At 56.7% G+C, this 910,966-nt stretch carries 838 protein-coding genes, 18 tRNA genes, 3 other RNA genes, 6 pseudogenes, 1 riboswitch and 1 other annotated feature (2 of these 867 only partly in view); of the genes and pseudogenes, 370 read left to right on the top strand and 495 right to left on the bottom strand.

Annotated features, from left to right (window positions below; all coding sequences use genetic code 11):
- A pseudogene (locus ACU4F7_RS10540) lies at positions 1-223 on the top strand (efflux RND transporter periplasmic adaptor subunit); its annotated part reaches 218 nt to the left of the window's first position; the annotation flags it as partial.
- A 153-nt stretch (positions 224-376) separates the two neighbouring features.
- Here ACU4F7_RS10540 and ACU4F7_RS10535 read toward each other — a convergent pair.
- Positions 377-1,036, bottom strand: coding sequence for a YecA/YgfB family protein (locus ACU4F7_RS10535; protein ID WP_349951645.1), 660 nt, complete (start codon positions 1,034-1,036; stop codon positions 377-379).
- Positions 1,037-1,290: 254 nt separating this feature from the next.
- Between ACU4F7_RS10535 and ydgU the strand changes: the two genes are divergently transcribed.
- On the top strand, positions 1,291-1,368 hold the full coding sequence (ydgU, locus tag ACU4F7_RS10530; protein WP_459208636.1) for a small membrane protein YdgU: 78 nt from the start codon (positions 1,291-1,293) through the stop codon (positions 1,366-1,368).
- Positions 1,369-1,469: 101 nt separating this feature from the next.
- Positions 1,470-2,288: a trypsin-like serine peptidase gene (locus tag ACU4F7_RS10525; protein ID WP_029592862.1), complete on the top strand. Its 819-nt coding sequence runs from the start codon at positions 1,470-1,472 to the stop codon at positions 2,286-2,288.
- Here ACU4F7_RS10525 and ACU4F7_RS10520 read toward each other — a convergent pair.
- The 3 genes from ACU4F7_RS10520 to mdtJ all read right to left on the bottom strand — a co-directional run bounded on the left by ACU4F7_RS10520 (position 2,241) and on the right by mdtJ (position 5,256).
- The gene (locus ACU4F7_RS10520) at positions 2,241-4,454 is read right to left on the bottom strand and encodes a putative bifunctional diguanylate cyclase/phosphodiesterase (protein WP_481638618.1); all 2,214 of its coding nucleotides are present in this window, start codon (positions 4,452-4,454) and stop codon (positions 2,241-2,243) included. The genes ACU4F7_RS10525 and ACU4F7_RS10520 overlap by 48 nt on opposite strands.
- Before the next feature lie 132 nt (positions 4,455-4,586).
- Positions 4,587-4,913, bottom strand: coding sequence for a multidrug/spermidine efflux SMR transporter subunit MdtI (gene mdtI, locus ACU4F7_RS10515; RefSeq protein ID WP_481638617.1), 327 nt, complete (start codon positions 4,911-4,913; stop codon positions 4,587-4,589).
- Positions 4,903-5,256, bottom strand: a complete 354-nt coding sequence (mdtJ, locus tag ACU4F7_RS10510; RefSeq protein ID WP_029592858.1) for a multidrug/spermidine efflux SMR transporter subunit MdtJ — start codon at positions 5,254-5,256, stop codon at positions 4,903-4,905. Before mdtJ ends, mdtI begins: the two co-directional genes overlap by 11 nt.
- 592 nt (positions 5,257-5,848) lie before the next feature.
- Between mdtJ and ACU4F7_RS10505 the strand changes: the two genes are divergently transcribed.
- Both ACU4F7_RS10505 and umuD read left to right on the top strand, forming a co-directional pair.
- Positions 5,849-6,766 (top strand): SDR family NAD(P)-dependent oxidoreductase, encoded by a 918-nt coding sequence (locus tag ACU4F7_RS10505; RefSeq protein ID WP_481638616.1) that lies wholly within the window; start codon positions 5,849-5,851, stop codon positions 6,764-6,766.
- A 325-nt stretch (positions 6,767-7,091) separates the two neighbouring features.
- On the top strand, positions 7,092-7,526 hold the full coding sequence (umuD, locus tag ACU4F7_RS10500; protein ID WP_024555448.1) for a translesion error-prone DNA polymerase V autoproteolytic subunit: 435 nt from the start codon (positions 7,092-7,094) through the stop codon (positions 7,524-7,526).
- Between the two features lie 89 nt (positions 7,527-7,615).
- On the opposite strand, the gene ACU4F7_RS10495 is transcribed toward umuD, so the two are convergent.
- The gene (locus ACU4F7_RS10495) at positions 7,616-8,377 is read right to left on the bottom strand and encodes a DeoR/GlpR family DNA-binding transcription regulator (RefSeq protein WP_029592856.1); all 762 of its coding nucleotides are present in this window, start codon (positions 8,375-8,377) and stop codon (positions 7,616-7,618) included.
- A gap of 202 nt (positions 8,378-8,579) precedes the next feature.
- On the opposite strand from ACU4F7_RS10495, the gene ACU4F7_RS10490 reads away from it, so the two are divergent.
- Genes ACU4F7_RS10490 through ACU4F7_RS10480 form a run of 3 tightly spaced genes read left to right on the top strand, consistent with a single transcriptional unit; the run spans position 8,580 to position 11,955 of the window.
- Positions 8,580-9,593, top strand: coding sequence for an SIS domain-containing protein (locus ACU4F7_RS10490; RefSeq protein ID WP_481638615.1), 1,014 nt, complete (start codon positions 8,580-8,582; stop codon positions 9,591-9,593).
- Entirely contained in the window at positions 9,590-10,510 is a 921-nt protein-coding gene (locus ACU4F7_RS10485; protein WP_481638614.1) for an ROK family protein, read from the top strand. Before ACU4F7_RS10490 ends, ACU4F7_RS10485 begins: the two co-directional genes overlap by 4 nt.
- Positions 10,511-10,542: 32 nt before the next feature.
- Positions 10,543-11,955, top strand: a complete 1,413-nt coding sequence (locus ACU4F7_RS10480) for a sugar porter family MFS transporter (protein WP_481638613.1) — start codon at positions 10,543-10,545, stop codon at positions 11,953-11,955.
- A 191-nt stretch (positions 11,956-12,146) separates the two neighbouring features.
- Here the strand turns inward: ACU4F7_RS10480 and ACU4F7_RS10475 are convergent, their stop codons facing one another.
- On the bottom strand, positions 12,147-12,626 hold the full coding sequence (locus ACU4F7_RS10475) for a GNAT family N-acetyltransferase (RefSeq protein WP_024555443.1): 480 nt from the start codon (positions 12,624-12,626) through the stop codon (positions 12,147-12,149).
- 84 nt (positions 12,627-12,710) lie between these two features.
- Here ACU4F7_RS10475 and ACU4F7_RS10470 point away from each other — a divergent pair, with 84 nt between their 5' ends.
- Together ACU4F7_RS10470 and ACU4F7_RS10465 are read left to right on the top strand one after the other, a co-directional pair.
- Entirely contained in the window at positions 12,711-13,622 is a 912-nt protein-coding gene (locus ACU4F7_RS10470; RefSeq protein ID WP_481638612.1) for a LysR family transcriptional regulator, read from the top strand.
- 151 nt (positions 13,623-13,773) lie between these two features.
- On the top strand, positions 13,774-14,394 hold the full coding sequence (locus tag ACU4F7_RS10465) for a GNAT family N-acetyltransferase (RefSeq protein ID WP_029592850.1): 621 nt from the start codon (positions 13,774-13,776) through the stop codon (positions 14,392-14,394).
- 45 nt (positions 14,395-14,439) lie between these two features.
- On the opposite strand, the gene ACU4F7_RS10460 is transcribed toward ACU4F7_RS10465, so the two are convergent.
- The gene (locus ACU4F7_RS10460) at positions 14,440-15,201 is read right to left on the bottom strand and encodes a class I SAM-dependent methyltransferase (RefSeq protein WP_481638611.1); all 762 of its coding nucleotides are present in this window, start codon (positions 15,199-15,201) and stop codon (positions 14,440-14,442) included.
- Between the two features lie 105 nt (positions 15,202-15,306).
- Between ACU4F7_RS10460 and ACU4F7_RS10455 the strand changes: the two genes are divergently transcribed.
- Positions 15,307-16,101: a helix-turn-helix transcriptional regulator gene (locus ACU4F7_RS10455; RefSeq protein ID WP_481638610.1), complete on the top strand. Its 795-nt coding sequence runs from the start codon at positions 15,307-15,309 to the stop codon at positions 16,099-16,101.
- A gap of 57 nt (positions 16,102-16,158) precedes the next feature.
- Here ACU4F7_RS10455 and ACU4F7_RS10450 read toward each other — a convergent pair whose 3' ends face one another.
- The 14 genes from ACU4F7_RS10450 to ACU4F7_RS10385 form a co-directional block, all read right to left on the bottom strand.
- Positions 16,159-17,127 carry a sensor domain-containing diguanylate cyclase gene (locus ACU4F7_RS10450; protein WP_481638721.1) on the bottom strand — a complete coding sequence of 323 codons (969 nt, stop codon included), beginning with the start codon at positions 17,125-17,127 and terminating at the stop codon, positions 16,159-16,161.
- Positions 17,128-17,430: 303 nt separating this feature from the next.
- On the bottom strand, positions 17,431-19,062 hold the full coding sequence (locus ACU4F7_RS10445; RefSeq protein WP_481638609.1) for an FGGY-family carbohydrate kinase: 1,632 nt from the start codon (positions 19,060-19,062) through the stop codon (positions 17,431-17,433).
- 42 nt (positions 19,063-19,104) lie between these two features.
- On the bottom strand, positions 19,105-19,833 hold the full coding sequence (locus tag ACU4F7_RS10440; protein WP_029592845.1) for an SDR family oxidoreductase: 729 nt from the start codon (positions 19,831-19,833) through the stop codon (positions 19,105-19,107).
- A gap of 19 nt (positions 19,834-19,852) precedes the next feature.
- Positions 19,853-21,118, bottom strand: a complete 1,266-nt coding sequence (locus ACU4F7_RS10435) for a sugar ABC transporter permease (protein WP_029592844.1) — start codon at positions 21,116-21,118, stop codon at positions 19,853-19,855.
- A complete protein-coding gene (locus ACU4F7_RS10430) occupies positions 21,115-21,933 on the bottom strand; it encodes an ATP-binding cassette domain-containing protein (RefSeq protein WP_024560993.1) in 819 nt (272 codons plus the stop codon). The genes ACU4F7_RS10435 and ACU4F7_RS10430 overlap by 4 nt, the downstream gene beginning before the upstream one ends.
- Before the next feature lie 61 nt (positions 21,934-21,994).
- Positions 21,995-23,038 carry an ABC transporter substrate-binding protein gene (locus ACU4F7_RS10425; RefSeq protein WP_029592843.1) on the bottom strand — a complete coding sequence of 348 codons (1,044 nt, stop codon included), beginning with the start codon at positions 23,036-23,038 and terminating at the stop codon, positions 21,995-21,997.
- A gap of 368 nt (positions 23,039-23,406) precedes the next feature.
- Positions 23,407-25,767, bottom strand: a complete 2,361-nt coding sequence (locus ACU4F7_RS10420; RefSeq protein ID WP_481638608.1) for a membrane-bound PQQ-dependent dehydrogenase, glucose/quinate/shikimate family — start codon at positions 25,765-25,767, stop codon at positions 23,407-23,409.
- Positions 25,768-25,980: 213 nt separating this feature from the next.
- Positions 25,981-26,961, bottom strand: a complete 981-nt coding sequence (locus ACU4F7_RS10415) for a LacI family DNA-binding transcriptional regulator (protein WP_481638607.1) — start codon at positions 26,959-26,961, stop codon at positions 25,981-25,983.
- Positions 26,962-27,059: 98 nt separating this feature from the next.
- The gene (locus ACU4F7_RS10410; protein ID WP_481638606.1) at positions 27,060-28,211 is read right to left on the bottom strand and encodes a Gfo/Idh/MocA family protein; all 1,152 of its coding nucleotides are present in this window, start codon (positions 28,209-28,211) and stop codon (positions 27,060-27,062) included.
- On the bottom strand, positions 28,208-29,278 hold the full coding sequence (locus ACU4F7_RS10405) for a sugar phosphate isomerase/epimerase family protein (protein WP_481638605.1): 1,071 nt from the start codon (positions 29,276-29,278) through the stop codon (positions 28,208-28,210). The genes ACU4F7_RS10410 and ACU4F7_RS10405 overlap by 4 nt, the downstream gene beginning before the upstream one ends.
- 20 nt (positions 29,279-29,298) lie before the next feature.
- Complete coding sequence (locus ACU4F7_RS10400; RefSeq protein WP_481638604.1) at positions 29,299-30,528, bottom strand: MFS transporter; 1,230 nt, start codon at positions 30,526-30,528, stop codon at positions 29,299-29,301.
- Positions 30,529-30,781: 253 nt separating this feature from the next.
- On the bottom strand, positions 30,782-31,036 hold the full coding sequence (locus ACU4F7_RS10395; protein ID WP_481638603.1) for a hypothetical protein: 255 nt from the start codon (positions 31,034-31,036) through the stop codon (positions 30,782-30,784).
- Between the two features lie 222 nt (positions 31,037-31,258).
- Entirely contained in the window at positions 31,259-31,558 is a 300-nt protein-coding gene (locus tag ACU4F7_RS10390; protein ID WP_029592836.1) for a hypothetical protein, read from the bottom strand.
- A gap of 67 nt (positions 31,559-31,625) precedes the next feature.
- On the bottom strand, positions 31,626-33,347 hold the full coding sequence (locus ACU4F7_RS10385; RefSeq protein ID WP_481638602.1) for an ROK family protein: 1,722 nt from the start codon (positions 33,345-33,347) through the stop codon (positions 31,626-31,628).
- Positions 33,348-33,632: 285 nt separating this feature from the next.
- Here ACU4F7_RS10385 and ACU4F7_RS10380 point away from each other — a divergent pair, with 285 nt between their 5' ends.
- The 4 genes from ACU4F7_RS10380 to ACU4F7_RS10365 all read left to right on the top strand — a co-directional run bounded on the left by ACU4F7_RS10380 (position 33,633) and on the right by ACU4F7_RS10365 (position 38,664).
- Complete coding sequence (locus ACU4F7_RS10380; RefSeq protein WP_481638601.1) at positions 33,633-34,649, top strand: SIS domain-containing protein; 1,017 nt, start codon at positions 33,633-33,635, stop codon at positions 34,647-34,649.
- Complete coding sequence (locus tag ACU4F7_RS10375) at positions 34,646-35,581, top strand: N-acetylglucosamine kinase (protein ID WP_481638600.1); 936 nt, start codon at positions 34,646-34,648, stop codon at positions 35,579-35,581. Before ACU4F7_RS10380 ends, ACU4F7_RS10375 begins: the two co-directional genes overlap by 4 nt.
- Positions 35,578-37,089, top strand: a complete 1,512-nt coding sequence (locus ACU4F7_RS10370; RefSeq protein ID WP_481638599.1) for a YfcC family protein — start codon at positions 35,578-35,580, stop codon at positions 37,087-37,089. The genes ACU4F7_RS10375 and ACU4F7_RS10370 overlap by 4 nt, the downstream gene beginning before the upstream one ends.
- Positions 37,090-37,404: 315 nt before the next feature.
- Positions 37,405-38,664: an amino acid permease gene (locus ACU4F7_RS10365; protein WP_481638598.1), complete on the top strand. Its 1,260-nt coding sequence runs from the start codon at positions 37,405-37,407 to the stop codon at positions 38,662-38,664.
- Between the two features lie 70 nt (positions 38,665-38,734).
- On the opposite strand, the gene ACU4F7_RS10360 is transcribed toward ACU4F7_RS10365, so the two are convergent.
- From ACU4F7_RS10360 to ACU4F7_RS10335, 6 genes are all read right to left on the bottom strand, one after another.
- Positions 38,735-39,508, bottom strand: coding sequence for an ABC transporter ATP-binding protein (locus tag ACU4F7_RS10360; RefSeq protein WP_481638597.1), 774 nt, complete (start codon positions 39,506-39,508; stop codon positions 38,735-38,737).
- Between the two features lie 10 nt (positions 39,509-39,518).
- The gene (locus ACU4F7_RS10355; protein ID WP_024555422.1) at positions 39,519-40,382 is read right to left on the bottom strand and encodes an ABC transporter ATP-binding protein; all 864 of its coding nucleotides are present in this window, start codon (positions 40,380-40,382) and stop codon (positions 39,519-39,521) included.
- Positions 40,354-41,259 carry an ABC transporter permease gene (locus tag ACU4F7_RS10350; protein ID WP_481638596.1) on the bottom strand — a complete coding sequence of 302 codons (906 nt, stop codon included), beginning with the start codon at positions 41,257-41,259 and terminating at the stop codon, positions 40,354-40,356. The genes ACU4F7_RS10355 and ACU4F7_RS10350 overlap by 29 nt, the downstream gene beginning before the upstream one ends.
- On the bottom strand, positions 41,256-42,293 hold the full coding sequence (locus ACU4F7_RS10345; RefSeq protein WP_024555420.1) for an ABC transporter permease: 1,038 nt from the start codon (positions 42,291-42,293) through the stop codon (positions 41,256-41,258). The genes ACU4F7_RS10350 and ACU4F7_RS10345 overlap by 4 nt, the downstream gene beginning before the upstream one ends.
- On the bottom strand, positions 42,290-43,912 hold the full coding sequence (locus tag ACU4F7_RS10340; protein WP_481638595.1) for an ABC transporter substrate-binding protein: 1,623 nt from the start codon (positions 43,910-43,912) through the stop codon (positions 42,290-42,292). Before ACU4F7_RS10340 ends, ACU4F7_RS10345 begins: the two co-directional genes overlap by 4 nt.
- 62 nt (positions 43,913-43,974) lie before the next feature.
- Positions 43,975-45,129 (bottom strand): mandelate racemase family protein, encoded by a 1,155-nt coding sequence (locus ACU4F7_RS10335; RefSeq protein ID WP_024555418.1) that lies wholly within the window; start codon positions 45,127-45,129, stop codon positions 43,975-43,977.
- A gap of 511 nt (positions 45,130-45,640) precedes the next feature.
- Here ACU4F7_RS10335 and psrA point away from each other — a divergent pair.
- The gene (psrA, locus tag ACU4F7_RS10330) at positions 45,641-46,540 is read left to right on the top strand and encodes an L-proline-binding transcription factor PsrA (RefSeq protein ID WP_024555417.1); all 900 of its coding nucleotides are present in this window, start codon (positions 45,641-45,643) and stop codon (positions 46,538-46,540) included.
- On the opposite strand, the gene ACU4F7_RS10325 is transcribed toward psrA, so the two are convergent.
- Together ACU4F7_RS10325 and tcuC are read right to left on the bottom strand one after the other, a co-directional pair.
- The gene (locus ACU4F7_RS10325; RefSeq protein WP_481638594.1) at positions 46,515-47,318 is read right to left on the bottom strand and encodes a substrate-binding domain-containing protein; all 804 of its coding nucleotides are present in this window, start codon (positions 47,316-47,318) and stop codon (positions 46,515-46,517) included. The two genes, psrA and ACU4F7_RS10325, sit on opposite strands and share 26 nt — an antisense overlap.
- Positions 47,319-47,329: 11 nt before the next feature.
- Positions 47,330-48,637: a tricarballylate/proton symporter TcuC gene (tcuC, locus tag ACU4F7_RS10320; RefSeq protein ID WP_481638593.1), complete on the bottom strand. Its 1,308-nt coding sequence runs from the start codon at positions 48,635-48,637 to the stop codon at positions 47,330-47,332.
- Positions 48,638-49,015: 378 nt separating this feature from the next.
- Here tcuC and leuA point away from each other — a divergent pair, with 378 nt between their 5' ends.
- Positions 49,016-50,674 (top strand): 2-isopropylmalate synthase, encoded by a 1,659-nt coding sequence (gene leuA / locus ACU4F7_RS10315; RefSeq protein WP_029592828.1) that lies wholly within the window; start codon positions 49,016-49,018, stop codon positions 50,672-50,674.
- On the opposite strand, the gene ACU4F7_RS10310 is transcribed toward leuA, so the two are convergent.
- Positions 50,671-51,432 (bottom strand): AraC family transcriptional regulator, encoded by a 762-nt coding sequence (locus ACU4F7_RS10310; RefSeq protein ID WP_481638720.1) that lies wholly within the window; start codon positions 51,430-51,432, stop codon positions 50,671-50,673. The genes leuA and ACU4F7_RS10310 overlap by 4 nt on opposite strands.
- Before the next feature lie 463 nt (positions 51,433-51,895).
- Between ACU4F7_RS10310 and ACU4F7_RS10305 the strand changes: the two genes are divergently transcribed.
- Positions 51,896-52,732: an alpha/beta fold hydrolase gene (locus ACU4F7_RS10305; protein ID WP_481638592.1), complete on the top strand. Its 837-nt coding sequence runs from the start codon at positions 51,896-51,898 to the stop codon at positions 52,730-52,732.
- 218 nt (positions 52,733-52,950) lie between these two features.
- On the opposite strand, the gene oxlT is transcribed toward ACU4F7_RS10305, so the two are convergent.
- Entirely contained in the window at positions 52,951-54,207 is a 1,257-nt protein-coding gene (oxlT, locus tag ACU4F7_RS10300; protein WP_481638591.1) for an oxalate/formate MFS antiporter, read from the bottom strand.
- 510 nt (positions 54,208-54,717) lie between these two features.
- Here oxlT and ACU4F7_RS10295 point away from each other — a divergent pair.
- Positions 54,718-55,557 (top strand): DMT family transporter, encoded by an 840-nt coding sequence (locus tag ACU4F7_RS10295; protein ID WP_481638590.1) that lies wholly within the window; start codon positions 54,718-54,720, stop codon positions 55,555-55,557.
- A gap of 428 nt (positions 55,558-55,985) precedes the next feature.
- Positions 55,986-56,444 carry a universal stress protein gene (locus ACU4F7_RS10290; protein ID WP_029592823.1) on the top strand — a complete coding sequence of 153 codons (459 nt, stop codon included), beginning with the start codon at positions 55,986-55,988 and terminating at the stop codon, positions 56,442-56,444.
- Positions 56,445-56,746: 302 nt separating this feature from the next.
- Here the strand turns inward: ACU4F7_RS10290 and ACU4F7_RS10285 are convergent, their stop codons facing one another.
- A complete protein-coding gene (locus ACU4F7_RS10285; RefSeq protein WP_481638589.1) occupies positions 56,747-57,328 on the bottom strand; it encodes a MerR family transcriptional regulator in 582 nt (193 codons plus the stop codon).
- Positions 57,329-57,808: 480 nt separating this feature from the next.
- Between ACU4F7_RS10285 and uspA the strand changes: the two genes are divergently transcribed.
- Positions 57,809-58,252 (top strand): universal stress protein UspA, encoded by a 444-nt coding sequence (gene uspA, locus ACU4F7_RS10280; protein WP_481638588.1) that lies wholly within the window; start codon positions 57,809-57,811, stop codon positions 58,250-58,252.
- Between the two features lie 70 nt (positions 58,253-58,322).
- On the opposite strand, the gene ACU4F7_RS10275 is transcribed toward uspA, so the two are convergent.
- From ACU4F7_RS10275 to ACU4F7_RS10265, 3 genes are all read right to left on the bottom strand, one after another.
- Positions 58,323-60,971, bottom strand: coding sequence for a glycogen/starch/alpha-glucan phosphorylase (locus tag ACU4F7_RS10275; protein WP_481638587.1), 2,649 nt, complete (start codon positions 60,969-60,971; stop codon positions 58,323-58,325).
- Positions 60,972-61,299: 328 nt separating this feature from the next.
- Positions 61,300-61,599, bottom strand: a complete 300-nt coding sequence (locus tag ACU4F7_RS10270; RefSeq protein WP_235470220.1) for a hypothetical protein — start codon at positions 61,597-61,599, stop codon at positions 61,300-61,302.
- 319 nt (positions 61,600-61,918) lie between these two features.
- Positions 61,919-63,337, bottom strand: a complete 1,419-nt coding sequence (locus ACU4F7_RS10265) for an MFS transporter (protein WP_481638586.1) — start codon at positions 63,335-63,337, stop codon at positions 61,919-61,921.
- A gap of 130 nt (positions 63,338-63,467) precedes the next feature.
- Between ACU4F7_RS10265 and ACU4F7_RS10260 the strand changes: the two genes are divergently transcribed.
- Complete coding sequence (locus tag ACU4F7_RS10260; RefSeq protein WP_481638585.1) at positions 63,468-64,388, top strand: LysR family transcriptional regulator; 921 nt, start codon at positions 63,468-63,470, stop codon at positions 64,386-64,388.
- Positions 64,389-64,851: 463 nt separating this feature from the next.
- Here ACU4F7_RS10260 and tssJ read toward each other — a convergent pair whose 3' ends face one another.
- The 15 genes from tssJ to ACU4F7_RS10185 form a co-directional block, all read right to left on the bottom strand.
- Positions 64,852-65,370, bottom strand: a complete 519-nt coding sequence (gene tssJ, locus ACU4F7_RS10255) for a type VI secretion system lipoprotein TssJ (protein ID WP_481638584.1) — start codon at positions 65,368-65,370, stop codon at positions 64,852-64,854.
- Between the two features lie 7 nt (positions 65,371-65,377).
- Positions 65,378-66,478: a type VI secretion system baseplate subunit TssG gene (tssG, locus tag ACU4F7_RS10250; protein ID WP_481638583.1), complete on the bottom strand. Its 1,101-nt coding sequence runs from the start codon at positions 66,476-66,478 to the stop codon at positions 65,378-65,380.
- Positions 66,442-68,202, bottom strand: coding sequence for a type VI secretion system baseplate subunit TssF (tssF, locus tag ACU4F7_RS10245; RefSeq protein WP_481638582.1), 1,761 nt, complete (start codon positions 68,200-68,202; stop codon positions 66,442-66,444). The genes tssG and tssF overlap by 37 nt, the downstream gene beginning before the upstream one ends.
- The gene (locus ACU4F7_RS10240) at positions 68,202-71,519 is read right to left on the bottom strand and encodes an ImcF-related family protein (protein ID WP_481638581.1); all 3,318 of its coding nucleotides are present in this window, start codon (positions 71,517-71,519) and stop codon (positions 68,202-68,204) included. The genes tssF and ACU4F7_RS10240 overlap by 1 nt, the downstream gene beginning before the upstream one ends.
- A complete protein-coding gene (locus tag ACU4F7_RS10235; protein WP_481638580.1) occupies positions 71,509-72,669 on the bottom strand; it encodes a hypothetical protein in 1,161 nt (386 codons plus the stop codon). Before ACU4F7_RS10235 ends, ACU4F7_RS10240 begins: the two co-directional genes overlap by 11 nt.
- Before the next feature lie 5 nt (positions 72,670-72,674).
- Entirely contained in the window at positions 72,675-72,944 is a 270-nt protein-coding gene (locus ACU4F7_RS10230) for a PAAR domain-containing protein (RefSeq protein WP_481638579.1), read from the bottom strand.
- A gap of 12 nt (positions 72,945-72,956) precedes the next feature.
- Entirely contained in the window at positions 72,957-73,934 is a 978-nt protein-coding gene (locus ACU4F7_RS10225; RefSeq protein ID WP_481638578.1) for a putative type VI secretion system effector, read from the bottom strand.
- On the bottom strand, positions 73,931-74,224 hold the full coding sequence (locus tag ACU4F7_RS10220) for a hypothetical protein (protein ID WP_481638577.1): 294 nt from the start codon (positions 74,222-74,224) through the stop codon (positions 73,931-73,933). The genes ACU4F7_RS10225 and ACU4F7_RS10220 overlap by 4 nt, the downstream gene beginning before the upstream one ends.
- A 12-nt stretch (positions 74,225-74,236) precedes the next feature.
- Positions 74,237-75,217 carry a putative type VI secretion system effector gene (locus tag ACU4F7_RS10215; protein WP_481638576.1) on the bottom strand — a complete coding sequence of 327 codons (981 nt, stop codon included), beginning with the start codon at positions 75,215-75,217 and terminating at the stop codon, positions 74,237-74,239.
- Positions 75,214-75,507, bottom strand: a complete 294-nt coding sequence (locus ACU4F7_RS10210) for a hypothetical protein (RefSeq protein ID WP_481638575.1) — start codon at positions 75,505-75,507, stop codon at positions 75,214-75,216. Before ACU4F7_RS10210 ends, ACU4F7_RS10215 begins: the two co-directional genes overlap by 4 nt.
- 12 nt (positions 75,508-75,519) lie before the next feature.
- A complete protein-coding gene (locus tag ACU4F7_RS10205) occupies positions 75,520-76,491 on the bottom strand; it encodes a putative type VI secretion system effector (RefSeq protein WP_481638574.1) in 972 nt (323 codons plus the stop codon).
- Positions 76,488-79,148 carry a T6SS effector BTH_I2691 family protein gene (locus ACU4F7_RS10200; RefSeq protein ID WP_481638573.1) on the bottom strand — a complete coding sequence of 887 codons (2,661 nt, stop codon included), beginning with the start codon at positions 79,146-79,148 and terminating at the stop codon, positions 76,488-76,490. Before ACU4F7_RS10200 ends, ACU4F7_RS10205 begins: the two co-directional genes overlap by 4 nt.
- Positions 79,145-80,146 carry a DUF4123 domain-containing protein gene (locus ACU4F7_RS10195; protein ID WP_481638719.1) on the bottom strand — a complete coding sequence of 334 codons (1,002 nt, stop codon included), beginning with the start codon at positions 80,144-80,146 and terminating at the stop codon, positions 79,145-79,147. The genes ACU4F7_RS10200 and ACU4F7_RS10195 overlap by 4 nt, the downstream gene beginning before the upstream one ends.
- Positions 80,147-80,165: 19 nt before the next feature.
- Positions 80,166-82,541 carry a type VI secretion system Vgr family protein gene (locus ACU4F7_RS10190; protein WP_481638572.1) on the bottom strand — a complete coding sequence of 792 codons (2,376 nt, stop codon included), beginning with the start codon at positions 82,539-82,541 and terminating at the stop codon, positions 80,166-80,168.
- 61 nt (positions 82,542-82,602) lie between these two features.
- The gene (locus ACU4F7_RS10185; RefSeq protein ID WP_247365034.1) at positions 82,603-83,304 is read right to left on the bottom strand and encodes a DotU family type IV/VI secretion system protein; all 702 of its coding nucleotides are present in this window, start codon (positions 83,302-83,304) and stop codon (positions 82,603-82,605) included.
- A 678-nt stretch (positions 83,305-83,982) separates the two neighbouring features.
- On the opposite strand from ACU4F7_RS10185, the pseudogene ACU4F7_RS10180 reads away from it, so the two are divergent.
- Positions 83,983-84,143, top strand: a pseudogene (locus ACU4F7_RS10180) (M20 family metallopeptidase); the annotation flags it as partial.
- 128 nt (positions 84,144-84,271) lie between these two features.
- On the opposite strand, the gene ACU4F7_RS10175 reads toward ACU4F7_RS10180, so the two are convergent.
- The 7 genes from ACU4F7_RS10175 to ACU4F7_RS10145 are packed head-to-tail and all read right to left on the bottom strand — an operon-like array spanning position 84,272 to position 91,524.
- Positions 84,272-85,381 carry an iron-containing alcohol dehydrogenase family protein gene (locus ACU4F7_RS10175; RefSeq protein WP_481638571.1) on the bottom strand — a complete coding sequence of 370 codons (1,110 nt, stop codon included), beginning with the start codon at positions 85,379-85,381 and terminating at the stop codon, positions 84,272-84,274.
- 42 nt (positions 85,382-85,423) lie between these two features.
- A complete protein-coding gene (locus ACU4F7_RS10170) occupies positions 85,424-87,769 on the bottom strand; it encodes a molybdopterin-dependent oxidoreductase (RefSeq protein ID WP_481638570.1) in 2,346 nt (781 codons plus the stop codon).
- Between the two features lie 16 nt (positions 87,770-87,785).
- Positions 87,786-88,547: an SDR family NAD(P)-dependent oxidoreductase gene (locus ACU4F7_RS10165; RefSeq protein WP_481638569.1), complete on the bottom strand. Its 762-nt coding sequence runs from the start codon at positions 88,545-88,547 to the stop codon at positions 87,786-87,788.
- On the bottom strand, positions 88,547-89,011 hold the full coding sequence (locus tag ACU4F7_RS10160) for an S-ribosylhomocysteine lyase (RefSeq protein ID WP_024555832.1): 465 nt from the start codon (positions 89,009-89,011) through the stop codon (positions 88,547-88,549). Before ACU4F7_RS10160 ends, ACU4F7_RS10165 begins: the two co-directional genes overlap by 1 nt.
- 17 nt (positions 89,012-89,028) lie before the next feature.
- Positions 89,029-89,697, bottom strand: coding sequence for a methionine ABC transporter permease (locus tag ACU4F7_RS10155; RefSeq protein WP_024555833.1), 669 nt, complete (start codon positions 89,695-89,697; stop codon positions 89,029-89,031).
- The gene (locus tag ACU4F7_RS10150) at positions 89,690-90,703 is read right to left on the bottom strand and encodes a methionine ABC transporter ATP-binding protein (protein ID WP_481638718.1); all 1,014 of its coding nucleotides are present in this window, start codon (positions 90,701-90,703) and stop codon (positions 89,690-89,692) included. Before ACU4F7_RS10150 ends, ACU4F7_RS10155 begins: the two co-directional genes overlap by 8 nt.
- 8 nt (positions 90,704-90,711) lie before the next feature.
- On the bottom strand, positions 90,712-91,524 hold the full coding sequence (locus ACU4F7_RS10145; protein ID WP_024555835.1) for a MetQ/NlpA family ABC transporter substrate-binding protein: 813 nt from the start codon (positions 91,522-91,524) through the stop codon (positions 90,712-90,714).
- Between the two features lie 239 nt (positions 91,525-91,763).
- Here ACU4F7_RS10145 and ACU4F7_RS10140 point away from each other — a divergent pair, with 239 nt between their 5' ends.
- A complete protein-coding gene (locus ACU4F7_RS10140; protein ID WP_481638568.1) occupies positions 91,764-92,942 on the top strand; it encodes an aminotransferase class I/II-fold pyridoxal phosphate-dependent enzyme in 1,179 nt (392 codons plus the stop codon).
- 101 nt (positions 92,943-93,043) lie between these two features.
- Here the strand turns inward: ACU4F7_RS10140 and ACU4F7_RS10135 are convergent, their stop codons facing one another.
- The gene (locus ACU4F7_RS10135) at positions 93,044-93,670 is read right to left on the bottom strand and encodes a GntR family transcriptional regulator (RefSeq protein ID WP_051237850.1); all 627 of its coding nucleotides are present in this window, start codon (positions 93,668-93,670) and stop codon (positions 93,044-93,046) included.
- On the opposite strand from ACU4F7_RS10135, the gene ACU4F7_RS10130 reads away from it, so the two are divergent.
- Both ACU4F7_RS10130 and ACU4F7_RS10125 read left to right on the top strand, forming a co-directional pair.
- Positions 93,570-93,857 (top strand): isochorismatase family protein, encoded by a 288-nt coding sequence (locus ACU4F7_RS10130; RefSeq protein ID WP_481638567.1) that lies wholly within the window; start codon positions 93,570-93,572, stop codon positions 93,855-93,857. The genes ACU4F7_RS10135 and ACU4F7_RS10130 overlap by 101 nt on opposite strands.
- 132 nt (positions 93,858-93,989) lie before the next feature.
- The gene (locus tag ACU4F7_RS10125; protein ID WP_024555840.1) at positions 93,990-94,472 is read left to right on the top strand and encodes a glutathione peroxidase; all 483 of its coding nucleotides are present in this window, start codon (positions 93,990-93,992) and stop codon (positions 94,470-94,472) included.
- Between the two features lie 22 nt (positions 94,473-94,494).
- On the opposite strand, the gene ACU4F7_RS10120 is transcribed toward ACU4F7_RS10125, so the two are convergent.
- Positions 94,495-94,884, bottom strand: a complete 390-nt coding sequence (locus ACU4F7_RS10120; RefSeq protein WP_481638566.1) for an FAD-dependent oxidoreductase — start codon at positions 94,882-94,884, stop codon at positions 94,495-94,497.
- 266 nt (positions 94,885-95,150) lie between these two features.
- Here ACU4F7_RS10120 and ACU4F7_RS10115 point away from each other — a divergent pair, with 266 nt between their 5' ends.
- The 4 genes and pseudogenes from ACU4F7_RS10115 to ACU4F7_RS10100 form a co-directional block, all read left to right on the top strand.
- Positions 95,151-95,645, top strand: coding sequence for a putative pterin-binding protein (locus ACU4F7_RS10115; protein WP_481638565.1), 495 nt, complete (start codon positions 95,151-95,153; stop codon positions 95,643-95,645).
- Between the two features lie 17 nt (positions 95,646-95,662).
- Positions 95,663-97,591 (top strand): putative bifunctional diguanylate cyclase/phosphodiesterase, encoded by a 1,929-nt coding sequence (locus tag ACU4F7_RS10110; protein ID WP_247365005.1) that lies wholly within the window; start codon positions 95,663-95,665, stop codon positions 97,589-97,591.
- A 405-nt stretch (positions 97,592-97,996) separates the two neighbouring features.
- Positions 97,997-98,533 (top strand): dihydrofolate reductase family protein, encoded by a 537-nt coding sequence (locus tag ACU4F7_RS10105; RefSeq protein WP_029592788.1) that lies wholly within the window; start codon positions 97,997-97,999, stop codon positions 98,531-98,533.
- An 86-nt stretch (positions 98,534-98,619) separates the two neighbouring features.
- Positions 98,620-98,769: pseudogene (locus ACU4F7_RS10100) on the top strand (IS3 family transposase); the annotation flags it as partial.
- Positions 98,770-98,789: 20 nt separating this feature from the next.
- On the opposite strand, the gene ACU4F7_RS10095 reads toward ACU4F7_RS10100, so the two are convergent.
- Positions 98,790-99,695, bottom strand: coding sequence for a LysR family transcriptional regulator (locus ACU4F7_RS10095; RefSeq protein ID WP_481638564.1), 906 nt, complete (start codon positions 99,693-99,695; stop codon positions 98,790-98,792).
- A gap of 193 nt (positions 99,696-99,888) precedes the next feature.
- Between ACU4F7_RS10095 and ACU4F7_RS10090 the strand changes: the two genes are divergently transcribed.
- Complete coding sequence (locus tag ACU4F7_RS10090) at positions 99,889-100,182, top strand: DUF1330 domain-containing protein (protein ID WP_029592787.1); 294 nt, start codon at positions 99,889-99,891, stop codon at positions 100,180-100,182.
- Between the two features lie 237 nt (positions 100,183-100,419).
- On the opposite strand, the gene ACU4F7_RS10085 is transcribed toward ACU4F7_RS10090, so the two are convergent.
- Both ACU4F7_RS10085 and ACU4F7_RS10080 read right to left on the bottom strand, forming a co-directional pair.
- Positions 100,420-101,883: a pyridoxal phosphate-dependent decarboxylase family protein gene (locus ACU4F7_RS10085; RefSeq protein WP_029592786.1), complete on the bottom strand. Its 1,464-nt coding sequence runs from the start codon at positions 101,881-101,883 to the stop codon at positions 100,420-100,422.
- A gap of 17 nt (positions 101,884-101,900) precedes the next feature.
- Entirely contained in the window at positions 101,901-103,286 is a 1,386-nt protein-coding gene (locus ACU4F7_RS10080; RefSeq protein WP_024555848.1) for a diaminobutyrate--2-oxoglutarate transaminase, read from the bottom strand.
- Between the two features lie 620 nt (positions 103,287-103,906).
- Here ACU4F7_RS10080 and lysC point away from each other — a divergent pair.
- Positions 103,907-105,268, top strand: a complete 1,362-nt coding sequence (gene lysC / locus ACU4F7_RS10075) for a lysine-sensitive aspartokinase 3 (RefSeq protein WP_481638563.1) — start codon at positions 103,907-103,909, stop codon at positions 105,266-105,268.
- A gap of 141 nt (positions 105,269-105,409) precedes the next feature.
- Here lysC and ACU4F7_RS10070 read toward each other — a convergent pair whose 3' ends face one another.
- From ACU4F7_RS10070 to ACU4F7_RS10060, 3 genes are all read right to left on the bottom strand, one after another.
- Positions 105,410-106,123 (bottom strand): SDR family oxidoreductase, encoded by a 714-nt coding sequence (locus tag ACU4F7_RS10070; RefSeq protein WP_481638562.1) that lies wholly within the window; start codon positions 106,121-106,123, stop codon positions 105,410-105,412.
- 13 nt (positions 106,124-106,136) lie between these two features.
- Positions 106,137-106,883: an SDR family NAD(P)-dependent oxidoreductase gene (locus ACU4F7_RS10065; RefSeq protein WP_481638561.1), complete on the bottom strand. Its 747-nt coding sequence runs from the start codon at positions 106,881-106,883 to the stop codon at positions 106,137-106,139.
- 102 nt (positions 106,884-106,985) lie between these two features.
- On the bottom strand, positions 106,986-107,285 hold the full coding sequence (locus tag ACU4F7_RS10060) for a hypothetical protein (protein WP_481638560.1): 300 nt from the start codon (positions 107,283-107,285) through the stop codon (positions 106,986-106,988).
- On the opposite strand from ACU4F7_RS10060, the gene ACU4F7_RS10055 reads away from it, so the two are divergent.
- Positions 107,284-108,087: an AraC family transcriptional regulator gene (locus ACU4F7_RS10055; RefSeq protein WP_229701808.1), complete on the top strand. Its 804-nt coding sequence runs from the start codon at positions 107,284-107,286 to the stop codon at positions 108,085-108,087. The genes ACU4F7_RS10060 and ACU4F7_RS10055 overlap by 2 nt on opposite strands.
- Positions 108,088-108,226: 139 nt before the next feature.
- Here ACU4F7_RS10055 and ACU4F7_RS10050 read toward each other — a convergent pair whose 3' ends face one another.
- Both ACU4F7_RS10050 and ACU4F7_RS10045 read right to left on the bottom strand, forming a co-directional pair.
- Positions 108,227-109,480, bottom strand: coding sequence for an enolase C-terminal domain-like protein (locus ACU4F7_RS10050; RefSeq protein WP_481638559.1), 1,254 nt, complete (start codon positions 109,478-109,480; stop codon positions 108,227-108,229).
- A 77-nt stretch (positions 109,481-109,557) separates the two neighbouring features.
- Positions 109,558-110,259 carry a FadR/GntR family transcriptional regulator gene (locus ACU4F7_RS10045; protein WP_024555854.1) on the bottom strand — a complete coding sequence of 234 codons (702 nt, stop codon included), beginning with the start codon at positions 110,257-110,259 and terminating at the stop codon, positions 109,558-109,560.
- Between the two features lie 282 nt (positions 110,260-110,541).
- On the opposite strand from ACU4F7_RS10045, the gene ACU4F7_RS10040 reads away from it, so the two are divergent.
- The 3 genes from ACU4F7_RS10040 to idnD all read left to right on the top strand — a co-directional run bounded on the left by ACU4F7_RS10040 (position 110,542) and on the right by idnD (position 113,788).
- Complete coding sequence (locus ACU4F7_RS10040; RefSeq protein ID WP_481638558.1) at positions 110,542-111,309, top strand: SDR family oxidoreductase; 768 nt, start codon at positions 110,542-110,544, stop codon at positions 111,307-111,309.
- 67 nt (positions 111,310-111,376) lie between these two features.
- Positions 111,377-112,738: an MFS transporter gene (locus ACU4F7_RS10035; RefSeq protein WP_481638557.1), complete on the top strand. Its 1,362-nt coding sequence runs from the start codon at positions 111,377-111,379 to the stop codon at positions 112,736-112,738.
- A 9-nt stretch (positions 112,739-112,747) separates the two neighbouring features.
- A complete protein-coding gene (gene idnD / locus ACU4F7_RS10030) occupies positions 112,748-113,788 on the top strand; it encodes an L-idonate 5-dehydrogenase (protein WP_481638556.1) in 1,041 nt (346 codons plus the stop codon).
- Positions 113,789-113,851: 63 nt separating this feature from the next.
- Here idnD and ACU4F7_RS10025 read toward each other — a convergent pair whose 3' ends face one another.
- Together ACU4F7_RS10025 and ACU4F7_RS10020 are read right to left on the bottom strand one after the other, a co-directional pair.
- Positions 113,852-115,681, bottom strand: a complete 1,830-nt coding sequence (locus ACU4F7_RS10025; protein WP_481638555.1) for a glycoside hydrolase family 15 protein — start codon at positions 115,679-115,681, stop codon at positions 113,852-113,854.
- A gap of 123 nt (positions 115,682-115,804) precedes the next feature.
- A complete protein-coding gene (locus tag ACU4F7_RS10020; protein WP_481638554.1) occupies positions 115,805-116,638 on the bottom strand; it encodes an SDR family oxidoreductase in 834 nt (277 codons plus the stop codon).
- Between the two features lie 93 nt (positions 116,639-116,731).
- Here ACU4F7_RS10020 and ACU4F7_RS10015 point away from each other — a divergent pair, with 93 nt between their 5' ends.
- Positions 116,732-117,676 carry a LysR family transcriptional regulator gene (locus ACU4F7_RS10015; protein WP_481638553.1) on the top strand — a complete coding sequence of 315 codons (945 nt, stop codon included), beginning with the start codon at positions 116,732-116,734 and terminating at the stop codon, positions 117,674-117,676.
- On the top strand, positions 117,669-118,472 hold the full coding sequence (locus tag ACU4F7_RS10010) for a universal stress protein (RefSeq protein ID WP_481638552.1): 804 nt from the start codon (positions 117,669-117,671) through the stop codon (positions 118,470-118,472). Before ACU4F7_RS10015 ends, ACU4F7_RS10010 begins: the two co-directional genes overlap by 8 nt.
- Before the next feature lie 29 nt (positions 118,473-118,501).
- Here the strand turns inward: ACU4F7_RS10010 and ACU4F7_RS10005 are convergent, their stop codons facing one another.
- Positions 118,502-119,143, bottom strand: coding sequence for an SMI1/KNR4 family protein (locus ACU4F7_RS10005; RefSeq protein WP_481638551.1), 642 nt, complete (start codon positions 119,141-119,143; stop codon positions 118,502-118,504).
- Positions 119,144-119,453: 310 nt separating this feature from the next.
- Here ACU4F7_RS10005 and umuC point away from each other — a divergent pair, with 310 nt between their 5' ends.
- Both umuC and gldA read left to right on the top strand, forming a co-directional pair.
- On the top strand, positions 119,454-120,707 hold the full coding sequence (gene umuC, locus ACU4F7_RS10000; protein WP_481638550.1) for a translesion error-prone DNA polymerase V subunit UmuC: 1,254 nt from the start codon (positions 119,454-119,456) through the stop codon (positions 120,705-120,707).
- Between the two features lie 117 nt (positions 120,708-120,824).
- Positions 120,825-121,931, top strand: coding sequence for a bifunctional L-1,2-propanediol dehydrogenase/glycerol dehydrogenase (gene gldA, locus ACU4F7_RS09995; RefSeq protein WP_481638549.1), 1,107 nt, complete (start codon positions 120,825-120,827; stop codon positions 121,929-121,931).
- A 196-nt stretch (positions 121,932-122,127) separates the two neighbouring features.
- On the opposite strand, the gene ACU4F7_RS09990 is transcribed toward gldA, so the two are convergent.
- The 7 genes from ACU4F7_RS09990 to ACU4F7_RS09960 all read right to left on the bottom strand — a co-directional run bounded on the left by ACU4F7_RS09990 (position 122,128) and on the right by ACU4F7_RS09960 (position 128,238).
- A complete protein-coding gene (locus ACU4F7_RS09990; protein WP_029592768.1) occupies positions 122,128-122,946 on the bottom strand; it encodes a Cof-type HAD-IIB family hydrolase in 819 nt (272 codons plus the stop codon).
- A gap of 216 nt (positions 122,947-123,162) precedes the next feature.
- Positions 123,163-123,555, bottom strand: a complete 393-nt coding sequence (gene pcaC / locus ACU4F7_RS09985) for a 4-carboxymuconolactone decarboxylase (protein WP_024555866.1) — start codon at positions 123,553-123,555, stop codon at positions 123,163-123,165.
- Positions 123,545-124,318, bottom strand: coding sequence for a 3-oxoadipate enol-lactonase (gene pcaD, locus ACU4F7_RS09980; protein ID WP_481638548.1), 774 nt, complete (start codon positions 124,316-124,318; stop codon positions 123,545-123,547). The genes pcaC and pcaD overlap by 11 nt, the downstream gene beginning before the upstream one ends.
- Positions 124,315-125,658 (bottom strand): 3-carboxy-cis,cis-muconate cycloisomerase, encoded by a 1,344-nt coding sequence (locus ACU4F7_RS09975; RefSeq protein WP_481638547.1) that lies wholly within the window; start codon positions 125,656-125,658, stop codon positions 124,315-124,317. Before ACU4F7_RS09975 ends, pcaD begins: the two co-directional genes overlap by 4 nt.
- 9 nt (positions 125,659-125,667) lie before the next feature.
- Entirely contained in the window at positions 125,668-126,870 is a 1,203-nt protein-coding gene (gene pcaF / locus ACU4F7_RS09970; RefSeq protein WP_481638546.1) for a 3-oxoadipyl-CoA thiolase, read from the bottom strand.
- Between the two features lie 9 nt (positions 126,871-126,879).
- Positions 126,880-127,536, bottom strand: a complete 657-nt coding sequence (locus ACU4F7_RS09965) for a 3-oxoacid CoA-transferase subunit B (protein ID WP_024559681.1) — start codon at positions 127,534-127,536, stop codon at positions 126,880-126,882.
- A gap of 12 nt (positions 127,537-127,548) precedes the next feature.
- A complete protein-coding gene (locus tag ACU4F7_RS09960) occupies positions 127,549-128,238 on the bottom strand; it encodes a 3-oxoacid CoA-transferase subunit A (protein WP_029592763.1) in 690 nt (229 codons plus the stop codon).
- Between the two features lie 168 nt (positions 128,239-128,406).
- Between ACU4F7_RS09960 and ACU4F7_RS09955 the strand changes: the two genes are divergently transcribed.
- Positions 128,407-129,213 (top strand): IclR family transcriptional regulator domain-containing protein, encoded by an 807-nt coding sequence (locus ACU4F7_RS09955; protein WP_024555872.1) that lies wholly within the window; start codon positions 128,407-128,409, stop codon positions 129,211-129,213.
- On the opposite strand, the gene smrA is transcribed toward ACU4F7_RS09955, so the two are convergent.
- Positions 129,210-129,773: a DNA endonuclease SmrA gene (gene smrA, locus ACU4F7_RS09950; RefSeq protein ID WP_024555873.1), complete on the bottom strand. Its 564-nt coding sequence runs from the start codon at positions 129,771-129,773 to the stop codon at positions 129,210-129,212. The two genes, ACU4F7_RS09955 and smrA, sit on opposite strands and share 4 nt — an antisense overlap.
- A 360-nt stretch (positions 129,774-130,133) precedes the next feature.
- Positions 130,134-131,033, bottom strand: coding sequence for a LysR family transcriptional regulator (locus tag ACU4F7_RS09945; RefSeq protein WP_035888347.1), 900 nt, complete (start codon positions 131,031-131,033; stop codon positions 130,134-130,136).
- Between the two features lie 180 nt (positions 131,034-131,213).
- Between ACU4F7_RS09945 and ACU4F7_RS09940 the strand changes: the two genes are divergently transcribed.
- From ACU4F7_RS09940 to uspE, 6 genes are all read left to right on the top strand, one after another.
- Positions 131,214-132,524 (top strand): M20 family metallo-hydrolase, encoded by a 1,311-nt coding sequence (locus ACU4F7_RS09940; protein WP_481638545.1) that lies wholly within the window; start codon positions 131,214-131,216, stop codon positions 132,522-132,524.
- On the top strand, positions 132,524-133,966 hold the full coding sequence (locus ACU4F7_RS09935; protein WP_481638544.1) for a M20 family metallopeptidase: 1,443 nt from the start codon (positions 132,524-132,526) through the stop codon (positions 133,964-133,966). The genes ACU4F7_RS09940 and ACU4F7_RS09935 overlap by 1 nt, the downstream gene beginning before the upstream one ends.
- Positions 133,967-134,016: 50 nt before the next feature.
- The gene (gene abgT, locus ACU4F7_RS09930) at positions 134,017-135,543 is read left to right on the top strand and encodes a p-aminobenzoyl-glutamate transporter (protein WP_481638543.1); all 1,527 of its coding nucleotides are present in this window, start codon (positions 134,017-134,019) and stop codon (positions 135,541-135,543) included.
- An 11-nt stretch (positions 135,544-135,554) separates the two neighbouring features.
- Positions 135,555-136,070: a methylated-DNA--[protein]-cysteine S-methyltransferase gene (gene ogt / locus ACU4F7_RS09925; protein WP_028019804.1), complete on the top strand. Its 516-nt coding sequence runs from the start codon at positions 135,555-135,557 to the stop codon at positions 136,068-136,070.
- A 166-nt stretch (positions 136,071-136,236) separates the two neighbouring features.
- Complete coding sequence (fnr, locus tag ACU4F7_RS09920) at positions 136,237-136,989, top strand: fumarate/nitrate reduction transcriptional regulator Fnr (protein ID WP_049293342.1); 753 nt, start codon at positions 136,237-136,239, stop codon at positions 136,987-136,989.
- Between the two features lie 134 nt (positions 136,990-137,123).
- On the top strand, positions 137,124-138,071 hold the full coding sequence (gene uspE, locus ACU4F7_RS09915) for a universal stress protein UspE (RefSeq protein WP_024557633.1): 948 nt from the start codon (positions 137,124-137,126) through the stop codon (positions 138,069-138,071).
- 122 nt (positions 138,072-138,193) lie between these two features.
- Here uspE and pntB read toward each other — a convergent pair whose 3' ends face one another.
- Together pntB and pntA are read right to left on the bottom strand one after the other, a co-directional pair.
- Complete coding sequence (pntB, locus tag ACU4F7_RS09910) at positions 138,194-139,582, bottom strand: Re/Si-specific NAD(P)(+) transhydrogenase subunit beta (RefSeq protein WP_029592758.1); 1,389 nt, start codon at positions 139,580-139,582, stop codon at positions 138,194-138,196.
- A 10-nt stretch (positions 139,583-139,592) separates the two neighbouring features.
- A complete protein-coding gene (gene pntA, locus ACU4F7_RS09905; RefSeq protein ID WP_029592757.1) occupies positions 139,593-141,122 on the bottom strand; it encodes a Re/Si-specific NAD(P)(+) transhydrogenase subunit alpha in 1,530 nt (509 codons plus the stop codon).
- Positions 141,123-141,636: 514 nt separating this feature from the next.
- On the opposite strand from pntA, the gene ydgH reads away from it, so the two are divergent.
- From ydgH to rstA, 4 genes are all read left to right on the top strand, one after another.
- Complete coding sequence (ydgH, locus tag ACU4F7_RS09900) at positions 141,637-142,581, top strand: DUF1471 family protein YdgH (protein WP_029592756.1); 945 nt, start codon at positions 141,637-141,639, stop codon at positions 142,579-142,581.
- Positions 142,582-142,765: 184 nt separating this feature from the next.
- Positions 142,766-144,148, top strand: a complete 1,383-nt coding sequence (locus ACU4F7_RS09895) for an amino acid permease (RefSeq protein WP_029592755.1) — start codon at positions 142,766-142,768, stop codon at positions 144,146-144,148.
- A gap of 33 nt (positions 144,149-144,181) precedes the next feature.
- Positions 144,182-144,904: a dihydromonapterin reductase gene (folM, locus tag ACU4F7_RS09890; RefSeq protein ID WP_024561742.1), complete on the top strand. Its 723-nt coding sequence runs from the start codon at positions 144,182-144,184 to the stop codon at positions 144,902-144,904.
- Positions 144,905-144,982: 78 nt separating this feature from the next.
- Complete coding sequence (rstA, locus tag ACU4F7_RS09885; protein WP_481638542.1) at positions 144,983-145,699, top strand: two-component system response regulator RstA; 717 nt, start codon at positions 144,983-144,985, stop codon at positions 145,697-145,699.
- Between the two features lie 45 nt (positions 145,700-145,744).
- On the opposite strand, the pseudogene ACU4F7_RS09880 reads toward rstA, so the two are convergent.
- Positions 145,745-146,498: pseudogene (locus ACU4F7_RS09880) on the bottom strand (SDR family NAD(P)-dependent oxidoreductase).
- Between the two features lie 120 nt (positions 146,499-146,618).
- Between ACU4F7_RS09880 and ACU4F7_RS09875 the strand changes: the two are divergent.
- The 3 genes from ACU4F7_RS09875 (at position 146,619) to tus (ending at position 150,109) form a co-directional block, all read left to right on the top strand.
- A complete protein-coding gene (locus ACU4F7_RS09875; protein WP_481638541.1) occupies positions 146,619-147,524 on the top strand; it encodes a LysR family transcriptional regulator in 906 nt (301 codons plus the stop codon).
- A gap of 31 nt (positions 147,525-147,555) precedes the next feature.
- Positions 147,556-148,872, top strand: a complete 1,317-nt coding sequence (gene rstB / locus ACU4F7_RS09870; RefSeq protein WP_481638540.1) for a two-component system sensor histidine kinase RstB — start codon at positions 147,556-147,558, stop codon at positions 148,870-148,872.
- 307 nt (positions 148,873-149,179) lie between these two features.
- Positions 149,180-150,109: a DNA replication terminus site-binding protein gene (gene tus / locus ACU4F7_RS09865; RefSeq protein ID WP_481638539.1), complete on the top strand. Its 930-nt coding sequence runs from the start codon at positions 149,180-149,182 to the stop codon at positions 150,107-150,109.
- Here tus and fumC read toward each other — a convergent pair whose 3' ends face one another.
- Together fumC and fumA are read right to left on the bottom strand one after the other, a co-directional pair.
- Positions 150,110-151,507, bottom strand: a complete 1,398-nt coding sequence (gene fumC / locus ACU4F7_RS09860) for a class II fumarate hydratase (RefSeq protein WP_481638538.1) — start codon at positions 151,505-151,507, stop codon at positions 150,110-150,112.
- Positions 151,508-151,685: 178 nt separating this feature from the next.
- Positions 151,686-153,332: a class I fumarate hydratase FumA gene (fumA, locus tag ACU4F7_RS09855; RefSeq protein ID WP_481638537.1), complete on the bottom strand. Its 1,647-nt coding sequence runs from the start codon at positions 153,330-153,332 to the stop codon at positions 151,686-151,688.
- 201 nt (positions 153,333-153,533) lie between these two features.
- Between fumA and manA the strand changes: the two genes are divergently transcribed.
- Entirely contained in the window at positions 153,534-154,712 is a 1,179-nt protein-coding gene (manA, locus tag ACU4F7_RS09850; RefSeq protein WP_481638536.1) for a mannose-6-phosphate isomerase, read from the top strand.
- Positions 154,713-154,809: 97 nt separating this feature from the next.
- A pseudogene (locus ACU4F7_RS09845) lies at positions 154,810-156,378 on the top strand (YdgA family protein); the annotation flags it as partial.
- Positions 156,379-156,536: 158 nt separating this feature from the next.
- On the opposite strand, the gene ACU4F7_RS09840 reads toward ACU4F7_RS09845, so the two are convergent.
- Entirely contained in the window at positions 156,537-157,565 is a 1,029-nt protein-coding gene (locus ACU4F7_RS09840; RefSeq protein WP_029592744.1) for a Mal regulon transcriptional regulator MalI, read from the bottom strand.
- Positions 157,566-157,737: 172 nt separating this feature from the next.
- Here ACU4F7_RS09840 and malX point away from each other — a divergent pair, with 172 nt between their 5' ends.
- From malX to add, 3 genes are all read left to right on the top strand, one after another.
- Complete coding sequence (gene malX / locus ACU4F7_RS09835; protein WP_481638535.1) at positions 157,738-159,330, top strand: maltose/glucose-specific PTS transporter subunit IIBC; 1,593 nt, start codon at positions 157,738-157,740, stop codon at positions 159,328-159,330.
- Positions 159,331-159,376: 46 nt separating this feature from the next.
- Positions 159,377-160,549 carry a MalY/PatB family protein gene (locus tag ACU4F7_RS09830; RefSeq protein WP_481638534.1) on the top strand — a complete coding sequence of 391 codons (1,173 nt, stop codon included), beginning with the start codon at positions 159,377-159,379 and terminating at the stop codon, positions 160,547-160,549.
- Between the two features lie 104 nt (positions 160,550-160,653).
- Positions 160,654-161,655 (top strand): adenosine deaminase, encoded by a 1,002-nt coding sequence (gene add / locus ACU4F7_RS09825; protein ID WP_024557652.1) that lies wholly within the window; start codon positions 160,654-160,656, stop codon positions 161,653-161,655.
- A gap of 19 nt (positions 161,656-161,674) precedes the next feature.
- Here the strand turns inward: add and ACU4F7_RS09820 are convergent, their stop codons facing one another.
- Positions 161,675-162,676, bottom strand: a complete 1,002-nt coding sequence (locus tag ACU4F7_RS09820) for a bile acid:sodium symporter family protein (protein WP_029592740.1) — start codon at positions 162,674-162,676, stop codon at positions 161,675-161,677.
- 70 nt (positions 162,677-162,746) lie between these two features.
- Complete coding sequence (locus ACU4F7_RS09815) at positions 162,747-163,787, bottom strand: oxidoreductase (protein ID WP_481638533.1); 1,041 nt, start codon at positions 163,785-163,787, stop codon at positions 162,747-162,749.
- A gap of 225 nt (positions 163,788-164,012) precedes the next feature.
- On the opposite strand from ACU4F7_RS09815, the gene ACU4F7_RS09810 reads away from it, so the two are divergent.
- From ACU4F7_RS09810 to gstA, 12 genes are all read left to right on the top strand, one after another.
- Positions 164,013-165,413 (top strand): GH1 family beta-glucosidase, encoded by a 1,401-nt coding sequence (locus tag ACU4F7_RS09810; protein ID WP_481638532.1) that lies wholly within the window; start codon positions 164,013-164,015, stop codon positions 165,411-165,413.
- A gap of 182 nt (positions 165,414-165,595) precedes the next feature.
- Positions 165,596-165,811: a transcription modulator YdgT gene (gene ydgT / locus ACU4F7_RS09805; protein ID WP_024554387.1), complete on the top strand. Its 216-nt coding sequence runs from the start codon at positions 165,596-165,598 to the stop codon at positions 165,809-165,811.
- Between the two features lie 98 nt (positions 165,812-165,909).
- Positions 165,910-166,353: a DUF2569 domain-containing protein gene (locus ACU4F7_RS09800; RefSeq protein WP_029592737.1), complete on the top strand. Its 444-nt coding sequence runs from the start codon at positions 165,910-165,912 to the stop codon at positions 166,351-166,353.
- Positions 166,354-166,427: 74 nt separating this feature from the next.
- Positions 166,428-167,009 (top strand): electron transport complex subunit RsxA, encoded by a 582-nt coding sequence (gene rsxA, locus ACU4F7_RS09795; RefSeq protein WP_024557657.1) that lies wholly within the window; start codon positions 166,428-166,430, stop codon positions 167,007-167,009.
- Positions 167,009-167,584, top strand: a complete 576-nt coding sequence (gene rsxB, locus ACU4F7_RS09790) for an electron transport complex subunit RsxB (RefSeq protein ID WP_481638531.1) — start codon at positions 167,009-167,011, stop codon at positions 167,582-167,584. The genes rsxA and rsxB overlap by 1 nt, the downstream gene beginning before the upstream one ends.
- Positions 167,577-170,096 carry an electron transport complex subunit RsxC gene (gene rsxC / locus ACU4F7_RS09785; protein ID WP_481638530.1) on the top strand — a complete coding sequence of 840 codons (2,520 nt, stop codon included), beginning with the start codon at positions 167,577-167,579 and terminating at the stop codon, positions 170,094-170,096. The genes rsxB and rsxC overlap by 8 nt, the downstream gene beginning before the upstream one ends.
- Complete coding sequence (gene rsxD, locus ACU4F7_RS09780) at positions 170,097-171,149, top strand: electron transport complex subunit RsxD (RefSeq protein WP_481638529.1); 1,053 nt, start codon at positions 170,097-170,099, stop codon at positions 171,147-171,149.
- Positions 171,150-171,158: 9 nt separating this feature from the next.
- Positions 171,159-171,788, top strand: a complete 630-nt coding sequence (gene rsxG, locus ACU4F7_RS09775) for an electron transport complex subunit RsxG (protein WP_029592733.1) — start codon at positions 171,159-171,161, stop codon at positions 171,786-171,788.
- A complete protein-coding gene (locus ACU4F7_RS09770; protein ID WP_029592732.1) occupies positions 171,781-172,467 on the top strand; it encodes an electron transport complex subunit E in 687 nt (228 codons plus the stop codon). The genes rsxG and ACU4F7_RS09770 overlap by 8 nt, the downstream gene beginning before the upstream one ends.
- The gene (gene nth, locus ACU4F7_RS09765) at positions 172,467-173,102 is read left to right on the top strand and encodes an endonuclease III (RefSeq protein WP_029592731.1); all 636 of its coding nucleotides are present in this window, start codon (positions 172,467-172,469) and stop codon (positions 173,100-173,102) included. The genes ACU4F7_RS09770 and nth overlap by 1 nt, the downstream gene beginning before the upstream one ends.
- A 602-nt stretch (positions 173,103-173,704) precedes the next feature.
- Positions 173,705-175,210: a dipeptide/tripeptide permease DtpA gene (gene dtpA, locus ACU4F7_RS09760; protein ID WP_481638528.1), complete on the top strand. Its 1,506-nt coding sequence runs from the start codon at positions 173,705-173,707 to the stop codon at positions 175,208-175,210.
- A gap of 110 nt (positions 175,211-175,320) precedes the next feature.
- Positions 175,321-175,923, top strand: coding sequence for a glutathione transferase GstA (gene gstA, locus ACU4F7_RS09755; RefSeq protein WP_029592727.1), 603 nt, complete (start codon positions 175,321-175,323; stop codon positions 175,921-175,923).
- A gap of 40 nt (positions 175,924-175,963) precedes the next feature.
- Here gstA and pdxY read toward each other — a convergent pair whose 3' ends face one another.
- The 5 genes from pdxY to anmK form a co-directional block, all read right to left on the bottom strand.
- Entirely contained in the window at positions 175,964-176,824 is an 861-nt protein-coding gene (pdxY, locus tag ACU4F7_RS09750) for a pyridoxal kinase PdxY (protein ID WP_481638527.1), read from the bottom strand.
- 74 nt (positions 176,825-176,898) lie between these two features.
- Entirely contained in the window at positions 176,899-178,173 is a 1,275-nt protein-coding gene (tyrS, locus tag ACU4F7_RS09745; protein ID WP_481638526.1) for a tyrosine--tRNA ligase, read from the bottom strand.
- 142 nt (positions 178,174-178,315) lie between these two features.
- Complete coding sequence (gene pdxH / locus ACU4F7_RS09740) at positions 178,316-178,972, bottom strand: pyridoxamine 5'-phosphate oxidase (RefSeq protein WP_024557668.1); 657 nt, start codon at positions 178,970-178,972, stop codon at positions 178,316-178,318.
- A 57-nt stretch (positions 178,973-179,029) separates the two neighbouring features.
- Positions 179,030-179,353, bottom strand: coding sequence for a C-type lysozyme inhibitor (gene mliC / locus ACU4F7_RS09735; RefSeq protein ID WP_029592723.1), 324 nt, complete (start codon positions 179,351-179,353; stop codon positions 179,030-179,032).
- A 94-nt stretch (positions 179,354-179,447) separates the two neighbouring features.
- Positions 179,448-180,572, bottom strand: a complete 1,125-nt coding sequence (gene anmK / locus ACU4F7_RS09730) for an anhydro-N-acetylmuramic acid kinase (RefSeq protein ID WP_481638525.1) — start codon at positions 180,570-180,572, stop codon at positions 179,448-179,450.
- A gap of 253 nt (positions 180,573-180,825) precedes the next feature.
- Between anmK and slyB the strand changes: the two genes are divergently transcribed.
- A complete protein-coding gene (slyB, locus tag ACU4F7_RS09725; RefSeq protein ID WP_029592721.1) occupies positions 180,826-181,293 on the top strand; it encodes an outer membrane lipoprotein SlyB in 468 nt (155 codons plus the stop codon).
- A gap of 57 nt (positions 181,294-181,350) precedes the next feature.
- Here slyB and slyA read toward each other — a convergent pair whose 3' ends face one another.
- A complete protein-coding gene (gene slyA / locus ACU4F7_RS09720; protein ID WP_029592720.1) occupies positions 181,351-181,791 on the bottom strand; it encodes a transcriptional regulator SlyA in 441 nt (146 codons plus the stop codon).
- Between the two features lie 199 nt (positions 181,792-181,990).
- Between slyA and ACU4F7_RS09715 the strand changes: the two genes are divergently transcribed.
- Genes ACU4F7_RS09715 through ACU4F7_RS09705 form a run of 3 tightly spaced genes read left to right on the top strand, consistent with a single transcriptional unit; the run spans position 181,991 to position 185,144 of the window.
- Entirely contained in the window at positions 181,991-182,200 is a 210-nt protein-coding gene (locus tag ACU4F7_RS09715) for a DUF1656 domain-containing protein (RefSeq protein ID WP_029697080.1), read from the top strand.
- 3 nt (positions 182,201-182,203) lie between these two features.
- Positions 182,204-183,103, top strand: coding sequence for an efflux RND transporter periplasmic adaptor subunit (locus tag ACU4F7_RS09710; protein ID WP_029592719.1), 900 nt, complete (start codon positions 182,204-182,206; stop codon positions 183,101-183,103).
- 4 nt (positions 183,104-183,107) lie between these two features.
- A complete protein-coding gene (locus ACU4F7_RS09705) occupies positions 183,108-185,144 on the top strand; it encodes an FUSC family protein (RefSeq protein WP_481638524.1) in 2,037 nt (678 codons plus the stop codon).
- Here ACU4F7_RS09705 and sodC read toward each other — a convergent pair.
- From sodC to ACU4F7_RS09690, 3 genes are all read right to left on the bottom strand, one after another.
- On the bottom strand, positions 185,137-185,658 hold the full coding sequence (gene sodC / locus ACU4F7_RS09700) for a superoxide dismutase [Cu-Zn] SodC (RefSeq protein WP_481638523.1): 522 nt from the start codon (positions 185,656-185,658) through the stop codon (positions 185,137-185,139). The genes ACU4F7_RS09705 and sodC overlap by 8 nt on opposite strands.
- Positions 185,659-185,738: 80 nt before the next feature.
- Positions 185,739-186,635: an aldo/keto reductase gene (locus ACU4F7_RS09695; protein ID WP_029592716.1), complete on the bottom strand. Its 897-nt coding sequence runs from the start codon at positions 186,633-186,635 to the stop codon at positions 185,739-185,741.
- Positions 186,636-186,692: 57 nt separating this feature from the next.
- Positions 186,693-186,932 carry a DUF1289 domain-containing protein gene (locus ACU4F7_RS09690; protein WP_029592715.1) on the bottom strand — a complete coding sequence of 80 codons (240 nt, stop codon included), beginning with the start codon at positions 186,930-186,932 and terminating at the stop codon, positions 186,693-186,695.
- Between the two features lie 201 nt (positions 186,933-187,133).
- Between ACU4F7_RS09690 and ACU4F7_RS09685 the strand changes: the two genes are divergently transcribed.
- The 4 genes from ACU4F7_RS09685 (at position 187,134) to rnt (ending at position 190,128) form a co-directional block, all read left to right on the top strand.
- Positions 187,134-187,715 (top strand): TetR/AcrR family transcriptional regulator, encoded by a 582-nt coding sequence (locus ACU4F7_RS09685; protein ID WP_481638522.1) that lies wholly within the window; start codon positions 187,134-187,136, stop codon positions 187,713-187,715.
- A 67-nt stretch (positions 187,716-187,782) separates the two neighbouring features.
- Entirely contained in the window at positions 187,783-188,880 is a 1,098-nt protein-coding gene (nemA, locus tag ACU4F7_RS09680) for an alkene reductase (protein ID WP_029592713.1), read from the top strand.
- 93 nt (positions 188,881-188,973) lie between these two features.
- Complete coding sequence (gene gloA, locus ACU4F7_RS09675; protein ID WP_029592712.1) at positions 188,974-189,381, top strand: lactoylglutathione lyase; 408 nt, start codon at positions 188,974-188,976, stop codon at positions 189,379-189,381.
- A gap of 96 nt (positions 189,382-189,477) precedes the next feature.
- Positions 189,478-190,128, top strand: a complete 651-nt coding sequence (rnt, locus tag ACU4F7_RS09670) for a ribonuclease T (protein ID WP_029592711.1) — start codon at positions 189,478-189,480, stop codon at positions 190,126-190,128.
- 39 nt (positions 190,129-190,167) lie between these two features.
- Here the strand turns inward: rnt and grxD are convergent, their stop codons facing one another.
- Positions 190,168-190,515, bottom strand: a complete 348-nt coding sequence (gene grxD, locus ACU4F7_RS09665; RefSeq protein WP_024557683.1) for a monothiol glutaredoxin 4 — start codon at positions 190,513-190,515, stop codon at positions 190,168-190,170.
- A gap of 343 nt (positions 190,516-190,858) precedes the next feature.
- Between grxD and ACU4F7_RS09660 the strand changes: the two genes are divergently transcribed.
- Positions 190,859-191,686, top strand: a complete 828-nt coding sequence (locus tag ACU4F7_RS09660; RefSeq protein WP_481638521.1) for a C40 family peptidase — start codon at positions 190,859-190,861, stop codon at positions 191,684-191,686.
- A 44-nt stretch (positions 191,687-191,730) separates the two neighbouring features.
- Here ACU4F7_RS09660 and ACU4F7_RS09655 read toward each other — a convergent pair whose 3' ends face one another.
- The gene (locus ACU4F7_RS09655; protein ID WP_029592709.1) at positions 191,731-192,897 is read right to left on the bottom strand and encodes an MFS transporter; all 1,167 of its coding nucleotides are present in this window, start codon (positions 192,895-192,897) and stop codon (positions 191,731-191,733) included.
- 261 nt (positions 192,898-193,158) lie between these two features.
- The gene (gene cydH / locus ACU4F7_RS09650; protein WP_034881826.1) at positions 193,159-193,248 is read right to left on the bottom strand and encodes a cytochrome bd-I oxidase subunit CydH; all 90 of its coding nucleotides are present in this window, start codon (positions 193,246-193,248) and stop codon (positions 193,159-193,161) included.
- Between the two features lie 294 nt (positions 193,249-193,542).
- Between cydH and purR the strand changes: the two genes are divergently transcribed.
- Positions 193,543-194,568, top strand: coding sequence for an HTH-type transcriptional repressor PurR (purR, locus tag ACU4F7_RS09645; RefSeq protein WP_029592708.1), 1,026 nt, complete (start codon positions 193,543-193,545; stop codon positions 194,566-194,568).
- A gap of 16 nt (positions 194,569-194,584) precedes the next feature.
- On the opposite strand, the gene punR is transcribed toward purR, so the two are convergent.
- Positions 194,585-195,496 carry a DNA-binding transcriptional activator PunR gene (gene punR / locus ACU4F7_RS09640; protein ID WP_029592707.1) on the bottom strand — a complete coding sequence of 304 codons (912 nt, stop codon included), beginning with the start codon at positions 195,494-195,496 and terminating at the stop codon, positions 194,585-194,587.
- Positions 195,497-195,604: 108 nt separating this feature from the next.
- On the opposite strand from punR, the gene punC reads away from it, so the two are divergent.
- Positions 195,605-196,807 carry a purine nucleoside transporter PunC gene (punC, locus tag ACU4F7_RS09635; protein ID WP_481638520.1) on the top strand — a complete coding sequence of 401 codons (1,203 nt, stop codon included), beginning with the start codon at positions 195,605-195,607 and terminating at the stop codon, positions 196,805-196,807.
- A 297-nt stretch (positions 196,808-197,104) separates the two neighbouring features.
- Positions 197,105-198,253, top strand: a complete 1,149-nt coding sequence (gene cfa, locus ACU4F7_RS09630) for a cyclopropane fatty acyl phospholipid synthase (RefSeq protein WP_029592705.1) — start codon at positions 197,105-197,107, stop codon at positions 198,251-198,253.
- Between the two features lie 46 nt (positions 198,254-198,299).
- Here cfa and ACU4F7_RS09625 read toward each other — a convergent pair whose 3' ends face one another.
- Positions 198,300-198,950 carry a riboflavin synthase gene (locus ACU4F7_RS09625; protein ID WP_024557690.1) on the bottom strand — a complete coding sequence of 217 codons (651 nt, stop codon included), beginning with the start codon at positions 198,948-198,950 and terminating at the stop codon, positions 198,300-198,302.
- A 235-nt stretch (positions 198,951-199,185) separates the two neighbouring features.
- Here ACU4F7_RS09625 and mdtK point away from each other — a divergent pair, with 235 nt between their 5' ends.
- The 3 genes from mdtK (at position 199,186) to ACU4F7_RS09610 (ending at position 200,989) form a co-directional block, all read left to right on the top strand.
- Complete coding sequence (mdtK, locus tag ACU4F7_RS09620; RefSeq protein ID WP_481638519.1) at positions 199,186-200,559, top strand: MdtK family multidrug efflux MATE transporter; 1,374 nt, start codon at positions 199,186-199,188, stop codon at positions 200,557-200,559.
- A 266-nt stretch (positions 200,560-200,825) separates the two neighbouring features.
- A tRNA-Val gene (locus ACU4F7_RS09615) sits at positions 200,826-200,902 on the top strand.
- A gap of 10 nt (positions 200,903-200,912) precedes the next feature.
- Positions 200,913-200,989: transfer RNA gene (locus tag ACU4F7_RS09610), tRNA-Val, on the top strand.
- A gap of 188 nt (positions 200,990-201,177) precedes the next feature.
- On the opposite strand, the gene ACU4F7_RS09605 is transcribed toward ACU4F7_RS09610, so the two are convergent.
- From ACU4F7_RS09605 to ACU4F7_RS09585, 5 genes are all read right to left on the bottom strand, one after another.
- A complete protein-coding gene (locus ACU4F7_RS09605; RefSeq protein ID WP_481638518.1) occupies positions 201,178-202,527 on the bottom strand; it encodes a VasL domain-containing protein in 1,350 nt (449 codons plus the stop codon).
- A 1,143-nt stretch (positions 202,528-203,670) separates the two neighbouring features.
- Positions 203,671-204,744, bottom strand: a complete 1,074-nt coding sequence (locus tag ACU4F7_RS09600) for a DUF2955 domain-containing protein (RefSeq protein WP_029592701.1) — start codon at positions 204,742-204,744, stop codon at positions 203,671-203,673.
- Positions 204,734-205,801, bottom strand: a complete 1,068-nt coding sequence (locus tag ACU4F7_RS09595) for an HlyD family secretion protein (RefSeq protein WP_481638517.1) — start codon at positions 205,799-205,801, stop codon at positions 204,734-204,736. Before ACU4F7_RS09595 ends, ACU4F7_RS09600 begins: the two co-directional genes overlap by 11 nt.
- A gap of 6 nt (positions 205,802-205,807) precedes the next feature.
- Positions 205,808-206,275: a MarR family transcriptional regulator gene (locus ACU4F7_RS09590; protein WP_029592699.1), complete on the bottom strand. Its 468-nt coding sequence runs from the start codon at positions 206,273-206,275 to the stop codon at positions 205,808-205,810.
- A 170-nt stretch (positions 206,276-206,445) separates the two neighbouring features.
- On the bottom strand, positions 206,446-211,053 hold the full coding sequence (locus ACU4F7_RS09585; protein WP_481638516.1) for an Ig-like domain-containing protein: 4,608 nt from the start codon (positions 211,051-211,053) through the stop codon (positions 206,446-206,448).
- A gap of 449 nt (positions 211,054-211,502) precedes the next feature.
- Here ACU4F7_RS09585 and ACU4F7_RS09580 point away from each other — a divergent pair, with 449 nt between their 5' ends.
- Positions 211,503-212,366, top strand: coding sequence for a LysR family transcriptional regulator (locus ACU4F7_RS09580; RefSeq protein WP_481638515.1), 864 nt, complete (start codon positions 211,503-211,505; stop codon positions 212,364-212,366).
- Between the two features lie 20 nt (positions 212,367-212,386).
- On the opposite strand, the gene ACU4F7_RS09575 is transcribed toward ACU4F7_RS09580, so the two are convergent.
- Positions 212,387-213,001, bottom strand: a complete 615-nt coding sequence (locus tag ACU4F7_RS09575; RefSeq protein WP_481638514.1) for a helix-turn-helix domain-containing protein — start codon at positions 212,999-213,001, stop codon at positions 212,387-212,389.
- Between the two features lie 454 nt (positions 213,002-213,455).
- Between ACU4F7_RS09575 and ACU4F7_RS09570 the strand changes: the two genes are divergently transcribed.
- The 3 genes from ACU4F7_RS09570 (at position 213,456) to ACU4F7_RS09560 (ending at position 215,516) form a co-directional block, all read left to right on the top strand.
- Positions 213,456-214,439: an Ig-like domain-containing protein gene (locus tag ACU4F7_RS09570; RefSeq protein WP_481638513.1), complete on the top strand. Its 984-nt coding sequence runs from the start codon at positions 213,456-213,458 to the stop codon at positions 214,437-214,439.
- A 93-nt stretch (positions 214,440-214,532) separates the two neighbouring features.
- Complete coding sequence (locus tag ACU4F7_RS09565; RefSeq protein WP_071809222.1) at positions 214,533-214,892, top strand: phage holin family protein; 360 nt, start codon at positions 214,533-214,535, stop codon at positions 214,890-214,892.
- 228 nt (positions 214,893-215,120) lie between these two features.
- Positions 215,121-215,516 carry a D-Ala-D-Ala carboxypeptidase family metallohydrolase gene (locus ACU4F7_RS09560; protein ID WP_481638512.1) on the top strand — a complete coding sequence of 132 codons (396 nt, stop codon included), beginning with the start codon at positions 215,121-215,123 and terminating at the stop codon, positions 215,514-215,516.
- Between the two features lie 139 nt (positions 215,517-215,655).
- On the opposite strand, the gene ACU4F7_RS09555 is transcribed toward ACU4F7_RS09560, so the two are convergent.
- Entirely contained in the window at positions 215,656-216,336 is a 681-nt protein-coding gene (locus ACU4F7_RS09555) for a helix-turn-helix domain-containing protein (protein WP_029592690.1), read from the bottom strand.
- A 140-nt stretch (positions 216,337-216,476) separates the two neighbouring features.
- Positions 216,477-217,115, bottom strand: coding sequence for a helix-turn-helix transcriptional regulator (locus ACU4F7_RS09550; RefSeq protein WP_481638511.1), 639 nt, complete (start codon positions 217,113-217,115; stop codon positions 216,477-216,479).
- Positions 217,116-217,697: 582 nt separating this feature from the next.
- Between ACU4F7_RS09550 and ACU4F7_RS09545 the strand changes: the two genes are divergently transcribed.
- The 4 genes from ACU4F7_RS09545 (at position 217,698) to ACU4F7_RS09530 (ending at position 224,354) form a co-directional block, all read left to right on the top strand.
- Positions 217,698-219,779, top strand: a complete 2,082-nt coding sequence (locus ACU4F7_RS09545; RefSeq protein WP_481638510.1) for a hypothetical protein — start codon at positions 217,698-217,700, stop codon at positions 219,777-219,779.
- 22 nt (positions 219,780-219,801) lie between these two features.
- Entirely contained in the window at positions 219,802-222,168 is a 2,367-nt protein-coding gene (locus tag ACU4F7_RS09540) for an Ig-like domain-containing protein (protein WP_481638509.1), read from the top strand.
- Positions 222,169-222,340: 172 nt separating this feature from the next.
- Positions 222,341-223,297 (top strand): hypothetical protein, encoded by a 957-nt coding sequence (locus ACU4F7_RS09535; RefSeq protein ID WP_029592686.1) that lies wholly within the window; start codon positions 222,341-222,343, stop codon positions 223,295-223,297.
- Positions 223,298-223,466: 169 nt separating this feature from the next.
- Complete coding sequence (locus tag ACU4F7_RS09530; RefSeq protein ID WP_029592685.1) at positions 223,467-224,354, top strand: hypothetical protein; 888 nt, start codon at positions 223,467-223,469, stop codon at positions 224,352-224,354.
- Between the two features lie 123 nt (positions 224,355-224,477).
- Here the strand turns inward: ACU4F7_RS09530 and fdhF (ACU4F7_RS09525) are convergent, their stop codons facing one another.
- From fdhF (ACU4F7_RS09525) to hycA, 15 genes are all read right to left on the bottom strand, one after another.
- The gene (gene fdhF / locus ACU4F7_RS09525) at positions 224,478-226,625 is read right to left on the bottom strand and encodes a formate dehydrogenase subunit alpha (protein ID WP_081708413.1); all 2,148 of its coding nucleotides are present in this window, start codon (positions 226,623-226,625) and stop codon (positions 224,478-224,480) included.
- A gap of 168 nt (positions 226,626-226,793) precedes the next feature.
- On the bottom strand, positions 226,794-227,810 hold the full coding sequence (locus ACU4F7_RS09520; protein WP_481638508.1) for a HoxN/HupN/NixA family nickel/cobalt transporter: 1,017 nt from the start codon (positions 227,808-227,810) through the stop codon (positions 226,794-226,796).
- A 17-nt stretch (positions 227,811-227,827) separates the two neighbouring features.
- A complete protein-coding gene (hypF, locus tag ACU4F7_RS09515) occupies positions 227,828-230,050 on the bottom strand; it encodes a carbamoyltransferase HypF (RefSeq protein WP_481638507.1) in 2,223 nt (740 codons plus the stop codon).
- 53 nt (positions 230,051-230,103) lie between these two features.
- Positions 230,104-232,254 (bottom strand): formate dehydrogenase subunit alpha, encoded by a 2,151-nt coding sequence (gene fdhF, locus ACU4F7_RS09510; protein WP_481638506.1) that lies wholly within the window; start codon positions 232,252-232,254, stop codon positions 230,104-230,106.
- 34 nt (positions 232,255-232,288) lie between these two features.
- The gene (gene hydN / locus ACU4F7_RS09505) at positions 232,289-232,834 is read right to left on the bottom strand and encodes an electron transport protein HydN (protein WP_024559476.1); all 546 of its coding nucleotides are present in this window, start codon (positions 232,832-232,834) and stop codon (positions 232,289-232,291) included.
- 198 nt (positions 232,835-233,032) lie between these two features.
- Complete coding sequence (glgS, locus tag ACU4F7_RS09500; RefSeq protein ID WP_029592680.1) at positions 233,033-233,254, bottom strand: cell surface composition regulator GlgS; 222 nt, start codon at positions 233,252-233,254, stop codon at positions 233,033-233,035.
- A 1,253-nt stretch (positions 233,255-234,507) separates the two neighbouring features.
- Positions 234,508-234,975, bottom strand: a complete 468-nt coding sequence (gene hycI / locus ACU4F7_RS09495) for a hydrogenase maturation peptidase HycI (protein ID WP_481638505.1) — start codon at positions 234,973-234,975, stop codon at positions 234,508-234,510.
- Positions 234,968-235,375, bottom strand: coding sequence for a formate hydrogenlyase maturation HycH family protein (locus ACU4F7_RS09490; protein WP_029592962.1), 408 nt, complete (start codon positions 235,373-235,375; stop codon positions 234,968-234,970). Before ACU4F7_RS09490 ends, hycI begins: the two co-directional genes overlap by 8 nt.
- Positions 235,372-236,139, bottom strand: a complete 768-nt coding sequence (locus ACU4F7_RS09485) for an NADH-quinone oxidoreductase subunit B family protein (RefSeq protein ID WP_029592961.1) — start codon at positions 236,137-236,139, stop codon at positions 235,372-235,374. The genes ACU4F7_RS09490 and ACU4F7_RS09485 overlap by 4 nt, the downstream gene beginning before the upstream one ends.
- Complete coding sequence (locus ACU4F7_RS09480) at positions 236,136-236,678, bottom strand: formate hydrogenlyase complex iron-sulfur subunit (protein WP_325937917.1); 543 nt, start codon at positions 236,676-236,678, stop codon at positions 236,136-236,138. Before ACU4F7_RS09480 ends, ACU4F7_RS09485 begins: the two co-directional genes overlap by 4 nt.
- Before the next feature lie 12 nt (positions 236,679-236,690).
- The gene (locus ACU4F7_RS09475; protein WP_029592959.1) at positions 236,691-238,400 is read right to left on the bottom strand and encodes a hydrogenase large subunit; all 1,710 of its coding nucleotides are present in this window, start codon (positions 238,398-238,400) and stop codon (positions 236,691-236,693) included.
- Positions 238,401-238,415: 15 nt separating this feature from the next.
- Entirely contained in the window at positions 238,416-239,342 is a 927-nt protein-coding gene (locus ACU4F7_RS09470; protein WP_029592958.1) for a respiratory chain complex I subunit 1 family protein, read from the bottom strand.
- A 1-nt stretch (position 239,343) separates the two neighbouring features.
- A complete protein-coding gene (hycC, locus tag ACU4F7_RS09465) occupies positions 239,344-241,164 on the bottom strand; it encodes a formate hydrogenlyase subunit 3 (protein ID WP_481638504.1) in 1,821 nt (606 codons plus the stop codon).
- Positions 241,161-241,769 (bottom strand): 4Fe-4S dicluster domain-containing protein, encoded by a 609-nt coding sequence (locus tag ACU4F7_RS09460; protein ID WP_481638503.1) that lies wholly within the window; start codon positions 241,767-241,769, stop codon positions 241,161-241,163. The genes hycC and ACU4F7_RS09460 overlap by 4 nt, the downstream gene beginning before the upstream one ends.
- A 70-nt stretch (positions 241,770-241,839) precedes the next feature.
- Positions 241,840-242,307: a formate hydrogenlyase regulator HycA gene (hycA, locus tag ACU4F7_RS09455; RefSeq protein WP_024559358.1), complete on the bottom strand. Its 468-nt coding sequence runs from the start codon at positions 242,305-242,307 to the stop codon at positions 241,840-241,842.
- A gap of 221 nt (positions 242,308-242,528) precedes the next feature.
- Here hycA and hypA point away from each other — a divergent pair, with 221 nt between their 5' ends.
- From hypA to ACU4F7_RS09420, 7 genes are all read left to right on the top strand, one after another.
- Positions 242,529-242,879, top strand: a complete 351-nt coding sequence (hypA, locus tag ACU4F7_RS09450) for a hydrogenase maturation nickel metallochaperone HypA (protein ID WP_029592954.1) — start codon at positions 242,529-242,531, stop codon at positions 242,877-242,879.
- A 2-nt stretch (positions 242,880-242,881) separates the two neighbouring features.
- Positions 242,882-243,748, top strand: coding sequence for a hydrogenase nickel incorporation protein HypB (gene hypB, locus ACU4F7_RS09445; protein ID WP_481638502.1), 867 nt, complete (start codon positions 242,882-242,884; stop codon positions 243,746-243,748).
- Complete coding sequence (locus tag ACU4F7_RS09440) at positions 243,739-244,017, top strand: HypC/HybG/HupF family hydrogenase formation chaperone (RefSeq protein ID WP_029592952.1); 279 nt, start codon at positions 243,739-243,741, stop codon at positions 244,015-244,017. Before hypB ends, ACU4F7_RS09440 begins: the two co-directional genes overlap by 10 nt.
- On the top strand, positions 244,017-245,138 hold the full coding sequence (gene hypD / locus ACU4F7_RS09435) for a hydrogenase formation protein HypD (protein ID WP_481638501.1): 1,122 nt from the start codon (positions 244,017-244,019) through the stop codon (positions 245,136-245,138). The genes ACU4F7_RS09440 and hypD overlap by 1 nt, the downstream gene beginning before the upstream one ends.
- A complete protein-coding gene (hypE, locus tag ACU4F7_RS09430; protein WP_481638500.1) occupies positions 245,135-246,145 on the top strand; it encodes a hydrogenase expression/formation protein HypE in 1,011 nt (336 codons plus the stop codon). The genes hypD and hypE overlap by 4 nt, the downstream gene beginning before the upstream one ends.
- A gap of 94 nt (positions 246,146-246,239) precedes the next feature.
- Positions 246,240-248,321, top strand: coding sequence for a formate hydrogenlyase transcriptional activator FlhA (flhA, locus tag ACU4F7_RS09425; RefSeq protein ID WP_029592949.1), 2,082 nt, complete (start codon positions 246,240-246,242; stop codon positions 248,319-248,321).
- A gap of 1,415 nt (positions 248,322-249,736) precedes the next feature.
- Positions 249,737-250,501: a gamma-glutamyl-gamma-aminobutyrate hydrolase family protein gene (locus ACU4F7_RS09420; RefSeq protein ID WP_029592948.1), complete on the top strand. Its 765-nt coding sequence runs from the start codon at positions 249,737-249,739 to the stop codon at positions 250,499-250,501.
- A gap of 158 nt (positions 250,502-250,659) precedes the next feature.
- Here ACU4F7_RS09420 and ACU4F7_RS09415 read toward each other — a convergent pair whose 3' ends face one another.
- Together ACU4F7_RS09415 and ACU4F7_RS09410 are read right to left on the bottom strand one after the other, a co-directional pair.
- Complete coding sequence (locus ACU4F7_RS09415) at positions 250,660-252,039, bottom strand: APC family permease (protein ID WP_481638499.1); 1,380 nt, start codon at positions 252,037-252,039, stop codon at positions 250,660-250,662.
- Between the two features lie 415 nt (positions 252,040-252,454).
- On the bottom strand, positions 252,455-253,873 hold the full coding sequence (locus ACU4F7_RS09410; protein ID WP_029592944.1) for a glutamine synthetase family protein: 1,419 nt from the start codon (positions 253,871-253,873) through the stop codon (positions 252,455-252,457).
- Positions 253,874-254,088: 215 nt separating this feature from the next.
- Between ACU4F7_RS09410 and puuD the strand changes: the two genes are divergently transcribed.
- The 4 genes from puuD to ACU4F7_RS09390 all read left to right on the top strand — a co-directional run bounded on the left by puuD (position 254,089) and on the right by ACU4F7_RS09390 (position 258,390).
- Complete coding sequence (gene puuD, locus ACU4F7_RS09405; protein WP_024561369.1) at positions 254,089-254,856, top strand: gamma-glutamyl-gamma-aminobutyrate hydrolase; 768 nt, start codon at positions 254,089-254,091, stop codon at positions 254,854-254,856.
- Positions 254,857-254,879: 23 nt separating this feature from the next.
- On the top strand, positions 254,880-255,437 hold the full coding sequence (puuR, locus tag ACU4F7_RS09400) for an HTH-type transcriptional regulator PuuR (RefSeq protein ID WP_024559145.1): 558 nt from the start codon (positions 254,880-254,882) through the stop codon (positions 255,435-255,437).
- 182 nt (positions 255,438-255,619) lie between these two features.
- Positions 255,620-257,110: an aldehyde dehydrogenase PuuC gene (puuC, locus tag ACU4F7_RS09395; protein ID WP_481638498.1), complete on the top strand. Its 1,491-nt coding sequence runs from the start codon at positions 255,620-255,622 to the stop codon at positions 257,108-257,110.
- On the top strand, positions 257,110-258,390 hold the full coding sequence (locus ACU4F7_RS09390) for an NAD(P)/FAD-dependent oxidoreductase (RefSeq protein WP_481638717.1): 1,281 nt from the start codon (positions 257,110-257,112) through the stop codon (positions 258,388-258,390). Before puuC ends, ACU4F7_RS09390 begins: the two co-directional genes overlap by 1 nt.
- Before the next feature lie 1,439 nt (positions 258,391-259,829).
- On the opposite strand, the gene ACU4F7_RS09385 is transcribed toward ACU4F7_RS09390, so the two are convergent.
- Positions 259,830-267,173 carry an AIDA repeat-containing protein gene (locus ACU4F7_RS09385; RefSeq protein ID WP_481638497.1) on the bottom strand — a complete coding sequence of 2,448 codons (7,344 nt, stop codon included), beginning with the start codon at positions 267,171-267,173 and terminating at the stop codon, positions 259,830-259,832.
- Between the two features lie 34 nt (positions 267,174-267,207).
- Positions 267,208-268,473, bottom strand: a complete 1,266-nt coding sequence (locus ACU4F7_RS09380; RefSeq protein ID WP_481638496.1) for an autotransporter strand-loop-strand O-heptosyltransferase — start codon at positions 268,471-268,473, stop codon at positions 267,208-267,210.
- Positions 268,474-269,292: 819 nt separating this feature from the next.
- On the opposite strand from ACU4F7_RS09380, the gene ynhH reads away from it, so the two are divergent.
- From ynhH to lpp, 3 genes are all read left to right on the top strand, one after another.
- Entirely contained in the window at positions 269,293-269,523 is a 231-nt protein-coding gene (gene ynhH, locus ACU4F7_RS09375) for a protein YnhH (protein ID WP_481638495.1), read from the top strand.
- On the top strand, positions 269,520-270,932 hold the full coding sequence (gene pykF / locus ACU4F7_RS09370; RefSeq protein ID WP_029592676.1) for a pyruvate kinase PykF: 1,413 nt from the start codon (positions 269,520-269,522) through the stop codon (positions 270,930-270,932). The genes ynhH and pykF overlap by 4 nt, the downstream gene beginning before the upstream one ends.
- 322 nt (positions 270,933-271,254) lie before the next feature.
- Complete coding sequence (lpp, locus tag ACU4F7_RS09365) at positions 271,255-271,491, top strand: murein lipoprotein Lpp (RefSeq protein ID WP_001082307.1); 237 nt, start codon at positions 271,255-271,257, stop codon at positions 271,489-271,491.
- Between the two features lie 111 nt (positions 271,492-271,602).
- Here lpp and ldtE read toward each other — a convergent pair whose 3' ends face one another.
- The 15 genes from ldtE to ydiJ form a co-directional block, all read right to left on the bottom strand.
- Positions 271,603-272,649 (bottom strand): L,D-transpeptidase LdtE, encoded by a 1,047-nt coding sequence (gene ldtE, locus ACU4F7_RS09360; protein WP_481638493.1) that lies wholly within the window; start codon positions 272,647-272,649, stop codon positions 271,603-271,605.
- A 97-nt stretch (positions 272,650-272,746) separates the two neighbouring features.
- Entirely contained in the window at positions 272,747-273,163 is a 417-nt protein-coding gene (gene sufE, locus ACU4F7_RS09355) for a cysteine desulfuration protein SufE (protein ID WP_029592670.1), read from the bottom strand.
- A 12-nt stretch (positions 273,164-273,175) separates the two neighbouring features.
- Complete coding sequence (gene sufS, locus ACU4F7_RS09350; RefSeq protein WP_029592669.1) at positions 273,176-274,396, bottom strand: cysteine desulfurase SufS; 1,221 nt, start codon at positions 274,394-274,396, stop codon at positions 273,176-273,178.
- Positions 274,393-275,667, bottom strand: coding sequence for a Fe-S cluster assembly protein SufD (gene sufD, locus ACU4F7_RS09345; protein WP_481638492.1), 1,275 nt, complete (start codon positions 275,665-275,667; stop codon positions 274,393-274,395). The genes sufS and sufD overlap by 4 nt, the downstream gene beginning before the upstream one ends.
- Entirely contained in the window at positions 275,642-276,388 is a 747-nt protein-coding gene (gene sufC / locus ACU4F7_RS09340; protein ID WP_029592664.1) for a Fe-S cluster assembly ATPase SufC, read from the bottom strand. The genes sufD and sufC overlap by 26 nt, the downstream gene beginning before the upstream one ends.
- Before the next feature lie 20 nt (positions 276,389-276,408).
- Positions 276,409-277,896 (bottom strand): Fe-S cluster assembly protein SufB, encoded by a 1,488-nt coding sequence (gene sufB / locus ACU4F7_RS09335; protein WP_029592663.1) that lies wholly within the window; start codon positions 277,894-277,896, stop codon positions 276,409-276,411.
- 10 nt (positions 277,897-277,906) lie between these two features.
- Positions 277,907-278,275, bottom strand: a complete 369-nt coding sequence (gene sufA, locus ACU4F7_RS09330) for a Fe-S cluster assembly scaffold SufA (protein ID WP_481638491.1) — start codon at positions 278,273-278,275, stop codon at positions 277,907-277,909.
- Between the two features lie 484 nt (positions 278,276-278,759).
- Entirely contained in the window at positions 278,760-279,269 is a 510-nt protein-coding gene (locus ACU4F7_RS09325; RefSeq protein WP_029592659.1) for a fimbrial protein, read from the bottom strand.
- Between the two features lie 55 nt (positions 279,270-279,324).
- Complete coding sequence (locus ACU4F7_RS09320) at positions 279,325-279,837, bottom strand: fimbrial protein (protein ID WP_029592658.1); 513 nt, start codon at positions 279,835-279,837, stop codon at positions 279,325-279,327.
- A 12-nt stretch (positions 279,838-279,849) separates the two neighbouring features.
- Positions 279,850-280,794, bottom strand: coding sequence for a fimbrial protein (locus tag ACU4F7_RS09315; RefSeq protein ID WP_029592657.1), 945 nt, complete (start codon positions 280,792-280,794; stop codon positions 279,850-279,852).
- Entirely contained in the window at positions 280,791-283,331 is a 2,541-nt protein-coding gene (locus tag ACU4F7_RS09310; protein WP_481638716.1) for a fimbria/pilus outer membrane usher protein, read from the bottom strand. The genes ACU4F7_RS09315 and ACU4F7_RS09310 overlap by 4 nt, the downstream gene beginning before the upstream one ends.
- A 47-nt stretch (positions 283,332-283,378) precedes the next feature.
- Complete coding sequence (locus tag ACU4F7_RS09305; RefSeq protein WP_481638490.1) at positions 283,379-284,056, bottom strand: fimbrial biogenesis chaperone; 678 nt, start codon at positions 284,054-284,056, stop codon at positions 283,379-283,381.
- Positions 284,057-284,117: 61 nt separating this feature from the next.
- Positions 284,118-284,648 (bottom strand): fimbrial protein, encoded by a 531-nt coding sequence (locus tag ACU4F7_RS09300; protein WP_029592652.1) that lies wholly within the window; start codon positions 284,646-284,648, stop codon positions 284,118-284,120.
- A gap of 810 nt (positions 284,649-285,458) precedes the next feature.
- Positions 285,459-285,869: a 1,4-dihydroxy-2-naphthoyl-CoA hydrolase gene (gene menI / locus ACU4F7_RS09295; protein ID WP_481638489.1), complete on the bottom strand. Its 411-nt coding sequence runs from the start codon at positions 285,867-285,869 to the stop codon at positions 285,459-285,461.
- Complete coding sequence (gene ydiJ / locus ACU4F7_RS09290; RefSeq protein WP_481638488.1) at positions 285,866-288,922, bottom strand: D-2-hydroxyglutarate dehydrogenase YdiJ; 3,057 nt, start codon at positions 288,920-288,922, stop codon at positions 285,866-285,868. Before ydiJ ends, menI begins: the two co-directional genes overlap by 4 nt.
- Positions 288,923-289,147: 225 nt before the next feature.
- Here ydiJ and ydiK (ACU4F7_RS09285) point away from each other — a divergent pair, with 225 nt between their 5' ends.
- A complete protein-coding gene (gene ydiK, locus ACU4F7_RS09285) occupies positions 289,148-290,266 on the top strand; it encodes an AI-2E family transporter YdiK (protein ID WP_029592648.1) in 1,119 nt (372 codons plus the stop codon).
- 183 nt (positions 290,267-290,449) lie between these two features.
- Positions 290,450-290,554: antisense sRNA RprA (gene rprA / locus ACU4F7_RS09280), an RNA gene on the top strand.
- Positions 290,555-290,558: 4 nt separating this feature from the next.
- On the opposite strand, the gene ACU4F7_RS09275 is transcribed toward rprA, so the two are convergent.
- The 3 genes from ACU4F7_RS09275 to ppsA all read right to left on the bottom strand — a co-directional run bounded on the left by ACU4F7_RS09275 (position 290,559) and on the right by ppsA (position 296,945).
- Complete coding sequence (locus ACU4F7_RS09275; protein WP_481638487.1) at positions 290,559-292,952, bottom strand: glycoside hydrolase family 3 N-terminal domain-containing protein; 2,394 nt, start codon at positions 292,950-292,952, stop codon at positions 290,559-290,561.
- Between the two features lie 3 nt (positions 292,953-292,955).
- Positions 292,956-294,344 carry an MFS transporter gene (locus ACU4F7_RS09270; RefSeq protein WP_481638486.1) on the bottom strand — a complete coding sequence of 463 codons (1,389 nt, stop codon included), beginning with the start codon at positions 294,342-294,344 and terminating at the stop codon, positions 292,956-292,958.
- A 222-nt stretch (positions 294,345-294,566) separates the two neighbouring features.
- A complete protein-coding gene (gene ppsA / locus ACU4F7_RS09265; RefSeq protein ID WP_481638485.1) occupies positions 294,567-296,945 on the bottom strand; it encodes a phosphoenolpyruvate synthase in 2,379 nt (792 codons plus the stop codon).
- A 356-nt stretch (positions 296,946-297,301) separates the two neighbouring features.
- On the opposite strand from ppsA, the gene ppsR reads away from it, so the two are divergent.
- Positions 297,302-298,135 (top strand): posphoenolpyruvate synthetase regulatory kinase/phosphorylase PpsR, encoded by an 834-nt coding sequence (gene ppsR / locus ACU4F7_RS09260; protein ID WP_029592644.1) that lies wholly within the window; start codon positions 297,302-297,304, stop codon positions 298,133-298,135.
- A gap of 154 nt (positions 298,136-298,289) precedes the next feature.
- Entirely contained in the window at positions 298,290-299,336 is a 1,047-nt protein-coding gene (locus tag ACU4F7_RS09255) for a 3-deoxy-7-phosphoheptulonate synthase (protein WP_481638484.1), read from the top strand.
- 36 nt (positions 299,337-299,372) lie between these two features.
- Here ACU4F7_RS09255 and selO read toward each other — a convergent pair whose 3' ends face one another.
- The 18 genes from selO to ACU4F7_RS09165 all read right to left on the bottom strand — a co-directional run bounded on the left by selO (position 299,373) and on the right by ACU4F7_RS09165 (position 317,104).
- Complete coding sequence (selO, locus tag ACU4F7_RS09250; RefSeq protein WP_481638483.1) at positions 299,373-300,821, bottom strand: protein adenylyltransferase SelO; 1,449 nt, start codon at positions 300,819-300,821, stop codon at positions 299,373-299,375.
- A 61-nt stretch (positions 300,822-300,882) separates the two neighbouring features.
- A complete protein-coding gene (locus ACU4F7_RS09245; protein WP_029592641.1) occupies positions 300,883-301,593 on the bottom strand; it encodes an EAL domain-containing protein in 711 nt (236 codons plus the stop codon).
- 349 nt (positions 301,594-301,942) lie between these two features.
- Positions 301,943-303,253 carry a 6-phospho-beta-glucosidase gene (locus ACU4F7_RS09240; RefSeq protein WP_029592640.1) on the bottom strand — a complete coding sequence of 437 codons (1,311 nt, stop codon included), beginning with the start codon at positions 303,251-303,253 and terminating at the stop codon, positions 301,943-301,945.
- 171 nt (positions 303,254-303,424) lie between these two features.
- Entirely contained in the window at positions 303,425-303,889 is a 465-nt protein-coding gene (locus tag ACU4F7_RS09235; protein WP_481638482.1) for an NlpC/P60 family protein, read from the bottom strand.
- A gap of 80 nt (positions 303,890-303,969) precedes the next feature.
- A complete protein-coding gene (btuD, locus tag ACU4F7_RS09230) occupies positions 303,970-304,707 on the bottom strand; it encodes a vitamin B12 ABC transporter ATP-binding protein BtuD (RefSeq protein WP_481638715.1) in 738 nt (245 codons plus the stop codon).
- A 12-nt stretch (positions 304,708-304,719) separates the two neighbouring features.
- Entirely contained in the window at positions 304,720-305,271 is a 552-nt protein-coding gene (locus tag ACU4F7_RS09225; RefSeq protein ID WP_024558080.1) for a glutathione peroxidase, read from the bottom strand.
- Between the two features lie 29 nt (positions 305,272-305,300).
- Positions 305,301-306,281, bottom strand: a complete 981-nt coding sequence (gene btuC / locus ACU4F7_RS09220; RefSeq protein WP_481638481.1) for a vitamin B12 ABC transporter permease BtuC — start codon at positions 306,279-306,281, stop codon at positions 305,301-305,303.
- A gap of 103 nt (positions 306,282-306,384) precedes the next feature.
- Positions 306,385-306,684, bottom strand: coding sequence for an integration host factor subunit alpha (ihfA, locus tag ACU4F7_RS09215; protein WP_024553451.1), 300 nt, complete (start codon positions 306,682-306,684; stop codon positions 306,385-306,387).
- Positions 306,685-306,688: 4 nt separating this feature from the next.
- Positions 306,689-309,076 carry a phenylalanine--tRNA ligase subunit beta gene (pheT, locus tag ACU4F7_RS09210; RefSeq protein ID WP_029592636.1) on the bottom strand — a complete coding sequence of 796 codons (2,388 nt, stop codon included), beginning with the start codon at positions 309,074-309,076 and terminating at the stop codon, positions 306,689-306,691.
- Positions 309,077-309,091: 15 nt separating this feature from the next.
- Positions 309,092-310,075 (bottom strand): phenylalanine--tRNA ligase subunit alpha, encoded by a 984-nt coding sequence (gene pheS, locus ACU4F7_RS09205; protein WP_024558077.1) that lies wholly within the window; start codon positions 310,073-310,075, stop codon positions 309,092-309,094.
- 62 nt (positions 310,076-310,137) lie between these two features.
- Positions 310,138-310,261, bottom strand: a sequence feature (Phe leader region).
- Entirely contained in the window at positions 310,212-310,256 is a 45-nt protein-coding gene (gene pheM / locus ACU4F7_RS09200) for a pheST operon leader peptide PheM (RefSeq protein ID WP_152525475.1), read from the bottom strand. Its footprint overlaps the feature before it by 45 nt.
- 116 nt (positions 310,262-310,377) lie before the next feature.
- Positions 310,378-310,734 carry a 50S ribosomal protein L20 gene (gene rplT, locus ACU4F7_RS09195; protein WP_007374646.1) on the bottom strand — a complete coding sequence of 119 codons (357 nt, stop codon included), beginning with the start codon at positions 310,732-310,734 and terminating at the stop codon, positions 310,378-310,380.
- Positions 310,735-310,837: 103 nt separating this feature from the next.
- Entirely contained in the window at positions 310,838-311,035 is a 198-nt protein-coding gene (gene rpmI, locus ACU4F7_RS09190) for a 50S ribosomal protein L35 (RefSeq protein ID WP_001124225.1), read from the bottom strand.
- Between the two features lie 96 nt (positions 311,036-311,131).
- Positions 311,132-311,674, bottom strand: a complete 543-nt coding sequence (infC, locus tag ACU4F7_RS09185; protein ID WP_071788487.1) for a translation initiation factor IF-3 — start codon at positions 311,672-311,674, stop codon at positions 311,132-311,134.
- Between the two features lie 3 nt (positions 311,675-311,677).
- Positions 311,678-313,606, bottom strand: coding sequence for a threonine--tRNA ligase (thrS, locus tag ACU4F7_RS09180; RefSeq protein ID WP_024558076.1), 1,929 nt, complete (start codon positions 313,604-313,606; stop codon positions 311,678-311,680).
- Positions 313,607-313,866: 260 nt separating this feature from the next.
- The gene (gene proP / locus ACU4F7_RS09175) at positions 313,867-315,372 is read right to left on the bottom strand and encodes a glycine betaine/L-proline transporter ProP (protein WP_029592635.1); all 1,506 of its coding nucleotides are present in this window, start codon (positions 315,370-315,372) and stop codon (positions 313,867-313,869) included.
- 483 nt (positions 315,373-315,855) lie between these two features.
- Positions 315,856-316,080 carry a hypothetical protein gene (locus ACU4F7_RS09170; RefSeq protein ID WP_481638714.1) on the bottom strand — a complete coding sequence of 75 codons (225 nt, stop codon included), beginning with the start codon at positions 316,078-316,080 and terminating at the stop codon, positions 315,856-315,858.
- Between the two features lie 265 nt (positions 316,081-316,345).
- Entirely contained in the window at positions 316,346-317,104 is a 759-nt protein-coding gene (locus tag ACU4F7_RS09165) for a DUF481 domain-containing protein (RefSeq protein WP_481638480.1), read from the bottom strand.
- Positions 317,105-317,398: 294 nt separating this feature from the next.
- On the opposite strand from ACU4F7_RS09165, the gene pfkB reads away from it, so the two are divergent.
- The 3 genes from pfkB to ACU4F7_RS09150 all read left to right on the top strand — a co-directional run bounded on the left by pfkB (position 317,399) and on the right by ACU4F7_RS09150 (position 319,648).
- Entirely contained in the window at positions 317,399-318,328 is a 930-nt protein-coding gene (pfkB, locus tag ACU4F7_RS09160; RefSeq protein ID WP_481638479.1) for a 6-phosphofructokinase II, read from the top strand.
- Positions 318,329-318,395: 67 nt separating this feature from the next.
- Entirely contained in the window at positions 318,396-318,683 is a 288-nt protein-coding gene (gene ghoS, locus ACU4F7_RS09155) for a type V toxin-antitoxin system endoribonuclease antitoxin GhoS (RefSeq protein ID WP_481638478.1), read from the top strand.
- A gap of 104 nt (positions 318,684-318,787) precedes the next feature.
- On the top strand, positions 318,788-319,648 hold the full coding sequence (locus ACU4F7_RS09150; protein WP_481638477.1) for a fructosamine kinase family protein: 861 nt from the start codon (positions 318,788-318,790) through the stop codon (positions 319,646-319,648).
- Between the two features lie 42 nt (positions 319,649-319,690).
- Here the strand turns inward: ACU4F7_RS09150 and ACU4F7_RS09145 are convergent, their stop codons facing one another.
- Positions 319,691-320,227, bottom strand: a complete 537-nt coding sequence (locus tag ACU4F7_RS09145) for a YniB family protein (RefSeq protein WP_024559617.1) — start codon at positions 320,225-320,227, stop codon at positions 319,691-319,693.
- A gap of 158 nt (positions 320,228-320,385) precedes the next feature.
- Here ACU4F7_RS09145 and hxpB point away from each other — a divergent pair, with 158 nt between their 5' ends.
- The 4 genes from hxpB (at position 320,386) to ACU4F7_RS09125 (ending at position 324,194) form a co-directional block, all read left to right on the top strand.
- Positions 320,386-321,054 (top strand): hexitol phosphatase HxpB, encoded by a 669-nt coding sequence (gene hxpB, locus ACU4F7_RS09140; protein WP_481638476.1) that lies wholly within the window; start codon positions 320,386-320,388, stop codon positions 321,052-321,054.
- Positions 321,055-321,213: 159 nt separating this feature from the next.
- On the top strand, positions 321,214-321,975 hold the full coding sequence (gene kduD, locus ACU4F7_RS09135) for a 2-dehydro-3-deoxy-D-gluconate 5-dehydrogenase KduD (RefSeq protein ID WP_029592629.1): 762 nt from the start codon (positions 321,214-321,216) through the stop codon (positions 321,973-321,975).
- 89 nt (positions 321,976-322,064) lie between these two features.
- Entirely contained in the window at positions 322,065-322,667 is a 603-nt protein-coding gene (locus ACU4F7_RS09130) for a metal-dependent hydrolase (protein ID WP_125454258.1), read from the top strand.
- Between the two features lie 135 nt (positions 322,668-322,802).
- A complete protein-coding gene (locus ACU4F7_RS09125; protein ID WP_024559614.1) occupies positions 322,803-324,194 on the top strand; it encodes an L-cystine transporter in 1,392 nt (463 codons plus the stop codon).
- A 53-nt stretch (positions 324,195-324,247) separates the two neighbouring features.
- On the opposite strand, the gene cedA is transcribed toward ACU4F7_RS09125, so the two are convergent.
- Entirely contained in the window at positions 324,248-324,481 is a 234-nt protein-coding gene (gene cedA / locus ACU4F7_RS09120; protein WP_029592627.1) for a cell division activator CedA, read from the bottom strand.
- Positions 324,482-324,709: 228 nt separating this feature from the next.
- Here cedA and katE point away from each other — a divergent pair, with 228 nt between their 5' ends.
- Positions 324,710-326,968 (top strand): catalase HPII, encoded by a 2,259-nt coding sequence (gene katE / locus ACU4F7_RS09115; protein ID WP_481638475.1) that lies wholly within the window; start codon positions 324,710-324,712, stop codon positions 326,966-326,968.
- Between the two features lie 82 nt (positions 326,969-327,050).
- Here the strand turns inward: katE and osmE are convergent, their stop codons facing one another.
- Positions 327,051-327,392, bottom strand: coding sequence for an osmotically-inducible lipoprotein OsmE (gene osmE, locus ACU4F7_RS09110; RefSeq protein ID WP_024558062.1), 342 nt, complete (start codon positions 327,390-327,392; stop codon positions 327,051-327,053).
- A gap of 255 nt (positions 327,393-327,647) precedes the next feature.
- On the opposite strand from osmE, the gene nadE reads away from it, so the two are divergent.
- From nadE to cho, 3 genes are all read left to right on the top strand, one after another.
- A complete protein-coding gene (nadE, locus tag ACU4F7_RS09105; RefSeq protein WP_029592624.1) occupies positions 327,648-328,475 on the top strand; it encodes an ammonia-dependent NAD(+) synthetase in 828 nt (275 codons plus the stop codon).
- A gap of 41 nt (positions 328,476-328,516) precedes the next feature.
- Positions 328,517-329,434, top strand: coding sequence for an aromatic amino acid DMT transporter YddG (gene yddG, locus ACU4F7_RS09100; protein ID WP_481638474.1), 918 nt, complete (start codon positions 328,517-328,519; stop codon positions 329,432-329,434).
- A 73-nt stretch (positions 329,435-329,507) separates the two neighbouring features.
- A complete protein-coding gene (gene cho / locus ACU4F7_RS09095) occupies positions 329,508-330,374 on the top strand; it encodes an excinuclease Cho (RefSeq protein WP_024558059.1) in 867 nt (288 codons plus the stop codon).
- Between the two features lie 3 nt (positions 330,375-330,377).
- Here the strand turns inward: cho and ves are convergent, their stop codons facing one another.
- The 7 genes from ves to ACU4F7_RS09060 form a co-directional block, all read right to left on the bottom strand.
- On the bottom strand, positions 330,378-330,926 hold the full coding sequence (gene ves / locus ACU4F7_RS09090; protein ID WP_481638473.1) for an environmental stress-induced protein Ves: 549 nt from the start codon (positions 330,924-330,926) through the stop codon (positions 330,378-330,380).
- A 312-nt stretch (positions 330,927-331,238) separates the two neighbouring features.
- Positions 331,239-331,727, bottom strand: coding sequence for an ATP-independent periplasmic protein-refolding chaperone Spy (spy, locus tag ACU4F7_RS09085; protein WP_029592618.1), 489 nt, complete (start codon positions 331,725-331,727; stop codon positions 331,239-331,241).
- A 316-nt stretch (positions 331,728-332,043) separates the two neighbouring features.
- Positions 332,044-333,012, bottom strand: a complete 969-nt coding sequence (gene astE, locus ACU4F7_RS09080; RefSeq protein WP_029592616.1) for a succinylglutamate desuccinylase — start codon at positions 333,010-333,012, stop codon at positions 332,044-332,046.
- Positions 333,013-333,024: 12 nt separating this feature from the next.
- Positions 333,025-334,350, bottom strand: a complete 1,326-nt coding sequence (gene astB, locus ACU4F7_RS09075; RefSeq protein ID WP_481638472.1) for an N-succinylarginine dihydrolase — start codon at positions 334,348-334,350, stop codon at positions 333,025-333,027.
- Entirely contained in the window at positions 334,347-335,822 is a 1,476-nt protein-coding gene (gene astD / locus ACU4F7_RS09070; RefSeq protein ID WP_481638471.1) for a succinylglutamate-semialdehyde dehydrogenase, read from the bottom strand. The genes astB and astD overlap by 4 nt, the downstream gene beginning before the upstream one ends.
- Entirely contained in the window at positions 335,819-336,856 is a 1,038-nt protein-coding gene (gene astA / locus ACU4F7_RS09065; protein ID WP_024558053.1) for an arginine N-succinyltransferase, read from the bottom strand. The genes astD and astA overlap by 4 nt, the downstream gene beginning before the upstream one ends.
- On the bottom strand, positions 336,853-338,073 hold the full coding sequence (locus tag ACU4F7_RS09060) for a bifunctional succinylornithine transaminase/acetylornithine transaminase (RefSeq protein ID WP_481638470.1): 1,221 nt from the start codon (positions 338,071-338,073) through the stop codon (positions 336,853-336,855). The genes astA and ACU4F7_RS09060 overlap by 4 nt, the downstream gene beginning before the upstream one ends.
- A 464-nt stretch (positions 338,074-338,537) precedes the next feature.
- On the opposite strand from ACU4F7_RS09060, the gene xthA reads away from it, so the two are divergent.
- Both xthA and ACU4F7_RS09050 read left to right on the top strand, forming a co-directional pair.
- A complete protein-coding gene (gene xthA, locus ACU4F7_RS09055; protein WP_029592610.1) occupies positions 338,538-339,344 on the top strand; it encodes an exodeoxyribonuclease III in 807 nt (268 codons plus the stop codon).
- Between the two features lie 145 nt (positions 339,345-339,489).
- A complete protein-coding gene (locus ACU4F7_RS09050; RefSeq protein ID WP_029592609.1) occupies positions 339,490-339,903 on the top strand; it encodes a pyrimidine (deoxy)nucleoside triphosphate diphosphatase in 414 nt (137 codons plus the stop codon).
- On the opposite strand, the gene ACU4F7_RS09045 is transcribed toward ACU4F7_RS09050, so the two are convergent.
- On the bottom strand, positions 339,863-340,180 hold the full coding sequence (locus ACU4F7_RS09045; protein WP_029592607.1) for a YnjH family protein: 318 nt from the start codon (positions 340,178-340,180) through the stop codon (positions 339,863-339,865). The genes ACU4F7_RS09050 and ACU4F7_RS09045 overlap by 41 nt on opposite strands.
- A 249-nt stretch (positions 340,181-340,429) precedes the next feature.
- Between ACU4F7_RS09045 and gdhA the strand changes: the two genes are divergently transcribed.
- Positions 340,430-341,773, top strand: coding sequence for an NADP-specific glutamate dehydrogenase (gene gdhA, locus ACU4F7_RS09040; protein WP_029592606.1), 1,344 nt, complete (start codon positions 340,430-340,432; stop codon positions 341,771-341,773).
- A 54-nt stretch (positions 341,774-341,827) separates the two neighbouring features.
- Here the strand turns inward: gdhA and ACU4F7_RS09035 are convergent, their stop codons facing one another.
- From ACU4F7_RS09035 to ACU4F7_RS09020, 4 genes are all read right to left on the bottom strand, one after another.
- The gene (locus ACU4F7_RS09035) at positions 341,828-342,004 is read right to left on the bottom strand and encodes a hypothetical protein (protein WP_048888235.1); all 177 of its coding nucleotides are present in this window, start codon (positions 342,002-342,004) and stop codon (positions 341,828-341,830) included.
- Positions 342,005-342,085: 81 nt separating this feature from the next.
- Complete coding sequence (locus ACU4F7_RS09030; protein ID WP_481638469.1) at positions 342,086-344,041, bottom strand: DNA topoisomerase III; 1,956 nt, start codon at positions 344,039-344,041, stop codon at positions 342,086-342,088.
- 4 nt (positions 344,042-344,045) lie between these two features.
- Positions 344,046-345,089 (bottom strand): selenide, water dikinase SelD, encoded by a 1,044-nt coding sequence (gene selD / locus ACU4F7_RS09025; protein WP_024558045.1) that lies wholly within the window; start codon positions 345,087-345,089, stop codon positions 344,046-344,048.
- Positions 345,090-345,234: 145 nt separating this feature from the next.
- Complete coding sequence (locus ACU4F7_RS09020) at positions 345,235-345,786, bottom strand: NAD(P)H nitroreductase (protein WP_024559603.1); 552 nt, start codon at positions 345,784-345,786, stop codon at positions 345,235-345,237.
- Positions 345,787-345,962: 176 nt separating this feature from the next.
- Here ACU4F7_RS09020 and sppA point away from each other — a divergent pair, with 176 nt between their 5' ends.
- The 3 genes from sppA to pncA all read left to right on the top strand — a co-directional run bounded on the left by sppA (position 345,963) and on the right by pncA (position 349,572).
- Positions 345,963-347,816 carry a signal peptide peptidase SppA gene (gene sppA, locus ACU4F7_RS09015; protein ID WP_481638468.1) on the top strand — a complete coding sequence of 618 codons (1,854 nt, stop codon included), beginning with the start codon at positions 345,963-345,965 and terminating at the stop codon, positions 347,814-347,816.
- An 87-nt stretch (positions 347,817-347,903) separates the two neighbouring features.
- On the top strand, positions 347,904-348,920 hold the full coding sequence (gene ansA, locus ACU4F7_RS09010) for an asparaginase (RefSeq protein WP_029592600.1): 1,017 nt from the start codon (positions 347,904-347,906) through the stop codon (positions 348,918-348,920).
- A gap of 10 nt (positions 348,921-348,930) precedes the next feature.
- On the top strand, positions 348,931-349,572 hold the full coding sequence (pncA, locus tag ACU4F7_RS09005; RefSeq protein ID WP_481638467.1) for a bifunctional nicotinamidase/pyrazinamidase: 642 nt from the start codon (positions 348,931-348,933) through the stop codon (positions 349,570-349,572).
- Positions 349,573-349,667: 95 nt separating this feature from the next.
- Here the strand turns inward: pncA and ACU4F7_RS09000 are convergent, their stop codons facing one another.
- Positions 349,668-349,946, bottom strand: coding sequence for a YeaC family protein (locus tag ACU4F7_RS09000; RefSeq protein WP_481638466.1), 279 nt, complete (start codon positions 349,944-349,946; stop codon positions 349,668-349,670).
- A gap of 39 nt (positions 349,947-349,985) precedes the next feature.
- Positions 349,986-350,399 carry a peptide-methionine (R)-S-oxide reductase MsrB gene (gene msrB, locus ACU4F7_RS08995; protein ID WP_029592597.1) on the bottom strand — a complete coding sequence of 138 codons (414 nt, stop codon included), beginning with the start codon at positions 350,397-350,399 and terminating at the stop codon, positions 349,986-349,988.
- A 345-nt stretch (positions 350,400-350,744) separates the two neighbouring features.
- On the opposite strand from msrB, the gene gapA reads away from it, so the two are divergent.
- Both gapA and ACU4F7_RS08985 read left to right on the top strand, forming a co-directional pair.
- Positions 350,745-351,740, top strand: a complete 996-nt coding sequence (gapA, locus tag ACU4F7_RS08990; protein ID WP_029592594.1) for a glyceraldehyde-3-phosphate dehydrogenase — start codon at positions 350,745-350,747, stop codon at positions 351,738-351,740.
- A 76-nt stretch (positions 351,741-351,816) separates the two neighbouring features.
- Positions 351,817-352,704: a D-hexose-6-phosphate mutarotase gene (locus ACU4F7_RS08985; RefSeq protein WP_481638465.1), complete on the top strand. Its 888-nt coding sequence runs from the start codon at positions 351,817-351,819 to the stop codon at positions 352,702-352,704.
- Positions 352,705-352,743: 39 nt separating this feature from the next.
- On the opposite strand, the gene ACU4F7_RS08980 is transcribed toward ACU4F7_RS08985, so the two are convergent.
- Both ACU4F7_RS08980 and ACU4F7_RS08975 read right to left on the bottom strand, forming a co-directional pair.
- The gene (locus ACU4F7_RS08980; protein WP_325937944.1) at positions 352,744-353,598 is read right to left on the bottom strand and encodes an aldo/keto reductase; all 855 of its coding nucleotides are present in this window, start codon (positions 353,596-353,598) and stop codon (positions 352,744-352,746) included.
- 97 nt (positions 353,599-353,695) lie between these two features.
- Positions 353,696-354,442 carry a MipA/OmpV family protein gene (locus ACU4F7_RS08975; RefSeq protein WP_029592591.1) on the bottom strand — a complete coding sequence of 249 codons (747 nt, stop codon included), beginning with the start codon at positions 354,440-354,442 and terminating at the stop codon, positions 353,696-353,698.
- A 433-nt stretch (positions 354,443-354,875) separates the two neighbouring features.
- Here ACU4F7_RS08975 and yeaG point away from each other — a divergent pair, with 433 nt between their 5' ends.
- The 3 genes from yeaG to ACU4F7_RS08960 all read left to right on the top strand — a co-directional run bounded on the left by yeaG (position 354,876) and on the right by ACU4F7_RS08960 (position 359,955).
- Entirely contained in the window at positions 354,876-356,810 is a 1,935-nt protein-coding gene (gene yeaG / locus ACU4F7_RS08970; RefSeq protein WP_024558034.1) for a protein kinase YeaG, read from the top strand.
- Between the two features lie 58 nt (positions 356,811-356,868).
- Entirely contained in the window at positions 356,869-358,170 is a 1,302-nt protein-coding gene (locus ACU4F7_RS08965) for a YeaH/YhbH family protein (RefSeq protein WP_071788488.1), read from the top strand.
- Between the two features lie 228 nt (positions 358,171-358,398).
- Complete coding sequence (locus ACU4F7_RS08960; RefSeq protein WP_481638464.1) at positions 358,399-359,955, top strand: EAL domain-containing protein; 1,557 nt, start codon at positions 358,399-358,401, stop codon at positions 359,953-359,955.
- A gap of 45 nt (positions 359,956-360,000) precedes the next feature.
- On the opposite strand, the gene ACU4F7_RS08955 is transcribed toward ACU4F7_RS08960, so the two are convergent.
- Entirely contained in the window at positions 360,001-360,174 is a 174-nt protein-coding gene (locus ACU4F7_RS08955) for a con-10 family general stress protein (protein ID WP_024551796.1), read from the bottom strand.
- Positions 360,175-360,611: 437 nt separating this feature from the next.
- Here ACU4F7_RS08955 and ACU4F7_RS08950 point away from each other — a divergent pair, with 437 nt between their 5' ends.
- Both ACU4F7_RS08950 and ACU4F7_RS08945 read left to right on the top strand, forming a co-directional pair.
- Complete coding sequence (locus ACU4F7_RS08950; RefSeq protein WP_481638463.1) at positions 360,612-361,106, top strand: YbaK/prolyl-tRNA synthetase associated domain-containing protein; 495 nt, start codon at positions 360,612-360,614, stop codon at positions 361,104-361,106.
- An 87-nt stretch (positions 361,107-361,193) separates the two neighbouring features.
- The gene (locus ACU4F7_RS08945; protein WP_029592587.1) at positions 361,194-361,640 is read left to right on the top strand and encodes a DUF441 domain-containing protein; all 447 of its coding nucleotides are present in this window, start codon (positions 361,194-361,196) and stop codon (positions 361,638-361,640) included.
- On the opposite strand, the gene ACU4F7_RS08940 is transcribed toward ACU4F7_RS08945, so the two are convergent.
- The 5 genes from ACU4F7_RS08940 to ACU4F7_RS08920 all read right to left on the bottom strand — a co-directional run bounded on the left by ACU4F7_RS08940 (position 361,620) and on the right by ACU4F7_RS08920 (position 365,705).
- Positions 361,620-362,315 (bottom strand): amino acid ABC transporter permease, encoded by a 696-nt coding sequence (locus tag ACU4F7_RS08940; RefSeq protein WP_481638462.1) that lies wholly within the window; start codon positions 362,313-362,315, stop codon positions 361,620-361,622. The genes ACU4F7_RS08945 and ACU4F7_RS08940 overlap by 21 nt on opposite strands.
- Positions 362,312-363,061 carry an amino acid ABC transporter permease gene (locus tag ACU4F7_RS08935; RefSeq protein ID WP_029592585.1) on the bottom strand — a complete coding sequence of 250 codons (750 nt, stop codon included), beginning with the start codon at positions 363,059-363,061 and terminating at the stop codon, positions 362,312-362,314. The genes ACU4F7_RS08940 and ACU4F7_RS08935 overlap by 4 nt, the downstream gene beginning before the upstream one ends.
- The gene (locus ACU4F7_RS08930; protein WP_029592583.1) at positions 363,058-363,876 is read right to left on the bottom strand and encodes an amino acid ABC transporter ATP-binding protein; all 819 of its coding nucleotides are present in this window, start codon (positions 363,874-363,876) and stop codon (positions 363,058-363,060) included. Before ACU4F7_RS08930 ends, ACU4F7_RS08935 begins: the two co-directional genes overlap by 4 nt.
- 1 nt (position 363,877) lies before the next feature.
- A complete protein-coding gene (locus tag ACU4F7_RS08925; RefSeq protein ID WP_029592582.1) occupies positions 363,878-364,702 on the bottom strand; it encodes an ABC transporter substrate-binding protein in 825 nt (274 codons plus the stop codon).
- A 202-nt stretch (positions 364,703-364,904) separates the two neighbouring features.
- A complete protein-coding gene (locus ACU4F7_RS08920; protein WP_481638461.1) occupies positions 364,905-365,705 on the bottom strand; it encodes an AraC family transcriptional regulator in 801 nt (266 codons plus the stop codon).
- 102 nt (positions 365,706-365,807) lie between these two features.
- On the opposite strand from ACU4F7_RS08920, the gene ACU4F7_RS08915 reads away from it, so the two are divergent.
- Entirely contained in the window at positions 365,808-366,992 is a 1,185-nt protein-coding gene (locus ACU4F7_RS08915; protein ID WP_481638460.1) for a CynX/NimT family MFS transporter, read from the top strand.
- A 33-nt stretch (positions 366,993-367,025) separates the two neighbouring features.
- Here the strand turns inward: ACU4F7_RS08915 and ACU4F7_RS08910 are convergent, their stop codons facing one another.
- Entirely contained in the window at positions 367,026-367,733 is a 708-nt protein-coding gene (locus tag ACU4F7_RS08910; protein ID WP_481638459.1) for a CTP synthase C-terminal region-related (seleno)protein, read from the bottom strand.
- A 147-nt stretch (positions 367,734-367,880) separates the two neighbouring features.
- Here ACU4F7_RS08910 and ACU4F7_RS08905 point away from each other — a divergent pair, with 147 nt between their 5' ends.
- The 3 genes from ACU4F7_RS08905 to ACU4F7_RS08895 all read left to right on the top strand — a co-directional run bounded on the left by ACU4F7_RS08905 (position 367,881) and on the right by ACU4F7_RS08895 (position 369,002).
- Positions 367,881-368,003 carry a hypothetical protein gene (locus ACU4F7_RS08905; RefSeq protein ID WP_481638458.1) on the top strand — a complete coding sequence of 41 codons (123 nt, stop codon included), beginning with the start codon at positions 367,881-367,883 and terminating at the stop codon, positions 368,001-368,003.
- Positions 368,000-368,347: a DUF488 domain-containing protein gene (locus ACU4F7_RS08900; protein ID WP_481638457.1), complete on the top strand. Its 348-nt coding sequence runs from the start codon at positions 368,000-368,002 to the stop codon at positions 368,345-368,347. The genes ACU4F7_RS08905 and ACU4F7_RS08900 overlap by 4 nt, the downstream gene beginning before the upstream one ends.
- Positions 368,348-368,423: 76 nt before the next feature.
- Entirely contained in the window at positions 368,424-369,002 is a 579-nt protein-coding gene (locus ACU4F7_RS08895; RefSeq protein ID WP_029592574.1) for a hypothetical protein, read from the top strand.
- On the opposite strand, the gene ACU4F7_RS08890 is transcribed toward ACU4F7_RS08895, so the two are convergent.
- Positions 368,995-369,300 carry a hypothetical protein gene (locus ACU4F7_RS08890; RefSeq protein WP_024558021.1) on the bottom strand — a complete coding sequence of 102 codons (306 nt, stop codon included), beginning with the start codon at positions 369,298-369,300 and terminating at the stop codon, positions 368,995-368,997. The two genes, ACU4F7_RS08895 and ACU4F7_RS08890, sit on opposite strands and share 8 nt — an antisense overlap.
- Before the next feature lie 269 nt (positions 369,301-369,569).
- On the bottom strand, positions 369,570-370,106 hold the full coding sequence (locus ACU4F7_RS08885; RefSeq protein ID WP_029592573.1) for a hypothetical protein: 537 nt from the start codon (positions 370,104-370,106) through the stop codon (positions 369,570-369,572).
- Positions 370,107-370,303: 197 nt separating this feature from the next.
- On the opposite strand from ACU4F7_RS08885, the gene ACU4F7_RS08880 reads away from it, so the two are divergent.
- On the top strand, positions 370,304-370,543 hold the full coding sequence (locus tag ACU4F7_RS08880; protein WP_024551786.1) for a DinI family protein: 240 nt from the start codon (positions 370,304-370,306) through the stop codon (positions 370,541-370,543).
- A 441-nt stretch (positions 370,544-370,984) separates the two neighbouring features.
- Here the strand turns inward: ACU4F7_RS08880 and ACU4F7_RS08875 are convergent, their stop codons facing one another.
- Together ACU4F7_RS08875 and ACU4F7_RS08870 are read right to left on the bottom strand one after the other, a co-directional pair.
- Positions 370,985-371,191: a hypothetical protein gene (locus tag ACU4F7_RS08875; RefSeq protein WP_029592571.1), complete on the bottom strand. Its 207-nt coding sequence runs from the start codon at positions 371,189-371,191 to the stop codon at positions 370,985-370,987.
- 37 nt (positions 371,192-371,228) lie between these two features.
- Entirely contained in the window at positions 371,229-371,639 is a 411-nt protein-coding gene (locus tag ACU4F7_RS08870) for an ASCH domain-containing protein (RefSeq protein WP_481638456.1), read from the bottom strand.
- Positions 371,640-372,392: 753 nt separating this feature from the next.
- Here ACU4F7_RS08870 and ACU4F7_RS08865 point away from each other — a divergent pair.
- Together ACU4F7_RS08865 and ACU4F7_RS08860 are read left to right on the top strand one after the other, a co-directional pair.
- Positions 372,393-373,103, top strand: a complete 711-nt coding sequence (locus ACU4F7_RS08865; protein ID WP_481638455.1) for a MerR family transcriptional regulator — start codon at positions 372,393-372,395, stop codon at positions 373,101-373,103.
- 145 nt (positions 373,104-373,248) lie between these two features.
- On the top strand, positions 373,249-373,587 hold the full coding sequence (locus tag ACU4F7_RS08860; protein ID WP_029592567.1) for a cupin domain-containing protein: 339 nt from the start codon (positions 373,249-373,251) through the stop codon (positions 373,585-373,587).
- A gap of 58 nt (positions 373,588-373,645) precedes the next feature.
- Here ACU4F7_RS08860 and ACU4F7_RS08855 read toward each other — a convergent pair whose 3' ends face one another.
- On the bottom strand, positions 373,646-374,254 hold the full coding sequence (locus ACU4F7_RS08855; protein ID WP_481638454.1) for a hypothetical protein: 609 nt from the start codon (positions 374,252-374,254) through the stop codon (positions 373,646-373,648).
- 195 nt (positions 374,255-374,449) lie between these two features.
- A complete protein-coding gene (locus ACU4F7_RS08850) occupies positions 374,450-374,647 on the bottom strand; it encodes a hypothetical protein (RefSeq protein ID WP_029592563.1) in 198 nt (65 codons plus the stop codon).
- A 184-nt stretch (positions 374,648-374,831) separates the two neighbouring features.
- On the opposite strand from ACU4F7_RS08850, the gene ACU4F7_RS08845 reads away from it, so the two are divergent.
- Together ACU4F7_RS08845 and ACU4F7_RS08840 are read left to right on the top strand one after the other, a co-directional pair.
- Positions 374,832-375,080 (top strand): glycine zipper domain-containing protein, encoded by a 249-nt coding sequence (locus ACU4F7_RS08845; RefSeq protein ID WP_024558013.1) that lies wholly within the window; start codon positions 374,832-374,834, stop codon positions 375,078-375,080.
- 336 nt (positions 375,081-375,416) lie between these two features.
- Positions 375,417-375,596, top strand: a complete 180-nt coding sequence (locus ACU4F7_RS08840) for a con-10 family general stress protein (protein ID WP_024558012.1) — start codon at positions 375,417-375,419, stop codon at positions 375,594-375,596.
- 205 nt (positions 375,597-375,801) lie between these two features.
- Here ACU4F7_RS08840 and ACU4F7_RS08835 read toward each other — a convergent pair whose 3' ends face one another.
- From ACU4F7_RS08835 to ACU4F7_RS08825, 3 genes are all read right to left on the bottom strand, one after another.
- A complete protein-coding gene (locus tag ACU4F7_RS08835) occupies positions 375,802-375,957 on the bottom strand; it encodes a hypothetical protein (protein ID WP_167541496.1) in 156 nt (51 codons plus the stop codon).
- 102 nt (positions 375,958-376,059) lie between these two features.
- Positions 376,060-378,459, bottom strand: coding sequence for a phosphoketolase family protein (locus ACU4F7_RS08830; RefSeq protein WP_481638453.1), 2,400 nt, complete (start codon positions 378,457-378,459; stop codon positions 376,060-376,062).
- A 193-nt stretch (positions 378,460-378,652) separates the two neighbouring features.
- A tRNA-Ser gene (locus tag ACU4F7_RS08825) sits at positions 378,653-378,726 on the bottom strand.
- 160 nt (positions 378,727-378,886) lie between these two features.
- Between ACU4F7_RS08825 and ACU4F7_RS08820 the strand changes: the two genes are divergently transcribed.
- Together ACU4F7_RS08820 and ACU4F7_RS08815 are read left to right on the top strand one after the other, a co-directional pair.
- Entirely contained in the window at positions 378,887-379,105 is a 219-nt protein-coding gene (locus ACU4F7_RS08820) for a hypothetical protein (protein WP_481638452.1), read from the top strand.
- A 624-nt stretch (positions 379,106-379,729) separates the two neighbouring features.
- On the top strand, positions 379,730-380,689 hold the full coding sequence (locus ACU4F7_RS08815) for a VirK/YbjX family protein (RefSeq protein WP_029592561.1): 960 nt from the start codon (positions 379,730-379,732) through the stop codon (positions 380,687-380,689).
- Positions 380,690-380,742: 53 nt separating this feature from the next.
- On the opposite strand, the gene ACU4F7_RS08810 is transcribed toward ACU4F7_RS08815, so the two are convergent.
- Positions 380,743-381,642 (bottom strand): LysR family transcriptional regulator, encoded by a 900-nt coding sequence (locus ACU4F7_RS08810; protein WP_481638451.1) that lies wholly within the window; start codon positions 381,640-381,642, stop codon positions 380,743-380,745.
- A 101-nt stretch (positions 381,643-381,743) separates the two neighbouring features.
- On the opposite strand from ACU4F7_RS08810, the gene ACU4F7_RS08805 reads away from it, so the two are divergent.
- The 3 genes from ACU4F7_RS08805 (at position 381,744) to ACU4F7_RS08795 (ending at position 383,414) form a co-directional block, all read left to right on the top strand.
- Positions 381,744-382,211 carry a multidrug/biocide efflux PACE transporter gene (locus tag ACU4F7_RS08805; RefSeq protein ID WP_481638450.1) on the top strand — a complete coding sequence of 156 codons (468 nt, stop codon included), beginning with the start codon at positions 381,744-381,746 and terminating at the stop codon, positions 382,209-382,211.
- A 335-nt stretch (positions 382,212-382,546) separates the two neighbouring features.
- Positions 382,547-382,891: an anti-adapter protein IraP gene (gene iraP, locus ACU4F7_RS08800; protein ID WP_029592558.1), complete on the top strand. Its 345-nt coding sequence runs from the start codon at positions 382,547-382,549 to the stop codon at positions 382,889-382,891.
- Between the two features lie 172 nt (positions 382,892-383,063).
- Positions 383,064-383,414 carry a DUF3147 family protein gene (locus tag ACU4F7_RS08795; protein ID WP_024558006.1) on the top strand — a complete coding sequence of 117 codons (351 nt, stop codon included), beginning with the start codon at positions 383,064-383,066 and terminating at the stop codon, positions 383,412-383,414.
- A gap of 90 nt (positions 383,415-383,504) precedes the next feature.
- Here the strand turns inward: ACU4F7_RS08795 and ACU4F7_RS08790 are convergent, their stop codons facing one another.
- The 48 genes and pseudogenes from ACU4F7_RS08790 to ACU4F7_RS08555 all read right to left on the bottom strand — a co-directional run bounded on the left by ACU4F7_RS08790 (position 383,505) and on the right by ACU4F7_RS08555 (position 418,277).
- Positions 383,505-383,741, bottom strand: coding sequence for a DUF4282 domain-containing protein (locus tag ACU4F7_RS08790; RefSeq protein ID WP_024558005.1), 237 nt, complete (start codon positions 383,739-383,741; stop codon positions 383,505-383,507).
- A gap of 832 nt (positions 383,742-384,573) precedes the next feature.
- Positions 384,574-385,014 (bottom strand): N-acetyltransferase family protein, encoded by a 441-nt coding sequence (locus ACU4F7_RS08785; protein WP_481638449.1) that lies wholly within the window; start codon positions 385,012-385,014, stop codon positions 384,574-384,576.
- Positions 385,015-385,524: 510 nt separating this feature from the next.
- Positions 385,525-385,704, bottom strand: a pseudogene (locus tag ACU4F7_RS08780) (isocitrate/isopropylmalate family dehydrogenase); the annotation flags it as partial.
- Between the two features lie 359 nt (positions 385,705-386,063).
- Positions 386,064-387,332, bottom strand: coding sequence for a Y-family DNA polymerase (locus tag ACU4F7_RS08775; protein WP_024559579.1), 1,269 nt, complete (start codon positions 387,330-387,332; stop codon positions 386,064-386,066).
- Positions 387,332-387,637, bottom strand: a complete 306-nt coding sequence (locus ACU4F7_RS08770; protein ID WP_024559578.1) for a hypothetical protein — start codon at positions 387,635-387,637, stop codon at positions 387,332-387,334. Before ACU4F7_RS08770 ends, ACU4F7_RS08775 begins: the two co-directional genes overlap by 1 nt.
- Positions 387,638-387,712: 75 nt before the next feature.
- Positions 387,713-388,873: an acyltransferase family protein gene (locus ACU4F7_RS08765; protein ID WP_160170546.1), complete on the bottom strand. Its 1,161-nt coding sequence runs from the start codon at positions 388,871-388,873 to the stop codon at positions 387,713-387,715.
- 395 nt (positions 388,874-389,268) lie between these two features.
- Positions 389,269-391,083, bottom strand: a complete 1,815-nt coding sequence (locus tag ACU4F7_RS08760; RefSeq protein WP_024559576.1) for a tail fiber/spike domain-containing protein — start codon at positions 391,081-391,083, stop codon at positions 389,269-389,271.
- A 54-nt stretch (positions 391,084-391,137) separates the two neighbouring features.
- On the bottom strand, positions 391,138-394,221 hold the full coding sequence (locus ACU4F7_RS08755) for a host specificity factor TipJ family phage tail protein (protein ID WP_024559575.1): 3,084 nt from the start codon (positions 394,219-394,221) through the stop codon (positions 391,138-391,140).
- Positions 394,218-394,598, bottom strand: a complete 381-nt coding sequence (locus tag ACU4F7_RS08750; protein WP_024559574.1) for a hypothetical protein — start codon at positions 394,596-394,598, stop codon at positions 394,218-394,220. Before ACU4F7_RS08750 ends, ACU4F7_RS08755 begins: the two co-directional genes overlap by 4 nt.
- Positions 394,599-394,605: 7 nt before the next feature.
- Positions 394,606-395,085 carry a DUF1833 family protein gene (locus ACU4F7_RS08745; RefSeq protein WP_024559573.1) on the bottom strand — a complete coding sequence of 160 codons (480 nt, stop codon included), beginning with the start codon at positions 395,083-395,085 and terminating at the stop codon, positions 394,606-394,608.
- 2 nt (positions 395,086-395,087) lie between these two features.
- Entirely contained in the window at positions 395,088-395,552 is a 465-nt protein-coding gene (locus ACU4F7_RS08740) for a hypothetical protein (RefSeq protein ID WP_481638448.1), read from the bottom strand.
- On the bottom strand, positions 395,552-397,966 hold the full coding sequence (locus ACU4F7_RS08735) for a phage tail tape measure protein (RefSeq protein ID WP_024559571.1): 2,415 nt from the start codon (positions 397,964-397,966) through the stop codon (positions 395,552-395,554). The genes ACU4F7_RS08740 and ACU4F7_RS08735 overlap by 1 nt, the downstream gene beginning before the upstream one ends.
- A 75-nt stretch (positions 397,967-398,041) precedes the next feature.
- Complete coding sequence (locus ACU4F7_RS08730) at positions 398,042-398,206, bottom strand: phage tail assembly protein T (RefSeq protein WP_419144535.1); 165 nt, start codon at positions 398,204-398,206, stop codon at positions 398,042-398,044.
- The gene (locus tag ACU4F7_RS08725; RefSeq protein WP_481638447.1) at positions 398,203-398,685 is read right to left on the bottom strand and encodes a phage tail assembly chaperone family protein, TAC; all 483 of its coding nucleotides are present in this window, start codon (positions 398,683-398,685) and stop codon (positions 398,203-398,205) included. Before ACU4F7_RS08725 ends, ACU4F7_RS08730 begins: the two co-directional genes overlap by 4 nt.
- A gap of 54 nt (positions 398,686-398,739) precedes the next feature.
- On the bottom strand, positions 398,740-399,237 hold the full coding sequence (locus tag ACU4F7_RS08720; RefSeq protein ID WP_024559569.1) for a phage tail tube protein: 498 nt from the start codon (positions 399,235-399,237) through the stop codon (positions 398,740-398,742).
- A 48-nt stretch (positions 399,238-399,285) separates the two neighbouring features.
- Positions 399,286-399,651 (bottom strand): DUF3168 domain-containing protein, encoded by a 366-nt coding sequence (locus ACU4F7_RS08715; RefSeq protein ID WP_338464526.1) that lies wholly within the window; start codon positions 399,649-399,651, stop codon positions 399,286-399,288.
- The gene (locus tag ACU4F7_RS08710; protein WP_481638446.1) at positions 399,648-400,133 is read right to left on the bottom strand and encodes an HK97-gp10 family putative phage morphogenesis protein; all 486 of its coding nucleotides are present in this window, start codon (positions 400,131-400,133) and stop codon (positions 399,648-399,650) included. The genes ACU4F7_RS08715 and ACU4F7_RS08710 overlap by 4 nt, the downstream gene beginning before the upstream one ends.
- Complete coding sequence (locus tag ACU4F7_RS08705; protein WP_007898351.1) at positions 400,126-400,458, bottom strand: phage head closure protein; 333 nt, start codon at positions 400,456-400,458, stop codon at positions 400,126-400,128. Before ACU4F7_RS08705 ends, ACU4F7_RS08710 begins: the two co-directional genes overlap by 8 nt.
- 2 nt (positions 400,459-400,460) lie before the next feature.
- Complete coding sequence (locus tag ACU4F7_RS08700) at positions 400,461-400,640, bottom strand: hypothetical protein (protein WP_481638445.1); 180 nt, start codon at positions 400,638-400,640, stop codon at positions 400,461-400,463.
- Between the two features lie 60 nt (positions 400,641-400,700).
- On the bottom strand, positions 400,701-401,006 hold the full coding sequence (locus ACU4F7_RS08695) for a head-tail connector protein (RefSeq protein ID WP_481638444.1): 306 nt from the start codon (positions 401,004-401,006) through the stop codon (positions 400,701-400,703).
- Complete coding sequence (locus tag ACU4F7_RS08690) at positions 400,975-401,217, bottom strand: hypothetical protein (RefSeq protein ID WP_481638443.1); 243 nt, start codon at positions 401,215-401,217, stop codon at positions 400,975-400,977. Before ACU4F7_RS08690 ends, ACU4F7_RS08695 begins: the two co-directional genes overlap by 32 nt.
- Positions 401,218-401,253: 36 nt before the next feature.
- Positions 401,254-402,417 (bottom strand): phage major capsid protein, encoded by a 1,164-nt coding sequence (locus tag ACU4F7_RS08685; RefSeq protein ID WP_481638442.1) that lies wholly within the window; start codon positions 402,415-402,417, stop codon positions 401,254-401,256.
- A gap of 11 nt (positions 402,418-402,428) precedes the next feature.
- Entirely contained in the window at positions 402,429-403,097 is a 669-nt protein-coding gene (locus tag ACU4F7_RS08680) for an HK97 family phage prohead protease (RefSeq protein ID WP_481638441.1), read from the bottom strand.
- A 17-nt stretch (positions 403,098-403,114) separates the two neighbouring features.
- Positions 403,115-404,389: a phage portal protein gene (locus ACU4F7_RS08675; protein ID WP_481638440.1), complete on the bottom strand. Its 1,275-nt coding sequence runs from the start codon at positions 404,387-404,389 to the stop codon at positions 403,115-403,117.
- A 1-nt stretch (position 404,390) separates the two neighbouring features.
- Positions 404,391-405,923 carry a terminase large subunit gene (locus tag ACU4F7_RS08670; protein WP_481638439.1) on the bottom strand — a complete coding sequence of 511 codons (1,533 nt, stop codon included), beginning with the start codon at positions 405,921-405,923 and terminating at the stop codon, positions 404,391-404,393.
- A gap of 9 nt (positions 405,924-405,932) precedes the next feature.
- Entirely contained in the window at positions 405,933-406,367 is a 435-nt protein-coding gene (locus ACU4F7_RS08665) for a hypothetical protein (protein WP_481638438.1), read from the bottom strand.
- A gap of 122 nt (positions 406,368-406,489) precedes the next feature.
- A complete protein-coding gene (locus tag ACU4F7_RS08660) occupies positions 406,490-406,699 on the bottom strand; it encodes a serine acetyltransferase (protein WP_338464523.1) in 210 nt (69 codons plus the stop codon).
- 5 nt (positions 406,700-406,704) lie between these two features.
- Positions 406,705-406,887 (bottom strand): hypothetical protein, encoded by a 183-nt coding sequence (locus ACU4F7_RS08655; RefSeq protein WP_024558478.1) that lies wholly within the window; start codon positions 406,885-406,887, stop codon positions 406,705-406,707.
- A gap of 12 nt (positions 406,888-406,899) precedes the next feature.
- Positions 406,900-407,190 carry an HNH endonuclease gene (locus tag ACU4F7_RS08650; RefSeq protein ID WP_302425250.1) on the bottom strand — a complete coding sequence of 97 codons (291 nt, stop codon included), beginning with the start codon at positions 407,188-407,190 and terminating at the stop codon, positions 406,900-406,902.
- A 37-nt stretch (positions 407,191-407,227) separates the two neighbouring features.
- Complete coding sequence (locus ACU4F7_RS08645) at positions 407,228-407,488, bottom strand: hypothetical protein (RefSeq protein WP_338464522.1); 261 nt, start codon at positions 407,486-407,488, stop codon at positions 407,228-407,230.
- A 64-nt stretch (positions 407,489-407,552) separates the two neighbouring features.
- Entirely contained in the window at positions 407,553-407,699 is a 147-nt protein-coding gene (locus tag ACU4F7_RS08640) for a hypothetical protein (RefSeq protein ID WP_338464521.1), read from the bottom strand.
- Positions 407,700-408,365: 666 nt separating this feature from the next.
- Entirely contained in the window at positions 408,366-408,731 is a 366-nt protein-coding gene (locus ACU4F7_RS08635; protein ID WP_338464520.1) for a hypothetical protein, read from the bottom strand.
- Positions 408,721-409,224, bottom strand: a complete 504-nt coding sequence (locus tag ACU4F7_RS08630) for a lysozyme (RefSeq protein WP_338464519.1) — start codon at positions 409,222-409,224, stop codon at positions 408,721-408,723. The genes ACU4F7_RS08635 and ACU4F7_RS08630 overlap by 11 nt, the downstream gene beginning before the upstream one ends.
- A 2-nt stretch (positions 409,225-409,226) precedes the next feature.
- A complete protein-coding gene (locus tag ACU4F7_RS08625) occupies positions 409,227-409,469 on the bottom strand; it encodes a phage holin (protein ID WP_338464518.1) in 243 nt (80 codons plus the stop codon).
- A gap of 540 nt (positions 409,470-410,009) precedes the next feature.
- The gene (locus ACU4F7_RS08620; protein WP_048888288.1) at positions 410,010-410,201 is read right to left on the bottom strand and encodes a hypothetical protein; all 192 of its coding nucleotides are present in this window, start codon (positions 410,199-410,201) and stop codon (positions 410,010-410,012) included.
- 171 nt (positions 410,202-410,372) lie between these two features.
- On the bottom strand, positions 410,373-410,780 hold the full coding sequence (locus tag ACU4F7_RS08615) for a type II toxin-antitoxin system HicB family antitoxin (protein ID WP_024559404.1): 408 nt from the start codon (positions 410,778-410,780) through the stop codon (positions 410,373-410,375).
- 50 nt (positions 410,781-410,830) lie between these two features.
- A complete protein-coding gene (locus ACU4F7_RS08610) occupies positions 410,831-411,007 on the bottom strand; it encodes a type II toxin-antitoxin system HicA family toxin (protein ID WP_024559403.1) in 177 nt (58 codons plus the stop codon).
- Positions 411,008-411,228: 221 nt separating this feature from the next.
- On the bottom strand, positions 411,229-412,050 hold the full coding sequence (locus tag ACU4F7_RS08605; protein WP_338464517.1) for an antitermination protein Q: 822 nt from the start codon (positions 412,048-412,050) through the stop codon (positions 411,229-411,231).
- Positions 412,051-412,068: 18 nt separating this feature from the next.
- Positions 412,069-413,127 carry a DUF968 domain-containing protein gene (locus tag ACU4F7_RS08600; protein WP_481638437.1) on the bottom strand — a complete coding sequence of 353 codons (1,059 nt, stop codon included), beginning with the start codon at positions 413,125-413,127 and terminating at the stop codon, positions 412,069-412,071.
- Between the two features lie 9 nt (positions 413,128-413,136).
- The gene (locus tag ACU4F7_RS08595) at positions 413,137-413,916 is read right to left on the bottom strand and encodes a KilA-N domain-containing protein (RefSeq protein ID WP_338464515.1); all 780 of its coding nucleotides are present in this window, start codon (positions 413,914-413,916) and stop codon (positions 413,137-413,139) included.
- Positions 413,917-413,932: 16 nt separating this feature from the next.
- Positions 413,933-414,319: a RusA family crossover junction endodeoxyribonuclease gene (locus ACU4F7_RS08590; RefSeq protein ID WP_338464514.1), complete on the bottom strand. Its 387-nt coding sequence runs from the start codon at positions 414,317-414,319 to the stop codon at positions 413,933-413,935.
- Positions 414,316-414,645 (bottom strand): LexA family protein, encoded by a 330-nt coding sequence (locus ACU4F7_RS08585; RefSeq protein ID WP_338464513.1) that lies wholly within the window; start codon positions 414,643-414,645, stop codon positions 414,316-414,318. Before ACU4F7_RS08585 ends, ACU4F7_RS08590 begins: the two co-directional genes overlap by 4 nt.
- On the bottom strand, positions 414,642-415,838 hold the full coding sequence (locus tag ACU4F7_RS08580; RefSeq protein ID WP_338464512.1) for a phage N-6-adenine-methyltransferase: 1,197 nt from the start codon (positions 415,836-415,838) through the stop codon (positions 414,642-414,644). The genes ACU4F7_RS08585 and ACU4F7_RS08580 overlap by 4 nt, the downstream gene beginning before the upstream one ends.
- On the bottom strand, positions 415,838-416,272 hold the full coding sequence (locus tag ACU4F7_RS08575) for a PerC family transcriptional regulator (protein WP_338464511.1): 435 nt from the start codon (positions 416,270-416,272) through the stop codon (positions 415,838-415,840). The genes ACU4F7_RS08580 and ACU4F7_RS08575 overlap by 1 nt, the downstream gene beginning before the upstream one ends.
- Positions 416,269-417,123, bottom strand: a complete 855-nt coding sequence (locus ACU4F7_RS08570) for a conserved phage C-terminal domain-containing protein (RefSeq protein WP_349950712.1) — start codon at positions 417,121-417,123, stop codon at positions 416,269-416,271. Before ACU4F7_RS08570 ends, ACU4F7_RS08575 begins: the two co-directional genes overlap by 4 nt.
- On the bottom strand, positions 417,120-417,287 hold the full coding sequence (locus ACU4F7_RS08565) for a DUF4222 domain-containing protein (RefSeq protein WP_014728436.1): 168 nt from the start codon (positions 417,285-417,287) through the stop codon (positions 417,120-417,122). Before ACU4F7_RS08565 ends, ACU4F7_RS08570 begins: the two co-directional genes overlap by 4 nt.
- A 166-nt stretch (positions 417,288-417,453) precedes the next feature.
- The gene (locus tag ACU4F7_RS08560; RefSeq protein WP_014728435.1) at positions 417,454-418,005 is read right to left on the bottom strand and encodes a YmfL family putative regulatory protein; all 552 of its coding nucleotides are present in this window, start codon (positions 418,003-418,005) and stop codon (positions 417,454-417,456) included.
- 50 nt (positions 418,006-418,055) lie between these two features.
- Complete coding sequence (locus tag ACU4F7_RS08555; RefSeq protein WP_481638436.1) at positions 418,056-418,277, bottom strand: YdaS family helix-turn-helix protein; 222 nt, start codon at positions 418,275-418,277, stop codon at positions 418,056-418,058.
- 135 nt (positions 418,278-418,412) lie between these two features.
- Here ACU4F7_RS08555 and ACU4F7_RS08550 point away from each other — a divergent pair, with 135 nt between their 5' ends.
- Entirely contained in the window at positions 418,413-419,102 is a 690-nt protein-coding gene (locus tag ACU4F7_RS08550; RefSeq protein WP_481638435.1) for an XRE family transcriptional regulator, read from the top strand.
- Here the strand turns inward: ACU4F7_RS08550 and ACU4F7_RS08545 are convergent.
- Positions 419,094-419,972, bottom strand: coding sequence for a BRCT domain-containing protein (locus ACU4F7_RS08545; RefSeq protein WP_481638713.1), 879 nt, complete (start codon positions 419,970-419,972; stop codon positions 419,094-419,096). The two genes, ACU4F7_RS08550 and ACU4F7_RS08545, sit on opposite strands and share 9 nt — an antisense overlap.
- A 269-nt stretch (positions 419,973-420,241) precedes the next feature.
- Complete coding sequence (locus tag ACU4F7_RS08540) at positions 420,242-420,493, bottom strand: hypothetical protein (protein ID WP_024559539.1); 252 nt, start codon at positions 420,491-420,493, stop codon at positions 420,242-420,244.
- Between the two features lie 430 nt (positions 420,494-420,923).
- Here ACU4F7_RS08540 and ACU4F7_RS08535 point away from each other — a divergent pair, with 430 nt between their 5' ends.
- The 4 genes from ACU4F7_RS08535 (at position 420,924) to ACU4F7_RS08520 (ending at position 423,781) form a co-directional block, all read left to right on the top strand.
- The gene (locus tag ACU4F7_RS08535; RefSeq protein WP_024559521.1) at positions 420,924-421,295 is read left to right on the top strand and encodes a hypothetical protein; all 372 of its coding nucleotides are present in this window, start codon (positions 420,924-420,926) and stop codon (positions 421,293-421,295) included.
- Between the two features lie 31 nt (positions 421,296-421,326).
- Entirely contained in the window at positions 421,327-422,151 is an 825-nt protein-coding gene (locus ACU4F7_RS08530; RefSeq protein WP_024559538.1) for a YfdQ family protein, read from the top strand.
- A gap of 276 nt (positions 422,152-422,427) precedes the next feature.
- Positions 422,428-422,673, top strand: coding sequence for an excisionase (locus ACU4F7_RS08525; protein WP_024555881.1), 246 nt, complete (start codon positions 422,428-422,430; stop codon positions 422,671-422,673).
- On the top strand, positions 422,654-423,781 hold the full coding sequence (locus ACU4F7_RS08520; protein WP_024555882.1) for a site-specific integrase: 1,128 nt from the start codon (positions 422,654-422,656) through the stop codon (positions 423,779-423,781). The genes ACU4F7_RS08525 and ACU4F7_RS08520 overlap by 20 nt, the downstream gene beginning before the upstream one ends.
- Before the next feature lie 117 nt (positions 423,782-423,898).
- Here the strand turns inward: ACU4F7_RS08520 and icd are convergent, their stop codons facing one another.
- Complete coding sequence (gene icd / locus ACU4F7_RS08515; protein WP_024555883.1) at positions 423,899-425,149, bottom strand: NADP-dependent isocitrate dehydrogenase; 1,251 nt, start codon at positions 425,147-425,149, stop codon at positions 423,899-423,901.
- A gap of 115 nt (positions 425,150-425,264) precedes the next feature.
- On the opposite strand from icd, the gene rluE reads away from it, so the two are divergent.
- The 10 genes from rluE (at position 425,265) to ACU4F7_RS08465 (ending at position 436,438) form a co-directional block, all read left to right on the top strand.
- On the top strand, positions 425,265-425,918 hold the full coding sequence (gene rluE, locus ACU4F7_RS08510) for a 23S rRNA pseudouridine(2457) synthase RluE (protein WP_481638434.1): 654 nt from the start codon (positions 425,265-425,267) through the stop codon (positions 425,916-425,918).
- Between the two features lie 29 nt (positions 425,919-425,947).
- Positions 425,948-426,397 (top strand): NUDIX hydrolase, encoded by a 450-nt coding sequence (locus ACU4F7_RS08505; protein WP_029592555.1) that lies wholly within the window; start codon positions 425,948-425,950, stop codon positions 426,395-426,397.
- Between the two features lie 314 nt (positions 426,398-426,711).
- Complete coding sequence (locus tag ACU4F7_RS08500) at positions 426,712-428,661, top strand: methyl-accepting chemotaxis protein (protein WP_481638433.1); 1,950 nt, start codon at positions 426,712-426,714, stop codon at positions 428,659-428,661.
- A gap of 195 nt (positions 428,662-428,856) precedes the next feature.
- A complete protein-coding gene (gene mnmA / locus ACU4F7_RS08495; RefSeq protein ID WP_029592553.1) occupies positions 428,857-429,966 on the top strand; it encodes a tRNA 2-thiouridine(34) synthase MnmA in 1,110 nt (369 codons plus the stop codon).
- 29 nt (positions 429,967-429,995) lie between these two features.
- The gene (hflD, locus tag ACU4F7_RS08490) at positions 429,996-430,625 is read left to right on the top strand and encodes a high frequency lysogenization protein HflD (protein ID WP_029592552.1); all 630 of its coding nucleotides are present in this window, start codon (positions 429,996-429,998) and stop codon (positions 430,623-430,625) included.
- Positions 430,626-430,644: 19 nt separating this feature from the next.
- Positions 430,645-432,015 carry an adenylosuccinate lyase gene (purB, locus tag ACU4F7_RS08485; protein ID WP_029592550.1) on the top strand — a complete coding sequence of 457 codons (1,371 nt, stop codon included), beginning with the start codon at positions 430,645-430,647 and terminating at the stop codon, positions 432,013-432,015.
- Between the two features lie 62 nt (positions 432,016-432,077).
- Complete coding sequence (locus tag ACU4F7_RS08480) at positions 432,078-433,001, top strand: DUF7916 family protein (RefSeq protein WP_481638712.1); 924 nt, start codon at positions 432,078-432,080, stop codon at positions 432,999-433,001.
- A gap of 88 nt (positions 433,002-433,089) precedes the next feature.
- Positions 433,090-433,761 (top strand): two-component system response regulator PhoP, encoded by a 672-nt coding sequence (gene phoP, locus ACU4F7_RS08475; RefSeq protein ID WP_481638432.1) that lies wholly within the window; start codon positions 433,090-433,092, stop codon positions 433,759-433,761.
- Positions 433,762-435,267 carry a two-component system sensor histidine kinase PhoQ gene (gene phoQ / locus ACU4F7_RS08470; RefSeq protein ID WP_029592547.1) on the top strand — a complete coding sequence of 502 codons (1,506 nt, stop codon included), beginning with the start codon at positions 433,762-433,764 and terminating at the stop codon, positions 435,265-435,267.
- Between the two features lie 49 nt (positions 435,268-435,316).
- The gene (locus ACU4F7_RS08465; protein WP_481638431.1) at positions 435,317-436,438 is read left to right on the top strand and encodes a ribosomal protein uL16 3-hydroxylase; all 1,122 of its coding nucleotides are present in this window, start codon (positions 435,317-435,319) and stop codon (positions 436,436-436,438) included.
- A gap of 106 nt (positions 436,439-436,544) precedes the next feature.
- On the opposite strand, the gene pepT is transcribed toward ACU4F7_RS08465, so the two are convergent.
- Both pepT and ACU4F7_RS08455 read right to left on the bottom strand, forming a co-directional pair.
- The gene (pepT, locus tag ACU4F7_RS08460; RefSeq protein ID WP_481638430.1) at positions 436,545-437,771 is read right to left on the bottom strand and encodes a peptidase T; all 1,227 of its coding nucleotides are present in this window, start codon (positions 437,769-437,771) and stop codon (positions 436,545-436,547) included.
- 157 nt (positions 437,772-437,928) lie between these two features.
- Positions 437,929-439,383: a sugar porter family MFS transporter gene (locus ACU4F7_RS08455; protein WP_481638429.1), complete on the bottom strand. Its 1,455-nt coding sequence runs from the start codon at positions 439,381-439,383 to the stop codon at positions 437,929-437,931.
- A gap of 465 nt (positions 439,384-439,848) precedes the next feature.
- Here ACU4F7_RS08455 and potA point away from each other — a divergent pair, with 465 nt between their 5' ends.
- Genes potA through potD form a run of 4 tightly spaced genes read left to right on the top strand, consistent with a single transcriptional unit; the run spans position 439,849 to position 443,639 of the window.
- The gene (gene potA / locus ACU4F7_RS08450; protein WP_481638428.1) at positions 439,849-440,967 is read left to right on the top strand and encodes a spermidine/putrescine ABC transporter ATP-binding protein PotA; all 1,119 of its coding nucleotides are present in this window, start codon (positions 439,849-439,851) and stop codon (positions 440,965-440,967) included.
- Positions 440,951-441,808: a spermidine/putrescine ABC transporter permease PotB gene (gene potB, locus ACU4F7_RS08445; RefSeq protein ID WP_029592542.1), complete on the top strand. Its 858-nt coding sequence runs from the start codon at positions 440,951-440,953 to the stop codon at positions 441,806-441,808. The genes potA and potB overlap by 17 nt, the downstream gene beginning before the upstream one ends.
- Positions 441,805-442,596 carry a spermidine/putrescine ABC transporter permease PotC gene (potC, locus tag ACU4F7_RS08440; protein WP_029592541.1) on the top strand — a complete coding sequence of 264 codons (792 nt, stop codon included), beginning with the start codon at positions 441,805-441,807 and terminating at the stop codon, positions 442,594-442,596. Before potB ends, potC begins: the two co-directional genes overlap by 4 nt.
- On the top strand, positions 442,593-443,639 hold the full coding sequence (gene potD, locus ACU4F7_RS08435) for a spermidine/putrescine ABC transporter substrate-binding protein PotD (RefSeq protein WP_481638427.1): 1,047 nt from the start codon (positions 442,593-442,595) through the stop codon (positions 443,637-443,639). Before potC ends, potD begins: the two co-directional genes overlap by 4 nt.
- 111 nt (positions 443,640-443,750) lie before the next feature.
- Here the strand turns inward: potD and cobB are convergent, their stop codons facing one another.
- From cobB to lolC, 5 genes are read right to left on the bottom strand one after another with little or no spacing between them, the layout of a single operon-like run.
- Positions 443,751-444,572 (bottom strand): Sir2 family NAD+-dependent deacetylase, encoded by an 822-nt coding sequence (cobB, locus tag ACU4F7_RS08430; protein ID WP_481638426.1) that lies wholly within the window; start codon positions 444,570-444,572, stop codon positions 443,751-443,753.
- A 14-nt stretch (positions 444,573-444,586) separates the two neighbouring features.
- Positions 444,587-445,498 carry an N-acetylglucosamine kinase gene (nagK, locus tag ACU4F7_RS08425; protein WP_481638425.1) on the bottom strand — a complete coding sequence of 304 codons (912 nt, stop codon included), beginning with the start codon at positions 445,496-445,498 and terminating at the stop codon, positions 444,587-444,589.
- Positions 445,499-445,513: 15 nt separating this feature from the next.
- A complete protein-coding gene (gene lolE / locus ACU4F7_RS08420; protein WP_029592537.1) occupies positions 445,514-446,755 on the bottom strand; it encodes a lipoprotein-releasing ABC transporter permease subunit LolE in 1,242 nt (413 codons plus the stop codon).
- Between the two features lie 2 nt (positions 446,756-446,757).
- Positions 446,758-447,462 carry a lipoprotein-releasing ABC transporter ATP-binding protein LolD gene (lolD, locus tag ACU4F7_RS08415; protein ID WP_029592536.1) on the bottom strand — a complete coding sequence of 235 codons (705 nt, stop codon included), beginning with the start codon at positions 447,460-447,462 and terminating at the stop codon, positions 446,758-446,760.
- Complete coding sequence (gene lolC / locus ACU4F7_RS08410) at positions 447,455-448,654, bottom strand: lipoprotein-releasing ABC transporter permease subunit LolC (RefSeq protein ID WP_029592535.1); 1,200 nt, start codon at positions 448,652-448,654, stop codon at positions 447,455-447,457. The genes lolD and lolC overlap by 8 nt, the downstream gene beginning before the upstream one ends.
- A gap of 140 nt (positions 448,655-448,794) precedes the next feature.
- Here lolC and mfd point away from each other — a divergent pair, with 140 nt between their 5' ends.
- Both mfd and ldtC read left to right on the top strand, forming a co-directional pair.
- Entirely contained in the window at positions 448,795-452,241 is a 3,447-nt protein-coding gene (gene mfd / locus ACU4F7_RS08405; RefSeq protein ID WP_481638424.1) for a transcription-repair coupling factor, read from the top strand.
- A 185-nt stretch (positions 452,242-452,426) separates the two neighbouring features.
- Positions 452,427-453,362: a L,D-transpeptidase LdtC gene (gene ldtC / locus ACU4F7_RS08400; protein ID WP_481638711.1), complete on the top strand. Its 936-nt coding sequence runs from the start codon at positions 452,427-452,429 to the stop codon at positions 453,360-453,362.
- Between the two features lie 48 nt (positions 453,363-453,410).
- On the opposite strand, the gene bhsA (ACU4F7_RS08395) is transcribed toward ldtC, so the two are convergent.
- Positions 453,411-453,668 carry a multiple stress resistance protein BhsA gene (bhsA, locus tag ACU4F7_RS08395; RefSeq protein WP_029592532.1) on the bottom strand — a complete coding sequence of 86 codons (258 nt, stop codon included), beginning with the start codon at positions 453,666-453,668 and terminating at the stop codon, positions 453,411-453,413.
- Positions 453,669-453,913: 245 nt separating this feature from the next.
- Between bhsA (ACU4F7_RS08395) and ACU4F7_RS08390 the strand changes: the two genes are divergently transcribed.
- A complete protein-coding gene (locus ACU4F7_RS08390) occupies positions 453,914-454,549 on the top strand; it encodes a TetR/AcrR family transcriptional regulator (protein ID WP_029592531.1) in 636 nt (211 codons plus the stop codon).
- A 566-nt stretch (positions 454,550-455,115) separates the two neighbouring features.
- On the opposite strand, the gene ACU4F7_RS08385 is transcribed toward ACU4F7_RS08390, so the two are convergent.
- The 22 genes from ACU4F7_RS08385 to yceD all read right to left on the bottom strand — a co-directional run bounded on the left by ACU4F7_RS08385 (position 455,116) and on the right by yceD (position 473,788).
- On the bottom strand, positions 455,116-455,655 hold the full coding sequence (locus ACU4F7_RS08385) for a glycine zipper 2TM domain-containing protein (protein ID WP_029592530.1): 540 nt from the start codon (positions 455,653-455,655) through the stop codon (positions 455,116-455,118).
- A 197-nt stretch (positions 455,656-455,852) separates the two neighbouring features.
- Positions 455,853-457,157, bottom strand: coding sequence for an NAD(P)/FAD-dependent oxidoreductase (locus tag ACU4F7_RS08380; protein ID WP_024556719.1), 1,305 nt, complete (start codon positions 457,155-457,157; stop codon positions 455,853-455,855).
- A gap of 222 nt (positions 457,158-457,379) precedes the next feature.
- Positions 457,380-457,922 carry an alpha/beta hydrolase YcfP gene (gene ycfP / locus ACU4F7_RS08375; protein WP_024556718.1) on the bottom strand — a complete coding sequence of 181 codons (543 nt, stop codon included), beginning with the start codon at positions 457,920-457,922 and terminating at the stop codon, positions 457,380-457,382.
- 40 nt (positions 457,923-457,962) lie between these two features.
- Complete coding sequence (gene nagZ / locus ACU4F7_RS08370; protein WP_481638710.1) at positions 457,963-458,988, bottom strand: beta-N-acetylhexosaminidase; 1,026 nt, start codon at positions 458,986-458,988, stop codon at positions 457,963-457,965.
- 13 nt (positions 458,989-459,001) lie between these two features.
- Positions 459,002-459,829 (bottom strand): thiamine kinase, encoded by an 828-nt coding sequence (gene thiK / locus ACU4F7_RS08365; RefSeq protein WP_481638423.1) that lies wholly within the window; start codon positions 459,827-459,829, stop codon positions 459,002-459,004.
- A complete protein-coding gene (lpoB, locus tag ACU4F7_RS08360) occupies positions 459,807-460,424 on the bottom strand; it encodes a penicillin-binding protein activator LpoB (RefSeq protein ID WP_200863341.1) in 618 nt (205 codons plus the stop codon). Before lpoB ends, thiK begins: the two co-directional genes overlap by 23 nt.
- A 52-nt stretch (positions 460,425-460,476) precedes the next feature.
- Entirely contained in the window at positions 460,477-460,854 is a 378-nt protein-coding gene (locus tag ACU4F7_RS08355) for a YcfL family putative periplasmic lipoprotein (RefSeq protein ID WP_481638422.1), read from the bottom strand.
- Between the two features lies 1 nt (position 460,855).
- On the bottom strand, positions 460,856-461,215 hold the full coding sequence (hinT, locus tag ACU4F7_RS08350; RefSeq protein WP_029592525.1) for a purine nucleoside phosphoramidase: 360 nt from the start codon (positions 461,213-461,215) through the stop codon (positions 460,856-460,858).
- Positions 461,216-461,361: 146 nt separating this feature from the next.
- Positions 461,362-462,795 (bottom strand): PTS glucose transporter subunit IIBC, encoded by a 1,434-nt coding sequence (ptsG, locus tag ACU4F7_RS08345; protein WP_029592524.1) that lies wholly within the window; start codon positions 462,793-462,795, stop codon positions 461,362-461,364.
- Between the two features lie 300 nt (positions 462,796-463,095).
- Positions 463,096-463,890 carry a metal-dependent hydrolase gene (locus tag ACU4F7_RS08340; RefSeq protein ID WP_029592523.1) on the bottom strand — a complete coding sequence of 265 codons (795 nt, stop codon included), beginning with the start codon at positions 463,888-463,890 and terminating at the stop codon, positions 463,096-463,098.
- A gap of 8 nt (positions 463,891-463,898) precedes the next feature.
- On the bottom strand, positions 463,899-464,906 hold the full coding sequence (gene holB / locus ACU4F7_RS08335; RefSeq protein WP_481638421.1) for a DNA polymerase III subunit delta': 1,008 nt from the start codon (positions 464,904-464,906) through the stop codon (positions 463,899-463,901).
- Positions 464,906-465,544, bottom strand: coding sequence for a dTMP kinase (gene tmk / locus ACU4F7_RS08330; protein WP_481638420.1), 639 nt, complete (start codon positions 465,542-465,544; stop codon positions 464,906-464,908). Before tmk ends, holB begins: the two co-directional genes overlap by 1 nt.
- On the bottom strand, positions 465,534-466,556 hold the full coding sequence (gene yceG / locus ACU4F7_RS08325) for a cell division protein YceG (protein WP_481638419.1): 1,023 nt from the start codon (positions 466,554-466,556) through the stop codon (positions 465,534-465,536). The genes tmk and yceG overlap by 11 nt, the downstream gene beginning before the upstream one ends.
- Before the next feature lie 9 nt (positions 466,557-466,565).
- Positions 466,566-467,366: an aminodeoxychorismate lyase gene (gene pabC / locus ACU4F7_RS08320; protein ID WP_029592519.1), complete on the bottom strand. Its 801-nt coding sequence runs from the start codon at positions 467,364-467,366 to the stop codon at positions 466,566-466,568.
- A gap of 107 nt (positions 467,367-467,473) precedes the next feature.
- Positions 467,474-468,715 carry a beta-ketoacyl-ACP synthase II gene (gene fabF / locus ACU4F7_RS08315; RefSeq protein ID WP_481638418.1) on the bottom strand — a complete coding sequence of 414 codons (1,242 nt, stop codon included), beginning with the start codon at positions 468,713-468,715 and terminating at the stop codon, positions 467,474-467,476.
- Positions 468,716-468,803: 88 nt separating this feature from the next.
- On the bottom strand, positions 468,804-469,040 hold the full coding sequence (gene acpP / locus ACU4F7_RS08310; RefSeq protein ID WP_000103754.1) for an acyl carrier protein: 237 nt from the start codon (positions 469,038-469,040) through the stop codon (positions 468,804-468,806).
- A 154-nt stretch (positions 469,041-469,194) separates the two neighbouring features.
- Entirely contained in the window at positions 469,195-469,929 is a 735-nt protein-coding gene (gene fabG, locus ACU4F7_RS08305) for a 3-oxoacyl-ACP reductase FabG (RefSeq protein WP_024556705.1), read from the bottom strand.
- A gap of 13 nt (positions 469,930-469,942) precedes the next feature.
- Positions 469,943-470,872 carry an ACP S-malonyltransferase gene (fabD, locus tag ACU4F7_RS08300; protein ID WP_481638417.1) on the bottom strand — a complete coding sequence of 310 codons (930 nt, stop codon included), beginning with the start codon at positions 470,870-470,872 and terminating at the stop codon, positions 469,943-469,945.
- 18 nt (positions 470,873-470,890) lie between these two features.
- Complete coding sequence (locus tag ACU4F7_RS08295) at positions 470,891-471,844, bottom strand: beta-ketoacyl-ACP synthase III (RefSeq protein ID WP_029592515.1); 954 nt, start codon at positions 471,842-471,844, stop codon at positions 470,891-470,893.
- A gap of 79 nt (positions 471,845-471,923) precedes the next feature.
- Positions 471,924-473,003: a phosphate acyltransferase PlsX gene (gene plsX, locus ACU4F7_RS08290; RefSeq protein WP_071809214.1), complete on the bottom strand. Its 1,080-nt coding sequence runs from the start codon at positions 473,001-473,003 to the stop codon at positions 471,924-471,926.
- A 73-nt stretch (positions 473,004-473,076) separates the two neighbouring features.
- Positions 473,077-473,250: a 50S ribosomal protein L32 gene (gene rpmF, locus ACU4F7_RS08285; protein WP_024551727.1), complete on the bottom strand. Its 174-nt coding sequence runs from the start codon at positions 473,248-473,250 to the stop codon at positions 473,077-473,079.
- Positions 473,251-473,266: 16 nt separating this feature from the next.
- Entirely contained in the window at positions 473,267-473,788 is a 522-nt protein-coding gene (gene yceD, locus ACU4F7_RS08280) for a 23S rRNA accumulation protein YceD (protein WP_024556701.1), read from the bottom strand.
- A gap of 140 nt (positions 473,789-473,928) precedes the next feature.
- On the opposite strand from yceD, the gene ACU4F7_RS08275 reads away from it, so the two are divergent.
- The gene (locus ACU4F7_RS08275) at positions 473,929-474,510 is read left to right on the top strand and encodes a Maf family protein (protein ID WP_029592513.1); all 582 of its coding nucleotides are present in this window, start codon (positions 473,929-473,931) and stop codon (positions 474,508-474,510) included.
- A 25-nt stretch (positions 474,511-474,535) separates the two neighbouring features.
- On the opposite strand, the gene rluC is transcribed toward ACU4F7_RS08275, so the two are convergent.
- On the bottom strand, positions 474,536-475,489 hold the full coding sequence (gene rluC, locus ACU4F7_RS08270) for a 23S rRNA pseudouridine(955/2504/2580) synthase RluC (RefSeq protein ID WP_034882058.1): 954 nt from the start codon (positions 475,487-475,489) through the stop codon (positions 474,536-474,538).
- Positions 475,490-476,061: 572 nt separating this feature from the next.
- On the opposite strand from rluC, the gene rne reads away from it, so the two are divergent.
- Positions 476,062-479,229, top strand: coding sequence for a ribonuclease E (gene rne / locus ACU4F7_RS08265; protein WP_481638416.1), 3,168 nt, complete (start codon positions 476,062-476,064; stop codon positions 479,227-479,229).
- A gap of 22 nt (positions 479,230-479,251) precedes the next feature.
- Here the strand turns inward: rne and ACU4F7_RS08260 are convergent, their stop codons facing one another.
- Positions 479,252-480,244 carry a LysR family transcriptional regulator gene (locus ACU4F7_RS08260; RefSeq protein ID WP_481638415.1) on the bottom strand — a complete coding sequence of 331 codons (993 nt, stop codon included), beginning with the start codon at positions 480,242-480,244 and terminating at the stop codon, positions 479,252-479,254.
- 70 nt (positions 480,245-480,314) lie between these two features.
- On the opposite strand from ACU4F7_RS08260, the gene ACU4F7_RS08255 reads away from it, so the two are divergent.
- The gene (locus ACU4F7_RS08255; RefSeq protein ID WP_029592509.1) at positions 480,315-481,541 is read left to right on the top strand and encodes an MFS transporter; all 1,227 of its coding nucleotides are present in this window, start codon (positions 480,315-480,317) and stop codon (positions 481,539-481,541) included.
- A gap of 84 nt (positions 481,542-481,625) precedes the next feature.
- On the opposite strand, the gene flgL is transcribed toward ACU4F7_RS08255, so the two are convergent.
- The 11 genes from flgL to flgB all read right to left on the bottom strand — a co-directional run bounded on the left by flgL (position 481,626) and on the right by flgB (position 491,646).
- Positions 481,626-482,585 (bottom strand): flagellar hook-associated protein FlgL, encoded by a 960-nt coding sequence (flgL, locus tag ACU4F7_RS08250; protein ID WP_029592508.1) that lies wholly within the window; start codon positions 482,583-482,585, stop codon positions 481,626-481,628.
- Positions 482,586-482,599: 14 nt separating this feature from the next.
- Positions 482,600-484,261, bottom strand: a complete 1,662-nt coding sequence (gene flgK, locus ACU4F7_RS08245; protein WP_029592507.1) for a flagellar hook-associated protein FlgK — start codon at positions 484,259-484,261, stop codon at positions 482,600-482,602.
- A 76-nt stretch (positions 484,262-484,337) separates the two neighbouring features.
- Entirely contained in the window at positions 484,338-485,294 is a 957-nt protein-coding gene (flgJ, locus tag ACU4F7_RS08240) for a flagellar assembly peptidoglycan hydrolase FlgJ (RefSeq protein ID WP_029592506.1), read from the bottom strand.
- 107 nt (positions 485,295-485,401) lie between these two features.
- Positions 485,402-486,499 carry a flagellar basal body P-ring protein FlgI gene (locus tag ACU4F7_RS08235; RefSeq protein WP_024556693.1) on the bottom strand — a complete coding sequence of 366 codons (1,098 nt, stop codon included), beginning with the start codon at positions 486,497-486,499 and terminating at the stop codon, positions 485,402-485,404.
- Between the two features lie 11 nt (positions 486,500-486,510).
- Positions 486,511-487,209 carry a flagellar basal body L-ring protein FlgH gene (flgH, locus tag ACU4F7_RS08230; RefSeq protein WP_029592504.1) on the bottom strand — a complete coding sequence of 233 codons (699 nt, stop codon included), beginning with the start codon at positions 487,207-487,209 and terminating at the stop codon, positions 486,511-486,513.
- Positions 487,210-487,264: 55 nt separating this feature from the next.
- On the bottom strand, positions 487,265-488,047 hold the full coding sequence (flgG, locus tag ACU4F7_RS08225; RefSeq protein WP_024556691.1) for a flagellar basal-body rod protein FlgG: 783 nt from the start codon (positions 488,045-488,047) through the stop codon (positions 487,265-487,267).
- Positions 488,048-488,063: 16 nt separating this feature from the next.
- On the bottom strand, positions 488,064-488,819 hold the full coding sequence (locus ACU4F7_RS08220) for a flagellar basal body rod protein FlgF (protein ID WP_029592503.1): 756 nt from the start codon (positions 488,817-488,819) through the stop codon (positions 488,064-488,066).
- Between the two features lie 20 nt (positions 488,820-488,839).
- Complete coding sequence (flgE, locus tag ACU4F7_RS08215) at positions 488,840-490,099, bottom strand: flagellar hook protein FlgE (protein ID WP_029592502.1); 1,260 nt, start codon at positions 490,097-490,099, stop codon at positions 488,840-488,842.
- A gap of 24 nt (positions 490,100-490,123) precedes the next feature.
- Positions 490,124-490,810: a flagellar hook assembly protein FlgD gene (gene flgD, locus ACU4F7_RS08210; RefSeq protein ID WP_481638414.1), complete on the bottom strand. Its 687-nt coding sequence runs from the start codon at positions 490,808-490,810 to the stop codon at positions 490,124-490,126.
- A gap of 11 nt (positions 490,811-490,821) precedes the next feature.
- Positions 490,822-491,226, bottom strand: a complete 405-nt coding sequence (gene flgC, locus ACU4F7_RS08205; protein ID WP_029592500.1) for a flagellar basal body rod protein FlgC — start codon at positions 491,224-491,226, stop codon at positions 490,822-490,824.
- Positions 491,227-491,229: 3 nt separating this feature from the next.
- Complete coding sequence (gene flgB, locus ACU4F7_RS08200) at positions 491,230-491,646, bottom strand: flagellar basal body rod protein FlgB (protein WP_024556686.1); 417 nt, start codon at positions 491,644-491,646, stop codon at positions 491,230-491,232.
- Between the two features lie 153 nt (positions 491,647-491,799).
- Here flgB and flgA point away from each other — a divergent pair, with 153 nt between their 5' ends.
- The 3 genes from flgA (at position 491,800) to flgN (ending at position 493,269) form a co-directional block, all read left to right on the top strand.
- Positions 491,800-492,456 carry a flagellar basal body P-ring formation chaperone FlgA gene (gene flgA, locus ACU4F7_RS08195; RefSeq protein WP_481638413.1) on the top strand — a complete coding sequence of 219 codons (657 nt, stop codon included), beginning with the start codon at positions 491,800-491,802 and terminating at the stop codon, positions 492,454-492,456.
- Positions 492,457-492,548: 92 nt separating this feature from the next.
- Entirely contained in the window at positions 492,549-492,845 is a 297-nt protein-coding gene (gene flgM, locus ACU4F7_RS08190) for a flagellar biosynthesis anti-sigma factor FlgM (RefSeq protein WP_029592498.1), read from the top strand.
- A gap of 4 nt (positions 492,846-492,849) precedes the next feature.
- Positions 492,850-493,269: a flagella biosynthesis chaperone FlgN gene (gene flgN, locus ACU4F7_RS08185; protein WP_481638412.1), complete on the top strand. Its 420-nt coding sequence runs from the start codon at positions 492,850-492,852 to the stop codon at positions 493,267-493,269.
- A gap of 137 nt (positions 493,270-493,406) precedes the next feature.
- Here flgN and murJ read toward each other — a convergent pair whose 3' ends face one another.
- From murJ to rimJ, 4 genes are all read right to left on the bottom strand, one after another.
- Positions 493,407-494,942, bottom strand: a complete 1,536-nt coding sequence (murJ, locus tag ACU4F7_RS08180; RefSeq protein WP_481638411.1) for a murein biosynthesis integral membrane protein MurJ — start codon at positions 494,940-494,942, stop codon at positions 493,407-493,409.
- A 113-nt stretch (positions 494,943-495,055) separates the two neighbouring features.
- Entirely contained in the window at positions 495,056-495,979 is a 924-nt protein-coding gene (locus ACU4F7_RS08175; protein WP_481638410.1) for a Gfo/Idh/MocA family protein, read from the bottom strand.
- Between the two features lies 1 nt (position 495,980).
- Positions 495,981-496,628 (bottom strand): YceH family protein, encoded by a 648-nt coding sequence (locus ACU4F7_RS08170; protein WP_029592494.1) that lies wholly within the window; start codon positions 496,626-496,628, stop codon positions 495,981-495,983.
- Positions 496,629-496,637: 9 nt separating this feature from the next.
- Complete coding sequence (gene rimJ, locus ACU4F7_RS08165; protein WP_029592493.1) at positions 496,638-497,222, bottom strand: ribosomal protein S5-alanine N-acetyltransferase; 585 nt, start codon at positions 497,220-497,222, stop codon at positions 496,638-496,640.
- Between the two features lie 268 nt (positions 497,223-497,490).
- Between rimJ and mdtH the strand changes: the two genes are divergently transcribed.
- From mdtH to ACU4F7_RS08115, 10 genes are all read left to right on the top strand, one after another.
- Entirely contained in the window at positions 497,491-498,699 is a 1,209-nt protein-coding gene (gene mdtH, locus ACU4F7_RS08160) for a multidrug efflux MFS transporter MdtH (protein ID WP_029592492.1), read from the top strand.
- Positions 498,700-498,761: 62 nt separating this feature from the next.
- On the top strand, positions 498,762-499,409 hold the full coding sequence (gene grxB / locus ACU4F7_RS08155) for a glutaredoxin 2 (protein WP_029592491.1): 648 nt from the start codon (positions 498,762-498,764) through the stop codon (positions 499,407-499,409).
- Between the two features lie 126 nt (positions 499,410-499,535).
- Positions 499,536-500,096, top strand: coding sequence for a lipoprotein (locus ACU4F7_RS08150; protein ID WP_024556676.1), 561 nt, complete (start codon positions 499,536-499,538; stop codon positions 500,094-500,096).
- A 124-nt stretch (positions 500,097-500,220) separates the two neighbouring features.
- On the top strand, positions 500,221-501,273 hold the full coding sequence (gene pyrC, locus ACU4F7_RS08145; protein WP_481638409.1) for a dihydroorotase: 1,053 nt from the start codon (positions 500,221-500,223) through the stop codon (positions 501,271-501,273).
- 79 nt (positions 501,274-501,352) lie between these two features.
- Positions 501,353-501,598, top strand: a complete 246-nt coding sequence (gene dinI, locus ACU4F7_RS08140) for a DNA damage-inducible protein I (protein ID WP_029592489.1) — start codon at positions 501,353-501,355, stop codon at positions 501,596-501,598.
- Between the two features lie 301 nt (positions 501,599-501,899).
- Positions 501,900-502,154 carry a biofilm formation regulator BssS gene (bssS, locus tag ACU4F7_RS08135; protein ID WP_034882020.1) on the top strand — a complete coding sequence of 85 codons (255 nt, stop codon included), beginning with the start codon at positions 501,900-501,902 and terminating at the stop codon, positions 502,152-502,154.
- 118 nt (positions 502,155-502,272) lie between these two features.
- A complete protein-coding gene (gene solA, locus ACU4F7_RS08130) occupies positions 502,273-503,388 on the top strand; it encodes an N-methyl-L-tryptophan oxidase (RefSeq protein ID WP_029592488.1) in 1,116 nt (371 codons plus the stop codon).
- 66 nt (positions 503,389-503,454) lie between these two features.
- Positions 503,455-503,568 (top strand): DUF2770 family protein, encoded by a 114-nt coding sequence (locus ACU4F7_RS08125; protein ID WP_481638408.1) that lies wholly within the window; start codon positions 503,455-503,457, stop codon positions 503,566-503,568.
- Positions 503,569-503,842: 274 nt separating this feature from the next.
- On the top strand, positions 503,843-504,397 hold the full coding sequence (locus tag ACU4F7_RS08120; protein WP_481638407.1) for a cytochrome b: 555 nt from the start codon (positions 503,843-503,845) through the stop codon (positions 504,395-504,397).
- 14 nt (positions 504,398-504,411) lie between these two features.
- Positions 504,412-504,987, top strand: a complete 576-nt coding sequence (locus tag ACU4F7_RS08115; RefSeq protein WP_024556671.1) for a YceI family protein — start codon at positions 504,412-504,414, stop codon at positions 504,985-504,987.
- A 47-nt stretch (positions 504,988-505,034) separates the two neighbouring features.
- On the opposite strand, the gene trhO is transcribed toward ACU4F7_RS08115, so the two are convergent.
- The gene (gene trhO, locus ACU4F7_RS08110) at positions 505,035-506,084 is read right to left on the bottom strand and encodes an oxygen-dependent tRNA uridine(34) hydroxylase TrhO (protein WP_024556670.1); all 1,050 of its coding nucleotides are present in this window, start codon (positions 506,082-506,084) and stop codon (positions 505,035-505,037) included.
- 232 nt (positions 506,085-506,316) lie between these two features.
- On the opposite strand from trhO, the gene ACU4F7_RS08105 reads away from it, so the two are divergent.
- Both ACU4F7_RS08105 and ACU4F7_RS08100 read left to right on the top strand, forming a co-directional pair.
- A complete protein-coding gene (locus ACU4F7_RS08105; RefSeq protein ID WP_029592484.1) occupies positions 506,317-507,240 on the top strand; it encodes a Kdo(2)-lipid IV(A) acyltransferase in 924 nt (307 codons plus the stop codon).
- 180 nt (positions 507,241-507,420) lie between these two features.
- Entirely contained in the window at positions 507,421-507,795 is a 375-nt protein-coding gene (locus ACU4F7_RS08100) for a MysB family protein (protein ID WP_024556668.1), read from the top strand.
- A 3-nt stretch (positions 507,796-507,798) separates the two neighbouring features.
- On the opposite strand, the gene ACU4F7_RS08095 is transcribed toward ACU4F7_RS08100, so the two are convergent.
- From ACU4F7_RS08095 to mdoG, 3 genes are all read right to left on the bottom strand, one after another.
- Complete coding sequence (locus ACU4F7_RS08095) at positions 507,799-508,038, bottom strand: YceK/YidQ family lipoprotein (protein WP_125454260.1); 240 nt, start codon at positions 508,036-508,038, stop codon at positions 507,799-507,801.
- A gap of 90 nt (positions 508,039-508,128) precedes the next feature.
- Positions 508,129-510,660, bottom strand: coding sequence for a glucans biosynthesis glucosyltransferase MdoH (gene mdoH, locus ACU4F7_RS08090; protein WP_481638406.1), 2,532 nt, complete (start codon positions 510,658-510,660; stop codon positions 508,129-508,131).
- Positions 510,653-512,206, bottom strand: coding sequence for a glucans biosynthesis protein MdoG (gene mdoG, locus ACU4F7_RS08085; RefSeq protein WP_029592481.1), 1,554 nt, complete (start codon positions 512,204-512,206; stop codon positions 510,653-510,655). Before mdoG ends, mdoH begins: the two co-directional genes overlap by 8 nt.
- Positions 512,207-512,459: 253 nt before the next feature.
- Here mdoG and mdoC point away from each other — a divergent pair, with 253 nt between their 5' ends.
- The gene (gene mdoC / locus ACU4F7_RS08080) at positions 512,460-513,623 is read left to right on the top strand and encodes a glucans biosynthesis protein MdoC (RefSeq protein WP_481638405.1); all 1,164 of its coding nucleotides are present in this window, start codon (positions 512,460-512,462) and stop codon (positions 513,621-513,623) included.
- A 34-nt stretch (positions 513,624-513,657) separates the two neighbouring features.
- Here mdoC and ACU4F7_RS08075 read toward each other — a convergent pair whose 3' ends face one another.
- The 6 genes from ACU4F7_RS08075 to csgB form a co-directional block, all read right to left on the bottom strand.
- Positions 513,658-515,145: a phospholipase D-like domain-containing protein gene (locus tag ACU4F7_RS08075; protein ID WP_481638404.1), complete on the bottom strand. Its 1,488-nt coding sequence runs from the start codon at positions 515,143-515,145 to the stop codon at positions 513,658-513,660.
- The gene (gene ymdB, locus ACU4F7_RS08070) at positions 515,087-515,620 is read right to left on the bottom strand and encodes an O-acetyl-ADP-ribose deacetylase (RefSeq protein WP_029592478.1); all 534 of its coding nucleotides are present in this window, start codon (positions 515,618-515,620) and stop codon (positions 515,087-515,089) included. Before ymdB ends, ACU4F7_RS08075 begins: the two co-directional genes overlap by 59 nt.
- Before the next feature lie 83 nt (positions 515,621-515,703).
- Positions 515,704-516,012, bottom strand: coding sequence for a hypothetical protein (locus ACU4F7_RS08065; RefSeq protein ID WP_481638403.1), 309 nt, complete (start codon positions 516,010-516,012; stop codon positions 515,704-515,706).
- A 165-nt stretch (positions 516,013-516,177) separates the two neighbouring features.
- Positions 516,178-516,507, bottom strand: a complete 330-nt coding sequence (gene csgC, locus ACU4F7_RS08060) for a curli assembly chaperone CsgC (RefSeq protein ID WP_029592476.1) — start codon at positions 516,505-516,507, stop codon at positions 516,178-516,180.
- Between the two features lie 65 nt (positions 516,508-516,572).
- Positions 516,573-517,058: a curli major subunit CsgA gene (csgA, locus tag ACU4F7_RS08055; protein ID WP_029592475.1), complete on the bottom strand. Its 486-nt coding sequence runs from the start codon at positions 517,056-517,058 to the stop codon at positions 516,573-516,575.
- 46 nt (positions 517,059-517,104) lie between these two features.
- Complete coding sequence (csgB, locus tag ACU4F7_RS08050) at positions 517,105-517,560, bottom strand: curli minor subunit CsgB (RefSeq protein WP_029592474.1); 456 nt, start codon at positions 517,558-517,560, stop codon at positions 517,105-517,107.
- Positions 517,561-518,333: 773 nt separating this feature from the next.
- Between csgB and csgD the strand changes: the two genes are divergently transcribed.
- The 4 genes from csgD to csgG are packed head-to-tail and all read left to right on the top strand — an operon-like array spanning position 518,334 to position 520,678.
- Complete coding sequence (csgD, locus tag ACU4F7_RS08045; protein ID WP_024556657.1) at positions 518,334-518,981, top strand: biofilm master transcriptional regulator CsgD; 648 nt, start codon at positions 518,334-518,336, stop codon at positions 518,979-518,981.
- Positions 518,982-518,985: 4 nt separating this feature from the next.
- Positions 518,986-519,375, top strand: a complete 390-nt coding sequence (gene csgE / locus ACU4F7_RS08040) for a curli production assembly/transport protein CsgE (protein ID WP_029592473.1) — start codon at positions 518,986-518,988, stop codon at positions 519,373-519,375.
- A gap of 26 nt (positions 519,376-519,401) precedes the next feature.
- A complete protein-coding gene (csgF, locus tag ACU4F7_RS08035; protein ID WP_024556655.1) occupies positions 519,402-519,815 on the top strand; it encodes a curli production assembly/transport protein CsgF in 414 nt (137 codons plus the stop codon).
- Between the two features lie 29 nt (positions 519,816-519,844).
- Positions 519,845-520,678: a curli production assembly/transport protein CsgG gene (gene csgG, locus ACU4F7_RS08030; protein WP_029592472.1), complete on the top strand. Its 834-nt coding sequence runs from the start codon at positions 519,845-519,847 to the stop codon at positions 520,676-520,678.
- Positions 520,679-520,728: 50 nt separating this feature from the next.
- Here csgG and ACU4F7_RS08025 read toward each other — a convergent pair whose 3' ends face one another.
- The 4 genes from ACU4F7_RS08025 to ghrA all read right to left on the bottom strand — a co-directional run bounded on the left by ACU4F7_RS08025 (position 520,729) and on the right by ghrA (position 523,671).
- The gene (locus tag ACU4F7_RS08025; RefSeq protein WP_029592471.1) at positions 520,729-521,202 is read right to left on the bottom strand and encodes a DUF1097 domain-containing protein; all 474 of its coding nucleotides are present in this window, start codon (positions 521,200-521,202) and stop codon (positions 520,729-520,731) included.
- 128 nt (positions 521,203-521,330) lie between these two features.
- Positions 521,331-521,882, bottom strand: a complete 552-nt coding sequence (locus ACU4F7_RS08020) for a TorD/DmsD family molecular chaperone (RefSeq protein WP_481638402.1) — start codon at positions 521,880-521,882, stop codon at positions 521,331-521,333.
- A 21-nt stretch (positions 521,883-521,903) separates the two neighbouring features.
- On the bottom strand, positions 521,904-522,641 hold the full coding sequence (locus ACU4F7_RS08015) for a PHP domain-containing protein (RefSeq protein WP_481638401.1): 738 nt from the start codon (positions 522,639-522,641) through the stop codon (positions 521,904-521,906).
- Positions 522,642-522,729: 88 nt separating this feature from the next.
- Positions 522,730-523,671, bottom strand: a complete 942-nt coding sequence (gene ghrA / locus ACU4F7_RS08010; RefSeq protein ID WP_481638400.1) for a glyoxylate/hydroxypyruvate reductase GhrA — start codon at positions 523,669-523,671, stop codon at positions 522,730-522,732.
- Between the two features lie 200 nt (positions 523,672-523,871).
- On the opposite strand from ghrA, the gene ACU4F7_RS08005 reads away from it, so the two are divergent.
- A tRNA-Ser gene (locus ACU4F7_RS08005) sits at positions 523,872-523,959 on the top strand.
- 1,575 nt (positions 523,960-525,534) lie between these two features.
- Here the strand turns inward: ACU4F7_RS08005 and ACU4F7_RS08000 are convergent.
- On the bottom strand, positions 525,535-527,859 hold the full coding sequence (locus ACU4F7_RS08000; protein WP_481638399.1) for an FdhF/YdeP family oxidoreductase: 2,325 nt from the start codon (positions 527,857-527,859) through the stop codon (positions 525,535-525,537).
- Between the two features lie 312 nt (positions 527,860-528,171).
- On the opposite strand from ACU4F7_RS08000, the gene ACU4F7_RS07995 reads away from it, so the two are divergent.
- Positions 528,172-528,259 (top strand) — tRNA-Ser (locus tag ACU4F7_RS07995).
- Between the two features lie 434 nt (positions 528,260-528,693).
- Here the strand turns inward: ACU4F7_RS07995 and ACU4F7_RS07990 are convergent.
- The 5 genes from ACU4F7_RS07990 to efeU form a co-directional block, all read right to left on the bottom strand.
- Positions 528,694-529,395, bottom strand: coding sequence for a hypothetical protein (locus ACU4F7_RS07990; RefSeq protein ID WP_029592467.1), 702 nt, complete (start codon positions 529,393-529,395; stop codon positions 528,694-528,696).
- Positions 529,396-529,578: 183 nt separating this feature from the next.
- Complete coding sequence (gene phoH / locus ACU4F7_RS07985) at positions 529,579-530,367, bottom strand: phosphate starvation-inducible protein PhoH (RefSeq protein ID WP_024559459.1); 789 nt, start codon at positions 530,365-530,367, stop codon at positions 529,579-529,581.
- 553 nt (positions 530,368-530,920) lie between these two features.
- Positions 530,921-532,207 (bottom strand): iron uptake transporter deferrochelatase/peroxidase subunit, encoded by a 1,287-nt coding sequence (efeB, locus tag ACU4F7_RS07980; RefSeq protein WP_481638398.1) that lies wholly within the window; start codon positions 532,205-532,207, stop codon positions 530,921-530,923.
- A gap of 3 nt (positions 532,208-532,210) precedes the next feature.
- The gene (gene efeO / locus ACU4F7_RS07975) at positions 532,211-533,338 is read right to left on the bottom strand and encodes an iron uptake system protein EfeO (protein ID WP_481638397.1); all 1,128 of its coding nucleotides are present in this window, start codon (positions 533,336-533,338) and stop codon (positions 532,211-532,213) included.
- A gap of 56 nt (positions 533,339-533,394) precedes the next feature.
- A complete protein-coding gene (gene efeU / locus ACU4F7_RS07970; RefSeq protein WP_029592464.1) occupies positions 533,395-534,228 on the bottom strand; it encodes an iron uptake transporter permease EfeU in 834 nt (277 codons plus the stop codon).
- A gap of 357 nt (positions 534,229-534,585) precedes the next feature.
- Here efeU and ACU4F7_RS07965 point away from each other — a divergent pair, with 357 nt between their 5' ends.
- Positions 534,586-535,770: a NupC/NupG family nucleoside CNT transporter gene (locus ACU4F7_RS07965; protein ID WP_029592463.1), complete on the top strand. Its 1,185-nt coding sequence runs from the start codon at positions 534,586-534,588 to the stop codon at positions 535,768-535,770.
- A 30-nt stretch (positions 535,771-535,800) separates the two neighbouring features.
- Here the strand turns inward: ACU4F7_RS07965 and ACU4F7_RS07960 are convergent, their stop codons facing one another.
- Positions 535,801-536,223: a DUF3574 domain-containing protein gene (locus ACU4F7_RS07960; RefSeq protein WP_481638396.1), complete on the bottom strand. Its 423-nt coding sequence runs from the start codon at positions 536,221-536,223 to the stop codon at positions 535,801-535,803.
- A gap of 136 nt (positions 536,224-536,359) precedes the next feature.
- A complete protein-coding gene (putP, locus tag ACU4F7_RS07955) occupies positions 536,360-537,868 on the bottom strand; it encodes a sodium/proline symporter PutP (protein ID WP_481638395.1) in 1,509 nt (502 codons plus the stop codon).
- A gap of 419 nt (positions 537,869-538,287) precedes the next feature.
- Here putP and putA point away from each other — a divergent pair, with 419 nt between their 5' ends.
- Positions 538,288-542,250: a trifunctional transcriptional regulator/proline dehydrogenase/L-glutamate gamma-semialdehyde dehydrogenase gene (gene putA / locus ACU4F7_RS07950; protein ID WP_481638394.1), complete on the top strand. Its 3,963-nt coding sequence runs from the start codon at positions 538,288-538,290 to the stop codon at positions 542,248-542,250.
- A gap of 58 nt (positions 542,251-542,308) precedes the next feature.
- Positions 542,309-542,701: a lysozyme inhibitor LprI family protein gene (locus tag ACU4F7_RS07945; RefSeq protein WP_029592458.1), complete on the top strand. Its 393-nt coding sequence runs from the start codon at positions 542,309-542,311 to the stop codon at positions 542,699-542,701.
- On the opposite strand, the gene rutR is transcribed toward ACU4F7_RS07945, so the two are convergent.
- Positions 542,698-543,336, bottom strand: a complete 639-nt coding sequence (gene rutR, locus ACU4F7_RS07940) for an HTH-type transcriptional regulator RutR (RefSeq protein ID WP_481638393.1) — start codon at positions 543,334-543,336, stop codon at positions 542,698-542,700. The genes ACU4F7_RS07945 and rutR overlap by 4 nt on opposite strands.
- Before the next feature lie 274 nt (positions 543,337-543,610).
- Between rutR and rutA the strand changes: the two genes are divergently transcribed.
- The 7 genes from rutA to rutG are packed head-to-tail and all read left to right on the top strand — an operon-like array spanning position 543,611 to position 549,077.
- The gene (gene rutA / locus ACU4F7_RS07935) at positions 543,611-544,702 is read left to right on the top strand and encodes a pyrimidine utilization protein A (protein WP_029592456.1); all 1,092 of its coding nucleotides are present in this window, start codon (positions 543,611-543,613) and stop codon (positions 544,700-544,702) included.
- A complete protein-coding gene (gene rutB, locus ACU4F7_RS07930) occupies positions 544,702-545,400 on the top strand; it encodes a pyrimidine utilization protein B (protein WP_481638392.1) in 699 nt (232 codons plus the stop codon). Before rutA ends, rutB begins: the two co-directional genes overlap by 1 nt.
- A 9-nt stretch (positions 545,401-545,409) precedes the next feature.
- Positions 545,410-545,802: a pyrimidine utilization protein C gene (gene rutC / locus ACU4F7_RS07925; RefSeq protein WP_024556929.1), complete on the top strand. Its 393-nt coding sequence runs from the start codon at positions 545,410-545,412 to the stop codon at positions 545,800-545,802.
- A 3-nt stretch (positions 545,803-545,805) separates the two neighbouring features.
- The gene (gene rutD / locus ACU4F7_RS07920; RefSeq protein ID WP_481638391.1) at positions 545,806-546,615 is read left to right on the top strand and encodes a pyrimidine utilization protein D; all 810 of its coding nucleotides are present in this window, start codon (positions 545,806-545,808) and stop codon (positions 546,613-546,615) included.
- On the top strand, positions 546,612-547,202 hold the full coding sequence (locus ACU4F7_RS07915) for a malonic semialdehyde reductase (protein WP_481638390.1): 591 nt from the start codon (positions 546,612-546,614) through the stop codon (positions 547,200-547,202). The genes rutD and ACU4F7_RS07915 overlap by 4 nt, the downstream gene beginning before the upstream one ends.
- A 9-nt stretch (positions 547,203-547,211) precedes the next feature.
- Positions 547,212-547,706 (top strand): NADH-dependent FMN reductase RutF, encoded by a 495-nt coding sequence (gene rutF / locus ACU4F7_RS07910; RefSeq protein ID WP_029592451.1) that lies wholly within the window; start codon positions 547,212-547,214, stop codon positions 547,704-547,706.
- A gap of 27 nt (positions 547,707-547,733) precedes the next feature.
- Positions 547,734-549,077 (top strand): pyrimidine utilization transport protein G, encoded by a 1,344-nt coding sequence (rutG, locus tag ACU4F7_RS07905; protein WP_481638389.1) that lies wholly within the window; start codon positions 547,734-547,736, stop codon positions 549,075-549,077.
- A 99-nt stretch (positions 549,078-549,176) separates the two neighbouring features.
- Here rutG and ACU4F7_RS07900 read toward each other — a convergent pair whose 3' ends face one another.
- The gene (locus tag ACU4F7_RS07900; protein WP_049294239.1) at positions 549,177-549,359 is read right to left on the bottom strand and encodes a con-10 family general stress protein; all 183 of its coding nucleotides are present in this window, start codon (positions 549,357-549,359) and stop codon (positions 549,177-549,179) included.
- A gap of 414 nt (positions 549,360-549,773) precedes the next feature.
- Here ACU4F7_RS07900 and wrbA point away from each other — a divergent pair, with 414 nt between their 5' ends.
- Together wrbA and ACU4F7_RS07890 are read left to right on the top strand one after the other, a co-directional pair.
- Complete coding sequence (wrbA, locus tag ACU4F7_RS07895) at positions 549,774-550,370, top strand: NAD(P)H:quinone oxidoreductase (RefSeq protein ID WP_024556935.1); 597 nt, start codon at positions 549,774-549,776, stop codon at positions 550,368-550,370.
- A 19-nt stretch (positions 550,371-550,389) separates the two neighbouring features.
- The gene (locus tag ACU4F7_RS07890) at positions 550,390-550,617 is read left to right on the top strand and encodes a YccJ family protein (RefSeq protein WP_029592447.1); all 228 of its coding nucleotides are present in this window, start codon (positions 550,390-550,392) and stop codon (positions 550,615-550,617) included.
- Between the two features lie 129 nt (positions 550,618-550,746).
- On the opposite strand, the gene ACU4F7_RS07885 is transcribed toward ACU4F7_RS07890, so the two are convergent.
- On the bottom strand, positions 550,747-552,444 hold the full coding sequence (locus ACU4F7_RS07885; RefSeq protein ID WP_481638388.1) for an aryl-sulfate sulfotransferase: 1,698 nt from the start codon (positions 552,442-552,444) through the stop codon (positions 550,747-550,749).
- A gap of 460 nt (positions 552,445-552,904) precedes the next feature.
- Here ACU4F7_RS07885 and ACU4F7_RS07880 point away from each other — a divergent pair, with 460 nt between their 5' ends.
- From ACU4F7_RS07880 to ACU4F7_RS07855, 6 genes are all read left to right on the top strand, one after another.
- On the top strand, positions 552,905-553,696 hold the full coding sequence (locus ACU4F7_RS07880; RefSeq protein ID WP_035888307.1) for an outer membrane protein OmpK: 792 nt from the start codon (positions 552,905-552,907) through the stop codon (positions 553,694-553,696).
- A gap of 78 nt (positions 553,697-553,774) precedes the next feature.
- Positions 553,775-555,226 carry a sulfatase family protein gene (locus ACU4F7_RS07875; RefSeq protein WP_414842489.1) on the top strand — a complete coding sequence of 484 codons (1,452 nt, stop codon included), beginning with the start codon at positions 553,775-553,777 and terminating at the stop codon, positions 555,224-555,226.
- Between the two features lie 110 nt (positions 555,227-555,336).
- Positions 555,337-556,512 carry an anaerobic sulfatase maturase gene (locus ACU4F7_RS07870; RefSeq protein WP_481638387.1) on the top strand — a complete coding sequence of 392 codons (1,176 nt, stop codon included), beginning with the start codon at positions 555,337-555,339 and terminating at the stop codon, positions 556,510-556,512.
- Between the two features lie 11 nt (positions 556,513-556,523).
- Positions 556,524-557,804 (top strand): transposase, encoded by a 1,281-nt coding sequence (locus ACU4F7_RS07865; RefSeq protein WP_481638386.1) that lies wholly within the window; start codon positions 556,524-556,526, stop codon positions 557,802-557,804.
- A 197-nt stretch (positions 557,805-558,001) separates the two neighbouring features.
- Entirely contained in the window at positions 558,002-558,460 is a 459-nt protein-coding gene (locus tag ACU4F7_RS07860) for a winged helix-turn-helix transcriptional regulator (protein WP_029592441.1), read from the top strand.
- Positions 558,461-558,595: 135 nt separating this feature from the next.
- Complete coding sequence (locus ACU4F7_RS07855) at positions 558,596-559,387, top strand: SDR family NAD(P)-dependent oxidoreductase (RefSeq protein WP_481638385.1); 792 nt, start codon at positions 558,596-558,598, stop codon at positions 559,385-559,387.
- A gap of 41 nt (positions 559,388-559,428) precedes the next feature.
- On the opposite strand, the gene ydiK (ACU4F7_RS07850) is transcribed toward ACU4F7_RS07855, so the two are convergent.
- The gene (gene ydiK, locus ACU4F7_RS07850) at positions 559,429-560,505 is read right to left on the bottom strand and encodes an AI-2E family transporter YdiK (RefSeq protein ID WP_481638384.1); all 1,077 of its coding nucleotides are present in this window, start codon (positions 560,503-560,505) and stop codon (positions 559,429-559,431) included.
- A gap of 344 nt (positions 560,506-560,849) precedes the next feature.
- On the opposite strand from ydiK (ACU4F7_RS07850), the gene mscS reads away from it, so the two are divergent.
- Positions 560,850-561,740, top strand: coding sequence for a small-conductance mechanosensitive channel MscS (gene mscS, locus ACU4F7_RS07845; protein WP_481638383.1), 891 nt, complete (start codon positions 560,850-560,852; stop codon positions 561,738-561,740).
- Between the two features lie 226 nt (positions 561,741-561,966).
- Here the strand turns inward: mscS and ACU4F7_RS07840 are convergent.
- Both ACU4F7_RS07840 and ACU4F7_RS07835 read right to left on the bottom strand, forming a co-directional pair.
- A tRNA-Ser gene (locus ACU4F7_RS07840) sits at positions 561,967-562,054 on the bottom strand.
- Between the two features lie 158 nt (positions 562,055-562,212).
- A complete protein-coding gene (locus ACU4F7_RS07835; RefSeq protein WP_481638382.1) occupies positions 562,213-563,832 on the bottom strand; it encodes an ABC transporter substrate-binding protein in 1,620 nt (539 codons plus the stop codon).
- A gap of 270 nt (positions 563,833-564,102) precedes the next feature.
- Between ACU4F7_RS07835 and yccA the strand changes: the two genes are divergently transcribed.
- Together yccA and tusE are read left to right on the top strand one after the other, a co-directional pair.
- On the top strand, positions 564,103-564,762 hold the full coding sequence (yccA, locus tag ACU4F7_RS07830) for an FtsH protease modulator YccA (protein WP_024556948.1): 660 nt from the start codon (positions 564,103-564,105) through the stop codon (positions 564,760-564,762).
- Positions 564,763-564,867: 105 nt separating this feature from the next.
- Positions 564,868-565,197 (top strand): sulfurtransferase TusE, encoded by a 330-nt coding sequence (gene tusE / locus ACU4F7_RS07825; protein WP_481638381.1) that lies wholly within the window; start codon positions 564,868-564,870, stop codon positions 565,195-565,197.
- Here tusE and yccX read toward each other — a convergent pair.
- Positions 565,194-565,475, bottom strand: coding sequence for an acylphosphatase (gene yccX / locus ACU4F7_RS07820; RefSeq protein WP_024556950.1), 282 nt, complete (start codon positions 565,473-565,475; stop codon positions 565,194-565,196). The two genes, tusE and yccX, sit on opposite strands and share 4 nt — an antisense overlap.
- A gap of 94 nt (positions 565,476-565,569) precedes the next feature.
- On the opposite strand from yccX, the gene rlmI reads away from it, so the two are divergent.
- Both rlmI and hspQ read left to right on the top strand, forming a co-directional pair.
- Positions 565,570-566,760 (top strand): 23S rRNA (cytosine(1962)-C(5))-methyltransferase RlmI, encoded by a 1,191-nt coding sequence (rlmI, locus tag ACU4F7_RS07815; protein ID WP_029592436.1) that lies wholly within the window; start codon positions 565,570-565,572, stop codon positions 566,758-566,760.
- 60 nt (positions 566,761-566,820) lie between these two features.
- Entirely contained in the window at positions 566,821-567,138 is a 318-nt protein-coding gene (gene hspQ / locus ACU4F7_RS07810; RefSeq protein ID WP_024556952.1) for a heat shock protein HspQ, read from the top strand.
- A gap of 29 nt (positions 567,139-567,167) precedes the next feature.
- Here the strand turns inward: hspQ and ACU4F7_RS07805 are convergent, their stop codons facing one another.
- Positions 567,168-567,581 (bottom strand): CoA-binding protein, encoded by a 414-nt coding sequence (locus ACU4F7_RS07805; RefSeq protein WP_029592435.1) that lies wholly within the window; start codon positions 567,579-567,581, stop codon positions 567,168-567,170.
- Positions 567,582-567,762: 181 nt separating this feature from the next.
- On the opposite strand from ACU4F7_RS07805, the gene csgI reads away from it, so the two are divergent.
- Positions 567,763-568,428 carry a curli synthesis inhibitor gene (csgI, locus tag ACU4F7_RS07800; protein WP_024556954.1) on the top strand — a complete coding sequence of 222 codons (666 nt, stop codon included), beginning with the start codon at positions 567,763-567,765 and terminating at the stop codon, positions 568,426-568,428.
- 95 nt (positions 568,429-568,523) lie between these two features.
- Complete coding sequence (mgsA, locus tag ACU4F7_RS07795) at positions 568,524-568,982, top strand: methylglyoxal synthase (protein ID WP_024556955.1); 459 nt, start codon at positions 568,524-568,526, stop codon at positions 568,980-568,982.
- Position 568,983: 1 nt separating this feature from the next.
- On the opposite strand, the gene helD is transcribed toward mgsA, so the two are convergent.
- Positions 568,984-571,038 (bottom strand): DNA helicase IV, encoded by a 2,055-nt coding sequence (helD, locus tag ACU4F7_RS07790; RefSeq protein WP_029592434.1) that lies wholly within the window; start codon positions 571,036-571,038, stop codon positions 568,984-568,986.
- A 125-nt stretch (positions 571,039-571,163) separates the two neighbouring features.
- Between helD and ACU4F7_RS07785 the strand changes: the two genes are divergently transcribed.
- The gene (locus ACU4F7_RS07785; RefSeq protein WP_029592433.1) at positions 571,164-571,616 is read left to right on the top strand and encodes a YccF domain-containing protein; all 453 of its coding nucleotides are present in this window, start codon (positions 571,164-571,166) and stop codon (positions 571,614-571,616) included.
- Positions 571,617-571,628: 12 nt separating this feature from the next.
- Positions 571,629-573,761 (top strand): YccS family putative transporter, encoded by a 2,133-nt coding sequence (gene yccS, locus ACU4F7_RS07780; protein ID WP_481638709.1) that lies wholly within the window; start codon positions 571,629-571,631, stop codon positions 573,759-573,761.
- On the opposite strand, the gene ACU4F7_RS07775 is transcribed toward yccS, so the two are convergent.
- Entirely contained in the window at positions 573,752-574,288 is a 537-nt protein-coding gene (locus ACU4F7_RS07775; RefSeq protein WP_481638380.1) for a TfoX/Sxy family DNA transformation protein, read from the bottom strand. The two genes, yccS and ACU4F7_RS07775, sit on opposite strands and share 10 nt — an antisense overlap.
- Before the next feature lie 296 nt (positions 574,289-574,584).
- Here ACU4F7_RS07775 and sulA point away from each other — a divergent pair, with 296 nt between their 5' ends.
- Both sulA and ompA read left to right on the top strand, forming a co-directional pair.
- Entirely contained in the window at positions 574,585-575,094 is a 510-nt protein-coding gene (gene sulA / locus ACU4F7_RS07770; RefSeq protein WP_029592429.1) for an SOS-induced cell division inhibitor SulA, read from the top strand.
- A 351-nt stretch (positions 575,095-575,445) separates the two neighbouring features.
- The gene (gene ompA, locus ACU4F7_RS07765; RefSeq protein WP_152977131.1) at positions 575,446-576,501 is read left to right on the top strand and encodes a porin OmpA; all 1,056 of its coding nucleotides are present in this window, start codon (positions 575,446-575,448) and stop codon (positions 576,499-576,501) included.
- Positions 576,502-576,560: 59 nt separating this feature from the next.
- On the opposite strand, the gene matP is transcribed toward ompA, so the two are convergent.
- The gene (matP, locus tag ACU4F7_RS07760; protein WP_029592425.1) at positions 576,561-577,022 is read right to left on the bottom strand and encodes a macrodomain Ter protein MatP; all 462 of its coding nucleotides are present in this window, start codon (positions 577,020-577,022) and stop codon (positions 576,561-576,563) included.
- A 183-nt stretch (positions 577,023-577,205) separates the two neighbouring features.
- Here matP and ACU4F7_RS07755 point away from each other — a divergent pair, with 183 nt between their 5' ends.
- On the top strand, positions 577,206-578,966 hold the full coding sequence (locus ACU4F7_RS07755) for an AAA family ATPase (RefSeq protein WP_481638379.1): 1,761 nt from the start codon (positions 577,206-577,208) through the stop codon (positions 578,964-578,966).
- Positions 578,967-579,034: 68 nt separating this feature from the next.
- The gene (fabA, locus tag ACU4F7_RS07750; RefSeq protein ID WP_024556964.1) at positions 579,035-579,553 is read left to right on the top strand and encodes a bifunctional 3-hydroxydecanoyl-ACP dehydratase/trans-2-decenoyl-ACP isomerase; all 519 of its coding nucleotides are present in this window, start codon (positions 579,035-579,037) and stop codon (positions 579,551-579,553) included.
- A 62-nt stretch (positions 579,554-579,615) separates the two neighbouring features.
- Here fabA and rmf read toward each other — a convergent pair whose 3' ends face one another.
- From rmf to rlmKL, 6 genes are all read right to left on the bottom strand, one after another.
- On the bottom strand, positions 579,616-579,783 hold the full coding sequence (rmf, locus tag ACU4F7_RS07745; protein ID WP_049294256.1) for a ribosome modulation factor: 168 nt from the start codon (positions 579,781-579,783) through the stop codon (positions 579,616-579,618).
- A 253-nt stretch (positions 579,784-580,036) separates the two neighbouring features.
- On the bottom strand, positions 580,037-580,600 hold the full coding sequence (pqiC, locus tag ACU4F7_RS07740; protein WP_481638378.1) for a membrane integrity-associated transporter subunit PqiC: 564 nt from the start codon (positions 580,598-580,600) through the stop codon (positions 580,037-580,039).
- Positions 580,597-582,237 carry an intermembrane transport protein PqiB gene (gene pqiB / locus ACU4F7_RS07735; RefSeq protein WP_035888300.1) on the bottom strand — a complete coding sequence of 547 codons (1,641 nt, stop codon included), beginning with the start codon at positions 582,235-582,237 and terminating at the stop codon, positions 580,597-580,599. The genes pqiC and pqiB overlap by 4 nt, the downstream gene beginning before the upstream one ends.
- Positions 582,224-583,498 carry a membrane integrity-associated transporter subunit PqiA gene (gene pqiA, locus ACU4F7_RS07730; RefSeq protein WP_481638377.1) on the bottom strand — a complete coding sequence of 425 codons (1,275 nt, stop codon included), beginning with the start codon at positions 583,496-583,498 and terminating at the stop codon, positions 582,224-582,226. Before pqiA ends, pqiB begins: the two co-directional genes overlap by 14 nt.
- A gap of 16 nt (positions 583,499-583,514) precedes the next feature.
- Positions 583,515-585,422: an ABC transporter ATP-binding protein gene (locus ACU4F7_RS07725; RefSeq protein ID WP_481638376.1), complete on the bottom strand. Its 1,908-nt coding sequence runs from the start codon at positions 585,420-585,422 to the stop codon at positions 583,515-583,517.
- Positions 585,423-585,428: 6 nt separating this feature from the next.
- Entirely contained in the window at positions 585,429-587,546 is a 2,118-nt protein-coding gene (gene rlmKL / locus ACU4F7_RS07720; protein ID WP_481638375.1) for a bifunctional 23S rRNA (guanine(2069)-N(7))-methyltransferase RlmK/23S rRNA (guanine(2445)-N(2))-methyltransferase RlmL, read from the bottom strand.
- Between the two features lie 99 nt (positions 587,547-587,645).
- On the opposite strand from rlmKL, the gene ACU4F7_RS07715 reads away from it, so the two are divergent.
- Positions 587,646-588,755: a YcbX family protein gene (locus ACU4F7_RS07715; protein ID WP_481638374.1), complete on the top strand. Its 1,110-nt coding sequence runs from the start codon at positions 587,646-587,648 to the stop codon at positions 588,753-588,755.
- On the opposite strand, the gene zapC is transcribed toward ACU4F7_RS07715, so the two are convergent.
- Together zapC and pyrD are read right to left on the bottom strand one after the other, a co-directional pair.
- On the bottom strand, positions 588,752-589,294 hold the full coding sequence (gene zapC / locus ACU4F7_RS07710; protein WP_481638373.1) for a cell division protein ZapC: 543 nt from the start codon (positions 589,292-589,294) through the stop codon (positions 588,752-588,754). The genes ACU4F7_RS07715 and zapC overlap by 4 nt on opposite strands.
- 166 nt (positions 589,295-589,460) lie before the next feature.
- Positions 589,461-590,471, bottom strand: coding sequence for a quinone-dependent dihydroorotate dehydrogenase (gene pyrD / locus ACU4F7_RS07705; RefSeq protein ID WP_029592416.1), 1,011 nt, complete (start codon positions 590,469-590,471; stop codon positions 589,461-589,463).
- A gap of 248 nt (positions 590,472-590,719) precedes the next feature.
- Here pyrD and ssuE point away from each other — a divergent pair, with 248 nt between their 5' ends.
- The 5 genes from ssuE to ssuB are packed head-to-tail and all read left to right on the top strand — an operon-like array spanning position 590,720 to position 594,964.
- Positions 590,720-591,295, top strand: coding sequence for an NADPH-dependent FMN reductase (gene ssuE / locus ACU4F7_RS07700; RefSeq protein ID WP_029592415.1), 576 nt, complete (start codon positions 590,720-590,722; stop codon positions 591,293-591,295).
- Positions 591,288-592,250 (top strand): aliphatic sulfonate ABC transporter substrate-binding protein, encoded by a 963-nt coding sequence (locus tag ACU4F7_RS07695; protein ID WP_481638372.1) that lies wholly within the window; start codon positions 591,288-591,290, stop codon positions 592,248-592,250. Before ssuE ends, ACU4F7_RS07695 begins: the two co-directional genes overlap by 8 nt.
- Entirely contained in the window at positions 592,247-593,392 is a 1,146-nt protein-coding gene (gene ssuD / locus ACU4F7_RS07690) for an FMNH2-dependent alkanesulfonate monooxygenase (protein WP_029592412.1), read from the top strand. Before ACU4F7_RS07695 ends, ssuD begins: the two co-directional genes overlap by 4 nt.
- 10 nt (positions 593,393-593,402) lie before the next feature.
- Positions 593,403-594,194 carry an aliphatic sulfonate ABC transporter permease SsuC gene (gene ssuC / locus ACU4F7_RS07685; RefSeq protein ID WP_481638371.1) on the top strand — a complete coding sequence of 264 codons (792 nt, stop codon included), beginning with the start codon at positions 593,403-593,405 and terminating at the stop codon, positions 594,192-594,194.
- Positions 594,191-594,964 (top strand): aliphatic sulfonates ABC transporter ATP-binding protein, encoded by a 774-nt coding sequence (gene ssuB / locus ACU4F7_RS07680; protein ID WP_481638370.1) that lies wholly within the window; start codon positions 594,191-594,193, stop codon positions 594,962-594,964. The genes ssuC and ssuB overlap by 4 nt, the downstream gene beginning before the upstream one ends.
- Positions 594,965-594,997: 33 nt before the next feature.
- On the opposite strand, the gene pepN is transcribed toward ssuB, so the two are convergent.
- Positions 594,998-597,610, bottom strand: a complete 2,613-nt coding sequence (gene pepN / locus ACU4F7_RS07675; RefSeq protein ID WP_481638369.1) for an aminopeptidase N — start codon at positions 597,608-597,610, stop codon at positions 594,998-595,000.
- Between the two features lie 263 nt (positions 597,611-597,873).
- On the opposite strand from pepN, the gene pncB reads away from it, so the two are divergent.
- The 4 genes from pncB (at position 597,874) to ACU4F7_RS07655 (ending at position 603,646) form a co-directional block, all read left to right on the top strand.
- Positions 597,874-599,076, top strand: coding sequence for a nicotinate phosphoribosyltransferase (gene pncB, locus ACU4F7_RS07670; protein WP_481638368.1), 1,203 nt, complete (start codon positions 597,874-597,876; stop codon positions 599,074-599,076).
- Between the two features lie 165 nt (positions 599,077-599,241).
- Positions 599,242-600,642: an asparagine--tRNA ligase gene (gene asnS, locus ACU4F7_RS07665; protein ID WP_024556980.1), complete on the top strand. Its 1,401-nt coding sequence runs from the start codon at positions 599,242-599,244 to the stop codon at positions 600,640-600,642.
- Between the two features lie 519 nt (positions 600,643-601,161).
- Positions 601,162-602,271 (top strand): porin, encoded by a 1,110-nt coding sequence (locus tag ACU4F7_RS07660; RefSeq protein ID WP_481638367.1) that lies wholly within the window; start codon positions 601,162-601,164, stop codon positions 602,269-602,271.
- 184 nt (positions 602,272-602,455) lie between these two features.
- Complete coding sequence (locus ACU4F7_RS07655) at positions 602,456-603,646, top strand: amino acid aminotransferase (protein WP_029592406.1); 1,191 nt, start codon at positions 602,456-602,458, stop codon at positions 603,644-603,646.
- Positions 603,647-603,691: 45 nt separating this feature from the next.
- On the opposite strand, the gene ACU4F7_RS07650 is transcribed toward ACU4F7_RS07655, so the two are convergent.
- From ACU4F7_RS07650 to cmoM, 7 genes are all read right to left on the bottom strand, one after another.
- Positions 603,692-604,339 (bottom strand): MBL fold metallo-hydrolase, encoded by a 648-nt coding sequence (locus tag ACU4F7_RS07650; protein ID WP_024556983.1) that lies wholly within the window; start codon positions 604,337-604,339, stop codon positions 603,692-603,694.
- Between the two features lie 38 nt (positions 604,340-604,377).
- Entirely contained in the window at positions 604,378-604,929 is a 552-nt protein-coding gene (gene mepK / locus ACU4F7_RS07645; RefSeq protein WP_024556984.1) for a peptidoglycan L,D-endopeptidase MepK, read from the bottom strand.
- Positions 604,930-605,108: 179 nt separating this feature from the next.
- Complete coding sequence (gene ldtD, locus ACU4F7_RS07640; RefSeq protein ID WP_481638366.1) at positions 605,109-606,944, bottom strand: L,D-transpeptidase; 1,836 nt, start codon at positions 606,942-606,944, stop codon at positions 605,109-605,111.
- Positions 606,945-607,110: 166 nt separating this feature from the next.
- Entirely contained in the window at positions 607,111-611,568 is a 4,458-nt protein-coding gene (mukB, locus tag ACU4F7_RS07635; protein WP_481638365.1) for a chromosome partition protein MukB, read from the bottom strand.
- The gene (gene mukE, locus ACU4F7_RS07630; RefSeq protein WP_024561464.1) at positions 611,561-612,271 is read right to left on the bottom strand and encodes a chromosome partition protein MukE; all 711 of its coding nucleotides are present in this window, start codon (positions 612,269-612,271) and stop codon (positions 611,561-611,563) included. The genes mukB and mukE overlap by 8 nt, the downstream gene beginning before the upstream one ends.
- Positions 612,252-613,574, bottom strand: coding sequence for a chromosome partition protein MukF (gene mukF / locus ACU4F7_RS07625; protein WP_029592402.1), 1,323 nt, complete (start codon positions 613,572-613,574; stop codon positions 612,252-612,254). The genes mukE and mukF overlap by 20 nt, the downstream gene beginning before the upstream one ends.
- Before the next feature lie 3 nt (positions 613,575-613,577).
- On the bottom strand, positions 613,578-614,357 hold the full coding sequence (cmoM, locus tag ACU4F7_RS07620; RefSeq protein WP_024556989.1) for a tRNA uridine 5-oxyacetic acid(34) methyltransferase CmoM: 780 nt from the start codon (positions 614,355-614,357) through the stop codon (positions 613,578-613,580).
- A 130-nt stretch (positions 614,358-614,487) separates the two neighbouring features.
- On the opposite strand from cmoM, the gene elyC reads away from it, so the two are divergent.
- Entirely contained in the window at positions 614,488-615,267 is a 780-nt protein-coding gene (gene elyC, locus ACU4F7_RS07615) for an envelope biogenesis factor ElyC (protein ID WP_029592401.1), read from the top strand.
- Here elyC and ACU4F7_RS07610 read toward each other — a convergent pair.
- Both ACU4F7_RS07610 and ACU4F7_RS07605 read right to left on the bottom strand, forming a co-directional pair.
- Positions 615,244-616,137 (bottom strand): YcbJ family phosphotransferase, encoded by an 894-nt coding sequence (locus ACU4F7_RS07610; RefSeq protein WP_029592400.1) that lies wholly within the window; start codon positions 616,135-616,137, stop codon positions 615,244-615,246. The genes elyC and ACU4F7_RS07610 overlap by 24 nt on opposite strands.
- 71 nt (positions 616,138-616,208) lie before the next feature.
- Positions 616,209-616,655 carry a DUF2000 domain-containing protein gene (locus ACU4F7_RS07605; protein WP_029592399.1) on the bottom strand — a complete coding sequence of 149 codons (447 nt, stop codon included), beginning with the start codon at positions 616,653-616,655 and terminating at the stop codon, positions 616,209-616,211.
- A 140-nt stretch (positions 616,656-616,795) separates the two neighbouring features.
- Here ACU4F7_RS07605 and ACU4F7_RS07600 point away from each other — a divergent pair, with 140 nt between their 5' ends.
- Entirely contained in the window at positions 616,796-617,278 is a 483-nt protein-coding gene (locus tag ACU4F7_RS07600) for an Lrp/AsnC family transcriptional regulator (RefSeq protein WP_029592398.1), read from the top strand.
- A 25-nt stretch (positions 617,279-617,303) separates the two neighbouring features.
- On the opposite strand, the gene kdsB is transcribed toward ACU4F7_RS07600, so the two are convergent.
- The 12 genes from kdsB to ACU4F7_RS07540 form a co-directional block, all read right to left on the bottom strand.
- Positions 617,304-618,050: a 3-deoxy-manno-octulosonate cytidylyltransferase gene (gene kdsB / locus ACU4F7_RS07595; protein WP_481638364.1), complete on the bottom strand. Its 747-nt coding sequence runs from the start codon at positions 618,048-618,050 to the stop codon at positions 617,304-617,306.
- Entirely contained in the window at positions 618,047-618,229 is a 183-nt protein-coding gene (gene ycaR / locus ACU4F7_RS07590) for a protein YcaR (RefSeq protein WP_024556995.1), read from the bottom strand. Before ycaR ends, kdsB begins: the two co-directional genes overlap by 4 nt.
- A gap of 24 nt (positions 618,230-618,253) precedes the next feature.
- Complete coding sequence (locus tag ACU4F7_RS07585; protein WP_029592395.1) at positions 618,254-619,513, bottom strand: winged helix-turn-helix domain-containing protein; 1,260 nt, start codon at positions 619,511-619,513, stop codon at positions 618,254-618,256.
- 44 nt (positions 619,514-619,557) lie between these two features.
- Positions 619,558-620,535 carry a tetraacyldisaccharide 4'-kinase gene (gene lpxK / locus ACU4F7_RS07580; protein WP_029592394.1) on the bottom strand — a complete coding sequence of 326 codons (978 nt, stop codon included), beginning with the start codon at positions 620,533-620,535 and terminating at the stop codon, positions 619,558-619,560.
- Positions 620,532-622,280: a lipid A ABC transporter ATP-binding protein/permease MsbA gene (gene msbA / locus ACU4F7_RS07575; protein WP_024556998.1), complete on the bottom strand. Its 1,749-nt coding sequence runs from the start codon at positions 622,278-622,280 to the stop codon at positions 620,532-620,534. Before msbA ends, lpxK begins: the two co-directional genes overlap by 4 nt.
- Before the next feature lie 36 nt (positions 622,281-622,316).
- Positions 622,317-624,584, bottom strand: a complete 2,268-nt coding sequence (locus tag ACU4F7_RS07570) for a ComEC family protein (RefSeq protein WP_481638363.1) — start codon at positions 624,582-624,584, stop codon at positions 622,317-622,319.
- Between the two features lie 201 nt (positions 624,585-624,785).
- Entirely contained in the window at positions 624,786-625,070 is a 285-nt protein-coding gene (ihfB, locus tag ACU4F7_RS07565; RefSeq protein WP_004387353.1) for an integration host factor subunit beta, read from the bottom strand.
- 91 nt (positions 625,071-625,161) lie between these two features.
- Positions 625,162-626,832, bottom strand: coding sequence for a 30S ribosomal protein S1 (rpsA, locus tag ACU4F7_RS07560; RefSeq protein ID WP_024557000.1), 1,671 nt, complete (start codon positions 626,830-626,832; stop codon positions 625,162-625,164).
- Positions 626,833-626,943: 111 nt separating this feature from the next.
- Complete coding sequence (gene cmk, locus ACU4F7_RS07555; RefSeq protein ID WP_024557001.1) at positions 626,944-627,630, bottom strand: (d)CMP kinase; 687 nt, start codon at positions 627,628-627,630, stop codon at positions 626,944-626,946.
- 197 nt (positions 627,631-627,827) lie between these two features.
- Positions 627,828-629,114 carry a 3-phosphoshikimate 1-carboxyvinyltransferase gene (gene aroA / locus ACU4F7_RS07550; protein ID WP_481638362.1) on the bottom strand — a complete coding sequence of 429 codons (1,287 nt, stop codon included), beginning with the start codon at positions 629,112-629,114 and terminating at the stop codon, positions 627,828-627,830.
- 73 nt (positions 629,115-629,187) lie between these two features.
- The gene (gene serC / locus ACU4F7_RS07545; protein ID WP_481638361.1) at positions 629,188-630,273 is read right to left on the bottom strand and encodes a 3-phosphoserine/phosphohydroxythreonine transaminase; all 1,086 of its coding nucleotides are present in this window, start codon (positions 630,271-630,273) and stop codon (positions 629,188-629,190) included.
- Positions 630,274-630,435: 162 nt separating this feature from the next.
- Positions 630,436-631,128: a DUF421 domain-containing protein gene (locus ACU4F7_RS07540; protein ID WP_481638360.1), complete on the bottom strand. Its 693-nt coding sequence runs from the start codon at positions 631,126-631,128 to the stop codon at positions 630,436-630,438.
- A 138-nt stretch (positions 631,129-631,266) separates the two neighbouring features.
- Here ACU4F7_RS07540 and ycaO point away from each other — a divergent pair, with 138 nt between their 5' ends.
- The 4 genes from ycaO to pflA all read left to right on the top strand — a co-directional run bounded on the left by ycaO (position 631,267) and on the right by pflA (position 637,560).
- Positions 631,267-633,030, top strand: coding sequence for a 30S ribosomal protein S12 methylthiotransferase accessory factor YcaO (gene ycaO / locus ACU4F7_RS07535; protein ID WP_481638359.1), 1,764 nt, complete (start codon positions 631,267-631,269; stop codon positions 633,028-633,030).
- A 401-nt stretch (positions 633,031-633,431) separates the two neighbouring features.
- Positions 633,432-634,289, top strand: coding sequence for a formate transporter FocA (focA, locus tag ACU4F7_RS07530; RefSeq protein WP_029592387.1), 858 nt, complete (start codon positions 633,432-633,434; stop codon positions 634,287-634,289).
- A gap of 51 nt (positions 634,290-634,340) precedes the next feature.
- Positions 634,341-636,623 carry a formate C-acetyltransferase gene (gene pflB, locus ACU4F7_RS07525; RefSeq protein ID WP_029592386.1) on the top strand — a complete coding sequence of 761 codons (2,283 nt, stop codon included), beginning with the start codon at positions 634,341-634,343 and terminating at the stop codon, positions 636,621-636,623.
- 196 nt (positions 636,624-636,819) lie between these two features.
- A complete protein-coding gene (pflA, locus tag ACU4F7_RS07520; protein ID WP_029592385.1) occupies positions 636,820-637,560 on the top strand; it encodes a pyruvate formate lyase 1-activating protein in 741 nt (246 codons plus the stop codon).
- Positions 637,561-637,617: 57 nt separating this feature from the next.
- Here the strand turns inward: pflA and ACU4F7_RS07515 are convergent, their stop codons facing one another.
- The 6 genes from ACU4F7_RS07515 to lrp form a co-directional block, all read right to left on the bottom strand.
- Positions 637,618-638,769 carry an MFS transporter gene (locus ACU4F7_RS07515; RefSeq protein ID WP_029592384.1) on the bottom strand — a complete coding sequence of 384 codons (1,152 nt, stop codon included), beginning with the start codon at positions 638,767-638,769 and terminating at the stop codon, positions 637,618-637,620.
- A gap of 293 nt (positions 638,770-639,062) precedes the next feature.
- Entirely contained in the window at positions 639,063-640,355 is a 1,293-nt protein-coding gene (gene serS / locus ACU4F7_RS07510; protein ID WP_024561473.1) for a serine--tRNA ligase, read from the bottom strand.
- A gap of 91 nt (positions 640,356-640,446) precedes the next feature.
- Positions 640,447-641,790, bottom strand: a complete 1,344-nt coding sequence (rarA, locus tag ACU4F7_RS07505) for a replication-associated recombination protein RarA (RefSeq protein ID WP_481638358.1) — start codon at positions 641,788-641,790, stop codon at positions 640,447-640,449.
- 12 nt (positions 641,791-641,802) lie between these two features.
- Complete coding sequence (lolA, locus tag ACU4F7_RS07500) at positions 641,803-642,414, bottom strand: outer membrane lipoprotein periplasmic chaperone LolA (RefSeq protein ID WP_481638357.1); 612 nt, start codon at positions 642,412-642,414, stop codon at positions 641,803-641,805.
- 190 nt (positions 642,415-642,604) lie between these two features.
- A complete protein-coding gene (gene ftsK, locus ACU4F7_RS07495) occupies positions 642,605-646,666 on the bottom strand; it encodes a DNA translocase FtsK (RefSeq protein WP_481638356.1) in 4,062 nt (1,353 codons plus the stop codon).
- A 120-nt stretch (positions 646,667-646,786) separates the two neighbouring features.
- Positions 646,787-647,281, bottom strand: a complete 495-nt coding sequence (lrp, locus tag ACU4F7_RS07490; protein ID WP_000228469.1) for a leucine-responsive transcriptional regulator Lrp — start codon at positions 647,279-647,281, stop codon at positions 646,787-646,789.
- Between the two features lie 495 nt (positions 647,282-647,776).
- Here lrp and trxB point away from each other — a divergent pair, with 495 nt between their 5' ends.
- The 5 genes from trxB to infA all read left to right on the top strand — a co-directional run bounded on the left by trxB (position 647,777) and on the right by infA (position 653,607).
- The gene (gene trxB, locus ACU4F7_RS07485) at positions 647,777-648,745 is read left to right on the top strand and encodes a thioredoxin-disulfide reductase (protein ID WP_029592380.1); all 969 of its coding nucleotides are present in this window, start codon (positions 647,777-647,779) and stop codon (positions 648,743-648,745) included.
- A gap of 117 nt (positions 648,746-648,862) precedes the next feature.
- Positions 648,863-650,629 (top strand): heme ABC transporter permease/ATP-binding protein CydD, encoded by a 1,767-nt coding sequence (gene cydD / locus ACU4F7_RS07480; protein ID WP_481638355.1) that lies wholly within the window; start codon positions 648,863-648,865, stop codon positions 650,627-650,629.
- A complete protein-coding gene (gene cydC, locus ACU4F7_RS07475) occupies positions 650,630-652,351 on the top strand; it encodes a heme ABC transporter ATP-binding protein/permease CydC (RefSeq protein ID WP_481638354.1) in 1,722 nt (573 codons plus the stop codon).
- A 47-nt stretch (positions 652,352-652,398) separates the two neighbouring features.
- Positions 652,399-653,103 carry a leucyl/phenylalanyl-tRNA--protein transferase gene (gene aat, locus ACU4F7_RS07470; RefSeq protein ID WP_029592377.1) on the top strand — a complete coding sequence of 235 codons (705 nt, stop codon included), beginning with the start codon at positions 652,399-652,401 and terminating at the stop codon, positions 653,101-653,103.
- A 285-nt stretch (positions 653,104-653,388) separates the two neighbouring features.
- A complete protein-coding gene (gene infA / locus ACU4F7_RS07465; protein WP_001040187.1) occupies positions 653,389-653,607 on the top strand; it encodes a translation initiation factor IF-1 in 219 nt (72 codons plus the stop codon).
- 83 nt (positions 653,608-653,690) lie between these two features.
- Here infA and clpA read toward each other — a convergent pair whose 3' ends face one another.
- Positions 653,691-655,964 carry an ATP-dependent Clp protease ATP-binding subunit ClpA gene (gene clpA / locus ACU4F7_RS07460; RefSeq protein WP_024556065.1) on the bottom strand — a complete coding sequence of 758 codons (2,274 nt, stop codon included), beginning with the start codon at positions 655,962-655,964 and terminating at the stop codon, positions 653,691-653,693.
- A 28-nt stretch (positions 655,965-655,992) separates the two neighbouring features.
- Entirely contained in the window at positions 655,993-656,313 is a 321-nt protein-coding gene (clpS, locus tag ACU4F7_RS07455; protein ID WP_024556064.1) for an ATP-dependent Clp protease adapter ClpS, read from the bottom strand.
- A gap of 326 nt (positions 656,314-656,639) precedes the next feature.
- Here clpS and cspD point away from each other — a divergent pair, with 326 nt between their 5' ends.
- A complete protein-coding gene (gene cspD / locus ACU4F7_RS07450; RefSeq protein WP_029592375.1) occupies positions 656,640-656,861 on the top strand; it encodes a cold shock-like protein CspD in 222 nt (73 codons plus the stop codon).
- Positions 656,862-656,925: 64 nt separating this feature from the next.
- On the opposite strand, the gene macB is transcribed toward cspD, so the two are convergent.
- Both macB and macA read right to left on the bottom strand, forming a co-directional pair.
- Positions 656,926-658,872, bottom strand: coding sequence for a macrolide ABC transporter ATP-binding protein/permease MacB (macB, locus tag ACU4F7_RS07445; RefSeq protein ID WP_481638353.1), 1,947 nt, complete (start codon positions 658,870-658,872; stop codon positions 656,926-656,928).
- Positions 658,869-659,984: a macrolide transporter subunit MacA gene (macA, locus tag ACU4F7_RS07440; protein ID WP_029592373.1), complete on the bottom strand. Its 1,116-nt coding sequence runs from the start codon at positions 659,982-659,984 to the stop codon at positions 658,869-658,871. The genes macB and macA overlap by 4 nt, the downstream gene beginning before the upstream one ends.
- A 160-nt stretch (positions 659,985-660,144) precedes the next feature.
- Between macA and ACU4F7_RS07435 the strand changes: the two genes are divergently transcribed.
- On the top strand, positions 660,145-661,083 hold the full coding sequence (locus ACU4F7_RS07435) for a VirK/YbjX family protein (RefSeq protein ID WP_481638352.1): 939 nt from the start codon (positions 660,145-660,147) through the stop codon (positions 661,081-661,083).
- Here ACU4F7_RS07435 and ACU4F7_RS07430 read toward each other — a convergent pair.
- Complete coding sequence (locus ACU4F7_RS07430) at positions 661,080-662,738, bottom strand: ATP-dependent endonuclease (RefSeq protein ID WP_481638351.1); 1,659 nt, start codon at positions 662,736-662,738, stop codon at positions 661,080-661,082. The genes ACU4F7_RS07435 and ACU4F7_RS07430 overlap by 4 nt on opposite strands.
- A 371-nt stretch (positions 662,739-663,109) precedes the next feature.
- Between ACU4F7_RS07430 and aqpZ the strand changes: the two genes are divergently transcribed.
- The 3 genes from aqpZ (at position 663,110) to hcr (ending at position 666,627) form a co-directional block, all read left to right on the top strand.
- A complete protein-coding gene (gene aqpZ, locus ACU4F7_RS07425; protein ID WP_481638350.1) occupies positions 663,110-663,805 on the top strand; it encodes an aquaporin Z in 696 nt (231 codons plus the stop codon).
- Between the two features lie 188 nt (positions 663,806-663,993).
- Positions 663,994-665,646, top strand: a complete 1,653-nt coding sequence (gene hcp / locus ACU4F7_RS07420; protein WP_481638349.1) for a hydroxylamine reductase — start codon at positions 663,994-663,996, stop codon at positions 665,644-665,646.
- Between the two features lie 12 nt (positions 665,647-665,658).
- Positions 665,659-666,627 carry an NADH oxidoreductase gene (gene hcr, locus ACU4F7_RS07415; protein WP_481638348.1) on the top strand — a complete coding sequence of 323 codons (969 nt, stop codon included), beginning with the start codon at positions 665,659-665,661 and terminating at the stop codon, positions 666,625-666,627.
- A gap of 88 nt (positions 666,628-666,715) precedes the next feature.
- Here the strand turns inward: hcr and ACU4F7_RS07410 are convergent, their stop codons facing one another.
- Entirely contained in the window at positions 666,716-667,147 is a 432-nt protein-coding gene (locus ACU4F7_RS07410) for a DoxX family protein (RefSeq protein ID WP_481638347.1), read from the bottom strand.
- Between the two features lie 139 nt (positions 667,148-667,286).
- Here ACU4F7_RS07410 and poxB point away from each other — a divergent pair, with 139 nt between their 5' ends.
- The 4 genes from poxB (at position 667,287) to ACU4F7_RS07390 (ending at position 672,609) form a co-directional block, all read left to right on the top strand.
- Positions 667,287-669,005 carry a ubiquinone-dependent pyruvate dehydrogenase gene (gene poxB / locus ACU4F7_RS07405; protein ID WP_029592367.1) on the top strand — a complete coding sequence of 573 codons (1,719 nt, stop codon included), beginning with the start codon at positions 667,287-667,289 and terminating at the stop codon, positions 669,003-669,005.
- 37 nt (positions 669,006-669,042) lie between these two features.
- Positions 669,043-670,044 carry a low-specificity L-threonine aldolase gene (gene ltaE, locus ACU4F7_RS07400; protein ID WP_029592366.1) on the top strand — a complete coding sequence of 334 codons (1,002 nt, stop codon included), beginning with the start codon at positions 669,043-669,045 and terminating at the stop codon, positions 670,042-670,044.
- A gap of 9 nt (positions 670,045-670,053) precedes the next feature.
- Positions 670,054-671,499 (top strand): DUF2867 domain-containing protein, encoded by a 1,446-nt coding sequence (locus tag ACU4F7_RS07395; protein WP_481638346.1) that lies wholly within the window; start codon positions 670,054-670,056, stop codon positions 671,497-671,499.
- Positions 671,500-671,592: 93 nt separating this feature from the next.
- A complete protein-coding gene (locus ACU4F7_RS07390) occupies positions 671,593-672,609 on the top strand; it encodes an NAD-dependent epimerase/dehydratase family protein (protein ID WP_029592364.1) in 1,017 nt (338 codons plus the stop codon).
- Positions 672,610-673,023: 414 nt separating this feature from the next.
- Here ACU4F7_RS07390 and ACU4F7_RS07385 read toward each other — a convergent pair whose 3' ends face one another.
- The gene (locus tag ACU4F7_RS07385) at positions 673,024-673,854 is read right to left on the bottom strand and encodes an N-acetylmuramoyl-L-alanine amidase (RefSeq protein ID WP_481638345.1); all 831 of its coding nucleotides are present in this window, start codon (positions 673,852-673,854) and stop codon (positions 673,024-673,026) included.
- Entirely contained in the window at positions 673,851-674,174 is a 324-nt protein-coding gene (locus ACU4F7_RS07380) for a heavy metal-binding domain-containing protein (protein ID WP_024556049.1), read from the bottom strand. Before ACU4F7_RS07380 ends, ACU4F7_RS07385 begins: the two co-directional genes overlap by 4 nt.
- Positions 674,175-674,301: 127 nt before the next feature.
- On the opposite strand from ACU4F7_RS07380, the gene ACU4F7_RS07375 reads away from it, so the two are divergent.
- The 6 genes from ACU4F7_RS07375 to artJ all read left to right on the top strand — a co-directional run bounded on the left by ACU4F7_RS07375 (position 674,302) and on the right by artJ (position 678,923).
- Entirely contained in the window at positions 674,302-674,832 is a 531-nt protein-coding gene (locus ACU4F7_RS07375) for a lipoprotein (protein ID WP_481638344.1), read from the top strand.
- 210 nt (positions 674,833-675,042) lie between these two features.
- Positions 675,043-675,771: an arginine ABC transporter ATP-binding protein ArtP gene (gene artP / locus ACU4F7_RS07370; protein ID WP_029592360.1), complete on the top strand. Its 729-nt coding sequence runs from the start codon at positions 675,043-675,045 to the stop codon at positions 675,769-675,771.
- A 20-nt stretch (positions 675,772-675,791) separates the two neighbouring features.
- Entirely contained in the window at positions 675,792-676,523 is a 732-nt protein-coding gene (artI, locus tag ACU4F7_RS07365) for an arginine ABC transporter substrate-binding protein ArtI (RefSeq protein WP_024556046.1), read from the top strand.
- An 8-nt stretch (positions 676,524-676,531) separates the two neighbouring features.
- Positions 676,532-677,248 carry an arginine ABC transporter permease ArtQ gene (artQ, locus tag ACU4F7_RS07360; RefSeq protein ID WP_029592357.1) on the top strand — a complete coding sequence of 239 codons (717 nt, stop codon included), beginning with the start codon at positions 676,532-676,534 and terminating at the stop codon, positions 677,246-677,248.
- Positions 677,248-677,916 (top strand): arginine ABC transporter permease ArtM, encoded by a 669-nt coding sequence (gene artM / locus ACU4F7_RS07355; protein WP_024556044.1) that lies wholly within the window; start codon positions 677,248-677,250, stop codon positions 677,914-677,916. Before artQ ends, artM begins: the two co-directional genes overlap by 1 nt.
- Positions 677,917-678,191: 275 nt before the next feature.
- Positions 678,192-678,923, top strand: a complete 732-nt coding sequence (gene artJ, locus ACU4F7_RS07350; protein WP_029592356.1) for an arginine ABC transporter substrate-binding protein ArtJ — start codon at positions 678,192-678,194, stop codon at positions 678,921-678,923.
- Positions 678,924-678,962: 39 nt separating this feature from the next.
- Here artJ and ACU4F7_RS07345 read toward each other — a convergent pair whose 3' ends face one another.
- Positions 678,963-679,823 carry an alpha/beta fold hydrolase gene (locus tag ACU4F7_RS07345; protein ID WP_481638343.1) on the bottom strand — a complete coding sequence of 287 codons (861 nt, stop codon included), beginning with the start codon at positions 679,821-679,823 and terminating at the stop codon, positions 678,963-678,965.
- Positions 679,824-679,864: 41 nt separating this feature from the next.
- On the bottom strand, positions 679,865-680,716 hold the full coding sequence (locus ACU4F7_RS07340; protein WP_029592354.1) for a helix-turn-helix transcriptional regulator: 852 nt from the start codon (positions 680,714-680,716) through the stop codon (positions 679,865-679,867).
- Positions 680,717-680,914: 198 nt separating this feature from the next.
- Here ACU4F7_RS07340 and ACU4F7_RS07335 point away from each other — a divergent pair, with 198 nt between their 5' ends.
- From ACU4F7_RS07335 to ACU4F7_RS07325, 3 genes are read left to right on the top strand one after another with little or no spacing between them, the layout of a single operon-like run.
- On the top strand, positions 680,915-682,756 hold the full coding sequence (locus ACU4F7_RS07335) for a DUF2264 domain-containing protein (RefSeq protein WP_481638342.1): 1,842 nt from the start codon (positions 680,915-680,917) through the stop codon (positions 682,754-682,756).
- 30 nt (positions 682,757-682,786) lie between these two features.
- The gene (locus tag ACU4F7_RS07330) at positions 682,787-684,046 is read left to right on the top strand and encodes an oligosaccharide MFS transporter (RefSeq protein WP_029592352.1); all 1,260 of its coding nucleotides are present in this window, start codon (positions 682,787-682,789) and stop codon (positions 684,044-684,046) included.
- A 17-nt stretch (positions 684,047-684,063) separates the two neighbouring features.
- Positions 684,064-685,254: a glycoside hydrolase family 88 protein gene (locus tag ACU4F7_RS07325; RefSeq protein ID WP_481638341.1), complete on the top strand. Its 1,191-nt coding sequence runs from the start codon at positions 684,064-684,066 to the stop codon at positions 685,252-685,254.
- A 54-nt stretch (positions 685,255-685,308) separates the two neighbouring features.
- Here the strand turns inward: ACU4F7_RS07325 and rlmC are convergent, their stop codons facing one another.
- The 11 genes from rlmC to ybjM all read right to left on the bottom strand — a co-directional run bounded on the left by rlmC (position 685,309) and on the right by ybjM (position 694,625).
- Complete coding sequence (gene rlmC / locus ACU4F7_RS07320) at positions 685,309-686,436, bottom strand: 23S rRNA (uracil(747)-C(5))-methyltransferase RlmC (RefSeq protein ID WP_029592349.1); 1,128 nt, start codon at positions 686,434-686,436, stop codon at positions 685,309-685,311.
- Positions 686,437-686,489: 53 nt separating this feature from the next.
- Complete coding sequence (locus tag ACU4F7_RS07315; RefSeq protein ID WP_051237835.1) at positions 686,490-686,924, bottom strand: YbjO family protein; 435 nt, start codon at positions 686,922-686,924, stop codon at positions 686,490-686,492.
- A gap of 113 nt (positions 686,925-687,037) precedes the next feature.
- The gene (gene potI, locus ACU4F7_RS07310; protein WP_024556039.1) at positions 687,038-687,883 is read right to left on the bottom strand and encodes a putrescine ABC transporter permease PotI; all 846 of its coding nucleotides are present in this window, start codon (positions 687,881-687,883) and stop codon (positions 687,038-687,040) included.
- On the bottom strand, positions 687,880-688,845 hold the full coding sequence (potH, locus tag ACU4F7_RS07305; protein WP_024556038.1) for a putrescine ABC transporter permease PotH: 966 nt from the start codon (positions 688,843-688,845) through the stop codon (positions 687,880-687,882). Before potH ends, potI begins: the two co-directional genes overlap by 4 nt.
- 9 nt (positions 688,846-688,854) lie before the next feature.
- On the bottom strand, positions 688,855-689,988 hold the full coding sequence (gene potG, locus ACU4F7_RS07300) for a putrescine ABC transporter ATP-binding subunit PotG (RefSeq protein WP_024556037.1): 1,134 nt from the start codon (positions 689,986-689,988) through the stop codon (positions 688,855-688,857).
- A 131-nt stretch (positions 689,989-690,119) separates the two neighbouring features.
- Positions 690,120-691,232 carry a spermidine/putrescine ABC transporter substrate-binding protein PotF gene (potF, locus tag ACU4F7_RS07295; protein WP_024556036.1) on the bottom strand — a complete coding sequence of 371 codons (1,113 nt, stop codon included), beginning with the start codon at positions 691,230-691,232 and terminating at the stop codon, positions 690,120-690,122.
- Positions 691,233-691,586: 354 nt separating this feature from the next.
- A complete protein-coding gene (locus ACU4F7_RS07290) occupies positions 691,587-692,066 on the bottom strand; it encodes a type III secretion system chaperone family protein (protein ID WP_024556035.1) in 480 nt (159 codons plus the stop codon).
- Between the two features lie 84 nt (positions 692,067-692,150).
- The gene (rimK, locus tag ACU4F7_RS07285) at positions 692,151-693,053 is read right to left on the bottom strand and encodes a 30S ribosomal protein S6--L-glutamate ligase (RefSeq protein ID WP_024556034.1); all 903 of its coding nucleotides are present in this window, start codon (positions 693,051-693,053) and stop codon (positions 692,151-692,153) included.
- Between the two features lie 83 nt (positions 693,054-693,136).
- A complete protein-coding gene (gene nfsA, locus ACU4F7_RS07280) occupies positions 693,137-693,859 on the bottom strand; it encodes a nitroreductase NfsA (RefSeq protein ID WP_029592345.1) in 723 nt (240 codons plus the stop codon).
- On the bottom strand, positions 693,843-694,130 hold the full coding sequence (locus ACU4F7_RS07275) for a DUF1418 family protein (RefSeq protein WP_029592344.1): 288 nt from the start codon (positions 694,128-694,130) through the stop codon (positions 693,843-693,845). Before ACU4F7_RS07275 ends, nfsA begins: the two co-directional genes overlap by 17 nt.
- Positions 694,131-694,244: 114 nt before the next feature.
- Positions 694,245-694,625: an inner membrane protein YbjM gene (gene ybjM, locus ACU4F7_RS07270; RefSeq protein WP_029592343.1), complete on the bottom strand. Its 381-nt coding sequence runs from the start codon at positions 694,623-694,625 to the stop codon at positions 694,245-694,247.
- 292 nt (positions 694,626-694,917) lie between these two features.
- On the opposite strand from ybjM, the gene ACU4F7_RS07265 reads away from it, so the two are divergent.
- Positions 694,918-696,606 carry an aspartate:alanine antiporter gene (locus ACU4F7_RS07265; protein WP_029592342.1) on the top strand — a complete coding sequence of 563 codons (1,689 nt, stop codon included), beginning with the start codon at positions 694,918-694,920 and terminating at the stop codon, positions 696,604-696,606.
- 199 nt (positions 696,607-696,805) lie between these two features.
- On the opposite strand, the gene ACU4F7_RS07260 is transcribed toward ACU4F7_RS07265, so the two are convergent.
- Positions 696,806-697,009 (bottom strand): hypothetical protein, encoded by a 204-nt coding sequence (locus tag ACU4F7_RS07260; RefSeq protein ID WP_481638340.1) that lies wholly within the window; start codon positions 697,007-697,009, stop codon positions 696,806-696,808.
- A 225-nt stretch (positions 697,010-697,234) separates the two neighbouring features.
- Here ACU4F7_RS07260 and ACU4F7_RS07255 point away from each other — a divergent pair, with 225 nt between their 5' ends.
- A complete protein-coding gene (locus tag ACU4F7_RS07255) occupies positions 697,235-697,966 on the top strand; it encodes a DUF6216 family protein (protein WP_481638339.1) in 732 nt (243 codons plus the stop codon).
- Positions 697,967-698,044: 78 nt separating this feature from the next.
- Here ACU4F7_RS07255 and ACU4F7_RS07250 read toward each other — a convergent pair whose 3' ends face one another.
- Positions 698,045-698,593: a TetR/AcrR family transcriptional regulator gene (locus ACU4F7_RS07250; RefSeq protein WP_029592338.1), complete on the bottom strand. Its 549-nt coding sequence runs from the start codon at positions 698,591-698,593 to the stop codon at positions 698,045-698,047.
- Between the two features lie 83 nt (positions 698,594-698,676).
- Here ACU4F7_RS07250 and ACU4F7_RS07245 point away from each other — a divergent pair, with 83 nt between their 5' ends.
- Entirely contained in the window at positions 698,677-699,897 is a 1,221-nt protein-coding gene (locus ACU4F7_RS07245; protein ID WP_029592337.1) for an MFS transporter, read from the top strand.
- An 8-nt stretch (positions 699,898-699,905) separates the two neighbouring features.
- Here the strand turns inward: ACU4F7_RS07245 and ACU4F7_RS07240 are convergent, their stop codons facing one another.
- Positions 699,906-701,363 (bottom strand): flagellin N-terminal helical domain-containing protein, encoded by a 1,458-nt coding sequence (locus ACU4F7_RS07240; RefSeq protein WP_481638338.1) that lies wholly within the window; start codon positions 701,361-701,363, stop codon positions 699,906-699,908.
- A gap of 176 nt (positions 701,364-701,539) precedes the next feature.
- Between ACU4F7_RS07240 and ACU4F7_RS07235 the strand changes: the two genes are divergently transcribed.
- Positions 701,540-702,352, top strand: a complete 813-nt coding sequence (locus ACU4F7_RS07235; RefSeq protein ID WP_029592334.1) for a Cof-type HAD-IIB family hydrolase — start codon at positions 701,540-701,542, stop codon at positions 702,350-702,352.
- 38 nt (positions 702,353-702,390) lie between these two features.
- Here the strand turns inward: ACU4F7_RS07235 and ACU4F7_RS07230 are convergent, their stop codons facing one another.
- Positions 702,391-703,626: an MFS transporter gene (locus ACU4F7_RS07230; protein WP_029592333.1), complete on the bottom strand. Its 1,236-nt coding sequence runs from the start codon at positions 703,624-703,626 to the stop codon at positions 702,391-702,393.
- 303 nt (positions 703,627-703,929) lie between these two features.
- Between ACU4F7_RS07230 and ybjG the strand changes: the two genes are divergently transcribed.
- Positions 703,930-704,538: an undecaprenyl-diphosphate phosphatase gene (gene ybjG, locus ACU4F7_RS07225; protein WP_481638337.1), complete on the top strand. Its 609-nt coding sequence runs from the start codon at positions 703,930-703,932 to the stop codon at positions 704,536-704,538.
- Between the two features lie 83 nt (positions 704,539-704,621).
- Positions 704,622-705,386, top strand: coding sequence for a DNA-binding transcriptional repressor DeoR (deoR, locus tag ACU4F7_RS07220; RefSeq protein WP_024556022.1), 765 nt, complete (start codon positions 704,622-704,624; stop codon positions 705,384-705,386).
- A gap of 30 nt (positions 705,387-705,416) precedes the next feature.
- On the opposite strand, the gene dacC is transcribed toward deoR, so the two are convergent.
- On the bottom strand, positions 705,417-706,655 hold the full coding sequence (gene dacC, locus ACU4F7_RS07215; RefSeq protein WP_481638336.1) for a serine-type D-Ala-D-Ala carboxypeptidase: 1,239 nt from the start codon (positions 706,653-706,655) through the stop codon (positions 705,417-705,419).
- A gap of 215 nt (positions 706,656-706,870) precedes the next feature.
- On the opposite strand from dacC, the gene ACU4F7_RS07210 reads away from it, so the two are divergent.
- Positions 706,871-707,497: a glutathione S-transferase family protein gene (locus tag ACU4F7_RS07210; RefSeq protein ID WP_029592330.1), complete on the top strand. Its 627-nt coding sequence runs from the start codon at positions 706,871-706,873 to the stop codon at positions 707,495-707,497.
- A gap of 2 nt (positions 707,498-707,499) precedes the next feature.
- Here ACU4F7_RS07210 and ACU4F7_RS07205 read toward each other — a convergent pair whose 3' ends face one another.
- Both ACU4F7_RS07205 and ACU4F7_RS07200 read right to left on the bottom strand, forming a co-directional pair.
- Entirely contained in the window at positions 707,500-708,618 is a 1,119-nt protein-coding gene (locus tag ACU4F7_RS07205; RefSeq protein WP_481638335.1) for a PQQ-dependent sugar dehydrogenase, read from the bottom strand.
- A gap of 107 nt (positions 708,619-708,725) precedes the next feature.
- The gene (locus ACU4F7_RS07200; protein ID WP_481638334.1) at positions 708,726-709,109 is read right to left on the bottom strand and encodes a biofilm formation regulator BssR; all 384 of its coding nucleotides are present in this window, start codon (positions 709,107-709,109) and stop codon (positions 708,726-708,728) included.
- Positions 709,110-709,753: 644 nt separating this feature from the next.
- On the opposite strand from ACU4F7_RS07200, the gene ACU4F7_RS07195 reads away from it, so the two are divergent.
- The gene (locus ACU4F7_RS07195) at positions 709,754-710,155 is read left to right on the top strand and encodes a hypothetical protein (protein WP_481638333.1); all 402 of its coding nucleotides are present in this window, start codon (positions 709,754-709,756) and stop codon (positions 710,153-710,155) included.
- A gap of 409 nt (positions 710,156-710,564) precedes the next feature.
- On the top strand, positions 710,565-711,872 hold the full coding sequence (gene rimO, locus ACU4F7_RS07190) for a 30S ribosomal protein S12 methylthiotransferase RimO (RefSeq protein ID WP_029592325.1): 1,308 nt from the start codon (positions 710,565-710,567) through the stop codon (positions 711,870-711,872).
- A 44-nt stretch (positions 711,873-711,916) separates the two neighbouring features.
- Here rimO and gsiD read toward each other — a convergent pair whose 3' ends face one another.
- From gsiD to iaaA, 5 genes are all read right to left on the bottom strand, one after another.
- Positions 711,917-712,828 carry a glutathione ABC transporter permease GsiD gene (gene gsiD, locus ACU4F7_RS07185; RefSeq protein ID WP_024559643.1) on the bottom strand — a complete coding sequence of 304 codons (912 nt, stop codon included), beginning with the start codon at positions 712,826-712,828 and terminating at the stop codon, positions 711,917-711,919.
- Positions 712,829-712,830: 2 nt separating this feature from the next.
- Positions 712,831-713,751: a glutathione ABC transporter permease GsiC gene (gene gsiC / locus ACU4F7_RS07180; RefSeq protein ID WP_029592324.1), complete on the bottom strand. Its 921-nt coding sequence runs from the start codon at positions 713,749-713,751 to the stop codon at positions 712,831-712,833.
- 324 nt (positions 713,752-714,075) lie between these two features.
- Complete coding sequence (gene gsiB, locus ACU4F7_RS07175; protein ID WP_481638332.1) at positions 714,076-715,614, bottom strand: glutathione ABC transporter substrate-binding protein GsiB; 1,539 nt, start codon at positions 715,612-715,614, stop codon at positions 714,076-714,078.
- 35 nt (positions 715,615-715,649) lie between these two features.
- On the bottom strand, positions 715,650-717,491 hold the full coding sequence (gene gsiA / locus ACU4F7_RS07170; protein WP_481638708.1) for a glutathione ABC transporter ATP-binding protein GsiA: 1,842 nt from the start codon (positions 717,489-717,491) through the stop codon (positions 715,650-715,652).
- Between the two features lie 42 nt (positions 717,492-717,533).
- Positions 717,534-718,475 carry a beta-aspartyl-peptidase gene (iaaA, locus tag ACU4F7_RS07165; protein WP_481638331.1) on the bottom strand — a complete coding sequence of 314 codons (942 nt, stop codon included), beginning with the start codon at positions 718,473-718,475 and terminating at the stop codon, positions 717,534-717,536.
- A gap of 203 nt (positions 718,476-718,678) precedes the next feature.
- Here iaaA and moeA point away from each other — a divergent pair, with 203 nt between their 5' ends.
- Together moeA and moeB are read left to right on the top strand one after the other, a co-directional pair.
- Positions 718,679-719,908 (top strand): molybdopterin molybdotransferase MoeA, encoded by a 1,230-nt coding sequence (moeA, locus tag ACU4F7_RS07160; protein WP_481638330.1) that lies wholly within the window; start codon positions 718,679-718,681, stop codon positions 719,906-719,908.
- A gap of 26 nt (positions 719,909-719,934) precedes the next feature.
- Positions 719,935-720,663, top strand: coding sequence for a molybdopterin-synthase adenylyltransferase MoeB (gene moeB / locus ACU4F7_RS07155; protein WP_481638707.1), 729 nt, complete (start codon positions 719,935-719,937; stop codon positions 720,661-720,663).
- A gap of 90 nt (positions 720,664-720,753) precedes the next feature.
- Here moeB and ACU4F7_RS07150 read toward each other — a convergent pair whose 3' ends face one another.
- Positions 720,754-721,821: a LacI family DNA-binding transcriptional regulator gene (locus ACU4F7_RS07150; RefSeq protein ID WP_481638329.1), complete on the bottom strand. Its 1,068-nt coding sequence runs from the start codon at positions 721,819-721,821 to the stop codon at positions 720,754-720,756.
- Between the two features lie 314 nt (positions 721,822-722,135).
- Here ACU4F7_RS07150 and ACU4F7_RS07145 point away from each other — a divergent pair, with 314 nt between their 5' ends.
- The 3 genes from ACU4F7_RS07145 (at position 722,136) to ACU4F7_RS07135 (ending at position 726,458) form a co-directional block, all read left to right on the top strand.
- The gene (locus ACU4F7_RS07145; protein WP_029592317.1) at positions 722,136-723,437 is read left to right on the top strand and encodes an MFS transporter; all 1,302 of its coding nucleotides are present in this window, start codon (positions 722,136-722,138) and stop codon (positions 723,435-723,437) included.
- 14 nt (positions 723,438-723,451) lie between these two features.
- Positions 723,452-725,815, top strand: a complete 2,364-nt coding sequence (locus tag ACU4F7_RS07140) for a glycoside hydrolase family 31 protein (protein ID WP_481638328.1) — start codon at positions 723,452-723,454, stop codon at positions 725,813-725,815.
- Positions 725,816-725,987: 172 nt separating this feature from the next.
- Positions 725,988-726,458 (top strand): hypothetical protein, encoded by a 471-nt coding sequence (locus ACU4F7_RS07135; RefSeq protein WP_481638327.1) that lies wholly within the window; start codon positions 725,988-725,990, stop codon positions 726,456-726,458.
- On the opposite strand, the gene ACU4F7_RS07130 is transcribed toward ACU4F7_RS07135, so the two are convergent.
- The gene (locus tag ACU4F7_RS07130; protein WP_481638326.1) at positions 726,431-728,023 is read right to left on the bottom strand and encodes an ABC-F family ATPase; all 1,593 of its coding nucleotides are present in this window, start codon (positions 728,021-728,023) and stop codon (positions 726,431-726,433) included. The two genes, ACU4F7_RS07135 and ACU4F7_RS07130, sit on opposite strands and share 28 nt — an antisense overlap.
- A 218-nt stretch (positions 728,024-728,241) precedes the next feature.
- Between ACU4F7_RS07130 and ldtB the strand changes: the two genes are divergently transcribed.
- Positions 728,242-729,162 (top strand): L,D-transpeptidase, encoded by a 921-nt coding sequence (gene ldtB / locus ACU4F7_RS07125; RefSeq protein ID WP_029592314.1) that lies wholly within the window; start codon positions 728,242-728,244, stop codon positions 729,160-729,162.
- Between the two features lie 51 nt (positions 729,163-729,213).
- Here the strand turns inward: ldtB and ACU4F7_RS07120 are convergent, their stop codons facing one another.
- The 9 genes from ACU4F7_RS07120 to mntR form a co-directional block, all read right to left on the bottom strand.
- On the bottom strand, positions 729,214-729,930 hold the full coding sequence (locus ACU4F7_RS07120) for a GntR family transcriptional regulator (RefSeq protein WP_029592313.1): 717 nt from the start codon (positions 729,928-729,930) through the stop codon (positions 729,214-729,216).
- A 24-nt stretch (positions 729,931-729,954) separates the two neighbouring features.
- Entirely contained in the window at positions 729,955-731,277 is a 1,323-nt protein-coding gene (locus tag ACU4F7_RS07115) for a PTS sugar transporter subunit IIC (RefSeq protein ID WP_481638325.1), read from the bottom strand.
- Positions 731,278-731,323: 46 nt separating this feature from the next.
- Entirely contained in the window at positions 731,324-732,700 is a 1,377-nt protein-coding gene (locus tag ACU4F7_RS07110) for a glycoside hydrolase family 1 protein (RefSeq protein WP_481638324.1), read from the bottom strand.
- Between the two features lie 173 nt (positions 732,701-732,873).
- Positions 732,874-733,917 carry an aldo/keto reductase gene (locus ACU4F7_RS07105; protein WP_481638323.1) on the bottom strand — a complete coding sequence of 348 codons (1,044 nt, stop codon included), beginning with the start codon at positions 733,915-733,917 and terminating at the stop codon, positions 732,874-732,876.
- A 109-nt stretch (positions 733,918-734,026) separates the two neighbouring features.
- On the bottom strand, positions 734,027-735,568 hold the full coding sequence (locus ACU4F7_RS07100; protein ID WP_029592309.1) for an efflux transporter outer membrane subunit: 1,542 nt from the start codon (positions 735,566-735,568) through the stop codon (positions 734,027-734,029).
- 1 nt (position 735,569) lies between these two features.
- On the bottom strand, positions 735,570-737,141 hold the full coding sequence (locus tag ACU4F7_RS07095) for a DHA2 family efflux MFS transporter permease subunit (protein WP_481638322.1): 1,572 nt from the start codon (positions 737,139-737,141) through the stop codon (positions 735,570-735,572).
- Positions 737,138-738,277 (bottom strand): HlyD family secretion protein, encoded by a 1,140-nt coding sequence (locus tag ACU4F7_RS07090; RefSeq protein ID WP_481638321.1) that lies wholly within the window; start codon positions 738,275-738,277, stop codon positions 737,138-737,140. Before ACU4F7_RS07090 ends, ACU4F7_RS07095 begins: the two co-directional genes overlap by 4 nt.
- A gap of 101 nt (positions 738,278-738,378) precedes the next feature.
- Positions 738,379-739,494: an SLC13 family permease gene (locus tag ACU4F7_RS07085; protein ID WP_481638320.1), complete on the bottom strand. Its 1,116-nt coding sequence runs from the start codon at positions 739,492-739,494 to the stop codon at positions 738,379-738,381.
- Entirely contained in the window at positions 739,491-739,964 is a 474-nt protein-coding gene (gene mntR / locus ACU4F7_RS07080; RefSeq protein ID WP_024555993.1) for a manganese-binding transcriptional regulator MntR, read from the bottom strand. Before mntR ends, ACU4F7_RS07085 begins: the two co-directional genes overlap by 4 nt.
- Before the next feature lie 191 nt (positions 739,965-740,155).
- On the opposite strand from mntR, the gene mntS reads away from it, so the two are divergent.
- Together mntS and ACU4F7_RS07070 are read left to right on the top strand one after the other, a co-directional pair.
- Positions 740,156-740,290 carry a manganase accumulation protein MntS gene (gene mntS / locus ACU4F7_RS07075; protein ID WP_481638319.1) on the top strand — a complete coding sequence of 45 codons (135 nt, stop codon included), beginning with the start codon at positions 740,156-740,158 and terminating at the stop codon, positions 740,288-740,290.
- A 300-nt stretch (positions 740,291-740,590) separates the two neighbouring features.
- Complete coding sequence (locus tag ACU4F7_RS07070; protein WP_029592305.1) at positions 740,591-742,174, top strand: phosphoethanolamine transferase family protein; 1,584 nt, start codon at positions 740,591-740,593, stop codon at positions 742,172-742,174.
- Positions 742,175-742,245: 71 nt separating this feature from the next.
- Here the strand turns inward: ACU4F7_RS07070 and ompX are convergent, their stop codons facing one another.
- On the bottom strand, positions 742,246-742,761 hold the full coding sequence (gene ompX / locus ACU4F7_RS07065; RefSeq protein ID WP_024555991.1) for an outer membrane protein OmpX: 516 nt from the start codon (positions 742,759-742,761) through the stop codon (positions 742,246-742,248).
- Between the two features lie 354 nt (positions 742,762-743,115).
- Here ompX and rhtA point away from each other — a divergent pair, with 354 nt between their 5' ends.
- The 6 genes from rhtA (at position 743,116) to ybiO (ending at position 749,911) form a co-directional block, all read left to right on the top strand.
- The gene (rhtA, locus tag ACU4F7_RS07060) at positions 743,116-744,003 is read left to right on the top strand and encodes a threonine/homoserine exporter RhtA (protein WP_029592304.1); all 888 of its coding nucleotides are present in this window, start codon (positions 743,116-743,118) and stop codon (positions 744,001-744,003) included.
- 304 nt (positions 744,004-744,307) lie between these two features.
- Positions 744,308-744,811, top strand: a complete 504-nt coding sequence (gene dps, locus ACU4F7_RS07055) for a DNA starvation/stationary phase protection protein Dps (RefSeq protein ID WP_024554406.1) — start codon at positions 744,308-744,310, stop codon at positions 744,809-744,811.
- Positions 744,812-745,186: 375 nt separating this feature from the next.
- The gene (glnH, locus tag ACU4F7_RS07050; protein WP_024555988.1) at positions 745,187-745,930 is read left to right on the top strand and encodes a glutamine ABC transporter substrate-binding protein GlnH; all 744 of its coding nucleotides are present in this window, start codon (positions 745,187-745,189) and stop codon (positions 745,928-745,930) included.
- Between the two features lie 82 nt (positions 745,931-746,012).
- Positions 746,013-746,672 carry a glutamine ABC transporter permease GlnP gene (gene glnP, locus ACU4F7_RS07045; protein ID WP_024555987.1) on the top strand — a complete coding sequence of 220 codons (660 nt, stop codon included), beginning with the start codon at positions 746,013-746,015 and terminating at the stop codon, positions 746,670-746,672.
- Complete coding sequence (gene glnQ / locus ACU4F7_RS07040) at positions 746,669-747,391, top strand: glutamine ABC transporter ATP-binding protein GlnQ (protein WP_024555986.1); 723 nt, start codon at positions 746,669-746,671, stop codon at positions 747,389-747,391. The genes glnP and glnQ overlap by 4 nt, the downstream gene beginning before the upstream one ends.
- Before the next feature lie 279 nt (positions 747,392-747,670).
- Positions 747,671-749,911: a mechanosensitive channel protein gene (gene ybiO, locus ACU4F7_RS07035; RefSeq protein ID WP_481638706.1), complete on the top strand. Its 2,241-nt coding sequence runs from the start codon at positions 747,671-747,673 to the stop codon at positions 749,909-749,911.
- Here the strand turns inward: ybiO and rlmF are convergent, their stop codons facing one another.
- Positions 749,912-750,838: a 23S rRNA (adenine(1618)-N(6))-methyltransferase RlmF gene (rlmF, locus tag ACU4F7_RS07030; RefSeq protein WP_481638318.1), complete on the bottom strand. Its 927-nt coding sequence runs from the start codon at positions 750,836-750,838 to the stop codon at positions 749,912-749,914.
- A 113-nt stretch (positions 750,839-750,951) separates the two neighbouring features.
- Here rlmF and ACU4F7_RS07025 point away from each other — a divergent pair, with 113 nt between their 5' ends.
- The 4 genes from ACU4F7_RS07025 to ybiJ all read left to right on the top strand — a co-directional run bounded on the left by ACU4F7_RS07025 (position 750,952) and on the right by ybiJ (position 753,088).
- Positions 750,952-751,578 (top strand): flavin reductase family protein, encoded by a 627-nt coding sequence (locus tag ACU4F7_RS07025; protein ID WP_029592301.1) that lies wholly within the window; start codon positions 750,952-750,954, stop codon positions 751,576-751,578.
- Positions 751,579-751,672: 94 nt separating this feature from the next.
- Positions 751,673-751,939, top strand: a complete 267-nt coding sequence (locus tag ACU4F7_RS07020; protein ID WP_029592300.1) for a DksA/TraR family C4-type zinc finger protein — start codon at positions 751,673-751,675, stop codon at positions 751,937-751,939.
- A 323-nt stretch (positions 751,940-752,262) separates the two neighbouring features.
- Positions 752,263-752,523: a multiple stress resistance protein BhsA gene (gene bhsA / locus ACU4F7_RS07015; protein WP_481638317.1), complete on the top strand. Its 261-nt coding sequence runs from the start codon at positions 752,263-752,265 to the stop codon at positions 752,521-752,523.
- 307 nt (positions 752,524-752,830) lie between these two features.
- Positions 752,831-753,088: a DUF1471 family protein YbiJ gene (ybiJ, locus tag ACU4F7_RS07010; RefSeq protein WP_481638316.1), complete on the top strand. Its 258-nt coding sequence runs from the start codon at positions 752,831-752,833 to the stop codon at positions 753,086-753,088.
- Between the two features lie 81 nt (positions 753,089-753,169).
- Here ybiJ and ybiB read toward each other — a convergent pair whose 3' ends face one another.
- The 3 genes from ybiB to rhlE all read right to left on the bottom strand — a co-directional run bounded on the left by ybiB (position 753,170) and on the right by rhlE (position 758,256).
- The gene (gene ybiB / locus ACU4F7_RS07005) at positions 753,170-754,132 is read right to left on the bottom strand and encodes a DNA-binding protein YbiB (protein ID WP_029592297.1); all 963 of its coding nucleotides are present in this window, start codon (positions 754,130-754,132) and stop codon (positions 753,170-753,172) included.
- Positions 754,133-754,190: 58 nt separating this feature from the next.
- Positions 754,191-756,377, bottom strand: a complete 2,187-nt coding sequence (dinG, locus tag ACU4F7_RS07000) for an ATP-dependent DNA helicase DinG (protein WP_481638315.1) — start codon at positions 756,375-756,377, stop codon at positions 754,191-754,193.
- 439 nt (positions 756,378-756,816) lie between these two features.
- Entirely contained in the window at positions 756,817-758,256 is a 1,440-nt protein-coding gene (gene rhlE / locus ACU4F7_RS06995) for an ATP-dependent RNA helicase RhlE (protein WP_481638314.1), read from the bottom strand.
- 238 nt (positions 758,257-758,494) lie between these two features.
- Here rhlE and cecR point away from each other — a divergent pair, with 238 nt between their 5' ends.
- From cecR to ACU4F7_RS06970, 5 genes are read left to right on the top strand one after another with little or no spacing between them, the layout of a single operon-like run.
- Complete coding sequence (gene cecR, locus ACU4F7_RS06990) at positions 758,495-759,175, top strand: transcriptional regulator CecR (protein ID WP_029592294.1); 681 nt, start codon at positions 758,495-758,497, stop codon at positions 759,173-759,175.
- Positions 759,172-760,179 carry a secretion protein HlyD gene (gene hlyD / locus ACU4F7_RS06985; protein ID WP_481638313.1) on the top strand — a complete coding sequence of 336 codons (1,008 nt, stop codon included), beginning with the start codon at positions 759,172-759,174 and terminating at the stop codon, positions 760,177-760,179. Before cecR ends, hlyD begins: the two co-directional genes overlap by 4 nt.
- Complete coding sequence (locus ACU4F7_RS06980; protein ID WP_481638312.1) at positions 760,166-761,899, top strand: ATP-binding cassette domain-containing protein; 1,734 nt, start codon at positions 760,166-760,168, stop codon at positions 761,897-761,899. The genes hlyD and ACU4F7_RS06980 overlap by 14 nt, the downstream gene beginning before the upstream one ends.
- Positions 761,896-763,035: an ABC transporter permease gene (locus ACU4F7_RS06975; protein ID WP_029592291.1), complete on the top strand. Its 1,140-nt coding sequence runs from the start codon at positions 761,896-761,898 to the stop codon at positions 763,033-763,035. The genes ACU4F7_RS06980 and ACU4F7_RS06975 overlap by 4 nt, the downstream gene beginning before the upstream one ends.
- A gap of 9 nt (positions 763,036-763,044) precedes the next feature.
- The gene (locus tag ACU4F7_RS06970; RefSeq protein ID WP_481638311.1) at positions 763,045-764,151 is read left to right on the top strand and encodes an ABC transporter permease; all 1,107 of its coding nucleotides are present in this window, start codon (positions 763,045-763,047) and stop codon (positions 764,149-764,151) included.
- Here ACU4F7_RS06970 and ACU4F7_RS06965 read toward each other — a convergent pair.
- Positions 764,113-764,529, bottom strand: a complete 417-nt coding sequence (locus ACU4F7_RS06965) for a YbhQ family protein (RefSeq protein WP_024560731.1) — start codon at positions 764,527-764,529, stop codon at positions 764,113-764,115. The two genes, ACU4F7_RS06970 and ACU4F7_RS06965, sit on opposite strands and share 39 nt — an antisense overlap.
- 135 nt (positions 764,530-764,664) lie before the next feature.
- Here ACU4F7_RS06965 and ACU4F7_RS06960 point away from each other — a divergent pair, with 135 nt between their 5' ends.
- The 3 genes from ACU4F7_RS06960 to ACU4F7_RS06950 are packed head-to-tail and all read left to right on the top strand — an operon-like array spanning position 764,665 to position 767,722.
- Positions 764,665-765,426, top strand: a complete 762-nt coding sequence (locus ACU4F7_RS06960; RefSeq protein WP_029592289.1) for an endonuclease/exonuclease/phosphatase family protein — start codon at positions 764,665-764,667, stop codon at positions 765,424-765,426.
- Positions 765,423-766,667, top strand: a complete 1,245-nt coding sequence (gene clsB / locus ACU4F7_RS06955) for a cardiolipin synthase ClsB (protein WP_029592288.1) — start codon at positions 765,423-765,425, stop codon at positions 766,665-766,667. The genes ACU4F7_RS06960 and clsB overlap by 4 nt, the downstream gene beginning before the upstream one ends.
- On the top strand, positions 766,667-767,722 hold the full coding sequence (locus ACU4F7_RS06950; RefSeq protein ID WP_024555963.1) for a lysylphosphatidylglycerol synthase transmembrane domain-containing protein: 1,056 nt from the start codon (positions 766,667-766,669) through the stop codon (positions 767,720-767,722). Before clsB ends, ACU4F7_RS06950 begins: the two co-directional genes overlap by 1 nt.
- Positions 767,723-767,971: 249 nt before the next feature.
- Here ACU4F7_RS06950 and ACU4F7_RS06945 read toward each other — a convergent pair whose 3' ends face one another.
- From ACU4F7_RS06945 to moaA, 6 genes are all read right to left on the bottom strand, one after another.
- Positions 767,972-768,679: a Bax inhibitor-1/YccA family protein gene (locus ACU4F7_RS06945; RefSeq protein WP_024555962.1), complete on the bottom strand. Its 708-nt coding sequence runs from the start codon at positions 768,677-768,679 to the stop codon at positions 767,972-767,974.
- Between the two features lie 73 nt (positions 768,680-768,752).
- On the bottom strand, positions 768,753-769,202 hold the full coding sequence (moaE, locus tag ACU4F7_RS06940; RefSeq protein ID WP_481638310.1) for a molybdopterin synthase catalytic subunit MoaE: 450 nt from the start codon (positions 769,200-769,202) through the stop codon (positions 768,753-768,755).
- A 2-nt stretch (positions 769,203-769,204) separates the two neighbouring features.
- Positions 769,205-769,450 (bottom strand): molybdopterin synthase sulfur carrier subunit, encoded by a 246-nt coding sequence (moaD, locus tag ACU4F7_RS06935; protein WP_024555960.1) that lies wholly within the window; start codon positions 769,448-769,450, stop codon positions 769,205-769,207.
- Positions 769,443-769,928: a cyclic pyranopterin monophosphate synthase MoaC gene (gene moaC, locus ACU4F7_RS06930; protein ID WP_024555959.1), complete on the bottom strand. Its 486-nt coding sequence runs from the start codon at positions 769,926-769,928 to the stop codon at positions 769,443-769,445. Before moaC ends, moaD begins: the two co-directional genes overlap by 8 nt.
- Positions 769,929-769,931: 3 nt before the next feature.
- The gene (gene moaB / locus ACU4F7_RS06925; RefSeq protein WP_029592285.1) at positions 769,932-770,444 is read right to left on the bottom strand and encodes a molybdenum cofactor biosynthesis protein B; all 513 of its coding nucleotides are present in this window, start codon (positions 770,442-770,444) and stop codon (positions 769,932-769,934) included.
- 22 nt (positions 770,445-770,466) lie between these two features.
- Positions 770,467-771,456, bottom strand: a complete 990-nt coding sequence (moaA, locus tag ACU4F7_RS06920) for a GTP 3',8-cyclase MoaA (protein ID WP_071809200.1) — start codon at positions 771,454-771,456, stop codon at positions 770,467-770,469.
- Positions 771,444-771,575, bottom strand: a riboswitch (molybdenum cofactor riboswitch). Its footprint overlaps the gene before it by 13 nt.
- 228 nt (positions 771,576-771,803) lie before the next feature.
- On the opposite strand from moaA, the gene yvcK reads away from it, so the two are divergent.
- A complete protein-coding gene (gene yvcK, locus ACU4F7_RS06915; protein WP_481638309.1) occupies positions 771,804-772,712 on the top strand; it encodes a uridine diphosphate-N-acetylglucosamine-binding protein YvcK in 909 nt (302 codons plus the stop codon).
- Between the two features lie 115 nt (positions 772,713-772,827).
- Here the strand turns inward: yvcK and uvrB are convergent, their stop codons facing one another.
- Positions 772,828-774,849, bottom strand: a complete 2,022-nt coding sequence (uvrB, locus tag ACU4F7_RS06910) for an excinuclease ABC subunit UvrB (protein WP_024555955.1) — start codon at positions 774,847-774,849, stop codon at positions 772,828-772,830.
- An 898-nt stretch (positions 774,850-775,747) separates the two neighbouring features.
- Here uvrB and ACU4F7_RS06905 point away from each other — a divergent pair.
- Positions 775,748-776,458 carry an ABC transporter ATP-binding protein gene (locus tag ACU4F7_RS06905; RefSeq protein WP_029592282.1) on the top strand — a complete coding sequence of 237 codons (711 nt, stop codon included), beginning with the start codon at positions 775,748-775,750 and terminating at the stop codon, positions 776,456-776,458.
- Between the two features lie 14 nt (positions 776,459-776,472).
- Here ACU4F7_RS06905 and bioD read toward each other — a convergent pair whose 3' ends face one another.
- The 4 genes from bioD to bioB are packed head-to-tail and all read right to left on the bottom strand — an operon-like array spanning position 776,473 to position 780,082.
- Entirely contained in the window at positions 776,473-777,159 is a 687-nt protein-coding gene (gene bioD / locus ACU4F7_RS06900; protein ID WP_481638308.1) for a dethiobiotin synthase, read from the bottom strand.
- Positions 777,152-777,910, bottom strand: coding sequence for a malonyl-ACP O-methyltransferase BioC (bioC, locus tag ACU4F7_RS06895; RefSeq protein ID WP_481638307.1), 759 nt, complete (start codon positions 777,908-777,910; stop codon positions 777,152-777,154). Before bioC ends, bioD begins: the two co-directional genes overlap by 8 nt.
- Positions 777,891-779,045, bottom strand: coding sequence for an 8-amino-7-oxononanoate synthase (gene bioF, locus ACU4F7_RS06890; protein ID WP_481638306.1), 1,155 nt, complete (start codon positions 779,043-779,045; stop codon positions 777,891-777,893). The genes bioC and bioF overlap by 20 nt, the downstream gene beginning before the upstream one ends.
- On the bottom strand, positions 779,042-780,082 hold the full coding sequence (gene bioB / locus ACU4F7_RS06885) for a biotin synthase BioB (RefSeq protein WP_481638305.1): 1,041 nt from the start codon (positions 780,080-780,082) through the stop codon (positions 779,042-779,044). Before bioB ends, bioF begins: the two co-directional genes overlap by 4 nt.
- 86 nt (positions 780,083-780,168) lie before the next feature.
- Here bioB and bioA point away from each other — a divergent pair, with 86 nt between their 5' ends.
- From bioA to ACU4F7_RS06865, 4 genes are all read left to right on the top strand, one after another.
- The gene (gene bioA / locus ACU4F7_RS06880; protein ID WP_481638304.1) at positions 780,169-781,458 is read left to right on the top strand and encodes an adenosylmethionine--8-amino-7-oxononanoate transaminase; all 1,290 of its coding nucleotides are present in this window, start codon (positions 780,169-780,171) and stop codon (positions 781,456-781,458) included.
- A gap of 78 nt (positions 781,459-781,536) precedes the next feature.
- Positions 781,537-782,217, top strand: coding sequence for a type 1 glutamine amidotransferase domain-containing protein (locus ACU4F7_RS06875; RefSeq protein WP_481638303.1), 681 nt, complete (start codon positions 781,537-781,539; stop codon positions 782,215-782,217).
- A 12-nt stretch (positions 782,218-782,229) separates the two neighbouring features.
- Positions 782,230-782,706 (top strand): kinase inhibitor, encoded by a 477-nt coding sequence (locus ACU4F7_RS06870; RefSeq protein WP_029592275.1) that lies wholly within the window; start codon positions 782,230-782,232, stop codon positions 782,704-782,706.
- A 111-nt stretch (positions 782,707-782,817) separates the two neighbouring features.
- Entirely contained in the window at positions 782,818-784,128 is a 1,311-nt protein-coding gene (locus ACU4F7_RS06865) for a putative acyl-CoA thioester hydrolase (protein WP_024555946.1), read from the top strand.
- Between the two features lie 269 nt (positions 784,129-784,397).
- On the opposite strand, the gene pgl is transcribed toward ACU4F7_RS06865, so the two are convergent.
- Positions 784,398-785,399: a 6-phosphogluconolactonase gene (gene pgl, locus ACU4F7_RS06860; protein ID WP_029592274.1), complete on the bottom strand. Its 1,002-nt coding sequence runs from the start codon at positions 785,397-785,399 to the stop codon at positions 784,398-784,400.
- Positions 785,400-785,554: 155 nt separating this feature from the next.
- Here pgl and ACU4F7_RS06855 point away from each other — a divergent pair, with 155 nt between their 5' ends.
- Complete coding sequence (locus ACU4F7_RS06855; protein WP_029592273.1) at positions 785,555-786,373, top strand: pyridoxal phosphatase; 819 nt, start codon at positions 785,555-785,557, stop codon at positions 786,371-786,373.
- Here the strand turns inward: ACU4F7_RS06855 and modC are convergent, their stop codons facing one another.
- From modC to ACU4F7_RS06835, 4 genes are all read right to left on the bottom strand, one after another.
- A complete protein-coding gene (modC, locus tag ACU4F7_RS06850; protein ID WP_481638302.1) occupies positions 786,374-787,432 on the bottom strand; it encodes a molybdenum ABC transporter ATP-binding protein ModC in 1,059 nt (352 codons plus the stop codon).
- Between the two features lies 1 nt (position 787,433).
- On the bottom strand, positions 787,434-788,123 hold the full coding sequence (gene modB / locus ACU4F7_RS06845) for a molybdate ABC transporter permease subunit (protein WP_029592271.1): 690 nt from the start codon (positions 788,121-788,123) through the stop codon (positions 787,434-787,436).
- Positions 788,120-788,896 (bottom strand): molybdate ABC transporter substrate-binding protein, encoded by a 777-nt coding sequence (gene modA, locus ACU4F7_RS06840; RefSeq protein ID WP_481638301.1) that lies wholly within the window; start codon positions 788,894-788,896, stop codon positions 788,120-788,122. Before modA ends, modB begins: the two co-directional genes overlap by 4 nt.
- Before the next feature lie 129 nt (positions 788,897-789,025).
- Positions 789,026-789,175 (bottom strand): AcrZ family multidrug efflux pump-associated protein, encoded by a 150-nt coding sequence (locus ACU4F7_RS06835; protein ID WP_029592269.1) that lies wholly within the window; start codon positions 789,173-789,175, stop codon positions 789,026-789,028.
- Positions 789,176-789,303: 128 nt separating this feature from the next.
- Here ACU4F7_RS06835 and modE point away from each other — a divergent pair, with 128 nt between their 5' ends.
- The 7 genes from modE to gpmA all read left to right on the top strand — a co-directional run bounded on the left by modE (position 789,304) and on the right by gpmA (position 797,081).
- Positions 789,304-790,095 (top strand): molybdenum-dependent transcriptional regulator, encoded by a 792-nt coding sequence (gene modE / locus ACU4F7_RS06830; protein ID WP_481638300.1) that lies wholly within the window; start codon positions 789,304-789,306, stop codon positions 790,093-790,095.
- Between the two features lie 76 nt (positions 790,096-790,171).
- Positions 790,172-791,647, top strand: a complete 1,476-nt coding sequence (modF, locus tag ACU4F7_RS06825) for a molybdate ABC transporter ATP-binding protein ModF (RefSeq protein ID WP_481638299.1) — start codon at positions 790,172-790,174, stop codon at positions 791,645-791,647.
- A gap of 217 nt (positions 791,648-791,864) precedes the next feature.
- Positions 791,865-792,881, top strand: a complete 1,017-nt coding sequence (galE, locus tag ACU4F7_RS06820) for a UDP-glucose 4-epimerase GalE (RefSeq protein ID WP_024555937.1) — start codon at positions 791,865-791,867, stop codon at positions 792,879-792,881.
- An 8-nt stretch (positions 792,882-792,889) separates the two neighbouring features.
- On the top strand, positions 792,890-793,936 hold the full coding sequence (gene galT / locus ACU4F7_RS06815) for a galactose-1-phosphate uridylyltransferase (protein WP_481638298.1): 1,047 nt from the start codon (positions 792,890-792,892) through the stop codon (positions 793,934-793,936).
- A 2-nt stretch (positions 793,937-793,938) separates the two neighbouring features.
- A complete protein-coding gene (gene galK / locus ACU4F7_RS06810) occupies positions 793,939-795,087 on the top strand; it encodes a galactokinase (protein ID WP_029592264.1) in 1,149 nt (382 codons plus the stop codon).
- Positions 795,081-796,121 (top strand): galactose-1-epimerase, encoded by a 1,041-nt coding sequence (gene galM / locus ACU4F7_RS06805; protein WP_481638297.1) that lies wholly within the window; start codon positions 795,081-795,083, stop codon positions 796,119-796,121. The genes galK and galM overlap by 7 nt, the downstream gene beginning before the upstream one ends.
- A 207-nt stretch (positions 796,122-796,328) precedes the next feature.
- Positions 796,329-797,081 (top strand): 2,3-diphosphoglycerate-dependent phosphoglycerate mutase, encoded by a 753-nt coding sequence (gene gpmA / locus ACU4F7_RS06800; protein ID WP_024555933.1) that lies wholly within the window; start codon positions 796,329-796,331, stop codon positions 797,079-797,081.
- Between the two features lie 92 nt (positions 797,082-797,173).
- Here gpmA and aroG read toward each other — a convergent pair whose 3' ends face one another.
- Positions 797,174-798,226: a 3-deoxy-7-phosphoheptulonate synthase AroG gene (gene aroG, locus ACU4F7_RS06795; protein ID WP_029592261.1), complete on the bottom strand. Its 1,053-nt coding sequence runs from the start codon at positions 798,224-798,226 to the stop codon at positions 797,174-797,176.
- A gap of 327 nt (positions 798,227-798,553) precedes the next feature.
- Here aroG and ACU4F7_RS06790 point away from each other — a divergent pair, with 327 nt between their 5' ends.
- A complete protein-coding gene (locus ACU4F7_RS06790) occupies positions 798,554-799,036 on the top strand; it encodes a protein YbgS (RefSeq protein ID WP_029592260.1) in 483 nt (160 codons plus the stop codon).
- Between the two features lie 151 nt (positions 799,037-799,187).
- The gene (gene zitB, locus ACU4F7_RS06785) at positions 799,188-800,132 is read left to right on the top strand and encodes a CDF family zinc transporter ZitB (RefSeq protein WP_029592259.1); all 945 of its coding nucleotides are present in this window, start codon (positions 799,188-799,190) and stop codon (positions 800,130-800,132) included.
- On the opposite strand, the gene pnuC is transcribed toward zitB, so the two are convergent.
- The 28 genes from pnuC to sdhC all read right to left on the bottom strand — a co-directional run bounded on the left by pnuC (position 800,129) and on the right by sdhC (position 823,149).
- The gene (pnuC, locus tag ACU4F7_RS06780; protein ID WP_029592258.1) at positions 800,129-800,848 is read right to left on the bottom strand and encodes a nicotinamide riboside transporter PnuC; all 720 of its coding nucleotides are present in this window, start codon (positions 800,846-800,848) and stop codon (positions 800,129-800,131) included. The genes zitB and pnuC overlap by 4 nt on opposite strands.
- Before the next feature lie 79 nt (positions 800,849-800,927).
- Entirely contained in the window at positions 800,928-801,971 is a 1,044-nt protein-coding gene (gene nadA / locus ACU4F7_RS06775) for a quinolinate synthase NadA (RefSeq protein WP_481638705.1), read from the bottom strand.
- Between the two features lie 274 nt (positions 801,972-802,245).
- A non-coding RNA gene (locus tag ACU4F7_RS06770) (RtT sRNA) lies at positions 802,246-802,368 on the bottom strand.
- Between the two features lie 25 nt (positions 802,369-802,393).
- Positions 802,394-802,520: non-coding RNA, RtT sRNA (locus ACU4F7_RS06765), on the bottom strand.
- Between the two features lie 22 nt (positions 802,521-802,542).
- A tRNA-Lys gene (locus tag ACU4F7_RS06760) sits at positions 802,543-802,618 on the bottom strand.
- A gap of 32 nt (positions 802,619-802,650) precedes the next feature.
- Positions 802,651-802,726, bottom strand: a tRNA-Lys gene (locus tag ACU4F7_RS06755).
- A 149-nt stretch (positions 802,727-802,875) separates the two neighbouring features.
- Positions 802,876-802,951, bottom strand: a tRNA-Lys gene (locus ACU4F7_RS06750).
- A 3-nt stretch (positions 802,952-802,954) separates the two neighbouring features.
- A tRNA-Val gene (locus ACU4F7_RS06745) sits at positions 802,955-803,030 on the bottom strand.
- A gap of 35 nt (positions 803,031-803,065) precedes the next feature.
- Positions 803,066-803,141: transfer RNA gene (locus tag ACU4F7_RS06740), tRNA-Lys, on the bottom strand.
- Between the two features lie 164 nt (positions 803,142-803,305).
- Positions 803,306-804,094 (bottom strand): cell division protein CpoB, encoded by a 789-nt coding sequence (gene cpoB, locus ACU4F7_RS06735; protein ID WP_029592256.1) that lies wholly within the window; start codon positions 804,092-804,094, stop codon positions 803,306-803,308.
- Positions 804,095-804,103: 9 nt separating this feature from the next.
- Positions 804,104-804,625, bottom strand: coding sequence for a peptidoglycan-associated lipoprotein Pal (gene pal, locus ACU4F7_RS06730; RefSeq protein ID WP_024552439.1), 522 nt, complete (start codon positions 804,623-804,625; stop codon positions 804,104-804,106).
- A gap of 34 nt (positions 804,626-804,659) precedes the next feature.
- On the bottom strand, positions 804,660-805,952 hold the full coding sequence (gene tolB / locus ACU4F7_RS06725) for a Tol-Pal system beta propeller repeat protein TolB (protein WP_024557128.1): 1,293 nt from the start codon (positions 805,950-805,952) through the stop codon (positions 804,660-804,662).
- A 129-nt stretch (positions 805,953-806,081) separates the two neighbouring features.
- Positions 806,082-807,440, bottom strand: a complete 1,359-nt coding sequence (gene tolA, locus ACU4F7_RS06720) for a cell envelope integrity protein TolA (RefSeq protein WP_481638296.1) — start codon at positions 807,438-807,440, stop codon at positions 806,082-806,084.
- A 40-nt stretch (positions 807,441-807,480) separates the two neighbouring features.
- Positions 807,481-807,909: a colicin uptake protein TolR gene (gene tolR, locus ACU4F7_RS06715; RefSeq protein ID WP_024557130.1), complete on the bottom strand. Its 429-nt coding sequence runs from the start codon at positions 807,907-807,909 to the stop codon at positions 807,481-807,483.
- A gap of 3 nt (positions 807,910-807,912) precedes the next feature.
- The gene (tolQ, locus tag ACU4F7_RS06710) at positions 807,913-808,605 is read right to left on the bottom strand and encodes a Tol-Pal system protein TolQ (protein WP_024552435.1); all 693 of its coding nucleotides are present in this window, start codon (positions 808,603-808,605) and stop codon (positions 807,913-807,915) included.
- Entirely contained in the window at positions 808,602-809,006 is a 405-nt protein-coding gene (ybgC, locus tag ACU4F7_RS06705) for a tol-pal system-associated acyl-CoA thioesterase (protein ID WP_024557131.1), read from the bottom strand. Before ybgC ends, tolQ begins: the two co-directional genes overlap by 4 nt.
- A 135-nt stretch (positions 809,007-809,141) precedes the next feature.
- Positions 809,142-809,432 (bottom strand): cyd operon protein YbgE, encoded by a 291-nt coding sequence (gene ybgE, locus ACU4F7_RS06700; protein WP_029592254.1) that lies wholly within the window; start codon positions 809,430-809,432, stop codon positions 809,142-809,144.
- Between the two features lie 2 nt (positions 809,433-809,434).
- On the bottom strand, positions 809,435-809,548 hold the full coding sequence (gene cydX / locus ACU4F7_RS06695) for a cytochrome bd-I oxidase subunit CydX (protein WP_055725542.1): 114 nt from the start codon (positions 809,546-809,548) through the stop codon (positions 809,435-809,437).
- Between the two features lie 14 nt (positions 809,549-809,562).
- Positions 809,563-810,702, bottom strand: coding sequence for a cytochrome d ubiquinol oxidase subunit II (cydB, locus tag ACU4F7_RS06690; RefSeq protein ID WP_029592253.1), 1,140 nt, complete (start codon positions 810,700-810,702; stop codon positions 809,563-809,565).
- Between the two features lie 15 nt (positions 810,703-810,717).
- A complete protein-coding gene (gene cydA, locus ACU4F7_RS06685) occupies positions 810,718-812,316 on the bottom strand; it encodes a cytochrome ubiquinol oxidase subunit I (protein ID WP_481638295.1) in 1,599 nt (532 codons plus the stop codon).
- A 1,054-nt stretch (positions 812,317-813,370) separates the two neighbouring features.
- On the bottom strand, positions 813,371-814,240 hold the full coding sequence (gene sucD, locus ACU4F7_RS06680) for a succinate--CoA ligase subunit alpha (RefSeq protein ID WP_024552427.1): 870 nt from the start codon (positions 814,238-814,240) through the stop codon (positions 813,371-813,373).
- Positions 814,240-815,406 (bottom strand): ADP-forming succinate--CoA ligase subunit beta, encoded by a 1,167-nt coding sequence (gene sucC / locus ACU4F7_RS06675; protein WP_024557135.1) that lies wholly within the window; start codon positions 815,404-815,406, stop codon positions 814,240-814,242. Before sucC ends, sucD begins: the two co-directional genes overlap by 1 nt.
- A 102-nt stretch (positions 815,407-815,508) precedes the next feature.
- Entirely contained in the window at positions 815,509-816,738 is a 1,230-nt protein-coding gene (gene odhB, locus ACU4F7_RS06670; RefSeq protein WP_029592251.1) for a 2-oxoglutarate dehydrogenase complex dihydrolipoyllysine-residue succinyltransferase, read from the bottom strand.
- Between the two features lie 14 nt (positions 816,739-816,752).
- Complete coding sequence (gene sucA / locus ACU4F7_RS06665; RefSeq protein ID WP_029592250.1) at positions 816,753-819,560, bottom strand: 2-oxoglutarate dehydrogenase E1 component; 2,808 nt, start codon at positions 819,558-819,560, stop codon at positions 816,753-816,755.
- 344 nt (positions 819,561-819,904) lie between these two features.
- A complete protein-coding gene (locus ACU4F7_RS06660; RefSeq protein WP_029592249.1) occupies positions 819,905-820,621 on the bottom strand; it encodes a succinate dehydrogenase iron-sulfur subunit in 717 nt (238 codons plus the stop codon).
- Between the two features lie 16 nt (positions 820,622-820,637).
- Complete coding sequence (sdhA, locus tag ACU4F7_RS06655; RefSeq protein ID WP_024557139.1) at positions 820,638-822,404, bottom strand: succinate dehydrogenase flavoprotein subunit; 1,767 nt, start codon at positions 822,402-822,404, stop codon at positions 820,638-820,640.
- Positions 822,404-822,751, bottom strand: coding sequence for a succinate dehydrogenase membrane anchor subunit (gene sdhD / locus ACU4F7_RS06650; protein WP_024557140.1), 348 nt, complete (start codon positions 822,749-822,751; stop codon positions 822,404-822,406). Before sdhD ends, sdhA begins: the two co-directional genes overlap by 1 nt.
- On the bottom strand, positions 822,745-823,149 hold the full coding sequence (gene sdhC, locus ACU4F7_RS06645) for a succinate dehydrogenase cytochrome b556 subunit (RefSeq protein WP_024557141.1): 405 nt from the start codon (positions 823,147-823,149) through the stop codon (positions 822,745-822,747). Before sdhC ends, sdhD begins: the two co-directional genes overlap by 7 nt.
- A gap of 639 nt (positions 823,150-823,788) precedes the next feature.
- On the opposite strand from sdhC, the gene gltA reads away from it, so the two are divergent.
- Positions 823,789-825,075, top strand: coding sequence for a citrate synthase (gene gltA, locus ACU4F7_RS06640; RefSeq protein WP_024557142.1), 1,287 nt, complete (start codon positions 823,789-823,791; stop codon positions 825,073-825,075).
- A gap of 65 nt (positions 825,076-825,140) precedes the next feature.
- Here the strand turns inward: gltA and nei are convergent, their stop codons facing one another.
- The 4 genes from nei to ACU4F7_RS06620 all read right to left on the bottom strand — a co-directional run bounded on the left by nei (position 825,141) and on the right by ACU4F7_RS06620 (position 828,834).
- Positions 825,141-825,932, bottom strand: a complete 792-nt coding sequence (nei, locus tag ACU4F7_RS06635) for an endonuclease VIII (RefSeq protein ID WP_481638294.1) — start codon at positions 825,930-825,932, stop codon at positions 825,141-825,143.
- A gap of 171 nt (positions 825,933-826,103) precedes the next feature.
- Positions 826,104-827,099 carry a DUF2891 domain-containing protein gene (locus ACU4F7_RS06630; protein WP_481638293.1) on the bottom strand — a complete coding sequence of 332 codons (996 nt, stop codon included), beginning with the start codon at positions 827,097-827,099 and terminating at the stop codon, positions 826,104-826,106.
- Between the two features lie 29 nt (positions 827,100-827,128).
- The gene (locus tag ACU4F7_RS06625; protein WP_024557145.1) at positions 827,129-828,115 is read right to left on the bottom strand and encodes a DUF979 domain-containing protein; all 987 of its coding nucleotides are present in this window, start codon (positions 828,113-828,115) and stop codon (positions 827,129-827,131) included.
- Complete coding sequence (locus ACU4F7_RS06620; RefSeq protein ID WP_029592244.1) at positions 828,112-828,834, bottom strand: DUF969 domain-containing protein; 723 nt, start codon at positions 828,832-828,834, stop codon at positions 828,112-828,114. Before ACU4F7_RS06620 ends, ACU4F7_RS06625 begins: the two co-directional genes overlap by 4 nt.
- Before the next feature lie 268 nt (positions 828,835-829,102).
- Here ACU4F7_RS06620 and ACU4F7_RS06615 point away from each other — a divergent pair, with 268 nt between their 5' ends.
- Positions 829,103-829,651 carry a winged helix DNA-binding protein gene (locus ACU4F7_RS06615; RefSeq protein ID WP_029592243.1) on the top strand — a complete coding sequence of 183 codons (549 nt, stop codon included), beginning with the start codon at positions 829,103-829,105 and terminating at the stop codon, positions 829,649-829,651.
- Between the two features lie 45 nt (positions 829,652-829,696).
- Here ACU4F7_RS06615 and pxpA read toward each other — a convergent pair whose 3' ends face one another.
- From pxpA to ACU4F7_RS06580, 7 genes are all read right to left on the bottom strand, one after another.
- The gene (pxpA, locus tag ACU4F7_RS06610) at positions 829,697-830,434 is read right to left on the bottom strand and encodes a 5-oxoprolinase subunit PxpA (protein ID WP_481638704.1); all 738 of its coding nucleotides are present in this window, start codon (positions 830,432-830,434) and stop codon (positions 829,697-829,699) included.
- On the bottom strand, positions 830,424-831,356 hold the full coding sequence (gene pxpC / locus ACU4F7_RS06605; protein ID WP_024557149.1) for a 5-oxoprolinase subunit PxpC: 933 nt from the start codon (positions 831,354-831,356) through the stop codon (positions 830,424-830,426). The genes pxpA and pxpC overlap by 11 nt, the downstream gene beginning before the upstream one ends.
- On the bottom strand, positions 831,350-832,006 hold the full coding sequence (gene pxpB, locus ACU4F7_RS06600) for a 5-oxoprolinase subunit PxpB (protein WP_024560876.1): 657 nt from the start codon (positions 832,004-832,006) through the stop codon (positions 831,350-831,352). Before pxpB ends, pxpC begins: the two co-directional genes overlap by 7 nt.
- Before the next feature lie 12 nt (positions 832,007-832,018).
- Positions 832,019-832,762 (bottom strand): type 2 GTP cyclohydrolase I, encoded by a 744-nt coding sequence (locus ACU4F7_RS06595; RefSeq protein WP_481638703.1) that lies wholly within the window; start codon positions 832,760-832,762, stop codon positions 832,019-832,021.
- Between the two features lie 10 nt (positions 832,763-832,772).
- Positions 832,773-834,197, bottom strand: a complete 1,425-nt coding sequence (phrB, locus tag ACU4F7_RS06590) for a deoxyribodipyrimidine photo-lyase (RefSeq protein ID WP_481638292.1) — start codon at positions 834,195-834,197, stop codon at positions 832,773-832,775.
- A 12-nt stretch (positions 834,198-834,209) separates the two neighbouring features.
- Positions 834,210-835,166 (bottom strand): YbgA family protein, encoded by a 957-nt coding sequence (locus tag ACU4F7_RS06585; protein ID WP_481638291.1) that lies wholly within the window; start codon positions 835,164-835,166, stop codon positions 834,210-834,212.
- Between the two features lie 349 nt (positions 835,167-835,515).
- Positions 835,516-835,722, bottom strand: coding sequence for a YbfA family protein (locus tag ACU4F7_RS06580; protein ID WP_029592238.1), 207 nt, complete (start codon positions 835,720-835,722; stop codon positions 835,516-835,518).
- Between the two features lie 310 nt (positions 835,723-836,032).
- On the opposite strand from ACU4F7_RS06580, the gene kdpF reads away from it, so the two are divergent.
- Genes kdpF through kdpE form a run of 6 tightly spaced genes read left to right on the top strand, consistent with a single transcriptional unit; the run spans position 836,033 to position 843,825 of the window.
- Entirely contained in the window at positions 836,033-836,122 is a 90-nt protein-coding gene (gene kdpF, locus ACU4F7_RS06575) for a K(+)-transporting ATPase subunit F (RefSeq protein WP_071788469.1), read from the top strand.
- Positions 836,122-837,804, top strand: a complete 1,683-nt coding sequence (gene kdpA / locus ACU4F7_RS06570; RefSeq protein ID WP_029592237.1) for a potassium-transporting ATPase subunit KdpA — start codon at positions 836,122-836,124, stop codon at positions 837,802-837,804. Before kdpF ends, kdpA begins: the two co-directional genes overlap by 1 nt.
- A 20-nt stretch (positions 837,805-837,824) precedes the next feature.
- The gene (gene kdpB / locus ACU4F7_RS06565; protein ID WP_481638290.1) at positions 837,825-839,873 is read left to right on the top strand and encodes a potassium-transporting ATPase subunit KdpB; all 2,049 of its coding nucleotides are present in this window, start codon (positions 837,825-837,827) and stop codon (positions 839,871-839,873) included.
- A 10-nt stretch (positions 839,874-839,883) separates the two neighbouring features.
- Positions 839,884-840,456 carry a potassium-transporting ATPase subunit KdpC gene (kdpC, locus tag ACU4F7_RS06560; RefSeq protein ID WP_481638289.1) on the top strand — a complete coding sequence of 191 codons (573 nt, stop codon included), beginning with the start codon at positions 839,884-839,886 and terminating at the stop codon, positions 840,454-840,456.
- Positions 840,457-840,466: 10 nt separating this feature from the next.
- Entirely contained in the window at positions 840,467-843,151 is a 2,685-nt protein-coding gene (gene kdpD / locus ACU4F7_RS06555) for a two-component system sensor histidine kinase KdpD (protein ID WP_481638288.1), read from the top strand.
- A complete protein-coding gene (kdpE, locus tag ACU4F7_RS06550; RefSeq protein WP_481638287.1) occupies positions 843,148-843,825 on the top strand; it encodes a two-component system response regulator KdpE in 678 nt (225 codons plus the stop codon). Before kdpD ends, kdpE begins: the two co-directional genes overlap by 4 nt.
- 52 nt (positions 843,826-843,877) lie before the next feature.
- Here the strand turns inward: kdpE and pgm are convergent, their stop codons facing one another.
- Together pgm and seqA are read right to left on the bottom strand one after the other, a co-directional pair.
- Entirely contained in the window at positions 843,878-845,518 is a 1,641-nt protein-coding gene (gene pgm / locus ACU4F7_RS06545) for a phosphoglucomutase (alpha-D-glucose-1,6-bisphosphate-dependent) (protein ID WP_029592232.1), read from the bottom strand.
- A gap of 24 nt (positions 845,519-845,542) precedes the next feature.
- A complete protein-coding gene (seqA, locus tag ACU4F7_RS06540; protein ID WP_029592231.1) occupies positions 845,543-846,085 on the bottom strand; it encodes a replication initiation negative regulator SeqA in 543 nt (180 codons plus the stop codon).
- A 184-nt stretch (positions 846,086-846,269) separates the two neighbouring features.
- On the opposite strand from seqA, the gene ybfF reads away from it, so the two are divergent.
- The 5 genes from ybfF (at position 846,270) to ACU4F7_RS06515 (ending at position 849,827) form a co-directional block, all read left to right on the top strand.
- Positions 846,270-847,037 (top strand): esterase, encoded by a 768-nt coding sequence (ybfF, locus tag ACU4F7_RS06535; protein ID WP_481638286.1) that lies wholly within the window; start codon positions 846,270-846,272, stop codon positions 847,035-847,037.
- Between the two features lie 129 nt (positions 847,038-847,166).
- The gene (gene ybfE, locus ACU4F7_RS06530) at positions 847,167-847,448 is read left to right on the top strand and encodes a LexA regulated protein (RefSeq protein WP_024557162.1); all 282 of its coding nucleotides are present in this window, start codon (positions 847,167-847,169) and stop codon (positions 847,446-847,448) included.
- Between the two features lie 155 nt (positions 847,449-847,603).
- Positions 847,604-848,134, top strand: coding sequence for a flavodoxin FldA (gene fldA / locus ACU4F7_RS06525; RefSeq protein WP_481638285.1), 531 nt, complete (start codon positions 847,604-847,606; stop codon positions 848,132-848,134).
- Between the two features lie 299 nt (positions 848,135-848,433).
- Positions 848,434-848,880 (top strand): ferric iron uptake transcriptional regulator, encoded by a 447-nt coding sequence (gene fur, locus ACU4F7_RS06520; protein ID WP_024557164.1) that lies wholly within the window; start codon positions 848,434-848,436, stop codon positions 848,878-848,880.
- Positions 848,881-849,215: 335 nt separating this feature from the next.
- Complete coding sequence (locus ACU4F7_RS06515; RefSeq protein ID WP_029592229.1) at positions 849,216-849,827, top strand: helix-turn-helix domain-containing protein; 612 nt, start codon at positions 849,216-849,218, stop codon at positions 849,825-849,827.
- 52 nt (positions 849,828-849,879) lie between these two features.
- Here ACU4F7_RS06515 and ACU4F7_RS06510 read toward each other — a convergent pair whose 3' ends face one another.
- The 4 genes from ACU4F7_RS06510 to nagE form a co-directional block, all read right to left on the bottom strand.
- Positions 849,880-852,528: a beta-N-acetylhexosaminidase gene (locus ACU4F7_RS06510; protein WP_481638284.1), complete on the bottom strand. Its 2,649-nt coding sequence runs from the start codon at positions 852,526-852,528 to the stop codon at positions 849,880-849,882.
- Positions 852,529-852,577: 49 nt separating this feature from the next.
- Positions 852,578-853,975, bottom strand: a complete 1,398-nt coding sequence (chiP, locus tag ACU4F7_RS06505; RefSeq protein WP_481638283.1) for a chitoporin ChiP — start codon at positions 853,973-853,975, stop codon at positions 852,578-852,580.
- Positions 853,976-854,361: 386 nt separating this feature from the next.
- A complete protein-coding gene (gene glnS, locus ACU4F7_RS06500; protein WP_481638282.1) occupies positions 854,362-856,029 on the bottom strand; it encodes a glutamine--tRNA ligase in 1,668 nt (555 codons plus the stop codon).
- A gap of 176 nt (positions 856,030-856,205) precedes the next feature.
- Positions 856,206-858,242, bottom strand: coding sequence for an N-acetylglucosamine-specific PTS transporter subunit IIBC (gene nagE / locus ACU4F7_RS06495; RefSeq protein ID WP_481638281.1), 2,037 nt, complete (start codon positions 858,240-858,242; stop codon positions 856,206-856,208).
- A gap of 327 nt (positions 858,243-858,569) precedes the next feature.
- Here nagE and nagB point away from each other — a divergent pair, with 327 nt between their 5' ends.
- From nagB to ACU4F7_RS06435, 12 genes are all read left to right on the top strand, one after another.
- Positions 858,570-859,370: a glucosamine-6-phosphate deaminase gene (gene nagB, locus ACU4F7_RS06490; RefSeq protein WP_481638702.1), complete on the top strand. Its 801-nt coding sequence runs from the start codon at positions 858,570-858,572 to the stop codon at positions 859,368-859,370.
- 23 nt (positions 859,371-859,393) lie between these two features.
- Positions 859,394-860,542, top strand: coding sequence for an N-acetylglucosamine-6-phosphate deacetylase (gene nagA, locus ACU4F7_RS06485; protein ID WP_481638280.1), 1,149 nt, complete (start codon positions 859,394-859,396; stop codon positions 860,540-860,542).
- An 8-nt stretch (positions 860,543-860,550) separates the two neighbouring features.
- Positions 860,551-861,771 (top strand): DNA-binding transcriptional regulator NagC, encoded by a 1,221-nt coding sequence (nagC, locus tag ACU4F7_RS06480; RefSeq protein ID WP_029592220.1) that lies wholly within the window; start codon positions 860,551-860,553, stop codon positions 861,769-861,771.
- A gap of 62 nt (positions 861,772-861,833) precedes the next feature.
- On the top strand, positions 861,834-862,586 hold the full coding sequence (locus ACU4F7_RS06475) for an HAD-IIA family hydrolase (RefSeq protein ID WP_024557173.1): 753 nt from the start codon (positions 861,834-861,836) through the stop codon (positions 862,584-862,586).
- Between the two features lie 307 nt (positions 862,587-862,893).
- The gene (asnB, locus tag ACU4F7_RS06470) at positions 862,894-864,558 is read left to right on the top strand and encodes an asparagine synthase B (protein ID WP_024557174.1); all 1,665 of its coding nucleotides are present in this window, start codon (positions 862,894-862,896) and stop codon (positions 864,556-864,558) included.
- A gap of 247 nt (positions 864,559-864,805) precedes the next feature.
- Positions 864,806-864,882 (top strand) — tRNA-Met (locus ACU4F7_RS06465).
- Positions 864,883-864,890: 8 nt separating this feature from the next.
- Positions 864,891-864,975, top strand: a tRNA-Leu gene (locus ACU4F7_RS06460).
- Between the two features lie 22 nt (positions 864,976-864,997).
- Positions 864,998-865,072, top strand: a tRNA-Gln gene (locus tag ACU4F7_RS06455).
- Positions 865,073-865,110: 38 nt separating this feature from the next.
- Positions 865,111-865,185: transfer RNA gene (locus tag ACU4F7_RS06450), tRNA-Gln, on the top strand.
- Positions 865,186-865,216: 31 nt separating this feature from the next.
- Positions 865,217-865,293, top strand: a tRNA-Met gene (locus ACU4F7_RS06445).
- A gap of 6 nt (positions 865,294-865,299) precedes the next feature.
- Positions 865,300-865,374: transfer RNA gene (locus tag ACU4F7_RS06440), tRNA-Gln, on the top strand.
- A gap of 36 nt (positions 865,375-865,410) precedes the next feature.
- Positions 865,411-865,485: transfer RNA gene (locus ACU4F7_RS06435), tRNA-Gln, on the top strand.
- A gap of 160 nt (positions 865,486-865,645) precedes the next feature.
- Here ACU4F7_RS06435 and ubiF read toward each other — a convergent pair.
- On the bottom strand, positions 865,646-866,824 hold the full coding sequence (ubiF, locus tag ACU4F7_RS06430) for a 3-demethoxyubiquinol 3-hydroxylase (RefSeq protein WP_029592219.1): 1,179 nt from the start codon (positions 866,822-866,824) through the stop codon (positions 865,646-865,648).
- A 145-nt stretch (positions 866,825-866,969) separates the two neighbouring features.
- Here ubiF and miaB point away from each other — a divergent pair, with 145 nt between their 5' ends.
- The 9 genes from miaB to ACU4F7_RS06385 all read left to right on the top strand — a co-directional run bounded on the left by miaB (position 866,970) and on the right by ACU4F7_RS06385 (position 876,210).
- A complete protein-coding gene (gene miaB / locus ACU4F7_RS06425) occupies positions 866,970-868,394 on the top strand; it encodes a tRNA (N6-isopentenyl adenosine(37)-C2)-methylthiotransferase MiaB (RefSeq protein ID WP_029592218.1) in 1,425 nt (474 codons plus the stop codon).
- Positions 868,395-868,601: 207 nt separating this feature from the next.
- Positions 868,602-869,663 carry a PhoH family protein gene (locus ACU4F7_RS06420; protein ID WP_024559137.1) on the top strand — a complete coding sequence of 354 codons (1,062 nt, stop codon included), beginning with the start codon at positions 868,602-868,604 and terminating at the stop codon, positions 869,661-869,663.
- Positions 869,660-870,127 carry an rRNA maturation RNase YbeY gene (gene ybeY / locus ACU4F7_RS06415; protein WP_029592217.1) on the top strand — a complete coding sequence of 156 codons (468 nt, stop codon included), beginning with the start codon at positions 869,660-869,662 and terminating at the stop codon, positions 870,125-870,127. The genes ACU4F7_RS06420 and ybeY overlap by 4 nt, the downstream gene beginning before the upstream one ends.
- 102 nt (positions 870,128-870,229) lie before the next feature.
- Positions 870,230-871,108 carry a CNNM family magnesium/cobalt transport protein CorC gene (corC, locus tag ACU4F7_RS06410; protein ID WP_024559135.1) on the top strand — a complete coding sequence of 293 codons (879 nt, stop codon included), beginning with the start codon at positions 870,230-870,232 and terminating at the stop codon, positions 871,106-871,108.
- Positions 871,109-871,112: 4 nt separating this feature from the next.
- Positions 871,113-872,654, top strand: coding sequence for an apolipoprotein N-acyltransferase (lnt, locus tag ACU4F7_RS06405; protein ID WP_481638279.1), 1,542 nt, complete (start codon positions 871,113-871,115; stop codon positions 872,652-872,654).
- Positions 872,655-873,004: 350 nt separating this feature from the next.
- The gene (locus ACU4F7_RS06400; RefSeq protein WP_024559133.1) at positions 873,005-873,910 is read left to right on the top strand and encodes an amino acid ABC transporter substrate-binding protein; all 906 of its coding nucleotides are present in this window, start codon (positions 873,005-873,007) and stop codon (positions 873,908-873,910) included.
- 160 nt (positions 873,911-874,070) lie between these two features.
- Positions 874,071-874,811 carry an amino acid ABC transporter permease gene (locus ACU4F7_RS06395; protein WP_024559132.1) on the top strand — a complete coding sequence of 247 codons (741 nt, stop codon included), beginning with the start codon at positions 874,071-874,073 and terminating at the stop codon, positions 874,809-874,811.
- Positions 874,811-875,485, top strand: coding sequence for a glutamate/aspartate ABC transporter permease GltK (gene gltK / locus ACU4F7_RS06390; RefSeq protein ID WP_029592215.1), 675 nt, complete (start codon positions 874,811-874,813; stop codon positions 875,483-875,485). Before ACU4F7_RS06395 ends, gltK begins: the two co-directional genes overlap by 1 nt.
- Positions 875,485-876,210 carry an amino acid ABC transporter ATP-binding protein gene (locus tag ACU4F7_RS06385; RefSeq protein WP_024559130.1) on the top strand — a complete coding sequence of 242 codons (726 nt, stop codon included), beginning with the start codon at positions 875,485-875,487 and terminating at the stop codon, positions 876,208-876,210. Before gltK ends, ACU4F7_RS06385 begins: the two co-directional genes overlap by 1 nt.
- A gap of 39 nt (positions 876,211-876,249) precedes the next feature.
- Here the strand turns inward: ACU4F7_RS06385 and ACU4F7_RS06380 are convergent, their stop codons facing one another.
- The gene (locus tag ACU4F7_RS06380; RefSeq protein WP_029592214.1) at positions 876,250-876,735 is read right to left on the bottom strand and encodes a zinc ribbon-containing protein; all 486 of its coding nucleotides are present in this window, start codon (positions 876,733-876,735) and stop codon (positions 876,250-876,252) included.
- Positions 876,736-876,962: 227 nt separating this feature from the next.
- Between ACU4F7_RS06380 and leuS the strand changes: the two genes are divergently transcribed.
- From leuS to lipA, 15 genes are all read left to right on the top strand, one after another.
- Complete coding sequence (leuS, locus tag ACU4F7_RS06375) at positions 876,963-879,545, top strand: leucine--tRNA ligase (protein WP_152977129.1); 2,583 nt, start codon at positions 876,963-876,965, stop codon at positions 879,543-879,545.
- Between the two features lie 14 nt (positions 879,546-879,559).
- Entirely contained in the window at positions 879,560-880,153 is a 594-nt protein-coding gene (gene lptE / locus ACU4F7_RS06370) for an LPS assembly lipoprotein LptE (RefSeq protein WP_024559127.1), read from the top strand.
- Positions 880,153-881,184 (top strand): DNA polymerase III subunit delta, encoded by a 1,032-nt coding sequence (gene holA, locus ACU4F7_RS06365; RefSeq protein WP_024559126.1) that lies wholly within the window; start codon positions 880,153-880,155, stop codon positions 881,182-881,184. The genes lptE and holA overlap by 1 nt, the downstream gene beginning before the upstream one ends.
- The gene (gene nadD, locus ACU4F7_RS06360) at positions 881,177-881,830 is read left to right on the top strand and encodes a nicotinate-nucleotide adenylyltransferase (protein WP_481638278.1); all 654 of its coding nucleotides are present in this window, start codon (positions 881,177-881,179) and stop codon (positions 881,828-881,830) included. Before holA ends, nadD begins: the two co-directional genes overlap by 8 nt.
- Positions 881,831-881,917: 87 nt before the next feature.
- Positions 881,918-882,541 (top strand): adenosylcobalamin/alpha-ribazole phosphatase, encoded by a 624-nt coding sequence (locus ACU4F7_RS06355; protein ID WP_029592210.1) that lies wholly within the window; start codon positions 881,918-881,920, stop codon positions 882,539-882,541.
- A gap of 277 nt (positions 882,542-882,818) precedes the next feature.
- Entirely contained in the window at positions 882,819-883,136 is a 318-nt protein-coding gene (gene rsfS, locus ACU4F7_RS06350) for a ribosome silencing factor (RefSeq protein ID WP_024559123.1), read from the top strand.
- A 3-nt stretch (positions 883,137-883,139) separates the two neighbouring features.
- Positions 883,140-883,610: a 23S rRNA (pseudouridine(1915)-N(3))-methyltransferase RlmH gene (rlmH, locus tag ACU4F7_RS06345; RefSeq protein ID WP_024559122.1), complete on the top strand. Its 471-nt coding sequence runs from the start codon at positions 883,140-883,142 to the stop codon at positions 883,608-883,610.
- A 25-nt stretch (positions 883,611-883,635) separates the two neighbouring features.
- A complete protein-coding gene (gene mrdA / locus ACU4F7_RS06340) occupies positions 883,636-885,534 on the top strand; it encodes a peptidoglycan DD-transpeptidase MrdA (RefSeq protein ID WP_029592209.1) in 1,899 nt (632 codons plus the stop codon).
- Positions 885,535-885,539: 5 nt separating this feature from the next.
- Positions 885,540-886,652, top strand: a complete 1,113-nt coding sequence (gene mrdB, locus ACU4F7_RS06335) for a peptidoglycan glycosyltransferase MrdB (RefSeq protein WP_024559120.1) — start codon at positions 885,540-885,542, stop codon at positions 886,650-886,652.
- Positions 886,653-886,662: 10 nt separating this feature from the next.
- Positions 886,663-887,886 (top strand): endolytic peptidoglycan transglycosylase RlpA, encoded by a 1,224-nt coding sequence (rlpA, locus tag ACU4F7_RS06330; RefSeq protein WP_481638277.1) that lies wholly within the window; start codon positions 886,663-886,665, stop codon positions 887,884-887,886.
- Between the two features lie 145 nt (positions 887,887-888,031).
- On the top strand, positions 888,032-889,243 hold the full coding sequence (dacA, locus tag ACU4F7_RS06325) for a D-alanyl-D-alanine carboxypeptidase DacA (RefSeq protein ID WP_029592207.1): 1,212 nt from the start codon (positions 888,032-888,034) through the stop codon (positions 889,241-889,243).
- A 105-nt stretch (positions 889,244-889,348) separates the two neighbouring features.
- Positions 889,349-889,612, top strand: a complete 264-nt coding sequence (gene ybeD, locus ACU4F7_RS06320; protein WP_007710678.1) for a DUF493 family protein YbeD — start codon at positions 889,349-889,351, stop codon at positions 889,610-889,612.
- A gap of 85 nt (positions 889,613-889,697) precedes the next feature.
- Positions 889,698-890,339, top strand: a complete 642-nt coding sequence (gene lipB, locus ACU4F7_RS06315) for a lipoyl(octanoyl) transferase LipB (protein ID WP_481638276.1) — start codon at positions 889,698-889,700, stop codon at positions 890,337-890,339.
- A gap of 317 nt (positions 890,340-890,656) precedes the next feature.
- Complete coding sequence (locus ACU4F7_RS06310; protein ID WP_029592205.1) at positions 890,657-891,622, top strand: YbeF family transcriptional regulator; 966 nt, start codon at positions 890,657-890,659, stop codon at positions 891,620-891,622.
- 225 nt (positions 891,623-891,847) lie between these two features.
- On the top strand, positions 891,848-892,813 hold the full coding sequence (lipA, locus tag ACU4F7_RS06305; RefSeq protein ID WP_024560381.1) for a lipoyl synthase: 966 nt from the start codon (positions 891,848-891,850) through the stop codon (positions 892,811-892,813).
- A gap of 95 nt (positions 892,814-892,908) precedes the next feature.
- Here lipA and tatE read toward each other — a convergent pair whose 3' ends face one another.
- Entirely contained in the window at positions 892,909-893,112 is a 204-nt protein-coding gene (gene tatE / locus ACU4F7_RS06300) for a twin-arginine translocase subunit TatE (RefSeq protein WP_024551844.1), read from the bottom strand.
- Between the two features lie 127 nt (positions 893,113-893,239).
- Positions 893,240-894,028 (bottom strand): deaminated glutathione amidase, encoded by a 789-nt coding sequence (locus ACU4F7_RS06295; protein WP_481638275.1) that lies wholly within the window; start codon positions 894,026-894,028, stop codon positions 893,240-893,242.
- Between the two features lie 105 nt (positions 894,029-894,133).
- On the opposite strand from ACU4F7_RS06295, the gene crcB reads away from it, so the two are divergent.
- A complete protein-coding gene (gene crcB, locus ACU4F7_RS06290) occupies positions 894,134-894,517 on the top strand; it encodes a fluoride efflux transporter CrcB (protein WP_481638274.1) in 384 nt (127 codons plus the stop codon).
- A gap of 222 nt (positions 894,518-894,739) precedes the next feature.
- On the opposite strand, the gene cspE is transcribed toward crcB, so the two are convergent.
- From cspE to ACU4F7_RS06255, 7 genes are all read right to left on the bottom strand, one after another.
- A complete protein-coding gene (cspE, locus tag ACU4F7_RS06285; protein ID WP_002439184.1) occupies positions 894,740-894,949 on the bottom strand; it encodes a transcription antiterminator/RNA stability regulator CspE in 210 nt (69 codons plus the stop codon).
- Between the two features lie 187 nt (positions 894,950-895,136).
- Positions 895,137-895,697: a lipid IV(A) palmitoyltransferase PagP gene (gene pagP / locus ACU4F7_RS06280; protein WP_029592202.1), complete on the bottom strand. Its 561-nt coding sequence runs from the start codon at positions 895,695-895,697 to the stop codon at positions 895,137-895,139.
- A gap of 163 nt (positions 895,698-895,860) precedes the next feature.
- Complete coding sequence (locus ACU4F7_RS06275; RefSeq protein ID WP_481638273.1) at positions 895,861-898,980, bottom strand: efflux RND transporter permease subunit; 3,120 nt, start codon at positions 898,978-898,980, stop codon at positions 895,861-895,863.
- Positions 898,977-900,404: an efflux RND transporter periplasmic adaptor subunit gene (locus ACU4F7_RS06270; RefSeq protein WP_481638272.1), complete on the bottom strand. Its 1,428-nt coding sequence runs from the start codon at positions 900,402-900,404 to the stop codon at positions 898,977-898,979. The genes ACU4F7_RS06275 and ACU4F7_RS06270 overlap by 4 nt, the downstream gene beginning before the upstream one ends.
- Positions 900,401-901,657, bottom strand: coding sequence for a TolC family protein (locus ACU4F7_RS06265; protein ID WP_481638271.1), 1,257 nt, complete (start codon positions 901,655-901,657; stop codon positions 900,401-900,403). Before ACU4F7_RS06265 ends, ACU4F7_RS06270 begins: the two co-directional genes overlap by 4 nt.
- A 12-nt stretch (positions 901,658-901,669) precedes the next feature.
- Entirely contained in the window at positions 901,670-901,999 is a 330-nt protein-coding gene (locus tag ACU4F7_RS06260) for a copper-binding protein (RefSeq protein WP_029592198.1), read from the bottom strand.
- A gap of 64 nt (positions 902,000-902,063) precedes the next feature.
- Complete coding sequence (locus ACU4F7_RS06255) at positions 902,064-902,471, bottom strand: DUF2946 domain-containing protein (RefSeq protein WP_481638270.1); 408 nt, start codon at positions 902,469-902,471, stop codon at positions 902,064-902,066.
- 379 nt (positions 902,472-902,850) lie between these two features.
- Between ACU4F7_RS06255 and dcuC the strand changes: the two genes are divergently transcribed.
- Both dcuC and rna read left to right on the top strand, forming a co-directional pair.
- Positions 902,851-904,227: an anaerobic C4-dicarboxylate transporter DcuC gene (gene dcuC / locus ACU4F7_RS06250; RefSeq protein ID WP_029592196.1), complete on the top strand. Its 1,377-nt coding sequence runs from the start codon at positions 902,851-902,853 to the stop codon at positions 904,225-904,227.
- Between the two features lie 124 nt (positions 904,228-904,351).
- Positions 904,352-905,149 carry a ribonuclease I gene (rna, locus tag ACU4F7_RS06245; RefSeq protein ID WP_481638701.1) on the top strand — a complete coding sequence of 266 codons (798 nt, stop codon included), beginning with the start codon at positions 904,352-904,354 and terminating at the stop codon, positions 905,147-905,149.
- A gap of 71 nt (positions 905,150-905,220) precedes the next feature.
- Here rna and ACU4F7_RS06240 read toward each other — a convergent pair whose 3' ends face one another.
- The 5 genes from ACU4F7_RS06240 to ACU4F7_RS06220 form a co-directional block, all read right to left on the bottom strand.
- Positions 905,221-905,505, bottom strand: a complete 285-nt coding sequence (locus ACU4F7_RS06240; protein ID WP_029592194.1) for a hypothetical protein — start codon at positions 905,503-905,505, stop codon at positions 905,221-905,223.
- 420 nt (positions 905,506-905,925) lie between these two features.
- On the bottom strand, positions 905,926-907,599 hold the full coding sequence (locus ACU4F7_RS06235; protein ID WP_481638269.1) for a glycoside hydrolase family 13 protein: 1,674 nt from the start codon (positions 907,597-907,599) through the stop codon (positions 905,926-905,928).
- Positions 907,599-909,257, bottom strand: coding sequence for a glycoside hydrolase family 13 protein (locus ACU4F7_RS06230; RefSeq protein ID WP_029592192.1), 1,659 nt, complete (start codon positions 909,255-909,257; stop codon positions 907,599-907,601). The genes ACU4F7_RS06235 and ACU4F7_RS06230 overlap by 1 nt, the downstream gene beginning before the upstream one ends.
- A 14-nt stretch (positions 909,258-909,271) precedes the next feature.
- Entirely contained in the window at positions 909,272-910,387 is a 1,116-nt protein-coding gene (locus ACU4F7_RS06225) for an ABC transporter ATP-binding protein (protein ID WP_024555464.1), read from the bottom strand.
- Positions 910,388-910,390: 3 nt separating this feature from the next.
- Positions 910,391-910,966 carry the 3' portion of a carbohydrate ABC transporter permease gene (locus tag ACU4F7_RS06220; RefSeq protein ID WP_024561429.1) on the bottom strand. The gene runs 270 nt beyond the window's last position, so 576 of the gene's 846 nt are visible here — the last part of the coding sequence; its start codon lies beyond the right edge, outside the window; it ends in the stop codon at positions 910,391-910,393.

The raw sequence follows: 910,966 nt of genomic DNA, 5'->3' as shown, positions 1-910,966 counted from the left end.
GATGGGCCAGGCGCCAGCGATTGCGGGTCATGTGGAGAGTATCGGTCGCGGAATCGGTGACAACAATGACGAGACGGGCGGGCTCGGCCTGCCGGATGTCGAACCGACATTTAGCTGGGTGCGGCTAGCGCAGCGCATCCCGGTTCGCATTCATATAGACACGTTGCCGGAGGGTGTCGAACTGGTCGCGGGGTTATCCGCCAGTATAGCCATCACGCCATAACAAACGTCATCTCTCCTTCGACGGTTTTCGGGGCAGGCGGCCTGAATAACCTATGCTGGCTCTCTTTAAAAAGAGTACGCCTCCGTCGCCGAACGACAGAGGCGTTCTTGCAAAGCCAGGCGTGCAACAAGCCTGGCCCGACGCCGCCGCGGCTTAATGCAGGCAGCAGTTTTTATACTTTTTGCCGCTGCCGCACGGGCACGGGTCGTTACGGCCCACTTTCGGTTCGGCGGTCACCGGCGTTTGCCGCATTTCAGGCTGCGAGCGCCAGTACTGATAGAGCTGCAACGCGGCCGGTCCGATGGCTTGCTGGCTCTGCTCGTACGCCTGCTCCGTCATCTGCTCAAGCGTTTGCACATTCTCTTGCTGGCCGTGCAGGGCGATGGCGTCCAGCGCCGGTTTCATCTCCTGTGCAAGCGTTGACCAGTCGTCCAGCGCCACGCCGCGCATATAGCCGAAACACCAGTCTTCCACCACCACATACTCCCGGCCGTTTTCTTCACGGTAGCCAAACAGCGGTTCGAACTGGTCCGGCGCATCGCTTAGGCGATCGGCGATATCGTTCATATGCTGGAACGTCAGGTTCATAAAGCGCGTCATCTCGCGCTCGGAAGACCAGCGCGGGATATGCTTCTCGCCGCCCCACAGCGCCGTCAGCCACTGTTCGGGCTCTATTTCACGCGGGCCGGAGAGCAGCGCCGTGAGCATGCCGTCCAGCTCAGACACATCCAGCACGGAATCGTCGTTGCCATATTTCGCCAGCAGCTCGTCCAGCCACTCCAGCTCTTTTTCGTTAAGCGGACCTTGATTCATAAATCTGCCTCCTCAGGCGTGTTGACCTTTTTTCGGCATCTGCCGCTTTCCTGTTAAAACGGGCGGGATGATAAACGCATTGCGCCACAGAGAAAAGGCGGGCGGCTCAACGCGTTGCGGTTGTACATATCGTTACAGGCCGATACCAATCTCTCACTGAAGCCGTCCGCCCCGCCGCTTATAGTCTGACCCTACGCCCGCGCTTGCGGGCATACCGCGTTCGCGGTTATCGCGTATTACAGGAGGCCGGAATCATGCGCCGTTACCGGTTTGAGTTCATTCTGACGTTACTGATTCTTTGCGGCGTGATTGCTGGCGTTTTCTATTTATAAGCGGGCTAGTGCGCTGATTTTATTCCCGCTTTCACCGCGTCCCGTCTATAGTTACAGGGCAGGGTTACTTCTATAATCATAATTGCCCACCAGAGAGTGATATGCATAAAACCGTTGTCTTATTGCTGGGAACGTTTTTTCTGCCGGTCTTTTTCGCCAGTGCGGATGTCGGCGAAGCGCCGGAGGCGACAAATGAGATCGCCACGCTTTTTTTTGGCCATGACGACCGCGTGCGCGTTGAAAAACCCACCGACGCGCCGTGGGACGCTATCGGCCAGCTGGAAACCGAAAGCGGCAACCTGTGCACCGCCACGCTTATCTCCCCTCACCTTGCCCTGACCGCCGGCCACTGCCTGCTGACGCCGCCGCGCGGCAAAATCGACAAACCGGTGGCGCTGCGCTTTGTCTCGCTGAAGGGGCGCTGGCGCTACGAAATCCATGATATTGAAGGCCGGGTTGAATCGTCGCTGGGGAAGCGTCTGAAAGCGGACGGCGACGGCTGGATCGTGCCGCCTTCCGCCGCGCCGGATGATTTCGGCCTGATTGTGCTGCGCAATCCCCCGTCCGGCATTACGCCGCTGCCGCTGTTCACCGGCGATCGCGACGCGCTGACCGAGGCGTTAAGCAAAACGGAGCGTCGCGTTACCCAGTCGGGTTACCCGGAAGATCATCTGGAAACGCTCTACAGCCACCGTGATTGTCTGATAACCGGCTGGGCGCAGCGCACCGTGCTCTCTCACCAGTGCGATACCCTGCCCGGCGACAGCGGCTCGCCGCTGATGCTCAATACCGGGACAGGCTGGCAGCTTATTGGCGTGCAAAGCTCCGCGCCGGCGGCAAAAGACCGCTACCGCGCCGATAACCGCGCTATCTCAGTGACCGGCTTCCGGGAGCGCCTCGAGGCGCTCGCCAGCCGCTAGCGGTTTATCGCCCTGCTCCCGGCGCAGGCGCAGCAGCGCCTCTATCGGCATCGGCTGGCTGAAATAGTACCCCTGCAGCGCGTCGCAGCCCGCCTGCCGCAGCAGATGCTTTTGCTGCGCGTTTTCCACCCCTTCGGCGGTAACCGCCATGCCGAGCGCGGTGGCGATGCGGATAGTGCCGCTCACCAACGCGGCGGCCTGCGGGTCGCTATCCACCCGCCCCGCCAGGGATTTATCAATCTTGATGGTATCGAAGTTAAAGCGCCGCAGATAACCGATGCTGGAATAACCGGTGCCGAAGTCATCCAGCGCGATGGCGGTGCCGAAGCTTTTCAGGTTGGCGATGGCCGCCGCCGCCCGTTCCGGGTTCTCCAGCACGTACGTTTCTGTCACTTCCAGCTGCAAACGCGCCGCCGGGAAATGGTTCTCGCGCAGCCCGCGGGCAACCTTGTTTTCAAACTCCGGGTCGCGAAACTGGGCGGGTGAAATGTTCACCGAAAGCTTGAGATCGTAAAGCGGCTGCAGATCGCGGCAGGCGCGGCGCAGCACAAATTCCCCCAGCGCGTGGATAAGCCCGCAGGTTTCGGCGATGCCGATAAACGTATCGGGCGGCAGCGGCCCCGCCGGGCGGCGCGGCCAGCGCATCAGCGCCTCCACCCCCGCCATTTTCTCGCTGCAGGCGTCAACGATGGGCTGATACCAGACTTCAAACTCATCCCGCTCCAGCCCGTTGCGGATCTCGTTTTCGACGCGAAGCTGGAACTCGCGCACCCGGTTAAGTTCCCCGTCATAATGCATCACCCTGCTCTTGCCGTTGAGCTTGGCGTGATACATGGCGATATCGGCCCGGCGAAACAGCTCTTTACTGGTGCAATCCTGCAACGAGCCGGAAGCGATGCCGATGCTGGCGCTAAGGTGAATGGCCCGCTCCCCCAGCCGCACCGGCGCGTTCAGGCTTTCAAGCACCTTATTCGCCCAGGCGACGGCTTTTTCATGCGCCGCGTCTCCCTCCTGCAACAGGGCGAACTCGTCGCCGCCCATGCGCGCCAGCATGCCGCCTTCCGACACGTGCTGGCGAAAGGTATCGGCAAGCGTGACAATAAGCTGGTCGCCGGTATCGTGGCCGTAGATATCGTTGACATCCTTAAAGCCGTCGAGATCAACGAACACCACGCTTATCACTTCGCTTTCCGCGCGCTGGCTGCTTTGCTCCATCCGCTCTATCAACGCCCGACGGTTCGGCAGGCGGCTTAGCCAGTCCAGACGCGCCACTTCCCGCGCCTTTTTCTCGCCGCGCGCCAGCCGATAGAGCCCTACGCTGCTGAATAATATAAACAGCAGGATCAGCCCCACGGCGGCGATCACGATTTGAATAAAATTGCCGGAAGAGGCTTTCGCCGCTTCGGCGCCCGGCTGCGTGGGCCGCCAGTGCAGATAGCCAAGCGTTTCCCCCGCCGCGCTTTGCAGCGGCACGCTGGCAGGCGACATTTTTTGGGCACTAAAAGTCAGGTCCGACGCCTGGAAGGTTTCCCCAAGCTCGCGCAGCAGCCCGGGGTTGACGTGACGGGTAAGCAGTAAATAGCGCCGCGTCCGTTCTCCTGCCTGCAACGGCCCGACTACCGGACGCACCAGGCCAATCGCCACGAAGGCGACGCCTTCCCGGGTGCGCGTGATTCCGGAATAAACGACCTTCTTATCGCGCAGCGAACCGGCGTGCTGGCGGATAATCGCCCCCAACCCCTGGCCGAAAAAATCGAGCCGCTTTTCGCTTGCCGTAGCGCCCCTGAATGCGCCCCAGAGTATGTGGAAATGTTCATCGAGAATAAACGTGCCGTCATAGAGGTTGCCGACTTTAAATCCGGCGCCCCAGGTGCTGTAAAGCCAGCTTTCATTAAGCGCGGGACGATAGAGTTCTCTCGCGGCGTCGTCCCAGACGGCGTTATCGATGACCAGCGCCGACATTTTATTGACCGTGGTCTGAATGGCGCCTTTTACCGAAAGCGCGGTGCGATGTTCGTCTATTTCGTTCGTTTTGCTGCTGATTAAGTTGAGTGAAAGGTACAGCAGCGCCACCACGGAAACAATCAATCCAACGCCCGACAGAAATATCATCACAAAAAGCGCCCATGCGCTGGGCACCATACGACCCCGGAACGGCTGATGCATCGGTTTTCTTTTTCTCGCTTCCGATAACTTTTTCAGAATTCATATATATACATTAGCAAAACATCGTTCCAGCTAATCTAATTTACCGTCAGCGAGACGTTTCGCCGTCACGGAGTTCTGACGGCGATCACATCAGGCGAGCTTAATCACCACCATACCGACCAGCAGCAGCGCAAGCCCCGCCCAGCCTTTGCCGTTAAGACGCTGGCCAAACAACACCCAACCCGCCGCGACAGTCGCGGCGATGCCAAAGCCGCCCCACAGGGCGTAAGCCACTGACAGTTCGATGCCTTTTACCGCCTGCCCGAGCGCCGCGAAGGCGCAAAGCACCGCCGCCAGCGACAGCACGCCATAAACCGGGCGGCGAAAACCGTCTGAAAGCTTAAGCCAGATATTGGCGATAATTTCGAGCGCGATAGCCACCAGCAGCCAGGCGCCATGGATCCATTCAAAGACCATGCTGCACCTCCTGCACTTTTTGCTGTCGGGTGCCGGTTTTAATCAGCGCAATTCCGCAAAGTAATATCACCAGCCCGATAATTTTATTTGCCGACAGGCTCTCATTAAATAACAGCACGCTGAAAAGCGTAATTAACACGATGCCGACACCTTCCCACATGGCGTAGGCGACGCCGAGCGCAATTTTTTTAACCGAAAAGGCGAGCAAAATATAAGAGAGGGAAATCATCACCATCATTAGAATAAAACCTGCCGGCGAGTCGCCCTGACTTGCCCATTTTAATGACAGCGTGCCGGTTATTTCAGCCACAATGGCCAGTGCTAATAAAATCCAGTAAAACATGCTTTCTCTCCTGCTTGAGAAGCGCGCCTGTGACCTTTCGCCACAGGGCAAAAATCGATAAAACTACGCGATAAGCCGCATCGCCAGACGGCGCGGGCAGAAGAGAAAGTGACTACAGCGCGCTGCGCCAGTGCTGCTCGCCGTGATGAAGAGAAAATGAAAGTGAAGAGGTGAAAAGCGAAGCGTTCTTCCTGAATAACCTGCTCATATAAATTCAATTTATCCGCGATGTTGCTTCTCGTCGTTGCGGATGAAAATTGTCTCCGGTAGTTAAACACGCCGTAATTAATAACATGCGGCTTTGCTTAACTCAACTGTCTTGCATTTCTTTACGTTTGAGTTATTTCTCAATTAAGCCTATTATTTTGTTAATATCCTTTTATAAAAATGTTTTTGTCAGGCTTTTTAGGTTTACTTTTTTCAGCACCGAGGATTTCCGTTCGTTTTTCCCCTGTGTTTTTTAACATCTCGCTGGACGCGCTTTCTCTTTTTCGCCCCGCTCATCTTTTGCGCAGACAACTAAACTCAATGAGATAGTTTTCAGGGCGCGCCGCTGCGGGGCTCCTTATTTTTCCTTTTTCGAGGTTGGTTTATGGTCAGAAAAAATCTGGTTAACGCCACTATCGTCATTACGGGCGCCTCCAGCGGTTTTGGGCGCGGCGCGGCGATACGGCTGGCGGAAATGGGCGCAAACGTGGTGCTGGCCGCCCGGCGCAAGGCGGAGCTTGAAGCGCTCGCCGCCGATATCGCCGCCTCTGGCGGCAAGGCGCTGGCGGTGGCGGTGGACGTAAGCGACCCGGAGCAGGTAGCGACGCTTGCAGACAGCGCCATCCAGCGTTTCGGTCATATCGATATCTGGATAAACAACGTTGGCGTGGGGGCGCTGGGCTTTTTCTGGCAGATCCCGGTCGCCGACCACGCGCGGCTTATCGACGTCAATCTGAAAGGGCTTATCTACGGCGCGCATGAAGCTATCAATCATTTTATTTCGCAGGGGTTTGGCGTGCTGGTTAACGTAGGCTCTGTGGACAGCGAAGTGCCGCTCGCCTACCAGGCCTCTTACGCCGCGTCCAAAGCGGCCGTGCTGAGCCTGAGCCGCACGCTGAATGAAGAGCTGCAGCTCAATCAGTTCAAAGAGATCAAAGTAGCGACCGTCATGCCCTGGGCGGTAGATACCCCCTGGTGGACGCATGCCGCTAACTATACCGGCCACGCGCCGCGCATGGCGGCCATGGATGACCCGAAAATCGTCATCGACGCGCTGGTGGAGGCCTGCCTGAACCCGAAAGAAGAGATGCCGGTAGGCTGGAAAGCCCACGCCTCGACGATTTCCCACAACCTCTTTCCGGATACGACGGAAAAAATGTCGGCCAATGTCGCCCGACGTTCAATTGAAAAAGCGCAGTCGCAGCCGCACAGCACCGGCGCGATTTACGAGCCGATGAAAGGCACGGCGACGATTGAAGGCGGCATCCGGGCGCGGATGAAGCAGGAGGATGAAAAGAAATAAGCTTTCAGGGAAGCAAGCGACCGCCGCTGCGGTCGCTGAACGGACGCGGCGCTTTACGCCGCAATGCCCCTTTCATAAATACGCCATTAAACCGGCAGCGCTGTTTTCGCCCGCCCGTTAAGGCGAAAGTAAATATGCTTTTCGTCTGATAACCCGCCGCTCAAAATAGTGCCGCGCGTTTCTCTCTTTTTTATCGGCGACTTTTTGCTTTTCATTTCAAACGGTTAGTTTTATCGGCTGACTAAAGCGAAGCGGCAGCCATTGCTAATCGCGGTGAGCCAATTATACTGGTTATACATACAGTATAAATAATCAGGCCGTTAATATGGATTGGTATAAGATTGACGCCTCCGCTTCACTTGATTTGCCGTTTTACTTAGAACGGATTTCCGCCGGCTTTCCCAGCCCGGCGCAGGATTATCTGGATGGCGCGATTGACCTGGTGCGCCAGCTGGTCCCGCATCCTTCCGCCACCTATGTGCTGCGGGTTACGGGAGACTCCATGCGCGACGCCGCGATAGTTGAAGGCTCGCTGCTGCTGGTGGATTTCAGCCTGCAGCCGCGCCATGGGGATATTGTGGTCGCCCGTCTGGATGACGGTTTTACCGTCAAGCGGCTGCAACTCTGGCCCCGCCCTCGCCTGTGGCCGGAAAACCCCGCCTACGCCCCGATCCCGCTGCATGAAAATGCGAACGTAGAGATAATCGGCGTGGTGACAACGGTTATTCAGACGCTGCAAAACCCGGTGCGCGCGCGTTAGCATGCCGGGGCGTTCGGGCAAGGGCGACCTGAAAGGGCCAAACGGGAGGCGAGGAATCGTCAGACGGCGCTGTTTGCCCGCCGCGGCCCTCAGACCTCAACGGAGCGTAATTTATCGCCGTAAGCGCCCGTCGTTTTCTCGCTTTTCTTTTTGTCGGTGATAATCATATCGATGTCATCAATGCCGCAAACGTGCGAAAGCGCGCGATAGCCGATTTTCGATGAATCCGCCAGCACCACCCGCGTTTTGGCCGCCTTAAGAATGGCCATTTTTGTTGGCAGCTCAATGGCATTGACGTTAGTGATGCCCGCTTCGGGATGCACCCCTTCGGCGCCAAGAAAGGCCCAGTCGGCGTAAACCTCGCCGAATTTTCGCGTGGTGTCCGGGCCCACCAGGGTATAGGAATTGCCAACGACCGCGCCACCGGTGACGTTCAGGTTAATGGCCGGATACTGGCTTAACAGCATCGCAATGTTCAAATCGTTGGTGATGACCGTCAGGTTCTTTTTGCTGGTGAGCTGTTCGGCCAGTTCATAGACCGTTGAGCCGTTATCCAGAATCACCGACTCCCCATCCGCAATAAGCGAAGCGGCATATTTACCGATGGCCACCTTCTGCTCATGATGACGATGTTTACGGATGCTGTAAGGCGTATCCTGCTCTTCCGATAAGAGAACGGGCAGCACGCCGCCATGCGTCCTGATAATTCGCTGCGTTTTTTCCAGATGAATTAAATCCCGGCGGATCGTTGAGCTGTCCACAGCAAAGGCTTCCGCCAGCTGGTTGGCATTCAGATAGCCCGTCGCACTCAGCAGGGAAAGGATCTTCTCCCGTCGCTCTTTTGCCTGCATTACTCCCTCCCTTGCACAGTTAAGTGCAGTCGATTTTACCACATTATTCAGCCGGGTAGCCCTTGCGCCCGCGCTTTTACCGAGTTGCCTCACAAATCAGTAATAAGTTAACCCTATCACATAATCGATATCGTGCATTGACTTGCACGATATCGTGCATATAGGGTGTAACGGTTCTGTTAACGTTATTGAAGAGGTTTCCATGTCTACGCCCTATGAAAATGATATCGCCATGCAGCCGCAAGCCATCAACGCGCAGCTCGCTAACCCGCTGCCGCAGGCGCTGCATGATGTGCAGCTTGCCAGTTACGACCGGATAATCCTGACCGGCATGGGATCGTCTGACTACGCGCTGATCCCGGTTGAGCGCGCGCTGGCCAACCGCGGCTATCCGGTCTGGCGGATTGACGCCGGCCGGTTGCTGGATATGCCCGGGCTTATCACCGAAAACACCCTGCTCTGGGCGACCTCCCAGTCCGGGATGAGCGGCGAAGTGGTCGCGTTGCTGGCGCAGGGCAACCGTCCGCGCACGTTGATTGGCTTAACGAACGATCGGGAAAGCGTGCTGGCCAAAAAGGCGGATATCCTCGTGACGCTGGAGAGCGGCGATGAGGCGACCGTCAGTTCCAAAAGCTATCTCAATACCCTGATTGCCTGTCACCGGGCGCTCGCCGTCCTGCTGGGGAACGACGACGCGCAGGCCTGCGCCGCGACAACACAGGTGCTTGCCGCTGTGCAGTCGCTGGTGGGCGAAAGCGAGTCCGTGGTTGATATGGCAGAGCAACTCTTCACGGCCCCCCGCCCCCGCATTGCGTACATCGGCACAGGATCGTTTGCCGCCAACGCGCTGACCGGGGCGCTCATCACCAAAGAGGCGTCGAAAGTCAGCGCCGAAGGGTTTATTGGCGGCGAGTTCCGCCATGGCCCGCTGGAAACCTCCGGCGAAGGCATGCTGGCGGTATTGCTTGGCAAACCGGGCGATGAAACGCTGGAAAAACTCGCCGCTGAAATGCTGGCGAACGGCACCCAGGTGGTGACCATCGGGTCGGCGCCTTATGCCGGTTCGCGACTCTTGCCCGTGCCGGAGGGCGACGAGCTGGGCCAGCTGCTGTGCGGGTTTATCTACATTGAACATCTGACGGTGGAGCTTGCGAGAAAGAACGGCTTTATTCCGGGGCATTTCCTCTATGGGCAAAAAATTACGGTGGCGGTATGAACCCTTCAACATCAACGGTAACGGCGGGTATCGATCTCGGGGGCACGGGCACCCGCATCATCATTCGCGGTGAAGAGGGAACGATAAGCACACGGACGGTTCCTACTGTCCTGTTCAGCAACATCGAACAAAGCCAGCGCGCGGGGGCGCTGGCATCACACGTGCTTGAGCTGGTTCCGCCCGGCATGACGCTTGTCAGCCTCGGCATCGGCGCCAGCGGTCCCGTCGATACCGACGCCGGCGTCATTACCAATAAAGATACGCTTGAATGCTTCTCCTTTTTCCCGCTTGTGGAAGCGCTTCGCAACCACCTGCAGGTCAAGGTCAGCATTGATAACGACGCGGTTGCCGCCGTGCTTGGCGAATATCACTTCGGTGCGGGCATCAACAGTAAACGCTTGCTGATGGTAACGCTTGGCACGGGCATCGGCGTCGCGCTGCTGGAAAACGGCAAGCCGTTTCGCACCAGTAACGGCGCGCATCCGGAAGCGGGACATATCCCGATTTCCGGCAACCCTGCGCCCTGTTACTGCGGGTTGCACGGCTGCTGGGAAACGCTGGCGTCGCGAAGCTGGCTTCAGCAGAACCTCGAGCGCCTGCTGCCGGGCATCGCTTTTGAAAAGCAGGATCTGAATTTTTATCGCGAGATGGCGGCGCAGCGCGACGAGGTAGCGGCGCTGTTTCACCGCTACGGGAATTATCTGGGCCGGGGCCTGGTTACCTTATTAACGCTATATGGACCCGACCTGACTATCCTGAGCGGCAGCGCCGCCCATTATTACCCGCTGTTTAAAACGGGGCTTGAACAAGCGTTAACCCGCTCGGAAGCCTATGCCATTAATACATTGATCGTACCGTCTGAATTAGGAGACGTTGCTGGCGCGCTGGGCGCGACGGTTATTCCGTCTTTGAACTAAAACAACTTTCTTACTTATGGCAGGTGAATATCATGGTGCATTCACAAAATAAACACGCGTTGAGCAAGCCTGTAAAAATAAAGACCAGCATTTTTATCATACTCTCCGTCATTATTTCTTCGGTCGGCGGCATTATATTTGGCTATGACACCGGGATTATTGGCGGGGCGATTGTCTATATCGGCAAAGAGTTTCAAATAAACGATCTGATGCAGGGCGTAATTGTCAGCACCTCGTTATTAGGTGCGATGATTGGCGCGCTCGCCGCCGGGCCGCTTGCCGATAAATATGGCCGAAAGCTGGTGCTGTTTATTTCCGGCCTCTTTTTCGCCATCGGCGCGGCGGGTTCCGGCTTCAGCCACAGCATTGAAGCGCTCACCGTGGCCCGCATCCTGCAGGGCATTGGCGTAGGGGCCTCGTCGGTTCTCGTCCCGGTCTATATCGCCGAGTTGTCGCCAGCTAAAATCCGCGGCGTTCTGGTCACCTCTTTTCAGCTGATGATTACGGTAGGAATTGTGCTGGCCTACGGCGTTAACGCCGGTGCGGAAAGCAGCGGCGGCTGGCGGTTTCCGGTAGGCGTAGCCGGCGTTTTCGGCGTCATGCTGGCGGTGGGCGTCATGTTTGTGACGGAGTCTCCCCGCTGGCTGATTGCCGTTAAACGTCGCGACGACGCGTTCGCGACGCTTAAGAAGCTCAGAGGAACCGCGAGCGTTGAGGCGGAAATGCAGGAAATTGAACGCCTGGAAATCATTGAGCAGGATACTCTGCGCTGGCGCGATTTATTGCGCGGCCACGTGCGGCCAATGATAATTATCGGCGTTCTGGTCGCTTTCTTTTCCAACGCCTGCGGCATCAACCTGGTTATCTATTTCGCCCCGCAAATCCTGCAATCCAGCGGCTTTACCTCCTCGGTATCCTGGATGGGCACCATCGGTTTAGGCATTGCTAACGTCATTTTCACCGTCGTGGGCATGCTGATTGTCGACAAAGTAGGTCGCCGTCCGCTTTTGATAGCAGGCGCCATTGGGTTAACCCTCAGCCTGGTTATTCTGGCGGTGCTGTTCTCCGTCCCGGCGTTCCCGGGCAGCAACTGGCTCGCGCTGGCTTCCCTGCTTTTTTATATTGTGATGTACGCCATTAGCCCCGGGATGCTTGGCTTTTTAATGATCTCGGAAATATCGCCGCTAAGAGCGCGCGCAAAAGTCACCAGCCTTTCCATTTTTATTATCTTTGCGACCAACCTGGTTATCGCCCTGCTCTCTTTACCGATGTTAAATGGCCTGGGCGTCTCGCAAACCTTCTGGATATTCTCTGCTATCTGTGTAGCGTTCACCTTATTCAGTTTTTACGTGCCGGAAACAAAAGGAAAAAGTCTGGAAGAGGTCGAACTCTGGTTTAAAGAGAAATACAGCGTAAATCAGGAAACCCATAAAGCCGTCAATTAATTTTCTTACGACGTTAAAAGAGGCTTTATTCTTTATTACATCGAGGCGTATATGCAGCCGGGTCTGTTTATTCCCGCTGTGAAGGATTTTTACGCCTGAATGATGCCATTAAACAGGCCTGCCCGCGGCAGGCCTGCGTTATTATCGCCACTCAACGACGCTGGATTTAAATCCTCAGTGGCATTGCGCGTTTAACGCTCTGCGAAATTAAGCAACGCTTCGCCATCCAGGCGGTAGCGCACCCATTCGCTCTGGGGCAGCGCGCCGATGCTGAGATAAAAATCAATCGCCGGCTGGTTCCAGTCGAGCACGCTCCACTCCAGTCGACCGCACTTGCGCTGTACCGCCAGACGGGCGATGTGCTTGATTAGCGCTTTGCCCGCCCCCTGGCCGCGGGCGTCAGGCGAGACATAGAGATCTTCCAGATAAATGCCGTTACGGCCAAGCCAGGTGGAATAGCTGGTAAAGAAGACGGCATAGCCTATCGTCACGCCATCCGCTTCGCAGATCAGCGCTTCCGTTTTACTCTGCGCGCCAAACAGCGTCTCGCGGATCTCCTGCGGGCTGGTCACCACCTCTTGCGGCGCTTTTTCGTAAACCGCCAGTTCGTAAATCATGTTGTAAATCACTTCTGCGTCGGCGGGGCGCGCTTCACGGATGCTGATACTCATGGCTTTTCCTGTCTTTCCTGAATTGAGGCTGACAAGCATAAGCGCTATTGTGCCCTGCATGAAGTGCAACTATCTCAACAAAAGATGAATGTTATGCATCCGGCGCTCCGAAAACTCGATCTCAACCTGCTGCCTGTGTTTGATGCGGTGTTTCGCCACCGCTCGGTGAAACGCGCCGCGGATGAACTCTTTATGAGCACGTCGGCGCTCAGCCATGCCTTATCAAGACTGCGCGCCTTTTTTAACGACCCGCTGTTTTACCGTGAGGGGCACAACATGTGCCCCAGTGTTTATGCCTGCGAGCTGGCGCCGTCGATAGCCGCAGCGCTGGGCGCGCTGAATCAGCAGCTTTCGCCCCGCCCCGCCTTTGATCCCTCCACCAGCCGCCATTGCTTCCAGATTGCCATAACGGACTACACGGCGTTCTGCATCTTCCCCGCCCTGATAAGCGAGCTTGAGCGCAGCGCGCCTGGCGTGCGCTTTGAGCTGCGCTATTTGCCGCACAGCCCGGCGCTGAACGAACTGCTCGCCGGCGAAGTAGACCTGGCGCTGGGTTTTAGCGCGCCTGACGACGTCACGCCGCCTGAACTGGACGCGATTGACTGGTTTGAGGATGAGTATGTGGTCATCAGTCACGCCCGCCGTACGCGCATAACGCTGGATGACTATCTGGCGGCCCGCCATCTGGTGGTCACCCCGTGGAATGAAAGCCAGGGCATTCTGGATTTACAGCTGGAGCGCATGGGCTATACGCGGCAGGTCACCCTGAAAACGCCCTCTATGCTGAGCGCGCCGTTTATTGTCGCGCAAAGCGATCTGTTGATGGCGATGCCCCGCTTCGCCGCCGCCCGGCTGGCGCCAGCGGCCGGTATCACGCTGTTTGCCCTGCCCTTCCCCGTGCCGCCTTTTGAGGTGAAAATCTACTCGCATCAGCGCAGCGGCAAAAGTGAGGCCACAGACTGGTTAAAGCGCGTGCTGCGAAGCCTTATCAGCTAGCTATCCGGCAAAATAAGCGAGGGGCATCTCATTGTTCTGTATTTAAAAAAGGGCGCAAAAACAGCTAGCCATAACGGCAGCGGGACAGTAGGTTTTATCAGCGCGCTAAATAAGCATCGCCACCTGCAAAACGCTATAAAAGGAAACGCGTATGACGCATTCAGACAGCACTCTGCCCGTTGGGTATTCCCGTGTCGCGCCCGGCCACGTCGCAAGCGTGGTGACCAGCCTCGAAATGCTGAGCAAGCCGGAAACAACAACCGCCCCGCTGCCCGCGGGGGTCACGCTGGTAAAGCTGCGCAACCCGGAGCTTGAGGCTTACCGGGCTCTGTTTCGCCAGGTTGGCTCCGCCTGGTTATGGTACTCACGCATTCTGATGGAAGATGAGAAGCTTCGCGCCATCCTGAACCGCGAAAGCGTGGATGTGTATGTGATTAAAGAAAAAGACGAGGATATCGGCATTCTGGAGCTTGATTTCAGCGAGCCGGACGCGTGCGAACTGGCGTTTCTGGGGCTGACGCCGAATACGACCGGCAAAGGCTTTGGCCGGGCCATCATGAATCAGGCCATCGACCTTGCGTGGTCGCGACCCATTAAGCGCTTCTGGGTGCACACCTGCACGTTCGACCACCCTTCGGCGCTGGGCTTTTATATCCGCTCCGGCTTTCGTCCTTACGCGGTGCAGGTGGAGGTGCAGGCAGACCCGCGCCTGACGGGGCACCTGCCTGCCGACGCCGCGCCGCATATTCCGGTCATCAGGCCCGCTCAATAACGCAAAAGCCAGTCCGGGACTGGCTTTCAAAGGGATAAGGCCCGTCTACCGCGCCCGGAACATAATGGTATCCGGCGTAAAAGAACCATCATCCTGTATAGCGAAGTACGTTTTGACGTCATCGGAAACGGTTTGCTGCAGCAGGCGAATCGCCTCCACCAGCGCGGCGGGCGTTTTCATTCGCTCAACCCAGGCGCCGAATTCCAGCGCCTGGCGGCCCGCCACCATCTCCTGCACCGTCATGCCGCTCTCGTTGACCAGCCGCAGCCACTCTCCCTGGGAATAGTTATGCACATGCGAAGGGTCGCGCAGCATCTCCACCGTCTGTAACCAGACGTCGCGCACCGGCTGGCCGGGGGACGCGATGTCCATCAAAATAAACTCGCCGCCCGGCTTCAGCACCCGCTTTACCTCGCGCAGCGCCATGCCAACGTCGTGCCAGTGGTGGGCGGAATAGCGGCTTATCACCACGTCGAAACTCGCCGCCGGGAAAGGCAACGCCTCCGCCTGGCCCTGGCGGGTGGCAATATTATTTAACCCCCGCTCCAGCGCCGCCTGCCGCACCACGGCCAGCATGCTCTCTGACAGATCGTAAGCGGTGACATGCGCCGCTTTTTGCGCGGCGGCAAAGCTGGCGTGCCCTGCCCCACAGCCGATATCCAGCACCACGGCGTCCGGCTTATCGCTGAGCCAGACGGCCAGCCGCTCTAAGTCTTTACCCTGCGCATGCACGCTGCTTTGCAGGTAGGCCTGCGCCTGGCCGCCAAACTGTGCGCCGACTAATGCTTCGTGTGTTTTTGCTGTCATTTTTATCGCCTTATGGTGGGGAAAAACGCTCTGTGAAATGACTATACTGCGCGCTTTATACGGGTACAATATTGCTACTTATACTGGTATCAGGGAGTACCACGCATGGAAACCACCCCGCTTTCCGGCCCGAAAGCGTTGGGCGCGTTTTTACGCACCCAGCGGGAAAACACCTCGCCCGACATGCTCGGGTTGCCCGTGACGGCAAGGCGACGCACGCGCGGCCTGCGGCGCGAAGAGGCGGCGCAGCTCAGCGGCATCAGCACCACCTGGTATACGTGGATTGAGCAAGGCAGAGAAATCTCTGTTTCTGCGCAGACGCTTTCGAATATTGCGGCGGCGCTGAAGATGAAACCGGCGGAAAGAAACTATCTTTTTCGCCTCGCGCTGCAAAACGACCCGCTCGAAGAGGCGGTGCCGGTGGTTGAGGAGGCGGTGCTGGCGGCGGTGAATCGGGTGAGCGAGCCCTGCTATCTGCTGGATTTAACCTGGAACATGCTGGCGTGGAACCCGCAGGCGCAAGCGTTGTTCAGCGGCTGGCTCGATAACGACGCCGGGCCGAATATGATGCGGTTTATGTTTCTGCATCCGCTGGCGAAGCAACTGGTGATGGACTGGGAGACGCGCGCCAGCCGCATCGTGGCGGAGCTGCGGGCCGACGCCATGCACTACCCGCATGATGAAACGCTTAACCGCTTTGTGCGCCAGATGACCCAGGAGAGCGCGCCGTTTCAGGCGTTCTGGCAGCGTCAGCAGGTGATTACGCGCGAAGGGGGCGAGCGCCTCTTCCGGCATGTGCAGCAGGGCCTGGTTTCTTACCGCCAGGTCAGCTGGCAGCTCGCCAGCAACCGCACGCTGAAGATGATTATGCTGCTCTCTGACGAGGCGGCGCAGCGCTAGCGCCGCCTCCCGGATAACCCGCGCACGGCTTGCGCGGTCAAAAGGGGCGTTATGGGATTACCGGCGCTGCTCAAGCTGTTTCCTGCGCTTCTGGGAATACATCACGCTGTCGCTCTCTTTTACCATCTCGTGCAACGAGTGATATTTTGCGGCGTCGCTGTCGAGAATGCCGTAAGAGTAGTTGATGTTATAGGGCTTGCCGGCGCGCTGGTTATGCGCCTCCAGGCTTTCGTGAAGTGAAGCCAGAAAGCGCCGGGCGTCGCTATGGCTTGCCAGCAGGACGGCGAACTCATCGCCGCCGAGTCGCCCCACGACATCTGTCGGGCCAAGATGCTGTTGCAGATGCGTCGCGAAAATCTTCAGCACCTGGTCGCCCTCCGCATGGCCCCACAGGTCGTTAATCGGCTTGAACTTATCCAGGTCAAAAAAGAGCAGGCTGAAGGAAGCGCCGTGATTTCGCAGGGCGTGAAAGCGTTTTTCTGCGCGGCGGTAAAAGCCGCGGCGGTTAGGAATACCGGTCAGGCTGTCGGTCATCGCCATGCTGATGACCTGAAACTCATCCTCCACAATGAACGCCAGGTCCTGCAAAGAGGCGATATCCTCCTGACTGAATGCGCGAGGCGTTGAGTCAACCAGGCAAATCGTTCCCACTATAGCGCCATCCGGCAGATGCACCGGGTAGCCTGCGTAAAAGCGAATATAGGGTTCGCCGGTCACCAGCGGGTTGTCGTAAAAACGCTCATCCTGGCGCGCATCGTTAACGATAAACGGACCTTTCTGCAAAATAGCATGCCCGCAAAAAGAGACGTTTCGCGACGTTTCTCGCTCGTTAAGCCCCTGGCAGGCCAACAGCCACTGCCTGTCGCGGTCAAGCAAACTAATGAGCGCGATCGGCACCTGAAAAAGTTTTTTCGCCAGCCGGGTTAAGCGTTCGAAACGCTCATCGTCCCGGGTATCCAGCAGATCCATCATGTAGAGCGATTGCAGCCGCTCCTCTTCATTTTCAGGAAGACCGGGAAACTTCATCATTACACTCCACATCAATTACGGTGCGCACGCCTTCGTAACAAAAAAACGAACCTGCCAAAAATACCTCAGGTGAAACGGCAGGTATAGAAAGGAATACGCCACCCTTTATGGAAATGTGGCTTCGATCCGCGTCCTGATGCTCTGCTGGCGCATTACCCGCACTGACAATGCGGCCATGCTGGGTTGCATGACGGCAGGCTCGTTGAAGGTGTAAGCAGTGATGAAGGCCATCGCATTATGCCGGGTTAAGCCCGTCTGGCGCGAAAAGGTCCCCTTTCTGCTAATGGCAGGGCCTGAAGCCTAGCCGTCAAGCCCGCGTGCGGCCTCCTGAAGCCGCAGAAAACTCGCGTAGCGTCGCTGGTGACGCTCGCTGCAGGCCACCGCGGGCGAATATTCCCCGGCAACGGCGCAAAGGCGGCTCATCCCGTCGCTAACCGATTCAACCACGCCGCCTGCGACCGCAGCCAGAATAGCCGAGCCGAGCAGCACCGGCTCGCGGGCTTTGGTGGCGATAACCGTCCGTCCGGTCGTGTCGGCCAGCAGTTGCCGGATAAGGGGATGTTGACCGGCGCCGCCGCTTATCACAATAGCCTGGGTATCCACGCCCGCCTGCTGCTGAACATCCATAATCTGGCGCAGCCCGTAGCCAATACTGCAAATGCCGGCGACGTAGAGCGACAGCAGGCTTTCCGTTTCGTTTTCCATCCCGAGGCCAGCAATCACCGCCCGGGCATGCGGGTCGGCAAAAGGCGAACGGTTGCCAAGAAACTCCGGCACGACGTGGATCCCCTTCGTGCAGTCCACCGCCCCGGACGCCGAACCGGCATTTTCGAGCACGCGGTCCGCCAGCCAGACCGGCAGCGGGACGCCGAGCTGATTTGCCTGCGCCTGGGCGTCGCGCGCTGCCGGATGCAGCGACAACAGCCTGTCGATGGCCGCCCCCGCCGCGCTCTGCCCCCCTTCGTTCAGCCACATGCCCGGCACCATGGCGGAATAGTACGGTCCCCAGATGCCGGGAATAAAGACCGGTTCGCGGGTTGAAGTCATCGTGCAGGAAGAGGTGCCAAACACATAGGCCAGGTTCCCGGCGGGGCCGCCTTTTACGCCCGCCGTCCCGATGCCGCCCGCATGCGCATCGATAATGCCGGCGGCGACGGGCGTGCCGGGCAGCAGCCCAAGCTGGACAGCGGCCTCTTCGGTCAGGCCGTTTGCGCAGCGCGTTCCGGGTTCGACAATATGCTGGCCGATGCGGCTGAACCCTTCGTCAGCCAGCTCCTCAAGACCAACCTGGCGGAAATAGCTTTCGTCCCAGCGTTGCTCATGACTGAGATAAGTCCACTTGCAGGTGACGGTGCAGCTGGAACGGGCAAGGTCGCCCGTCGCCCGCCAGGTAAGAAAATCAGCCAGGTCAAAAAACTGCCACGCGTTGTCATACGTTGCCCGACGGTGCTCTTTCAGCCAGAGGAGCTTAGGGGTTTCCATTTCCGGCGAAATAATGCCGCCCACATAGCGCAGCACCGGGTGTTTCAGCGCAGTAATCCGCTCCGCCTGCTCAGTGGCGCGATGATCCATCCAGACGATGATATTGCGATCCGGGTCATTGCTGTCGCCCACCGCCAGCGGCGCGCCCCCTTCACCCAGCACCACCAGCGAACAGGTCGCATCAAACCCAATGCCGGCAACCTGGCCGGGCTTTACGCCAGCAAGCCCGAGCGCCTCTTTTACCGCATCGCAAACCGCCTGCCAGATGTCCCGGCTCGACTGCTCAACCGCCTGTCCATCGCCATAAAACAGGGAAATATCCCGTTTCGCCGTCGCCAGCATCTCGCCTTCGGCGTCGAACACCCCGGCGCGCGCGCTGGCGGTGCCGACATCTACGCCAATAAGAATGTTTTCGTCGGCGTTGCCCCTGTTCTGCGCTTCGTTATTCATCTTTGCTCCGTTGTCGTCCGGCCAATGGGTTACGGTGTCACTTTATAGATCCACGCTGTTAGGCAGAATGACCAGATCGCGCACCGTGACGTTTCGCGGTCGGGTCACCATAAACAAGATAGCCTCCGCCACCTCTTTCGGCTGCATCAGGCTGCCGTTCGCCAGCGCCTCTTCCATTTTCTCTTTCGGCCAGTCATCCAGCAGCGCGGTCACTACCGGGCCGGGCAGCACCGCCCCCACGCGTATGCCATACTTCGCGACCTGTCGACGCGTGGTGTGAACAAACGCCTGAACGGCAAATTTAGAAGCTGTATAAATCGGCTCCCAGATAACCGGCACGACGCCCGCTATCGAGCTGGTGAAGATAATGTCGCCCGATTTTTGCGCGATCATATGCGGCAGCACCGCGTGCACGGAACGAAACGCCGCATTGATATTCAGGTTGAGCATGCGGTCCCAGTCGTCCGGGTTGCCCGCTTCAATCGGCCCACCCACGTAGGCGCCGGCATTGGCGTGGAAAATATCCAGCCCTCCTGCCGCATCAAGGATGCCCTGCAACATGCCGGAAACCTCCTGCGGCTTCAGCAGGTCGATAACCAGCGCAAACGCCCCGTCGCCCATCTCGCGGGTGAGTTGCTCCAGCCTGTCGCGCGCCCGGTCAATCAGCACCACCTTTGCGCCTGCGGCGAGAAAGGTGCGGGCGCACTCAAGGCCAATGCCTGACGCGGCGCCGGTGATGGCGACAACTTTATTCTCAAAGGGATCAAGCATGGGTTTCTCCTGTAAAAGCTCAGGCGCGGCCGTGCGAGACGCGCGTGCGCCGGGCGAGGGAATCGACGATAACGGCGATAGCGAGCACGCCGCCCGTAATCATGTAGCGCAGGGAAGACGGCAGGTTCAGCAGCGTCAGGCCGTTAGAGATAGACTGAATGACGATAATCCCCAGTAGCGCGGACCAGGCGCTGCCCCGCCCGCCGAACAGGCTGGTGCCGCCAATCACCGCCGCCGCGATGGCGTTAAGGTTCACGTCGCCCGTCCCCGCCTGCTGGCTGGCGGAGGCGAGCCGGGCGGCGGCCAGAATTCCGCCTGCGGTGGCAAAGGTGGTGCAGAGCATAAACGCGCTAATGTAAATGGCGCGCACGTTGATGCCCGAACGACGCGCCGCCTCGCGGTTGCCGCCGATAGCGAACATCGAACGTCCCCATTTGGTGCGCTTAAGGGCGTAGTTAAGCAGCGCCGCAAACACCACGAACAGGCCGAAAATCCAGGGCACGCCGCGCCCCAGGTTGAGGTAAAACACGGCGAATTCAAAAATGGCCGTCAGCACAATGGCGCGAATCAGCAGCGCGCTCATCGGCTCCGAAGAGAGGTTGACCTGCTCGCGTCGGGCGCGGGTTTTCAGCCCCTGCGCTATCATCACCGCCCCTGGGATCAGGGCCGCCAGGTAGGCGAGCGCATCGGGCATCACCATCACCTGACCAAAGCGCACCAGCGGCGAAACATAGGGCAAGTTAATACTGCCGGACGGCCCCAGAATATAAAGCTGCATCCCCAGCAGGGCCAGCAGCCCGGCAAGCGTCGCGACAAAGCTTGGCATGCCGAGGCGGGTATAGAGCTGGGCGTAAACCAGGCCTACCAGCGCCCCGGTTATCAGCGCCGCCACAATAGCCCCCGCAACGGGCCACCCGTGGTTGACCCACAGCACCCCGATAATGGCGGAAGCCAGGCCGCTCATCGAACCGACGGAAAGGTCGATTTCGCCAAGCATCAACACGCACACGATGCCAAGCGAGATAAACCCGACGGTGGCGCAGTCAAACAGCATATTCACCAGATTATTAGGCGCCAGGTAAACCGGGTTAAGCAGGCTGAACGCCGCCGAGATAAGAATCAACCCCAGCACCACCGGGATCATCCCAAGGTCGCCGCTTTTAATCCGGTCGATAAAGGTATAGAGAACGGCGGTAAGACCCTCCTTATGGCGCAACCGTTCATCGCTGCGGTCGAGCGCGGCGCGCGGGTTTGGGGCAGGCGTTTTTTTGGCAGGCGTCGTCATGGGCTAACCTCCCTTCCGGCGGGATGGGGGGCCGATTTTCTCTCCACCCGGCGCGATACGGCGTTTTCCGTGGCGCCGGTAATGGCCGCCACCAGCTCCTGGTTCGACGCTTCTGGCGTAAAGATGCCGGTGTTGCGCCCCAGGCGCAGCACCACGATGCGGTCCGCCACCGCCCGTACGTCCTCCATGTTATGGCTGATAATAATCACCCCCAACCCGCGGGCGCGGATGCGCTCTATCAGGTTGAGCACTTCGGCGGTCTGGGCGACCCCCAGCGCGGCGGTAGGTTCATCGAGCATCACGATTTTCGGATCCAACAACAACGACCGGGCGATGGCGACCGTCTGCCGCTGGCCGCCGGAGAGCGAGGCGACAGGCTCGCGCACGGAAGGAATACGGGCCGCCAGCTCCTGCAATAGCGTCCAGGCGCGCACCTCCATCGCCACTTCATCCAGTTGCCAGGCGGAAAGCTCATGGCCTAAAAACAGATTGGCGACCACATCCAGGTTTTCGCACAGCGCCAGATCCTGAAACACCGTGGCGATGCCGTACTCCAGCGCTTTGCCCGGGCTGTCGAGATTCACCTCCTGCCCTTCAAACTCCACCCTGCCCGACGTCGGCTGATGCACGCCAGCCAGGATTTTAACCAGCGTCGATTTGCCGGCGCCGTTATCGCCCACCAGCGCCACCACTTCGCCGGCGTAAATTTCCAGATCGATATCCGTCAGGGCCGATACGGCGCCGAAGTTTTTTGAAACGCCGCTGAGCTTCAGTATCGGTCGCCCATGACCGGACGCCTTGCCTTCATTCACCATAACGCCCCCTGACATGGATGGCGGCAGACCCGGCCTTTTCCCCGGGCCTGTCGCCCGTGACTTACTGAATGCCTAACGCTTTGCAATCCTCTGCATACTCGCCGGTACAGACCTGGGCAGGGGTCTGGATCTTCTTATCGAAGATTTCCGCTTTGATGTTTTCTTTCGTCACCACCGCCGGGGTAAACAGCTGCGAAGGCGTGTTGTAGAGCGTGGTGGTGGCTTTAGGCGATTTCCCCTCCACCAGCGCCATCGCCGCATTGGCGGCGGCGGCGGCCACAATCTCGGAGGGTTTGGAAATGGTGTTGTACTGGTCGCCTGCAATAATTAACTGCAGCGCCGCGATAGTGGCGTCATTGCCCGTCACTGGCGGCAGCGGCGTGACGCCCGCGGCTTTAAAGGCGGCGATGGCCCCGCCGCCGGTGCCGTCGTTGGCGGCGACAACGCCTTTAATCTGATCGCCGAAGCGCGTTATCTGCCCGGCGGTCCACTCCTGCGCTTTGGGCGGCGCCCAGTCTGGCGTGTCATACTCGGCCAGGGTTTTGTAGCCCGATTCTTTAAGCCCGCGATGGATGCCGTTGCGAATCAGCCCGGCGGCGGCATCGGTGGGCGAGCCGTTTATCTGCAATACGCCCGCGCCCTGCGGGACGCCTGAGGCTTTAAGATGCACGACCAGCGATTCAGAGATGGCGTAGCCTATCCCTTCATTGTCGAAAGAGACGTAGAAATCCGCGGGTCTGTCCGGGATGGGGCGGTCATAGGCAATCACTTTGACATCCTGTGAATGGGCGATTTCCATCAGCCCCGCCGCCGCCGACGAGTCAACCGGATCCAGCACCACCACCTTCGCCCCCTGCGCAATCACCGAGTTGAACTGCTGCTGTTGCAAAGAGGCGCTGGCGTTGGCGTTCTGATAGATGACTTTACAGTCGGGGCAAAGCTTCGCCATTTCCGCTTTAAAGCCCGGATAGTCATGCTGCTCGTAGCGGGTGGAGGCCTGATCGGGCATCAAAAAGGCGACCGTGGCGGACTCCGCCGCCCGGGCGCTCCCCGTCGCGGACATCATTATCGCTGCCGATGCCATCAGGATCGTGCGGTAGCTCATTTTTCTTCTCCTCAAGTAAGCGGAACGCAGTGCAACGTGCGCAGGCGCCGGGCCTGCAGGTGTCCATGGCAAACGAGAGCGACGGGGAAAGGAACGGCGGGACAGCAGCGGGCCTGGGTTACACCACAGACTCTCCCCGGACGGGCAGTTTCCTCAACGGAGTCAGCGCTGTGAATTCACATTTTATTTACTTTGTTAATACATTAGCGCAACCATCTGGCGATGATTATCGGGAACCCGGTTTTGGTTAAGCCCGCGGCAAAAGAGTTGTAAATGTGTGACTGAAAGCGGGAAAACAGCAAAAAAATCAACCGCTTCGGCTGAATAAAAAAGGCGCCACGCAGGCGCCTTTGTCGCAAACGAAAACGTTATTTCAGGCGGAAAGCCACCACGCTGTCGCCCGCTTTGGTGCCAAGCGAGCCATGGCCGCCAGCGGCAATCACCACATACTGCTTACCGTCTTTGCCCATATAGGTTGACGGCGTGGCCTGCGCGCCGGCGTCCAGCTCGGTTTGCCACAGCAGCGTGCCGGTGCGGCTGTCGTAAGCGCGCAAGAAGTTATCCGCCGTCGCGCCGTGGAACACCACGTCGCCTGCGGTCACCAGCGGCCCGCCGTGCGCCACCATCCCCATTGGGAAGCCAATCGGGAAGCGGCCCGGCAGGAAGGTGGTGTTGAGGTTTTTGGTTGTGCCGACGCGGCGCAGCCACTCGGTTTTACCGGTTTTCAGGTCAACCCCGACCAGGCGGCCCCAGGGCGGCGCGATGCACGGAATGCCGAGGCTTGAGGCCAGTTGCTGAATATGGATAGCGTAATCGCCCTGGAAGTTTTCGTTCCAGTACGGCTGGCCGTCCTGGGTGAACTTACGCGCGGTCGCGGTTTCCGGGGTGCGTTTAATCAGCGTGTATTTGTAAGCCAGACGCACCGGCGAGGCGATAAGCAGCTGACGCTCCGGGTCGATGGCGACCGAACCCCAGTTGAAGACGCCGATGTTGCCCGGGAAGATGATAGCCCCCTGCTCGGTGGCTGGCGTCCATGGATTGCCGTCATAGCGCAGCTTTTTGAAATCGAGACGGCAGGCCATCTGGTCAAACGGCGTGATGCCCCACATCGATTTTTCAGTCAGCGGCTGCGGAATAAAGTTCAGGCTGGAGACCGGCTGGGTGGGAGCAAACGTCTCGCCCGGCACGCCGCCTTGCGTAGAAACTGGCGCTTCATTGACCGGGTATACCGGTTCGCCAGTCAGACGGTTAAGCACAAACAGGTTGCCGGTTTTGGTCGGCAGCACGACAACCGGCGCTTTTTTGCCCTGGTAATCGATATCCAGCAGCGAAGGCTGCGACGGGTTATCGCGGTCCCACAGGTCGTGACGGGAACTTTGATAACGCCACTTGAAGGCGCCGGTGTTGAGATCCAGCGCCACCAGCGCATCGCGGAACTTTTCCGTGTTGCTGTTAGCGTCGCGCTCAATGCCCAGCTCATCCGGCGAGGCGTTGCCGAACGGCACATAAACCAGCCCGTTTTTCAGGTCGGCGCTCAGGGTGCCCCAGGCGACAGGCGTGTCGTACGGGTAAGTTTTATCTGCGGCAATCGGCTGGGTATTCTGCGGGTTAGCCGGGTCGAAGTTCCAGACCAGACGGCCGGTCACGGCGTCGTACGCGCGGATAACGCCAGACGGGTTGCCGCTATTAAAGCCGTTATCCATCACCGAGCCGCCGACGATAACCAGATTGCCCGCCACCAGCGGCGCAGCGGTCTGCATCAGCGCGTGCGGGCGGACCTCGCCCATATTGGCATGCAGGTCAACCACGCCGTTGTTGCCGAAACCGGCGCACGGCTTGCCGCTGTCGGCATCCAGCGCTACCAGCTGCGCATCGGTCGTGGCGTTGAAAATGCGCTTGCGGCAAAGTGCCGGCTCAGCGCTGGTTTGCGCCGCTGCGCCAGCCGCGCTTTCGTAATAGCTTACGCCGCGACAGGTTTGGTGCTGTTGCAGGTAAGAGCGATCCTGCGGCGGCACGTGCTTCCACTTCACCGCGCCCGTCTGCGGGTCCAGCGCATGTACTTCGTTATGCGGCGTACAGAAATAGAGCATGCCGTTGACTTTCAGCGGCGTGGCTTCAAAGGTGTATTCGGTGGCGTCGTCGCCTTTGCGCAGGTCGCCGGTGTGGTAAGTCCACGCGACCTCAAGGTCCTTCACATTCTCGTTGGTGATTTGCCTGAGCGACGAGAAACGCAGGCCGTTGGTGGAGCCGCCATAGGCGGTCCAGTCGTTGCCGGCGACGTCAGCGCCAGAGGCGGCGCGTTGGTTAGTGATAGCGCCTTCCTGCGGAACGGGGTCGTAGAAGCACAGGCCAATCACCAGCGCAATCATCACCGCCACGGTGGCGCCCAGGAAAGGATGGAAGCGGCGTTCGCGGTTTGTCAGCGCGCGCACGCTCCAGGGCAGCGCCAGCCACAGGCCGATAACGCCGAAAAGGTCGCCGCGAGGGATCCACTGCCACTTGTCAAAACCGACTTCCCAGATAATCCACAAAAGGGTTATCCACATCAGCACGGCATAGAACGTTAACGCGCTGCGTTTGTTTTTAAACAGCAAAAAGGCGGTCGCCAGCAGCCCGACCGCCATCAGTGCATAGAAGGGGCTGCCGCCTGCGAGCAGCAGTTGGCCTCCCATAAAGAGCAGAGCGAGCCCAACAAGGGCAATCACTACGCCGGAAATTTTGTTAATCATACTTCTCCCTGATCTAAGAAAAAAATACAAAAATTTTACAAATTTTACGTATCTATGATACGTCCATCACAAATTAGTTAAAATTGGAATTCTGAAATTGGGTTAGCAATTTGTGCGGGCAAATGTTTTATAAGAGGTGAAATGCCGGTCCATTAATCATCAGGGCTATAAAAAAGCCAGTCTGAGACTGGCGTTCGGGCAAATAAAACGGTTTCAGGTGCTGGCGCGCACGATGAGCCGCCAGTCCATCATCACCCGCTCGGTCGGCGCATGCGGGTTATCCATTTTTTGCTGCAACAGGCTGAAGGCTTTGCGGCCGATATCGCGCGAAGGCTGCGCGATGGTGGTGAGCGGCGGCGACACCATTTCCGCAAGCTCCGTGCCGTCGAAGCCCGCCACGGCGATATCCTGCGGCACGCGCAGCCCCGCCTGGCGGATGGCGGACATCGCCCCTGCCGCCAGCGTGTCGGAGATGGCAAACACCGCGTCCGGGCGCGTCTCTTCTTGCAGCAACGTTGCCATCGCCTGCTTGCCGGCGCTGAAGCTCAGCGCGCTGGCGTACGTTATCGCCTGCCACTCCAGCTGGCGGCTTCGCAGCTCCTGCTGGTAACCCTGCTGGCGCAGCTGGGCGTATTTGTAACTGAGATCGTGGTTAATGAGCGCGATGCGCTGACGTCCGCTCTCCACCAGGTGACGCACCAGCTGGCGCGACGCGTCGACGTCGTTAATGCCCACGCACGAGATATCCCCTGCGTCCGCATATTCAGCGCACTGCACCCAGGGCGTGTCGCCAATCAGCTGGGTGAGTTCCGGTAATGTGGTGAACGCATCCATGGTGATAACGCCATCGACAATTTTGCCCGAGAGCAGTTGCAGGCTGGAGCGCGAGCGCCGGATATCGGAGCCGGAGTTGCACAGCAGAATACGGTAGCCCTGCTGCTCCGCCTGCTCCTCAATGCCTTTTACCAGCTCAGCGCAAAACGGGTTGGTAATGTCTGAAACCAGCACCAGCACCATTGAGCTGCGCGCGGTGCGCAGCTGTCGCGCTAACAGATTCGGTTGATAGTTACTGGCCTTGATCGCCTGCAGGACTTTCTCGCGGTTCTTTTCCTTTACGGTGTCGCTGTTGTTCAGCACGCGTGACACCGTAGCAACCGAAACCCCCGCCAGCCGGGCGATCTTTTGAATGGACATGGTGGTAACACTTCCTGGGAAAAACGGGTAGTAAGCAGGCTACCATAAATTCCGGTGCGGCAAGAAGTTAGCCCGGCGCGCTGAGCCGCCGGGCCTCGTCAGTATTGCACCTTAACCCAGCGCTGCTGCTGGTGGCTCTGCAAAATCGCCTCGACGACCGCCATCACCTGCGCGCCGTCGTGGAAGGTGGCGAAGTCCACCGCCCCCCGTTCAGGCATGCGTCCCTTTTCCACCGCCTGATAAAACGCCGCCATCATGGCGCGAAACGCGTCCGGCCAGCCTTCGATATGGCCGCCGGGAAAGCGCGCCCGCGCCGCTACGTCGCCGTTAAGCAAGGAAGGATCGTCTGAGAGGATCTGATTGGCGCGGCGGCGATGGCCTATCCACATCTGCTGCGGCGTCTCCTGGTCCCAGGCAAGCGACGCCGCGCTGCCGCTCACCTCCAGGCTCAGGCGGTTTTTACGCCCGGCGGCCACCTGCGACACGCTGAAGCTCCCTTTCGCGCCATCCTCAAAACGTAGCAGCACGAAGCCCATATCTTCGGTGGTCACGGGTTTCTCGTCATACTGCGCCGCCTGCTGCTGCCCGCCGAAGGTGGCCGCGCCCTGCAGGCTTGCCTTGCGGGTTGGCCAGACGATAGCGAGGTCCGCCATCACCTCAACGATTTTACGCCCGGTAATGAACTGCGCGGTGTCGCACCAGTGGGAACCGATATCGGCGACCGCGCGCGAAGCGCCGCCTTTCCCGGCCTCCACTCGCCAGTTGTAGTCTGTCTCTTCCAGCATCCAGTCCTGCAAGTAGCTGCCTTGCACGGCGAAAAGACGGCCAGTTTCGCCGTTTCTCACCATGCTTGCGGCCTGCTGCACCATGGCGAACTGGCGATACACGAAGCTCACGCCATGCGCCACGCCCGCCTCTTCTGCAAGACGCACCAGCGCCCGGGCCTCCTCCAGCGTCATGCAAAGCGGTTTTTCTGAAAAAACATGCTTGCCGGCCTGGATAATCTGGCGGTTTATCGCCGCGTGCAGATGGTTCGGCGTGCAGTTATGCACCACATGCAGGTCAGGGTGTCGCAGAAAAGCGGCCACATCGCTGTAGGCATGGGGAACGTGAAGCTGCCGGGCGTGCGCGTCGGCGCTCGCCTGGTTTGAATCACAAAGGGCCACCACCGCGACGTTGCCGAGGCGGCGCAGCGCCTCAATGTGCGCCGGGCCGATGAACCCTGTGCCGATGATACCGACGTTTATCATTTCTCCCCTCCCTGAGCCAGCCCCAGTTGGGCGCGCACGAGCGCGTCGTCGCTCTGCTGGGCGGCGAAATCATCAAACGCCCGATCCGCCACCGGAATAATGTGCTGGCGGATAAATTCCGCCCCTTCGCGCGCGCCGGTGGCGGCGTCTTTCAGGCAGCACTCCCACTCCAGCACCGCCCAGCCGTCGTAGTCATACTGCGCCAGCTTGCTGAAAATGGTCTTGAAATCGATCTGCCCGTCGCCCGGCGAGCGGAAGCGGCCCGCCCTGTCTATCCAGCGCTGGTAGCCGCCATAGACACCGCTGCGGCCATTTGGCAGATACTCCGCATCCTTGACGTGAAACGCCTTGATTCGCGCGTGGTAGATATCGATAAACTGCGCATAATCGATGTGCTGCAAATGCAAGTGGCTTGGGTCAAACAAGATGCTGGCGCGCGGGTGGTCGTTTACCGCGCCCAGAAACCGCTCAAACGTGACGCCGTCATGCAGATCTTCCCCCGGGTGGATTTCGTAGCAGAGATCCACGCCATGCTCGTCAAAGCAGTCGAGAATGGGCCGCCAGCGGCGGGCCAGCTCGGCAAACGCTTCGCTCAGCAGCTGCGGGTTGTGCGGCGGCCACGGATAAACGTAAGGCCAGGCCAGCGAGCCGGAGAAGGTGGCGTGCGCGCGCAGTCCCAGCTTTTGCGATGCGGCGGCGGCTTCCCTGACCCGCTGCGTCGCCCACTGCGTGCGGCTTGCGCTGTCTCCCCGCACCGCGGGCGGCGCGAAGTTATCAAAAGCGACGTCATGCGCCGGGTGCACCGCCACCAGCTGGCCCTCCAGGTGCGTGGACAGCTCGCTGATGACAAGCCCGTGCTCTGCAAGCATGCCCGCCACCTCGTCGCAATAGGTCTGGCTTGCCGCCGCCTGGCTCAGGTCAAAAATAGCCGGATGGTTGCAGGGGATTTGCAGCGCGTTATAACCCAGCGCCGCCGCCCATTGCGCCAGCCCTTCCAGCGTATTGAACGGCGCCTGCGGGCCGATAAACTGCGACAGAAAAATCCCCGGTCCTTTTAATGTTTTCAAAAACCACCTCCTGAAAAGGGTTAATCGCGGTACTTAAAGGTAAAGAAGAAGAGAATGGCGATAGCGGCGGCGGCGATGGCCGGGATCCACCAGAACAGCGCCCAGTTTTCAGCGGTTGGCTGCCCCGCCACCAGGTTGTTATAGAGCGCGCCGGAAATTTGTGAGCCGAGCAGCATGCCGATGCCGTAGGTAAACATCACTACCATGCTCTGCGCCTGGCCTTTCACCTGCTCGCCCGCCACGCGGTCGGTGTAGATGAATCCCACCACGAAGAAAAAGTCATAACAGACGCCGTGCAGCAGAATGCCGAGCAGGATAAGCATGCGCGTCTCATCGCCCATTCCCATAGCGAACAACGCGTAGCGTACAAACCAGGCGAACATGCCAATCAGCAGCATGTACTTCACCCCGAGGCGACGGAACAGCAGCGGGATAACCAGCATGAAGAAGATTTCCGACATCTGGCCGAAAGACATCAGCGTGCTGACGTTTTCCACGCCCGCGTCGGCAAGCCAGGAGGCGGTAAAGGCGTAATAGGTGCCAAGCGGTATGGAGATGAGCGTGGCGCAGAGGCCGAAGATAAAAAAGTGGCGCACTTTCAGCAGCGCAAAGGCGTCGGCGCAGAACATATCGCGCACTTTAAACGGCAGCCCTTTCGCCGGCGCCGGCGTGTGCGGCAGCGTCAGGCTATAGATGGCGAGGATAACCGAACAGACGGCGGCGAGCGTAAAGATAGAGACGCTGGCGGCGATGCCGGTAAAGCCGATAAATATGCCCGCCACAATCCAGCCGATGGTGCCGAACACGCGCACCACTGGAAAGCTCTTCTCGCTGTTCGCAAGACTATGGAAAGCGATGTTATTGGTGAGCGCCAGCGTCGGCATATAGCAAAGCGTGTAGCCGAACAGCAGCGCAATCAGCAGCGCGCCGTTTTCCGCAATCAAGGCCTGCGGCACAAACCACAAAATGACCGCGCCCGCCAGATGCATGACCGCCAGCACTTTCTGCGACGGGAAAAAGCGGTCCACCAGCATGCCCAGCACAAAGGGGGAAAGAATCGAGGCGATAGGCCCGGCGGAGAAGGCGTCGCCAATCAGTAGCGACATGTTGTGCTGCGACATCACCAGCCCCAGGGTGACGGACCAGCTTCCCCAGATAAAGAACTGAATAAACATCATTAACGACAGCCGCGGGACCAGCATGCGATGCGTTATTGCCCCGGATTTCGTACCTTGCGTTGCAGTCACCATATAAGCCTCACAGAGGAAAAGTAATCGATTACAAACAGCGGCAAGCTAAAAGTAATCGATTACTTTTGCAGGCGTCGTCGTTTTGATCACAATTTTGAAACAAGAAGAACTGTTTTCTTTTTAACCAATCTGCAAGTTGCAAACAGCGGCCCGGGAGGCGACGCGGTTAAGGCGGGCGAAACGAAAATCGGCAGAGAAAGGCTCACGGGGGGCCACCTCCTCCCCTGCTGACCGGGTGGGTAAACGTGATGATTTACGCCAGAAAAACAAGGCCCGCTAACGCCGACGCGATAGCGTAATCTTTGGCGAATTCCTTCAGGGCTTCGGTGTTTTCCCGAAAGTGGTTGAGCATCTTTTCTACCGCTTCCGCTTCATCTTCAGCGCTGGTTTCAAAAGGCAGTTTTCTCATCCCCTGCGCCGCTAACCTCTTTTTTTCATCCGGCGTTAATGTCGCTTTTTCATAGACGTTTACGGTGATGTCGCTTGAGTAAAAAAGGTACGTTTTCACGATCTGTCCTTAACGCGTTATCCCTTATTGGCAGACCGTTAATAAAACAGCCATTCATCCAGCCAGTCGAGCGTTTTACGGTTGAGAAGCGATCGGCTTCGCATTTCGCGATGCGATGAAAAAGCGCAGGCGGACGAAACAGGCGTCAACGCCGTGGTAATGCCTCGCCGCATTATGATTCACCCGAACAGGCTAAGCCGGGAGCGCCTCCCGGCTTATTGCTCAGCGCTGGCTGCTGTTTCGCCAGTGCTGTTCGCAGCGTTCGCGGGCTTCGGCGTTCAGGTCGCGCAGTTCAGGCAGGCTGTCGCTGGTGCCATAATCCATCGTGCTGGCCGCCTCTTCCCGCTCCTCTTTCGCGGCGAAGCTCAGCGTTTCGTCACGCTTGCGCCAGTCGCCGCCGTTTTGCTCATAGATAAGCGCATAAGTCGGCGTCTTTTCGTCGCTGCCGTAAATCTCATATTTGCGGGTTGGCGCATCTTCAGGACCAAACTGAATCGTATCGATAAGTGTTGAATCGGCCATCGTTTTCTCCTCTGTGGTTAAGGAGTAAGGGTAGCCTATCGCGCGCAGTGCTGCGGGCCGACGCAGTTCAGCGGCGGCGGACCGCCCGTCCCAGCAGCTTAACCTGCGCGGCCTCCAGCGCCAGCTGCACCGCCCCTTCCACCGTCGCCTGCGGGCCAAACTGCGTGGCGGCCACCGTGGTATGCGGCGAAAAGGCGGCCAGGGTTTTGCGCACCGCGGCGACGATAAGCCAGTTCGCCCCCACGCTGCCGCCCATGACTATCATCGCCGGATCGAGAACCGCCACCAGTCCGCAGGCGAGAAAGCCAATCTGCTCGCCATACTGCGCTATCGCCTGCATCGCCATCGGCTCGCCGCCCGTCGCCCGCTCCAGCAGCGCGTCCATGGAGCGCACCATCGGGAGCGACGGCGCGCGGCGGGCGTTCAGCCGGTCGAGAAAACCCTGCTTCGCCAGATGCCGCTCCAGCATCAGTTCGCCCGGCGACTCCTGCTCGCTCCAGGGAAACGGGATATCGGCTATCTCGCCCGCCCCGCCCCGCGCGCCATGTATCAGCATGCCGCCGCTGTAAATGCCGCTGCCGATACGCTCGCCGATTTGCAGAAAAACCACGTCTTTTAGCCCTTTCGCCATTCCCAGCCGCACCTCTGCCGCCACGGCGCAGTTAACGTTGTTTTCAACGATGATATCCACCCCCGCAGGCAGCGCCAGACGCGCCAGAATCGCCTCGGGCGACAGCCCCGCCTGCGAAGGCCCCTCCCGCCCCGAAAGCTGAATATCGGGACGAACCGGTTTAGAGAGCGCGACGGTTATCGCCAGCAGCGGTCCGAACGCCGTAAGCTCCTGGCGCAACGCGGCGATGGCGTCGGCCGCGGCCTTAACCAGTTGAACGGAAGCGGCATGAACAAACTGCCGCAGCGCCAGCTGCCGTCCATCCAGGCTGCGGGCGATAAGCATCGCCTGGCTGTTGCCGATATCCGCGCCCAGCACCCAGCCCGTTTGTTGGCTGAGCTGATAAAGCTGGGCGCCGCGCCCGGCCCCTTCAACGACCGTGATAAAGGCGTGACGCTGAAGTTCCTGCACGCCGGATGACACCGTGCTTTTGCTCATGCCGAGCCGCGTCATCAGCTCCGACTGCGTCGCGCTCCCCTCGATGATAAGCGACTCCATCAGCAGCCGGGCGCGCACGCTGAGCGTCGGCAGGCCGGGCGAGGCAGCCTGCGGCATGGCCAGTTGCGCGGTCTGGTCGAGAAAAGCCTGCGCCAGCGCCAGCGCGCCGGGCCGGTTCAGCGCCTGCGCCTGCTTCGCAAGCCCGGCGAGCAGCGCTTCGCGCTCAAACCCGCCTGTTTGCCACCAGGCGTGCAGCCGGGCGAGATCGCGCTCCGCCTCTGGCTGGCTGAAAAAATCGAGCAGACAACGCCCCGGCGAAGCGAGCCAGAGCCGGGCCGTGAGCGGCGAATCTTCCGGCTGCGGGCCAACGCCGGAGACGGGCGTTACCGTCACGCCGGGCAACTGCAACGGGCGGCGGCGCGGATGCACCACATAAAGCGCGGCGCAGGCCGTCGGGTCTGGCTGCATGGCCGATGGCCCCGCCACTACGCCTTGCGGGAAGAAATGCCCGACTATCTCCCACAGGTAGCGCCTGGTCAGGGTTTCGGCGGGCGTATGAATGTCGCCGCTGTAAATGCCCCTCGCCAGACGCTGAAGACGACCGCGCCGCAACGCCCGGCTAATCACCGCGGCGTCGTGCTGAGCGGCAAAGACCAACGCGGGCCAACAAGAATTCGCCATACCCTTTCCTTATTCATAAACCGCTACGGAGCGAACGGGCCGCCTAATCGGTCAATATTTTGATAATCCGGTCAGTTTATATGCATGAAAAGCGTCACGCTGGTCAAGTTATCACGTAACGCGGTAGACCGCTGTCGTGACCGCGCTCACGATTATCGGGGCAGCATCAATATAATAAATTGAAAATAAAGCAATTAAATAACCATGGCTGGCAGCGCGGCGGCTGTGCGAAGGTGTCTGTGAAGCAAAAACAACCATCAGAACAGAAAAGAGACCCAACCGCTTATGACCGATAACGAAATCTTAATTCCCTTCGCGCAGGGGGTGACGCAGCAGGGCGACGCCTTCGCGCAAACCCTGGCGCGAACGCAGGCGTGGATAGCGTCGCTGGATACTGAAGCGATGCGCCGCGACACCCTGTTATTTGCCGGTATTGGCGCGTCCTATGCCGTGCTCGCCTCGCCGGTGCACGCGCTGCGAGCCGCCGGGATCCGGGCGTTTCGCTCCAATGGTGATGATATGCCCGCAGGCGCCCCGCCGCTTGCCGACTGGTATATCGGCGTCTCACAGAGCGGACGCAGCCCGGAAGTGGTGCGCATGCTGCAACAGCAGCGACACGAGCGGCGGCTGGCGGTGGTCAACCAGGCCGACTCGCCGCTGGAGCGCATCGCCGCGAAGCCGCTGTGGCTCGGCACGCTAATCGATTCGGGCATGTCCTCGGTCGCGTTGATGGCGACCAGCGTCAGCCTGGGGCTGCTTACCGATGCGCTGATCGGCCGCGATACGCAGGCAGACTGGCAGCGTTTGCCTGAGCAGTTGACCGCGCTGCGGCCCGCCGCCGATGCGGTTATTGCGCGCTTCGCCGCCCGGCTGCAGGATGTGGGCTGTATCGATCTGGTCGGCGCTGGCGGCAGCCTGAGCGCTGCGGAACAGGGGGCGTTGCTGCTGCGCGAGGGCCCGAAGGCCGCCGCGATGGGCATGGGCACGCGCCACTATCTGCACGGCATGACCGACGCGGTGGGCAATACCGCCCACGTGGTGATTGGCGGCGAACGCGAAGTGTTGCTGGCAAAACAGATGGCGGCGTTTAAGGTGCCGGTGCTGCTGATTACCGATACCCCGCAGACGATTCCGGGCGTTGAGACGCTGACCTTCCCTTCCCTGCCGCCTTTACAACGGCTGACGCTCGAGTTGCTGGCGATGGAGCTGCTCGCCATTCATCTTGGCGCGGTGCTGGGCCGGGATATCGATGCCGGCATTGTGGAGCGAATCGATACCAAAATAAGCGGAGCAGGCTTATGAACGCCAGCTGGTTAGGAATGGACGTCGGCGGCAGCAAAATTCAGGTGCGCATTGAGGACCGCAGCGGCAGGCTGCTGTTTGACCAGCAGTGGCCCACCGGCCCCTGGAGCGGCGAGCCCTGGTCGCGCAAATCCGCGCGCATGGCGGAGCTGATTGCCTTTGCCTGCAAGCAGGCGAAGCTAACCGCGCCGCCCGTGGCGGTAGGCATCGGCGCGCACGGCTGCGATACCCCCGAAGAGTGCGCCGCCATGACGGCGTTAATGGCTGACCGCCTGCCCGGCTCGGTATGCCAGGTGGTGAATGACGCGGCGCTGGTGGCGTTAAGCGCTTATGGAGAACCCGCGGCGGGCCTGATTGCCGGTACCGGTTCGGTGGCTGTCGCCCGGGGCGCGGACGGCGGCTGGCTGCAAACCGGCGGCTGGGGCTGGGTGGTGGGCGATGAAGGCGGCGCCAGCGGCCTGGTGCGCGCGGCTATCGGCGCCATTCTGCTGGACTGGGACGGCGGCTGCCAGGACGATCCGCTGACCACCACGCTGGTGGAAGCCTTCGGCGTCGCGCACCTGCTGGACCTCCCGTCGCAGCTGCTGCGTAAGCCCGCCAGCGAATGGAGCCGCCATGCGCCGCTGATTTTCGACTGCCTGCCGCGAGATTCGCGGCTCGCCCGCCAGGTGGTCGACGCGGCGGTGGTGTCGCTCACCTCGCTGATACTGCGCCTGCGCGAGCGCGGCGCGACGTTTAATCAGGTTATCGCCGCAGGCGGCGTCATTCGTCACCAGCCAGTTCTGTTCGGCCTGCTGGCTAACGCGTTGCGCCAGCATGATGCGGGTTTATCGCTCTCCCTGTTGCAGGCTGCGCCGGTAAGCGGCGCGCTGCGCCTGGCGCGGCAGATAGCGCCCGAGGCTTCCTTATCTTCTCCTCTGCGAGGTGCATGATGTCCCAGTATGAAAGCGAAGCCGCTCCGGCGGCCAGCAAAGCGTGGCGTTTCCCGAGCACGTACACCGTTCTTATCGTCATTACCGTCGTGGTCTGGCTTCTGACCTGGATAATCCCCGCCGGGCATTATCAAACACAGGATGGCCGACCGGTAGCGGGCAGTTTTCAGGTGGCCGCCAGCCCGCTTTCGGCGCACCAGCGCGTGAAGGAGCTCTTCCTCGCGCCGGTTAACGGCCTCTACGGCATTGAAAACGCCGCCGGGTTCGTTGGGCCTTATGAGAGCGGCAGCGTTTTCGGCGCCATCGGCGTCTTCTTTTACGTGTTATCGCTCGGGGCGTTTATTGTCACCACCACCAAAACAGGGGCCATCGACGCCTGCCTTGGCCACGTGGCGCAGCGCTTCCGGCGGCGCGGCGGCTTGCTTATCGCCATGGTAATGCTGCTTATCGCCATCGGCGGTTCCACGTACGGCATGGGCGAGGAGACGCTGGGCTTTTACGCGCTGCTGGTGCCGCTGCTGCTGGGGCTGGGGTTCGACCGCATGACGGCGGTAGGGGTAATCCTGGTCGGCTCGGTGGTCGGCAACATGAATTCCACCGTTAACCCGTTTATGACCGGCGCCGCCTCGGCGGGCGCAGGCGTGCCGATGGGCAGCGGCATCGGGCTGCGGTTTATCATGTTTCTCGCGCTCACCGGGCTCGCCATTGCCTATGTGGTTATTTATGCCCGGCGCGTACAGCGCAACGCCGCCCATTCGGTGGTGGGCTTCACCGATGAAGATCGCGAGCTGGCGCAGGCGCGTCTGCAATTGCCGCAACCGATGACGGGCCGACAGAAAGCGGTGATGGCGGCCTTCGCCGCCACCTTCGCGTTTATGATTTTCGCCATCATTCCCTGGGCGCAGGTAATTGTCGGGCCGCAGGCGGCGTCGTGGCCCTGGCAGCTCGACTGGTATTTCCCGGAGCTGACCGCGCTGTTTCTGGTGATGTCCGTGGTCACCGGGTGGCTTGGCGGGCTGCGCGGCAACAACCTGTTTAACGCCATGCTGGCGGGCATTGCGGACTTCATGGGCGCGGCGCTGGTCATCGTGCTGGCGCGCGGCATTACCGTCATCATGCATAACGCGCAGATAACCGATACCGTGCTGCACTCGATGGAGAGCGTGGTCAGCGGCGCCTCCTCCGGCCTGTTCGCGGTTATCATGTACCTGATTATCATGCCGCTCTCCTTCCTGGTGCCAAGCTCGTCGGGCCTTGCGACGCTCGCCATGCCGGTGCTCGCCCCGATTGCCGATTTCGCGGGCGTTGGACGAGAAATCGTCGTGACGGCGTATCAGGGGTCAGTGGGCGCTATCGCGATGATCTCCCCCACGTCGGCCATCGTGATGAGCGGACTGGCGCTGGCGAAAGTCAGCTACCCGCGCTACCTGATGTGGGTGCTGCCGCTGCTGGCGATGCTGGCTGTCGCCACCTGTCTGTTCCTGGTGGTCGGCGCGGCGTTATCCTGACGGCGCATAAACCAAACCCGGCCTTCCGCCGGGTTTGCTGACTGTTCTTCTGCCGCCCGCTTTTATGGCTTTTGCTGAAAAACAGTCAAAACAGCGCCCCTGGCGCTTTCCACGCGATTTCCCCTGCGATTTTACTTACCCCGAAAGATGCCCCTATAATGCGCCCCTTTCTGCGGCGGCGATGATATTTAAACAAAATTTGCCAGCCCGGATAAAAGCCCCGGCGCTATGGGGCGGTCCTGACGGGGCATGACAAGGCCTCGCCAGTAAAGCAGTCACAGCAATGACTTAACAACACCAGAAAGCGGTTTACTTATGATTTCGGCAACACAAGAGAAGAGCGAAGGCGCGGTCCGCGCGGGCTGGAAATGGCGCGACAATGTCTGGGCGCTGGGGCTTTATGGCACGGCGGTAGGCGCAGGCACGCTGTTCCTGCCGGTGGAGGTAGGCACCCAGGGGCCGGTTATTTTTCTGATGATGCTGCTTGCCGGTCTGCCGCTCTCGCTGATGCCGCACCTGATGCTGTGTCGCGTTTATATGAAAGAGCAGCCGACGGCGGGCTCATCGCTGCCGATTTTCGGCTCCTTTTTTAAGGGCAAAGGGGAGCTTGCTATCATGCTCTTTTACTGCCTGGCGTTCTTCCCGGTGACGCTGGTATTCGGCGTGGCGCTGGTTAACGCGCTGGATAATTACCTGAGCGCTCATCTGCACGCGGCTCACCTTTCCCGCGGCCTGCTCGCTTTTCTCGTCGTCGCCGGGATTTACGCGGTGCTGAGCAAAGGGCGCGACAAAGTGGTCGGCACCATGAGCGCGCTGGCGTTGCCGTTTGCCGCCTCCATTTTGCTGATAGCCCTGCTGCAAATCCCCCACTGGAATATAGCGAACCTGGCGGGCGTGATGAACAAAGCGCACGCGGCGCCCCTTTCAGAGACGCTAAAAAGCATCTGGCTGACGCTGCCGCTTATCACTTTCTCGTTCTGCTGCGCGCCGATGGTTTCGCCGCTGACCTCTTACTACCGTGAACGGAAAGCGGAAGGCGAGCGCAAGGCGCTGTTGGTTATCCGCATGGCCTACGGCGCGATTTTCTTCAGCATCCTGTTCTTTGTACTGAGCTGCGTATTAAGCATTCCGCACGACAGCTTCGCGCAGGCCAAAGCGCAGAACCTGAACGTGCTGTCGGTGGTGTCGGCGGAAGGCTCGCAGCTTGTCTACCTGCTGGCGCCGTTTATCGCTATTGTGGGCATGACCAAATCGTTTCTCGGCGTGGGGCTTTCCGTCACCGAGACCTTCGCGCAGCTCATTACCGAAGCCTCCGGCACCAAGGGCGCGGGCGGCAAGCGTATTGCTTACCTGATTATGTTCGCGCTGACCTTCGGCATTGTGTACGCCAACCCGAACGTCATTACGCTGATTGAGACCTTCTGCGGGCCGCTTATCGCCATTATTCTGTTTCTGATCCCGGCCTGGCTTATCTATACCCGCGCCGAACTGCGCGAACTGCGCGGCGTAAAAACCGCCGTTATCGCCCTGGCCGGCGTGGCGACGCTTTCCGCCCTGCTCTATTCGATGGCGTAACGCCGTTCAGGTTGCATTAAGCCCCTCGCAGAGGGGCTTTTTTATCGCCCCGATTTCTCCCGACGCTAACTTAATACGCCGCGACCTCCCGCGCCATTTCCCGCGAATAGCGCTGGCTGCCGTTAATCAGCATGCGGGTGTAGGCGGTAGCGACGTCGCCGCTGACCAGCGCTTCCACCGTAAGCGTCTCAAGAATTTTGCCGTACTGCATCACCGCCACCTTCTGGCACAGATGGGCGATGACGCCAAGGTCGTGCGTTACCATCAGATAAGTCAGGTTCGCCTCCTTCTGTAGCTCGGCCAACAGGTTGAGGATTTCCGCCTGCACCGACACGTCCAGCGCCGAGGTCGGCTCATCCAGCAACAAAACCTGCGGCTCCAGAATCAGCGCCCGCGCAATCGCCACGCGCTGGCGCTGACCGCCGGAAAGCTGGTGCGGATAACGGTCGCGAAACGCCCTGCTGAGGCCCACTCTGTCCAGCAGGCTGTTGACGCGGCGGTCACGCTCGGGAATGCCGTGAATCAGCAACGGCTCTTCGAGGATATCGCTGATGGTATGACGCGGATGCAGCGAGCCATAAGGGTCCTGAAAGACCATCTGCACCCGCCGACAACGCTCGCGGCTGATGCGCTTTTCCAGCGGAACGTTATTGATAGCCAGCTCGCCTCGCCAGTGGGTGAACAGCCCCGCGAGGCACTTCAGCACCGTGGTTTTTCCGGAGCCGGACTCGCCCACCAGCCCGTAAATCTCGCCGGGCCGCACCTCAAAAGTGACATCATGCAACACCTGGTTCTGCCTGCTGCCCTCGCCAAACGTCAGGTTAAGATGGTTGACTGTTATCATCTGCGTCTCCTTAGTCCGTAAGCCAGCTCGCCTGGCGTTGCAGAACCGGTAACACCGCGCGGCGGCGGTGAATTTCCGGCAGGGAGTCGATGAGTCCCTGGGTATACGGGTGTTGCGCCTTGTGCAGATCGCAGGCGGCGAGCGATTCCACCACCCGCCCGGCGTACATCACCAGCACCCGGTCGCAAAAGCTGCGCACCAGGTTGATATCATGGCTGATAAAAATAAGCCCCAGCCCGCGCGACTGCACCAGGTCATCCAGCAGCCCCAGCACCTGCAGACGTACCGAGACATCCAGCGCCGAAGTCGGTTCATCCGCTATCACCAGTTCCGGGTCGGTAATCAGCATCATGGCTATCATGATGCGCTGCCCCTGCCCGCCGGAAATCTCATGCGGGTAAAGCTGGTAAACGCGCTCGGGCTGACGAATGCGCACCACCTCCAGCATCGCCAGCGCTTTCTCTTTCGCCTGCGCTTTACGCCCGCGATGGTGCGTAAGCCAGGCTTCGGCGATTTGATCGCCCACGCGCACCACCGGGTTCAGCGAATACTTAGGGTCCTGCATGATCATCGATATCCGTTTGCCGCGGATCTGGCGCATTTGCGCCTCGCTGACCGTGCGCAGGTCGATATCGCCGAACTGCATTTTCTCGGCGGTGATGCGGGTTTTCTTCGGGTGCAAATGCAGCAGCGCCCTGCCCACGGTGGACTTGCCGGAGCCGGATTCGCCGACAATCGCCAGCTTCTCGCGCCCCAGTTGAAAAGAGACGCCGCGCACCGCGTGGGTCACCGCCGCGCCGTTGCTGAAATCGACATGCAGATTGCGGACATCGAGCAAGGGCGAATTAGTCGTTGCGAGGATCGAGGATGTCACGTAAGCCGTCTCCTAAGAAGTTAAACGCCAGGCTATTGATTAAAATCGCCAGCCCTGGAATGGTCACCACCCACCAGCACTCCATCATGTAGGTGCGCCCGCTTGAGATCATGGCTCCCCACTCCGGCTGCGGCGGCTGCGCGCCGAGGCCCAGGAACCCAAGCCCGGCGGCGGTCAGGATTATCCCCGCCATGTTCATGGTGATGCGGATAATGACCGACGGCAGGCAGAGCGGCACAATGTGGCGCCACAGCACGCGCACCGGCGACGCGCCCTGCAGGCGCACCGCGGAGATAAAATCCGCCTGGCGCAGCGAGAGGGTTTCCGCCCGCGCCAGACGCGCTATCGGCGGCCACGCGGTGAGCGTAATGGCGATAACCACATGTTCAAGCCCCGGGCCGAGCGCGGCGACAAACGCCAGCGCCAGCACCAGGCTCGGGAAGGAGATGAAAATATCCGTCACGCGCATTAACACCATATCGACCTTGCCGCCGAAATACCCCGCCGTCACGCCGAGCAGCAACCCCAGCGGGCCGACGGTAACCGAAACCAGCAGCACGATATAAAGCGTAATGCGCGAGCCGTAGACCAGCCGGCTGAAGATGTCGCGCCCGAACTCGTCGGTGCCGAACCAGTGCTGCGCGTTAGGCGCCGTCAGCGCGTTGTTGAGATCCTGCACCAGCGGGTGCCAGGGCGCGATGAGCGGCGCGAATATCGCCACCAGCAGCAACAGGGTAATAATCCCACCGCCCGTCGCCGTCAGCGGATTGCGCGCCATTTTGCCAAGAAAAGCGCCGGTCAGCCGCAGCGCGCGCGTTACCCGCCGACGCCCTTCCCGGCTTTTGTGGCCAAGGGGCGAATCCAGAAAAACCGTCATGATTTGGTCCTCGGGTCAAAGAGTTGATAGAGCATGTCGGAGAGCAGGTTCAGCATCACGAAAATGACGCCCACCACCAGCACGCAGCCCATCACGGCGTTCATGTCGCCGAGCAGCAGGCTGCTGGTGAGGTAGGAGCCGAAGCCCGGCCAGGAGAAGACCGTTTCAATCAGCACGGCCCCTTCCAGCAGCGAGCCATAAGCCAGCGCCACCACGGTTAAAAGCTGAACGAGGATATTGCGAAAGGCGTGGTTCCAGATAACCTGCCGCTCCGTCAGCCCCTTTACCCGGGCGGTGATGATGAACTCCTGGGAGAGCTGCGCCAGCATAAAACTGCGCGTCATCCGGCTAATGTAAGCCAGCGAATGGAAGCCCAGCAGCGCGGCGGGCAATATCAGGTGGTTGATGGCGTTCCAGAAAACGGCGGCATTGCCGGCCAGCAGCGCATCGACGGTTATCAGCCCGGTGCGCCGCGGCACGATGCCGTCGAGACCGAGATCGAGCCTGCCGGCGCCGCCCACCCAGCTCAGCCAGGCGTAAAACACCAGCAGCCCCATCATCCCTACCCAGAAAATCGGCGTGGAGTACCCGGCGAGGCTAATAATGCGCACCACGTAATCCGTCACGCTGTTGCGCCTCGCGGCGGCCAGCACCCCCAGCGGGATGCCCAGCCCTGCGCCGACGATAATGGCCATGGTCGCAAGCTCAAGCGTTGCCGGGAAGACGCGGATAATGTCCTGCGCCACCGGTTTACCGGTCAGCAGCGCGTTGCCCAAATCGCCGTGCAGCAGGTTCGTGAGGTAAATGCCAAACTGCGTCGCCAGCGATTTATCAAACCCCAACTGGTGGTAAACCTGCTGATAGGTGCTCTGGTCGGCGTCCGGCCCGACAATCGCCAGCACCGGGTCGATGGGCATCACCCGGCCGATAAAAAACGTTAACAGCAGCAGGCCGAAGAGCGTCACCATCACCTGCATAACGCGGCCTGAGAAACGCCTGGCGCGCGTGCCAGGGGCGAGAAGTGCGACGGTCATGGTTTCTCTCCTGCGTTGGTTTTATCCACTTCACGCAGAAACGTGGTGGCGGAGGGATGCGGCTGGTAGTGCTTAACCTCGTTGCGCACCACCACTGAATCCACCATTTGCGAAAGCGGGATGAGCGCGGGGATAAGCTTATCGTAGCGGGTCTGGATAGCCTGATAACCAGCCACCTGCTTTTGCGGGTCGCGCTCAAGCAGCGCGCGGTCAATCATCTCGTTGAGCTGTTTGTCGTAAAAGCCGGTGCGCCAGCCCTGAAAGTTGGTGAGCCGCGCGGCGTCGCTGTTATCGGGGTTATAAACCAGCGCGCGTAAGCTTGAGTGCGGATGCGGCTCCATGCCGCTGCCGCCGCGACCCACCAGCATGTCGAATTTACGCTCGCGCATCGCGCCGTAAATCTGGTTGCCGGTGCCGGTGATGATTTTGGCGTTGATGCCGCCCTGCATCAGCGTGGACTGCACCGCAATGGCGATATTGAGAAAGGGCTGGTCCGCCAGCACGCGAAGCGTGGTATCGAACCCGTCCGGGTAGCCCGCCTCCGCCAGCAGTTTTTTCGCCCGGGCAATATCGAGCCGGTAGCCTGGGTCCGGCAGCGTGGAGGGCATGCCGCTTTTTATCGGCCGCTGGTGCAGCACGCCGTAGCCCGGCATCAGCGCGTTGTTGATCCCCTGATAGTCAATGAGATAGCGCACCGCCTCGCGCACTTTGGGATTGCTGAAGTGCGGCTCTTTCATGCTCATCGCCACGTAATAGACGGTGCCGCGCTGCACCGCGTCCACCGTTAAGGCCGGGTCATTGCGCAGGGCGTTGATGTCGGAAACCGCCATGTTGCTGGCGATATCCAGATCCCCTTTCTCGATCATCAGCCGCAGGGTCTGGGACTCCTGGAAATGGCGCAGCACCACGCGGCTCATTTTCGCTTCATCACGCCAGTAACCGGGGTTGCGCTTCATGCGCAGCACATCTTTCGCCTGCCAGCTCTCCAGAATAAACGGTCCGGAACCCGCTTCATTGGTGGTCAGCCAGCGGTTGCCCCAGTCATCGTTCACCGCATGCCGGGAGACTGTTTTGCTGTCCAGCACCCCCAGATTGCCGAGCGCGGCCAGCGAATAGAGGACGAGCTGCGGATCGTTGGCCTTCGGCAAGACTATCTGAAACGTATGCGCGTCAGGAGCGCTGACCTGCTGGTCGATATTCTTTTTGCTGAAGCCGTAGGATTTCCACACCGACGCCTGCGCGAGATTGAGGTGGAGAATGCGGCGCATCGACCAGACCACATCCTGCGCCGTGAGCGGGTTGCCGGAGTGAAACGTCACGTCATCACGCAGATGAAACGTGAGGGTCTGCCCGTCCGGGCTGACTTCCCAGGCGTGCGCCAGCGCGGGTTTAACGTGAGTGAGCTGCGTCGGGTCCAGCTCTACCAGCGAATCGTAAAGATTCACCACGATGCCCACCACTTCGTTGCCGGTCATGGCCGCCGGGTCGAGCGTCAGCAGGTTGTTCATGTTCATACCGATGATGAGCTGATCGGGCGGCGTTTTCGCTATCGCCGCCCCACTCCCCATCATCATGGCGAGCGCGAGCAGGCACGCCCCCAGCGAGGAAGTTCTGTTCATAGGTATACCGTTTTGTAGGGTAAGGGTTGCCGGGCAGATGCCCGGCATGATTTTGTTATTCGTCAGTCGTGGCTGAGGGTGTTCGCTTCGATATAAGCAAAGTTGATGTCTTCACCGAGCCCGGGGCGCTGCGGCAGGTGGACAAAGCCTTCATCGTCCATCGGGTCGACCAGCGTGTTGAGATAAGGCGCCGGCTCGTCGTAATCCAGGAAAGGATGCAGCAGCCCGCGCTCGTACCAGCGGCAGTTGCGAATAGCGCCGATGACCGCGAGGCTCGCCGCGCCGTTGCCGTGCACTTCGCAATCCATGCCGAACGATTCCGCAAGGCTCGCCACTTTCAGGGTGGGCGAGATGCCGCCTACGCCGTTGGCGCCTGCGCGAAGAATGTCGCACGCCCCTGCTTTCACCCAGTCCGCCCGGCTGTGGTGTTTGCCGCCGAGGCTTTCCGGCCCGATGACGGGAATAGACAGGTTTTCCGCCAGCCAGCGGTAGGAGTCCATGCTCTCCTCCTCCATCGGCTCTTCAAACCAGGCGAAGTTGAGCTTTTCCAGCGCCTTGCCTATCCAGAGCGCCTCGGTGCGGCTGTACCAGTGATAACCGTCAATCATCAGGTCAATATCGGGTCCCACCGCTTCGCGCACGGCGGCGCAGGCTTTAACGTCCATTTTCGGGTCAGGCGCGAAAGAGACAGGCGGCATCCAGGTATGCAGCTTGATGGCCTTATAGCCGCGCGCCACCAGCTTTTCGGCGAAAGCGGCATACTCATCCGGGGTGGAAAGGCCGCCTGCGAGGTCGTCTCCGCACATGGTGCTGCCATAGGCGGGCACTTTATCGCGAAAGCCGCCGAGCAATTTATAAACCGGCATGTTGAGCTTGCGGCCGATTAAATCCCACAGCGCCTGTTCCACAAACGACAGCGCGCGTTCAGTGAGCTGGTGCGCGCTGCCCCGCTGCCAGTGCGCGAGATCCTGCCAGATGCGTTCGCGGTTAAACGCCTCCTGACCGACCATGACCTTGCGCAAAAAGGTGTTGACGACAAAGGGGCGCACCACTTCCGGCGGCGCAAAAGAAAACCCCTGCGTGCCGTCGTCGGCGGTAATCGTCAGCATGGCCATTTTCGCCATACTCTCCGGGCCCGGGTGCGAATGCCCGGCGCTGTCGGAAACCCGGCGCGAGAGGTACTGGAAGAGGGTAACGTTTACAGATTCAATTTTCATGGTCGGTCCTTAAAAAGGCAGGGTAATTCATGTTCTGTTTATCAGCCTTGCGGATTACCGCAATCGGCAAGCAGGTTTTAAGTAATTAAAAAGCCGTTTCAATGCTCAATCTAGGCACAAAAAATCACCATGTCCTCGGAAAATGTTCACTAACAGACGGTGATTTTTTGGGCGACAGCACGAAGTTAAGTGATGGTTTTCACAAAAGAAGTGCAAAGTGTGAGATGGGTCAGACCAGGCCGGGAGCGGGAAATTAGCGCCCCGTCACATCAGGCGGAAGCTCAGGTTTTCATCCCCTCTGGCGCTTGCTGCTGGCGGTTTCGGCGCCGTTTTTTTCTCAAGCGCGGGAACGGTGCGTGGCATTTGTTGCTTTTATGTTTCATTTAAGTTAATCGCACCCCCCTTTTACCCGCCTGTTCTGCTATAACAGGCGATGCCCTGCCTGCGCAGAGGAGGCCGGGCAAAGGAACGCTACGTTGAATTTTTCGCAGTAAAAGGAAGAGATACCGGTATGCCCGTGAATTTTGACCTCAATGACCTTTACGCGTTTCGGGCCCTGGTGGAGTACGGCAACTTTCGGCTGGCGGCGGAGTCTATCTGCCTTTCGCAACCGGCGCTCAGCCGCCGCATTGATAAGCTCGAAAGCGCGCTGGGATTAAAGCTGTTTGAAAGGACCACCCGGCGGGTGACGCTCACGCTCAAGGGGCAGGCTTTCGCCGAGCGCTCGGGCCAGTTGCTGGCGGATTTTGAAGCGGTGATGGCGGACCTCAGCGAAGTCAGCTTAGCCCGCACCGGGCTGATTACCGTCGCCTGCGTCCCCTCTGCCGCTTACTACTTTATGCCGAACGTCATCCGCAGCTTTCAGGCCAGGTATCCCCGCGTGCGCATCAAGCTTATCGACAGCAGCGCGGGTAACGTTTACGACTCGGTCATGAGCGGCCAGGCGGATTTCGGCATTAGCTTTTCCGGCAGCACGCAGCCCGATATCGAATTTCTGCCGTTGCTCAACGATGAGTACGTGGCGGCATGTCGGCCTGAACACGCTATCGCCGGTAAAAAAAGCATCACCTGGCAAGAATTTTACCGGCACGACTGGGTTGGGCTGGATAAAACGTCGGGGAACCGCACCCTGCTCGACCAGGCGCTGGCGGAGATTGCGCCCGAGCGGCCCAGCATCTGTGAGACGCGCCACGTGACCACCATGCTCGGCATGGTGGAAGCCGGGCTCGGCATCGCCGCCGTGCCCGCGATGTCGATGCCGCTGTCCGCGCATTCCGCGCTGACGAAAGTCGCGCTTACCGGGCCGGTCGTCACGCGGACGGTCGGCCTGCTGAGAAGAAGCGGACGCATGCTTTCCCATGTGGCGCAGGAGCTGGAAAACACCCTTATTGAACGGTATCGCTCGCTTTGACGGCATGCTTCGCCTTCACGGAACGAAGGCCGGTTGACTGCACGACGTTTTGCACCTCCGGCGAGGACAAATAGCGTAGCAAATCCGCCGCCTCATGACGATTTGCCGAGGTGGCAGTCACCGCACCGGCAAACCGCGTGGTGTATTGCACCTTTTCCGGCAGTTCGCCAATGAAGGTCACGCCCGGCACCGGCAGCAGCTCGCTCACCTGCTGGAAACCCAGCGCATACTCGCCTTTCGCCACCACCGAGGCCACCGGGATCCTGTCAATCCGGTGCGCTTTCCCTTTCACCTCGTCTTCAATGCCAAGCCGCCGGAACAGCTGCTCGCTGACATACCTGCCGCTGGCGCTGTCGGAGTAGGCTATCGAGCGGGCGTTGCGTAACGCGGCGCGGAGTTCATCCTCGGTTTGAATGCTCACCGGCGTCGCGCCCTGCTTTATCACCGCGCCGACAAGCGAATCCGCCAGCTCTACCCGCGAGCCGGGCAGGGTCTGGCCCTGCGCGGCGAGTATTTCCAGCGCGCTTCCCACCATGATAACCACATCGGCCTGTTCGCCCCGCGCCAGCCTTTGCGGAATGGCCTGCGGCGTATCGCCCATGGACGGGCCTGCAACCGTGTGAAGGCGAACCCCTTCCCGCGCTGCAAAACGCGGGGCGAGGGTTTCCCAGGCCGCCTTAAAGCCGCCGGAGATCATAACGGTTAACGCTTTCGCCTGCAGCGCCGGGCTGCTGGCCAGGACAACAATGAACGCCGTAACGCGCCAGTAGATTTTCACGGTGGTTCTCCTTAACCGAACGTTTTACGGGCATTGGGCAGCGGCAGCGTGCTGCGGCGGTATAAAAAGAGCGTCGCCAGCAAAGCGCATACGGCGGCGAAGCTCATCCAGTACCCCGGCGAGGCTTTGTCGCCCGTGTACTCAATCAATGCGGTAGACATCACCGGCGTAAACCCGCCGAACACCGCCGTCGCCAGGCTGTAGGCAAGCGAAAAACCCGCCACCCGCACCTCCGCTGGCATAATTTCGGTAAGCGCCGGGATCATCGCCCCGTTGTACAGACCGTAAATAAACGAGAGCCACAGCAGCACGGCCAGCATCATGTAAAAGCCCGGCGCGCCCGCCAGCAAACTCAGCGCCGGATAAGAGGTGGTCAGCGCCAGCAGCGTCATGGCGATCAACACCGGCTTGCGGCCAAAGCGGTCGGACAGCGCCCCACCTACCGGCAGCCAGAAGAAATTGGACACCGCCACCAGCAGCGTGACCAGCAGGCTGTCTGAGGCGCTGAGCATCAGCACCTTTTTGCCAAACGTCGGCGCATACACGGTTATCAGGTAAAACGCGGTGGTGGTCATGGCCACCATCAGCATGCCGGCGATAACCACCTGCCAGTTATCGAGCAGCGTTCTGAACGCCTGCCCCATGCCGGGATGGCTGCGGAGCGCGTTAAACTCCTGCGTTTCTGCAAGCTTGCGGCGAAGCAGGAAAATAAACGGTACGATCAGGCAGCCAAAAAGAAACGGGATGCGCCAGCCCCATTCGCGGATGGCCGTTTCCGCCAGCAACGCGTTGAGCGCGAAGCCCATCGCCGCAGCAACCATAATCGCCACCTGCTGGCTGCCGGACTGCCAGCTGGTGTAGAAGCCTTTACGCCCCGGCGTGGCGATTTCCGCAAGATAAACCGAGACGCCGCCCAGTTCCGCGCCTGCGGAAAAGCCCTGCAGCAGGCGCCCCGCCAGCACCAGCAACGGCGCCCAGAAGCCGATGCTCTCGTAAGAAGGGATAAGCACAATCAGGAAAGTGCCGGTCGCCATAATGGAGAGCGTGACAATAAGCCCTTTGCGTCTGCCCACCTTATCAATGTATGCCCCCAACACCACGGCGCCGACTGGGCGCATCAGGAACCCGGCGCCGAACACCGCGAAAGTGAGCATCAGCGAGGCGAACTCGCTGCTCGCCGGAAAAAAGGCGTGCGCAATGTAGGTGGCATAAAACCCGAACAGGAAAAAATCAAATTGTTCCAGGAAGTTACCGGAGGTGACGCGCAGGATAGCGCCAGCGCGCGCCCGGGCAGTTAACGGTAAGGAAGCGGTTTGCATCTGAGTCTCCATTTATTTACGACGCTTTTGCTGCGCCTGATTTGAAGACTGGACCAGGGTTGCGAAGTTAATAAGTGCAATAAATCAATCGACCCATGCGCGGGCTGCATTAATTCACCGCATCCGTGAATAAACTTAATGGTTTACAGATATTTACGCTGGCTGACACAGGTTTAATCTCCGCCTGCCCGTGCCAGATGGCTTTTCCATTTTGTGACGAAATTCATACAGGAATGCGCATTCATGTAACGTCAATTTAACAAAAAGACCATAAGAACGGCGGCGCGGTTGTCCAGTTTAATTAACCTGTTGTCCAGCCCGATGCAGCGCCATTGGCGACGACTCAGCAAAATGGCATGACGTTAAGAGGAGATAACCATGCTGAGTCAACCGGAAAACAAATACCGTCCCTGGCCCCCCCTGAATCTGCCCGATCGCACCTGGCCGGAAAAGCGAATAACGCACGCGCCGCGCTGGTTATCGACGGATTTGCGCGATGGCAACCAGGCGCTGGCCGAACCGATGGACAGCGAGCGTAAGCTCCAGTTCTGGAACTTATTGCTGGAGTGCGGCTTTAAGGAAATTGAGGTGGCGTTTCCTTCCGCCTCGCAGACGGATTTCGCCTTCGTCCGTCAGCTGATTGAGGAAGCGCGCATTCCTGACGATGTCACCATTCAGGTATTAACCCAGGCGCGTGACGAGCTTATCCTGCGCACCTTTGAAGCGCTGCGCGGCGCGAAACGCGCCACGCTTCATCTCTATAACGCCACCGCGCCGCTGTTCCGACGGCTGGTCTTCGGCATGGAGAAACAGGAGATTGTCGCACTGGCTGTCAACGCTACTACCCTGATTCGCCAGCAGTGCGAGCGGTATCCGCAAACGTGCTGGCAGTATGAATATTCGCCCGAAACGTTCTGCTTTACGGAGCCCGAATTTGCGCTGGAGATTTGCGAAGCGGTGGCGGATGTCTGGCAACCCTGCGCAGAGCGCCCGATGATTATCAATCTTCCCGCGACGGTCGAGGTGAATACGCCCAACGTCTATGCTGACCAGATTGAGCATTTCTGCCGCCATTTTTCACGGCGCGACGAGGTGTGCATCAGCGTTCACCCGCACAACGATCGCGGCACCGGCGTGGCCTGCGCCGAGCTTGCAATGATGGCGGGCGCCGATCGCGTTGAAGGCTGCTTATTTGGCAACGGCGAGCGCACGGGCAACGTCTGCCTGGTGACGCTGGCGATGAATTTATACAGCCAGGGCATCAGCCCGGGGCTGAGCTTCCATGACATGAACAAGGTGGTTGAAGTGGTCGAAAGCTGTAACCAACTGCCGGTTCACCCGCGTCACCCCTGGGCGGGAAGCCTGGCGTATACCGCCTTTTCCGGCTCGCATCAGGACGCCATCAAGAAAGGGTTTGACGCCCGCAAAGCGGGCGACCGCTGGGAAATGCCCTATCTGCCTGTCGATCCGCAGGACATCGGTTGCAGCTACGAAGCCGTTATCCGGGTCAACAGCCAGTCCGGTAAAAGCGGCAGCGCCTGGATAATTGAGCAAAACCACGGCCTGAGGTTGCCCCGCGCGCTGCAGCAGGATTTCAGCCAGCATGTGCAGCGCGAAACGGATAGCCATGGCCGCGAGATGACGCTAAACGCGTTATGGCAGCTCTTTCGCACGCGCTACGGGCTGGTCCCCCAGCCGCCGCTCGCCCTGCGCGACTACCGCAGCGAAAGCCAGCAAAACGGCCGTTTAAAACTTCAGGCCACGCTTACGGTTAATGGCGAGCAAAAGAAAATCGAGGGATACGGCAACGGGCTGCTCTCCGCCGCCGCCGCGGGGCTGGCGTCGTTAACCGCGCAGCCGCTGGTGATTAAAGACTATCACGAGCATACGCTGGGGGAGCGAAGCGACAGCCGCTCGGTCGCCTATATCCGCTGCGAGTTCGCGGATGGCGGCAGCCGCTGGGGCGTGGGCATCGACAGCGATGTCTCGCGCGCTTCGCTGCAGGCGCTGTTCAATGCGGCGATAGCGCAGGATTAATCATTAAAATAGTCGCTGGGTGACACGCCCATCACCCGGCGGAACATGGTCGTGAACGCGCTGTGGCTGCCGTAACCCAGCTCCAGCGCAATCGCGAGCACGGATTGCCCCTGCGCCAGGCGAATCAGCGCTTCCATGAGTTTTGCCCGCCTCACCCATTCGCTCCAGGTCAGCGCCGTTTGCTGCTGGAAATGGCGGTTCAGGGTGCGTTCGCTCATGTTTACAAGACGCGCCGCGCGCTGGCTGGACCAGTCATCCGCAGGCCGCGCCTGCATGCTTCTGCACAGCTGGCGCAGTATCGCGGTTTGCGGCTCCGCCAGACCAAACGGCAGCACGGCCATTCCCCGTATCTCATCCAGAATCAGCTCATAAATACGCTCTTCGCGGCTGCCGCCGACATAGTGTTCAGGAAGCGCCAGCGAGGCCACGATAAGCTCCCGCAGCAGCGCGGAGATTTGCACTATCTGGCACGCGGCGGGAAGGTCGGCCCGCGCGAGCGGATCGATAAACAGCGTTCTGGCCGCCACCTGTCCGGTAATACGAAGCGCATGCCGCGTTCCGGCTGGCAGCCAGACGCCGCGGCCTGGCGGGATCACCCAGCATCCGCTCTGCGTATCGACACGCACCACCCCGCTGATGATATGTAAAAGCTGTGCGCAATCATGCTGATGCCAGGGTTCGGTGGCCCCGTGCGGGTAATCATGCGCCACGGGAACCAGGGGGCGATGGACAAACGAAAGCGAGGCGCTGGATTGCATAGGGTTATCGGTAATCGGTAGCAGATAAAGTGACAGAGGCGCTGTCTGGCTGCGCCCCGTTTTAAAATATTGAAGAGTCATAACAAATTTTTTCGAAAAAGTCAGGCCGGACCTCTCGCCAGGCCTTCGAAGGCGTCAGGGCGCGCAGTTCGCTTTTAAAAAATCAGTAAGGCGACAACCTGAGCCTGTTTCCACCTGAAGCGGTAACTCGAGGCTGCGGCAATAATGACCAGGCGCGCGCGCTGTCGCGGAATAATCAGAAAGCACGAATTTAAAGCGCGCCGATCATGGCAAAGTGTGAAATATGAACGCCAGCCAGAAATTTAAACTGCCACTGGAAATGGCTTAAAGAACCGCTTCCTGCATAATTTCTTTGTAACCACGCGGGCATAACAATGTCATGCGCTGAAGTGTCAGCTCAATCATTCACCCTCCCTCACTTATATCGGTCAGGAGATTTCTCATGAGCTTTGTTACCACGAAAGACGGCGTTGAAATTTTTTATAAAGACTGGGGTCCGAAAGAGGCGCAGCCCATTATGTTCCACCACGGCTGGCCGCTCTCCGCTGACGACTGGGATACCCAGATGCTTTTCTTCGTCGCAAAAGGCTACCGCGTGGTGGCGCATGACCGCCGCGGCCATGGCCGCTCCTCCCAGGTCTCCGACGGTCACGATATGGACCATTATGCCGCCGATGCGTTTGCCGTAGTGGAAGCGCTGGATCTGCAAAACGTTATTCATATCGGCCACTCCACCGGCGGCGGCGAAGTGGCGCGCTACGTCGCCAAATTCGGCCAACCCTCCGGCCGGGTCGCCAAAGCCGTACTGGTTTCTGCCGTACCGCCGCTGATGGTGAAAACCGACGCGAATCCGCAAGGGCTGCCGCTGGAGGTGTTTGATGGCTTTCGCGCGGCGCTTGCCGCCAACCGCGCCCAGTTCTTCCTCGATGTGCCCGCCGGCCCGTTCTACGGCTTCAACCGGGACGGCGCCACCGCGCTGGAAGGCGTTATTCAGAACTGGTGGCGTCAGGGCATGATGGGCAGCGCCAAAGCCCATTATGAAGGTATTCGCGCCTTTTCCGAGACTGACCAGACGGAGGATCTCAAAGCCATCGAGGTTCCTACCCTGGTGCTGCATGGCGAAGACGACCAGATTGTGCCGATTGCGGATGCGGCGTTGAAATCGATTGAGCTGCTAAAAAACGGCACGCTGAAAACCTATCCAGGGTTTTCTCACGGCATGCTGACGCTTAATGCGGATGTGCTGAACGCCGACCTGCTGGCGTTTATCGAGAAGTAGTCTGCCTGCGACGAGGCGGGACAGCGTCCTGCCTCGTCGATGTTTTCGTTTAAACCGGCCTGTTAAGCGGCATCCCGGACGACGGGCAATCTTCACCCCGGCAACGCAATCGCCAGGCAGAAGGATGAACGGGTAAATTTCCTGGCGTGGCTGCATCCGAATGAGGAAGCAGTGGCGGATTAAGCTCTCATTGCCGTCGTGCCTGAGAAAAGGCGCCATTAACTGTGCTTGCTGATGAACCGCGCGCGCCAGGGTTTTAATACTAACAGCGCCAGCCCGGCAGTGATGAAATCAAGGGCTATCGCGCAGCTGAAGACAACATGCCATCCCTGGGTGTGTTGATACAAAAGCGCGGCCAGCGGCCCGCCGAAAATCGAGCCGATGCCCTGCGAAATATAGAGCCAGCCGTAGTTTGCCGCGGCGTGTTTGCTGCCGAACGTATCGGTCAGCGTTGACGGGAATAGCGAGAAAATCTCGCCCCAGCCAAAGAAGACGACGCCGGAAAGCAGCACAAACAGCATGGGGTCTTCACGACAGGCGAGCCATAGCGTCATCGCGACGCCTTCCAGCGCGAAGGCGATAAACATGGTTTTTTCCCGGCCATAGCGGTCAGAGATAAAACCAAACAGCGGACGCGTCAGGCCGTTGGTGAAGCGGTCAATGGTCAGCGCCAGCGGCAGCGCCGCCATGCCAAACACCACCGCCTTGCTGATGCCGAAATCGTCGGCAAAGATCGCCATCTGCGACGTCACCATCAGCCCCGAGGTCGACATCATCGCCATCATCGCAAACATCAGCCAGAACAGCGGCTGGCGCAGCATTTCGCGCGAGGTGAACTGCTTCGCGCTCTGCGCCACATTCTTACTGGCGGGCTGCGACGCTGTGGTCGGCGGCAGCTTTAGCCCCTGGCTTGCCAGAAAGCCGACAAGGGCGAAAATAATGCCGAAAACCGTCATGGTCTGCTCAAGGCCGTAGCTGCCAAGCGAGAGCGAAATCGGGAAGGTGGTCAGAATCGCGCCCATGCCATAGCCCGCCGCCACGGCGCCTGCCGCAAAGCCGCGCTGCTGCGGGAACCATTTCACCATCAGGCCGACAACGCCGATGTAGACGATGCCGGTGCCCAGCCCGCCCATACCGCCGTAGACCAGCCAGAGCGCCGTCAGGCCGTTGATATGCGCAGACAGCACCCAACTGCACCCCGCCAGGATCGTGCCGATGGAGATAAGCAACCGGGGACCGAATTTCTCGACAAGGCGCCCCTGGAACGGTGAAAAGAAGGTCTGAAGAATGATAAGCAGGGAAAAGGTCACCTGCAGTTCGGGTAATCCCACACCCAGTTTCTCAGTGAGCGGGCGGGTCAGCAGCGTCCACACATACTGCGGGCTGGATATGGATGCCATACAGATCAGGCCAAGAACCAGCTGCGTCCACTTACCATATTTGGGGGCAACCAACGGTTCGCTAAGAACGGTCATAATAATCTCCAGTAGCCGGGTGATGTCGCGTTATGAAGAGACGGCCCGCAGGGCGCCATCCCTGAAAAGCTGTTCATGTCATGCAGAGAAAGGGGTTACCCGCGCGCGACGTCGCCACCGTGATGTCATCGGGGGCATTGCATGACGCCTTGTCGACAATGGCGTATACAGAGAAAAAGCACGAAGCGTGCCATTTTAATTAATGTCTATCTATCAATAGCTTAAATAAATAATACTGCGCGCGGGGAGAAAAGCGCGGCTGTACGCGTTGCACCGGAGCGGTGCGAATGTGTGATCCCGGTGCGTATCATCAGCGTGCGAATACAAGGCGCCGGAGGTTAAACGTGGAGGCGTTTTGGCTTGCCGGGAATCGGCGCAAGGCGAACCGGCGCGAGGGCATGTGGAAGGGATTTATTCGGTTTACGCAAGGAAGGGATGCCAGTAAAGCTACGCTTAATCTGTGCATCCTGTAAGACGGTGTAAAAGGCCGTGTTGGCGACGAGGAAAACAATGAAAAAAGGCCTTCTGGTTATCTTTACCCTGGCGGCGTTCGCTGCGAATTCTGTCCTGTGCCGCATAGCGCTCAAAGAGGGACATGCCGATCCCGCGACGTTCAGCAGCCTTCGCCTGCTCGGCGGGGCGGTAGTGCTGCTTTTTTTCCAGCTGGCGGCCCGTGGCGGGCGCGGCATTCAGTGGAACGTAGTGAATGCGGCTCTTCTTACCGCCTACGCTTTCCTGTTTTCACTCGCCTATGTTCACCTTAATACCGCCACGGGCGCACTGCTGCTTTTCGGCGCCGTTCAGGTCTGCATGATCCTGTGGGGCATCATCCAGGGCGAAAAACCGGGGCGGCGAAAAATAGCCGGTATTGCCGTGGCCGTTACAGGCATGGCGGTTTTACTGCTGCCGGGCGCCAGCATGCCCTCGCCGATACCGGCAATCATGATGATCGCCTCCGGGCTGGCGTGGGGAGCCTATTCAGTAAGGGGTAAAAAGGTGGCGGACCCCACTGGCGCCACCACCGGTAATTTTCTTCTGAGCGTGCCGGTCATCGCCTTGCTGTTTATGCTGTCGCCGGAGCAAAAGAGGGTGGATGGCGATGGCGTGGCGCTGGCGCTCGTTTCGGGAGGCGTCGCGTCGGCAGTAGCCTATGTTCTCTGGTACCGCATTGTGCGTCATCTCACCTCGACCACCGCCAGCACCCTTCAGCTGAGCGTTCCTTGTCTCGCCGCGCTTGGCGGCGTCTTCTTTTTGAAAGAAACGCCAGACCTCAGGATGATTTTCGCCACCGCGCTCGTCATCACAGGGATCGTTATGGTAATCGCGTCGGACCGGGTCGCCGCGCGATAACGGGCAGAATCGTCTTCGGCTAAATGAAAGCGCGAGTCGTTATGTTCCGGCTGCCGCTTTACGACGTGGCGGCGCTGCGGGCTTTACAAATAACTGGCGGCAATAGTCTGCTACCTCACTACGCCAACTGCTAAGCTAATTTTTGCAGTTCAGACTCGGGTACAGATGAATAAACCGCGCCCGGGTCTGCTTTTCAGAATCTCTTTTATAAAGTTGGCGATGCCGGCGGGTCGCAAAGAACCGAAATCAATTCTGATGGCAGGATAACTGAACTCACGTTCAAAGGCGGTAAACGATCCTGAGCGTTTGTCTCTTTATCGTCATGCGCGACGATGGGATACGCGCTGTCTGGTATGACATTCATCGTCGTAAATGATGAAGCCCAACAGACCGATTGCCGCCCGGAACGGTGCAAGAGGAGTCATCGTATGGCTTATCATCATATTCTGGTTGCAGTCGATCTTTCTCCCGAAAGCCAGTTGCTGGTCCACAAAGCCGTTGCGCTGGCGCGTCCCTGGGGGGCGGAACTTTTTCTTATTCACGTTGATGTAAATTATAGCGAAATTTACAGCAGCCTCGTCGAAGCGGAATTTCGCCGCGAACAGGAGGCGATTGCGCAGGAAGCCCAGCAGAATCTGAACCTGTTAGTGGATAAAGCGGGCTATCCCATCCGGGAAATCATTAACGGTAAAGGCGATTTAGTTCAGGCGCTGGATGAAGCTATCCATCAATATGGCATTGACTTTGTCGTATGCGGTCATCATCAGGATTTCTGGAACACCTTAAAATCGCCTGCGCGCCAGCTTATTCATCGTTTGCATGTCGACATGCTAATTGTGCCGCTGCGCGAGGAAGACGAGGAATTCTCAGGAATGAGCCTGTTTTAATCTGCTTTCAAAAAAAGAAAACGCCAACTTTTATGGCGCAATGATTGTGACACAGCGACCGTTATTTTCGCCGTTTCTTCGCCCGGTGAGTCGCGAATGAATAAGCGAAAAAAAGCCGATAATGCCCTGCACTATCGGCTTTTTACCATCCCATTACGGCCACGTTATTTAATTTCCTTTTCAATAAACAAAAGTCGAGTTGTTATTTTCCGGTTTATTACTGCGACGCCACGGCATGCAAATAGTTCTGATGCGGGCTGCCTGCGCGGCCCCGGTACGCGCTGTGCGGTGATAAAAATGCGTTACTGGCTAACCGTTCGGGCCGCTAAATCATGCAGGCTACCGAGAGTATTTTTTCTTGCCGGCTCGGCGCGCTCAGCACCATGGCAGCAATATGACGGGGGCTGAAGGTTAAGGCTTTTGACGATGCCGAGCAGCGGCTGCGCGTATTTTTCGCTCTGCTCATTTCGCAGCAAACGGTGAGTATGGTTTAGCAGGCAGGCAATAAAGCGCGCCCGTAACGTTTGTTTTCCTTCCCCTTCTTCACAAAGCCAGGTGGCCAGCGGCGCCAGGATAAAGGCTTTTATATCTTCCGGGCTGTAGGTGCTATAGAGTTTCCAGATAAAACCGTCGCGCGTTTGGTCAGTGCCGAACTTAAGCTGGAAGATAAACTCCTGACGACGCTTTTCCCAGCCGCTCGGCCGGTACTGCCATGAATCATGCAACAGCGTATGAATTTCGCTAAGCGTATCGCCCGACGAGGTCAGCGCCCGAATAACCCGGATTTGCGCGACCTGCGCCTCGCTGTAGCCTTTCGCACAGGGAGAAGGAATGAGTGACGCAAAGCGCCAGTATTTTAACGTGGCAGGTAAAACATCGACCATATTGCAAACCGTTGAAGCTGAGATAAACACGTGCAGAACCCTCTATAGATTAAAAGTTGCGCTATAGTGGCGACAATTCCCTGCCTGTAAATTGACCAGAATCAAACATAGTTTCTATACGTTATTATTCAATTTTTATTAAGACAATTCTTAGAAAAAAAGCGGCACCTTAACGATGCGGATTTTTATAAATAAAAATCAACGATTTATAAAAACCCCCTTCCCTTTTTCTCTTTCCGTAAACATTGCTTGATCAATGTCAATCGCTCAATAAATAACCAAGGTAAACTTTTGATATCTATCTCCGGTTGACGGTTTTGGACCGGGCGGGAGCGGGTTGTTCGAGCCGTAACAGACCAGCCGTGACGCCCGATGCTGTCGGCGCATCCGGTAAGGACGCTACGATGCGGTAAGCTTTGTCCGCTCTGGCGCGGCAGGAAAACCCGCTGCCATACGGACGCGTATGACAGGAGCCGTATCATGGCTTACAAACATATTCTGGTTGCAGTAGACCTTTCTCCCGAAAGTCAGTTGCTGGTCAGTAAAGCGGTTTCGCTGGCTAAGCCTTACGACGCCAAAGTCTCCCTGATCCATGTTGAGCTGAACCAGACCGGCCTTTATACCGGCCTGATTGAAGCTGAGCTTGGCTATTCTCAGGAGCGCATCTCCTATGAAATGTTTCAGGGACTTAAAGCATTAGCCAGCGGCGCGGGCTATCCCATCAACGAAACCCTGAACGGCAGAGGCGACCTGGCGCAGGTGCTGGCAGACGCGGTGAAAAAATACCATGCCGATGTCGTGGTCTGCGGTCACCATCACGATTTCTGGAGCCGGCTGATGTCCTCCGCGCGACAGCTGATTAACAATGTGCATGTCGACCTGCTGATTGTGCCGCTCTATGAACAGGACGATGACGACGACTAACTCCGCTTTAAAAAAGCCGGTTAACCCCGGCTTTTTTATGGCCTGTCACGCAGGCGCTGCCGCCGCGCCGTCAGGGTGCGGCAAGGTCGATTTTCACTGCGCGCGTTTGCCAGATGTTCTCGCAATACTCTTTAATCGCCCGGTCGGAGGAGAACGCGCCTGAACGGGCGGTATTGATAATCGACATGCGCGCCCAGCGTTTTTCATCGCGCCAGGCTTCACTCACACGCTGCTGACACGCCGCGTAGTCGGCGAAATCCGCCAGCACCAGAAACGGATCCGCATTCAGCAGATTATCCAGCAACGGGCGAAACATCGTCTTGTCGCCGCGCGAAAAACGCCCCTGCGCAATCTCATCCAGCACCTCGCGCAACGCCTCATCCGCCTCCAGATAGTGCCCAGGCTGATATCCCGACTGCTGCAGCGCCCCCACCTGCTGCGCCGTCATTCCGAACAAGAAAAAGTTGTCTGTGCCCGCCTGCTCGCGGATCTCAACATTTGCGCCATCGAGCGTGCCGATGGTTAGCGCGCCGTTCATCATAAATTTCATATTGCCTGTGCCCGACGCCTCTTTTCCCGCCGTTGAGATCTGCTCGGACAGATCCGCGGCCGGATAGATCATATGGCCGTTCTTAACGTTGAAATCGGGATAGAAAACCACTTTTAGTCGATCGCGTGTCGCCGGATCCTGATTAACCACCTCGGCGATGCCCGAGATCAGCCGAATCATCAGTTTCGCCATACCGTAGCCGGGCGCCGCTTTGCCGCCGAAAATAAAGCAGCGCGGCGCGACATCAAGCGTCGGATCGCGGCGCAGGCGCTGATACAGGCTGATGATATGAAGGGCATTGAGATGCTGGCGTTTGTATTCATGAATGCGTTTCACCTGAATATCAAACATCATCTCCGGCGGGACCGCGATGCCGGTGATGTTGCCGATGCGCGCCGCAAGCTTCGCTTTGTTCTCGCGCCGGACCGCACGCCAGGCGTCGTGCAGCGTGGCGTCGTCGGCATGGTCGGCCAGCGCGTCGAGGTGGGTCAGATCGGTTCGCCATTTCTCCCCCAGCGTGTCGTCAAGCAGCCGCGCCAGCCCCGGGTTGCTCTGCATAATGAAGCGGCGCGGCGTGACGCCGTTCGTGACGTTGAGAAAACGCGACGGGAACATTGCGGCGAAATCACGCAAAATCGTCTGTTTAAGCAGATCGGAATGCAGCGCCGCCACGCCGTTGACCTTGTGGCTACCGACGGTAGCGAGATGGGCCATACGCACGTTTTTATCCCCCTGCTCGTCAATGAGCGACATGCGCGCTACGCAGGCGTCATCGCCGGGCAGCGCACGCCGGACTTCATCCAGAAAACGCTGGTTAATTTCGAAAATGATCTCAACCAGGCGCGGCAGCAGGCTTTGCATCAACGGCAGGCTCCAGGTCTCCAGCGCCTCCGGCAGCAGCGTGTGGTTGGTATACGCGAAAGTCCGCTGGGTGATGGACCAGGCATCCTCCCACGAAAACAGACGTTCATCAATCAGCAGGCGCATTAACTCCGCCACCGCAATGGAAGGATGCGTATCGTTAAGCTGCGCGGCGAAACGGTCGGCAAAACGCTCGACGGGCGTGTGGCTTACGTCCATCAGGCGCAACATATCCTGCAAGGCGCATGAGACGAAAAAGTATTGCTGCGCGAGGCGCAGACGTTTACCGCTCTCCGGTTCGTCGTTCGGATAAAGCACCTTTGAAAGTGTCTCCGAGACCACTTTTTCTTCCACCGCCTCATAATAATCGCCGGCGTTGAAATCATCGAAATCGAAAGATTCCACCGCCTCGCTCTTCCAGAGCCGCAGCACGTTGCAGGTATTGACGCGGTATCCCTGCACGGGCACATCATACGCCACGCCTTTCACCTGCCTTGCCGGAACCCATTCCACGCGTAATCTTCCCTGCTCGTCGTTCCACATGCGGGTGTAGCCGCCGAAGCTAACGTAATAGTTGATGTCAGGCCGGATAATTTCCCAGGGCGTGCCCATTTTCAGCCATTTGTCGGTGCGCTCCACCTGCCAGCCATCGACAATATCCTGGTCAAAAATGCCGAATTCGTAGCGGATGCCATAGCCTATCGCCGGGATCTCAAGACTGGCGAGCGAGTCGAGATAACAGGCCGCGAGCCTCCCCAGGCCACCGTTGCCAAGCCCTGGCTCTTCTTCAATCGCCAGCAGCGCATCGAGGTCCTGACCGAGCGAGTCCATGGCCTCCCTCGCCTCTTCCTCCAGCCCCAGGTTAAGCAAATTGCAACCGAGCTGCGGGCCGATAAGAAACTCGGCTGACAGATAACAGGCGACTTTGACATGGTGTACGGCGTAATTTTTCACCGACTCGGCCCAGCGCGCGAGCATGCGATCGCGCACCGTATAAGCAAGCGCCATATACCAGTCCTGGGGTGTCGCGATATCGGGGTAGCGGGCCTGACGGCAGATAAGGTTGCGGACGACATCGTGCTCAAACGCAGCTTCGCTTGCCGCGTCGGATGCAAGCGCTATGGAGGCAGAGGCCTGTGCGACAGGAGTATCGTTGTTCATATCGTTATCTCGCATTGGCGCGTGCGCCAGTACCAGCGTATGACGATCCCTGTGTTTCTTTTTGCGCTGTCGGGACGCAGGCGCGAAAGTGGCGTGCCGGGAAAGCGTATTCGGGCGCAGAACGACGTCGCGCCCGGGACGGAGCATAATGAGGACGCCTGCAATGGGTTGCCATCGCCCAACGGACATTGCGCCGCCGGTGCGCCTCACGGGAAGCCATGGTTTGCGCTCCCGTTTTTATTATTCGGTTCGTTGTTCTGCCCCGCGTTAAAGCAGGTCGCAGTTATCTGTTATCAACATAGTAAACGCCCTGGGCGATAGCAAATGCGTCAAGGACGGCCGTTTTCAACCATACCGCGATTATTTTGCCAGCCGCTGCGCCGTGGATTGCATATTTATGCCTGTCCCGTTATTCACTAAAAAATAGTGATATCCAGCGTGATGCTGCGAAGGGAACCGTTATTCGACGGCGCGGCTATTCACCCGAAGCCGTAATGGCATTGTGAATAAACTTCTTATCAAGCAGATACAAAAGCAGAGAGACTCTACGCCCTGTCCGCTCCGCCGTATCGGGCGGCAGATTATAACGTAAGGAATAGCGTTTACCGTTATTGTCATAAAACTCCACGTCCAGAACCGGCATGATAAGCGCAGGAAGTTTTCGGTATCTGAGCACGATTTGGGAGTCGCCCATTTTCATGTGGGTGGTCATAACGCTCTGTTCGGCAAGCGTCGGCTGGCGAGTATGGTCTGGCGTAACGGTGATTATCTTCATTTCATAATCTTCACAAGCGAGCTACCAATAAACGGCGCGGAGGAACCTGGCGGCTTCCTCCCGATTTATCAACAACCGAAAATGTATCCGGGCACTCTTGCTATGAGATCGTGATTATTTATAGAACAGGCAAAATAATTTTCAAGCGAGGCAATGAGGTGTTTATCAGGCGCATTCGCTATTGGGATTACAGTTAACCGGGCGCGTTTTCAACCCGGCCCGGAAATAACGATTCCCCTCACCCGCCTCGCTTTATTTGTCTGAGCGACGAGACGCATGCGCTGCGGGCGTGGGCGTTTTCAGGATTAACCGCGCACTATCACCGCTCAGCGCGCGCACTCTGGCTGACCTGCCGCAAGCGGGTCAGGCTGAAGACCAGCGCCAGCAGGGTAGCCGCCAGCGCCAGCCAGAGCGCTATCCGCACCGCCTGCTCCTCCTGAGCGATACCGCCGTCGGGGGCAAAGACCGCAAGCATGACTCCCACGAAGGCGGCGCCCAGGCACTGGCCGAAGGTGCGCATAATGGCCAACACGCCAGATGCATAGCCGCTGTGCTGGCGCGAGGCGTTAGCCAGCATCTCCCGGTTATTCGGGCTTTGAAAACAGCCGAAGCCAATACCGCAGATAAACCCGCGCAGGCTGATATCCCACGCATGCGCGTTATCCGGCAGTTGCGTCAGCAATAGCAGCCCGAGACTAAACAGGCACAGCCCCGAGGTGGCGATAACCGCTGGCGTATAGCGGTCGGCAAGCCGTCCGGCATGCGGCGCCACCAGAATGATGCCCACCGGCCAGGCGGTGAACAGCAGCGCCGAGTCGAACGCGCTATAGCCATAGACGTTCTGGAACAGAAACGGCAGCGCCACAAACGTCATCCCCTGGCTGACAAACGAAGCCAGCGAGGTCAGCGCCGCCAGTGAAAAACGGGAGGAGGCAAACAACGCGGGCGGCAAAAGCGGCTGCGGCGCGCGGCGCAACCGATGCGCAAACGCCGCAGCGGCCAGCAACGCCGCCAGTCCGTAAGCGAGCGCTACGGGCAACGCCTGGCGGTGAGATAACGCATCGCATGCCATCACCGCCGCGCCCAGCAATAGCGCCGAAAGCAGCGCCCCCGGGGTATCAAACGGCCCGCTCGCGATCGCCCTTTTGCCAGGAATAACGCGCAGCGTAAAGGCCAACGCGATGATGCCCGGCACAATATTAATGGCAAACAGCCATGGCCAGCCGAACCCCGCCAGCAACGCGCCGCCGCACACCGGCGCGAGGGCGGTGACGCTTGCTATCAGCAACGCGTTGAGGCCGAGAATGCGCCCGAGCAGCCGGTCAGGAAAAACCGAACGCAGAATAGCGGGCGCAATACTGAGCGTGGCCGCTCCGCCGATGCCCTGCAGAACACGCATCGCCACCAGCATGGTTAACGAAGACGACAGCGCGCATCCGAGCGAGGCCAGCGTAAACAGCGTCAGCCCGAAGGCGAACAACAGGCGAAACCCCAGCCTTGTCGCCAGCGCGGCGAAAATAGCCAGCGTCATGGCGGCCGAAAGCAGATACCCGTTGGCTATCCAGACCGCGCCAGCGGCGGACGCATTTAGCGCGCGGGCCATCTGCGGCAGCGCAATATTCACCATCGAACCGTCGAAAACCGCCATGGTGGTGCTTATCATCACCGCTATCATCGCCAGCGCCCGCTGACGACCCGGCAAACCTTCATCGCCGGATTTGTTTGAAAATAACTCCATGTATGCCTCTGCTGCTGTTTGTGCTTGCGTTCACTCTACTTCCAGGGGATATATGGCGGAAGACGCAACAGTTGCAGTTATATAATGCAGCAGACGCCATACAGGCTTATACCCGTGGAATCAAAAGACGATGGATGAACCCGACCTCAATTTGCTGTTCGCCCTGAACGTATTACTGGCGGAAGGCAGCGTGGCGGCCGCGGCCCGGCGGCTTGGGCTTAGCGCGTCGGCCATGAGCCGCACCCTGAGCCGACTCAGGGAAACCACCGGCGACCCGCTGCTGGTGCGGGCGGGACGAAATATGGTGCTGACCCCGTATGCCCAGGCCATTCGCGAACGCACGCAGAACGCGGTTTTTGCGGCGCGCGCCGTGCTGCGCCCCGCCTCGTCAACGCTGGATATCGCGAACCATGAGCAGATGTTCACCATTCGCGCTAACGATGGTTTTGTGGAAGCTCTCGGCCCGGTTCTGGTCGCAGAAGCCGCAAAAGCCGCGCCGGGCGTGCTGTTGCGCTTTGCATCCAAGCCGGAAAAAACGGACAAACCGCTGCGGGAAGGACGGGTTGATCTGGAAATCGGCGTGCCGGGCGAAATGGGGCCGGAGATCCGCCTGCAACTGCTGTTTCGGGACCGGTTTGTCGGCGTGGTAAACCACGGCCATCCGTTGGCTGCAATGGCGCAGGTGACAGCCGAACATTACGTCGCCTGGGGGCATGTGGTTGCTTCGCGACGCGGCTTGCTGACCGGGCCGGTAGATGAAGGCCTTGCCGAGGCAGGGTTAAGCCGCAAAGTCGCCGCCATCGTGCCCGGTTTCCCCGCCGCGCTGGCCGTGGCGCGCAACACCGATCTCATCGCGCTCGTTCCCGCCTCGTTTCTTATTAATCATCCGGCGCGCGACGCCCTGTCTGTTTTTGAGCTTCCCGTAAAAACGGCGGCGATTTCGATATCGCAGATGTGGCACCCGCGCTCCGAAGTAGACCCGGCGCACCGCTGGCTGCGGCAGTTTATGCTGAAGGTTTGCCGCACCCAAGTGCCGCAATGGGATAAATAACCGCCAGGTTTCATCGCAGGCGGCTTTACCCTTGTCGCCATGCGATTTATCTCTGAGGCGGCAGGGTCCGGATCTTTTGCCGATACCCCCTCCCCTGACTATGCCGAACCGGTAATCATAATGTCGTCATGATTTGGTCGGGGAATAAACGTCGTAGCGGCGGACATCTGCCTGTTTTGCTAATGCGAAAATGGCGAGTAAATAGCGAAGCGGGACCCGAAGACATCAGGAATATTTAACCCGCCCTGTTAAAACAGAGACGGGTCTATACCAGGAATTGATCGTCACGCTCGTTTGCAACCCCTGCCAGTGTAATAAGGATAATGCTTCACGCCGTGTCCCCTGATCCGCCAGGATAGTATGGTACTGACTGAAAATACGCTGCCTTTCGATCTCATCCATCACGCGTTTACGTTCGAGCAAAAAATTCAGAGCGGTTTTAAAATAATGATCTGCACAATCCTCATTTATCTTCAGTCACTTTCAGTACCATCGAATGTCCTTCCAGCTCAATCACCCGTGCCTTGTCCGGATCGAGGTCATCCCGCGCCAGCACCAGCCGCCAGTCGTTCTTACGTGCATCAGGTGAACGGAACTGTGCCACCAGCGCCACATACTGCGCCTTTTCATCCAGCGGCATATTCAGCGATACCGACGCGCCTGGTCGTACCCATACGTCTTTTTCAGCCAGCAGGTCTGCACCCAGCGTCATACCGGCATCGGACTGAAGCGCAGCATAGTCCGCTTTATCGAACGTCTGCCGGTCTTTGAGCTGATATACCCATACGTCGGTCGCCAGCGGCATCCCGTCTTCATCGGGATTAAGAGCCGCACGGGCTGTAAGGTCGAGATGCAGGGTTTTCACCTGTTTGTAAAAAATGGCCTTTGCCACTGACGTTGTGCCGTCGCTGACACGCTGGGTCAGGCCACAGCCGGTTAACGTAAAAGCCAGCAACAGCAGTAGAGTAAGTTGTTTCATCATTGTCCTTTCAATCTTCAACCTCAGTCACCTCGCGGCGGACGGGGTTCTTTTGCAGTCCTTCGTAGCGGCCAAGTTTAACCGTTACTACTTCCGGCATTTCCGGGTCCGGTCCGGTATCGTCCTGGTCATGGCCCAGCAGGAATGAATAGCCCATGTAAACGCTGTCCTCGCGTTCACGGACGGACAATCGCGGTGCAGGCAATAGCCTGCGGGGAAAGGTCAGAGAGATCCGGGCGTCATAGCGCCAGCCCAGGTAGACCCGCAGCAGTGAGAGTAAATCGTCATACAGCGAGCATTTTGGCGGCATCCAGCCCCGCACATCGGCTTTGCTTTCGGTATACAGCCAGATTTCAATCGTGCTGTTCACATCCCAGGCAAAGCCACCCATCACCGGGCGGTCATCCAGGACAAATCCGTCCCCGTTCGCGCTCAGGGTCAGTTCAGGGATTGCCACTTTCCGCTTATAGCGCGGTATCACCGTAACGGTGGTGTCCGACGTAATCATCTTTACCACCGAGGCGACACCTTCCGCCGTACGTCCCGGCACCTGAAGGGCGGGCAGCATCCCGAGAAAGCGCGACAGCGGAGTGTCCAGATGTTCAGCCGTACCGGGAATACCCAGCCCCGCCAGCCCCAGCAGGCACTGCGAAATCCGGTCTGTTCCGCCGTCTTCAAACGACGCCGGGTAGCTGTGCTTACGCCAGATGCGGTAAAATTGCGTTATCAGGCGGTGGTTGAAGATGTCGAGGAAGTGCTCCACCGTTTCATGGCCGTCACGTCGCTGCGTGATGTCATCGATATACACCGTGGGCAACGGTGACGTGATGCCGTACAGCCCCATAAAGGTGGTTCTGACCGTGGGCGGCGAATCCGGATTGTCATCGGGGTTGCATTCAATGCCACTGAACTCGCTTGCCGGAAAGCCCATTCCTGCATACGGGCGCAGACGCACCGGGTCATCGCCGATACGCCAGCTGCTTCCCAGCGGCGGATACTCAGGATGCGTCATTTCCAGCCACTGCAGAAAGCGGTAGAAACTGGTGTAAGGCAGGCGTTTACCTGAAGTCTCACTCAGCCTTGTGAAGCTGACTGATGGTTTTCTTTCCATCGCAGGCAGTGTCCTGTCGGTTGCAGTATCAGGGTGAGTCGGTTAAACAGGTGCATATCGGCGTATTGTGCGAAAAAGCGGTTCAGCAGGCCGCCAAACAGCCATACGTCGCCTTCGCCTGCGAAGTGCGTGGTATCGAGAGTCACTTCAATATCCACGCCCCGTATCAGGCCACGCTTCCAGTATTCGAGGCGGTGGTGTTCAACATTCAGGATGCCCTGCAGGCGGCGACGGTTGTTATCGTTATCTGTCCAGTCATAGAGCGCCAGGGTATTACGCAGCACCTCTGTATTGTTCATCATCCACAGAAAACTGCTCCCGAGCTGGCTCAGCAGCTTCCAGTGAAAGCGGTTCTCGTTCGGCGGGTAGCAGGGCATAGACGGCGGACAGAGATTGCGCACGCGAACCGGGGTCTGCTGCGTACCGGCAAGCTGGTCCAGCAGGATACTTTTCAGGGTCATACGCGGCAGGCTGCCATTGGTCCCTATGAGACTCAGCGCCAGCGGCTCGTCTGGTAACAGGCGCTCCCGTTCAAATTCTTCGCCGCCGAGAATCAACCGGGTTTCCGTACGGCCTGACGGCCCCCGCAGCACGCGGGTATGAAAATACCGGGGTGGACGTTCACGCCGGAGCATGCCGCCCCGCTGTTCAAACAGACGAAACGAGGTATAACGCGGTGCATCCTCTTCAAACGAGGCGGCTACCGATTCCACTGCAAAGATTTCGGTATGCGGGTCGTCATCGCGTAATGGCTGGAGCCGGTATTCCGTCTGCTCTGCATTAATCGCCAGCGGATGTGCATCCAGGCGGAACAGGTTCACCACCGGCACGCAGTGCAGACGCAGGTTCTCTTCGCTGACGGTGAAGTCGTGCGGCCAGTGCTGCGTGAAACGGAACTCCAGCTCAAACCAGGGCAGCGTTTCAGGCCAGGCAACCTGTTCCAGCCCTTCCAGAGAGACAAACATAAACTTCTCGCGGAAGGTGAAGTATTCCAGCAGATGCTGATAGCCGCTGTACTCACTCTTCTCCACCTCCCACAGGTGCGCATCGTCATCAAAGGCGCTGGCGCGAAAACGCAGCGGTAAAGGATTACGGTCCACATTGCCGGGCATCCGGATATACGCCTGTGCCACCCGACGGGTCAGAAACAGGTGCAGCAATGAGGCCAGCGGCGCATCGCCGTTCAGGTAGACAGGCAACGCGGAAAGGTCAAGCCGTTGCCAGTCGGCCGTGTTGCCGCAGGTAAAGTGCAGACGCAGGGCATTTACACCGTCCGGCTCGGTATAAATACTCGCCTTCTGAAGGGCAAGCGGTTGCAGGGTCAGTGGTCGCGTGGTGCGGTAGCGACAGCGTACCCGGTTAGCTCCCACCGGTGCAGAAACCACTTCGGTATGCATGAGCACTGTGTCGCTGTGTTTGAGCGCATCCGGCTCCGGCGAGATTTCCACCACGCACATTGACGGCAGCGGACGCAGGTAATGCGGCCACAGCAGGCTGATAACCCCTTCCGTCAGTTCGGGGTAATCATCATCGAGCTTCTGGCGCACACGGCCCATCATGAAGGCAAAGCCCTGAAACAGTCGCTCGACTGACTCATCCATCGCCCCGTTCATTGTCAGTCCCATTTCACGGGCTTCTTCCGGGTGTAATTGAGCAAACTCCCGCGCCGCATCACGCAGATAGCGCATCTCGGTATCGAAGTAGCGGAGGGTTAAGTCTTCCATTACTGGTCGCCTCCGGCATCTTTTCCTGTATAACCCGCTGCCGTACTGTCCGTCTCGACAAACACCTGCTGCGGTAGTCTGAACCCTTTCAGTCTCAGCAGCGCCAGCGGGCCCTCGCCTGCATCCGTACGCAGCATCATGTTCAGCGTGTCGCCGTCCGCCGTTTTCCAGCTCAGCACATAAGTACTGTTGTCCACAGCCCTCACCTGCGCCTTATCCAGCAGACGGATAAAGCCCCAGCTTCCAGGGTAATCGGCAAAAATACGCTCACCGGTGTTCACGCTGGTCCAGGTCAGGGTGGTGCGCGGTTTCCACTGGCTGTCTGGCCACACGTAGGGCTGCCAGCTCTCCACCTGGTTGTGGTAATCCAGTTTTTGCTGGTCGAGGAACAGCGTGGTCTGCATCACGTCACGGGCCGGTTTACCCATCAGTTGAAAATGCACGCTGGCATCGCCGCCGGTGAATACCACATCGGCCAGTTCGCTGAGCGCATTCAGCGCATCCAGAAATTCCCGATTAAAGTGCAGCCCCTGACTGCTGATGGCATCGGGCACCCAGCGACGACCTTCCTTATGCAGCACGCCGCCAAGGCTGGTTTTCACAAACTGGGTGATACGCCCGGTATCGTTGCGCAAGTACTGCGAAAGCAGTGGTAATGAGGCTTCACTCTGCTTATTGGGGGTAAACGGCCAGCGGTCGTTAAAGTCATGCTGCCAGTCGTTGACGATGGTCTGTTGCCACTGGCTGTTGATGCTCCCGGCCGTCGGGGCCAGCACCTGCTGCCAGGCCTGTTCCATCGGCTGCACAAACAGCGTCTGACCAAAACCGCTCCACTCCTGGCCGAGACTGGCTGCTACCAGACTGCCGTAATCACGGGTGTCAGTCACATCCACCGATTTCCCCTGAAACACGGTCTGCGCCAGCGCCTGCATCATCGCCTGCGGGTCAGCGGTGTTCGTCACCTGCTGGAGTTTAAGGCGCACACGGGTGACGCGGGTCAGGAAGGTCTGCAGGCTCAGGCTGTCGCCGCCGTTCTGGTTACTCAGTAATGCCAGCGCCGGACCAAAGGTCGCATCCAGCGGGCCATGCGGTCCAGCATTCTGGTCGATGGCTTTTGCGTTATCGCTGTGCAGCAGATTCTGCGCCGATTTCACCAGCGAGTCGGACAGGGCTTCCTGCGACTGGCCGGCACGCCCCTGCTCGTTCAGGGTGTTCATCAGCGCCACCAGCGGCGACTGGCGTACGTCGGCGAGCACCGTTAACTGGTCAATCGCATCCGACAGCGTGGCGGCGTTCTGCCACTGCAGGCTGTTGAGGAAGTTGAGCCACGCCCCGGCATAGTCGGTAAAGTAGCGTTCCGTCAGACGCGCTTTAAGCGCGTCCGGTGAAATATCCGAGGCCACCTGATGTTTGCTCTCACTCAGCACCCAGTCAATTTCATCCCGGCGCTCATTCACCACTTTATCAATGGCGGGCTGCACGGCGTTGTCCCAGGCGTCACGGGTGAACATCCCCGGCACCACCTCATCGGTGGTAAACAGCCGCGAGGCATCGGTATCACCGGTCATATCGGAGAGGCGCATATCGGCATAGTTATGCGACACTTGTGCCAGCATCTTCTGGTACAGCGCCGCTTCGGCATTACGCTGCCCAATCAGGCGTAACAGGGCGCTGCGTGTAGCGGAAATCAGCTGAGGGTCGACGGGGATTTTCCACTCCGGATGAGATGGCAGGTTTTGCGCCATAAAGGTCAGCTGGCGCGGCCCCTCATACTGCCATACGCCGGGTGCCACACCGTCACGGCGCGGCCAGAGGGTCATCACCGTTGAGGTGAAGAAACCGGCGTCCATCTTCTCCGGGCGGCTAAACATTAACAGAGCCTTCAGCCAGTTATAGGCATCCCGGCTCAGCTTCGCCCGCTGGTCGCTGTCGGCAGGCAGCGCATTCCAGGCGGTCAGCGTGTCGCGCAGTTTTACGGCCGTGGCATCCCGTAATAATGGTAACGCGCTGCGGGCATACGCTGTCCACAGACGGGCCAGCAGGTCATTATTCTGACTCTGACCAAAGCGGCTGTACCACGGCACGCCGTGCTCACTCCGGTACTGCAGGCGCTCTATCTCTCTTTGCAGTTCGTCCAGTGCACCCAGGCGTTTATCCGCGTTCTGGTGTTCATCACGGGCCGTCGCTGCCAGCTGCTGTGCGTCGGTAATCTCCTGACGGTTGGTATGCCAGGAGAACAGCACGCCCGCGCAGGTCAGACCGAGGGCCACCAGCACCGCCTGATACAGCGTGCGCTCCCAGGCCATCCCGGCACGCTGGATTTTAAGCCCCGGTAAATCGTCCAGAATGGCGTTCCAGCTGTTATCCGGTAGCCAGCGCTGTTTGTCGGTTCCATCCTTCGGGTAAACCGGCGGACTGAACATTACCCCGCGCAGCGGCACCGCATAGGGGCCGGTAAGCAGCGACACGCTCAGCGCGTGAAAGCGCTCCGCCATGCCGTTGCGCAGTTGCCAGCCAAGACGCAGCAGAAAATCATGGGCGTGATTCGCCAGCCCCTGCTGTACGCCCGGTGCCATCAGCGTGCCCGGCAGGGATTTCAGCGCCGCCACCAGCTCCGGCGGTGTGGTATGGGGTCCAAACAGGCACCCCACTGATTGGGTCGCGCGGCCTTCCTGCGGCCACGCGCTCTTCTGCACTTCCCACAGATACAGCGGCACGCGCCAGCCCAGCTTTTTATAGCGTTCATTCAGCTGGCGAACGATTAAATCGCCCTGCATCGCCTGACGCAGCTCGCCGTCATAGACCAGCACTATCGCGCTGACCGCACAGCGTTTGAGTTTACGCAGTACCGCGATACGGGCGCTGTCGGCTCCCGAGAGCAGACTCCCTCCCCATACGGCGACGACATTATTGGCTTCCAGCCAGCCTGCCTCGGCGATACCCGGTACGGCCAGATTTGCCTGATTTGGCGAACCACAAATCACAATGAAGCGCACCTTTCTGCGCCAGTTAAGCCCGTAGTGATGCTTTAGGTAATCACGCATCTCCGTGATATACGCGGGCGTGGAGACTTTTCCCTGCCGCGCTGTGTTTTGCCTGTCATCGTCTGACTTTGGCTCCCGCTGCTGATACAACCGGTAACCAGCCATTACGGCAGTCAACAACGCCTGAACGCCCAGCCAGACCAGGCCCATCTGTGCAGGAGAAAGTCCGTAATGTTTGCCCAGCAGCCATACCACTCCGGCAGACAACACTCCCGACACCAGCGTAAACAGGGTTGCCCCCGATGGTCGCCAGACCTGTCCCTTAAGCGACATTCTCACCTCCACTGCTGACACTCATTAAAAACGCCTCACTTCCCTTCGCCAGTGCCAGCACCTGTGTTTCACGGGTATGCTCTGCCATCTGTATTGCCTGCGTGACTGCAAACCATGTTTCACTGTCTTCCGTCTCGCCCAGCCAGTGAGGCAGATATTGCTGAGCCGGTGATACGGGTGGAATGACTGCCGCTTCCTCTTTTGCCGCGACAGCCTTATGCCGCTGGCTCAGGGCGACCATCAGACGGCTGATATGTGGCTGAGTGACCGCGTCAGACCACACGCCCTTCATCGTATTACTGACACACTGGTATTGCAGAAACTGCCGGAGATCACCGTCAGGTAACGAGTTATCAGTGGGGAACACCCGGTGCAGCGTGGCACAGGGCCGCAGCCCGGTACGGGTATCCGGATGAGATAACAACCAGGCCACCGCTCCCTGAGTGCCTTCGCTGTCGTTAGTCCAGTTATGACGGATAATGAGCCAGCCCGAACGCACCGCATTGTTCTGTTGCCAGAGCGTCATCTGGCGGCTGAAAGGCTCAGGCTTCATTTCCGAAAGCTGGATCGAGGAAAGCGGCAGTGACAGCGCCGCCCACACCGACCGGAAACATTGCCAGTCGTCCTCTGACGCGCCTTCCGGCAGACAGATCGTCAGTGACTGGTTGCGGGTGAAAATCTGTAGTGCCACACGCAACGGGGTTAGCAACTCGGTAAACAGATACGTGGCTCCCGGACAATCAGGCAGGCGCAGCGGAGCATCGACAGTCACCGGCTCACCGCTGTCCTGCGGTGTCCGCACCTGTTCAGGGAAAAGAGTACTGACGCCTGAAATCACCATGCCTTCCTGTGCCCACGTCTGCCACTGTGCTTCCAGCATGGCGTTGTACTGCGTGGTGGCATCAGCGTGTTCCAGGAGTACGCCGTAACGATACATCCACCAGCCAGCAATCCCGGCAAACAGCAGTATCAGCACCACCACACCGACAAAGGCGTAAACCAGCACCCGTGGGTCGTGCAGCCAGAAATAAATACCGCATCCGGCCATCACCACGGCGGAGCAACTTAACATCAGCGCCCGCCACAAGCCTGACCACGACGGTGCAGCAGGCCAGTGAACTGCATCCGGCGAGGGGATTTTCCATGCCATCAGATTCAGTTCCCCAGAATGCCGCCTGTGGCGCTGGCGATCACCGTGCAACCGCACTGGCACAGCGCACCATCAAAAGCAGCCTGTTCACTGTCTGACTGCCATTCCGCCGATGTCCCCACAATCCGGTTAACGCCATGCCCTTCAATCGGGCAGGACACCAGATCGTTGAGTAATGCGGCTTTGATACCGTCGATAATCATGGTGGAAGAGGCGGAGATCACTTCCCCGCCACTGCTGAGTTTGTCATGAAGACGAATAATGCCCTTTCCCATCGGAAATCCTTTTCAGTAGTAATAGAAGTAGTCTCGCCAGGCATTACGATCCGGCATTGGCCTGGAACCTTTTAGCGGAGGTTCGCTTTTTAACCTTTCTTTTGTTTTTTCCGGCAAATTAACCCATTGAGGATCAGAAAACCCCAGTGCGGAAAAAATAGATTCAGACAGCAAAATAACGGGACCGGGGTTCTTTCTGATACTGCGCATGGCGAAAAGATAGGCCATCGCTAACATGAAAGCGAAAACACCAGCACAAAAGGCTATACCTTCCCAGTCAACGCCACGAATACGAAGATATGTTAAAATAACCAGAAAAATGCTTCCTATCCCCATGACCGCATATTTGCCGAAACTGATTTCAGCTTCCCTTCCAGCCCCACAACGAGGTGTCATAGAAATAGTCTGAATTTCAGGAATCATTAATGCGTAAGTTACATAGTGATCCCCTTGCCCCATCACAGCCATTTCTACGAAGTCACTGGGTTGAGCATTTGTTTTTCCCAGCCAGCCATGAAAGGGAATACCGTTAATCTTTCCACGAACAAAATCACAGCGATCATCCTGGCGAACATCGCTCTGTCCCGTTACTGCTGAGCCAGCAGCATTACCAGTTATAGCCAACAACAGCTCCCCAACCTGATTTCGCTCCACCTCACGGGCAAACGTTTCGGGGTCATATTCCCGATCGGTAAAGTAACCAATCACTTTCTGCACACTAAATTCTTCCAGCACACCGCTGACCTTAAACAGCGGCTGACGCGGTGGAAGTTCTGGTGGTGGTGGTTCTGTTGCCAGAATGGCTTCAAGTCGGGTTATCTCAACAGAAGCTTGTGCATTTTCCTGTTCGATTTTTTGAGGTTCACATTCATTAGGATGCTCAACCATCCATTTGTTATTAACTTCAATAATTGTTTCGCAATGGCTTTTCTTACGCCTAATTTCGTCAAAATCAATGTACTCATCTGAAAGCTTTCTGTTTGTTGTCATAGTACTGCTCCCAGCGCTTTCTGAAACTCTTCCTGCTGTTCGTTATATGCCTTGTCACGGGGTTTTTGGGGACCAATCTTCCAGGTGCTCTTCAGTTTGTCTTCAGGCTTAAGTCCGAACACACCTTCCCGGCACCACTTCTGCAGATCATTGCCATAGTAATAATTTATCAGTTGCTCAATAAGAAACATGCCGACCATGACTTCCCAACTGGCAAGAACACCGATAGCTTCTGCAAAATCACCAGTGACAAGAAGTTTGTCATGCAGACGAATAATGCCCTTTCCCATCAGAAATCCCTTTCAGTAGTAATAGAAGAAATCCATCCAGGCACTGCGAGAGGATGGCATCTCACGGTCAGTAACAGGTGACATTTTTTTAGCTTGTTCTTTAGTGATCTTTCGTAGATCCACGCGGCGAGGCTCAGTGAAGTTCAGCGCTGTGAAAATAGACTCAGCAAGAAGCGTTGACGGATCTGGACCTTTTCTGATGCTTAAGACGGTGTATATACCAGCCACTACCAACATAGCGGCAGCAATAGCCAGGCAAAAAAAGACCGCCTTCCAGTCCGCGCCGAAAAATTTGAGAGAAATAAATAAAACAGCGTAAATCCCGGCCATAACAGGTGCACTACGATGAAGCTCAAAATAGATATCACCCTCACGCCCACACTCACACTGCGGCGTCATGGTTATTGTTCGGAGCTCAGGGAGGGCTATTGCATATACAACATAGTGATCGCCTCTTCCCATCACGGCCATTTCCACATAGTCACCGGCTCGGACATGAGTCTTCCCCAGCCAGCCGCTAAATGGCACGCCATTAATCTTCCCACGAACAAAATTACAGGCATCTTTTATCCGAATCTTACTCTGCCCTATTACGGCAGAACCGGCAGCATTTCCCGTTACCGCAAGTAAGAGGCTTCCCACCTGCTCACTTGCCTCCTGTTTGGCAAATCCTTCAGGATCATATTCGCGATCGGTGAAATAACCGATCACTTTCTGCGCACTAAATTCTTCCAGCACACCACTAACCTTAAATAAAGGCTTACGCGGTGGTAGCTCTGGAGGTGGTGGTTCCGTTGCCAGGATTGCTTCCAGTCTGGTTATCTCAGCAGAAGCTTGTTCATTTTCCCGTTCAAGCTTTAGGGGATCACATTCGTCAGGATGCTCAATCACCCATTTGTTATTAACTTCAATGATTGTTTCGCAATGACTTTTCTTACGCCTGATTTCATCAAACTCAATAAACTCTCCCGAAAATTTCCTGTCCTTTGTCATAACACAGCCCCCAGTGCTTTTTGATATTCTTCCTGTTGATTGTCATACTCCTTATCCCGAGGCTTTTTGGGGCCTAGTTGCCAGGTACTCTTCATTTTGTCACCTGGCTCCAGCCCGAATACGCTCTCCCGACACCACTTTTGTAGATCATTGCCATAGTAATAATTAATTAACTGTTCAATCAGAAACAAAGCGATCATTGCTGCCCAACTGGCAAGAACACCGATAGCTTCTGCAAAATCACCAGTGACAAGAAGTTTGTCATGCAGAGGAATAATGCCCTTTCCCATCAGAAATCCCTTTCAGTAGTAATAGAAGTAGTCTCGCCAGGCATTACGATCCGGCATTGGCCTGGAACCTTTTAGCGGAGGTTCGCTTTTTAACCTTTTTTTTGTTTTTTCCGGCAAATTAACCCATTGAGGATCAGAAAATCCCAGTGCGGAAAAAATAGATTCAGACAGCAAAATAACGGGACCGGGGTTCTTTCTGATACTGCGCATGGCGAAAAAATAGGCCATTGATAACATAAATGCGAAAACACCAGCACAAAAGGCTATACCTTCCCAGTCAACGCCACGAATACGAAGATATGTTAAAATAACCAGAAAAATGCTTCCTATCCCCATGACCGCATATTTGCCGAAACTGATTTCGGCTTCCCTTCCAGCCCCACAACGAGGCGTCATAGAAATAGTCTGAATTTCAGGAATCATTAATGCGTAAGTTACATAGTGATCCCCCTGCCCCATCACAGCCATTTCTACGAAGTCACCGGGTTGAGCATTGGTTTTTCCCAGCCAGCCATGGAAAAGAATACCGTTGATCTTTCCTCGAACAAAATCACAACGATCATCCTGTCGAATATCGCTCTGTCCCGTTACCGCTGAACCTGCGGCATTTCCCGCCATCGCCAGTAAAAGGCTCCCCACCTGATTACTGGCTTCCTGTCGTGCAAACTCCTCGGGATCATATTCACGCTTGGTGAAATAGCCGATCACTTTCTGCACACTAAATTCTTCCAACACCCCGCTGACTTTGAACAAAGGTTGACGAGGAGGGAGTTCTGGCGGCGGCGGTTCCGTTGCCAGAGTTGCTTCCAGTAGAGGGATTTTGTCCTGTTGAGCTTTTATTACTTGTTCAAAACTAGCGCGAAGAGTCGGATCTTCATTAATAGCATCCTGTCTTACACGTATTTCAATTTTGGCATTGGATAGTTCTCTTTTAACTTCATCAAAATCAATAAACTCATCAGAGGACTTTCTATTTGTTGTCATAGCACCGCTCCCAGCGCTTTATTAAACGCTTCCTGCTGATTATCACATTCTTTATTGCGGGGGTTCTTAGTCCCCAGCTGCCACGTGCTCTTCAGTTTGTCATCCGGCTCAATCCCAAAAACACCTTCCCGGCACCACTTCTGCAAGTCATTACCAAAGTAATAAATAATCAGCTGTTCAATCAGGAATATGCCAATCATTGCTTCCCAGCTAGCAAGAAAACTGACGAATCGTCCAGCAGCAATTGCGCCTAATTTGGACGATAACTGAGCTAATCCTCCTCCCTCAAATAACACCGTCTCGGAAAGGACCTGAAGCAAGCCACTGGCACCTTTAAAAGCTACGCCAGCATCTACAGCCGTTTTTCCACCATTAAGTCCAACAAAAATCCATCTGGTATGTTCAGATCTTATTTCGGAGATCAAATCCACGGCATCCAGAGCCAGATTAATCACCGCAGCACCGGTTCCAGCGGTGACTCCGACAAACTTCACACTTGTGGTTCCTGCTCCATTCTGAATTCCGTGTTTAACCGCCGGTTCCATAATCTCTGTGGTTGTGCTCACGGTCCCAAGGAAAGCGGACGCTATCTGCGCATGGCTTTTCGTATCCCCTTTGCTCTCCTGCAGCTGATTTTTGAATTCCAGTCCGTTGAAGAACAACGCCAGCAATTTGATCCGGGCCCCTTTCAGGGCGCTTTCGCCTTCAGCACTCTGGGCAAATTTGTCAAAATCACTTTGATAGCGAGTTCTGAGTTTCCGCCGTTCAGCCGTTCCCGAATACTTCATATCCTCCAGGAGCTGTCTTCTGAACGCATCGCCATCCTGTATCTGCCCGAGAGACAGCTGCACCGCATTATCAAACGACACACCGGATACCACCTGGAACAACGATTTCGTCAACAGCTCGTTTAATCCGTCCAGCGTTTTCCCCAGACGGGTGAAATTAAAGAAGCGATCGCCAAATGTGCTCAGGCGACGGTCGCAGTACAGCATCATCCGCGAGAACGATGAAGACGGCGTGGCGGGTCGCTCCAGTGCCTCATTGGCACCGGCATATGCTTCATTCAGCTTGCCTGCCAGCGGGGCCACCGCCGCCAGGAAGGATGCTTCGTCCACTTTCTCTGTTTTTCCGTGACTCTTCGCCAGACTCTCCAGATAGGCGGTCATATCGGCTATCACATCGGGGTTATTAAGCAGCAGCGAGCGCCAGACCAGGTTACTTTCGGATTTCGCGGAATACTGGTTTATCAGACTGTCCAGCCACTGTGCGCCGGTATCGGTCAGGTTCAGCGAGGCCAGCGCATAATCCACAATTTCGCGATAGCTCAGGTTGTCCTCCACACTCGTGGAGTAAAAATCCTGGGTACAGGCAATAAACTGTGGTGTTGCCAGCCAGGCAATACGCAGACGGTGCAGGGCTTCCATCCGGGTGGCTATCACCTTACAAAACTGTTCATAGCAGGCGTTGAAGGCATTTATCTTGTCGTGATTCAGTTCTGCGTCATACCTCGCCCAACTGGTCGCCAGCGCTTCATCACCCGCCTGTTCTGATAACAGTTGCGCCCGCCGCAACAGGTCATTCAGTGCCGACTGACGTTGCGCGTCGGCCCCCGGAACGATGGTTACACCGGAGACCTTATCCATGCCGTAATTTGCAGTACTGCTGAAGGCATCCAGTGTGTGCTTTTCTGCCAGCGCTTTTTCCATCTGCTGAATCTGGTTGCGGGCACCAGCCAGTGACTGCACACTCATAAACTCAATCGACAGCTCGTCCAGCCAGCCCGCGTGCAGGGCGGCCATATCATCGCTGAATCCCGCCAGCTCATGGGCAATGCCCGACGCATCATCCAGCGCCACCACCAGCTGGGTTATGGGTTTGTCGTAGCGGTTAACCCCGGTGCCCTGTTTCTGCATGGCGTCTATTGTCCGCTGCGCCTGTTCACAACGGCGGCGGATCCACGGCGTCAGGGTGCCCTGAGCCCGAACTTCGCCTTCATCAAAATAAAACCACGGTGATGCGCTGTCCGTGCGGCTGATACGCCGTACCGGCGGGTTATACGGCAGCGTCAGCACAGGACAGGCAGGGCCAGGCGTCATGTAGTCGGCTATTTCATTGAGCACCTCAACGCTTGCCTGGGCAACACGCTGTTCGTTAGCGGGCGTGGTCCACTGCCAGTATTCCACGCACTGCATCCGTTTCTTACGGGCGCTCGCATCAGAGCCGTAGCGCTCCAGCGTACCGGTCCGCCATTTGGCTGATGTGAATGCAATCCAGCAGTTGCCCTTCAGGGCGGCCGGACTGAGGATGAGCATCTCCAGACTGGTGGGGTTATGGCACGGCATGGTGCAGTCAGATTTTTTCTGCGACCGTGCATACGCAGCAGAGGGCTGTTTCCACAGGCTGCCGTCTTCCGCCACCGACCAGCCCTCCCACTGACGGTTACTTTCGTAATACACATACACAAAGCCCTGGCGCAGGGCGCGCAGCAGATAGTCATATCCGTCACCGGCGGGGAACGGTGTGTCCGGCTTCGCCCAGGCCGGAACGCTGGCCGACAGCCCGGCAGGCACCACGGCATAACGCACCGGCAGTATCGCCGGACCGGATATCTGGCAGTGTGTGCAGGGTTTCGGCCCCAGGGGAGAGGTGGTCATACAGGGCTCCTTGCGTCAGATGCGGACGCGTTCGTCTCTTCGGTGTTCAGGTCGTGACAGAGCAGTTGCCAGTCCCGGTCAGACAGTGCGCCAGTGCAGGTGGCGTAATCCGTGCCCTGCTCCCGCTCGCGTGGTGAAAGCAAAATCTTCATCCGGGGATGCATATCCAGTTCAGGATGTAACCGCAGGCAATCGAGCGCCAGCGCCTGCTGGTCGGTATCGTTGTCAAAACCGTGCAGTTGCTGCGCTCGTTTCAGCGCCCGGCGGATAATCGTGACTGCAGTGGCTTCATCGTGACGGGGCTTGTTGATATGTGCCTGCCGATAGCGTTCCAGGACACAGACGATTTTACCGGTCTGGCTGATGTGAATTTCATCCTGCGGGTTCACCATCAGGGAGAACGTCATATACGGGTACGGCGACGGAGAATGGTCGTGGCTCACCAGGCTTCCATCACCGTTCAGGTAGTGCCAGCCGGAGAGTACGCCCAGCCAGCGTTCGCGTTGCAGGTCGTCCAGATGTGACCACAGCACACTGTGTATCGCCGGGTCGTAATATCGCAGCAGTATCTGTTGTCCGGAAATCAGCCGCTGAATGGCCGTGTGACCGAGTTGTTTTGTCACGACAGCTGTGTCGAAGGGGCTGGTCAGCCAGCCACAGACTGCACGGCCTCCGCCATTGCACAGACGGTCAGGATGCTGTTCTTCCAGGGCATGACGGACGCTGCTCAACAGCAGGGCCTGGTGGGTAGCCTGTGTCAGGTCAAGTGGTATGAGCCAGGGATGGCGGTCCATGCTCAGGTTACGGTGCGGCAGCGTCACCGGCACCGGACGCTGGTCCACCAGCGCACGGATAAACGGGTGTATCACATCTTCCGGCAATGCCTCCCTGTCAATGAGCAGGTAGACATATTCCTGACGTTCAGTGATCGCGGCCTGTAGCTGAGTCAGCAAAACGTCCGCCTGTTGCGCGACGGCCTGCGGACTGAAATTGTACATGATAGTCACAGGATCGTCCTCACAGTGGCTCAGCCGCATCTTTCGGTGCCTTCATTGTTGAGCAGCACTCCGGCAGGCTGATGCTGCCCTGCATGGATGCTGCCCCGAGTTTCTCCAGCGTTCCGGCCTTCACCGTCACGTTCCCGGAGCCGCCCAGGGTGATACTCCCGCCTTTCATCTGAATCCACGCGCCACCGCATTCCAGCAGCAGTTCGGTTTGTGCGGACACAGTGACTTTGCCGCTCTGGCTGCTTATCTGCATATCCTTCATCGCCAGCAGGTCCAGCGCATCGCTCTGTGCCTGAATCTCCACCTTTCCGGCAGCGGCGAACAGTTTGATGCCGAGCTGTTTCGCAAACAGGCTGAGGGTCTCGCTCACGGCGATACGCAGCTTTTTGCCAATACTGATATCCGCATCCTGGCCGGTGGTGGCAATCAGGTTCTGACCGGCAGCAAGCTGGATGCTGGACGGGGTAACCTGGGCGATACCCGACGGGGCCGAGAGCAGTAGCGCCTGCTGTTGCAGGTTCTTCAGGGTGCTGTTGAGCAGGTCGGTCTGTTTCTGCACGTCGGCCAGTTCGGCTTTTGCCATTTCTGCGGCAGCACGAAGACTGGATGCTTCCTGTATTGCCGCTTCCAGCTCGCTGACCGCTGACTGCATATCGAGCATCGGACCGTCAGCCTGTTGCTGGCCGTCGGCGGTGATGAAAATACCTTTCGCGGCGCGGAACACACCGTGGCCGTCGGTGCGCAGTTCAGCCCCTTCACCGCGAAGCCGCCTGGCATCCGAATCCTGGACGTTAAATCCCAGGTTTAATTGCGTCTTACCGGAATGTGGCGTGGAGAGGTGGATATTCTCTTTCCCGCGCTCATCCTGCAGGCGCATTTCATTGGCTGCTGGCGTGAGAAGGATGTTGCGTTTGTAGTTCTCAATGGTGACGTGGTCAGGATGACGCGAGTCATGCAGCGACCAGGCAATAAACGGTTTGTCCGGATGACCGCCGTCGAACATCACCGCCACTTCCGTACCCTGAATCAGCGGCAGGTGCAGACCGAAATTGTCACCGGCGTAATCACGGGCGCGACGCAGCCACGGGCTTTCACCGCCCTGCGGCCACGAATCTTTGTCGAAGTCAAAACGGACCCGGTAGCGGCCCATTTTGTCGATATGGCTGTAGATATCACTGCTTTGCGAACTGGTGATACGCGCCGTCAGCGGGACGGTGATACGGGCGCGGGGTTGTTCCGGCGGACGGAAGCTGACGGCATCCCGGTATGCGATACCTTCCGCCTTCAGTTTATAGTGCGAGTCACGGCTGGCCGACGATTCGATGGTCGTGACCAGCATCCCGTTTGCAAAAGCCTGTGAGGTGTCACCCTCTGCTTTCAGTACCTGACCAGGGGCAATCAGCGTGGAGTTGCTTTCGAGGCTCAGGCGGTGCTGGCGGTTCAGCTGGCGTTCGTGGCGCAGGCGGGCGTAGAAATACCCACTTTCAGTGTTATTGCTGTCCGGGCGGGTATACTGCTCACCTTCGCTCAGGTAACCATCGGTATAGTGGTAATCGTTGCCGTAAGTGGTTTTGTCATCGTCGTGGGTCAGGTCGGCATCCGCATTCATGATGGCGTCAGCGGTGCGGTAGTTATAGTCATGCGTACTGACTGAACGTTCCGTCACTGCGTGATGCGCCTGTAAATTCCACACCGATTCCGCACGGTTATCGTGCATACCTGCCGGGTTCACCGCCGGGACGCTTACGTCATACTGCCAGCCCTTTCCTGAATCACCGAACAGCACCACTTCATGCCCGGTTTCACTGCCCTGGGTGAAGTTAAACCAGATGCCGACCTCGCTGAGCAGGCGGGCGATAAACTCCGCATCGGAGAGCATGAACTGGGTGATAATTTCCCGTGACGGATACGTATTGCTCAGGCGGAACTCAAACAGCCAGCCCGGCCAGTTGTGGTTTTCCCGCAGGATTTTTTCCACCACTTCCGGAACGGACAGGTTCTGGTAAATGGCGCTGCGGCGGCTGTTATCAAGCAGGGAGAGGCGCGGCTCAAACGTCAGGCTATAGGTCGCTTCGTCAGCGGAGACGGAAAGGCGCGAGAAACGGGTAATGACACCATAAACGGTGCGCTGCACTTCCGGGGCAATGGTCCGGCGAAAGGCCGCCTGCGGCAGGGTCTGCATAATGAAGGTGACGTTCTTCATCAGCATCACCGACGGGTCAATGTCCTTATCAGCACTGGTCAGCACCACGTCATAACGGTAGCGGGTGCTCAGCCCTTCCCGTCCCTGAAACGACTCCACGTCAAGCGGCGCGGTGCAGCCTTTCACCTTCAGGTGATAGCGGTTAAGGGTCAGGGCATCCAGAACGGGAGAGGCAGTGGTCATCGTGGCTTCCTTGTGCTGACCCGGCACCCGATGCGTTCCATGCCGGGGACGATTATGTTGCTCAGCCCGGCAGGACTGACCTGAGTAAATGCTGTAATGAAGACTGCAGACCCAGTATCAGCCCGGCAGTGACCAGCAATGCCAGCGTGATATGGGCCATACGGGTGTGGAGCAACCTGCCACGTACCGTCGGACGCCGCTCCACCACCAGCGGTGCAGACAAAGGCCGGTCACCGGCTGGCACCAGCGCATTCAGTGACTCTGCCAGTTCCGCAGTCTTCTCCCGTCGGGCATGGTCCGGGTATTTATCCATCCAGCGCTGGCTGTAACCCATGCCATACAGGCGCTGATAAAGCACCAGCAGGCGCGGGTCCGGCACGACTTCACGCAACAGTGCACGCGTGCGTTCCGGCATCACTTCCCCGGCCCGCAGCTGATGCACAAACACCGACTGCAGGGGACCATGCAGCCAGACGTGATTATCTTCAGAGGAAGCACTGTTCAGCACCGCGTCATCCAGCATGGCGCACTGCGCATAAATCACATGGTGAATAAAGTCGTCAGATTCCTTTGCGGCTTTCAGCCTGTCCTGTACGGTCTCCACCAGCGTCATTGCGCGGTTATACAGCGCCTCGTCACGCACCAGTGCAGGCTGATGGTGAATATCCATCACGAACAGATAAGTGTCCTGCAACAGAGTGTCGATATAAAGGCTGGCACTGCCGCTAAATGCGGAATGAGATGAACTGGCTGATAAATCCAAAATAAGTCACATCCTGTGCTGGGTTTCTTTTTCGCCAAGCTTATTCCTGTTTAAAAACAGATCAATAAGGTGAAGCGTAACAAAAAGTATCAGAATAATGTCTTCTTCACGAGTACACGCAATTTGTCTGGCATTAATTGATGTCAAAATTCTTTTTTTGCATAGCCCAGAAATATTAATTTCCAACGCAATTTATTTACATCATGGATTAATCAATATAAAAACACCCATCGAATGAATGTATAATCCGTTTTTTCTAAAACATGATGAAATTATTCATGGGTTTTGAATATAACACCTAATGGCTCTGCTGGGTCGGCTATATGTATTCTTAGGTTCTGGCATGCAGGTTAAATGTCGTATCGGACTCTTCAGACGGTGTGAGCTTTACAGCCTGCCATCCGCAACGGTCCAGCATGGTCTGCAATCCAGTAACAGCTCCCGAAATACGGATCTGCACACCGTTAGCGCCAAACGCAACATCACGCCAGGTTTCAGCATCCCGACAACATTGACCTGCAGATTAAATGTTACTGCGTAGTGACCCTCCTCGTGCATAGCGGACCTGTGCCCCACCCGGCCTTCCGCTTCGTGCCAGGAGCGGACATTCCTGGCCACGCGATGTGATACTCTGCGGTTAAAAGACGTTGGGAGGTTCGAATGTTTGCTCGTAACCTTACCGATGCCTCGCATCTGCTGCCTGCACTGAGCAATCCGCCCTGCATTATTCTTGGTCTCGGCGAGCCGTCGATGGCGCACCAAACTCATGACTACTGCCTGCTCGGCTGGCAGAGGCGGAGCAGCTGTACGCGGAAATCATTCAGGACTGGATGGATTAGTGCCGCTGCCGGGTGAGCGTCCGGCAGCGTTTCAACTGTGCATATGGGTCATCCCGGCAGAGAAGCCTGCCCGCACATCATCACGTCTTCGAAGCCTCTGCAGCAAATGGCAAATGCCTCGATTAAGTCTATTCGGCGAAGTCCTGTGCCTCGGTTGCCAGTAGCGCCCGATGCAGCGTTTCAACGGTGACGGCAAACGGCAGGCCATTCAGGCTTTTCTGCGGGAAGCGGATATCGGCGGCAATCTGCGCAATGCGCGCCGCTCTGTCGCCCTCCAGCGCGGGCAGTCGAAGCGGGCTGCGGTAGAGTTTCAGCAGGTATAGCAGCTGCGCATTCGGCTGACCGTACTCCACCAGCGACTGAAGCAGCAGGCTGAATCCGACTTTTTCGCCGTGCAGCCAGTCGTGCAGCTCCGGCTGATGAGTCAGCGTATCGTGGATCACGTGCGCCAGCCCCGGCGTATTCAGCTCGCCGCGCACGCTGTTGGCTAATCCGGCCAGCACGATATTGGCCTCAATCACCTTTTCCAGCGCTGGCGTCACCTGCTGCTGCTCATTCGCCACGATCGCCTCTTCGCCCCAGTGCAGAAACGTATCGTACGCCTGCCTGGCCGCCAACACTTTCACCTCCAGCGCCAGATGGTGCGGGTTATGCCGCTGCCAGGGATCAAATTCCACCCATTTCGCCAGCGCATCGACGATGCCGGAGCGCAGATAGCGCACGTCGGCGCGGGTGATGATTTCGCTGTCGACCAGAATCAGCGCAGGCATGGCGTTCAGTGCCCGGCTGTCGAGATGGCCGCCTTCTTCATTGTAGATAATCGCCAGCGGCGACCAGGCGGCGCAGGTCGCCGCCAGCGTCGGTAGCGCAATCAGCTGGCGATCGCCCAGCGCATCGTTAACGGCTTTCGCGGTATCCAGCACGCGCCCGCCGCCGATGGCCAGAATGCCTTCCGCGCCCTGCTCCAGCAGGTTATGGCGAAACCGGGCGATGGTCGCATCGGTGCATTCGCCGCTTAAATACTCCACCTGCCAGCGCACGCCTTCCCGGTTCAGGCTCTCCTCCAGCATCGGGTTCACTGCCCGCCAGGCCTGCGGCGACGTGAGAATGCGCAGATGATCGACCAGTGGACGAATGCGTTCCCCGACCTGGTGGACCAGGCCCGCCTGCTGGATGTAGTTGCCCGGCGACTTGATAGTGAACTGCGCGCGCGTTGATAGCGGTTGAACTGTGCTCATGGCATCCTCCGATGACAATAAAATCTGTGACGGGCTACGTGACTACGGTTCCTGTGTTGTCTCGCTGGTCAAGACCACAAACGTCGGCGGCAGCCAGGCCGTCACCTCCGGCAGCGGTTCGTTAAAGCGGACAATTTCCACGAAGCAGGTTTGTGCCGTACTGCCCTGGCCGAGCCGGGAACTGCCGATGTCGGTGGTTAACACGTTCGGGTTGCCGTGTTTATCCAGCGAGCGGTTTTCCTGCGCATTCAGCGGATCGTACCAGGCACCGGTGGAGATCTGCACCACACCGGGTCGGATATCCTCGGTGAGATGCACCCCAGCCAGCAGCGCGCCGCGATCGTTAAACACCTTCACGATATCGCGCTCGCCGATGCCGCGCGCGGCGGCGTCCTGCGGATGCATCCACAGCGGCTCGCGACCGTTAATTTTGGTCTGCTGACTGACCGAACCGTGGTCGTACTGGCTGTGCAGCCGTGTGCGCGGCTGGCTGGACAGCAGATGCAGCGGCCAGCGCTGGCGCATTGCTTGCTGGGCATTCTGCTCATCCGTGTGCCAGTAGGCGTGGCCCGGCGCTTCGCGGTAGCCAAAGGCGGCCACCGCCGCTGAAAACAGCTCGATTTTACCCGACGGCGTGGACAGCGGCGCGGCTTCGGGATCGTCCCGGAAGGCCTTCAGCAGGATCTGCGGCACGTCGGGTGCAGCGTATTCCAGCTTGCCCTGCGCCCAGAAGTCCTCGAAGTCTGGCAGTTGAATGCCGTCCTCTGCGGCCCGCGGCCGGGAATCCTGGTAAATCTTTTCCAGCCAGCCGCGCACGCTGTACCCTTCGGTAAACTGTGCGGTGAAATCCAGCTTTTCGGCCAGCGCGCTGAAGATGGCGTAATCATCACGCGCTTCCCCCTGCGGCGGCAGATGCTGGCGCATGGCGATCATGAAGCCGTCGTTGCTGGCGCTGCCGATATCTTCACGCTCCAGTGACGTTGTGGCGGGCAGTACGATATCGGCGAATTTGGCCTGCGCGGTCCAGTACTGTTCATGGACGATCACCGTTTCCGGCCGCCGCCAGCCGTCGATCAGCCGGTTGAGATCCTGATGATGGTGGAAGCTGTTGCCGCCCGCCCAGTAAACGAGGCGGATATCGGGATAGGTTAGGTTCTGGCCGTCGAATTCGTAGTTTTCGCCGGGGTGCAGCAACATATCGGTGATACGCGCCACCGGAATACGCGTGCTGACCGCGTTGCGGCCCACAGGCATACGCGGACCAGAGAAGCGCCGCCGTTCGGCACCGGCCAGATTCGTCGAGGCATAGCCAAAACCGATGCCGCCGCCGGGGGTGCCAATCTGCCCGAGCAGCGCGGTGACCGCCACCAGCGCCCAGTAGGCCTGCTCACCCTGACGTGCACGCTGCACCGACCACGCCATATTGATCATCGTTTTCTTCTGCGCCATCTGTCGCGCCAGCTGGCGGATGGTGTCCGCCGGCAGCCCGGTGATGGTCGCCGCCCACTCAGGGGTTTTCGTCTCGCAGTCATCCTCGCCATGCAGGTAAGCCGCAAAGCGATCATAGCCAACCGTACAGCGGGCGATAAAATCCTGATTAACCAGCCGTTCGGCAATCAGCACCTGGCACACCGCCAGCAGCAGCGCGGTATCACTGCCGGGCTGGATCGCCAGCCATTCGGCATCGCGGACAGCGGCCAGATCGTTGCGCACCGGGCTGACGTTAATAAAACGGCAGCCGTTGGCGCGCAGGGTTTGCAGCCAGTGGTCGAGGGCGTGATCGTTGGCTCCGCCGCCGTTGACCTGGGCATTACGCAGCGGCAGGCCGCCGATGGCAACGAAGAGTTCGCAGTGTTCAGCCAGTACCGACCAGTGGGTGTGCTGGCGCTGAAGATCGTCGAGATCGCCTAGAATATGCGGCAAAACGCGCTCTCCGGCGGCGATACTGTAGGTATTGGTGCTGGCGGTATAGCCGCCAAAGTGATTGAGGAAGCGGTGCAGCTGGCTTTGCGCATGGTGGAAGCGCCCGGCGCTCGACCAGCCGTAGGAACCGCCGTAAATCGCCTGATTGCCGTAGGTGTCTTTTACCCGCCGCAGCTCACCGGCCACCAGCGACAGCGCCTGCTCCCAGCTCACTTCCACAAAGGGTTCTTTACCGCGCCCCTCACGGTTGGCGGGCTTGCCCTGCAGGTAGCCGAGCCGCACTGCCGGCCGCAGTACGCGGCTGTTGCCCTGCACCGCGCCCGGCATCGAGAAGCCAATCTTCGACGGATTGCGGTCCCACTCAACGGGCTCGACAGCAGTCAGCACGCCGTTATCAGTGGTTACCCGATAGGTGCCCCAGTGGGTCACGGTCAGTCGTTTATCGGCTTCGGCCTGCTGGCTCATGGTGCGCTCCGGGATGTCAATGCATGGTCATACCGCCAGTGACGTTAATCGCCTGGCCGGTCATATAAGAGGACAGCGGACTGGCGAGAAACAGCACCACGTTGGCAACGTCCTCAGGCTGCGCGGTGCGCCCCAGCGGCACCTGCGAGCAGTCTTCAGCATAGATATCTTCCGCCGTCAGCCCACGCAATTTACCGCCCAGCTCCCGCTCGTGCCATTTCATCGCCGTTTCAACGATGCCAGGGCACACGGCGTTAACGAGGATGTTGTCACGAGCCAGCTCTATCGCTGCCACTTTGGTTAAACCGAGTACCGCATGCCTGGAGGCGACGTACTGCCCCATCAGGCGATAGCCATTTTTTCCCGCCTGCGAGGCGATATTGATTATGCGGCCATAGCGCTGGGGCTTCATCAGTGCAATCGCGGCCTGCGAAGCGTAGCCGACGCCCTTGACGTTAACGTCGAGGATGCGCTGCCAGGCTGCCTCATCCAGCTCGTCGATGCGGCTCATCGCCGATACGCCGCAGCTGTTAACCAAAATATCCACACGGCCAAACTGCTGCTGCGCCGCCGCAATCAGCTCGCCTGCCTGTTCAGGTCGGGAGATATCACAGGGCAGCCACAGCCAGCGATCGCCGGTTTCCCGCGCGGTGATGGCGATGTCGCCTACCACCACGCTGGCACCGGCCTGATGCAGCAGTTCGGCGATCGACCGCCCGATACCCTGCAGTCCGCCGGTGACCACCGCCGTCTGCCCCCGCAGATCGATGGCAACCATCAAACCACCTGGCGGGAAAAGGCGTCGGTGCTGATCCCGGCCGCCAGTACCTGGCGCGCATACTCTTTCGCCGAGAACAGCGAGTGGTCGCGATAGTTACCGCACTCCAGCGGCGTAACCGCCGGGACGTCGGTGGCATCAACGACGCGCTCCAGCACGCGGGTGAGCGCGGTAGCGATGGTTTTTGGGTCGCGATTATCCCACAGGATTAAATAGAAACCGGTGCGGCAACCCATCGGGGAAATATCGATCACGCCATCCAGCTCTTCACGCAGGCCGAAGGCCAACAGGTGCTCCAGCGTGTGCAGTGCAGCGGTCGGGATAGCATCCACGTTCGGTTGCAGCAGGCGCAGGTCGTATTTTTCCACCACGCTGCCCAGCGCGTGTTTTTCATTGCCGGCCACCCGCACATACGGGGCGATGACTTTGTTATGGTCGAGGGTAAAGCTCTCTACTACTGGCATACTGTTTCTCCTTACGATTATTCGCGACGTATCCGGCGCGCCAGTCGCGTGCCGAAGGTCTGTAAAAGCTGCACGATAACGATCAGCACCAGCGCGGTGGTGAGCGTGGCAAAGGCATCAAAACGCTGATAGCCGTAGGTAATGGCCAGATCGCCGATGCCGCCGCCGCCGACGGTGCCGGCCATCGCGGTGGCACCCAGCAGGCCGATCGTGGCGGTAGTCAGTGCCAGGATCAGCGATGACGCGGCCTCCGGCAGCATAAAGTGCCAGATGGTTTGAAAGGTGCTGGCCCCCATAGCGTTGGCGGATTCAAGAATGCCGTCATCTACCTCCAGCAGAGAACTTTCCACCAGCCGGGCAATATAGGGAGCGATAAACACCACCAGCGGCACAATCGCGCCGGGGGTGCCGATGGTAGTGCCGACCAGCCAGCGGGTGACCGGAAGAATGCTGATTAGCAGGATGATAAACGGCAGGGAACGCAGGATATTGACCACGGGATTGAGGATCTGGTGCAGCGCCACGTTGGGTAAAATGCCGCCGGGGCGGCACAGCACCAGCACAATACCCAGTGGGATACCGAGCAGCGCACCAAATCCCAGCGAGACGCTGACCATAATCAGCGTGTCGTACAGAGCCAGTAGAAACTGATCGCCGGTTACGGCGGTATCAATAAATTCAAACATCGCTGATTTTCACTCCTGCGTCATGGAGGTAGCGGATTGCCGCATCAATGTCCGCCGTTTCGCCGCCGATCTGCACGATCATAAAACCGAGAATGGTGCTCTGAATTTCAGACATGTTGGCAAACAGGATATTGACCTCCACCGGATACTCGCGGATCAGCCGGTTAACGATCGGTTGCTGCGCGGTCTGACCGACGAATTCCAGCCGCACTGCCCGGCTCTGGCTTTGCTGCCTGATGCGCGCCACGGTCTGTTCCGGCAGGCGATCGTGGATCACCGACTGTACAAAGCTGGCGGTGACCGCCTCCTTAGGCTGGCCAAACAGATCCAGTACGCTGCCCTGTTCAACCACTTGCCCCTGTGCCATCACCGCGACCTTGTGGCAGATTTTCTGTACCACCGACATTTCGTGGGTAATCAGCACAATGGTGATGCCGTAGCGGCGGTTAATTTCCTGCAGCAGCAGCAGGATCTGCACGGTAGTGTGCGGGTCCAGGGCCGAAGTCGCTTCATCACAGAGCAGAATTGACGGATTAGTGGCCAGCGCGCGGGCAATTCCCACGCGCTGTTTTTGCCCACCGGAAAGCTCATCGGTATAGCTTTCGGCTTTATCACTGAGGTTCACGAAAGCCAGGAGCTCGCTCACCCGCTCGCGAATAAAGGCTTTATCGCGCCCCTGTAAGATCAGCGGTATCGCCACGTTGTGAAATACCGTGCGCGAGTTCAGCAGGTTAAAGTGCTGAAAGATCATGCCGATATCTTTCTTCACCTGGTTCAGCTGTTTCTTACTGATGCCCTGCAGCGACAGATCGTTAATCAGCACATCGCCCTGAGTAGGCGCTTCCAGATGGTTAATTAAGCGCAGCAGCGTACTTTTTCCCGCCCCGCTGGCACCGATTACGCCAAAGATATCGCCCTGATTAATCGTCAGGTTGACGTTATCCAGCGCAAGGAAGCTTTCTCCCTTGCGGGTAAACCTTTTGCTGACCGCGTTAAAGCGGATAATGGGCTGGCTCATTTGAAATAGCTGGGCTGCAGGTAGCCGTTGTATTGCGAATGGCTGGTGATATAGGTTTTAAACTCGGCGGAGTGGTAGCCCGCCACGATGTCTTTGGCGAACTGAGCGTCTTTATTTTTCCCAGCCACCGTGACCACGTTGATAAACTGGCTGGTTGGCGTTTCCAGTTTCAGTGCAGAGCTTAATTTCATTCCGCTGGAGACAGCAAAGTTCCCCTGAATCAGGCCGAAATCAACGTCCGGCAGCGCGCGAACCTGCTGGGCGTTATCCATTTCTTTCAGCACGATTTTGTAGGGATTTTCGCTGATCGCTTTCTGTGAGAAGGTCGCCGGGTCGATATCGGCCTTGAGCTTAACCCAGCCGAGGCTTTGCAGCACCAGCAGAGCGCGGTATTCGTTAGGTGCCTGGTTTGGTACTGAAATCACCGTGCCCGGCTTTGGGGTGTCCAGCGTGTTGAGCTTGCCGGCATAGAGGCCCATCGGTGGGGTTGGCACCTGCACAATGCCGACGTTATCAATCCCCAGACGTTCGTTGACCGATTTTAAGTAAACCGGGTGCTGCATAATATTGGCTTCAATATTACCCCGCGCCACCGCATCATTGACCTGAATACCGTCGCTGAAATCTTTATACTCGACTTTATATCCCTTCTTGATCAAAAAAGGTGCAACACCATTTTGAAACTGTTCTTTATAAGGGCCGGGGTTAAAACCCACACGAATTAATTTATCATCGGCATGCGCTGTCGAAGTAACTACAGCAGAAGACAATAAGGCAACAACCAGTCCGCTAATCAATGACCTGCGCATAGAAATACTCTCTCCGGTAACGAGTTGAATATAAAATAAATGATTCCAATATATTCAGGATATTGCAACGAAAGGGAATTCTGCTCAATATATTTATTGTGATAACCTTATCCGTTTTTTGTTATTGCGATTTTTGTATATCCTTATCAATTTTAATTTTTTTCCTGCCGAACAATTTCATTTTATGCGGTGACAGGCTATGCCATAGTCCAGGTATTATTTTTTTATCGAGATGTATTATGCCGGTATTTTCTGCTTCACCCCTGCTGGATCAGTTAGAAGAGAATCTGTTTAGTGCGCTGGAAAAGATGGCGGCACAGATAGATACCTCACAGCGCCCGCTGATTGACCTTTCTTCCGGCAGTCCGCGCCAGCCCACGCCGGCAGCGGTGGTCGCCACGCTGCAATCCGCCGCCGCGCAGCCAGAAAACCACGATTACCCATCGTTCTGGGGCAAGCCCACGCTGCGCCAGGCGATAGCCCGCTTTTATCAACGTCAGTACGGCGTAGAGCTGGACCCGGACAGCGAAATTGCCGTTTTCCACGGCTCGCATATCGGCGTGACCGGCCTGCCGCGTGCGCTGCTCGCGCCCGGTCAGTATCTGATTTCGACCAATCCCTGCTACCCCATTTACCGTTCGGCCGCCGCGCAGGCCCAGGCAAAGTTCTACGGTATTTCGCTGCACGCCTCAAACCAGTTTCTGCCGGACTTTACCAAGGTGCCGAAAGCCGTCACTCAGCATGCCGGGCTGCTGATGCTGAACTATCCCCACAATCCCACCGGGGCGGTGGCCACCCCGCAGCTGTTTGACGATGCGCTGGCGTTCGTGCAGCGGCTGAACATTCCGCTTCTGCACGATTTCGCCTACTCGGCGATTGGCCGCCATGCGCAGGACGCGCCGCCGAGCCTGCTGTCGCAGCCGGAGGCTAAAGAGTGGAGCGTGGAAATCTATACGATGTCGAAAACCTTCCTGATGGCAGGCTGGCGCTTTGGCTTTGCCGTCGGCAATGCCTCGGTGATTAGCGCATTTAAAAAGCTACACACCCACAGCTACAGCACGGTGTTTGGCGCGGTGCAGGATGCGGCAATTACCGCGCTGGATCTGCCGGAGAGCGAGGTGGCGGAGTTTGCCGCACTTTACCACCACCGTCGCGAGCGGGTTATCCGCGCGCTGGAAGCGATGCGCTGGCCGGTGGATGCCCGCCAGGGCACCTTCTTCCTCTGGCTGTCGGTTCCGGCGGGCTACAGCTCGCAGCAGTTCACTGAGCGCCTGCTGCGCGAGGCACAGGTACTGGTTGCCCCAGGACACGGTTTTGGCGCAGGCGGCGAAGGGTTTGTACGCCTGAGCCTGACCGCCAGCGACGAGGCGCTGGATGCGTCGCTGAAGCGGATTGCGGCGCTGAAATTATTCAGCTGAGCCGGACACTTGTTAGCAGGTGGGCACAGGAGCCCACAACCTGCAAGCAGCAGCCTGACGTGTAGCAGTCTGCATCATGGCTTCAGCATAAAACTCACCGGCTAAATAGGTGTGCGGAATGTTAATTTCACGCCGCGAGCGCGCAGAGTTCTCTGGTTTCGGTTCAGCGCATCGATCGTTCTGTCCCGACTTGAACGAATGTGCGCGCTGATAAGAGAGCATGCTGTTGCGATATCATCCTGTGTCAGGGCGTTTACTAATGCGTGATGTTCTTCCCACGCTGGCTGTTCGCTTCCACTGTCGAGCCAGCGGGCCCGTGACAGCTGCTGCAGAACATCTTTAAGGCTTTCAGTAAGAAACTTATTCCCTGCCAGGCTTGCCAGAGCAAGATGAAACTCCGTACCGGCACGGCTCAGTGCGTCTTTCGACGCGGATGTGCTATCAGTTTCTAATAGTCCGGTAAGTGACTGCAGCTGTTCATCCGTAATTTTCCCTTCAGCCATACGGAGTGCGGATACCTCCAGCGCTTCACGATAATCAAACAGCTGACGAATTTCTTCTGGTTCCACAGGTGCTGTCATCCAGCCACGTCCTTCACGACGCAGGAGGCCTTCATTTGCCAGCCTGATGAAAGCGGCCCTTACCGGCGTTCTGGATGCGCCAAAGGCTGCTTCAGCCCACCGTTCTGTGATGCGTTCACCAGGGCTTATATCCAGATTCAGGATCATTTCCCTTAGCTGGAGCAGCGTCCGGCAGGCATTCGATTTGGATTACAACCTGATAGTTGCAGCCGACTGTTGTGCAGATGCCGACGAAGCCACCCATTCAGTTCTGACCAACAGCATACTGCCGCAGCATGCTGAAGTGCAGACGGCAGACGAGCTAATAAAGAGAATGATCGCCGGAACGAACTGATATCTGAAAAGCTGCCGACGCAGCTGGTCATCATTTACAGCAATGTCCGCTTCTCGCTCTTCGCGGACATATTAACGACCCTACCCTATAATCCAGAACGCCCAAAAAAGGTTCTGCTTTGAGGTTTCCGCCATGACGCCTTTTCATCAACTCACCGCCACCAGCCTGCGAGGTCAGCCCATCTCTATGGCCGACTATGCGGGTAAGCTGGTGCTGGTGGTCAATACCGCCAGCCAGTGTGGCTTTACACCACAATACGCAGGCCTTGAAAAGCTCTATAAAAAGTATGCTGACCGGGGGCTGGTGGTGCTTGGTTTCCCCTGCAACCAGTTCGGTAAGCAGGAACCGGGCAACGCCGACGACATTGCCCAGACCTGCCACATTCACTACGGCGTGAGCTTCCCGATGTTCGAGAAAGTGGAGGTCAACGGCGCGGCAACACACCCTGTGTTTCGTTACCTGAAAGACGAATTGCCCGGCGTGCTGGGTGGGCGAATAAAGTGGAACTTCACGAAGTTTCTGGTCGGACGCGACGGCAAACCGCTCAGGCGTTTTGCACCGATCACCACCCCGGAGAAAATGGAAGCCGCTATCCTTGCGGCACTTGAAATCTGAGCGCTTAAGGCGAACCCTTCACTTAAACCTCCAGCCCTGCCCGATATTGCCCCCACTTCAGCACCGAGTTAACACCAATGGAGAGGAACGGCTCCGGCGGTGTCTTGCTCGGGCCGGGTGAGGCGACGAGAAAATCGATCAGCTCGTTGCGCTCGCCCGCGATCATATCAGCCAGCAGTTTGCCGGTGGCGGTGCCGCGGGTGATCCCAGGACCATTACAGCACAGCGCGCCGTACACGTTTGGGGCCAGTTGGCCGAAGAATCCTTCTTGGTTTTCCGACAGGCAAATCGCCCCGCTCCAGGAGTATTCGAAATCGACCCGGTTGAGCATCGGAAAGCGGCGCTCAAAGGATTTAAGGTGATTGGCGATAAAGCCATCCCCCAGAAAAACAACATTACCCTGTGGCTGCATCAACCGCCTTTATATCCGTGCGTATTTATTTACACTGACTGGACGGGTGGCCATTTTTTGTACAAATACATTAATTTTAGCGTCCCTTAAATAGCAGCGCCGCCCCTGCTTAATCAACGTTTAAAATTGGAAATGATTAACTCATTGATTTTAATAAGTTAAAGTATGCATACATTTATTACATCAATAATATCCGGGCGGCATATATAAATAGCAGGTTAACTAAATTATAATTCTTTTATATGCGGTAGAGCGTTGAGGTTAGAATGCGGTTTATTGTTATGTTGTTAAGCTTCCTGGTCTCCACACAGGTCTGGGCTGGTGAACTCTCCAGGCCTGCTGGTAAAGTCCTTTTAACCCTGTCCGGTAATATAGAAAATAAAAATGAAGACGGGAAAGCCGTTTTCGATATGGCCAGCCTTGAGAAACTGGGTCTGGTAAGTTTCCAGACCACCTCACCCTGGTATAATGGGCGCACTGCCTTTACGGGTATTCCACTGCAAAAGCTCATGGATTATGTAGGGGCAAAAGGTACTGTTGTTAAGGTCACGGCGCTCAATGACTACACCACCGTTATCCCGCTCAGTGATTTCAGGAAATACAATGCCATCCTTGCGACAAAAATCAACGGAGAATATATGCGCATCCGTGATAAAGGCCCGTTATTCATTGTATATCCCTATGACAGCCTGCCTGAACTGAATAATCAGATTTATTATTCAAGGTCAGCATGGCAGGTCAGCATGATGAATGTTGAGTAGGAGTTCAGTCGCGCATCATGAACAGAATACTGGCTGGCATCATATTTTTCCTTTTTATATCCACCGGGTATATATCTTTTCTGGTGCATGAAAGGCAACAAGAGTTACAGAAACTGACTCATTACACCGACTCATGGTCTGCTGCTCAACTGGTATCACAATATTACCGATTCGAATCATGGCTTGGTCTTTACACTATCGATGATACGATAAAAATCGATGATGTACGCCTGCGTTTCGACATTATGCTCAGCCAGAGTGATTTACTGGAAGAAGGCGATCTGGGGCGTTATATAGAAAGCAATAAAACGCATTATGAACTGGCTTTACAACTTGAGAAGATTCTTAAATACCTGGACGGTCATCTTGAGAAAATGAACCGTGCAGAACTGCAGGCCTACCTGAAAAAAATGCATACGCTTGATGCGCCACTCGGCCGCCTTTCCTCTGGCGCATTAAACAAGGATGTTAACTCGATTAATAACGCCAACCTCAAAATCCAGACGCTTTATTATATTTATTCAGCGACTTCCGTGCTGCTGATAATACTGAGCGCGATACTGGGCGTGCTGATATTTTATCAGAACAGAAATATTCTGAAGGCGCATCTTCAGGTTAAAAGCCTTGCTGAAGAGCTCCAGAAATCGAAAGAAAAACTGCAAGTGCAAAATGCAAAGCTAGAATATGACGTTTATCATGACTCTCTTACCGACATGAATAACCGCCAGCTTTTCTGGGAAAACTTAACGACAAAAATCGCGCTGGCAGAAAAAGATAATAGTGCTGTGACCGTCATGTTGTTTGATTTAGACCGATTCAAGGAGGTGAATGATACGTATGGTCATGACGCTGGCGATATGTTATTACGCCAGATATCCCACCGCCTGCTGTCGATGAGCCTGACGTCAGATACGCTTTATCGCCTGGGTGGCGATGAGTTTGCGTTTCTCTCGAGTGGCCTGACAGAAAGCAACGCTGTTTCGCGAGCTCAAAAAATATGTGACTCTATTAACCAGCCCTACACGATTTATAACACCATCATAAACATAACCACCTCGGTCGGCATTGTTATCTCAGAAACTGAACGCCGCTCCGACTATCTCTATAAATTTGCCGATCTGGCCCTTTATGAAGCCAAAAATGAAGGCCCCGGTAAGATAAAAGTCTTCCGGCGACGCATGTTAGAAAAGCTGCAAGAAAGCAGAACCCTTGAGCATGACATGGCAATGGCGTTAGTGAAAAAAGAATTCGTCGTTTATTATCAGCCTATTGTCGATTCGTTCAGCCAGGAAATTTACAGTTATGAAGCCCTGATCCGTTGGGTACATCCTCATAAGGGCCTCCTGTCGCCGGATAGTTTTATTCCTGTTGCTGAAAAAACAGGAATGATTAACGAGATGGGCAAATCCGTGCTTGAAATGGCCTGCCGGGAAGCGGCATCCTGGGCGGTGCCGGCTAAAATTTCAGTGAATGTCTCTCCTGTTCAGCTAAGCAGCAAAGCCTTTGCCGGAATGGTGCTGTCTATTCTGAAAGAAACAGGGCTTCCGGCTGACCGTCTTGAACTGGAAGTAACGGAATCCTCTCTCTTTACTGAGAGCGCGACACCGATGAATACCCTTAACAAGCTCAGAGCCATGGGCGTGAAAATCTCCATCGATGATTTTGGTACCGGGTACTCTTCTCTTTCGCGGCTGAGTCGCCTTGCCTTCGATAAAATCAAAATAGACAAGTCCTTTGTGCATTCGATATCTACCCAGGAAGACGCCCTTAATATCATCAGGCTCATCACTGGCATGGCGAAATCCCTCAATATGAAGGCTATTGCAGAAGGCGTTGAAACAGAAGAACAGCTCAATAGCCTTCAGGCACTGGGCTGCGATTTCGCCCAGGGATATCTTTTTGGTAAACCTCAGCCTTGTATTGCTGGGGAAATCAGAAACGGTTAAATCACGCACATTCCTCTTGCCCTGGTAAAAGCGCTGCGGGCAAGCCTTGCGAAACGCTTTTGCAGCGAGGCGGATGATGCCCCATTCGATGGGCTCTCTGTTATTCAAGGGGAAAGGCTTCGCTAACGATACCTTCTAACGTTCGCTTCTCGTTCATAGCGGGCCTGCGCCCCACCCGGCCGTTCCCTTTGTGCCAGAAGCGAACGTTAATAACATTGCGATATGTTACTTTATGGGGAGCAGGTTACTGCTTTTCGCTCCATCCGGGATTCAACGCCACGCGATTTTTTGCCTTAATCTACAGAGGACGTTGCGACTTTCATGCTACGTTTTTCCACAAGTAGCATGTCACGCTAACATCCCTAAACTCAACGGGATATATGCAACCTGAATACGGAGCACTTGATGGTCACCACACATGTTTTTATCGCGGTCAGTCTTGATGGTTATATCGCCCGGCAGGATGGCGATATCGACTGGCTGTTGCAGCGCGATGACCCGACAGAAGATCATGGCTATGCCGCATTCATCGCGGACATAGATTGGATCGTGATGGGTCGAGGCAGCTATGAGAAGGTGCTGACCTTTGACGAATGGCCTTATGATCGCCCCGTGCTGGTGCTCTCCCGACAGCTAACCGGTACCCCCGTGCCCGAGAAGCTGAAGGGCAAAGTGCAGTTCTCTAGTCGCACGCCAGCGGAGGTGCTTGCTGACCTGGCGGCGCAGAACGTGCATCGCGTCTATATCGATGGCGGGCAGGTAATACAGTCTTTCCTGCGTGAAGGTCTTGTCGCCGATATCGTTATCACTACCATTCCTGTCCTGCTCGGTTCGGGAAAGCCGTTGTTCGGATCCCTGACTGGGGATATAGATTTGACGCTGTTATCAAGCCGCAGCTTCCCTTCGGGTCTGGTGCAGTCGCACTATCGGCTGACGTCATAAACTGCATATAAACATAGCGGCGGCCTCCGCTAAAACGAGCGTACCGACCTGCTGCCAGCGGCACTGTTTTACTTCAACGACCTTGCTTCAGCTCACTGAAAAAGGAGCGAACTGGAAAACGGATCGATAAATCCCGAAATGTGGCACGTGCCGATATCTTCGCTTACATTGAAGCGTTCTACAGCCTGGCCCGGAGCCACAGCCATCTGTTGCGGACATCCGCAACTTTATGTTGAACAGAAGGTTAATGCTGAGATTAGTCAAAATAGGGTCTTAGAATTTCTTCCGTCCAGTTCATAAAAGCCTTTACACGCTGCGACAAATTACGCCGGTGCGCGATGACAAAAGATGCAGTGAGCGGCTCGGGGCGTAGATCAGGAAGGATCTCAATCAGGGCGCCGCGTTGGATATGCGGTAAGAGTGAGGAATAACCGCCCTGAATTAAGCCTAAACCCGCCAGCCCTGCCTCATGATAAGCCGGTACGCTATTGACTCTCACTATGCCAGGTAACATGAGCGATTTATAACCCTCGCCTGTCGGGTACTCCCACCCGTCAGGTTTCGAACCAAAATTTCGCATGTAATGCACCATTCGGTGTCCCTGGCGGAGAAGATCGTCAATCGTCTGTGGCATACCCACGCGCTCCAGATAGCCCGGGCTTGCTGCATTGATCATGCGCAGATGCCCCAGCGGTCGGGCAATAAGCGTTTCATCCACGATGGGCCCCAGACGAACAACGCAGTCAAATCCTTCCTGCACTAAATCGACACGGCGATCGGTACTTGAAAGCTCAAGCTCCAGTTCAGGATGGGCATTCAGCCATTGCGGCAGAGCCGGGATCACCACGCTCTGCGCCAGCACAGCCGGCATATCAACGCGTAACCGTCCCCGCAGCGGCATACCCTCGTCGGCGAACATTGACTTCAGCTCTTCTGCTTCTGACAACAAGTCACGCGCGCGCGAATAAAAAGCGCGCCCATCTTCTGTCAGCTGCACGGTCCGCGTTGTCCGGTGCAGAAGCGTAGCCCCTACATCCTGTTCGAGCTCACGGACCACCAGCGAGGCACGTCCTTTCTTGATACCCAGACTTTCAGCCGCCTGAGTAAAGCTCTTCATTTCTGCAACACGCGCAAAAATAATCAGCGCATCGAGATTCTTCATTGTTCATTTCCAGGGTAACAGTGCGTCATTTTTAGGGCTATTTATGAAGATATTAATACTTAATAGAGTGTATTCACACTGCCTACCCCGCGTAGCGCCCCTTGCGGCGCAGTATTGAAGGCCAGGCCTTTAAACCGCTTCAGCGCCTGGGTTTACGCTGAAATAAACCACCCTTTACGAAGGATAAAGAGAAATGAATAAAGGTTATTTAATCGCTCACGTGACTGTTTCAGACCCTGCCGCATACGCTGAATATGCCCGAGCTGCCGGCGAGGTAATAAAGGAGTTCAATCCGAAGATAATTGTCTGGTCCGGCCAGTATGAAAACCTTGAGGGAGAATCTCATGAACGGCATGTCGTTATTGAGTTCGCTTCCTTTGCCGAAGCCAAACGTTTTTATGAAAGCCCAGGGTATCAGGCAGCAAGATCACTACGGGCAGGGGCTGCGACCGGGACGTTTGTATTGGTTGAAGGAGCCAGCCTGTAATACCACGGGCTATCATCTCCGCTTCTCGCTCATAGCCCTTTTATGTGCCCTCCTCGCCTTAAGAGAAGCCCTTTGAGCCCCACTATCCGGTCTTCCGCCAGCTAAGCGCCTTGCTGGCGCTGGCGCGAATTCGCCGCAAGCGAGAAACCCGCCAGCCGCGCCAGACATTCCCTTATGCGGGATATAAAAAAGCCGACGACATCGCTGTCGTCGGCTTTATCAAACCTGTCGGTGCGATCAGGCGTTCTGCAACTGCCGTCCACAGGCCATCACGCTCGCCAGCAGAACTTTCACATCCTCCAGGCAAACGGTCGGGTTGAGCAGCGTCAGCTTCAGGCAGGTTACGCCGTCCGCTTCCGTAACGCCAACGTTGGCGCTGCCGGAGGCGAGCAGCGCATCGCCGATACGCTGATTCAACAGCGCAACGCCCGCGGCGTCGCCGTTTTCCGGGCGGAAACGGAACAGAACGCTTGCCAGCTGCGGCTGCATCACCAGCTCCAGCTGCGGTTGCTCAGCAACAAACTGCGCCACCTGCTGCGCCAGCGTCACGCCATTATCAATGATGTCGGCGTACTGCTTTTTACCCAGCGCTTCCAGGCCCATCCAGAGTTTCAGCGCATCGAAACGGCGGGTGGTTTGCAGCGATTTCGACACCAGGTTCGGCACGCCCTGCTCTTCGTCAAAGTCTGAGTTCAGGTACGCCGCCTGGTAGCGCATCAGCTGATAATGACGCGCCTCTTTCAGCAGGAACGCGCCGCAGCTGATGGTCTGGAAGAACTGCTTGTGGAAGTCCAGCGTTACGGAATCCACGAGTTCAAGGCCATTGAGGAAGTGGCGATATTTCTCGGAAAGCAGCAGCGCGCCGCCCCAGGCCGCATCCACATGCACCCAAATCTGCTCTTTAGCGGCCAGCGCGGCGATTTCCGCTAGCGGATCGATAGCGCCTGCATCTGTGGTGCCCGCAGTCGCGACGATGGCCATCACCTGTTCGCCATTGGCTTTCGCCTGCGCCAGCTTCTCCGTCAGATCGTTAAGATCCATACGCGAGAATTTGTCGGTTTTCACCTGCGTCACCGACCGGTAGCCAAGCCCCATCAGCGCCATGTTCTTCTGCACAGAGAAGTGTGCGCTTTCGGAACATAACACCTTAATTTTACTGAGGTCGCCGGTCAGGCCGTGCAACTGAACGGAGTGGCCCTGGCGGGCGAAAAAGGCGTCGCGCGCCAGCATCAACCCCATCAGGTTGCTTTGCGTACCGCCGCTGGTGAAGACCCCGGCGTCGCCCGCCGGGTACCCTACCTGCTCGCGCAGCCACTCAATCAGCTTGATCTCGATGATGGTCGCCGACGGGCTCTGATCCCACGAGTCCATGCTCTGGTTGGTGGCGTTGATCAACACTTCCGCCGCCTGGCTAATCACCAGGCTCGGGCAATGCAGGTGCGCCACGCACTGCGGGTGGTGTACGGACAGGCTGTCTTTAAGGAAATACTCGACGGCGCGCTCAATGGCGGCCTGGTTGCCCAGGCCCTGCTCGCTAAACTCTAACCTGATGCGCTCACGTAGCTCCGCGACAGTTTTGCCCTGGTACATTTCAGGCTGCTTAAGCCACTGCACCACCGCGTTTGTACTCTGCTCAATCGCCTCCTGATAGGCGGCGATGCTCTGTGCAGAGCCCGACAGAATCGGATTTAAATCAGACATGCTTGCATTTGCTCCGATTAAACAGGCTTCACGCCGGCATTCAGCAGCGCGCTTTCAAACTTATCGAGGAACACGTCCAGCTCGGCGTTGCTGATAAGCAGCGACGGCAGCAGACGCAGTACGCTGCCGCCACGGCCGCCGCGCTCGAGGATAAGCCCCGCTTCGAAGCATTTTTTCTGCAGCAGCGCAGAGAGTTCGCCATCCGCCGGGTAGCAACCCATGTGATCCTGCGCTTCGTGCGGTTTAACGATTTCAATACCAATCATTAAGCCCAGACCACGTACGTGGCCAATAACCGGGAAACGCTTTTGCATTTCAGCCAGCTTGCCTTTCAGCCATTCGCCCTGTTCAGCGACTTTATCGGCAATGCGTTCTTCTTTGAGGATCTTAAGCGTGGTGAGGCCGGTCGCCATCGCCAGCTGGTTGCCGCGGAACGTCCCGGTGTGATGACCCGGCGCCCAGGCGTCGAACTGCTTTTTAATGCCCAGCACGGCCAACGGTAAACCGCCGCCTACCGCTTTCGACATCACGATGATGTCCGGCTCGATGCCCGCGTGTTCGAAGGCAAAGAACTTGCCGGTACGGGCGAAGCCCGCCTGGACTTCATCCAGGATAAGCAGAATGCCGTGCTCCTGAGTCACTTTACGGATGCGCTGCAGCCACTCGGCCGGCGCCGGGTTCACGCCGCCTTCGCCCTGCACCGCTTCGAGAATAACGGCAGCCGGTTTACGCACGCCGCTTTCCACGTCGTTTATCAGGTTTTCGAAGTAGTACGTCAGCGCTTTCACACCGGCTTCGCCGCCAATGCCCAGCGGGCAACGGTACTGGTGCGGATAAGGCATAAACTGCACTTCCGGCATCATGCCGTTAACGGCTTCTTTCGGCGACAGGTTGCCGGTCACAGAGAGCGCGCCATGCGTCATGCCGTGATAGCCGCCGGAGAAGCTGATAACGCCGGAACGGCCGGTCACTTTTTTCGCCAGCTTCAGCGCCGCTTCAACGGCATCCGCGCCGGAAGGCCCGGTGAATTGCAGGCAATATTCTTTCCCCTGACCCGGCAACAAAGAGAGCAGGTAAGCGGAAAATTCATCTTTTAACGGCGTGGTCAGGTCAAGCGTATGTAACGGTAAGCCACTGGTAATGACGCTTTGGATGCTTTGGATAACCTCTGGGTGGTTATGACCCAGCGCCAGCGTTCCGGCGCCCGCAAGACAATCAAGGTATTCTTTATTTTCAACATCGGTTATCCAGACGCCCTGCGCTTTAGCAATCGCTAACGGCAATTTGCGCGGATAGCTTCTGACGTTAGATTCAAACTCAGCTTGTCTGTTAAGAAAGGACTCATTGCTTTGCGGTAATGAATTAGCACTTAAAGAATCAATACGGACTTTATCCGTCATCATATCTCTCCTACAACCTGGCGTTGTTTTAACACCGGGTTGGATAAGGGTTTAAGGGGGTAAAAAAAGCGCGGCTAATATATGTGTTTTCTTTACCGCACACAATCTTATATTTTGTGTGGGCTTAAAAAACATTCTCTATAAAAATCAAAGGCAAAAAATGTTGACGCGCGTAATTTGCACAGCGTGAATTGTAAACAATTCTTTTCAAACCTTATTTCCGGCCAGATTCTGTACAACTTAATGATAAGCCAGAAATTTTACTGACGTCGGCTTTTACTGTTATTAAACGTAAATTTTGCTGGCGGCTCGTTAATAAATACTGTTACTTTCCATCGGTTTATCGTAAATCTTCAGGAAATTATCGATCCGGCGGGTTTATTCACTTACTATGCCCGCGTTTAAAAAACCTCTAAGCCAAAAAGGAAGCGTCTATTAACCATTAATACGCATCACGCCCGGCCCCCGTGAAAGGCCATATAGGTTATCGCCAACGGGAGAAAACGCTGGGTTTAAAACAGAAATGTTCGCGGGCGGACATTTCGTAAGGTGAAGATGACTTCCCTTATGCCGAATGAAAATTTTCATGCCATCAACGTATGGCGCCCTGATATGAGATTGTTATGACTCGCATTTATCCACACTTCGTCGTTGCCAAATTTGGCGGAACCAGCGTCGCTGACTTTGACGCGATGAGCCGTAGCGCCAGCCTTGTCCTTGCTGATAAAAACGTCCGTCTGGTTGTGTTATCCGCCTCCGCTGGCGTCACCAATCTGTTAGTCGAACTGGCAAGCGGTCTTGAAAGCCGTGTCCGGCTGGACAAAATTGAAACCCTGCGCTCCCTGCAATACAACATCCTTTCACGCCTGAAACAGCCCGAAGCGATTGGTCAGGAGATCGATCGTCTGCTCGATAACATCCATCGCCTGGCTGAAATGGCGGCCGTTGCCCGTTCCGCCGCGCTGTGCGATGAGCTGGTGAGCCACGGGGAGATGATCTCTTCCCTGCTGTTTGTAGAGGTATTGCGTGAACAGGAGGTGGAAGCCCAGTGGTTTGATGCCCGCAAAGTGATTCGCACCGATGACACGTTTGGCTGCGCGGCGCCGGCGATAAGCGCCATCGCCGCGATGGCGGAAAACCACTTACGTCCGCGTATCGAACAGACGCTGGTCGTGACGCAGGGGTTTATCGGCAGCGACGCGGCCGGACGCACCACTACGCTTGGTCGCGGCGGCAGCGATTACACCGCCTCCCTGCTGGCGGAGGCGTTGCAGGCTTCACGTGTGGATATCTGGACGGATGTCGCCGGGATCTACACCACCGATCCCCGCATCGTTCCCCAGGCGAAGCGTATTGATAACCTCTCGTTCGCCGAAGCCAGCGAAATGGCGGCCTTTGGCGCCAAAGTGCTGCATCCGGCGACCCTGCTGCCCGCAATGCGCAAAGATATTCCGGTTTTTGTCGGCGCCAGCAACAACCCGTCAGCGGGCGGCACGCTAGTTTGCCGCGATGTGGCGACGCCGTCGCGTTATCGCGCCCTGGCCGTGCGCCGTCAGCAGACGTTATTAACATTATCCAGCGTAAACGCGCAGCCCGCGCACCGCTTTTTAGCCGACACGTTTGCGATGTTATCGCGTCATGAAATGGCGTTCGATCTGGTGACGACCTCGGAAACCAGCATCGCGCTTATCCTCAACGCCACCAGCGCCACCTCAGGCGAGGCCGATACGCTGACCACCGCGCTGCTCACCGAGCTGTCGTCGCACTGCCATGTCGAGGTCGAGACCGGGCTGGCGCTGGTCTCGCTGATTGGCAATGGGCTCTCCGAGGCCGCGGCGGTGTGCAAAGAGGTCTTTGCTGAACTGGAAAACCACCCGGTGCGGATGATTTGCCACGGCGCGTCTCGTCATACGCTCTGCTTCCTGCTGCCAGCGCCATTCGCAGACAGCGCAGTCAAGGCGTTGCACCGTAGCCTGCTGGAATAACCGCCAGGAAAAGCGGCCTGCGCCAATACCGCCCTGGCCAACACGGCGGGCGCGAAAAGGCCGCTTATCACAGCGACCTGCGCCCGCAATGATGTGGCGCGTTAAAACCGGGCCATGCTTCTGGCCCGGTTGCATTTCGCCTCACCAGGGCCAGGCCCTGTTTTCATAATCAATGAAAAGATGCTTTTTATCGTGACGGTGTTGTTCGATGACGTTAAGCATGCCTTTCACGCTCGTCCCGACATCAATCTCCGCCTCGACGGCGCCATCCAGCGTTCCCATTAAAGTGGCGACCCAGCCCGGGTGAAGCGATATCACTGTCTGATCCCCCTGCCTGATGTCCATATAGAGACAGCGCGCCAGCATATTCAGCGCCGCCTTACTGGCCCGGTAGAGTTCCAGCGCGGCTACGGGTTCGGTATAGCCTGCTATGCTGGCGCGGTGCGACGACATAAACACCAGCGTCCCTTCAGGCTCAAGCAACGGCAACAGATGCCTTGCCAGACGCGCCGGGCCAAAAGCGTTGGTCATCATGATTTGCCGGAACTCGGCATCCGTTGCCTGCATGACCGACTGGTGTAGTGGGCCATATATGCCGGCAACCATAAAAATGATGTCGAATCTGCTTGCTGCAAGCCTTGCGATAAGCGGGGCGATATGCGACGCCTCCGTCACGTCCAGCGCTCCGGTAGCGAGTCTGTCCGGGTATGCCGCGCTAAGGGCGTTAAGCGACGCCCGCTCAGCCGTAGGTAAATGGGTGGCGAAAACGTTCCACCCCTGTTGCAGGTACGCTTCCACCAGCCCTAATCCCAGCCCCTTATCGGCGCCAGCGATTAAAATGCTTTGATCTTTCATTCAATTCTCCTGCTTACTGCGCGGTATAACCGCCATCAGCCATCAATACGGTTCCTGTAACAAAGCTGGCTTTCGGCGAAGCCAGCCAGACAATGGCTTCGGCGATTTCCTGCGGCTGCGCCACGCGTCCAAGCGGGTGCGCGTGGCCGTAACTGGCAAGCGTTGCGCGGCTGTCTTCGACGATGCCGGAAAGCATATCGGTTTCGACAACGCCGGGCGCCACGGCATTAACGCGGATGCCCTGCTCCGCCGCTTCCAGCGCCAGAACCCGGGTTAGCTGGGCAATGGCGCCTTTGGATGCGGAGTAGGCCGCCGTGGTCTTCATGCCGACCACGCTAACGATGGAGGCTACATTGACGATGGCCCCCTGCTGGCGGGGTTGCATCGCCTTAAGCGCCTCTCTGCAAAAGAGAAAATACCCTCTGGCATTAACCGCCATAATGCGGTCCCACTCTTCCGCCGCGGTTTCCGTCGCGGGTTTATTCAGGGTTATTCCCGCGTTGTTGATAAGCATATCCACCTGCCCGAACGCCGACTGCGCGAACGCCACCGCGCTGACGACATCCTGCTCGCGGCTGACATCGCAGACCTGGGTGATAATCCGCTCGCCCTGCGCCAGGGAATGCACGGCGGGGTCAATATCCAGCGCCAGGATCTTCGCCTCATGGCTGATAAGCAGGTTTATCGTTGCCTTACCGATATCGCCTGCCGCCCCTGTAACTACCGCAACCCTGTTCTTTAGCCCTGCGTAATCGGTCATTGTTTATTCCTCCGGAATGGGGGCACCTCATTGCACTGCACAGCGTCTTGCCAAAATGATGGCTGGCCGCGAAGCATGGTTTTAATAAGCCAGCCAGACGACTCAGGCGGATGCCGCCTGAGATCGCTTCCTGACTTCGTTGGGAAAAGGATAAAAAACCCGCCCCTTTGCAACAATGACACTGGCTGTACAAACATTGCCTTTTCCTGTCAAAATCTCGCTGGCAACGTTGTTTTCAAGCGCGTAAATTATCTTTTTTTCTATTTCAGGAGGCGTCGTGTCCGGGCTTACATCAGCGCTCACGCAAAAAATGATTGCGGCTTTCCTGGCGCTGACGCCGGAAGAAGGGTATTCGCGAACCTGCATGAACGAGATAAAGCTGTTGCGGGTTAATGAGTCCATGCCGCACACGCCCGTGCTTTATGAGCCGTGCATCGTCATCGTCCTGCAGGGGAAAAAAACCGGGCTGCTGGGTGGGCAAGAATTTGCCTACGATCCGCAACACTATCTGGTCGTTTCCGTCCCTCTCCCTTTTACCAGCCAGACGGTCGCAAGCCAGGAGACGCCGCTTCTGGCGATGTCGATATCGCTTAATGTCGCGGTGATTGCCGAAATACTGATTGAACTGGGGGAGCCGCGCGCCAGTGGCGATGAAAAACCGGGGCCGCTCTTTTCTTCCCCACTCGGCGATGAACTGACCGATACGGTTTACCGTCTCCTGACCGTGGTCTCTGATGAGGTGAAAGCCAGGGTGCTGGGGCCAGGTATTCTCAAAGAGCTCTACTATCGGGTGTTGATGGATGAACAGGGCGCCTCCGTCAGAGCGGCGCTTTCCGGCAAAGGGCATTTCAGACAAATTGCGGCGGCTATCCGCACGCTGCATACCCGATTTATGGATAACCTTGACGTCGAGGCGCTGGCAAAGGAGGCGGGAATGAGCGCCCCCTCTTTTCACCGTCATTTCAGGGCCTTTACCGGCACCACGCCTATGCAATATTTGAAATCCATCCGGCTGCACCAGGCGCGCTTTCTGATGGTAAAGCGAAATATCACGGCCAGCGAAGCGTCTCTGAAGGTGGGTTACATCAGCCCGACACAGTTCAGCAGAGAGTTCAGGCGGTTCTTTGGACACCCGCCGCAAAAGGAAGCGCAGCGTTTACGGTATCTGTTGAAAGTCAAAGCGGAGTCGTACTGGCCAGATTAAGATGCCGCATCGTGCGCCGATATGTCTGACTGCCATTGCCCTGCCCGCATGAAAAGCGCCTCACGCCGTCGCGTTCTTCTTTTGCATGACGGCAGGTTCCCCGCCTTCGCGCCAACCGAGGCGGGGCTGCCGGCAATGCTCAGGGCCGCGCGGCGGTGCCGTCCGGTAAACGGGCATTGGTCCACTCCGGGATGCCGCCGGAGACCGGGTATTTCGCTGCCTCTTTCAGATTGATATCGACGCCCAGCCCTGGACGGTCGCTCAGGTACGCATACCCTTTTTCCACTTCCGGACAACCGGGGAAGACCTCCATCAGCGCGTCGTTCACCGGGGTATACTCCTGCACGCCAAGATTGGTGATGCTCAAATCGATATGCAAATTGGCGGCCACCCCGACCGGTGAAATATCGCCAGGGCCATGCCACGCCGTGCGCACGCCATAAAGCTCGGCAAAGGTCGCCAGTTTTTTAGCAGGCGTAATGCCGCCGATAGTGCTGACGTGGCAGCGGATATAATCGATAAGCTGGTTCTGGATAAGCGGCTTCCACTCGTTGATCTGCGTGAAGAGCTCGCCCATCGCTATCGGCGTGCTGCTTTGCGCGCGCATTTTGGTAAGCCAGTCGATATTTTCCGGCGCAACCGGGTCCTCCAGGAAAAACAGCTGATAAGGCTCCAGCGATTTCGCCATTTGAATGGCAGCTATCGGCGTAATCCTTTCATGAACGTCATGAATAAACTCTACGCCGAAGCCAATCTTATTGCGCAGATGCTCGAACAGGCGCGGCACCGCCCGCGCATAGGCGTCCGGGTCGAAGTAAACGCCCGGCGTCCGGGCGCGCGGCGAGGCTTTCGGCTGAATATTACGGGCTTTGGCAAGCTTACCGGCGATAAGCCGCAGGTCATCGGTGCCCGCTCCGCCATACATCCCCATCTGGCAACGCACATACTGATACCCCTCCTCCATACGGGCGAGAATGGCCTCTTCCACCTCCACCTCGTCAGCGCCGTCGCAATGACGATAGAGCGCCACCCCGTCGCGGCACTTACCGCCGAGCAGTTCGTACACCGGCAAACCGGCCACCTTTCCTTTCAGGTCCCACAGCGCGATGTCCACTCCGGATAAGGCGTTATTCATCACCGGGCCGTTGCGCCAGTAGCCGCTAACCGCCGCCGACTGCCAGATATCTTCAATGCGGGCGGGATCTTTGCCCAGCAAAAAGGGCTTCATGTACTTGTCGATAGCGGCGGAAACGGCATGAATACGCTGAGTAAACGTGGCGCACCCCAGGCCGTACAGCCCCGGCTCGCTGGTTTCAATTTTCACGACCACCAGGTCAATGCCGCCCGGCGCCGTCAGTATCGTTTTTACATCCGTTATTTTCAGGTTGCTCATGAAGTTCCTCGCGTATCTTGTATGATGTCCTACATGTTAAAAATATTAAAAAGCCCGAGGCGGGCTTTTACAGACAATCAGTTGTGGCGTACGTCTTTAATGGCATGCACGTTATGGGTCATAGCGCTGTTAAGCGTCTCTGTCGCCAGCGACGCATCGCGGTTTTTCAGCGCCATATAGACTTTGATGTGCGCCTCTACGCTCTCAAGCGTTATTCCCAGCACCCGGTTTAGCTCTTCCAGGTAGTGAACATAGATGCCCTTCAGCGATTCCATTACATGAATGAAGATAGAGTTATGGGAGGCTTTAACAATCGCCAGGTGGAAATCGTAGTCCGCCAGCGAATATTTTTTGTAGTCATCCTTGTTAACCAGCATGCGGCTTAGCGCCTTTTCAAGCTCCTGAATATCCTCGTCCGTGGCGTTCTGCACGGCGAGTTCCATGCAGCGAAACTCCACCGTCTGGCGAAACACCCGCATATGGTCAAACTCTTCCTGGGAAAGATGAAGAATGGGCTGGTTATCATTAAACGCGCCGTAGCGCGCCGCATCGCGGGTCACATATGTCCCCTTCCCCTGATGCGTAATCACAACGCCTAAATCACGCAGCTTCTGAACAGCGCTCCTGACGCTTACGCGGCTTACCTGAAACGTGGCCGTCAGTTCCGCTTCGGAAGGCAGCTTACAGCCAGGCTCCCAGACTCCCTCCTGGATGTTCTTTTTCATCTGCTCATAGATAACATCTACAATGTTATGCTTTTGCACACTTTCCAGCGTCACGTCTTTAGCCTTTATTGTACTTGTCCTACATGTTCGAATTTTTAACGCGTCCGGCTGTTTATGACAAGATAAATTTTGCGCGTCGTTTTGCCGCCCTGGCGCTAAGTTAATAAATATGATTTAGTATCAATAATATAGTGAAAATCCACGCAGCTTTTCCGCCTGTCCTTGTTAAATATTTGTGAGTTAACCGTCATTTTCTCACCTCCGCAATTGCCGTCGCAGCCCGCCTCCAGTACAACCATTATCATTAACTTGTTAGTCATGTTACATGAGGAAAAAATGGGCAATCTTTTCGATCTCACAGGTAAAACGGCGCTGATAACAGGATCCACCCGCGGCCTGGGCTTCGCTTATGCCGCCGGGCTGGCGAACGCGGGCGCTTCGGTTATCCTGAACGGCACCAGCGAGCAGCATATGGACAAGGCGCTGGCTGAGCTTAACGCACAGGGTTTCAACGCCCGCGGTTTTCTCTTTAATGTCGCCAGCGAAGAGGAAATCGAGCACGTCTTCAGCCAGCTTGACGCGGAAAATGTGCATGTCGACATCGTCATTAACAACGCCGGCATTCAGTTTCGCAAGCCCATGCTGGAGCTTGCGCTGAGCGACTGGCAGCGCGTGCTGGATGTAAACCTGACCAGCGCTTTCCTGGTGGCACGCGCTGCGGCAAGACGCATGGTGGCCCGTAAAAGCGGCGGGAAAATCATTAATATCGGCTCGCTCACCAGCGAAGCCGCAAGGGCGACCGTCGCGCCCTACACCGCAGCCAAAGGCGGCATCAAGCTTTTAACCAAATCCATGGCGGCGGAATGGGCGGCTTATAACATCCAGTCCAACGGCATCGGCCCGGGCTATATCCTCACCGACATGAATGCCGCGCTGGTCGAGAATAAAGAGTTTGACCAGTGGGTACGCAACAGCAACCCCTCCGGCCGCTGGGGCAAACCCGAGGAGCTGATTGGCACCGCTGTCTACCTCGCCTCTTCCGCCTCCGACTATGTGAACGGGCAAATGATCTACGTCGATGGCGGCTGGCTCGCCACCCTTTAATCGCCGGCTCGCTTCCTGCGCTGAACGCCGGGACGCCGCCTGCCGCTGACTGAAAAAAGGCTAACGAATGAACGCTAAACCTACTCGTACCCGATTCTCAGTGCTTACCCTGCTGTTTATTGTTACCGCTATTAATTATATGGATCGGGCGAATCTCTCTGTGGCGGGCTCGCACATTCAGGGTGAATTCGCCTTATCGGCCACCCAGCTTGGCCTGCTTTTTTCGATGTTCACCTGGTTTTACGCCATGAGCCAGATCCCGGTGGGCTACCTGCTCGACCGGATCGGCTCCCGCTGGCTCTACGGCAGCGCTATTGTGCTCTGGAGCGTATTCACGCTGCTGATGGGTCTGGCCTCTCACCATTTTTTCACCACCGTCACGGCGTCATTCATGATGTTGCTGGCCTGTCGCGCGCTGGTGGGCATCGCGGAAGCGCCCTCGTTTCCCTCTAACACCAAAATTATCGCGACCTGGTTTCCTGACCACGAGCGAGCCCGGGCGACGGCAACCTATTCCAGCGCGCAGTACATCGGCCTTGCGCTGCTTACGCCCGCGCTCTCGTTTATCGTTAGCCGCTGGGGCTGGGAGATGTCGTTTTATATTTCAGGTCTGGTGGGCATCGTCTTTGGCATTTACTGGCTTATCGCCTATCGCGACCCGCAGCACAGCAAACGCGTCAACCAGGCGGAGCTGACGTTGATTCGCCAGGGCGGCGGCTATGGTTCAGCATCTCAGGGAACCGACAGCCGCGTCGACTGGCCCTCCGTGCGCTACATCTTACGCCAGCGCACCACCTGGGGGCTTTTCATCGCGCAGTTCGCCGCCTCGTCCACGCTCTATTTCTTCCTGACGTGGTTTATCGTTTATCTGGAAAAAGGATTGCATCTCTCTATCGACAAAGCGGGTATCGGCGCGATGTTCCCTTATCTTATGGCGATGGCTGGCGTGCTGTGCGGCGGCACTCTGAGCGACCTGTTGCTAAAACGCGGCCGCAGCCGCACCTTCGCCCGCAAATTACCGGTAATGACCGGCATGCTGCTGACCTGCTCCATCGCGCTGGTTAACTTCTTTCAGGAAAGCCCGGCGATCGCCATTGCCATTCTCTCTGTCGCTTTCTTTGCCAACGCTTTCTCGAATCTGGGCTGGGTGGTGTGCAGCGATGTCATTCCCCGCCATCTGATCGGCACTATCGGCGGCTTTTTGAATATTTTCGGTAACCTTTCCGGGATCGCGAGCCCCATCATCATCGGGGTGATCCTGCAGCGCACCCAGAATTTCCAGTATGCGATGTGGTATATCGCCGCCGTTGCCCTGGCGGGCTTTCTCGCCTACCTGTTCCTTGTCGGCAAAATTGAGGTCATGACGCCGCCCGAAGCTGAGCAGGAAGCCGGGGAAAAGGAAAAATTTAACACACCGTCTAACGCGTAGAGGGACATCATGCAGAATAAAACTGTTAAAGCCGTTATGGTCAAAGGGGCGCGTGATGTGCGCCTGGAAACTCACACTCTCGCCTGGAATGAGGATCAGGTTCTGGTCAAAGTAGAGCGCGGGGGCATTTGCGGCTCTGATATCCACTATTTCCAGCATGGTCGGGCTGGCATGTCCGTGCTCAAATCGCCGATGGTGCTGGGACATGAATTTGTCGGCATCATTGAGCAAGCGCCGCGTGAAAGCGCCCTGAAACCCGGCCAGCGCGTGGCCATTAACCCTTCCCAGCCCTGCCAGCAGTGCGACATTTGCCTCAGCGGCAAACAGAACCTGTGCCGCGCAATGCGCTTTATGGGCAGCGCACAGTTTTATCCGCATGTGAACGGCGGATTCGCGCAATATGTCGCGGTTAATCCGGCGCAATGCGTGCCCTACTCCGAAGCCGCAAAACCTGAAACAATCGCTTTCGCCGAGCCGCTCGCCGTCTGTATTCATGCCGTTAAGCAAGCGGGCGATCTGACCGGCAAGCGCGTGCTGGTCACCGGCGCAGGGCCGATTGGCTGTCTGGTTATCGCAGCGGCGCTTGCCTCTGGCGCAACCGAAGTTATCGCCACGGACATCAGCGCACGCTGTCGGGCGCTGGCGCAGGAGATGGGCGCGTCCTGCGCGCAGGATCCGCGTGACGAACAGGTCATTGAGGCATGGTCGGCGAATGGCGGCGCGTTCGATGTCTGTTTTGAAGCCTCCGGCGCCTCTTCTGCGGTGGCGTCGGTGGTGGGCTATACCCGCCCCGGCGGCATTATCGTGCAGCTCGGCATGGGTGCGGCTGAGGTAAACTACCCTGTCGGGCCGCTGCTGGTGAAAGAGATCCAGCTGCGCGGCTCGTTCCGCTTTATCGACGAGTTCACTACTGCGGTCAGATGGCTGGAGGCAGGGAAAATCAACCCGCTGCCGTTACTCTCTGCGCAATTAAACATGGAAGAGGCGGTCGCCGCGCTGGAACTCGCCTCTGATAAAGAACGCGCGGCGAAAGTACAGCTGGTATTCTGACTTTAAACCTCATAAGCCGCGCCGTACGCCACTGCGCGGCTTATCTTTTCTGTAAACGCCCCGCTACGGCTGCCATGTCAGCTCGTCCCCGGCCATTTTCTTATCCAGATAATACGCCGCGCTGATAAGCGCCAGATGAGAGAGCGCCTGCGGGAAATTACCCAGCGCGTTGCCGAGGGGATCAAATTCCTCCGCGTACAACCCCAGATGGTTGGCGTGGATCAGCACTTTTTCGAATTCGATGCGCGCCTCTTCTAACCGGTCGGCGCGGGCGAGGCATTCGACATACCAGAACGAGCAGGCGACAAAGTAACCCTCTTCGCCGTGCAGCGAATCCGCCGGCGTTTCGCTGGCGATATAGCGGCGCACCATGCCGCCGCGCACCAGTTTGTTTTTAATGGCGTCGAGGGTCGCCAGCCAGTCGGGGTCCTTGGCGCTGACGAAGCGAAACAGCGGCATCAGCAGCATGGAGCCATCGAGATCGGCGCCATGGCGGGTCGAGGTAAAATGGCCGAGATCCGGGTTCCAGAAGTGGGTCCAGATATCTTCGCGGATAGCCTGGCGCACGCTTTCCCATCGTTCATAAGGCATCGACAGCGAGCGTTTAGCGCCAAGGCGCAACGCCCTGTCGAGCGCCACCCAGCACATCAGGCGCGAGTAGAGAAAGTGCTCCGGCTCGCCGCGCATCTCCCAGATCCCGGCGTCGGGGCTGTTCCAGATATCGCAGACGTGATCGACCAGCCGGATAACGTGCTGCCAGCCGCGATGCGGTATGCCGTCGCCATATTTTGTCGTGAGATAAAGGGTGTCCAGCAGCTCCCCGTAGATATCCAACTGGCGCTGCTGGTAAGCGCCATTGCCGATACGCACCGGCGTTGAACCGAAGTGGCCTGCCAGGTGCGGCAGTTCGTGCTCCTGTAAATCGGTGCCGCTGTCCAGCCGGTACATTACCTGCAATCTATCCGGCTCAAACTGGCTGTTCTCCATGCAGGTGCGCACCCAGTGGCCGAACGCTTTTGCTTCATCAATATAGCCAAGACGGATAAGCGCATAGCAGCTAAAGGACGCGTCACGGATCCAGCCGGCGCGGTAGTCCCAGTTGCGCTCGCCGCCGATAAGCTCCGGCAGACCGAACGTGGCGGCGGCGGCGATGGAGCCATGTCGTGTTGAGCTTAAGAGTTTCAGCACCAGCGAGGAGCGGATCACCATCTCCCGCCAGCGCCCGCGGTATTTGTTTTTGCCGACCCACTGCTGCCAGAATGCGAGGGTATCGTGGTGCAGCCGTTCCACTTCCTGCTGCCCCTGCGCCGTCACGGCTTCGCCGCCGAGAATAAAAAAAGCCTCTTCGCCGCAGCGCAGCGTGAACTGGCTGTGCACTGCCCCCTCTTCAGCGGTCAGCGGCACAGAAGCGTTCAGCGTGACGGTTTGCTGATTCTCCGCCTGCCAGAGGGCGGTGTTTTCCAGAACCTGTATATCGGGCGTAAGCCTGGCGTAATCAAACTTCAGGCTACAGCGCATGGTTAATGTCGCCTCGCCCTGCGCCACTTTGACCCGGCGCACAATGCAGGGCTGCGCCTCCACCGAGGCCTGCACCGGCATAAAGTCGTTCAGCTCAACGACGCTGTGCTGCGATAGCCAGCGGGTTTGCAAAATATTGCTGTCCGGCAGATAAAACTGCACGGAACGCCACCCTTCCCCTTGCGGCGAAAGCGTAAACGCGCCCGCGCGCTCGTTATCCAGCAGGGCGCTAAACAACGAAGGGCTGTCGAGTTCCGGCCAGCACCAGAAATCGATAGCGCCTTGCGTGGTGACCAGCGCGCAGGTTCGCAGGTCGCCGATAATACCGTGCTTGCAGATGGGGCATGGAGAGGAGCTGGCGTCGTTGGCAGTCATGTGTTATCCGGCGCAGGGAGAGGCAGTCGTTCAGCAAGTATAGTTGCGGATTCCGGCGGCTTTGCGCTAATGCGAAAAGTGGGATCGCCCGCTGAACGACAGCCGCGTCTCAACCTCTCTTCATCAGGCATCATCGCTATCGGCTGAGAGCGTCAGCGGCTTATTCTCCTCCAGCTCCTCACGCCGCGCCGCCAGCGCCTTGCTAATCGACTGATAAGCGGTGCTGCCAAGCGCCAGCCGCAAAGGCGGCGCGGGCAAATCGGCCGTCAGGATAATGGCCTCCACCGTTTTCGCCGCATCGCCTTTAATGGCAAAGTCGCCCGAGGCGATGGCGCGGCGCATCTCGTCTGCGGGCGTATTCTCATAGCAGGGCAGCGGCGCGGCCTGGTCAAGACCGGTTGCGAAACTTGTCGCGGTCGGGCCTGGCTCGACTATCAGGAAATCAATGCCAAACGTCGCCACCTCCTGGGCCACGGATTCGATAAACCCTTCAATGCCCCATTTGGTCGCGTGGTAGAGGCTAAAGTTGGGGTAGGCTATCTGCCCGCCTTCAGAGGAGATTTGCACAATTCGCCCGCCGCCCTGCGCGCGCAGGTAAGGCAGCGCGGCGCGGATAAGCTGAATGGAGCCGGTCAGATTGGTGGCTATTTGCCGCTCGATTTGCGCGTCGCTCACCGCCTCCGCCACGCCAAACAGCCCGTAGCCCGCGTTGTTGACCAGCACGTCAATGCGCCCCGCCTGGTCAAAAGCCTGCTTCAGCGCAGCCCGCGTCGCTGCGGTATCGGTGACATCCAGCATCACTATGCGCAACTGCTCGCCATAGCGCGCCTGCAAATCATCCAGCGCGCCGGGCCTGCGCAGGGTGGCGATAACGCTGTCGCCGCGCGCCAGCAGACGCTCTGTCAGTAAACGGCCAAGGCCGGTTGAGGTGCCGGTAATAAACCAGGTTTTTGCCATTTTTCCGCTCTCCTGTAGTAAAAACGTACGCCTTTGAGCTTATGCCAGTATGATTGTCAAAATAAGCCACGCTAAACTGCATGAGGAGGTGAAATGCATTCACCAGTTAACCGGCCTACGCTTGCCGATCTCAAAGCTTTTATGGCGGTGGCAGAAGCGCGAAGTTTTCGCCGGGCGGCGGAACTGACTGGCGTCACCCGCTCTGCGCTCAGCCATGCCATTAAGGGGCTTGAGGCGCGGCTGGGCGTTCGTCTGCTGCACCGCACAACCCGAAGCGTGGGCTTAACCCAGGCGGGCGAGCAGCTGTTAACGCGCATCGCGCCGCATATTGCCGGGCTGGAGCAGGCGCTTGAGGAGACAGCCGACACGCAGGGGCAGCTGATAGGCACGCTGCGCATCAACGGCAGCGAAGAGGCGATTCGCCTGTTGCTTGCCGCCGTCGTGCCCGCCTGGTTGCGCCGTTATCCTTCGGTAGAGCTCGATTTAGTGGAAGATGGCCGGCTGGTCGATATTGTCGAACAGGGGTTTGACGCCGGCATACGGCTTGGCGAAGCCGTACCGGCGGATATGGTCGCCGTGCGCATCGGGGATGCGCAGCGTTTTGTCACGGTCGCGTCTGCGGACTACCTTGCCCTGCACGGTTCGCCGCTTACTCCGCAGGATCTTTCCCGGCACGTCTGCATTCGCCAGCGGTTGCCGGGCGGCAAGCGTTACCGGTGGGAATTTGGCCAAAAAGGTGAAGAGGTGGCGGTCGATGCGCCTGGCGTCCTGACCCTGAACAATTCGCGCCTGATGGTGGATGCCGCCGCGGCGGGCCTTGGCATCGCGTATGTGCCGGAGCTCAGCGCGCTGGAGGCGTTAAACGCCGGCAGGCTGGTCAAGGTGTTAGAAGCGTGGTGCCCGGAAATCCCCGGGCTGTTTCTTTACTTCCCGGCGAACCGCCATATTCCCGCCAGCCTGCGGGCGTTTATCGGGATAATCAGGGAATACAACGCGGGCGACCTGCCTCGCACGTCCCAAAGAGAGAGTGATGAATAAACCTGTTATTGCCTGCCTGGACGCGTCGTCTGCCGCCCGTTCCGTATCCGACTACGCCGCCTGGGCGGCGGCCACGCTCGGCGCGCCGCTCGCCCTGCTGCATATGCTGGCGGACGTTGACCGCCCTGACGTCATGATCGGTGAAACGTCGCTGACAGCGCAGCTCGGGGAAATCGAAGCGGAGCGGCGGCGGTTACGCATGGCGCAGGGCCAGGCCTTGCTGGCTGAGTGCGCCGCGCGGCTAAAACCGTCCGGTTATGAGACGGCGCAACGGCTGCAAAAACAGGGCTCGCCTGCCGAAATCCTGCAAGAACTGACGGAAGCGCGCCTGCTGGTGCTCGGCGATGATGGCGCGCGCCACCCGGTCGGCAGCCCGCTGGAGAGCCTGATTCGCCTGCATCGCGGAACGGTGCTGGCGGTGCCGGAGACCTTCACGGCGCCATCCCGCGCCCTGTTTGCTTATGACGCCAGCATTGAGTGCCGCAGACACCTGGCGCGCCTGACGGCGAGCCCGCTGCTCTACGGCATGGAATGCCATATTGTGATGGTAAACGGCAATGCCACCGCGCTTCAGAATGCCTTTGAGGCATTACATAAAGCGGGCATCCAGGTGCAGGCGTTTATGCTGGAGGGGACCTCGGTGGCCGACTCGCTCTGCCGCCATGCGCAAGCGCATAACATCGACCTTATCGTGATGGGCGCCTGGGGACACTCGCAGCGGCGGCGCTATTTTATCGGCCGCCACGCGGCGGAAATGCTGTTCCGCCGCCGCCTGCCGCTGATGCTGCTGCGCTAAAAACGCGGCCGCCGGGCCACGTTTTGCCGCTATTTCGCTGGAAACATAACCGCCAGCGAGTCGAGGAAATGGTATTTTTCCGGCCTCAGCGTGTTAAAACTTCTGCCGCCATCCTCTTCTTCGCGGATGTTGACGTTTCCCGCCTTCAGTTCCGTCAGCATCCATGCCAGGAAAGCGTCTAAATCCGGCGCTACGGCAATTTTTCGCGCTTCATCACGACCAAAGTTGATAACCTGCCCCGGGGCGCCCAGCACGTCGGGATCGAGATCGATACCCAGATAATTTCCGCCCCAGTCCGAGGCGAAAGGCACCCATCGCGGATTGCTGTATTCGCATTTAATATGCCCCCGGGGCGTGGACGACATGCCGCTGTTCATCTCTGCCCACTCCAGCGGCGAAAAGCTTTCGGCAACCTCCCGCCAGCTTTTTAACTCCTGCATCACCTGGTCGAGCGGCAGAAAACTCAACCCGTACCACGGACCGCTGTTCGCCGCCATTTTTTGTCCGTCGTGCCAGCGATAAAGCGAGAGAAAGGCTGGCGGAAGCGGCGCGCCAGGCAGCATCGCCTGAAGGGCTTCCAGCGTTTGCGCATCGGCGCCCGGGTTAAGATCCGCCGCCACTTCAGGCAACGTTTCCGTTAGCCATCGTTCCAGTTCATCAAGTAATTGCATGGTTTTCCCTTTTTGCCTGCGTCAGCCCGTATCGTGAAGCGCTGCGCATGAATGATCAACCTGTTGTTTGGCAGCCGCAGCTCATGCTGGCGGTTCGGCCCGGCTGGCAGGTCTTTTTCCGTATTAGCTAAAAAAATCCGTAAAGCGCCTTGATTATCATCGGCTTTCAAGAATACTGTATATAAAAACAGTATTCAGGAGCTTACTATGGATGGCGCAACCCGATTCCGCTTTCCGCCAGGCGTTATCCGCCCGGCGGCCCTTCGCTTTGCCGCTGGCGCGCTGAGACAAACTACACGGGCACAGAACCATGTACGCTCTCATTGACGTTAACAGCTTCTATACCAGCTGCGAGACTCTCTGGCGGCCGGATCTGCTTAACAAGCCGGTGGTGGTGCTGTCGAACAATGACGGCTGCATTATTTCCCGCTCGGCGCAGGCAAAGCGGCTCGGCGTCCAAATGGGCGCGCCTTACTTTCAGCAAAAAGCGTTGCTGGAGCGCGAAGGCGTGGTGGTCTTCAGCAGCAACTACGCGCTTTACGGCGACATGAGCCAGCGGGTAATGACCACGCTTGAAGCGATGTGTCCGCGGGTCGATGTCTACAGCATCGACGAAGCCTTTGCCGATTTAAGCGGCATCGGCGACCTGGAAACCTTCGGCCGTGCGATTCGCGACACCGTCTATCAGCATACCCGGCTGACGGTGGGCGTCGGCATTGCGCCAACCAAAACCCTCGCCAAGCTCGCTAACCATGCGGCGAAAACCTGGACCAAAACCGGCGGCGTGGTGGACCTCTCAAGCCCGCTGCGCCAGCGCAAGCTGATGGCCCTGTTGCCGGTGAGCGACGTCTGGGGCGTGGGGCGTCGTCTCTCGGCGCGCCTTAACGCCATGGGAATTGAGAACGCGCTGCAACTCGCGCAAAGCGATATTGGCTTTATCCGTAAAAATTTCAGCGTGGTGCTGGAGCGCACGGTCCGCGAGCTGCGGGGCGAGTCATGTCTGGCCTTTGAAGAGACGCCCGCCACAAAGCAGGAGATAATCAGCTCCCGCTCGTTTGGTACAAAGGTCAGCGACTATAAAGCGGTGCGCGAAGGCATCTGCACCTGGGCGGCGCGGGCGGCGGAAAAATTGCGCGCCGAAAGGCAATACTGCCGCTACGTCAGCGCTTTTCTGAAAACCAGCCCGCACGACGCCCATGCCCCTTACTACAGCAACCGCGCCGGCATCACCCTCTCCACGCCCACTCACGACACCCGCGATATTCTCGCCGCCGCCGTCCGTTGTCTGGAGGCTATCTGGCGCGAAGGGCTGCACTATCAGAAGGCCGGCGTCATGCTGGGGGACTTTTTCAGCCAGGGCGTGGCGCAGCTCAATCTTTTCGACCCCTATGCGCCGAAAGCCAACAGCGAAGCGCTAATGACGGTGATGGATAAGCTTAATCAGCAGGGCAAAAATCGCCTCTGGTTCGCCGGCCAGGGCATCACGCAGGCGTGGGGAATGAAGCGCGAATACCTCTCGCCCGCCTGGACCACCCGGCTGAGCGACGTCCCCGTTTGCCGCTGATTTTTACGTCCTGCCTGGATATAGCGCAAAAAAAGCGCGCCCTTACGCGGGTAGACTTGAGGAAGAAACGCGAAAAGCCGTTTCGTTACCGGAACTTATAACGTAAGGAGGCAGTTTATGGACCGTATTATTCAGTCACCCGGCAAATACATCCAGGGCGCAGGCGTGCTGGCGCGCATAGGGGAATATATCAAACCGCTGGCGCCTACCTGCCTGGTGGTGGGCGATAAATTCGTGCTCGGTCTGGTAGAGGAGCAGCTTCGTGACAGCTTCGCACAGGCGGGCGTGAAAGCGGAAATCGCGCCGTTTGGCGGCGAATGCTCGCAAAATGAAATTAACCGTTTGCGCACGCTGGCTGAGGCCGCACGCTGCGGCGCGGTGCTGGGCATCGGCGGCGGTAAAACGCTCGATACCGCCAAAGCGCTGGCCCATTTTATGGCGCTGCCGGTGGCGATTGCGCCCACCATCGCCTCTACCGACGCGCCCTGCAGCGCGCTTTCCGTCATTTACAGCGACAGCGGCGAATTTGAACGCTACCTGCTGTTGCCTGCGAACCCCAATATCGTGGCGGTGGATACGCAGATCGTCGCGGGCGCCCCGGCGCGTCTGCTGGCGGCGGGCATTGGCGACGCCCTCGCCACCTGGTTTGAGGCGCGCGCCTGCGCACGCAGCGGCGCAGGCACCATGGCAGGCGGACGCAGCACCCAGGCCGCGCTCGCGCTGGCGGAACTTTGCTATAAAACGCTGCTGGCCGAAGGGGAAAAAGCGATGCTCGCCGCACGTCAGCATGTAGTTACCGAAGCGCTGGAGCGCGTAGTGGAAGCGAACACCTATCTCAGCGGCGTCGGTTTTGAAAGCGGCGGACTCGCGGCGGCGCACGCGGTGCACAACGGGCTCACGGCAATTCCCGACGCTCACCACTATTACCACGGCGAAAAAGTCGCCTTCGGCACGCTGGTGCAGCTGGTGCTGGAAAACGCGCCGCAGGAAGAGCTGGAAGCGGTTCTGCGCCTGACGCATGCGGTCGGGCTGCCGGTCACCCTCGCAGAGCTTGATATCAAAGAAGATGTGCCAGCGAAAATGCGCCTCGTGGCGCAGGCGGCCTGCGCCGAAGGCGAAACCATCCACAATATGCCTGGCGGCGTAACGGTAGACCAGGTTTACGCCGCGCTGCTGGTGGCGGACCAGTATGGGCAGCAGTGGTTCAGTGCGCGAAGCGTATAAAGCCGTCTCTCCCGGCGGGCGGGCGCAGCGCCATCCGCCGGGTTATTGTTCGCTCCGCCTTTGCGGCGTTCGGGCTTCACCCTCGCCTCTTTAAGGGGCGCCGCCGCTTGCCAAAACGGCTCAGCAAAGCGCCCCGCCTTTGTGCTAAGCGCTCCGCCTTTATGCTAAGGGCTCCGCCCCGTACGGCGACAATCCGTCACGCGTCGTTAAAAGGCGTTTCCCCTTTCAGCACCGCGTCAATCACCTGCAACGCGCCGCTGTCGTTGTTAGAACCGGTTGCGTATTTCGCTATCGCTTTCACATCGCTCACCGCGTTATCCATAGCGAAGGAATAGGCGGCAAGCTGTAACATCTCCACGTCGTTGCCGCTGTCGCCCACCGCAACGCACTGCGCTTTTTCCACGCCCCAGCGCTTCATCAGGCGCAGCAGGCCGCTGGCTTTATGCGAGCCGGGGATGATTAAATCGACAAAGCCGTAGCCGCTGGTCACCGGCTTCACGATGCCATCCAGCGTGTGGTGCAGGCTTTCCACCAGCGAAGGAATTTCCGCATCCGGCAGATTCAGCGAAAACTTGAAAATAACATCGTCGATTGCGTAGAGATCTTCTACCGGTTGCAGGCGATGGTAGTGTTTTGCCATCAGGCTGACGAAAGCCTCCGGCGCGCCCGCCTGGTAATATGCGCTTTCCAGGCCGCAGACCACGAAGTTAATCCCCTCAAACGCCGAGAGCGCGTCAATCACCGCATGATATTGCTCACGGGTCAGCGCGCCGTGGTGAACGCGCTCGCCATGGTCGTAAACCAGCGCGCCGTTCTCCGCGACAAATGAGATCTCGTCACGAATTTCCGGGAAGAAGGAGATAAGCTGGTAATACTGGTTGCCGCTCGCCACCACAAACTGGATATCCCTTTCCTTCAGCGCGTGATACTGCTGCAGGAACCGCGCCTTGTCGTAGGTTTTTTTGTCGTTCAGAAAGGTGCCGTCCATATCAACCGCGATGAGCTTGATTTTCATACTGCCTCATTGATTCGTTAACTCAGTCACAGAACATGCTAGCATTCTTTAATTGAAGAAACATATGAATAAAAGGCTAATCATCTTCATTTGAAATGCTTATCAGTCAGTGAAAACACGGGCGAACAAGGCTTGCAGAAGCGATAGGCCTTAAAACAAAACGCCCGGCGATAATAGCCGGGCGCATGAATAAGCCGCATGAATAAGCGTAGAAACCTAACCCTCCTGCTGCGCGTCCTGCTCGTCGAAAACCTGCTGCGCCAGATGCATCGTGGCGTTAGCGGCAGGCAGGCCGCAATAGAGCGCGGAGTGCATGATCAGCTCTTTTAACTCCTCCCGCGTGACGCCGTTGTTAAACGCCGCGCGCAGGTGCATTTTCAGCTCCGCTTCGCGGTTCAGGGCAATCAGCATAGCGATGGTTATCATGCTGCGGGTATGGCGGTCGAGGCCAGGGCGCGTCCAGGTTTCTCCCCAGGCGTAGCGGGTAATAAAGTGTTGAAACTCGTCGTTAAGCGGCGTCAGGTTGGCCAGCGTACGATCCACATGCGCGTCGCCCAGCACCGCCCGACGCACCGCCATCCCCTGCTCGTAACGTTCCTCATCCTGCATGCCGTGCCTCCTGACTGAGTAAAAAAGCGATTAACGCGTCGTTAAATGCCTGCGGCGCTTCGACATTCGATAAATGCGAAGCGGGCACTATCGTAAGCTGCGAACCGGCGACCTGCTGCTGAAGAAACTCGCCGTCGGCGACGGTGGTCACCGGGTCCTGCTCCCCGGCGATAACCAGCAGCGGCAGCATAATCGCCTTGAGTTCATGGCGCAGATCGGCTTCGGCCAGCGCCTCGCAGCAGGCGGCGTAGCCTTCGGCGTCGGAACGGGCGAGCTGGTCAATAAGCGGCTCGATAAGCTGCGGCGAGCGGTGACGGAACGCCTCGCTGAACCAGCGCTGCGCTGCGCCTGCGGCAACAGTGGCCATCCCTTCCTCACGCACGATACGGGCGCGATCCAGCCAGCCCGCCGGCTCGCCAATTTTCGCCGCGCTGTTGGCGATGGTAACGGAAAGCAGGCGCTCCGGTGCAAAACGCGCCAGCCACAACCCTGTCAGCCCGCCCATAGAAATGCCACAGAAGTGCGCTTTTTTAATGCCGAGAGAATCCAGAAGCGTAAGCACATCGCCGGCCAGCTGTGACAACGTCACCCGCCCCTTTTTGGCGGTTTGCCCGTGGCCGTGGGTGTCGTAGCGCAGCACGCGAAAGCGCGCTGTCAGCGCCGCCAGCTGCGGTTCCCATAAGGAAAGCGTGGTGCCAAGCGAGTTGGAGAGCACCACTACCGGCGCCCCTTCAGGCCCGTCGAATTGATAATGAAGCGTCATAACGATTCCTTGTAACGCGCCAGCACCTGGCGGATAAAGACCGGCGCGCTGCCGGTCGCCTCCAGCGGCGAAAGCAGGCGTGCGATCTCGTCTTCGGAAAAATAGCGGCGGATAAGCGCGTCATCGACCAGCAGCGTCTGCAGCGCCACGCCTTCATCCAGCGAACGGTGGCAAAGCGGCTCCAGATGCTGGTGCGCCGCCTGTTTGCCGATATGCTCAGCAAGCTTCAGCGTCACCGGCTCGGCCACAATCAGCCCATGGGTGATGCGCAGGTTTTCGCGCATTTTTTCCGGGAAGACCTGCATCTCGCGGATCAGCTCAAGGCTGGTCTGCATAACCCCGCCGGCAAGGGTAATAATGTCCGGCAGCGTCTCCCACTCCGCCTGCCAGCCGCCGAGCGCCCTTTCATGCTGCTGTAGCTGGCTTGCGTAAAGCGTCGCCATCAGGCCAGGCAGCCGCGTGGTCGCCGTGAGGATAGCCGCGCAGGCGACCGGGTTGCGCTTGTGCGGCATGGCGGACGAGCCGCCGCGCCCTTGCGCTACCGGCTCCGCCGCTTCCCCGACTTCGGTCTGCATCAGCAAGGCGAAATCGCTGGCGAACTTGCCAAGCGTGGCGGCGACGCCTGCATACCAGCCGCCCACCTCCAGCAGCCTGTCGCGCTGGCTGTGCCAGGGCGTATCGGGAAGCGAGAGCGAAAGCGCCGAAGCCAGCGCCTGCGCCACCTGCGGCCCTTTCTTCTCAAGAGACGCCAGCGTCCCCGCCGCGCCGCCAAACTGGGTCGCCAGCGCGCGCGGACGAATTTCTTTCAGCCTTTCCTGCCAGCGCAGCAGCGCATCCAGCGTGCCCGCGAGCTTCAGTCCGAAGGTGGTGGGCAGCGCATGTTGCAGCCAGGTGCGCCCCGCCATCACCGTTTGCTGGTGGCGCGCCGTCTGCTGCGCCAGCGCGGCCAGCAGATCCTTCAGCAAAGCTTCGGTTTCCGTAAAGGCGTCGCGCAGTTGCAGCATCAGTCCGCTGTCGATGATGTCCTGGCTGGTGGCGCCCCAGTGCACATAGCGGGCGGCTTCGTCATCCGCAGCCTTTACGCAGGCGGTAAGCTGCTTGACCAGCGGAATGGCGAGGTTGCCCGCGCCCGCCGCCGCCTGCGCCAGCGCGCCGAGGTCTAATTGCGCGACCTTGCAATGGTCCGCTATTACTGCCGCCGCTTGCGCAGGCACAATGCCGCACTGCGCCTGCGCCTGCGCAAGCGACGCCTCGACATCCAGCATCCGCTGTAGCGTCGCTTCGTCGCTGAAAAGCGGCGTCAGCCTGGAAGGCCGCAGCAGCGGGGTGAGAAGTTTCATTCCGGCTCCTTAAACGCGTTCGATAATAAGCGCTATGCCTTGCCCTACGCCGATGCACATGGTGCACAGGGCGTAGCGCCCGCCGGTGCGCTTAAGCTGTAGCGCGGCGGTCATGGCGATGCGGCCGCCGGAAGCGCCAAGCGGGTGGCCGAGCGCGATAGCCCCGCCGTTGGGGTTAACATGCTCCGCCGCATCCGGCAGCCCGAGGTCGCGCGTCACCGCCAGCGCCTGGGCGGCGAACGCTTCATTAAGTTCGATAACGTCCATCTGATCAAGCGACAAACCCGTTTGCGCCAGTACTTTACGCACCGCCGGCGCCGGGCCGAAGCCCATAATGCGCGGCGCCACGCCCGCTGTCGCCACGCCAGCCACCCGCGCCAACGGCTGCAAACCGTGCGTACGCATCGCCTGCTCGCTTGCCAGCAACAGCGCGCAGGCGCCGTCGTTCACGCCGGAGGCGTTGCCTGCCGTCACCGTGCCGTCCTCCCGCACCACCGGCTTGAGCTTCGCCAGCGCCTCGCGCGAGGTGGCGCGCGGGTGTTCATCGCGGGTAAAGCTGAGCGGCTCGCCTTTGCGCTGCGGAATAAGCACCGGGATCAGCTCGTCGTCAAACAGCCCCATCTCCTGAGCCCGGGCGGTGCGAAGCTGGCTGCGCAGCGCGAAAGCATCCTGGTCTTCGCGGCTGATGCCAAAATGCGCGGCGACGTTCTCCGCCGTTTCCGGCATGGAATCGACGCCATAACGCGCTTTCATTAACGGGTTGATGAAGCGCCAGCCGATGGTGGTGTCTTCAAGCGCCATACTGCGGCTGTAAGCGCTCTGCGCTTTGCCCATCACAAACGGCGCGCGGGACATGCTCTCTACGCCGCCCGCCACCATGAGATGCGTTTCGCCGCTTTTAATGGCCCGAGCCGCCACGCCGATGGCGTCGAGGCTTGAGCCGCACAGGCGGTTGACGGTGCTGCCCGGCACCGTTTCCGGCAGGCCGGCCAGCAGCAGCGCCATGCGCGCCACGTTGCGGTTATCTTCCCCCGCCTGGTTAGCGCAGCCGTAAATCACGTCGTCAATCAGCGCCGGGTCAAGGTTAGGGTTGCGCTCCAGCAGCGCTTTTAACGGCAGCGCCGCCAGGTCGTCGGCGCGCACGCCAGCCAGCGTTCCGCCAAAGCGGCCAAAGGGGGTGCGTACCGCATCGCAAATAAAAGCCTGAGTCATTATCGTTCCTTACGCGCTCTGCGCCAGTTGCCCGAAGCTGAGTTTGACCGGCGTCAGCCGCTGCAGCTCTTCAAAAGAGAGGCCGTTGACGATTTCACGCACGACCGGCCCTTCAGGGGTGATATCGATGACCGCGAGGTCGGTATAAATGCGGCTGACGCAGCCGACGCCGGTAAGCGGATAGCTGCAGGCTTCCACCAGCTTGCTCTCGCCTTCGCGCGTAAGCAGCTCCATCATCACAAAAACCTGGCGCGCGCCGATGGCGAGATCCATCGCACCGCCCACCGCCGGAATAGCGTCCGGCGCGCCGGTGCTCCAGTTCGCCAGGTCGCCCGACGCGGAAACCTGATAGGCGCCGAGCACGCAAATATCCAGATGCCCGCCGCGCATCATGGCGAACGAGTCGCCGTGGTGGAAAAAGCTGCCGCCGGTCAGCAGCGTGACGTGCTCTTTTCCGGCGTTGATAAGCTCCGGATCTTCCTCCCCTGGTGCGGGCTTCGGCCCCATGCCGAGCAGGCCGTTTTCGCTGTGCAAGAAGATCTCTTTATCCGCGGGCAGGTAATTGGCGATGCGGGTCGGCAGGCCAATGCCTAAATTCACATAAGCCCCTTCCGGGATATCGCGCGCCACGCGCTGCGCCATTTCGTCACGGGTGAGTCGTTTCATCAGTGAATGTCCTTATGCGCTCTGCGCCAGAGTGGAAGCCGGCTCCAGCGCCACCACGCGCTGCACAAAAATGCCGGGGGTGATGATGTGCTCGGGGTCAAGCTCTCCCAACGGCACCAGCTGGCTGACCTGCGCGATGGTCGTGGTGGCGGCCGTCGCCATGATAGGCCCGAAGTTGCGCGCCGCCTTGCGGTAGACCAGGTTGCCCCAGCGGTCGCCCTGGAAGGCTTTGATAAGCGCGAAGTCCGCTTTCAGCGGGTATTCCAGCACGTAATGGCGACCGTCGATTTCGCGGGTCTCTTTGCCTTCGGCGAGCGGCGTGCCGTAGCCGGTAGGGGTAAAAATGGCGCCAAGCCCCGCCCCCGCCGCCTGAATGCGGGCGGCCAGGTTGCCCTGCGGCACCAGTTCCAGCGCCACTTTGCCGCGGCGATAGAGATCGTCGAATACCTGGGAGTCTACCTGGCGCGGGAAGGAGCAGATCATTTTGCGCACCCGCCCCGCCTTCAGCAGCGCCGCCAGCCCCACTTCGCCATTGCCGGCGTTGTTGTTGATGATAGTGAGGTCGCTCGCCCCCTGGGCTATCAGGGCGTCAATCAGCTCGGTGGGCTGGCCAGCGGGGCCGAAGCCGCCAATCATGATGGTGGCGCCGTCCGGGATCCCGGCGACAGCCTCTTCCAGCGAGGGCACGCTTTTATCAATCATCCTCTGCTCCTTGATGTGCGATCATCGCACCGTTATGCGTTGTTCGAACAAAATGTGACGCCGCTAACGAGTCCGGTCAAGGGCGATAATCGAAATATGGTGCGATAATCGAACATGGGTTATCTTTGTTCGCAGAGTGTGATCGAGCGCGTAATCAGGAGAAAAATGATGGCGATACACCCGCAAGACCGCCTTAGCGGCGACGCCGACCCGTTTAAGGGCGACCCGAATTTTATGGCTTCGCTGGCGCGGGGGCTGGAAGTGATTCAGGCTTTTACGCCGCAGCGGCGGCTGCTGTCTATTTCGCAAATAAGCCAGAAGACCGGCATCCCGCGCGCCGCCGTGCGTCGTTGCCTCTACACGCTTGGCAAGCTCGGGTTTGTGTATGCGGAAGACGGCAAAAACTATCAGTTGCGCCCGCGCATTCTTTCGCTCGGCCACGCCTATCTCGCCTCGACGCCGCTGGCGCGCGCCGCCCAGCCGGTACTGAAGCAGCTAAGCGAAATGCTCAATGAGTCCTGCTCTATCGCCACGCTGGACGGCGACGACATTCTCTATATCGCCCGCGCTTCCAGTTCGCGCATCATGACTATCGATCTGGATATCGGCAGCCGTCTGCCCGCCTGGTCCACTTCCATGGGCCGCGTGCTCTTAAGCTACCTTCCGGAAGAGCAGTTAAACGCGCTGCTTGGGCGCATCACGATGATCCGCTATACGCCGCAAACGGTGGATTCGGTGGCGAAGCTGCGCGAAGAGCTGAAGCGGGTGCGCCAGCAAGGCTATGCGCTAAACGATCAGGAGCTGGAGATGGGGTTGCGGTCGATTGCGGTGCCGCTGATGAACCCGCAGGGGGGTGTGGAAGCGGCGCTGAACGTGGGGGTGCACGCGGGGCAGGTTTCCGCTGAAGAGCTGCGAACCCGCGTGCTGCCGGAACTGCAAAACGCCGCCCGGGAGCTGGCGTTGCTGCTGGATTAACGGCTGCGCTTGGCGTGCCGTTCCCAGTTCTCCTGTTTGGCCTCGTCCGATTTTTTCAGCGCCACGTAGCAGGCGCCCGCGCCGCCGTGGTGCGCCAGCGCCGTGCAGTAGGCCTGCACTTCATCGAACTCTGTCAGCCAGCGCGCCAGATAGCTGCGCACAATATTGGCGTGCGACTTATCTTCCCGCCCTTTGCCGTGAATGATGAGCAGGTTGCGAAGGCCGTCGCGGCGGGCCTGATGGATGAAAGCGAACAGCTGCTGGCGGCACTGCTCCACCGGCTGGCGCAGCAGATTGAGGCTCGCCTGCTGGCTGTATTTGCCAAGGCGCAGCTTCTCCAGTACGCCGTTTTGCAGCCCTTCGCGTTTAAACTCCAGCGGCTCGGCGAGCGGGATGATGTCAAGAAAACCGGTGGTGAGAAAGTTATCCAGCTGCAGCGCGTCCAGCCGCTGCGGGGCGCGGTTTTTCACCGGCTTCACCCACTGCGTGGATTCACAATTTTTAAGGGGTTTGACATCTTCCATGGCGTCAAGAAAAAGCGATTTGTCGTCAGGGTGCACGGTCAATCCTCCGGGTACTGCGCAAAGGTTCACACTATAACCCTCCCCCGCACGCGGCTCAACGCTGCCGCGCCCGGAAAAAGAGGACCGCTAAGAAGCCACAATTATGGATGTAAAACCAGTGAAATTCTTCTTAAGGGCGCTTTTTTGGCTACCTTTTGAGCAATGCGCAGTGAAAAACAGGAATAGATAAATAAATGTTAACTATTTGTGAAAGATGTCACTTAACGGTCATCACGTCCCGCCTGAAAAGCGCGTATATATATTCTTACCCACAGTGTACGGAATAAGTGTGGGGCAAGGTCCCGGAAGCACTGCTGTGTCCTGTAGAGCCTGGCTGATGTCGGCAGGCTCTATTTTTTATGGGCGGCATTCACGGCGAAAGGCGGTGATAAGCGCGCTGGTGAGCGGCGTTGGCGTGGTGTCGCGCCGCTGGATCAGGTAGTAAGCGGCCTTCGGCAGGCTCTCCGCCACCGGAATTTGCGTAAGCCGCGGCGCCAGCAGCGGGTCCGCCCCCAGCTCCTGCGGCAATATCGACACAAAATCGCTCTGCGCCACCAGGCTTATGCAGGAAGAGAAGGTTTCGCATACCACGCTGATGCGGGGCGCCTGCGCCCGGTGGTGAAAGAGATCTTCCAGATGCTTGTAGTAGCTGCCGCGCGGGGTCGGCATCGTCCAGTCATAAGCCATTAGCTCATCAAGCGAACGGGCCGCCGCCGCCGGATGCCCCTGGCGGGCAAAGACGGCAAACGGCTTTTCAAACAGCTTTTCAAAGGTGAACTCTCTGTCGTACGGCCCCTGATAATAGGTGTTGATAGTGAAATCGAGTTCGCCCTGGCGCAGCTCGTTAATCATCGACACCAGTTGCCCTTCCATAATCCTGACTTTGACCTGCGGATGCTGCTGGTGAAAGCGAGAGATCACCGCTGGCATCAGGCTTCGCGCCACGCTTGCGCCAAGGCCGATGTTTATCTGTCCGGCAAGCTGCCCCTGGCGCTGGCGGATATCCTCCTGCGCGGCGCGCAGCTCTTCCAGAATCAGCCTCGCGTGCTGATAAAAACTCTCCCCGCATTCTGTCAGCGCTACCCCCTGGCTGCGGCGAATAAACAGACGCGCGGCTATCCCTTCTTCCAGTTCCTTGATCGATTTGGTTAACGCAGGCTGGGAGATATTAAGCGTGCGGCTGGCGCTGCGAATGCTGCCGTGACGGGCCACTTCCACAAAGGCGCGGATCTGGTGAAATTTAACCTGAAAAGACATCCCTACCCCGATAACCATTGTTTATCAGACAAAAGAAACTGGCATCTACTGTAAAGCAAAGGCTTGTGTCAGGGTAAGCCTCGAACGGTAAAAACGTATGAATAGCGCTGAGTGATAAGCAAAAGCTATCACAATGTGAGCTGGCTCACCTATTTTGCTGATACAGGAAAAGAAAACGTTATGGAACCTATCGCCGATTACCTTCGCTCCCTTGCGCCGCAGATGCAGGCGTGGCGTCGCGATTTTCATCATTATGCCGAGTCGGGCTGGCTGGAGTTTCGAACCGCAAGCCATGTGGCGGAGATCCTGCACGGGCTGGGTTATCAGCTTGCGCTGGGGCGCGATGTGGTAAACGCCCAGGCGCGGATGGGCCTGCCGGATGAGGCGACCCTTGCCCGTGAAGAGGCGCGCGCCCGCGAACAGGGGGCGGTGGAACGCTGGTTGCCCGCCTTTTCCGGCGGCTTCACGGGGCTGGTCGCCACCCTGGCTACCGGCCGCCCCGGCCCGGTTATCGCCTTTCGCGTGGATATGGATGCGCTGGACCTCGACGAGCGGCTCGATGAGAGCCACCGTCCTTTTCGGGAAGGGTTCGCGTCATGCAACCCCGGCATGATGCACGCCTGCGGCCACGACGGCCACACCACCATCGGGCTTGCGCTGGCGCACGTGCTGAAGAAGTACGAAGCGCAGCTCAACGGCACCATCAAGCTTATCTTTCAGCCTGCCGAGGAAGGCACCCGCGGCGCGCGCGCCATGGTGGCGGCGGGCGTGCTGGATGATGTCAATTATTTCACCGCCGTGCATATCGGCACGGGCGTCCCTGCGGGCACGGTGGTTTGCGGCAGCGATAACTTTATGGCGACCACCAAGTTCGACGTGCGCTTTACCGGCATGGCCTCTCACGCGGGCGGCAAACCGGAACAGGGCCGCAACGCCCTGCTGGCGGCGGCGCAGGCGGCGCTTGGCCTGCATGCTATCTCCCCGCACAGCGAAGGCGCCTCCAGGGTGAATGTCGGCCTGTTGCAGGCAGGCAGCGGGCGCAACGTGGTGCCGGCTTCAGCCACCATGAAAGTGGAAACCCGCGGCGAAACGGAGGCGGTCAACGAGTATGTGTTCGAACGCGCAAAGGCGGTGATTGAAGGCGCGGCGGCGATGCACGGCGTGGAGCTGGCGATGCGCATGATGGGCGCGGCCACCAGCAGTCGCCCAACGCCTGAGTGGGTGCAGTTTATCCGCGAACAGGCGTTGCAGTGCGCAGGCGTAAAAGAAGCGGTGGAGACCGTGAAGGGCCCTGCGGGTTCGGAGGATGCGACGTTAATGATGGCGCGGGTGCAGGCGCGCGGCGGCAAGGCCTCTTACGTGGTGTTCGGTACTGAGCTTAGCGCCGGGCATCACAACGAGCGGTTCGACTTTGACGAGCAGGTGATGGCGGTGGCGGCAATGACCCTCTCGCGCCTGGCGCTTCACTTTCCCTGGCAGCGGGGTGTGTGATGGATAACGTTTACGCATTTGTTGACGATGCGCTGGAGACGCGCCGCGACGATTTTATCGCCATTGCGGATGATATCTGGGATCACCCGGAGACCCGCTTTGAGGAGCGCTGGTCCGCCGCGCGACTGGCGCAGGCGTTAGAGGCGGAAGGCTTTATCGTCACGCGCAACGCCGGCAACATCGAAACTGCTTTTGTCGCAAGCTTCGGCGAGGGCAAACCGGTTATCGCCCTGCTCGGCGAGTACGACGCGCTGGCGGGCCTGAGCCAGCAGGCGGGGACCGCCGAGCCCTGCCCGATAACGCCAGGCGCCAACGGCCACGGCTGCGGCCACAACCTGCTCGGCACCGCGGCGCTGGCAGGCGCCGTGGCGGTGAAAAACTGGCTGGCGCAGCATGGCGGCGGCACGGTGCGCTTCTATGGCTGCCCGGGGGAAGAAGGCGGCTCCGGCAAAACCTTTATGGTGCGCGAAGGGCTTTTCGATGACGTCGATGCCGCCGTGACCTGGCACCCAGAGGCGTTCGCCGGGATCTTCAGCACCAGCACGCTGGCCAATATCCAGGTGGCGTACCGCTTCTCCGGCATCGCCGCCCACGCGGCGAACTCGCCGCACCTCGGGCGCAGCGCGCTGGATGCAGTAACCCTGATGACCACCGGCAGCAACTTCCTCAACGAGCATCTTATCGAAAAAGCGCGCGTGCATTACGCCATTACCGATACCGGCGGCATCTCGCCTAACGTCGTTCAGGCGCAGGCGGAAGTGCTTTACCTGATTCGCGCGCCGGAGATGGCTGAGGCGCAGCGCATTTACGCGCGCATCAACAACATCGCCGAAGGCGCGGCGCTGATGACCGAAACCACCGTACAGGCGCGTTTTGAAAAAGCCTGCTCCAGCTACCTGCCAAACCGCACGCTGGAAGGCGCGATGTACGACGCGCTGCAGCATTTCGGCACGCCGCGCTGGAGTGAAGAAGAGCGCCGTTTTGCCGGAACCCTTCGCGCCACGCTCAGCGAGAATGACCTGCAAAACAGCCTCAACAATATTGCCAATACCGGCGGCGAAGCGGGGAAAGCTTTCGCAAAAAAACATCGCCACACGCTGCTGATTGACGAGGTCGCGCCCTGGGCCGCCACCGATGCCGTACTGGCGGGGTCGACAGACGTGGGCGACGTGAGCTGGAAGCTGCCGGTAGCGCAGTGCTTCAGCCCCTGTTTCGCCATCGGCACGCCGCTGCATACCTGGCAGCTGGTAAGCCAGGGACGCACCTCGATAGCGCATAAGGGCATGCTGCTGGCGGCAAAAGTGATGGGCGCCACGGCAATACGCTTGCTACAGGACGCGACGCTGTTAACGGCGTGCCGACAAGAGCATCAAGAGACCGTTAGCGAGCAGCCTTACCACTGCCCGATACCGAAAAATGTGACACCGTCACCTTTAAAATAATAAAACACAAACACAACAACGCAAACACAACGACAACCCGAGGAGCGCCCATGAGTATCTCTTCCATACCGACGGACACCCCTTCCGGCAAGCTGTATGGCTGGGTGGAGCGTGTGGGAAATAAAGTCCCGCACCCGTTTCTGCTCTTTATCTATTTGATTGTGATTCTGGCTGTCTCCACCGCCGTGCTTTCCGCCTTTGACGTGGCGGCGCGCAACCCGGCGGACGGGAAAATGGTGGCGGTGAAAAACCTGCTCAGCGCTGACGGGCTGCACTGGTTTTTGCCTAACGTCATTAAAAACTTCAGCGGCTTCGCCCCGCTCGGCGCGATTCTCGCGCTGGTGCTGGGCGCCGGTCTTGCCGAACGCGTAGGACTGTTGCCTACGCTGATGGTAAAAATGGCCTCCCACGTCAGCGCGCGTTACGCAAGCTACATGGTGCTGTTTATCGCCTTCTTCAGCCATATCTCGTCTGACGCCGCGCTGGTTATCATGCCGCCGATGGGGGCGCTTATTTTTCTCGCCGTCGGCCGTCATCCGGTGGCGGGACTGCTCGCCGCTATCGCAGGCGTCGGCTGCGGCTTTACCGCCAATTTGCTTATCGTCACGACCGACGTGCTGCTTTCCGGCATCAGCAGCGAGGCGGCGCGAAGCATCGACCCGGCCATGCATGTCAGCGTCATCGATAACTGGTTTTTTATGGCAACCTCAGTGATTGTGCTGACGCTCACCGGGGGGTTGATAACCGATAAGCTCATCGAACCGCGCCTGGGCCGCTGGGAGGGTAAAAGCGATGAAAAGCTGCAAACACTCACCTGTGAGCAGCGGCGCGGCTTGCGGGTGACAGGCGTGGTGGCGCTGCTGTTTATTGGCGTCGTGGCCCTGCTGGTGGTGCCGGAAAATGGCCTGCTGCGCGACCCGCTGAAGCACACGGTGCTGCCCTCGCCCTTTATCAGCGGCATTGTGCCGTTAATCATCCTGTTTCTGTTTGTCATCTCGCTCGCTTACGGCATCGCCACCGGCAAAATCCGCCGTCAGGGCGACCTGCCGCAACTGATGATTGACCCGATGAAAGAGATGGCCGGTTTTATCGTTATGGTGTTCCCCCTCGCGCAGTTTGTGGCGATGTTTAACTGGAGCAATATGGGGAAATTCATGGCGGTGGGGCTGACCGATATGCTGGAGAGCGCGGGGCTCAGCGGCGTGCCGGCGTTTGTCGGCCTGGCGCTGCTCTCTTCGCTGCTGTGCATGTTTATCGCCAGTGGTTCGGCAATCTGGTCGATACTGGCGCCGATTTTCGTGCCGATGTTTATGCTGCTTGGTTTCCACCCCGCCTTCGCCCAGGTACTGTTTCGCGTGGCGGACTCCTCGGTTATCCCGCTGGCGCCCGTTTCGCCTTTCGTGCCGCTGTTTCTCGGCTTTTTACAGCGTTACCGTCCGCAGGCGAAGCTTGGCACTTATTACTCGCTGGTGCTGCCGTACCCGCTCATTTTTCTGGCGGTGTGGTTAGTGATGCTGGTGGCGTGGTATTTTATCGGCCTGCCAATTGGGCCGGGCGTCTATCCGCGCCTGGGATAAGCGAGGGAAAAATGCTGACGTTTCTGGAAGACAAAATAGCGACGCCGCTGGGCCCGCTGTGGGTAATTTGCGATGAGCAGTTCAACCTGCGCGCCGTGGAGTGGGAAGAGCACAGCGACCGAATGGAACAACTGCTGGTTATCCATTACGGCGCGCAGGGCTTCAGGCGGGCGGCGAGCGAGAACCCTGGCGGGCTTAGCGATAAGCTGCGCGACTATTTTGACGGCAACCTCAGCATTATCGATACGCTGCCGACCGCCACCGCAGGCACCCCCTTTCAGCGGGAAGTGTGGAAGCGGCTGCGCGATATTCCCTGCGGCCAGGTGATGCATTACGGTCAACTGGCCGAAGCGCTTGGCCGCGCGGGCGCCGCGCGGGCCGTAGGGGCGGCCAACGGCGCGAACCCTGTCAGTATCGTCGTGCCTTGTCACCGGGTAATCGGGCGCAGCGGCGCGCTGACCGGTTATGCGGGCGGCGTGCAGCGTAAAGAATGGCTGCTGCGTCACGAAGGTTATTTCCTGCTTTAAACAAATAATTCGTCTGCTAATTATACATTTACTTGAATATCAAGGGCATGACGCAAAAAAGCGCATGCCCTGTTTCATAAATATCTGATTGATGTTTCACCACACTTACGTCGTGGACAAAAGGATGTTAAAATTGACCGATATCAATTACGGCTTGAGCAGACCTATGATCCCGGAAAAGCGAATTATTCGACGCATTCAGTCTGGCGGTTGTGCCATCCATTGCCAGGATTGCAGTATTAGCCAGTTATGCATCCCTTTCACGCTGAATGAACACGAGCTGGACCAGCTTGATAACATCATTGAACGTAAAAAGCCGATTCAGAAAGGCCAGACGCTGTTTAAAGCGGGTGATGAACTGAAATCGCTCTATGCTATCCGCTCCGGCACCATTAAGAGCTACACCATCACCGAACAGGGCGACGAGCAGATAACCGGCTTTCACCTGGCGGGCGACCTGGTGGGCTTTGACGCTATCGGCACTGCGCATCATCCGAGTTTCGCGCAGGCGCTGGAAACGTCAATGGTGTGCGAAATTCCGTTTGAAACTCTCGACGATCTCTCCGGCAAGATGCCAAGCCTGCGCCAGCAGATGATGCGACTGATGAGCGGCGAGATCAAAGGCGACCAGGATATGATCCTGCTGCTTTCCAAAAAGAACGCGGAAGAGCGCCTCGCGGCCTTTATCTACAACCTCTCCCGCCGTTTCGCCCAGCGCGGCTTCTCGCCGCGTGAATTCCGCCTCACGATGACGCGCGGCGATATCGGCAACTACCTGGGCCTGACGGTGGAAACCATCAGCCGCCTGCTGGGCCGTTTCCAGAAAAGCGGCATGCTGGCGGTGAAGGGAAAATACATCACCATCGAAAACGGCGATATTCTTGCCGAGCTGGCCGGGCAGTCCCGTAACGTCGCGTAATTTCACTCTTTTGCCGGGTCAATAGAATTTCCTGATTTATTGATCCGGCAATAATTTCCCCTCTGTTTCATTCAACATATATGGGTTACTCTTGTCTTACAGACTGTGGTTACGCAGTTGTAAGGAGAACCTGTATGGCAAAGTATCAAAACATGCTGGTGGCCATCGATCCTAATCAGGATGACCAGCCGGCGTTACGGCGTGCAGTTTACCTGCATCAACGGATTGGTGGCCGAATCAAAGCCTTTTTGCCGATCTATGACTTTTCTTACGAAATGACCACCCTTCTGTCTCCCGATGAGCGCACGGCGATGCGTCAGGGGGTCATTAGCCAGCGTACCGCCTGGATCCGCGAGCAGGCGCAGTACTACCTTGAAGCGGGCGTGCCAATCGATATCAAAGTGGTCTGGCACAACCGTCCTTTCGAAGCGATTATTCAGGAAGTGGTGAGCGGCAAGCACGATCTGCTGCTGAAAATGACCCACCAGCACGACAAGCTCGAATCCGTTATCTTCACGCCGACCGACTGGCATCTGCTGCGAAAATGTCCCTGCCCCGTCTGGATGGTGAAAGACCAGCCCTGGCCGGAAGGCGGCAAAGCGGTGGTGGCGGTCAATCTCGCCAGTGAAGAGCCTTATCACAACGCGCTCAATGAAAAGCTCATTCGTGAAACAGTGAAGCTTGCCGAACAGGTTAACCACACCGAAGTGCACCTGGTGGGCGCTTATCCGGTCACGCCTATCAATATCGCTATCGAACTGCCTGATTTCGACCCGAGCGTGTATAACGACGCTATCCGCGGCCAGCATCTGCTGGCGATGAAAGCGCTGCGGCAGAAGTTTGGCATCAGCGAGAAGATGACCCATGTGGAAAAAGGACTGCCGGAGGAGGTTATCCCGGATCTGGCCGAACATCTGGAAGCGGGCATTGTGGTGCTGGGCACCATCGGCCGCACCGGCATTTCCGCCGCGTTTCTCGGCAATACGGCTGAACAGGTTATCGACCACCTGCGCTGCGACCTGTTGGTTATTAAGCCCGACGACTACCAGACGCCGGTGGAAATCGACGACGAAGACGACTAACGTCGCGGCGCTGTAAAGCAAAAGCCCGCCTGTGCAAACAGACGGGCTTTTTTAATGCCGCGCTTTCGCTGCACCAATAAAAAAACCGCTCCGAAGAGCGGTTCCGTGATCAACAAAAACGATTACAGCGCTTTGAGGATCGCATCCACGCTGGCTTTGGCGTCGCCAAAGAGCATATGGGTGTTATCCTTGAAGAACAGCGGGTTCTGCACGCCGGCGTAACCGGTATTCATCGAGCGCTTAAACACGATGACGTTCTGCGCCTTCCACACTTCCAGTACCGGCATGCCGGCAATCGGGCTGCCCGGATCGTCCTGCGCCGCCGGGTTCACCGTGTCGTTGGCGCCGATTACCAGCACCGTGTCGGTGTCGGCGAAATCGTCGTTGATTTCATCCATCTCCAGCACAATGTCATAAGGCACTTTCGCTTCGGCCAGCAGCACGTTCATGTGGCCTGGCAGACGTCCCGCAACCGGGTGAATGCCGAAGCGCACGTTGATGCCGCGCGCGCGCAGTTTTTCGGTGATTTCGGCCACCGGATATTGCGCCTGCGCCACCGCCATGCCGTAGCCCGGCGTGATAATAACGGAGTGAGAGTTCTTCAGCATGTCCGCCGTCTCTTCCGCGCTAATTTCACGGTGCTCGCCCACTTCATCGCTGCTGGTGCTCGCCACGCCGTCTGAGCCAAAGCCGCCTGCGATGACGCTGATAAACGAGCGGTTCATCGCCTTACACATAATGTAAGAGAGGATGGCGCCCGACGAACCGACCAGCGCGCCGGTGACGATAAGCAGATCGTTGCTGAGCATAAAGCCCGCCGCCGCCGCCGCCCACCCTGAGTAGGAGTTCAGCATGGAAACCACAACCGGCATATCCGCGCCGCCGATAGAAGCGACCAGATGCCAGCCGAACGCCAGCGCGATAATGGTCATCAGCAGCAGCGCCAGCACCTGCAGGCCCACGCTTTCAGTACGCACGAAGACGACCAGCAGCACAAAGGAGACCACCAGCGCCGCCAGATTCAGCTTGTGGCGGTTCGGCAGCATCAGCGGTTTGGACGAAATTTTGCCGCACAGTTTGCCGTACGCCACGATGGAGCCGGTAAAGGTCACCGCGCCGATAAAGATGCCCAGGAACACTTCCGCCAGGTGGATATTCACCAGCACCGGGTCCAGGCCCGGATTATGGTGCAGGTAGCTGTTGAAGCCCACCAGCACGGCAGCCAGGCCGACAAAGCTGTGCAGAATGGCGACCAGCTCCGGCATCTGGGTCATTTCCACTTTCTTCGCCAGATGCATGCCGATGGCGCCGCCGATAACCATGGCGATGATTATCCATACCACGTTGCCGGTTTCCGGCCCGAGGATGGTGGCGATAAGCGCAATCGCCATGCCGGCGATGCCGAAGCGGTTGCCCTGCTGAGAGGTTTCATGCTTCGACAGCCCCGCCAGGCTAAAAATAAACAGGATCGCGGCAACAATGTATGCTGCGGTAACTAATCCTCCAGACATGTGTTACCCCTTAGTTCTTCCGGAACATTTTCAGCATGCGCTGAGTGACGGTGAAACCACCAAAAATGTTAATGCTGGCGATAAGCACGGCGATAAAGCTAAAGAAGCTGACCCAGCCGCCGTCGCCAATCTGCAGCAGCGCGCCGACGACGATAATGCCGGAAATGGCGTTAGTAACCGACATCAGCGGCGTATGCAACGCATGGGAAACGTTCCACACCACGTAATAGCCCACCACGCAGGCCAGCGCGAAGACGGTGAAGTGCCCCAGGAATTCCCGCGGCGCCACATCCGCCAGCCAGCCGAAAAGCACGATAGCCAGCGCCATCAGCGCGTATTTCCGCCACGGCGAGGCTGGTTTCACCGGCTCTTTGACCGTTTCGGTCTGTTTTACCGCCGCCTGAGGCTGTGCGGAAACCTGAATCGGCGGCGCGGGCCAGGTGACTTCCCCTTCGCGAATAACCGTTACGCCGCGCACCACCACATCGTCAAAATCCACCACCACGTTGCCGTCTTTTTCTTTGCACAACAGCTTAAGCAGGTTCACCAGGTTGGTGCCGTAAAGCTGAGAAGACTGGGTCGGCAGACGGCCCGGCAGATCGGTATAACCGATGACTTTTACGCCGTGAGGAGTGACAAAAATCTCGTTCGGGACGGTGTATTCGCAGTTGCCGCCGTTCTGCGCGGCCAGGTCGACAATCACGCTGCCCGGCTTCATGGAATCGACCATTTCGCGGGTAATGAGCTTCGGCGCCGGTTTGCCCGGAATAAGCGCGGTGGTGACGATGATATCCACCTCTTTCGCCTGGGCGGCGAAAAGCGCCATTTCCGCTTTGATGAACGCCTCGGACATCACTTTGGCGTACCCGTCGCCGCTGCCCGCCTCTTCTTTGAAATCCAGCTCGAGGAACTCGGCGCCCATGCTCTGCACCTGCTCCTTCACTTCCGGCCGGGTGTCGAAGGCGCGCACGATAGCGCCAAGGCTGTTCGCCGCGCCGATAGCCGCAAGACCCGCAACGCCCGCGCCAATGACCATCACTTTCGCCGGCGGCACTTTCCCCGCCGCGGTGATCTGGCCGGTAAAGAAACGGCCGAACTCGTGAGCGGCTTCAACAATCGCCCGGTAACCGGCGATGTTGGCCATGGAGCTCAGCGCATCGAGCGACTGCGCGCGCGAAATACGCGGCACGGCATCCATCGCCATCACGGTTACGCCGCGCGCAGCCAGCTTTTCCATCAAGGCCGGGTTTTGCGCCGGCCAGATGAAGCTTACAAGCGTTGTGCCGGCTTGCAGCAGCGCGATCTCCTCTTCCAGCGGCGCGTTGACCTTCAGGACCACGTCCGACTGCCATACGGTTTCGCTTGTCGCCAGCTCCGCGCCTGCCGCAGCAAACGCCTCGTCGTCGAAACTCGCCAGTTTACCCGCGTCATGTTCAACGGCGACGCTAAAACCCAGTTTTAATAACTGCTCCACGGTTTTAGGCGTTGCCGCGACGCGGGTTTCATTGGCCAACCGCTCTTTTGGTACACCAATACGCATAGTATTCCCTTCCATCGGTTTTGAATGATGGTCTGCCACTCGTTTTCATAATGAAGACGGCTCGCGCCGCTTCGGCCAGAAAATCAATCTGTAACAAACTTTCTATAACCTACTGAAATTAGCGCCCCCGATCCACCACAGGTTGCGGGTATTTTTGCGTTTATCCGCAAAAAGGCAGTCATGCGCGCGCATAACAGGGATTTTTGCTTTAAATCACGATGAGAAAGCCGATATTCCGCTTAAGCGCAACGGTAAAACATGATTCTGCTCGGGCAGGAATGCGTTCCTTAACAAACCTTTAACTTAAAAAGTAATAACCTTTATCAATTTTTCCGGTCAGTCGCCTGTTTTTGACATCTATTGGCAAATGTTATTCCGCGCAACCGAAACGCCGCATTGAGTGTGAAAAATGGCGCAGACAGCCAAACCCAATCAATGCAATAATCAGCGGCTAACCGTTAATGTACACAGGCAGTATGAGTACCTTTTTTGCGCATGGCGAAGGATTATTTTTATGAAGCTTAAGTACACTCTTCTGGCGTCCGCGCTGTTTTCCGTGACCACGCTGTCCGCTCAGGCGGCCACCGAGTTAACGCCAGAACAGGCCGCTGCGGTAAAGCCTTATGACCGTATCGTTATCACCGGTCGTTTTAACGCCATCGGCGAAGCGGTTGACGCCGTATCGCGTCGGGCGGATAAAATGGGCGCCGCCTCTTTCTATATTCTGGATACCAACGACACCGGCAACAGCGGCAACTGGCGCGTAGTAGCGGACGTTTATCATGAGAACGCGCCGAAGGCCGAAGAGACAAAAAACCGCATCATTAACGGCGTGATGGAACTGCCGAAAGATCAGGCTATCGCGCTCGAGCCTTACGATACGGTGACCGTTCAGGGTTTTTATCGCAGCCAGCCTGAAGTCAACGACGCCATCACCAAAGCAGCAAGCGCGAAAGGCGCCGCCTCGTTTTATATTGTGCGCCAGGTAGACGCCAACCAGGGCGGCAACCAGCGCATCACGGCTTATATTTATAAAGCTGACGCGAAAAAACGCGTGCTGCAAAGCCCGGACGCTATTCCGGCTGATTCCGATGCAGGCCGCGCAGCGCTGGCCAAAGGCGGTGAAGAAGCGAAGAAAGTGGAAATTCCAGGCGTCGCCACCTCTGCCGCCCCGAGCGCTGACGTGGGCCGTTTCTTTGAAACGCAGGAAAGCAAAGGCGGTCGTTACACCGTCACGCTGCCGGACGGTAAAGAAATTCAGGAAGTGAATAAAATTACCGCCGCGCAAATGGTGCCTTTTGACAGCGTTCAGTTTACCGGTCATTACTCAAGCATGACGGAAATCTCGTACCAGGTGGCGAAACGCGCCGCGAAAAAAGGCGCTAAGTATTATCATATTACTCGCCAGTGGGAAGAGAAAGGCGGCAACCTGACTATCAGCGCCGACCTCTACAAGTAATTCCACTCCCCAGAAAGACGGCCCAGGCCGTCTTTTTTTCTCTTTCAGAAGATTTTAGCGCCCCCTCTCATTGCATGCCTTGTCTGGACTCCGTAAAATCGCGCGCCTTAGCGTGATCCACCATTTTTATGCGCTCTGGCAAAATAATTATTCTGGGTCCTTCTCTTTAAACAACAGGATACCTATGGACAAAAAACTTGGTCTCGCCGCGTTAACCGCGCTCGTTTTAAGCTCCATGCTGGGCGCGGGCGTCTTCAGCCTGCCGCAAAATATGGCGGCCGTCGCGGGGCCTGCCGCGCTGCTGACTGGCTGGGCGATTACCGGCGCAGGCATTTTGCTGCTGGCGCTGGCGATGCTGTTTCTGACCCGCCTGCGCCCGGATCTCGACGGCGGCATTTTTACCTATGCGCGGGAAGGATTCGGCGAACTGGTGGGTTTTTGCTCTGCCTGGGGCTACTGGCTGTGCGCGGTTATCGCTAACGTCTCCTATCTGGTGATTGTCTTTTCCGCGCTGAGCTTTTTTACCGATACGCCTGAGCTGAAGCTTTTTGGCGACGGCAATACCTGGCAATCCATCGTCGGCGCGTCGGTATTGCTGTGGGTGGTGCACTGGCTGGTGCTGCGCGGCGTACAGACGGCGGCCAGCATTAATATCGCCGCCACGCTCGCGAAACTGCTGCCGCTGGGGCTCTTTGTGGTCCTCGCCATCATCGGCTTTAAGCTTTCTACCTTCAGCCTTGATTTCAAAGGCGTTGAGCTGGGCGTGCCGGTCTGGGAGCAGGTGAAAAACACCATGCTCATTACGCTGTGGGTGTTTATCGGCGTGGAAGGCGCCGTGGTGGTTTCCGCCCGCGCACGTAATAAAAGCGATGTCGGCATGGCGACGCTGCTGGCCGTGCTGGCGGCGCTGGCGGTTTATCTGCTGGTCACGCTGCTGTCGCTGGGCGTGCTGGCGCGCCCTGAGCTGGCGCAGATGCGTAACCCCTCGATGGCCGGACTGCTGGTGGAAATGATAGGGCCGTGGGGCGAGGTGATTATCGCCGCCGGTCTGATTGTCTCCGTCTGCGGCGCTTACCTGAGCTGGACCATTATGGCGGCGGAAGTGCCGTTGCTTGCCGCCCGCTATCGCGCTTTCCCTAAAATTCTGCTGCGTCAGAATGAGAACAACGCGCCGGCGGCCTCTTTATGGCTTACCAACGCCAGCGTGCAGGTTTGCCTGGTGCTTATCTGGGCGACGGGCTCGGATTACAACACCCTGCTGACCATCGCTTCAGAGATGATTCTGGTGCCTTATCTGCTGGTTGGCGCTTACCTTGTGAAGATTGCGAAACGTCCTTTGCACAGGCTTACGGGTGTCGGAGCGTCCATTTATGGTTTATGGTTGCTGTATGCCTCAGGCCCGATGCACCTGCTGCTCTCGGTTGTGCTTTACGCCCCCGGCCTGCTGGTTTTCCTGTACGCTCGCCGTACGCACCAGCATGACGTGGCGCTGAAATCGCACGAGCGCGTGTTTATCGGCCTGTTGTTAATCGCCGCGCTGCCGGCCACATGGATGCTGATGGGGTAACCGCCCCATCGTCGTCACTGACGAGGAGTGCTTATGGGCAAAAAATTGGATCGTCCGATAGTCATTACCGGCGGAGGCCGTCGCATCGGTCTCGCGCTGGCGCACCATTTTCTGGCGCAGCATCACGACGTGATTGTCAGCTACCGCACCCGCTACCCGGCTATCGACGTGCTGGAAGAGACGGGCGCTATCTGCATTCAGGCCGATTTCTGCACCGATGAAGGCATTCTCGCTTTCGCCGACGCCGTGAAAGCGCGCACCGATCGTATTCGCGCGCTGCTGCATAACGCCAGCGCCTGGCAATCGGAGGGGAATGGCCTGTCGCCGGCCAAAGTGCTGCATGAAATGATGCAAATTCATGTGCACGCCCCTTACCTGCTGAACTTTGCGCTGGAAGGGCTGCTGCGCGGCCAGGGCCATGCCGCGGCGGATATCATTCATTTCACCGACTACGTCGTCGAGCGAGGCAGTGAGAAACATATTGCTTACGCGGCCAGCAAAGCGGCGCTCGATAACCTCACCCGCTCGTTTGCCCGCAAACTGGCGCCGGAGGTGAAAGTCAACGCCATCGCCCCGTCGCTGATTCTGTTTAACGAAAACGACGATCCGGAGTACCGTCAGCGGGCGCTGAATAAGTCGCTGATGAAAATCGCGCCGGGCGAAAAAGAGATAATCGACCTGCTCGATTATCTGCTGACCAGCTGCTTCGTTACCGGTCGCAGCTTCGCCGTCGATGGCGGCCGACAGCTGCGCTAAGCGCGGTTTATCATTGGTTGATGGAGCGCAGGCGGCGTCCGGTGTATGTTAAGCCTTTTACGCTAAACGCAACGGTATATGGCTAAAATAGTCTTTGTCGAGGATGACCCGGAAGTCGGCTCGCTGATTGCCGCTTATCTGGGCAAACATGATATTAACGTGGTGGTGGAAAGCCGCGGCGACCGCGCTGAAGAGGTAATCCAGCGCGAGAAGCCCGATCTGGTCCTGCTGGATATTATGCTGCCCGGTAAAGACGGCATGACGCTCTGTCGGGACTTACGCCCGAACTGGCAAGGCCCCGTCGTCCTGCTGACCTCGCTTGACAGCGACATGAACCACATTTTGTCGCTGGAGATGGGGGCAAGCGATTATATTCTTAAAACGACCCCACCCGCCGTGTTGCTGGCGCGTCTGCGTCTGCACCTGCGCCAGGCGCAGCCGCAAAACCCGGAACCCCTCTCGCTTAAACCCCACAAGGCGCTGCGTTTCGGCGCGCTGTGTATCGATCCGATTAACCGTCAGGTTACGCTGGACAATGACGTGGTCGCCCTTTCCACGGCGGATTTTGATTTGCTCTGGGAGCTGGCGACCCATGCCGGGCAGATTATGGACCGCGACGCGCTGCTGAAAAACCTGCGCGGCGTCAGCTATGACGGCCTCGATCGCAGCGTGGATGTAGCGATTTCCCGCCTGCGCAAAAAGCTCAACGACAACGCCACCGAGCCGTTTCGCATTAAAACCGTACGCAATAAAGGCTATCTTTTTGCGCCGCACGCCTGGGAAAGCGAGGCGTAAAACGCACCCGCCGCGCCAACAGGCGCGGCGGGGTCCGCTTGCGCGTCAGATTTGCGCCTGGCCGCCGTCCACAAAAAGCTCAACGCCATTCACAAAGCTTGCCTCGTCAGACGCCAGGAACAATACCGCTTTGGCGATCTCTTCCGGCTGGCCGACGCGCCCGGCCGGGATCTGTTCAGCAAGCCACGCTTTGGTGCCTTCGGCCTGGTCGCCGCCGCCGAACAGGTCGTTCAGCCCCGCGGTTTCGGTCACGCCGGGGCTGACGGCGTTAACGCGAATGCGGCGCTCTTTAAGATCGAGTATCCAGTTGCGTGCGAAGCTGCGCACCGCGGCTTTGGTCGCCGAGTAAACGCTGAATGCCGGCGTGCCGGAAATGCTGGTGGTAGACGAGGTCAGCACGATAAGCCCCGCCATCGCGCAGCAGCGGCAGCGCTTTCTGCACGGTAAACAGCACGCCTTTGACGTTGGTATCGAACGTTTCCTGATAATGCGCTTCAGTAATAGCGCCCAGCGCGGCAAACTCGCCGCCGCCCGCGTTGGCGAAGACGACGTCGATATGGTTATGCTGTTTCTGCACGGCGTCATAAAGACGGTCGATATCACCAAGCTGGCTCATGTCGCCGCGCACGCCGGTCACTTTCCCCTCGATGCGGCTTACCGCCTCATCGAGCGTGGACTGGCGGCGGCCGGTGATAAACACAGATGCGCCCTGCGCTGCAAACGCTTTGGCGGTAGCGAAGCCGATGCCGCTGGTGCCGCCGGTAACGATAACCACTTTGTTGTTGAATTGTTGGCTCATTTTTCTTTCCTCAGGTGAGAGTGGATGATGACCGTTCGTCATGGAGAGAAGAATAAGCGCTTCCCAAAGGTGTGAGTAGTAGGACAAAATGGCACCCTGCGTTCTGAATAAGGAACGATAATGCAGACTGACCTTAACGATTACTTTTACTTTGCCGAAGTGGTGACCCATGGCGGGTTCGCGGCGGCCAGCCGGGCGCTGAAACAGCCCAAATCAAAACTGAGCCGCCGTGTGGCGGGCCTGGAAGCGCAGCTTGGCGTGCGCCTGATTGAGCGCTCCAGCCGCCGCTTTCGCGTAACGGAAGTGGGCCAGGCGTTTTACGACCAGTGCCGGGCCATGCTGCTGGAGGCGGAAAAAGCGCAGGCGCTGATTGCCGAAGCACAGGCGGAACCGCATGGACTGGTGCGTTTCAGTTGTCCGACAGGGCTGGTGGAAGTGATTTCCGCCGTGCTGCCCTCTTTCATGAACCGCTTTCCTAAAGTGAAGCTGCAAATTGTCGCCGTGGACCGGGCGGTGGATTTAATCCGCGAACGCATTGATGTTGCGCTGCGCGTGCGTACTGAACTGACCAGCGACGCTGAGCTGGTGATGCGCTCGCTGGGCTATTCGCGCCGTATACTGGTTGCAAGCCCGGCGCTTGCCAGCATGCTGGATGGCAATATCGACGCCTTGCCCTTGCAGCCTACGCTTGGCACCAGCGACGAGCCGGGCGAATTAACCTGGCAACTGGAGCATGAGCAGGGCAAAAGCTGCCTTATCCGCCACGAGCCGCGCATTAGCTGCGCCGACTTCGGCGCCATTCGCTCGGCGGCGATGGCCGGGCTTGGCATTGCATTATTGCCGGACCATGTGTGCGCCGCGCAACTCGAGCGCGGCGAGCTGGCGCAGGTATACCGCGGCTGGCAGGGCCAGCGCGGCATCGTTCACCTGGTCTTTACCACCCGGCGCGGTCTGCCGCCCGCCGTCAGGGCTTTTATCGATCATCTGGCGGTGAATTTTCCCCTTGCCCCTTCGGCAGGCAAATAACGGACGTTACTATGACGGGTCGGGAGATGTCATGAAGAAGCTGTTCATCCAGTTTTATCTGCTGCTGTTTATCTGTTTTCTGGTGATGACGCTGCTGGTGGGGCTGGTCTATAAGTTTACCGCCGAGCGCGCCGGACGGCAGTCCCTGGACGACCTGATGAAAAGCTCGCTCTACCTGATGCGCAGCGAGCTGCGGGAGATCCCGCCGCGCGACTGGAATAAAACCATCAAAGAGCTGGACCTGAATCTCTCTTTTAAGCTGCGCATTCAGCCGCTCGCCAGGTTTCATCTGGACGACGCCACCATGCAGCGTCTGCGGGAGGGAGAGATCGTTGCGCTGGATGATGAGTACACCTTTGTACAGCGTATCCCGCGCAGCCATTACGTGCTGGCGGTGGGACCGGTGCCCTATCTCTATTTTTTGCACCAGATGCGGCTGCTGGACATCGCGCTTATCGCCTTTATCGCCATTTCGCTGGCCCTGCCGGTGTTTATCTGGATGCGTCCGCACTGGCGCGACATGCTGAAGCTGGAATCCGCCGCTCAGCGGCTGGGGGAAGGCCATCTTGACGAGCGTATTCACTTTGAGAGCGGCTCCGGTTTTTCTCGTCTCGGGATAGCGTTTAACCAGATGGCGGACAATATTAACGCCCTGATAGCGAGCAAAAAGCAGCTTATCGACGGGATTGCCCACGAGTTGCGCACCCCGCTGGTACGCCTGCGCTACCGGCTGGAAATGAGCGATAACCTGAGCGCCGACGAGGCGCAGGCGCTTAACCGCGACATCGGTCAGTTGGAGGCGTTGATTCAGGAGCTGTTGACCTATGCGCGCCTCGACAGGCCGCAAACCGAGCTGCACGTAAGCCAGGTCGATTTGCCGCGCTGGCTGGCTGAGCGGGTGGCGGAAACGCGCCAGATGCATCCGCACCGTGAACTGGAACTTCACTTGGGCAACATGGACGCGTATGGGCTGGTAGATATTCGCCTGATGGAGCGCGTGCTGGATAATCTGGTTAACAACGGGCTGCGTTATAGCGAGAAGCGCATGCGTGTGAGCCTCGACCAGCATAACCAGCGCGCTTGCCTTGCAGTGGAAGACGATGGGCCCGGCATCCCTGAAGCGGAGCGTACGCGGGTGTTTGAACCGTTTGTGCGGCTCGATCCGAGCCGCGACCGGGCTACCGGCGGCTGCGGGTTAGGGCTTGCGATTGTGCAGTCTATCGCGACGGCGATGGGCGGCTCGGTGAGCGCAACCACGAGCGACCTTGGCGGCGCCTGTTTCTGCTTCTGCTGGCCGATTGAGAAAGCGGCAGCGCCCGCGGCCGACAAGAACGAAACGGTAGTGTAAAAAGCGTAAGCGTCGCCTGTTCCGCTTATCCCCATCCTCTCCCCAGGGGCGATAAGCGAGCCCGACGGGCGGCGCTGCGCTGACCCGCTCTGTATATTGCCCGCCTGTTCCCTTTTCCCTGAAGGATAAAGGGAAAAACCCGACGGGCGGCGCTGCGCTGACCCGTTGTGGATTTCATCGGCCTGCTCCTTTGCGCTGGTAGCGCCCGCTTTTGCTTCTGTTCCTTGCCAGACTTTTACCGCGCTGTGGCCTAAGCCGGCGAAACTGTGCTACAAATAAAGTATGTTGTAACTAATGAGGTTTTATTATGGCCCGTTACGATCTGGTTGAGCGCCTCAACACCACCTTTCGCGAACTGGAGCATGCGCTGATACAAATGCGCGAAATATTAAGCGGTTGCCGCCTGCTGGCGGGCCGCGTTTTTGAGCTGCCGGAAATTGAAAAAGGCAAAGAGCACGATCCGCTGCTGACTATCGCCGTCACGCAAAAAGTGGGCAAGGCAGCACAGGAGGCGGCGCTTCGTCATTTCACACACCTGTTTATTCAGCAGCAGTCGGAAAACCGCAGCAGCAAGGCGGCGGTACGTCTGCCAGGCGCCGTTTGCTTTAGCGTAAACCACCCGCAGTATGAATCGCTCCACCAGCAGGCGGAACAGATTAATCAGCTCAAGGCGGAATTTGAAAATATCATTACCGTGGAATCGGAACTGCCCTCGGTGCAGCGTTTTGAGTGGGTGCACCGCCATCTGCCGGGATTGATCACCCTGAATGCCTATCGCCAGCTTACGCTGCTGGATAACCCCGCCACGCTGCGCTTCGGCTGGGCCAACAAGCACATCATCAAAAACCTCACGCGCGATGAAGTGCTCTCAATGCTTGAAAAAAGTCTGAAGTCGCCGCGTGCGGTGGCGCCCTGGAGCCGCGAGCAGTGGCATGAGAAAGTGACGCAGGAATATAACGACATTGCCGCCCTGCCGGAAAAGGCGCGTCTCAAGATAAAAAGGCCGGTCAAAGTGCAGCCGGTGGCGCGGGTCTGGTATGCCAATAACCAGCGGCAGGTGCAATACGCCTGCCCTTCGCCGCTGATTGTGCTGTGCCACGAAGAGCGCGGCGCAAAGGTGCCCGATATCGGCGAGCTGCTTAACTACGACGCGCAGAACGTGCGCCATCGCTTCAAGCCGCAGGCGGAGCCGCTGGAGTTGCTGATCCCCCGCCTGCACCTTTACCGGGCGCGCTGATTAGCGCTTCATGCTGCCGACCATCTCTTCAGGGCGCACCCATTCGTTGAACTCCTCCTCGCTGAGATAACCAAGCTTCAGCGCGGCGGCCTTCAGGGTCAGCCCCTCTTTATGGGCTTTTTTGGCGATTTCCGCCGCCTTGTCGTAACCGATATGGGTGTTGAGCGCCGTCACCAGCATCAGCGACTCGTTCAGCAACTGGCTGATGCGTTCGCGGTTAGGTTCAATGCCGACGGCGCAGTGCTCATTAAAGCTCTCCATGCCGTCGGCCAGCAGGCGTACCGACTGCAGGAAGTTATGGATAACCATCGGGCGGAAAACGTTGAGTTCGAAGTTGCCGGAAGCGCCGCCCATGTTGACCGCCACATCGTTGCCCATCACCTGACAGCAGAGCATGGTCATCGCTTCGCACTGGGTCGGATTCACCTTGCCGGGCATGATGGAGGAGCCGGGTTCGTTTTCCGGAATGGTGATTTCGCCAATGCCGCAGCGCGGGCCGCTCGCAAGCCAGCGCACGTCGTTGGCGATTTTCATCAGCGAGGCGGCAAGCCCTTTTAGCGCGCCGTGGGCGTGCACCAGCGCATCGCAGGTCGCAAGCGCTTCAAATTTGTTCGGCGCGGTGACAAACGGCTGGCTGGTAATTTCCGCCAGCGCTTTTGCTACCCGCTCAGCGTATTCCGGGTGGGTGTTAAGCCCGGTGCCGACCGCCGTGCCGCCAAGCGCCAGCTCGGCCAGATGCGGCAGGCTGTTGTCGATGTGCTTCAGGTTATGCTCAAGCATCGCCACCCAGCCGGAGATCTCCTGGCCGAGCGTCAGCGGCGTGGCGTCCTGCAAATGGGTGCGGCCGATTTTGACAATATCGGCAAAGGCGTTCGCTTTCTCGCTCAGCGTCTTGTGCAGCACTTTAAGCTGCGGTATCAGCTGTTCACGCAGCGCGATTACCGCCGCGACGTGCATTGCCGTCGGGAAAACGTCGTTTGAACTTTGGCTTTTGTTAACATCGTCGTTCGGATGCACTTTACGGCCCATGCCGCGTTCGCCGCCGAGAATTTCGCTTGCCCGGTTCGCCAGCACCTCGTTCATGTTCATGTTGGTCTGGGTGCCGGAGCCGGTCTGCCAGATGGCGAGGGGAAATTCATTGGGGTGCTTGCCCTCCAGCACCTCATCCGCCGCCTGAATAATCGCGTTGCCGCGCTCTGCAGGGAGCAGGCCGAGATCCATATTCACTTTTGCCGCCGCGCGCTTGGTCAGCGCCAGCGCCTGAATCAGCGCCACCGGCATTTTCTCTGTCGAGATGCGAAAGTGCTCCAGCGAGCGCTGCGTCTGCGCGCCCCAGAGTTTGTCCGCCGGTACGTCAATTGCGCCCATGGAATCTTTTTCACTGCGATGCGTTGCCATGACTTTCTCCATTCACATAAAAGGGGCGTCTCTGCATTTCAATGCAGGGACGAAGGTAAAGGGATCAGACGTTGCTCACACGTAAACGGGTGTTGTGATAATGCGTTACAGGGTAGTTCAGCTTTGCGCCCTCAGCGAAACGCGCAAAGAAAAAAGCCGCCCGCAGGCGGCTTAAACATCACTTCAGACAGGCGGAGCACTGTCCGCTCTGGATCTGTTTAAAGAAGTCGTTGCCTTTGTCATCCACCAGGATAAACGCCGGGAAATCTTCCACTTCAATTTTCCAGATGGCTTCCATCCCAAGCTCCGGGTATTCCACACATTCCAGCTTTTTGATGCTGCTCTGCGCCAGCACCGCCGCCGGGCCGCCGATGCTGCCAAGGTAAAAGCCGCCGTGCTTGTGGCAGGCGTCCGTCACCTGCTGGCTGCGGTTGCCTTTAGCAAGCATGATAAGGCTACCGCCGTGGGATTGCAGCAAATCGACGTAGGAGTCCATACGCCCCGCCGTGGTCGGGCCAAGCGAGCCGGAGGCGTACCCTTCCGGCGTTTTCGCCGGTCCGGCGTAATAGATGGGATGATCTTTGACATACTGCGGCACCCCTTCGCCGTTATCGATGCGCTCTTTCAGTTTCGCATGAGCGATGTCGCGCGCCACGATAATGGTGCCGGAAAGCGACAGGCGGGTGGAAACCGGGTACTGCGAGAGCTGCTTGACGATCTCGCTCATCGGGCGGTTGAGGTCGACGCGCACCGCTTCGCCCTCGCCTGCGCGGCGCAGTTCTTGCGGGATATATTTGCCAGGGTTATTTTCGAGCTTCTCAATCCAGATGCCGTCGCGGTTGATTTTAGCTTTGATGTTGCGGTCCGCCGAGCAGGAGACGCCCATGCCCACCGGGCAGGAGGCGCCGTGGCGCGGCAGGCGAATAACGCGAACATCATGCGCGAAATACTTGCCGCCGAACTGCGCGCCGAGCCCCAGCTTTTGCGCTTCCTCCAGCAGCTCCTGTTCAAGCTGCACATCGCGAAACGCCTGGCCGTACTCGTTCCCTTCCGTCGGCAGGCCGTCATAATATTTCGTCGAGGCGAGCTTCACGGTTTTCAGGGTCGCTTCCGCCGAGGTGCCGCCAATGACAAACGCCACGTGATATGGCGGGCAGGCCGCCGTGCCGAGGCTGCGCATCTTCTCCACCAGGTAGTTTTTCAACTTGCCGGGGCTTAGGAGCGCTTTGGTTTCCTGATAGAGGTACGTTTTATTGGCTGAACCGCCGCCTTTCGCGATACAGAGGAATTTGTATTCGTCGCCGTCCACGCTGTAGAGGTCAATCTGCGCCGGCAGGTTGGTGCCGGTGTTGACCTCTTTGTACATATCCAGCGCGGCGTTTTGCGAGTAACGCAGGTTATCTTCGGTGTAGGTGTTGTAAACGCCGCGCGCCAGCGCCGCTTCATCGCCGCCGCCGGTCCAGACGCGCTGGCCTTTTTTGCCCATGATGATGGCTGTGCCGGTATCCTGGCAGGTCGGCAAAATGCCTTTGGCGGCGATTTCCGAGTTGCGCAGGAACTGCAGCGCCACATATTTATCGTTTTCGCTGGCTTGCGGGTCATGCAGGATATCCGCCACCTGCTGCTGGTGCGCCGGGCGCAGCATAAAAGAGGCGTCGTGGAAAGCGTGCTGCGCCAGCAGCGTCAGCGCCTGCGGGTCGACCTTCAGCACTTCCTGGCCTTCGAACTCAGAGACTGAGACATAGTCGCGGGTCAGCAGGTAGTACTCGGTATCGTCTTTTTTTAGCGGAAAAGGGGGCTGGAACACAAAGGGTTTATTTGACATTGCTCTCTCACTTACAGCTTCAGCTAAGTAATTATTCGTTCAGCACTTCATGTGCGATGACAAAAAAGCGAGTGGCACCATCGTACACAATTTTTTAACAAAAACTGAGACTAATACGACTTTTTCCCGGGCAGGGTTACTTGAATCGCTTTTATTGCTTTAATACCTGAACTTTTTTCTACCTTCTTAAAGGGCTTAAGAATGAAAAAACTCATCAACTCAGTGCAGAACTATGCCTGGGGAAGTAAAACGGCGTTGACGGATCTCTATGGTATCGCGAACCCGCAAAACCAGCCGATGGCGGAATTGTGGATGGGCGCGCACCCGAAAAGCAGCTCAAAAATTCAGGACGAAGCGGGCGATATCCGCAGTTTACGTGATGTGATTGAAGCCAATAAACCGGCGCTGCTGGGCCAACACGTCGCAGAGCGCTTCGGCGAGCTGCCGTTTCTCTTTAAGGTGCTCTGCGCTGACCAGCCGCTCTCCATTCAGGTGCACCCTAACAAGCAGGCTTCTGAAGAGGGTTTCGCGCGGGAAAACGCGGCGGGCATTCCGCTGGACGCCGCCGAGCGCAATTATAAAGACCCCAACCACAAGCCGGAGCTGGTTTTCGCCCTCACCCCGTTCCTTGCGATGAACGCATTTCGCGAGTTTAGCGAAATCGTCTCGCTGCTGCAGCCGGTCTCCGGCGCGCATACGGCCATCGCCCATTTCCTGGAAAACCCGAATGCGGAGCGCTTAAGCGAGCTTTTCGCCAGCCTCCTCAACATGCAGGGCGAGGAGAAATCCCGCGCGCTGGCGGTGCTGAAGGCGGCGGTGGCAAGCCAGCAGGGCGAGCCGTGGCAGACCATTACGTTCATCGAACAATTCTACCCCGACGACAGCGGGCTCTTCTCTCCGCTGCTGCTGAACGTGGTCAAGCTCAACCCCGGCGAAGCGATGTTCCTGTTCGCCGAAACGCCGCATGCTTATCTGCAGGGCGTCGCGCTGGAAGTCATGGCGAACTCTGACAACGTATTGCGCGCCGGGCTGACGCCGAAATATATCGATATCCCTGAGCTGGTGGCGAACGTGAAGTTTGTCGGCAAACCGGCAGGCGAGCTGCTGACCCAGCCCGTGAAGCAGGAGAGCGCCCTGGACTTCCCTATTCCGGTGGCCGATTTCGCCTTCTCGCTGCACGACCTCAGCACCCATGAAACGCCCCTTGCCCAGCAAAGCGCCGCTATCCTCTTTTGCGTCGAAGGCGAAGCGGTGCTGCGCCGCGGCGATGAGCGTCTGGTGTTGAAGCCGGGCGAATCCGCTTTCGTGGCGGCCAATGAATCGCCCGTTGCGGCAAGCGGCGTGGGCCGTCTGGCGCGGGTTTACAATAAGCTCGACTAAGTTACTGATCTTTTAGACAAGGATTGCTAAGCTTTACCTATTCTTTGCACCGAGCCAGGCGTCCTGCGCCTGGCTTCTCATTTAGGGATAAATAGCTATGAAAAAGTCTCTGGTTGCCGTTGGGGTGATTGTCGCCCTCGGCGTCGTCTGGACCGGCACCGCCTGGTACACTGGCAAACAGCTCGAAAACCGCATCGGCGAAATGGTTAACGAAGCCAATACGCGCCTGCAGCAAACCATGCCGGAAGCCGGGCTGCAGGTGAGCTATCAGCATTACCAGCGCGGCCTGTTCCGCAGCCACCTGCAACTGGTCGTGAAACCTGTCGCTAACCAGGCGAACGCCTGGCTGAAGCCAGAGCAAAATGTGGTGATTGATCAGGTTATCGACCACGGCCCCTTCCCTTTCGCCGAACTGAAAAAATTCAACATTCTGCCGGCGATGGCTGCGGTGGTTTCCACCCCGGTCAACAATGCCACCACCAAACCGCTGTTTGATATCGCTAAAGGCGAAGCGTTTGTTCGTGCGCAAACGCGTGTGGGCTACAGCGGCGATACGTCGACGGATTTCAACTTCAGCGCGCTGAATTACGAAAGCCCGACCGAGAAAGTGGCCTTCAGCGGCGGCGATTTCACGCTGGACGTGGATAACGAAGGCAGTCTCTTTACGCTGAAAGGCAAAGCGGAAAGCGGCCTGATTAATGCTGTCAACGAATACAACCAGCGCGTGCAGTTTACCTTTAACGGCCTGGATACTGATGGTTCCAGCAAGCTCACCGCCTTTAACGAGCGCGTGGGCAGCCAGAAGCTGACGCTTGATAAACTCGCTGTCGCTATCGAGGGCAAAGAGCTGGCGGTGGTGGATGGGCTGAGCTTTAACGGCAAATCGGACGTGGCGAAAGATGGCAAAAATATCGACAGCCAGATCGATTACCAGATGGACAGCCTGAAAATTCAGAATCAAGACATGGGCAGCGCGAAGCTCACCATGAAGGTGGGGAATATTGACGGCGAGGCCTGGCACCAGTTCAGCCAGCAGTACAACGCGCAGAGCCGCGCGCTGCTCGGCCAGCCGGATGTGGTCAATAACCCCGAGCTCTATCAGCAAAGAGCGACGCAGATTTTCTTCGCTAACCTGCCTGTGCTGCTTAAAGGCGAGCCGGTTATCACCATCGCGCCGCTGAGCTGGAAAAACGCCAAAGGCGAAAGCACGTTCAACCTGTCGCTGTTCCTGAAAGATCCGGCGAAGGCGCCTGCCGCCGCTGCGCCCGCTACCCCGGCGCAGCAGGTTGATCGCCTGGTGAAATCGATGGAAAGCAAGCTGGTTATCCCGACCGACATGGCGACCGAGTTTATGACCCAGGTCGCGAAGCTTGAGGGTTACCAGCAGGACGACGCGACGAAACTCGCCAGTCAGCAGGTAAAAGGCATGGCGGCGATGGGCCAGATGTTCCGCATCACCTCGATGGAAGATGACAACATCGTGACCAGCCTGCAATACGCTAACGGTCAGGTGACGCTGAACGGGCAGAAGATGCCGCTGGACGAATTTGTCGGCATGTTTGGCCTGCCGGGCGACGTGGCGCCGGGCATTCCGGGTCTCTCTCCGGAACCGGCGCCAGTCCCGGCGCCTGCGCCTGAGCAAACCCCGTCTCCTGCGCCTGCTCCCGCGCCAGCCCCGGCCTTAACGCCGGACCAGCAGCCTGCGCAAACGCCTGCGCCGGTTCCGGCTCCCGCGCCGGACGCGGTGCCGACGCCCGCCCCGCCCCCTGCGCCGACGCCAACCGTACCGCAGCAGTAAAACCACGGCCTCTGCGGAGGCCGTTTTTATTTACGCGTGACAAGGCGGGGCGCGATAATTTGGCTTTTGATGGGCTCTTCAGCGTACTGAATACGCTGCATGATGCGCTCCGCCACGCTGCGCCCCATTTCGCGGGCGGGCGTGAGAACAAAAGCGCCGGGAATATCGTCCAGCCTCTCCTCTTCCACCTCGGCAAAGGCGGCCAGCGCCACGGTGCTGTCGAAATAGCTTTCAAAGCTGTCTTCACCGCTCTGCCGCCCGGCCCGCAGCAGGCCGAACCAGGCACCCATGGCGACGGTGGCGTTATGGCAAAGTACAGCGGAAATAGTCGGGTTGTGACGCAGCAGCGCATTTATCGCCTGCGCCGCCTGGTTCTGGCTCGGCTCGCACTCAACGATCCATTCACTGTGAAACGGCAGACCGTACTGCAAAAGCGTGGCGCAGTAGCCGCCCAGACGCTCCGCGCGGGTGAGCGACGAACTGCGGCCGCCAAGCCATGCGATGCGCTGATGGCCACGCTTAATAAGATGCTCCGTTAAGCGCTGCGCCGCCTGGTGGTTATCAGGGCGAATGTTATCCGCGTCGTCAAGGTAACTGGCGCGGGAAGCGAAGACCAGCGGCACGCCAAGCCGGTTCGCCTCGTCGCGCAGCGGCGCGCCTTCGCTCGCCGCGCCGGCAATGACTATGCCGTCCACCCCTTGCTTCATTAGCGCTTCAAAGCCCCGGCGCATACGCTCGCCGTCGCGCCCGCCCTGCGTGAGAAAGAGCATGCGCCCCTGCGCCTCCAGCGCTTCGGTCAGCCCCGCCGTCAGCTCCGCATAAAAAGGTGTGGTTAAATCACGTACGATGAGACCAATCACCCCGCTCTGCCCGCCGCGAAGCGCCGCCGCCTGGCGGTTGCGCACAAAACCGAGTTGCTCAACGGCTTCGTTGACGCGCTGCCCGGTCGCGCTGGAGATGCGGCCTTTGCCGCTCAGCACCAGCGAAACGGTGCTGACAGACACCCCCGCCGCCAGCGCTACGTCATTGATGGTGATTTTTTTCATCTGCGTCATTCACGTCATCCCTTTCCTGCTGCATCCGGTAAAACGTTTTATCAAGCTTGTTTTATCATCGCCCAAAGCGCGAAGAAATCTGTGAGGTAAAGCGCATTAAAATTTGATAAAACGATTTACCTTGCTCGCCGTGGTCAAACTTTAACGCTTTCGGACGCGCAAGGAGTCGTTTATGGCGGCGAGTACCTCACAACAACGAGTCACATTATGGGAGTTCTTCCAGCAACTGGGCAAAACCTTTATGTTGCCGGTGGCGCTTCTCTCCTTCTGCGGCATTATGCTCGGCATTGGCAGCTCACTGAGCAGCCATGATGTCGTCACGCTAATGCCGTTCCTCGGCCAGCCGGTATTGCAGCTTATTTTTACCTGGATGAGCAAGGTAGGCTCCTTCGCTTTTAGCTTCCTGCCGGTGATGTTCTGTCTCGCTATTCCGCTGGGGCTGGCGCGCGAAAACAAAGGCGTGGCGGCGTTTGCGGGGTTTGTGGGCTACGCGGTGATGAACCTGGCGGTGAACTTCTGGCTGACGGCGAAAGGCATTCTGCCGACCACCGACGCCGCCGTGCTGAAAGCGAATAACATTCAGAATGTGCTGGGCATTCAGTCTATCGATACCGGCATTCTGGGCGCGGTGATCGCGGGCGTTATTATCTGGCGGCTGCATGAACGCTTCCACACGATTCGCCTGCCGGACGCGCTGGCCTTTTTCGGCGGCACCCGCTTTGTGCCGATTATCACCACGCTGGTGATGGGGCTGGTGGGGCTTGTCATCCCGCTTATCTGGCCGTTCTTCGCCAAAGGCATTAACGGGCTTGGCTATATTATCAACAGCGCGGGCGACTTCGCGCCGATGATTTTCGGCACCGGCGAGCGCCTGCTGCTGCCCTTCGGCCTTCAGCACATTCTGGTGGCGCTTATCCGCTTTACCGAGGCGGGCGGTACGCTGGACGTGTGCGGCCACACCGTAAGCGGCGCGCTGACCATTTTCCAGGCGCAGCTCACCTGCCCGGAAACCCACGGCTTTGCCGAGAGCGCTACGCGCTTTTTGTCACAGGGTAAAATGCCCGCTTTTCTGGGCGGCCTGCCGGGGGCGGCGCTGGCGATGTACCACTGCGCGCGGCCAGAGAACCGTCATAAAATCAAGGGCCTGCTTATCTCCGGTGTTATCGCCTGCGTGGTGGGCGGCACCACCGAGCCGCTGGAATTCCTGTTCCTGTTTGTCGCGCCAGCGCTCTATCTTATCCACGCGCTTTTAACCGGGCTTGGCTTCACCATGATGGCTATCCTTGGCGTCACCATCGGCAATACGGACGGCAACATCATCGATTTCGTGGTTTTCGGCATGCTGCACGGCCTCGCCACCAAATGGTATATGGTGCCCGTGGTCGCCGCGGTCTGGTTCGCGGGTTACTACGCCATTTTCCGTTTCGCCATTACCCGCTGGAATATCAAAACGCCGGGGCGCGATGTGGATACTGCGCCAGCGGCGGAAAAAGTGGCGGGCGCGGTGGGTAAATCGGGCTATAACGTGCCGGCTATCCTCGCCGCGCTCGGCGGCGCGGACAATATCGTAACGCTTGATAACTGCATCACCCGCCTGCGCCTGTCCGTGAAGGATATGTCGCTGGTGGACAGCGCCGCGCTGAAAGCGAACCGCGCCATCGGCGTGGTGCAGCTTAACCAGCATAACCTGCAGGTGGTGATTGGCCCGCAGGTGCAGTCGGTTAAGGATGAGATGGCGAGCCTGATGAACACGGTTCAGGCCTGAGCAACCGCGGCGCAGCAGTAAAGTTGCGCCGCAAATAAGAGGTGTTATGTTCGATTTCTCGCAAACCGTGGACAGGCACGGCACCTGGTGTACCCAGTGGGATTACGTTGAAGACCGCTTCGGCGCGTCCGACTTGCTCCCCTTCACCATTTCCGACATGGATTTTGCTACCGCCCCCTGCGTGCTGGAAGCCGTGGCGAAACGCCTTGAGCACGGTGTGCTGGGGTACAGCCGCTGGAAAAACGACGATTTTCTGAGTGCCGTAACGCACTGGTATCAGCGTCGCTTTGCCTGCCGGATGGACGCCCAAACGCTGGTTTACGGTCCGTCGGTCATTTATATGGTTTCGCAGCTTATTCGCCAGTGGTCCGCGCCCGGCGAAGGGGTGCTTATCCACACGCCTGCTTATGATGCCTTCTTCAAGGCGATAACCGGCAACGACAGGCAGGTATTAACCGCCCCGCTGCGCTCAGTTGAAGGCGGCTGGCAGTACGACGAGCAGGCGTTTGAAGCGCAGCTCGCCCGGCCAGACTGCAAAATTTTGCTCCTGTGCAGCCCGCATAACCCCACGGGGAAAGTCTGGAGCCGGGCGGAGCTCGCTACCATGGCGGCCCTTTGCGAAAAGCACGGAGTGCGCGTGATAAGCGATGAAATCCATATGGATATGGTGTGGGGAAACACGGTTCATACCCCCTGGAGCGAGGTGGGCGGCGAACGCTGGGCGCTTCTAACCTCTGCTTCCAAGAGCTTTAATATTCCGGCGCTTACCGGCGCCTATGGTTTTATCCCGGATGCGCAGGAGCGTGAAACTTACCTGAACGCGCTCAAGGGCCGCGACGGGCTCTCCTCGCCCGCCGCGCTTTCGCTGGTCGCGCACATTGCCGCTTATCGTCACGGCGAGCCCTGGCTCGACGCGCTGAGCCACTATCTGGAAGGCAACCTGCGTTTTGTTGCTGAGCAGCTTAACGGCGCGTTTGCGCAACTCAACTGGCGAGCGCCGGAAGCGACTTATCTCGCCTGGCTTGATTTGCGCCCGCTGGCGCTTGACGATCGCCAGTTGCAAAAGTCGCTGATTGAGCAAGAAAAAGTCGCCATCATGCCCGGTTATACTTACGGCGACGAAGGCTTGGGCTACTTGCGCCTGAACGTTGGTTGTCCACGCGCGAAAGTTGAAGATGGCGTGGTGCGCCTGATTCGCGCAATAAGTCGCCAGTTATAGATAGTAAAAGCCCTTTCTCGCCCTGAATTGTTGCGCAACGTAGCTTTCGGGGCGGAATTATTTTTATAATGGTATGCACTTTATTCTAAAAAAAGAGTGCCATCATGATTGATACCCGCCTTCCGCTAACCGATCTTCATCGCCACCTTGACGGCAATATTCGCGCACAGACTATCCTTGAGCTGGGTCGCCAGTTTAACCTCGAGCTGCCCGGCGCTACCCTTGAAACGCTGCGCCCGCACGTGCAAATCACCAAAAACGAACCGGACCTCGTAAGCTTCCTGGCGAAGCTCGACTGGGGCGTGAAGGTGCTGGGCTCGCTGGAAGCGTGCCGCCGCGTGGCCTGGGAAAACGTGGAAGATGCCGCGCGCAACGGTCTGCACTATGTTGAGCTTCGTTTCTCGCCGGGTTATATGGCGATGACGCACCAGTTGCCTGTCGCAGGCGTAGTGGAAGCGGTGATTGACGGCGTGCGCCAGGGCTGCCGCGATTTCGGCGTTGAGGCGCGGCTGATTGGCATTCTGAGCCGTACTTTCGGCGAAGAGGCGTGCGTGGCGGAGCTTGAAGGACTTCTCGCCCACCGCGACCATATTACCGCGCTCGATCTGGCGGGTGATGAACTCGGCTTCCCGGGCAGTCTTTTCTTGAGCCACTTCAACCGTGGCCGCGATGCAGGCTGGCGCATCACCGTGCATGCCGGCGAAGCGGCGGGGCCGGAGAGCATCTGGCAGGCTATCCGCGAGCTTGGCGCCGAGCGTATCGGCCATGGCGTAAAAGCGGTGGAAGATCCGGCGCTAATGGATTTTCTTGCAGAGCAAGGCATTGGCATTGAATCCTGCCTCACGTCCAATATTCAGACCAGCACCGTCGCTTCGCTTGAAAAGCACCCGCTTAAGCGTTTTCTGGAGCACGGCATTCTCGCCACTATTAATACTGACGATCCCGGCGTTCAGGGCGTAGATATCGGCCACGAATATACCGTTGCGGCGCCTGCCGCCGGGCTGAGCGCGGCGCAGATCCGCACCGCGCAGGAAAACGGCCTGAAAATCGCGTTCCTTAGCGCTCAGGAAAAACAGGCGCTGCTGGACAAAGTGCGCGCCGCCTGACGCGCACCGCCAGGCGCTATCAGGAAGCCGCCGTCTGCGCCTGGCGCTTCTCTTTCGCGGTGCGTCTGGCGTAACGCTGCGCCAGCACCGCGCACACCATCAGCTGGATTTGATGGAAAATCATCAACGGCAGCACCATCATCCCTACCTGGCTTGCCGGAAACAGCACGTTCGCCATCGGCACGCCGTTAGCGAGGCTTTTCTTCGAACCGCAGAACACGATGGTGATTTCATCGGCGGTATTAAAGCCCATCAGCCGCGCCGACCAGGTGTTGATAACCAGCACAATGGCGAGCAGAACCAGCGAGCAGACCAGCACGCTCAGCAGCGCCAGCCCGTCCACCTGATGCCAGATCCCCTGCACTACCGCCTCGCTGAAGGCCACATAAACCACCAGCAAAATGGAAGAGCGGTCGGTGTAGCTAATAAGTTTTTTATGTCTGTCGACCCAACGGCCGATCAACGGGCGAGAAAGGTGCCCGACCACGAAAGGCAACATCAGTTGCAGAACGATTTTGCCGATAGCGTGCAGCGTATCCGTTTCCCCCTGATGCGCCTGCATCAGCGCGCCTACCAGCACCGGCGAGAGAAAAATGCCCAGAATGCTGGAGGCTGAAGCGCTGCACACCGCCGCGGCGACGTTGCCGCCGGCCACCGAAGTAAAAGCGATCGCGGACTGTACGGTAGCAGGCAGAGCGCAGAGATAAAGAAAGCCCATATAGAGCGACGAAGGCAGAAGCGTGGGCGTAAGAAACTGCATTGCCAGGCCCAACAGCGGAAAGAGCGCGAAAGTGCTCAGGAAGACCACCAGGTGCAGCCGCCAGTGGCCCATCCCCGCAACGATAGCCTCGCGGGAGAGCTTCGCGCCATGCATAAAAAAGAGCAACGCGATAGCGGCAGTGGTGAGGTATTCGAACCCGGTTTTTACCTTTCCTTCGCAGGGAAACAGCGAAGCGATAACCACCACCACAATCATTATTAGTAAGAATTTGTCTATTTTCAGTCGCTGCAGCCAGCTCATGAGCGCCTCCCACCTCGTAAAGCGAAAAAACGCGCCGCTGAGGGCGCGTTATAAAAGTTGAAACGATAAATCAGGCAAGCGACAGCGTGGAGCGGTGTTTCGCCGACTCAATGCCCAGTTCCAGCAGCTCCATAATCTGAATTGCCTGACGGGCGGGCACCGGGTTCTCGCCCTGTCCGTTCAGCGCGTCGCGCACGCCCGCGTAGTACGCCGGGTAGTTGCCCGGCACCGTCAGCAGCGTTTGCTCGTCCAGCTCCTCGCCGTGCGCCACCGTTAACACGCCGTCGCGCATATCGTAGCCCCAGTCTTCCTGCGGCGGTCGTTCACCCGCTTTGAGCCTGTCCTCCTGCGGGTCGAGGCCGAACTTCACGTAGCTTCCCCGCGCGCCATGCACGATATAACGCGCCGATTCCGCCGCCGCCAGCATGGTGCCGTGCAATACCACGCGACGTTGCGGATACGAAAGAATGGCGTGGAAATAGTCGGTGGTCTGCGCCCCTGGACGCAGCTGCGCCAGATCGACCGTCATCGTCACCGGAAGACCGAAGAGATTCACCGCCTGGTCCAGCAAATGCGGCCCTAAGTCATACCAAATGCCGCTGCCCGGCCCCGCCTGCTCGCGCCAGCGGTCACGCACCTGCGGACGGTAGCGGTCGAAGTGCGATTCAAAATAGGCGACTTCGCCTAGCGTACCTTCGGCAATCAGCTTCTTCAGCGTCAGGAAATCGCTGTCCCAGCGGCGGTTATGGAACACAGAAAGCAGCAGGCCGCGGCTTTTCGCCAGCGCATCCAGTTCGCGCGCCTGTGACAACGTCACGGTGAAGGGTTTATCTACAACCACATGCTTGCCCGCTTCCAGCGCGGCTTTCGCCAGCGGAAAGTGGGTATCGTTAGGGGTGGGAATGACGATCAGATCGATATGAGGATCGTTAAACAGTTGCTTAGGTTCGGCAACCACCGGCACCGATGGCCAGTCGGCATTGACTTTAGCGGCATCGCTGCTGGAGATGCCCGCAAGCGTCATGCCCGGCGTGCCGGCAATCAGCGGCGCGTGAAACGTTTTACTGGCGTAGCCATACCCCAGCAATCCGACCCGAATAGTGTCGCTCATCTCTTTTCCTCTGCTTAGTGGACAAGGCTATTTCACACCAAACCCCTGCGCGCTACAACACGTTAATAAAGTGTTGACCCGGCCGCTTTTTTCGCCAGCTAACGCGCGCTCAGGTGGAAAAGTGATTCTGCTCGCATTTCTGAAACCGGTTTCGGAAACCGGTTGCAGCGTCAAACGCCCGCTGTCTACACTGCGTGTAAACTAACCCCCTCAAGGAGTGAAACAATGTCTCAATTTCCTGAACATTTTCTCTGGGGCGCCGCCACGGCAGCGTATCAGGTTGAAGGCGGTTTCGACGCCGACGGCAAGGGTCCTTCCATTTGGGATACCTTTGCCCATCAACCCGGCGCCACTTACCAGGGCACCAATGGCGACGTCGCGGTCGATCATTATCACCGTTTTCGCGAAGATGTCGCGCTGATGGCCGAAATGGGCATGCAGAGCTACCGCTTTTCCATCTCCTGGCCTCGTCTGCTGCCGAAGGGTCGCGGCGAGGTGAACGAAGCGGGTGTCGCTTTTTACAGCGAGCTTATCGACGCCCTGCTTGAGCACAACATTGAGCCGATGATCACCCTTTATCACTGGGACCTGCCGCAGGCGTTGCAGGATGAGGGCGGCTGGGAGATGCGCTCGACCGCAGAGGCGTTTGTCGAGTACGCGCGTCTCTGTTACGAGCGCTACGGCTCACGCGTTAAGCTCTGGGCGACCTTCAACGAAACCATCGTGTTCATCGGCCATGGCTATATTACCGGCAGCCATCCGCCAGCGGTAAAAGATCCAGCGCGCGCCATTCAGGCCTGCCATCACGTCTTCGTCGCGCATGCGCTGGCCGTCAAAGCGTTTCGTGAAAGCGGCATCACGGGGCAGATTGGCTTCGTCAATGTTCTGCAACCGCACACGCCGTTGACCGATTCGCCAGAAGATAAAGCCGCCGCCGCGCTTGCCGACGGTATTTATACCCACTGGCTTTACGATCCGGTATTGAAAGGCGAGTACCCGGCGGAGCTGGTTAGCCAGACCCAGGCGCTGTGGGGGGTGCCCCGCTTCGCGCCGGGCGACGACAGCCTGCTGAAAGAGAACATCGGCGATTTTATCGGCCTTAACTATTACCGTCGCGAAACCGTCGTGGCGAATAATGAAGAGACGCAGTTGAAGGCCAACCACAGCGGCGAGCGCAATAGCGGCCACGAATTTGGCTTTAAGGGCTTATTTAAGTTTGTCCGTAACCCGAACGGCGTCTACACCGACTGGGACTGGGAAATCTGGCCGCAGGGCTTAACCGACGGCATTATGCAAATTAAAGCCCGCTACGGCGACGTGCCGATTTATATCACGGAAAATGGTCTCGGCGCGAAAGACCCTATTATTGATGGCGAAATCGTCGATGACGCGCGAATTGATTATTTGCGCATGCATGTCGACGCCATGGAAGACGCCATGCGCCAGGGCGCCGATGTGCGCGGTTACTACCCCTGGTCATTTATTGATTTATTAAGCTGGCTTAACGGTTATCAGAAACAATATGGTTTCGTCTACGTCGATCACCATGCCGGCCTCGCCCGTAAACGTAAAAAGAGTTTCTTCTGGTATCAGAAGCTTATTGCCAGCCGCGGCGAACAGCGTTAATCTTGCACTCCGTCAGGCGCCATCCGGCGCCTGCACTCTTTAAATGAAAGAAAAATCTTAAATGTCCCCTGCGGCGTTTAAGAATTCTGCGCCCCTGCTTGTTTCCATTTATTATTTATCCGGCCCCAGCGGTCCGGTTTACTACGCTTTTTTTTATTTCTGTTACGCGGATACTTTTAAACATGACAGTTCAGGACTACTTATTAAAATTTCGTAAGATCAGCTCGCTCGAAAGTCTGGAAAAACTGTTCGACCACCTCAATTACACCCTTACCGATAATCAGGAGATGATTAATATGTACCGTGCCGCGGATCACCGGCGCGCCGAACTGGTGTCCGGCGGACGGCTGTTTGACCTTGGACAGGTGCCGAAATCGGTCTGGCGTTACGTGCAATAATCACTACAGGTAGCATTCAGGACGAAAATCCTTATAATTCTGGCACTGTATTTTGTTCGTTGTCATTCATTGGCTCAATGCATAACCCGGGAGGTAACATGACCGCCACGCCTGCAATGCGCATCGGAGGTTGGTTACTGGCGCCTCTCGCCTGGCTGCTGATGACGCTGCTTAGCACCACTATCGCCGTGGCCTTTTACCTGTTGGCGATCGCCTCGCCGCAAACGCATCAGGCTCTGGCCGCGCAAAGCGCGTCGACAGTGGCGCTGTGGTATTTCTCGTGCGTTTTCGCGCTGGCCATCTGGGGCTATACCCTGTGGCTGGCGGTGATGTTTTTTAAACGCCGCGCAGGCGTGCCAAGGCATTACATTATCTGGTTGCTGCTCACCGTTCTGCTGGCCATTAAATCTTTTGCCTTCGCGCCAGTGAGCGACGAGCTGGCGTTGCGTCAGCTGCTGTTTCCGCTGTTGGCGGCAGCGCTGCTGGTGCCTTATTTCAAACGTTCGAAGCGCGTGAAGCAGACGTTTGTTAACGCTAAATAACCTTACACATTCTCTGTTGTCGCTCCCGGCGCATTGCCTGATAATGAGCGGCTTTTTTCGTTTCAGGTCGAATAATGTCTGACTACTTACTCTTATTTGTCGGAACGGTACTGGTAAACAACTTCGTACTGGTGAAGTTTCTCGGCTTATGTCCGTTTATGGGCGTCTCTAAAAAGCTGGAATCGGCTATCGGCATGGGGATGGCGACGACCTTCGTGATGACGCTCGCCACGATTTTCTCCTGGATTATTGACCACCTGATTCTGGTGCCGCTCGGTCTGGTCTACCTGCGCACGATGGCCTTTATCCTGGTTATCGCGGTGGTGGTGCAGTTCACCGAAATGGTGGTGCGAAAAACCAGCCCGGCGCTCTATCGTCTGCTCGGTATCTATCTGCCGCTTATCACCACTAACTGCGCGGTGCTGGGCGTGGCGCTGCTGAGCATTAATCTGGGGCATAACTTTCTGCAATCGGCGCTGTATGGCTTTTCCGCCGCCGTGGGCTTCTCGCTGGTAATGGTGCTGTTCGCCGCCATTCGCGAGCGTCTGGTGGTTGCCGATGTGCCGCTGCCGTTTCGCGGCAACGCCATCGCGCTGGTCACGGCCGGGCTGATGTCTCTGGCCTTTATGGGCTTTAGCGGGCTGGTGAAGTTCTGATGAATATGATTGTCATTGCCGTCGTCGCTCTCACGCTGCTGGCGCTGGTGTTCGGCATGCTGCTGGGCTACGCCTCGCGTCGCTTCGCCGCCGAAGAGGACCCGGTGGTGGACCAAGTCGATGATCTGTTGCCGCAGAGCCAGTGCGGACAGTGCGGCTATCCGGGCTGTCGTCCCTACGCGGAAGCGGTGGCCAATAATGGCGAAAACATTAACCGCTGTGCCCCTGGCGGCGAGGCGGTGATGCTGAAGATAGCCACGCTGCTGAACGTTGAACCGCAACCGATTGACGGCGACGCCGCGCCGGAGCCGGCGCGCATGCTGGCGGTGATCGATGAACCTAACTGCATCGGCTGCACCAAGTGTATTCAGGCCTGCCCGGTAGACGCCATCGTCGGCGCCACGCGCGCCATGCACACCGTCATGAGCGATCTCTGCACCGGCTGTAACCTGTGCGTAGACCCCTGCCCGACTCAATGTATTGAAATGCGCCCGGTCTCACCGACCCCGGACAGCTGGAAATGGACTTTAGAGACGATTCCGGTGCGCATGATCCCAGTGGAAAACCATGCTTAAGTTATTTTCTGCTTTCAGAAAAGAGAAAATCTGGGACTTCGACGGCGGCATTCATCCGCCGGAGATGAAAACCCAGTCCAACGGCACGCCGCTGCGCCATGTGCCGCTGCCAGGCCGTTTTATTATCCCGCTGAAGCAACATATCGGCGCGGAAGGCGAACTGTGCGTTAAGCCCGGCGATACGGTGCTTCGCGGTCAGCCGCTGACGCGCGGCCGCGGACGAATGCTGCCGGTGCACGCGCCCACTTCCGGCACCGTCGTTGCCATCGCCCCCCACTCCACCGCGCACCCTTCCGCGCTGGCGGAGCTGAGCGTGATTATCGAGCCCGATGGCAAAGATGAGTGGATAGCCCGCGAAGGCTGGGCCGACTACCAGAGCCACAGGCGCGAAGCGCTTATAGAGCGGATTCACCAGTTTGGCGTGGCCGGGCTTGGCGGCGCGGGTTTCCCTACCGGCGTTAAGCTGCACGGCGGCGGCGATAAGATCGAAACGCTGATTATCAACGCGGCGGAGTGCGAACCTTACATTACCGCAGACGATCGGCTGATGCAGGAGTGCGCCGCGCAGATTATCGACGGTGTGCGCATTCTCATGCACATTCTGCAACCGCGCGAAGTGCTGATTGGTATTGAAGATAACAAGCCGCAGGCTATCTCGATGATGCGCGCCGTGCTTTCGGGCGAGCATGATATTCGCCTGCGCGTGATCCCCACCAAATACCCTTCCGGCGGCGCGAAGCAGCTTACGCAGATCCTGACCGGCAAGCAGGTGCCGCACGGCGGGCGCTCGTCCGATATCGGCGTGTTAATGCAGAACGTCGGCACCGCTTACGCTATCAAGCGCGCCGTTATCGATGGCGAGCCGCTGACGGAGCGCGTCGTCACGTTGACCGGTGAAGCGGTTTCCCGCCCCGGCAACGTCTGGGCGCGCCTTGGCACGCCGGTGCACCATTTGCTGGAGTTCTGCGGGTTTATTCCCACCTCCGGGCAACTGGTTATCATGGGCGGCCCGCTGATGGGCTTTACGCTGCCGTTCCTGGACGTGCCGGTGGTGAAAATCACCAACTGCCTGTTGGCCCCCTCGGCAACCGAAATGGGCGAGCAGCAGGAAGAGCAACACTGCATTCGTTGCAGCGCCTGCGCGGATTCCTGCCCCGCTGACCTGCTGCCGCAACAGCTTTACTGGTTCAGCAAAGGGCAGCAGCACGATAAAGCGACGGCGCACAACCTTGCCGACTGCATAGAGTGCGGCGCCTGTGCGTATGTTTGCCCGAGCAACATTCCGCTGGTGCAGTATTTCCGCCAGGAAAAGGCGGAGATCCGCGCCATCGCAGAAGAAGAGCGCCGCGCCGCCGAGGCGAAAGCACGTTTTGAGGCGCGCCAGGCGCGTCTGGAACGTGAAAAAGCGGCTCGCCTTGAGCGTCACAAACAGTCCGCTGTACAGCCTTCCGGCGAGAATAAAGATGCCGTCGCCGCCGCCCTTGCCCGCGTTCGCGCCCGTAAAACCGACGCTGCCGAACCTGTGGTGGTGCAGGCAGGCGCTAAACCGGATAACAACGCGGTGATCGCTGCCCGTGAGGCGCGTAAAGCCGAAGCGCGCGCCCGTCAGGCTGAGAAAGCGCAAGCCGAAATGGCGGCGAACAGCTCCGTTCCTGCCGTCGAGGCGACCGAACCGCAGAGTATCGCCGACCCGCGCAAAACCGCCGTTGAGGCCGCCATCGCCCGCGCCAAAGCACGTAAAGCGGCGCAGCAGGCTGATGCCCAACCAGTACAAACAGAGGCGGCGGCAACCGAAGACGCCGCCCCGGTCGACCCGCGCAAAGCCGCCGTTGAGGCCGCCATCGCCCGCGCTAAAGCGCGTAAAGCGGCGCAGCAGGCTGATGCGCAACCGGTGCAAACAGAGGCGGCAACCGAAGACGTCGCCCCGGTCGACCCGCGCAAAGCCGCCGTTGAAGCCGCTATCGCCCGCGCCAAAGCGCGTAAAGCGGCGCAGCAGGCGGATGCGCAACCGGTGCAAACAGAGGCGGCGGCAACCGAAGACGCCGCCCCGGTCGACCCGCGCAAAGCCGCTGTTGAGGCCGCCATCGCCCGCGCCAAAGCGCGTAAAGCGGCGCAGCAGGCTGATGCCCAACCGGTGCAAACAGAGGCGGCGGCAACCGAAGACGCCGCCCCGGTCGACCCGCGCAAAGCTGCCGTTGAAGCCGCTATCGCCCGCGCCAAAGCGCGTAAAGCGGCGCAGCAGGCGGAAATGAATACAGCAGAAACGGAAATTGCAGCAGCAGTGAAAGAGGCGGCGACACCGGCGCCCGTCGACCCGCGCAAAGCCGCCGTTGAAGCCGCTATCGCCCGCGCTAAAGCGCGCAAAGCGGCGCAGCAGGCGGACGCTGAAAACGCGGCATCGGATGCCGCTAACGAAGAAGAAGCGGAAGATCCCCGTAAAGCTGCAGTTGCCGCCGCGATTGCCCGGGTACAGGCTCGCAAAGCCGCTCAGCAGGTTGTTAACGAGGAATAAATGGTTTTCAGAATCGCAAGTTCGCCCTACACGCACAATCAACGCCAGACATCGCGCATTATGATGCTGGTGACGCTCGCCGCCGTGCCGGGCATCGCCGTCCAGACCTTTTTCTTTGGCTATGGCACGCTTATTCAGGTGCTGCTGGCGATAGCCAGCGCCCTGCTCGCCGAAGCGCTGGTGCTGCGCTTACGGAAAATGTCGGTGAAAGCCATTATTCGCGATAATTCTGCGCTGCTGACCGGGCTGCTGCTTGGCATCAGCATTCCGCCGTTAGCGCCATGGTGGCTGGTGGTGCTTGGCACTGTTTTCGCTATTATCATCGCGAAGCAGCTCTACGGCGGCCTCGGGCATAACCCTTTCAACCCCGCGATGATTGGCTACGTGGTGCTGCTTATCTCTTTCCCGGTACAGATGACCAACTGGCTGCCGCCGCAGCAGATCGCCGCCACCGTTCCGGGGCTGGTTGATGCGCTGCAGGTGATTTTTCACGGCGTGACAGTCAACGGCGATACCATGACGCAGCTGCGCATCGGCATTGATGGCGTAAGCCAGGCCACGCCGCTGGATACCTTTAAAACCGGCCTTCATGCCGGCCATCCGGCGGTGGAACTGCTGCAGCAGCCGATTTACGGCGGCGCGTTAGCCGGGCTTGGCTGGCAGTGGGTGAACCTGGCTTATCTGGCGGGCGGTCTGTTCCTGCTCTGGCGCGGCACCATTCGCTGGCATATCCCGGTCAGTTTTATCGCCACGCTCATGATTTGCGCCACGCTCGGCTGGTGGCTGGCGCCGGAAAAATTCCTCTCGCCATTGCTGCACCTGCTGTCGGGCGCGACCATGCTTGGGGCGTTTTTCATTCTTACCGATCCGGTGACGGCGTCAACGACCAACAAAGGCCGCCTGGTTTTTGGCGCGCTGGCAGGTCTGCTGGTATGGCTTATTCGCAGCTTTGGCGGCTATCCGGACGGCGTGGCTTTCGCCGTGCTGCTGGCGAATATCACCGTGCCGCTTATCGATTATTACACCCGTCCGCGGGTCTACGGTCATCGCTAAGGAGCGCCTGTGCTGAAGACGATACAAAAACATGGGACGACCCTTGCGGTATTCGCCGCGCTGACCACCGGCTTAACGGCGATGGTGAATGCGCTCACCAAAACGACTATCGACAACCAGGCCGTTCTCCAGCAAAAACAGCTGTTCGACCAGGTGTTGCCTGCGGAACTTTACGATAATGACCTGCAGCAAAGCTGTTTCGTGGTAAGCGCGCCTGCGCTGGGCGCGGGTGAAAAACAGCTGTGGGTTGCCCGTAAAGGCGATACGCCCGTCGCGGTAGTGATGCAGGCAACCGCACCGGATGGCTATTCTGGCGCTATTCAGCTGCTGGTCGGCGCTGATTTTCAGGGTAAAGTGCTGGGTACCCGCGTTACCGAGCATCATGAAACGCCAGGCCTTGGCGATAAAATCGAAACCCGCATCAGCGACTGGATCACCCATTTCGCTGGAAAAGTGATTCAGGGGAGCGATGATGCGACCTGGGCGGTAAAAAAAGATGGCGGCCAGTTCGACCAGTTTACCGGCGCGACCATCACCCCGCGCGCGGTCGTAAACGCCGTGAAGCGCGCCGGCCTTTATGCCCAAACGCTGCCGCCGCAGCTTGCCGCCCTTCCTTCCTGTGGAGAAAACCATGAATGACGTAAAATCGATTCTGGTCAATGGCCTGTGGAAAAACAACTCAGCGCTGGTGCAGCTGCTGGGGATGTGCCCTCTTCTGGCGGTGACCTCCACTGCGACTAACGCCCTGGGTCTGGGCCTTGCCACCACGCTTGTGCTGACGCTGACTAACGCTTCGATTTCCGCCTTCCGTAAATGGATGCCTGCGGAAATTCGCATCCCCATCTACGTAATGATTATCGCCGCCGTGGTCAGTATTGTTCAGATGCTGATTAACGCTTACGCGTTTGGTCTTTATCAGTCGCTTGGCATTTTCATCCCGCTGATTGTGACTAACTGCATCGTCGTGGGTCGTGCAGAAGCGTTTGCAGCGAAAAACGGGCCGCTGCTGTCGGCGCTGGACGGCTTCGCCATCGGCATGGGCGCTACCGGCGCGATGTTTGTGCTGGGCTCTTTACGTGAAATCCTCGGCAACGGCACGCTGTTTGACGGCGCAGACGCGCTGCTGGGCGGCTGGGCGAAGGCGCTGCGCGTGGAAGTGTTTCATACCGATACCCCGTTCCTGCTGGCGATGCTGCCGCCGGGCGCCTTTATCGGCCTTGGCATGATGCTCGCCATTAAGTATCTGATTGATGAAAAAATGAAGGCGCGCCGGGCGGCGCAGGCTGCGATTGTGGCGGGCAAAACGGAAAAAGCCTGATGAACAAAGCGAAACGCATAGAAATACTTTCGCGCTTGCGCGCGAACGATCCGCACCCTACGACCGAGCTGAATTTCACCTCCCCCTTTGAGTTGTTGATTGCGGTGCTGCTTTCCGCACAGGCGACGGATGTTAGCGTAAATAAAGCGACCGCGAAGCTCTACCCCGTCGCCAACACGCCGCAGGCGATGCTGGACCTCGGCGTGGAAGGCGTAAAGGAATACATCAAAACCATCGGGCTGTTTAACAGTAAAGCGGAGAACGTGATTAAGACCTGCCGCATTTTACTGGAACAGCATGGCGGCGAAGTGCCGGAAGATCGCGCTGCGCTCGAGGCGTTGCCAGGCGTCGGGCGTAAAACGGCAAACGTGGTGCTGAATACGGCTTTTGGCTGGCCGACTATCGCCGTGGATACGCACATTTTCCGCGTCTGTAACCGTACCCAGTTCGCGCCAGGGAAGAATGTGGAGCAGGTGGAAGAAAAGCTGCTGAAGGTGGTGCCTGCGGAGTTTAAAGTTGATTGTCACCACTGGCTTATCCTTCACGGTCGCTACACCTGCATTGCCCGTAAGCCCCGCTGCGGCTCCTGCCTGATTGAAGATCTCTGCGAATATAAAGAGAAAGTCTATTCATAATGCTTCGCCCGCGGCGTTGCGGGCGAATGTGAGCTTTCTCACTGAACATTTTTCACGCTTTACAACTTATTAGCCTTTATTTGGCCTCATCGCTGCTGATTAAACTCGGCGCTAAACCACCTTCCCAGGTTAAACGTTTTTTTTCGACAGGAAATTTCTATAACTTTGTGACAAAAATCACATCGATAACATCATGTTAATTTTCTGTTGTGAAAGAGCGGCAAAATACCGCGCATAGCCTGCGATGGCACGCTTTTTTACCGCACATCTGTCGGCATATTCGCCTCAATCAGGTCGTAATCACTGGCGCGCGGGCAAATCAGCAGAACATATAACCTCTCCACCACCTGAGGCGGGCAAAATCAGATAAAATATCTGATATTGAGGTTAACAAAAAATTTAACGCTAACTTCGGTTTTGTTTTTGCGGGCAATATCCTGGCTGAGTTAAATGTAACGGATTATTACAAAGGTATTGCCTGACAGCCCAGGATAGTGAACATTACCCGCCGTTTCTCACCCTAATAAAAATAAAGCGCATGCTGTACAGGCAATGCGCCGACAAGACTCCCGTTAATACGGGACGTAAAAAAAGAGGTATATGTGTCGACTGCAAACAATAAACCAGCAGAAAGCGTGAGCATTAACGCTTTCAAACAACCGAAATCGTTCTATCTCATTTTCTCTATCGAATTATGGGAGCGTTTTGGTTACTACGGCCTGCAAGGGATCATGGCCGTCTACCTGGTGAAACAGCTGGGTATGTCCGAAGCGGATTCCATCACTCTGTTCTCCTCTTTTAGCGCACTGGTATACGGCCTGGTCGCCATCGGCGGCTGGCTCGGCGATAAAGTGCTCGGCACTAAACGCGTGATTTTCCTTGGCGCGACCGTGCTGGCGATTGGCTATGCGTTAGTGGCCTGGTCTGGTCACGACGCCGCTGTCGTCTATATGGGGATGGCAACTATCGCGGTAGGTAACGGCCTGTTTAAAGCCAACCCGTCCTCGCTGCTCTCTACCTGCTATTCGAAGGATGACCCGCGTCTCGACGGCGCCTTCACCATGTACTACATGGCGATTAACATCGGCTCCTTCTTCTCTATGCTGGCCACACCGTGGCTGGCGGCGAAGTTTGGCTGGAGCGTGGCTTTCGCACTGAGCGTGGTCGGTATGGTGATAACCATTATCAACTTCGCCTTCTGCCGTCACTGGGTGAAAGAGTACGGCTCGAAGCCGGACTTCCAACCGCTGCACTTCGGCAAGCTTATCGCCACTATTGCGGGCGTGGTAGTGCTGGTCGCTATCGCCACCTGGCTGCTGCATAACCAGGGCATCGCTCGTATTGCGCTGGGCGTTATCGCGCTGGGCATCGTGATTATCTTCGGTAAAGAGGCGTTCGCCATGCACGGCGCCGCGCGTCGTAAAATGATCGTCGCGTTTATCCTGATGCTGGAAGCGGTCGTGTTTTTCGTGCTTTACAGCCAGATGCCAACCTCGCTGAACTTCTTCGCGATCCGTAACGTTGAACACGCTATTCTGGGTATCGCGTTCGAACCGGAACAGTATCAGGCGTTGAACCCGTTCTGGATAATGGTAGGCAGCCCTATTCTGGCCGCGATTTATAACAAGATGGGCGACCGTCTGCCGATGCCGCATAAATTCGCTATCGGCATGGTGCTGTGCTCCGGCGCGTTCCTCGTGCTGCCACTGGGCGCGAAGTTCGCCAGCGACGCCGGTATCGTCTCGGTGAACTGGCTTATCCTGAGCTATGCCCTGCAGAGCATCGGCGAGCTGATGATCTCCGGTCTGGGTCTCGCGATGGTCGCGCAACTGGTGCCGCAGCGCCTGATGGGCTTCATCATGGGCAGTTGGTTCCTGACCACCGCCGGGGCGGCGATTATCGCCGGTAAAGTGGCCAACCTGATGGCGGTGCCGGAAAATGTTACCGACCCGCTGATGTCGCTGGATGTTTATGGCCGCGTATTCATGCAGATTGGCATCGCAACGGGCGTTATCGCCGTGCTGATGCTGCTGACCGCGCCAAAACTGAACCGCATGACGCAGGATGACGACAAAGCGGCAACAGCTTCCGAAACCGCAACGGCGTAATTCTCATCACGAAACCTTTTTCAGCCGCTAACCTTTGGGTTAGCGGCTTTTTTTTTGCCCCGCCGGGCACTACGATACTGTGATAATTCATCGCTAACGAGGAGCGACTCATGAAGCTGTTTTACAAAGCAGGTGCCTGTTCCCTTTCACCCCATATTGTTTTACGCGAATCGGGTCTCGATTTTACGCTGGTGAAAGTAGACCTGGCGGCGAAAAAAACCGAAAGCGGGGATGACTATTTCGCCATTAACCCTAAGGGGCAAGTGCCGGCGCTACAGCTTGATGACGGCTCGATGCTGACGGAAGGCGTGGCGATTGTGCAGTATCTGGCGGATAAAGTGCCGGACCGCCAGTTGCTGGCCCCGGCAGGCAGCATGACGCGTTACCACACGCTGGAATGGCTTAACTATATCGCCACCGAGCTGCACAAAGGCTTCTCTCCGCTCTTTCGCCCGGATACGCCGGAGGAGTACAAGCAGACCGTGCGCGGCCAGTTAGAGAAAAAACTGCAGTATGTTAATGAGGAGCTGACGGATAAGCAGTGGTTGATGGGGCTGCGTTTTAGCGTAGCGGATGCTTATCTCTTTACCGTGCTGCGCTGGGGAAAAGCGGTGAAGCTGAATTTTGACGGGCTGGATAATATTGAGCAGTACCTGGCGCGCATGCAGGCGCGTCCCGAGGTCGCGGCCGCGCTGGCGGCGGAAGGGCTTTGATGTTGACCGCTCTCCTGTGACGGGAGAGCGGCTTATCTTTTTACAGCGCGACGGCGGTAAAATAGTGCTCCGGTTTTGCGATGCCATCCTGCGCCGCAACCACCTGCAGTTCATACTCGCCCATGCGCTTCGTCGTCACCATCACCTCGTAAACAGCGGCCGTCACGTGCTCCAGCGCGTCGCGAAGGCTTGCGCCCTGCAGCAGTTTCACCAGCAACAAACCGCTTGTGACATCGCCTACGCCGACGGGCTGACGCTCACCGAAATCCACCAGCGGGCGGCTGATGTGCCAGGCTTCGTCCTTTGTCACCAGCAGCATTTCAAAGCGATCTTTATGGTAGCCCGCCCGCGCCAGATGTTTCACCAGCACGATTTTCGGCCCCAGCGCGATCAGTTCTCGTGACGTTGTCACCGCCTCGTCTACCGAATTTACTGCGTGACCGCTCAGCAGCTCCAGTTCGATTAAGTTCGGCGCGATAATATCGCTCGCCGGGAGCGCATAACGGGCATGGAATTCCGCTACGCCTGGCGCCACGATACAGCCTTTTTCAGGGTGCCCCATGACCGGGTCGCAAAAGTAGAGCGCCTGCGGATTGGCCTTTTTCACCTCGCGCACAATGCCAAGAATATGCTCGCCCTGCTCGGCTGACCCCAGATAACCGCTCAACACCGCATCGCAGCGCTGCAGTTGACCGATGGCGGCGATGCCCTGCACGATTTCGGTCAGGTGGGCTGGCGGCATCACCGAGCCTGTCCATTGTCCATACTGCGTGTGGTTGGAAAACTGAACGGTATTCAGCGGCCAGACGTTGGCGCCGAGACGTCGCATGGGAAATTCAGCCGCACTGTTGCCGGCGTGACCAAACACCACATGAGACTGGATGGCGAGGATGTTTTTCATGTTGCTTCCGGATGAATTGCAGGTGATAGCGAAAAATAAAGGGCGTGGTTTCCCACGCCCTTGCTTGCTGAATATTATTTCCAGCAGACGAGGCAGTAATTCTTTTTACCGCGGCGCAGCAGCGTATAGCGCCCGAACAGGCGGTCGGCATCGCTGAAGGTGTATTCCGGGTCTGACTGTTTTTCACCGTTGATGGTGATGGCGTTAGAAGCGATGGTTTTACGCGCCTGCCCGCGGGAGGGCTGCAGTTCGGAATCGACCAGCGCCTGCTGGAGATCCGCTCCTTTTTCCATTTCGACCATCGGCACGCCGTCCTGGGCGAGCTGTTCGAAATCCGCCTCGCTCAGGTCGCTCAGGGTGCCGTTGAACAGGCTTGCGGTAATGCGTTTTGCCGCCACCAGCCCCTCTTCGCCATGTACCAGGCGAGTCACCTCTTCCGCCAGCACATACTGGGCGCGCGGCGCTTTACCGCTGTTCTTATCTTCCTCTTCCAGCGCGTTGATCTCTTCAATGCTCATGAAGGTGAAGAACTTCAGGAAGCGGTAAACGTCGGCGTCCGCCGTGTTGATCCAGAACTGGTAGAATTTGTACGGGCTGGTTTTCTTCGGATCGAGCCACACCGCGCCGCCTTCGGTTTTACCGAACTTGGTGCCGTCTGATTTGGTAATCAGCGGTACGGTCAGGCCAAAGACCTGGTTCTGGTGCAGACGTCGGGTCAGGTCAATACCGGAGGTGATGTTGCCCCACTGGTCGGAGCCGCCGATTTGCAGCGCCACGCCGTGCAGCTTGTTCAGGCAGGCGAAATCGTAACCCTGCAGCAGGTTGTAGGAGAACTCGGTAAAAGAAATACCCACATCATCACGGTTCAGGCGCTGCTTCACCGCTTCTTTGTTAATCATCTGGTTAACAGAGAAGTGCTTGCCGATGTCACGCAGGAACGTCAACACGTTCATGTTGCCGAACCAGTCATAGTTATTGGCTGCGATGGCCGCATTTTCGCCGCAATCGAAGTCAAGGAAAGGGGCAACCTGACGACGGATTTTCTCCACCCACTCCTGCACCGTGTCTTCGGTATTCAGCTTACGTTCGGTGGCTTTGAAGCTTGGATCGCCGATAAGTCCGGTTGCGCCGCCCACCAGCGCGACCGGTTTATGGCCGGCCATCTGAAAGCGCTTGAGGCACAACAAGGGAACCAGATGGCCCAGATGCAAGCTGTCAGCGGTAGGATCGAAGCCGCAATAAAGGGCGATTGGCCCCTGCGCCAAACGCTGCGCTAATGCTTCTTCATCCGTTACCTGAGCCACAAGGCCCCGCTCCTGCAATTGCTTGATCAAATTGCTGCTTGCCATCAATTTCTCCATCTGTTTACGACTGCACCTTTGCCGGTACACGGCTTTTCGCCCGCTGGCGAATACGTTTAAAATTCAGGGAGGCATAGAATAAAGCGCTGTGCCCGGTTGCGCCAGCGCTTCGCACAAGAAAATCCCTCACTCAGGGGGCGAGACGATCGATTTTCCAGCCCGCGCCTTCGCGCTGGTATAAAAAGCGGTCATGCAGGCGGTGTTCTCCGCCCTGCCAGAATTCCATCTGTTCAATCGAGACGCGAAAACCGCCCCAGAAACTCGGCAGCGGGATCTCCCCCTGCTGGAATTTCTGTTTGAGTTCAAGAAACTTACTCTCCAGCACGCCGCGTGCGGAAATGCGGCTCGACTGTTTCGAAACCCAGGCGCCAATCTGGCTGTCGCGGGGGCGGCTGTGGAAATACTTCATCACGTCAAGCGTAGAGAGACGCTCCGCTTTTCCGATAACCATCACCTGACGCTCCAGCATATGCCAGGGAAACAGCAGGCTCACGCGCGGGTTGTGTTCAATATGATGCGCTTTACGACTGCCAAGGTTGGTGTAAAAAACCATGCCTTTTTCGTCGTAATGCTTAAGCAGGACGATGCGCTGGTAAGGTTGGCCGGTTTCATCTACGGTGGCGACCACCATGGCGGTCGGGTCGGCAAGCTGCGCTTCGCAGGCCTGGGCAAGCCAGCGTTCAAACAGAGGAAGCGGTTGGTCGGCGAGGTCGCGGCGGCGCAACCCGCCTTTGGTGTATTCGCGGCGCAAATGCGCAATCTTTTGCAGAGAATCGTTATCAGACATGGCGTTACTAAACGTAATCGTTGGGTAGAGCTATTGTGCGCTCCACCCGGTTAAATCTCAACGCCTGGGATTTTGCAACTGGCAATTATGCAGCACAACGCGATCTTTTTCGTAAACGTCCGCCGTATCGCCCTTCGACCAGAAAACGTAAATGCCGTCGGTATAACGCGCGCCAGAGGCGGAGAGCCCCTGCTTGAGGCGCAAGGATTTATCGTTATAGATAAAGCTCACTTCCTGGCGAGTGTTATTGAGCGAAACGGTCAGCGGCTTTTCATCGCACTGGTATTCAAGCTTATCCGTGTGCATACGCTCAACCATATTGTTGTAATAACTACAGCCGGCAAGAAGCGAGGGAAGTAAAACAACAAGCAGTTTTTTCATGGGGCTATCCTGATGACTTTCTTTTTACTTAGGGAAGCGGTATTCATCCTGTTTCAAAGGCAGTCTATCGGCTTCACCCCATGGGGTGAGTCGGCTAAATCCGATTCTGAAGCGGGTTTGCGGGGAAAATGGCGCCCAGCACGCTTGCCTGCGAAGCGCCGGTGACCGACGGCAGGTTGCCTGGCAATCCGGAAAGCGTGCGAAAAGCAAGCCAGGCAAAAGCCAGCGCTTCCATATCATCGCCGCTGATGCCCATCTCATCGGTAGTCGCAACCTCAATGCCTGGCAGCAGCCCAGCCAGTCGGTTCATCAGCAGCGGATTTCGCCCGCCGCCGCCGCACACCAGCAGCCTTTCCCCCCCGCCGCTTAACAGCACTTGCTCAGCAATGGTGGTGGCCGTTAATTCCGCAAGCGTTGCCTGCACATCCTGCGCCGCCAGGCCGGGGAAGTGCGTCAGTTGCCGTTCAAGCCAGCCGTAGTTGAAGTATTCACGTCCGGTGCTCTTGGGCGCAGGCTGCGCGAAGTAAGGATCGCTGAGCATATGCTGAAGCAGCGGAATTATCACTTTGCCGCAGCTTGCCCACTGGGCGTCTTTATCATAGGCCTGCCCGCGCTGGCGCCAGATCCAGGCGTCCATCAGCATATTGCCGGGACCGGTGTCATAACCGCGCACGGGTTGATCGGGAAACAGCAGCGAGAGATTGGCGATACCGCCAATATTGAGCACCATGCGGCGCTCGACAGGATGCGCCAGCAGCGCGTGGTGAAAGGCGGGCACCAGCGGCGCGCCCTGCCCGCCCAGCGCGATGTCGCGGCGACGAAAATCGCCCACCACGGTTACGCCGGTGCGCGCCACAATCTGATTATTATCGCCGATTTGCAGCGTATGCGGCGCGTCGCCGCCCGGTTCATGCCAGACGGTCTGACCGTGGCAGCCGATAGCCATCACCTCTTCAGGTTTCAGCCTCTCCTGCGTCATTAACGCCTGCACCGCGTCGGCGAACAGTCTTCCCAGGCGCGTATCAAGCTGTCCCAGTTGCGAGAGCGTCAGCGTCTGGCCCTGACAGACGGCGAGAATATCCTGCTTAAGCGCGAGCGGGATAGGCCAGGTCAGGCTCGCCTGCTGGGCGACCATGCGTTCGTCGATCGCCGCCAGCACCACATCCACTCCGTCCAGGCTGGTGCCAGACATTACGCCAATATAGCGCCCCGATTTCATAGGCTTTCCTTAAAGGTTGACGGGTTGCCCGACCCGGCGTCAGGCAATTTGTTGTGTTAATGATAATTATTCACCTGAATGGCGCAATAAAAACGCGATGCAGTTTAAAAGGCGTTTACCCTGCGTTAAACCGGGTACTTTTACTATTTTTACATGGGAATGCATGAACAATATGAAACGTGGCCGTTTAATGCCATATAATTTAACTATCATGGATGCTCATCGGAGCATTGTTTGTAAACAGGAGATTTGCATGATTTCACGTGTGCTGGTGGTCTCGCTGGTGGGCTTAACGCTGGCGGGTTGTGTTAATAATGATAGCCTTTCAGGAGACGTTTATACCGCATCTGAAGCCAAGCAGGTGCAGAATGTCAGCTACGGCACCATCGTTAACGTGCGTCCGGTGAAAATTCAGGGCGGCGATGAGAACAACGTCATCGGCGCGCTTGGCGGCGCAGTGCTGGGCGGTTTCCTCGGCAATACCGTCGGCGGCGGCTCCGGGCGTTCTCTCGCTACCGCAGCAGGCGCAGTAGCGGGCGGCGTCGCAGGCCAGGGCGTCCAGGGCGCGGTGAACAAAACCCAGGGCGTTGAGCTGGAAATCCGTAAAGATGACGGCAACACCATTATGGTTGTGCAGAAACAGGGCGATACCCGCTTCTCTGCCGGCCAGCGTGTTGTCCTGGCCAGCAACGGCAGCCAGGTTACAGTCTCTCCCCGCTAAAATAAAAGCGACCTGCATGCAGGTCGCTTTTCTACGCATTAACCGCAAACCGAGGAACTATCCTCTCTCCTGAAGCTCGTTGATATTCTTCTCCAGACGACCAATCAGGTTCAACAACGTGTTGAGTTCCGCCTCACTGATGCCGGAGAGAATTTCGCCGCGCGTTTTACGGATCACATCTTCCATCTCTGTGATGATAGGCCGCGCTTTTTCCGTCAGCTTGATGCGTTTTGCTCGCCTGTCGCTTGCGCAGGTGTGACGGGAGATCAGTCCCTTTTCTTCGAGCTGATCGAGCGTGCGCACCAGCGATGGCTGCTCAATGCCGATCGCTTTGGCGAGCTGTATTTGCGACTGGTCAGGCGGCAGCTCATGAATGTTATGCAGCGTGACCCAGTGCGTTTGCGTGAGTTCCAGAGGTTTGAGGCGATGGTCAATCAGAGCACGCCAGATGCGCACTAACCGTGCCAGATCAGAACCTAATGGCGATTCCAATTTCATCTCCTTATAATTAGCTTGCTAAGTTATTGTACTGATTTTAGACTAGTGTGCAGCATTTATATAACTAAAACAAATGTCTTACTTTTGCGACTATCGCAGCGGCAATTATAATCAATCTATATCAGATGAACGAAGCCGCCACCCCGAATCGCTGCTCAAAGGATTATCAACCGTGTCGTGGTCTTTTCTCGCATCAGGCATGCCCCTCCAGGATTTAGTCGCAGGCGCATCCGTCTATTTTCCTCCCCTTTTCAAAGCGGTCATTATCGGCTTTTTTATCTGGCTCGCGCTTCATCACCTCTTGCGCGACTGGATGTATTCCGGGGAAATCTGGCACCCCACGTTAATGGACTTATCGCTTTTTACCCTTTCCGTCAGCCTTGGGCTGCTGATCCTGCTAGTGTGGTAAACCATGCGCCTGAAAACGTTAAAATATTTCTCGACGCTGATTGTCTTTGCCGCCGCGCTGACGGCCGGTTGGCTACTCTGGACTTATTACATGCAGTCGCCCTGGACGCGAGACGGTAAGGTTCGTGCGGAACAGGTTAATATTACGCCGCAAGTTTCCGGCACGCTGACGCGCCTTGCGGTGCGGGATAACCAGTTGGTGAAAGCAGGCAGCGTGCTTTTTACTATAGACGAAACGCCGTACCGTATTTCTGTTTTGAACGCGCAGGCCCAACTTGCCCGCGCCAGTTCGGAGGTTGCGAAAGCGCATTCAGAGGTCGCGAAAGCCAATAACGAGGCGAACCGCCGTCGCCATCTGCCACGCAATTATATTTCTGCCGAAGATCTCGATACCGCGAATATCAGCGTGGAAGCCGCGCAGGCAAGCCTCGAGGCGGCAGAAGCGGATCTGAAAGCGGCGCAGGCGGCGCTTGAACAGGCGAACTGGCAGCTTTCGCAAACGACCGTAAAAGCGCCGGTGGACGGCTGGGTCACTAATCTATCAAGTCGCGCAGGTAACTACGCCACCGCCGGGCAGCCGGTTTTCGCGCTGGTCGACAGCCGCTCCTTCTATGTGGTGGGCTACTTCGAAGAGACCAAGCTTCGTCATATTCGACCCGGTATTCCCGCTCGCGTGACGCTCTACAGCGGCCATCAGCAGTTGACCGGCAAGGTGGACAGCATCGGGCGCGCCATTTACGACCAGAGCGTGGAGAGCGACAGCGGGCTGGTCGCGGATATCAAACCCAACGTGCCCTGGGTGCGACTGGCGCAGCGGGTGCCCGTTCGCATCGCGCTCGATCCCGTGCCAAACGAATTGACGCTGGTTTCCGGCACCACCTGCACCGTTTCCCTCGGGCCGTAGCGCCATGAAGCCCGACTGGCTTGCCTTGCGAAACACACCCTGGGGGAAAGCCAACCCCGGCCAGTGGCGTTATGCGCTGCGTAACAGCATTGCAATGTGTCTGGCGCTCACTATCGCTTACGTTCTTGAGCTTGATGAGCCTTACTGGGCGATGACTTCCGCCGCCGTAGTCAGTTTCCCAACCGTCGGCAGCGTAATAAGCAAAAGTCTCGGACGTATCGCAGGCAGCCTGCTGGGCGCCGCCGCTTCGCTTATGATTGCCGGACACACGCTGAACGACCCTTGGTTTTTTACCTTCGCCATGGCGGCCTGGCTTGCGTTCTGTACCTGGGCCGCCAGCCAGTTTCTTAACAACGCCGCCTACGCCTTTCAACTTGCGGGCTATACCGCCGCCATCATCGCCTTTCCACTGGTCAACACGGTAGAGACAACGCAACTGTGGGATATCGCTCAGGCCCGCGTTTGCGAGGTTATCGTCGGTATTTTGTGCGGCGGCTTTATGATGATGCTGTTGCCCGGCAACTCCGATGGCTCGACGCTACTGACGGCGCTGAGAACTATGCAGACGCGGCTGCTGGAGCACGCCAGCCTCCTCTGGCAGCAGGAGACGACGGATAACATTCGCACCGCCCATGAAGGGCTTATCGGCCAAATCCTCACGCTTAACCTGTTGCGGATTCAGGCCTTCTGGAGCCATTACCGGTTCCGGCGGCATAACATGTTGCTTAATTACCTGCTGCACCAGCAGTTAAGACTGACCAGTCTTATCTCCGGCTTGCGCAGGCTGCTGTTGAACTGGCCTGATGCGCCGCCGTCTCTCTGGCCGCAATTGCAGACGTTGCTGCAGGCGCTGGCGCGACCGGGCGCGAGTAAATACAGCGTGTCGAAGATCCTCGCGCAGTGTTATCCCACCAACGCCGATGATTTTCGCCATCAGGCTTTCTGGCACCGGCTGCGCCATTTTTGCTGGGTGTATCTCGACAGCGCTCGCTGGCTGCATGAAGTGGAGGATCACGCGCCGGAACGCGTCGCCTCGCCTCCCGCCGCCCCCGCTTTCGCCCGGCACGCGGATAACATTGAAGCGTTGTGGAGCGCGTTGCGCACCTTTTGCGTGATTACGCTTCTCGGCGCATGGTGCATCAACACGCAGTGGGAATCTGGCGGCAGCGGCGCGCTGACGCTTGCGGCCATCAGCAGCGTGCTCTATTCCGCCTCGCCATCGCCGCACAACTCTTTGATGCTGCTGCTGCGCACGCTGGCGCTGCTCTCTCTTTTTAGCTTTGTGGTGAAATTTGGCCTGATGGTGCAGATAACCGACCTGTGGCAATTTTTGCTGTTTTTGCTGCCGCTGTTAACCACCATGCAGCTCATGAAGCTGCAACAGCCGAAGCTTGCCGGGCTGTGGGGACAACTGATCGTATTTATGGGCTCGTTTATCGCCGTAACCAACCCGCCCGTTTATGACTTCGCTGATTTTCTTAATGACAACGTGGCGAAAATCGTCGGCGTTGCGCTCTGCTGGGTCTCTTTTGCGGTGCTGCGGCCCGGCTCAGACCAGCGAAAAGGCCGTCGCCATATTCGCGCCTTGCGGCGCGGTTTTATCGACCAGTTAAGCCGCCACCCGGCCCAAAGCGAGAATGGCTTCGAATCGCTGGTGTATCACCATATCAGCCAGCTCAGCAACAGTAAGGAGGAGAGCGCGCGTCGCTGGCTGCTGCGCTGGGGCGTAGTCTTGCTTAACTGCTCGCATGTGGCGTGGCAATTACGCGGCTGGGAAGCCCGTTCGGACCCTTTATCACGCGTTCGCGATAACTGCATCGCAACGCTAAGAGATGTGATGAGCGAAAAAGGCGTTCAGCAAAAGCCGCTGGCGGTCGCGCTGAACGAACTTGAGCGGGTGTATACGGTGCTTGCGAAACATCATCAGCCGGATGCGCGACGGCTGGCGCAGCTTATCTGGCGGCTGTGGTGCTCGTTATCTCAACTGGAACAAGCGCCGCCGCCGAGCAACCCCAGCGACAGCGCCACGCGACTTACTTGATAACGCCGCAGGCGTAACGTTCGCCGCCGCCGCCCAGAGGTTTGGGATGATCGGACATGTTATCGCCGCCCACATGCACCATCAGCGCTTTATTTTTTATTTCATCCAGCGATTTAAGGCGCGGCGCGGTAACGGGCTCGGTCGCTTTGCCGTCATTATTAACCTGCAGCGCAGGCAGGTCGCCTAAATGACCCGGACCTTTAGGCCCAAGATGCTTACCGGTACTTTGCGGATCGTAATGGCCCCCCGCCGCTTCCGCCGCCGCAGGTTTGCCCTCCTTCATGGCGGGTTCGCAAGAGCCTTTGGCGTGGATGTGAAAGCCATGGTCCCCGGGCGGCAAGGCCTTGAGGTCGGGGGCAAACTCCAGCCCGTTATCGGTTTCGCTGATTTTTACCGTGCCGATGGACTGACCAATCCCCTGAGGAGTGACGAGGTTCATTTCTACTTCTTCACTTGCCGCCTGGGCCGCGCCGCAGGCGAGCAGTGCCAACATTGCCAGACTAAAACGCTTCATGTTGCCTCCTGATCGGTTTTCTCGCTGGTAAGTCTATACCAGAGAGGGAGTTTTCACCGGGAGGCAATCTCTTTTCAGCATTAAGGCACGTCGTAACCGAGCGCCGCTTTACGGATGCGGAACCACTGCTGGCGCGTCATATCGAGCGAAAGCGCCGGAATGGCGGCGCGCACGCGCTCAATCTTACCGGAGCCGATTATCGGCAGCGGCTGGGACGGCAGACGCATAACCCAGGCGTAAACCACCTGTTCAATCGTTTCCGCGCCCAGTTCCTGCGCCACGTTCTGCAGCTCGTCACGCAGCGGCTGGAAGGCGGCGTCGTTAAACAGGCGTCCGCCGCCAAGGCAGGACCAGGCCATCGGACGAATGCGCAGTTGCTGGAGCTGGTCCAGCGTGCCGTCCAGCAGCAGCGGCTGGTGGACTGGTGAAATTTCCACCTGGTTGGTGGCAAGCGTAAACGGCAGGCGCGATTGCAGCAGCATAAACTGCGCAGGAGTAAAGTTGGATACGCCGAAGTGGCGTACTTTGCCGCTCTGATGCAGCGCGAGAAAGGCTTCCGCCACTTCGTCGGCATCCATCAGCGGGTCGGGACGGTGAATAAGCAGCAGGTCCAGAGAGTCGGTGGCCAGGTTTTTCAACGAGGTCTCAGCGCTGCGCAGGATATGCTCACGGCTGGTGATATAGTGCCCGAGGGTGTTTTCTTCCTTCGCCGTCGTGGCTATCCCGCATTTGGTGACGATTTCCATACGTTGGCGCAGGTGCGGCGCCAGACGGAGCGCTTCGCCAAAGGCGGCTTCGCACTGATAGCCGCCATAGATATCCGCGTGATCAACCGTGGTGATGCCTAAATCAAGGTGCGCTTCAATGAAGCTGACCAGCTCGCGGGCGGAGAATTTCCAGTCCATCAACCGCCAGTAGCCCATCACCAGGCGGGAGAACTCCGGCCCCTGTGGCGCAAGGGTAATACGTTGAACCATCTCTCTTTTCCTCGGGATAAAATAAACACTGCGCCGGAGTATACGATAGTCGCAAGATTAAAACAGTGAAGGCTGCTGGGGTTCTTCGGGCGGCTCGGGTTTAGCCGCGCGCAGCTTACGCAGCAGGCGCTGGCGGCACAACCGCAGTACTTCCTGCTTTTGCGCGTCGCTCATCGTCTGCCAGTTAAAACGCTCATCCCGACTGCGCTGGCAACCGCGGCAGAACCCGCGCTCGTCGCTCTGGCAAATACCGCGACAAGGGCTGGGAACGGGGAAAAATTCAAGCTGCTCGGCCACAACGGCTCCTCATTAACAGAGTTGCTACAATTGAAGCCTCTCTTTTGTACGCTTGCAAGCCTGTAGCGGGTAAAGTGCGCGTTTGCACCACCGCCTTCCTTTTATTAAGCGCCGCAAAGCGTGACAACGTCACCTGTTGCGGACCATTGATTTATTGATGCAGGCTTGCATTAGACCGAATGGTCTAGTACGGTAATGCCCATGAAAACGCATGACACTGATACCCGCGAACACCTTCTTGCTACCGGCGAGCAGCTATGCCTGCAGCGCGGTTTTACCGGCATGGGGCTGAGCGAACTGTTGAAAACCGCAGGCGTGCCGAAGGGCTCGTTCTACCACTACTTTCGCTCTAAAGAGGCGTTTGGGGTAGCGATGCTGGAGCGGCACTACGCGCATTATCATGAACGGCTGCGCCTACATTTCGACCGCGCGGATCGCACCTGCCGGGAGAAGATCCTCGACTGGTATCAGGAGACGCTGCGTCAGTACTGTCATCAGGGCATTATTAGCGGCTGTCTGACCGTAAAACTGTCGGCGGAAGTATGCGATTTATCAGAAGATATGCGCAGCGCGCTGGATAAAGGCGCCGCCCAGGTTATCGCGCTTCTCGCGCAGACCCTTGAGCGCGGAATGGCGGAAAAAAGCCTCAACGGCGCGAATGATGCGCAAACGCAGGCGCAGGTGCTGTATGTCTTGTGGCTCGGCGCCAGCCTGCAGGCCAAGATTTCCCGCAGCGGCGTGCCGCTGGAAAGCACGTTAAAACATGTAGAACAGATTCTTTGAGCGCCCGCTCAGGCAGGCGCTTTTTATTTCCCTTGTTACTAGACGACCGGTCTACTCAGGAGACATTATGCCGTCCGAAAAACTGTTTACCCCGCTTAAAGTGGGCGCTGTTACCGTACCAAACCGCGTCTTTATGGCGCCGTTGACCCGTCTGCGCAGCATCGAGCCAGGCGATATTCCTACCGCAATGATGGTGGAGTATTACCGCCAGCGCGCCAGCTCCGGTCTTATCATCAGCGAAGCGACGCAGGTTTCCGCTCAGGCGAAAGGTTATGCGGGGGCTCCAGGTCTGCACAGCGATGAGCAGGTTGCGGCATGGAAAAAAATCACTGCGGCGGTACATGAAAAAGCAGGCCACATCGCCGTACAGCTCTGGCACACCGGCCGCATTTCCCACAGCAGCCTGCAGCCTGGCGGCGAAGCGCCGGTGGCTCCGTCCGCTATCAACTCCGGCACGCGTACTTCTCTGCGTGATGAAAACGGCAAAGCTATCCGCGTAGACACTACGACGCCGCGCGCGCTGGAAACGCACGAAATTCCGGGCATTGTCGACGATTTCCGCAAGGCGGTAGGCAACGCGCGCGACGCCGGTTTCGATCTGGTCGAGCTGCACTCCGCTCACGGCTACTTGCTGCACCAGTTCCTCTCCCCGAGCGCCAACCAGCGTACCGACCAGTATGGCGGCAGCGTAGAAAACCGCGCGCGTCTGGTGCTGGAAGTGATCGACGCGGTCAGCAAAGAGTGGAGCGCCGATCGCATCGGCATTCGCCTGTCGCCTGTCGGCACGTTCCAGAATGTCGATAACGGCCCGGATGAAGAAGCGGATGCGCTTTACCTGATTGAAGAGCTCAACAAACGCGGCATCGCCTATCTGCACCTGTCCGAGCCGGACTGGGCGGGCGGCGCGCCTTACAGCGATGAGTTCCGCCAGAAAGTGCGCGAGCGCTTTGACGGCGCGATTATCGGCGCTGGCGCTTATACCCGTGAAAAAGCCGAAGCGCTGATCGAAAAAGGATTAATTGACGCCGTGGCTTTTGGCCGCGACTACATTGCGAACCCGGACCTGGTAGAACGCCTGCGCAAAAAAGCAGCGCTCAACCCGCAGCGCCCCGAATCCTTCTACGGCGGCGGCGCGGAAGGCTACATCGATTACCCGACACTTTAATCCCTTCATTGATAGCGGCGTTCTTTCGCCGCTATACTCATAACAGTGATTTAACAAACCACGACTTACATTTCATAGATTTAAGAGGACATTATGCGCTTACTTCACACCATGCTGCGCGTCGGCGATCTGCAACGCTCTATTGATTTCTACACCAACGTGCTGGGCATGAAGCTGCTGCGCACCAGCGAAAACCCGGAATATAAATATTCTCTGGCGTTTGTCGGTTATGGCCCGGAGAGCGAAGAAGCGGTTATCGAACTGACCTACAACTGGGGCGTGGAGAGCTATGAGCTCGGCACCGCTTACGGCCACATCGCCATTAGCGTGGAAAACGCGGCGCAAGCCTGCGAGCGCATTCGCAACAACGGCGGCAACGTGACGCGTGAAGCGGGCCCGGTAAAAGGCGGCACTACCGTTATCGCGTTTGTGGAAGATCCGGACGGCTATAAGATTGAGCTTATCGAAGAAAAAGACGCCGGTCGCGGCCTCGGCAACTGATCCTTCCTGGCGGGCCTTCGCGCCCGCCCTGCTGCATCCCGTCCCGAAATTTGCCATAATACGCGCTGCTTCAACTCCCCATTATATGAGACCCTGATGTCCGATACCCCGCAACTTGCAGGTCTGTGCGACCGTTTTCGAGGCTTTTACCCCGTCGTCATCGATGTGGAGACTGCCGGATTTAATGCCAAAACCGATGCGCTGCTGGAAATTGCCGCCGTCACCCTGAAGATGGACGAACAGGGCTGGCTCTCGCTGGATGAGACCCTTCACTTTCACGTCGAGCCTTTTGAAGGCGCTATTTTGCAGCCGGAAGCGTTGGCCTTTAACGGCATCGATCCGCACAATCCGCTACGCGGCGCCGTGAGCGAATATGACGCGCTGCACGCTATCTTTAAAATGGTGCGCAAGGGGATGAAGGAGAGCGACTGCAACCGGGCGATTATGGTGGCGCATAACGCGACGTTCGATCACAGCTTTATGATGGCGGCAGCGCAGCGCGCCTCCCTGAAACGCAACCCTTTTCATCCGTTCGTCACTTTTGACACGGCGGCGTTAAGCGGCCTGGCGCTGGGGCAGACGGTGCTGGCAAAAGCCTGCACCGCGGCGGGCCTTCCCTTCGATACCACCCAGGCGCACTCCGCGCTTTACGATACCGAGCAGACGGCGCTGCTGTTTTGTGAAATCGTTAACCGCTGGAAGCGGCTCGGCGGCTGGCCGTTGCCTGCGGCTGAAGACACGCCATAAAAAAAGCGACCCGGTGGGTCGCTTTTTTATTACATCGGCTTATTCAGCATCCGGCGTTTCAGATTTGTACTTCGCCGCGGTTTCTTTAATGAGCTGCTGCAGCTCGCCGCGCTGATACATTTCGATAACGATATCGCAACCGCCGACCAATTCGCCATCTACCCACAGCTGCGGGAAGGTCGGCCAGTTAGCGTATTTCGGCAGCTCGGCGCGGATATCCGGGTTTTGCAGGATATCTACGTAAGCGAAGCGCTCGCCGCAGGCGGAAAGCGCCTGCACGGCCTGGGCGGAGAAGCCGCAGCTTGGCAGCTTCGGCGAACCTTTCATATAAAGCAGGATGGGGTTTTCGGCGATCTGGCGCTGAATTTTTTCAAGGGTTGTGCTCATTGTCTTGCTTCCTCAAGCTTCTTAACGGCAGGAGCTTTTCATTGTAACGGCCGGGCGCAGATTTTGCGCTGGCCGCCACGCCCGTAGCCGGGGTTAAACATTCATTAAGAATAACACTTTTATGCCGCCGATCGGCATACTATCTTTGCCGACAGCTCGCTTTACATACCGACAACGCGACGCGGGAAAGCGAAAAAATGCGCATTTTTTTTGCGCTTGATAACGAAACGTATCGATGACGGCAAATGGCTATTAACTTTTGTCATTTTTTTAGATTAGAATCGGCTGGTTTTTAAAAAATCATACGCGGGCACGATTGCCGCCATCATCAGGGGAATGCTCAGTGGCGCGGATTAATAAAATCACCATCACGCTCTGTGCTCTATTTTTTACCAGTCTGACACTGAGTCCGTTAACGCACGCTTCAGAAAACGCGCGTCCGTCGGCTATTCAAAAGGCGCACAGCGCTAAAACTAAGAAGAAAAGCAGCCAGATTAAGACCACCAGCAAGCAAAAATCCTCAGGCAAAACTTCCACTAAGCGCGTCGCCTCTTCTTCCAGCAAAAAAATCAAAGCGTCAGCATCCGGCAAAACACTTGCGCGGCGCGGTAAAATCTCCTCTTCTGACTTAACGCTGAAAGGCAAAAAAGCGCAGACGCTGGCCTACACCGAGCAGTGCACCAAACGCAAAGGCCATAAAAAACGCTGTGTGAAAGTTAAATCGGACCAGCCGACTACCATCGCCGCAGCGCATAAGCTTCGCGTGCAGAAAGCGCAAAAAACGGCGCTTACCAAGCTAATGGGCCAGATAGGCAAGCCTTACCGCTGGGGCGGCTCCTCGCCGCGCACCGGCTTCGATTGCAGCGGGCTTATCTACTACGCCTATAAAGATTTGGTGAAGTTCCGCATTCCGCGTACCGCTAATGAGATGTACCACCTGCGCGACGCCGCCCCGGTTGACCGAGGCGAGCTGGAGAGCGGCGATCTGGTCTTCTTCCGCACTCAGGGGCGCGGCACCGCCGATCACGTGGGCGTTTATGTCGGCAACGGCAAGTTTATCCAGTCTCCGCGCAGCGGTCGGGATATTCAGATAACTTCACTGAGCGAAGATTACTGGCAGCGTCACTATGTTGGCGCGCGTCGGGTGATGACGCCGCGTACCATCCGCTGAATTTTAAGCACAAAAAAAGGGAAGCCTGCGCTTCCCTTTTTTATTTATTCCGCCGCGAAGGCTTTTTCAGCATTGCGCCGTGAGGAGAAAAGGACCAGCAGCAGTCCCAGCGCGGCGATAATCGCCCCCATTAGCGGTACAACGCTGTAGCCAAGACCCGCCTGGATAACCGCGCCGCCTGCCGCCGCGCCCAGCGCGTTGCCGAGGTTAAACGCGCCGATGTTCACCGAAGAAGAAAGGCCCGGCGCTTCGCTCGCCACGCGCATTACGCGCATCTGCAACGGCGGCACTACGGCAAAGGTCGCCGCCCCCCAGATAACCATGCTTACCGCTGCGCCCACCTCGCTGCGCGCCAGCAGCGGGATAGCGGCCATAATCACAATCAGCAGCAGCAGGAATCCTTTAAGCGTGCCGTTCACCGAACGATCCGCCAGACGCCCGCCAAGGTAGTTGCCAATTGAGAAGCCTACGCCAATCAGCACCAGCATGCCGGTAATAAATGCAGGCGTAGCGTCGGTCACTTTATGCAGCACTGGCGCAATATAGGTGTAAAGCGTAAACATCGCGCCGGCGCCAAGCACCGTCGTCAGCAACGCGCTGACCACCTGCGGGCGCATCAGCACGGCCAGTTCGCTCTTAACATCGGGGCGCTCGCCCGCGCTGCCTTTCGGCAAGGAGAAAAAGAGGCTTATCATAGAGACGACGCCCAGCCCGGCCGTCGCCAGGAATGACATGCGCCAGCCGATAACTTCGCCAAGCCAGGTCGCCGCAGGCACGCCGCCGATGTTGGCGATAGTCAATCCCATAAACATGGTCGCCACCGCGCTCGCTTGCTTATGTTTCGGCACCACGCTTGCCGCCACGACGGAACCCAGCCCAAAGAAAGCGCCATGGTTGAGGCTGGTGAGGATGCGCGACGCCAACAGCGTGCCGTAATCCGGCGAAATGGCCGAGAGGACGTTGCCGACGGTAAAAATCGCCATCAGGAAGATAAGCGCGTTGCGGCGCGAGCGGTGCGAAAGCAGCAGCGTCATCAACGGCGCGCCAACCATCACCCCTATCGCATAGGCGCTAATCAACATGCCGGCGGCGGGTATAGACACATCAACGCCTTTCGCGATAACCGGCAGCAACCCCATCGGCGAGAACTCGGTGGTGCCGATACCAAAAGCGCCAATCGCCAGCGCCAGTAAAGGAAAATTAACTCTCATGCAAAACTCCAGACAAAACGAGAGAGCGTCAGCGGCTGTTGCGCAACTGACAAGAACGGAATGCCAATCAGCATGTCAGATATAGCTTTGGGACAGAAGTCACAAGAATCGCAAAAGATATTTGCGATTTTGTTAAGGGTGTAGCTTTTTTGTTATTTGCTAATGATTACCCGAACGGGCAATAAAAGAAAGGACAACGTGGGGATTTATAAGGAAAAATGATGAGGAGAGGGAAAGTTAACCCCTCTCCCGGCAAGCGAATCAGTGCATTACCGCCGTCAGCGCCGAAGCCACAATCAGACCCAGCACAACGACGGTGGTGACTAGCGAAAATTTCAGTTCGGTACTCATTTGTTCTCCTTTTTAACCCTACAAAAAGCGGGTGCGCTTCATTTTTACATAGTCGGACGCAAAAATCCTCTTTGATTTAGTCTGATATGCGTTTTCCCTCTTCCCCTTTTGCGCAAGATCGGCCAAAATTCTCGGCTAATTTATTATGTACCGGCCATTACCCCCCTCTCCTTCCAGCCGAACTGGCTTTTCCCGGCCTGATGCAACGTTTTCGTTGCCGCAAGGGGGTAGCGTAGGCAAACGTTTAACCAACGTTTTTTCAGGAAGTTAGGGCATGGTCTGGAGTGACAACTAATGGCAACAATTAAAGACGTCGCGAAGCGAGCAAACGTTTCCACTACAACCGTATCACATGTAATTAACAAAACCCGTTTTGTCGCGGAAGAGACGCGCAACGCGGTATGGGCGGCCATTAAAGAACTGCACTACTCGCCGAGCGCCGTGGCGCGCAGTCTTAAGGTTAACCACACCAAATCCATCGGTCTGCTCGCCACCAGCAGCGAAGCGCCCTATTTCGCAGAGATCATCGAAGCGGTGGAAAACAGCTGTTTCGCCAAGGGTTACACGCTGATTCTTGGCAACGCCCATAACAACCTGGAAAAACAGCGCGCTTACCTGTCGATGATGGCGCAAAAGCGCGTCGACGGTCTGCTGGTGATGTGCTCCGAATACCCGCAATCGCTGCTCAGCATGCTGGAAGAGTACCGTCACATTCCTATGGTGGTGATGGACTGGGGCGAGGCGAAAGCGGACTTCACCGACTCGGTAGTCGATAACGCCTTCCAGGGCGGATACATCGCCGGGCGCTATTTAATCGAACGCGGCCATCGCGAAATCGGCGTTATCCCGGGACCGCTTGAGCGCAACACCGGCGCAGGCCGCCTGGCGGGCTTTATGAAGGCGCTGAAGGAAGCGATGATCTCGATGCCGGAAAACTGGATTGTCCAGGGCGACTTCGAGCCGGAATCGGGCTATCGCGCCATGCAGCAGATGCTTTCGCAGCCGCACCGCCCCACCGCAGTCTTTTGCGGCGGCGATATCATGGCGATGGGCGCGATTTGCGCCGCCGACGAGATGGGGCTGCGCGTACCGCACGATATTTCTATTATTGGCTATGACAACGTGCGCAACGCCCGCTATTTCAGCCCGGCGCTGACCACTATTCACCAGCCGAAAGAGACCCTCGGCCAGACGGCGTTCAACATGCTGCTGGACCGTATTGTCAACAAGCGTGAAGAGTCGCAGACCATTGAAGTGCATCCGCGTCTGATTGAACGCCGCTCCGTGGCGGACGGTCCGTTCCGCGACTATCGCCGCTGATCCCTTCGGGGGCCGGCTAATCCGGCTCCCGCAACCACTCCCGATTCAACGTCTCGCTGTCTCCCAGATACGCCAGTAGCCACTGCAACGCTGGCGAGGCGTCGTTTTGCCGCCACGTCAGGCAGCAGGCAGCGTCCGGGAACGGGTTTTCCAGCGTCAGCGCTCGCCACTCGCCGCGCTTAAGCCACGGGCGCGCGAAATGCGAAGGCACCATGCCGACGCACAGACCCGCGCTCAGGCAATCCGCCGCCGAAGGCCAGTCCGGCACAATCACCCGACGCTGGTTATCCAGCAGCCAGGTAATGCGCTTGGGCAGCGAACGCGACGTATCCTCCAGCACCAGCGAGGGCCATTCGCGCAGCTGGTCGTCGCTAAGCGGCGCGTTCTGTTGCGCAAGGGGGTGCTGGCTTGCCACCACGCAATGCCAGCTCAACATGCCCATATCCCGAAACGCGTAGCGGCCGCCTACCGGAATCGCCTGCGTCGCGCCAATCGCCACCTCCACGCGTTCATCCGCCAGCGCGTCCCAGACGCCGTTGAAAACCTCCTGCGAAATTTTCAGTTCGACATCATTAAAATGCCGATAGAAATCCAGCACCAGCTGGCGGGTGCGTTCGGGGCGGACAATGTTATCGACAGCGATAGAAAGCTGCCCGCGCCAGCCGTTGGCTATTTGCTGGCACTGCTGACGCGTGATCATCATTTTTTTGATAACAGAGCGCCCTTCTTTTAAAAACCAGGCGCCGGCGGGCGTGAGCACTACGTCACGATGGCGGCGCTCGAAGAGTGGCACCGCCAGCCATTCCTCCAGTTGCCGCACCGTATAGCTCACGGCTGAGGGCACGCGGTGCAGCTCCTGCGCCGCCGCGCTGAAACTCCCGCTGCGAGCAACCGCATCAACCACTTCCAGAGAATATTCGGACCACATGTTATGCCTGCAAAATTTTTGAATGCAATCGCCAAATATTAGCGTTTCACATTGCAGGCTGCACTCTTTACACTCGCGGTCTTCGTTAAAGCGTCATAAGAGGAACTTATGCAACCCTCGAAAATTTTTCTTGTCTGGCTGGCCGGGCTTAGCGTGCTCGGCTTTCTGGCGACCGATATGTATCTGCCCGCTTTCGCCGCTATTCAGCAGGATCTGCAAACGCAGGCGGCGGCAATCAGCGCCTCCCTGAGCCTGTTTCTGGCGGGTTTCGCCGTGGCGCAGCTGATCTGGGGACCGCTTTCAGACCGCTTTGGCCGTCGTCCCGTTCTGCTGACGGGCCTCGCCATTTTCGCCGTCGGCTGCATAGGTATGCTGTGGGTGGAAAACGCGGCGGCGCTGCTGGCGTTGCGCTTCGTGCAGGCGGTAGGCGTGTGCGCCGCCGCGGTTATCTGGCAGGCGCTGGTCACGGATTACTACCCGGCGCACCGCGTTAATCGTATTTTCGCGACGATTATGCCGCTGGTGGGGCTTTCTCCGGCTCTGGCGCCGCTGCTGGGCAGTTGGCTGCTGAACCATTTCGAATGGCGGGCCATTTTCGTCGTACTGTTCGCCGTGACGCTGCTGCTGATGTTGCCAGCACTGCGCCTGCAGCCGCGAGTAAAACCTCATGCTGAGCCGCAGGCGGAAAAAATCCGCTTTGGCACCCTGCTGCGCTCATCCGCTTATCGCGGCAATGTGCTTATCTACGCCGCCTGCTCCGCCAGCTTTTTCGCCTGGCTGACCGGCTCACCCTTTATTCTTAGTGAAATGGGCTACAGCCCTGCTGTAATTGGCTTAAGTTATGTGCCGCAGACGATTGCCTTTCTTATCGGCGGCTATGGCTGCCGCGCTGCGCTGCAACGCTTGCCGGGCGCGCGGCTGCTGCCCTGGCTGCTGATAGCGTTTGCCCTGAGCGTGGCGGCGACCTGGGCGGTGGGGTTGTATGAAAACGCGACTCTGACGATGCTGCTCATTCCCTTCTGCCTGATGGCGATGGCGAATGGCGCTATCTATCCGATTGTCGTGGCGGCGGCGCTACAGCCGTTCCCACAGGCTACCGGTCGCGCGGCGGCGTTGCAGAATACGCTGCAACTGGGGCTCTGTTTTATCGCCAGTCTGCTGGTTTCCTGGCTGGTCGCCGCGCCGCTGCTTTCCACCACCAGCGTGATGTTAGCGACGGTGCTGCTGGTGGGCTGGGGCTATAAAATGCGGGGGCAAAAGAGGGCGGAAACTGAGCGACAACACGCGCCTTCTTCGTCACACGCATCATAACGGCATCGATAATGTCACATTTGTGTAATTAGGTTGCTAACAATATTCGGTTGAATCATCAGAATTTGCCGCCTATACTGATTCGCGGCTTTGCAATAAATCTCATAAATATTATGCAGTAACGGGAGCCGGAGCGCTCCCGTTTTGCTATGGAAGGCTTTTCTGGCAAGGGTATTCTCCCTTCCTCTGTTCTACGTCGGATATCAGGCACGCGGATTAGTCCGTGAGATTTCTCACAAGCCTCAAATTGCGACTACGCTGTTTGAAGGTTCTGATCACACAGGTGATGGAGAAGCTATGAGTTCATCGTGTATAGAAGAAGTCAGCATCCGGGACAATGAGTGGTATCGCATAGCAAGCGAAATGCTCAACCGGGCCGGCATAATCATTAACGGCCCCGCCCCCTCTGATATACAGGTTAAAAACCCCAATTTCTTTAAACGCGTTTTGCAGGAAGGTTCGCTGGGTCTTGGCGAAAGCTACATGGATGGCTGGTGGGAGTGCGAAAGACTCGACCAGTTCTTTACCAAAGTGCTGCGCGCCGGGCTGGAAAAACAGCTGCCCCACCATTTCAAAGATACGCTGCGCATTCTTGGCGCCCGCCTTGTTAACCTGCAGTCGAAAAAACGCGCCTGGATTGTCGGCAAAGAGCACTACGACCTCGGCAACGATCTCTTTACCCGCATGCTCGACCCGCACATGCAATATTCCTGCGGCTACTGGAAAGAAGCGGATAATCTCGTCGACGCCCAGAACAATAAGCTGAAGCTGATTTGCGACAAGCTGCAATTGCAGCCTGGGATGCGCCTGCTGGATATCGGCTGCGGGTGGGGCGGGCTGGCGGAGTTTGCCGCGCGTAATTACGGCGTTTCCGTGGTGGGCGTCACCATTTCCGCTGAACAGCAGAAAATGGCGCAGGCGCGCTGCCAGGGGCTGGATGTGACGATCCTGCTGCAGGATTATCGCGACCTGAACGATGCGTTTGACCGCATTGTGTCTGTCGGGATGTTCGAACATGTCGGCCCGAAAAATTACGCTACCTATTTTGACGTGGCCGACCGCAACCTCAAGCCGGACGGTATTTTCCTGCTGCATACTATTGGTTCGCGTAAAACCGATAACAATGTCGACCCGTGGATCGATAAATACATCTTCCCGAACGGCTGCCTGCCTTCCGTGCGGCAAATTGCCGACGCCAGCGAGCGCCATTTCGTGATGGAAGACTGGCATAATTTCGGCGCGGATTACGATAAGACCCTGATGGCCTGGCATGAGCGTTTCCTGAACGCCTGGCCGGAAATTGCAGATAACTATTCCGAGCGATTTAAGCGGATGTTCGTTTATTATCTGAACGCCTGCGCTGGCGCATTCCGCGCCCGGGATATTCAACTCTGGCAGGTGGTCTTCAGCCGCGGCATTGAAAACGGATTGCGCGTCCCCCGCTAAAAATAAACCCCGGTAAGCCCGGGGTTTATTTTTATTAAGATTTTACTTATTTAGGTTCTTCGTTAACCGCCAGCGCTGCGGCTGCCGCTTCGCGGCTTGCTAATACGCGCTCGACCGTATCCACAACCGCCTGCGTTTGCGGGTCGATTTCAATATTCACGCGCTGCCCCAGCTTTTTCGCCCCTAACGTTGTACGCTGCAGCGTTTCAGGAATTAAATAGACGCAAAAACGCGTCGGCGTCACCTCGCCCACCGTCAGACTAATGCCATCCACGCCGATAAAGCCTTTGTGCAGAATATACTTCATCAGCGTCGGGTCCTGTAATTTAAACCAGATCTGCCGGTTATTTTCCGAGGTCAGGATTTTAGCGACTTCCGCCGTAGTCATAATATGCCCGGACATTAAATGACCGCCGATTTCATCGCTGAATTTCGCGGCTCGCTCAATGTTCACCACGTCGCCTTCCTGTAAATCGCCCAGGTTAGTGATGCGCAGCGTTTCTTTCATTAAGTCGAAGCTGATGCGGTTGCCGTTTATTTCCGTGACAGTCAGGCAACAGCCGTTGTGCGCAACCGAGGCGCCGGTCTCCAGCCCCGGCAGGAGCGCCTCCGGCAACTCCACAACGTGGGTGCGAAAGTTCGGTTTTTCATCAATGGCGACCACTTTACCGGTGCCCTGCACAATGCCTGTAAACATATTAACCACTCCTGAATTCGATAAAACGGCGGTTTTTCGCCGCCACCTGCATATTGAGCACAATAACAGTTGGAAATTCTCCTTGCCAGCCTGTAGCGGGAATAGCGCATTATTTCACTGGCTTAATAGTGAACTCCCGCTACAATAGTCTGACTCATTCCCCTGCAATTTCTTCTTGCTGCCAGTTAAGGCGGCTTTTTTGTCTTTCAAATAACTACAAAATACAGGTGTTCACGTGCAGAAGTATTTCATCGAAGCGCGTCAGTTATTAGCACTGGCAATCCCGGTGATCCTTGCGCAAATCGCCCAGACGGCGATGGGATTTGTCGATACGGTTATGGCGGGCGGATATAGCGCCACCGACATGGCCGCCGTCGCTATCGGTACCTCTATCTGGCTACCAGCCATTCTTTTTGGCCACGGCCTGCTGCTGGCGCTTACGCCAACCATCGCGCAGCTTAATGGCTCCGGTCGCCGCGACCGCATCGCGCATCAGGTGCGCCAGGGCTTCTGGCTTGCCGGTATGGTATCCGTACTGGTGATGGTCGTGCTGTGGAACGCCGGCTATATCATTCACGCCATGCATAATATCGACCCGCAACTGGCGGATAAAGCGGTCGGTTATCTGCGGGCGCTGCTCTGGGGGACGCCGGGTTATTTATGTTTCCAGGTGGCGCGTAACCAGTGTGAAGGCCTGGCAAGAACCAAACCCGGTATGGTGATTGGGTTTATCGGTCTGCTGGTGAACATTCCGGTTAACTACATTTTTATCTACGGCCATTACGGTATGCCGGAGCTTGGCGGCGTGGGTTGCGGCGTGGCGACCGCAGCCGTTTACTGGGTGATGTTCGCCAGCATGCTGTTGTATGTTAAGCGCGCTCACGCGATGCGCGATATTCAACATGCGCAGCATTTCGGCAAACCGGACTGGGCGGTCATTAAACGCCTGACGCAGTTAGGCTTGCCGATTGCGCTGGCGCTGTTTTTCGAAGTTACGTTGTTTGCCGTCGTGGCGCTGCTGGTTTCTCCGCTCGGCATCGTCGATGTCGCCGGCCATCAGATAGCCCTTAACTTCAGCTCGCTGATGTTTGTTTTGCCAATGTCCCTTGCTGCGGCAGTCACCATTCGGGTGGGATATCGTCTGGGTCAGGGATCGACGCTGGATGCGCAGACATCCGCCTGGACGGGCATTGCCGTCGGCGTCTGCATGGCCGTCGTCACCGCGATTTTTACCGTGGTAATGCGCAAACATATCGCCCTGCTCTACAACGATAATCCGCAAGTCGTGGCGCTGGCCTCGTTCCTGATGCTGCTGGCGGCGGTGTACCAGATTTCCGATTCTATCCAGGTCATCGGCAGCGGCGTGCTGAGGGGATACAAAGACACGCGCTCCATTTTCTTTATTACCTTTATCGCCTATTGGGTGCTGGGTTTGCCGAGCGGCTATGTGCTGGCGCTGACCGACCTGGTGGTGGAACCGATGGGGCCTGCGGGGTTCTGGACCGGCTTTATTATCGGGTTGACCAGTGCGGCGATCATGATGCTATGGCGCATGCGCTATCTTCAGCATCAGCCTTCGTCGGTTATTTTGCACCGCGCGGCGAGGTAATCGGCGGCGCTGCGCTGACCGTCTCAGGGGCGAGTGCTGGCGCCGCCCCGTTATGCGCAGCGGCGTGAGATAAACAAGGGGTGAAGCTTTGCGTCCACCCCTTTAATACGATGCGCAGACGCGCGCCGCCACCGTAATCCGATCACTTTCTCATCATTCTGTGCACTTACGCGGCAATCGCGCTAAATCTCCTGAAAAATTACCCTTTTGCTCTTGCCAGCCGCCGGGGCTGCCGTTAATATTCGTCCCCGCTGTCACATAGCAATGCGTTCATAGCTCAGTTGGTTAGAGCACCACCTTGACATGGTGGGGGTCGTTGGTTCGAGTCCAATTGAACGCACCATCTTCTTAGTGCGTCCGTAGCTCAGTTGGTTAGAGCACCACCTTGACATGGTGGGGGTCGGTGGTTCGAGTCCACTCGGACGCACCAAATCAAATCGTCCCTTTCTTTTCGATTTCTCGCGTTTTCTGCACGCTTTCCCGCAAAGCTCGTTTTATCGCTGACGTTTTTGCTTAAACAAGCGGATCACGGCCTCGCGTCGGGAATAGACTGCCATTTGCCCAATACGCCGAAGCCGAGTCCTTTGGTTCACTTGCCGCTAAAAGCTTCCAGGCAAGCTATTGCGCCGCCCCGCCCTGACGGTCCTTCAGCAATGCGTAACGGCTCAATAGCTGCTGCAAATGCATTTCTGTCTGTTGATACAGCGCAGCAGGCGCAACCGCATTATTTTGCTGCGCATCGATCTGACGCAGCTGCTCCTCCACCGGCGGGGTTGCCGACAGCGATTGCTGGATGGCAAACACCATTGTTTTTAGTTCGCTTGCCGTTAAATATTTGCCGCGCCGCTCGTCCAGGGCGTTAAGCCGCTGCGCCAGCTGTTGCAATTGTTCCATACCCTGATGCCAGCCGTTAAGGCTCTCCTGCGTGGAAGCCGCCGCCGTTAATTGACGCTGCCATTGCTGAGAAAGTTGCTCAACCGCTGCGTCACCGGGCTGGAGAGTGTGCGCCTGCGCTACCAGCAGTCGGGCGTAGCGGAACGTCCAGTCCGGCGGCAGACGGGAAAGTCGCACCAGCTGTCGCGCTGTTCGCGCTGCGATATTCGCCGGCGCGCCCTCTTGTTTCAGCTTTTGCTGTTGCTCGCGGGTCAGGACTTGCGCAAAAGGCGCGAGCGACGCGTTTAACTTGTCGCTCAGCGGCTCGGCGCGGTTGAACAGCCGCCACCCTCCTGCCGCCGCGCCCATCGCCATCAGCATAGCGAGCATCCCGGCGACAAAGGGTTTTACAGGCGATACACGGCTATTTTCAGTCTGCGCCTTTGCCGCCGGCTCAGGCTGGGCCACAAACACCCACCGCACGGTGTCCTCTTTTTCAGGCAATACCGGGTCATTCAGCGCGCAAATTGGTAAGGCACCCCCGGGGTCAGAAGAGGTTTCGCCAGCGTCAGCGTTACTGTTCTCCAGCCGCACTGCGGCGTTGTGCAGCTGCGTTCGCAGCGTTTCCAATTGGCTGAGATGTTTAAGCTCGAGTCGCTGAAGCACCTCTCCCGTGCGGGTAAGATGCTCCTCAGCCTGATAGAGTTCGCTCAAATCCGCCCATTTAAACGTCAGCGTACGTAGCGCTTGCTGGAGGCGCTGGCTCAGGCTGCTGACAATTTCCATTCTGGCATGGACCGGCTGCGGCCAGAGATTTTCCCAGTGGTAGCTGATAAGCGCTTCCAGCATAGCCAGCCCTTCGTTCAGCCCGAGCAGACCCGCAAGCCGGGTGCGAGCGAGCGTATACCAGGCGGTGGTTTGCAGCTCCACGCCATTCAACTCAAACAGCGACAGGCAAAGTTGTTCGACTTTACGCCAGTCCACGTCGGGCCGCGCCGGGTGAGACAGCTTGCTGAGCTCTTCGTGAAGCAGGCGGTGCCCGGCAAGCGGGCGGGGGTCGCCGCCTGTTTTCAGGCGACGCGGGGTAACAGGCATCGTAAATTCCTTAATTAAGGTGACAGCGCGGCGCAGGCGTTAAAAATACGCTGCATGTCGTTGAACACGGCGAAAATGAGCGGGTTTTTCTGGTGATCCTGCTGTAAATGCAGCGCCCTTCAACGTTGTCATCGCGTATTTCTTACAGGGAGGAGGCATTATATTGTGTAGGCATAATCATTTATCTTTAAACGGTTGTAATATCGGCCGGGTATTATGAGCCTGACTCGACTCCAGGAGCATAATTGCGATTTCCCCTTCCGTGATTGGCATAAGACGACAAAGCAGAGAAAAGCGCTGCGGTTATCCACACCGCATCTCATCGCATCCGTAACGATAATTACGTCTTTCGCCAGGTTATTACGACCAGACATTTACCTGCTTCGCTTTTGGAAAATAATAAATGCAAAAATATAAAAAGCGTTTGCAAATAAGACTTGCCAGTGCGGCCTTTACCAGCCCTTGTCGGCAACACAAAAGATAAGCGCAGCAGGCTCGCCGCGCTGCTCCTGTTTTCTTATAGTAATCATTGCCGTATCGTAACACCTAAGGTTTTACTCAAGTAAAACAAATGCATGTAAGGCGCTTTTTTCAGATTCTGTCTAAGCTTATTCAAGCAATCGCTCTCACGTGATAATCCATACGGCCAATTATCCCTGTTAGCGGCAAACGGAATTTTTGCTTAATGACCGTGGCGGGGGCCGGCCCCAAAGCCGTTTCCGCTCATGGCCCGCCGCCCACAGAACAAACAGAATTAATCATTAATCGCTTCACCCCGAGAATAAATACCGGGCAATTATTTATGCCAATAATAAATATGAGAATGTTTTAATAAAAAGCCCACTGCGAATCGAAAATATCCACCGCATCAGGACGACGACATTATTCAAATAGCGTAAGGAGTGAATATGAATGGCAAACAGCGGGCTTAACCCCGCCGCCAGCAACGGGAAAGAAGAACAGGCAAGGGGCTTACTTTATTACAGCAACACGATAGCCTGCCGTCGTTTCTTTGACAATGGGACGCAGCGGCAGGTTAGCAGAATGATTTTATAAACGATGCCGCCTGCGTTGAGCCGGCTCGTCTGCAAGCGGCATTTCTCAATCGCCCGTACGCAACCGGCTACCAGGCGCACTGTTAGTCTATTTACTCTCGCTCTGCACCACATAACGCGTTGCCGCAAAGCGGTTGAGGATGAGGTGCACCAGAAAGACCATCGTCAGCGTCACCAGCAGCGATACTGTCACAGAGCTAATGCGGTAAAGATCACTAAAGACCAGGTCTTTATCCGGGTGCATATTCTGGCCGAACATAATGCCAAGCGTGGTAATGCAGGAGAACCCGACGCCCGCGCCCACTTTCTCCATCACATGCAGCCGGGCGCTGAAGGCGAAACCGAGCGCGATAAGCGGCATCATCAACAGCATATGACTGCTGTGATCGTAAAGCACCAGCTGCACCACCAGGATATAAAGACACCCCAGCACCACGCCAACCACCCGCCATATTGAGCTCAGCACCGCGCCGCGGTAGCTCATCGGAAAGAGGATAAGCACGCCCGCCATCAGCGCCGAAAGCGAATCGCTCAGGTCGCACATCTGGAAAACGACAAAATTGAGCGTCGCCACCGTGCCGGAAAGCAGCGACTCATGGCGCACGCGGGCGGCGTCTTTTTCAATCAGCGGCGGACGCCCGCGCGGCTCCACATCCGGCAACAGATAGTGCATCAGCGCGCTCAGGCACACCGCCAGCACGCTGGCTTCCATATTAGAGAAAAGCAGCGTATGCCAGTCGTTGCCCGGGTAGCTCATAAAGTTGAGCATCGTGCTCTGGCAGACTACGCCCATTGAGCCGAACAGGAATAGCGGCCCCTTGCTCATAAAGCGAAAACGCATGACATAGAGCGCAAACACCACGCCGGTCATGATGAGCGGCCACTGCGAAAGCCAGCCGATAATCAACACCATCTCCACGCAATTGATAGCCGCGCTGAAGATAAACTGCTTCGCCACATGGCGGTTAAACACCGGCACCAGCGAAAGCAACATGATCGGGTAGACCACGAAGAAAACGCCGTACTGCACGTTGTAAAAACTCGACAGACTTAGCGCCATCACCCCCGCCACGACAATGCGCAGCGTCTGACGAAAATCATTCGCCGTGTAAACGATATTGCCATGGGGGGTGAACACCCGCGCCAGCGTGTTAATAGACATAATGCAGCAGGCTCACCAGACGAATTTGCAGCCCGGAGAAAAAGCGGGCGAATGGCCCTTCGCTGTTATAGAGCTGAACGGTCGCGCGAGCGCCGGTCGGCAGCGATTTCGGCAGCGGCTCGTCGAGCGCGACGTGAATGCGCATACGCTGTGCGTCGCGCACCCAGCGGTTGGACTCTTCCGGCTGTGAAAGCTGGCCGTTCACCGCTTCCTGCCCCGCCAGGATGCCCGCGTCGTGGCTGGTGACGTGCGCGTGAAAAACGTGGCCCGGCAGCGCATCGAACACCACGGCGGCATCGGTTCCATTCTGCGTATGACGCAGACTTTTCTCCCGGAAATCGGCCACGATATCGGTCTGGTTGCTCACCAGCGCCAGCGCCGGCGAGCCGGCGGAAGCGTACCAACCGGGGCTTAACTGCATGTTGCTCACCATACCGTCGGCTTCGGCGCGAACTTTCGTCCAGCCGAGATTAAGCTGTGCCTCTTCCAGCGCATTGCGGTATTTCTGCAGCGTTACGTTGCGGCTGTCGTCGCGCTCGCCGCGCGCAATCGTTAGCTCGCGGATTTTCGCCGCCAGTTCATCTACCGCCTGCTCGCTGGTCTGCCAGGTGGTGCGCGTTTTATCCAGATCCTGCTGCGAGACGTTCTGCTGGCCGCTTAAGCGCAGATAGCGCTCAAAGGTCACTTTGTCGTTATGGGCGGTGAGCTGGGCGGTTTTTAAGCTCGCCTGCGCGGCAAGGATTTGCGCATCCAGCTGCTGATTGGTCAACTGCGCCTGTTGCAGCGCGATTTCCGCCCCCTGCACCTGGTTAAGGAAAGGCGCCGGGTCCAGCTCAAACAGCACATCCCCCTTTTTCACCGGGCTGTTGTTATGCACGTGCACGGCGGCGACATAACCCGATACGCGTGAGGAGACAGGCGTCACCACGCGCATTACGGTGGAGTCCGGCGTCAGCGGGATCCAGATATCCGCCAGGATGAAGTAAACAAACATCAGCAGAAAGGTGGCAATACTAACCCTTACCCAGCGGGCAAATTTTTGTTCCGGAGTCATCATGATTATTTAATTGTTATGGCTATCTTCTTCGCGAATCGTCCGCAGATTGCGCGCGATGTGATTTAAGGTTTGGCTGAACGTTTCCATATCCAGCGCGGGAATGTTTTGCGACACGCGAGCCTGGTAGGTTTCAATCACCTGTTTCAGCCTGTTTAGCACCTTCTCCCCTTCGGGAGTCAGCTTCAGCAGGCGGCAGCGTTTGTCATAAGGCGATGTGGCGCGCAGCAGGTAGCCCTGGCTTTCCAGCTGTGTCAGGGTGCGCATTAGCGGCGGCAATTCGATGCCCTGTACTGCCGCCAGTTCGCTTACCGAGACGTTATTCCCCAGCTGGTGAAGCTGCATCAATACCGTCCAGCTTGACTGCGTCAGGCCAGTATCGGTAATAGCGTGATCAATCGTGGCGCGCCACTGGCGCACAATCATCGCCATACGCATGCCCATCGGCCTGCTGGCGAAGCGTTCATCTTCAGTCACGGGTTTTCCCTCCGGTAAGCGGGCAGGAAAAATAATACTTATCAGGGTAGGTATCAAGAAACAAAGAAGGAATAAAGCATGGATTGTATAAAGCGGGCGATATAAAAGAAGAGGCGCCCAAAGCGCCTCTTTAATGATGAAATTTACGAACAGGTTAATGCATTTGCCAGTTAAAATCCTTTATGGCAGGCAATGTCCATCAATTCGCCCTCGGAAGGCGAGCCGTAAACATATCCCGTATACCAGTTGACATAAACCCGCTGGCCATTACTGGGGTTTGTTTCCTTTGTCCAGTCCGATTCAATAGGGCTGGAATGGCCCCAGGAATACTGACTAAGCGCTCCCCACTCTCCCCACAACGATCCCACTGCGCGCGTTGCTTTCCCCTCAATTTGACCATTGGAAAGCACCGTGTAGCTTGGCACCTCCAGGTTTTCCTCCGCGCAATAACGCTCTGCGTCCGACGGGTTGGTGCTGCTATGATTCAGCTCCTTGATCCAGTGTTGTAAGGTAAAGGTATACGTCAAGGGTTGGCCGCCCCATTTCGGCATAGCGGTAACGGTAACGGTATTGCTGCCGCTTTCCGGCGTTGCCACCATTTGCACTTTGCCGGTGGTATCCGCTCTTATCCATTCATAGTGATCGGTAGACCAGGTGTAATTGGCGTTATTGGCAACATCATCGTCAATGACCAGTTGGAAAATCGCTGTGCGAAAGCCGGTCTTAGGGAAGCCGCTTACCACGTCAAAAGTATGGCCGCCAGCAACTATCTGGGTAAACGCCTGCGCATAGAATGTCACCGTATTTTGCTGTCCGCTGTCTTGCGGATTGACAGTCGCACGGGCCGTTACGGTCACTTCTTCACCATACAGATCGGTGAGCGAGACCACCGCGTTCCCCGAGCTATCCGTTATGGCGGTTGTCGCGCTCAGCACTCCCTTGCCGGTTTTGCTAAAGGCGACCTCGCTGTTTGCCACCGGCGCGCCGCTGCTATCAGTCACCGTCGCCGTAAAGGTAATGGGGTTGCCATTGGCATCTTGTCCCCAGCGGCTTGGCTGCAGCTTCGTGACGTTGATGACCAGAAAGTTTGCCTTTTTGGTTAACGTGCTGGCGTTATCCAGCGTCGCAGTAATATCAACGTTCCCTCCGATGTTGTCCGTCATCGTGACGTGCGCCTGACCATTGGCGTCCGTAATGCCCGACGGGGTCAACACCACGGAGCTTCGGCTCGCGCTCCAGGAGACGTTCTGCCCCGGCAGGATATTGCCCTGCGCATCTTTAACCGTTACCGTCGCCACATTTTGCGCGACCCCATCGGCGCGTACGTTATCCGGAGAGATAACCATGTCGGCGATCGTGGCGGTTGATGTATCGGCAATAAACTGGCTGACCGTCGATTTGTTATTTCCGTTGGGCAGACTGGCTTTTAGCGTAACTTGCTGCGCGACGGTATCCGTAAAGGTGACGCTGGCTTTACCTTCGCTATCCGTTTTTCCGGATGGCGAGAGTTGCACGGTCGTTTTATCGGCAATCCAACTCACATCCAATCCGGACACCGGGTTTTTCTGACCATCGACCACCTGCACGGTAGCCTTGTTCGCCGCGACGCCATTGGCCTTGCTGCCATCGACATCCAGCGTCATCGTCTGAATCGTGGCGCTGGACGCGTCAGCGACAAAGGTCATCGGTTTACTTTGCGTATCGCCATTAACAGCGGCGCTAAGGGTAACTTGTTCCGCTTTAGTGTCGGTGATCGCAACCGTCGCCGTACCATCGGCTGCCGTTACGCTCTCTGGCGCGGAGGGTTTCCCGTTTCCGGTGACAGTCCAGGTAACGGTCAGCCCGGAAAGCGGGTTGCCATTAGCGTCCACGACTGTCACCTTGCCGGCATTGGTCGCCGCGCCATTCGCCAGCGCGCCGGATGTGACGGCCAGCTCGCCAATTTTCGCGCTGCCGTTATCGCCAACAAAGGTACTGGACTTCGTCTCGCTGATAGAAGAGCCAAGCTGAACGCGCACGTTAACGGCTTCCGCTTTGGTATCGGTGAACGTTACGCTTAATTTACCGTCACCATCGGTGTTGCCGATTTCAGTGGACAGACGCGCTGAGCCGCTAATGCTCCATGTCACGGAAGCATCAGGAACAGGGTTATTGTTATTATCGGTGACAATAACCGTCGCGGAGTTGGTATCGGTACCGTTAGCCAGCGCTCCGCTGGTTACGCTATAGCTTTTAATGTGCTCGCTTGCGGTATCTGCGACAAATGACGACGAGGCGGTGAGGTTCTGTCCGTTATCAAGTTGCGCTTTGAGCAGGAAAGTTTGGGCGACCGAACTGGTATAGCTGACCGTAGCCTTTCCGCTATCGTCTGATTTTCCGCCCGACGCAAAAACGACGCCTGCTTTGTCGCTGCTCCAGGTGACTTCCTGGCCGGCGAGCGGGTTGCCCTTAGCATCCTTAACATACACTTCTGCGGTATTTGCTTGCGTACCGTCGGCGGGGCTGCCGTCTTTGGTGACGTTTAAATTTTGCAACGTCGCCGTCTGCTGGTCAGCAACAAAATGGCTTTGCGTCGTCAGGTTACTGCCATTATCCAGTTGCGCTTTAAGGGTGACGGTTTCGGCAACCGTATCGGTAAAGGTTTCTACCGCTTCACCTTTGTCATCCGTAACCGCATCAGACTTGAAAGAGACGGTGCCTTTATCAGACAGCCAGTTCACATGCATACCGCTAACCGGGTTGCCGTTGGCGTCTTTAACGGACACCTTCGCGGCGTTAGTCGCTATGCCGTCTGCCACGCTATTGTCCCGGATCAGGGTCAGCTCCTGCAGCGAGGCGGAGCTGTTATCGGCAACAAACTGCTCGACTAACTGCTGGTTGTCGCCATTCTCAAGCGTTGCGGTCAGCGTTACGCTTTCTGCAACGGTATCCGTGAAGACGACGTGCGCTTGCCCTTGCCCGTCCGTTTGCGCCTTCACGTTCCCTTTCGCTTTTCCTCGTTTTTTCGCCTGCGTTGAAAGAAATGCGACGGTCGATTTGTCCGCTGCCAGCGAAACCGTCATGCCGCTAACCGGGTTGCCGTTGGCATCCGTTACGGTTACCAGGGCGGTATTTGGCGTCGAGCCATTGGCGGGGCTGCCGTTAGTTACGGCGATGAAACTGGCTATTTTCGCCCCCGCCGCGTCAGACACAAAGGTGCTTTGCTGCTCGGCGGATAACTCGCCGGCATTCACTTTTAGCGTCACCTGCCCGGCTTTGTCAGAAACAAATTCCGCACGGGCCTGACCTTTCTCATTGGTTGCGGTATCAGAAACCTTCAGGCGCGCGGGTGCTGAGAGCGTCCAGCTCACTTTGGCATTGGCGATGGGGCGGTTATTCACATCGGTAACCGTTGCAACTGCGCTGTTAGCCATAGCGCCATTCGCTACGCTGCCGTCTTTATCAGGCGTTAACGTTAAATGACTGACCGTGACAGGAACAAAATGGCTTGCCTGAGTCGCCGATTTGGCGCCGCTGGTGGCCGTAACCTGTACGGTTTCTTCAGCAACGTTAGTCAGGTTTACCGTTGCCACCCCCTGGCTATTCGTGACGGAAGCAAACGCACTCAAGGTCGCCGAACCCGTTACGGACCACGCGACAGGCGCATTCGGCACTGGCGCGTTATCGCTGTCCGTGGCGACGACTTGCACCGTGTTTTGCGCCAGACCGTCAGCAGGCGCGTTGTCCGTTATAGCCTGTATGACAAGCTTATTAACGCCTTCAACCCGCTTTTTCTTATACTGAAGAATGATTTCATTATTGCGTTCAACCAGGTCGTACCGGCTTCCCGCCAGGGTGCGCAGCAGACGCACGTTATCCGGATCAAGCTGCTCACGCCAGCTTTGTCCGGGTTGATAGCGCAGATTGAGCTGAAACTGAGTATCATCCATGGAATCCTGCCCTTTGCGGTAGTTAGCCGCCAGGGAGATCAGGGGCACTGGGGTATAACTCAGGCCCACCGTCACGGCAGAGGGGTTATTTTGCAGGTGATCGGTATCGAACAGCGCGACATCCTTGCCATAATATTGTTCATAGACAAGCTTCGCCCCCATCTGAGGCCAGGCGGGCATGTACCCTTCCGCTCTGATGTCAAAGCCATCGGCCGGCTTTTCATAGTACCCGTCTAAATCACGGGAATCGTGCCATTGCGAGGTGCCGATATAATTGTTAGCGCTAAGCTTCAGGTAGTTGGTCCACGCCTCGGCGCCGAAACCGATGCGGCGGTTTTTACCGGTTAAATCATCATCGAAAAAAACGTTGCCGCCTAACATCCAGTTTTCAATATTGTAAGTGCGAACGCCGCTACCTATATTGCTGGTTACTCTCCCCTCCGGCGCACGCAGGCCAAATTGAGTAAACCATACTGATTTCGCATTATCGTAAAGGGGCAAAAGCATATCAAACGAGCTTTGATCCCAATTGCCATCATTATCGACATTCAAATCCAGCCGGGCAGTGCCAAACTGATTTAGCCATTTTTCAGCATCAGACGCCGCTTTTCCAACCGCCATTGCTTTAGCCGAGCTTTCAACCCCGTCCATACCGTCGTTAGCCATTATATTAGCGAATCGACTTACCGGTTCTGAATATTCAATGGGATCGCTTTCCAGATTATCTTTCGCTGCAACAGAAGGCGTGGAAAAGGAAGCAATAATTGGGAACAGCGCCTGCAAGCCGATCTGCCCCCAGGCAAAGATTTTGATGCTGCGATCTCTTCCTTTAAAAAAAGAATACTCCATCTTTTTAACCCTAAGATTTATATACTCACAAAGTGTTATTAACACCGCGATTAAAATTCAAGCTCGCGTCCGCTCCGGATGGTGCTGATAAGCCAAATACTCCTTTCAGATGATTCCAATAAAACATGCCCCTTCAAACAACAAAAATATATATAAACCTAAAATCATTTCGCCCACAAATATTCCGTCATTAAAATACAAAATTGGCATGAATTTATGTATAAATATTTAAATCAGCAATAATATATTAAGTCTAAAGCCGTCTAATATGACTCAGGTCTTTTAGTGCATCGTTGAAAAGCAAATTTTGCGCTCCACGCCAACTTTTAATTGTTATCGTACTGGCCAGGAAACACAGACAGTGAATGCATGGTAATAGACAAACTCAAAAATTTTTCGCCACTGGGATGATAATTGCTTAGGAAACAAACATTAAGGGAGATAAGAGTATGAGTTTCTTGTTAACGAAAAAGCTAAAGTATTTTATGACAGTGATGGAAAAGCGTTGCTTGACCAAAGCCAGTGAGGAGTTGTTTATCACGCGTTCGCCTTTGGGAAAAGCAATTAATGAGCTCGAAGCCATACTCGGCAATAAATTATTTATCCGACAGCATGGTCAGCTTGAGCCGACCGAGTTTGCATTAGCCATACATGCCGAAACAGAACCACTTTACAGAAGGATTGTTGAGCTTGAAAAACGTCTGACGACAGTCAATGTGTCAGGGGACATCACTATTATCTTTGATAGTCACTATCCCGGCAACCTCATGGATGTCATTACATGCAGTTTAAAAAACAGCAGTATCAAGTGCCATTGCAGTACGATGGAGTTAGAGCAATCGATGTTTGATAATAATGAATTTGACAGAGATACGCTGATTATAAGCCATCGTAGTTATGAGCATGACGGAAGCATCTTATCCGAATGCCATCCCAGCAGTGGTCTGGTCTTACTCATGAGTAAGGAGATAGAAGAACACCAGGAAAGGCTATCATGTACGCCCATTTTGCTAAGACAAAATACCGACAGTTACGCTCCTTATATTATAAAGGAACAACTGGAACCGCTTTTTGGCACGCCATTAAAGGTAAGGTTTCATAAAGGCACGCTTGTCGACTTCTTAATGATGACGGCAAACGGCGAAGGCTTAATGATACTGCCGATCAAAGTCTGTGACTTACTGAAGGTAAACAGAAGCAATGCCATCTTCCTGAATGATTATAGATTCAGAACATATTATTACCAACCCTTTGCGAAGAAGGCTGGAAGCCAGACGGATAAGGCGATAAAATACATCAAGGATTTACTGTAATATTATTTTGAGCGCTCATATTAAAACCCAGACGGCAGCGATTTTATTTTTTTAAGGCGCCCACGCTCTATAATAATATAATTGCCTTTTTTCAATTCAGAAAGCACCATCATGGTTCCACTCTTCGAAAAACCAGACCGTCTGGTAATATAATCGCAGACGTTTACCTGCCCGCGCAATTCAGGGTTATTGTCAATCTCCCTTAAATAATATTTAATAACGCTGTATAAATCACAAGATAACATAACTTGTAGCTTAATATTTAACAGCGAAGCTGTGTACTGCATTATAAAATATAAATCCTCCCATAAGTTAGACGCTGAAATAAAACTATAAAAATCGCTTCGCTTACAAAGCAAATAAGAAAAGCGACTATCACGTGTAAATTCAAGATCAATATAGTTAAGTTCAGGCAATAAAAAAATAATATATGGTCCGGTCATTTGACCTAAAATAATTTTGTCGCTATGCCGCTGTAACCCCCACTCACCCTCAATAATCACCATTACGCTATCATTATCAAGTAAGCCCATATTCTCTTTATTACCATCAAATACCCGTACGCGTGAAATAATACTCACAGAGCACATTAATTTATTTACAATATTATTGATATGCTTCTGCGGCTTATCCATAACTGCTCCGTACTAAGTAATATTCCTATAAGAGAATTTACTTGCGCAACGGGAAGTAATCAACGTTCATAATATGGTTATACAAAAAAAGTTTTCAAAGATGTCAAAAAACCTCAAAATATTTCAAAATGTTTTATCGCATACTGGCAACGCAGCTTCAACGCTGAGAGCTTATTTAGATCTTTCTCAAAAAAATTACAGGCCAGCCGTCCCTGCGGGAAACAAGCGTCACAGATGATTACTTATTAACTGCGCCATTCCAGCGTCGATTCAATCGTGTAGAAGCGTGCAGGAAGAAGGCATTCAGAGGTTGTGCTTATAAAATATGGCAATAAAAAAAGCAAAGCACAATTTGACCAGTTTTGCGTCACAATTTAGCCGCTCAATGATATTTAGCCAAAGTATTATTTTCCCCGATACATTGTCGTATCGTACTTAATCAAAGGAAAAAAAAATGGCTAATACCATTGTGAGTATTGTTCCGGTTCCGGCTTCGGTTGCAAACGATGGCTCAGAAAAGTCTAAGGTAAGCGCGACAGTTCAGACTGATGGTTCTCCTGCTCAGGCTGGCGTGGATGTCATCTGGGATATTTCCGGCGGCGACGGTTCCACTTCGTCCACCACCGATGATACCGGCGTGGCGACAATCGATGTAACGGCGAAAGATGGCGCGGCAACGATTACCGTTACTGCTTCAACGGCAGATGATCCGACCGGTAAGAGCACGCTTATTACCACTTATGTGCCGCTTAAAGCGCCAGTTGTGCTGAATGCCAGCGAGGAAGACGAATGGACGCTTGACCATTATGATATTGAGTTCGGCGTGCAGGTTGAAATTCCTTATTACAACAACGTTAAAGTTGACCAGGACGTAACCTTCTATTGGGGCGATGCGTGGAGCACCTCATTCTTCGTCACCGAAGATAATTTACCGCCTTATATTCTGGAGATTCCCTCAGACTTTACGGTTAATGGCGAATATGATGTTTATTATGATGTTCGTGATAATGCAGGTAACCCGCCGGTCTCCTCCAGTCATTTGGCGATTACTGTCGATGATGAAGGAAGCCTGACGCCGGTTCTGGTAATGCCGCAAGTCGCGGAAGCCGATCCGTATATTAATATGTCGGATGTCGCCGATGGCGTTTCTGTTCTGGTGAACTACCCCAGCATGGCGGAAGGCGATGCTATCTGGTTGTACTGGGTAGCTTATGATTCTCAGGGCCGTAAAATTGAGGCTGCTTGCGATAGCCAGCAGTATGAGGTAATCGCGGACCAGAAATCAGTTACCTTCACCATTGAACAAACTAAGTTCTACCCGAATGGTATGGGCTATGAAGGCTATGCTGAGGCCTATTACACGGTGCTGCCTGCTGGCGCCACTGCCAAACAACTCTCTGACACTTGCCGGTGCCTCGTAGACACCGTTCCTGCTTAACTAACCGGGTCCCGGCCTTGCGCCGGGACATTCCCTGAATATCCGGAATATATTCATTATCAGCTTAATGGACTATACGTTTGGACGCTGTCTATGTCTATTTTTCCTCTGACAGAGCTATCCCATGTCGCCAGCTCGGTTGCAAACTTTAACGTTGTTTGCAGTAAGGTCTCTTTATTCTCAGGGGCACTCTGCGGCGCGTTAATTTACATGTTAAACTTAACAGACATTAGTTTATCGCGTCGTATTTTCTACTTCTTAATTTCATTTCTACTTGCTATTAACTGTGCCGAAGTCGCTTCGCACTTGCTGGTAACGATCATAGCCAAATTTATTAACCCGCCACCCCAGATTAACTGCGCATTTTCCGCAGCGCTGATGGGTGCGGTTGTCGTAAGGGTAATTAATGTAGCCGCAGATAATATCATCAAATACTTTCCCGGCAATAAATAAAGGATCGCTTATGATGCCCCATATAATTATCGCTGTTTTAGCTCTTAATTTAATGCTGTTACATACTATTATTTCAAGGAGAAAGATCCCCAAAAGTAAAAAGGCATTACAGCTTCTTTATTGGTGTAGTATCGTCATCCTTTGTATGTCGGTTGTCCGGCTTGCTGATGGCCGCGTCACCTGTAGCGTTTTTAGCACCCTTTTTCTTGTGACTGTCGCGCTTCTTTTATGGTTACGCGCAAGCCAGTAAATAAAAATGGAGAAGTTATAATGGGCGATTTATCTCTTCATTTTAGCCGGCGCGAATTCGCCTGCCATTGCGGATGCGGGTTTGACGCTGTCTCACCAGAATTGATAGACATCCTGGAGCAAGCCAGGTGCTACTTTGCATCACCAATCGTGATAAACAGCGGTTGTCGGTGCGCGCAGCACAACAATGCCGTGGGGGGAACGCCAGGTAGCCAGCACCGGCTTGGCACCGCTGCGGATATTGTTGTTACTAATACGCCTGCCGCAATCGTAGCCGACTATTTTGAAAAAACGTACCCGGCACAGTATGGTATCGGTAGATATAAGACGTTTACACACATAGACGTTCGCAAAAACAGCGCCCGCTGGTCTTAGCAACATCCGTCCTGATAACCACCGCACAGTAAAGCGTAGGGTGCTTTCACTCTACGCTTATTCTTTAATAACGACATATTCTCTACAACGACCTGTCGAGACCGGCCAGAAAAAGCGATCATGCGCGTATGGAGCCAGGCTAGATCCGCTCAGGCAGGTAATAAACCGAGACCAGCATGCCTTTTTTCAGGGCGATATACCCCTTTTCGACAAGTAATGACAGCGTTCTGTAGATCATGCTTCTTGATAAAAAAGTGCTGTCTTTTATATAGCTTATGACACCAATATCATTCTCATAAAACAACTCTTTATTGCGATAATACTCCAGCAATTTCATCTTTATGGCATGATAAGAGTCCTTTCCAGTTAAATATCGGTCCCGATAGAGCATGTAGCATAGATGGGAAGAAACCGTTTTAGCTACCGACTTCCATAGTTCATGTTTGTTTATCAACCGGGTCGCCCCGGCCTGGGAGATTTTATAACCATTACCGCGATTAAGCGTTTTGAAGTAATAGCCTCCGGGCATGTCAAGCAAACGCCCCAGCCCAAAAATAACAGGCGCTGCGGTCATGCCAATTAATAAATTGTCACACGCCCTACGAATTTCAATGCTTTGATCTGTAAGCAACCAGATACTTTGCTCTTCTGCCCTTAATATCGTCCCGGCACGTAAACTCACGGTCTGTGCATGGGGCGCTAACTTTTCAATTATATCGGCTTGCTCACTATAATATTTTTTCCAGTCAAGTATTGAATAACTTTCTACGCCATCCCAGTGTCTGGCATAAGGTGAGACAATATCATCCTTTTCGTTCACGATAATCCCCTTGTGTTACCACGCCACGCTTTCATTCCCTGCCTGCCGCAGAGATCTCCTTCCTGTTATTCCTGTATTAGCCATTTTTCTTTTCACTCTACACCCTGCGTTTTTATTGCGTTTATTCGCAGGTTTATCGCTCAGTACAAACCATTATATATTTTATATAATCGCGGCATGCTCCGCACCCCTAACTTATGCAGTACATTATATTTATAGACGCTAATTGTTTTAGGGCTTACGCTCAGGTGGCGAGCCAGAAAATCTGGCGTATGTCCTTCGCAGAGAGAAATAAAGAAATCCATTTCCCGTCGCGTAAGACGCTCAGTCACTTTTTTCTTTTTTGCCTGAAAATCAAAACGGTATTTCTCTTCTACTAATGCCTGAATATGCTCTTCCATTTGCGAAACCGTGACTGCCGGGTTAATGACCTTACCGGCGATATCAGAAATAATACGTCTGTTTTTACAGACCGCATTACCAATGAGAATCATACCTACCGCGGGTCTGTGCGAAAGAAACCACTCGCGAAACCGCAGCCAGTCAACCAACTGTTCGCCATTACCATAAAAACCGGTTATCGCCCCAACCACGTTAAGTGTCGTTATGTAATGTTGTAATTTACTTAAGGTATGACAAAACAACAGTTCAGAACCCGCTATATTCATTCCTTTCGTCAAATGAACAATCCCATCCAGCCAATATTTGTTTGCTGACATAACAACCACATACCGCTTTTCAACCTTATTATGCTTAAATGTTGTTAAATATTGACTCATGCAACTTCCTCTTTGCGAATCGGGGCCATTACAAATGTCCATCTGAATATGCAAAAACAGGGCGGAGTAACTTTTATCTAACGAGCAGTCCTCCTGAAGAAATCTCAGGCTACGTAAATTTTCCCTGGGGGCAACCGTCGCCCGCACGGAAAATGTTAAAAATCGTTTTCCTATAAACACATTACGGCGGCATTCCTGCTGAATAATACAGGCAGCTCAAGGAAATTCTTTAAAAATCAATCACTCCGAATAAAGCGCAGCCGATACAATTTACCGTCTAAAACTTATTATTTTGGAACAACTCTATTGAGAAGTATTACTTTACGTTGCTTTTCTTAATGCTCTGGCCGATTACTCTCTTTATTTCGCCACTTAAACAAGGCTAAACATTCACAGTGCATTCCTTTCTGACACCGCCTGTTATTCTACATTTATTTTCCTGATGCGGGTCGGCTCTACAACCCATCACCACCCTTTTTAACAACGCAAAAAATAGCCAGCAATGTTCCTTTTTTGGAAAACCTTACAGGATGAATTTATTTACGCTCTCTTCTGTTAGTTAATCAAACAATGGATAGCGATATGAACTATACCGTTTTGCCCGGTCCTGATTTACCTCAGATGAGCAACGATGGCTACATCAACAGCACGGAACTGCTAAATGACGGCGGCGTGATTGTTGAGGTCAATGCCTATCCCACAGCTAAATCCGGCGACTATATCAATCTTTACTGGGACGGCCGCTTTAGCGCCTCGCAATATATTGACGATCCGGATCAGTTTAGCTGGCCATGGTCCGTCATCATTGCTGCGGGCGAAGCGCCTGACGGCCCTCATCAGGCCTATTACACCGTTACTGATGTCGCACAAAATCCTTCGGCGTCGCCAATTTCACCGGCGGTGGTAGACAGAAACCATACCGAGGGTTTGCCGCCGCCGCGATTCCCGGATGCCAATGTTAGCAATGTCATTACTTATGATTCTGTTATTGCCAATAGCGGAACGCATATTCACGTGCCTTTTACCTCAGGCATTTTTGCTATCGGGAACACGGCTTATGTTTACTGGCGTGAGCTGGATAGTTACGGCAATACGGTGCCGGGAAGCGAGGTTAACTTCACGCATATTATTGAAAGTAAAGACATGAGCAACGGTTTCGAGGTGCTGGTGCCGGCGCCTTATATTACGCTCATTCAAACTTTCGCCACCGCCCAGGCCTGGTATTCTATCGTCCCGCCGGATGACGAAGCGCAAAGCTCGCAAAATGCTACCGTCACCGTGAATATGACCGGCACCGCCTCTTATCCCGCCCCTTATATTCCGGCAGGCAACGACGGCTGGATCGATTGCAGCGAAATCATGGCTGATGGCATTGAGGTAACCGTGCCCGGCAACAGCCAGTTTGTCGCAGGCGGCCTCGTTACGGTTTTCTGGCAAGGTTTCGACGCTTCAGGCGCCTCGCTTCCCGACGCTGTCTTCCAGTTATCCCATACGCTAACCGCGAATGATCTCTTGCAAGGCTTTAGCGTCACCGTGCCGACAGAATTTATTCTGCCGATCGGGATTGGTTACGCCGAAGCCTGGTATCAGGCTTCAGCCCCTTCTGTTCCCGGCTTTTCAGCGGTTAAAACTGTTGAAGTCGACAGCGAGCATTGCACGCTTTTACCCGCGCCCGTTTTTCCGGATGCGCTGGACGATGGCGTCATTAACAGCGACGAAGTACAGGCCGACAGCGGAACGACGATGACGATTAGCTACCCGGATATGCGCGCGGGCGACATCGTGACGGCCTTTTGGTTTGGCTATAAATCTTCCCCGGCGTCCCCCCTTCCCGGCACCAGTTGGACGCAAACCCGCACCCTCACCTCACAAGAAGCGCAGGCGCAGCAGGCGCTCTTCCATATAGCCACAGAGTTCATTACCCCCATCGGTAATGGTTATGCACAAGGGAGATATCAAGTGATGTTTGAAAATGGCGGAATCGCCTCTTCAGCCAGCCAGACGGCGGCAATCAATGTCGATGCAGCTCAGCAGCTCCAGATGAGTTGTTCCACCGGCGCCCCCTGGTTCGACCCAACCGTATACGTCAGGCCGATGAATCAGGTTACGCTTTCAGGCCCTCCGGGCGCCGACATTAGCCTTTCACTGCCGGATTCGTCAGACGCTTTCTTTTACCCGGACGGCACCAATGTGACCACGCTGAGGCTTGATGAAACCGGACGTGGCGCCATACAGGTGTATTGCTTTTCCACGGGCGGCATTACGGTCTACGCCTGGATGTTAACCAACCCAGCCGTCAACGCCACCGCCAATATGACCTTCACCGAGTGGCTAAATGGCAATGGCGAACTGAAACAGTATGGTTTCTCAAGCGGCGCGATAGCCGACGGGAACTCCCTGTGCAGCGTTTACCTGAAAACCGACCCCAGCTCTCAGGCGCAACAAGCGAGACTGGTTCTGCAAGAGCCGACCTCCGCCCTCATCATCACCTCCGGCACCCAGCAAGCCTGGGTAGACATCAGCCTTTATCACGCCGGCAGTTTCGATGTGATCGACAGCGCGCCCGAGGCAGTGAACTTCACCCTTTCCTTGCCTGATTCCTCCAGCGCGTATGCGGTGGGTTCGTTAACGTTCAGCCTTTTTAGTGCATTGCAACACGTCTAATCGGTCATAAAGGAGACCAACTATGAACTTTCACCTTTCTTCTCAGCAGGCGGCCGGCAGCCTTATCTTCTATACCCAGCCCAATTTTGGCGGACAGAACGCCATTGATGTCTTACATGGCGAAACCGGTGATATTGCTAATCGTTCGGGGGAATGGCTCTACCGCTCTGTTGCGATGGCGAATATGCACGCCTTCGCCTTTAGCGACGTTAACCCGGCGGACAGCAGCATCAATTACCTTAATCATATCGAGACCATGCTCAGCGCCAGCTGCGCAGATTTACAAACGTTATGGCCGAGCGCTCAGGTTCCGCTGCATTATCTCGGCGTTGATCCTTCGCTGGTCGTTCCCGTCTGGTTACATATTGACGCCAGCCAGGATGTCCCTCACGCCATAGCAGCGCAGTTTGTCGTAGGCGTAAGCACCACCCAGATAAGCGCGCTCACGCTCCCTGGCAGAGACGGCATGCTTGGCTTACCAGGCCGCACCGACGGCAGCGCTGTTTCCGCCTACTGCCCCTTTGGTGATTATGACCCTTCTACCGGTCAGGTGACCTGGTCGGGTAATGGCAATATTGTGCTGGAATACCGCGGCGGCCAGATAACTATACTGACTTATTCCGGCTTCCCTGATGGCTGGAGCTTTAGCGAACCCAAACAAAATACTGACGGCAGCTGGGTTGTGGAACTTAACGCAACCGTAGTGCCGGATTCGCTTATCATCAGCTCGCTCTATACCGACAAAAACAGCATCAAGAATGACGGTATCGATGCCGCGACGTTTACCGCTACGGTTATCGATACCCTCACCCAACTTCCCGCCAGCGGCCAGACCGTCTACTGGCATACCACGCTTGGGTCGTTAAGCTCCTCCTCCACTGTCACCAATGCGCAAGGGCAATGCACAAACCAGCTGACCTCGTTAACTACCGGCACGGCAACCATTACCGCCAGTCTTGATAATGGCGATAGCCGCGCTGTTAACGTTGATATCAGTGCAGGCGAACCGCTTTTGCTCATCCGCGGCGCAAGAACCAGCCTGCGCGCTTCCGGTCAACGTCAGACCGGCAGACTGGTTGCGCTGGATGCGCTTACTTTGCTTCCTGTATCGGCCACATGGCGTTACCGCAACGCGTCCACCTCAACAGCCGCAAGCGCCTTTCTTGATGTTGCGCCTGAACAATATCTGGATGTCAGCCTGCCGTCGGGTGAAACCGTTACCCTTAATCCTTCCAATATTATTGGCAATGGCGAATGGACTGACGACAGTACTTCCGCAGGCGCTTTTGCCGCTCGTCTTAATAACGGCAGCTGCGCCGGATGGGGCGTTGCGGGCTGGGGCGGTTATTCGCCGTCGATGCAGGTGAATTATGGCGTCGCCTGCCCGGCTGCTACCTTTTACGCTTTCAGCGCCCTGCGATCCGACGGCTCGATATTCTCCTGGGGTGACAGCAATGAAGGCGGCATGCTGCCGGCAAACATTGCGGTATTAAATAGCGTACTGGAAATAAAAGGCTCCCGCGGGACCTTTGCTCTGCGCTCCAGCGTGCCGCCCTATATCCAGAGCTGGGGCTGGGGTGTAGACACCACGTCAGCCATCAATCTGACCGTGCCGCCTTATATTGCCAGTATGTACGACATTAAGTCGCTGTTTGCGAACGACAATGCTTTTGTCGTTATTAACAATAGCGGGCAGGCCTTCGCCTGGGGCGATGCGGACGCAGGCGGCGCTATCAGCCAGCATGCCGGCGCATTACGGGGGATTTCTGATTGCTGCGCTTCCCGCCGCGCCTTTGGCGTTATCGCCCAGGGCACCATTGCAGCCTGGGGCGATGAAGATTATGGCGGAAACGGCGCCGAGGTCGCTTATGTCAGCAATGCCTTGCGCCTGGTCGCGACAGAGAGCGCGTTTACCGCTTTGCTGACCAGTGGCGCTATTGTCTGCTGGGGCAATCCTGAATATGGCAATAACCTGCCAGACGCGTATCGTTACCGTACCGATATTCTTGACGTAAAAAGTACTTATGGCGCTTTTGCCGCGCTTTGCGCCGACGGGACGGTGATTAGCTGGGGGAACCCGCTATATGGCGCCAACAGCGCATCAGTCGCCAGCCAGTTAAGGGATATCGTTGCGCTTAGCGCTACTTCTGGCAGTTTTGCCGCGCTGACCCGTTCTGGTCATGTCGTCACCTGGGGTGATTCCAGTACGGGCGGTAACTCGACTGCGGTTGCGGGTCAATTAACCGACGTTTGCGCTATCTATTCCAACACGCATGCTTTTGCCGCCTTGAAAGCGGATAACAGCGTGGTGGTATGGGGCGACCCTGCATCAGGCGTGAATGATTTCCCATCGACGATTAACGGCAATATCTCTTATCGGGCTGAATAACTTTAAGGTGAGGGAATGCTTTCCCTCACCTTATCTTTACTTGCAAAAATAACACTGCCTTTATTTTCAATTAAATCGAGGAGGCGCTAATCCGGAATACACCTTATCTCTGGTCATTATAATAAACCTTTAACCTTATTTAATAACAATCATGATTTACCAAGGACACTTTATGAAAAAGTCTACCTTTACACTGTATCTCTCGCTTATTTTAGCCGCCACCGGCGCGCAAGCTCAGACGCTAAAAGAAGCAAAAGCAGAATATTTAAAAACGCATCCCGCCCGGCTGGCCAGACCCAGCGGCCAACAAACAGCGGAATATCTTAATACTGACTATGCCGATACCGAGAAGGATTGCGGCTCAAGCAGTACGCCTGCGTTTTTATGTTCTGGCAACTTAATTCGCGGTACCGATGATTTTTCCACGCAATTCCATGCCTGGGACCCCAGCCCCTCATCGCAATCCAGCGGCGGGGTTTCATTTTCTTATTTACGGGCTGATTCTAAATTCAGTTCTGTTGCTTACGATTATAATAATGGCTTTATTTTTTATCCCTATTTCTGGGCGCCCGACAACGAAGGCATCGACACTAATATTGATGTTATGTGCGCCTTCCCCGTAGATGGCTGGACTGTCTACCGCAGCGACGCGGGCTGCGGCGCGTCCAGCGACTACCCGCAAGAAAGCGTGCCGTGTCAGGAGCAGGGAATCTACACCGCAGACCAGTGGTATACCCATTTTGAAAAAGGTGGGGAAAATCATCTGTATATGTGTGGTTTTACCACCAGCGACTATAGCAGCGAGGACACTGCCGCAGGCTTTTATCAAAGCATTTTGAGCAGGGCTAAAATCGAGAGTAAATATTTCTCGGAGCAAAATGAGCTGCGGCTGGCTACATGGGCGCAAGGTAAACAAGATTCTCTGCCCATCGAAGCGTTCTTCTATATTGTGGAAAGCAGTTCCGGTCTGGATAGCGCACGTAAAAATCAGCAGGATTTTTATAACACCACCACCAACCACATCTGGGTACCGGTTATTAAATTAACACTGCCGCAGTCGCCGGGGGGAAATGCCGTATTCAGCTACTCCGCTGCCGATCAACTCATTCCGGAGCCGACAAGCCATTAATAAAACAACACGTTTATTTTCTTTGCGCTAAATAAACCAATACATCATTAACCTTGAAAGAAAGGCGGGAGCGCTTTGCCGATAATCCTGACAATACGCTCTCGCTTAAAATAATTAGCGTGGCTTTTTCAGGCCACAACTTCACACAGCATTTTATTAAAGGTGATTTATGCTACTTAAAATAACCGTAATTATTTTACTTGCTGCGCTGGCTTCATTTAATTTTAGCGAGGCGGCGCAAACCAATGGTCCAGACATTGCGAAAGCTATAACCGACAGTTACAACGCCACCCCTGCTGATTGCGGCTCTTCGGCCCAGCCTGCTTATTTATGTTCCGGCGTCTTTATTCGCGGCACCGATGTTTATTCGGATCAGTACCATACATGGGACCCGAGTCCTGCCTCTCAGGAAAGCGGCGGGGTTTCATTTTCATGGCTAAGAAAAGATGCGAAATTTAATAAACTCGCTTACTCCTATAATAATGGCTTTATTTTTTATCCTTTCATGAACGCGCCGGCGGGTAAGACAACCTCTATCGATGTGCTTTGCATCTGGCCGATCGATGCGGCTTCAGAATACCGAAGCGACAGCGGTTGCGGGCCCAGCTCTCAGTATCCGACGCAAAGCGGTCCCTGCCAGCAGCAAAATATCTATACTGCCGAACAATGGTACGACCATTATCTGGAAGGCGGCAGAAGCCATCTTTACCAGTGCGGGTTTGAAACACGCAGCAACAGCGTTTATGACCGTGCCGATGGATACTACCAGGCGATACGTAGCATGGCGTTGATCAGCGATGAGTCGTTCAATGAGCAAAATGAATTGCGTCTGGCGACCTGGGCTCAGGGAATGCAACGCACCTTGCCGATCGAGGCTTTTTTCTACATTAGCGGCACTTCCGGGCTGAGCAGCGCGCAGAGTAACCAACTGGATCTGTTGCGAAGCACGGATAACGCGGTCTGGGTGCCCGTCATCGAACTGAAGCTGCCTGCATCGCCAGCAGAAGAGGCCCAGTTTATTTTTAATGAGGATGATCAAGCTATACATGTGCACTAAGCGCCAACGTGTTTAGCTTGCGATTAATCGCCATCCCCTGCGCTTCGATCAGGCCGGATAATCAACTCAATCCGTCCATTACCTGGCGAAAGGGGATGGCGCGCTCTTTTCACGCTATCGCAATTAACCCAGCGCGGTCTCCCGCAAACGGGTTTTTAGCTTGTTGTACTCCTCAATCACATACTGCTCGGCGCTTCGCTGGTCGGCGATGGCTTCCACCCGAACGGCGCAGTACTTGTACTCCGGCGTTTTGGTAATGGGGCTCAGGTTCTCCGCCACCAGCTCGTTGCAGGCGCCTATCCACCACTGGTAGGTCATATAAACGGCCCCTTTATTGGGCCGGTCGCTGACCTGCGCGCGGGTGATAACCTTGCCTTTGCGCGAAACCACCCACACCAGCGCTTCGTCCTCAATACCCAGTTGCTTCGCGTCAGCGGTGTTGATCTGCGCGTAGCCAGGTTCGTCGGCGAGCGCTGCCAGCGCCGCGCAGTTGCCGGTCATCGAACGACACGAGTAATGCCCCACTTCACGCACCGTAGAAAGCACTAATGGGTACTCCTCCGTCACCCTGTCAAGCGGCGGCGCCCAGTCGCAGGTGAAGAACTGCCCAAGGCCGTTCGGCGTCGAGAAGGCCTTTTCAAACAGATAATCGGTGCCCTGATCGGCGTCCGACTCATCGCGACACGGCCACTGAATGTAGCCAAGCTCGCCCATTTTCTCGTAGGTGGCGCCATAGAAGTCCGGGCAAAGATGACGCAGCTCGTCCCAGATCTCCTGCGTGTTGTTGTAGTGCATCGGGTAGCCCATGCGGGTGGCGATATCGCTGATTATCTGCCAGTCCGTTTTCAGGTCCCACTTCGGCTCCACCGCCTTAAAGAAGCGCTGGAAGCCGCGGTCCGCCGCCGTATAAACCCCCTCATGCTCGCCCCAGGAGGTGGAAGGCAGGATGACGTCCGCCGCCGAGGCGGTTTTGGTCATAAAGATATCCTGCACGATAACCAGTTCCAGATCCGCGAACGCCTGACGCACCGCCGACAGTTCAGCATCCGTTTGCAGCGGATCTTCGCCCATGATGTACGCCGCGCGTACCTCTCCATGCGCCACCCGGTGCGGCAGCTCGCTGATGCGATAGCCGGTGTGCTCGGGAAGCGACGCCACGCCCCAGGCCTTCGCGAACTTCTCGCGATGCTCAGGGAATTTCACGTACTGATAGCCTGGATAGGTATCGGGCAACGCGCCCATGTCGCACGCCCCCTGCACGTTGTTTTGCCCGCGCACCGGGTTGACGCCCGCGCTCGGTTTGCCGAGGTTGCCGGTGAGCAGCGCAAGGCTCGTGAGCGAACGCACCGTCTCAACGCCCTGATAAAACTGGGTGACGCCCATTCCCCAGAGGATCGCCGCACTTTTCGCCTGCGCGTACATGCGCGCCGCCTGGCGAATATCCGCCGCGCTAACGCCGGTGATGCTTTCCACCGATTCCGGCGTATAGCCCTCAACGATTTTGCAGTACTCCTCAAACCCTTCGGTGCGCGAGGCCACGAAGGCGCGATCGTAAAGTTCTTCTTGCACAATCACGTGGCCCATGGCGTTGAGCAGCGCAATGTTGGAGCCGTTTTTCAGCGCCAGATGCATATCCGCAATACGCGCGGTCTCTATTTTACGCGGGTCGCAGACGATAATTTTCGCCCCTTTTTTCTTCGCCTTAATAACACGGTTGGCGACGATAGGATGCGAATCCGCCGGGTTGTAGCCAAAGACAAAAACTAAATCGGTATTTTCAATGCCAACGATGGAGTTGCTCATGGCGCCGTTACCGACCGACTGGTGCAGACCTGCAACCGAGGGGCCGTGTCAGACGCGCGCGCAGCAATCGACGTTATTCGTGCCGATAACCGCGCGGGCAAATTTTTGCATCACATAGTTGGTTTCATTGCCGGTGCCGCGCGACGACCCGGTGGTCATAATCGCATCCGGTCCATACTTCGCTTTGATGGCGGAAAGCTTTTCCGCCACGTAATTCAGCGCCTCCTCCCAGGAGACCGCCTCCAGCTTGCCGCCGCGTTGACGGCGTATCATCGGCGTTTTCAGGCGCGGGGTGAGGATCTGGGTATCGTTAATAAAATCCCAGCCGTAATAGCCCTTCAGGCATAAATCACCCTGATTGGTTTTCCCCATCGCCGCTTCCGCCTTAACGACCTTGCCGTTATCGACCACCAGGTTGATTTTGCAACCCGACGCGCAATAGGGGCAAACCGTGACGACTTTTTTCATCCGTAGTGCTCCAGTTAGCTCAATAATCCGCAGACCGGGTTCGGCCTGCTTATCTGAATGTCTTAATGCAGAAACCGTGCCAGCCGCCCACAGGCGCGAAGGCCGCGTAAATCGGGCCGCGACCGCTGTCGCACCGCCGCCCTTCGTCAAAAATGACGTGTCGAACGCTTAACTCACCGCCAGCGCGTCATAGCCCTTCAGGCGATAGTTAATAAAGGAGACCAGCCAGCAGAGGAGAAACAGACCGACCACGACAAACCCGGCGTCGCCGAGGTTGTCGTTCACCCGCGCCACCCAGGCCCAGACGCCGCCGGACAAGCCGAATTTATCCATCAGCAACCCCAGCGCCTCCAGCCCGCCGATAAACAGCGCCACCACCACCGAGCTGCCGGTAATGGTCATGTTGTAATAGAGCTTGCGCTGCGGCTTGTTGAAGGCCCAGCCATACGCCCCCACCATGACGAAATTATCGAGGGTGTCGATAAGCGCCATGCCGCTGGTGAATAGCGCCGGGAAAACCAGAATCGACCACATCGACATGCCGTGGCTGGCGCTGGCGGCGGAGATGCCGAGCACGCCAATTTCCGTTGCGGTATCGAACCCCAGCCCGAAGAGAAAACCCACCAGATACATATGCCAGCTTTTGCCCACCAGCCGGAAGGCGGAGCGGAAAAGCCAGCTCATCGCGCCGCCGCTCACCGCCTCCCCGCCTGCCGGCGCTTCACCGCGTTTAAGCTTGCGAAAGCTTTGCCAGACGCCGCGTAAAATCACGAGGTTCACCAGCGCCATCGCCAGCAGAAACGCGGCGGAAACGGCGGTGCCAATGACGCCGCCCACGTCGTGAAACCAGGCCAGATCCTCTTTAATAGCGGCGGCCGTGGCGGCAATGGCGATGGAGGCGAGCACCACAATGCTCGAGTGTCCGAGCGAGAACCAGGCGCCGACGCCAAACGGCCGCTGGCCGCGCTGCATCATCTTGCGGGTGACGTTATCAATCGCCGCGATATGGTCGGCATCCACGGCGTGACGCAACCCGTAGCCCCAGGCGAGCAGGCTTGCCGCCATCAGCGTCGGGCTGTCGTGAAAAGCGAAAAGCGCCCAGCCCCAGGCGGCCAGGTTGGCGAAAATCAGGGCGCTGAACAGCGCCAGCGCGCGCGGATTGTTGCTTAGCAGAGTTCTGTACATCGAAGCTATCCTGTGGGTTAAGAAAACGTGGCGGCGGCGATCGCCGCCTGACCGAACGCTATCGCGCCGTCGCCTGCGGGCAGCGCTCGCGGCAGCAGCAGCGTGAAATCGTGCAGATAAAAGGTGAGCCGCTCGCGCAGCAGCCGGTTGTGCAGCACCCCGCCGCCGCAGGCGATAACGCTCAGACCCTGCGCCCGCGCGTGGTGGCGGGCAAGCGTCGCCAGTCCCTGCGCCAGCGCGTCGTGGAAGGCCCAGGCGCGCGCGCAAGCAGGCGCATCGAAGCGCAGCCACTGCGCCCAGAAGGCGGCCATGTCCAGCTCGCCCTCCACCAGCGGCAACGTCACCGGGTGGGTTACCGCCCCGCCCCGCGTCGCCAGCGCTTCAAGCAGGCAGGCGGCTTCGCCTTCGTAGCTTTGCGTTTCCCCCACGCAGCCCAGCGCGGCGGCGACCGCATCGAACAGCCGCCCGCAGGAAGAGGCCCGCGGCGAATTCACCTCTCTCGCTACCGCGCGCGCCAGCGGCCGCCAGGGTTTCGTCAGCAGCGCGGCGGCCTCCGGCAGCGTCTGCCAGCCGGGCACGAACGCGAGAAACTGCGCCAGCAGGTTGCGCCAGGGCTGGCGGGCCGCAAGGTCGCCGCCGGGCAGCGCAACGGCGGGCAGGCCGCCCAGCCGCTCGCACTGGCGGTAATCCACCCGCAGACACTCCCCGCCCCATAACTGCCCGTTCGCGCCCATGCCGATGCCATCCAGCGCAAGGCCGATAACCGGCCCGCCCTCCAGAGGCCAGCGGTGCTCCGCCAGGCAGGCGGCGAGATGGGCGTGGTGATGCAGTACCCGCTGCACGGGCAGCCCCAGGGTTTGCGCCAGTTGCGTGGTGCGATAGCCCGGGTGCGCGTCGGTGACGACCCGCTGGGGGTGAAAGTCATATATGTCGCTCAGGGTGTCGAGCGCCTGACGCCACTGCGCCTCTACCCCCTCTTCGCGCAGGTCGCCCAGGTGCTGGCTCAGCACCGCCTCGCCGCCGCGCGCCAGGCAAAAGGTGTTTTTCAGATCGGCCCCCAGGCAAAGCATGGGCGGCGCCTCGCGAAAGCCCGGCGGCAGCGCGATGGCGTCCGGCACGAAGCCCCTGGCGCGACGCAGCACTTCACCATCGGCACGCATCACCGCGTCATCCATCCGTTGCAGAATGTCGCGGTTGTACAGCAAAAAACCGTCCGCTATCGTCGCCAGCTCGTCCAGCGCCTGTTCATTGGTCAACGCGGGCGGACGGCCGTTAAGGTTGCCGGAGGTCATCACCAGCGGGCGCGCCAGCGCCTGCATTAGCAGATGCTGGAGCGGGTTTGAAGGCAGCATCACCCCCACCTCGTTCAACCCCGGGGCGATGGCGCCGCATAACGCGGGCAACGCCTGTTTATCCACCAGCACGATGGGCGCCGCAGGGGTAGAAAGGCGAGCCTGGATAGCGGGCGCCAGCCCGGCGGCGTCTGGCAGCATGACCGCCAGCGGTTTCGCCGGCCGACGCTTGCGCGCCCGCAGCTGCGCCACCGCCGCCGGGTTTTGCGCATCGCAGGCCAGGTGAAAGCCGCCTGTCCCTTTCACCGCGACAATACGCCCGGCCTCCAGCGCCGCGATAGCAGCCTGCAACGCCGCCTCTTTCTGCGCCCTTTCCGCGCCTGCCCGCCAGAAAAGCTGCGGACCACAATGCGGGCAGGCCACCGGCTGGGCGTGAAAGCGCCGGTCAGACGGGTCGGCATACTCGCGGGCGCACGCCGCGCAAAGCGGAAAGTCCGCCATCGCGGTAAGCGGGCGGTCGTAGGGCATGGCGCGGATGATGGTAAGACGGGGGCCGCAGTGAGTGCAGTTAATAAAGGGATAGCGGTAGCGGCGGTTGGTCGGGTCATTCAGTTCGCGCAGGCAGTCGGGACAGGTAGCGGCATCCGGGACGATGTGCGTCTGCATCGCGCCGCCCGCGCTTTCACGGATGGTGAAGCCCTGCGGCGGCTGCGGCCACTGATACGCCTGCGCCTGCACGCTGTCAATGCGCGCCAGCGGCGGGCAGTGGGCATAAAGCGCGGCGATAAACGCCCCTTCTTTATCCGCCAGACGCACCTCGACGCCAGCGGCGTCGTTGCAGACGTCGCCTGTCAGGTTAAGCTTGTGGGCCAGTTGCCAGACAAAGGGGCGAAATCCCACCCCCTGCACCCTGCCCTGAATACGTAAAACTGTGCCGTTGCTGTTCATCTTGTCGTCAAAAAAAGGCGCGGGCCAACACGGCCCGCGCTATCAGGAAACACTTACGCGTCGACGGTCTCCCGCAGGCGGGTTTTCATGCCGCTGTAAGTGGTTTGCACAAAGCTTTCCGCCTGGCGCTGATCGGCTATCGCCTCGACCTTCACCGCGCAGTATTTGGTCTCCGGCGTGCCGGAGATCGGGTCCAGGTTGTCCTGGGTCAGCTCATTGCAGGCGCCTATCCACCACTGGTAGGTCATATAAACCGCGCCCGGGTTGATGCGCTCGTTGACCTCGGCGCGGCTTATTACCCTGCCGCGACGCGAGCTCACCCACACCAGCTGGCTATCCCGCACGCCGAGCATTTCCGCGTCCTGCGGATGCATCTGCACAAAGCCCGGCTCATCGGCCAGCGTCTGCAACGCCGCGCAGTTGCCGGTCATCGAGCGGCAGGAGTAGTGACCCACTTCGCGTACGGTGCAGAGCACCAGCGGGTAGTCGCTGTCAGGCCGTTCCGCGGGCGCGCGCCAGGGAGCGGCGAATAATTGCCCTTTGCCGCTCGGCGTGGCGAACCGGTTGTCCTGGTAAAGATAGGGAGTGCCGGGATGATCGAGCGTCGGGCACGGCCACTGCACATGGCCCATGTCGCCCATTTTTTCGTAAGTGACGCCGTAGAAGAGCGGGCACAGTTCGCGCATTTCGTCCCAGATCTGCTGGTTCGAGTCGTAATACATCGGATAGCCCATTTCACTGGCGATAAGACTGATGATTTCCCAGTCGCGCTTCACGTCATACTGCGGCTCCACGGCTTTTTCAAAGCGCTGAAAGCCCCGGTCGGCGCAGGTAAACACGCCGCCGTGCTCGCCCCAGGCGGTGGCGGGCAGCAGCACATCCGCCGCTTCGGCGGTTTTGGTCATAAAGATGTCCTGCACCACCACGAAATCGAGCGCCGCGAAGCCCTCGCGCACGAGGCCGAGATCCGCTTCCGTCTGCAGCGGATCTTCCCCCATGATGTAATAGGCTTTGACTTTGCCCTGCAGCGCCAGGTGTGGCACCTCGGTAATGCGCACGCCGGTCTGGTCATCCATGGCGGCGGGATCGATACCCCAGGCGCGGGCGAATTTCTCGCGCACCTGCGGGTCGGTGACTTTCTGATACCCCGGGAAGAAATCGGGCAGTACGCCCATATCGCACGCGCCCTGCACGTTGTTCTGCCCGCGCACCGGTCCGACGCCGACATGCTCGCGCCCAAGGTTGCCGGTCAGCAGCGCAAGGCTCGCCAGCCCTTTCACCACGTCAACCGCCTGGCCGAACTGGGTGACGCCCATGCCCCACATGATGGTGGCGGACGGCGCGGCGGCGTAAGTGCGCATCGCCTGGCGAATCTGTTGCGCGCTAAGGCCGGTAAGGTGCGCCACCGCTTCCGGCGCGTACGCTTTCACCGCCTCGCGATACGCCTCCAGCCCTTCGGTGTAGCGCGCCACGTACTCTTTGTCGTAAAGCTCCTCTTCCAGCAGCACATAGCCAAAGGCGTTGACCAGCGCCATGTTGCTGCCGTTTTTCAGCTGCAAATGCTGGTCGGCGATGCGCGCGGTCTCGATTTTGCGCGGATCGCAGACAATAATCTTCGCCCCGTTTTGCTTCGCTTTCAGTACCCGGCGCGCCACGATGGGGTGCGAATCGGCGCAGTTGTAGCCAAACACCAGCAGACATTTGGAGTTTTCGATATCGCTGATGGCGTTGCTCATCGCGCCGTTGCCAAGCGTCGCCTGCAAACCGGCTACTGAAGGGCCGTGGCAGACGCGGGCGCAGCAGTCGACGTTATTGGTGTTAATCACCGCGCGGGCAAACTTCTGCATCACGTAGTTGGTTTCATTCCCCGTCCCGCGGGAAGAGCCGGTAGTCATAATGGCGCGCGGGCCGTGCTCCGCCTTAATTTGCGCCAGGCGCTTCGCGGTGTAGCGAATAGCCTCTTCCCAGGAGACAGGTTGCAGCTTGCCGCCTTTTTCATAGCGGATCATCGGCTGGGTCAGGCGCGGGGTCAGCAACCGGGTATCGTTAAGAAAATCCCAGCCGTAATACCCCTTCAGGCAGAGCTGGTTTTCATTGGTTGCGCCCGGCGCGGCTTCAGCGCGGACGATTTTGTTGCCATCGACGACAAGTTTCAGTTTGCAGCCCGCACCGCAGTACGGACAAACGCTGGTGATTTTTTTCATCAGTAACAGACCTGTTAAAAGGTGAAAGCGCGGCTTAAAAAGCCAGATGGGTAAAGTTGTCCAGCGCGGCGCGGCGGCGACGCTCGGCGCTAAGCTGGGCAAGCTTGTTGCGGTCAACGCAGACGATGGCATTGGTCGGGCAAGCCTGAATGCAGGCGGGTCCCTCTTCGCGGTGGTAGCAGAGGTCGCATTTGTTAGCTTGCGCTTTTTCCGCCAGCACGTTCAGGCCCGCCCCGCTGTTGCGCACTACCGGGCGAACCACCACTTCCATCGCGCCATATGGACAGGCGACGACGCAGGTTTTGCAGCCGATGCAGCGCTCCTGGTGGACATGAACAAAATCGTCGTCGCGGCTGATGGCGCCGTTCGGGCAGACGTTGGCGCAGGGCGCGTCTTCGCACTGGCGACACATCGTGGCGGTAGAAACATTGACGCCTTTAATGACGTGAATGCGCGGCAGGAAGGTTTGTGGTGTCAGCGCGGCGCAGTCCTGTTCCGGCTGATGGGAAACGACGCACGCCACCTCGCAGGTGCGGCATCCGATGCATTTACTTGAATCAGCGATGATGAAGCGGTTCATCATAGTCTCCGGCTGTGGATTAACCCTCACAGGTATTCACAATCCGTGCCAGATTTTATTATGCTGATTTTAAAGGAGATTTATTAAGAGGCGGGTTTGACGCAACGTGTCATCGACATTAATGACGAAGCAAATGACGGCGAGCGGGCAACAAAAAAGCGGGTTTCAGGACCCGCTTTGTCGTTTTTTAGCTGAAATTTACGCCCACAACTCCGCTTCTGCTTGGGCGGCTTTCGTTGCCTTTATCTGCCCCTGCATACGGTAGAAGTTGTAACGCTCAACAAACCAGGCGGATTGCTCCTTGCTCATATTACCGGTGACGGCGCGAATATCGATGTGTCGTCCTTGTCCGTTCATACGGGCAAAACTGCTAGCCAGAAAATCAAAATTAGTTAACGAATAGATATCGTGTCTGTTCATCAGTTTCTCCCTCCACTCCTTCAACTGTATACGAAGCGCGCTGCGTCTGGTTTTATTCGGACGATTCCTGGTCAGAAACGCCAGTTTCGGACACTTCTGCGAGGCGCGCCATCACACGGAAGTGTGGACGTGGTGAAAGGGGTGAGTCAGCGAGGCGCAAGATTTAGCGGGTTTTCTCCTTCGGGCCTTTGGGGAGAGGGGTGCAGGCGCTGCGTTTTACTATTTGGATATATGCGCGGGCGGTGAAGGGTGGCGTTTTATGACATGCATATGTGCGGGCGATGAAAAGTTACGTTCGCCGGGATGTTGTTTTCATATGTCATCTCTTTTCACGCGAACGTGTTAAGGGGGCTCGCCGCCGCCCGTGGGTTTTCTCCCTCGCCCCTTTGGAGAAAGGGTCGGGCTGAGGGGCGCAGGCGCTGAGCCTTACTCCCTCAAGATATATGTTCGGGAGGTGAAGGGTTCCGTTCGCCAGGGCGTTGTTTCATATTTCACTTTTCCTCCCGCGAACGTGCCAGGGGGCTTCGCCGCCAGCCCCCTGGCAACCCCGGCTCCCGGCGCGCAAAATCGCCCGCTGAAGCGGGAAACCTCATCTTTTCCCCGCTGGCTTCGGGTCGGGCATGACGGCACGTCCCTGTGCCGACATGCCCTCGCACCGGGTCCGACCGGTGCGCCCCGGCCATCGTGAAAAAGCTGAGGCGATTTTGAGGCCGGATTCAAACCCTCCGCTGCGGGATTTTTATTTTGGTTACAGGAGATGCTTCGCTTTAACGGCCGGGGTACGGCTGCGCCGTCATTTCCCCTCACTTCGGCCCTCTCCCCGAGGGGGAAGGAGAAAACCGGAGAGTGGCGCGGCGCTTGCTCACCCCCCGAACCACCAAAACGTGTCCTGTCCTACAGCGACACCACCACGACTGTTTTAATCAACCTGTCAGCGATGACATTTATCCGGCCTCAAAATCGCCTTCCGGGCTGACAGATGGCCGGGGCACGCCGGAGGGAACCGGCGTGAGGCCATGTCGGTGCAGGGATGCACCGTCAGGACCGACCCGAAGCCAGATGACAGAACGGAAGGTCTGCCCCGGAGGGGTCGATTTTGCGTGCCGGGAGCCGGGATTGTTAAGGGGGCGGCGGCGAGCCCCCTTAACACGTTCGCGTGAGGGGAAACGATATATAAAGACAACGCTCTGGCGAACGGAACCCTTCACTGCCCACACATACTCACATAAGAAAACGCAACATAGCGGTTGGCGCTACGCCTCCCCGCCAAGGGCAACAAATCCCCCACTCCCCTGCCAGTCGGCCAGCCGCTGATAAACCGTCTCCACGCTGCGTTTCACCGCCTCGGTCATCGGGTAATAAAAGCCGACAATATCAGGCTGAATACCGAGGAAAAGCACCTCGCCCACCGCGTCCTGGAGCTGCTCCACCAGATAGTTGAGCGGCATGTTGTGGGTCGTCATCATGAACATGTCGGCAATGTCGTTCGGGTCGATAAGCCGGATATCGCCGGGGTTCAGCCCCATGTCGGTGGCGTCGACTATCAACAGCCGGTCCGGGCGCAGCGCGCGGATGGCGCCAATGTCGTTTTCCGGCGCGCTGCCGCCGTCTATCAGCCGCCAGTTTCCCTGCGGTGCGGCGCTAAATTTCTCCGCCAGCAGCGGCCCTGCGCCGTCGTCGCCCATCATGCTGTTGCCCACGCATAACAAAACGTCAGTCACGATCCCTCCTTACCATGACGTAGACCGCCGGCTCCTGTTGAATCGCCTGCAACAGGCTCAGCAGCTCACGGCTCCAGGCCTGCTGCGACGCGCTCTGGCGAGGCAGCGCTTTATCAAACGCGGTCGCCAGCAGCGCCACATGACTCTGGTCGATAACGATTTCGCCGTAGCGCGGCACGCCTTCCATCTTGCGCCGCGCCTCGCCCGGCTCAAGCGTGCCGATCCACGTCTGATAATCCGCAAACGGGCAGACCAGCGTCGCCTTCAGGCAGTCGATCACCCCTAAATGGTGGCCAATCGCCAGGCTGTAGTAGATAACCTGCTGCGCCTGCGGCGGCGTGGCATCGTTCTCGTCGATAAACTTGCGGCTGAGCCGGCTGAATACCACCTTTTCCGTCATCCGATGCGCTCCCGATCCACCACCTCATTGAGGCTGCGCACTATCTCGCTCAGGCGCGGATCGTTTTCCTGCTCCAGCCAGCGCGCCACGCTGTTATGTCCGTTCGCGAGGTGGCGCATAAAGTCGTCGGCAATCTGGCGGCCGTAGCGGTAACCCGCGAGCCGCCGCGCGGCGCGGTCCACCCTCACCCGCAGCGGCTGCACTATCTCCGGGTGCAGGATCTGCGCAGGCTGGTTATCTTCTTCGCCCGGCAGGCGCGCATGAATTTTCTGCTCCAGCAGCCCCAGCGCCATGGCGAAGCCATACAGCGTGGCGGCGGGGGTCGGCGGGCAGCCGGGAATATACACGTCCACCGGCACTATCTTGTCCGTGCCGCCCCACACGCAGTAGAGATCGTGAAAGATGCCGCCGCTGTTGCCGCAGGCGCCGTAGGAGATACAGATTTTCGGGTCGGGCGCCGATTCAAAGGCGCGCAGCGCGGGCGAGCGCATGGCGCGCGTCACCGCGCCGGTAAAGAGCAGAATGTCGGCATGGCGCGGGGAAGGCACCACTTTAATGCCGAAGCGTTCGGCGTCGAACAGCGGCGAAAGCGTGGCGAAAATTTCAATCTCGCAACCGTTGCATCCGCCGCAGTCCACCCGGTAAACGTAAGCGGAGCGCCGGATATTTTTCAGCAGCGACGTTTTCATGCGCGCGATAGATTCATCAACGGTGAGCGGCGTTGGTATGTTGTTCTCGTCGCGAGGGCCGAGCAGATTCATCAGATGGCCTCCTTCAGTTCGCGGGTCAGATCGATGCGATCGGACGGCGCAAGCCCCTGCTGGCGCTTGCAGTCGGGACAGGTTTCAACGCTTTCGCGGTGGCGCTCGGCGCGGGCATCGCCATTGTGCGCCAACAGCGCAATCACATAATCAATCTCCTTTTGCACCGCGAACGGCTGCGCGCAAACGCGACAGCGGCAGACAGCAAAACGCGCCTGCTGGAGAAAATCCTCCTTGCGCCAGACGGCGAGCTCATACTCCGGCGTCAGGCGAATGGCCGCCGTCGGGCAAACCTCTTCGCAGCGACCACAGAAAATGCAGCGGCCGAGGTTGAATTGCCAGGCGAGCTGCCCCGCCGCGAGGTCGGTCTCTACCGTCAGGGCGTTGGAGGGGCAAGCGTTCACGCACGCGGCGCAGCCGATGCACTGCTGCGGGTTATGCTGCGGCTTGCCGCGAAAGTTTTTATCGACCGGCATCGGCTCAAGCGGATACGCGCGGGTCGCCACGCCGGTTTTTAAGGCTTTTTTGATAAAGGTAAACATGCGGGCCTTCCCCTATTTCAGCGGCGAGTTTTTGCGCTCAATGCTATAGCGCTCCAGTTCTTTGTAGGGCACCACCTGGCTTTTCTTCTTGCGCACGTCCACCACCGTCATGCGGTCGGTGCAGGAGTAGCACGGGTCGAGGCTGCCGATAATCAGCGGCGCGTCGGAAACCGCGTTGCCGCGCAGCATATAGCGCAGCGTCGGCCAGTTGGCGTAGGTCGCCGCCCGGCAGCGCCAGCGGTAGAGCTTCTGGTTGTCGCCGGTCATGCTCCAGTGAATGTCGTCGCCGCGCGGCGCTTCGCAAAAGCCCAGCGCGAAACGGTTCGGGATATAGGTAAACCCTTCCACCATCAGCGGGCCGCCGGGCAGGTTATCAAGGCCGAAGTCGATCAGATTAAGCGCGGTGAAGACCTCGTTAATGCGCACTTTAAGGCGCGAGATAACATCGCAGCCCTGCTCGCTGTGCACCTCGACCGGCAGCAGCCCATAGCCCGCAAAGGGGTGATCGGCGCGGGTGTCGCGGGCATGGCCGCTGGCGCGCACCATCGGGCCGACGTTGCTGAAGTCGCGGGCGATCTGCGGGTCGAGCCGCCCCACGCCCACGGTGCGCTGCTCTATGTTCGGCGTGCTGAGTAACACATCCACCAGATCCTTAACCTCGCGGCGCATCTGCTGCGCCAGCTGACGCGTCTGGATCATGTCCTCTTTCAGCAGGTCGCGGCGAATGCCGCCAATCAGGTTCAGGCCGTAAGTTTTGCGCGCGCCGGTCAGGATCTCCGCCATTTTCATGGAGGTTTCGCGCACGCGGAAAAACTGCATAAAGCCGGAATCAAACCCGACGAAGTGACAGGCGAGGCCAAGGTTCAGCAGATGGCTGTGCAGCCGCTCCACCTCCAGCAGAATGGCGCGGATCGTCTGCGCGCGCTCCGGCACAACGATGCCCATCGCGTTCTCTACCGACGTGGTGTAGGCGGTGCTGTGGGCAAAGCCGCAGATGCCGCAGACGCGGTCGGAAAGAAAGGTCACTTCGTTGTAACCCATGCGCGTTTCGGCAAGCTTCTCCATGCCGCGGTGCACATAAAAGAGCCGGTAATCGGCGTCGATAATATTTTCGCCGTCGACGAACAGCCGGAAGTGGCCCGGTTCGTCCGAAGTGACATGGAGCGGGCCAATCGGCACCACGTTGTTTTTGGCGTCACCCAGCTCGTTAATGAACTCGTAGGTCTCTTTATCGCTGGTCGGCGCCGGGCGCTGGCGGTAATCCATGCTGTCTTTACGCAGCGGATAGAGCGAGTCCGGCCAGTCGTCCGGCAGCACAAGGCGGCGTTCGTCCGGCAATCCTGTCGGCACCAGGCCGTACATGTCGCGCACTTCGCGCTCGCCCCAGACGGCGGCAGGCACGCGCGGCGTAACGGACGGGAACTCCGGTTTATTCGCATCCACCTCCACCCGCACCGTTATCCAGCATTTTGTCCCCTGCTCCATGGAGAGCACGTAATAGACCGCAAAGCTGCCGCAAAGCTTGCGCTCGTCGTTGCCAAACAGCACCGACAGCCAGCCGCCCTGCTGGTAGTAGAGGAACTCCACCACCTCAGGCAGATAATTGAGCTTCACCGTCACGGTAAGCTGGTCGCGGGTTTGCCAGGCCTCATCCAGCACCACGCCGGGAAACGCCTCGTGCAGCGCGCGCAGATAGTGTTGACCCACTTTTTCTTCAGACATCGTTCAGTTCTCTTATCACGCCGCCAGCAAGGAGACGAAAGCTAAAAAGGCCAGGCCAAATCCGGCCCAGGTGACGCGGGAGGCGGCGCCAAAGCGCAGGCGCGCCATGCTGTTTTCAAACAGCGCGATGATGAGCACGCCAGACAGCAGCTTCGCTACCGCCGCGACGACAGCCAGCAGAAGGCCGCCCATGCTGAAATGCGTCATCTGCCCCCAGGGCAAAAACACGCCGACGAACATCTGCAACACCACCAGTTGCTTAAGGCTCACGCCCCACTTAAGCAGCGCGAAGCCCGCGCCGCTGTACTCGGACAGCGGCCCTTCCTGCAGCTCCTGCTCCGCCTCGGCTAAGTCGAACGGCAGCTTGCCCATCTCAATAAACGTGGCGAAGGCGCAGGCGGCGAGCGCCAGTAGCAGCGGCAGGCTGCGGGCGACGGGCCAGTGGTAAACCATCGCGGCGATATGGCTGATATGCGTCGAGCCCGCCACCTGCGCCGCCGTCCACAGGCCGAGCAGCAACATCGGCTCTACCAGCACGCCGAGCATCGCCTCGCGGCTCGCCCCTATCGCCGTAAACGGGCTGCCGGTATCCAGCCCGGCGATGGCGAAAAAGAAGCGGGCGATGGCGAAGAGATAGATAAGCGTGATGAGGTCGCCAGCGCCGGGCAGCGGCGAGGCGAGCGTCACCACCGGCAAGGCGGTGGCGATGGTGAACATCACCGCAATCATCGCCAGCGGCATCAGGCGGAACACCCATCCTGAGGCCGCCGGGGCCACGCTCTGGCGGCCCAGTAGCTTGAAGAGATCCCGATACTCCTGCATCACGCCCGGGCCGCGGCGGTTATGCAGCCGGGCGCGGCAGACGCGCGTGACGCCGGACAGCAGCGGCGCGCAGGCAAAAAGAATGAGCGCCTGCGCCAGAGGGAAAATAACGTTCTGCATTTCAGACTCCCCGTGAAACGACAACAACCAGCAGCACCGCCAGTTCGATAACCGCCAGGCGGCGGCACAGCGCCGGACTGGCGTTGCGCCAGCCCGGCGCCACCAGACTCATGGAACGACGAAGCGCGATGACCGGCGCGAAGGCGGCTCTCACCGGCTGGGCGAAGCCGTGGGCGGTAATCACCATCGCCGACTCGTGTTCATAGCCGCAAACCCAGGCGCCGCCGCGGGTGCGGGCGGGCAACCTGTCGCCTTTCAGCAGCGTCAGCAGCAGGAACGGCAGCAGCAGCGAGCCGAGCAGCAGCAGCGTTATCATCGGTTGTGAAACGCCGGTGTGAGCGGTGACCAGCGGCAGCGGCACGGCGTTATGCAGCAGCGGCAGCAGCCAGGGCGCGCCAACGCCGCCCGCCACGCAGCAGAGCGCGCAAAGGACCGCGCTCAGCGTCATCGGCCAGGGCGCAGGCTGCGCGTTTTCCGCCTCTGCGGTTCTCGGCGCGCCAAGGAAGGTGACGCCGTACACCTTCGCCATGCACATCACCGCCAGCGCGCCGGTAATGGCGAGCCCCACCGCCAGCAGCGGCCCGCACAGGCGCGCGGCAAACGGCGCAAGCTGCCCCAGGCGGAAGAAGGATTGATAGATAACCCACTCCCCGGCGAAGCCGTTCAGCGGCGGCAACGCCGCCATCGCCATCAGCCCCACCAGCATGGCGAGCGAGATAACCGGCATCCTTTTGCCGATGCCGCCGAGCTTTTCAATATCGCGATGCCCGGTGCGAAACCACACCGCGCCCGCGCCCAAAAAGAGCGTGGTTTTGAACAGGCTGTGATTAAAGAGATGGTAAAGACCGCCGGTCATGCCGAGCGCAATCAGCACCGGCTCGCGAAGCGCCAGGCCGGTAAGGCCCGCGCCAAGGCCCAGCAGGATAATGCCGATATTCTCAAGCGTGTGATAAGCCAGCAGGCGGTGGATGTTGTGCTCCATCAGCGCGTAAAGCCCGCCGATAAAGGCGGTCAGCATGCCAAGCAGCATCACCAGCACGCCCCACCACAGCGGCAGCGCGCTGTCGATGAGCGACATCATCAGCAGGCCGTAAAGCCCCACCTTCAGCACCACGGCGGAAAAGAGCGCGGCGGCCGGGCTCCCCGCCCTGGCATGCGCCTGCACGACGCCGCCATGCAGCGGCACGAGGCCCGCCAGCAGGCCAAAGCCCGCAAGCCCCAGCAGACGAATGCTGTCGCTAAGCGGCTGAGCGGCGGTGAGTTCATGCAACTGCGTAAAGTTCAGCGTGCCATACTGTCGCCACAGCAGCCCGCAGGCAAAAACGAGCAGCAGCGTGCCGCAGCGCCCGAGCGCGAACCAGAGTTTGCCTGCGCCGCTCTCGCCCGTCAGGAAAATGGCGGCAAGGCTCATTATCTCCGCCATAACCACCAGGGTGGCGAGGTTATCCGCGGTCACCGCAAGCGTGGCGGCGGCCAGCAGCAGGTTCAGCAGCCAGCCTTCGGTTCGCGGCGCGCCCTGGCGGTCGCCCGCAAGCTGAAAGAGGCTGACAAAAAGCCCCGGCAGGCCGAAAGCCAGCAGCCAGACGCTGTTGAGCGGCCCCACCTGTACGGTGAAATGCCCCGCGCCGAGCGCAGCGATGGTCGTCGGGCGCAGGCCGCCCAGCACCAGCGCCCCCGCCGTCAGCGCACCAAGGCTGCCGAGCAGCCCGCTCGCCGCCGCGACAAACGCGCACAGCGGCTTATGCGGGCGCAGCAGCAGCGACAGCAGCGCGCCGCCGAGAAATGCTGCCAGCGCCCCATTCAGTAAAGTCACTATGCTCATGCGTTTCCTCTGTTTATGTCAGGCAACTGCGACAGATCGCCGAAGTCGGAATAAAGCGTCAGTTCGCGTTTGCGGCGGCTGGCGCGGGCGATGTCGTGGTTATCGACAAGCCTTAACGCGTTGGTCGGGCAGGTGCGCACGCACGCCGGGCCCGCGTCGTCGAAGGCGCATAAATCGCACTTCACCGCCACGGCGCGTATGCCGGGCGTCCAGTCGAGAAAGGCGCCGACGTGGGCCGGCGCCGGGGGCGCCGGGGGCGCCTTCGGGCTATTGACGTTGGCGGGAACATGCAGCGGACGGCTGCCAGAGAATTCAATCGCGCCAAACGGGCAGGCAATGCCGCAAAGCTTGCAGCTTACGCACAGGCTCTCATTGAGCTGGACCGCCCCCGCCTCGCGGTTAATGGCGTTTACCGGGCAGACCTGGGCGCAGGGCGCGTCTTCACAGTGGCGGCAAAGCTGCGGCGCGGAGTCTTTTTCATTGCGCATCACCTGCAGGCGCGGTCGGGACTGCAAACCGTGCAGGCGGTGGGTCTCTGCGCAGGCGGCCTCGCAGGTGCGACAGCCGATGCAGAGCGAAGAGTCAGCAAGGATAAAACGATTCACCAGTCATTCCTCAGGTGAGACATTTTTGACGAAATGTGTCGACGTCGACAGTCGCCGACACGTAAACGTGTCAGGCCACGTCAGGCTTGCGTGGGTTCGCCAGCAGCGCGCTGATGCGCAGCGGCGCATCGCCCTGCACCGCCTCATACAGCCCTTCGTAAACGGCGCTGATTTTATTGAGGTAATGCTCAAGCACCCGCTCGCGGTCGCGGATATCCACCGCGCCGTCGAGCAGCCCGTTCTGGTCCAGCCGGGCGCTGGCGATGCAGGCCTGCTCGCGCCCGTCGCGGCTCTCTACCAGGTAGTTAATGGTGTGGCAGTTAAAGCCTTCGGCCTGCTCCACGCGGATAACGAAGTGGTCGAAAAGAAAGAAGCTGAGCCCGGTCTGCGGTTCGCAGCCCATGGCGTGATGCAGCTTGTGTTTCGACAGGGTGATGGCCTGGACCAGGGTATTGCAGTAGGTATGCCAGTGCGACTGCAGGCTGCGGTGACGATCCGCGATAAATTCTGCTTTCTGGCTTAGTTCGGAAAGGATCATGGCGTAACACTCATTTACGGGTAGTAGCCCCGTTTAGCATGAACCGTGCCATTTTTTATCTTATTGAATTTCAATATTTTTATTTGCAATGACAGCGCCTGCGCGCTGTCATGACGTGTCATTTCGACAGCCTCGACACCCTTTCCGCCGACACCGTTATCCCTCTGGCACCGTTATTGCATCGCCCGTCCAGGGCGTCAGCCCATGGCTTCGGAGGTTTTATGCATGAACTCACCCTCTGCCAGCGGACGGTAGAAATTATTGAACAACAGGCGCAGCGGCTCGGCGCGCGGCGGGTGACCGGCGTCTGGCTGGAAATCGGCGCGTTTTCCTGCGTTGAGCAAAGCGCGCTGGCGTTCTGCTTTGAGCTGGTGTGCCGCGATACCTGCGCGGAAGGCTGCGCGCTGCATCTGGCGCAGCAGGCGGCGGAATGCTGGTGTCATGACTGCGAGCGGCATGTTCATCTGCTGACCCAGCGCGTCAGGCGCTGTCCGCAGTGTAACGGCGTGAACCTGCGCATCGTCGCGGACGACGGCGTGCAGATCAAACGCCTGGAAATCGAACAGGAGTAGCTATGTGTACCACCTGCGGTTGCGAACACGGCAACCTTTATATCGAAGGGGATGAACGCAACCCCCACTCGGCGTTTCGCGCCGCCCCCTTCGCCCCGGCGGCCCGCACTCAGGCCGCTATCACCACCGTTAATCTGTTTACCCCCGCCGTCGCCCCGCAGGGCGATCTGCATTACGGCTGCGGCGAAGCGGGCACCCACGCGCCGGGGCTAAGCCAGCGCAAGATGGTGGAGATTGAAATTAATGTGCTGGAGAAAAATAACCGGCTGGCGCAGCGCAACCGCCAGCGCCTGAACGAACGGCGACAGCTGGGGTTAAACCTTGTTTCCAGCCCCGGCTCCGGCAAAACCACCCTGCTGACGGAAACCCTGAAGCGGCTGCGCGGTAAAACGGCCTGCGCCGTCATTGAAGGCGACCAGCAAACGGTGAACGACGCCGAGCGCATCCGCGCGACCGGCACGCCCGCGCTTCAGGTGAATACCGGCAAAGGCTGCCATCTGGACGCGCAGATGGTGGCCGACGCCATGACCCGGCTCCCCCTCGCTGATGGCGGCATTCTGTTTATTGAAAACGTCGGCAACCTGGTCTGTCCGGCGGGGTTCGATCTTGGCGAGCGGCATAAGGTGGCGGTGCTCTCCGTGACCGAAGGCGAAGACAAGCCGCTTAAGTATCCGCACATGTTCGCCGCCGCCTCGCTGCTGCTGCTGAATAAAATCGACCTGCTGCCTTACCTCGATTTCGACGTGGAAAAATGCCTGGCCTACGCGCGCGAGGTCAACCCGGATATCGACATCCTGCTGGTTTCCGCCACCAAAGGCGACGGCATGGCGGCCTGGCTCACCTGGCTGGAGGCGCAGCGATGTGCATAGGCATCCCCGGGCGGATTTGCGAACTGGGCGAGGGCAACCTCGCCCGCGTTGAGGTCAGCGGCGTGAAGCGCGAGGTGGATCTTACGCTTGTCGGCGCCCATGACGAACACGGCGCGCCGCGTCTTGGCCAGTGGGTGCTGGTGCATGTCGGCTTCGCCATGAGCCTGATTAACGAACAAGAGGCGCTGGATACCCTCGACGCGCTGCAAAACATGTTTGACGTGGAGCCGGACGTCGGCCCGCTGCTCTACGGCGAGGAGACGCGCTGATGCGCTATGTGGATGAATACCGCGAGCCGCAGCGGGTAATGCAGCTTATTGACAGGCTGCGCGAGCGGGCGGCGCGGCTACCCTGGAGCGCCGAACGGCCGCTGCGCATTATGGAAGTGTGCGGCGGCCACACCCACGCCATTTTCAAATTCGGGCTGGACCAGTTGCTGCCAGAGAACGTTGAGTTTATTCACGGCCCCGGCTGCCCGGTTTGCGTGCTGCCGATGGGGCGCATCGACAGCTGCATTGACATCGCCGAGCGCCCTGGCGTTATCTTCTGCACCTTCGGCGACGCCCTGCGGGTGCCGGGGAAAAACGGCTCGCTGTTGCAGGCGAAAGCGCGCGGCGCGGATGTGCGCATCGTCTATTCGCCCCTGGACGCGCTGAAGATTGCCGAAGAAAACCCGCAGCGCGACGTGGCGTTCTTCGGCCTGGGTTTTGAAACCACCATGCCCGCCACCGCCCTGACGCTTCGGCAGGCGAAAGTCCGCGGCGTGGAGAACTTCTTTTTCTTCTGTCAGCACATCACGCTGATTCCAACCCTTGCCAGCCTGCTTTCGCAGCCGGAAAACGGCATCGATGCGTTTCTCGCGCCCGGGCATGTCAGCATGGTTATCGGCACCGCCCGCTACGATTTTATCGCCACGCAATATCAGCGGCCGCTGGTCGTGGCGGGCTTTGAACCGATGGACTTGCTACAGGGCGTGCTGATGCTGGTAGAGCAGAAAATCGCCGGGCGGAGCCGGGTGGAAAACCAGTACCGCCGCGTGGTGCCGGACGCGGGCAACCCGGCGGCGCAGCAGGCCATCGATGATGTCTTTTGCGTGGAAGGCGACAGCGAATGGCGCGGGCTCGGCGTGATAAACGGCTCGGGGGTGAAGCTTCGCGACGCGTACCAACGCTTTGACGCCGAGGCCCGCTTTGCGCCCCGTAAGCACCAGGTCAGCGATGACCCGCAGGCGCGCTGCGGCGAGGTGCTGACCGGGCGCTGCAAACCCGCGCAGTGCCCGCTGTTCGGCGCGCGCTGCAACCCGCAAAACGCTTTCGGCGCGCTGATGGTCTCCTCAGAAGGGGCTTGCGCGGCGTGGTATCAGTACCGTTCTCAGGAGTGTGAAGCATGAACACCATTACCCTCGCCCACGGCAGCGGCGGCCAGGCGATGCAGCAGTTAATCGGCCAACTTTTTATGCAGGCGTTCGCTAACCCCTGGCTTGACGAACAGGAAGACCAGGCGCGCCTGCCGCTCGCGGAGCTTACCGCGCGGGGCGATCGCCTGGCGTTTTCCACCGACAGCTACGTCATCGACCCGCTTTTTTTTCCCGGCGGCGATATCGGCAAGCTCGCCGTCTGCGGCACGGCTAACGACGTGGCGGTCAGCGGCGCGCTCCCGCGCTGGCTCTCCTGCGGCTTTATTCTTGAAGAGGGGCTTGCGCTGGCGACGCTTGAGCGCGTGGTGAACAGCATGGCGGCCACTGCCCGCGAAGCGGGGATAGAGATTGTGACCGGCGATACCAAGGTGGTGCCGCGCGGCGCGGCGGATAAGCTTTTTATCAACACCGCCGGGCTGGGGGCGATTCCGACGGCGATTCACTGGGGCGCCGCTTCGCTGACGCCGGGCGACGTGCTGCTGGTTTCCGGCACGCTCGGCGATCATGGCGCTACTATCCTTAACCTGCGTGAACAGCTGGGGCTTGAAGGGGCGCTTTCGAGCGACTGCGCCCTGCTCTCGCCGCTGATTGAGGCGCTGCGCCCGATCCGGGGCGTGAAAGCGCTGCGCGACGCCACCCGCGGCGGCGTTAACGCGGTGATGCATGAGTTCGCCGCCAGCAGCGGCTGCGGCATGGCGCTGCAGGAGAAGGCGTTGCCGCTCAAGCCGTCGGTGCGCGGCGTGTGCGAGCTGCTGGGGCTGGACGCCCTTAACTTCGCCAACGAAGGAAAGCTGGTGATTGGCGTGGCGCGGGAAGCGGCGCAACAGGCGCTGGCGGTACTAAGGGCGCATCCGCTGGGGCGCGACGCCGCGATAGTCGGCGAAGTCACCGCCAGCGCGGGCGTGCGGCTTTGCGGGCTCTACGGCGTGAAGCGCACGCTTGATCTGCCGCACAGCGAACCGTTGCCGCGGATCTGCTAAAGCCTGTTCCTGCGCAAAAAACCATTAATTAGCCTTTAGTTATTATAGTGCTTTGCTTGTTTCGCCTTTTGCGAAACCTTTCCGGATGAGTCTAATGTCATACACTCCCATGAGCGATCTCGGCCAGCAGGGGCTGTTCGATATCACCCGCACGTTATTGCAACAGCCGGATCTCTGCGCGCTGGCGGAAGCGCTGAAAACGCTGGTGAAAAGTTCTGGCATGGCGGATCGGGTTAATATCCTGCTTTACCACCCTAAGCATCAGCGGGTCTGCTTTTACAGCGTCGATAACCTCGGCAAAGCGGTGCAGTACGAAGATGAAACCGTGCTTTCCCACGGTCCGGTTCGCCGGGTGCTCTCCCGCCCGGAAGTGCTGCATTGCGACTATCAAGAGTTCGCCGATACCTGGCCGCCGCTCGCGGCTCTGGCCCTCTACCCGCCCTTCGGCCACTATTGTCTGGCGCCGCTCGCCGCCGAGGGGCACATTTTTGGCGGCTGCGAGTTTATTCGCAACGCCAACACGCCGTGGAGCGAAAACGAGTACTCCCGGCTGCAAACCCTGACGCAAATCGTCAGCGTGGCGGCAGAGCAGATCCAGACGCGCGTGGGCGATAATCAGAATTACCAGTTGCTGTGCCGGGAGCGGGACGACTTTCGCATTCTGGTGGCGATTACCAACGCCGTGCTGTCAAAACTGCATCTCGATGAGCTTGTCACCGAGATCTCCCGCGAGATTCATTACTATTTCAACATCGACTCGGTCAGCGTGGTGCTGCCCTCGCCCCGCAAGGGCAAGCTCACCATCTGGTCCACCCACTACGTTGACGAAGCCGCGCCGCTGCACGATCAGAGCGAAGTTACCGCAAAAGGCACCCTTTCAGAACGGGTGCTGAAGAGCCGCGAAATGCTGCTGGTTAACCTGCACCAGCGCGACGAACTCGCCCCTTATGAACGCATGCTGTTTGAAATGTGGGGCAACCAGATCCAGACGCTCTGCCTGCTGCCGCTGATGTTTGGCGATAAAATGCTCGGCGTGCTGAAGCTTGCCCAGTGTGAGGAGCATATTTTCACCGCCGCCAACCTGAAGCTGCTGCGCCAGATTGCCGAGCGCATCGCCATCGCGGTCGATAACGCGCTCGCCTACCAGGAGATCCACCGGCTGAAAGAGCGGCTGGTGGATGAGAACCTGGCGCTGACCGAGCAGATAAACAACGTACCGGCGGATTTCGGCGAGATTATTGGCCGCTCTGACGCGATGACCGCGGTGATGAAGCAGGTGGAAATGGTGGCGAAAAGCGACAGCACGGTGCTTATCCTCGGCGAAACCGGCACCGGCAAAGAGCTTATCGCCCGCGCTATCCACAACCTCAGCGAGCGCAACGGGCGGCGGATGGTGAAACTCAACTGCGCCGCGATGCCTGCGGGCCTGCTGGAGAGCGATCTTTTCGGCCATGAGCGCGGCGCGTTTACCGGCGCCAGCGCCCAGCGTATCGGCCGTTTTGAGCTGGCGGACAAGAGCAGCCTGTTTCTTGACGAGGTGGGCGACATGCCGCTGGAGCTACAGCCGAAGCTGCTGCGCGTGTTGCAGGAGCAGGAGTTCGAGCGGCTCGGCAGCAACAAAGTGATTCAGACCGACGTGCGGCTTATCGCCGCCACTAACCGCGACCTGCGCCAGATGGTGGCCGACCGGGAGTTTCGCAGCGACCTCTATTACCGGCTGAACGTTTTTCCCATCAACCTGCCGCCGCTGCGCGAGCGCCCGGAAGATATCCCGCTGCTGGTAAAAGCCTTCACTTTTAAAATCGCCCGTCGCCTCGGGCGCAGCATCGACAGCATTCCCGCCGAAACGCTGCATGCCTTAAGCCAGATGGAGTGGCTGGGCAACGTGCGCGAGCTGGAGAATGTGATTGAGCGCGCGGTGCTGCTGACGCGCGGCAATGTCTTGCAGCTTTCGCTGCCGGAAGTGGCCTTCACCGCGCCGAAGAAAGCGACGCTGACGCCTGCGACCGACGAGATGCGGGAGGGCGAAGATGAGTATCAGCGCATTGTGCGGGTGCTGAAGGAGACCAACGGCGTTATCGCCGGGCCTAAAGGCGCGGCGCAGCGTCTGGGGGTGAAGCGCACCACGCTGCTTTCACGCATGAAGCGGCTGGGGATAGAGAAGGATGCGCTGTAGCGCTGCCCTAAGGGGTGGGGACCTGGCGGCGCGGCTTAAGGGGGTTGCCCCTTCGTCCCTGCCTTCATCGCCTGCGCGGGTTTTCTCCCTCGCCTCTTTGAGGAGTGGGGCGGGGTGAGGGGGTAGGCGCTGAGTTTTACTGTTCCGGGATATATGTTCGGGCGGTGAAAGGTTACGTTCGCGGAATGCTGTTTTCATATGTACCCTCCTTTCACGCGAACGTGTTAAGGGGGCTCGCCGCCGCCCCCTTAACAATCCCGGCTCCCGGCGCGCAAAATCGCCCGCTGAAGCGGGAAACCTCATCTTTTCCCCGCTGGCTTCGGGTCGGGCATGACGGCACGTCCCTGTGCCGACATGCCCTCGCACCGGGTCCGACCGGTGCGCCCCGGCCACCGTGAAAAAGCTGAGGCGATTTTGAGGCCGGATTCACCCTCCGCTTCGGCGTTTGATTCTGGTTGCAGGAGATGCTTCGCTTTAATGGCATGCAGGAAGTTTTGCAGGGCCAGTCAGCAAAGCGCCACTTGCTCTGCAATACGATACGTCCCTGCCGTCCTTTATCCTCAACCCGGCCCTATCCCCAGAGGGGCGAGGGAGAAACCCCGGCGACTGGCGCGGCGCTTGCTCACCCTGCGAAGCACAAAGAGTATTTCCGCCTCACAGCGAGACCTTCATAACGCTTTTCATCAGCCCACCAGCGATGATTTTTATCCGGCCTCAAAATCGCCTTCCGGGCGGGCAGATGGCCGGGGCTGGCCGTCGGGAACGGCCAGAGGCGGGTCGGCACACGGACAAAAACGCCGGGAGCGTTTTTGAACAACGCAAAGCGTTGGCCCCGAAGGGGCGAGGCCCATGGATGGGCCGAGTAACTGCCGTCCTGCCGACCCGAAGCCAGATGACAGAACGGAAGGTTTGCCCCGCAGGGGTCGATTTTGCGCGCCGGGAGCTGGGGTTGCCAGGGGGCTGGCGGCGAAGCCCCCTGGCACGTTCGCGTGAGTGGAGATGACATATAAAGACAATGCTCTGGCGAACGGAACCCTTCACCGCCCACGCATATTCATCTCAGAAAACGCCAACCCGTCCCAGGAAACTTAACACCTGAGCCGCCTGCTCCCCTCACCCCAACCCTCTCCCAAAAGGGGCGAGGGGGAAACCCACGGGCGGCGAGCCCCCTTAACACGCTCGCGTGAAGGAAGGTGCATATGAAAACAACACTCCGGCGAACGGAACCTTTCACCCCCATCACATATTCACCTCAGAAAACGCCCACCCGTCCCGGGGAAGCGCAGCGTCTGCGCCGCCTGCTCTCCCCTACAAACGAACCCCTTGACTCCTCTCAAAACCGATTAAAATTAATACTTATTACAGACGCGGGAGTACCCGTAACAAAGCAGGCGCCGGAGCGCCAGGAGAGGGCTATGCAACAACCTTTAATCGGCGTGACCGCCTGCCGCTGGGAGCATAACGGTCAATATTTCCATGTGGCGGGTGATAAATATCTGCGCGCGGTAGTGTTTGGCGCCAGCGCCCTGCCGGTTATCGTGCCCGCTTTTGGCGACCTTATCGCGCCGGAAAGCTGGTTCGCGCGGCTCGACGGCCTGCTGTTTACCGGCTCGCCAAGCAACGTGAACCCCGATCTTTACGGCCATACGCTGCACATGCTGAACACCCATAGCGACACGGCGCGCGACGCCACTACCCTGCCGCTGCTTCGCGCCGCCATTGAAGCGGGCGTGCCGCTGCTCGCTATCTGTCGCGGCTTTCAGGAACTTAACGTGGCGCTGGGAGGGACGCTGCATCAGGCGGTGCATACGGCGGGACCATGGGCGGATCATCGGGAAGATCCCAACGCCGACCTGGCCGAACAATATGGGCCAGCACACATCATTCATACCGAGCCGGGCGGCGTGCTGGAAGAACTTGGCCTGCCGCCAAAGTTTGAGGTGAACTCGCTGCATACGCAGGGAGTTGAAACACTGGCGCCGGGCTTGCGGGTAGAAGCGCGAGCGCCGGACGGACTGATAGAAGCGGTATCGGTGGAAAGCGCTCGCGCTTTCGCGGTCGGCGTGCAGTTTCATCCGGAGTGGCAGGTGCAGCATAACCCGCACTATTTGACGCTGTTCCGCGCCTTTTCTAAAGCCTGCATAGCCCGCGCCACGCAGCGGGCGCGGGGAGAAGTTTAATCACGCCTGCCGGGCGGCGCTGCCTGCGCTTCTCACCCTGCCCCTCTCTTAAGAGGGGCGAGGGAGAAAAACGCGCTATGTTCAGACTCATCCCCCAACTGCAACCATGGCGGTTGGCGCTACGCTGACCCGGGAAACCCAGCGCCTGCGCCGCCCTCCTACTCCTCCACCCGTTCGCCCTTAAACATCGGCGGCGGCTGGCGGAAACGGCGGGTAAGCCATGTCAGGTAACCCACGCCGAGCGCCGCCCAGATAAGCCCCATCACCAGCGAGCTTTTCTCCAGGTTTAGCCACAGCACCGCGACCGTCAGCGCCCCTACCAGCGGCAGGATCAGGTAATGAAACTTATCGCGCCAGGTTTTGTTGCGCCCTTCGCGCAGGAAGAAGTGGTTCACTACCGAAAGGTTTACGAAGGTAAAAGCCACCAGCGCGCCGAAATTAATCAGCGCCGTGGCGGTAACGAGATCGAAAGAGAGCGCCGTCAGCGCCACAATGCCCACCAGGATAACGTTCAGCGCCGGAGTGCGCCATTTCGGGTGCACGTAACCGAACACTTTTTCCGGGAAGACATTATCGCGCCCCATCACATACAGCAGGCGGGAGACGCTGGCGTGCGAAGCAAGCCCCGACGCGAGCGTATTAACGAACGTACAGCAGAGGAAAATAGACTGGAACAGCTTGCCGCCAACGTAGAGCGCAATCTCCGGCAGCGCGGCGTCCGGCTCTTTAAAGCGGCTCATGGTCGGGAAAAAGAGCTGAATAAAAAACGACGCGGCAATGAAGATAACCCCGCCATAGAGCGCGGTGAGGAAAATCGCCCGCGGGATCGTTTTACCGGCGTTAGGCGTCTCTTCCGAAAGCGTGGTAACGGCGTCAAAACCCAGGAACGAAAAGCAGACTATCGTCGCCCCGGTAATGATGGGGATAAGCTGCGCGTTTTCGCTGACAAACGGTGAAAGCGACCAGACCGTGCCCACGCCCTCGCCTTTATGCAACCCGTGCACCACGAGGAAAATAAACACCGCGATAATCGCCACCTGCACGCCCACAAACAGCGTGTTGAAGTTCGCCACCAGGTTGACGCTTTTGAGGTTGGCGACGGTCATGATGCCGACATAAAGCACCACCCAGATCCATTGCGGCACCTCCGGGAACATGGCGGAGAGATAGAGCTTCGCCAGCAGGACGTTGATCATCGGCAGGAAAAGATAATCCAGCAGCGAAGACCACCCTACCAGAAAGCCCACGTGCGGGTTGATAGCCTGTTGAGCGTAGGTATAGGCGGAGCCGGCGGTGGGAAAACGCTTTACCAGCTTGCCATAGCTGACCGCGGTAAAGAGCACGCCCGCCAGCGCCACCAGATACGAGGCGGGAACATGGCCGTTGCTGAGTCCCGACACGATGCCGAACGTATCGAATACCGTCATCGGCGTCAGGTAGGCGAGCCCCATCATGACGACCTGCCAGAGCTTAAGCGATTTGCGCAGCTGCGGTTTTGCCTCCGCCGCCGCGACGTTGAGATCGTAGTTAATCGCCATGCCGGTTCCCCTCTTTTCCCTCTGCGACAGAGGCGATGGGGAACCCGTCAGGCAAACGGGGGAAGAAATGACTCAGGGAGAACTTGCCGCTGAAGGCGGCACAGCGGTTCGCCGGCCCGTATTTACTGCGGCTCAGGCGAAGGCCTGTGCGCGGCGGATAGACATAAACATGCACCATCTCTTTTTCCTCGTAACGTATCCTGAACGTCGTAGTCAACCGTGGTCGCGCTTAGCTCCTTCGCGCGACACCGGAAAAAGCCGGCCTGTTCCGCCCGGCAACGCTCGCCGCTATCTTCCACAGAAGCGGCCTGTTATTTCTGTTTGTCGGACTGCGGCCTCGACAGGGTATTACGGGTAAAAGCTTCCCGGCCTGCGCAACAGAGGCAGGGAAGCGAGGTTGATTATCAGCGGAAAATCAGGCGTTTTTCAGCATCCACTCAATTTCTGTTTCTGTGATTAAACGCTCAAACTGGATAAGCTCATCGTTCTTGCAGGCGTGGAACACGTCGCAGAAGCGGCCGCCGAGAAGTTCTCGCATGGCCGGATGAGCCTGGAATTCGTAAAGCGCGTCGCTTTGACGAATCGGGAATGGCGCACCCTCTTGCTCAAGACCGTTACCCTCGACGGCCTCCGGCAAAGGGAGGTCATTATCCAGACCCTGCAGGGCGCCCGCAAGTACCGCGGCCATAACGAGATAAGGGTTAGCGTCCGCGCCGGCTACGCGGTATTCAACGCGGTGGCTTTCGCGCTCGCCACAGGGGATGCGCAGCGCGACGGTGCGGTTGTTGTGGCCCCAGGAGGCCTGGGTCGGCACATACATGCCTGGCTGAAAACGGCGGTAGGAGTTTACGTTGGGGGCGAGCAGCGCCATCGAGGCGGGCATCAGGTCAATCATCCCTGCCAACATCTTCTTTAATACCCCGGAGTCTTCGCCTTCGGCGTCCGCCAGCACGTTGACGCCTTTATCATTCACCACGCTAATATGAATGTGCATGCCGCTGCCGGCGTGCTCTTCGTAGGGCTTGGCCATAAAGGTGGCCTGCATGCCGTGCTTTTCCGCCACCTGACGCACCAGGCGCTTGAGCGCCAGCGCGTGATCGCAGGCCTGCAGCACGTTACTGGTGTGATGAAGGTTGATTTCAAACTGCCCCGGCGAGGCTTCCGCCACCGCGCCGTCGGCGGGAATTTGCTGCAGGCGCGCCAGCTCGTCGATATCGCTCAGCACATCGGCGAAACGATCAAGGTTGTCGACGGAGTACACCTGGTTTTGGGTGTTACGGTCCTGCGTGCCGGGCGCGCAGGGCGGCTGAAGGTAGCCTTCGGCGTCGCGCTGGCGGTCAATTAAATAGAACTCCAGCTCTACCGCTACCACGGGGAACAGCCCGCGCTGGCGCAACTGCTGCCAGAGTCGGTTAAGCACGTTCCGTGGCTCAACGTCAAAGGGAGTACCATCTTCATCCTGCATCGTCAGCAACAGCTGACCTATATATTCAGGATCGGTGGTCGACGGCACCAGCGTGCCGGTTACCGGCACGCAGCGGCGGTCTGGTTCGCCAAGCTCCTGCCCTAACCCTGCCTCTTCCACCACGTTGCCTAAAATGTCCATCGCGAAAACCGAGGCCGGGAAGTAGCACCCTTTCTCTACTTTGCGCAGGCCTGCTACGGGAATGCGTTTGCCGCGAAAACAGCCGTTTAAATCTGTGAGCATGACGTCGATATGTTCGGTCAGAGGGTAGCGCTCCAGATAGGCTTTTACTTCGCGAGCAAACGCACTGCTTCGCCTCTCTTCATTGTGCTGCATGAAATTCTCAACTTCTACGATATTGGTTTCCATGATTCACCGCCGTTATTGCCAGGAGTCCCGGTCTGTTGACTGCGACCGTTCGATATAATTTCCACTTTTAAAATTTAGATGCAACTGAATTGTTTTTCAAATGTTAAATTGAGTTTGAATTTTAGTTACGGTGTTGCTAGATTGAGAAAATATTGAACAGCAGGCGAAGCATGACCGTTATTTGTAAATAATTTAGTCCATCAGGCGAGGGCAAAATGGGCAATATATTTGACAGACCTCTCATTGGAGTGGTGATGTGCAGGAACAGGATAAAAGGACATTTAAGTCAAACCCTGCAAGAAAAGTACCTGAATGCCGTGCTCCACGCGGGCGGCCTCCCCATCCCTTTACCGCACGCGCTGGCGGAACCGGAACTCCTGACTACCCTTCTACCGCAGCTGGACGGCATTATGCTGCCCGGCAGCCCCAGCAACGTTCAGCCGCACCTTTATGGTGAAAACGGCGATGAGCCTGACGCCGACCCTGGGCGAGACACATTGAGCATGGCGCTGATTGAAAGCGCGCTCGAAAGGCGCATCCCCCTTTTCGCCATCTGCCGGGGCCTGCAGGAATTGGTTGTCGCCACTGGCGGAACGCTATATCGTCGGCTGTTTGAGCAGCCGGAGCTTCTGGAGCACAGAGAAGATCCGGAACTGCCTTTGGCGCAACAATATGCGCCCTCTCATGAAGTTCAGGTACAGCCTGGCGGCTTAATCTCCCGCCTTGTACCGGGTTGCAACAGGTTCTGGGTAAACTCATTACACGGCCAGGGCGTGAAAACGCTGGGCCCGCGCCTGCGCGTGGAGGCAAGGTCAACCGACGGGCTGGTGGAAGCCGTGAGCGTCGAAGACCACCCTTTCGTGCTCGCGGTCCAGTGGCATCCTGAATGGAAGAGTAATGAATATGCCCTCTCCCGCCTGTTGTTCGAGGGTTTTATCACCGCCTGTCGGGGATACCGGGCAGAATTACGACCGCCCGCCTGACACTGACTTAAGGAAGCGAAAATATGAGCGATATCACCCTGGCGCCGGGGAAGCGTTTAGCGCAGATCCGCCAGCAACTGGGTTTGTCGCAGCGCCGCGTCGCTGAACTATCGGGATTAACGCACAGCGCTATCAGCACCATTGAGCAGGATAAAGTCAGTCCAGCCATCAGTACGCTGCAAAAGCTATTGAAGGTCTACGGGCTGTCGCTGTCGGAGTTTTTTGCTGAACCAGAGAAACCGGACGAACCGCAGGTTGTTATCAATCAGGAAGATTTGATTGAGATTGGCAGCCAGGGCGTCTCGATGAAGCTGATTCATAACGGTAACCCTCATCGCACGCTTGCGATGATTATTGAGACTTACCAGCCCGGCACCACGACCGGGGAGAGGATTAAACACCAGGGGGAAGAGATAGGCACCCTGCTGGAAGGCGAGGTGGTGCTGGCGATTAACGGCCAGACGTACCGCCTGGTGGCAGGACAGAGCTATGCCATTAACACCGGCATACCGCACAGCTTCAGCAATACCTCGGCCGGGATCTGCCGCATCATCAGCGCGCACACGCCCACCACCTTCTGATAGCCGGAAAGCGCGTTTCCGGATAACGAAGCAGGCCGGAAGCGCCTCCTCGCAGGCGACATAACGTAAAAAAGCAGGCCCGGGATTTTTTTAAAAAAATCTCCCGCGGCCCCGCTTTGACCAAATTCCGTGACGTACCGGCGGAACGATTCGATAACACGTTGAATTTCAAAGGAGAGCTTATGGAGTTTCATCATTTGCCTTACTGGCGGCAGCAGGCGGAACGGCTCACGGTTCAGGGGCGCCTGTTTATTAACGGCGAGTACAGCGACGCCCTGGGCGGCGAAACCTTCGCCACCGTCAACCCGGCGACAGGCGAGAAGATCGCCGCGGTCGCGCGCGGCAAAGCGGAAGACGTTAACGCCGCGGTGAGCAGCGCGCGGGCCGCCTTTGAGCGCGGCGACTGGTCGCAGGCCTCGCCCGCCGTTCGCAAGCACGTCCTGAACGCGTTCGCGACGCTTATGGAACAGCATCACGAGGAGCTGGCGCTGCTGGAGACGCTTGATACCGGCAAGCCGATTCGCCATAGCCTGCGTGATGATATTCCCGGCGCCGTGCGCGCTATTCGCTGGTATGCCGAAGCGATTGATAAAGTCTATGGCGAAGTCGCGCCGACGGGCGGCGGCGAGCTGGCGCTGATTGTCCGCGAGCCGGTGGGCGTGGTCGCCGCCGTAGTGCCCTGGAACTTTCCGCTGCTGCTCGCCTGCTGGAAGCTTGGCCCGGCGCTCGCCGCCGGCAACAGCGTTATCCTTAAGCCTTCCGAGAAATCGCCCCTCACCGCCCTGCGCATCGCGGCGCTCGCTAAAGAGGCGGGGCTGCCGGACGGCGTGCTGAACGTGGTGCCGGGCTTCGGCCACGAGGCGGGCAGCGCGCTGGCTCAACACCCGGATGTGGACGCCATCGCCTTTACCGGCTCCACGCGCACCGCGAAGCAGCTTTTAAAAGACGCGGGCGACTCCAACATGAAGCGCGTCTGGCTCGAAGCGGGCGGCAAGAGCGCTAACATCATCTTCGCCGATTGCCCGGACCTGAAAAAAGCGGCGGCGGGCGCGGCGGCGGGCATCTTCTATAACCAGGGCCAGGTCTGTATCGCCGGTACGCGGCTGTTGGTGGAGGACAGCATTCGTAAAGAGTTTCTGCAACTGCTCGCCGAACAGGCGCAAGCTTTCCGCCCCGGCGACCCGCTCGACCCGGACTGCGTTATGGGCGCCCTGATTGACGACGTTCACGCGCAAAGCGTGCGCGACTACATCCAGCTTGGCCTTGAGCAAGGCGCTCAACTCTGGCTTGACGGGCGCAACACAGGGCGCGCCGCCTGCGTCGGCCCGACCATCTTTACCGGCGTGGAAAATACCATGCGCATCGCCCGGGAGGAGATTTTCGGCCCGGTGCTGGCCGTCACCGCCTTTAGCGGTGAAGAAGAGGCATTGCGGCTTGCCAACGACAGCGACTACGGCCTGGGCGCCGCGGTCTGGACGCGGGATCTCTCCCGTGCGCACCGGCTATCCCGCAGGCTGAAAGCCGGCTCTGTCTTCATCAACAACTATAACGACGGCGATATGACCGTACCGTTCGGCGGCTACAAGCAGAGCGGCAACGGCCGCGATAAGTCGCTGCACGCGCTGGATAAATTTACCGAACTGAAAACCATCTGGATTGCCCTGGAGCCTTAATCATGGAACACGTAAAGAGCTATTACGCCGCGAGCGCCAATGCCCATGCCCCGTATCCGACCCTGACGGAGTCACTGGAGTGCGATGTTTGCGTGGTGGGCGGCGGTTATACCGGTCTCTCCTCCGCCCTGCATTTAGTCGAGCAGGGTTATAACGTCGTGCTGCTTGAAGCGGCGCGCATCGGCTTTGGCGCCAGCGGCCGCAACGGCGGGCAAATTGTTAATTCATACAGCCGCGATATCGACGTGATTGAAGCGCGCTACGGCGCGCAGACGGCGCGGATGCTCGGCAGCATGATGTTTGAGGGCGCGCAGATAATCCGCGACCGCATCGCCCGTTACGATATCCAGTGCGACTACCGCCAGGGCGGGCTGTTTGTGGCGCTCAACCGTAAACAGTATCTGGGGTTGATTGAGCAGAAAGCGAACTGGGCGCGTTACGGTAATAACCAGCTTGAGCTGCTGGATGCGGACAAGGTGCGCGACGAAATCGCCAGCAACCGCTACAGCGGCGCGCTGCTCGACCACAGCGGCGGTCATATTCACCCGCTGAACCTGGCGCTGGGCGAAGCGGAGGCGATTCGCCTGCAGGGCGGACGCATTTTCGAGCAGTCGGCGGTAGTGAAAATCGAGCATGGTCAGCCCGCCGTCGTCAAAACCGATAAAGGCCAGGTGAAGGCGCGCTATGTCGTTGTGGCGGGCAACGCCTACCTCGGCAGCAAACTCGAGCCTGCGCTGGCGCGACGCAGCATGCCGTGCGGCACCCAGGTGGTGACCACCGAGCCGCTGGACGCCGATGTCGCCGCCTCGCTGCTGCCGAACAACTACTGCGTGGAAGACTGTAACTATTTGCTCGACTACTACCGCCTGACGGCGGATAACCGGCTGCTTTACGGCGGCGGCGTGGTTTACGGCGCACGCGACCCGCATGATATCGACAGGCTGATTATGCCCAAGCTGCTGAAGACCTTCCCGCAGTTAAAAGGGGTAAAAATCGACTATCGCTGGACGGGCAATTTCTTGCTGACGCTCTCCCGCATGCCGCAGTTCGGCAGGCTTGAGAACAATATCTATTACATGCAGGGCGACAGCGGCCACGGCGTGACCTGCACCCACCTTGCCGGCAAGCTTATCGCCGAAGCGCTGCGCGGCGATGCGGAACGCTTCGACGCTTTCGCCACCCTGCCGCACTACCCCTTCCCCGGCGGGCGCTCGTTCCAGATCCCGTTCACCGCCATGGGCGCGGCCTACTACAGTTTGCGGGACCGGCTGGGGGTATGACGCTCGCGCAGCGGCGCAGACGCTGGGTTTCTCCCTCGCCCCTTTGGGGAGCGGGGTGCAGATGCTCAGGTGTTGAGTTTCCCGGGACGGGGTGGCGTTTTATGACGTGCATATGTGCGGGCGATGAAACGTTACGTTCGCCAGAGCGTTGTTTTCATGTGTACCCTTCCTTCACGCGAACGTGTTAAGGGGGCTCGCCGCCGCCCCCTTAACAATCCCGGCTCCCGGCGCGCAAAATCGACCCCTTCGGGGCAAACCTTCCGTTCTGTCATCTGGCTTCGGGTCGGGGTGAGGGGCGCAGACGGCGCAGACGCTGGGTTTCCCGGGACGGGGTGGCGTTTTATGACGTGCATATGTGCGGGCGATGAAAGGTTACGTTCGCCAGAGCGTTGTTTTCATATGTCATCTCTTTTCACGCGAACGTGTTAAGGGGGCTCGCCGCCGCCCCCTTAACCATCCCGGCTCCCGGCACGCAAAATCGACCCCTTCGGGGTAAACCTTCCGGTCTGTCATCTGGCTTCGGGTCGGTCCTGACGGTGCATCCCTGCACCGACATGCCCTCGCACCGGGTCCGACCGGTGCGCCCCGGGCACCGTGAAAAAGCTGAGGCGATTTTGAGGCCGGATTTACACTCCGCTTTGGCGTTTGATTCTGGTTGCAGGAACTGCTTCGCTTTAATGGCATGCATGTGCCGGCATGCCTTCGCACCGGGTCCGACCGGTGCGCCCCGGCCATCGTGAAAAAGCTGAGGCGATTTTGAGGCCGGATTCACCCCCTCCGCTTCGGCGTTTGATTCTGGTTGCAGGAACTGCTTCGCTTTAACGGCTATGCGGGGAGTTTGCAGGGCTAACCAGCAAAGCGCCACTTGCCCTGCAATGTGATACGGTCATGCCGTCATTTCCCCACACCCCGGTCCTCGCCCCCGAGGGAGGAAACCCCGCGAGTGGCACTGCATTTGTTCATCAATGAACCACCAAAACGCATCCTGCCTTATAGCGACAACACTATGACTTTTTTCATCAGCCTGTCAGCGATGATTTTTATCCGGCCTCAAAATCGCCTTCCGGGCTGACAGCTGGCCGGGGCACGCCGGAGGGAACCGGCGTGAGGTCATGTCGGTGCAGGGATGCACCGTCAGGACCGACCCGAAGCCAGATGACAGACCGGAAGGTTTACCCCGAAGGGGTCGATTTTGCGTGCCGGGAGCGGGGATTGTTAAGGGGGCGGCGGCGAGCCCCCTTAACACGTTCGCGTGAAGGAAGGGTACACATGAAAACAACGCTCTGGCGAACGGAACCCTTCACCGCCCACGCATATTCACTTTATAAAAGGCTAACCCGCCCTGCGTGCGGCTCTGCCAACCCTCTCCTGCTCCCCGCAATAAAAAAAACCGCGCCTGAAGAGGCGCGGCTTTCACCACGTTTTACACTACTTTCTCATCAGAAGCTGATTTTCAGCGTCACCTGACCGCCGTAGCCGCCGGTGCCGGCATCATCCAGCGTCTGGGTATAGCCCGCGCGCACCCCTAAGGTCACGTTATCGCGGATCTGCCCGTCAAGCCCCACATCCAGCGCGGCGGCAGTGCCGTCCTGATCCGGGCTGAAGGTGGCTTCACTGTTCGCCACCCCCGGCGCGCCGACGCGCAAATCGCCTTTCGAGTCGAAAGTCTGGATGAAGGACGGGCGCACCCACCAGCTCACCGGCGGCGGGTTGCCCGTCGCCTTCAGCGTCGCGTTGTTGCCAATACGCAGCCCCGCACGCACCTGCTGGCTGTGCGCGTCGCCGAACTTGATATCCGCCATGTCATCGCCGCCATCGTTCAGATCCACGCTGCGATACTGGTACTGCACCTGCGGCTCAAGCACCAGCCCCGCGCCAACCTCGAACGGCAGGCCGGTTTCGAAGGAGCCGACATAACCCCAGCCGTGCGTCTTCATGCCATCGCCGTCACGCGGGTCGGTGTCGAAGTTATGACGCGTACCCTGCGCCACCACGTCGAACCACCAGCCGCGCTCATGTACGCCGTTGAAGTAAAGACCCGCGCTATAGGCATCGTCTTTAACCGTACCCGCTTTGGAGTCGTTCGAACGCTGCACGTCCACTTTAGACAGGCCCGCCGCGCCGTAGATGCCAACGCTCAGCGCCATCGCGCTGTCGGCATTCTGCCAGAGATCGCTACCAATCTGCAGGAAGGTGTAGCCGCCCTTGCTGTCCGGCGTATTGCCGCTGCGCAGGTCGTCGCTGCCGTGGTCGTGGCTCAACTGCCCGGCCTGGAAACGCGCCCACATATTGCTGCCACTTTCTGTCGCCGCGCGAGCCGCGTAGCGACGGCTGTCCAGCGAACCGAGCAGCGCGCTGTCATAGTCCATCGCCTGCGCAAAAAGCGAGTTGTAGAGATAGACAGCTGAACGGTAGTTCTGCGCTCCGCGATCCCCGGCGCTGGTTGCAGCGGTCGTCAGATACCAGCTCTCATCCGCTGCGCCCTGACGCAGGGTGTAGTTATAAGCCCCCGCCTGCAGCGTGCCCGCCATGCTGAAGGCGTCATCGGCAGTGGTGGCGCCGTTAATGGCGTTGACCACCTGAATGCCTTCGCCCGTGGTGCTCGCCCCAAGGCCGCCCAGGTTGCGGATAGCGAGCTGCGTGTTGCCGGTCGCCGTGCCGCCGTCAATCACCAGGCTATCGGTGGTGGCCGCATTACCCGCAAAGAGCGTGTTGAGCGTGATGGTGCCGCCATTGCCCACCAGGTTGGTGACCGTCAGGGTTTTCGGTACGAATGCCCCGGTGGGCGCCTGGTAATCAATGGCGCCGCCGAGCGTCAGGGTATTGAGCAGCGAGTCGCCGGTCATCAGCCAGCTCGAGCCTGCGTCAACCGTCAAATCGGTCGGGTCGATGGCGCCGGTCAGCGACGTGCCATTGGTTAACTGCAACGATGTGCCGAGCTGCGCAACGATATCCGTAACCGCCTGCAGGCCGCTGAAGACCAGCGTACCGGCTTGCAGATAGGTCCCGCCCGCCTGGTTCAGTACGCCGCTTAAGGTCAACTGGCCATCGCCTTCTTTATAAAGGCTGCCGCTGCCGGTTAGCGCGCCGCTGTAGCTGCTGTCGGTGGTGTCGGCGGTAATGCTCAGCACGCCCGCATTATTAACATCGCCCGTTAAGGCGGCGCCGTCGTTAAGCTCGGTAAAGCCCGTTAAAGTGCCGCCTGCCGCTACGTTGAGGCTGCCGCCCGCGTTTACGGTGGTGTTGTTAGCCGTGCCGTCCGCGCTCACCTCCAGCGAGCCGCCATTTTCCAGCAGCAGGCTGTCGGCCAGCTTATCAGCGATAGAGAACTCGCCGTTGCTGCTCTCGCCGTCTACGGTAGTATCCGTCGTGGCCACCAGCGCCGCGCCGCTGTTCAGCATGATGTTGGTTGCGCTGGCACCGCTCGCCAGCGCCAGCATCCCGCCCTGCTCGATGGAGGTGAGATCGACCACGCCGCCAGCTTTTACCTGCTGCGCGCCGCCCTTGCTCACGGTCGTGGCGACGGCGGTGCCGCCGAAGGTGACGCTCTGGGTGCCGTTCTCGCTAACGGTGGACGAGGCCACTTCGCCGCCTGCATTAACCACCTGCTCGCCTGCCACGATGTTATCCACGACGATAGCGCCGTCGTTGACATTCTGGATCCCGCCCGCCTTGATGACGGTCGAGATAACGGTGCCGCCGCTGTTGACGTTCTGCGTACCGCCATCGTTAAGCGTGGTGCTGACGGCGGTGCCGCCGGTGAGAACGTTCTGAATGCCGCCCAGGTTAATCTGCGTGTCGTACGCGGTGCCACCGTTCTGGATATTTTGCACGCCGCCCTGATAGACAGTCGTGGAGGTCGCGGTGCCGCCCTGATAGATCTGCTGCACGCCCTTGTAATCCACCCCAGTGTCTTGCGCGTTGCCCCAGACGCGTTGTACGGCGCCATTGACCAGCACGGTGCCAGAGGCGTTCGCCCCCGCGCCGACATTCTGCGCGCCGTCACCGATAAGATGGGTATCCAGCGCGCTGGCGCCGCGGGCCAGGTTCTGGATCCCTCCACGGATAAGGGTATCGCTCACCTGCGCGCCCTCGCTCACCATCTGCAGGCCGCCCGTCTCAACCACCGTCGAAATCACTGTGGCGCTGGCGTTCACCACCTGCTGGCCGCCGCTGTCGATGGTGGTTCCGTTCGCCGTGCCCGAAACGTCTTGCAGACCGCCATCGCGAATGAACGTGAAGTTGGCTACCGCGCCGTCCAGCACTGACTGGCGTCCGCCGTTATAGACAGAGTTGCCATTCGCCGTGCCTTCCAGTATTTGCAGACCGCCGTCGATAAGGGTGATATCCGCCAGGCCGCCCGCTTTCACGTTCTGGATGCCGCCGCTGTAAATCACGCCGAAATCCGCTTCGCCGCCAGCGTTAATGTTCTGCACGCCGCCGTTTTCAACGCGGGTATCTACGGCCAGGCCACCGTCGCCGATATTCTGCGTGCCGCCGAGCATACGGGTTTCAACCGCTTTCGCGCCGTTATTGATATTCTGCTCGCCGCCGTTCATCACGGTGGAGATGGCCGCCCCTGCGCTGGTGACGGTTTGTTTGCCGCCGGCATTGATAACCGTATTACGCGACCAGCCATACGGGTCCACCAGCTGCTGGCCGCCATTGTTGATAACCGCAGCGTCAGAAAGGCCGTCCACGCGTTGTACGCCGCCGCTGTTAACCAGCGTGCCGCGCGCCTGGCCGCTGGCCGTCACCAGCTGTACGCCGCCGTCGCTGATGCTGGTGCCGGAGGCTGTGCCTTCCACCAGCTGCGTGCCGCCGCCGAAGACGGTGCCGTCGGAAGCCGCGCCGCCCAGGCTAATGTGCTGAAGCCCGCCGCTGTTGACGGTGGTGCTGGCGGCCAGGCCGCCCCGGTTGACCAGTTGCACGCCGCCGTCGCGCACTACGGCGGAAACAGCCGTGCCATCGACGCTCTGGGTGCCGCCGCTGTTGACCTGGGTGTTATTCGCTTTACCGGTACTCATCACCAGTTGCGTGCCGCCGTCGCTGATGCTGGTGCCAGACGCGGTCCCTTCCACCACCTGCTTCCCGCCGCTAAAGATGGTGCCGTCGGATGAGGCGCCGCCCTGCTTAACGTGCTGGAGACCGCCGCTGTTGACAATGGAACGGGTCGCGAGCCCGCCGCTGTTCACCAGCTGCACGCCGCCGTTGTTCAGCACGGAGGCGATAGCGGTGCCGTCCACGCTCTGGGTGCCGCCGCTGTTGACCTTCGTACCGGTCGTTTTACCGCTGGTCTGTACCAGCTGCACGCCGCCATCGCTGACGCTGGCGCCGGACGCGGTGCCAGCCACAACCTGCTGCCCGCCGCCGAAAATGGTGCCATCCGACGCCGCGCCGCCAAGGTTAATGTGCTGGAGACCGCCGCTGTTCACGATAGCGTCGGCGGCCAGGCCGCCGCTGTTCACCAGCTGTACGCCGCCATTGTTCACTACCGATGAGGTTGCGGTGCCGTCAACACGCTGCAAACCGCCCTGATTGATAAGCGACCCGGTGGCGCTGCCGCCCGTCATCACATGCTGCACGCCGTTCTGGCCAATCACGGTGCCGCCCGCGAGCCCCGCCACACGCTGGATGCCGCCCAGCAGCAGAGAGCCGGAGGCCGCCGCCCCTGCGCGCACCGACTGAATGCCGCCAGTGTTTACCTGCGTATTGTTGGCGTGGGAGCCGCTTTGCAGGATCTGCAGACCGCCATCATTGACGATGGAGCCATTGGCCGTGCCGTCCACATTCTGCAGACCGCCGCTGTTGACGCGCGTGCCGGTGGTTTTACCGGTGACGTGAACCTGCTGCATGCCCCCTGCATTCACAATGGTGCCCGAGGCCGTGCCTTCCACCACCTGGGTGCCGCCTGCCAGCAGCCCATCGGAGGCGGCGCCGCCCTCGTTGATGTGTTGCAGGCCGCCGCTGTTGACCAGCGAACCTGCCGCCAGACCGCCTGCCTGCACTAACTGCACGCCGCCATCATTCACCACGGCGGAGATTGCCGAGCCATCGACCGCCTGAGTGCCGCCGCTGTTGATAATGGTATCGGTGGCCTTGCCAGTCTGTTGCACCTGTTGCGTGCCGCCCTCGTTGACGCTGGCACCGGACGCCGTGCCCGCAACGACCTGGGTGCCGCCGGAGAAAATGCGCCCATCGGACGCCGCGCCGCCTTCATTAATGTGCTGGAGGCCGCCGCTATTGACAATGGAGCCCGCCGCCAGACCGCCGCTGTTGACTAACTGGATGCCGCCGTCGTAAACCACCGATGAGGTCGCGGTGCCGTCCACGCGCTGCAGGCCGCCGTCATTAATGAGCGAGCCGGTAGCGCTGCCGCCTGACTGCACATGCTGCACGCCGCCTGCGCCGATAACCGTGTCCGCCGCCATGCCAGCCAGCTCCTGAACGCCGCCAAGCAGCGTCGCCGCCGCTGCCGCGCCGCCTGCCAGCACGTCCTGAATGCCGCCGGTGTTCACTACGGTGCCGGTGGCAATACCGCCACTGCGTACTTGCTGAACGCCGCCATCGTTTACGGTGGCGGCAATTGCCGCGCCGTCCACATCCTGCAGGCCGCCGCTGTTAATGGTAGCACCGGTCACTTTGCCGGTGGCGTGGATCTGCTGAACGCCGCCCGTATTGATGAGCGTATCGGAAGCGGCGCCTTCCACAACCTGCGTGCCGCCGAAGAGAATGCCGTCGGAAGAGGCTCCGCCTTCGTTGATATGCTCAAGCCCCCCCGCGTTGACAAGGGTGCCAGCCGCCACCCCGCCGCGATGGATCAGCTGCACGCCGCCGTCGTTCACCACGGCGGAAATCGCCGAGCCGTCCACCGCCTGGGTGCCGCCGCTGTTGATAATGGCGTTCACCGCTTTACCGGTTTGCTGTACCTGCTGCGTGCCGCCTGCGTTAACGCTGGTGCCGGACGCCGTACCGGCAACAACCTGGGTGCCGCCGGAGAAAATGCGTCCATCCGAGGACGCGCCGCCGAGATCGATATGCTGTAAGCCGCCGTTATTAACGGTGGTATTAGTCGCGAGACCGCCGCTGTGCACCAGCTGCGTGCCGCCGTCGTTCACCACAGCGGAAACCGCCAGGCCGTCCACCGTCTGGGTGCCGCGGTTATTGATAATAGCGCCGGTTGATTTGCCGGTCTGCTGCACCAGTTGGGCGCCGCCGTCGTTCAGATGCGTGCCGGTAGTGGTTCCCGCCACCACCTGGTTCCCGCCGCCGAAGACGGCGGTATCGGATGCCGCTCCCCCCAGGCTTACATGCTGAAGACCGCCGCTGTTAACCACCGCGCTAATGGACAAGCCCTGATTCTCGACCAGTTGCGTGCCGCCGGTATTCACCACCGCAGCGGTGGCGGTGCCTTCCACGCGCTGCAGGCCGCCTTCGTTGATTAACGAGCCGCTGGCGTTAGCGCCTGTCTGGACGTGCTGTACGCCGCCCTTGCCAATGACGGTGTCGCCCGCCGTGCCCGCCAGCTCCTGTACGCCGCCCAGCAGGACAGAGCCGGAGGCCGCGCCGCCGAGTTTCACCTCCTGGACGCCGCCGTCACGCACCACCGTGCTGTTAGCGTGACCGCCGCTTTGCACCAGCTGAGTACCGCCTGATTTCACGGTCGCGGAATTCGCCGTGCCGCCGACGTTTTGCAAGCCGCCGCTGTTGACCTGGGCATCGACAGATTTACCGGTCGCCTGAATTTGCTGCACGGCACCTGCGTCAATCTGCGTGTTCGACGCCGTGCCTGCCAGCAACTGGGTGCCGCCGAAGAGATGGGCATCCGCCGAAGCGCCGCCTTCATTCACGTGCTGCAACCCGCCGCTGTTGACCTGCGTACTGGTGGCGAGACCGCCGCTCTGGATGAGCTGAGTGCCGCCCGCTTTAACGACCGCCGCAATGGCGGTGCCTTCCACCGCCTGGGTGCCGCCGCTGTTGATTTGGGTGTCGCGCGCCTGGCCGCCCAGCTGTACCTGCTGCGTGCCGCCGTCGCTAACGCTGGCGCCGGAGGCGGTGCCGGAGACCTGCTGAATGCCGCCGCTGAAGATGACGCCGTCGGAAGCCGCACCGCCGGCGCTGATATACTGTACCCCGCCGTCGTTAACGGTGGTGCTGCGGGCAAAGCCGCCGCTCTCGACCACCTGGTGACCGCCATTATTCACCACCGCGGAGATAGCCGTGCCGTCCACGGACTGCGTGCCGCCGTTGTTAATCAGGGTGTCGATGCCGGTTCCCGACGCCAGAATGTGCTGTTCCCCGCCGTCGCCCACCACCGTGGTCGTTGCCGTACCGGCTACGCTTTGCACGCCGTCAAAGATAACCGTATTGCTTGCTTGTCCGTCGCTCTCTACCCACTGAACGCCGTTGTTGATAGTGGTGTCCGCGGCGCTGCCCTGCTGGCGCACAATCTGCACCCCGCCGTCGTCAAGCGTCGTCTGTTGCGCCTGACCGCCTGCGACAATCTGTACGCCCTGGTCTGAAATCAGGTGCCTGGTGGTGACGCCGCCCGCCAGAACATTCTGCGTGCCGCCCTGCACCACTTCATCCTGCACGGCGGAGGTGACATCCGTCGTAAACGCCAGCGCGGCGGAGCTGGCGAGCGCTGAACCCACTGCCGCGGAAATCAGCACCGCGCCGCTGGCGCGCTTGCCTTTCGCCCGGGTTAACTCTGAAACCACGATAAACGCGCGCTGAACTTCACTCCACACCAGCCGGTAGCTGCAGTTGAGACTTTTCTTCATTTTGATGTCCTCGGGGACCCGTTCTCATCGGCCGTCAGGCGGCGTGCTGATCGGGGTCTGCCAATGCTGTTGTTTTGATGTCAAAGGGATTGCTTCGCAGCGCTATCAGCCGACGTAGCTGGCCGATAACCTGCTTGCCTGTAATAAAACGCGTGCACTCGTACTGCCGGTCCGTGCCTTTGTGGCGCGGACACCAGAAATAGTCCTGATGGTCGAAATCGAGCCGCACGTCATCCCAGCAGCCATTGCAGACGTGGGTATTGATGACGCGCCAGGGGGTATAAAACTCGCTGTTGGGTAGACTAAAGCCGCTTATCAGCACCACCGGGGTGCGGCTTGCCCAGGCAAGCCAGGAAAGCCCGCTGCCAAGGCCGATAAAAAAATCGGCATGTTCCAGCAGCGCCACGCGATCGCGCAGCGGCAGATTGCCGGTAAAATCTTCCACGCCGTGGGGAATTTTGTTCCAGACGTAGCCGCGCCCCACCACCTTCTCTTTGTCGATACAGATAACCCGGTACCCTTCGGCTTTAAGGAAATCGATGACCTCCTGCCAGCCGCTGCCGTTGTTCCAGAACTTCGCCTGGCTGGTGGACTGGGTGGCGATGCAGACATAGGGTTCGGCTATCTGGCGCGGGGAGCGCGGGGAGCGGGTGCGCAGATCGGGGATAATTTCGTCGGGATCGACGCCAAGAATATGCCCGGCGGTGCGGTGCAACCCCACCTGGCGGAAATCGTAGGGTTGGCGGTCCAGGTCGCCATGAAAAAAAAGCCCGACGCGATACGTGGCGTATGGCGCCTGCGCCTCGCCCCGCTCGGCCTGCCAGGTTTCTGGCGTAAAGAAATTAAGCTCGGGATAAGCGGGTCTGAAGAGATCAAGAATAGGCTGCGCCAGCGTGCAGTCGGTCTGACAGCGCCAGGTTTTGCGAAAACGTTCGGCGTAAGGCACCCAGCCTATCAGATCGCCCAGCGTGCCGGTGGGAAAGGAGATCAGGACGCGTTGGCCGCGCAGATCGAGCGCGTGGTCAAGCAGCGGGTCGCTCTCCCCCTTTCGCCAGACGCGTAGACGAAAAGGCACATAATATTTTTTGGTGCTGATAACCCAACCTTGAATAATATCGTTGGCGAAAAGCACATTTCCCGTTTCGTCGTCGCTTATTTCCACTCGCCAGTTGCCCTGGGGCAATAACAAACGTGCGCCGTCATTGAAATCAAATAAAATGCCCTCGGGCCCCTGCTGCGTAGGTAGCTCTGGAGGCAATATGAAAGCGTGACCATTACTGGCAGATGCGGAATTCGTCATCACCCTACCTTCCTAACTCTTCAGGAAATATCTTAAATAACGCTTTGGCTTAAATTATGGCGATCAGGCAGAAGCCATCCTCCGGACGAGGTTGCCCGGAAAGTTATTTATTTCTGCTTTTGGTTCATCCATTACCACGCGAAAAGTTGGCTTAAGTGTAGTGATGACTTAACTTATTGCAAATTCTTACGTTTTGTTAAATAACTTAATAATCAATAACTTAAGATTACTACCAATTTTGGTTATTTTTTAAAAATCCTTTAATTACAATAAGTTAATAGCAAGAAACACACATTAATTTAGGAATATCCTTAACCCAAACTCACTAAAAAACAAAGCTCAGATCACATTCCAGAATATATTCTTCTCTTTTTATTTTTGTGGTTCAGATATTTTTTTAGTGTTCAATAAGAATTGAACCTAAAACAAAAGAAAGCAGCCTAATAAATAGAAAGCTGATTTTCCGGTTGCGTTCTTTTTGAAACTCATCAGCGCTACGCCCTGGCCTGCAAGATATTTTGCCAGATGCAGCAAACCCGCTGTTTGTGAGCGCTAAGCAGCCGAGCCTTTGCGAACACAATTAATGTGAAATACGCGACAGATAAAAAGGCTAATTATTAATCGTTAATTAAATGCTTTTGTCGGTAATAGCGTCGCTTTTAACCCTAAACCGTATCGCTTATTTTGACTGCCAACGCTTTCTTAATAGGCCTGTAACTCGCAGGCAACACAACAACCGCACCGCGCTAATTTGTATTTTGAAACAGCGTTTTTAATTCCTTTCCTGCCGTATGGCAGCTATAATGCCGCCACTTTATCTTGAATGGTTTCAGCGCATTGGACTGTCGCAACAATTACAATCAAATCCGTTCATCCCGGCTGGCTGAAGCGCAAGCACACTTTCCCCTGCACGCCTGGTTGATGTCACCTATTCTTATTAGGCTGTGGCATTACCGGGTGAGCGACACAGATTCACAAGCCACGGCGAAGCGCGCCGCGGTAACGCATTTTTCCTATCCTTCATCAACTAAAAGATTAAGACTGTCATGAAAAAGACGAAAATTGTTTGCACCATCGGCCCGAAAACCGAATCCGAAGAGATGCTGACCAAGATGCTCGACGCGGGCATGAACGTGATGCGTCTGAACTTCTCCCATGGTGATTATGCCGAGCACGGCCAGCGTATCCAGAACCTGCGCAACGTGATGGAAAAAACCGGCAAGAAAGCCGCCATCCTGCTTGATACCAAAGGCCCGGAAATCCGCACCATCAAACTGGAAGGCGGCAATGACGTTTCGTTGAAGGCGGGCCAGACCTTTACCTTCACCACCGATAAATCCGTCGTCGGCAACAGCGAAACCGTAGCGGTAACCTATGAAGGCTTCACCAGCGACCTGCAGGTGGGCAATACCGTGCTGGTGGACGATGGCTTAATTGGTATGGAAGTGACCGCCATCGAAGGCAACAAGGTTATCTGTAAAGTGCTGAACAACGGCGACCTTGGCGAAAACAAAGGCGTCAACCTGCCGGGCGTCTCTATCGCCCTGCCCGCGCTGGCGGAAAAAGATAAGCAAGACCTGATCTTCGGTTGCGAACAGGGTGTGGACTTCGTCGCCGCGTCCTTTATTCGTAAACGTTCAGACGTGGAAGAGATCCGTCAGCACCTGAAGGCGCACGGCGGCGAAAATATCCAGATCATCTCTAAAATTGAAAACCAGGAAGGCCTGAACAACTTCGACGAGATCCTCGAAGCTTCCGACGGCATCATGGTTGCCCGCGGCGACCTCGGCGTTGAAATCCCGGTTGAAGAAGTTATCTTCGCGCAGAAGATGATGATTGAAAAATGTATCCGCGCGCGCAAAGTGGTTATCACCGCGACGCAGATGCTCGACTCCATGATTAAAAACCCGCGCCCGACCCGTGCGGAAGCAGGCGACGTGGCGAACGCCATCCTCGACGGCACCGATGCGGTTATGTTGTCTGGCGAGTCTGCGAAAGGGAAATACCCGCTGGAGGCGGTCACCATCATGGCGACCATCTGCGAACGTACCGACCGCGTAATGACCAGCCGTCTGGACTACAACAACGACAGCCGCAAACTGCGTATTACCGAAGCCGTTTGCCGCGGCGCGGTAGAAACGGCCGAAAAACTGGAAGCGCCGCTTATCGTGGTTGCTACCCAGGGCGGTAAATCGGCCAAGTCCGTACGTAAGTACTTCCCGAACGCGACTATCCTTGCGCTGACCACTAACGAACAGACCGCTCGTCAGCTGGTGCTGAGCAAAGGCGTTATCGCGCAGCTGGTAAAAGAGATCGCTTCCACTGACGATTTCTATCGTCTGGGTAAAGAAGTGGCCCTCTCCAGCGGCCTGGCTAATAAAGGCGATATCGTCGTGATGGTTTCCGGCGCGCTGGTGCCAAGCGGCACCACCAACACCGCTTCTGTACACGTGCTGTAATAATATTTCATCTTATTATTTCGTTTAAGAAGGCGTCGCAAGACGCCTTTTTTTATTTGTTCGCTACGACGCTTTTAATAAAAACTCAAACAATATTTAACTATTTGCCCGTCCGTTGCGTGTGTGTTTATCTAAGAAGAATCCGATGAAACCGCGCTGTTTTATCAGAGTTTTTTTAACTCAGGGGTTAAAGTCGGTGTTTCTTTGAGCGAACGATCAAAATTAGGTGTATTCCCATCAAAAAAATATTCTCAACCCAAAAAACTTTGTGTAATACTTGTAACGCTACATGGAGATTAACTCAATCTAGAGGGTATTAATAATGAATCGTACTAAACTGGTACTGGGCGCGGTAATCCTGGGTTCTACTCTGCTGGCTGGTTGCTCCAGCAACGCTAAAATCGATCAGCTGTCTTCTGACGTTCAGACTCTGAACGCTAAAGTTGACCAGCTGAGCAACGACGTGAACGCAATGCGTTCTGACGTTCAGGCTGCTAAAGACGACGCAGCTCGCGCTAACCAGCGTCTGGACAACCAGGCTACTAAATACCGCAAGTAATAGTAGTTTGATTGAAAAATGGCGCACACAGTGCGCCATTTTTTTTGCCCCGCTTCTGCGCCTTCCCGACGACCTCCTCCTGCACGGCCTCCCTGCCCTCTGATAATCGCGTTACTGCACAAGCGTCACGCTATGCGTACTCGCCACGGGCGTCCCTTCCGCCTGAGTCACGGGCGCAGGCTGCGGCGTCGCCTTGACGCTCTGCATGCTGTTTACTGGCGCAACGGTCTTCGGCGCGCTCTGCATGGCGCTGACAACAACCGGCACGCCTGCTCGACGCGTTATCGCGTTATCGACGGCCATGGCGTCTGTTGCGGCGTCATCGATAAACCTGCCGAAGCTGGCGTTGATGGCGATAGGCAGCGTCTGCGGGTTATCCCAGTCGTTTTGTGAAAGCGGCTGATGCACTTCCACATAGCGTTTGCCATCCGGTTCTTGTGAATATTTTACAGGCTCATTGATGATTTGCACGCGAGTGCCCCACTCAACCTGGCTGAAGAGCGATTTGATATCTTCCGCCCGCATGCGCATGCAGCCGGAACTGACGCGCATACCGATGCTTCTGCGCGCATTAGTGCCATGAATAAGATACTCTCCGCCGCCCTGCTCCAGGCGTAACGCATAACGTCCTAAAGGATTATTGGGTCCGGCAGGAATGACCGGCGGCAGCTTTATGCCCTGGGCAAGCGATCGGGCGCGGATATTGGCCGTCGGCGTCCAGGTCGGGTTCGGGATTTTCTGGATGATGCGCGTCACCATAATCGGCGTATCACGGCCCTGTTGGCCTATCCCCAACGGATAAACCTCTACGCGATTTTCCCCGGGCGGATAGTAATAAAGCCGCAGCTCCGCCAGGTTTACCACTATCCCTTCGCGCGGCGTATCGGGCAGCAGCATTTGTGAAGGAATGACCAGCTCTGAACCCGGTTTTGGCAGGAACGGGTCGACCGTATTATTGGCCTCTAGCATCAGCAATACGCCGGTTTTAAATTTCTCGGCAATGTACTCAAGATCTTTTCCATCATTCGGCACGGTATAGATTTGTTTCTGGCCGATAAGACGGCTGCCAGGCGGCGGCAGAGGATAATCCACCGCATAAACTTCAGCGGCGCCCAGAAGAGTGCAGGTAATAAGAGAGAACAAGAACGCGCGTTTCATACTGAATTCCTGTATTCACCGGCTAAGCCGGAATGCTGAAAGACGAGCGGGGTAAAAAAGTACCCCGCGTAACAGGATGAAAGCTGTTCTTTTGAGTTTAGCTAAGATTAATCGCTTTAGTGCGAATGGCGCGGAGCATCGCTTCAAGGCCCTGCGAACGGGACGGCGTAAGATGCTGAGTCAGAGAGAGTTTTTCAAACCAGGGGCGTACGTCGAAAGCGACAATATCCTGCGCGGTCATCTGCTGATATAGCGAAAAAACCACGGCGATAAGCCCTTTGACAATAGCGGCGTCACTGTCGCCTTCAAGCTCAATAATACCGTCTTCACGCTGGTTCATTACAATCCAGACCTGACTCTGGCAGCCCGCAATACTATTTTGCGGATTATGCGCCTCTTCGCTCAGTAGCGGCAGCCGCTGCCCGAGCTCAATAATATAGAGATATTTCTCTTCCCAGTTGGCGCAGCGGCTGAAATTGCGCAGCAACTTATCTTTATCCGGCAACGTAGCCATGCGTTTCTCCCTTTACCCCAATAAACGATGAATGCGGATGAGGCCAGCCACCAGCCGGTCCACCTCTTCTTCGGTATTGTACATGGCGAGCGAAGCCCGGCACATGGCCGGCACGCCGTAGAAATGCATCAGCGGCATGGCGCAGTGGTGCCCGGTGCGCACCGCGATACCGTAATTATCCAGGAAGCTGCCGACATCATAAGCGTGGTGTTTGCCAAGGTTGAAAGCGATAACGCCAAGCCGCGAATCGGGGCCGTAAACCGTTAAATCCGGCACGTTTTTCAGCTGCTCCAGCGCGTAGCGCATCAGCGAACGTTCATATTCGCCGATCTCTTCAAGGCCAATCGCCTGCACATAACTCATCGCCGCCCCAAGGCCGATAATGCCTGCGGTGTTAGGCGTGCCCGCCTCGAAGCGCCACGGCGCGGCGGCATAGGTGGTGCCTTCGGTCAGGCTTACCTGGGCTATCATCGAACCGCCCCCTTCCCACGGCGGCATCGCCTGTAAAATAGCCTCTTTAACATAGAGGATGCCGATGCCGGTCGGGCCGTAAAGCTTATGCCCGGAGAAGACATAGAAATCGCAATCCAGCGCCTGCACATCGACTGCGTGATGCATAACCGCCTGCGCGCCGTCAATCAGCACCTTCGCCCCGACGGCATGGGCGGCGCTGATGATCTCCTGGATCGGGTTTTCCGTGCCCAGCACATTGGAGACATGGGTTATCGCAACCAGTCGGGTCTGCTCGTCAAGCAGCCCCGGCAGCGCTTCCATTTTTAACGTGCCGTCCTGATTAACCGGCAGCACGCGAAGCTCGGCGCCTGCGCGTTCGCACAGCATCTGCCAGGGTACGATGTTAGCGTGATGCTCCATCGTGGAGATGACGAGGTTATCGCCGGCGCGCAGCTGGCTTTTACCCCAGCTGTTAGCGACCAGGTTTATTCCCTCTGTCGTGCCGCGCACGAAAACAATCTCTTCCGGCAGACGAGCGTTGAGAAACTTCGCCGCCTGCGCGCGCACGTTTTCCATCCGCTGCGTCGCTTCAGCGCTCAGCGTATGGATGCCGCGATGCACCGCCGCATAGCCGTGACGATAGAGATCCGCCTCGGCGTCAATCACCGCGTTAGGCTTTTGCGCGCTGGCGGCGCTGTCGAGGTAGGCCAGTGGCTGGCCGTTCACTTCCCGCGCCAGGACGGGAAAGTCGGCGCGTACTTTCTCCACGGAAAAACTCATGCCTTGCCCCCTGCGAGGCGCTGGCCGATACGCGCCAGAACCTGCTGTTTCAGCGCTTCGTCGTGAATGCTCTCGGTGAGCTCTGCGGCGAAAGCGTAAATTATCATCTGCTGGGCGGCCGCCTCGTCAATCCCGCGTGAACGCAGGTAGAACATCTGTTCGTCGTCGATGCGACCGACCGTCGCGCCGTGGCTGCATTTCACGTCATCGGCGTAAATTTCCAGCTGCGGTTTGGTGTCCACTTCCGCCAGCTTGCCGAGCAGAAGGTTGTTGTTGGTCATCTGCCCGTCGGTTTTGATAGCGTGCTGGGCCACTTTAATGAGGCCGTTAAACACCGCGCGGCCTTTATCGCGCACGATGGTTTTATGCAGCTGACGGCTGTTGCAGTAGCCTTTGTTATGCTCAAGCCAGGTACGGGTATCGCATACTTCGTTGTTAACCGGCAGCGCCAGGCTGTTCATGCGAAGCGTCGTGTTTTCGCCATCCAGCCGCGTGCTGGTGTGGTGGCGCGTGACGCCTGCGCCCAGCAGGAAGCTGTTGCTGTACGCGCCGGCATCCTGCCCAAGACAGATATCATTATGCGCGAAGTGGAAGCTTGCCGGGTTTTCAAACGCCAGCTTGTAATGGTGAAGGTGGCTGTTGGCGGCCACCTGCATGGTTAAGCGCGCGCCGGTAAAGTGCCGCTTATCATCCAGGCTTACGTAGTGCTCGATGACCGTGGCCTCGGCCCCTTCGGCAAGCTCAATGTGATGACGGTAGTGCACCGTGTTCATCTCATCGCTCTGGCTGCCCCGGCTGATATGCATTAACAGCAACGCTTTCGCCGGACGCTGATTGCGGGCCACCCGAATACGCGTCGCGCTGCGGGCAAGGCTTTCGGTGAGGTGCAGAAAGAGTTCCGGCTGCACGGGCGCAGGCAAACCTTCGCGCGCTTCGTCAATGACGACCTCAAACCCGCTCGCGCTCAGCTCATCGCTCAGTTCAGGCGCAAAGCGGCCATCGACAAACACCAGGCGCAGCGCGTCAACGCTCAACGACAGCGCGTCGCGCTGTTCAGCGCTTACCGGCTGCGGCTGCGGCGCGACGAACTGATTGTTAAGCAAACCTTCCAGCGGCGTATATTTCCAGTGCTCATGCTTGCGCGTCGGCAGGCCGGCGCGCAACAGCTGTTGCAGGTGCTGCTGCGCATATTCAGAGCGCTGCCCTCCCTGCGTTTCAAACAGGCGATGCCACTGCTGCAGCGCGTTACTGCTGTTCTGTAAGCCAGCCATAGCCCTGCTCCTCCAGCTGTTTAACCAGCGTGAAATCGCCTGACTTCACGATGCGGCCTTGATAAAGCACATGGACGAAATCCGGCTTGATGTAATCAAGGATACGCTGATAGTGGGTAACAATAATGAAAGCGCGCTTGCCGTCGCGCAGGCTATTTACGCCATCCGCCACGATTTTCAGCGCGTCGATATCCAGCCCTGAGTCCGACTCGTCAAGAATGCAAAGCTCAGGCTCCAGCACCGCCATTTGCAGAATATCGTTACGCTTTTTCTCACCGCCGGAGAAGCCGACGTTCACCGAACGGGTGAGCAAATCTTCCGGCATCTTCAGCAGTTTTATTTTCTCTTCCATCAGATCCTGAAAATCGAAGCGGTCAAGCTCTTCCTGGCCGCGATGCTGGCGCACGGCATTCAATGCGGTCTGCAGGAAGAACTGGTTGCTGACGCCCGGGATCTCGACCGGATACTGGAAGGCCATAAAGATCCCCTCGCCGGCGCGCGCTTCCGGCGACAGTTCAAGCAGATCTTTACCTTTGAAATGCACTTCGCCGCCGGTCACTTCATAATCTTCGCGCCCGGCAAGAGTGGCGGAAAGCGTGCTCTTACCGGAACCGTTCGGCCCCATGATGGCGTGCACTTCGCCCGGACGCACCTCCAGATCAAGCCCACGGAGGATTTGCTTGTCTTCAACGCTTACCTGTAAGTCTTTAATGCTTAACATGTCTTATCCTTTCTCACGCCTTAGCCGACGCTGTGCTCAAGGCTAATGGCCAACAATTTTTGTGCTTCAACGGCAAATTCCAGCGGCAGCTCCGAGAAGACGTCTTTACAGAAGCCGTTCACGATCATGGAGATAGCATCTTCTTCGCTAATGCCGCGCTGCAGGCAGTAGAAGAGCTGGTCTTCGCCAATGCGTGAGGTGGTCGCCTCGTGTTCAAGCTGGGCGCTGTTGTTGCGGCACTCCACGTACGGGAAGGTATGCGCCCCGCAGTCTGCGCCAATGAGCATCGAGTCGCACTGGGTGAAATTGCGGGCGTTGGTCGCCGTCGGCATGATTTTCACCAGCCCCCGGTAGCTGTTCTGGCTCTGCCCCGCCGAGATGCCTTTCGAAATAATGGTCGATTTGGTGTTTTTACCAATGTGGATCATTTTGGTGCCGGTATCCGCCTGCTGGTGACCGCTGGTCAGCGCCACGGAGTAGAACTCGCCGATGGAGTTGTCGCCCCGCAGGATAACGCTCGGGTATTTCCAGGTGATGGCCGAGCCGGTTTCCGACTGCGTCCAGGACATCTTGCTGTTTTCGCCTTCGCACAGCGCGCGCTTGGTGACGAAGTTCAGGATGCCGCCGGTGTTGTTGTCGCCGGGGAACCAGTTCTGCACCGTGGAGTATTTCACTTCCGCATCTTTATGGATGATGACTTCCACCACCGCCGCGTGCAGCTGATAGCTGTCGCGCACCGGCGCGGAGCAGCCTTCGATATAGCTTACGTAGCTGCCTTCATCCGCCACCAGAATGGTGCGCTCGAACTGGCCGGTTTTTTCCGCGTTAATGCGGAAGTAGGTGGAAAGCTCCATCGGACACCGCACCCCTTTCGGCACGTAGATAAAGGTGCCGTCGGAGGCGACCGCCGCGTTCAGCGCGGCGAAGAAGTTATCGTTCGAAGGCACCACGGTGCCAAGGTATTTCTTCACCAGCTCCGGGTGGTCATGAATGGCTTCGCCGAAGGAGCAGAAAATAATGCCCTGCTCCGCCAGTTTCTCACGGTAGGTAGTGGCGACCGAAACGGAGTCGAAAATGGCGTCCACCGCCACTTCCTTGCCTTCGCGCACCGGCACGCCGAGCTGGTTGAATGCTTCTTCTACCTCGTTCGTGAGATAGGCGTTGCTGCCGGTTTGCTGCACCGCGCCGGGCTCTGAGGCGCAGCTGTCATCGCAATTACCGCAGGAGGGCGCGGAGTAATAGCTGTAATCCTGATAGTTCAGCTTATCGTAATGGGCATGCAGCCAGTGCGGCTCTTCCATCTCCAGCCAGGCGCGATAAGCGCTCAGGCGAAACTCCAGCATCCACTCCGGTTCATTACGGCGCGCAGAAATAGCCCGCACCACCTCTTCGTTGATGCCTTTCGCCAGCTCATCGGTCTGCAACCGGGTGAAAAAGCCCTCTTTGTAGTTCAGGTGGCCGCCGGTCCAGGTTTTTACATCGTCAGTTGCTTCAGTATTACGAGACATAAGTTACCGCCTAAACCCCAAAACTTTCGCCGCACCCGCACTCGTGCTGCGCTTTCGGGTTATTAAATTTAAATATCTGGTTTAATCCTTCGCGTACGTAATCCACTTCGGTGCCGTCAATAAATGGCATCGCCTGGAGCGACACGTACAGACGCGCCCCGTCTTGTTCATAGACCAGATCGTCTTCTTTCGGCTCGCTTACCGTATCAAGCACGTAGCCAAATCCTGCGCAGCCCGTCTGCTTGATGCCAAGGCGCACTCCCAGCAGCTCCGGTTTTTGCGCCATCAGCGAACGGATATGGTCAGCAGCGGCAGGCGTCATGGTCAGCCCCAGCCAGCTGAAGTCTTCCGGATTGAAGGTTCCTGAATGTAATTCCATCGCGCTACCTCACAATTGATTGCCTTTCAGGCGATAACACCATGTTAGTGATAATAATTATCACTTCAACCTCTGTTGAACAGGGGTATTCGCTAAAAGGCACTTTTTAAGCACTTTTATTAAGCATAGACCCTACAGCCAGGGTTAACAGTGCGGGATATTTTTAAGTAATAGGTTGATTTATAAAGCGATAAAAAGAGGCAACCAGAACGGAGGGGTAAAAAGGTAAAGATGTATAGAAAATGTCTATTTAAGAAATAGGGGAAGAAGCGGCGGGTTAGAGCGGCGTAGCGCTGATTAACGCAAACCTTTTAAACCCCTGAAAAGTCAGCGCTAATGTCAGTTAAGCAAAAGAATATCGGGTTCGGAATAATTCAGGCGAATAGGCGTGGTCACCCCTCCGCCAGCGAGGAGAATGTCATACCGCAGCGCTTTACCGTTTCTTCAGCAACAAGCCGCTCACGAATAAGCTCATGCCGCCCAACTACTGGTACGTGAAATCAACGCTCATCACTGATAAAAAGGTGCCCGCCGTTGCATTCCCTGTTGGCGTAAACATCCGGGCCGACAAGGGAAAGGTAGCGCTGCGCGTGGCGGTATCGACCTTCACCTGTACAGCGCTATTCACACTGTAGATGGCATTATGATCGCGACTCGTCACGCGAAGCGCGATGTTGCCGCTGGTGCCGCTGTTTTTCCAGGCGCTGCTATCCTGTGAATCGGCCGTACCGGTTAATTTTGCGGTGACGCTGCTGGTGCCAGCCGGACAATTTGTTACGTTCAAATCAAAATCAGCCCACTTACCGCCATCGCCAGCCGCCAGTAAATGTTGCTTTGTGTCTTGTCCCAGATCGATAGTTTGCGTCACGGTATTGGCATCAACCGTACACGGGCTGGCCACGACCTGCCCCGTCACGGTAATTGTCGGGTCCGCTTTCACGGTCACAGGCAGTATCGCTATCGCGAAAGAGATAAAAACGTGTTTAAAGGACATAATCCACCCGTAAAAAGTACAATCTGGCTTAAATGGGCCGGCATATAAAACGCCATTAGTTGTATTGCATAGTGGTGACAATCACGGCGTTAATGGAGCCCGGCATTGCCCCGCCGGCGCTGGAATAAGCTTTTGCTTTCATTGCAATGGAGGCGGTTCGGTCAGCCTGCACTGTCTGGGTAATGGTTGCGCCATTACCGATTGCATTACCTGTGCTGACTTGCGTTAATTGAACCGCCAGATTCGTCGCCGTGCCGGAATTCTTATAATAACTACTGCCTGCGACGGTATCGGGAGTACCTGTAAAAGTGGTTTTTACACTGCTGGTGCCGGCCGGGCAGTTGGTAATAGACAATGTAAAATCAATGGGCGCGGACGACGAGCCTGGTGACGACAGCGCCGTCGCCTGAATATTGCCAAGATCGACGGTTAATCCGGTACTCCCTCCATTAACGATACAGGGCGAGGCAATAATATTTCCAGTTACGTTGATATTAACGTTATCCGCTGCGATAGCCGAAAGGGAACAGGCTGCGATTAATATCGCTGCCAGTGTTTTTATTTTCATTGCGTCTCTTCTTTACTGGTAAGTAATAGTTAACGTTGCAGAAGCATTGGCGCTTCCCGTGGTGACACTGGTTCGGGTCTGGTAATAGCGCGCCACTAGCGGAAATATCTCCTCTCCGCCAGACGATTTTTTCAGCACAATACGGTTATTCAGCGCCAGCGGAGTGCCTTTATATAAAAGCTGCACGCCAACGCCTTTAGCCACGCCGGCATTGCCCTGGCCTGACAACGCCAGTACGCCAGGCGTCGAAACATCCGGATTTTGCTTGCCGCTTAGCGAAACGTTTATATTGGCGCCGGGGTTACAATTGAGCCCCAGATATTGCGTATTCTGCGCGCCAGCCGGTGTGGTTCCTGGCGCTGAGCCAAATGACGAGGCGGGAATATTGCCAATAGGGAAACTCATATTTGGCGTTGAGAGGGAACAAGCGAGCGTCGTGATAGTCCCTCCGGTAATATTAAACGTGCCGATATAAAATTGATTAAACATAGAAGTATCGGCAATGACACCGGTGCGAATAGCGCCTGATTGTGCAGGTTCAGACGTTTTTACCAGCTCGAACTTATATAAGTTAGTCGAGTAGGTGCCAGTGTTATCATTCCACCCGTTAATTTCAATAGGAAAGTAGTGATGAAAATCGCCACCGGGGCCGTTTTCTGACACCCTGATGCCATATCCGCTTACGCCTATTTGGTAAACATTATTCCCAAACGAGGTTAATCCTGTATACATCACTTCGTGATAGGTATTCATGGCAGGGCCGGTACAGGTAAAGTTAATATCGCCGAGCACGCTTTGCGTTGCCACCACCGTTCCCGCAGGCACATCGCGCTGCACAGTGACATTGCCGAAATTAATATTCTTGGTATAAGCGGCAATATTATTCACACAACCGGCAAAAACATTTATTGAACTTAATGTTAACAGAATAAAGATAATACTCTTAAGACTCTTCATCGGATTACCTGTTGGCACACTGTATTAATCATTGCCAGACCATTAACTACCTGGGTTGAGTTAAGCGAGTAAGTCGCACGACATTGCTGCTGGCTCTCTTCTCCCCACTTGACAAGCAGTTCTCCCTGCTCGCTTAATCCGGTCAGGTAAGCCTGACCGTTATCGCCCACGATAGAGCTGGCTTTTGAATCGTTAAGCGTAACGATGGCGCCGAAGGGTACAGGAGTTGTGTCGTTACGCATCAGCGTCAACAGCGCGCGCCGTCCGACGCTTGCTACATAGTCTGCCCGGACGATGGCGCCACGGGTTGGCACTACCGTACGCGTCGTTAATTCCAGCTCGACATCATCTGGCATATTTTCAGGGTCGAGCGTGATATCATTTTTGCGATAAACAGAAAGGTTGTTGACCACGGCATACCCGCGATAATCGGTCCTGGCCCCCGTCTGGTTCTGAATATTGACGTCATGCGCGCCCGGCGCTTTAATCAGCACGTTCGTTTCGCCCAAGGGTTGAGACAACGTTACCCCATTCGCATGCGCCACAACGCCGCCCTGCAGGCCGTAATTCAAGCGGTCATTATTTTTATCGTAGCTATAACCTGCCGTGAATTCGCCATAAGCGCCTTTATAGTCGCCATTCACCAGCCCGCTGTTGCCAACGCCGTCAGATCCATACCCCTGCTGAACGTTCCAGTTCAGCGAGTGGTTTGCGAATGCTGTACCGTTGATCCCCACGCTGTGGGTGGTTCCGCCATATTTACTGCTATTAAGGCTGTAATTAGCCCATGTTTGCGGCAGGAATTTCTCCAGCGGGACGCTGATATTGAACGCCAGCAGCTGATCTTTATCGTAAGTGACCGAGTCGCTATACGCGTCTGGGTTGCCGTTTTCGCTGTAAGTCCAGCTCAGGCCATAACTAATACTGTGCCAGTAGTTGTTATATCCCACGCTATAGCTATTCATGGTTTTGCCGGTATTCCAGTAGTCTTCGCGTACCGCGCTAAGCGTGACCGAGCCCAGACTGGAACCCAGCGACTGGCTCATGGTTAACTCCATGCGGTTGCGCCGCCGACTCTGCAAGGCGGTGTCGTCCCCCCATGAATCCAGCACTTCCTGCATACCGTAGTAGCCGCGTGTGGAATAGCGGTAACCGGCGATAGCGAAGTTGGTTCCGGTATTGGCAAAGTTCTTACTGTAGCGTGCGCGCCATGACTGACCTGAAGCGCTGTCGGCATTCTGAGGTTTTGACCATGCCTGGGTCACATCGGCGGATATCGCGCCGAGGTTACCCATGTTTTTGCCGACGCCTGCCGCCAGCGAACGATAATGGCTTGATGCCTCTACTCCGCCATACACAGTGAAGCCGTGCGGCAGACCATATATTCCGGTCATCTGGCCAAACGGCGTCTTGTCCACGCTGCTGTTATATGAGCGGTACTGGCCCCCGGTAACGGCGTATTTCAAACGGCCTTCGCGCTGTAATACCGGCAGCGAAGCAAAAGGTACCGTGAAGTGCTGCTCGCTGCCGTCGGCCTCTTTAATGGTCACCTCAAGGTCGCCTGCGCCGCCGGTCGGGTACATGTCACTGATTTCAAACGCTCCCGGCGCTACGTAGCTTTGATAAATTTGATAGCCATTCTGCCGAATAGTGACTTGCGCATTGCTGCGCGCAATGCCGCGAACAACCGGTGCGTAGCCCTTCAGCGAATCGGGCAACATATCATCATCAGAGGCGAGTTGGCCGCCGCGAAAAGGGATGCTGTCGAAGACATCAGAAGGCGATGAACTGTCTCCAAGGGTCATCTGCGCCTTTAGTGGAATAATGGCGCGCTGGGCATAGGTATAGACCGTATCCCATTTATCCTGGCCGCCGGAATCCCGCGACCAGGTGGTGTAATTCCTGAGCCGCCATGGCCCAACGTTCAGCCCGGGCCGCAGGTTGGCATACTGGCTGCTGGTATCGCTACCGTTTCCGTTGCGCGTTCGATTATTTGCCCCGCTCAGCGTGTAATTCAGCAGCGCGGCGCTAATGCCTTCATCCCACATTTCAGGCGGTACGGTTCCCCTGGCCTGCATGGCGATGGCGGCCTGCGGTATGCTGACCACCAGGCGCTGGGCGCCGAACTGAAACTCTGTCGCAGCAAGCGGAATGGCCTGCAGGTTCGCACAGCCGCCGTTTCCCTTTTCTAATTCAGGAAACAGCTCGGTTTTAACACCCCAGGCCTTTAATTGTTCTATGGAAAGACATGGCACGAGTTGCTCATCGCCATTGCCCTTTTTAACGGCACTGAACTCAATGTCGCTGGTGTCAACTATCTGATCGTTAAGAATAATATCAACATGGTATTTTCCCGGCGCCTGGTCACCCGACTCGAAAGCCGTCAAATCCGCTTTGCCTGCGTCAGGGCTGCCCAGCTCAACCAGCTCCGGATTAAAATAATCATCCGCATAAACGCCAGGTGCAGCCCCCGCGAGCGCGATAGCAATAAGAAATGCCAGTCTGGCGGGTTTAATATTGTTATATTCCCTAACCATCATCATTTAGGTCACCTTCAGAGCAGAGTCGCCGTTTAATTTATTTTTTACAGGGTTGCCTTATGCGCTTCTCCGACTCCGCCATAATCATTAATGACTTTATATGTCACCCTGGTATCGCTAATGCCAGCGGGTAAATTAAACTTCGCCGTTGCATGGGGCAAAACATAAGAGACGTCGTCTAGTTTTTTTCCGCCGACGCTAATCTCGTTAAAATTAATGATGTAATCGCCGGGGTTCTTAACAACAAGCTGATTCCCCGAGCGCTGCCAAAGCAGTTGCCCAACTAATTCCTCAGGCATTTTTGTTTTTAAAGCCGCCGGGCGATAAATGAGTTTTATACGTGTCTTAACAGCAATCTGCAGGGTGTTATCTTTCTTCGAGGCGGACGGTATTGCCTTAATATTTAGCCAAAACAAACTTTCTCTATCTTGTGGCAAAGCACCCGTTAACACGACCCTCTCCATATTCTGCTGTCCTTTATCCAGTCGATACAGGGGAGGCGTAATAACGAATGGCGCCTTCTCAGCACCGCCATTTAGCGTATCAATCCAGGACTGAATCAAATAAGGTGAGCTGTCTGGGTTATTGACGCTAATAGACGCTTCCTTTTTATTGCCATCATAAATAACACGGGTGCCGCCAATAATTACCCCGGCATTAGCCGCAGAAATACCCGCAGCGATTACTGCAAAAGCAAGAAGCGTTTTTCCAGGAAAGTTCATGTCATACCTCGCTAGAGAAAAAGGGGCCGGGTGCGGCCCCATACCCTTTTGCGCAAAAAGATTACTGATAATCTACGGAGAAATTTGCGACAGCATTTGCCGGACCGGCGGTAACGCCAGCAGCAGTCGCTTCATACTGAGCATAAAAATTCAGCGTGTTGTCGCCGGCATCAGTGAGGTTATAAACATAGCTATTGGTGCCAGACAGCGGCAGGTCGGCTTTGTCCGCGGTCATCAGATTAATCGCGACGTTAGTGGCTGCGCCGGCTACTGAGCTGTCGATGGCAAGCAGGGTTGAATCTTTGGTTTCTGGTGTACCATCAAAACGCACTTTCGCGCCGGTTACGGTAGCCGGGCAGTTTTTCAGGACGATATTGAATTTAGTCGCTGCCGTTTTATCCCCCGCCTGAGTAAATTCAGACTTATTATAAGCACCCAACTGAACGGTCTGATTCTGTGTACCGACATCAACATCGCAGGCGGCATCAATAATTTTGCCCTGGAAGTTAACCGTACCCGCATTAGCAAATGCGCAGGAGGCAGACAACACAGCCGTTGCAGTGAAAGCGACAGCAGCTATATACTTTTTCATAACGTAATTTCCTTGATGACTTTATTAATTACCGGAGTTAAGGCAGCAGCATGCTGATGACATTGAAATGCCATTTGCGGCACAACCTTATTTTTGACAAGCAGCAAGATGCAAGCGGCAGCATTATTACCATTTAGAACTACGCCAAAAAGCACTAATGATATCTTTAGCTAAACATGAGCTTGCTGCGACTAAATTCATAGAAATACTTTTCCGGAACAAACTCATTATAAGTCTATTTTTAGACTATGGATTAAGCAATTTTAAACAATAAAATCAGCCTATTCAAAAGTTGGCATCAATTCTACACACCATAACGGCGAACGATGAAAACAAATCTCAGCAGGCAATAAAAGAACCCACCCTTTATATATAGCGAAAAAACAATGGGTTAAATAATCAAATATTTAAACCTTACAGACTTTTTTAATTTTACTTAACTCTAAATTAAGTTATTTAAATGGCCATGCGGTTTTAATCAGTTTAATCTTAAGCGCCCGTGTTTATGCCATGGAGAATAGTAGAATTTGCCTTTCAGGCGCAGCATTTCTCTTAGGTATATCCAGGGTCTTACCAGGTTCAGAACGGGGATTTTATTGAAATGGAGGCGGGCAGACAGCTGACGATTAACCAGCCGCCAGCAAAACAGGAAGAATAAAAGTTAGTCATACTTGTGCATGTTGTTTTAGGCGCACACGACTGACAAAAGCCAATCACGAAGGTGAAGCCTGTAGTGCTCTCCTTGCTTGCGCCTCTTTTTCATTACATGAAGGATAAAAAAGAAGCGGCCTCAGGCCGCTTCAGAGAGATTCACACCACCGCCGTTGTTAACCGCGCCGTACAGCAAAGCCTGTCCCGCTCGTCAAAGATGTCAATCTGCCAGACCTGATGACGACGCCCGGCATGCAGGGCGCGGCAGACGCCGCGCACCAGTCCGCTACGTACGGAGCGCAGGTGATTGGCGTTAACCTCAAGGCCCACCACCTGCTGTTCCCCTTCGGTGCAGAGATAGCCCGCGACCGAGCCAAGCGTTTCCGCCAGCACCACCGATGCGCCGCCGTGCAGCAGGCCGAAGGGTTGATGGGTGCGGCTGTCCACCGGCATCGTCGCTTCAAGGGCGTCGTCGCCAAGGCGGATAAAGCGAATATCCAGCAGCCCCACCATATTCCCCTGCCCCATGGCGTTGAGGGCATCGAGCGTCGCGCTACGTTTCCAGATCATGGCAGAAACTCCAGCAACGCCTGTAGCGGATGACGCACGCCGTTGCCTTCAATGCGTTTTACCTGGCTGCGGCAGGAATAACCTGTCGCCAGACAGCGGTTGCGCGGCAGACGTTGCATCGCCTGATGCCAGGAAAGCTCATAAATGCCGAGCGAGCGGGCATGGTTTTTAACCTCGTGTCCGTAAGTTCCGGCCATGCCACAGCAGCCCACATTCACGCTTTCAAGCTTCGCGCCGAAACGGGCGAAGATCTGCGCCCACTGGCCGGGCGCGCCGGGCAGCGCCGTTACTTCGGTGCAGTGGCCGAACAGGTACCACGGCTCGCCGCTCACCGGCAGCGCTTCGCGTTTTTCTAAAGCCTGCGGCAGCCATTCATGCACCAGCATAACGTGGAAATCGCCGCGCTCCGCGCCCAGCGTTTGCTTGTATTCATCGCGATAGCACAGCACCAGCGCCGGGTCTACCCCAACCATCGGCATGCCGAGCGCCGCCACGCGATTTAAAAACTCCGACGTTTTTTGTGCGGTACGGGCGAAGCGTTGCAGGAAGCCCTTGATATGCTGCGCCTTGCCGTTGGGCGAGAACGGCAACACCACAGGCTGGAAGCCAAGCTTTTCCACCAGACGAACAAAGTCCGCCACGACCTGCGCGTCGTAATAGCTGGTAAATGGGTCCTGCACCACCAGCACGGTATGGTTACGCGCCTCCTGAGGGAGCTTCTCGAGCTGTTCCAGCGTCATGTTGGCGGAGCGGTGCCCTACCAGCTGTTGCTGAAGCGTCGGTGTGGAAAGCGGCGGCAAATCGACCATGCCGATGTGCTTTTCGGAAAAATTCCGCACCCAGGGCTGGCTCATAAAGAAGTTGAAGGTCTTTGGCGCGCGGGCCATCAGCGGCGCGTAGCTCTCAACGGTCGCCACCAGATGGTCGCGAAGCGGGCGCAGGTAGCGGGTGTGGTAGAGCTGTAAAAAACGCGAGCGGAATTCCGGCACGTCGATTTTTATCGGGCACTGGGTAGAGCACGCTTTACAGGCGAGACAGCCGGACATCGCCTCCTTCACCTCGTGCGAGAAGTCATACTCCCCTCTGTTGGCATGCCAGCTGTTGCGGGTGCGCGCAATCAGGGTGCGCAGGCTGGCGCGTTTTTCCGGCAGCGCTTTTTCAAGTTTCAGCGGGTCGATGCCGCGGTCTGAGAGCAACCGCAGCCATTCACGCACCAGCGTCGCGCGGCCTTTTGGCGAATGAATACGGTCGCTGGTGATTTTCATCGACGGACACATCGGGCTTTTCACGTCGAAGTTAAAGCACAGGCCGTTGCCGTTACACTCCATCGCGCCGCGCCAGGAGGTGCGTACCGCCAGCGGGATCTGTCGGTCATACGTGCCGCGCTTCACCGCATCGACTTTCATCATCGGCGCGTCCAGGCCCATCGGCGGGCAGATTTTGCCTGGGTTAAGCCGGTTGTCCGGGTCAAAAGCCGCCTTGATGCGTCGCAGTTCGTTATAGAGCGTTTCGCCGAAAAAGGCGGGGCTGTATTCGGCGCGAAAGCCTTTGCCATGCTCGCCCCATAACAACCCGCCATAGCGGGCGGTGAGCGCCACCACTTCATCAGAGATGCGCTTCATCAGCATCTCCTGCTGCGGGTCGCACATATCCAGCGCCGGGCGCACGTGCAAAACGCCCGCGTCCACATGGCCGAACATGCCGTAGCTCAGGCCGTGGCCATCCAGCAGCGCGCGAAATTCGGCAATGTAATCGGCCAGGTGCTCCGGCGGCACGCAGGTGTCTTCGGCGAAAGGAATCGGCTTGGCGAGCCCTTTGGCGTTGCCAAGCAGCCCTACCGCTTTTTTGCGCATCGCGTAAATACGCTCGACGCCCGCCAGTTCGCGGCAGACCTGCCAGCCGATTACACCCCCTTCGCCTGCGGCCATCAGCCCGTCCAGACGTTCGCAGAGCGCCGCCACGCGGCCCTCAATCAGCGCCTCGTCGTCACCGGCGAATTCCACAATATTCAGCCCGAGCATCTCTTTATCCGGCACGTCGGTTATCAGCTCACGCACCGAGTGCCAGACGATGTCTTCCCGCGCCAGATTAAGCACGCGAGAATCCACCGTTTCAACGGAAAGCGCCTGCGCTTGCACCATAAAGGGGGCATTGCGCAGCGCCGAGTCGAAGGAGTCGTATTTCACGTTGACCAGCTGGCGGACCTTCGGCAGCGGCGTGATATCCAGCCGCGCTTCGGTGATAAACGCGAGCGTGCCTTCGGAGCCGCAGAGGATGCGCGTCAGGTCGAACTCGGTCAGATCGTCGCTGAAGACATGGCGCAAGTCATAGCCGGTCAGGAAGCGGTTGAGTCTGGGAAATTTATCGAGGATAAGCTGGCGCTGCTCGCGGCAGCGCTCCAGCACGGTTTTATAGACGCGTCCGATAGCCGTTGCGTCGCGCCCCAGCGCTTCGGCAAGCGGCGTGGCGATGGCCTGCGTATCCAGAATGTCGCCGCCCAGCAGCACCGCGCGCAGCCCAATCACATGGTCGGACGTTTTGCCGTACACCAGCGACCCCTGGCCGGAGGCGTCGGTATTGATCATGCCGCCAAGCGTGGCGCGGTTGCTGGTGGAAAGCTCCGGCGAGAAGAAATAACCGTAAGGCTTGAGAAATTCGTTAAGCTGGTCTTTGATGACGCCCGCTTCCACCCGCACCCAACCCTGTTCCGGGTTGATTTCAATAATACGGTTCATGTGGCGGGACATATCGACGATGATGCCCTGGTTGAGCGCCTGGCCGTTCGTGCCGGTGCCGCCGCCGCGCGGGGTGAAAACGAGCGATTTAAAACGGGGCTCGGCGGCGATGCGCGCTATCAGCGCCACATCGGCCGTTGAGCGGGGGAAAAGAATGGCATCCGGTAGAAGCTGGTAAACGCTGTTGTCGGTCGCCATGGTGAGGCGCTCCGCATAGCTGGTGGCGGTATCGCCGGTAAATCCATTCTGCTCCAGTGCCTGCAAAAAATTGAGCACCAGTTGTACAAGCCCCGGCGCCTGAGAAATCTGTGGGATCATGAATCGTTGACCCTGCCTGACGTTTGAAATGTTGATGAGTTATCGTTTGCGTTGTGCCTTCAAGGTTGTATCACATTTCTTGCCTGGACGCCTGCAAGAATTGGCAGCAGCATTCGCCTGTCAAAAACGCCTGAAATACTTCATCATTTAAAGACCGATGGGCCTGCAAGTGCCATCGCCGCTCGCGCCTGGCGTAAGGCGCATTAATTAAGGTGAATGTGGTTTATGTTAAAACTTCGTCAGCCCATGGACGTGCCGCAGATTCTGTTGTCCGTGCTGTTTTTGTCGGTGATGATTGTCGCCTGCCTGTGGATCGTCAGGCCTTTTATTCTCGGTTTCGCCTGGGCGGGAACCGTGGTTATCGCCACCTGGCCGGTGCTGCTTCGCCTTCAGCGGCTGCTGTGGGGCAAACGCTCGCTGGCGGTGCTGGTGATGACCCTGCTGCTGATTCTACTGTTTGTTATTCCGATAGCGTTGCTGGTCAACAGCGTGGTGGATAACAGCGCGCCCGTTATTAAATGGGTCAGCTCCGGCCAGATGACGCTGCCCGATCTCGTCTGGCTGAACAGCATTCCGATGGTGGGCGGCAAGCTCTACCTTGGCTGGCATAACCTGCTTGATAGCGGCGGCAGCGCCATCATGGCGAAAGCGCGGCCCTATATCGGCACCACCACCGGCTGGTTTATCGGCCAGGCGGCGCATGTTGGCAGGCTGCTGATGCACCTCGGCCTGATGCTGCTTTTTAGCATTGTGCTTTACTGGCGCGGCGAACAGGTAGTGAACGGCATTCGGCACTTCGCCTTCCGCCTCGCCTCGAAACGCGGCGACGCGGCGGTGCTGCTGGCGGCGCAGGCGATTCGCGCCGTGGCGCTTGGCGTGGTGGTTACGGCGCTGGTGCAGGGCATCCTTGGCGGCGTCGGCCTTGCCGTTTCCGGCATTCCCTACGCGACGCTGCTAACCGTGGTGATGATCCTGACAAGCCTTATCCAGATAGGCCCGCTGCCAGTGCTGGTCCCGGCGATTATCTGGCTTTACTGGAGCGGCGACGCCACCTGGGGCACCGTGCTGCTGGCCTGGAGCGCCGTGGTAGGCACGCTGGATAACTTTATCCGTCCGGTGCTGATACGCATGGGCGCCGATTTACCAATGATTCTTATCCTTTCCGGCGTTATCGGCGGGCTTATCGCGTTTGGCATGATTGGCCTGTTTATTGGCCCGGTGGTGCTGGCCGTTTCCTGGCGGCTCTATTCTGTGTGGGTTCACGAGGCGCCGCCGCCGCAGACCCCGCCGGATGAGGCCGTGGAGGAGCTCGACGGGCCGGAAAACGAGGCTGTGAACAAATAACATTCAGGCGGGGAAACCCGCCTTATTCTTAAGCTGAACTTATCAATTATAAACGCCTGCTTACTGGTCTGACCCTTACCTTTCCTCTTTACAAGCTGACACACAACGCAGATCATTCACCGTTATTAAACTATTGAGACGAATCTGATCGACGTCAAAACGGCAGATGCCTACTATAAAGTCACGGTTATAAATCAACCCCTTGATTTATAAACATGGAAATCCCCTGAGTGAAACGAATTGCTGTGTGTAGTCTTTGCCCATCTCCCACGATGGGCTTTTTTTTATCCTTCTAGCGGTTATTTTCCGGCCAATAGCTGACATCACAGTGGCTCAGCATGTTCCACTGCTGGCCCAGAACCCGCGTTTCGCCCCTCACCGCGACGGTTTTTATCGCCCGAATGTCAGCGCTTGACGCGCCAACGCGCAGCTCAAACTCACCCGGCTCCACGATGCGCTTGCCGTCGCGACGGGTAAAATTGAGCATGTCTACGGGCAACGAAAAAGTCAGCCGCGCCGAGGCGCCTGCTTCGAGCCTTACGCGCTGAAAAGCTTTTAGCTCTTGCACCGGACGCACCATTGACGCGACGTTGTCGCGCACATAAAGCTGCACCACTTCGCTGCCCGCGCGCTCGCCCCGGTTAGTGACCGTTACAGAAACGTTGATAACGCCATCTTTTATCGCCACCTCATCCTCCGCCAGCGTCAGCGGGCTATAGTCGAACTGCGTCCAGCTCAGACCGTAGCCGAAGGGATAGCGCGCGCCAAAGTGGAAGGCGAACGGCGTACCGCCGCTTTTCAGCTTATGGTTGTAGTAATAGGGCATCGCCCCGGCGCTTTTGGGCGCGGAAACCACCAGCCGCCCCTGCGGCTCGGCTTTGCCGGTGAGCACGTCGGCAATGGCGTGACCGCCCTCCTGGCCCGGCGCCCACGCCATCAGCAGGGCGGCGACGCGAGATTCCAGCCCGCCCAGGTGATAAGGCCGTCCGCCGGTCATGACCACCACCACCGGTTTGCCTGTCTCCACCAGCGCCTCCAGCAACGTCTGCTGCACGCCAGGCAGCGCCAGGCTGTCGGTGTCTGACCCCTCGCCCACCGTGCCGCTCTGGAACAGCCCGGCGAGATCGCCCACAAAGGCCAGAACGATATCGCTCTGCTGCGCCTGCGCCACCGCCTGCGGAATCAGGCTCTGATCGAGTGATACAGGCGAAGACTGCATCGGCTTATTGCCGCTGTCGCCCGGAAAGACCGGCGCGCCCGCCATCCGTTTTTCAATGATGTGGCAGCCTTTGGCGTAGCGCACCTTCTCCTCGCCCAGTTGTTCCCGCAGGGCCTGCAATGGCGTGGTGACCTGCGTCGTTTGCTCCAGCATATCGCTGATGATGAGATGCACCGGGAAGCTGTAGCCGCTCAGCAGCGCCAGCGGGTCATCGGCGGTCGGGCCAATCACCGCCACGGTCTGGTTTGCGGCGAGCGGCAACGCGCCGTGGTTTTCCAGCAGCGTCAGCGAACGGGTCGCCACCTCGCGGGCTATCGCTCGCGCGTCCTCGCTTTGCAGCGCGACGGCGTTTTCATCGGCATAGGGGCGCTCGAACAGACCGAGGCGAAATTTCTGCGTCAGCACGCGTGCCACAATCTCGTCAATTTTCTCCATGCTGATAAGCCCGCGCGCCACCGCTTCAGCCAGGTGGCGCGCGCAGTCGTCTTTCGGCAGTTCAATATCCAGTCCGGCATTGAAGGCGAGCGCGGCGGACTCCGCGCCGTCGTGCGAAACGCCGTGATGCTGGTGCAGAAGACTCACGCCGCCGTAGTCGGCAACGATAATGCCGTCAAAGCCCCACTGGTTGCGCAGCACGTCGGTCAGCAGAAACGCGTCGCTGTGCCCCGGCTGATTGTCGATATCGTGATAGGCCGGCATCACCGAACCGGCGTGCGCCAGTTTTACCGCCATCTCGAAGGGCAGCAGGAAAGTATCATTCAGTTCGCAGAAGCCCAGATGCACCGGCGCGTGGTTGCGCGCCCCTTCGCTGAACGAGTGCCCTACGTAATGTTTCAGGGTCGCCAGCAGATCCCGGGATTTGCCCTGTAACCCCTGGACGTAGCGCGTGGCCATCACGCCCACCAGCCAGGGATCTTCGCCGAAGGTCTCTTCCGTTCGGCCCCAGCGCACGTCGCGCGAGACATCCAGCACCGGCGCCAGTCCCTGATGGCAGCCCGTGGCGCGGGCCTCTGCGCCAATGGCCGCCGCCGCGCGCTCGACCAGCTCCGGGTCCCATGTCGAACCATAATTGAGCGAGGAGGGAAAAAGCGTGGCGTCTTTACAAAGCAGACCGACTAAACACTCTTCATGAAACATCGCCGGAATGCCGAGCCGCGTCTCTTCCACCAGTGTGCGCTGTAGGCAGTTTGCGGCGCGCACGCCCTCCCTCGCCTCGACAATGTGCGTGCCGAGCGGCCGGGTAATCTGACCTACGCCGCGCTGAAGCCGGATGGCGAGATCCGTCTGTTCGCTGACGCCGGCAAAATCGTCGCTCAAATCGCTGCGCTCGCGGTGATCGCCATCCGGGGAGAGAATCAGCCAGTACGCGTGCATCTGCGCAAATTTCTCCTCCGGGGTCATACGCGCCAGCAGGTCAGCGACGCGTTCGGTTACCGGACGTTGCGGGTCTTTATAGATCTCAGTCATCAGTTACTCCTGTACGGCGGGATTAAGTGAAGGCGTTTCTTCGCGTGTTTTGCGCTTGCGGGCCAACGCTTCGGCGATATCGGCCACGCGGCGGCTGCTGAGCCGGTAAAAACAGAGCAGCAGCGCCATGCACAGAAAGAGCGCGCAGGGAATCAGCGTGAACAGCGCGTTGATGGTGGTCAGCACGACGGCGCTTTGCGCGGTCTGGTTAGGCAGATAATCCACCATCCCCAGCACCCATCCCACGACAGCGCCGCCCAGCGCCAGGCCAAACTTGATGGCGAACAGCGCGGTGGAGAAAACCAGCCCGTCGAGACGGCGGCCGCTGCGGTGCTCTTCATGATCGACAACGTCAGAAAACATGGTCCACTGCAGCGGGGTGGTCAGGTTCTGAATAAAGCTGAAAAAAATATTTATGGTGAATATGAGCCAGACGGCGCCAGGCGGGATAAAAAAGATAATCGCAGCCAGCGCCACAAAGCTAATAATGGTCCACTGATATGCGCGCACCCGGTCAAATTTCCCTAACAGGCGCTCAGATAATAAAGCGCCGGATAAATTCGCTATCATCCCGGAAACAATAAACGCAAAGACCAGATCGGGGCGCAGCATGACATATTTCACGTAGTACATCGTGGCTGAACCGCGCGTCACCACCGCCGTTAATAGCAGGATGTTAAACACAAAGATAATTCGCCACTGGCTGTTGGCCGCCAGCAGTTTTAAATCTTTGAGCAGCGAAGCGGAATTATCATTGCCGGGCGCATAACGCTCGCGAGTCATAAAAAAGCAGCAGTAAAACAGCGCCACGCCTAACAGCCCCATCAGCCCCATGGCGAAGAAATAGCCTTTTTGCGCGTCGCCCTCACCCAGCCATTCCACCAGCGGCAGCGCTATCACGGTCACTATCAGCCCGCCGATAAAGGAAAGGCCGAAGCGCCAGGATTGCAGCGAATGGCGCTCGCGCGGGTTGAGCGTCAGCGCGCCGGGCATGGCGCAGTAAGGCACGTTAATCGCGGAATAGACCAGGCTCAGCAGGCTATAGGTGGCGCAGGCATAGACGATTTTCAGCGTCGGGCTGAGCGGCGGCACATAGAAGGTCAACATGCAACTGACGCCAAAAGGAATGGCGAACCACAGCAGCCAGGGGCGAAAGCGCCCGTGACGGGTTTGCGTGCGGTCCACCAGCGCGCCGATGCAGGGATCGATAAAAGCGTCAATCACCCGCACCAGTAAAAACATCGTCCCCATAATAGCGGCGGGCAGTCCAAATATATCGGTATAGAAATAAGCGAGAAATAACGTGGCGGTTTGCCAGACCAGGGCGCTGGCCATATCGCCAAGCCCGTAGCCTATTTTATCTTTCGTGGTCAGCACAGAGGAGAGCGTCATTATTATTTGCCTTTTATCAGGTTAAAAAATTCAACCCGCACACCAACAGACCGTGCGATGTGAGGCTAAGTATTAATAAGCCCAGGCCGCTCAACAATTGCTGTAATTACCAGACAGATTACGTTTTTTTGCTTTTTCTCCTGACTGTGACGTGGCGCAAAAATATAAATTCGGTGAATAAAAAAGGCCCGCAAAGCGCGGGCCTTTTGCAAAGTGCGAGATTTACTTATTGAGTTCAGCCAGGCCAAGCCAGGTTTGCACCACGGTATCCGGGTTCAGCGACAGGCTGTCTATCCCCTCTTCCATCAGCCAGGCGGCGAAATCTTCGTGATCCGACGGGCCTTGTCCGCAGATGCCGACATACTTGCCCTCTTTTTTCGCGGCGCGGATAGCCATGGAAAGCAGCGCTTTCACCGCCTCGTTGCGTTCGTCGAAGAGTTCAGAGACCACGCCGGAGTCGCGGTCCAGGCCCAGCGTCAGCTGCGTCATATCGTTGGAGCCGATAGAGAAGCCGTCGAAGTGCTCGAGGAACTGTTCGGCCAGCAGGGCGTTGGAGGGAATTTCGCACATCATAATGACTTTCAGCCCGTTTTCGCCGCGCTTAAGCCCCTGGCGCGCCAGCTCTTCCACCACCGCTTTCGCCTGCTCCACCGTGCGCACGAACGGGATCATTATCTCTACGTTGGTCAGCCCCATCTCATTGCGCACGCGTTTGACCGCCTCGCACTCAAGCGCGAAACAGTCGCGGAAGCTGTCCGCCACGTAGCGGCCTGCGCCGCGAAAGCCGAGCATCGGGTTCTCTTCATCCGGCTCGTAACGTTCGCCGCCCACCAGGTTGGCGTATTCGTTCGATTTAAAGTCGGAAAGGCGCACGATGACCCGTTTCGGGTAAAACGCCGCGCCGAGCGTTGCGATGCCTTCGGTCAGACGGCCGACATAAAACTCCCGCGGGTTGTCGTACCCTTTCATCATCTCGCGGATGTCGTTCTGCAAACCCGGCTCCTGCTGGTCAAACTCCAGCAGCGCGCGCGGATGCACGCCAATCATGCGGTTGATGATGAACTCCAGGCGCGCCAGTCCCACCCCTTCGTTAGGCAGACAGGCGAAGTCAAAGGCGCGGTCCGGGTTGCCGACGTTCATCATTATCTTCAGCGGCAGATCCGGCATGGTGTCCACGCTTGAGCTTTTCACGCTGAAGTCGAGCAGCTCGGCGTAAACATAACCCGTGTCGCCTTCGGCGCAGGAGACGGTGACGTTTTCGTCATCTTTCAGTCGCTCGGTGGCGTCGCCGCAGCCGACTACGGCCGGGATGCCGAGTTCGCGGGCGATGATGGCCGCGTGGCAGGTGCGCCCGCCGCGGTTAGTGACAATCGCCGCCGCTTTTTTCATGATAGGCTCCCAGTCCGGGTCGGTCATGTCGGTCACCAACACGTCGCCCGGCTGAATGCGGTTCATTTCGCTGATGTCGTGAATCACCTTCACCGCGCCCGCGCCGATGCGGTGGCCGATGGCGCGGCCTTCCGCGACGATTTTCCCCTGAGAGTGCAGTTGGTAACGCTCCATCACCTGGCCGCGCGAACGCACGGTTTCCGGGCGCGCCTGCACGATAAACAATTTGCCGGTGTGGCCGTCTTTCGCCCATTCGATATCCATCGGACGGCCGTAGTGTTTCTCAATCTGCACCGCCTGCTTCGCCAGTTCCTGCACCTCTTCGGCGGTGATGCAATAACGGTCGCGGTCAGCTTGCGGTACATCTTCAATACGCACCTGCTTGCCGTGCTCCTGGGTTTCGCCGTAGACCATACGGATTTTCTTCGAGCCCAGCGTGCGGCGCACAATCGCCGGACGCCCCGCTTCGAGGCCCGGCTTATGCACATAGAATTCATCCGGGTTGACGGCGCCCTGCACCACCATTTCGCCAAGGCCATAGGCGGCGGTGATAAACACCACCTGATCAAAGCCCGACTCGGTATCAATTGAGAACATCACGCCGGAGGCTGCGCGGTCGGAGCGCACCATGCGCTGTACGCCTGCGGAGAGCGCGACGCCGCGATGGTCGTAGCCCTGATGCACGCGATAAGAGATAGCGCGGTCGTTAAACAGCGAGGCGAAGACATGCTTTACCGCCACCATTACGGCGTCGATGCCCTGCACGTTCAGGAAGGTCTCCTGCTGGCCTGCGAAGGAGGCGTCCGGCATGTCTTCCGCCGTGGCGGACGAGCGTACGGCGAACGACGCATCCGCATCGTCAGCTGAAAGCTGCTCATAAGCCTCGCGGATAGCCTGCTCCAGCGCTGGCTGGAAAGGTGTGTCGATGATCCACTGACGGATCTGCGCGCCCGCTTTCGCAAGCTCGGACACGTCGTCAATATCGGTTTTATCCAGCAGTTCATAGATACGCTGGTTAACGCCGCTCTGGTCGAGGAACAGGTTAAACGCCTCGGCAGTGGTGGCAAATCCATTCGGTACGGAGACGCCCATGCCGGAGAGGTTAGTAATCATTTCACCCAGGGAGGCATTTTTGCCCCCAACTCTGTCTACATCATTCATGCCGAGTTGGTTGTACCAAAGCACCAGCGGTGACGAGCCATTGTTGGTCATCGAACAATCCTTTTGTGATATTTGAACGGGGTTACGAAACACCTGACAACAAATTTAGTCTGGCATAATTATTCCGCAGCGGAAAACGGTGAATCGTTCAAGCATATTAAAATTTTTAATTTTCAGACCACTTCACATTAATTTCAGACCACTTTTCGTACTAATTCTAAGGCATTGATTAAGAAGAAATCATTAATAAAATAAAGGACTATGCGCCGCTTCGAAAAAATGAATCACACTTTTCATTAAATATAAAAACCGCGTTTCATTTTATAAAAATGAGATAATCGCTATGCTTTAGCGGCCTGTCTTAAATTATGCTTAAGCCAATTCTTAACTTTTTCAGGATGTCGGCAATGGACAATGTGGTTGATCGTCATGTTTTTTATATCTCCGATGGCACCGCCATCACCGCTGAAGTGCTGGGCCATGCGGTGATGTCGCAGTTCCCGGTTTCCATCAACAGCATTACGCTGCCGTTTGTTGAAAACGAAAGCCGCGCCCGGGCGGTGAAAGATCAGATTGACGCCATTTTTCAGCAGACCGGCCTGCGCCCGCTGGTCTTTTTTTCGATTGTGCTGCCGGAAATACGGGCCATCATTTTGCAAAGCGAAGGCTTTTGCCAGGATATTGTGCAGGCGCTGGTGGCGCCGCTACAGCAGGAGCTCAGGCTTGACCCGACGCCGATTGCGCACCGCACCCATGGCCTGACCGCCGGCAACCTGACCCGCTATGACGCCCGTATCGCCGCCATTGATTACACCCTGGCGCATGACGACGGCATTTCGCTGCGCAACCTCGACCAGGCGCAGGTGATCCTGCTGGGCGTTTCCCGCTGCGGCAAAACCCCAACCAGCCTTTATCTGGCGATGCAGTTTGGCATTCGCGCCGCCAACTACCCCTTTATCGCCGACGACATGGATAACCTGACGCTGCCGGCGGCGCTACGCCCGCTGCAGCATAAGCTCTTCGGGCTGACCATCAGCCCGGACCGCCTGGCGGCGATCCGCGAGGAGCGGCGCGAAAACAGCCGCTACGCCTCTATGCGCCAGTGCCGCATGGAAATTACGGAAGTGGAGGCGCTCTACCGCAAGCATCAAATCCCCTACCTCAACAGCACGAACTTTTCCGTGGAAGAGCTGGCGACCAAAATCCTCGACATTATGCAGCTAAGCCGCCGCATGTACTAGCAAACTAGTTCACCGATGCGATCGTTTATGGTAAAGTCCCGAACATCTGGCTGATACGCTTTCTCGTTTCTTGAAATCAGGAGCGATTCGTTTATCGTGATGGCCATCACTTCCCGGCGCTGTAGCCGGGAAGCAACCACTTTCGAGACACCCAATGAACAAAACCGATGAACTGCGCACGGCGCGCATCGACACCCTTGTGACGCCGGAGGAGCTGGCGCAACGCTATCCCGTCACGCCGCAGGTGGCGGAACATGTCACTCTCGCGCGTCGCCGTATCGAAAAAATCCTGAATGGCGAAGATAACCGCCTGCTGGTGGTGATGGGTCCCTGTTCCATTCACGATCTTTCCGCTGCGCTGGAGTATGCGCAGCGCCTGCAACCGCTGCGCGAAAAATACCAGTCGCAGCTCGAAATCGTCATGCGGACTTACTTCGAGAAGCCGCGTACGGTGGTCGGCTGGAAAGGATTGATTTCCGACCCGGATCTCAACGGCAGCTATCGGGTTAATCACGGCATTGAGCTGGCGCGCCGTCTGCTGGTGCAGATAAACGAGCTTGGCGTGCCGACCGCCACCGAATTCCTGGATATGGTGACCGGCCAGTATATTGCCGACCTGATTAGCTGGGGCGCTATTGGCGCTCGCACTACCGAAAGCCAGATTCACCGCGAAATGGCTTCAGCCCTCTCCTGCCCGGTGGGTTTTAAAAACGGCACGGACGGCAATACCCGCATCGCAGTGGACGCCATTCGCGCTTCCCGCGCCAGCCACATGTTTCTCTCGCCGGACAAATATGGCCGCATGACGATTTACCAGACCAGCGGCAATCCCTATGGTCACATCATCATGCGCGGCGGAAAGCAGCCTAACTACCACGAAGCGGACATCACCGCCGCCTGCGCCGCGCTGCGTGAGTTTAATCTGCCGGAGCGGCTGGTGGTCGACTTCAGCCATGGCAACTGCCAGAAGCAGCACCGACGCCAGCTGGAAGTGTGTGAAGAAATTTGCCGCCAGCTGCGCGCCGGTTCGCAGGGCATCGCCGGGGTGATGGCGGAGAGTTTCCTGGAAGAAGGCACCCAGCCGGTCGCCGCCGGGCAACCGCTGGTTTACGGCAAGTCCATTACCGACCCCTGCCTCGGCTGGGAAGACAGCGAAGCGCTGCTCACGATGCTTGCCGACGCGATGCAAAGCCGCGCGTAAACCTCCAGCAAAAAGGCGCCTTGCGGCGCCTTTGTTTTAGCTTGAACAGCTGACCTCAAGCCTTTTGCCCCAGTCTGGCGGCCGATGGGTGAAATCATCATCGCGATCCGCAAACGGGTTTTGCAACGCCTCGCACAGTCGCGCCAGCTCGCTGGGGTCATCTTTTTCCGCCCCCTCGATGGCCCGCTGAGCCAGCCAGTTTCGCAGCACAACCGCCGGGTTTACCGCTTTCATTGACTGCTGGCGTGTTTCATCCGCCACCTCATCCTCTTGCAGACGCTCGCGATAACGGCCAAACCAGCTGTCGAAGGCCGCCCGGTCGATAAACTCGTCGCGCAGCGGCGAGGCGGCGGAAAGCTGCTCCGTCTGGCTCAGCATACGGAAAGTGCGGGTGTAATCGCTGCCCTCGCGGGCCATCAATGAGAAGAGCTCCGTCAACAAATCGTTATCCGCCATCTGTTCGGTATGAAAACCTAACTTCGCGCGCATTTGCTTGCCGTAAGCGCGTATCAACGCCATCTGATAACGCTCAAGGCCGCTGTTCAGCGCGTCCACGTCAATAAAAGGCGACAGCGTTTGCGCCAGTCGTTGCAGGTTCCATAACCCGACGCCAGGCTGATTATCGAAAGCATAACGGCCCTGATAATCGGAGTGATTACAGATAAAATGCGGCTGGTAATCGTCCAGGAAGCCGTAGGGGCCGTAGTCGATAGTGAGCCCCAGAATAGACATGTTATCGGTGTTCATGACGCCGTGGGCGAAACCGACGCTTTGCCAGTGGGCCATCAGCGATGCGGTGCGATCCACGACCTCATTGAACCACAGGAGGTAGCGATCCTGTTCCTGCGCAAGGTGGGGAAAATGGTGAAGAATGACGTAATCAGCCAGTTGCTGCACCTTTTCCGGCTCGCGGCGGTAGTAAAAGTGCTCAAAGTGGCCGAAGCGAACGTGACTTTCCGCAAGACGCATTAACATCGCGCCGCGTTCGATGGTTTCTCGCCGCACCGGCGTATCGCTGGTGACAATAGAAAGCGCCCGGGTTGTGGGAATGCCAAGATAATGCATCGCCTCGGAGGCGAGGAACTCGCGCACCGTCGAGCGCACCACGGCGCGGCCGTCGCCCATGCGGGAATAAGGCGTCAGCCCTGCGCCCTTCAGGTGCCAGTCGAATTTACGCCCGTCGGGCAACTGCTGCTCGCCAAGCAAAATGCCGCGCCCGTCGCCCAGTTGCCCGGCCCAGACGCCAAACTGATGGCCGCTGTAAACCTGGGCGAGCGGGGCCATGCCCGGCAGCAGCGCTTCGCCGCCCCAGACCCCGGCGGGCTGGTCTGGTGTGAAAAGAGAATCGTCAAGCTGCAGCGTCTTCGCCAGCGGCGCGTTGTGCCAGAGCAGGCGGCTATTGTTCAACGGTGTTGGGGAAAGCTCGGTATAGAAACCTGGCAGCTCGTCGCGCCAGGTCGATACAAATTGGGGGTTTTCGCTCATGAGGCCTCCTGCCCTAAGTGTAGTGCCTTAAACGTCAGGCAAACACGGTTATCGCGCAGGGTTATTCAATCAGCGACGCCAGCGAAGCGGCCATCACTGGCGGCCACAGTCTGCCTTGCACCGCCCCCACGCCAAGCGCGATGGCGTGACGACGGGCGATTTCATTGTCGATGCCCGGCAGAATCAGCGTGTCGCAGCAGGGCGAGATCTGCTTAATAATGGCGGAAATAAAAGGCTCGAAGGTGGAAGGCGAAAGCTGCCGGTTAATAAATTGCTTATCAAGCTTAACCCGACGATACATGCCTTCATACACCGCACGGCTGGTTGCCCCGCCCGAGCCATAATTCGCCAGCAGCAGCGGGTGGAGAGCCTGGAGCGCGTTCAGTTGCGGATGCGCTTTGCCCGCGTTCAGCCCGGGGTAATCTTCGGTAAGGCTAAACTCCAGAAACGGCAATTCGCTGACTCTTTTCTGTAGCGCCACGCCGCTTAACAGCGCGCTGACGATAATTTCGTCCACGCTGACCCACGCCAGCACCTGATTTTGTATAAAAAATTCCCGGTGTTGTTCCAGCAAACTAATAGCTTCATAAAAAAGGATGAGTCGCTGTTCCGCAGTAATACGAGAAAGCACGAAGCCAGGCGGAATACGCACCGAGGCGTTGTCGCTAATAAAGTCAGCGAGGAGCTCTACGCCCAGCAGCGAGTGATCTCCCCGCCGTACAGGGAGAAATAAATACTGCGAGTGATATTTGACGTCGAGCGAAACAATCATTATTCACGCTCCGTCTGGTAAGGTAATAAGCAATGTGTATGTTGCATATCACAACGGTGCAACCAGACTGATTTTATTGCAATAATTAGCACGCTCTGTCCTTAGAGTTTCAGAATTATCCTTAGCTTCTTTTAGCTTACTCTGTTTATTCGTCAATAGACAAACAGACTGAAAATTTAGGCGATAATATAAATAATTTGTAAGATATCGATTACAAATGGACTTAATTTATTTACCGTCGAGAAAGCGCATAACTATTTTTTAACGCCACTAATAAAACGCAGCCTAATTGTTTAACGCTTTTTACGGGACGTAGATTACCGCCCCGCTATTTCATCTATTCCGGCTATCAAAAGAATGGTTTGAGGTAGTCCCGGTTCTGCGTTAATACCTCTTCCAGCACATCGGCTGCAAGCCTGGCGTCGCCAACCAGCGGGTTAACGGTAAGCGCCAGCAGCGCCGCCCGTTTATCGCCATTAACCGCCGCTTCAATGGTCAGCCGCTCATACGTTTTTATCTGCGTTGTCAGGGCGTGCATCGCGGGGGGCAAGGCGCCAAACACCAGCGGCTTCGCGCCTGTGGCATCGACAACGCAGTTCGTTTCCACCACCGCATCCTCCGCCAGCCCCTGAATGGCCCCACGGTTCGCGGTATTCACCACCAGTTGCGCGCCGGTATCGTTATGGATCGCCGCGATTAATTCCAGCGCGACCTGCGAATAGAACGCCCCGCCGCGAAAGCGTAACGCTTCCGGCTTGTGGTCGAGTTGCGGATCGCGATATTGCCTGAAAAGCGAATCTTCAACTTCCATTACCTGTTCAGCGCGCGTGCCTGCGGCTTTGGCGGCCGCCTGCTCTTCCTCAAGCATTTCGCGAGTGAGATAAAAATAACGGTGATAGGGGCATGGGATAGCGCCAAGCGCTCGCAGCAGCGCGGCAGGCCACGGCGCTTCTTTGATGTTGTTCATGGTCAGCGCCGCGCCGTTGCACAGCTTATCGATAACCTCCTGCGTACGGTTTTCGCCGCGCACATGCACTTCATGCACCCACACCATATGATTTAAACCAGCGAACCGCAGGCGCAACGCTTCAAACGGCTCCCCCAGCATATGGGCAAGCATATGGTGCATGGTGACCGGCACGTTGCACAGGCCGATGATTTTCGCCTTCGTGTGACGCTGCACCGCTTCGGTCACGATAGCCGCCGGGTTAGTGAAGTTGATAATCCAGGCCTCCGGCGCCAGGGCTTCAACTTTGCGGGCGATATTGAGCATCACGGGAATGGTGCGCAGCGCCTTGGCGAAGCCGCCGACGCCGGTGGTCTCCTGCCCAATAAGGTTGTACTTCAATCCCAGACGTTCATCCGCGGCGCGCGCCTTCAGCTGGCCTACGCGCAGTTGCGTTAATACAAAACTCGCGCCGCGAATCGCCTCGTCCGGCTGAAAATGAACCGTCACCTTTACCGCTTCCATGCCGTTCTTCGCCAGCATCCTGCGGGTGAGCGCCGCGATAGTCTCCACTTTCTCGCGCCCCTGCTCTACATCCACCAGAGCCAGCTCGCGCAGTTCGACTGCCTCCCGACGCGCAATTAAGCCTTCCACCAGCTCTGGCGTATAGCTGCTGCCGCCGCCGATAACCGCAATTTTGATTTTGTTACCCATTGCTGCTCCTTCACCTGATAGCTCTCGTCATTGCCCGCGATGCGCGAGCGCCCGCTAAGCGTAGCGTCAGGTGGGTTAACAGGAAGAGAGCTGGCCGCCATTGTTACAAAGTCGGGCCAGCGAAAGCGGGAAGTGTGAAGAGAAACGCCCGCCGCACGCGACGGGTGAACATCAGATACGGCGCGCCTGCCAGAATTTTTTGCGCCAGTAGACGTTATCGAGCGACGAGCGGATCACGCCCTGGCTGGTGGAGGCGTGGATAAACTGATTATCGGTATCATAAATGCCAACATGCAGGCCGTTCTGCCCGCTGCCGGTTTTGAAGAAGACCAGGTCGCCCGGCAGTAAATCATCTTTATCGATCTCGGTGCCGATTTTCGCCTGCTGGCGCGTTTCCCGCGGCAGCTGCAACTCAAACTTATCGCGAAAAGTCAGCATGACGAAGCCGGAGCAGTCCACCCCTCCCCGGCCCATGCCGCCATATCGATACGGCGTACCGCGCCAGTGGCTGAGCTGATCGTTCAGGCCAGCGATAACGGTGATGGAATCAGAGAGCCGTGGATTGGGAGGCGGTGCGCGATGATGGCTGCATCCGGCCAGCACCAGCGTCGCCACAACGATTAACCAGAGCCGCATTTTCAGGCAAATCCTCTACCCTGTTTTTATTTTGGCTAATGTAGCCTGCCCCGGCGCGCCGAAGCAAGACAGAGAAGCGCCTAAAGCGGGCAAATGAGCATACTGTGACCTTCCACCTGCAGGCGACGAAACGGCAGGCCATAAGCGGCGCCGAGCAAGGCTGGCGTGAGCACGTCGTCGCGCTTGCCTTCGGCTATCAGCTTGCCGTTACGCAACAGCCAGACCCGGTGGGCATGGCGCAGCGTATGGTTGAGGTCGTGGCTGCTTGTCACGACCGTTACGCCCGCTTCGCACAGCTGGTAAATCACTTTATCAAGCGCCGCCTGCTGGGCCACGTCCAGGCTGTTCATTGGCTCATCGAGCAGCAGCAGTTTGCCGTGCGGATTGGTTTGCGGATCGATTTGCAGCACGACGGCGGCGAGCCGTACCCGCTGCCATTCGCCGCCGGAAAGCTGGTTAACCGGCCGGGTGAGCTTGTCGCCAAGCCAGAGCGACGCGGCGACGTCGGTCATTCTTTTTTCATTCGGACTGGCGTGCTGATGCAGCGCCAGATAATGCCAGACGGGCATGGCGAAGGGCGGCATCTGCTGCTGCGCGAGATAGGCGCGATGGCGGGCAAGCCGCTCGCTGCGCCACGCGCTCAGCGGCTCGTCAACAAAATCGATGCTGCCCGCGCCGCTGGTAATCCCCGCCATACGCGAAAGCAACGTGCTTTTCCCTGCGCCGTTCGGCCCGACCAGATGCAGTAATTCGCCAGGCTTGACGCTGGCGGAGAACGGCTCCAGACGGCCGGACACCGCCACATCGCGCAATTGCATCAGCGCCATCGTTTATTTCGCCAGCGCGACTTTGATAGCTTCCATCACGATAGGATCTTCCGGCGTCATATCTGGCGCGAAGCGCTGGACCACCTGCCCATCGCGGCCAACCAGGAATTTTTCGAAATTCCACAGAATGTCATCCGGATAGAGCGGCGCGCGCCCTTTGCTGGCCAGACGCTCATAAAAACCGCTTGATTCCGGCGCGACGGCTGTCGGGCAGGCGGCAATCAGTTTCTGGTAAAGCGGGTGACGGTTCTCGCCATTCACATCAATTTTGCTGAACAGCGGAAAGGTGACGCCGTACGTGGTGCTGCAAAACGTTTTGATCTCTTCTTCGCTGCCAGGCTCCTGACCGAGGAACTGGTTGCAAGGGAAAGCCAGCACGCTGAAACCCGCCTCTTCCCAGGCCTTATGAATATTCTCTAACTGTTCATACTGCGGCGTCAGGCCGCATTTGGAAGCGACGTTGACAATCAGCAGCACCTTACCTTTCCAGCGTTCGAGTGACGTGGTTTCCCCGTCAATGGTGGTCACTTCGGTGTTCAGCACATCGTGTTGCATAGCATCCCCTTAATGGTGGTGTGAGGAACTTAACGTCCAGCCCTTAATAATAGCCAGATAAATACCGGCGCGCCCAGCGTTGCGGTGACGACGCCTATCGGCAGCTCTGCCGAAGCGAGCGCCAGCCGGGCGATAACGTCAGCCGCCAGCAGCACCGCGGCCCCCGCCAGCGCGCAGGCGGGCAACAGGACGCGATGGTCGGTCAACCCGCATAGCCGCAACACGTGCGGGATAACAAGCCCGATAAAACCGATAGCGCCTGAAAGCGCTACGCTTACCCCCACCAGCCAGCCCGTCGCGATAACCAGCAGGTTGCGCCATAGCCACACCGGCAGGCCGAGCTGGCGCGCGGAGGTTTCGCCCAGCGCCAGCATATTGAGCGGCAGCGCCTGGCGGCAGACCCATACCATGACCGGCAACAGCGCAGCCATAAGCCAACCGTGCCGCCAGTCAACTCCGCCGAACCCGCCCATCATCCAGTACATCAGCTGGCGCAGATCGAGACTGGTGGAGAAATAGACCGCCCAGGTCATCAACGCGCTGCAAATGATGCCCAGCGCCACGCCCGCCAGCAGCAGTCGGCTATTAGAAAGATGCCGTCTGGCAAAACGCAGCAGAATAAGCGTGATAATCAATGCCCCGCCGATGGCGCACAGACCGAGCGCCCAGCCGGGCAGCGCGCCGTGGCCCAGCAGCACGGCGGCGATTAGCCCGACGCCTGCGCCGTTCGACACGCCAAGCAGCCCGGGTTCAGCGAGCGGGTTTTCAAACAGCGCCTGCATAATAGCGCCGGAAAGCGCCAGCGACGCGCCTACCACCAGCACCGCCAGCGTGCGCGGCAGACGAATTTGCCAGACAAATAGCTTACCGCTTTCGCTAAACCAGTCCGTCGGCCCCAGCCATTTGTCGCCCACACAGAGGCTGCACAGCATCGCAAGCAGCGTGAACGACAGCAGGCTCCACAGCCAGCGCTGCTCGCGCTGGCGTTGTTGTTCAATAAAAGAGAGCATGAATGAATTGGTCGTTATGATCGCAATCCGTTGATTCTACGGCCCTGCGACCGCCCACAAAAGAAAAAAGGCCGCACGATGCGGCCTTTTTGACTAGGTCAGATTACTCTGTCTTCGGCGAAGCGTTCTCAACCCGGCTTTTTAACTTCTGACCGGGTCGGAAGGTCACCACACGGCGCGCCGTAATGGGGATATCTTCACCGGTTTTCGGGTTGCGTCCGGGACGTTGGTTCTTATCTCGCAGGTCAAAATTACCAAAACCGGAGAGTTTCACCTGTTCGCCATTTTCCAGCGCGCGACGGATCTCCTCGAAAAACAGTTCCACCAGTTCTTTGGCGTCCCGCTTGCTAAGCCCAAGCTTATCAAACAGATATTCTGACATTTCCGCTTTAGTAAGCGCCATAGGTTCAATCCCTCAATGATGCCTGGAATCGCTCTTTTAGTGCCTCTACACATCTCGCAACAGTAGCGGCAATATCCTCTTCTTCGAGTGTACGGCTGGTATCCTGAAGGATCAGGCTGATGGCAAGGCTCTTGTAACCCTCCGCAACACCCTTACCACGGTACACGTCAAATAAGTTTACGCCAACTATCTGATTTGCGCCAACTTTCTTACATTCGGCCAAAATATCTGCTGCCGGTACGCTTTCAGACACGACCACAGCGATGTCGCGGCGGTTCGCCGGGAAGCGAGAAACCTCGGCGGCCTGCGGCACGATACGGTCCGCTACCTTGTCCCACAGCAGTTCAAACACCAGCGTGCGGCCGTTGAGATCAAGCTTACGCTCGAGTTCCGGATGCACAACGCCAATGAAACCAATGCGTTCGCCCTTTAAATAAATGGCAGCACTTTGGCCAGGATGCAAGGCCGGATTGGCTTCTGCCTTAAATTCAATTTCAGATAATTTACCAGTAAGTTCCAGAACAGATTCCAAATCGCCCTTCAGATCGTAGAAATCCACTGCGCTTTTCGCCTGATCCCAGTGCTCTTCATAGCGGTTGCCGCACAGCACGCCGGACAGCATAAGATCCTGACGAATGCCGAGGTCCGCCTGCGTATCAGGCACAAAGCGCAGGCCGGTTTCGAAAATACGCACACGATTCTGCTGGCGGTTCTGGTTGTACACCACCGTACTGAGCAGGCCGGTCCACAACGACAGGCGCATCGCGGACATATCGCTGGAAATGGGGCTTGGCAGGATCAGCGCTTCTTCGCCGGGGTGCAGCAACTGCTGTACTTTCGGATCGACGAAGCTATAGGTGATCACTTCCTGATAGCCTTTATCCACCAGCATCGTTTTCACGCGCTTAAGGGAGAGGTCCGCTTCACGGTGGCTACCCATCTCCAGCCCCGCCTGCACCGGCTCGTTCGGGATATTGTCATAACCATAGACGCGAGCGACCTCTTCCACCAGGTCTTCTTCGATTTCCATATCGAAACGCCAGCTCGGAGCAGCGGCCTGCCACTCGTCCTGACCTTCGGTGACTTCGCAGCCCAGACGTTTAAGAATGTCGGTGACTTGCTCGCCTGGAATCACATGGCCAATCAAACGATCCAGTTTGCTGCGACGCAGGGTAATGGTCGCACGCTTCGGCAGATGCGCTTCGCTGGTTACATCCACTACCGGTCCCGCTTCACCGCCGCAGATGTCGATCAGCAGACGGGTAGCTCGCTCCATGGCTTTGTATTGCAGCGCCGGATCCACGCCGCGCTCATAACGGTGAGACGCATCGGTGTGCAGACCGTGGCGACGGGCGCGACCGGTGATAGAGAGCGGATTAAAGAACGCGCACTCCAGCAGCACATCGCGCGTTTCGGTGTTCACGCCGGAATGTTCGCCGCCAAAGATGCCGCCCATCGCCAGCGCTTTGCTGTGGTCAGCGATAACCAGCGTATCTTCATTAAGCTTCGCTTCGTTGCCGTCCAGCAACACCAGCGTTTCGCCCTCTTTCGCCATCCGCACCACAATACCGCCTTCAATGCGGTTCAGGTCGAATGCATGCATCGGCTGCCCCAGCTCCAGCAGCACATAGTTAGTGACATCGACAACCGCGTCGATAGAGCGGATGCCGCAGCGGCGCAGTTTTTCACGCATCCACAGCGGAGTCGGCGCAGAAACGTTGATGCCTTTTACCACGCGACCCAGGTAACGCGGGCAAGCCTCAGGGGCGTCGACGCGGATAGACAGCGTGTCGTTTACAGTCGCGGCGACAGGCGCCATTTCCGGCTCGTTCAGCGGCAGCTGGTTCAGTACCGCCACATCGCGCGCCACGCCAACGATGCCGAGGCAGTCGGCGCGGTTCGGCGTTACGCTTATCTCAATAGTATTGTCGTCAAGCTTCAGATACTCGCGGATATCGGTGCCGATCGGCGCATCGGAAGGCAGTTCGATAATCCCGCTGTGATCGTCCGAAATACCCAGCTCGGAGAAAGAGCAAAGCATGCCTTCTGAAGGTTCGCCGCGAAGCTTCGCCGCCTTGATTTTAAAATCGCCCGGCAGAACCGCGCCGATCGTCGCCACGGCGACTTTCAGGCCCTGACGGCAGTTTGGCGCGCCGCAGACGATATCAAGCAGACGTTCGCCGCCGACGTTAACTTTCGTTACGCGCAATTTGTCTGCGTTCGGGTGCTGGCCGCACTCTACCACTTCACCCACGACCACACCGTGGAAAGCGCCGGCAACAGGGTCAACGCCATCGACTTCCAGCCCCGCCATGGTGATTTGGTTGGCTAACGCTTCGCTGTCCAGGGACGGGTTAACCCACTCGCGTAACCACAGTTCACTGAATTTCATTGTTTTTTCCTGCCCTTATTTAAACTGTTTGAGGAAACGCAGATCGTTTTCGAAGAATGCGCGCAAATCGGTAACGCCATAGCGCAGCATGGTCAGGCGCTCCATTCCCATGCCGAATGCGAAGCCGGAATAGACTTCAGGATCAATGCCAACGTTACGCAGCACGTTCGGGTGCACCATGCCGCAGCCCAGCACTTCCAGCCACTTGCCGTTTTTACCCATCACGTCCACTTCAGCGGAAGGTTCGGTGAACGGGAAATAAGAAGGACGGAAACGAATCTGCAAATCTTCTTCAAAGAAGTTGCGCAGGAAATCGTGCAGCGTGCCTTTGAGGTTGGTGAAGCTGATATTTTTGTCGACGATCAACCCTTCCATCTGATGGAACATCGGGGTGTGAGTCTGATCGTAATCGTTACGGTAAACGCGGCCCGGCGCGATGATGCGGATCGGCGGCTGCTGATTTTTCATGGTGCGGATCTGCACGCCGGAAGTCTGCGTACGCAGCAGGCGGGTCGCGTCAAACCAGAAGGTATCGTGGTCAGCACGCGCCGGGTGATGTCCCGGAATGTTTAATGCGTCAAAGTTATGGTAATCGTCTTCGATTTCCGGCCCTGTCGCAACGGTAAAGCCCAGCTCGCCGAAGAAGCTTTCGATACGGTCGATGGTGCGGGTAACCGGGTGCAGGCCGCCATTTTCCACACGGCGGCCCGGGAGCGATACGTCGATGGTTTCCGCAGCCAGACGGGCGTTTAGCGCCGCGCTCTCCAGCGCTTCTTTACGGGCGTTCAGCGCCTGCTGAACCTGCTCTTTGGCTTCGTTGATCACCGCGCCCGCAGCCGGACGCTCTTCCGGCGGCAGCTCACGCAGGGTGGTCATCTGAAGGGTCAGCTGCCCTTTTTTCCCTAAATATTCGACGCGTACGTTATCTAACGCGGCAACATCCTGGGCATCGTTAATGGCTGCCTTAGCACTGGCAACCAGCTCTGCGAGATGTGGCATGGTGTTCCTCATTAATAGTGGCGTTGTGCCGTAATCATTAGTGTTCTGCAAAACCATCAGGCAATAAAAAAGCCTCCACAAGGGAGGCTTTTGGCGCTATTTTCCGTTTCTTCTTTCACGCGCTAGCCTCCTGAAATCAGGTGCTAAAGTAAAAAAAGAAGCGGAAAAGAGCAGCATTCATGCTTGCAGTTACCTTATGTTCACGTCTATTTGCGTCTATTGAAAGGGCTAAGCGAACAATTGTCAACGTATTGAACCAGTTAAGTTAAAAGAGGGAGACAAGCTCCCTCTTTCAAACTGGCTTACGCCAGAGCTGCTTTCGCTTTTTCAACCAGGGCAGAGAATGCCACTTTGTCGAATACGGCGATGTCAGCCAGGATCTTACGGTCGATTTCAACAGAGGCTTTTTTCAGGCCGTTGATGAATTTGCTGTAAGAGATACCGTTCTGACGTGCTGCTGCGTTGATACGTGCAATCCACAGTTGACGGAACTGACGCTTTTTCTGACGACGGTCACGATAAGCGTACTGACCAGCTTTGATAACAGCCTGGAAGGCAACGCGGTATACGCGAGAACGCGCACCGTAGTAACCTTTAGCTTGTTTCAAAATTTTCTTATGACGTGCACGTGCAATCACACCACGTTTTACGCGAGCCATGGCTCTCTCCTGTATCTATATTCTGATGTTGCCTTACCCCGACGTGTCGCTGCATTGCGATAACGCTGGGCTTTCGGCGATAAAAAAGTTAAAGGTTAACGGCTTATGCGTACGGCAGGCACGCGATTACCAGACCCAGATCGCCTTTAGAAACCATGGCTTTCGGGCGCAGGTGACGTTTACGCTTGGTTGCTTTTTTGGTCAGAATATGACGCAGGTTAGCGTGCTTGTGCTTAAAACCACCTTTACCGGTTTTTTTGAAGCGCTTAGCAGCACCGCGTACGGTCTTAATCTTTGGCATTTTATTAACTTCCACTTCGCATTGTTGATAAACGAAACCCAGGCGAACAAAACCTGTGAAGCCTGGAGGCCTCACAGGAAATGTTACTTGATGGCCTTACTGTTTCTTCTTAGGAGCGAGCACCATAATCATCTGGCGGCCTTCGATCTTCGTTGGGAAGGATTCGACTACTGCCAGTTCTTGCAAATCGTCTTTCACGCGATTAAGCACTTCCATACCGATTTGCTGGTGGGCCATTTCACGCCCGCGGAAACGCAGGGTGATTTTGGCCTTATCGCCTTCTTCGAGAAAGCGAATCAGGCTGCGGAGTTTTACCTGATAGTCGCCTTCGTCAGTACCAGGACGGAATTTGATTTCCTTAACCTGGATAACTTTCTGCTTCTTCTTCTGTTCCTTAGAAGACTTGCTCTTTTCATAGAGGAATTTGCCGTAGTCCATTATGCGGCAAACTGGCGGCTCGGCGTTAGGGCTAATTTCAACTAAATCGACCCCGGCTTCTTCAGCCTTCTCAAGAGCTTCTCTCAGACTGACAATACCAATCTGCTCGCCATCCAGACCTGTTAAGCGAACCTCTTGTGCGCGAATCTCACCATTGATGCGATTAGGGCGCGCCGTTTGAACTCGTTTTCCGCCTTTAATACCTTATTCCTCCAGTTGATGAAGATTGCGGCTGCGAATCTCTTGCTGCAGCTTCTCAATCACGTCGTTCACATCCAGGCTGCCGAGGTCTTTGCCACGACGGGTGCGGACGGCCACTTTGCCAGCTTCGACTTCTTTGTCGCCACAAACCAGCATATAAGGGACACGACGTAAAGTGTGCTCGCGGATTTTAAAGCCAATCTTCTCGTTTCTCAAGTCCGCTTTTACACGAATGCCCGCATTTTGCAGTTTACGAGTCAATTCGTTAACGTATTCAGACTGTGAGTCAGTAATATTCATCACCACAACCTGAACCGGCGCGAGCCATGTCGGGAAGAACCCGGCGAACTCTTCGGTCAGGATGCCGATGAAACGCTCGATAGAACCCAGGATGGCGCGGTGAATCATAACCGGCACCTGACGTTCGTTGTTTTCGCCTACATACGATGCGCTAAGGCGCGAAGGCAGTGAAAAGTCTAGCTGAACTGTGCCGCACTGCCAGGCGCGATCGAGGCAGTCGTAGAGCGTAAACTCAATTTTCGGACCATAGAACGCGCCTTCACCCAGTTGATATTCAAACGGGATGTTGTTCTCTTCCAACGCCACAGCAAGATCCGCTTCCGCGCGATCCCACATTTCATCGCTGCCGATACGTTTTTCCGGACGAGTAGAGAGTTTTACTACAATCTTCTCGAAGCCGAAGGTGCTGTACATATCGTAAACCATGCGGATACAGGCGTTCACTTCGTCACGCACCTGCTCTTCTGTACAGAAGATATGGGCGTCATCCTGCGTGAAGCCGCGTACGCGCATCAGCCCGTGCAGCGCGCCTGACGGCTCGTTACGGTGACAGCTGCCGAACTCCGCCATACGCAGCGGCAGATCGCGGTACGATTTCAGACCCTGGTTGAAGATCTGGACGTGGCCTGGGCAGTTCATCGGCTTGATGCAGTATTCACGGTTCTCGGAAGAGGTGGTGAACATCGCATCTTTATAGTTATCCCAGTGACCGGTTTTTTCCCACAGGACGCGGTCCATCATAAACGGACCTTTCACTTCCTGATACTGGTACTCTTTGAGCTTGGAGCGAACAAACGTTTCCAGTTCGCGGAAGATAGTCCAGCCGTCATTGTGCCAGAAAACCATGCCCGGCGCTTCTTCCTGCATATGGTAGAGGTCAAGCTGCTTGCCGATTTTACGGTGGTCGCGCTTGGCGGCCTCTTCCAGACGCTGAAGATAAGCGTTCAGGGCTTTTTTATCTGCCCAGGCGGTGCCGTAGATGCGCTGCAGCATTTTATTGTTGCTGTCGCCGCGCCAGTAAGCGCCCGCGATTTTCATCAGTTTGAAATGGTGGCAGAAACGCATGTTCGGCACGTGCGGTCCGCGGCACATGTCGATGTATTCTTCGTGATGATACAAGCCCGGCTTGTCATCATGAGCGATATTTTCATCAAGAATGGAGACTTTATAGTTTTCGCCGCGCTGTGCGAAGGTTTCGCGCGCTTCGTGCCAGCTCACCTTTTTCTTGATGACGTCGTAATTTTTCTCAGCAAGCTCGTGCATACGCTTTTCGAGCGCGTCGAGATCTTCCTGGGTCAGCGTGTGGTCCAGATCAACGTCATAATAAAAGCCGTTGTCGATAACCGGGCCGATCGCCATTTTGGTGTGCGGCCAAAGCTGCTTAATGGCATGGCCCAGCAGATGCGCACATGAGTGGCGAATAATTTCGAGACCGTCTTCGTCTTTAGCCGTGATAATGGCGAGCTGGGCATCGTGTTCAATCAGATCGGAAGCATCTACCAGTTCACCGTTCACGCGGCCGGCAATGCAGGCTTTAGCGAGACCCGGACCAATGTCCAGAGCGACATCCATGGGGCTGACGGCATGATCAAAATGGCGTTGGCTACCATCAGGAAGCGTAATAACAGGCATGTTAAATCCTTATTCACAGTGGTGCCCCGCACGAAAGAGCACATATGAGAGTATGAAAATAAAAAAATTACCGGCCAGTAAGGTGGGTTTTCCGCTTCACTCTGCGGAATCTGCGCGGGGGAATAATATGCCTGCGCCCTCACCTGCTTACCGATAAGGTCGCTGTAAATAGTACACGCCTTGCCGGTTTGTTAAAAGCCCGGCTTGTTCAGCCGGGCTTCGCGGGAGAATATCTGTCCATTACAGGACAGATAACAGGCTTACTCGTTAATGTCCGGATGTTGCTGCACCAGACGCTGACGTTTTTCCTGCAAATCAGAGATCTCTTTATCAATATCTTCAATTTTCTGTTCGATATTGTCGTGGTGCTCCTGCAGGATTTCACGCGCTTCCTGAATATCCGATGCGGCGGGCGTCGCCCCTTTCAGCGGGCGGTTTGCCGTCTCCTTCATCGTAATGCCGGTAATAAGGCCGATAACCGCGATAACCATCAAATAATAGGCTGGCATCATCAGGTCTTCTGAGCTTTCCACCAGCCAGGCGGCAAGCGTCGGCGTCAGGCCGGCAATCAACACCGAAATGTTGAAGGCGCTGGCAAGGGCGCTATAACGAATGTGCGTCGGGAACATCGCCGGTAAGGTTGAAGCCATTACGCCGGTAAAGGCGTTCAGGATAACCGCCAGCATCAGCAAACCGGCGAAAATCAACCCAATCACATTGCTATTGATAAGGGTGAACGCCGGGATAACTAATACAAACAGCGCGATACTGCCAATAATGACAAACGGGCGGCGGCCAAAGCGGTCGCTCAGCAGCCCCATTACCGGCTGTACGAACAGCATCCCCATCATGATAGCGATGATGATGAGCACCCCGTGGCTTTCGGAATAGTGCAGGTTATGCGACAGGTAGCTTGGCATGTACGTGAGCAGCATGTAATAGGTCACGTTAGTCGCGATAACCAAACCGATACAGGTCAGCAGGCTGCGCCAGTGTTTTGTGGCGATCTCTTTAAAGGAGACTTTCGGCCCATCCTGCAGCCCCTGGCGATCGCCCTGCTCGAGCTTATCAACGTGCTGCTGAAATGCCGGCGTCTCTTCAAGCGCATGGCGCAGATAAAGGCCGATGATGCCTAGCGGCAACGCCAGGAAGAACGGAATACGCCAACCCCAGCTCTGGAAGTTCTCTTCGCCGATGATGGCGGAGATCAACACCACGACGCCCGCGCCCAGAACGAACCCCGCTATCGAGCCAAAATCGAGCCAGCTCCCCATAAAACCACGCTTGCGATCGGGGGAATATTCAGCAACGAAGATGGATGCGCCTGTATATTCCCCACCGACGGAAAAGCCCTGCGCCATTTTACAAATTAATAATAGAACCGGCGCCCAAATACCGATCGTTGCATACCCGGGAATTAAGCCGATGCAGAATGTGCTGATCGACATAATAACAATAGTAATAGCAAGGATTTTCTGTCGGCCATATTTATCGCCGAGCATCCCAAAGAAAAGTCCGCCGAGGGGGCGAATAAGGAAAGGAACGGAAAAGGTGGCAAGCGCAGCTATCATCTGTACGCTTGGATTCGCCTCCGGGAAAAACACTTTACCCAGCGCATAGGCGACAAAACCATAAACACCGAAATCAAACCACTCCATCGCATTGCCAAGCGAAGCTGCTGTGATGGCTTTGCGTAATTTTGCATCATCAATAATCGTTACGTCGCTAAGCGAAATAGGCTCAACTTTTTTTCTTTTTAATTTCATATCCATCCTCTTTAGAATCGCTCTCTGACCCGGCGGCATACGTCCTGCATGCGCGTATTTTACCGACTGCGGCCCGCCTCCTTAGCGATAAAGAAACCTGAACGTTCGGGCTCCCTTTAAGAGCGTAGCAGGTTTACCCCTGCAGGTTGGTTACAATGCATCCAATCGAAAAAGCGTAGACGGTTTCGGATGCCTGAGCCTTTACCCTACCAGCGTTTAAATTTGTGATCAAATTCACAAAATGTGGGGGTATTTATTTCAGCGCACTTTTGCCATGACCGTGATACAGGTTAATAAAACGCGCTTTACGCATTAAAACCGGTCGGCAGTTGTAAAAGAAGAAATGACGAAATTACTGGCAGTAAAGAAGACAGGATATAAAAACAAAATAATAAAAAACCGGACGTTAAATTCCGGTTTTTTATATAAGGCGTAACCCAGACGGCTTGCAGTTAACACGCCTAAAAGCAAAAGGTCGGGTTATTAAGACCATTCACCCGCCACTAATTTATGAACATCAAAAGCGTCATTCATGGACTGGCCGGTAGAGGCAGCACCAGGTTGAATATTCGAACCGGCTTCCACATCTTTGACATTCCAGGTGCTGGAAGGCGCGGTGCGGGTATCAGTTGCGGTTTCGGCCGCAAAAGCGCCGAATGAGAGCGCGGACAGCACAACGGCTGCGGCTATGGTTTTCATCATATTCATCATTTTCTTCTCTTATTTTTTTGAATCAGGTTAAACCGTGCGGTAATAAAACCGCTGTGATCAGATTGTAGATCCAGCTCACATTTTTGCCCACTCAAATTATTTGTCATTTCGTGTCAAATTAATTGAATGTTTTATGGCGGGGCTAATTATGGAGAGGATATGAAGAAACAGGTTTTTATATTTTCCAGACTAAGCGACCAGGTTGAAATGCAACTTTAAGAATTAACTTAAAAAATCAGGCCGGATAAACCGGCCTGTTGTTTTACATCTTATAACCGAGCGTAACCGAGGTACGAGTGTCGGTATGCTCAGGCGCCGAAGAAGGCGGCTGGGAGTTCCAGGTAACGTTATAAGCGACTTTAAGACCAAAATGCGCGTTGATAGCGACATCAAGCGCAGTCTCGGAGTTCACGGTGGTATCGTCAGCGCCAAAGACGGAGACGCCCTGGGTAAATTTCGTGTTATCGGTAAGCTGCCAGGCATAGGTGCCGGAAGCGTAGCCGAGACCCTGAGTCTTGGTGTCGCCATTGGTGTATTCGTCGTAGCGAACGCCCGGACCAAATTCGACACGAAGACTATGCACCGGACCGTTAAGCAACTGGCGACCATAACCCAGCGTTGCTACGTCGCGCTCGCGATAGCCATTGTAACGGTCGGTCAGCCAGCTCGCCTGGCCGAACAGGTAATCCAGATCGGTTACGTTGTAGCGGCTACGGCCGCCCACCGCATATTTTTCTGAAGAACGCTCATCGTTAGAAGAGGTATTGCTGGCATTGCCCCACAGCGACCAGGCTGTTCTCTGACCGTACCAGGTTAGCGTACTGTCGGCGGTTAAAGAGGAGCTTTTCGTGTTGCCTGACTGGGCCAGATAACCGGCGTTCAGGTTGCCTTCGAAAGCTTTTTTAGCGGTGGAAGGATCGTCCATGACAGTAAAAACGGTGTTGTCCGCGATTGCGAACTGACTCACAAGCGCGCCCCCCGCAAGCAGCATAACTGCGGGTACTGTCTTCAAAAGCTTCATTTATTTTTAGGTCCGTACAACAAAAAAAAGAGACCGATAAGGTCCTGGAATGTTTTCCCGGAATCAACGACATAAGGCTCGTCGAAAGGTAACAAATTATAAAAAGGCCCGCATAACATGGCAATAAATTCTTATCTCTATTTTTGAATAAGAGGGATCTTAAAACTGCTTTTATTTCATAAATATAGCGCCGATGAAAAAACGTGCTTTATTTGAGAAATCAGCGTGTTAATTCACACCCTAACCCGATATGGAGTGCTACGCTTACCGCAGCCCATATAAAAAGGAGGTCACATGGTACGCATTTATACGCTGACGCTGGCGCCTTCTCTCGACAGCGCTACCCTCACGGCGCAAATTTATCCCGAAGGCAAGCTTCGCTGTAGCGCGCCGGTTTTCGAACCCGGCGGCGGCGGAATTAACGTCGCGCGCGCTATCGCGCATCTTGGCGGCAAAGCCACCGCGATTTTCCCGGCTGGCGGCGCCACCGGCGAGCACCTCACGGCCCTGTTGCTGGATGAACACGTCGCGGTACAAACCATAGAGGCAAAAGACTGGACGCGACAAAACCTGCATGTGCACGTAGAGGCAAATGGCGAACAGTACCGATTTGTTATGCCCGGCGCGGCGCTCAGCGATGAGGAATTCCGCCAGCTCGAAGAAAAAGTCATGGCCATTGAAGCGGGTTCCATTCTGGTGATAAGCGGCAGCCTGCCGCCGGGCGTGAATGTCGCCAAACTGTGTGACCTGATTAAAGCCGCCCAGCGACAAAACATACGCTGCATTCTCGACAGCTCGGGCGACGCGCTGGCTGCGGCGCTGGAGATTGGCGATATCGAACTGGTGAAGCCCAACCAGAAGGAACTTGGCGCGCTGGTGAAACGCGACCTCACGCAGCCGGATGACGTACGCCAGGCGGCGATGGAACTGGTCAGGCGCGGCAAGGCGCGACGTGTCGTGGTCTCGCTTGGTCCGCAAGGCGCGCTGGCGGTAGATGAACAGGATTGCGTACAGGTGGTGCCGCCGCCGGTGAAAAGCCAGAGCACCGTGGGCGCGGGCGACAGCATGGTCGGCGCGATGACGCTCAAGCTTGCCGAAGGCGCTTCGCTGCTGGATATGGTGCGCTATGGCGTGGCCGCAGGCAGCGCTGCCACACTGCACCAGGGCACCCAGCTCTGCTCGCGCGAAAACACCGATAAGATTTACGACTACCTGAAGGGTTAGCTTCCCCTTTTCCTTTCCATCGCGCCGGGCCGGCATTCGCCTGGCGGTTGCAACAGTGAGGTAAATAATGAGCAGCGGAGACATTACGCGCTATGTGGTTACCCTGAAATATCAGGAGCACAGCCTTGCGGATATTAATGAGCTTACCAATGAGCTCACCCGGGGCGGTTTCCAGCTCACCATGAGCGATGAAGAAGGCAAAATTCATGAACTGGGCCCCAACACGTTTGGCATGATCAGCGCGCTCAGCAAAGAGGAGGTGTTGGAAATGGCGCGCGGCCTCGGCGAAGTGGCGCTGGACAGGCAACCTGAGGTGGAGATAACCACCTGGGAGGAGTGGCAAAAAGCGACGTAACGACCACGGCGCAAAGCGAGTCAGGGTGTGCGTCAGCTCGACGTTTTCGTTCGCCCTATTGCGCTAACCTGATGATCTGACTGATAACCCGGGAGAGAAGCGTCATGTGGCAAGCGATTACGCGGTTATTGAATGAGCAGCTGGGTGAAGGCGAAATAACCCATCGGGAGGAGTTGCCAGGAGGTGAAATCCACGCCGCCTGGAAAGCGACTTTCGCAGGCCGACCGGTATTTATTAAGTGTGACGATCGAGAGCTGTTGTCCGTTTTTACCGCCGAAGCGGATCAGCTCGATCTGCTGGCGCGCAGCAAGACGGTAACGGTGCCGGAAGTTTACGCCGTAGGCAGCGACAGGGATTACAGCTTTCTGCTACTGGAATACCTCGCTCCACGTCCGCTTGATGCGCATAACGCTTTTCTTCTGGGGCAACAGTTGGCTCGCCTGCATCAGTGGAGCGAACAGCCGCAATTTGGCCTTGATTTCGATAACGATCTTTCCACTACGCCGCAGCCCAACGCCTGGCAGCGTCGCTGGGCGACCTTTTTCGCCGAGCAGCGCATCGGCTGGCAGCTTGAACTGGCGGCGGAAAAAGGGCTGGAGTTCGGCGATATCGACCTGATTGTCGATGCGGTGCATCAGCAGCTCGTCGGCCACCAGCCTCAACCCTCCCTGCTGCATGGCGATCTCTGGTCCGGCAATTGCGCGCTCGGTCCGAACGGGCCCTATATTTACGACCCCGCATGTTACTGGGGCGACAGGGAATGCGACCTCGCGATGCTGCCGCTGCATCCGGAACAGCCGCCGCAACTCTACGACGGCTACCAGTCTGTTGCGCCATTGCCGCCCGACTTCTTAACGAGACAACCGCTTTATCAGCTTTATACGCTGCTTAACCGGGCAATACTCTTTGGCGGGCAACATCTGGTCACGGCGCAAAAAGCGCTGGAGAGGATTTTAGCGGCCTGACAGCGCCCAGGTCAGCCACTCCTCAATGGAGTGGCTGACGCATCAGAGAAAACCAAGCAGCGAGAAGAAAAGGTAACCCAGCACGATGACGATGACCGGCAGGATATAAAGCGGGAAGATTTGCAGAAAAATGGTGTGCCTTGGCACCACGATTTTAGACTCTATCTGTTCGCGGCTAAGCCCATCTGCGCCTTTTGCCCGCTCAAGAATTAACTGGTCTTCCACCCCTTCGCGCAGAAAGCGCGCCTGACGGCTCATGCGCGCGCCGCTGGCCTGAAGTGCAAGGCCGACAAAAATGAGCGCGAAAATCACCCAGAACAGAATATTGGCCTGATGCCGGAAGTCGGGCAGCGGCGAGTTATACCAGAACAGGTTCAGAAACGGCGTGTTAAAACGCATCATCTCAATCATTACATGAGCAAAGTCCATCATCACCGCATTGATGCCCGGCTGCTTGTCGCTGTGCTCATACATAAATTTCAGAACAGAAATAACCGTGGAAATCGTCGCCAGAATAAAGATAAGCCACCCGGCAATGCGTTTTACTACGGCAATGCGTCCAGCTTGTTGATACGTCATGCTTTCCCCTTGATTGTGACGTCACATTGTCGCTTTAAGTCTACCTTCTCCCTGCGCTTTTCGCTGCACTTTCCAGGCGGGAAGACAAAGCAGTAGCCATACTTCGTTTTTCAGGCTATTGATAATCCTTCTTAAACAATCTGAAAGGAGTGCAGCCGATGTCGACCTCGCGCCAAATCCTCGCCGCGATCTTTGATATGGATGGATTGCTGATCGATTCCGAACCCCTGTGGGACCAGGCGGAACTGGAAGTGATGAAAACGCTGGGCGTGGATATCTCCCGCCGCCATGAATTGCCCGACACGCTGGGGTTACGCATCGATCTTGTCGTGGAGCTCTGGTTCGCCCAACAGCCCTGGAATGGCCCGTCGGTGGCGGAAGTGACGGAGCGCATCATTAACCGCGCCATCACGTTGGTGGAAGAAAAACGCCCTCTGCTGCCAGGTGTGCATCAGGCGGTAGCCCTTTGCAAAGCGCAGGGCCTGAAGGTAGGTCTGGCCTCCGCTTCGCCTTTGCGCATGCTTGAACAGGTGCTGGACATGTTTGAACTGCGCGACCAGTTTGACGCCCTCGCCTCGGCGGAGCACTTGCCGTACAGCAAGCCGCACCCGCAAGTCTATCTTGATGCCGCCGCGAAGCTTGGCGTAGACCCGCTGACCTGCGTCACGCTGGAAGATTCCGTTAACGGCATGGTGGCAACGAAAGCCGCGCGCATGCGCTCCATCGTCATCCCGGCCCCGGAAAACCGCGACGACCCCCGCTGGGCGCTGGCTAACGTGAAGCTTGACTCGCTGGAGGCGCTGACGGCAACGCATCTGCGCGGTTAAGCGGTTACCGCTGAAAAAGGGCACGCCGCTGCCCTTTTTTATTAAGCCCATCAAAATTTATAAAACAGCTTTTCAATTCGATTTGTGTTTTATCACGCCCCTTCCTATGCTTCTCGCAAGCTCACCCACGGACCATTTCATCACCATACAGGGGCATCTATGATTCTTGACGCTTTTACGCTTGCAGGGAAAGTAGCGCTGGTTACCGGCTGCGATACGGGTCTGGGACAAGGCATGACGCTGGGCCTGGCTGAGGCGGGCTGCGATATTATTGGGGTCAACCGCAAAGCGCCGCAGGAGACGGCGCAGAAAGTGCAGGCGCTGGGCCGCCGCTTTCACGCCATTCAGGCCGACCTCGGCCGCCAGGACAGGCTGCAGGATATCGTTCGCGAAGCGGTTGAGAAAATGGGGCGGATAGACATTCTGGTCAACAATGCCGGCACCATTCGCCGGGAAGAGGCGCTCAGTTTTAGTGAAAAGGACTGGGATGAGGTAATGAACCTGAACCTGAAGTCGCTGTTTTTCCTTTCCCAGGCCGTGGCGAAACAGTTTATTAAGCAAGGCAGCGGCGGCAAGATTATTAATATCGCTTCAATGCTCTCTTTTCAGGGCGGCATACGGGTGCCTTCTTATACCGCCTCGAAAAGCGGCGTGCTGGGTCTGACCCGACTGCTGGCGAACGAATGGGCAAAACACGGTATCAACGTCAACGGCATCGCACCGGGCTATATGGCGACCAATAACACCCAGGAGCTGCGTGAAGACGCAGCGCGCAATCAGGAAATCCTCGACCGCATTCCCGCCGGACGCTGGGGCAAACCGGAGGATTTACAAGGGGCGGTGGTGTTTCTGGCTTCATCCGCTGCCGATTATGTGAACGGGTATACGCTGGCTGTGGACGGAGGCTGGCTGGCGCGCTGACTGCGGGCGCGGATTGTGACAAAGAGTTACACCGTCACCACTTCCGTCTACTGTATAAAACTCCTATACTGGATGAATTGACAGTTACGTTGGGTTTTATCATGACGGCGGAAGGCCACCTGCTTTTTTCCATTGCCTGCGCGGTGTTCGCCAAAAACGCCGAGCTCACGCCTGTACTGGCGCAGGGCGACTGGTGGCATATTGTTCCCTCGGCCATTCTCACTTGCCTGCTGCCGGATATCGATCACCCTAAATCGTTTCTTGGGCAGCGGCTTAAATGGATATCGAAACCCATCGCCCGCGCTTTTGGACACCGCGGCTTTACTCACAGCCTGCTGGCCGTCTTTGGCTTGCTGACGGTGTTTTATCTGCAGGTGCCGGAAAGCTGGATTGTTCCTGCCGACGCGCTGCAGGGCATGGTGCTGGGCTACCTGAGCCATATTCTCGCCGACATGCTAACCCCTGCAGGCGTGCCGTTGCTGTGGCCCTGCCGCTGGCGCTTTCGTTTGCCTATCCTGGCGCCGCAAAAAGGCAACCAGCTGGAGCGCGTATTGTGCATGGCGCTTTTCGCCTGGGCGGTCTGGATGCCGCAAGGCATGCCCGAAAACAGTGCAATTCGCTGGTCATCTCAGGCGATCAATTCGCTGCAAAACGGCTTTAATCGGTTTATTCATCACCAGACAGGACAATAAACCAGCAAAATAATACCGCACGGAATAACCTATTCTTTTTGGATATAAGGAACTCGCAACGCTTCTGATACCCTTTGCGGCATAAAGGCATGCCATTTTACGCATGCCCGTCATAAGAAATCAGGAGAAACGGGGATGAACCTTCCATTAATCGCGAACGTTGTCGCGTTCGTCATTCTGCTGCTCTTGCTGGCGCAAACGCGCCACAAGCAGTGGAGCCTCGCCAAAAAAGTATTGCTCGGCCTGGTCATCGGCGTGGTCTTTGGCCTCGCGCTGCAGCTGATTTACGGCGCGCAAAGCGATGTGCTGAAAAGCTCGATCCAGTGGTTCAACGTGGTCGGCAACGGCTATGTTCAGCTGCTGCAGATGATTGTTATGCCGCTGGTCTTCGCCTCTATTCTGAGCGCCGTGGCGCGCCTGCATAACGCCTCTTCCCTTGGCAAGATTAGCGTACTGACTATCGGCACCCTGCTCTTCACGACGCTTATCGCGGCGCTGGTGGGCGTTTTTGTCACTAACCTCTTTGGCCTGACGGCGGAAGGTCTGGTGCAGGGGAGCGCGGAAACCGCTCGCCTGAACGCTATCCAGACGAACTACGTTGGTAAAGTGGCGGACCTGACTGTACCGCAGCTGCTGCTGTCGTTTGTGCCTAAAAACCCGTTCGCCGACCTCACTGGCGCAAACCCCACGTCGATTATCAGCGTCGTGATTTTTGCCGCTTTCCTCGGCGTGGCCGCGCTTAAGCTGCTGAAAGACGATGCGCCGAAAGGCGAACGCGTGCTGGCGGCCATCGATACCCTGCAAAGCTGGGTAATGAAGCTGGTGCGTCTCGTTATGCAACTGACGCCTTATGGCGTGCTGGCGCTGATGACTAAGGTGGTTGCAGGCTCCAATCTGCAGGACATCATTAAGCTCGGCAGCTTCGTTGTCGCCTCTTACCTGGGGCTGGGCATCATGTTTGTCGTGCATGGCATTCTGCTTGCGGTTAATGGCGTCAGCCCGCTGAAATATTTCCGCAAAGTCTGGCCGGTACTGACTTTCGCCTTTACCAGCCGCTCAAGCGCAGCGTCCATTCCGCTGAATGTGGAAGCGCAGACGCGTCGTCTGGGCGTGCCGGAATCGATCGCAAGCTTCGCCGCCTCTTTCGGCGCCACCATTGGACAGAACGGCTGTGCGGGTCTCTACCCGACTATGCTGGCGGTAATGGTTGCCCCGACGGTCGGCATTAACCCGTTCGACCCGATGTGGATAGCAACGCTGGTTGGCATCGTCACCCTGAGCTCCGCAGGCGTAGCGGGCGTGGGCGGCGGCGCCACCTTCGCGGCGCTGATCGTGCTGCCAGCGATGGGACTGCCGGTAACGCTCGTCGCTCTGCTGATCTCCGTTGAACCGCTTATCGATATGGGCCGTACGGCGCTGAACGTGAGCGGCTCAATGACCGCCGGCACGCTCACCAGCCAGTGGCTCAAGCAGACCGACAAAACGGTTCTGAACAGCGAGGAAGAAGCCGAACTGGCTCACCGCTAAGCGATAAAAAAGCAAAAGCCGCCTTCAGGCGGCTTTTTTATGCCTGAAGCAGGCTAAACGTCCGTTTCCTGACGCATCTGTGTAGCCCAGCGTTGGGCGGCTTCAGGCACGCCGAAGGCGGGGGAGCGGCGAAAGTGCTCGCCCACCAGCACAAACGCGACGTATTTGCCACGCAGCAGGTACACATCCTGAAAACCCTCCATGCGCACGGCATGATCCGGCGGAGCCGGCTCCACGCGGGGTACATAGTTGATGATGGGACGATTCTGTTGACGAAGTGGTTTCATAGGCGTCGGTTTTTTACTCTTAACAATTCCATAAACAGGAAAAAACTATCATAGCGGATTGTGGCCTGCGGCGTCGCGCATAGCGTGCTTCAACGCGCCTCAGATGATGTTTTTCACGCCGTTTTGCCGTCTGGCGCAAGCGCTCGATTCCCTTCCCTGTTCTATAGTTAGAAAGCTTTTGAACACAAAAAAGCCGCCTTTCAGCAATGAAAACAGGAGAAGCGTTCAATGTCGCAAGATGAGAAAAAACCACACCATCATGAATCGCCGGTGCATGACGCCGATGAGTCGCGTCCCGGCCTCGATTCCCTTGCTCCGGAAGATGGTTCGCACCGCCCCGACCCGGTTCCTACCCCGCCCGGAGAGCAACCCACCGCGCCCGGCAGTCTGAAAGCGCCGGACACCTCTAATGAAAAGCTTAAATCACTGGAAACCTTTCGCAAAGGAAGCGAAAACTTTCCGCTGACCACTAACCAGGGCGTGCGCATCGCCGACGATCAGAATTCCCTGCGCGCAGGCACGCGCGGCCCTACGCTGCTGGAAGATTTTATCCTGCGGGAAAAAATCACCCACTTTGACCATGAGCGTATCCCGGAGCGTATCGTCCACGCCCGCGGCTCGGCGGCCCACGGTTATTTTCAGCCCTACAAGAGCCTGAGCCATATCACGAAAGCCGATTTCCTCTCCGACCCTGATAAAATCACCCCTGTCTTTGTACGATTCTCTACCGTTCAGGGCGGCGCAGGCTCGGCGGATACCGTGCGCGATATCCGCGGTTTCGCAACGAAGTTTTATACCCAGGAAGGCATTTTTGACCTGGTCGGCAACAATACGCCGGTGTTTTTCATTCAGGACGCCCATAAATTCCCGGATTTCGTTCACGCCGTGAAGCCGGAGCCGCACTGGGCTATTCCACAAGGCCAGAGCGCCCACGACACGTTCTGGGATTATGTCTCGCTGCAGCCTGAGACGCTGCATAACGTTATCTGGGCGATGTCCGATCGCGGCATTCCGCGCAGCTACCGCACCATGGAAGGCTTCGGCATCCACACTTTCCGGATGATTAACGCCGAAGGCAAAGCGACCTTTGTTCGCTTCCACTGGAAGCCGGTGGCGGGGAAAGCGTCACTGCTGTGGGACGAATCGCAAAAGCTTACCGGCCGCGACCCCGATTTCCATCGTCGCGATCTGTGGGAAGCTATCGAAGCGGGCGACTTCCCGGAATATGAGCTCGGCCTGCAGCTTATACCGGAAGAAGATGAGTTCAAGTTTGATTTCGACCTGCTGGATGCCACCAAACTGATTCCGGAAGAGTTGGTGCCGGTGCAGCTGGTGGGCAAAATGGTGCTCAACCGCAACCCGGATAACTTCTTCGCCGAGAACGAACAGGCGGCATTCCATCCGGGCCATATCGTGCCGGGGCTGGATTTCACCAACGACCCGCTGTTGCAGGGCCGCCTCTTCTCCTACACCGATACGCAAATCAGCCGTCTCGGCGGGCCGAATTTCCACGAAATTCCGATTAACCGCCCTACCTGCCCTTATCACAATTTCCAGCGGGACGGCATGCACCGCATGGATATCGACACCAATCCGGCAAACTACGAACCCAACTCAATCAACGACAACTGGCCGCGCGAAACGCCGCCGGGGCCGAAACGCGGCGGGTTCGAGAGCTATCAGGAGCGTATTGAAGGCTATAAAGTCCGCGAGCGCAGCCCGTCGTTTGGCGAATATTACGCGCATCCGCGCCTCTTCTGGCAAAGCCAGACGCCGGTTGAACAGCGCCATATTATCGACGCTTTCAGCTTTGAGCTAAGCAAGGTCGTGCGTCCCTATATTCGTGAGCGCGTGGTGGATCAGCTTTGTCGCATCGACATTTCGCTGGCCCAGCCAGTCGCTGAAAATCTGGGGATTGAGCTGACGGATGAGCAGATGCATATCGCTCCGCCGAAAGATGTTAACGGCCTGAAAAAAGATGCCTCGCTTAGCCTTTATGCGGTGCCGGGCGGCTCGGTAAAAGGCCGCGTGGTGGCGGTCCTGCTTAACGATAAAGTGAATGGCGCCGAGCTACTCTCTGTACTGCAAAAGTTAAAAACGCACGGCGTGCATGCAAAGCTGCTCTACAAACGCATGGGTGAAGCGGTGGCGGATGATGGCTCACGAATTCCGGTCGCGGGCACGTTCGCCGGCTCCCCGTCATTAACCGTGGATGCGGTGATTGTGCCAGGGGGCGATGTCGCTTCGATCCTTGATAACGCCGATGCCGCGTACTACCTGATGGAGGCCTACAAGCACCTTAAGGTTATCGCGCTGCTCGGGGAGGCCCGTCAGTTCAAACCGTTCATTAAGGTTCCGGATGCGGGCGAGGAAGGCGTGCTGGAGGCGGATGACGCGACAGGCAACTTTACCGACGATTTTGTGAAGCTGCTGGCGGGCCATCGCATCTGGTCGCGCACCACGAAAAGTCTCACCATCCCGGCTTGATCGCGGTTATCTTCCCCCTCCTTTCCCGGAGGGGAAAGATAATAAAAAAACCGGCCGAAGCCGGTTTTTTAACCCTGAGCGCTTACTTTTTCGGCGCCTGCGGGTCGGTGTCATACTCGGCGCAGGTCTGGTAGCCGGAGTTCAGCACGTGGCCGGTATCGTCGAGCGCGACGAAATAGGTTTCGGTTTTGCCGTTACGTTGACCCAGGATATAGGTCTGGCAGGTGCCACGAGCGTGGATCATGGTCACTTCAGAAGAAGGCTGACCGGCAATCTGGCGAACCTGCTCACGGCTCATGCCTTTTTTCACATCCTTCACAACCGGCTGCGTGAACTGATCGGTCGTCCGGTCATAAGCCGTACAGCCCGCAAGCATAGTCATAACCGCCGCTGCACTTAAAAATCCTGCAAAGTTCTTTTTCATTTTGTCGTCCTCTTTTCTCAGCGTGTGGAGTAAGCCTGGAATAGAAACGAACATTTATCAACTTGTTAGCGATAAGCGAAGCGAATTAGGATTATTCCCTTATCGACAGGAGGGAAAGAGAAAACGCCGCAATTAGCAGCGCTCACGCCATCTGTAGCGGTACGAAACTTGTCGTTTTGCCGTCAAAGGGTTAGCTTTAACAAATCCTGTTTTTTCGCCTGCGCGTTGCAGGTTAACCACAACCGGAGGGGTTAAATGTCTTTGCAGCAAGAGATTATTCAGGCGCTTGGCGCGAAACCGCAGATTGACGCCCGCGAAGAGATCCGCGCCAGCGTCGATTTCCTCAAAAGCTACCTCAAAACCTATCCGTTTCTGAAAACCCTGGTGTTAGGCATCAGCGGCGGCCAGGACTCCACGCTCGCAGGCAAGCTGAGCCAGACGGCTATCAGCGAACTGCGTGAAGAAACCGGCGACAGCAGTTACCAGTTCATCGCCGTGCGCCTGCCCTTCGGCGTGCAGTTTGATGAAAAGGATTGCCAGGACGCGCTGAACTTTATCCAGCCGGATAAAGTACTGACGGTGAATATTAAGGAATCTGTGTTGGCGAGCGAGAAAGCGCTGCGCGACGCGGGCATTGAGCTCAGCGATTTTGTGCGCGGCAACGAAAAAGCGCGCGAGCGTATGAAAGCGCAGTACAGCATTGCGAGCATGACCAAAGGCGTGGTGGTGGGCACCGACCACGCGGCGGAAGCCATTACCGGTTTCTTCACCAAATATGGCGACGGCGGCACCGACATTAACCCGCTGTTCCGTCTCAACAAACGTCAGGGCAAACAGCTGCTTAAAGAGTTGGGCTGCCCGGAACATCTCTACCTGAAAGTGCCGACCGCCGATCTTGAAGACGATCGCCCCTCCCTGCCGGATGAAGTGGCGCTGGGCGTGACTTACGAGAACATTGACGATTACCTTGAAGGTAAGCAGATCGACGAAAATCTCGCCAAAACCATTGAAGGCTGGTATCTCAAGACGGAGCATAAGCGTCGCCCGCCGATCACCATTTTTGACGACTTCTGGAAAAAATAATCACGCAAGGTGGCTTCGGCCACCTTTTTTATGGAAAGCGTATGCCTGAGTCAGCCCCTTCTCTTCCCGCCCATCCGGTTTCAGCACAACGCGCCACTCTTGCAGGGCTGATAGCGATTCTCCTCTGGAGCGCTTCCGTCGGCCTGTTTCGCAGCATCGCCGAGCAGTTCGGTCCGACCGGCGGCGCCGCGCTTATTTACACGCTCAGCGCCATTTGCCTTTGTCTGGCGCTGGGGTTGCCGCGCCCGCGTCAGTTACCGGGACGGTATTTGTTTATCGGCGGCGCGCTTTTCGTCGGCTATGAAATCAGTCTCGCTCTCGCCATTGGTCTTGCCCACACCCGAGCGCAGTCGCTGGAGCTTGGCATGATCAACTATCTGTGGCCGAGCCTTACCGTTCTGCTGGCGCTGTTTTTAAACGGCCAGCGCGCCTCGTGGCTCATCTGGCCCGGCTTAGCGCTGGCGGTTGCAGGCGTCGCGCAGGTGTTGAAAGGCGACGGCGACTGGTCGCCCGCCCTGCTGTGGGCCAATATGCAGGATAACCCCCTCGCTTATGGTCTGGCCTTTGCCGCCGCGCTTATCTGGGCGCTTTACTGTAACCTCACGCGCCGCTGGAGCGAGGGTAAAAGCGGCGTGGCGCTTTTCTTCTGCGCGACGGCCATCGTCTTATGGGTTATGTTTTTTATTACGCCGCAGCCCGCGCTGCACTTTTCGCTGCCCGCCTCGTTACAGTTGCTGTTTATGGGGCTGTCGACCGCTATCGCTTACTCCGCATGGAATCGAGGCATAAGCCACGGCAATATGACCCTGCTCGCCACCGCCTCGTACTTCACGCCGGTGCTTTCCGCGCTGCTTGCCAGCCTCTGGCTCGGCCTGACGCCCGGCTTCGGCTTCTGGCAAGGAGTGGGGATGGTAGTGCTTGGATCGCTGGTCTGCTGGCTTGCCACGCGCAACCGCTGAACAACATGCCGCTTTTTCAACCAGACATTCCCTGATAGACTGGATAAGTAAACAGTATTCAGGAGAGTAATGAGTGGTAAGGCGTACTGGCGCGCCAAGGCTCGATTTTGAAGCCGCGGCGATTTATGAATACCCCGAGCATCTGCGTCCCTGGCTTGACGATCTGCCCAAACACCCCGGCGTGTATGTTTTCCATGGCGAAAGCGAAACCATGCCTCTTTATATCGGTAAAAGCGTGAATATCCGCAGCCGGGTGCTCTCTCACCTGCGCACCCCGGATGAAGCGGCGATGCTGCGCCAGTCCCGGCGAATCACGTTTATCCGCACGGCAGGCGAGATAGGCGCGCTGCTGCTGGAAGCGCAGATGATCAAAGAGCAGCAGCCCTTGTTCAACAAACGCCTGCGCCGCAACCGTCAGCTCTGCTCGCTGCGCCTGAACGGCGCGAAGCCGGAAGTGGTGTATGCCCGCGAGGTCGATTTCTCCAGCGAGCCCGGGCTTTATGGTCTTTTCTCCAGCCGCCGCGCCGCGCTGCAAACGCTGCAGTCGCTGGCTGATGAGCATCAGCTTTGTTACGGCCTGCTGGGGCTTGAGGCGTTAAGCCGCGGCCGCGCCTGCTTTCGCTCGGCGCTTAAGCGCTGCGCGGGGGCCTGCTGCGGGCGCGAGAGCGAAGAGGCGCACAATGAGCGGCTGATGGCGGGCCTGGCGCGCATGCAGGTGATCTGCTGGCCGTGGCAGGGCCCGGTGGGGCTTAAAGAGAGCTTCGGCGAGATGACCCAGTACCATATCATTCATAACTGGTTCTGGCTCGGCTCGGTCAACACGCTGGATGAGGCGAAAACCATCAGCCGCGCGCCGCAGGGCTTCGACAACGACGGCTATAAAATACTCTGCAAGCCGCTGATTAGCGGCCAGCACGATATCGTCGAACTGGCGCGCTAAGCTTCAGAGATAGGTGATTTCGCTAAACAGCAGCTGGCCTTCCGATTTCAGCAGCCGCAGCGTATGCCTTCCCTCCTGCCACCAGGCCCCCTGATCGGCGGTGAGCAGCTTATCTTCAAGCTGCCACGCGCCGCTAATCACGTACACGATTCCGCCGCGCGAGCTAAACGTGGTAAAGGTGCGGTCCGCTACCCGCACGTTGGCCTGACAGCGGTCGCGGCGGGTCATAACGTTGAAGTCCAGCGACATTCGCCCTTCCGATAACACCGCGCGTACGGTCTGTTCTCCTGAAAAGGCGAATGGCTGATGGCGGCGTAAGATATGGCGAAACGCATTGCCGCCATCGAGCGTAACCTCCCCGCCCTCCAGCAGCGTGACAATCCGGTCAACCTGCGGAAAAGGGGCAAACTCGCCATTGCTGGACAGGGAGGCAATACTGGCGCGCCAGTTGAAATCACGGGTAGCGGGCGGAAAGCAGCAGATTTCGCGCGTTTCTCCCGCGCCGTTTCGCCATAAATTGACCGGCATTTTTTTAATATCAAAAAATTCCATTACCACTCCTGAAAACACGCGTAACGCGCCAGGGCCCCGCGCAAGAAGGACGGAGCGAAAAATATTATGGGTATAAACAAAACCTGTTATCGGCAGCGCCTGGCCATTGCTGCAGGGCCGGGAGATAGCTACACCGCTTATCTTTTTAACATTCTGATAACGATGAAGTTTTGATGGACGCTGGCCAATGAGAATAACGATCTGCCAGCCGCAGGCAAGAGGGAAACGCAAAAAGAAAACCGCCGGTCCTGTTCACAGCATCGTGGTGCGCTATGAACAAGACCGGCGGTCTTTAAGAGGTCGCTGTCGTTATTATTCAGCAGCTTCCGGCATTTTACCTTCCGGAGCCGGACGTTCTGTCAGACGCTTCTCAAAATTGGCATTAAATTGCTTTTTCTGCTCCGGCGTCAGGATGTTATAGATTTTATTCTGGGTTTCCAGATGGGCCATCATGCGCGCTTTGTTCTGCTCGGCCATTTTATCTACCTGCGCCTGCGCTTTCGCGCGGTCGAAGCTGTCGCTGGCTATCAGGTTGTGCATTTCACGACGTTCTTCCAGTGACGGACGCTTGAACTTCTCACGCTGCGCTTTATGGATATCGCGGATCTGCTGCTTTTGCGCGTCGGTCAGGTTCAGGCCTTTTAACATCATCTCATTGTGCGGACCGCGCGGGCCTTTATGATGCTGCATCGGCGCGCTGTCGGTGGTGGTTGCGGACGTGGCGGTATCCGCCGCATGTGCCAGATTAGCTGCGCCCAGAGCCAGAGTGGAAGCAACAAAAATCGCAGTTAATTTACGCATAATATTGTCCTTACTTTGTTTATTCGGCGACAGGGTTTGTCGCGTTGACGAGAATGAGTTTAGGGCTTATTACGTCAAGTAATCAGAGCCACAGTAAAACAATGAAAGGATAAAAAACAAGAAATAATCAATTATGAAGAAAATAAGGATAAAGCGTGGAAAAGCACAAGAAAATATAACAACACACTGATTAAGAAGGAAATGTGCAGAAAGTATAAAGGCAAGGCGCTGCAAAAGAAAGCAACAAGCCAGGAATATTCCGCAAAAAATTTGATCCCGCTCTAAATATAAGCGGGCCCCTGAACGGAGCCCGACATTATTTCATTTCGATGAGCATTAATCCCGCCCGCATCCCGGTCGCCACCGAGGGGTTGGGAAATAAAACATATTCGCAATCGTGCTTCACTTCATAACGCGTATCGCTATCTTCCGCCAGCAAAGTGCCGCGCGGAAAAGCGGTGAAGTTGAGCGTCTGGCCGGTCATGTGCAGCACGAAGCTGTCGCTATGCCGGGTGATTTGCTGCACCACTTTGTAACGCAGCGGCGGGGCCTGCGCCGTCGGCGCTTCGCCGCCGCACAACAATGCCGCCAGCGCCGTTTCCGTGACCGCGAACTGCGACAGGTCGTTTTCACCGAACGGCTGCGCCTTGCCAAGCTCCAGCGTACAGCTCAGCGTGCCGAAGTGTTCGCTGCTGAAATGGGTAAAGGTGCCGCCCGGCGCACGATGGAAGACCAACGCCTGCAGCCCGGCGCAGCCCAGCCAGGCGAGATAAGCCTCGTCGTAGGGCAGCGGGCGCGCAGGCAACACGCCAAATCGCGGATGGTAAGAGCCGCGAATGGCAGTGTGCATGTCCAGATGCCAGCGCAGCTTCTCCTCGCCGCTTGCGAAAAATTTCTCCAGCGTATGCTCAAGCACATTGGCCCGCTGCGTCTCTACGCTCTCGGGGAACTGTTGCCAGCGGCCGCCGAACATCCGGTTCATATCGCTGTGCAGGTAACGCTTGCCGCTGCGCAGCGCCGACGGGTTGCCAAGCACGACCAGCAACCGCCACTGGAGCGCCAGCTCGCCGTCAAAGAGCCGTTTCAACAGCCTGTCGAGGATCTCCACCGGCGCGGTCTCATTGCCATGAACGCCTGCCGAGAGGATAAGCGCCTTTTCCACCGGCTGAAGGGGCGTCAGCAGCAGAATGCCCTCATCCCACCACTGCCAGCGAAAGTGCGCCGTCTCGCCCTGCCTCTGCCCGGGCGCTTTGCCCTTGAGCGTGTGCGCCAGAAAGTCGCGCATCGTGCCTCCTTATTAACGCTGGAATGGATAAACTGACCCTAAGTGTAGCAAGCGGGTCAGTTCTTCCAGCGCCTCCCTGCCCTCGCGCAGCAGCTGCGGGTCGGCGAGATCCGCCTGCGTCAGCCGGTCGCGGTAGTGTTTCTCTACCCAGCGGGTAAGCGTTTCGAACAGCGCGTCGTTCATCATAACAGCAGGGTTAACCGCCTGGCGCTCCGCGTCGTTCAACACCACGCGCAGGCGCAGGCAGGCGGGACCGCCGCCGTTGGCCATGCTTTCACGCAGGTCAAACACCTTCAGCTCGTTTATCGGGTTGTCGCTGGCGACCAGCGCATTCAGATAGCGCCAGACGCCTTCATGCTGGCGCGACTCCTCCGGCAGCACCAGCACCATTGAGCCATCGTCGCGGCTTAGCAACTGGCTGTTGAAAAGGTACGTTTCCACAGCGTCCTGCACCGAGACCTGGTTCGTCGGCACTTCGAGCGCCATAAAGCCCGGCACTTTTGCGCGCAGTTCGCCTAACACATCTTGCTGATGAAGAAACGCCTGCTCATGGCAGAAAAGCACCTGTTGATTGGACACGGCGATAACGTCGTTATGAAACACGCCCTGGTCGATGACCGCCGGGTTTTGCTGGGCGAAAATCAGCTGCTTCGGGTTAACCTGATTTACGCGGGCCACCGCCTGGCTTGCCTCCAGCGTCTGACGCGCCGGGTAGCGGGCCGGGATAAGCCCGCCGCTCTCTTCGCGGCCATAGACAAAAAGCTGAATGCCCGGCTCGCCGTAGTCGCCGCCGAGGCGGTTATGGTTAGCCGCCCCCTCGTCGCCGAACATCGCCACCTGCGGCAGCGCCGGATGAACGGAAAAATGCGCTTCATCGCGAAAAATGGCGCGCAGCAGCCGTTCGGTAGTGGGCGCTTCGCTGGCGCGATGGAATTTATTGTTAAGATTGGCGACGGTCAGGTGCACTTTGCCATCCAGCGCATCGGCGGAAGGGCAAACCGTCGCGGCGTTAGCCACCCACATCGAAGAGGCCGAGCTCGCGGCGCTCAGCAGGTGCGGCGCCTGCCGCCAGGCTTTCTCCACGACCTGCTCGTCTGTGCCGTTAAAGCCCAGCAGGCGCAGCGCCTCGACGCCAGGACGCTCCTGCGGCGGGATCACCGCCTGGGCGAAGCCCGCATCCGCAAGGGCTTTCATCTTGCGCAACCCCTGAAGCGCGGCGAGTTTCGGGTTAGAAACCTGGTAGCGGTGCTTCGTAGAAGCTTCGTTGCCAAACGACAGCCCGGCGTAGTGGTGGGTTAAGCCCACCAGCCCGTCAAAGTTAACTTCGCGCGCTTTCATGCCTGCTCCTTAGTGAAATCCAGCCCCGGGCTTAAGGTTGCCGGCAGCGTAAAGCTCGGGCTTTCCAGCGAGGCCATCGGCCAGGCGCAATAATCCGCCGCGTACCACGCGCTGGCGCGGTGGTTGCCGGACGCGCCCACGCCGCCAAACGGCGCGGTGCTCGCCGCCCCGGTAAGCGGCTTGTTCCAGTTGACGATGCCCGCCCGCGCTTCCAGCAGCAGCTGTTCAAACTGCTCGCGGTCGGGTGAAATCAGCCCGCTCGCCAGCCCGTAACGGGTATCATTGGCCATGCGAATGGCTTCATCAAAGCTGTCGTAGCGATAAACGCAAAGCAGCGGGCCGAAAACCTCTTCATCCGGCACGTCGCGCGCTTCGCTCATGTCGATAATGCCAGGCGTGAGCAGTGAGCTGCCCGCGCGCAGCAGCGTTGGGGTCAGCAGCGGTTTGCCGCCGCGCGCCAGATGCCCTTGCCAGGCCTCCAGCACCCGCTCCGCCGCCTGCACCGACACCAGCCCGCCGATAAACGGCTGCGGTTCGGCGTCCCAGCGGTCGGGCTGAATGCGGCGGCTGATTTCCACCAGGCGCGCAAGAAATGCGTCGCCCGCGTCTCCCCGCTTCACCAGCAAACGACGCGCGCAGGTGCAGCGCTGACCGGCGGTAATAAAAGCGGACTGAATAGCCAGATGCACCGCGCCGTCGAGATCCGCGGGATCTTCCACAATCAGCGGATTGTTGCCGCCCATCTCCAGCGCCAGGATTTTCTCCGGCTGCCCGGCAAGCTGGCGGTGAAGCTGGTAGCCGGTATTCGCGCTGCCGGTAAAGAGCAGCCCGTCAATATCGTGTTGCGAAGAGAGCGCCTGGCCGGTTTCGCGCCCGCCCTGCACAAGGTTCAGCACGCCTGCCGGCAGCCCCGCCTGCTCCCAGAGTTTCATCACCGCTTCGCCGGTGTGCGGCGTCAGCTCGCTGGGTTTGAAAACCAGCGTATTGCCCGCAAGCAGCGCAGGAACGATATGCCCGTTCGGCAAGTGGCCCGGGAAATTATAGGGACCGAACACCGCCAGCACGCCATGCGGGCGATGACGCAGCGAGGCGGCGCCGTCCGGCATCGGGCTGTGCTGTTCGCCGGTGCGGGTCTGGTAAGCTTTTACCGAAATGCCCACTTTATTGATCATCGCCGTCACTTCCGTCGCCGCTTCCCAGCGCGGTTTACCGGTTTCCCGGGCGATGATTTCAGCGAGCTGCGCTTTGTTCTCATCCAACAAAGCCGCGAACTTTTCCGCTATCGCCTGACGCCCGGCGAAGGGGCGCTTCGCCCAGCCGGGAAAGGCTTCGCGCGCGCTTTTGCACGCCTGCGCCACCTGCTGCGCATCCGCCGCTTTACCCTGCCAGAGCGTTTCGCCACTGACCGGGTTGGTTTTCTCAAACCCCTCGCCGTTGCCGTTCAGCCACTGGCCGTTAATCCACAAACTCATGCTTTTTTCTCCTCAGGGCAGAGACGAACCAGACGCACGGTGTCGCCGGGACGACATTTCAGGGCGTCGAGGGTAGCGCCGTCCAGCACCAGCCGCTCGGTATGGGGATTCGCGCGCACCAGCATCACGCGGAACATGTCGTAATTTTCATTCGCCACCATGCAGGCGGGCAGATCCTCGCCCGTGGCGGGCTGGCCTTCCGCCACTTCCACCAGTCGGCTTTTACGGATAGCGCGCACCCGGTCGACATCGCACTCCAGCGTCGGGCCGCCGTCGAAGATATCGACATAGTTGCGATAGCGGAACCCCTCCGCTTCCAGCACCGCGCGAGCCGGGGCCGTTTGCGGGTGCACCTGACCTATCACCGCCTGCGCCGCCTCGCTCAAAAAGTGAGTGTAGATCGGGTGTTTCGGCATCAGTTCAGCGATAAACGCTTTCTGCCCGGTGCCGCACAGGTAGTCGGCGCGGCTGAACTCCATGGAGAAGAAGCGCTGGCCGAGGCTATCCCAGAAAGGAGAATAGCCATGCTCATCAATGACGCCGCGCATCTCCGCCACCACCTTTTCATTAAACCGTTCGCGAAAGGCGGCCATAAACATAAAGCGCGATTTCGACAGCAGATAGCCGTTGCCCTCTTTACGCCACTGCGGGTCGAGAAACAGCGTGCAAAGCTCGCTGCTGCCGGTGTGATCGTTACTTAAAAAGAGCGTCGGCAGCGCGTTATAGACATTCAGCTCTTTTGAGGCGTGCACCAGCGTGCCGACGCGGTAGTTATACCAGGGATCGTTCAGCCCCACCGCCACCTCAATCGCGCAGATGCCCGCCACCGCGCCGCTTTGCGTATCTTCCAGCACGAACACATAGCCCTGGTCAGCTTTCGGCAGCGTGCCGCGCCAGGTTTGCAGCGAGCGCTCAATGCGGGCGCTAAGGGTCGCTTCATCGACCGGCAGCGAGGTAAGCCCCCCGCCCGTTTTCCCGGCAAGCGCAAGCAGCGCGCCAAGGTCGTTATGCTCAATAGGGCGAATCACCATCATGATGAACCCTCCGCAAGAAAGCGGCTGCACGCGCGGGCGAAGCGTTCAAGCCCGGCGGCGATCTCCGCTTCGCTGATATTAAGCGCGGGCGCGAAGCGCACCACGTTGCCGCCGGCAATCAGCACCATGACCCCTTCCTGTGCGGCAAGCGTAGAGATGGCTTTCGCTTTACCGGCATACTCATCGTGAAGCACGCACCCGAGCAGCAGCCCGAGACCGCGAACTTCTTTAAACAGCTTCAGACGGTCATTCAACGCAGTAAGCTGTTCAATAAAAGCGTGATGCCGCGCTTTCACGCCCTGCAACGTTTCAGGGGTGTTGATAAGCTCCAGAACACGCCCCGCCACCGCGCTCGCCAGCGGGTTGCCGCCGTAGGTCGTACCGTGGGTGCCAACGCCCATGACCTTCGAGAAACGCTCGGTGGTAAGAATGGCACCAATCGGGAAACCGCCGCCCAGCGCTTTGGCGGTGGAGAGCACATCCGGCGTTACCCCGTAGTGCATATAAGCGTAAAGCGAACCGGTGCGCCCCACGCCGGTCTGCACCTCGTCAAAAATCAGTACCGCGTTGTGCGCGTCGCACAGTTCGCGCAACCCTTGCAGAAAAGCGGGGTCGGCCGGCACCACGCCGCCCTCGCCCTGCATCGGTTCGACAATCACCGCGCAGGTATCGTCATTGATAAGCGCGCGGGCGGAGGCGAGATCGTTATACACGGCGTGAGAAATCTGCGGCGGCAGCGGCGCGAAATCCTGAGAATAAGCTGGCTGGCCGCCCGCCGAGACGGTAAACAGGGTGCGGCCATGAAAAGCGTTTTTGAAAGCGACAATGCCGCTTTTCTGCGGACCGACATTATCGTGGGCGTACTTGCGCGCCAGCTTCAGCGCCGCCTCGTTGGCCTCCGCCCCCGAATTACAGAAGAAAACGCGATCGGCGAACGTGGCGTCGATAAGCTGTTTAGCCAGCTTCAGCACCGGCTCGTTGGTATAACCGTTACCGGTGTGCCACAGCCTCGCCGCTTGCGCCTCCAGCGCTTTGCGCAGCTCCGGGTTAGCGTGCCCCAGCGCGTTAACGGCGATGCCGCCAGCAAAATCGATATACTCCTTGCCTTCCTGATCCCACAGCGTCGAACCTTCAGCCCGTACCGGAATAAACGGCGCCGGCGCGTAAACCGGGATCATCCATTCATCAAAGTTTTGACGGGTAATTGACTGCGACATAGCGACCTCTTCCGGTAAATTAATGGTTGTCGATTTGTTAATAAATATGATGTGTTTGCGCTCTTACAATAGATTGCAGGCTTCGTGCCAGCCAGCCGCAAAAATGCATAACTGATATCAGCGCGATGAAAATCAACAACTTACGAACCAGAATTATTCACTATTAGTGCATAAACAGTGCATATTAACGTGATGCGCTGCGGTTGCAGAAAAATAAATAAGCAATGTTATGCATAAACCGAATATCCTTCTGGATTTGTGATCGCAGGCAGGATTCAGATGAAAAAAGCGCCCTTTTTTAGGGCGCCATGCGCTGAAATGGGGCGCTATGCGCCGAAACGGGGCATCACGGCGAAACCGAGCCATTCATCTGAGCAATTAAAAGGATTGCCGCAGGGGGGCAGCGATGCGGGGGCTTTTCTGGTATTCTCTGACGCCTGACTTTCCGCAATGTGGCAGCGACTATGAAATTTGTCTCTTTTAATATCAACGGCCTGCGCGCCCGACCCCATCAGCTTGAAGCGCTGGTGGAGCAGCATCAGCCTGACGTCATCGGTCTTCAGGAAACGAAAGTGCATGACGATATGTTCCCGCTCGAAGAGGTAGCAAAACTCGGTTACAACGTTTTCTACCACGGCCAGAAAGGGCATTACGGCGTGGCGCTGCTGACAAAAGAGACGCCGGTCGCCGTGCGTCGGGGCTTTCCGGGGGACGATGAAGAGGCGCAGCGCCGTCTGATCATGGCGGAGATCCCGTCTGAAATCGGCAACATTACGGTAATTAACGGTTATTTCCCTCAGGGCGAAAGCCGCGACCATCCGACGAAATTCCCGGCTAAAGCGGCGTTTTATCAAAACCTGCAGGCTTATCTGGAAAGCGAGCTTCAGCGCGAAAACCCGGTGATTATCATGGGCGATATGAATATCAGCCCAACGGATCTGGATATCGGCATCGGCGAAGAGAGCCGCAAACGCTGGTTGCGCACCGGCAAGTGCTCATTCCTGCCGGAAGAGCGCGAATGGATGGGCCGCCTGCTGAACTGGGGTCTGGTGGATACTTACCGCCATGCTAACCCGGAATCGACCGACCGCTTCTCCTGGTTCGACTACCGCTCGCGCGGCTTTGACGATAATCGCGGCCTGCGCATCGACCTGTTGCTGGCAAGCTCGCCGCTGATGGAGCGTCTGGTGGAAACCGGTATCGACTACGATATTCGCGCCATGGAAAAACCGTCCGACCATGCACCGGTGTGGGCGACATTTAAGCTTTAAGCGTCGCGATAAGCGTGCTCGCCTTTCTTTCAGGGTGAGCGCGCAAAGCGAAATCCACAGCCTACTCTGTCCGTCCCGCTCGCCGTCTCTCCCCTGAGGGGAGCGGTAAGGCGAGCACGGGCGTCTCTTTTTTCATCTTAAGCTTATGAAAACGATTGATGTTGTCGCCGCTATTATCGAAAAGCAGGGCAAAATCCTGCTGGCGCAGCGGCCAGCCAGCGGCGACCAGCCGGGACGCTGGGAGTTTCCCGGCGGCAAAGTGGAAGCGGGAGAAAGCCAGCCGCAGGCGCTGGCGCGCGAGCTGGCGGAAGAATTAGGCATTAAGGCGCACGTGGGCCGCTATGTCGCGAGCCACGAGCAGGAAGTCAGCGGCAGACGCATCCGTCTGCACGCCTGGCATGTGGCCGATTTCGCAGGCATGCTGACCGCTCACTGCCACAGCGCGCTGGTGTGGTGCGACCCCGCCGACGCGCCGCGTTATGATCTTGCTCCGGCGGATATCCCCCTGCTCGCCGCGTTTATGGCTGCACGCGACGCCAGACCAGCGGGTTCGTGCTAACCGTTTTTTCATCGCGCTGGCATTGCAGCATGACGCCCTGGGCATTGACCACCGCCCCTTCCGAATAGTTTTGATCCTGATAAATACAGCACTGGTTACAGGGCGGCGGGCGATGACCGCCGCTGCTGAACACTTCCGGCGGTACGGCAACGCCAATATCCGACGGGTAGCTCTCCTCGGGATACCCGTCGGAACCAGAATGATAACGCTCTCCCGCTGCGCAAAAGCCCGACAGCAGCAGTAATCCTCCCGCCAGCACTACGTTTATCCTGTGCATGCATTTTCTCCTGATGATTACGGTTACGCCGCGCCGTTAACCGCTACTGCGCCATATCTCACAAGCTTCGTCAATATATCGCTTTTTGTCATAAGTTTTCATGATGATAACAAAAAAAAGCCACCGGACAGCCGACAAATTTTGCTTGCTTTATCGCCTTAACTGAATGGTATAGTCGCCGGGCTGGCGCATTTTTATTCATAAATTCCACAAATAAAATCATTTATCTATAAAAGGAGCTTATACCTTATGGGACAACATCTTACTCTGGAGCAGTTTCTTTCCTCTGCGCAGCAGCGCGACCCGCACCAACCGGAATTCGCCCAGGCGGTGCGCGAAGTAATGACCACCCTGTGGCCTTTTCTGGATAACCACCCTCACTACCGCGACCACGCTTTACTGGCGCGCCTTGTCGAACCGGAGCGGATTATTCAGTTTCGCGTCGTATGGGTAAATGATCGTAATGAAGTGCAGGTCAACCGCGCCTGGCGCGTGCAGTTCAACTCCGCCATCGGCCCCTATAAAGGCGGCATGCGCTTTCATCCATCCGTGAACTTATCGATTCTGAAATTCCTCGGTTTTGAACAAACGTTTAAAAATGCGCTGACGACGCTGCCCATGGGCGGCGGCAAAGGCGGCAGCGATTTCGACCCGAAAGGCAAGAGCGAAGGTGAAATCATGCGTTTTTGCCAGGCGCTGATGACCGAACTGTGGCGCCACCTCGGCCCGGATACCGACGTTCCGGCGGGAGACATCGGCGTAGGCGGGCGCGAGGTCGGCTATATGGCAGGCATGATGAAAAAGCTCAGCAACCACAACGCCTGCGTCTTTACCGGCAAAGGGCTCTCTTTCGGCGGCAGCCTGATTCGCCCGGAGGCGACCGGCTATGGGCTGATTTACTTCACCGACGCCATGCTCAAGCAGCACGGCATGGCGCTTGAAGGGATGCGCGTGGCGGTCTCCGGCTCCGGTAACGTTGCGCAATACGCTATTGAAAAAGCGATGCTTTACGGCGCGCGCGTCATCACCGCCTCCGATTCCAACGGCACGGTGGTGGATGAAAGCGGCTTCACGACGGAAAAGCTGGCGCGACTGGCGCAGATTAAGGCAAGCCGCGACGGCCGCGTAGCCGATTACGCGCGCGAGTTTAAGCTGACATATCTGGAAGGCAAACAGCCCTGGAGCGTGCCGGTGGATATCGCCCTGCCCTGCGCTACGCAAAATGAACTGGATCTCGAGGCGGCGTTAACGCTCATCGCCAATGGCGTAAAAGCCGTGGCGGAAGGCGCGAATATGCCCACCACGATTGAGGCTACCGACGCGTTTCTGGCGGCGGGCGTGCTTTTTGCTCCAGGAAAAGCGGCCAATGCGGGCGGCGTCGCCACTTCCGGGCTTGAGATGGCGCAGAACGCCGCGCGTATGGGGTGGAAAGCAGAGAAAGTGGACGCCCGCCTGCACCACATCATGCACGACATCCACCACGCCTGCGTGACCTATGGCGAAGGCGAGCGCCAGGTAAACTATGTGCGCGGCGCCAATATCGCGGGCTTTGTGAAAGTGGCGGACGCGATGCTGGCGCAGGGCGTTATCTGAACGGCGGGTAATAAAAAAGCCTGCGTCGGCGCGACGCAGGCTTATCAAGGTCAGCTAAGCAGGTTGCCATTTACAGCGAACCGGGGAGACAATGCGCCCCTGCGCTTTCAGGTTCTTGAACGCCTTATCGATGGCTTTGCGATCGAGCTCGCAAACTTTTTCAACTTCACCCGCCGAAACCGGCTTGCCGGCCTCTTTCATCAGTTGCAGTACTTTCGTTTCATTGTCCATTGAAAACACCTGTCGCGTTATCCGTTACGCCGCACCCGCGGCGCCGACATGATAAAGTAAAACCACACTTAAACAAGGGGCTTATTCCGCCGCGTCGCCCGACGCGGGCGCGCCGGTTTTTTTACTGCGTCCGCCGCCTTTCTTGCCGCCTTTAAATTTTCGCTGCCCTTTGGCCTGCGGCGCCGCGAGGCCGCGGAACTGGCGAACCGGCGCGCTGCGCGCCTGGTCTATCAGCGCGTAGAGGGTTTGCACCAGCGGCGCCATAAAGTCCTGATAGCGGCACTGCTTCTCGCTGATTTGCGTCAGCGTCGATTCCCACTGCGCCGTCATGTCCGGACGCGCCGCCAGCTCCGGCAGCGCATGGATAAGCGCCCGGCCCGGCTCGGTCGAGCGAATATAGCGCCCCTGCTTCTCCAGAAAACCGCGCTTAAACAACAGCTCGATAATCCCTGCACGGGTGGCCTCTGTTCCCAGCCCATCGGTGGCGCGCAGGATTTTTTTGAGATCTTTATCCTGCACAAAGCGGGCGATGCCGGTCATCGCGGAAAGCAGCGTGGCGTCGGTGAAATGGCGCGGCGGCTGCGTCTGACGCTCCACCACTTCGCCATGCTCGCACAGCAGCTCATCGTCTTTGGCGACCACCGGCAAAGGCGAACCATCGTTTTCTTCATCCCGCTCCTTCGCCCCAAGCAGCGTGCGCCAGCCCGCTTCCGCCAGAAAGCGCGCTTTGGCGATAAACTTGCCGCCTGCGATATCAAGGTCGATAACGCATTTGCGAAATACCGCGTCAGCGCAGAACTGCATCAGGTACTGGCGGGCGATAAGCCCGTACACTTTCGCCTCGCCGTCGTTAAGCGAAACGGAAGCGCTGCGGGCTGTCGGAATGATAGCGTGGTGCGCATCGACCTTTTTATCATCCCAGCAGCGGTTACGGCGCTCCGGATCCACCGCCGGCTGCGGCAGCAGATCGCTTGCGTGAACGCCAATCGCCTTCATCACCGCGTGCCGTCCGGCAAAATGCTCTTCCGGCAGGTAGCGACAGTCGGAACGCGGGTAGGTAATCAGCTTGTGGGTTTCATAGAGCTTCTGGCAGATATCCAGCACGTTCTGCGCCGAAAAACCAAAGCGCTTCGCCGCTTCAATCTGTAATGCCGAAAGGGAAAACGGCAGCGGCGCGGCTTCCGATTCGCGCTTATCGCTGTAGGCCGTTACCCGCGCGGGCTGCCCGGCGATACGCTTCACGACATGCTCAGCAAGCGCGCGGTTAAGCAGCCTGCCCTCTTCATCCTGGTGCGGCTCGCACGCCTCGCTGGGCTGCCAGATGGCGACAAAGCGCTCATCCTTCGGCGTGACGATATGCGCTTTCACTTCGAAATAATCTTTGGGTATGAAATTTTCTATCTCTTCGTCGCGCCTGACTACCAGCCCCAGCACCGGCGTTTGCACGCGCCCAACCGACAATACTCCCTGATAGCCGGCATTTTGCCCAAGGAGGGTATACGCGCGGGTCATGTTGATGCCATACAGCCAGTCAGCGCGGGCGCGGGCCAGCGCAGAAGTGCTGAGCGGCACAAACTCGCGGTTTTCACGCAGACGGGAGATAGCGCGCTCCACCGCCTGCGGGTTGAGATCGTTTATCAGGCAACGCTGTACCTGCTTGCGTTTTTCCGCCGGCAGCTGCAGGTAGTCCAGCACTTCGTCTACCAGCAACTGTCCTTCGCGGTCCGGGTCGCCCGCGTGCACCACTTCGCTCGCTTCGCGCAGCAGCTTTTTAATCACGTTGAGCTGTTTGGTCACCGAGGCGCGCGGCTGCAACTGCCACTTTTCCGGCACGATAGGCAGGTCCGCCAGGTTCCAGCGCCCATAGCGACTGTCATACGCATCGGGTTGCGCCTGCTCAAGCAGGTGGCCCACGCACCAGGTCACTACCTGGCCGTTTCCGCATTCGATAAAACCATCGCCTCTGCGGTGCGGCTTAGGCAGCACGTCGGCGATGGCGCGCCCGAGGCTGGGCTTTTCGGCGATAAACAACCGCATGGCGTTAGCGGATCTCAATCATCGGACGGCCCGCGCGGGCGTCTCTCAGTTCGCCGATGGCGCTCAGCGTAATGCCGTGCTCCGCCGCGATGGCAGCCACTTCCGCTTCGGCTTGCGGCGTGACGGCCAGCAGCAGGCCGCCGGAGGTTTGCGGGTCGCACAGCAGGTTGCGCCAGGCTTCCGGCATCTCGCCCATCAGATGGCCGTAGCTGGCGAAGTTGCGCGCCGAGCCGCCCGGCACCGCGCCCTGGGCAATATAGTCTTCCACACCCGGCAGCTTCGGCACCTCCTGATACCAGATTTCCGCCTGCACGCCCGCCCCCTGGCACACTTCGCTCAGGTGGCCAAGCAGGCCGAAGCCGGTCACGTCGGTCATCGCCTTCACGCCTTCAACCCTGGCGAAATCCGCCCCCGCTTTGTTCATACGGCACATCACTTCAGCAGCCAGACCCTTATGCTCATCGCGCAGCAGCGACTTTTTCTCGGCGGTGGTCAGCACGCCGATGCCGAGCGGCTTGGTAAGGAAGAGTTTGCAGCCCGCTTCAGCGGTGCTGTTTTTCTTCACCCGCTCGGTTGGCACGACGCCGGTCACCGCGAGGCCGAAAATGGGTTCAGGCGCGTCGATGGAGTGGCCGCCTGCGAGGCTGATGCCCGCCTGCTGGCAGGCGGCGCGGCCGCCTTCAATCACGTCGCGGGCAATTTCCGGCGCCAGCGTGTTAACGGGCCAGCCGAGAATGGCTATCGCCATGATCGGTTTGCCGCCCATGGCGTAAATATCGCTGATGGCGTTGGTGGCGGCGATGCGGCCAAAGTCAAACGGATCGTCAACGATAGGCATGAAGAAATCGGTGGTGCTGATGATGCAGGTGCCGTTGCCCAGATCGTAGACCGCGGCGTCGTCGCGGGTTTCGTTGCCCACAAGCAGGTTCGGGTCGACAAACTTCGCCTGCTCGCTGTGCAGGATGGTCTCCAGCACTTTCGGGGAAATTTTACAACCGCAACCGGCTCCGTGGCTGTATTGCGTCAAACGAATAGCTTGCTCACTCATGGACCTCTCCTGTTGATGAACGGTGTCGCACCCTGCGGGCGGGACGACGCGCGCCTATGGTAGCGCCAGAAAGAGAGAGTGATAAGTATGGCTGTCTGAATTGCGCCGCTTTTGCTCACAATCCAGACAGCCAGAGGCGTTTTTATTAAAAATGGCGAACAAAAGGCGCGGTATCAGGCACGCTGATGGTGGTGGAGGCTTTCAACTGCGGGGTGCCGAGATAGAGAAAACCAACAATCCGATCCTGCTCGCGGCATTCAAACGCTTCGCGAACCTGCGGGCTTTCCGTTAGCGCGCCGCTGCGCCAGATGCCGTTGAAGCCCTGGGCCAGCGCCGCCATCTGCATCGCCATGACCGCGCAACTGGCAGAAGCCACCTGCTCCCACTGCGGCACTTTCGGGTGCGCTTCGCAGTGCGCGACCACGGTGATAATCATCGGCGCGCGAAACGGCGCGTTGCGCGCTTTCTCGATAGCCTTTTCATCCTGCCCGGTTTCCCGTGCGGCTTTTTCCAGCAGCTGACTAAAGCGCTCACGCCCTTCGCCTTCGATAATAAAGAATCGCCAGGGCTGCAGGGTGCCGTGATCGGGGGCGCGCATCGCGGCGCGCAGGATATTTTCCAGCGCTTCCCCCGCTGGCGCAGGTTCGGCCAGCCGGGAGGCGCTACGGCGGTTAACGAGCAGTTCAAGTGCGTCCATCAGGTCTCTCCTGTCATGCATTTTGTTTACAAAATTAACACAGCGCCCTCTTTTGTTACAGCATCGCCCCTCTTTCCTGCTGACAAGCCGCCTGCCTCTATTTACACTTTGAGCGCCCCCGCGTTTGAGGCGGGCGGCTTACGGGATACCCCCGTTCACACGATTAGGGAGAGGACATGCGAACCCTGTGGCGAATTATTGCCGGCTTTTTTAAGTGGACATGGCGTCTGCTCAATTTTATCCGCGAACTGGTGATGAACCTGTTCTTTATTTTGCTCATCCTGGCAGGTGTCGGCATCTGGATGCAGCTTGGTGGCGGCGAGTCATCGCAGCCGGGTCGCGGCGCACTGCTGTTGGATATTACTGGCGTGGTGGTGGACAAACCGTCGGTCAACAACAAGCTTGGCGCGCTGGGCCGCCAGCTGTTCGGCGCCAACTCCGACAGGCTTCAGGAAAACTCGCTGTTTGATATCGTGGCCGCGATTCGCCAGGCGAAAAACGACCGCAACATCACCGGCATCGTGCTGGATCTGAAAGATTTCGCCGGGGCCGACCAGCCCTCTATGCAGTATATCGGCAAGGCGCTGCGCGAGTTTCGCGACAGCGGCAAGCCGGTGCTGGCGGTAGGCGACAGCTACACCCAGGGCCAGTATTACCTGGCGAGCTTCGCCAATAAGATCTGGCTGTCGCCGCAGGGCGAAGTGGATCTGCACGGCTTCGCCACTAACGGGCTTTACTATAAGTCTCTGCTCGATAAGCTGAAGGTGAGCACCCACGTTTTCCGCGTCGGTACGTATAAATCCGCCGTGGAGCCGTTTATTCGTGACGATATGTCGCCGCAAGCGCGGGAAGCGGATAGCCGCTGGATTGGCGAACTCTGGCAAAACTATCTCAATACGCTGGCGGCCAACCGGCAAATTCCTGCCTCGCAGGTCTTCCCGGGCGCGAAGGGGCTGCTGGCCGGGCTGCAAAAAGCGGGCGGCGACACGGCGAAATATGCGCTCGACAATAAACTTGTGGATGCGCTTGCCTCCAGCGCCGAGGTGGAAAAAGCGCTGGTTAAGCAATTTGGCTGGAGCAAAAAGGATAAAGATTTCAGCGCGGTAAGCCTTTACGACTACCCGGTGAATAAACCGACGCAGCAGGGCGCGTCCGTCGCCGTAATTTTTGCTAACGGCGCGATTATGGACGGCGAAGAGACGCAAGGTAATGTCGGCGGCGATACCACCGCCTCGCAGATCCGCGACGCGCGCCTCGACCCGCAGGTAAAAGCGATTGTGCTGCGCGTAAACAGCCCCGGCGGCAGCGTAACCGCGTCGGAAGTCATCCGTTCTGAACTGGCGGCCGCCAAAGCGGCGGGCAAACCGGTGGTGGTTTCAATGGGCGGCATGGCGGCTTCCGGCGGCTACTGGATTTCGACCCCTGCGAATTACATTGTGGCGAACCCCAGCACGCTGACGGGCTCTATCGGCATCTTCGGCGTGATCAACACCATGGAAAACAGCCTCGACGCTATTGGCGTACACACCGATGGCGTGGCGACGTCGCCGCTGGCGGATGTGTCCGTCACTAAGGCACTGCCGCCGGAAGTGCAGCAAATGATGCAGCTCACCATCGAAAACGGCTATCAGCGCTTTATCAACCTGGTGGCGCAGTCGCGCAGCAAAACGCCGCAGCAGATTGATGAAATTGCCCAGGGCCACGTCTGGACCGGCCAGGATGCGAAAAACAACGGTCTGGTGGACAGCCTCGGCGACTTCGACGACGCGGTGGCGAAGGCGGCGGAGCTTGCGAAACTGAAAAGCTGGCACGTCGATTATTATCAGGACGAACCCACCTTTATGGATATGGTGCTCAGCGGCGTAAGCGGCTCGGTACAGGCGATGCTGCCGCAAGCGTTGCAGGCTTATCTGCCGGCACCGCTCAGCGAGGCGGCCAAAACCGCGAAGGCGGAAAGCGATAAGCTCGCCGCCTTCAATGACCCGCAAAACCGTTACGCCTTCTGCCTGACCTGCGGCAACGTGCGTTAACGCTATCCCGGCCCGGCTTTTGCCGGGCTGTTTTTTTCTCCCCGCGCCACTATACTGCGCCTGTTTATGCACAACCTAAGCGATACCATGCAAAAGAAATCGATTTACGTTGCCTACACCGGTGGCACCATCGGTATGCAACGCTCTGAACAGGGTTACATTCCGGTCTCCGGCCATCTGCAGCGCCAGCTCTCCCTGATGCCGGAGTTTCACCGCCCCGAAATGCCGGATTTCACCATCCATGAATACGCCCCGCTGATGGATTCCTCGGACATGACGCCGCAGGACTGGCAGCATATCGCCGATGACATTAAAGCCCACTACGATGATTACGACGGCTTTGTTATCCTTCACGGCACCGACACCATGGCCTTCACCGCCTCGGCCCTCTCCTTTATGCTGGAGAACCTCAGCAAACCGGTTATTGTCACCGGCTCGCAGATCCCCCTTGCGGAACTGCGCTCGGATGGGCAAATCAATCTGCTGAACTCGCTTTACGTCGCGGCGAATTATCCCATTAACGAAGTCACGCTCTTTTTCAATAATCGTCTCTATCGCGGCAACCGCACCACCAAGGCGCACGCGGATGGCTTTGACGCCTTCGCCTCCCCTAACCTGCCGCCGCTGTTAGAAGCAGGCATTCATATACGTCGCCTGAATACGCCGCCTGCGCCTCACGGACACGGTGAATTGCAGGTACACCCGATTACGCCGCAGCCTATCGGCGTAGTTACCATCTATCCGGGCATTTCCGCGGATGTGGTGCGAAACTTTCTGCGTCAGCCGGTGCGCGCGCTTATCCTGCGATCGTATGGCGTGGGCAACGCGCCGCAGAACGGCGAATTCCTCAAAGAGCTGGGTGAAGCGTGCGCGCGCGGCATTGTGGTGGTCAACCTGACCCAATGCATGTCCGGTAAAGTCAACATGGGCGGTTACGCCACCGGCAACGCGCTGGCGCATGCGGGCGTTATCAGCGGCTTCGATATGACAGTGGAAGCGACGCTGACTAAACTCCATTACTTACTGAGCCAGGGGCTGGATGCCGGCGAAATTCGCGAAGCGATGATGCGCAACCTGCGCGGCGAGCTGACCCCGGACGAATAAGGAGGCTTTCATGACTGCACGCGCCCTGCTGCTGGTGGATTTGCAAAATGACTTTTGCGCTGGCGGCGCGCTCTCCGTCCCGGAAGGCGACAGCACGGTGGACGTGGCGAACGCGCTGATTGAGTGGTGTAAGGCCCGCGATATCCGGATTGTGGCAAGCCAGGACTGGCATCCGGCGAACCATGGCAGCTTCGCCTCGGTGCAGGGAACCGAGCCCTTTACCCAGGGCACGCTTGACGGTTTGCCGCAAACCTGGTGGCCCGACCATTGCGTGCAACATACCGAAGGGGCGGAACTGCACCCGCTGTTAAATAAAAAAGCCATTGAAGCGGTGTTCTACAAAGGCGAGAACCCCACTATTGACAGCTACAGCGCTTTTTTCGATAACGGCCATCGCCAGAAAACGGCGCTGGACAGCTGGCTTCGCGAACGCGGCGTCAGCGAGCTGGTAGTCATGGGGCTTGCAACCGACTATTGCGTGAAATTCACCACCCTGGATGCGCTGAAGCTTGGCTATGACGTAAACGTTATCACCGACGGTTGTCGCGGCGTTAACTTACAGCCGCAGGATAGCGCCCGCGCGTTTATGGAAATGGCGACGGAAGGCGCAACGCTCTACACGCTGGATGACTGGCGGGAAACGCAGGGTTAACGCCCCGCGCCGTCGCGCTTCTTTTCAGGCCAGTAAAAAAGCCCTCCGTACGGAGGGCTTTTTCGTTCAGCAACGTGTTCAGCTTTGCGTTCAGCTTACTCGGGCTTTATCCTGGCAATAGCAGGCGGCACAATGCCGAACTCTTCTTTAAGCTGCTGTTTGCTCTTCATGACGATAGCGCCGTCCGTGCCGATGGTCATATGCTGCGGCGCCGTGTTGTTGCGCATTTGCCACATCATCACCAGTTGCAAACTGTTCTCTTTTTGCTCCGGCGTCAGCGCCACGCCATCAGGCCATTTTCCCAATTCCACCGCCGTGGCGAGGCGCTGATAAACTTCCGGCGTCATGCTGCTGATGAGGTCATCCAGGTTCATAAAAGCAAGTCTCCAGGAATAATTTGCTGAATCGATTCTTCAGCCTTTAATTTGCTCGCTGCCGTCGTCGTCAGAGAAGCTCAGCGAGGCGGAGTTGACGCAATAACGTTCGCCTGTCGGCTGAGGGCCATCCGGGAAAACGTGACCTAAATGCGCGTCGCAGGTGCCGCAACGGATCTCGATACGCTGCATGCCGTGCGAGTAATCATTGAGATAGCGGATAGCATTTTCGCTTACCGGCTCATAAAAACTCGGCCAGCCGCAGCCAGAGTCATATTTGGATTGCGAGTTAAACAAAGGCGCATCGCACACCAGGCAGTGGTAGACGCCTTCCCGCTTGTTATGCAGCAGACGACCGGTGAACGGCGGCTCGGTGCCGTGGTTCTGGGTGACATAAAACTGCATTTCCGTCAGGGTTTTCTTCAGTTCATCCTGGGAGTTTTGATTGGCCATAATTCACATCTCGGGGCAGGGTTAAGCAGTCACATTATCTGGCAGATTCTAACAAAACATTAACAGTGACGTGTCATCTTTTAGACTAAACTTAGCGCTGAAAGAAAGCCCAGGGGCTAAATGTGATGGCGTTCACGTTTTTGGTTTAATGGGCCTTTAAAATTCACCGCAACGTCCCAATGTGGGTCTGTAGCCCAAAAGGAATAGTGAGCGAGTCAGTCGAGCAAAGGTTGTGCACAGGATTGATTTGTCGCAATGATTGACACGATTCCGCTTGACGCTGCGTAAGGTTTTTGTAATTTTACAGCCAACCTTTTATTCACTAACAAATAGCTGGTGGAATATATGACTATCAAAGTAGGTATCAACGGTTTTGGCCGTATCGGTCGCATTGTTTTCCGTGCTGCTCAGAAACGTTCTGACGTGGAAATCGTTGCAATCAACGATCTGTTAGACGCTGAATACATGGCTTACATGTTGAAGTATGACTCCACTCACGGCCGTTTCGACGGTACCGTTGAAGTGCAGGACGGCCACCTGATCGTTAACGGTAAAAAAATCCGCGTTACCGCTGAAAAAGACCCGGCTAACCTGAAATGGGATGAAGTGGGTGTTGACGTAGTCGCTGAAGCAACCGGTATCTTCCTGACCGACGAAACCGCTCGTAAGCATATCACCGCTGGCGCGAAAAAAGTGGTAATGACTGGCCCGTCCAAAGACAACACCCCGATGTTCGTACGTGGTGCCAACTTTGATAAATACGCAGGCCAGGACATCGTTTCCAACGCATCCTGCACCACCAACTGCCTGGCGCCGCTGGCTAAAGTTATCAACGACAACTTCGGCATCATCGAAGGCCTGATGACCACCGTTCACGCTACCACCGCTACGCAGAAAACCGTTGACGGCCCGTCTCACAAAGACTGGCGCGGCGGCCGTGGCGCGGCTCAGAACATCATCCCGTCCTCTACCGGCGCAGCTAAAGCGGTAGGTAAAGTTCTGCCGGAACTGAACGGCAAACTGACTGGTATGGCGTTCCGCGTTCCGACCCCGAACGTATCCGTTGTTGACCTGACCGTTCGTCTGGAAAAAGCAGCAACTTACGAGCAGATCAAAGACGCGATTAAGAAAGCGGCTGAAGGCGAAATGAAAGGCGTGCTGGGCTACACCGAAGATGACGTGGTTTCCACCGACTTCAACGGCGAAATCTGCACCTCCGTATTCGATGCCAAAGCAGGTATCGCGCTGAACGACAACTTCGTGAAACTGGTTTCCTGGTACGACAACGAAACCGGCTACTCCAACAAAGTTCTGGACCTGATCGCTCACATCTCCAAATAAGACGAGATGAGAATCTGATCCTAAGGGCGACTTCGGTCGCCCTTTTTTATGGCTTCGAGACAGAGGATTGCCCGAAATGATTAATAAGATTTTTGCGCTGCCGGTAGTTGAACAAATTACGCCTGTCCTTTCCCGCCGCCAGCAGGATGAGCTGGAGCTGATAGTGGTGGACCACCCTCAGGTGCGCGCCTCATTTGCGCTGCAGGGCGCGCATTTGCTCTCCTGGAAACCGGCCGGCGAAGAAGAAGTGCTATGGCTGAGCGACATTACGCCATTCAAAACTGGCGTGGCGCTGCGCGGCGGCGTGCCTGTCTGCTGGCCGTGGTTTGGCCCGGCGGCGCAGAAAGAACTGCCCTCTCACGGCTTCGCCCGCAACCTGCCCTGGTCCTTAAGCGCCCATAATGAAGACGAAAACGGCGTCGTGCTGACGTTTGAACTGCACAGCAGCGACGCCAGCCGTCAGTACTGGCCGCACGATTTCACGCTCTACGCTCGTTTCAAAGTAGGCAAAACGTGTGAAATGGAACTGGAAGCGCACGGCGATTTTGAAACCACTTCTGCGCTGCACACCTACTTCAACGTGGGCGACATCAGCGCGGTTAAGGTCAGCGGCCTTGGCGACACCTATATTGATAAAGTGAACGGCGGAGAACAGGGCAAACTTGGCGATGGCGTCCAGACCTTCCCGGACCGCACCGACCGCGTTTATCTGAACGCCGAAGCGTGCAGTCTGATTCATGACGCTGCGCTCAAGCGCTGTATTGAAGTGGTGCATCATCACCACAGCAACGTGGTGGGCTGGAACCCGGGCCCGGCGCTCTCTGTCAGCATGGCGGACGTACCGGATGAGGGCTATAAGACCTTTGTCTGCGTGGAGACCGCCTGCGTGACGACGCCGCAGAAAACAAGCGCTGAGAAACCTTCCCGCCTGGCGCAGACGCTGCGCGTAGTGAAAAAAGGGTAAGCCTCTCTCCCCTCGCCTCCCGGCGAGGGGAAAACGCGCTTACACCACATCCAGCCGCGTTTTTCCTTTTGGCGCCGGAAATGCGTTATCCAGCCGGGCCAGTTCGTCGTCGCTTAAGCTTATCTCCAGCGCGGCCGCGTTTTCTTTCACATGCGTTACGCTGCCCGCTTTAGGAATAGCCATTACCCCCTGATGACTGATAACCCACGCCAGCAGCAGTTGCGCTACGGAAATGCCGCGCTCGCGGGCAATATCATTCACCACCGGGTCATGCATCAACCCTTCGCGCAGCCTGCCCGCCTGCGCCAGCGGGCAGTAAGCCATGACCGGTACCTGATGCTGCTGGCACCAGGGCAGTAGGTCATGTTCTATGCCGCGGGAGGCGAGATGATAAAGCACCTGATCGGTAACGCACTCGCTGCCGCCGCCGATGCGCCAGAGCGCCTGCATATCGTCATAATCCAGATTAGAAACGCCCCAGCGGCGGATTTTCCCCTGCTGCATCAGCGTCTGCATGACGTCGACCGTCTCTTCCAGCGGGATATCGCCACGCCAGTGCAGCAGGTAGAGATCGAGATAATCGGTGCCGAGTCGCTTCAGGCTCGCTTCGCAGGCGGCAATGGCTTTCGCTCCGCCCGCATTCCACGGATAGACTTTGGAAACCAGAAACACATTGTCGCGCAGTCCGCGTATCGCCTCGCCCACTACTTTTTCAGCGCCGCCTTCGGCATACATCTCAGCGGTATCGATAAGCGTTAAACCGAGGTCGACGCCCGCGCGCAGTGCATCCGCCTCGCTCTTGCGCTGGCTCGCCTTTTCCCCCATGTACCAGGTTCCCTGGCCGATAGCGGGCAGCGCCAGCGCTTCTGGAAAGATAACCTCTTTTTTCGCCATCACATCCTCCGTAACCGTCGCCTGTAAAAATTGCACCACGGAAATGCAAACGGGGCGCGAACGCCCCGTTATTAAGCAATATATGCACTACACAGGATCAGAAGGTGTAAGTCACACCCGCTGATAACAGACCCGCCCAGGATTTATCCACCATCGGGCTGTCTTTGATCTCGTCGCTAAGACGGGTATAGCGCCCGGAGCCGTAAACTGTCCAGTTATCCGACATACGATAGCTGGCGGTCAGCTCAACATACGGGTTCCAGCCATCTTCCGGATCGTAATCATCAAGGCCGCTGCGGCGAGACTCGTTGCGGCTGACGCCGAAGTAGTACTCGTTCATGTTATCGCTGTTCCACTCCGCGCCGATGCCAGGCGTCAGCGTCAGGTTGCCGTTGGTATAGCGATAAAGCCAGGCGATATCCCAGAGGATGCCGTTGTTGTTATCCAGCGTGTCGCCTGCAAGAGAGGTGCGCAGGAAACCGTACTGCGTGAGGTGAGTGTAGGAAAGGCCCGCCATTAAGGTGGACTTGCGTTTATCCAGACGGCGAAGCTGGTCGTCATCGCTGTCCTTCGGCTTGAACTGAAACGGAAGATAATAGGCCATAATGGAGAGCTTATCCGTCTGGTCGTTCCAGACGTAATAGCCCGCGCCGAGGCCACGAACCCAGAAGTTATCTCCTTCGTAATTGATGACCGGAATAGGCACAACTTTCTGGTCATACTCTTTGTAGGGGGTGTCCGCCCAGCCCGCCCCTACGCCAATTGACAGCGGGCCTTCAGCCAGCGCCGCAGCGCTCATTGACGCCATCGCGACGCCTAATGCCAGAAATTTGAATTTGCTCACAATCCATTACGTCCTTTCATCAAATAATCAGCGAAGTGAAGTGTAACCGCGCTACCCCCTCATCCCAAAATTTTTCATCACTCTTTACATCACGCTAAACTTGGCAGGTTTACAAAACATCGTGACAAACGACTTGCAGTTTTATGACTCGTTGATGAATCAGCGCTTTGCCGCTTAAGTTGATAATGAAATGCTAAGGATGAGTTATTGATATGTATTTGAAAATCGCGTAAAGCGCCAGGCAAGTTTTATAAATGCCATCTACGCTTTAACTTAAGAAGGTGCATTACCCTGACCGCAGTAGCACAGCGCAACGCGCAAAAACGCATCAGTTGGCATAAGGGTTGCTGTACTCAGAATACGTCTTCCGGGAGCCTCCACTATTCATATGAACGGCTCTTAAACCTGTGCTAAAACGAAAGGACGGCATGCCATGAATATATTCGATCATTATCGCCAGCGTTATGAGGCTGCCAAGGACGAAGAGTTCACACTGCAGGAGTTTCTTACCGTTTGCCGGCAAGATCGCAGTGCTTATGCCAACGCGGCAGAAAGGCTACTGATGGCCATAGGTGAGCCAGTGATGGTGGATACTGCCCAGGAACCGCGGCTGTCCCGTCTCTTTTCGAACCGGGTGATTGCACGTTACCCGGCGTTTGAGGAGTTTTACGGCATGGAAGACGCCATTGAGCAGATTGTTTCTTACCTGAAACATGCCGCTCAGGGGCTTGAAGAGAAGAAACAGATCCTTTATCTGCTCGGTCCGGTGGGCGGCGGTAAGTCGTCGCTGGCGGAGCGTCTGAAAGCGCTGATGCAGCGCGTACCGATTTATGTGCTGAGCGCCAACGGCGAACGCAGCCCGGTCAACGATCATCCGCTGTGCCTGTTCAACCCGCAGGAAGATGCGCAGATACTTGAAAAAGAGTATTCGATCCCGCGTCGTTACCTCGGCACTATCATGTCGCCGTGGGCGGCGAAACGGCTGCATGAGTTTGGCGGCGACATCACGAAATTCCGCGTGGTAAAAGTCTGGCCTTCCATCCTCGAGCAAATCGCGATTGCGAAAACTGAACCGGGTGATGAGAACAACCAGGATATCTCCGCGCTGGTGGGGAAAGTGGATATCCGTAAACTGGAAAACCACGCCCAGAACGATCCGGACGCCTACGGCTACTCCGGCGCGCTCTGCCGCGCCAACCAGGGCATCATGGAATTCGTGGAGATGTTTAAAGCGCCTATCAAGGTGCTGCACCCTCTGCTGACCGCGACGCAGGAAGGCAACTACAACGGCACCGAAGGGATCTCCGCCCTGCCGTTTAACGGCATTATCCTGGCGCACTCCAACGAATCGGAATGGGTGCAGTTCCGTAACAACAAAAACAACGAGGCGTTCCTTGACCGCGTTTACATCGTTAAGGTGCCTTATTGCCTGCGCATCTCTGAAGAGATCAAAATTTACGAAAAGCTGCTTAACCACAGCGAGCTGACCCACGCGCCCTGCGCGCCGGGCACCCTGGAAACGCTGGCCCGCTTCTCGATTCTTTCGCGCCTGAAAGAGCCGGAAAACTCCAGCATCTATTCCAAAATGCGCGTCTATGATGGCGAGAGCCTGAAAGATACCGACCCGAAAGCGAAATCCTACCAGGAGTATCGCGACTATGCGGGCGTGGATGAAGGGATGAACGGCCTCTCGACCCGTTTCGCCTTTAAAATCCTCTCACGCGTCTTTAACTTCGACCATACCGAAGTGGCGGCCAACCCGGTCCACCTCTTCTATGTGCTGGAGCAGCAAATCGAGCGCGAACAGTTCCCGCAGGAGCTGGCGGAGCGTTACCTTGAATATTTAAAAGGCTATCTGATCCCGAAATATGCCGAGTTCATCGGCAAGGAGATCCAGACCGCCTATCTGGAATCCTATTCCGAATACGGGCAGAACATCTTCGATCGTTATGTCACGTATGCGGATTTCTGGATTCAGGATCAGGAGTACCGCGACCCGGATACCGGCCAGCTGTTCGACCGTGAATCCCTGAACGCGGAACTGGAGAAAATTGAGAAGCCGGCGGGCATCAGCAACCCGAAAGATTTCCGCAACGAAATCGTTAACTTCGTGCTGCGCGCCCGGGCGAATAACAGCGGCCGCAACCCGAACTGGACCAGCTACGAGAAGCTGCGCACGGTTATTGAGAAGAAAATGTTCTCGAATACCGAGGAGCTGCTGCCGGTAATTTCATTTAACGCTAAGACCTCGACCGACGAGCAGAAAAAACATGACGATTTTGTCGATCGTATGATGGAGAAAGGCTATACGCGTAAGCAGGTTCGCCTGCTGTGCGAATGGTATCTGCGCGTACGTAAATCGTCATAACCACAGCGGTCCGACACAGGCCGCAGGCGTGACCTGCGGCTTTGCTGCGCTGGCATATATGCAGTCTGGGGGAGATATGGCCTATTTTATTGACCGGCGGCTTAACGGCAAAAACAAGAGCATGGTGAATCGCCAGCGCTTCTTGCGCCGTTATAAAGCGCAAATCAAGCAGTCGATTTCCGAGGCCATCAACAAGCGTTCGGTAACCGACGTGGAGAGCGGCGAGTCCGTCTCCATTCCTACGGAAGATATCAGCGAACCGATGTTCCATCAGGGGCGCGGTGGCCTGCGCCACCGCGTTCATCCCGGTAATGACCACTTTGTGCAGAATGACCGCGTGGAACGCCCGCAGGGCGGCGGCGGCGGTTCAGGCAGCGGCCAGGGCCAGGCAAGCCCCGATGGCGAAGGCCAGGATGAGTTTGTCTTTCAGATTTCGAAAGATGAATACCTCGATCTGCTGTTCGAAGACCTTGCCCTGCCTAACCTGAAGAAAAACCAACACCGGCAGCTTAACGAGTACAAAACCCACCGCGCGGGGTATACCTCTAACGGCGTGCCGGCCAACATCAGCGTGGTCCGTTCGCTGCAAAACTCGCTGGCGCGCCGCACGGCGATGACCGCAGGCAAGCGCCGCGAACTGCGCGAGCTTGAAGAAAGTCTGGATGAAGTGGCGAAGAGCGAACCCGCGCAGCTGCTGGAAGAGGAGCGCCTGCGCAAAGAGATTGCCGAGCTGCGGGCGAAAATCGAACGGGTGCCGTTCATCGACACCTTCGATTTACGCTACAAAAACTATGAGAAACGACCGGAGCCTTCCAGCCAGGCGGTCATGTTCTGCCTGATGGACGTTTCCGGCTCGATGGACCAGGCCACCAAGGACATGGCCAAGCGCTTTTATATCCTGCTCTATCTCTTCCTGAGCCGGACCTATAAAAACGTCGAAGTGGTCTATATCCGTCATCATACTCAGGCGAAAGAGGTGGATGAGCATGAGTTCTTCTATTCGCAGGAGACGGGGGGCACCATTGTTTCCAGCGCCCTGAAGTTAATGGATGAGGTCGTTAAGGAGCGTTACGACCCGGCGCAGTGGAATATCTACGCCGCGCAGGCTTCCGACGGCGATAACTGGGCTGACGACTCGCCGCTGTGTCACGAAATTCTGGCGAAGAAAATCCTGCCGGTGGTGCGTTACTACAGCTACATTGAGATTACCCGCCGGGCGCATCAGACCCTGTGGCGCGAGTATGAACATTTGCAGGCGACGTTCGAGAATTTCGCTATGCAGCATATTCGCGACCAGGAAGATATTTACCCGGTATTCCGCGAGCTGTTTCATAAACAATCGAGCGAAGCCTATAATTAACCCTCTAAAGCCAGCGCCAACCCGCTGGCTTTTATTTATCAGCGATTTAAGCGTTGCTCTTTGGCTTATTTAAGCATCGCTAAATAAATGGCGATAATTGGCGTTAAGTTCGCCCTGATAATTAATGTTAGTTCAATAACCTGCATAAATAATTGCACCGGTCATTTCATTCGTTATAGTGCTAATGTTTCAGGCTCCATCACGCTGCGCTTCAGGATGATATGCTTCATGCTTCGCCGGATTAATCTCACCTTCAGCCATATGCTGGTTACGCTTTTAGCCATTTTATCCAGTCTGGCGTTGATGCTGCTCGTCGCCCAGACGATCGCCTGGCGCCTTAGCGAAGCGAAAGTGGAAGCGTTCAGCACAACCGTGCTTGAGCGTAGCGTTTACCTGTTGCGCCAGGCGCAGGGCATCGCGCAGCAGAACGCCCGCAACGGCAGTACGCCGCCGTGCAGCGAAGCCGATCTCAGTCGTCTGCGTTCCCTGCTGTGGAATTACCAGTTGATAAAAGATGTGGGCCGGGTGAATCAACAGGGCCTCATTTGCTCTGTTTTATGGGGACAAGTCACTCCGCCATTACCGCTTATGCAAAAAGGGGAGCCGACAAAACAGCTGGCCGGCGCCACGTTTTTGCATTTGCCCGTTGCGAACGGCGTTGAAGCCACGGCGCTGCGCCGTCACGGGCTTATCGTTTTTCTCTCCCCCTTCGCGTTTTCACGCTTTGAAAGCGATCCCGACACCGCGTTATTCAGCGCGCTGGCCATGAATAAAGCGGGCAATGAACGCTATTTTTCCGTCGGCAGAGGCGCAGATGAATTAAGCCGGGCGCTTAACGGGCAAAGCCGCTGGAATTACATCATCAAAAAAAGCTGCAGCCCGCATTATGATCTCTGCGCCATCGCCGGCGCCCATGCCGCCGGTTTTTTTAACGAGTCGCCCATTATCATTGGCTTTATGCTGTTTATGTCGGTCTTTACCGGCACCCTTATTTCACTGTGCTGGCATTTCTGGCGCAGTAAGAAAACGTCACTCTCCGCCAGGTTACAGCGCGCGCTGGCGCAAGGTCGGCTGAGCCTGGTGTACCAGCCGGTTTTTGAAATACAAAGCGGCACGATGAGCGGCGTGGAAGCGCTGCTGCGCTGGGAAGATGACGATATGGGCGCGATATCGCCCGAGGTGTTTATCCCGCTGGCGGAAGAAACCGGGCTGATGCGCCAGATAACCGAGTATGTTACCGCCAGGGCACTCAGCGAGATGGGCGAGCTTATGCAGCGCCACCCTTTTACGCTAAGTATCAACATAAGCCTGATGGACCTGTTGGCCGACGACTACTTGCATTTTCTGCGCGAACATGCCCGCCTGCAGGGCGTAACGCCTGGGCGGGTAATTCTGGAAATAACCGAACGCCAGGGCGGGAATCTGGAGAATATGTCCTGCGCTATCGCCCGCTTTAAACGCGCGGGTTTTCTTATCGCGCTGGATGACTTCGGCACAGGGTATTCGACTATTTCCTGGCTCTCGCAGCTGGATGTCGATGAGATAAAAATTGATAAAAGCCTTAGCGACTCTATTACCACCCACTCGCTGAATAAAACCCTGCTGATTAATTTGATCTTGCTGCTTAAATCGATGCCACAGAAAGTGGTCTTCGAGGGGCTCGAAGAAGCGGAACAGGTTAATTATTTACGTTCACATTTCCCTCAAAGCTACGGCCAGGGCTGGTGGTATTCCCGGCCGCTCGATAAAACCTCGCTGCAACAATTTCTTGCGCCTGGCAAATAAAAACAGCAGCCTGAAAGGCTGCTGTTGTTTTCCACGCTACAGGATTTACTTACGGTCCTTATCGTGGCTATGTTGCCCCCCTTTCTTGCCCGCTTCGGAAGCGCGCTCAGGGTCGTTTTTAAAGTTGCCGCCGCTGCGCTGGCCGCCCTTGCGGCCCGCTTCAGAAGCTTTCTCGCGGTCTTCGGCAAAGTTGCCGGAACCGCCACGATGTTCTGCCATATCCTACCTCCGGAAACCCGATTTTGTTACCTGGACAGATGACGCATCGATGAAGTCAATAAAGCTTTATTAACCGTCAGGCTGAAGCGTGAAATAAAAGCGCTCGCCGCCGCTCCTTTTTATTGCCGTCCTGCGCCGCTTGCTATAAATAAGAGAGAAACCCTCCTGATTTATTCCGTTACCGTTTTGAATGGCATACCCGGCTTGCAAAAATAATGTTTGCCCATAGCCAAAGCGTTATTTTCGCCAGCCATTCCACGATAATACAGTTCGCTCAGGTAAGCCAAACGTGTCAGGTCATTTTCTTACGCTCATTTCGCCATCTCTTTTATTTTGAGAGCTATTTTCTTTTGCCCGTTACGGGAATATTGCAAACCTCAGTCGCGCTGCGTATCGTAAACAGCACAATAATCAGTCAGCAACGGGCGGAAAAAATAATGGCAGACAACGGCGTGGCGGTGCATGAACAACTGGTGGCGTTGCTAAAAGATAACGAAGCGCGTTATCGGGTAATGGAACATGAGCCAATGGGCAAATGCGAAGCGGTTTCACTGCTTCGCGGCACCGCCCTGGGCCAGGGCGCTAAGGCGCTGGTTTGCAAGATCAAGGGCAACGGCGTGAAGCAGCACGTGCTGGCGATTCTGGCAGCGGACCAGCAGGCGGACCTGACCTTGCTGGCGCAACATATCGGCGGGCTGAAAGCCTCCCTCGCAAGCCCCGCGGAGGTCGATGCGCTAACGGGCTGCGTCTTCGGCGCCATTCCGCCCTTCAGCTTCCACCCAAGCCTGAAGCTGGTCGCCGACCCGCTCATTTTCGAGCGGTTTGATGAAATCGCCTTTAACGCCGGTCTGCTGGAAAAATCCATTGTGATGGATACCGCCGACTACCTGCATATCGCCCGCCCGGAGCTGGTGGAATTTCGCCGCAGCTAATCGCTTAACGCTGCGACGCGAATCGATAAAAACCACCGCTGCGGCTTTTCTGTTTTTCTCTTAAACGAGGTTCAGCAAGGAGCTGGTATGTTTGACAGCACGCTGCTGATTTTGCTGGCGCTGGCGGCGCTCGGCTTTATCAGCCATAACACCACGGTTGCGATTTCCGTTCTGGTGTTGATAGTCATCCGCATGACGCCGCTGCAGCAGGCGTTTCCATGGATTGAAAAACAGGGGCTCACCCTGGGCATTATCATTCTCACCGTCGCCGTGCTGGCCCCTATCGCCAGCGGCACGTTACCCGCCTCCACGCTGTTTCACTCTTTCCTGAACTGGAAGTCGCTGGTGGCTATCGCGGTGGGGATTTTTGTCTCCTGGCTTGGCGGGCGCGGCGTCACGCTGATGAGCGGCCAGCCCACCATTGTGGCGGGCCTGCTGGTGGGCACCGTATTAGGCGTGGCCCTGTTCCGGGGGGTGCCGGTCGGGCCACTCATCGCTGCGGGGTTAGTCTCTTTACTGATTGGTCGCCAGTGAACGGCGCGAAAAGCGTCGTGAAACCAGCAGGCCGAGCGCGCTGCACAGCAGGTAATAGACCACGCCGGTAAAGATAAACAGCGCCGCCGGGTAGACCTGCACGCGGTTATTAACCTGCCCGGCGACGGTGGTAAGCTCCGGCACGTTGACGATAAAAGCGAGCGACGTGTCTTTCAGCAGCGCGATAAGCAGCCCGATATACGACGGCAATACGTTGCGCAGCCCCTGCGGCAGCAAAATAAACCGCAGCATTTGCCCGCTGCTGAAGCCACCCGCCAGCGCCGCTTCGCGCTGGCCTTTCGGCAAGGCCTGCAGCCCGGCAAGCGTGGTATGCATCACTGAAGCGGAAGTAAACCAGGCCAGCGCCAGCGTTACCGTCACCGCCCCCGGCATCTCTCCCCCCGTCAGCATCGGCAGCAGAAACCAGAGCCAGAAGATAACGAAGATGAGCGGAATGCCGCGGATTAACTCTGCCCACAGGAACAAGCCTCGCCGCACCGCGCCGCCGTAGCGCCAGGCCAGACAGGCAAGCGCGATGCCGCCGGGAAAGGCCAGTAGCGCCGCGCCGCAGGTCATCAGCAGCGTCAGCAGCACGCCGCCCGGCTCCCCTTGCGCCATCCGGCCCCACAGCAGGTAGTCCAGGTTATCGGCAATTACCGTAATGTTTTCTATCATGCCGCCCCCCCTTGTCTACGGTCGCCGCCTGACGGGCCAAACCAGGCAAAAAGCCAGCCCATCGCCAGCCCGAGCAGCAGGTAGAGCGCCGTGCCGATGGCGAACGCTTCCAGCGCGTGGGCGTTGTAGCTTTCAATCTGCCGCACCTGGTAAGTGAGCTCGGCAAAGCCGATGCCGGTCGCCAGCGAAGAGAGCTTCATCAGGTTGAGGTATTGCCCCACCACCGGCTGCCAGGCGTTGCGCAGTCCCTGCGCCAGCAAAATCCAGCGAAAAATCGCCAGCTCGCTAAACCCCTGCGAGCGCGCCGCTTCAACCTGCCCTTTTGCGACAGCCTGAAGCCCTGCGCGGATCTCCTCTACCAGAAAAGCCGCGCTAAAGAGCCCCAGCGCCCAGGCCGTGCAGAGAAACTCCGGCGTAAACCACCAGACATCGCCGGGCAAAATGCTCCACGCATGCTCATCGTTAACCACCCCGCGAAACGCCTGCGGAAGAAAATTCCAGGCGGCGAAATACCAGAACAGCAGTTGCACCAGCAGCGGCGTATTGCGAAACAGCGAGACCCATGCCGCCACCAGCCCGCGTCCTGCCGGCCCGCCGGCCAGTCGCAGCGCCAGCAACAGCACGGTAAGCAGGGTGGCGAGCAGCATGCCCGCAAGCGTTACCCAGAGGGTGGTAAGAAAACCGGAAATAAGCCACTGCAGCGGCTGCCCGCTCAGCACGCCATGCCAGTCAAGGTGCAGATTCATGCGAGGTCCTTACGCTCCAGGTGCAGCGGGTCGAGCACTTTTTGCAGGAAGCGCTGCGCGCGAGGATGCGCGGGAGCGGTGAAAAACTGCTGCGGCGGCGCCTGCTCCAGGATCTCCCCGCCATCGATAAACACCACCCGGTCGGCGATTTCCCGCGCAAACTGCATCTCGTGCGTTACCACAATCATGGTGATGCCGCTGTGGGCCAGCGTTTTCATCACAAAGAGCACTTCGCCTATCATCTCCGGGTCGAGCGCTGAAGTCGGCTCGTCGAAGAGAATAATTTGCGGCTCGCTGGCGAGCGCCCGCGCGATGGCCACGCGCTGTTGCTGTCCGCCGGAGAGCTGGGCGGGCAACTCGTCGGCTTTATCCTGCAAACCTACCTGCGCCAGCAGGCCAAGCGCCCTCTCTGTCGCTGCCTGCGGCTTCCAGCCGTGGACATGGGTTAACGCCAGCGTGACGTTCTCCAGCGCCGTCAAATGCGCGTAAAGGTTGAACTGCTGAAAAACAAAGCCGACGCGGCTTCGCAGCGCGCGCAGCGCCCGGCCGCTCAATCCGCGCGTGGGTTTGCCGTCGATATAAATCTCCCCTTCGCTCAGCGGCTCAAGCTGATTGATAAGCCGGATGAGGGTCGATTTACCGGAGCCGGAAGGGCCAAGTATAGCCACCACTTCGCCCGGGTTAACCCTGAGGTTGATGCCGTTCAGCACCCGGTTGTCGCCGTATCGTTTAGTCGCGTCGCGAAACTCAACGCTTGCCTGCTGCAAATGCGAAAAATCCGCGGCTCGGGCCGCGGACTGAGAAAAAAACGCCATATTACTTCGCTTCTATTTTGAAATTACGCGGTTGCGGCGTTTTGGTCGCAGGGCCGAACCAGGTATCGTAAATCTTCGCCGCTTCGCCGCTCTGTTCAAGCTTCACCAGCTCGTCATTCACCGCTTTCAGCAGCGCCGGCTCGCCTTTTTTCACCCCTACGCCGATATCCTCTTTGCTGAGCAAATCCGGCAGGATTTTAAACTGCGCCTTGTCCGGCGCTTGCGCCAGCAGCCCCGCCAGAATGGTGCTGTCCTGGGTGATGGCCTGCACGTTGCCGTTGCGCAGCGCCGTCAGCGCCAGCGGGATGTCGTCATAAGAAAGGACGCGCGACTGCGGGAAGCGCTGATGCAACGCCTGCTCGCCCGTGGTTCCCTTCACGGCGCCGATGCGCGCTTTGCTGTAAGCATCAAGCTTATCGGGCGACTGCGCCGGCACCAGGAACTGCTGACCGGTCACAAAATAGGGCGTAGAGAAATCGACCACCTGCGCGCGTTCCGGGGTAATGGTGATATCCGCGACGATGAGATCCGCTTTGCCGGATTGCAGCAGCGGGATACGGTTCGCCGGGTTGGTGGCCACCAGCTCCAGCTTCACACCAAGGCTTTTCGCCAGCGCGTTCGCGAAATCGACATCGTAACCAACGATATTATGGGTTTTGGGGTCAATCGAGCCAAACGGCGGGTTGGCGTCAAAGGTCGCCACTTTTACCACGCCCGCTTTTTTAATATCGGCGAGCTGGTCGGCCTGCGCTGCGCCGGTGAAGCCCGCCAGCGCCAGCAGGGCCAGCGCCACGATCTTTTTCTGTGTGTTAAGTACGGCTGCCATAGGTTTTCCTTGATATCCCTGTAGTTATTACGTCCTCTCTACGTTCCCACAGCGCGCTCCATCCTGGAAATTCCTTAATCGGCAATAGATATGCGCAAATGTTATTAAGCACAACGGCTTAAAAGGAAACGCTTATGACAGGGCGCAAAGCAGCATAACCCACTGCCAGCCGGAGAAAATTTACCCGGCAGGCAGCCGTTTTTTATGAAGAAGAGGACGGCGTCTGCGTGTCGCGCAGGTAACGCCCCGGCGTCTGGCCCAGCGCTTTTTTAAACATCGTGATAAACGCGGTGGTGGAGTCATAGCCCAACGCCTGCGCCACCTGAGTGACCTGTTGACCATTAATCAGCAACCGCAGCGCGACGATGAGCTGCAGTTGCTGGCGCCAGCGGCGAAAGTTTAACCCGGTCTCTTTCACCACCAGACGGGCCAGATTACGCTCGCTCATGGCGAACTGCGCCGCCCAGGCGGCAAGCGTGCGCCGGTCGTCCGGCCGCGCCGCCAGCGCTTCGACCATGACGCGAATTTTAGGGTGTCGGGAAACCGGCAACTGGAGTTGCTCAACCGGCTGGCGGGGAAGCTCATCGAATAGCACCTGCACCAACCGCGCGGTCTCCCCGGTATCGCACGGTGCTTTACGACGCTCTGCGAGCGTCAGGATAAGCTCGCGCACCAGCGGGGAGACTTTCAGGGTGCAGCAGGTTTCAGGCAGCTTAACCGCGCCCGGTTCGATAAACAAAAAGCAGAGCCGGGCCTGCGCCGTAGCCCGGTTGCTGTGGGCAAGGCCGCCGGGCAGCCAAACCGCGTACTGCGGCGGCACCATCCAGACGCCCTGCTCCACTTCGCAGGCGATGCCGCCGTGCAGCGCCAGGATAAGCTGCCCTTTGCGGTGCTGGTGAAAGGGGATCTCTTGCTCGCTTTCGCCCACGCGTATGCGAAACGCCACCGCCGGGTCGTGGTGGAGGTCCGGGTTATACCCCTCGAGTGCTAATCCCTGTTCCATTGCAGTTGTCCGAATTTAGCGATTTTCTGGCATTTTAGCTTGATTCCATTCAGGCGAAGAAGCGCTATGCTCTGCATCACGTTTTTTTGCTGAGAAAGCCTGATGACTTCCACGACGCTTGCCCGTCCCCGCGCCCTGCTTTTGCTGGCGGGCATTTTGACTCTCGCCACCACGCTTCGCGTGACGTTTACCGGCGCGGCGCCGCTGCTGGACGCCATTCGCGACACGTTTACGCTCTCTACCGCCAGCACGGGCGTGCTGACCACGCTGCCGCTGCTCGCCTTCGCCGTGGTTTCGCCGCTGGCGGCGGGCGTGGCGCGCCGCTTTGGCATGGAGCGCAGTTTATTTGGCGCGATGCTGCTGATTTGCGCCGGCATCGCGCTGCGCTCAACGGGCGGCGCGGCCGGGTTATTCCTTGGCACCGCCGTCATCGGCTGCGGCATTGCGCTCGGCAACGTCCTGCTGCCAGGCATGATCAAGCGCGATTTTCCAGGCCAGGTGGCACGCCTCACCGGCGCCTATTCTCTGACGATGGGCGCGGCGGCGGCGCTGGGTTCGGCGCTGGTGGTGCCAGTTGCCGCGCTCGGTTTTGGCTGGCGCGGCGCGTTACTGGCGCTGATGGTCTTTCCGCTGCTGGCGATGCTGCTGTGGCTGCCGCAGCTGCGGCAAAAAAGCGCCTCGACGGTGCGCGGCCCGGCGCCGCGTGAACAGCGCGCGCTCTGGCGCTCGCCGCTCGCCTGGCAGGTAACGCTCTTTCTTGGCCTTAACTCGCTTATTTATTACGTGGTGATAGGGTGGCTGCCCAGCATGCTGATTAGCCAGGGCTACAGCGAGGCGCAGGCTGGTTCGCTGCACGGCGTGTTACAGCTGGCGACGGCGGCGCCCGGTATCGCGGTGCCGATTATCCTCTCGCGTTTGCGAGATCAGCGAGTCCTCGCCGTTGGCGTATCGCTGCTTTGCGCGGTAAGCGCGCTGGGGCTGTGGTTAACGCCGGGTCACGCCAGCCTGTGGGTTGTGCTGTTCGGGTTTGGCTCCGGCGCGACCATGATCCTGGGCCTGACGTTCATTGGCCTGCGCGCCAGTTCTGCTCATCAGGCGGCAGCGCTTTCGGGTATGGCGCAATCGGTGGGCTATCTGCTGGCGGCGGGCGGCCCGCCGGTTATGGGGAAACTGCATGATTTACTGGCAAGCTGGAGCCTGCCGCTTATCCTCTGCGCGCTGCTGTCGATAATCATGGCGACCTTCGGCGCGTTAGCCGGACGCGACAGAGAGATTCACGTCGGCTAACCGAGCCAGGGGCGCGCCCCTGGCTTTACCGGCTTAACGCTGGGCGGCGCGTAAAAAGGCCTGCACCAGCGGCGCGGGGCGTCCGGCCAACGCCGCGCGCTCATGCTGAAACAGCGTGGCGACGAAGAATGGGTGCGTCACCAGCTCAACCGCGCGAATCTCCCCTTCGCTGTCCCAGCCAGTGACCTTCAGCGACTGCTGTTCGAGCGCCCCGGCAAACAGCGGCGCAATGCCGTAGTTACAGTGGTAGCCCTCTTCTATTTCCAGTCTGCCGTAAGCTTTCGCGATGAGCGTATTGGGGCGAAGCTCAATGGCGTCGTTTTTTTCCACCAGCGAGCAGGTTAGCGGCGCGATCACCAGCCGCCCTTCGCTGTGCGTTTCCGCATGGGCGGCGTCGTCCCAGCCCATGACGTTGCGAGCGTACTCGATAATGGCGTGCTGAAAACCGCCGCAGGTGCCAAGGAACGGCACGCTGTTTTCGCGGGCGTAGCGGATAGCGTGAAAGGCCCCCTCTTCGTTCTTATAAGGGCTTGCTGGCACCACCCAGATGGCGTCATAGCCAACCAGGTCTTCCTGGCTTGCGACATCCGGCGTGGCGAGCCAGTCGTAGTCGGCGTTCACCTCCAGCACTGCGGCGGCGTCGTCTATCGCCAGCGGGATAGCCTGATGCGCCAGCACGTCGGGGTTATAGTCGCCAACCAGAGCGATACGCAGAGTGGATTTCAGGGGAGAGCTTTCCATGAGGAGTTCCTTATGCAGAGATCGGTGATGCACAACATAAGGAACCTCAGCATACAGATCTGCGCGCAAGCTAACAACACCAAAAAATAGCAGGGTTATCAGGCAGATTGCCGTTTGTACCCGGGCGATGGCGGGGAGTAACATGGCGTGATGAACACGACAATGCTGATAAGCGCCTGCCTGATGGGGTTTCGCGTCCGCTATCACGGTCTCGATAAACCGGTTGTTCCCAACACGCGTTCGCGCTGGCAGCGGGGAAAAGCGAAATGATCGCCACAAAACGAGTGTATGAAGCGCCGGACCCGCAGGACGGCTACCGCGTGCTGGTAGACCGCCTCTGGCCGCGGGGCGTGAAGAAAGCGGCGCTGAAGTGCGACGAATGGTGCAAAGCGATAGCCCCTTCCGACGAACTGCGCAAAGCGTTCCACGCCGAAGCCATCGATTTTTCCGCTTTCAGCGAAGCGTATCGCCGCGAGCTTGAGGCGTCGCCAGAGGCGGCCCGGCGGCTTGCCGCCCTCTCCCGTACGCAGAGGCTGACATTGCTTTATGCCGCGCGGGACACAACGCAAAATCACGCCCAGGTGCTGGCGGATTTTTTACGCGAACTGGCTTAGTCGCTGCGACAAAAGAATTAGCCTCACGCCGGGCTGGCGCTGCCATACTGAGAAAGGTTCGATGGAGGAGAAAGAGATGGCGGCGCGTTGGTGGCAAACCGGACTGGTGGTCTTGGGCGGACTCGTCTGCCTGAATTTATTGCAGAATGGCGTTTCAGCGGGGCTGTTTTTCCTGCTGGCGATGGGACTGATTTTTCCGCTGGCGGTCTCGATACGTCTGCACCAGCTCACCGAATCAGGGCTGGTGCTGATCCCGCTTGAATATCTGGGCAGCCAGAGCGCACAGGACGGATCCCGCCAGGCGCGGTTTCGCCGCAGCCTGACTAACCCCTGTTTTTTCAGCCCCGACCGGGCCAGGCAGTTTTTCGCCAGCGCGCTGGGCGTGCGGCTCGCGCTTCAGGTGGGCATTATGGCGATGTTGCTGGTGCAGTCGCGCATGCTGACGCCGCCGCTCGCGCTGCTGAGCGTGGGGCTGGGCGCTGGCTGGCTGCTGTATGGCATGGCGCGCTCCTGCGTCAGTCTGCATGCGGTGCTGAACCGCAGCTGGAGCGTGGAGCAACTGGTTTCCGATAGCCAGAGCGAATGGTATCGCGCCTACCTCTGGTGGCAGAACGCGCGCACGCCAGCGCTGGATACGCTGCTCGGCCTTAGCTGAGGGAAAGCGTCTCTTCTTTCGCCGGGGAAAAATCGCCCTCCAGCGGCATTAAATGTTCGGCGCGCACAAAGGCAAAGCCGTGCTGCCGGTCAAACGCCACCACATCGCCTGTCACCAGCCACAGCGCCCGCCCGCCCTGTTGCGGCATCTGGGTTGTTACGCCATTTACGGGATTGATAAAGCGCTCGCCCGGCTGGCACAGCGCAAAAAGCTCAACGGATTTACCGATATTCACCCGCCCGGCGGCGGTGCGCGCGCCAATAATCATGGCAAGCGAGCCCGGTTTTAACTGGAACATTGCTTCACTCACAAGAACAGAAAAAGAACGCGACGATCAGAACATTCCTAAAGGCTCTTGTAAATAATGCGTGCGCCGCAGGCCGCACTTTTTTATCGCCTGGCGATAAAATTCACTATTTCTCCATTTTTGCAGGGGGATGCTGTTTTACGCTCAACGGGTTCTGTCGTTGAACCACAGGACGCCATTCTCAAATTTATTGAGTTAATGTTGCCCCGCGCACCCTGCGGGGCATTTTTTTGCAAGCCGCGGAAAGCAACGTTGAGCTTTCAGGTTTTATCCCAGCCCAGTCGCTCACGGATGACGCGCCGGTATGGCGTTTCAAGCTGCGCCGGAACCTGCTCGATATAGGCGCGGGCGTGCTCCCGCACTTCGCCCTGCAGGCTGTCAAGGTACGCGACAGCCTGTTCCGCCGTCGGGATCTGTCCTTCGTTGTGCCCCACCCGCGGCGGCAGCGCCGTCCAGATAAGCGCGTCGATATTGCGCTCGCGCGCCCAGCTGGCAAGCTCTCCTGTAGCTTCGTGATGAATAAGCAGCAGACCGGTGCCATCTTTTCGCTCCGGCGGAATGCCCTCCCTTTCTCGTAGCGCAAGCGTGGCCTCCTCCTGAGAATTCAACGCAAGCTGCGCCCAGAAAACCGGCACCCGCGGCGCATTCAGGCAGATAGCGGTGGCCAGTTCGCCGCCGTCGCTCATGCGCGAGAACTCCACCGGCAACAGCGGTCCATCCTGCCGCCACGCTCCCGCTACCGGCAGCGGGCCCGGCTTCCAGATAAGCGACCCCCACCCCAGACAAGCAATATTCATCGGTACCGCTCCTTACGACAAAACATTAGCGTTCTCTCTATTTATAGCCACCAGGGCGAAGCGCAGAGTAAGAAATAAAAAAACAGGCGACGGCGCGCGCTTTAAAAAAGAGGTTGCATTCCCATCTTTACCTTTGCGATGCGCGCGTTTATAGTGCATTCCCGCTGTATATAAACCCAGTACCAGAGGTTCCCTTAATGTTTGTTGAACTTGTCTATGACAAACGTAACGTTGCCGGTCTGCCCGGCGCCCAGGAGATTATCCTGAACGAGCTGACCCGCCGCGTTCACCGCATTTTTCCTGACGCAGACGTGCGCGTAAAGCCGATGCAGACTAACGGCCTGAACTCCGACGCCAGCAAAAATGACCGCGAAAAGCTCAACCGCATGCTGGAAGAGATGTTCGAGGAAGCGGATATGTGGCTGGTGAGCGAGTAATCTGCGCGCTTCGGCTTCTCTTCGCTGATAATCCAGGGCGGGCCTCGCTTTGTTCCCGCCTTTGCGGTTTGCCTCTGTTGATTCGCTTCCTGCGATTTCTGTTTCCCCTGCTGATCTGTTTATCGCGCGGCTAAAAACGTGCGCGGCAAGGCTATTCCTGCCCTTATGGGTTGCAGGTGTTTGTTCTTTAATGGCATAAAAGCGCCTCCTTTAGGTAAACAGAACAAGGACGCAGAAGAATGAGAAAGACAACGCTGATTTTGATTGTGGTGGCGGCTATCGCCTGGGCGGGCGTGGGGCTCGGCTGGTGGTAACGCCAGCCTGCCATTTATAGTGGGCAGACAATCACCAGCCGGGCGCTATACTCCAGAGACAAACAAAAAAGACCCCGTGTATTCTCCCGGCCTGGCCGGGTTTTTTTTAGCTGTTGTTGGCTAAGCGTTACGCCTTTTCAAGCGCAGCCTGAATGGCATCGGCCAGTGGCGCTATCTCTTTGGCGACCGACTGCAAATCATATTCGGTTCGCGCGCCGGAGATGCCGTTTCCTGCGCCTACCGAAGCTTTAGCGATCTCCAGCGCCGCCGCGACAGCCAGCTGCCGTTTTCTTTGTTCATCGGTGGCTCGCTCGCCGTAATAGTTTTCCAGCATCGTTTTCTCCCGCAGTCTGAAATCCCCAGGCATTAACTTACAACGTCTCGATAAGCGCAAACCTTTCAAAAACCAACTCCATGGCAGGCGCAAACGTCCCTTCACGCTCAAAGAACGCCCGGTGCGCATCCTGCCAGTAACGCAGGCTTAAATCGCCCTCGCCTTCCTGTTGCGCCAGCTCAGCCGTAACATCGCAAAAGCGGATAAGCTGCATAGCGACCGTACGAATTACGCATGCCGGCTGCCGCGCGCCATTGAGCACAATGTGATAGCTCCCCACCCACGGACGAAGTTGCTCCCGTTCAAAGGCAGCCAGCGAGCAGCAGGTCGCTTTTTTCTTACCTGAGATTACCAGCGCTGCCAGCTCATCGGCCATGGTGGCGCCGTCGCCAAACGACCACCAGAAAGCGTGAGGGTATTTCTGGCGCAGCGCGTCCTCTGTCATCATTCTTGTCATTCCCTTTGTCTGAACAAAGCGTACAGCGCCCCATTAAACCGCAGGCTGGTTGATTATTCACCTACGAAATATAAGGGCGTGAGCTATCGGGTACAGGCTCTCGACGTCACCCGCGCGTCCATGGGGCTTAACCGGGTCGCTGTTAGGGCACAAAAAACATAGGGGCATAAAAAGGTTTACAACGGAAATGAGAATGATTATATTTTGCGTATCGAGTAGTTGAGTGTTTCACTCAGGTATTCGATACGACATTGCTCACATTGCTTCCAGTATTTCTGGCCCGCCTCGTTATCTGTGCGGGCTTTTTTTTATCTGTTTTCTAAAAGGTTGTTCTGTAGCGTTACCATTAAAAAAATGAATTCGGCCGCGCTTGTTTTACCCTTATTAATAACAGGGATAAATAATCACCGGAGAAATTTAAGGCGCAACGGTAAATCGCACTTTCGTCTGAATAAGCGGTCTAATAAAACGCAATTCGCCGTAGCGCATAGCCGTAAGAAACACTGACCTTTCCTGACAAATTTATCCGTAACCGGTTGCAAGATATTTAAGTTGGGTAATTAAGAGATTACGCTCGCAAAATTGCATGTACGACACGGCAAATAACAACCTAACGTAAATTAACCGACTTTTAGCCTATCTAATTACCTCAAACTCAGCCAGACTAAGAGTTCTGGAATACTTCCTGTATTCCTCCTGACTAAGGTCTCTATGAAATATTTCAATACTGAAACGGTATGCGCCATGACAGGCGTATTGCCGACTACGCTTAAAAACTGGAAGCGGGCAGGTTTAATCACGCGCGCAGAAGATCTTAAGCGCGGATATAGCTGGAGCCAGTACATCAGAATTAACCATATCCTTGTCCTGACTTCTCGCGGCGATACCTTACGCGAAATTTATAATCTGATTTATGCCCCTCGCCGTTATCACCACAGCGGCTGGAGCTACCGGCAGGAAGAGTTGCTGATGTTACTCAGCTGTGCTGATGATGTCGCGCTGGATAAATATTTACGGCAAATGATGCGGGATTACAGCAGCGAGGATTGCGTAAATTATTTATTGAAACCGCTCAACGTTCTGCTGCATGAAGAGCATTGTCCCGGCAACGCGTTAAGAAAAGCCTTATTTCAACGCGTTATCATGCAGCAGGCGCTGCGCGACATAAAGGCAATTGGCAGACAAAAAGCGGCCCCGCTTTTTCTGGAGGCCATTAGCGTCAACGATGAAAACGAAATCTGGCTGGAAGCCATCCGGCTGACGGGGCTCGGCTTCCGGGTTGAAATATCGCCTCAGCCGGGCGCCATGCCTGCTGTCGCGACCCGTCGTTATGAGCATCATTTTATGTGGTGCGGCGCCGGGATTAGCAAAACGATGAAGCGTTATTTTCAGCAACGTCTTGAAGAAGGCGAACCCATTATGCTTTGCGGCCCCGATAAATCCGTACATGCGTAAAAAACGGGTTATTGCGATACATCGAATGAAAACCGCCTTTGGGCGGTTTCGTTTTTTGCAACCCGCCATTTCTTGTAATGCCCGTTTGCTGGACGCGCCTGCGCAAAAAACGTAACGTCAAATTTTTAAAGGTGGCGAGCGAAAGATGATTTCTAAAGCAACGGCGGAGCATTATCACTGGGGAGAACAATGCGACGGCTGGCATCTGCTCAAACGGTCGGATATGAGCATTATTCACGAGCGTATGCCGCCAGAGACAAAAGAGGTTCGCCATTATCATTGCCAGTCGCGGCAATTTTTTCTTGTGCTGAACGGTGAATTAACCATGGAGCTGGAGGGAGAACTGCATACCCTTAGCGCGCATCAGGGCATTGAAATTCCGCCGCAGGCAAAGCATCAGGCGCAAAATCTCAGCCCACACGCAGTAGAGTTTGTGGTTATTTCCCATCCGACGACGCGTGGCGATCGTATTGATATTGCATAACGGCGCCTGATGGCGCGTCGGCAAATTTTCCTCTCGCCCACGCGCTTGCAAAACACGCCTACCGCGTCGCGCGCTGCTTTTTCTGGGCGTATAAATACCAACAGGTGGAAGAGAGACAAAGCGCATAGCCGAAAAATTCCACGCCTTCTTCCACCATATTTTTGACCAACCGGTCATACCCTTCCTGCATCAGCTGCTGCCAGAGAAAATGCATGCCGAAAAAACGGGAAAAAACCAGAATGCAGAGCAAGCCGGAAAACATCATGCCGTAGGCGGGATGGCGCATAAAGCGAGCCAGCTGGCGCGCCGTATCAACAGGCTTCCTGGCGCAGTAACCGATGCTCAGAAGCGCGGCGAGAAGCGCGAACCAGACCCATGCGCCGTGCCGGATTTGGTCAAAGAGAAAATCCATTTCGCGAATTAGCATACAGCCAAAAAAACCGGCAATCAGTACGGCGCCTTGTCTGATTTCACCTGGCCTGGCGCCATAACGGAGAAACAGTATTACCGTGGCCGCCAGCATGAGCTCCTGCACAATTTCAGTGGCGGACGTTTCTTTAATCCCATCCTGTAACCAGGCGATATCAATATACAACGCGCTGATGGTGAAAACGACAAGAAAAGCAGAGGCGAAAAACGCGAGAATATTTTTTAAAACAAATGCCATAACCATTCACAATTAAGTAAATACTTAATTGTACTGATATTATTACTTAAAGGTTCGCGATAAGTGCGTAATAAAGAGCGTAACGTTAATAAGCTGCTGCTTAATGCCGCTTTTTGCCAAATAATATTATGGTATCGCGGCCATTTTTAGACTCAGCATTAAGCGGTAGCGACAATGCGGGAGCAACCGGCTTGCTTACCTGTCTGCTGGCGGCATCAGCGGGCCGCTCAGCACGGTGGCTTCCTGGCGGGTGGCAATAAAATCGGAAGCGCCCGTAAAATGCCAGACGCCCCTGATGCGTTCCCCGGTCAGATAATCCAGGGTTTCTTCATCAGCGTACCAGGCTACCAGCTTGGTCCCGGCGTAAAGCACCCAATAAAATCCTTCTTCCATACTTACCTCCGTTAGCGCAGGTTCTTTTTATCGGCAGTATAGAACTACGTACAAGGACCGGGACGTGAGCCGGATCGACTCCTGTTCCAGCCATCTAAAAAGGTTCATAAATCCTGGTTTCCAGGGCTGCGTCTGTCCCTCTGCTACACTTAAAACTTACCGAGTAACGTTTCAGGAGGGAAAGATGTTTGGTAAAGCCGACGATAAATTGAAAGAAGTTTCAGGTCTGGCCCAGGAAGCTTACGGGCGCGCAACCAACAGCCATCATGATGAAGCAAAAGGCGCTGCGCGCCGGTATGCAAACCAGGCAAGTTACGCCGTGCGCGATGCGGCTGACACCGTACGCGATCAGGTGACGTCTAATCCGTTAAGCGGCCTGGCGATTGCAGCCGCCGCAGGCGTTGTCTTGGGTTACCTGTTGGCACGCAAATAATTTCTCAGGGCCGCTATGCGGCCCTGCTTCTTTTCCCGCCCCGCTGTCATCGCGCTTCTTTCTCCTCTGTCAATCCATAAGTTTTTGTTATCTGACGCCTTTCATGTGCGCCGCGTTCTCTTACGTCGCTTTTAAGCGTGAAAAAGATATATTCTACAGCCTGTAGCTTTATAGTTATCCGTTTGTTTTTAAAAGAAAAACAAGAAAAGGGCCGATGCAGATTATTCTTACTTCCCTAAGCGCAATCAGCTTCTATATTTAATCGTGTAGCAACGATGCAGTAGCATTTAACGCTACTTTTACTTTCCTGGAAGAAAAGAAAATCTGGAGGTTTATATGGCCGAACATCGTGGTGGTTCTGGTAACTTCGCAGAAGATCGTCAGAAAGCTTCTGAAGCAGGTAAAAAAGGTGGTCAGCACAGCGGCGGTAACTTCGCTAATGACCGCGAAAAAGCCTCTGAAGCAGGTAAGAAAGGTGGACAGAATAGCCATGGCGGCGGACGTAAGTCTGACTAAGTGCGCTAAATAGCTACCTTTCAGGGAAAGAAAGTGTATAAAGCCTCTTCCTGGATAAAACCTCCAGGGAGAGGCTTTAACGTTATGGCCGCCTGCTTGTTCGATCCCCCCTCTTCTCGCCGCCTCATCCATAACTTAATTTGATGCTTGCCATCGTACGCAAGCGCAGCTATTGTTGCCGCGCCGCGCCGGTTGCTATCGCTGATTATTCGTCCTCTGTACGCTGCGGCTTGCGGTGGTCGTCATGGCTTAGCGTGTCGTCTTCCTCATAAGCGTTGCCTCCCTTCGGCGCCGCCTCGGGCAAGCCTTTGCTCGCCTCGCCTTCCTCTTTACGATGCGTATTGGAATCTTTGTCGACCATATAAACCTCCTGGCATGTTGGAGAAATAAGTGTAGCTGAGAACCCCGTTTTGCCCGCTAATGGGGCCTGGTAAAAAAGCCAGGCAGAGCCTGGCTTGCGCAATTATTCTGGCGCGTTGCCGCCGCCCTGCTGCGAAGGCCACTTCCAGCCGCGCACCTCCGGCAGGTCTTCGCCATATTCCCGCACATAACGGTGGTGAGCGGCTATCTTCTCCTGCAACTCATCCAGGATCTCATCCGCCTGCCCCTGTAATTTGTCAACGCGCAGAATTGCCGCCTGGGCCAGATGGAAGCGGTCGAGCTCGTTCATCACGGTCATATCGAAAGGCGTGGTGGTGGTGCCTTCCTCCATAAAGCCGCGAACGTGGAAGTTGCGATGGTTATGGCGCAGGTAAGTCAGGCGGTGGATAAGGCTCGGGTAGCCATGGAAAGCGAAAATAACCGGTTTATCTTTGGTAAAGATCTCATCAAACGCTTGCTGACTCAGGCCGTGCGGATGCTGCTCCTGGGTCTGTAGCGCCATCAAATCCACCACGTTAACTACCCGCACGCTCAGGTCCGGCAGATAGTGGCGCAGCAAGTCGACGGCGGCCAGCGTCTCCATGGTCGGCACATCGCCTGCGCAGGCCATCACCACGTCCGGCGCTTTGCCTTGCTGCTCATTGCCCGCCCAGGGCCAAACGCCAAGCCCCACTTCGCAGTGCTTCACCGCCTCGTCCATGGTCAGCCACTGCGGCTCAGGCTGCTTGCCGGCCACGATGACATTAATGCGGTCCCAGGTTTTCAGGCAGTGGTCCGCCACCCACAGCAGCGTGTTGGCGTCAGGCGGCAGATAAATGCGCACAATGTCCGCTTTCTTATTCGCGACATGATCCATAAAGCCCGGATCCTGATGGCTGTAGCCGTTATGGTCCTGTCGCCAGACATGGGAGGAGAGCAGATAGTTAAGGGAAGAGACGGGTTCGCGCCACGGCAGCTTGCGTGTCACCTTCAGCCATTTGGCGTGCTGGTTGAACATCGAATCGACAATATGGATAAAAGCTTCGTAGCAGTTAAACAGGCCGTGACGGCCCGTTAACAAATAGCCTTCGAGCCAACCCTGACACTGGTGCTCGCTCAAAATTTCCATCACGCGGCCATCCGGCGCCAGTTGCTCGTCGTAAGGCTCAACCGGCTCCTGCCAGGTGCGGTTGGTCACGTCAAATACGTTGCTAAGGCGGTTGGAGGCGGTTTCATCCGGGCCGAAGAGGCGGAAGTTATCCTGGTTACGCGTGAAGATATCGCGCAGGTAACTGCCCAGCACTTCGGTAGACTGAACCTGCGGCTCGCCCCGGGTCGTCACCTCGACGGCATAATCGCTGATAGCCGGGGTTTGCAATTCGCGCCGCAGCCTGCCGCCATTGGCATAAGGCGTTGCGCCCATGCGTTTATCGCCCTCTGGCGCCAGCGCCCGCAGCTCGGGCTTAAGCCTGCCCTGCTCGTCAAAAAGATCTTCGGGGTGATAGCTGCGCATCCACGTTTCCAGGATCTGGCGATGTTCGTCATTCTCCCGGCAGGAGGCGACAGGCACCTGATGCGCGCGCCAGAAACCCTCCACTTTTTTGCCATCGACCGTTTGCGGTCCCGTCCAGCCTTTAGGGCTGCGCAGAATGATCATCGGCCAGCGTGGGATAGCCTGCGCCTCGCCGCCGCTGCGCGCCTGCTGCTGATAGCGGCGGATGTTGTCCAGCGCCTGGTCCAGCGTCTGCGCCATCTGCCGATGCATTTTTTCCGGCTCGTTGCCGCTGACGAAAAACGGCTCGTAGCCATAGCCGCTGAAGAGTTGCCGCAGGTCGTCGTCGCTGGCGCGTCCGAGCAGGGTGGGATTGGCGATTTTATAACCGTTAAGGTGCAAAATGGGCAGCACCGCGCCGTCGCGCGCGGCATTGAGGAACTTAATGCCGTGCCAGCTTGAAGCCAGCGGCCCGGTCTCGGCTTCGCCGTCGCCGATAACACAGGCGGCAATCAGATCCGGATAGTCAAATACCGCGCCAAAGGCGTGCGAAAGCGAATAGCCTAATTCGCCGCCTTCATTAATGGAGCCCGGGGTTTCCGGGGCTGCATGGCTTGGAATGCCGCCGGGAAAGGAGAACTGCTTAAAAAGCTTTTGCATGCCCGCGGCATCTTCGCTGATGTCCGGGTAGATCTCGCTGTAGCTGCCTTCAAGCCAGGTGTTCGCCACCATCCCCGGCCCGCCGTGACCGGGTCCGCAGATGTAAATCATCTCAAGAGAGCGGCGGCGAATGACCCGGTTGAGGTGCGCATAGATAAAGTTAAGCCCCGGCGTAGTGCCCCAGTGGCCGAGCAGGCGGGGCTTGATGTGCTCGGGACGCAGCGGCTCGCGCAGCAGGGGGTTATCCATCAGGTAGATTTGCCCAACGGACAGATAATTGGCGGCGCGCCAGTAACGGTCGAGCAACTGCAGTTCTTCATTAGCGGCTGACGGTGAAGATGGTTGCGTCATGCTTTCCCTCCGGTAGTGGTTATGCAGACGAGGGGCGCTCGCCCCTGCGCAATCGAATACTGCTTTAACCCTACTAGAAGAATGGCGGACTGGCGAAAAAATGGCGGCGATTCAACGGGGCGGATAAAACGTTCTCTTTTGCACGCTGCTGCGCAAGGGCGTCTGCCTGCGTGGCGAAGCGTCGTTAAAGGGGTCCGCCGGCGAGGACTCGAACCTCGTACCCCCTGCTCAGTTGACAGTTACTCTTACCTGGTGAGCTACCGGCGGAATACGTTTATTGTGTCTGGATTAAGCCCCATTAATCGATTTAATCATGGCGCGGATAATTAGCTAAGCCACTGTAGTTATAGCGTTAACAGAAGGGGCTGGTTAATGAACAGGTTTTGTTCATATCAATAAGCATGTCTTAAGAAACAGCAAAGCGCAAATGACTGCCACGCATTTTGTTTTACAACCCCCTGAAATTGTACAAATAATTTCTATATGTACAGGCTTGCGCTTATTAGTTGCGCATCATGAAAAAAAAGCTAAAAAAAACCCGCCTGAGCAGGCGGGCAATATCAGGAATAACTCTAAACAAGAGAGGAAAACCGACAAATTAAACATAGAGGGTTACGCCAGATATTCAACACTTAACCCAAATTAATGGGTCGAATATTAATTTATTTAACCATTTTTACCTTTCATCGCTTTCTACTAATGCGTTTCTACTCCTCAGGGAGTAGTTATTGCCGCTTCACGGCGTATCGTGCACTGTCCCTTACAGCGCCAATCCCGCACCGTCATCTCTGGCTGGTTTGCGCACTGGCGACACTATGCAGCCACAGGCAAATGGGCAGCCACAGGCAAATGGGCAGCGACAGGCAAATGGCGTAACGGTCTGCTGTCAGGGGTTTTTGCTGGCGGGCTTCGCTTTTATAGCACCTTTTATTTGCATCCTTATTAACGCGCCGTTTAGGGTATGTTGAAATACATGCAGTCTAAAAAGGGTATTATCGGCGCGGGACTGTCTTCAGAAATAAAAAACCTGGAGCGAATGCATTATTTTAGCACCCGCCTTCATGTAACCCCCCCCTTAAAATCTTCCACGTTTACTATAAAACCAGAACTTTTCTAACCGATTGTTTTTAATAAATTTATAAAGGAAAGTATTTGTTTCTTTTCATTATCGCTATTTCTAAATAAACCCTAAACGGCCCCACCAATTATTTACGACTTCTGTTAAGCTATTAAATGGCTGTCCTTATAATCATCACAAACCCAGAATGAGATGATTATTTTGACTGACAGCAACCTGCCTTTTTCCTGCGCGCCGCAGCCGGGCGAGCACCTTATTACCGCGCTCGTTACCGGGAAATGTATCCCCGGCCCTGTCTGGAGCAAGTGGGATTACCGGCTGAAATTTTTGCTTCGCTCCCTGCTCTTCTACTCTTCTACGCGGCGGATGCTTTCCGGCCTCGCGCAGCGGGCCGATTTTGGGCAACTGCTCCAGTCGCAAATTACGCTGCCTGGCAAAACCCATCGTCTTTATCTTGTTCGCGGTTTGTCGGCGGGCCAGCGGGCCGAGGCCATACTCAGCCACTACCAGTTTTTGAGCACATTGCCGACGTCTCTTGCCAGCGCGTTTACGGCAATATCAGAGACGCCGTTGTTGCAAGTTCAGGGTAAAGAAGAAACCGCCTTCACCCTTAGCGCCTCCTGCGCCAGAAAGGCGGAGCGCGAAGGCGAATGCACGCTCTGGCTGCGCGATGCAAACCAGACCCTGCTTGCCAGCCTGACGTTCAGCGTCACGCGTCGGCAAAAGCAGTGGCAGCTGGTTATCGGCGGCTTACAAGGGCCGCGCCGTAACGTTACACATGAAGTGATTAAACAAGCGACGCGCGCCTGCTATGGTTTGTTTCCTAAACGGCTGCTGCTGGAATTTCTCTGGCAACTCGCGGCGCTTACGGATATCCGCGCCATCTATGGCGTCAGCAACAACGGGCATGTGTTTCGCGCGCTGCGTTACCGGTTCAGCAAGGGCCGCCATTTCCATGCCAGCTACGACGAATTCTGGGAATCGGTGGAAGGCGTGCGTGAAGATGCGTTTCGCTGGCGTCTGCCGCTGCAGCTGGAGCGAAAAACGCTGGAGAGCATTCCCAGCAAAAAACGCGCGGAGTACCGTCGCCGCTTCCAGTTGCTGGATAGTATGCGCGCGCAGCTAAGCGCGCGGTTTGCGTCACGCCTCTGATAACGACAAGGCGTTCTCCAGCTTTGCGCGCTCCCTCAAGCAACGGGCCAGTTTCAACGGCCTGCTTCAGGCGGCGCGTTTCCCCCTGCGCTTTCATAAAGTAAATACTGACGTAACCATCTTCCCGCCACGCCGGGCGGCGTTCGCTTGTTCCATAACAGATCAATAGACAACGCCCGCGGCCAGCCTGGCACAGGCAGCGCGACCAGGCTACCAGGCACGGCGAATTCCGCCACCAGCGCGCAGGGCAAGGTGCACCAGCCAAAGCCTTGTACCGCCATGCTGAGCAGCATCAGATAGTTTGGCGCCGACCATACCGGCCCACGGCAGAGGTTATCAGGCCTTTCCAGATAGGTATTCAGCTGCAGTTCGCGCCAGGCATGAAGTTCATCAAATGTAATTTGCCTGCGCTGCGCCAGCGGATGGCGCGCGGCGACATAAATAGCCATATGGGTCTGGCGCGGCAGGCGGCTAAAGCCGATGTCGACCGGATAACTCTCCCTCGCCTCTATTAAGCCGGTCTGCGCGCGCCCTTTCTGCAGCAGATCGATGACGTCCTCATCTTCCCCAATCAAACACTCGAATTCGGTATGGGGAAAAGCGCTGTCGAAACGGGCAAGTAAGTTTTCCAGTACTTTAGGGTCCAGGGTATCGGAGAGCACGAACGACAGGCGCGGCTCCGTCTCGCCAGCTAAGGAGATAGCCAGCTCGTCCAGCCTTTCGCTGGCGGCAAGAATCGCCTGGACGTAGCCAAATACCTGATGTCCCTGCTCGGTCAGCACCGGTTGCCTGGCAGAACGGTCAAACAGCGTCACGCCCAGGTCGGCCTCCAGATTGGCGATGGCTGTACTGATAGTGGACTGATTTTTACGCAGCCTTCGCGCCGCCGCAGAAAACGACCCGGCGGCAACCGTTTCTACAAAGGCGGTCAGAGCTTCGGGAGAGTAACGCATGAAGTATCGCTTTTATCGATGGATTCTATCTTTAAGTTATCATCATCATCGATAAAATCGGAACCCTTGTTGATTAATCCTGCACGAAAAGGCGACCGAAAATGCAAACTTCCGAACCTGAAAAGCGCGCCCTTGCGGAGCGCGTATTCCATGCCGTCTGCTTTGAAGGCATTGCCACACTCATTCTTGCTCCCACCGCCGCCTGGCTGATGGGACGCAAGGTGATGGAAATGGGCGGGCTGACCGTTTTGCTGGCCACCGCCGCCATGATCTGGAACGTTATTTACAACGCGATATTCGACAGACTCTGGCCTGCGCACCGGGTCGCCCGCACGGCAAAAGTGCGCGCGCTGCATGCGGCAGGCTTTGAGTGCGGGTTTATCGTGATTGGCGTATCCATCGCCGCCGGTTTCCTGGGTATTTCCCTGACAGAAGCGTTCCTGCTGGAGATAGGTTTTATTCTCTTCTTCCTGCCCTACACCATGCTTTATAACTGGGTATACGACATCCTGCGGGCGCGGCTGATGCAACGTCGCAGAAACCGAAACCGCAAAGATGCGACCGCATGACGAAAATGAAGCGCAGAAGCGTCCTTTTTATTCACCGCAATCCTCCTTTGCAATCAGGACACCGAAGGCGAAAGGCAACAAAGTGAGCGACGTAAAGACAAGGATGTCAACCAGCGCCCAGGCTCCCCGCATAATCATTTCACTTTTTTCATGGCCGGATTAATGCAGAGACTGCCGTTTCATTGAGGTAAATAGTGAGTGCAGAATAAACAGGCGCTGCGCAATGAGAGCCTTTCCTCTGGTTCATTTAAATGTAACGCGGATCCTGTTTAAGACTTACTGATATTGCCTCTGACATTGAAAGGGTTAGTATGTCTAAAAAACAGGAGGCAGTTATGAAAAATGTAATTATTAGTATGATTGCAAAGATCTCCAAAATGGATGCGGAAGCCAAATTACTCACAGCACAAGTTGAAGCTCAATCCTTGCTCCTCAGCGCCATGCTTTTAACGTTAGGAAAACAGGGCGGCGCCGACGAGATGGTTGAAAGCGTAAAAAAAGCAATTAACGCAGCCCTGGACTCCTCAGACAGTCCCCTTAAAACAGACGCAGAGCTTCTGCTTACCCAGTTTAATGAATTGCTTTCCATAACCACACTGCTGGAGACAAAAGACCCTGAAATAAACCTTGAAGCGCTGCAAGAAATTCCTTCCTTACCGAGTGACAATAAAAGCACTTAAATCACTCGCCATACTTTAAATTACCCCTGCTGATTTACGCCTGCTCTTTTATCGCTAAGCATGCTTGCTTATACCCATGCTTATGGCTAACACTCTTTTCAGGGGCGCTCATAATTATGCCTGATGATGCATATTATCCTGCTGCCGTAAACGTTACGTCTGGGGGTACGGGATGCTGTGGCTCATTACAAAATATGCAATTACGGCAGGGCTTGTTGTTTTAATCTCTGAGGTTGCTAAACGCAGCGATCGCCTTGGCGGCCTCATCGCCGCACTGCCGCTGGTCACGGTTCTGGTCCTTGTCTGGATGAAACTCGAAGGGCAAAGCCAGCTAAAAATTGCCAACCATGCCTGGTACACGTTCTGGTATGTGGTGCCCACCCTACCCATGTTTATTCTGTTTCCTTTTCTTTACCAGCGGCTTGGTTTTTGGCTTACCCTGGCGGCCAGTTGCGCGACGACCATGCTGGTATTTATCGGCTGGGCGGCCTTGCTGAAAAGGTTTGGCATACATCTGCTATAAGCGCTGTGGTTTTTTACCTCTATTGAATGGGGATCATACGCACCTCTCCATTGTGAGGGCCATAAAAAAACCGCCCGTGGGCGGTTGGTATCATTTTTTTTCCAGAGATTCTGCTATCCGTCGCAAGTACTCATTGTTCTTAAATGTCACCATGATGCACTCAAAAAAGATACGGGCGAAGACAGCCATAATCAGCAACATGATACCGGCGGCGTTAAATCCGCGAGTAAAAAAGGTTAATACCGCTGCAATCACTAAGAATGCCAGAGTTATTATGTAAAGCGCACTGATAATTCTTGGGGTTATTAACTTATCAAAACTAAACATTCTGAAATCATCCTGATTTAAAAAAGAAAACATAGTATGGCTTCACGCCTGTTCCTACAACCCTGAATTCAGGGGATTCACAAACGCGAAATGATATGTTTTGCCCCTGTCTTAATATTAATGCGTGGAAAAACATAAATGCGCACAATGCATTGATAAAAAAGCATCTTAAAATAAATTTCCTGCGTTGAAGTAGCGTATAAGCCTGGCCGAAAACCCTTTTTTCGATGACGGATGACCCGAGGCTTTTTCTGGCGTTCCTCCAGCGGCCCAGCAAAAGGGGGTAATTTTTGATAATTAATGAACCGTATTATACCCGGCTTGCCGACGGCACTGACTCAGCCTTAGCGCGTGATGATACTGACTGGCAAGAAATCCGGTATAAAAAAAAAGCCAGCCCGGTGAGAGCTGGCGATTAACACACATGCAGCTTTATTCCGTGCCGGAAACCATTCGATAGACCACAGCTGGTTGTAGTGGTCCGCATGGAACAGGAGACAAACTCTTGCCGATGCGTTCTGATACACGGGTTTTACCAGATTGCAGAATTATTAGCCTGATTTAGCTAATGTCAATCCTCAGCAATGGCGAAAAAGCATTCTGGTGACGATTCGTTTATCAAGCATGCCCGCCTGCGGCCAACGATAGGCGAAGGGGCAACGCCATCCCCGGAACCCATTTTACGAACGCACATAAAAAACGGGAGCGCGATGGCTCCCGTTCTTCGTTAACCCGCCAGGCGGTGGAATAATCAGCTGCTATAAAGCCCCAGAGGGAAACAGCGTTTAATTTGAGATTCAGCTTTAAAAATAACAGGTCCGCCGCCAGCGTATTACAACGTCATTCGATACCGAACAACATCATCAGTTGCAGCAACCTTGTCATATAACTTACGGGCCGGATTACCGGAACGGGTAAACCAGTAGACTTTCGCCCAGCCTTCACTGATGGCTTCATTACGAAGATGTTCAAGCACAGCCTTGCCAATCCCCTTCCCGCGTAAACCATCCATGACAAAAAAATCCTCAAGGTAGCAAACCGGCTTATTGTAGTAGGTGCCTTCATGTAACACGCACATAGCAAAACCAACAACATTTCCATCGAACTCAGCAAGACGACAAAGAACAGGCGATGCCGGGTCAAGAGCACGCGTCCATGTATGTTGCGTAATATCTTCGCTAACGGAGCCACTACTGATACTGCTATAGCTATTCCAGAGAACCAGCCATGCATCAAAATCGCAGGCCTGCGCTTTACGGACCACAATGCTCATGTTTTATCTATGCCCAGAAAAAATTCAGAATAAAAATATACTCCGCACCCAGCCTCTGATAAACCAACCAGATTAGGGGATGGCTCCGCATTGAGAGCATCATCCAGCGCAAGCAGCAATTTTTGTAAGGGTCATCCTCAGCACGGCAAAGTAAATGAACATGATGGTCTGGGCATTAAGCTCAACAATGTCTCTGCCGGGCTGCTCACTTGAGATTCGTATTTGCCTGGAAACTTTACGGCTAACCTTGTTACGCAAGAGGCGAAATCGGCGCCTGTGTGTCCATACGATATGATAGTAAAAACACCAAAGCACATGAGATGTTTTCTGGAGTCTACGTATGGTTAAGCCCTTATCAGTTATAGAAATAACGAATGCAGATTTTCCTGTGCGTAGCATTGTTGGCAGAGCCAACCTGTTGCTGACCACCTAAACAGGAGGTGCTGTTTAGAGGTATATAAAAAAACGGGAGCGCAATGGCTCCCGTTCTTCATTAATCCGCCAGGCGGATTACATGTTCGCGATGATCGCGTCGCCAAACTCTGAACATTTCAGCAGCTTAGCGCCTTCCATCAGGCGTTCGAAGTCATAGGTCACGGTCTTGTTGTTGATAGCGCCTTCCATACCTTTGACGATAAGGTCAGCCGCTTCGAACCATTCCATATGACGCAGCAGTAGTTCATAGGAAACTGTATTGCTCTTTGATATAAAAAGATATTCTTTAAAAAATTTTAATTTAGCTCACCCTTTCATCGATATCTTAAGTCACTGATTTCTCGTAACCTCTTCTGTGTTTTGATAACCGTTTTTCGGCTCTTTCCAGACGTAGCAATGATGGTAAAAACCCTGTCGTTTTGTCCTCCAAAGGACGCGCGCGAGACCCACGATTTAGAAGAACGTAGGTCTATTTTTAACGTACTGTAACTACACTGTTTTTCCGCGTTCGCTTCGATCACTGTGTCGCTAATTGTCGTTATTTGTCTTTCCGGATCCGTTCGCGGCGGCCGGTCACGACACATTTACGACACAAAAGCGACACAGCCTTTTCCCTAATTAGCCCGGGCTACCGGCACATCAGCAAGGTGCGTCGTGTAGCACGGCGACAACATTTCCCTCCGCATCTGCCAGGACTGCGTTATCCCCTGACCGGCAAAATACAGCGTGCCCTTTCCGTCTTTCATGTTCAGCGTGTCCATTACTGACATCAGCGCGGCGCTGTTTGGCTTCGGTGCGTTATCGTCGAAAAGGTTAAGCTGCGCCACACCCTGGCTGAAGAAGTCGCCAAGCATCACGCCTGCTTTCTGGTACCGAAAACCGTCGCGCCAGATATGGTCGAGGCAGCGAACGGCGGCATTGATAATATCGCGGGTGTCCTGGGTGGGTGTAAGCAGCCGCTGGCCGACGCTATTCCCGTAAAAGGGATCGGCGGCATACGGTGAGGTTTTAATGAAGGTGGAAATGTAGCGGCAATACTGATGCTCACTGCGCAGTTTCTCCGCCGCGCGCGCCGCATACGAACAGACTGCCTCGCGCATACGCTGATAGTCGCTGACGCGCTCTCCGAACGAGCGGGAACAGATAATCTCTTGTTTTGCTGGCGCGAACTCTTCCAGCCCGAGGCAGCTTTCGCCGCGAAGCTCCCGCACCGTTCTTTCCAGCACCACGCTGAAGTGTTTGCGGATAAAACGAATATCGGTATCGCACAGATCAAGAGCAGTTTTAATGCCCATCGCTTCAAGTTTTTTGCTGATGCGCCGGCCAATGCCCCATACATCCTCGACAGGAACCAGCGCCATCAGCTTTCGCTGTCGTGTCTGGTTCGACAGGTCAACCACTCCACCGGTTTTGGTCCACTTCTTCGCCGCATGGTTCGCAAGTTTCGCCAGTGTCTTTGTCTGGGCAATTCCTACGCCGACAGTCAGCAGCGTATGCTGACGAATAGTGGCACGTATCTCCCGCCCGAACTCGTCCAGGTCTCGACAGTTTCTTACCCCGATCAGATCGCAGAAGGCCTCGTCGATGCTGTAAATTTCAACCCGGGGGCACATCGCCTCAAGCGTCGTCATCACCCGTTGCGACATATCGCCATAAAGAGCGTAGTTACTGCTGAACACCACAACGCCGTGCCGGCGAAACAGCTCACGCTGTTCGAAATACGGTGCGCCCCGCTTAATCCCTATAGCTTTCGCTTCGGCAGAAAGCGCGATAACACAGCCGTCGTTATTGCTCAGAACCACTACCGGCTTATGTCTCAGATCCGGGCGCCACGCTGTCTCACAGCTTGCATAGAAGCTGTTCACGTCCACCAGCGCAAACATCACAGCACCGGATTTTCATCAGTAAACGCGATGGCGCCGTTCACGAAAAACGTCACCACTCCCACAACATTCACATCTTTTAGCGCGTCGCCTTCAATGCTCTCGCCATCTTCAGTTATCAGCACACCGCCCATTATCACAGCGAACTGCAACTGACCGAGCGCGGCCACCAGCACGCGCGCGCCTTCCTTCGGCATCATATCGGGCTGAATGATTGCGTAGCCGGATGGCGTTTCTACAAGACATGAGCTGCGGTTAACGCCGCAAATTTCTTCTAATTTGAGTTTTGGTACTGCTGCGTGCATTGTTATCCTCCCCTGATAAAATACTGTTTATATTTACAGTAGTTTTAAAAGAGAGGAGGATCAAGCTATAGCAGCCTATTGATCCGCGCTCAAAGCCCCCTCAAGCTTTGTCTTTTTATGGGTATGATTACGTTTTGTTCCAATCTTTGATATGAGCATCTTCCCTACAGAAATGAAGGTTTTTTCTATAAGATGATGCACAAAGTAAGCGAGAAATAGCGACAGGATGACCAAATATATAACCTGAGAAAACCCTTTCTGATTATTGAATAGAGTAAAGACTTCAGGGTTTTTACGAAATATTTCAATCAAAATCGCATGTGTTAAATACAATGAATAAGACACGTCGCCTAAAAAGCTCAAAGGTTTAATGTCTCTTAAGTTGTTATTCATTTCAAATATTAGCGCCGACACAACCAAAGCAAAACACCACGCGCCCCAAAGAAGCGGGCCATGTCCGTACACCTGAACAGAGAGAATTACCAAGGACGAAATCAAGAAAAGAAATAATGAAAACAGGGTTAAAGTACGTTTAATTCTATCAGATAAGGTAATTGACTGAATAAACAAAATTAACTTATACGCAACAAGCCCGTAAATGAAATTGATAAATAGAGGTGAAGATAAGAAAGTTAATGGAGCGTGCCAAATAGTCCCGGTCGCAAAATTATTACTGTTGTATGCGAGAAGAGTTACCCCTCCTGTGTAGTAGTACTGAACGCCCAAGACAAAAAGCAGTATCAATCCGGAGCAGATAAGCCATCTGAATCTGTGAGACAGGACAAAAGAAAGCAGGAATAAAGCATAGAATGCTATTTCGTAGCTGAGTGTCCAAGCGGGTCCTAAGAGATTATATCCGAAAAAAGGTGATCCAGCATCATAGTTAGTGTTTAAAGGTATTGCAGATCGCAGCAGAAATGAAAACCCACCTTGATTGCTTATAAATAGATATGTCACAATCAAAGATACAAATAAAAGCGGATATATCCTGAAAAATCTTCTTAAGAGATATTTTAAGGGCATAAAGGATTCTTTTCTCTCAGTTGAATAACAGATGATAAAGCCACTAATGATAAAGAATAAATCTACTCCAAAAGCCCCGCTATTAAATAGCATATCCCCTAAATCTTTTTGCGCGTATACATCATTAAGCGTGGCCTTAAGATGATAAAAAACAACCATCAAAGCCGCTATGCCACGAAGATAATGTATACTTTTTACTTTCCCCAGAACCACAGTAAACACCATATGATAGTAAAAATCCCATACTATTACTTATATGGCTAACTTACAATTCTCAAAAGCTTCTTATTCATGGTGTTATAATAAAAATGAAACACTGTATATATTAACAGGTATATCAAGCATATCAGGGTTAAACTCGGCCTATGCTCTGGCTTTTGCTGTTGATTCAGCCTTAACTTGGCTGTAACATTCTAGCTTTATAAGAGGTAAGTTTTATGAGTACATTTGCAAAAGTAAGCCATTGGTTTATCAGGGCAATGGGTGTGACATGCCTGCTAATGCTAATAACAGGCATGTCTTCTGCGAAGGGCTTCGTTGGTATTGATGTTGCAATGATAGCTATCTGGTTGTGGGATGAGTATTCGCTATGGAAGCACAAGCAATAGCTATTTACTGGGGAATAAATCCTCAAGCTTGCTAATTCTGGCCTCCAGTTTCTGCCGTTCTCTTCGCTGATATGCAGCTTCTAACCACAGACACTGGTCTGAACGAATGCCCCAGCGGTTTCCCGCCGGTGTAACCAGCACTCTACCCTCAGGCTTTACAACCTCTGTCCAGGCTTCTTTCTTGACGATTAACTGCATTGATACATCCAAAATAGAAGAATACTCGGCAGGATGCTCAACCACCTCCTCAGGGATAATATCGTACTGGTCTTGCCATTCATCGTAACAGAGCAGGCCAAGGCGAGTCCCGTCGATTCCTTTGGAATCAAACGCATCTTTAATTTGTTGTGCAATAACGCCAAAATGCCAGCGCGCGTCAGCCTGCCCCTTTTCTTTAATAGAATTCAGCCACTGAAAAGCGATTATTGATACATCGCCCCACGCATCAAGTATTGCATCTTCGTCATTAGCCATGGTTTTCGATAGCTCTGACGCAGTGACTGGCTGTGATTTTTCGCGGCCGTCTGAAGTATTAATTGAGCCGGTGCCAGCAAAAACAGTGCTCCAGCGGTTTACGATATCACCTAACGGAGTAGAATTATCATTGCCAGGGGTTAGCGCTCGCTGGGATACTGCGGCAGGCTTAATCTGGAGACGCACCTCATTTCCGGATACAAATTTTAAGCCAGTGTCGCCTGTTGTACCTAAATAAGTCCCGTTTGCGTCAGTTGTCACGAAACCGTAAAAGTTACCAGTCGCTCCGCCGCGCCAGTTTATAGCATTCGTTAGTTGTGATGGATCTACGCCAAATCCTGCGGCACCATTCTGGAACATCTTGCCAAGATTGGGCGCATAATAGCCATAGCCATCCATCTGTCTGACATTTATAGCTACGTTCGCTCCCTGAGCCGCCTTTAAATGCTCAATATAAACTCCACTCTGTTCACCTATTACGCCAGTGCTTCCAAGCAGTACATCATTAATATACACACCTTTACGATTAAGTATCGTCCCGGTTCCATTATGTGAAGGGGATGAATAAAATCCCTGCATATTTTCCAGAGAGCCGCTCCCGGCGTAATTAATACGATCCTGAAAGCTGTAAGCGTGATTTTGAGCGTGGCCGCCAGTTATGATTAGCGTTGAATCAAAAGCTCCATACCCGCCATAATCAGAAGCCTGATTAATAACTGTCTTATCTGCGAAGGCGTGGCAGTTTGTAGGAGCGTTATCAATACGACGCGCAATGTTTATGGCATCTCTTAGCGAATCAGGTGACGGCCATGTAGCACCTGTTACGCCGACTGGCTGGTCGCCAACTATAAGATTTCCGTACGTGGTTGAGATGCGTAAACCGCCGGACATTATGTCGCCCCGCTTGTCTACTGCATCCGCAACTAAATCCACGCCACCAGGCGCAGCAAGATTTGCTCTTAAAGATGCATCTCCGACTGATACCCAGGACCCCTTTCCTACACCACCGGTATTTTGTGGCGTTGAACCATCTGGCACTTTTTTTGGAAACGCACCATCCCATCGATAATACTCACCATTGTTCGTGTCGCGCAAAACCTGATTCGGAAGCGTGATATTTGCGCCCGCCTGAAATGAATCCAGAGTGATATATCCGTATTGAGAGATAGCTTGCTTACTTATTTTTTCCTGTCCATATCGAGTGATACGCTGCCTGCCAAACCTGTCAGGCCAATATTCTTTTTGCATATCATTTTCGAAGTGATCCATGTTTTCGGCATTATCGAATAAATCGCGCGGATCAGAAGAACCAAGCGGATTACGTGTATTATAAGTGGTCATGCTTGCTCCGGACATAAAAAACCCGCCTTAGGCGGGTCGTGTTTTCCGTTAGTGTTAGACGGCGGCGCCAGGGTAGTTCGCGTCGTCAAACTGGTAAAAAAGCGGTGAATACTGAGCAGCTGTAAGCTGGCAGGTACCATCTGAAGAAGGATCAATGCTGCTGATAATTGCGTCATAACCAACACGCTTTGACGAGCAGAACACCAGCCGCAGCGGCTCAATGTAAGGACTATCCATGTCCCACTCATCCAAGCGAAGCGCGCTGCTCTCCGGTATCGTCAGGGTGAATTCATCCACCCGCTGAGGTATTAGCAGCACAGACGCGCTACCGTCCTGAAAGCGTAACACGCAACGCGGGTTTTCAAACGTCCAGTCAAGTGGCTCGCTGACTTTCAGTGTCACGGTTTCGCCGTCACGGCTCATATCCGTAATAAGACAGCTGATGGTCTCGCTGCCGGGAATGTCATCGGTCAGTACCAGACGGTCACCGAACTGATAACACAGCGCATCCAGTTCCGTGGCGGCGGAATGCGACAGGTGCTGATAGATGTATTTCATCAAACGACGCATGCCGATGCGCCACGCGCGGTCTGCGTCAATAACGCCGTCGAGTTTGTAATCCTCAATTTTACGTGGCGTGTCACTACCAAAGCGACACTGAACAGTTTCTTCCGCCCACGTCACCGAGCTGATAAAAGTCACATCGACTGCATCAAAATCATCTTCCGTGGGCGCCGTAAAAGCGGTCTGCATCGTATCTGTCGTTTCCTGCGGGCTTACCACCCCAGACCATGCTTTTATCCCTTCCCTTCCAACCGAAGCCAAGCCATCTGACAGTAGGAAATAGCCCATCCCCGCATTACAGATTTTTTTCAGAATATCGAGCGCGGAGGATCCAGACTCGCTGGCTGAGTAATCGAAAGTTTCACCGCGTGGCGTCCACCAGGCAGATTCGATCGCTGCGATACCATCACCATCAATCTGGTCCTCCCGCATGCCGATGCTTGTCAGCACATGCCAGATAGCGCCGCTGATGCTGCGCGACGGGAAATGCTCATAACGGCGCTTAGCCGTTATGCTTATCCGCCGATCAGATTGAGCAGCCAGACGTGAGCCGGTACGGATTGTCAGCGCAATGGTCGTAACGTCATCATAGCGGATTGGCCTGCTGGAAAGCCTTGCACGCAGCGCCTGCCAATAAACCTGATCGCGGGTGCTGCTGCCAGCAGGCGGTTCTGTGCGGCGCATGCGTACCTCATATTGTCCGCGTGCCACGTCAAGAACCTCCGTAAAGCCTATCTGATCCTCCGTTTTCCGGGTGTAGCTGAACGCCTTTTCCTGCCAGTCCTCTTGGCTGCCCGCGGGACGGTATTGAACGACCACAACCACGGTCTTGTTTCTCTTTTTTCCTTTGTCGTTGTACTTCACCAGACCATTCTGGAAGTTAAGATTAATTTCCAGCCGATCGGTGGTTTCCCCGTCCGGGCAGGAGAGAAACGGGCCTATCCAGTCGTATTTATCGTTTACGCCAGTGACTGACGCATCCAGCAAGGTGCGGCTGACAAATCCAGGCCAGGTAGCATCTACACTGGTTATGTTATTACCAGAGACTGCCACACGAGCCACTGTAATTGTCAGCCCATCGATAGCTGTAATCTGATACTGGTAATTCGCCGGCGAGAGGCTGAACCTTTGCTGTCCGTCCGGCAAGCCAGCAAATTTCCCGCCGCCGCTGGCATAGGAAAGCCGGATATTAGCCATACGGCCAGCAGCGCCCCCGGTGGATGCCACACCTGTTACAGAAGATGGTGCACTTCCGAATACCGCCACCGGCAGCGTACTGTAAGTAATGACACCGCCTGCAAACGGGCTGGATTCTTCACTGATGATAATGCGGCCTGACCTGTCATTTGCTACAAGCCCGGAGCCGGTTAGCTGGCTGGTAATTGCCGCCACCAGCCCGCTCATGTTGACATAGTTCGCCGTCAGCGAAACGGGCCAGGTGCGCCCCTTCCACGTAAAGGAAAATGTCTGCGGTGACGTGCTGAAATTATAGGTCTGCGGCGCCGCGCTGGCGGTAACCGACGCGGTACTGCCTCCGACACCCGGAACTGGTGCTATAGCGGGCTGATAGGAATCAACCACCAAATCGAACTGATCGTTGTTGATGCCGAGCGTTACCGGCATGCCAGCTACCGGCGCGATTTCTGATACGGAACCAGATATAACGCTGTAACCTTCGATTGTGGTCACGGTGTAGGTATCAGGCGCCTCGATATCAATGAGCGTGCCGGTAACCCAACCAAGTGGGATTTCCGTTTCGCTGTCATCGTCATTATCAGGCGAAGAGCCAATCAGCGTCACGGTACCGCCAGATACCAGCACGGCGTCAGCTGTGATACTTGCCGTTTCAGGCCCGCTGGAGCCAAGGTCAAGTCCTGCCGTTCCGGATCCAGTATTGCCCACCTCCGTTGAGTTGTACCAGTTTTCGGAGCGCGGGTCGGCCGACACATCCGCGCCCGGTTGATAGATGGTATAGGTAACATCTTCACCAAAGCTGAGGACGGGCGTGGCGCCGATGCGGATATCATCCATGCTGATGTCGTCAAACTCCCCAACACCAACGCAGAGAAACATGGTGGTTATCATGTCACGCTCGTTACTGAACCGGCTCACCGGCTGCACGACATAATCCGGATAAATGCGGTACAGGCCAAACACCTCGCGAATAGGGTCGCCCAGGCGCGCCGTATTGGCTTTGGCCGGATCGAGGGAAATCTGATCACCCTGCCCTGCAGCACTGAAGCCTCCTTTATCCATCGTGGACATCATGTAAATCGAATAAGCTGCAGATGCCACCGCCACCGCCACGGCAGACCAAGCAACCCAGGCGGGAACCGCCGGCCCGTAGGGGACAGGATAAATCCGGACGTCACTGTCAGCATGTAACTGACATTGCGGCCACGACTTCGGCGGCACCGGTGTGCCATTAACCTCAACAGCTATCGGGTGCTGAGGTCTGTTTTGTGCGTAGCATGCGACGTTTTCCATTAGCCACTGGTGAAGCGTAATAGCGCCGTTTTTGTGCGTTTCCAGCGGCTCACCCGGAAGTCGTGAAGGGAAAATTCGGATTGTCACTCGTAATACTCCACTTTCGAGTAAAGCCGCTCAAAGCGTGCGAGCGGCAGCACAGTCACATTGCGATGGGGATTCGACTCCATTACCTGAAGCATGCTGTCAAGACTAATCACAACACCCAAGTGATCGATAACGCCACCGGAATAACACGCGGCAACAGCCCCCTCTTTCGCCTCTGTCCGGCGAACAGTCCGGCTGAAATCAGCACAGAGACGTGCCATTGTATCCCCCTCTCGGATCACCCCCTCGAAAACGGGCCACCCTGGCAAACCAAGGTCTTTTCGTACCTCATGCACGACCCCGTAGCAGTCGAGAACGGGGTAGACGCGGCCTCCCATCTGCCAGATGACAGAACGGTATTTATCGATATCAAGCATAAGAACCTCAGAGGTAACGCAGACCTGGATAAGCAGGGAGGGTGTAACGGTAGCGCGGCCAGGCAAGGTCCAGCACGTTCATATAGCCCGCCGTAATCTGCACTTCGGTTGCTGTCCAGTATCCGGACTTAATCGATAGTGTGTACGGGCGGCCTACCGGCGCGCTCAGGCTTGTCGAGATGTAAAGCCGGTAGGTCAGCGTGGCGCCGGAAAGATTCTGAAGCGCATCCCGGATAGCTCCGGAAACCGTGCCGGTGACATTGCTTATAGCGAATTTAAGATCCTGCGTGCCATCGTCATTGCGTGCCGGCAGCGCGATATCTATTCCACAGGCGACGAACGTTACCAGTTCTCCACCCTCAGTAGTTGCGGTTATATCGTCCCATCCACGGGTGAGGTAATACAGCTTGTCACCGATGTTAATCTGCAGCGTCTCAATGAGCACCTCATTCCCGCCCGAGGCATAAAGCCGGTTTAGTACTGTCATACTTAAGGCCACTCCCTGTTTAATGCCAGATCGATTATGTCCGAACCGGTGATAAAGCTAAGGAAATTGCCCCAGCCAGGCGGAAGTAACGGACGTTCACTCAGCTCGAGCTGAGCCGAATAGCGCCAGAAATTGCCACCCTCCAGATCCGGGCCTTCATAGATATCCGTGAACCGGCACACCTTCGGCGATTCACCGCCAGGCGTTCGCAGGTTCATATTAAACCAGGCCGCGCCATCCATAAGCGCATCGCGAAACCAGGCTTCGAACGCCTGCGCCTGCTTGTCAGTCAGCAACCATGACACGTTCGCAACAGTCGGCGTTGAGATGTAGCGTCGGCGCTGCCTGGCACGCCCGCTTGCCATTTCTGTACGTACCAGCGGGCTGACAGGTCGCAGGCCATAGCCTTCCTGCAGAGGAACTGGAAGTTCATTATGCGGATAGTTAATAGTGGTGGTGATAGCCATCAGCGTTTCTTCCTCCCAACCGTCCAGGCACTGTTAAGCGCTTTGGAAGCTTTTCCGGTGCCCGCAGCCAGATCGTTGGTTGTCATCTGATAACCCAGACTGGCACCGCGCGTTACTGCGCTTTCAATAAGCGCTAGGGTGCGCTGATCAGGATCGCCATGCACTTCAACGGGAATGGTGATGTTCGAAACCTGACCACCAATGGATTGCTTGCCCACTCGATCAAGGGTTGCATCAAGTTTCGCGCTGGTCCTGGCTGTAGTGACACGCTCCCCCTTCTGCAGCAACCATGTACCCGTTTCCGGTACTGAATCGATGCCGTCATGCGCTTGGCCTTTAAGCGCGGTGCTGACGCCAATCATCAGCACACCTGCCGCCGCAGCTGCGGCTGTTGCCTGCGCTGGCGCAACGGCCGGGCCAACGTAGGGAACTCCTATCCATTGCGTGAAGGCGTTCAGCGCTGCCATTGCAACCTGAGCAGCGGCATATTGAAGCAGTGCTGTACCCATTGACTGAATAAAAGTGGCCGCAAAGTCTTTCACGTTCATTTTGCCAGTCTCGGCCCATTCAACAATCATGTCCGTGAGGCTGCTGAATGCCTGCGCGCCGACCTGCTGCATGCTGCTGTACAGGTCCATAGAAGCTTCAATTTGCGTAGCCAGACCCGATACAAATCCGGCCGTGCCATCGTTTCGCAACTGGTCTAACTTGGCGTAATAGTCCTCCTGAATTTTCAGACGTTCTTCCAGCGCATCGTTTAACGCGGAAGTCTCTTTTTCGTAGAGATACTGGGTAATGTCACCCGCCTGGTATTGCTTTTGCAAATCGCTTTGTCGCGACAGGAAATCAGCCTGTAGCTGCAGGCGTTCTTTCATGCGCCCGCGTTCCTGCTCTCCAAGCCAACCGCCAGAAACATCGATATCGAGAGAAGATTTCGCGTTCTGGTTAGAAGACTGCAGACCAGACACGTACTCGGCAAGCTTCTGGTTTTCCTCATTCGCCTTGCGGACACCATTAAGGCGGTCGATTTCAGTCGCCAGTTGCTCAAGTCGGGTTTTCTGCGCGGCGTTAAGACCCGCGAGCTTGCCATCGGCGATGTCGAACTGGAGCTTTTGAAGTTCAGTCACTTCAACGGTTTTCTTACCCGTAATGTCGATTAGCGCAATCTGGCGCTGGTAAGCCATCTCAGCGGATTTGAAAGCATTCTCAAGCTTTTTAGCTGCATTATCCGTTGTCGGCTTGCCGTTAGTTTCACCGGCACCGAGCTTAAATCCAGTACTGGATGTGCTACTTACGGCTGCAGTGTTGACAGGCAGGCTAGTCTTGAAATCTTTAACATCTGCAAGTCTTTCACGTAATTCAATAAGCTCTTTTCGGCGAGAGTCCGTATCCATCCCGATCCGATTTATATCCGCAAGAACGCCCTTATCGTTCAGATCCGCTTCCAGGTTCTTTATTCGACGCTCTATTTCAATGCGCGAAGCATTCGCGGCGACCTGTTGACCGCCCTGGAAGTTTTCAATCAGGCGACCCAGCTCTGATGCCGCCTTACCAAGCCATCCAACAAGAGAAGCAACGCCACCCACAATGTCAGATAAACCCTGTAAAACTGCCGGGTCGGTAAAAGTTGTTTTAAGATCATCCAGACCGTGCTGGAGTGGTGACAGGTCAACCTTCGCCAGACCTGCAGCAATCTCCATTTTCAGACCTTTTGCCTGCGCCTCTAGATCCTGAAATATCTGATTCGCCTTCAGAAGGTCATCAATAGATTCCTGATCCGGAGCAACACCATAGTCTTTCGCCAGTTGAATAAACTGCGTTAGTTTCTGGTTATTGTTATCAAAGAGAGGCAATAGCTTGGAAAGGTCGTTGCCCAGACTTTCCAGAATATTGATCTTTTCAGCATTGGTGTTAATTTTCCCAAGGGCTTCCCCAATAGCTAGAAGTTGCTTATCTGGTGTGACTTTAGAGAGCTTCTCGGCAGAAAGCCCCAGGGCATTTAGCGCATCGACCGCTTCACCCGATTTATTCAGAACTGCGTCACCGATTTTATCGCCAATGTCCTTGAAGATATCAGCTATCTGATCGCCTGATACACCGGCCTTTTCAGCGGCAAATTGCCATGCCATCAGTTCCTGAGTGGATACGCGCAGCGACTTCGCCCACCTGTCTGTTTCAGTGATTTGTTCAGAAGTGGATTTGAGTAAGGCAATGCCGGCCGATGATACGGCAACTGCAGCGCCCGCTGCGGCGGTTCCTATGGTGGCAATGGCAGAGCCAGCCGCTTTCACATCTGACTGAACCTTTTTTCGCCACTTTTCAGACGAGCGCTCTGCTTTATCCATGCCAGCAACAAAACCACCTACCCTGGCGATCAGGTCTATCGTCAGGGTTCCAAGGGATTTACCGGCCATATAATCTCCATAAAAAACCGCCAAGCGGATATTTTTATAATCAGGTCTGATGCGATATTTGGTACCGCCTGGCCATTAACTCCATGACTTCATGGCTTCTTCGAGAGAAACGGGCGGCTCTTCGATATGGGGAGCAAAATCGCTTATGCGGAAAGAAGGGGTGTCTTTCCCTTTATTGACGTTGGCTATAACAGACGCTACAAGTGCGGCCCCCCATTCGGTACGCATTACGGGATTCAGGCTTCCATATTTGATACGGTATCTGACCCAGAGCTGGTACTCCCGGAAACTGAGGGCTTCCTGTGCTTCCGCGATGGTTCTGCCGCCAATTCCGTTGAGGACGAGCTCGCACCAGATTTCATCTTCAGCACTGAGTTCGTCTTTCCCAGTTCGTTGACCTCCTGGATAGCCACCAGAAGCGCTACAGTAAGCGAGCCATCCAGCGCGCCGCGCTCAGGATCCGCCTCGCCGGTAATATCTTTAGCGGTAAACACAGGATTACCTTGTTCATCACAGATTGCAGCGGCAATGTAACCTGCCACACCGTCAATTTTACCGGCACCGGCTTGAATGCCCTGCGTCGCGGCATGGTATCCAGCAGGGCGAATGTAGACCGTTGCCGTAAGCTCCGTGTCCCCCTGCTTCCAGGTAATTTCTTTTTCTACTGGCCGGCCGGTAAACGCGCCCGCTTTTTTCAGGTTATCGAGAGTAAGCTGCATACCAGTCTTTCCTTTCATCAATAAAATAACGCGGGGCCGCTAACCCCGCGCTGGTTAACTGCCCGCCTGTACTTTCGGGACCCAGACAGCCGGTCCGGAACGCTGGACAGAAGCAGAGGTAGCCACGACAGCATTTGCCGCGAAATCAAACGGGAAGTCCGTTACCTTGCCTTGGAAAACAAACCAGGTGCGGTCCTCGGGAAGTGAAAGACCCTCCACTGCTTCCGGATCAGAACCTGTAGCAACAGAGGGAACTGATTCGCCGTCTGACCAGCCAACGGCCCAGGTAATATCTTCCTGGTCATCAGATTCAGACATACGATGCAGCATAAGGTGGCTGGCATTTGCCGGATCTGCGTTGAGGGTAATGGTTGCCGCGCCTGGCGTGCGCAAACCTTTTTTATAGCGCCGCGTGCTGCGTTCACTCAGGCAGGTGTCTTCAATCTGATCGGCAGGGTTCCCGCCCGGGTTAAACGCGGTGATGCACTCCACTTCGCTTACGGCACCATTTGCCAAAACGAAGAGCTGCGTGCCTTGTGTCACTACAGACATAATTATCTCCGGATATAAAAAAACCGGCTCAGGGCCGGTGTTTGAGGGTTATCGCCTGACTATCCAGTCAACATCGAAGGAGTAGCGGTAGCGCCTGGTTTCGGGGTCTTTCTCCTGCCCTCCCCAGCGCGTTATGTAAGCATGCGGCTCAATGGCGTCCCGCAGCGCGGCGGCCACGGCGATCACCTCATCCACCGTGTCGGCGTAGGCATCCACCTGCAGGGTGAACGAGTCGACATCGGGCCTTTGCTTTAGGTAATTCTCCGGAGAGCCGCTGACGTTCTGCCAGACCACGTAGGGGTAAACAACAGCATCATCCTGGAGGCCGAAGGGATAAAGGCGCACAGGGTCAGTTCCCAGTAACGCCGTTACCGCCGGGCTGGCAGCGCAGACGGAAAAGATGGGCGCGATCATGGAGGCACTCCTTTCTTCTGCGCGCGCTTAATGGCGCGGTCGATGGCCTTTTCATATTCGGTGGCGAAAGTGTTTACCACCTCGTTAATACTGCTTTCCGCCGCCGGGCGCATGAAAGGCTGGGCGCGCATTTTCTCGGTACCGAACTCAATCAGGCGCCAGTGTGGGGTCGGCGCGTTCTCGCTGAGGTCAGGATGATTTTTCAGCACGGCGCCGTGCAGTACCCCGATGCGAAAGCCCAGGTTACCGGTTGTTTTGAAAAGCCTGCCGTTCCAGCGCATCGCCACGTTAGCGGCAATGCTGCGCCCGGTTTCCGGGTCGTCGATGCGGCTGGCGTTTTCCTTTGCCTTATCGACAATAACGTTGCCGGCGCGACGGAGCGCCGCCCGCCCGCCGCGCCGCCGCAGGTCATCGCTTATACTGTCCAGCTTGCCCAGCAGCAAATCGAGCCCGGTAATGCTGAAATCAATGCCATCAGCCATCGTTAACCCCCCGGGAGCATGGCAGCGTCAGATATTCGCGCCCGCTTTTGTCGTCCTCCAGCACGCCCTGAATATCGTAAACACGATCACGGTAAAGAATGCGGTGCTTATCCGTGACGTCATCACGCCAGCGGATGGTGATCCGCGTCGTTACCTCATTCTGACCTGCTTTCGCGGCCACAAAATCCCGTGCGGAAAGGTCAGTAACGTTAGCCCACAGTTCGGCCACATCAGCCCAGCCATTAACAACGGCGCCGGTGGCCGGGCTCTGCGTCTTAACCGGCTTCTGTAGTGTGATGCGCTTGTTGAGCTTTCCGGCCTGCATACTCACCCCCCGGGCTTACCGCTAAGGTAAGTGTGCTGTGGAAATTCAGCTTCATTCTCTTCCGCTACCATTGACTGGTAGATCACCGCCGTCAGAGCCTCGTTTGACTCCGCCAGTCGGTTCATCGCTGCTGTCTGGGCTGCCATTGCCGCCAGCAGCTGGTTTACCTGTTGATCGTTCATAGGCGATTTTCATCCACTTTTTCAGCCACTCGCGCCGGGCGGCGCATCCGGAGCAGGCCATCAGTGCCATCTCCTGTGCCGTATCAGCAACGCCTCAACGCCCAGCGGCGTTTCTGTAAGGTTCTGCGCTGCGGCCTCACGATTTGCATACCAGTGACCAATCAGCAACAGCATTGCCGCCCAGATGCCGGAAGTAAAAAGAACCTCACGGGGAGGCTCTTTATCTTCCACTGGCGGTGTCATCGTTTCCACCAGCGCGCCGTCGCAGAACTGCTCAACGTAATCGACGGCCGCTGATGCATAGGCAGCGATAAGCGTATCCTCAGAGTCGCTGTCAACCCTCAGATGCGTCTTTATCTGCGCCATCTGCTCCGCGCTTATTTCCACCTTTACCCCCGGTTTTGGCTTTTTCGGGTTTTTCAGCATCTGGCGTTTCCGCCTTTTCAGGCTCAACCTCTTCGGCCAGATGCATTTTCACCAGCACCTCGCCAATCTCCTTTTTCACGGTGCGGGTTTCGCCCTGTGAAACGGTGCCTAGGTGGTAGTGCGAGAACATACGGAGTGCTTTAATTTTCATGCGGTAAACGCGGCCATTGCTGACCGCGCCCTACTGTTATGCGCCAGAGGAAACGGTCATGCTGCCGGTGACAATTGCCGCCGGGCGGTAGTGCGCCAGCGCCAGGCGCTCTTCACACAGGATGGTCAGCATGTTCTTCACGAAGTTATCGCGGTCCTGGTTGCTGATCTCGATGGTGGCATCCATACGGTCCCAGACCTGAGACGCCAGACCGAACGAGCCGACGGTGAACGTGCCCGCCGCCTGCGCGGTGGTGGAAACCACCGGCAGACCCCACAGAACTTTCGAGGCAAACGCCTGCGGGCCGCCGAGAATGTAGTTGCCGTTGGCATCCTTCAGCAGCGCGATGCGGTGCCAGTCGCGCGGGTTCAGGATAATGCCGTCCGCTTCGAACTCACTCAGTGACACCTGGTAGATGGCGTGGGCGAGAATATCTGCGCCATTGTCGCCATCCGCGTTCAGCTCGGTTTCGTAGTCAGTGCCTACCGTGTTAAGGCCCAGCAGGTTATCGCCGGTACCGTCGCCGTTGAGCATCTGGTTTTCTTCCACCAGCGCCAGGCCGTACATCATGCGGGAATTGATGTAGGACTGGAGCGCCGGGGCATCATCCATAATCTGGCGGGATGCCTGCATCCAGTGCGCGATGGTTTTCACGTTCGCCATTTCTTTGGTGAAAGTGAGGTTACTTTCCGGCTTCAGGGCACCTTCCGCCACTGGCGCCGCGGCGTTGGTGAAGATGTTTTCACGGACGTATTCCAGAGCGTTACTGGTGATGCGCCCCTGCGCCAGCAGATCGCGGACGGTCAGGCGGCGCAGGCCCGGCGTGAGGATGCCCGGTACCTGCTGTGGCTGCACCAGTGCACCGGCAGAGGCCGCGCCTGAGCCGAGTGCTTTATCAAAGCTGGTTACTTTCGTTTTGGCACGATCGCCGTTCCAGTTTTTGATGAGCTCTTCAGAGACACGCTCAGAGAAAGACTTCTTCGCAGTCTGATCCGGCGCGTTGCCGGCAAGCTTTTGCTCGAGGTCGAAGAGACGCTGGCCGGACAACTTCAGTTCGTCCTGGGCTTTGGTCAGGTCTTCCTGAAGCTGCTTGTTAATCTGCCCGTTCTCCTGAATAGCCTTGCGCTGCTCTTCGATCAGGTTTTTTACTTCAGTCTGGGAATTTTCAATCGCTTTCTGAAGGGTTGCTAATTCACTCATGGATAGCTCCGTTAATTGGTCCGCAGGGTAGCGGCAAAGGAAGTAATGCGCTGCGTCAGCGCGTCAATGTCGCCGCCGTCGAACTCGCTTCGACCTGCGGACTTCACGCGGGCGATGAACGCCTGCGCTTCAGCGCGGGTCAGGCCGACTGAATCCCTCAGCCAGCCTTCCGCGTCACGAATGGTTTTGATTCCGTCGATACTTTTCATGGCGGTCACGCCCGCCAGCTCATTGGCCGGAAAAGTGCAGACACTGATTTCCCGCAGATAGGAGATGTTTTTGAAGATGAGGCCACTGGTACCGACGGTGTAATCGTCCGGCCCGACCGAGAAGCCCACCGACATACCTTCGACGGTACCGTGCTGCATGGCGGCTTTCAGATCTTCAGAGATGCTCAGGCCGGGCGTGAGCTGGCCGCGCACAAATAAACCCTTTTCGTCTTCGTGCAGCGCATCCCATTTACCCACCGGGATAGCACGCGTCTGGTGATTGAAGAACATCGCCACCTTGCGGCTCTGGCTGGCGAGCACGCTACTGAATGCACCGGGCAGGATGATGTCGCCGTCAGAGTCAGTGTTATTGAACACCGAGGCATACCCCTCAAAGGTCCCCTTGCTGCCGTCGCCGGTGAACTTGATTTCGGTCTGGTCGAACGCCAGCGTTTTGTGAATATCAGGCATCTTGGCCCCCATAAAAGTCAGGCCCCGTCATTGCGGGGCCCGTTGTTTGTTCCGAGGTCGGTAATGGGTATGTTCTGCGACTGGCGCGTCGCCACATCGCCGCCGGGCAATGGCGGGAGGTTGTCCAGCCTTCGAACTTCGTTAACAGTGCGGATACCGGTATTAACCATGATCTGCATAAACGAGGCACGGCTTGCCGAGTCGCCGCGCAGCAGGCCGTCGAGGTTGTGCTCGGCGTGAATTAAGCCCTGCTCCGACTCCTTAACAATCCAGCGCTCAATGCTGTACTCCCAGCGGTCAAGGTAGGGTTTAAGGGTGTATTGCAGGAAGCCCAGATTCTGCTGCTCGATGCCGCTGCCCCATGACGTGGTTTTCTCAACATCACCGACCAAATGCGGCGGCACGCCGTAAAAGCGCGCCAGCTCCGCCACCTCAAATTTTCGCGCTTCAAGCATCTGCGCATCCTGCGGGCTGATACCGATAGCCTGGGTGGTAAAGCCACTTTCGAGGATCCAGAGACGTTTCTTCACCGGGCCGCCGGCAATTTCCCGGAAGTTCTCCTCAAGCTGACCGCGCTGCTCTTTAGTGAGCACCTTGCCATCTGTCATCAGGATTTGCGGAGACTTGGCGCCGTTAGCGAAGAAATCCCGCTGCTGGTCTTCCATGGCAATAGCAACACCCGCCGCTTTCGCACTGAACGCCAGCGGCGAAAGCCCGGTCAGACCGTTAAAGCCAAAGCCCTTGAGGTGGAAAATCTCTTTCTGGCTAAATTCGGCGTACTCAGTGTCTCGCCGGTAGCGGTAGACAATGCGTTTTCTGTCTTCCAGACGCACTTCCATGTTGGCGCTCATCAGCGGGATCAGGCTGATTACATCGCCCGCCCGGTTGCGCTCAATCAGCGCATAGGCGTTGCCGTAGGCGCAGAGTTGCATGGTCATGGCCTCGCGGAACTCCAGCGCGGTCATAAAGTTATTGGGCCGGAAGCGCAGCAGCTGCGCCAGCGGGTGTTTCGGATCCGCCTTGCTGCGCTGCCCGTCCTTCGTTTCGTAAATATCCAGCGGGAGGCTGGCGGTTACGGTGGAAATCAGCCGGATACAGGCCCAGACGGTACTGATCTGTAGCGTTCGCTCGTCCGTTACAACGGACTCTCCGACGGTGCCGCTCGCTGACGTGCCCGCCATCTGCGAGCCGTTATCGGGCGTCACCAGGCGCCCGCCTGTAAAGATTGCAGCCATGCGCGCCCAGAATGGCGATCGTGTCCGCAGGTCAATGCTGTAGTCGGTATCTGCCATGCTAGATGCTCAAAAAGTTGTAAATGAAATCGTTGACGTCGCCCTGGTCCTCTACCTCATCGCTGGTCTGCGCGCCGATGGACATCGCCAGCGCAACCATGCCATCAATGCGCCCGCTGGATTTGCCTTTCACAAACTTGCGGTTGCCGGCGGGGTCAGTAATGACCGTGGCGTTCTTGGCGCACATTTCGAGGATGGGATGGTTTCCGTGCTTCAGTTGCGCGCCGAGCAGTTTAGCTTCCAGCTCCCTGAGCGCCGGTGACATGGAGACAAAGCCCTGGCCGAATTCCACGAACCGCTCGAGCTCTACCTCAGTGAAACCAGCGTCAATCAGGTGCGGGCGAAGGAACCGCATGTTGTAGCGGTCGAACGCCAGCGCCCTGACGTTGCAGATGTCGAAAACGCGCCGCAGCTCGCGGGCAATAAAGGCGTATTCAATGGCCTTGCCGGGCGTCGTGTTAAGAAAGCCCTGCCTGGCCCAGATGTCATAGGGAACACGGTCGTTTCGCGCCTTGTCCGCAAGCCCTTCCTCGGGCAGCCAGAATTTACAGTGCACATCGCCCTGCGTTGTATTGAGCACCAGCGCGGTCAGGTCCGACACGCTGGAAAGGTCCAGCCCGCCCCACACGGTTTTACCAGTGAGATCGTCCGGTTCTTCTTTGTTCATGTGCCAGACGGTCTGGCTGACGAACGGGCTTTTCGCCTCGACGCGACGGTTAAGCACCAGGTTCTCAAACTCTGCCTGGCGCGACGGCAGGCGCTTCGCGCTGGCCGCCATATCCAGCACTTCTTTCTGGTTCATGAACACATCGAATGCCGGGTTTGCCAGCCTGATGGCTTCAACCGAGAAAGGATCGATATCTTCCGGCGCAGTCTGGAGCCGTACCACCGTCCGCGGATCGGCACCAGTCAGGCCATCATCAATCAGCAGGCTGAGCAGGTCGCTCGCATCGGGCGCCTGGGTACTGATAATGATGGAGATGGGGTTATCCTGAGCGGCGGTCGCGGTTTCCAGTGCTTCATAAAGCGGGTCTCGCGGCCCGCGTACCTGCCCCAGCTCATCGTGCGCGACAAAGCGCGGCGAAAAACCGTAGGCGGTTGTGGCCTCGGCGCTCAGCGCACGGTAATAAGAGCCCAGCTCAGGGCAGTGAATTTCCTTCGCCGAATCCTTGATAGCCACATACTGCATCAGCACCGGGTTCATCCGGCACATCTTGGAGGCAAGGTTAAACAGAATGGCCGCCTGGTCTCGCGAGCGCGCGGCAGAATACAGCTGTGAGTTAGGCGCCGCCTCCGGACCCACCAGATAGAGCAGCATCAGCATGGCGGTTTCAACGGTTTTGGCGTTCTTGCGCCCGCGGCTGATGATCGCCCGGCGCGTGCCATGCTTGTTGTCGAAAATGGCCCTGAAATCATCCTTCATAAACTCAGCCATTTTCAGTGGCTGGCCGACGAACTTACCTTCAGGAATAACGATGTTTCTTTCGCACCAGAGGATATTCCTCTCGGCTCTTGTCAGAGTTTTTTTAGCCATCAAAGAGCCTTAATCAATTTCCCAGGGCTTTTTCTCCCGCGCCATATTGTTGTTAGCGCGGCCAACCGTCTTGGGATCGGCAGTCGCCTGGCGGGTAATTCGAAGGCGGGTCGCCAGGGAGGATGCGGAGCGGACCTCGCGCTCGCGCATCGTGAGCAGCTTGTCGTAGCGCTTCAGCCCGTCTTCACGTGACAACCACTCCATCTCGAATTCTTCAATCTGGGTGGTGAGCAGCCGGGCCTGCACCACATGACGGCAGTACATTTCCATCATGTCGCGGTGCGTTTCGGTGAATGAGCTGGCCGGGTTGTCATTGACCAGCCGGATCCAGACGTTTATCTCCGGGTCGCTGAGGTGTAACGACGGCTGCAGCCTGCTTTCAGCCAGGGCCGGAAGCGAGACGGCCGACGTCGCGGCAAGAGATTTTCTGCCTCGCTGTGCCATCGCATTTTTCCTTTTTTTCTGGACGTTTTTAAAAAAAAGACTGAGGGCGCGGTCTTTAAAAATTTGCCGCCAGACTTTTGCCCCTCCCCCCTGCCTTCATGCCTAGCAAATGAGAATCAGTCTCATTTCTCGATGATCCGCAGGTTTTCGGGGTAAGGACGGGCTGGCGCCAGTCGTTCACCAATGCCGAGCGGGAAAGTCAGGCTGACCGTCGGCAGCATCTCGCCAACCTCATGGCTGAAGGTGATCGCAGTGACGGCATTGAAGCTCACACCATCAATGCTCAGCTCCACCAGCTTGCCGTCGCGGTATTCAATCTTCAGGTCTTTCATAAGATTTAACCTTCCATCTGCATCTGAGCACCAATGAAGCCGAAAGCAATGGTTGCCTCGCCTTCTGGATACTCAGCAATTACATCACGAAGCTTTTGCTCGGCCTCTTTCACTTTTGCCTGCTGCTCTTCAGATAGCGAAGCAATTAGACCTTTGAACATAAGCAGCGTCTGCTCGTCGTAATTCATTCGATGCTCCTGTTACCAGATAACCCGGCCGTCACTGTCGAACTCTGTTACCGTTCCGCCCTTCTCAAGGCGTTGCTTAACCGAGTCGTGGCAGCGTTTGCATAAACTTTGTAAATTTTCCGGATCATGGAAGAGTGTTTCATCGCCCTTGTGTGGGGTGATATGGTCAACGATGGAAGCGGACACTACCTGGTTTCGCTTGAGATGAAACTCGCAGAGCGGCTGCTTCTGCAACTGATGGTAGCGGAGCCGGTACCAGCGTTTCGTGTTATAGAGGTGATGCCATGGTGAGTTAGAAGCCATACGCCGGACCGTTAATAGAGACGTCCATAAAAGCCCCTTAGCGACCGCGAAGGTCATTCCAGAGCAACCCACCAGGCTTCACTGCATTTTTGATCGCATCGTTAATTGCATCGTGCAGCCCTTGTTGATGACGATTCGTTAAGGATACCTGTGCATTGAGGGTGGTATTGATAGATTTGAACAAATCGCTTTCGCGCACGGCATCAAGCACCGCTTGCTCAGAGGTGAGCAGTGGGCCGGAGTCGCGGCGCTTCACAGCGTGGCTGACCGTGTTGTTGTGCAGCGGAGAGAACATCATCAGGCGCTCTGCTGTGAAAGCGCCTTGTGATGGTCACAAAAAACCGCCCGGAGGCGGCTTCTGTTCATTCTGGCTCTTTATCACCAGATTCTGGTGCTGAGCCAGGATCATCTTTTTTGGTTGTTTCTGACTGCTCCGGCTTATCGTCATCTACATTGTCCGGGATGGGGCTAAGGTCAGGATGGTCACCATTAACTGGACGGTCAGTCATATGAACCTCTCTTTTCACTTAAAGGATCTTAAGTCTAGTCAATTCAGGAGCCATGCCAAAATATGTCGGTGTAATCAGCATCGGTACGTTTGAAAACGCAACTGGCGGTGCTAGCTATAAGCCAAGCCAATTAATAAGAAGCCGTAAACTAACAAAAGCACGGAATGCCAACACTAAAGATGCATTTGATTTGTAATTTATCAGAGAGCTGTTATTGTTGCCCCGCTGTTAAAGCAAGAAGCACATAAAAAAGATTGACTCATAATTGCCTCCGCACCGGAGGCTTTTTTTTGCCTGTTTTTTATCAGTAATTTTGAATTCATTATTCTCAGTTAGTGCATAAGGCCCTTACTGTTAGTCAACGAATTATCTAATAGTCCTTATCTGAGAATTAGCTGAAGCCGTTGATAATGCTTATACATAAAACAAATTTATCCCTCTGGAAACACTTCAAAAGATAGCGAATAGTTATAACGTTAGACTATGTGTGGCCATTGGCCCCCTTCTGGTGTTTCAACAGAGGTTTCACCAGAAGGGCTGTTTTTCTGCAATTACTTCACCGCGTTATACCAGACCTGCCAGCGATACTTATCAAGCCGAAGCTGGCGCAGACATTCTGCCGTCTCAACATCAGCCTGCAGGTCTTCGTCGCTGTTCCTGCCAGCATCACTTGCCTTGCACGGCTCCTGCATCAAATCCGCTGATGGAGTTGGCAGCGTCGATAGCTCGCTGGCGCAGCCGGACAGACTCATCATCAAAATCACAGCGGGTACGATTCGGGTCCTGAACATATTTCACCACGTCGCGGGTTATGGTTCGGTAGATGACTTTGCCTTCACTGGTGGCCTGCGCCGCTTTTTGCTCGCCCGCCTGAATGATTTTTTCGGCATTCTGTTTCTTTTTGGCCGCCAGCGCATTGATATGGTCAGCATGTGCATACCAGCCTTTGCGGTAGCGTATTTCACCGTAGCCAACTGCCAGCAGAACCAGTGAGAGGAAAACAAGCAAGAGCGTTCGAAGGCTAAATGTCATCTTTGCTCTCCGCCAGGCACATGGAGCGCTCCATTTCGCGCCGGTTCTGCAAGCCCTTCCACTTCATACCGCCTGCATAGACCCAGCGGCGCATTTCTTCGCACGCGCCAGCCTGGTCGCCGCGGTTCAGCTTGCGAAGCAGAGTTGATTTAGAGAAGGCATCCGCACCAACGTTGAACACGAAGCTGTAGAGCGCCGCGCGCTGGTATTCGCCGAGCGGAACCTTAACGAGTCGGTCAACTGTCTTTTTAGCGGGTTGCAGGTCTTTCCAAAGGAGTTGGTCGCATTCGCGGTCGGTGTATTTCTTGCCGATCACGATGTCGCGGCCCGTATGCCCGTCACAAACTGTCCAGACTCCGGCAACGTCTTTGTAGGCTTCATACTTGCGCCCTTCCACGCCGTCCTGACCGCCAAGGAATACCGTTGCGATAGCGATAGAGCCAGCACCCGCCACGGCAATAAGCTTGTTACGTAATGAAGCAGATATTGCCATGGTTATTCCTCTTTGACTTGTTGAGGACCAGCGGGCCAGCGCTCATAAGCCTGAATCTGAGCCATCGTCGTTTTGCGCTTGTAATACCAGTTGATGCCGAAGGTCATAATCGCGACCACGATGCCAACGATAACGCCGACGGCGCTCCACTCGTCAGGACTGAGCCGGGTAAGCAGACTATTGGCTACCGTCCCGGCAGATGCGCCGTAAGCAGCGCCCGTAGCCAGTTTGCTCATATCAAACATTTCTCTTACCTCCGTTTGGTGGAGGCTGTGCGTAGTGAGGGAATGGCCGTCAGGCATTCGTTACAGGAGTTGAATTAGCGCTGATTGCCTGCGGCCAAAGAAAAGCCCGGATGAACCGGGCGGAAATCGGGAATAAAAAAAGCCAGCCCGGTCAGAGCTGGCGATTAACACACATGCAGTCTTTTTTCCGTGTCGGAAACCATTTGATAACCACATCTGGCTTTAGTGGTTCGCATCAGATGCAATGAGGGAGTCTCTTGCTAACGCGTTCAGATACACGGGTTTCACCAGATAGTTAATTATTAGCAGACAAATATTACCGTCAATAATACAAAGCCATTAAAGACGTAATGGTTACTGCGCAGCGGATAAAAAAAGGCCAGTTCACAGAGAACTGGCCGAGTATCAGGATTAACTCAAGTAAGCTAATTATGACGTGGCGCCGGGGTTGGGCCGGGGAGATGTTGTCGCCACGGTTAAAATATAGATGCCCGGATAAGCGAAGGGGTGACTCCGCTCACAGAGCGAGTAAATCTTTATTCATGCTGGTGGCTGTAACGGGCCATCAAGTACCGAAGCCTCTTCTTTCATCGCTATCCAGCCGCTGGTTCCGGCAAAATGCCAGACGCCGTTAACTAATTCACCTGTCTCATGGTGCCGCGTTTCTTCCTGCGAGTAATACGCCACCAGCTTTTCGCCAGCGTAAAGCACCCAGTAAAAGCCCTCTTCCATCCCTGCCTCCAGTAATTGTTAAGCACAAAGCCAGACGGTGGAATTATAGAGTGCAAGGAAATCTGCACGAGGAAAGCGAATCGATTCTGTTGCCTGGTTCACATAGCCATCAATGAAGCACTTGCAATAAAAAGGCCCGCCGAAGCGAGCCTTTAAATAGCTTGTGCATTGTTACGCTGCGTGCAGTTCCAGGGACTTGCCCAGCGCCGCCAGCGCCTTTTGTACCGTGTCGATCTTTGTTGAGTGGTGAAGGTCAAAAAGTCGTGTCACTTCCTGCTTTTTAATCCCCATGCGCGCCGCCAGCTCAACCTGAGTTAAGCCGGAAGCAAGAAAGGTATTAAGCAGCAGCACCTTCGCCGCCACGCTGGCGGGCACATCAACATAATCACCCGTTACCGTCGACGGTGCAGGCACTGGCCGGCCATCCTCGAAATAAAAGTCGAAGGATGTCACCAGCGCATCAAGCGCCATCGCCAGCGCCTCTTCCCGGTCGTCCCCCTGCGTCAGAGCTTCGGGAATATCCGGGAAAGATACAACGTAGCCGCCAGTATCCGGCTCAAGGTTTACGGGGTATCGCATATTGTCTCGATGAAGCTTTGCCGAGTAACCAGCCCCGAAGGGCTGGTTTGTTATTTAAGGCCTAACTGCTTGATTATCGCCTTTCGCAGTGGTTCTTTTAGCTCAGCGCCGGGATGCCGTGGCATTACGCTTACTTTCCCGTTGTATCTCAGTTTCAGATGGTTTGTACCGTTTGAAACCTCGACCCCCTGAGCTTCAAGCCACCGCCTGAACTCGTTTTGCTTCACCGCTCCTCCATTCTGTTGAACATGTGATTATAGTAAGCATTTATGCTTACCAAGTCAACAGAATTGTTTACCCGAAAACGAGATAAATTAGGTTTTTGAAATAAAAAAACCCGCTTCGTGTGAGCGGGTTTTGAACGGTGGATATACAATGCCCATCGTTAATGTCAAATCTAAGCAAAAACGGCAAACATTGCAAGTATCGTGATGCTAAATGTTGTGATTTATATCAAAACCCCATTATTGGTTACGCGTTTAAGCTGTGCATCGCTGTAGCTTTCCTCTTCAAAGCACTTGGTGACCAGGCGCTCATAGAAAGGCTTCCAGTTATAACGCCATGTGCGCTCTGGCAGCGCAGGCAACTGAGCGAGGATGCCACGATAAGCAACTGAGGATTTCGGCCTGCTGTACCCCCTTCCTTCGCAGCGTTTGCATTCCTTATAAACCGGCACGCCCTGAAATTCGGTCTCTTTCCTGTCGAGTGTTTTCCCGGTACCGCCGCACTGGCAGCGCTTACTGATTTTCCCGCTGCCCTTACACTTGCTACATAGCTGGTGGTCAACGTCTGTTACTTGCCGGAATTTTTCGAAGTCCGACGGTGATTGCCGCAGATCTTTAGCCCACTGCGGCAGACGCATCGTGTAGTGGCTTTTCGTAACTGTGGTCGTTTTTGTTACCAGCCCCTTGCCGCTGCACTTTGGACACTCGTAAGAATCCGCAGCAGATGAGGCGTAATCGTTATAGGCGAACGTCGCGAGGATCCGCATACAGAGAGGGAACTTCTTCCCGGCGGCGCGGCGCAGCGCCAGCGGGGCTTTTTCTTTGGCGTACTCCGAGAGCCAGGCGATTGCCGCTTCCCGGTCCTGCTGGCTTACAGCGGCTTTACCCAGGAACATAGCCAGGCCTATGCCTGCCTCGGCCTGAGTCATACCCAGCGCGGCCATAACATCCGTAACGGTTAACTGCTCGCTTGCTGTAGCGCGCGGGCTGTCGGAAATGTGCATCCCTTTCGGGGCGAAAAATTTAACGATGCCATCTAAGTTCATGCGGTGGTCTCCACTCCACTACGCCAGAACGCCGATTGCCAGCGCCCTGTCTAAAAAACGAAAAATCAGCTCAAGCTGCGAGCCGTATTTCTCTTCGAATGCCACGGGGTCCCGGTGAAGCTCGTCGTGATGCTTTCTGCACAAAGGCAACACAAAGAGGTCATGGGCTTTTGTACCCATTCCACCCTGCCCGTGGCCTATCAGGTGGTGGGGGTCGTCTGCCTGCTGGTTGCAGCACGCGCACGGCTGCTGCTTAACCCAGCGGGTGTAATTCGGGTTTTCCCAGCGGCGACGCTTCGGTCGAAGCATGAAGCTTTCCGGCGACTCCGGGTCAACCTTCAGCGCCAGCAGCTGCGGCTGTTCGTCCTGCCCCGCCTGCGGGGTTTCGTTGCTACTGCATTTCGCCGCGGCGCCAGCACGCCAGGCTTTTGCTCTGAGAACTTCCGTTACAGGTAGCGAGGGAACCAGGTCAATTTCGCGGGTCACTGACTGAATTGGTTCCGCCGGCAGCCGCAGCGCGCGGCGGGTGATGCTGTCCGGCAGCGCGTGAGTTACTTCCTCGCGTAGCGCCCACCAGCAGAGTTCCGGCAGCGTAAGCTCATGCGAGTCATCGAACCCCAGCGCGCCGCGGGCCATCGCTATAACCCAGGCTACCACATTAACCCGGGCTATTTCTGCAAGCCGTTGCGTATGCTGGCCGCTCAACACGTTATCGCAGTGCCAGCACACTCGGATCGCGCCGGGCGCATGGCGAAACGTCTTAAGTTCGTGATGGTGGTAATCGCTGTGCGGGTACTGGCAGCCGCCCTCCTGGTTCATCAGCCATCGCTCAAGTGACGGCACACCACCCGCTGCGCGGATCACGTCTTCATGGATGAAGAAGCCCGACAGCGCGGTATCTTCCGCCAGCGGCTGCCGTGCGGGCGGCAGTGCCCCGGTTGCCAGGTGCGCCATGCTGGCGGGCGGAAGCTCCACCAGCACGCGGCCAGAGGTGAAGATAGGCATCAGGTCAGCGCCCGGGCGCAGCAGCACGATCCCCATGCCGCGCGCAATTTCGGGAGTAAGTAAAGCTCTCACGTTCTCCCCTTAATGTACGGTGTCGAGCAGGCGGAACAGCTCCGGCGCCCGTGATTCAAAGAAATGCGGCTGCGTCTCGCGCGGGTTCGCCGGGCTGGTGATGTTCTTGCCGTACATGCACCCTTTCGCCGTCAGCGACCAGAATTTCTTAATGCCGTTAACACCGGAACGGCTCCGGCGCGTCTTCTGCTCCACAATGCCCAGCTTCGCCAGCTGGTGGTAAACCTGATTGGCGGTCAGCCGGATACCGTTAGCCTTCAACAGCGCGCTGAGTGACTGCGTGGGGCGGCTGCTGCCGTCCATCGCATCCACTGGCGCATCGATGGCGTACTGCGGTGCCAGGTTCGGCAGGCCCGCGGCCTCCTGGAGTTTCTGGCACGCGCCGAGCACAGAGGAATTGGAAAGATTCAGCGAGCGCTGCATGAAATCGAGAAGGATCACACCTGCCTGCATTTTGTCAGCTGCCTGGCTGATTGCCTGCTGGCTTACGGCAGCGTCAAACGTCCGGATCACTTTCAGGTTGAATTCGGGGCTGATCCACATCGCATAGGAATAAACCAGCTCCTTGCAAACAAACGTCCCCTGACCTGCGCCACCTTTGATTACCGATACAGGGATTCCTGTATCGCTCAGTAATTGCACCAGTTCACCGGTCTGCTGGAGGTTGCGCCAGAGCGTTGGCTCATGACGTCGCTCGCCTCCAGCTGCACGATGCAAATCGTTGAGGCAGTAGCGCCCCTCCGGATCACGGCGAACGGTCACACCATCGATTACCATTAACTGATTCATGCGTTTCTCCACTTAGTCAGGCGGCTGCAACCGCCGGTTCGTATTTACAGATCGTTATTTCGACTTTCCCTTTCTTAACTACTGGCCCCCATTCCACCAGCATGCGGCAAACCTGACTGTCGTCCTCCCAGATCCCCGCATGGGTAAGCGCGTCGAACAGCGCTTTGTTGTAGTTATCGATATCGCGGCGGCGGGCATCCGGCGGGAAAAGAATAATTTCCACCGCCGCCAGCGCGCTGCTGGGTTTAGGCAGTTTGCGGAGCTGCTCGATAATCGCTGCACATGCATCGCTCTGATATGCCCGCCCTTTGGCACTGATGAGATGGCGACCAGCCAGCGGCCCTTTATTCGGGGCGCGCCAGTAGGTGTTAACGCTCGGGGGAAAAGGCAGGGTCAGCTTCATACAGAAACCCCGCGCGATTTGAGAAACGCGAATGACTTCTCCCAGGCTTGCTCTTCTCCAAGCACCATGGAGCGCAGAAGCGCTACGGCTTCCTCCTCAACACTCTGGCCGTTGATGGTTATGCCGCGTGCCACGCCCGGATCTATACTGATTGCGCCGCGACGCTGGAGTGAGCGCAGCATGTCGCCTGCGGCGTTTGGGGATGTGGCGCCCATGAGGCAAGCCACTTCTTTCTGTGTCGGCGGGTAGCCGTGTTCTTTAATGAAGCCCTTGAGCAGAGCCAGCACCTCCTGCTGGCGAACCGTTAAGCGTTGGGTATTTGTCATGCCACCTGCTCCCGTGTCTCTACTGCGGCCCGAACGCAGGCGCGCAGCACCCGGATGTTGTTCCAGCTTTTGGGCTCAATCGAACCGGCCACCCGCAGGAAATCTTCAATCGCAAGGCCGTACTCCTGCTCTGCCTCATCAGCGACAATCGCCAGGCGCTCCTGCGTATCGTGCCGGGCGGCATCATCTTCAAAGGCGAAATCATTCAGCGCCATAAAGGCCTCGAGCTTCACCTTGTTGTTGTGCTTTCTGATAAGCCCCAGCGCACGGTTAATCACATCCGTTGTCACCGTAACCAGTGATGGCTGCTCTACCGAATCAGCGGCCCAGCTGTGCGCGAAGCGGGATTCATGGAAGGCATATTGCTCTTTCGCACCAAAGGCCGCCTGAGCGCAGGCCCAAACCTCAACGCCGCTTTGCGCCAGAATGCCCGCAGAGCTGAGAGGAAACTCAGGTTCAGAGGGCGGTTCAACCTGCTCTGCTTTTTCCTCAGGCTGCGGATCTTCTTCAACTGCCGGCGTAACGTTTTCAACCACACGTGGCGCCGTGCTCGCCAGCATGCGCTCTGCCTCACGACGAATTTGAGAAAGAAACGCGGCGCCGCGCGCTTCCAGTTCATTACGGCTGATGTAGCTCATCGCCGGACCGCGCCAGGTCTTATCGAATACCACCACAGCACCCGAGAAGAATGCGCCGCTTGGAACCTGCTTTTCATTTTTCGGGATAAACCACTTCGGCAGGTCGAAACCAATACGGCCACGGATAAAGGCAACGTGATCCGCATCCTCCGGCCACCACACCTCACTGGTGGCTGCCTTAATCAGGAATACGTAACGCCCGCCCTTTTCCCGCATCGCGCTGGCGTGCTGCATGATGTAGCGCATACCAGTGATGTATTCGCCTTCGTGCTGCGAAGCGCGGCTGTAAGGCGGGTTGCCATATGCGGCGCCGTTGAGCTCAGCCAGTCTCGCAGACCAGTCCTGCGCCAGCGCGTTATCTTCAGCGGTGTAATACGCCTCGCATTTTGAATTCTCGCCATCAGAAAACAGGTCCAGCACCAGCGGTCCAAACATGGCGTTGATGCCCCAGAATATGTTGTCAGGCGTGCGCCACTGGTCGCCGACTTCCTTAAGCTCGTGTGCCCCGCGGCTGCGCAGTTCGGCAAGCGCCTGGCAATAGGGGTTATGTGTCATCACTGCTCATCTCCTACGTAATTTCCGGCCAGATACCAGGAGCGCTCTTTATGGCTGCTCACAAGTTCGAGACACTGACGGCGGCGGTTTGCGTAATGCTCCCGCTGCTGGTCTGTCTTTGACGCTGCCATAAGGTCAAGGCACTTATCGCCAGCGCGGCGGTAATAACCCTGGCTCAGCAGTCGCTTCAGCTCGGCTTCCAGCATCTGGATTTTGTCGGAGGCGCACAGCGCACCCGGTGCATCTTCAGCGGCTGCGGTATACACATAACGGCCGTCTTCGAAGCGGCGAGTAACCTTTCCGGAAAGGTGCAGGCGACTCACTGAAGTGGTGAGGTTTGTCTTCGCTTCACCTTCAAAAGCCTTCATCAGCTCAGCGAACGCGATGCCCGGCTGCGAGATGATTGTTGAAAGAACCTGATCCTGTAATTTCATCCTCTGAACCCCGCTGGAATTGTCGTGTCTACCTGGCTAACTGCGTTTACGTCTCTTTCACGGCTATGGCCCCATTGCTCGCGTGGCGGACGTTTACGGTCATTCCAGCGCGTAGCATTGAGCAGATAGCCTTCGAACTTGCTCGGGATGAAAAGCGTTTGCGGGCGCATGTAGTCGTACCATTCCGTGTCGCGCCATTGCTCCTGCTTGTAGTCGACGACAAGCTGGAGGTCTCCCACGGTGTGGCCTTCGCGCAGCCGGGCGCGGATGTTTTCGAGAGAGGATTTAGAGTTCTGGTAGCGGGCTCCCGTTACCTGGTTCAGATGTTTCAGAACCTCGATAGCCTGATCTGTAATTTCCTGTTCAGGGTCCGGTAGCGAAGCGCCCGGACAAGAAGGTTTTTTATCTGATGGATCTGGTTTTGAATTTACTGACGGATCCCCGCCAGATTCTGACGGGTCAAAACCGCCAGCCAGACCGGATTTTGACGCCTCAAATTTTGACGGGTCAGATTCTGATGCGTCAGGTTTTGACGTGTCAGAAACTGACAGGTGAGAAAGCGCAGCAGCCTGCAGCTTTGTCACGTTCAGACGGTACACGTTCGAGGCGTTGCGGTTGCCGTTGCGGCGCTGCGTACGAGTAAGCCAGCCCTCTTTCTCCAGCTTCGCGATCGCCGTTCTGATGGTGCTCGGGCCTGCGCCAAGTTGACGCGCAATGGTTTCGATAGAAGGCCAGCAAACGCCTTCATCGCTGCTGAAGTCAGCAAGGCGCGCCATGATAGCGACGCTGGATAACTTCATGCCCGACGCTGCGCAGCCATCCCACACGTAGCCGGTTAACTTAGTGCTCATGCATCAACCCTTCTGAACTTCTCACGGAACCGTTCAACAGGCTGCATGCAGTCGTGCGGATAGCCGGCGCGCCGGAAGATAACCTGTCGTTTTTCACGGTCGTAACCAACGACGTGGACTTCAACGCCGCGCCAGTCGCGGTACCGTCTGTCGAGATCTTGCATACGAGGTTCTTCGCTTTACGGTTGAATGCCCCCACGATGAGACGTGCGCGACTGTGGTTACACGGAACCCAGCGGCCTGATACCATGCGCTCATACCGAAACGACGAGGTACCCTGCACAGGAATAGCCCGTAGTTGCGGTAAGCGGTTATTTATCGTTAAACTGTTCATGCGTTAGTTTCTCCACTGATACGACACGCCACGGCGCCCGGAGCTGCACACTCGCGGGCGTCACTCTTTTCTGGCGCACAAAAAACGCGATACAGCAGCGTTAAGTGTTCCTGCCACTTCTGCATTACCTGGTAACTGTTTTCTTCAATCTGTGCGCGCTCTGCCTGGTCAATTACTCCGTCAGCCGTTGCTTTGCGGATATAGGTCGAATGCTTGCCAATCCACTCGATGGACTCCATTAGACGCTGATTGATGTCGGCGTTATCGACATCCTCGATATCCACCAGCGGTACATTCACGCTGTTTGAATGGCGCGATACAGCATCAGCAATGTGCTTAGTGCCGCTGGCCTGTTGCAGAACCATCGCCCATCCCATCGGGAAAATCTGGTCACCCCCGGTACGCAGGCGGTTAAACAGTGCATCTTCGGTAACACCCAGCCAGTCAGCGGCTTCCGCATACCCACCATGAAGGCTTGAAATGGTTTTCTTTATTGCTGCCACCAGCCAGGCTGGTTGCTTTTCTACTTGCCAGTGCTCATTACCCACGGTTAACTCCTTGAATCTGTGGTTTAACTCTTTACCGTCTCGCTATGTAATTAACGAAACACATCAGGACGGAGCTTTTCTTTAGGAACCCCGGTTAACTTCTCGATAGATACGGTGTGCTTAATGGGTACCTTCTTTTCACGGTGTAGCCAGTTCCATACTTGCTGTTGCTTAACTAGGCCGCCGGCCTCTAAAGAAATTTTTCTGGCTAACTCAGACTGACCACCAGCAATCTCAATAGCCTCAGATAACGCGCTTTGTTCAGGCGTCATAACGGTCCCCTTTACCTATGGTTGAAAGTTGTGAGATACGATGATTGTACAACTATCACAACTTTTATCACAACTTTTAGGTGTTGGAAAGTCAAAACATAAAGTTGTAGTCTCGCCAAAACAAAAGGGGGAGTTGTGGGTACACTTGCTGAACGGCTAAAGAAAGCGCGGGAAAAGGCAGGGCTCAGCCAGCTTCAGTTAGCTGAACGGGTTGGCCTGACTCAACAGTCCATAGCCAAAATTGAAAATGGCGTGACGGAGCAGCCGAGGAAAATTAAACAGTTGGCTCTTGTACTGGGTGTCACTGCTAATTGGTTACAATATGGCGACATTGACGCTAATGGTTCCTATTCAGAAATGATTGTTAAGGAATGGGAAAGTACTTCAGCTGATCCTGATCTTTTTACGGAAATTCCTATTTTGGATATTGAATTATCGGCAGGGAATGGCTGCGAAGCCGAAATCGTTGAATCTGAACTTTCTACATATCCTCTCAGAAGAGATGAGCTTAGGCGAGCAGGTGTTAGCGCTTCGAGTGCAAGAATCGTTAATATTCTTGGAAGCAGCTTGTATCCCGTGCTGACTAATGGAGATAAGGTCGCTGTAGACCTGAGCCAGACGAGTCCAATTAGAGACGGTGATTTATATGCTTTAAGAGATGGCGTATTATTAAGAGTAAAAATACTTATTAATCGGCCAGATGGTGGTTTAATTTTAAGAAGTTTTAATAAAGATGAGTACCCTGATGAAGTACTCACCTATGAAGAGAAACAGGCACGGATTCATGTTATCGGCCGTGTGTTTTGGTCCTCTCGCTCATGGTAAAGCTTCAATAAGCATTTCTTCCGTGATGATTTTTATCTGAGCACCATCATCTCGGTATGTAACTGCTTTTTCAATTTTCCTTCCGTGACTGGAGAAGCGCCAGTCGCGTGAAGATAGCGTCCCTATGACAAGGTAATCTATTCTTTTAGTAACTCCACTACTGATAGTTCCGCCTTGTTTTTGGATTAAATCTTCAATTGCTGATCTTTTTCCTGCTAAGAATATGCCTGTAAGGCAAAATGCTTTCCCGCTAACTTTCACATCAGCAATATCATCTACTGGAAGTCTTGTTGCCAAACCATCAACAGTTCCGCTATCAAGATCGCAACCGGTAAAATCAATAAGCGCTTTATGCAGAACTTCGCTTTCCTGGAGAGTAATTTCGCCATTACTTAAAATATCCTTTACTAAGCGATAAAGCTCCTTTCCTGGATAGTTTGCTTTGAGTGCCCCATTCTGCGTTAACCACCAGTCAAGGTATTTGATCTCTTCCTGGCTTAAAACCCTGTCAGAAATTAACCCCTTACATAGTCCATTCAAAAGATGCAGATCTGACTCGGTAGAATAAAAATCTATCTCTGGAATATCTAAAATTTCAGATTGTACTTCATGAAGGTATTGTTTGAGTTCTTCTCTTTCTTCTGCGGTAATTACTCCATCGTCTAGGATGCTCGCAATTCTTATTCGCAGGCTCTTAATTATTCCATTCCCGATAAGTTGGTCGGCCTCTAACAACCAAGTATCAAGGTAGATAATCTCTTGATCCGTCAAGTTTCCATCCGAAAGAATACCATCGATGATGGATATAAGGTTTGCAAATAGCTTATCTCTGTTGCGCGTGTAGTTAAAAACTTGCTGCTTCTCTTCCATAACACCTCCTTCTTCTTTTTTGCTCATCCTTGCATCAACCACTACTTCAATCAAACCACATAAAGTTGTTGACAAGCGTAACAGCCACAACTACATTACACCTTAAAGTTGTTATAAGCGAACAGGCAGGACGCCCACGAAGTAGCCGCCGGTGGCGCATGAATGACCGGATGATTCGCTGAGACAAATTTAAGGAATGTTGGCGGGAGACATAAAAGCGCCATTACAACTCAGCGCCTTACTAAAGAATTGGATCAGGCCAGACGTTTTCAGTGCTTCTCTTGTTGAGAGTCACTTTGATCGGATTTCTGCAAATTCCGGAGATGCCTTTGCAGCTCTGAAATCAACGTTTCAACCATTTCTGGAGGAAACGCGAAAAATTGAGACCGGTTTTCAGTGTTAGTGCCGTCTGCGGAGTAAGTCAGGTAAGTGAGTTTGAGAGCAAGCGCCTGGTAACCGGGTAAAGGTCCAGCCTTCCAATCGGTAACCGGAAAGACAGAGGTGCGATTCTTAATAGCCATGTGAAAACCTCGTATATGCAGAAGGAGAAACTAAATCCTTAAAGTTAAAGCAACTACCGGATCATACAGCGGAACTAACAATTATTTAAGCTAGCAAAAACTGTAGGTAGTAAATCCTGTTTTGGTAGTTCGCCCTGTTACGTGCAGATACAGCTGCCAGCTTTTTCAGGGCTCAGCATTCTGGCTCCCTACGACCTGGTGCCAGAACCCTGAGGATGATGTTTGGTATCTTTCGGCGGTACAGGTTTCCCTTACTTTCCTGCTACCGCCACTTTTTTACGCAACATGTGAGCGCACCACCGGCCGGACGGCTCATAACCCAATCCGTGCCGGGCACCGTGATAGTCGGTAGCGCGTGCTGGTGCTCTCACATGTTGTGTGGAGAAACTAACTACCGGCGGTGGCAGCCGCCTTTCTGAGGGTAAAACCGATGAGTAATGAACGTTTGACCAAAGTGCCCGAATTCCTGGGCGAACTGGACGGCGGTGTGTTCGAAAACAAAGTCGCCGCTGCGCTGAGTGAAGTTGCGTTCGGCGTGCTGAACAACGGCACCAAGGGGAAAGTTACCGTGACCTTTGAGCTCGACCGCATGAGCAATTCCGTCGAAGAGAAGCGCGTAATGATTAAGCACAAGCTCGCTTATGTGCGCCCTACCCCGCGCGGCAAATCCTCGGAAGAGGACACCACCGAAACGCCGATGTATGTGAACCGCGGCGGCAAGCTTTCCATTCTGCAGGAAGACCAGGGGCAGCTCTTTACCCTGGCCGGCGATCCTGATGCGAAGCTGCGCGCCAAGCAGTAAACCCGACCATTCACCCAGTTAAGGAATAACCATGTCTCACTCTTTAGACGCAACCGCTATCGATAAAATTGCCGATCTGACCCTCTCCCGCTTCATGGAAGAAAAGCTTGAAGGCGTTGACTGCCCTGCCGCCGTTGTTCCGCAGAGCGCCCGAATCGACAGCCTCGAATCCCTTTGCCTGCAGCGCTTCCGTTTCCGCGGCAAAATGGTGACGGCCAGCATTGAAGACTTTGCCCGCTACTCTACCGGCTACGCTGCACAAGGCACCCGTTGCTTTATAAATGCCGATGATATGCGCGCCGTTGCGGTATTTAACCTCGGCACCCTGGATAAACCCGGCCACGCCGACAATACCGCGCTGCTGGCACTGAAGAAGACCGCACCCTTTTCCGCGCTGTTGTGCATCAATGGCGAACGGCATACACAAAAAGAGCTGGCCGAATGGCTGGAAGACTGGTCTGAAAACCTGCTCGGCTTTGACGCGGACGGCCAGCCGATTGATGCGAAGAAGTCGGCAGCGGCGATCCGCAAAATCTCCATCGAGTCTATTCAGAAAGCTGACTTTGAAGATGGCGACTTCAGCGGCAAGCGCTCGCTGATGGAAAGTGTGGAAGCCAGAACGCAGGACATCATGCCGGTAGCGTTTGAGTTTACCTGCGTGCCGTTCGAAGGTCTGGCTGAGCGTCGCTTTAAGCTGCGTCTGAGCATCATCGGCAGCGACCGCCCGGTTCTGGTGCTGCGCATCGTCCAGCTGGAAGCCCAACAGGAAGAAATGGCCGCCGAGTTCCGCGACCTGCTGGTTGAGAAATTCAAGGACAGCCAGGTAGAAACGTTTATCGGGCAGTTCTCAGCTTAATTCGCTGCCTTAAATGCCTCGCCTGAGGGGCATTTAGTGAAGCGTAATTCTTTTATTTATCCCCACCCGGCGAGGGATTCGCTCAACCAAAAATCAGCGCGGTGCAGCGCAAAGTTAAGTGGAGGAACACGCAGTGAATTACGAAATTACTCAGGAGCTAGCCGATGCCAAGCCCCAGGTGAAATACGTTTCATCAATCTGGCAGCGGTTGATTCCTGCCACCAGCAACGACATCTGATTTAATCCGGGTGCAGCCGGTAAAGTGGAGAATAAGCCATGAAGCAAATGCTCACGCTTGAGGAATGGGCAGCAGAGAAATACCGGAGCAGTCCACCAGCTTTGAATACTCTGCGCCGATACGCTAAGCAAAATATGTTTTCCCCACCAGCTATGAAACAGGGTCGCAAGTGGCGAGTAAGGGAAGATGCAGAACTTGTAGGCGAATTGGCTAAGCCGAATATCCGAAAGACTGACTCGCCAATACTTCAGAGGATTCTTGCTGATGGCAGCTCGACCACGTAAAAACAATGTTTTTGTTCCGAACCTTTACCCTCTCTACAGTAGAAAGGTGAACAAAGTTTACTGGCGCTATAAACATCCCGTCACAGGTAAGTTCCATGCGCTGGGTACCGATGAGGCAGAAGCTATAGCGATTGCTACAGAAGCTAACACGCGCCTGGCGGAACAGAGAACCCGGCAAATTCTGGCGATCAGCGACAGGATCGCCACCAGCAAAGGCAAAGCAATCACGGTTTCTACATGGCTGGATAGATACTGGAAGATTCAGGAAGAGCGGCTGGCGACGGGCGACATCAAACTGAACACATTCAAACAGAAAACCAAACCGGTTTCGTTATTGCGAGAGCGAGTCGGTATGAAGCTGCTCCCATCAGTGGATGTTCGCGATATTGCTCAGTTGCTCGATGAGTACGTCACTGCCGGTCAGCCGAGAATGGCTCAGGTCGTAAGAACTGTGCTGGTAGATATTTTTAAAGAAGCGCAGCATGCTGGTGAAGTTCCTCCGGGTTACGATCCAGCTTCAGCAACTAAAAAGCCCCGCCGAAAAATTACCCGCCAGCGCCTCAGCCTGGAGGAATGGCAGCGGATATTCGAAATTGCAGACGCCAACCACCAATATATGGGTAACGCTATGTTACTGGCTTTGGTAACTGGCCAGCGCCTGGGTGATATTTCGAGGATGAAGTTTAGCGATGTCTGGGATGATCAGTTACACGTTATTCAGGAGAAAACAGGAAGCAAAATAGCGATCCCATTATCGCTTCGCCTGAATGCCATTAACTGGAGTTTGCGAGATGTTATAGCGCGCTGTCGGGATTACGCGGTTAGCCCTTACCTCGTCCATTTTTTCAGGGCCACGTCGCAAGCAGAACGTGGCGCACAAGTTAAAGCGAACACGCTAACCATGAATTTTAGTAAGGCTCGGGATAAGGCAGAAATTGACTGGGGGGAAGGAACGCCAGCGACATTCCACGAGCAGCGCTCGCTATCTGAACGTCTTTATAAGGAGCAGGGGATTGACACTAAAAAGTTGCTCGGCCACAAGTCGCAGCAACAGACCGATCGTTACAACGACGACCGAGGGAAGGACTGGACGACGATTGCAATTTAGGTTTTTGGGGTGGGGTTTTGATAACTTGTTTTGATAAAATTTTGATAACCGTTCGAAAACTAATAATAAAAAACGGGAACCATCAGGCTCCCGTTCTTCTTTAACCCGCCAGGCGGATTACATGTTCGCGATGATCGCGTCGCCAAACTCTGAACATTTCAGCAGCTTAGCGCCTTCCATCAGGCGTTCGAAGTCATAGGTCACGGTCTTGTTGTTGATAGCGCCTTCCATACCTTTCACGATAAGGTCAGCCGCTTCGAACCACTCCATATGACGCAGCATCATTTCTGCGGAGAGAATGATGGAGCCCGGGTTCACTTTGTCCTGGCCTGCGTATTTCGGCGCGGTGCCGTGGGTTGCTTCAAACAGCGCGCATTCGTCTCCGATGTTCGCGCCCGGCGCGATGCCGATGCCGCCAACTTGCGCCGCCAGGGCGTCGGAGATGTAGTCGCCGTTGAGGTTCATACAGGCGATAACGTCATACTCCGCCGGGCGCAGCAGGATCTGCTGCAGGAAGGCGTCGGCGATAACGTCTTTCACCACAATCTCTTTGCCGGTGTTCGGGTTCTTGATTTTCACCCACGGGCCGCCGTCGATAAGCTCGCCGCCGAACTCTTCGCGAGCCAGCTGGTAGCCCCAGTCTTTAAAGGCGCCTTCGGTGAACTTCATGATGTTGCCTTTGTGCACCAGGGTAACGGAATCGCGATCGTTGGTGATAGCGTATTCAATCGCCGCGCGCACCAGGCGCTTGGTGCCTTCTTCGGAGCACGGCTTAATGCCGATGCCGCAATGTTCCGGGAAGCGAATTTTTTTCACGCCCATCTCATCACGCAGGAATTTGATAACTTTGTCCGCTTCAGCGCTGTCCGCTTTCCACTCGATGCCGGCGTAAATGTCTTCAGAGTTTTCACGGAAGATAACCATGTCGGTCAGTTCCGGGTGTTTTACCGGGCTCGGGGTGCCCTGGTAGTAGCGCACCGGACGCAGGCAAACATACAGGTCCAGCTCCTGGCGCAGCGCCACGTTAAGGGAGCGGATGCCGCCACCGACCGGCGTGGTCAGCGGGCCTTTGATCGCTACGCGATATTCACGAATCAGATCGAGAGTTTCCTGCGGCAGCCAGACATCCTGGCCGTAAACTTTGGTCGATTTCTCACCGGTGTAAATTTCCATCCAGGAAATTTTACGCTCGCCCTTGTAAGCCTTCTCAACCGCGGCGTCCACGACTTTCAGCATGGCCGGCGTCACGTCCACACCGATGCCATCCCCTTCGATAAAAGGAATAATCGGGTTATTGGGAACATTCAGCTTGCCGTTTTGCGCTGTGATCTTTTGACCTTCCGCCGGAACAACTACTTTGCTTTCCATTCACCTCTCCTTCGAGCGCTTCTGGTTGTGACTCATTTTGTTAATGATTTGTAATAGGCGTGTCAATACTAACTCAATGTTGTGCCCCATGCCACGCTATTGTGATTCCGCTATAATGCGGCAATCCATAACATCTGAAAATAGTATGCAAAAAACTTCTTCGAAAAATCACCAGCTTAAGCGTTTCAGCACACGTCATCGCGCGCAACAGCGCCCGTCCCAAGGGCCGAAGCGCCTGATTCTCTTTAACAAGCCCTACGATGTGCTGCCGCAGTTTACCGATGAGGCGGGCCGGCAAACGCTGAAAGATTTCATTCCGGTGGCAGGCGTGTACGCCGCAGGCCGTCTCGATCGCGACAGCGAAGGGTTACTGGTGCTGACCAATGACGGCGCGCTGCAGGCAAAGCTCACGCAGCCTGGCAAACGCACCGGCAAAATCTATTACGTGCAGGTGGAAGGCGAGCCCACCGATGAAGCGCTGAGCGCCCTCAGAAACGGCGTTACGCTTAACGATGGCCCTACCCTGCCCGCTGGCGTGGAGCTTGTCGACGCGCCGCACTGGCTGTGGCCGCGCAACCCGCCGATACGCGAACGCAAGTCAATTCCCACATCGTGGCTTAAAATCACCCTTTACGAGGGGCGCAACCGGCAGGTCCGGCGGATGACCGCCCATGTCGGTTTTCCCACGCTGCGCCTGATCCGTTATGCGATGGGCGAATACACTCTGGATAACCTCGCCAACGGCGACTGGCGCGAAGTCGCGCTCTGAAAAGTGGCGCTTTGAAAAAGGAAACGCGAATGTTCAAACCTCATGTTACGGTCGCCTGCATTGTGCACGCGAAGGACAAATTTCTTGTTGTTGAGGAAACCATTAACGGCAAAGCGCTGTGGAACCAGCCGGCAGGCCATCTGGAGGCGGATGAAACGCTGCTGGAAGCCGCGCGCCGCGAGCTGTGGGAAGAGACAGGCATTAAAGCCGAACCGCAGCATTTTTTACGTCTGCATCAGTGGCTCGCGCCGGATAACACGCCGTTCCTGCGTTTTCTCTTCAGTATTGAGCTTGAAGATTGTGTGCCGACGCAGCCGCACGACAGCGATATTGACTGCTGCCGCTGGGTCAGCGCCGATGAGATCCTGAACGCGGCAAATCTGCGCTCGCCGCTGGTGGCGGAAAGCATCCGCACCTGGCAGCGCGGCGAGCGTTATCCGCTGTCGCTGATTGGCGCCTTTAACTGGCCGTTTCACTGAACGCGCTTTATCCCCTCCTCGCCCCGCCCGGGGCGTTAAACGCCGTTTCTCCCGCTTATTATTTCTTTACGAAATATTTAACGCCAGCTAAACGTGCTGCGTACCAGCGCTACAATCAGCACTTTCGTTCATCACGCGACCCTCCCCTGTATTTGCCTGCTGCTTTGCCCGCTAAACGCCTCTTTTTTCGCCGTAAGGCGCCATCCGACTAGCGCTAAAGGACAAAAAACAGCCGCCGATAGAACGGTGACAGGGAGGCGTTTATTGATAAGGAATGGCAATGACTTGATAAAGGTTTACTCTGAGGAGCCGTGATGGCCAAAGAATATGTTTCCAGGAAAATGAGTACCCGGGCGCAGATGTTGTTGACAGGCGCCTTAACCATCACGCTGGGTTTTGTGATGACTATCGGAGTACTGAGCTGGCAATCCAGCGCTGAACAAAAATCGCTGGCGGAAAGTTACTTACAGCAGATAGCCCGCAGCGAAGCGCTCAAAATCCAGCAGGAGCTCAACTACGCCCGCGATGTGGCGCATAACCTCGGCCACAGCATCGCGGCCCTGCCCCGCGCCGGTATCACCGACCGCAACGTTGCCAACAAACTGCTGGAATCGGCGCTGCGCGATAACCCTGACTACCTCTCCGTGTCAGTTATTTTTGAAGAAAACGCCTTTGACGGGCGCGATGCGGAATTCGCCGACAAGCCAGCTCAGGCGCCAAAAGGCCGCTACGCCTTCTTTGTGGATCACGACCAGGCGGGCCATTATCAGTTTCATCCTCTGCTCTCCTACCCGACGCCGGGCCAGGGCGATTATTACCTGATTCCGCAAAAAACCCAGAAGGATACCCTGATTGAACCCTACAGCTACGCCTATAACGGCGTACCAACGCTGCTTACGTCGGTGGCGGCGCCGATTATGGTCGAGGGTAAATTACAGGCGGTGGTGACGTCCGATATTTCGCTGGCCTCGTTACAGCAACGAGTGAATCAGATTAAGCCGTGGGAAGGCGGCGGCTACGCCGTACTGCTTTCTACGGCCGGTAAGGTTATCTCCTATCCCGATAAAAAGCTCACCAGCAAACCGTTTCCAGGCGATACCGCAGGTTTTAGCGCGAAAGTCGTCGAGCAGCGCGATCCTGTCCTTGGCGAAGATGCGTTAGTCACCTGGCAGCCGGTGAGCATCGGCAACAGCACCGATAACTGGTATCTGGGCGTCGTGGCGCCGGTAAGCCAGGTAATGGCCGCCGCCAACCAGCAGCTACGAAACGCCATTATCCTGATGGTGGTAAGCATTCTGCTGGTGAGCGCGCTGCTGGGGATAGTCTTCAGCCGCAAAGTGCTTAAACCGCTCGGCGGCGAACCGCGGGAAGCGGCCACCATCGCGCTGGCGGTGGCGGAAGGCAAACTCGATAACGCTATCGACGTGAAAGCGGGCGACAGCGGCAGCCTGTTCTTCGCGCTGCACACCATGCAGGCGCAGCTGCGTCAGATGGTCGGGCAAATCAAAGCGGCCAGTAATTCGGTGCGCGAAGGCGCGGGCGAGATTGTCAGCGGCAACATTAACCTCTCCTCCCGCACCGAGCAGCAGGCGTCGGCGCTGGAACAGACCGCCGCCAGCATGGAGCAGATCAGCGCCACCGTGAAGCACAACGCCGATAACGCGCATCAGGCTACGGCGTTGACGGCGAACGCCACCCAGATAGCCAGCCGGGGCGAAGCGCTGGTAGGCCAGGTCGTGCAGACCATGGCGCAGATAGACGACAGCGCGAAGAAAATCGGCGATATCACCACCATGATCAACAGCATCGCGTTTCAGACCAATATCCTCGCGCTTAACGCGGCGGTGGAAGCGGCGCGCGCGGGCGAACAGGGTCGCGGCTTCGCCGTGGTGGCCTCGGAAGTGCGCAATCTCGCGCAGCGCAGCGCCAGCGCGGTGAAAGAGATAGCCGCGCTTATCGAAGAGTCCAGCCAGCGTGTGGAAAACGGCGTTCAGCTGGTTAACGATGCGGGCAAAACCATGCAGGAGATGACGCAGGCGGTGCATTCGGTGCAGACCATTATTGGCGAGATCGTCAGCGCCTCGGATGAGCAGTCTAAAGGCATAAGCCAGGTGACCATCGCCGTCAATGAAATGGATGGCGTCACCCAGCAAAACGCCGCGCTGGTGCAACAGATGGCGGCGGCGGCCAGCTCGCTCGAAGAACAGGCTCAGCAACTCGCGCAAACCGTCGAACAGTTCACGCTCGACGAACGCTTCGCGTAATACGACGGCGGGGGCTTTTTCAGGTCCCCGTCCCCTTCCCGTTCTCTTCACGCCTCTGCCGCCGCGCTATTCGCAATTATTGCCGCTAAGGGCTTTAATTTGGCCTGCGCGGGCACGGCGGTGCGCGCAGGGGGTGTCTGCGCCGTCAGTGCGTGCTAGAATACGCCGCCTTTGTTTTAAGTCGTGAGTGGTGCAATGTCTGATAACAGCCAGAAAAAAGTGATCGTCGGAATGTCCGGCGGCGTTGATTCCTCCGTTTCCGCCTACCTGTTGCAACAACAGGGCTATAAGGTGGAAGGCCTGTTCATGAAGAACTGGGAAGAGGATGATGGCGAGGAGTATTGCACCGCCGCCGCCGACCTGGCCGATGCGCAGGCGGTGTGCGACAAGCTCGGTATTGAACTGCATACGGTGAACTTCGCCGCAGAATACTGGGATAACGTGTTCGAACATTTCCTCGCGGAATATAAAGCGGGACGCACGCCGAACCCGGATATCCTCTGCAACAAAGAGATCAAATTCAAAGCGTTTCTGGAGTTCGCCGCCGAAGATTTAGGCGCGGATTATATCGCCACCGGCCACTATGTGCGCCGGGCGGATGTTGACGGCAAAAGCCGCCTGCTGCGCGGTCTCGACGGCAACAAAGACCAGAGCTATTTCCTCTATACGCTGGGGCATGAACAAATTGCCCAAAGCCTGTTCCCGGTAGGCGAACTGGAAAAACCCGAAGTGCGCCAGATTGCCGAAGAGCTGGGTCTTGTAACGGCGAAGAAGAAAGACTCCACCGGCATCTGCTTTATCGGCGAACGTAAATTCCGTGAGTTCCTGGGCCGCTATCTGCCAGCGCAGCCGGGTAAAATCGTCAGCGTCGACGGCGATGAAATCGGCGAACATCAGGGACTGATGTATCACACCCTTGGTCAACGTAAAGGGCTTGGCATTGGCGGCTTGAAAGATGGCGGCGAAGAGCCGTGGTACGTCGTGGATAAAGACGTTGAAAACAATATCCTGATCGTTGCGCAAGGCCATGACCACCCGCGCCTGATGTCGGTCGGGCTCATCGCCCAGCAGCTGCACTGGGTGGACCGCGAACCGCTGACGGCTGAGCTGCGCTGCACCGTGAAAACGCGCTACCGTCAGACGGATATTCCCTGCACTATTCGCCCGCTTGACGATGAGCGAATCGAAGTGCGCTTTGACGAGCCGGTCGCCGCCGTGACGCCAGGCCAGTCCGCCGTCTTCTACCTGGGCGAAGTCTGCCTTGGCGGCGGCATCATCGAGCAGCGCCTGCCGCTGCCTTTGTAACCGGTAAACAGCGCACGTAAGGAGGAAGTGTGGCGAAGAATTATTATGATATTACGCTGGCGCTGGCTGGCATCTGTCAGTCTGCCCGTCTGGTGCAACAGCTGGCGCATCAGGGGCACTGCGACAGCGAAGCGATGCGTGTTTCGCTCGGCAGCGTTATCGATCTCAACCCGGCCTCCACGCTCGGCGTTTTTGGCGGCAGCGAAGCGAACCTGCGCACTGGCCTCGAAACCCTTATCGGCGTGCTCAACGCCAGCAGCCGCCAGGGACTCAGCGCCGAACTGACGCGCTACACCCTAAGCCTGATGGTGCTGGAACGTAAGCTTGAAAGCAGCAAAGGGGCGATGGATACCCTTGGCGAACGCATCGCTGGCCTGCAACGCCAGCTTGACCACTTCGACCTTGAATCCGAGACCCTGCTGAGCGCCATGGCGGGGATTTATGTGGATGTCGTAAGCCCGCTGGGCCCGCGTATTCAGGTGATGGGGTCGCCCGCCGTGCTGCAAAGCCCGCAGGTGCAGGCCAAAGTGCGCGCCTGCCTGCTGGCGGGCATTCGCGCCGCCGTGCTGTGGCGTCAGACAGGCGGTGGCCGCCTGCAGTTAATGTTTTCCCGTAATCGTCTGGTAACCCAGGCGAAACAGATTCTTGCTCATTGTTAACCTCCCGGAGTTGTGAATTATGGAATTATCCTCACTGACCGCCGTTTCCCCCGTTGATGGACGCTATGGCGATAAAGTCAGCGCGCTGCGCGCTATTTTCAGCGAATTTGGTTTGCTGAAATTCCGCGTACAGGTTGAAGTCCGCTGGCTGCAAAAGCTGGCCGCGCACGCAGCGATCAAGGAAGTTCCTGCTTTTGCCAGAGAAGCAAACGATTACCTTGATAAAATCGTTGCTCAATTCAATGAAGAAGACGCCGCGCGCATCAAGACCATTGAGCGCACCACTAACCATGACGTTAAAGCGGTGGAATATTTTCTCAAAGAGAAAGTCGCGCAGGTGCCGGAGCTGCATGCAGTGTCGGAGTTTATTCACTTCGCCTGCACCTCCGAAGACATCAACAACCTCTCCCACGCGCTGATGCTGAAAACCGCCCGTGAAGAGGTGGTGCTGCCTTACTGGCGTAAAATCATCGATGCGGTGAAAGACCTGGCGCACCAGTATCGCGATATCCCGCTGCTTTCTCGCACTCACGGCCAGCCCGCCACCCCGTCCACCATGGGTAAAGAGATGGCGAACGTCGCTTACCGCATGGAGCGCCAGTTCCGCCAGCTGGAACAGGTGGAGATCCTCGGTAAAATCAACGGCGCGGTAGGCAACTATAACGCCCACATCGCCGCTTACCCGGAAGTGGACTGGCATCAGTTCAGCGAAGAGTTTGTCACCTCGCTCGGCATTCAGTGGAACCCGTACACCACCCAGATTGAACCGCACGATTACATCGCCGAGCTGTTCGACTGCATCGCGCGCTTTAACACCATTCTTATCGACTTCGATCGCGACGTCTGGGGCTATATCGCGCTCAACCACTTTAAGCAGAAAACCATCGCGGGCGAGATAGGCTCCTCCACCATGCCGCATAAAGTTAACCCGATCGACTTCGAAAACTCCGAAGGCAACTTGGGGCTTGCCAACGCCGTGCTGCAACACCTGGCGAGCAAACTGCCGGTTTCCCGCTGGCAGCGCGACCTCACGGACTCCACAGTGCTGCGCAACCTCGGCGTCGGCGTGGGTTACGCGCTCATCGCCTACCAGGCGACGCTTAAAGGCGTAAGCAAGCTGGAAGTGAACCGCGATCGCCTGCTGGCAGAGCTGGATAGCAACTGGGAAGTGCTGGCGGAGCCTATTCAGACCGTTATGCGCCGTTACGGCATCGAGAAGCCTTACGAGAAGCTTAAAGAGCTGACCCGCGGCAAACGCGTGGATGCCGAAGGCATGAAGCAGTTTATCGACAGCCTTGAGCTGCCGGAGGAAGAAAAAACCCGCCTGAAGGCGATGACCCCGGCCAACTATCTCGGCCGCGCCATTCAGATGGTGGACGACCTCAAGTAAGCCAGCATGCGCCACCTTCGGGTGGCGTTTTTTTTGCCTGTCTGTCTAAAAGGAGAAGGATGATGAAACGCTATCTCGATCTCAGCGCCTCTGAACTGGCGAACATAGAAAAAGCAGAGCTGCTCTATGCCATTCGCGCCAGCGAAGGCCGCATTCTGGTCAGCGAGTGCATCGGGGCGACCCAGCCGCTGCTGAACACCATCACCAACGCCGAGCTGGCGGCAAGCCAGGGCGCCGATATCCTGCTGCTCAACCTTTTTGACCTACAGGCGCCGCATATCGCCGGGCTGCCGGAAGGCATCGCGCCGCAAGAGACGCTGCGCGAGCTTAAGCGCCTGACCGGTCGGGTTATCGGCGTTAACCTGGAAGCGGTAGACCCTGCGCATGCTAACCCTCATAACGCGTTCTGGCAGATGACCGCCGGGCGCGCCGCAACGGTAGAAAACGCGCAAAAGCTGTATGAGATGGGCGCACGCATCGTGGTGCTTACCGGCAACCCTAACAACGGCGTCAGCAACCAGGCCATCGCCGATGCGCTGAAAGCGATTCGCGATGCGGTGGGCGACAAACTGGTGCTGATTACCGGGAAAATGCACGGCGCGGGGATTGTGCGCGAAAGCGGCAGCGCGCTTATCAGCGAGCGGGATATCACGCTGTTTATTGAAAATGGCGCCGACGTGGTGCTGCTTCCGGCTCCCGGCACAATCCCCGGTATGTCGCAGGAGAAAGTGGCAAAGCTGATTGATTTTACCCACCAGCAGGGAGCGCTGGCGATGACCGCCATCGGCACCTCGCAGGAAGGGGCCGAACGCGACACCATCCGCCAGATGGCGTTGATGAGCAAGATGGCGGGCGCGGATCTTCACCATATCGGCGATACCGGCTGGCTCGGACTCGCCCTGCCGGACAACATTTTCACCTATAGCGTGGCAATACGCGGCGTACGCCACACTTATAGCCGCATCGCCCGCTCGGTGCTGCGCTAAGCCGCCCCGGCGGTTTAAAGAATGTTTATCACGCTGGCGGCATAATTAGCGTTACACTATTTATGCAATTGATATAAGAGGATTCACGATGCGCGTGCTGGTTGTGGAGGATAACGCCCTGCTGCGTCACCATCTTAAGGTGCAGCTGAGCGAACTGGGTCATCAGGTCGATGCTGCGGAAGACGCGAAAGAGGCGGATTATTTCCTCAACGAACACCTGCCCGATATCGCCATCGTGGATTTAGGGCTGCCTGACGAAGATGGCCTGAGCCTTATCAAACGCTGGCGCAGCCACGACGTCACCCTGCCGGTGCTGGTGCTCACCGCCCGCGAAGGCTGGCAGGATAAAGTGGAAGTGCTGGGCGCCGGGGCGGATGATTACGTCACTAAACCGTTTCATATTGAAGAGGTGGTGGCGCGCATGCAGGCGCTGCTGCGCCGTAACAGCGGTCTTGCCTCGCAGATTATCTCCCTGCCGCCCTTTCAGCTCGATCTCTCCCGCCGCGAACTCACTATTCACGATAGCCCCATCAAGCTCACCGCGTTTGAGTACACCATTATGGAGACGCTTATTCGCAACGTCGGCAAAGTGGTGAGCAAAGAGTCGCTGATGCTTCAGCTTTACCCGGATGCCGAGCTGCGTGAAAGCCATACTATCGACGTGCTGATGGGGCGCCTGCGTAAGAAGATCCAGGCAGAGCACGCCGGTGAGGTGATAACCACCGTACGCGGCCAGGGCTACCGCTTCGACCTGCGATAAATGAAAACGCTGCTGCGGCATATTCTGCCGCTCTCCCTGCGGGTCCGTTTTTTGCTGGCTACAGCCGCCGTGGTGCTGGTGCTCTCTCTTGCCTATGGCGCAGTGGCGCTGGTGGGCTACAGCGTGAGCTTCGATAAAACCACTTTTCGCCTGCTGCGGGGTGAAAGCAACCTGTTCTATACCCTCGCCACCTGGCAAAACAACCGGCTTAGCGTGGAGATCCCGGAAAATCTGGATATCCAGAGCCCGACGATAGCGCTGATTTACGATGAGAAAGGCCATCTACTCTGGTCGCAGCGTAACCTGCCCTGGCTTAGCAAGAAAATTCGCCCCGACTGGCTTACCGCCAACGGCTTCCACGAGCTGGAGGCCAACTTTCGCGCCAGTAGCGACCTGCTCGGCGCTAACCGCTCCCTGCAAAAACAGCTCAGCGATTTTCGCCGCGAGGAAGATGATAATGAGATGACCCACTCGGTGGCGGTCAACCAGTACCCCGCTACGGCCAGGATGCCCGCGCTGACGGTGGTGGTGGTGGATACCATTCCGATGGAGCTCAAAGGCAGCTACACCGTCTGGAACTGGTTTATCTATGTGCTTATCGCCAACCTGCTGCTGGTGATCCCGCTGCTCTGGCTGGCGGCCTGGTGGAGCTTACGGCCTATCGAGGCGCTGGCAGGCGAGGTGCGCGAGCTGGAAGAGCATCACCGCGACAGCCTCAACCCTGAAACGACGCGTGAGCTGACAAGCCTTGTAAGCAACCTTAACCGGCTGCTGAAAAGCGAGCGCGAGCGTTACGACAAATACCGTCATACGCTGACTGACCTGACGCACAGCCTGAAAACGCCGCTGGCGGTGCTGCAAAGCACGCTGCGTTCGCTGCGCACCGGCAAGCTGGATGTGGAACAAGCGGAGCCGGTAATGCTTGAACAGATAAGCCGTATTTCACAGCAAATCGGTTATTACCTGCACCGCGCCAGTATGCGCAGCGACAGTCTGCTGCTGAGCCGCGAGCTGCATTCCGTTGCGCCGCTGCTGGATAACCTCACTTCCGCGCTGAACAAGGTATACCAGCGCAAAGGGGTCACTATCACGCTGGATATCTCGCCGGAGATAACCTTTATCGGCGAGCAGAACGACTTTATGGAAGTGATGGGCAATCTGCTGGATAACGCCTGCAAATACTGCCTGGAGTTTGTCGAAGTGAGCGCCCGTCAGAGCGATGACCAGTTGCGCCTGATAGTGGAGGATGACGGGCCAGGCATTCCGCACAGCAAACGGGCGCTGGTCTTTGACCGGGGACAACGCGTTGATACGCTGCGCCCGGGTCAGGGGGTGGGACTGTCGGTCGCCCGCGAAATCGTCGAGCAGTACGACGGGGAGATCCTGACCGGCGACAGCGAGCTTGGCGGCGCGCGCATGGAGGTGATTTTCGCCCGTCAGCAGCCGATAGCTGGCGAAGCTTCCGCCAGTTCGCGAAAAAACAACCTAAACAGCCACGCAGAGTGAGCGGCGTCCGTTATAATCCGACTCATATTCTGAGCCTGCGGAACACAATATGGACTATCACGTAGAAATAAACTGGCCCGACTTTATTGAACGCTACTGGCAAAAACGCCCGGTAGTGCTGAAGCGCGGCATTAAAAACTTCATCGACCCCATCTCGCCGGACGAGCTGGCGGGGCTGGCGATGGAAAACGAAGTGGACAGCCGCCTGGTGAGCCATCTTGATGGCAAATGGCAGGTGAGCCACGGGCCGTTTGAAAGCTACGATCACTTAGGCGAAAACGACTGGTCGCTGCTGGTGCAGGCGGTGGATCACTGGCATGAGCCTACGGCCGCCCTGATGCGCCCTTTCCGCGCCCTGCCCGACTGGCGCATCGACGATCTGATGATCTCGTTCTCTGTACCGGGCGGCGGCGTCGGTCCGCATCTCGATCAGTACGACGTGTTTATCATTCAGGGCGCCGGCCGCCGCCGCTGGCGCGTGGGTGAAAAGACGCCGATGAAGCAGCATTGCCCGCACCCGGACCTGCTGCAGGTGGATCCGTTTGCTGCAATCATCGATGAAGAGATGGAGCCTGGCGACATTCTTTATATTCCGCCAGGATTTCCGCATGAAGGCTATTCGCTGGAAAACTCCCTCAACTACTCTGTCGGCTTTCGCGCGCCGAGCGGCCGGGAGCTTATCAGCGGCTTTGCGGATTACGTACTGCAGCGTGAACTGGGCGGCCAGCGTTACAGCGACCCGGATGTGCCGCTGCGCGCGCAGCCAGCGGATATCGTCCCGGCGGAGCTGGATAAACTGCGCGGCATGATGCTCGAACTGATTAATCAGCCGGAGCATTTCAACGCCTGGTTTGGCGAGTTCATCACCCAGTCGCGTCACGAACTGGACGTTGCGCCGCCGGAACCGCCTTATCAGCCGGATGAGATTTACGATGCCCTGAAGCAGGGCGACAAGCTGGTGCGTCTGGGCGGCCTGCGCGTACTGCGCATCGGCGAAGAGGTGTTTGTTAACGGCGAGAAAATCGACAGCCCGCATCGCCCGGCGCTTAACGCCCTGGCAAACCACGTGGTGCTGAGCGACGCGCTGTTTGCCGACGCGCTGGAAGACCCTTCCTTCCTCGCCACGCTGGCGGCGCTGGTTAACAGCGGCTACTGGTATTTCGAAGATTAAGCAACCGGCTTTCGCCCCTCGCTCTTTCCCCGAGATGTGAGGGGCCAGCCTTGACAGGGCGGTTAAGCAACGCGCCGCCCGTCGCGACTTCGAAAAACAGCTATAGCTACGCGCGCTGCGCCGTTAACTCAGCAATGCGCACGATCACCGCCACCGCTTTTTCCATCCCCTCCAGCGAGGCGAATTCATGCTTGCCGTGATAGTTATACCCGCCGGTGAAAATATTCGGGCAGGGTAAGCCCATAAAGGAAAGCTGCGCGCCGTCGGTGCCGCCGCGAATCGGCTTCATTATTGGTTCAATATCGCAATCGCGCATCGCCTGCTCGGCAATGCTGATAATGTGCGGGTGTGCTGCGACCTTCTCGCGCATATTGTAATAGCTGTCTTCTATCGCCAGTTCGATATAGCAATCCGGGTGCAACCCTTTGCCGACTTTTTTGGCGATCTCCATCATCTTGCGCTTACGCGCCTCGAAACCGTCACGATCAAAATCGCGAATGATGTAGTGCATCTCCGCCCGGTCAACGGTGCCTTTAATACTCGTGAGATGATAAAAGCCTTCATAGCCTTCAGTGCACTCAGGGCTTTCATCGGCAGGCACTTCGGCATGCAGGCGAGCGGCGAGCGACAGCGCATTCACCATCACCCCTTTCGCCGTGCCAGGATGCACATTGTTGCCAACAATTTTGATAGTCACCGAGGCGGCGTTAAAGTTTTCAAACTCCAGCTCGCCTATGCCGCCGCCATCCATCGTGTAAGCCCAGCGGGCGTCAAACGCCTCGACGTCAAAATGTTTCGCCCCTTTGCCTACCTCTTCATCCGGGGTAAACGCCACGCGGATATCGCCATGCGGCACATTTTTCTGTTTGAGCGTCGCCAGCGCGGTCATTATCTCCGCCACGCCGGCTTTATCATCCGCGCCCAGCAGCGTTTTGCCGTCGGTGGTAATAAGCGTATGCCCCAGCAACTGATGAAGCACCGGGAACATCACCGGCGAGAGGATCTCTTCGCCTGTCCCTAACGCAATATCGCCGCCGCGGTAGTTTTCCACTATCTGCGGGTTAACGTTTTTGGCGGTGAAGTCGGGGGACGTATCGACGTGGGAAATAAATCCAATCGGCGGCACCGGTTTCGCCACGTTAGAAGGCAGCGTTCCCATCACCGTGCCGTGCTCGCTGAGAGTGACGTTCACCAGTCCCAGCTCCTCAAGCTGGCTTTTCAGCAACCGCAGCAGCTTCCACTGCCCCTCTGTGCTGGGCACCTGACGCACGCCAGGCTTTGACTGGGTGTCCAGAGAGACATACTGCAGAAACCGCTCGAGTAATTTATCCATAGTGTCACCCTCTTGATTTTTGTGACCTCATTATCAATAACCCGCAAATCAGAGTTATTGCGTCAGGTCACTTTTAGCAGGACGGCGGAGGAAATAATCCTCCGCTGAATCTGTTTCTCTTTAGCATCCAGAGCGACGGCTACGCCACCTTTTTATTTCAGGCGGTTTCGCCTGCGGCTGCGCTCCCCTGCTCGCCAAAGCGCTGGCGCATCGCGGTTTCGATTTGCTCAAGGGATTTACCGCGGGTCTCCGGCAGCGCCATGGCGACAAAAATCAGCGAGCCGATATTAATCAGCGCAAAGATAAAGAAAGTGGTATTGCCCGCCACCGCCAGCAGTGGAGGAAAGGCGAAGGCCACAATGGCGTTGCAGATCCACTGGAAAGAGACCGCCGTGCCGGTGAGCGCGCCGCGGACCTTCATCGGGAATAGCTCAGACATCAGCAGCCAGTAAACCGGTGAGATACACATTTGCATAAAGAACAGGAACACCAGGATGCAGCCGAGCGCCAGCAGGCTCTGCGTCATATCCTGCGGCATAAACACCAGCACGCAACCTAGCGCTATCTGCGCGCAGATAACGATTGTCAGACCGGTCATCAGCATGGGACGTCGGCCAAAGCGGCTGACGCCCTTAATACCCGCAATCGCCGCCAGCACCGAAACGATGCCATTGCCAATCGTCGCCGCGATGGACGCGCTGGTGCCCATGCCGGTGGTTTTCAGAATGATGGGCGTGTAGTACATAAAGGCGTTAACGCCGGTGAACTGTAAAACAAACCCCATGCCGGCGCCGGTCAACACCAGGCGAAGCACCCACTTTTGTTTCAGCAATTCCTTTGTTGAAGGCCCCTGTTGCGATTCGCGGGCCTGCTGCTTCATATCCGAAATCTCTTTTTGCACTTCACGCGGGTGTTCACGCAGGGTCTTTAACACGCGCAAGGCATCTTTGACCCGGCCTTCGGCGACCAGCCAGTGCGGCGAAGCAGGAACGAAAAAGGTGCCGATAAACAGCAACACGCCCGGCACCATCGCCAGCGCCAGCATATAGCGCCACATATGCGGATCGTTTAAGAGATAGCTCATCAGCGCGCTGACGATATAGGCCACGAGCTGGCCTGAGACAATCATCAGCTCATTACGGCTGACCAGCGGCGCACGTTTGCGCGGTCCGGCTATCTCGGCGATAAAAACCGGGACGGTAGAGGAGCCGCCGCCTACCGCGACGCCGAGCAAAAAGCGCATCACGATCATGATATTAACCGTGGGCGCAAGCGCCGTACCCAGCGCGCCTAACACAAAGAGCAGCGCGAGGCTGCGTAAGGTGATGCGTCTGCCGAAGCGGTCGGAGAGATAGCCGCTGAGAAACGCCCCCAGCGCAGCGCCGAAAATCAAAGAGGATGTCACTAATCCCTCAGTAAACGGGTTCAGCCCCAGCCCGCCCTGCGCCGCTGGCAATGTCATAAACGGCAGCGCGCCGGAAATAATACCCGTATCGTACCCGTATGCCAGCGAGCCCATTGTCGCCACCAGCACCACAAAAAAGAGGCGCTGGCGGACGCTGCCGCCTGAAGCCTGTTCAGGTCTCTCTTTGTCGTAAGCGTTTTTTTCCATAGTCGTCCTTCCCTGTTAAGGCTTTAGTCTGGCGAAACCCGAAGCGTATGCGCCCGAATTATTAACGTTCCTTATGAATTATAGGCAGCGCCTCGCTTTCAATAGATTTATGTGATGAATATCACTAAATCCCAGAATCCTCTTAGGCGCAGCGCCTAACAGACGAAAGCCGTAAAGCGTGCCAGGCTTTTTGCGAAAAGAAGAAGCGTAAGGGTGTAATCAGGGGCTATTGGTTCTGTTTTTTGCGCCAGACACGCGTAGCGGAAAAAGGAAAAAGCCATTCTATGCGACGGCGCCCCGCTTTTACGGCAGGCAACCGTCGCAAACCGTCACAACCATTGGCGATTTCAATGGTTTGCCGTAGAATGCCTGCCCTTAATTAAGTGCCAAACCCTAAGGTGGTTCATCACAAACCCCGCATCCGGTCAGCTTCCCGGTGCGTTCTTTACGGGACAGAGTTAAAAATTGAATATACAACCACGCGCGCTTTCCCCGCTGCTGCAACTGGCGGGCATTGAAAAAAGCTTTGATGGTAAGCACGTCATTTCTGATTTCTCCCTCACCATTAATCATGGCGAATTCCTGACACTCCTTGGGCCTTCCGGCTGCGGCAAAACCACCGTGTTACGGCTTATCGCCGGGCTGGAGAATGTCGATGCGGGCGAGATAACCCTCGAAGGCCAGTCCATTACTCAGGTGCCGGCGGAACACCGCCACGTCAATACCGTTTTCCAGAGCTACGCGCTCTTTCCGCATATGACGGTGTTTGAAAACGTCGCTTTCGGCCTGCGCATGCAGAAAACCCCGGCTGGCGAAATCGCGCCGCGCGTTACCGAAGCGCTGAAAATGGTGCAACTGGAAGCGTTCGCCGAACGTAAACCGCACCAGCTTTCCGGCGGCCAGCAGCAGCGCGTGGCGATCGCCCGCGCCGTGGTGAATAAACCTCGCCTGCTGCTGCTTGATGAATCGCTCTCCGCCCTCGACTATAAGCTGCGTAAACAGATGCAGAACGAGCTTAAGGCGCTGCAGCGTAAGCTCGGCATCACCTTCGTGTTCGTAACGCACGATCAGGAAGAGGCGCTGACGATGTCCGATCGCATTGTCGTCATGCGCGACGGACGCATTGAGCAGGACGGCAGCCCGCGCGAGATCTACGAAGAGCCGCGGAACCTGTTTGTGGCGAGCTTTATCGGCGAGATTAATATCTTCGACGCCACCGTACTGGAGCCGCTCGCAGACCACCGCGTGCGGGCGAACGTGGAAGGGCGTGAATGTTTCATCACCGTGCCGTTCGCCGTCGAACAAGGCCAGCGCCTGAAGGTGCTGCTGCGCCCGGAAGATTTGCGCGTTGAGGAGATTAACGGTGCCTGCGACGCGGAAGGGTTGATAGGTTACGTGCGCGAGCGCAACTACAAAGGCATGACGCTGGAATCCGTGCTCGAGCTGGAAAACGGCAAAATGGTGCAGGTGAGCGAATTCTTTAATGAAGACGACCCCGATGTTGACCATTCGCTGAACCAAAAAATGGCGGTGACCTGGGTCGAAAGCTGGGAGGTGGTGCTGGCCGATGAAGAGCTCGCGTAAATTCCAGAATGTGGTGATCGCCACGATCGTCGGCTGGCTGCTGCTGTTTGTTTTTCTGCCCAACCTGATGATCATCGCAACCAGCTTCCTGACCCGCGACGACGCGAATTTCGTCAAGCTGGTCTTTACGCTGGATAACTACGCGCGTCTGCTCGACCCGCTCTACTTCCAGGTGCTGCTGCACTCGCTGAATATGGCGCTGCTGGCGACGATCGCCTGTCTGGCGCTCGGCTACCCCTTCGCCTGGTTTCTGGCGAAGCTGCCGGAAAAAGTGCGCCCGCTGCTGCTGTTTCTGCTGATTGTTCCTTTCTGGACGAACTCGCTTATTCGCATTTACGGGTTGAAGATATTTCTCAGCACCAAAGGCTATCTCAACACCTTTCTGCTCTGGCTCGGCGTGATTGATGAGCCGATACGCATTATGTATACCCCCTCTGCCGTGATTATCGGCCTGGTCTATATTCTGCTGCCGTTTATGGTGATGCCGCTCTACTCGAGCATTGAAAAGCTGGATAAGCCGCTGCTGGAGGCCGCGAGAGACCTCGGCGCCGGCAAGCTGCAAACCTTTATTCGCATCATCATTCCGTTGACCATGCCGGGCATTGTGGCGGGCTGCTTGCTGGTGATGCTCCCGGCGATGGGGCTGTTTTACGTTTCGGACCTGATGGGCGGCGCGAAAAACCTGCTTATCGGCAACGTGATTAAGAGCCAGTTCCTGAATATCCGCGACTGGCCTTTTGGCTCGGCCACCAGCATTACGTTGACTGCGGTCATGGGGCTGATGCTGCTCTTTTACTGGCGCGCCGCGCGCCTGCTTAATAAGAAGGTGGAACTGGAATGATTGGCCGACTGCTCAAGGGCGGTTTTATGGCCGCCATTTATGCTTACCTTTATATCCCGATCATTATTCTGATCGTGAACTCGTTCAACAGCTCGCGCTTCGGCATCAACTGGCAGGGGTTCACCACTCACTGGTATAGCCTGCTGATGAACAACGACAGCCTGCTGCAGGCGGCGCAACACTCGCTCACCATGGCGGTGTTTTCGGCGACGTTCGCCACGCTTATTGGCTCGCTGACCGCCGTGGCGCTCTACCGCTACCGCTTTCGCGGCAAGCCGTTCGTCAGCGGCATGCTGTTTGTGGTGATGATGTCGCCGGATATCGTGATGGCGATTTCGCTGCTGGTGCTCTTTATGCTGCTGGGCTTTTCGCTGGGCTTCTGGTCCCTGCTCTTCTCGCACATCACCTTCTGTCTGCCTTTTGTGGTGGTGACGGTTTACTCGCGCCTGAAAGGGTTCGACGTAAAGATGCTGGAGGCGGCGAAAGATCTGGGCGCGAGCGAAGTGACTATTCTGCGCAAAATTATCCTGCCGCTGGCGATGCCCGCCGTGGCCGCAGGCTGGCTGCTGAGCTTTACCCTGTCGATGGACGACGTGGTGGTCTCCTCGTTCGTCACCGGCCCTGGCTATGAAATTTTACCGCTCAAGATCTATTCCATGGTGAAGGTTGGCGTGTCGCCGGAAGTCAACGCGCTCGCCACCATTTTGCTGGTACTCTCGCTGGCGCTTGTGCTTGCAAGCCAGCTCATCCTTCGTGATAAAACGAAAATTCAGGGGACGTTAAAATGATGAAATGGTCACGCCACCTGCTTGCGGCGGGCGCTTTGGCTCTCGGTATGAGCGCCGCGCACGCTGATGACGGCAAAACGCTTTATTTCTACAACTGGACCGAGTATGTGCCGCCGGGCCTGCTTGAACAGTTCACCAAAGAGACCGGCATTAAGGTTATCTATTCGACCTATGAATCGAATGAAACCATGTACGCCAAGCTGAAAACCTATAAAGAGGGCGCGTACGATCTGGTGGTGCCTTCCACCTATTTTGTCGACAAGATGCGCAAGGAAGGGATGATCCAGAAGATCGACAAAAGCAAGCTCAGCAACTTCCATAACCTCGATCCGGCCATGCTGAACAAGCCGTTCGACCCGGCTAACGATTACTCCATTCCCTATATCTGGGGCGCGACGGCGATCGGCGTCAACAGCGACGCGGTCGATCCGAAAACCGTGACCAGCTGGGCGGATCTCTGGAAGCCTGAGTACAAAGGCAGCCTGCTCTTGACCGACGACGCCCGCGAAGTGTTCCAGATTGCGCTGCGCAAGCTGGGCCTTTCCGGCAACACGACCGACCCGAAAGAGATTGATGCGGCTTATAAAGAGCTGCAAAAGCTGATGCCTAACGTGGCGGCGTTTAACTCCGATAACCCGGCGAACCCATACATGGAAGGCGAAGTCAACGTGGGGATGGTATGGAACGGCTCCGCCTTTGTGGCGCGCCAGGCCGGTACGCCGCTTGACGTTATCTGGCCGAAAGAAGGCGGCATCTTCTGGATGGACAGCCTGGCCATTCCCGCTAATGCGAAAAACGTCGATGGCGCGCTGAAGCTCATCAATTTCCTGCTGCGCCCGGACGTAGCGAAACAGGTAGCGGAAACCATCGGCTACCCGACGCCGAACCTGGAAGCGCGCAAGCTGCTGAATAAAGAGGTGGCGAACGATAAAACGCTCTATCCGGATGACGCGACTATCAAGAACGGCGAATGGCAGAATGACGTCGGCGACGCCAGCGCGATTTACGAATCGTATTACCAGAAGCTGAAGGCGGGTCGCTAAGCCTTAGCGGCGGCAACCGTGGCGGGTGGCGCGTTGCGCACCCGCCCTGCGCTGTTGTCAATGTGGAAGATATCGGGTGGGCGCGCAACGCCCCACCTTATTGCATGCCGTTTAAAGCCCCTTTAGCAGCTTATCCACAAACTCCGGCACCACCTGGCTTGCCAGTCCGTAATGCTTCTCTTCAAACTCGCTGCCGACCTGGCTTGGCTCAAGGTTGAGTTCAACGGTATGCGCGCCCTGCAGCTTCGCTTCGTGAACAAAACCCGCCGCCGGGTAGACGTGGCCGGACGTGCCGATAGCGATAAAGACATCCGCCATCGCCAGCGCTTCATAAATGCGATCCATACCGAGCGGCATTTCGCCAAACCAGACCACGTGCGGGCGCAGCGGCGAGGGGAACTGGCAGCAGTGACACTTATCCTGCGCCGTTACGTCGCCTGTCCACGCCAGCACTTGTCCGCTGCGCGCGCAGCGCACTTTCAGCAGCTCGCCGTGCATGTGCAGCACATTTTCGTTGCCCGCTCTTTCATGCAGGTTGTCGATATTCTGCGTTATCAGCAAAAAGCGGTCGCCCAGCGCCTGCTCAAGCCGCGCCAGCGCCAGGTGCGCGGCGTTGGGCTGGATTTCCGATTGCTGAAGCTGGCGGCGGCGCTCGTTGTAAAAGCGCTGAACCAGCTCCGGGTTACGGGCGAAACCTTCGGGCGTCGCGACATCCTCTACGTGATGCTCTTCCCACAGGCCATCCGCCGCACGGAAGGTTTTAATGCCCGATTCAGCTGAAATCCCCGCGCCTGTCAGCACCACCACTCTTGGTTTTTCCATCACTTCCGGCACCCCTGTGTCTCTGAAAAAAATACGCTGGCGCAACCGCTCGCGCAGCCGACGCTTATTCCTTCGAAACCGGCTGAGCCGGTGTTGACGACGCGATAGCATAACCACTCCGGATGTTAATCGGTCAGATGCAGGAAAGCCGCACCGCGCATGCCGCCGGCATCGCCGTGACGGGCAGCTTCAATGCGCGGCGCTTTCGCCACCGGCAATAAATGCGGCGCCAGCCGCTGCGGCAGTTGCTCCACAAGGTAAGTAAAGTTCGACAGGCCGCCGCCCAGCACCAGCAGATCCGGGTCAATGGCGGTCAGCAGGTTGCCCAGACAGACCGCCAGCAGGTCCACAAATCGCTCTACATGTTCGCGCGCCTGCGCATCGTGCTGTTGCCAGCGGTGGATAATTTCGGGCGCGCTTAATGATTGATGGTAGAAGTGTTGATGCAGCCATGCAAAGCCGCCGCCGGAAAGCAGCGTCTCTATGCAGCCGGTTTTACCGCAGCCGCAGCGTATAAGCGGCGTATCGCGCCCGATGACATCCAGCGCATCGACAGGCAACCGCATATGGCCAAACTCGCCGGTAATAAAGCGGCGTCCGCTTACCACCTTGCCGTTATAAACAATGCCGCCGCCCACGCCGGTGCCGAGGATAAGCCCCATCACCAGCGGGTAGCGGCGGAATTCGTCGTCCCAGGCTTCCGACAGCGCAAAGCAGTTGGCGTCATTCTCCATGCGCACTTCGCGCCCCAACAGCGAAGACAAATCCGCCTTCAGCGGCCTGCCGCTGGCGGCGGGGAGATTGGCGGCGTAGAGGGTGCCGTCATCGGTTACCGGCATGCCGGGAATGCCGATGCCGACGCGCCCGACAACAGCAAAGCGGCTATCGGCCTCTTCCACCAGTTCGCGAAGCGCGGTCAGGAACTGCGCATAGCCGCTATGCGGCGTGGCGACGCGCTTTTCCCACTGTAGCCGCCGGTTCTCGTCATAGACGCCAAGGGCTATTTTGCTGCCGCCTATATCGAAGCCGTAGTACATAGCCGCTCCTGAAAGTTATTGTCCGCTCAGTACGCGCGCCGGGTCGATGCGGCTTGCGCGCCGCGCCGGGTACCAGCTCGCCAGCAGGCTCAGCAAGAGCGCCGTCACCAGCACATAAACCACATCCAGCCAGTGAAGCTCCGATGGCAGGAAGTCGATAAAGTAAATATCGCCGGAGAGGAAATGATGGCCGAGCAACGTTTCAAGAAAACGAATAATGCCCGTGAGCTGCCAGGAGGCGAGCACCCCTACGACCACGCCGCTCACCGAGCCAAGCAGCCCCGCCAGCAGTCCATACCAGACGAAAATAGCGCGGATCAGGCCATCCTTTGCACCTAACGTACGCAGCACCGCAATATCGCTGCTCTTGTCTTTTACCGCCATCACCAGCGTAGAGACAATATTGAAGCAGGCGACGCCTATCACCAGCACCATCGCCAGATACATAATGGCGCGGATCATCTGGATGTCGCGGTACATATAGCCGTAGGTGCCAATCCAGCTTTTGATGTAAACGTAAGCGTTAGTCACTTCCCCTGCATCGCGCACCAGCTTGTTAGCGTTAAACACATCGTTAACTTTAATGGCGATGCCCGTGACACTGTCACCCATCTCCAGATACTGCTGCGCGTCCTGCATCGGGATCATGGCGAAGCTGTGATCAAGCTGGCCGCTCAGTTGCAGAATGCCGGCCACATGCAGGCGGACTCGCTTTGGCTGCAGAAGCTTATGCGCAGCGTCAGCGTTGGGAATCATGATGGAGATCCAGTCGCCCTGCTTCACCTTCAGCGCATCGGCGACGCCTTTGCCGAGGATTATCTGCTGCTCGCCCGCTTTAAAGCTCTGCCAGGCATTGTTCTGCACGAAATTCGGCAGCGCGCTAAGGCGCTTCTCCTGCTGCGGATCCACCCCTTTCACCTGGATGGCGCGCAGATTCACGCCGCTTTCCACCAGGCCGGTAAAGTTGATATAGGGCGCGGCGGCGGCAACGCCTTTTACCTTCTCGACTCGTTGCAGCACGTCGCCCCAGCCGTTCCACGGCTGATTCACCGGCTCAATCTCGCCGTGCGGCACAACCGCCAGAATGCGGTTATTCAGCTCGCGCTCAAAGCCGTTCATGGCGCTCAGGCCGACTATCAGCACCGCCACGCCAAGCGCGATGCCGATAGTGGAGATAATGGAAATCAGCGACACCATGCCGCTACGACGGCGGCCGCGGCTAAAGCGCAGGCCGATTAACAGCGATAAGGGCGACATGCTTAATCCGCCCCCATCAGGGTCAGTTCCGTGTTCAGATGGCCGTCGCGCATCTCAAGACGGCGTGACATGCGCTTCGCCAGCTGAAGGTCATGGGTCACCACCAGAAAAGCGGTGCCCTGCGTTTTATTCAGCTCGCCCAGCAGGGCGAAAATGGCGTCCGCGTTGCGGGCGTCCAGGTTGCCCGTCGGCTCATCTGCGAGCACAAGGCGCGGGTTGTTGACCAGCGCGCGCGCGATAGCCACACGCTGGCGCTCGCCGCCGGAAAGCTCGGAAGGACGATGGCCGGCGCGGTGGTCGAGACCAACGGCTTTTAGCATCTCAAGCGCCCGCGATTCGGTCTCCGCGCCTTTCTTTTTACCGATAAGCAGCGGCATGGCTACGTTTTCCAGCGCGGTAAAGTCGGGCAACAGATGGTGGAACTGGTAGATAAAGCCCAGCTCGCGGTTGCGCAGTTCCGCTTTCGCCGCCGATGAGAGCTTGCTCATCGACTGGCCGTTGAAAATCACATCGCCGGAGGTGGGCGTGTCGAGCCCGCCCAGCAGGTGCAACAGGGTGCTTTTGCCGGAGCCGGAGCTGCCAACAATCGCCATCGTCTCGCCCGCATTGATGCTGAAGCTGACATTGTGCAACACGTCCGTTTGCACTTTGCCTTCCTGGTAGCGTTTGCACAGGTTGTCGCACTGTAACAGCACAGTCTTACTCATAACGTAAAGCCTCAGCGGGTTGGGTGGCGGCCGCGCGCCAGGAGGGGTAAAGCGTGGATAACAGCGCAATCGCCATCGCCAGCAGAGCAATGCCAATCACCTGTAAAGGTTCGATAACGACAGGCAGCGCCGCGCCGTCAAGAAACGCGCCGATAATCGGCATTAAATTATTAAGCTGGCTGGCCAGCAGCGCGCCAAGCACGGCGCCGAGCAGCGCGCCGATAATCCCGGCGCTCGCGCCCTGCACCATAAACACCGCCATTATCTGGCGGCGCGTCAGCCCCTGGGTTTGCAGTATCGCCACTTCGCCCTGCTTTTCCATCACCATCAGGCCAAGCGACGTTATGATGTTAAACGCGGCGACGGCGACGATAAGACTCAGCAGCAGTCCCATCATGTTTTTCTCCATGCGCACCGCCTGGAAAAGCTCGCCCTTACGTTCGCGCCAGTCTTTCCACTCCGTGCCCTGAGGCAGCGCCTGCTGGCTCAGCTCGTCGACTTTCAGCGGTTCATTGAGCCACAAGCGCCAGCCGGTAATGTTGCCCGCCGGGTAGCGCATCAGTCTTGATGCGTCCTGAATGTTCGTCAGCATCTGGTAGCCGTCCACTTCACTGTTGGCGGCGAAGGTGCCGATAACGGTAAAGAGACGCTGGCTGGGCACGCGCCCCATCGGCGTAAACTGACTGGCGGAAGGCACCATCACGCGAATCTGATCGCCGCGGTTAACGCCAAGCTGCCCGGCCAGCTGTTCGCCAAGAATGACGTTATATTTGCCTGGCGCTAAGTCGCTTTGCTTAACGTTGACCAGCCAGGGCGTCAGCGGGTCCTGCTGTTGCGGGTCGATACCCAGCATGACGCCCACCGACACGCTGCGGGCGCTTTGCAGCACCACGTCGCCGGTGGTTAACGGCGCAACGCGATTGACGCCCTGCAGCTTCAGACCGTTCGCCGGAAGTTCGTCAGGCTTGATGGAGCCTTTTTGAGAAGTGATAAGCGCCTGCGGCATCAGCCCCAGGATGTTGTTTTGCAGCTCGCGCTCAAAGCCGTTCATCACGGAAAGCACCGTGACCAGCGCCAGCACGCCAAGCGTAATGCCGATGGTGGACAGCCAGGAGACAAAGCGACCGAAACGGTCCGCTGCACGCCCGCGCATATACCGCAGGCCTATAAATAACGCGACAGGTTGATACATGAAATCCGTCTTGTACGGTTGCTAATGCAAAGTGATCAACGATAATAAAGCCCAGATCCGATTTATGGAACCACTAACCCACTCTGTCGCCGGGTTTTTATCCCGGCCTTACGGCACAACCGGAGCGCGTTTCGTCTTCTATGCCTGAACAATATCGTTATTCTCTGCCCGCCAAAGCGGGCGAACAGCGTCAACTGGGTGAGCTGACCGGGTCAGCCGCCGCCTGCGAAGTGGCGGAAATCGCCGAGCGTCATACCGGGCCGGTCGTGCTTGTGGCGCCGGATATGCAAAGCGCCCTGCGTCTGCACGATGAAATTCAGCAGTTTACCGACAGTCTGGTGATGAATCTCGCCGACTGGGAAACCCTGCCTTACGACAGCTTCTCGCCCCATCAGGACATCATTTCCTCCCGGCTCTCCACGCTTTATCAGCTTCCCGCCATGCAGCGCGGCGTGCTGATTATGCCGGTGAATACGCTAATGCAGCGGGTCTGCCCGCACAGTTTCCTGCACGGCCATGCGCTGGTGATGCGCAAAGGCCAGGCGCTTTCGCGCGATACGCTGCGCAGCCAGCTTGACCAGGCGGGCTACCGCAACGTTGACCAGGTGATGGAACATGGCGAATACGCCACCCGCGGCGCACTGCTTGATCTTTACCCAATGGGCAGCACCCAGCCTTACCGTATCGATTTTTTTGATGACGAAATCGACAGCCTGCGCCTGTTTGACGTCGATACCCAGCGCACGCTGGAAGAGGTGGAAGCGATTAATCTGCTGCCCGCGCATGAATTCCCGACGGATAAAGCGGCCATTGAACTGTTCCGCAGCCAGTGGCGCGACCGCTTTGAAGTAAAACGCGACGCCGAGCATATCTATCAGCAGGTGAGCAAAGGCACCCTGCCGGCAGGGATTGAATACTGGCAACCGCTCTTTTTCAACGAGCCGCTGCCGTCGCTGTTTAGTTATTTCCCGAAAAATACGCTGGTGATTAATACCGGCGAGCTGGAAAGCAGCGCCGACCGCTTCTGGGCCGATACGGTGGCGCGTTTTGAGAACCGCGGCGTCGATCCGATGCGCCCGCTGCTGCCGCCGGAAACGCTATGGCTGAAAACCGACGAGCTGTTTGGCGAGCTGAAACAGTGGCCGCGGGTGCAGTTGAAAAGCGATAAGCTCGCTGACAAAGCCGCGCATACGAATCTCGGCTATCAGGGGCTGCCGGATATTGCAGTCCAGGCGCAGCAGAAAGCCCCGCTCGACAGCCTTCGCCAGTTTCTGGAAAGTTTCGACGGCCCGGTGGTGTTTTCAGTGGAGAGCGAAGGCCGCCGCGAGGCGCTGGGCGAACTGCTCGCCCGCATTAAAGTGGCGCCGAAGCGCATCTACCGGCTTGATGAAGCCGCGAATGCCGGACGTTACCTGATGATTGGCGCGGCGGAACGCGGGTTTATCGACACATTGCGTAACCGCGCGCTGATTTGCGAAGGCGACCTGCTGGGCGAGCGCGTTACCCGTCGGCGCCAGGATAACCGCCGCACCATCAACCCCGATACCCTTATCCGCAACCTGGCGGAACTGCACCCCGGCCAGCCGGTGGTGCATTTCGAACATGGCGTTGGCCGCTATGCGGGCATGACCACCCTTGAAGCGGGCGGCATTAAGGGCGAATACCTGATGCTCACTTACGCCAACGACGCGAAGCTTTACGTACCGGTTTCATCCCTGCACCTGATTAGCCGCTACGCCGGCGGCGCGGAGGAGAACGCGCCGCTGCATAAGCTTGGCGGCGACGCCTGGTCTAAAGCGCGGCAAAAAGCGGCGGAAAAAGTGCGCGACGTGGCGGCGGAGCTGCTCGATATTTATGCCCAGCGCGCGGCGAAGAAAGGTTTTGCGTTTAAGCACGACCGCGAACAGTATCAGCTTTTCTGCGAAGGCTTCCCGTTTGAAACCACCCCAGACCAGGCGCAGGCGATCAACGCCGTGCTGAGCGATATGTGCCAGCCGCTGGCGATGGACCGTCTGGTGTGCGGCGACGTTGGCTTCGGCAAAACCGAAGTGGCGATGCGCGCGGCGTTCCTGGCCGTGGAAAACAACAAACAGGTGGCGGTGCTGGTGCCCACTACCCTGCTCGCCCAGCAGCATTATGATAATTTCCGCGACCGCTTCGCCAACTGGCCGGTGCGCATCGAGATGCTCTCCCGCTTTCGCAGCGCCAAAGAGCAGGCGCAGGTGCTGGAACAGGCCGCCGAAGGCAAAGTCGATATCCTTATCGGCACCCATAAACTGCTGCAAAGCGACGTGAAGATGAAGGACCTCGGCCTGCTGATTGTCGATGAAGAGCACCGCTTCGGCGTTCGTCACAAAGAGCGCATTAAAGCGATGCGTGCGGATGTCGATATCCTGACGCTCACCGCCACGCCGATTCCGCGAACGCTAAATATGGCGATGAGCGGCATGCGCGATCTCTCTATCATCGCCACCCCGCCTGCCCGGCGCCTGGCGGTGAAAACGTTCGTTCGCGAGTATGACAACCTGGTGGTGCGCGAAGCCATCCTGCGTGAGATCCTGCGCGGCGGCCAGGTTTATTATCTCTACAACGATGTGGAAAACATCCAGAAGGCGGCGGAGCGGCTGGCGAACCTGGTGCCGGAAGCGCGCATTGCGGTAGGTCACGGCCAGATGCGCGAGCGCGAGCTTGAGCGGGTGATGAATGATTTCCATCATCAGCGTTTCAACGTGCTGGTCTGCACCACCATTATCGAAACCGGCATCGATATTCCAACGGCGAACACCATTATCATTGAGCGCGCCGACCATTTCGGCCTGGCGCAGCTGCACCAGCTTCGCGGCCGCGTCGGTCGTTCTCATCATCAGGCTTACGCCTGGCTGCTGACGCCGCATCCGAAAGCGATGACCACCGACGCGCAGAAGCGTCTGGAAGCTATCGCCTCGCTGGAAGATCTGGGCGCCGGTTTCGCGCTCGCTACCCATGACCTTGAAATTCGAGGCGCAGGCGAACTGCTTGGCGAAGATCAGAGCGGGCAGATGGAAAGCATTGGCTTCTCGCTTTATATGGAACTGCTGGAAAATGCCGTGGATGCGCTCAAGGCGGGCCGCGAGCCGTCGCTTGAGGATTTAACCAGCCAGCAGACGGAAGTCGAGCTTCGCATGCCCTCGCTGTTGCCGGATGACTTCATTCCGGACGTCAACACTCGCCTCTCGTTCTATAAGCGCATCGCCAGCGCGAAGAAAGAGAGCGAGCTGGAAGAGCTGAAGGTCGAGTTGATTGACCGCTTCGGTCTGCTGCCGGACCCGGCGCGCAATTTGCTGGATATCGCAAGGCTGCGCCAGCAGGCGCAGAAGCTCGGCATCCGTAAGATTGAAGCCAACGACAAAGGCGGCATGCTGGAATTTGCCGAGAAAAACCATGTCGATCCGGGTTGGTTGATTGGCCTGTTGCAAAAGGAACCGCAGCACTACCGGCTTGATGGTCCGACCCGGCTGAAATTCACCCGGGAGCTGGCGGAGCGCAAGATTCGCATGGAATGGGTACAGAAGTTTATGCACCAGCTGGCGGAAAACGCCCTCGCCTGATCGTCAAAACCTTACGCGGCGCGTTTTCTACTGACGCGCCGCGTAACTTTACACTCTTTTGCACTCGCCAGGATTTCCTACGCGCTATACCCGCCATACTTCCGGTTAACAACTTAATAATGCTGGATTTAACGCACAGGATAGCTGCGATGACACACTTTGCCGCTTCGCTTTACCGCTGGATAATGCTTATACCCCTTGCCGCGCTCGCGCTTTACGCAAGCGAAGGCAGCGCCAATACCTATCCTTTACCTGCGCCGGGCAGCCGCCTGGTGGGCGAGACGCTTTACCATACCGTTGCCGATGACGGCGGCTCGCTGGAGGCTATTGCCAAACGCTATAACGTGGGTTTCCTGGCGCTGCTGCAGGCGAACCCGGGCGTCGATCCTTACGTGCCGCGCGCAGGCAGCGTGCTGACCATCCCGCGGCAAATGTTGCTGCCGGATGCGCCGCGTGAAGGCATCGTCATTAATCTTGCCGAGCTGCGGCTTTATTATTATGCGCCTGGTGAAAACCGCGTCACCGTTTATCCGGTAGGAATAGGTCAACTGGGCGGCGATACGCTGACGCCTACCATGGTGACGCGCATCTCTCAAAAACGTGAAAATCCGACCTGGACCCCGACTGCGGCTATTCGCGCCCGTTATCTCGCTCAGGGCATTGAACTGCCGCCCGTCGTCCCTGCCGGGCCGGAAAACCCGATGGGGCATCATGCCATTCGCCTCGCAGCCTATGGCGGGGTATACCTGTTGCATGGCACAAACGCGGATTTCGGCATCGGCATGCGCGTAAGCTCCGGCTGTATCCGCCTGCGGGACGACGACATTAAACACCTCTTCAGCACCGTGCCGGTGGGAACGAAAGTCACCATTATTAACGAACCGGTGAAAGCGTCGGTAGAGCCGGATGGTCGCCGCTGGATTGAGGTGCATCAGCCGCTTTCTAAGCGCATTGATGACGATCCGAAAACGCAGCCCATCGCGCTGAATGACAAACTCAAGGCTTTCGAAGCAGCGGCGCAAACGCACAGTGAATTCGTCAATAAGGCGCTTACGCTGCGCGCTGGCGTCCCTGTCGAGGTGAGCTCGCCGCCAGAAGATGCTGCTATCGACAAGATATAAAAAAAGGCCCTGCCAGAAAGCAGGGCCTTTTTCATTAGAGGGTACAGATTATTTATAAATGACTGCGGTGCCGTGCAGCGTGTTATCACCGGTTACAGAAGTGATACGCCAGGATTTCGCGCCCATGGCTTCTGCTTTCTGCGATAACGCCTGTTCAACCGAACCCAGGTTGCTGCCGCCCATGGCGGAGATTGAACCTGCTTTATGCTGATCGGCCGGAGCAGACTGCACCTGAACCGCGGCGACGCTTGCGAAAGAAAGGGAACTCAGTACGGCGATAGCGAGCAGGCTTTTGATATTTTTCATGGTTGTTGTCCTGAAATAGAGGAATAAGAGGTCGTTAAACTCATTAAGTTAACGATCGATAGGTAAATGTTAGGCGTGATCCTCATCACAGTCAACAATATTTTATAATGATCATTAATTAATAATTAAACGCTATTATTTTCATATAGATAGACAAATAAAATTTAATCCAAACCCCTTATGGCGCCTGAGAAGTTTTATTTTTATAATGGGTATTCAGAAAACAGACAGAGGTAAACGGCACCATGACAACTGATGCATCGGGTTGCGCAAAAAAAAGCCGTGGCCGACCAAAAGTGTTCGACAGGGAAGCGGCGCTGGATAAGGCCATGGCGCTGTTCTGGCAGCATGGTTATGAAGCGACCTCCCTCGCCCACCTTGTGGAAGCGACTGGAGCGAAAGCGCCTACGCTGTATGCAGAATTTACAAATAAAGAGGGGCTATTCAGGGCGGTGCTGGACCGTTACATCTCGCGTTTCGCGGAAAAACAGGAAGCCCTGCTTTTTGACGACAGTAAGCGCGTTGAAGAGGCGCTGGAATCGTATTGCACGGAAGTCGCCGCCTGTTTCACCAGTACGGATACGCCTGCGGGCTGCTTTATCATTACCACCTCCGCCGCACTTGCGGCCTCTTCTGAAGAGATCGCCAGCGCTATCAAAGCCCGGCACGCGCAGCGTGAAGAAACGCTTTTGCGCTTCTTTGAGCAGCGGCAGGCCCGGGGCGAGCTTCCGGCGTCCTGCAATATTTCCATGCTGGTGCGGTTTGTTTCGTGCATGCTGCATGGGATGTCAGTGAGCGCGCGGGAAGGGGCTAAATGCAATGAGTTGAGAGAAATTATTCAAACGCTAATGCGGCTATGGCCGCAACTGGTTCAAGCCTGAACGGAGCGGCGTTCGCGCCGCTCTTTTCCCTTCCCGCCTCCCCCCGCTCATGAGATAGGCTTAACCTATCTCAACAATCGGCCGCGCTTATCAGCCAAAAGTATGAGATTGACTAGAATTTTAAGCACACGTTTGATTGTTCGTAGGCTAATGATTAGCATCGTTCAGACTTTGCTCTGCACGGCATTACACATCGTCATCAAGACGAGGTCAGGGATGGAAGTTGAGTTTTTGCGAGAGTTCCCAAAAGGATAACAAGAGACGCATTTTGGCTATGCACATTCAGAAGGAAAATGAACATGATTTTGCTATTACCATTACTTAAGGTGTTAATAGTAATAACAGTGTTATTTAGCCTTTGGTTGTTATGTGGTGGCTCGATTCTCTTCGCTTTTGTTTCGATATTGATCACAGGCTTTCTGCTGATCAAGGAACATAACACCATTTGACGCCAAGGATTGCTCGCTTACTCGTTACGGGTAAGCGAGCAATATCCCTGCTTTCCTGCTGCAAAAAAGAACCCCTCTGCCTGAGTACAAGAGGGGTTAAACGCAGAGATCTGCTTCTTACGCTTTATTGTTCAGTACCAGTTGCCCGTTACTGTCGAGCGGGATACGCATTCCCGGGTCGTTATCCATACGGACTTTGCCCTGCTGATCGCCTATCTTGTAGGTCACATCGTAGCCGAGCATTTTTTCTGATTTTTCATAAACCGTTTTGCAGCGTTGCTGCGTAGTGGTGTAGGTGTCTCGCTCCTGCATGGCGCCCTGCACCTGATTGCCAGCATAACCACCGCCCAGCGCGCCGACTACCGTGGCAACATCTTTACCGCGCCCGCCGCCAAACTGATGGCCGATGACGCCGCCTGCTACCGCGCCCAGTACTGAACCGGCTATACGGTTCTCATCCTGCACGGGACGACGATGGGTGACGGTGACATTGCGGCATTCCTGGCGCGGCGTTTTAACGGTTTCTTTAATAGGCGTGGCGGACACCACCTGCGCGTATTCCGGCCCGCGATTAAAGACATTCATACTGGCAACCGCCGCGACGCCCAGTGCTGCGGCCATGCCAATCCCTATACCCGCTAACATTGATTTATTCACAGGAATATCCTCCCGGCTTTGTTACTGCTATCTATTTTGCAACCGGATGTGACGAAAGCCACCAGGAAAAAGGCTAAAAACCGCCACTTTATCGGGTACTTTCAAGGGATTGAGAGAAGTCTGAAGGGAAAATTGTGATTAAGGTAAAATTTTTGACACGTCCCCCTTCACCTGAGCGAAGGGGGCGCTTTCGGTTATTAATGCAGCTTGAGGCGAGGTCGAATCACCCGGTTAATACTGCCTACCAGCATCATCAGCCCCGTTCTAAAGTAGCCGTGGAGCGCTATCTGGTGCATACGATAAAGCGAAATATAAACAAAGCGCGCAATACGTCCTTCCACCATCATCGAGCCGCGCATCAGGTTGCCCATCAGGCTGCCTACGGTCGAGTAGTTGGAAAGCGAAACCAGCGAGCCGTGATCTTTATAAACGTAGGCCTTGAGCGGTTTGCCTTTGATCTGCGCCAGAATGTTATCCAGCGCGCAGTCAGCCATCTGGTGGGCAGCCTGAGCGCGCGGCGGTACAAACCCGCCTTCCGGACGCGGGCAAGAAGCGCAGTCGCCAATAGCGAAAATATCCGCATCGCGCGTAGTCTGCAGGGTAGGCTCCACCACCAGCTGATTAATACGGTTTGTTTCCAGGCCGCCAATCTCTTTCATGAAGTCAGGGGCTTTAATACCCGCCGCCCAGACCATCAAATCCGCCTCAATAAACTCGCCGCTTTTGGTATGAAGACCATTCGCTTGCGCGCTGGTCACCATGGTATTGGTCAGCACGCGCACGCCCATTTTCGTCAGCTCGTTATGCGCCGCACCAGAAATACGCGGCGGCAGCGCAGGCAGGATACGTTCGCCCGCTTCCACCAGCGTCACATTCAGCGCTTCGTTGGTCAGACCCTTATAGCCGTAGCTGTGCAGCTGTTTTACCGCATTATGCAGTTCTGCGGAAAGTTCTACGCCCGTCGCGCCGCCGCCCACGATAGCAATGTTAACTTTGCCGCTGGCGCCCAGATTGGCAGAGTGCTTCAGGAACAGGTTGAGCATTTCCTGATGGAAACGGCGCGCCTGATGCGGATTATCAAGGAATATGCAATTCTCTTTTACGCCCGGCGTGTTGAAGTCGTTTGAAGTACTGCCCAGCGCCATCACCAGCGTGTCATACGCCAGCTTGCGCTCTGGTACCAGAAGCTCGCCCTTCTCATCGCGAACTTCAGCAAGCGTAATGGTTTTCTGCTCGCGGTTGATATCCATAACCGAACCCAGCTGGAACTGGAAATGGTGATTGCGCGCGTGCGCCAGATAGCTCAACGCATCGACGCCTTCATCCAGTGAACCAGTAGCCACTTCATGCAGCAGCGGTTTCCACAGGTGGCTGTGGTTGCGATCGACCAGGGTGATTTTGGCTTTTTTACTGCGGCCCAGTTTGTGACCGAGCTGCGTCGCCAGCTCAAGCCCACCAGCACCCCCGCCGACGATCACAATCTTTCTTAATGGCGTAGTCAACATGACCCCCTTAAAACATTAACCAATTGTTAAGTTAAAGTTATTAAAATAACTTTTAATTAACAACAGGTTAGCCGACTGAAACGTTACAACACGTCTGAGAATATCACGAACGGTGCATTGGTCATACCAAAATTGATATGCATCAATTTTTTCTGCCGAAATGATAAACAAAAGGGCCAGCCGAAGCTGACCCTTTCAGTATGGGATGATAATCGCGCGTTAGCCTAAGGTTTTAAACGCCTTGATGCGCTGTAAGTGCGGAGAAATGTTTTTAAACTTGTGGGTTTGCTCTTCGTCCCAGACGATTTCGTAATAGTGGTGTAGCAAATCCGCCGAGCGCTGACTGTCCAGCGCCTCATCCTGACGGGAGAGAATAACCAGGCAGCGGTCGCGGTTTTTCTCCCGAAAGTTCTCTACGCATTTGGTGGCGATATCCACATACTCTTCCGGACGGTCTATCTTGCCTTCCATATTTTCATAAGGAAACAGGTTCGGGTTGAAAATGACCTGCCGCATGTCGCACAGAAAGCCAATCCGCTCGGCCCAGTAGCCGCCAAGCCCTACGCCACAAATGAGCGGGCGGTCGTCGACGTTCAACTGCAGCATTTTATCGACTTCTTTGAGCAGATGCTGCATATCGTGTTTCGGATGACGCGTGCTATAGCTAATCAAACGTACGTCCGAATCGATAAACTGTAGTTGCAGCACTTTTTCATGATTGCCAGGGCTGTTCGAATCAAAACCGTGTAAGTAGATAATCATCGCATCCTCACCACAGTAAGCGTAAGCGGCCAGCGGCGCGTTATTGCCCCGCTTTATGCGCCTGCCAGCGTGCGTTCAGCGCTTCAAGCTGATTGTGTACCGTTTTCCAGCGCGTTGACGACGTCAATTCCTGACGCGTAAATGAACCTTTATGATACAAATTCGTAACACGTTCTGCTTTGATCGGCGACAGGTTATCCAGCACGCTCACTGCGCCTTTACGATTATTACAGACGAGGATCATATCGCAACCCGCGTCCAGCGAGGCTTGCCCACGCTCGGCGTAGCTGCCCATAATCGCCGCGCCTTCCATTGACAAATCGTCAGAGAAAATCACGCCGTCAAAGCCCAGTTCCTGCCGCAAAATCTTTTTCAGCCAGTAAGGCGAACCGCTGGCAGGCCTTGGGTCGATTTCGCTGTAGATAACGTGAGCCGGCATAATCGCGTCAAGTATGTTGTAACTAATTAGCTCACGAAAGATAGTCATGTCATGCTGACGGATGACTTCCGCCGGACGCGTGTCGCGCGGCGTCTCTTTGTGTGAATCCGCCGTCACCGCGCCATGCCCCGGGAAATGCTTGCCTGTGCTCTTCATTCCCGCTTCCCGCATCCCTTCAATAAAGCGGGCGGCAAGGGCACGCGCTTTTTGCGGCTCGGCATGAAACGATCGCTCGCCGATAGCCGCGCTGATATGGCCGATATCCAGTACCGGAGCGAAGCTGATATCAATATCCATCGCTATCATTTCGCACGCCATCAGCCATCCCGCCTCACGCGCCAGAGCGCCGCCCTCCTCCTGCCCAAGCAGCGCGCCGTAAGCTTGCGCAGCAGGAAGCGCGGTAAACCCTTCGCGAAAACGCTGCACGCGGCCGCCTTCCTGATCAACCGCCACAACCAGATGATTGCGTGAAGCGGCGCGAATTTGCCTTACCAGCTCGCGCAATTGCTCCGGATCGTGGTAGTTGCGCGTAAAGAGAATGAGCCCTCCTACCAGCGGATGCCGAAGAATCTCACGCTCCTCGCCATCCAGCTCAAAACCTGCCACATCCAACATTACCGGACCCACATTGACCTCTCTTTCATCCTGATACGCCGCACTGACGCCATGTGTCGTCCGCCAGTGCGATAAATTGTCGATTGTTCGTTTCACGCCAGCGCAGTTCATACCAACCCGCCATCAGCAGACAGACCCAGAGCCGCCAGCGCTTTACCTGACGTTGCAGCGCTGTCACGCTGAGAGCAGCCAGTTGCGCATAGCTGGCAACCAGCGCCTCTCGTTCTTGCTCCTCAAGCCAGACCGAAGCCAGCTCAAGCGCAATATCGCCGTCGCCTGCATATTCCCAGTCGATCAGTTTTATTCCCCCGGACTGATGCACCAGGTTGCCCGGGTGAACATCCATATGCAACGGCGCAAGCCGCAGCGGCCGTGGTTCACCCTGGCGACGCAGCCTTTTTAGCAACCGCAGCCAACCTGCGGTTCTCCTCGCGGGATCGCACGCCTGCCAGTAATGTTCCAGCAAGGGAAGGAGTTGAATGCGCCAGCCGAAACGAGGCTGTTGATGCAGATGATACAGCAGAGAAGCGAGTTGTGGGACTGGCGGCATAACAGGGTTTATCGCGCCAGGCAGATAATCGGCGACCAGCCAGCCATGTGCAAAAAAATGGGGTTGCGGCGCAAGGCTTGTCGGCATCTGGCGCAACGCTCGGTACAGCCGCGAAAACGTTACGCCGTTTTGCTGAGCGTCGGGTCGCGCGCGCGCAATGAATTCGCGTTCGCCAAGCGTAACGCGCCAGGCGCCGCCGCTCAGTCCTTCAAGCTCAGATAAAACACCGGCGGCCGAAGCCGCCGGGAAATGTCGGGAAAGAAGCGACTGCAGCGTCGCTTTACTGGGTTTGCTGTACCGCACCTTTGCCTGACCAGATAATTTCGCCGGTTTGCACCAGCATCAACTGCATTTGCAATGTCGGCGCGCCGACGCTGCCGCTGGCATTGCTGTAAAGCACATACTGAGCGCCGACGTTACGGGCGATGCCAATCGCTTTGCTACGCGAGCCAAGGCTGTCCTGCGGGGAAAGCCCCAGTTGCTGCTTCGCCATCGCCAGCTGTTGGGCGGAAACCAGAGTAAATTTATTGTTGTTGGCCAGCGCCCCGCGCAGCGCTTCGGTTGCCGCTGAAGTCTGCAGCGAGCCGTTGGTGCGGTTGTTAACGCTGTCCACCAGCAGCACGCTACCGGCATTCACACCCTGCGCCTGCAGCATTTTGCCGACCATCGGCTGCATCGCGCCGCTCCAGTCGTAGGTGCGCACTTTCGGCTCTGCCGGTGCGGTTTCCGCCGGATGTTCAATCGGGCCCGGCTGCGTCGGAACGCTCGGGACGGAAGGCACCGTCGGTACCGGCTGCGTTGGCGGCAGCGGTTGAGTCGGCTGCTGGGGCGTCGGCTGGGCCTCTTCCACTGGCGCAGGCTGCTGTTCGCCGCGCATAATACATCCAGAAAGCAGCATGGCTATGATGCCAGGCAGCACATAGCGATAAAATCTGATCAAAGTTCACCCCTTACAAATAGAGATACAGACGCACCTTACGCGCGCCGTAGAACGACGAACTGGCAGTGACGGTCACTTGCCCTTTCGCAGGCACAATAATGGTTTTAGGTACTTCCAGCGGCTGTACCTCCAGTCCCTTTTCGTCATACCAGTAATAACGATAATGAACGGGGACAGCGCTGTCTCTTTCATTGTAAATCGTTGACGAAGCCGTGGGCCGCCCTTCTGGCAAAGAAAAGTCTGGTTTTTCGGCGGTTATACCGGCAGCCAGCATGCTGGATTCCATTACCAGCGCCTGTTTTTCATTGACCGGAATGGCAGGACGCGAACTGCACCCCGTCGCCACGAAGGTTGCTGCAAGCATCCAGGCAAGGCGAGGAAAGCGCATTTTATGCATCCCGGCGCGTAAGCATCGGCCCCAGCGGACGGCCCCCGAGCAGGTGCATATGAATGTGGTAAACCTCCTGCCCGCCATGACGATTACAATTCATGATCAGGCGATAGCCATCCTCGTCAATGCCTTCCTGACGGGCGATTTTCGCCGCCACGGTTACCATGCGCCCGAGCGCCTGCTCGTGCGCTTCCGTTACGTCATTTACAGTAGGAATCAGGATATTAGGGATAATAAGAATGTGGGTAGGAGCTTGCGGTGAAATATCCCTGAAAGCGGTAACCAGCTCATCCTGCCAGACGATATCGGAGGGAATTTCCCGGCGAATAATTTTGCTAAAAATGGTTTCTTCGGCCATGACACTATCCTTCTACATTAACCTGTGAAGGGAGTATGAGCGAGATATTCCTTATCTTTCAACCTCAACGGACGTTTTCTTTTTTAACTGCTGCCCTTTAAAACAAAAAAGGAGGCTTTCGCCTCCTTTTGTCTCCCCGGATTTTGTTAGCTGTTGCGGATGTAATCATCCATTTCGGTTTTCAGGTTATCGGACTTGGTGCCGAAAATAGCCTGAACGCCGGAACCTGCAACAACTACGCCTGCCGCGCCCAGTTTCTTCAGGCCAGCCTGGTCGACTTTCGCTACGTCGGCCACGCTAACACGCAGACGGGTAATACAAGCGTCCAGGTTAGTGATGTTCTCTTTACCACCGAAAGCCGCCACCAGCGCTGGCGCCATTTCGCTGGATGCGCCAGCTTTAGTTTCTTCAGTTGCGTCTTCACGACCCGGGGTTTTCAGGTCAAGCGCTTTGATCAACACGCGGAACACAGTGTAGTAAACCGCTGCATAACCAAGGCCGACAATCGGGAACAGCCACAGCTTGCTGCCGTTGCCGCTCAGTACGATAAAGTCGATCAGACCGTGCGAGAAGCTGGTGCCGTCACGCATACCCAGAAGGATACAGATCGGGAACGCCAGACCGGCCAGCACCGCGTGGATAGCGTACAGAATCGGCGCAACGAACATGAAAGAGAACTCGATCGGCTCGGTAATACCCGTCAGGAACGAGGTCAGCGCAGCGGAGATCATGATGCCGCCCACTTTCGCGCGGTTTTCCGGCTTAGCGGAATGCCAGATAGCGATAGCAGCAGCCGGCAGACCATACATTTTGAACAGGAAGCCGCCGGAGAGTTTGCCCGCCGTCGGGTCGCCCGCCATATAACGCGGAATATCGCCGTGGAATACCTGACCTGCAGCGTTGGTGAATTCGCCAATCTGCATCTGGAAAGGAACGTTCCAGATGTGATGCAGACCAAACGGCACCAGGCAGCGTTCAACGAAACCGTAGATGCCAAATGCGACAACCGGGTTCTGATAAGCAGCCCATTGAGAGAAGGTCTGAATAGCAGAGCCAATCGGCGGCCAAATAAAGGAAAGCAGTACGCCGAAGATAATCGCGGTCAGACCGGAGATAATCGGAACAAAACGCTTGCCGGCGAAGAAGCCCAGATACTCAGGAAGCTTGATACGATAGAAGCGGTTGAACATATAAGCCGCAATCGCACCTGCGATGATGCCGCCAAGAACACCGGTATCCGCGAGGTGTTGCGCCGCAATTTGTTCAGCAGGCAAGTGCAACACCAGCGGCGCGACCACAGCCATGGTTTTAACCATGATGCCATACGCAACCACCGCAGCCAGACCCGATACGCCATCATTATTGGTGAAGCCCAGCGCCACACCGATAGCAAAAATAAGCGGCATGTTGGCGAAAACGGAACCGCCCGCTTCAGCCATCACATGAGAAACCACTGCCGGCAGCCAGCTGAAGTTTGCAGAACCGACGCCCAGCAGGATACCTGCGATAGGCAGTACGGATACCGGCAGCATCAGCGATTTACCTACCTTTTGCAGGTTAGCAAATGCATTCTTAAACATAATTGAGAGTGCTCCTGAGTATTTGTGCTTTTATACGCGATTCACGCATCAGCCTGTGGGGAGAAACAGGCCATAAACAGGGCATCTGAGTGCCCTTTTATTTATTACACAGAGTAAAATAAATCCCTCTGTGGTTGTTTGACGGTTATCACGTTTCAGAAAATGACGAAGCGAAAACTTGCATATCTTTACAATAAGGGTATCTGAATGTTTCCAGACGAGCGCTCACCGCCTTTTTCGAGGCGGTGAACTTTACTCGCTTTGCTTATTAATTACGAGCTTTAAAATAACTGCGAATTTTCAGGCAGATTGCAGGCGGGCAGCGTCGATATGGAACAGTTGAGAAAAATTCTGCGTGGTGGCTTTCGCCAGCTCATCGACGGAAACGCCTTTCAAAACAGCCATATATTCAGCGACGTCCCTGACGAGTGCGGGTTGATTCTCCTTACCCCGATGCGGTACAGGCGCAAGGTAAGGCGAATCCGTTTCAACCAGTAAGCGATCCAATGGTACATAACGTGCGGCTTCGCGCAGCTGCTCCGCATTACGGAAAGTCACAATGCCGGAAAACGAAATATAGAAGCCAAGATCGAGCAGCTTACCCGCCGTTTCACGATCCTCTGTAAAACAGTGTAGTACGCCTGCGCAGTCCATCGCTTTTTCTTCACGCAAGATAGCTAATGTATCTTCACGCGCATCGCGGGTGTGCACGATGACCGGCTTGTTGAGTTCACGCCCTATGCGGATATGGTTGCGAAATGATTCCTGCTGGCGCGCTTTGGTTTCCGGGGTGTAATAGTAATCCAGACCGGTTTCCCCCATCGCCACGACGCCCGGCTCAGCGGCAAGCGTCCGCAGCGTTTCTACATTGTACTCTTCATCCTGATTTAAAGGATGAACGCCGCAGGAGAACACGACGTTGTCACGCTCTCCCACTAATTCCCGCATTGACTGATAGCCCGGCAGCGTAGTGGCGACCGCAAGGAAAAATTTTACATCCCGCGCTGCGGCTTTCGCCAGAACATCGTCAACGTCTTTATGCAGGGTTTCATAATTCAGGCCATCAAGATGGCAGTGGGAGTCGACTAAAAACATAACGTCTCTCAGATAGCAGATGAAGGGAGAAGCGCGCCGGGGCGCAAGTACCGCTCCCAGGTTAATAACATTTCACTCAGCACCAGTTCGCGGTTAAGACCCGCTACGGTTGTCAGTTGCTCCCGGCAGTGGAATATATCGCTCAACATCGCCTGTAGCACGGCGGCGGAAAGTTGTCTGGAGAGTTGGGAAATGAGCGGCTGACAGTCGGTATTCGTTAGCCATTGTCCCGCCCCCTGCTGAGTTTTGCGTACATCTAACAGGAACGCCGCCAGCCAGAACAGACGCTGGTTTGCCTGCTCATGATTGAGCACCGTCAGCAAGGAGAGCCAGTCGCGACTGTTCAGCGTCTGAGCCAGTTTCTCTATCAACGCATGGCGTTGTTGCCACTGTTCAGGTTGTAACAATGCCAGCGCGGCGGCGGGCGCGCCGCTGCTTAAGCGCAGCGCGGCATTTTGCTCTTCAACCGCGGCCGGGATTTCACGCGCAAGCCAGGCGAGGGCATAGCGCGTTTCAGGCGGCGCGAGATAATAGTAGAAGCAGCGGCTTCGCAGTGTGGCGAGAAGACGTTCAGGCTCACGGCAACCGAGAAAGAACCAGGTATTTTCTGGCGGCTCTTCCAGCGTCTTGAGCAGCGCGTTAGCCGCCGCTTCAGTAAGTTGCGCCGCGTCTTTCAGCCAGACCACTTTCGCTCCGCCCTGCCGCGCCCGCTCATAAAGCTTTTCGGTGATGGCGCGCACGGCGTCAATACCGAGCGTGGCTTTACCCTTTTCCGGCTCAGCCACGTAATAATCGGGATGGGTACCCGCCTGCATCAGTTGGCAACCGCGGCAGTGCCCGCAGCTTTTTTGTCCCTGCGGTTGCTGGCACAGCAGCCAGCGGTTAAGCGCATAGATCAGCGCATCTTCGCCCATACCGGGAAGCGCATGAATCAGCAGCGCATGGTGTCCCCGTCCGGCCTGATAAGCGGAAATTAATTGCTCAAAAGAGGGACGTAACCAGGGATACCATTTCATTACGCCTGCCCCTTCACCCACCGGGTTACGGTTTCACGTACGGCGGCGGTTACCTGTTCCAGCGGCTGGCTGGCGTTGATGGTTTTAATACGGCTATCCGCCGCCGCCAGTTCAAGATAACGGGCGCGCGTGCGGTTAAAGAAATCGACAGATTCCTGTTCGATGCGATCCAGTTCGCCACGCGCTCTGGCTCGCTCAAGCCCGACTAGCGGATCAACATCCAGATATAGCGTTAAATCCGGGGCAAAATCACCTAAAACCGCATCACGCAACGTTGTCAGCAGGTGACGATCGATGCCGCGCCCGCCTCCCTGGTAGGCCTGGGTGGAGAGATCGTGGCGGTCGCCAATCACCCACGCACCGCGAGCAAGCGCTGGTTTGATAACCGTCTCCACCAGCTGCACGCGCGCGGCATAAAACATCAGCAGTTCTGCTTTATCCGTAATGACTTCATCGCCGACCGATTTGATATCCAGAATCAGGCTACGCAGTTTTTCAGCGAGCAGGGTGCCGCCGGGCTCGCGCGTAAAGACAATATCTGTTACGCCTGATTCGCCAAGGGCCTCCACAATGATATTGCGGGCAGTGGTTTTGCCGGCCCCTTCCAGCCCTTCGATGACGATGTATTTACTGCTCATTTTTATCCTTAAGTACTTTCAGGTAATCCTGCACTGCCTTGTTGTGGCTCGCGAGATTAGTCGTGAAGGTGTGACCGCCTTTCCCGTCAGCGACAAAGTAAAGGTAAGGCGTTTTAGCCGGATGGGCCGCCGCTTTCAAGGAAGCCTCGCCTGGAATAGCGATAGGTCCTGGCGGCAATCCGCTGATGACATACGTGTTATAGGGCGTCGGGGTTTCCAGGTCGTTACGCGTCAGTTTGCCGTTATAGCTCGCGCCCATACCGTAAATTACCGTTGGGTCGGTTTGCAAACGCATGCCAACGCGCAGGCGGTTGATAAAAACCGAGGCCACCTGGTCGCGTTCGCTGGCAACCGCCGTCTCTTTTTCAATAATAGAAGCCATTGTAACGAGCTGATTCGGGTCTTTATAAGGCAAGTTCTCTACCCTGCTCTGCCAAATGGCGTCTACCGCTTTGGCCATTTTATGATGAGCGCGTTTTAATATCGCCACGTCAGTGGTATTAGCCGTATAAAGCCAGGTATCAGGCCAGAACCACCCCTCCACCCACTGTGGATTTTCAAGCGCGACGGCCTTAGCAACCGTGGCGTAGTCATCATCTTTTAGCGTGTGTTTAACGTACGGCGCGTCGCGCAGCTGTTTGAGCCAGTCGCTTAAGCGCATACCCTCGACAAAACGCAGCGGAAACTGCGCCTCTTTGCCGCTTGCCAGCAATGCCAGCATCTCCCGAACGGTCATGCCCGGCGTGAAGCGGTACGTTCCCGCTTTAAAGTGGGAAAGTTCGGGTTCTATGCGCAGCAGCCACTGAAAGACACGCGGGCGATTGATAATGCGCTCATCATAAAGCTGCTGCCCCAGCGCCAGCCTGCCGGTGCCGGCTTTAAGCGTGAAGATTTTTTCTTCTTTGAGAGTAAGCGGGCTTCGCGCCAGCTGGCGCACTTTCCAGTACCCTACGCCAGCGGCTATCCCCAGAATAACCAGTAGCAGGATCACTAAGCGCAACAATTTTTTCATTGGATCAAATTACTCACAGTGGGGAGCCAAAAATTCATATAACTCGCGTGAAGCGTATTCAACGCCCTCTGCTCGCCGTACGGGCGCAACAGGCAACAGCGCGTTGCAGATAAGAAGCTCATCGGCCTCTTTCAGCGTTTCGGGTGTTTCGCGCGCTTCCTTCACATCCCAGCGGGAAGCATGCAATAGCGTCAGGATATGCTGGCGCATAATGCCATTAACGCCAGCCTGATCGACATAAGGCGTAAATACCCGGTTTCCTTTACGCCAGAACAAATTAGCCGCACAGCATTCCGTAAGCCACCCTTCGCTGTCAAGCACCAGCGCCTCGTGGGCAGGGGTCTGTTCAAGATGCGCGCGAATAAGCACCTGCTCCAGACGATTTAAGTGTTTGATGCCAGCGAGAGCAGGGTTTCGCCCAAGCCTGACGGGGCTAAGCGTAAGGTCGATCCCTTCCTCTCGCCACTGCGAATAAAAACCGGGAAAAGCGGAAAGGGAAAGTATGCGAGCGGGTTGCTGACATCCGGCCGCGCTATAGCCACGCCCGCCAGCGCCACGGGTAAGGATAACCTTCAGTACGCCCAGCGGACTCGTCTGAGCAAGACTCTTCATCTCCCCGGCGAGACAAGACCAGTCGGGCTGAGTGAGCGCCAGCCTTTCACAGCCCTGACGCAATCGTTGCAGATGCGCGTCGAGCATCTGAACCTGGCCATTAACAACACGAGCGGTAGTGAAACAACCGTCGCCAAATTGAATAGCGCGATCGTTTGCAGGCAATGAATCCTGCCAGGTTCCGTTAATTAAGAACATATCGGCTCCTTTATCGGGTCGCCGGGTAGTGTGGCAGGATGACCAGGGCGGGGCAAGCGGAGAACTCTCAGGAAAAAGGCCCGGATAACCGGGCCTTAAAAGCGGGATTAGATCTTTTTGAAGATTAAAGAGCCGTTAGTACCGCCGAAGCCGAAGGAGTTACACAACGTGTATTCCATACCGGAAACCTGACGCGCTTCATGAGGAACGAAGTCGAGGTCGCAACCCTCGTCAGGATTGTCCAGGTTGATGGTCGGCGGAATAGCCTGGTCGCGCAGTGCAAGGATGGAGTAGATAGATTCTACCGCCCCTGCCGCGCCTAACAGGTGGCCCGTCATCGATTTCGTGGAGCTAACCATAACGCTTTTCGCCGCATCGCCGAAGACCGATTTAACCGCCTGCGCTTCCGCTACGTCGCCTGCCGGAGTGGAGGTGCCGTGAGCATTCACGTAGCCAATCAGGCTCGGTTCGATGGCCGCGTCGCGCAGTGCGTTGGTCATCGCCAGCGCCGCCCCTGCGCCATTTTCTGGCGGCGAGGTCATATGGTAGGCATCGCTGCTCATACCAAAGCCGACGATCTCGCAATAAATTTTCGCGCCGCGTTTTTTCGCGTGTTCGTATTCTTCGAGCACGATAATGCCGGCGCCGTCGCCCAGTACGAAACCGTCGCGGTCTTTATCCCATGGACGACTTGCAGCCTGCGGATTGTCATTGCGCGTAGAAAGCGCGCGTGCCGCGCCAAAACCACCCACGCCCAGCGGGGTGCTGGCTTTTTCCGCGCCACCTGCCAGCATAACGTCCGCATCGCCATAAGCGATGATACGCGCCGCGTGACCGATGTTGTGCACGCCAGAAGTACAGGCCGTGGCGATAGAGATGCTCGGGCCGCGCAGGCCATACATGATGGTCAAATGTCCGGCCACCATGTTAACAATGGTTGAAGGTACAAAGAACGGACTGATTTTACGCGGACCGCCTTGCACCATCGAGCTGTGGTTCTCTTCGATAAGGCCAAGGCCGCCGATACCGGAACCAATCGCTGCACCCATACGGGTAGCATTTTCTTCCGTCACCACCAGACCAGAATCCTGCATGGCCTGTACGCCGGCAACAATTCCATATTGAATAAAGGCATCCATCTTGCGCTGTTCTTTGCGCGAGATAATGTCTTCGCAGTTAAAATCCTTTACTAAGCCAGCAAATTTCGTTGCATAGGCGCTAGTATCGAAATGGTCGATCAGGCTGATGCCACTCTGACCGGCAAGGAGAGCTTTCCAGGTAGACTCTACGGTATTGCCGACAGGAGACAACATGCCCAGTCCGGTCACAACTACACGACGCTTAGACACGTTTGTCCTCCAGGGAGGGAAAAATAAGATACTTGTGGGACAAATAGATAAAACTCAGGCGGTCGAGTGACCGCCTGGAGATGTTCACTTACGCCTGGTGACCGTTGATGTAATCAATGGCAGCCTGAACGGTGGTGATTTTCTCAGCTTCTTCGTCCGGAATCTCAGTATCAAACTCTTCTTCCAGAGCCATTACCAGCTCAACGGTGTCAAGAGAATCAGCGCCCAGGTCTTCAACGAAGGAAGCATTGTTGGTAACTTCTTCCTGCTTAACGCCCAGCTGTTCGCCGATAATTTTCTTAACGCGTTCTTCGATAGTGCTCATACTCTTAAATTTCCTATCAAAACTCGCTTTCGCGATGGTTTTCGTAGTGTATAAAATGTTGAAAAAGATGCAACTAAATCCCGGCAGGTCTTACCACGATTTTACGCTATTTTGAGGGTTTTTGCCCTGATAACGCAAATAATTTTAATCGTGGTTAAACCATATACATTCCGCCGTTGACGTGCAGGGTCTCACCAGTGATGTAACCTGCTTCGTCAGAGGCTAAAAATGCAACCGCGCTGGCGATTTCTTTTGCGTCGCCTAAACGACCCGCAGGAACCTGCGCCAGAATACCCGCACGCTGATCGTCAGACAGCGCACGCGTCATGTCCGTTTCAATAAAACCCGGAGCAACAACGTTTACAGTAATACCGCGGGACGCGACTTCGCGCGCCAGCGATTTACTGAAACCGATAAGACCCGCTTTCGCCGCAGCGTAGTTGGCCTGACCGGCATTTCCCATGGTACCGACCACAGAACCGATAGTGATAATGCGACCGTGACGCTTCTTCATCATAGCTCGCATTACCGCTTTTGACAGACGGAAAACCGATGACAAGTTAGTTTCCAGAATATCGTTCCACTCGTCATCTTTCATGCGCATCAGCAGGTTATCGCGAGTGATCCCGGCATTATTAACCAGGATGTCCACTTCGCCAAATTCTGCGCGAATATTTTCCAGAACGGATTCAATAGATGCCGGATCGGTCACATTCAACATCAGACCTTTACCCTGTGCGCCCAGATATTCGCTAATGGCTTTGGCTCCGCTCTCGCTGGTTGCGGTGCCGATAACTTTCGCGCCGCGAGCGACGAGCGTTTCAGCAATAGCGCGGCCGATACCGCGGCTTGCACCAGTGACCAGCGCGACTTTTCCTTCAAAACTCATGGTTTTCCTCGTTTTATTGCGCAAGTGCCGCTGACAGGCTCGCAGGCTCGTTAATCGCCGCCGCCGTCAGGGTGTCAACAATACGTTTTGTCAGACCGGTTAATACTTTACCCGGACCGACTTCATAAAGCTGCGTTACGCCCTGAGACGCCATAAATTCAACGCTCTTCGTCCACTGGACGGGGCTATAAAGCTGGCGAACCAGCGCATCGCGAATCGCTTCCGGCGCCGTTTCACATTTCACGTCCACATTATTCACAACCGGAATCTGCGGCGCGTTAAACGTCATTTTTTCAAGTTCAACGGCAAGTTTTTCCGCCGCAGGCTTCATCAGCGCGCAGTGGGAAGGCACGCTTACCGGCAAAGGCAGCGCACGCTTGGCGCCTGCGGCTTTGCAGGCGGCGCCCGCACGTTCGACCGCCTCTTTTTGACCGGCGATAACCACCTGGCCTGGCGAGTTGAAGTTAACCGGAGAAACGACCTGCCCTTGCGCCGCTTCTTCGCACGCTTTCGCGATGGATTCGTCATCCAGGCCGATAATCGCAGACATGGCGCCGGTGCCTTCCGGCACCGCTTCCTGCATGAATTTACCGCGCAGCTCTACCAGGCGAACCGCATCGGCAAAACCCAGCACGCCAGCGCATACCAGTGCTGAATATTCGCCAAGGCTGTGTCCCGCCATCATTGCAGGAGTTTTACCGCCCTGCTGCTGCCATACGCGCCAGAGCGCTACGGATGCAGTAAGCAACGCCGGCTGGGTCTGCCAGGTTTTGTTCAGCTCTTCAGCCGGACCGTTTTGGGTCAGCGCCCATAAATCGTATCCCAGCGCGGCAGAGGCTTCACGAAAAGTCTCTTCAATGACCGGAAACTCAGCCGCCAGTTCAGAGAGCATGCCAACGGCCTGCGACCCCTGGCCCGGAAACACAAATGCAAATTGCGTCATGTTTTTAATCCTTATTAATCAAAAACGAACCAGCGCGGAACCCCAGGTGAAGCCGCCGCCGAAGGCCTCAAGCAGCACCAGGTGGCCTGGTTTGATGCGTCCGTCGCGAACCGCTTCGTCCAGCGCGCTTGGCACAGAGGCGGCAGAAGTGTTGCCGTGTCTGTCGAGCGTAACCACAACGTTATCCATCGACATGCCAAGCTTTCTGGCGGTAGCGCTGATAATGCGCAGATTCGCCTGGTGCGGCACCAGCCAGTCCAGCGCAGCGCGGTCGAGTTGGTTGGCTTCGAGCGTCTCGTCCACAATATGGGCAAGCTCAGTCACCGCAACTTTAAACACCTCGTTGCCCGCCATGGTCAGATAGGTAGCGCTGTCCGGGTTCAGACGATCCTGGTTTGGCAGCGTCAGCAGCTCACCGTAGCTGCCATCCGCATGAAGATGCGTGGACAGAATGCCTGGCTCTTCGCTAGCGCCGAGAACCACCGCGCCCGCGCCGTCGCCAAAAAGAATAATCGTACCGCGATCGTTAGGATCGAGCGTACGCGCCAGCACGTCAGAACCAATCACCAGCGCGTTTTTCGCAGCGCCAGATTTCACGTACTGGTCGGCAATGCTTAAGCCGTAAGTAAAACCTGCGCAGGCCGCAGCGACGTCAAACGCCGGGCAGCCTTTAATGCCGAGCAGCGCCTGGACCTGACAGGCCGCGCTTGGAAAAGCGTGAGTCGCGGAAGTGGTTGCGACAATAATCAGATCGATCTGATCTTTATCGATTTCCGCCATTTCCAGCGCTTTCAGTGCCGCCTGGGCACCCATGGTAGCAACCGTTTCGCCTGGCGCCGCAATGCGACGTTCACGGATACCGGTACGTGTGACGATCCATTCGTCAGAGGTATCCACCATTTTTTCCAGATCGGCGTTAGTCCGCACTTGTTGGGGCAGATAGCTGCCTGTACCAATAATCTTTGTATACATGTACGCTCAGTCACTCTTGGGTAATATACCCGTCTTGTTCAGGCCGTTTACGAAAAGCTGCGCCTGCCGGTGTAGATAATTATTTCTTTTCCGGCGTAATTTCAGGCTTCTCGGCTTCCCGCAGCGCAAAACCGGTAGGGTATAAAGATTCCAGGCGAGCGGCAATCCGCTGAGGGACTTGTCGCTGCACCGCCTGCACTGCCTGTTCAATCGCGACAGCAAACGCTCGCTGATTGGCGGCTCCGTGGCTCTTAATTACGGTGCCGCGCAATCCTAACAGACAGGCGCCATTATACTGGTCGGGGTTGAGGTGACTGAATCGCCTGGAAAGGCTTTTTTGTAACCAATGCTTTAATAAAAGCCACCACCACGACCGCTTTTTCCCTTCGCCCTGCGATTTCAGCAGCGAAAGAAACATTCTTACCACCCCTTCCATAGTTTTAAGGGTGACGTTGCCGACAAAACCATCGCACACCAGCACATCGGTTTTGCCGGTCAGCAATTCATTGGCCTCAAGATAGCCTATGTAATTAATTTCCGGCACTGATTTCAGCAACGTTGCCGCATCCCGGATGCTGTCCAGCCCTTTGCTCTCTTCTTCGCCGATATTAAGCAGCGCGACGCGGGGCCGTTTAATGTCGAGTACTTCTTCCGCCATTACCGACCCCATGATAGCGAACTGCGCCAGCATCGTACTGTCGCAATCCACATTGGCGCCCAGATCCAGCACCACCGTTTTACCTTGCTGCTGATGCGGCAGGACGGTCATGAGCGCGGGCCGCTCAATACCTTCAAGCGGTTTGAGCAACAGTTTTGCAAGCCCCATCAACGCGCCAGTATTCCCTGCGCTTATACAGGCCTGGGCGCGACCCTCTTTAACCAGTTCCAGCGCGACGCGCATGGAAGTGCCGCGACTATTGCGCACGGCTTGCGAAGGACGTACATCACTGGCAATAACCGATTCCGCAGGGATAATCTGCAACCTTGAACGCTGCTCGAAATCAGCTTTGGCGAGTAATGGCGTGATGGCGTCGGGATGACCGACAAGAAGGAGGTGCAATTGCGAATTCGCGTCCAGTGCCTGCAATGCTGCAGGCACTGTCACGGAGGGACCGAAGTCCCCACCCATGGCATCTAACGCAAGGGTTAGACGTGTCAAGGTATCGCCTGGTGACGTTAATCCCCCGTTTGCACGGGGAACTGACACTAAGCAGAATCACGCTTGCGCGTGATTACTTAGCGATAACCTTGCGGCCGCGGTAGTAACCATCGGCGGTGACGTGGTGACGCAGATGGGTTTCACCAGAAGTCTTATCTACAGACAGGCTGGTAACAGCGGTCAGCGCGTCATGGGAACGACGCATGCCACGTTTGGAACGGGTTGGTTTATTCTGTTGTACGGCCATGGACCTTACTCCTCAATTACTTACGCTTTAAACTGGCTAATACGGCAAATGGATTTGGTTTTTGTGCCTCTTCAGGCAGTTCGCCAAAGACCATGTCCGCCTCGGACACTTCACAGTGTTCAGAATCATGCACCGGAACTACCGGCAGGGCGAGGATGATTTCATCTTCCACCATTGCCAGCAGGTCGATTTCACCGAATTCGTTAACCTCAATCGGCTCATACGCTTCCGGGAGTGCTTCAGCCTGTTCGTTTGTAGCGACCGGGCTGAAACAATACGTTGTATGGACATCGTGGCTAAACGGTTTACCGCAACGCTGACATTCGAGCGTTACCGTTACCTTCGCATCGCCTTTTAAAACAGCGAGACGTTGGTTATCGATAGCAAACGACATGACGCATTCCACATCGCTGTCCACACTGACCACAGATTCGGCGACACGCTCAACCTGTTCAGGAGTATAGATACCCTGGTAATCAAGGCGTTTTTGAGCCGTACGAACCGGATCAAGAGTCAGGGGTAATTTTACCTTTTGCATAGGGCGCGCATATTAACTTTGTAACGTCATAGAGTCAAAGAAAAAGGCAGCTTTCACTGTCCTTTTGCCATTTATTCGCACACAGGGCGGTCCTCAGTTTAAAATAGCGAATCACGAACCGCTATTTTGGCCGTAAAACTATGACCCCTGTCGTACTTGCTTCCACCTCCCCTTTTCGCCGCCAGTTGCTCGAAAAGTTGGGTCTGCCGTTTGTCACCGCCGCCCCTGAAGTGGATGAAACACCATTGCCGGGAGAAAATGCCCGTCAATTAGTATTAAGACTTGCCAGCGCAAAAGCGCAAGCTCTGGCGAAACAATTTCCTGCACATTTAATCATCGGCTCCGATCAAGTTTGCGTGCTGGACGGGCAGATAACGGGTAAACCGCACAATGAAGACAACGCGATTGCCCAGCTTCGCAAAGCGCGCGGCAATATCATCTCTTTCTATACAGGGCTTGCTTTATACAACTCCGCGAACGGCCATTTACAGCGTGAGTGCGAGCCATTCGATGTGCATTTTCGCCATCTCAGCGATGCGGAGATTGCCGGTTATGTTCGCATTGAGCGCCCTTTCCAGTGCGCCGGAAGTTTTAAAAGCGAGGGGCTGGGCATTGCGCTGTTCGACCGGCTTGAGGGGCGCGATCCCAATACGCTGGTAGGGCTGCCGCTGATTGCGCTCTGCGCTATGCTGCGTCACGAAGGTTGCAACCCTTTGCTGTAAATAACTCCGCCGCTGCCCAGTTGGATTACATGGCTTCGCGTAAGACCTTCAGGCAGTGGCGCAGTTGAGCATCCAGCGGCGCCTCAACCCGCATCGTTTCGCCGGTATGCGGATGTTCAAAGCGCAGCGCCGCCGCGTGGAGGAACAGGCGGTTCAGTCCGGTGCCCGCCAGTTGACGGTCAAATTCGCGATCGCCATACCGATCGTCGAAAGCGATAGGATGCCCGGCATGCTGCGTGTGCACGCGAATTTGATGCGTGCGTCCTGTAACTGGACTGCAGCGCACCAGCGTAGCATTGGCGTAGCGCTCTTCAACTTTAAAGCGCGTTTCGGAGGGTTTACCCTCCTGACTGACGCGCACGATACGTTCGCCGCTCTGCAAAATATTTTTCAGCAATGGCGCTTGCACGACTTTGACATGAGACTGCCATTGCCCGCGCACCAGCGCGAGATAATCTTTCTGCATCCCTTTCTCACGCAGTTGTTCGTGCAACGAGCGCAGGGCAGAGCGTTTTTTGGCTACCAGCAACACGCCTGAAGTATCACGATCGAGGCGATGCACCAGTTCAAGAAAACGGGCTTCCGGGCGCAACGCGCGCAGCCCTTCGATAACGCCAAAGCTCAACCCGCTGCCGCCATGCACGGCCGTGCCGGAAGGCTTATTCAGCACAAGAATATAATCATCTTCATAAATGATGACGTCGCTTAACGCCGCCACTTTTTGCAAATGCGGCGACACCGCTTCTTCTTCGCGCTCGGCCACGCGCACAGGCGGAATACGCACCTCGTCGCCCGCTTCCAGCTTATATTCCGGCTTGATGCGCTTTTTATTCACGCGCACTTCGCCTTTACGCAAAATGCGATAAATCATGCTTTTTGGCACGCCTTTCAGCTGAGTGCGCAAAAAGTTATCGATACGTTGCCCGGCTTCGTCAGCCGAAACCGCAACAATTTTTACGGATGGAGTCTCTGTTTTCATGGGGGGCGATTCTAAATAGAGCACGCTGATAGCGCCACACATTTTTATGTGCTTATACTTACTGGCAAACCGATTCTCACAGCTTATGTTTTCCGTGCCGGCGGTTAAAACGCCAGCAGGAAATCAGAAAGTTAAAAAACTGTGAGTAACCCGGTGATAAATGGCAAAAGTCAGCTTGCTATAACAAGCCTGGCAATGGAATAATGTTGCCGTTTTCCGTGTTGAGACTTGTTAAGACAAGGAATTTTGCGGAATTACCAGTTTTGCCTGAATGTCCATCCACGCAGCAATGGCGTAAGACGTATTGAACTTTCAGGCAGTTAGCGGGCTGCGGGTTGCAGCCTGGCCGGTAAATGGAAGCTTCTCTGGAGAGTTACTCCCAGGCTGTTCCTTTTTGATAATTGCGCTGTATTTCCAGTTGAAATACAGGCTACCGACACTCTGCGCCTCCTAAGCGTACGACAGCCGTGAGGTTGACGGCGTGAACAGTCACGAGGCCATCGGTTCACTCCCGGTCAACGTCACCATGCCCGCAGCTTTATCGTCAATGTAAGAATAACGAGTAAGTTACGATGAAAAGAATGCTAATTAACGCAACTCAGCAGGAAGAGTTGCGTGTCGCCCTTGTTGATGGGCAACGCCTGTACGACCTGGATATCGAAAGCCCGGGACACGAACAGAAAAAAGCGAACATCTACAAAGGCAAAATCACCCGCATTGAACCCAGTCTGGAAGCCGCATTTGTTGATTATGGCGCTGAAAGACACGGTTTCCTCCCGTTAAAAGAAATCGCCCGCGAATATTTCCCCGCTAACTACTCCGCCCATGGCCGACCCAACATCAAAGATGTACTGCGTGAAGGTCAGGAAGTTATTGTTCAGATCGATAAAGAAGAGCGCGGCAACAAAGGCGCGGCGCTGACCACCTTTATCAGCCTGGCGGGAAGTTATCTGGTGCTGATGCCGAACAACCCGCGCGCGGGCGGTATTTCACGCCGGATTGAAGGCGACGATCGCACTGAGCTTAAAGAGGCGCTCTCAAGCCTCGAACTGCCTGACGGCATGGGCCTTATCGTGCGCACCGCAGGCGTCGGCAAATCCGCCGAAGCGCTGCAGTGGGATTTAAGCTTCCGCCTGAAGCACTGGGAAGCGATTCAGAAAGCCGCTGAGAGCCGCCCGGCGCCTTTCCTGATCCATCAGGAAAGCAACGTTATCGTTCGCGCTTTCCGCGACTACCTGCGCCAGGACATCGGCGAAATCCTTATCGACAACCCGAAAGTGCTTGAGCTTGCGCGCCAGCATATCGCCGCGCTGGGTCGTCCGGATTTCAGCAGCAAAATTAAGCTCTACACCGGTGAAATTCCGCTGTTCAGCCATTACCAGATAGAGTCGCAAATTGAGTCCGCCTTCCAGCGCGAAGTGCGTCTGCCTTCCGGCGGTTCGATCGTTATCGACACCACCGAAGCGCTGACCGCCATCGACATCAACTCCGCCCGCGCCACCCGCGGCGGCGATATCGAAGAGACCGCGTTTAATACCAACCTTGAAGCGGCGGATGAGATTGCGCGCCAGCTGCGCCTGCGCGACCTCGGCGGCCTTATCGTTATCGACTTTATCGATATGACCCCGGTGCGCCATCAGCGCGCGGTGGAAAATCGCCTGCGTGAAGCGGTGCGCCAGGACCGTGCGCGCATCCAGATTAGCCACATCTCGCGCTTCGGCCTGCTGGAGATGTCCCGTCAGCGCCTGAGCCCGTCGCTTGGCGAATCCAGCCATCACGTTTGCCCGCGCTGTAGCGGCACCGGTACCATTCGCGACAACGAATCGCTCTCGCTCTCCATTCTGCGCCTGATTGAAGAAGAAGCGCTGAAAGAGAACACCAAAGAGGTGCATGCCATTGTGCCTGTGCCTATCGCCTCCTACCTGCTGAACGAAAAGCGCGAAGCGGTAAACGCGATTGAAAAACGCCAGGGCGGCGTACGCTGCGTGATTGTGCCTAACGATCAGATGGAAACCCCGCACTACTCTGTTTTGCGCGTGCGTAAAGGCGAAGAGACGCCAACCCTGAGCTATCTGCTGCCGAAGCTGCATGAAGAAGCCATGGCGCTGCCTTCTGATGAAGAGTACGCCGAGCGTAAACGTCCTGAACAGCCAGCGCTTGCTACCTTTGTGATGCCGGATGTTCCGCCGATGCCGCAGGAAAGCGCCGCGGTGGAGAAACCTGCCGCGCCGACCGTCGTCGTAGCCCAGCCGCCGGCGCAACCCGCGCAGCCTGGCTTTATGAGCCGTCTGATTGGCGCGTTTAAAAACCTGTTCGCCGGCGAGACCGCCAGCGAAGCGCCTGTTCAGCCGCAAGAGCAGAAAGCGCCTGCGCAGGAGAAACCGCAGGAGCGTCGCAACAACCGCCGTCAGGGACCGCGTCGCGATCGCAACGAGCGACCCAACCGCGAAGTCCGCGCTGAAAATGGCGAAGCGCGTGAAGCGGCTCGCGAAGAGAACCGCCGTAACCGCCGTCAGGCTCAGCAGCAGAATGGCGAAGCGCGCGAAACCCGCCAGCCGATTGTAGAAGAGGCGGAGAAAGCTAAACCGCGTGAGGAGCAGCAGCCGCGTCGCGAACGTAACCGTCGTCGTGCGGAAGAGAAGCGTCAGGCGCAGCAGGAAGTTAAAGCGCTGACCCGCGAAGAAGCGCCAGAGCAGGAAGCCGCCGAGCAGGAAGAACGCGTACAGGTGATGCCGCGTCGTAAACCGCGCCAGCTTACTCAGAAGATCCGCATTGAGTCCGCCGAATCCGCGCCGGTTGTTGAAGAAGAAGCGGTTGAAGCGGCACCGTCCGCCAGCACTGAAGTCGCCACCATTCCTCTGCCAGCGGTCGTAGAAAACGCAGCCGAGCAGGAAGATGCGGGCGAAGGCCGTGCAGATAACGCCGGTATGCCGCGTCGCTCCCGTCGTTCTCCGCGCCATCTGCGCGTGAGCGGCCAGCGCCGTCGCCGTTATCGTGACGAGCGTTACCCGACGCAGTCGCCAATGCCGCTGACCGTCGCCTGCGCCTCGCCGGAAATGGCCTCAGGCAAAGTCTGGATCCGCTATCCAGTCGCTCGTCCGCAGGATGAAGTGATGGAAGAGCAGTTCGAACAGGCTGCGCCGGACGTTGTTGAGACCCCGGCTGACGTCGCTGCCCCTGCCGCCGCCGCACAGCCAGCGCCGACGAGCGAGCCGGTAGTGGTTGAACCGGTTGCCGACGCGCAAGCCGAGGCGCCGCAGGAGCCTGCAATTGAAACGTCTCACCCGGAAGTAATCGAAAGCCCGGTTGATGCGCAACCGCAGCTTATCGAGCCGCGGGAAGAAGCCGTTGCAGAGCGCGTGATTGAAGAAGCGCAGCCGGCAAGCGAAGCAGAACACGTTCGCGAAGCCCAGGCGGCGGAAATGGCGGAAACCGCGCCAGTCGCCGAGCCGCAGGCGGAGCCGCAAGAAGAGGTGCAGCCGCGCGAAGCGAAGCCGCAAGAGCAGGCGAAGCCGGTTGAAGCAGCGCCTGTCGCGGCGAAACCGAGCGTTGCGGTTGAACGCAACCACGCCGCTGCGCCGATGACCCGCGCTCCGGCGCCGGAATACATCCCGGAGCCGCCGCGTCACAGCGACTGGGTTCGCCCGGCCTTCGATTTCAGCGGCAAAGGCGCTGCGGGCGGCCATAGCGCCACCCATCACGCCTCTGCGCCAGCGGGTCGTCCGCAGGCTGCGGAATAAGCCTTAAACCTGAAAAAGCCGGTCACTGACCGGCTTTTTTATTGCCTTCGATCCGCCGCATGCCTGCCAGCTCCGGCATCGCTTCGCGCATCAGCGACAGAAACTTTCGCAGCCTCGCCGGGTAATAGCGGGCGTAGGGATAAACCAGATACATTGGCAGCGGCGAAACCTGCCATTCAGGCAGCAAATGCACCAGCCGGCCCTGCGCCAGATCCTCCGGTACAACCCAGGCCGACACAATCCCTGCGCCAATCCCGTTCAGTACCGTCCGGCGTACCGCATAAAGGCTGTCGGAGCTTAAGCGCGGACTAATGGTAAAGGAGACGGGCTCACGGGTTTGTCCATGGGTCAACGTCACTTCCCGTCGATAAAAGGTGCTTAGCGCAACCCACGGCAGCGAAGCAAGCTGGCTCGGGTGCGTCATGTCCGGATGGTTGTTCAGCAATTCCGGCGTGGCCACCACAATGCGCGGCACTTCAGCAAGCGGCACGGCGATACAGGTCGGATCGATGTCCGGCCCCACATGAATGGCGCAGTCAATATTTTCACCAATAAAATCGGGCGATTTATCATTGAGCGTCCACTCTATCGCCAGCTTCGGGTGATGGTTAAGAAAGGTGGTAAGCGGCGCGATAAGCTGATCCTGGCCGAAGGCGTGAGGCGCTCGCACGCGTAAAATTCCGACAGGATCGTCCTCCGCGTTTTTCAGCTCATCCTCCAGCGCCGCCCAGTTGCCGATAATGCCCCTCGCATGCTGATAGCAGCGCTCGCCGTCGTCGGTCAGCTTCATGGCGTGGGTGGTACGCAGCAGCAGCCTGGCCCCCAGCAGATCCTCCAGCGTTTTCAGCCTGCGGCTCACGGTCGCCTGCGTTGTGCCAAGCTGTAAAGCCGCAGCGGAAAGCGATCCGCTCTCAATAATACGCACAAAGGTATGCATCAATTCTAACCGGTCTATACGCTCTGATGGCACGCTTTCTCTCCTGGTCATACGTCTGACGTATAACTGTTTTATCATGCCCTGCTCTACCACGCTACCCGATACGGGCCGACAATAAGCGCACATACCCCATGTTAAGGAACTCATTGTGAAACCTGCACACACCGCGCCGCAAACGGCCGCCGCTTCCCTGCCCGCCGGGCTTATCCTGGTGCTGGCGTTCGCCACGGGGTTAAGCGTGGCCTCCATCTATTACGCTCAGCCGATTCTGCCGCTGATGGGCGCCGCGCTTAAGCTTGATGTCAGCGAGATGGGGCTTATCCCCACGCTTACGCAACTGGGTTACGCGCTGGGCATTTTCTTCTTGCTGCCGCTTGGCGACCGCTACGACCGCCGCCATCTTATTTTGCTGAAATGCGCTTTGCTTGCCGTGCTGCTGGCGCTCTATAGCTTTTCAGCAAGCCTTACAGGGCTGCTCGGCTTAAGCTTGCTGGTGGGTATGGCCGCCACGGTGGCGCAGGATATTGTCCCCGCCGCCGCTATCCTCGCCCCTGCAGGCAAACAGGGCAAAATGGTCGGCACGGTCATGACGGGCTTGCTGCTCGGCATTCTGCTCTCCCGCTCGGTCAGCGGCCTGGTGGGCGCGGCGTTTGGCTGGCGTGTCATGTATCAGCTGGCGGCGGTCAGCATCGCCTTTATCGGCCTGCTGCTCTGGCGCGTACTGCCGCGTTTCGCCGCGCATTCTGAGCTTGGCTATCCGGCGCTGATGACATCGCTGGTAACGCTGTGGCGCCGCTACCCGGCGCTGCGTCAGGCGGCGTTTGCCCAGGGCTTTCTGTCGATTGGTTTTAGCGCGTTCTGGTCAATGCTGGCGGTCATGCTGCATAACAGTTACCACGTCGGCAGCGCCGCTGCTGGCGCCTTTGGTCTGGCGGGCGCGGCGGGCGCGCTGGCGGCTCCGCTCTCCGGCACGCTTTCAGACCGCTTCGGTCCGCAAAGAGTCACGCAGCTTGGCGCCGCGCTGGTCAGCCTCTCTTTCGCCCTGATGTTTACGCTGCCGCTCTTTGGCCCCGGCATGCAGCTCGCCATTATCGCGATTGCCGCCATCGGTTTTGATTTAGGATTGCAGTCAACGCTGGTCGCGCACCAGACGCTGGTTTATAGCCTGGAGCCCGCCGCACGCGGTCGCCTTAACGCCCTGCTGTTTACGGTGGTGTTTATCGGTATGGCGCTGGGCTCCATACTTGGCAGTAAAGCCTATACGCTTGCGGGCTGGCCTGCCGTGGTCGCCCTCGCCACTGTGGTAAGCCTGATAAGCCTTGGGATTCGCCTTGCGGGAAAACGCGCGCCGCTTAGCGCTGCGGCCACGCGCTGAAGATAAAAAAAGGCCCGCTCCGGGGTGCGGAAGCGGGCATATAAAGCATGCCCAGTTTCATGACATGCTCCAAATTTTTAATTTTTATTTATTTAGCTGAAACAGCGACATGCCCTGCATGTCGCTGAACGTTTTATAGGAAGCCTGAAGCGCCGCCTGCTGCATGGTGTACGAAGAGATAACCGCGTTATAGTCAACGTTTACCAGATCGCTCATTTGTTGAGTCAGCGTCAGTGTTCGGTCATCGCCTGAAGCATCAAGCGCCGTAAGTTCACTGAGTTGCGTTCCCAGTTCCGCGCGCACAGTTAACACATTATTGTAGGAGTTTCGCATTCCGCGGTTAGCGCTATCGATTACCGCTGTGAAGGCTTCACGCGCCGTATCGTCACCATCTTCAATCGGCGTTTTGAGCGCAGTAATTGCTTTATCAAGCGTTGCAAACATATCGCTCTGTACAGAACCATCTGGCTCTTTTACTGCGTTGCTGGTCGCGGTTTGAAATACTTGATTCCCGGTATGGCCGATGATCATGCTCCGCGCTGTATCGACAGTTTGGGTGATTGCCTCTTCCCCACCAGCATAAGTCACACCGCTTGCACCCTCGACAAAAGGCGCTGATTCGGTTTTATAGCCTGCAAAAATATAGCGACCATTACCATCAGTGCTGTTTGCCAGATTTAGCAGTTGATCTCGCAACCCTTGCAGGTCAGTCGCCAATGAAGCGCGGTCGTCATTACTGAGCGTACCATTGCCTGCATTAACCAGCTTTTCCTGTACGCCTTGAACTGCTGTTGTTACCTGCCCCAGAATATTCTCTTCTAACGAGACTTTCTGCGTAGCGAAAGTACGCGCAAGTTCATACTGACTGTTCTGCGCCTGCGCCTGTGAGACAACGACCGCCTGAGATGCGGCGATAGGATCGTCGGAAGGTCTGTTCACACGCTTGCCGGTGGACATCTGCTCGCCATAGCCAAGCCATGCGCTTTGGCTATCGGTAATGCCGCGCATGTTTTGCTGATACATCATCTGGGTGCTGATACGCATCGCGTTATTCTCCGTTAGCGAATCGACAGCAGAGCGTCGAACAGGGTGGAAGCGGTTTGTAACACTTGCGCGTTAGCCAAATAGTATTGCTGGAAACGCTGAAGGTTACCGTATTCTTCATCGAGGTTAACCCCCGAAATAGATTGCTGCTGGTTGCTAAGCTGCGTGACGACATTGCTTTGCGTTGTGCTGGTGACTTTCAGTGTGTTGGTCTTGTTTCCCACGTCACTGACCAGTGCGGCATAGGCGTCGTTAAACGTTTTATTGCCACCCACCGCTTTGCTGCTTTGCAGATTGAGTAATGCCTGGCCGTTACGGTTATCGCTTTCGCCCGCGCCCGCCTCGCCTGCGAGAGCAATTTTTGACTCATCTTTAATAGCGACGCTCATATTCACAATGGCGTTAACAACCGGTTTCACCGTAAAGGTATCATTCGTCGCCGCGCTGCCGCTGATATCAACCTTCAGGCCATCAAACTCAAGGCCAGTATAAGGACCGCCAGCCGGCGTCTGGGTTGCGGTTACGGTGGTATTGTCGGACAGACGCGTTACCTGCCAGTCGTTACCATCAAATACAACTTTGTAGTCGGTCGCCTGAACCTGGGAACCGTCAGTGATGGAAGCCGTCAGCGTAGCGCCTGGCGTCTTGCTGTTTTTACTGTTGCTCAGTACCGCAGGGCTACCAATTTCAAAGAAATCACCGCCATCTGCCCCGCTGGGATCAACACCTTTCTTATGCTGATTGTTAAATGCATCAGCAAAAGAGAGCGCCAGTTGGTTGAGAGAGTTACGCGTCTGATCGAGATCCTGAGAACGGAATGTCAGCATGCCGCCCAGCGTACCTGTTGTAATTAATTTCTCTGGAATCTCAATGTTGCCTGCGGTTTTGTCGACATAAGCAACCGTAACGCGAGACGGATCGTTGCTGGAAGACACTGCGGCAAGTTGATTCGCTGTGCTGCCCTGCACCAGTGAGTAGCCGTTACCGATAGAAATGTTATAAGTGCCGCTATCCTGCACGCTAACTTCTACGCCCACGACTTTATTGAGTTCGCTAACCAGTTGATCGCGCTGGTCAAGTAAAGCATTTGGCGAAGCGCCTGCTCCCGCTGCGGTCAGCTTAGAGATCTGATCGTTCAGATTCGCTATCTGTTTAGCGTAGTTATTCACCTGACTTACACTTGAGGAAACGGCTGTATTAACCTGGCTATTCTGATCACGCAGATATTGATCTGCCACTTTAAACTGGTTAACGAGGCCTTCCGCTTTACCCAGCAGAGTTTGACGTGCAGCCGGGTCCTCAGCGTTGCTTACCAGCGTTTGTAAGCTGGTGAAAAAACCCTGCAAAGAGGTTGAAACAGTATTGGTGCTGCCAGAGAACATATTGTCAATTTTTGACATTTGTTCATAACGTGACGTCAATCCGCTTCCCTGGCTTTCAGCACTGCGCAGCTGATTAGTAATAAACGCATCGTACTCACGCTGCACGCCAGAGACATAAACGCCATTGCCGGTATAGCCACCCGCGCCCAGCGTACTGTTGGCCGACGCTAAAATGGTGTTCTGACGGGTGTATCCCGCCACGTTATAGCTGGAGATGTTGTTGCTGACAGTATTCAGCGCAGCCTGGGCTGCGCTAAGGCCACTCATGGCGCTGTTAATTAAGCTACCGGACATGGGGGTTCCTTATGAACATTCTGACTCGGGGTCCTGTCGAGAAGTATCGGCAGGATGCGAAAAAACTTAAGCGGTTTCAGAAAAGCGTCGACAAATCGTTGTTGTAAGCTTTGCTCACTTTCTCGGACATCGATTTAAGCTGCTGAATCATCGACGTCAGCTTACGCGCGTAGTTCGGATCGGTCGCGTAGCCGGCGTTCTGCAACGCCTGCGCGCCCTGCTCCGCCGTCGCGGCGTTGGTCACCGCTTCGTAGCGCGGGTTGCGGGTCAGCAGCCCGACATAATCTGAAAGCGCTTCGAGATAAGAGCTGTAAACGCGAAACTTCGCTTTTACCTTTTTCGCTTCGCCGTTTTCATATTCGGTGGTGGTGATTTCCGTCACCGGCCCTTTCCAGCTCGACGTAGCTTTCACGCCAAAAAGGTTAAAGCTTGGCTCGCCGCTCTCGGTGCGAATTTGACGCTGTCCCCAGCCCGACTCCAGCGCCGCCTGGGCGAGGATAAGATGATGCGGAATGCCGCTTTTCTCGGCGGCGAGACGCGCAGGCAGGGAGAGCTGGGCGAGGAAGTCTTTGCTGTCGCCGGAGAGCGGCTCGTCATTAGAAGGCGCTTTCGGCACGGCGCTGCGCACGATTTGCGTCAGCGTCTGGTTGCGGTACGTATTTACGGTGTCGATATCAAACTTCATCGGCGCCGTCTGCACTGAGGCGTCGTCCGGCGCGCTTGCCTGCTGCTCGCCGCCCATCTGTTTCACCATCATGTCCGCAAGCCCAAGCCCTTTGCCCGACGTCATCTGCTGAGCAATCTGCTGGTCATACAGGCTGGTGTAAAGCCGCGTCTGATCGCTGCTGAACAAACCATCTTTCGGCAGCGCCTCACGCATGCTTTTTAGCATCATCTGCACGAACATCCCTTCCATCTGCCGGGCCACATCTTTGATATTGGCTTTTGGATCCTGGCCCGCTTTGGCTTTTAGTTCATTTAATGACTGCGCGTCCCAGGCCGCGCTGGTCATCAGTCGGGTGTCGTTCAGCATGAGACTGTCCTTTAAAAGTTAACCCGCTCTCGCGCTTTTACTGCCGCTCAGGCGGGAAGAACATAAAACTGCGGCCTTCACCCCAGAGGCGAAGGCCGTTATAGCACTTAGATGATTTCCAGTTTGGCGCGCAGGCAACCAGCGCTTTGCATCGACTGGAGAATCGACATCAGGTCGATAGGCGTCGCGCCCAGCGCATTAAGCGCCCGCACAACGTTGTTGAGGCTCGCGCTCTCGCGCACCGTCTGCAGCGAGCCGCCGCTCTGGCGCATATCGATTTGCGTCTGCGGCGTCACGACGGTCTGCCCGCCGCCAAACGGTGTATCCGGCTGGCTGACGTTCGCCTGACGGTTAACCGTGACGGAAAGATTGCCCTGCGCCACGGCGCAGGAATCGAGCATCACTTCGCGATTCATCACCACCGAGCCGGTGCGGGAGTTGATAATGACTTTCGCATCCTGCACCGCCACGTTCACCTCCAGGTTCTGGATATCCGCCAGCATGCGCACCTGCGAGCTGCCGCCCGTCGGCACGCGTACCTGCACGGTACGGGCATCCAGCGCAGTGGCGCTGCCGTAGCCGCGGGCGCGGTTGATGGTGTCGGAGATCTGCTGCGCCAGGGTGAAGTCTTCATTATTAAGCTGCAGGTTGATGGTGTTGCCATTACCGAACTGACTTGGCAACTCGCGCTCAATGATAGCGCCGTTGGTGATGCGCCCGCCGTTCACCTGGTTGACCTGCACGCTGCTGCCGCCTGCGGAGGCGCTCGCGCCGCCGATTAAAATGTTGCCCTGCGCCAGCGCGTACACCTGGTTATCAACCCCTTTTAGCGGGGTCATCAGCAGCGTACCGCCGCGCAGGCTTTTGGCGTTGCCCATCGAGGAAACCACCACATCGATGGTCTGCCCCTGGCGCGCAAAAGCCGGGAAGCTTGCGGTGACCATTACCGCCGCCACGTTTTTCAACTGCATGTTGGTGCCCGCCGGCACGGTGATGCCGAGCTGGGAGAGCATGTTGTTTAAGCTCTGGGTGGTGAACGGCGTCTGGGTCGTCTGGTCGCCCGTCCCGTCAAGGCCGACCACCAGGCCGTAGCCAATCAGGGAGTTTTCTCGTACGCCCTGCACGCTTGTCAGGTCACGAATGCGGTCCGCCTGCGCAAGCGTCGCGACCAGCAGAAGCATGACCCCGAATAGGGATTTAACCATGTGTCACCTCGTTACATCGGCGATAAGTTGAGGAAGAAGCGCTGCAGCCAGCCCATATTCTGCGCTTCGTTGATATAGCCGTTGCCGACATATTCGATTCTTGCGTCCGCCACCTGCGTGGACGGTACGGTATTGCTGCCGCTGATGGTGCGGGGGTTGACCACACCGGAGAAGCGGATGAATTCTGTGCCCTGGTTGATGGCTATCTGTTTTTCGCCCACCACGTGCAGGTTGCCGTTGGCCAGCACCTGATCGACCGTGACCGTCAGCGTGCCGCTGAAGGTGTTGCTGGCGTTGGCGCCGCCTTTGCCGTTAAAGGCGTTGGAGCCCGAGGAATCGACGTCGGCGCGCGCATTGCCGAACAGGCCTTGCAGGTAGCGCGGAACGGTATCTAAACCAAAGCTGGTTTTGCCGTCGCGGCTGGCATTCGCCGACGAGCTTTTGCTGGCGCTGACGTTTTCCTGCAACTGGATAGTCAGCGTGTCGCCGATATTGCGCGGACGACGGTCTTCAAACAGCGGCTGGTAGCCGTAGTTAATAGGCTGAACGGACTGGAAAATCGACCCGTTAACCACCGGCGCGGGCGCGGGCGCGGGCTGCGCGGTGGTAGCCCCCTGAACCAACGGGGTGGAAGGCACCCAGGCGCAGCCTGAAAGGGTCAGCGCGAGCGCAATCGCGTAAGGATAAAGTGGCGCACCGGTTTTTTGCATGGCATTCATCTTGAGTTCGGGTATCCGGCGCGGCTTACGCCGCGCCGAAGGGACCTTAGAGTTGCGTCAGTTTTTGCAGCATCTGGTCGGTCGTGGAGACCGCTTTACTGTTGATCTCGTAAGCGCGCTGCACCTGGATCATGTTTACCAGCTCTTCCGCCACGTTCACGTTAGAGGTTTCAACATAACCCTGATACAGCAGACCGGCGCCGTTAAGGCCCGGGGTGCTCTCGTTCGGCGCGCCGGACGCCTGAGTTTCGGTATAAAGGTTTTCACCGATGCTCTCGAGACCGCTGTCGTTCATAAAGGTGGTCAGGTTGAGCTGGCCTACCTGTACCGGGTTGGCCTGGCCCTGCTGCGTCGCGCTCACCACGCCATCACGACCAATGGTAATGCTCAGCGTATTCGCCGGAATGGTAATGGCAGGCTGAACCTGGAAACCACCCGCCGTCACCAGCTGGCCGTTCTGGTCAACCTGGAAAGAACCATCGCGGGTGTACGCCGACGTTCCGTCCGGCAACAGCACCTGGAAAAAGCCCTGACCTTTAATCGCAACATCTTTGCTGTTGTTAGTCTGGGAAAGGTTGCCCTGGCTGTGCAGACGCTCGGTAGCCACCGGGCGTACGCCGGTGCCTATCTGCAGGCCGGAAGGCAGCGTGGTCTGCTCGGAAGACTGCGCGCCTGGCTGGCGAATCGTCTGGTAGAGCAAATCTTCAAAAACCGCGCGCTGGCGCTTAAAACCATTGGTGCTGACGTTCGCCAGGTTGTTGGCGATAACGTCCATATTGGTTTGCTGGGCGTCCAGACCGGTTTTGGCGATCCATAATGAACTGATCATAGTGGCGTCCTGTTTCTTAACTTATTGACAGCAGCTGGTTAGCGCGCTGTTCGTTATCATTGACGCTGGAGATGACTTTCATCTGCATCTCGAAGCGGCGGGCGTTGGCTATCATGTCGGTCATCGCTTCAACCGGCTTGACGTTGCTGCCTTCCAGCACGCCTGGCATTACGCGTACCGTAGCGTCGGCCTGCAGCGCCGTGCCGCGCTGGGCCTGCGCCTGCGGGCTGACGCGAAACAGGCCGTCATCGCCGCGCACCACGTCACCCGCTTCGGCTTTCACCAGCTTCAGGCGGCCGACGGGCGCCACGGTATTCGCCGGATCGCCGGGGTTAAGCGCGGAAATCGTGCCGTCCGCCGCGATAGTGATTTGCGAGCCTTCCGGCACGGCAATCGGACCGCCCTCGCCCATGACCGGGTTGCCCTGAATGGTCAACTGCCCGGTCGGCCCGACCTGGATGTTGCCGTTGCGGGTATAGGCTTCGCTGCCGTCAGCGGCCTGCACCGCCAGCCAGCCATCCTGCTGCACCGCCACGTCCAGCGGACGCGAGGTGTAGTTGAATTCGCCCTGGCTCATATTCGCGCCGGGCGTCGAGGCCGTCACAAGCGTTCGGGTATTGAGCGAAAGCCCTTCCACCGGCACCGCGCGCAATGCGTTAAGCTGAGCGCGAAAACCTGGCGTAGAAGCGTTGGCGAGGTTGCTCGCCGTTACCGCCTGTTGGTTCAGCGTCTGGCTTGCCGCGCCCATCGCGGTATAGATTGCGTGATCCATTAAGCCCTTCCTTCACTCACTTAGCGCAGGTTAACCAGCGTGTTGAGGATCTGATCCTGCGTTTTGATCGTCTGCGCGTTGGACTGATAGTTACGCTGCGCAACGATCATATTCACCAGCTCTTTACTCAGATCGACGTTGGAAGCTTCCAGCGCGCCGTTGGTCAGAGAACCGAAGTTGCCGGTGCCCGCCGTGCCGAGCAGCGCCACGCCAGAGGCGTTGGAAGAAGCCCAGACGTTATCGCCCTGTGAGGACAGCCCTTCCGGGTTCGCGAAGTTCGCCAGCACAATCTGACCCAGCAGCTGCTGCTGTTCGTTAGAGTAAGTACCGACGAGGGTGCCGTCGTCGTTAATCTGGTAGCTCACCAGGTCGCCCGGCTTATAGCCGTTCTGGGTGGTAGAGACGATGTTGTTAGAACCCGTGTTCTGCTGCATGGAACCAAAGAAGTTCAGCGCGAAAGTCGCAGGCGTCGCACCGTTTATCCCGCCGGTGGTGACGTTAAAAGACGGCGGGTTGGTGACCGTGCCTGCGGCTGCGTCAGCGGCAGTCGCGGCAAGACCGGTCAGGGTGCCGTTTTCGTCAAACTTCATATAAGTATTGGCTGCGGTGCCGGCTACCCACGGGGTGTTAACGCTGGAATCCTGCGTGTAAACCGCCCAGGTGTTGGCGTCGGTTTTCACGTAGAAGACGTTCATGTCATGGGCGTTACCCTGGCTGTCGAATACGGTAACGGAACCTTTTTTGTTATAGGTATCGGAATCCGTCGGATCGAACGGGGTTTTGGTCGGCAGTTTGTCGGTGGAGTTCAGGTTAACCACCATTTCCGCCGTGGTGGTGGTTTTCGCCGCCATCAGGGTGTTCGGAACGGTCAGTCCTACCGGGTTTGCGCCCTGCTGAATAGTCGGCGGCGTGCCGGTTGCCGGGTAGCCGGTTAACTGCAGGCCCTGCATGTTCACCAGGTTACGGTTTTCGTCCATCTTGAACTGGCCGTTACGGCTGTAATAGACCGAACCGTTGCTGTCTACCAGACGGAAAAAGCCGTTCTGGCTGATAGCCACGTCCAGGGCGCGACCGGTATTGGTGGTCGTACCGTCGCTGAAATCCTGGGTAATGCCCGCCACTTTCACGCCGAGACCCGCTTTTGAGCCTGCGAACATGTCGGCGAAGGAGACAGAACCCGATTTAAAACCGTAGGTCGCGGAGTTGGCAATGTTGTTGCCAATTACGTCCAGGTTGGTGGCCGCGGCATTCAGGCCGCTGACCGCTTGAGAAAACGCCATGTCTTACTCCTGATAATGGTTGAATCAGATGATTTGTCTGACTTCGTCGAGGGTGGTGGTGCCGTAAGTACCTAAATCCAGCAGGCTGCCGTTGGCGCTCTTCGTTACGCCGTTGACCAGCGCGAAGTTGAGCGGCTGGGCGACCAGCTGCGTGCCGTTGCTGCTGGCGGAAATGGAGACGTTGTAAGCGTTATCCGGCGCGGTCGTTCCGTCGTTTAGCTTGCCGTCCCAGCTAAAGGTATGGACGCCCGCGCTCAGCCCGCCGAGTTCAATCGTGCGCACGACTACGCCGCTCTTATCAGTAATGGTGGCGGTCACTTTATCGGCAGCCTGCGCCAGCTCCACGCCAAACGGCGTAGTGGTTTCGTTACCGGCAAGAATGGTGGTGCCCGGAACCATGACGCCATGGCCGATAAGGGTGCTCGCCTGCAGCGACTGGTTGTTGTTGAGCTGACCGGAAACGGCGCCAAGCGTGGTGTTAAGTTTTTCAATGCCGCTCACGGTGCTGATTTGCGCAAGCTGGGTGGTCAGCTCGTTGTTCTGCAGCGGGTTGGTCGGGTCCTGGTTTTTCAACTGGGCCACCAGCAGCGTCAGGAAGCTGCTCTGCAGGTCCGAGGCGCTGCTGCCGGAGAGACCGTTGGCGCTGCTGGTGCTGGTCGCGCTGCTGATGCCGCTGTTAGTCGGGTCGTTAACGTTTACGGAAATCGACATGCCCTTCTCCTTTATTGACCGAGGGTGAGCGTTTTGAGCATCAGGGATTTCGTGGCGTTAAGCACTTCCACGTTAGCCTGATAGCTGCGGGAAGCGGACATGGTGTTCACCATCTCGCCGACCACGTCCACATTAGGCATGCGCACGTAACCCTTGGCGTCCGCCAGCGGGTTGCCTGGCTCATAGACCAGTTTGTCCGGCGCCTGGCTTTCCACGACGTTAGTCACCTTCACGCCGCCTGTCGGCGAGCCTGGCTGGGCGTCAACCTGAAACACGACCTGTTTCGCGCGGTACGGCTGACCGTCCGGTCCGGTAACGCTGTCGGCGTTTGCCAGGTTGCTGGCCGCCACGTTCAAGCGCTTGGACTGCGCGGTCATCGCGGAGCCGGCAATATCAAAAATATTCAGCAAAGCCATCCGTTATCCTCCCGATTGCAGCACTGACATCATGCTTTTGATTTGACCGCCCAGCACCTGCAGGTCGGACTGGTATTTCAGGCTGTTGTCCGCAAACTGCGTGCGCTCACGGTCCATATCCACGGTGTTGCCGTCCATTGCGGGCTGATCGGGGATACGGTAGAGCAAATCAACATTCGGCGCGGTGTTCGTCTGGGCAGGGATATGACGGGCGGAGGTCATCGACAGTGCAATGGAACTTCCTTCCGTGCGGCCCCGCTCCATCACTTTTTTGAGTTCACTGGCGAAATCAATATCCCGCGCCTGATAACCTGGGGTGTCGGCGTTGGCGATATTGGAGGCCAGAATCTCCTGACGCTGGGCGCGCAAATTAAGCGCTTCTTGCTGAAAGCGCAGCGCGGCGTCGAGTTTGTCGAGCATGATTCCTCCGCATAGCATGGTGATGATGCACAGCTTACTGGGTGAGCGCCCTCCCTTATCGTTGGAATAAGCGCAAAATGCGTCGCTATTTGTTGCCTTGAAGGAAAACGAGTGCGGGTAAAATCATCGCCATTCCGCTAACGGAGACGCGCCATGAAACGCCTGAAACTCTGCTGCGCAGCGCTAATGTTGCTAAGCTCGCCCCTGTTCGCCGGGACGCTGGAAGCCCAGCTGATGCCCTTTTTCGCCGCAAGGCTTGCCGGGATCAGCGATGAGGTCAGCGTAACGGTCAAAACCCCGGCCAATTTGTGGCCTGCCTGCGAGCAGCCGCAGTTCAGCCTGCCGGGCAATGCGCGGCTGTGGGGCAACCTGAGCGTGCAGGCGCGCTGCGGCGGCGATAAACGGTATTTGCAGGTATTCGTTCAGGCGACAGGCGAATATGTGGTGGCGGCGCAGCCGGTGGCGCGCGGCAGTCGGCTCGACAGCGCGTCAGTGCGTTTAATGCGCGGTCGCCTTGATCAACTCCCTCCCCGGGCGATGCTGGAGTTGAATCAGGCGCAGGATGCGGTTACGCTTCGCGACCTCGCGCCAGGACAACCGGTATTGCTTTCCATGGTGCGCCAGGCATGGCGAATCAAAGCGGGCCAGCGCGTGCAGGTTATAGCGCAAGGCGAAGGCTTTAGCATTAACAGCGAAGGTCAGGCGTTAAACAACGCGGCGGTTGCCCAGAATGCCCGGGTACGTATGGCTTCGGGCCAGGTGGTGAGCGGTACGGTCGGCTCTGATGGGAATATTCTGATTAGTCTATAATCTTCATAAAGATTCGCTGTCCACTGCCGATAAATAAGCAACACCTAAATGACAGGCTCTGCGCCGCGAGCCACCTCAATGAGGACTTAACAATGAGCAGCATTGAACGCACTTCGCCTTCTAAACCGATCAGCGCCGTACAGGCACGTGAAACCAACGAGGCCGCGCCACAGAAAACCCGTACCGAAAAAGCGACTGCCGCTAACAGCGCCAGCGTGACCTTAAGCGATGCGCAGGCGGCGCTGACGCAGCCTGGCGCAAGCGACATCAACGTAGAGCGCGTGGAAGCGCTGAAAACCGCTATTCGTAACGGCGAGCTGAAAATGGACACCGGCAAAATCGCTGACGCGCTGCTCCAGGAAGCGCGGAGTTACCTGCAGAGTAAGTAACGATATGAGTCGTCTGTCAGAAGTGTTAGACCAAATGACCGTTGTCCTGACCAGCCTTAAAGAGGTCATGGACGCGGAACAGCAGCAATTGTCAGCGGGCTATGTGAACGGCAGCGCGCTGCAGCGTATTACAGAAGAAAAAAGCTCCCTGCTCGCCACGCTCGACTATCTTGAGCAGCAGCGGCGCTCGCAGCAGGCTACCGCCTCCGCTAATGACGCTGACGCTCAACGCTGGCAGACGATTACGCAGAAAACGCGTCACCTGCGCGACATTAATCAGCACAACGGCTGGCTGCTTGAAGGGCAACTGGCGCGCAATAGCCAGGCGCTGGCAATCCTGAAACCACATCAGGAGCCGGGCCTGTACGGCGCCAACGGACAGACCGCCAGCGCGCAGCGCGGCGGCAAAAAGATTTCGATTTAACATTGCTATCAATGCAAAAGGCGCCTCAAAGGCGCCTTTTTTGTTGGTCAGCACAGGGCTAATGATGAAGGGAACCCGACACGCTGACCCGCGCAGCGCCGCGCGGGCAATAAAGCGTTATTCGCTATCGGCGCGCCTTACGCCGTGCGCCGCGCGAAATCCCTCACCCGGAAGCCCAGCAGCCCCAGCGTGATGAAGTAGGCCGCCACCCCGGCTACCACCACCGCCATCAGCCGCAGCAGGCGCCAGGGCATCGAGCCTGTCGCCCAGTCTGGCATGAACTGCATTATGCCGAGCAGCGCCGCGGACATGACGAGCACGGCAATCACCAGTCGCGTCAAAAATGCGCCCCAGCCAGGCAGCGGCGTGAAGATGTTGCGCTTGCGCAGCTGCCAGTAAAGCAGCGACGCGTTCAGACAGGCGGCAAGGCCTATCGAGAGCGAAAGCCCGGCGTGTTTCAGCGGACCGATAAACGCCAGGTTCATCAACTGCGTCATAATCAGCGTCACGATGGCGATTTTCACCGGCGTCTTGATGTCCTGACGCGAATAGAAGCCTGGCGCCAGCACTTTCACCACAATCAGCCCAATCAGCCCTACAGAGTAGGCGATCAGCGCCCGCTGGGTCATGGCGGCGTCAAAAGCGGTGAATTTGCCGTACTGAAACAGCGAAACGGTGAGCGGTTTGGCAAGGATGCCCAGCGCCACGGCGCTTGGCAGCGCCAGCAGAAAGCAAAGCCGCAGGCCCCAGTCCATCAGGCGGTTATATTCGTCATGGTTGCCGCTGGCGAAGCTTTTCGACAGCGAAGGCAGCAGGATAGTGCCGAGCGCCACGCCGAGCACGCCAGAAGGAAACTCCATCAGACGGTCAGCGTAATACATCCAGGAGACGGAGCCGGAAACCAGAAACGAAGCGAAAATGGTATTGATAATAAGCGAGATCTGGCTGACGGAGACGCCAAGGATGGCGGGCCCCATCTGGCGCAGCACGCGGCGCGCGCCCGCGTCGCGCAGGTTAATGCGCGGCAGCACCAGCATGCCGATTTTTTTCAGATGCGGAAGCTGATAGACCAGTTGCAACACGCCGCCGACGGTGACCGCCCAGGCCAGCGCCAGCACCGGCGGGTGAAAATACGGCGCGGCGAAAAGCGCAAAGCCTATCATGCTGACGTTCAGGAAGGTCGGCGCAAAGGCGGGTACCGAGAAGCGGTTCCAGGTGTTGAGGATGGCGCCGGCAAGCGAGGCCAGCGAAATCAGCAAAATATAGGGAAAGGTGATGCGCAGCAGCTGCGAGGTCAGCGCGAATTTATCCGCCGTATCGGCAAAACCCGGCGCAGTGACCAGGATGACCCACGGGGCGGCCAGCATTCCCGCGACGGTCACGATGGCCAGCGCCAGCGTCAGCAACCCGCTGACGTAAGCGACGAACACCCGCGTGGCGTCTTCGCCCTGCTTGCTTTTGTATTCGGCGAGAATAGGCACAAAAGCCTGTGAAAACGCCCCTTCGGCAAAAATACGGCGCAACAGGTTAGGCAGCTTGAACGCCACAAAAAAGGCGTCGGTGGCCATACCGGCGCCAAACACCCTCGCCACAATGGCGTCGCGCGCAAAGCCAAGCACGCGGGAAAACATGGTCATTGAGCTGACGGCGGCCAGCGATTTTAATAAATTCATCGGGTTGGTGGTCCACAAACACTAACGCCTGCAAAGCAGGCGTCGGGGCGTTGAGCGAAGCGCTTAGTCTACTCAACTGCCGGGGAAATACTACCGGCAGTTGTTACGAGGGATTATTCGCTTATCGCCTCCCGCCAGAGTTTCTCGACGATCCGCTGGGCAAGCAGCGCCTGGTCGCCTGCCGTTTCCGGAACAGTCTGATTCGTCACGCAGTCGATGAAGTGACGCGCGCAGCCGGCAAACCCGCGTTGCTCCAGGGTGCTCTGCCAGCCCGGCACCGGGCTGGTTACGACGCCCGCGCCGCGCTCTTCGCGCCATTCACGCATATCGGTGACTTCATAAAGGCCGCCGTCGGTCACCGCCTGTACCCATTCGCGCTGGCTTCCGGCCCGCCGGTGCATGCTGGTGGTGATTTGCAGGCGATCCCGGGCGAAGTGATGTTCCGCATACAGCATTTCGCCCTGCTCATTGGCCAGCAGCGCGCCGCTCTGAAGCGTTCCCTCGCCGCCTGCCAGCCACAGCGCGGTATCCACCACATGCAGATAGTCGTCAAGTAAGGTAAAACGCAAATCATGCGGGCCGACGCTGTCGGCGCGGTGTTTATCCATACGCAGCGAGGCGGCGTCTGTGAGGCGCGCTTTCAGCGCCTGATAGCGTGGGGCGAAGCGTCGGTTGAAGCCCACCATCAGCGTTAGCTTTTTACGGGCGGCCAGCGCCACCAGCCGTTCGGCGTCCGCCAGATTTTCCGCGAGCGGCTTATCCACGCAGACATGCGCGCCCGCATTTAACAGCTCGCTCACTACCTGATAGTGGCTGCTGGTGGCGCTGTGCACGAACACGGCGTCGCACTGCGCGGCGAGCGCCTGCAGCGAGTCGACATAAGGCAGGCGATACGCCTCGCAAACGGGCAGCGCTTTCGCTTTATTCGGCGAAAAAGCGCCGGTTAACCGCCAGTCTGCGGCGTGAGAAAGCACCGGCAGCCACGCTTTTTGCGCAATGCCGCCAAGCCCTACCACGCCGATGCGAAGTTTGCTCATATCAGTCTCCCAGGTGGCCCAGCAGCGCTTCGAGACGGGATTTCAACTCCGCCACTTCCGCTTCCAGCGCCTCGACGCGCTGCGTCAGACTGTCCGCAGGCGCGCTGACCGCCTCCACGGCGGCGACCAGCGTTTCCGTTTCGCCGCTAAAGAGGTGCATATAGCGGCTTTCACGCTTGCCCGGCTCGCGCGGCAGACGCGCGACAAAGGGGCCGTCTTCACGGTTCGCCAGCCCCTCCAGCGCGCTTTCCACTTCAGCCATGTCGGCAAACTCATACATGCGTCCTACCCGGCTGCGCAGTTCGCCCGGCGTTTGCGGTCCGCGCAGCATCAGCGTGGCGACCAGCGCCACCTCCTGCGGCGACAGCTTCAGCGCGCCGAATTCGGAATTGCAGAAGCGCTGCTCATATTTGGTGACGCGGTTGCCAAAACCGCTGACGGTGCGCAGGTAGTGGCGCTTGACCAGCTCATCCAGCGCATCCTGCACGTCGCGCTCTGAAAGGCTCATTACCGGCTCGCGGTTGGTTTTTTGGTTGCAGGCGGTGACCACGCCGTTAACCGAAAGCGGATACTGCTCGGGCGTGGTGACCTGCTTTTCCAGCAGGCTGCCGATGACGCGAGCTTCCACCGCGCTTAACTGATGTTTCATCTTTGCTCCTTAACGACCCGGGGTCCATTCTCTGGCGGTAAGCGCGGTTAACACATGGTCGCGCCACACGCCGTCAATCAGCAGATAATCTTTGGCGTAGCCCTCTTTTTCAAAGCCGAGCCGGGCGAGCAGATCGCCGCTGCGCTTATTGTGCGGCATGTAATTAGCCATAATGCGGTGCATATGCTGGGTGCGTTGCATATAACGAATGGCGGAGGTGAGCGCTTCAAACATCAGCCCCTGCCCCTGCCACTTTTCCCCCAGAGAATACCCGAGGTAGCAGGCGTGAAACGAGCCGCGCACCACATTGGAAAAATTGGCCACGCCGCGGATCGCTTTTTCATCCGGATCGAGCAGCGCGAAATAGAAAGCGCTGCCCTGCTTATGCAGTTCGTTGATCATGCCAAGGCGGGCCTGCCAGCCGGAGGGGTAGCAATGGCTTTCGTCACGCACCGGCTCCCAGGGTTTTAAAAACTGGCGGTTTTCAGCGTAATAATCCGCCAGCCGCCAGGCGTCGCGGTCATGCACCAGCCGCACCACCAGGCGATCGGTCGTTAATCGTACTTTCGGCACGTTACTGCGGTAGCCAAACATTTATCACCCACTCCTTCGTCCACAATAAGCCACACGGCGCGAGCGGCGATACGCCGCTGTCTCATGCGCGGTAAGTTAACTATACCTGTGCGAGACAAAACAGGGAAAACAACAACATACCATTTTCCGCACCCCGCGGCGCTATTTCGATTAACGTCATCAATTAAACATCTGGATCGATAAAAAAATATTATTGTTTTGAATATAGGAAAGTCTAAGACGCACCCGCAAAATAGAGCCTTATCTTTGCGTTTTCCCAGGAGGGGAAATGGCCAGCGTGTCGCAGGCAAGGAGCCTGGGTAAATATTTCCTGCTGATTGACAACATGCTCGTGGTGCTGGGCTTCTTTGTCGTCTTTCCCCTGATTTCTATTCGCTTTGTCGATCAACTGGGCTGGGCCGCGCTGATGGTCGGCATCGCCCTCGGCTTGCGTCAGTTTATTCAGCAGGGGCTTGGGATCTTCGGCGGCGCGATAGCCGACCGTCTTGGCGCCCGGCCGATGATCGTCACCGGCATGCTGATGCGTGCGGCGGGTTTTGCGACGATGGCGGTCGCCCAGGAGCCTTGGATGCTCTGGCTCTCCTGCATTCTCTCCGGCCTTGGCGGCACCCTGTTTGACCCGCCGCGCTCGGCGCTGGTAGTAAAACTGGTGCGTCCGCACCAGCGCGGGCGCTTTTTTTCTCTGCTGATGATGCAGGACAGCGCGGGCGCGGTGATTGGCGCTCTGCTCGGCAGCTGGCTGCTGCAGTATGATTTTCGCCTCGTCTGCGGCGCAGGCGCGCTGCTGTTTGTGATTTGCGCGGGCTTTAACGCCTGGCTGTTGCCGGACTGGAAGCTGTCGACCATCCGCACCCCTTTGCGCGAAGGGATGAGCCGCGTGCTGCGCGACAAGCGGTTTGTCACTTACGTGCTGACGCTCACCGGCTACTACATGCTGGCGGTGCAGGTTATGCTGATGCTGCCGATTATGGTCAATGACATCGCCGGCACGCCCGCCGCCGTGAAATGGATGTACGCCATCGAAGCGACGCTTTCGCTTACCCTGCTCTACCCTGTCGCCCGCTGGAGCGAAAAGCGCTTTCGTCTGGAACACCGTCTGATGGCGGGCCTGCTGCTGATGACGCTGAGCCTGCTGCCGATAGGCCTGGTGGGCAGTTTGCAGCAGCTATTTACCCTGATTTGTCTGTTTTACATCGGCTCGATTATCGCGGAGCCGGCTCGGGAGACGCTCGGCGCTTCGCTCGCCGATTCCCGCGCCCGCGGCAGCTATATGGGCTTCAGCCGCCTTGGCCTCGCCTTTGGCGGCGCGCTCGGCTATGCGGGCGGCGGCTGGCTGTTTGACGCCGGCAAAACGTTGCAGCAGCCAGAGCTGCCCTGGATGATGCTCGGCGTTATCGGCGTAGCGACATTCTTTGCTCTGTGGTGGCAGTTCAGCCAGAAGCGCCTCGAGCCGACCATGCTTGAACCGGGCAGCTAATTTGCCCCGCCCTGGCTTCTCTTCCATACTGAAGGCACGGACGCCATAACAGGAGGAGAAACGTGAAGCTATATATTTACGATCACTGCCCGTTTTGCGTGAAGGCGCGCATGATATTTGGGCTGAAAAATATCCCGGTTGAGCTGAACGTGCTGCTCAACGATGATGAAGAAACGCCCACCCGGATGATCGGTCAGAAGATGGCCCCGATTCTGCAAAAAGATGACAGCCGCTATCTGCCGGAAAGCCTCGATATTGTTTACTACGTCGATAAGCTCGACGGCAAACCGCTGCTCACCGGGAAGCGTAATCCGGCCGTTGAAACCTGGCTTCGTAAAGTAAACGGCTACGTCAACCGCCTGCTGCTGCCGCGCATCGCCAAAGCGCCTTTTGATGAGTTCGCCACCCCACAGGCGCGGGCTTACTTTGTGAAAAAGAAAGAGGCGGCGATTGGCGCTTTCGACGAGCATCTTGCCCACTCGGCAGGGCTTATCAAGAACATCAACGATGATTTGCGCGATCTCGATAAGCTGATTAAGCAGCCTAACGCCGTCAATGGCGAGCTCTCAGAGGATGATATTCATCTCTTCCCGCTGCTGCGTAACCTGACGCTGGTGGCAGGCGTAGAGTACCCGACCCGCGTGGCGGATTACCGGGACAATATGGCCAAACAAACCCAGGTCAATCTTCTCTCCTCAATCTCTATTTAATCCTTATGCCGGTGGCCGCCACCGGCTTTTTCAGCCTTTTCCGCTGGCGACACTTATTCTGGCGCGACATGCTGCTTTGTGTCAGGATCCCCTGGCACGGACTTTGTGTACATGTCGAGGAATGAGATGAAGAGCTTTATTGTCGCCGCCGCGCTGGTTGTCAGCGGTCTGCTGGCAGGGTGTAACCAGTTAACCCAGTACACGGTTACCGAGCAGGAAATTAACCAGGCGCTGCAAAAGCGCAATAATTTCTCGCGTGATATTGGCGTGCCGGGCGTGGCGGATGCCCACATCGTGCTGAGCAACCTGGCAAGCCAGATTGGGCGTGAAGAGCCGAACAAAGTCACGCTGACCGGCGACGCCAGTCTGGATATGACCTCCCTTTTCGGCAATCAAAAAGCGAACATGAAGCTGACGCTGAAAGCGCTGCCGGTCTTTAACAAAGAGAAGGGGGCGATTTATCTCCAGGAAATGGAGGTGGTTAACGCGACGGTGCAGCCGCAAAAAATGCAGGCGTTGCTGGAGACCCTGACGCCTTACCTTAACCAGTCGCTGCGCAGCTATTTCAATCAGCACCCCGCTTATGTGCTGAGCGAAGATGGCAGCGAAGGCGAAAAGCTGGCCAAACGCTATGCCAAAGGGCTGGAAGTGAAGCCGGGTGAAATCGTGATCCCCTTTATAGACTGAGTCTCCGCGCCGGGGTGATGGCCCCGGCGCGAAGCACGAAAAGGGTGCAAACGAAAACGTTTCCGCTTATCCTTAGTGCCCGGCGCAAATCCAGCCATTTTTGTCCTTCTAGCCGGAGCATTTCATGACTGAACAACCCCAGGTGTTAACCATCCGCCGTCCTGACGACTGGCATCTCCATCTACGCGATGGCGAGATGCTGCAAACCGTTCTGCCTTATACCAGCGAGACCTATGCGCGCGCCATCGTCATGCCGAACCTGGCTCCTCCGGTCACTACCGTGGCGGCGGCTGTCGCTTATCGCCAGCGTATTCTGGACGCCGTCCCCGCAGGCCATACGTTTGAACCGCTGATGACCTGCTACCTGACCGACACGCTGGATGCCGACGAACTGGCGCGCGGCTTCGAGGAAGGGGTCTTTACGGCCGCCAAGCTCTATCCGGCGAACGCCACCACTAACTCAAGCCACGGCGTCACCAGCATCGACGCGATCATGCCCGTGCTGGAGCGCATGGAGCGCCTGGGCATGCCGCTGCTGGTGCATGGCGAAGTGACTCACGCGGATATCGATATTTTCGATCGCGAAGCGCGGTTTATCGAAACGGTAATGGAACCGCTGCGCCGCCGCCTGCCGGGGCTGAAAGTGGTGTTTGAACATATCACGACCAAAGACGCCGCCCAGTATGTGCGCGAAGGCAACGAGCTTCTTGCCGCCACCATTACGCCGCAGCATTTGATGTTCAACCGCAACCATATGCTGGTTGGCGGCGTGCGCCCTCACCTCTATTGCCTGCCCATCCTTAAACGCAGCGTTCACCAGCAGGCGCTGCGCGAACTAGTGGCGAGCGGCTTTGAGCGCGCTTTCCTCGGCACCGACTCTGCGCCGCACGCCCGCCATCGCAAAGAAGCCAGCTGCGGCTGCGCCGGATGTTTTAACGCGCCTTCCGCGCTGGGCGCTTACGCCACGGTGTTTGAAGAGATGAACGCGCTGGCCCATTTTGAAGCGTTCTGTTCGCTCAACGGCCCGCGCTTCTACGGCCTGCCGGTAAACGAAGACACTATCGAGCTGGTGCGTGAAGAGGTAGAGATGCCGCAAAGCATCAGCCTTAGCGACGACAGCATCGTGCCGTTCCTGGCCGGTGAAAAAGTGCGCTGGTCCGTGAAACGTCAGGCATAAATCTTATTAATCGCCCCCCCTGTTGCAAGCCATCGCAATTATCTGTATAAATATACAGTATCGTTAACAGGGGGTTTTTATGCGTGTAGAAGTAACTATCGCCAGAACCACAACGCTGCCGCCTGGCGCTATCGACGCCCTGGCCTGCGAGCTTAGCCGTCGTATTGAACAACAGTTCCCCGACTTTGCAAACCGCGTCCAGGTGCGCTATGCCGCCACCAATAATCTTTCGGTACTGGGCGCAGGCAAAGAAGCGAAAGATCGGGTCAGCGAAATTCTTCAGGAAACCTGGGAAAGCGCTGAGGATTGGTTTAGCGAACCCTGACTTAACCTAAATTTCTCTTATGGTGTCGTTTCCGGGCTTCGCCGCCCGGCTTTTTTTATTTCTGCTATTATTAATAAAGTGCTTTTCAGCATATCCTTATTGATCCTTCCTTTTCACGTCTGTTATTGAATAATTTGCCGTTTTATTGTTCAAATAAATCAATTATTTCAAAAAATGTGTTGCAGGGTATTTATTTTTGCCTCTTTTTAGCATATTGATTGATATACTTAGACAGCTTCAATAAAACACGCATTGAAACCTCATGAGCCGTTGTCTTTAAGCACGTACTAAGGGGGTTATGATGGAAAAAATTAATGAAGTTATTCAGACACATCCCCTTGTTGGATGGGATATCAGCACTGTAGATAGCTACGATGCCATGATGCTAAGGCTGCATTATTTGACTTCCAATCCGTCTGACCATGAAGAGACGGAAATAGGCCAGACGTTATGGCTAACCACCGATGTAGCCAGACAATTTATTTCCATTTTAGAAGCTGGCATTGCAAAAATTGAATCCAGCGAGTACCAGGAAAATGATTATCGCAAGCATTAGTCTGATGCTTCCCTTATAACCATCGGGCGCTCTTCGGAGCGCCATTATTATTTTTAGCCTTGTGCAACCTTCCCGCCTTAATTACTCTGCTAAGTAACAACCTATGCGGAGCACCTCCATGCAATACGATTTGATTATCATTGGCAGCGGTTCGGTTGGCGCAGCGGCAGGCTATTACGCCACCCGGGCAGGGCTGAATGTCCTGATGACGGACAGTGGTCATCCGCCGCACCAGCAAGGCAGCCATCATGGCGAAACACGGCTTATCCGCCACGCTTACGGCGAAGGTGAAATCTATGTCCCGCTGGTGCTGCGCGCCCAGGCGTTATGGGATGAGCTTCAGTCCCTTACCGAAGCGCGTATTTTTCAGCGCAGCGGCGTCATTAACCTGGGCCCCGCCCATTCTGAATTTTTGCGCAACGTAGCGCAAAGCGCTCAGCGCTGGCAGTTGCCGCTTGAGACCTTCAATGCCGAACAACTCATGGCGCGCTGGCCGGAATTTCGCGTGCCGGATGATTATATCGGCTTGTTCGAACCCAATTCCGGCGTGCTTTACAGCGAAACCGCTATCGCTAACTATATTCGCCTTGCTGAAGAGGCGGGCTGCGCCCAGCTCTTTAACTGCGCGGTCACCGCAATAGAGCCTCAGGCGCAGGGAGTGCGCGTAGTTACCGAGGATGGCGAATACGAAGGGCGCAAGGCGCTGATCAGCGCAGGTACGTGGGTTAAGCGTCTGGCGCCGCAACTGCCCATTACGCCGGTGCGCAAGGTGTTCGCCTGGTATCAGGCTGACGGGCGCTACAGCGTTAATAATCGCTTTCCCGCCTTTACTGGCGAGATGGCGAATGGCGACCAGTATTACGGCTTCCCGGCGGAAGATAACGCGCTGAAAATCGGCAAGCATAACGGCGGTCAGCCTATCAATTCCGCGCAAGAGCGCAAACCTTTTGGCGCAGTGGCGACCGACGGCGCCGAGGCGTTTCCTTTCCTGCGCCAGCATCTGCCTGGCATCGGCGGCTGTCTGCATGGCGCGTCCTGCACCTATGATAACTCCCCGGATGAAGATTTTATCGTCGACACCCTGCCTGATTTCCCGCAGGCGATGATAGTGACCGGCCTCAGCGGTCACGGCTTTAAATTCGCGTCGGTGTTGGGCGAGATTGCGAGCCAGTTTGCCGCGGATAAACCTGTTGAGTTTGATCTCACCCCTTTTAGCCTGTCGCGATTCAAATAAACGCAGCGGCCTGCGGGCCGCTTTTTGTTACTCTGGAACAAGGCGCTAATGGTTAAAAGGACAGGTATGCAGCGGCTGATTCGTTTTCTGGTAAACAATGTTCGGGAACATTTGCTGGTTTATCTGGCGCTTTCTGCTCTGTTGGCGCTGCTGGATCTGCTGTGGATTTACGCCGGTTAGCGCCATTAACTATTCAAAATAACTGACACACAGCTTACAAAAATTGACAACAAGCATGATTATTCTGTCGCTATTTTCTTTTTATTATATCTAAATAACCGTAATTTACTGTTTTAAAGCTAAATCTCAGAGGTTATTTACCGTTTATCCGTCTTTCAATAGCCCAAATTTATCAATCAAATTTTCTGAATTAGATTGTTGATTTTTTTGGTTTGCTTTTGGAACCTTCAACGGTCACTGTGGCTGCATCTTATTTATTAACGGATGCGTAACAATGCAGTGGCGTAACACACCGTCGCAATATGGACATTTATCAGTACTGCTTCACTGGCTAATGGCGCTCGCCGTTTATGGCATGTTTGCGCTTGGGCTGTGGATGGTGACGCTTGGCTATTATGATGTCTGGTATCACCGGGCCCCGGAACTGCACAAAAGTATCGGCATCGTTATTTTTCTCTTTTTACTGGTGCGGGTTATCTGGCGCTTTGTTTCGCCGCCGCCTCCCCCGCTCTCTTCTTATTCCCGACTGACGCGCGCGAGCGCCGTCGCCGTTCACGTGCTGCTCTATCTGTTGCTGTTCGCGATTTTGCTGAGCGGTTATCTGATTTCGACCGCCGAAGGCAAACCCGTCAGCGTGTTTGGGCTTGTTGAAATCCCGGCTATCTTCAGCGGCGCGGGCGAACAAGCCGATACGGCAGGCGATATTCACCTCTGGCTCGCCTGGAGCGTAGTGCTGCTCTCGGTGCTCCACGCTTTCGCCGCGCTGAAGCACCATTTCATCGATAAAGACGTTACCCTCAAGCGTATGCTCGGGAAATCGTCGCATTAACCAAGGAGTGATAAATGAAAAAAAGCCTGATGGGGTTAACGCTCGCCGCCCTGTTCTTTACTACCGGCTCCGCTGTCGCGGCCGATTACAAGATCGATAAAGAGGGCCAGCACGCCTTCGTTAACTTCCGTATTAAGCACCTTGGCTACAGCTGGCTCTACGGCACCTTCCGCGATTTCGACGGCACCTTTACTTTTGATGAGAAAAACCCGTCGGCGGATAAAGTTAATGTCACTATCAACACGACCAGCATCGATACCAACCACGCCGAGCGTGATAAACACCTGCGCAGCGCGGAGTTCCTGAACGTAGCCAAATTCCCGCAGGCGACCTTCACCTCCACGTCTGTGAAGCAAGATGGCGATGAGCTGGACATCACCGGCAACTTTACGCTTAACGGCGTGACTAAACCGCTGACGCTGGAAGCCAAACTGATTGGCCAGGGCGACGATCCGTGGGGCGGCGTTCGCGCAGGCTTTGAAGCGGAAGGGAAAATTAAACTCAAAGACTACAACATTACTACCGATCTCGGCCCCGCTTCTCAGGAAGTTGACCTGATTATTTCGGTCGAAGGCGTGCGCCAGAAGTAATTCCGTTTGAATTGCGCTAAAAAAAAGCCTCCCTGCGGAGGCTTTTTTTATTGCGGATCGGGAATGCCGAGTACGGTATTCAAGCGGCCACGGGATTTGTTAAAGATTTTATTGCCGTTTTCGCGACCGGCGCGGCGGCGGCGCTGCTCTTCTTCCGGCAGCGCGCTCTCATCGCGGCAAAGCTCGCTGCAGCAGCCCTGAAACTTCTCTGCGCAGGTCGGACACTGAATAAACAGCAGATGGCAGCCGTCATTCTTGCAATTGGTGTGGCTGTCGCAAGGCGCGCCGCACTGATGGCAATGCGCAATCACATCATCAGAGATGCGCTCGCCCATGCGCTCGTCAAAAACGAAGTTTTTGCCGACGAAACGCACCGGCAGGCCCTGCTCGCGGGCTTTGCGGGCATACTCAATGATGCCGCCTTCGATGTGCCAGACTTTATTAAAACCGTTGTGACGCATCCACGCGCTCGCTTTTTCGCAGCGAATGCCGCCGGTGCAGTACATAACAATTTTCTTGTCTTTATGCTCCTGCATCATCTCCACCGCTTTCGGCAACTGCTCGCGGAAGGTGTCCGCCGGGATTTCCAGCGCGTTTTCGAAGTGCCCCACTTCATATTCATAGTGGTTGCGCATATCGATAAACACCGCGTCGGGGTCATCCAGCATGGCGTTCACTTCCGCCGCCTTCAGGTACTCGCCAACGTCGCTGGCGTTGAAGGTTGGGTCATCAATGCCGTCCGCTACGATGCGGTCGCGCACTTTCATGCGCAGCACCCAGAACGATTTACCATCATCGTCCAGCGCAATGTTCAACCGCAGGCCGTCCAGCGCCGGGTCAAAGCCGTACAGCAGCGTGCGAAACGCTTCAACCTTGCTTTGCGGCACGCTGATTTGAGCGTTGATCCCTTCATGGGCAAGATAGACGCGACCGAAAACGTTAAGTTCGGTAAACGCTTTATAGAGGTTATCGCGAGTCGCTTTCGGGTCGGCGATGGTGAAATATTTATAGAATGAGATAGTGGTGCGCGGCTCGGTTTCCGCCAGCATGCGCGCCCTCAGCTCCTCATTCGAAATGCGGTTGTGTAACACTGGCATGGTGTACGTATCCTGCAATCGTTAGGGGAATGAAAATCGGCGGGCATGATATAGCAATTACCGCTAATTTACATCCATGAATTTTGCGCTACATTTCCATCACTTTGTTTCTGCAGATTTCTCTAAACTGGCGTGAAAACCACCGCCTGTCGTCCATGAATTTTGGCAGGACGGAAAATAATGTCACAATGTCTGCGACAAGTGGACTTGCCTGCAACCTAATGGAATTTTCATGACGACCCATTTACCCCAATTCAACCGCGCTCTGCTGCATCCCCGCTACTGGCTGACATGGCTTGGCATTGGCGTGCTTTATCTCGTCGTGCTGCTGCCTTATCCGGTGATTTACCGCCTTGGCTGCGGCATGGGCCGTCTGGCGATGCGAGTGATGAAGCGCCGCGCCCGTATCGCCCACCGCAACCTTGAGCTCTGCTTCCCGGACATGAGCGAAGCGGAACGCCAGAAGCTGGTGGAGAAGAATTTTGAATCCGTCGGCATGGGCCTGATGGAAACCGGCATGGCCTGGTTCTGGCCGAACTGGCGCGTGGAGCGCTGGTTTGATGTCTCCGGCGTGGAGCCAGTGAAAGCGCTACTGGCGCAGAAACAGGGGATTTTGCTCATCGGCGTGCACTTCCTGACGCTTGAGCTCGGCGCGCGCATCTTTGGCATGCATACGCCGGGCATCGGGGTTTATCGCCCCAATGACAATCCGCTGCTTGACTGGCTGCAAACCTGGGGACGCCTGCGCTCTAATAAAACCATGCTCGATCGTAAAGATCTCAAAGGTATGATCAAGGCGCTGAAAAGCGGCGAAATTATCTGGTACGCGCCGGACCACGACTACGGCCCGCGCAACAGCGTTTTCGTTCCCCTTTTCGCCGTCGAACAAGCCGCCACCACGTCCGGCACCTGGATGCTGGCAAAGATGTCTAAAGCCTGCATAGTGCCTTTTGTACCGCGCCGCAAGCCTGGCGGCAAAGGCTACGAGCTGTTAGCCCTTGAACCGGAGTGTCAGCCGCCGCTGGGCGATGCCGAAGAAACGGCAGCCTGGATGAACAAAGTGGTGGAGAAATGTATTCTCATGGCGCCGGATCAGTACATGTGGCTGCATCGCCGTTTTAAAACCCGCCCGCAAGGGGTGCCTTCCCGCTATTAATTCCACTGCCCCGGCCAAATCCAGGCCGGGGCAGCGTTTCCCCGCTCAGACGCAGCGTTTCTCTCTAAGACGCTGATGTTGCGCATGATATTTCCCCCCTTTTTTTCGCTTTCTTATTTGCAATTATGGATCTTCGTCTATCCTTTCCTGAAACAACCATGTCTGTTCAGGGAGAAAATTATGTCCATGTTTGCAACGCTTGAAGAAGCCATCGACGCTGCACGCGAAGAGTTCCTCGCCGACAATCCGGGGATGGACGAAGAAGATGCGGTTGTCCAGCAACTCAACATCCAGAAATATGTTCTGCAGGACGGCGAGATAATGTGGCAGGTCGAGTTCTTCGCCACCGACGAGGAGCAAGGCGAGTGCCTGCCGGTACTGAGCGGGGAAGCGGCGCAGAGCGTCTTTGACGGCGACTACGACGAGATTGAGCTTCGTCAGGAGTGGCTGGAAGAGAACACGTTGCATGAATGGGATGAAGGGGAATTTCAGCTTGAACCGCCGCTGGATACGGAAGAAGGTCGCACCGCGGCGGATGAATGGGATGAACGCTAAGCGTTATTCATAGGGGCCGTGATGCATGTCTATCGGCAGCAATAGCGTGTCGAAGACCAGCGAGAACGGCAGATCCAGCACCGTGACATAACGCCACGCGGAATCTCTTACGTCCCACTGCACGCCGGGGTAATACTGGTTGCCATGTCCCTGCCCCGGCACCGCGCGACTGATTATGCTGCCGCATCCGCTCAGCAGACAGGCCGCCAGAACAAGCGCCACTGCTTTCAAACCACACCTCATCATTCTTCGTTTCCGCTAAGTATATGTCGTAACCCGTCAGGTGAAAAAAATGCCGGCCATTGAGGCCGGCATTTTCACACGAGGTTTTGCTTATCCGCGTGTCTTCAGCGCATGCGGGTTAAGCTGTAACGCTTTGTAATGACTCACCCAGGAGGAATAGCGTTCCGGCGCCGACCAGACGCGATAGTGCAGCCGCGCCATAGTCACCGGGTCGCTCAGCAGCACCAGGCGACGGTCACGGTTGAGTTTATCCGGCGTTTCATTCAGCGCCTGCTCAACGTGACGGTCACGAGCAATTTCCAGCACATGGCTTGCACGGTGACGCGCGGTGGCCATCGCTGTCGCCAGCGCATTGAAGGATGGATGGAATACGGCGTGCATAAACCCATCTTCCAGCGAACGGCTGCGGTTCTGCTCCAGATACTTATCGGTATCCACCAGCACCTGCGGCGGCGAATACTCTTCCGGGATCAGGAACAGTTTCCAGCGTTTTGTACGCAGTCCCACCGTTGAACGGCTTGAAATAACCGACACAAACGGCGACAGGATCAGCGAGAAAACGATAGGCGCCAGCCAGAAGAGGAAGCGCAGATCGAGCCACGCCATCCCCACCGCCCAGACCAGGCCCAGCAGCAGTTGAGAACCATGGCGCATGAAGGCTTCGCCCCACGGAGTGGAGTCATCATCACGCTGCGGCGAGTTCCATACCACTTCCCAGCCAAGGAAAGCGCTGACCACGAACACGGTGTGGAACAGCATGCGAACCGGCGCCAGCAGTACCGAGAAAAGGACTTCCAGCAGCAGCGAAAGCGTTACGCGCAAGAAGCCGCCATACTCTTTCGAGCCTTTGCACCAGATAAGCACTACGCTCAACAGCTTCGGCAGGAACAGCAGCACCATGGTCGAGGCGAACAGCGCAATCGCCAGTTCTGGACGCCATTGCGGCCAGACCGGGAAAAGCTGACGCGGCTGGAGGAAGTACTGCGGCTCAGTGAGCGCATGCACCACCTGAAGCGCCGTGGAAAGCGCAAGGAACAAGAACCAGAGCGGCGCGGAGAGATAAGACATTACGCCGGTCAGGAACACCGCACGGTGAACCGGGTGCATCCCTTTCACCAAAAACAGGCGGAAGTTCATCAGGTTGCCGTGGCACCAGCGGCGGTCGCGTTTGAGCTCGTCGAGCAGGTTCGGCGGCAGTTCTTCATAGGAGCCAGGCAGGTCGTAGGCAATCCAGACGCCCCAGCCTGCGCGGCGCATCAGCGCGGCTTCCACGAAGTCGTGCGACAGAATGGAACCGGCAAAGGAGCCCTCGCCCGGCAGCGGCGCCAGCGCGCAGTGCTCGATAAACGGCTTCACGCGGATAATGGCGTTGTGGCCCCAGTAGTGCGACTCGCCAAGCTGCCAGAAATGAAGGCCAGCGGTAAAGAGCGGGCCGTAAACGCGGGTCGCGAACTGCTGGCAGCGCGCATAGAGCGTATCCATACCGGAAGCCTTCGGCGAAGACTGGATGATCCCGGCGTTCGGGTTCGCTTCCATCAGGCGCACAAGGCCGGTCAGACAGTCGCCGGTCATCACCGAGTCCGCATCCAGCACGACCATGTAGCTGTACTGGCTGCCCCAGCGGCGGCAGAAGTCATCAATGTTGCCGCTTTTACGCTTCACGCGACGACGACGGCGGCGATAGAAGATTTGCCCTTCGCCCTGCACTTCGGCAATCAACTCCATCCAGGCTTTTTGCTCAGCCACGCAAATATCGGGGTTGTAGCTGTCGCTCAGAATGTAAACGTCGAAGTGCTGCTGTTGCCCTGTCGCTTTCACCGACTCCCACGTCGCGCGCAGCCCCGCGAAAACGCGGTCCACGTCTTCGTTGCAGATAGGCATAATTAGCGCGGTGCGGTGCTCCGGGTTGATCGGCTCATCGCCCACCGTTGAGGCGGAGATACTGTATTTATCGCGCCCAATCAGCAGCTGCAAAAAGCCCATCAGCGCGGTCCAGAAACCGGCGGAGACCCAGCAGAAAAGAATAGCGAAGAGGATAAGGATGCCGCTTTGCAGCACATAAGGCAGCAACTGCATAAAGGAGACCCAGATATCCTGGCCAATCATATCCGCCGGATTGATGAGCGCCCAGCCCTGGTACGGAAGGATAGTCTTCATATACCAGGTGGCGACCACGGTCTGGGAGAGCGTCAGCAGCAGCAGGATGTAACGGCGGATGGTGCCGACGGTACGCCATTTCTGCTCAGCGACTTGCTCCTCTTTTGAGAGGCGCGACATGTAGCGCGGCAGCACTTCGCGTCCGCGCAAGCGATCCCAGAAGCGTCCAATCGGGTTGGTGCGCCACGGGTCGGGGAACATAGAGGAGCGTTTTGCTTTCGGCATCGCCTCCAGCTGAGTACGCCCCTCGTCATCCTTAATAAGCTGCCCTTGCGCCAGCGACTCGGGCCAGCTGTGCTCAAGGCGCGCCTTTACCGAGCCCAGCGGCGTATCATCGTCCCGTTCGTAAACGCGGCCTTCGCCCCCAAGCGCCTCGTGGACGCCGCGAAGGCTGGCGTCCGGCAGCGCCGCTTTCTCAGCGGCGGAAAGCGGCAGCAGGTTAATATACTCAGTCAACTTATTCATTGGCAGGTAGCTGATAGCTCCAGGTTTCACTCAGCGTCTGGTCGCCGTTCATCAGCGCAGCACGCATATCAGTGGTTTTCTTCGCGTCTTTGATTTTCACGCGCAGCGTCATGCGCCAGCCCTGAGTGACCGGGTTATAACGCACGTTGCTGTCAACGATCTCGCCGTTGTCGCCAATGCTGGTCTGCGCGGCGACAGGGGTCTCCGGCGGCAGCGCTTTCATATCTGCGCCTGCGAAATCCACAATAAACGCGATAGTGCCGTCCGGCTGGCGGATAAGGTTGGACTGCTTCACATCGCCCGTGGAGCGACGCGTCTGCAGAACATAAGCATTATCGGCGGCATGGAGTTTATCTTCATCGCGGCTAAAGGTGATGGTGTACTTGAAGTTCATCTCCTTGCCCGGTTCCGGCAGTTGATCCGGCGTCCAGTACGTCACGATGTTGTCGTTGGTTTCATCGTTAGTGGGAATTTCCACCAGCTCGACTTTACCCTTGCCCCACTGCCCCTGCGGCGTGACCCAGGCGCTCGGGCGCTGATCGTAACGATCGTCCAGATCCTCGAAGCGGTTAAACTCGCGGCCGCGCTGCAGCAAACCGAATCCCTGCGGGTTTTCAGTGCTGTAGCTGCTCACCGCCAGATGACGCGGGTTGTTCAACGGACGCCAGATCCACTCATTATTGCCAGCGTGAATGGAAAGACCGTTGGAATCATGCAGTTCCGGACGGAAATTGGTATTCGGCGACGGTTGGTTCGGCCCAAACAGGAACATGCTGGTCAGCGGCGCGACCCCAAGCTTGCCGACTTTGTCGCGCAAATAGACTTTCGACTGCACGTCCACCACCGTATCGCTGCCAGGCTGAATAACAAAACGGTAGGCGCCGGTCGCGCGCGGGGAGTCCAGCAGCGCATAAATCGTCAGGCGCTTGTCGTTGGGTTTCGGACGCTCAATCCAGTACTCGCGAAAGCGCGGAAACTCTTCGCCAGAAGGCAAGGCGGTGTCGATAGCCAGACCGCGCGCGGAGAGACCATAAACCTGGCCCTGCCCTATCACGCGGAAGTAGCTTGCGCCAAGCATGCTGACAATCTCGTCGTTCTTATCTTTGCTGTTGATGGGATAAAGCACTTTAAAGCCCGCAAAGCCTAAATCTTTTACGGTCTCTTTATCATGCTGCACATTGCCGAAATTAAAATAATCCGGGCTGTACTTGATTTTGTGCACCGCGTTGGCGGTCACTTCGTTCAGAGTGACAGGCACGTCGAAGTACATACCCTGATGGTAGAATTCGAGTTTGAACGGAGTCTTTACCTTGCTCCAGTAGGCTTTGTCGTGATTGAACTGGATCTGTTGATAGTCCGCATACTTCATATCGCGGAAGACGGAGGGCAGGTTGCTTTTAGGTGCTTCGTAGCTTTTACCCGCTAATGATTTCGCTTGTTTTGCGACATCATCGATAGTGAAGGCCCAAACCGAAGTGGTATAAAGGGACAACATCACTGCCGCACCCAACCAGCGCATTTTCATCATTTGTGGTTTATGTTTCATATTAACCAGCACATCCCCCTTTGTGTGCTTCAATCAATCCGATCCATTTTAATGGAAACTTCAGCTTTCCGACAACACAATCACCGCTTTGTTCAGCCGCTGGCTCAGGTATTAAGCAAATGAAAGCGCGTGACTTTCGCTTTTGGATTTTGTCCTGGAGACAGGTTGTCGGCGTTGGTGTAGGGTTGCCGCCGAATCTAAACATAAACCGTCCCTGGGATAAGACGAATAGTCCGAGAATTACCGGAGTTATATGACTAACACATCCGCACAGCGCGAGTTTTTCCTCGATTCCATCCGCGCATGGTTAATGTTATTGGGGATCCCGTTTCATATCTCGCTTATCTATTCGAGTCACCAGTGGCACGTCAACAGCGTCGCCCCTTCCGCCTGGCTGACGCTGTTTAATGATTTTATTCATGCCTTCCGCATGCAGGTTTTCTTTGTTATCTCAGGTTATTTTTCTTACATGCTGTTTTTACGCTATCCGCTTAAGCGCTGGTGGAAAGTCCGTGTAGAGCGCGTTGGCATCCCGATGCTGACCGCCATCCCGCTTCTTACCCTGCCGCAGTTCCTTATGCTGCAGCATGTGAAGGGAACGGCCGGAAACTGGCATTCGCTGTCGTGGTATGAAAAATACAATACGCTGGTCTGGGATCTTATTTCCCACCTCTGGTTTTTGCTGGTCTTGATAATACTGACCACGCTGGGGCTGGTGCTTTTTAAGAAATTCAGCAAACAGAAGGAAAAGCCGCAGAGCGATTTCTTCGCGCGGTTAACGTTAGGCAAGCTGTCGTTTATTTTTCTGCTGCTGGGCGTGCTCTACGCCGCGCTGCGCCGGGCTATCTTTATGATTTATCCCCCGCTGCTGAGCGACGCGCTGTTTAATTTCGCGTTTATGCAAACCGTTTTTTACCTGCCTTTTTTCCTGCTTGGCGCGCTGGCGTTTAAGCATGAAAGAATCAAAGCGATGTTTACTACCCCTTCGCCGGGGTGCGCCATCGCGGCGGCCATCGCTTTCGGCGCTTATCTGCTGAATCAGCGCTTTGGCAACGGCGACGCCTGGCTGTATGAAACGGAAAGCGTGATTACGATGCTGATGGGCTTGTGGATGGTGAACGTCGTGTTCGCGCTGGGCCATCGCCTGCTGAACGTGAAGTCTTCCCGCGTTACCTATTTCGTTAACGCCTCGCTGTTTATTTACCTGGTGCATCATCCGCTGACGCTGTTTTTCGGCGCGTATATCACGCCGCATATTGCCTCAAACACGCTGGGCTTTATTACCGGCCTGATCTTCGTAATAGGCATTGCGCTCATTTTGTATGAACTGCATCTGCGGGTAACGCTGCTGCGTTTCCTCTTCTCCGGCAAACCGCAAAACAAAGCGGTGAGCCTTACCTCTGCCGCGAATGAGTGATGTTCTGGCGGGCCTGGTAACGTTGCAGGCCCGCTTAAAGTAACCACTCCACCGGCAGCCAGGAGGCCAGGCGCACCAGCAGACGCTGGCTGAAGCGGGTTTTCGGCTCCTTTTTCAGCACCTTTTCCTCTCCGTCCTGATGCTCAATCCAGTTAATGCGCCCCCAGCGGTCAAGGCGCAGCTGCCAGGCCGCCTCCCGCTGGTTGCGGATAAAACGCTGGTGAAACAGCTTCGCCAGCGGCTCGCTCTGGATGACAAAACCCATCTCGGTATTGAGCATGGCCGACCGGGGGTCGAAGTTAAAAGAGCCGATAAAGACGTGGTTTTCGTCCACGCTGAAGGTCTTGGCGTGCAGACTGGCGCCGGAATTCCCGGTCAGTCCGCGGTCGCGCTGCACCGGCCCGGTTTCACGCGTAGGTTTAAGCTCATAAAGCTCAACGCCGTGACGCAATAATTTTTTGCGCCAGCGGGCATAGCCGGCATGTACCACCGCCACGTCATTAGCGGCCAGCGAGTTGGTTAATACTGCGACTTTCACCCCCTTGCGCCGCAGCGTCAGCAGCAACGCCACGCCCGAACGGGTCGGGACAAAATAGGAGGAGATGATGTCGATCGATTTTTCCGGCTGGCCGATAAGATTCATCATGCGCTGCGGCAGCAACGTGTGTTCTCGGGCCTTGCCCTGCCCTTTGCGCGGATCGTCGCTGACCAGACGGGTTTTCGCCCAGATAAGCGGCAGCGTGCGTGATTCAAGATGCGTTGCGAAACGGGTGCTGGAGAGCCGGTCCAGGTAGCGTTTGGCAATAGGATCGGTTTTCCAGTCTTCCGGCAACTGAACCCGGGCGTCAAGCTGTTCGTCATTCACATCCAGCACTTTCTGCAACGTGGAGACGGAACCGCTGCGCCAGTAGCGCTCGAAATCCTTTTCCACATCGGCCACCACCGGCCCGATGGCCAGCACGTCGAGGTCGGAGAAAAGCGGCTGCTCCCCGGCGCCAAAATAGGCGTCCCCCACGTTGCGCCCGCCGATAATGGTCACTTCGCCATCCACCGTAAAGCTTTTGTTATGCATACGGCGATTAAGCCGCGCGAAGTCGGTGAGATAACCTAACGCGCGCAGCGTGCGGAATGAAAACGGGTTAAAGAGGCGCACTTCGATAAGCGGGTGCGCATCCAGCATGCGCAGCGTGCTGTCGAGGCCCAGCGTATTGTTATCATCAAGCAGGATGCGCACCTTTACGCCGCGCCGGGCGGCGGCAAGCAGCGCGCTGAAGAGCAACCGTCCGGACATATCATCTTCCCAGATGTAGTACTGGACATTAATTGTCTGCTCCGCCATGCCCGCGAGCAGATAGCGGGCGGCGAAAGCGTCCAGGCTGTCATCAAGCGGATGCAAGCCGCTGTTGTGGGGATGCTGCGCCGTCGCAGGCGCAATCGCACGCCCAAGGCGTGTGCCATGCGGCTCAGACCGGGAATCGTTGGGTAAGTAACCTTTGGTAAAGTCGGGCGTTTTCTTCGTCATAGCAGACAAAGTATACCTGCTCCGGTAACGGGTGCCTGGTGAGATAATCCGAAACGGTGTCCATGGCGATTTGCGCAGCCGCCGCTTTCGGATAACCATAAATGCCTGTACTGATAGCCGGAAACGCCACGCTGCGATATCCATTTGCGCTCACCAGTTGCAGGCTGTTGCGATAAGCATCGCCGAGCAGCTGCGCCTCGTTGTCGCTTCCGCCCCGCCATATTGGCCCGACGGTATGTATCACGGCTTTTGCGGGAAGCTGCCCCGCCTCGGTAATCACCGCGTGACCAGGCGCGCACTCGCCCTGCTGCTGGCGAACCACTTTACAGGCGGCGAGCAGCGCTGGCCCCGCTGCGCGGTGAATGGCGCCATCGACGCCGCCGCCGCCCAGTAATGAAGGATTAGCGGCGTTCACGATAACGTCCACTTCCATGGTGGTAATGTCGCCTTCCTGTACATGTATGCGGTTTTGCATGGTGACCTCCTCACTTGACGCAATGATGTTAGTGTAGATCACGCATAGGGTCTGCCGCAGTCGATAAGCGAAACCGTAGTGCGTTACTGGTAGCTTATCTGCAACACGCCCAAACGGTGTGAAGCATCCAGCCACTTCATCTTCGCTGAGGCGTTTACCTGCTTGAGATTTACCTCTGCCGATTGATGAAGCGCCAGCGTCTGCCGCTGCATTTTTCCATCCTTAAAGCAGCTAAATATCGCCTTTCGCGCCTGGTTTTCCACCTGGCACCCCGCCTCGACGATGTCCCCCCTAAAATGAATAGTCCCATCATTTGCCGCAGCCGCAGTGACAACAGTAGAGAGGATAAGCAGCGCGCCGGAGGTGCTTTTAACGAAGGTTAACGTTTTCATTTACAGGGCTCCGTGTCGGTTTTGCCGTTTGGCTGTCTCACTTAACCGTAGACGTAAACTGATGTTAGCGCGCTGCCCTGATTGTCGGTTTTCCGGCGCCGCGCTCATTTTCTCTTAATGGATTCAGCAAGGACGCAACGGGCTCTTCTTTGCGTTAAATGGGGTTCAGACCCTGCCTGGCGGCGACCATTGGCGAGAAAGATGCAGCGCCTGCCCGTCGGTGACCGTCACGGTAACCACGACCTCATCGCCCTGCCCGGCGGAAAAGCGGATCTGCGAAAGCGCGTAAGGTTCCCCGGCTCTGATATTCACCCAGGCGTTTTGACGAGTGGTGCTGTTGCCTGCCGCGCCGTGGCGGGATGTCTCCATCTGCACGCGACACTGACAGTCCTGCGTGAGCGTAACCTGAGGTATGACAGTCCATGTATCGCCCTGTTGCTGGGCATCAAAGCCAATCTGGCTGGTAAGCGCAGCCAGGAGTATCAGCGTATGCATTTTCTTCTCCCGAAAAAAAACAGGGCGCAGGCCCTGTTTTTTTACATGTGTTTCTACAGGTACGATTAGTACTGCGCAGCGGTAGCCGAGTTGAAAGCGCCCACCTGAGTCACGTAAACCTGAGAAGAAGAAGCAGTCTGGTTAACGGTGGCGTTGTTGAAGTGGCCATCCTGGTCAACAGTAGTGGCAGAGTTACGGCTGCTCCACTGGTTAACCGTCGCGTTGTTGTGGAAACCATCCTGGGTGACGGTTACGCCGGAGTCAGAGCCGCCCCACTGGTCGATAGAGGCGTTCTGGCCATAGCCGTTCTGGGTCAGCTTGATGAAGCTGTTGTCAGAACCCTGACCGGTTTCAGCGTTGTGGTTGCCGCCGCGCTGTTTGATTTCAGTGGTTGAGTGATACGCGTCAGACTGCAGTGCATTAGCATGGTTGCTGGTGCCGTACTGATAAATTTTCAGGCTTGAATCTTCACCATATTGATGAAAAGGTGCTGCCAGTGCGCTCCCAGAAACTACCATTGCTGCCAGTGCTGCGACTTTGAAAAATTTCATGGTTTTTTCCCCATAGGATTGACGTTAAATAAGCCTAAAACGGCATTCAGCGCTGAATTACGCGAACTGCCATTTGCGACTGCTTTTGCACTACAACTGCGGATTTTTGCGTACCTGACTGGATAATATCTGCACGGTTGGCCGTACCTTTTTGAATAACCAACGCAGAATTATCGTAACCCTCTTGTTTAACGTTCACTTCATTGCCGTAGCCCTGTTGTGAAACGTAAGCAAGATTGTAATACCCTGATTGATCAACGTTTGCGCGGTTGGCGACGCCAGTTTGGCTAATCACCGCCTGCAATTTATTGCCATCCTGGCGAACCCAGGCGTCATTGTTTCTGCCTGTCTGACCAATAATCGCGGCCTGATTTAACGAGCCTTTGCTTATTTCATTCACGGCAAAGTTATATTCCGAAGCAGCAAGATCAAAATGACTTGCATGAGCTAAACCAGGCACACCCAGTATTGTTAACATCGTAAACAGCAATTTGTTTTTCATGTCTCCACCCTGGACCTGGTTGTTTATTTCGCGAAATAAACAACATGCCAACGACTAATAAGTAATCACAACAATTCATTTGATATTGCTGCGCTACGGAAATGAGTATGTCCACCGACGCGTTTTTTATATCTCACCTGCGAGTGGTATTTTCATTGCAGCCGTCATACCAAAGCATGAGGTTGTTTTTAAAGCGATTTCTGGGAGGGTTGCTGATATAGCGCTAAAAGCTGTTTTTGTTTTGTCACTTTGTCTTCATCAAGGTGACAACTCCGTGGTGTTAGCAAGTCTCAGCAAAAATTAAGATAATTTTGGACAGTTGCCTGACACACCTCCTTTTTTTCTTAAGGTAAACTTCGCGTAAAGCCATCATCAGAAAGAGGGGTATATCTTTTGAGGGTTACCACTTACCTGTAATTTATAAAAACATTTAAAATCAAATAGTTAAGTTTTAATGCCGCTTAATCAAAGCGATGCAATTAGTTAAAAATGTACAACTTTTCCATCAAAAACTAATATCGAAAAAATGGCATTGTTAACATTTCAATATGTTGAGTTACATTTGCTTACATCTTTAACACTTGCTTTAAGATTGGCAATGACTAGATTGAACTCATCAGAACTTTCTTGGTTTTAACATTTTCACGCCCTCCCAGGGCCTGATGTTTTGTTATTAACACACGCAGCAGTGCATTTTTCCAGTAACCTCTGGCGGATTGCTTTTATTTGCAATCTATTGCCGGGAACCAAATATAAAGCGCGGAGTTTTCATCATGTTTAATGAAGTCCATAGTTTACCTGTTCAGACTTTAATGCTGATCACTAAACCATCGTTACAGGCGACAGCCTTATTACAGCACCTTAAGACTTCTTTAATGCTCAATGGTAAGTTACATAATATTCAGCGTTCACTGGATGAAATACCAGTAAATAGTCTCATTCTGCTGGATATGATGGAAGCAGATAAGAAACTGATTAACTATTGGCAGGAAAATCTGGGTCGCCGGAACAACGTTAAAGTGTTGCTGCTCAACACGCCGGAAGAATACCCCTTCCGCGATATTGAAAACTGGCCGCACATCAACGGGGTTTTCTACTCAAACGAAGATCAGACGCGCGTAATCGAAGGGATGCAGGGCGTGATGCGCGGCGAATGCTACTTTAGCCAGAAGCTGGCGAGCTATCTTATCACCCGCTCCGGACATTACCGCTTCAATAGCGCGGAGTCGGCGCTGTTGACGCACCGTGAAAAAGAGATCCTCAATAAATTGCGTGTCGGCGCCTCGAATAATGAGATTGCCCAGTCGCTGTTTATTAGCGAAAACACGGTCAAAACCCACCTCTACAATCTGTTCAAAAAGATTTCGGTGAAAAACCGCACCCAGGCCGTCTCCTGGGCCAATGACAACCTCAGACGCTAACATCATGAACAAGTTAACTGGCTGGTTACTGGCCGCAGGGATCCTGTGCGCCACCGGCGGCGCGCGGGCGCTTGAAGTGGAAGTGCCCGGTCTGTTAACCGATCACACCGTTTCGTCTGTCGGCCACGATTTTTATCGCGCTTTCAGCGATAAATGGGAAAGCAGTTACAGCGGGAACTTAACGATTAATGAGCGACCCAGCGCCCGGTGGGGCAGTTGGATCACTATTACCGTCGAGCAGGATGTAATTTACCAGGTTTTTTTATTCCCGACGAAGCGTGACTTTGACAAGAACGTTGACCTCGCACTGGACCAGACTCATGAAGCGTTGCAGCGTCGACAAATTGATAAAGCATTATTAAGCACCGGCGATTTAACAAAAGATGAATTCTAACGTTTATTTCACTTCAGGAGGCTGTCATGCGGGTCGCATATGCGGTTATTACCTTGCTGTTAGTATCACCGCTGTCGTGGGGCGGAAATATGGTTTTTCAGTTTCGCAACCCTAATTTCGGTGGTAACCCCAATAACGGCGCTTTTCTTCTTAATGAGGCGCAGGCGCAAAACTCTTATAAAGATCCCAGCTATGACGATTATGCAATTGAAACGCCGTCAGCGCTGGACAACTTTACCTCAGCAATTCAGTCGCAGGTGTTGGGCGGCCTGTTAACCAATATTAATACCGGGCAGCCGGGAAGAATGGTGACTAACGATTACATCGTCGATATTGCTAACAGAGACGGACAGCTGCAGCTCAATGTCACCGATCGTAAAACAGGTAAAACCTCAACGATTCAAGTTTCGGGCCTGCAAACGGGAACCACTGATTTTTAGGCCCTGTTAATTTTTAAAGGATGACTATCATGCAGCGCTTATTAATACTTCTTGCCGTCACGTTGTTAAGTGGATGCCTGACCGCTCCGCCAAAAGAAGCGGCAAAGCCTACCTTAATGCCGCGGGCGCAAAGCTACCGTGACTTAACGAATTTACCCGACCCCAAAGGTAAGCTTTTTGTCTCGGTTTATAATATTCAGGACGAAACTGGCCAGTTTAAGCCTTATCCGGCCAGTAACTTTTCAACCGCCGTACCGCAAAGCGCCACGTCTATGCTGGTCACGGCGTTGAAAGATTCCCGCTGGTTTATTCCGCTGGAGCGTCAGGGATTACAAAATCTGCTTAACGAACGCAAAATTATCCGCGCGGCCCAGGAGAACGGCACCGTTGCGGAAAACAACCGCATGCCGCTGCAATCGCTGGTGGCCGCTAACGTCATGATCGAAGGCTCGATTATCGGTTATGAAAGCAATGTGAAATCGGGCGGCGTTGGTGCGCGCTATTTCGGCATTGGCGGCGACACGCAATATCAGCTTGATCAAATTGCCGTTAACCTGCGTGTCGTTAATGTCAGCACAGGCGAAGTGCTTTCGTCGGTGAATACCAGTAAAACCATTCTCTCTTATGAAGTGCAGGCGGGCGTATTCCGCTTCATCGATTACCAGCGGTTGCTGGAAGGCGAAATTGGTTATACCGCGAATGAACCCGTTATGCTCTGCCTGATGTCAGCGATTGAAACCGGGGTAATTCATTTGATAAACGACGGTATTAACCGCGGTCTGTGGGAGCTGAAAAATAAGGACGATGCGAAAAACACCATTCTTGCGAAATACCGCAGCATGGCGGTGCCGCCAGAGTCCTGAAAACGTCCTGACAAAATTAAAAAACCAGCGCAAGCTGGTTTTTTTATGCCTTACGCGGCTTGCGTACTTTTAGCGGCAAGCCGCGCCGCCAGCCAGTTACCGCTGCTTTTCATTGCAAATCCAAACAGCAAACCCAGCAGTAAAGCGGGCGCCACGCTCTTCCATTCCCCCTGCGCGGCAAACGTGGCGCAAGCGCCAATAAAGGTTCCCGGCACGAAAGAGAGAAGCATGTGTCTTGCCTGCATGCACATTAAAAAGGCGACGATGCCCGTCATGGCGTAGCCGAACAGCTCCGCATGCGGCGCCAGTGCGCCGCCGCGAATAATCACCTGCGCCCAGGCGACGCCGCTCAGTAAGGTGCAAAGCGTAGTGAAAAAGCCCGAGAGGCCAGGTTTCGGACAGGCAAACCAGGCGGTGCAGCCAAGGAAGCCTGCCCAGCCGGGCAGACCAAAACTCACCGCCGCCCAGCCCCAGAGGGCGGAAAGCAGGCCAGTCGTAAATGCGAGAGGGAAGAGTCTATTCATGGCGGCGTATACTAGCAGAAGGCCGCCGCACCAATGCGAAGTAACGCACAAAAATTGTAAAGTGAGGTTATTAATTACATTTTATTTGTGATTTTAATCACAAAAAACCGGGCATTCGCCCGGCTCTCTTATTCTTCCTCTTCCTGCAACTCTTCCCACATCGCCTGAATGGCATCGCGGGTTAACTGCGCGAAAGTTCGCCAGAACGCGCTGGCCGCATGCGCTTCCACCTTGCCCAGGAACGCGCCGCACCAGGGCAGCAGATAGTTATCGAATAAGGTTTCCAGCGCCTCGCTTTCATCATCCTGCGCCTGATCTTCAAGCCAGGAAGCCGCCAGCAGCAGCATGCCAAAGTGGTCTGCCGGCGCGTCGGAAAGCGGCATGCCGCGCTCGCTCAGAAACGCCCTCACCTCTTCTTCCTTCGCCCCCTCTTGCCATGCGGAACGCAACGGCGATACGCGGCGCTCATCACCGGTAAACAGCGTACGGTAATCCGCCGCCACGTCTTGCGCGTTATAGCTTTTTTGCAGACGCGCCAGCAGCTCATCCTGCTCAAGCGGCCAGCTCTGGGCCAGCTTGCCTTCGGCAATCAGTGACCAGACCGGGGCAAGCACCGCATCCTGCGGTTCACGGTACCAGAGGGAGCCAAGCAGACGGCAGATAATCGAAAATTCATTCATGAAACAGATCCATTGGGTTTATTAAAAGGCGGCGAATTCGGCGATGGGCGCCATGCCGCGGGATTCGAGGAAATTAAGCAAACGGCGCGGCGTGACGTTAAGAATGCGATCCTCGGGGAACGCCACCTCGTCGAGAATTTTGCGACACTCCTGAAAATCCCCCAGCGTAAAAGCGGTATGAGAATCAGACCCCAGCGCCAGCCAGCCGCCTGCGTCGCGCACCGCTTCGGCAATGGCGCGGCAATTCGGTCCGCTACCCTTGCGCGAATGCGTAAAGGAAGAGTTATTCAGCTCCAGCGCCACCTGATATTTAGCGGCGGCGGCAGCTATCGCGGGAATATCGACCGGGAACTTCGGGTTGCCCGGGTGGCTGATGATATGCACGTTGCCGCTCGCCATAGTGGCGATCATCGCCTCAGTGTGAGTGGCTTTATCCTGCGGTGGAAACACCGGCTCGTGGAAGCCCGCCACGATCAGATCGAGCGAATCCAGCATCGGGCCGGTGCAGTCTATCTCGCCTGCGGTATTTTTAATATTGGCTTCGATGCCGCGCAGGATGCCAACGCCATCCACCACGCGCGGCCAGATGCGCATGTTGATAAAGTGCCAGTAGTGCGGCGCGTCGGCCATATCAGGACCGTGATCGGTAATGGCGAACAGCTGAATGTTTTTTTGCTTTGCCGCAGCGATATAGTCGTGAAGGTTACTGTAAGCGTGGGTACTGGCGACGGTATGCATGTGCAGGTCAACGGGATACATGGCGCTCTCCTTTCAGTTTTGGGCAAGGATAACAGGTATCGGCGTTGAGGTTTAGCCTGAAAGCCCGGCAGGAAGGCCGGGCACGGGTTTAGTAGCCGCGTTGGAGGTCGACCTGGCCTGTAGGATGCTGGCCTTTATCAAGCTGAATAATCGTTGACGAAATAAACTCCACCGCTTGCGCCGGACGTGTTACCGCCGCGACGTGCGGCGTCATCGCCACGCGCGGGTGCCGCCACAGCGGGCTTTCCGCCGGCAGCGGTTCGCGGGAGAAAACATCCAGCATTGCGCCCTTAAGCTTGCCGCTATCCAGCGCCGTCAGCAGATCGTCTTCTACCAGATGTACGCCGCGGGCAAGGTTAAGCACGTAAGCGTTATCCGCCAGCTGGTTTACTAATTCGCTGTTGATAATGCCCACCGTTTCCGGCGTATTAGGCAGCAGGTTAATTAACACGCGCGTATTATTCGCAAACGCGCTCAGCTCTTCCCTTCCGGCGAAGCTTTTTACGCCGGAATAATTTTTATGGCTGCGGCTCCAGCAGCGAACCGGGAAACCCCAACCGACCAGGCTTTCCGCAACCTTCCCTCCCAGCACGCCTGCGCCCAGAATGCCGATAGTGAAATCTTCACGCTCATAGTCGGCCAGCGGTTCCCATTTCGCCTGCAGCTTCAACGCCTGGTAATCATCAAAGCGGCGGAACCAGTGCAGCACCTGGCTTACTGCATATTCCTGCATTTGCTCCGCCATGCCGGTATCTTCAAGCCGGAACAGCGGCACGCCTGCGGGCAGCAAGTCCGGGTCCGTTTTTAGTTTGCTGAGGATGGAGTCTACGCCGGCGCCCAGGGCGAAAACCGCTTTTAGCCCGGTGCGCCCGCGTAACATTTCGACCGGCGGATGCCAGACCAGCGCGTAATCTGCCGGGCCGTTATCGCCGGAGCGCCATTCACGTATCCGGGCGTGAGGAAGCTGTCGTTGCAGCAGGGATATCCAGTGGTTAGCGTCAAAAGTGGGATGGTAAAAAATGATGTCCATGGCTTCTCCTTTTTCCCCAGGATTACGCGAAAGCGTTGTCGTTGCAAGACTATTGCCATAAAAACAGGCAATTTGTCTTTTTAAGAAGCATGTTGCTGGAAGTTTGAGTAAACGCGCCGGAAATTCCGAAAAGTGTATTGACTGGCGTTAGCCTTTTCCCTACATTAGCGCCCGTCCCGAGCATATCGGGAAGACAATATGGTGAGGTGTCCGAGTGGCTGAAGGAGCACGCCTGGAAAGTGTGTATACGGCAACGTATCGGGGGTTCGAATCCCCCCCTCACCGCCATATTTAAAGAAGAAGCTTGGGTTAACGCCCAGGCTTCTTTGCTTTTATATCGCGTCCACCCGGGGGGATGAGAAGCCCCGACCGGGGGTCGACAGGCGGTTTACCGCCTGGACGGCAGGACCGCTTGCGGGCATGCCGCCCGTAGGGCGAGCGCCAGCGAGTCAATCCCCCCCTCACCGCCATATTTAAAGAAGAAGCTTGGGTTAACGCCCAGGCTTCTTTGCTTTTATATCGCGTCCACCCGGGGGGATGAGAAGCCCCGACCGGGGGTCGACAGGCGGTTTACCGCCTGGACGGCAGGACCGCTTGCGGGCATGCCGCCCGTAGGGCGAGCGCCAGCGAGTCAATCCCCCCCTCACCGCCATATTTAAAGAAGAAGCCTGGGTTAACGCCCAGGCTTCTTTGCTTTTATATCTCGCCGAGCCGGGGGATGAAAGGTTCACGGGCCTTCCCCTAAATCTGTAGGCGATATGAAACGGTGTGGATCGTTCCGTTCGCTTATGCCCAGGCTTTTTATGGCACGCTTTCTCACGCGAACGTGCAAAGGGGGCTCGCCGCCGCCCCCTTTGCAATCCCGGCTCCCGGCGGAAAATCGCCCCTGCGGGGAGACCTCCGCTTTTCCTCTCCGGCTTCGGGTCGGGCATGACAGTGCGTCCCTGCACTGACATCCCCTTGCACCGGGTCCTCCGGTGCAACCCGGCCTCCGTGGAAAAGCGGAGGCGATTTTGAGCCGGGCCCAAACCCTCGCTGTCAGGCTTTTTGGATAACGATATGCGTTGGCCCGAAGGGGGAAGCCCACGGACGGGCCGGGTAACGGCGAGCGCCAGCGAGTCAATCCACGCTCTCACCGTCGTATTTAAAGAACAAGCCTGGGTTAACGCCCAGGCTTCTTTGCTTTTATATCGCGCCCACCCGGGGGGATGAGAAGCCCCGACCGGGGGTCGACAGGCGGTTTACCGCCTGGACGGCGGGACCGCTTGCGGGCATGCCGCCCGTAGGGCGAGCGCCAGCGAGTCAATCCCCCCTCACCGCCATATTTAAAGAAGAAGCCTGGGTTAACGCCCAGGCTTCTTTGCTTTTATATCGGCTTCAGGTTTATGGCAGGCGAGCCGCACATACCCGCCTCACCCCTTCTCTCAACGTTGAAGCGAAGGGGTTTCTCCGGCTTAAAAAATCGCCTCAGCTTTTTCTCGCAGGCCAGGGCACGCCCGAGGGACCGGGCGTGAGGGCTCGTCGATACAAGGATGTATCGTCGTGCCCGACCTGAAGCCGTAGAGGAAAAGCTGAGGTCTCCCCGCAGGGGCGATTTTCGGCCGGGAGCCGGGATTGTTAAGGGGGCGGCGGCGAGCCCCCTTAACACGTTCGCAGGATAGAAGCTGACATATGAGCGCAGCACCCCGGCGAACGGAACATACCACTGTGTCCACCTATACCCCTCTCCCCGACGGAGCCAGGGAGAAAACCAGCCTCCCGGCAAACGGAACATACCACCGGGCCCACATCTGCCCCTCACCCCAACCCTCTCCTCCTCGCCGGGGAGGAAGGAAACAACCTGCGCAACGGAAGAGACTACGCTTAGCGCCGCGCGCCTGAGGTTTCCACAGGCACAGCGACTTTCTCCATCGCAATCGGAATGCTTTTATAAGCCGGAATGCCGCTCTGGGTATCATGGCTGTCCAGCGGCACCAGTACGTTCGCTTCCGGGTAGTAAGCGCCAACAGAGCCGGGAGCCATATCAATAACCACAATAGTAAGGTTCTGCATCCGGCGCGACGTAGGGTTGCCTTCAGGATCGAGAGCGACGATATTGACCTGATCGCCAACCCGTAGCTGCCGTTTCTCGGCTTCATCCGGGTTAATAAACAACACGTCCCGCCGCCCTGTCACACCGCGGTAGCGATCGTTGAGACCGTAAAGCGTTGTGTTGTATTGATCGTGACTGCGAAGCGTCGTGAGCACCAGATCATGACACTTCAGCGAGCGCGGATCTTCATTAATCCCCTGCATCACTTTGAACTGCGCTTTCCCGGTTGGCGTATTCCAGACACGCTCCGAAGCGGCATTGCGCAGCCGGAAACCGCCGGGCTTTTTCACGCGTTCGTTATAGTTGGCGAACGCCGGGAACACTGCCTCTATCTTTTCGCGGATAAAGCTGTAATCCCCCACCAGCCTGTCCCAGTTGACCACGCTGTCAGGCAGCGTCGCTTTCGCAATGCCCGCCACCAGCGCGGGTTCAGATTTCAGGTGCGGCGAAGCGGGTTTCAGCGAACCGCGCGACGCGTGCACCATCGACATGGAATCTTCTACCGTAATGCTCTGCGCGCCGGAGGCCTGCTCGTCAATCTCGGTGCGGCCAAGCACTGGCAGCAGATAGTTATGCTTACCGAGCAGCAAATGCGAACGATTAAGCTTAGTCGCCATATGTACGACCAGGTCGAGGTTGCGCATGGCGGGAAAGGTAACCTGCGGGTCAGAGATGGCTTCGGCAAGGTTACCGCCCAGGCACAGTAACGCTTTGGCTTTGCCATCGCGCATCGCCTGGATAGCCGCTACCGCGCCGTGTCCATGTTTTTGCGGCGGCTTAAAGCCAAAGACGCGCTCAATGCTATCGAGCAACTCTTGCGACGGAATTTCAGTGATCCCCACAGTGCGATCGCCCTGCACATTAGAGTGACCGCGCAGCGGACAGATGCCGGCGCCTTTTTTACCGATATTGCCGCGCAGCAGCAGGAGATTAGCGATTTGCTGAACATTCTGGGTGCCATACTGATGCTGCGTGATCCCCATACCGTAACAGACGATCGTGCGTTGAGCATTGGCATACAGGCGAGCGACATGCTGGATCTCTTTACGCTCCATGCCGGAGACCTTCAGAATATGGTCCCACTCGGTCGCGTCGAGATCCGCCTTCAACGCCTCGAACCCCTCGGTATGCTCGCGGATAAAAGTTTCATCCAGCACCCCCGGCTGGCCTTTTGCCAGGCGTTCTTCATGCATCGACAACAAAATTTTCATTACGCCTTTCAGCATGGCTGCATCGCCGCCGACGCGCACTTTGTAATAAGTCGAGGCGAGCTCCGTGGAGCTTAGCGACAGCATTTCGATAGGGCTTTGCGGCGAGGTAAAGCGCTCAAGGCCGCGCTCGCGAAGCGGGTTGATGGCGACGATAGTCGCGCCGCGTTTTGACACTTCACGCAGGGTGCCAAGCATGCGCGGATGGTTGGTGCCCGGATTATGACCGATGCAAAGCACCAAATCGCAATGATTGAAATCTTCCAGCTCCACCGTGCCTTTACCCACGCCGATGGATTCCGGCAAACCTACGCTGGTCGGCTCGTGGCACATGTTCGAGCAGTCCGGGAAGTTATTAGTGCCGTACTCTCGGGCGAAAAGCTGCCAGAGAAAAGCCGCTTCGTTCGATGCGCGCCCGGATGTGTAAAACTCCACGCTGTCAGGATCGTCATAGCGTCGTAGATGGTCGCCAATCTCTCTGAAGGCGGTTTCCCACTCGATGGGCTGGTAGGTGTCGCTTGCCGGATCGTATTTCATCGGGTGCGTCAGGCGTCCCTCGCCTTCCAGCTCAAAGGCGTTACGCTCCCACAGTTCGCTTACGGTGTGCGCGGCGAAAAATTCCGGGGTGGTGCGTTTACTGGTCGCTTCCCAGGTAACCGCCTTGGCGCCGTTTTCACAAAACTCAAATGAGGAGCCGTGTTGCGGGTCCGGCCAGGCGCAGCCGGGGCAGTCAAACCCCTGCGGCTGGTTAACCCTGAATAAAGCAATCACGTCTTGCTTCACCGACATTTGACCGCGTATTGCGTCAGCAACCGCCTTCAACGCTCCCCAACCGCCTGCTGAGCCGCCATAAGGCGCAATACCGATAGTGCGATTTTGCTCTTTCATAATGCTCCACATCGTCCGTCTAATAGTTTGGTCTTAAGCCTGGTACAGAAAACGCGATAAGCGAAGCACAGGCTTGCTTATCCGCTGCTGATTTACGCAGGCTGACGTGAACGGGAGCGTTGCGCTTACTTGCTCTACGAAGGCGTTTGCGAATGTTTCTGTCCGGCGCGCTCACGGGCATTGATGGCAAAGAGCCATTTCGTTTAACCCTTAACCGAACGATTAAGAAAGAAAAAATTCTGCTTGACCGATTTTATGCTCCCCCCTATAGTAGCGCCCCGTTGCCCCCGACGAGTGGGCAGCAGACAATATGGTGAGGTGTCCGAGTGGCTGAAGGAGCACGCCTGGAAAGTGTGTATACGGCAACGTATCGGGGGTTCGAATCCCCCCCTCACCGCCATATTTAAAGAGAGAGCCTGTACGAAAGTACGGGCTTTTTCGTTTTTATATCTCGCCGAGCCGGGGGGATGAGAAGCCTCGACCGGGGGTCGACAGGCGGTTTACCGCCTGGACGGCAGGACCGCTTGCGGGCATGCCGCCCGCACAAAAACGCCGGGAGCGTTTTTGAACAATGCGAAGCGTTGGCCCCGAAGGGGCGAGGCCCATGGATGGGCCGAGTAACGGCGAGCGCCAGCGAGTCAATCCCCCCCTCACCGCCACACTCAAGGCGCAACCCCTACTCGCTTAAGCGGCGGGAGGCGGCGCTTAGCGGTATAAAGCATGGCTCGTTATGGCGAAAGGTAGAAAAACCATCCGCCAGAACGCATCGTCCCCTGAGCGAAAGGCAAAAAAAACCCGGCGTTACCGCCAGGCTTTTTCGCCTTACCCGCTTCGTTATTGCAGAAACTCGGCCTTATGGGCTTCAAAATCTTTCATACATGCGTCCATAAAGCCGCGCGTGACCTCGGTCACTTTCTGGTAATTGTTCGCCTGCCACTGGGCTAACGGCGCTATTACTGTCTTTGGATAACACAACACCGAGGCAGAGGCTTCTTTGCCATTTTCCAGCGCGGTTTTTGTGCGGCTGATCGCCGCCTGATAGTGAAGTTCGTAGTTGTCGCCGCCGGAGAGGTTTTCATAAACCAGCATCCAGTCATAAGGGCGAATCTCAATCGGGTGTTTTATCTCTCCGGCGGGCAACTTCGCCATATCTGCCTGAAGCGCTTTCTTCACGCCATCAGAAAAATAAGCAAGCGTTGGGTTATGCATCGTGGCGATCGGGGTACCCACCAACTGGTATTTTGTAAACCCTGACTCCTGGGCGCTGCCCGCCGCCAGGCTTGCAATAAATTGCAGGGTTTTAAGCGCAACCACTTTGCTGGTGTCGCTGCGGGTAATATAGCGCAGCGAAGTATCGGTTGGCTGGTGCGTATCGGTTCTGAGCTGCTCGTAGCTTTGAATCGACAATATCGCTCCCCTGTCCCCTTGCAGGGTGCTGGTGCTGACCACCTTCTCTTCTGGCGGCAACGGTTTATTGCTGCACCCGGCTAAGGCCAGCGAGAAAAGCAAAAAGGGAAGCGAGAAAGAAACTTTCATAACGATATCCTTACCAAAACGTATTTAAATACAGCCATTTATTTATTTTTATGGCGCTTTGCGTTAAGGGTTATCGGCCAGGCGATAAAAAATATAAGGATAAAGGCAAGCAAATATTAGGGGCTTTACAAAGGAAAACCGGCGCCTGTACGGACGCCGGTTTGTATTTTTTCACCAGCAATGTTAATCGTAGGCGTTGAGCGTACGCTGGCAGAGTGCGGAGCGGACACAATCGTCTTTGGTGAAGCGCACCACGCCGATCATGTCATCCTCTTTGAAACGCGCCAGCGCATCGCTCAGGCCGGACTGCACGCCGGCGGGCAAATCGCACTGGGTAATATCGCCATTGACGATAACGGTCACGTTCTCCCCGAGGCGGGTCAAAAACATTTTCATCTGCGCAGCGGTAACGTTCTGAGCCTCGTCCAGAATCACTACCGCATTTTCAAATGTACGTCCGCGCATATAGGCGAACGGCGCAATCTCTACCTTGCCAATTTCCGGTCGCAGGCAGTACTGCATGAACGAGGCGCCAAGGCGGCGCACCAGAACATCGTAGACCGGACGGAAATAAGGCGCGAACTTCTCAGAAATATCGCCGGGCAGGAAGCCGAGGTCTTCATCGGCCTGCAGTACCGGGCGAGTAACAATGATCCTGTCGACATCCTTGTGAATCAGGGCCTCAGCCGCCTTCGCCGCGCTGATAAACGTTTTGCCGCATCCGGCTTCGCCGGTGGCGAATATCAGCTGTTTACTCTCAATAGCTTCGAGATACTGCGCCTGAGCTTCACTGCGCGCCGCTATTGGCGATGTATCGCGACTGTCCCTTGCCATGCCAATAGCTTCAACGCCGCTCATCTGCACAAGCGAAGTGACCGACTCCTCTTCACGCTGCTTGTGGCTGCGTGAATCCCGTCTTAACACCCGTTTTGCTTCACGACGAGCTTTGATCACTGCTTTCTGTCTTCCCATGGATGGCACCTTGTTAAGTAGGTTTACATTGCCCGCGTCGTCACTGCCGACGCGATTATGCGCACGAACAACGTAGGTTTGGCTTCCTTGTAAGCCATGATTGCCGGAAAAAGACGCAGTAGTACGGCTACGCGCACCGCTTACTGCGTCGGTTGAATGTGAGGAGGAAGTGGAATGTCTGGATGAAGAAGTGAAGACGATTTTGCCGGAGGTAGTATCTCCGCGCCGGGCTTTGCGGGGGGTTTTATGTTTTAGTCCATCACGGGACACTACCATTCGCGATCTCCATAGTGAAAAAACTGTTCACAACCGGGAACTACCGCATCTGCTCTAAGTACATCAAATTTTTTCATAAAAGCAACATAGATTTTACTTATTTTTAACTTTTTAAGTCTTTTCTGACGATGCACTTTTTATGACACAGAAATATTACAGAAAAGTATCAACACTATAGTCATAGTAAAATTCTTATCCCGGCTGCGCCAGTAAAGTGTTAACAAATGAAACAGAAGATGTAAGAAGGTGTCCCCGCCTGACGCGGCGGGGAGAGGGGTCAGGCCTGCAGCAGCCCTTCGGCAAGATAATGCGCGTTATCACTAACGCCCGGAAGGGCAAAGAAATAACCGCCGCCGATGGGTTTCACATACTCTTCCAGCGCTTCGCCGTTCAGCCGTTTCTGGACGCTTAAAAAGCCTTTTTCCAGGTCATGCTGATAGCAGACAAACAGCAGCCCCATATCAAGCTGACCGGAATTGGTGACGCCGAGCGAGTAGCTGTAGCCCCGGCGCAGCATCAGGCTGGACTGGGTTTCCGGCGTGCGCGGGTTGGCCAGCCTGATATGGCTATCCAGCGCGATAACCTCGCCGTCCGGGTCGCTCGCGTAGTCCGGCACGTCGTGCTCATGCTGCATGCCAAGCGGCGCCCCGCTGTGCTTTTCGCGCCCAAAGATGGTTTGCTGCTCCTTAAGCGGCGTGCGGTCCCAGAACTCGACATGAAACTGAATGATGCGCACCGCCTGATAGCTGCCGCCTGCTGCCCAGGCGGGTTCGCCCTGATCCGGCGTCACCCACAGGATGTTGTCCATCAGTCTGGCATTCTGCGTATCCGGATTGGCCGTGCCATCCTTGAAGCCGAGCAGATTAATCGGCGTTTCTTTACCCCGGCTGCGCGCCGCGTGGTCGGAGATAAACCCCTCCCGCTTCCAGCGCACGCTCAGGAGATCCGGCGTGTGTTTGATAATGTCGCGCAGCGCGTGAATAACCGTATCCTGGGTATTGGCGCAAATTTGCAGCAGCAGATCGCCATGGCAGAGCGCCGCATCCAGCGAATCGTTCGGAAAACGCGTCATCTTTTGCAGCTTTTTCGGCATCTGCGCCGCCAGCCCGAAGCGTTCGTCAAACAGAGAATGACCGACTGAAACGGTAATCGTCAGGTTATCCGGCGCGATAACATCGCCAAGAATACCGGAATCCATCGGCGGCAATCGCGGGTTGGGCGTTTGCGGCGCCGGACCGCCTTCGGTTAAGAAAGCGATACGCTTCGTCAGCAGACGAAACAGGCGCTCCAGATCGGCCTTGTCCGCGGCCAGCACATCGAAAGCCACCAGCATCATGGCGGCCTGTTGCGGCGTGACGATGCCCGCCTGATGCGGGCCGTAAAAAGGCTGCTTTTCCTGACGGCCATCCGGCGAGAGCGTGCCTGGCGGCGCTGAAGGCTTAGCGCCGTGCGCCACCGGACAGCCGCCCGTAACGGCCAGCGCCCCGCCAAGCAGTCCGAGCCCTTTCAGCAGTCGACGACGCGCCGGCTCCGGCGCGTTCGGGTGTTTTGTCGCGTCGTTCATGCTTTAGTCCAGACCGAGCACGCCACGCAGCAGGGAGAGGTCTTCAGCCAGCGCCGTCACCGGCCCTTTCAGCGCGTTACGATCGGCGTCGGTCAGCTTGTCGTAAGTTTCAAACCCTTCTTTGGCGCGGTACTTCGCGAGGATGGTATTGACCTTCTTAAAGTTGGCGTCCACTTTCGCCAGCAGTTCCGCGTTGTCTTTTTGCAACTGCGGACGCAACAGCTCGACAATCTTCTGCGAGCCTTCCACATTCGCCTGGAAATCCCACAGATCGGTGTGGCTGTAACGATCTTCTTCACCGCTAATTTTGCTCGCCGCCACTTCTTCAATCAGCCCGGCCGCGCCGCCTACGACTTTACCCGGCGGGAAAGCGAGCTCGCTGATGCGTTTTTGCAGATCCTGAACGTCGCGGTAAAGCTGGTCGGCATAGGTATCCATTCCCTTCACGCTGTTATCGCCAAACAGCGCTTTTTCCAGACGGTGGAAACCGGTGAATTTCGGGTCTGCCGCTTTCTGCTCATAATCGTCCTCACGGGCATCGATGCTGCCGTCGAGGTCAGAGAAAAGCTCGGCGATAGGCTCAATGCGCTCGTAATGCTGGCGCGTCGGGGCGTAAAGCGATTTCGCTTTTTCGATGTCGCCCGCTTTCACCGCGTCGGTAAAGGCTTTGGTGCCTTCCACCAGCGCGGCGGTTTCGGCGGTAACATACGCTTTATACTGGGTGATGGCGCCTTCAAGCGACATCAAATCGCTTTTCGCCGCTGGCTGCGCGCCGCCCGCTGCTTTCACGATGAGCTTGCCTTTAGGGTTGCTCAGCAGGCCGCAGGTCATGTCATATTCGCCTGGCTCCAGGTTCGCCGTCATTTTCTGGCTGAAGCCTGGCGCAATGTTCTCGCGCTCTTCCACGACCATCACCCCTTTGAGGATCTCCCACTCCAGCGCTTTCTGGCTGTGGTTGAGGATCAGGAACTGGGTTTTGCCCGCGTTGACGGTAAGCGTCATCGGCTCGCACTGCTTGTCGTTTACCGTGACCTTAACCTGTGGAATATCAGCCGCGTTGACGGCAAAGGCGGAAGATAAGAGCGCAAGCGTCGTCAACTGCAGCGCGCTGCGGCGAAAGTGTCTCGTCATGACCATTCCCTATAAAAGTATGTTGTAACTAAAAAGGCGCGACGCGCCTGTTATAATCAGTTTGCGTTGCCGGAAGGCTGCGCCACCACGCGGGTCGGCATAAAGAAAATAGCCAGCGCGGGCAGCAGATAAATCAGCCAGACCGCCACTTCGCTCACCGTGGGCGCTTCCTGGTAGCCGAATACCGACTCCAGCAGCGTGCCGAAGAGCGAATGCGTGCTCAGCACCTGGCTTAGGTCGAAAGCCACCTCCTGAAAGCGGTTCCACAGCCCCGCCTCGTGAAACGCGCGAATGGCGCCCGCCGCCAGCCCCGCCGCTACCAGCAGAATAAAGAGGCTCGTCCATCTGAAAAAGGTCCCAAGGTTAAGGCGGATGCCGCCCCAGTAAAGCAGGAAACCGAGCACCACTGCCGTCGCCAGCCCCAACATGGCGCCAAGCGGCGGCCAGACGCCGAGATCCTGGCCAAAGGCCGCCAGCAGGAAAAAGACCGACTCCAGCCCTTCGCGCGCCACGGCGAAAAAGACCATCAGGATCAGCGCCCAGCTTTGGTTGCCGCCGCGCTTGAGCGCCTTGTCTACCGCCTGCTCCAGCTCCCCTTTCACGTTGCGCGCCACTTTGCGCATCCAGAAAACCATATAAGTGAGGATCAATACCGCAATCACCGCCACGATGCCTTCAAACAGCTCCTGCTCTTTTTGCGGGAACTCGCCGGTGGTTTCGTTGATGAAAATACCCAGCCCAAGGCAGAGCGCGGCGGCGAGAAACACGCCTATCCACATGACGCCAAGCCATTGCCCGCGCTGCGTGCGCTTCAGGTAACTGGCGATAAGGCTGACAATAAGCGCAGCTTCCAGCCCTTCGCGCAGCATAATAAGAAATGGAACAAACATCCCGGCACCCTTAAGTGTGAAATCAGGTCAACTGTTGCAAAGAAAGGTAAATGTGAGTGAAAGTGATTATCATTAGCAAAAGAAGAAATACAAGCAAAATGTGCCGGGAATTATGACGAAGTGTAAAAGTTGCGAAGTTGAGTAATCACGCTGTCGGATTATCCCGCTCTCACGCGTGTTCGAACCGGTAATAACGCCTGTGCAACATGCGCAAATATGGCCTCGCCTTCGCAAGCGCCTTCCCATCCCCGCTTATTCCGTTTGCCAGATAACGATGCGGGAAATTATGCTTAGCGCGCTGTTTACCGGCCGTTTTATCTGTGGCTAACTATTTTTCTTTCAATCACCTGCGTAACTATGACAACTCTATTGCACTTTATTTTCGCCGCGGCGGCTATCCTGGCGCTTGCCTGGCTTACAAGCTTTGACCGTAAAAACATCCGCGTTCGTTATATTCTTCAGCTTATGCTTATCGAAGCGGCGTTCGCCTGGTTCTTTTTGCATGCGCAAGCGGGGTTATGGCTGATTCAAAGCGTCGCGGGCGGCTTCTCTTCGCTGCTGCATTTTGCCGCTGAAGGCACCGATTTCGTCTTTGGCGGCATGAGCCAGAAAGGCCTCGCCTTTGTGTTTCTTGGCGTGCTCTGCCCTATCGTCTTTATCTCGGCGCTGATTGGCATTCTGCAACACTGGCGCATCTTGCCGGTGTTCATTCGCGTTATCGGCACCTTGCTTTCAAAAATCAACGGCATGGGCAAGCTCGAGTCGTTCAACGCGGTGAGTTCGCTGGTGCTCGGCCAGTCGGAAAACTTTATCGCTTATAAAGGCGTGCTGGCGGATCTCTCTTCGCGCCGTCTGTTTACGATGGCGGCTACCGCCATGTCGACCGTTTCGCTCTCTATCGTCGGCGCCTACATGACGATGATCGAGGCGAAATATGTGGTCGCGGCATTGGTGCTTAACCTGTTCAGCACGTTTATTATTCTTTCCGTCATCAATCCGGCGCGCCCGCACGACGAACCGGAAGTGCGGCTTGAGAAACTGCATGAGTCCCAGAGTTTTTTTGAAATGCTCGGCGAGTACATTCTTGCGGGCTTTAAGGTGGCGATGATTATTCTGGCGATGCTGATTGGTTTTATCGCCATTATCAGCGCCGTGAACGCGCTGTTTCTGGCGCTGTTCGGCCAGAGCTTCCAGCAACTGCTTGGCTATGTGTTCTACCCGTTAGCCTGGCTCGTTGGCATTCCGGCGGCAGACGCCCTGAAGGCGGGCGGCATTATGGCCACTAAACTTGTGGCGAATGAGTTTGTCGCCATGATTGAGCTGCAAAAAATCGCCGCCACCCTGTCGCCGCGCGGTCTTGGCATTCTGTCGGTGTTTCTGGTGTCGTTTGCCAATTTTGCCTCTATCGGCATCGTCGCGGGCGCCATAAAAGGGCTAAACGAGCCGCAGGGCAACGTGGTTTCGCGCTTTGGCTTGCGCCTGGTGTATGGCGCAACGTTAGTCAGCCTGCTTTCCGCCGCGTTCGCAGGCCTGGTGCTGTAAGCAAAAGGCGGGACCTTCCCCGCCTTTATCTCAAAACTGTACGCACACGCTCTGATCCACCCGCATAACGGATTCCTGCGCAAAACGGGTTTTATATATCGCGCGCAGGGCTTCTATCTCCCGCTCGCTTGTGTCGTTGCGGTCATGAATGAGCACCAGCGCCTTGCTCGGCTCGCGCGCCACGTTGCCATCGCTGCCCAGCCACTGGCCGCGCGCGTCAAACACCGTCAGGCCATCGCGAAAGCGCGGGGTGACGTCGGTATCGACAAAACCTTGCCACTCCTTGCCGGTGATAGCCGGGCCAGCGGGCCGGCTGAGGCCAAAATAGAGCGTGGTCTGCATCATGCGATTTTGCGCCGCGCACGCCTGCTTCGGCTCCGCTTCGCCTGAATGCGCCGTGCAGCCTGTCAGCAACGCCGCAAGCGTAAGGCCTAACAACGCTTTGCCAGTCATCTTTTTCCCTGCCTTTTAGTGATGGGTGGAAAACAGGATGAAATAACACTTTGCCGCGCCAGGCAAGGGATGCCTTAGACTATTTTTTTGATTACAAACAAAAAACCCGCCTTTCGGCGGGTTTGCTTGCGAAGGCTTAATCAGCCTGCAGTTTAGAAGGCGGCGCGGTGTGGTATTCCGCGTCCGCTTTTTCAAAGCGGGACCGCATCGTGACGGACGGCGCTTTGTCCAGCAGACTAAAGACCACGATGCCAAGGCTTGCGAAAACAAAGCCCGGAATGATTTCATACAGGTTCAGCCAGGCGAACTGCTTCCAGACGATAACGGTCACCGCGCCGATAATCATGCCTGCCAGCGCGCCGTTGCGGGTCATGCGCGACCACATCACCGAGAACAGCACTACCGGACCGAATGCGGCGCCGAAGCCCGCCCAGGCGTAGCTCACCAGCCCAAGCACGCGGTTTTCCGGGTTCGCCGCCAGCGCAATGGCAACCAGCGCCACCACCAGCACCATCAGACGCCCCACCCATACCAGCTCTTTCTGCGTCGCGTTTTTACGCAGGAAGGCTTTGTAGAGATCTTCAGTAATCGCGCTGGAGCAGACCAGCAGCTGGCAGCTCAGGGTGGACATCACCGCCGCGAGGATAGCGGAGAGCAGAATGCCGGCGATCCACGGGTTAAAGAGAATTTGCGCCAGCTCGATAAAGACGCGCTCGCCGTTCTGGTTCACCGCCGCCGCCTGCTCCGGGTGGTTGTTAAAGTAGGCGATGCCGAAGAAGCCCACCGCCACGGCACCCGCAAGGCAGAGGATCATCCAGGTCATGGAGATGCGACGCGCGTTAACAATGGTGTGATGAGAGTCCGCCGCCATAAAGCGCGCCAGAATGTGCGGCTGGCCGAAGTAGCCAAGCCCCCAGCCCATCAGCGAAATAATCGCCACCAGGTTTAAGCCCTTGAGCATATCGACGTTCTCGATGCTCTTTTGCTTGATAACCATCAGCGAGTCGTCCAGGCCGCCGACGGCGAGAATAACAAACACCGGGGTCAGGATCAGGGCGAAAATCATCAGGCTCGCCTGCACCGTGTCAGTCCAGCTTACCGCGAGGAAGCCGCCGATAAAGGTGTAGAGAATGGTCGCCGCAGCGCCTGCCCACAGCGCGGTTTCATAACTCATGCCGAAGGTGCTTTCAAACAGGCGCGCGCCTGCCACAATGCCGGAGGCGCAGTAGATGGTGAAGAACAGCAGGATAACCAGCGCGGAGATGATGCGCAGCACGCGGCTTTTATCTTCGAAACGGCCAGTGAAATAATCCGGTAACGTCAGCGCGTTATTGTTCGCCTCGGTGTGCACGCGCAACCGCCCTGCCACCAGCTTCCAGTTGATCCAGGCGCCCAGCGTCAGGCCGATGGCAATCCAGCTTTCTGAAATCCCGGAGAGGAAAATGGCGCCAGGCAGGCCCATCAACAGCCAGCCGGACATATCAGACGCCCCTGCCGACAGCGCCGTTACCACGCTGCCAAGGCTGCGCCCGCCAAGGATGTAATCGTCAAAGTTTTTGGTCGAACGCCACGCAATAAACCCTATTAATATCATCCCAAAGATATAAACAAGGAAAGTCACCAGCATAGGTGTACTCGCTGTCATTTCACTTCTCCGTCTAATCTGGCCAGTTTCGGCTTGTCACCGCCGGAACGCAGCGGTGCTGTTATCGTCGTTTTCGTTTCGCGGCAGTATCCTGCCGGAAGCGGTTTTCATTCACAATCGATTTAACACACCATTTACAACAATTACATCTCTGCTAAAAATGCCATTTTGCAGGAGGTTGCACTCGCTCACGCTTTTAGCGGTTGCACCACCAAAAAATGTTAACCAGGCCCGGAATATCAGCTTATAGCGCGGTGGCGTCTGAGCGGTCATAGCAATTTCATATTTAACATTTCATTCATTTTTGAGCTTGCTGGCGAGGTCACATTTAACATGGTTGCACAAAGTTGCAACATGATGGATAGTGCCGGATAACGTTAACCGCAGATAAAAACGCGAAGAAAACAGGAGCTAAAGGCATGGGCACCACTACCATGGGGGTCAAGCTGGATGATGCAACCCGTGAGCGCATCAAAGCCGCCGCAACCAAAATAGACCGCACGCCGCACTGGCTGATTAAGCAGGCTATTTTCAATTATCTTGAACGACTCGAAAGCGACGATACGCTGCCGGAGCTGCCTGCCCTGCTGGCGGGCGCGGCCAATGAGAGCGAAGAAAACATCGTCCAACCGGAAGAGACGCATCAGCCCTTCCTGGAATTCGCCGAGCAGATCCTGCCGCAGTCGGTCAACCGCGCCGCAATAACCGGCGCTTACCGCCGTGCGGAAACGGACGCCGTGCCAATGCTGCTTGAGCAGGCGCGCCTGCCTGCGCCGGTGGCGGAGCAGACGCATCAACTCGCTTATAAGCTTGCAGAGAAGCTGCGCAACCAGAAGACCGCTTCCGGGCGCGCGGGCATGGTGCAGAGCCTGCTGCAGGAGTTCTCGCTCTCTTCTCAGGAAGGGGTGGCGCTGATGTGCCTTGCCGAAGCGCTGCTGCGTATTCCAGATAAAGCGACCCGCGACGCGCTGATCCGCGACAAAATCAGCAACGGCAACTGGCAGTCTCACATTGGCCGCAGCCCTTCGCTGTTTGTTAACGCCGCCACCTGGGGTCTGCTCTTTACGGGTCGTCTGGTCTCCACCCATAACGAAGCCAGCCTGTCGCGCTCGCTCAACCGCATCATCGGCAAGAGCGGCGAGCCGCTTATCCGCAAAGGCGTGGACATGGCGATGCGCCTGATGGGCGAGCAGTTCGTGACCGGTGAAACCATCGCCGAGGCGCTGGCCAACGCCCGCAAGCTCGAAGAAAAAGGGTTCCGCTACTCTTACGATATGCTCGGCGAAGCGGCGCTGACCGCCGCCGATGCGCAGGCTTACATGGTCTCTTACCAGCAGGCGATCCACGCCATCGGTAAAGCCTCTAACGGTCGCGGCATTTATGAAGGCCCGGGCATCTCCATTAAGCTTTCGGCGCTGCACCCGCGCTACAGCCGCGCGCAGTATGACCGCGTAATGGAAGAACTTTACCCGCGCCTGAAGTCGCTCACCCTGCTGGCGCGCCAGTATGACATCGGCATTAACATCGACGCCGAAGAGGCGGACCGCCTGGAGATCTCCCTCGACCTGCTGGAAAAACTCTGCTTTGAGCCGGAGCTGGCGGGCTGGAACGGCATCGGGTTTGTTATTCAGGCTTACCAGAAGCGCTGCCCGTTTGTGATTGATTACTTAATCGATCTCGCTACCCGCAGCCGCCGTCGCCTGATGATCCGTCTGGTGAAAGGCGCTTACTGGGACAGCGAAATCAAACGCGCCCAGATGGAAGGCCTTGAAGGCTACCCGGTTTACACCCGCAAGGTTTACACCGATATCTCCTACCTCGCCTGCGCGAAAAAGCTGCTGGCGGTGCCGAACCTTATTTATCCGCAGTTCGCGACCCATAACGCCCATACGCTGGCGGCGATTTATAACCTGGCGGGCCAGAACTACTACCCCGGCCAGTATGAATTCCAGTGCCTGCACGGCATGGGCGAGCCGCTCTACGAACAGGTGGTGGGGAAAGTGGCGGACGGCAAGCTGAACCGGCCGTGCCGTATTTATGCTCCGGTAGGCACGCATGAAACCCTGCTCGCCTATCTGGTGCGTCGTCTGCTGGAAAACGGCGCCAATACCTCGTTCGTCAACCGCATCGCCGATACCACGCTGCCGCTGGATGAACTTGTGGCGGACCCGGTCGCCGCGGTGGAAAAACTGGCGGCGCAGGAAGGGAAAGCGGGCCTGCCGCACCCGAAAATCCCACTGCCGCACGATCTCTACGGCGAAGGCCGCATTAACTCGACAGGGCTTGATCTCTCAAACGAGCACCGTCTGGCTTCGCTCTCCTCCGCGCTGCTTAACAGCGCCGCGCACAAATGGCAGGCGCTGCCGGTGCTGGAAACCGCGGTGGAAGCAGGCGAGCTGACGCCGGTGATTAACCCGGCGGAGCCGAAAGATATCGTCGGCTACGCGCGTGAAGCCACCGACGCGGAAGTCTCGCAGGCGCTGGATAACGCCGTGAACAGCGCGCCAATCTGGTTCGCCACCCCACCGCAGGAGCGCGCCGCCATTCTTGAACGCGCCGCCGTGCTGATGGAAGACCAGATGCAGACGCTTATCGGCATCCTGGTGCGCGAAGCGGGCAAAACCTTCAGCAACGCCATCGCGGAAGTGCGCGAGGCGGTAGACTTCCTCTATTACTACGCAGGCCAGGTGCGCGACGATTTCGATAACGAAACCCATCGCCCGCTCGGCCCGGTGGTCTGCATCAGCCCATGGAACTTCCCGCTCGCTATCTTTACCGGCCAGATTGCCGCCGCCCTCGCCGCTGGCAACAGCGTGCTGGCGAAACCGGCGGAGCAAACGCCGCTGATTGCCGCTCAGGGCGTAAATATCTTGCTGGAAGCGGGCGTACCGGCAGGCGTGCTGCAACTGCTGCCTGGGCGCGGCGAAACGGTCGGTGCGAAGCTGACTGGCGATGAGCGCGTGCGCGCCGTGATGTTTACCGGCTCAACGGAAGTGGCAACCCTTCTGCAACGCAACATCGCCACCCGCCTTGACCCGCAGGGCCGCCCGACACCGCTGATTGCGGAAACCGGCGGACTGAATGCGATGATTGTCGACTCCTCCGCCCTGACCGAACAGGTGGTGGTGGATGTGGTCGCTTCCGCGTTCGACAGCGCCGGCCAGCGCTGCTCCGCCCTGCGCGTGCTCTGCCTGCAGGAAGATATTGCCGATCACACGCTGACGATGCTGAAAGGCGCGATGGCGGAGTGCCGCATGGGCAACCCAGGCCGCCTCTCCACTGACGTCGGCCCGGTTATCGACGCTGAAGCGAAAGCCAATATCGACCGCCATATTCAGGCGATGCGCGCCAAAGGCCGCAATGTCTTCCAGGCGGTGCGTGAAAACAGCGTTGATGCGCGCGAATGGCAGGCCGGCACGTTTGTCATGCCGACGCTTATCGAACTGGAAAGCTTTGACGAACTGCAAAAAGAGATTTTCGGCCCGGTGCTGCACGTGGTGCGCTACAGCCGCAACAATCTCGACGGGCTGATTGAGCAGATCAACCGCGCAGGTTACGGCCTGACGCTTGGCGTGCATACCCGCATTGATGAAACTATCGCCCAGGTGACGGGCGCGGCGAAAGTCGGCAACCTCTACGTTAACCGCAATATGGTTGGCGCGGTGGTGGGCGTGCAGCCGTTCGGCGGCGAGGGGCTTTCCGGCACCGGCCCGAAAGCGGGCGGTCCGCTTTACCTCTACCGCCTGCTGGCGAACCGTCCGCCGCACGCGGCGCTGACCACCTTCAACCGTCAGGATGCGGTGTATCCGGTAGACACGCAGCTTAAAAACGCGCTGACGCAGCCGCATCAGGCGCTCACCCAGTGGGCGGCGGGACGCCCGGACTTTAAAGCGCTATGCGAGAAATACGCCGAGCTTTCGCAGACCGGCGCGCAGCGCGTGCTGCCGGGGCCGACGGGCGAGCGCAATACCTGGACGCTGCTGCCTCGCGAGCGCGTGCTGTGCGTGGCGGATAACGAGCAGGACGCGCTTGTCCAGCTGGCGGCGGCGACCAGCGCAGGCAGCCGCGCGCTGTGGCCGGACGACAAACTGCATCGCGAACTCGCGAAACAGTTGCCCGGCGCGGTACAGCAGGTTATCGACTTTGCGAAGCCGGACCATCTGATGAGCCAGCGTTTCGACGCGGTTATCTACCATGGCGATTCCGACCAGCTGCGTAACCTGTGCGAACAGGTAGCGGGCCGCGAGGGGGCGATCGTGTCGGTGCAGGGCTTCGAGCGCGGGGAAACCAACCTGCTACTGGAGCGGCTGTGGGTGGAACGCTCGCTCAGCGTCAACACCGCGGCGGCGGGCGGCAACGCCAGCCTGATGACAATCGGCTAAGAACTGGCTACGCTAGCAAGGCTCCTGTTTCAGGAGCCTTTTTTTATGGAGAGAACCCATGAAACGACTCCCGCTCTACCTGCTTGCCTTGCTGAGCGCCCCGGCGCTTGCCGACAATTGCGAAAAGGCGACTACCCAGACGGATCTCAACGTTTGCGCCGCCGCGGACTACCAGCAGGCGGATACCGCCATGAACGCCAGCTATAAAAAAGTGATGGAGCGCGCAAGCGTTGCGCAGCGCGACTTGCTGAAAAAAGCGCAGAACGCCTGGCTTAACGTGCGCGACGCCGACTGCGCCTTTGTCAGCTCGGGCGCCAACGGCGGCAGCGTGCAGCCGATGATAGAGAGCCAGTGCCTGGCGGATAAAACCCGCGAGCGCGCCGCGTTTCTCGAGTCGTTAACCCAGTGCGAAGAAGGCGACGTGAGCTGCCCGCTGCCGCCTGCCCCTTAACGCGGACGGATGCCTTCTATCACCATTCGCTGTACGTTTTCCACGGTCTGGCGAAAGAAGGCGTCATCCTGCAACGTCTTTCCCGTCACCGCTTCCACCTGGGTGGCGAAATCGGCGTAGTGCTGCGTGCTGGCCCAGATCATAAAGATCAGATGATGCGGGTCTACGGGGCCAATTTTACCGCTCGCCACCCAGCCTGCGATAATCGCCGATTTCTCATCCACCAGGCTTTTCAGGTCGCCGGAAAGCTCCGCCATCAAAAGCGGCGCGCCCTGTAGCATTTCCAGGCAAAACAGCTTCGAGGCCTGCGGGTGATCGCGGGAGACTTCAAGCTTCAGGCGAATGTACTCGCCTATCGCCGCCAGCGGTTGCAGGTCGGCGCGAAACGCCTTCAGCGGCGCCAGCCAGATATCCAGGATCTGTTTAAGCACCGCGACGTAGAGCGCCTCTTTCGACGGGTAGTAATAGAGAAGATTGGTTTTAGAAACGTCCGCTTTTTCAGCCACCTGCTCGAGGCTGGTGCCATGAATGCCGAACCGTGAAAAATAGTCGAGCCCTGCGGCCAGAATCGCCTGCTTTTTCGCCGCTATCGCTTTTGAGCGCCTGCCCAACTCTTTAACCGCGCCTTGCGCCATGCGCTCTCTCCTTTGCGTTTTGCCTCAAGCATAGCAAAAGCCCCCCGCCGCCTGCACCCTCATCGCGCAGCGCTGCCTGTTTTCTGTGCAGCCTTTTTGACCGTTTAGTCCACTTTTTTACGGTTAAATTTTCAACATAGCAGCAACGTATTGATAACAATGAGCCTTTTAAAGCTGGCATACCCCTTGCACTACCTCTTTCGAGCGAGGCTTAACGGAAAATGCAGGACGCAGCGCCGCGCGAGATCCCTTTCCGACTTTGATGAGGTTCGCGATGAAAATTGGTGTGTTTGTTCCTATCGGCAACAACGGCTGGCTGATTTCCACCCACGCTCCCCAGTACATGCCGACGTTCGAGTTAAACAAGGCGATTGTGCAAAAAGCGGAGCAGTACCATTTCGATTTCGCCTTGTCGATGATTAAGCTGCGCGGCTTTGGCGGCAAAACCGAGTTCTGGGATCATAACCTGGAGTCTTTCACCCTGATGGCCGGGCTTGCGGCGGTCACCTCGCGCATTGAGATTTACGCCACCGCCGCCACCCTTACCCTGCCGCCCGCCATTGTGGCGCGCATGGCCTCGACTATCGACTCCATCTCCGGCGGGCGCTTCGGCGTGAACCTCGTTACCGGCTGGCAGAAACCGGAGTATGAGCAAATGGGCCTCTGGCCGGGGGATGACTACTTCTCCCGCCGCTACGACTACCTCACCGAATATGTGCAGGTGCTTCGCGACCTGTGGGGCACGGGCAAAAGCGACTTCAAAGGCGATTTTTTCACCATGAACGACTGCCGCGTCAGCCCGCAGCCGCAAAAACCGATGAAGGTGATTTGCGCCGGTCAGAGCGATGCGGGCATGGCGTTCTCCGCTGCGCACGCCGATTACAACTTTTGCTTCGGCAAAGGGGTTAACACCCCCACCGCGTTCGCGCCAACGGCGGCGCGGATGAAAGCGGCGGCGGAAAAAGCCGGGCGCGAGGTCGGCTCTTACGTGCTGTTTATGGTGATTGCCGACGAAACCGACGACGCGGCGCGCGCCAAATGGGAGCATTACAAAGCGGGCGCGGATGAAGAGGCGCTGGCGTGGCTTACCGAGCAGAGCCAGAAAGATACCCGCTCCGGCGCCGATACCAACGTGCGCCAGATGGCGGACCCGACGTCGGCCGTCAATATCAACATGGGCACGCTGGTGGGCTCTTACGCAACCGTAGCACGGCTGCTGGATGAAGTGGCGACGGTGCCGGGCGCGCAAGGCGTGCTGCTGACGTTTGATGATTTCCTGACCGGCGTGGAAACCTTCGGCGAACGCATCCAGCCGCTGATGCAGTGCCGCGCCCATATTCCGCAAATCACAAAGGAGGTGGCGTAATGAAAAGCCTGACGCTGAAAGCCCGCCCGGAAGCCATCGAATTCACGCCGCAACAGAGCGCGCTGATTGTGGTGGATATGCAAAACGCCTACGCAAGCCAGGGCGGTTATCTGGATCTCGCCGGGTTTGACGTTTCCACCACGCAACCGGTTATCGAAAAAATCAACGTCGCGGTGGCCGCTGCGCGCAAGGCGGGCATGACCATCATCTGGTTCCAGAACGGCTGGGACAGCGACTATGTAGAAGCAGGCGGCCCCGGGTCGCCCAACTGGCACAAGTCTAACGCGCTGAAAACGATGCGCAGCCGCCCGGAACTGCAGGGCAAGCTGCTCGCAAAAGGCGGCTGGGATTATGAACTCGTGGACGAGCTGAAGCCGCAGCCGGGCGACATCGTGCTGCCGAAACCGCGCTACAGCGGCTTTTTCAACACGCCGCTCGACAGCATCCTGCGCAGCCGGGGGATCCGTCACCTGGTGTTTACCGGCATCGCCACCAACGTGTGCGTGGAATCGACGCTGCGCGACGGCTTTTTCCTGGAGTACTTCGGCGTGGTGCTGAGCGACGCCACTCACCAGGCGGGCCCGGCGTTCGCCCAGCAGGCGGCACTGTTCAACATTGAAACGTTTTTTGGCTGGGTCAGCGACGTCGCTACCTTCTGCGACGCGCTCGCCCCCGCTGCCCTCGCCCGTATCGCATAAGGAGCCATCATGCCAAAACAGGTCATTATTCCGCCGGGCACAACAACGCCCATCGCCCCTTTTGTGCCAGGCACGCTGGCTGACGGCGTGGTTTATGTCTCCGGCACGCTGCCGTTCGACAAGCTCAATAACGTGGTCTATCCCGGCGACCCAAAGGCGCAAACCCGTCACGTGCTGGAGACGATACGGAGCGTTATCGAAACCGCGGGCGGGACGATGGAGGACGTGACGTTCAACTCGATCTTTATTACCGACTGGAAAAACTACGCCGCGATTAACGAGGTTTACGCCGAGTTTTTCCCGGGCGATAAGCCTGCGCGCTTCTGCATTCAGTGCGGGCTGGTGAAACCCGACGCGCTGGTGGAGATAGCGACGGTTGCGCACATCGGTAAGCAGGGGTAAGCCATGAACCTGACCCTCACCCCGGCGCCTTACCCCGGCGCGCCGGTGCTGGTTCTGATAGCGGGACTGGGCGGCGCGGGCGGCTACTGGCTGCCCCAGCGCGCCGCGCTTGAGCCGCGCTATCAACTGGTGGTGTACGATCAGCGCGGCACCGGCAATAACCCGGCCACGCTGCCGGAAGACTACAGCATGGCGGATATGGCGCGCGAGCTGCATGACGCGCTGCTCGCCCATGGCATTACCCGCTTTGGGGTCATGGGCCATGCGCTTGGCGGGCATATTGGCATGCAGCTCGCCCTTGATTACCCGCAGGCCGTCACGACGCTTGTCATCATCAACGGCTGGCTGCGTCTTAACCCGCATACCCGCCGCTGTTTCGCGGTGCGTGAACGGCTTTTACGGGAGTGCGGCGCGGCGGCGTATCTTGAGGCGCAGCCGCTGTTTCTCTACCCGGCTGACTGGATGGCGGCCAACCAGCCGCGTCTGGAAGCGGAAGAAGCGCTGCACAACGCCCATTTTCAGGGTGCGGAAAACCTGCAACGCAGGCTGGCGGCGCTGAAAGCCGCCGACTTCAGCCAGACGGCGCAGGCGATTGCCCAGCCCACGCTGCTTATCTGCGCCCGCGATGACCTGCTGGTGCCCTGGAACTGCTCGGCGGCGCTGCATGACGCGCTGCCCGACAGCCGCCTGGAGGTGCTGCCCTGGGGAGCGCACGCCTGCAACGTCACCGCCAGTGGCCCGTTTAACGAACTGGTAAAAACCTTTCTGGCGGCGACCCTGACGATGCCGCCTGTCGCTAAGGAAACTGTATGAGTGAAGCCGTAAGCATGAGCGCGCTGAATACCCTGTTTACCCAGGCGCGTACCCATAACGCCTGGCTGGAGAGGCGGGTCAGCGACGAACAATTGCAGGAGATTTATGCGCTGGCGCGGATGGCGCCCACCTCCGCGAACTGCTCGCCGGGACGATTTCTGTTTATCCGCACCCCGGAAGGCAAGGCCCGGCTTAAGCCGGCGCTCTCCTCCGGCAACCTTGAGAAAACGCTGTCCGCTCCGGTCACCGTCGTGGTTGCCTGGGATGCGCAGTTTTACGACAAGCTGCCTGAGCTTTTTCCCCATGGCGACGCCCGCTCGTGGTTTACCTCAAGCACGGCGCTTGCCGAAGAGACGGCGTTTCGCAACAGCTCGCTGCAGGCGGCTTATCTGATAATGGCCTGCCGGGCGCTGGGGCTGGACTGCGGGCCGATGTCCGGCTTCGACCGCGATAAGGTAGACGCGGAGTTTTTCGCGGGCACGACCTGGAAAAGCAATCTGCTGATCAATATTGGCTACGGCGATGCCAGCCGGGTTTACCCGCGCCTTCCGCGCCTCGCTTTCAACGATGCCTGCGCGCTTTTATAGGAGAACGCCATGTCGGCGCCAAACCAACAACAGTTTCGTGATGCCATGGCGCGCCTCGGCGCCGCCGTCAATATCATTACCACCGCTGGCCCGGCGGGCATGGCGGGCTTTACCGCCTCCGCCGTTTGCAGCGTAACGGACAGCCCTCCGACGCTGCTGGTCTGCCTGAACCGCGCCGCCTCGGTATGGCCTGTCTTTAGCGAAAACCGCCAGCTTTGCGTTAATACCCTCGCCGCCGGACACGAGTCGCTCTCCAACCTTTTCGGCGGCAAAACGCCGATGGCGGAGCGCTTTACCGCCGCCGAGTGGCGCTATGGTGTCACTGGCTGCCCGCGGCTTGAAGGAGCCGTGGTCTCCTTTGACTGCCGGATAAGCCAGACCGTCAGCGTCGGCACGCACGACATTCTGTTTTGCGAAGTGATGGAAATAGCACGTAACGACGACACCCACGGCCTGGTGTGGTTTGACCGGGGTTACCACCAACTGATGCGGCCCGCCTGTTAGCCGCCCTCTTCTGCGCAGGAGTTTCACATGTCACACACCTGGTTTCCTCAATGGCGTAAACACACAGCGGGTGAAGTGGTGGCCCCGGACGAAACGCTCCCTCTCGGTCAGACGATGGTCATGGGCGTTCAGCATGCGGTTGCGATGTTCGGCGCCACGGTGCTGATGCCGTTGCTGATGGGGCTTGACCCGAACCTCGCCATCCTGCTTTCCGGCATCGGCACGCTGCTTTTCTTTCTGGTGACCGGCGGTCGCGTGCCAAGCTACCTCGGTTCGAGCGCCGCATTTGTCGGCGTGGTGATCGCCGTGACCGGCTTTAGCGGCCAGGGGCTGAACCCCAACCTCAGCGTGGCGCTGGGCGGCATTATCGCCTGCGGCCTGCTTTATACGCTGATTGGTTTTGTGGTGATGAAATCGGGCACCCGCTGGATTGAACGGCTGATGCCGCCGGTAGTGACCGGCGCCGTGGTGATGGCGATTGGCTTAAATCTCGCCCCCATCGCGGTGAAAAGCGTCTCCGCCAGCAGTTTCGACAGCTGGATGGCGGTGATGACCGTGCTCTGTATTGGTCTGGTGGCGGTTTTCACCCGGGGCATGGTGCAACGTCTGCTGATTTTAATCGGCCTGATTCTGGCCTGGGCGCTTTACGCCGCGCTGACCAACGGTCTCGGACTCGGCAAACCGGTGGATTTTTCACCGGTCGCGCAGGCCGCGTGGTTTGGCCTTCCGCACTTCACCGCCCCCACGTTTAGCGGCCAGGCGGTGATGCTTATCGCGCCCGTTGCTGTGATTCTGGTGGCGGAAAACCTCGGCCACCTGAAAGCGGTGGCGGGAATGACCGGGCGGAATATGGACCCGTACATCGGACGGGCGTTTGTCGGCGACGGGCTGGCGACGATGCTTTCCGGCGCAGTGGGCGGCAGCGGCGTGACCACCTATGCGGAAAATATCGGCGTGATGGCGGTGACAAAAGTTTACTCGACGCTGGTGTTTGTCGCCGCTTCCGTCATCGCTATGCTGCTGGGCTTTTCGCCTAAATTCGGCGCGCTGATTCATACCATTCCCGGTCCGGTGATTGGCGGCGCCTCGATAGTGGTGTTTGGGCTGATTGCCGTCGCGGGCGCGCGCATCTGGGTGCAGCATCGCGTGGATTTAAGCCAGAACGGCAATTTAATTATGGTGGCGGTCACGCTGGTGCTGGGCGCCGGGGATTTTGCGCTGACGGTGGGCGGCTTTACGCTTGGCGGCATTGGCACCGCGACGTTCGGGGCGATTTTACTTAACGCGATTTTAAGCCGGCGCGCACATACTGTCGTCGAAGCGGATATCGCGCCGCAGGAACCGAGCGTGGGCCAGACATTCCCGAAATAACCGATAAGTAAAAAAACAGCCGCCGGGCGAACCCGGCGGCGTTGGGGCAGCTATCAACCATTAATCGTCAGATATCGCGGCTAATCGCTTGAATAGTCATTAGCTGTTGCTGCTGCGGCCGCCGCCATGACTATTTTTGCCCCCTTTTTTCCCAGCTTCAGATGCGCGCTGCGGGTCATTTTTGAAGTTCCCGCCGCTGTGCTGGCCACCTTTACGACCTGCTTCTGATGCTCTTTCACGATCTTCTGCGAAATTACCTGAACCACCACGATGGTTTGCCATTTCAGACCTCCAGATATGTGAAATCATTAGACATCATACTGCATTCAGTAAAAGAGGATCCTTTCACCTGGCGACAACAGGTCGAAACCTTTTATCATTGCCGCGTGATCTGAAGCTTAGTGCAGCAGTCGCGTTTGGTCGGTAAACGGTAATATTCTGCAACATCAAATTGACCAAACGGCGAAATTTTTGCCGCTTCCATCTATAAGCCGTTCTTATGATTAACAAAACGTAATTATTTTGACATGTTTCTAAATATAACAAAGCAAACAAACGTTATATTTTCTTAAAAATCAATTAATTGGTTTGCTACCTTGGCACTCTGCCCATCAGCGCTTATCTTTACTAGAGCGCAGCGATAACGCTGCTGACGGTTCCCCGTAAAAAAGCCTTAAAATTTAAGGAGTCAGGTCAATGGTTAAAGTACTGGTGCTTTATTACTCAATGTACGGACACATTGAGACCATGGCGCATGCGGTAGCGGAAGGCGCAGAAAAAGTAGAAGGCGTGGAAGTGACCATCAAGCGCGTGCCAGAAACCATGCCGCCTGACCTGTTCGCGAAAGCCGGCGGGAAAGCGCAGAACGCACCGGTAGCAACGCCGCAGGAGCTGGCGGATTACGACGCCATTATCATCGGCACGCCTACCCGTTTTGGCAATATGTCCGGCCAGATGCGCACCTTCTTTGACCAGACCGGCGGACTTTGGGCTTCTGGCGCGCTCTACGGCAAGGTAGCCAGCGTGTTTAGCTCCACCGGCACGGGCGGCGGCCAGGAACAGACGATTACCTCCACATGGACTACGCTTGCACATCATGGGATGGTAATTGTGCCCATCGGTTACGGGGCCCAGGAACTGTTTGATATTTCCGCGGTGCGCGGCGGCACGCCTTATGGCGCCACGACTATCGCAGGCGGCGACGGTTCGCGTCAGCCAAGCCCGGAAGAGCTGGCCATCGCCCGCTACCAGGGCGAATACGTGGCCGGCGTTACCGTAAAACTGAAAAGCTGATTCAGCACAGGAGGAAACTATGCCAACACAAGAGTCGAAAGCTCACCACGTAGGAGAATGGGCCAGCCTGCGTAATACCTCCCCGGAAATCGCCGAGGCGATCTTTGAGGTAGCGGATTACGACGAAAAAATGGCCGAGAAAATCTGGGAAGAAGGCAGCGATGAAGTGTTGATTCGGGCTTTCAAAAAAACCGACGCCGACTCGCTCTTCTGGGGCGAACAGACCATCGAGCGTAAAAACGTGTAATGCGCCCTGTTGCCGTTGCGGCAAAGGGTTAAGCCACTCTGTGCGCCGGGTGCGACACCGCTGGCGCAGAGAAAAACGGGGCCTGATGGCCCCGTTTTTCTGTTTTATAAACGCATACCTGTCTTATTTTTAGCCAAACAGCGGCAATTTATAGGCGCGGAAACAGGTAATGTTGTAGCGGTACATTGAGGGGTCGTCCTCTCTGCGTCTGGCAAGGCCCGAGCCGATGGTTATCTCAAGCAAGACCTCGCCCTGCGCGGTAAGCTCGCGCAAAGGCAGCTTGCCTTCCGCGCTTCCATCCCAGCTCTGGTAATCGACATCGCTGTAGCCCGGATCGCAGGTTAAGGTCAAACCGGTGTCGTCGAACGTCGCCCCGCCGTAACAGACGACCAGGTTGCCATTAGGCATCAGCTGTTTCGCGCCGCATAAGCTGCTGTAGCCTTCCGGACCGGAAAAATATTCGTTGAGCTTCTGGACCGTCATCGTCGTTAAATCGATACGGTAATTCCCTACCCGGCTTTGGTTATTCCATGGCGCAATGCTCTGCGCATCATCTCTTGAAAGGTAATTGCCATTATTAAAAATCGAGATATCGATAATGCCGGGCGCGTCGTTAGGGATCTCCAGCACGTTGTGCTGTCCCCAGTTCCAGAATTCGAGATTCGCTTTTTTAATCTCTTCAGGCTGGCTGAAATCGTAAAGCGGCGCCCCTGACGCATCGACGGGCGTCAGTAAGTAAGGCTGATAATCCGCAGACCAGGCTTCATGGGTGGACATAATAAAACGCAGTTGACCGGTTTCCACTTCAACGCCAAAGATGGCGCTTTGATTACGTCCTGAGGTGACCAGAATATTGTTGGTCTCATTGATATAGCACTGATTCACATGCAGCCAGTCTACGCTTCCGTCCGCTGAAGGCGGGTTAGAAGGACGGCATGGACGGGTGCGATCGAGCACTTTCGTCATGTCGTAATAGTGTGTTTCAAGACCGGTGCGCAGATCGATTATCGACACGCCATCTTCGATAGTGGTATCGCCATCCGGCCGCGTGCCCGGGGCATATTCAGACGCGCCCACCAGCGAACCGTCAGACCGTTGCCATAAAGAATGATGCAGCGCGTTATCAAGCATATACATGGTATGCACGCGGCCCATCATATCGAACTCATACATTTGCAAATAGTTATTCTGCGCGATAGCAGAAGATAAAAAATTACCGTTGGCGATGCGCAGCAAATTATTTGAAGGCATATCCTTGGTTGTAAACCAGCGAACATTCGCCTGATGATCGAGTGCAATATTATTACGATCAAAACACGAAATAAAATATAGCCCCTGCGCAAGCATGGCGGGATCGCTCGCCGGGACTTTCAGCGTAACCTGAGGAAAGAGATTATGTCCGGCGGGATCCTGCGCATCCGTCGGCGGCAACGGTTCGGTAAGGACTTGCCATGTGGTGGAGCCAGCCGAAGAAATCAGCGTGATGAGATTAACGTTGTCCGCCAGCAGGCCAGCGACAGGAATGAGGTTCGCTCCCGCAACCACCTGCTGCGTAAAAGTCAGCACGGGCGCGCGCTCGTTTTGGTCAGTCACGGAAATATGTAGCGTTTCTGCCTTTTCTGACCATAAGCCAATATAAAGGCTTAATGGCGCGGTGCCATAGGGGTTCAGCGTGAGGAGAGCATTATTCTGGTTATGGGTCGCGTTAATTTCAGTGAATAGCGAAGAATAAATCTCATTATGCTTCATCACGATACTGTTAGTGGTATCAATGCCCTGATTAACGGGCGGGCGAGGAAGCGGCAAAGCAGTGCTGTGTAGCGTCATAATACGATCCTTAATAAATAATTATGTTCGGCATAGTGCTCTTTTCATAGAAACCAGGCCAGGTGGCGCCCTGTGTTGGCTTTTATTTTCAACGTCAGTGAATCAATGTGTTTTCTCCTCCTCTTAACGCTTATTAAAAATTGCTTTTAAAAGCACCTGCAAAAATATTACGTCAGCCAATAAGTCAAACTGTTAATCACCCCGCAAAAAACACCGTCAAAGATGGCAAAATAAACGCCATTCGCGGCTATAAAATGCCCCATACAGTGAAAAATTTAGCGCTGATTTTATTTTCCGCTCTTAATAATTCAATGAGATACAAGTGGAATATCCACACTTTTTGTCACTCTGGCGCTTATATGCCAGCGCCCCTTTTAGCGTGTGATTATTATCACAAACGGAGCCAGAACCGCTCTATATTATCTACGCGGCCAGAACCACTATAATAAGGAAATTATCTATGAGTTTGATAAACGCGCAGCACAAGCGCGCCGGCGTTCTTTCGCTTATTACCTCTGCAGTGACTTTACTGTTCAGCGCGCAAACGCAGGCGCTGGATTTGGAACTAAAAAATGCGTATGGCTCGGCGAATGCGGGATATGCGAACTGGAACAGCGGCCTTGAAAATACACACCGGGGCGAAGTCTGGAAATTAACCGCCGATTTCGGCGCAATTTTTAATAAAGGCGAATTTTATTCCTTTTATGAAAATAACGTCCTTAATCATAAAATCGCCGGACAGAACTATGTTTTATCGGCGCAAACACATATTCGTCTGTTCAATTCTGACTACAGCCTGATGGGGAAAGTTTACGGCCAGTTTGATAATACCTGGGGAGACGATCTCGACATGATGTACGGGCTGGGTTACCTGGGCTGGAGCGGCAAATGGGGGTTCTTTAAACCGTATATCGCTTTCCATAACCAGTCTTCCGATTATAAATCACAGCGGCTCGGCGGCCGCAGCGCCAGCGGTCGCAATGGCTACGTGGCAGGCTGGACCACCGCTTATTTTTTCAAACTCTGGGATCAATCTTTTGTTCTGTCTGACTGGCATGAGTTTGAGTTCGATCGCAACGACGCCTATGCCGAACAGCAGCACGGCGCTAACGGCATTAACGGCGGCCTGACTCTGGCCTGGAAATTTTATCCGCACCTTAAGGCCAGCGTGACCTGGCGCTATTTCAAAAACAAATTGGGCTACGACGGTTTTGGCGATCAGATGATCTACATGCTGGGTTACGAGTTTTGATTTTTCCACAATAAGGACATCAACATGCAAAAGCGAATGCTGGCAAGCCTGGTCAGCCTGTTACTGGCGGGCAGCGCGATGGCGCAAACCGCACCGGCCACGTTATCTGACAAACCGGCTAAACAACCTAACGTTATTATCATCATGGCGGACGACCTCGGCTATGGCGACCTGGGCGCTTATGGTCACCCCATCGTGAAAACGCCTAATATTGACAGGCTGGCGCAGGAAGGGATGCGCTTTACGGAATATTATGCCCCGGCGCCGCTCTGCTCCCCCTCTCGCGCGGGCTTGTTAACAGGACGCACGCCGTTTCGTACCGGCATACGCTCCTGGATCCCCTCAGGCGGTAAAAACGTGGCGCTGGGCCGTAATGAAAAAACCATCGCCAGTTATTTAAAAGAGCAGGGTTACGACACGGCGATGATGGGCAAGCTCCATCTCAACGCGGGCGCCAACCGCACTGACCAGCCGCAGGCCAAAGATATGGGCTTTGATTATTCGCTGGTGAACGCCGCCGGTTTCGTCACAAGCGATCTGGATAAAGCGAAAGAGCGTCCGCGTTATGGCGTGGTTTATCCCAACGGTTTTTACCGTAATGGCAAACCCATCGGCACGGTAAACCAGATTAGCGGCGAGCTGGTCAGCAGCGAAGCCATCCACTGGTTAGACAGCCGCAAAGAGAAGAAACCGTTTTTCTTATACGTCGCCTTTACCGAGGTGCATACCCCCCTCGCCTCGCCGCAAAAGTACCTTGATATGTATAAAGACTACATGTCGAGTTATGAACGACAGCATCAGGATCTGTTCTATGCCGACTGGGCGGACAAACCCTGGCGCGGCGCAGGCGAATATTACGCCAATATCAGTTACCTCGACGAACAGGTCGGCAAAGTGCTCGATAAAGTGAAAGCCATGGGCGAAGAGGACAACACCATTATTCTCTTTACCAGCGACAATGGCCCGGTCACCCGCGAAGCGCGAAAGTGGTATGAGCTGAATATGGCGGGCGAAACTAACGGACTGCGCGGTCGCAAAGATAATCTCTGGGAAGGCGGCATCCGGGTTCCGGCCATTATCAAATATGGCAACCATATCAAGGCGGGCGCGGTCTCCGATACGCCAGTAACCGGGCTGGATATTCTGCCGACGCTTGCGGATATGCTGCACTTTTCGCTGCCCACCGACCGCGCTATCGACGGGGAATCCATTAAGCCGGTGCTGGAGGAGCAGCCGCTCACCCGTCACAAGCCGCTTATCTGGGCCATCGACATGCCCTATCAGGATGACCCGACCGATATGTGGGCGATACGTGAAGGCGACTGGAAGATGATCTTCGACCGTAACGCTAAGCCCAAATACCTTTATAACCTGAAAGCCGACGCCGGCGAGGTAAACAACCAGCTTGGCAAACAGCCGGCGCTTGAGAAACAGTTCGTGGCTGACTTCACACGCTATAAAAATGACATCGATAACGATTCGTTAATGCGCGCCCGTGGCGAAAAACCGGAACCCGTAGACTGGAACTGATAACCCATCTGTTCAACGTAGCGCCTGCTCTGCGGCTTTACGACCGTGGAAAAGGCGCTGATTATTTCTTGCGATGGATGAATATCGTGATAAAGAAAAGCTGTCATGTTATGGCCAAACCGACGGGCGCGGCCTGTAATCTTGGATGCGATTACTGCTTTTATCTGGAAAAGGCGCAGCTTTACCCTGGCCGTCAACAAAAGCGAATGGACGACGCTACGCTTGAAATATTTATCGAACAGCATATTAAAGCGCAGCAGACTGAAGAGGTGGTATTTGCCTGGCAAGGCGGCGAACCGACGCTTGCCGGCCTCGACTTCTATCAACGCGCCGTGGCTTTACAGGAAAAATATGCCCATGGAAAGCGAATCATTAATACCCTGCAGACTAACGGCATGTTGATAAATGACGCGTGGTGCCGTTTTTTACACAAGCATCAATTTCTTATCGGCATCTCAGTCGATGGCGATGCTGAACTGCACGACGCCTGGCGAAAAACCCGCGCAGGAAAACCGACGCATGAGCGGGTGGAAAACGCGATTCGCCTGCTGAAGAAGCATGACATCGAATTTAATACCCTGACTGTCGTAAACAATATCAATGTGCATCATCCGCTGCGCGTTTATGACTACCTCAAACAGGTAGGCAGCCGCGATATGCAATTCATCCCCTTACTGGAGCGTCACTACCCCGCCGGGGAAGATGAAGGTCTGGTTCCGCCCGATTACCAGGGCGAAGCGGTCATCGCGCCCTGGTCGGTTCCCGGCGCTGAGTTCGGCGTTTTTTTAAAAACGATCTTCTACAGCTGGATCCGGCGGGATATTGGCGAGATAAGCATTCAGCTTTTTGATCAGGCCTTCGCCGCCTGGTGCGGTTTGCCTGCGCAGATTTGCGTCTTTGCCGAGCGTTGCGGCAGCGCGCTGGCGATGGAAATGAACGGCGACGTTTATCAATGCGACCATTATGTCTGGCCGCGCTACAAGCTTGGCAATATCCACACCGCTTCCATAACGGAAATGCGCGATAGCAGCGCGAATCAGGACTTTGCCCGCGCAAAAAGCCTGACCATGGCCAGCGACTGCCGTGACTGCCCTTTCACCTTTGCCTGCTATGGCGGTTGCCCGAAACATCGCATCCTGCGCTCTGCTGCGGGTGAACAGAATATCAACTATTTCTGCGCCGGTTATAAAGCCTTTTTCCACTACATCACGCCCTATATGCTGATGCTGAAATCCCTGTGGGAAAACGGACGCTCGCCGGCTGAATTGAAAACGCTGATTACCTGAGTGAGTAAACGATGGCCGCCGCCGATATCTTTCGCTATACCGACGTTAACTCCTGCAAAACTTTTGGCTGTCGAAATTTTGGCGTAATGAACAGCCCCTCTTATGCGCAGCGCGGTGAGAATATTCTTTGTCAGGCATGCGGATTTCATTTTCCTGTTATCAGCGCAGCGGCTTTCAATGCATTTAAAGCCCAGGCTAACCGGGGCTATCACGGCGTGGTATGGGCTTGCCCATACTGCGGTAAACGCGACGGATTGGCCCGCAACGGCTATGCGGGAAACGGTCAACAGCGCGTGCGCTGCGCAGGCTGCCGCAAAACCTTCGTCTTTTATGAACGCCCTCGCGTCGCGCCTCACCTTTCGCAACTCGCCGATATGATTCGCGCCGGTCTGCCGCTGCGCGAGCGTTCCGGGTTTAGTCCTAAAGCCACTGGGCGGGATTTACAGCAGCTGGCTTTTACCGCGCGGGTCAGCCCCTTCCTGGCGCGCCCCTTTACGCTGGAGGCGACGTTTGCCACCGCGACCTTCAGCATTAATTTTAACGGCTCGCCAAATCGTCTTTACGTCATCGTGACCGTAGAGAAAAAAAGCGACAGAGTGATAGCCCTCACGACCAATTATGCGCTGCGCTCCGCCCCTATCCCTTTCGAGTACCGCTACAGCGCCAATGAGGAAGAGCTGCTGGCTTCGCAAGAGCCGGTCGCCAGGATCTTCGCGAAAGATCGTTTAATGGGCCGGCGCGCCCTTTTTTTCGATGCCCGCTATGGCGCGGCGCGGCTAAAAAGTAACGATGCGGGGGCTATCGTAAAACCCGTGCTGGCCGCTTATCGCCACTTTGAAATAGTAAAGTCGTTAACGCAAAGCACCGTTTTGTATGTTCAGCATTATATAGAGCATGAGTGTTTTCTTTATGGCGGCTGCCTGATGGCGAACCGGGATGACGTCACCAGCGGACATTGCCACATCGCTTTTGTGCATGAAAAGGGAACAAGAGCGCCGCAGCGGCCTTTTCGCTCCGACATCGTCACCTCCAGCATTATCTGGAACGATGTCTGGCGCTGCTTTTCCCAGCCCGATTATCAAATGGCGGTGTGTAGCCTGACAGGGCCACAACGCATTAGCGAATTACGCGAAGCCACGCTGCAACCCGCGCATCGCTTTATCGATTTTATTCGCCGCCACCCCTTTTATCCGCAGCTGCTTCGCCTCTCGCCGGCGAACGTCGGCGCGGTACTGGAGTTTCTGGCGACGGATTACAACTGCGGCGTGGTAAAGCCTGAGGCGCTGCGCTGAGACAATTCTTAAAGATGATTTGCGCGCTAAGGGAAAAACTACACTTCTTACGTGTACTTACTACTCCCGGTACGCATGACATAAGTGGATTCCCTGATAATGTTAACCTGCCTGCGGGCAGGTTTTTTTTCGCCCAGGGTTCTATAAGCCCTTTCCCGGTTTTATAATAAAACCATCACTTTTCCCAAGGTCTGTTTATGAAACGTAAAAGCTTAGAGGACAGCCGGTGTCCGGTAGCGCGTTCACTCGACATCATTGGCGACTGGTGGTCGCTGTTAATTGTTCGCGACGCCTTGCGCGGCCTGACCCGCTTTGGCGAATTTCAGAAAAGCCTCGGTATCGCGAAAAATATGCTGACGGTGCGCCTGCGCCAGCTTGTTGAGGAAGGCATACTTGAGATGCGCCCCGCTTCAGACGGCTCCGCCTGGCAGGAGTATGTGCTTACCGAAAGAGGCCGGGCGCTGCAAACCGTGCTGGTGGCGCTTTCGCAATGGGGCAACGAGTTTCTGTTTGAGGGGTGCGAAAAAGGTAGCGTACTGGTAGACAGCACTCATCAGCGCCCGCTGCGCCCCCTGCAACTGCTGGCCGAAGATGGCCGGGAGCTTACCCCCGGCGAGGTGCAGCCGCTTCTTCCTGACGCCACGACCATCGCCTGAATTTTCAGGCGATACCTTTCCCCTTTCCGCTCTTCAGGCAAAACACAAAAATATCGTCCAATTTAGTTGCATTATTAAACCTATTAAGCCAGGATGCATTTAGTTTCATAATGCAACCTATCCCAGGAGAGTATCATGACAGCATCCCGTTCCACCGCACTGATTACCGGCGCCTCTTCGGGCATTGGCGCCGTTTATGCCGACCGCCTTGCCGCCCGGGGTTATGATTTACTGTTGGTCGCACGTCGGGAAGAACGCCTGCACGAGCTGGCCGCGCGGCTACAGCAAACTTATGGCGTAGAGGTTAAAACGCTTCGCGCAGACCTGACGCAGGAAAGCGATATTCAAACGGTGGAAGCGACGCTGCGCGACACTCCGGCGATTTCTTTGCTGGTGAACAACGCCGGAACCGCGCAGATGGGCTCTTTTCTCGCCAGCAACGCGCAGACGCACCAGGACATTATTACGCTAAATATTACGGCCCTGACCCGGCTGACGCTGGCGGCGCTGACGCGCTTTAATGCGCAGGATCGCGGCGCCATTATCAATATCGCCTCGGTGCTGGCGCTCCATGCTCGCGACACCAGCGCGCTTTACAGCGGCACCAAAGGGTATGTGCTTAATTTCACCCGTGGCTTGCAGGCTGAATTTGCAGGTACTGGCGTGCGCCTGCAGGCGGTGTTGCCTGCGGCTACGGCCACGGAAATCTGGGAGGTTTCCGGCGTTTCGGTAGACCTCCTGCCCGCGGGTTCGGTGATGAAAACAGAAGATCTGGTGGATGCGGCGCTGGCGGGTTTCGACGCTGGCGAAGCGATTACCATTCCGCCGCTGCATGACGAAGCGTTGTGGCAGCGTTACGAAGAAGCGCGCCTGGCGGTTTTTTCCGCCGTCGGTACCGGCATACCCGCGCCACGCTATGTGCGTTAATCAGGACCGCCACCGGGACACCGGTGGCGTAATTTTGGCGGTTAATCTTCTGCGGCGCGTACTGGCGTTTCCAGTTCATTCACCCAGATAACCAGCAGACGCCATGAAACCGCCAGCACCGCCGGGCCAATAAACAGACCAACGATGCCGAAAGCGAGCAACCCGCCAATAACGCCGCCGAGAATCAGCATCATCGGCACATCGGCGCCGCGACGAATCAACAGCGGACGCAAAATATTATCCATACTGCCTACCGCAAGGCTCCAGACCAGCAGCAGCGTCGCCCAGCCTGCTTCACCCTGCCAGTAGAGCCAGGCTGTTGCCGGCAGCATGACGATTATCGGGCCTAACTGCGCAAGGCAAAGAATAAAAATCACCACGGTGAATAGCAGCGCGCCAGGAATGCCGCACAGCGCCAGTCCGACACCGGCAAGCGCTGACTGGCAAACCGCCGTCACGACAATGCCGGAAGCCACCGCCCGGATGGTCTGCCCTGCCAGCGTCACCGCGATATCGCCGCGTTGGCCTGCGAGGCGGCGGGCAAAACGGCTCATCGCCCCCGCCGCTTTCTCTCCATTCATATAAAGCAAGGCGCTGAGCGCCAGCATAATAATGCCGTTAATAATAAGTTGCCCGAGATGGCCCAGTTGCGTAAGCAATACGAGCGCCGCATGGCGCAGCCATGGCTGAAGCTGGGTAATAAGCGTATGTCCGCGATCGGCCACCACCGCCTGCCAGCGCGAGTAAAGCCGCGCGCCGATAAACGGCACGTTGTGCAGAAAATCGCCGCTTATTAACAAGGGAAGCTTATCTGAGTCGAGCCACTGGCTGAGCCGGGCGCTGATATCCATCAGGCTGCTCGCCATAAACAGCAGCGGTATAACAAACAGCGCAACCAGCAGTAGCGACATCACCAGCACGGCAAGCGAACGACGTCGCCCTAACCATGCCTGAATGCGAAGCATCACAGGCCAGGTAGCGATAACCACCAGCCCCGCCCAGACCAGGCTGATTAAAAAAGGGTGCAGCAGCCAGAGGCTGGCCGCCAGCATGCAAAGCACCGCAAGGCAGCCGAAAATAATGCGTGGGAGGTCGTACTTAGGTAATACCAGCGACATGTTAGTTCAATCCTTAATAAAAACGCGGCGCTGTACGCCGTGAATTACCCTGCCAGACTGACAAGATTTAATAGCAGCGGATTAAATCACTTTAATAATGGCAGAGGCTGAACATAACGGGCGAACCTTCCCTCAGCAAAGGAATTTATCGGAATAGAGTAATTATTTATTCACCTCACTTATGTTGATTTATTATTTATATAAATAATAAATCATTCTCTTTTTTTATTACAAAAACTGGGTTTGTACCGCGACAAATAAGCGCTAGTATTCGCAGCGCCTGAAGGCGACGAAGAGCGCTTCGGGTAAACCCACTGGTAAAATAGATATTTTCAGAGACTCCCATGAGTAATTTTATTCTATTCCCACAGATTCACGCCGCGCTGGAATGGCTTAAAGGCCACAGCAATGTACTTTTCCAGTTTAGCTGGAACATTATCGCTGCTTTTATTTTACTCTTTATCGGGAAAATGCTTTCCCGATTACTGGCCAGCGGGCTGGAAAAACTATTAGTCCGCCGCCGGGTTGATATTACCGTCGTCCATTTTTTTACCGCGCTGGTTCGCTACATTACCCTTGCCTTCGCCGTGGTGGCGGCGCTGGGCCGTCTGGGCATTGAAACCTCATCGATTATCGCCGTGATTGGCGCAGCTGGCCTGGCGGTGGGGCTGGCGCTTCAGGGGTCGCTTTCCAACTTTGCCGCCGGAGTGCTGCTGGTTTCGCTACGTCCCTTCCGCGCCGGCGAACATGTGCAGATTGGCTCGGTAGCAGGGACGGTTGAAAAAGTGCATATTTTCTCCACCACGTTGCTGACTGCCGACAGTAAGGAAGTGGTCATCCCCAATGGCAAGATCATCGCCGATAGCATTGTTAACTATTCCCGGCATCCCTTCCGTCGTATCGATTTGGTTATTGGCGTGGGCTATCAGAATCGTATCGCCGATGTGAAGGCCGTTATTACGGCAGTGATTAAAGCCGATACGCGCGTGGATAAAAGCCGGGATATGACTGTGCGACTGGGTGAATTAGGCGCCTCCTCGCTAAACTTTTTTGTCCGCGTCTGGGTGCGGAACGGCGATTACTGGAGCACCTATTACGATTTGCTGGAAAACATTAAAGAAGCGCTGGACGAAAATAATATTGATATTCCGTACCCGCAGATGGATATCCGTATGGTTAACAGCGTGACAGAATCACAAACGTTAAGCCTGGTGAAACAGCAGGCCAGCTTATAAATCAAAACGATTTTCTGTTATGAATGCCGGTAACGCTCTCGCATGAGCTTACCGGCATTTTTATCGCGCTAAGAAGGATCGGGCTTTTGTTTACAAGACCCGTTTTTTAAAACAGCCGGTTTGCAGCGCGCAGCGTAACGGGAGAAGACAGTACAGCGGGGAGGCAATGGTTCAACAGCCTGCATAACGAAAAAGGGGATGCCTTTCGGCATCCCCTTAAATTTGATGGCGGAAGCGCAGAGATTCGAACTCTGGAACCCTTTCGGGTCGCCGGTTTTCAAGACCGGTGCCTTCAACCGCTCGGCCACACTTCCGCAATGACGCGAACTATAAACATCCCCATGCGGCCTGTAAAGCCCGAATGCGTTCGATTGCCGCAAAAACAGACAAAAAACCATTATTCGCCTGAAATAACAACAAAGTGAACAGCTTTGCAGCAAAAAAATCAGGCCCCGTGACGAGGCCTGCAGCTTTAATGCTTCAGGATGTACATATCTTTGGTATAGAAATACCCAAGGTTGTTCGAGTAAAACCCGCCGACCCAGGGTTTGACCAGATGCGTGCGCACATAGTGGTAGAGCGGAATGGCAGGCGCTTCCTCAGCCAGAATGGTTTCCGCCTGCTGATAGTCTTTGCCACGCTCCGCCGCATCGGCCGCTTTCGCCGCATTCGCCAGCGCGTTGTCATAATCCGCGTTACTAAAGCGGGAGGTATTCTGACTGTCGCCGGTGCGGAAGTTATTCAGGAAGGTGGAGGCATCATCGTAATCCGCGTTCCAGGAGTAGCGCACCACCTCAAAATTACCGGTGTGCTTGGTATCCAGCATGGTTTTCCACTCCTGGTTTTGCAGCTTCACCTTCACGCCCAGGTTTTTCTGCCACATAGAGCTTGCGGCGATGGCGATGCGCTGGTGCGATTCCATCGTGTTATAGAGCAGGTTGAACTGTAACGGGTGCTGAGCGTTGAAGCCCGCCGCCTCCAGCAACTTTTTCGCCTCGGCAATGCGTTTCTCTCGCGGCCAACTGGCGTAGTCCGGCGGGGCGATTTTGGCGCCGCCGATTTCCGGCTGGCTCAGCACCCAGGCGGGACGCTGCCCCTGGGCCAGCACCTTATCGGCGATAATGTCTTTATCCAGCGCCATATTGAGTGCGCGGCGTACGCGGGCGTCGTTAAACGGCGGGCGCGAAGTGTTGAATTCGTAATAGTAGGTCGCGAGCAGCGGCGAGACGTGTACCTCATCCGGCAACGTTTTCTTTAGCTGGGCGAACTGGTTAATAGGAATAGTGTTGGTGATATCAATTTCACCCGCTTTATAGCGGTTAACGTCGGCGGTTTCCGAAGAGATGGGCAACCAGGTGACTTTATTGATGACGGTGTGGGCATCATCCCAGTAGCGCTTGTTACGCTCCCCCACCACTTTTTCATTGACGACCCAGTCAACCACTTTATAAGCGCCGCTGCCGACAAAATGCTCCGGCCGCGCCCATTTATCGCCGAAGCGCTGTACCGCCGTTTTATCAATCGGCACCAGCGAGGGGTGAGCAAGCATTGAAAGAAACGCCGCGGTGGGCTGAGTCAGCGTCACCTGCACGGTGTTATCATCCAGCGCTTTTACGCCAAGCGCCGAAGGCGGCTTTTTGCCGTTAGCGATATCCGCCGCGTTTTCAATATTCATGTTCGCCGGATAGCTGGCATAAGGAGAGACCGTTTTCGGGTCGACGAGTCGTTGCCAGCTCCAGACGATATCCTCCGCCGTCATCGGCTCGCCGTCAGACCAGGTAATGCCTTTTCGCAGATGGAACGTCCAGACGGTGTTATTCTGGTTGTCCCACTTTTCCGCGAGCCGCGGTTCAATAGAGCCGTCGCGCTTTACCGCCACCAGCCCTTCAAATACGTCGCTGATGATATTGAACTCGACGTCGCTTTCCACTTTATGCGGGTCCAGCGAGGCGGGTTCACTGCCGTTATTTCGCACCAGCTCCTGCGTTTGCGCCAGCGCAGCGCCCTGCGGCACGGCAGCGGCATAAGCGCCGGAGCAGGCAACGGCGATCCCCGCCGCAAGTAAAGCCATCAATCGTGATTGTTGATTCATTTTGTTTTACGCGCCTTTTGTTATCAATAAGGGGTCGTTAACACTCTTAGTTGCGCATAGCAGCGAAAGCAATAATTTTCAGTCACCTATAAGAGGGAGATCTGATTATTTATTGGTAGTTGACCTCCGTCAGGCGTAAGCTTTTTTGCAGCTGTAAACCGCTTGTTTTTATTCGGATAAAACTGAGTAAAGATGGGTAAAACCGCTTTTGCCGCCGGGCCTTCTGGCTCTATGCTCAGCCACTGATTCCCTGCAATGTGAGAATGACTCATGGATCGCATAATTACCTCTGCTCGCGACAGACAGTCGCTGCTCAGCACCCATAAAGTGCTGCGCAATACTTATTTCCTGTTAAGCCTGACGCTGGCGTTCTCTGCCATTACCGCCACCGCCAGTACGGTGCTGATGCTGCCCTCGCCAGGGCTTATCCTGACGCTGGTCGGAATGTATGGTTTGATGTTCCTGACTTACCGTCTGGCGAATAAGCCCACCGGCATTCTGGCGGCGTTCGCGTTCACCGGCTTCCTCGGTTATATCCTCGGTCCTGTGCTGAATACTTATCTTTCAGCAGGCATGGGGGATGTGATAGCCCTGGCGCTGGGCGGCACCGCACTGGTGTTCTTTGCCTGCTCGGCTTACGTACTGACCACGCGCAAGGATATGTCCTTCCTCGGCGGCATGCTGATGGCGGGCGTGGTTGTAGTGCTTATCGGCATGCTGGCGAATATTTTCCTGCAGCTGCCGGCGCTGCATCTGGCTATCAGCGCGGTGTTTATTCTGATCTCATCTGGCGCCATCTTGTTTGAGACCAGCAATATCATTCATGGCGGCGAAACCAACTATATCCGCGCAACGGTCAGCTTGTACGTTTCGCTGTATAACATTTTCGTCAGCCTGCTCAGCATTCTGGGCTTCGCCAGCCGCGATTAAGCGTCACTGACTCTCTAGCCTGGCCCCGCACTTCGCGGGGCTTTGTTTTTGGCGGGCGGAAAATTTGCTACACTGCACGCCGTTTGACGAACGGGTCCGGAATGTATGTTGACGTTTGAAGGCAAAGAAATAGAGACCGATAGCGAAGGCTATCTGAAAGAGACCACGCACTGGAGCGAAGGGCTGGCGGAAGTCATCGCCGAAAAAGAGGGCATCACCCTGTCGCCAGAGCACTGGGAAGTGGTGCGCTTCGTGCGCGAATTTTATCTGGAGTTTAATACTTCACCGGCTATCCGCATGCTGGTAAAGGCGATGGCCAATAAGTTTGGCGAAGAGAAAGGCAACAGCCGCTACCTTTACCGTCTGTTCCCGAAAGGCCCGGCTAAGCAGGCGACCAAAATCGCCGGCCTGCCTAAGCCCGTGAAGTGTATTTAATAGCGAATGCCGAAGTTGGTCCATTCGCGGCCGGGCTGATGCGGCTCGGTCAACACTTTTTCCACCCGGGCGCTGCGCGGCCCGCCCGCCTTCAGCCAGGCGATGAGTTGTTCCACTTTTTCCGCTTCGCCGCAGGCGACAACCTCAACGGTGCCGTCGTCCAGATTACGGGCATAACCGGTCAACCCCAGCCGCTGCGCCTCATGCTGCGTGCTGTAGCGAAAGCCAACCCCCTGAACGAGGCCGTGAACCCAGGCAATAGTACATACTGTCGACATATCCTCTCTCCTTAAACTGGCGGGCTTAATTGCATTTCCCGGCCAGAGTCAGGAGAATGTCGCCCATTTTCTTTACAGAGCAGCATAGCAAATTATGAGTGTACGTTTAGTGTTAGCCAAAGGGCGCGAGAAATCTCTGCTGCGCCGCCACCCCTGGGTCTTTTCCGGCGCCGTAGCGCGTCTTGAAGGCAAAGCCTCTGCCGGTGAAACGGTCGATATCGTCGACCATCAGGGTAAATGGCTGGCGCGCGGCGCCTTGTCCCCGGCTTCGCAGATCCGCGCCCGCGTCTGGACGTTCGATCGCGACGAAACTATCGACATCGCCTTCTTTACCCGTCGCCTTCAGCAGGCGCAGCAGTGGCGCGACTGGCTGGCGGAGCGCGACGGTCTCGACAGCTATCGCCTGATTGCCGGCGAATCGGACGGCATGCCGGGCGTCACTATCGACCGTTTTGGCAACTTCCTGGTGCTGCAGTTGCTTTCCGCAGGCGCCGAGTATCAACGCCCGGCGCTGGTTTCCGCGCTGCAGGCGCTCTATCCGCAGTGCGCGATTTACGATCGCTCCGATGTGGCGGTACGTAAAAAAGAGGGGCTGGAATTAGCGCAAGGCCCGGTCAGCGGCGACCTGCCGCCAGCGCTGTTGCCGATTGAAGAGCATGGCATGAAGTTGCTGGTGGATATCCAGCGCGGACACAAGACCGGGTATTATCTCGACCAGCGCGACAGCCGCTTTGCGACCCGCCGCTACGTGGCCGATAAACGCGTGCTGAACTGTTTCTCTTATACCGGCGGCTTTGCGGTGTCCGCGCTAATGGGCGGCTGCAGCCAGGTAATTAGCGTAGATACTTCGCAAGAGGCGCTGGATGTCGCCCGGCAAAACGTTGAACTGAATGGCCTTGATCTCAGCAAAGCGGAATTCCAGCGTGACGACGTTTTCAAACTGCTGCGCAAATATCGCGATCAGGGCGAGAAATTCGACGTTATTGTTATGGACCCGCCTAAGTTTGTGGAAAATAAGAGCCAGCTGATGGGCGCCTGCCGCGGCTATAAAGATATTAATATGCTGGCTATTCAACTACTTAACCCAGGCGGCGTGCTGCTGACTTTCTCTTGTTCAGGCCTGATGACCACCGATTTATTTCAGAAAATCATCGCCGATGCCGCAACAGATGCTGGTCGTGATGTACAATTTATAGAGCAGTTCCGTCAGGCCGCTGACCATCCCGTGTTGGCGAGCTACCCGGAAGGGCTTTATCTGAAAGGGTTTGCCTGTCGCGTCATGTAACTTGAAAGAGAAAAAGTTGCCCGCATATCTGTGCGGAGTAACGTTTTCCGGGAGGGGACTATGATAGCCAGCAAATTCGGTATCGGTCAGCAGGTCCGTCATTCTCTGCTGGGTTATCTGGGGGTAGTGGTGGATATTGATCCTGAATACTCTCTTGATGAACCCACAGCGGATGAACTGGCCGTTAACGCCGACCTTCGCGCCGCCCCCTGGTACCATGTGGTAATGGAAGATGATGACGGCCAGCCCGTTCATACTTATCTTGCCGAAGCCCAGTTAAGCAGCGAAACCCAGGCTGAACATCCCGAGCAGCCTTCGCTGGATGAACTGGCGCGAACCATACGCCAGCAGCTTCAGGCGCCGCGACTGCGCAACTAAGTAAAAACCCGGCAAAGCCGGGTTTTTTGTTATTTCGCCAGTCCCAGGCGGGGAATTTCAATCGCCGGGCAGCGGTCCATCACGACATTAAGCCCGGCGTCGCGCGCCAGCACCGCCGCCTGTTCGTTAATCACGCCAAGCTGGAGCCAAAGGGTTTTCGCCCCTATCGCTATCGCCTCTTGCGCAACCCCCCATGCGGCTTCCGAATTACGGAACACGTCCACCATATCGACTTTTTCCGGGATCTCCGCCAGCGTGCCGTAGCCTTGCTGGCCCAGCAGCGTCTTGCCCGCCACTTTCGGCGACACCGGGATGACGTGATAGCCCTGGTCAAGCAGGTAGGCCATGACGCGGTAGCTTGGACGGTCGGGTTTGTCGCTCGCCCCCACCAGCGCGATGGTCCGGGTGTTTTTCAAAATACCTGCAATATCAGCCTCTTTCATATTCCCCTCCCCCTCGGATAATAGAGCAAGTGTATGCCAAAGACGCCCTTCTCTCCATCATTCCCATACGGATGCATGAGGGCTTTTTCTCTTCAGGCTGTATAGGTTATGAAGCGTTATTTCTGTAAAAATTTGACACATCTTAAGACAACAAAGGCACTGGTATGAACAGGGGTTAACCATGAGATTTGGCCTGATCGCGGCATTCCTTTTTACGGTGTGGATACCGGCTTCAGGCTATGCCACCACGCTTCACCTTTCAGGCGATGTGGATCTGCTGGTGCTGGACGGCAAGAAAGTCTCAGGCTCGCTTTTGCGAGGCGCCGACAGCCTTGAACTGGATAACGGGCCGCACCAGTTGGTGTTTCGCCTGGAAAAAACGGTGCATACCTCTTCTCATGAACAGCGGCTGTGGATTTCTCCCGCTCTGATTGTCAGTTTTGATACGCGCGACGTAAGCCAGGTTAACTTTAGCCTGCCGCGAATTGAAACCGAACGGGAGAGCCAGCGTTTTGATACAGCGCCGCAGCTGCAACTTCTGGACGGTTCGGCTAATGATATCCCCATTAAGCTTGATGTGCTGCCGGTTACCGATTCCGCTAACGGGCTCAATTATGAACGCGATGTCCGCCGTTATAACCGTTCCGGTAAAGCCGCCGCCATGCCGCGCTTCGTCAGCATGGTTGCGGACGACAGTACGCTGCTTTCAGGCATCTCTGAGCTTGACGCGCCGGTTTCGCATTCGCAAACGCTGACCGAGCAGCGCCTGAAATACTGGTATCAGCAGGCGGATGCGACCACCCGCTCCCGCTTTATGGAGTGGGCGAAACAGCAACCTTCCTCCTGATTTCCGTCACATAGCGGCGGCTTTTTGCTGCGCTTCGCTTGCAGCCCTGGCCACTTTCAGTAAGCTGTAGCCATTCTTACTTTCTGGAAACCGCTATGGAATTAACCACACGCACTATCGCCGCCGAGAAGCACATTGCGCTGGTGGCGCACGATCACTGTAAATCGACGCTGATGAAGTGGGTTGAGCAACACAAAGCGATCCTTGAACATCACACGCTCTATGCGACAGGCACTACCGGCAACCTTATCCAGCGCGCTACCGGGCTTAATGTGAACGCCATGCTGAGCGGCCCGATGGGCGGCGACCAGCAGGTCGGCGCCATGATTTCCGAAGGAAAAATCGACGTACTGATTTTCTTCTGGGACCCGCTTAACGCCGTACCGCACGACCCGGACGTCAAGGCGCTGCTGCGGCTGGCCACCGTCTGGAATATCCCGGTCGCCACTAACGTCTCTACAGCCGATTTTATTATTCAGTCGCCCGACTTTCGCAATAGCGTGGCTATCCAGATTCCGGATTACGCGCGCTACCTCGCCGAACGCCTGAAATAAATTACGGTTTTCGCGCCACCGGTACGCCGAGCTGATGTAATTCGTCGACGAAACAAGATGGCGCCTCTTTATCATAAAGCAGCCAGACGCGATGACGCGCCCGGGTTAACGCGACATAAAGCAGGCGCCGTTCCTCGGCATCAGGGAAATCTTCCGGCTGCGGCAACAGCGCCTGTTCCATGACTGATTCGCGCGCAGGCGCCGGGAACCCCTCTCGCCCTTCCTGCAAACCAACGATAATCACGTAATCCGCCTGTTGGCCTTTGCTGGCGTGAATCGTCATAAACTCAAGCGGCAGCTTAGGCCAGCGCGTCGCCGCTTTATCCAGCTCCGCCGGGCGCAAATGGTGATAGCGCGCCAGCACCAGCACCCGCTCGTGCGGTTTCACAAAACCGCTCAGCTTATCCAGCAGCGCTTCAAGCATATTTTGCGCCAGCAGCGTTACCGCTTTTTTATCTCCCGGGGTCAGGCTGTTCAGCGGCTTCGCCAGTTGATGTGGGTTTTGCTGCACAAAACGATTGGCGATTTCGCCAATACGCTGGTTGAAGCGATAGGTGGTGTCGAGAGCGCAATTGTCCCCTTCGCCAAAATGATGAGCGAAAGATGTCGTCAGCAGCAACTCTGCTCCGCTGAAGCGGTAAATAGCCTGCCAGTCATCGCCTACGGCGAAAAGCGAGGTGCCGGAATTTTGACGACGCAACGCCGCCAGCAGCGCCGCGCGCTGGGGAGAGATATCCTGAAACTCATCCACCAGGATGTGCTTCCATGGGCTAATAAAGCGGCCTTTCTCCAGCACGTTGATAGCCTGATGAATCAGCCCTGAGAAGTCGACTGCGCCCTCGGCTTTCAGCGCGGCTTTCCACGCCTTTAGCAATGGCGCCATCAGTTTCACGCGCTTCTGGAAGCCATCACGCACCGCTTCGTCGGCATCCGCAATCATCTCCGCCTGCGAGCCGCCATGCATGCGCATCAACCCCAGCCAACGGTCAAGCCTGCCCGCGAGCCGCCTTGCGAGACGATCGTCCTGCCAGAAATCGCCCTCCGGCAGTTCCCACTCCAGTTCCTCTTCCAGCCATAGCCGCCAGCCTTTCGCCTGCGCTTTTTTCTGCTGGCACTGCTCACGCCAGGCGTCAATCAACAGCGCATGACGCGCTTCAGTGTCATTCTCAAGCTCGCTGACCTTTGGCGCTTTTTTACTCCCCTGCTGGATAATGTGCAGCGCCAGCGCATGGAAGGTACGGGCGCTAATCTCTTCGGTATGCAGCCGCTCCCGGATGCGCTCATCCATCTCCTGCGCCGCTTTACGCCCGAACGCCAGCAGCAAAATCTGCTCAGGCAGCGCTTCGCCGCGCGTCATCAGCCAGCCTGCCCGGGCCACCAGCACGGACGTTTTACCGCTGCCAGCGCCTGCGAGCACAAGCAGCGACGTTTCGCCATTCACTACCGCACGCGCCTGTGAAGGGTTAAGCGGCGCGCTTTCGACGCTTGCGAAGAAATCAGTATATTTTTCAAGCATCTTTTCCGTATAAGACTGGTTATGCGCCAGCCGCGCGGCGTCTATATTCGTTAACCATGTCTGGCACTGGCCCCAGAGGTCGCGGCAGTTATCGAATTCTTCCAGACGCGACATCGGCAATGGCAACGCGCTAAAAGCATCGCGAATGCGCTGTTGCACGCCTTCCACTTCCTTGCGCCGCAGCCATTTATCTTCACCCGTCTGCGCCGCGATGCGTGTAAGCTCAGCCTGAAGCACGCCCGCCGCCACTTCGCTCATCTCTTCGCTCCACTGCTGCCAGAGCGCCTGCAAATGATGATAAAAGCGCTGCGTATCGCTCCACTCGGTGCCATGCAATCGCACCACTTTATTGTCCGGCAATACAAATTCCAGCTCGCCCCATACCAGACCGCGCTTGCAGTTAATGGCTAATAGCTGGTTAAAAGGCAGCAAGTATTCATGCCGATCGCCGGAAACTTTGACCCCTGCGGAGAGAATTTCCACCCGGTCGTAAGGGTGCTGAGCGAGACGTTTTCCCAGAGAAGTTGCTTTCAGTTCCATGAGGCTGCCAGAGAGACTTTTAGAGTGCATGCAGTTTACCCTCCGCGGATATGACGCTCCAGACCCAAAACGCGTTACAATTGCTGTGGTTATTGTTTTTCTTTCGGCACGCACACAGAGGTCCTATGCGTACTGTTCTTAATATTCTTAATTTTGTATTGGGTGGTTTTCTGACTACGCTCTCCTGGCTGCTGGCGACGGTGGTAAGCATGGTGCTGGTAATTACGCTGCCGCTTACTCGCTCCTGTTGGGAAATAACCAAGCTATCGCTGGTGCCTTACGGCAATGAAGCGATTCATGTCGATGAACTGCGTCCGGAAAGTAAAAGCGCTGTGCTGAACGCAGGTGGTACGCTGCTGAATGTTTTCTGGCTGGTGCTGTTTGGCTGGTGGCTCTGCCTGCTGCATATCACGACCGGCATCGCCCAATGCCTTACGGTGATTGGCATTCCGGTGGGTATTGCGAATTTTAAAATTGCCGCCATTGCGCTCTGGCCGGTCGGGCGTCGCGTGGTTTCCGTAGAAACGGCTCAGGCGGCCCGTGAAACTAACGCTTATCGCCATTTTCAGTCGAAGTAAGGATCGGTCGCCATTATGTTGAGCCCCCTGCTTCGCCGCTATACCTGGAATAGCGTCTGGCTTTATAACGTGCGCATTTTCATCGCGCTTAGCGGTACGGCGGCCCTGCCGTGGTGGCTGGGCGAGGTTAAGCTGACGATTCCGCTAACGCTTGGCGTGGTAGCCGCCGCGCTCACCGATCTCGACGATCGGCTGACCGGTCGCTTGCGCAATTTGATTATTACGCTGATTAGCTTTTTTATCGCCTCCGCTTCAGTGGAACTGCTTTTTCCCTGGCCGTGGCTGTTCGCGTTGGGGCTAACGCTCTCTACCAGCGGTTTTATTTTGCTGGGCGGCCTGGGTCAGCGCTACGCCACTATCGCTTTTGGCGCGCTGCTTACCGCCGTTTATACCATGCTCGGCGTTTCGCTTTATGAGCACTGGTATCAACAGCCGTTGCTGCTGTTGGCCGGAGCGGTCTGGTATAACCTGCTAACGCTGGCAGGCCATCTGATTTTCCCTATCCGCCCCCTGCAGGATAACCTTGCGCGCTGCTATGAACAGCTGGCGCACTATCTGGATATCAAATCCCGCTTCTTTGATCCGGATATTGAAAACGAAAGCCAGGTGCCGATGCTTGACCTCGCCATGGCGAATAGCCAGCTTGTGGGGACGCTGAACCAGACCAAAGCGTCGCTGCTTACGCGCCTGCGAGGCGATCGCGGACAACGTGGAACGCGCCGCACGCTTCACTACTATTTTGCGGCGCAGGATATCCACGAACGGGCCAGCTCATCTCATATTCAGTATCAGGCGCTGCGTGATAAGTTTCGTTACAGCGATATCATGTTTCGCTTCCAGCGGTTGCTTTCGATGCAGTCCCGCGCCTGCCAGCAACTGGCGCAATCCATTCTGTTGCGTACCCATTATCAGCACGACGTTCGCTTTGAGCGGGCGTTTAGTCATCTGGAGGCCGCGCTTGACCGCGTCCAGGCGTCCGGTACGTCTGCCGCTGAAATGAAGGCGCTGGGTTTTCTTATCACTAACCTCAGGGCTATCGATGCGCAACTCGCCTCTATTGAATCGGAGCAGTGGCTGGAAACGCCCCGCAGCGAGAATGAAAACCGCCTGGCGGATGACAGCCTGCACGGGTTCAGCGATATTCGCGAGCGCCTAAGCCGTAACCTTACGCCGGAGTCGGCGCTGTTTCGTCACGCTGTGCGTATGTCTGTCGTGCTCTGCGCGGGTTACGCCTTTATTCAACTGACAGGTCTGCACCACGGCTACTGGATCCTCCTTACCAGTCTGTTTGTTTGTCAGCCCAACTACAATGCCACCCGGCACCGTCTGGCATTACGCGTCATCGGTACGTTGATTGGCGTTGCCCTGGGCCTGCCCATTCTCTATTTTGTGCCTTCGCTTGAAGGACAATTAGTGCTGATGGTGGTGACAGGGGTGCTGTTTTTTGTTTTCCGCACCGTGCAATACGCTCACGCCACCATGTTTATTACGCTGCTGGTGCTGCTCTGTTTTAACCTGCTTGGCGAGGGATTCGAGGTCGCGCTACCGCGTATTGTAGATACCTTGATCGGCTGCGCCATCGCCTGGGCTGCGGTGACGTTTATCTGGCCTGACTGGCGCTTCCGCCGTCTGCCGCTGGTGCTGGAGCGCGCCCTGAATGCTAACTGCCGCTACCTGGACGCCATTCTTGAACAATATCATCAAGGGCGTGACAATCGCCTGGAATACCGTATCGCACGTCGTGATGCGCACAACCGCGATGCTGAACTGGCGTCGGTGGTATCAAACATGTCGAGCGAACCGAAAGCGACTCCTGAACTTCGGGATGCCGCGTTTCGTTTACTCTGTTTGAACCATACCTTTACCAGTTATATTTCAGCCCTCGGGGCGCATCGTGAGAAGCTTGAACGGACGGAAGTTCTGACCCTGATTGATGATGCCGTTTGCTATGTGGATGATGCGCTGCATCATCAGCCTGCCGATGAAGTAAAAGTCCAGCACGCGCTTAATGACCTGGCGCAGCGCATCAATCAGATTGAACCCCGTCCGGATAGCAAAGAACCGCTGGTATTGCAGCAAATAGGCCTGCTTATTTCCCTGCTGCCGGAAATAAGCCGACTTCAGCAGCAGATACCTCAGGAGTGAAGCGGTTTCGAGTAATGTTGAAACCACTCGTTAAGTTCCCGGCGAATATCCGCCGGGAGCGCCGCTTCATGCGTTTCGGACAGGGCGCCTTCAAGCGCATACAGTATTTTCAGTCCCAGATTCTTATTAATCTTCCGTAGCCTTAACCAGCTTTCTTTAGCCCCGCAGGCGCGTAGCATTTCAACGTTTTTGATGCCGGCCTCCCACAGCAGCGTTTCCATTTGCAGTGTGAGATTGGGTAAATCCTTTAATCGTCTCTCTGTCTCTCGCTGCGCGCGTTCATGCTGTGCCCCTACAAGAGAGATCCAGGCTTGTTCACGCAGTTGAACGGGGTTATTCCAGAGCGTGTCCCCGACAAGATAATAATTTAAGGCTATTGAACGGCCGCGACGCGTGAACGTTAGCTGTTCAGCATTGCGCATCCAGCTTTGTTCTGCGCAAAGGACACTCATCCTTAGGTAAAAGCCCCCATTGGCTACCATGCCGAACATGGTGTTTTCGATCGATAAGCCATAGCCGCCAAACAAGGCACGGCTGCGGATTTAGCCCAGAGATGAAAGCGCACTCTGTACTTTAAAGATAGTATCTTTAGAAATTTTATTCATGATTATCCCTTTCATATCAAACACTAATGAAAAAATTCCCTCTTAGTTCTTCCGCTAACTGGAACATATGCAACTTATCTCTCTTCGGCAATCCTAAAGTCACCATTGCATTCGATTGCAAATCAAAATTGCGAGGCGCTTTCAGAAATTTAGGTTGATCTTTGTCCCCACCGGCAGTACTGTATATGCATACAGTAACCTGCGGAGCTGGACCTCTTATGTACTTTTCTCAACATCAACATCGCGCAGTAAATGGTCGCCAGATGGCTGCTAACACGGCAAACACAATGGCAGACGTAGAAATGAAAGGGTTGATAAGTGAAGTGGTGTATCGAGAAGACCAGCCGTGGATGACACAACTGGTTTTATTGCCGCTGCTTCAGCAGTTAGGCCAGCAGTCTCGCTGGCAGTTGTGGCTGACGCCGCAACAGCGCTTGAGCCGTCAGTGGGTTCAGGCATCGGGTTTGCCTTTAACGAAAGTGATGCAGGTCAGCCAGATGGATCCCCAACTGACTATTAGTTCGATGATTCGCGCGCTGGAAACAGGAAACTATAGCGTGGTGATAGGCTGGCTATCACGCGATCTTAGCGATGATGAATATCGTCGCCTGACAGAAGCGGCGGAAAAGGGAAGCGCAATGGGCTTTCTGATGCGCCCTACCCTGCCGACTCATGAGGGTCATCGACCTCGCTCAGGGTTAAAAATTCACTCAAGTTTGTATCATTAAGTTAATTTAAGACTAATCTTAGCATCATTTTTTGCCCCTTACAGAGGCCTTGCCAGGTCATTAGCATGAAGCGCAATTAGCGGGCTGGGCGGGTTTTAGCCGTGTTTTCAACGGCTAAATAAGTTCCTAAAATGTTAAAAAATGTGTTCGCAAGCGCTTTTTTTCATGGGTCTGACGGAGTTCACACTTGTAAGTTTTCAACTACGTTGTAGACTTTACCTCGCCAGGGTTGCTCTCATAAACCGAAAATATCGGTAGAGTTACATATTGAGCAATAACCCCGGTGAAGGATTTAACCGTGAACTTTTCGATCTGTTCATGGCCTTTTTGGATGATAACGAGGCGCAAAAAATGAAAAAGACAGCTATCGCGATTGCAGTGGCACTGGCTGGCTTCGCTACCGTAGCGCAGGCCGCACCGAAAGATAACACCTGGTATGCGGGTGGTAAGCTGGGTTGGTCCCAGTTCCACGATACCGGTTGGTATGACAGCTCCCTGAACAACGACGGCCCGACTCATGAGAGCCAGCTCGGTGCAGGTGCGTTCGGTGGTTACCAGGTTAACCCGTACGTTGGTTTCGAAATGGGTTACGACTGGCTGGGCCGTATGCCGTACAAAGGCGACACCATCAACGGCGCATTCAAAGCTCAGGGCGTACAGCTGACCGCGAAACTGGGTTACCCGGTAGCTGATAACCTGGACGTGTACACCCGTCTGGGCGGCATGGTATGGCGCGCTGACTCCAGCAACAGCATTGCTGGCGACGACCACGACACCGGCGTTTCTCCGGTCTTCGCTGGCGGCGTAGAATGGGCGATGACCCGCGATATCGCTACCCGTCTGGAATACCAGTGGGTTAACAACATCGGCGACGGCAACACCGTTGGCGTTCGTCCGGACAACGGCATGCTGAGCGTAGGTGTTTCCTACCGTTTCGGCCAGCAGGAAGAAGCTGCTCCGGTAGTTGCTCCGGCTCCGGCTCCGGCTCCGGAAGTACAGACCAAACACTTCACCCTGAAGTCTGACGTTCTGTTCAACTTCAACAAATCTACTCTGAAACCGGAAGGTCAGCAGGCACTGGATCAGCTGTACAGCCAGCTGAGCAACCTGGATCCGAAAGACGGTTCTGTAGTGGTTCTGGGCTTCACCGACCGTATCGGTTCTGACGCTTACAACCAGGGTCTGTCCGAGAAACGTGCTCAGTCTGTTGTTGACTACCTGATCTCTAAAGGTATCCCGTCCAACAAGATTTCCGCACGTGGTATGGGCGAATCCAACCCGGTTACCGGCAACACCTGTGACAACGTGAAAGCGCGTGCAGCTCTGATCGACTGCCTGGCGCCAGATCGTCGCGTTGAAATCGAAGTTAAAGGTATCAAAGACGTTGTAACTCAGCCGCAGGCTTAAGTTATGCGTTAAAAAAACCCCGCTCCGGCGGGGTTTTTTATTATCAGCGATCCGCTTTTTTAATCATCTGATTTCTTACCTAACAGCGCCTGTAAGTCCTGCTTCAGATTCGACATCTGACTTTCATATTTTTCTTTGCGTTCTGCATCTTCAATTAACTGTACGATGGTTTCAGAAAGCGTAATGCCGCGACGCTGCGCAAGACCTGCCAGTCGTTGCCAGACCATAAACTCCAGATCGATTGATTTCTTACGGGTGTGCTGATGTTCAGCATTAAAATGACGCTTACGGCGGGCGCGTATGGTCTGCTTCATTCGGTTAAGCAGCGCCGGGTTAATATGTGCGTCTATCCAGCCAATGACGCGCACAGGGTCGTTTTCCATCGCCAGTAAAAGGTTTACCGCTTCTTGAGCCGCGCTGGCTTCCTGGTAACGAGTGATAAGTTCCCCTTCCCGGTGTTTCTTTACCAAGTATTTCCACTTCCAGCCGCTTTCAAGGTTTTCCAGTTGTTGATATTTCATTGCGATCTCAGGGTGACCGTGTAACTTGTTTCAGGATAACAGTTTTTCTTCGTTTCGCTGAAATGAATTGAACTACCGTGAACCTGTCACCGTTTATGGTAAGGCAGTGGGGGATTAACCGTGTGCAGGCGGAGCCATTGCGGTATAATCGCGCTTTTGACCATCAACCCAAAAAAGTAAACTTTGACCATAAATCGACTTTCATGGCGTGCGCTGGTTCCTGATACTGAACAATATCAGTCACTATTTGCACAGCCCTTATCCGACACGGAAAATACACTGGAATTCGACACCCTACAGTCTCGTCTCTGTTATGGCCTGTCGCAACTCTGTCATCCTCGTTCTGCTTCTTCTTATATGCTGGTTAAAGCGCCGGAAGAACACGATTACCTTAAAATTATCGCCGCTGCGGCGCGTAGTCAGTTCACCTTGCCGGAACAGCATTTTGGCGGTCATTATCAGATTGAAAGCAATAAGATTGCTTTTCTGCCAGCCAATAACCAGACGGGTGACTTTTGTACCACCGGCGAAGTGATCACTGCCGACTGGGTCGAAACCGAACAGCTGTTTGGTTGCGTCCGCCTGTTTAATGGCGAGATTACGCTGGAACCGGGACTTGTCCATAAGGCGAACGGCGGCATTCTGGTTATTTCGCTTAAGACTCTGCTGTTACAGCCCCTTCTCTGGCTGCGTCTTAAGCAGATAGTCACCCTCTCGCGCTTTGACTGGCTCTCGCCGGATGAGACACGCCCGCTGCCTGTTTCAGTGCCTTCGCTGCCGCTGCAGTTAAAAGTGATTCTGGTAGGCGAGCGCGACTCCCTTGCTGATTTTCAGGAGATGGAGCCCGAACTCGCGTCTCTGGCCGTTTATAGTGAGTTCGAAGAGAACCTGCAACTCGCTGATGAAGAATGCATGGCGAACTGGTGTCAATGGGTGCGCAGCGTAGCGCAGGAAGCCGCTCTTCCTTCGCCAGCGCCTGATGCGTGGGAGGCGCTTATCCGTGAAGCAGTTCGCTATACAGGCGATCAGGAGACGTTGCCGCTCTGTCCTCTATGGCTTACCCGTCAACTGAAAGAAGTTGCGCCCTATTGCGAAGGCGACCATTTCTCCGGCGATGAGATGGTGCAAATGCTTGAGCAACGCGCCTGGCGTGAAGGCTTCCTGCCGGAGCGCATGCAGGATGAGATCCTGCTTGAGCAAATCCTGGTTGAAACGGAAGGCGAGCGGGTTGGGCAGATTAACGCGCTCTCGGTCATCGAGTTTCCGGGCCATCCGCGCGCGTTTGGCGAACCTTCGCGTATTAGCTGCGTGGTGCATATTGGCGACGGGGAATTTACCGATGTGGAGCGCAAGGCGGAGCTTGGCGGTAACATCCACGCCAAGGGCATGATGATCATGCAGGCGTTTTTAATGGCAGAGCTGCAGCTTGAACAGCAAATGCCCTTCTCCGCCTCTTTGACCTTCGAACAGTCCTACAATGAAGTAGATGGCGACAGCGCTTCTATGGCTGAACTCTGTGCGCTGATAAGCGCGCTGGCGGACGTTCCGTTACATCAGCATATCGCGATTACCGGCTCGGTAGATCAGTTTGGTCGCGCGCAGCCTGTTGGCGGGTTAAATGAAAAGATTGAAGGTTTCTTTAACCTCTGCCAGCAGCGTGGGCTTACTGGCAAGGAGGGCGTTATTATTCCGCTTGCCAACGTACGTCACCTTTGCCTCAACAGTGAAGTGCTGGAAGCGGTCAAGAACGAGCAATTCTCGCTATGGGCTATTGATGATGTTACCGATGCGCTGCCGCTGCTTACCACCCTGCCGTGGGACGGTGAAGGTAAGACAACGTTAATACAGACGATTCAGGAGCGGATTGCTCAGGCTACACAACTGGAAGCACGCCACCGTTTTCCGTGGCCGCTGCGCTGGTTAGGCTGGTTCAGCCGTAACTGATCGGACTTGTTCAGCGTACACATGTTAGCTAACCTGCGTCCCTCACTAAAATAAGGCTGATTTAAGACATGGTAGACAAACGCGATTCCTATACGAAAGAAGATCTTCTTGCCTCTGGTCGCGGTGAACTGTTTGGCGCAAAAGGCCCGCAGTTGCCGGCTCCGAATATGCTGATGATGGACCGCGTGGTCAAAATGACCGAAACCGGCGGCAACTATGATAAAGGCTATGTTGAAGCCGAACTCGATATCAATCCGGATATGTGGTTTTTCGGTTGCCATTTTATCGGCGATCCGGTGATGCCAGGCTGCCTCGGTCTCGATGCGATGTGGCAGCTGGTCGGCTTCTATCTGGGCTGGCTCGGCGGCGAAGGTAAAGGTCGCGCGCTGGGCGTGGGTGAAGTGAAATTTACCGGTCAGGTACTGCCTAGCGCGAAAAAAGTAACCTACCGCATCCACTTCAAACGCGTTGTAAACCGCCGTCTGGTAATGGGTATTGCTGATGGCGAAGTGCTGGTTGATGGTCATCTGATCTACAACGCAACCGATCTGAAAGTCGGTCTGTTCCAGGATACTTCTTCGTTCTGATAATCCCCCAGAACAGCGAAACCTCCGCAATGCGGAGGTTTCTTCCTTCTAAAGAGACAGGATCAGGCAATTACGGCCCTGTCCTCCATGGCTTCTCGCCAGCCTCCCAGCCAATGAGACTTTTGATTCAAAGCCTGATAAGGACACATTTCTTTTGATCGTCCGGTCATACCGGCTTGATAACCGCGTTGATGAGCCCGTTCCAGGCGATCTCGTTTTTGTCTCTTCATGCCTCGTTTCCCTCATTTTCAGTCTGGTGGAAAGAAAACAGTGATTACAAAATGTGCAACCACCCCTTACCAATACCTGCAAAAGCATGAGTCGTCAACGCGCAAAATTCACGCCAATGTCATATTTGTGAGCTATCAGAAAAATGCTTTGTACAAAGCGCGGCGGGATGTTCAGGTATCATATTAAGGGCAAAAGAAAAGCCGCTGCCAGATAAGTCGTTCCCGCAGCGGCTTGAGACCAGATTAAATCTTCTTATGGCAGGCGAGCTACTTCGCTGGCAATACTTTGTGCTGCCTGCTGCCAGCCGACCCCCAGCGCTTTAACCATAGCGTCATACCCATCCTGTTGCTGCTTGAGCTCAATATGGAAAGGTCGCTTAAGCAGCTGTCCCTGATGGTTGAGCAACCATTCGCCGCTCACGATAACGCGTCCGTCATAGCGTCCATGGAAGCCCGTCACATTGACGTTAAGCGTATCCTGTTCGCTGCCGAGCGGTTGAGCGGAGACCACCCAGCCAGGCAGTTGCCCGGTCAGGTTAGTCACCAACGTGTTGCGCAGTTGCTGGTCGAGCGGGCTGGCCCAAAGGTTGCTGTTAGCAATGTTATATTGCACCTCGGTCGTCTGGTACGCTACGCCGTTGCCAGCCAGGTAATCAGGAACGGCGACCTGCTCTACCCACAGCAGACGGTTGCTGTCGGTTGCGGCGCGCTGCGTGACCGTCTGCGTGGCGGCAGGCAGTTGATACCAGATAGTGTCATCCGTGCTGCTGCACGCGCTCAGCGCAACAGCCATGATGACCGGGAGCCACTTTTTCATTCTTTTGCCCTCTTCGGCTGCGGATCTTTTTTATTCTTCGCTTCAAACACCAGCGCGTTGCTCTTCTCATTAAGGGTTCGCAGAACCGGCTGCAGCTCGCGCAATACCTGATCGAGGCGCTGCATATCGGCCACCATCTTGTTATAGGCGGCAGAACCAGGCTGGAAGCCCTGCATGCTGCGGTTAAGCTCGCGCAGAGTACGTTGCATATCCGCAGGCAAATTCTGCGTCGATTCGCTGGCGGTCAGCTTGTTGAGATTATCAAGCGTAGTCTGGAGGCGACGCATGGTACGCTGGCTTTCGCTTAGCGTATTGGTGGCCTGCTGGATCATCGGATTGAGCGGCAGATTGTTAATCTTGTCCAGCGTATCCATCAGGCGCTGTTGGATTTGCGCCAGCCCACCGCTGACGGTTGGAATAACCAGATAATTGTTAAACGACGGCATCTGCGTTACTGGCGGCGCTTTCGGATAGAAATCCAGATCGATATAAAGCTGCCCCGTTACGAGGTTGCCGGTTTTCAGCGAGGCGCGCAGACCGCTTTTAACCACGTCCGGCAGATGCTTGCCAATTTCCGGATCTTCGCCAAATTGATTAGCCAGCCGCTCCGGCTCAATGCGGATTAAGACAGGAATACGATAATCTTTCCTGACAGCTTGCGTCATACCGGGAACAAAGTAGGGAACCTGGGCGACCGTCCCCAGACGAATGCCGCGGAACTCGACTGGCGCTCCGGCCTGCAGACCACGTATGCTGTCGTCAAAGAACAACAGGTAGTCGATATGATCGGTATAGAGCGACTCCTGGATGCTTCGCTGATCGTCGAATAATTTGAACTCTGACTTCTCAGCCACCACCTGACCAGGCTCCCATCCCTCCGGCACGTCGAAACTGACGCCGCCGCCAAAGAGTGTGGTCAGGGAACCCATCTCCACACGCATGCCGGAAGCGCTGAGATCCACCGCAATGCCGCTGTCTTTCCAGAAGCGTACATTGCTTGTCACCAGTCTATCGTTAGGTGCATTGATAAAGAGTTGATAACTGATGGCGCGCTTTTGCGGATCAAAAGTACTGGTTTCCACTGAGCCTACACGATAACCACGGAACAGTACCGGGTCACCGGGCGTTAATTGTCCCGCTTTGTTGCTGTCGAGAATCACGCGGATCCCTTTTGCATCTGGCGGCGCCAACGGCGGCGAGTCCAGCAGATTATAATTGTCCGGCTGCGCTCCCTTAGTGCCTGGCTGCAGTTCGATATAGGCGCCTGAAAGCAGCGTCCCAAGCCCACTGATGCCCTCACGCCCTACCTGCGGTTTTACTACCCAAAAGACAGAGTCTTTATGCAGCAGCTTTTCCATATCGGGGTTCAGGCGCGCTTTGATTTCCACATGGTGGAGATCATCGGTCAGCACGGCGCTTTCCACTATCCCGACATCCACGCTGCGGCTCTTAATCGCCGTTTTTCCGCCTTCGATCCCTTCCGCATTGGTGGTGATAAGCGTAACTTCCGGCCCCTGATGGCTGTAGTGATAGAACAGAATCCAGGCGCCAATCAACGCCGTTACGATGGGGAATATCCAGACCGGCGACCAGTTTTTCACCTTCTGCACTTTGGCTTCCCCGCTAGTTTTTTCCATGTTCCGAAGACTCCTCATGGTTTACATCTGGTTCGCGATCCCAGGACAGACGCGGATCGAAGGTCATGGCGGCAAACATCGTGATGATAACCACCATAGCGAACAACACTGCGCCCCAGGCAGGATAGATATTCATTAGCGCCCCCATGCGCACCAGCGCAGAAAGCACGGCGATAACAAATACGTCTATCATTGACCAGCGACCAACGAATTCGACAACTTCATAAATCAAATGCATTCTCTCGCTATCGCGCCGCTTGCCGTGCCCTTTGGCATCCCAGCATAGCCAGGCGATGGCGATCATCTTTAAAGTGGGCACCATGATGCTGGCGATGAAAATCACCAGCGCGACGGGATAAGAGCCATCGCTCCAGAGCAATATTACCCCGGCCATAATGGTGGATGGCATTTCGTCGCCCAGCAGGCTGGTTATCATAATCGGCAGGATATTGGCAGGCAGATAGAGCAAAACAGCGGTGACAAGCAGCGCCATTGTCCATTGCAGACTGTTTTTACGACGCACATAGCCTACCGTATGGCAGCGCGGGCAGCGCTTTTGCTCAGCAGGCAGAATGGCGGTACAGCAAGGACATGAGCGCAGCCCCTGACGAATACCGGGCACGCCAGTCTGAAACGCGCGCTCAATACGCGGCGCCGGCGCGATGTCGTCCCACAGCCATCGCCGGTCAACACACTGAAAAGCGCGTAATTGCAGCAGGCAAAAGAAGCACCAGGCAGGAAAACTTGTGCCGACACCGATATCTCCATAAGCCATGAGTTTAACGAAACTCACCAGCACGCCTGCCAGAAAAATTTCCGCCATGCCCCAGCTTTTTAAGTCGAATAAGACTCGCGCCATGCCGCGCTTCAGCGCGGCAGGAAGCGGCACCCGGTTCACCAGCAGCAGAACAGCTATCAGGCAAAATGTCGGCACGCATTGTACAAACACCAGGAAAAACGTGCCGAGGCTTGCGTAATCTTCAGAGAACATGACGCCAGGGATTTCCAGCAAATCCACTTCGCTGGTCACCCCCGCCACTTTCATATTTACGAACGGAAAAAGGTTGGAGAGCAGCAGCATAAAGAGCGCTACCAACGCATAGGCTGAAGGGCGCTGGCGCGGCTCATCCCATTGCGTGGTAAGCGTTGTGCCGCAGCGCGGACACGCCGCTTTGCGTCCATTCTCCAGCGTCGGTATCTTCACCAGAAGATCGCACTGTGGGCAGAGTATATGCGCTGAAGCGTGATGGTGCTCATGCATGCCGGGGCTTCCTTATTTACTCACCGTTTTTCAGAGACTCCAGGTATTCCCAGCGTTCAAACGCTTCCTCCAGCGCTTTTTCCGCCGCCGCCAGCTCCTCCAGCACGCGCTGCGTGACATCGTGCGGCTGGTTAAAGAACGCCGCGTCGCTAACCTGCGCCTGCAGAGCTTCCATCTCCGCCTCCAGCTTTTCCAGCCGCTCAGGCAGTTGTTCCAGTTCACGCTGCAAGTTATAGCTTAGTTTGTTAGCGGCGCGTTTGACAGTTTCCGGCTTTGCGGCGGGCGCTGGCGTTGTTTTTTTCTGCGTCGGCTCACGCAGTGCAGCGCTTGCGGCCTGCTGACCGCGCGCATCATGATAGCCGCCGACATACTGGCCGATGCGACCTTCCCCCTCGAAAATCCAGCATTCAGTCACCGTATTGTCGACAAACTGGCGGTCATGGCTAACCAGCAGCACGGTGCCCTGATAACTGTCGATGAGCTCTTCAAGCAGCTCCAGCGTTTCCACGTCGAGATCGTTGGTGGGTTCGTCGAGAATCAGCAAGTTGCTGGGTTTGAGGAACAGGCGCGCCAGCAGCAGGCGGTTACGCTCGCCGCCAGAGAGCGCCCGGACCGGCGTCATGGCGCGTTTCGGGTGGAACAGGAAGTCCTGCAGATAGCCCAGTACGTGACGCGGCTTACCGTTGACCATCACTTCCTGTTTGCCTTCGGCCAGGTTGTCCATCACGGTTCTTTCCGGGTCCAGCTCTGCGCGATGCTGGTCGAAATAGGCGACTTCAAGTTTGGTGCCCACATGTACGCGGCCGCTGTCCGCGTTAAGCTGGCCGAGCATCAGCTTAAGCAGCGTGGTTTTGCCACAGCCGTTAGGGCCAATCAGCGCGATTTTGTCGCTGCGCTGCACCTGGGCGCTGAAATCTTTCACCAGCACCCGGTCGGCCAGGCGATAGCTGACCTCTTCCAGTTCGAAAACAATTTTGCCTGAACGGGTCGCCTCTTCCACCTGCATCTTCGCGCTGCCCATCACGTCGCGGCGTTCGCTGCGTTCGCGGCGCATCGCTTTTAGCGCACGGACGCGACCTTCGTTACGGGTGCGGCGAGCTTTGATGCCCTGGCGGATCCACACCTCTTCCTGCGCCAGCTTGCGATCGAATTCCGCGTTTTGCAGCTCTTCCACGCGCAGCGCTTCTTCTTTAGCGAGCAGATATTTATCGTAATCGCCAGGATAAGAGACCAGCTTGCCGCGATCCAGGTCAACGATGCGCGTCGCCATGTTGCGAATAAAGGAGCGGTCGTGGGAGATAAAAACAATGCTGCCGGAGAAGGTTTTCAGGAACCCCTCCAGCCAGTCGATAGTTTCAATATCCAGATGGTTAGTCGGTTCGTCGAGCAGCAGCACGCGCGGCCCGCTGACCAGCGCGCGACCAAGCGCGGCTTTGCGCAGCCAGCCGCCGGAAAGCGAGGCGAGCGGCGCATCGGCGTTCAGACCGAGTTGCGCCAGCACTTCGGTGATGCGGCTGTCAAGCTGCCACAGGCCGTGATGATCGAGCATTTCCTGCACCTGGGCCAGTTCAGCCAGGTTTTTCTCACTCGGATCGCTCATCACGTTATGGGAGAGCTCGTGGTAGCGCTTGAGGTATTCCGCCTGCGCTTCCACCCCTTCGGCAACAAAGTCGTATACGCTGCCAGCGACGTCGCGCGGAGGATCTTGTTGCAGACGAGCCACAATCAGATCCTGTTCGTAGATAATTCGGCCATCGTCCAGCGGCACTTCGCGGTTCAAAATTTTCATCAGGGTCGATTTGCCGGCCCCGTTGCGCCCGACCAGGCAGACGCGCTCATTTTCCTCGATATGCAGTTCGGCGTTATCGAGAAGCGGCGCATCGCTGAAGGAGAGCCAGGCGCCATGCATACTGATTAAAGACATACTTCGTTATTCCTTACCGGCGTGGGTGACCAGCCAGCAATTGTGAATGTGACGGTTACGGGCAAAATCCTGCGACTGGGTTTTCTGCGTAATTTCCTGCGCCTGAAGCCCCAGCGCCGCTATACCCTCGTGGTCCATGCGAAAGCCGCGCTTGTTGTTGGAGAACATAATGGTGCCGCCTTTTCTTAACATCCGCTTGAGATCCTTCATCAGTTGCAGATGGTCGCGCTGCACGTCAAATGCCTCATCCATACGTTTTGAGTTAGAAAACGTCGGCGGGTCGATAAAAATCAGATCGAACTGTTCATTCGCTTCACGCAGCCAGCTCAGGCAATCTGCCTGAATAAGCCGGTGCGCGCGCCCGCTTAACCCATTAAGGCGCAAGTTTCGCTCTGCCCACTCCAGATAAGTGCGCGACATATCGACTGTGGTCGTAGACCGGGCGCCGCCCAGGCCCGCATGAACGCTGGCGCTGCCGGTATAAGAAAAAAGATTCAGGAAATCTTTGCCTTTACTCATCTCGCCCAGCATACGGCGGGCGATGCGGTGGTCGAGAAACAGGCCCGTATCAAGATAATCCGTCAGGTTTACCCACAGACGCGCGTTATATTCCCGCACCTCCATGAATTCGCCCTTCTCCGCCATCTTCTGGTACTGGTTCTTGCCTTTCTGACGTTCGCGGGTTTTCAGCACCAGTTTATTCGGCGCCAGGCCCAGCACGGAAATCGTCGCGGCGATAACGTCGAACAGGCGCTGGCGCGCTTTCGCCGGGTCGATGGTCTTTGGCGGCGCATACTCCTGAATCACCACCCAGTCGGCATAGCGGTCTACCGCCACGTTGTAGTCCGGCAGGTCGGCATCATAAATGCGATAGCACTCAATCCCCTCCTGCTTTGCCCATTTGTCCAGCTTTTTAAGATTCTTGCGCAGGCGATTGGCATAATCTTCAGCCAGTTGCGCAGGCTCCGCGCCTGCCGCGGTTTCCGCCAGCTGATAGTTTTTCTGTACGCAGTCGAGCGGGCCGTTCTTCGCTTTAAACTGGCGGTCGGCGCGCAGCTGCAAACAACTTAATAACTCCGGCGAGGCGCTAAAGAGGGAAAGCGTCCAGCCGCCGAACTGGCTTTTCATGGTTCGGCCAAGCAGGCTGTGCAGCGCAATCAGCGCGGGTTCGCTTTCCAGGCGCTCGCCGTAAGGCGGGTTGCTGATAACGGCGCCGTGCGGCCCTTCCGGCTGCGGGTTTTTCAGCTGCGCGACATCCTGCACGGAGAAAGCAATAAGATCCGCAAGGCCGGCGCGACGGGCGTTAGTGCGGGCGCGTTCAATGACGCGCGGGTCGTTATCCGATCCATAAAAGCGCGACGCGTATTCGCTAAGCCCGCGGCGGGCGCGGACTTGCGCTTCGGTTTTTACCGCTTTCCACGTGTTTTCGTCGTGCTGCGACCAGCCGGTAAAGCCCCAGCGGGTGCGATGCAGGCCCGGCGCGCGATCGGTGGCGATCATGGCCGCCTCAATCAGCAACGTGCCGGAGCCGCACATCGGGTCGAGCAGCGGCGTGCCCGGCTGCCAGCCGGAGCGCATGACAATGGCCGCCGCCAGGTTTTCTTTAATCGGCGCCTGACCTGTGCGATCGCGGTAGCCGCGCTGATGCAGCCCTTCGCCGCTAAGGTCGATGGCGATGCTGGCGGTTTCTTTATTCAACCAGACGTTGATGCGCAGGTCCGGCGCTTCGCGATCGACCGTCGGACGCGGCAGATTTTTACGGGTAAAGGCATCGACGATGGCGTCTTTCACCTTCATCGCCCCGTACTGGCTGTTGCGGATGGTGTCGTTCAGACCGCTGAAGTGAACCGCGAAGGTAGCATCCGGCGCCAGAAGCGAGGTCCAGTCGATAGCCTGAACGCCCAGATAGAGGTCCAGGTCGCTGTAAACTTTGCATTCGCCGAGCGGCAGCAAAATACGTGAAGCCAGACGGCTCCACATCAGGCTCTGGTAAAGCAGCGTAGTGTCGCCTTCAAAATGCACGCCACCCTGAACCACCTGACAGCGCTCGGCGCCGAGGCTCTCCAGTTCAGTTTTTAACAGCTCTTCCAGACCACGCGCCGTACTGGCAAACAAAGAATTCATATTGTCACTTCGTTAAAAAGAAAATTGTTGCGCATTATAGCTAATCCACCACGCATGTCATAAAGTTGCCCTTTTATTTGTTCAGGCATGGAGGGCGCAATGATCGCATTGTCACGGCTTTATATTCACCCGGTAAAATCGATGCGCGGTATTCAGCTGTCGCACGCGCTGGCGGATGTCAGCGGCCTCGCTTTCGACCGCATTTTTATGGTGACCGAGACGGATGGCACCTTTATTACCGCACGCCAGCATCCGCAAATGGTATTGTTCACCCCCGCCATGCTGCATGACGGCCTCTACCTTGCCGCGCCGGACGGCAGTTCCGCGACGATTCGCTTTGCCGACTTTGCGCCTGAACCTTCGCCTACCGAAGTGTGGGGCAACCACTTCACCGCGCTGATCGCGCCTGCCGCCATTAATCGCTGGCTGAGCGGATTTTTCGGGCGTGACGTGCAACTGCGCTGGGTCGGCCCGGCGCTTACCCGTCGGGTGAAGCGTCACCAGGAAGTGCCGCTCTCCTTCGCCGACGGTTACCCCTACCTGCTCACCAACGAAGCCTCGCTGCGCGACCTGCAAAACCGCTGTAAAGCAAGCGTCGCCATGAACCAGTTTCGCCCAAACCTGGTGGTCAGCGGCGCCGGCGCCTGGGAAGAAGATAGCTGGAAAGTCGTGCGCATCGGCGAGGTGGTCTTTGATGTCGCCAAGCCCTGCAGCCGCTGCATTTTTACGACCGTCAGCCCGGAAAAAGGACGTAAACATCCCGCTGGCGAACCGCTGGCGACGCTGCAAACCTTCCGCACCGCCCAGGATAATGGCGATGTCGATTTTGGCCAAAACCTGATTGCCCGCAACAGCGGCATTGTACGCGTAGGCGATGAAGTAGAAATCCTTGAGCGCAAACCGGCAAAACGGTACGGCGCTGGTGAAGTGGCGGAAAGCATCGCGACGCAAAGCGTACCCGAAGGCGTGGTAGAGATTGAATGGCAGGGACAAACCTTTCGCGGCAACAACCAACAGATACTGCTGGAACAGCTGGAGCAGCAGGGCATCCGCGTCCCCTACTCCTGTCGGGCGGGCATTTGCGGCAGTTGCCGCATTACGCTTGTCGAAGGTGAAGTGCAGCCGCTTAAGCAGAACGCCGTTCGCAACGACGGCACTATTTTATGCTGTAGCTGCGTGCCGCGCGGCCCGGTAAAGCTTGCGGGTTAAACGGCTTGATCGAGGCTGAGGCTTTCCGGCACCGCCTGAAGCTTCAGCCTGTCGTTCATGATTTTAATCGCGTCGCCAAGCTGCATAGCGCGCCCGGCGAGATTCAGCGCAGGCTGCGCCAGCAGGCAAAGCGTCGCGTTCTCGCCCGGCTCCACCACCAGCAGGTTTACCGGCTCAGAGGTATCGCTCAGCCAGACGCAAGCGGCGTCGCCACAGCGCGGCGTATCGCTATCGCCATGAGAAATAAAGTGCCAGCTTTTCGGCATTTGCGGCTTAAGAAAGCGGATAGCGACCAGCGCGTTCAGCACCAGCTCCGCACGCTGCTCGGCGCTAAGCAGCAGGTCGCGGCATTTTTCTTCGAAGGAAAAATAGAGGGCGGCGTCATCAACGCAAAAGCCAGCGGGTGAGAAGGCATCCGGCGTGAGCATTTTACGGGCGAAGCGTGAGCGAAAGATCATGCCATTGGCCAGATCGAGCATCATCCGATCGTGCTCTTCATCAAAATACCAACGCCAGTTATCGTCCGGCTTAATCCGCATAATTTGCCCCCAACCGCTTAAATGCCAACGAATATCTCTCTTTTTGCCGCTGCGTTTATTCTCTGAAAAAACAAAATAGTACAAAAGTATAAATAAGCAACATCTGGCGGACTATAAAACAACCAGGGCTGAAAATAAAGCCCTGGTCGGTCTGAAAAGGGCATGTTCAGAGGTGGGTGACAATCTCTTTAATCAGCGGCGGGCCTTTAAAAATAAAGCCGGAATAAATTTGTACGAGCGTAGCACCTGCGGCCATTTTCTCGCGTGCGGCAACGACCGAATCAATCCCGCCGACGCCGATAATCGGCAGCGCGCCTTTTAATTCCAGACTCAGGCGACGAATAATTTCCGTGCTTTTTAACTGCAGCGGCCGACCGCTCAACCCGCCGGTTTCATCACAATGTTTCATTCCCTGAACGAGGCTTCGGTCGAGCGTCGTATTTGTGGCAATAACCCCATCGATATTATGGCGAACCAGACTGTCGGCCACCTGAATTAATTCTTCTTCGGTCAAATCCGGGGCAATTTTCACCGCCAGCGGCACATATTTATGATGACGGTTTTGCAGGTCGCGCTGCTTTTCTTTAATCGCCGAGAGTAAATCATCCAGCGCTTCGCCATATTGCAGCGTGCGTAACCCGGGCGTATTAGGCGAAGAGATATTGATCGCGATATAACCGGCATAGGGATAAACTTTCTCCATGCAAATCAGGTAGTCATCTTTGCCCTGCTCAACCGGCGTGTCTTTATTCTTGCCGATATTAATCCCCAGCACGCCGTCGAAATGCGCCTTTTTGACATTCTCGACCAGGTTATCCACGCCGAGATTATTAAAGCCCATGCGGTTAATTAGCCCTTCCGCTTCCACCAGACGGAAGATGCGCGGCTTGTCGTTGCCCGGCTGCGGGCGCGGCGTGACGGTGCCAATTTCGATGGAACCAAACCCCATTGCGCCAAATGCATCAATGCACTCGCCATTTTTATCAAGCCCGGCGGCAAGACCCAGCGGATTTTTAAACGTTAATCCCATGCAGGTAACCGGCTTTGTCGGCACAGACTGATGCACCAGCTTTTCCAGCGGCGTACCCGTTACGCGGCGTAACTGTTGAAAGGTAAATTCATGAGCGCGCTCGGGGTCGAGCTGAAAAAGGGCTTTTCGAACGAAGGGGTAGTACATGAACTCTCCTGGATTCCCGGTGTGCAAACCGGGGCGCTATTATCCGCGATTGCTTTCACAAAGTGAATTGACCTGCGGCAAAAAAGCGCCCCGCCAGGCAAACGTTTTCCTTTTTTCGGCTGCTTTATGCGTTTTTTGGCATAGCGTCGCCGGAAATTTTAGTTAGTGACGCCTGCGGCTTCTGACACTATTTCATCAATTGTTATCAATGTTACCCAAAAGCAAACAATTGGTTATAAGGAGCCGTCATGCGAGTCATTACTCTGGCCGGAAGCCCGCGCTTCCCCTCACGCTCCAGCGCTTTACTGGAGTATGCCCGGGATAAGCTGAACAAATCGGGCGTGGAAGTGTGTCACTGGCATCTGCAAAACTTCGCCCCGGAGGATTTGCTCTATGCTCGCTTTGACAGTCCTGCGCTGCGCACGTTGATTGAACAGCTGGAAGGCGCAGATGGGTTGATCATCGCCACCCCCGTCTATAAAGCCTCTTTCTCCGGCGCATTGAAAACGCTGCTGGATCTGCTGCCCGAACGGGCGCTGGAGAAAAAGGTGGTATTGCCGCTCGCCACCGGCGGCACCGTCGCTCATCTGCTCGCGGTGGATTACGCCCTAAAGCCTGTTTTGAGCGCATTAAAAGCGCAGGAGATCCTGCATGGCGTGTTTGCTGACGACAGTCAGATAAAGGATTACCAGCATAAGCCCGCTTTTACGCCCAACCTGCACCAGCGTCTGGATGCTGCGCTGGAAACGTTCTGGCAGGCGCTGCACCGCCGCGAAGTCAACGTTGCTTTCCCTTTTGCTGAACAAGGAGCGATTCATGCTTAATTTTCTTCGCCGCGCGGCGCTGGTAGGGCTGCTGGCGCTGCCTTTAACCCTTAACGCCGCTGAAACGGCGCCGCAGGCGCTGAGGATTGGTTATCAGAAAGGCTCGGTCAGCATGGTGCTGGCGAAAAGCCACCAGTTTTTAGAAAAGCGCTATCCAAATACCCGAATCAGTTGGGTTGAATTCCCGGCCGGGCCGCAGTTGCTTGAAGCGCTGAACGTCGGCAGCATCGATTTAGGCAGTACGGGGGATATTCCGCCTATCTTTGCCCAGGCGGCGGGTGCGGACCTGGTCTATATCGGTTCCGAACCACCAAAACCGAAAGCCGAGGTGATACTGGTGCCGGAAAACAGCCCGTTGAAAAGCGTGGCGGATCTGAAAGGCCATAAGGTGGCGTTCCAGAAAGGCTCCAGCTCACACAATCTGCTGTTGAGGGCGCTGCAAAAAGCGGGACTCTCATTTAACGATATCCAGCCAGCCTTCCTTACTCCCGCCGATGCCCGCGCCGCTTTTCAACAGGGCAACGTAGACGCCTGGGCTATCTGGGACCCGTACTATTCCGCCGCGCTGCTGCAGGGCGGCGTGCGCGTGCTGACTGATGGCAGCGACCTGAATCTGACCGGTTCGTTTTACCTCGCTGCTCGCCCGTATGCTGAGAAAAACGGCGCTTTCCTGCAAAGCGTATTGCAGACCTTCAGCGAGGCGGACGCGCTGACGCGCAGCCAGCGCGATGAAAGCGTGAAGCTGCTGGCGCAAAGCATGGGGCTGCCGGAGCCGGTTATCGCCAGTTATCTTGATCATCGCCCGCCTACCGCCATTAGGCCAGTAAATGAAGAGACCGCCGTGCGTCAGCAACACACCGCCGATCTGTTTTATGACAACCACCTGGTGCCGAAAAAAGTGGATATCCGCACCCGCATCTGGCAACCCGCAGAGACGAAAGGAGCTAAATCATGAGTCTGAACCTGTTCTGGTTTCTACCCACCCATGGCGATGGCCATTACCTCGGCAGCGATGACGGCGCGCGCCCGGTGGACTACGGCTACCTGCAACAGATAGCGCAGGCGGCGGACCGACTGGGCTTTACCGGCGTGTTGATCCCGACAGGCCGCTCCTGCGAGGATGCGTGGCTGGTGGCGGCATCAATGATCCCGGTTACTCAGCGGCTGAAGTTTCTGGTGGCGCTGCGCCCAAGCGTGATATCACCGACCGTCGCAGCGCGTCAGGCGGCTACGCTCGACCGGCTTTCCAACGGACGAGCGCTCTTTAACCTGGTGACAGGCAGCGACCCGCAGGAGCTCGCCGCCGACGGCGTCTTCCTCGATCATACTGAGCGCTATGAAGTGTCGGCCGAGTTTACCCGCGTCTGGCGCAGGCTGCTGGAGGGGGAAACGGTGGATTATGAAGGCAAGCATATTCGCGTACGCGGCGCAAAGCTGCTTTTCCCGCCCGTGCAGCAGCCGCGACCGCCGCTCTACTTTGGCGGCTCGTCCGATGTGGCGCAGGACCTGGCCGCTGAACAGGTCGACCTCTATTTGACCTGGGGCGAGCCGCCGGAGCAGGTAAAAGAGAAAATCGCGCAGGTACGCGCTAAGGCAGCGTTGCACGGGCGCAGCGTGCGTTTTGGCATTCGTTTACACGTAATTGTGCGTGAAACTAACGAAGAAGCCTGGCGGGCGGCCGATCGGCTGATTGAAAAAGTGGATGACGAAACCATCAGCAAGGCGCAGGCGGCGTTAGCCCGCACCGATTCCGTCGGCCAGCACCGTATGGCGGCGCTGCACAACGGCAAACGCGACAACCTTGAAATCAGCCCTAACCTCTGGGCGGGCGTCGGGCTGGTGCGCGGCGGCGCAGGCACGGCGCTGGTGGGCGACGGCCCCACGGTGGCGGCGCGCATTAATGAGTATGCCGCGCTGGGTATCGACAGCTTTATTCTTTCCGGCTATCCGCATCTGGAAGAGGCTTACCGCGTAGGCGAACTGCTCTTCCCGCATCTGGATATCGCTATCCCGCAAGTGCCGCAGCCGCAGAGGTTGCAGCAACAAGGCGAGGCCGTGGCCAATGAATTTCTGCCGCGCCGGGTAGCGCAAAGCTAAGGAGGACGGCATGGCGACGACTTCACGCAAGTGGCTCTACCGGGCCGCGCCCTGGCTGCTGCCGATAGGCATCATTGTTATCTGGCAATTCGCTTCGCAAACGGGCTGGCTCTCCACACGCATTTTACCCTCCCCGGAAGGGGTGGTGGAGGCGTTCTGGAACCTTTCGGCGAGCGGCGAGCTCTGGCATCACCTCGCCATTAGCGCCTGGCGAGCGCTGATTGGTTTCTCGATTGGCGGCGCGATTGGCCTGGCGCTCGGTCTTATCAGCGGCCTTTCACGTTGGGGAGAACGGCTGCTTGATACCTCTATCCAAATGCTGCGCAACGTGCCGCATCTGGCGCTTATCCCGCTGGTTATCCTCTGGTTCGGCATTGATGAGAGCGCCAAAATTTTCCTGGTGGCGCTCGGAACGTTTTTTCCGATTTACATCAATACCTGGCACGGGATCCGCAACATCGACCACGGGTTGCTGGAAATGGCGCGCAGCTACGGTCTTTCGGGCTTCAGCCTGTTTGCGCAGGTGATCCTGCCAGGCGCCCTTCCCTCCATTATGGTCGGCGTGCGCTTCGCGCTGGGGTTGATGTGGCTGACGCTTATCGTGGCGGAAACCATTTCGGCGAATGCCGGCATCGGCTATCTGGCGATGAATGCGCGCGAATTTCTGCAAACCGACGTGGTGGTGGTCGCCATCATTCTTTACGCCCTGCTTGGCAAGCTAGCTGACATAAGCGCCCAGCGGCTTGAGCGTCTCTGGCTGCGCTGGCATCCGGCCTACAGGCAACAGGAGAAAACCGCATGAATACGGCAAGGCTGAATCAGGGTACGCCGTTGCTGCTGGATGGCGTAACCAAACGTTACGGCGACAAAACCATTCTTGATGGACTGAACCTGCATATTCCCGCCGGGCAGTTTGTGGCGGTGGTCGGGCGCAGCGGCGGCGGAAAGAGCACGCTGCTGCGCCTGCTCGCGGGGCTTGAAGAGCCGGACGGCGGCGTTTTGCGGGCGGGCAATGCGTTGCTCGGCGAAGCGCAGGAGGAGACGCGCCTGATGTTCCAGGATGCGCGCCTGCTGCCCTGGAAAAAAGTAATTGATAACGTTGGGCTGGGGCTAAGGGGCGACTGGCGGCCCACGGCGCGCGAGGCGCTGGCGGCCGTCGGGCTTGAAAGCCGCGCCAGCGAATGGCCGGCTGCGCTCTCAGGCGGACAAAAACAGCGCGTGGCGCTTGCCCGGGCGTTGATTCATCGCCCTGGTCTTCTGTTGCTGGATGAACCCCTTGGCGCGCTTGATGCGCTCACCCGACTCGAAATGCAGGCGCTTATTACCGCGCTCTGGCAGCAGCATGGTTTCACCGTTCTGCTGGTAACGCATGATGTAAGTGAAGCGGTGGCGATGGCGGACCGGGTGCTGCTGATTGAAGACGGGAAAATTGGTCTCGATCTCCCGGTTGAACTCGCGCGTCCCCGGCGCACCGGCTCGCCGCGGCTGGCGGAACTGGAAGCAGAAGTGCTGGAGCGGGTAATGCGCAAAAGCGAACAGGAATTTGTGGCGCGGCGCGTCAGTCACGGGTAAGAAAAAGCCCTGCGATATGCAGGGCTTTTTGTATTACGCCAGCGCCTTACTGATTTTCTCGTAGAGATCGCCAGAAAGGTTCGGCAGCGCCCTGAGCGTTTCCAGCGCGGCGCGCATCAGCGCCTGACGGCTGGCATCATAGCGCTTCAGGCGGATGAGCGGCTCTATCAGGCGGGAGGCCACTTGCGGGTTGCGGCTGTTGAGCTCGGTGAGCATTTCCACCATAAACTGATAGCCGCTGCCGTCCTCGGCATGGAACGCCGCCGGGTTGCTGCCTGCGAATGCGCCAATCAGCGAGCGTACGCGGTTCGGGTTGCCGAGGCTGAACGAACGGTGGTTGAGCAACTCACGCACTTTTTGCAGCGCATTTTGCGCCGGGCTGGTCGCCTGCAGGATGAACCATTTGTCCATCACCAGGCCATCCTGATGCCATTTCTCGTCGTACTCCGCCAGCAGCGCGTCGCGGCAAGGCAGTTGCGCCCCGACCGCAGCGGCCAGCGCGGCCAGCGCATCGGTCATGTTGTCCGCGGAATGATACTGCTGGCTGACCAGCTTGTCGGCCAGTTGGACATCGCCAAACGCCAGATAGTGCAGGCAGATGTTACGCAGCGCGCGCTTGCCGATGTCAGCGTGATCGACGCGGTAGCCTTCGAGCTTCGTGGCGTTGTACACCGCAAGGAATTCATCCGCCAGTTCGGTCGCCAGCGTGCGGGTCAGCGCCTGATGCACCGCCGCGATAGCCTGCGGGTCGATAGTCTGGAACAGCTCGGCCATCTCATTTTGCGACGGCAGCGTGAGAATTTCCGCCGCCAGCGCCGGGTCGATAGTGTCATCCAGCAAAATGGCGCGGAAAGCGTCCGCTACATGCAACGGCAGCGAAAGCGGCTGCTGCTGCTGGAAGCGAGCCACGTTTAGCTTGATGTACGTCGCCAGCAGGCTTTGCGCCGCGTCCCAGCGGGAGAAATCGTTACGCGCGTGGCGCATCAGGAACGTGAGCTGCTGATCGCTCCACTTATATTCAAGCTTCACAGGCGCGGAGAATTCGCGCAGCAGCGAAGGCACGGGCTGGCACGGCACATTGTCAAAGACAAAAGTCTGCTCCGACTGGGTCAGGTTCAGCACGTTCGATACCGGATGGCCTTCACGCTGCAAAGCGATAACCTTGCCTTCGTGATCGTAGAGTTCGATATCGAACGGGATATGCAGCGGCAGTTTCTCTTGCTGATCCGGCGTCGGCGGCGTGTGTTGCGTCAGCTTCAGCGTATATTGCTCAGCCTGTGGATCGTAATCGTCCTGCGCCGTGACAACCGGCGTGCCGGACTGGCTGTACCAGCGGCGGAAGTGTGAAAGGTCAACATTTGACGCGTCCTCCATCGCCTGCACAAAATCGTCGCAGGTGGCGGCACTGCCGTCGTGGCGCTCAAAATAGAGCTGCATCCCTTTCTGGAAATTCTCTTCGCCGAGCAGGGTATGCATCATGCGAATCACTTCCGACCCTTTTTCATAAACAGTCAGAGTGTAGAAGTTGTTCATTTCGATGACCATATCCGGGCGGATCGGGTGCGCCATCGGGCTTGCGTCTTCAGCAAATTGTAAACCGCGCATGGTGCGCACGTTGCTGATGCGGTTAACGGCGCGGGAGCCGAGATCCGAACTGAACTCCTGGTCGCGGAAAACGGTCAGCCCCTCTTTCAGGCTGAGCTGGAACCAGTCGCGGCAGGTGACGCGGTTGCCGGTCCAGTTGTGGAAATATTCGTGGCCGATTACGCGCTCAATGTTCAGGTAATCTTTATCGGTTGCCGTTTCGGCGCGAGCCAGCACGAATTTGGAGTTAAAGACGTTAAGGCCTTTGTTCTCCATCGCGCCCATATTAAAGAAGTCCACCGCGACTATCATATAAATGTCGAGATCGTACTCCAGGCCAAAGCGCTGCTCGTCCCACTTCATGGAGTTTTTCAGCGAGGTCATCGCCCAGCTGGCGCGATCGAGATTGCCGCGATCGACGAAGAGCTCCAGCGCGACTTCCCGCCCTGAACGGGTGGTAAAGGTGTCGCGCAGCACGTCGAAATCTCCCGCTACCAGCGCAAACAAATAGCACGGTTTAGGGAACGGGTCCTGCCACTGCGTCCAGTGACGACCGCCTTCCAGCTCGCCCTGGCCTACACGGTTGCCGTTGGAAAGCAGGAAGGGGTATTTGGTTTTATCGGCGATGATTTTCGTCGTGAAACGGGCCAGCACGTCCGGGCGGTCCAGGTACCAGGTAATATGACGAAAGCCTTCCGCTTCGCACTGTGTGCAGAGCGCTTCGCCCGACTGATAAAGCCCTTCCAGCGCGGTATTGGTCGCCGGACTGATGGTATTGACGATTTTAAGGGTGAAGCGCTCCGGCAGATTCTCAAGGACTAACGCGCCCTCTTCCAGTCGATAATCCTGCCAGGGAGCATCATTAATATGTAAAGAAACCAGGGTAAGGTCTTCGCCGTCGAGACGCAGCGGCGGCGCGTCGGCTGCATTACGGCTAATCTGGCTTACCGCTGTGACCACGGTTTGGGCGGCATCCAGTTCAAAGGTCAAGTCAATATCGCTGATGAAATAGTCCGGCGCACGGTAGTCGTGGCGGTATTTGGCTTGTGGCTGTTGAGTCATATAAAACCTTATGCATGGTTTGTATGGTTACGCCTCAGTCTATTCCTGTTGCGATAATGTTGCCATGCAGAATCTTTATCTTTTCCGTGGCCCCATGCAGCTTTGCTACATTTAGATAACATAGGCACAAAATGCCCTCGACCTGCGACAGGGGTTGTGTTGTGATCCTGCTTCAATAAACCGATAATCAGGGTATACTCCTGCGTCTTTATCTGCTTAGCCCTTGATGGAAACGCTCCTGTGAGAGGATGCCATTTCGCACCATGACACAATTCGCTTCCCCCATACTGCAAACGCTGCTGGACACCGATGCCTATAAACTGCATATGCAGCAGGCGGTATTCCACCACTATTATGATGTGCATGTCGCAGCAGAATTTCGCTGTCGTGGTGACGACCTGCTGGGCATTTATGCTGAGGCTATCCGCGAACAGGTGGACGCCATGCAGCATCTCGCGCTTAGCGAAGAGGAGTTCCAGTGGCTCTCCGGCCTGCCTTTCTTTAAAGCTGACTACCTCGACTGGCTTAAAACATTCCGCTTTGACCCTTCGCAGGTCGATATCAGCAACGATAACGGTAAGCTGAATATCCGCTTAAGCGGGCCATGGCGTGAAGTCATTCTGTGGGAAGTGCCGCTGCTTGCGGTTATCAGCGAACTGGTGCACCGCTTCCGTTCCCCTGATGCGAACGTCCAACTGGCGCTTGAGCACCTTGAAAGCAAACTCGCTGATTTTCGTACTCTGACCGCTGACCTCGACCTCAGCGCATTCCGTCTGATGGACTTCGGCACCCGTCGCCGCTTCTCCCGCGACGTTCAGCAGGCCATTGTCGAACGTTTGCAGCAGGAACCCTGGTTTATCGGCACCAGCAACTACGATCTCGCACGCCGTCTTTCGCTCACGCCAATGGGCACCCAAGCGCACGAATGGTTCCAGGCGCACCAGCAGATTAGCCCGGTTCTTGCTAACAGCCAGATCGCGGCGCTGCGGGCGTGGCTTGATGAGTACCCGAACCAGCTCGGCATCGCGCTCACGGACTGCATTACTATGGATGCTTTCCTGCGCGATTTCGGTCCTGATTTCGCTACCCGTTATCAGGGCTTGCGTCATGACTCGGGAGACCCGGTGCAATGGGGCGAAAAGGCTATCGCGCACTACGAGCGCCTTGGTATCGACCCGCTCAGCAAAACGCTGGTGTTCTCCGATAACCTCGATTTGCCGAAAGCTATCTTGCTTTATCGCCACTTCGCTTCACGCGTTCAGCTCGGTTTTGGCATCGGCACCCGACTGACCTGCGATATTCCCGGCGTAAAACCGCTCAACATCGTGATTAAGCTTGTGGAATGCAACGGCAAACCGGTGGCGAAGCTCTCCGACAGCCCTGGCAAAACCATCTGCCACGACAAAGCGTTTGTACGCGCGTTGCGCAAGGCTTTCGACCTGCCGCAGGTTAAAATCGCCAGTTAACCCCTTCCGGGAGCGGCTTCGCTCCCGAATCCCCCTCTCCTTTCCGATTTCTTTGTTTCACGCCGCGAATTCTGCTTGTCTGATGGCGCGCGCCAGGTAACATAGATAACCCCCCTCGTTGGGGCTAAAGGATTTTATGTTTGACCATTAACCAGAGAGAAAATTATGAGCGTTGTGCCTGTAGCCGACGTACTCCAGGGCCGCGTAGCCGTTGACCAAGAAGTCACCGTGCGCGGGTGGGTGCGTACCCGTAGAGATTCAAAAGCTGGCCTCTCCTTCCTCGCCGTCTATGACGGTTCCTGCTTTGATCCCGTACAGGCTGTCATTAATCATTCTCTGCCCAATTACAATGATGAAGTGCTGCGCCTGACCACCGGCTGCTCCGTGATTGTGACCGGCGTGGTGGTGGAATCGCCAGGCCAGGGCCAGAGCTTTGAGCTGCAGGCGACGCGCGTTGAAGTCACCGGGTGGGTCGATGACCCGGATACCTATCCGATGGCGGCAAAGCGCCACAGCATCGAATATCTGCGTGAAGTGGCGCATCTGCGCCCGCGCACCAATATGATTGGCGCGGTTGCCCGCGTGCGTCACACGCTGGCGCAGGCGCTGCACCGTTTCTTCCACGAGCAGGGCTTCTTCTGGGTTTCAACGCCGCTGATTACCGCCTCCGATACGGAAGGCGCAGGCGAGATGTTCCGTGTTTCAACACTGGATCTGGAGAACCTGCCGCGTACTGGCGAAGGCAAAGTCGATTTCGATAAGGATTTCTTCGGTAAAGAAGCGTTCCTCACCGTTTCCGGCCAGCTCAATGGCGAAACTTACGCCTGCGCGCTGTCCAAAATCTATACCTTCGGGCCGACTTTCCGTGCGGAAAACTCTAACACCAGCCGTCACCTGGCGGAGTTCTGGATGCTGGAGCCGGAAGTGGCGTTTGCCGATCTGAACGATGTGGCAAGCCTCGCCGAAGCGATGCTGAAGTATGTGTTCAAAGCTGTGCTGGACGAGCGCATGGACGACATGAAATTCTTCGCCGAGCGCGTGGATAAAGATGCCGTTGAACGCCTGCAGCGCTTCATTTCCGCCGATTTCGCCCAGGTGGATTACACCGACGCGGTGGCCATCCTTGAAAAGTGCGGCGAGAAGTTTGAAAACCCGGTTTACTGGGGCGTGGATCTGGCTTCCGAGCATGAACGTTATCTGGCCGAGAAACACTTCAAAGCGCCGGTCGTGGTGAAAAACTATCCGAAAGATATTAAGGCCTTCTATATGCGCCTTAATGAAGATGGCAAAACCGTGGCGGCAATGGACGTGCTTGCGCCAGGCATCGGTGAAATCATCGGCGGCTCCCAGCGTGAAGAGCGTCTGGATGTGCTGGACGCCCGCATGGAAGAGATGGGCCTTAATAAAGAAGATTACTGGTGGTATCGCGATCTGCGCCGTTACGGCACCGTACCCCACTCCGGTTTCGGCCTGGGCTTTGAGCGCTTAATCGCTTACGTCACCGGCGTACAGAACGTGCGTGACGTTATCCCCTTCCCGCGCACCCCGCGTAACGCTAACTTCTGATTTTTCTCTAAGGGCCAGCTCGCTGGCCCTTTTCATTCCTGCATCCACTCGCTTCAAACAGAAATATTTTCCAACATAATTAAATCCACACAGACATTGCAACTTTACAAAACCGCACGCTATAGCATATTTGCTCATCTTTTACACAGCCATCCAGCCATCTAAAGACCAGAGATAAGAAAAGGTGAGATGAGTATCATTCTTGCATAAGCAAAGGCTTTTGCTTAATTAACTATAAGCAATTCATATATATAGATAAGAAATGCGCAAAAACCATTCACCTAAAGAATGAAATTTGAGATGGTTCACAAAGTTCCCGAAAATACATAAATTCTTACACAATATTTCTTTTTGTTACTGCTTTTAGATATTTGTAGCACTTTCAGGCTAGCGAAACGTGAATATGAATGGAAAGATGCCTTCAGACACAGAAAGACACCAAACTCTCATCAATAGTTCCGTACAGAATTATTGACGGCAGTGGCAGGTGTTCATAAAAACCAATGAGGGTAATAAATAATGATGAAGCGCAATATTCTGGCAGTGGTAATCCCTGCCCTGCTGGTAGCCGGTGCAGCTAACGCTGCAGAAATCTACAACAAAAACGGCAACAAACTGGATCTGTACGGCAAAGTAAACGCTGAACACGATTTCGTTACTTCTGGCGACAACACCAATAACGCTGACGCCACCTATGCCCAGTTGGGTTTCAAAGGCGAAACGCAGATTAACGATCAGCTGACCGGTTTCGGCCAGTGGGAATACCGTACCTATGCCAGCGCTGCTGAAGCTGAGCAGGGTCAGAATAACGCTAACCGTACTCGTCTGGCTTTTGCTGGTCTGAAAATTGCAGATGCAGGCTCCATCGATTACGGCCGTAACTACGGCATCGTTTACGACGTAGAATCTTTCACTGATATGGCGCCGACCTGGTCTGGCGAAACCTGGGGCGGCGGTTACGTTGATAACTTCATGACCAGCCGTTCTACTGGCCTGCTGACCTACCGCAACAGCAACTTCTTCGGTCTGGTTGACGGCCTGTCCTTCGGCGTACAGTACCAGGGCAAAAACGAGCGTTCCGATCTGCGTCGCGCCAACGGCGACGGCGTTGGTTACTCTCTGGGTTACGATTTCGGCGAAGGCTTCAGCGTAATCGGTGCTTACAGCAACTCTAACCGTACCCTTGGCCAGAAAGAAGATGGCAAAGGCGATAACGCTGAGTCCTGGGCTGTTGGTGCCAAATATGACGCTAACAACCTGTACCTGGCGACTGTATACGCTGAAACGCGTAATACCAGCATCCTGTCTGACAGCAGCGACACCATTTACGATGTTGCTAACAAAACTCAGAACTTCGAAGTTATGGCACAGTATCAGTTTGACTTTGGTCTGCGTCCGTCTCTGTCCTATGTTCAGTCTAAAGGCAAAGACCTGACCGGCGTTGCGGGCGGCGATGCTGACCTGGCTAAATATGTAGAAGTGGGTGCGACTTACTACTTCAACAAAAACTTCAACGTTTCTGCTGACTACCGTATCAACCTGCTTGATGAAGATGAGGCTGCTCGCACCGGCGGCGGCTGGGTTGGTTCTGACGACCAACTGGGCCTGGCAGCAGTTTACCAGTTCTAATCAGCACAACCTTGTTGTCTGAGAGTGAAAAAACAGGGCTTCGGCCCTGTTTTTTTATGGGCGAAAGCAAAAACGTTTATCTTTTGCGATCCCGCTAACTTTTCAGGGCAAACGGTTGGCATTTTGTAAATCTCCCGTTAACCTGATAGCGAATTTCCCTTCTGACATCACAATGGAATCCGTCATGTTTGAGAATATTACCGCCGCCCCTGCCGACCCTATTCTGGGCCTGGCCGACCTTTTTCGCGCCGACGATCGTCCCAGCAAAATCAACTTAGGGATCGGCGTTTATAAAGATGAAACCGGCAAGACGCCGGTGCTGACCAGCGTTAAGAAAGCAGAGCAGTATCTGCTGGAAAACGAAACCACGAAAAACTATCTCGGCATCGACGGTATTCCTGAATTCGGCCACTGCACCCAGGAGTTGCTGTTCGGCAAAGGCAGCGCCATTATCAATGATAAACGCGCCCGTACGGCGCAAACGCCAGGCGGCACCGGCGCGCTTCGCGTAGCAGCGGATTTTCTTGCTAAAAACACCAGCGTAAAACGCGTATGGGTAAGCAACCCGAGCTGGCCGAACCATAAAGGCGTGTTTAATTCCGCCGGTCTGGAAGTGCGTGAATACGCTTACTACGATGCGCAGAACCACGCGCTGGACTTCGAAGGGCTGATCAACAGCCTGCAGGAAGCGCAGGCTGGCGACGTGGTGCTGTTCCACGGCTGCTGCCATAACCCGACCGGTATCGACCCGACGTTGGAACAGTGGGAACAGCTGGCGAAGCTTTCCGTTGAGAAAGGCTGGCTGCCGCTGTTCGACTTCGCTTATCAGGGCTTTGCCCGCGGTCTGGAAGAAGATGCGGAAGGCCTGCGCGCGTTTGCAGCGCTGCATAAAGAGCTTATCGTGGCGAGTTCCTTCTCGAAAAACTTTGGCCTGTACAACGAGCGCGTAGGCGCCTGCACGCTGGTTACTGCGGATGCGGAAACCGCCGACCGCGCATTCAGCCAAATGAAATCCTGTATTCGCGCTAACTATTCCAACCCGCCAGCACACGGCGCGGCGGTAGTCGCGACTATCCTCAGCAACGACGCGCTGCGCGCTATCTGGGAACAGGAACTGACCGACATGCGTCAGCGCATTCACCGTATGCGTCAGCTGTTCGTTAACACGCTGGCGGAAAAAGGCGCCGATCGCGATTTCAGCTTCATCACCAAACAGAACGGCATGTTCTCGTTCAGCGGCCTGACCAAAGAGCAGGTGCTGCGTCTGCGCGAAGAGTTTGGCGTTTACGCTGTGGCGTCGGGTCGTGTGAACGTGGCAGGGATGACGCCGGATAACATGGCGCCGCTGTGCGAGGCGATTGTCGCTGTGCTGTAAGCGAACGCGCATAAAAAAGGCCGCATTACGCGGCCTTTTTTTGTGTTACCAGACAGGCTGTTCATCCTGCAAAAACGGATTATGCAGACGCTCATAGCCGAGCGTGGATACAGGGCCATGTCCGGGAATAAAGGTGACATCATCGCCCAGCGGCAGCAGTTTACGCTTGATAGCGTCAATCAACTGGCCGTGGTCGCCGCGCGGAAAATCGCTGCGGCCTACTCCGCCTTTGAAAATCACATCACCGGAAACCAGCAGACGCGATTTTTCATCGAAAAAGACGATATGGCCAGGCGTGTGGCCCGGGCAATGCAGCACCTGTAACGTGATGTTGCCAACGTTAACCGTATCCTTTTCGCTAAGCCAGCGGTCCGGCGTCAATGGCTGACACTCATCCAGACCGAACATTCGGCTTTGCTGCGGCAAGCCTTGCAGCCAGAACTCATCTTCTTTTTCCGGGCCGACAATCGGTACGCCGTAATGCGAAGCGAGCTCCGCCGCCGCGCCGACATGGTCGAGATGGCCATGAGTTAACAGGATTTGCTTGACGGTGACGTTACAGGAAGCCACCTCCACCTTAATGCGCGCCGCGTCGCCGCCTGGGTCCACCAGCGCCGCCTCGCCTGTTTCCTCACACCAGATTAACGAGCAGTTCTGCGCGAACGCCGTTACCGGAATAATATGATGGTTCATACCGCTCCTTTACCCGGCTCGCGCCGGAACCGTATTATTTACCAGTGCCTTACCGGCCCGGTATCAATATGCACAAAGTTACTGCTGGGGTAATATCCTACACCACCTGAGCGCAGAGATAACGCGGCTTTGCGAATATTGCTGAGCGAAATGCCTTCAATATGGAAGTCCATCGCCTGGCCTTTGGTGTGGTAGCTGTTTTTTGCCACACCGCGGCTGTGGGCGCGCAATTCATTGTTGGTATCACGTGAACGATAACCGGAAATTAGCTGTACCGGTCGACGAGTGCCAAGCAGTCCCTGCAGGCGATAAAGCTGGTCAAACAGAGCGGGGTCGATGGCTTTTACTTTATTCGCGCGGAAATCACGGAAGAAATGATTAAGCTTTGCTAATTCATCCTGAATATAGCCCCGGCCATCGAAAAACTCGGCCTTGATCGACTCCCCGGTGTGGAGATTATTCAGCGTTAAAATACGCGGACGTGGCGTCGAGAGGGTTGCAAAAGCGGGCGTCGGCAGGATAGCGGCCGCGCCCAGCGCAGCGCCACCTAACGCCAGCAATTTGCGGCGATTAGCGTCAATATTATCCATGATAAAAGTCTACAAGTCTGGGTGATCGTTTAATGCACTTCTGGCGCAAGAGAGCGCACCATAACTGTCGTAGAAGAACTCGTCAAGACAGGCGAAACCCAGTAAAAACGGGCCTTGCAGCGATGCAGGCCCGTTTTTTTCTCGTTATTCTGACGCTTAACTTTTTGACGTCGCTGAAGTTAGCGGATCAATTTTTCAGCTTTTGACAAGATTTGTGCGCCCGATCGCGCGGTCTGATCATAATTGTAAATATCTGTACGATACTGGGTACGGCCATCTTCACCGACAAAGGCGGTCAGATAATAAAGGTTGACCGGGATAGACTGCCGGATATTGACGTAGCGCGTATTGCCCTCCTTCAGCGCCGTGGAAATCCGCGTGTCGTTCCAGCCCGCATCCTGCAAGAGCATGTTAGCTAACTCAGATGCTTTATTAACGCGCACGCAGCCGGAGCTCAGCGCCCGTACATCCTTCTGGAAGAGATTATGGTTCGGCGTATCGTGCAGGTAAATCGCATCGGAACTGGGCATATTGAACTTATAGCGTCCCAGCGAGTTGTGATCGCCCGGCGCCTGCTGGAAGCGGAAAGGCAGGTTGCCCGGCGTAATGGTGCCCCAGTCGACCATATAGGGGTCTATCACCTCAGCATTACTGCTCCAGCCTCGCAGCACCGTGTAGTTATGACGCGCCAGATAGCCCGGGTCATTCCACACCTTCGGCAGGATATCCTTGCGGGCAAGCGTTGGCGGCACGTTCCATGGCGGATTGACCACCACGTTGTTAAGCGCGCTGCTCATTAATGGCGTTTTCCGGTCCGGCCTGCCGACAATCACTTTTGAAGCCAGCACCTCTGTGCCGTTCTGGTAATAAACCAGCGAGAATTCTGGAATATTGACCATGATGCCGGTGTTGAGTTTGCCAGGCAGCAAACGCAGGCGTTGGATGTTAAGCGCCAGCAACCCGGCGCGCTGCGCGGGGCTGACGTTGAGCCAGTCGCGGGTGGACTGTCCAATCACGCCATCAGCGCCCAGTCCCTGCCACTTCTGGAACCGTTTTACCGCCGCCACAAGTTCACTATCGTAAATGCCGCGGGTTTGCGCCGCTTTCGACTTCGCGCCGCGCGGCGTTTCGCTAACGGCGGAAGGGCTAACTACCGCGTTATCGGCGCTGGCATCCCCTGGCAGCACGATTTCCGGCCCGCCATCAAGCATGCCGTTACGCTGGAGAATTTCACGCAGCGCGCCGATATCATTGCTCCACTGGCCAGGGCTTAGTTTAGCTTTGCTTACCAGTTGCGGCCATGGACGGTTGTCCGCTACCAGACGCAGCAGGGATTCATGCATAGCGGCATATTGCGGATGCTGCGGAGCAAGCGAGGCGACAAACGCCTGCAACGAGCCATTATCCAGCGCCGTTTGCCACTGGTTGATAACAGAAAGCGGCGGCGTTTCCGCCTTATAAGGTTTGCTGCTGTACAGCCAGCGGTTGCCCTGGGTGGGAATGCCTGCCACGAACTGTAAATAGCCCATCATGGCGTCTGACAGCACAATATCGCGCGCCATGCCCGTGACGGCGGGATCGGTAAGTTGCTCAATCCAGGCGGTGAATTGCGGCTGGAAGCCCGCGATGGCCACTTCCGCCAGCTGCTGCTGAAAGGCTTGTACCGCATCGCGATTTTCCCACATGGGTTTCATTTCGCGCGCGGCATAGAGCGCGGAGAGCGCGTTCAGATAAACCGGTTTATACCCCGCCGGCAATTGCGATTCGATTTGTGAACGGCTTTGCGCAGCGGACATGCCCTCATTAAGAGGTTGAATGCCAGCCATCATTGCCGTCGAGGCAGCCTGGGCGAGCGGTTGCGCAAGCGCTGTCGGCTGTACGCCCGCGGTCGCCGTACTGTCACTCGGCACGACTTCAGGCTCGTCGGCCTGAACACTAAACAGCGGAGCGAAACCGAGGGCCACGCACAAGCTAAGCGTCGACCATCGTAACCGTTGCATATTGTTAAGCACCATCCCTTGCCCCCTGTTTAATCACATCATTGGGTTTGCGAGCCAAACCGCAAACTTATTTTCAGTATATAAAGAGAAAAAACCATTTGCCTGACCAAATGTAAAGATAATTAAAGATTTTACGCTACAAAAAAAGCGGGCCGCAGCCCGCTTTTCCGATTATGGCTTATCAGGAAACATCGGCCGTTCCAGCCAGCGCTTCGCCAGGTTCGTTTTGCTGTAAGGCAAAACCGCGCAGCCCCACCACATGAACATGTTCATGATTCTGGAACACTTTACGCACCAGTTTATAGGTGGTGCCTTTTTCCGGGCTGATGTTCTCCGGCGCCGCGATAATGAGCTGCATTTCCAGACGCTCGCACAGTTCAAACAGCGTGGCGATAGAACGGGCATCGAGACGTGCCGCTTCATCCAGGAAAAGCAACCGGCAAGGCGAGATATCTTTGCCGCGCAGGCGGCGCGCTTCATCTTCCCAGCTCTGCACCACCATCACCAGAATCGACATACCGGTACCGATAGCCTCGCCGGTGGACAGCGCCCCGCTCTCCGCACGCAGCCAACCGTCGGAACCACGGTTAACTTCGACCTCCATCTCAAGATAGTTACGGTAATCGAGCAGCTCTTCGCCGATGGTTTGCGCTGTGCGCTGCCCCATATCGATTTGCGGATTCAGGCGTTGATAGAGCTTTGCCAGCGCTTCGGAGAAGGTCAGGCGGCTGCTGTTGAACAGGTCCTGATGCTGCTCGTGCTGCTCGGAAAGCACATCCAGCAGCGTGGCGTGCGTCTCACGCACGTTCACGTTCAGCCTTACGCTGTTTACCTGTCCGAAGGAAACGCTCTGCAACCCCTGGTTCAGCATGCGGATACGGTTCTGTTCACGCTGAATGGTTTTACGAATAATATTCGCCGCGCTGCGGGAGCTGATCGCCAGTTTCTGCTCGCGCGAAGTGAGCTCTTCGGTCAGGCGGCTCAGCTCAATCTCCATCTGCTCGATAGCTTCCACCGGGTCGTCGGTGCGAATAATATCCTGGCGGATACGCTCGCGCAGATGCTGGTAAACGGCCACGAAGAACTGGATTTTACGCTCCGGACGTTTCGGGTCTTCGGACATGCGCAGCACGTCGCGCAAATGCTCGTTATCCGCCACCGCCAGACGCAGCGCGCCAAGCGCTTTATCCGACATGGAACGCAGCTCGTCGCCGGAAAGATAAGCAAGCTCCCGGCGATGCAGACGGCGTTCAACGCCGTTATCTTTCACCAGACGCATTACAGCGCACCAGCCCGCTTTGGCGCTTACCACCTGTTCGCGCATTTCAAGATAGTCGCGCTCCAGACGTTTGAGTTTGCGAGTCAGGTTATCCATTTCCGCTTCACACAGCGTCAGCTGTTTTTCCAGCTGATTGCGGCGCGAACGGTTGTTGCTGAGCTGCATATGCAGTTCGTCGCGACGCAGACGGGCGCGCTCCTCCGCGCCCGGATCGGCGCGCACGCCGATATCCTGCAGCTCTTTGTGCAGGTCGCCCAGCAGCTCTTTTTTGGTGTCGAAGGAGCTTTTCAGCGATGCCAATACCTGATGATACTGGCTGAGCTGGGCGGCGTGGGTACGCAGCGCGTCGCGCGCGCGGGCGCGCTCCGCCTCCGCCTGCTCAAGCCGCTGGCGCAGCTTCTCGTTAAGATCGCTGTTGCCGCTTAGCATCTCCGCCGAATCGCTGTAGCTGAAATGCGCGCGTCGCTGCACCACTTCGCTCAGGGCGAACGCCTGCTGGCGGGCGTCACGCTGCACCTGGCGCGCGTATTCATAATCCTCTTTAAGCTGCTCAAACTGCTCCGGGTCGCTTTGCAGCACGGAAAGCAGCGGCTCAAGCTTCGCCAGCTGATTACCATGCTGCTGAATAAAGCGGGCCGCTTCCTGCGCTTCGTCCAGACGCTCATGAATTTCGTCCACGCGGTCGGCCAGCGTCTCGTCGCCCAGCAGGTTCAGACGCGGCAGCAGGCGGTTAAGCTGGGCCACGCCCTCTTTCGCCTGTTCGAACTGCGCGCGCTGTTGCTGATTGTCATTTTCATGCTGGCTGATGGCGCGTTCAATTTCATTACGACGCGTGTTAAGCGCGCGGACTTCCGCTTCCGGGTCCGCTTCGAAGGCGACCGCCAGATGCTGGCCGACAAAGCGGCTGAAGGCCTGATGCAGGCGCTGGGTTTTCTGCACGTCAAAAGAGAGCGTGGCGTAGCGTTCGGCCAGCGACTCGCGTTCGGCATGCAGGCTTTCAATACGGCTCTCACGCGCGGCGCGGCCAAAAAGCGGCAGCTCCGGGAAACGAGAATAGCGCCACTGGCGATCCGCCACTTTCACGACGACGGCTTTTTCCAGCTCTTCAACACTAAATACGCTGTCGTCAAAAGACTGCGGATCCCCCTCGATCAGGTAGAGATCTTCCGGGCAGTCCGCGAGTCCGTCGAGCTGCTCTCGCACCAGAGAAAGATCCGGCACCACGATAGCGTGGCGTGAAGGACCATAGAGCGCAGAGAAGTACGGCGCATCGTCGAGCGACACATCGTCATAAATTTCTGAAAGCAGCACGCCGCCGAAGCGTTCCGCCAGCGTATTCAGGCGAGCGTCATCGGCGCCGCCGGGCTGGCTCAGGCGTTCAATTTCCTCATCGACCGCGCGCTTGCGGGCGCCGACTTCATCACGCTCAACAATGGCTTCGCGCTCGCGCTCCAGCAGTTGCTGAAGATATTCGGTGACCTGCTGGCCCGATTCGAAAATTTCGCCGCTCTGCTCGCTAATCTGATTAAGGCTGTTTTGCGCCGCCAGCCAGACTGGCGCGCGGCTGTTCAGGCTCTTGATGCGCGCCTGCAGTTGCTCCAGTTCCTGACGTAACGTCAAACGCTGTTCACTGGCCTGCGAAACGCTGTCTGACAGCGCGGCGATTTGCGCTTCCAGTTCCTGATGCAGCGCTTCAAGCTCGTCCGGCTCATAATGTCTGCCCTGACGCTTGCAAAACTCCGCCAGCAAACGCTCCGCCTCCTGCTGCTCGCGCAGGCGCTGCTCCAGTTCCGAAAGGCGCATGCGCAGCGGCTGCACCTGTTCGGTAAGGTGGCGCTGCTGGCTGGCGTCGCGCAGCAGTTCCCGGGCTACGCTCCAGGCATCGGCGCGGCTGACCGGCCCGTTAATGGCCGTCACCAGCTGATACGCCTGCTCAAACTGGTTATGCGCCGCCTGCACGACGCTCATTTTCTGCTCAAGCGTCAGCAGTTTTTCCGTAGCTTCCTGCTCTTTCGCCTGGAAAGTCTCCAGCCATTCGGCGGCGCTGTCGGCGTTAAGGTCAGGCAGATGGCACAGTTCGCGCGCGCGGTTAAGCGCCGTCAGCGCCTGTTGATACTGTATAGCGCGAGTCTGCTGAACATCGAGCGCCTGCTGATAGTCGGCAAGCTGGCTCTTGAGTTCATCCACCTCAAGCTCGGCGGCTTCGGCGCGGGCTTCATTCTCTGCCTGCTGCTCGGCGGCTTCCGCCACCACTTCGTTCTGCTCTTCCAGACGCATCTGCAGTTCGTCGAGATCCGCTTCGTAACGCTCGATTTTCTCCTGCTGACGCAGCGCGGTCTGCACCAGATTCAGATGGTCGCTCGCCGCCTGGTAATCGGTCTCAAGGTCACCTTCCGCACCGGCGTGTTCCGCCAGCTCGCGCGCCATATCGACATGCTTATACTGCTCGGCCACCAGTTGCTTACGGCTGGTGAAAAGTTCGCGTCGGTACTCAATCGCCTTGTCGAGATGAATGCGGCGCTCGTTGGCGTGACGCATATAGTCCGCCGCCACGTAGTTAGTGGCTTCGGAAATCAGGTGCTTGAAGAGGTCGCGGTCAGACTGGGTGACGCGAATGGCTTCCAGCGTCAGGCGGTTCTCACGCAGCGCCGCCTCCATATCCTGGAAGGCTTTACGCACGCCGCTGTTTTCCGGCAGCAGGTAATCGCGCAGCGAGCGGGTAATGGCGCTGGAGATGCCGCCATAGAGCGAGGCTTCAATCAGGCGGTAATATTTGCTGCGGTCTGAAGCGGAACGCAGGCGACGCGCCACAATGCCTAAATCGAACATCAAGGAGTGATAATCGGTAATAGAGTTGAACTGCTTAAACTGCACCCCCTCCATCGCGTCGATTTTCTCTTTCAGCTCGTTTAGCGACAGCACGCGCGCCTGACGTTCATTCAGCGTTTCAGTCAGCAGCTGCGTCGGCAGCAGGCTGCTCGGCAAGCCCTGAATAGCGAAAGGTTTGATATCTACTTTACGGTCGCGCCCGGCCACCTGTTGCAGGCGAACGCCCACCAGCACGCGTTGGTGACGCGAATTGATAACGTCCAGCACCGAATAGCAGACGCCCGCTTTAAGCTTGCCGTGCAGGCCCTTATCACGAGAGCCGGATGTCGCGCCCGCTTCGGTGGTATTACGGAAGTGAAGCAGCGTCAGGTCCGGAATCAGCGCGGTGACAAATGCCGCCATCGTGGTGGATTTCCCGGCGCCGTTGCCGCCGGAAAGCGTGGTCACCAGTTCATCAAGATCAAACGTACGGGCGAAAAAGCCGTTCCAGTTGATAAGCGTCAGTGAGCGAAATTTACCGCGTTCAATCATTCTCTTCCTCTCCGCGTTCCGTCTGGTTGTCGTCATTCTCGTCGTTGAGTTGCAGACTGCTCTCAACCGGCATCGCTTCGCCGTCGCGGATCATGCGCAGCTGCGCTTCACGCGGATCGTCGCCGCTGCGCACATCGGCGCCAAAACGGAAGACGGATTCGGTAATGCGGAATTTGCTGCTGTCGTGTCCCATAAACCAGACCATCCCCAGGCGGCGCAGGCGGTTGAGCGAAGAGCGCACCTTTTCCTGCAGCTTCTGCCTGTCGAGATCGGAGCCGGTAGAGCGGTTATTTACTAACTTCAGCAGCTTGCTTTCATCCGCCAGCGCCAGCAGCTCGTCATAGAGTTCCTGCTGGGTGAAGATGCCTTCGTTGGCGAGGCGCTCCGGACTCAGATAGAGGTAGCAAAGGATTTTGCCGACCATCATGTCGAGTTCGGAAAGCACCGAACGGGGAATCAGCGTCGTGGAGCGAGGGCGTAAATAGAAAAACCCTTCCGGCGCGCGCACCAGCTCTACATTGTAGCGGCCATAAAACTCTTCCAGCTCGTGCTGGAAGTCCATCAAGAAAGCGTGATTATCCAGCTCTTCCAGGCCAACGTGACGCCCGGCGCGAAGCTGGCTGTCGAGCGCCGGAAACAGCGGGTTCGCCAGCGCCTGCGCCAGCTTAACCGGCATCACTTGTTCAATATTTGTCAATGACATGCGCCTGTACCTTGGCTCCGTAATCATTAATGAGCTGCCATTTCGCCGGCAGCCCGGTAAAGTCAGCTTCCGCCACCCCAAGCCGCACGGCCTGGTCGACGACGATACGCGCCACATCGAAATGGCGCGCGCGTGGGAATTGCGCCAGATAGTCGCGCATCACTACGCCGAGATCCAGCGGTTGCTGTCTGGATTTAAAGACCTCAAGCTGCGCTTCTATCATCGCCGCGAGCTGTTCGCGGATCTCGTTAAACTCTTCAAACTCCAGATCCGGCGGCAGCTCACCGGTAACTTCGTCATCGCGCAGCGCCATCTCTTCATCGCGCATATCAAGCAGACGCTCGGCATTGGCGTGGGTCAACGCCCACGGCGCGTCGAAATAGCTCTGCACCGACTGGCGCAAACGCTGGGCGAAGACGCGGTTTTTATCCATATCAATGGCGGTGCGGATAAACTTATGCACGTGGCGGTCATAGCCAATCCAGAGGTCAATGGCCTGCTGACCCCAGCTAATAATGCGGTCGAGTTTGCTTTGCAGATCGAAAACCAGCCGGTCGATAAAATGCAGATCGTCGCGGCCTAATGTCGCCTCCTGAATCATCAGCAGGTTTGCCTGCAGCTTATCGCCAGCCGCTTCCAGCGTATCCTGCAGTTCACGCAAGGTGCCGGAGGTTTCGGACAGCAGCAGTTCACAGCTGGAGATAGCCGCGCGCCAGTCTTTATTAAGCAACTGCGCGATATCGTCCTTCACCAGTTGCTGCTGCTCATCCATGATGCGCTGGGTTAAATCGATGCTGTCGAAAATTTCCGCGACGGAATATTTAAGCGGCGCATAAACGTTGCGATGCCAGTGAAACTCATCGCCGTTTTCCTGCGCGGCATCCGCGGCGCGTTTCAGCTCGCCGGCTACAATGGAAAGCTGCATGGAAAGACGCAGCGTGGAAAACTCGCGCTGGCGGATGTAGTAGTCGGTAATACCGATACCGAGCGGCGTAAGACGGTAAATGGCGTTTCCTTCCGCCTGTTCGCTGGTGAAACGGTTGAGCAAGCGCTGGCGCACCATATCGTTGATGGCGTTGTTCGCGCGCTGGGTTACCGTTTCCGTGGTCTGTTCAAACGCGTCGCTGACGTGACGAAACGCGTCCACCAGCTCCCCTTCGCTCATTTCGCCATCCAGACGTTCGCCGTTAAGCGTGGCCACCGCCAGCAGAAAAGCCAGTCGGTCAACCGGAAGCTGGATGGAAAAATCATTTTTCCTGGCCCAGGCAACCAGTTCGGGGACTGTCTGGGAAAAAGTACTCATAGTTTATCCTTGGATCTCCGGCTTAAACGCAGTGACGTGGATATAGCGGCCCAGGCTAACCCAGGGCTCCTGTCGGCAGTAACGCGTTTCAAGCTCAAGCAGCGTGTCGTACTCGTCGCGCTGCTGATGTTTTTCACGCAGGTAGTCATGGAAAACCCGTACGCCGGTTTTGCCGGTAATCTGCCAGCCAATCTCTTCAAGCCAGCGATAGACCTGCTGCGGCTCACGCGGATAATCCGGTGAAAGGGAGCGTTTTTTCTTTTTGGGCATCCCTTGTTGCACATAGGCGAAATTGCCCGCCACCATGTTATGCATCAGCAAGCCATGCGCGTTATAGAACATCAAAGAGAGCGCGCCGCCGGGGGCGAGACAATGCCACAGGCGCTCCAGCGCCACTTTCGGCTCCGCCACCCATTCGAGCACAGCGTGAAACAATATCAGATCAACCGGGCATTCTAAATGTTCAGCCACATCCTGAGCGGCGCATTGTACAAAATGCATGTTCTCGCTCACACCTTGCTGCTGCGCATGCAGGCGCGCGCGGGCAAGCATCTCAGCGGAGAGATCGCAAAGCACAACCTGGTGGCCCCGCGCCGCCACGCGGCAGGCAGTTTGCCCTTCTCCGCCGCCGGCATCAAGGACGCGCAGCGGGCGTTGCGGCAGGCGGTCAAACAGCGCGTCAAGATCCTGCCAGAGGATCGCCTGGCGCAGTTGCCCTTTTGTTGTACCGTATATGTTGCGCGAAAATTTTTCGGCAATGTCATCAAAATTGCGATCCCGCATAGGTACAACTCCACCCAAAAAAGGTTTTCGACAAAGGCGCTATTTTGTCATAGCCGTGAGGAGAATGAACCCATTCGGTGTAAGATCGCGGGCGTTTGCCTGCCGTATGGTTAAAAAAGGAACCGCACCCATGCTGTTTACGCTGAAAAAATATCTTGGCGGCCTGATGCTGCCCCTTCCCTTCTTATTGCTGGTCATGGCGCTGGCGTTGGCGCTGCTGTGGTGGAGCCGCTGGCAGAGAACCGCTAAGGGTTTGCTGACCGTAAGCTGGCTTGCGCTGTTTCTGCTTAGCCTGCAACCGGTCGCGGACGGCCTTCTTAAGCCGATTGAAAGCGCCTATCCTACCTGGCGTGGCGAAGAAAAAGTGGATTATGTGGTGGTACTGGGAGGCGGTTATACCTGGAACCCGCAGTGGGCGCCAAGCTCAAACCTGATTAATAACAGCCTACCGCGCGTAACCGAAGGGGTGCGGCTGTGGCATGCCAACCCTGGCGCGAAGCTGGTGTTTACCGGCGCGCCGGCAGTGACTAACCCGGTAAGCACTGCCGAAGCAGGCGCTCGCGTTGCCGAAAGCCTCGGTGTTCCCCGCAGCGATATCATTACGCTTGATACGCCAAGGGATACGGAAGACGAAGCGGCCGCCGTGGCGAAAGCTATCGGCCAGCAGCCTTTCTTGCTGGTGACCTCCGCCTCGCATCTGCCGCGAGCAATGCGCTTTTTCCAGCATCAGGGGCTGAAGCCTATCCCCGCGCCAGCAAACCAGATGGCGGTAGAATCGCCGCTCAATCCCTGGGAGAGAGCGCTTCCCTCGCCGCTATGGCTGATGCATAGCGACCGGGTAGGTTACGAGACGCTTGGCAGGATCTGGCAATGGCTGAAGGGGGCGTCAGGCGACCCAGGGGAGCAGTGATTTCGAGGCGGTATCGAAGGCGGCGCGGTTCATGCGGCCCGTTTGCAGCAACTGCGCCACTTCGTCCCACAGCACATAAAGCCAGCGCCGCCAGAGAAAAGATTCCGCCACCGGCGCCCGTTGCAGGTAATGCCAGAAAAGACTTTCCGCCAGCGGCGTGTCGAACAGGCGAAATAGCTCATATTCGCGCGGCGCCCATAAGACAACGCCCGGGCTGACCATCGCCAGCAGTTGATCGCTTCTCGCATCTTTCAGCATGCTGCGCAGGCTGAAATGACCATGTATCAGCACGCAGTTATCGCTAAAACCGGCGAACATCTCGTCCAGACATTCGCGTGTGCGAAAAAGCATACGGCGATCCTGCATCGTCAGCCCAGTGTTTTTATATTGATTCAGGGTGCTCCAGAGCACTTCGACGCGCTGACGATACCATGAAGGCCAGATGTTCTCCTGTGTGCTGTCGACGTTGCCCACGCAGCCGTGGCTGTCGACCCGATGCCAGGCAAGCAGCGCCTCGACAATCTGATCTTTGAGCTGCTCCCAGCGTTCCGGGGTGCGGGAAGGCGCTTCTACCGGCACGCCGCGCAGTCTTTCCATCAGCAGCACATCCGGCCCGGGGTGCTCTTCATGCGTCATGACACCATAAACCACCGGCATGCGCACCGTGCCGGAGCGCGCTAGCATAGAGATTTTCCAGGCCAGTTGCCTTGCCAGCCCGGGCGTAGTGAAGCTTCTTGCCAGCAGCGGCATTGGATTGCCGTGACTGTCATACAGCGACCAGAGCGCCGTATCCGGTTTCTCGGTTATGCACTCCAGACGGCTTAGCTTCTCGCCCAGCAGATGGCTCAGTTCCGCGCGCAGTTGCTCCATTTTCCGTTACCCTTATAAAGACTGGTACTTTTTATAATGGGCGTCCTTTAGGCGGATGTCATCTGATGAGATCAAGAACCTGGCAGATTAGCGCTTAAACGATACAGCGGCAGATGGCCAGTGAGCTTATTGATCTTCTTTTTGGGGCCAAGCAAGCCCACCGCCGCAAGGTCAATGGATTCGCTCCGCGCCTGGGCAATCCGCTCGCCATACTCTTCGTATGTTTTGCAAGACTGCGCTAATGTGCTGAAAGGCATAACCAGAATATCGGGGTCGGCTAAGGCGCGGGACAGCGTAGTAGTGAGCGACTCCTCCTGCGTCAGCAAAATGGGCAATGGGGCATAAATCACGCCCGGATAAACCACGCCATCTTTGCTCTGCATTTCCGGCCCGACAAGATTTTCCACCTGTCTGCCAAGGCTCACGCCAATAACGCTTGCCGCATTGATAGCGAGTCCGGGGCTTAACGTTTTTTCTACGATGATGGCGCATTTGTGCAGGCTTGCATCGAATTTCATCTCGTTATCCTTAAAGTCTTTTGATCGCGTTCAGGAGAGAGACAGTGTGCCGCAGAAAAGCGGGTAAAACTGACCTTATGTTGTTATCTTTTTCTTCAATGAGGTAAAAAATTCCCACAAAAGCCGATAAAGAGAAATATATGTCCGAATCTGATTTAACGCCGACTGACATCGCGCTGCTGACGCTGTTACAAAAAGACGCCCGTATGACCAACCAGACGCTGGCCGAGGCGGTAAATCTTTCCGCCTCGCCCTGCTGGCGTAAGGTACGCAAGCTTGAAGAAGAGAAAGTGATTCAGGGTTATCACGCCGCGCTGGACAGACGTAAAATCGGCCTTGGGGTAATGGTCTTTGTTCGCGTCAGCATCGACAGCCACAGCGAAGCGCAAGCGCGCAAATTCGAACAGGAGGTTATGGAGCTGGAAAATGTGGTGGCCTGCTACAGCATCGGCGGCGACGCCGATTTTCTGCTGCAGGTGGTAGCGCAAAACCTGGACGCCTATTCCGATTTCGCCATGTCGGTGCTGCGCCGTCTGCCGGGCATTAAAGCGATGCAAAGCATGTTCGTATTAAAAGAGATTAAGCCTTTTACGACGTTGCCGGTCGCCTCGCCCCGACGATAAAAAACCGGCCCTGTGGCCGGTTTTTTTATCGCATCGCTTTACGAACACGCTCGAGGTCTTCTGGTGTATCGACGCCCGTGCCCGGCACTTCCTGCGCGACGTCCACATGAATTTTTTCGCCGTACCAGAGCACGCGCAGTTGCTCAAGCATCTCAATGCGCTCAAGCTGGCTTGGCTGCCAGGTAACATAGCGGCGAATGAACCCGGCGCGGTAGCCATAGATACCAATGTGGCGCAGCAGCGTATCGCCAATACTCTCCCGCGATTGCGCGAAGCGGTCGCGATCCCAGGGAATGGTGGCGCGGGAGAAGTAGAGCGCATAGCCTTCAGCATCGCGCACGACTTTCACCGCGTTCGGGTTGAATGCTTCTTCCGCGGAGTCGATGGGAACGGCAAGCGTCGCCATGCCGGCCGCGCTTTTGGTCAGGTTATCAGCCAACTGGCGGATGATAGCTGGCGGAATCGCCGGCTCGTCGCCTTGTACGTTAACAATGACGGTATCATCCGCGAAGCCGCATTTCTCCACTACCTCAGCCAGCCGTTCGGTGCCAGACTGGTGATCGGCGCGCGTCATGCACACCTCGCCACCAGCGGCTTGCACTGCACGAGCCACCTCTTCATGATCGGTGGCGACGATAATGCGTTCAGCGCCAGATTCGCGAGCGCGTTCCAGCACATGCACAATCATCGGCTTGCCGTTAATATCCACCAGCGGCTTGCCCGGCAAACGCGTGGAGGCGTAGCGGGCAGGTATGATAACGACGAAACTCATGGGTTTGTCTCTTCAGCAGTCAGCGAGCGGGCTTCATTTTCCAGCAAAACAGGAATGCCGTCGCGCAGCGGAAAAGCCAGGCTGTCCACCTTACAGATGAGTTCCTGTTTTTCCTGATTAAAGTAGAGTTTGCCGTTACAAACCGGGCAAGCGATGATTTCCAGTAAACGATGATCCATAGTTCCTCCTGATAACGCGGAATATTAATGCCCAGAGGATATCACAAGCGTTTTATCCGCCGCGTCAATTTCCCATTCCTTATTCCAGCGTGACGCCAGCGCCGCAGGCAGCGAGCCGCAAATAACCTGCTTCGCCCCCTGCCAGCGGGCAAAATCGCCGATCGCATTTTCTAACCCAGCCAGTAGTCCGGCGGAAGCTTTAACGCCCTCTTCCAGATAAAGGCTAATGACCTCAAGCTGCTGGCGCTGGCGATGCATTTTGGCATCCATTCGCCCCACCAGCGCCCCCTGATGCAGCAACGGCAGGACAAAATAGCCATACTGGCGTTTCTCCGCCGGGGTATAACACTCCAGGCGGTAAGAGAAATCAAAAAACTGCTCGGCGCGCTTGCGGTCCCAGACGACTGGATCAAAGGGCGACAACACCGCGCTGTGCGTAGCGTTGAGTTTATTCTCCTGCGCCTGCGGCAATAGCGGCATGAGCGATTGATGCAGCCACATCGTGCCAAGCCGCTCGACGTCTACCTCTACGATGCGTTCTTCTCGCTGCCACGCTTGCAGAAGCGGTCGGATATTAACGTTGCGCAGGCGATAATAGTCCGCTAACCAGTCGGCGCGAAAAATACCGAGGCTACGGGCGCTGTTTTCCAACATTTTTACCTCAGCCTGCGCTTGTTCAATCAGATGCAGCGCATCATCCCAGTGCGGCAGAACCCGGGAAGTCAGATCGTAAACCCGCTGAAAGTTGCGCCGCTCCACGACCATGACCTTGCCGGCGGTAAATAAGCCTTCCAGATGTTTTTTATGCGGTTTCCAGGCCCACCAGCCGCTTGCGCCTTTGCGCGGATGCTCAAAATCCGCTGAGCGAACAGGACCGTTCTGCTCGATATGCTCTATTAACTGCGCAATCTCCTGCGCATGCGCCTCCATCCATTCCGGACGATATTTCCAGCCCATTTTTTCCGGGTTCAGCATGCGGTGACGCACCAGCGCAAAATCGCTGCGCGGCAAAAAGCAGGCTTCATGCGCCCAGTACTCCATCAGCTCGCCGCGCGCCAGCGCCTCGTCAAGCCACACATTCGGGAAGCTGCCAAGACGGCTGAAAAGCACCAGATAAGGGCTGCGTGCGACGATATTTATCGTATCTATCTGTAGCAGCGACATGCGGGAAACGGTGGCGAGAATATCATCAGGCCGGGCGCGACGGCGGGGCTTTTTCAACAGCCCTTGCGCTGCAAGGTGTAGATGCCGCGCCGCGCGCAGCGAAAGATTTATTTGGGTCATAGCATCGGCTTCCTGTCAGAAAAGGTACGAAGCCGATATTCAGGCTAGCGCACCAGAGAGAGCAGAGAATCCACGAGTTTATCAGCCTGCGGACGGGCGAGCGCGGCGTCAACCGGCAAGTACCACCAGTCTGGATGCGCAAACGCACGGCACTTTACCGCATCTTTTTCCGTCATCACCAGCGTCTGCCCTTCGTTAATAAACGAAGCGACCTGCGCTTCGGTCAGAGCCTGATGATCGGCAAGGCTGATGGTTTTTACGGGTTGCACGCCCGCCTGTTCAAGCGTTGCGAAAAAGCGCGGCGGATGACCGATACCCGCCATCGCAACGACTTGCGGCAGACTATCGACTGAACGCTTTTCACCCGTCAGCAGATTAATGGCAAGGCCTGGCTTAAGCGCCATAGCGATTTCGCTTTGATGCGCCTCACCGCCATTTGTAATAACCGCATCCACACTGCGAAGCCTCCCTGCTCGCTCGCGCATCGGGCCTGCCGGCAACCACCAGCCATTGCCAAAGCGACGCACGCCATCAATTACGACAATCTCTTTGTCCCGGGCTAAAGCGTAGTGCTGGAGCCCATCATCCGTAATAATGATTTGCAGCGGATGCTCGGCCAGTAGTGCTTTTACTGCATCGGTCCGTACCGGAGAAACCGCGACAGGCGCTCCCGTGCGCTGAAAGATAAGCACCGGTTCGTCGCCCGCTTCGGCGGTAGAGGTATGCGTGGTTAACAGCAGGGGATACTGTGCGGCTTTACCGCCATAACCGCGCGACACCACGCCAACGCGTACGCCGCGCTGCTGCAACTGCTCCACCAGCCAGACGACGACCGGGGTTTTGCCATTGCCGCCTGCTGTCAGATTCCCCACTACCACTACCGGTACCGGCGCACGCCAGACGGTGCGTAAACCCAGCCGGTAACTTAACCGGATGAGGCCGCTCACCAGGCCATAGAGCCAGGAGAGCGGCAATAACAGCAGCCAGAGCGGCGACTGACCGGACCAGATACGTTCAATCATTCGCCGAACTGCATTTTGTGAAGTTGAGCGTAAACGCCGCCGTGAGACAGCAACGCCGCATGGTTGCCGCGCTCAACAATACGTCCATCTTCCACCACCACGATTTCATCAGCTTGTTCAATGGTAGAGAGTCGGTGCGCGATAACCAGCGAAGTACGGTTCTTTTGCAGTTCATCCAGCGCCGCCTGGATGGCGCGCTCAGACTCGGTATCCAGCGCGGAAGTCGCCTCATCCAGGATAAGGATTGGGCTATCGCGCAAAAGTGCCCGGGCAATCGCGATACGCTGGCGCTGCCCGCCAGACAGCAGTACGCCATTCTCACCGATGATTGTATCCAGGCCGTTATCCATCTTATTGATGAAATCCATCGCATAGGCCATACGCGCCGCTTTTTCGATATCTTCACGGCTGTACGCTTCCGTACGGGCGTAAGCGATATTGTTTGCAATGGTATCGTTGAACAGATGCACGTTTTGCGAGACCAGCGCCACCTGATTACGCAAGGAGGAGAGCGTATATTCACGCAGGTCATGCCCGTCCATCAGTATTTCGCCGTCATCAATATCGTAAAAACGGGTAATGAGACTGGCAATGGTGGATTTGCCTGAGCCGGAACGACCAACGAGCGCCACGGTTTTCCCCGCCGGGATAGTCAGGTTGATATCGCGAAGCGCGGGGGTATCACGTCCAGGATAAGTGAAAGTGACATGGCGAAACTCCAGATCGCCTTTTGCACGCTCAATGACGCGCGTACCTTCATCTTTTTCCTGCTCGCTATCCAGAATAGCGAACAGCGTCTGGCAGGCAGCCATGCCGCGCTGGAACTGCGCGTTAACGTTCGTTAGCGATTTCAGCGGACGCATGAGCGCGATCATGGATGAGAAGACAACGGTGATGGTCCCTGCGGTTAACGTCTCCATTACGCTCGGGAAACTTGCGGCGTAAAGCACAAAGGCTAGCGCCAGCGAAGCGATAAGCTGGATCAGAGGGTCGGAAATGGAAGAGGCGGAAACCATTTTCATCCCCTGCAGACGCATTTTGTTGCTGACTTTGGCGAAACGATCGGCCTCTACCTCCTGACCGCCAAAAATCAGCACCTCTTTATGCCCTTTCAGCATCTGTTCAGCGCTGGTGGTGACTTGTCCCATCGTGTTCTGCATGTTTTTACTGATGCTGCGAAAACGCTTTGAAACAACGCGAATAGCAAAAGAAACGATAGGCGCCAGCACAATAAGGATTAGAGAAAGCTGCCAGCTGTAATAAAACATCATGATAAACAGGCCGATAATCGATGCGCCTTCACGCACTACGGTAATCAGCGCGCTGGATGACGAAGAGGCGACCTGCTCGGAATCATAAGTAATGCGGGAGAGAAGCGTACCGGTAGACTGTTTATCGAAGAAAGCGACAGGCATGCCCATCATGTGATTGAACAGGCGGCGGCGCATGGTCATTACCACTTTTCCCGACACCCATGAAATGCAATAGCTTGAAATATAACTGGTTATACCCCGAAGAAGCATTAATCCTATCACAACCAGCGGCATCCATAGCAGCACAGAGCGGTCTGTTTTGCCAAAACCTTCATCCAGCAACGGCTTGAGAAGCGACAGCATATAAGTATCGCTGGCGGCGTTGAGGATCAACGCCACCGCCGCCACTATCAACCCCGCTTTAAAAGGCGCGATAATGGGCCAGAGACGGCGGAAGGTCTGCCACGTGGAAAGATCTTTATCGTTATGCATTCATAAAACCAGCATTTGTTGAAATAGCCGCATATTCTACCTGTTATCCGCAGGTGCGCCAAACCACTGATGATACCAGCGGGGCAAAATTTGCTCGCGTAACCCTTTTATTTGCCAGCCTTCTGGTGAAAAAAACACCGTTATCTGACCCGATTGCGCCGTATCGTGCCACCGATAGCCATGCCGGGCATAACGCCGGGTTACTTTCACTGATGGCAAACGCCAGGCGTTATAGCGCGATACAGAGGCCAACGCCGCTTTCCCGTCAACCATAGACAACAACGTGTCGCTGGAAGAGGTCCTGCTGCCGTGATGAGGCACTACCAGCACTTCCGAACGCAGCGCCTGACGGTAGTTTTTTAGCATAGCCAACTCCGCCGGAGCTTCAATGTCCCCTGTCAGCAATACGCTGTTGCGCCCATCATCTATCTTCACGACGCAAGAGCCGTTATTACCTGCCTGAACAGCACCAGCCAATGGCCAGTGCGCCGTAAAATGCAACCCTTCCCAGCGCCATGTTTCGCCGCGCCAGCAGGGCTGATGGCGGGCCCAACCCAGCGCGCTGCGAACCATAAGCTTAGGCCAGACGCGTAATAAGCTTTCCAGCCCGCCGCGGTGATCAAGGTGTTCATGACTAAGAATAACGCCGTCGGGTTGCAGATTATGCCAGCGCAGCCAGGGGATGATGGTCTGCAGGCCGCTGTCCCCGCCTGGCCAGCCGTTTCCCGTGTCATAGAGCATTGCTCTACCGTTGCGCTCGATGACCACCGCCAGCCCATGGCCTATATCAAGCATATGCAGCGACCAGTCCGACTTTTTATGCACGCACCAGAGCGGCGCTGCCAGTAGCGCGATCGCGGCGGCGGCGAGCACTGGCGAGAAAAAATGAAAGCGCAAGCGCCAGAGCACGATGCAAAGCCACGGCGTCAACGCCAGCCAGCGATAACGCTCATCCACATCAAGCCATCCTTCGGGCAGCCAGCGCAAAAAGTTGAACAGTGTTTGTAATAGCGTATCGGTAAGCCGCCATATCCCCTGCTCTGCCCATTGCCAGCTGGTAAGGTTTATCGCCATTCCCGTCAGGATAAGCGGTACTGCGATAAAGGTAATGACAGGCACGGCTACCAGGTTTGCAACCAGCGACGTCAGGCTGACACCGTGAAAAAGTACAAGCTGAATGGGCATTAGCAGTAACGTAATGCCCACTTGTAAATGCGCCAGTTCCAGCAGAAAGCGCAACCAGGATCTTGCTGGCTTTAGCGTGAATGGCATCCACTGATACCAAAAGATAAGCGCAGCGACCGCAAAGGCGGATAACCACAGGCTTTCTGAAAGTACAGCGGTCGGTTCAATAAATAAAATGCCCGCCACACAACATAACCAGACTTGCCATGCGTTCCAGTTCCGGCCGCTAAGGCGCAGCAGGCTCCAGATGAACATGGCGACCAGCGTTCGTACGGCTGGCGGATTACTGCCTGCCAGCCACGTATAAACCGAAGCGCTGACCAGCAGCATGAGTAGCGGAAACCGATAGCCTATCCGATGCGCCGGCAAAAAAAGTTGCAGCAAACGCGCCAGCAACCAACCGAGCGACCCGGCAAGACCGATATGCAACCCTGATATCGCCATCAAATGTGCGGTTCCGGTATTACGCAGCAGTATTTTAACTTCCGGGCCGAGCGTGAGGCGCTCGCCAAACCCCAGCGCGAGGATAACGTCCCGCCATACATACGAAGTAAGCGAAGCGCTTACGGAAGCGATATACCTCGCTCGCAAGCTGCAGTCGCCGCTGATAATTTGCGCATCAATGATGCGACCAGTAAGCGGCAAACGTTGCGCCAGTGCGTAGCGCTGATTATCAAAGCCGCCTTCGTTCAACTGACCGTGCACCGGGCGCAACCGCAACGTCATCCGCATCCGCTGCCCGGCGCAGGCTTGTTCAGGCAAATAACTACCACGCAGCATTACGCCCACCGATGGAAAAATCCATCGGTTATTAAGTTTGTTAATCGCTACCTGGTGCTCTGTTGCGCCATCGGTACGGATGACGACAGCCTCTACGTGCTGGTTGCCAGTCAAAAGCGAACTGAAAGGCCAGACGAGTTCTCTGGCAGCAAGCACCGCCCAGCAGAAAAACAACGTGGCAAAGGCGGCGAATTTCATTCTGCCGGGCAACCAGCGGCAGCCGATGCATGCCAGTAACGCCCCGGTAACGGCTATCCCTTCGGCAGGTAGCACAGGAAGAAACAGTAGCGGTAGCGTTCCAAGTATCACGCAAACGCACAGTGCAGGAAGAGCAATCATGACGACCTCCTTATCTGCAGGCAGTCTGATTGGGCGGTGAGAAGATGTCAGCGAGAAAAAAGTAAGTCTGCGAGATATCGCGAGAGGTTATGGCGCATTTGCAACGGTTGCGTTAAAAGCTGCGGCTTCGCTCCTGTATAAGCGCAGCGCAAAAAAAATCGGCACCCTGAGGTGCCGATTCTTATTGTTTAAGCCTAAGGCTTAACCATAAATGTTGGCGCGGTCACGCAACTCTTTGCCTGGTTTAAAGTGCGGAACGTACTTACCTTCCAGTTCTACTTTATCGCCAGTTTTTGGGTTACGCCCGGTGCGAGGAGCGCGATAGTGTAAGGAGAAGCTGCCGAAACCCCGGATTTCAATACGCTCGCCCTGTGCGAGAGTAGAGGCCATATGTTCCAGCATCTCTTTTACTGCATCTTCCACCGCTTTCGCCGGGATATGGGAGTGCTGGCTTGCAAGTCTTTCTATGAGTTCTGACTTGGTCATGTTTCCTCCGGTTTTCTTCCATTACGGAAAATTATTACAGCTATCATCGAACAAGGGCGGCCGAAGCCGCCCTGATTTAGCGCCCGGACGATTACTCGCCTTTAGCTGCTTTGAACGCTTCAGCCATAGCGTTGGAGAAGTTGCCGTCTTCCTGCTTGTTAACAGAAGCGATTGCATCTTTCTCTTCAGCTTCGTCTTTCGCACGAACAGACAGGCTTACTACGCGGTTCTTACGGTCAACGCCAGTGAATTTCGCTTCCACTTCGTCGCCTACGTTCAGAACCAGAGTAGCGTCTTCTACGCGATCGCGGGAAGCTTCAGAAGCGCGCAGGTAGCCTTCAACGCCGTCTGCTAATTCAACTGTAGCACCTTTCGCGTCAACTGCCGTTACTTTACCAGTAACGATAGCGCCTTTCTTGTTCAGCGCGACGTAGTTGTTGAACGGATCTTCAGCGAGCTGTTTAACGCCCAGGGAGATACGCTCACGCTCTGCGTCAACCTGCAGAACAACGGCTGCGATTTCGTCGCCTTTTTTGTATTCACGAACTGCTTCTTCGCCTGCAACGTTCCAGGAGATGTCAGACAGGTGAACCAGGCCGTCGATACCGCCGTCCAGGCCGATGAAGATACCGAAGTCAGTGATAGACTTGATTTTACCTTCAACGCGGTCGCCTTTGTTGTGGGTCTCAGCGAACTGCTGCCACGGGTTGGCTTTGCACTGCTTCAGGCCCAGGGAGATACGACGACGTTCTTCGTCGATATCCAGAACCATAACTTCCACTACATCGCCCACGTTAACAACTTTGGACGGGTGAATGTTTTTGTTGGTCCAGTCCATTTCGGAAACGTGTACCAGGCCTTCAACGCCTTCTTCGATCTCAACGAAGCAGCCGTAGTCGGTCAGGTTGGTCACGCGGCCAGTCAGCTTGGTGCCTTCCGGGTAACGCTTAGCGATAGCAACCCACGGATCTTCGCCCAGCTGCTTCAGACCCAGAGAAACACGGGTACGCTCGCGGTCGAACTTCAGCACTTTAACAGTGATTTCGTCGCCCACGTTGACGATTTCGCTCGGATGCTTAACGCGTTTCCAGGCCATGTCAGTGATGTGCAGCAGGCCGTCAACGCCGCCCAGATCAACGAATGCACCGTAGTCAGTGAGGTTCTTAACGATACCTTTAACTTCCATGCCTTCCTGCAGGTTTTCCAGCAGTTGATCGCGCTCTGCGCTGTTTTCAGATTCGATAACGGCACGACGGGAAACAACAACGTTGTTGCGCTTCTGGTCCAGCTTGATAACTTTGAACTCAAGCTCTTTGCCTTCGAGGTGCAGGGTGTCACGAACCGGACGCACGTCTACCAGGGAACCCGGCAGGAACGCACGAATACCGTTCAGCTCAACAGTGAAGCCGCCCTTGACTTTGCCATTGATAACACCAGTAACGGTTGCAGCTTCTTCGTAAGCTTTTTCCAGCATCAGCCATGCTTCGTGACGTTTTGCTTTTTCACGAGACAGCAGGGTTTCGCCGAAACCGTCTTCTACTGCATCCAGAGCAACGTCAACTTCGTCACCAACCTGGATTTCAATTTCGCCCTGAGCGTTTTTGAACTGCTCTGCCGGAATGGCGGACTCAGATTTCAGACCGGCGTCAACCAGTACTACATCTTTGTCGATAGCAACAACAACGCCGCGAACGATAGAACCCGGGCGGGTTTCGATTTCTTTCAGGGATTCTTCAAAAAGTTGAGCAAAAGATTCAGTCATGTTTAATCTTCAGAGTTTAAATTAACGTCCACCTGGCTTCATGCTGGATGGGGTTGTTTCACATACCCGCTGCCAGTCCCTTGCAACGGGGGTACTGCAAATTCTGTCGCTTTACTTTGCGAGCGCCAGCTTTTCGCGGGCGTAATCAAGCGCCTTTTCAATGACTTGCTCGATGCTAAGGCGGGTGGAATCCAGCACTAAAGCATCTTCAGCAGGCACCAGCGGCGCCACTGGCCGGTTACGATCGCGTTCATCGCGCTCTTTTATCTCGGCCAAAAGGCGTTCAAAGTTAACACTAAACCCCTTTTCCTGCAACTGCAGCATACGGCGGTGCGCGCGCTCTTCCGAAGAGGCGTCGAGGAAAATTTTTACTGGCGCATCAGGGAATACCACCGTTCCCATGTCGCGTCCGTCGGCGATAAGGCCAGGGTTTTCACGAAAAGCGCGCTGGCGCCGCAACAACGCTTCGCGTACGCGTGGGAAAGCGGCGACTTGCGAAGCGGCGTTCGCCACTTCCTGAGTGCGAATTTCGCCGCTAACGTCTTCTCCCTCAAGGATCACTTCCAGCTCGCCGTCTTGCGCGATAAAACGCACATCCAGATGGGCTGCCAGCGGAACCAGAGCCTCTTCGGAAGTGACGTCGACATGATGGTGCAATGCCGCCAGCGCCAGAACGCGATAAATCGCGCCTGAATCCAGCAGATGCCACTGCAAGGCTTCAGCCATAGCTTTACACAGCGTGCCCTTACCAGCGCCACTTGGGCCATCAATGGTGATTACCGGGGCGGATGCCGTCATCTTTTTCTCCTTCAATAAATGGCAGGCCTGCAACGTGAACGGCGCGCATTATACGCCGCTGCGCAACAGACTGTTATCTTTGCGACAAAATATCGTCGTTAGTGAGGCTGAGTGTAGAAGAATTGGACAAAGGCGATGTAAGGATATGTTATGAAAAAACCGCATCGCAGGATGCGGTTTTTATGCTGTTAACCTGTTCAGGCTGGCGTGCTGATGCGAGCAAGTTGATCGAAATAATCGGGGAACGTTTTCGCCGTGCATTTCGGGTCGAGAATAGTCACAGGCGTGTCTGAGAGCGCCACCAGCGAGAAACACATCGCCATACGATGATCGTTGTAGGTGCCGATTTCCGCAGCCTGAAGCGTCGCCGGCGGCGTTACGCTAATGTAATCATGCCCCTCCACCACCACTGCGCCCACTTTACGCAACTCAGTCGCCATGGCCGCCAGGCGGTCCGTCTCTTTGACGCGCCAGTTATAAATGTTGCGCAGCGTCGTGGTGCCTTTAGCGAACAGCGCGGCCGTCGCGATGGTCATCGCCGCATCCGGAATGTGGTTCATATCCATGTCGATAGCGTTCAGTTCGCCGCGGCTGCAGGCGATGTAATCGTCGCCCCAGGTAATTTTAGCGCCCATCTTTTCCAGCACGTCGGCAAAACGAATATCACCCTGCACGCTGTTGCGACCAATGCCGGTCACCTTCACCGTGCCGCCTTTAATCGCCGCTGCCGCAAGGAAATAAGAGGCCGAAGACGCATCGCCTTCCACCAGATAATCGCCCGGCGACTGATAGTGCTGACTGCCGCGCACAACAAAGCGCTGATAGCCCTGGTTTTCGACCTCGACGCCGAAAGTTTTCATCAGGTGCAGCGTAATGTCGATGTAAGGTTTCGAAACCAGATCGCCTTTAATAGTGATAGTGGTGTCGTTCGCCGCCAGCGGAGCCGTCATTAAAAGCGCAGTCAGGAACTGGCTGGAAACGGAGCCGTCCACCTCCACCTGCCCGCCATCGAACCCGCCGCGCAGTCGCAGCGGAGGATAATTTTCTTGTTCCAGATACTCAATTTGCGCGCCGCCCTGACGCAGCGCGTCGACTAAATGGCCAATCGGACGCTCTTTCATGCGAGGTTCGCCAGTCAACACGACGTTATTGGCGCCAAGGCAGAGCGCAGCGGCAAGAGGACGCATGGCGGTCCCGGCGTTCCCAAGAAACAGCTCAAGCTCCCCTTCAACCTTCAGTACGCCGCCCTGCCCCGTCACTTCACAGCGAGTGCGATCTTCAGAGAGGGTATAAGCCACACCCAGCGCGTTGAGCGCATTGAGCATATGACGGACATCATCGCTGTCCAGCAGGTTGGTTAATACCGTAGTGCCCTGCGCCAGCGCCGCCAGCAGCAAAGCGCGGTTGGAGACGCTCTTCGAGCCGGGAAGATTGATAGCGCCATCCACCAGCGCGATGGGTTGTAAGGTCAGGGATTCCTGCATGCGTTGCAAACTCTCACTAAAAACAGAATAAAAACCCCGCGGTTAGCCGCGGGGAAGAAGTAAAAGACAAGGATTAACCGTGACGGCGTTCGAAATCAATCATGAAATCCGTCAGAGCCTGAACACCTGCCAGCGGCATGGCGTTATAGATAGAGGCGCGCATACCCCCCACCACGCGATGGCCTTTAAGCGCGTGCAGCCCGGCTGCGAAAGACTCCTCGAGGAAGACTTTATCCAGCGCGCTGTCGGCAAGCTGGAACGGCACGTTCATGCGAGAGCGGTTAGCAGGCGACACATCGTTGCGATAGAAACCGCTCTTATCAATCACGCCATAGAGCAGATCTGCTTTCTGCTGATTAATCTGGTCGATAGCCGCTACGCCGCCCTGTTTCTTCAGCCATTTAAATACCAGCCCCGCCAGATACCAGGCGAAAGTCGGCGGCGTATTGAACATGGAGTCATTGTCGTTCAGCACGGTGTAATCAAGGATTGACGGGCAGGCATTATGCGCTTTACCCAGCAAGTCCTCACGCACCACCACCAGCGTAAGGCCCGCCGGGCCGATGTTTTTTTGCGCGCCCGCGTAAATAACGCCATAACGGCTGACATCCAGCGGACGAGAAAGGATAGTGGAGGAGAAATCCGCCGCCACGATCGCATCGCCAAAATCGGGCGTTTCTTCAATGGCGATGCCGTCAATGGTTTCGTTCGGACAGTAATGCAGGTAGGCCGCATTGTCAGAAAGCTGCCATTCGCGCATCGGCTTAATAGCGCGCAAACCGTCAACGGTGACTTTGGCGTCAATGACGTTCGGCGTGCAGTATTTTTTCGCTTCTTTGACCGCGCTCGCTGCCCAGTAGCCGCCGTCAACGTAATCCGCCGAGGTTTTGTCGCCAAGCAAGTTTAACGGCACGCCGGCAAACTGACCGCGACCGCCGCCATGGCAGAATAAAACTTTATAGTTAGAGGGAATTTGCAGCAGATCGCGAAAATCTTGCTCCGCCTCTTCCGCCACTCCGATAAACTCTTTACCACGGTGGCTGATTTCCATCACCGACGTACCTAAACCCTGCCAGTCGACCAGCTCCTGTTGAGCCTGTTTAAGCACTTCAGCCGGTAACATTGCCGGACCAGAACTAAAATTGTAGACCTGACTCATTTTCCCTCACCACATATAAAGCAATACGTTTTTCCTGTGGATATCGGTTTTATCATTCAGGCGCGGGCGCTGCAATGGGTAATCCCGGACGGTCGATGAATGTGCGCTAAATCACACAACAGATTCCTCCAGCGCAGTGAAGGATAACGGATAAATCCGCTGTCAGGTCACGCGCCTAGCGGTGCTCGCTTTAACCCACGCGTGATGTTTACAACGCGGGCAATGCTTGCGGTCACCAGCACTGAATTCCATAACCTCACTGCAATTCATGCAGGCGTAATAACCCGCCTCCGGGATAACGACAAACCGCTCGCGACAATAACTCGGAAGAATAGAGAGTCCAGGACGCACCTCTTCATCAGGGTAGAAATAAACGCTTATCTGGCCGTTGGTTTCGAGAATAGCGAGCCGGACCTGACCTAAATGCTCAACGCCCCGCAGGCGCAACTCCATAAAAAACTCAAATTCCGTCATGTTTTCATGTTTGAGCTTTTCCCAGGCAAGCTCCCCCTCTTCGATGATGTTGCGCGGTTTTCCCTCAAGCAGATCTTCCATTTTTTCGCTGTGCGCCATCAGCCACATCGCCAGGCGATAAAGCAGGGCCAACGTGACGAAGACCACAAAAACCGGCACCATCGGCACGTCATCATAAAACGCCACGTCGCCTGCCGCCGAGCCAAGCGTCAGGATGATTAACACTTCGAACAGTGACATCTGGCGCACGCCGCGCCGTCCGGTAAGCTTGAGAAAGATAAAAACCAATATAAAGGTATAGAGACTGCGCAGCGCTACCTCGCCTAAAAATTCCAGCGGGGCTTTGTCCAGCGCCATTCGATGCAAGTCAAAAGCTTTCATATTTTATTGCCATAACAGTAGGTTACTTTACCCAAGCATAGCGCGAAGATTTATTTTTGCCTGCCTGCGGCCTGCGATAGCGCAAGTAAGGTAAAACCCGTATCATTGCGCGCTTTGCGTACGATAAAAGTGGATCCCATGACTCAAACCTTCATTCCCGGCAAAGACGCCGCTCTGGAAGACTCCATCGCTCGCTTCCAGCAAAAACTCACCGATCTCGGTTTTAATATCGAAGAAGCTTCGTGGCTCAATCCGGTGCCGAACGTCTGGTCTGTGCATATTCGCGATAAAGATTGCGCGCTGTGCTTCACCAACGGTAAAGGAGCGACAAAAAAAGCGGCGCTCGCCTCCGCCCTTGGCGAGTACTTTGAACGCCTCTCCACTAACTACTTTTTTGCAGATTTTTGGCTGGGCGACACGATCGCCAACGGCCCGTTCGTGCATTACCCGAACGAAAAATGGTTCGCTATTCCGCAGGACGACAGTCTGCCAGACGGGATACTGGACGCGCGCCTGCGTGATTTTTACGATCCGGAGAACGAACTGACCGCCAGCATGCTGGTGGATTTGCAGTCGGGTAATGAAGATCGCGGGATTTGCGCCCTGCCTTTTACGCGCCAGTCTGATGAAGAGACCGTCTATATTCCGATGAATATCGTGGGCAACCTTTATGTGTCTAACGGTATGTCGGCAGGCAACACGCGTAACGAAGCGCGCGTACAGGGACTTTCAGAAGTCTTCGAGCGCCATATCAAAAACCGCATTATCGCCGAGAGCATCAGCCTGCCGGAAATTCCCGCCGAGGTGCTGGCGCGTTATCCAGGCGTGGTTGCAGCAATAGAAAAATTAGAAGCCGAAGGCTTCCCGATTTTCGCCTACGACGGCTCGCTGGGCGGCCAGTATCCGGTTATCTGCGTCGTGCTGTTTAACCCGGCTAACGGTACTTGTTTCGCCTCTTTCGGCGCGCATCCTGATTTCGGCGTGGCGCTTGAACGTACCGTAACCGAGCTGTTGCAAGGCCGCAGCCTCAAGGATCTGGATGTCTTTACACCGCCGACATTTGATGATGAAGAAGTCGCTGAACATGCTAACCTCGAGACGCACTTCATCGACTCCAGCGGCCTGATTTCCTGGGATATGTTCAAGCAGGACGCCGATTATCCGTTCGTTGACTGGAGCTTCGCCGGCTCCACTGAAGAAGAATTCGCCACCCTGATGGCCATTTTCCAGGCGGAAGACAAAGAAGTTTATATCGCCGATTACGAGCACCTTGACGTTTACGCTTGTCGCATCCTCGTACCGGGCATGTCTGACATCTACCCTGCAGAAGATTTGCTGCTCGCTAATAACAGCATGGGCGCTCACTTGCGCGAAACGCTGCTCGCCCTGCCAGGCAGCGAGTGGGATAAAGAAGACTATCTGAACCTCATCGCGCAGCTTGATGAGGAAGGTCATGACGATTTTACTCGCGTGCGCGAACTGCTGGGTCTGGCGACCGGCAAAGATAACGGTTGGTACACATTGCGCATCGGCGAACTGAAAGCGATGCTGGCGCTGGCGGGCGGCGATATGGATCAGGCGCTGATCTGGACTGAATGGACTATGGAGTTTAATGCCTCTGTCTTTACCGCCGAGCGCGCTAATTACTACCGCTGCCTGCAAACTCTGTTGCTGTTGGCGCAGGAAGAAGATCGTGAGCCGCTTCAGTATCTGCATGCGTTTGAACGTATGTACGGCAAAGAGGCGGTAGAAGCGGCCAGCGCGGCGGTAAGCGGCGAAGCGCCTTTTTATGGCCTGCAGCCTGTTGACGCTGATTTGCATGCGTTCCCTGCGCATCAGGCGCTGCTCGCCGCTTATGAAAAATTACAGCGCGCTAAAGCATCTTACTGGAACGTTAATTGATATAACGCATATCTATAATGCTTTCATAAGCGTATGTTTAATTAATAAGACGGGGCAATTTTATTGCCCCGTTTTTTATTCTTATCGAAATTAATTCTTATGTAATTGTTAAGTTAAATTAAGGTGAAAAATTAATTTAACCAACGTGTCCTTTGTTACCTTTTTTCGTCAATACTACATATTGATTAACGATTTCAAAGGAGGCCGCAGAAAATAATTCAACTCTTATAATAATTTTTAAAATATTTTTTTATCAGGATAATCAATTAGTTAATCTGAAAATAGCCTATCCCCATGCTGTTTTCAGGCCTATAAACCTGGCGAGTTATGATCCACATCAAATTTTACTCTATAATGCTTTGTTAGTATCTCCTCGCCGACTGAATAAAGAGAGAGTTAGTGTGAAAGCTGACAACCCTTTTGATCTATTACTTCCAGCTGCGATGGCGAAAGTTGCCGAGGAGGCTGGTGTCTATAAAGCAACGAAACATCCGCTGAAAACCTTTTATTTGGCGATAACGGCAGGTGTCTTCATCTCCATTGCTTTTGTTTTCTATATTACCGCTACGACAGGCGCCGCCACGATGCCCTTTGGCATGGCGAAACTTATCGGCGGCATTTGTTTCTCACTTGGCTTAATTCTTTGTGTTATTTGCGGCGCCGATCTCTTTACCTCGACCGTTTTAATCGTGGTAGCGAAAGCCAGCGGCCGTATAACCTGGGGTCAACTGGCGCGCAACTGGTTAAACGTCTATATCGGCAACCTGATCGGCGCGCTTCTCTTTGTTCTTCTGATGTGGCTGTCGGGTGAGTATATGACCGCTAACGGCGCGTGGGGACTTAACGTCCTGCAGACGGCAGACCACAAATTGCATCACACCTTTATTGAGGCTGTGAGCCTCGGCATCCTGGCGAACCTGATGGTCTGCCTGGCGGTCTGGATGAGCTATTCCGGTCGCAGCCTCGTAGATAAAGCTTTCATTATGATTTTGCCGGTTGCCATGTTTGTAGCCAGCGGCTTCGAACACAGTATCGCGAATATGTTTATGATCCCGATGGGCATCGTTATTCGTGATTTCGCCAGCCCGGAATTCTGGACCGCCGTCGGTTCGTCTCCGGACCAATTTTCTCATCTGACTATCATAAATTTCATCGTGGATAACCTGATTCCGGTGACAATCGGTAATATTATCGGTGGTGGTTTATTAGTCGGATTGACGTACTGGGTCATTTATCTGCGTGGCGACGACCATCATTAATGGTCATTCCAGGCAGTAAATAAAAAATCCACTTAAGAAGGTAGGTGTAACATGTCCGAGCTTAATGAAAAATTAGCCACAGCCTGGGAAGGTTTTGCTAAAGGCGACTGGCAAAATGAAGTCAACGTACGTGACTTCATCCAGAAAAACTACACCCCGTACGAGGGTGATGAGTCCTTCCTGGCAGGTGCAACTGATGCAACTACCAAGCTGTGGGACAAAGTAATGGAAGGCGTCAAACTGGAAAACCGCACTCACGCGCCAGTCGACTTCGACACTTCTGTCGCCTCCACCATCACCTCTCATGACGCGGGCTATATCAACAAAGCCCTCGAAAAAATCGTCGGTCTGCAAACTGAAGCGCCGCTCAAACGCGCCATCATTCCGTTCGGCGGTATCAAAATGGTGGAAAGTTCCTGCAAAGCGTACGAACGCGAGCTGGATCCGGCACTGAAAAAAATCTTCACTGAATACCGTAAAACCCATAACCAGGGCGTATTCGACGTTTATACGCCGGATATCCTGCGCTGCCGTAAATCTGGCGTGTTGACCGGTCTGCCGGATGCCTATGGCCGCGGCCGTATCATCGGCGACTACCGTCGCGTTGCGCTGTACGGTATCGACTACCTGATGAAAGACAAATTCGCGCAGTTTGCTTCTCTGCAGCAGGATCTGGAAAACGGTGTAAACCTCGAAGCCACTATTCGTCTGCGTGAAGAAATTGCTGAACAGCATCGCGCTCTGGGCCAGATCAAAGAGATGGCGGCGAAATATGGTTGCGATATCTCCGGTCCGGCAACTAACGCGCAAGAAGCAGTACAGTGGACCTATTTCGGCTATCTGGCGGCGGTAAAATCTCAGAACGGTGCGGCAATGTCCTTTGGTCGTGTCTCCACCTTCCTGGATGTTTACATTGAGCGCGACCTGAAAGCAGGCAAAATCACCGAGCAAGACGCTCAGGAAATGATTGACCACCTGGTCATGAAACTGCGTATGGTTCGCTTCCTGCGTACTCCGGAATATGACGAGCTGTTCTCTGGCGACCCGATCTGGGCTACCGAGTCCATTGGCGGCATGGGCGTTGACGGCCGTACTCTGGTGACAAAAAACAGCTTCCGCTTCCTGAACACCCTTTACACCATGGGGCCGTCTCCGGAACCGAACATCACTATTCTGTGGTCTGAAAAACTGCCGCTGAATTTCAAAAAATTCGCTGCGAAAGTCTCCATCGACACCTCTTCTCTGCAGTATGAGAACGATGATCTGATGCGTCCGGACTTCAACAACGATGACTATGCTATCGCTTGCTGCGTAAGCCCGATGGTTGTTGGTAAGCAAATGCAGTTCTTCGGCGCGCGTGCAAACCTCGCTAAAACCATGCTCTATGCCATTAACGGCGGCGTGGATGAAAAACTGAAAATGCAGGTTGGTCCGAAATCAGAACCGATCAAAGGCGATGTGCTGAACTTCGACGAAGTGATGGAACGTATGGATCACTTCATGGACTGGCTGGCTAAACAGTACGTTACCGCGCTGAACATCATTCACTATATGCATGATAAGTATAGCTACGAAGCGTCGCTGATGGCCCTTCATGACCGTGACGTTATCCGCACCATGGCTTGCGGCATCGCCGGTCTGTCGGTTGCTGCTGACTCCCTGTCCGCTATCAAATATGCGAAAGTGAAACCGGTTCGCGACGCAGATGGCCTGGCTGTGGACTTTGAGATCGAAGGCGAATACCCGCAGTTTGGTAACAACGACGCTCGCGTGGATGACCTGGCGGTTGACCTGGTAGAACGTTTCATGAAGAAAATTCAGAAACTTAATACTTACCGCAACGCTATCCCGACTCAGTCTGTTCTGACCATCACCTCTAACGTGGTATATGGTAAGAAAACCGGTAACACCCCGGATGGCCGCCGCGCTGGGGCACCGTTCGGACCGGGTGCAAACCCGATGCACGGCCGTGACCAGAAAGGTGCTGTCGCCTCTCTGACCTCCGTTGCTAAACTGCCGTTCGCCTACGCTAAAGATGGTATTTCTTACACCTTCTCAATCGTGCCGAATGCGCTGGGTAAAGATGATGAAGTGCGTAAGACTAACCTGGCGGGCCTGATGGATGGTTACTTCCACCATGAGTCCTCTATTGAAGGTGGTCAGCACCTCAACGTTAACGTCATGAACCGCGATATGCTGCTGGATGCGATGGAGCACCCGGAAAAATATCCGCAGCTCACTATCCGCGTATCCGGTTATGCTGTGCGCTTTAACTCTCTGACTAAAGAGCAGCAGCAGGACGTTATTACCCGTACTTTCACTCAGACTATGTAATTTAAGGTTTGACTGAAAAAGCGTACAATGAAGGCTCCACCTTTGTGGGGCCTTTCTTATACCTCCCCGCTCCCTGCGAGCCGTTTTTGCAGATCGCTATTCTATAATTTAGTTATCTGGCAAAAGAGACTCGACGCGGCAACGAGACCGCGATCACAAGGCCCGTAATCGGGGCCAAAACTGGAGAAACACCGCAATGTCAGTAAATGGTCGCATTCACTCCTTTGAATCCTGTGGCACCGTCGACGGCCCGGGCATCCGCTTTATCACCTTCTTTCAGGGCTGTCTGATGCGTTGCCTTTACTGTCATAACCGGGATACCTGGGACACCCATGGCGGTAAAGAAGTGACAGTTGAAGAACTGATGAAAGAGGTTGTGACGTATCGTCATTTTATGAATGCATCTGGCGGCGGCGTTACTGCATCCGGCGGTGAAGCGATTTTACAGGCAGAGTTTGTACGCGACTGGTTCCGCGCCTGCAAGCAGGAAGGCATTCATACTTGCCTCGATACTAACGGGTTTGTTCGTCGCTACGATCCGGTGATAGACGAGCTGCTTGAAGTTACCGATCTGGTGATGCTCGATCTCAAACAAATGAACGATGAGATCCACCAGAACCTCGTAGGCGTTTCCAATCACCGTACCCTGGAATTTGCCCGCTATATTGCCAACAAAGGCATTAACACCTGGATTCGCTACGTTGTGGTGCCGGGCTGGTCAGATGATGATGATTCAGCGCATCGTCTTGGCGAGTTTACCCGTGATATGGGCAATATTGAAAAAATCGAACTGTTGCCCTATCACGAATTAGGCAAACACAAGTGGGTCGCTATGGGGGAAGAATACAAACTGGATGGCGTTAAACCGCCCAGGAAAGAGACCATGGAGCGCGTTAAAGGTATCCTTGAACAGTACGGTCATAAGGTCATGTACTAAGCGCGTTAAATAAGCGCGTTAAAAGTAAAACGCCCGCGATTGCGGGCGTTTTTGTTATCAGGCATGCGCCACTGGCGTCGGATGTTCGCCCGCTTTGCGCAGGAGCATCATCAAATAGATGAACGACACGCTGGCAATCATCACAAACAGCAGACTGTCGGAATAGCTCTGCATCAGCGAGGCCGTTAGCGTCGGCCCCAGCAGGCTACCGATGGTGTAACTCAGCAGCAGCGCCTGATTCATAGCCACCAGCTGATGCGGCGCCACTTTTTCACAAGCCCAGGCCATTGCAACCGGGTAAAGCGTAAAACCTGCTGCGCCAAGCACAAACAGGGTCGGCCCCATGGCGGCGTTGCTCAGCATTGCCATGCAGCCCATGATGACCACAAACACTTGTACGCGCAGAACCAGCAGACGGCCGAAACGATCCGCCAGCTTACCTACCGGCCATTGACCAACAATGCCGGCGCTGACCATTACCGCCATCCAGAAACCGATACCGGAATCGCTTACGCCTTGATGGTTAAGATAGAGAGGCATCAGGCCGTAGAGCGAACCCAGCACAATTCCGGAAATAATACAGCCATTAACGCCCAGACGCGCATGACGCAGGCGCAGCATAGGCCAGACATGGGTTGTTTCCTGCTGCTGCTCGCCATGGTCATTTACGATGCGAGTAAAGATAAGCGGCAAAATACCCGTAATAATTATTCCGGTAACCCATGGCAGCACATTCATCAGCTCAGTTGAAACCTTGCTGACCAATAACTGTCCAGCGACAGTGCCGACGTAATAAACCATCATATAAGCGGCAAGCAGTCGCCCTCGGTTGCGCGACGTTCCGCTGCACATCAGAGCGCTTTCCACCACGACCCAAATCATGGCGCACCCTACCCCGGCAATGAAACGCCAGGCGAACCAGCTCCAGAAGCCCACCATTAGTCCCAGACCAGCACACCCGGCAGCAAAAATAATCGAGGCGATATAGTAGCTGCGGTTAAAACCCAGCTTTTTAATCAGAGCGCCCGTAATAAGCGTGCCGAGTAAATTGCCGGTGAAATAAGAGGAGCTGACCATACCCACCTGCCAGGTAGGCAGATTTTCATGGGCGAGCCAAAGCGGCACCAGCGTATTTAAAACCGCTATCGCCAGGGTCAACAAAAGCAGGCCACAGAGCAGAAGCAGCACTGGCCGGGTATAGATGGACATTGGAGCTAAACCGTGAGGATTAAAGAAAATTCGTGCGCATCATGCCACTGGCGCAACTAAAGTCAATGTGCCGCTGCGCCCCATTAACACGATTTGTTTACTAACGATGAAGAGTATTGATTCTGCGCCGGGCTTTAGCGAAGCACTGACTATTTAACTCGTTGTTATGGAAATCTTTATCAGAAAAGAACAGCGAAAAATCAGAAGAAAAAATTCATCGAACGCAGCGCTGTTTTACACAAGCAAAAGTCATAAAAAAAGCGCCCGCAGGCGCTTTTTATTAACCGGTAAAGTTAACCGATAAATTCGAGACCCTTCATATACGGACGCAGCACTTCCGGGATTTCGATGCGGCCATCCGCCTGCTGGTAGTTTTCCAGCAGCGCGACCAGCGTACGGCCTACCGCCAGGCCAGAGCCGTTAAGGGTATGCACCAGACGCGTTTTCTTGTCAGACTTGCTGCGACAGCGCGCCTGCATACGACGAGCCTGGAAATCCCAGACGTTGGAGCAAGAAGAAATTTCACGGTAGGTGTTCTGCGCCGGCACCCAAACTTCGAGGTCATAGGTTTTGCAGGCGCCAAAACCCATATCGCCCGTACAGAGCAGTACCTTACGGTACGGCAGGCCAAGCAGTTGCAGCACCTTTTCCGCATGCCCGGTCATCTCTTCCAGCGCGTCCATGGAATCTTCCGGACGAACAATCTGCACCATTTCGACTTTATCGAACTGATGCATGCGAATCAGGCCACGGGTATCACGACCATAAGAGCCCGCTTCTGAGCGGAAGCACGGCGTGTGCGCGGTCATTTTAACAGGCAGCGACTCTTCTTCCAGGATCTCATCGCGCACGAGGTTAGTCAGCGGCACTTCCGCAGTCGGGATTAACGCATAGTTGCTGCTGTCTGCCTCTTCTTCCAGCGGACGAGTATGGAAGAGATCGCCCGCAAATTTCGGCAACTGCCCCGTACCATATAGCGTGTCGTGGTTAACCAGATACGGTACGTAGTTTTCGCTATAGCCATGCTGTTCGGTATGCAGATCCAGCATGAACTGCGCCAGCGCGCGGTGAAGACGCGCAATCTGCCCTTTCATCACCACAAAACGGGAACCTGTCAGCTTAACCGCGCTGGCGAAGTCCAGCCCGCCGTGCATTTCGCCCAGCGTAACGTGGTCGCGTACGTCGAAATCGAACTCGCGAGGCGTGCCCCAGCGGCTGACTTCTACGTTGTCGTTTTCATCTTTGCCAACCGGCACGCTATCGTCCGGCAGGTTCGGGATAGTCAGCGCGATGTCGCGAATTTCCGCCTGCAGCGCGTCAAGTTCGGTTTTGGCGGTATCCAGCTCTTCGCCCAGCTTGTTGACTTCAAGACGCAATGGCTCGATATCTTCTCCGCGCGCTTTCGCCTGGCCGATGGATTTCGATCGCGAGTTACGCTCAGCCTGCAGGTTTTCAGTTTTAACTTGTAAAACCTTACGACGCTCTTCAAGAGCGCGCAGCTTATCTACGTCCAGCTTAAAGCCCCGGCGTGCCAGTTTTTCAGCGACTGCGTCTGGCTCGGTACGCAGCAGATTGGGATCGAGCATGCTTATCCTGTGCTTATCGAATTGAAATGGAAGGCGACCGCAGCCTGCGGACGCGCAAAAATACAGGGATAACCTTACCGCAACGCATGCGCTAGCGGTAGCGTTTTGTGGGGCTTTTCTGATCCTGCTCAGCAAGCCAGGCGAGCTTTTCGCCAATCTTGCCCTCAAGACCTCTGTTTGTCGGCTGATAATAGCGAGTTTGTGCCATTTCGCTGGGGAAATACTCTTCACCTGCGGCATAAGCGTTAGGTTCGTCATGGGCGTAGCGATATTCCTGCCCATATCCCATTTCTTTCATTAATTTGGTAGGCGCATTGCGTAAATGCACAGGCACATCGTAATCGGGACGCTCGCGAGCATCGCGTAACGCCGCCTTAAAGGCGGTATAGACGGCATTGCTCTTCGGGGCACAGGCGAGATAAACAATCGCCTGCGCGATTGCACGTTCCCCTTCCGCAGGACCAACGCGAGTAAAACAATCCCAGGCGGAAATCGCCACCTGCATGGCGCGCGGGTCGGCATTGCCGACATCTTCCGAAGCGATAGCCAGACAGCGGCGCGCCACATAAAGCGGATCGCCGCCTGCGCTAATTATTCTTGCGTACCAGTAAAGCGCCGCATCAGGAGCGGAGCCGCGCACCGACTTGTGCAGGGCTGAAATCAGATCGTAAAAGCGATCGCCTTTATTATCAAAGCGCGCGCTGCGCTCGCCAGCGATTTCTGTCAACAGCTCAGGCTTCAGCACGCGCTTGCCCGCATCGTCCGCTTCCGCCATGTCAGCCATCATTTCCAGCGTATTAAGGGCGCGTCGGGCGTCGCCGTTAACCAGTTCGGCTATTGCCCGGCGGGTCTCTTCAGGCAGAACGATATCCTGCCCGCCATAACCGCGTTGGCTATCGTTCATTGCCTGCTCAAGCACCTGCTCGATATCGTCTGTGGTCAGCGATTTCAGCAAATAGACGCGGGCCCGGGAGAGCAGCGCCGAGTTAAGCTCAAAGGAAGGGTTTTCTGTGGTGGCGCCAATAAACGTGATGGTGCCATCTTCAATATGCGGCAGGAAAGCATCCTGCTGGCTTTTATTAAAGCGATGGACCTCATCCACAAACAGGATTGTACGCCGACCTGCGTTACGGTTCTGACGCGCGCGCTCGATAGCTTCGCGGATCTCTTTTACCCCCGAGGTAACCGCAGAGATACGCTCCACATCCGCATTAGCATAGCGGGCAATCACTTCCGCAAGGGTTGTTTTGCCGGTGCCTGGCGGCCCCCAAAGGATCATTGAATGCAGGTGCCCGGCCTCGATAGCTCTGGGCAACGGTTTGCCCGCCGCCAGCAGATGCTGCTGACCGATATACTGCGCTAAGTTTTCTGGCCGCATACGAGCGGCCAGAGGCTGAAAAGCGTTATCGGAAAAATCGAGCGACAGATTGCTCACCCGCACCTCTATTTATTTACGCTGATCGTCAACGGTTACGCCCTGCGGCGGCGTGAAAGTAAACTTGCTCATTTCCACCGTGCCGTTCTGCTGAGCCTTCAGTTGATAACTGCTGCGCTGATCATCCTGTTCGACCGCGCTGAATTGATGAATGGTGCCATCACGCCCGACATTGATAGTAAATTGCTTCAGATTGCCGCTGGCATTCTTTGGCGTGAGCACAAAATCATCACCGTTCTGTTTAATATTATACTGCTGCCAGTCGGCGGTCTGGTTACGAGCAATCAACATAAACGGCGTATTGCTGGTTGCGTCCTTAAGCCAGGTCGCGCTGGCCTGCTCTACAAACGGATTATAGAACCAAAGCGTTTTTCCGTCTGAAACCAGCACGCTTTCGTCGGGCTGGGTCATATGCCAGTTAAATAAATTAGGGCGTTTTACCCATAAATCGCCCTGGCCTTCCTGCACTGCCGCGCCGCTGCCGTCGGTAACTTTTTGTGTGAAGCTGGCGTGGAAGCTGCTCACCTTATCGAGGCGGGATTTCAGATCGCTGGCGGCATCCGCCCAGACGCTGCTTACAGTAAAGGCAGAAAGTAAAGCACAGGTAATGGCGATTTTTTTCATTGTTATTCCTCAGATTCGCGAATTCCCGATGCGGGAAAACTTTCTGTCGGTAACTGTAGCCAGATAAGCGCAACGGCCGACAGAAGAAAATGCTGATTTTTTGCTTGCTTACCTAACTTTGCAAAAAACCTTATCAAGAGTCTAATAAGAAGCGCCTCGCATTGTTAAAGGATGGCGAGGCGCACCGGCGTTATTCAAAAGGTGGAGGCGCGAGCACTTCACGGTTGCCATTATGGCCCTGTTCGCTGACGATACCCTGCATTTCCATCTGCTCAATAATTCTCGCCGCACGGTTGTAACCGATACGGAACTGACGCTGAACGCCGGAGATAGAGGCTTTGCGTTTTTCCACCACAAAGGCAACAGCCTGGTCGAACAGCGGATCGAGTTCTTCGCCGCCGTCAAAACCGCCGCCACCGCCTTCGCTGTCGCCGTCGGAAGTAATGCCTTCGACATACTGTGGACGACCGCGCGCCTTCCAGTCCTGTACGACTGCGTGAACTTCCTGATCGCGTACAAATGCGCCATGCACACGTACCGGGATAGAAGAGTTCGGGCCGGAATAGAGCATGTCGCCCATACCAAGCAGCGATTCCGCGCCGCCCTGGTCGAGAATAGTACGTGAGTCAATTTTGCTGGATACGGTAAAGGCGATACGCGTCGGGATGTTAGCCTTGATAAGGCCAGTAATCACATCCACAGAAGGACGCTGGGTCGCCAGTACCAGGTGGATCCCCGCCGCACGCGCTTTCTGCGCGAGACGTGCGATCAGCTCTTCCACTTTCTTGCCTACCGTCATCATTAGATCGGCGAACTCATCCACCATCACCACGATATAAGGCAGTTTCTCAAGTACCGGATGCGTGGCGTCCATACTGTCGCCCGGCTTCCAGTAAGGATCCGGGATTGGACGGCCCATGCGTTCCGCTTCCATGATCTTCTCGTTGTAACCGGCAAGGTTACGCACGCCAAGCGCCGACATCAGCTTGTACCGCCGTTCCATCTCATTAACGCTCCAGCGCAGAGCATTGGCGGCGTCTTTCATGTCGGTGACCACTTCCGTCAGAAGGTGAGGAATACCTTCATAAACAGAAAGCTCCAGCATTTTCGGGTCGATCATGATAAAGCGCACCTCTTCCGGCGTCGCTTTATAGAGCATGCTGAGGATCATGGCGTTAACACCAACCGATTTGCCTGAGCCGGTGGTGCCCGCCACCAGCAGGTGAGGCATTTTCGCCAGATCGGCCACGACGGGCTCGCCCGCAATATCTTTACCCAGTACAACCGAGAGCGGTGAAGGGTTATCGCGGAACTTATCGCAATCCAGGACTTCACGCAGATAAACCGTCTGGCGCTTTTTGTTAGGTAACTCAAGCCCGACATACGGTTTGCCCGGTATGACCTCGACTACACGGACAGCGACCGTCGAGAGAGAACGAGCCAGATCGCGCGAAAGGTTAGAAATACGGGCGGCTTTAACGCCTGGTGCCAGATTCAACTCAAAGCGCGTGATAACCGGGCCTGGCGAGTAGTTCACCACGTCAGCTTTAATGCGGAAATCCGCCAGACGCGCTTCCACCAAACGCGCCATCTGTTCCAGCGCGAACGTATCCACCGGCTCCACCTCAGCAGGCGGAGATGACAGCAGATCCAGCGAAGGAAGCGGCGTGGTAGGTTTATGCGTTGGTCGCGCTTCGCCGTTACGCATCAGCAACGGATGGATAAGCCCGCCGGATGAGGAAGGCGCAGGCTGTTGCGACTGAGATACCGGCTGCTGCGGCTGAGCCTGGTAAGCAGGCTGCTGAACCGGCTGTTGCGGCTGAGCCTGATAAGCAGGCTGCTGAACCGGCTGTTGCGGCTGCGCCTGATAAGCAGGCTGCTGAACCGGCTGTTGCGGCTGCGCCTGATAAGCAGGCTGCTGAACCGGCTGTTGCGGCTGAGCCTGATAAGCAGGCTGCTGAACCGGCTGTGCAGGCTGAGCCTGATAAGCAGGCTGCGGCGGCTGCGTCTGGTAAGCAGGCTGCTGAACCGGCTGTGCAGGCGGTTCAACAAAACCGGGCGTAAATAGGGGTTCGCTCGGGCCGTCGTCTACCAGTACTTTGGTTGGCGAGAAATCAAAATCATCCAACGAAAAAGACGCTGCGTCCGGCGGCTGTTGCGCAGCATAGCGTTGCTGCTGCGATGAGGCGAACTGGCGTGCCAGCTCCGCCTGCTCAGCTGCATCGTCATCTTCCTGCGCCTGCTCAGCAGCAAAAGTTTCACCGTAACGCTGCTCTTGTGAAGAAGCGAACTGGCGCGCCAGTTCATCCTGTTGCAGCGCTTCCGCTTCTTCATCGGTCATGTGCGTCTGTTCGGTCTGACGTCGCTCAGCTTCACGCGCCTGCTCTTCCGCCATGCGCTGTGAAGGCAGCTTGATGCCATAAGAAGCAAGCTCGCGGCGAGTAGGAACGCGTACGCGATTCGGGCGAGGCAACTGCGGGCCAATGCCCTCTTTTACTTGCGGACGAGGCGCATCGCTGGCGATGCTAAAGAGAGGCGCGGCGACCGCAGCAGCGGCCGCGGCTTTCGCCGCTTCTTTTACAACCGGTGCGGCAGAGACGGCTGACAAATCAATCGATTGTGCCTCATCCATACCGAATGGCACGGACGAAGAAACGGACGGCGCAGTAAAAGCAGCTTTGGCGGCAGGCGCTGGCGCGGCTTCCGGCTGAACCGGATCCGGCACAGGCTGATACCAGGCTGCCAGTTGCTCACGTTCGCGAGCGCGTTGCGCCTCTACCTCTTCAAAATGGTAGAGCGGCGGCCGGACAGGTTTGGTTTCCTGCGATTCGGCGACAGGTTCGTGTACTGGCGCAACAGGTTCTTCCCAGGCGTGGTGAGCCTGCTCCTGCGCAGGTGCTTCCCAGGCATGTTGACTCACCTGAGCGTGAACAGGCTCATCCCAGGAGTGAGAAGAAGGCGCCGATTCAGGTTGTGCAGGCGCGACAGACGGCTGCCACTGTTGCGTGGAAGCGTAATCCTGCACGGGTTCGTTCCAGGGCTGATGCTGCTGCGGCGTTTGCGGCTGCATGGCGCCCGGCTGGGTGAGATAGTTTTCCGGCGCGGGCGCGATAACCGGCTCCGGCCCCTGTACCGTCGGCGCATGCTGCCACGCCACAGGAGACGCCTCCATGGCGCTTTGCGGCGCAGCGGTAGCAACAGGCGCAGCGGGCGTCACCGCCTCTTCGGGCGCGGCCCAGGCCTGCGCAGCGGTAGTTGCAGCCGCGGCGGCGGCGATCGGCTCGGTTACCGGATAGCCATTAAGCAGCGGATCGCTTTCATCGATATAATCTTGCGTCACGCGATGACCGGAAAAGAGCACGTCATCCGGATCGGCGGCAACGCCGCGCGCGGTGTAATGCACCTCGTCTTCATCATCCATGCGTTTGCCGGAGAAAAGCGCCGCATCGGTTTTACGCCCGACAGGGTTCGCGAATTTCTCAGCGAGGCGTTGACGACGGGCTAATGCGCCACGAAGAATACGGGCGCGGCGGGACTCGCCTTTCGCCTTAACAGGCGCACGCTCGTCCTCTTCATCATGATCTTCGTCTTCATCTTCGTATTCGTAATCATCATCCTGCCAGGTGTCATCACGACGGGTACGGTTACTGGCGAAAGTCAGAACGCTTAACACGACGCTACCGATTTTTTCCGCGATGCTGACCCACGACCAGCCGGTAAAAAGCGTCAGACCTGCGCCCCAGACGCATAAAAGCGCGATGGTGCCGCCGCTGCTGTTAAGCAGCGGCATCATGGCGGTGCTGAGCAGACTGCCGATGACGCCGCCAGAAGCGAAATACCAGATATCGTCGACGTTAATCGCCGCCAGCCCGCAGGAGGTGAGGATAAGCGCAATCACGCCGATCAAACGCAGCGAAACGGCGAAATAGTCAATGTAATCATCGTTGCTGCGATGGCGCCAGGCAAACCAGCAGCCGCCGACAATAATCACCGGGATGGTGTATGCCATTACGCCAAAGACGAAAAACAGCGTATCGGCAAGCCAGGCCCCAGGCGCGCCGCCCAGATTATGGATGGGTTCATGCCAGGCGGTTTGCGACCAGCTTGGGTCGGAAGGATTGAAGCTCAGGAGCGCGGCCATCAGCCAGACGGCAAACAGCACGACGAGAATTAGCATCGCCTCGAGCAAACGGCGACCGCTGCTTAACTTTGTCAGTGTGACTTCTTTGTCTTCGGTGTATTCCTGGCTCAAGAAAGGCTCTCCAGGTCCTTATTACTAAAACGGACAACAGCGCCGGGTTACCCCGACACTGTCGCTGTATGGATTAACAGGAGTGTACTCAAACTGCGCCCGGTTTGCACCACTTGCGCATTAACGAGTCTTGATAACCAGACGATTGCTCTGTTTAACCTCTTCCATTACTACGTATGTGCGCGTGTCGTTCACGCCAGGCAGACGCAGCAAGGTTTCACCGAGTAATTTACGGTACGCGGACATATCCGGCACACGCGTTTTCAACAGGTAGTCGAAATCGCCAGATACCAGATGACACTCCTGAATTTCTTCAAGTTTTTGCACTGCGGCGTTAAATTGCTCAAACACATCCGGCGCGCCGCGATTCAGAGTAATCTCAACAAAAACCAGCAGTGATGCATCCAGATAATGCGGGTTCAACAGCGCCGTGTAGCCCTGAATAAAACCCTGTCTTTCCAGACGACGAACGCGCTCAAGGCACGGCGTCGGTGAAAGTCCCACTCTTTTTGAAAGCTCGACGTTAGAAATACGCCCATCCTTTTGCAGCTCATTAAGAATGTTACGATCGATACGGTCGAGATCTTTGCCAGGGCGCTTCTTGCTATCTACCATTATTATTGTCTCTCTGTATTCCTTCCCTACACCTGCCACTACCCTGTTCACGTCACTGTTCAGGGTCTAATGTAAGAAGACCGTTGCCCACGGGCAGCCGCTGACATCACGCATGGCGTCTGTCCACACCATGCGTAGATTTCAATGACCCGGATAAATTGCACGCCTCTTTGTGCGCTAATGCGCTTAAGCCAGAGCAAATGCTATTTTCTTCCTCGAATGTTTTCGCAAAAGCGCAGGGGATTGTCAAAGCAAAACATCTTTTTTTAGTAGAACGTGCCAGATACTGATAACGACCAGCGATTATTCCTCATTTTATCACCTGATAGCGTGGCGATTATTAGAAGTAAATTTAATAATCAAAACGGGTGATATTTACGCATTCATCGGTCCGTTCTATTACACATATCGTTAACAAAATTGTTGCGCCCTTTTTTTACCCCGCCAAATTCCCTACAATCCAGCCCATTGTCTGCCAACAACAATGAGGATCTCATGGGCACGGCTAAACATAGTAAGCTGCTTATTCTTGGCTCTGGCCCCGCGGGTTATACCGCTGCGGTCTACGCTGCGCGCGCCAACCTGAACCCGGTTCTGATTACCGGTATGGAAAAAGGCGGCCAGCTCACTACCACCACAGAAGTGGAAAACTGGCCGGGCGACCCGCACGATCTCACCGGGCCGTTGCTGATGGAACGTATGCATGAGCATGCGGCGAAGTTCGAGACGGAAATTCTCTTCGACCATATCAATAAAGTGGATCTGCAAAACCGTCCGTTCCGCCTGACGGGCGACAGCGGCGAATACACCTGTGACGCGCTGATTATTGCCACTGGCGCCTCCGCCCGTTATCTGGGGCTGCCTTCAGAAGAAGCATTCAAAGGCCGCGGCGTTTCCGCCTGCGCTACCTGTGACGGCTTCTTCTATCGCAACCAGAAAGTCGCGGTTATCGGCGGCGGCAACACAGCCGTGGAAGAAGCGCTTTACCTGGCGAATATTGCTTCCGAAGTGCATCTGATCCACCGCCGCGATACTTTCCGCGCGGAAAAAATTCTTATCAAGCGTCTGATGGATAAAGTGGAAAGCGGCAACATCGTGCTGCACACCAACCGTACGCTTGAGGAAGTTACCGGCGATCAGATGGGCGTGAGCGGCCTGCGCATTCGCGATACCCAAAATAGCGATAACGTCGAGTCGCTGGAAGTGGCGGGCCTTTTTGTGGCTATCGGTCATAGCCCGAACACCGCTATCTTTGAAGGCCAACTGGAACTGGAAAACGGCTATATCAAAGTGCAGTCCGGTATTCATGGCAATGCGACTCAAACCAGCGTGCCTGGCGTTTTCGCGGCAGGCGACGTGATGGATCATATCTATCGTCAGGCGATTACCTCCGCCGGCACGGGCTGTATGGCCGCGCTGGACGCAGAACGCTATCTTGACGGCCTGGCCGAAAACAACAGCTAATTCTGCGTGTTGAGCAAGGCGACTAATCAGTCGCCTTTCTTTTGCCCCCGTTGTAACATTGCGTGCACCTCCGCCGCCCGGCGGACTTAATGGACTTTCACCTGCTTATTGCACGCCATGAATAAAACCCGTCAACAAGAACTGACACGCTGGTTAAAACAGCAAAGTGTGATTTCCCGCCGCTGGCTTAATCTGTCTCGCCTGACAGGCGTTATTAGCGGCGTGCTGATTGTCGCTCAAGCCTGGCTGCTGGCTTATCTGCTCAACAGCATGATCATGCAGGCCATCCCTCGCGAGGCGCTGCTATTGCCATTTGTGCTGCTGGTTATCGTTTTTATTCTGCGCGCCTGGGTAGTCTGGCTGCGGGAGAAAATCGGCTTTCGCGCGGGTCAGCACATTCGCGCGCATATCCGAAGCCTTGTACTAGACCGTCTACAGCAGGCGGGGCCAGCCTGGATTCAGGGGAAACCCGCAGGCAGTTGGGCCACGCTTATCCTCGAACAGGTAGAAGATATGCATGACTTTTATGCGCGCTACCTGCCGCAAATGGCGCTGGCGGCCAGCGTACCGCTGTTGATTGTGCTGGCGATTTTTCCGTCTAACTGGGCGGCGGCGTTGATTCTGCTCGCCACCGCGCCGCTTATTCCGCTCTTTATGGCGATGGTGGGAATGGGCGCGGCGGACGCCAACCGTCGTAATTTTCAGGCGCTGGCCCGTCTTAGCGGCAACTTCCTCGACCGGCTTCGGGGTATGGAAACGTTGCGCCTTTTCAACCGGGGAGCGGCGGAAACCGAGCAAATCCGTCGCGCTTCTCAGGACTTCCGTCAGCGGACAATGGAAGTGCTGCGCCTCGCCTTTCTTTCATCCGGCGTACTGGAATTTTTTACCTCGCTCTCTATCGCGCTGGTTGCGGTTTACTTTGGTTTTTCTTATCTCGGCGAGCTGAATTTCGGCCACTATGGCGCAGGCGTTACGCTGGCCTCCGGCTTTCTGGCTTTGATTTTAGCGCCGGAATTTTTCCAGCCGTTACGCGATCTTGGCACGTTTTACCACGCTAAAGCCCAGGCCACAGGCGCGGCCGACAGCCTGAAGACGTTTCTGGACACGCCTCTACAGCATCCGGAACGCGGTACGGTTGAGTTGCCTGCCACAGGCGCCGTCGCGCTTGAGGCAAAAAACGTCGTGATTTTGTCAGCGGAAGGGAAGCGTCTGGCCGGTCCGCTGACTTTTTCTCTGTCTGCGGGACAGCGCGCTGTCCTGGTAGGCCAGAGCGGCGCGGGAAAAAGTTCGTTGCTCAACCTGCTGTCCGGCTTTTTGCCTTATGAAGGTTCTGTTCTCGTTAACGGTACGGAACTGCGCGAACTGACGCCTGAAAGCTGGCGTCGCCAGCTGAGCTGGGTGGGCCAGAACCCGCAATTGCCCGCCGCCACGATCAGGGAAAACGTGCTGCTCTCTAACCCGCAGGCCAGCGATGCCGCGCTGGATGCGGCGCTGGAAAAAGCCTGGGTGAAAGAATTCCTGCCGCTGCTGCCTGAAGGGGTGGATACGCCGCTCGGCGATCAGGCCTCGCGCCTCTCGGTAGGTCAGGCGCAGCGGGTCGCCGTTGCGCGCGCCCTGCTCTCGCCCTGCGGCCTGCTGCTGCTTGACGAGCCAGCCGCAAGTCTGGATGCCCATAGCGAGCGGCGTGTAATGCAGGCGCTGGACGCCGCGTCAACGCGACAAACTACGCTCATGGTAACGCACCAGCTTGACTACCTCGCGGCCTGGGACACCATCTGGGTCATGCGCGACGGCCTGATTATCGAGCAAGGCGATTTTGCAACGCTTGCCGCGGCGCAGGGTCCTTTCGCCGCGCTGCTGGCTCATCGTCAGGAGGAGATTTAAATGCGCGCTTTGTTACCTTACCTTGCGCTCTATAAACGCCATAAATGGCTGCTGATGCTGGGCATTGTATTGGCCATCGTTACGCTGCTGGCGAGTATTGGTTTGCTGACGCTCTCCGGCTGGTTTCTTTCCGCCTCAGCGGTGGCCGGCGTGGCGGGCGTATACAGCTTCAACTATATGCTGCCTGCCGCAGGTGTGCGTGGCGCCGCGATAATCCGTACCGCCGGTCGCTACTTCGAGCGGCTGGTAAGCCACGACGCCACATTCCGCGTGCTGGAACACTTGCGGGTATTTACTTTCAGTAAGCTGCTGCCCCTCTCCCCCGCCGGGCTGGCGCGCTTTCGCCAGGGCGAATTGCTGAACCGGCTGGTGGCGGATGTCGATACGCTCGATCATCTCTATTTGCGGGTTATCTCGCCCTTAGTGGGCGCCATGGTGGTGATTGGGGTAGTTACGCTGGGTTTGAGCCTGCTGGATACCACGCTCGCGCTGACGCTGGGCGGCATTATGCTGACCACGCTTACCCTCTTGCCTCCCCTTTTCTATCGCGCGGGTAAACCGACAGGCGAAGCGCTGACCCATTACCGCGCCAGCTATCGGCAGATGCTTACCGCCTGGCTCCAGGGCCAGGCGGAGTTAACTATCTTCGGCGCCAGCGACCGCTATCGTGATGAGATGGAAAATAACGAACTTGCCTGGCATGAGGCGCAGCGTCGCCAGGCGGGCCTGACGGCGCTGTCTCAGGCGGTGATGCTGCTTATCAGCGGCGTAGCGGTTGTGCTGATGCTCTGGATGGCTGCAGGCGGCGTAGGGGGTAACGATATGCCAGGCGCCCTGATCGCCCTTTTCGTTTTCTGCGCGCTGGCGGCATTCGAAGCCCTTGCGCCCGTTACCGGCGCTTTCCAGCATTTAGGCCAGGTTATCGCCTCAGCGCGACGCGTTACGCAGGTTATTGAGCAGGAGCCGGATGTCATTTTTCCAGACGGCGCTCAGTCTGTTCCTGAGCAGGTAGCGCTGACGCTGGACGACGTCTCTTTCAGCTACCCGAACCAACCGCAGCCTGCGCTTCGCGGCGTTACGCTCCATCTTGAAGCGGGCGAACATCTTGCCCTGCTGGGCCGTACAGGCTGTGGCAAGTCGACGTTGCTGCAACTGCTCACGCGCGCATGGGATGTCTCGTCCGGGGCGCTTAAGCTTAACGGCGAGCGGATAGAAACATTCAGCGAGGCCACGCTTCGCGCCGCCATCAGCGTGGTGCCGCAACGCGTTCACCTCTTCAGCGCGACGCTGCGCGAGAATTTGCTGCTCGCCGCTCCTGCTGCGAGCGACGAAGCGCTGCGCGCCGTACTTGAGCGGGTTGGTCTGGAAAAGCTGCTGGAAGATAGCGGGTTAAATGCCTGGCTTGGCGAGGGCGGCCGCCAGCTTTCCGGCGGCGAGCTGCGCCGTCTGGCTATTGCGCGCGCGCTATTGCATGATGCGCCGCTGCTGTTGCTGGATGAGCCGACTGAAGGGCTGGACGCCGAAACGGAAAGCCAGATCCTTGATTTGCTTGCTGACGTATTGAAAGCAAAAACAGTGCTGATGGTGACGCATCGTTTGCGAGGTTTAGCTCGTTTTAACCGAATAATTGTGATGGACAACGGCGAAATTATTGAGCAAGGTAATCACGCTGAATTAATGGCGTCAAAGGGGCGTTATTACCAGTTTCGCCAACGCCTGTAGACTATGATTGAACGATTACTTGCCGCGTAGTATGGAGACATGAAGTCATGCGTCTGGTGCAGCTTTCTCGTCATTCTATCGCCTTCCCTTCGCCTGAAGGCGCGCTGCGCGAGCCCAATGGGCTGCTGGCGCTGGGTGGCGATTTAAGTCCGGCGCGTCTGCTTATGGCCTATCAACGCGGCATCTTTCCCTGGTTTTCGCCGGGCGACCCTATTCTCTGGTGGTCGCCCGACCCGCGTGCGGTGCTTTTCCCTGACCGGTTTCACTTAAGCCGCAGCATGAAGCGTTTTCACCGTCAGTCACCCTACCGCGTAACGCTGAATTATGCGTTTGACCGGGTGATTGAGGGCTGCGCGGAAGATCGCAGTGACGGCACATGGATTACGCCGGAAGTGGTTATCGCCTGGCAAAGACTGCATGAGCTGGGACATGCGCACTCCATTGAGGTCTGGCAGGAAAAGGAACTGGTGGGCGGCATGTATGGCGTCGCTCAGGGCGCGCTGTTTTGCGGCGAATCGATGTTCAGTCGTCGGGAAAACGGTTCTAAAACGGCGTTGCTGGTCTTTTGCGAGTATTTTATGCAACAAGGCGGTCGGCTTATTGATTGCCAGGTGCTCAATGCTCACACCGCCTCGCTTGGCGCAACGGAGATTTCCCGGCGCAGCTACCTGAACTGGCTCGATGAATTGCGTCTGCAGCCCTTGCCAGGCGCGTGCTGGGTGCCTAAAACGCTTTTTACCGGCGCGCGCTGAGCAATGTTTTCGGCACATTTTTTGTCAGGGTGTTATACTACAGCACGCAGAATTAATCAGCGCATTTTCCCTCCGCCGCTTGGGACTGGCAGGCATCAGGTAACGCCCTCACCGTTTATCTCATCGCTCCCGTTTATGCCAGCGCCGTCCGTGCGAGGGAGCTTCGCGCAACGCTTACAGAATTAACCTTGCGGTGAATTTGCCCGCAAAATCTTTACTTAACAGGTGAACTTCGGCATTATCTTGCCGGTTCAAAACTACGGTAGTGATACCCCAGAGGATTAGATGGCCAAAGAAGACAATATTGAAATGCAGGGTACCGTTCTGGAAACGTTACCGAACACCATGTTCCGCGTTGAGCTGGAAAACGGTCATGTGGTAACGGCCCATATCTCCGGTAAAATGCGCAAAAACTACATCCGCATTCTGACGGGCGACAAAGTGACTGTTGAACTGACCCCGTACGACCTGAGCAAAGGCCGCATTGTCTTCCGTAGTCGCTAAGCATTTCCGCGCGCCGCTGCGGCGGTGACGCCAGAAAACAAAAAGGCCGGGATAATCCCGGCCTTTTTTATTAGCTTGCGCTATCAGTGCGCCGTTTCCGGCTTGTGTTTCTGCGCGCCGTGGAAATTGTAGGTTAACTGGTCTTTCTCTTTATCCAGCGCCACAATCACCTGGCCGCCATCCACCAGCGTACCGAACAACAACTCGTTCGCCAGCGGTTTCTTCAGGTTGTCCTGGATGACGCGAGACATTGGACGCGCGCCCATCGCACGGTCATAGCCTTTATCCGCCAGCCAGTCGCGCGCTTCCTGACTCACCTCAAGCGACACGCCTTTCTGGTCCAGCTGCGCCTGGAGTTCGACAATAAACTTGTCGACCACCTGATGAATCACCTCGGTTGAGAGATGGTTGAACCAGATGATGTTGTCCAGACGGTTGCGGAACTCCGGCGTAAACACTTTCTTGATCTCTTCCATCGCGTCGGTGCTGTTATCCTGATGGATAAGACCAATCGACTTACGCTCGGTTTCACGCACGCCGGCGTTGGTCGTCATCACCAGAATGACATTGCGGAAGTCCGCTTTGCGGCCGTTATTGTCGGTCAACGTGCCATTGTCCATGACCTGCAGCAGCAGGTTAAAGACATCCGGATGCGCTTTTTCAATCTCATCAAGCAGCAGTACCGCGTGCGGATGTTTGATTACCGCATCGGTCAACAACCCGCCCTGATCAAAACCAACGTAACCCGGAGGCGCGCCAATCAGACGGCTCACCGTATGACGCTCCATATACTCGGACATATCAAAGCGCAGCAGCTCAATGCCCAGGGCTTTGGAAAGCTGCACCGTCACCTCGGTTTTCCCTACCCCGGTCGGCCCGGCGAAGAGGAATGAACCAACGGGTTTACGATCGTGTCCCAGTCCTGCGCGGCTCATCTTGATGGCTTCGGTTAATGCCTCAATGGCTTTATCCTGACCAAATACCAGCATTTTCAGGCGATCGCCCAGGCTCTTGAGCGTATCGCGGTCGCTTGCCGAAACGCTTTTTTCAGGGATTCGGGCAATGCGAGCAACGACTGATTCGATGTCCGCCACGTTGATGGTTTTCTTACGTTTGCTGACTGGCATCAGACGCGCGCGCGCGCCCGCTTCATCAATAACGTCAATTGCCTTGTCAGGCAGATGGCGATCGTTGATGTATTTCACCGCCAGCTCCACCGCTGCACGTACCGCTTTAGCGGTGTAACGTACATCATGGTGCGCTTCATACTTCGGCTTCAGGCCATTAATTATCTGTACCGTTTCATCCACGCTTGGTTCAGTGATGTCAATTTTCTGGAAGCGACGCGCCAGGGCGCGGTCTTTTTCGAAAATGTTGCTGAACTCCTGATAGGTAGTGGAACCCATCACGCGAATTTTACCGCTTGAGAGCAACGGCTTAATCAGGTTGGCGGCATCCACTTGCCCGCCGGACGCGGCGCCCGCGCCGATGATGGTGTGGATCTCGTCAATAAACAGAATGCTGTTGCTATCCTGTTCCAGCTGTTTAAGCAGCGCCTTGAAGCGTTTTTCAAAATCGCCGCGATATTTCGTTCCCGCCAGCAGCGAGCCGATATCCAGCGCGTAGATGGTACAGTCAGCCATCACTTCCGGCACGTCGCCTTGTACGATGCGCCAGGCAAGCCCTTCAGCGATAGCGGTTTTGCCTACGCCGGACTCGCCCACAAGCAGCGGGTTATTTTTACGGCGACGGCAGAGCACCTGAATGGTCCGCTCCAGCTCTTTATCACGCCCAATCAGCGGGTCGATGCCGCCGACGCGAGCAAGCTGGTTAAGATTGGTGGTGAAGTTTTCCATACGCTCCTCCCCGCCTGCTTGCTCTTCGCTAACTGGATTAGTGTGATCGGACGACGGGTTAGGTTCGTCCTTACGGGTGCCGTGGGAGATAAAATTCACCACGTCCAGCCGGCTCACTTCGTGCTTACGCAACAGGTAAGCCGCCTGGGACTCCTGCTCGCTGAAAATCGCCACTAAGACGTTTGCTCCCGTCACTTCGCTGCGACCGGAAGACTGGACATGGAACACCGCGCGCTGCAGCACGCGCTGGAAGCTAAGCGTCGGTTGCGTGTCGCGCTCTTCTTCACTGACGGGCAGTACGGGTGTGGTTTGTTCGATGAAGGCCTCAAGTTCCTGACGAAGCGCCACCAGATCTACCGAGCACGCTTCCAGCGCCTCGCGAGCCGATGGGTTACTGAGCAAAGCCAGTAACAGATGCTCGACGGTCATAAACTCATGTCGGTGCTCGCGCGCTCTGGCGAAAGCCATATTTAAACTGAGTTCCAGTTCTTGGTTGAGCATAGGCACCCCCCTCAATTGTCTGCCTTATTCAGGCTTTTTCCAGCGTACACAACAACGGATGCTCGTTTTCCCTCGCGTATTCGTTCACCATGGCCACTTTCGTCTCCGCGACCTCTGCGGTGAAAACGCCGCAGATGGCTTTTCCCTGATAGTGAACTGTCAGCATCAGTTGCGTTGCACGTTCTACATCATAAGAAAAGAACTTTTGTAGCACGTCAATAACAAATTCCATCGGCGTGTAATCATCGTTCATTAATATAACTTTATACATAGATGGCGGTTTTAGCGCTTCGCGCAGTTCATCTTCCGCCAACTGGTCAAAATCTAACCAACCTTTCGCTTTACCCATTGCCAGTCGTCATGATGTGGTTAACGGTTTTGCCAGGCATCGCCTGACGGTTCTGGTTGAGTGAATACGCACCCTGAATCTACCTTAGCAGCCCGATAACAATCCCCTATTACTGCCATTCGCGAGCTCTGTCACATTAACGAAAATAGCGTTAACTGCTTCAAATTTTTGATTCATTTTTACTCGACTCACCCCTGTGGACGCTTGACGCAAAGCTTGATTTATCTAAATTGTACAAGCGTGAGTTGGCGAGGTTTTGAACAGCCCGCCCTTACCCACCGGTTCATTCCATCTTACTCAATAAGACTTATGAAGGATGTCGAAGCATGGAGACGGGTACTGTTAAATGGTTCAATAACGCCAAAGGCTTTGGTTTCATCTGCCCTGAAGGCGGTGGCGAAGATATCTTCGCGCACTACTCCACCATTCAGATGGATGGTTACAGAACGCTAAAAGCCGGACAAATGGTCAGGTTTGATGTACATCAGGGCCCAAAAGGCAACCACGCCAGTGTCATCGTGCCCTACGAAGCAGAATCGGTTGCGTAACTCTTCTGTTTCATTGTGTACATCCCGCACTTAAAATGCCAGTCCAGATGACTGGCATTTTTCTTCACTCTCGCGCCAGCGCGTCGACAGGGTTAAGCCGTGCGGCGTTGCGCGCCGGCAGCCAACCAAATATCACGCCTGTCGCCGTAGAGCAAAGAAACGCAGTGGCCAGCGCCAGCGGCGAAAAACCGATTTCCCAACCTGGCAGGAAGAGCTGAAGCAGGAAGGCTATCAGCAGCGAGAGCGTAATGCCGAGCGCGCCGCCAACGAGGCAGACCAGCACCGCTTCTATCAGGAACTGCTGCAACACATCGCCTGCTCTGGCGCCTACCGCCATACGAATACCGATTTCCCGCGTACGCTCGGTCACTGACACCAGCATGATATTCATCACCCCGATGCCGCCTACCAGCAAAGAGATGACCGCCACCAGAGTCAGGAAGAGCTGAAGAGTACGTGTGGTCTTTTCCGCCGTTTTCAACAGGCCATCCATGTTCATAGTGAAAAAATCTTTCTTGCCGTGGCGCAACGTTAACAACCGGGTCAGCTGCTGCTCCGCTTGCGCGCTGTCATAACCTTCATTGACGCGTACCGTAATGGAGTTAAGCCACGATTGTCCCATCATCCGTCCGGCCATGGTGTCATAAGGCAGCCAGGCGCGCAGGATTTTGCTGCTGCCGAACATCGATTGCTTCTCTTCGGCGACGCCAATGACCGTCGCAGGCATATTGCCGACCAGGACGATTTCTCCTGTCACGCTCGCTTTATTGGGGAAAAGCTGGCGGCGGGCGTTCTGGTCCAGCACCACGACCTGGGCGCGCCCTTTTAATTGTTCCTCGTTAAAGGTATTGCCTTCGCTGAAGGTCATCCCATAAACGTTGAAATACTGCCCGCTCACGCCGTTTGCGCTGGCGGCCACATCCACATTGCCATAGCGCAGGCGCACGTTTTGCGAAAGCGCAGGCGTCGCGGAGCGCACCCAGGGCTGCTTCGCTATGGCCGTTAAATCGTCATATTTCAGCGCCTGCTGATACTGCGGATCGTCGTCGCCAAAATCTTTTCCAGGATAAATATCAATCGTGTTGGTTCCTATCGAACGGATATCCTGCAGTACCAGCTGTTTCGCCGCGTCGCCCACCACCACAATGGAAACCACCGAAGCGATACCGATGATAATGCCGAGCATGGTAAGCAGCGTGCGCATCTTATTAGCCGCCATCGCAAGCCAGGCCATGGTCAGGGCCTCGCGAAAGCTGCTGACGAACTGCTGCCATGCGCCGGATGCCTGCGTCTCTTCATTGAGCGCCTTCGCTCGCGCCGCAGGCTTGCGAGGCGAAGGATTACTGATAATCTCGCCGTCGCGAATTTCGATGACGCGCTCCGCCTGCGCCGCCACGGTCGGATCGTGGGTGACGATAATCACCGTATGACCGCGATCGCGCAGTTGCTTAAGCGTTGCCATCACCTCTTCGCCGGAGTGGCTGTCGAGCGCGCCGGTAGGCTCATCCGCCAGAATGACCTGACCGCCGTTCATCAACGCGCGGGCAATACTGACGCGCTGCTGCTGACCGCCAGAAAGCTGCGAAGGCTGATAGTCGACGCGCTCAGCCAGCCCCAGCCGGGCAAGCAGGTCGCGGGCGCGCTGCTGACGCAGCTTTCGACCAAGCCCGGCGTAAATGGCGGGCACCTCTACGTTTTGCGTCGCCGTCAGATGCGAAAGCAAATGGTAGCGTTGAAAGATAAAACCAAAGTGCTCGCGCCGCAGCCGCGCCAGTTCATCGCCGCTTAACGTCGAGACATCAACGCCTGCCACCCGGTAGCTGCCGCTGGTCGGGTTATCAAGGCAGCCGAGAATATTCATTAGCGTCGACTTGCCAGAACCGGAAGCGCCGACAATCGCTACCATCTCGCCTGCTTCAATGGAAAGCGAGATCCCCTTCAGCACTTCAACCTGCTCTTCCCCGGAGGGATAGCTGCGGCGGATCGCTTTTAGCTCAAGCAACGCGCTCATGGCGCGCTCCCTTCGGCGGCGCGTCCGGTCACCACCTCATCGCCCTCTTCAAGCCCCTTCACCACTTCGACCTGCGTATCGTTGCGCGCGCCGAGGGTGACTTCGCGCTCGCGGGTTTCGCCGTTACGCAACAGCGTCACTTTATAGCGGTTATCGCCCACCGGGTCGCCCAGCGCGGCCAGCGGAATGGTCAGAACATTTTTCACGCCGCTCAGTTGAATATGCACCTGCGCGGTCATCTCCAGGCGCAACACGCCCTGCGGGTTCGGCACTTCAAAGCGAGCGTAATAGAAGATAGCGTCGTTAATTTTCTCCGGGGTCGGCAGAATGTCTTTAAGCGTGCCCTCATAGCGAGTCAGCGGGTCGCCCAGTACCGTAAACCAGGCTTTCTGACCGGGTTTGAGATGAATAACATCCGCTTCTGAAACCTGCGCCTTGACCAGCATGGTGCTGAGATCGGCGAGGGTAAGAATATTCGGCGCCTGCTGCGCCGCGATGACCGTTTGCCCCTGCAGGGTGGTTATCTCCGTCACTTCGCCCGTGATAGGAGCCGTAATGCGCGTATAGTCGAGATTGGTTTTCGCGGTATCCAGCGAGGCCTGGTTACGCTTAATCTGCGCCTCGATGGTGCCGACCTGCGCCTCTTTTACCGCAAGCTCGGTTGCCGCAGTATCTAAATCCTGGCGTGAAATCGCCTGCGTCTGCGCCAGTTGACGCTGGCGGGCAAGCGTGACTTGGGCAAGCTTCAGCTCCGCCGCCGCCTGGCGCCGCTGCGCGCGCAGCTCCATCAGCGTGGCTTCCACCTCTTTGATCTGGTTTTCCGCCTGCTCAGGATCGATAACGCCCAGCAGCTGATCTTTCTTTACCTTATCGCCAATGCTAACCGACAGCGTTTTTAGCTGCCCGCTGACTTGCGCGCCCACATCCACTTTGCGCAGGGCGTCCAGCTTGCCGGTGGCGAGCACGCTCTGGGCCAGATCGCCTTTGCGCACAATCATGGTCTGGTACTGCGGCAGCGGCGCATTAAGCGCTCGCCAGAGCCAGATGCCTGCAATCAGCACCGCCAGCGCCAGCAACAGATAGCGTTTTTTAATTTTTCCCTTAATTTTCATAATGGTCCTGATTATCTGAACGGGCTATCTTACTTTGCCGCTTAATTTTAAACAGAATCTCAACGAAACCCTACCTGCTTAATCAGGTCGCTGGCGCATTGACATTACGTTGAAGGAGGGGGCGGTGAAATAAAGGCTATGTCACTCAGGGGCCTTTATTATGTCCACTCTCGCTGAATTTACCGCTCAAGCCCGGCCGCGCAGCGCCTGGCAACTTTTCCTGCAGCTTGCTCGTGGTCGCTGGGCGCCAGGCCGCGCCTGGGAAAACCCGCGTTATCGCCGGAAGTTTACGGCACGTTCGCTTGCTACGCCATTTCGAACCTGGCAACTGCTGAACAGGCTGGCGCGCCAGCCGATGCTCGAAGCGCTGCTACGCGCGCAGCCGGGGCTGCCCTGCCGCCTGCACCGGCCGTATATAACGCCCGCGTTTTCTCGCCGCGCCGCATTGCAGGCGATTACATTCCATTATGAAACCATCGCCACGCTACTAACGCCCGCCTGCTTCGCGGCGTACCTCTCGCGCCCGGGCGCCGTGCTGGCAACCCTGACCGCCAGGAATGAGGCGCGTTACCACATTTACCTGAGCGCGGTCGCGGATCTTGATAAAGAAGGTGAAGCCACACTGCTGTTTCGTGACGAGCAAGGCGTGACGCTTGCTGAACTCACCTTCACCCTTTGCTCGCTGAACAATAAAACCACGCTGTTTATCGGCGGATTGCAGGGCGCTAAAGCCTGGGTAGAGCACGACGCTATCCAGCAGGCGACCAAAGCCTGTCATGGACTCTTTCCTAAGCGTCTGCTGCTGGAGAGCGTTTGTCAGCTGGCGCAAAAATGGCATGTCGAACAAATACTCGCGGTAGGCAACAGCACGCATATTTACCGCAGCTGGCGCTATGAGAAAAAGAAAAAAGAGAAGCTGCACGCCGATTACGACAGCTTCTGGCTTTCACTGGGTGCGCAGCAAGAGCGCGGAGGCTTTTTTAAACTGCCCGGACAGATCCCTCGCAAACCCATGGAAGAGATAGCGAGTAAGAAACGCGCCGAGTATCGCCGCCGCTATGAACTGCTCGACAGCCTGGAAATGCAGCTCCGGGCTTAATCAGCCCGGCCGCGGGCCAGCCAGATGACGCGCGAGAACATCTTGCGCAGCAAGGGCGGAATGGATTCCACCCCGCGTTTTCCCGCCTCCACCGCGACCTCTATCGCCAGATCGGGTTTAGAGGCGCGATGGATGGCTTTCACAATTACCCGCCGGGGTTTGATGTGGATATTTTCGGGTATTTGCGCGATTCGGTGATAAACATCGGCAAACCCTTCGCGGTACATGAAATGTTCCATATCCAGCGCAGGTAATGCGGTTAAATGTTCTCGCTCCTGAGCGGCATCGTTATTCACTAAGCTTCGGACCGTGGCGGCGTATTTCTTACCCGCTTCGTCGCCATCCACCAACACGTGCCATTCAATGCCCATGCGCCTTGCGAATTTGACCAGCGGTTTTAAGCCCGACTGCGCGAATTCAATGACTTTTATCCCTTCGGCATCGAAATGGTGACCACACTGGCGCGCCAGTTCGTTCATCACCCAGACTTCCGTTTCCCCTTCCACCAGCAGCCAGCAGCGGGCAAACAATGAGGAGGGTCGATTGAAACGAATATGAAACGCGATGCGGCGGCTATCTTCCGCATTCATGCCGGACGGCCCTAACCGCCAGGCGACGACCTTACCGCCGTCGCGTACCAGACGGCAGACTTCCTCAACAGGCGTAAGCGAAAGCAGTTCGCCGGAATTAGTCGTGGTCACCTTCTGCAGCGGCAACAAATTCAGCAAATGCCAGGCGACGGAGAGCATAATCGGGTGCAGCCGCGTCTCGGGGTCTTCCACCAGCAGCAACGGGCGGGCGTCGCGGTCGAGCGCCGCGCTGCCCTTGGCCTGCAACAGCGTTGAGAACAGCCCGAGCAGGATGATTCTGTAAGAGCGCGTCCCGGGGCGGTCAATCATGCGGTTGATAATATCCAGATAGCGCCAGCTACGCTGTTCATCATGCGAGCGGCGGCGCATCAGCCGCTGACGCGCCTGAACGCTGCTCTGCTCGGAAAAATAGTGCTCAAGCAGTTGCACCATAGCCGAAAGTCCCTGCCGCAGTTGCGAATCGGTCAGGTTTTGCGGATGGGCGACAAGCTCCCGGGCCATAAAATCAAGCTGCCTCGCGGTAGTTTCCACTTCAGGCTGCGGCGGGATGCCATTGTCGTGAATACGGCGCATAAAGCGGGCGTCACGCAGCCGCAGCACCGGGTTTAACAGCGTCAGCCGATGCGCCAGCTCATCAATATTCTCAAGCCCCAGCTCCTGCCCCTGCTCATTCAGGAAGCTGCGCAGCGTAATGACGGTACCCTCTTCGGTAAGCCCGCCTTCCAGGCGGTAGAAAATACGCTGATAACCGTCGTCGCTTTTCACCCAGACAGCCTTCAGCGGCCTGTAGCGTCGCCCCTGGTAATGCCCTGGCGCGCTTTCGCGAAAGGTAAGGATAATATGTAGATGGCGCTCGCGGCCGTTGATGTCGCCAGGCGGAAACCAGAAGTCATTGCGGGTAAAAGAATAAAGAGAGGGTTCGGGCGAAAGAATAAGGGTCAACGCGTCAAGCAGGCTCGATTTCCCCCAGGCATTTTCACCGATCAGCACATTATTGTGCTCAAGCGTCAATGAAAGCCGATTAATACCACGAAAACCGACGATTTCTACCCGCTCAAGAAACATAGCCCCTCCAGGTTCTTTTTTCTTCCGTCACGCTACCGGCAGTATAGCGGCTATCCCGAGGGCGAACACACCGGCGGTTTCCACGCTTGCGAAACGCACCGCAAAAAAAGAGTTCTAATGAAAAACTATGGAGCAAGGTCCAGCAATGTTTCCCGGCCTTAAAATTAAATAATGGTGATATTTACACAGGCGCGGCTTTAAATTAAGCAAAGTAAATAATGTCTTTTTCTTAAAATAATTTATTAAAAAAAGCGCATCTGGTTTCTCGTTATAAATATTCCTAGAATGGCGCGCTTTTAAAATCCTGCTCGCACGAACAGGAATCCTTTCGCCATATATAAAGTTAGCTATCCATTTACATAGAGGGAATTATGAATAAAAAATTAGCGGCCGAATTTTTCGGTACCTTCTGGCTGGTCTTTGGGGGTTGCGGCAGCGCGGTGCTGGCGGCAGGCTTCCCTGAACTGGGAATTGGTTTCGTCGGCGTCTCGCTGGCGTTCGGTTTAACCGTTCTTACTATGGCGTATGCCGTGGGCCATATTTCCGGCGGTCATTTTAACCCGGCCGTTACGCTGGGCCTGTGGGCAGGCGGACGTTTCCCCGCAAAAGATATTGTAAGTTATATCGTGGCGCAGGTTATCGGCGGTATCGTCGCCGCAGCGGTGCTTTATGCTATCGCCAGCGGCAATATGGGATTTGATGCGGCGGCCAGCGGCTTCGCCTCTAACGGGTATGGCGAACATTCGCCGGACGGCTATTCCCTGCTCTCCGCCGCAATTATCGAAATTATCCTCACCTGCTTCTTCCTGTTAATTATTCACGGTGCAACGGATAAAAATGCCGCGGCGGGTTTTGCCCCCATCGCGATTGGCCTGGCGCTGACATTGATTCATCTCATCAGCATTCCGGTGACCAATACTTCCGTGAATCCGGCTCGCAGCACCGCGGTGGCGATTTTCCAGGGCGACTGGGCATTACAGCAGCTTTGGTTATTCTGGTTGATGCCGATTATCGGCGGCATGCTCGGCGGTTTTATCTATCGCACGCTGCTGGAAAAACGCAGTTAATCTTTTTAGGCCTGAAAGCCTTCAGGCCTGTTACGTTTTCTTCTACTACCTCTTTGGCGGTAGCCTGCTGCCGCCAAAATTGCGCTAAATCAATCTCCCTGCAAGTTGCCTCAGAAAGCGCTTTTCTCCCTGTTACGACACGCCTAACCTTAAACATGCATATTAAATATAACTTTAAGGTGTGAACCATGTTTTGCGTGCAATGTGAACAAACCATACGTACTCCGGCAGGCAACGGCTGCGCTTATGCGCAGGGCGTCTGTGGGAAAACCGCCCAGACTTCCGACTTACAGGATCTGCTTATCGCCGCCCTGCAAGGGCTGTCGGCGTGGGCGGTAAAAGCGCGGGAGCTTGGCCTCATCGATCATCACGTGGACAGCTTCGCGCCGCGCGCTTTCTTCTCTACCCTGACCAACGTTAACTTCGATTCGCCGCGTATCGTCGGCTATGCCCGCGAAGCGATCGCCCTGCGCGAAGCGCTGAAACAACAGTGTCTGAATCTGGACGCCAGCGCCCGAGTGGCGAACCCGATGGCGGAAGTCCAGCTTATCAGCGACGACCTGGGCGAGCTCCAGCGCCAGGCGGCGGCGTTCGCGCCAAACATCGATAAAGCGATCATTGGCGAAAACATTCTCGGCCTGCGCCTGCTCTGCCTGTACGGTCTGAAAGGCGCGGCGGCCTATATGGAACACGCGCATGTGCTCGGCCAGTACGACAACGACATCTACGGCCAGTACCACAAAATCATGGCGTGGCTCGGCACCTGGCCCGCGGAGATGAACGCGCTGCTGGAATGCGCGATGGAAATCGGCCAGATGAACTTCAAGGTGATGAGCATCCTGGACGCGGGCGAAACCGGCAAATATGGTCACCCGACTCCGACGCAGGTGAACGTAAAAGCGGTCGCGGGCAAATGCATTCTGATTTCCGGACACGATCTGAAAGATCTTTATAATCTGCTGGAACAGACCGAAGGCACTGGCGTCAATGTTTACACGCACGGCGAAATGCTGCCTGCGCATGGCTATCCGGAACTGCGCAAGTTTAAGCACCTGGTCGGCAACTACGGCAGCGGCTGGCAGAACCAGCAGGTGGAATTCGCCCGCTTCCCGGGCCCGATTGTGATGACTTCCAACTGCATTATCGACCCGACCGTTGGCAGCTACGATGACCGTATCTGGACCCGCAGCATCGTCGGCTGGCCGGGCGTGAGCCATTTAGAAGGTGACAACTTCGCGCCGGTGATTGCCCAGGCGCAGCAGATGGCGGGCTTCCCTTACAGCGAAATTGAGCACCTTATCACCGTTGGTTTTGGCCGTCAGACGCTGCTCGGCGCCGCCGACACGCTGATTGACCTGGTAAGCCGTGAAAAGCTGCGTCATATCTTCCTCGTGGGCGGCTGCGACGGCGCACGCGGCGAGCGTAGCTATTTCACCGATTTCGCCGCCAGCGTGCCGCAGGATTGCCTTATCCTGACGCTTGCCTGCGGTAAGTACCGCTTTAACAAGCTCGATTTCGGCGATATTGAAGGGCTGCCGCGTCTGGTGGACGCAGGCCAGTGCAACGATGCTTATTCAGCCATTATTCTCGCCGTAACGCTTGCGGAAAAACTGGGCTGCGGCGTGAACGACCTGCCGCTTTCGCTGGTGCTCTCCTGGTTTGAACAAAAGGCCATCGTTATTCTGCTGACGCTGCTGTCGCTTGGCGTAACGAACATCGTCACCGGACCTACCGCGCCAGGCTTCCTGACGCCGGACCTGCTGGCGGTGCTGAATGAGAAGTTTGGCCTGCGCTCGGTCACGACCGTAGAGCAGGATATGCGCGAGCTGCTGGGCGCATAAGGAGAAAATACGATGACGATGCCGACTCCACAGTGCCCCTGGCGCATGCAGGTGCACCATATTCGCCAGGAGACGCCCGACGTCTGGACGCTGTCGCTGCTGTGCCACGATTTTTACCCCTACCAGGCCGGTCAGTATGCGCTGGTGAGCATTCGCAACCGTGCGGACGTGCTGCGCGCTTATACAATATCGTCCACCCCTGGGGTAAGCCCGTTTATTACGCTGACGGTGCGCCGCATTCACGAAGGCGAAGGCTCCAACTGGCTGACGCGGGAAGTGAAGCGCGGCGATTACCTGTGGCTTTCTGACGCGCAGGGGGAGTTTATCTGCGCCGATAAAGCAACCGAGCGTTTTCTGCTGCTGGCAGGCGGCTGCGGCGTAACGCCGATTATGTCAATGCGCCGCTGGCTGGCGAAATATCGCCCGCAAGCTGACGTTCAGGTGATTTACAACGTGCGTACGCCGCAGGATGTAATTTTCGCTGAAGAATGGCGGGATTACCCGGTCACGCTGATTGCGGAAAGCGCAGGCGTGCCGGGCTTTACCGAAGGACGGCTGACCCGCGACATGCTTTTGCAGGTGCCGGATCTTGCTGCCCGTACGGTGATGACCTGCGGCCCGGCGCCTTATATGGCGTTCGTCGAGCAGGAAGTGAAAGCGCTTGGCGTCACGCGCTTTTATAAAGAGAAGTTCTTTACGCCGGTTGCCGAGGCCGCCGCCAGCGGGCTTAAGTTCACGACGATTACGCCTGCCCGCGAGTTTTATGGCCCGGTCGGCACAACGCTGCTTGAAGCGATGGAAAGCAATAAGGTGCCGGTGAATGCCGCCTGCCGCGCCGGCGTTTGCGGCTGCTGCAAAACCCGGGTGGTATCCGGCGAGTACCGCGTGACGAGCACGATGACGCTGACCGAGGCGGAAATGGCTGAAGGGTATGTGCTGGCCTGCTCCTGCCACCCTGAGAGCGATCTGGTGCTGGCCTGAGGTTTAGCGCTCATGGTGGGTGGCGCTGACGTTCACTCACCAGCCCCGCAACGATGAGATAATAAAGGCTCCTTACGGAGCCTTTTCTTTACCGCCAGCCAGCATTCCCCGCCAGCGAATACCGCCCAGCCCCCAGGCAGGCCACCGCCAGCGCGCCGATAAAGAAATAGACAATGTTCTCTATCGCCCAGGCGCCGGTTTTATCCAGCATCCAGGTTTTATCAAACCCCACCAGCAGCCAGGCGACAATCATGGTAAACGCCACCAGCAACGCCGCCGGGCGGGTCAGGATTCCCAGCACAATCAGCAACGGGGCCGCAACCTCGCCTGCCAGCGTGCCATAAGCGATAAATTCCGGCAGCCCGTGGGCCGCCAGCAAACTCTGTATGCCGCCTACCCCGTCAAACAACTTATGCAGCCCGTGAAACAGCATTAACCCGCCTACCGCCAGGCGCAGCAGCAGTTTTCCGGCATCGTTTTTATCCAGGGCCCGGTTAAAGGCCGCAAGTGCTGAAGTCATGTTTCCCCCTGATTTCGTTCATCATTATTTTATTAACCGTTACGGTTAAACCTTACCGAAATTAAGGGTTTTCATCCGGGGTTGCCAGCGAAATGAACTAAGCTTTCAGGCGGTATCACATTCACTTCAGGGAGTAACGATGAAACAGACAGTGGCTGCATACATTGCAAAAACGCTTGAACAGGCAGGTGTAAAACGCATCTGGGGGGTGACCGGCGACTCGCTGAATGGCTTAAGCGACAGCCTTAACCGCATGAAAACTATTGAATGGATGTCCACGCGCCATGAAGAGGTGGCGGCTTTCGCCGCAGGCGCCGAAGCGCAGCTGACGGGCGAGCTGGCGGTTTGCGCTGGTTCCTGCGGCCCTGGCAACCTGCATTTAATCAACGGCCTGTTCGACTGCCAGCGCAACCATGTGCCGGTGCTGGCTATCGCCGCCCATATTCCTTCCAGCGAAATCGGCAGCGGCTATTTTCAGGAGACGCACCCGCAGGAGCTGTTTCGTGAATGCAGCCATTATTGCGAGCTGGTGAGTACGCCGGAGCAGATCCCCCAGGTGCTCGCTATCGCCATGCGCAAAGCGATTATCAACCGGGGCGTGTCCGTTGTGGTGTTGCCGGGGGATATCGCGCTGCGCCCGGCGCCGGATGGCGCGAGCACCCACTGGTACAGCGCGCCGCAGCCGGTTATCACGCCGCAAGAGGCTGAACTTAAGAAGCTCGCGCAGCTGCTGCGCTATTCCAGCAATATCGCGCTGATGTGCGGCAGCGGCTGCGCTGGCGCGCATGAAGAGTTGGTGCAGTTCGCCGCGACGCTCAAAGCGCCCATTGTGCACGCCCTGCGCGGTAAAGAGCATGTCGAGTATGACAATCCTTACGATGTCGGCATGACCGGGCTTATCGGCTTCTCGTCCGGCTTCCACACCATGATGAACGCCGACACGCTGGTGCTGCTCGGCACGCAGTTCCCCTATCGCGCCTTCTACCCCACGGATGCGAAAATCATCCAGATAGACATTAACCCCGGCAGCATCGGCGCTCACAGTAAGGTGGACATGGCGCTGGTGGGGGATGTGAAAGCCACGCTGCAGGCGCTGCTGCCGTTGCTTGAAGAGAAAACCGACCGCAGTTTTCTCGACAAGGCGCTGGAGGATTACCGCAAGGCGCGTGAAGGGCTTGACGATCTGGCGAAGCCGGGCGACAAAGCGATTCATCCGCAATATCTGGCGCAGCAGATAAGCCATTACGCGGCGGACGATGCCATTTTTACCTGCGATGTCGGCACGCCCACCGTCTGGGCCGCGCGCTACCTGAAAATGAACGGCAAACGCCGCCTGCTCGGCTCGTTTAACCACGGCTCCATGGCCAACGCCATGCCGCAGTCTATCGGCGCTCAGGCCGCCGCGCCGGGCCGCCAGGTCGTCGCTATGTGCGGCGACGGCGGCTTCAGCATGCTGATGGGCGATTTCCTCACCCTGGCGCAGCTCAACCTGCCGGTGAAGATCGTGGTCTTCAATAACAGCGTGCTCGGCTTTGTCGCGATGGAGATGAAGGCGGGCGGCTACCTGACGGATGGCACCGAACTGCACAGCACCCACTTTGCGCGCATCGCCGAGGCGTGCGGCATAACGGGCATTCGCGTAGAGAAAGCGGAGGAAGTGGACGAAGCCCTGCAGCGCGCCTTCTCTATCGACGGTCCCGTTCTGGTCGATGTGGTGGTTGCGAAAGAGGAGCTGGCGATGCCGCCGCAGATCAAACTGGAGCAGGCCAAAGGCTTCAGCCTTTATATGCTGCGCGCCATTATTAACGGGCGCGGCGACGAAGTTATCGAACTGGCGAAAACCAACTGGTTCCGGTAAAAAAGAGGCATCTCCCTTCCCTGAAAAAGGAAATGCCGTGATTGACTTACGCAGCGATACTGTCACCCGCCCGGGCCGCGCCATGCTGGAGCGCATGCTGGCCGCCCCGGTCGGGGACGACGTTTATGGCGACGATCCTACCGTTAACGAACTTCAAAATTATGCCGCACGCTTGAGCGGAAAAGAGGCGGCGCTGTTTCTGCCTACCGGCACGCAGGCCAATCTGGTGGCGCTGCTGAGCCACTGCGAGCGCGGCGAAGAGTATATCGTCGGCCAGCTTGCCCATAATTATCTCTATGAAGCCGGCGGCGCGGCGGTGCTCGGTAGCATCCAGCCGCAGCCCATTGAGGCCGATCCGGACGGCACGCTGCCGCTTGATAAAGTGGCGATGAAAATCAAGCCGGACGATATTCACTTTGCCCGTACGAGGCTTTTAAGCCTTGAAAATACTCACAACGGCAAAGTGCTGCCGCGCGACTACCTGAAGAAGGCGTGGGAATTCACCCGCGAGCGCAACCTGGCGCTGCACGTCGATGGCGCGCGTATTTTCAACGCGGTGGTGGATTACGGCTGCGCGCTGGAAGAAGTGACCCGCTACTGCGACACTTTTACTATCTGTTTGTCAAAAGGGCTCGGCGCGCCGGTGGGTTCGCTGTTGCTCGGCAACCGCGACTACATCAAGCGCGCAACCCGCTGGCGCAAAATGACCGGCGGCGGCATGCGTCAGGCGGGCATTCTGGCGGCGGCAGGCCTCTATGCGCTGGAGCATAACGTGGCGCGCCTGAAAGAAGACCATGACAACGCCGCCTGGCTTGCCGGCGCGCTGCGCGAAGCGGGCGCCGATGTCCGTCGTCAGGATACGAACATGCTTTTCGTGCGCGTCCCGCAGGAGCGTGTGGCGGAGCTGGGCCAGTATATGAAGGCGCATGACGTGCTCATCAGCGCAGCGCCCGTCACCCGCCTCGTAACCCATCTGGACGTTAACCGGGACCAGCTCGGCGAAGTGGTCCGCCTCTGGCAGGCTTTTTTCAGCCGCTAAGGAAACGCTATGCACGAGCCGCAGCCTGTGCTGGTGCTGGGCGCCAGCGGCTATGTCGGCCAGCACCTCACCCGTCGTCTGAGCGCGGCGGGTTATCCGGTGCGCGCTGCGGCCCGGCATATCGAACCGCTGGAGAGACTCGCTCTCCCGGGCGTTGCCTGCCACACGCTGGATCTGCAGTGGCCGAAAGGGCTCCCCGCCCTGCTCGCTGGCGTAGATACGCTCTATTACCTGGTGCACAGCATGGGCGAAGGCGAAGCGTTTATCGCCCATGAACGCCAGGCGGCGCTCAACGTGCGCGACGCGCTACGCGAAACGCCGGTGCGCCAGATAATCTACCTCAGCTCGCTGCAAACGCCGCCGGGCGAAACGCCCTCCGATCACCTGCGCGCCCGTCAGATGACGGCGGATATTCTGCGCGACGCGGGCGTCCCGGTGACAGAACTGCGCGCCGGAATCATCGTCGGCGCCGGTTCAGCCGCTTTTGAAGTGATGCGCGATATGGTGCACAACCTGCCGGTATTAACGCCGCCGCGCTGGGTTCGTTCACGCACCACGCCGATTGCGCTGGAGAATTTGCTCCATTACCTGCTTGAACTATTACATCGTCCCGCCGCCGTCCATCGGGTTTTCGAAGCCGCCGGGCCGGAGGTACTGAGTTATCAGCAACAGTTTGAACGCTTTATGGCGATAAGCGGACAGCGCCGTCCGCTTATCCCTTTGCCGCTGCCGACAAGCTGGATCTCCGTCTGGTTTTTGAACGCTATTACGTCCGTCCCGCCCTACATCGCCCGGGCGCTAATCCAGGGGTTAAAGCATGACCTGCTGGCGGATGATCGGGCGCTGCGTGAGCTCATCCCCCAGCGGTTGATAAGTTTTGACGAGGCCGTGCGCGCCACGCTCGAAAAAGAGACGCAGCTGGCTAATCGCGACGACTGGGGCGACGATCCGCTGGCTTGCGCCCGCTGGCGCGCTGACTACGGCTATTATCCAAAGCAGGCGGGTCATACGGTGCACACCTGCGCAAGCCTCGGCGCGTTATGGGAAGTGGTTAACCGCATCGGCGGGCGGGAGGGCTATTTCTTTGCTAATGTTCTCTGGCGCATCCGGGGCGCGCTTGACCTGCTTGCGGGCCACCGGCTTCCTCGCGGCCGCCCTGCTCGCCCTTATCTGCAAACCGGCGACGCCGTGGACAGCTGGCGCGTGCTGGTGGCCGAGCCGCAGGCCCAGCTGACGCTGCTTTTCGGAATGAAAGCGCCAGGGCTGGGGCGGCTGGTTTTTACGCTGCGTGATAAGGGAAGCTACCGCACGCTCGACGTACGCGCCTGGTGGCATCCGCACGGCATGGCCGGGCTGCTTTACTGGCTGGCGATGTTTCCGGCGCACCTGTTTATCTTTCGCGGTATGGCGCAGCAGATTGCGCGGCGAGCGGAACGAATAACTTCTGAAACATAAGCCTGCATGCGGATTCTTACGCTTATCCCATTGCATAGCGGCGGATTTAACGGAAGAATGCGCGGCACAATCTTTTCTGCACAGTGAGTCGACATGAAGGTACTGGTCACGGGCGCCACCAGCGGTTTAGGCCGAAACGCGGTCGAGTTTTTACGTCGTAAAGGCCTTACCGTTCGGGCTACCGGCAACAACGAAGCGATGGGCAAGCTGCTGACCAAGATGGGCGCGGAGTTTGTCCATGCTGACCTGACGGATCTGGTCTCTTCGCAGGCCAAAGTGATGCTGGCCGATATCGACACGCTGTGGCACTGTTCCAGCTTTACCGCGCCCTGGGGCACCCAGGAGGTTTTCGATCTCGCGAATGTGCGCGCCACCCGCCGTCTGGGCGAGTGGGCTGTCGCCTGGGGCGTGCGCAACTTTGTGCATCTTTCTTCTCCGGCGCTCTATTTTGACTATCACCATCACCTGGACATTCAGGAAGATTTTCGCCCGGCGCGCTATGCCAACGAGTTCGCTCGCAGCAAGGCGGCAAGCGAGGAAGTGATTCACCTGCTGGCGCAGGCCAACCCGCAAACGCGCTTCACCATTTTGCGCCCGCAAAGCCTGTTCGGGCCGCACGATACCGTTTTCTTTCCCCGTCTGGTGCAGATGATGCGCCATTATGGCAGCGTGCTGCTGCCGCGCGGCGGCGAAGCGCTGGTGGACATGACCTACTATGAAAACGCGGTGCATGCGATGTGGCTCGCCAGCAGCAGCGAATGCGATACGCTCGCCTCCGGCCGGGCCTATAACATCGCCAACGGCGAACCTCGCCCGCTGCGGGTTATCGTACAAAAGCTTATCGACGCGCTGGGAATAAGCTGCCGCATTCGCTCGGTGCCCTACCCGATGCTCGATTTGGTTGCGCGAAGCCTGGAGCGCATGGGCAACAAAGCGGCCAAAGAGCCGGTGCTAACCCACTACGGCGTATCGAAGCTGAATTTTGACTTTACGCTGGATATCCGCCGCGCCGAAACGGAGCTTGGCTATCAGCCGGTGGTGTCGCTGGATGAAGGGATTGAACGCACCGCCTTCTGGCTGCGGGATCACGGAAAGCTGCACCGGGGATAAGCAATATGGCGCAGCGCCAGGCGGGTGCTGCGCTTACCCACCCGACAAAATACAAAGCTTATTTCTGTTTTTACCGCCTCATCACCCTCACTTTCTTATTCAAACAGTCAACGATGTGGTTCATCCGGCCTCAAAATCGCCACGGCTTTTTTCAGGGCGGACGGCCCGCACCGGTTGTTCAAAAATGCCGGGAGCACTGGCCCCAAAGGGGCGAGGCCAATGGATGGGCCGGGTAGGCGCCGGGAGCCGGGATGGATAAAGGGACAGCGCGCCCTTAACACGTTCGCGTAAAGGAAGCTGACATAAGTAAGCCGTACTCTGGCGAACGTCACCCTTCACCGCACCCGAATATATGCCGCTAACAGGTAAGGCGGATAAGCGCAGCGGCGAACATCGCCTTCACTTCCCGCACGCTCACCCCTGCCCATATTTTTCCAGCAGCGCCTGTGCTATCGCTTCAGTTTCGGCATCCGCCAGGCCATCGTACCGCGCCGGGCGAAAATGCATCTGGAACGCGGTAATCACCCGCTTGCGCTGCGCGTCGGTCAGTTCCGGCTTCACCTCGTAGCCATAGCGGTCGAGCAATGTCAGCAGTTCAGCTTCGGCCACCGGTTCATAAGGCGCACGGCCCGCCAGGTAAAAAGCGACGCGGTCTGAATTCGGCCATGCGCCGATGCCCTGGGCGGCCAGTTGCCGCCAGGGAAAGAGCGGGCCCGGGTCGTCTTTACGCTGCGGCGCAACATCAGAGTGCGCTACCACGTTGGCGGGGTTAATCTGGTAGCGCTGGATAATATCGCGGGCGAGTTTCGCCAGCACCGCTATCTGCGGCGCGCTGAAAGGGGTGAAGCGTTTCTGCCCCGCCACGTTCCGCCAGCCGCGGTTTTCAAGCTCGATGCCGACAGAGGTATCGTTAATGCGCGTCGCCCCTCGCCAGTAGCTGATGCCCGCATGCCAGGCGAGATCCCGCTCCGGCACCAGTTGCCAGATAACCGGCTTGCCGCTTTTTTCCGGCGGAATGGCGGGAATAAGGTAATGCGAGCTTACGTTGCGGTCGGTAAGCGTGGCGAGCGAGCTGTCGAAATCATCCGCCGTATAGTGAATAACCAGCACTTTTACGCGCGGATACGCCGCCTGCGCCTGCCGCCGGACATCCACTTGATAATCGCCGCGATCGAGTATTCCCTTTTCGCCCGCGCACCCTGCGAGCAGCGCCGCCACAATAAGCGGCCAACAAAAACGCTTCATCGACGGGTTTTCACCGCCGTGCCGGTGACGCTCACCATCAGCATGCTGCTCTCTTTGCCCACGGTTTCGTAGTCGATATCAATACCGACCACCGCGTCCGCGCCAAGGGCAGCCGCCTGTTCGCCCAGTTCGCGAAAGGCGATTTCCCGCGCCTTGCGCAGCTCTTTTTCATAGGCGCCGGAGCGGCCGCCGACGATATCGCGAATGCCGGCGAAAAAGTCGCGAAAGATGTTGGCGCCGAGGATCGCCTCTCCGGTGACCACGCCGCAATACTCAACGATGACCTGTCCTTCAAGCGTAGGGGTGGTGGAAAATTGCATGGGTTTCTCCTTTTGGCTATCAATGCGTTAGCAGACAATACCAGACGCAAACTGGCGACGATACGCTATGCTAAAAATGTCCTGTGACAAGAAACGTAGTCCTGCTTACGAGAATAAGGAAATGAAAATGCGCCATTCCGCTCTGTTTTTAGCGCTGCCTTGCGCTCTGATGCTCAGCGCCTGCACCACTCCCGTCACTCCGGCGTTCAAGGATATTGGCTCGCGCAGCGGACCCTGTGTGCAAGGCGGCCCCGACGCCGTCGCGCAGCAATTTTACGACTATCGCATCGCGCATCGCAGCCAGGGGTTAAACGATCTTAGCGCCCTGCGCCCTTACTTAAGCGATTCGCTTTATGAACAGTTGCAGAGCGCAAGCCGTGAGAACCAACCGCAAAATGCTTTCCTGCGCAGCGACCCTTTCACCAGCCGCACCGACGCCGCGCAAACCGCGAAGATCGACAGCGCTTCCCGCATCCCCAATACCGATGCGCGCAATATTCCGCTGCGCGTGGTTTTCAACCAGGGGAGCCAGCAATGGCGGGATGAAGTGCTGATGATCCGCGAAGGCCAGTGCTGGGCGGTAGATGACGTTCGCTATTTGGGCGGCGCCGTACATGCCCCTTCCGGCACGCTGCGCCAGTCGCTGGAGCATCGTTAAGCGGCCTGCGGGGGCGGACAGAGGTTCATGTAAATAGTCTGGCTTAGCGCCGTTACGCCGACATTTATCCTTGCCTCCTACCCGCCCCGCTATTTTGTGCTAAGTTTAAAGCGGTTATCTGGATGATTTTAAGTTTTAACGCACAAATATTGCATAACTATTCTGCTGGCGATACTATTCGCGGTCTCAATTGCTATTCAACTGCTACGCATGAGTATTCAACTAAACGGCATTAATTGTTATTACGGCGCTCATCAGGCGCTGTTTGATATCACCCTCGATTGTCCGCAGGGCGAAACGCTGGTGCTGCTTGGTCCAAGCGGCGCGGGCAAAAGCTCGCTGCTGCGCGTACTCAACCTGCTTGAGATGCCGCGTTCCGGCCAACTCAACATCGCGGGCAACCGGTTCGACTTCTCAAAGGCCCCTGGCGATAAAGCGATTCGCGAGCTGCGTCAGAATGTGGGCATGGTTTTCCAGCAATATAACCTCTGGCCGCACCTGACCGTGTTGCAGAACCTCATCGAAGCGCCCTGCCGCGTATTGGGCTTAAGCAAAGAAGAGGCGCGCAAGCGCGCCGACAAGCTGCTTGAGCGGTTGCGCCTGACGCCATACGTTGATCGTTATCCGCTGCATCTCTCCGGCGGTCAGCAGCAACGCGTGGCCATTGCCCGCGCGCTGATGATGGAGCCGCAGGTTTTACTGTTTGACGAACCTACCGCGGCGCTGGACCCGGAGATCACCGCGCAAATCGTCAGCATTATTCGCGAGCTGTCGCAAACCGGCATTACTCAGGTGATTGTGACGCACGAAGTGGAAGTGGCGCGCAAAACCGCCAGCCGCGTGGTCTATATGGAAAATGGCCATATCATTGAACAGGGGGATGCGAGTTGCTTCACCCACCCGCAGACCGATGCGTTTAAACACTACTTATCTCACTGATGCAGATCGGGAAAATGACAATGAAAAAAGTATTACTTGCCGCGCTGCTTGCCAGCGTCAGCCTTTCCGCCACCGCAGCACAGACCATTCGTTTCGCGACCGAAGCTTCCTATCCTCCGTTTGAGTCGATGGACGCCAGCAATAAAATCGTCGGTTTCGACGTGGATCTGGCGAACGCGCTCTGCAAAGAGATTGACGCTACCTGCACCTTTACCAACCAGGCATTCGACAGCCTGATCCCGAGCCTGAAGTTTAAACGCTTCGACGCGGTGATGGCGGGGATGGATATTACCCCAGAGCGCCAGAAGCAGGTGCTGTTCACCACCCCGTATTATGACAACTCTGCGCTGTTCATCGGCCAGCAGGGTAAATTTACCAGCCTTGAACAGCTGAAAGGCAAGCGCGTGGGCGTGCAGAACGGCACGACTCACCAGAAATACATCAACGACAAACACCCGGAAATTACTACCGTGCCGTATGACAGCTACCAGAACGCGAAGCTGGATTTGCAAAACGGCCGTATCGACGCGGTGTTTGGCGACACGGCCGTCGTTACCGAATGGCTGAAAGCGAACCCGAAACTGGCCGCCGTGGGCGACAAAGTGACGGATAAAGCTTATTTCGGCACCGGTCTTGGCATCGCGGTACGTCAGGGCAACACCGACCTGCAGCAGAAATTCAATACTGCGCTGGAAAAGGTGAAGAAAGACGGCACCTACGACGCCATCTACAAAAAATGGTTCCAGAAGTAATCGCCTGAATGAACGATATGTTTCCTTTAGCAAGCGCCGCCGGGATGACCGTCGGCCTTGCCGTTTGCGCGCTTATCATCGGCCTCGTGCTGGCGATGATTTTCGCCGTCTGGGAGTCGGCGAAATGGCGGCCGGTGGCCTGGATAGCCACCGCGCTGGTGACCATTTTGCGCGGCCTGCCGGAAATTCTGGTGGTGCTGTTTATCTATTTCGGCTCCTCCCAACTGCTGCTCCTGCTCTCCGATGGTTTCAACATTAACCTCGGGTTTGCGCAAATTCCGGTGCAGATGCAGATTGAGAATTTCGACGTCAGCCCGTTCCTGTGCGGCGTTATCGCCCTCTCCCTGCTCTATTCGGCTTATGCTTCGCAGACCCTGCGCGGCGCGCTTAAAGCGGTGCCGGTCGGCCAGTGGGAATCGGGGCAGGCGCTGGGATTGTCTAAAACCGCGATTTTCTTTCGCCTGGTGATGCCGCAGATGTGGCGCCACGCGCTGCCTGGCCTCGGCAACCAGTGGCTGGTGCTGCTGAAAGATACCGCACTGGTGTCGCTGATTAGCGTTAACGACCTGATGCTGCAAACCAAAAGCATCGCCACCCGCACCCAGGAGCCTTTTACCTGGTACATTATCGCAGCGGCGATTTACCTGGTTATTACGCTTATCAGCCAGTATGTGCTCAGGCATATCGATCGTCGCGCCACGCGTTTTGAACGGAGACCAGGCTAATGCTGGATTATTTACCTGAGCTCCTCAAAGGGCTGCATACCAGCCTGACGCTGACCGCGGCCTCTATTGTCGTCGCGCTGCTGCTTTCGCTTATCTTCACCATCATCCTGACGTTGAAAACGCCGGTACTTGTGTGGATTGTGCGCGGCTACATTACGCTTTTTACCGGCACGCCGCTGCTGGTGCAGATCTTCCTGATTTACTACGGACCGGGGCAATTTCCTTCATTGCAGAATTACCCGGCGCTGTGGCATTTGCTCTCCGAGCCCTGGCTGTGCGCGCTGATTGCGCTTTCGCTCAACTCGGCGGCCTATACCACGCAGCTGTTTTACGGAGCGATCCGCGCGATTCCCGAAGGCCAGTGGCAATCCTGCGGGGCGCTGGGGATGAGCAAGAAAGACACGCTCGCTATTTTACTGCCCTATGCGTTCAAGCGCGCGCTCTCGTCTTATTCCAACGAAGTGGTGCTGGTGTTTAAGAGCACTTCGCTCGCTTACACCATCACGCTGATGGAAGTGATGGGCCACGGGCAACTGCTGTACGGACGCACCTACGACGTGATGGTGTTCGGCGCGGCGGGTGTTATCTACCTCATCGTCAACGGCCTGCTGACGCTGCTGATGCGCCTGGTTGAACGCCGCGCGCTGGCGTTTGAACGCCGCAGTTAACCCCCTTTCAGCAGAAGGGGGCTGCCGTTGGCTGCGCCGTGTCCTTTCCTGACGTTCTGGCGGGTAGCGCTTCGCTTACCCGCCCCACTCAAAGCTCGTTTATCCCCAGACCCGCCTTAGCGAAGCCCCCATCTTCCCCCTCTCTCGTCCAGGAAGAGGGGTTGCATGTAAAATAATTATACATTTTTATTGCATATAAATTCATTAAATGGCATGGTGTTTTCACGCCGGGCAAACGGTGACATAAAACAAGATTGACAGACGGGAGCTTCACGATGAAAAAACTCATTCTGGCCGCCATGCTCGCTGGCGCCGCATTCCACGCCGCTGCGGCAGAAAAAATCAGCTTCGGTTCTTCCGCGACCTATCCTCCTTTTGAGTCGCTGGATGCGAACAACCAGATTGTCGGATTTGATATCGATCTGGCGAAAGCATTATGCAAACAAATGCAGGCAGAATGCACGTTTACCAACCACGCTTTCGACAGCCTGATCCCGTCGCTGAAATTTAAAAAATATGACGCCGTGATTTCGGGTATGGATATTACGCCGGAGCGCCAGAAGCAGGTCGCGTTTACCGCCCCTTATTACGCTAACTCCGCCGTGGTTATCGCCAAAAAAGGCGCCTATAAGTCCTTTGCCGACCTGAAAGGCAAGCGCATCGGCATGGAAAACGGCACCACGCACCAGAAATACCTGCAGGATAAGCACCCGGAAGTGAAAACCGTGGCGTATGACAGCTACCAGAATGCGATTATCGACCTGAAAAACGGTCGCCTGGATGGGGTGTTTGGCGATACCGCTGTGGTAAACGAATGGCTGAAGAACAACCCGCAGCTTGGCACCGCGACCGACAAAGTGACCGACCCGCAATATTTCGGCACCGGCCTTGGCATTGCGGTACGCCCGGATAACGTGGCGCTGCTGAAGAAACTGAACGACGCGCTGGCCGCCATTAAAGCGGACGGCACGTATCAGAAAATCAGCGACCAGTGGTTCCCGCAGTAACGATAACCACGCATGGTAAGGCCCGCGCTACGCGGGCCTTTATTTTTCCCGCAGAAACAGCATCAGCGCTTGCGCCAGCGCTTCGGGGGCTTCCTCCGCCATATGGTGCCCGCTCGGGATAGCCCCGCCCCGCACATCGTCAGCCCAGTTTCGCCAGATAGCCAGCACATCGCCATAGAGATCGACCAGGTCGTCTTTTTCCGACCACAGGCAGAGCGTCGGGCAGCGGATTTTACGTCCCGCTGCGCGGTCCGCCGCCTCATGCTCACGGTCAACCGTTAATCCGGCGCGGTAATCCTCAAGCATGCCGTGCACCGTTGCCGGGTCATGGATGGCGCGGTGAAAATCGGCGTACTCGGCGTCATTCATTTGCGCTGGCCGCCCGCCATACCAGGCGTCCGGGTCGGCCAGAATGGCCCGCTCCGGTTTATCCTTTTGCGCGAAGAAAAACCAGTGGTACCACTGTCGGGCGAACTTTTCGTTGCAGCGCTCCAGCGCCTCCAGAATCGGCACGCTGTCCAGCACCGCAAGGCGCGTGATGATGTGGGGAAAATCGAGCGCCGCGCGGTACGCGGTGTAGCTGCCCCGGTCATGGCCGACAATGGCGAAACGCGGGAAGCCCAGCGCTTGCATCAGTTCAACGCAGTCCTGCGCTTTGGCTCGTTTCGCGGAGCCGGCGTGATCGCGCGTATCAACAGGCACAGAAGACTGTCCGAAGCCGCGCAGATCGGGGCAAACCACGGTGAACTGCTTCGCCAACAGCGGCGCGACCTTCGACCAGGTCATATGGGTGCGCGGATGCCCGTGCAGCAGCAATACCGGCGGGCCGTTGCCGCCGTAGCGTACGTTCAGCGTGGCGTGGTTAACGGCTATCTTTTCATGTATGAATCCTTCGAACATCCCCTGCCCTCTTCGCAACGCATCTGCATTGAGTATAGGCGTCAGCGCGCCTGGTTTTTGCGGTACTGGAGCGGCGTTTCCCCAAGCTTCTTGCGAAAGCAACTGATGAAATAGGTGGTATCGGAGAAGCCCACCCGGGCGGCAATTTCCGCCACGCTATACGAATGATGGCGCAGCAGTTCGCACGCTTTGCGCAGCCGAAAGCTGGTCAGATAATCATGGATTTTTTCACCGGTCTCCTGCTGAAAGCGCCGGGAGAGATAGCTGCGCGAGCGTTGCAGCTCGGCCGCCGCCTCGGCCAGATCGAATTTGCGCGCATAGTTCTCCTCAATCCAGTACATCACATGGGTTGCGAGCATGTTGCTGCCCTGCGGCGGCGAAGCGGGCTTTTCCGGCAGCAGGCTGAGCAGATGCAGCACAAAGCAGGCAATGTGCTCATGCTCGCCGCCGCCCCGGGAGAGCAGCGGATCGTAGAGCGCGAAAAGGGGCTCAAGTTGCGCAGGCGAGGCGGAGAAATCAAACACCGCCGCCTTCGCGCCGCGCTGGCTAAGGCGCTCAAGCTTAGCCTGACGCAGGGGAAAAGCGGCAATCAGCCTGAGCGCCGCATGGTGGTCAAGGTGAATCACCGTGCGCCGGTAGCGCTCGCGTTCGCTCTCCTCAACCATCACTTTGTGCAGCGACATCGGCGGAAAAATAAACAGCCGGCCCGGTCGCATTGTGTATTGCTGATTATCCACCATGACCACGCCGTACCCCTCCTCCACGAACAGCAGTTCAAGGCAAGGATGCCAGTGATGATAGCGAATAGAGTTCGCGTAGAGCCTGCTGAAAGAGATCAGGCTGTCGTTCAGGGCGACCGCCTCCAGCAGTGATTTTTCGCAGTGGATTTTCACAAAACGCTCCGTTTGCACAGGACAACAGATTTCAACTTTTAGCCGAATGCCACGACTTATAAACCACAGTTTTAAATTTTTTCAAACGCTGTCTTATGCAATACGCGACCCTGTGACGCAGCTAACATTTAGCCCCCACTCCGCTTACCTATTCTTTCACCCATTCTGCCGGTGCCTGCCGGTGCAAGGAGGTGAACCATGGCCGTTGAGAAACAGCATACTAATCCGCTCGCCAGCCGCGAGGACGTGGCGACACTGTTGAAATCATTGCTAAAACCGCTGAACGGGCAGTTAGAGCCGGGCGAAAGCGGCATCACGCTCGGGACGACCTGCGCCCATTACGGACCGGATATCGCGCGCATGGAGGGGTTATCGCGCGCGCTGTGGGGGCTGTTTCCGCTCATGGCCGCCGGCGAAGGCGCGCAGGAGAGCGAAAAATACCTGGCGGCGATCCGCGCCGGTACGGACCCGCAGCACCCCGGTTACTGGGGCGCGACCGGGCCATACGATCAGCGGCTGGTGGAGATGGCGGTCTATGGCCTGGGCCTGGCGCTGCTGCAGGAAAAGCTCACCAACTGTTTTAACGAACGGGAGCGGGACAACCTCTACCGCTGGCTAAGCCAGATTGGCGATGCGCAAATGCCGGACAGCAACTGGAACTACTTCGCCATTATGGTCGAGCTGGGCTTTAAGCGCGCCGGTCTGCCCTGGCGGCGCGAGGTGATTGAGCGCCGTTTTACGAAAATGGAAGCCTATTATCTCGGCAACGGCTGGTATTCCGACGGCCCGGGGCGCCCCAAGGACTATTACATCTCCATGGCGTTTCACTTTTACGGCCTGATTTACGCCACGCTGATGAAAGATGACGATGCGGCGCGGGCGCTAACGCTTCGCGAGCGGGCGCGGCTGTTCGCCCAGGACTTTATCACTTTCTCCGATGCCGGGGGCGCCTCCATTCCCTTTGGCCGCAGCCTGACCTATCGCTTCGCCATGGCGGCGTTCTGGAGCGCGGTGGCCTTTTCGCAGCTGGAGGTTTATACGCCGGGCATTGTGAAAGGGCTGGTTTTGCGCCATCTGCGCTGGTGGCAGCAGCAGCCTGTTCTTGACCGCGACGGCATCCTGACGCTCGGCTACGCCTACCCTAACCTTGCGTTCTGCGAAGATTATAATTCGCCAGGCTCGCCTTACTGGGCGCTGAAGATCTTTCTGGTGCTGGCGTTGCCGCAGAGCCACGCTTTCTGGCAGGCGGAGGAAGAGGCGCTACCGCCGCTTCGCACGCCGCGCGCGATTAAAGAGGCGCAACAAATCGTCGTCCACAGCGAGGATTCGCGCCACGCCTGGCTTTTGACCTCCGGTCAGCTTGAGCTGAATAACTACGTGAATACCGAGGCGAAATATACAAAGTTCGCTTATTCGAGCCGCTTTGGTTTTACGATTGAGCGCGGGCGTTACGGCATTAAGCACGCCGCCTGCGATTCCATGCTGTTGTTGAGCGAGGAGGATGGCTACTACCGGGGCCGCAGAGAGTGCGACGAGGTCGTTACCGGCGAAGATCATATTTTCTCCCGCTGGTCCCCCTGGCGGGACGTGCATATCTCCACCTGGCTTGTTCCTTGCGAGGAAGGGCACGTGCGAATTCATCGCATTGAAAGCGCGCGTAAATTACAGGTCGTTGAAGGCGGCTTCGCCGTGATTTCAAGGCCCGGCGCGACGCAAATACAGCATCAGGATCGCGCCGCCATGGTTGCCGCGCCCAATGGCTACAGCGCCATTGCCGATATTTCTCCGACGCTTTGCCGCCGGCCCGAAACGGTTATTACGCCACCCAACAGCAGCATTATGTTTGCTGAGTGCGCCGCCATTCCCTGCCTTAACAATGATATTGAGCCGGGCTTAACCTGGCTGTGCTGCGCGGTGGCGGGCAGGGTTGAAGCCCCTGTTGATAGCCAGCAGGCACCGCGCCTGATTATTGAACCGCACTCGCTGCGCCTGGCGTTCGCCACCGGCAATAAGGACATTGCCTTGCCGCTTTACTCCTGAAAATAACAACATCTCTTACCCGAGGCCCTTATGAAAAATATTACCGCTGCAAACAAGACGGAATATTTCAAAATTAGCAGTTTTATCTTTCTCTATTTTTTTACCTGGTCTGCCAGTATTGGCTTATTAGCCATCTGGCTTGGCCAGAAAACCAACCTCAGCGGCTCGGTGATTGGCACCGTCTTCGCGGTTAACGGTATTTTTTCGGTGATATTAAAACCGGTCTATGGCTATATCCTCGATAAAATCGGCATGAGCAAATACCTGCTCTATTTTGTGGTGGCGATGTCCGCCCTGATGGCGCCGTTTTTTATCTATGTTTACCAGCCGCTGCTTATTTCTCACACTCTGGCGGGCATCATCGTCGGGGCGATTTATTTAAGCTTCGCCTGGTACGCGGGCGTCGCCGCCTGTGAATCCTATACCGACCGCTATAGCCGCCTGAACGGCATGGAGTTCGGCCAGATCCGCATGTGGGGGTCGCTCGGCTGGGCGGTCGCCTCGTCATTCTCCGGCCTGCTGTTTAACCTTTCGCCTGCCTATAACTTTATCCTCGGCAGCGTCGCGTCGCTGGTGATGCTCGGCGTGCTGATGAGCCTGAAGGTGAGCGTGGCGACCTCGCATGCCGCCAGTGTGCTCTCAACGCAGAAGATTGAGATTAGCGACGTCTATGCGCTACTGCGAAGCCGCAAGTTCTGGGCCTTCTGCCTGTATGTGGCTGGCGTCGCCTGGATGATGTTCATCGCCGAGCAGCAGTTCTCGCGCTACTTCGTCACCTTCTTTGACGATGTAAAGCAGGGCAACGCCGTGTTTGGCTACCTCGGCACCGTGCAGTCCGGCATGGAGTTCGTGATGTATATGGTGATCCCGGTTTTCGTGAATTACGTGGGCGCTAAAAAGGGGCTGCTGATCGTGGGGTTGGTGGTGGGCGCGCGGCTGATTATTTCCGGCCTGTGCGACTCACATCTGCTTATTTCGGTACTCAAGCCGCTCTACGGGCTGGAGATTTGTCTGCTGCTGGTTTCGGTTTTCAAATATATCGCTGAGCATTTCGATAAGCGCGTCAACGCCACCATGTATCTGCTGGGCTACCAGGCGATGCTGTATGTCGGCAACGTGGTGGTCTCTTCGCCCGCGGGCTATCTCTACGACCGCATCGGATTTGAACAGACCTACATCCTGATGGGCGCAATAGCCCTCACCTTTACGCTGATTTCCGTCTTCACCCTTTCCGCCTGCCAGAGCAAGCGCGCGGATGCCGCCCATACCGCCGCCGCGGTCAAAAACTGATTTATCAAGGAGCCTGTATGCTGCATCAGATAGCTTTTGAACCGTTAAACCACCCGCCTGCCTCGGCAAGCGATATCGTCCGGCTGCGCGATACGCTGGGGCAAACCCGCGAGGCGGTACTGGCACGCCTTCGCGCAAATCTTGCCGCCTTTGGCGATAAATTTCCTGCCGAAACCTGCGTAAATGGCTACTATCCGCTGACGGAAAACGTGGAGTGGACAACCAGCTTTTGGACCGGGCAACTGTGGCTTGCCTGGGAGATGTCTGGCGAAGAGGCGTTCCGTGAGGCGGCGCGCAGGCAGGTGCGCTCGTTCGGGCTTCGCATCGCGGGCCGCCACGATACCAACACCCACGACCTTGGTTTTCTTTATACCCTCTCCTGCGTGGCGGACTGGCGGCTGAACGCCAGCCGCGAAGCGCGCGGCTTCGCGTTGCAGGCCGCCGAGGCGCTGCTGGAGCGTTATCATCCGAAAGCGCAGATAATCCAGGCCTGGGGCGATCTGGACGACCCCGAGCAGGCAGGACGCATGATAATCGACTGCACCATGAACCTGCCGCTGCTCTACTGGGCGAGCGAACAGACCGGCGACCCCCGCTTCGCGAGCGCGGCGCGGGCGCATGTTAACCAGTCCGCGCGTTTTCTGGTGCGCCCGGACGCTTCGACCTACCACACCTACTATATGGACCGCCTCACCGGCGAGCCGCGCTTTGGCAACACGCAGCAGGGCTATGCGGACGACTCCTGCTGGTCGCGCGGCCAGGCCTGGGCTATTTACGGCTTCTTATTGAGCTTTATCTATACTGGCGACAAAGAGATGGTGAGGCTTTCGAAAAAGGTGGCGAACTATTTCCTTAACCGCCTGCCGGAAGATGGCGTTTGCCACTGGGATCTCGCGCTCCAGGGCACTGACGCGCTGCGTGATTCCTCCTCCGCCGCTATCGCCGTTTGCGGATTGCTGGAGCTGGTTAAGCACCTGCCGGTGTCCGACCCGGACCGCGCGGTATATCAGGCGTGGGCAACGCATATGCTCTCCTCGCTGAACCAGCATTATCTGGCGAAGCCCGACGACGCATGCAACGGGCTACTGAAGCATTCGGTTTACCATCTGGCGAGCGATAAAGGAGTGGATGAGTGCTGTAGCTGGGGAGATTATTTTTATGTCGAAGCGCTGATGCGCGCATCCGGAAGCTGGAAGCTGTACTGGTAGCGGCGGCAAAAGCCGGTGGCGAAGCCGCCGCCAACCCTTTGCGGGACCGGTGATTTACTCGCGCACCAGCAGCGTTAACACTTCGTAATGCGCGGTATGCGGGAACATATCGAACAGCTGCACGCGCAGGATGCGATAGCCTGCAAGCAGGGTGATATCTTTCGCCATCGTCTGCGCGTTACAGCTCGAGTACAGAATAAACGGCGGCGCCATGCGGCTTAAGTAGTCGCAAAGCTCCTCGCCGATACCGCGCCGCGGCGGGTTCACCACCACCAGATCGGGAACGCTGCCCTGCTCTGTCGCAAACCGGGTGGAATCCAGCGCCTGGAAGCGCACATCCTTCAGCCCGAGCATCCCGGCGGAGCGTGTTGCGCAGGCGATAGCCTCAGGGGCTATCTCAATCCCCGTAAGCGTCATCGCGGGCGTCGCGCAGTGCAGGCCAAAACCGCCCACGCCGCAAAAGAGATCCCACATATGCCGCACCGGCAACGCCCGCACCCAGTCGCGGGCGGTAGCATAGAGCTTACCGGCGACGTCCGGGTTGGTCTGGAAAAAGCTCTGCGGGCGGATCCAGAGCGGCACGCCATTGAAGTTTTCCGCCAGCGCCTGCTGCTCCGTCAGCCAAATCTCTTTCTCACCTTCCATTATCGCCATATGCACCGGCTGAATATTCACGGAGATAACCTTAAGCTGCGGCAGTTGCGCCTGCAGCCAGGGCAGCGCGGCGCGCAGTTGCTCAAGCCTGGCTTCCGAACGCAGCACAAAGCGCAGCATCATGCCGCCGTCCAGCGTACTTTGCGTCAGCAGCAGGTACTTTAATTCGCCACGTTTACGCGCCACGTTATAAGGGGTTAACCCGGCGCGGGCGATAAAGGGTTTCAGCACGGCGAAAACGGCATAAAACGACGCGGGATAGAGCGCGCAAGAGGTGAGATCCTCCGGCGTGCCGTCGCGGCGCAGCATGCCGAGCAGCGGTTTTTCCACGCTGCCGCTCACCACCATTTTGGCTTTATTGCGAAACGCCTCTTGCGGTCCGCTGACCGGCTCTGCCCATTCGCCCACGTGATGCTCCGCCAGCAGCTGGCGTAAGTCGTTCATTTTGGCGGTAAGCTGAGTCGCCATCGGCTGTTCAATCCAGGCGCAGGATCGGCAGCGCCCGGCATCAAAGAGTGCGCAGTGCATAGCAAAAAACCTTAAGGAAAACGCGGACCGGCGATTCTATCACGCCTGGCGGGTTACTGTAGCTGGAAAAATCGTCGGCTGGGAGAGGGAACAAAGAGCAGAAAGAGCACCAGCAGGTCCGGCAATTTTTGCATCACCAGGGAGCGGAAAATTTCCCGTTTCGACTCGCCGGCGATGCTGAAAAGCTCCGGATAGCCCCAGCCCAGAGAAGCAGCCCAGAGATAGCTGGCGGCGATAATCTGGGTTAACAGATAAACCCAGCGTCCCCAGCTGCGTCCTTTGAGAATGACAAACGCGCAGCGGAATTCCACGCAGAGCATTAGCAGACTGCCAAGGAAAATCAGGGTCAGGCTCCAGGTTTGCACGCTGCGGTGGATAAAATCCATCGTGCCGCGCAGGCCGAGCAGGTTAAAAAGCAAAAGGAGATCGACACACCGGGTGGTGATAATCGCTATCGCCGCCACCTGCACCAGCGTCGGGGCGTTCATTCTGGCATGTGAATTTCGCGGTTTGCTGAAAATGTCCAAATCTCGCCTTCCCTGTGATACAGCGCCGCGGCTCGCGCGGCGCTGGAGGCACATGATTGCAGATTTTAGGTCGCTCAGCTATGCCTTGCACGCTGGATGTCGCGCAGTCGCTGCTTTTCTGCCCGGGCCATAAAGAACCAGGCGATAAGTCCGATTATTCCGACCACGCCGAGGATAATCGACGCCAGGGCGTTGATCTCCGGATTCACCCCCATGCGAACGCTGGAGAAAACCAGCATCGGCAGTGTGGTGGCGCCGGGGCCGGAGACAAAGCTTGCGATAACCAGATCGTCCAGCGAAAGCGTAAAGGCCAGCAGCCAGCCGGAAACAATCGCCGGCATGATCATCGGCAGCGTGATGACGAAAAAAACCTTCAGCGGCGTAGCGCCAAGATCCATCGCTGCTTCCTCAATGGAACGATCCAGTTCGCGCAGGCGGGAGCTAATCACTACCGAAACATAGGCGGTACAGAATGTGACGTGCGCCAGCCAGATGGTGAGCATGCCGCGATCCGAAGGCCAGCCGATGGCGTGGCCCATCGCCACAAACAGCAGCAGCAGCGACAGACCGGTAATAACATCCGGCATCACCAGCGGCGCCGTCAGCATAAACGCGAAACCGTTTGAGCCGCGAAAGCGGCCAAACCGCACCATCACCACCGCCGCGATAGTCCCCAGCACCACCGCCATCGTCGCTGCGCAGGCGGCGATGGTCAGGCTCAGCGTCACGGCGCTTATCATCGCCGAATCCTGAAACAGCTCGCTGTACCAGCGCGTCGACCACCCCGCCCAAACCGTGACCAGCTTCGAGCTGTTAAAGGAGTAAACCACCAGCATCAGCATCGGCGCATACAGGAATGTAAAGCCGATGATGAGGATCAGGATGCGCCAGGGAGAACGCACAACAGGCAGATTATTCATGCGTGGTCCCCCATGGTTTTGTTCTGATACTTATGGAACCACATGATAGGCACGATCAGCACCACCAGCATGGTTATCGCTACCGCCGACGCCACCGGCCAGTCGCGGTTATTAAAGAACTCCTGCCAGAGCACGCGGCCAATCATAATGCTGTCCGGCCCGCCCAGCAGCTCCGGGATAACAAACTCGCCTACCGCCGGGATAAACACCAGCATAGAGCCGGCGATAATCCCGCCTTTGGTCAGCGGCACAATCACGCTGAAGAACGTTTTCAGCGGACGGGCGCCGAGATCCAGCGAGGCTTCCACCAGCGAGTAGTCGATACGCGTCAGCGCGGTGTAAATCGGCAGCACCATAAACGGCAGATAGGCGTAAACGATACCGATATAAACCGCGAGGTTGGTGTGCAGGATGGTTAACGGCTGATCGATAACGCCGAGCCACAGCAGCACGTTATTCAGAATGCCGTTCTCTTTGAGAATGCCCATCCAGGCGTAGACGCGAATAAGAAACGACGTCCACGACGGCAGGATAACCAGCAGCAGCAGGATGTTGCGCGTGGAAGGCTTGCTGTGCGCCACGGCCCAGGCGAGCGGATAACCGAGCAGCAGACAGCAAATTGTCGAAACCGCCGCCACCTGCAGCGACTGCAGGTACGCCTCATAATAAAGCGGATCGTCCGTTAACTGCAGGAAGTTGGCGAAGTTGAGCAGAATCGAAGCCTGCCCCTCTTCCCAGCTCACCAGATCCGTATAAGGAGGAATAGCGCGCGCCATCTCCGCCAGGCTGATTTTAAATACAATCAGAAACGGCAGCAGAAAGAGCAAAATTAACCACAGGTAAGGCAGCGCGATAACCAGCTTACGGCCATGGGCCATCTGCAGGCGGGCGAGCCAGAGCTTAGCGCCGCCGGGCTTCACGTCGGCGGCAGGTTCGCCGTGGCGTTCAAACGTACTACTCATTTCGCCTCCTTAAACCGTCAGAACCACGCAGCTGTCCGCATCCCAGCAGAGGCGAACTTCATCGCCCCAGGTCGGCGCGCCTTTGCGATAGCGGTGATCGTTCTGAAGCTGGGCGCTGATCATCTGCCCGCTTTTGAGCCGTACATGATAAATAGAGAGGTCGCCGAGGTAGGCGATGTGCACCACTTCGCCCACCGCAAAGTTGTAGCCATCCGCAGGCGGTTCGTCGCAGAGCATCACTTTTTCCGGACGCAGCGCAACATAAACCGGCACGCCGTCCACGACCGACGCATCCGGGTCCACTTTCAGCGGGTGAAGCAGGCCGGGCGAATCAATCACCAGACCGTCTTCCTGGCGCGCTTTCAGCAGCCCCTCGAAGACGTTGACCGAGCCGATAAATTCCGCGCTGTAGCGGGTGGTGGGATGCTCATAAATCTCTTCCGGCTCGCCGATTTGCACAAACTTGCCGCGGTTCATGATGGCGATGCGGCCCGCCATGGTCATCGCCTCTTCCTGATCGTGGGTCACCATTACGCAGGTCACGCCCACGCGCTCCAGGATATCCACCACTTCGAGCTGCATGCGGTCGCGCAGTTTCTTATCCAGCGCGCCCATGGGTTCATCAAGCAGCAGCAGTTTCGGGCGTTTCGCCAGGCTGCGGGCGAGCGCCACGCGCTGGCGCTGGCCGCCGGAGAGCTGGTGCGGCTTGCGTTTGGCGAACTCCTGCATATGCACGAGGCTTAACATCTCCTGCACGCGGCTGGCGATTTCCGCTTTCGGCAGTTTGTCCTGCTTAAGGCCGAAGGCGATGTTTTGCTCCACGGTCATGTGCGGGAAGAGCGCGTACGACTGGAACATCATGTTGATGGGCCGCTGATAGGGCGGCACATGAGAGAGGTCGACGCCATCCAGCATTATCTGCCCGGTGGTCGGTTGCTCAAAGCCCGCCAGCATGCGCAGCAGCGTGGATTTGCCGCAGCCGGAGGCGCCAAGCAGAGCGAAAATTTCGCCTTTATAAATGGTGAGGCTGACATCGTCTACGGCGTGCTGGCCGTCGAAAGATTTGGTCAGGTTGCGGATTTCCAGCAGCGGGGTAAGCGCCTTGCGGGTTTTCGCCTGGGGGCGAGGGGTAGCATCAGTCACGATTTGCTCTCCGGCAAAACAATAAAACGGTGCGGGCAATGCCGCACAAACGTCTGGACAGAGGCTTGCGACCTCTGTCCAGAAGGGGCGTTAACGCCCGGAGCGGTACCGTTACGCAAAAGCTGGTTTATTTATTTACCACTTTTCACTTTAGTCCACGCGCGGGTTCTTACGCGGTCAATCTTCGGCTCCTGCACCTTAAGTGTGAAGAGCTTGGCAAATACATCGGCAGGCGGGTAGATGCCCGGATTGTCGCGTACCTCTTTGCTCACCAGCGGCGTGGCGGCCTTGTTGCCGCTGGCGTAGTAAACGTGGTCGCTGATGTGAGCCATCACATCCGGGCGCATCAGATAGTTGAGGAACTGATAGGCTTCATCGGTGTTTTTGGCATCTTTCGGCATGGCGAAGACGTCGAAGAAGGCGAGCGCCCCCTCTTTCGGGATGGTATAGGAGATATTCACGCCATTCTTCGCCTCTTTGGCGCGGTTAGCCGCTTGCCATACGTCCCCTGCCCAGCCGATAGCGACGCAAATGTCGCCATTCGCCAGATCGTTGATGTACTGAGAGGAATGGAAGTAACGAATGTTCGGACGCAGCTTCAGCAGCAGATCGGTAGCAGGACCGGTGTAGTCATCCGCTTTGGTGCTGTTCGGGTCTTTGCCCAGGTAGTTCAGCACGGTGGCGAAAATTTCTTCCGGGGCGTCCAGGAAAGAGACGCCGCAGCTTTTCAGCTTAGCGAGGTTTTCCGGCTTCAGCACCAGATCCCAGCTGTTCAACGGCACGTCGGCGCCAAGCGCCGCTTTGACTTTATCGACGTTATAACCAATGCCCGTCGTCGCCCACAGGTAAGGCATGGCGTATTTGTTATCCGGGTCGTGTTTCGCGACCAGCTTGAGAATTTCCGGATCGAGGTTTTTCCAGTTCGGCAGCTTGCTCTTATCGAGCGGCTGGAAGACGCCTGCCGTAAGCTGGCGCTCCAGGAAGCTTGCGGAAGGGACGACGAGGTCAAAGCCGGTGCTGCCCGCCATCAGTTTCCCTTCAAGCACCTCGTTGGAGTCGAACACGTCGTAAACCACTTTAATACCGGTCTCTTTGGTGAAGTTTTCGACCGTATCCGGCGCAATATAATCAGACCAGTTATACACATGCAGCGTCTTTTGTTCGGCCGCCATGGCGGTGGCGGAACATGCCATCAGCACACCGGCAACCACACCCGACAACCATTTTTTACCTTGGGTGGACATATCTGTTTCCTTCTGAATAAAGGGTAAAAGCCCGTTGAGCGAGCTAAATTTACGCATTTAGACATATGCAAAAATCATGCATATCTGTTCACCTGCACAGAAAAAGGACCGGAGGACCTTCGGCAGACGTTGCACGCTTTTCAAACCAGCGCAAGGATAACTGTAGCCCGGTCCCGAGGCTATAGCCCGGTATAAAAAACGCCTTTTATCAATTTTTTAGGCTGAATCGCTCTATGTGATAAGCCAAACTGGCGGTTGAAGCGGTGAAAAATGCTTGAAGAAGAGGCTGGGGACAGAATAAAAAATCAAATTTAGCAGCCGCCCTGGTGGCGACTGCGCTAATAAGAGGCGGGATCAGTGAAGAAAATGGTTATTCACTACGCGGTCGCTTTTTTCCTCTTCCTCAGGCGTGTAAAGCAGCTGCTGCGCGCGGGCTTCCAGAATCACCATGGAGATCTGCTGTTCGCTCTGGCGGAAGAAAGCGGCGAACTGCTCTTCGCTGACGCCCACCTGGGCATGCAGCGCCTGGCAGACGACGAGTTTGGGCAGGTTATCATCCTGAATATCGAGAAACGCTTTTAGCGTCAGCGAACCGGCGTTAATGGCAGAGAGATCCGCGGCCACCGCCAGCAGCGCCGAAGGCTTGACTTCCGCCATGGCGGAAAAGAGCACCACGTTATCGAGCAGATCGATCTTCGCGTCGAAAACGCCGTCGAAATCCTGCATGTGAGGAAGGTGCAGCGCCTGGCAGGTATCGCACTCGAAGAAGCTCACGCCGAGACGGTCGAGCCAGCGGCGCAGGGTGTCCAGAGTCGGGACGACGAGTGAATGCATAAAACCGGATACCTCTTTCAGTAACGATAAAATCAAAAGAGGATAGCTTACGCAAATTCCTCCTTCCATACCACGATTAGCCGCTTATCCGCCCATTTTCAGGCAAAAGTCGGAATTCGCATGCCGCTCCACCCACTCAATCATCCTGGATGCGACATCAATGCCGGTGGTGTTCTCAATCCCCTCCAGCCCCGGCGAGGCGTTAACCTCCATCACCAGCGGCCCGCGCTCGGCGCGAAGAATATCGACGCCCGCCACATCCAGCCCCAGCGTGCGCGCCGCCCGCAGGGCGATTTCACGCTCTTCAGGCGAGATATCGGCAATGCGCGCCACCCCGCCGCGGTGCAGGTTGGAGCGAAAATCGCCCTCTTTCGCCTGCCGCTCAATCGCCGCCACCACGCTGTCGCCCACCACCAGACAGCGTATATCCCGCCCTTTCGCTTCCTTTATATATTCCTGCACCAGAATATGGGCGTTCAGCCCGCGGAAAGCGTCAATCACACTTTCCGCCGCCTGGCGGGTTTCCGCCAGCACCACGCCGATACCCTGTGTGCCTTCCACCAGCTTGACCACCAGCGGCGCGCCGCCCACCATGTCTATCAGGTCGCTGGTGTCATCCGGCGAATGCGCGATGCCAGTCAAAGGCAGGTCGATGCCCTGACGCGCCAGCAGTTGTAATGAGCGCAGCTTATCGCGCGCGCGAGTGATAGCCACCGATTCGTTCAGCGGGTAGCTGCCGAGCATTTCAAACTGGCGAAGCACGGCGGTGCCGTAGAAGGTGATGGCGGAACCGATGCGGGGAATGACTGCATCATAATGGGGCAACTGGCGGCCTTTATAGTGCATGGCCGAAGCCGCCGGGTTGATAGTCATATAGCATGACAGCGGGTCGAGGATCTCAACCTGATGGCCGCGGCGCATGGCCGCTTCGCGCAGGCGTTTACACGAATAGAGCGTACCATCCCGGGACAAAATGGCGATTTTCACCCTGCACCTCTCTGAACAAACATAAATGCCCGCGTATCATACACCCCCCGCGTTTCGCAACGAAGGGGGACGCGTCAAATGGGTTAGCGTGTTGCCCAGCCCTGCTTGTGCAGGTAATCGAGAATAAAAGGACGGCTCTCTTTGATAATGGTGCGACGAATATGATCGCTCCAGGTATCGCGACGGGTATTACTGCCGCGGCTCAGGTAGTAGTGCGCCAGTTCCTCGTCATAGCGGGCAAGCGTCGCCTCGTCTACCGGCTGATAGCTGTTTTCATGCACCACCAGCGAGGCGGGAAGACGCGGCTTCACCTGCGGGTCATCCGCCGGCCAGCCGAGGCACAGGCCAAACAGCGGCAGCACATGCTTTGGCAGCTTAAGCAGCTCGGTTACCGCCTCGATGCTGTTGCGAATGCCGCCGATATAAACGCCGCCTAACCCTAAAGATTCGGCCGCCGTCAGGGCGTTTTGTCCCATCATCGCGGTATCCACCACGCCCAGCAGCAGCTGTTCGGCAAGCCCGAGCTGCGCGTCGGGGCAGATTTGCAGATGGCGATTGAAGTCAGCGCAGAAGACCCAAAACTCCGCCGCCTGAGCCACATGCTGCTGGCCGCCGGTCAGCGTCACCAGCGTTTCACGCAGCGCCGTATCGGTAACGCGAATAATTGAGCTGCACTGCAGGAAGCTTGAGCTTGAGGCAGCCTGGGCGCTGGCGATAATCGCCTCACGCTGGGCTTCGGTGATCGGTTCGTGGGTGTAGTGGCGAATGGAACGGTGGGCGCGTAAAAGATCAATGGTCGGCGTCATCGCGTTTTTCCTTATCCTGGTGAGCGGAAGGACCGGAGCCCGCGTTCATCAGCCGCGGCGCCAGCTGGCGCGCCAGCGCAATCATCAGCGCCACTGCCGCAGGCAATATCAAAGCCACGCCCGCGAAAAGCATTCCCACTATCGCCGCGCCGCTGTTAAACGGCGCAGGCAGCGTCACGTACTGGTTAAATGAGAGTAAAGCCAGCAGCAGCAGCGCCATCCCCACCGCTTCCAGCAGCAGCAGGGATTTGGGAATGACGGGTGAACGCATGGGGAACTCCGGTCGTCAAAGCTCGAAAGTATAACCTGATATTCTGGCGTTGCTTTTAGCCTGAAGAAGCGTTATCAGCGCGTTTCGTAAGGCGCTGCGATAAAAAAACCGGCTTCAGAGCCGGTTTTTCGCCGCATCGTAATGCTTAATCAGCGTCAGTAATAAGAGATAGCACAACGCGCCCAGCGTGCACCAGAAGACCGCGCCGAAGGTCCACGCCACTTCCTGCCAGAACGAGCGTTCGCTTTCGCGCCACATCAAAAACAGCAAAAGACAGAGCGGCGAAGCGAGGATGGCGCCAAGCATCGGTTTCACAACCCGGGCGTTGCGGCAAAACACGCTCGCCACGATGCCTGGCAAAATAAAGAAAAGCATGCCCAAATCCATTCTTCCCTGTATAGGGGAGCCACGGGTTAAAAGCCATTTATGGAAAATGAACACCACAATAAACAGGACGAAACAACAAATGGTCCCCGCCCAGCTTTGTCTTCGCATCAACAGATATCCCCTTGATAATGCCTGTATCGGATTTACTGAAAGCCGCCTTTCAGGGCGCCCAGTCTGATAAAGCGTGGTAGCTATCCTTGCCAAAAAAACGTACTCTATAAGTACACTATTCTTACTAGCCGTTGATCTTCATTGCGATTAAACTAGCCGCTGCGTAATGTTCCGCAGGTGATTTCAGGGCGTGTGAAAATAAGAAAAAACCCTGTCGTTATTGGTGGAAACCTTAGCGCAAAACCCCACCCCTTTCAACAACTTACTAGTAAACAAGAAGTTATCCTCAGTGAATATAAACGTCGCAGATTTGTTAAATGGGAATTACATCCTGTTATTATTTGTGGTGCTCACACTCGGCTTGTGCCTCGGGAAAATACGCCTTGGCTCGGTGCAACTGGGTAATTCCATTGGCGTTTTAGTGGTCTCTTTATTATTAGGCCAGCAGCACTTCGCGATTAACACGAACGCGCTTAATCTCGGCTTTATGCTGTTTATTTTTTGCGTAGGAGTTGAAGCCGGACCCAACTTTTTTTCCATTTTTTTTCGCGACGGTAAGAATTATCTGATGCTGGCGCTGGTTATGGTCAGCAGCGCTCTGCTGATTGCGCTGGGCCTTGGCAAACTTTTTGGCTGGGATATCGGCCTGACCGCCGGGATGCTGGCGGGTTCAATGACCTCAACGCCGGTGCTGGTCGGCGCGGGCGATACGCTAAGGCATTCCGGCATGAGCAACGACCAGCTGGCGGCGGCGCTCGATCACTTAAGCCTCGGCTACGCCCTGACCTATCTTATCGGTCTGGTCAGCCTGATTTTCGGCGCGCGCTATATGCCGAAGCTTCAGCATCAGGATTTACAGACCAGCGCCCAGCAGATAGCGCGCGAGCGCGGGCTGGATACCGACGCTAACCGCAAGGTTTACCTGCCCGTCATTCGCGCTTACCGCGTCGGGCCGGAGCTTGTCGCCTGGGCGGACGGCAAAAACCTGCGCGAACTCGGCATTTATCGCCAGACCGGCTGTTACATCGAGCGCATCCGCCGCAACGGCATTCTGGCGAACCCGGATGGCGACGCGGTGCTGCAGATGGGCGATGAGATAGCGCTGGTGGGCTACCCGGACGCGCACGCCCGCCTTGACCCAAGCTTTCGCAACGGCAAAGAGGTGTTCGATCGCGATCTGCTCGACATGCGCATCGTCACCGAAGAGATTGTGGTGAAAAACCACAACGTCGTCGGCCGCCGTCTGGGGCAGATTAAGCTTACCGATCACGGCTGCTTCTTAAACCGCGTGATCCGCAGCCAGATAGAGATGCCTATCGACGACAACATCGTGCTGAACAAAGGCGACGTGTTGCAGGTGAGCGGCGACGCGCGACGCGTAAAAACTATCGCCGACCGCATCGGCTTTATCTCCATTCACAGCCAGGTGACCGACCTGCTGGCTTTCTGCGCCTTCTTTATTGTCGGCCTGATGATAGGGATGATCACTTTCCAGTTCAGCTCGTTCAGCTTTGGCATCGGCAACGCCGCCGGCCTGCTGTTTGCTGGCATCATGCTCGGCTTTCTGCGCGCCAACCATCCAACCTTCGGTTATATCCCGCAGGGCGCGCTGGTCATGGTGAAGGAGTTCGGCCTGATGGTCTTTATGGCGGGCGTGGGCTTAAGCGCGGGCAGCGGCATCGGCCGCGGGCTTGGCGACGTGGGCGGACAGATGCTGGTGGCGGGCCTGCTGGTGAGCCTGCTGCCGGTGGCTATCTGCTTCCTGTTTGGCGCTTACGTGCTGCGCATGAACCGCGCGCTGCTGTTTGGCGCGATGATGGGCGCACGCACCTGCGCGCCGGCGATGGAAATCATTAGCGACACTGCACGCAGCAATATTCCGGCGCTCGGTTATGCCGGCACCTATGCCATAGCCAACGTGCTGCTGACGCTTGCGGGAACGCTGATTGTGATAATCTGGCCGGGTCTTGGCCTCTGAGAAAGAAAAATAAGAAAATTTTTATGAACGGCAGAACTTTTCGCTTTAGCGTCAGTCTCAATTAGTGCCACTGCTTTTCTTTGATGTCCCCATATTGTGGAGCCCATCAACCCCGCCATCTTGGTTCAAGGTTGATGGGTTTTTTCTTGCCTGAAATCCCCAAAAGCGCAGCACAGCAAGCCTTGATAACGTTCTGGGTTTACCCTTTAACTTTGTCTACAGCCCAGGCGATGAGATACGCCAGTACAAAAAAACCGATAAATCCGCTGAGCTTCCCTCCCCACCCCTCCAGCACAAAAAGGCTGGCAAACGCGGCAACTGAGCAGATGCCGGTTGATAACGCTTCAACCAGGTTAGCTGACGCGATGCCAATGCGTTTGTCGGCAGAGTTCCTTTTGCGCATTATTCATTACCCATATGTTCCTGCAGCGCTTCGCCATAAAAGTAAACCTGACCGAATGCTTTCGCTACGTCGGGAAGATATTACCCAACACTGTTTCTCTGGTTTATTGTTATCGCATTGAATAATAACTACGTGTTTATTTTTTAGCTCTTGCTAAACCGCTTCTGCATGATAAAAAATCCAGACAGCGGGAGTCGGTGAACAAAGCAAAATCAGGAGAAAGGGATGAGTTCAATTACGGAAATGATTAATACGGAGTTTTCTAATGCTCCTGTGGCGACGTTTATCGCCCTGCTCACCTTTGTCGGCGCAGCATTTAAGCTCATCATCAAAATAAAAAATACGCTCTCAAAAACCGAAGAAGAAAATACCCGAACATTAACGCTTGCCGGAATCCCTCTCTTTTGGTTGCGCTTTTTCCTTATTTCTCTTTCCACCAGGAAAACACCAGAAGTTAAAAAACTAGATAAAGCAATGGGTTACATTGCGCTCCTGCTCTTCCTCGGATCGTTTTTATTTACCGGGCCCATTCTTGTTCGCACGGTTAAAACGCCTGAAAACCACACATTGCTAATCTGGAAAGCCACCGGAGAACTTTTTTATATCTCTGACGCCAAAGCGAAGGAATCCACGCTTTTCTCGCCTCCTGCATGGCAGATTAAAAAATCGGATTGCCCGGCGAGTGATGCCCCCGCTTTAAGCCAACACGCCACGCCGTCGCCGGAGGTCGCAAAGGGGATTTGCGACCTGTTTATAACGCAGGAAGGCCGGGAGTATTTAACCCGCTCGATAAAAACATATCCAAAGGGCAAACAGTTTGTTTATGTCATGCTGCCTTTCACTGAGCTTGTATTATTATGGATGGCCGCAGGCTGCGCGTTGCACCTTTATTACAGTGCAAAGCTAAGAAAATATATTTTAGACGAGCAGGAAAAAGCGTTGAGCTATGTAAGGTAAGCGCTGGCCTCCTTTTCAGAGAAGCGCTTACTCCACTGGCGCTTGCCGTTATATTCTCGTTGCTGCTATGAAAACAGCCTATTCCACCCGCGCGAGCCTCAACACCATCTCCCGAATCTCCGCCTCGCTCAGCGGCTTTCTGTCGACCACATAATGCAGCGTCATTCCCTCGATGAACGCGTCCAGCGCACGCGCGGTGATGGGGTCGAACCAGACTTCGAGGATCTGCTGGCTGCGCTGCATCCACGCCTGCATGATGGCCTTTAACGCCGGGCGGCGGTTGGCATAGGCGTAAAGCTGGTACATCAGCTCCATATTTTCCGGCGTGGTGATTTGCGCGCCGCAAATCACCTGCGTCAACGCCTCGCACGCTTCCTGCGGGCTGGCGGCCTTCGCCAGGTAATCCTGGTAGGTTTGCGACATGTCGCGGGCGAAGCCGCTCAGCGCTTCCTCCAGCAGGGCGTCGATACCGGTAAAGTAGTAAGTCATTGAGCCGAGCGGCACTTCCGCCCGCTGGGCGATTTTGCGATGCGTAACGCCGCTAATGCCATATTCCGCAATGGCTTCAAGCGTGGCGCGTAAAATGCGCTCGCGGCGCGGCGGTTCCCCGATGGCGGATAAATTCATTACTCTCACTCGCTAAGTCGTCATGTACAAATGTACACTTCGTTGCTACTGTTGTCTTACCTTTTCTGTCGTCAGGGATGCTTATGTCGCCACTCTCAACCCGCCAGGCGCTGCGTCGTCGCACCTGGTCACTGTTTATCTTCTTCTTTCTGCCTGGTCTTATCATGGCGTCATGGGCCACGCGTACTCCCGCCATCCGCGATGTGCTGGCCGTTTCCACGGCGGAGATGGGCGTGGTGCTGTTTGGCCTCTCCGTGGGCTCCATGAGCGGCATTCTCTGCTCGGCCTGGCTGGTGAAGCGGTTTGGCACGCGTAAGGTCATTCGCGCCGCCATGCTGATGGGGGTGGCTGGCATTATTATCATGAGCAGCGCGCTCTGGTTCGGCGTCGCGCTGCTCTTCTCCTTAGGGCTGGCGGTGCTCGGCGGGGGCCTGGGCTCGGCAGAGGTGGCGCTGAATGTCGAAGGGGCGATTGTTGAGCGCGAACTGGGTAAAACCGTGCTGCCGATGATGCATGGTTTTTTCAGCCTCGGCACGCTGGTGGGCGCAGGCATCGGCATGACGCTGACGGCGTTAAATTTTCGCGCCGACTTCCATATCCTGCTGGCGGGGCTGGTCACCATCGTGCCGGTTTTCATCGCGCTGCGCGCCATTCCTGAAGGGGTCGGCAAAGAGAGCGCCGAAGAGAAAAAACAAAACGCGATCAACCGCCGCCCCTTTTATAAAGACATCCAACTGCTGCTGATTGGCGTGGTGGTGCTGGCGATGGCGTTTGCCGAAGGGTCGGCCAATGACTGGCTGCCGCTATTGATGGTGGACGGCCACGGCTTTAGCCCCACTTCCGGCTCGCTTATCTATGCAGGCTTTACGCTTGGCATGACGCTGGGCCGCTTTTTCGGCGGCTGGTTTATCGACCGCTACAGCCGGGTGGCGGTGGTGCGCGCCAGCGCCCTGATGGGCGGGCTTGGCATTGCGCTGATTATTTTTGTCGACAGCGCCTGGGTTGCGGGCGCATCGGTGATCTTGTGGGGGCTTGGCGCCTCGCTCGGCTTCCCGCTGACCATTTCGGCGGCAAGCGACACCGGTCCGGATGCGCCAACGCGCGTAAGCGTGGTCGCCACCACCGGCTATATCGCTTTCCTGGTGGGACCGCCGCTGCTCGGCTTCCTCGGCGAACACTATGGCCTGCGCAGCGCGATGCTGGTGGTGCTGAGCCTGATTGCCATCGCCTTCCTGGTTTCCCGTGCGGTGGCGAAACCCGAGCGCGCCGAATGGCAGGAAGAGGAAAACGCCGCGTGCCGCTAGCGGCGGCGCTATCCTTTCAGCAGCGCCAGAATGGTTTCCGGCGCTTGCCTGGCCTGCGCCATCAGCGCGCTGCCCGCCTGTTGCAGGATTTGCGCCCGGGTCATGTTGCTCACCTCCTGGGCGTAATCCGTATCTTCAATGCGGCTGCGCGCCGCTTCGGTCGCCACCTTTCCTTCCAGCACCGTGCTTTTCGCGCTGGCAAACGCATTAGTGAGGCTGCCGTAAGTGCTCCGGTAGCCGTTCACCTTCTCCAGCGCCGCGTCGAGTTTGCCCATCGCCTGGCTGGCGTTTTGCTGATTATCAAACTTCAGGTCGCTGATACCCAGCGTGACCGTATCGGCTGGCGTGACGGGAATAGTTTTGGTTTCAAGCGGTTGGCCGAAATCGGCGCTGACCACAATTTGCGTCTCGCTGCTGGTGGGTCTGGTATCCGGCGCCTGCGTAGGTGTCGGAAGCTGGCTCCATGTCATGCTGCCAGTAAAAGAACCGGTGCCCACCACCATCACAATCAGGTCTTCGGTCACGCTATCAATAGCGATTCGCTCTTTATAATGACCCGGCGAAACGGTGCCATTGTTGGGCCAGCCGGTTGCCGGGGTTTCATACCGGTCTCCGTCGCCGCTATAGGTAATATTCATCCCGTTCAGCGATGCGGTCACGCTACCGTTAAGGTTATAAAACGCGCCTCCCTGGGTCAGGTGCGCATCGTTGTAAGTCGCGCCGGCAGTAAAGCCGTTCTCTTCGGTAATGATTTTCATACTGGCATCGGCGGAATTATTTACGCCATTGCTTCGCCAGGTAAAATCGCGAGTGGCGCCATTCCCATTAATGGGCGTGCCTATCAAATGGCTCCCATCACGGCTAAAAATCTGCAAATCGTCATCCATCCAGCCGGAATCGATTTCGAGCTCGATATCTTTCGCCCCGGCGGGGATATAAGCGAAAGGCACACGTCCCGAAGTAAAAACATAACCTTGTCCTGCTACAGGCAGACGTTGGTTAACCGTCGGAACCTCACCCAACTGTACCGGTGGAGGCGCTGGATGGCTTGCCGCCGCCAGCGGGTATTTGCCGAACACCGTCGTACCGTAAGCAATTTGGTCGATGGTTTCGCTTATCTTCTGGAATTCATTCTGAATACTGGCGCTGTCTTGCGGCGAGAGCGTGCCGTTTGCCGCCTGCACCGCCAGCGTTCTGGCGCGGATGAGCAAATTATTAATCTCATCCAGTCCGCCTTCCGCCGTTTGCATCAGGCTGACGCCATCGTCGATATTGCGCGCCACTGCGCCGCTGGCATTGATATTCGCGCTCATGCGGTTAGCGATAGCCAGCCCTGCGGCGTCATCGCTGGCGCTATTAATGCGCATACCGGAAGCGAGCCGGGTGATAGCCTGACCCAGCGCCGATTCGCTGCTGCGTTGTTGTGCCGCCGCATAAGGGGACATCAGGGAATAAAGGGTCGTCATGCTCTTTTAGAAAACACACTATAGTTGCCGTCATGACTACTATCGGCCTGACTGAAACGACGCTTTAGCGAAAAATTTGCATTAAGTAAAAACTTGTTAATTAACCAGCGCTTATGAAATAGCGATCCGAAGGACAGGGAAGCCTGCCCAATCCGCCAAACCGTTAAGGAGTCTTTATGGGTGTAAAAATGATCGCCGTCGACATGGATGGCACCTTTCTCAGCGACGCCAAAACCTATCACCGCGAGCGCTTTCTTGCGCAATACGCCCGCATGAAGGAACAGGGGATCCGCTTTGTCGTCGCGAGCGGCAACCAGTATTACCAGCTCGCGTCGTTTTTCCCGGAGATAGCCGAAGAGATTGCTTTCGTGGCGGAAAACGGCGCCTGGGTGGTATGCGAAGGCGAAGATCTGTTTAACGGCAAGCTCACCAAAGGGCAGTACGACCAGGTTATCGACCATCTGCTGACGCTGCCGAAGGTAGAAACTATCGCCTGCGGCAAGCGCAGCGGCTATACCCTAAAACATTACGACGACGCGTTTAAGCGCATGGCCGCCACCTATTATCACCGGCTGGAATTCGTCGACAGTTTTTATGGCCTGGACGACACCTTCTTTAAATTCGCCCTTAACCTGCCGGATGACGATTTATTAAAAACCATGGACGCGCTGACGGTAGCGTTTGAAGGCATCGTAACGCCGGTTTCCAGCGGTCACGGCTCTATCGACCTGATTATCCCCGGCCTGCATAAAGCCAACGGCCTGCAGATGCTGCAAAAACGCTGGGGAATAAACGACAGCGACGTGGTCGCTTTCGGCGACGGCGGCAATGATATCGAGATGCTGCGCCACGCGGGCTTTGGCTTCGCCATGGAAAACGCGCCGGAGAAAATCAAAGCGATAGCGCCTTACCGCGCGCCGCATAATAACGAACAGGGGGTGCTGGAAATTATCGACAAGGTGCTGAATAAGGAAGCGCCCTTCCAGTAACGCAAAGGCCCTCGCTGGAGGGCCTTTTTCATAGTGATTTATTGCGGCTGGAGCGAATTCCCGACCGTTTTATCCTTCAGGAAAATGACCATCATCCCCAGCCACAGCAGGCCATTCAGCAGATTGAAAAGGCTAAACAGGCCATTGCCGCCCGCCAGATAGGCATGCTTGCTGACTTCGATGCCGACGGTGAAAATCAGCATCTGCAACATGCCCATCGCCGCGGAAACCGTGCCCTTGCTGATGTCGCTGGCAAAAAGCGTCAGGCGCACCAGGCCTGCGTTGGCAAGGCCGATGCCGAAGGCGTAAACGCTAAGTCCCGCCGTCATCCACAGGTAAGCGTGGGAGGAGAGCAGGGTCGCCAGCGCCGCTATCACCAGACCAAGAGTGATGGGCCAGCCGCCAAGAATAATCAGCGAACGCACGGTGCGTCGCGAAGTGAGTTTCGCCAGCGCCAGATTGCCCGCGATCAGCGCGCCGAAAATCGGCACCTGCAGCAGGCCGTATTCATAGCTGCTGAGCTGCTCGCCGCTGATGATGATAACCGGCGACTGGGCAATCCACGCCAGCAGCGGCAGGCTCACAAAGCCTGTCGCCAGCGCGCCCGCCACAAAGCGGGCGTTTTTCATCACGGCTTTATAGTCTCGCCCAAGCTCCTTGAGCGAAAGCTTTTCGCCAAGGCGGGTGGCGGTTTCCGGCATGGCGCGCCACAGGCCGTAATAGGCGATGGCGGCAAGCACCGCGAAAAGCACGAACATCATCTCCCACGGCGCCATGTGCACCCAGGCGGCGCCCACCAGCGGGCCGAGCAGCGGGGCTATCAGCGCCACGTTCGCCATCAGCGCGGTGATTTTGATGCACACCGCCTCTTCAAACGACTCCTGAATCGCGGCGTAGCCGACCGCGCCGATAAAGCAGAGGCTGATGCCCTGTAAAAAGCGCAGCGCGGTGAACTGCTCAATATTTTGCGCGAGCAGCGTGGCAAGGCAGGTCACGATAAACCAGACCACGCCGGTGAGCATCACCGGGCGGCGGCCGATGCGGTCCGACAGCGGCCCCAGCAGCCATTGTAAGAACATCCCGCCCGCCAGATAGGCGGTCATGGATGTCGGCACCCACTCCATGCCAGCCTGGTATTGCTCCACCACGGCGAGCATACCCGGCTGGATCATGTCGTTGCCGATATACGTTGAAAATTCATACAACACCAGGCACAGCGGGAACAGCAGCGCCTGACGACCAAGACGCTTTTTCGTCATTGTTTTATTTTGCATTAGCGATCCATCCAGAGAAATCGCGCTGAGTGTAATGAAACGACCGCAGCAGTCATAGTGAATTGTGTGCGACGTTAGCCGATAACGCACAGAGTTACCGTCATTTAAGTTTATTTTAAGCTGCGCCCTGTACGCTTATGGCAGGCGCGGGTAACGGCTGTATGACAGAAATAAGACAATACCGCTTTACCCTTCGCCGGTCGGTTTCTAAGGTTATTCGCTTTACTGGCGGCCTGTTTTTGCGCCGCGTTTGCCGCCCTGCTTTGGGCCTCTTTTTTGGGTTGATAAGGAACCAAAACCGCGATGATGGAAGACCTCAACCACCAGCTCTTTCTGGCGATTAACGCCACTCCCGCCTCCCCCGCCTGGCTGCTTGCCCTGGCGACCTTTATCGCAAGGGAGCTGATTTACGGCGTGCCGCTGCTTTCAGCGGCGCTCTGGCTCTGGGGCCCCGGGCAAAAGCTTAGCGCACAGCGCCAGCTGGTGGTAAAGATTGCGCTGGCGCTCGCCATCAGCGTCTTTCTCTCCTGGCTGATGGGCCATCTATTTCCGCACCCGCGCCCGTTTGCCGAAGGGGTCGGCCACCAGTTCCTGCACCATTCGGCGGATGACTCTTACCCAAGCAACCACGGCACCGTGAGCTTTACCTTTGCGCTGGCGTTTCTCTGCTGGCACCGGGTGTGGTCAGGGCTGGTGCTGCTGGCGGTCGCTTGCGCTATCGCCTGGTCGCGCATCTATCTGGGCGTACACTGGCCGCTGGATATGGTGGGCGGTTTGCTGCTCGGCATGCTCGCCTGCCTGGCGGCGCAAATGGTCTGGAACGGCTGCGGCGAGGCGCTCTACCGCCTGCTGCGCCAGCTTTACCGCCGCTGCTTCGCCCTGCCCATCCGCAAAGGCTGGGTACGTGACTAACGCCTCTGCGACGGGTAAAATCGCCCGATTCACTGGCGAAGCGTGGTTCACGCCTCGCCAGTTTTGGTTAAGCAGAGGACGAAATGGAAACACGGCGCGACGAGCGGATAGGGCAACTGCTGCAGGCGTTAAAACGCAGCGATAAGCTTCACCTGAAAGAGGCGGCCACGCTGCTTGGCGTTTCAGAGATGACCATCCGCCGCGACCTGCAGCGCAACGACGCGCCTGTGGTGCTGCTCGGCGGTTATATCGTGCTGGAACCGCGCAGCGCAGCGGTCAGCCATTATCTGCTGAGCGATCAGAAAACCCGTCTGGTTGACGAAAAGCGTCGCGCCGGCCGCCGGGCGGCGGAGCTGGTCAGCCCGCATCAGACGCTCTTTTTTGACTGCGGCACCACCACCCCCTGGATAATCGACGCGCTGGACAACGACCTGCCCTTCACCGGCGTCTGCTATTCGCTTAACACGTTTCTGGCGCTACAGGAAAAACCCGCCTGCCGCGTGATTCTCTGCGGCGGCGAGTTCCACGCCAGCAACGCTATCTTCAAACCGCTTAATTTTCGCGAAACGTTGCGCAACATTTGCCCCGACATCGCCTTTTTCTCCGCCGCCGGTCTGCATCTGCACCACGGCGCCACCTGCTTTAATCTGGACGAACTGCCGGTAAAACAGTGGGCGCTGGAGATGGCGCAGCGGCACGTGCTGGTGGCGGACAGCAGTAAATTTGGCAAAGTAAGACCCGCCTGCATGGGGCCGCTGGAGGCCTTCGACACGCTGGTGACAGACGCGAAACCGGAAGCGAAATTTATCGACTGGGCGAGAGAGTCTGGCGTGACGCTGCTCTGGTAAACGCCTCCCGCCAGACGGGAGGCGACATGCTTAAGAGAACCAGCTGCCGAACCACTTGTGGAATTGCATCAGCACGCGATCCCACAGGCGGCTTAAGAAGCCGCCCTCTTCCACCGCCTCCATCACCACCAGCGGACGCTGTTCAATGTTCTGGCCGTTGAGCTGGAAGTCAATCGTGCCCACCACCTGGCCTTTTTTCAGCGGCGCGGTGAGCTGCGGCTGCGTGAGTTTCCAGGTCGCTTTCAGGTTTTTAAGCTGGCCTTTCGGAATGGTTATCGACCCCGCTTCGCCTGCGCCCAGTTTGGCTTCGCTCTTGTCGCCAAACCAGACTCGCTGGCTGACAAACGTCGCATCAGGTTTGATGGGCGTTACGGTTTCATAGAAACGAAAGCCCCAGGTCAGCAGCTTTTCCGACTCGCGAAAGCGAATGCCGTCGGTTTTGGTGCCCAGCACGACCGAAATCAGGCGCATATCGCCCTGCGTGGCCGAGGCCACCAGATTATAGCCCGCCCCCGCTGTGGTGCCGGTTTTCATCCCATCCACGTTCAGGTTGGTGCTCCACAGCAGCCGGTTGCGGTTAGGCTGGCGGATATTATTGAACGTAAACTCTTTTTCTTTATGAATGGCATATTCATCCGGCACATCATGAATTAGCGCCTTGCCCAGCAAAGCCATATCGCGCGCGGTGCTGAATTGCCCTGGCGCATCCAGCCCGTGTACGGTTTTGAAGGTGGTGTTTGTCAGTCCCAGCCGCTGCGCATAACCGTTCATCAGGCCGACGAACGCATCCTGGCTGCCCGCGACATAATCGGCGATGGCGATGCTGGCGTCATTCCCGGACTGGATGATCACCCCTTTATTCAGCTCGGAAACCGGCACCTGGTCGCCTGGCTTTAAAAACATCAGCGACGAGCCGCGCAGCGCCGGATTGCCGGTCGCCCAGGCGTCTTTGCCGATGGTGACCTTATCATCAAGATGAATTTTGCCCGCCTTCAGCGCCTGGCCTACCACATAGCTGGTCATCAGCTTGGTCAGGCTTGCAGGGTCGAGCTTTTCATCGGCGTTGCCTTCCGCCAGCACCTTGCCGCTGGCGTAATCCATCAGGATCCAGGCCCTGGCTTCCATCGCCGGCGCGGCAGGCGCCTGCGCCTGCGTTTGCTCGGCCTTTACGGCAGGAGCCAGAGCGAGTAACAGAACGGAGCCCGCCATCACAGCGCGCGCAAAAGGGGGGAGAGAGAAAGGGTTGGTAAGTGCCATCCGAGTATCCATTCCAGAAATCACGTCAAAATAAACGCATCGAGTGAAGTTGTGAGTAATAACGCACATTAGCTCGTAATGAAACAGTAAGCGGGTAAAGTTTTTTCAAGTGTAAGTGAGATCGGGTTGTTACTGACCGATTTTTGCGAAGGTTGCGAAAAAGTGGGCTTTATCTCACCATAGGTATTTCCCACTCTGTGACCTACCCTCTTCATAAGGAGCGAACCATGATTACCGTCTGGGGCAGAGAAAACTCCACTAACGTCAAAAAAGTCCTCTGGTGTCTGGAAGAGCTGGAGCTGCCCTACAACCGTATCCCCGCCGGCATGCAGTATGGGATTAACCACGATCCCGATTATCTGGAAATGAACCCTAACGGCCTGGTGCCCTGCCTGCGCGATGATGAAACGGGGCTGGTGCTCTGGGAATCGAACGCCATTGTTCGTTATCTCGCCGCGCAGTACGGCCAGCGCCGTCTGTGGCTGGACAACCCGGTGGAACGCGCGCAAGGGGATAAATGGATGGACTGGGCGGCCACGATGCTGCCGCCGCCGCACCGGGGCCTGGTGTTTAGCCTTGTGCGCACGCCGCCGGAAAAGCGCGACCCGAAGCTGATTGAAGAGAGCGCCCATAAGTGCGACGAACTGCTTGGCATTCTCGACGCGGAGCTGGCGAAAACGCCCTGGCTTTCGGGCGAAGCGTTCGGGCTCGGCGATATTTCACCCGCGCCCTATATCTACAATCTGAAAAACGTCGGCGTTGAGTTTACGCCGCGCCCGCACCTGGACCGCTGGTATCAGCAGCTGAGCGAGCGCCCGGCGTTTCGCAAAATTGTGATGATCCCGGTAAGCTGAGATCACGAAGCGGGGCTGATTTTCAACAGTTGCCCGTCCGTTTCGTCCGTCAGCACATACACATAGCCATCCGGCCCAACGCGCACATCGCGAATGCGCGCGTTGCGATCGCCCAGCAGGCGGCCATCCTCCTTAACGTTATTGCCGTTCACGCTCATCTGAATCAGGTTTTTATCCTTCAGCGCGCCGATGAACAGTTTATTTTGCCACTGCGGGAAAGTGCTGGCGTGGTAAAACGCCATGCCGCTGACGGCAGGCGAATCTTTCCAGTAGAAAATGGGTTGCTCCGTGCCAGGCGCGGTGCCGCCTTTTGCTTCAGGTATCGGCAGGCCGCTGTAGTTAATACCCCAGGTGGCGATGGGCCAGCCGTAATTTTTGCCCGCTTGCGGAATGTTAATTTCATCGCCGCCGCGCGGGCCGTGTTCATTCAGCCAAAGCGCATGGCTCCAGGGGTTGAACGCCATCCCCTGCGGGTTGCGAATGCCGTAAGACCAAATCTCCGGGCGCACGCCCGCTTTGCCAACGAACGGGTTATCCTGCGGCACTCGGCCCTCTTCGGTCAGGCGCACCAGTTTGCCCTGCAATTTGTCGAGCTCCTGCGCGGTAGGCCGCTGGTTGTTCTCCCCGAGGGCGATAAAAAGATAGCCCTTGCCGTCAAACGCCATGCGGCCGCCGAAGTGGTTGCCGACAGAGAGCTTCGGCTGCTGGCGAAAGACCACGGTGAAATTTTCAAGCCGCTGCATATCATCGCTCAGGCGTCCGTAACCGACCGCAGTGCCCGCTTTGCCATCCTCGCCAGCTTCGGCATAGCTCAGCCACACTTTGCGGCTTTGCGCGAAATCGGGCGCCAGCACCACGTCAAGCAGGCCGCCCTGCCCCTGCGCCCAGACTTTCGGCACGCCGCGAACAGGGGCGGAAAGCCCTTTGCCCGGCTGCCAGCGCTTCAGCTCGCCGCCTTTCAGGGTTATCAATATGCCCTGATCCTGCGGCAGGAAAGCCAGCGCCCAGGGATGTTCGAGCCGGTTTTGCAGCACCTCCACGTTAACTTCAGCGGCATGGAGCTGCGATGCGCCAAGCAGCGCCGCAGCGGCGAGCCAGGTTCGGGGCGAGAGCAGCGGCATAGCAATCTCCTTTATCGGTTGTCCCGATAAGGGTAGCCAGCAGCGGCAACGACGGGTTTACTTTTACAAAAACTTAAGCAGGACGGGGGAGTCGCCTCCCCCGGATTTCAGGCTTCTGCCGGTTTTCTGAGGTCGGTCAAAAGGTGTGTGCAACGCTGCAGCGTGATAACGGCGCGTTCAAGCTTCTCGGCGTCGACGGTGATATAAAACGGACAATCATGCTGCCCTGTCATCAAACATACCGCAGCGCCGGAAAGCGCATCCAGACACTGGGTAAACGCGGTCAGCTCCGTGCTTTTTTGCGTCTGCTTCAGGAGCGCGTAGTGACGACGGTATTCCTTACAGAGATCAAAAAGGTTATCCCTCAGGTAGAGACTTTCAGCGACCGACATATACCCCTTTGCTTTCCTCAGTTGTAGATAAGCCATGAGGTCAACTTTTGCGATGATCGTCTTTTTCAAGAGATCATGCCGGACTCTGTCAGAGATCATACATATTCCTCCCTGTGGCACATCGGTGGATCAAGGCAAGCATATGGTCACTTTTTGTGCGGAATTATGCGCTGGGTCAATATTTCGACACCTATTAACTTTCTTTACATTTCGATAACGTGACGGGAGGAACGCGGCGCGGCGTCATTTTTTGCGAAGCGAGATCTATACCAGGCGGAATAAACAGGGCAAGCGAACCGTTAATTTTGTGCTCCGTTCAGGGTTATCGGAACGGGTTTCAGGAGGCGGCGATGGCGCTTAAAAACGCGGCATAAACGAAAAAGCAAAACGGCACGTTAACGATAAACAAAATGAACAACCGGGGAAAAGGTCATTAATTTTGGCTACTTTCACACTTTACCAAAAATAAAGACACAGAAAAGATAAAAGCAGGTCAGCAATAGCGCGGGCATTTCCGTTGAAAGAATATTCCACTGCCTTATTATTTTTATTCGCTTACTTTCCGGCACGTTTACCTGCCGATAAAAAATTATTTAGCCAGTTGGAGCGCTGCGTTTAAGACTACGACTTTTTCATGATTTTATCACTGGAGAACATCATGAAATGCAGAATTACATAAATACACATCTTTACTGAAAGCCCTGTACTACTGTGAAATTATCGAGCCGGAAGGGAGATATGCTATGTATCAAAAAATTTTATTATGTTCTGGCCTGGCTATACTGGGATGCCAGCATCATCCACAGTCTGATAATACCCACACGATCGCCACGTTTAATGAGCAGCAAATGATTGACGTCAGCGGCGATGCCTTCCTGCGTTTATACAATACCAAATCCATGGATGAAGGACGGGTGTCGCCCTTTATTAATCTGGAGGAGTTATGCTCGCGATACGCTCCCGACCTTGCCCCGTCGAAAAACAAAAACAGGTTTATCGACGCCATGCGTGAAGGTTTTTATTCCCGGTTTAAGCCGATGATGAAAACAGAATATGATAAGGAGGCGTATATGAATATGTCTGTAAGCTTTGTGAGCGTAGCTTTTGATATTTGCGAAAGCGCTTATCAGCGAAGCCGGGCATAGTAAATAAACCTGAGAGCATAGATTGGTTAATATCACTTTACTGTACTCAGTATGGCTGACAGAAAATCGGTGCCCCCCCGAAGACGCCATAATTAATGACATGGGTTTTTCTTAGCGGCGATGAATAATCGTTAACGTAAATACATCCTTTAATTACCTGTGCCAAAATAGCTAATCATCCCGGCAGAATTAATGCAGAAATAATTAGCGGACTGGTTTAGGTTTCTTTTAATGCGACGATTTTGCGAAAAAATGGTAATAAAAAAGGGCAGGCCTTTCTCCTCCTCTTCCCCCTCTGACGCAGAACCACGGCGGCGGCCGGGGTTAGCAAGAATTCCGTCACATATAGCTGTAGCGTTTGCGCATGATGTATACTCCGCGTTTTCCCGAGCAATGTATTGTATAAAAAATGTCCAAGATTGGTTTCATCTCATTAGGCTGCCCGAAAAACCTGGTGGATTCTGAGCGCATCCTGACCGAACTGCGTACCGAAGGCTACGATGTCGTGCCGAGCTATGACGATGCCGACATGGTTATCGTTAACACCTGCGGTTTTATCGACAGCGCCGTTCAGGAGTCGCTGGAAGTGATCGGCGAAGCGTTAAACGAAAACGGCAAGGTGATTGTGACCGGCTGCCTCGGCGCGAAAGAAGATCAGATCCGCGAAGTGCATCCGAAGGTGCTGGAAATCACCGGACCGCACAGCTATGAGCAGGTGCTCAAGCACGTTCACCACTATGTGCCGAAGCCTAAGCACAATCCTTTCTTAAGCCTGGTGCCGGAACAGGGCGTCAAGCTGACGCCGCGCCACTATGCTTATCTGAAAATTTCCGAAGGCTGCAACCACCGCTGCACCTTCTGCATCATCCCGTCCATGCGCGGCGACCTCGACAGCCGCCCGATTGGCGATGTGCTGGCGGAAGCGAAGCGCCTTGTGGAAGCGGGCGTGAAAGAGCTGCTGGTTATTTCGCAGGACACCTCGGCTTACGGCGTGGATGTAAAACACCGCACCGGCTTCTGGAACGGCGAGCCGGTGAAAACCAGTATGGTCAGCCTGTGCGAGCAGTTGGCGAAGCTCGGCGTCTGGGTGCGCCTGCATTACGTTTACCCTTACCCACATGTGGATGAGGTGATCCCGCTGATGGCGGAAGGCAAGATCCTCCCCTATCTCGATATCCCGCTGCAGCACGCCAGCCCGCGCATTCTGAAACTGATGAAACGCCCGGGTTCGGTAGACCGTCAGCTTGCGCGCATTAAACAGTGGCGTGAAATTTGCCCTGAGCTGACGCTGCGCTCCACCTTTATCGTGGGCTTCCCGGGTGAAACCGAAGAAGATTTCCAGATGCTGCTCGACTTCCTGAAAGAAGCGCGTCTCGACCGCGTCGGCTGCTTTAAGTACAGCCCGGTGGAAGGCGCAGGCGCGAACGATCTGCCGGATCAGGTGCCGGAGGAGATCAAAGAAGAGCGCTGGAACCGCTTTATGCAGCTTCAGCAGCAGATCTCCGCCGAGCGCCTGCAGGAAAAGGTGGGCCGCGAAATCCTCGTCATGATCGATGAAGTGGATGAAGAAGGCGCCATTGGCCGCAGCATGGCGGACGCGCCGGAAATCGACGGCGCGGTTTACCTTAACGGCGAAACCAACGTGAAACCGGGCGATGTGGTTCGCGTGAAGGTGGAAAACGCCGATGAATATGACCTGTGGGGCAGCCGCGTTTAAGGCTTGCCGCTGAAAAAAAGGCTGCCGGATGGCAGCCTTTTTTATTAGCCCTTGAGCCTGGGGTCGAGCGCGTCGCGAAGGCCGTCGCCCAGCAGGTTAAATGCCAGCACCGTCAGGAAAATGGCGAGGCTTGGGAAAATAGCCACATGCGGCGCTATGACCATATCCGCGCGCGCCTCGTTCAGCATCGCGCCCCACTCCGGCGTCGGCGGCTGTGCGCCAAGGCCGAGGAACGAGAGGCTTGCCGCCGAGATAATCGAGGTGCCGATGCGCATGGTGAAATAGACCACAATGGACGACACCGTGCCCGGCAGAATGTGGCGAAACAGAATAGTCGCGTCGGAAGCGCCGATGCTGCGCGCCGACTCGATAAACGTCTGGTGCTTCAGCACCAGCGTGTTGCCGCGCACCAGGCGCGCAAAAGCCGGGATGCTGAAAATCGCCACCGCGATAATAACGTTCGCCATACCGCTGCCCATCACCGCCACCACCGCAATGGCGAGCAAAATGCCCGGAAAAGCGAACAGCACGTCGCAGATGCGCATAATAATGCGGTCCCACCAGCCTTCGTAATAGCCCGCCAGCAGCCCGAGCACCGTACCGATAAGCGCGCCGATAAGCACAGCGAACACCCCGGCCGCCAGCGAAATCTGCGCGCCGACCAGCACGCGACTGAAGATATCGCGCCCAAGCGAATCGACGCCGAACCAGTGCAGCATCGACGGCCCTTCGTTGAGCCTGTCGTAGTCAAAATAGTTTTCCGCATCGAACGGCGCTATCCAGGGCGCGACTATCGCAAGGACAATCAGCAGCAGCACAAACGCGCCGGCGATAAGCGCCACCGGCTGGCGTTTGAATCGTCGCCAGAATTCATGCCAGGGCGTGCGCACCTGCTGCGGGCGTATTGTCGGCATGGCGTTGAGAATGGCCTGTCGGCGCCAGTTGAAAAGTCGCATCCTTACTTGTACCTGATAGCCGGGTTAATGGCGGCGTAGAGCACGTCCACCACTAAGTTGATAAGAATGAATTCCAGCGAGAAGAGCAAAACTTCCGCCTGAATCACGGGGTAATCGCGCATCTCGACGGAATCCACCAGCAGACGACCAAGCCCCGGCCAGTTGAACACCTTCTCCACCACAATCGAACCGCCCAGCAGAAAACCAAACTGCAGCCCCATCATGGTGATCACCGGGATCATGGCGTTGCGCAGGCCATGTTTCAGAATCACCCATTTCTCGCTCACCCCTTTGGCGCGAGCGGTGCGCATATAATCCTCGCCCAGCACGTCCACGAACGAGGCGCGGGTGAAGCGCGCCATCACCGCCGCAACCGCCGCGCCAAGGGTAATAGAGGGCAAAATGTAGTGGCGCCAGCTGTCGGCGCCGACGGTCGGCAACCAGCCCAGCTCCACGGAAAATACCTGCATCAGCAACATGCCGAGCGCGAAGGCGGGAAAAGAGATGCCGGAGACGGCGAGCGTCATGCTGATTCTGTCCGGCCAGCGGTTACGCCATACGGCGGCGATAATGCCGGCGAACAGCCCGAACAGCACCGCCCAGACCATGCTGGCGACGGTGAGCCAGAGCGTCGGCATAAAGCGGCTGGCTATCTCCTCCGACACCGGGCGGCGTGACACCAGCGAGTTGCCAAAATCCCCCTGCGCAACGTGGCTGATATAGTGCCAGAACTGCTGCCACAGCGGCTGATCCAGCCCCAGTTGCGCCCGCACCAGCGCGATAACCTCAGCATCGGCTTCCGGCCCGGCGATTAAGCGCGCCGGGTCGCCTGGCAGCATATGTACAAATAAAAACACCAGCACCGCCACGATGAGCAGCGTCGGGATAAGTCCCAGCAGGCGTTTTACAACGTAATTAAACATGCGCAGCCCTGTCTCTGTCCTGCATAGCGTCTCCTTAAGCTAAGTTTACCCGTAACATAGATAAATGCGCGTTTATAACGGTCCGCTGCGGCGAGTGGCGCTTCGCTTACCGGCCTGATAAGGCGGCGCGGCTAAGCGTTATTGCCCCTGTGATGCCCCTTGCCTCTCGCCCCCGAGGCGAAAGGGAGAAAAGCGCGTTGCTCGCCGCCTTTCTGCCCGTCTCTTCGCCGCAGGGATAAATAAGCAAAGCGCCGCATACCCGCTCGCCGACCGGTCCCCTCTCTCTGTTGGGGAGAGGGTCTGGGTGAGGGGCGACGCGCTCTCTTATTTCAGATCCGCATTCTCGAAGCTAAACCCGGTGTCCGGCATGACGTAGAAGTCGGTCAGGGATTTACTGTGGGCGGAAACCAGTTTCTCTACCACCAGCGGCACCCAGGGCGATTCTTGCCAGATAACCTGCTGGGCATCTTTATAAAGCTTCGCTTTCTGAGCGTTATCGGTGGTTTTCAGCGCGTCAGCGAGGTCGCTGTCCACCTGCTTGTTGCTGTAGAAGGCGGTGTTAAACAGCGTCGGCGGCCAGTTCTGGCTTGCGAAAAGCGGCGAAAGCGCCCAGTCCGCTTCGCCCGTTGACGCGGTCCAGCCGGTATAGAACATTCGCACCCCGCTCTCTTTCTGGCCCTTGCCTTCCACTTCCGCCGCGCGCTGCCCGGCGTCCATCGCCGTGACTTTCGCCTTGATGCCCACCTGCGCCAGCTGCTGCTGCGTAAACTGCAACACTTTCTGCGCGGTGCTGTGGTTGTGAGACGACCACAGCGTAGTGCTAAAGCCGTTCGGGAAGCCCGCTTCCTTCAACAACTGACGCGCTTTAGCCGGGTCGTACGGCCAGGGTTGAAATTCCGCGGCGTAAGCGATGGAAGGCGGCACCACGCCCGTGGCCGGGGTGGCGTAACCGGCGAACGCCACTTTCACCAGCGCCTGACGGTTGATGGCGTAGTTAATCGCTTCGCGCACTTTCGGGTTGTCGAACGGCTTTTGCGTCACATTCATGCTGATATAGCGCTGCATGATGGAAGGCGAAGCGACCAGTTCGAGCTTGTCGTTTTTCTCCAGCACCTTCGCCTGCTCATAAGGGATCGGGAAAGCGAACTGCGCCTCGCCGGTTTGCAGCATCGCCGCGCGGGTATTGTTGTCCACGACCGGGCGCCAGGTGATGGAGTCGAGTTTCGGCAGCCCCTGCTGCCAGTAGCTGGCGAATTTCTTCACCTTCACGAAATCCGTCTGGTTCCAGGTCACCAGCTCATACGGGCCGGTCCCTACCGGGTGAAAGCCAATCTCCTTGCCATATTTTTGCAGCGCGGCGGGCGAAATCATCGCCGTGGCCGGATGCGCCAGGATATTGATAAAAGCGGAGAACGGCTGTTTTAAGGTGATTTTTACGGTAGTCGGGTCCAGCGCCTCGGTGCTGGCGATGTTTTTATAAAGGTTGTAGCGCTTAAGGTGGTTATCCGGGTTGCTGGCGCGGTCGAGATTCGCCTTCACCGCCGCGGCATCAAACGCGCTGCCGTCCTGGAACTTCACGCCGGAACGCAGCTTGATGGTATAAACGAGGCCATCGTCAGAGACGGTATAACTTTCCGCCAGCACGTTCTGCAGCTTCATGTCTTTATCAAGACCAAACAACCCCTGGTAGAACGACTTCGCCACCGCCTGCGACAGCGTATCGTTCGCGTCATACGGGTCGAGCGTCGTGAAGTTCGAAGCGACCGCCACCACCACATCTTTGGCGGCGAAGGCGGGCGCGGCGGCCAGCGCAGAAGCGACGCCCACGGCGGCGAGCCATTTACGCGTTGTGTGTTGAGTCATATTGTTATTCTCCTTATTGTCCCTGCCTTGATGAATTAATAGTGGTGCGAAGCGCCGCCAATCGCGTGACGCGCCACAAAATGGCCCGGCCCTACCGCCACCAGCGGCGCGACGAACGGCTCGTCGCCGCGCTTGCGGGTGGCGCTTGGGATCTCATCGGACAGCAGCACCGGCTGGCGGCGCGGATGATCCGGGTCGGCGACGGGCACCGCCGCCATCAACTTGCGGGTGTAGGGGTGCTGTGGGTTTTCAAACACCGCCCGACGCGGCCCTATCTCCACAATTTGCCCGAGGTACATCACCGCTACCCGATGGCTGATGCGCTCAACGACAGCCATATCGTGCGAAATAAATAAAAAGGCGATGCCGAATTCGCGCTGTAAATCGAGCAGCAGATTGATAATCTGCGCGCGGATAGAGACATCAAGCGCGGAAACGGACTCGTCGGCGATCACCACTTTCGGGTTCAGCGCCAGCGCCCGGGCGATACAAATACGCTGCCGCTGACCGCCGGAAAACTCGTGCGGATAGCGCCAGGCGTGCTCGGGCTTTAAGCCAACGCGCTCCAGCAGCCAGGCCACGCGCTGCTGCGCCGCCTCGTTGCCCATCATCTTGTGCACCAACAGCGGCTCCATAATGGAATAGCCCACGGTCAGGCGCGGGTCGAGCGAAGCGTAAGGATCCTGAAAGATAATCTGGATATCGCGACGCACCGGCTGCAGGGCGCTCTGGGGCAGCGTATCGATACGCTTGCCGGCAAAGGTGACGCTGCCGCCCTGGGTTTCCACCAGCCGCAGCAGCGCGCGCCCGGTAGTGGATTTACCGCAGCCCGACTCCCCCACCAGAGAGAGCGTTTCGCCCGGCCAGAGATCAAAGCTGACTTTTTCCACCGCATGCACTTCGCTTTTTACGCGGTTGAGAATGCCGCTGCGCACCGGGAAGCGGGCCACCAGCTCCCGCACCTGCAGAATAGGACCGCTGTCGGGCAATACCGTATCCTGCGCGCTTTCAGGCAGCGCAATGCCTGCGCGATCGCGAAAATCCTGCGGGAATTTTTGCGGCAGGTCGGTGCCGTTCATGGCGCCAAGGCGCGGCACCGCCGCCAGCAGCTTTTTGGTATAGGGGTGCTGAGGGGCGCTGAAAATCTCCCGCACGCTGCCGGTTTCCACCGCTTCGCCCTGATACATAACCAGCACGCGGTCGGCCATATTCGCCACCACGCCCATATCGTGGGTGATAAAAATCACCCCCATCGCCATCTCTTCCTGCAAAACCCGAATAAGCTGGAGGATTTGCGCCTGGATGGTGACATCCAGCGCCGTGGTCGGCTCGTCGGCTATCAGTACCGCCGGGCGGCAGGAGAGCGCCATGGCTATCATGACCCGCTGGCGCATGCCGCCTGAAAGCTGATGCGGATAGCGCTCAAGAATGCTTTCCGCTTCGGGAATGCGCACCAGCTCCAGCATGCGCTTCGCCTCCCGCAACGCTTTCTCGCGGCTTAATCCCTGATGCAGGCGGATAGACTCGGCTATCTGCTCGCCCACCGGAAAAACCGGGTTTAACGAGGTCATCGGCTCCTGAAAAATCATCGCCATGTCAGCGCCGCGCACCGAGCGCATTTGCGACTGGCTCATTTCCCGCAGATCGATGACCTGTTTATTACGACGGCGCAGCAGTAAGCGCTCGCTCTGCGTCTCTCCGCCTGCCTGTTCGATAAGGCGCATCAGCGAAAGCGCGGTAACCGATTTGCCGGAGCCGGATTCGCCGACGATGGCGAGCGTTTCGCCGCGCCGCAGGTCGAAAGAGAGCTGGCGCACCGCGTCGGTAACCTGCTCCTGCTGGCGAAAACGTACCGTTAAACCGGTAACCGAAAGCACCTGATCTTCAGGCAATGCGTGACTGTATGGCACCGGAACTCCTCATTCGCGATAGATCCCAACGCAGGGCGCATCGCCCACGTAACCAAAACCGCGATACATTCCCTCGCTGTTGAAGGGCATCGCCACGTTGCCTTCACGGTCGATAGCAATAACGCCGCCGCTGCCGCCAAGGGCCGGCAGCTTCTCCATCACCACCCGCTCGCTCGCCTGCTGCAGGCTCAGCCCGGCGTACTCCATCAGCGCGGCAATGTCGTAAGCCGCAAGCGTTCGGATGAAGGTTTCGCCCGTACCGGTGGCGGAAACCGCGACGCTGGCGTTATTGGCGTAACAGCCCGCGCCAGGCAGCGGAGAGTCGCCTACCCGGCCTGGCAGTTTATTCGTCATGCCGCCAGTGGAGGTGGCCGCCGCCAGATTGCCGTGCTCATCGAGCGCCACGGCGCCGACGGTGCCGAACTTCTGCTCTTCATCCAGCGGACCGCCATCGTGATCGAGCAGCGTCTGGTCCTGCGCTTTAGCGCGCTCAAGCTGTTCCCGGCGTTCAGGGGTAGAGAAAAGCGAAGGCGAGACGGGCGCAACGCCATGGTCAAAAGCAAACTGCTCCGCGCCCTCGCCAATCAGCAAAACGTGAGGGCTTTGCTCCATCACCAGGCGAGCGGCCAGCACCGGATTGCGCAGGCGGCTTACGCCCGCCACCGCGCCCGCTTTCAGGGTATGACCGTCCATGACGCAGGCGTCCAGCTCATGCGTGCCCGCGCGGGTAAAAACCGCGCCGATGCCAGCGTTAAACAGCGGGCACTCTTCGAGCAGACGCACCGCTTCGGTCACCGCATCCAGCGCGCTGCCGCCTTGCGCCAGTATCGCCTGCCCCGCCTCGATGACGCCTGAGAGCGCCTCAATATACCGTTGCTCTTGCCCGGGGCTCATTTGCGCCCGGGCAAGGGCCCCTGCCCCGCCATGTATGGCGATTACCGCTTTAGCCATTGATCCACGCTCTGATTTTGTGACACGGCCGTACTTTTTTTATAAATATCATTATCGTTGCCGCGACTTAATATGAAATTTGAATATAGAAAGAGCCCAATGTGATGTAAAGCCCGCGCGCGGCTCACGACGCGATACCTGCCTATCTCTTACCCTTTCTGCCATAATGGGCGCTTTCCTTTTTCCCGCGCAGGAGTAATAAGATGGAACCTACCGCCGGACTGATGGCGCTCGACGTCGCCCTTGAAAAGATGCTGTCGCGTCTTTCCCCTCTTACCGAATCCGAAACCTTGCCGCTGCTGCGCTGCTTCGGCCGCGTGCTGGCGCGCGATATTGCTTCGCCCCTCGACGTGCCGGGGTTTGATAACTCCGCCATGGACGGCTACGCCGTGCGCTTAGCCGACCTCGCGCTGGAAAAACCGCTGCCCGTGGCGGGCAAGGCGTTCGCCGGCCAGCCGTTTCGCGGCGAATGGCCTGCGGGCAGCGTTATCCGCATCATGACCGGCGCGCCTGTGCCTGCGGGCTGCGAGGCGGTAGTGATGCAGGAAGAAGCCGAGGTTACGGAGGCGGGCGTGCGCTTCAGCGCAGCGGTTCGCGTCGGACAGAATATCCGTCTGCGCGGGGAAGACATCGCGAAAAATGCGGTGGTGTTAAAAGCGGGCCAGAAAATGAGCGTGGCGCAGGTGCCCATTCTCGCCTCGCTGGGTATCGCCGCCGTAGAGGTAGTGCGAAAAATTCGCGTGGCGGTCTTCTCTACCGGCGACGAGCTGCGCCTGCCGGGCGAACCGCTGGGCGAAGGCGAAATTTACGACACCAATCGCCTGGCGGTGCATCTGATGCTCGAACAGCTCGGCTGCGAGGTGATTAACCTCGGCATTATCCGCGACGACCCGGCGGCGCTTCGCGAAGCGTTTATCGAGGCGGACCGTCAGGCGGATGTGGTGATAAGTTCCGGCGGCGTCTCGGTGGGCGAAGCGGATTACACCAAAACCCTGCTGGAGGAACTGGGCGAAATCGGCTTCTGGAAGCTCGCCATCAAGCCGGGCAAGCCCTTCGCCTTTGGCCGCCTGCCGCACAGCTGGTTCTGCGGCCTGCCGGGCAACCCGGTTTCCGCCGCCCTCACCTTTTATCAGCTGGTGCAGCCGCTGCTGCTGACGCTGTCCGGCGCTGAGCCGGTTGCGCCGCGTCGTCTGAAGGTGCGCGCGGGCGGTCGCTTTAAAAAATCACCAGGCCGCCTCGACTTTCAGCGCGGCGTGCTGCGCACCGGCGAGGACGGCCAGCCGGAAGTGGTAACCACCGGCCATCAAGGCTCGCACATTTTTAGCTCTTTCAGCCAGGGCAACTGTTTTGTGGTGCTGGAGCGCGAGCGCGGCAACGTCGAGCCCGGCGAGTGGGTGGATGTCGAGCTCTTCAATCATCTGTTCGGAGGCTAACCGTGGAAGCGCTGACCGACGCTGAAATGCTGCGCTATAACCGGCAGATTATCCTGCGCGGCTTCGACTTTGACGGCCAGGAGCGGCTGAAGGCGGCGCGGGTGCTGGTGGTGGGGCTGGGCGGGCTCGGCTGCGCCGCCGCGCCTTATCTTGCCGCGGCGGGCGTGGGCCGTCTCACGCTGCTGGATTTCGACACCGTGGCGCTCTCTAATTTGCAGCGCCAGATTTTGCACCGCGACGCCGCTGTCGGTACGCCGAAAGTGGATTCTGCTCGCGCCATGCTGGAAGCTATCAATCCGCACGTCGCCATTGAAACGGTTAACGCCATACTGGACGACGCGGCGTTCGGCGAGCTTATCGCCCGCCACGATTTAGTGCTCGACTGCACTGACAACGTGGCGGTGCGCAATCAGCTTAACCAGGGTTGTTTTACCCATAAGGTGCCGCTGGTTTCAGGCGCAGCTATCCGCATGGAGGGGCAGATAAGCGTTTTCACTTATCAGCCTGATGAGCCCTGCTACCGCTGCCTGAGCCGCCTGTTTGGCGAAAACGCCCTGACCTGCGTGGAAGCGGGCGTCATGGCGCCGCTGGTGGGGATTATCGGCTCGTTGCAGGCGATGGAAGCCATTAAAGTGCTGGCGCAGTACGGCGAGCCGTGCCGGGGAAAAATCGTCATGTACGATGCCCTGCGCTGCCAGTTCCGGGAGATGAAGCTGCCCCGCAACCCCGCCTGCGAGGTGTGCGGCGGGCAGTAAGAGAGTATCAGGCATGCTTATTGCGCGCCTGGCCGAAGCGCTTATCCGGCCAGGCGCGAAAACCGCCCCCGTGGCGGTTTTTTTGTGGGCTTAGTCATAGAGGCCGTCACGTTGCACCGCGGTGTGGCCCTTGCCGGGGCGGATGCGGCGAACCGAGTCGCGCACCACCAGCGTGCCGTTCAGCAACAGCGTGCCGCAGGCCGCCTGCGGGCGAACCAGCCGATGCTGCAACATCCGCACCGCTTCTTCTCCCAGTTCGTCGCGCGGCACATGCACCGCCGTCAGCGGCACATCCTGAATCGCCGCCAGGTTAAAACCGTCAATGCTCATCACCGAGATGTCCTGCGGCACCCGCAGCCCCGCTTTTTGCAGGGCGTTCACCGCCCCCTGCGCCATAAAATCGCCCCCCACCAGCAGCGCGCTGGGCAACGGCCCGGCAAGGGTCGAGAAATACTCCGCCACCAGCGCTTCGCTCTCTTTGGCGCTGAAGCTTTGCGCGGCAATGAGGTTCCGCTCTTCATCGAAGCGCAGATTGTGCGCCTCCCAGGCATCCCGGATGCCCGCCAGGCGAAGCTCCATGGTGTAACGGCGCAGGCAAAGCAGATTCACCACCTCCCGGTGGCCCATTTCAAACAGATAACGCGCGGCGAATTCGCCAATCAGGCGGTGATCCGGCGCCACTGCGGGCAGGCGCATCCGGCTGTCGCGGCTGTTAATTAACACGCAGGGCTTCCCCAGGTCGGCGGCCAGATCGTGGATATGCGGATCGTCAATGCCCAGCAGAATAGCCGCCTCGGTTTCCGCTTCGTTCATGCGGGCCAGAAACAGGTTGGCGTCGCTGTCATTCTCCTCCAGGGCGCAGTAGCGCAGCCGGACTTCATACGCGTCCAGCGCGCTGCTGATGCGCTGGATAACGCGGTGGTAAAAGATGTCGGAGCGTTCATCAAAAGCGCGCTGCGGCGCGAACACCACCAGGCTGTTGAGCAACATTCTGCCTGCGGCCATGTCGTCCATCACCCCAAGCTGCGCGGCGCAGGCGCGCACCTTCAGCCGCGCTTTTTCGCTGGTATTGGCTTTGCCTGCCAGCACGCGCGAAACGGTGCTGACAGAAAGCCCGGTTTGCGCCGCGATTTCGGCGATTTTTAACTTTTTACTCATTTTGTGATCCATCTCCAGTTGTGAAATGAATAAATTTTCATGAGCGAAAAAGCCTGTGATAGTGGGCCATGAAGTCACTCATTTCAGCGACAGAAAGAGTTTATGAGAATTTTTGCATAAATTACACTACTACCATTCCAGTCCTTCCCCTACTCTCAAATCGTGACCCGCTTTTTGTCGCGCCACTTTTCGTTTAACCCTACATAAATCGCGTTGATTCAAAGAGATAACTAAATCTCTGCCGCCTTTGCCGCAAGGACGAAGGCGCACAGTCCGAACAGGTACGCCAACGCCAACCGAACGTGGAGAGAGAGATGAGTCAAGGTATCAATCAGGAGATGACGGCGGTGAAAAGCAAACGCGTCATCCGCAACCTGCGCTGGTGGGTGTTGGTGCTGTTTTTAATGGGCGTTACCGTTAACTACATTACCCGCAACTCGCTGGGCATTCTGGCGCCGGAGCTGAAAACCAGCCTCGGCATTACTACCGAACAATATTCCTGGATAGTCGGCGCGTTCCAGCTCGCCTATACCCTTTTTCAACCGCTGTGCGGCTGGCTTATCGACGTTATTGGCCTCAAGCTCGGCTTTCTGATTTGCGCCTCGCTCTGGGCGCTGATGTGCATTCTTCACGCTGGCGCGGGAAGCTGGCTGCATTTGGCCATTCTGCGCTTTTTGATGGGCGGCGCGGAAGCCGCAGCCACCCCGGCTAACGCCAAAACGCTGGGCGAATGGTTCCCGAAAAAAGAGCGTCCGGTGGCGGCCGGCTGGGCTGGCGTCGGTTTTTCCATCGGCGCGATGCTCGCGCCGCCGATTATCTACTTCGCGCACGCCACCTTCGGCTGGCAGGGCGCGTTTCTTTTCACCGGTATTCTGGCGCTGGGCTGGGTAATTTTGTGGTGGCTCTTTTATCACAACCCGGAGCAGCACCCTCGTCTTGGCAAAGAAGAACTGGCCTTTATTAAGCAGGACAACGAGCCGCCGGCGGTGAAGCTGCCGTTCTTCACCGCGCTGAAGACCGTGTCGAAAAACAAGCGCTTCTACGGCATCGCTATCCCGGCGTTTATGGCGGAGCCCGCCTGGGCGGTAATGAGCTTCTGGGTGCCGCTTTATCTTGCCAAAGAGCACGGCATGGATCTCAAGCAAATCGCTATGTTCGCCTGGCTGCCCTTCCTCGCCGCCGACCTGGGCTCTGTCGCCAGCGGCTATCTGACGAAGCTTTATGTGCGCTGGTTTGGCTGCACCCGGGTTAACTCGGTGGTGGCAAGCTCCGTGACGGGCGCGTTCCTGATGGTCTCGCTGGCGATTGTCACCCTCACCCGCGACCCGTACATCACCATTGTGCTTATCTCCATCGGCGGTTTCGGCCACCAGATTATCTCCTGCATGCTGAGCGCGCTGGTGGTGGAGTCGTTCGATAAGGGCCAGATGGCGACGGTGAACGGCATGCGCGGCTCCTGCGCGTGGATAGCCAGCTTTATTTTCTCGCTGATTATCGGCGTTACCGCCGACAAAATCGGCTTTAACCCGCTCTTTATCGCCATGGGCTTCTTCGACCTGATTGGCGCCTTCTTCCTTATCGCTTTTATTGCTGAACGCCGCGCAAAACGCGCCTGAAATGGATAGTTAAGATGAAAACGCTCAAACACTGGACATTAACGCAGTCAGACAAGCACCACGTCGAGTTAACGGTGGATGGAGAACATCGGCTCTGCCTCTATGTGCTGGAGCACGGGATGTTCCGCGTGCTGGTCAAACGCCGCGGCGAACTCGCCCTTAACCGCACCTGGAGCATCGCCCCGCAAAAAGATGTGCCCTGGGAAGGACGCGAACGGGAAAGCGTTGCGGGCTTCAGCCTGCCTGGCTTTACGCTGGAAGAGACGCCGGAGCGGCTGGTTATCGCTACCGATAAGCTTCGCGTGACGGTGCATCAGCCGCTGTGGCTTGAGTGGCACTACCGCGACGAGGCGGGCGACTGGCAATTCCTGACCGCCGACCGGCGCACCAGCGCCTACCTGCTGAACGCGCATGGCGACGGTGTGGCGCACTACCAGCATCGTCAAAAAACGGACCGCTTTTACGGGCTTGGCGAAAAAGCCGGGCCGCTTGAGCGCACCGGCAAGCGCTACGAAATGCGCAACCTGGATGCGATGGGCTACAACGCAGCGAGCACCGACCCGCTCTATAAACACATTCCGTTCACCATTACGTGCCGTGATGACGTCAGCTTCGGCCTCTTTTATGACAACCTGAGCAGTTGCTGGCTTGACCTCGGCAATGAAATTGATAACTACCACCAGCCCTATCGCCGCTGGCAGGCGGAAGCGGGCGATATCGACTATTACCTGTTCGTCGGCCCACGCGTGCTGGATGTGACGAAAGCGTTTGTCCGCCTCACCGGCAAAACCTTCTTCGGGCCGAAATGGAGCCTTGGCTACAGCGGCTCAACGATGCACTACACCGACGCGCCGGACGCGCAGAACCAACTGATGAACTTTATTCGCCTGTGCGAAGAGCATGCGATTCCGTGCGATTCATTCCAGCTCTCCTCGGGCTATACCTCCATCAATAACAAGCGTTACGTCTTTAACTGGAACTATGACAAAGTGCCGCAGCCGAAAGCGATGAGCGGCGCGTTTCACGAGGCGGGGCTGAAGCTTGCCGCCAATATCAAGCCGTGCCTGTTGCAGGACCATCCGCGCTATAACGAGGTGGCGAACAAGGGGCTGTTTATTCGCGATTCCGAAAGCGACGCGCCGGAGCGCTCAAGCTTCTGGGACGATGAAGGTTCGCACCTCGACTTCACCAACCCGGCGGCGATCGCCTGGTGGCAGGAAGGCGTAACGAGCCAACTGCTTGAGATGGGCATCGATTCGACCTGGAACGATAACAACGAATATGAAGTGTGGGACGGCGAAGCGCGCTGCCATGGCTTCGGCGCCCCCATCGCCATTAAGCATATTCGTCCGGTAATGCCGCTGTTAATGATGCGCGCCTCGATGGAGGCGCAGCAGCGCTTCGCGCCGGAAAAACGCCCCTATCTGATTTCCCGCTCCGGCTGTGCGGGCATGCAGCGCTATGTGCAGACCTGGAGCGGCGACAACCGCACCAACTGGGACACGCTGCGCTATAACATCCGCATGGGCGTAGGGATGAGCCTTTCAGGGCTTTACAACGTAGGTCACGATGTGGGCGGTTTTTCAGGCGATAAGCCGGACGCGGAGCTGTTCGTGCGCTGGGTGCAAAACGGCGTTATGCACCCGCGTTTCACCATTCACTCCTGGAACGACGACCAGACGGTTAACGAGCCGTGGATGTACCCGGCGGCGACGCCTGCCATCCGCGCGGCGATTGCGCTGCGCTATCGGCTGCTGCCTTATCTTTATACGCTGCTGTGGCAGGCGCACGCCGACGACGAGCCGATGCTGCGCCCGACGTTTCTCGACCACGAGCATGACCCGCAAACCTTCGCTGAATGCGACGAGTTTATGCTGGGGCGCGATCTGCTGGTGGCAAGCGTGGTGGAACCCGGTCAGCGGGAGCGTAAGCTGTGGCTGCCGGATAACGCCACGGGCTGGTATGACTTTAACACCGGCGCCTGGTATTCCGGCGGTCAGTGGGTGACGCTTAACGCGCCGCTGGAAACCCTGCCGCTGCTGGCGCGTGCGGGCGCGGGCCTGCCGCTCTCTTCCCGCCTGCATCATGTCGATGCGCAACGCGACGACAAGCGTGAGTTAGCACTTTTTCCGCTGAAAGGCGCAGGCGAAACAAGCGGCCAGCTGTTTGAAGACGACGGCGAATCCTGGGGATATAAAGAAGGCAATGCGCTGTGGGTGAACTGGCAGATGAAATGCAGCGCCGATGAAATTCATCTGACGTTCTCCGCCACCGGCGACTACCGCCCGGCGTGGCGCGAACTTCACGTCACGCTGCCGCCCGGCGAAACTCGCCGCCTGGTGATTAACGGCGAAGAGACGGATGCCTGGGCGCTCTGACGGGGCGCAACGAGAAAAGGCGGGCCAATGGCCCGCCTTTTTTATGGCGTGGAGCGTATCGCGGCAAGGCGGCAAGCCTGCAAATCCCCGGGAGCTTACTCAGGTAAGTGACCGGGGTGCGCAGGCGCTGCCAACGCCGCTGCGGCGCGAAAGACGACGGGAAAGTTATTCGATGCCGCGCTCCACCGCTTTCCCTGTGGATTTCGTGTTGCGGCAAGGCGGCAAGCCTGCAAATCCCCGGGAGCTTACATCAGTAAGTGACCGGGGTGCGCAGGCGCTGCCAACGCCGCTGCGGCGCGAAAGAGGACGGGAACGTTATTCGATGCCGCGCTCCACCGCTTTCCCTGTGGATTTCGTATCGCGGCAAGGCGGCAAGCCTGCAAATCCCCGGAAGCTTACATCAGTAAGTGACCGGGGTGCGCAGGCGCTGCCAACGCCGCTGCGGCGCGAAAGACGACGGGAACGTTATTCGATGCCGCGCTCCACCGCTTTCCCTGTGGATTTCGTGTTGCGGCAAGGCGGCAAGCCTGCAAATCCCCGGGAGCTTACTCTGGTAAGTGACCGGGGTGCGCAGGCGCTGCCAACGCCGCTGCGGCGCGAAAGACGACGGGAAAGTTATTCGATGCCTTTGCTGCGCAGATAATCTTCATACCCACCGGAGAAGTCCACCACGCGCTCTGGCGTAATTTCCAGTACGCGGGTCGCCAGCGAGCTGACAAACTCGCGGTCGTGAGAGACGAAGATCAGCGTGCCCTGATACATTTCCAGCGCGGCGTTCAGCGACTCGATGGATTCCATATCGAGGTGGTTGGTCGGTTCATCCATGATCAGGATGTTCGGTTTTTCCATCATCAGCTTGCCGAACAGCATACGGCCCTTCTCGCCGCCGGAGAGCACTTTCGCTGGTTTTTTAATGTCGTCCTGGCTGAAGAGCAAACGGCCCAGAATGCTGCGCACCGCTTGCTCGTCGTCCCCTTCCTGCTTCCACTGGCTCATCCAGTCGAATACGGTCAGGTCGTTTTCGAACTCATATTCATGATCCTGGGCGTAGTAGCCAATCTGCGCGTTTTCAGACCATTTAACGGTGCCGTTATCCGGCTGCAGTTCGCCTACCAGCGTTTTTAACAGGGTTGATTTACCCACGCCGTTAGCGCCCAGAATGGCCATTTTCTCGCCCACTTCCAGCAACAGGCCGACATGTTTAAACAGCGGGCCGTTGTCGAAGCCTTTGGTCAGCGCTTCCACTTCCAGCGCATTACGGAACAGCTTCTTGTCCTGCTCGAAGCGGATAAACGGGTTCTGACGGCTCGAGGCTTTCACCTCTTCCAGCTTGATTTTATCAATCTGACGGGCGCGGGAGGTCGCCTGACGGGACTTAGAGGCGTTGGCGCTAAAGCGGCTAACGAAGGATTGCAGGTCGGCAATCTGCGCTTTCTTCTTGGCGTTGTCCGCCAGCAGGCGTTCGCGCGCCTGGGTCGCCGCCGTCATGTATTCGTCATAGTTGCCCGGGTACACGCGCAGCTCGCCGTAATCGAGATCCGCCATATGGGTGCAGACCATGTTCAGGAAGTGACGGTCGTGCGAAATGATTATCATGGTGCTTTCACGCTCGTTCAGCGTCTGCTCCAGCCAACGGATGGTGTCGATGTCCAGGTTGTTGGTCGGTTCGTCAAGCAGCAGGATATCGGGGTTGGAGAAGAGCGCCTGCGCCAGCAGCACACGCAGCTTCCAGCCTGGCGCCACTTCACTCATCGGCCCGTAATGCTGCTCCAGCGGAATGCCCACGCCGAGCAGCAGTTCGCCCGCGCGGGCTTCCGCGGAGTAACCGTCCATCTCGCCATACTGCACTTCAAGGTCGGCCACTTTGTAGCCATCTTCCTCGCTCATCTCCGCAAGGCCGTAAATGCGGTCGCGCTCCTGCTTCACTTCCCACAGCTCGGCGTGGCCCATGATCACGGTATCCAGCACGGTGTACTGCTCAAAGGCGAACTGATCCTGGCGCAGCTTACCGATGCGCTCGTTAGGATCGAGGGAAACATTACCGGCGGAGGGCTGGAGATCGCCGCCGAGAATTTTCATAAAGGTGGACTTGCCGCTCCCGTTAGCGCCAATCAGGCCGTAACGGTTGCCGCCGCCAAATTTGACGGAAATGTTTTCAAATAGCGGCTTACTGCCGAACTGCATGGTGACGTTGCTGGTAACTAACACGGGATTGTCCTGCGAAAAAGTGTGATAAACCCCGCAGTATGCCACAACTCCTAATTTAATTCGCCCGGTGAATGAGGCGGCTAAAATGTAAACGAGGGAAAAAAATGTGATTTCATACACATCTGAATTCCCAGGGGGGGAGAATGCACATATAATGCGCTCCCGTATCGGTTTGTCCCTTTAATACACGGCCAGTCTGGCACACAACTTCGCATAAGATGAATATGAAATTACGTACGCTTTTAGTGGCAGCTTTTGCTGTTGTCGGTTTTTGCAAAACCGCCGCTGCCGTGACTTATCCTTTACCAACGGATGGCAGCCGCCTGGTTGGTCAAAACCAGATTATTACCATTCCTGAAGGCAACAACCTGCCGCTCGAAGATTTCGCCGCGCAGTATCAGTTGGGCCTTTCCAACATGCTGGAAGCCAACCCGGGCGTGGACCCGTACCTGCCGAAAGCCGGTACTATCCTGAATATTCCGCAGCAGCTGATCCTGCCGGATACCCCGCACGAAGGCATTGTGATTAACAGCGCCGAGATGCGTCTGTACTACTATCCGAAAGGCACGAATACGGTCATCGTCCTGCCTATCGGTATCGGCCAGTTGGGTAAAGATACCCCGATGAACTGGGTCACCAAGGTGGAGCGTAAGAAAGCGGGCCCGACCTGGACGCCGACGGCCAAAATGCATGCGGAATACGCCGCCGCGGGCGAACCGCTGCCAGCCGTTGTACCGGCGGGTCCGGATAACCCGATGGGCCTGTACGCGCTTTACATCGGCCGCCTGTACGCGATTCACGGCACTAACGCCAACTTCGGTATCGGCCTGCGCGTGAGCCACGGCTGCGTGCGTCTGCGTAACGACGACATCAAGTTCTTGTTTGAAAACGTGCCGGTCGGCACCCGCGTGCAGTTTATCAACGAGCCGGTAAAAGCAACCACCGAACCGGACGGCAGCCGTTACATTGAGGTGCACAACCCGCTCTCCACCAGCGAAGATCAGATAAACAACAACGAAGTTGTGCCTGTCACGCTGACCAGCGCGGTGCAAAATGTCGCCAGCCAGTCCGACGTCGATCAGAACGTCGTAGAGCAGGCTATCCAGAACCGCTCCGGTATGCCGGTGCGTTTGAACTAAGCTTACCGATACGCATTAATGAAAACGGCGGGTGCATAACCCGCCGTTTTTTTATCCGTGGTTCACCACAATAATGCCGCCGTGGTCGTAGCGGTAATGGCAGTGCGCATATTCCAGCGGCGTGCCGTCATCCAGATAGACCACCTGCTCAACCTCAAGCACCGGGTCGCCGGGTTCGCAATTGAGGTAGCGCTGATCCTGTTCATTGGGTTTTAACGCCCGCACCACGCGCCAGGAGCCCATCAGCTTCAGAGCCAGCGTCTCCTGTACGTAGCGGAACACCGAGCTTTCGAGATGGCTTTTGTTAAGCCCCGGCACCAGCTGCACCGGCATCAGCGTGAACTCCAGCGACACCGGCTCGCCATCCAGCAGGCGCAGGCGGATAAAGTCATAGACCGGCGCGTCGGCGTCAATCAGCAGCGACGCCTGTTCTTTTTCGTCCGGAAAGCGCAGCTCGAACTTAATCACCTGGCTTGTGACGGTGCCGACATTCTCCCAGGTTTTGGTGGCGCCGAAATAGTCGCTGCCCGGCAGATCCCATTGCGAGAGTTGCAGAAAATTCTTGCGGATAAAGGTGCCGAGCCCCTGGCGCGTATAAACCAGACCTTCAACGATTAACTGGCGCATCGCCTGTTGAATAGTCATCCGGCTGGTGTTGAACTCCTGCGCCAGCGCGAACTGGTCAGGCAGCGGCAGGTGGGCAGGGTACTGCCGGCTCATGATGCGCTTTTTGATTTCCCGCGCGATAGTGATGTATTTCGCCGCCATCCGCCGTTCCCTCTGTTGTGCTGATTATTCCGCTATCCCACTGTTTTTTAAAGCCACTCGCTCGGCAACTTTGAGGAAAGGCAGGTAGAAGAATACACCAAAGACGATGATGATCAACTGAACCACCACCGCCCGCCAGTCCCCGGCGGTCGCGAGCCAGGCGCTGAGCACCGGCGGCGTGGTCCAGGGGATCATCACCACGCAGCGCGACATCAGACCGAGGCTGGTGCAGACCCAGGCGAAGAGAATACCGATGGCGGGCAGCAGCACGAACGGGATCATCAGCGGCAGGTTGAAGACAATCGGCAGGCCGAAAATGACCGGTTCGTTGATATTGAATAGTCCGGGCGAAATGGCGAGCCGCGCCACCTGCTTCGACGATTTCTGTCGGGCGAAGATAAAGATGGCGATAAGCAGCGACAGCGTGCTGCCGGTGCCGCCAATCATGCCGAACGTCGGCACAAAGATGTTGTTGATGATATGCGGAATGGGCTGCCCGTTGGCGAAGGCCAGCATATTCTCGTTGGTGTTGATCAGCAGAAACGGCTCCAGCACCACGCTGTTGACCACCGACTGGTGAATGCCCAGCGTAAACAGGAAATTGCCGAAGCTGTAAATAAAGAGCGTGCCGGGCAGGCTGGTGTTCACCAGCCGCAGCGGCTGCTGAATAAGCGTGGTGATGAGATGAATGAGATCGGTGTGCAGCACGGCGGCCAGCAGCGCTGCGATAATGGCGAAGCTCGACAGCGTGAGGATAGTCGGCAGCAGCGCCGAAAATGATTTGCTCACCGCGGGCGGCACGTTCTCTCCCAGCGAAATATTCAGCGCGTTGATGCCTGAGATGCGGATAAACAGCTCGGTAGCCACCAGGCCAATCAGCACGCCGGCGAAAATACCGGTCGAGCCGATGTTGGCGTAGGAGAGCGCCTGAGTCACGCGCACCGCGCGCTCGCCGCCCTCCGGCACCAGCTCCAGCCGCAGGGGCATCATGATGATAAAACTGCACAGCGCAATCACCACCGCCGAAACCGGGTTATCGAAATTGCGGTTGCGCGCCAGCGCCCAGGCTACCATCGGTGCTATCAGCAGCGCGGCGATGTTCAACGTGCCGTTGATAATCGCTTCGCCCCAGATTTTAAAGCGCGCCAGCGTTTCGCCCTCCAGCACCCAGGGAAAGACCACGTTATTGATAAGCACCGCCAGGCCGGCAAGGATAAAGACCGGCATCACCATGGCGAAGGCGTCACGCAGCGAACGCAAGTGCACCTGTCCGGCGAGGCGGGCGGAATAGTCGACGAACCTGTCGACAAAGGACTGCATCTTCGGTGTTATGTTTGCTTCAGACATTATCAAGCTCCCCCTGTTAATCAGCCGCTCACCGCCCGCTCGCCCGTTACAACGCCTCGCCGTTGCTGCGAATCGCCTGTTTCAGCCACGCGTAGCTCTTTTTGGGCACCCGTTTAAGATCTTTGAGGTCGTGGTTTTCCCGGTTCACATAGACCACGCCGTAGCGCTTGCGCATATCGCCCTGCGAACTGAGGATGTCGATAAGCCCCCATCCGAGATAGCCCAGCACCTGCGCGCCATCGCTGAAAATGGCCTCTTTCATCGCCTGAATATGGTCGCGGTGGTAGGCGATGCGGTAGCTGTCTTCGACAGGGTTGACGCCATCCCAAGACTCAATGACGCCGATGCCGTTTTCGATAGGGAAGACCGGCAGCCGCCAGTCGTTGTAATAGCGGGTGATGATGGTGCGAAAGCCGAGCGGGTCTATCTGCCAGTTCCATTCCGTCGCCTTCAGATAGGGGTTCGGCTTATCGCCGTACAGCAGGTAGTCGTTAACCGGCGCGTCGTGCGGGATGGCGTCGCTGTCGAGGGTTTTGCTGGCGTAGTAGCTGAAGGCCATAAAGTCGTTTTTCATCTGCTCCAGCCGCGCCAGATCCTCTTCGCGGAAGATATCCTGAAACCCTTCCCGCGCCGCTACCGCCATGACCGCCGGGCTGTAGCCCTGGCCTGCGAAAACGCGCAGCAAATTCTGATTGAGAAATTCGTCATACTGCTGGGCGCAGAAAACGTCCCGCGGTTTGCAGGTCGCCGGGTAGACAAGCTGGTGCGCCAGCATGCCGCCCATGAGCTTGCCTGGATAGTTTTCGTGCAGATAATGGGTAAGATGGCAATGCGCCATCATCACGTGATGCTGAATTTGATAGAGCTCGCGCAGCGTCTTTTCGCCGCTTAAATAGCCCGCCACCTTAAACGCCTCGGGCATGTGGTAGATATTCTGTTCGTTGAAGGTAAGCCAGTAGGTCACCCGGTCGCCGAAGCAGTCGATCATCTTGCGCCCGTAGCGCACAAAGGCCTCCATGACCTTGCGGTCGGTAAAGCCGTTGTATTTGCGCGCCAGCGCCAGCGGCATATCAAAGTGATAGAGGCAGATCATCGGTTCGATGCCGCGCGCCAGCAAGCCGTCGATAAAACGTTCATAAAAGGCGATGCCCTGCGGGTTGAACTCGCCGTCGCCCTCCGGGCAGACCCGGCTCCAGGCTATCTGAAAGCGGTAGCAGTTCATGCCCAGATCCTGCATCAGGTCGAAGTCCTCCTCGTAGCGATGATAGGAATCGGTGGCGACTTTCCAGTCAGACGCGAATTCGCTGGCTTCACGGATGTCGTAAACCGACATCCCCTTTCCTTCTTCATTCCACGCGCCTTCCGTCTGCATGCTGGAAACGGAATTTCCCCACAAAAAGCCTTCTGGCAGTTTCTGCGTCATGCTCGCTCTCCTCGTAGTCATGTAAAGTCATTAACGGTATATGACTAGTCATATAGACGATGACGATAACTCAAACAAAAAGCACGTGGCTATTTTGTGAACAGAGTCGAAAAAGCGCAGCATAAAAAAGGCGGCGAGGTTACCCTCGCCGCCTGAGCGGGTGTGGTGAAAAATCAGGAAGGTGTTAGCTGATTGCGGCGGTATTCCCCCTGCCGCTCCAGCATCCAGCCGGGGTATTCAGGCGGCAGGGCGCTGACGGCGTTGAGCTGCGTAAGTTCGTCTTCGTTCAGATGAATTTCCGTGGCGGCGATATTGTCGCTAAGCTGTTCCGGCCGTTTGGCGCCAATAATCACGCTGCTGACCACCGGCTGGTGCAGCAGCCAGGCCAGCGCGATTTGCGCTACCGATACGCCTCGCGCGTCGGCGATAACGCGCATCACGTCCACGCAGTCAAAAGCGCGGTCTTTATTGACCGGCGGGAAGTCGAAATTCAGGCGGCGCGACCCGGCTTCGCCCTCGCCTTCACGGCTGTATTTGCCGCTCAGCAAACCGCCCGCCAGCGGGCTCCAGACCATTAATCCCAGCCCTTCGCTTTGCAGCATCGGCGCCAGTTCGCGCTCAAGATCGCGCCCGGCTATGGTGTAGTAAGCCTGAAGCGAGGCGAAGCGCTCAAGCCCGAGACGCTGCGAAATGCCCAGCGCCTTCATGATTTGCCAGGCTGCCCAGTTGGAGACGCCGATATAGCGAACGTGGCCGTGCCGCACCAGGTTATCCAGCGCGTAAAGCGTCTCCTCGACGGGCGTGGCCGGGTCGAAGCCGTGCAGTTGATAGAGATCGATATGATCAAGCTGCAGGCGCTGGAGGCTCTCCTTCACGCTGTTCATAATGTGATAGCGCGACGAACCGCGTGAATTGACCCCTGCGGTGCCGGTTTCGCCAAAAACTTTGGTGGCAACCACCACGTTTTCCCGCGGCACCTGAAGATTTTTCAGCGCCTGGCCAGTAATGATTTCCGAGCGTCCTTCCGAGTAGACATTCGCGGTGTCAATGAAGTTAATACCCGCATCCAGCGCGCTGCCGACCAGCTTATCCGCTTCGCTCTGCCCCAGTTGGCCGATTTTGGCCCACATGCTTTCACCTTCGCCGCCGAACGTCATGGTGCCAAGACAGAGTTCGGAGACAAACAGTCCGGTATTGCCCAGTTTGTTATAACGCATAGAACAGCCCTCGTCGGTTAATCGATGTCAGGAACCCTTATCGTTATACACGTCCGGGTAAAAACAGAGAGGGTGAATTTCTGCTCATCTCTTGCCTAATCCTCTGAACTTAGCCGCGCGGCGCTTCGCCAAAGACAGCGTAGTCCGGCAACCGCACATTCTGGTAAGGCTCCCAGCCGCCGCCAAGCGCTTTGTAGAGCGCCACTAAATCAAGGCTGCTCTGCACCCGCGCCTGGGCGCGCTGCTCTTCAGCCTGCGCCAGCTGGCGCTGGGCGTCGAGCACGTCAAGGAAGGTCGCAATGCCCTTGCGATAGCTGTCGTTGGCCAAATCAAAAGCGGTTTGCAGCGCTTCGATGGTGTTATTCAGCCCCGCTTCGCGCTGCTGGTCGGTGCGATAACTCACCAGCGCGTTTTCCACATCGGAAAGCGCGGTCAGCACCGTCTGGCGATATTGCAACACGGCGGCGCCCTGCTCGGCGCGGGCGACCTTCACGCTGGAAACCAGCCGTCCGCCCTGGAAAATGGGAATGGAAAGCTGCGGGCCGAAACTGTAGAAATGGCTGCTCCAGTCGGTCAGATAATCCGCTTCGCTGTTGCGCAGGCCAAACTGCCCGGTAAGGGAAAGGCTCGGGAAAAGCTGCGCCACCGACACGCCGATCTGCGCGGTGGCGGCGTGCAGGTTCGCCTCCGCCTCACGCACGTCAGGGCGACGGCGCGCAAGCGTGGAGGGCACGCCGACCGGCACAATTTCCGGCAGTTTCGGCAGCGGCTGTACGTTTTGCAGCTCGCTGTCGAGCGCGCCCGGCGGCTTGCCGAGCAGCACCGCCAGGCCATTCATCGCCTGGCGCGCCTGCGCCTGATACTGCGGCAGTTGCGCCTGCAAATTGCCGAGCTGGGCGCGGGCGTTCTCCACGTCCAGCTGCGGGGAAAGCCCGCCGCGCTGGCGGCTTTCGGTCAGCTCCAGCGTCTGCTGCGCCGAGGCTATCTGCGCATTCAGCGTATTGATGATGCTCTGCGCGCCGCGCAGCTGTAGCCAGGCGCGGGCCACTTCCGCTTCAAGCGAGACCAGCGCGTCGTTGCGCTGTTCAATCGCCGCCTGCTGCTGCGCCTGCGCCGCTTCCACCTGACGCCGCACCCGGCCCCAGAGGTCAATCTCCCACTGGGCGTCGAAGCTGCCCTGATAAAGGTTGATGGGCTGGGTCAGCGGCCCCAGCGCGCCGGCGATTTGCGGGTCGACATCATCCAGTTGGCCGTAAACATCATGCGATTTCAGCTCTCCCTTCAGCCCCAGCTGCTGGCGCGTGGCGCGAAGGTTGCCGTTGACCGCCGGGTAAAATGCGCCGCCCGCCTGGGTAATTTGTTCACGCGCGCCGGCGATGCGCAGCACCGTTTGCTGCAGCGACAGGTTGCCGGCAATCGCGCGCTCAATCAGGCTGTCCAGCTGCGGCGAGTTAAACGCGCGCCACCAGCGGGGATCGGGGGCAGTCGACCGCGCTCTGGAGGCGACGCCCGCTTGATTCTGTCGGGTGGTTTCGCCAAACGCGCCGGGGGTGACGGGCTTTGCGCCCTGATAATCCGGCCCTACGGCGCAACCCGCCGCCAGCAAGGCAAGCGCGGCGATGGCGGGTTGAAAAATCACTCTCCTGGACATGTTAATGTGCTCCTGCGGCGCCTTCGCTCTTGATGGGCGAAAGCAGTAAACAAAAAGGAATCAACAACAGCGCCACGACGCTCAAAATAGTAAAGACATCGATGTAGGCGAGAATGCGCGACTGGGCAATCATCGTTTTATACATCTGACCGGTGGCAATGCCCGCCGGATCGCCCGCCAGGCTGGTAAAATTACGTATCGCCTCCGCCGAATGGCGTATCGCCTGCTGAAACTGCTCGTTAAACGACGACGTGTGGTAGCTCAGATAGGCGCTGTGCGCCTGCGAGCGCTCCGTAATCGCCGCGGTGGAAAGCGATATGCCGACGGAGCCAGCCACGTTGCGAAACATCGTAAACAGCGCGGCGGAATCGGCGTTCAGCTGCCGGGGAATGGTGATAAACGCGATGGTGGTCAGCGGCACGAACAAAAAACCAAGCCCGATTGACTGGGCGCTGCGAAAAAGCACCAGCGTTTCAAAATCGATATCCGCCGTGAGCGTTCGCGACCAGAAAAACGATGCGGCAAGGCAGGCGAAACCGAAGGCGATGATATACCGCGTCTGCACTATCGGCATTAGCTTCAGCACAAGGGGAATCGTTAACACGATGAGCACCGCCCCGGGCGAAAGCACCATCCCGGACCAGGTAGCGGTATAGCCCAGATCCTGCTGCGCCAGCTGCGGAATAACGACCGAGCTGCCGTAGAGGATCATCGCCATGCCCGCCATCAGCAGACTGGAGACGGCAAAGTTTTTATCCTTCATGCAGTGCAGGTCAACCACCGGCTTTTTGGCATAGATAAGCCAGAAAATCGCCCCGATGATGCCGATAAGCGTCAGCACCGCAAAAGTGCGAATGAAGTTCGAGAGAAACCAGTCTTCATCTTCGCCGCGGTCAAGCATCACCTGAAGGCAGCCGAGGCCCAGGGCTATCAACCCGATCCCGGTCCAGTCAACGGTCAGTTTCTCTTCGGATTTGCGCTCCCAGGGCGGATCTTCCAGCAGCTGATAGATAGCCAGCACGGTAATAATGCCGACCGGGATATTAATAAAGAAGACCCAGCGCCAGGAGTAGTTGTCCGTTATCCAGCCGCCAAGGGTCGGCCCCAGCACCGGGGCAACGATAATGGCGATGGAGGAGAGGCCGAACGCCTTGCCGCGATCTTCAGGCTTAAAGTAGTCGAGCAGCACCGACTGCTGGGTAGGCTGTAGCCCGCCGCCGAAAAACCCCTGCAATATACGAAACAGGATAATTTCCCATAGCTCAGTGGCGATACCGCAGAGGAATGAACAGACGGTGAACATCACAATGCAGATAAGGAAAAACTGCTTGCGGCCAAACAGGCGGCTTAAAAACGCCGAAATCGGCAGCACGATGCCGTTCGCCACCAGATAGCTGGTGAGCACCCACGTCGATTCGTCGTAGCTTGAAGAGAGCGAACCCGCCACGTGCGGCAACGCCACGTTCACGATGGTGGTGTCGAGAATCTCCATAAACACCGCGAGGGTGACGACTATCGCCACCGCCCACGGGTTGCTGGCGGGTTTCCAGTTCTCGTGGCCGTGCTCGCTCATTCCACCGTCACCTTAGGTTCCACGGAAAGCCCGAGCGGCAGCGGCCTGTCGGCGCTGAGTCCTTTATCAATCACGATTTTTACCGGCACGCGCTGGACGATTTTGACAAAGTTGCCGGTGGCGTTTTCCGCCGGAAACGCGGAGAAGCGCGAGCCGCTGCCCTGCTGGATACTGTCGACATGCCCTTCCAGCTCCATATCCGGGAAGGCATCCACCGACAGCGCGACTTTGTTGCCAGGGCGCATGCGTTCAAGCTGCGACTCTTTAAAGTTCGCCACCACCCAGATATGGGGGGAAACCACCGAGAAAAGCGCACTGCCCGCCTGCACCAGCGTGCCGAGCTGCACGTTACGCTTTGTGACGTAGCCGTCAAACGGGGCGCGCACTTCGGTATAAGAGAGGTTAAGCTCCGCCGTCTGCAGCTGGGCGCGCGCCTGCTCGACCTGTCGCTGACGAGCCTCGACATTGGTCTCCTGCTGACGGATTTGCAGTTTAACCTGCTCGGCGACCTCCAGCTGCGCTTTGGCATTGGCCAGGCCCGCTTCGGCGCTGCGCAATTGCGCGCTGGCGGTATCGATATTTTGCTGCGACGTGGCGCGAGGGTCGACGCCGCGCTGGCGTTTATATTCGGCGCGGGCGTTAGCGAGATCGGCCTCGGCCTTCAGTACCTGCGCCTGCGCCTGATCCCGCTGGGCGGGATATTGCACTTTAGCCAACGCCAGCTGCGCTTGAGCCTGATGGAGTTGGGATTCGGCAAGGCCAACCTGCGCGCGGGCCTGATCGCGCTGGGCCAGCGCGTCGCGCGGGTCGATAACCACCAGTAAATCGCCCTTCTTCACCAGCTGGTTGTCTTTTACACGCAGGTCCGTCACATAGCCCGCTACTTTTGGCGCTACGGTCACGGCGTCGCCTTCCGTGAAAGCGTCGTCGGTGGTCTCTTCGTTGCGGGTCATAAACCACCAGACCAGCGCCACGATAACCATCACGATAACCACGATGCCAAGAATGATTAACGGCTTTTTACCGGGCCGTTTGCGCCCGTTGTCGCCGTTTTTTCCCTCTTCGCCCTGTTTGTTCTCTTTTTTCTCTTCGTCCTGACGAGATGCGTCGTCAGGCTTCTTGTTGTTCTCAGCCATATGCCAGCAACAGTCCTGTCAGTTAACTACGTCACAAAAGCGTCGTTAACTAAACGTAGGACGTAGCTATACATTTTCCAGGAAAAACTGACAAATAAGCACTATCTGAGAAAAAGCAGCGACAGCAGGCCATACCCCACCAGCGCGGACCAGACGAGCAGCGGCAGAGAAAAGAGATGGAAGCGCCACCAGATGCGACGGTTATTCGCCATGCGCAGCGCAATAATATTGGCGAGCGACCCCGGCAGCAGGCCAAACCCGCCGATGTTAACCGCCCAGGCGAGCAGCGTGGAGGGCGGCACATAGTTGAGCAGCAAAATAGTGCCCGGCACATTGCTGATTACCTGCGACAGGCCAATGCCGAGCAGATACAGCCCGCCGTGGGAAAGCGTCGACACATTCTGCATTCCCTGTAGCAGAGGAAGCTGGGTGAGCATGTGCACGTCGATAAACATCGCCATGAAAACCAGCAGCAGGCTCCAGTCGATGCTGACCAGCACCCGGCGCGCCAGCAATGCAAAACCGGCGGCCACCAGCAAAACGCCCCACAGTTCGAGTTTAAGCTCAAGCGCAACGAGGAAAACGACATAAAAGGCCAGGCAGCCCCAGACCAGACGCGGCTGCCAGGCGGGGCTTTTCTCCCGCGCCTGATAGTCGAGCTTTTTGGCCGGGAAACAGAACCAGCAAAGAAGCAACAGGCTGGTTACGAGCGCCAGCGCCAGCGGCGCCATCTGCCAGACAAACGCGGCGAACGATTGCCCCGAACGCCCCCAGAGTAATATGTTTTGCGGATTGCCTATCGGCGTCAGCAGCGACCCGGCGTTAACCGCCAGCGCTTCAAAGATAATCAGCCGGTTAACCGGAATATTGCACAGCTTCTTTAAGGTGAGCGTCAGCGGCACAATGATGAAGAGCGCCACGTCATTAGTTAAAAAGGTAGAAAGCAGCGCGGCGGCGCAGACCAGAAACAGCGCGAGCTGTCGTTCACTGGCGAAGCGGCGCACCATGCGACGGCCGAGCACGTCAAAATAGCCGCTCAGCTCCACCCCTTTGGTGAGCATCATCAAACCCGCCAGCGTCAGGATAGTATGCCAGTCGATAGCGGAGGCCCACTGCCGCGGCGCGAAGGGCGTGGCGACAAGCAGCGCGGCGCCAACGATAAGCAGCAGTTGTAAGAAACGATCGTGCAGGAAAGGACGCGCCAGCGTTTTAATCATTCGTGGCCAAACCCATGTTGCTCGCTGAAGCGGCGAAAGATCTCAAGCGTCTCTTCGCTGACATGATGCTCCATCCCTTCCGCGTCGCGGCGGGCCGTGTCAGGGTTTACGCCCAGCGCCAGCAAGAAGTTTTCTACTATCTGGTGGCGCTCGCGGCTCTGCTGGGCCAGCTTTTCGCCCTCGGCCGTTAAGAAAACGCCCCGCCACGGGATCTGCTCGATAAGCCCCACGGTGGCGAGCCTTTTAAGCATTTTCGCGACGGTAGGCTGCGAGACGCCGAGCCGCGCCGCCATATCAACCTGACGGGCCTCGCCCACTTCCCGGATAAGATCGGAAATCAGCTCGACATAATCATCAATGAGCTCACGCCGGTGGGCTTCTCGCACCTGGCGAAAACCTTCAACATGCTCTTCAACGTTAACCAGTTGCGTCACTTTTGTGCTGCTGTGCTTACCTGCCCGACGGCTCATTCTACTTCCTCATTTCAGTGGCGCATTGTTGGGATGCTCTACGGTGCGCCCATTGTAAACCACACCTTCGCCAGCACAAAAAATTAACGAGTTAGCCGTAGCTATAGAATATAGCCTGTGCTATATCTGTATGTAATGCAAACAGCCGATCAGGGATCGTTGGGCTGGCTGTTTACACGAGGAGGCGTGTTATGAACGAATTTAAGAGGTGTATGCGCGTGTTTAGTCACTCCCCTTTTCAGGTGCGGCTGCTGCTGCTGAATTTACTGTGCGATTATCTGGGCGGAAAACCGCAGCCGGAGCAAACGCCGCCTCGTCAGAAGTAAGCGCTCGCAAGAAGGTTTTCTGATGACCCCGTCATCGTTTTGTCATTTGTCTGACTTATTTTTTCTGGTTTTTTCTCGTCACGTTGGCCCTTTTCCCGCTTTTTCGCCGTTTTTGTAATCTCCCTCGCAAAACAGTTTGTTAGCGCCAGTTGATCTTCTTATTCTTCGGCTTTATCTTCTTGCAGCCTTGTCAGCACAGCGGCTCCCGGATGTGAATTTCTTCCTTTCCCTTTTCCGACCGCAAAGCACGACAGACCCTCTACGCCAGGGTTAGCGCATGGCGTCTCGTTGAACCTGAATATGAATTTAACCGTTAAAGATACGCTGGCTGCGCGCGGCATCGCGCTCGATCCGTGGGTGGGGTTCTACTTTCTGCAATCCTTGCTTATCAACACTGCGCTGGGTTATGAATTCAGCCTGCTTTACGCCGTGGCTTTCAGCTGCGTGCTGTTGCTGCTCTGGCGCATTGCGCCGCGCGTGCAAAAAAATGTGCTGGCGCTCTGTTCGCTGACGGCGGCTTTCTATTTTCCCTTTGGTCAGGCTTATGGCGCGCCGAACTTTAATACGCTGCTGGCGCTGCATTCCACCAATATGGAAGAGTCCACCGAGCTCCTGACCATCTTCCCGTGGTACAGCTACCTGGTTTCGCTGTTTATCTTCGCGCTCGGCGTTATCGCTTTTCGCCGCAAGCCTGCCGCAAAACAGCCGTGGCGTTTTACCGACCACCTTTGTCTTGCCGTAAGCGTGGCGGCTTTTTTTGTCGCGCCGCTGCAAAATCTTGCCTATGGCGGCGTCTTTAAGCTCAAAGACACCGGTTATCCGGTGTTTCGCTTTGTTAAAGATGTGGTGGTTAATAATGCTGAGGTGATCGACGAGCAGCAGCGTATGGCTGCGCTGTCGCAGGTGAAGGATTCCTGGAACGTGCTGGCGGTGAAGCCGAAGTACCATACCTATGTGGTGGTGATTGGCGAAAGCGTGCGCCGCGACGCGGTCGGCGCGTTTGGCGGCCACTGGGATAACACCCCTTTCGCCAGCCACGCCAATGGCTATTTTTTTACGGATTACGTCGCCGCAAGCGGCTCCACGCAAAAATCGCTGGGGCTGACGCTCAATCGCGTGCTCGACAATAAGCCGCAGTACCAGGATAACTTCGTCACGCTTGCCAATCGCGCCGGTTTTCAGACCTGGTGGTTCTCTAATCAGGGTCAGATTGGCGAGTACGATACCGCCATCGCCAGTATCGCTAAGCGCGCCGATGAAGTGCAATTTCTGAAAAGCGGCGATTTCGAAGCGGATAAAAATACCCGTGACGATGCGCTTTTAAAGATGACGTCGCAGGTTTTCGCCACGCCGCGTACGCAGCCGCAGCTTATCGTGCTGCATCTGATGGGCTCGCATCCTCAGGCCTGCGACCGCACGCAAGGCAAATATGAGGTGTTCGTTCAGTCGAAGGAGACCTCTTGCTACCTTTACAGCATCACGCAGACCGATCATCTGCTGGAGCAGCTTTATCAGCAGTTGCAGAACACCGGGCAAAGTTTCTCCATGGTCTATTTTTCCGACCACGGTCTGGCCTTTAAAGAGCGGGGTAAAGAGGTGCAGTACCTGGCGCATGACGATAAGTTTCAGCAAAATTTCCAGGTGCCCTTTATGGTGCTTTCCAGCGACGACACCGCGCATCGCCTTATTAAAGCGCGCCGCTCAGCCAATGATTTTCTGAGCTTTTTTGCCCAGTGGACGGGGATTAAGGCAAAAGAAATTACGTCGAAATATAAGTTTATTTCGTCGCAAAAAGCGGGGCCGGTTTGGGTGACTAACTTTAAACTGCATAAGGTAAGCTATGATCACCTGGGCAGCGATATTTTTGAGACGAAAACACGCTAGCGTTTTACGCACAGGTTGCAGGCAAAAAAAATCCGCCCGGTGAGGCGGATTTTTTATCATCGCAAAGCGAATTAGAAGCGGTAGCCCACGCCTGCGATCCAGGTGCCAACATCGGTGTTGCGGATGCGGCTCTGCTCGTAGGAGAAGTCCAGAGCAACGTTTTCAACCGGGTTGAACTGCAGACCGGCGCCGTAAGAGAAACCGTAGTCGCTGGTGTCGCTGGTTTTGGTCGGGTAGTCGGTGCTCTGGAATTTACCATAGCCAACACCCACTACGCCGTAGATGCTTGCCCAGTCATTGATGCGGAAAGCCGGACCCGCAGTCAGACCATAGTACTGGCCTTTGTTGTACAGGCCGTTATCGGTACGATCTTTTTCGGTATAGGTGAAGGAACCGATTACGCCCAGCGGGTTGCTGTCATCGAACTCATAGCGGTATTTCAGGTTGAAACCGTTCATTTTGTTCATTACGCCCTGCGCGTCGCTCTGAGCATAGCCACCGGAAACGGTAGCGGTACCGGCAACAGCGGAACCCGCGGAAACGGCCAGAACACAAGCCAGTGCTGAAAGACATGCAATTTTTTTCATAACCACCTCAAATGTGCTTCAAGTAAGTCCTAAGTTTTTAATATACCAAAGACGGGTGAGAAACTCTTTGTGATTCGCGTTGTCTAACGCGTCTTTTGGTGTAACAGAACATTTCCATATGCTCCTATCTTGTTCAATATCCAGCGTTTTAACACGTGGGCCTCATTATGGATGCCCGTAGCGTTAACCATCATCCAGATTATTCCTAAATGGAATGGAGAAATAATGAGCGATGCGGCGGCCATGGTAGCGATTTTCCCGGCGTGATTTTTCAATAAAAGTTCAACCAGCACCGTTTTATTTCGCTTAAACTCAGGCCTTTACTTATCACTGACAAAAATTGACAGGAACAGGATGCCTACGTTGCCCCGCAAAATGCCCGTCTGGATGCCCATAGTGGTAATACTGGTCGCTATGATTTCGATTCAGAGCGGCGCCTCACTCGCTAAATCGCTTTTTCCGCTGGTCGGCGCGCCCGGTGTTACCGCCCTGCGTCTCGCGCTGGGCACTCTTATTCTGGTTATTGTCTTCAAACCGTGGCGCCTGCGTTTTACGAAAGCGCAGCGCTTGCCTTTGCTCTGTTACGGCCTGTCGCTGGGCGCGATGAACTATCTGTTTTACCTGGCGATTAATACGGTGCCGCTTGGCATTGCGGTGGCGCTGGAGTTTACCGGGCCGCTGGCGGTCGCGCTGTTTGGCTCGCGCAGACCCATCGATTTCGTCTGGGTCATTCTGGCGGTGCTGGGGCTGTGGTTTCTGCTGCCGCTCGGTAAAGATGTCGCGCATGTCGACCTGTTTGGCGCCGCTTGCGCCCTGGGCGCGGGCGCTTGCTGGGCGCTTTATATTCTTACCGGCCAGCGCGCCGGCGCGGATCATGGCCCGGCGACCGTCGCGTTAGGCTCGCTAATCGCCGCAGTGATTTTCGTGCCTGTTGGCGCTTTACAGGCGGGCGAGGCGCTGTGGCACTGGTCGCTACTGCCTTTAGGGCTTGCCGTTGCGGTGCTTTCCACCGCGCTGCCCTACTCTCTTGAAATGATTGCGCTAACGCGTTTGCCCACCCGTACTTTCGGTACGCTAATGAGTATGGAGCCAGGGCTTGCGGCGCTCTCCGGAATGGTGTTTCTGGGCGAAAGCCTGACGTTGACGCAATGGCTGGCGCTGTTGTCGATTATCATCGCCTCTGTTGGCTCGACGCTTACCCTTCGCCGCGAAACGCAGCTCAAAGAGGTTGATATCAATTAACCTTTCTTATTTATTTTCGCCCGCCTCGCTGACGGGCGGAAATAATTTCCCCGCTTAAGCAACTTATATTTCCTGCCTGGTTTGTTGTAGATCAATAAATAATAAGAATATGAAATCATGTTGCTGGCGGAATTAAGATTCATCCGCAACGAACATGATAACTATTTGATTATAAAGAAAAATAAAAGCAAGTTTGCTTCCGCTATTTAACCAATAGGTATATTCAAACCTGCACGTCGGGGAACCGATGCTATACTTATTTCCGGTAAATTGATTGGGACACCAACATCAAGAGGATATGATTATGAGTACCGCTAAACTGGTTAAATCTAAAGGTTCTGATCTGCTCTACACCCGTAACGATGTAGCAGATGAAGACAAGAAAGCCACCGTCGAGCTGCTCAATCGTCAGGTTGTTCAGTTTATTGATCTGTCGCTGATCACCAAACAGGCTCACTGGAATATGCGCGGTGCTAACTTCATCGGCGTTCATGAAATGCTGGACGGTTTCCGCACCACGCTTACCGAACACCTGGATACCATCGCTGAACGTGCCGTACAGCTGGGCGGCGTTGCCCTGGGCACCACGCAGGTCGTGAACAGCAAAACCCCGCTGCAGAGCTACCCGCTTGATATCCATACCGTGCAGGAGCACCTGAAAGCCCTGGCCGACCGCTACGCTATTGTGGCGAACGATGTTCGTAAAGCGATCAGCGAAGCGAAAGACGAAGATACGGCAGATATTTTCACCGCGGCTTCCCGCGACCTGGATAAATTCCTGTGGTTTATCGAATCTAACATCGAATAAGCCAGACGCTTTGCTTATGCCCTTTCCCGTTCGGGAAGGGGCTTTTTCTTTTCTCTTTGCACTAACTAAGTGCAGGCTTTTGTTTCACATTCCCCCTTTCCGTTATTTTTTTGTAACTAATCCCTCACACAATCGTTAAGTAACGATTGTTTTCAAACCGTAATCTGCGCTAATAATGCTCAACCCTTGCGGCCTGACCGTCACGCACCATTTTGGTGCCTCATTGTGGTGCAAAAAGTCGGTCCAGCGCTGTTCCTGGTGCAATGCTTGTTTTTCTTACGGCTGGAAAAACAGTGGGTTGTAAAACTGGCACGATTTTTTCATACTGCACCCGTCTCGCAGGGGATCGCCCCGTGGATTAAAAAAGGAAATGCTATGAAGTCTGTTTTTAAAGTTTCACTGGCTGCACTTACCCTGGCTTTCGCGGTCTCTTCCCAGGCTGCGGATAAACTGGTCGTGGCGACCGATACGGCATTCGTTCCGTTTGAATTCAAACAGGGCGACAAATATGTCGGCTTCGACGTGGACCTGTGGGCCGCTATCGCGAAAGAACTGAAGCTTGACTACACCTTAAAGCCGATGGATTTCAGCGGCATTATCCCGGCGCTGCAAACCAAAAACGTCGACCTGGCGCTGGCGGGCATCACCATCACTGAAGAGCGCAAAAAAGCGATCGACTTCTCCGACGGCTACTACAACAGCGGCCTGCTGGTGATGGTCAAAGCGAACAATAACGATGTAAAAAGCGTTAAAGATCTCGACGGCAAAGTGGTGGCGGTGAAGAGCGGCACCGGTTCCGTTGATTACGCGAAAGCGAATATTAAAACCAAAGATCTGCGTCAGTTCCCGAACATCGATAACGCGTATATGGAGCTTGGCACCAACCGTGCTGACGCCGTGCTGCACGATACGCCGAACATCCTTTACTTCATCAAAACGGCTGGCAACGGTCAGTTTAAAGCGGTAGGCGACTCTCTGGCGGGCCAGCAGTATGGCATCGCTTTCCCGAAAGGCAGCGATGACCTGCGCACCAAAGTCAACGGCGCGCTGAAAACGCTGAAAGAGAACGGCACCTATAACGAAATCTATAAAAAATGGTTCGGCACTGAACCGAAATAATTATTCTTAAAGCTATAAGCACTCAGTCAGGGGCGGCTTTCGCCCCTGCTGTTTTTGAACCACGGTAACACAGGAAATCATCATGCAGTTTGACTGGAGCGCCATCTGGCCTGCCATTCCCCTCTTGCTTGAAGGCGCCAAAATGACCTTGTGGATTTCGGTCCTCGGTCTGGTCGGCGGTCTGATAATCGGTCTGGTGGCCGGTTTCGCCCGCAGCTTTGGCGGCTGGATAGCCAACCATATCGCCCTGGTATTTATCGAAGTGATCCGCGGCACGCCGATTGTCGTGCAGGTGATGTTTATCTACTTCGCCCTGCCGATGGCGTTTAACGATCTGCGCATCGATCCGTTCACGGCGGCGGTAGTGACCATCATGATCAACTCCGGGGCGTATATTGCGGAAATCACCCGCGGCGCGGTGCTCTCTATCCATAAGGGCTTTCGCGAGGCGGGCCTGGCGCTGGGTCTCTCCCGCCGGGAGACGATTCGCCACGTTATCCTTCCTCTGGCGCTGCGCCGTATGCTGCCGCCGCTCGGCAACCAGTGGATTATCAGCATTAAAGATACCTCGCTCTTTATCGTTATCGGCGTCGCCGAACTGACCCGCCAGGGCCAGGAGATCATCGCCGGCAACTTCCGCGCCCTGGAAATCTGGAGCGCCGTTGCGGTTATCTACCTGATTATCACCCTGGTACTGAGCTTTATTCTGCGTCGTCTGGAAAGAAGGATGAAAATCCTGTGATTGAATTTAAGAATGTCTCCAAGCACTTTGGCCAAACCCAGGTGCTGCACAATATCGATTTGAACATTAAGCAGGGCGAAGTGGTGGTCATTATCGGGCCGTCCGGCTCCGGTAAATCCACACTGCTGCGCTGCATTAATAAGCTGGAAGAGATAACCAGCGGCGACCTGATCGTCGATGGCCTGAAAGTGAACGATCCGAAAGTGGACGAGCGCCTGATCCGTCAGGAAGCGGGCATGGTGTTCCAGCAGTTTTATCTCTTTCCGCACCTGACGGCGCTGGAGAACGTGATGTTCGGCCCGGTGCGCGTGCGCGGCGCGTCTAAAGCGGAGGCGGAAAAGCTGGCGAAAGAGCTGCTGGCGAAAGTGGGGTTAGCCGAGCGCGCGCACCACTACCCTTCCGAACTTTCCGGCGGCCAGCAGCAGCGCGTGGCGATTGCCCGTGCGCTGGCGGTGAAGCCGAAGATGATGCTGTTCGATGAGCCGACCTCGGCGCTCGACCCGGAACTGCGCCATGAAGTGCTGAAAGTGATGCAGGATCTGGCGGAGGAAGGCATGACAATGGTTATCGTGACCCACGAAATCGGCTTCGCCGAAAAGGTGGCCTCGCGCCTCATCTTTATTGATAAAGGCCGCATTGCCGAAGACGGCAACCCGCAGGCGCTTATCGAGAACCCGCCCAGCGCGCGTTTGCAGGAGTTCCTGCAGCACGTTTCTTAAGGTTTTCTGCTAAGGCAAACCCTCTCATCCGAGAGGGTTTTTTCTTTCTGTTCTTGTCCTTAGGCGTTTACCCGGTTTCGCTTCGCTTATCCGCCCACAGAAGCACAATCTCAGGGCCAGGCGGGGTCCATAAATCCTGACGCCGGTACGCCGCCTTTCCCGCCAGAAAACTCCCCATTTCCTCGGCTCGCTTGCCTGCGCACTATACTTATCTTCTTTGCTTCCCACCTTTCTCATCCGGAGGATGCCGTGCCGTGGATTGTGTTGCTGCTCGTCAGCGTGTTTAGCTTTTCTGCTCAGGCGGTTAGCCTGCCTGCTGCTGCCGTTGCCGCCTCCTCTACGCACAACAGCCAGGCCGCGCCGCCGGAGCCGGACGCTGAGAAAAAGAAAGCCGCTTACGCTGCGCTTGCGGACGTGCTGGAGAATGAAAAATCCCGTAACGAATTAATCAGCCAGCTCCGGCAGGCCTCGACAACGCCTGCAAACGAAGCCACGCCGGCCATCACGCCGCCGGTTGAGGAGGAAGAGGAGAAAACGGTGCTGGAGAACGTAACGGAAGTGAGCCGTCACTACGGCGGCGAATTCTCCAGCCGCTTCGCCCAGCTCTACCGCAACATCACCGGCGCGCCGCACAAAACTTTTAACCAGAAGACCTTTCTCAACGCCCTCACCCATTTCACCATGCTGGCGGTCTCGGTCTTCGCTTTTTACTGGACGCTTCGCGCCTGCGCCATACCGCTTTACCGCAAAATGGGCGAATGGGGAAGGCGCAAGAACAAGAACCGCGCCAACTGGCTTCAACTGCCGATAATGATTGTGCTGGCGTTCATCATTGACCTGGCGCTCCTCGCGCTGACGCTCTTTTTAGGGCAAATGTTTATCGACCTGATGAACGCCGGCAGCCGCACCATTGCCCGTCAGCAGGGGCTCTTTCTTAACGCGTTCGCGCTTATTGAGTTTTTTAAAGCCATCCTGCGGCTTATCTTTTGCCCGCGCGTGCCGACCCTGCGGCCCTTTGGCATTAGCGACGCCAGCGCCCGTTACTGGAACACGCGCTTAAGCGGCCTGAGCAGCCTGATTGGTTACGGGCTGCTGGTGGCGGTGCCGATTATCTCGGCGCAGATCAACGTGCAGATAGGGGCGCTGGCGAACGTGGTCATTATGCTGACCATTACGCTCTGGGCGCTGTGGCTCATTTTCCATAATAAGCGCGAAATCCAGCAGGATTTGATCCAGCTGGCGGACCGCTCCCTCGCCTTCTTCAGCCTGTTTATTCGCGCCTTTGCGCTGGTCTGGCACTGGATCGCCAGCGCTTATTTCATCGTGCTCTTCTTCTTCTCGCTGTTTGACCCGGGCAACAGCCTGAAATTTATGATGGGCGCCTCGCTGAGGAGCCTCGCCATCATTAGCGTGGCGGCGTTCATCTCCGGCGTGCTGTCGCGCTGGCTGCAAAAAACCATCACATTATCGCCAGAAGTACAGCGCAACTACCCGATGCTGCAAAAGAGGATAAACGGCTGGCTATCCGTGTCGCTGAAGCTGGCGCGTATTCTGACCGTCTGCGTGGCCGTCATGCTGCTGTTAAACGCGTGGGGGTTGTTCGATTTCTGGCAGTGGATCACGCGCGGCGCAGGCGAGAAAACGGTGGATATTCTTATCCGCATCCTGCTGATTCTCTTCTTCTCCGCCGTAGGCTGGACGCTGCTGGCGAGCCTCATTGAGAGCCGGCTGGCGTCAGACATTCATGGCCGCCCGATGCCAAGCGCCCGCACCCGCACGCTGCTGACGCTGTTTCGCAACGCGCTGGCGGTGATCATCAGCACCATTACGGTGATGATTGTGCTTTCGGAAATCGGCGTGAATATCGCTCCGCTGCTGGCAGGCGCAGGGGCGCTCGGTCTGGCGGTGTCGTTCGGTTCGCAAACGCTGGTGAAGGACATTATTACCGGCATCTTCATTCAGTTTGAAAACGGCATGAATACCGGCGACCTGGTGACCATCGGGCCGCTCACCGGTACGGTCGAACGGATGTCGATTCGCTCTGTCGGGGTACGCCAGGATACCGGCGCATATCACATCATTCCGTGGTCCTCTATCACCACGTTCGCTAACTTTGTGCGCGGTATTGGCTCGTTTGTGGCGAACTACGATGTCGACAGGCATGAAGACACGGAGAAAGCGAATCGGGCGCTGCATGCCGCCGTGGAAGAGTTGATGGAAAGAGAGGACATTCGCATGCTGGTGATTGGCGAGCCGAATTTTGCCGGCATCGTGGGCCTGACCAATACCGCGTTTACCATTCGCGTCACCTTCACCACGCAGCCGCTTAAGCAGTGGACGGTGCGCTTCGCGCTGGACGGCATGGTGAAGAAACACTTCGATCTCGCAGGCGTGCGCCCGCCAGTCCAAACGGTGCAGATGGTTCAGCCTGCGCCCGATGCGGCCCAGGCGGCGAGAGCGCAGAATGCGGCCATGGGCGGCAACGGCGGCGTACTGCCGCCTGCCGACCCGAAAGTGTGATTAACGAAAACGGCTCTGCGCCCAGCGTTCGCGCTGGGCATCGTTCTGGAAACTCCAGGCGATAAAGCGGCTCTGCTTCTGACCCTGCGCCATCTCTTTCTTCACGACCTTGACGGCTCCCGCCTGCTGTAACGCGCGATAGAGGGCGGGCAAGTTGTCGCCTTTCGAAACCAGCGAGGTAAACCACAGCACCTGACGGGCGAAGTGTTTGCTCTCGGCGATCATTTTGCTGATGAAAGCCACTTCGCCGCCTTCGCACCACAGTTCCTGCTGTTGGCCCCCGAAATTCAGGTCGGCGCCCGCAAGCCCAAGATTGCGGCGTTTGCGTTCGCTGCCCGCCTGCGCGCTTTGCGCCGAATCGTGGAACGGCGGATTGCAGAGCGTGGCATCATAAAGTTCGTTTTTATGAATAATGCCGTCAAAGATGGCGTCCGGTTGTTTTTGACGGCGCAGGCGAATGGCCCGGCTCAGCCCTGGGTTCGCCGCAATAATCGCCTGCGCGCTGCGAAACGCTTCGTCGTGCGTTTCGCTGCCGGTAAAACGCCAGCCATACTCATACTGGCCGATAAGCGGGTAAATGCAGTTCGCGCCAACGCCGACATCCAGCACGCTCGCCTGCGCGGGTATCGCCCCGCCGTTGCTTTCGGCAAGCAGATCCGCCAGATGGTGGATGTAATCCGCCCGGCCCGGTACCGGCGGACAGAGAAAACCTTCAGGAATATCCCAGTGCTGCACGCCGTAAAAGTGGGCCAGCAGCGCCTTGTTAAGCGTCTTTACCGCCTGCGGATCGGCAAAATCGACCGTCTCTTCGCCCAGCGGCGAGAGGCGCACGTAATCAGCGAGCGCGGGGCAGCTCTGCTTAAGCGCGGCGAAGTCATAGCGGTTGTGGTGACGGTTGCGGGGGTGCAGGCCCGGTTTACGGTTCATCGGCTTTCTCCTGTGTGGGCGCGTAAGATACCTGCTGCGGCCAGGGCGGTAAATAAGTGGGGGAAAATTTGCCTCTCCGGCTATGATAGTTTTTTTGTTTACAGGAGCGCGCTATGTCGGAAAAACGTTATTACTATGAACCTGCTCGCGGCCACGGCCTGCCGCACGACCCGCTGAACGCCATCGTCGGCCCTCGCCCCATCGGCTGGATTGCCTCGCTTAACGCCGACGGGCAACGTAACCTGGCCCCGTACAGCTTTTTTAACTGCTTTAATTACCGTCCGCCGATCATCGGCTTCGCCAGCAGCGGCTGGAAAGACAGCGTGCAGAATATCGTCGAGACCAAAGAGTTTGTCTGGAACCTGACCACCCGCGCGCTGGCGGTGCCGATGAACGAAACCTCCGCCACCCTGCCCCGGGGCGAGGATGAGTTTGCGCGGGCGGGCTTAACCGCTGCGCCGTCGCGTCTGGTGAAAGCGCCGCGCGTGGCGGAAAGCCCGGTGAATTTCGAGTGCCGGCTGTCGCAGTGCATCCAGCTGACCTCCGCCAATGGCGAGCCCATAGATTCGTGGCTGGTGCTGGGCGAAGTGGTGGCGGTTCACATTGACAAAACGCTGCTGGAAAACGGCATTTACCAGACCGCAAAAGCGCAACCGGTTTTACGCGCCGGCGGCCCCAGCGCCTACTATGCCATTGACGAAGCGCAGCGCTTCGACCTGGTGCGCCCGGACGCCCGCTAACCGTGCGCTAAAGCCCGCCGCGGCGGGCTTCTCTCTGCAGAACCCCCCTCGTTTTGCTATAATTATGGCTCTGCTTAACGATTCAGGAGGTCTTATGGCTTCAGGTTGGGCAAACGACGGCGCGGTGCAGGATCAAATCGACAGCACCATAGAAGATGCTGTGGCGCGGGCGCGGCGCGATCTGCCGAAGGGCGAAAGCCTGGAATTTTGTGAGATGTGCGATGAGCCAATTCCCGAGGCCCGGCGTAAAGCCATCCCCGGCGTTCGCTTGTGCGTTAACTGCCAGCAAAAGCAGGACGAACACCGTCAGCGCTTTTCGCCGTATAACCGTCGCGGTTCGAAAGACAGCCAGCTGCGTTAGCGCGCTATCCGGGATGGCGCCCTTTCTCAAACCTACCCTTTCTTTTTAACGGCTCAACACAGGCCCTGCTCTCAGGGGTAAGGTAAATGCCTGTAAACCCTTTTACAGCGCACGCCCGGGCCTGCTGTTGTTGTTTTACCGGTTCAGATAAAAGCCCGACAATACAGTCACCTGTATGTGGCTGATTTGTAAAGCTGCCTAAAGATATATTGTTCAAAAAATAAGCATAACTTGATCAATTTTTTGCGCCGATGGCCATGCAAGCCCCTCCTACACTTACAGAGCTAACGTTGTGTTCTCGTCTCTCCCGGGAGGAGGTCAAAATGAAAAAATCGCTTTCGCTCTGCGCTGGTCTGGCTTTCGCCACGCTCTCTTTTTCCGCGTTCTCCGCGCCGCAAATGCTGGACAATAATAACCAGCAGTTGCGTCCGGCGGGCACCGTATCCGCACAAGGCGCCCTGTCGCTGGACGATCTGGAAGATAAACTGGCGGAAAAAGCGCGCCAGGAAGGCGCCAGGGCCTATAAAGTGGAATCGGCTGGCGGCGAAAATCAGATGTACGGCACTGCCACCATTTACAAATAATCATCACGTTCCGGGCCCGCCTCAAGGCGGGCTTCGTCTGTCTGGCATAAGCCGCCCTGACCGCAGACATACCGGGTTAACAAAAGAGAGGGCGAAGCGTGCTATTACGCTTTACGAGACGCAGGCGTGAAAAAATGCGGCTTTCTTGCGGGGTAACCAATTGATTAACAATTATATTAACGATGATTCAAATTTTTAGAACAACCCTGTCAATTCTCTTCGATTTAATGTTTCGTCTTAAACGTCAATAATAAACACATCGACGGAACAACGTCACCACAACAGAATAAACTTCGAGAAAAAGCGCATGAAAACCGTAAAATATGCTGCCGCCGCCCTCCTTCTGTCCGCCGTTTCCAGCGCTTTTGCCGCCCAGGCTGTTAACCCTGCCGACGCACAGAACCTGCACAAAATCGGCGTGGTCTCGGCAACCGGCGCGACGACTCTTGATGGTCTGGAAGCCCGTCTGGCTGCCAAAGCCGAAGCGGCAGGCGCGAAGGCTTACAGCATCACCTCAGCCAACAACAACAATAAACTCAGCGGCACGGCGGTTATCTACAACTGATTTACCCTCAACTCTGACTCTGTATTAACCCTGTTGTTACCCTTTTGCCCGCCGCATCTGCCGCGGGCTTTTTTATGGGTATCAGAACGTCTCGTTGATTTTTATCCGCGCCGCGTCCATATCCGTCGCCTCTCCCGTCGCCACAAGGCAGCAGGCGAGCTGGGTTTTAATCGCTTCCGGCACCGGCTCAAGCCCGGCGGCGCAGCGCTCGGTCCAGCGCGCGGTCACTTCCGCCTCTTTCGACGCGGGCAAGGCTTCTACGCTGGTCTGGGCGTGACGTTCGCACAGCACCCGCTCGCCCGCCTCATCAATCCACGTTATCTGCGGGCAACGCTGCGGATTCGCATAAACTTCGCCTTCCGTGCCGTGCATCAGTAACGCGCGTCCGCCGATATCGGCAAAAAAGGCGGCGACCCGGCCAACATATTCCGGGTGTGAAACGCTGGAAAGCCGCAGCGCGCTGGCTTCAGCAAACGGCGTGGCGAGCTTCGCCAGCGTATGGGCGCTGTTGCGCACCCCCAGCCGCCAGCGCATGCCAAGCTGTTTTTCCAGCGGCGGACAGAGCGCGCTTACCGGAATATAAACAGGACGATGGCTTTCAAGCTTCGCCTGCGCCTGGCCTGCATGATGCGTTGCTTCAATGCCCATCAGGTTAAAGATGGTTTCCGTCAGCACCCGTGTCGGATCTTCGCTTACGCCATGCACCACCACCGGAAAGCCAAGCCGGCTTAGCAGCATCGCCAGCAATGGCGTCAGGTTCGCCTGCTTTCGCGCGCCGTTATAGCTTGGGATGACGACAGGCATGGGACGCGCTACCGGCGGCGTCAGGCGCCAGGTGTGCTGCTGCATCGCTTCATAAAAGCCGCGCATTTCGGCTTCGCCCTCGCCTTTAATGCGCAGCGCAATCAGGATGCCGCCCATTTCCAGGTCCGGCACCTCGCCGTTGAGCATATGGTTATAAAGGCTGCGCGCCGTATCGAGGTCGAGATCGCGGGCATGGTTTTTACCCCGGCCGATCTCTTTGATTATGTTGCGAAAATCCATAGCGTTTCTCCAGGCTGTCTGGGTAAAACTATAATCCGCGCAAATAAGATATCGCCAGCTATTTTTCTTTTCGCTTTCGACTGCCTTTTACAGGCGAACGCCGACGCGACGAACCGGCTTTCGTTTGCGGGCGCGGCAGGCTTTTCACTTCCGGCGCTTCAGGCTGTTCAATGGGGAAGACCGGCAGCGCGTCCAGCAAGCGCTTGCCGTAGCTTTTCGTCAGCAGACGGCGGTCATAAATCACCACTTCGCCCCAGCAGGCGTGGCTGCGAATAAGCCTGCCGACCTGCTGAATCAGGTTAAACGAGGCGGCAGGCAGGCTTTGCACTTCAAAGGGGTAGCGGTTGAGGCTTTTTAACCATTCGCCTTCCGTCACGACCACCGGACTGTCTACCGGCGGGAAGGCGATTTTATGGATGTGCACCTGGCTTAGCAGCTCGCCTTTTAAATCGAGCCCTTCAGCGAACGATTGCAGCCCCACCAGCACGCTGGTCTCGCCCTGCTCCACCCGTTTGCGGTGCAGCTCTACCAGCCGATAGCGCGGCTGATCGCCCTGCACCAGCAGCGTCAGGCGCAGGTCGGTCACGTAAGAAAGAAACGTCTGCATGGCGCGGTTGCTGGCGAACAGCACCAGCATCCCTTTATGCTCGCCCTTCGCCAGTTCGGCGCGGAAAAAGGCGGCCATCTCGGCGAGATGCAGCGCCTCGTGCTCCATCAGCGGTTCATGCTTCAGCCGCGGAATAACGATTTTTCCCTGCTCAATATGATTAAACGGCGAGTCGAGGCTCACAAACCTGTCGCCCGCTTTCTCTTTAAGCCCGCTCATCTCCTGCAACCGAGTAAAGCTGTTAAGCGAACGCAGCGTGGCGGAAGTCACTATCACATGCGGCACCTGCCGCCAGATAAGCTTTTCCAGCTGATCGCTAACGCGAATACCAACGCAGTGGAAGAAAATGTGCGGCTGCCCTTCCCGGGTTTCGCGCGTCACCCATTTCGTCACCGGCGCGCCGGAAGCCTGCGCCATCGCGGAGAGCCGCCACAGCTTGCTTTGCGCTTCAAAGTGTCCAAGCGCCCGGTTCATCTGCAACAGCACCCGATGCAGGCGCACAATGTCATGACTGCCGGTTTTCTCGCTCAGATCGTTTAAAAACAGCTCGGCAAGACCGCGCAGCGTGTCGGTGAGCTTCGCCAGCTGCTGGCAAATCACCATCACCTCTTCGGGCAGCTCGCCCATCGGGAAGCGGAACTCGCTCTCTTCGCCCGGCGGCAGATAAAGCGCGAGGATACGGTTGAGTGAAGCGATAAGCTCATAGACCTGTTCGCAGTGGTCCGCGAGACGCTCCGGCACGGCCAGCGGCGGCACGGTTTTCGGGCGGAATTGATCCATGCAGGTGGCGATGAGCTTGCAGAAAAGATCGAGCTGCAGACGGTTCCAGGGGGCGGTGATTTCCGCGCTCATCTCCAGCGCGTCGCGGGCGACATCCGGCAGATGGTGGCCTTCGTCCAGCACCAGCAGCAGGTTTTTCGGCTCCGGCAATACCGATTCGCTCTCCATCGCCGCCATCACCAGCGCGTGGTTGGCCACCACCACTTCCGCCTCCTGAATTTCGCGGCGCGCCACAAAGAACGGGCACTCCCGGTAGTATTGGCAGTTGCGGTTAAGGCAGCTCGCTTTATCGGTGCTGAGGCGCGCCCACAGGCCGTCATCGATAGCCTGATCGGTGTGGTCGCGCAGGCCGTCCCACTTGTAGCTGTCAAGGTCCGCCTTAAGCTTCGCGCAGCGCTGCTGCTCCTCTTTGCTGTTCGGCGTCAGCTCGTCGTCGAGAAACGCCAGCAGGTCTCCCTGGGCGGCGGTATCGGTGGAAAGCGCGGCGAGGTTGCGCGGACAGACGTAACGCCCGCGACCGAAGGCCGCGGTAAATTTCAGCTCCGGGATGATTTTGCGCAGCAGCGGCAAGTCTTTGCTGTAGATTTGATCCTGCAGCGCCACGTTCGCCGTGCTCACCACCAGCGTTTTTTGCTCGTCGCGAGCGATGGCGATGCCAGGGATAAGATAAGAAAGGGTTTTCCCGACGCCGGTAGGCGCCTCAATCGCCAGATGCCGCCCCTCATCGCCGCCGAGGGTTTTCGCCACTTCGGCAATCATCTGCCGCTGCGGTGGGCGCGGAATAAAGTCCGGGATCTGCTGCTGTAGCGCCTTATACCAGGCGGCGATTTGCGTTTTTTGCGTGCCAGAGAGGGCCATCGGGGAAACCAGATACTGTATAAACAGCCACTATTGTGGCACTTTTTCGCCCACGGCTGAACCCTTTTTTATTGGCGCCGAAGGTGCGGGTTTTCATTCTACTTCTCTGCGCAGAGGACTCGGGTGAGGAATATGTGAAGGCGGTGAAAGGTTCCGTTCGCCGCCGCGTCGCGTTAACCTGGAGTCGCGCATCCTGCGAATGTGTTAAGGGGGCTCGCCGCCCCCTTAACCATCCCGGCTCGCGGCAGAAAAGCAGCCGCGGAGGAAAAACCCTTCGCATTCGCGTCGGATTTTGGGGTTCGGGCTCTTCGTAGTGTGGGTCAGCGAAGCGCCACCCGCCCCTGCGCAGATAATTCCCTTATCCCCAAATGCAAAAAAGGTGGATGCGCGATGCGCACCCACCTTTTGCTGTCGACCGGGTTAACCGGTCCTTAACGCTTTACTCGCCGGACGGTTTGCGCGGCGCGCGGCGGCGACGAGCGCCTTCGCCGCCAGTGCGCGCGCCGTTGTCGCCCAGGCGACGCGGACGATCGCCTGCGGGCTTGCCTTCAGCGCCCTGACGGCGCGGGCGCTCGCCAGCTGGCTTTGCGCTTTCACCCTGCGGACGACGTGAACGTTCGCTTGCCGGTTTGGCGTTTTCTCCGCCTTCGCGGCGCTGCGGCTGACCGCGGCCGCCGCCCTGCCCCCGACCGCCGCGCTGCTGCTGGCGACCGTTGACGATAGGCTCCGCTTTGATGCTCGGGTCCGGCTCGAAGCCCGGGATCGCCAGGCGCGGAATTTCACGCTTGAGCAGGCGTTCGATGTCGCGCAGCAACTTATGCTCGTCCACGCACACCAGCGAAAGCGCTTCGCCGGTCGCCGCGGCGCGGCCGGTACGGCCGATGCGGTGCACGTAATCTTCCGGCACGTTCGGCAGCTCGTAGTTCACCACGTGCGGCAGCTCTTCAATATCCAAGCCGCGGGCGGCGATATCGGTCGCCACCAGCACGCGCAGGTCGCCGGACTTAAAGTCCGCCAGCGCCCGGGTGCGCGCGCCCTGGCTCTTGTTGCCGTGAATGGCGGCAGAGCGAATGCCGTCTTTGTTGAGCTGTTCGGCAAGGTGGTTGGCGCCATGTTTGGTACGGGTAAAGACCAGCACCTGCTGCCAGTTTTCTTTGCCGATAAGGTAAGAGAGCAGCTCCCGCTTGCGCTTCTTATCAACAAAATGCACCTGCTGCGACACCTGCTCTGAGGCGGTATTGCGCCGAGCCACTTCCACCTCTTCCGGGTTGTGCAGCAGCTTTTCCGCCAGCGCTTTAATGTCGTCGGAGAACGTAGCGGAGAACAGCAGGTTCTGGCGTTTAGCGGGCAGCTTCGCCAGCACGCGGCGAATATCGTGGATAAAGCCCATGTCGAGCATGCGGTCCGCTTCATCGAGCACGAGAATTTCCACGTGGTCGAGCTTCACCGCGTTCTGGTGTTCAAGGTCAAGCAGACGGCCCGGGGTCGCCACCAGCACATCCACACCGCCGCGCAGCTTCATCATCTGCGGGTTGATGCTCACGCCGCCAAACACCACCAGCGAGCGAATGTTGAGATATTTACTGTAATCGCGAACGTTTTCGCCCACCTGCGCCGCCAGCTCGCGGGTCGGGGTGAGGATCAGCGCGCGCACCGGGCGGCGGCTTTTAGCGTGCGGTTCATTCTGGGTAAGACGCTGCAGCAGCGGCAGCGTAAAGCCCGCCGTTTTACCGGTGCCGGTCTGGGCGCTCGCCATCAGATCGCGGCCGGACAGCACCACCGGGATCGCCTGGCGCTGAATGGGGGTCGGTTCGTGGTAGCCCTGTTCGGCAACCGCGCGAAGAATTTCCTGGCTTAAACCAAGTGAATCGAAAGACATATCTATTCCTGACTCGTCCCGACCGCAGAGGGTGTAGTTTCAGGGAGTCGAATGGCCGTCTGGCCGGAGCGGGACACAAACCACAATGTCGTGAAGGGCCGGAGTGTAGCAGTTTTTGTGAAGTACCGCATAAATTCTCATGCTTGCACCGCCTCGCAAAATAATTCGCTGGCGCTGGACGACGAATAAATCTTATACATAATCTTAATCAATCGATTGATTAACTTTGTGGTGCCCTATGAATAATTCCTCTTCGCCCTCCACCCAGCGCGGAGAACAGGCGCGAAACCAGCTTATCGCCGCCGCCATCGCTCAGTTTGGCGAATACGGTCTGCACGCCACCACGCGCGACATCGCCGCCGCTGCGGGGCAGAATATCGCCGCCATTACCTATTACTTCGGCTCGAAAGAGGATCTCTACATGGCTTCGGCGCAGTGGATAGCGGATTTCATTAGCCGCAACTTCCGCCCTCAGGCCGACGCCGCCGACGCGCTGCTTCGCCAGCCCGCGCCGGAGAAAGCCGCCATACGCGCCCTGATAGACGACGCTTGCCGCCAGATGATTCGCCTGCTGACGGCCGACGAAACGCTAAACATCAGCAAATTTATCTCCCGCGAACAGCTCTCCCCCACGCCAGCCTATCAACTGGTGCATACGCAGGTTATTTCCCCGCTGCACGAACATTTCACCCGGTTAATCGCCCGCTATACCGGCTGCGATGCGCAGGCCACCGAAACCATTTTGCACACCCACGCGCTGCTCGGCGAGATTCTGGCGTTTCGCCTTGGCCGGGAAACGATCCTGCTGCGTGCGGGCTGGACACAGTTTGATGAAGAGAGAGCCGCGAGCATTCACCGGGTGGTGGCGCGCCATATTGACTGGATTCTTGATGGCCTGACGCAAGGAGAGAAACCATGAAGAACAGAAAGCCGCTGTGGCTAATTTTGCTTGCGCTAGCCGTGCTGGCGGCCGCCTGGGGCGGCTGGCGCTGGTATGAGAGTCGACAGCGCGAGACGCTTACGCTATACGGCAACGTGGATATCCGCACCGTCAACCTGAGCTTTCGCGTCGGCGGGCGGCTTAGCGCGCTGGCGGTAGATGAAGGCGATACGGTAAAAGCCGGGCAGTTGCTTGGCGAACTCGACAAAGCGCCGTATGAAAACGCGCTGTTGCAGGCCGAAGCCAATGTCGCCACCGCCCAGGCGAAATATGAACTGGTGATGGCCGGCTACCGCGCGGAAGAGATAGCCCAGGCCGCCGCCGCGGTGCGCCAGGCGCAGGCCGCCTACGACTATGCGCAGAACTTTTTACAGCGCCAGCAGGGGCTGTGGCAACGGCGCGTTATCTCCGCCAACGACCTGGAGAATGCCCGCTCCTCGCGCGACCAGGCCCAGGCGCAGCTCAAATCGGCGCAGGATAAGCTAAGCCAGTTCCGCGCCGGGAACCGTCCGCAGGAAATCGCCCAGGCGAAAGCGAGCCTGCAACAGGCGCAGGCGCAGCTCGCCCAGGCGAAGCTTGATCTGCACGATACGCAACTGGCGGCGCCTTCCGACGGCGTGCTGCTGACCCGCGCCGTGGAGCCGGGCACGATGTTAAACGCCGGCGGCACGGTGTTGACCGTCTCGCTGACGCGCCCGGTCTGGGTGCGCGCCTATGTCGACGAGGTGAATTTAAGCCAGGTTCAGCCGGGCCGGGAGGTGTTGATCTACACTGACAGCCGCCCCGATAAGCCCTACCACGGCAAAATCGGCTTTGTCTCCCCCACCGCCGAATTTACGCCGAAAACCGTAGAAACCCCGGATCTGCGCACCGACCTGGTTTATCGCCTGCGCATTATCGTAAACGACGCGGACGACGCGCTGCGCCAGGGCATGCCGGTGACGCTCGCCTTTAGCGACGGGGCGCGCGATGAACGCCGTTGAGAACGCCATTCGCCTGCACGGGCTGGTTAAGCGTTTCCCGGGCATGGAGAAACCCGCCGTCGCCCGGCTGGATGCGGAAATTCTGCCGGGCGGCGTAACCGGGCTGGTGGGGCCGGACGGCGCGGGAAAAACCACCCTGATGCGCATGCTGGCCGGGCTGCTGCGTCCGGATGAAGGCGAAGCGCAGGTGGCCGGGCTCGATCCGCTGCGCGACGACCACGCCCTGCACGCCATACTCGGCTATATGCCGCAAAAATTCGGCCTGTATGAAGATTTAACGGTGCTGGAGAACCTGAATCTCTATGCCGACCTGCGCAGCGTCACCGGTGAGGCCCGCCGTGAAACCTTCAGGCGCTTGCTGGCGTTTACGGCGCTTGGTCCCTTTACCGGGCGTCTGGCGGGCAAGCTTTCCGGCGGCATGAAGCAGAAGCTCGGCCTCGCCTGCACGCTGGTGGGCCAGCCGAAAGTGCTGCTGCTTGATGAGCCCGGCGTCGGCGTCGACCCGATTTCACGGCGTGAGCTATGGCAGATGGTGCACGAGCTGGCGGGCGAAGGCATGCTTATTCTCTGGAGCACCTCCTATCTGGACGAGGCTGAACAGTGCCGCGACGTGCTGCTGATGAACGAAGGCGAACTGCTTTATCAGGGCGAGCCGAAGGCGCTTACGCAGCAGATGGCCGGGCGCAGCTTTCTGATGACCAGCCCCACAACCGGCAACCGTCAGCTGTTGCGCCAGGCGCTAAAGCGCCCGGAAGTGAGCGACGGCATGATTCAGGGCCGTTCGGTACGCCTGATTTTGCGCCGGGAGGCGAACGCGCAGACGCTAAAACAGGCGCTGGCGCCGATCCAGCTTGAGGAGACCGCGCCGCGCTTTGAAGACGCGTTTATCGATCTTTTAGGCGGCGCCGGCTCGCGAGAGTCGCCGCTCGGCGCCATCCTGCATACGGTTGAAGGCGAGGCTTGCGAGACGGTCATCGAGGCGCGCAGCCTGACCAAGCGATTTGGCGACTTCGCCGCCACCGATGACGTGAGTTTTACCGTTCAGCGCGGCGAAATTTTCGGCCTGCTCGGCCCTAACGGCGCGGGCAAATCCACCACCTTCAAAATGATGTGCGGCTTGCTGGTGCCCACATCAGGTAAGGCGCTGGTGCTGGGTATGGATCTGAAAACCAGCTCCGGCAAAGCGCGCCAGCATCTGGGCTACATGGCGCAGAAATTCTCGCTTTACGGCAACCTGACGGTAGAGCAGAACCTGCGCTTTTTCTCCGGCGTTTATGGCCTGCGCGGCCGGGCGCAGAACGACAAAATCGCCAGCATGAGCGAGGCTTTTGGCCTGAACGCGATTTTTCGCCAGCCTACCGACGCCCTGCCGCTCGGCTTCAAGCAGCGGCTGGCGCTGGCCTGCTCGCTGATGCACGAGCCGGACATTCTCTTTTTAGACGAACCCACCTCCGGCGTCGACCCGCTCACCCGCCGCGAGTTCTGGCTGCATATCAACAGCATGGTGGAAAAAGGGGTGACGGTGATGGTAACCACTCACTTTATGGACGAGGCGGAGTACTGCGACCGCATCGGGCTGGTCTATCACGGGCAGCTTATCGCCCACGGCACGCCGGATTCCCTCAAGCGCGAGGCGGCGCAGAGCGAGCAGGAAGACCCGACCATGGAGCAGGCGTTTATCCGGCTGATTGAGCAATGGGATAAGGAGCATGCGAAATGAGCGCTCACTCACAGGCGTTTTCCTGGCGACGCGTCCGCGCGCTGTGCGTCAAAGAGACGCGGCAGATCCTGCGCGACCCCAGCAGCTGGCTTATCGCCATGGTTATTCCGCTGCTGCTGCTTTTTATTTTCGGCTACGGCATAAACCTTGACTCCAGTCGCCTGCATGTGGGCGTTTTGCTGGAGGAGCGCAGCGAAGAGGCGCTGGATTTTACGCATGCCATCAGCGCCTCGCCCTTTATCGCCCCCACGGTCAGCAGCAATCGTCAGCAGTTAATCAACCTGATGCAGGGCGGAAAAATTCGCGGCATCGTGGTTATTCCGAACGACTTCGCCGCCCTCATGGCGCGCAGCGACGATACCGCCCCCGTGCAGGTGATAACCGACGGCAGCGAGCCCAACACCGCTAACTTCGTGCAGGGTTATCTGCAGGGGATCTGGCAAATCTGGCAGACCCAGCGCGCGCAAGACCGGGGCGAAAGCGTCGAGCCGCTTATCGATGTGCAGTTGCGCTACTGGTTTAACCCCGCCGCCATCAGCCAGCACTTTATTATTCCCGGTGCGGTGACCATCATCATGACGGTGATAGGCGCTATCCTCACGTCGCTTGTGGTGGCGCGTGAATGGGAGCGCGGAACCATGGAGGCGCTGCTTTCCACCGAAGTGACGCGCACCGAGCTGCTGCTCTGCAAGCTTATCCCCTACTATTTCCTCGGCATGCTGGCGATGCTGCTTTGCATGCTGGTCTCGGTCTTTATTCTGGACGTGCCTTACCGCGGCTCGCTGCTGTTGCTGTTTCTTATCTCCAGCCTGTTTTTACTCAGCACGCTGGGCATGGGGCTGCTTATCTCGACGCTCACCCGCAATCAGTTCAACGCCGCCCAGGTTGCGCTGAATGCGGCGTTTCTGCCGTCGGTCATGCTCTCGGGGTTTATTTTCCAGATAGACAGCATGCCTGCCGCCATACGGGTGGTGACCTGGATCATTCCGGCGCGCTATTTCGTCAGTACCCTGCAAAGCCTGTTTCTGGCGGGCAATATTCCGGCGGTGCTGGTAGTCAATACGCTCTTCCTGGTGGCTTCGGCCGTGGTGTTTATCGGGTTGACCTGGCTTAAAACCCGTCGGCGGCTCGATTAAGGAGGCAGAATGTTTTATCGCTTATGGACGCTTATCCGCAAAGAGTTGCAGTCGCTGCTGCGCGAGCCGCAGACCCGCGCCATCCTCATCATGCCAGTCTTGCTGCAGGTGCTGCTGTTCCCTTTCGCCGCCACGCTTGAGGTCACTAACGCCACTATCGCTATTTATAACGAAGACAACGGCGCGCACTCCATCGAGCTGACGCAGCGCTTCGCACGCGCTAAGGCTTTCAGCGAAGTACGAATGCTCAACAGCGCGCAGGCGATCCGCCCGACGCTCGACACGCAAAAAGCGCTGCTGCTGATCCGCTTTCCGGCGGACTTCTCCCGCAAGCTGTCGCGCTTTGAACCCGCGCCGCTGCAAATAATCCTCGACGGGCGCAACTCCAACAGCGCCCAGATAGCGGCCAACTATTTGCAGGAGATAGTGAAGGATTACCAACTGGAGTTGCTGGAGGGCAAGCCGAAGCCGAACAACAGCGAGCTGGTGGTGCGCAACTGGTATAACCCGAACCTGGATTACAAATGGTTCATTGTGCCTTCGCTTATCGCCATGATAACCACCATCGGGGTGATGATTGTCACCTCCCTTTCGGTGGCGCGGGAGCGCGAACAGGGCACGCTCGACCAGCTGCTGGTCTCGCCGCTGGCCACCTGGCAGATTTTTGTCGGCAAGGCGGTGCCGGCGCTGGTTGTGGCGACCTTTCAGGCCACTATCGTGCTGGGCGCGGGCATCTGGGGCTATGACATCCCCTTCTCAGGCTCGCTCGCGCTTTTTTACTTCACAATGCTTATCTACGGGCTGTCGCTGGTGGGCTTTGGGCTGTTGATTTCCGCGCTCTGCGCGACGCAGCAGCAGGCGTTTATCGGCGTGTTTGTCTTTATGATGCCAGCGATTTTGCTTTCCGGTTATGTCTCGCCGGTGGAGAACATGCCGGTGTGGCTGCAAAACCTCACCTGGGCGAACCCGATTCGTCACTTCACCGATATTACTAAAGCGATTTATTTAAAGGATGCGAGCCTGGAGATTATCTGGCGGAGCTTGTGGCCGCTACTGGTCATCGCGGCCACAACGGGGTCAGCGGCCTACGCGATGTTTCGGCGCAAAATCGCCTGAATGGCGCTTACGCTCTTTTACCAGCAACGAGACCAGCGCCGGGCCCGCCAGCATGGCGAGACCCGCCAGCGCCAGCAGCCAGTTGTTGTGCAGAACGCGGGAGAGCAGCCACAGCGCGATAAGCGACGTGCCGAAATACCAGGTGGTGGTGAGCTCTTCCAGAAAATCGCCCACATCGCGCCAGAGGCCTTCATGGTGGCGTTGCAGCATCAACATCAACAGCACCGTCACGCCGTAAAGCAGGCATAAACCCAGCCCGACGCGCACCAGCGAGCCGCTAAGCCAGCCGGCGACCAGAAGCGCGATAACCGCCAGATGCAGAACAATCTGCCAGCAACTCAGGCCCGTTACGACGCGAATTTGTTGTTGCCACCTCATGGCTTCCATCCTCCGGGATTTTTCACTGATAACTGAGAGTACCGCACTTTACGGAAAATTCCGTAAGCCCGCACCTTTTTGTGACTAAGACTACACTTTATTTCCATCAGGACAGCGAAACGTGACGGGAGAAACATGGCAGGGAAAACACAGCGATTTTCATTCAAAGTGCTCACCATCAACACGCACAAAGGATTTACCGCTTTTAACCGGCGCTTTATTTTGCCGGAACTACGGGATGCGGTAAGGACGGTTTCCGCAGATATTGTCTGCCTGCAGGAAGTCATGGGCGCGCATGAAGTGCATCCTATGCACGTCGAGAACTGGCCAGATACCACCCATTATGAGTTTCTGGCCGATACGATGTGGAGCGACTTCGCCTATGGGCGAAACGCCGTTTATCCGGAAGGGCATCACGGCAACGCGGTGCTCTCCCGCTTTCCGATTGAGCAGTATGAGAACCTGGACGTCTCGGTGGATGGGCATGAAAAGCGCGGGTTGCTGCACTGTCAAATCTCTCCCCCCTCGTTCGATAAAACGCTGCATGTTATTTGTGTTCATTTGGGCCTGAAGGAGACGCATCGTCAGGAACAGCTCAACATGCTGGCGGAGCTGGTGAACAGCCTGCCGGATGGCGAGCCGGTAGTGGTAGCGGGCGATTTTAACGACTGGCGACAGCAGGCGAACCGCTTTTTGCATCAGCACACGGGGCTTGATGAAGTGTTCACCCGGGCCTATGGCCGCCCGGCGCGCACATTTCCGGTTCGCTTCCCGCTGCTGCGCCTCGATCGCATCTACGTGAAAAACGCCACGGTCAGCGCCCCGACCGCGCTGCCGCTGCGTACCTGGCGACACCTTTCCGATCATGCCCCTCTGGCTGTGGAGATTCATCTATGAAACCCACCTGGCGCGATGGCAACCGCATACAGTTGCTCGAAAACGGGGATGAGTACTATCCGGCGGTGTTTGCCGCCATCAACAAAGCGAAAAGCAAAATTTTTCTCGAAACCTTTATCTGGTTCGAGGATGAGGTCGGCCGACAGCTGCACGCGGTGCTCCTGCGCGCGGCGCAGCGCGGCGTCAGCATTGAAGTGCTGCTGGACGGCTACGGCTCGCCGGACCTCAGCGACAGCTTCGTCAACGAGCTCACCGCCGCAGGCGTGATATTCCGCTATTACGACCCGCGCAAGCCGCTGTTCGGCATGCGCACCAACCTCTTTCGCCGCATGCACCGCAAAATCGTGGTGATAGACGGCGAGGTGGCTTTTGTCGGCGGCATTAACTACTCCGCCGAGCATATGTCCGACTACGGACCGGAAGCGAAGCAGGACTACGCCGTGCGGGTGGAAGGCCCGGTGGTGCAGGATATCTACCAGTTTGTGCTAAGCAACCTGCCGGAAAACGAGCAGGCGAGCCGCTGGTGGCGGCGTCGGCGTCAACAGGCGGCGGACAACACCACGCCGGGCGAAGCCCAGGCGCTGTTTGTCTGGCGCGACAACGAAGAGCACCGGGACGACATCGAACGTTATTACCTGAAAATGCTCGCCAACGCGAAGAAAGAGGTGATCATCGCCAACGCCTACTTCTTCCCCGGCTACCGTCTGCTGCACGCCATGCGCAATGCGGCGCGGCGCGGCGTGCGCGTGAAGCTAATCGTGCAGGGTGAGCCAGATATGCCTATCGTTAAAGTAGGCGCGCGACTGCTTTACAACTATCTGGTGAAAGGCGGCGTGCAGGTGTTTGAATATTTGCGTCGCCCGCTGCACGGTAAAGTGGCGCTGATGGATGACCACTGGGCAACGGTCGGCTCAAGCAACCTTGACCCGCTGAGCCTCTCTCTCAATCTGGAGGCGAACCTTATCATCCATGACCGGCATTTTAACCAGACGCTGCGCGACAACCTTAACAGGCTTATCCGCGAAGATTCTAAACGGGTTGATGAAAGCATGCTGCCGCGGCGTACGTGGTGGAATCTGACGAAAAGCGTGCTGGCGTTCCACTTTTTGCGCCACTTCCCGGCGCTGGTCGGCTGGCTGCCTGCCCACACACCGCGGCTGGCGCTGGTTAACCCGCCCGTGCAACCTGAAATCGAGACCCAGGACCGGGTTGAGACGGATAATCCGGGAGTAAAACCCTGATGGCGAAATCACATCCGAAATGGCGTAAAGCGAAAAAGATCCTCACCTGGCTGTTCTTTATCGCCGTTATTGTCCTGATTGTGCTTTATGCGCAAAAAGTGGACTGGGAAGAGGTATGGAAGGTTATCCGCGATTACAATCGCACCGCGCTGTTAAGCGCCATCGCGCTGGTGATTGTCAGCTATGTGCTGTACGGCTTTTACGACCTGCTCGGGCGCGCCTACTGCGGCCATAAGCTGGCCAAAAGGCAGGTGATGCTGGTGTCGTTTATCTGCTACGCCTTTAACCTGACGCTCAGTACCTGGGTGGGCGGCGTGGGGATGCGCTACCGGCTCTATTCACGGCTTGGGCTGCCAGGCAGCACTATCACGCGCATCTTCTCGCTCAGCATCACCACCAACTGGCTTGGCTACATTCTGCTGGGCGGGGTGATCTTCAGCATCGGCGTCGTTCAGTTGCCCCCACACTGGTATATCAATGAAAGCACGCTGCGCATTATTGGTCTCGCGCTGCTGGCGTTTATTGGTTTTTATCTCTGGGCCTGCGGGTTTGCAAAACGCCGCCATATGACCATCAAAGGACAGAAGCTGGTCTTGCCGTCGTGGAAGTTCGCTATCGTCCAGTTGCTTATCTCCAGCGCGAACTGGATGGCGATGGGGGCGATAATCTGGCTGTTGCTCGGCCAGCAGGTGGACTATTTCTTCGTGCTGGGTGTGCTGCTGGTGAGCAGCATCGCCGGGGTTATCATCCATATTCCGGCGGGCATCGGCGTGCTGGAAGCGGTGTTTATCGCCCTGCTGGCGGGCGAACATGTCAGCCATGGCGCCATCATCGCCGCCCTGCTCGCCTATCGCATGCTCTATTTCTTCGCTCCGCTGCTCATCGCCATCATCTGTTATCTGGTGCTGGAAAGCCGCGCGAAGAAGCTGCGGGCGAAAAACGAGAAAAAGCTCGCCAGCGCAGAGCAGAAGTCCGGCACGCCGGATGAGAACCGGGTGGAGAGCCATGCGAAAGAGGCGCGCTTTACGCCGAGAGAAGGAGAGGTAAAAGGGTAAGCGCGGCGCTCAGGCGACAAGCTATAAGGCGGGTGGCGCGACGCTAACCCGCCCTGCAAAACCAAAACCGTTCTCCTGCCACCGCGGCAATGCCCTCCCCACGCTGACTACGGCGGCGCCCATTCAGGGCCGCCTGTGGGAATGCCCGTCGCTGACGTGTGGCCTTTCGCGCCGGGTCACACGTCAGCGCGCACCTTGCCCCGCGCATAAAAAAACCCTCCGCAGAGGGTTTTTATCCATCAAAACAGCCTACCGCCGGTTACCGAAAATACGCAGCAGCATCAGGAACAGGTTGATGAAATCGAGGTATAGCGTCAGCGCGCCGAGAATCGAGTACTTACGCAAATGCCCGCGATCGTTAACATCGATCTCCGCCCCAAGGCTTTTCAGCTTCTGCGTGTCATACGCCGTCAGGCCCACGAAGACGATAACGCCGATATAGGTTACCGCCCACATCAGCGCCGTGCTCTTCAGCCAGAAATTCACCAGCGAGGCGATAAGAATGCCTATCAGCGCCATAAACAGCATATTGCCGAAGCCGCTCAGGTCGCGTTTGGTGGTGTAGCCGTAGAGGCTCATCGCGCCAAACATCCCCGCCGTCACGACGAAGGTGCTGGCGATAGAGGCATAGGTATAGACCAGAAAGATACTGGCGAGCGTTAAGCCGGTGAGCGCCGAATAGAGCATAAACAGCGCGGTCGCCACCGCCGGGCTGAGCTTATGCACCAGCCCCGACAGCACAAACACGACCGCCAGCTGCGCGATAATAAGCCCGAAGAAAGTGATGCGGCTTGAGAACACATACATCATCACGGCGGGTGTATTAGCGGCATACCAGGCGACGAACGCAGTGAGCAACAGCCCACAGGTCATCCAGCCATACACTTGCGCCATAAAAGTCTGCAACCCCGCGCGGGGCTGAACAATGGTGTCACTTGAACGTGGATATCGGTCCATGACGGCTCCTCTTAACGATAAAAACCGGGCTTGCGCCCCCTGGTAAAAGCCTGGCACATTCTGCGAAACCCGCTTACCAGCGCTTCGCCGCCTGCTGGTCGCTCTCGCGGGCTTCTACCCAGCGGTCGCCTTCCGACGTGGCTTCCCGCTTCCAGAATGGCGCGCGGGTTTTCAGATAATCCATAATAAACTGCGCGGCTTCAAACGCCTGGCTGCGGTGGGCGCCGGTTACGCCGACAAACACAATTTCATCCCCCGGCCACAGTTCGCCAATACGGTGAATCACCGACACACGCTGCAGCGGCCAGCGCGCTCGGGCATCCGCGACAATCTCCGCCAGCGCCTTTTCCGTCATGCCCGGGTAGTGCTCAAGCGTCAGCGCGCTCACGCTGTCGCCAAGATTATGATTGCGCACCTTACCGGTGAAGGTAACCACGGCGCCGTCTTCATCGCACTGGGCAAGCCACTGGTACTCTTCGCCTACGTTGAAATTTTCACGCCCGACGCGAATACGGGTTTCCATGGTCAGCCTCCGGTTACCGGTGGGAAAAAGGCCACTTCGTCGCCCGCTTTCAGCGGATGATCGAAGGCCACCAGCGTCTGGTTGACCGCCGCCAGCAGCTTGCCGGGCTCCAGCGCCAGCGCGAAGCGGTCACCGCGCGCGGCGAGGTGTGCGCGCAGCGCCTCAACGTTTACGAAGTCCGCTGTCACCTCCAGCGCATCGGTCGCGACCAGCTCGCGCACCTGCGCGAAAAACAAGACTTTAATCATTATCATTCACCTGAAAATCGCCTGACTTGCCGCCGCTTTTCGCCAGCAGCCGCACCGGGCCAATGACCATATCTTTCTGCACGGCTTTGCACATATCGTAAATGGTCAGCGCCGCCACCGACGCCGCCGTCAGCGCCTCCATTTCCACGCCGGTTTTACCGGTCAGGCGGCAAAGCGACGCAATGCGTACGCGGCTCTGTTCCGGCTGCGCCTCTAACTCCACTTCCACTTTGCTAAGCAGCAGCGGATGACAAAGCGGGATCAGCTCCCAGGTGCGTTTGGCGGCCTGAATGCCGGCGATGCGGGCGGTGGCGAACACATCGCCCTTGTGATGGCTGCCGTCGATGATCATCGCCAGCGTTTCCGGACGCATGGCGACGAAGGCTTCGGCGCGCGCCTCGCGCACCGTCTCCGCCTTGGCGGAAACATCAACCATATGGGCTTCGCCCGCGGCGTTAATGTGGGTCAGTTGCGACATAGCTTACTTCTTGAGATGAGGATGGAAATTACAGGGACGAGTGCGGGCGTCGAGCTGCGGCACGATGATGTTTTCCCAGGCCGTGCGACACGCTTTCGTGGAGCCGGGCATGGCGAAAATCAGCGTCTGGTTGGCAATGCCCGCCACGGCGCGCGACTGCATCATCGAGGTGCCTATCTCTTCAAAAGAGAGCATGCGGAACAGCTCGCCAAAGCCCGAGATTTCGCGGTCGAACAGCGGCAGCAGCGCCTCAGGCGCGACATCGCCTGCGGTAAAGCCGGTGCCGCCGTTAATCAGCACCACCTGCACCTCATCAGAGGCTATCCAGGCGGAAACCTGGGCGCGAATGGCATACAGGTTCTCTTTTACGATGGCTTTCTCCACCACCTGATGCCCCGCCTCAACGGCGGCATCGCGCAGGAAATGGCCGGAGGTGTCTTCGTCTTCGCCGCGACGGCTGGAGACGGTAAGAATAGCGATACGCGCCGGGATAAACGCCGCGCTAACCTGGCTCATGCTCTACTCCTTGTAAAAAAGGTTAACCGCCGATATAGGACAGATTCTGGGTAATGCCGGTGTTGCCGTCATGCAGGAAATGGGTCTGCTTTTTATAGGTCAGCGCCTCTTCGATGCGGGCAATCAGCGCGCCCTGCTGGCTGTCATCAGCAAGCAGCTCGCGAAGCGACACGCCGCCATCGCCGAAAAGGCACAGATGCAGCTTACCTGACGACGACACGCGCAGCCGGTTGCAGCTGGCGCAGAAATCTTTGTCATACGGCATGATAAGGCCTATCTCCCCTTCGTAATCGGGGTGGCAGAAGACCTGCGCCGGGCCGTCCGCCCGGTTGCGAAGCTGATGGATCCAGCCGCGTTTGAGCAGTTCGTCGCGAATGGTCGCGCCGGAGATATGATGCTCCCGAAACAGCGAGCCGCCCTCGCCCGTCTCCATCAGTTCGATAAAGCGCAGCTGAATGCGGCGCGGCTTGATCCAGGCAAGAAAGGTGTCGAGCTGATGGTGGTTAACATCGCGCATCAACACCGTATTGACCTTCACCCGCTCAAAGCCCGCCGCAAAGGCGGCGTCTATCCCCGCCATGACCTGACGGAATTTATCCTGCCCGGTAATCGCGTGAAACTGACGGGCGTCGAGACTGTCGACGCTTACGTTAATAGCGGTGAGCCCGGCGTCGCGCCACGCTTTTACGTCACGCGCGAGGCGGTAGCCGTTTGTGGTGACCGCAATCTGACGGATGGCGGCGTTTTCACGCACCGCGGCGATGATGTCGGTAAAGTCGCGGCGCAAGGAGGGCTCGCCCCCGGTCAGGCGCACTTTTTCGGTGCCCAGCGCGGCGAAAGCGCGCGTCACGCGGCGAATCTCATCGAGCGAGAGGAAACTTTTGTTGGTCGCGCCTGCGGGCTTGTAGCCATCCGGCAGGCAGTAGGTGCAACGAAAATTGCAGACGTCGGTAATCGACAGGCGTAAGTAATAAAACTTACGCGCAAAAGCATCGGTAAGTTGAGAAACCATGTACACCTTTCCAAATACGGGAGATGCAGTCATTTCTTTCTGCACCCTGGTGGCGTCGCCACGGCCAGAGCGCCATATCGCAAGGACTTAGGCGCAAAGGCTTAGAGTGTTGTTTCAATTTGCTGAAACGTGGTAATGGCGATAGTAGCGCGTGAAACCCAGTTTCGCCAACGCCGATTTTCGCTATATAAACGCATACATAGCGCTTTATTCGCCACATTTGGCATCAGAATACGTAAAAGTCATCTTTTTGCCTTGATACACGTCATTTTAAGGCGGATGGCGGATCGTTTTTCGCCGCACTTTACGTTAACGTAGGCCGTTTTTTGGGTTCATAAGGATTAGGTATGCGCAATCGCACTTTTGCGGACCTCGACCGGGTGGTGGCGCTGGGTGGCGGGCACGGCCTTGGCCGGGTGATGTCGTCGCTCTCTTCGCTGGGTTCACGGCTTACCGGCATTGTCACCACCACCGACAACGGCGGCTCCACCGGACGTATTCGCCGTTCCGAAGGTGGCATCGCCTGGGGAGATATGCGCAATTGCCTTAATCAACTCATTACCGAGCCGAGCGTCGCGTCGGCGATGTTTGAGTACCGTTTTGGCGGCAACGGCGAACTTTCAGGCCATAACCTCGGAAACCTGATGTTAAAGGCGCTGGACCACCTGAGCGTGCGGCCTCTGGAGGCGATTAATTTAATTCGCAACCTGCTGAAAGTGGACGCCTTCCTGATTCCGATGTCGGAACAACCGGTAGATTTGATGGCTATCGACGTGGACGGCAATGCGGTCTACGGCGAGGTCAGCATCGACCTGCTAACCCAGCCGCCTAAAGAGTTGATGCTCTATCCTAAAGTACAGGCGACGCGGGAAGCGATTCAGGCCATCGGCGAAGCGGATTTACTTATCATCGGGCCGGGAAGTTTTTATACCAGCCTCATCCCGCTGCTGCTGGTGGAGGACCTGGCGCAGGCGCTGCGCCGCACGCCCGCGCCGATGGTTTATGTCGGCAACCTGGGGCGCGAACAGAGCGCGGCGGCGGATAATTTACCGCTGGAAGAGAAGCTCGCCGTAATGGAGCAGTATGTCGGCAAAACGGTTGTGGATGCGGTGGTGGTAGGTCCGCAGATTGACGTGAGCGGCGTTAAGAACCGCATTATTGTCCAGCAACCGCTTGAGGCGACCGACATCCCGCATCGCCACGACCGCCATCTGTTGCGCATTGCGCTGGAAAAAGCGATTCAGGAGCTGGGATAAAGTTTAGCGTGGTTAGCCGTAACGGAAAAGGCGGGTGAGCTCATGGCCACCCGCCTTTTTTGTAAGCCGCCGCTCAACGCCACAGAAGACGCCTTCGCCTTCTTCAGAAAGGCAATCAGGACGCGGCGATAAACAGCTCGCGCAGTTGATGCAGTTGATCGCGGATCTGCGCGGCTTCTTCAAACTCCAGGTTTTGCGCATGCTGCAGCATCTGCGCCTCCAGCTGGTGAATTTTTTGCTGCAGCGCTTTCGGCGTCAGCGCCAGTTCCGCCGCTTCCACATCGGCTACGCTGCGACCTTTGCCACGGCCCTTCGGCTTAGTTTTGGCGATGCTTTCGCCAAGCGCCAGAATATCCACCACCTTCTTGTTCAGGCCCTGCGGCACAATGCCGTGCTCTTCGTTATAACGCTGCTGCTTCTCGCGACGTCGCTCCGTTTCGCCAATCGCTTTCGCCATCGACGGCGTAATTTTATCGCCGTACAGAATCGCCTTGCCGTTAACGTTACGCGCCGCGCGGCCGATAGTCTGAATCAGCGAACGTTCGGAGCGCAGGAAGCCCTCTTTATCCGCATCCAGAATCGCCACCAGCGATACTTCCGGCATATCCAGCCCCTCACGCAGCAGGTTGATGCCCACCAGCACGTCAAATTCCCCCAGACGCAGGTCGCGGATGATCTCCATGCGCTCCACCGTGTCGATGTCGGAGTGCAGGTAGCGCACCTTCTCGCCGTGCTCTTCCAGGTATTCGGTAAGATCTTCCGCCATGCGCTTGGTTAACGTTGTCACCAGCACGCGCTCGTTGATAGCCACCCGCTTGCGGATTTCCGACAGCAGGTCGTCTACCTGGGTCGCCACCGGACGCACTTCGATAATCGGATCAAGCAGCCCGGTCGGGCGCACCACCTGGTCGACGATTTCGCCGCCCGATTTTTCCAGTTCATAGTTGCCAGGCGTCGCCGACACGTAAATCGACTGCGGCGCCAGCGCTTCAAACTCTTCAAACTTCAGCGGACGGTTATCCAGCGCGGAAGGCAGGCGGAAGCCATACTCTACCAGCGTCTCTTTACGCGCCCGGTCGCCGCGATACATGCCGCCAATCTGCGGAATAGTAACGTGCGATTCGTCAATCACCAGCAGGCCGTCGGCCGGCAGGTAATCGAACAGGGTTGGCGGCGCTTCGCCCGGTCCGCGCCCCGAGAGGTAGCGCGAGTAGTTTTCGATGCCGGAGCAGTAGCCCAGCTCGTTCATCATTTCGAGGTCAAACTGGGTGCGCTGGGTCAGGCGTTGTTCTTCCAGCAGCTTGTTATTGGCAAGCAGCACCTTACGGCGGTCCGCCAGTTCGACTTTTATCTCTTCCATCGCCTGCACAATGCGCTCGCGCGGCGTAACGTAGTGCGTTTTCGGATAGACGGTGAAACGCTGGATAACCGACTCTACCGTGCCGGTAAGCGGGTCGAACAGCGACAGGCGCTCCACTTCTTCGTCAAAGAGTTCTACGCGCAGCGCCAGATCATCGGATTCCGCCGGGAAAATATCTATCACTTCGCCGCGTACGCGGAAGGTGCCGCGCTGGAACGCCTGATCGTTGCGGGTGTATTGCAGCTCCGCCAGACGGCGCAGGATATCGCGCTGGTTGATTATCATGCCCTTCGTGAGGTGCAGCATCATCTTCAGGTACAAATCGGGGTCGCCCAGACCATAAATGGCGGAGACCGACGCCACGACCACCACGTCGCGGCGCTCCAGCAGCGCTTTGGTCGCGGAAAGGCGCATCTGTTCGATGTGCTCGTTTACCGACGCATCTTTTTCAATAAAGGTGTCGGAGCTCGGCACGTAGGCTTCCGGCTGATAGTAGTCGTAGTACGAGACGAAATATTCCACCGCGTTATCCGGGAAGAACTCTTTCATCTCACCGTACAGCTGCGCCGCCAGCGTTTTATTCGGCGCCAGCACCATCGTCGGGCGCTGCAGGTCGGCAATCACGTTGGCCACGGTAAAGGTTTTCCCCGAACCGGTTACGCCAAGCAGCGTCTGGTGAGCCAGACCATCTTCCAGCCCCTCTTTCAGACGACGAATCGCCTCCGGCTGATCGCCAGAGGGTTTAAAAGCGGAATTGAGTTTGAAAGGTTTGCTCATGAAATGACTACCTGATGCAGATTTGGGCGGGCCGGAGGTGTAATTTTACTCGCAGGCGAAATTTTTGCCAGCACTAAATACTGTATGAAAAACCAGTGCCGGGTGAGCAAAATTTTGTTACGCACCGTTTCTGCCGTCTGGTCTGCTTCATTTCCCCCGCCACCTGAAGAAAAAACCAGCGAAACGCGGTTATCCCCAAAAGTTTTGCCCTTTTAACATTTGTCAAGCGAGGCTGTGATAGTTTTATTGCAGCAGGTGACACTTTTCTGACGGCCATTGATTTTATTTAACCTGCTGTAATTTAAAGGATATTTTTTTGAGACGGCTTTCGCGTCAATCCGGCGGGAACCCGCATCCGCTCTCGCTTGCCGGGTGTTTTCTAACTCTAATGCACAAGGTTATCCACAGGAATAGTGGATAACTACCCTCAAGCCATTGTCTGCGCCGCTCCGCGAAAACCCTGCATTTTGTGTAACGAGGCGGAAAAAATTTTTTCTTGTCGGCTTTAGACGTCTTTTGGCACTTTTTGTTCAGCGGCCAGGCGTGATTATGGTCACATAACGCCCGACAACCGATTAAAAATTAAACGCAGCGCTGCACCAGGGCGGCGAGTTTCTTACCTTCTCAGGCACTCTTAAAGTGCACCCTTCAGATAAAGTGCTAGCCCAGGATCGCTAACCCACCCTTTTTTATCAGCTTAATCTCAAAGAACACGATATTTCGCCCTGGATTCCGGCGCTGGCAAGAGAATTGCAACGTAACCGTACCGGAACTCGACCCTTTCTCCCTGTTTGGGAGAAGCGACGCAGGATGCTGGTGATCTGGTGAATAAAACGCTCGTAACGCTGCGCAGTCAGCGAAGTGATTATCTCTTCACCCTCTCAGAAAGGAGTTTGCTATGTTGAGTTTACGTGCTGTGAATCAATACTACGGCACGCAGCACACGCTGTGGAATGTCGATTTAGATTTGCTGCCGGGCGAGTGCACCTGCGTAATGGGCGCGCCGGGCATGGGTAAAACGACGCTTGTGAATTGCATTGCAGGCTACCTGCCCGTGCAGAGCGGCAGCATGACGTGGCGCGAGGCAGGTAAGCCCCCGGAGGAGCTGTTAACGATGCCGCCGGAACACCGCGCCGCGCTCGGCATCAGCTTCCTGCCGCAGGACAGGCGCATTTTCTCGCAGCTTACCGTTGAGGAAAACCTGCGCATCGCCATGCTGGCGGCGGCGGATAAGCCAGGCCCGCTGCCGGAGATGATTTTCGATCTTTTCCCCGACCTTTATGCGCTGCGGCATGCGCGCGGCGGCGAGCTGTCGGGCGATAACCAGCAGCAGCTGGCGCTCGCCCGGGCGCTGGTAAACCAGCCCAGGCTGCTAATTCTGGACGAGCCGACGCGCGGCGCCGGTCAGAATGTGATTCAAAAGCTAAGCCTGCTGATAGTGCGCTTAAACCGCGATTTCGGCCTGACCGTGCTGCTGGTGGAACAGCAGCTGTCGTTCATTCGACGGGTAGCAGACCGCTTCTGCCTGCTGCATCGCGGCCGCGCCGTCGCCCGGGGGAGCGTGGCGCAGCTTGATAACGAAAAGCTGGCGCACTGGATAACGCCGTAAAGCCTGGCGCCGCTTTAGCGCCTCTTCAGCGCCTCCAGCGAAAGATAACGGCCGAGCGGCTGATGCTCGGCCCGCTCCCCAAGCCACGGGATCTCCCCAAGACACGGCGCAGGCAGCAGCCTTTTAAGCGTCGCCATATACTCCTGATGGCGTTTGCCTGGCGGCTGCACGTCGTTGGCAATCCAGCCCGCGAGCGGCAGCCCGGCCGCCGCGACCGCCTGGGCGGTAAGCAGCGCATGGTTGATGCAGCCAAGCTTCACGCCTACGACCAGAATCACGGGCAATTGCTCCTTCACGACCCAGTCGGCGAAAGTGGCGGTTTGCGAAAGCGGCGTAAACCAGCCGCCAGCGCCTTCTACCTGCACCCAGTCGGCGAGCGGCTCCAGCGCGGCAAGCCCGACGGAGAGCGTAGCGAAATCAATCGGTCTGCCCTCTTCCTGGCTTACGATATGCGGCGACGTGGGTTCCAGAAAGGTGAGCGGGTTAACTTGTTCATAGCGCAACGCCACGCTGCTGTGGCGTTGCAGCGCCAGCGCGTCGCTGTTGCGAGCCCCTTCTTCTGTCATTTCGCTGCCGGACGCCACCGGCTTGTAGCCTGCGGTGCGGTAGCCCGCAAGCGCCGCCGCCTGCAACAGCGCGCAGCTCGCCACGGTCTTGCCCACTTCGGTATCGGTACCGGTAATAAACCAGCGTTCAGTCACGTTCAATCACTCCAAAAATCAGATGGTACGAGAGCGGGAAACCGCCCGCTCGCTGCGGCCAGGCGAGCGTCAGCCGCTGCAGCTCCCGGCGCGTCAGGGTGCGGTTTTGCCGCCCGTCATGCAGATGCGTCGCGCCAATGCCTTTGAGCGACCGCATGGCGCTTAAGGCGTCCGGAAAAGTCAGGGTAATGCGCTCCTGAAAGAGCGCCACGCGGCTTTCCGGGCAGGCGCGGGCTATCGCGTCGGCGGATAAAAAGCGGTTAGCGTGCGGATTTTCATCCACGGCCCGCCACGCCTGATGCAGCTCCGGCAGCGATCCTTCCACCAGCGTGCTGAAGGCGATGCGCCCGCCGGAGCGGGTGACGCGATAAAGTTCGCCCAGCCCCCGGGAGAGGTTTTCACACCACTGCACCACCAGGTTGCTCCAGACCAGGTCAAAGCTTTCACTGGCGAAGGGCAGCGCTTCGATATCGCCCTGCGCATAGCGGTGCGCCGTCTGCTGCCGACGCGCCTGTATCAGCATCTGCGCGCTGAGATCCACCGCCGTCACCTCGCTTCCCTGCTCACGCCAGCGGCGGCTGAACGCGCCGGTGCCGCAGCCCGCGTCAAGCACCTGGGTGAAGGCCGCGCCCTGCAGGCAGGCCAGCAGCCGCTCGCCGCTCAGGCGCTGTAGTTCCGCAAAGCGGTCATAGCTTTGCGCCGCGCGGCCAAAGGCGGCCGCCACGGCGCGTTTATTCACGGCAGGCGTCATAGAGGGCCTCCAGCAAGGCGTCGATATCGTCATTTTCATGGGCGGCGGTGAGCGTGATGCGAAGCCTGGCGGTCCCCGCCGGCACCGTAGGCGGACGAATCGCACTGACCCAGCAGCCGCGCTCCCGCAGCCGCTGCGCCAGCGCCTGGGTGCGAAGGTTATCGCCCACAATCAGCGGCTGGATGGCGGTGGCGGATTCTGCAAGCGTAAGCGGTAGCGCCGCAGCGCCCGTGCGAAAGCGCGTAACGTTATGAGCAAGACGGCTACGCAGCGCGTCGCCTTGCTGAATCACGCGCAGCGAAGCATGCAAAGCAACGGCCTGAGCGGGCGGCATGCTGGTGCTGTAGATAAGATGGCGGGCAAACTGCGTCAGATAATCGGCGAGCGAATGGCTGCACAACACGGCTGCGCCGCTCACGCCGAAGGCCTTGCCGAAGGTGACGATCAGCAATTCGGGGCGAACCTGGCTTGCAAAACAACTGCCGCGCCCGCCTTCGCCCAGCACGCCGACGCCGTGCGCGTCGTCCACCATCAGCCAGGCCTTCGCCTCACGGGACGCCTGCGCAAGTTGCGCCAGCGGCGCGCTGTCGCCATCCATGCTAAAGACCCCTTCCGTCACCACCAGCGTTTGCCCGTCGCACGGTTTCGCCAGCAGATTTCGCAGCGCCGCCGCGTCGTTGTGCGCGAAACGCCGCAGCCGCGCCGGACTGTGGCTTGCCGCCTCCAGCAGCGAGGCGTGACTTAAGCGGTCCGCCAGCAGGCGGTCCTCTTTTTGCATCAGCGCGCTGATAACCGCCTGATTAGCCGCGAAGCCGGAGATGAACAGCAGCGCCCGGTCGAAACCGAGCCACTGCGCCAGCGCCGCTTCCAGCCCGACGTGCTCGCGATGGTAGCCGGTCACATGTCCGGAACCGCCGCTCCCCACGCCATAGCGCTCCGCCCCTTGCCGCCAGGCGCGGATCACGTCCGGGTGCTGGCTCAGGCCGAGGTAGTCATTGCTGGAAAAATTGCGAAAGCGTTGTTCGCCGCGCACCAGCCAGCGCCCGTTCCCCTGCTCGTTTGGTTCACGGGTGCGAAAGGCGTGGTTTTCACGCCGCTCGTTTAAGGCGGCGTCGATTCGCGCCTGCCAGCTCATACTGCCGCCGCGTTGTAGTACTGTTGGTTGTCCGCGTCGCGCAGGGCATGCTCCAGGCGCTCCTGCTGCTCGTTGTCGCCGGCCAGCACCGCGGTCTGTTGCGGATTAAGCCCAAGCTTGCGGAAAAGCTGTAAATCTTTGTCCTCTTCCGGGTTCGGAGTGGTGAGCAGCTTGCAGCCATAAAAAATGGAGTTGGCGCCCGCCATAAAGCACATCGCCTGCGTCTGCTCGCTCATCTGCTCGCGGCCTGCCGAAAGGCGCACGTAAGAGGTTGGCATCATGATGCGCGCCACGGCGATGGTGCGAATGAAATCGAACGCGTCAACGTCCTCGTTATCGGCAAGCGGCGTGCCTTTCACCTTCACCAGCATGTTGATTGGCACGCTTTCCGGCGGCGTAGGGAGATTCGCGAGCTGCAGCAGCAGCCCCGCGCGGTCGGTGACGGTTTCGCCAAGGCCCACGATGCCGCCGGAGCAGACTTTAATGCCGGCGTCGCGCACTTTGCCGATGGTGTCGAGACGCTCCTGATAGGTGCGGGTGGTGATAATGTTGCCGTAAAATTCCGGCGAGGTGTCGAGGTTGTGGTTGTAGTAATCCAGCCCCGCCTGGCCCAGGCGCTGCGCCTGCGATTCGCTCAGCGTGCCAAGCGTCATGCAGGTTTCAAGCCCCATCGCTTTAACACCCTGCACCATTTGCTCCAGGTAAGGCATATCGCGGTCGTGGGGGTTTTTCCACGCCGCACCCATGCAAAAGCGCGTGGAGCCTGCGGCTTTCGCTTTGCGGGCGGAGTCCAGCACCTGCTCGACCTCCATCAGCCGCTCAGCTTCCAGGCCGGTTTTGTAACGCGCGCTCTGCGGGCAATATTTGCAATCTTCCGGGCAGGCGCCGGTTTTGATGGAAAGCAGCGTGCTGACCTGCACCTGCCGCGGGTCGAAATGCTGGCGGTGAACCTGCTGCGCGTCGAAGAGCAGCTCCAGCAGCGGTTTTTCAAAAAGGGCGTTAACTTGCGACAAAGTCCAGCGTGCGTGGTGAGCCATCGGGGCGTCTCCAAAGTTTTTTTTCGTTGGGGTTATAGATATACTTGTAAACCTAAATCTTTTTAATTTGGTTTACAATAGCACTTATGACCCCTGACGATCTCGCCTTCGACCAGCGACATATCTGGCACCCCTACACTTCCATGAGCGCCCCGCTGCCCGTTTATCCGGTCACGTCCGCCGAAGGCTGCGAGCTGCGTCTCGCCAGCGGCGAAAGGCTGGTGGACGGTATGTCTTCCTGGTGGGCCGCCATTCATGGCTATAACCATCCGCGCCTTAACGCGGCGCTTAAACGTCAGATTGACGCCGTTTCACACGTGATGTTCGGCGGCATTACTCACCCCGCCGCCGTAGCGCTCTGCCGTAAACTGGTGGCAATGACCCCGCAGGCGCTGGAGTGCGTGTTTCTGGCGGATTCCGGCTCGGTGGCGGTGGAAGTGGCGATGAAAATGGCGCTGCAGTACTGGCATGCGAAAGGCGAGCCGCGTCAGCGCTTTCTCACCTTCCGCAACGGCTACCACGGCGATACGTTCGGCGCGATGTCGGTCTGCGACCCGGACAACTCCATGCACAGCCTGTGGAAGGGATATCTGCCGGAAAACCTCTTCGCGCCCGCGCCGCAAAGCCGCTTCGACGGCGAATGGGATGAGCGCGACATGGCGCCTTTCGCCCGCCTGCTAGCGGCGCATCGTCACGAGATTGCGGCCGTTATTCTGGAGCCCATCGTGCAGGGCGCAGGCGGCATGCGCATTTATCACCCGGAATGGCTTAAGCGCATCCGCAAGATGTGCGACCGCGAGGGCATACTGCTGATCGCCGATGAGATAGCCACCGGCTTTGGCCGCACCGGCAAGCTCTTCGCCTGCGAGCATGCGGGCATTACCCCGGATATTCTCTGCCTTGGTAAAGCGCTGACCGGCGGCGCCATGACCCTTTCGGCGACGCTCGCCACTCGCCATGTCGCCGAGACCATCAGCAACGGCGAAGCAGGCTGTTTTATGCACGGCCCGACTTTTATGGGCAACCCGCTCGCCTGCGCCGTGGCCGCGGAGAGCCTGGCGCTGCTCGAAGAGGGGAACTGGCGCACGCAGGTCGCCGCCATTGAGCGACAGCTGCGCGAAGAATTAACCCCGTGCCGCGACGAGCCGGGGGTGGCGGACGTTCGCGTGCTGGGCGCTATCGGCGTAGTGGAAACCCGCCAGCCGGTAGAGATGGCGGCGCTGCAGCGCTTTTTCGTTGAGCAAGGGGTCTGGATACGTCCCTTCGGCCGCCTGATTTACCTGATGCCGCCTTATATCATCACGCCGGAACAGCTCACGAAGCTCACCCGGGCGGTGCGCGAAGCGGTAAAAAACCCGGCGTTTTTCAGAGCGTGATCCTGCCGCCGCGCCCGGCGAGCGGGAGAGTGATGCACTACACTTCAGGGATTTGAAGCAGAAAACCAGGAGGAAACGATGAAGATTCTGATGGTGCTGACCTCTCACGACAGGCTTGGCGATACCGGCAAAAAAACGGGCTTCTGGCTCGAGGAGTTCGCCGCGCCCTGGTACGTTTTCCATGATGCGGGCGTGGAGGTGACCGTCGCCTCGCCGAAAGGCGGCCAGCCGCCGCTTGACCCGAAAAGCGACGAACCGGATGCCCAGACCGAAGCCACCGTTCGCTTCCGTAAGGATAAAACCGCACAGGATGCCCTCGCTAACACGCTGAGACTCGAGGATATTAACGCCGACGATTATGACGCGATTTTCTTCCCCGGCGGTCACGGCCCGCTCTGGGATCTTGCAGACCACCCCATATCCATCGCGCTGATTGAGCATTACTGGGCCAGCGGCAAGCCAGTGGCGGCAGTCTGCCATGCGCCTGGCGTGCTGCGTTACGCCAAAAAACCGGACGGCTCGCCGCTGGTTGAAGGCAAGCGCGTAACCGGTTTTACCAACAGCGAAGAGGAGGCGGTGGGCTTAACTAACGTGGTGCCGTTCCTGGTGGAAGATGCGCTGAAAGAAAAAGGCGGGCAGTTTGAACGCACCGGAGACTGGGGCGAGTACGCGGTGACCGACGGTCATCTCGTTACCGGACAGAATCCGGCCTCGTCCGCGGCGACTGCCCAGGAGTTACTCAAGCTGTTGGATCTCTGAACAGGAGCAACAATGAAGTTAATCAGCCACGATATCAAAGAGGGCGAAAAGCTGCCGGCCCGCCATGTCTTTAACGGCATGGGTTATGAAGGCGACAATATCTCCCCGCATCTGGCGTGGGACGAGGTGCCGCCGGGCACCAAAAGCTTTGTCGTCACCTGCTACGACCCGGACGCCCCTACCGGCTCCGGCTGGTGGCACTGGGTGGTGGCGAATTTGCCCGCCGATACCCGCGTGCTGCCGCAGGGCTCCGGCTCCGGCCAGGCGGAGCTGCCGGACGGCGCTATTCAGACGCTGACCGATTTTGGCAAAACGGGCTACGGCGGCGCGGCGCCGCCGAAAGGCGAATCGCACCGCTATATCTTCACCGTTCACGCGCTTGACGTAGAACGCATCGAGGTGGATGAACACGCCAGCGGCGCGATGGTCGGTTTTAATGTGCATTTCCATCGACTTGCCAGCGCCTCCCTTACCGCCCTCTATATCTGATCCGATTTAAAGCCGATTGTCACAATCGGCTTTTCGTTTCGCTCAACTTAGTATAAAAATGCAGGCTTTCGTGGATATCCTCTTTTTACTTTGCTAAGCAAGGAGCAACCCTTGAACACATTTTCGGTTTCCCGTCTGGCGCTGGCGCTCGCTTTTGGCGTGACACTGAGTGCATGCAGCTCAACGCCGCCGGACCAGCGTCCCTCTGAGCAGGCCGCCCCTGGCACCGCGTCCCGTCCTGTGCTTTCGGCTGACGAAGCGAAAAACTTCACCCCGGCGCGCTATTTCGCCGCGCTCGATCCGAATGCGGCCGCGTGGTCTCCTTCCGCTATCCGTCTGCCGCAGCAGCCCGATTTCGTGGTCGGCCCGGCGGGCACCCAGGGCGTGACCCACACCAGCATCCAGGCGGCGGTTGACGCGGCGATCGTTCGCCACTCCACCAGCCGTCAGTACATCGCCGTCATGCCGGGAACCTATGAAGGCACCGTTTATGTGCCAGCCGCTTCCGGCAGCGTGACGATTTACGGCACCGGCGAGAAACCGATCGATGTGAAAATTGGCCTGGCGCTGGATTCTGAAATGGACGCCAATACCTGGCGCCACACCGTTAACCCGTCGGGCAAATACATGCCGGGCAAACCGGCCTGGTATATGTTTGATAACTGCCAGAACCGCCGCTCCGGCGCTGTCGGCGTGATGTGCTCCGCCGTAGTCTGGTCGCAGAACAATGGCCTGCAGTTGCAGAACCTGACCATTGAGAACAACCTCGGCGACAGCGTGGACGCGGGCAACCATCAGGCGGTGGCGCTGCGCAGCGACGGCGATCGCGTGCAGATTGACAAGGTGAACATTCTGGGCCGCCAGAACACCTTCCTCGTGACTAACAGCGACGTGCAGAACCGTTTCCTGACTAACCGCCTGACCCGCACTCAGGTTACCAACAGCTATATCGAAGGCGATGTGGATGTGGTGGCCGGCCGCGGCGCGGTGGTGTTTGATAATACCGAGTTCCGTCTGGTGAATTCCCGCAATCCGCAGGAAGGCTATGTGTTCGCGCCAGCGACGCAGCCGAACCTGTTCTACGGCTTCCTCGCGGTGAACAGCCGCTTCAGCGCTTCCGGCAACGGCGTAGCGCAGCTTGGCCGCGCATGGGATCTTGAGGCGGGCGAAGGCGGTTACACGCCGGGCCAGACCGCTAACGGCCAGGTCGTTATTCGCGACAGCGTCATCAACGAAGGCTTTAACGTGGCGAAACCGTGGGGCGACGCGCTCGGCTCTAAGCGTCCGTTCACCGGCAACACCGGCACGGCGGACGATAAAGGCAACGTGCAGCGCGACCTTAACGACGCGAACGCCAACCGCATGTGGGAGTTTAACAACCGCGGCGTAGGCAGCCAGGTGGTGGCTGAGCCTAAAAAGTGATCGGTCTGAAACGGTAAAGAAAGGGGGGAGTTATCCCCCCTTTTTTGCTGCGACCTGTTGCGTTATCGCAGAGACTGCATCACCCCGTTGCAGCAGGACAGCAAGGCGCAGCAGGAAGCGGGGCGTTCACTCCATGCGCCTGCACGCGACGCCCTTAACACGCGCATTTCCGATGGCGTGCCCCTGCTCGCCGTCGCCAATGACAATGTTACGTATGCAGACGTGCAAGGCGTTCAACTAAAAAACCTCGCCGCGGCGAGGTTTTTTTATTATGCCTCCTGGGCGTTAATCGTCACCCACATTGGCCCCTGGCCTACGGCGTAACGCGCTTTTTCCTGCAACAGCCCCTGTGGCTCTTCAATGGCGTAAAGCGCGATATGGTGCGATTTCTGTCCGGCGGCAATCAGGTATTTACCGCTGTGGTCGATGTTGAAGCCGCGCGGCTGGGTTTCGGTGGGCTGATGCCCTTCCACCGCCAGCACGCTGCCATCCTCCGACACGCTGAAAATGGTCAATACGCTTGCGGTGCGATCGCAGGCGTAAAGATGGCGTCCGTCCGGCGTAAGGTGAATATCCGCCGCCCAGCGGGTATCGGCGAAACCGGCAGGCATCATATCCAGCGTCTGCACGCACTCAATGTTGCCGTGCGGGTCGTTCAGCGCCCAGACATCCACGGAGCTGTTCAGCTCGTTAACGCAGTAGGCAAATTTACGGTTCGGATGGAACACCATGTGGCGCGGGCCAGCCCCTTCCACGGTGGTGACTTCCGCCGGGGTTTGCGCGACCAGCTTGCCATCGTCGCTGAGCGTGAACAGGCAAATGCGATCCTGCTTAAGCGCCGGTACCCACAGCGTGCGGTTATCCGGCGAGATGTTGGCGGAGTGGCAGCCCTCAAGCCCGTCGGCCACGTCGGCTACTTCACCTGGCAGGCCGTCGTTTAAGCGGATCACCGCAACGTTGCCTGCGTTATAAGAGGCGCTGAACAGGTAGCGCCCGCTATGATCGGTGGAGATATGGGTCGGGCTGCCCGGCAGCGCCGATTCGCCCGCCTCGCTCAGCGTGCCGTCGTGCGCCGCGATGCGGTAGGCGATAACGCGAAACTCGGGGCGTACGCCGACATAAAGAAAACGCTTATCGGGGCTGATTACCATCGGCTGCACCTGGCCTGGGGCGTCCACCACTTGCAACAGCGTAAGATCCCCTTCGGGGTTAAGTCGCCAGACGTGGATTTGCTGGCTTTCCGGGCTGGCGGTATAAACGGTCTGTTTCATGAATACTCCTTTCCTCACTGCAACTTGAAGGTCTGCCACAAAGGGTAGCGTGTTTTAGCAAGCGATGCCGAAACGCGCCGCAGGGTTTTGCCCGCTGCGGCTTGCGGTGTACCATCAGGACAACCTGTATGATTCGACAACCTCTGGAAACGTAAATGACGTACCGTGTAATTGCCCTGGATCTGGACGGCACCCTGCTGACCGCGCAAAAAACGCTGCTGCCGCAGTCGCTCGAGGCGCTTAAGCGCGCACAGGAAGCGGGTTATCAACTGCTTATCGTCACTGGCCGCCATCACATCGCCATTCATCCTTTTTATCAGGCGCTGGCGCTGGATACACCTGCAATTTGTTGTAATGGCGCTTATTTGTATGATTATCCAGCGAAAAAGGTGCTGTCGGCCACGCCGCTGGCGCCGGAAAAAGCGTTGCGTTTAATTGATTTGCTGGATGAGCACCACATTAACGGCCTGATGTACGTAGATGACGCCATGCTCTATGAAAATCCGATGGGCCACGTCATGCGCACCGAAAACTGGGCGAAGAGCCTGCCGGAACACCAGCGCCCGGTCTTTCGCCAGGTGCCCTCGCTGCGTGAGGCGGCAATGCAAGTGGACGCCATCTGGAAGTTTGCGCTGACGGACGGCGATATTCCGCGCCTGCAAACGTTCGCCCTGACGGTGGAGAAAGAGCTGGGCGTGGAATGCGAATGGTCATGGCACGATCAGGTGGACGTGTCGGCGCGCGGCAACAGCAAAGGGGCGCGCCTTGCAGAATGGGTCGCTTCACAGGGGCTGAGCATGGACCAGGTGGTGGCTTTCGGCGACAACCACAACGACATCAGCATGCTCAAAGCGGCGGGTCTGAGCTTCGCCATGGGCAATGCGGATGATGTGGTGAAGGCGAGCGCCAGCCGCGTTATCGGCCCGAATACCGAGCCGAGCATCGCCCAGGCCATCTATCAGCACCTGCTGTGATCAGGTCGTTATCGACACGCTTTTGATCTGCGCGTAAAGCCACAGGCCCGGCTTGATAGCAAGCTCGTCCCGCGCCCACGGGCTGATGCGCGCCCACAGCGTACGAGAGCCGACTTCAAGCTGCACTTCAACCTGGCCTTCGTCGTCATAGCACTGCGCCACTTTCGCCCGCAGCACGTTGCGAATGCTGCTGTGCGGCGAAGGCTGCAGCACCAGCGACACATCGGAAGCCTGAATGCGGATGCGCAGCGCCGTCTGCAACGGCTTATCGATACGGTTAACCCACAGGTGCTGGTCGCCCAGCGCCAGCGCTGTCATAGCGTAGTGCGGATGCTGTTCCAGCACCGTCACTTTCAACACGCTGCTCTGCTGCTCTTTCGGTAGCCACGGGTTCATCACCCGGCTGCCCCAGACCTGTTCCAGATTGCCGAAGGCTTTGACCTCGCCGTTATCCAGCACCAGCACTTTGTCCGCCAGATGAAGAATTTCCTCCAGCGAGTGGCTGACGTAGAGCATCGGCGTGTTGACTTCGCGAGCGAGGCGTTGCAGGTAAGGCAGCAGTTCGCGCTTGCGCGGGATATCGAGCGAGGCCAGCGGCTCGTCGAGCAGCAGTAATTCCGGCGCGGTCAACAGCGCACGGCCAATCGCCACCCGCTGCTTTTCGCCGCCCGACAGGCTGGCGGGAAAACGCTCCAGCAACGGCTCAATGCCCAGCAGCGCCACCAGCTTGTCATACTGCGCCGCCATGCTTTTCGCCATGCCATATTTCAGGTTGCCGCTGACCCGGTAGTGAGGAAAGAGCCGGGCATCCTGAAAGACGTAACCGATGCGCCGCTTTTCCGGCGCCAGGAAAATGTTTTGCGCCGCGTCGCTCAGCACGCGGTCATTAAGCGTGATGCGCCCCTGCTCCGGCCGCGTCAGGCCGCTGATGGCGTTGATGAGCGACGTCTTGCCTGCGCCCGAGACGCCAAATATCGCCGTAATGCCGCTGCCCGGCAGCGTTTCGTTGAGGGTTAAGCGGTGATCGCCAAGCGTCTGGGTAAAGTTAAGCTCCAGCATTTCACCCTCCCGTCCGTTGACGGCTGCGGCGCGCCAGCCATTCGGAAACCAGCAGCGAACAGAGCGCCAGCACAATGGAGATAATGCACAGCCGGGCCGCCGCTCCTTCCCCGCCCGGGGTCTGGATAAGCGTATACATCGCCGAAGGCAGCGTGCGGGTTTCACCGGGAATATTGGAAACAAACGTAATGGTGGCGCCGAATTCGCCGAGCGACCGGGCAAAGGCCAGCACCGTGCCGACGATAATTCCCGGCAGCGTCAGCGGCAGCGTAATGGTGAAAAAGACGCGCCAGCGCCCGGCGCCCAGCGTGCGCGCCGCCTGTTCAAGCTTCAGATCAACCCCTTCCAGCGCGAGACGGATAGCCCGCACCATCAGCGGAAAGGACATCACCGCCGCCGCCAGCACCGCGCCGCGCCAGCTAAAGGCCAGAGTGAAGCCAAACCAGTCGTAGAGCCATTCGCCGATAACTCCCCGGCGGCCAAAGGCAATCAGCAGCAAATAGCCCACCACCACCGGCGGCAGCACCAGCGGCAGGTGGATAAGACTGTCGACCAGCGACTTGCCGGGAAAAGAGCAGCGCACCAGCAGCCAGGCGAACAGAACCCCAAAGGGCAAACTAAAAAGCACCGCAAGGGAAGAGACTTTCAGGCTCAGCAGCACCGCCTGCCATTCGGGGTCCGTCAACATCATTGGCTGGTTGTAAATCCGTAACGTTTAAAGATGACAGCGGCCTGCGGCCCCTGCAGATAATCATAAAAGGCGCTCACTGCGGGACTGTTGCGCCCCGCCACTATCGCCAGCGGGTATTCCACTTTCTGGTGCGAGTTTTCCGGGAAGACGCCCACCACTTTTACGCCTTTGCTGGCCACGGCGTCGGAGCCGTAAACCACGCCGAGCGGCGCTTCATTGCGCTCCACCAGCGCCAGCGCGTTGCGTACGTCTTGCGCCGGCGCGAGTTTCGGCGAGAGGGTCTCCCACGCGCCCAGTTTTTGCAACGCCTCTTTGGCGTAAATGCCTGCCGGTACGTGCGCCGGGTCCCCCACCGCCAGACGCTCGCCTTTCAGCAGGCTCTGCCAGTCGGTTTTCTCGTTAATGGTGATTTCACTCTGCTTGCTCGCTTTGGGCGCCACCACCACCAGGCTGTTGCCGAGCAGAGTTTTACGGCTGGCGGTATCGATAGCTTTTTTCTCCACCGCGTAGTCCATCCACTTCTGGTCGGCGGAGATAAAGATATCCGCCGGCGCGCCCGCTTCCAGCTGGCGGGCAAGCGTTGAAGAAGAGGCAAAGGAAGAGACCACATCCACCTTTTTCTCTGTGTTGTATTGCGTGGCGATCTCCTGCATCGCGTTTGTTAACGAGGCGGCGGCGAAAACCGTAATTTTACCGTTATCCGCCAGCGCCTGCCCGGTCAGGGTGGCCGTCAACGCGACGCCGAGGGTGAGTTTTGCCCAGAACTGTGCCATGTGCTTCTCCTGTGAGTGTCGTTATATACGCAGTAATATAACGACCATCCACCGCTTTTCATAGCGGTTATCGGCGGCGCGGGAGGGAGCTTTATAGTAAAACGCCCGGCTTAGCCGGGCGTTTCGAAATCAGCGGTGCTGTCTTGAACGGTCTTTGTGACCAATAGAGGAGAAGACGTTGAACACTTCACCCAGGCCGTAAATCGCGCCCAAAATAATCGCCATCACGACGGGCACCATGATTACGGCGAAAACCAGACTTTTCAACAACTCGAGCATGGTTGTCTCCTGAATATGAACAAAGGGTTATTCTAGCGGCATTAACGCAAAACGCACTGCTCTTTTGTGCCATTTGCACCCGCTTACGCCTTTCCTTCACAATAGCCTTTTTGCGCAGGACTCCTCTCATGCACGCCGACATTCTTCTCACGTTGAAACTTCAGGACCGCCTGTTTGCCGATCCGCGCCGCATCGCCCTTCTTAAACAGATAGAACAGACAGGCTCCATCAGCCAGGGGGCGAAGCTTGCAGGCATCAGCTATAAAAGCGCCTGGGACGCTATTAACGAGATGAACCAGCTAAGCGAGCAACTGCTGGTTGAGCGCGCCACCGGCGGCAAAGGCGGCGGCGGCGCAGTCGTGACGCATTACGGGCAGCGGCTAATCCAGCTTTACGATCTGCTCGGGCAGATCCAGCAAAAAGCCTTCGATGTGCTGAGCGACGATAGACTGCCGCTCGACAGCCTGCTCGCGGCCATCTCCCGCTTCTCGCTGCAAACCAGCGCCCGCAACCAGTGGTTTGGCACCGTGGTGAAGCGCGAGCGCGAAGCGGTACAGGAGCAGGTCGCGGTTTTGCTGGCCGACGGCGTAACGCGCCTGAAGGCGGCGGTCACGGCCCAGAGCGCCGCCCGGCTGGCGCTGGATGAAGGACGCGAGGTGCTGATTCTGCTAAAGGCGCCCTGGGTGCAGCTCACCCGCGATGAAGAGGAAGCGAGGCTTGCGGATAACCAGCTGCGCGGCGAGATTGTGCAGCTTACGCATGACAGCGCGCACAGCGAAGCCGTGATACACCTGCCGGATGGACAAACGCTGTGCGCCACCCTCCCCTTAACGCAGGCGCAGACGCTGGCTTTGCAGGAAGGCGAAGCGATAACAGCCTTTTTTAACGCCGATAAAGTGATAGTCGCCACGCTCTGCTAAAACGCCGCCTGCGGTTGACAACGAGGCCAACAGCACGTATCCCTGTAGTTTTCTGCTGCAATAAATGGGATAAAACATGTCATCGTTGCAAATTCTGCAAGGCACGTTTCGCCTGAGCGATACGCGCGTGCTCGATCTCGCCAGTCTGACCCTGCGCAAAGGCGAAAGCTGGGCGTTTGTTGGCGCTAACGGCAGCGGCAAATCGTCGCTGGCCCGCGCGCTGGCGGGCGACCTGACGCTGTTGAAAGGCGAGCGGCGCTCTGATTTCTCGCGCATTAACCTGCTCTCCTTCGAGCGGCTGCAAAAGCTGGTGAGCGACGAATGGCAGCGCAACAATACCGACCTGCTTAGCCCGGGCGAGGAGGATACCGGGCGCACGGCGGCGCAGATTATTCAGGAGGACGTTAAAGACGATGCGCGCTGTCGCGAACTGGCCGCGCAGTTCGGCATCGAGCCGCTGCTGGCGCGCCGCTTTAAATACCTCTCTACCGGCGAAACGCGCAAAACGCTGCTTTGCCAGGCGCTGATGGCGCAGCCCGACCTGCTGATTTTCGATGAACCGTTTGACGGCCTGGATGTAGGTTCGCGCGAACAGCTGGCCCGCCTGCTAGGCACGCTTAACGATCAAGGCTACACGATCGTGCTGATCCTCAACCGCTTTGATGAGATCCCAGACTTCGTGCAAAACGTCGGCGTACTGGCGGAGTGCACGCTCATCGATACCGGCCCGAAAGCGGCGCTGCTGGAGCAGGCCCTTATCGCCCAGCTTGCCCACAGCGAAAAGCTTGCCGGCATCAGCCTGCCGGAAGCGGACGACCCGGCGGCGCGCCAGTCGCTTTCTGCCGACGAGCCGCGCATCGTACTGCGATACGGCATCGTCTCTTATGACGATAAGCCTATTCTCAACAACCTGAGCTGGACGGTGAGCCCTGGCGAGCACTGGCAAATCGTCGGCCCTAACGGCGCGGGAAAATCGACGCTGCTGAGCCTTATTACCGGCGATCATCCCCAGGGTTACAGCAATGATTTAACGCTGTTCGGCAGACGGCGCGGCAGCGGCGAAACCATCTGGGATATAAAAAAGCATATCGGCTACGTCAGCAGCAGCCTGCATCTGGATTATCGCGTCAGCACCACCGTACGCAATGTGATTCTTTCCGGCTACTTTGACTCTATCGGCATCTATCAGGCGGTTTCCGACCGCCAGCAGAAGCTGACCCGCCAGTGGCTCGATATTCTCGGCATCGATAACGCCACCGCCGACGCGCCCTTTCACAGCCTCTCCTGGGGCCAACAGCGGCTGGCGCTGATTGCTCGCGCGCTGGTCAAACACCCGACGTTGTTGATTCTCGATGAGCCGTTACAGGGGCTCGACCCGCTCAATCGCCAGCTGGTGCGCCGCTTTGTCGACATTCTGATTGGCGAGGGCGAGACGCAGCTTTTGTTTGTTTCTCATCACGCTGAAGATGCGCCGCAGTGCATTACCCACCGGCTGACTTTTGTGCCTGAGGGGGACAGCTATCGCTACCAGAGCGAGGAATTAAACGCGTAACGCACGGGAGCCAAAGGCTCCCGTTTTCTTTTGCCGGATATTTTCAGACAACCCGCAGTCTCTCATCTGCAACGTCCTGTTTTATAATGCTCAACTCGCGCTTTTTACAGGCGCGCAACTGCGGTGTAAACGATTTCACTAATTTATCGCATATCACACTTTTCGCCTCTCTGTTATGCTATGGTTAATAGATAACATAAGCCTAATGGAGCGAAAAATGCGTGTTCTGGTAACAGGTGGTAGCGGTTACATTGGCAGCCATACCTGCGTGCAATTACTGCAGAGCGGCCACGACGTGATTATTCTTGATAACCTTTGCAACAGTAAGCGCAGCGTGCTGCCGGTTATCGAACGTCTGGGCGGCAAACATCCGCTGTTTATTGACGGCGACATTCGCAACGAAGCGCTGCTTACCGAAATTTTTCACGACCATCAAATCGACGCGGTGATTCATTTCGCGGGCCTGAAGGCGGTCGGCGAATCGGTCAGCAAGCCGCTCGAGTATTACGATAACAACGTTAACGGCACCCTGCGCCTGGTCTCCGCCATGCGCGCCGCTAACGTCACTAACTTTATCTTTAGCTCCTCCGCCACCGTTTATGGCGACCAGCCGAAAATCCCTTACGTGGAGAGCTTCCCCACCGGCACGCCGCAAAGCCCGTACGGCAAAAGCAAGCTGATGGTCGAGCAGATCCTCGCCGATATTCAGAAAGCGAACCCGGAATGGAGCGTTGCGTTGTTGCGCTATTTCAACCCGGTTGGCGCGCATCCGTCGGGCGACATGGGCGAAGACCCGCAGGGCATCCCTAATAACCTGATGCCTTATATCGCGCAGGTGGCGGTGGGCCGCCGCGAGTCGCTGGCTGTTTTCGGCAATGACTACCCGACGAAAGATGGCACCGGCGTGCGCGATTACATTCACGTTATGGACCTGGCAGATGGCCACGTCGCCGCCATGCAGAAGCTTGCCGGTAAACCGGGCGTACACGTCTATAACCTCGGCGCGGGCGTCGGCCACAGCGTGCTGGATGTGGTAAACGCGTTCAGTCAGGCGTGCGGCAAGCCTGTCGCTTACCACTTTGCGCCGCGTCGCGACGGCGACCTGCCAGCCTACTGGGCGGACGCCAGCAAAGCGGATACTGAGCTGGACTGGCGCGTGACCCGTTCGCTTCAGGAAATGGCGGATGACACCTGGCGCTGGCAGTCTCGTCACCCGCAGGGCTACGAGGAGTAAAAGAAAAAATGGAACAGTTTAACCCTGTCGATCACCCGCATCGTCGTTATAACCCGCTGACCGGCCAGTGGATCCTGGTCTCTCCGCATCGCGCCAAACGCCCGTGGCAGGGCGCGCAGGAGACCCCGGCGAAACAGACGCTGCCAAAGCATGACCCGGACTGCTATCTCTGCCCGGGCAACACCCGCGTGACCGGCGATAAGAACCCGGATTACACCAGCACCTATGTGTTTACCAACGACTTCGCCGCGCTGATGACCGACACGCCGGACGCGCCGCAGAGCGCCGATCCGCTGCTGCGCGTCGAGAGCGCTCGCGGCACCAGCCGTGTTATCTGCTTTTCGCCCGATCACAGCAAAACGCTGCCTGAGCTTTCGCTTCCTGCGCTGGAAGAGGTGGTGAAAACCTGGCAGCAACAAACCGCTGAACTGGGTGAAACCTACCCGTGGGTGCAGGTTTTCGAAAACAAAGGCGCAGCCATGGGCTGCTCGAACCCGCATCCGCACGGCCAGGTATGGGCGAACAGCTTCCTGCCTAACGAAGTGGCGCGGGAAGACGCCTTACAGCGCGACTACTTCGCGCAGCAAGGCTCGCCGATGCTGGTGGATTATGTACAGCGCGAACTCGCCGACGGCAGCCGCACGGTGGTGGAAACCGAGCACTGGCTCGCCGTGGTGCCTTACTGGGCGGCATGGCCCTTTGAGACCCTGCTGCTGCCCAAGGCCCATGTGCTGCGCATTACCGATCTCAGCGAGGCCCAGCGCAGCGATTTAGCGCTGGCGCTGAAAAAGCTGACCAGCCGCTACGACAACCTGTTCCAGACCTCTTTCCCCTATTCCATGGGCTGGCACGGCGCGCCGTTTAACGGCGAAGAGAATTCCCACTGGCAGCTGCACGCCCATTTCTATCCGCCGCTGCTGCGCTCCGCGACGGTGCGTAAATTTATGGTCGGCTATGAAATGCTGGCGGAAACCCAGCGCGACCTGACGGCCGAGCAGGCCGCCGAGCGCCTGCGCGCGGTCAGTGATGTCCATTTTCGCGAATCCGGAGAATAACAATGAGTCTGAAAGAGAAAACCGCATCCCTGTTTGCTGAAAAATTCGGCTACCCTGCCACCCATCTCGTTCAGGCGCCGGGACGCGTTAACCTGATTGGCGAACACACCGACTATAATGACGGCTTCGTGTTGCCCTGCGCCATTGACTACCAGACGGTTATCAGCTGCGCGAAGCGCGACGATCGCACCGTGCGCGTTATCGCTGCGGATTACGAAAACCAGACGGATGAGTTCTCCCTCGACGCGCCGATTCTGAGCCATGACAGCCAGCAGTGGTCTAACTACGTTCGCGGCGTGGTGAAGCATTTACAAAAGCGCGACAGCAACTTTGGCGGCGTGGATATGGTCATCAGCGGCAACGTGCCGCAGGGCGCGGGCTTAAGCTCTTCCGCTTCGCTGGAAGTGGCGGTCGGCACCGTTTTCCAGCAGCTTTACCATCTTAAGCTGGACGGCGCGCAGATAGCCCTTAACGGCCAGGAAGCGGAAAACCAGTTTGTTGGCTGCAACTGCGGCATTATGGATCAGCTTATTTCCGCGCTCGGTAAAAAAGATCACGCGCTGCTTATTGACTGCCGCTCGCTCGGCACCAAAGCGGTGCCTATGCCAAAAGGCGTGGCTGTGGTTATTATTAACAGTAACTTTAAGCGCACGCTGGTGGGCAGCGAGTACAACACCCGCCGCGAGCAGTGCGAAACCGGCGCCCGCTTCTTTACGCAAAAGGCGCTGCGCGACGTAAGCCTCGAGCAGTTTAACGCCGTGGCGAATGAGCTGGATCCGGTGGTGACTAAGCGTGTTCGTCATGTGCTGACGGAGAATGCCCGCACCCAGGAAGCGGCGCAGGCGCTGGAAAAAGGCGACCTCAAGCGCATGGGCCAACTGATGGCGGAATCGCACGCTTCCATGCGTGACGACTTTGAGATAACCGTGCCGCAAATCGATACGCTGGTGGACATTGTGAAATCCGCCATTGGCGACGAAGGAGGCGTGCGGATGACCGGCGGCGGCTTCGGCGGCTGCGTGGTGGCGCTGGTGCCTGAGTCGCTGGTGCCTGCGGTAAAAGAGGCCGTAGAAAACCAATACGAAGCGAAAACCGGAATTAAAGAAACCTTTTATGTGTGCAAACCTTCAGAAGGAGCAGGTCTGTGCTAAAAGAGACGCCGCAACTCGCCCCTGACGGGCAGCCTTACCGCCTCTCCACCCTGCGCAACAGCGCAGGGATGGTGGTCACGCTCATGGACTGGGGCGCCACGCTGCTTTCCGCCCGCGTCCCGATGACTGACGGCACCGTGCGGGAAACGCTGCTGGGCTGCGCCAGCCCCGAAAATTATCCGCAACAGGATGCTTTCTTAGGCGCATCGGTGGGCCGCTACGCCAACCGTATTGCAAAAGCGACCTATCAACTGGACGGGCAGACCGTCAGCCTGCTGCCAAGCCAGGGTGAAAACCAGCTGCACGGCGGGCCGGAAGGGTTCGACAAACGACGCTGGCGTATTGTTCGCCAGAACGAGCATGAAGTGCTCTACAGCCTCGATTCGCCGGACGGCGACCAGGGCTTTCCTGGCGAACTGCGCGCTACCGCCCATTTCAGGCTGACGGATGAGAACGCGCTTTGCATTGAATACCGCGCTAAGGTTGATAAACCCTGCCCGGTTAACCTCACCAACCACGCCTATTTCAACCTGGACGGCGCGCAGGATGACGTGCGTGAGCACCGCCTGCAACTTTTCGCCGACCACTATCTGCCGGTGGATGCCCAGGGCATTCCCCATAGCGGCCTGAAAGCGGTAGCAGGCACCAGCTTCGATTTTCGCCAGCCGAAGAAGATAGCCGCCGATTTCCTGGCGGATGAAGATCAGAAGCTGGTAAAAGGCTACGATCACGCCTTTTTGCTCCAGGCTCAGGGCGACGCCAGCCAGCCTGCCGCGCAGGTCTGGTCCAGCGACAACAAACTGCAGATGACGGTATATACCACCGCCCCTGCCCTGCAGGTCTATACCGGCAATTTCCTGACCGGCGTGCCGGCTCGCGAGCAGGGCGAATATCAGCCCTATCAGGGGCTGGCGCTGGAGAGCGAATTCTTGCCCGACAGCCCGAACCATCCGGAATGGCCGCAGCCGAGCCCTGTTCTGAAGCCCGGCGAAGATTATCTGAGCGTCACGGAATACCACTTTCTGCCGCTATAAGACGCAAGCCCTCGACAGAGGGCTTTTTTTCACCAGATTGCTGATAAACGCGCCATCTCGCTGTAAAAATCTAACCCCCGCTTCACAACCGCCTTACACTGCGCCGCTATTTTCGCTATGTTAAAGGTTTAGCGTTGCCGCTGGCTTCACCACGGCAATATAATGATAACTGTTATCATTCAATCAGGCTTATGAAGGAGTAATACTATGGCTGTTACTAAGCTGGTTCTGGTTCGTCACGGTGAAAGCCAGTGGAACAACGAAAACCGCTTTACCGGTTGGTACGATGTCGACCTGTCTGAAAAAGGCGTGAGCGAAGCGAAAGCTGCGGGCAAGCTGCTGAAAGACGAAGGCTACAGCTTTGACTTTGCTTATACCTCCGTGCTGAAACGTGCCATCCATACGCTGTGGAACATCCTGGACGGGCTGGATCAGGCCTGGCTGCCGGTTGAAAAATCCTGGAAACTGAACGAGCGCCACTATGGCGCGCTGCAGGGCCTGAACAAAGCGGAAACCGCTGAGAAATATGGCGACGAGCAGGTTAAACAGTGGCGTCGCGGCTTCGCGGTCACCCCGCCGGCGCTGACCAAAGACGACGAGCGTTTCCCGGGCCACGACCCGCGCTATGCGAAACTCAGCGAGCAGGAGCTGCCGCTGACTGAAAGCCTGGCGCTGACCATCGATCGCGTCATTCCTTACTGGAACGAATCCATTCTGCCGCGCCTGAAAAGCGGCGAGCGCGTGATTATCGCCGCTCACGGCAACTCCCTGCGCGCGCTGGTGAAATACCTGGATAACATGAGCGAAGAAGAGATTCTCGAACTGAACATCCCGACCGGCGTGCCGCTGGTTTATGAGTTCGACGAGAACTTTAAGCCGATTAAACACTACTATCTGGGCAACGCGGATGAAATCGCAGCGAAAGCCGCGGCCGTAGCGAACCAGGGTAAAGCGAAGTAATCGCTCGGCGAAATGAGAAAAGGCGTGGTGAAAACCACGCCTTTTTTATTGGCCGCTGACGGAACGGGGTACGGCCGCCCCGCCAAACAGAATTAACCGCGACGCGCTTTAACGGCTGCGGCGAGCTGGCGCAGAATGGCATCGGTGTCTTCCCAGCCAATGCAGGCATCGGTCACGCTTTTGCCGTAAACCAGCGGTTCACCGCTCTCAAGGCTCTGGTTGCCTTCCACCAGATGGCTTTCAATCATCACGCCGATAATCGCTTTCTCGCCTTTCGCTATCTGCTGGCAGACATCCGCGCCCACATCCATTTGCTTTTTGAACTGCTTGCTGGAATTGGCGTGGCTAAAATCAATCATCACCTGCGGCGCGAGGCCTGCCTTAGTCAGCCCCTCTTTCACTTGCGTGACGTGAGTTGCGCTGTAATTCGGCTCTTTGCCGCCGCGCAGAATAATATGGCAGTCGCTGTTGCCGCTGGTGTTGACGATAGCGGAATGGCCCCACTTGGTCACGGAAAGGAAACAGTGCGGCGCGCCCGCTGCGTTAATGGCGTCAATCGCGACTTTGATAGTGCCATCGGTGCCGTTCTTGAAGCCCACCGGACAAGAGAGGCCGGACGCCAGCTCGCGGTGCACCTGAGATTCCGTCGTACGCGCGCCAATTGCCCCCCAGCTCATCAGGTCCGCCATATATTGCGGCGTGATCATATCGAGGAACTCACCTGCCGCGGGCAGACCAGTGTCGTTGATATCCAGCAGCAGCTTACGGGCGATGCGCAGGCCGTCGTTGATCTGGAAGCTGTTATCCATGTGCGGGTCGTTAATAAGGCCTTTCCAGCCTACCGTGGTGCGCGGCTTTTCAAAGTAAACGCGCATCACCACTTCCAGTTCGCCTTGCAACTCTTGACGCAGCTTCAGCAGACGAGAAGCATACTCTTTCGCCGCGATCGGGTCGTGAATAGAGCAAGGCCCAATCACCACCAGCAGGCGGTCGTCGTTGCCGCGCAAAATCTTGTGGATGGCCTGACGGGCATGAGAAACCGTCTGCGCCGCTTTTTCTGTCGCCGGAAATTTTTCTAACAGGGCGACCGGTGGGAGTAATTCGTTGATGGCTTTAATGCGTAAGTCGTCGTTCTGATAATTCATGTTCGTTCCAGTGGGGCTCTACATTTTTATAAAGTTGCAATCCCCTCAATCTATCTCGTCACGTCCGAAGTGTAAACGCGCTTTTACACTTCGACAGGAAAATTCCTGGAAATGAGTGATTACTCGCCAAAGAGTAGCGAAAAACGAGATCGCGTCTACACTTTTTAACTGTTAACACTCTGTTTTTGCTTTATTTCCCGATCACGTTCTGCTTTACGAGGCGGAAGTGGTTTTTTCAACCACCTTATGGGTGCTGAGCAAACAAACCTGTCTCAGTGCACTGTTGGAAGCGATGTCCAACAACAACGATCAGAACAGGAGTATGACATGAATAAATTAGCCTCATTAATCCTGACTACGACACTTACTCTGGCTAGCGGCGCGGCACTGGCAGCATCAGGCGGTGCAGGCGGCGCTGGTGCTTCTTCTGCAGGTGGCGGTAACGGCCAGTCTAATCAGGCTGCTGATGCCGGCCAGGTCGCGCCGGGCGCGAAAGAGAACCTTGCTCCGAATGGTGTGAATAACAACAACATCAATACCGGCAGCGGCACGACCGGCACGACCGGCACGACCGGCTCTGGTACAGGAACGAGTTCCGGCGCGATGGGCTCGGGCACAGGAACCAGCTCCAGCAGCAACACGAATTCAGGCTCCACCGGTACGCTTTCCGGCGATGGCATGACTACCGATGAAGTCCATAAAAACAGCATGTGTAAAGACGGTCGCTGCCCGGACGTGAACAAAAAAGTTGAAACCGGCAGCGGTAATAACAACGACGTCAACACCAAAACCGACGGTACGACGCACTAAACTGTCGGGCTATAGCAAGTCAATAGTTAATAAAGGAGAGCTTATGCTCTCCTTTATCTTTTCGGATTTTTAAACTGCTCTGCCGCGTTATAGACTGGCTAGCGACTTTTCGAACTGAAAATTATAACAACTGATTTGAGGCTTATTTGCTATGGCGCATTCACACTCCCATGCTCCCCAGTCGCAGGATGCTAACGCCCGACGGCTTTTCATCGCCTTTGCCATTACCGCCGCTTTTATGGTGCTTGAGGTTGTTGGCGGCCTGCTCTCGGGCTCGCTGGCGCTGCTGGCGGACGCCGGCCATATGTTGACGGACGCCGCCGCTCTGCTGGTGGCACTGCTGGCGGTTCAGTTTTCCCGCCGGCCGCCGAACCCGCGGCATACCTTCGGCTGGCTGCGCCTGACCACCCTCGCCGCGTTTGTTAACGCGCTGGCGCTGCTGGTGATAACAGCGCTTATCGTCTGGGAAGCTGTTCAGCGTTTTTACCATCCTCGCCCTGTGGCAGGCGGCGCGATGCTGCTCATCGCTTTTGCCGGACTTATCGCCAACCTGGCCTCGTTCTGGATTTTGCATCGCGGCAGCGAAGAGAAAAATATGAACGTGCGTGCCGCCGCGTTGCATGTTCTTGGGGATTTGCTGGGGTCGGTTGGCGCGATAGCGGCCGCACTGATTATTCTCAGCACGGGCTGGACGCCTGTTGACCCGATCCTCTCTATCCTGGTTTCGTGTCTGGTGCTGCGCAGCGCCTGGAATCTGTTAAAAGAGAGCCTGAATGAATTACTGGAGGGGGCGCCGAAAACCTTTGACGTACGCGGCCTCAAGCGCGAGCTTTCCCGCGCCATCCCGGAAGTGCGCGACGTACATCATGTTCACGTCTGGCTGGTCGGCGAGCGGCCTTTAATGACGCTGCACGTGCAGGTTATCCCCCCGCACGATCACGACGCCCTGCTTGGCCGCATTCACCATTTTCTTTCCCACAAGTACCAGGTAGAACACGCTACGGTACAAATGGAATACCAGCCATGTAGCGGCGCGAATTGCCATCTCAACGAACCGCAGGCGGCGCATTCACACCACCACGGCCATCAGCATTAATGCGCCAGCGCCCGGGAGCCCTGCTCACGGGCGCTTTTGATCCACATGCGGCTACCGTTAAGGGCAATGAAAGTCAGCAACAGGTATTCGAGCGACATGGCATAGACGCCCTGGCGTGCGAAAATCACCACGCTGATAACATTAATAATGACCCACAGCAGCCAGTTCTCGACATATTTGCGGGTCATCAGGATCATCGCCACGATAGAGAGCACCATCATGCAGGAATCCCAAAACGGGAAAGCATCCGGCGCAAGCGCAGGCATGGTCACGTTTAGCCCCATCCCCTGCATTATTGTCACCGCCACACGCGTGAGAAAAGCGAATACCGGGTCAATCCAGACTGTCATCAGCCCAATGGCGAGAACGCATCCTGCAAGCCAGCCCATCGCTTTTGGCATGGGTAGCCACCGTATGCGTAGCGCCGCTTCGTGGTCGTTCGTCTGGCGCGACCAGGCGTACCAGCCGTAAATATTGGCGGCGAAGAAGAAGAGTTGCAGTAGCAAACTGGCGTAAAGCTGGATCTGGAAAAAGATGATTGCAAAGAGCGTTACGTTAACTAAACCAAACGCATAGTTGCTGATTTTCTCAAGGCTTGCCAGCCAGATGCACAGGAGCCCGGCGAGCGTGCCGACCGCTTCAATCCAGGACAGATTGTAACCACCGGCGCCGAGCGGGATGTGAATGAGAATGTTATTAACGCTAAAAAAATCCATATTTTCCCCTGAGCGTAAACCGCTTTTGCGTTGTCCGGCCTGCCGGGCGTAGGCGACAGGCCCTTGATTTAAAACTAACCTAACCCCGAAGTGTAGCGGCAAAATCCAGCATGCGGTTAAGCGGCAGCAACGCGCCCTCACGCAGTTTCGCATCAACGTGAATTTCATGCATCGCCCCGCCCTGCTCCAGGCCTTCGGCAATGGCTTTTAGCCCGTTCATCGCCATCCAGGGACAATGAGCGCAGCTGCGACAGGTAGCCCCCTCGCCCGCAGTCGGCGCTTCCAGCAGCTCTTTTTCCGGCACGGCCTGCTGCATTTTGTAAAAAATACCGCGATCGGTCGCTACGATAAGCTGCTTGTGCGGCAAGGTTCTGGCGGCATTGATAAGCTGGCTGGTCGAACCGACAGCATCGGCCATTTCCACTACCGCTTGCGGCGACTCGGGGTGCACCAGCACGGCGGCATCGGGATAGAGCGCTTTCATTCGCGCCAGCGCCTGGGTTTTAAATTCGTCATGCACAATGCAGGCGCCCTTCCAGCACAAGACGTCGGCGCCGGTTTGCTTTTGCACGTAGCTGCCAAGGTGCCTGTCCGGCGCCCAGATAATTTTTTCGCCAAGGCTGTCGAGATGCTCGATCAACTCGACGGCAATGCTTGATGTTACAACCCAGTCCGCGCGCGCTTTAACCGCAGCGGAGGTATTAGCGTAAACCACCACGGTGCGATCCGGATGCGCGTCGCAGAAGGCGCTAAATTCGTCAATCGGGCAGCCTAAATCGAGCGAACATTCCGCCTGCAACGTCGGCATCAGGATGGTTTTTTCCGGGCTGAGGATTTTGGCGGTTTCCCCCATAAAGCGAACCCCGGCGACCAGCAGCGTGCTGGCCGGATGTTTTGCGCCAAAACGGGCCATTTCCAGCGAGTCGGAAATACAACCGCCCGTTTCTTCAGCCAGCGCCTGAATCTCGGGGTCGGTGTAATAATGTGCCACCATCACCGCGTCGCGCGCTTTAAGCAAACGCTTTATTTTTTCACGATAAAAGGCTTTCTCGTCCAGGCTCAGCGGCGCGGGCTTCGGCGGGAAGGGGTAAATAGCGGATTGCGGATCAAACATCACACTCATCATGCTGTCTCGTTTTGCTGACTTAACAAGATTGCCTTCATATAGCTCGCGCAGGCAAAGATAAGTCGATCGTGTTTTATATACTAAACAAGATAGCGGATTGACGATCAAAAGTCACAATAAATAAGCGGGTGCGGTTTAGCAGACAGCGTTTCACTTAGCCCGGGTTATAAGGCAAGACTGACAGGCAAGCCAGCCTGACAAGCACTGCGCTCATAGCGGCGTCGCAGGGAGAACAAGGTAGGATAGAAAGCAAAAAAGCGCCTTTTTATACTGGTGGGTCGTGCAGGATGACTTCGCCCTTCGGGCCATTGCCGCAAGCGGCAATGTTGCCTCGCTAAAGCTCGGCTCGAACCTGCGGCAGGTTCGAATCATTACCGCTGCGCATAGCAAAAAGGCGCCTTTAGGGCGCCTTTTTACACTGGTGGGTCGTGCAGGATGACTTCGCCCTCCGGGCCATTGCCGCAAGCGGCAATGTTGCCTCGCTAAAGCTCGGCTCGAACCTGCGGCAGGTTCGAATCATTGACAGCTGCGCATAGCAAAAAGGCGCCTTTAGGGCGCCTTTTTACACTGGTGGGTCGTGCAGGATTCGAACCTGCGACCAATTGATTAAAAGTCAACTGCTCTACCAACTGAGCTAACGACCCCTTTCGGGTTTACTGCTCGGGTTTCTTTCAGATGGTGGGTCGTGCAGGATTCGAACCTGCGACCAATTGATTAAAAGTCAACTGCTCTACCAACTGAGCTAACGACCCATTCGGGTGTTACCTGAAAGACGTACTGCTGTACCACTCGGTGCTGGAATGGTGGGTCGTGCAGGATGATTCGGCTTCGCCTCGCCCTTCGGGCTGTTGCTTTGCAACGTTATCCTTTACGAACTCGCTATCCATACTGCTTTAGCGAGTGGTGGGTCGTGCAGGATTCGAACCTGCGACCAATTGATTAAAAGTCAACTGCTCTACCAACTGAGCTAACGACCCGCGTGGTGGGTGATGACGGGATCGAACCGCCGACCCCCTCCTTGTAAGGGAGGTGCTCTCCCAGCTGAGCTAATCACCCGATATTACGCTGGAAAGGTGTTTCCACCTTTAATGTGGTGGGTCGTGCAGGATTCGAACCTGCGACCAATTGATTAAAAGTCAACTGCTCTACCAACTGAGCTAACGACCCACATTTTTGCTGCTACAGGCTTGTTTCATATCCCGTGGCAACGGCGGCATATATTACTGATTTAAGAATCTGACGCAACTAAAATTTCGATACAGATCACTCAACTGCTTAGTAATCATGCGGCGAGACCAGAAAACCAACGCTTACTGGTCAAGCCGCACGCATTACATGGAATTCAGACGCTTTTGCGCCTGCTTCGCGCCGTCGGTGCCAGGGTATTTGGCGATAACCTGCTGATAAACCGCCTTTGCTTTCGCCGTATCGCCTTTATCCTGCATGATGACGCCGACTTTAAACATGGCGTCAGCCGCTTTCGGCGACTTCGGGTAGTTCTTCACCACCGATGCGAAGTAAAACGCCGCATCGTCTTTTTTACCCTTGTTGTAATTCAGCTGTCCCAGCCAGTAGTTCGCGTTAGGCTGGTAAGTGGAATCCGGGTATTGCTTGATGAAGTTCTGGAACGCAACGATAGCCTCGTCCTGGCGCGATTTATCCTGCACCAGCGCGATGGCCGCATTGTAATCGGTATTGGCATCGCCGCTCTGCACAGGCGCCGCTGCTGCCGGCGCGCTGGCTGAACTATCCGGCGCTGCCGGAGCCGCACTATTTTGGGTGCCGCTGGCTCCCTGTGTCGCCGACCCGCCGCTGCTCAGGCTATCAATCTGCAAAAGGATCTGCTTTTGGCGTTCGACAATCTGATTCAGCTGATACTGATTTTCCTGAATCTGACCGCGCAGGGAATCAATATCGGACTGGTTATCGGAGAGCTGTTGCTGAAGTTGAGTTAAAAGCTGGCTGTGAGCGTTAGAGATACGCTCAAGTTGCGTGACGCGGTCTTCGACCGAGCCTGAGCCGACGCTACTGATTGGCGCCTGAGCAAAAGCGGCCCAGGGGGCCGCTATGCCAACCAGTAACGACAGACCCAACAGGTGATGTCTGAAGTTACTGCTCATGCGAGTCTCTTAGTAAACCAGTACAGCGCGACGGTTTTTAGCGTAAGCCGCTTCGTCGTGACCCAGTACTGCAGGTTTTTCTTTACCGTAAGAAACGATGGAGATCTGGTCTGCAGAAACGCCTTTACCTTGCAGGTACATCTTAACGGCGTTAGCACGACGCTCGCCCAGGGAGATGTTGTACTCCGGGGTGCCGCGTTCGTCCGCATGACCTTCTACGGTCACTTTGTAAGACGGGTTGCTACGCAGGAAGTTAGCGTGCGCATCCAGCATCGCAGCGAAGTCAGAACGGATGTCATACTTATCCAGATCAAAGTAAACAATGTTGTTCTGCTGCAGCTGCTGCATCTGCAGGCGAGCCTGCTCTTCAGAAGACATGTTGCCGCCGCCGTTAGCATCCATACCAGTGCCGGCACCCAGCATGCCTTCGCCGCTCTGGTCGTTGCTTGCGTTCTTGTTGGAAGAACACGCCGCGATTGCCATAACAGGCAGAGCCAGCATCAGCCCTTTCAGCACTTTGTTCAGTTGCATTTCTTTGATTCCTTTAATAATCAATTATTTATTATCACAGATACGGCGACCAGGCCGGGAATTTAACCTGACCATCAGTTGCCGGAAGACGCGCTTTGAAACGCCCATCTGTAGAAACCAGATTCAGCACGGATCCCATCCCCTGAGAAGAGCTGTAGATAACCATAGTGCCGTTAGGTGCCAGACTTGGCGTTTCATCCAGGAACGTGGACGACAAAGTTTGTACGCCACCCGTTGCCAGATCTTGTTTAGCAATGTTCTGAGCGCCGCCGTTGGAGCTCACCATCACTAAGAATTTACCGTCGGAGCTGACATCCGCATCCTGATTCTGAGAACCTTCCCAGGTCAGACGCTGCGGCGCGCCGCCGTTAACGTTAACTTTATAAACCTGCGGACGACCTGCCTGGTCAGAGGTATAGGCCAGGGTCTGGCTGTCCGGGAACCAGGTCGGTTCGGTATTGTTGCTGCGGCCATCCGTCACCTGACGAATCTGACCGGAGCCGATATCCATCACGTAAAGGTTCAGGCTACCGGTTTTAGAGAGCGCGAACGCGAGCTTGCTGCCATCCGGCGAGAAAGCCGGCGCGCCGTTGTGACGCGGGAAGGAAGCAACCTGACGCACGGCGCCGTTGGAAAGCGTCTGGATAACCAGCGCGGAACGGCCGCTTTCAAAGGTAACATAAGCAACTTTGCTGCCATCCGGAGACCAGGCTGGAGACATCAGCGGTTGCGGAGAACGATGAACCACGAACTGGTTGTAGCCGTCATAGTCAGATACGCGCAGCTCATATGGGAACTGACCGCCATTGGTCTGCACGACATAGGCGATACGGGTGCGGAACGCGCCTTTAATGCCAGTCAGCTTTTCAAAGACTTCGTCGCTTGCAGTATGACCTGCATAACGCAGCCACTGCTTATTCACCTTATAAGAGTTTTGCGCAAGCACGGTGCCCGGGGCGCCGCCGGTATCCACCAGTTGGTAAGCAACCGTGTAGCTGCCGTCACCGTTCGGGGTAACCTGGCCTACTACTACCGCGTCAATACCCAGCGCCGACCAGGCAGCAGGCTGCACTTCCTGGGCGGAAGCGGGCTGCTGCGGCAGACGGGAGCGGTCGAGCGGGTTGAATTTACCGCTGTTGCGCAGGTCGGCTGCAACAATGCCGCCAATATCTTCAGGCGCGGCGCCCGGACCTGCCCATTTAAACGGAGCAACGCCAATAGGACGCGCCGAGTCTACCCCCTGGGTAATCTCAATACGGACTTCCGCGTGCAGCACCGCTGCCCACAGCATCAAAAAACTGAATGCTAATCGTAATGCCTGCTTCATCATATCTCCCTTATCCGGACAGAAAGCCCACGATAATTTAGCAGAAGGTTAACAAACTTCATTTCAAACACTTTCACCTCTGAAACTCACCTTAGTACGATTTTCCCCGCTTGCGCGGGGAAATTGTGGTCAGGGCTTAAAGTCCAGCGGTGCATTTTTAAAGACTTCATAAACAGCCTGGCTCGGCGGCTTCGGAATTCTTGCCTGGCGAGCAGCGGAAATCGCCGCCTGGCAGAGCGCCGGGTCCCCCCCTTCCGACTGGATATCAAGCAGCAGACCATCAGGTGCGAGTTTCACGCGCAGCGTACAGGTTTTGCCTGTATAGGATGACGCATCGTAAAACTTACTCTCAATGGCAGACTTAATCTGCGAAGCATAGCTGCTGATATCGGCGCCGGAGGCGCCATTGTTTTTACTATTACCTGTCCCGGCAGGCGCTGCATTAGTTCCCTTCGCCCCGCCGCCGGATTTCGGCGTATTCTTACCGGAGCTGAGATCGCCAAGCAAATCATCGACCCCTGCGGCAGCGGCGGCTTTTTCCGCTGCAGCTTTCTTCGCGGCAGCGGCTTTTTCCGCTGCGGCTTTCTTCGCGGCGGCGGCTTTTTCCGCTGCGGCTTTCTTCGCGGCGGCGGCCTTCTCGGCAGCGGCGGCTTTTTCCGCAGCCGCTTTTTCCGCGGCGGCTTTCTCAGCCGCAGCCGCCTTCGCCGCGGCCGCTTTTTCTGCTTTTTCAGCAGCTGCTTTCTCAGCTGCAGCTTTCTTCGCTGCTTCAGCAGCCGCTTTTTTCTCAGCATCCTGCTGCGCTTTTTTCGCCGCCTCTTCCTGCGCTTTCTTCTCAGCCGCTTTTGCCGCTTTAGCCGCCTCTTCCTGCGCCTTCTTCTGCGCGTCTGCTGCGGCCTTCGCTGCTTCTTCCTGCGCTTTTTTCTGTGCGTCCGCGGCGGCTTTTTTCGCTGCTTCTTCAGCGGCTTTCGCCTGAGCATCCGCCTTCGCTTTCGCTTCGGCAGCGGCTTTCGCCTGTGCTTCAGCTTGCGACTTCGCCTCCGCCGCCGCTTTCGCCGCCGCTTCCTCAGCCTGCTTCTGCTGTTCCTGAGCGCGTTTAGCCGCCTCTTCTGCTTGCTTTTGCTGCTCCGCCTGCTGACGCGCTTGTTCCTGCGCTTCGAGACGTTCTTTCTCAAGCTGCTTCAGGCGCTCTTGCTCGGCGGCCTGCTTCTCCTGAAGCTCCTCCGCCTGCTGCTGCGCCTGCTTTTCACGCTGCTCGGCGGCGCGGCGCGCGCTCGCCTGCTGCTGTTGCTGACGGTTGTATTGCTGCACCACCGCGCCGGGATCGACCATGACTGCATCAATGGCCGACCCGCCGCCGCCGCCGGCAGCTTCGTCAATGTGCTCATCAAACGAACTCCAGACCAGCAGTGCAATCAGCAAGACGTGCAGCACCACTGAAATGATTATCGCTCGTTTCAGCTTATCGTTTTGTTCGGTTGCCTTTGACACTCTCGGTTCCCAAAAACTGTTCACCCGTTGCGTAAAACGCTTAAATTGGCTGCGTCATTAACCCGACAGATTTCACACCCGCCTGATGCAACAGGTTCAGCGCTTTAATAATTTCATCGTAAGGGACATCTTTAGCGCCGCCGATAAGAAAGACCGTTTTCGGATTCGCCTGCAAGCGACGCTGGGCTTCCGCCACCACCTGCTCCGAAGGCAATTGATCCATACGATCTTTTTCAACCACCACGCTGTACTGCCCAACCCCGGAAACTTCGATGATGACGGGTGGGTCGTCATTGGTGCTGACAGTTTTCGAATCCGTGGCGTCCGGCAGATCCACTTCCACGCTCTGGGTAATTATCGGCGCCGTTGCCATAAAGATGAGCAACAGCACCAGCAACACGTCCAGTAGCGGTACGATGTTGATTTCAGACTTCAGATCGCGACGACCCCGTCCACGTGTTCTGGCCATGGTTTACCCCTTGCTGCTTTCGCTGCTGGTAAAAGCCTGACGATGCAGAATAGCGGTGAACTCTTCCATAAAGTTGTCGTAATTCAGTTCCAGCTTGTTCACGCGCTGGTTCAGGCGGTTATAAGCCATAACGGCGGGAATTGCCGCGAACAGACCGATAGCGGTTGCGATCAGCGCTTCCGCGATGCCCGGCGCCACCATCTGCAGGGTCGCCTGCTTCACTGCGCCGAGGGCGATAAAGGCGTGCATGATCCCCCACACGGTGCCGAACAGACCGATATAAGGACTGATGGACCCTACGGTGCCAAGAAAAGGAATATGAGTTTCCAACGTTTCCAGTTCGCGATTCATGGAGATGCGCATGGCGCGCGAAGCCCCTTCGACAATCGCTTCCGGCGCATGGCTATTGGCGCGATGCAGACGGGCGAACTCTTTAAAACCTGCGTAAAAGATTTGCTCCGAACCGCTCAGGTTTTCACGACGGCCCTGGCTTTCCTGATAAAGGCGGGAAAGCTCAATGCCGGACCAGAACTTATCTTCAAATGCTTCCGCTTCGCGGCTCGCCGCGTTGAGAATACGCGTTCGCTGAATGATAATGGCCCAGGAAGCGATGGAAAAACCAATTAAAATCAACATGATAAGTTTGACCAGAAGGCTTGCCTTCAGGAACAAATCAAGGATATTCATGTCAGTCACTGCTTGAACTCCGCGACAATAGACTTGGGAAGCGCACGAGGCTTCATTAAGAGTGGATCAACGCAGACAATTTGAACCTCCGCTTCGTTGAGGAGGGTATTGTCGGCATTGACTATCCGCTGCGTGAAGATCAGTGAAGTCCCACGCATCGATGTAATTTCAGTCTGGATTTCGAGTAAATCGTCGAGTCGGGCAGGCGCAAAATACTCAAGCGTCATCTTGCGTACGACGAAGGCCACGCGCTCAGCCAGCAGCTCTTGCTGACTAAAGTGGTGATGGCGCAGCATCTCTGTGCGTGCTCTTTCATAAAAAGCGACATAACTGGCGTGATAAACCACACCACCGGCATCGGTATCTTCGTAATAGACCCGGACCGGCCATCGAAACAGCGTTGTGCTCACTCTACATCCCGGTAATGCAATTAAACGCTGCTTACTATACGCAAGAGGGTGTAGGTTTGGAATGGGTTGAAGTAAACGGAGAGTAAATATTTATGGGCCTTTAGCGGCCCATAAATAACAGTGGCGAGTTGTTGCTCAAAAGAAGAAAAAGAGCAGCCCGGCGAACAGCACAAGGTCGGCGATAAGCGGGAAAAACAAGGCTTGCCAGTAGCTTGCGCGCAGCCTGAACCCCGTACCGTGAATCACCCCTGCGCAAACCGCCCAGATAAGCAGCAAGCCATGCCAGATCTCAAGCTCGCTGGTCTTGGCCGCAAAGCGGGTCGGGTCCCAGAATACGCAGCCGGCGAGGGTTAGCGCCATAATTAAGGAAAGAGCCCGCAAGGGGCTCTTATCCATAACTGCATAAAGCTTCGTGATGACGTTAATCATCAGTGCTCTTCTTTACCGGCTTTGACCGCTTCAACATGCTCAAGCGCAAGCGCAGTAATCACCCCAAAAGCACAGGCAAGAAGCGTGCCTAAAATCCATGCGAAGTACCACATAATCAGCTCCTTACTTAGTACAAAGAGTGGGTATTGCTTTCAATATGCTCTTTGGTGATGCGACCGAACATTTTCCAGTAACACCACGTGGAGTAGAGCAGAATAATCGGTACGAACACGGCGGCCACGTAGGTCATTACAGTTAGCGTCAGCTGGCTTGAGGTGGCGTCCCACATCGTCAGGCTGGCGTTCATCATAATGCTGGACGGCATGATGAACGGGAACATCGCAATGCCTGCAGTGAGGATAACGCACGCCAGCGTCAGTGAAGAGAAGACAAACGCCCATGCCCCTTTCTCCAGACGCGAAGCCAGAATCGTCAGTACCGGCAGCACTACGCCCAGCGCAGGGAGCGCCCACAGAATCGGCATGTTATTGAAGTTCGCAAGCCACGCGCCCGCCTCGCGGGTCACTTCTTTGGTCAGCGGGTTAGACGCCGCATGAACGTCAATAGTGGACGTGACAACATAGCCATCGATGCCAAACACAACCCAAACGCCCGCCAGCACGAAGCACACCATCATCACCAGCGCGGAGAGTTGCGCCGTATTACGCGAACGAAGGTGCAGTTCGCCGACGGTGCGCATCTGCAGGTAAGTCGCGCCCTGAGTAATGATCATCGCCACGCTGACAATACCCGCCAGCAGACCAAACGGGTTCAGTAACTGGAAGAAATTGCCGGTGTAAGTCAGGCGCAGATACTCATCTACCGTAAACGGCACGCCCTGCAGCAGGTTGCCGAACGCCACGCCGATAACCAGCGGCGGCACGAAGCTGCCTGCAAAGATGCCCCAGTCCCACATGTTGCGCCAGCGGGTGTCTTCAATCTTCGAGCGGTAGTCAAAACCAACCGGGCGGAAGAAGAGCGACGCCAGCACCAGGATCATCGCCACATAAAAGCCGGAGAACGCGGCGGCATATACCATCGGCCAGGCGGCGAACAGCGCGCCCCCCGCCGTGATGAGCCATACCTGGTTGCCGTCCCAGTGCGGCGCGATGGTGTTAATCATCACGCGACGCTCGGTATCGGTCCGTCCCAGCACGCGGGTCAGCATGCCGACCCCCATATCAAAACCATCGGTGACCGCAAAACCGATCAGCAGAATGCCGACCAGCAGCCACCAGATAAAACGCAATACTTGGTAATCGATCATTTTCCCTCTCCTCGCTTAGCGTGCCGGCTGAGAAGCCACGGTGGACTCTTCATATTCCCGAGAACCCGTGTTGGGCTGCTCATGATGGTAGCGACCGGTTTTCAGGCTGCTCGGTCCCAGGCGGGCAAATTTGAACATCAGGAAGAGTTCAGCCACCAGGAAAAGCGTGTAGAGCCCGCAAATCAGCACCATAGAGAAGATGATGTCACCCGCAGTCAGCGTTGAGTTCGCCACCGCCGTTGGCAATACCTCGCCGATAGCCCATGGTTGACGGCCATACTCTGCGACAAACCAGCCCGCTTCCACTGCGATCCACGGCAGAGGAATGCCGTAAAACGCCGCGCGCAGCAGCCATTTTTTCTCACCGATACGGTTACGAATGACGCTCCAGAAAGCGGCGCCGATAATAAGCAGCATCAGCACGCCGCAGGCGACCATGATGCGGAAGGAGAAGTAAAGCGGCGCCACAGCCGGAATAGAATCCTGGGTTGCCTGCTTAATCTGCTCTTCGGTCGCGTCAGCCACGTTCGGGGTGTAGCGCTTAAGCAGCAGACCATAGCCCAAATCTTTCTTCACGCTGTTGAATTGGTCGCGTACCGCCTGATCGGTAGAGCCGCCGCGCAGCTGTTCCAGCAGCTGATAGGCTTTCATGCCGTTACGGATGCGCGCTTCGTGCTGCACCATCAGATCTTTCAGGCCGATAACCGGCGTATCGACGGAGCGGGTCGCGATAATGCCAAGCGCGTAAGGAATTTGAAGCGCGAAGTGGTTTTCCTGCCCTTCTTGATCCGGAATACCAAACAGCGTGAACGCCGCTGGCGCCGGCTGGGTTTCCCATTCCGCTTCGATCGCCGCAAGTTTGGTTTTCTGCACGTCGCCCATCTCATAACCGGATTCGTCGCCCAGCACGATAACGGAAAGCACCGCCGCCATGCCGAAGCTCGCCGCTATCGCGAAAGAGCGTTTAGCAAAGGCGAAGTCGCGGCCTTTCAGCATGTACCACGCGCTGATACCGAGGATAAACATCGCGCCGGTGCAATACCCTGCTGCGACGGTGTGAACGAATTTCACTTGCGCTACCGGGTTCAGCACCAGTTCGGAGAAGCTCACCATCTCCATGCGCATGGTTTCAAAGTTGAAGTCGGAAGCAACCGGGTTCTGCATCCAGCCGTTCGCTACCAGAATCCAGAGCGCGGAGAGGTTAGAACCCAGCGCCACCAGCCAGGTCACCGCCATATGCTGCACTTTGCTCAGACGATCCCAGCCAAAAAAGAACAAGCCGACAAAAGTGGACTCAAGGAAAAACGCCATTAATCCTTCAATGGCCAGCGGCGCGCCAAAAATATCGCCCACGTAATGAGAATAATAAGACCAGTTAGTCCCGAACTGGAACTCCATGGTCAAGCCGGTCGCCACGCCCAGCGCAAAGTTGATTGCAAACAACTTGCCCCAGAACTTGGTCATATCTTTATAAATTTGTTTACCAGAGAGGACGTAAACCGTTTCCATAATCGCCAGCAGGAACGCCATACCGAGCGTCAGCGGCACAAACAGAAAGTGGTACATCGCGGTCAAGGCAAACTGTAAGCGCGACAGTTCGACTATATCTAACATCTTGACTCCTTGCTCTTCGCATGAAGACTTTGAATGCGGCTCCCGTTACCGGTTTCCACAACGCATGCCCCAATAGAAATACATTTGCTTCCGGTACGCCAAAGCCGCATCACGGAGGTGATGTAAGAAAACTGTGGCGTTAGGTTACAAATACGTTAAATAAAACAAATTGATTCGACAAATATATTACGCCGCAAAAACCTTACAATAAACAGGTTTTATTAAGCTTATTTGCGTTTCTCGAAGTTGATCAATTTATACCGAATTTCCTATAAAAGCGCCATATTGATTTACCGCAATTAATAGAAATTTCACTCATTTCATTTCGTTCAAAAAATTGATTTAAATCAATTTTCAAAGCCAATGTTAATTTTAAAGCCGCTTGGGTTACATCGGTAAAATCGTTGTTAATTAAATGTTCATTTCAATGCAATGGTAAGTTAGCTAATTTAACCTTGTCATGACTTTTCGTTATTTATTAGCGTGCGGCTTTTCTTTAATTAAAAGTTGAGACAATGTTAACTTAGTCACATATTTAAGCCTTCTTTTTACCGCCCCGCGATATAGCAAGTTCATTCCATTAATGCAGCATTTAATTAACAATTAAACAGCTGTGATGATTCGCGTTAACCTCTTTTTTTCCTGATAAACGGCGCTTTTATCTTTCCTGCATCCCTTATTTTTTGCCCGTTAAAATTCAACAGCCTGCCTTTTTCGCTCGCTGCGCACAAAAGTTTTACTTAAAACAGCTTTTTTTTGCCAAAAAGGAGCGTTAACAAAATTGATGGATAACGCGGCATGCGCCAGCGACTGGCGCGGTACGGCCACAGAAAAACGTCAAGCAACGCTATTCGCCCCTCCCCTGCGAGATAATCAAATCAGGTTATGGAAAAACGCGGTGGCGGAGAGTAAACGCTATTGCGCGCCTGTCGTGGCAGTTCTGCCTGTCACGACGCGCCTTGGAGTCAGGGCATAAAAAAGGCCACCCGGAGGTGGCCAACCATGTCGAAAGATGGAATCGGACTTCTTGTTTCCTCGGTAACGAGGAAACGGTTTATTTCAGGATAGTGCTCAGCGCGTCGCCGATGTCGGCCAGGCTGCGAACGGTTTTCACGCCAGCCGCTTCCAGAGCAGCAAATTTCTCGTCCGCTGTGCCTTTGCCGCCTGCAATGATGGCGCCCGCATGGCCCATACGCTTGCCTTTCGGCGCGGTAACGCCCGCGATGTAGCCGACAACCGGCTTCGTGACGTGATCTTTAATGTACGCCGCCGCTTCTTCTTCCGCGCTGCCGCCGATCTCGCCGATCATCACGATAGCTTCCGTCTGCGGATCCTCCTGGAACAACTTCAGGATATCGATGAAGTTGGAGCCCGGGATCGGGTCGCCGCCGATGCCTACGCAGGTAGACTGGCCGAAGCCGTAATCGGTAGTCTGCTTAACCGCTTCATAGGTCAATGTACCAGAGCGGGAAACAATGCCCACTTTGCCAGGCTTATGAATGTGGCCCGGCATGATGCCTATCTTGCATTCGCCTGGGGTAATAACGCCCGGGCAGTTCGGACCGATCATGCGCACGCCTGCTTCATCAAGCTTCACTTTCACGGTCAGCATATCCAGCGTCGGGATACCTTCGGTGATGGTGATAATCAGCTTAATGCCTGCATCGATAGCTTCCAGGATGGAGTCTTTACAGAACGGCGCCGGAACGTAAATAACGGAGGCGGTAGCGCCTGTCGCTTCGACGGCTTCACGCACGGTATTGAACACCGGCAGGCCCAGGTGAGTGGTGCCGCCTTTGCCCGGCGTTACGCCGCCGACCATCTGGGTGCCGTACGCAATCGCCTGCTCGGAGTGGAAAGTCCCCTGGCTGCCGGTAAAGCCCTGGCAGATGACTTTGGTGTTTTTATCAATTAAAACAGACATTATTTCCCCTCCACCGCAGCAACGACCTGCTGCGCAGCATCCGTCAGGCTTGTCGCCGCAATAATATTCAGGCCGCTTTCAGCAAGTTTCTGCGCGCCAAGTTCAGCGTTGTTGCCTTCAAGACGCACCACCACCGGCACGTTTACGCCCACTTCTTCCACCGCGCCGATGATGCCGTCGGCAATCAGGTCGCAGCGTACGATACCGCCGAAAATGTTTACCAGAACGGCTTTCACTTTGTCGTCAGACAGGATGATTTTGAACGCTTCGGTCACGCGCTCTTTGGTCGCGCCGCCGCCCACGTCAAGGAAGTTCGCCGGCTGGCCGCCGTGCAGCTTAACGATGTCCATGGTGCCCATCGCAAGGCCCGCGCCGTTCACCATGCAGCCGATGTTGCCATCCAGCGCCACATAGTTCAGCTCCCACTGCGCAGCGTGCGCTTCGCGGGCGTCTTCCTGGCTGTGGTCGCGCATTTCACGCAGATCCGGCTGGCGGAACAGCGCGTTGCCGTCCGCGCCCAGTTTGCCGTCGAGGCAAATCAGGTCGCCCTGTTTGGTGATAACCAGCGGGTTAATTTCTACCAGCGCCAGGTCACGCTCAAGGAACAACGTCGCCAGACCCATGAAGATTTTGGTGAACTGCTGAACCTGCTTGCCTTCCAGGCCCAGTTTGAACGCCAGCTCGCGGCCCTGGTACGGCATGGGGCCAGTCAGCGGATCAAGCGCCATTTTGTGGATCAGGTGCGGGGTTTCCTCCGCCACTTTTTCAATTTCCACGCCGCCTTCGGTAGAGGCCATAAAGACCACGCGACGGGTGCCGCGGTCGACAACCGCGCCAAGATAAAGCTCTTTATCGATATCGGTTGCGCCTTCCACCAGGATCTGGTTTACCGGCTGGCCGTTAGCGTCTGTCTGGTAGGTCACCAGACGTTTGCCCAGCCACTGCTCAGCGAAAGCGCGGATCTCTTCCTTGCTCTTAACCACTTTCACGCCGCCCGCTTTACCGCGACCGCCTGCGTGAACCTGACATTTAACTACCCACGGACCTGCACCGATTTTAGACGCGGCTTCTTCTGCTTCACGCGGGGTAGTACAGGCATAACCCACCGGCGCCGGTAAGCCATACCGGGCAAACAGTTGTTTCGCCTGATATTCGTGTAAGTTCATGTGTTCTATCCATTAAGACTTAAGAGCCGTTACGCTCGGGTACTGACGCCGCCCCTTCCGGAGCGGCCACAGGGTAAAAGTCGGGAGCGCGCTCCCGCGTTGCTACACGTCCAGCAGCAGACGAGTCGGATCTTCCAGCAGCTCTTTGATGGCCACCAGGAAGCCTACCGATTCGCGGCCGTCGATCAGACGATGATCGTAGGAGAGCGCCAGATACATCATAGGCAGGATCTCGACCTTGCCATCTACCGCCATCGGGCGATCTTTAATGGCATGCATGCCGAGGATCGCGCTCTGCGGCGGGTTGATGATAGGCGTGGACATCAGCGAGCCGAAAACGCCGCCGTTGGTGATGGTGAAGTTGCCGCCAGTGAGATCTTCAACGGTCAGCTTGCCGTCACGGCCTTTCACCGCCAGGTCTTTGATGCGTTTTTCAATATCAGCCATGCCCAGCAGGTCAACGTCGCGCAGTACCGGCGTTACCAGACCGCGTGGCGTGGAAACCGCCATGCTGACGTCGAAGTAATTGTGGTAAACCACATCTTCGCCGTCGATAGAGGCGTTAACTTCCGGGTAGCGCTTGAGCGCTTCCACGACCGCCTTAACGTAGAAGGACATAAAGCCCAGGCGGATGCCGTGACGCTTCTCGAAGGCATCGCCGTACTGCTTGCGCAGATCCATAATCGGCTTCATGTTCACTTCGTTGAAGGTGGTCAGCATGGCGGTGGAGTTTTTCGCCTCCAGCAGACGCTCCGCCACACGCTTGCGCAGGCGGGTCATCGGTACGCGTTTTTCTGAGCGGTTGCCAAGCGTCGGCTGCGCTGCGGCAGGCTGCTGCTCAGGCGCTTTGGCGCTTTGCGCCGGCGCGGATTTCGCTTTCGCCAGATGCTTTTCGACATCTTCACGGGTCAGGCGGCCGCCTACGCCGGTGCCTTTGATGGCGCTGGCGTCAAGGTCATGTTCGCTCAGCAGGCGGCGAATAGCCGGGCTCAGCGCGTCATTGTTTTGTTCTTCCAGAGAAGCTTGTTGACGCTGCGCAGGCGTCGATTCTTTAGCGTCGGCTTTGGCGCTGCTCTCTTTGCCTGCGCTGTTACCCTCACGCAGGCGGCCGAGGATCTGGCGAGAGGTCACGGTGGTGCCCTCTTCTTCCAGCACAGCATCCAGAATGCCGTCAGCCGACGCCGGTACTTCCAGTACCACTTTGTCAGTTTCGATTTCTACCAGCACTTCATCGCGAGTGACCGCATCGCCTGGTTTTTTATGCCAGGTGGCGACGGTTGCGTCAGCAACGGATTCAGGCAGGTCGGGAACAAGAATATCTACGCTACTCATTATTTATCCTTTTATTAATCGACGTTCAGCGCGTCATTAACCAGATCTTGTTGCTGTTTCTGGTGAACGGACATATACCCTACCGCCGGAGAGGCGGAGGCCGGGCGGCCTGCATAACGCAGCGCGGACCCAAACGGAATCACTTCACGGAAGTGGTGTTGGCTACAGTACCATGCGCCCTGGTTAAGCGGCTCTTCCTGACACCAGACGAAGTCATGTACGTGCGCGAACGGCTTAAGCGCCTCCTGCACCGCCTGGTGCGGGAACGGATAAAGCTGCTCGATACGGACAATGGCCACATCTTTTTGATCGTTTTTGCGGCGCTGTTCCAGCAGGTCGTAGTAAACCTTACCGGAGCAGAGCACCACGCGTTTCACTTCTTTCGGATCCAGCTCATCGATTTCGCCGATAGCCGGCATGAACGTGCCGTTCGCCAGCTCATCAAGGCTTGAAATCGCCAGCGGATGACGCAGCAGGGATTTCGGCGACATTACCACCAGCGGACGACGCATACCGCGCAGCGCCTGGCGACGCAGCATGTGGTACACCTGCGCTGGCGTGGAAGGTACGCAAACCTGCATATTCTGCTCAGCGCACAATTGCAGATAACGTTCCAGGCGTGCGGAGGAGTGTTCCGGCCCCTGGCCTTCGTAGCCGTGCGGCAGCAGCATCACCAGGCCGCACATACGGCCCCATTTCTGCTCGCCGGAGCTGATGAACTGGTCAATCACCACCTGCGCGCCGTTGGCGAAGTCGCCAAACTGCGCTTCCCAGATGGTCAGCGTGCGTGGCTCAGCGGTGGCGTAACCATATTCAAACGCCAGCACCGCTTCCTCGGAAAGCACGGAGTCCCAGACTTTGAACTGGCCCTGCCCGTTATGCACGTGCTGCAGCGGCGTATAGGTGGAGCCGTTGGTCTGATTGTGCACGACCGCGTGACGGTGGAAGAAGGTGCCGCGACCGGAGTCTTCGCCCGACAGACGCACCGGAATGCCTTCATCAACAAGCGTAGCGTAAGCCAGATTTTCCGCTCCGCCCCAGTCAAACGGTTTTTCGCCGTTCGCCATCGCCTGACGGTCGGCATAAATTTTCGCTACGCGCGACTGCATTTCGATGCTATCCGGCACGGTGCTAATGCGCTTAGCCAGCTCCTGCAGCCGCTTCATCTCAACCTTGTTCGGGTAGCTTTCGTCCCACTCATGGTTGAGGTATGGCGACCAGGTAAAGGAGTGCATGTTCATCGGTCGCCACTCTTTCACCACGCATTCGCCGGCATCCAGCGCGTCGCGGTAGAGATTGACCATTTCGGTCGCGTCTTCCAGCGTCGCCACTTTTTCCTGCTCTAACTGGTCGGCATAGAGTTTGCGCGGGGTCGGATGCTTTTTAATTTTCTGGTACATCAGCGGCTGGGTTGCGCTCGGTTCGTCGGCTTCGTTGTGGCCGTGACGGCGATAGCACACCAGGTCAATAAAGACATCGCGTTTGAACGTGTTGCGGAAATCGAGCGCCAGGCGAGTAACAAACGCCACCGCTTCCGGGTCGTCCGCGTTCACGTGGAAAATCGGCGCCTGCACCATCTTGCCGATGTCGGTGCAGTACGGCGTGGAGCGCGCATCCAGCGGGTTGGAGGTGGTGAAGCCCACCTGGTTGTTGATTACGATGCGAACGGTGCCGCCCACTTCGTAACCGCGCGCTTTCGACATGTTCAGGGTTTCCTGAACCACGCCCTGGCCGGTAACCGCCGCGTCGCCATGGATAGTTATCGGCAGCACTTTGTTGCTGCTCGGTTCGTCCAGACGATCCAGACGCGCGCGCACGGAGCCCATCACTACCGGGCTTACAATTTCAAGGTGCGACGGGTTGAACGCCAGCGCCAGGTGCACCAGGCCGCCTTCGGTTTCGATGTCGGACGAGAAGCCCATGTGGTATTTCACGTCGCCGGTGCCGAGGTGCTCTTTGTGTTTGCCTGCAAACTCGTCGAAGAGATCCTGCGGTTTTTTACCCAGCACGTTAATAAGCACGTTCAGACGACCGCGGTGCGCCATGCCCAGCACCACTTCACGGGTGCCGCTTTTGCCGGCGTGGCGAATCATCTCTTTGAGCATCGGGATTAACGCATCGCCGCCTTCGAGCGAGAAACGTTTCGCTCCCGGGAACTTGGCGCCCAGATAACGCTCCAGCCCTTCCGCCGCGGTCAGTTCGCCAAGAAAGCGCTTTTTCTCTTCCACGCTAAAGCTTGCGTGGCCCACCACCGATTCAATGCGCTGCTGGATCCAACGCTTCTCTTCCGTGGAGGTAATGTGCATGTATTCCGCGCCGATGGAGCCGCAGTAGGTCTGCTTGAGCGCCTCGATAAGCTCGCCGAGCTGCATCGCCTCTTTGCCGCCAGCGAAGGAGCCTACGTTAAAGGTTTCCTGGAAATCGGCCTCGGTCAGGTTATGAAACGCCGGGTCGAGATCGGCTACGCGATCCTGTTTCCACAAACCCAGCGGATCCAGATTAGCCTGCTGATGACCGCGAAAACGGTAGGCGTTAATCAGCTGCAGGACTTTAACCTGCTTAACATCAGCGTCAGGGTCGGTAATCGAGGAAGTGTAACGTGAGGCATCCTTCGCCAGGCGACGAAAATAATCACGCGTTTTGGAATGGAATTGATCCGGTCTGGCTCCGGTGCCAGGCAACTGCTGGAACATGGAGCGCCAGTGGGCGTCCACTGAATCAGGATCGGTTAAGAAGTCTTCATAGAGCTGTTCTATCCAACTCTGGTTCGAGCCAGAGAGATAAGAAGAGTCCAGCCAGGCTTGCATTGCGCCGTTCTGCATCGTGATCCCTTAAGCATCAGTATGCTTATTTCGCCGTGGATAACTACAACGTACGCGGTAAGACGCACGTCCCAGGGTTCACTTGCGAGCTCTTCTTTGTGGGGCCCGCGAAGGAACCTTTAAAAACTGCCATTAATCTTCTGCCTTCAGGCTGCGGCTGCGTTGGCTGCCTGAGCTTACCCCGGTCACATAGTCCACTATGCTCCCGGGGATGCGCTCAGTTGCCGCCTTGCCTCGCGCTGAACGCATCGATTACTGGTGCTACTACAATTAGCGGTTTTTAAAGGTTTCCTGCTTACGCTTTATACTGCCGGGAGCCCAGGCTCCCGGCATATTTCGGTCAGTTACGCACCGCGCTGCAGCAGCATCGATTTGATGTGCCCAATGGCGCGCGTCGGGTTTAAGCCCTTCGGACATACGCTGACGCAGTTCATGATGCTATGGCAGCGGAATACGCTGAAAGCATCGCTCAGGCCATCGAGGCGCTCGTTGGTTTCCGTATCGCGGCTGTCGATAAGGAAACGGTACGCCGCCAGCAGCCCTGCCGGCCCGATGAACTTGTCCGGGTTCCACCAGAACGACGGGCACGAGGTCGAACAGCAGGCGCAAAGAATACACTCATAAAGACCGTCGAGTTTTTCACGCTGCTCCGGCGTCTGAAGATGCTCACGCGCTGGCGGATTATGCCCATTATTCAACAGGTAAGGCTTAATCTTCTCATATTGGGCATAGAATTGCCCCATGTCCACCACGAGGTCGCGAATAACCGGCAAACCGGGCAGCGGACGGATAACAATTTTCTGCTTGCCGTTGCCGAGGGCGGAGATCGGCGTGATGCACGCCAGACCGTTTTTACCGTTCATGTTCAGGCCGTCGGAGCCGCAGACCCCTTCACGGCAGGAGCGGCGAAACGCCAGCGTAGGGTCCTTCTCCTTCAGCAGCATGAGCGCGTCCAGCAGCATCATGTCGCGCCCTTCTTCCTGCTCCAGGACGTAATCCTGCATGTGCGGCGCGTCGTCGACATCGGGGTTATAGCGATAGATAGAAAATTCGAGTTTCATCACCGTCTCTCCGCAATTAATAAGTACGCACTTTCGGCGGGAACGCCGGACGCAATTTCGGCTCCATGTTCACCTCGCGGCGGGTCATGGATTCGCTTTGCGGAAGGTACAACGAGTGGCACAGCCAGTTTTCGTCATCGCGATCCGGATAATCGAAGCGGCTATGGGCACCACGGCTTTCGGTACGGAAGTTCGCAGAAACAGCGGTGGCGTAAGCGGTTTCCATCAGGTTGTCGAGCTCCAGGCACTCTACGCGCTGGGTGTTGAACTCGCTGGAGGTGTCGTCCAGACGGGCGTTTTTCAGGCGCTCGCGGATCGTTTTCAGCTGCTCAAGCCCTTTCGCCATGGCATCGCCTTCGCGGAACACCGAGAAGTTATGCTGCATGCACTCCTGCAGCGCTTTGCGAATTTCCACCGGATCTTCACCGTTGCGGTTGTTGTTCCAGCGGTTGAGACGTTCAAGAGACATTTCCACATCAGAGTCGCTCGCATCGCGAAGCGGCCCCTGCTCGGCGATAGACTCCTGCAGATGCAGGCCCGCCGCGCGGCCGAAGACCACCAGATCGAGCAGCGAGTTGCCGCCGAGGCGGTTGGCGCCGTGCACGGATACGCAGGCGATTTCGCCTACCGCGAACAGGCCTGGGATCACCACATCTTCGCCCTGCGCGTTCACGGTCAGCGCCTGGCCGGTCACTTTGGTCGGAATGCCGCCCATCATATAGTGACAGGTCGGGATAACCGGAATCGGCTCTTTTACCGGGTCAACGTGGGCGAAGGTGCGGGAAAGTTCCAGGATGCCCGGCAGACGGGACTCCAGCACCTCTTTACCCAGGTGGTCGAGCTTCAGCTTGGCGTGCGGGCCCCACGGACCGTCGCAGCCGCGACCTTCGCGGATTTCTATCATGATGGAGCGCGCCACTACGTCGCGGCCCGCCAGGTCTTTGGCGTTCGGGGCATAACGCTCCATGAAGCGCTCGCCGTGTTTGTTCAGCAGATAGCCGCCTTCGCCGCGGCAGCCTTCCGTCACCAGCACGCCGGCGCCCGCGATGCCGGTCGGGTGGAACTGCCACATTTCCATATCCTGCACCGGTACGCCCGCGCGCAGCGCCATGCCGACGCCGTCGCCGGTATTGATGTGGGCGTTGGTGGTGGACTGGTAAATACGGCCTGCGCCGCCCGTCGCCAGCACGGTCGCGCGGGCTTTGAAGTAGACCACTTCACCGGTTTCGATGCACAGCGCGGTACAGCCAACCACCGCGCCATCCTGGTTTTTCACCAGATCCAACGCATACCATTCGGAGAAAATCGTGGTGTGGTTTTTCAGGTTCTGTTGATACAGGGTATGCAGCAGAGCGTGGCCGGTACGGTCTGCGGCGGCTGCGGTGCGCGCCGCCTGTTCGCCGCCGAAGTTCTTCGACTGACCGCCGAACGGACGCTGATAGATGCGGCCATCGTCCAGACGGGAGAACGGCAGCCCCATGTGCTCAAGCTCCAGAATCGCTTCCGGGCCGGTTTTGCACATATATTCGATAGCATCCTGGTCGCCGATGTAGTCGGAACCTTTTACCGTGTCGTACATGTGCCATTCCCAGTTATCTTCATGGGAGTTGCCAAGCGCTACGGTAATGCCGCCCTGGGCGGAAACGGTGTGCGAACGAGTAGGAAACACTTTAGAGAGCAGCGCACAGGTCTGGCCGCTCTGGGAAATTTGCAGCGCCGCGCGCATGCCTGCGCCGCCTGCGCCAATCACTACAGCATCAAATTCTCTGACTGGTAAATTCATTACACACCCCACACCACAACGAATCCATAAATAACGTAAACCGCAAGCGCAACCACGATAGCCAGTTGCAGGAACAGACGAAGCGCGAGCGATTTAACGTAGTCCGTTAATACCTGCCACATGCCAATCCATGTGTGGACCAGAATCGAGATAAGCGTGAGCAGGGTAAAAACTTTGGTGAAGGTGGAGGCGAAGAAACCGCGCCAGATCTCATAGGTCAGCTCGCCGTTCATGGCGAAAAAGCCGATCATATAGATGATGTAGAGCGTAATAACGATAGCAGTAGCGCGAACGAGGATGAAGTCATGTACGCCATTGCGTCCCAATGCGGAGGCGTTGCTTACCATACGAGGACTCCTGCGAGAATTGAAAGCACGACAGTAATAACAAAAGCAACACGCGCGGAGCGTTGGCCCGCGGCGAAAGTCTCTTCCAGATAGTTAAAGTCCATCAGCATGTGGCGAATGCCCACGACCACGTGATAAGCCAGCGCGGTGAGGATGCCCCAGAGAATGAACTTAACGAAGAAGCTGTCCATGATGGAGGACGCGGCCAGAAAACCTTCTTGAGAGGAGAGCGAAAGCCCGAGCAACCAGAGCAGAATGCCGACAGCGACAAACGTGATCACGCCGGAAACGCGGTGGAGGATAGAAGCAATCGCGGTGACAGGAAACCGGATCGTTGTGAGATCCAGGTTAACAGGTCTTTGTTTTTTCACCTTTTTTATCATGAATAGCGCCCACATGCTTTTCTTATTGTTTCCTTCCTCCGGTCTGCAGGCGGGTCAGACAGCGTCACTTTTCTATAACTCTGCGTCATGCAAAAACAACTGCTTCCAGTGTTAAACGAAGGGTTACTACGCTGGGTGGCTCGCGGCGGCAGGGTGTTCCGGAGACCTGGCGGCAGTATAGGATGTTCACAATATCATTACAATTAACATACAAATACTTTGGCCGCTTTTGGTCGGAACAGTGACCAGGATCACGATAACAACATAATTTTAATTTTTAATCATCTGATTTGACAAATGTTAAACAAAATTGTTACAAACATCACCAGAAAAGGCATATAATTCGCAAAAGTTATGGCATTACACTTTCTGCTGAGAATAAGTTATGTAACAGTGTAGTGCTATTGACCGAAGTTATTTAGCCCGGTATTAGTGATACACAGATTTAAAGAATCCCGACTGCTAACACGCTGATTTGCGGTAGTTTCACCGGGTTCTGAATAGTTGCCTGCAAGCCGCCCATCGCTCTGTACCCTGGTTTCCTCCTCACACAGAGCTGCGCGCCCTACAACAAACTGGCAATATTCTCCCTGAAAGTGAATGTAAAAAAGTTGTTAGGAGTCTTAAGCAAATAAGGCGCTAAGGAGACCGTAAATGGCTGACAAAAAGGCAAACATCACTTATAACGGTGACGCTGCTATTGAACTGGATGTGCTACAAGGCACGCTCGGTCAGGATGTAATTGATATCCGTAGTCTTGGTTCTAAAGGTGTTTTTACTTTCGACCCGGGTTTTACCTCCACCGCATCCTGCGAATCAAAAATCACCTTTATCGACGGTGACGAAGGTATCCTGCTCCATCGCGGTTTTCCCATCGACCAACTGGCCACCGAATCTAACTATCTCGAAGTTTGCTACATCCTGCTCTACGGCGAAAAACCGACCCAGGAGCAGTATGACGAATTCAAAGTGACAGTAACCCGCCATACCATGATTCATGAGCAGATTACGCGTCTGTTCCATGGCTTCCGTCGCGACTCTCACCCGATGGCGGTGATGTGCGGCGTGACCGGCGCGCTGGCGGCGTTCTATCACGACTCGCTGGATGTGAATAACCCGCGCCACCGTGAAATCGCGGCGTTCCGTCTGCTCTCCAAGATGCCGACAATGGCGGCGATGTGTTACAAATATTCTATCGGCCAGCCGTTCGTTTATCCGCGCAACGACCTCTCCTATGCAGGCAACTTCCTGAATATGATGTTCTCCACACCGTGCGAACCTTACGAGGTGAACCCGGTGCTGGAACGCGCGATGGATCGCATCCTTATCCTGCACGCTGACCACGAGCAGAACGCATCTACCTCCACCGTCCGTACCGCAGGCTCTTCCGGCGCTAACCCGTTCGCCTGCATCGCGGCCGGCATCGCCTCCCTGTGGGGACCGGCGCACGGCGGCGCCAACGAAGCGGCGCTCAAGATGCTGGAAGAGATCAGTTCTGTGGAGCACATTCCGGAATTCGTACGTCGCGCGAAAGACAAAAACGACTCTTTCCGCCTGATGGGCTTTGGTCATCGCGTTTACAAGAACTACGACCCGCGCGCTACCGTCATGCGCGAAACCTGCCACGAAGTGCTGAAAGAGCTGGGCACCAAAGACGACCTGCTGGAAGTGGCGATGGAGCTGGAAAATATCGCCCTGAACGACCCGTACTTCATTGAGAAGAAACTCTACCCGAACGTAGACTTCTACTCCGGCATCATCCTGAAAGCGATGGGCATTCCGTCTTCTATGTTCACCGTGATTTTCGCCATGGCTCGTACCGTTGGCTGGATAGCCCACTGGAATGAAATGCACAGCGAAGGCATGAAAATTGCGCGTCCGCGTCAGCTCTATACCGGCTACACGCAGCGTGATTTCAAATCAGACCTGGAGAAGCATTGATCGCCTGCGGTTAATGCTTATCAAGAAAAACGCGCCTTCGGGCGCGTTTTTTTATGGCTGTTCTGTTAGTGCTGGCACGCCGGGCACCAGTAAAAAGGCCGCGAGGAGAGCGTGGTTTTTTCAATGATCCCCCCGCAGCGTCGACACTTTTTCCCTGCCCGATGGAACACCTCGAAGCGAAACAGCGCGCCGTGGTGTTTGTTTTCATCCGCCTGCCCTCGCGTCTGGTAAGAGAGGCGTGGAATGGCGAGGCAGGCATGCGCGAGCGCATCCAGCTGCGCTTCGCTCAGCGCCGCCGCCTTATGACGCGGCGCAAGCTGCGCCTGCCAGAGGATCTCCACCCGCAGATAGTTGCCAAGCCCCGCCAGAAACGCCTGGTCGAGCAGTAAGCCGCTGAACTGGCGACGGCGAAAGCGCGGGCTTAACAGCCGGGCCTTAACCTCTTCCACCGTTAAAGACATATCCAGCACGTCCGGCCCCACCCGCTGCAAAAACGCGTGCGCCGCCACGCCTTCGGCATCCAGCATTTCTATCTCCGAGGCGCTGTAAAGCAGCACGGCGGCCTCTTTGGTTTCCAGCCGCACCCGCAGGCTGCGCGTGGTCTGCGGCGTTTCACCGGCCTTCACCACTCGCCATACGCCATACAGCTGGTTATGGCTATAAAGCGTTAACCCATTGGAGAAGTGCGTCAGCAGCGCTTTACCCCGCGTTTCCAGACGCTCCACCCGTTCGCCGACCAGCGAGGCTTCGAACGTTTTCAGCGCGGGAAAGGCAAACCAGACGTGCGTTAACGGCTTGCCTGCGACAGCCTGTTCAAGCTTATCCGCCGCGCGACGGATTTCCGGTCCTTCCGGCATGCTTCATCCTTTTCGTTTCGGGCTGACGCCGCATGGCGCCGCCCCTCGTTTTACGTTTTATGCTCCTGCATAACCTTAGCCGTAAAACGCCGCGCATGCTTAACGGCCGATGCCGCTTCAGTATTTATCCCGCAAACAAAAACCGCCGTTGGCAGACGGCGGTTCAGGGCGTTACTCCAGCGCCAGCAGCGCGAAGCTTGCGAGCCAGTGTCCGCCGCTGTAGTGGCTTCCCACCACGTGTTCAACGCTCGCCGAAAGATGGCGCGCCACCGCCTCTTTTAACGCGGTCTGCGCCGCATGGTTTTCCGGCAACGCCTTCGCGATGTGCTTCATGCACCAGGCGCGGCTGAGGTTAAGTCCGTCAAGATGAGCGATTTTCGGATCGGTGCGATCGCTCACCTGCGCCGGGTTCATCAACGCCGAAACCGAGGCCGCCTGCGGCAGGAAAGCATCAAACCACGCCGGGAAGTTATCCGCCACCTTGCTCATCAGCAGCGCTTCGGTCAACGAGCCGGAAATATACTCATCGCCGCCCGGCTCGTAGTGCGCCGGATAGTGTGTATCGTGAAGATAATAACGATTAGCCGCGTCCAGTATGGCGCTTTCCAGAGCGTTGTCTTCCAGCGATCGCGCATAATCCAGCCCCAGCGCCAGCGCAAAAGCCGTGTTGTAATGCGTACCCACGCGTATCGGGTATGTCAGCTTACTAAGGTAATCCATAAGCCTCGCGCGAATATCCTGCGTGAGCGGCTCCAGCGTCTGATGCCAGCGTTCGGCCTGCGGCAGCGAAGCCTGCTTCAGCTCCTGGGCCAGCGCCAGCAGCCAGCCATAGCCATAGGGACGCTCAAACGAGGCGCGGAACGGCGCGGTAAAATAGGCCAGCTCCTGCGCCACGTTCTCGTCGGTAACGTGCTCGTCAAACAGGGCGATAATCTCCTCGCGGCACGACAGTTGCGGGTAAAGGCGCAAACAGCGCAGCAGCAGCCAGTAACCATGCACCGCCGAGTGCCAGTCAAAGCAGCCATAAAAAATGGGATGCAGTTCGCGGGGCGGCAATACGTCACCATCATCATTGAGCAAGTGCATAATGTGGTTCGGGTATTCCTGACGCAAATAGGTTAAAGGCATCCGGGCGAAGGCGTCAGCCTGATGTTGCGTTAATTCCATAACAGCTCCTTAGGTACACCGCGCCGCCCTTAGCGAAACACGAGGAAATACATTAACAAGACATTCACCGCCAGCAGCGGCAGCGCGGTGGGGATCTGAACTTTAATAACCTGATATTTATCCTTCAGCTCCAGCAGCGCCGCAGGGACGATATTAAAATTCGCCGCCATCGGCGTCATCAACGTGCCGCAATAGCCGGCATACATGCCAATCGCCAGCAGCGGAGCCGGGTCGCCATGATGGTGATGAATCAAAAACGGCAGGGCGATGCCGGCGCTTAATACCGGGAAAGCGGCGAAGGCGTTGCCCATAATCATGGTGAAGAGCGCCATGCCGATGCAGTAAATCACCACCAGCATGAAGCGGTTTTCCGGGTCGACGAACAGGCTCACCACTTTTTGCACCGAGTCGCCCGTGTTCGCCGCCACAAACACGCCGCCAAGCATAGCGAGCATCTGCGGCAGAATAATCGCCCAACCGATCGTATCCACCAGCCGGCGGGACTGGCGAATCGCATGCAGCGGCGTGCCGCGCGTCAGCCACCAGCCGGTCAGGATAGCGGCGATGCATGCCACGCTAAGCGCAGCGAGCGTCAGCTGTTTCTGGTCGAGCAGGAAAACGCCGCCGACCGCGACACCTTTCAGGAACAGCGTGCCCAGCACCGTCACGACAGGGATCATCAGCGCCGGCAAAAAGAGCCAGTTCTTCAGACGTTCAGACGAAGCGACGCGCTCAGGCTCGGTGGACATTTTGTAATGCCCCTTCCCGACCAGGCCAAAACCGGCCAGCAGGGCGATGACGATAACGCCGCCGCCGATAATCCGGTACGCCAGCGATTTACCAAGCTCCTGCACCATTAAATCGCCAAACAGGAAAATCCCGCCGAACAGAAACCAGAACAGCGCGGTGGTAAAGCGTTTCGGGTTGCCGCGGTCGCGCAGCGTCATCACTACCAGCAGCATAACGATAAAGCCGATGAGGTAATAAACGCGGTTGATGGTTATCAGCGTACTCATTGCGCTACCTCCTGCTTGCCCTGCTCCGCTTTCCAGGCCATCACGTCGCGGCGGATGCTGGCATCCAGACGCAACAGACGAATCATATGGATAATCAGCGCCGCGATAGCGGTAGGAATCGCCCACAGGCCGATGTGCAGCGGCTCAATGCCCGTAATGCCGTTCTCTTTCAGGAAAGCGTCAATCAGCAGCACCGCGCCGAACGCGATAAAAATATCTTCGCCAAAGAACACGGCGATATTGTCGCAGGCGGCGGCGTGGGCTTTGATTTTGTCGCGGATATGCTGCGGCAATTCGCCATATTCGTTAAGCGCCGCCCCTTCCGCCATCGGCGCCAGCAGCGGGCGCACGGTTTGCGCGTGACCGCCAAGCGACATCAAGCCCAGCGCCGCCGTCCCTTCGCGCGCCACAAAATAGAGCATCAAAATACGCGCCGAGGTTGCGCTGGCGATTTTCGCCACCCAGGCCTGAGCGCGCTCTTTGAGCCCGTAATACTCCAGCAGGCCAATGACCGGCAGGATCAAAATAAACGTTGCCAGCGAGCGGCTGTTAACAAACTTCTCGCCAAAGGTTTCCAGCAACATGCCGAAATCCATGCCGACCAGCAACCCCGTCGCCAGACCCGCGACCACCACGACCAGCAGCGGGTTGAAGCGCAGCGCAAAACCTATAACCACTATCGGTATCCCGATAAGCGGCAACAGTGTGGAACTGTCCATAAAACGTGACCCTATCTAAAGTGAGCGTTGCACGCCGAAGGCTATTTTTTTAATACTTCCCATCAGGGCGAAGCGTGTGGCATTGCGGCGAACGGTTGTTGTGTATGTACGACAGGTCCTGTGAATGCGCGAAACCTGCGCAGACCCTGAGTCAAAAAGCTATATCCGAACGCCCATAATATGTAAACAATTTATCAATAAAATGTTTTTATTTTATCCGTTCGGTTTTATATTTTTTGCTAATAATCACATTTATGTAAGGGAAGTTATGGCCCGGAAAACTGCTTCTGCATCAACGAATAACGACGATATCAGCGATGGTCGCATCGTCTCTTCCCGCCACCTGGTTTCGGAGCGCTGCGCGGAATTATCGGAGCTGGAATATGCGCTGATCATGACCAGCAACGCGTTTAACAAATGGATGGTGCGCTGTATGACCGCTGCGGGCGAACCCGATATGGGCGCGTTTGACGTCTCGCTCCTGCATCACGTTAACCACCGCAACCGCAAGAAAAAGCTCGCGGATATCTGTTTTGTGCTGAATGTAGAGGACACGCATGTCGTGACTTACGCGCTGAAAAAACTGGTTAAGGCAGGTTATGTGACCAGCGAAAAGGTGGGTAAAGAGCTCTATTTTTCTACCACCGAGGAGGGAAAAGCGTTGTGTATGCGATACCGGGATGTGCGCGAAGCCTGCCTTATCGCTATTCAGGTGGAAAGCGGCATACCGGGTTCTTCCATTGGCGATACGGCCCAGCTGCTGCGCACCATCTCTTCGCTTTATGATACCGCCGCGCGGGCTGCGGCTTCGCTTTGAGCACATGCCCGCCGCAAGCGACGGGCTTTTAGTGACCGGGCGTCTTTAACCCGCGCTGATCGCAATCTGGCGCTGTTCGAAAGCCTCGCGCAGCCGACGCGCAAACGCCAGCGCGTGCGCGCCGTCGCCGTGCAGGCAGACCGTCTGAGCGTTGACTTTCGCAAAACCGCCTTCCCGGCTCCGTACCTGGCCGTTGAGCACCATGTCAAGCGTACGCGCTACCGCCTCGTCGTCATCCTCAATCAGCGCGCCCGGCTCGCTGCGGGGCACCAGCGAACCATCCGCCAGATATCCCCGGTCTGCGAACACCTCTTCCCGGGTCGCCAGGCCATAATGCACGCCCGCGCGAATTAGCTCGCTGCCCGCAAGGCCCACCAGGATTAAGCGCGCATCCAGCGCTTTCACCGCGCGGGCAATGGCATCGGCCAGTAGCGGCTCCCGTGCCGCCTGGTTGTAAAGCATGCCATGGGGCTTCACATGCTTCATCACGCCTCCTTCGGCACGGGCGATAGCGGCTAAGGCGCCCGCCTGGTACAGCGTCTGGGCATAAACCGTTTCTGGCGGCAGCTGCATCGCCGTACGGCCGAAATTCTCGCGATCGGGAAAGGAAGGATGCGCGCCGATAGCGACATGATGCGCCAGCGCCAGCCGCACGCTTTCCCGCATCGTCTGTGCATCGCCCGCGTGAAAACCGCAGGCGATATTGGCCGAGGAGATAAGCGGCATCAGCGCGCCGTCATCGCCGCAGCCTTCACCGAGATCCGCGTTCAGGTCAATCTTCATCATTCAGTCGCCAGGCCAGTTGATCGAAATAACGCTGCTGATCTTCACGCGCCGCCAGCGCCTCCTCCAGTGTGCACTGCACGAAGTGAATCGGCTCGCCCAGGCGCAACTGCGCGAGTTTATAGAGATCCGCTTCAATAACGCACGCGATGCGCGGGTAGCCGCCGGTGGTCTGAGCGTCGTTCATCAGCACGATAGGTTGGCCGTTGTGCGGCACCTGCACCACGCCCGGCATCAGGCCATGAGAAGCCAGCTCGCGGTCGGTAGTGCGCGCCAGCGGCTGGCCGTTCAGCCGGTAACCCATGCGGTTGCTTTGCGGGCTGAGTTGCCATGGCGCGCGCCAGAACGCTTCCTGCGAAGCGTGTGAAAACTCGTGATACTCCGGCCCCGGCAGCGCACGGATACGGTTGCCCCAGAACAGCGGCTTCACGCCACGCGATTCGCGGAAATGGCGCGCGGAAGGCAGCTGCGCCAGTTCGTCGCCGTCGCGCAGCGGGCGTCCGTGAAAACCGCCGAAGCCCGCTTTGAGATCGGTGCTGTAGGAGTTCATCACTTTCGGCACATCCAGGCCGCCTGCCACCGCAAGGTAGCTGCGCATGCCATGCTGCGGGGATTTCAGCGTCAGCGTCTGGCCGGCTTTCGCCGCGATGCGCCAGCTTGTCCATACCGCATGCCCATCCAGTTGCGCCTCGCAGCCCGCGCCGGTTAAGGCAAACCAGCAATCTTCTGTAAACTGCACGCGAAATTGGCCGAGCGTTATCTCCAGCGCCGCGGCGTCCGGGTCATTGCCCACCAGAAGGTTGGCGATGCGCAGCGCGGGCGTATCCATGGCGCCGCTGCGGCTTACGCCGAACTGACGCCAGCCAAAGCGTCCGCTGTCCTGTACCGTCGTATGCATTCCGGCACGAAGTATGATTAACATACGCCCTCCTTTTGCGGCACGAAGCGCACGGTATCGCCGGGCATCAACAGCCCTGGCGGCTCCTGGGTGGGATCAAACAGCGCCTGCGGCGTGCGGCCGATTATTTGCCACCCGCCGGGCGTGGGCAGCGGATAGACGCCGGTCTGGTTGCCGCCGATGCCGACCGAGCCGGCCGGCACGCTCAGGCGCGGCTCCGCACGCCTGGGCGTAGCGAGCGCGGCAGGCAAGCCGCCAAGGTAAGGAAAACCTGGCTGGAAGCCGACAAAATAGACGACATACTCCCCGGCGGCGTGCTGTTCCACGACCTGCTTCTCGCTTAGCCCCGTGTGGCGCGCCACGTCGGCCAGATCCGGCCCCATGTCGCCGCCGTAAATCACCGGCAGGGTTACCTGCCGCGAAGGCGGGTCCATCGCTTCGCTCTCTTCCCACCAGCGTTGCAGGCGCTCAATGGCGTCCAGCGCCAGCGCTTTTGGCTCCCGCAACACAACGGTGATGTTATTCATGCCCGGAATGGTTTCCACCACCGAAGGGACATCGGCCAGACGCTGCGTCAGCCACCAGATACGGCGCTGGCTTTCCAGCGTGACGGGCGGCTCAAGCTCCAGCACTACCGCGCTTTCACCCAACAGATAACAACGTGCTCTTTGCACTTAAGCTCCCCTTTATGCCGGGTTCGGGATATCGATGAACGTCACATCGAGATCGGTTTCTTCCTGCAGCCACTCGCTCAGCGCGCGAATGCCGCCGCGTTCAGTGGCATGGTGACCTGCCGCATAGAAATGCAGCCCCTGTTCACGGGCGGAGTGAATAGTCTGTTCAGAAACCTCGCCCGTAATAAAAGCGTCCACGCCGAAACGCGCCGCCGCATCAATAAAGCTCTGACCGCCGCCGGTGCACCACGCCACGCGTTTGACCTGCGCAGGCCCGGTATCGCCGCACCAGAGCGGACGACGCCCGAGCCGCGCCTCAAGCCAGGAGGCGAATTCCAGCCCGGGCACCGCCATAGAAAGCTCGCCCCACAGCACCAGCGGCTCGATTTCGCCTTTCACTTCAATCCCCAGCAGACGCGCCAGCTGCACGTTATTCCCAAGCTCCGGATGCGCGTCCAGGGGCAGGTGCCAGCCGTAAAGGTTGATGTCATTAGCCAGCAGCGTTTTTAAGCGGTTGCGCTTCATGCCGCGAATGACCGGCGACTCGCCTTTCCAGAAATAGCCATGATGAACAATGACGGCGTCCGCCTGCTGGCGCACCGCCTCATCCAGCAGCGCCTGGCTTGCGGTCACGCCGGTGATGATTTTGCGGATCTCGTCGCGTCCTTCAACCTGCAGGCCGTTTGGCGCATAGTCGCTGAAGCCTGCGCTGTTGAGCTTCTGATTGATTAGCGTTTCCAGTTCGGTATTTTTCATCATCGTTCTCTTAATGCGTTTTCCGTGCAGCCTCGTAGGCCGCGAGCGTGGCGGCGCGAGCCGCTTTGTGATCGACAATCGGGCGCGGGTAATCAAGCCGCGCGCCCCGTTTCTCCGCCCATGCCCAGGGTTGATGCACCGCCTTGTCGGGAATATGGCGCAATTCCGGCAGCCAGCGGCGAATAAACTCGCCCTGCGCATCGAACTTCTCGCCCTGGGTCGTGGGGTTAAAAATGCGAAAATAAGGCGCGGCGTCGGTGCCCGTTGAGGCGGCCCACTGCCAACCGCCGTTGTTCGCGGCATAATCGCCATCAATAAGTTGCGTCATAAAATAACGCTCGCCCCGCCGCCAGTCGATAAGCAGATCTTTTACCAGAAAGCTGGCGGTTATCATCCGAAGCCGGTTGTGCATCCAGCCCGTTTCATTCATCTGGCGCATGGCGGCATCGACAATCGGATATCCCGTTTTGCCTTCGCACCAGGCCTGAAAGTGGTCGTCGTTTTGCTGCCAGCGCACCTTGTCCGTCCAGCCGATAAAGGGCTTGTGGCGGCTGAGCGTCGGCCAGGCGGTCAGCAGATGGCGATAGAAATCACGCCAGATAAGCTCGTTAAGCCACACCGCGCCGGGACCGCCTTCCAGCGCGCCTGGCTGTTCGGCCACCAGCCGGTGCAGGCACTGACGCGGCGAGAGCACGCCCAGCGCCAGCCAGGCGGATAACCGACTGGTGCCGTCGCGGTCCGGGAAATCACGCTCGTCGGGATAGCGCGCCGCCTTCTGCTGGCAGAAATGGCGCAGCCGCGCCAGCGCCGCCTGCTCGCCTGCCGGAAACAGCGTCTCATCAACCGCGTGTTGCGGATAATCAAATGGCTTTAGCGGCGAGACAGGGATGAGCGCCCCGCCTTCCCGCGCTTTCGGCGCGTGCACGCACTCCGGCAGGCCTTCCTGCAGGCGGCGAATAAACGCCCGGCTGAAAGGGGTGAAGACTTTGTACATCTCGCCGTTGCCGGTCGTAACGCTGCCTGGCGGCAACAGCACGCTGTCGTCAAACCCCTGACAGACCACTTCGCCCTCCAGACGTCGCTCCACTTGCCGATCGCGGCGATGCTCGTTCAGCTCATACTGGTAGTTATAGAAGAGCGCGTCGACCTGATGCTCCGCGCAAACCTGTTTTATTTCCTCTACAGACTCAGCAAAGGTGGCGACTTCCCGCACGTGCAACGGAATGCCCCGCTCCGCCAGGGCTGTCTGCAGCGCCTGAAGGTTCTGCCAGAGAAAAGCGGCCTGACGGGGCGCCATCGCGTGGTCTTGCCACTGCTGCGGCGTGGCGATGAACAGGCCAAGCACGGCGGCGTTTTTATCGCGGCAGGCGGCGGCCAGCGCCAGATTGTCGTGGATGCGCAGATCCGCGCGAAACCAGACCAGATGGGTGGTCATAACACTCCTGTTTTAATGGCCGTAACGCAGACGCAACGCTTCCGGATAGGGTTCGAAATAGCGCTGCTGGTCAAGATAGGCATCCGGGTATTCTGCCATATAATGTTTCAGCAATGTTACCGGTGCGAGCAGGGGCTGCGTTCCCTGGCGGTAGCGGTCGATAAGCTCGGCAAGCTCCTGGCGCTGACGTGCGTTGAGGTGCGGGCGGAAATAGCCCTGCACATGCATCAGCACATTGGTGTGGTTGCGGCGGGTCGCCTGATGCGACAACAAATCCATCAGCCGCTGGCGATACTCAACGAAATACGCCTCCAGGTTTTCCCACTTATCTATCGCGGCGACAAAACGCCCCAGTTCGCGGTATTGCGCCTGCGAATGCGCCAGCAGCAGCAATTTATAACGACTGTGGAAAGCGATAAGCCCGCCGCGGGTCAGCCCGTTTTTATGGAGTTCGTTAAGTTCAAACAGGGTATAGATGCGTTCGACAAAATTTTCCCGAATCAGCGGGTCGTGCAGTCGTCCATCTTCCTCCACTGGCAGCCAGGGGAATTTACGCATCAGGGCTTCGGTATAGATGCCGCGCCCGGCCTTACGGTTATTTTTTCCCTCTTCGTCATACACGCGTACCCGCTCCATACCGCAACTGGGGGATTTGGCGCAGACGATATAACCGCAAAGATGCTCAAAACGGGCGATGCGCTCCTCTGCGAAATCCTGCATCGCGGCGGTTAAGTCGCCTTCCCGCTTATCGCTAAAGCGTAGCGCGACGCCGCCTGCCGACAGCTTAACCAGCCGCAGCGCAGGACGCGGCACCGGCAGGCCGATAGCCATTTCCGGGCAAACAGGCTCAAAGCGCACCCACGGGGCCAGTTCATCGACGGCAAAAGTAAGCCGCTTATGCCCACCATCAAATCTTACGTTGTCCCCTAACAAACAGGCGCTGATGCCAACAGGGATTTTTTCACTCATAACCGCTCCTTACGCGCTACATCTTCCAATTGTAGCCAGGCCAAAAAGAAAAAGGCCGCCCGAGAGGGCAGCCTTAACGCTACTTGACCTGCGTGATGACGGAAAGCAAAAACGTATCGCCAGAAACAATAATATTTCCCTCTTCCACCGTCATCACACCATCAACAACGAGACGACAAGAGATTTTGCTTCATTACGCGGTCCCCCGCTGTTAACCGTTTCGCCTTCTTAGCGACAGTGATAACGCAGCGAATGGCGGCACACCAAGCCTGCGCTGTAAAAGACCGCCAACCCTTCGGCAATAAAAAAACCGCCTTTACGGCGGTTTTTTCGGCTGGTATTGACTGGCTTAGTAAAAGTCGCAGGCAGCCTGTTCAGATTGCGCCATCCAGACGGGTTTATCGCTGGTTTTCGCCCAGACGCGGTGCAGATAGCTGTAAAAACGAGCGCGATCTTTCCAGAACAGCATGACCGGCAACGCGAGCACGCCCGCAACAATCACCAGAGCGCGACGCAGGAAGATCCGATGCGCTGGAAATTCTTTATATAAAGACATAGGTTTCTCCCCTTTAAGTGACCCGGCGAAAAAGCGCCGAAAAGTGATAAGTGGTTAGCTGGTTAAAATAGTATCGTTTTGTTTGTAATTTTACTACTCCTCCGACCACTATTTCTGGCCTATGAGCGCGATATTTACATTTCTCCCGTAAATAAGTTACAAAACGGTTAAATAAATACTAACCCTTAGTTAAATAATGGTTTTTGCTTTTTTTATATTTTTTTTACACCCCGCCGCGTTTTTTTTGCGACATCTTTGCGCGCGAATTTCTAAGCTCACGCCATCCTGAATACCCCACTGGAGGTGGATTGTGAGTGCAGGCGTGATAGCTGGCGTGGTGCTGGTTTTCCTGTTGCTGGGCTACCTGGTGTATGCCCTGGTTAAAGCGGAGGCGTTCTGATGGCGGCTCCCGCTTTTTTACTTATCGCCAGTTTTCTGCTGGTGCTTCTGCTGCTGGCGAAACCGCTCGGCAGCGTGCTTGCGCGGTTCGTTGAAGACGGACCGCTGCCTGTCGTCGGCAAAGTGGAGAAATGGCTCTGGTCGTTTACCGGCGTGGGCAACGAAGAGATGAGCTGGAAGCGTTACCTGCTGGCCATTTTGCTCTTCAACACGCTGGGGCTAGTCGTGCTTTTCGCCATTCTGATGCTGCAAGGTTCGCTGCCGCTAAACCCGCAGCAGCTGCCTGGCTTAAGCTGGCATCTGGCGCTCAACACGGCCGTCAGTTTTGTGGCTAACACCAACTGGCAGTCTTACGCGGGCGAAAGCACGGTCAGCTATTTCAGCCAGATGGCCGGGCTGACGGTGCAAAATTTCCTCTCAGCCGCGACCGGCATCGCCGTGGTGTTTGCCCTTATCCGCGCCTTTGCCCGTCATTCCGTGACGACGCTTGGCAACGCGTGGAAAGACCTTACTCGCGTTACGCTCTGGGTATTGCTGCCGATATCGCTGGTTATCGCCCTGGTCTTTATCCAGCAGGGCGCCATTCAGAATTTTGCTGATTATCAGCCTTATACCTCGCTGGAAGGGGCGAAACAGCTGCTGCCGATGGGGCCTGTCGCTTCGCAGGAGGCTATCAAGATGCTCGGCACCAACGGCGGCGGTTTCTTTAACGCCAACTCTTCGCACCCTTTTGAAAACCCGACCGCGCTGACCAATTTCGTGCAGATGCTGGCGATTTTCCTCATCCCCGCCGCCTTGTGTTTCACCTTTGGCGAAGCGACCGGCGACGCTCGCCAGGGGCGCGCCATTCTCTGGTCGATGAGCATTATCTTCGTCGTCTGCGTCGCGGTGGTGATGTGGGCCGAAACCCAGGGCAACAGCCATTTCCTGACGCTCGGCGCGGATAGCGCCATTAACATGGAAGGTAAAGAGAGCCGCTTCGGCATTCTGGCGAGCAGCCTCTTTTCCGTGGTTACCACCGCGGCGTCCTGCGGCGCGGTCAATGCGATGCACGACTCCTTCACCGCGCTTGGCGGCATGATCCCGCTGTGGCTGATGCAGATTGGCGAAGTGGTCTTCGGCGGCGTGGGCTCCGGGCTTTACGGCATGCTGCTGTTCGTGCTGCTGGCGGTGTTTATCGCCGGGCTGATGATTGGCCGCACGCCGGAATACCTTGGCAAAAAAATCGACGTACGCGAAATGAAAATGACCGCGCTGGCTATCCTGGTTACGCCTGCGCTGGTGCTGCTCGGCACCGCGCTCGCCATGATGACCGACGCCGGACGCGCGGGCATCTATAACCCAGGCATCCACGGCTTTAGCGAAGTGCTTTACGCCGTCTCCTCCGGCGCCAACAACAACGGCAGCGCCTTTGCAGGCCTGAGCGCCAACACGCCGTTCTGGAACCTGCTGCTGGCGGTTTGCATGCTGCTGGGCCGTTTTCTGGTCATCATTCCGGTGATGGCGATAGCGGGCTCGCTGGTCGCGAAAAAAGCGCAGCCGGCGGGCGTCGGCACGTTGCCCACGCACGGCGCGCTCTTTATCGGCCTGTTGATCGGCACAGTTCTGTTGGTCGGCGCCCTGACCTTTATCCCCGCCCTCGCCTTAGGCCCGGTAGCGGAACACCTTTCTCTTGTGAAATGACCATTGCGGAGTCGCTATACATGAGTCGCAAGCAACTGGCGCTGTTTGAAGCATCCCTGCTTCGTCAGGCGCTGATGGATTCGTTCAAGAAACTGAGCCCACGCGTGCAGTGGCGTAACCCGGTGATGTTCATTGTCTGGCTTGGCAGCCTGCTGACCAGCGTACTCGCTGTCGCCATGGCCACAGGCCGCCTGCCCGGAGAGGCGCTGTTTACCGGTGCCATCAGCCTGTGGCTGTGGTTTACCGTGCTGTTCGCTAACTTCGCCGAAGCGCTGGCCGAAGGCCGCAGCAAAGCGCAGGCCAACAGCCTGAAGGGCGTAAAGAAAACGGCCTTCGCCCGTAAGCTGCGCGCGCCGCAGCATGATGCGCAGGTAGACCATGTTCCCGCCACGGATCTGCGTAAGGGAGATATCGTGCTGGTGGAAGCTGGCGACATTATCCCCTGCGACGGCGAAGTGATTGAAGGCGGCGCGTCGGTGGATGAAAGCGCCATTACCGGCGAATCCGCGCCGGTGATTCGCGAGTCGGGCGGCGACTTCGCCTCGGTGACCGGTGGTACGCGCATTCTTTCCGACTGGCTGGTTATCCAGTGCAGCGTCAACCCGGGCGAAACCTTCCTCGACCGGATGATAGCGATGGTGGAAAACGCAAAGCGCCGCAAAACGCCGAACGAAATCGCGCTGACCATTCTGCTGGTGGCGTTGACGATAGTCTTTCTGCTGGCGACCGCGACGCTTTGGCCATTCTCGCTGTACGGCGGCACGGCAGTCAGCGTGACAGTGCTGGTGGCGCTGCTGGTGTGCCTTATTCCCACGACTATCGGCGGGCTGCTGTCGGCTATCGGCGTCGCCGGGATGAGCCGCATGCTGGGGGCGAATGTTATTGCCACCAGCGGACGCGCAGTGGAAGCGGCGGGCGACGTGGATGTGCTGCTGCTTGATAAAACCGGCACCATTACGCTTGGCAACCGTCAGGCTTCCGCTTTCCTGCCTGCGCCTGGCGTAAACGAACAACAACTTGCCGATGCCGCGCAACTCGCATCGCTTGCTGACGAAACGCCGGAGGGCCGCAGCATTGTCGTGCTGGCGAAGCAGCGCTTTAATCTGCGCGAACGCGACGTGCAAAACCTGCACGCCACGTTTGTGCCCTTCACCGCCCAGACGCGCATGAGCGGCATCAATGTCGGCGACAGGATGATTCGCAAAGGGTCAGTCGACGCCATTTGCCGTCACGTCGAGGCCAACGGCGGCCACTTCCCGTCGCAGGTGGATACGCTGGTTGAAGAGATTGCACGCCAGGGCAGCACGCCGCTGGTGGTGGCCGAAGGGGCGCACGTGCTCGGCGTGATTGCGCTTAAAGATATCGTAAAAGGCGGCATTAAAGAGCGCTTCGCACAGCTGCGCAAAATGGGCATCAAAACGGTGATGATCACTGGCGATAACCGCCTCACCGCCGCCGCTATCGCCGCCGAGGCGGGCGTGGATGATTTTCTCTCGGAAGCGACGCCGGAAGCGAAGCTTGCGCTTATCCGTCAGTATCAGGCGGAAGGCCGGCTGGTGGCGATGACCGGCGACGGCACCAATGACGCCCCCGCGCTGGCGCAGGCGGACGTGGCGGTGGCGATGAACTCCGGCACCCAGGCGGCGAAGGAAGCGGGCAACATGGTGGATCTCGACTCCAACCCCACCAAACTTATTGAGGTGGTGCATATCGGCAAGCAGATGCTGATGACGCGCGGCTCGCTCACCACCTTCAGCATCGCCAACGACGTAGCGAAATATTTCGCTATTATTCCGGCGGCGTTTGCCGCCACGTATCCGCAGCTTAACGCGCTGAACGTGATGCATCTGCACTCCCCCGCTTCGGCCATCCTGAGCGCGGTCATTTTCAACGCGCTCATCATTATTTTTCTTATCCCGCTGGCGCTGAAGGGCGTGAGCTACAAACCGCTGAGCGCTGCCGCCATGCTGCGCCGCAACCTGTGGATATACGGGCTGGGCGGGCTGGTCGTGCCCTTTATCGGCATCAAAGCTATCGATCTGCTGCTCACCCTGTTTGGTTTAGTCTGAGGAAATAGTTATGACGATGTTACGTCCCGCCATTATGCTGCTGCTGTTGCTGACGCTGATTACCGGTGGCCTCTATCCGCTCGTCACTACCGTCCTCGGGCAGTGGTGGTTTAACGCGCAGGCGAATGGCTCGCTCATCGAGCAAGCGGGAGAAATCCGCGGCTCGCGGCTTATCGGTCAGGCGTTTAGCGAAGCGAAATATTTCCAGGGCCGCCCCTCCGCCACTGCCGAAGCGCCGTATAATCCCATGGCGTCCGGCGGCAGCAACCTCGCGGGCAGCAATCCGGAGCTCGATAAACAGGTGCAGGAGCGAGTGGCGGCATTACGCGCCGCTAACCCGCAAGCGACGCCCGTAGTGCCGGTGGAGCTGGTGACCGCCTCCGCAAGCGGCCTGGATTATGGTATTTCGCCGCAGGCCGCCGCCTGGCAGATCCCGCGCGTCGCCCGCGCCCGCCAGCTTTCCGTTGAACAGCTAGCGCAACTGGTGGCGCAAAACACGCAAACGCCAATGCCGGGTTTTATCGGCCAGCCGGTAGTGAATGTGGTGCAGCTCAACCTCGCGCTGGATGCGCTGCAAAAATAAAGGAAGGGATATGACCGAAGAACCGACGCGTCCGGACCCGGATCGCCTGTTAAGCCAGGCGAGCGACAGAACGCGGGGCAAACTCAAAATCTTCTTCGGCGCCTGCGCGGGCGTGGGCAAAACCTACGCCATGCTCCAGGAAGCCCAGCGCCTGCGCCAGCAGGGGCTGGACATCCTGGTGGGCGTAGTGGAAACCCATGGCCGCCAGGAAACGGCGGCCCTCCTTAAGGGGCTGGCTATCCAGCCCCTTAAGCGTATTCAGCACCGCAGCCGCACCGTGCAGGAGTTTGATCTCGACGCCGCGCTGGCGCGCCGTCCGGCGTTGATCCTGATGGACGAACTGGCGCACAGCAACGCGCCGGGCTCCCGTCACCCCAAGCGCTGGCAGGATGTGGATGAGTTGCTCAACGCTGGTATCGACGTTTTCACCACCGTTAACGTCCAGCATCTGGAAAGCCTGAACGACGTGGTGGGCGGGGTAACCGGCATTCAGGTGCGCGAAACGGTGCCCGATCCTTTCTTTGACGCCGCCGACGAAGTGGTGCTGGTGGACCTCCCTCCCGATGATCTGCGCCAGCGCCTGCATGAAGGCAAAGTTTACATCGCAGGCCAGGCGGAGCGCGCCATTGAGCATTTCTTTCGCAAAGGCAATCTGATCGCGCTGCGCGAGCTGGCGCTGCGGCGTACTGCCGATCGGGTGGACGAGCAGATGCGCGTCTGGCGCGATAATCAGGGGCTGGAAAAGGTCTGGCATACGCGCGACGCTATTTTGCTTTGCATTGGCCACGGCAGCGGCAACGAGAAGCTGGTGCGCACCGCCGCACGCCTCGCCGCCAGGCTCGGCAGCGCCTGGCACGCCGTCTATGTGGAAACGCCGCGGCTGCATCGCCTGCCGGAAAAATCCCGACGCGCCATCTTAAGCGCGCTGCGCCTTGCCCAGGAGCTGGGCGCGGAAACCGCCACGCTTGCGGAATCGGAGGAAGAGAAAGCGCTACTGCGCTACGCGCGGGAACATAACCTTGGCAAAATTATCATCGGCAGGCGCAATCGCCGCCGCTGGTGGAACCATGAAACCTTCGCCGAACGGCTGGCGCGCCATGCGCCGGACCTCGACTTGCTTATCGTCGCGCTCGATGACAAGCCTCTCGCCAGCGAGCCTAAAGCCTCTGACGCGCGGCCCTTTACAGAAAAGTGGCGCATACAAATTCGCGGCTGTCTCGTCGCCCTGCTGCTTTGCGCCTTAATCACGCTGGTGGCGAATCAGTGGCTTTCGGCCTTTGACGCTGCCAACCTGGTGATGGTCTATCTGCTGGGCGTGGTCGTGGTCGCCCTCTTCTACGGGCGCTGGCCGTCCGTACTGGCGACGGTGATTAACGTCATCAGCTTCGATCTCTTTTTCATCGCCCCGCGCGGCACGCTGGCGGTCTCCGACGTGCAGTATCTGCTCACCTTCGCGGTGATGCTCACCGTCGGGCTGGTTATCGGCAACCTGACCGCGGGCGTGCGCTACCAGGCGCGAATAGCGCGTTATCGGGAGCAGCGCACGCGCCATCTTTATGAAATGTCGAAAGCGCTGGCGGTGGGCCGTTCGGCGCAGGATATCGCCGTGACCAGCGAGCGCTTTATCGACTCCACGTTTCATGCCCGCAGCCTGATGCTGCTGCCCGATGAGCACGGTAAATTGCTGCCGCCCGTCGATACCGCCAGCATCAGCGCATGGGATGAGGCCATCGCCCGCTGGAGTTTCGACAACGGCCAGCCGGCAGGTGCCGGCACCGACACGCTGCCCGGCGTGCCGTATCAGATCCTGCCGCTGCGCACCGCGCACAAAACACACGGCCTGCTGATTGTCGAACCTTCGAGCCTGCGCCAGTTGATGATCCCGGAGCAGCAGCGTTTGCTGGAGACCTTCACCCTGCTTATCGCCAGCGCGCTTGAGCGGCTGTGGCTGACTAAAAGCGAGGAGCAGGCGCGCATGGCGAGCGAGCATGAGCAACTGCGTAACTCGCTGCTGGCGGCGCTTTCTCATGATTTACGCACGCCGCTTACCGTACTTTTCGGCCAGGCGGAGATCCTGACGCTCGACCTCGCCTCCGAAGGCTCAAAGCATGCCCTGCAGGCCAGCGCTATTCGCCAGCATGTGCTGAACACCACGCGGCTGGTGAATAACTTGCTGGATATGGCGCGCATTCAGTCCGGCGGCTTTAATCTGCGCAAAGAGTGGTTGACGCTTGAGGAAGTGGTCGGCAGCGCGCTGAAAATGCTGGAGCCAGGCCTTGGCGGTCGTCACATTGAACTCGCGTTGCCGGACCCGCTGATGTTGATTTACGTCGACGGCGCCTTGCTTGAGCGCGTGCTGATTAATTTGCTGGAAAACGCCGTGAAATATGCGGGTTCAGGGGCGCACATCGGCGTGCGGGCCAGCCGTCGGGACGAGCAGCTGGAGCTGGAAGTCTGGGACAGCGGGCCGGGGATCCCGCCGGGTCAGGAAGCGGCGATTTTCGCGAAATTTACGCGCGGCAATAAAGAATCCGCCATTCCCGGCGTGGGGCTCGGTCTCGCTATTTGTCAGGCTATAGTTGAGGTGCACGGCGGCATCATTTACGCTAAAAACCGCCCTGAAGGCGGCGCAAGCTTCCACATCGTGCTGCCGCAGCAGCGCCCCCCTGAGCTGGATATTCACGAGGACATGTGATTAGCGTACTGATTGTCGAAGATGAGAAAGAGATCCGCCGCTTTCTGCGCGCCGCGCTGGAAAGCGAAGGTCTGCGCGTTCATGAAGCGGAAACGCTGCAGCGCGGGCTGATTGAGGCCGCGACCCGCAAGCCGGATCTGGTCATACTCGACCTTGGCTTGCCCGACGGCGACGGGCTGGATTTTATCCGCGACTTTCGCCAGTGGAACCAGCGCCCGGTGATTGTGTTGTCAGCGCGCAGCGAAGAGGAAGATAAAATCGCCGCGCTGGATGCCGGGGCGGATGACTATCTGAGCAAACCGTTCGGCATCGGCGAGCTGCAGGCGCGGCTGCGCGTGGCGCTACGCCGCCATGGCAGCTCAACCGCGGACGATCCGGCTTATCACTTTTCCGATATTCATGTCGATCTCGCTACACGGCGCATTCTGCGCGGCGAAGAAGAAATTCACCTGACGCCCATCGAGTTTCGCCTGCTGGCGGTGCTGCTGAATAATCACGGCAAGGTGCTGACGCAGCGGCAGCTTTTAAGCCAGGTCTGGGGGCCGAATGCCGTGGAGCATAGCCACTATTTGCGCATCTATATGGGCCACCTGCGCCAGAAACTGGAAAGCGATCCGGCGCGTCCGCGCCATCTGCTGACAGAAACGGGGATTGGCTACCGCTTTATGCTGTAACGCGGACATAAAAAAGGGAGCGACAAGCGCTCCCTTTTTTTTATTCAACCCATCAGGCGTTTTTCAACACTTCGCTGACGATCTCCACCGCTTCTTTCTCAATCTGCTTACGGTGTTCCGCGCCGAGGAAGCTTTCACAATAGATTTTGTAAGCGTCTTCCGTGCCTGACGGACGCGCGGCAAACCAGCCGTTGTCAGTCATGACTTTCAGCCCGCCAATGGAAGCGCCGTTGCCCGGCGCGGCGGTCAGGCGCGCGGTGATAGGGTCGCCCGCCAGCTGGCTTGCGCTGACCATTTCCGGCGACAGCTTAGAAAGCGCCGCTTTTTGCGCGGACGTGGCGGAAGCCTGCAGACGGTTATAGCTCGGCGCGCCGAAGCGTTCAGCCAGCTCATCGTAATGCTGCTGCGGGTTTTTGCCGGTGACGGCGGTGATTTCCGCCGCCAGCAGGCACATGATGATGCCGTCTTTATCGGTGGACCACGGCGTGCCGTCAAAACGCAGGAAGGAGGCGCCCGCGCTCTCTTCGCCGCCGAAGCCAAAGCTGCCGTCGTAAAGGCCATCAACGAACCATTTAAAGCCTACCGGCACTTCCACCAGCTTACGGCCGAGATCGTTCACCACGCGGTCAATCATCGCGGATGAGACCAGCGTTTTACCGACAGCCACCTCGTTGCCCCACTGCGGACGATGCTGGAACAGATAGTTAATGGCGACCGCCAGATAGTGGTTCGGGTTCATCAGCCCCGCCGGGGTGACAATGCCGTGACGGTCGTAATCCGGGTCGTTGGCAAAGGCCAGATCGAACTTATCACGCAGCGCCAGCAGGCCCGCCATCGCAGACTCAGAGGAGCAGTCCATACGGATAACGCCATCTTTATCAAGGTGCATAAAGCGGAAAGTCTGATCGACCTGATCGTTAACAATGGTCAGATCCAGCTTGTAGTGCTCCGCAATACGCTTCCAGTATTCGATACCGGAGCCGCCAAGCGGGTCAACGCCGAGCTTCAGGCCCGCTTTCTGGATAGCCGCCATATCGACGATATCCGCCAACCCTTCGACAAACGGCTGCACCAGGTCTTTTTCCTGAATGCGGCCGCTGGCCCAGGCCTGGTCAAGCGGCAGGCGTTTAACCTCTTTCAGGCCGTTCGCCAGCAGCGCGTTTGCACGATCTTCCACGACTTTGGTTACGTTAGTATCCGCCGGGCCGCCGTTCGGCGGATTGTATTTGATACCGCCATCTTCCGGCGGGTTGTGAGAAGGAGTAATGACAATGCCGTCCGCCTGAGCGCCGCCATTTTTGTTGTGGACCAGGATAGCGTTAGAAACCGCAGGCGTTGGCGTGTAACCATTATTTTCCTGCACGATGATATCGACGCCGTTCGCGGACAAAACTTCCAGCACAGAGATAAAGGCGGGCTCAGAGAGCGCATGGGTGTCTTTACCCACATAGCAAGGGCCGGTAATACCGTTTTTGGCGCGCTCTTCGGCGATGGCCTGGGCGATAGCCAGAATGTGCTGCTCGTTAAAGCTGTGACGTCCCGCGCTGCCGCGATGACCGGAGGTCCCGAACTTCACCGCGTGCTCAGCGTTGCCGACTTCCGGCTTCAATACGTAGTACTGCGCGGTAAGCTGCGCGACGTTAATCAAATCACTTTGTTGCGCGGGTTGACCCGCACGGTTATGCATTGCCATGGCCTGATCCTTCTGACGCTTGTGTTAGATGGTGCCGCAAACCTTTTCAATTAATTCCGCCGGGAACTGCATGGTCTGCATGATATGTTCGATCATGCTGCATTTGCGGCCCGTATTCGTATTAGTAATAACCCAGTATGGCGTGCCCGGAACATGTTTGGGCTTGGTCTGGTTGCCGCTTTGCAGCAGCGTTTGCTCGTCACCGGCGAAATAGACGCGGGTGCGGCCATGCAGCGACTCGGTGGCTTCGGCAAACGCTTTTGCATCCAGTGAATAGAGTGTAGACAGCACCAGCATGAAACGATTGACCGCTCGCTTCTGTTCTGCGTATTCGTCCGATAAAAGCAGCTCTCGCATAGCGCGAACGCGGTCTTTGGCAGGGTTCGCCGGCTTTTCGGCAACGGCTGCGTTGACAGGCGCGCTCTCTTTCGCCTGAGCGGCAGCGGCTTGCGAGCCGGCGGCGACTTTCAGCATGCGCCGTAAAATGTCGGACGCGCTTTCGCCAATGTGCTGAGTGTGGCTGGCAATGTAGCGATACAGCTCGTCATCAACTTCAATCGTTTTCATCTTAATCCAGTGCAATATCTTTTCTGAATACAAGTCGTTGGGATTATAGAAGTAAAACCCAACAGCGGATAGCGTCACACCTGGAGGGGCGGCAAAAGTCGGAATTAACTGGCTCCTTGCAGCCGGACGGCAGAATGGTCAACATGATACCCTAACCTTTCAGATGCAAAAAAAGAACTTTGCCATGAAATTGAATACCCGAATGCAATCTGCGCAACAACCGAATAACAATTCGCCTGTCGTTTTGATTCACGGCCTGTTTGGCAGTCTGGATAACCTCGGCGTGCTGGCTCGCGATCTGGTGAAAGATCGCGACGTGCTGCAGGTCGATATGCGTAACCACGGTCTTTCGCCGCGTAGCGATGAGATGACGTATCCCGCTATGGCGCAGGATATTGTGGAAACCCTGGATGCCCACCAGCTTGATAACGCGGTTCTTATCGGGCACTCCATGGGCGGCAAAGCGGCAATGGCCGTGACCGCGCTGATACCGGAGCGCATCGTCAAACTGGTGGCGATTGATATCGCGCCTGTCGACTATCAGGTACGACGTCACGATGAAATTTTCGCCGCCATCCGCGCGGTAAGCGACGCGGGCGCCGCGACGCGCCAGCAGGCGGCCGCCATTATGCGCGAGTACCTCTCTGAAGAGGGCGTCGTTCAGTTTCTGCTGAAATCTTTCGCTGACGGTGAATGGCGTTTCAATGTGCCGACGCTTTGGGAGCAGTATGCCCACATTGTTGGCTGGCAGGAGGTGCCGGCGTGGCATGGCCCTTCGCTGTTTATCGCTGGCGGCGCTTCGCCTTACGTACAGGAAAAGCACCGCGAGGCCTTGCTTAAGCAGTTCCCTGCGGCACGAGCGCATGTCATTGCCGGCGCCGGGCACTGGGTGCATGCCGAAAAGCCCGAAGCCGTATTGCGCGCCATTCGTCGCTTCCTGGAAACTGATTAAAAACAAGGCGACTGGCGCTAACATGCCGCTAACGCGTTGGCGCGCCTCGTTCCCTGATGTATGATGGCGCGCTGAATGACACCCGGGCATCCGCTCCGGCAGCCTGTTTCCCCTGTCAGTAGTCAAATCATGGCCAAAGAACAAACGGACCGTACGACATTAGATCTGTTCGCGGACGAGCGTCGCCCGGGTCGCCCGAAAACCAATCCGCTGTCGCGTGACGAACAGTTGCGCATCAACAAACGGAACCAGCTCAAGCGCGACAAAGTTCGCGGGCTTAAACGCGTAGAGTTAAAACTTAACGCGGAAGCGGTTGACGCCCTGACGCAACTGGCGCAGGCGCGCAACATGAGTCGCAGCGAATTGATCGAAGAAATTTTGCTGGCACAACTCAAGGCGCTGAATAGCTGAGCCCTTAAGACCCTTTTTCTTGTATGGAAATGTGTCAGAGTGTGCACCCCACCGTGATAGCAGTTTCCGCCCTCTTCTCTGTTCTGCTATGATTGCCCTATCTGTGGGCATTTTGCCACTACCATATCATTAGGATTCAAGAGGTTATTTTTCTCATGGCAATCGTAGGCATTTTTTTCGGCAGCGACACCGGCAACACCGAAAATATCGCAAAAGTTATTCAGAAACAGCTCGGGAAAGACGTTGCTGAAGTGCACGATATTGCCAAGAGCAGCAAAGAAGATCTGGAAGGTTTCGATATCCTGCTGCTTGGCATCCCGACCTGGTACTACGGCGAAGCGCAGTGCGACTGGGATGATTTCTTCCCGACCCTTGAAGAGATTGACTTCAATGGCAAGCTGGTCGCGCTCTTCGGCTGCGGCGATCAGGAAGACTACGCGGAATATTTCTGCGATGCGCTCGGCACCATTCGCGACATTATTGAACCGCGCGGCGCCACTATTGTGGGTCACTGGCCGACGGAAGGTTACCACTTTGAAGCCTCTAAAGGTCTTGCCGATGACAATCACTTTGTTGGCCTTGCCATTGATGAAGATCGTCAGCCCGAACTGACCGCTGAACGCGTCGAAAAATGGGTTAAGCAAGTTTCTGAAGAACTGCACCTGCAGGAAATCATTAACGCCTAATCGTGAAACGGCGATAAATGTATTTTTTATCGCCGTTTTCACTTCATTGATAGATAAAAGCGATAAAAATGATTGCTACAAATTTTTAACTTTTATCCGCATATCTGTACAATACCCTTCAGGATTATCGGGTAACGAGACGGCAAGCGCCGCGCTCGCCACGTTTTGAAAAGCACTATTGCTGGACGCTTGCGGTTTTCATTTGGGCCTGTCAGTTCTATAATGAGTCGCATTCATCTTCAGCGCATCCGATCTTAAGCTCTCCGGAGCACACCGTTTAGCAACAGGACAGATTCCGCATGACTGACAATAACACCGCATTAAAGAAGGCTGGCCTGAAAGTCACGCTTCCTCGACTGAAAATCCTTGAAGTGTTGCAGGAGCCAGTAAACCATCATGTCAGTGCGGAAGACTTATACAAGCGCCTCATTGACATGGGCGAAGAGATTGGTCTCGCGACCGTTTACCGTGTGCTGAATCAGTTTGACGATGCGGGTATCGTAACGCGTCATAATTTTGAAGGCGGCAAATCCGTTTTCGAACTGACTCAACAGCATCATCATGACCACCTGATCTGCCTCGACTGCGGCAAAGTTATCGAGTTTAGCGACGACTCTATCGAAGCGCGTCAGCGTGAAATCGCTTCCCGCCATGGCATTCGTCTGACCAACCATAGCCTCTATCTCTATGGCCACTGTGCCGATGGCGACTGCCGCGAAAACGAGCACGCGCACGACACAAAGTAAGCGAAAATAGCGTTCCGTTTTTACTTTTTGTTAATAAGCCGACATAGTATGTCGGCTTTTTTTACACCTTTATCAGGCAGACGCGACGCTAATAGTCCATTTTCTTGATGCTTGCTATTTTAATATACTGGTCAAGAACTTATTTTATCTTATCTTTTTCTTACTTTTTATTTTCAGAAAAAGTAAATTATTTTACCATTCAATCAGTTACCTCCCTTAAGCGCCCCATTCGGGCTTGCAACGCCACTGGCCTGTATTGCAGTAAAAAAATCAACTCTATTAGAATAGCCCCTCGTTATTTATTCCAATAATATACTTATATATAGGTCGCCGTTATGGTAATACCTCAGAAACCCCTTGCCGAAATTTATCGCCTGTCCGATATCTTTAATGGTTACGGTAACTGGTATCGCGCAGAGAAAAATACGTCTATTCCAACGCGTGAAGGCTTTGTTTGCATTATTCGTGGTGGCCTTTTTTCCGTATTGCGTAAAAGCGATAGATTACTGATTGAAAAATGTAGCGCCCCGTCTATTCTGGGCGTTGCGCGTAATCTTAATAATAAAAACTATTTCAGAATTCAGGCCGATGCTGAGTGCCACTACCAGCTCATTCCTTTTGATAAATTTCTGAGCGAAATAGAAAACCATCAGTGTCAACCACAGTTATATAAGGTACTGGCCTGGTCTATCGACTTACTCTGCCATCGTGAAGAATTATTGCTTGGGCATAATAGCTATCTCATGATTAAAGGCAATCTGGTCACGCTTGCCGCCATGGATGAATTTATGCGAAATAAAATTAACGTAGCCGATTATATCGTTAAGCGAACCAACCTTTCTCGCAGCATGGTGATGAAAACGTTGTCGCAGTTGCGGCATGATAACTATGTAGAAATAAGTAAAGGAAAATTAACCGGGCTGCGTACGCTGCCAGAAAGCCTGTAAGCTTTTGCAGAAAGATAAAAGCCCGCCATCAGGCGGGCTTTTTATTACGGTGCTATTTAACGCTATCGACGCGGCTGTAGCGTTGACCATCCGGGCTTACCGCGCGAATCTGCACTTCGCCCTCTACCTGCGGTCGCGCGTTATTGTCATAGCGTAGCCAGCTTTTACCGTTATCCGTGGAGTATTCTGCACCCAGCCCCGGCAGGCTGGTGTTTATTTCCAGTATGCCTTTTTCCACTCTGGCGCCCGGCACCGGCAAACGATACTGGATGCCCGCTTTATCCAGTTTCGCCAGCTCCCGGTGGCCTATAAGGCTTGCAAAGCGGGCCCAGTCTGACGCGAGGGCTTTTTTATCCACCCACTGCGTTTCCTGGCCCTTATACTCGCGACCCGCCTGATAAGCCTGCTCCCAGGCGGCGCGATGCCATGCGCGCTCAGCGACAACAATAAGCCTTGGATAGATCATGTACTCCATCTGTTTATCGGTACGAACGACTTCGCTCCAGAGCTGAGCGGAAAGGCCCAGCGCGCCCGGCCAGGGCTTATCAGATTTCGCACTGAAGGTATTGCCATCGCGATCAACGGAAGTTTCCGCATTCTGCGGCAGGTTGTCTGGCGCAAAGCTGAAGATTTTACGCTCGTCGCTGAACCGCGTTCCCCAGTAATAGCCGCTCTCCGCCGGATTTACCTCATAGGGGAAATCCAGATAGAGGTAGTCAGGGTTGGAGACGATAACCCTGAAACCTTTATTCGCCCAGTCGTTTGCCGTATCAAAGCCGCCCCAGAATAGCGTGTCCCAGAAGTTAACATTAACCTGACGGGTACTGAACGCGCTGGCGTCTTTCGCATCTTTCAACCCATCCTGCCAGGCCTGCATGACGCCGATGCCGTGCGCATTTACCAGCTTGCTGATCTCAATGCCAAAGTAGCTGGAGAGGTGTTCAACGTCCGCCACCTCGCCCCGTTCAAGCAGCTTTTTACACGCAGGTGATTTTTCCCACGGCTTATTTTGTTTACTCAGATCGATAATCCCCTTCCCCTCTTCCGGATGGGACTTGTCGGTATACCCTGTTCCCAGGTAGATATTCTTCGCCTCGTCGCCGCCGGCGTGCCAGACGGTTAAAGGTTGCCCCGCCTCTTTATGCATCAACTGAACCTCAGAGATGACTTTGTCGACGAAGTTGCGTGACGAAGCGAGACAAGGATTCAGATAACCGGTTCGATCGTAATACTGAACGCCTGTCGTGTTTGAGGTGTCGGCGGGATCCAGCAGGCGGTAGTGGTTTGCTTCCTGCGCTTTTCCCGCTTCCATTAAACGGGCATAGCGCGCTTCCATCGATACCACGGCCGCCCTCGCATGCGCGGGCATATCAATTTCAGGGATAACCTCGATATGCCGCGCAGCAGCGTATTTCACAATCTCAATATAATCAGCGCGCGTGAAGTAGCCGCTGCCGTTGTTATTGCTTTCAGGCCCCGAACCCAACTGCGGCAGAAGGCAGCGTTTTTCACTGAGGTCATGGCAGCGTTTCGCCCCTGTTTCGGTCAGTTCCGGCAGTCCGGGGATTTCCAGGCGCCAGCCTTCATCATCGCTCAGGTGGAAATGAAACTTGTTGAGTTTATAAGCGGCCATTTGATCCAGCAGACGCAGCACCGCCGCTTTTGAATGGAAATTGCGTCCGACGTCCAGATGAATAGCGCGCCAGCTGAAGCGAGGCGCATCGCTCACTTCAAGCGTAGCGATTTGCGGCTCACCTTGCGCCGGGAGCAGTGAGAGCAAAGATTGCAGGCCGTAGAAGACGCCAGCGGCGTCGTATCCCGTCACCCTTGTCTCCTGCGGCTTGATTTGTAAACGGTAAGCGCCGGATACCGCCTCAGGTTTCTGAAATTCGCCTGGCGCAACGAGCGTCTTAACCGGATAGCCCTGACCGGTTTTCACGCCGAGCTGCGCGAAACGCGAAGCCACCGCCTCGCGGGAAGCAGGCGCCAGCGAAGCCAGGTCGAGCGCGACCCCGCGGCTTAAGTCCACATTTTCGGTATGCACCGTAACCGTTTTAGGGGTAGGAACAATCTGTCCTCGCAACGCGGCAGCATCCGGTAAAGCGACATCGCTATTTTTGTTATAGCGCGCCTCTGCGGTCATCAGCACATTTTTATCATCCGGCGTGCGCTTCCACTGTTCACCGAGCGGGCTGACAAACCGGGCCAGTTCTTCCGTATCGGTGTTGGCGATAATAACGGGACGACTGTCGTCAGAGGTGACATACCAGCGAGGAAGCACGTCGGTAATAAAAAGCTGCCAGTACTCATTAATAATCGGAATAGTGATGGACTGGTTTGCCGGAAAGCCCGTGAACTTATCGGTGGGTTCAAGCTTATGCAGATCGCCCATGACATGGGTGACCTTAAACTGTTCATTATCCACCTTCAGGATTTGCCGGATGCTGTGAAACCAGATAGTCCAGTTTCTGTCGGCTAGCGCATCGCCATGGTTAGTTAAGGTGATAACGGCTTTACTGCAGGCGGCCCAGTCAGCGCCGAGCGCCGCGCAGTCCACCCCGTGTTGCTGCGCGTGGTTATCCTGCACAGCATAATTAAGCGTAAACTGACTCAGTTTATTCGCCAGTTCCTGGTCTGCCCAGGCGCTGCTCATTAGTCCGGCCAGAGCGAGCGCTAAAACACTACGCTGTAATCTCTTCATTTTGTTCCCTCAGAGCGAGATAGCATTAATGAGTATGAAGCGAGAAGCATCAGAACAGGGTGAACGGCGCAATGAACATAAATTTCACGTCGCGTTCGTCCTGAAAAATATTGCCATAGCCACCACCGTAACTGGGAATAGCGGAGTGGTTGTCATACTGCGTGAAATGCAGCTTAAACGTGGCGCCTTTAGCGCGCCCTTCTACGAAGGTATAAATTGCATCAAGGCTGTAAGCCGATTCCTTAAGACGATAATCAGGATCGTAATAGCCATCGCGGGTCGGCGCGGAACCGGGCTTAGCATCCCAGGCGTACGCGTAAGACGCGCCGACAGACCATCCCGCCAGCTTCAGGTGGGTAAGGTCATACATAGCGCCGACGAACAGCGCCTTCTCACCGTTGGCGTTAAAGTCAGAACGGTTATCCCACCAGATATCCAGCCGACCGTTTGATGAGGCGTAGGTTGGCGTCATGCGTTGCAGAAAGTAGCCTTGTTGCCCGTCGGCTTTGACCCAGGTCCCTTCCAGACGCAAATCAACCGGCCCCATCCTGTAGCCAAAGGTCAACGCCTGCAGCCATGCCGTGGCGTCATAAATATCGTTGCCGGAACCGTCGCTTACTTTGTCGCGGGCGCCGTAGAATTGATAACTGGCGGCGAGCGGCCTTCCCGCAATATCAAATTTATAACTGGCTTTAGCAAAGTACTGGTCAATGTAGCCTTGCGCCTGGCCGAAAGCCGCTTCGAGAATAAAGTTATTTTTGAAGTCATACTTCGCGCCTAAAGAATGGAGATAGTCGACGCGGGTCGCTTTATCGTTCTGGTAAAATTTATCCATTTCAAGATGCCACGGCGCTTTATAAGCGTTGCTCCACATATATGAGAAGCTGAGCAGGCCCGCCTCGCCGTAGTCCGCGCTGGCCCCCGCCTCCGCGCCCTGATAAGTGCCCGGCATAAAGCTCCAGTGCGGCGCCAGAAGCGTTTGGCCGGAGGGCTGGAGATATCCGGCGCGTGCCCATAAGGGGCCATATTTAAATTTCGCGGCGGCTTTATAAAGGCTTATTCCGCTTTTATCACCGGACCACTCTTCATCGTAAGCTTTATTGCTGGATGAAAAGGCGATTTCATTTGGATGCGCGCTGTCGCCATTTTCCGCCATTTCAATTGCCGTGAAGAGCGCCACGTCAACGCCGAACAGATCTGCCGCATAGCCTGACGAAAAATCGAGATTGCCATTCCAGGTTGAATGAGAGAGATTGGTTTTATATTTATCCTCTATGACATCCTTGCGGTCTCGTTCTCGCTGCCAGTAATAGAGGCCGCCTGTCAGCGTTGAATCATCAATAAAGCCTGTGGAATAAACAGCGGGAGTAAAACTCAAAGTAGATAAAGCGCTTACGCTCGCCAGTAATAATAGCCGCGCCCTGCGCCACCTTATAAAAAGAGGCATATTAAATTCCTTCTCAATGATTACCTTATAAAAAAAATTCTCACACAGAACAAATGCATGTTTATGATTTTTTTAACACTATCGAATAGTATTTTTCGTGACATGAATTATCAATCTTTTGTTTGCACAGCATTGCCAGAATATGACACCAAGCACAAATAAATACTCTTGCGCTTTTATTAAAATAAATGCTTTATGCAATAACTTTATTTATTAAGGCCTTGCATCACCACAATCTATATTGATGGTTGCTATGAGTTAATTTAGATGAATTTATAAAGATTATAATTAGTAAAAACTGCCCGATTGTTTTTAATAAAAAGCCGAATCAGCGCTGCGGAAATGAAAAACGCCGCATTGCGCGGCGTTTTATTTTGCAGTTCGACTTATTCGCCGATTTTAGCCCAGGTATCGCGAAGCCCTACCGTGCGGTTAAAGACCAGCTTATCGGCTGAGGTGTGGCGGCTGTCGAGGCAGAAGTAACCTTCGCGCTCGAACTGGTACGCCTTACCCACTTCCGCCTCTTTCAAACCCGGCTCTGCAAAGCCCTGTTTGATAACCAGCGACTCCGGGTTGATGGTCGAGAGGAAATCGTCCGCTCCGCCCGGGTTCGCCACGCTAAAGAGGCGGTCGTAAAGACGAATTTCTACCGGCAGCGCGTGCTGTGCGCTAACCCAATGGATAACGCCTTTCACTTTGCGGCCATCCGCCGGATCTTTACTTAACGTTTCGGCATCGTAAGAGCAGTAGATGGTGGTGATGTTGCCTTCCGCGTCTTTTTCAACACGCTCAGCTTTAATGACGTAAGCGTTGCGCAGGCGAACTTCTTTACCCAGCACCAGGCGCTTGTACTGCTTGTTGGCCTCTTCACGGAAATCGGCACGATCGATCCAGATTTCGCCAGAGAACGGCACCTCGCGGCTGCCCATTTCCGGTTTGTTCGGATGGTTGGGCATGGCGACCTGTTCAGTCTGGCCCTGCGGGTAGTTCTCAATCACCAGCTTAACGGGATCGATAACGGCCATCGCGCGCGGCGCGTTTTCGTTGAGATCTTCACGGATGCAGGCTTCCAGCGCCGCCATCTCGACGGTGTTATCCTGCTTGGTTACGCCGATGCGTTTGCAGAACTCGCGAATAGCAGCGGCGGTATAGCCGCGACGGCGCAGGCCAGAAATGGTCGGCATGCGCGGGTCGTCCCAGCCTTCCACAATTTTGTCGGTCACCAGCAGGTTAAGCTTACGCTTGGACATCACCGCGTATTCAAGGTTAAGACGCGAAAACTCGTACTGGCGCGGATGCACCGGAATAGTGATGTTATCCAGAACCCAGTCATAGAGACGGCGGTTATCCTGGAACTCCAGCGTACACAGCGAATGGGTAATGCCTTCCAGCGCATCGGAAATGCAGTGGGTAAAGTCGTACATCGGATAGATGCACCACTTGTTGCCGGTCTGATGGTGCTCAGCGAATTTAATGCGGTACAGCACCGGGTCGCGCATGACGATAAACGGCGAAGCCATATCGATTTTCGCGCGCAGGCAAGCGGTGCCTTCGGCGAATTCGCCGTTGCGCATTTTCTCAAACAGCGCCAGGTTCTCTTCCACGCTGCGATCGCGGTACGGGCTGTTTTTGCCCGGCTGCGTCAGCGTGCCGCGGTACTCGCGGATCTGCTCCGGCGAAAGCTCATCAACGTAAGCGAGGCCTTTATTAATCAGTTCGATCGCATAGCTGTGCAGCTGGTCAAAGTAGTCAGAGGAATAGCGCACGTCGCCCGACCAGTGAAAGCCCAGCCACTGCACGTCGTTTTTGATTGACTCGACGTATTCGATGTCTTCTTTAACCGGGTTGGTATCGTCGAAACGCAGATTGCACTGGCCCTGGTAATCCTGGGCGATGCCGAAGTTCAGGCAGATAGATTTTGCGTGTCCGATATGCAGATAGCCGTTCGGCTCCGGCGGAAAACGGGTGCAGATGGTAGTGTGCTTACCACTGGCCAAATCTTCATCGATGATCTGGCGGATAAAGTTAGTCGGGCGGGCTTCAGCCTCACTCATCGTAGATTCCTCAAAGCGTAAACATCAGTTAACGCAGCATGATCTTATAAGCAGAGACGGGAAACAACCTTTAGTTGAAGAAAATAGGCGCCTCCCTGCGGTAGCGTAGATTTTTACAACAAAAAAAGCGGCGAGGAATTTCCCCGCCGCTTGAGGCGCCCTAAAACCCAACAGCGTTACTTGCCTTTAATCTCATAAAGCGGCGTCTCTCCTGCAACAACCTGCCCCTGAGCTTTAATGACCAGACCGCCGAAGTCGTCGATGTTGCTGCACACGACCGGGCTAATCATTGAACGGGCATGGGCATTGAGGAAATCGAGATCCATTTCCAGCACCGGCTGGCCGGCAGCCACTTCAGCGCCCTCTTCCACCAGACGTTTAAAACCCTGGCCGTTCAGCGCTACGGTGTCGATGCCCATATGAACAACAATCTCCGCGCCTTTTTCTGTTTCCAGACAGAACGCGTGGTTGGTATTGAAAATCTTCACGATGGTGCCGGCAGCCGGGGAAACAACGGTTTTCTCCGTTGGCTTCACCGCCACGCCATCACCTACCGCTTTGCTGGCAAACGCTTCATCCGGCACCTGTTCCAGCGCAACAACCTCGCCAGTCACCGGAGAGAGCAGTTCAGCAACCGTGACGGCGGTAGCGGCCTGCGGAACCACTTGCGGTTTAACCCCTGCGGCAGGCGCTACGGATGCGCTGGCGGCAGCCGGGGCAGAGGCTGGCACGGCGCCGACCGTTTTCATCGCGTTCGCGATTTTTTCTGCCATAAAGCCCACGATAATCTGCACGCTGGTTTTGTTCAGGCGAATCACGCCCGTCGCGCCAAGGCGTTTCGCCAGCACTTCGTTAACCTGAGCGGAGTCTTTTACGGTCAGACGTAAACGCGTAATGCAGGCGTCAATGCCGGTGAGGTTATCAGAGCCGCCGATAGCCGCGACATACTGACGCGCAAGGCCGGTGACATCCTGGTCTTTATCGCCGCTGACGTTAACGTCTTCGCCGTCTTCTTCGCTTCCGGCTACCGCCAGTTCACGGCCCGGCGTCATCAGGTTAAACCTGGTGATGGTGAAGCGGAACACCAGGTAATAGATAACGAAGAACACCAGCCCCTGCGGGATCAGCATGTACCAGTGCGTGGCCAGCGGGTTACGTGAAGAAAGCACCATATCCACCAGCCCGGCGCTAAAGCCGAAGCCGGCAATCCAGTGCATGGTCGCCGCGATAAACACGGAGATACCGGTCAGAATGGCGTGCAGCACATAAAGCACCGGCGCTACGAACATGAAGGAGAACTCCAGCGGTTCGGTAATGCCGGTGAAGAAGGCCGCAAACGCGCCCGCCATCATAATACCCAGCACTTTAGCCTTGTTTTCCGGACGCGCGCAGTGGTAAATCGCCAGCGCCGCGCCCGGCAGACCAAACATCATGATCGGGAAGAAGCCCGCCTGATAGCGGCCGGTAATGCCGACAACCGCTTTCCCGGCCTCGATAGACTGCGCGCCGCCAAGGAAGTTCGGGATGTCGTTAATACCGGCTACGTCGAACCAGAACACGGAGTTCAGCGCGTGGTGCAGGCCAACCGGGATAAGCAGACGGTTGAAGAAAGCGTAAACGCCTGCGCCAACAGAACCGAGTTTCTGGATATGCTCGCCGAAGTTCACCAGGCCATCAAACACAACCGGCCAGATGTACATCATGATGAAAGCGACCACGATCATCACAAATGAAGTGAGGATCGGCACCAGGCGGCGACCGCTGAAGAACGAAAGCGCTTTAGGCAGTTCGACGGCGCTAAAGCGGTTATAAAGTTCGGCCGCGATAATCCCGACCATAATGCCGACAAACTGGTTTTTGATTTTGCCAAACGCCGCTGGCACCTGGTCCGCCGGGATTTTCTGGATCATGGCGACAGCCGCAGGCGAGCAGAGCGTAGTTAAAACGAGGAATCCGACAAAGCCGGCCAGCGCAGCCGCGCCGTCTTTATCTTTAGACATGCCATACGCGACGCCGACCGCGAACAGCACGCCCATATTGTCGATGATTGCGGAACCGGACTGGATAAAAAACGCAGCCAGCGCGTTGCTTCCACCCCAACCGGTAGGGTCAATCCAGTACCCTACCCCCATCAAAATTGCTGCGGCAGGCAGCGTAGCCACGGGCACCATCAGCGCCCGGCCTACGTTTTGCAAATAACCTAGAATACTCACTTTATTCCCCCTATGAGGCCCCGATGAGGCTCGTCAAAGCAGTGTTTTTATAATACGACCCACCCTGATTAAGCGGCGACGCTTCACTTCACCTGTGGAGTGTGTGAAAAATTAATTCGCCTCGCAAATTAAAAGGGTGCTGTTTGTGATTTTTATCACCAAAATTTGCTTTACCATTTCCCCTTTACTGGCTAACTCGCAAAACTTATTTTATCATTCGAAAAATCAGGACGGATTGATCCCTGAGCCCGATGAATATGGTTTACCCTTACCTTATCCCGCTTTTCAATCCGCGCCATTTATGACTTACAACTTACGAGGTGAATGATGAGACTTATCCCCCTGGCTAGCGCACAGCAGGTCGGCAAATGGGCAGCACGCCATATTGTTAAGCGCATCAACGCAGTTAACCCAACCGCCGATCGCCCGTTCGTACTGGGCCTGCCAACCGGCGGCACGCCGCTCGAAGCCTATAAAGCGCTGGTAGAGATGCATAAAGCGGGCCAGGTGAGTTTTAAACATGTGGTCACTTTTAACATGGATGAATATGTCGGCCTGCCGAAAGAACATCCGGAAAGCTACCACAGCTTCATGCACCGTAATTTCTTTGATCATGTTGATATTCCTGCTGAAAATATCAACCTTCTTGATGGCAATGCGCCTGATGTTGACGCAGAATGTCGCCGTTATGAAGAGAAAATTCGCGCCTATGGCAAAATTCATCTCTTCATGGGCGGCGTTGGCAACGACGGACACATTGCTTTTAACGAGCCGGCCTCGTCACTCGCGTCCCGTACCCGCATTAAAACCCTGACGCATGACACCCGCGTGGCAAACTCCCGCTTTTTCGGCGGCGATGTAAACCAGGTGCCGAAATACGCGCTCACCGTGGGCGTCGGCACGCTGCTGGATGCCGAAGAAGTGATGATCCTGGTGCAGGGGCATGTGAAAGCGCAGGCGCTGCAGGCGGCGGTCGAAGGCAACGTAAACCATATGTGGACGATTAGTTGCCTGCAACTGCACCCGAAAGCGGTCGTGGTTTGCGATGAGCCGTCCACCATGGAGCTGAAGGTGAAGACGCTGAAATACTTCACTGAGCTCGAAGCTGAAAATATTAAAGATCTTTAAGCGCATTTATACCGGGGGTCACTATGTATGCCTTAACCCACGGCCGGATTTTCACCGGCCATGAAATTCTGGACGACCATGCGGTAATTATCGCGAATGGCCTTATCGAGCGCGTTTGCCCGCTGGCGGAATTACCGGCCGGCATTGAACAACGCGACGCCGGTGGCGCCATTATTGCCCCCGGTTTTATTGATGTGCAGTTAAACGGCTGCGGCGGCGTGCAGTTCAACGATACCGCCGAAGCCGTCAGCGTCGAGACGCTGGAAATTATGCAGAAAGCAAACGAGAAATCGGGCTGCACCAGCTATCTACCGACGTTGATTACCGCCAGCGACGACCTGATGAAACAGGGCGTGCGCGTAATGCGCGACTATCTGGCGAAAAATAAAAACCAGGCGCTCGGCCTGCATCTGGAAGGTCCGTGGCTGAACATCGTCAAAAAAGGCACCCATAACCCGGCTTATGTGCGCAAACCTGACCAGGCGCTGGTTGACTTTCTGTGCGAGAACGCCGATGTCATTACCAAGCTGACGCTCGCGCCGGAAATGGTCGAACCGGAAGTGATTCGCCAGCTTGCCGCGGCGGGCATCGTCGTCTCCGCAGGCCACTCCAACGCCACGCTGAAAGAAGCCAAAGCGGGTTTTCGCGCCGGTATCAGCTTCGCCACGCATCTGTTTAACGCCATGCCTTATATTACCGGTCGCGAGCCGGGCCTGACCGGGGCGATTTTCGACGAGCCTGATTTATACTGCGGCATTATCGCCGACGGGCTGCATGTCGATTTCGCCAACGTTCGCACCGCGAAAAAGGTAAAAGGCGACAAGCTTTGTCTGGTGACAGACGCAACCGCACCGGCGGGCGCGAATATTGATGAGTTCATTTTTGCTGGTAAAACCATATACTTCCGTAATGGACTGTGCGTGGATGAGAACGGGACGCTGAGTGGTTCCGCGCTGACGATGATCGAAGGCGTGCGCAACCTGGTCGAGCATGTCAACATCGCACTGGATGAAGCGCTGCGCATGGCGACCCTTTACCCGGCCCGCGCTATGGGCGTGGATAAGACGCTAGGGACAATCGAAGCCGGAAAAGTGGCTAACCTGACCGTCTTTACCCGCGATTATAAAATCACCCGGACTCTCGTTAACGGCAACGAGGTCTTTACTGAGTAAGAACAGGCATGACGACTGGCGGACAGGCTCAAATAGGTAACGTTGATCTGGTAAAACAGCTTAACAGCGCGGCGGTTTACCGCCTTATAGATCAACACGGGCCTATCTCGCGTATTCAGATAGCGGAACAGAGCCAGCTTGCGCCCGCCAGCGTCACCAAAATTACTCGCCAGCTTATTGAGCGCGGCCTTATCAAAGAAGTGGATCAACAGGCTTCCACCGGGGGCCGCCGCGCTATCTCCATTATTACCGAGACGCGTCCCTTTCACGCCATAGGCGTGCGTCTAGGCCGCAACGACACCACCCTGACGCTATACGACCTGAGCAGCAAAGTGGTGGCGGAAGAGCATTATCCTCTGCCTGAGCGCACCCAGGAGACGCTGGAGCATGCGTTGCTCAATACCATTGCGCTGTTTATCGAAACGCAGCAGCGTAAAATTCGCGAGCTTATCGCCATCTCCATTATCCTGCCCGGCCTCGTGGATCCGGAAAGCGGCGTAATTCGCTATATGCCCCATATTCCCGTGCAGAACTGGGCGCTGGTGGAGGCGCTGGAAAAGCGGTTTAACGTGACTTGTTTTGTCGGTCACGATATCCGCAGCCTGGCGCTGGCCGAGCACTACTTCGGTGCAAGTCAGGATTGCGAAGATTCCATTTTAGTGCGCGTTCATCGCGGCACAGGCGCAGGCATTATCTCAAATGGCCGCATTTTTATTGGCCGTAACGGCAATGTCGGCGAAATCGGCCATATTCAGGTCGATCCGCTCGGCGAGCGCTGCCACTGCGGCAACTTCGGCTGCCTTGAGACGGTGGCGGCAAACGCCGCCATTGAGCAGCGCGTGCGTCATTTGCTGGAGAAAGGCTACCAGAGCCGCGTCACGCTTGATGAATGCAATATCAAAGCCATCTGCAAAGCCGCCAATAAAGGCGATGAACTGGCCTGCGAAGTGATTGAACAGGTAGGCCGCCATCTCGGAAAAACTATCGCTATCGCTATCAATCTGTTCAACCCGCAAAAAATTGTCATCGCGGGTGAGATTGTCGAAGCGGAAAAAATCCTGTTGCCTGCGGTTGAAAGCTGCATCAATGCCCAGGCGCTGGCGGCGTTTCGTAAGAACCTGCCGGTGGTGCCTTCCACGCTGGATCACCGCTCAGCCATCGGCGCTTTCGCGCTGGTGAAACGGGCCATGCTTAACGGTATGTTATTGCAGCGTTTGCTTGAAAGTTAACAGGGTTTCAACCTTAACCAGGCTATAGTTACGCCTTTCTTTTCTTTGAGCCAGAGTAGTCGATGACCATCCAGAGCGTAATTTGTGATATTGATGGCGTGCTGATGCACGACAACGTTGCCGTCCCGGGCGCCAGCGAATTCCTCAACCGCATCCTTGAAAAAGGGATGCCGCTGGTGCTGCTGACAAACTACCCTTCCCAGACAGGACAAGACCTGGCTAACCGGTTCGCCTCCGCAGGGATTGATGTGCCGGACAGCGTTTTTTATACCTCTGCGATGGCGACGGCTGATTTTCTGCGTCGTCAGGAAGGGAAAAAAGCCTACGTTGTCGGCGAAGGCGCGCTCATTCACGAGCTTTACAAAGCAGGTTTTACGATAACCGATATCAATCCCGACTTTGTCATCGTTGGCGAGACGCGCTCCTATAACTGGGAGATGATGCACAAAGCCGCTTTCTTCGTGGCTGGCGGCGCGCGTTTTATCGCTACCAACCCGGATACGCACGGGCGGGGATTTTATCCGGCCTGCGGCGCGCTGTGTGCCGGCATCGAAAAAATCTCCGGTCGTAAGCCTTTTTATGTCGGCAAGCCGAGTCCGTGGATAATTCGCGCCGCGTTAAACAAGATGCAGGCGCACTCAGAGCAGACCGTCATCGTCGGCGATAACCTGCGCACCGATATTCTGGCGGGATTTCAGGCGGGTCTGGAAACGATTCTGGTGCTTTCCGGCGTTTCAACGCTCAATGATATCGACGCTATGCCGTTCCGCCCCTCCTGGATTTACCCTTCCGTTGCCGAAATCGACATCCTCTGATCTCTCCAGCCGCGTGATGCGCGGCTGCCGTTTCATTAACGCCTCCCTGCCCTTGAAAAGCGGCATTCAATAAAAACGCTCGTTAATTGACGATTCGCTAATTTTGCTGCGCTAAACATAACCTTTTTTCACTATCCGCTAATCGTCACTGCATTATTTCTTTTCGCAGCGCTAAAGCGCTTGCATTGACCTGGGCGTATACGGCATTTTCTTTAGTAAGCAAGGCGCGCCGCGGCGAGAAAGAGAAAAATGACGCAGCGCGCCGACAACAAACGCAACATCACCGCCAGGGTTAACGGAGAAGTCTATGTGTTCTATTTTTGGTGTGCTGGATATTAAAACTGACGCGACAGAACTGCGTAAAAAAGCGCTGGAGCTTTCCCGTCTGATGCGCCATCGCGGCCCTGACTGGTCGGGCGTTTATGCCAGCGATAAAGCGATTCTCGCTCATGAACGTCTTTCCATCGTCGACGTTAACGCGGGCGCGCAGCCGCTCTACAACCAGAAAAAAACGCACGCGCTTGCCGTTAACGGTGAAATTTACAACCATCAGGCGCTGCGCGCCGAATATGGCGACCGCTACCCTTTCCAGACCGGTTCTGACTGCGAAGTTATTCTCGCGCTGTATCAGGAAAAAGGGCCGGAATTCCTCGATGAGCTGCAGGGCATGTTCGCCTTCGCCCTTTATGACAGCGAGAAAGACGCTTATCTGATTGGCCGCGACCATATCGGCATCATCCCGCTGTATATGGGTTATGACGAGCACGGCAACCTTTATGTGGCCTCCGAAATGAAGGCGCTGGTGCCGGTATGCCGCACCATCAAAGAATTTCCGGCGGGCAGCTACCTGTGGAGCCAGGACGGCGAGATTCGCCCTTACTATACTCGCGACTGGTTCGAATACGACGCCGTCAAAGACAACGTGACCGACAAAGCGGAACTGCGCCAGGCGCTGGAAGATTCCGTTAAAAGCCATCTGATGTCTGACGTGCCTTACGGCGTGCTGCTTTCCGGCGGCCTGGACTCCTCGGTTATTTCCGCTATTACCAAGAAATTCGCCGCGCGTCGCGTGGAAGATCAGGAGCGTTCCGAGGCCTGGTGGCCGCAGCTGCACTCCTTCGCTGTGGGTCTGGAAGGTTCACCGGATCTGAAAGCCGCGCAGGAAGTGGCTAATCACCTCGGCACCGTGCACCATGAAATTCATTTCACCGTGCAGGAAGGTCTGGACGCAATTCGCGACGTGATTTACCACATCGAAACTTATGATGTGACAACCATTCGCGCCTCCACGCCGATGTACCTGATGTCCCGTAAAATCAAAGCCATGGGCATCAAGATGGTGCTTTCCGGTGAAGGGTCGGATGAAGTGTTCGGCGGTTACCTCTATTTCCACAAAGCGCCGAACGCCAAAGAGCTGCATGAAGAGACCGTGCGTAAGCTTCAGGCGCTGCATATGTTTGACTGCGCCCGCGCCAACAAAGCGATGTCCGCCTGGGGCGTGGAAGCCCGCGTGCCCTTCCTCGACAAGAAATTTCTGGATGTGGCGATGCGCATCAACCCGCAGGACAAAATGTGCGGCAACGGCAAAATGGAAAAACATATTTTGCGTGAATGTTTTGAATCTTATCTGCCGGCGAGCGTGGCGTGGCGTCAGAAAGAGCAATTCTCCGACGGCGTGGGTTACAGCTGGATCGACACCTTAAAAGAGGTCGCGGCGCAGCAGGTTAGCGACCAGCAGATGGAAACGGCGCGCTTCCGCTTCCCTTACAACACGCCTTCGTCTAAAGAAGCGTATCTTTACCGTGAAATCTTTGAAGAGCTCTTCCCGGTGCCGAGCGCAGCGGAGTGCGTGCCGGGCGGTCCGTCTGTCGCCTGCTCTTCTGCTAAAGCGATTGAATGGGATGAAGCGTTCAAAACGATGAACGATCCATCAGGCCGCGCGGTAGGTGTTCACCAGTCCGCTTATAAGTAAGCGAAACTCTCTTCATAACGGGCCTCCTGAGGGCCCGTTTTTTTTCCCAGCGATCGGGCAGCGGCGTTCTCTTTTTTATTCTCTGTACTGATAAATAAACAATAATTGCCGAATATTGCGTCAAGCTGTTCGCAAGCTAGTCAAACAGTCACATTCAGGCCATTTTCACCAAAAAAGGTGTTGACGCTGCCAGGCCCAATACGCATAATGCGCCCCGCAACGCCGATAAGGTAACGCGAAAAAAGATGGCTACGTAGCTCAGCTGGTTAGAGCACATCACTCATAATGATGGGGTCACAGGTTCGATTCCCGTCGTAGCCACCATCTTTTTTGCGGGAGTGGCGAAATTGGTAGACGCACCAGATTTAGGTTCTGGCGCCGCAAGGTGTGCGAGTTCAAGTCTCGCCTCCCGCACCATTTCCGTTAAGCGTTGCACGGATGGGGTATCGCCAAGCGGTAAGGCACCGGTTTTTGATACCGGCATTCCCTGGTTCGAATCCAGGTACCCCAGCCATTTTTCTTCGACTCTTGCGTTTCAAACGCGTTAGTCGTTGGGGTATCGCCAAGCGGTAAGGCACCGGTTTTTGATACCGGCATTCCCTGGTTCGAATCCAGGTACCCCAGCCAGTCGATGCAGGCTGGTAAAGCAACACAATTTGGCTACGTAGCTCAGCTGGTTAGAGCACAGCACTCATAATGCTGGGGTCACAGGTTCGATTCCCGTCGTAGCCACCATTTTCTTGGGGTATCGCCAAGCGGTAAGGCAGTGGATTCTGATTCCACCATTCCGAGGTTCGAATCCTCGTACCCCAGCCATATTAAAAGACGTCCAGGAAACTGAACGCACCCTGTTGGGGTATCGCCAAGCGGTAAGGCAGTGGATTCTGATTCCACCATTCCGAGGTTCGAATCCTCGTACCCCAGCCACTTATTAAAAAAGCCCGCTTTTGCGGGCTTTTTGCTTTTCTGCGTTTACGGCTGTTACAGGGCTAACCCATACATCCTTTTGCTTCGCTTTCCACTCTCCTCCGCCAACGCGGAGGGAGCAATGCGCCTAAAAAGTATGTTGTAACTAAGGACCGTCAAACTACGACAATCCCAGCGCATATTTCAATGCCTGCCGCTTCAGCACGCCTGCGCGCTGCGCCGCCATCAGACCAAGATTTCGCAGCATGCGTACTGGCGGTAAATCATTGCTGAACCCGGCGTAGAAGAGATCCATACCGCTTTGCATAATAAAGTTATCAATCTGTCTGCGCCGTTCGAAACGCTTAAGTACCGGCTCCGTTGACCAGGCCTCGCCATTACCGCGCGCATTGATAACCACGTCCAGCAACGCTTCAACATCGCGATACCCCAGGTTTACCCCCTGCCCCGCCAGCGGGTGGATGGTATGCGCCGCATCGCCAATCAACGCCAGACCAGGCTGGACATAATGCAGCGCATGACGGCGGGTCAGCGGAAAAGCGCCGCTGGCGACAGGCGTCACTTTACCAAGGCGAGCGGGAAAAGATTTTTCTATTTCCCGCTGCAACTGCGCCATACCCAGCGTTTGCAACTGGCGGATCCGCGCAGGGCGGTCGTACCAGACCAGCGAAGCCCAGTTATCAAACAACGGCAAAAAGGCGTGCGGTCCGTTGGGCGTAAACTGCTGCCAGGTGCTCTCTCCCGGCGCCGCTTCGCACTGAACGGTAATCAGCATGCAGGCCTGATTATAATGCCAGGCGTGTAAACCAATGCCCGCCCATTTGCGCACCTGGGAGTTAGCGCCGTCGGCGCCGATGACCAGCTTCGCGTCGAGCGTAAGCCCATCTGCCAGCGTCAGTTCATACCCTGCGCTGCGCTGGCGCATCTGTGCGAGCTGCGCCGGGCAGTGGAGCGTCACCCTGGGGTGCGCCTCCAGCGCTTCCCAAAGCGCACGCTGCAGCACATTGTTTTCCACCATATACCCTAGCTCGGGCAGCTTCAGTTCATCGGCGTTAAACACGACATGCGCGCTTTCCCACTCCCAGGTTTCAAGCTGCCGGTAGGGATGGCTTCGCATGGCTTTAACCGCCTGCCAGACGCCGAGACCTTTGAGCAGGTCGACTGAAGCGCTGCTGATAGAAGAGATGCGGATATCAGGCGCGCCTGCCGCATCAAAAGCAGGAGGCGCGACATGGTCAATCACGGCAACCTGAAAACCGTTTTGCGCCAGTCCCAGCGCCGCCGCCGCGCCGACCATGCCTGCGCCGACAACGACGACTTCAATGGGTTGATTTATCATGGGCTTTTATCCTTAAGGTATATCCCTTAAGTTTACCGGATTTTTCGCCGCTGTAAGCGTTCCTGCGCAATACTGGTCACGAACACGCCAAAGCATTACAATACGCGCCCTGCATTCCTGGCTTTAACTGAGCAATGGCAAGTCGATGACAAAAAAACTGCATATCAAAACCTGGGGCTGTCAGATGAACGAATACGATTCATCGAAGATGGCCGATCTGCTGGATGCCACCCACGGCTATGAGCTGACCGATGTGGCTGAAGAAGCGGATGTTCTGCTGCTGAATACCTGTTCAATCCGTGAAAAGGCACAGGAGAAGGTTTTCCATCAGTTAGGTCGCTGGAAAACGTTAAAGGAAAAGAATCCGGATGTGATTATCGGCGTCGGCGGCTGCGTAGCCTCTCAGGAAGGCGATCATATTCGTGACCGCGCCCGCTATGTCGATATTATTTTCGGGCCGCAGACGCTGCACCGCCTGCCGGAAATGATAAACCAGGTGAAAGGCACCCGCAGCCCGGTGGTGGATATTAGCTTCCCGGAAATTGAGAAGTTCGACCGCCTGCCGGAGCCGCGCGCTGAAGGCCCGACCGCTTTCGTTTCCATCATGGAAGGCTGCAACAAATACTGCACTTACTGCGTGGTGCCTTATACCCGCGGTGAAGAGGTGAGCCGTCCGAGCGACGATATCATACTGGAAATCGCTCAACTGGCGGCGCAGGGCGTGCGCGAAGTGAACCTGCTTGGCCAGAACGTCAACGCCTGGCGCGGCGAAAACTTCGATGGCACCACCGGCACCTTCGCCGATCTGCTGCGACTGGTCGCGGCTATTGATGGTATCGACAGGATCCGCTTTACCACCAGCCACCCGATCGAGTTTACTGATGACATTATCGAAGTGTATCGCGATACGCCAGAGCTGGTGAGCTTCCTGCATTTGCCGGTACAGAGCGGCGCCGACCGCGTGCTTAACATGATGGGACGCACCCACACTGCGCTGGAATATAAAGCGATTATTCGCAAGCTGCGCGCTGCGCGTCCTGATATCCAGATAAGCTCCGATTTTATCGTCGGCTTCCCGGGCGAAACCCAGCAGGATTTCGAGCAGACCATGAAGCTGATTGCCGAAGTGAATTTCGACATGAGCTACAGCTTTATCTTCTCGGCGCGCCCAGGCACGCCGGCTGCCGATATGGTTGACGATGTGCCGGAAGAAGAGAAGAAACAGCGTCTTTATATTCTGCAGGAGCGCATTAACCAGCAGGCGATGGCCTGGAGCCGCCGTATGCTAGGCACCACCCAACGCATTCTGGTTGAAGGCACTTCACGTAAAAGCATCATGGAGCTTTCAGGCCGTACCGAGAATAACCGCGTAGTGAATTTTGAAGGTACGCCGGATATGGTCGGTAAATTTGTCGATGTGGAAATCACCGAGGTCTTCCCGAACTCGCTGCGCGGTAAAGTGGTGCGTACCGAAGAGGAGATGGGCCTGCGCGTGGCGCAATCCCCTGCCGCCGTTATCGCCCGTACCCGTAAAGAGAACGAGCTCGGCGTCGGCATCTACCAGCCCTGATTTCCCCGCTTTATCAGACCGTATGCGCATAATGCGCGCATACGGTCATTTACATTCGCTACACTTGTATTCTGCATCCCACACCCAAATATCAGTGCTGTCGCTTGCGCCTTTTTCCCTCGCCGTGAATAATTTCGACAGGGCCTGAGAAAATCAGCAGGCATCATTGTTCACCCTAACTGGCCCTGTGTGACCAAGAGGATAAGTTTGAATATCGAAACACGTGAAATTACGCTGGAACCCGCAGACAACGCCCGTCTGCTTAGCCTTTGCGGACCGTTTGATGACAACATCAAACAGCTGGAGCGCCGCCTCGGTATCGAAATCAACCGTCGCGATAATCACTTCAAACTCACCGGACGCGCGATTTGCGTCAGCGCCGCTACGGATATCCTTCGCCATCTCTACGTGGATACCGCGCCTGTGCGTGGGCAAATCAAAGACATCGAGCCGGAACAGATTCATCTGGCCATCAAAGAGTCTCGCGTACTGGAGCAAAGCGCGGAGAGCGTGCCGGAGTATGGCAAAGCGGTCAACATTAAGACCAAACGCGGCGTGATTAAACCGCGTACGCCAAACCAGGCGCAGTACATCGCCAATATTCTCGATCACGATATTACTTTCGGCATCGGCCCGGCGGGTACGGGGAAAACCTACCTTGCGGTTGCCGCCGCCGTAGATGCGCTGGAGCGCCAGGAGATACGCCGTATTCTGCTGACCCGCCCGGCGGTAGAAGCCGGTGAAAAACTCGGCTTCCTGCCAGGCGATCTTAGCCAGAAAGTGGACCCGTATCTGCGTCCGCTCTATGACGCCCTGTTCGAAATGCTTGGCTTTGAGCGCGTGGAAAAGCTCATGGAGCGCAACGTGATTGAGGTCGCCCCGCTCGCCTATATGCGCGGACGCACCCTGAACGACGCTTTCATTATTCTCGATGAGAGCCAGAACACGACCATCGAGCAGATGAAAATGTTCCTGACGCGTATTGGTTTTAACTCCAAGGCGGTTATCACCGGCGACGTCACGCAGATTGACCTGCCGCGCAATATGAAATCGGGCCTGCGTCATGCGATTGAAGTGCTCTCGGAAGTGGAAGAGATCAGTTTCAATTTCTTCCTCAGTGAAGACGTGGTGCGTCATCCGGTTGTCGCGCGCATAGTGAATGCTTATGAAGCCTGGGAAGAGGCCGACCAGAAACGTAAAGCGGAACAGGCCGCCGAACGTAAACGTGAAGCGCAGGCGCTGGCCGCCGGTGCGCAGGAGAATAAATGAGTCAGGTAATGCTCGATTTGCAGGTCGCCTGCAAAGACGCATCCGGTTTGCCCGAAGAAGCGCAGTTTCAGCGCTGGCTGGATGCCGTTATCCCGCAGTTTCAGGAAGAAGCGGAAGTGACGGTCCGTCTCGTGGACGAGGCAGAAAGCCACGATCTCAACCTGACTTATCGCGGCAAGGATAAGCCCACCAACGTGCTCTCTTTCCCGTTCGAAGCGCCGCCTGGCATCGAAATGCCGCTGCTGGGTGACCTTATCATTTGCCGTCAGGTGGTCGAACAGGAGGCGAAAGAGCAGGAAAAACCGCTGGAAGCCCACTGGGCGCACATGGTGGTGCATGGTAGCCTGCATCTGCTGGGCTATGACCATATCGAAGATGACGAAGCCGAAGAGATGGAAGGCATCGAAACCGAGATAATGCTTGCCCTGGGCTTTGACGATCCGTACATTGCCGAGAAAGAGTAATCTGTGCGGCAGTTCGCTGCCGCCAGCGTTTTCTGCCGTTGCGGCGCGTTTTGTCCGCCGCTTGCGACACATCCACTAACATGAGAACCTTGAATTAACGCCATGAGCGACGACAATTCACACAGTAGCGACTCACTTAACACTAAAAAGGGATTTTTCTCCCTCCTTCTGAGCCAGCTTTTTCACGGCGAACCGAAAAACCGTGACGAGCTGCTGGCGCTGATCCGTGATTCCGGGCAGAACGAGCTTATCGACGAAGATACGCGCGACATGCTTGAAGGGGTAATGGATATCGCCGACCAACGCGTTCGCGACATCATGATCCCCCGTTCCCAGATGGTTACCCTGAAACGCAACCAGAGCCTGGACGAATGCCTCGATGTCATCATCGAGTCCGCCCACTCGCGCTTTCCGGTGATCAGCGAAGATAAAGATCACATTGAAGGGATCCTGATGGCTAAGGATCTGCTGCCGTTTATGCGCAGCGACGCCGAGCCGTTCAGCATGGAAAAAGTGTTGCGCCCGGCGGTTGTCGTGCCGGAAAGCAAGCGTGTCGACCGCATGCTGAAAGAGTTCCGTTCTCAGCGTTATCACATGGCTATCGTCATTGACGAGTTCGGCGGCGTTTCCGGCCTTGTGACCATCGAAGATATCCTTGAGCTCATCGTCGGCGAAATTGAAGACGAATATGACGACGAAGAGGATATCGATTTCCGTCAACTCAGCCGTCATACCTGGACCGTACGCGCCCTCGCGCCGATTGAAGATTTTAACGACACTTTCGGCACGCAGTTTAGCGACGAAGAAGTCGATACCATCGGCGGTCTGGTGATGCAGGCCTTTGGTCATCTGCCGGCGCGTGGCGAGACCATTGAAATTGACGGTTATCAGTTCAAGGTCGCGATGGCTGACAGCCGCCGCATCATTCAGGTTCACGTCAGAATACCGGACGACTCGCCGACGCCAAAACTGGAAGACTAATGGAATGGCCTTTGCCTCATTGATTGAACGCCAGCGCGTGCGTCTGCTGCTGGCGCTGCTTTTGGGCGCCAGCGGAACGCTGGCCTTTTCCCCTTACGATTTCTGGCCCGCCGCCCTGATTTCCCTGATGGGTCTTCAGGGGCTGACGTTTAACCGTCGACCGCTACAGAGCGCCGCTATCGGCTTTTTCTGGGGGTTTGGCCTGTTTGGCACGGGCATTAACTGGGTCTATGTCAGCATCGCGACTTTTGGCGGCATGCCTGGCCCCGTTAACGTTGCGCTGGTTATCCTGCTCGCCGCCTATCTCTCGCTTTATACCGGCCTTTTCGCAGGCCTCCTCTCGCGCCTGTGGCCGAAGACAACCTGGTGGCGCGTGGCGATTGCCGCCCCTGTGGTCTGGCAAATCACGGAATTTTTGCGCGGCTGGGTGCTGACGGGCTTCCCGTGGCTGCAGTTTGGCTACAGCCAGGTGGACGGACCGTTGAAAGGACTTGCGCCGCTGCTTGGCGTTGAGGCGATTAACCTCCTGCTGATGGCGGTAAGCGGCCTGCTGGCGCTGGCGCTGCATGTCCGTCGCTGGCAACCCGCGCTGGCGGCGCTTATTCTCTTCGCCCTGCCCTTCCCGCTGCGCTATATCCAGTGGTTCACGCCGCAGACCGATCGCGCTGTAAACGTTACGCTGGTGCAAGGGAATATCCCGCAGTCGCTCAAGTGGGATGAAAAAGAGCTGCAAAATACGCTTGAGATTTACATGAACGGCTCGCTGCCGCAGATGGGCAAATCTCAGTTGATCATCTGGCCGGAGTCCGCCATTCCCGATCTCGAAATTAACCAGCAGCGTTTCCTGACGTCGCTGGACGAGATGTTGCGGGAACGCAACACTTCGCTTATTACCGGCATTGTGGACGCGCGGCTGAACCCGCATAACCGCTACGATACTTACAACGCCATTATTACGCTTGGCGCAGGTAACGCTTATAGCTATAGCTCTGCCGACCGCTATAACAAAAACCACCTGGTGCCTTTTGGCGAGTTTGTGCCGCTGGAGTCGATTCTGCGCCCGCTGGCGCCGTTCTTCGACCTGCCGATGTCTTCCTTCAGCCGCGGCCCTTATCTGCAGCCGCAGCTTCAGGCGCACGGTTTTAATTTAACGGCAGCTATCTGTTATGAAATCATTCTCGGCGAGCAGGTGCGCGATAATTTCCGTCCCGATACCGATTTCCTGCTGACGATTTCGAACGACGCCTGGTTCGGCCACTCTATCGGTCCCTGGCAACACTTCCAGATGGCGCGGATGCGGGCGCTGGAGCTTGCCCGTCCGCTGCTGCGCAGCACCAATAACGGCGTGACAGCCATTATTACCCCAACCGGCGAAGTGCAGGACATTATCCCGCAGTTCACCCGCGAAGCGCTGACCAGCACCGTTACGCCGACCCGCGGGCTGACCCCTTACGCCCGCTTCGGCAACTGGCCGCTATGGGCGCTTACGCTTATCCTTGGCTTTAGCGCCGTGCTTTATAATCTGCGCAGCCGTAAGCGCGGTTAAGCCCCTCTTCTAAGGCCAGCTATGCTGGCCTTTTTCATTTCTGGCATACGCTTTGCTTATTAACTTCAGACACATTGGCTGATTTGTCCTGCGGCGGGCGCTTGCCCGGGCAACTGCACCAGAGCGGCACAGCTCAGGCACTAAAACAGTGCAAGGCGCTATTTTTGCCTCTGAATGGTGCGGCGCACTTCGCAAAAATAAACAAATAAAGAGCAGATTATTTACATTCAGCCAAGCTAAGTGTTAACAACACAGTTACAACACTGCACGATTTTGTAGCAGAACATAACAACACACCATCACTATTGGGTATCAATGGCGCTTCTGGCGCCACGATAAAGGAGTTGGATATGCAATTACGTAAACTGACCACAGCAATGCTGGTAATGGGGCTTAGCGCAGGCGCTGTGCACGCGCAAGAGGCCGCTACCGGACAGAGCACGCTGGATAAAATCAACGCCAACGGGGTAATTGTGGTCGGCCACCGTGAGTCCTCAGTCCCTTTCTCTTACTACGATAATCAGCAGAAAGTGGTGGGATACTCTCAGGACTATTCCAACGCCATCGTTGAAGCGGTTAAAAAACAGCTCAACAAGCCAGACCTGCAGGTCAAGCTCATCCCGATCACCTCGCAGAACCGTATTCCGCTGCTGCAAAACGGCACGTTCGATTTTGAATGCGGCTCCACCACCAATAACCTGGAGCGCCAGAAGCAGGCCGCTTTCTCCGACACTATCTTTGTCGTCGGCACCCGTCTACTGGTGAAAAAAGGCGGCCCGATTAAAGATTTCCCGGATCTGAAAGGCAAGGCGGTGGTCGTGACTTCCGGCACCACCTCTGAAGTGCTGCTGCACAAGCTCAATGATGAGAAGAAAATGGATATGCGCATCATCAGCGCGAAAGACCACGGCGACTCTTTCCGTACCCTGGAAAGCGGACGTGCGGTAGCGTTCATGATGGACGACGCGCTTCTGGCGGGCGAGCGTGCAAAAGCGAAGAAACCGGATAACTGGGAAATCGTCGGCACGCCGCAGTCAAAAGAGGCTTACGGCTGCATGATGCGTAAAGGCGATGCGTCGTTTAAGAAACTGGTAGACGATACTATCGCGCAGGCCCAGACCTCTGGCGAAGCGGCGAAATGGTTCGACAAATGGTTTAAGAACCCGATTCCGCCGAAGAACCTTAACCTGAACTTCGAGCTGTCTCAGGACATGCAGACGCTCTTTAAAGAACCTAACGATAAAGCGCTTAACTAATTACAACCATTAAGGGGCGGGACACCCTGCCCTCTCGATTGACGAATGAAGCCCGGACAGACTATACGTTGGATGGCCGTTCCCCATCCGGCGCGAAAAGAGAGGCTTCTCATCAATCTTCGGGGGTAGCGCTGCTACCCCTCTTTTTTCGGAGTACGTTATGTCTATAGACTGGAACTGGGGAATTTTTCTGCAGCCCGCCCCGTTCGGCAACACCACCTATCTGGGCTGGCTATGGAGTGGTTTTCAGGTCACCGTCGCCCTGTCGGTTACCGCATGGATCATCGCTTTCCTGGTCGGCTCCCTGTTTGGCATTCTGCGCACCGTGCCTAATCGCTTTTTATCGGGCATCGGCACCTGCTATGTGGAGCTGTTTCGCAACGTTCCGCTGATAGTGCAATTCTTTACGTGGTATCTGGTTGTACCGGAGCTGCTGCCTGAAGATCTGGGCATGTGGTTTAAAGCCGAGCTGGATCCGAACGTGCAGTTTTTCCTCTCTTCGATGATCTGCCTGGGGCTGTTCACTGCCGCCCGCGTCTGCGAGCAGGTGCGCGCCGCTATTCAATCGCTGCCGCGCGGCCAGAAAAACGCCGGGCTCGCGATGGGTCTGACGCTGCCGCAGACCTACCGCTATGTGCTGCTGCCCAACGCCTATCGCGTGATAGTGCCGCCGATGACCTCGGAGATGATGAACCTGGTGAAAAACTCCGCCATCGCCTCGACTATCGGTCTTGTGGATATGGCGGCCCAGGCGGGCAAGCTATTGGACTACTCCGCTCACGCGTGGGAATCCTTTACCGCCATTACGCTCGCCTACGTGCTTATCAACACTGTCATTATGCTGGTGATGCATCTGGTTGAACGCAAAGTCCGCCTGCCGGGCAACCTGGGAGGCAAATAATGTACGAGTTTGACTGGAGTTCTATCGGCCCGGCCCTGCCCTATCTGCTTCAGGGCATGCTGATTACGCTAAAAATTACTATCACCGCTGTGGTTATCGGCATCGTATGGGGCACGCTGCTGGCGGTAATGCGTTTGTCGAGCGTTAAACCCATCGCCTGGTTTGCCAGCAGCTACGTCAACGTCTTCCGCTCCGTCCCGCTGGTGATGGTGCTGCTCTGGTTTTATCTGATTGTGCCGGGCTTCCTGCAAAATGTGCTGGGTCTGTCGCCGAAAACCGATATTCGCCTTATCTCGGCGATGGTGGCTTTTTCCATGTTTGAAGCCGCTTACTACTCCGAGATCATCCGCGCCGGCATCCAGAGCATTTCGCGCGGCCAGTCCAGCGCCGCGCTGGCGCTCGGCATGACCCACTGGCAGTCGATGAAGCTCATCATTCTGCCGCAAGCTTTCCGCGCCATGGTGCCGCTGCTGCTCACCCAGGGCATCGTACTTTTCCAGGATACCTCTCTGGTTTATGTACTGAGCCTGGCGGACTTTTTCCGCACCGCGTCCACTATTGGTGAACGTGATGGCACCCAGGTCGAGATGATCCTCTTCGCGGGTGTGGTTTACTTTGTTATTAGCCTGAGCGCTTCGCTCCTGGTCGGCTGGCTGAAGAAAAGGACTGTGTAATGATTTCCCTGAAAAACGTTTCGAAATGGTATGGTCAGTTTCAGGTGCTCACCGACTGCTCCACAGAAGTGAAAAAAGGCGAAGTGGTGGTCGTCTGCGGCCCCTCCGGTTCCGGCAAATCCACGCTCATTAAGACAGTTAACGGCCTTGAGCCGGTGCAGAAAGGCGAAATTGTCGTTAACGGCACCAAAGTCAACGACAAGAAAACGAATCTTGCCCAGTTGCGTTCTCATGTGGGCATGGTGTTCCAGCACTTTGAACTGTTCCCGCACCTGTCGATTATCGAGAACCTGACGCTCGCGCAGGTCAAAGTGCTCAAGCGCGATAAAGAAGCTGCACGTCAGAAAGGGCTGAAGCTGCTGGAGCGCGTAGGCCTTTCCGCTCACGCCAATAAATACCCGGCGCAGCTTTCCGGCGGCCAGCAGCAGCGCGTGGCTATTGCGCGCGCGTTGTGCATGGACCCGGTCGCTATGCTGTTTGACGAACCGACGTCGGCGCTGGACCCGGAGATGATCAACGAAGTGCTGGACGTTATGGTGGAACTCGCCAACGAAGGCATGACGATGATGGTGGTTACCCATGAAATGGGGTTCGCCCGTAAAGTGGCTAATCGCGTTATCTTTATGGACGAAGGGAAAATTGTCGAAGACTCGCCGAAGGAAGATTTCTTCGCCAATCCCCAGTCAGAGCGTGCGAAAGATTTCCTCGCGAAAATCCTGCACTAAATCTTGCCGTGCGCGGGTCTGGGCCCGCGCACGGATTGCTCAGGGTTCGAAAGGACGGCGCTGGAACTGGTTATGGCCGCACTTCGGACAAACGGGTAAAACTTCCGGCGTATAAAACGCCAGATGATGATGACAGTTTTCGCACACCAGATTGCCAAGCCCCACCACTTCGCCGCTGTGATAAACGCCATGGTGGTTCAGGTCCTGGAACACTTCGCGCCATTCAAGCTGCGTTTTATCGGTAATGTCCGCCAGCTCCTGCCAGACGCTCTCTTTAATGACCCGCATAAAAACGCTGTCGGTAAAGTCGTCGTCACGGCTTTCGTTATAGCTGCGGGCAAACTCTTCCAGATCGCGCCGCACCGCGCGGGTTACCTCCTCTATTTCCGTACGCGTTAATTCGCCGGTTCGCGCCACCTGTTGCCTGGCGCTGGCCACCAGCGCATCAATATCGCGTTCGCCATTGCGTACGCGTTCGGTGAGCGAGGCCACCAGTTCCCGGTAATATTGAGCAACCTTGTTCATCGCCTTTTGCCTCCTGAGTGGGTAACCTCTTCTAATGATAGACCTTAATCGGTCCGCGCTTTGTTAGCCTGAGCACAGCCGCAGGTAAATTCCTGCAAAGGCCATCGGTTGCCGGCCCGTTGAAAGGCTGTTGCGCTGCGCCCTAATCGGCTATGCTATGCGGATCTGAAACAACACACGTATACGCTACATTTGTAGCGGGTTTGAAAACAGGACTACTGGCTGCCATGCAAGAGCAATATCGCCCGGAAGAGATAGAATCCAAAGTACAGCTTCACTGGGAAGAGAAGCGCACGTTTGAAGTGACCGAAGACGAGAGCAAAGAGAAGTATTACTGCCTGTCGATGCTTCCCTATCCTTCTGGCCGACTACACATGGGCCACGTCCGTAACTACACCATCGGCGACGTTATCGCGCGTTACCAGCGCATGCTCGGTAAAAACGTGCTGCAGCCGATCGGCTGGGACGCCTTTGGTCTGCCAGCTGAAGGCGCCGCGGTAAAAAACAACACTGCGCCGGCGCCGTGGACCTACGACAACATTAATTACATGAAGAACCAGCTCAAGATGCTGGGCTTCGGTTATGACTGGAGCCGCGAGCTGGCGACCTGTACCCCGGAATATTACCGCTGGGAGCAGAAGTTCTTCACCGAGCTTTATAAAAAAGGCCTGGTTTACAAAAAAACCTCAGCGGTGAACTGGTGCCCGAACGACCAGACCGTTCTTGCGAACGAACAGGTTATCGACGGCTGCTGCTGGCGCTGCGATACCAAAGTCGAGCGTAAAGAGATCCCGCAGTGGTTTATCAAAATCACCGCTTACGCCGATGAGCTGCTTAACGATCTGGACAAGCTCGACCACTGGCCCGATACCGTTAAAACCATGCAGCGCAACTGGATCGGCCGTTCCGAAGGCGTAGAAATTACTTTCGACGTGCAGGATAGCGACGAGAAGCTGACGGTTTACACCACCCGTCCGGATACTTTCATGGGCGTGACTTACCTCGCGGTCGCCGCAGGCCATCCGCTGGCGCAGCAGGCGGCAGCCTATAATCCGGCGCTGGGTGATTTTATTGCGGAATGCCGTAACACCAAAGTGGCGGAAGCCGACATGGCGACCATGGAGAAGAAAGGGGTCGATACCGGTATTAAAGCGATTCATCCGCTGACTGGCGAAGCCATTCCGGTCTGGGCGGCTAACTTCGTGCTGATGGAATACGGCACCGGCGCCGTGATGGCCGTTCCGGGCCACGATCAGCGCGATTACGAATTCGCCTCTAAATATGGTTTGCCGATCAAGCCGGTTATCCTGGCAGCCGACGGCAGCGAGCCGGATCTCAGCCAGCAGGCGCTGACGGAAAAAGGCGTGCTGTTTAACTCCGGCGAATTTAACGGTCTCGACTTTGAAGCCGCGTTTAACGCTATCGCCGACAAACTTGCCGCTAAAGGCGTCGGCGAGCGCAAAATCAACTACCGCCTGCGTGACTGGGGTGTTTCCCGTCAGCGTTACTGGGGCGCGCCAATCCCGATGGTCACGCTGGAAGATGGCACGGTGATGCCGACGCCGGAAGATCAGCTGCCGGTTATCCTGCCGGAAGATGTGGTCATGGATGGCATCACCAGCCCGATCAAAGCCGACCCCGAATGGGCGAAGACCACCGTTAACGGCCAGCCGGCGCTGCGTGAAACCGATACCTTCGACACCTTTATGGAGTCCTCCTGGTATTACGCGCGCTACACCTGCCCGCAGCACGATAAAGGCATGCTGGATCCTAAAGCGGCCAACTACTGGCTGCCGGTGGATATCTACATTGGCGGTATTGAACACGCCATCATGCACCTGCTCTACTTCCGCTTCTTCCACAAGCTGATGCGCGATGCGGGCATGGTGAACTCTGATGAGCCAGCTAAGCAGCTGCTCTGCCAGGGCATGGTGCTGGCGGATGCCTTCTACTACGTGGGCAACAACGGCGAGCGCATCTGGGTTTCTCCGAAAGACGCCATCGTTGAGCGCGACGAGAAAGGCCGCATTGTGAAAGCGACCGACGCCGCGGGTCATGAGCTGGTGTACACCGGCATGAGCAAAATGTCGAAGTCGAAAAACAACGGCATCGACCCGCAGGAGATGGTTGAGCGTTACGGCGCGGACACCGTTCGCCTGTTCATGATGTTCGCCTCCCCGGCAGACATGACGCTTGAGTGGCAGGAATCGGGCGTGGAAGGGGCTAACCGCTTCCTGAAACGCGTCTGGAAGCTGGTTGCGGAACACACCGCGCGCGGCGTTGCGCCGGCGCTGGATGTGGCTGCGCTGAGCGAAGATCAAAAAGCGCTGCGCCGCGACGTTCATAAAACCATTGCTAAAGTGACCGATGATATCGGCCGTCGTCAGACCTTTAACACCGCTATCGCGGCTATTATGGAACTGATGAACAAGCTGGCGAAAGCGCCGCAGGAAGGCGAGCAGGATAGCGCTCTGCTGCAGGAAGCGCTGCTGGCGGTAGTGCGTATGCTTAACCCGTTCACGCCGCATATTTGCTTTACGCTGTGGCAGGAACTGGGCGGCGAAGGCGATATCGACAACGCGCCGTGGCCGCAGGCTGACGAAAGCGCCATGGTGGAAGACACAACGCTCGTGGTCGTGCAGGTCAACGGCAAAGTGCGCGGCAAAATCACCGTTCCGGCAGATGCTACCGAAGAGCAGGTTCGCGAACGCGCCGGCCAGGAGCATCTGGTGGCGAAATACCTTACCGGCGTTACCGTACGTAAAGTGATTTACGTGCCGGGTAAACTGCTGAACCTGGTTGTAGGCTAAGCGCAGGAGGAAGCGTGCGATATTTTATCGCTGTAATGATGAGCCTGGCGGTGCTGGTCACCGCCGGATGTGGCTGGCACCTGCGCAACACGACGTCGGTGCCGACGCAAATGCAGAAACTGATCCTGGATTCTGGCGATCCGAATGGCCCGCTGACGCGTGCGGTTCGCGAGCAGCTGCGCCTTAACGGCGTAGAAATTGTCGAGCCGAGCGCGGTACGCAAAGATATTCCGTCGCTGCGTCTTGGCGGCGCGTCGCTGTCGCAGGATACCGCTTCGGTATTCCAGAATGGCCAGACCGCGGAATACCAGATGGTAATGGTGGTCAATGCTTCGGTTCTGATCCCGAATCACGATATTTACCCTATCAGCACCAAAGTGTATCGCTCGTTCTTCGACAACCCGCTGACGGCGCTGGCGAAAACGGCTGAACAGGAGCTGATCATTCAGGAAATGTACGATAAAGCTGCCGAGCAGCTGATTCGTAAACTGCTGGCGGTTCACGCCAAAGATGTTGCCGAAACGCAGGAAGCGCAGAAGCCGGTTACGGTGACTAATCCGCCGACCGCGCCGGTCGCCTCTTCTGGCCGCGTCTCCACTACGCTCTGATGATCAAGCTTTACCCTGAACAACTCCACGCGCAGCTCCATGAGGGGCTGCGCGCGGCGTATCTGTTGCTTGGCAACGACCCGCTACTGCTGCAGGAGAGCCACGACGCCATCGTCGCTTCAGCGCAGCAGCAGGGTTTTGCCGAGCACCATCGCTTTATTCTGGACGCCAGCACCGACTGGCAGTCGATCTTCTCGTTATGCCAGGCGATGAGCCTCTTCGCAAGCCGACAAACGTTACAGCTCACGTTGCCGGAAAATGGCCCGAACGCGGCTATCAATGAACAGCTGTCTACGCTGGTCTCTCTGCTGCATGACGACCTGCTGCTGATTATTCGCGGCAATAAACTCACTAAAGCGCAGGAAAACGCCGCCTGGTTTACCGCGCTGGCGAATCGCGCCGTACAGGTTACCTGCCAGACGCCCGAACAGGCGCAGCTGCCGCGCTGGGTGGCCGCCCGGGCGAAGCAGATGAACCTGCAGCTTGATGATGCGGCGAATCAACTGCTTTGCTACTGCTATGAAGGCAACCTGCTGGCGCTCTCCCAGGCGCTGGAGCGGCTTTCGCTGCTGTGGCCCGACGGCAAGCTGACCCTGCCGCGTGTCGAGCAGGCGGTCAACGACGCCGCGCACTTTACGCCGTTTCACTGGGTCGACGCTCTGCTGGCGGGAAAAAGCAAGCGAGCCCTGCATATCCTGCAACAGTTGCGCCTTGAAGGCGCCGAGCCGGTGATTTTGCTGCGAACCATTCAGCGCGAACTGCTGCTGCTCGTCACCCTGAAGCGTCAGTCTGCTGCTACGCCGCTGCGTAACCTGTTCGATCAGCACCGCGTCTGGCAAAACCGCCGTGGGCTTCTGACCGAAGCGTTAACGCGACTTGGCGACGATCAGCTCTGGCAGGCCGTTCGCCTGTTGACGCAAATCGAACTGACGCTTAAGCAGGATTACGGCCAGTCGGTCTGGGCAGAGCTCGACAGCCTCTCTCTGCTACTCTGTCATAAACCCCTGGCGGACATATTTATTGATGGCTAACGCGGCTGGCAAATTACAGGCTTATTACGGCGGCACCTTCGATCCCATTCATTATGGCCACCTGCGTCCAGTAGAAGCGCTGACGCAAACGGTGGGGCTTGAGCGTGTTGTCATCATGCCGAACAACGTCCCGCCGCACCGTCCGCAGCCGCAGGCCAGCAGCGAACAGCGTAAGGCGATGGTGGCGCTGGCGATTGCCGACAATCCGCTCTTTGCGCTGGATGGCCGGGAGTTGCAGCGCGAAACCCCGTCTTATACTGCCGAAACCTTCCGCCAGTTGCGTGAAGAACAGGGCGAGGTGCGTCCGCTGGCCTTTATCATCGGCCAGGACTCTTTGCTTTCTCTGCCGTACTGGTATCGCTACGAGCAATTGCTGGAGCGATGCCACCTTCTGGTATGCCGCCGTCCCGGCTATCCGGTGCGCATGCAGAATGAAGCGCAGCAGCGCTGGTTAGAAGCGCGCCTTACCCGTGATATCGCCCTGCTTCATCAGCGTCCCGCCGGACAAATCTTTCTTGCCGACACGCCGCTTTTTGATATCTCCGCCACCGATATTCGCCACCGTCTGGCGGCAAATCGCCCCTGCGATGAGATAGTCCCCCCCCGAGTCCTTGCCTACATCCGCGAGCATCATCTTTACCGTTAACCGATTCCGCGCACATCTTTAGCCAAAGCCGCCGCCCTGTCGTTTTGCGGTGATAAACTGCATACAGATAAAGCGAGGAGAAGAAGAATGAAACTGTGGCTGGTGCGTCATGGGCAAACCGAAGCTAACGTGGCCGGGCTTTACAGCGGCCATTCGGAAACGGTGTTAACCACAAGAGGTATTCAGCAGGCGCAGGCCGTGGGCGAAATGCTAAAAGCGGCGCCGTTTGATAAAGTCCTGTGCAGCGCGCTGGGCCGTGCGCAGCATACGGCGAAGCTTATTGTCGCAGGCCGCAGCCTGACGCCGGAAGTCGAACCCCTGCTTAACGAAATGCATTTCGGCGACTGGGAGATGCGTCATCACCGTGATTTACAACGCGAAGACGCGGCTAACTATGCCGCCTGGTGCGCCGACTGGCAGAATGTCGTACCCACCAACGGCGAAGGTTTTCAGGCGTTTTCTCTGCGCGTAGAGCAACTCATCGCCCGTCTTCATACCATGAACGATGCGCAAAACGTCTTGCTGGTAAGCCATCAGGGCGTGTTGAGCCTGCTCATCGCCCGGTTGATGCAAATGCCCTCCGCTTCGCTGTGGCACTTTCTTATCGAACAGGGCGCATGGAGCATGCTGGAGCGATTCGATAATTTCGTTACTTTACGCACGCTCAACAACCGCGCGCCGTGGCAAGCCAACCTCCTGCCCGCCGTCTGATTTTACTTACGGGCATGGCGCATCAAGGCGATAGTCGCATACGCCCATTGACACAGCGGGGGATGCTGCTATTCTCCGCTGCCAGACTTTCTCCCGCCGCACGCGCCTTTCTGAAATTGTTTTACAAAAATGGCGATGCAAACTCTTGCCAGCGGTGGGATGATAGCCCACTTCTGTCCGCAGACCGGCCAAATGCGTCCGGTACGGCTACCAGAACAATCAAATCAAAGACGTGGCCTCCATGTCTGTTAACTTTTCACTCTCTCAGGGGGAAAACTTGCAGGGTAAAGCACTCCAGGATTTTGTTATCGATAAAATCGACGATCTGAAAGGTCAGGACATTGTCGCCTTAGACGTTCAGGGTAAATCCAGCATCACCGACTGTATGATAATCTGCACCGGCACCTCCAGCCGCCACGTCGTCTCTATCGCTGACCACGTTGTGCAGGAATCCCGCGCGGCCGGCCTGCTGCCGCTGGGCGTGGAAGGCGAAAGCGCCGCAGACTGGGTGGTGGTTGACCTGGGCGATGTCATCGTACACGTCATGCAGGAAGAGAGCCGTCGCCTGTACGAGCTCGAAAAGCTCTGGGGCTGACGGGTGAAGCTGCAGCTGGTTGCCGTCGGCACCAAAATGCCCGACTGGGTGCAAACGGGCTTTATCGAATACCTGCGCCGTTTTCCCAAAGACATGCCGTTCGAACTGGTGGAAATTCCCGCCGGTAAACGAAGCAAAAACGCCGATATCAAGCGCATCCTCGATAAAGAGGGCGAAATGATGCTGGCGGCGGCAGGCAAAGGCAACCGCATCGTCACGCTGGATATTCCAGGGCAGCCCTGGGATACGCCCCGCCTTGCCAAAGAGCTGGAGCGCTGGAAACAGGATGGGCGCGACGTCAGCCTGCTGATTGGCGGGCCGGAAGGTCTGGCCCCCGCCTGCAAAGCGGCGGCGGAGCAGAGCTGGTCGCTTTCGACCTTGACCCTTCCCCACCCGCTGGTGCGGGTGCTGGTGGCGGAGAGCCTCTATCGCGCGTGGAGCATTACCACCAATCACCCTTACCATCGTGAGTAACGCTACCAGGTAGACTAAGCAGCGGATGAAATTACAGAATTCTTTTCGCGACTATACGGCTGAGTCCGCGCTTTTTGTGCGCCGGGCCCTTGTCGCCTTTGTGGGGATTTTGCTGCTTACCGGCGTGCTGATCGCCAATCTTTATAACGTGCAGATCGTGCGCTTCAACGACTACCAGACGCGCTCGAACGAAAACCGCATCAAGCTGGTCCCCATTGCGCCAAGTCGCGGCATTATCTATGACCGCAACGGCATTCCTCTGGCGCTCAACCGCACTATTTATCAGGTTGAGATGATGCCGGAGAAGGTCGATAACGTACAGCAAACGCTTGAAGCGTTACGCAGCGTGGTCGATCTTAACGATGAGGATATCGCCAACTTCAAAAAAGAGCGCGCCCGCTCGCACCGCTTCACCTCAATTCCGGTGAAAACCAACCTGACGGAAGTCCAGGTGGCGCGCTTTGCCGTTAACCAGTACCGCTTTCCCGGCGTGGAAGTGAAAGGCTACAAACGCCGTTACTATCCTTACGGCTCCGCCCTCACCCACGTGATAGGTTATGTCTCAAAAATAAACGACAAAGATGTCGAGCGGCTCGATAAAGACGGCAAGCTCGCTAACTATGCCGCCACGCATGACATCGGCAAGCTTGGCATTGAGCGCTATTACGAAGACATCCTTCACGGCCAGACCGGTTACGAAGAGGTTGAAGTCAACAACCGCGGCCGCGTGATTCGCCAGCTTAAAGAAGTGCCGCCGCAGGCAGGCCATGACATCTATCTGACGCTCGATCTCAAGCTGCAAAGCTATATCGAAACCCTGTTGCAGGGCAGCCGTGCGGCAGTCGTCGTAACCGATCCCCGCACCGGCGGCATTCTGGCGATGGTCTCTACGCCAAGCTATAACCCGAACCTGTTTGTTGACGGCATCTCCAGCAAAGATTATTCGGCATTGCTCAACGACCCGAACACGCCGTTGATTAACCGCGCCACGCAGGGGGTTTACCCGCCGGCTTCTACCGTGAAGCCTTACGTGGCGGTTTCCGCGCTGAGCGCGAATGTTATCAACCGTAACACCAGCCTGTTCGACCCGGGCTGGTGGCAGTTGCCAGGCTCTGAAAAACGCTACCGCGACTGGAAAAAATGGGGCCACGGGCGGCTTAACGTCACCAAATCGCTTGAAGAGTCGGCGGATACCTTCTTTTACCAGGTCGCTTATGACATGGGCATCGACAGGCTTTCCGAGTGGATGAACAAATTTGGTTACGGCCACCTTACCGGTATCGATCTTGCCGAAGAGCGTTCAGGCAACATGCCGACCCGTGAATGGAAAATGAAGCGCTTTAAGAAGCCATGGTATCAGGGCGACACCATTCCGGTGGGTATCGGTCAGGGTTACTGGACCGCCACGCCGGTGCAGATGAACAAAGCGATGATGATTCTGATTAACGACGGCATCGTCAAAGTGCCGCATTTGCTGATGAGCACTAATGTCAACGGCCAGCAGGTGCCCTGGAAGCAGCCGGAACAACCGCCGGTAGGCGATATCCACTCCGGCTATTGGGAAATCGCGAAAGACGGCATGTATGGCGTGGCGAACCGCGCCAACGGCACAGGCCACAAATATTTCGCCAGCGCGCCTTATAAAATCGCGGCCAAATCCGGTACCGCGCAGGTGTTTGGCCTGAAGGCCAACGAAACCTACAACGCGCATAAAATTTCCGAGCGTTTGCGCGACCATAAGCTGATGACCGCCTTCGCCCCGTATGACCACCCGCAGGTGGCTGTGGCGATGATCCTGGAAAACGGCGGCGCCGGTCCGGCGGTAGGCACCATCATGCGTCAAATTCTCGACCATATTATGCTCGGGGATAACAACACCGACCTGCCGAGCGAGAACCCGGCTCAGACGGCGGCTGAGGATTAATTACCATGACCGACAATCCCAATAAAAAGTCGCTGTGGGATAAAATCCACCTCGACCCGACTTTTCTGCTGATTATTTTTGCGCTCTGCTTTTACAGCGCGATGGTTATCTGGAGCGCCAGCGGCCAGGATATCGGCATGATGGAGCGCAAGATTGGCCAGATTGTGATGGGGCTTATCATCATGATCGTCATGGCGCAAATCCCGCCGCGCGTTTATGAGGGCTGGGCGCCCTATCTCTATATCTTCTGTATTATTTTGCTGGTGGCGGTGGACGCCTTCGGCGCCATTTCAAAAGGCGCGCAGCGCTGGCTTGACCTGGGCGTCGTGCGCTTTCAGCCCTCGGAGATAGCGAAAATCGCGGTGCCGCTGATGGTGGCGCGCTTTATTAACCGCGACGTCTGCCCGCCTTCGCTTAAAAATACAGGCATCGCGCTGGTGCTGATTTTTATGCCAACGCTGCTGGTAGCGGCGCAACCGGACCTCGGCACCGCCATTCTTATCGCCGCTTCCGGGTTATTCGTGCTCTTTCTCTCCGGCCTGAGCTGGCGTTTAATCGGCATCGCGGTCCTGCTGCTGGCGGCTTTTATCCCGATTCTGTGGTTCTTCCTGATGCACGACTATCAGCGTCAGCGCGTTATGATGCTGCTTGACCCGGAAAGCGATCCGCTCGGCGCGGGCTATCATATTATCCAGTCTAAAATTGCTATAGGCTCCGGCGGCCTGCGCGGCAAAGGCTGGCTGCACGGCACCCAGTCGCAGCTGGAATTTTTGCCTGAGCGTCACACCGACTTTATCTTCGCCGTGCTGGCGGAAGAGTTGGGGCTGGTGGGCGTACTGATACTACTTGCGCTCTATCTGCTGCTGATTATGCGCGGCCTGTGGATAGCCGCTCGCGCGCAGACCACCTTCGGACGCGTAATGGCAGGCGGCCTGATGCTGATTTTGTTTGTTTATGTCTTTGTAAATATTGGTATGGTGAGCGGTATCTTGCCGGTGGTAGGCGTACCGCTGCCGCTGGTGAGTTACGGGGGCTCGGCCCTTATCGTGCTCATGGCCGGGTTTGGCATCGTGATGTCGATCCACACCCACAGAAAAATGTTGTCGAAAAGCGTATAAGAGGTGCGCAATGCGTAAGCAGTGGCTTGGCGTCTGTATCGCCGCAGGATTACTGGCGGCTTGTACTACCAGTGACGAGGGACAACAGCAGGCGCCTGTTGCGCCGCAACCGGCGGTCTGTAACGGGCCTGTTGTGGAAATCAGCGGCGCGGAGCCGCGCTATGAGCCGCTGAACCCCTCGGTTAACCAGGATTACGAGCGCGACGGTAAGCGCTATAACATCGTGCAGGATCTCTCCCGCTTCAGCCAGGCTGGCCTTGCGGCTATTTATGACGCGGAGCCTGGCAGCAACCAGACCGCATCCGGCGAACCTTTTGACCCCATGCAGCTGACCGCCGCGCACCCTACGCTGCCGATCCCAAGCTATGCACGCGTCACGAACCTGGCGAACGGCCGTATGATTGTGGTGCGCATTAACGACCGCGGGCCGTATGGCAACGATCGGATTATTTCGCTTTCTCGCGCCTCGGCAGACCGCCTGAACACCTCTAATAACACCAAAGTGCGGGTCGACCCGATTATCGTCGCGCCGGACGGTTCGCTCTCCGGTCCTGGCATGGCGTGTACAACGGTCGCCAAACAGACTTACGCCCTGCCCGCTCGTCCGGACTTAAGCGGCGGCATGGGCAGCGCGTCGTCAGCGCCAGCGCCTCAACAGCCGCAGGGCGACGTCCGCGCCATCAGTAACGATACGCTGCAAAGCGATGATGCGACCGGTGCGCCCGTCAAAAGCAGTGGCTTCCTCGGCGCGCCTACCACGCTAAACAGCGGCGTGCTGGAAAGCGAGGCGCCGACGCAGCCAGTTGTCGCCCCTGCTGGCGCTGTCGCCGCCCCGACAACCCAGCCGGCGGCAGCGCAGCCTGTCGTTGCCGCGCCGCAGCAAACCGCCCCTGCGCAGCCTGTTGGTCAGCCTGCCGCACCGGTTATCGCCCCTGGCTCCGTTCAGGGCAGCGTGCCGGGCGCTGCGGCCCCCGCCGCAGCGAGTGCTGCCGGAACGGCAGCCGCAGGCTATGTGGTCCAGGTGGGCGCCGTCAGCGATGCGGGTCGCGCCAGCCAGTGGCAACAAAAGCTGAGCCAGCAATTTTCGGCGCCAGGCCGGGTCAACCAAAACGGCGCAGTTTATCGCGTTCAGCTTGGTCCTTTCGCCAGTAAAGCCGAAGCCAGCGCGCTACAGCAACGGCTGCTAAGCGAGGCCCAGTTGCAATCTTTCGTCACTAACGCCGCCGCACAATAAAACGTGAAGGGCTGGCTTGCCGCTTTGTCAGTTAAGGTAAAGGCCATTAACAAAGTCATGAGCAAAGTCGGATGCCAGCCCAAAACGCATTTGTTATAGTAAGGCACTTTTTTTCATTTTCATCACGGATGTCGTTGTTCTGACCATGAAGACCACTCTCTCCGTTCGTTTTATGCAGCGCGTTGCGCTCGCGACCGCGTTTTCTGTCGCGGCACTTTCTACCGCTCACGCTGACGATCTTAATATCAAAACCATGATCCCAGGCGTGCCGCAGATTGATGCCGAGTCGTACATCCTGATCGACTACAACTCAGGCAAAGTGCTGGCCGAGCAGAACGCCGACACGCGTCGCGACCCGGCGAGCCTGACCAAAATGATGACCAGCTATGTCATCGGCCAGGCGATGAAAGCCAATAAATTCAAAGAGTCCGATCTGGTCACCATTGGCAATGATGCGTGGGCCACCGGTAACCCGGTGTTCAAAGGTTCGTCTCTGATGTTCCTGAAGCCCGGCATGCAGGTGCCAGTTTCACAGCTGATTCGCGGTATCAACCTGCAGTCGGGCAACGATGCTTGCGTAGCGATGGCGGACTATGTCGCAGGCAGCCAGGATGCTTTCGTCGGGCTGATGAATAACTATGTAAACGCCCTGGGCCTGAAGAATACCCATTTCCAGACGGTGCATGGCCTTGATGCTGATGGTCAATACAGCTCCGCTCGCGACATGGCGCTGATTGGCCAGGCGCTTATTCGCGACGTGCCGAACGAATACTCCATTTATAAAGAAAAAGAGTTCACCTTTAACGGCATCCGCCAGACCAACCGCAACGGTCTGCTATGGGATAACAGCCTTAACGTGGACGGCATTAAAACCGGCCATACCGATAAAGCAGGCTATAACCTGGTGGCATCAGCGACTGAAGGCCAGATGCGCCTGATTTCCGCTGTGATGGGCGGCCGCACCTTTAAAGGGCGTGAAGCAGAAAGTAAAAAACTGCTGACCTGGGGCTTTCGCTTCTTCGAAACCGTGAATCCGCTGAAAGCGGGCAAAGAGTTCGCCTCTGAACCGGCGTGGTTTGGCGACAGCGATCGCGCTTCGCTTGGCGTGGATAAAGACATTTACCTGACCATTCCGCGCGGCCGCATGAAAGATCTGAAAGCAAGCTATGTGCTGAACACCTCTGAACTGCACGCGCCGCTTGCTAAAAACCAGGTGGTGGGCACCATTAACTTCCAGCTCGACGGCAAAACTATCGACCAGCGCCCGCTGGTGGTGCTGGAAGAAATTCAAGAAGGCAATTTCTTTGGCAAAATCATTGATTACATCAAACTGATGTTCCATCACTGGTTCGGCTAAAAAATGACCACTTGAAAGCCTCAGATTTGTCCCCATATACTAGGCATCAATCCAACTCCCGCTACGGCGGGAGTTATTATTTTTTGACGTAACGCTGGAGCTGACATGAAAACCAAACTTAACGAACTGCTTGAGTTCCCTACCCCCTTTACTTACAAAGTGATGGGTCTGGCGAAGCCTGAGTTGGTTGATCTGGTCGTTGAGGTTGTGCAGCGCCACGCCCCTGGCGACTACACGCCGCAGGTTAAACCGAGCAGCAAAGGGAACTACCACTCGGTTTCTATCACCATTAATGCAACGCATATCGAGCAGGTTGAAACGCTCTATGAAGAGCTAGGCAATATCGAAATCGTCCGCATGGTGCTGTAATCGCGTCGCCCGGCCATAGCCGGGCAATCTCCCTCCCCCGGCTGTGATATACTCCCCGCACCTTATTCCTTCCGGAGACGCTGTTTTGTTTCAGGATACCCTTCTGATACGCCAGCTCGGCCTGCAGCCTTATGAGCCTATATCGCAGGCGATGCATGAGTTTACCGACACCCGCGACGAGACTACCCCAGACGAAATCTGGCTGGTCGAGCATCAGCCTGTTTTTACCCAGGGGCAGGCGGGCAAAGCGGAGCATGTTTTAATGCCGGGCGATATTCCGGTTGTTCAAAGCGATCGCGGCGGGCAGGTTACCTATCACGGCCCCGGGCAGCAGGTGATGTATGTGTTGCTTAATCTTAAACGCCGCAAGCTTGGCGTACGCGAGCTGGTGACGCTTCTGGAGCAAACCGTCGTTAATACCCTGGCTGAGCTTGATATTGAAGCCCATCCTCGTGCGGATGCGCCTGGCGTCTATGTGGGCGAGAAAAAGATCTGTTCGCTGGGGCTGCGCATCCGTAAAGGCTGCTCTTTTCACGGCCTGGCATTGAACATTGATATGGATCTTACGCCTTTTTTACGCATCAACCCGTGCGGATACGCAGGCATGGAGATGACGCAAATCAGCGCGTTGCGCCCGGGCGCGAGCATCGAAAAAATCCAGCCGCGCCTGGTCCATCACTTTTTAGCGCTGCTTAACAATCCCGCCGCGAAATATATTCCTGCTTAAAATTCTATTCAGGCCGCAATGCGCTATTGCGGCCATTCGCGCCGTTTATTTGTCGCTTTACAATCTGTGATGGATTATATATTTTCTTTTCGCCTGAACGAGCAATTATTAATTCAGGCAATAAATAATGACAGTGCGGTCAATGCGAGAATAATCTGAAAAATCGTTTTTCCTGCTTGCCGTTAGCGGAAAGTCCTATTCACTTAAATAGTGAAACGACACGTCAACGGCTTTATTGTCTGCTTAATCGCCAATTTATAGATTTAATAAATATAATCAATTTATTATATGTTTTATCACTGTATTTGGAGCGTAGCGTGGAATTCAACCATCCCCCGGAGCACCCCGGCGCCAGAAAAAACGATGCGAACAAACCGCAAATATTCCAGACGCTGCGAAATATCGATCTCAACCTGCTGACCATTTTTGAAGCGGTTTACGTTCATAAAGGGATAGTGAACGCGGCCAGAATATTGAACCTGACGCCTTCAGCGATTAGCCAGTCGATTCAAAAATTACGGCTGATATTTCCTGACCCGCTCTTTATCCGCAAAGGCCAGGGCGTTACGCCGACCGCCTACGCCTCTCATTTGCACGAGTATATCAGCCAGGGGCTTGAGTCGATTCTCGGCGCGCTCGACTTCCACGGCGAGCATGATAAACAGCGCACGCTCAGTATCGCCACTTCGCCTTCGGTGGGCGCGTTGGTTATCCCTCAAATTTACCAACTGATTCAGCAAGTCAATCCTAACCTGCAAATCCGCAACATCCCGCTTACCGATACCGAAGCGCAGCTCAGCCAGTTTCAGACCGACCTGGTCATTGACGCCAGCTCATGGTCCTCACGCACCCTGAGCAGCCACGTGTTGTTTAAAGACCGTGTCGTAATGGTATGCCGTCGCGGCCATCCCTGCAGCGAAGCGCCTGTTTCCATGGAACAGCTGCAGCGCTACGGTCAAACCCTTATCATGATGCCAAACGAAGCGCTCAGCAGCCTGCGTAAGCAAATTAACGCCCTGCTGCCTAATCGCAACGTCACCTTTAGCAGCTACAACATGGTGACCATAGCCGCAATCATCGGCAGCAGCGATCTGATAGGCTTTATGCCCGGCAGGCTGTATGAAATGTTTAAAGAGAGCTGCCAGTTAAGCGAAGTGAAAAGCGAAATTTTGATTGATGAAGGCGTGGATATTTCCCTGCATTACAACAAGTTCAGCCTGCGCGACCCGGTAGTGCAGAGCGTCATTGAAGCGCTGGTGGAAGGCTTTGGCAAGCACGAATAAGGGCTCATGGATATCAGACGCCTGCGTACAGGCGTTTAACCCACATAAGGGCACGAAATAACAACTATTTTACAATTCTTTCTCTATTTCCCGTGCCCGCAGGCTGATTTCTGCCTGTTACTAATGATATACTGCGTGCCGCTAATTCAAAAATAGTTGATAAATACAACGTTTGCTTGAATTGAGACGCTTTCCTTCGTTATCCGCAACTGGAACACGCACGCTATGAGTAAACCCATTGTGATGGAACGCGGTGTGAAATACCGCGATGCCGATAAAATGGCCCTTATCCCGGTTAAAAACGTGGTTACAGAGCGCGAGGCACTGCTCAGAAAGCCGGAGTGGATGAAAATCAAACTCCCTGCCGACTCTACCCGTATTCAGGGAATTAAGGCGGCGATGCGCAAAAACGGCCTCCATTCCGTCTGCGAAGAGGCCTCTTGTCCGAACCTTGCGGAATGCTTTAACCACGGCACCGCCACCTTTATGATTCTGGGCGCTATCTGCACCCGTCGCTGCCCGTTCTGCGATGTGGCCCATGGCCGACCGGTCGCGCCAGATGCTAACGAGCCGCAGAAGCTGGCGCAAACCATCGCCGACATGGGTCTGCGTTATGTTGTTGTCACCTCTGTTGACCGCGATGATCTGCGCGACGGCGGTGCCCAACACTTTGCGGACTGCATCAGCGCGATTCGTGAAAAAAACCCGAGCATCAAAATCGAAACGCTGGTGCCCGATTTCCGCGGCCGCATGGACAAAGCGCTGGACATCCTCACCGCTACGCCGCCGGATGTGTTTAACCACAACCTGGAAAACGTGCCGCGTCTTTATCGCCAGGTACGTCCGGGCGCCGATTACGCCTGGTCGCTGAAGCTGCTGGAACGCTTTAAAGAAGCGCACCCGGATATCCCGACCAAATCGGGTTTGATGGTGGGTCTTGGCGAAACAAATGAAGAGATCGTTGCGGTAATGCGCGACCTGCGCGCCCACGGCGTAACGATGTTGACGCTGGGCCAGTATCTGCAGCCAAGCCGTCATCACCTGCCGGTACAGCGTTACGTAAGTCCGCAAGAGTTTGAAGAGATGAAAGCGGAAGCGCTGGCGATGGGCTTTACCCACGCAGCCTGCGGCCCGTTTGTTCGTTCCTCTTACCATGCTGATTTGCAGGCGAAAGGGATGGAAGTCAAATAACAGCGTAACATCCTGTTACTCTCGGGCTTTCACCCACAAAAAAACCGGCCGCTTAGCGCCGGTTTTTTTATACCCCTTAAACGGGCAGTACGCAGTTACTCTTTGTGAGAGAGACGCTCTGCGGACGCGTCAGCCGCCGGGGCGTTTTTCGCGCTGGCGTCGTCGTCGTTCATCGCTTTCTTAAAGCCTTTGATTGCAGCGCCAAGGTCACCGCCCAGCGTGCGCAACTTTTTGGTACCAAACAGCAGGATCACCAGCGCGGCGATCACCAGAAGCTTAGTAATACTAATTTCACCCATACATACCTTCTTTAAAAAACTGGCGCTTAAATGGCCACCCGAAAGCCCGCACTTATTAACGGACATTTGAGCCCGACACACAATAGCAATCTGTAACAAGGTGAATCAAGCGTTGCGTAAAAAAACATCACAACAGACTCGGTGGAGCGAAGCGGCGGTTTTTCAGCACCGGTAATCTTTCCCGCACCTGCGCAACGCGCTGCGAAGAAATCTCAGCAAAAACCATCTCCGGCTCCTCGGCTGCGGCGGCGATGGTAATGCCGAAGGGGTCTACTATCCGGCTATGGCCGATATTCTTATTGCCGCACTCGCCCGCCGCCGCCAGATAGCAGGTTGTATCAAGCGCCCTGGCGGCAAGCAGCGTCGCCCAGTGATGCTCTTTGTGCGGGCCGCGCACCCAGGCGGCGGGTAACGCCAGCACCTCAGCGCCAGCTAACGCCAGGCTTAGCGCCAGCTCAGGAAAGCGCAGGTCATAACATGTCATTAATCCGACTTTCATGCCCGCGACTTCAATCAGCGGAGGAACGGTCTCACCGGCGTCGACATATCGCGACTCTTGTACAGAAAACGCATCGTACAAATGGAGCTTTTCGTACCGCACGATAATTTTGCCGCCTCTGAGCCCCAGCAGCGTGTTTGCCGCTCTTCCGCTGGTTGTGGGCACATGCACCGTCAGAAGCGTCGTGAGCGCGTTTTTACGGCTCTCCTCGCGTAATATGCGTATGTACTCGCCATCCAGCGTCTGCGCTGATTTCACGGATAAATCCGGGTCGCTGTCTTCACGCGCCAGCAACGCCTCCGGCAAAACCAGCAAATCGGCGCCCTGTTTTGCCGCTTTAGCCATCATCTCCACACAGGTCAGCGCGTTCTTCTGCCAGTGCGGCGTAACGGCGAACTGCCCAACAGCGATTTTCATTATTTTTCTCCCGTACGCTTTTTTAACGAGTATATCGGGGATAGCCAGGCTGTGCGGAGCGGCGGTAGACTTTAGTTTCTGAAATTTCTGCTGATGGATCTTAACGTGGTAAATATTTTACTGGCCGTTTTTATCGGCGGCGGCACGGGCAGCGTGCTGCGCTGGTGGCTAAGCCTGCGCCTTAATCCGCTGCATCATGCCATTCCGCTTGGCACGCTGACGGCAAACCTGGCAGGCGCATTCATTATCGGCGCAGGGCTTGCCTGGTTTAACCGCCTGACGCATATCGATCCTGTGTGGAAACTGCTTATCACCACTGGCTTTTGCGGCGGCTTAACCACCTTTTCTACCTTCTCCGCGGAAATGGTGTTTTTATTGCAGCAAGGACGTTTTGGCTGGGCCGCCTTGAACGTGGCGGTAAACCTGGCGGGCTCGTTTACGATGACGGCGCTCGCATTCTGGATCTTTTCCGCCGCCAGCGCCCATTAACGTTTACATCTTAATCCAGTCTTAATCTTTCTCTGCCACCATGGCGGCATCGTCATTTTGAGGTGTCGCCATGAAAGAGAATTTGCAAAGCCTGGGGGCCATCCTGCTGAGCGTGCTGGTCGTCGCCGCCTTCTTAAAAACGTTTTTGTTTTACTGAAGGCTGCCGAAAAAGAGGCATAAAAAAACCCGCCAGTGGGCGGGTTTTGAAATTCTTGCTGACGCTTACAGAGCGATTACGTTAGCAGCAGAAGGGCCTTTGGCACCGTTAGTGATTTCGAACTCAACGCGCTGACCTTCAGCCAGAGTTTTGAAACCATTGCTCTGGATTGCAGAGAAGTGTACGAACACGTCTTTGCTGCCATCTTCCGGAGTGATGAAACCAAAACCTTTGGATTCATTAAACCACTTAACGTTACCTTTAATCTTAGACATCAAAATTACCTTTACATGAAAAAACGACACAAATGCTGTGTCGGGTATCAGTACATCAATTGTGATGGCTTTTGTCCAGTCGAACTTTGCTAAAAAGTGATAAAAGTCGCCAACTTTTTTTCCGCCCTGCTTTTAACCCTTGTTTTTACAGGGATTGAAGTGTGACGAAGGCCAAATTTTTTTTAGGTTACTGAAACGTAAGCCGCAACCAGGCAAAGTAGACGTTGCCGTTGTTATAGGTTCCGGGAATGTAAGTCATCTGAAACGTCGCCGGTCCGTATCCTACAGACGCCAGGGGCAAGACCAACGGAACCGGGATATAGTTCCAGTTCTCACGCATCGTTACGCCCACGGTATAGCCAAGCCCAAGCCGGAAATTATCGTCAACAAGCGGGCGCCATGTAGCTTCCCAGCCATAGCCGGCGATGGGTTCCCACTCGTTAAATGAATCCTTAAACGCCATGGCGTACAGCCCGTGCCAGTTGCCTTTTTCATCCCAGCGCGACTGGCCGAAACCGGCGCCCCAGGGTCGCTCATTGTACCTGTCGGTTTTCTCTTTATCGTAAGCGAAGCGCGCATGCCAGGTGATAACGGGCAGATAGCCGTCATAGTGCGCAGGCTCATTCCACGTTTGCGCAATATTATTCTTGAGCGTTGTAAAAGGCTTAGGCAGGCGTTTATTTTCCGCTGCGCTGGCGTTATCAAATGAAAACAAGAGAGGAATAAGAAGGGTTACCGCTTTTTTCATCAATTAAGTTCTTACTTATAAAATATGTTTCAGGCCAACCTTAGCAAAGGTTAACTAAATAATAGCTTAACCACAGCGAGCTTAATCCGAAATTAGCTTAGAATAATGATTATGCTTTGACTGAGAGTGATAAAAAAACCGCCCCTTATGGAGCGGTTAAAAGCTATTTTCGCCGATGAATAAGAAAATAGAGCGCGGGAATAACCAGCATGGAAAGCAGCGGCGCGGTCACCATGCCGCCTATCATCGGCGCAGCGATGCGGCGCATCACCTCTGCGCCGCTTCCGTCGCCCCACATGATGGGCAATAGCCCCGCCATGATGGTGGCGACCGTCATCGCCTTGGGCCGCACCCGTAGCACCGCGCCTTCGTGAATAGCAGCTTCAATATGTTCGTTATTTTCAGACGTCTGCGAGGTACGTTGTTTCTGCATCGCCTGATTAAGGTAAAGCACCATAATAACGCCAAATTCCGCCGCAACGCCTGCCAGCGCGATAAAACCCACCGCTCCGGCAACGGAGAGATTATATCCGAGCAACCAGAGCAACCAGATGCCGCCAATAAGGGAAAATGGCAGCGTTCCCATAATTATCAGGGCATCGCTCAGTCGTCCAAAAGTGATATAAAGCAGAATAAAAATAATCAGTAAGGTGAACGGCAGGACGATTTTCAGCTTTTCGGCGGCGCGCTCCAGATATTCAAATTGCCCCGACCAGGCAAGCGTCACCCCCTGCGGCAGTTTCACCTGCTGCGCAACGGCCTGCTGCATGGCGACGACGGCAGAGCGCAAATCACGCCCGCGCAGGTCAACGAACACCCAGCTGGAAAGACGTGCATTTTCGCTTCTTAGCATCGGCGGCCCTTCAACAAGGGCTACCTCCGCCAGCTCACCCAGCGTCACCTGCGCGCCGCCTGCGGTCACTACAGGCAACTCGCGCAGCTTCTGCACATTGTCGCGCCATTCGCGCGGATAGCGAACGTTAATGGGGTAGCGCTCCCGCCCCTCCACCGTTTGCGCAATATTGTCGCCGCCGACCAGGCTCTCCACCATCGATTGCAACTCTTTTACCGAAACGCCATAGCGCGCGGCTTTGCGTCTGTCGATGGAGATATCAACGTAGCGTCCGCCCGTCAGCCGTTCCGCCAGGGCCGAGGTTACCCCTGGCACATTTTTCACCGCCTGTTCTATCTGCTGCGCCACCCGTTCAATATCCGCAAGCGAATTGCCGTTGACCTTAATGCCCACCGGGCTTTTAATCCCCGTCGCCAGCATATCGAGGCGGTTGCGGATAGGCGGCACCCAAACGTTAGCGATGCCGGGCACCTGCACCACACGGTCCAGCTCCTCAACCAGCCTGTCCATGGTCATACCAGCACGCCACTGCGCGCGCGGTTTAAAGCGAATGGTGGTTTCAAGCATCGTGAGCGGCGCCGGGTCGGTCGCCGTCTCCGCCCGCCCCGCCTTGCCGAATACGCTCTCTACCTCCGGCACCGTTTTAATAAGCCGGTCGGTCTGCTGAAGCAGTCGGGCCGCTTCGCGGGCCGAGATCCCGGGCAGTGTGGACGGCATATAGAGCAAATCGCCTTCATCCAGCGGCGGCAGAAACTCGCTGCCGAGACGGCTGAGCGGCCACAGCGTAACCAGCAGCAGGGCAAATGCCAGCGCCAGCGTCGCCTTCGGCCAGGCCAGCGCTTTATTGAGCAACGGCTCGTAAGCGGCGATAAGCCAGCGGTTAAGCGGGTTTTCTTTTTCTGTACGAATGCGCCCGCGAATAAACGCGCCCATCAGCACAGGCACGAGCGTAATCGCAAGCCCGGCGGCGACGGCCATCGACCAGGTTTTGGTAAAGGCGAGCGGCGAAAACATGCGCCCCTCCTGCGCTTCCAGCGAAAAGACCGGAATAAACGACAGCGTAATAATCAGCAGGCTGCAGAACAGCGCAGGCCCGACTTCTGCCGACGCCTCGGCGGCGATACGCCAGTAGTCGCCGCCGCGCGGCTCCTGCTCCGGATGCTCCCGCCGCCAGTGCTCAAGCGCTTTATGCATGTTTTCAATCATCACGATGGCGCCGTCGACCATCGCGCCAATAGCGATAGCGATGCCGCCAAGCGACATGATGTTGGCGTTAATGCCCTGGTAATGCATCACCACGAAAGCGCCCAGGATCCCGAGCGGCAGTGAAACCATGGCCACCAGCGCCGAGCGAAAGTGGAACAGAAACAGGGTGCAGACCAGCGCTACCACGATAAACTCTTCGATAAGTTTATGGGTGAGCGTGTCGATAGCGTGTCCGATAAGCGTCGAGCGGTCATATACCGGCACAATCTCTACGCCTTGCGGCAGCGTGCGCTGAATATCAGCAAGCTTCGCCTTCACGGCGTTAATCGTCTCCAGTGCGTTTTTACCGTAACGCATCACGATGATGCCGCCCGTCGCCTCCCCTTCGCCATTCAGCTCCGCCACGCCGCGCCGTATCTCCGGCCCATGACGCAGGGTGGCGACATCGCCAAGCATCACCGGTACGCCGTTGCGGTTTATCACCACCGTGTCGCGCAAATCATCAAGGCTCTGAATATAGCCCGTGGAGCGCACCATATATTCCGCTTCGCCCATCTCCACTACCGCGCCGCCGCTCGCCTGGTTGCCGCTTTGTATGGCGTCGATAACTTGCTGATGCGTAATGCTTAACGCGCGCAGCTTCTCGGGCAGCAGAACGACCTGATACTGGCGCACCATCCCGCCCACGCTCGCCACTTCAGCCACATTGGGAACGGTTTTGAGTTCATACCTCAATGTCCACTCCTGCAACGAGCGCAGATCGGCGAGGCTATGCGTGCCGCTGCGATCCACCAGCGCGTATTCATAAACCCAGCCTACCCCGGTGGCGTCCGGCCCGAGCGAGGCTTTCGCCTGGGCGGGCAATTGCGACTGCACCTGGCTTAAATATTCAAGCACCCGCGATCGCGCCCAGTAGAGATCGGTGCCGTCTTCAAACAGAATGTAAATGTAGGCGTCGCCAAACATGGAAAAGCCGCGCACGGTCTTCGCGCCCGGCACTGAGAGCATGGTGGTGGTAAGCGGATAGGTCACCTGATCTTCTACAACCTGCGGCGCTTTTCCCGGGTAGCTCACCCGCACAATGACCTGGACATCCGAGAGATCGGGCAAGGCGTCCAGCGGCGCCCGCATGAGAGACCAGACGCCCCAGACGGCCAGCCCCAGCGTCGCCAGCAGCACCAGCAGACGGTTTTTCAGCGACCAGCGAATAACAAGCGCGATCATGGCTTCGCCTCCCCGGCAGGCATGAGGTGGGTAATCACCGCTCCCGCTTTCTCATCAACGGTAAAATGAAAGGTCACCTTGTCCCCTACCCATATTCCCGTAACGGGGCGCGCAAGCGCGAAATCCATGGTCATCGCCCCCCAGTTAAGCGCCGGAATGGGGCCATGCGCGAGGGTGACGCTGTCTGCTTCCAGCGCTTTCACTACGCCCTCGCCGGCATAGCTTGCGCTCATGTCAGCCTCTTGCGGCAGCGCGCTGCGCAAACTCGCTTCGGAATCGATAAGGAACTGACCGGAAGTGACCACTCGCTCTCCCTCCTTGAGTCCGCCAAGCACTTCCACAAAACCGTCGCTACGCATGCCTGCCGTCACGTTAACCGGCGCAAAGCGCCCTCCCTCCTGCGCCACCAGCACCCGACCGCCACTGCCGGTCTCAATCAGCGCCTCTTCGGGAATAGCCAGCCGGGAGGGAATGGCCGTTTCCTTAGCGCGTTGCACAGTCAGGTACATGCCGGGCCGCAACTTTTGCTGCGGGTTATCCAACACCACCCGCGCTTTTCGCGTGCGCGTTCCGCTCTCAAGCGTTGGCAGCAGTTCGCTTACGCGGCCGGTAAACCACTCGCCCGGCCAGCTTTCGCTGCGGGCGACCACTTCACTCGCGGGTTCCAGCGCTTGCGAGGCGGGGTAATCCACCACCAGCCAGACAGAGTCCAGGCCTGCTAACTCAAACAGCGGCGCGGTCGCCGCTACCTGCGCCCCTTCCCGCGTTTCAAGTTTTGTGACATACCCATTCCGGCTGGCCCGCAGGGTCACACGCGGTTGCGGTTTGCCGCTGCGCTCAACGAGCGCGATCACCTCCTGAGGCATAAACTGCAGCGCCAACCGTTCACGGGCAGCATTGCTCAGCGCCGGGTCGCCAAGCTGCCGCACCGCCAGATAAGCCTGCTGGGCCGCCGTCCACTGCGGGATCCAGAGTCTTGCCAACGGCTCGCCCGCTTTAACCTGTTGCCCCGTCGCGCGAACAAACAGCTTTTCCACCACGCCGGTCGCCGTAGCGGGCACCACCTCCACGCTGCGCTCATCCTGCTCTACGGTGGCGAAAGCGGAGAAAGGCGACGTCAGCGCGCGCCGTTCGACTGGCGCGGTGCGCATGCCAAGGTTTTGCTGCTGGCGGGCGTCCACCGTCACGCCGCCCTGCTGCGTCTCTTCATCGGCGTAGCGCGGCACCAAATCCATTTCCATAAAAGGCGATTTGCCTGGCTTATCGAAACGCTGGCCTGGCACCATGGGGTCATACCAGTAGAGCACCTGACGCTCCGGCTTCTGGCTTGCGCCTTCAGACGCTTGCTCACGACCAGCCCAGTAGCCCGCCGCCGCCGCTATAAACAGAGAGAGCGCTAACGCGATTAAGGTTAATTTTTTCATTGTGCTAACGCCTCGGGAGTGAGGTAACGAAGGGCGACCCAGCGGCTGGCGAGCGCCTTTTCGGCGCTGATGGCGCTGGTTTCGCTGTTGAGCACGTCGCGTCGCGCCGCCAGCACGGCGGCAATATCGCTTTCGCCTGCGCGATATTGCGCTTCCAGCAAGGTAAGCCGCTGGCGCTGCAGCGGGACTATCTCCTGCTGCTGACGAGTCCAGAGCGTCTGCGCAGCCTGATACTCCGCAAGCAGCGTGCGCACCCGGGCTATCTCATCCCTCGTCACCTGCGCCAGCTTGTCGTTCGCCTCATAAGCGCGGGAGAGATCGGCGGCGTAATCCTTTTGCTGGCGGTGCCCCTGGAACAGCGGCAGATCGACGGTCACCATAATGCCCGCCATATCCTCTTCCCGTTGTGCACGTTTGCCGTACCACACCTCCACCCCGACATCCGGTTTTGCCGCCACCGCAGACTGGGCGGAGCGGGCTTTCGCAACCTCCGCTTCCCGTGCGGCAAGCGCAAGCTCCGGGTGCTGCGCGATCGCCTGTTCAAGCGCGGCAGGGTCGGCGGGCAACCGCTGATAGCGCGGCAGCGGACCGCGCGTATCAGTAATGTCCTCGCCCGTTAATTGCAGCAGCCGCGTTCTGGCAAGCGTAACGTCGCGCTCAGCAAGGGTGACATTATCGCGAAGCGCCGCCAGCGCCATCTGCAGCTCCACCACGGACGCGGCGGACGTTTCCCCGGCGCCGACCCCCGCTTTCTGTGCCGGCAGCTGGCGTTCGGTTTCCACAACCAGCCGTTGCGCCGCCTGCAGCGCTTTTTGCGACAGGGCGAGATCACACCAGGCCTGCGCCGCATCGCGCTGCAGGGCGGCGAGAATGACATCCGCTTTCGCCCGGACGCTAGCGGATTCGGCGATAAGGGTCTGGGCTTTGCGTTCGCGCTTTTCGCTGCTGACATACTCCTGCATTACGCCGATACGCTGCATGGTCATGCCGTCGCGGGTGAAGCGACGGGCATTGCCGCCCTCCACCGGCACGTTTTCAATACCGACTTTCAGTTTCGGGTCCGGCAGTTCGCGCGCCGAGTCCGCCATGGCGCGCCAGGCGCGTTCCTCGTTGCGGCTGGCGGAAAGCCCGGCGGAGTAGCGCTGTGCGGCGCTCAGGGTTTGCTCCAGCGTCCACGGCGCCGCCTCTGCGGCGGAATAGACGCAGGCGAGCACGCCCCCTGCGAGCCAGAGGCTCAGGGTTGTTAGTTTCATCACGCCTCCGTTTTACTTCGCAGGCGTTGCGGAAATGAGCTGGTATCCTTCGGCCGTCTGGCGGAAGGTGAACGCCACGGCATCGCCCGGTTTCAGCGCCACCGGCGTGGTGGGCTGGGCGAACGTCATGGTCATCGGCGGCCAGTTAAGAGCGGGGATTGCCTGATGGGCGATAGCGACGCCTTGCGCGTCCGCCTTCTTCACAATGCCCTGAGAGGCGTATACGGGCGCGTCAGCTGGCGCCATCTGATGCATATCATGATGATGGGACGCGGTAAACGCGGAAAAGGAGGTCAACGCGGCAACGGCCGCCAGTAAAACGCAAAGCAGTAAACGAGACATAATTTTCTCCAGAATTCAGTCGGTAAAAGGGCCTGAGCCCGGTAAAGGCACGACAGTTCTGGATCTATTCGCGAAACCGGCAAAAACGAAGCGTTGCCGGCGGCCCTGCTGCGGGAGGTGTAAGCGACCAGTGAGAAGCGGTTGCGGGCGGGCAAGGCGGCTGCGCCACGGCCAGCGTATCGGCAACCGGCAGCGCCGCCAGAGAGAGATGCACGGTCTCTTTTTGCGCGAGATCCGGCACGCAGTGTTTTTCACAGGCGGCGGGTTTCGCGTGAGCGCCGGGCATCGCCGGGCTTTGCAGATGCCCCATGTGCTGCGCCATGACCGTATCGCCGCTAATCGCCAGTCCGCAATCATGGGAGGCGAGAGCAAGCTGGCTGCCGATAAACAAAAAGCCCAGCGCCAGCAGCAGCCTTATCAGGTGCAGCCGGAGCGCGCGCAGACTTTTGGTTCTGGCAAACAGCGTTAGCATAAATTCACTTTATGAATAGAAATTATCGGGAGTATAACGAGGCGAGATTCACTTAGACACGCCTTTTTAAGGCTTTTACATATGGCCCGCTAAAAAACACGTTTAATTAACATTCAGGCTATTTTCCCAACGGCATTATTTACCTGTTCGCTAACAATTGACGCACGCTAATAACCTCCCTTAGGTGAAACTGGCCCGTATAATTATTTACTTACCTCTTCCGCTACGGTACAAAATTGCACGTAACCACGCTTTTCGTTGATTTTTATCAGCTAAACGCGTTGAAGATTTAGGCACATTCGTTGCGTTTCTTCCCCCTTTCTTATTATGACTTGTTATTCGGGCGCCCTGTCGCGGGCCGCGATTAGCAGAGGAATTTATGCAAATACTTCTGGAGCTTTTTATCGGCGTCATCGTCATTGCCGGTGTGGCGCGTTATATCATTAAGGGCTATTCCGCCACCGGCGTGTTATTTGTCGGCGGCCTGCTCTTATTAATCCTCAGCGCGCTGATGGGTCATCAGGTTTTACCGGCCAGCAGCGAGTCCACCGGTTATACCGCCACCGATATCGTCGAATATGTCAAAATCTTGCTGATGAGCCGCGGCGGCGATCTCGGCATGATGATTATGATGCTGTGCGGGTTTGCCGCTTACATGACCCACATCGGCGCTAACGATATGGTGGTTAAGCTCGCGTCAAAGCCGCTGCGCTACATCAACTCCCCTTATCTGCTGATGATTGCCGCCTATTTCGTCGCCTGCCTGATGTCGCTCGCCGTCTCGTCAGCAACCGGCCTTGGCGTGTTGCTTATGGCCACGCTCTTTCCGGTGATGGTGAACGTCGGCATCAGCCGCGGCGCCGCCGCCGCCATTTGCGCCTCGCCTGCGGCTATCATTCTTTCGCCCACCTCCGGCGACGTGGTGCTGGCCGCCAAAGCCGCCGAAATGCCGCTTATCGATTTCGCGTTTAAAACCACATTGCCGATTTCCATCGCCGCGATTATCGCCATGGCGATTGCTCACTTTTTCTGGCAGCGCTATCTCGATAAAAAAGAGCAGGTAAGCCACGAGATGCTGGACGTTAGCGACATCGAAACCACGGCGCCGTCGTTCTACGCCATCCTGCCCTTTACGCCTATCCTCGGCGTGCTGATTTTCGACGGCAAATGGGGGCCGCAACTGCATATCATCACGATTCTGGTGCTGTGCATTTTGCTGAGCGCGGTGATTGAATTTTTTCGCGGCTTCAATACGCAAAAGGTCTTTTCCGGGCTTGAGGTCGCCTACCGCGGCATGGCGGACGCGTTTGCAGGCGTGGTGATTCTGCTGGTCGCCGCCGGCGTTTTCGCGCAGGGGTTAAGCGCCATCGGCTTTATCGAAAGCCTTATCTCTATCGCCACCTCGTTTGGCTCCGCCAGCATTATTCTGATGCTGGTGCTGGTGACGCTGACCATGCTCGCCGCCATGACGACCGGCTCCGGCAACGCGCCGTTTTATGCCTTCGTGGAGATGATCCCAAAACTTGCCCACAGCTCCGGCATCAACCCCGCCTACTTGTCGATTCCTATGCTGCAGGCCTCCAACCTTGGCCGCACCATTTCACCGGTTTCAGGCGTCGTGGTCGCGGTGGCCGGGATGGCAAAAATTTCACCTTTTGAAGTGGTGAAGCGCACGTCAGTTCCGGTTGTCGTGGGTCTGCTCGTGGTGATTATCGCCACTCAACTGCTGGTGCCTTCCGCCGCGCTTGCGCAGTAACGCCGGTCGTGATGAAAAGCGCCTGCGGGCGCTTTTTGTGTTTAAATAAATAGTAATAATTAAACGCTTTCAAATATTGAGAAACAGAATGTTCAGGATGCGAAACGTAGCCCTTTGCGGGCTGATGTTGTCAGGATGGCATATCGCCCAGGCGGCGGAAACGAAACCGCTGATGGCGGAAGCGAAGCCGCTGGTGGCGCAAAAATACCAGGATTTTGACCGCTATGTGCTGGCGCTCTCCTGGCAAACCGGCTTTTGCCAGAGCATGCATGACCGCAAGCGGGACGAACCTCAGGAGTGCAGCACGCAAAAAGAGCAGGACGATAAGCGTACTTATCTGACCGCGCACGGCCTGTGGCCCGGCCTGCCGAAATCTATCGCCGCGCGGGGCGTCGATGAACGACGCTGGATGCGCTTTGGCTGCGCCACCCGCCCGATCCCGGATATGCCGATGGCAAGCCCGGCCAGAAAATGCGCCGCCGCGGAAACCGGGCTGTCGCTGGAATCCGCCGCGCGCCTGAGCGAAGTGATGCCCGGCGCAGGCGGCGACTCCTGCCTTGAACGTTACGAATACGCCAAACACGGCGTCTGCTTCGGCTTCGACCCGGACGCCTATTTCGGCGCCATGGTGCGCCTGAACGGCGAAATTAAGCAGAGCGCGCTCGGCGCTTTCCTTGCCGACAACTACGGTAAAACCATTCGCCGGGCGGATTTTGATAAGGCGCTGGCCAGAGCCTGGGGTAACGGCAGCGTTAAAGCGGTGAAACTCACCTGCAACGGCAACCCTGCCTACCTGACCGAAATGCAGGTATCTCTTAACGCGGCGAGCATCAATGCCCCGCTCTCGCCCGCCTCCTTCGCCCCGCAGCCGCATCCCGGCAACTGCGGCAAGCAGTTTGTGCTGGATGAAGTGGGCTATTAAGACAAGACGCGCTTCGGCAAGAGGTTAAGCCGAAGGCGTTTGCAGGGCGCAACGCCTTCGGCTTTATGTTTCTATCCCTCGTTGGCCTCGCGCCAGGCTTTCACCATTGCCGGCGTAATGTCCTCTTTATAGCAGAGCGGCGATTCGCCGCCCGGTCGGCTCCAGGCGCTGCGCCCGCCACAGCTGCGGCCGTTGCGCATGCTGTTATAAGGGCACGGGCAGTTGCCGGAATAGTCCGCTATCGATTCCTTAATCATTTGGGCTTTAACCTGGTCGTCACTGAGCCGCGCCTCGGCAGGCGACGTCCACAAAGCGGCGGCAGCGAACGTCGCCGCGATTAGCACAACAAGACGCATTGGTAACTCCTTAAACCGTCATTTCGGCTTTCCGCCGTGATGGTATAGCGGAAACCTGTTTTTATCTGCGCCTGGAAAAGGGGGGGCGCCGGGCAATAAAGCTCACAAGGGCGGGCTGCATGACCTGCTGCATAGCTGGCTGCGTCGCCGCGGCAACCCCTGCGAGGGCTTATTGATGGCAGGCAGTGTCGCGAAATATAACGCCGACAGTATTAACGTCGGTCAAGAAAGGGAAAACCAAACGGAATAATGCTTTCGAGGTAGGTCAAACTCAACGCAAATAATGGCTTTGCGCATCAGATTAATCAAAAAATATAATTACCGAGAGGGACTATTTAATAAAGGCGGGGTTGAAAAGAGTCTACCGCAATACGAAATAAAAACGCGGCAGCCTTTGGCTGCCGCTGAATATCCGGAAAATCAGCTGAATTTATACACCCGCGCTTCCCAGGCGCGCAGGCGGTAACCCTCTTCCCACTCGGCGACGTTCGCCAGGACACATTGCGCGCCCTCAAGCGTTAACGCCTCTTCATCCCAGACTGCCGCCTTGCCCGACATATTGCACAGCACCACGAAGCGCTCGTCACCGTAGAGACGGCTGTAAGCGTAAATCTGCTCGTGATCGTCCAGCAGCAGGTCGTAGCGGCCGTAAACCAGCGCTTTTTCCCGCTTGCGCAGGTGGATCATCTGGCGATAGAAGTTGAGCACCGACTGCGGATCGTGCAGCTGGTTCTCTACGTTTATCATTTCAAAATTCGGGTTTACCTTAAGCCAGGGTTCGTGGGTGCTGAAGCCCGCGTGCGGCGAGCTGTCCCACTGCATCGGCGTGCGCGAATTATCGCGCCCGGTGCGGGTAAGAAACGCAATAATTTCCGCATTGCTCATCCCCATCCGCTTAAGGTCTATGGCTTTGTTTTTCGCCGACACGTCGTCAAAATCCGCAAGACTCGCAAAGCGGGTATTGGTCATGCCGATTTCCTGCCCCTGGTAGATAAAAGGGGTGCCCTGCATCAGAAAGTACATCGCCGCGATGCAGGTGGCGCTTTCACGCCAGTGATGCTCGGTATCGCCCCAGCGCGAGGTAATGCGCGTTACGTCGTGGTTCTCTACGTAGAGCGCGTTCCAGCCTTTACCCTCCAGCGCCTCCTGCCAGCCGGTGAAGATTTTTTTCAGCACGGCGGGCGTTGGCCGCAGCCCCGCCTGCGGCTCCCACAGGCGCACATGCTCAAACTGAAACACCATATTGAGCCGCCCGCGGTTCTCCCCCACCCACTCTTCAGCATGCACCGCGTCCAGGCCGTTCATTTCACCCACGGTCACGATGTCATAGTGGTTAAAAACGTTGCCGCAGATATCGTCCACATAGTCGAGCAGGCCGTCATAGTTCAGATGGCTGATCATTGAGGGCGCATAGGGCAGGTTCTCCGGGTTCGGCACGTCGGCGAGCGTCGGCTCTTTTTTCAGGTGCGAAATGGCGTCGATGCGAAAGCCGTCGATGCCTTTGTCGAGCCACCAGCGCATCATCTCGTAGACCGCCGTGCGCATCTCACGGTTTTCCCAGTTGAGATCGGGCTGTTTGCGGCTAAAGAGGTGCATGAAATACTGGTTGGTCGCCTCGTCATACTCCCAGGCGGAGCCGTTGAAGATGGATTCCCAGTTATTCGGCTCGGCGCCGTTTTTGCCGTCGCGCCAGATATACCAGTCGCGCTTCGGGTTATCTTTCGATGCGCGTGATTCCAGGAACCAGGGGTGTTCATCGGAGGTGTGGTTCACCACCAGGTCAAGGATAAGCCGCATGCCGCGCGCATGGGTCTCTTCCAGCAGGCGGTCGAAATCGGCCATGGTGCCGAACTCTTCCATAATGGCGTGATAATCGCTGATGTCGTAGCCATTATCGTCGTTCGGCGAGCGATACATCGGACATATCCAGATGAGATCGATGCCGAGGTCTTTTAAGTAATCCAGCTTTTCGGTCACGCCGTTTAAATCGCCGATGCCGTCGCCGTTGCTGTCCTTAAAGCTGCGCGGATAGACCTGATAAGCCACCGCTTCTTTCCACCAGCGCTCGCGCACCGGCGTGATTGCCTCACCCATTAAGCCTCCCCATTACGAATAAGCAGCGCAAAAGATTCATACGGCTGTAACTCCAGGCTCACGGCCAGCTGATCACGGGGCGCGTAGTTGCTGATTAAACAGTCGCCGTGCCAGCTCTGCATCTGCTCAGGAATGGGCAGCGTGAGGTGGTTGCCGAAAAAGTTGTTGATGACTAACAGCAGTTCGCCTTCGTAGCGACGCACCCAGGCAAACACTTCCGGGTGGTCGGCAAAGAGCATTTGATAATCGCCATAGACCAGTATCGGATACTGCTTACGCAGCGCCACCAGCTTCTGGTAGTGCCAGAGGATGGAGTCCGGCTCGCTGAGCGCCTGGGCGACGTTAATGGTTTCATAGTTGGGATTAACGCCGAGCCACGGCGTGCCGGTGGTGAAGCCCGCGTTGGGGCTGGTGTCCCACTGCATCGGCGTGCGGGCGTTGTCGCGCCCGTTGGCGTAGATGCCGGTCATCATTTCATCATGAGCCACCCCGCTTGCCACGCGCTCGCGGTAAAGGTTCAGGCTTTCGATATCGCGGTACTCTTCAAGGGTCGAAAAGCGCACGTTAGTCATGCCTATCTCTTCGCCCTGATAGATATAGGGCGTCCCTTTCAGGCAGTGCAGCGCGGTGGCGAGCATTTTGGCGGACACCTCGCGGTATTCGCCATCGTCGCCGAATTTCGACACCGCGCGCGGCAGATCGTGGTTGCTCCAGAAAAGCGAGTTCCAGCCGCGGTCGGCGAGCGCCGTCTGCCAGGTGTCGATGCTCTGCTTGAAACGCGAAAGCTCAAACGGCCGGCTGCGCCATTTGCCGTGCACTTCATCCCAGGTTTGCTTGATATGGTCGAACTGAAAGACCATGGAAAGCTCTTCCCGCGCCGGGTCGCTGTAGAGCAGCGCATCTTCCGGCGTGGCGCTCCAGGTTTCCCCGACGGTAATGGAATCGCGCGGGCCGAAGGTGGCGCGGTTCATCTGGCGGATCAACAGGTGCAGGTTTTTGCCGTTGGCCATGATCTGCTTATCGACCTCTTTGCCGATAAGATCGATAACGTCCATGCGAAAGCCGCCGATGCCGCGATCGAGCCAGCGGTTCATCATGGCATGCACCTCTTCATGCACGCGGGGGTTGTCCCAGTTGAGATCGGGCTGACGCACCGAAAACTGATGCAGGTAATATTCGCCGCTCGCGTCGTCATACGCCCAGCCGCTGCCGCCAAAATAGGATCGGAAGTCATTAGGCGGCCCGCCGTCCGGCGCCGGTTTGCGCCAGATGTAAAAATCGCGGTACGGGTTATCAGTGCCCTTTTTCGCTTCAATAAACCAGGGGTGTTCGTCCGAGGTATGGTTCACCACGAGATCCATCAGGATATGGATATCGCGCGTCTTCGCTTCCTGAATCAGCCGCTCCATCTCCTCCAGGGTGCCGAACTCGTCGGCGATATCGTCGTAATCGGAGATGTCATATCCGTTGTCATCCATCGGCGATTTGTAAACCGGGGAGAGCCAGATAAGGTTAATGCCAAGCTGCTGGAGATAGTCGAGTTTGCTGATGATGCCTGCCAGATCGCCCACGCCGTCGCCATTGGCGTCCATAAAACTGCGCGGGTAAATCTGGTAGACCACCGCGTTGTGCCACCATTTCTTGTCGATTGCTTTCATCGCGCTCCCTTCAGTCAGTGCCGTTGTTGCGGGATCTTCAGCCGTGGAAACGCCACGCCCGAACTATCAAATAAATAGCAATGCTCGGGTGAAAGCCTTAGCCCTACGTGCTGTTCGGGCTGCACTTCCAGCCTTTCAGTATGGCGCATCACCAGCGGTTCTGCGCCGTAGCCGCCGTTTACGTACAACAGCGTCTCGTTGCCCATATGTTCGACAAACAACACTTCCCCTTCCACATCGGCCCCGGCGAGATCCACTATCTCCAGATGTTCCGGGCGAATGCCAAGCCGCACCGCCTCGCCGTCGCCCGCCCGGCGCGCGTCCACCGGCAGCCGGATGCGCTGACGATTCTCAAGCTCCACCTCGCAGTCAAACTCGCCGCCGCGCAAGAGCTTGCCATGGATAAGATTCATTTTAGGCGAGCCGATAAACTGGGCGACAAAGACGTTTTGCGGCGCGTCGTACAATTCAAGCGGCGTGCCGACCTGCTCGATTCGCCCCTGGTTGAGCACCACGATGCGATCGGCAAGCGTCATCGCTTCAACCTGATCGTGAGTCACGTAGAGAATAGTGGCGTTAATGCGCTTATGCAGCGCCGCAATCTCCATGCGCATCTGCACGCGCAGCGAGGCGTCGAGGTTAGAGAGCGGCTCGTCGAAGAGAAACAGGCTTGGCTCGCGGACAATCGCCCGCCCTATCGCCACGCGCTGGCGCTGGCCGCCAGAGAGATCCTTCGGCCGCCGGTCCAGCAGATGCTCCAGTTGCAGAATGCGCGCGCTCTCCTGCACCCGCTCGTCTATCTCTTTTTGCGAAAGCTTCGCCATCTCCAGCGCGAAGGCCATATTCTGGTAAACCGTCATGTGCGGGTAGAGCGCGTAAGACTGAAAAACCATGCCGATGCCGCGCTCGGAGGGCGAATCATCGTTGACCCGCGCGTTATCGATAAACATGTCGCCGTCGGTTATCTCTTCAAGCCCCGCCACCAGGCGCAGCAGCGTTGACTTTCCGCAGCCTGACGGCCCCACCACCACCACGAACTCGCCGCTGTTGATCTGCAAATCGAGCGGTTTGATCACCTCCGCATGGGAGCCGTAGCGTTTTTGTATTTTCTCTAAGCGTAATTGCGCCATGGTCTACCCCTTAATCGCGCCGCTGGTCAGGCCGCTGACGATGCGTTTCTGGAACACCAGCACCAGGATGATGATAGGCAGCGTCACCACCACCGATGCCGCCATAATGCTGCCCCACGGCAGCTCGAAGCTTGACGCGCCGCTAAACAGACTGATGGCGACCGGCACGGTGCGCTTGTCGCCGGAGATAATAAACGTGAGCGCGAACATGAATTCGTTCCACGCGCCGATAAACGCCAGCAGGCCGGTAGTGACCAGCGCTGGCGCCAGTATTGGCGCGAAAACGCGGCGAATAATAGTGCCGGTTTTCGCGCCGTCGACGATGGCCGCCTCTTCAAGCTCCACCGGAATCGACTTCATAAAGGTGGTCAGCACCCAGACGGTAAAGGGCAGCGAAAAGGTGGTGTAAGAGAGCACCAGCGCGCCGAGCGAGTCATAAAGCCCGAGAAAGCGCACCAGTTCGAACATGCCGGTGAGCACCGCCACCTGCGGGAACATCGATACGCAAAGAATGGTGAACAGCAGCACCTTGCGCCCGCGAAACGGCACCCGGGCCAGCGCGAACGAGGCGGTAATGGA

Source organism: Franconibacter pulveris (genome assembly GCF_056780215.1).
This window is presented reverse-complemented; position numbering and strand designations above follow the sequence as displayed.

What these genes read in the sequence shown, in the direction of transcription:
- ACU4F7_RS08865 (WP_481638455.1), top strand. Translation starts at nt 372,393, where the DNA reads ATGACAGGCGTATTGCCGACTACGCTTAAAAACTGGAAGCGGGCAGGT.
- ACU4F7_RS10310 (WP_481638720.1), bottom strand. Translation starts at nt 51,432, where the DNA reads ATGCAATCCAGCGCCTCGCTTTCGTTTGTCCATCGCCCCCTGGTTCCC.
- tolR (WP_024557130.1), bottom strand. Translation starts at nt 807,909, where the DNA reads ATGGCCAGAACACGTGGACGGGGTCGTCGCGATCTGAAGTCTGAAATC.
- ACU4F7_RS09575 (WP_481638514.1), bottom strand. Translation starts at nt 213,001, where the DNA reads ATGGATAAGCCGCAGAAGCATATCAATAATATTGTAAATAAATTAATG.
- lpoB (WP_200863341.1), bottom strand. Translation starts at nt 460,424, where the DNA reads ATGCTGCTTTCTGGATGTATTATGCGCGGCGAACAGCAGCCTGCGCCA.
- ACU4F7_RS09050 (WP_029592609.1), top strand. Translation starts at nt 339,490, where the DNA reads ATGAAAACGATTGATGTTGTCGCCGCTATTATCGAAAAGCAGGGCAAA.
- ACU4F7_RS10340 (WP_481638595.1), bottom strand. Translation starts at nt 43,912, where the DNA reads ATGAACAGAACTTCCTCGCTGGGGGCGTGCCTGCTCGCGCTCGCCATG.
- ACU4F7_RS06945 (WP_024555962.1), bottom strand. Translation starts at nt 768,679, where the DNA reads ATGGACCGATATCCACGTTCAAGTGACACCATTGTTCAGCCCCGCGCG.
- yddG (WP_481638474.1), top strand. Translation starts at nt 328,517, where the DNA reads ATGCCTGAGTCAGCCCCTTCTCTTCCCGCCCATCCGGTTTCAGCACAA.
- rutA (WP_029592456.1), top strand. Translation starts at nt 543,611, where the DNA reads ATGAAAATTGGTGTGTTTGTTCCTATCGGCAACAACGGCTGGCTGATT.
- ACU4F7_RS07695 (WP_481638372.1), top strand. Translation starts at nt 591,288, where the DNA reads ATGCTTAATTTTCTTCGCCGCGCGGCGCTGGTAGGGCTGCTGGCGCTG.
- solA (WP_029592488.1), top strand. Translation starts at nt 502,273, where the DNA reads ATGCAATACGATTTGATTATCATTGGCAGCGGTTCGGTTGGCGCAGCG.
- pncA (WP_481638467.1), top strand. Translation starts at nt 348,931, where the DNA reads ATGACTGCACGCGCCCTGCTGCTGGTGGATTTGCAAAATGACTTTTGC.
- rnt (WP_029592711.1), top strand. Translation starts at nt 189,478, where the DNA reads ATGTCCGATACCCCGCAACTTGCAGGTCTGTGCGACCGTTTTCGAGGC.
- ACU4F7_RS09475 (WP_029592959.1), bottom strand. Translation starts at nt 238,400, where the DNA reads ATGTCTGAAGAAAAAGTGGGTCAACACTATCTGCGCGCGCTGCACGAG.
- putA (WP_481638394.1), top strand. Translation starts at nt 538,288, where the DNA reads ATGGGCACCACTACCATGGGGGTCAAGCTGGATGATGCAACCCGTGAG.
- ACU4F7_RS06510 (WP_481638284.1), bottom strand. Translation starts at nt 852,528, where the DNA reads ATGAAGAGATTACAGCGTAGTGTTTTAGCGCTCGCTCTGGCCGGACTA.
- ACU4F7_RS06595 (WP_481638703.1), bottom strand. Translation starts at nt 832,762, where the DNA reads ATGAAAAATACCGAACTGGAAACGCTAATCAATCAGAAGCTCAACAGC.
- ybeD (WP_007710678.1), top strand. Translation starts at nt 889,349, where the DNA reads ATGAAAACCAAACTTAACGAACTGCTTGAGTTCCCTACCCCCTTTACT.
- ACU4F7_RS08630 (WP_338464519.1), bottom strand. Translation starts at nt 409,224, where the DNA reads ATGGCAATATCTGCTTCATTACGTAACAAGCTTATTGCCGTGGCGGGT.
- pdxY (WP_481638527.1), bottom strand. Translation starts at nt 176,824, where the DNA reads ATGAAAAACATCCTCGCCATCCAGTCTCATGTGGTGTTTGGTCACGCC.
- ACU4F7_RS10160 (WP_024555832.1), bottom strand. Translation starts at nt 89,011, where the DNA reads ATGCCAGTAGTAGAGAGCTTTACCCTCGACCATAACAAAGTCATCGCC.
- ACU4F7_RS08635 (WP_338464520.1), bottom strand. Translation starts at nt 408,731, where the DNA reads ATGACATTTAGCCTTCGAACGCTCTTGCTTGTTTTCCTCTCACTGGTT.
- ACU4F7_RS08650 (WP_302425250.1), bottom strand. Translation starts at nt 407,190, where the DNA reads ATGGCTTCTAACTCACCATGGCATCACCTCTATAACACGAAACGCTGG.
- ACU4F7_RS06400 (WP_024559133.1), top strand. Translation starts at nt 873,005, where the DNA reads ATGCAATTACGTAAACTGACCACAGCAATGCTGGTAATGGGGCTTAGC.
- ACU4F7_RS07290 (WP_024556035.1), bottom strand. Translation starts at nt 692,066, where the DNA reads ATGCATTCACTCGTCGTCCCGACTCTGGACACCCTGCGCCGCTGGCTC.
- mscS (WP_481638383.1), top strand. Translation starts at nt 560,850, where the DNA reads ATGAGTAATTTTATTCTATTCCCACAGATTCACGCCGCGCTGGAATGG.
- ACU4F7_RS07435 (WP_481638352.1), top strand. Translation starts at nt 660,145, where the DNA reads ATGTCCACTCTCGCTGAATTTACCGCTCAAGCCCGGCCGCGCAGCGCC.
- mfd (WP_481638424.1), top strand. Translation starts at nt 448,795, where the DNA reads ATGCCTGAACAATATCGTTATTCTCTGCCCGCCAAAGCGGGCGAACAG.
- tusE (WP_481638381.1), top strand. Translation starts at nt 564,868, where the DNA reads ATGTTGACGTTTGAAGGCAAAGAAATAGAGACCGATAGCGAAGGCTAT.
- ACU4F7_RS09415 (WP_481638499.1), bottom strand. Translation starts at nt 252,039, where the DNA reads ATGGCGATTAACTACGATCTCAACGTCGCGGCGGCGGAGGCAAAACCG.
- ACU4F7_RS09770 (WP_029592732.1), top strand. Translation starts at nt 171,781, where the DNA reads ATGAATGACGTAAAATCGATTCTGGTCAATGGCCTGTGGAAAAACAAC.
- ACU4F7_RS06790 (WP_029592260.1), top strand. Translation starts at nt 798,554, where the DNA reads ATGAATAAATTAGCCTCATTAATCCTGACTACGACACTTACTCTGGCT.
- mrdB (WP_024559120.1), top strand. Translation starts at nt 885,540, where the DNA reads ATGACCGACAATCCCAATAAAAAGTCGCTGTGGGATAAAATCCACCTC.
- mliC (WP_029592723.1), bottom strand. Translation starts at nt 179,353, where the DNA reads ATGAAAAAACTGCTTGTTGTTTTACTTCCCTCGCTTCTTGCCGGCTGT.
- ACU4F7_RS10370 (WP_481638599.1), top strand. Translation starts at nt 35,578, where the DNA reads ATGATGTCCCAGTATGAAAGCGAAGCCGCTCCGGCGGCCAGCAAAGCG.
- nadE (WP_029592624.1), top strand. Translation starts at nt 327,648, where the DNA reads ATGTCTTTGCAGCAAGAGATTATTCAGGCGCTTGGCGCGAAACCGCAG.
- ACU4F7_RS10055 (WP_229701808.1), top strand. Translation starts at nt 107,284, where the DNA reads ATGCCGCACACGCCCGTGCTTTATGAGCCGTGCATCGTCATCGTCCTG.
- ACU4F7_RS09235 (WP_481638482.1), bottom strand. Translation starts at nt 303,889, where the DNA reads ATGCGGCTCTGGTTAATCGTTGTGGCGACGCTGGTGCTGGCCGGATGC.
- rstA (WP_481638542.1), top strand. Translation starts at nt 144,983, where the DNA reads ATGGCTAAAATAGTCTTTGTCGAGGATGACCCGGAAGTCGGCTCGCTG.
- rpsA (WP_024557000.1), bottom strand. Translation starts at nt 626,832, where the DNA reads ATGACTGAATCTTTTGCTCAACTTTTTGAAGAATCCCTGAAAGAAATC.
- ACU4F7_RS06960 (WP_029592289.1), top strand. Translation starts at nt 764,665, where the DNA reads ATGGCAGGGAAAACACAGCGATTTTCATTCAAAGTGCTCACCATCAAC.
- zitB (WP_029592259.1), top strand. Translation starts at nt 799,188, where the DNA reads ATGGCGCATTCACACTCCCATGCTCCCCAGTCGCAGGATGCTAACGCC.
- ACU4F7_RS10365 (WP_481638598.1), top strand. Translation starts at nt 37,405, where the DNA reads ATGATTTCGGCAACACAAGAGAAGAGCGAAGGCGCGGTCCGCGCGGGC.
- yccX (WP_024556950.1), bottom strand. Translation starts at nt 565,475, where the DNA reads ATGTCGACAGTATGTACTATTGCCTGGGTTCACGGCCTCGTTCAGGGG.
- ansA (WP_029592600.1), top strand. Translation starts at nt 347,904, where the DNA reads ATGCAAAAGAAATCGATTTACGTTGCCTACACCGGTGGCACCATCGGT.
- glnH (WP_024555988.1), top strand. Translation starts at nt 745,187, where the DNA reads ATGAAGTCTGTTTTTAAAGTTTCACTGGCTGCACTTACCCTGGCTTTC.
- rutR (WP_481638393.1), bottom strand. Translation starts at nt 543,336, where the DNA reads ATGGCGCAAGGCGCGGTTAAAGAGTTGGGCAGGCGCTCAAAAGCGATA.
- astB (WP_481638472.1), bottom strand. Translation starts at nt 334,350, where the DNA reads ATGAAAGCGCGCGAAGTTAACTTTGACGGGCTGGTGGGCTTAACCCAC.
- artM (WP_024556044.1), top strand. Translation starts at nt 677,248, where the DNA reads ATGCTGGATTATTTACCTGAGCTCCTCAAAGGGCTGCATACCAGCCTG.
- ACU4F7_RS06230 (WP_029592192.1), bottom strand. Translation starts at nt 909,257, where the DNA reads ATGAAAGCAATCGACAAGAAATGGTGGCACAACGCGGTGGTCTACCAG.
- dacA (WP_029592207.1), top strand. Translation starts at nt 888,032, where the DNA reads ATGAAGACCACTCTCTCCGTTCGTTTTATGCAGCGCGTTGCGCTCGCG.
- ymdB (WP_029592478.1), bottom strand. Translation starts at nt 515,620, where the DNA reads ATGCAAAACCGCATACATGTACAGGAAGGCGACATTACCACCATGGAA.
- ACU4F7_RS09325 (WP_029592659.1), bottom strand. Translation starts at nt 279,269, where the DNA reads ATGTCCTTTAAACACGTTTTTATCTCTTTCGCGATAGCGATACTGCCT.
- phoP (WP_481638432.1), top strand. Translation starts at nt 433,090, where the DNA reads ATGCGCGTGCTGGTTGTGGAGGATAACGCCCTGCTGCGTCACCATCTT.
- ldtE (WP_481638493.1), bottom strand. Translation starts at nt 272,649, where the DNA reads ATGAAACGCGCGTTCTTGTTCTCTCTTATTACCTGCACTCTTCTGGGC.
- ACU4F7_RS06975 (WP_029592291.1), top strand. Translation starts at nt 761,896, where the DNA reads ATGAGCGCTCACTCACAGGCGTTTTCCTGGCGACGCGTCCGCGCGCTG.
- fdhF (WP_481638506.1), bottom strand. Translation starts at nt 232,254, where the DNA reads ATGAAAAAAATCACCAGCGTTTGTCCGTACTGCGGTGCGGGCTGCAAA.
- fumA (WP_481638537.1), bottom strand. Translation starts at nt 153,332, where the DNA reads ATGTCAAATAAACCCTTTGTGTTCCAGCCCCCTTTTCCGCTAAAAAAA.
- hinT (WP_029592525.1), bottom strand. Translation starts at nt 461,215, where the DNA reads ATGGCCGAAGAAACCATTTTTAGCAAAATTATTCGCCGGGAAATTCCC.
- csgC (WP_029592476.1), bottom strand. Translation starts at nt 516,507, where the DNA reads ATGCATACGCTGATACTCCTGGCTGCGCTTACCAGCCAGATTGGCTTT.
- ACU4F7_RS09585 (WP_481638516.1), bottom strand. Translation starts at nt 211,053, where the DNA reads ATGGAGTATTCTTTTTTTAAAGGAAGAGATCGCAGCATCAAAATCTTT.
- lolA (WP_481638357.1), bottom strand. Translation starts at nt 642,414, where the DNA reads ATGAAAAAAATCGCCATTACCTGTGCTTTACTTTCTGCCTTTACTGTA.
- gpmA (WP_024555933.1), top strand. Translation starts at nt 796,329, where the DNA reads ATGGCTGTTACTAAGCTGGTTCTGGTTCGTCACGGTGAAAGCCAGTGG.
- ACU4F7_RS07655 (WP_029592406.1), top strand. Translation starts at nt 602,456, where the DNA reads ATGTTTGAGAATATTACCGCCGCCCCTGCCGACCCTATTCTGGGCCTG.
- ACU4F7_RS09275 (WP_481638487.1), bottom strand. Translation starts at nt 292,952, where the DNA reads ATGACTGAGATCTATAAAGACCCGCAACGTCCGGTAACCGAACGCGTC.
- ACU4F7_RS07260 (WP_481638340.1), bottom strand. Translation starts at nt 697,009, where the DNA reads ATGCGCAAAAGGAACTCTGCCGACAAACGCATTGGCATCGCGTCAGCT.
- yceG (WP_481638419.1), bottom strand. Translation starts at nt 466,556, where the DNA reads ATGAAAAAATTGTTGCGCTTAGTGATCCTGCTACTGGTTATTCTGGGG.
- ACU4F7_RS08685 (WP_481638442.1), bottom strand. Translation starts at nt 402,417, where the DNA reads ATGAGTGAATTAGCAACCCTTCAGAAAGCGATTGAAAATTCCCAGACT.
- deoR (WP_024556022.1), top strand. Translation starts at nt 704,622, where the DNA reads ATGGAAACACGGCGCGACGAGCGGATAGGGCAACTGCTGCAGGCGTTA.
- ACU4F7_RS08100 (WP_024556668.1), top strand. Translation starts at nt 507,421, where the DNA reads ATGTCCATGTTTGCAACGCTTGAAGAAGCCATCGACGCTGCACGCGAA.
- rplT (WP_007374646.1), bottom strand. Translation starts at nt 310,734, where the DNA reads ATGGCTCGCGTAAAACGTGGTGTGATTGCACGTGCACGTCATAAGAAA.
- ghoS (WP_481638478.1), top strand. Translation starts at nt 318,396, where the DNA reads ATGAGCAGCGGAGACATTACGCGCTATGTGGTTACCCTGAAATATCAG.
- flgL (WP_029592508.1), bottom strand. Translation starts at nt 482,585, where the DNA reads ATGCGTATCAGCACCCAGATGATGTATCAGCAAAACATGCGCGGCATT.
- ACU4F7_RS08595 (WP_338464515.1), bottom strand. Translation starts at nt 413,916, where the DNA reads ATGAATCAGTTAATGGTAATCGATGGTGTGACCGTTCGCCGTGATCCG.
- ldtC (WP_481638711.1), top strand. Translation starts at nt 452,427, where the DNA reads ATGCTTATACCCCTTGCCGCGCTCGCGCTTTACGCAAGCGAAGGCAGC.
- ACU4F7_RS08570 (WP_349950712.1), bottom strand. Translation starts at nt 417,123, where the DNA reads ATGAGCACTAAGTTAACCGGCTACGTGTGGGATGGCTGCGCAGCGTCG.
- csgI (WP_024556954.1), top strand. Translation starts at nt 567,763, where the DNA reads ATGAGATTTGGCCTGATCGCGGCATTCCTTTTTACGGTGTGGATACCG.
- ACU4F7_RS10115 (WP_481638565.1), top strand. Translation starts at nt 95,151, where the DNA reads ATGCGGTTTATTGTTATGTTGTTAAGCTTCCTGGTCTCCACACAGGTC.
- gldA (WP_481638549.1), top strand. Translation starts at nt 120,825, where the DNA reads ATGGACCGTATTATTCAGTCACCCGGCAAATACATCCAGGGCGCAGGC.
- ACU4F7_RS10360 (WP_481638597.1), bottom strand. Translation starts at nt 39,508, where the DNA reads ATGATAACAGTCAACCATCTTAACCTGACGTTTGGCGAGGGCAGCAGG.
- ACU4F7_RS07200 (WP_481638334.1), bottom strand. Translation starts at nt 709,109, where the DNA reads ATGATCTCTGACAGAGTCCGGCATGATCTCTTGAAAAAGACGATCATC.
- ACU4F7_RS09420 (WP_029592948.1), top strand. Translation starts at nt 249,737, where the DNA reads ATGCAACAACCTTTAATCGGCGTGACCGCCTGCCGCTGGGAGCATAAC.
- infA (WP_001040187.1), top strand. Translation starts at nt 653,389, where the DNA reads ATGGCCAAAGAAGACAATATTGAAATGCAGGGTACCGTTCTGGAAACG.
- cydA (WP_481638295.1), bottom strand. Translation starts at nt 812,316, where the DNA reads ATGTTAGATATAGTCGAACTGTCGCGCTTACAGTTTGCCTTGACCGCG.
- hycA (WP_024559358.1), bottom strand. Translation starts at nt 242,307, where the DNA reads ATGATCCTTTCCGAACTAAGCCAGAAAGCAGAATTTATCGCGGATCGT.
- dinG (WP_481638315.1), bottom strand. Translation starts at nt 756,377, where the DNA reads ATGGCCCTCTCTGGCACGCAAAAAACGCAAATCGCCGCCTGGTATAAG.
- ACU4F7_RS07805 (WP_029592435.1), bottom strand. Translation starts at nt 567,581, where the DNA reads ATGAAAGAGGCTGATATTGCAGGTATTTTGAAAAACACCCGGACCATC.
- ACU4F7_RS09810 (WP_481638532.1), top strand. Translation starts at nt 164,013, where the DNA reads ATGTCTCAATTTCCTGAACATTTTCTCTGGGGCGCCGCCACGGCAGCG.
- glgS (WP_029592680.1), bottom strand. Translation starts at nt 233,254, where the DNA reads ATGAACAGACACGATATCTATTCGTTAACTAATTTTGATTTTCTGGCT.
- clpS (WP_024556064.1), bottom strand. Translation starts at nt 656,313, where the DNA reads ATGGGTAAAGCGAAAGGTTGGTTAGATTTTGACCAGTTGGCGGAAGAT.
- poxB (WP_029592367.1), top strand. Translation starts at nt 667,287, where the DNA reads ATGAAACAGACAGTGGCTGCATACATTGCAAAAACGCTTGAACAGGCA.
- ACU4F7_RS08745 (WP_024559573.1), bottom strand. Translation starts at nt 395,085, where the DNA reads ATGACAGTACTAAACCGGCTTTATGCCTCGGGCGGGAATGAGGTGCTC.
- ACU4F7_RS08580 (WP_338464512.1), bottom strand. Translation starts at nt 415,838, where the DNA reads ATGACACATAACCCCTATTGCCAGGCGCTTGCCGAACTGCGCAGCCGC.
- ACU4F7_RS06905 (WP_029592282.1), top strand. Translation starts at nt 775,748, where the DNA reads ATGTTGAGTTTACGTGCTGTGAATCAATACTACGGCACGCAGCACACG.
- ACU4F7_RS10235 (WP_481638580.1), bottom strand. Translation starts at nt 72,669, where the DNA reads ATGGCATGGAAAATCCCCTCGCCGGATGCAGTTCACTGGCCTGCTGCA.
- ACU4F7_RS09045 (WP_029592607.1), bottom strand. Translation starts at nt 340,180, where the DNA reads ATGCACAGGATAAACGTAGTGCTGGCGGGAGGATTACTGCTGCTGTCG.
- gsiB (WP_481638332.1), bottom strand. Translation starts at nt 715,614, where the DNA reads ATGACTCAACACACAACGCGTAAATGGCTCGCCGCCGTGGGCGTCGCT.
- ycaR (WP_024556995.1), bottom strand. Translation starts at nt 618,229, where the DNA reads ATGGATCATCGTTTACTGGAAATCATCGCTTGCCCGGTTTGTAACGGC.
- rpmF (WP_024551727.1), bottom strand. Translation starts at nt 473,250, where the DNA reads ATGGCCGTACAACAGAATAAACCAACCCGTTCCAAACGTGGCATGCGT.
- punC (WP_481638520.1), top strand. Translation starts at nt 195,605, where the DNA reads ATGCAACCCTCGAAAATTTTTCTTGTCTGGCTGGCCGGGCTTAGCGTG.
- kdpC (WP_481638289.1), top strand. Translation starts at nt 839,884, where the DNA reads ATGACGATGTTACGTCCCGCCATTATGCTGCTGCTGTTGCTGACGCTG.
- flhA (WP_029592949.1), top strand. Translation starts at nt 246,240, where the DNA reads ATGTCATACACTCCCATGAGCGATCTCGGCCAGCAGGGGCTGTTCGAT.
- ACU4F7_RS10025 (WP_481638555.1), bottom strand. Translation starts at nt 115,681, where the DNA reads ATGACTGCCAACGACGCCAGCTCCTCTCCATGCCCCATCTGCAAGCAC.
- hypF (WP_481638507.1), bottom strand. Translation starts at nt 230,050, where the DNA reads ATGAACAGCAACGGCACAGTTTTACGTATTCAGGGCAGGGTGCAGGGG.
- sufA (WP_481638491.1), bottom strand. Translation starts at nt 278,275, where the DNA reads ATGGAATTACATTCAGGAACCTTCAATCCGGAAGACTTCAGCTGGCTG.
- pnuC (WP_029592258.1), bottom strand. Translation starts at nt 800,848, where the DNA reads ATGGATTTTTTTAGCGTTAATAACATTCTCATTCACATCCCGCTCGGC.
- ACU4F7_RS08710 (WP_481638446.1), bottom strand. Translation starts at nt 400,133, where the DNA reads ATGGCTGATGGCATTGATTTCAGCATTACCGGGCTCGATTTGCTGCTG.
- ACU4F7_RS10035 (WP_481638557.1), top strand. Translation starts at nt 111,377, where the DNA reads ATGAACGCTAAACCTACTCGTACCCGATTCTCAGTGCTTACCCTGCTG.
- kduD (WP_029592629.1), top strand. Translation starts at nt 321,214, where the DNA reads ATGATTCTTGACGCTTTTACGCTTGCAGGGAAAGTAGCGCTGGTTACC.
- purR (WP_029592708.1), top strand. Translation starts at nt 193,543, where the DNA reads ATGGCAACAATTAAAGACGTCGCGAAGCGAGCAAACGTTTCCACTACA.
- pxpC (WP_024557149.1), bottom strand. Translation starts at nt 831,356, where the DNA reads ATGTTAATCATACTTCGTGCCGGAATGCATACGACGGTACAGGACAGC.
- ACU4F7_RS06950 (WP_024555963.1), top strand. Translation starts at nt 766,667, where the DNA reads ATGGCGAAATCACATCCGAAATGGCGTAAAGCGAAAAAGATCCTCACC.
- tolB (WP_024557128.1), bottom strand. Translation starts at nt 805,952, where the DNA reads ATGAAGCAGGCATTACGATTAGCATTCAGTTTTTTGATGCTGTGGGCA.
- ybeY (WP_029592217.1), top strand. Translation starts at nt 869,660, where the DNA reads ATGAGTCAGGTAATGCTCGATTTGCAGGTCGCCTGCAAAGACGCATCC.
- ACU4F7_RS10450 (WP_481638721.1), bottom strand. Translation starts at nt 17,127, where the DNA reads ATGAAGTTTCCCGGTCTTCCTGAAAATGAAGAGGAGCGGCTGCAATCG.
- hspQ (WP_024556952.1), top strand. Translation starts at nt 566,821, where the DNA reads ATGATAGCCAGCAAATTCGGTATCGGTCAGCAGGTCCGTCATTCTCTG.
- ACU4F7_RS10385 (WP_481638602.1), bottom strand. Translation starts at nt 33,347, where the DNA reads ATGGCGAATTCTTGTTGGCCCGCGTTGGTCTTTGCCGCTCAGCACGAC.
- ACU4F7_RS07100 (WP_029592309.1), bottom strand. Translation starts at nt 735,568, where the DNA reads ATGTCCAGGAGAGTGATTTTTCAACCCGCCATCGCCGCGCTTGCCTTG.
- ACU4F7_RS08880 (WP_024551786.1), top strand. Translation starts at nt 370,304, where the DNA reads ATGTTTGTTGAACTTGTCTATGACAAACGTAACGTTGCCGGTCTGCCC.
- ACU4F7_RS08915 (WP_481638460.1), top strand. Translation starts at nt 365,808, where the DNA reads ATGACTTCCACGACGCTTGCCCGTCCCCGCGCCCTGCTTTTGCTGGCG.
- puuR (WP_024559145.1), top strand. Translation starts at nt 254,880, where the DNA reads ATGAGCGATATCACCCTGGCGCCGGGGAAGCGTTTAGCGCAGATCCGC.
- ACU4F7_RS07195 (WP_481638333.1), top strand. Translation starts at nt 709,754, where the DNA reads ATGTATCAAAAAATTTTATTATGTTCTGGCCTGGCTATACTGGGATGC.
- ACU4F7_RS09440 (WP_029592952.1), top strand. Translation starts at nt 243,739, where the DNA reads ATGTGCATAGGCATCCCCGGGCGGATTTGCGAACTGGGCGAGGGCAAC.
- pgl (WP_029592274.1), bottom strand. Translation starts at nt 785,399, where the DNA reads ATGAAACAGACCGTTTATACCGCCAGCCCGGAAAGCCAGCAAATCCAC.
- iaaA (WP_481638331.1), bottom strand. Translation starts at nt 718,475, where the DNA reads ATGGCTAAAGCGGTAATCGCCATACATGGCGGGGCAGGGGCCCTTGCC.
- pheS (WP_024558077.1), bottom strand. Translation starts at nt 310,075, where the DNA reads ATGCCACATCTCGCAGAGCTGGTTGCCAGTGCTAAGGCAGCCATTAAC.
- rlmI (WP_029592436.1), top strand. Translation starts at nt 565,570, where the DNA reads ATGAGTGTACGTTTAGTGTTAGCCAAAGGGCGCGAGAAATCTCTGCTG.
- rpmI (WP_001124225.1), bottom strand. Translation starts at nt 311,035, where the DNA reads ATGCCAAAGATTAAGACCGTACGCGGTGCTGCTAAGCGCTTCAAAAAA.
- mdtI (WP_481638617.1), bottom strand. Translation starts at nt 4,913, where the DNA reads ATGGTCTTTGAATGGATCCATGGCGCCTGGCTGCTGGTGGCTATCGCG.
- ACU4F7_RS08465 (WP_481638431.1), top strand. Translation starts at nt 435,317, where the DNA reads ATGGACTATCACGTAGAAATAAACTGGCCCGACTTTATTGAACGCTAC.
- csgA (WP_029592475.1), bottom strand. Translation starts at nt 517,058, where the DNA reads ATGAAATTTTTCAAAGTCGCAGCACTGGCAGCAATGGTAGTTTCTGGG.
- ACU4F7_RS07145 (WP_029592317.1), top strand. Translation starts at nt 722,136, where the DNA reads ATGAGTCAAGGTATCAATCAGGAGATGACGGCGGTGAAAAGCAAACGC.
- ACU4F7_RS06395 (WP_024559132.1), top strand. Translation starts at nt 874,071, where the DNA reads ATGTCTATAGACTGGAACTGGGGAATTTTTCTGCAGCCCGCCCCGTTC.
- ACU4F7_RS09530 (WP_029592685.1), top strand. Translation starts at nt 223,467, where the DNA reads ATGCTACTTAAAATAACCGTAATTATTTTACTTGCTGCGCTGGCTTCA.
- pheT (WP_029592636.1), bottom strand. Translation starts at nt 309,076, where the DNA reads ATGAAATTCAGTGAACTGTGGTTACGCGAGTGGGTTAACCCGTCCCTG.
- bhsA (WP_029592532.1), bottom strand. Translation starts at nt 453,668, where the DNA reads ATGAAAAATATCAAAAGCCTGCTCGCTATCGCCGTACTGAGTTCCCTT.
- ACU4F7_RS09245 (WP_029592641.1), bottom strand. Translation starts at nt 301,593, where the DNA reads ATGATTGTTTCGCTCGACGTCAAATATCACTCGCAGTATTTATTTCTC.
- tyrS (WP_481638526.1), bottom strand. Translation starts at nt 178,173, where the DNA reads ATGGCAAGCAGCAATTTGATCAAGCAATTGCAGGAGCGGGGCCTTGTG.
- rutF (WP_029592451.1), top strand. Translation starts at nt 547,212, where the DNA reads ATGTCGGCGCCAAACCAACAACAGTTTCGTGATGCCATGGCGCGCCTC.
- gltK (WP_029592215.1), top strand. Translation starts at nt 874,811, where the DNA reads ATGTACGAGTTTGACTGGAGTTCTATCGGCCCGGCCCTGCCCTATCTG.
- ACU4F7_RS07090 (WP_481638321.1), bottom strand. Translation starts at nt 738,277, where the DNA reads ATGGCTGAGAACAACAAGAAGCCTGACGACGCATCTCGTCAGGACGAA.
- ACU4F7_RS10205 (WP_481638574.1), bottom strand. Translation starts at nt 76,491, where the DNA reads ATGACAACAAATAGAAAGTCCTCTGATGAGTTTATTGATTTTGATGAA.
- seqA (WP_029592231.1), bottom strand. Translation starts at nt 846,085, where the DNA reads ATGAAAACGATTGAAGTTGATGACGAGCTGTATCGCTACATTGCCAGC.
- fldA (WP_481638285.1), top strand. Translation starts at nt 847,604, where the DNA reads ATGGCAATCGTAGGCATTTTTTTCGGCAGCGACACCGGCAACACCGAA.
- sucA (WP_029592250.1), bottom strand. Translation starts at nt 819,560, where the DNA reads ATGCAGAACGGCGCAATGCAAGCCTGGCTGGACTCTTCTTATCTCTCT.
- ACU4F7_RS09830 (WP_481638534.1), top strand. Translation starts at nt 159,377, where the DNA reads ATGTTCGATTTCTCGCAAACCGTGGACAGGCACGGCACCTGGTGTACC.
- ACU4F7_RS10335 (WP_024555418.1), bottom strand. Translation starts at nt 45,129, where the DNA reads ATGAAAATTGAATCTGTAAACGTTACCCTCTTCCAGTACCTCTCGCGC.
- ACU4F7_RS09315 (WP_029592657.1), bottom strand. Translation starts at nt 280,794, where the DNA reads ATGAAGAGTCTTAAGAGTATTATCTTTATTCTGTTAACATTAAGTTCA.
- mntS (WP_481638319.1), top strand. Translation starts at nt 740,156, where the DNA reads ATGAACGAATTTAAGAGGTGTATGCGCGTGTTTAGTCACTCCCCTTTT.
- aat (WP_029592377.1), top strand. Translation starts at nt 652,399, where the DNA reads ATGCGTCTGGTGCAGCTTTCTCGTCATTCTATCGCCTTCCCTTCGCCT.
- ACU4F7_RS09875 (WP_481638541.1), top strand. Translation starts at nt 146,619, where the DNA reads ATGCAGACTGACCTTAACGATTACTTTTACTTTGCCGAAGTGGTGACC.
- ACU4F7_RS07540 (WP_481638360.1), bottom strand. Translation starts at nt 631,128, where the DNA reads ATGAAAGCTTTTGACTTGCATCGAATGGCGCTGGACAAAGCCCCGCTG.
- ACU4F7_RS07855 (WP_481638385.1), top strand. Translation starts at nt 558,596, where the DNA reads ATGACAGCATCCCGTTCCACCGCACTGATTACCGGCGCCTCTTCGGGC.
- ACU4F7_RS08965 (WP_071788488.1), top strand. Translation starts at nt 356,869, where the DNA reads ATGCAGTCTGGGGGAGATATGGCCTATTTTATTGACCGGCGGCTTAAC.
- fur (WP_024557164.1), top strand. Translation starts at nt 848,434, where the DNA reads ATGACTGACAATAACACCGCATTAAAGAAGGCTGGCCTGAAAGTCACG.
- ACU4F7_RS07115 (WP_481638325.1), bottom strand. Translation starts at nt 731,277, where the DNA reads ATGTCTGAAGCAAACATAACACCGAAGATGCAGTCCTTTGTCGACAGG.
- ACU4F7_RS08625 (WP_338464518.1), bottom strand. Translation starts at nt 409,469, where the DNA reads ATGTTTGATATGAGCAAACTGGCTACGGGCGCTGCTTACGGCGCATCT.
- tssJ (WP_481638584.1), bottom strand. Translation starts at nt 65,370, where the DNA reads ATGATGAAACAACTTACTCTACTGCTGTTGCTGGCTTTTACGTTAACC.
- ACU4F7_RS08810 (WP_481638451.1), bottom strand. Translation starts at nt 381,642, where the DNA reads ATGCGTTACTCTCCCGAAGCTCTGACCGCCTTTGTAGAAACGGTTGCC.
- phoH (WP_024559459.1), bottom strand. Translation starts at nt 530,367, where the DNA reads ATGGGAAGACAGAAAGCAGTGATCAAAGCTCGTCGTGAAGCAAAACGG.
- ACU4F7_RS07900 (WP_049294239.1), bottom strand. Translation starts at nt 549,359, where the DNA reads ATGGCAAACCATCGTGGTGGTTCAGGTAATTTCGCAGAAGATCGTGAA.
- leuA (WP_029592828.1), top strand. Translation starts at nt 49,016, where the DNA reads ATGCTGAGTCAACCGGAAAACAAATACCGTCCCTGGCCCCCCCTGAAT.
- hycC (WP_481638504.1), bottom strand. Translation starts at nt 241,164, where the DNA reads ATGAGCATAGTGACTTTACTGAATGGGGCGCTGGCAGCATTTCTCGGC.
- gltA (WP_024557142.1), top strand. Translation starts at nt 823,789, where the DNA reads ATGGCTGACAAAAAGGCAAACATCACTTATAACGGTGACGCTGCTATT.
- ACU4F7_RS08735 (WP_024559571.1), bottom strand. Translation starts at nt 397,966, where the DNA reads ATGGCCGGTAAATCCCTTGGAACCCTGACGATAGACCTGATCGCCAGG.
- hcp (WP_481638349.1), top strand. Translation starts at nt 663,994, where the DNA reads ATGTTTTGCGTGCAATGTGAACAAACCATACGTACTCCGGCAGGCAAC.
- cmk (WP_024557001.1), bottom strand. Translation starts at nt 627,630, where the DNA reads ATGACGGCATCCGCCCCGGTAATCACCATTGATGGCCCAAGTGGCGCT.
- ACU4F7_RS09060 (WP_481638470.1), bottom strand. Translation starts at nt 338,073, where the DNA reads ATGTCGCAGTCAATTACCCGTCAAAACTTTGATGAATGGATGATCCCG.
- sufD (WP_481638492.1), bottom strand. Translation starts at nt 275,667, where the DNA reads ATGGCTGGCTTACAGAACAGCAGTAACGCGCTGCAGCAGTGGCATCGC.
- ycfP (WP_024556718.1), bottom strand. Translation starts at nt 457,922, where the DNA reads ATGATTATCTACTTACACGGTTTTGATTCGAACAGCCCTGGCAATCAT.
- ACU4F7_RS08480 (WP_481638712.1), top strand. Translation starts at nt 432,078, where the DNA reads ATGAAACGCTATCTCGATCTCAGCGCCTCTGAACTGGCGAACATAGAA.
- ACU4F7_RS10170 (WP_481638570.1), bottom strand. Translation starts at nt 87,769, where the DNA reads ATGAGCCAGCAGGCCGAAGCCGATAAACGACTGACCGTGACCCACTGG.
- ACU4F7_RS09595 (WP_481638517.1), bottom strand. Translation starts at nt 205,801, where the DNA reads ATGATGACTCCGGAACAAAAATTTGCCCGCTGGGTAAGGGTTAGTATT.
- moeA (WP_481638330.1), top strand. Translation starts at nt 718,679, where the DNA reads ATGGAACCTACCGCCGGACTGATGGCGCTCGACGTCGCCCTTGAAAAG.
- ACU4F7_RS09940 (WP_481638545.1), top strand. Translation starts at nt 131,214, where the DNA reads ATGGAACCTATCGCCGATTACCTTCGCTCCCTTGCGCCGCAGATGCAG.
- ACU4F7_RS10375 (WP_481638600.1), top strand. Translation starts at nt 34,646, where the DNA reads ATGAACGCCAGCTGGTTAGGAATGGACGTCGGCGGCAGCAAAATTCAG.
- ACU4F7_RS09625 (WP_024557690.1), bottom strand. Translation starts at nt 198,950, where the DNA reads ATGTTTACAGGCATTGTGCAGGGCACCGGTAAAGTGGTCGCCATTGAT.
- ACU4F7_RS09310 (WP_481638716.1), bottom strand. Translation starts at nt 283,331, where the DNA reads ATGGTTAGGGAATATAACAATATTAAACCCGCCAGACTGGCATTTCTT.
- rsxD (WP_481638529.1), top strand. Translation starts at nt 170,097, where the DNA reads ATGGTTTTCAGAATCGCAAGTTCGCCCTACACGCACAATCAACGCCAG.
- ACU4F7_RS08260 (WP_481638415.1), bottom strand. Translation starts at nt 480,244, where the DNA reads ATGATAAAACAGTTATACGTCAGACGTATGACCAGGAGAGAAAGCGTG.
- pyrC (WP_481638409.1), top strand. Translation starts at nt 500,221, where the DNA reads ATGACTGAACAACCCCAGGTGTTAACCATCCGCCGTCCTGACGACTGG.
- rluC (WP_034882058.1), bottom strand. Translation starts at nt 475,489, where the DNA reads ATGAAAACAGAGACTCCATCCGTAAAAATTGTTGCGGTTTCGGCTGAC.
- ACU4F7_RS10520 (WP_481638618.1), bottom strand. Translation starts at nt 4,454, where the DNA reads ATGCATCAGCCGTTCCGGGGTCGTATGGTGCCCAGCGCATGGGCGCTT.
- ACU4F7_RS10470 (WP_481638612.1), top strand. Translation starts at nt 12,711, where the DNA reads ATGAATGTTATGCATCCGGCGCTCCGAAAACTCGATCTCAACCTGCTG.
- sulA (WP_029592429.1), top strand. Translation starts at nt 574,585, where the DNA reads ATGTACTTTTCTCAACATCAACATCGCGCAGTAAATGGTCGCCAGATG.
- ACU4F7_RS10085 (WP_029592786.1), bottom strand. Translation starts at nt 101,883, where the DNA reads ATGTCTGATTTAAATCCGATTCTGTCGGGCTCTGCACAGAGCATCGCC.
- elyC (WP_029592401.1), top strand. Translation starts at nt 614,488, where the DNA reads ATGCTGTTTACGCTGAAAAAATATCTTGGCGGCCTGATGCTGCCCCTT.
- ACU4F7_RS10420 (WP_481638608.1), bottom strand. Translation starts at nt 25,767, where the DNA reads ATGATTAACAAAATTTCCGGCGTAGTGATTGCCCTTGTTGGGCTCGCT.
- ACU4F7_RS10140 (WP_481638568.1), top strand. Translation starts at nt 91,764, where the DNA reads ATGCCGGTATTTTCTGCTTCACCCCTGCTGGATCAGTTAGAAGAGAAT.
- ACU4F7_RS06515 (WP_029592229.1), top strand. Translation starts at nt 849,216, where the DNA reads ATGGTAATACCTCAGAAACCCCTTGCCGAAATTTATCGCCTGTCCGAT.
- cydX (WP_055725542.1), bottom strand. Translation starts at nt 809,548, where the DNA reads ATGTGGTACTTCGCATGGATTTTAGGCACGCTTCTTGCCTGTGCTTTT.
- pntA (WP_029592757.1), bottom strand. Translation starts at nt 141,122, where the DNA reads ATGCGTATTGGTGTACCAAAAGAGCGGTTGGCCAATGAAACCCGCGTC.
- ACU4F7_RS10225 (WP_481638578.1), bottom strand. Translation starts at nt 73,934, where the DNA reads ATGACAACAAACAGAAAGCTTTCAGATGAGTACATTGATTTTGACGAA.
- modF (WP_481638299.1), top strand. Translation starts at nt 790,172, where the DNA reads ATGTCATCGTTGCAAATTCTGCAAGGCACGTTTCGCCTGAGCGATACG.
- uvrB (WP_024555955.1), bottom strand. Translation starts at nt 774,849, where the DNA reads ATGAGCAAACCTTTCAAACTCAATTCCGCTTTTAAACCCTCTGGCGAT.
- ACU4F7_RS10010 (WP_481638552.1), top strand. Translation starts at nt 117,669, where the DNA reads ATGAATAAACCTGTTATTGCCTGCCTGGACGCGTCGTCTGCCGCCCGT.
- clsB (WP_029592288.1), top strand. Translation starts at nt 765,423, where the DNA reads ATGAAACCCACCTGGCGCGATGGCAACCGCATACAGTTGCTCGAAAAC.
- ACU4F7_RS10275 (WP_481638587.1), bottom strand. Translation starts at nt 60,971, where the DNA reads ATGCTCCGTCCCGGGCGCGACGTCGTTCTGCGCCCGAATACGCTTTCC.
- dacC (WP_481638336.1), bottom strand. Translation starts at nt 706,655, where the DNA reads ATGGATACTCGGATGGCACTTACCAACCCTTTCTCTCTCCCCCCTTTT.
- moaC (WP_024555959.1), bottom strand. Translation starts at nt 769,928, where the DNA reads ATGTCGCAACTGACCCACATTAACGCCGCGGGCGAAGCCCATATGGTT.
- ACU4F7_RS08855 (WP_481638454.1), bottom strand. Translation starts at nt 374,254, where the DNA reads ATGGCATTTGTTTTAAAAAATATTCTCGCGTTTTTCGCCTCTGCTTTT.
- ldtB (WP_029592314.1), top strand. Translation starts at nt 728,242, where the DNA reads ATGAATATGAAATTACGTACGCTTTTAGTGGCAGCTTTTGCTGTTGTC.
- ACU4F7_RS07960 (WP_481638396.1), bottom strand. Translation starts at nt 536,223, where the DNA reads ATGACTGGCAAAGCGTTGTTAGGCCTTACGCTTGCGGCGTTGCTGACA.
- pqiA (WP_481638377.1), bottom strand. Translation starts at nt 583,498, where the DNA reads ATGCATGAGCACCATCACGCTTCAGCGCATATACTCTGCCCACAGTGC.
- flgG (WP_024556691.1), bottom strand. Translation starts at nt 488,047, where the DNA reads ATGATCAGTTCATTATGGATCGCCAAAACCGGTCTGGACGCCCAGCAA.
- ACU4F7_RS06980 (WP_481638312.1), top strand. Translation starts at nt 760,166, where the DNA reads ATGAACGCCGTTGAGAACGCCATTCGCCTGCACGGGCTGGTTAAGCGT.
- ACU4F7_RS06965 (WP_024560731.1), bottom strand. Translation starts at nt 764,529, where the DNA reads ATGAGGTGGCAACAACAAATTCGCGTCGTAACGGGCCTGAGTTGCTGG.
- ACU4F7_RS10415 (WP_481638607.1), bottom strand. Translation starts at nt 26,961, where the DNA reads ATGTCCATTCAAAAGATCGCCCGGCTGGCGGGGGTTTCGGTTGCTACG.
- ACU4F7_RS09550 (WP_481638511.1), bottom strand. Translation starts at nt 217,115, where the DNA reads ATGAGTCAATATTTAACAACATTTAAGCATAATAAGGTTGAAAAGCGG.
- ACU4F7_RS08075 (WP_481638404.1), bottom strand. Translation starts at nt 515,145, where the DNA reads ATGACGAAGAAAACGCCCGACTTTACCAAAGGTTACTTACCCAACGAT.
- helD (WP_029592434.1), bottom strand. Translation starts at nt 571,038, where the DNA reads ATGGAACTGAAAGCAACTTCTCTGGGAAAACGTCTCGCTCAGCACCCT.
- mdoG (WP_029592481.1), bottom strand. Translation starts at nt 512,206, where the DNA reads ATGAAACATAAACCACAAATGATGAAAATGCGCTGGTTGGGTGCGGCA.
- aqpZ (WP_481638350.1), top strand. Translation starts at nt 663,110, where the DNA reads ATGAATAAAAAATTAGCGGCCGAATTTTTCGGTACCTTCTGGCTGGTC.
- folM (WP_024561742.1), top strand. Translation starts at nt 144,182, where the DNA reads ATGGGCAAAAAATTGGATCGTCCGATAGTCATTACCGGCGGAGGCCGT.
- fabG (WP_024556705.1), bottom strand. Translation starts at nt 469,929, where the DNA reads ATGAGTTTTGAAGGAAAAGTCGCGCTGGTCACTGGTGCAAGCCGCGGT.
- ACU4F7_RS07890 (WP_029592447.1), top strand. Translation starts at nt 550,390, where the DNA reads ATGCCAACACAAGAGTCGAAAGCTCACCACGTAGGAGAATGGGCCAGC.
- ACU4F7_RS08960 (WP_481638464.1), top strand. Translation starts at nt 358,399, where the DNA reads ATGCTTCGCCGGATTAATCTCACCTTCAGCCATATGCTGGTTACGCTT.
- ACU4F7_RS10060 (WP_481638560.1), bottom strand. Translation starts at nt 107,285, where the DNA reads ATGGACTCATTAACCCGCAACAGCTTTATCTCGTTCATGCAGGTTCGC.
- ACU4F7_RS07025 (WP_029592301.1), top strand. Translation starts at nt 750,952, where the DNA reads ATGTCGGAAAAACGTTATTACTATGAACCTGCTCGCGGCCACGGCCTG.
- ACU4F7_RS07865 (WP_481638386.1), top strand. Translation starts at nt 556,524, where the DNA reads ATGGCCGCCGCCGATATCTTTCGCTATACCGACGTTAACTCCTGCAAA.
- ACU4F7_RS08025 (WP_029592471.1), bottom strand. Translation starts at nt 521,202, where the DNA reads ATGAATAGACTCTTCCCTCTCGCATTTACGACTGGCCTGCTTTCCGCC.
- ACU4F7_RS06295 (WP_481638275.1), bottom strand. Translation starts at nt 894,028, where the DNA reads ATGAAAATCGCTGTTGGGCAGTTCGCCGTTACGCCGCACTGGCAGAAG.
- asnS (WP_024556980.1), top strand. Translation starts at nt 599,242, where the DNA reads ATGAGCGTTGTGCCTGTAGCCGACGTACTCCAGGGCCGCGTAGCCGTT.
- moaD (WP_024555960.1), bottom strand. Translation starts at nt 769,450, where the DNA reads ATGATTAAAGTCTTGTTTTTCGCGCAGGTGCGCGAGCTGGTCGCGACC.
- modB (WP_029592271.1), bottom strand. Translation starts at nt 788,123, where the DNA reads ATGATGTTGACGGACCCCGAATGGCAGGCGGTGCTGCTGAGCCTGAAA.
- hypD (WP_481638501.1), top strand. Translation starts at nt 244,017, where the DNA reads ATGCGCTATGTGGATGAATACCGCGAGCCGCAGCGGGTAATGCAGCTT.
- ACU4F7_RS07725 (WP_481638376.1), bottom strand. Translation starts at nt 585,422, where the DNA reads ATGTCTTTAATCAGTATGCATGGCGCCTGGCTCTCCTTCAGCGATGCG.
- ACU4F7_RS10350 (WP_481638596.1), bottom strand. Translation starts at nt 41,259, where the DNA reads ATGACGGTTTTTCTGGATTCGCCCCTTGGCCACAAAAGCCGGGAAGGG.
- yeaG (WP_024558034.1), top strand. Translation starts at nt 354,876, where the DNA reads ATGAATATATTCGATCATTATCGCCAGCGTTATGAGGCTGCCAAGGAC.
- pxpA (WP_481638704.1), bottom strand. Translation starts at nt 830,434, where the DNA reads ATGAAGATTGACCTGAACGCGGATCTCGGTGAAGGCTGCGGCGATGAC.
- ACU4F7_RS07105 (WP_481638323.1), bottom strand. Translation starts at nt 733,917, where the DNA reads ATGCGTTATAACAAACTGGGCAATACCGGACTGTTTGTCTCCGAACTC.
- holB (WP_481638421.1), bottom strand. Translation starts at nt 464,906, where the DNA reads ATGAAATGGTATCCCTGGTTACGTCCCTCTTTTGAGCAATTAATTTCC.
- ACU4F7_RS09695 (WP_029592716.1), bottom strand. Translation starts at nt 186,635, where the DNA reads ATGGTTCAACGTATTACCCTTGCGCCACAGGGGCCGGAGTTCTCCCGC.
- ACU4F7_RS07395 (WP_481638346.1), top strand. Translation starts at nt 670,054, where the DNA reads ATGCACGAGCCGCAGCCTGTGCTGGTGCTGGGCGCCAGCGGCTATGTC.
- modA (WP_481638301.1), bottom strand. Translation starts at nt 788,896, where the DNA reads ATGGCACAGTTCTGGGCAAAACTCACCCTCGGCGTCGCGTTGACGGCC.
- gapA (WP_029592594.1), top strand. Translation starts at nt 350,745, where the DNA reads ATGACTATCAAAGTAGGTATCAACGGTTTTGGCCGTATCGGTCGCATT.
- phrB (WP_481638292.1), bottom strand. Translation starts at nt 834,197, where the DNA reads ATGACCACCCATCTGGTCTGGTTTCGCGCGGATCTGCGCATCCACGAC.
- ACU4F7_RS08660 (WP_338464523.1), bottom strand. Translation starts at nt 406,699, where the DNA reads ATGAAAGACCTGAAGATTGAATACCGCGACGGCAAGCTGGTGGAGCTG.
- nagB (WP_481638702.1), top strand. Translation starts at nt 858,570, where the DNA reads ATGAGACTTATCCCCCTGGCTAGCGCACAGCAGGTCGGCAAATGGGCA.
- gdhA (WP_029592606.1), top strand. Translation starts at nt 340,430, where the DNA reads ATGGGACAACATCTTACTCTGGAGCAGTTTCTTTCCTCTGCGCAGCAG.
- ACU4F7_RS09560 (WP_481638512.1), top strand. Translation starts at nt 215,121, where the DNA reads ATGGTTACGCGCAAGCCAGTAAATAAAAATGGAGAAGTTATAATGGGC.
- puuD (WP_024561369.1), top strand. Translation starts at nt 254,089, where the DNA reads ATGGGCAATATATTTGACAGACCTCTCATTGGAGTGGTGATGTGCAGG.
- cspE (WP_002439184.1), bottom strand. Translation starts at nt 894,949, where the DNA reads ATGTCTAAGATTAAAGGTAACGTTAAGTGGTTTAATGAATCCAAAGGT.
- ACU4F7_RS06660 (WP_029592249.1), bottom strand. Translation starts at nt 820,621, where the DNA reads ATGAAACTCGAATTTTCTATCTATCGCTATAACCCCGATGTCGACGAC.
- macB (WP_481638353.1), bottom strand. Translation starts at nt 658,872, where the DNA reads ATGAGCGCGTTGCTTGAGCTAAAAGCGATCCGCCGCAGCTATCCCTCC.
- mukF (WP_029592402.1), bottom strand. Translation starts at nt 613,574, where the DNA reads ATGAGTACTTTTTCCCAGACAGTCCCCGAACTGGTTGCCTGGGCCAGG.
- flgN (WP_481638412.1), top strand. Translation starts at nt 492,850, where the DNA reads ATGAGTCGTCTGTCAGAAGTGTTAGACCAAATGACCGTTGTCCTGACC.
- ihfA (WP_024553451.1), bottom strand. Translation starts at nt 306,684, where the DNA reads ATGGCGCTTACTAAAGCGGAAATGTCAGAATATCTGTTTGATAAGCTT.
- gstA (WP_029592727.1), top strand. Translation starts at nt 175,321, where the DNA reads ATGAAGCTGTTTTACAAAGCAGGTGCCTGTTCCCTTTCACCCCATATT.
- ACU4F7_RS08065 (WP_481638403.1), bottom strand. Translation starts at nt 516,012, where the DNA reads ATGAAAACGTTAACCTTCGTTAAAAGCACCTCCGGCGCGCTGCTTATC.
- pfkB (WP_481638479.1), top strand. Translation starts at nt 317,399, where the DNA reads ATGGTACGCATTTATACGCTGACGCTGGCGCCTTCTCTCGACAGCGCT.
- xthA (WP_029592610.1), top strand. Translation starts at nt 338,538, where the DNA reads ATGAAATTTGTCTCTTTTAATATCAACGGCCTGCGCGCCCGACCCCAT.
- fnr (WP_049293342.1), top strand. Translation starts at nt 136,237, where the DNA reads ATGATCCCGGAAAAGCGAATTATTCGACGCATTCAGTCTGGCGGTTGT.
- manA (WP_481638536.1), top strand. Translation starts at nt 153,534, where the DNA reads ATGAAAAAACTCATCAACTCAGTGCAGAACTATGCCTGGGGAAGTAAA.
- ACU4F7_RS07915 (WP_481638390.1), top strand. Translation starts at nt 546,612, where the DNA reads ATGAGTGAAGCCGTAAGCATGAGCGCGCTGAATACCCTGTTTACCCAG.
- ACU4F7_RS09540 (WP_481638509.1), top strand. Translation starts at nt 219,802, where the DNA reads ATGAACTTTCACCTTTCTTCTCAGCAGGCGGCCGGCAGCCTTATCTTC.
- ACU4F7_RS10215 (WP_481638576.1), bottom strand. Translation starts at nt 75,217, where the DNA reads ATGACAAAGGACAGGAAATTTTCGGGAGAGTTTATTGAGTTTGATGAA.
- macA (WP_029592373.1), bottom strand. Translation starts at nt 659,984, where the DNA reads ATGAAAATTAAGGGAAAAATTAAAAAACGCTATCTGTTGCTGGCGCTG.
- sufE (WP_029592670.1), bottom strand. Translation starts at nt 273,163, where the DNA reads ATGGCTACGTTGCCGGATAAAGATAAGTTGCTGCGCAATTTCAGCCGC.
- ACU4F7_RS10435 (WP_029592844.1), bottom strand. Translation starts at nt 21,118, where the DNA reads ATGACGACGCCTGCCAAAAAAACGCCTGCCCCAAACCCGCGCGCCGCG.
- ACU4F7_RS07860 (WP_029592441.1), top strand. Translation starts at nt 558,002, where the DNA reads ATGAAACGTAAAAGCTTAGAGGACAGCCGGTGTCCGGTAGCGCGTTCA.
- ACU4F7_RS09255 (WP_481638484.1), top strand. Translation starts at nt 298,290, where the DNA reads ATGAACAAAACCGATGAACTGCGCACGGCGCGCATCGACACCCTTGTG.
- ACU4F7_RS07135 (WP_481638327.1), top strand. Translation starts at nt 725,988, where the DNA reads ATGCCGCGCTCCACCGCTTTCCCTGTGGATTTCGTGTTGCGGCAAGGC.
- ACU4F7_RS10380 (WP_481638601.1), top strand. Translation starts at nt 33,633, where the DNA reads ATGACCGATAACGAAATCTTAATTCCCTTCGCGCAGGGGGTGACGCAG.
- ACU4F7_RS06620 (WP_029592244.1), bottom strand. Translation starts at nt 828,834, where the DNA reads ATGGACAGTTCCACACTGTTGCCGCTTATCGGGATACCGATAGTGGTT.
- ACU4F7_RS08890 (WP_024558021.1), bottom strand. Translation starts at nt 369,300, where the DNA reads ATGTTCCAGTTAAAACCGGGCTCGCTTGCCATGATTATTGGCGCGCGC.
- ppsA (WP_481638485.1), bottom strand. Translation starts at nt 296,945, where the DNA reads ATGACCAACAATGGCTCGTCACCGCTGGTGCTTTGGTACAACCAACTC.
- ACU4F7_RS09170 (WP_481638714.1), bottom strand. Translation starts at nt 316,080, where the DNA reads ATGAATATGATGAAAACCATAGCCGCAGCCGTTGTGCTGTCCGCGCTC.
- potB (WP_029592542.1), top strand. Translation starts at nt 440,951, where the DNA reads ATGAAGAGCTCGCGTAAATTCCAGAATGTGGTGATCGCCACGATCGTC.
- malX (WP_481638535.1), top strand. Translation starts at nt 157,738, where the DNA reads ATGGCGGCGAGTACCTCACAACAACGAGTCACATTATGGGAGTTCTTC.
- ACU4F7_RS10265 (WP_481638586.1), bottom strand. Translation starts at nt 63,337, where the DNA reads ATGGAGTTATTTTCAAACAAATCCGGCGATGAAGGTTTGCCGGGTCGT.
- ACU4F7_RS10490 (WP_481638615.1), top strand. Translation starts at nt 8,580, where the DNA reads ATGTCTACGCCCTATGAAAATGATATCGCCATGCAGCCGCAAGCCATC.
- ACU4F7_RS06270 (WP_481638272.1), bottom strand. Translation starts at nt 900,404, where the DNA reads ATGAAAAAATTAACCTTAATCGCGTTAGCGCTCTCTCTGTTTATAGCG.
- sucD (WP_024552427.1), bottom strand. Translation starts at nt 814,240, where the DNA reads ATGTCTGTTTTAATTGATAAAAACACCAAAGTCATCTGCCAGGGCTTT.
- ACU4F7_RS10345 (WP_024555420.1), bottom strand. Translation starts at nt 42,293, where the DNA reads ATGACCGTCGCACTTCTCGCCCCTGGCACGCGCGCCAGGCGTTTCTCA.
- galK (WP_029592264.1), top strand. Translation starts at nt 793,939, where the DNA reads ATGAGTCTGAAAGAGAAAACCGCATCCCTGTTTGCTGAAAAATTCGGC.
- ACU4F7_RS08885 (WP_029592573.1), bottom strand. Translation starts at nt 370,106, where the DNA reads ATGAATATTGCTTGTCTGGGGTGGGGGTCGCTTATCTGGAAGCCGGGC.
- ACU4F7_RS10480 (WP_481638613.1), top strand. Translation starts at nt 10,543, where the DNA reads ATGGTGCATTCACAAAATAAACACGCGTTGAGCAAGCCTGTAAAAATA.
- ACU4F7_RS08585 (WP_338464513.1), bottom strand. Translation starts at nt 414,645, where the DNA reads ATGACAAATACCCAACGCTTAACGGTTCGCCAGCAGGAGGTGCTGGCT.
- nfsA (WP_029592345.1), bottom strand. Translation starts at nt 693,859, where the DNA reads ATGACGCCGACCATTGATCTTTTACGCGCCCACCGTTCCATTCGCCAC.
- ACU4F7_RS10080 (WP_024555848.1), bottom strand. Translation starts at nt 103,286, where the DNA reads ATGATGACGGATAAAGTCCGTATTGATTCTTTAAGTGCTAATTCATTA.
- nei (WP_481638294.1), bottom strand. Translation starts at nt 825,932, where the DNA reads ATGCCGGAAGGACCGGAAATCCGTCGCGCGGCGGATAAGCTTGAACAG.
- ACU4F7_RS10295 (WP_481638590.1), top strand. Translation starts at nt 54,718, where the DNA reads ATGAAAAAAGGCCTTCTGGTTATCTTTACCCTGGCGGCGTTCGCTGCG.
- efeB (WP_481638398.1), bottom strand. Translation starts at nt 532,207, where the DNA reads ATGAACGACGCGACAAAACACCCGAACGCGCCGGAGCCGGCGCGTCGT.
- ACU4F7_RS07345 (WP_481638343.1), bottom strand. Translation starts at nt 679,823, where the DNA reads ATGTTCGAAGGATTCATACATGAAAAGATAGCCGTTAACCACGCCACG.
- flgA (WP_481638413.1), top strand. Translation starts at nt 491,800, where the DNA reads ATGAAACGCCTGAAACTCTGCTGCGCAGCGCTAATGTTGCTAAGCTCG.
- sodC (WP_481638523.1), bottom strand. Translation starts at nt 185,658, where the DNA reads ATGAAGCGTTTTAGTCTGGCAATGTTGGCACTGCTCGCCTGCGGCGCG.
- putP (WP_481638395.1), bottom strand. Translation starts at nt 537,868, where the DNA reads ATGACAGCGAGTACACCTATGCTGGTGACTTTCCTTGTTTATATCTTT.
- ACU4F7_RS08295 (WP_029592515.1), bottom strand. Translation starts at nt 471,844, where the DNA reads ATGTATACAAAGATTATTGGTACAGGCAGCTATCTGCCCCAACAAGTG.
- ACU4F7_RS10485 (WP_481638614.1), top strand. Translation starts at nt 9,590, where the DNA reads ATGAACCCTTCAACATCAACGGTAACGGCGGGTATCGATCTCGGGGGC.
- ACU4F7_RS08340 (WP_029592523.1), bottom strand. Translation starts at nt 463,890, where the DNA reads ATGTTTTTAGTCGACTCCCACTGCCATCTTGATGGCCTGAATTATGAA.
- icd (WP_024555883.1), bottom strand. Translation starts at nt 425,149, where the DNA reads ATGGAAAGCAAAGTAGTTGTTCCGGCGGAAGGTCAAAAGATCACAGCG.
- fumC (WP_481638538.1), bottom strand. Translation starts at nt 151,507, where the DNA reads ATGGCAACGCATCGCAGTGAAAAAGATTCCATGGGCGCAATTGACGTA.
- ACU4F7_RS08525 (WP_024555881.1), top strand. Translation starts at nt 422,428, where the DNA reads ATGAAGCAAATGCTCACGCTTGAGGAATGGGCAGCAGAGAAATACCGG.
- kdsB (WP_481638364.1), bottom strand. Translation starts at nt 618,050, where the DNA reads ATGAGTTTCGTCGTTATCATACCTGCCCGCTACGCCTCCACGCGTTTG.
- sufB (WP_029592663.1), bottom strand. Translation starts at nt 277,896, where the DNA reads ATGTCTCGTAATACTGAAGCAACTGACGATGTAAAAACCTGGACCGGC.
- sdhC (WP_024557141.1), bottom strand. Translation starts at nt 823,149, where the DNA reads ATGTGGGCGCTATTCATGATAAAAAAGGTGAAAAAACAAAGACCTGTT.
- efeO (WP_481638397.1), bottom strand. Translation starts at nt 533,338, where the DNA reads ATGACGAGACACTTTCGCCGCAGCGCGCTGCAGTTGACGACGCTTGCG.
- ACU4F7_RS07330 (WP_029592352.1), top strand. Translation starts at nt 682,787, where the DNA reads ATGAAAAATATTACCGCTGCAAACAAGACGGAATATTTCAAAATTAGC.
- mukE (WP_024561464.1), bottom strand. Translation starts at nt 612,271, where the DNA reads ATGTCATTGACAAATATTGAACAAGTGATGCCGGTTAAGCTGGCGCAG.
- ACU4F7_RS07325 (WP_481638341.1), top strand. Translation starts at nt 684,064, where the DNA reads ATGCTGCATCAGATAGCTTTTGAACCGTTAAACCACCCGCCTGCCTCG.
- iraP (WP_029592558.1), top strand. Translation starts at nt 382,547, where the DNA reads ATGAAAAATGTAATTATTAGTATGATTGCAAAGATCTCCAAAATGGAT.
- artQ (WP_029592357.1), top strand. Translation starts at nt 676,532, where the DNA reads ATGAACGATATGTTTCCTTTAGCAAGCGCCGCCGGGATGACCGTCGGC.
- ACU4F7_RS07610 (WP_029592400.1), bottom strand. Translation starts at nt 616,137, where the DNA reads ATGGAGCAACTGCGCGCGGAACTGAGCCATCTGCTGGGCGAGAAGCTA.
- flgH (WP_029592504.1), bottom strand. Translation starts at nt 487,209, where the DNA reads ATGCAAAAAACCGGTGCGCCACTTTATCCTTACGCGATTGCGCTCGCG.
- ACU4F7_RS07570 (WP_481638363.1), bottom strand. Translation starts at nt 624,584, where the DNA reads ATGATTGCTCTTCCTGCACTGTGCGTTTGCGTGATACTTGGAACGCTA.
- psrA (WP_024555417.1), top strand. Translation starts at nt 45,641, where the DNA reads ATGCCCGTGAATTTTGACCTCAATGACCTTTACGCGTTTCGGGCCCTG.
- rna (WP_481638701.1), top strand. Translation starts at nt 904,352, where the DNA reads ATGTTGTCAGGATGGCATATCGCCCAGGCGGCGGAAACGAAACCGCTG.
- rstB (WP_481638540.1), top strand. Translation starts at nt 147,556, where the DNA reads ATGAAGAAGCTGTTCATCCAGTTTTATCTGCTGCTGTTTATCTGTTTT.
- ACU4F7_RS10525 (WP_029592862.1), top strand. Translation starts at nt 1,470, where the DNA reads ATGCATAAAACCGTTGTCTTATTGCTGGGAACGTTTTTTCTGCCGGTC.
- ldtD (WP_481638366.1), bottom strand. Translation starts at nt 606,944, where the DNA reads ATGGTGCTTAACAATATGCAACGGTTACGATGGTCGACGCTTAGCTTG.
- artJ (WP_029592356.1), top strand. Translation starts at nt 678,192, where the DNA reads ATGAAAAAACTCATTCTGGCCGCCATGCTCGCTGGCGCCGCATTCCAC.
- ACU4F7_RS08845 (WP_024558013.1), top strand. Translation starts at nt 374,832, where the DNA reads ATGTTTGGTAAAGCCGACGATAAATTGAAAGAAGTTTCAGGTCTGGCC.
- yceD (WP_024556701.1), bottom strand. Translation starts at nt 473,788, where the DNA reads ATGCAAAAGGTAAAATTACCCCTGACTCTTGATCCGGTTCGTACGGCT.
- ssuB (WP_481638370.1), top strand. Translation starts at nt 594,191, where the DNA reads ATGAATACGGCAAGGCTGAATCAGGGTACGCCGTTGCTGCTGGATGGC.
- phoQ (WP_029592547.1), top strand. Translation starts at nt 433,762, where the DNA reads ATGAAAACGCTGCTGCGGCATATTCTGCCGCTCTCCCTGCGGGTCCGT.
- moaA (WP_071809200.1), bottom strand. Translation starts at nt 771,456, where the DNA reads ATGGTTTCTCAACTTACCGATGCTTTTGCGCGTAAGTTTTATTACTTA.
- ACU4F7_RS08740 (WP_481638448.1), bottom strand. Translation starts at nt 395,552, where the DNA reads ATGGCTATCACCACCACTATTAACTATCCGCATAATGAACTTCCAGTT.
- purB (WP_029592550.1), top strand. Translation starts at nt 430,645, where the DNA reads ATGGAATTATCCTCACTGACCGCCGTTTCCCCCGTTGATGGACGCTAT.
- ptsG (WP_029592524.1), bottom strand. Translation starts at nt 462,795, where the DNA reads ATGTTTAAGAATGCATTTGCTAACCTGCAAAAGGTAGGTAAATCGCTG.
- ACU4F7_RS08520 (WP_024555882.1), top strand. Translation starts at nt 422,654, where the DNA reads ATGGCAGCTCGACCACGTAAAAACAATGTTTTTGTTCCGAACCTTTAC.
- odhB (WP_029592251.1), bottom strand. Translation starts at nt 816,738, where the DNA reads ATGAGTAGCGTAGATATTCTTGTTCCCGACCTGCCTGAATCCGTTGCT.
- ACU4F7_RS08955 (WP_024551796.1), bottom strand. Translation starts at nt 360,174, where the DNA reads ATGGCAGAACATCGTGGCGGTTCCGGCAACTTTGCCGAAGACCGCGAG.
- ACU4F7_RS09300 (WP_029592652.1), bottom strand. Translation starts at nt 284,648, where the DNA reads ATGAAAAAGTATATAGCTGCTGTCGCTTTCACTGCAACGGCTGTGTTG.
- zapC (WP_481638373.1), bottom strand. Translation starts at nt 589,294, where the DNA reads ATGCGGATTAAGCCGGACGATAACTGGCGTTGGTATTTTGATGAAGAG.
- artP (WP_029592360.1), top strand. Translation starts at nt 675,043, where the DNA reads ATGAGTATTCAACTAAACGGCATTAATTGTTATTACGGCGCTCATCAG.
- bioA (WP_481638304.1), top strand. Translation starts at nt 780,169, where the DNA reads ATGACCCCTGACGATCTCGCCTTCGACCAGCGACATATCTGGCACCCC.
- ACU4F7_RS06275 (WP_481638273.1), bottom strand. Translation starts at nt 898,980, where the DNA reads ATGATCGCGCTTGTTATTCGCTGGTCGCTGAAAAACCGTCTGCTGGTG.
- cedA (WP_029592627.1), bottom strand. Translation starts at nt 324,481, where the DNA reads ATGAAACCACTTCGTCAACAGAATCGTCCCATCATCAACTATGTACCC.
- uspE (WP_024557633.1), top strand. Translation starts at nt 137,124, where the DNA reads ATGGCAAAGTATCAAAACATGCTGGTGGCCATCGATCCTAATCAGGAT.
- ACU4F7_RS09000 (WP_481638466.1), bottom strand. Translation starts at nt 349,946, where the DNA reads ATGAACCTGGATGACCTCATCAGCAGCATGACGCCGGAAGTTTATCAG.
- ACU4F7_RS10090 (WP_029592787.1), top strand. Translation starts at nt 99,889, where the DNA reads ATGAATAAAGGTTATTTAATCGCTCACGTGACTGTTTCAGACCCTGCC.
- ACU4F7_RS06585 (WP_481638291.1), bottom strand. Translation starts at nt 835,166, where the DNA reads ATGAGTGAAAAAATCCCTGTTGGCATCAGCGCCTGTTTGTTAGGGGAC.
- asnB (WP_024557174.1), top strand. Translation starts at nt 862,894, where the DNA reads ATGTGTTCTATTTTTGGTGTGCTGGATATTAAAACTGACGCGACAGAA.
- ACU4F7_RS08925 (WP_029592582.1), bottom strand. Translation starts at nt 364,702, where the DNA reads ATGGCAGCCGTACTTAACACACAGAAAAAGATCGTGGCGCTGGCCCTG.
- ACU4F7_RS08935 (WP_029592585.1), bottom strand. Translation starts at nt 363,061, where the DNA reads ATGAATCTGCACCTTGACTGGCATGGCGTGCTGAGCGGGCAGCCGCTG.
- cydD (WP_481638355.1), top strand. Translation starts at nt 648,863, where the DNA reads ATGAATAAAACCCGTCAACAAGAACTGACACGCTGGTTAAAACAGCAA.
- proP (WP_029592635.1), bottom strand. Translation starts at nt 315,372, where the DNA reads ATGAAATTAAAAAGAAAAAAAGTTGAGCCTATTTCGCTTAGCGACGTA.
- pflB (WP_029592386.1), top strand. Translation starts at nt 634,341, where the DNA reads ATGTCCGAGCTTAATGAAAAATTAGCCACAGCCTGGGAAGGTTTTGCT.
- ACU4F7_RS08930 (WP_029592583.1), bottom strand. Translation starts at nt 363,876, where the DNA reads ATGGCGTTTTTTTCTCAGTCCGCGGCCCGAGCCGCGGATTTTTCGCAT.
- mdoH (WP_481638406.1), bottom strand. Translation starts at nt 510,660, where the DNA reads ATGAATAAGTTGACTGAGTATATTAACCTGCTGCCGCTTTCCGCCGCT.
- ydiK (WP_481638384.1), bottom strand. Translation starts at nt 560,505, where the DNA reads ATGTCGCTGGTATTACCTAAGTACGACCTCCCACGCATTATTTTCGGC.
- ACU4F7_RS10070 (WP_481638562.1), bottom strand. Translation starts at nt 106,123, where the DNA reads ATGAAAGATCAAAGCATTTTAATCGCTGGCGCCGATAAGGGGCTGGGA.
- ACU4F7_RS10175 (WP_481638571.1), bottom strand. Translation starts at nt 85,381, where the DNA reads ATGAGCACAGTTCAACCGCTATCAACGCGCGCGCAGTTCACTATCAAG.
- lolE (WP_029592537.1), bottom strand. Translation starts at nt 446,755, where the DNA reads ATGTCGCCCTTATCGCTGTTAATCGGCCTGCGCTTTAGCCGCGGCCGC.
- ACU4F7_RS10015 (WP_481638553.1), top strand. Translation starts at nt 116,732, where the DNA reads ATGCATTCACCAGTTAACCGGCCTACGCTTGCCGATCTCAAAGCTTTT.
- ACU4F7_RS09565 (WP_071809222.1), top strand. Translation starts at nt 214,533, where the DNA reads ATGTCTATTTTTCCTCTGACAGAGCTATCCCATGTCGCCAGCTCGGTT.
- rsxB (WP_481638531.1), top strand. Translation starts at nt 167,009, where the DNA reads ATGAATATGATTGTCATTGCCGTCGTCGCTCTCACGCTGCTGGCGCTG.
- ACU4F7_RS07870 (WP_481638387.1), top strand. Translation starts at nt 555,337, where the DNA reads ATGGCCAAACCGACGGGCGCGGCCTGTAATCTTGGATGCGATTACTGC.
- ycaO (WP_481638359.1), top strand. Translation starts at nt 631,267, where the DNA reads ATGACTCAAACCTTCATTCCCGGCAAAGACGCCGCTCTGGAAGACTCC.
- ACU4F7_RS09705 (WP_481638524.1), top strand. Translation starts at nt 183,108, where the DNA reads ATGAAGCCCGACTGGCTTGCCTTGCGAAACACACCCTGGGGGAAAGCC.
- ACU4F7_RS06970 (WP_481638311.1), top strand. Translation starts at nt 763,045, where the DNA reads ATGTTTTATCGCTTATGGACGCTTATCCGCAAAGAGTTGCAGTCGCTG.
- ACU4F7_RS10165 (WP_481638569.1), bottom strand. Translation starts at nt 88,547, where the DNA reads ATGGTTGCCATCGATCTGCGGGGGCAGACGGCGGTGGTCACCGGCGGA.
- ACU4F7_RS07085 (WP_481638320.1), bottom strand. Translation starts at nt 739,494, where the DNA reads ATGATTAAAACGCTGGCGCGTCCTTTCCTGCACGATCGTTTCTTACAA.
- lolC (WP_029592535.1), bottom strand. Translation starts at nt 448,654, where the DNA reads ATGTATCAACCTGTCGCGTTATTTATAGGCCTGCGGTATATGCGCGGG.
- pyrD (WP_029592416.1), bottom strand. Translation starts at nt 590,471, where the DNA reads ATGTACTACCCCTTCGTTCGAAAAGCCCTTTTTCAGCTCGACCCCGAG.
- ACU4F7_RS08275 (WP_029592513.1), top strand. Translation starts at nt 473,929, where the DNA reads ATGACCCCTGTCGTACTTGCTTCCACCTCCCCTTTTCGCCGCCAGTTG.
- fabD (WP_481638417.1), bottom strand. Translation starts at nt 470,872, where the DNA reads ATGACGCAATTTGCATTTGTGTTTCCGGGCCAGGGGTCGCAGGCCGTT.
- ACU4F7_RS09270 (WP_481638486.1), bottom strand. Translation starts at nt 294,344, where the DNA reads ATGACGCTCTCCTCTGTGCTGACCACGAAAGATAAAATAGGCTACGGG.
- ACU4F7_RS10120 (WP_481638566.1), bottom strand. Translation starts at nt 94,884, where the DNA reads ATGCAGCCACAGGGTAATGTTGTTTTTCTGGGGGATGGCTTTATCGCC.
- ACU4F7_RS10065 (WP_481638561.1), bottom strand. Translation starts at nt 106,883, where the DNA reads ATGACCGATTACGCAGGGCTAAAGAACAGGGTTGCGGTAGTTACAGGG.
- ACU4F7_RS06380 (WP_029592214.1), bottom strand. Translation starts at nt 876,735, where the DNA reads ATGAACAAGGTTGCTCAATATTACCGGGAACTGGTGGCCTCGCTCACC.
- trhO (WP_024556670.1), bottom strand. Translation starts at nt 506,084, where the DNA reads ATGCCAGTGTTACACAACCGCATTTCGAATGAGGAGCTGAGGGCGCGC.
- ACU4F7_RS06385 (WP_024559130.1), top strand. Translation starts at nt 875,485, where the DNA reads ATGATTTCCCTGAAAAACGTTTCGAAATGGTATGGTCAGTTTCAGGTG.
- acpP (WP_000103754.1), bottom strand. Translation starts at nt 469,040, where the DNA reads ATGAGCACTATCGAAGAACGCGTTAAGAAAATTATCGGCGAACAGCTG.
- flgJ (WP_029592506.1), bottom strand. Translation starts at nt 485,294, where the DNA reads ATGCTGAACGACACCCGACTGATGACCAGCGCGGCCTGGGACGCGCAG.
- ACU4F7_RS06475 (WP_024557173.1), top strand. Translation starts at nt 861,834, where the DNA reads ATGACCATCCAGAGCGTAATTTGTGATATTGATGGCGTGCTGATGCAC.
- ACU4F7_RS08760 (WP_024559576.1), bottom strand. Translation starts at nt 391,083, where the DNA reads ATGACCACTTATAATACACGTAATCCGCTTGGTTCTTCTGATCCGCGC.
- mnmA (WP_029592553.1), top strand. Translation starts at nt 428,857, where the DNA reads ATGTCTGATAACAGCCAGAAAAAAGTGATCGTCGGAATGTCCGGCGGC.
- ACU4F7_RS07250 (WP_029592338.1), bottom strand. Translation starts at nt 698,593, where the DNA reads ATGAATTTATCCGCCATCGGGGAACCGCCGCGCCGCGAGCGCATTTTA.
- modE (WP_481638300.1), top strand. Translation starts at nt 789,304, where the DNA reads ATGCACGCCGACATTCTTCTCACGTTGAAACTTCAGGACCGCCTGTTT.
- ACU4F7_RS08125 (WP_481638408.1), top strand. Translation starts at nt 503,455, where the DNA reads ATGCAGCGGCTGATTCGTTTTCTGGTAAACAATGTTCGGGAACATTTG.
- ACU4F7_RS07605 (WP_029592399.1), bottom strand. Translation starts at nt 616,655, where the DNA reads ATGAAATTCGATGCAAGCCTGCACAAATGCGCCATCATCGTAGAAAAA.
- ACU4F7_RS07880 (WP_035888307.1), top strand. Translation starts at nt 552,905, where the DNA reads ATGAGTTTGATAAACGCGCAGCACAAGCGCGCCGGCGTTCTTTCGCTT.
- tssF (WP_481638582.1), bottom strand. Translation starts at nt 68,202, where the DNA reads ATGGAAGACTTAACCCTCCGCTACTTCGATACCGAGATGCGCTATCTG.
- ACU4F7_RS08860 (WP_029592567.1), top strand. Translation starts at nt 373,249, where the DNA reads ATGATTTCTAAAGCAACGGCGGAGCATTATCACTGGGGAGAACAATGC.
- ACU4F7_RS09035 (WP_048888235.1), bottom strand. Translation starts at nt 342,004, where the DNA reads ATGGACAATGAAACGAAAGTACTGCAACTGATGAAAGAGGCCGGCAAG.
- cpoB (WP_029592256.1), bottom strand. Translation starts at nt 804,094, where the DNA reads ATGAGCAGTAACTTCAGACATCACCTGTTGGGTCTGTCGTTACTGGTT.
- pntB (WP_029592758.1), bottom strand. Translation starts at nt 139,582, where the DNA reads ATGTCTGGAGGATTAGTTACCGCAGCATACATTGTTGCCGCGATCCTG.
- efeU (WP_029592464.1), bottom strand. Translation starts at nt 534,228, where the DNA reads ATGTTTGTTCCATTTCTTATTATGCTGCGCGAAGGGCTGGAAGCTGCG.
- nadD (WP_481638278.1), top strand. Translation starts at nt 881,177, where the DNA reads ATGGCTAACGCGGCTGGCAAATTACAGGCTTATTACGGCGGCACCTTC.
- hypB (WP_481638502.1), top strand. Translation starts at nt 242,882, where the DNA reads ATGTGTACCACCTGCGGTTGCGAACACGGCAACCTTTATATCGAAGGG.
- ACU4F7_RS07600 (WP_029592398.1), top strand. Translation starts at nt 616,796, where the DNA reads ATGTCCGAATCTGATTTAACGCCGACTGACATCGCGCTGCTGACGCTG.
- nagC (WP_029592220.1), top strand. Translation starts at nt 860,551, where the DNA reads ATGACGACTGGCGGACAGGCTCAAATAGGTAACGTTGATCTGGTAAAA.
- ACU4F7_RS09580 (WP_481638515.1), top strand. Translation starts at nt 211,503, where the DNA reads ATGAGTTTCTTGTTAACGAAAAAGCTAAAGTATTTTATGACAGTGATG.
- ACU4F7_RS06240 (WP_029592194.1), bottom strand. Translation starts at nt 905,505, where the DNA reads ATGCGTCTTGTTGTGCTAATCGCGGCGACGTTCGCTGCCGCCGCTTTG.
- hypA (WP_029592954.1), top strand. Translation starts at nt 242,529, where the DNA reads ATGCATGAACTCACCCTCTGCCAGCGGACGGTAGAAATTATTGAACAA.
- ssuE (WP_029592415.1), top strand. Translation starts at nt 590,720, where the DNA reads ATGCGAGTCATTACTCTGGCCGGAAGCCCGCGCTTCCCCTCACGCTCC.
- potC (WP_029592541.1), top strand. Translation starts at nt 441,805, where the DNA reads ATGATTGGCCGACTGCTCAAGGGCGGTTTTATGGCCGCCATTTATGCT.
- ACU4F7_RS10410 (WP_481638606.1), bottom strand. Translation starts at nt 28,211, where the DNA reads ATGATAAACGTCGGTATCATCGGCACAGGGTTCATCGGCCCGGCGCAC.
- ACU4F7_RS08775 (WP_024559579.1), bottom strand. Translation starts at nt 387,332, where the DNA reads ATGTTTGCGCTGGTGGACGTGAACAGCTTCTATGCAAGCTGTGAGACA.
- ACU4F7_RS10460 (WP_481638611.1), bottom strand. Translation starts at nt 15,201, where the DNA reads ATGACAGCAAAAACACACGAAGCATTAGTCGGCGCACAGTTTGGCGGC.
- cfa (WP_029592705.1), top strand. Translation starts at nt 197,105, where the DNA reads ATGAGTTCATCGTGTATAGAAGAAGTCAGCATCCGGGACAATGAGTGG.
- ACU4F7_RS08790 (WP_024558005.1), bottom strand. Translation starts at nt 383,741, where the DNA reads ATGTTTAGTTTTGATAAGTTAATAACCCCAAGAATTATCAGTGCGCTT.
- dps (WP_024554406.1), top strand. Translation starts at nt 744,308, where the DNA reads ATGAGTACCGCTAAACTGGTTAAATCTAAAGGTTCTGATCTGCTCTAC.
- anmK (WP_481638525.1), bottom strand. Translation starts at nt 180,572, where the DNA reads ATGAAATCGGGGCGCTATATTGGCGTAATGTCTGGCACCAGCCTGGAC.
- ACU4F7_RS08770 (WP_024559578.1), bottom strand. Translation starts at nt 387,637, where the DNA reads ATGCACGCAGCAGTACCAAAACTCAAATTAGAAGAAATTTGCGGCGTT.
- rlmC (WP_029592349.1), bottom strand. Translation starts at nt 686,436, where the DNA reads ATGCACTGCGCACTCTTTGATGCCGGGCGCTGCCGATCCTGCGCCTGG.
- ACU4F7_RS08705 (WP_007898351.1), bottom strand. Translation starts at nt 400,458, where the DNA reads ATGCAGGCCGGAAAGCTCAACAAGCGCATCACACTACAGAAGCCGGTT.
- ssuC (WP_481638371.1), top strand. Translation starts at nt 593,403, where the DNA reads ATGGCGACGACTTCACGCAAGTGGCTCTACCGGGCCGCGCCCTGGCTG.
- ACU4F7_RS10130 (WP_481638567.1), top strand. Translation starts at nt 93,570, where the DNA reads ATGAAAGCGGCCCTTACCGGCGTTCTGGATGCGCCAAAGGCTGCTTCA.
- ACU4F7_RS07385 (WP_481638345.1), bottom strand. Translation starts at nt 673,854, where the DNA reads ATGAAGCGTTTTTGTTGGCCGCTTATTGTGGCGGCGCTGCTCGCAGGG.
- ACU4F7_RS06580 (WP_029592238.1), bottom strand. Translation starts at nt 835,722, where the DNA reads ATGTCTTTATATAAAGAATTTCCAGCGCATCGGATCTTCCTGCGTCGC.
- cmoM (WP_024556989.1), bottom strand. Translation starts at nt 614,357, where the DNA reads ATGCGGGATCGCAATTTTGATGACATTGCCGAAAAATTTTCGCGCAAC.
- ACU4F7_RS09715 (WP_029697080.1), top strand. Translation starts at nt 181,991, where the DNA reads ATGCCCCTCCAGGATTTAGTCGCAGGCGCATCCGTCTATTTTCCTCCC.
- ydgT (WP_024554387.1), top strand. Translation starts at nt 165,596, where the DNA reads ATGACAGTTCAGGACTACTTATTAAAATTTCGTAAGATCAGCTCGCTC.
- ACU4F7_RS08715 (WP_338464526.1), bottom strand. Translation starts at nt 399,651, where the DNA reads ATGATCGCGCCCATCTTTTCCGTCTGCGCTGCCAGCCCGGCGGTAACG.
- serC (WP_481638361.1), bottom strand. Translation starts at nt 630,273, where the DNA reads ATGAGTCAGGTCTACAATTTTAGTTCTGGTCCGGCAATGTTACCGGCT.
- flgM (WP_029592498.1), top strand. Translation starts at nt 492,549, where the DNA reads ATGAGCAGCATTGAACGCACTTCGCCTTCTAAACCGATCAGCGCCGTA.
- ACU4F7_RS08575 (WP_338464511.1), bottom strand. Translation starts at nt 416,272, where the DNA reads ATGAAATTACAGGATCAGGTTCTTTCAACAATCATCTCGCAGCCGGGC.
- ACU4F7_RS07020 (WP_029592300.1), top strand. Translation starts at nt 751,673, where the DNA reads ATGGCTTCAGGTTGGGCAAACGACGGCGCGGTGCAGGATCAAATCGAC.
- mrdA (WP_029592209.1), top strand. Translation starts at nt 883,636, where the DNA reads ATGAAATTACAGAATTCTTTTCGCGACTATACGGCTGAGTCCGCGCTT.
- ACU4F7_RS10495 (WP_029592856.1), bottom strand. Translation starts at nt 8,377, where the DNA reads ATGCAGGCAAAAGAGCGACGGGAGAAGATCCTTTCCCTGCTGAGTGCG.
- ACU4F7_RS08390 (WP_029592531.1), top strand. Translation starts at nt 453,914, where the DNA reads ATGACAACTGATGCATCGGGTTGCGCAAAAAAAAGCCGTGGCCGACCA.
- sdhD (WP_024557140.1), bottom strand. Translation starts at nt 822,751, where the DNA reads ATGGTAAGCAACGCCTCCGCATTGGGACGCAATGGCGTACATGACTTC.
- ACU4F7_RS10125 (WP_024555840.1), top strand. Translation starts at nt 93,990, where the DNA reads ATGACGCCTTTTCATCAACTCACCGCCACCAGCCTGCGAGGTCAGCCC.
- ACU4F7_RS09480 (WP_325937917.1), bottom strand. Translation starts at nt 236,678, where the DNA reads ATGTTTACCTTTATCAAAAAAGCCTTAAAAACCGGCGTGGCGACCCGC.
- csgD (WP_024556657.1), top strand. Translation starts at nt 518,334, where the DNA reads ATGTTTAATGAAGTCCATAGTTTACCTGTTCAGACTTTAATGCTGATC.
- tssG (WP_481638583.1), bottom strand. Translation starts at nt 66,478, where the DNA reads ATGGAAAGAAAACCATCAGTCAGCTTCACAAGGCTGAGTGAGACTTCA.
- ACU4F7_RS09605 (WP_481638518.1), bottom strand. Translation starts at nt 202,527, where the DNA reads ATGCCTGTTACCCCGCGTCGCCTGAAAACAGGCGGCGACCCCCGCCCG.
- ACU4F7_RS10475 (WP_024555443.1), bottom strand. Translation starts at nt 12,626, where the DNA reads ATGAGTATCAGCATCCGTGAAGCGCGCCCCGCCGACGCAGAAGTGATT.
- ydiJ (WP_481638488.1), bottom strand. Translation starts at nt 288,922, where the DNA reads ATGATCCCACAGATTTCTCAGGCGCCGGGGCTTGTACAACTGGTGCTC.
- ACU4F7_RS09800 (WP_029592737.1), top strand. Translation starts at nt 165,910, where the DNA reads ATGACCGCCACGCCTGCAATGCGCATCGGAGGTTGGTTACTGGCGCCT.
- ACU4F7_RS09165 (WP_481638480.1), bottom strand. Translation starts at nt 317,104, where the DNA reads ATGAAGCTTTTGAAGACAGTACCCGCAGTTATGCTGCTTGCGGGGGGC.
- ACU4F7_RS09990 (WP_029592768.1), bottom strand. Translation starts at nt 122,946, where the DNA reads ATGAAAATCAAGCTCATCGCGGTTGATATGGACGGCACCTTTCTGAAC.
- puuC (WP_481638498.1), top strand. Translation starts at nt 255,620, where the DNA reads ATGGAGTTTCATCATTTGCCTTACTGGCGGCAGCAGGCGGAACGGCTC.
- galT (WP_481638298.1), top strand. Translation starts at nt 792,890, where the DNA reads ATGGAACAGTTTAACCCTGTCGATCACCCGCATCGTCGTTATAACCCG.
- aroA (WP_481638362.1), bottom strand. Translation starts at nt 629,114, where the DNA reads ATGCAGGAATCCCTGACCTTACAACCCATCGCGCTGGTGGATGGCGCT.
- ACU4F7_RS10390 (WP_029592836.1), bottom strand. Translation starts at nt 31,558, where the DNA reads ATGGCCGATTCAACACTTATCGATACGATTCAGTTTGGTCCTGAAGAT.
- ACU4F7_RS10110 (WP_247365005.1), top strand. Translation starts at nt 95,663, where the DNA reads ATGAACAGAATACTGGCTGGCATCATATTTTTCCTTTTTATATCCACC.
- kdpA (WP_029592237.1), top strand. Translation starts at nt 836,122, where the DNA reads ATGGCGGCTCCCGCTTTTTTACTTATCGCCAGTTTTCTGCTGGTGCTT.
- fabA (WP_024556964.1), top strand. Translation starts at nt 579,035, where the DNA reads ATGGTAGACAAACGCGATTCCTATACGAAAGAAGATCTTCTTGCCTCT.
- ACU4F7_RS10005 (WP_481638551.1), bottom strand. Translation starts at nt 119,143, where the DNA reads ATGCAATTACTTGATGAACTGGAACGATGGCTAACGGAAACGTTGCCT.
- ACU4F7_RS06870 (WP_029592275.1), top strand. Translation starts at nt 782,230, where the DNA reads ATGAAGTTAATCAGCCACGATATCAAAGAGGGCGAAAAGCTGCCGGCC.
- ACU4F7_RS08105 (WP_029592484.1), top strand. Translation starts at nt 506,317, where the DNA reads ATGACGACCCATTTACCCCAATTCAACCGCGCTCTGCTGCATCCCCGC.
- ACU4F7_RS06355 (WP_029592210.1), top strand. Translation starts at nt 881,918, where the DNA reads ATGAAACTGTGGCTGGTGCGTCATGGGCAAACCGAAGCTAACGTGGCC.
- ACU4F7_RS08120 (WP_481638407.1), top strand. Translation starts at nt 503,843, where the DNA reads ATGCAGTGGCGTAACACACCGTCGCAATATGGACATTTATCAGTACTG.
- umuC (WP_481638550.1), top strand. Translation starts at nt 119,454, where the DNA reads ATGTACGCTCTCATTGACGTTAACAGCTTCTATACCAGCTGCGAGACT.
- ACU4F7_RS08540 (WP_024559539.1), bottom strand. Translation starts at nt 420,493, where the DNA reads ATGGCTATTAAGAATCGCACCTCTGTCTTTCCGGTTACCGATTGGAAG.
- lysC (WP_481638563.1), top strand. Translation starts at nt 103,907, where the DNA reads ATGACTCGCATTTATCCACACTTCGTCGTTGCCAAATTTGGCGGAACC.
- mdoC (WP_481638405.1), top strand. Translation starts at nt 512,460, where the DNA reads ATGACTAACACATCCGCACAGCGCGAGTTTTTCCTCGATTCCATCCGC.
- msrB (WP_029592597.1), bottom strand. Translation starts at nt 350,399, where the DNA reads ATGGCCAATCAAAACTCCCAGGATGAACTGAAGAAAACCCTGACGGAA.
- ACU4F7_RS07095 (WP_481638322.1), bottom strand. Translation starts at nt 737,141, where the DNA reads ATGAGCGAGCACGGCCACGAGAACTGGAAACCCGCCAGCAACCCGTGG.
- cecR (WP_029592294.1), top strand. Translation starts at nt 758,495, where the DNA reads ATGAATAATTCCTCTTCGCCCTCCACCCAGCGCGGAGAACAGGCGCGA.
- ACU4F7_RS09305 (WP_481638490.1), bottom strand. Translation starts at nt 284,056, where the DNA reads ATGAACTTTCCTGGAAAAACGCTTCTTGCTTTTGCAGTAATCGCTGCG.
- ACU4F7_RS08095 (WP_125454260.1), bottom strand. Translation starts at nt 508,038, where the DNA reads ATGAGGTGTGGTTTGAAAGCAGTGGCGCTTGTTCTGGCGGCCTGTCTG.
- trxB (WP_029592380.1), top strand. Translation starts at nt 647,777, where the DNA reads ATGGGCACGGCTAAACATAGTAAGCTGCTTATTCTTGGCTCTGGCCCC.
- ACU4F7_RS07835 (WP_481638382.1), bottom strand. Translation starts at nt 563,832, where the DNA reads ATGAATCAACAATCACGATTGATGGCTTTACTTGCGGCGGGGATCGCC.
- gsiC (WP_029592324.1), bottom strand. Translation starts at nt 713,751, where the DNA reads ATGTTTAATTACGTTGTAAAACGCCTGCTGGGACTTATCCCGACGCTG.
- ACU4F7_RS09815 (WP_481638533.1), bottom strand. Translation starts at nt 163,787, where the DNA reads ATGAGCGACACTATTCGGGTCGGATTGCTGGGGTATGGCTACGCCAGT.
- tus (WP_481638539.1), top strand. Translation starts at nt 149,180, where the DNA reads ATGGCCCGTTACGATCTGGTTGAGCGCCTCAACACCACCTTTCGCGAA.
- pcaC (WP_024555866.1), bottom strand. Translation starts at nt 123,555, where the DNA reads ATGCAGGATGAGGAACGTTACGAGCAGGGGATGGCGGTGCGTCGGGCG.
- cydC (WP_481638354.1), top strand. Translation starts at nt 650,630, where the DNA reads ATGCGCGCTTTGTTACCTTACCTTGCGCTCTATAAACGCCATAAATGG.
- mdtH (WP_029592492.1), top strand. Translation starts at nt 497,491, where the DNA reads ATGGCCAGCGTGTCGCAGGCAAGGAGCCTGGGTAAATATTTCCTGCTG.
- ACU4F7_RS07240 (WP_481638338.1), bottom strand. Translation starts at nt 701,363, where the DNA reads ATGACGACCCTTTATTCCCTGATGTCCCCTTATGCGGCGGCACAACAA.
- spy (WP_029592618.1), bottom strand. Translation starts at nt 331,727, where the DNA reads ATGCGTAAATTAACTGCGATTTTTGTTGCTTCCACTCTGGCTCTGGGC.
- bhsA (WP_481638317.1), top strand. Translation starts at nt 752,263, where the DNA reads ATGAAAAAATCGCTTTCGCTCTGCGCTGGTCTGGCTTTCGCCACGCTC.
- rmf (WP_049294256.1), bottom strand. Translation starts at nt 579,783, where the DNA reads ATGAAGAGACAAAAACGAGATCGCCTGGAACGGGCTCATCAACGCGGT.
- leuS (WP_152977129.1), top strand. Translation starts at nt 876,963, where the DNA reads ATGCAAGAGCAATATCGCCCGGAAGAGATAGAATCCAAAGTACAGCTT.
- ACU4F7_RS08950 (WP_481638463.1), top strand. Translation starts at nt 360,612, where the DNA reads ATGGCAGACAACGGCGTGGCGGTGCATGAACAACTGGTGGCGTTGCTA.
- rlmKL (WP_481638375.1), bottom strand. Translation starts at nt 587,546, where the DNA reads ATGAATTCTTTGTTTGCCAGTACGGCGCGTGGTCTGGAAGAGCTGTTA.
- pcaF (WP_481638546.1), bottom strand. Translation starts at nt 126,870, where the DNA reads ATGACTCAGGCTTTTATTTGCGATGCGGTACGCACCCCCTTTGGCCGC.
- lrp (WP_000228469.1), bottom strand. Translation starts at nt 647,281, where the DNA reads ATGGTAGATAGCAAGAAGCGCCCTGGCAAAGATCTCGACCGTATCGAT.
- pal (WP_024552439.1), bottom strand. Translation starts at nt 804,625, where the DNA reads ATGCAACTGAACAAAGTGCTGAAAGGGCTGATGCTGGCTCTGCCTGTT.
- menI (WP_481638489.1), bottom strand. Translation starts at nt 285,869, where the DNA reads ATGATCTGGAAACGTAGCGCGACGCTCGATGCCCTCAACGCCATGGGG.
- add (WP_024557652.1), top strand. Translation starts at nt 160,654, where the DNA reads ATGATTGATACCCGCCTTCCGCTAACCGATCTTCATCGCCACCTTGAC.
- tatE (WP_024551844.1), bottom strand. Translation starts at nt 893,112, where the DNA reads ATGGGTGAAATTAGTATTACTAAGCTTCTGGTGATCGCCGCGCTGGTG.
- moaB (WP_029592285.1), bottom strand. Translation starts at nt 770,444, where the DNA reads ATGAGCCAGGTTAGCGCGGCGTTTATCCCGGCGCGTATCGCTATTCTT.
- ACU4F7_RS08695 (WP_481638444.1), bottom strand. Translation starts at nt 401,006, where the DNA reads ATGGCGCAGATAAAGACGCATCTGAGGGTTGACAGCGACTCTGAGGAT.
- ACU4F7_RS09225 (WP_024558080.1), bottom strand. Translation starts at nt 305,271, where the DNA reads ATGCAACACGATGTGCTGAACACCGAAGTGACCACCATTGACGGGGAA.
- ACU4F7_RS07070 (WP_029592305.1), top strand. Translation starts at nt 740,591, where the DNA reads ATGAATTTAACCGTTAAAGATACGCTGGCTGCGCGCGGCATCGCGCTC.
- ompA (WP_152977131.1), top strand. Translation starts at nt 575,446, where the DNA reads ATGAAAAAGACAGCTATCGCGATTGCAGTGGCACTGGCTGGCTTCGCT.
- rluE (WP_481638434.1), top strand. Translation starts at nt 425,265, where the DNA reads ATGCGGCAATCCATAACATCTGAAAATAGTATGCAAAAAACTTCTTCG.
- hlyD (WP_481638313.1), top strand. Translation starts at nt 759,172, where the DNA reads ATGAAGAACAGAAAGCCGCTGTGGCTAATTTTGCTTGCGCTAGCCGTG.
- dinI (WP_029592489.1), top strand. Translation starts at nt 501,353, where the DNA reads ATGCGTGTAGAAGTAACTATCGCCAGAACCACAACGCTGCCGCCTGGC.
- gsiD (WP_024559643.1), bottom strand. Translation starts at nt 712,828, where the DNA reads ATGCGACTTTTCAACTGGCGCCGACAGGCCATTCTCAACGCCATGCCG.
- pqiB (WP_035888300.1), bottom strand. Translation starts at nt 582,237, where the DNA reads ATGGAAAAAACTAGCGGGGAAGCCAAAGTGCAGAAGGTGAAAAACTGG.
- hydN (WP_024559476.1), bottom strand. Translation starts at nt 232,834, where the DNA reads ATGAACCGCTTCATCATCGCTGATTCAAGTAAATGCATCGGATGCCGC.
- ACU4F7_RS08940 (WP_481638462.1), bottom strand. Translation starts at nt 362,315, where the DNA reads ATGATAGAAAACATTACGGTAATTGCCGATAACCTGGACTACCTGCTG.
- ACU4F7_RS08675 (WP_481638440.1), bottom strand. Translation starts at nt 404,389, where the DNA reads ATGGCAGATACCGACTACAGCATTGACCTGCGGACACGATCGCCATTC.
- ACU4F7_RS07110 (WP_481638324.1), bottom strand. Translation starts at nt 732,700, where the DNA reads ATGACGCAGAAACTGCCAGAAGGCTTTTTGTGGGGAAATTCCGTTTCC.
- ACU4F7_RS07275 (WP_029592344.1), bottom strand. Translation starts at nt 694,130, where the DNA reads ATGCGTTCACCCGTCATTCCCAAATCCCTGCTGCTGCTGGAAGCGGTG.
- ACU4F7_RS06855 (WP_029592273.1), top strand. Translation starts at nt 785,555, where the DNA reads ATGACGTACCGTGTAATTGCCCTGGATCTGGACGGCACCCTGCTGACC.
- ACU4F7_RS08665 (WP_481638438.1), bottom strand. Translation starts at nt 406,367, where the DNA reads ATGGCACAGCGAGGCAGAAAATCTCTTGCCGCGACGTCGGCCGTCTCG.
- ACU4F7_RS08355 (WP_481638422.1), bottom strand. Translation starts at nt 460,854, where the DNA reads ATGCGCTTTCCTCGCCTTGCCTGGATGCTTGCAGCAACCTTCGTGGCG.
- lolD (WP_029592536.1), bottom strand. Translation starts at nt 447,462, where the DNA reads ATGAGTAAGACTGTGCTGTTACAGTGCGACAACCTGTGCAAACGCTAC.
- sucC (WP_024557135.1), bottom strand. Translation starts at nt 815,406, where the DNA reads ATGAACTTACACGAATATCAGGCGAAACAACTGTTTGCCCGGTATGGC.
- ACU4F7_RS08545 (WP_481638713.1), bottom strand. Translation starts at nt 419,972, where the DNA reads ATGGAAGAGAAGCAGCAAGTTTTTAACTACACGCGCAACAGAGATAAG.
- ACU4F7_RS07255 (WP_481638339.1), top strand. Translation starts at nt 697,235, where the DNA reads ATGAGTTCAATTACGGAAATGATTAATACGGAGTTTTCTAATGCTCCT.
- ybjG (WP_481638337.1), top strand. Translation starts at nt 703,930, where the DNA reads ATGATGGAAGACCTCAACCACCAGCTCTTTCTGGCGATTAACGCCACT.
- ACU4F7_RS10455 (WP_481638610.1), top strand. Translation starts at nt 15,307, where the DNA reads ATGGAAACCACCCCGCTTTCCGGCCCGAAAGCGTTGGGCGCGTTTTTA.
- pgm (WP_029592232.1), bottom strand. Translation starts at nt 845,518, where the DNA reads ATGGCAATGCATAACCGTGCGGGTCAACCCGCGCAACAAAGTGATTTG.
- katE (WP_481638475.1), top strand. Translation starts at nt 324,710, where the DNA reads ATGTCGCAAGATGAGAAAAAACCACACCATCATGAATCGCCGGTGCAT.
- mdtJ (WP_029592858.1), bottom strand. Translation starts at nt 5,256, where the DNA reads ATGTTTTACTGGATTTTATTAGCACTGGCCATTGTGGCTGAAATAACC.
- ACU4F7_RS10505 (WP_481638616.1), top strand. Translation starts at nt 5,849, where the DNA reads ATGGTCAGAAAAAATCTGGTTAACGCCACTATCGTCATTACGGGCGCC.
- ACU4F7_RS10135 (WP_051237850.1), bottom strand. Translation starts at nt 93,670, where the DNA reads ATGATCCTGAATCTGGATATAAGCCCTGGTGAACGCATCACAGAACGG.
- ACU4F7_RS07120 (WP_029592313.1), bottom strand. Translation starts at nt 729,930, where the DNA reads ATGGCGGCGAAATACATCACTATCGCGCGGGAAATCAAAAAGCGCATC.
- uspA (WP_481638588.1), top strand. Translation starts at nt 57,809, where the DNA reads ATGGCTTACAAACATATTCTGGTTGCAGTAGACCTTTCTCCCGAAAGT.
- ACU4F7_RS08170 (WP_029592494.1), bottom strand. Translation starts at nt 496,628, where the DNA reads ATGAAACATCAGTTAAGCGCGGTGGAAGCTCGCGTCATCGGCAGCCTG.
- ACU4F7_RS07245 (WP_029592337.1), top strand. Translation starts at nt 698,677, where the DNA reads ATGTCGCCACTCTCAACCCGCCAGGCGCTGCGTCGTCGCACCTGGTCA.
- rhlE (WP_481638314.1), bottom strand. Translation starts at nt 758,256, where the DNA reads ATGTCTTTCGATTCACTTGGTTTAAGCCAGGAAATTCTTCGCGCGGTT.
- idnD (WP_481638556.1), top strand. Translation starts at nt 112,748, where the DNA reads ATGCAGAATAAAACTGTTAAAGCCGTTATGGTCAAAGGGGCGCGTGAT.
- ACU4F7_RS09125 (WP_024559614.1), top strand. Translation starts at nt 322,803, where the DNA reads ATGAACCTTCCATTAATCGCGAACGTTGTCGCGTTCGTCATTCTGCTG.
- hcr (WP_481638348.1), top strand. Translation starts at nt 665,659, where the DNA reads ATGACGATGCCGACTCCACAGTGCCCCTGGCGCATGCAGGTGCACCAT.
- ACU4F7_RS09975 (WP_481638547.1), bottom strand. Translation starts at nt 125,658, where the DNA reads ATGAAACTTCTCACCCCGCTGCTGCGGCCTTCCAGGCTGACGCCGCTT.
- pagP (WP_029592202.1), bottom strand. Translation starts at nt 895,697, where the DNA reads ATGAAAAAAGCGGTAACCCTTCTTATTCCTCTCTTGTTTTCATTTGAT.
- ACU4F7_RS08645 (WP_338464522.1), bottom strand. Translation starts at nt 407,488, where the DNA reads ATGATGTTCTCTCCGCTGCACAACAACACGGTCAGCCACGCTGTGAAG.
- pqiC (WP_481638378.1), bottom strand. Translation starts at nt 580,600, where the DNA reads ATGAAAAAGTGGCTCCCGGTCATCATGGCTGTTGCGCTGAGCGCGTGC.
- ACU4F7_RS07785 (WP_029592433.1), top strand. Translation starts at nt 571,164, where the DNA reads ATGCGTACTGTTCTTAATATTCTTAATTTTGTATTGGGTGGTTTTCTG.
- ACU4F7_RS10285 (WP_481638589.1), bottom strand. Translation starts at nt 57,328, where the DNA reads ATGGTCGATGTTTTACCTGCCACGTTAAAATACTGGCGCTTTGCGTCA.
- ACU4F7_RS09965 (WP_024559681.1), bottom strand. Translation starts at nt 127,536, where the DNA reads ATGAAACGACTCACCCGTGACGAAATGGCGCAGCGCGTGGCGCGCGAT.
- ACU4F7_RS06255 (WP_481638270.1), bottom strand. Translation starts at nt 902,471, where the DNA reads ATGCTAACGCTGTTTGCCAGAACCAAAAGTCTGCGCGCGCTCCGGCTG.
- sdhA (WP_024557139.1), bottom strand. Translation starts at nt 822,404, where the DNA reads ATGAATTTACCAGTCAGAGAATTTGATGCTGTAGTGATTGGCGCAGGC.
- ACU4F7_RS09840 (WP_029592744.1), bottom strand. Translation starts at nt 157,565, where the DNA reads ATGACGCAGATGAAAAAAATCACCATCAATGACGTAGCGCTGGCGGCG.
- nagA (WP_481638280.1), top strand. Translation starts at nt 859,394, where the DNA reads ATGTATGCCTTAACCCACGGCCGGATTTTCACCGGCCATGAAATTCTG.
- ACU4F7_RS09820 (WP_029592740.1), bottom strand. Translation starts at nt 162,676, where the DNA reads ATGAGCTGGCTGCAGCGACTGAAAATAGACAAATTCTTACTAATAATG.
- ghrA (WP_481638400.1), bottom strand. Translation starts at nt 523,671, where the DNA reads ATGGACATCATTTTTTACCATCCCACTTTTGACGCTAACCACTGGATA.
- mntR (WP_024555993.1), bottom strand. Translation starts at nt 739,964, where the DNA reads ATGAGCCGTCGGGCAGGTAAGCACAGCAGCACAAAAGTGACGCAACTG.
- rhtA (WP_029592304.1), top strand. Translation starts at nt 743,116, where the DNA reads ATGCCTACGTTGCCCCGCAAAATGCCCGTCTGGATGCCCATAGTGGTA.
- ACU4F7_RS06835 (WP_029592269.1), bottom strand. Translation starts at nt 789,175, where the DNA reads ATGCTCGAGTTGTTGAAAAGTCTGGTTTTCGCCGTAATCATGGTGCCC.
- ACU4F7_RS10465 (WP_029592850.1), top strand. Translation starts at nt 13,774, where the DNA reads ATGACGCATTCAGACAGCACTCTGCCCGTTGGGTATTCCCGTGTCGCG.
- ACU4F7_RS10425 (WP_029592843.1), bottom strand. Translation starts at nt 23,038, where the DNA reads ATGAGCTACCGCACGATCCTGATGGCATCGGCAGCGATAATGATGTCC.
- ACU4F7_RS08700 (WP_481638445.1), bottom strand. Translation starts at nt 400,640, where the DNA reads ATGAACGATCAACAGGTAAACCAGCTGCTGGCGGCAATGGCAGCCCAG.
- astD (WP_481638471.1), bottom strand. Translation starts at nt 335,822, where the DNA reads ATGAGTTTGTGGATTAACGGCCAGTGGCTGAACGGCAACGGCGAGGGG.
- ACU4F7_RS09600 (WP_029592701.1), bottom strand. Translation starts at nt 204,744, where the DNA reads ATGTCTATTAACACGCTGGCGCGGGTGTTCACCCCCCATGGCAATATC.
- ACU4F7_RS08535 (WP_024559521.1), top strand. Translation starts at nt 420,924, where the DNA reads ATGAGTAATGAACGTTTGACCAAAGTGCCCGAATTCCTGGGCGAACTG.
- mukB (WP_481638365.1), bottom strand. Translation starts at nt 611,568, where the DNA reads ATGATTGAACGCGGTAAATTTCGCTCACTGACGCTTATCAACTGGAAC.
- ACU4F7_RS07650 (WP_024556983.1), bottom strand. Translation starts at nt 604,339, where the DNA reads ATGAACCATCATATTATTCCGGTAACGGCGTTCGCGCAGAACTGCTCG.
- btuC (WP_481638481.1), bottom strand. Translation starts at nt 306,281, where the DNA reads ATGCTCTCTTTTATTGAACAACAACGCCAGCGCGAGCAGCGCTGGCTG.
- ACU4F7_RS09240 (WP_029592640.1), bottom strand. Translation starts at nt 303,253, where the DNA reads ATGGGTAACAAAATCAAAATTGCGGTTATCGGCGGCGGCAGCAGCTAT.
- lpp (WP_001082307.1), top strand. Translation starts at nt 271,255, where the DNA reads ATGAATCGTACTAAACTGGTACTGGGCGCGGTAATCCTGGGTTCTACT.
- ACU4F7_RS10200 (WP_481638573.1), bottom strand. Translation starts at nt 79,148, where the DNA reads ATGACCACCTCTCCCCTGGGGCCGAAACCCTGCACACACTGCCAGATA.
- ACU4F7_RS10220 (WP_481638577.1), bottom strand. Translation starts at nt 74,224, where the DNA reads ATGGGAAAGGGCATTATTCGTCTGCATGACAAACTTCTTGTCACTGGT.
- flgC (WP_029592500.1), bottom strand. Translation starts at nt 491,226, where the DNA reads ATGGCTTTGCTGAATATTTTTGATATTGCCGGCTCCGCGATGACCGCG.
- rne (WP_481638416.1), top strand. Translation starts at nt 476,062, where the DNA reads ATGAAAAGAATGCTAATTAACGCAACTCAGCAGGAAGAGTTGCGTGTC.
- ybiJ (WP_481638316.1), top strand. Translation starts at nt 752,831, where the DNA reads ATGAAAACCGTAAAATATGCTGCCGCCGCCCTCCTTCTGTCCGCCGTT.
- ACU4F7_RS10305 (WP_481638592.1), top strand. Translation starts at nt 51,896, where the DNA reads ATGAGCTTTGTTACCACGAAAGACGGCGTTGAAATTTTTTATAAAGAC.
- murJ (WP_481638411.1), bottom strand. Translation starts at nt 494,942, where the DNA reads ATGAATTTATTAAAATCGCTGGCCGCCGTCAGCTCAATGACCATGTTT.
- ACU4F7_RS07230 (WP_029592333.1), bottom strand. Translation starts at nt 703,626, where the DNA reads ATGCAAAATAAAACAATGACGAAAAAGCGTCTTGGTCGTCAGGCGCTG.
- oxlT (WP_481638591.1), bottom strand. Translation starts at nt 54,207, where the DNA reads ATGACCGTTCTTAGCGAACCGTTGGTTGCCCCCAAATATGGTAAGTGG.
- ACU4F7_RS07335 (WP_481638342.1), top strand. Translation starts at nt 680,915, where the DNA reads ATGGCCGTTGAGAAACAGCATACTAATCCGCTCGCCAGCCGCGAGGAC.
- pdxH (WP_024557668.1), bottom strand. Translation starts at nt 178,972, where the DNA reads ATGTCTGATAACGATTCTCTGCAAAAGATTGCGCATTTGCGCCGCGAA.
- pepT (WP_481638430.1), bottom strand. Translation starts at nt 437,771, where the DNA reads ATGGATAAATTACTCGAGCGGTTTCTGCAGTATGTCTCTCTGGACACC.
- ACU4F7_RS09320 (WP_029592658.1), bottom strand. Translation starts at nt 279,837, where the DNA reads ATGAAAATAAAAACACTGGCAGCGATATTAATCGCAGCCTGTTCCCTT.
- ACU4F7_RS08590 (WP_338464514.1), bottom strand. Translation starts at nt 414,319, where the DNA reads ATGAAGCTGACCCTGCCTTTTCCCCCGAGCGTTAACACCTACTGGCGC.
- potF (WP_024556036.1), bottom strand. Translation starts at nt 691,232, where the DNA reads ATGTCCACCCAAGGTAAAAAATGGTTGTCGGGTGTGGTTGCCGGTGTG.
- ompX (WP_024555991.1), bottom strand. Translation starts at nt 742,761, where the DNA reads ATGAAAAAAATTGCATGTCTTTCAGCACTGGCTTGTGTTCTGGCCGTT.
- ACU4F7_RS09380 (WP_481638496.1), bottom strand. Translation starts at nt 268,473, where the DNA reads ATGACGAATTCCGCATCTGCCAGTAATGGTCACGCTTTCATATTGCCT.
- nadA (WP_481638705.1), bottom strand. Translation starts at nt 801,971, where the DNA reads ATGAGTGTGATGTTTGATCCGCAATCCGCTATTTACCCCTTCCCGCCG.
- rlpA (WP_481638277.1), top strand. Translation starts at nt 886,663, where the DNA reads ATGCGTAAGCAGTGGCTTGGCGTCTGTATCGCCGCAGGATTACTGGCG.
- ACU4F7_RS09385 (WP_481638497.1), bottom strand. Translation starts at nt 267,173, where the DNA reads ATGAAGAAAAGTCTCAACTGCAGCTACCGGCTGGTGTGGAGTGAAGTT.
- ACU4F7_RS06225 (WP_024555464.1), bottom strand. Translation starts at nt 910,387, where the DNA reads ATGGCGCAATTACGCTTAGAGAAAATACAAAAACGCTACGGCTCCCAT.
- nagK (WP_481638425.1), bottom strand. Translation starts at nt 445,498, where the DNA reads ATGTACTACGGCTTCGATATAGGCGGCAGCAAAATAGCCCTTGGCGTC.
- ACU4F7_RS08875 (WP_029592571.1), bottom strand. Translation starts at nt 371,191, where the DNA reads ATGCTGGAAAACTATTACGGCGAGCGAGCCACCGATGAACAAAGAAAA.
- galE (WP_024555937.1), top strand. Translation starts at nt 791,865, where the DNA reads ATGCGTGTTCTGGTAACAGGTGGTAGCGGTTACATTGGCAGCCATACC.
- ACU4F7_RS08150 (WP_024556676.1), top strand. Translation starts at nt 499,536, where the DNA reads ATGAAGAGCTTTATTGTCGCCGCCGCGCTGGTTGTCAGCGGTCTGCTG.
- ACU4F7_RS09685 (WP_481638522.1), top strand. Translation starts at nt 187,134, where the DNA reads ATGAAAACGCATGACACTGATACCCGCGAACACCTTCTTGCTACCGGC.
- cydB (WP_029592253.1), bottom strand. Translation starts at nt 810,702, where the DNA reads ATGATCGATTACCAAGTATTGCGTTTTATCTGGTGGCTGCTGGTCGGC.
- pcaD (WP_481638548.1), bottom strand. Translation starts at nt 124,318, where the DNA reads ATGACGCTTCATTATCAATTCGACGGGCCTGAAGGGGCGCCGGTAGTG.
- bssS (WP_034882020.1), top strand. Translation starts at nt 501,900, where the DNA reads ATGGAAAAAATTAATGAAGTTATTCAGACACATCCCCTTGTTGGATGG.
- ACU4F7_RS08815 (WP_029592561.1), top strand. Translation starts at nt 379,730, where the DNA reads ATGATTATTTTGACTGACAGCAACCTGCCTTTTTCCTGCGCGCCGCAG.
- ACU4F7_RS08555 (WP_481638436.1), bottom strand. Translation starts at nt 418,277, where the DNA reads ATGACGCCTGAACAAAGCGCGTTATCTGAGGCTATTGAGATTGCTGGT.
- ACU4F7_RS08980 (WP_325937944.1), bottom strand. Translation starts at nt 353,598, where the DNA reads ATGGCGAAAAAAGAGGTTATCTTTCCAGAAGCGCTGGCGCTGCCCGCT.
- thrS (WP_024558076.1), bottom strand. Translation starts at nt 313,606, where the DNA reads ATGCCTGTTATTACGCTTCCTGATGGTAGCCAACGCCATTTTGATCAT.
- ACU4F7_RS06235 (WP_481638269.1), bottom strand. Translation starts at nt 907,599, where the DNA reads ATGGGTGAGGCAATCACGCCGGTGCGCGAGCGCTGGTGGAAAGAAGCG.
- ACU4F7_RS06615 (WP_029592243.1), top strand. Translation starts at nt 829,103, where the DNA reads ATGGCCCGGAAAACTGCTTCTGCATCAACGAATAACGACGATATCAGC.
- selO (WP_481638483.1), bottom strand. Translation starts at nt 300,821, where the DNA reads ATGAGCGAAAACCCCCAATTTGTATCGACCTGGCGCGACGAGCTGCCA.
- osmE (WP_024558062.1), bottom strand. Translation starts at nt 327,392, where the DNA reads ATGAAAAAGAACTTTGCAGGATTTTTAAGTGCAGCGGCGGTTATGACT.
- ACU4F7_RS08945 (WP_029592587.1), top strand. Translation starts at nt 361,194, where the DNA reads ATGTTTGACAGCACGCTGCTGATTTTGCTGGCGCTGGCGGCGCTCGGC.
- wrbA (WP_024556935.1), top strand. Translation starts at nt 549,774, where the DNA reads ATGGTTAAAGTACTGGTGCTTTATTACTCAATGTACGGACACATTGAG.
- ACU4F7_RS09655 (WP_029592709.1), bottom strand. Translation starts at nt 192,897, where the DNA reads ATGAGAGTTAATTTTCCTTTACTGGCGCTGGCGATTGGCGCTTTTGGT.
- ACU4F7_RS08680 (WP_481638441.1), bottom strand. Translation starts at nt 403,097, where the DNA reads ATGCCTGATATTCACAAAACGCTGGCGTTCGACCAGACCGAAATCAAG.
- potH (WP_024556038.1), bottom strand. Translation starts at nt 688,845, where the DNA reads ATGAGTAGTACGTTTGAACGCCACGGCGAACCTGCCGCCGACGTGAAG.
- hypE (WP_481638500.1), top strand. Translation starts at nt 245,135, where the DNA reads ATGAACACCATTACCCTCGCCCACGGCAGCGGCGGCCAGGCGATGCAG.
- ybfE (WP_024557162.1), top strand. Translation starts at nt 847,167, where the DNA reads ATGGCCAAAGAACAAACGGACCGTACGACATTAGATCTGTTCGCGGAC.
- moeB (WP_481638707.1), top strand. Translation starts at nt 719,935, where the DNA reads ATGCTGCGCTATAACCGGCAGATTATCCTGCGCGGCTTCGACTTTGAC.
- slyB (WP_029592721.1), top strand. Translation starts at nt 180,826, where the DNA reads ATGATTTCACGTGTGCTGGTGGTCTCGCTGGTGGGCTTAACGCTGGCG.
- ubiF (WP_029592219.1), bottom strand. Translation starts at nt 866,824, where the DNA reads ATGATAAATCAACCCATTGAAGTCGTCGTTGTCGGCGCAGGCATGGTC.
- ACU4F7_RS09945 (WP_035888347.1), bottom strand. Translation starts at nt 131,033, where the DNA reads ATGTCTTTTCAGGTTAAATTTCACCAGATCCGCGCCTTTGTGGAAGTG.
- pncB (WP_481638368.1), top strand. Translation starts at nt 597,874, where the DNA reads ATGACACAATTCGCTTCCCCCATACTGCAAACGCTGCTGGACACCGAT.
- rutG (WP_481638389.1), top strand. Translation starts at nt 547,734, where the DNA reads ATGTCACACACCTGGTTTCCTCAATGGCGTAAACACACAGCGGGTGAA.
- ACU4F7_RS08795 (WP_024558006.1), top strand. Translation starts at nt 383,064, where the DNA reads ATGCTGTGGCTCATTACAAAATATGCAATTACGGCAGGGCTTGTTGTT.
- ACU4F7_RS07990 (WP_029592467.1), bottom strand. Translation starts at nt 529,395, where the DNA reads ATGAAAGTTTCTTTCTCGCTTCCCTTTTTGCTTTTCTCGCTGGCCTTA.
- yccA (WP_024556948.1), top strand. Translation starts at nt 564,103, where the DNA reads ATGGATCGCATAATTACCTCTGCTCGCGACAGACAGTCGCTGCTCAGC.
- ACU4F7_RS10535 (WP_349951645.1), bottom strand. Translation starts at nt 1,036, where the DNA reads ATGAATCAAGGTCCGCTTAACGAAAAAGAGCTGGAGTGGCTGGACGAG.
- ACU4F7_RS08015 (WP_481638401.1), bottom strand. Translation starts at nt 522,641, where the DNA reads ATGTATCCCGTTGACCTGCACATGCATACCGTCGCCAGTACCCACGCT.
- ppsR (WP_029592644.1), top strand. Translation starts at nt 297,302, where the DNA reads ATGGACAATGTGGTTGATCGTCATGTTTTTTATATCTCCGATGGCACC.
- ACU4F7_RS07380 (WP_024556049.1), bottom strand. Translation starts at nt 674,174, where the DNA reads ATGCAATTTTCCACCACCCCTACGCTTGAAGGACAGGTCATCGTTGAG.
- umuD (WP_024555448.1), top strand. Translation starts at nt 7,092, where the DNA reads ATGGATTGGTATAAGATTGACGCCTCCGCTTCACTTGATTTGCCGTTT.
- ACU4F7_RS09535 (WP_029592686.1), top strand. Translation starts at nt 222,341, where the DNA reads ATGAAAAAGTCTACCTTTACACTGTATCTCTCGCTTATTTTAGCCGCC.
- tcuC (WP_481638593.1), bottom strand. Translation starts at nt 48,637, where the DNA reads ATGCAAACCGCTTCCTTACCGTTAACTGCCCGGGCGCGCGCTGGCGCT.
- cspD (WP_029592375.1), top strand. Translation starts at nt 656,640, where the DNA reads ATGGAGACGGGTACTGTTAAATGGTTCAATAACGCCAAAGGCTTTGGT.
- ACU4F7_RS07715 (WP_481638374.1), top strand. Translation starts at nt 587,646, where the DNA reads ATGATCGCATTGTCACGGCTTTATATTCACCCGGTAAAATCGATGCGC.
- holA (WP_024559126.1), top strand. Translation starts at nt 880,153, where the DNA reads ATGATCAAGCTTTACCCTGAACAACTCCACGCGCAGCTCCATGAGGGG.
- ves (WP_481638473.1), bottom strand. Translation starts at nt 330,926, where the DNA reads ATGGAATTTTTTGATATTAAAAAAATGCCGGTCAATTTATGGCGAAAC.
- ogt (WP_028019804.1), top strand. Translation starts at nt 135,555, where the DNA reads ATGCTGACGTTTCTGGAAGACAAAATAGCGACGCCGCTGGGCCCGCTG.
- csgF (WP_024556655.1), top strand. Translation starts at nt 519,402, where the DNA reads ATGCGGGTCGCATATGCGGTTATTACCTTGCTGTTAGTATCACCGCTG.
- rlmF (WP_481638318.1), bottom strand. Translation starts at nt 750,838, where the DNA reads ATGAACCGTAAACCGGGCCTGCACCCCCGCAACCGTCACCACAACCGC.
- tmk (WP_481638420.1), bottom strand. Translation starts at nt 465,544, where the DNA reads ATGAGCAGTAAATACATCGTCATCGAAGGGCTGGAAGGGGCCGGCAAA.
- ACU4F7_RS08840 (WP_024558012.1), top strand. Translation starts at nt 375,417, where the DNA reads ATGGCCGAACATCGTGGTGGTTCTGGTAACTTCGCAGAAGATCGTCAG.
- ACU4F7_RS06625 (WP_024557145.1), bottom strand. Translation starts at nt 828,115, where the DNA reads ATGAGTACGCTGATAACCATCAACCGCGTTTATTACCTCATCGGCTTT.
- ACU4F7_RS07375 (WP_481638344.1), top strand. Translation starts at nt 674,302, where the DNA reads ATGCGCCATTCCGCTCTGTTTTTAGCGCTGCCTTGCGCTCTGATGCTC.
- kdpD (WP_481638288.1), top strand. Translation starts at nt 840,467, where the DNA reads ATGACCGAAGAACCGACGCGTCCGGACCCGGATCGCCTGTTAAGCCAG.
- lpxK (WP_029592394.1), bottom strand. Translation starts at nt 620,535, where the DNA reads ATGATTGAACGTATCTGGTCCGGTCAGTCGCCGCTCTGGCTGCTGTTA.
- hxpB (WP_481638476.1), top strand. Translation starts at nt 320,386, where the DNA reads ATGTCGACCTCGCGCCAAATCCTCGCCGCGATCTTTGATATGGATGGA.
- ACU4F7_RS09410 (WP_029592944.1), bottom strand. Translation starts at nt 253,873, where the DNA reads ATGGAAACCAATATCGTAGAAGTTGAGAATTTCATGCAGCACAATGAA.
- miaB (WP_029592218.1), top strand. Translation starts at nt 866,970, where the DNA reads ATGACAAAAAAACTGCATATCAAAACCTGGGGCTGTCAGATGAACGAA.
- ACU4F7_RS08620 (WP_048888288.1), bottom strand. Translation starts at nt 410,201, where the DNA reads ATGGAAGAGGGCTTTTACTGGGTGCTTTACGCTGGCGAAAAGCTGGTG.
- artI (WP_024556046.1), top strand. Translation starts at nt 675,792, where the DNA reads ATGAAAAAAGTATTACTTGCCGCGCTGCTTGCCAGCGTCAGCCTTTCC.
- ACU4F7_RS09895 (WP_029592755.1), top strand. Translation starts at nt 142,766, where the DNA reads ATGGACAAAAAACTTGGTCTCGCCGCGTTAACCGCGCTCGTTTTAAGC.
- ACU4F7_RS09490 (WP_029592962.1), bottom strand. Translation starts at nt 235,375, where the DNA reads ATGACGGAAAAGGTGGTATTCAGCCGGCTCAGCCGCAAGTTTATCGAC.
- ACU4F7_RS10105 (WP_029592788.1), top strand. Translation starts at nt 97,997, where the DNA reads ATGGTCACCACACATGTTTTTATCGCGGTCAGTCTTGATGGTTATATC.
- ACU4F7_RS08910 (WP_481638459.1), bottom strand. Translation starts at nt 367,733, where the DNA reads ATGGAAAGCTCTCCCCTGAAATCCACTCTGCGTATCGCTCTGGTTGGC.
- ACU4F7_RS08500 (WP_481638433.1), top strand. Translation starts at nt 426,712, where the DNA reads ATGGCCAAAGAATATGTTTCCAGGAAAATGAGTACCCGGGCGCAGATG.
- cobB (WP_481638426.1), bottom strand. Translation starts at nt 444,572, where the DNA reads ATGCTATCGCGTCGTCAACACCGGCTCAGCCGGTTTCGAAGGAATAAG.
- mepK (WP_024556984.1), bottom strand. Translation starts at nt 604,929, where the DNA reads ATGGATAATATTGACGCTAATCGCCGCAAATTGCTGGCGTTAGGTGGC.
- ACU4F7_RS09020 (WP_024559603.1), bottom strand. Translation starts at nt 345,786, where the DNA reads ATGGACGCACTTGAACTGCTCGTTAACCGCCGTAGCGCCTCCCGGCTG.
- ACU4F7_RS10290 (WP_029592823.1), top strand. Translation starts at nt 55,986, where the DNA reads ATGGCTTATCATCATATTCTGGTTGCAGTCGATCTTTCTCCCGAAAGC.
- ACU4F7_RS10050 (WP_481638559.1), bottom strand. Translation starts at nt 109,480, where the DNA reads ATGAGCAACCTGAAAATAACGGATGTAAAAACGATACTGACGGCGCCG.
- ACU4F7_RS07140 (WP_481638328.1), top strand. Translation starts at nt 723,452, where the DNA reads ATGAAAACGCTCAAACACTGGACATTAACGCAGTCAGACAAGCACCAC.
- ACU4F7_RS08220 (WP_029592503.1), bottom strand. Translation starts at nt 488,819, where the DNA reads ATGGATCACGCAATCTATACCGCGATGGGCGCGGCAAGCCAGACGCTG.
- ACU4F7_RS09145 (WP_024559617.1), bottom strand. Translation starts at nt 320,227, where the DNA reads ATGACGTATCAACAAGCTGGACGCATTGCCGTAGTAAAACGCATTGCC.
- ACU4F7_RS07315 (WP_051237835.1), bottom strand. Translation starts at nt 686,924, where the DNA reads ATGAACGCCCCGACGCTGGTGCAGGTGGCGGCGATAGCGATTATCACC.
- ACU4F7_RS10020 (WP_481638554.1), bottom strand. Translation starts at nt 116,638, where the DNA reads ATGGCAAAAACCTGGTTTATTACCGGCACCTCAACCGGCCTTGGCCGT.
- ACU4F7_RS08530 (WP_024559538.1), top strand. Translation starts at nt 421,327, where the DNA reads ATGTCTCACTCTTTAGACGCAACCGCTATCGATAAAATTGCCGATCTG.
- ACU4F7_RS08115 (WP_024556671.1), top strand. Translation starts at nt 504,412, where the DNA reads ATGAAAAAAAGCCTGATGGGGTTAACGCTCGCCGCCCTGTTCTTTACT.
- ACU4F7_RS08235 (WP_024556693.1), bottom strand. Translation starts at nt 486,499, where the DNA reads ATGGTTAAATCCCTATTCGGGGTCATGCTTCTGCTGGTCGCGACGCTT.
- aroG (WP_029592261.1), bottom strand. Translation starts at nt 798,226, where the DNA reads ATGAATTATCAGAACGACGACTTACGCATTAAAGCCATCAACGAATTA.
- ACU4F7_RS08750 (WP_024559574.1), bottom strand. Translation starts at nt 394,598, where the DNA reads ATGCTTGATATCGATAAATACCGTTCTGTCATCTGGCAGATGGGAGGC.
- mgsA (WP_024556955.1), top strand. Translation starts at nt 568,524, where the DNA reads ATGGAATTAACCACACGCACTATCGCCGCCGAGAAGCACATTGCGCTG.
- rimJ (WP_029592493.1), bottom strand. Translation starts at nt 497,222, where the DNA reads ATGTTTGGCTACCGCAGTAACGTGCCGAAAGTACGATTAACGACCGAT.
- ydgH (WP_029592756.1), top strand. Translation starts at nt 141,637, where the DNA reads ATGAAGCTTAAGTACACTCTTCTGGCGTCCGCGCTGTTTTCCGTGACC.
- sufC (WP_029592664.1), bottom strand. Translation starts at nt 276,388, where the DNA reads ATGTTAAGCATTAAAGACTTACAGGTAAGCGTTGAAGACAAGCAAATC.
- ACU4F7_RS08565 (WP_014728436.1), bottom strand. Translation starts at nt 417,287, where the DNA reads ATGCAAGATCTCGACAGACGGTACCGCGACTGGCGCGGCGTTGAAGTC.
- csgG (WP_029592472.1), top strand. Translation starts at nt 519,845, where the DNA reads ATGCAGCGCTTATTAATACTTCTTGCCGTCACGTTGTTAAGTGGATGC.
- lnt (WP_481638279.1), top strand. Translation starts at nt 871,113, where the DNA reads ATGGCCTTTGCCTCATTGATTGAACGCCAGCGCGTGCGTCTGCTGCTG.
- nemA (WP_029592713.1), top strand. Translation starts at nt 187,783, where the DNA reads ATGCCGTCCGAAAAACTGTTTACCCCGCTTAAAGTGGGCGCTGTTACC.
- ACU4F7_RS07150 (WP_481638329.1), bottom strand. Translation starts at nt 721,821, where the DNA reads ATGAGTAAAAAGTTAAAAATCGCCGAAATCGCGGCGCAAACCGGGCTT.
- bioB (WP_481638305.1), bottom strand. Translation starts at nt 780,082, where the DNA reads ATGGCTCACCACGCACGCTGGACTTTGTCGCAAGTTAACGCCCTTTTT.
- ACU4F7_RS07515 (WP_029592384.1), bottom strand. Translation starts at nt 638,769, where the DNA reads ATGTCCATCTATACCCGGCCAGTGCTGCTTCTGCTCTGTGGCCTGCTT.
- ACU4F7_RS06875 (WP_481638303.1), top strand. Translation starts at nt 781,537, where the DNA reads ATGAAGATTCTGATGGTGCTGACCTCTCACGACAGGCTTGGCGATACC.
- rutC (WP_024556929.1), top strand. Translation starts at nt 545,410, where the DNA reads ATGCCAAAACAGGTCATTATTCCGCCGGGCACAACAACGCCCATCGCC.
- ACU4F7_RS10430 (WP_024560993.1), bottom strand. Translation starts at nt 21,933, where the DNA reads ATGGTGAATGAAGGCAAGGCGTCCGGTCATGGGCGACCGATACTGAAG.
- csgE (WP_029592473.1), top strand. Translation starts at nt 518,986, where the DNA reads ATGAACAAGTTAACTGGCTGGTTACTGGCCGCAGGGATCCTGTGCGCC.
- ACU4F7_RS07205 (WP_481638335.1), bottom strand. Translation starts at nt 708,618, where the DNA reads ATGCCGCTGCTCTCGCCCCGAACCTGGCTCGCCGCTGCGGCGCTGCTT.
- ACU4F7_RS10190 (WP_481638572.1), bottom strand. Translation starts at nt 82,541, where the DNA reads ATGACCACTGCCTCTCCCGTTCTGGATGCCCTGACCCTTAACCGCTAT.
- serS (WP_024561473.1), bottom strand. Translation starts at nt 640,355, where the DNA reads ATGCTCGATCCCAATCTGCTGCGTACCGAGCCAGACGCAGTCGCTGAA.
- rutD (WP_481638391.1), top strand. Translation starts at nt 545,806, where the DNA reads ATGAACCTGACCCTCACCCCGGCGCCTTACCCCGGCGCGCCGGTGCTG.
- ACU4F7_RS08985 (WP_481638465.1), top strand. Translation starts at nt 351,817, where the DNA reads ATGATTAATAAGATTTTTGCGCTGCCGGTAGTTGAACAAATTACGCCT.
- ACU4F7_RS07875 (WP_414842489.1), top strand. Translation starts at nt 553,775, where the DNA reads ATGGCGCAAACCGCACCGGCCACGTTATCTGACAAACCGGCTAAACAA.
- ybfF (WP_481638286.1), top strand. Translation starts at nt 846,270, where the DNA reads ATGAAATTGAATACCCGAATGCAATCTGCGCAACAACCGAATAACAAT.
- ACU4F7_RS10240 (WP_481638581.1), bottom strand. Translation starts at nt 71,519, where the DNA reads ATGTCGCTTAAGGGACAGGTCTGGCGACCATCGGGGGCAACCCTGTTT.
- csgB (WP_029592474.1), bottom strand. Translation starts at nt 517,560, where the DNA reads ATGAAAAACAAATTGCTGTTTACGATGTTAACAATACTGGGTGTGCCT.
- ACU4F7_RS07965 (WP_029592463.1), top strand. Translation starts at nt 534,586, where the DNA reads ATGACAACTCTATTGCACTTTATTTTCGCCGCGGCGGCTATCCTGGCG.
- ACU4F7_RS10155 (WP_024555833.1), bottom strand. Translation starts at nt 89,697, where the DNA reads ATGTTTGAATTTATTGATACCGCCGTAACCGGCGATCAGTTTCTACTG.
- rutB (WP_481638392.1), top strand. Translation starts at nt 544,702, where the DNA reads ATGAAAAGCCTGACGCTGAAAGCCCGCCCGGAAGCCATCGAATTCACG.
- chiP (WP_481638283.1), bottom strand. Translation starts at nt 853,975, where the DNA reads ATGCCTCTTTTTATAAGGTGGCGCAGGGCGCGGCTATTATTACTGGCG.
- modC (WP_481638302.1), bottom strand. Translation starts at nt 787,432, where the DNA reads ATGCTGGAGCTTAACTTTACCCAGACGCTTGGCGATCACCGCTTAACC.
- flgK (WP_029592507.1), bottom strand. Translation starts at nt 484,261, where the DNA reads ATGTCCGGTAGCTTAATTAACAGCGCCATGAGTGGCCTTAGCGCAGCC.
- ybiB (WP_029592297.1), bottom strand. Translation starts at nt 754,132, where the DNA reads ATGGATTTTCGCAACATAATCAAAGAGATCGGCCGGGGTAAAAACCAT.
- cydH (WP_034881826.1), bottom strand. Translation starts at nt 193,248, where the DNA reads ATGAGTACCGAACTGAAATTTTCGCTAGTCACCACCGTCGTTGTGCTG.
- btuD (WP_481638715.1), bottom strand. Translation starts at nt 304,707, where the DNA reads ATGCAATTGCGCGATGTGGCGGTGTCCGGCCGTCTGGAGCCGTTCTCC.
- ACU4F7_RS08900 (WP_481638457.1), top strand. Translation starts at nt 368,000, where the DNA reads ATGATCGCCACAAAACGAGTGTATGAAGCGCCGGACCCGCAGGACGGC.
- ACU4F7_RS07430 (WP_481638351.1), bottom strand. Translation starts at nt 662,738, where the DNA reads ATGTTTCTTGAGCGGGTAGAAATCGTCGGTTTTCGTGGTATTAATCGG.
- ACU4F7_RS06630 (WP_481638293.1), bottom strand. Translation starts at nt 827,099, where the DNA reads ATGGAATTAACGCAACATCAGGCTGACGCCTTCGCCCGGATGCCTTTA.
- ACU4F7_RS08020 (WP_481638402.1), bottom strand. Translation starts at nt 521,882, where the DNA reads ATGAATGAATTTTCGATTATCTGCCGTCTGCTTGGCTCCCTCTGGTAC.
- ACU4F7_RS07660 (WP_481638367.1), top strand. Translation starts at nt 601,162, where the DNA reads ATGATGAAGCGCAATATTCTGGCAGTGGTAATCCCTGCCCTGCTGGTA.
- pepN (WP_481638369.1), bottom strand. Translation starts at nt 597,610, where the DNA reads ATGACTCAACAGCCACAAGCCAAATACCGCCACGACTACCGTGCGCCG.
- ACU4F7_RS08785 (WP_481638449.1), bottom strand. Translation starts at nt 385,014, where the DNA reads ATGAGCATTGTGGTCCGTAAAGCGCAGGCCTGCGATTTTGATGCATGG.
- ACU4F7_RS08895 (WP_029592574.1), top strand. Translation starts at nt 368,424, where the DNA reads ATGGCGGCGCGTTGGTGGCAAACCGGACTGGTGGTCTTGGGCGGACTC.
- ACU4F7_RS09570 (WP_481638513.1), top strand. Translation starts at nt 213,456, where the DNA reads ATGGCTAATACCATTGTGAGTATTGTTCCGGTTCCGGCTTCGGTTGCA.
- ACU4F7_RS09030 (WP_481638469.1), bottom strand. Translation starts at nt 344,041, where the DNA reads ATGCGGTTGTTTATCGCCGAAAAGCCCAGCCTCGGGCGCGCCATCGCC.
- ACU4F7_RS08640 (WP_338464521.1), bottom strand. Translation starts at nt 407,699, where the DNA reads ATGACTGACCGTCCAGTTAATGGTGACCATCCTGACCTTAGCCCCATC.
- pykF (WP_029592676.1), top strand. Translation starts at nt 269,520, where the DNA reads ATGAAAAAGACGAAAATTGTTTGCACCATCGGCCCGAAAACCGAATCC.
- yvcK (WP_481638309.1), top strand. Translation starts at nt 771,804, where the DNA reads ATGCGCAATCGCACTTTTGCGGACCTCGACCGGGTGGTGGCGCTGGGT.
- msbA (WP_024556998.1), bottom strand. Translation starts at nt 622,280, where the DNA reads ATGCATAACGATAAAGATCTTTCCACGTGGCAGACCTTCCGCCGTCTC.
- pabC (WP_029592519.1), bottom strand. Translation starts at nt 467,366, where the DNA reads ATGTTCTTAATTAACGGAACCTGGCAGGATTCATTGCCTGCAAACGAT.
- abgT (WP_481638543.1), top strand. Translation starts at nt 134,017, where the DNA reads ATGAGTATCTCTTCCATACCGACGGACACCCCTTCCGGCAAGCTGTAT.
- ACU4F7_RS08670 (WP_481638439.1), bottom strand. Translation starts at nt 405,923, where the DNA reads ATGGCTAAAAAAACTCTGACAAGAGCCGAGAGGAATATCCTCTGGTGC.
- ydgU (WP_459208636.1), top strand. Translation starts at nt 1,291, where the DNA reads ATGCGCCGTTACCGGTTTGAGTTCATTCTGACGTTACTGATTCTTTGC.
- ACU4F7_RS07945 (WP_029592458.1), top strand. Translation starts at nt 542,309, where the DNA reads ATGAAACGACTCCCGCTCTACCTGCTTGCCTTGCTGAGCGCCCCGGCG.
- ACU4F7_RS09955 (WP_024555872.1), top strand. Translation starts at nt 128,407, where the DNA reads ATGGCGATACACCCGCAAGACCGCCTTAGCGGCGACGCCGACCCGTTT.
- ACU4F7_RS06265 (WP_481638271.1), bottom strand. Translation starts at nt 901,657, where the DNA reads ATGAAACTAACAACCCTGAGCCTCTGGCTCGCAGGGGGCGTGCTCGCC.
- bioC (WP_481638307.1), bottom strand. Translation starts at nt 777,910, where the DNA reads ATGACGCCTGCCGTGAATAAACGCGCCGTGGCGGCCGCCTTTGGCCGC.
- glnS (WP_481638282.1), bottom strand. Translation starts at nt 856,029, where the DNA reads ATGAGTGAGGCTGAAGCCCGCCCGACTAACTTTATCCGCCAGATCATC.
- ACU4F7_RS08805 (WP_481638450.1), top strand. Translation starts at nt 381,744, where the DNA reads ATGCAAACTTCCGAACCTGAAAAGCGCGCCCTTGCGGAGCGCGTATTC.
- nth (WP_029592731.1), top strand. Translation starts at nt 172,467, where the DNA reads ATGAACAAAGCGAAACGCATAGAAATACTTTCGCGCTTGCGCGCGAAC.
- rsxC (WP_481638530.1), top strand. Translation starts at nt 167,577, where the DNA reads ATGCTTAAGTTATTTTCTGCTTTCAGAAAAGAGAAAATCTGGGACTTC.
- ACU4F7_RS08725 (WP_481638447.1), bottom strand. Translation starts at nt 398,685, where the DNA reads ATGCAGCTTACTCTCGATAACCTGAAAAAAGCGGGCGCGTTTACCGGC.
- ACU4F7_RS07210 (WP_029592330.1), top strand. Translation starts at nt 706,871, where the DNA reads ATGATTACCGTCTGGGGCAGAGAAAACTCCACTAACGTCAAAAAAGTC.
- ACU4F7_RS10440 (WP_029592845.1), bottom strand. Translation starts at nt 19,833, where the DNA reads ATGCTTGATCCCTTTGAGAATAAAGTTGTCGCCATCACCGGCGCCGCG.
- ACU4F7_RS08455 (WP_481638429.1), bottom strand. Translation starts at nt 439,383, where the DNA reads ATGGAAAAAAACGCTTACGACAAAGAGAGACCTGAACAGGCTTCAGGC.
- ACU4F7_RS09545 (WP_481638510.1), top strand. Translation starts at nt 217,698, where the DNA reads ATGAACTATACCGTTTTGCCCGGTCCTGATTTACCTCAGATGAGCAAC.
- ACU4F7_RS10260 (WP_481638585.1), top strand. Translation starts at nt 63,468, where the DNA reads ATGGATGAACCCGACCTCAATTTGCTGTTCGCCCTGAACGTATTACTG.
- ACU4F7_RS10400 (WP_481638604.1), bottom strand. Translation starts at nt 30,528, where the DNA reads ATGGTGACTGCAACGCAAGGTACGAAATCCGGGGCAATAACGCATCGC.
- ACU4F7_RS10040 (WP_481638558.1), top strand. Translation starts at nt 110,542, where the DNA reads ATGGGCAATCTTTTCGATCTCACAGGTAAAACGGCGCTGATAACAGGA.
- ACU4F7_RS08175 (WP_481638410.1), bottom strand. Translation starts at nt 495,979, where the DNA reads ATGAGCAAACTTCGCATCGGCGTGGTAGGGCTTGGCGGCATTGCGCAA.
- selD (WP_024558045.1), bottom strand. Translation starts at nt 345,089, where the DNA reads ATGAGTGAGCAAGCTATTCGTTTGACGCAATACAGCCACGGAGCCGGT.
- ACU4F7_RS08835 (WP_167541496.1), bottom strand. Translation starts at nt 375,957, where the DNA reads ATGGTCGACAAAGATTCCAATACGCATCGTAAAGAGGAAGGCGAGGCG.
- sppA (WP_481638468.1), top strand. Translation starts at nt 345,963, where the DNA reads ATGCGAACCCTGTGGCGAATTATTGCCGGCTTTTTTAAGTGGACATGG.
- ACU4F7_RS08655 (WP_024558478.1), bottom strand. Translation starts at nt 406,887, where the DNA reads ATGAATTACGACGAGCAGACGCTGCTTATGTTCAAAGGTCTAATTGCT.
- dcuC (WP_029592196.1), top strand. Translation starts at nt 902,851, where the DNA reads ATGCAAATACTTCTGGAGCTTTTTATCGGCGTCATCGTCATTGCCGGT.
- ACU4F7_RS08820 (WP_481638452.1), top strand. Translation starts at nt 378,887, where the DNA reads ATGACTGCCACGCATTTTGTTTTACAACCCCCTGAAATTGTACAAATA.
- ACU4F7_RS07885 (WP_481638388.1), bottom strand. Translation starts at nt 552,444, where the DNA reads ATGACGCTACACAGCACTGCTTTGCCGCTTCCTCGCCCGCCCGTTAAT.
- ACU4F7_RS08000 (WP_481638399.1), bottom strand. Translation starts at nt 527,859, where the DNA reads ATGAAAGAGCAAAATCGCACTATCGGTATTGCGCCTTATGGCGGCTCA.
- ACU4F7_RS09520 (WP_481638508.1), bottom strand. Translation starts at nt 227,810, where the DNA reads ATGTACAGAACTCTGCTAAGCAACAATCCGCGCGCGCTGGCGCTGTTC.
- ACU4F7_RS09470 (WP_029592958.1), bottom strand. Translation starts at nt 239,342, where the DNA reads ATGCAGAACGTTATTTTCCCTCTGGCGCAGGCGCTCATTCTTTTTGCC.
- flgD (WP_481638414.1), bottom strand. Translation starts at nt 490,810, where the DNA reads ATGTCGATTTCCGTAAACGTTAACGACCCGACTAACAGCGGCATCAGC.
- slyA (WP_029592720.1), bottom strand. Translation starts at nt 181,791, where the DNA reads ATGAAATTGGAATCGCCATTAGGTTCTGATCTGGCACGGTTAGTGCGC.
- lipA (WP_024560381.1), top strand. Translation starts at nt 891,848, where the DNA reads ATGAGTAAACCCATTGTGATGGAACGCGGTGTGAAATACCGCGATGCC.
- flgE (WP_029592502.1), bottom strand. Translation starts at nt 490,099, where the DNA reads ATGGCGTTTTCTCAAGCGGTCAGCGGCCTGAATGCCGCGGCCACCAAC.
- ACU4F7_RS08830 (WP_481638453.1), bottom strand. Translation starts at nt 378,459, where the DNA reads ATGACGCAACCATCTTCACCGTCAGCCGCTAATGAAGAACTGCAGTTG.
- ybjM (WP_029592343.1), bottom strand. Translation starts at nt 694,625, where the DNA reads ATGCGAAGACAAAGCTGGGCGGGGACCATTTGTTGTTTCGTCCTGTTT.
- bioF (WP_481638306.1), bottom strand. Translation starts at nt 779,045, where the DNA reads ATGAGCTGGCAGGCGCGAATCGACGCCGCCTTAAACGAGCGGCGTGAA.
- sufS (WP_029592669.1), bottom strand. Translation starts at nt 274,396, where the DNA reads ATGAGTTTTTCCGTGGAGAAAGTACGCGCCGACTTTCCCGTCCTGGCG.
- matP (WP_029592425.1), bottom strand. Translation starts at nt 577,022, where the DNA reads ATGAAATATCAACAACTGGAAAACCTTGAAAGCGGCTGGAAGTGGAAA.
- ACU4F7_RS10195 (WP_481638719.1), bottom strand. Translation starts at nt 80,146, where the DNA reads ATGTACAATTTCAGTCCGCAGGCCGTCGCGCAACAGGCGGACGTTTTG.
- ACU4F7_RS10270 (WP_235470220.1), bottom strand. Translation starts at nt 61,599, where the DNA reads ATGAAGATAATCACCGTTACGCCAGACCATACTCGCCAGCCGACGCTT.
- ACU4F7_RS09935 (WP_481638544.1), top strand. Translation starts at nt 132,524, where the DNA reads ATGGATAACGTTTACGCATTTGTTGACGATGCGCTGGAGACGCGCCGC.
- ACU4F7_RS10230 (WP_481638579.1), bottom strand. Translation starts at nt 72,944, where the DNA reads ATGGGAAAGGGCATTATTCGTCTTCATGACAAACTCAGCAGTGGCGGG.
- ACU4F7_RS07235 (WP_029592334.1), top strand. Translation starts at nt 701,540, where the DNA reads ATGGGTGTAAAAATGATCGCCGTCGACATGGATGGCACCTTTCTCAGC.
- ACU4F7_RS08920 (WP_481638461.1), bottom strand. Translation starts at nt 365,705, where the DNA reads ATGGAACAGGGATTAGCACTCGAGGGGTATAACCCGGACCTCCACCAC.
- ACU4F7_RS10095 (WP_481638564.1), bottom strand. Translation starts at nt 99,695, where the DNA reads ATGAAGAATCTCGATGCGCTGATTATTTTTGCGCGTGTTGCAGAAATG.
- ihfB (WP_004387353.1), bottom strand. Translation starts at nt 625,070, where the DNA reads ATGACCAAGTCAGAACTCATAGAAAGACTTGCAAGCCAGCACTCCCAT.
- ACU4F7_RS10210 (WP_481638575.1), bottom strand. Translation starts at nt 75,507, where the DNA reads ATGGGAAAGGGCATTATTCCTCTGCATGACAAACTTCTTGTCACTGGT.
- ACU4F7_RS10445 (WP_481638609.1), bottom strand. Translation starts at nt 19,062, where the DNA reads ATGAATAACGAAGCGCAGAACAGGGGCAACGCCGACGAAAACATTCTT.
- ACU4F7_RS06260 (WP_029592198.1), bottom strand. Translation starts at nt 901,999, where the DNA reads ATGTCTCGTTTACTGCTTTGCGTTTTACTGGCGGCCGTTGCCGCGTTG.
- ACU4F7_RS10145 (WP_024555835.1), bottom strand. Translation starts at nt 91,524, where the DNA reads ATGCGCAGGTCATTGATTAGCGGACTGGTTGTTGCCTTATTGTCTTCT.
- ssuD (WP_029592412.1), top strand. Translation starts at nt 592,247, where the DNA reads ATGAGTCTGAACCTGTTCTGGTTTCTACCCACCCATGGCGATGGCCAT.
- gloA (WP_029592712.1), top strand. Translation starts at nt 188,974, where the DNA reads ATGCGCTTACTTCACACCATGCTGCGCGTCGGCGATCTGCAACGCTCT.
- potD (WP_481638427.1), top strand. Translation starts at nt 442,593, where the DNA reads ATGATGAAATGGTCACGCCACCTGCTTGCGGCGGGCGCTTTGGCTCTC.
- ACU4F7_RS08690 (WP_481638443.1), bottom strand. Translation starts at nt 401,217, where the DNA reads ATGAAAATTAAAGCACTCCGTATGTTCTCGCACTACCACCTAGGCACC.
- astA (WP_024558053.1), bottom strand. Translation starts at nt 336,856, where the DNA reads ATGATGGTGATTCGCCCTATTGAGCATAACGACCTTGGCGCGCTGCTT.
- potI (WP_024556039.1), bottom strand. Translation starts at nt 687,883, where the DNA reads ATGAATAATCTGCCTGTTGTGCGTTCTCCCTGGCGCATCCTGATCCTC.
- punR (WP_029592707.1), bottom strand. Translation starts at nt 195,496, where the DNA reads ATGTGGTCCGAATATTCTCTGGAAGTGGTTGATGCGGTTGCTCGCAGC.
- clpA (WP_024556065.1), bottom strand. Translation starts at nt 655,964, where the DNA reads ATGCTCAACCAAGAACTGGAACTCAGTTTAAATATGGCTTTCGCCAGA.
- glnP (WP_024555987.1), top strand. Translation starts at nt 746,013, where the DNA reads ATGCAGTTTGACTGGAGCGCCATCTGGCCTGCCATTCCCCTCTTGCTT.
- ACU4F7_RS07410 (WP_481638347.1), bottom strand. Translation starts at nt 667,147, where the DNA reads ATGACTTCAGCACTTGCGGCCTTTAACCGGGCCCTGGATAAAAACGAT.
- ACU4F7_RS07585 (WP_029592395.1), bottom strand. Translation starts at nt 619,513, where the DNA reads ATGACCCAAATAAATCTTTCGCTGCGCGCGGCGCGGCATCTACACCTT.
- pflA (WP_029592385.1), top strand. Translation starts at nt 636,820, where the DNA reads ATGTCAGTAAATGGTCGCATTCACTCCTTTGAATCCTGTGGCACCGTC.
- ACU4F7_RS08605 (WP_338464517.1), bottom strand. Translation starts at nt 412,050, where the DNA reads ATGAACTTAGATGGCATCGTTAAATTTTTCGCCCCGAAAGGGATGCAC.
- ACU4F7_RS08720 (WP_024559569.1), bottom strand. Translation starts at nt 399,237, where the DNA reads ATGTCTGTAGTGACACAAGGCACGCAGCTCTTCGTTTTGGCAAATGGT.
- ACU4F7_RS07390 (WP_029592364.1), top strand. Translation starts at nt 671,593, where the DNA reads ATGAAGGTACTGGTCACGGGCGCCACCAGCGGTTTAGGCCGAAACGCG.
- kdpB (WP_481638290.1), top strand. Translation starts at nt 837,825, where the DNA reads ATGAGTCGCAAGCAACTGGCGCTGTTTGAAGCATCCCTGCTTCGTCAG.
- ACU4F7_RS09710 (WP_029592719.1), top strand. Translation starts at nt 182,204, where the DNA reads ATGCGCCTGAAAACGTTAAAATATTTCTCGACGCTGATTGTCTTTGCC.
- grxD (WP_024557683.1), bottom strand. Translation starts at nt 190,515, where the DNA reads ATGAGCACAACCCTTGAAAAAATTCAGCGCCAGATCGCCGAAAACCCC.
- moaE (WP_481638310.1), bottom strand. Translation starts at nt 769,202, where the DNA reads ATGGAAACCCGTATTCGCGTCGGGCGTGAAAATTTCAACGTAGGCGAA.
- ACU4F7_RS08870 (WP_481638456.1), bottom strand. Translation starts at nt 371,639, where the DNA reads ATGATGACAGAGGACGCGCTGCGCCAGAAATACCCTCACGCTTTCTGG.
- ydiK (WP_029592648.1), top strand. Translation starts at nt 289,148, where the DNA reads ATGTTAAAACTTCGTCAGCCCATGGACGTGCCGCAGATTCTGTTGTCC.
- corC (WP_024559135.1), top strand. Translation starts at nt 870,230, where the DNA reads ATGAGCGACGACAATTCACACAGTAGCGACTCACTTAACACTAAAAAG.
- ACU4F7_RS08505 (WP_029592555.1), top strand. Translation starts at nt 425,948, where the DNA reads ATGTTCAAACCTCATGTTACGGTCGCCTGCATTGTGCACGCGAAGGAC.
- ACU4F7_RS09960 (WP_029592763.1), bottom strand. Translation starts at nt 128,238, where the DNA reads ATGATTGATAAAAGCGTGCCCTCGCTGGAAGAGGCTGTCGCCGGGATC.
- flgB (WP_024556686.1), bottom strand. Translation starts at nt 491,646, where the DNA reads ATGCTCGACAAACTCGACGCCGCGCTGCGCTTTCAGCAAGAAGCGCTT.
- ACU4F7_RS08850 (WP_029592563.1), bottom strand. Translation starts at nt 374,647, where the DNA reads ATGGAAGAAGGATTTTATTGGGTGCTTTACGCCGGGACCAAGCTGGTA.
- astE (WP_029592616.1), bottom strand. Translation starts at nt 333,012, where the DNA reads ATGCGCGACTTTCTGGCGCACACGCTCAAGGGCAAAGCGCCCGGGCAG.
- ACU4F7_RS08615 (WP_024559404.1), bottom strand. Translation starts at nt 410,780, where the DNA reads ATGCGATACCCCGTAAACCTTGAGCCGGATACTGGCGGCTACGTTGTA.
- ACU4F7_RS09150 (WP_481638477.1), top strand. Translation starts at nt 318,788, where the DNA reads ATGTGGCAAGCGATTACGCGGTTATTGAATGAGCAGCTGGGTGAAGGC.
- rsxA (WP_024557657.1), top strand. Translation starts at nt 166,428, where the DNA reads ATGTCTGACTACTTACTCTTATTTGTCGGAACGGTACTGGTAAACAAC.
- rimO (WP_029592325.1), top strand. Translation starts at nt 710,565, where the DNA reads ATGTCCAAGATTGGTTTCATCTCATTAGGCTGCCCGAAAAACCTGGTG.